The sequence below is a fragment of the Rhizobium sp. LjRoot258 genome (genome assembly GCF_964254185.1).
Classification (GTDB): domain Bacteria; phylum Pseudomonadota; class Alphaproteobacteria; order Rhizobiales; family Rhizobiaceae; genus Rhizobium.
In genome coordinates, this window is the sequence record NZ_CAXUST020000001.1 from 446,886 (window position 1) to 1,337,300 (window position 890,415).

858 protein-coding genes, 16 tRNA genes, 26 pseudogenes and 1 riboswitch (2 of these 901 running past the window's edge) are annotated in these 890,415 nt (G+C 60.3%); of the genes and pseudogenes, 483 read left to right on the plus strand and 417 right to left on the minus strand.

Going from position 1 to position 890,415, the window contains the following annotated elements:
• Positions 1-346, plus strand: partial view of a TRAP transporter large permease gene (locus ACSQ9D_RS02240; RefSeq protein WP_436280991.1) — the final stretch only. 1,397 nt of this gene lie to the left of the window's left edge; the window shows 346 of its 1,743 coding nt (coding positions 1,398-1,743); its start codon lies off the left edge, out of view; its stop codon occupies positions 344-346.
• Positions 347-551: 205 nt separating this feature from the next.
• On the opposite strand, the gene ACSQ9D_RS02245 is transcribed toward ACSQ9D_RS02240, so the two are convergent.
• Positions 552-1,310, minus strand: coding sequence for a hypothetical protein (locus tag ACSQ9D_RS02245; RefSeq protein ID WP_436280992.1), 759 nt, complete (start codon positions 1,308-1,310; stop codon positions 552-554).
• A gap of 138 nt (positions 1,311-1,448) precedes the next feature.
• Here ACSQ9D_RS02245 and hisS point away from each other — a divergent pair, with 138 nt between their 5' ends.
• The 3 genes from hisS to hisG are packed head-to-tail and all read left to right on the plus strand — an operon-like array spanning position 1,449 to position 4,799.
• Positions 1,449-2,984: a histidine--tRNA ligase gene (hisS, locus tag ACSQ9D_RS02250; RefSeq protein WP_436280993.1), complete on the plus strand. Its 1,536-nt coding sequence runs from the start codon at positions 1,449-1,451 to the stop codon at positions 2,982-2,984.
• A gap of 1 nt (position 2,985) precedes the next feature.
• The gene (locus tag ACSQ9D_RS02255) at positions 2,986-4,104 is read left to right on the plus strand and encodes an ATP phosphoribosyltransferase regulatory subunit (protein ID WP_037113902.1); all 1,119 of its coding nucleotides are present in this window, start codon (positions 2,986-2,988) and stop codon (positions 4,102-4,104) included.
• Positions 4,104-4,799 (plus strand): ATP phosphoribosyltransferase, encoded by a 696-nt coding sequence (gene hisG / locus ACSQ9D_RS02260; protein WP_436280994.1) that lies wholly within the window; start codon positions 4,104-4,106, stop codon positions 4,797-4,799. The genes ACSQ9D_RS02255 and hisG overlap by 1 nt, the downstream gene beginning before the upstream one ends.
• A 79-nt stretch (positions 4,800-4,878) precedes the next feature.
• Here hisG and ACSQ9D_RS02265 read toward each other — a convergent pair whose 3' ends face one another.
• On the minus strand, positions 4,879-5,301 hold the full coding sequence (locus tag ACSQ9D_RS02265) for a DoxX family protein (protein ID WP_436280995.1): 423 nt from the start codon (positions 5,299-5,301) through the stop codon (positions 4,879-4,881).
• Positions 5,302-5,517: 216 nt separating this feature from the next.
• Here ACSQ9D_RS02265 and ACSQ9D_RS02270 point away from each other — a divergent pair, with 216 nt between their 5' ends.
• On the plus strand, positions 5,518-6,228 hold the full coding sequence (locus tag ACSQ9D_RS02270) for a glutathione binding-like protein (protein WP_436280996.1): 711 nt from the start codon (positions 5,518-5,520) through the stop codon (positions 6,226-6,228).
• Between the two features lie 66 nt (positions 6,229-6,294).
• Here ACSQ9D_RS02270 and ACSQ9D_RS02275 read toward each other — a convergent pair whose 3' ends face one another.
• The 3 genes from ACSQ9D_RS02275 to groES all read right to left on the minus strand — a co-directional run bounded on the left by ACSQ9D_RS02275 (position 6,295) and on the right by groES (position 9,434).
• Complete coding sequence (locus tag ACSQ9D_RS02275) at positions 6,295-6,741, minus strand: hypothetical protein (protein ID WP_436280997.1); 447 nt, start codon at positions 6,739-6,741, stop codon at positions 6,295-6,297.
• Positions 6,742-7,424: 683 nt separating this feature from the next.
• Positions 7,425-9,065 carry a chaperonin GroEL gene (gene groL / locus ACSQ9D_RS02280; RefSeq protein WP_436280998.1) on the minus strand — a complete coding sequence of 547 codons (1,641 nt, stop codon included), beginning with the start codon at positions 9,063-9,065 and terminating at the stop codon, positions 7,425-7,427.
• Positions 9,066-9,137: 72 nt separating this feature from the next.
• Positions 9,138-9,434 (minus strand): co-chaperone GroES, encoded by a 297-nt coding sequence (gene groES / locus ACSQ9D_RS02285; protein WP_436280999.1) that lies wholly within the window; start codon positions 9,432-9,434, stop codon positions 9,138-9,140.
• Between the two features lie 343 nt (positions 9,435-9,777).
• On the opposite strand from groES, the gene chrA reads away from it, so the two are divergent.
• From chrA to ACSQ9D_RS02300, 3 genes are all read left to right on the plus strand, one after another.
• On the plus strand, positions 9,778-11,190 hold the full coding sequence (gene chrA / locus ACSQ9D_RS02290; protein ID WP_436283748.1) for a chromate efflux transporter: 1,413 nt from the start codon (positions 9,778-9,780) through the stop codon (positions 11,188-11,190).
• A gap of 104 nt (positions 11,191-11,294) precedes the next feature.
• Positions 11,295-12,143 (plus strand): TIGR01459 family HAD-type hydrolase, encoded by an 849-nt coding sequence (locus tag ACSQ9D_RS02295; RefSeq protein WP_436281000.1) that lies wholly within the window; start codon positions 11,295-11,297, stop codon positions 12,141-12,143.
• A 27-nt stretch (positions 12,144-12,170) separates the two neighbouring features.
• Complete coding sequence (locus tag ACSQ9D_RS02300) at positions 12,171-13,154, plus strand: bifunctional riboflavin kinase/FAD synthetase (RefSeq protein ID WP_436281001.1); 984 nt, start codon at positions 12,171-12,173, stop codon at positions 13,152-13,154.
• 59 nt (positions 13,155-13,213) lie between these two features.
• Here the strand turns inward: ACSQ9D_RS02300 and ACSQ9D_RS02305 are convergent, their stop codons facing one another.
• A complete protein-coding gene (locus ACSQ9D_RS02305; RefSeq protein WP_436281002.1) occupies positions 13,214-13,495 on the minus strand; it encodes a hypothetical protein in 282 nt (93 codons plus the stop codon).
• A gap of 230 nt (positions 13,496-13,725) precedes the next feature.
• Here ACSQ9D_RS02305 and ileS point away from each other — a divergent pair, with 230 nt between their 5' ends.
• A complete protein-coding gene (ileS, locus tag ACSQ9D_RS02310) occupies positions 13,726-16,632 on the plus strand; it encodes an isoleucine--tRNA ligase (protein ID WP_436281003.1) in 2,907 nt (968 codons plus the stop codon).
• A gap of 133 nt (positions 16,633-16,765) precedes the next feature.
• On the plus strand, positions 16,766-17,395 hold the full coding sequence (locus ACSQ9D_RS02315) for a hypothetical protein (protein WP_436281004.1): 630 nt from the start codon (positions 16,766-16,768) through the stop codon (positions 17,393-17,395).
• A 319-nt stretch (positions 17,396-17,714) separates the two neighbouring features.
• Here the strand turns inward: ACSQ9D_RS02315 and ACSQ9D_RS02320 are convergent, their stop codons facing one another.
• Positions 17,715-18,152, minus strand: a complete 438-nt coding sequence (locus tag ACSQ9D_RS02320; protein ID WP_436283749.1) for a nucleoside deaminase — start codon at positions 18,150-18,152, stop codon at positions 17,715-17,717.
• A 90-nt stretch (positions 18,153-18,242) separates the two neighbouring features.
• Between ACSQ9D_RS02320 and ACSQ9D_RS02325 the strand changes: the two genes are divergently transcribed.
• From ACSQ9D_RS02325 to ACSQ9D_RS02335, 3 genes are read left to right on the plus strand one after another with little or no spacing between them, the layout of a single operon-like run.
• The gene (locus ACSQ9D_RS02325) at positions 18,243-20,207 is read left to right on the plus strand and encodes a pseudouridine synthase (RefSeq protein WP_436281005.1); all 1,965 of its coding nucleotides are present in this window, start codon (positions 18,243-18,245) and stop codon (positions 20,205-20,207) included.
• Positions 20,188-20,748 (plus strand): 16S rRNA (guanine(966)-N(2))-methyltransferase RsmD, encoded by a 561-nt coding sequence (rsmD, locus tag ACSQ9D_RS02330; protein ID WP_037113850.1) that lies wholly within the window; start codon positions 20,188-20,190, stop codon positions 20,746-20,748. Before ACSQ9D_RS02325 ends, rsmD begins: the two co-directional genes overlap by 20 nt.
• A gap of 23 nt (positions 20,749-20,771) precedes the next feature.
• Entirely contained in the window at positions 20,772-21,668 is an 897-nt protein-coding gene (locus ACSQ9D_RS02335; protein WP_436281006.1) for a patatin-like phospholipase family protein, read from the plus strand.
• A 47-nt stretch (positions 21,669-21,715) separates the two neighbouring features.
• Here the strand turns inward: ACSQ9D_RS02335 and ACSQ9D_RS02340 are convergent, their stop codons facing one another.
• Entirely contained in the window at positions 21,716-23,524 is a 1,809-nt protein-coding gene (locus ACSQ9D_RS02340; RefSeq protein WP_436281007.1) for a monovalent cation:proton antiporter-2 (CPA2) family protein, read from the minus strand.
• 118 nt (positions 23,525-23,642) lie between these two features.
• Here ACSQ9D_RS02340 and ACSQ9D_RS02345 point away from each other — a divergent pair, with 118 nt between their 5' ends.
• The 6 genes from ACSQ9D_RS02345 (at position 23,643) to lpxK (ending at position 29,458) form a co-directional block, all read left to right on the plus strand.
• Complete coding sequence (locus ACSQ9D_RS02345) at positions 23,643-24,989, plus strand: TldD/PmbA family protein (protein ID WP_436281008.1); 1,347 nt, start codon at positions 23,643-23,645, stop codon at positions 24,987-24,989.
• Positions 24,990-25,006: 17 nt separating this feature from the next.
• A complete protein-coding gene (locus tag ACSQ9D_RS02350) occupies positions 25,007-25,816 on the plus strand; it encodes a 3'(2'),5'-bisphosphate nucleotidase CysQ (protein WP_047516940.1) in 810 nt (269 codons plus the stop codon).
• A gap of 61 nt (positions 25,817-25,877) precedes the next feature.
• A complete protein-coding gene (locus tag ACSQ9D_RS02355; protein ID WP_037113840.1) occupies positions 25,878-26,123 on the plus strand; it encodes a DUF4170 domain-containing protein in 246 nt (81 codons plus the stop codon).
• Between the two features lie 140 nt (positions 26,124-26,263).
• Entirely contained in the window at positions 26,264-27,583 is a 1,320-nt protein-coding gene (gene waaA / locus ACSQ9D_RS02360; RefSeq protein ID WP_436281009.1) for a lipid IV(A) 3-deoxy-D-manno-octulosonic acid transferase, read from the plus strand.
• Positions 27,584-27,597: 14 nt separating this feature from the next.
• Positions 27,598-28,311, plus strand: a complete 714-nt coding sequence (locus ACSQ9D_RS02365; RefSeq protein ID WP_436281010.1) for an HAD family hydrolase — start codon at positions 27,598-27,600, stop codon at positions 28,309-28,311.
• Positions 28,312-28,417: 106 nt separating this feature from the next.
• The gene (gene lpxK / locus ACSQ9D_RS02370) at positions 28,418-29,458 is read left to right on the plus strand and encodes a tetraacyldisaccharide 4'-kinase (protein ID WP_436281011.1); all 1,041 of its coding nucleotides are present in this window, start codon (positions 28,418-28,420) and stop codon (positions 29,456-29,458) included.
• A gap of 50 nt (positions 29,459-29,508) precedes the next feature.
• Here the strand turns inward: lpxK and ACSQ9D_RS02375 are convergent, their stop codons facing one another.
• A complete protein-coding gene (locus ACSQ9D_RS02375; RefSeq protein ID WP_007799169.1) occupies positions 29,509-29,739 on the minus strand; it encodes a DUF2093 domain-containing protein in 231 nt (76 codons plus the stop codon).
• A 68-nt stretch (positions 29,740-29,807) separates the two neighbouring features.
• Entirely contained in the window at positions 29,808-31,619 is a 1,812-nt protein-coding gene (mutL, locus tag ACSQ9D_RS02380; RefSeq protein WP_436281012.1) for a DNA mismatch repair endonuclease MutL, read from the minus strand.
• A gap of 176 nt (positions 31,620-31,795) precedes the next feature.
• Between mutL and ACSQ9D_RS02385 the strand changes: the two genes are divergently transcribed.
• Positions 31,796-33,517 carry a response regulator gene (locus ACSQ9D_RS02385; RefSeq protein ID WP_436281013.1) on the plus strand — a complete coding sequence of 574 codons (1,722 nt, stop codon included), beginning with the start codon at positions 31,796-31,798 and terminating at the stop codon, positions 33,515-33,517.
• 123 nt (positions 33,518-33,640) lie between these two features.
• Entirely contained in the window at positions 33,641-34,999 is a 1,359-nt protein-coding gene (locus ACSQ9D_RS02390) for a putative bifunctional diguanylate cyclase/phosphodiesterase (protein WP_436281014.1), read from the plus strand.
• 57 nt (positions 35,000-35,056) lie between these two features.
• Here the strand turns inward: ACSQ9D_RS02390 and ACSQ9D_RS02395 are convergent, their stop codons facing one another.
• The 5 genes from ACSQ9D_RS02395 to ACSQ9D_RS02415 form a co-directional block, all read right to left on the minus strand.
• Complete coding sequence (locus tag ACSQ9D_RS02395; protein ID WP_436281015.1) at positions 35,057-35,677, minus strand: PRC-barrel domain-containing protein; 621 nt, start codon at positions 35,675-35,677, stop codon at positions 35,057-35,059.
• Positions 35,678-35,929: 252 nt separating this feature from the next.
• Positions 35,930-36,817: an SMP-30/gluconolactonase/LRE family protein gene (locus ACSQ9D_RS02400; protein WP_037113817.1), complete on the minus strand. Its 888-nt coding sequence runs from the start codon at positions 36,815-36,817 to the stop codon at positions 35,930-35,932.
• Positions 36,818-36,822: 5 nt separating this feature from the next.
• Positions 36,823-37,455, minus strand: a complete 633-nt coding sequence (locus ACSQ9D_RS02405; protein WP_436281016.1) for a 2-dehydro-3-deoxy-6-phosphogalactonate aldolase — start codon at positions 37,453-37,455, stop codon at positions 36,823-36,825.
• A gap of 16 nt (positions 37,456-37,471) precedes the next feature.
• Positions 37,472-38,389 carry a 2-dehydro-3-deoxygalactonokinase gene (locus tag ACSQ9D_RS02410; RefSeq protein ID WP_436281017.1) on the minus strand — a complete coding sequence of 306 codons (918 nt, stop codon included), beginning with the start codon at positions 38,387-38,389 and terminating at the stop codon, positions 37,472-37,474.
• Complete coding sequence (locus ACSQ9D_RS02415; RefSeq protein WP_436281018.1) at positions 38,389-39,159, minus strand: SDR family NAD(P)-dependent oxidoreductase; 771 nt, start codon at positions 39,157-39,159, stop codon at positions 38,389-38,391. Before ACSQ9D_RS02415 ends, ACSQ9D_RS02410 begins: the two co-directional genes overlap by 1 nt.
• 99 nt (positions 39,160-39,258) lie before the next feature.
• Between ACSQ9D_RS02415 and ACSQ9D_RS02420 the strand changes: the two genes are divergently transcribed.
• The 12 genes from ACSQ9D_RS02420 (at position 39,259) to ACSQ9D_RS02475 (ending at position 51,183) form a co-directional block, all read left to right on the plus strand.
• Positions 39,259-40,053 carry an IclR family transcriptional regulator gene (locus ACSQ9D_RS02420; protein ID WP_436281019.1) on the plus strand — a complete coding sequence of 265 codons (795 nt, stop codon included), beginning with the start codon at positions 39,259-39,261 and terminating at the stop codon, positions 40,051-40,053.
• A gap of 191 nt (positions 40,054-40,244) precedes the next feature.
• A complete protein-coding gene (locus ACSQ9D_RS02425) occupies positions 40,245-40,976 on the plus strand; it encodes a helix-turn-helix transcriptional regulator (protein ID WP_436281020.1) in 732 nt (243 codons plus the stop codon).
• 515 nt (positions 40,977-41,491) lie between these two features.
• Positions 41,492-42,646: an iron-sulfur cluster carrier protein ApbC gene (gene apbC / locus ACSQ9D_RS02430; RefSeq protein WP_037113796.1), complete on the plus strand. Its 1,155-nt coding sequence runs from the start codon at positions 41,492-41,494 to the stop codon at positions 42,644-42,646.
• A 402-nt stretch (positions 42,647-43,048) separates the two neighbouring features.
• Positions 43,049-44,023: a magnesium transporter CorA family protein gene (locus tag ACSQ9D_RS02435; RefSeq protein ID WP_037115280.1), complete on the plus strand. Its 975-nt coding sequence runs from the start codon at positions 43,049-43,051 to the stop codon at positions 44,021-44,023.
• Positions 44,024-44,041: 18 nt separating this feature from the next.
• Entirely contained in the window at positions 44,042-45,940 is a 1,899-nt protein-coding gene (locus ACSQ9D_RS02440) for a potassium transporter Kup (RefSeq protein ID WP_072370515.1), read from the plus strand.
• A gap of 160 nt (positions 45,941-46,100) precedes the next feature.
• Positions 46,101-47,279: a cell wall hydrolase gene (locus ACSQ9D_RS02445; protein WP_436281021.1), complete on the plus strand. Its 1,179-nt coding sequence runs from the start codon at positions 46,101-46,103 to the stop codon at positions 47,277-47,279.
• Between the two features lie 278 nt (positions 47,280-47,557).
• On the plus strand, positions 47,558-47,902 hold the full coding sequence (locus tag ACSQ9D_RS02450; RefSeq protein ID WP_047516812.1) for an AtpZ/AtpI family protein: 345 nt from the start codon (positions 47,558-47,560) through the stop codon (positions 47,900-47,902).
• Positions 47,903-47,975: 73 nt separating this feature from the next.
• Complete coding sequence (locus tag ACSQ9D_RS02455) at positions 47,976-48,728, plus strand: F0F1 ATP synthase subunit A (RefSeq protein WP_024314309.1); 753 nt, start codon at positions 47,976-47,978, stop codon at positions 48,726-48,728.
• A 69-nt stretch (positions 48,729-48,797) separates the two neighbouring features.
• Positions 48,798-49,025 (plus strand): F0F1 ATP synthase subunit C, encoded by a 228-nt coding sequence (locus ACSQ9D_RS02460; RefSeq protein ID WP_016552934.1) that lies wholly within the window; start codon positions 48,798-48,800, stop codon positions 49,023-49,025.
• Between the two features lie 78 nt (positions 49,026-49,103).
• A complete protein-coding gene (locus ACSQ9D_RS02465; RefSeq protein ID WP_436281022.1) occupies positions 49,104-49,742 on the plus strand; it encodes a F0F1 ATP synthase subunit B in 639 nt (212 codons plus the stop codon).
• 3 nt (positions 49,743-49,745) lie between these two features.
• The gene (locus ACSQ9D_RS02470; RefSeq protein WP_037113773.1) at positions 49,746-50,237 is read left to right on the plus strand and encodes a F0F1 ATP synthase subunit B; all 492 of its coding nucleotides are present in this window, start codon (positions 49,746-49,748) and stop codon (positions 50,235-50,237) included.
• A 508-nt stretch (positions 50,238-50,745) separates the two neighbouring features.
• A complete protein-coding gene (locus ACSQ9D_RS02475; protein WP_436281023.1) occupies positions 50,746-51,183 on the plus strand; it encodes a DUF4168 domain-containing protein in 438 nt (145 codons plus the stop codon).
• A gap of 141 nt (positions 51,184-51,324) precedes the next feature.
• Here ACSQ9D_RS02475 and ACSQ9D_RS02480 read toward each other — a convergent pair whose 3' ends face one another.
• Positions 51,325-52,017 carry a ribonuclease HII gene (locus tag ACSQ9D_RS02480; protein WP_436281024.1) on the minus strand — a complete coding sequence of 231 codons (693 nt, stop codon included), beginning with the start codon at positions 52,015-52,017 and terminating at the stop codon, positions 51,325-51,327.
• Between the two features lie 110 nt (positions 52,018-52,127).
• A complete protein-coding gene (locus ACSQ9D_RS02485; protein ID WP_436281025.1) occupies positions 52,128-53,285 on the minus strand; it encodes a PA0069 family radical SAM protein in 1,158 nt (385 codons plus the stop codon).
• Between the two features lie 137 nt (positions 53,286-53,422).
• On the opposite strand from ACSQ9D_RS02485, the gene ACSQ9D_RS02490 reads away from it, so the two are divergent.
• Positions 53,423-53,941, plus strand: coding sequence for a glycosyl transferase (locus ACSQ9D_RS02490; protein ID WP_436281026.1), 519 nt, complete (start codon positions 53,423-53,425; stop codon positions 53,939-53,941).
• 185 nt (positions 53,942-54,126) lie between these two features.
• The gene (locus ACSQ9D_RS02495) at positions 54,127-54,444 is read left to right on the plus strand and encodes a hypothetical protein (protein WP_037113750.1); all 318 of its coding nucleotides are present in this window, start codon (positions 54,127-54,129) and stop codon (positions 54,442-54,444) included.
• A gap of 35 nt (positions 54,445-54,479) precedes the next feature.
• Here ACSQ9D_RS02495 and moaB read toward each other — a convergent pair whose 3' ends face one another.
• From moaB to ACSQ9D_RS02515, 4 genes are all read right to left on the minus strand, one after another.
• Complete coding sequence (moaB, locus tag ACSQ9D_RS02500) at positions 54,480-55,031, minus strand: molybdenum cofactor biosynthesis protein B (protein ID WP_436281027.1); 552 nt, start codon at positions 55,029-55,031, stop codon at positions 54,480-54,482.
• Positions 55,015-55,923 (minus strand): 4-(cytidine 5'-diphospho)-2-C-methyl-D-erythritol kinase, encoded by a 909-nt coding sequence (locus ACSQ9D_RS02505; protein ID WP_436281028.1) that lies wholly within the window; start codon positions 55,921-55,923, stop codon positions 55,015-55,017. The genes moaB and ACSQ9D_RS02505 overlap by 17 nt, the downstream gene beginning before the upstream one ends.
• Positions 55,924-55,929: 6 nt before the next feature.
• A complete protein-coding gene (locus ACSQ9D_RS02510; RefSeq protein ID WP_436281029.1) occupies positions 55,930-57,759 on the minus strand; it encodes a tetratricopeptide repeat protein in 1,830 nt (609 codons plus the stop codon).
• 130 nt (positions 57,760-57,889) lie between these two features.
• Entirely contained in the window at positions 57,890-58,906 is a 1,017-nt protein-coding gene (locus ACSQ9D_RS02515) for a polyprenyl synthetase family protein (protein WP_024314298.1), read from the minus strand.
• A 108-nt stretch (positions 58,907-59,014) separates the two neighbouring features.
• Between ACSQ9D_RS02515 and ACSQ9D_RS02520 the strand changes: the two genes are divergently transcribed.
• A complete protein-coding gene (locus ACSQ9D_RS02520) occupies positions 59,015-59,242 on the plus strand; it encodes a putative signal transducing protein (protein ID WP_024314297.1) in 228 nt (75 codons plus the stop codon).
• A 7-nt stretch (positions 59,243-59,249) separates the two neighbouring features.
• On the plus strand, positions 59,250-60,026 hold the full coding sequence (locus tag ACSQ9D_RS02525; protein ID WP_436281030.1) for a tRNA1(Val) (adenine(37)-N6)-methyltransferase: 777 nt from the start codon (positions 59,250-59,252) through the stop codon (positions 60,024-60,026).
• On the opposite strand, the gene ACSQ9D_RS02530 is transcribed toward ACSQ9D_RS02525, so the two are convergent.
• Positions 60,023-61,363 carry an Nramp family divalent metal transporter gene (locus tag ACSQ9D_RS02530; RefSeq protein WP_024314295.1) on the minus strand — a complete coding sequence of 447 codons (1,341 nt, stop codon included), beginning with the start codon at positions 61,361-61,363 and terminating at the stop codon, positions 60,023-60,025. The two genes, ACSQ9D_RS02525 and ACSQ9D_RS02530, sit on opposite strands and share 4 nt — an antisense overlap.
• A 169-nt stretch (positions 61,364-61,532) precedes the next feature.
• On the opposite strand from ACSQ9D_RS02530, the gene ACSQ9D_RS02535 reads away from it, so the two are divergent.
• The 7 genes from ACSQ9D_RS02535 to purD all read left to right on the plus strand — a co-directional run bounded on the left by ACSQ9D_RS02535 (position 61,533) and on the right by purD (position 69,231).
• Complete coding sequence (locus ACSQ9D_RS02535; RefSeq protein WP_024314294.1) at positions 61,533-62,393, plus strand: S49 family peptidase; 861 nt, start codon at positions 61,533-61,535, stop codon at positions 62,391-62,393.
• Positions 62,394-62,412: 19 nt separating this feature from the next.
• On the plus strand, positions 62,413-62,607 hold the full coding sequence (locus tag ACSQ9D_RS02540; protein WP_436281031.1) for a hypothetical protein: 195 nt from the start codon (positions 62,413-62,415) through the stop codon (positions 62,605-62,607).
• A gap of 104 nt (positions 62,608-62,711) precedes the next feature.
• Entirely contained in the window at positions 62,712-63,647 is a 936-nt protein-coding gene (locus ACSQ9D_RS02545) for a glycine--tRNA ligase subunit alpha (protein ID WP_436283750.1), read from the plus strand.
• A 334-nt stretch (positions 63,648-63,981) separates the two neighbouring features.
• Positions 63,982-64,533 (plus strand): LemA family protein, encoded by a 552-nt coding sequence (locus tag ACSQ9D_RS02550; RefSeq protein WP_436281032.1) that lies wholly within the window; start codon positions 63,982-63,984, stop codon positions 64,531-64,533.
• A gap of 90 nt (positions 64,534-64,623) precedes the next feature.
• Positions 64,624-65,883, plus strand: coding sequence for a 3-phosphoshikimate 1-carboxyvinyltransferase (locus ACSQ9D_RS02555; protein ID WP_436281033.1), 1,260 nt, complete (start codon positions 64,624-64,626; stop codon positions 65,881-65,883).
• Positions 65,884-65,924: 41 nt separating this feature from the next.
• Positions 65,925-67,868, plus strand: coding sequence for a DUF2207 domain-containing protein (locus ACSQ9D_RS02560; RefSeq protein WP_436283751.1), 1,944 nt, complete (start codon positions 65,925-65,927; stop codon positions 67,866-67,868).
• 82 nt (positions 67,869-67,950) lie between these two features.
• Positions 67,951-69,231: a phosphoribosylamine--glycine ligase gene (purD, locus tag ACSQ9D_RS02565; RefSeq protein WP_436281034.1), complete on the plus strand. Its 1,281-nt coding sequence runs from the start codon at positions 67,951-67,953 to the stop codon at positions 69,229-69,231.
• 85 nt (positions 69,232-69,316) lie between these two features.
• On the opposite strand, the gene ACSQ9D_RS02570 is transcribed toward purD, so the two are convergent.
• Complete coding sequence (locus ACSQ9D_RS02570) at positions 69,317-70,657, minus strand: FAD-binding oxidoreductase (RefSeq protein WP_436281035.1); 1,341 nt, start codon at positions 70,655-70,657, stop codon at positions 69,317-69,319.
• A 320-nt stretch (positions 70,658-70,977) separates the two neighbouring features.
• On the opposite strand from ACSQ9D_RS02570, the gene ACSQ9D_RS02575 reads away from it, so the two are divergent.
• The gene (locus tag ACSQ9D_RS02575) at positions 70,978-71,442 is read left to right on the plus strand and encodes a plant virulence effector HPE1-like domain-containing protein (protein WP_047516841.1); all 465 of its coding nucleotides are present in this window, start codon (positions 70,978-70,980) and stop codon (positions 71,440-71,442) included.
• Positions 71,443-71,885: 443 nt separating this feature from the next.
• Here ACSQ9D_RS02575 and ACSQ9D_RS02580 read toward each other — a convergent pair whose 3' ends face one another.
• Positions 71,886-73,421, minus strand: a complete 1,536-nt coding sequence (locus ACSQ9D_RS02580) for a winged helix-turn-helix domain-containing protein (RefSeq protein WP_436283752.1) — start codon at positions 73,419-73,421, stop codon at positions 71,886-71,888.
• Positions 73,422-73,625: 204 nt separating this feature from the next.
• Between ACSQ9D_RS02580 and ACSQ9D_RS02585 the strand changes: the two genes are divergently transcribed.
• Both ACSQ9D_RS02585 and ACSQ9D_RS02590 read left to right on the plus strand, forming a co-directional pair.
• A complete protein-coding gene (locus tag ACSQ9D_RS02585; protein ID WP_436281036.1) occupies positions 73,626-73,817 on the plus strand; it encodes a hypothetical protein in 192 nt (63 codons plus the stop codon).
• Positions 73,818-74,007: 190 nt separating this feature from the next.
• Positions 74,008-75,825 (plus strand): methyl-accepting chemotaxis protein, encoded by a 1,818-nt coding sequence (locus ACSQ9D_RS02590; RefSeq protein ID WP_436281037.1) that lies wholly within the window; start codon positions 74,008-74,010, stop codon positions 75,823-75,825.
• 79 nt (positions 75,826-75,904) lie between these two features.
• Here the strand turns inward: ACSQ9D_RS02590 and ACSQ9D_RS02595 are convergent, their stop codons facing one another.
• A complete protein-coding gene (locus tag ACSQ9D_RS02595; protein ID WP_436281038.1) occupies positions 75,905-76,411 on the minus strand; it encodes a DUF523 domain-containing protein in 507 nt (168 codons plus the stop codon).
• Positions 76,412-76,507: 96 nt separating this feature from the next.
• On the opposite strand from ACSQ9D_RS02595, the gene ACSQ9D_RS02600 reads away from it, so the two are divergent.
• Positions 76,508-76,948 carry a YqaA family protein gene (locus tag ACSQ9D_RS02600; protein WP_436281039.1) on the plus strand — a complete coding sequence of 147 codons (441 nt, stop codon included), beginning with the start codon at positions 76,508-76,510 and terminating at the stop codon, positions 76,946-76,948.
• An 84-nt stretch (positions 76,949-77,032) separates the two neighbouring features.
• Here ACSQ9D_RS02600 and glyS read toward each other — a convergent pair whose 3' ends face one another.
• A complete protein-coding gene (gene glyS, locus ACSQ9D_RS02605; protein WP_436281040.1) occupies positions 77,033-79,261 on the minus strand; it encodes a glycine--tRNA ligase subunit beta in 2,229 nt (742 codons plus the stop codon).
• Positions 79,262-79,464: 203 nt separating this feature from the next.
• On the opposite strand from glyS, the gene ACSQ9D_RS02610 reads away from it, so the two are divergent.
• The 6 genes from ACSQ9D_RS02610 (at position 79,465) to ubiA (ending at position 85,589) form a co-directional block, all read left to right on the plus strand.
• Positions 79,465-81,774, plus strand: a complete 2,310-nt coding sequence (locus tag ACSQ9D_RS02610; RefSeq protein WP_436281041.1) for a Tex family protein — start codon at positions 79,465-79,467, stop codon at positions 81,772-81,774.
• 134 nt (positions 81,775-81,908) lie between these two features.
• The gene (locus ACSQ9D_RS02615; RefSeq protein ID WP_436281042.1) at positions 81,909-83,168 is read left to right on the plus strand and encodes a class I SAM-dependent methyltransferase; all 1,260 of its coding nucleotides are present in this window, start codon (positions 81,909-81,911) and stop codon (positions 83,166-83,168) included.
• Between the two features lie 58 nt (positions 83,169-83,226).
• Positions 83,227-83,808, plus strand: a complete 582-nt coding sequence (locus ACSQ9D_RS02620) for a histidine phosphatase family protein (RefSeq protein WP_436281043.1) — start codon at positions 83,227-83,229, stop codon at positions 83,806-83,808.
• Positions 83,809-83,899: 91 nt separating this feature from the next.
• Complete coding sequence (locus ACSQ9D_RS02625) at positions 83,900-84,187, plus strand: hypothetical protein (protein ID WP_436281044.1); 288 nt, start codon at positions 83,900-83,902, stop codon at positions 84,185-84,187.
• Positions 84,188-84,386: 199 nt separating this feature from the next.
• The gene (locus tag ACSQ9D_RS02630) at positions 84,387-84,590 is read left to right on the plus strand and encodes a hypothetical protein (RefSeq protein WP_436281045.1); all 204 of its coding nucleotides are present in this window, start codon (positions 84,387-84,389) and stop codon (positions 84,588-84,590) included.
• 39 nt (positions 84,591-84,629) lie between these two features.
• A complete protein-coding gene (gene ubiA, locus ACSQ9D_RS02635; RefSeq protein WP_436281046.1) occupies positions 84,630-85,589 on the plus strand; it encodes a 4-hydroxybenzoate octaprenyltransferase in 960 nt (319 codons plus the stop codon).
• A gap of 61 nt (positions 85,590-85,650) precedes the next feature.
• Here ubiA and ACSQ9D_RS02640 read toward each other — a convergent pair whose 3' ends face one another.
• Positions 85,651-86,217 (minus strand): DUF6101 family protein, encoded by a 567-nt coding sequence (locus ACSQ9D_RS02640; protein WP_024314278.1) that lies wholly within the window; start codon positions 86,215-86,217, stop codon positions 85,651-85,653.
• A gap of 298 nt (positions 86,218-86,515) precedes the next feature.
• On the opposite strand from ACSQ9D_RS02640, the gene ACSQ9D_RS02645 reads away from it, so the two are divergent.
• Positions 86,516-89,239: a DUF1217 domain-containing protein gene (locus tag ACSQ9D_RS02645; RefSeq protein WP_436281047.1), complete on the plus strand. Its 2,724-nt coding sequence runs from the start codon at positions 86,516-86,518 to the stop codon at positions 89,237-89,239.
• On the opposite strand, the gene ACSQ9D_RS02650 is transcribed toward ACSQ9D_RS02645, so the two are convergent.
• From ACSQ9D_RS02650 to ACSQ9D_RS02660, 3 genes are all read right to left on the minus strand, one after another.
• Complete coding sequence (locus ACSQ9D_RS02650) at positions 89,236-90,681, minus strand: FAD-binding oxidoreductase (protein ID WP_436281048.1); 1,446 nt, start codon at positions 90,679-90,681, stop codon at positions 89,236-89,238. The two genes, ACSQ9D_RS02645 and ACSQ9D_RS02650, sit on opposite strands and share 4 nt — an antisense overlap.
• A 21-nt stretch (positions 90,682-90,702) precedes the next feature.
• The gene (locus ACSQ9D_RS02655) at positions 90,703-91,677 is read right to left on the minus strand and encodes an L-threonylcarbamoyladenylate synthase (protein WP_436281049.1); all 975 of its coding nucleotides are present in this window, start codon (positions 91,675-91,677) and stop codon (positions 90,703-90,705) included.
• A gap of 80 nt (positions 91,678-91,757) precedes the next feature.
• A complete protein-coding gene (locus ACSQ9D_RS02660; protein ID WP_047521790.1) occupies positions 91,758-92,363 on the minus strand; it encodes a DUF6656 family protein in 606 nt (201 codons plus the stop codon).
• Between the two features lie 413 nt (positions 92,364-92,776).
• Here ACSQ9D_RS02660 and ACSQ9D_RS02665 point away from each other — a divergent pair, with 413 nt between their 5' ends.
• Positions 92,777-94,021 carry an aromatic ring-hydroxylating oxygenase subunit alpha gene (locus ACSQ9D_RS02665; RefSeq protein ID WP_436281050.1) on the plus strand — a complete coding sequence of 415 codons (1,245 nt, stop codon included), beginning with the start codon at positions 92,777-92,779 and terminating at the stop codon, positions 94,019-94,021.
• Between the two features lie 67 nt (positions 94,022-94,088).
• Here ACSQ9D_RS02665 and ACSQ9D_RS02670 read toward each other — a convergent pair whose 3' ends face one another.
• Entirely contained in the window at positions 94,089-95,087 is a 999-nt protein-coding gene (locus ACSQ9D_RS02670; RefSeq protein ID WP_436281051.1) for a glycoside hydrolase family 25 protein, read from the minus strand.
• A 155-nt stretch (positions 95,088-95,242) separates the two neighbouring features.
• Between ACSQ9D_RS02670 and ACSQ9D_RS02675 the strand changes: the two genes are divergently transcribed.
• Entirely contained in the window at positions 95,243-95,770 is a 528-nt protein-coding gene (locus ACSQ9D_RS02675) for a BA14K family protein (protein ID WP_436281052.1), read from the plus strand.
• A gap of 50 nt (positions 95,771-95,820) precedes the next feature.
• Here the strand turns inward: ACSQ9D_RS02675 and ACSQ9D_RS02680 are convergent, their stop codons facing one another.
• Positions 95,821-96,816: a transporter gene (locus ACSQ9D_RS02680; protein ID WP_436281053.1), complete on the minus strand. Its 996-nt coding sequence runs from the start codon at positions 96,814-96,816 to the stop codon at positions 95,821-95,823.
• Positions 96,817-97,031: 215 nt separating this feature from the next.
• Between ACSQ9D_RS02680 and ACSQ9D_RS02685 the strand changes: the two genes are divergently transcribed.
• The 4 genes and pseudogenes from ACSQ9D_RS02685 to ACSQ9D_RS02700 all read left to right on the plus strand — a co-directional run bounded on the left by ACSQ9D_RS02685 (position 97,032) and on the right by ACSQ9D_RS02700 (position 103,806).
• Positions 97,032-98,810 (plus strand): acyl-CoA dehydrogenase, encoded by a 1,779-nt coding sequence (locus ACSQ9D_RS02685; RefSeq protein WP_436281054.1) that lies wholly within the window; start codon positions 97,032-97,034, stop codon positions 98,808-98,810.
• 9 nt (positions 98,811-98,819) lie between these two features.
• Complete coding sequence (locus ACSQ9D_RS02690; protein WP_436281055.1) at positions 98,820-99,572, plus strand: crotonase/enoyl-CoA hydratase family protein; 753 nt, start codon at positions 98,820-98,822, stop codon at positions 99,570-99,572.
• Between the two features lie 181 nt (positions 99,573-99,753).
• Positions 99,754-101,713, plus strand: a pseudogene (locus tag ACSQ9D_RS02695) (methyl-accepting chemotaxis protein); the annotation flags it as partial.
• Between the two features lie 269 nt (positions 101,714-101,982).
• Positions 101,983-103,806 carry a HAMP domain-containing methyl-accepting chemotaxis protein gene (locus ACSQ9D_RS02700; RefSeq protein WP_436281056.1) on the plus strand — a complete coding sequence of 608 codons (1,824 nt, stop codon included), beginning with the start codon at positions 101,983-101,985 and terminating at the stop codon, positions 103,804-103,806.
• A 67-nt stretch (positions 103,807-103,873) separates the two neighbouring features.
• On the opposite strand, the gene ACSQ9D_RS02705 is transcribed toward ACSQ9D_RS02700, so the two are convergent.
• From ACSQ9D_RS02705 to ACSQ9D_RS02715, 3 genes are all read right to left on the minus strand, one after another.
• Complete coding sequence (locus ACSQ9D_RS02705; protein ID WP_436281057.1) at positions 103,874-105,124, minus strand: class I SAM-dependent RNA methyltransferase; 1,251 nt, start codon at positions 105,122-105,124, stop codon at positions 103,874-103,876.
• A complete protein-coding gene (locus tag ACSQ9D_RS02710; RefSeq protein WP_436281058.1) occupies positions 105,121-105,867 on the minus strand; it encodes a TlyA family RNA methyltransferase in 747 nt (248 codons plus the stop codon). The genes ACSQ9D_RS02705 and ACSQ9D_RS02710 overlap by 4 nt, the downstream gene beginning before the upstream one ends.
• A gap of 62 nt (positions 105,868-105,929) precedes the next feature.
• Complete coding sequence (locus tag ACSQ9D_RS02715) at positions 105,930-106,310, minus strand: hypothetical protein (RefSeq protein ID WP_436281059.1); 381 nt, start codon at positions 106,308-106,310, stop codon at positions 105,930-105,932.
• Positions 106,311-106,615: 305 nt separating this feature from the next.
• Here ACSQ9D_RS02715 and ACSQ9D_RS02720 point away from each other — a divergent pair, with 305 nt between their 5' ends.
• A complete protein-coding gene (locus ACSQ9D_RS02720; RefSeq protein WP_436281060.1) occupies positions 106,616-108,556 on the plus strand; it encodes a methyl-accepting chemotaxis protein in 1,941 nt (646 codons plus the stop codon).
• A 121-nt stretch (positions 108,557-108,677) separates the two neighbouring features.
• Here ACSQ9D_RS02720 and ACSQ9D_RS02725 read toward each other — a convergent pair whose 3' ends face one another.
• The 5 genes from ACSQ9D_RS02725 to ACSQ9D_RS02745 all read right to left on the minus strand — a co-directional run bounded on the left by ACSQ9D_RS02725 (position 108,678) and on the right by ACSQ9D_RS02745 (position 114,473).
• Complete coding sequence (locus tag ACSQ9D_RS02725) at positions 108,678-109,934, minus strand: MFS transporter (protein WP_436281061.1); 1,257 nt, start codon at positions 109,932-109,934, stop codon at positions 108,678-108,680.
• A gap of 282 nt (positions 109,935-110,216) precedes the next feature.
• Positions 110,217-112,133 carry a 1-deoxy-D-xylulose-5-phosphate synthase gene (gene dxs, locus ACSQ9D_RS02730; protein ID WP_436281062.1) on the minus strand — a complete coding sequence of 639 codons (1,917 nt, stop codon included), beginning with the start codon at positions 112,131-112,133 and terminating at the stop codon, positions 110,217-110,219.
• A 106-nt stretch (positions 112,134-112,239) separates the two neighbouring features.
• Positions 112,240-113,163 carry a pirin family protein gene (locus ACSQ9D_RS02735; RefSeq protein WP_436281063.1) on the minus strand — a complete coding sequence of 308 codons (924 nt, stop codon included), beginning with the start codon at positions 113,161-113,163 and terminating at the stop codon, positions 112,240-112,242.
• Positions 113,164-113,283: 120 nt separating this feature from the next.
• The gene (locus tag ACSQ9D_RS02740) at positions 113,284-113,535 is read right to left on the minus strand and encodes an exodeoxyribonuclease VII small subunit (protein WP_003545921.1); all 252 of its coding nucleotides are present in this window, start codon (positions 113,533-113,535) and stop codon (positions 113,284-113,286) included.
• 2 nt (positions 113,536-113,537) lie between these two features.
• Positions 113,538-114,473 carry a histone deacetylase family protein gene (locus ACSQ9D_RS02745; RefSeq protein WP_436281064.1) on the minus strand — a complete coding sequence of 312 codons (936 nt, stop codon included), beginning with the start codon at positions 114,471-114,473 and terminating at the stop codon, positions 113,538-113,540.
• 160 nt (positions 114,474-114,633) lie between these two features.
• Here ACSQ9D_RS02745 and ACSQ9D_RS02750 point away from each other — a divergent pair, with 160 nt between their 5' ends.
• Entirely contained in the window at positions 114,634-115,029 is a 396-nt protein-coding gene (locus tag ACSQ9D_RS02750) for an acyl-CoA thioesterase (RefSeq protein ID WP_436281065.1), read from the plus strand.
• Here ACSQ9D_RS02750 and ACSQ9D_RS02755 read toward each other — a convergent pair.
• The 3 genes from ACSQ9D_RS02755 to ACSQ9D_RS02765 are packed head-to-tail and all read right to left on the minus strand — an operon-like array spanning position 115,026 to position 116,896.
• Positions 115,026-115,589, minus strand: a complete 564-nt coding sequence (locus ACSQ9D_RS02755) for a biotin transporter BioY (protein WP_436281066.1) — start codon at positions 115,587-115,589, stop codon at positions 115,026-115,028. The two genes, ACSQ9D_RS02750 and ACSQ9D_RS02755, sit on opposite strands and share 4 nt — an antisense overlap.
• Positions 115,590-115,601: 12 nt before the next feature.
• The gene (locus ACSQ9D_RS02760; protein WP_436281067.1) at positions 115,602-116,222 is read right to left on the minus strand and encodes a CbiQ family ECF transporter T component; all 621 of its coding nucleotides are present in this window, start codon (positions 116,220-116,222) and stop codon (positions 115,602-115,604) included.
• On the minus strand, positions 116,222-116,896 hold the full coding sequence (locus ACSQ9D_RS02765) for an energy-coupling factor ABC transporter ATP-binding protein (RefSeq protein ID WP_436281068.1): 675 nt from the start codon (positions 116,894-116,896) through the stop codon (positions 116,222-116,224). Before ACSQ9D_RS02765 ends, ACSQ9D_RS02760 begins: the two co-directional genes overlap by 1 nt.
• Positions 116,897-117,045: 149 nt before the next feature.
• Here ACSQ9D_RS02765 and ACSQ9D_RS02770 point away from each other — a divergent pair, with 149 nt between their 5' ends.
• Entirely contained in the window at positions 117,046-118,236 is a 1,191-nt protein-coding gene (locus ACSQ9D_RS02770; RefSeq protein ID WP_436281069.1) for a winged helix-turn-helix domain-containing protein, read from the plus strand.
• On the opposite strand, the gene ribB is transcribed toward ACSQ9D_RS02770, so the two are convergent.
• The 3 genes from ribB to ACSQ9D_RS02785 all read right to left on the minus strand — a co-directional run bounded on the left by ribB (position 118,233) and on the right by ACSQ9D_RS02785 (position 123,778).
• Positions 118,233-119,336, minus strand: coding sequence for a 3,4-dihydroxy-2-butanone-4-phosphate synthase (gene ribB / locus ACSQ9D_RS02775; protein ID WP_436281070.1), 1,104 nt, complete (start codon positions 119,334-119,336; stop codon positions 118,233-118,235). The two genes, ACSQ9D_RS02770 and ribB, sit on opposite strands and share 4 nt — an antisense overlap.
• Before the next feature lie 10 nt (positions 119,337-119,346).
• Positions 119,347-120,444, minus strand: coding sequence for a chorismate synthase (gene aroC, locus ACSQ9D_RS02780; RefSeq protein ID WP_436281071.1), 1,098 nt, complete (start codon positions 120,442-120,444; stop codon positions 119,347-119,349).
• A 163-nt stretch (positions 120,445-120,607) separates the two neighbouring features.
• Positions 120,608-123,778: a bifunctional diguanylate cyclase/phosphodiesterase gene (locus ACSQ9D_RS02785; RefSeq protein WP_436281072.1), complete on the minus strand. Its 3,171-nt coding sequence runs from the start codon at positions 123,776-123,778 to the stop codon at positions 120,608-120,610.
• A 246-nt stretch (positions 123,779-124,024) separates the two neighbouring features.
• Here ACSQ9D_RS02785 and ACSQ9D_RS02790 point away from each other — a divergent pair, with 246 nt between their 5' ends.
• Positions 124,025-124,285 (plus strand): DUF1344 domain-containing protein, encoded by a 261-nt coding sequence (locus ACSQ9D_RS02790; protein ID WP_024314249.1) that lies wholly within the window; start codon positions 124,025-124,027, stop codon positions 124,283-124,285.
• Between the two features lie 6 nt (positions 124,286-124,291).
• Here ACSQ9D_RS02790 and ACSQ9D_RS02795 read toward each other — a convergent pair whose 3' ends face one another.
• The 4 genes from ACSQ9D_RS02795 to ACSQ9D_RS02810 all read right to left on the minus strand — a co-directional run bounded on the left by ACSQ9D_RS02795 (position 124,292) and on the right by ACSQ9D_RS02810 (position 127,785).
• Positions 124,292-124,882, minus strand: a complete 591-nt coding sequence (locus ACSQ9D_RS02795; RefSeq protein ID WP_436281073.1) for a histidine phosphatase family protein — start codon at positions 124,880-124,882, stop codon at positions 124,292-124,294.
• A gap of 86 nt (positions 124,883-124,968) precedes the next feature.
• Positions 124,969-125,787: an enoyl-ACP reductase FabI gene (gene fabI / locus ACSQ9D_RS02800; RefSeq protein WP_007793163.1), complete on the minus strand. Its 819-nt coding sequence runs from the start codon at positions 125,785-125,787 to the stop codon at positions 124,969-124,971.
• Between the two features lie 123 nt (positions 125,788-125,910).
• Positions 125,911-127,077 (minus strand): DnaJ C-terminal domain-containing protein, encoded by a 1,167-nt coding sequence (locus ACSQ9D_RS02805; protein WP_436281074.1) that lies wholly within the window; start codon positions 127,075-127,077, stop codon positions 125,911-125,913.
• Between the two features lie 249 nt (positions 127,078-127,326).
• Positions 127,327-127,785 carry an RT0821/Lpp0805 family surface protein gene (locus ACSQ9D_RS02810; protein ID WP_037122775.1) on the minus strand — a complete coding sequence of 153 codons (459 nt, stop codon included), beginning with the start codon at positions 127,783-127,785 and terminating at the stop codon, positions 127,327-127,329.
• A 66-nt stretch (positions 127,786-127,851) separates the two neighbouring features.
• Between ACSQ9D_RS02810 and pdxH the strand changes: the two genes are divergently transcribed.
• Positions 127,852-128,472, plus strand: a complete 621-nt coding sequence (gene pdxH / locus ACSQ9D_RS02815) for a pyridoxamine 5'-phosphate oxidase (RefSeq protein ID WP_436281075.1) — start codon at positions 127,852-127,854, stop codon at positions 128,470-128,472.
• Positions 128,473-128,492: 20 nt separating this feature from the next.
• Here the strand turns inward: pdxH and ACSQ9D_RS02820 are convergent, their stop codons facing one another.
• Positions 128,493-129,545: a polysaccharide deacetylase family protein gene (locus ACSQ9D_RS02820; RefSeq protein WP_436281076.1), complete on the minus strand. Its 1,053-nt coding sequence runs from the start codon at positions 129,543-129,545 to the stop codon at positions 128,493-128,495.
• Between the two features lie 225 nt (positions 129,546-129,770).
• On the opposite strand from ACSQ9D_RS02820, the gene ACSQ9D_RS02825 reads away from it, so the two are divergent.
• A complete protein-coding gene (locus tag ACSQ9D_RS02825; protein WP_436281077.1) occupies positions 129,771-131,039 on the plus strand; it encodes a serine hydrolase in 1,269 nt (422 codons plus the stop codon).
• Positions 131,040-131,097: 58 nt separating this feature from the next.
• Entirely contained in the window at positions 131,098-131,406 is a 309-nt protein-coding gene (locus ACSQ9D_RS02830; protein WP_436281078.1) for a pyrophosphatase, read from the plus strand.
• 4 nt (positions 131,407-131,410) lie between these two features.
• Here the strand turns inward: ACSQ9D_RS02830 and ACSQ9D_RS02835 are convergent, their stop codons facing one another.
• The 3 genes from ACSQ9D_RS02835 to ACSQ9D_RS02845 form a co-directional block, all read right to left on the minus strand.
• A complete protein-coding gene (locus ACSQ9D_RS02835) occupies positions 131,411-131,908 on the minus strand; it encodes a GNAT family N-acetyltransferase (RefSeq protein WP_436281079.1) in 498 nt (165 codons plus the stop codon).
• Between the two features lie 19 nt (positions 131,909-131,927).
• On the minus strand, positions 131,928-133,343 hold the full coding sequence (gene tldD / locus ACSQ9D_RS02840; RefSeq protein ID WP_436281080.1) for a metalloprotease TldD: 1,416 nt from the start codon (positions 133,341-133,343) through the stop codon (positions 131,928-131,930).
• A gap of 84 nt (positions 133,344-133,427) precedes the next feature.
• The gene (locus ACSQ9D_RS02845; protein ID WP_024314238.1) at positions 133,428-134,015 is read right to left on the minus strand and encodes an invasion associated locus B family protein; all 588 of its coding nucleotides are present in this window, start codon (positions 134,013-134,015) and stop codon (positions 133,428-133,430) included.
• Between the two features lie 337 nt (positions 134,016-134,352).
• On the opposite strand from ACSQ9D_RS02845, the gene coxB reads away from it, so the two are divergent.
• The 6 genes from coxB to ACSQ9D_RS02875 all read left to right on the plus strand — a co-directional run bounded on the left by coxB (position 134,353) and on the right by ACSQ9D_RS02875 (position 139,684).
• Complete coding sequence (gene coxB, locus ACSQ9D_RS02850; protein WP_436281081.1) at positions 134,353-135,246, plus strand: cytochrome c oxidase subunit II; 894 nt, start codon at positions 134,353-134,355, stop codon at positions 135,244-135,246.
• Positions 135,247-135,264: 18 nt separating this feature from the next.
• Positions 135,265-136,968 carry a cytochrome c oxidase subunit I gene (gene ctaD / locus ACSQ9D_RS02855; protein WP_037122758.1) on the plus strand — a complete coding sequence of 568 codons (1,704 nt, stop codon included), beginning with the start codon at positions 135,265-135,267 and terminating at the stop codon, positions 136,966-136,968.
• 80 nt (positions 136,969-137,048) lie between these two features.
• Entirely contained in the window at positions 137,049-138,005 is a 957-nt protein-coding gene (locus ACSQ9D_RS02860; protein ID WP_436281082.1) for a heme o synthase, read from the plus strand.
• On the plus strand, positions 138,005-138,142 hold the full coding sequence (locus ACSQ9D_RS02865; RefSeq protein WP_024314234.1) for a hypothetical protein: 138 nt from the start codon (positions 138,005-138,007) through the stop codon (positions 138,140-138,142). Before ACSQ9D_RS02860 ends, ACSQ9D_RS02865 begins: the two co-directional genes overlap by 1 nt.
• Entirely contained in the window at positions 138,142-138,747 is a 606-nt protein-coding gene (locus tag ACSQ9D_RS02870; protein WP_037122754.1) for a cytochrome c oxidase assembly protein, read from the plus strand. Before ACSQ9D_RS02865 ends, ACSQ9D_RS02870 begins: the two co-directional genes overlap by 1 nt.
• A 58-nt stretch (positions 138,748-138,805) precedes the next feature.
• Entirely contained in the window at positions 138,806-139,684 is an 879-nt protein-coding gene (locus tag ACSQ9D_RS02875) for a cytochrome c oxidase subunit 3 (RefSeq protein WP_024314232.1), read from the plus strand.
• A 56-nt stretch (positions 139,685-139,740) separates the two neighbouring features.
• Here the strand turns inward: ACSQ9D_RS02875 and ACSQ9D_RS02880 are convergent, their stop codons facing one another.
• Positions 139,741-140,382, minus strand: a complete 642-nt coding sequence (locus tag ACSQ9D_RS02880) for a chloramphenicol phosphotransferase CPT family protein (protein WP_037122750.1) — start codon at positions 140,380-140,382, stop codon at positions 139,741-139,743.
• Positions 140,383-140,513: 131 nt separating this feature from the next.
• Here ACSQ9D_RS02880 and ACSQ9D_RS02885 point away from each other — a divergent pair, with 131 nt between their 5' ends.
• From ACSQ9D_RS02885 to ACSQ9D_RS02910, 6 genes are all read left to right on the plus strand, one after another.
• Positions 140,514-140,897 carry a DUF983 domain-containing protein gene (locus tag ACSQ9D_RS02885; protein ID WP_037122748.1) on the plus strand — a complete coding sequence of 128 codons (384 nt, stop codon included), beginning with the start codon at positions 140,514-140,516 and terminating at the stop codon, positions 140,895-140,897.
• Positions 140,890-141,642, plus strand: a complete 753-nt coding sequence (locus tag ACSQ9D_RS02890) for an SURF1 family protein (protein ID WP_436281083.1) — start codon at positions 140,890-140,892, stop codon at positions 141,640-141,642. Before ACSQ9D_RS02885 ends, ACSQ9D_RS02890 begins: the two co-directional genes overlap by 8 nt.
• A gap of 62 nt (positions 141,643-141,704) precedes the next feature.
• Positions 141,705-142,706, plus strand: coding sequence for a 4-hydroxy-3-methylbut-2-enyl diphosphate reductase (ispH, locus tag ACSQ9D_RS02895; RefSeq protein WP_047521752.1), 1,002 nt, complete (start codon positions 141,705-141,707; stop codon positions 142,704-142,706).
• Between the two features lie 110 nt (positions 142,707-142,816).
• Positions 142,817-143,782 carry a homoserine kinase gene (locus ACSQ9D_RS02900; RefSeq protein ID WP_436281084.1) on the plus strand — a complete coding sequence of 322 codons (966 nt, stop codon included), beginning with the start codon at positions 142,817-142,819 and terminating at the stop codon, positions 143,780-143,782.
• The gene (gene rnhA / locus ACSQ9D_RS02905; protein ID WP_037122739.1) at positions 143,779-144,219 is read left to right on the plus strand and encodes a ribonuclease HI; all 441 of its coding nucleotides are present in this window, start codon (positions 143,779-143,781) and stop codon (positions 144,217-144,219) included. The genes ACSQ9D_RS02900 and rnhA overlap by 4 nt, the downstream gene beginning before the upstream one ends.
• Before the next feature lie 66 nt (positions 144,220-144,285).
• The gene (locus ACSQ9D_RS02910; RefSeq protein WP_436281085.1) at positions 144,286-145,089 is read left to right on the plus strand and encodes an endonuclease/exonuclease/phosphatase family protein; all 804 of its coding nucleotides are present in this window, start codon (positions 144,286-144,288) and stop codon (positions 145,087-145,089) included.
• 159 nt (positions 145,090-145,248) lie between these two features.
• On the opposite strand, the gene fdhA is transcribed toward ACSQ9D_RS02910, so the two are convergent.
• Complete coding sequence (fdhA, locus tag ACSQ9D_RS02915; protein WP_436281086.1) at positions 145,249-146,439, minus strand: formaldehyde dehydrogenase, glutathione-independent; 1,191 nt, start codon at positions 146,437-146,439, stop codon at positions 145,249-145,251.
• A gap of 237 nt (positions 146,440-146,676) precedes the next feature.
• Between fdhA and ACSQ9D_RS02920 the strand changes: the two genes are divergently transcribed.
• Positions 146,677-146,985, plus strand: a complete 309-nt coding sequence (locus tag ACSQ9D_RS02920) for a Dabb family protein (protein ID WP_024314223.1) — start codon at positions 146,677-146,679, stop codon at positions 146,983-146,985.
• Between the two features lie 37 nt (positions 146,986-147,022).
• Here the strand turns inward: ACSQ9D_RS02920 and ACSQ9D_RS02925 are convergent, their stop codons facing one another.
• The 6 genes from ACSQ9D_RS02925 to ACSQ9D_RS02950 form a co-directional block, all read right to left on the minus strand.
• The gene (locus ACSQ9D_RS02925) at positions 147,023-147,922 is read right to left on the minus strand and encodes a metal ABC transporter solute-binding protein, Zn/Mn family (protein WP_436281087.1); all 900 of its coding nucleotides are present in this window, start codon (positions 147,920-147,922) and stop codon (positions 147,023-147,025) included.
• Between the two features lie 18 nt (positions 147,923-147,940).
• Positions 147,941-148,813, minus strand: coding sequence for a metal ABC transporter permease (locus tag ACSQ9D_RS02930; protein WP_436281088.1), 873 nt, complete (start codon positions 148,811-148,813; stop codon positions 147,941-147,943).
• Entirely contained in the window at positions 148,810-149,550 is a 741-nt protein-coding gene (locus ACSQ9D_RS02935; protein ID WP_436281089.1) for a metal ABC transporter ATP-binding protein, read from the minus strand. The genes ACSQ9D_RS02930 and ACSQ9D_RS02935 overlap by 4 nt, the downstream gene beginning before the upstream one ends.
• A gap of 212 nt (positions 149,551-149,762) precedes the next feature.
• Positions 149,763-150,711 (minus strand): IS630 family transposase gene (locus ACSQ9D_RS02940; RefSeq protein ID WP_436281090.1). Its coding sequence is split into 2 segments (ribosomal slippage): positions 149,763-150,374 and positions 150,376-150,711, totalling 948 coding nucleotides; the frame shifts between segments, so codons are not numbered across the junction.
• Between the two features lie 152 nt (positions 150,712-150,863).
• Positions 150,864-151,349: a peroxiredoxin gene (locus tag ACSQ9D_RS02945; RefSeq protein ID WP_047521750.1), complete on the minus strand. Its 486-nt coding sequence runs from the start codon at positions 151,347-151,349 to the stop codon at positions 150,864-150,866.
• A gap of 69 nt (positions 151,350-151,418) precedes the next feature.
• Entirely contained in the window at positions 151,419-152,255 is an 837-nt protein-coding gene (locus ACSQ9D_RS02950) for a protein-disulfide reductase DsbD domain-containing protein (protein ID WP_436281091.1), read from the minus strand.
• A gap of 140 nt (positions 152,256-152,395) precedes the next feature.
• Here ACSQ9D_RS02950 and ACSQ9D_RS02955 point away from each other — a divergent pair, with 140 nt between their 5' ends.
• Positions 152,396-153,001: a YqgE/AlgH family protein gene (locus ACSQ9D_RS02955; protein ID WP_037122724.1), complete on the plus strand. Its 606-nt coding sequence runs from the start codon at positions 152,396-152,398 to the stop codon at positions 152,999-153,001.
• Between the two features lie 146 nt (positions 153,002-153,147).
• Positions 153,148-154,200 carry a zinc-binding metallopeptidase family protein gene (locus tag ACSQ9D_RS02960; RefSeq protein WP_436281092.1) on the plus strand — a complete coding sequence of 351 codons (1,053 nt, stop codon included), beginning with the start codon at positions 153,148-153,150 and terminating at the stop codon, positions 154,198-154,200.
• Positions 154,201-154,227: 27 nt separating this feature from the next.
• On the opposite strand, the gene ACSQ9D_RS02965 is transcribed toward ACSQ9D_RS02960, so the two are convergent.
• The 4 genes and pseudogenes from ACSQ9D_RS02965 to thrC all read right to left on the minus strand — a co-directional run bounded on the left by ACSQ9D_RS02965 (position 154,228) and on the right by thrC (position 160,506).
• On the minus strand, positions 154,228-157,140 hold the full coding sequence (locus ACSQ9D_RS02965) for an EAL domain-containing protein (protein WP_436281093.1): 2,913 nt from the start codon (positions 157,138-157,140) through the stop codon (positions 154,228-154,230).
• On the minus strand, positions 157,137-157,751 hold the full coding sequence (locus ACSQ9D_RS02970; RefSeq protein ID WP_025582160.1) for a GNAT family N-acetyltransferase: 615 nt from the start codon (positions 157,749-157,751) through the stop codon (positions 157,137-157,139). Before ACSQ9D_RS02970 ends, ACSQ9D_RS02965 begins: the two co-directional genes overlap by 4 nt.
• A 29-nt stretch (positions 157,752-157,780) precedes the next feature.
• Positions 157,781-159,079 (minus strand): M16 family metallopeptidase, encoded by a 1,299-nt coding sequence (locus ACSQ9D_RS02975; protein ID WP_024315824.1) that lies wholly within the window; start codon positions 159,077-159,079, stop codon positions 157,781-157,783.
• Positions 159,080-159,082: 3 nt separating this feature from the next.
• Positions 159,083-160,506 (minus strand): annotated as a pseudogene (gene thrC / locus ACSQ9D_RS02980) (threonine synthase).
• A 228-nt stretch (positions 160,507-160,734) separates the two neighbouring features.
• Here thrC and ACSQ9D_RS02985 point away from each other — a divergent pair.
• Together ACSQ9D_RS02985 and ACSQ9D_RS02990 are read left to right on the plus strand one after the other, a co-directional pair.
• Positions 160,735-161,385, plus strand: a complete 651-nt coding sequence (locus tag ACSQ9D_RS02985) for a hypothetical protein (RefSeq protein WP_197066096.1) — start codon at positions 160,735-160,737, stop codon at positions 161,383-161,385.
• Positions 161,386-161,440: 55 nt separating this feature from the next.
• On the plus strand, positions 161,441-162,361 hold the full coding sequence (locus tag ACSQ9D_RS02990) for a diacylglycerol/lipid kinase family protein (protein WP_436281094.1): 921 nt from the start codon (positions 161,441-161,443) through the stop codon (positions 162,359-162,361).
• A 261-nt stretch (positions 162,362-162,622) separates the two neighbouring features.
• On the opposite strand, the gene ACSQ9D_RS02995 is transcribed toward ACSQ9D_RS02990, so the two are convergent.
• The 3 genes from ACSQ9D_RS02995 to ACSQ9D_RS03005 all read right to left on the minus strand — a co-directional run bounded on the left by ACSQ9D_RS02995 (position 162,623) and on the right by ACSQ9D_RS03005 (position 165,214).
• On the minus strand, positions 162,623-163,504 hold the full coding sequence (locus ACSQ9D_RS02995; protein ID WP_436281095.1) for an MBL fold metallo-hydrolase: 882 nt from the start codon (positions 163,502-163,504) through the stop codon (positions 162,623-162,625).
• Positions 163,505-163,718: 214 nt separating this feature from the next.
• Complete coding sequence (locus ACSQ9D_RS03000; RefSeq protein ID WP_436281096.1) at positions 163,719-164,408, minus strand: HAD family hydrolase; 690 nt, start codon at positions 164,406-164,408, stop codon at positions 163,719-163,721.
• Positions 164,409-164,527: 119 nt separating this feature from the next.
• The gene (locus ACSQ9D_RS03005; protein ID WP_436281097.1) at positions 164,528-165,214 is read right to left on the minus strand and encodes an ArsR/SmtB family transcription factor; all 687 of its coding nucleotides are present in this window, start codon (positions 165,212-165,214) and stop codon (positions 164,528-164,530) included.
• Between the two features lie 72 nt (positions 165,215-165,286).
• Between ACSQ9D_RS03005 and ACSQ9D_RS03010 the strand changes: the two genes are divergently transcribed.
• Together ACSQ9D_RS03010 and ACSQ9D_RS03015 are read left to right on the plus strand one after the other, a co-directional pair.
• A complete protein-coding gene (locus ACSQ9D_RS03010) occupies positions 165,287-165,616 on the plus strand; it encodes an NIPSNAP family protein (protein WP_037122702.1) in 330 nt (109 codons plus the stop codon).
• A complete protein-coding gene (locus tag ACSQ9D_RS03015; protein WP_436281098.1) occupies positions 165,613-165,966 on the plus strand; it encodes an antibiotic biosynthesis monooxygenase family protein in 354 nt (117 codons plus the stop codon). Before ACSQ9D_RS03010 ends, ACSQ9D_RS03015 begins: the two co-directional genes overlap by 4 nt.
• A 333-nt stretch (positions 165,967-166,299) precedes the next feature.
• Here ACSQ9D_RS03015 and ACSQ9D_RS03020 read toward each other — a convergent pair whose 3' ends face one another.
• Positions 166,300-166,590 (minus strand): nucleotidyltransferase family protein, encoded by a 291-nt coding sequence (locus ACSQ9D_RS03020; RefSeq protein WP_436283753.1) that lies wholly within the window; start codon positions 166,588-166,590, stop codon positions 166,300-166,302.
• Between the two features lie 142 nt (positions 166,591-166,732).
• On the opposite strand from ACSQ9D_RS03020, the gene ACSQ9D_RS03025 reads away from it, so the two are divergent.
• The gene (locus ACSQ9D_RS03025) at positions 166,733-167,863 is read left to right on the plus strand and encodes a site-specific DNA-methyltransferase (RefSeq protein WP_436281099.1); all 1,131 of its coding nucleotides are present in this window, start codon (positions 166,733-166,735) and stop codon (positions 167,861-167,863) included.
• Between the two features lie 178 nt (positions 167,864-168,041).
• Positions 168,042-168,509 carry a DUF6790 family protein gene (locus ACSQ9D_RS03030; protein ID WP_436281100.1) on the plus strand — a complete coding sequence of 156 codons (468 nt, stop codon included), beginning with the start codon at positions 168,042-168,044 and terminating at the stop codon, positions 168,507-168,509.
• Here the strand turns inward: ACSQ9D_RS03030 and ACSQ9D_RS03035 are convergent.
• From ACSQ9D_RS03035 to mutY, 3 genes are read right to left on the minus strand one after another with little or no spacing between them, the layout of a single operon-like run.
• Positions 168,497-168,862, minus strand: coding sequence for a nuclear transport factor 2 family protein (locus tag ACSQ9D_RS03035; protein WP_436281101.1), 366 nt, complete (start codon positions 168,860-168,862; stop codon positions 168,497-168,499). The two genes, ACSQ9D_RS03030 and ACSQ9D_RS03035, sit on opposite strands and share 13 nt — an antisense overlap.
• A 2-nt stretch (positions 168,863-168,864) precedes the next feature.
• Complete coding sequence (locus ACSQ9D_RS03040) at positions 168,865-169,473, minus strand: HAD family hydrolase (protein WP_436281102.1); 609 nt, start codon at positions 169,471-169,473, stop codon at positions 168,865-168,867.
• Positions 169,474-169,476: 3 nt separating this feature from the next.
• Positions 169,477-170,568, minus strand: coding sequence for an A/G-specific adenine glycosylase (mutY, locus tag ACSQ9D_RS03045; RefSeq protein ID WP_436283754.1), 1,092 nt, complete (start codon positions 170,566-170,568; stop codon positions 169,477-169,479).
• A 97-nt stretch (positions 170,569-170,665) separates the two neighbouring features.
• Between mutY and ACSQ9D_RS03050 the strand changes: the two genes are divergently transcribed.
• The 4 genes from ACSQ9D_RS03050 to ppdK all read left to right on the plus strand — a co-directional run bounded on the left by ACSQ9D_RS03050 (position 170,666) and on the right by ppdK (position 178,664).
• Complete coding sequence (locus ACSQ9D_RS03050; RefSeq protein ID WP_436281103.1) at positions 170,666-171,154, plus strand: DUF721 domain-containing protein; 489 nt, start codon at positions 170,666-170,668, stop codon at positions 171,152-171,154.
• 160 nt (positions 171,155-171,314) lie between these two features.
• Entirely contained in the window at positions 171,315-172,010 is a 696-nt protein-coding gene (locus ACSQ9D_RS03055; protein ID WP_436281104.1) for a DsbA family protein, read from the plus strand.
• A 78-nt stretch (positions 172,011-172,088) separates the two neighbouring features.
• Positions 172,089-175,550: a chromosome segregation SMC family protein gene (locus ACSQ9D_RS03060; RefSeq protein ID WP_436281105.1), complete on the plus strand. Its 3,462-nt coding sequence runs from the start codon at positions 172,089-172,091 to the stop codon at positions 175,548-175,550.
• Between the two features lie 396 nt (positions 175,551-175,946).
• The gene (gene ppdK / locus ACSQ9D_RS03065; RefSeq protein ID WP_436281106.1) at positions 175,947-178,664 is read left to right on the plus strand and encodes a pyruvate, phosphate dikinase; all 2,718 of its coding nucleotides are present in this window, start codon (positions 175,947-175,949) and stop codon (positions 178,662-178,664) included.
• Here the strand turns inward: ppdK and ACSQ9D_RS03070 are convergent.
• Positions 178,597-178,872 carry a hypothetical protein gene (locus ACSQ9D_RS03070; RefSeq protein ID WP_436281107.1) on the minus strand — a complete coding sequence of 92 codons (276 nt, stop codon included), beginning with the start codon at positions 178,870-178,872 and terminating at the stop codon, positions 178,597-178,599. The genes ppdK and ACSQ9D_RS03070 overlap by 68 nt on opposite strands.
• A gap of 193 nt (positions 178,873-179,065) precedes the next feature.
• On the opposite strand from ACSQ9D_RS03070, the gene ACSQ9D_RS03075 reads away from it, so the two are divergent.
• The gene (locus ACSQ9D_RS03075) at positions 179,066-179,311 is read left to right on the plus strand and encodes a hypothetical protein (protein WP_037122679.1); all 246 of its coding nucleotides are present in this window, start codon (positions 179,066-179,068) and stop codon (positions 179,309-179,311) included.
• A 1-nt stretch (position 179,312) separates the two neighbouring features.
• Here the strand turns inward: ACSQ9D_RS03075 and ACSQ9D_RS03080 are convergent, their stop codons facing one another.
• On the minus strand, positions 179,313-179,699 hold the full coding sequence (locus tag ACSQ9D_RS03080; protein WP_037122676.1) for a hypothetical protein: 387 nt from the start codon (positions 179,697-179,699) through the stop codon (positions 179,313-179,315).
• 218 nt (positions 179,700-179,917) lie between these two features.
• Here ACSQ9D_RS03080 and ACSQ9D_RS03085 point away from each other — a divergent pair, with 218 nt between their 5' ends.
• Positions 179,918-180,826, plus strand: a complete 909-nt coding sequence (locus tag ACSQ9D_RS03085) for a DUF1499 domain-containing protein (RefSeq protein ID WP_436281108.1) — start codon at positions 179,918-179,920, stop codon at positions 180,824-180,826.
• A 48-nt stretch (positions 180,827-180,874) separates the two neighbouring features.
• On the opposite strand, the gene ACSQ9D_RS03090 is transcribed toward ACSQ9D_RS03085, so the two are convergent.
• Genes ACSQ9D_RS03090 through ACSQ9D_RS03100 form a run of 3 tightly spaced genes read right to left on the minus strand, consistent with a single transcriptional unit; the run spans position 180,875 to position 182,542 of the window.
• Positions 180,875-181,324, minus strand: a complete 450-nt coding sequence (locus ACSQ9D_RS03090) for a thiol-disulfide oxidoreductase DCC family protein (RefSeq protein ID WP_436281109.1) — start codon at positions 181,322-181,324, stop codon at positions 180,875-180,877.
• A 3-nt stretch (positions 181,325-181,327) separates the two neighbouring features.
• Positions 181,328-182,245: an MBL fold metallo-hydrolase gene (locus ACSQ9D_RS03095; protein ID WP_436281110.1), complete on the minus strand. Its 918-nt coding sequence runs from the start codon at positions 182,243-182,245 to the stop codon at positions 181,328-181,330.
• Positions 182,246-182,542, minus strand: coding sequence for a cupin domain-containing protein (locus ACSQ9D_RS03100; protein WP_436281111.1), 297 nt, complete (start codon positions 182,540-182,542; stop codon positions 182,246-182,248).
• A 162-nt stretch (positions 182,543-182,704) separates the two neighbouring features.
• Here ACSQ9D_RS03100 and ACSQ9D_RS03105 point away from each other — a divergent pair.
• Positions 182,705-182,779, plus strand: a tRNA-Gln gene (locus tag ACSQ9D_RS03105).
• 38 nt (positions 182,780-182,817) lie between these two features.
• Positions 182,818-182,949, plus strand: a complete 132-nt coding sequence (locus ACSQ9D_RS03110) for a hypothetical protein (RefSeq protein WP_436281112.1) — start codon at positions 182,818-182,820, stop codon at positions 182,947-182,949.
• 116 nt (positions 182,950-183,065) lie between these two features.
• Here ACSQ9D_RS03110 and ACSQ9D_RS03115 read toward each other — a convergent pair whose 3' ends face one another.
• Positions 183,066-183,479 (minus strand): hypothetical protein, encoded by a 414-nt coding sequence (locus ACSQ9D_RS03115; RefSeq protein ID WP_436281113.1) that lies wholly within the window; start codon positions 183,477-183,479, stop codon positions 183,066-183,068.
• A gap of 270 nt (positions 183,480-183,749) precedes the next feature.
• On the opposite strand from ACSQ9D_RS03115, the gene ACSQ9D_RS03120 reads away from it, so the two are divergent.
• Positions 183,750-183,826: transfer RNA gene (locus ACSQ9D_RS03120), tRNA-Pro, on the plus strand.
• Positions 183,827-184,318: 492 nt separating this feature from the next.
• Here ACSQ9D_RS03120 and ACSQ9D_RS03125 read toward each other — a convergent pair.
• Positions 184,319-184,721: pseudogene (locus tag ACSQ9D_RS03125) on the minus strand (IS3 family transposase); the annotation flags it as partial.
• 530 nt (positions 184,722-185,251) lie between these two features.
• On the opposite strand from ACSQ9D_RS03125, the gene ACSQ9D_RS03130 reads away from it, so the two are divergent.
• On the plus strand, positions 185,252-191,131 hold the full coding sequence (locus tag ACSQ9D_RS03130) for a beta strand repeat-containing protein (protein WP_436281114.1): 5,880 nt from the start codon (positions 185,252-185,254) through the stop codon (positions 191,129-191,131).
• A 175-nt stretch (positions 191,132-191,306) separates the two neighbouring features.
• Here ACSQ9D_RS03130 and ACSQ9D_RS03135 read toward each other — a convergent pair whose 3' ends face one another.
• On the minus strand, positions 191,307-191,522 hold the full coding sequence (locus ACSQ9D_RS03135; RefSeq protein ID WP_436281115.1) for a hypothetical protein: 216 nt from the start codon (positions 191,520-191,522) through the stop codon (positions 191,307-191,309).
• 128 nt (positions 191,523-191,650) lie between these two features.
• Here ACSQ9D_RS03135 and ACSQ9D_RS03140 point away from each other — a divergent pair, with 128 nt between their 5' ends.
• On the plus strand, positions 191,651-192,472 hold the full coding sequence (locus ACSQ9D_RS03140; protein ID WP_436281116.1) for a bifunctional allantoicase/(S)-ureidoglycine aminohydrolase: 822 nt from the start codon (positions 191,651-191,653) through the stop codon (positions 192,470-192,472).
• A gap of 252 nt (positions 192,473-192,724) precedes the next feature.
• Here the strand turns inward: ACSQ9D_RS03140 and cysN are convergent, their stop codons facing one another.
• The 3 genes from cysN to ACSQ9D_RS03155 form a co-directional block, all read right to left on the minus strand.
• On the minus strand, positions 192,725-194,212 hold the full coding sequence (gene cysN, locus ACSQ9D_RS03145; RefSeq protein ID WP_436281117.1) for a sulfate adenylyltransferase subunit CysN: 1,488 nt from the start codon (positions 194,210-194,212) through the stop codon (positions 192,725-192,727).
• A gap of 1 nt (position 194,213) precedes the next feature.
• On the minus strand, positions 194,214-195,167 hold the full coding sequence (cysD, locus tag ACSQ9D_RS03150) for a sulfate adenylyltransferase subunit CysD (protein WP_436281118.1): 954 nt from the start codon (positions 195,165-195,167) through the stop codon (positions 194,214-194,216).
• A gap of 111 nt (positions 195,168-195,278) precedes the next feature.
• A complete protein-coding gene (locus tag ACSQ9D_RS03155) occupies positions 195,279-196,025 on the minus strand; it encodes a phosphoadenylyl-sulfate reductase (protein ID WP_436281119.1) in 747 nt (248 codons plus the stop codon).
• 413 nt (positions 196,026-196,438) lie between these two features.
• Here ACSQ9D_RS03155 and ACSQ9D_RS03160 point away from each other — a divergent pair, with 413 nt between their 5' ends.
• From ACSQ9D_RS03160 to ACSQ9D_RS03175, 4 genes are all read left to right on the plus strand, one after another.
• The gene (locus ACSQ9D_RS03160; protein ID WP_037125403.1) at positions 196,439-196,885 is read left to right on the plus strand and encodes an RrF2 family transcriptional regulator; all 447 of its coding nucleotides are present in this window, start codon (positions 196,439-196,441) and stop codon (positions 196,883-196,885) included.
• Between the two features lie 202 nt (positions 196,886-197,087).
• The gene (locus ACSQ9D_RS03165) at positions 197,088-197,474 is read left to right on the plus strand and encodes a DUF6152 family protein (RefSeq protein WP_024318005.1); all 387 of its coding nucleotides are present in this window, start codon (positions 197,088-197,090) and stop codon (positions 197,472-197,474) included.
• A gap of 3 nt (positions 197,475-197,477) precedes the next feature.
• Positions 197,478-197,954 carry a DUF6644 family protein gene (locus tag ACSQ9D_RS03170; protein WP_436281120.1) on the plus strand — a complete coding sequence of 159 codons (477 nt, stop codon included), beginning with the start codon at positions 197,478-197,480 and terminating at the stop codon, positions 197,952-197,954.
• A 29-nt stretch (positions 197,955-197,983) separates the two neighbouring features.
• Positions 197,984-198,163, plus strand: coding sequence for a type II toxin-antitoxin system RelE/ParE family toxin (locus ACSQ9D_RS03175; protein WP_436281121.1), 180 nt, complete (start codon positions 197,984-197,986; stop codon positions 198,161-198,163).
• A 12-nt stretch (positions 198,164-198,175) separates the two neighbouring features.
• Here ACSQ9D_RS03175 and betA read toward each other — a convergent pair whose 3' ends face one another.
• The 3 genes from betA to betI all read right to left on the minus strand — a co-directional run bounded on the left by betA (position 198,176) and on the right by betI (position 202,069).
• A complete protein-coding gene (betA, locus tag ACSQ9D_RS03180; RefSeq protein WP_436281122.1) occupies positions 198,176-199,828 on the minus strand; it encodes a choline dehydrogenase in 1,653 nt (550 codons plus the stop codon).
• A 175-nt stretch (positions 199,829-200,003) separates the two neighbouring features.
• Complete coding sequence (gene betB, locus ACSQ9D_RS03185) at positions 200,004-201,473, minus strand: betaine-aldehyde dehydrogenase (RefSeq protein WP_436281123.1); 1,470 nt, start codon at positions 201,471-201,473, stop codon at positions 200,004-200,006.
• The gene (gene betI, locus ACSQ9D_RS03190; protein WP_436281124.1) at positions 201,470-202,069 is read right to left on the minus strand and encodes a transcriptional regulator BetI; all 600 of its coding nucleotides are present in this window, start codon (positions 202,067-202,069) and stop codon (positions 201,470-201,472) included. Before betI ends, betB begins: the two co-directional genes overlap by 4 nt.
• A gap of 140 nt (positions 202,070-202,209) precedes the next feature.
• Here betI and ACSQ9D_RS03195 point away from each other — a divergent pair, with 140 nt between their 5' ends.
• From ACSQ9D_RS03195 to ACSQ9D_RS03210, 4 genes are all read left to right on the plus strand, one after another.
• Positions 202,210-202,758 carry an HdeD family acid-resistance protein gene (locus ACSQ9D_RS03195; RefSeq protein ID WP_436281125.1) on the plus strand — a complete coding sequence of 183 codons (549 nt, stop codon included), beginning with the start codon at positions 202,210-202,212 and terminating at the stop codon, positions 202,756-202,758.
• Between the two features lie 187 nt (positions 202,759-202,945).
• Positions 202,946-203,188, plus strand: coding sequence for a ribbon-helix-helix domain-containing protein (locus ACSQ9D_RS03200; RefSeq protein ID WP_037125389.1), 243 nt, complete (start codon positions 202,946-202,948; stop codon positions 203,186-203,188).
• Between the two features lie 148 nt (positions 203,189-203,336).
• The gene (locus tag ACSQ9D_RS03205) at positions 203,337-205,142 is read left to right on the plus strand and encodes a GGDEF domain-containing protein (protein ID WP_436281126.1); all 1,806 of its coding nucleotides are present in this window, start codon (positions 203,337-203,339) and stop codon (positions 205,140-205,142) included.
• Between the two features lie 78 nt (positions 205,143-205,220).
• Positions 205,221-206,216, plus strand: a complete 996-nt coding sequence (locus ACSQ9D_RS03210; protein WP_436281127.1) for an NAD(P)H-quinone oxidoreductase — start codon at positions 205,221-205,223, stop codon at positions 206,214-206,216.
• Positions 206,217-206,231: 15 nt separating this feature from the next.
• Here ACSQ9D_RS03210 and ACSQ9D_RS03215 read toward each other — a convergent pair whose 3' ends face one another.
• Complete coding sequence (locus ACSQ9D_RS03215) at positions 206,232-207,665, minus strand: MFS transporter (RefSeq protein WP_436281128.1); 1,434 nt, start codon at positions 207,663-207,665, stop codon at positions 206,232-206,234.
• 107 nt (positions 207,666-207,772) lie between these two features.
• Here ACSQ9D_RS03215 and ACSQ9D_RS03220 point away from each other — a divergent pair, with 107 nt between their 5' ends.
• The 3 genes from ACSQ9D_RS03220 (at position 207,773) to ACSQ9D_RS03230 (ending at position 210,378) form a co-directional block, all read left to right on the plus strand.
• Entirely contained in the window at positions 207,773-208,393 is a 621-nt protein-coding gene (locus ACSQ9D_RS03220; protein WP_436281129.1) for a helix-turn-helix transcriptional regulator, read from the plus strand.
• 88 nt (positions 208,394-208,481) lie between these two features.
• Entirely contained in the window at positions 208,482-209,489 is a 1,008-nt protein-coding gene (locus ACSQ9D_RS03225; protein WP_436281130.1) for an asparaginase, read from the plus strand.
• Between the two features lie 139 nt (positions 209,490-209,628).
• Complete coding sequence (locus tag ACSQ9D_RS03230) at positions 209,629-210,378, plus strand: hypothetical protein (protein ID WP_436281131.1); 750 nt, start codon at positions 209,629-209,631, stop codon at positions 210,376-210,378.
• Here the strand turns inward: ACSQ9D_RS03230 and ACSQ9D_RS03235 are convergent.
• A complete protein-coding gene (locus ACSQ9D_RS03235) occupies positions 210,353-211,108 on the minus strand; it encodes a DeoR/GlpR family DNA-binding transcription regulator (RefSeq protein WP_436281132.1) in 756 nt (251 codons plus the stop codon). The two genes, ACSQ9D_RS03230 and ACSQ9D_RS03235, sit on opposite strands and share 26 nt — an antisense overlap.
• A 121-nt stretch (positions 211,109-211,229) precedes the next feature.
• Here ACSQ9D_RS03235 and ACSQ9D_RS03240 point away from each other — a divergent pair, with 121 nt between their 5' ends.
• Positions 211,230-211,586, plus strand: a complete 357-nt coding sequence (locus ACSQ9D_RS03240; RefSeq protein ID WP_037125373.1) for an NUDIX hydrolase — start codon at positions 211,230-211,232, stop codon at positions 211,584-211,586.
• 92 nt (positions 211,587-211,678) lie between these two features.
• A complete protein-coding gene (locus tag ACSQ9D_RS03245) occupies positions 211,679-212,296 on the plus strand; it encodes a glutathione S-transferase family protein (RefSeq protein WP_436281133.1) in 618 nt (205 codons plus the stop codon).
• Between the two features lie 59 nt (positions 212,297-212,355).
• Here the strand turns inward: ACSQ9D_RS03245 and ACSQ9D_RS03250 are convergent, their stop codons facing one another.
• Positions 212,356-212,709 (minus strand): MmcQ/YjbR family DNA-binding protein, encoded by a 354-nt coding sequence (locus tag ACSQ9D_RS03250; protein ID WP_436281134.1) that lies wholly within the window; start codon positions 212,707-212,709, stop codon positions 212,356-212,358.
• A gap of 357 nt (positions 212,710-213,066) precedes the next feature.
• Between ACSQ9D_RS03250 and ACSQ9D_RS03255 the strand changes: the two genes are divergently transcribed.
• Positions 213,067-213,963 carry a LysR substrate-binding domain-containing protein gene (locus ACSQ9D_RS03255; RefSeq protein WP_436281135.1) on the plus strand — a complete coding sequence of 299 codons (897 nt, stop codon included), beginning with the start codon at positions 213,067-213,069 and terminating at the stop codon, positions 213,961-213,963.
• Here the strand turns inward: ACSQ9D_RS03255 and ACSQ9D_RS03260 are convergent, their stop codons facing one another.
• A complete protein-coding gene (locus tag ACSQ9D_RS03260) occupies positions 213,964-214,623 on the minus strand; it encodes a glutathione S-transferase family protein (protein ID WP_436281136.1) in 660 nt (219 codons plus the stop codon). It abuts the gene before it with no gap.
• Between the two features lie 98 nt (positions 214,624-214,721).
• Positions 214,722-216,098 (minus strand): TIGR03808 family TAT-translocated repetitive protein, encoded by a 1,377-nt coding sequence (locus ACSQ9D_RS03265; protein WP_436281137.1) that lies wholly within the window; start codon positions 216,096-216,098, stop codon positions 214,722-214,724.
• Positions 216,099-216,228: 130 nt separating this feature from the next.
• Between ACSQ9D_RS03265 and ACSQ9D_RS03270 the strand changes: the two genes are divergently transcribed.
• From ACSQ9D_RS03270 to ACSQ9D_RS03290, 5 genes are all read left to right on the plus strand, one after another.
• Complete coding sequence (locus ACSQ9D_RS03270; RefSeq protein WP_436283755.1) at positions 216,229-217,239, plus strand: ligase-associated DNA damage response exonuclease; 1,011 nt, start codon at positions 216,229-216,231, stop codon at positions 217,237-217,239.
• Positions 217,239-218,867, plus strand: a complete 1,629-nt coding sequence (locus tag ACSQ9D_RS03275) for a cisplatin damage response ATP-dependent DNA ligase (protein ID WP_436281138.1) — start codon at positions 217,239-217,241, stop codon at positions 218,865-218,867. Before ACSQ9D_RS03270 ends, ACSQ9D_RS03275 begins: the two co-directional genes overlap by 1 nt.
• 110 nt (positions 218,868-218,977) lie before the next feature.
• Entirely contained in the window at positions 218,978-219,901 is a 924-nt protein-coding gene (locus tag ACSQ9D_RS03280) for an alpha/beta hydrolase family protein (RefSeq protein ID WP_436281139.1), read from the plus strand.
• 113 nt (positions 219,902-220,014) lie between these two features.
• Positions 220,015-220,851: a L,D-transpeptidase gene (locus ACSQ9D_RS03285; protein WP_436281140.1), complete on the plus strand. Its 837-nt coding sequence runs from the start codon at positions 220,015-220,017 to the stop codon at positions 220,849-220,851.
• Positions 220,852-221,018: 167 nt separating this feature from the next.
• On the plus strand, positions 221,019-221,741 hold the full coding sequence (locus tag ACSQ9D_RS03290) for a L,D-transpeptidase (protein ID WP_047520511.1): 723 nt from the start codon (positions 221,019-221,021) through the stop codon (positions 221,739-221,741).
• Between the two features lie 37 nt (positions 221,742-221,778).
• On the opposite strand, the gene ACSQ9D_RS03295 is transcribed toward ACSQ9D_RS03290, so the two are convergent.
• Positions 221,779-222,492, minus strand: a complete 714-nt coding sequence (locus tag ACSQ9D_RS03295; RefSeq protein ID WP_436281141.1) for a DUF1194 domain-containing protein — start codon at positions 222,490-222,492, stop codon at positions 221,779-221,781.
• A gap of 116 nt (positions 222,493-222,608) precedes the next feature.
• On the opposite strand from ACSQ9D_RS03295, the gene ACSQ9D_RS03300 reads away from it, so the two are divergent.
• Positions 222,609-224,543 carry a BTAD domain-containing putative transcriptional regulator gene (locus tag ACSQ9D_RS03300; RefSeq protein ID WP_436281142.1) on the plus strand — a complete coding sequence of 645 codons (1,935 nt, stop codon included), beginning with the start codon at positions 222,609-222,611 and terminating at the stop codon, positions 224,541-224,543.
• A 26-nt stretch (positions 224,544-224,569) separates the two neighbouring features.
• Here the strand turns inward: ACSQ9D_RS03300 and ACSQ9D_RS03305 are convergent, their stop codons facing one another.
• Positions 224,570-225,037 (minus strand): MarR family winged helix-turn-helix transcriptional regulator, encoded by a 468-nt coding sequence (locus ACSQ9D_RS03305; protein ID WP_436281143.1) that lies wholly within the window; start codon positions 225,035-225,037, stop codon positions 224,570-224,572.
• 123 nt (positions 225,038-225,160) lie between these two features.
• On the opposite strand from ACSQ9D_RS03305, the gene ACSQ9D_RS03310 reads away from it, so the two are divergent.
• The 3 genes from ACSQ9D_RS03310 (at position 225,161) to ACSQ9D_RS03320 (ending at position 226,769) form a co-directional block, all read left to right on the plus strand.
• Positions 225,161-225,583 (plus strand): organic hydroperoxide resistance protein, encoded by a 423-nt coding sequence (locus ACSQ9D_RS03310; RefSeq protein WP_007791565.1) that lies wholly within the window; start codon positions 225,161-225,163, stop codon positions 225,581-225,583.
• 87 nt (positions 225,584-225,670) lie between these two features.
• Entirely contained in the window at positions 225,671-226,054 is a 384-nt protein-coding gene (locus ACSQ9D_RS03315) for an antitoxin Xre-like helix-turn-helix domain-containing protein (RefSeq protein WP_436281144.1), read from the plus strand.
• The gene (locus ACSQ9D_RS03320; protein WP_436281145.1) at positions 226,014-226,769 is read left to right on the plus strand and encodes an RES family NAD+ phosphorylase; all 756 of its coding nucleotides are present in this window, start codon (positions 226,014-226,016) and stop codon (positions 226,767-226,769) included. Before ACSQ9D_RS03315 ends, ACSQ9D_RS03320 begins: the two co-directional genes overlap by 41 nt.
• 102 nt (positions 226,770-226,871) lie before the next feature.
• Here the strand turns inward: ACSQ9D_RS03320 and ACSQ9D_RS03325 are convergent, their stop codons facing one another.
• Entirely contained in the window at positions 226,872-227,318 is a 447-nt protein-coding gene (locus ACSQ9D_RS03325) for a MarR family winged helix-turn-helix transcriptional regulator (protein WP_436281146.1), read from the minus strand.
• An 89-nt stretch (positions 227,319-227,407) separates the two neighbouring features.
• On the opposite strand from ACSQ9D_RS03325, the gene ACSQ9D_RS03330 reads away from it, so the two are divergent.
• From ACSQ9D_RS03330 to ACSQ9D_RS03345, 4 genes are all read left to right on the plus strand, one after another.
• Positions 227,408-228,136 (plus strand): DUF899 domain-containing protein, encoded by a 729-nt coding sequence (locus ACSQ9D_RS03330; RefSeq protein WP_436283756.1) that lies wholly within the window; start codon positions 227,408-227,410, stop codon positions 228,134-228,136.
• 33 nt (positions 228,137-228,169) lie between these two features.
• A complete protein-coding gene (locus tag ACSQ9D_RS03335) occupies positions 228,170-228,637 on the plus strand; it encodes a DUF1579 domain-containing protein (protein ID WP_436281147.1) in 468 nt (155 codons plus the stop codon).
• 45 nt (positions 228,638-228,682) lie between these two features.
• Positions 228,683-229,465 carry a VOC family protein gene (locus ACSQ9D_RS03340; RefSeq protein ID WP_436281148.1) on the plus strand — a complete coding sequence of 261 codons (783 nt, stop codon included), beginning with the start codon at positions 228,683-228,685 and terminating at the stop codon, positions 229,463-229,465.
• A gap of 343 nt (positions 229,466-229,808) precedes the next feature.
• Complete coding sequence (locus ACSQ9D_RS03345) at positions 229,809-241,976, plus strand: cadherin-like domain-containing protein (RefSeq protein ID WP_436281149.1); 12,168 nt, start codon at positions 229,809-229,811, stop codon at positions 241,974-241,976.
• Between the two features lie 336 nt (positions 241,977-242,312).
• On the opposite strand, the gene ACSQ9D_RS03350 is transcribed toward ACSQ9D_RS03345, so the two are convergent.
• The gene (locus ACSQ9D_RS03350; protein ID WP_436281150.1) at positions 242,313-242,936 is read right to left on the minus strand and encodes a GGDEF domain-containing protein; all 624 of its coding nucleotides are present in this window, start codon (positions 242,934-242,936) and stop codon (positions 242,313-242,315) included.
• Positions 242,937-243,309: 373 nt separating this feature from the next.
• Between ACSQ9D_RS03350 and ACSQ9D_RS03355 the strand changes: the two genes are divergently transcribed.
• The 4 genes from ACSQ9D_RS03355 to ACSQ9D_RS03370 are packed head-to-tail and all read left to right on the plus strand — an operon-like array spanning position 243,310 to position 248,887.
• Entirely contained in the window at positions 243,310-244,752 is a 1,443-nt protein-coding gene (locus ACSQ9D_RS03355) for a TolC family outer membrane protein (RefSeq protein ID WP_436281151.1), read from the plus strand.
• A gap of 19 nt (positions 244,753-244,771) precedes the next feature.
• The gene (locus ACSQ9D_RS03360; protein ID WP_436281152.1) at positions 244,772-246,934 is read left to right on the plus strand and encodes a type I secretion system permease/ATPase; all 2,163 of its coding nucleotides are present in this window, start codon (positions 244,772-244,774) and stop codon (positions 246,932-246,934) included.
• The gene (locus ACSQ9D_RS03365) at positions 246,931-248,226 is read left to right on the plus strand and encodes an HlyD family type I secretion periplasmic adaptor subunit (protein ID WP_307147397.1); all 1,296 of its coding nucleotides are present in this window, start codon (positions 246,931-246,933) and stop codon (positions 248,224-248,226) included. Before ACSQ9D_RS03360 ends, ACSQ9D_RS03365 begins: the two co-directional genes overlap by 4 nt.
• A 1-nt stretch (position 248,227) precedes the next feature.
• Entirely contained in the window at positions 248,228-248,887 is a 660-nt protein-coding gene (locus ACSQ9D_RS03370) for a ribbon-helix-helix domain-containing protein (protein WP_436281153.1), read from the plus strand.
• A 69-nt stretch (positions 248,888-248,956) separates the two neighbouring features.
• On the opposite strand, the gene ACSQ9D_RS03375 is transcribed toward ACSQ9D_RS03370, so the two are convergent.
• On the minus strand, positions 248,957-249,913 hold the full coding sequence (locus tag ACSQ9D_RS03375) for a transglutaminase-like cysteine peptidase (RefSeq protein WP_436281154.1): 957 nt from the start codon (positions 249,911-249,913) through the stop codon (positions 248,957-248,959).
• Between the two features lie 229 nt (positions 249,914-250,142).
• Between ACSQ9D_RS03375 and ACSQ9D_RS03380 the strand changes: the two genes are divergently transcribed.
• Positions 250,143-251,390 carry an ABC transporter substrate-binding protein gene (locus ACSQ9D_RS03380; RefSeq protein WP_436281155.1) on the plus strand — a complete coding sequence of 416 codons (1,248 nt, stop codon included), beginning with the start codon at positions 250,143-250,145 and terminating at the stop codon, positions 251,388-251,390.
• A 47-nt stretch (positions 251,391-251,437) separates the two neighbouring features.
• A pseudogene (locus ACSQ9D_RS03385) lies at positions 251,438-251,970 on the plus strand (GNAT family N-acetyltransferase).
• Here ACSQ9D_RS03385 and ACSQ9D_RS03390 read toward each other — a convergent pair.
• The 3 genes from ACSQ9D_RS03390 to ACSQ9D_RS03400 form a co-directional block, all read right to left on the minus strand.
• Positions 251,967-253,487 (minus strand): ABC-F family ATP-binding cassette domain-containing protein, encoded by a 1,521-nt coding sequence (locus ACSQ9D_RS03390; protein WP_436281156.1) that lies wholly within the window; start codon positions 253,485-253,487, stop codon positions 251,967-251,969. The pseudogene ACSQ9D_RS03385 and the gene ACSQ9D_RS03390 overlap by 4 nt on opposite strands.
• A 476-nt stretch (positions 253,488-253,963) precedes the next feature.
• A complete protein-coding gene (locus ACSQ9D_RS03395; RefSeq protein ID WP_436281157.1) occupies positions 253,964-254,233 on the minus strand; it encodes a GrpB family protein in 270 nt (89 codons plus the stop codon).
• A gap of 26 nt (positions 254,234-254,259) precedes the next feature.
• Complete coding sequence (locus tag ACSQ9D_RS03400) at positions 254,260-254,487, minus strand: GrpB family protein (protein WP_436281158.1); 228 nt, start codon at positions 254,485-254,487, stop codon at positions 254,260-254,262.
• Between the two features lie 193 nt (positions 254,488-254,680).
• On the opposite strand from ACSQ9D_RS03400, the gene ACSQ9D_RS03405 reads away from it, so the two are divergent.
• A complete protein-coding gene (locus tag ACSQ9D_RS03405; protein WP_436281159.1) occupies positions 254,681-254,983 on the plus strand; it encodes an alkylphosphonate utilization protein in 303 nt (100 codons plus the stop codon).
• Positions 254,984-255,044: 61 nt separating this feature from the next.
• On the opposite strand, the gene ACSQ9D_RS03410 is transcribed toward ACSQ9D_RS03405, so the two are convergent.
• Entirely contained in the window at positions 255,045-256,604 is a 1,560-nt protein-coding gene (locus ACSQ9D_RS03410; protein ID WP_436283757.1) for a helicase HerA-like C-terminal domain-containing protein, read from the minus strand.
• A 231-nt stretch (positions 256,605-256,835) separates the two neighbouring features.
• Between ACSQ9D_RS03410 and ACSQ9D_RS03415 the strand changes: the two genes are divergently transcribed.
• A complete protein-coding gene (locus tag ACSQ9D_RS03415) occupies positions 256,836-257,231 on the plus strand; it encodes a hypothetical protein (protein WP_024317911.1) in 396 nt (131 codons plus the stop codon).
• A 56-nt stretch (positions 257,232-257,287) separates the two neighbouring features.
• Here ACSQ9D_RS03415 and ACSQ9D_RS03420 read toward each other — a convergent pair whose 3' ends face one another.
• The 6 genes from ACSQ9D_RS03420 to ACSQ9D_RS03445 form a co-directional block, all read right to left on the minus strand.
• Entirely contained in the window at positions 257,288-257,719 is a 432-nt protein-coding gene (locus ACSQ9D_RS03420; protein ID WP_436281160.1) for a hypothetical protein, read from the minus strand.
• A 120-nt stretch (positions 257,720-257,839) separates the two neighbouring features.
• Positions 257,840-258,031 carry a hypothetical protein gene (locus ACSQ9D_RS03425; RefSeq protein WP_141652601.1) on the minus strand — a complete coding sequence of 64 codons (192 nt, stop codon included), beginning with the start codon at positions 258,029-258,031 and terminating at the stop codon, positions 257,840-257,842.
• Positions 258,032-258,419: 388 nt separating this feature from the next.
• Positions 258,420-259,928, minus strand: coding sequence for a glucose-6-phosphate dehydrogenase (zwf, locus tag ACSQ9D_RS03430; protein WP_436281161.1), 1,509 nt, complete (start codon positions 259,926-259,928; stop codon positions 258,420-258,422).
• Between the two features lie 144 nt (positions 259,929-260,072).
• Positions 260,073-260,843: a trans-aconitate 2-methyltransferase gene (tam, locus tag ACSQ9D_RS03435; RefSeq protein ID WP_436281162.1), complete on the minus strand. Its 771-nt coding sequence runs from the start codon at positions 260,841-260,843 to the stop codon at positions 260,073-260,075.
• A gap of 211 nt (positions 260,844-261,054) precedes the next feature.
• Positions 261,055-261,522 (minus strand): cupin domain-containing protein, encoded by a 468-nt coding sequence (locus ACSQ9D_RS03440; protein ID WP_436281163.1) that lies wholly within the window; start codon positions 261,520-261,522, stop codon positions 261,055-261,057.
• A gap of 214 nt (positions 261,523-261,736) precedes the next feature.
• The gene (locus tag ACSQ9D_RS03445; protein WP_436281164.1) at positions 261,737-262,777 is read right to left on the minus strand and encodes a zinc-dependent alcohol dehydrogenase family protein; all 1,041 of its coding nucleotides are present in this window, start codon (positions 262,775-262,777) and stop codon (positions 261,737-261,739) included.
• A 240-nt stretch (positions 262,778-263,017) separates the two neighbouring features.
• Between ACSQ9D_RS03445 and ACSQ9D_RS03450 the strand changes: the two genes are divergently transcribed.
• Positions 263,018-263,905, plus strand: a complete 888-nt coding sequence (locus ACSQ9D_RS03450; RefSeq protein ID WP_436281165.1) for a branched-chain amino acid aminotransferase — start codon at positions 263,018-263,020, stop codon at positions 263,903-263,905.
• Between the two features lie 355 nt (positions 263,906-264,260).
• Here the strand turns inward: ACSQ9D_RS03450 and ACSQ9D_RS03455 are convergent, their stop codons facing one another.
• Positions 264,261-264,944 carry a glutathione binding-like protein gene (locus ACSQ9D_RS03455; RefSeq protein ID WP_436281166.1) on the minus strand — a complete coding sequence of 228 codons (684 nt, stop codon included), beginning with the start codon at positions 264,942-264,944 and terminating at the stop codon, positions 264,261-264,263.
• 116 nt (positions 264,945-265,060) lie between these two features.
• Here ACSQ9D_RS03455 and ACSQ9D_RS03460 point away from each other — a divergent pair, with 116 nt between their 5' ends.
• A complete protein-coding gene (locus ACSQ9D_RS03460) occupies positions 265,061-265,672 on the plus strand; it encodes a TetR/AcrR family transcriptional regulator (RefSeq protein WP_436281167.1) in 612 nt (203 codons plus the stop codon).
• On the opposite strand, the gene ACSQ9D_RS03465 is transcribed toward ACSQ9D_RS03460, so the two are convergent.
• From ACSQ9D_RS03465 to ACSQ9D_RS03475, 3 genes are all read right to left on the minus strand, one after another.
• Positions 265,653-266,894 carry a multidrug efflux MFS transporter gene (locus tag ACSQ9D_RS03465; RefSeq protein WP_436281168.1) on the minus strand — a complete coding sequence of 414 codons (1,242 nt, stop codon included), beginning with the start codon at positions 266,892-266,894 and terminating at the stop codon, positions 265,653-265,655. The two genes, ACSQ9D_RS03460 and ACSQ9D_RS03465, sit on opposite strands and share 20 nt — an antisense overlap.
• The gene (locus ACSQ9D_RS03470) at positions 266,891-267,568 is read right to left on the minus strand and encodes a YbhB/YbcL family Raf kinase inhibitor-like protein (protein WP_436281169.1); all 678 of its coding nucleotides are present in this window, start codon (positions 267,566-267,568) and stop codon (positions 266,891-266,893) included. Before ACSQ9D_RS03470 ends, ACSQ9D_RS03465 begins: the two co-directional genes overlap by 4 nt.
• 87 nt (positions 267,569-267,655) lie before the next feature.
• Positions 267,656-268,495: a helix-turn-helix domain-containing protein gene (locus ACSQ9D_RS03475; RefSeq protein WP_436281170.1), complete on the minus strand. Its 840-nt coding sequence runs from the start codon at positions 268,493-268,495 to the stop codon at positions 267,656-267,658.
• A 166-nt stretch (positions 268,496-268,661) separates the two neighbouring features.
• Here ACSQ9D_RS03475 and ACSQ9D_RS03480 point away from each other — a divergent pair, with 166 nt between their 5' ends.
• On the plus strand, positions 268,662-269,060 hold the full coding sequence (locus ACSQ9D_RS03480; RefSeq protein ID WP_436281171.1) for a nuclear transport factor 2 family protein: 399 nt from the start codon (positions 268,662-268,664) through the stop codon (positions 269,058-269,060).
• A gap of 121 nt (positions 269,061-269,181) precedes the next feature.
• Here the strand turns inward: ACSQ9D_RS03480 and ACSQ9D_RS03485 are convergent, their stop codons facing one another.
• The 5 genes from ACSQ9D_RS03485 to ACSQ9D_RS03505 form a co-directional block, all read right to left on the minus strand.
• Entirely contained in the window at positions 269,182-270,147 is a 966-nt protein-coding gene (locus tag ACSQ9D_RS03485; protein WP_436281172.1) for a hypothetical protein, read from the minus strand.
• A 605-nt stretch (positions 270,148-270,752) separates the two neighbouring features.
• Complete coding sequence (locus ACSQ9D_RS03490; RefSeq protein WP_436281173.1) at positions 270,753-271,544, minus strand: ATP-dependent Clp protease proteolytic subunit; 792 nt, start codon at positions 271,542-271,544, stop codon at positions 270,753-270,755.
• Positions 271,541-272,842, minus strand: a complete 1,302-nt coding sequence (locus tag ACSQ9D_RS03495; RefSeq protein WP_436281174.1) for a hypothetical protein — start codon at positions 272,840-272,842, stop codon at positions 271,541-271,543. The genes ACSQ9D_RS03490 and ACSQ9D_RS03495 overlap by 4 nt, the downstream gene beginning before the upstream one ends.
• Before the next feature lie 106 nt (positions 272,843-272,948).
• The gene (locus ACSQ9D_RS03500; protein WP_436281175.1) at positions 272,949-274,463 is read right to left on the minus strand and encodes a hypothetical protein; all 1,515 of its coding nucleotides are present in this window, start codon (positions 274,461-274,463) and stop codon (positions 272,949-272,951) included.
• 212 nt (positions 274,464-274,675) lie between these two features.
• The gene (locus ACSQ9D_RS03505) at positions 274,676-275,005 is read right to left on the minus strand and encodes a hypothetical protein (RefSeq protein WP_037117269.1); all 330 of its coding nucleotides are present in this window, start codon (positions 275,003-275,005) and stop codon (positions 274,676-274,678) included.
• Between the two features lie 200 nt (positions 275,006-275,205).
• On the opposite strand from ACSQ9D_RS03505, the gene ACSQ9D_RS03510 reads away from it, so the two are divergent.
• Together ACSQ9D_RS03510 and ACSQ9D_RS03515 are read left to right on the plus strand one after the other, a co-directional pair.
• Positions 275,206-275,808, plus strand: coding sequence for a superoxide dismutase (locus tag ACSQ9D_RS03510; RefSeq protein WP_037117267.1), 603 nt, complete (start codon positions 275,206-275,208; stop codon positions 275,806-275,808).
• Positions 275,809-275,914: 106 nt separating this feature from the next.
• Positions 275,915-276,769, plus strand: a complete 855-nt coding sequence (locus tag ACSQ9D_RS03515) for a metallophosphoesterase (protein ID WP_436281176.1) — start codon at positions 275,915-275,917, stop codon at positions 276,767-276,769.
• A gap of 151 nt (positions 276,770-276,920) precedes the next feature.
• On the opposite strand, the gene ACSQ9D_RS03520 is transcribed toward ACSQ9D_RS03515, so the two are convergent.
• From ACSQ9D_RS03520 to ACSQ9D_RS03530, 3 genes are all read right to left on the minus strand, one after another.
• Entirely contained in the window at positions 276,921-278,120 is a 1,200-nt protein-coding gene (locus ACSQ9D_RS03520) for a TCR/Tet family MFS transporter (protein ID WP_436281177.1), read from the minus strand.
• Positions 278,121-278,686: 566 nt separating this feature from the next.
• Entirely contained in the window at positions 278,687-279,160 is a 474-nt protein-coding gene (locus ACSQ9D_RS03525) for a VOC family protein (protein WP_024313826.1), read from the minus strand.
• A 192-nt stretch (positions 279,161-279,352) separates the two neighbouring features.
• Positions 279,353-280,261, minus strand: coding sequence for an AraC family transcriptional regulator N-terminal domain-containing protein (locus tag ACSQ9D_RS03530; protein ID WP_436281178.1), 909 nt, complete (start codon positions 280,259-280,261; stop codon positions 279,353-279,355).
• A 173-nt stretch (positions 280,262-280,434) separates the two neighbouring features.
• Here ACSQ9D_RS03530 and ACSQ9D_RS03535 point away from each other — a divergent pair, with 173 nt between their 5' ends.
• Positions 280,435-281,214 carry an SDR family NAD(P)-dependent oxidoreductase gene (locus ACSQ9D_RS03535; protein ID WP_436281179.1) on the plus strand — a complete coding sequence of 260 codons (780 nt, stop codon included), beginning with the start codon at positions 280,435-280,437 and terminating at the stop codon, positions 281,212-281,214.
• Positions 281,215-281,219: 5 nt separating this feature from the next.
• Here the strand turns inward: ACSQ9D_RS03535 and ACSQ9D_RS03540 are convergent, their stop codons facing one another.
• Positions 281,220-281,921, minus strand: a complete 702-nt coding sequence (locus ACSQ9D_RS03540; protein ID WP_436281180.1) for a helix-turn-helix transcriptional regulator — start codon at positions 281,919-281,921, stop codon at positions 281,220-281,222.
• Between the two features lie 129 nt (positions 281,922-282,050).
• Here ACSQ9D_RS03540 and ACSQ9D_RS03545 point away from each other — a divergent pair, with 129 nt between their 5' ends.
• From ACSQ9D_RS03545 to ACSQ9D_RS03560, 4 genes are all read left to right on the plus strand, one after another.
• Positions 282,051-282,689: a LysE family translocator gene (locus tag ACSQ9D_RS03545; RefSeq protein ID WP_436281181.1), complete on the plus strand. Its 639-nt coding sequence runs from the start codon at positions 282,051-282,053 to the stop codon at positions 282,687-282,689.
• A gap of 157 nt (positions 282,690-282,846) precedes the next feature.
• Positions 282,847-283,296 carry a c-type cytochrome gene (locus ACSQ9D_RS03550; protein ID WP_436281182.1) on the plus strand — a complete coding sequence of 150 codons (450 nt, stop codon included), beginning with the start codon at positions 282,847-282,849 and terminating at the stop codon, positions 283,294-283,296.
• Positions 283,297-283,393: 97 nt separating this feature from the next.
• Positions 283,394-284,311, plus strand: coding sequence for a c-type cytochrome (locus ACSQ9D_RS03555; protein ID WP_436281183.1), 918 nt, complete (start codon positions 283,394-283,396; stop codon positions 284,309-284,311).
• 132 nt (positions 284,312-284,443) lie between these two features.
• Positions 284,444-285,409, plus strand: coding sequence for a hypothetical protein (locus ACSQ9D_RS03560; RefSeq protein WP_436281184.1), 966 nt, complete (start codon positions 284,444-284,446; stop codon positions 285,407-285,409).
• Positions 285,410-285,530: 121 nt separating this feature from the next.
• Here the strand turns inward: ACSQ9D_RS03560 and ACSQ9D_RS03565 are convergent, their stop codons facing one another.
• The 3 genes from ACSQ9D_RS03565 to ACSQ9D_RS03575 form a co-directional block, all read right to left on the minus strand.
• Positions 285,531-286,109, minus strand: coding sequence for a type 1 glutamine amidotransferase family protein (locus ACSQ9D_RS03565; protein ID WP_436281185.1), 579 nt, complete (start codon positions 286,107-286,109; stop codon positions 285,531-285,533).
• 270 nt (positions 286,110-286,379) lie between these two features.
• Positions 286,380-287,447, minus strand: coding sequence for an IS110 family transposase (locus tag ACSQ9D_RS03570; protein WP_436283758.1), 1,068 nt, complete (start codon positions 287,445-287,447; stop codon positions 286,380-286,382).
• Between the two features lie 169 nt (positions 287,448-287,616).
• Positions 287,617-288,111, minus strand: a complete 495-nt coding sequence (locus tag ACSQ9D_RS03575; protein ID WP_436281186.1) for an N-acetyltransferase family protein — start codon at positions 288,109-288,111, stop codon at positions 287,617-287,619.
• Positions 288,112-288,454: 343 nt separating this feature from the next.
• Here ACSQ9D_RS03575 and dmeR point away from each other — a divergent pair, with 343 nt between their 5' ends.
• The 3 genes from dmeR to bla all read left to right on the plus strand — a co-directional run bounded on the left by dmeR (position 288,455) and on the right by bla (position 290,692).
• Positions 288,455-288,727 (plus strand): Ni(II)/Co(II)-sensing transcriptional repressor DmeR, encoded by a 273-nt coding sequence (gene dmeR / locus ACSQ9D_RS03580; RefSeq protein ID WP_024313816.1) that lies wholly within the window; start codon positions 288,455-288,457, stop codon positions 288,725-288,727.
• Between the two features lie 24 nt (positions 288,728-288,751).
• Positions 288,752-289,735, plus strand: a complete 984-nt coding sequence (gene dmeF, locus ACSQ9D_RS03585; RefSeq protein WP_436281187.1) for a CDF family Co(II)/Ni(II) efflux transporter DmeF — start codon at positions 288,752-288,754, stop codon at positions 289,733-289,735.
• Between the two features lie 66 nt (positions 289,736-289,801).
• Complete coding sequence (gene bla, locus ACSQ9D_RS03590; RefSeq protein WP_436281188.1) at positions 289,802-290,692, plus strand: class A beta-lactamase; 891 nt, start codon at positions 289,802-289,804, stop codon at positions 290,690-290,692.
• Between the two features lie 73 nt (positions 290,693-290,765).
• On the opposite strand, the gene ACSQ9D_RS03595 is transcribed toward bla, so the two are convergent.
• The 3 genes from ACSQ9D_RS03595 to ACSQ9D_RS03605 form a co-directional block, all read right to left on the minus strand.
• On the minus strand, positions 290,766-291,224 hold the full coding sequence (locus ACSQ9D_RS03595) for a hypothetical protein (protein ID WP_436281189.1): 459 nt from the start codon (positions 291,222-291,224) through the stop codon (positions 290,766-290,768).
• A gap of 116 nt (positions 291,225-291,340) precedes the next feature.
• Complete coding sequence (locus tag ACSQ9D_RS03600; protein ID WP_436281190.1) at positions 291,341-293,680, minus strand: glucose/quinate/shikimate family membrane-bound PQQ-dependent dehydrogenase; 2,340 nt, start codon at positions 293,678-293,680, stop codon at positions 291,341-291,343.
• A gap of 135 nt (positions 293,681-293,815) precedes the next feature.
• Positions 293,816-295,318 carry a protein adenylyltransferase SelO gene (locus ACSQ9D_RS03605; RefSeq protein ID WP_436281191.1) on the minus strand — a complete coding sequence of 501 codons (1,503 nt, stop codon included), beginning with the start codon at positions 295,316-295,318 and terminating at the stop codon, positions 293,816-293,818.
• A gap of 323 nt (positions 295,319-295,641) precedes the next feature.
• Here ACSQ9D_RS03605 and ACSQ9D_RS03610 point away from each other — a divergent pair, with 323 nt between their 5' ends.
• Positions 295,642-297,093, plus strand: a complete 1,452-nt coding sequence (locus ACSQ9D_RS03610; RefSeq protein ID WP_436281192.1) for a DHA2 family efflux MFS transporter permease subunit — start codon at positions 295,642-295,644, stop codon at positions 297,091-297,093.
• Positions 297,094-297,098: 5 nt separating this feature from the next.
• Here the strand turns inward: ACSQ9D_RS03610 and ACSQ9D_RS03615 are convergent, their stop codons facing one another.
• The 3 genes from ACSQ9D_RS03615 to ACSQ9D_RS03625 all read right to left on the minus strand — a co-directional run bounded on the left by ACSQ9D_RS03615 (position 297,099) and on the right by ACSQ9D_RS03625 (position 300,795).
• Positions 297,099-298,052, minus strand: coding sequence for a homocysteine S-methyltransferase family protein (locus tag ACSQ9D_RS03615; protein WP_436281193.1), 954 nt, complete (start codon positions 298,050-298,052; stop codon positions 297,099-297,101).
• Positions 298,053-298,147: 95 nt separating this feature from the next.
• Positions 298,148-298,669 carry a DUF1697 domain-containing protein gene (locus ACSQ9D_RS03620; RefSeq protein WP_436281194.1) on the minus strand — a complete coding sequence of 174 codons (522 nt, stop codon included), beginning with the start codon at positions 298,667-298,669 and terminating at the stop codon, positions 298,148-298,150.
• A gap of 17 nt (positions 298,670-298,686) precedes the next feature.
• A complete protein-coding gene (locus tag ACSQ9D_RS03625; RefSeq protein ID WP_436281195.1) occupies positions 298,687-300,795 on the minus strand; it encodes a S9 family peptidase in 2,109 nt (702 codons plus the stop codon).
• Positions 300,796-301,031: 236 nt separating this feature from the next.
• Between ACSQ9D_RS03625 and ACSQ9D_RS03630 the strand changes: the two genes are divergently transcribed.
• Positions 301,032-301,421 carry a DUF930 domain-containing protein gene (locus ACSQ9D_RS03630; RefSeq protein WP_436281196.1) on the plus strand — a complete coding sequence of 130 codons (390 nt, stop codon included), beginning with the start codon at positions 301,032-301,034 and terminating at the stop codon, positions 301,419-301,421.
• 183 nt (positions 301,422-301,604) lie between these two features.
• The gene (locus tag ACSQ9D_RS03635) at positions 301,605-302,417 is read left to right on the plus strand and encodes a polysaccharide deacetylase family protein (protein WP_436281197.1); all 813 of its coding nucleotides are present in this window, start codon (positions 301,605-301,607) and stop codon (positions 302,415-302,417) included.
• Here ACSQ9D_RS03635 and ACSQ9D_RS03640 read toward each other — a convergent pair whose 3' ends face one another.
• From ACSQ9D_RS03640 to ACSQ9D_RS03650, 3 genes are all read right to left on the minus strand, one after another.
• Entirely contained in the window at positions 302,418-303,710 is a 1,293-nt protein-coding gene (locus ACSQ9D_RS03640) for an NAD(P)/FAD-dependent oxidoreductase (RefSeq protein ID WP_436281198.1), read from the minus strand. It abuts the gene before it with no gap.
• 19 nt (positions 303,711-303,729) lie between these two features.
• Complete coding sequence (locus ACSQ9D_RS03645; RefSeq protein WP_436281199.1) at positions 303,730-304,896, minus strand: AI-2E family transporter; 1,167 nt, start codon at positions 304,894-304,896, stop codon at positions 303,730-303,732.
• Positions 304,897-304,968: 72 nt separating this feature from the next.
• The gene (locus ACSQ9D_RS03650; RefSeq protein WP_436283759.1) at positions 304,969-305,829 is read right to left on the minus strand and encodes a VOC family protein; all 861 of its coding nucleotides are present in this window, start codon (positions 305,827-305,829) and stop codon (positions 304,969-304,971) included.
• Positions 305,830-306,120: 291 nt separating this feature from the next.
• Here ACSQ9D_RS03650 and ACSQ9D_RS03655 point away from each other — a divergent pair, with 291 nt between their 5' ends.
• Both ACSQ9D_RS03655 and ACSQ9D_RS03660 read left to right on the plus strand, forming a co-directional pair.
• Entirely contained in the window at positions 306,121-306,537 is a 417-nt protein-coding gene (locus tag ACSQ9D_RS03655) for a universal stress protein (protein WP_436281200.1), read from the plus strand.
• A 36-nt stretch (positions 306,538-306,573) separates the two neighbouring features.
• Positions 306,574-306,897 carry a TraR/DksA family transcriptional regulator gene (locus ACSQ9D_RS03660; RefSeq protein ID WP_037117233.1) on the plus strand — a complete coding sequence of 108 codons (324 nt, stop codon included), beginning with the start codon at positions 306,574-306,576 and terminating at the stop codon, positions 306,895-306,897.
• A gap of 58 nt (positions 306,898-306,955) precedes the next feature.
• Here the strand turns inward: ACSQ9D_RS03660 and ACSQ9D_RS03665 are convergent, their stop codons facing one another.
• On the minus strand, positions 306,956-308,500 hold the full coding sequence (locus ACSQ9D_RS03665; RefSeq protein ID WP_436281201.1) for a flavin-containing monooxygenase: 1,545 nt from the start codon (positions 308,498-308,500) through the stop codon (positions 306,956-306,958).
• Between the two features lie 136 nt (positions 308,501-308,636).
• Between ACSQ9D_RS03665 and ACSQ9D_RS03670 the strand changes: the two genes are divergently transcribed.
• Entirely contained in the window at positions 308,637-309,107 is a 471-nt protein-coding gene (locus ACSQ9D_RS03670) for a hypothetical protein (RefSeq protein ID WP_436281202.1), read from the plus strand.
• Positions 309,104-310,447 carry a GAF domain-containing protein gene (locus tag ACSQ9D_RS03675; RefSeq protein ID WP_436281203.1) on the plus strand — a complete coding sequence of 448 codons (1,344 nt, stop codon included), beginning with the start codon at positions 309,104-309,106 and terminating at the stop codon, positions 310,445-310,447. The genes ACSQ9D_RS03670 and ACSQ9D_RS03675 overlap by 4 nt, the downstream gene beginning before the upstream one ends.
• Here ACSQ9D_RS03675 and ACSQ9D_RS03680 read toward each other — a convergent pair.
• Both ACSQ9D_RS03680 and ACSQ9D_RS03685 read right to left on the minus strand, forming a co-directional pair.
• On the minus strand, positions 310,444-310,788 hold the full coding sequence (locus tag ACSQ9D_RS03680) for a hypothetical protein (RefSeq protein ID WP_072382315.1): 345 nt from the start codon (positions 310,786-310,788) through the stop codon (positions 310,444-310,446). The two genes, ACSQ9D_RS03675 and ACSQ9D_RS03680, sit on opposite strands and share 4 nt — an antisense overlap.
• Positions 310,785-311,876 carry an IS5 family transposase gene (locus ACSQ9D_RS03685; protein ID WP_436280820.1) on the minus strand — a complete coding sequence of 364 codons (1,092 nt, stop codon included), beginning with the start codon at positions 311,874-311,876 and terminating at the stop codon, positions 310,785-310,787. The genes ACSQ9D_RS03680 and ACSQ9D_RS03685 overlap by 4 nt, the downstream gene beginning before the upstream one ends.
• Positions 311,877-312,179: 303 nt before the next feature.
• Between ACSQ9D_RS03685 and trhA the strand changes: the two genes are divergently transcribed.
• Positions 312,180-312,848, plus strand: coding sequence for a PAQR family membrane homeostasis protein TrhA (gene trhA, locus ACSQ9D_RS03690; protein WP_436281204.1), 669 nt, complete (start codon positions 312,180-312,182; stop codon positions 312,846-312,848).
• Between the two features lie 96 nt (positions 312,849-312,944).
• On the opposite strand, the gene ACSQ9D_RS03695 is transcribed toward trhA, so the two are convergent.
• On the minus strand, positions 312,945-313,151 hold the full coding sequence (locus tag ACSQ9D_RS03695; RefSeq protein ID WP_436281205.1) for a hypothetical protein: 207 nt from the start codon (positions 313,149-313,151) through the stop codon (positions 312,945-312,947).
• A gap of 300 nt (positions 313,152-313,451) precedes the next feature.
• On the opposite strand from ACSQ9D_RS03695, the gene ACSQ9D_RS03700 reads away from it, so the two are divergent.
• Together ACSQ9D_RS03700 and ACSQ9D_RS03705 are read left to right on the plus strand one after the other, a co-directional pair.
• Positions 313,452-313,958, plus strand: coding sequence for an N-acetyltransferase family protein (locus tag ACSQ9D_RS03700; RefSeq protein ID WP_436281206.1), 507 nt, complete (start codon positions 313,452-313,454; stop codon positions 313,956-313,958).
• Positions 313,955-314,461 (plus strand): hypothetical protein, encoded by a 507-nt coding sequence (locus tag ACSQ9D_RS03705; protein ID WP_436281207.1) that lies wholly within the window; start codon positions 313,955-313,957, stop codon positions 314,459-314,461. Before ACSQ9D_RS03700 ends, ACSQ9D_RS03705 begins: the two co-directional genes overlap by 4 nt.
• Positions 314,462-314,491: 30 nt before the next feature.
• On the opposite strand, the gene msrB is transcribed toward ACSQ9D_RS03705, so the two are convergent.
• On the minus strand, positions 314,492-314,902 hold the full coding sequence (gene msrB, locus ACSQ9D_RS03710; RefSeq protein WP_436281208.1) for a peptide-methionine (R)-S-oxide reductase MsrB: 411 nt from the start codon (positions 314,900-314,902) through the stop codon (positions 314,492-314,494).
• 267 nt (positions 314,903-315,169) lie between these two features.
• On the opposite strand from msrB, the gene ACSQ9D_RS03715 reads away from it, so the two are divergent.
• The 8 genes from ACSQ9D_RS03715 (at position 315,170) to ACSQ9D_RS03750 (ending at position 321,946) form a co-directional block, all read left to right on the plus strand.
• A complete protein-coding gene (locus tag ACSQ9D_RS03715) occupies positions 315,170-317,548 on the plus strand; it encodes a putative monovalent cation/H+ antiporter subunit A (protein ID WP_436281209.1) in 2,379 nt (792 codons plus the stop codon).
• Entirely contained in the window at positions 317,545-317,964 is a 420-nt protein-coding gene (locus tag ACSQ9D_RS03720) for a Na+/H+ antiporter subunit B (RefSeq protein ID WP_436281210.1), read from the plus strand. The genes ACSQ9D_RS03715 and ACSQ9D_RS03720 overlap by 4 nt, the downstream gene beginning before the upstream one ends.
• The gene (locus ACSQ9D_RS03725; RefSeq protein ID WP_436281211.1) at positions 317,964-318,341 is read left to right on the plus strand and encodes a Na+/H+ antiporter subunit C; all 378 of its coding nucleotides are present in this window, start codon (positions 317,964-317,966) and stop codon (positions 318,339-318,341) included. Before ACSQ9D_RS03720 ends, ACSQ9D_RS03725 begins: the two co-directional genes overlap by 1 nt.
• Positions 318,342-319,898, plus strand: coding sequence for a Na+/H+ antiporter subunit D (locus ACSQ9D_RS03730; RefSeq protein WP_436281212.1), 1,557 nt, complete (start codon positions 318,342-318,344; stop codon positions 319,896-319,898). It begins immediately after the preceding gene.
• A complete protein-coding gene (locus ACSQ9D_RS03735) occupies positions 319,895-320,368 on the plus strand; it encodes a Na+/H+ antiporter subunit E (RefSeq protein WP_436281213.1) in 474 nt (157 codons plus the stop codon). The genes ACSQ9D_RS03730 and ACSQ9D_RS03735 overlap by 4 nt, the downstream gene beginning before the upstream one ends.
• Positions 320,365-320,742 carry a cation:proton antiporter gene (locus ACSQ9D_RS03740; protein ID WP_436281214.1) on the plus strand — a complete coding sequence of 126 codons (378 nt, stop codon included), beginning with the start codon at positions 320,365-320,367 and terminating at the stop codon, positions 320,740-320,742. The genes ACSQ9D_RS03735 and ACSQ9D_RS03740 overlap by 4 nt, the downstream gene beginning before the upstream one ends.
• Positions 320,739-321,071: a monovalent cation/H(+) antiporter subunit G gene (mnhG, locus tag ACSQ9D_RS03745; RefSeq protein ID WP_177309815.1), complete on the plus strand. Its 333-nt coding sequence runs from the start codon at positions 320,739-320,741 to the stop codon at positions 321,069-321,071. Before ACSQ9D_RS03740 ends, mnhG begins: the two co-directional genes overlap by 4 nt.
• 443 nt (positions 321,072-321,514) lie before the next feature.
• Complete coding sequence (locus tag ACSQ9D_RS03750) at positions 321,515-321,946, plus strand: MucR family transcriptional regulator (RefSeq protein WP_024313785.1); 432 nt, start codon at positions 321,515-321,517, stop codon at positions 321,944-321,946.
• Between the two features lie 241 nt (positions 321,947-322,187).
• On the opposite strand, the gene ACSQ9D_RS03755 is transcribed toward ACSQ9D_RS03750, so the two are convergent.
• A complete protein-coding gene (locus ACSQ9D_RS03755) occupies positions 322,188-322,610 on the minus strand; it encodes a SufE family protein (RefSeq protein WP_436281215.1) in 423 nt (140 codons plus the stop codon).
• Positions 322,611-322,816: 206 nt separating this feature from the next.
• Positions 322,817-323,311, minus strand: coding sequence for a DUF5330 domain-containing protein (locus ACSQ9D_RS03760; RefSeq protein WP_436281216.1), 495 nt, complete (start codon positions 323,309-323,311; stop codon positions 322,817-322,819).
• A 461-nt stretch (positions 323,312-323,772) separates the two neighbouring features.
• On the opposite strand from ACSQ9D_RS03760, the gene ACSQ9D_RS03765 reads away from it, so the two are divergent.
• The 3 genes from ACSQ9D_RS03765 to ACSQ9D_RS03775 all read left to right on the plus strand — a co-directional run bounded on the left by ACSQ9D_RS03765 (position 323,773) and on the right by ACSQ9D_RS03775 (position 326,679).
• On the plus strand, positions 323,773-325,305 hold the full coding sequence (locus ACSQ9D_RS03765; RefSeq protein WP_436281217.1) for a sensor histidine kinase: 1,533 nt from the start codon (positions 323,773-323,775) through the stop codon (positions 325,303-325,305).
• On the plus strand, positions 325,277-326,209 hold the full coding sequence (locus tag ACSQ9D_RS03770; RefSeq protein WP_436281218.1) for a peptidoglycan-binding domain-containing protein: 933 nt from the start codon (positions 325,277-325,279) through the stop codon (positions 326,207-326,209). The genes ACSQ9D_RS03765 and ACSQ9D_RS03770 overlap by 29 nt, the downstream gene beginning before the upstream one ends.
• Positions 326,210-326,322: 113 nt before the next feature.
• Positions 326,323-326,679 (plus strand): DUF1491 family protein, encoded by a 357-nt coding sequence (locus tag ACSQ9D_RS03775; RefSeq protein WP_436281219.1) that lies wholly within the window; start codon positions 326,323-326,325, stop codon positions 326,677-326,679.
• Positions 326,680-326,685: 6 nt separating this feature from the next.
• On the opposite strand, the gene ACSQ9D_RS03780 is transcribed toward ACSQ9D_RS03775, so the two are convergent.
• Positions 326,686-327,702 carry a DUF2336 domain-containing protein gene (locus ACSQ9D_RS03780; protein ID WP_436281220.1) on the minus strand — a complete coding sequence of 339 codons (1,017 nt, stop codon included), beginning with the start codon at positions 327,700-327,702 and terminating at the stop codon, positions 326,686-326,688.
• A 180-nt stretch (positions 327,703-327,882) separates the two neighbouring features.
• Positions 327,883-328,089: a hypothetical protein gene (locus tag ACSQ9D_RS03785; RefSeq protein WP_037117211.1), complete on the minus strand. Its 207-nt coding sequence runs from the start codon at positions 328,087-328,089 to the stop codon at positions 327,883-327,885.
• Between the two features lie 519 nt (positions 328,090-328,608).
• Between ACSQ9D_RS03785 and ACSQ9D_RS03790 the strand changes: the two genes are divergently transcribed.
• The gene (locus tag ACSQ9D_RS03790; protein WP_197066052.1) at positions 328,609-328,773 is read left to right on the plus strand and encodes a hypothetical protein; all 165 of its coding nucleotides are present in this window, start codon (positions 328,609-328,611) and stop codon (positions 328,771-328,773) included.
• A gap of 10 nt (positions 328,774-328,783) precedes the next feature.
• Here ACSQ9D_RS03790 and ACSQ9D_RS03795 read toward each other — a convergent pair whose 3' ends face one another.
• Positions 328,784-329,338 carry a DUF1254 domain-containing protein gene (locus tag ACSQ9D_RS03795; RefSeq protein ID WP_047520455.1) on the minus strand — a complete coding sequence of 185 codons (555 nt, stop codon included), beginning with the start codon at positions 329,336-329,338 and terminating at the stop codon, positions 328,784-328,786.
• Positions 329,331-329,918: a DUF1214 domain-containing protein gene (locus ACSQ9D_RS03800; RefSeq protein WP_368515626.1), complete on the minus strand. Its 588-nt coding sequence runs from the start codon at positions 329,916-329,918 to the stop codon at positions 329,331-329,333. Before ACSQ9D_RS03800 ends, ACSQ9D_RS03795 begins: the two co-directional genes overlap by 8 nt.
• Before the next feature lie 178 nt (positions 329,919-330,096).
• Here ACSQ9D_RS03800 and ACSQ9D_RS03805 point away from each other — a divergent pair, with 178 nt between their 5' ends.
• Positions 330,097-330,357 (plus strand): hypothetical protein, encoded by a 261-nt coding sequence (locus ACSQ9D_RS03805; protein WP_436281221.1) that lies wholly within the window; start codon positions 330,097-330,099, stop codon positions 330,355-330,357.
• 62 nt (positions 330,358-330,419) lie between these two features.
• On the plus strand, positions 330,420-331,952 hold the full coding sequence (locus tag ACSQ9D_RS03810; RefSeq protein WP_436281222.1) for a DUF1254 domain-containing protein: 1,533 nt from the start codon (positions 330,420-330,422) through the stop codon (positions 331,950-331,952).
• 170 nt (positions 331,953-332,122) lie between these two features.
• Here ACSQ9D_RS03810 and ACSQ9D_RS03815 read toward each other — a convergent pair.
• The 4 genes and pseudogenes from ACSQ9D_RS03815 to ACSQ9D_RS03830 form a co-directional block, all read right to left on the minus strand.
• Positions 332,123-332,765, minus strand: a pseudogene (locus tag ACSQ9D_RS03815) (transposase); the annotation flags it as partial.
• Between the two features lie 52 nt (positions 332,766-332,817).
• Positions 332,818-333,663, minus strand: a complete 846-nt coding sequence (locus ACSQ9D_RS03820) for a methyltransferase domain-containing protein (protein ID WP_436281223.1) — start codon at positions 333,661-333,663, stop codon at positions 332,818-332,820.
• A 463-nt stretch (positions 333,664-334,126) separates the two neighbouring features.
• Positions 334,127-335,812 (minus strand): arylsulfatase, encoded by a 1,686-nt coding sequence (locus ACSQ9D_RS03825; protein ID WP_436281224.1) that lies wholly within the window; start codon positions 335,810-335,812, stop codon positions 334,127-334,129.
• A gap of 442 nt (positions 335,813-336,254) precedes the next feature.
• Positions 336,255-338,390, minus strand: coding sequence for a transglycosylase domain-containing protein (locus tag ACSQ9D_RS03830; protein ID WP_436281225.1), 2,136 nt, complete (start codon positions 338,388-338,390; stop codon positions 336,255-336,257).
• A gap of 187 nt (positions 338,391-338,577) precedes the next feature.
• Between ACSQ9D_RS03830 and ACSQ9D_RS03835 the strand changes: the two genes are divergently transcribed.
• Entirely contained in the window at positions 338,578-339,066 is a 489-nt protein-coding gene (locus ACSQ9D_RS03835; protein WP_436283760.1) for a YcgN family cysteine cluster protein, read from the plus strand.
• On the opposite strand, the gene ACSQ9D_RS03840 is transcribed toward ACSQ9D_RS03835, so the two are convergent.
• A complete protein-coding gene (locus ACSQ9D_RS03840; RefSeq protein ID WP_436281226.1) occupies positions 339,059-339,628 on the minus strand; it encodes a TetR/AcrR family transcriptional regulator in 570 nt (189 codons plus the stop codon). The two genes, ACSQ9D_RS03835 and ACSQ9D_RS03840, sit on opposite strands and share 8 nt — an antisense overlap.
• Positions 339,629-339,731: 103 nt before the next feature.
• Here ACSQ9D_RS03840 and ACSQ9D_RS03845 point away from each other — a divergent pair, with 103 nt between their 5' ends.
• Entirely contained in the window at positions 339,732-340,646 is a 915-nt protein-coding gene (locus ACSQ9D_RS03845; protein WP_436281227.1) for an SDR family oxidoreductase, read from the plus strand.
• Positions 340,647-340,652: 6 nt separating this feature from the next.
• On the opposite strand, the gene ACSQ9D_RS03850 is transcribed toward ACSQ9D_RS03845, so the two are convergent.
• Positions 340,653-340,997, minus strand: coding sequence for an MmcQ/YjbR family DNA-binding protein (locus tag ACSQ9D_RS03850; RefSeq protein WP_037117194.1), 345 nt, complete (start codon positions 340,995-340,997; stop codon positions 340,653-340,655).
• Positions 340,998-341,106: 109 nt separating this feature from the next.
• Here ACSQ9D_RS03850 and ACSQ9D_RS03855 point away from each other — a divergent pair.
• Positions 341,107-341,596: pseudogene (locus tag ACSQ9D_RS03855) on the plus strand (DNA-packaging protein); the annotation flags it as partial.
• 10 nt (positions 341,597-341,606) lie between these two features.
• Here ACSQ9D_RS03855 and ACSQ9D_RS03860 read toward each other — a convergent pair.
• The gene (locus tag ACSQ9D_RS03860; protein WP_258579391.1) at positions 341,607-341,738 is read right to left on the minus strand and encodes a hypothetical protein; all 132 of its coding nucleotides are present in this window, start codon (positions 341,736-341,738) and stop codon (positions 341,607-341,609) included.
• Positions 341,739-341,888: 150 nt separating this feature from the next.
• Between ACSQ9D_RS03860 and ACSQ9D_RS03865 the strand changes: the two are divergent.
• Together ACSQ9D_RS03865 and ACSQ9D_RS03870 are read left to right on the plus strand one after the other, a co-directional pair.
• A pseudogene (locus ACSQ9D_RS03865) lies at positions 341,889-342,573 on the plus strand (hypothetical protein).
• A 20-nt stretch (positions 342,574-342,593) separates the two neighbouring features.
• Positions 342,594-342,902, plus strand: coding sequence for a Dabb family protein (locus ACSQ9D_RS03870; RefSeq protein WP_368516044.1), 309 nt, complete (start codon positions 342,594-342,596; stop codon positions 342,900-342,902).
• Between the two features lie 351 nt (positions 342,903-343,253).
• Here the strand turns inward: ACSQ9D_RS03870 and ACSQ9D_RS03875 are convergent, their stop codons facing one another.
• Entirely contained in the window at positions 343,254-344,669 is a 1,416-nt protein-coding gene (locus tag ACSQ9D_RS03875) for a DUF1254 domain-containing protein (protein ID WP_436281228.1), read from the minus strand.
• Between the two features lie 235 nt (positions 344,670-344,904).
• Between ACSQ9D_RS03875 and ACSQ9D_RS03880 the strand changes: the two are divergent.
• Positions 344,905-345,327: pseudogene (locus ACSQ9D_RS03880) on the plus strand (phage portal protein); the annotation flags it as partial.
• A 419-nt stretch (positions 345,328-345,746) separates the two neighbouring features.
• On the opposite strand, the gene ACSQ9D_RS03885 reads toward ACSQ9D_RS03880, so the two are convergent.
• Both ACSQ9D_RS03885 and ACSQ9D_RS03890 read right to left on the minus strand, forming a co-directional pair.
• Entirely contained in the window at positions 345,747-346,139 is a 393-nt protein-coding gene (locus ACSQ9D_RS03885) for a GFA family protein (protein ID WP_037117187.1), read from the minus strand.
• Positions 346,140-346,300: 161 nt separating this feature from the next.
• Entirely contained in the window at positions 346,301-347,515 is a 1,215-nt protein-coding gene (locus ACSQ9D_RS03890) for an MFS transporter (RefSeq protein ID WP_436281229.1), read from the minus strand.
• A 73-nt stretch (positions 347,516-347,588) separates the two neighbouring features.
• On the opposite strand from ACSQ9D_RS03890, the gene ACSQ9D_RS03895 reads away from it, so the two are divergent.
• The 10 genes and pseudogenes from ACSQ9D_RS03895 (at position 347,589) to ACSQ9D_RS03940 (ending at position 356,027) form a co-directional block, all read left to right on the plus strand.
• Positions 347,589-348,041, plus strand: coding sequence for a DUF2460 domain-containing protein (locus ACSQ9D_RS03895; RefSeq protein ID WP_436281230.1), 453 nt, complete (start codon positions 347,589-347,591; stop codon positions 348,039-348,041).
• Between the two features lie 84 nt (positions 348,042-348,125).
• Positions 348,126-348,684 (plus strand): annotated as a pseudogene (locus ACSQ9D_RS03900) (DUF2163 domain-containing protein).
• Positions 348,685-348,773: 89 nt separating this feature from the next.
• Positions 348,774-349,022 carry a hypothetical protein gene (locus ACSQ9D_RS03905; protein WP_037117184.1) on the plus strand — a complete coding sequence of 83 codons (249 nt, stop codon included), beginning with the start codon at positions 348,774-348,776 and terminating at the stop codon, positions 349,020-349,022.
• 52 nt (positions 349,023-349,074) lie between these two features.
• Positions 349,075-349,746, plus strand: a complete 672-nt coding sequence (locus ACSQ9D_RS03910) for a response regulator transcription factor (protein WP_018860060.1) — start codon at positions 349,075-349,077, stop codon at positions 349,744-349,746.
• On the plus strand, positions 349,736-351,139 hold the full coding sequence (locus tag ACSQ9D_RS03915; RefSeq protein WP_037117183.1) for an ATP-binding protein: 1,404 nt from the start codon (positions 349,736-349,738) through the stop codon (positions 351,137-351,139). The genes ACSQ9D_RS03910 and ACSQ9D_RS03915 overlap by 11 nt, the downstream gene beginning before the upstream one ends.
• Before the next feature lie 116 nt (positions 351,140-351,255).
• Positions 351,256-351,681: a membrane protein gene (locus ACSQ9D_RS03920; RefSeq protein ID WP_024313762.1), complete on the plus strand. Its 426-nt coding sequence runs from the start codon at positions 351,256-351,258 to the stop codon at positions 351,679-351,681.
• Between the two features lie 128 nt (positions 351,682-351,809).
• Complete coding sequence (gene ccmI / locus ACSQ9D_RS03925) at positions 351,810-352,943, plus strand: c-type cytochrome biogenesis protein CcmI (RefSeq protein ID WP_436281231.1); 1,134 nt, start codon at positions 351,810-351,812, stop codon at positions 352,941-352,943.
• On the plus strand, positions 352,940-353,392 hold the full coding sequence (ccmE, locus tag ACSQ9D_RS03930; RefSeq protein ID WP_037117179.1) for a cytochrome c maturation protein CcmE: 453 nt from the start codon (positions 352,940-352,942) through the stop codon (positions 353,390-353,392). The genes ccmI and ccmE overlap by 4 nt, the downstream gene beginning before the upstream one ends.
• Positions 353,389-355,386: a heme lyase CcmF/NrfE family subunit gene (locus tag ACSQ9D_RS03935; RefSeq protein WP_436281232.1), complete on the plus strand. Its 1,998-nt coding sequence runs from the start codon at positions 353,389-353,391 to the stop codon at positions 355,384-355,386. The genes ccmE and ACSQ9D_RS03935 overlap by 4 nt, the downstream gene beginning before the upstream one ends.
• Before the next feature lie 143 nt (positions 355,387-355,529).
• A complete protein-coding gene (locus tag ACSQ9D_RS03940) occupies positions 355,530-356,027 on the plus strand; it encodes a cytochrome c-type biogenesis protein (protein ID WP_436283761.1) in 498 nt (165 codons plus the stop codon).
• A gap of 2 nt (positions 356,028-356,029) precedes the next feature.
• Here ACSQ9D_RS03940 and ACSQ9D_RS03945 read toward each other — a convergent pair whose 3' ends face one another.
• Positions 356,030-357,208 carry an MFS transporter gene (locus tag ACSQ9D_RS03945; RefSeq protein ID WP_436281233.1) on the minus strand — a complete coding sequence of 393 codons (1,179 nt, stop codon included), beginning with the start codon at positions 357,206-357,208 and terminating at the stop codon, positions 356,030-356,032.
• A gap of 219 nt (positions 357,209-357,427) precedes the next feature.
• Between ACSQ9D_RS03945 and ACSQ9D_RS03950 the strand changes: the two genes are divergently transcribed.
• The 4 genes from ACSQ9D_RS03950 to ACSQ9D_RS03965 all read left to right on the plus strand — a co-directional run bounded on the left by ACSQ9D_RS03950 (position 357,428) and on the right by ACSQ9D_RS03965 (position 364,305).
• Entirely contained in the window at positions 357,428-358,987 is a 1,560-nt protein-coding gene (locus tag ACSQ9D_RS03950; RefSeq protein ID WP_436281234.1) for a Do family serine endopeptidase, read from the plus strand.
• A 78-nt stretch (positions 358,988-359,065) separates the two neighbouring features.
• Complete coding sequence (locus tag ACSQ9D_RS03955; protein WP_037117173.1) at positions 359,066-359,812, plus strand: response regulator transcription factor; 747 nt, start codon at positions 359,066-359,068, stop codon at positions 359,810-359,812.
• Positions 359,809-361,212: a sensor histidine kinase gene (locus ACSQ9D_RS03960; RefSeq protein ID WP_436281235.1), complete on the plus strand. Its 1,404-nt coding sequence runs from the start codon at positions 359,809-359,811 to the stop codon at positions 361,210-361,212. Before ACSQ9D_RS03955 ends, ACSQ9D_RS03960 begins: the two co-directional genes overlap by 4 nt.
• 135 nt (positions 361,213-361,347) lie before the next feature.
• Positions 361,348-364,305 (plus strand): bifunctional [glutamine synthetase] adenylyltransferase/[glutamine synthetase]-adenylyl-L-tyrosine phosphorylase, encoded by a 2,958-nt coding sequence (locus ACSQ9D_RS03965; RefSeq protein WP_436281236.1) that lies wholly within the window; start codon positions 361,348-361,350, stop codon positions 364,303-364,305.
• On the opposite strand, the gene ACSQ9D_RS03970 is transcribed toward ACSQ9D_RS03965, so the two are convergent.
• On the minus strand, positions 364,302-366,620 hold the full coding sequence (locus ACSQ9D_RS03970; protein ID WP_436281237.1) for a PAS domain-containing sensor histidine kinase: 2,319 nt from the start codon (positions 366,618-366,620) through the stop codon (positions 364,302-364,304). The genes ACSQ9D_RS03965 and ACSQ9D_RS03970 overlap by 4 nt on opposite strands.
• A 183-nt stretch (positions 366,621-366,803) precedes the next feature.
• Complete coding sequence (gene pepN / locus ACSQ9D_RS03975) at positions 366,804-369,452, minus strand: aminopeptidase N (protein WP_436281238.1); 2,649 nt, start codon at positions 369,450-369,452, stop codon at positions 366,804-366,806.
• Between the two features lie 449 nt (positions 369,453-369,901).
• Here pepN and ACSQ9D_RS03980 point away from each other — a divergent pair, with 449 nt between their 5' ends.
• Positions 369,902-370,831 (plus strand): DMT family transporter, encoded by a 930-nt coding sequence (locus ACSQ9D_RS03980; RefSeq protein WP_436281239.1) that lies wholly within the window; start codon positions 369,902-369,904, stop codon positions 370,829-370,831.
• A gap of 212 nt (positions 370,832-371,043) precedes the next feature.
• Positions 371,044-371,894 (plus strand): annotated as a pseudogene (locus ACSQ9D_RS03985) (hypothetical protein).
• An 88-nt stretch (positions 371,895-371,982) separates the two neighbouring features.
• Here ACSQ9D_RS03985 and ACSQ9D_RS03990 read toward each other — a convergent pair.
• From ACSQ9D_RS03990 to ACSQ9D_RS04015, 6 genes are all read right to left on the minus strand, one after another.
• Positions 371,983-372,174, minus strand: coding sequence for a hypothetical protein (locus tag ACSQ9D_RS03990; RefSeq protein ID WP_436281240.1), 192 nt, complete (start codon positions 372,172-372,174; stop codon positions 371,983-371,985).
• Positions 372,175-372,323: 149 nt separating this feature from the next.
• Positions 372,324-373,196 carry a uracil-DNA glycosylase family protein gene (locus tag ACSQ9D_RS03995; RefSeq protein WP_436281241.1) on the minus strand — a complete coding sequence of 291 codons (873 nt, stop codon included), beginning with the start codon at positions 373,194-373,196 and terminating at the stop codon, positions 372,324-372,326.
• Positions 373,197-373,255: 59 nt separating this feature from the next.
• Complete coding sequence (locus ACSQ9D_RS04000; RefSeq protein WP_436281242.1) at positions 373,256-374,548, minus strand: Hsp70 family protein; 1,293 nt, start codon at positions 374,546-374,548, stop codon at positions 373,256-373,258.
• Between the two features lie 166 nt (positions 374,549-374,714).
• A complete protein-coding gene (locus ACSQ9D_RS04005) occupies positions 374,715-377,831 on the minus strand; it encodes an efflux RND transporter permease subunit (protein WP_436281243.1) in 3,117 nt (1,038 codons plus the stop codon).
• Positions 377,828-379,111, minus strand: coding sequence for an efflux RND transporter periplasmic adaptor subunit (locus tag ACSQ9D_RS04010; protein ID WP_436281244.1), 1,284 nt, complete (start codon positions 379,109-379,111; stop codon positions 377,828-377,830). The genes ACSQ9D_RS04005 and ACSQ9D_RS04010 overlap by 4 nt, the downstream gene beginning before the upstream one ends.
• A 211-nt stretch (positions 379,112-379,322) precedes the next feature.
• Positions 379,323-380,111 (minus strand): SDR family oxidoreductase, encoded by a 789-nt coding sequence (locus ACSQ9D_RS04015; protein ID WP_436281245.1) that lies wholly within the window; start codon positions 380,109-380,111, stop codon positions 379,323-379,325.
• A gap of 248 nt (positions 380,112-380,359) precedes the next feature.
• Here ACSQ9D_RS04015 and ACSQ9D_RS04020 point away from each other — a divergent pair, with 248 nt between their 5' ends.
• Together ACSQ9D_RS04020 and ACSQ9D_RS04025 are read left to right on the plus strand one after the other, a co-directional pair.
• The gene (locus tag ACSQ9D_RS04020; protein ID WP_436281246.1) at positions 380,360-382,024 is read left to right on the plus strand and encodes a 4Fe-4S dicluster domain-containing protein; all 1,665 of its coding nucleotides are present in this window, start codon (positions 380,360-380,362) and stop codon (positions 382,022-382,024) included.
• 8 nt (positions 382,025-382,032) lie between these two features.
• Positions 382,033-382,449, plus strand: a pseudogene (locus tag ACSQ9D_RS04025) (GNAT family N-acetyltransferase); the annotation flags it as partial.
• A 170-nt stretch (positions 382,450-382,619) separates the two neighbouring features.
• Here the strand turns inward: ACSQ9D_RS04025 and ACSQ9D_RS04030 are convergent.
• The gene (locus ACSQ9D_RS04030; RefSeq protein WP_436281247.1) at positions 382,620-383,525 is read right to left on the minus strand and encodes a DMT family transporter; all 906 of its coding nucleotides are present in this window, start codon (positions 383,523-383,525) and stop codon (positions 382,620-382,622) included.
• 145 nt (positions 383,526-383,670) lie between these two features.
• Between ACSQ9D_RS04030 and ACSQ9D_RS04035 the strand changes: the two genes are divergently transcribed.
• Complete coding sequence (locus tag ACSQ9D_RS04035) at positions 383,671-384,144, plus strand: Lrp/AsnC family transcriptional regulator (RefSeq protein ID WP_436281248.1); 474 nt, start codon at positions 383,671-383,673, stop codon at positions 384,142-384,144.
• A 31-nt stretch (positions 384,145-384,175) separates the two neighbouring features.
• Here ACSQ9D_RS04035 and mgtE read toward each other — a convergent pair whose 3' ends face one another.
• Positions 384,176-385,552 (minus strand): magnesium transporter, encoded by a 1,377-nt coding sequence (gene mgtE / locus ACSQ9D_RS04040; protein WP_037117147.1) that lies wholly within the window; start codon positions 385,550-385,552, stop codon positions 384,176-384,178.
• Positions 385,553-385,836: 284 nt separating this feature from the next.
• The gene (locus ACSQ9D_RS04045) at positions 385,837-386,850 is read right to left on the minus strand and encodes a zinc-binding alcohol dehydrogenase family protein (protein WP_436281249.1); all 1,014 of its coding nucleotides are present in this window, start codon (positions 386,848-386,850) and stop codon (positions 385,837-385,839) included.
• A 103-nt stretch (positions 386,851-386,953) separates the two neighbouring features.
• Here ACSQ9D_RS04045 and ACSQ9D_RS04050 point away from each other — a divergent pair, with 103 nt between their 5' ends.
• On the plus strand, positions 386,954-387,358 hold the full coding sequence (locus tag ACSQ9D_RS04050) for a winged helix-turn-helix transcriptional regulator (protein ID WP_436281250.1): 405 nt from the start codon (positions 386,954-386,956) through the stop codon (positions 387,356-387,358).
• Here the strand turns inward: ACSQ9D_RS04050 and ACSQ9D_RS04055 are convergent.
• Entirely contained in the window at positions 387,326-388,546 is a 1,221-nt protein-coding gene (locus ACSQ9D_RS04055) for an MFS transporter (RefSeq protein ID WP_436281251.1), read from the minus strand. The two genes, ACSQ9D_RS04050 and ACSQ9D_RS04055, sit on opposite strands and share 33 nt — an antisense overlap.
• 309 nt (positions 388,547-388,855) lie before the next feature.
• Here ACSQ9D_RS04055 and ACSQ9D_RS04060 point away from each other — a divergent pair, with 309 nt between their 5' ends.
• Positions 388,856-389,800 (plus strand): diacylglycerol/lipid kinase family protein, encoded by a 945-nt coding sequence (locus ACSQ9D_RS04060; RefSeq protein ID WP_436281252.1) that lies wholly within the window; start codon positions 388,856-388,858, stop codon positions 389,798-389,800.
• Positions 389,801-389,896: 96 nt separating this feature from the next.
• Here ACSQ9D_RS04060 and ACSQ9D_RS04065 read toward each other — a convergent pair whose 3' ends face one another.
• Positions 389,897-391,279 (minus strand): glutamine synthetase family protein, encoded by a 1,383-nt coding sequence (locus tag ACSQ9D_RS04065; protein WP_436281253.1) that lies wholly within the window; start codon positions 391,277-391,279, stop codon positions 389,897-389,899.
• Positions 391,280-391,332: 53 nt separating this feature from the next.
• On the opposite strand from ACSQ9D_RS04065, the gene ACSQ9D_RS04070 reads away from it, so the two are divergent.
• A complete protein-coding gene (locus ACSQ9D_RS04070; protein WP_436281254.1) occupies positions 391,333-392,700 on the plus strand; it encodes an aspartate aminotransferase family protein in 1,368 nt (455 codons plus the stop codon).
• An 8-nt stretch (positions 392,701-392,708) separates the two neighbouring features.
• Here ACSQ9D_RS04070 and ACSQ9D_RS04075 read toward each other — a convergent pair whose 3' ends face one another.
• A complete protein-coding gene (locus tag ACSQ9D_RS04075) occupies positions 392,709-394,214 on the minus strand; it encodes a glycosyltransferase family 39 protein (RefSeq protein ID WP_436281255.1) in 1,506 nt (501 codons plus the stop codon).
• Complete coding sequence (locus ACSQ9D_RS04080) at positions 394,207-395,223, minus strand: glycosyltransferase family 2 protein (RefSeq protein WP_436281256.1); 1,017 nt, start codon at positions 395,221-395,223, stop codon at positions 394,207-394,209. Before ACSQ9D_RS04080 ends, ACSQ9D_RS04075 begins: the two co-directional genes overlap by 8 nt.
• A 68-nt stretch (positions 395,224-395,291) precedes the next feature.
• On the opposite strand from ACSQ9D_RS04080, the gene ACSQ9D_RS04085 reads away from it, so the two are divergent.
• Positions 395,292-396,254 carry a lysylphosphatidylglycerol synthase domain-containing protein gene (locus ACSQ9D_RS04085; RefSeq protein WP_436281257.1) on the plus strand — a complete coding sequence of 321 codons (963 nt, stop codon included), beginning with the start codon at positions 395,292-395,294 and terminating at the stop codon, positions 396,252-396,254.
• On the opposite strand, the gene ACSQ9D_RS04090 is transcribed toward ACSQ9D_RS04085, so the two are convergent.
• The 4 genes from ACSQ9D_RS04090 to ACSQ9D_RS04105 are packed head-to-tail and all read right to left on the minus strand — an operon-like array spanning position 396,222 to position 398,563.
• Positions 396,222-397,466 (minus strand): RNA polymerase sigma factor, encoded by a 1,245-nt coding sequence (locus ACSQ9D_RS04090; protein WP_436281258.1) that lies wholly within the window; start codon positions 397,464-397,466, stop codon positions 396,222-396,224. The two genes, ACSQ9D_RS04085 and ACSQ9D_RS04090, sit on opposite strands and share 33 nt — an antisense overlap.
• 3 nt (positions 397,467-397,469) lie before the next feature.
• A complete protein-coding gene (locus tag ACSQ9D_RS04095) occupies positions 397,470-397,829 on the minus strand; it encodes a YciI family protein (RefSeq protein ID WP_436281259.1) in 360 nt (119 codons plus the stop codon).
• A gap of 4 nt (positions 397,830-397,833) precedes the next feature.
• Positions 397,834-398,193, minus strand: a complete 360-nt coding sequence (locus ACSQ9D_RS04100) for a YciI family protein (RefSeq protein ID WP_436281260.1) — start codon at positions 398,191-398,193, stop codon at positions 397,834-397,836.
• 10 nt (positions 398,194-398,203) lie between these two features.
• Entirely contained in the window at positions 398,204-398,563 is a 360-nt protein-coding gene (locus ACSQ9D_RS04105; RefSeq protein ID WP_436281261.1) for a YciI family protein, read from the minus strand.
• Between the two features lie 148 nt (positions 398,564-398,711).
• On the opposite strand from ACSQ9D_RS04105, the gene ACSQ9D_RS04110 reads away from it, so the two are divergent.
• Complete coding sequence (locus tag ACSQ9D_RS04110) at positions 398,712-398,936, plus strand: hypothetical protein (protein ID WP_436281262.1); 225 nt, start codon at positions 398,712-398,714, stop codon at positions 398,934-398,936.
• Positions 398,937-398,946: 10 nt separating this feature from the next.
• On the opposite strand, the gene ACSQ9D_RS04115 is transcribed toward ACSQ9D_RS04110, so the two are convergent.
• Together ACSQ9D_RS04115 and ACSQ9D_RS04120 are read right to left on the minus strand one after the other, a co-directional pair.
• On the minus strand, positions 398,947-400,443 hold the full coding sequence (locus ACSQ9D_RS04115) for an AMP nucleosidase (RefSeq protein WP_037117128.1): 1,497 nt from the start codon (positions 400,441-400,443) through the stop codon (positions 398,947-398,949).
• Between the two features lie 94 nt (positions 400,444-400,537).
• Complete coding sequence (locus ACSQ9D_RS04120; protein WP_167371543.1) at positions 400,538-400,714, minus strand: hypothetical protein; 177 nt, start codon at positions 400,712-400,714, stop codon at positions 400,538-400,540.
• A 155-nt stretch (positions 400,715-400,869) separates the two neighbouring features.
• Between ACSQ9D_RS04120 and ACSQ9D_RS04125 the strand changes: the two genes are divergently transcribed.
• Positions 400,870-401,568 carry a glutathione S-transferase N-terminal domain-containing protein gene (locus tag ACSQ9D_RS04125; protein ID WP_436281263.1) on the plus strand — a complete coding sequence of 233 codons (699 nt, stop codon included), beginning with the start codon at positions 400,870-400,872 and terminating at the stop codon, positions 401,566-401,568.
• A 61-nt stretch (positions 401,569-401,629) separates the two neighbouring features.
• Here the strand turns inward: ACSQ9D_RS04125 and ACSQ9D_RS04130 are convergent, their stop codons facing one another.
• Entirely contained in the window at positions 401,630-401,968 is a 339-nt protein-coding gene (locus ACSQ9D_RS04130; RefSeq protein WP_436281264.1) for a DUF2147 domain-containing protein, read from the minus strand.
• Between the two features lie 435 nt (positions 401,969-402,403).
• Here ACSQ9D_RS04130 and ACSQ9D_RS04135 point away from each other — a divergent pair, with 435 nt between their 5' ends.
• Positions 402,404-402,670 (plus strand): sel1 repeat family protein, encoded by a 267-nt coding sequence (locus tag ACSQ9D_RS04135; protein WP_037117125.1) that lies wholly within the window; start codon positions 402,404-402,406, stop codon positions 402,668-402,670.
• A gap of 135 nt (positions 402,671-402,805) precedes the next feature.
• Here ACSQ9D_RS04135 and ACSQ9D_RS04140 read toward each other — a convergent pair whose 3' ends face one another.
• Together ACSQ9D_RS04140 and ACSQ9D_RS04145 are read right to left on the minus strand one after the other, a co-directional pair.
• On the minus strand, positions 402,806-403,918 hold the full coding sequence (locus tag ACSQ9D_RS04140; RefSeq protein ID WP_436281265.1) for a pyridoxal phosphate-dependent aminotransferase: 1,113 nt from the start codon (positions 403,916-403,918) through the stop codon (positions 402,806-402,808).
• 94 nt (positions 403,919-404,012) lie between these two features.
• Complete coding sequence (locus tag ACSQ9D_RS04145) at positions 404,013-404,408, minus strand: PilZ domain-containing protein (RefSeq protein ID WP_436281266.1); 396 nt, start codon at positions 404,406-404,408, stop codon at positions 404,013-404,015.
• A 284-nt stretch (positions 404,409-404,692) separates the two neighbouring features.
• Between ACSQ9D_RS04145 and ACSQ9D_RS04150 the strand changes: the two genes are divergently transcribed.
• Positions 404,693-405,139, plus strand: a complete 447-nt coding sequence (locus tag ACSQ9D_RS04150) for a baeRF12 domain-containing protein (RefSeq protein ID WP_436281267.1) — start codon at positions 404,693-404,695, stop codon at positions 405,137-405,139.
• Between the two features lie 41 nt (positions 405,140-405,180).
• Here ACSQ9D_RS04150 and ACSQ9D_RS04155 read toward each other — a convergent pair whose 3' ends face one another.
• Positions 405,181-406,047, minus strand: coding sequence for a LysR family transcriptional regulator (locus tag ACSQ9D_RS04155; protein WP_436281268.1), 867 nt, complete (start codon positions 406,045-406,047; stop codon positions 405,181-405,183).
• A gap of 299 nt (positions 406,048-406,346) precedes the next feature.
• Positions 406,347-406,679 carry a hypothetical protein gene (locus ACSQ9D_RS04160; protein WP_436283762.1) on the minus strand — a complete coding sequence of 111 codons (333 nt, stop codon included), beginning with the start codon at positions 406,677-406,679 and terminating at the stop codon, positions 406,347-406,349.
• A gap of 349 nt (positions 406,680-407,028) precedes the next feature.
• On the opposite strand from ACSQ9D_RS04160, the gene ACSQ9D_RS04165 reads away from it, so the two are divergent.
• Positions 407,029-407,469: a glyoxalase superfamily protein gene (locus ACSQ9D_RS04165; RefSeq protein WP_436281269.1), complete on the plus strand. Its 441-nt coding sequence runs from the start codon at positions 407,029-407,031 to the stop codon at positions 407,467-407,469.
• Positions 407,470-407,477: 8 nt separating this feature from the next.
• Here ACSQ9D_RS04165 and ACSQ9D_RS04170 read toward each other — a convergent pair whose 3' ends face one another.
• From ACSQ9D_RS04170 to ACSQ9D_RS04205, 8 genes and pseudogenes are all read right to left on the minus strand, one after another.
• Positions 407,478-407,636: a hypothetical protein gene (locus ACSQ9D_RS04170; RefSeq protein ID WP_436281270.1), complete on the minus strand. Its 159-nt coding sequence runs from the start codon at positions 407,634-407,636 to the stop codon at positions 407,478-407,480.
• Between the two features lie 86 nt (positions 407,637-407,722).
• The gene (locus ACSQ9D_RS04175; protein WP_436281271.1) at positions 407,723-408,556 is read right to left on the minus strand and encodes a helix-turn-helix domain-containing protein; all 834 of its coding nucleotides are present in this window, start codon (positions 408,554-408,556) and stop codon (positions 407,723-407,725) included.
• Between the two features lie 39 nt (positions 408,557-408,595).
• Positions 408,596-408,766, minus strand: a pseudogene (locus ACSQ9D_RS04180) (DUF1127 domain-containing protein); the annotation flags it as partial.
• Between the two features lie 183 nt (positions 408,767-408,949).
• Positions 408,950-409,747 carry a 5-deoxy-glucuronate isomerase gene (iolB, locus tag ACSQ9D_RS04185; protein ID WP_436281272.1) on the minus strand — a complete coding sequence of 266 codons (798 nt, stop codon included), beginning with the start codon at positions 409,745-409,747 and terminating at the stop codon, positions 408,950-408,952.
• A 111-nt stretch (positions 409,748-409,858) separates the two neighbouring features.
• On the minus strand, positions 409,859-410,776 hold the full coding sequence (gene iolE / locus ACSQ9D_RS04190; RefSeq protein WP_436281273.1) for a myo-inosose-2 dehydratase: 918 nt from the start codon (positions 410,774-410,776) through the stop codon (positions 409,859-409,861).
• Between the two features lie 67 nt (positions 410,777-410,843).
• Positions 410,844-412,694 (minus strand): 3D-(3,5/4)-trihydroxycyclohexane-1,2-dione acylhydrolase (decyclizing), encoded by a 1,851-nt coding sequence (iolD, locus tag ACSQ9D_RS04195; protein WP_436281274.1) that lies wholly within the window; start codon positions 412,692-412,694, stop codon positions 410,844-410,846.
• 23 nt (positions 412,695-412,717) lie between these two features.
• Positions 412,718-414,652, minus strand: a complete 1,935-nt coding sequence (locus ACSQ9D_RS04200; protein ID WP_436281275.1) for a bifunctional 5-dehydro-2-deoxygluconokinase/5-dehydro-2-deoxyphosphogluconate aldolase — start codon at positions 414,650-414,652, stop codon at positions 412,718-412,720.
• Between the two features lie 104 nt (positions 414,653-414,756).
• Positions 414,757-415,620 (minus strand): MurR/RpiR family transcriptional regulator, encoded by an 864-nt coding sequence (locus tag ACSQ9D_RS04205; protein WP_436281276.1) that lies wholly within the window; start codon positions 415,618-415,620, stop codon positions 414,757-414,759.
• 204 nt (positions 415,621-415,824) lie between these two features.
• Between ACSQ9D_RS04205 and ACSQ9D_RS04210 the strand changes: the two genes are divergently transcribed.
• The 3 genes from ACSQ9D_RS04210 (at position 415,825) to ACSQ9D_RS04220 (ending at position 418,407) form a co-directional block, all read left to right on the plus strand.
• Complete coding sequence (locus ACSQ9D_RS04210) at positions 415,825-416,940, plus strand: Gfo/Idh/MocA family protein (protein WP_436281277.1); 1,116 nt, start codon at positions 415,825-415,827, stop codon at positions 416,938-416,940.
• 83 nt (positions 416,941-417,023) lie between these two features.
• On the plus strand, positions 417,024-418,241 hold the full coding sequence (locus tag ACSQ9D_RS04215) for an NAD(P)/FAD-dependent oxidoreductase (protein WP_436281278.1): 1,218 nt from the start codon (positions 417,024-417,026) through the stop codon (positions 418,239-418,241).
• Positions 418,242-418,316: 75 nt separating this feature from the next.
• A tRNA-Ser gene (locus ACSQ9D_RS04220) sits at positions 418,317-418,407 on the plus strand.
• Positions 418,408-418,522: 115 nt separating this feature from the next.
• Here ACSQ9D_RS04220 and ACSQ9D_RS04225 read toward each other — a convergent pair.
• Positions 418,523-418,732, minus strand: a pseudogene (locus ACSQ9D_RS04225) (IS110 family transposase); the annotation flags it as partial.
• 698 nt (positions 418,733-419,430) lie between these two features.
• On the opposite strand from ACSQ9D_RS04225, the gene ACSQ9D_RS04230 reads away from it, so the two are divergent.
• Positions 419,431-420,486, plus strand: coding sequence for a porin (locus ACSQ9D_RS04230; RefSeq protein WP_436281279.1), 1,056 nt, complete (start codon positions 419,431-419,433; stop codon positions 420,484-420,486).
• A 95-nt stretch (positions 420,487-420,581) separates the two neighbouring features.
• On the opposite strand, the gene ACSQ9D_RS04235 is transcribed toward ACSQ9D_RS04230, so the two are convergent.
• Both ACSQ9D_RS04235 and ACSQ9D_RS04240 read right to left on the minus strand, forming a co-directional pair.
• A complete protein-coding gene (locus ACSQ9D_RS04235; RefSeq protein WP_436281280.1) occupies positions 420,582-421,472 on the minus strand; it encodes an alpha/beta fold hydrolase in 891 nt (296 codons plus the stop codon).
• A gap of 62 nt (positions 421,473-421,534) precedes the next feature.
• A complete protein-coding gene (locus tag ACSQ9D_RS04240; protein ID WP_436281281.1) occupies positions 421,535-423,607 on the minus strand; it encodes a transglycosylase SLT domain-containing protein in 2,073 nt (690 codons plus the stop codon).
• 213 nt (positions 423,608-423,820) lie between these two features.
• Between ACSQ9D_RS04240 and dapA (ACSQ9D_RS04245) the strand changes: the two genes are divergently transcribed.
• Both dapA (ACSQ9D_RS04245) and smpB read left to right on the plus strand, forming a co-directional pair.
• Positions 423,821-424,705, plus strand: coding sequence for a 4-hydroxy-tetrahydrodipicolinate synthase (gene dapA, locus ACSQ9D_RS04245; protein ID WP_037117326.1), 885 nt, complete (start codon positions 423,821-423,823; stop codon positions 424,703-424,705).
• A gap of 105 nt (positions 424,706-424,810) precedes the next feature.
• Positions 424,811-425,290 carry an SsrA-binding protein SmpB gene (gene smpB, locus ACSQ9D_RS04250; RefSeq protein WP_024313697.1) on the plus strand — a complete coding sequence of 160 codons (480 nt, stop codon included), beginning with the start codon at positions 424,811-424,813 and terminating at the stop codon, positions 425,288-425,290.
• Positions 425,291-425,303: 13 nt separating this feature from the next.
• Here the strand turns inward: smpB and ACSQ9D_RS04255 are convergent, their stop codons facing one another.
• On the minus strand, positions 425,304-426,254 hold the full coding sequence (locus ACSQ9D_RS04255) for an IS630 family transposase (protein WP_436281282.1): 951 nt from the start codon (positions 426,252-426,254) through the stop codon (positions 425,304-425,306).
• A gap of 136 nt (positions 426,255-426,390) precedes the next feature.
• A complete protein-coding gene (locus tag ACSQ9D_RS04260; RefSeq protein WP_024313696.1) occupies positions 426,391-426,972 on the minus strand; it encodes a LabA-like NYN domain-containing protein in 582 nt (193 codons plus the stop codon).
• Positions 426,973-427,258: 286 nt separating this feature from the next.
• Between ACSQ9D_RS04260 and rpoZ the strand changes: the two genes are divergently transcribed.
• The 12 genes from rpoZ (at position 427,259) to ACSQ9D_RS04320 (ending at position 437,408) form a co-directional block, all read left to right on the plus strand.
• Positions 427,259-427,663, plus strand: a complete 405-nt coding sequence (gene rpoZ, locus ACSQ9D_RS04265; protein ID WP_436281283.1) for a DNA-directed RNA polymerase subunit omega — start codon at positions 427,259-427,261, stop codon at positions 427,661-427,663.
• Positions 427,664-427,763: 100 nt separating this feature from the next.
• Complete coding sequence (locus tag ACSQ9D_RS04270; protein WP_436281284.1) at positions 427,764-430,013, plus strand: RelA/SpoT family protein; 2,250 nt, start codon at positions 427,764-427,766, stop codon at positions 430,011-430,013.
• Positions 430,014-430,197: 184 nt separating this feature from the next.
• Positions 430,198-430,347 carry a DUF3563 family protein gene (locus ACSQ9D_RS04275; protein WP_065814341.1) on the plus strand — a complete coding sequence of 50 codons (150 nt, stop codon included), beginning with the start codon at positions 430,198-430,200 and terminating at the stop codon, positions 430,345-430,347.
• 142 nt (positions 430,348-430,489) lie between these two features.
• Entirely contained in the window at positions 430,490-431,074 is a 585-nt protein-coding gene (locus ACSQ9D_RS04280) for a DUF2062 domain-containing protein (RefSeq protein WP_436281285.1), read from the plus strand.
• Positions 431,071-431,475 (plus strand): holo-ACP synthase, encoded by a 405-nt coding sequence (gene acpS / locus ACSQ9D_RS04285; RefSeq protein ID WP_436281286.1) that lies wholly within the window; start codon positions 431,071-431,073, stop codon positions 431,473-431,475. The genes ACSQ9D_RS04280 and acpS overlap by 4 nt, the downstream gene beginning before the upstream one ends.
• 115 nt (positions 431,476-431,590) lie before the next feature.
• A complete protein-coding gene (lepB, locus tag ACSQ9D_RS04290) occupies positions 431,591-432,334 on the plus strand; it encodes a signal peptidase I (RefSeq protein WP_007790507.1) in 744 nt (247 codons plus the stop codon).
• On the plus strand, positions 432,331-433,050 hold the full coding sequence (rnc, locus tag ACSQ9D_RS04295) for a ribonuclease III (RefSeq protein ID WP_436281287.1): 720 nt from the start codon (positions 432,331-432,333) through the stop codon (positions 433,048-433,050). Before lepB ends, rnc begins: the two co-directional genes overlap by 4 nt.
• 8 nt (positions 433,051-433,058) lie before the next feature.
• Positions 433,059-433,997: a GTPase Era gene (gene era, locus ACSQ9D_RS04300; RefSeq protein WP_436281288.1), complete on the plus strand. Its 939-nt coding sequence runs from the start codon at positions 433,059-433,061 to the stop codon at positions 433,995-433,997.
• Positions 433,998-434,125: 128 nt separating this feature from the next.
• Complete coding sequence (locus tag ACSQ9D_RS04305) at positions 434,126-434,878, plus strand: Crp/Fnr family transcriptional regulator (RefSeq protein WP_436281289.1); 753 nt, start codon at positions 434,126-434,128, stop codon at positions 434,876-434,878.
• Positions 434,879-435,110: 232 nt separating this feature from the next.
• Positions 435,111-435,473: a response regulator gene (locus ACSQ9D_RS04310; RefSeq protein ID WP_037117079.1), complete on the plus strand. Its 363-nt coding sequence runs from the start codon at positions 435,111-435,113 to the stop codon at positions 435,471-435,473.
• A 66-nt stretch (positions 435,474-435,539) separates the two neighbouring features.
• Positions 435,540-436,298 (plus strand): DNA repair protein RecO, encoded by a 759-nt coding sequence (gene recO, locus ACSQ9D_RS04315; protein WP_436281290.1) that lies wholly within the window; start codon positions 435,540-435,542, stop codon positions 436,296-436,298.
• A 108-nt stretch (positions 436,299-436,406) separates the two neighbouring features.
• Complete coding sequence (locus ACSQ9D_RS04320; RefSeq protein WP_436281291.1) at positions 436,407-437,408, plus strand: aldo/keto reductase; 1,002 nt, start codon at positions 436,407-436,409, stop codon at positions 437,406-437,408.
• On the opposite strand, the gene ACSQ9D_RS04325 is transcribed toward ACSQ9D_RS04320, so the two are convergent.
• The 3 genes from ACSQ9D_RS04325 to ACSQ9D_RS04335 all read right to left on the minus strand — a co-directional run bounded on the left by ACSQ9D_RS04325 (position 437,405) and on the right by ACSQ9D_RS04335 (position 440,863).
• A complete protein-coding gene (locus tag ACSQ9D_RS04325; RefSeq protein ID WP_436281292.1) occupies positions 437,405-438,262 on the minus strand; it encodes an MOSC domain-containing protein in 858 nt (285 codons plus the stop codon). The two genes, ACSQ9D_RS04320 and ACSQ9D_RS04325, sit on opposite strands and share 4 nt — an antisense overlap.
• Before the next feature lie 9 nt (positions 438,263-438,271).
• Positions 438,272-438,916, minus strand: a complete 645-nt coding sequence (locus ACSQ9D_RS04330) for an HD domain-containing protein (protein ID WP_436281293.1) — start codon at positions 438,914-438,916, stop codon at positions 438,272-438,274.
• Between the two features lie 69 nt (positions 438,917-438,985).
• Positions 438,986-440,863, minus strand: a complete 1,878-nt coding sequence (locus tag ACSQ9D_RS04335; RefSeq protein ID WP_436281294.1) for a putative bifunctional diguanylate cyclase/phosphodiesterase — start codon at positions 440,861-440,863, stop codon at positions 438,986-438,988.
• A 455-nt stretch (positions 440,864-441,318) separates the two neighbouring features.
• Between ACSQ9D_RS04335 and ACSQ9D_RS04340 the strand changes: the two genes are divergently transcribed.
• A complete protein-coding gene (locus ACSQ9D_RS04340) occupies positions 441,319-441,627 on the plus strand; it encodes a hypothetical protein (RefSeq protein ID WP_436281295.1) in 309 nt (102 codons plus the stop codon).
• A 121-nt stretch (positions 441,628-441,748) separates the two neighbouring features.
• Positions 441,749-442,264, plus strand: coding sequence for a superoxide dismutase family protein (locus ACSQ9D_RS04345; RefSeq protein ID WP_436281296.1), 516 nt, complete (start codon positions 441,749-441,751; stop codon positions 442,262-442,264).
• A gap of 13 nt (positions 442,265-442,277) precedes the next feature.
• On the opposite strand, the gene ACSQ9D_RS04350 is transcribed toward ACSQ9D_RS04345, so the two are convergent.
• From ACSQ9D_RS04350 to ACSQ9D_RS04385, 8 genes are all read right to left on the minus strand, one after another.
• Positions 442,278-442,850 (minus strand): hypothetical protein, encoded by a 573-nt coding sequence (locus ACSQ9D_RS04350; RefSeq protein WP_436281297.1) that lies wholly within the window; start codon positions 442,848-442,850, stop codon positions 442,278-442,280.
• 35 nt (positions 442,851-442,885) lie between these two features.
• On the minus strand, positions 442,886-443,422 hold the full coding sequence (locus ACSQ9D_RS04355; RefSeq protein ID WP_436281298.1) for a tyrosine phosphatase family protein: 537 nt from the start codon (positions 443,420-443,422) through the stop codon (positions 442,886-442,888).
• Positions 443,419-443,991, minus strand: coding sequence for a YfbR-like 5'-deoxynucleotidase (locus tag ACSQ9D_RS04360; RefSeq protein ID WP_436283763.1), 573 nt, complete (start codon positions 443,989-443,991; stop codon positions 443,419-443,421). Before ACSQ9D_RS04360 ends, ACSQ9D_RS04355 begins: the two co-directional genes overlap by 4 nt.
• 29 nt (positions 443,992-444,020) lie before the next feature.
• Positions 444,021-444,854, minus strand: a complete 834-nt coding sequence (ygfZ, locus tag ACSQ9D_RS04365) for a CAF17-like 4Fe-4S cluster assembly/insertion protein YgfZ (protein WP_436281299.1) — start codon at positions 444,852-444,854, stop codon at positions 444,021-444,023.
• 62 nt (positions 444,855-444,916) lie between these two features.
• Positions 444,917-445,663 carry a hypothetical protein gene (locus ACSQ9D_RS04370; protein WP_436281300.1) on the minus strand — a complete coding sequence of 249 codons (747 nt, stop codon included), beginning with the start codon at positions 445,661-445,663 and terminating at the stop codon, positions 444,917-444,919.
• 17 nt (positions 445,664-445,680) lie between these two features.
• Entirely contained in the window at positions 445,681-445,938 is a 258-nt protein-coding gene (locus ACSQ9D_RS04375) for a hypothetical protein (protein WP_018857413.1), read from the minus strand.
• Between the two features lie 100 nt (positions 445,939-446,038).
• Positions 446,039-446,509, minus strand: a complete 471-nt coding sequence (locus ACSQ9D_RS04380; protein ID WP_436281301.1) for a TIGR02301 family protein — start codon at positions 446,507-446,509, stop codon at positions 446,039-446,041.
• Between the two features lie 18 nt (positions 446,510-446,527).
• Positions 446,528-446,947, minus strand: a complete 420-nt coding sequence (locus ACSQ9D_RS04385) for an NUDIX hydrolase (protein WP_436281302.1) — start codon at positions 446,945-446,947, stop codon at positions 446,528-446,530.
• 88 nt (positions 446,948-447,035) lie between these two features.
• On the opposite strand from ACSQ9D_RS04385, the gene ACSQ9D_RS04390 reads away from it, so the two are divergent.
• The 3 genes and pseudogenes from ACSQ9D_RS04390 to ACSQ9D_RS04400 all read left to right on the plus strand — a co-directional run bounded on the left by ACSQ9D_RS04390 (position 447,036) and on the right by ACSQ9D_RS04400 (position 448,807).
• On the plus strand, positions 447,036-447,356 hold the full coding sequence (locus ACSQ9D_RS04390) for a YnfA family protein (RefSeq protein WP_436281303.1): 321 nt from the start codon (positions 447,036-447,038) through the stop codon (positions 447,354-447,356).
• A gap of 42 nt (positions 447,357-447,398) precedes the next feature.
• Positions 447,399-448,160 (plus strand): SOS response-associated peptidase, encoded by a 762-nt coding sequence (locus tag ACSQ9D_RS04395; RefSeq protein WP_436281304.1) that lies wholly within the window; start codon positions 447,399-447,401, stop codon positions 448,158-448,160.
• Positions 448,161-448,196: 36 nt separating this feature from the next.
• Positions 448,197-448,807 (plus strand): annotated as a pseudogene (locus tag ACSQ9D_RS04400) (LysE/ArgO family amino acid transporter).
• Here ACSQ9D_RS04400 and ACSQ9D_RS04405 read toward each other — a convergent pair.
• The 5 genes from ACSQ9D_RS04405 to ACSQ9D_RS04425 all read right to left on the minus strand — a co-directional run bounded on the left by ACSQ9D_RS04405 (position 448,804) and on the right by ACSQ9D_RS04425 (position 454,975).
• On the minus strand, positions 448,804-448,944 hold the full coding sequence (locus ACSQ9D_RS04405) for a hypothetical protein (protein WP_167371545.1): 141 nt from the start codon (positions 448,942-448,944) through the stop codon (positions 448,804-448,806). The pseudogene ACSQ9D_RS04400 and the gene ACSQ9D_RS04405 overlap by 4 nt on opposite strands.
• Before the next feature lie 159 nt (positions 448,945-449,103).
• On the minus strand, positions 449,104-449,952 hold the full coding sequence (gene pssA, locus ACSQ9D_RS04410) for a CDP-diacylglycerol--serine O-phosphatidyltransferase (RefSeq protein WP_024316439.1): 849 nt from the start codon (positions 449,950-449,952) through the stop codon (positions 449,104-449,106).
• Between the two features lie 17 nt (positions 449,953-449,969).
• Positions 449,970-450,668: a phosphatidylserine decarboxylase gene (locus ACSQ9D_RS04415; protein WP_436281305.1), complete on the minus strand. Its 699-nt coding sequence runs from the start codon at positions 450,666-450,668 to the stop codon at positions 449,970-449,972.
• A gap of 237 nt (positions 450,669-450,905) precedes the next feature.
• Positions 450,906-452,783 (minus strand): ABCB family ABC transporter ATP-binding protein/permease, encoded by a 1,878-nt coding sequence (locus tag ACSQ9D_RS04420; protein ID WP_436281306.1) that lies wholly within the window; start codon positions 452,781-452,783, stop codon positions 450,906-450,908.
• A gap of 200 nt (positions 452,784-452,983) precedes the next feature.
• Complete coding sequence (locus tag ACSQ9D_RS04425) at positions 452,984-454,975, minus strand: LysM peptidoglycan-binding domain-containing protein (RefSeq protein ID WP_436281307.1); 1,992 nt, start codon at positions 454,973-454,975, stop codon at positions 452,984-452,986.
• A 155-nt stretch (positions 454,976-455,130) separates the two neighbouring features.
• Here ACSQ9D_RS04425 and ACSQ9D_RS04430 point away from each other — a divergent pair, with 155 nt between their 5' ends.
• Positions 455,131-455,757 (plus strand): TIGR00730 family Rossman fold protein, encoded by a 627-nt coding sequence (locus ACSQ9D_RS04430; protein ID WP_436281308.1) that lies wholly within the window; start codon positions 455,131-455,133, stop codon positions 455,755-455,757.
• A 68-nt stretch (positions 455,758-455,825) separates the two neighbouring features.
• Here ACSQ9D_RS04430 and rarD read toward each other — a convergent pair whose 3' ends face one another.
• Positions 455,826-456,740 carry an EamA family transporter RarD gene (gene rarD / locus ACSQ9D_RS04435; RefSeq protein WP_037117049.1) on the minus strand — a complete coding sequence of 305 codons (915 nt, stop codon included), beginning with the start codon at positions 456,738-456,740 and terminating at the stop codon, positions 455,826-455,828.
• Between the two features lie 80 nt (positions 456,741-456,820).
• On the opposite strand from rarD, the gene ACSQ9D_RS04440 reads away from it, so the two are divergent.
• Positions 456,821-457,714, plus strand: coding sequence for a protein-L-isoaspartate O-methyltransferase family protein (locus ACSQ9D_RS04440; RefSeq protein ID WP_436281309.1), 894 nt, complete (start codon positions 456,821-456,823; stop codon positions 457,712-457,714).
• 3 nt (positions 457,715-457,717) lie between these two features.
• Here the strand turns inward: ACSQ9D_RS04440 and cimA are convergent, their stop codons facing one another.
• From cimA to cysS, 6 genes are read right to left on the minus strand one after another with little or no spacing between them, the layout of a single operon-like run.
• A complete protein-coding gene (gene cimA, locus ACSQ9D_RS04445) occupies positions 457,718-459,334 on the minus strand; it encodes a citramalate synthase (RefSeq protein ID WP_436281310.1) in 1,617 nt (538 codons plus the stop codon).
• A gap of 32 nt (positions 459,335-459,366) precedes the next feature.
• A complete protein-coding gene (pip, locus tag ACSQ9D_RS04450; protein WP_436281311.1) occupies positions 459,367-460,323 on the minus strand; it encodes a prolyl aminopeptidase in 957 nt (318 codons plus the stop codon).
• The gene (locus tag ACSQ9D_RS04455; RefSeq protein ID WP_436281312.1) at positions 460,320-460,796 is read right to left on the minus strand and encodes a GFA family protein; all 477 of its coding nucleotides are present in this window, start codon (positions 460,794-460,796) and stop codon (positions 460,320-460,322) included. The genes pip and ACSQ9D_RS04455 overlap by 4 nt, the downstream gene beginning before the upstream one ends.
• Complete coding sequence (locus tag ACSQ9D_RS04460) at positions 460,793-461,281, minus strand: GFA family protein (RefSeq protein ID WP_436281313.1); 489 nt, start codon at positions 461,279-461,281, stop codon at positions 460,793-460,795. The genes ACSQ9D_RS04455 and ACSQ9D_RS04460 overlap by 4 nt, the downstream gene beginning before the upstream one ends.
• The gene (locus ACSQ9D_RS04465) at positions 461,278-461,754 is read right to left on the minus strand and encodes a GFA family protein (protein WP_436281314.1); all 477 of its coding nucleotides are present in this window, start codon (positions 461,752-461,754) and stop codon (positions 461,278-461,280) included. The genes ACSQ9D_RS04460 and ACSQ9D_RS04465 overlap by 4 nt, the downstream gene beginning before the upstream one ends.
• Positions 461,751-463,142 carry a cysteine--tRNA ligase gene (gene cysS, locus ACSQ9D_RS04470; RefSeq protein ID WP_436281315.1) on the minus strand — a complete coding sequence of 464 codons (1,392 nt, stop codon included), beginning with the start codon at positions 463,140-463,142 and terminating at the stop codon, positions 461,751-461,753. Before cysS ends, ACSQ9D_RS04465 begins: the two co-directional genes overlap by 4 nt.
• A 349-nt stretch (positions 463,143-463,491) precedes the next feature.
• On the opposite strand from cysS, the gene ACSQ9D_RS04475 reads away from it, so the two are divergent.
• The gene (locus ACSQ9D_RS04475) at positions 463,492-464,238 is read left to right on the plus strand and encodes a glycoside hydrolase family 25 protein (RefSeq protein ID WP_436281316.1); all 747 of its coding nucleotides are present in this window, start codon (positions 463,492-463,494) and stop codon (positions 464,236-464,238) included.
• Between the two features lie 9 nt (positions 464,239-464,247).
• Here the strand turns inward: ACSQ9D_RS04475 and ACSQ9D_RS04480 are convergent, their stop codons facing one another.
• From ACSQ9D_RS04480 to radA, 4 genes are all read right to left on the minus strand, one after another.
• Entirely contained in the window at positions 464,248-464,988 is a 741-nt protein-coding gene (locus ACSQ9D_RS04480; protein ID WP_436281317.1) for an SDR family NAD(P)-dependent oxidoreductase, read from the minus strand.
• 78 nt (positions 464,989-465,066) lie between these two features.
• Positions 465,067-466,557, minus strand: a complete 1,491-nt coding sequence (gene purF, locus ACSQ9D_RS04485; protein WP_037117037.1) for an amidophosphoribosyltransferase — start codon at positions 466,555-466,557, stop codon at positions 465,067-465,069.
• A 172-nt stretch (positions 466,558-466,729) separates the two neighbouring features.
• Positions 466,730-467,356 carry a CvpA family protein gene (locus ACSQ9D_RS04490; RefSeq protein ID WP_024316454.1) on the minus strand — a complete coding sequence of 209 codons (627 nt, stop codon included), beginning with the start codon at positions 467,354-467,356 and terminating at the stop codon, positions 466,730-466,732.
• Positions 467,357-467,449: 93 nt separating this feature from the next.
• Positions 467,450-468,853, minus strand: coding sequence for a DNA repair protein RadA (radA, locus tag ACSQ9D_RS04495; RefSeq protein WP_436281318.1), 1,404 nt, complete (start codon positions 468,851-468,853; stop codon positions 467,450-467,452).
• 151 nt (positions 468,854-469,004) lie between these two features.
• On the opposite strand from radA, the gene ACSQ9D_RS04500 reads away from it, so the two are divergent.
• Entirely contained in the window at positions 469,005-469,640 is a 636-nt protein-coding gene (locus ACSQ9D_RS04500) for a LysE family translocator (RefSeq protein ID WP_436281319.1), read from the plus strand.
• Positions 469,641-469,645: 5 nt separating this feature from the next.
• On the opposite strand, the gene alr is transcribed toward ACSQ9D_RS04500, so the two are convergent.
• On the minus strand, positions 469,646-470,812 hold the full coding sequence (gene alr / locus ACSQ9D_RS04505; RefSeq protein WP_436281320.1) for an alanine racemase: 1,167 nt from the start codon (positions 470,810-470,812) through the stop codon (positions 469,646-469,648).
• A 179-nt stretch (positions 470,813-470,991) separates the two neighbouring features.
• Here alr and ACSQ9D_RS04510 point away from each other — a divergent pair, with 179 nt between their 5' ends.
• The 3 genes from ACSQ9D_RS04510 (at position 470,992) to ACSQ9D_RS04520 (ending at position 472,889) form a co-directional block, all read left to right on the plus strand.
• A complete protein-coding gene (locus ACSQ9D_RS04510) occupies positions 470,992-471,813 on the plus strand; it encodes an AraC family transcriptional regulator (RefSeq protein ID WP_037117320.1) in 822 nt (273 codons plus the stop codon).
• 72 nt (positions 471,814-471,885) lie between these two features.
• Positions 471,886-472,590, plus strand: coding sequence for an AzlC family ABC transporter permease (locus ACSQ9D_RS04515; protein WP_436281321.1), 705 nt, complete (start codon positions 471,886-471,888; stop codon positions 472,588-472,590).
• Positions 472,587-472,889: an AzlD family protein gene (locus ACSQ9D_RS04520; RefSeq protein WP_436281322.1), complete on the plus strand. Its 303-nt coding sequence runs from the start codon at positions 472,587-472,589 to the stop codon at positions 472,887-472,889. The genes ACSQ9D_RS04515 and ACSQ9D_RS04520 overlap by 4 nt, the downstream gene beginning before the upstream one ends.
• A gap of 33 nt (positions 472,890-472,922) precedes the next feature.
• Here the strand turns inward: ACSQ9D_RS04520 and ACSQ9D_RS04525 are convergent, their stop codons facing one another.
• Positions 472,923-474,419 (minus strand): replicative DNA helicase, encoded by a 1,497-nt coding sequence (locus tag ACSQ9D_RS04525; protein WP_024316461.1) that lies wholly within the window; start codon positions 474,417-474,419, stop codon positions 472,923-472,925.
• Positions 474,420-474,760: 341 nt separating this feature from the next.
• Between ACSQ9D_RS04525 and ACSQ9D_RS04530 the strand changes: the two genes are divergently transcribed.
• The 3 genes from ACSQ9D_RS04530 to ACSQ9D_RS04540 are packed head-to-tail and all read left to right on the plus strand — an operon-like array spanning position 474,761 to position 477,977.
• Entirely contained in the window at positions 474,761-475,204 is a 444-nt protein-coding gene (locus ACSQ9D_RS04530) for a MarR family winged helix-turn-helix transcriptional regulator (protein WP_037117027.1), read from the plus strand.
• Positions 475,205-475,214: 10 nt separating this feature from the next.
• Positions 475,215-476,897 (plus strand): MFS transporter, encoded by a 1,683-nt coding sequence (locus ACSQ9D_RS04535; protein WP_436281323.1) that lies wholly within the window; start codon positions 475,215-475,217, stop codon positions 476,895-476,897.
• A 15-nt stretch (positions 476,898-476,912) separates the two neighbouring features.
• Positions 476,913-477,977: an HlyD family secretion protein gene (locus ACSQ9D_RS04540; protein WP_436281324.1), complete on the plus strand. Its 1,065-nt coding sequence runs from the start codon at positions 476,913-476,915 to the stop codon at positions 477,975-477,977.
• Between the two features lie 59 nt (positions 477,978-478,036).
• Here ACSQ9D_RS04540 and rplI read toward each other — a convergent pair whose 3' ends face one another.
• The 6 genes from rplI to ACSQ9D_RS04570 all read right to left on the minus strand — a co-directional run bounded on the left by rplI (position 478,037) and on the right by ACSQ9D_RS04570 (position 483,769).
• Positions 478,037-478,612: a 50S ribosomal protein L9 gene (gene rplI, locus ACSQ9D_RS04545; RefSeq protein ID WP_436281325.1), complete on the minus strand. Its 576-nt coding sequence runs from the start codon at positions 478,610-478,612 to the stop codon at positions 478,037-478,039.
• A 21-nt stretch (positions 478,613-478,633) separates the two neighbouring features.
• On the minus strand, positions 478,634-479,617 hold the full coding sequence (locus tag ACSQ9D_RS04550; RefSeq protein ID WP_047520252.1) for a membrane protein: 984 nt from the start codon (positions 479,615-479,617) through the stop codon (positions 478,634-478,636).
• 156 nt (positions 479,618-479,773) lie between these two features.
• A complete protein-coding gene (rpsR, locus tag ACSQ9D_RS04555; protein WP_004680498.1) occupies positions 479,774-480,022 on the minus strand; it encodes a 30S ribosomal protein S18 in 249 nt (82 codons plus the stop codon).
• Between the two features lie 12 nt (positions 480,023-480,034).
• Complete coding sequence (gene rpsF / locus ACSQ9D_RS04560) at positions 480,035-480,499, minus strand: 30S ribosomal protein S6 (protein ID WP_024316467.1); 465 nt, start codon at positions 480,497-480,499, stop codon at positions 480,035-480,037.
• A 255-nt stretch (positions 480,500-480,754) separates the two neighbouring features.
• Entirely contained in the window at positions 480,755-482,530 is a 1,776-nt protein-coding gene (locus ACSQ9D_RS04565) for an adenylate/guanylate cyclase domain-containing protein (protein WP_436281326.1), read from the minus strand.
• Positions 482,531-482,725: 195 nt separating this feature from the next.
• Complete coding sequence (locus ACSQ9D_RS04570; RefSeq protein WP_436281327.1) at positions 482,726-483,769, minus strand: aldo/keto reductase; 1,044 nt, start codon at positions 483,767-483,769, stop codon at positions 482,726-482,728.
• Between the two features lie 206 nt (positions 483,770-483,975).
• On the opposite strand from ACSQ9D_RS04570, the gene fabD reads away from it, so the two are divergent.
• The 7 genes from fabD (at position 483,976) to gmk (ending at position 490,494) form a co-directional block, all read left to right on the plus strand.
• A complete protein-coding gene (gene fabD, locus ACSQ9D_RS04575) occupies positions 483,976-484,920 on the plus strand; it encodes an ACP S-malonyltransferase (RefSeq protein ID WP_436281328.1) in 945 nt (314 codons plus the stop codon).
• 29 nt (positions 484,921-484,949) lie between these two features.
• Positions 484,950-485,687 carry a 3-oxoacyl-[acyl-carrier-protein] reductase gene (fabG, locus tag ACSQ9D_RS04580; RefSeq protein WP_436281329.1) on the plus strand — a complete coding sequence of 246 codons (738 nt, stop codon included), beginning with the start codon at positions 484,950-484,952 and terminating at the stop codon, positions 485,685-485,687.
• A 290-nt stretch (positions 485,688-485,977) separates the two neighbouring features.
• A complete protein-coding gene (locus tag ACSQ9D_RS04585; protein WP_003547058.1) occupies positions 485,978-486,214 on the plus strand; it encodes an acyl carrier protein in 237 nt (78 codons plus the stop codon).
• 94 nt (positions 486,215-486,308) lie between these two features.
• Positions 486,309-487,571 carry a beta-ketoacyl-ACP synthase II gene (gene fabF, locus ACSQ9D_RS04590; RefSeq protein ID WP_436281330.1) on the plus strand — a complete coding sequence of 421 codons (1,263 nt, stop codon included), beginning with the start codon at positions 486,309-486,311 and terminating at the stop codon, positions 487,569-487,571.
• Between the two features lie 117 nt (positions 487,572-487,688).
• Positions 487,689-488,924 carry an endolytic transglycosylase MltG gene (gene mltG / locus ACSQ9D_RS04595; protein WP_037117316.1) on the plus strand — a complete coding sequence of 412 codons (1,236 nt, stop codon included), beginning with the start codon at positions 487,689-487,691 and terminating at the stop codon, positions 488,922-488,924.
• Between the two features lie 15 nt (positions 488,925-488,939).
• A complete protein-coding gene (locus ACSQ9D_RS04600; protein ID WP_436281331.1) occupies positions 488,940-489,827 on the plus strand; it encodes a YicC/YloC family endoribonuclease in 888 nt (295 codons plus the stop codon).
• A 4-nt stretch (positions 489,828-489,831) separates the two neighbouring features.
• The gene (gmk, locus tag ACSQ9D_RS04605; protein WP_436281332.1) at positions 489,832-490,494 is read left to right on the plus strand and encodes a guanylate kinase; all 663 of its coding nucleotides are present in this window, start codon (positions 489,832-489,834) and stop codon (positions 490,492-490,494) included.
• On the opposite strand, the gene rsmA is transcribed toward gmk, so the two are convergent.
• The 7 genes from rsmA to ACSQ9D_RS04640 form a co-directional block, all read right to left on the minus strand.
• Positions 490,491-491,318: a 16S rRNA (adenine(1518)-N(6)/adenine(1519)-N(6))-dimethyltransferase RsmA gene (gene rsmA / locus ACSQ9D_RS04610; protein ID WP_436281333.1), complete on the minus strand. Its 828-nt coding sequence runs from the start codon at positions 491,316-491,318 to the stop codon at positions 490,491-490,493. The genes gmk and rsmA overlap by 4 nt on opposite strands.
• Positions 491,318-492,343, minus strand: coding sequence for a 4-hydroxythreonine-4-phosphate dehydrogenase PdxA (gene pdxA / locus ACSQ9D_RS04615; protein ID WP_436281334.1), 1,026 nt, complete (start codon positions 492,341-492,343; stop codon positions 491,318-491,320). The genes rsmA and pdxA overlap by 1 nt, the downstream gene beginning before the upstream one ends.
• Positions 492,344-492,348: 5 nt before the next feature.
• Complete coding sequence (locus ACSQ9D_RS04620; RefSeq protein ID WP_436281335.1) at positions 492,349-493,299, minus strand: peptidylprolyl isomerase; 951 nt, start codon at positions 493,297-493,299, stop codon at positions 492,349-492,351.
• 187 nt (positions 493,300-493,486) lie between these two features.
• Positions 493,487-495,844, minus strand: a complete 2,358-nt coding sequence (locus ACSQ9D_RS04625) for an LPS-assembly protein LptD (protein ID WP_436281336.1) — start codon at positions 495,842-495,844, stop codon at positions 493,487-493,489.
• Positions 495,844-496,932, minus strand: coding sequence for an LPS export ABC transporter permease LptG (gene lptG / locus ACSQ9D_RS04630; protein ID WP_436281337.1), 1,089 nt, complete (start codon positions 496,930-496,932; stop codon positions 495,844-495,846). Before lptG ends, ACSQ9D_RS04625 begins: the two co-directional genes overlap by 1 nt.
• The gene (lptF, locus tag ACSQ9D_RS04635; protein WP_436281338.1) at positions 496,929-498,107 is read right to left on the minus strand and encodes an LPS export ABC transporter permease LptF; all 1,179 of its coding nucleotides are present in this window, start codon (positions 498,105-498,107) and stop codon (positions 496,929-496,931) included. The genes lptG and lptF overlap by 4 nt, the downstream gene beginning before the upstream one ends.
• Positions 498,108-498,208: 101 nt before the next feature.
• Positions 498,209-498,910 carry a phosphatase PAP2 family protein gene (locus ACSQ9D_RS04640; RefSeq protein ID WP_436283764.1) on the minus strand — a complete coding sequence of 234 codons (702 nt, stop codon included), beginning with the start codon at positions 498,908-498,910 and terminating at the stop codon, positions 498,209-498,211.
• Positions 498,911-499,166: 256 nt separating this feature from the next.
• Here ACSQ9D_RS04640 and ACSQ9D_RS04645 point away from each other — a divergent pair, with 256 nt between their 5' ends.
• Together ACSQ9D_RS04645 and ACSQ9D_RS04650 are read left to right on the plus strand one after the other, a co-directional pair.
• Positions 499,167-500,660, plus strand: a complete 1,494-nt coding sequence (locus ACSQ9D_RS04645) for a leucyl aminopeptidase (protein WP_436281339.1) — start codon at positions 499,167-499,169, stop codon at positions 500,658-500,660.
• The gene (locus tag ACSQ9D_RS04650; protein WP_436281340.1) at positions 500,657-501,106 is read left to right on the plus strand and encodes a DNA polymerase III subunit chi; all 450 of its coding nucleotides are present in this window, start codon (positions 500,657-500,659) and stop codon (positions 501,104-501,106) included. Before ACSQ9D_RS04645 ends, ACSQ9D_RS04650 begins: the two co-directional genes overlap by 4 nt.
• A gap of 3 nt (positions 501,107-501,109) precedes the next feature.
• On the opposite strand, the gene ACSQ9D_RS04655 is transcribed toward ACSQ9D_RS04650, so the two are convergent.
• From ACSQ9D_RS04655 to ACSQ9D_RS04675, 5 genes are all read right to left on the minus strand, one after another.
• Positions 501,110-501,658 (minus strand): GrpB family protein, encoded by a 549-nt coding sequence (locus ACSQ9D_RS04655; RefSeq protein WP_436281341.1) that lies wholly within the window; start codon positions 501,656-501,658, stop codon positions 501,110-501,112.
• A 61-nt stretch (positions 501,659-501,719) separates the two neighbouring features.
• Complete coding sequence (locus ACSQ9D_RS04660; protein WP_436281342.1) at positions 501,720-502,646, minus strand: Gfo/Idh/MocA family protein; 927 nt, start codon at positions 502,644-502,646, stop codon at positions 501,720-501,722.
• A 97-nt stretch (positions 502,647-502,743) separates the two neighbouring features.
• Complete coding sequence (locus tag ACSQ9D_RS04665; protein ID WP_436281343.1) at positions 502,744-503,580, minus strand: polysaccharide deacetylase family protein; 837 nt, start codon at positions 503,578-503,580, stop codon at positions 502,744-502,746.
• A gap of 125 nt (positions 503,581-503,705) precedes the next feature.
• Positions 503,706-505,589 carry an ATP-binding cassette domain-containing protein gene (locus ACSQ9D_RS04670; RefSeq protein ID WP_436281344.1) on the minus strand — a complete coding sequence of 628 codons (1,884 nt, stop codon included), beginning with the start codon at positions 505,587-505,589 and terminating at the stop codon, positions 503,706-503,708.
• Between the two features lie 652 nt (positions 505,590-506,241).
• Entirely contained in the window at positions 506,242-507,291 is a 1,050-nt protein-coding gene (locus ACSQ9D_RS04675) for a diguanylate cyclase domain-containing protein (RefSeq protein ID WP_436281345.1), read from the minus strand.
• Positions 507,292-507,655: 364 nt separating this feature from the next.
• Between ACSQ9D_RS04675 and ndk the strand changes: the two genes are divergently transcribed.
• A complete protein-coding gene (gene ndk / locus ACSQ9D_RS04680) occupies positions 507,656-508,078 on the plus strand; it encodes a nucleoside-diphosphate kinase (RefSeq protein ID WP_436281346.1) in 423 nt (140 codons plus the stop codon).
• 69 nt (positions 508,079-508,147) lie between these two features.
• Here ndk and ACSQ9D_RS04685 read toward each other — a convergent pair whose 3' ends face one another.
• Positions 508,148-508,651, minus strand: a complete 504-nt coding sequence (locus ACSQ9D_RS04685) for a hypothetical protein (RefSeq protein WP_436281347.1) — start codon at positions 508,649-508,651, stop codon at positions 508,148-508,150.
• A complete protein-coding gene (locus ACSQ9D_RS04690) occupies positions 508,648-509,199 on the minus strand; it encodes a CGNR zinc finger domain-containing protein (protein ID WP_436281348.1) in 552 nt (183 codons plus the stop codon). The genes ACSQ9D_RS04685 and ACSQ9D_RS04690 overlap by 4 nt, the downstream gene beginning before the upstream one ends.
• A 63-nt stretch (positions 509,200-509,262) precedes the next feature.
• Here ACSQ9D_RS04690 and ACSQ9D_RS04695 point away from each other — a divergent pair, with 63 nt between their 5' ends.
• Positions 509,263-510,159 carry a branched-chain amino acid ABC transporter permease gene (locus ACSQ9D_RS04695; RefSeq protein ID WP_436281349.1) on the plus strand — a complete coding sequence of 299 codons (897 nt, stop codon included), beginning with the start codon at positions 509,263-509,265 and terminating at the stop codon, positions 510,157-510,159.
• Here the strand turns inward: ACSQ9D_RS04695 and ACSQ9D_RS04700 are convergent, their stop codons facing one another.
• The 5 genes from ACSQ9D_RS04700 to ACSQ9D_RS04720 form a co-directional block, all read right to left on the minus strand.
• Entirely contained in the window at positions 510,160-510,627 is a 468-nt protein-coding gene (locus ACSQ9D_RS04700; protein ID WP_436281350.1) for a molybdenum cofactor biosynthesis protein MoaE, read from the minus strand. It lies immediately after the preceding gene.
• Position 510,628: 1 nt separating this feature from the next.
• Positions 510,629-510,883 carry a molybdopterin converting factor subunit 1 gene (gene moaD / locus ACSQ9D_RS04705; protein WP_037116984.1) on the minus strand — a complete coding sequence of 85 codons (255 nt, stop codon included), beginning with the start codon at positions 510,881-510,883 and terminating at the stop codon, positions 510,629-510,631.
• Complete coding sequence (pgsA, locus tag ACSQ9D_RS04710; RefSeq protein ID WP_007800987.1) at positions 510,880-511,470, minus strand: CDP-diacylglycerol--glycerol-3-phosphate 3-phosphatidyltransferase; 591 nt, start codon at positions 511,468-511,470, stop codon at positions 510,880-510,882. The genes moaD and pgsA overlap by 4 nt, the downstream gene beginning before the upstream one ends.
• Positions 511,471-511,580: 110 nt before the next feature.
• Complete coding sequence (uvrC, locus tag ACSQ9D_RS04715) at positions 511,581-513,620, minus strand: excinuclease ABC subunit UvrC (protein WP_436281351.1); 2,040 nt, start codon at positions 513,618-513,620, stop codon at positions 511,581-511,583.
• Positions 513,617-514,384, minus strand: coding sequence for an SDR family oxidoreductase (locus ACSQ9D_RS04720; RefSeq protein WP_436283765.1), 768 nt, complete (start codon positions 514,382-514,384; stop codon positions 513,617-513,619). Before ACSQ9D_RS04720 ends, uvrC begins: the two co-directional genes overlap by 4 nt.
• 362 nt (positions 514,385-514,746) lie before the next feature.
• Here ACSQ9D_RS04720 and ACSQ9D_RS04725 point away from each other — a divergent pair, with 362 nt between their 5' ends.
• Positions 514,747-515,382, plus strand: coding sequence for an outer membrane protein (locus ACSQ9D_RS04725; RefSeq protein ID WP_024316500.1), 636 nt, complete (start codon positions 514,747-514,749; stop codon positions 515,380-515,382).
• A 62-nt stretch (positions 515,383-515,444) separates the two neighbouring features.
• On the opposite strand, the gene ACSQ9D_RS04730 is transcribed toward ACSQ9D_RS04725, so the two are convergent.
• Positions 515,445-516,287 carry an oxidoreductase gene (locus tag ACSQ9D_RS04730; protein WP_436281352.1) on the minus strand — a complete coding sequence of 281 codons (843 nt, stop codon included), beginning with the start codon at positions 516,285-516,287 and terminating at the stop codon, positions 515,445-515,447.
• A gap of 113 nt (positions 516,288-516,400) precedes the next feature.
• Between ACSQ9D_RS04730 and ACSQ9D_RS04735 the strand changes: the two genes are divergently transcribed.
• Positions 516,401-517,306: a LysR family transcriptional regulator gene (locus ACSQ9D_RS04735; RefSeq protein WP_436281353.1), complete on the plus strand. Its 906-nt coding sequence runs from the start codon at positions 516,401-516,403 to the stop codon at positions 517,304-517,306.
• On the opposite strand, the gene ACSQ9D_RS04740 is transcribed toward ACSQ9D_RS04735, so the two are convergent.
• Together ACSQ9D_RS04740 and ACSQ9D_RS04745 are read right to left on the minus strand one after the other, a co-directional pair.
• Positions 517,297-517,893 (minus strand): glutathione S-transferase, encoded by a 597-nt coding sequence (locus ACSQ9D_RS04740; protein WP_037116978.1) that lies wholly within the window; start codon positions 517,891-517,893, stop codon positions 517,297-517,299. The genes ACSQ9D_RS04735 and ACSQ9D_RS04740 overlap by 10 nt on opposite strands.
• 58 nt (positions 517,894-517,951) lie before the next feature.
• The gene (locus tag ACSQ9D_RS04745; RefSeq protein WP_436281354.1) at positions 517,952-518,821 is read right to left on the minus strand and encodes a 23S rRNA (adenine(2030)-N(6))-methyltransferase RlmJ; all 870 of its coding nucleotides are present in this window, start codon (positions 518,819-518,821) and stop codon (positions 517,952-517,954) included.
• 83 nt (positions 518,822-518,904) lie between these two features.
• Here ACSQ9D_RS04745 and ACSQ9D_RS04750 point away from each other — a divergent pair, with 83 nt between their 5' ends.
• Entirely contained in the window at positions 518,905-521,043 is a 2,139-nt protein-coding gene (locus ACSQ9D_RS04750; protein ID WP_436281355.1) for a molybdopterin-containing oxidoreductase family protein, read from the plus strand.
• Positions 521,040-521,633, plus strand: a complete 594-nt coding sequence (locus tag ACSQ9D_RS04755; RefSeq protein ID WP_436281356.1) for an NUDIX domain-containing protein — start codon at positions 521,040-521,042, stop codon at positions 521,631-521,633. Before ACSQ9D_RS04750 ends, ACSQ9D_RS04755 begins: the two co-directional genes overlap by 4 nt.
• On the opposite strand, the gene ACSQ9D_RS04760 is transcribed toward ACSQ9D_RS04755, so the two are convergent.
• Together ACSQ9D_RS04760 and ACSQ9D_RS04765 are read right to left on the minus strand one after the other, a co-directional pair.
• The gene (locus ACSQ9D_RS04760; RefSeq protein ID WP_436281357.1) at positions 521,630-522,034 is read right to left on the minus strand and encodes a type II toxin-antitoxin system VapC family toxin; all 405 of its coding nucleotides are present in this window, start codon (positions 522,032-522,034) and stop codon (positions 521,630-521,632) included. The genes ACSQ9D_RS04755 and ACSQ9D_RS04760 overlap by 4 nt on opposite strands.
• Positions 522,034-522,273, minus strand: coding sequence for a type II toxin-antitoxin system Phd/YefM family antitoxin (locus ACSQ9D_RS04765; RefSeq protein WP_436281358.1), 240 nt, complete (start codon positions 522,271-522,273; stop codon positions 522,034-522,036). Before ACSQ9D_RS04765 ends, ACSQ9D_RS04760 begins: the two co-directional genes overlap by 1 nt.
• A gap of 144 nt (positions 522,274-522,417) precedes the next feature.
• Here ACSQ9D_RS04765 and ACSQ9D_RS04770 point away from each other — a divergent pair, with 144 nt between their 5' ends.
• Positions 522,418-523,581, plus strand: coding sequence for an alpha-D-ribose 1-methylphosphonate 5-triphosphate diphosphatase (locus ACSQ9D_RS04770; protein WP_436281359.1), 1,164 nt, complete (start codon positions 522,418-522,420; stop codon positions 523,579-523,581).
• A 3-nt stretch (positions 523,582-523,584) separates the two neighbouring features.
• Here ACSQ9D_RS04770 and purN read toward each other — a convergent pair whose 3' ends face one another.
• A complete protein-coding gene (gene purN, locus ACSQ9D_RS04775) occupies positions 523,585-524,259 on the minus strand; it encodes a phosphoribosylglycinamide formyltransferase (protein WP_436281360.1) in 675 nt (224 codons plus the stop codon).
• Positions 524,256-525,329 carry a phosphoribosylformylglycinamidine cyclo-ligase gene (gene purM / locus ACSQ9D_RS04780; protein WP_436281361.1) on the minus strand — a complete coding sequence of 358 codons (1,074 nt, stop codon included), beginning with the start codon at positions 525,327-525,329 and terminating at the stop codon, positions 524,256-524,258. Before purM ends, purN begins: the two co-directional genes overlap by 4 nt.
• A 245-nt stretch (positions 525,330-525,574) precedes the next feature.
• Here purM and ACSQ9D_RS04785 point away from each other — a divergent pair, with 245 nt between their 5' ends.
• The 5 genes from ACSQ9D_RS04785 (at position 525,575) to ACSQ9D_RS04805 (ending at position 532,269) form a co-directional block, all read left to right on the plus strand.
• Positions 525,575-526,696, plus strand: a complete 1,122-nt coding sequence (locus tag ACSQ9D_RS04785; protein ID WP_436281362.1) for an AI-2E family transporter — start codon at positions 525,575-525,577, stop codon at positions 526,694-526,696.
• A complete protein-coding gene (gene hdaA / locus ACSQ9D_RS04790) occupies positions 526,693-527,406 on the plus strand; it encodes a DnaA regulatory inactivator HdaA (RefSeq protein WP_436281363.1) in 714 nt (237 codons plus the stop codon). Before ACSQ9D_RS04785 ends, hdaA begins: the two co-directional genes overlap by 4 nt.
• 64 nt (positions 527,407-527,470) lie before the next feature.
• The gene (locus ACSQ9D_RS04795) at positions 527,471-529,675 is read left to right on the plus strand and encodes an RNA degradosome polyphosphate kinase (RefSeq protein ID WP_436281364.1); all 2,205 of its coding nucleotides are present in this window, start codon (positions 527,471-527,473) and stop codon (positions 529,673-529,675) included.
• A gap of 12 nt (positions 529,676-529,687) precedes the next feature.
• Complete coding sequence (gene ppx / locus ACSQ9D_RS04800) at positions 529,688-531,211, plus strand: exopolyphosphatase (protein ID WP_436281365.1); 1,524 nt, start codon at positions 529,688-529,690, stop codon at positions 531,209-531,211.
• Between the two features lie 74 nt (positions 531,212-531,285).
• Entirely contained in the window at positions 531,286-532,269 is a 984-nt protein-coding gene (locus ACSQ9D_RS04805; RefSeq protein WP_436281366.1) for a DMT family transporter, read from the plus strand.
• Positions 532,270-532,378: 109 nt separating this feature from the next.
• Here the strand turns inward: ACSQ9D_RS04805 and ACSQ9D_RS04810 are convergent, their stop codons facing one another.
• The 4 genes from ACSQ9D_RS04810 to ACSQ9D_RS04825 all read right to left on the minus strand — a co-directional run bounded on the left by ACSQ9D_RS04810 (position 532,379) and on the right by ACSQ9D_RS04825 (position 537,618).
• Positions 532,379-533,737, minus strand: a complete 1,359-nt coding sequence (locus tag ACSQ9D_RS04810; RefSeq protein ID WP_436281367.1) for an esterase-like activity of phytase family protein — start codon at positions 533,735-533,737, stop codon at positions 532,379-532,381.
• Positions 533,738-533,782: 45 nt separating this feature from the next.
• The gene (locus tag ACSQ9D_RS04815) at positions 533,783-534,850 is read right to left on the minus strand and encodes an adenylate/guanylate cyclase domain-containing protein (protein ID WP_436281368.1); all 1,068 of its coding nucleotides are present in this window, start codon (positions 534,848-534,850) and stop codon (positions 533,783-533,785) included.
• 147 nt (positions 534,851-534,997) lie between these two features.
• A complete protein-coding gene (gene rnd, locus ACSQ9D_RS04820) occupies positions 534,998-536,143 on the minus strand; it encodes a ribonuclease D (protein ID WP_037116947.1) in 1,146 nt (381 codons plus the stop codon).
• Between the two features lie 83 nt (positions 536,144-536,226).
• Positions 536,227-537,618, minus strand: a complete 1,392-nt coding sequence (locus ACSQ9D_RS04825; RefSeq protein WP_436281369.1) for a multicopper oxidase family protein — start codon at positions 537,616-537,618, stop codon at positions 536,227-536,229.
• Positions 537,619-537,889: 271 nt separating this feature from the next.
• Between ACSQ9D_RS04825 and aspS the strand changes: the two genes are divergently transcribed.
• Positions 537,890-539,680 (plus strand): aspartate--tRNA ligase, encoded by a 1,791-nt coding sequence (gene aspS, locus ACSQ9D_RS04830; RefSeq protein WP_436283766.1) that lies wholly within the window; start codon positions 537,890-537,892, stop codon positions 539,678-539,680.
• A 152-nt stretch (positions 539,681-539,832) separates the two neighbouring features.
• On the opposite strand, the gene ACSQ9D_RS04835 is transcribed toward aspS, so the two are convergent.
• On the minus strand, positions 539,833-541,020 hold the full coding sequence (locus tag ACSQ9D_RS04835; RefSeq protein WP_436281370.1) for a hypothetical protein: 1,188 nt from the start codon (positions 541,018-541,020) through the stop codon (positions 539,833-539,835).
• A gap of 236 nt (positions 541,021-541,256) precedes the next feature.
• On the opposite strand from ACSQ9D_RS04835, the gene parC reads away from it, so the two are divergent.
• Positions 541,257-543,512 carry a DNA topoisomerase IV subunit A gene (gene parC / locus ACSQ9D_RS04840; RefSeq protein ID WP_436281371.1) on the plus strand — a complete coding sequence of 752 codons (2,256 nt, stop codon included), beginning with the start codon at positions 541,257-541,259 and terminating at the stop codon, positions 543,510-543,512.
• 132 nt (positions 543,513-543,644) lie between these two features.
• Positions 543,645-544,178 (plus strand): SRPBCC family protein, encoded by a 534-nt coding sequence (locus ACSQ9D_RS04845; RefSeq protein ID WP_436281372.1) that lies wholly within the window; start codon positions 543,645-543,647, stop codon positions 544,176-544,178.
• On the opposite strand, the gene ACSQ9D_RS04850 is transcribed toward ACSQ9D_RS04845, so the two are convergent.
• From ACSQ9D_RS04850 to hemB, 4 genes are all read right to left on the minus strand, one after another.
• Entirely contained in the window at positions 544,117-545,004 is an 888-nt protein-coding gene (locus tag ACSQ9D_RS04850) for a DMT family transporter (RefSeq protein WP_436281373.1), read from the minus strand. The two genes, ACSQ9D_RS04845 and ACSQ9D_RS04850, sit on opposite strands and share 62 nt — an antisense overlap.
• Entirely contained in the window at positions 545,005-545,781 is a 777-nt protein-coding gene (locus ACSQ9D_RS04855) for an arginyltransferase (protein ID WP_436281374.1), read from the minus strand. It abuts the gene before it with no gap.
• A gap of 180 nt (positions 545,782-545,961) precedes the next feature.
• Positions 545,962-546,420: an RDD family protein gene (locus tag ACSQ9D_RS04860; protein WP_436281375.1), complete on the minus strand. Its 459-nt coding sequence runs from the start codon at positions 546,418-546,420 to the stop codon at positions 545,962-545,964.
• Positions 546,421-546,493: 73 nt separating this feature from the next.
• Positions 546,494-547,507, minus strand: coding sequence for a porphobilinogen synthase (gene hemB / locus ACSQ9D_RS04865; RefSeq protein ID WP_436281376.1), 1,014 nt, complete (start codon positions 547,505-547,507; stop codon positions 546,494-546,496).
• Between the two features lie 134 nt (positions 547,508-547,641).
• On the opposite strand from hemB, the gene ACSQ9D_RS04870 reads away from it, so the two are divergent.
• From ACSQ9D_RS04870 to ACSQ9D_RS04905, 8 genes are all read left to right on the plus strand, one after another.
• Positions 547,642-548,079: a DUF6163 family protein gene (locus tag ACSQ9D_RS04870; RefSeq protein ID WP_436281377.1), complete on the plus strand. Its 438-nt coding sequence runs from the start codon at positions 547,642-547,644 to the stop codon at positions 548,077-548,079.
• Positions 548,080-548,209: 130 nt separating this feature from the next.
• Complete coding sequence (gene ldtR / locus ACSQ9D_RS04875) at positions 548,210-548,725, plus strand: transcriptional regulator LdtR (RefSeq protein ID WP_007801049.1); 516 nt, start codon at positions 548,210-548,212, stop codon at positions 548,723-548,725.
• A 189-nt stretch (positions 548,726-548,914) separates the two neighbouring features.
• On the plus strand, positions 548,915-549,760 hold the full coding sequence (locus ACSQ9D_RS04880) for a hypothetical protein (RefSeq protein ID WP_037116936.1): 846 nt from the start codon (positions 548,915-548,917) through the stop codon (positions 549,758-549,760).
• Between the two features lie 387 nt (positions 549,761-550,147).
• On the plus strand, positions 550,148-551,452 hold the full coding sequence (locus ACSQ9D_RS04885; RefSeq protein WP_436281378.1) for a L,D-transpeptidase family protein: 1,305 nt from the start codon (positions 550,148-550,150) through the stop codon (positions 551,450-551,452).
• A gap of 215 nt (positions 551,453-551,667) precedes the next feature.
• Positions 551,668-552,966, plus strand: a complete 1,299-nt coding sequence (gene glyA / locus ACSQ9D_RS04890; protein WP_436281379.1) for a serine hydroxymethyltransferase — start codon at positions 551,668-551,670, stop codon at positions 552,964-552,966.
• 9 nt (positions 552,967-552,975) lie between these two features.
• Positions 552,976-553,452 carry a transcriptional regulator NrdR gene (gene nrdR / locus ACSQ9D_RS04895; RefSeq protein ID WP_007531462.1) on the plus strand — a complete coding sequence of 159 codons (477 nt, stop codon included), beginning with the start codon at positions 552,976-552,978 and terminating at the stop codon, positions 553,450-553,452.
• A gap of 3 nt (positions 553,453-553,455) precedes the next feature.
• Complete coding sequence (ribD, locus tag ACSQ9D_RS04900) at positions 553,456-554,565, plus strand: bifunctional diaminohydroxyphosphoribosylaminopyrimidine deaminase/5-amino-6-(5-phosphoribosylamino)uracil reductase RibD (protein ID WP_436281380.1); 1,110 nt, start codon at positions 553,456-553,458, stop codon at positions 554,563-554,565.
• Positions 554,565-555,185 carry a riboflavin synthase gene (locus ACSQ9D_RS04905; RefSeq protein ID WP_436281381.1) on the plus strand — a complete coding sequence of 207 codons (621 nt, stop codon included), beginning with the start codon at positions 554,565-554,567 and terminating at the stop codon, positions 555,183-555,185. Before ribD ends, ACSQ9D_RS04905 begins: the two co-directional genes overlap by 1 nt.
• On the opposite strand, the gene ACSQ9D_RS04910 is transcribed toward ACSQ9D_RS04905, so the two are convergent.
• From ACSQ9D_RS04910 to ACSQ9D_RS04920, 3 genes are all read right to left on the minus strand, one after another.
• Positions 555,148-555,684 (minus strand): GNAT family N-acetyltransferase, encoded by a 537-nt coding sequence (locus tag ACSQ9D_RS04910; RefSeq protein ID WP_436281382.1) that lies wholly within the window; start codon positions 555,682-555,684, stop codon positions 555,148-555,150. The genes ACSQ9D_RS04905 and ACSQ9D_RS04910 overlap by 38 nt on opposite strands.
• 25 nt (positions 555,685-555,709) lie before the next feature.
• Positions 555,710-556,213: a cupin domain-containing protein gene (locus ACSQ9D_RS04915; RefSeq protein WP_436281383.1), complete on the minus strand. Its 504-nt coding sequence runs from the start codon at positions 556,211-556,213 to the stop codon at positions 555,710-555,712.
• Between the two features lie 97 nt (positions 556,214-556,310).
• Positions 556,311-556,661: a hypothetical protein gene (locus tag ACSQ9D_RS04920; RefSeq protein ID WP_436281384.1), complete on the minus strand. Its 351-nt coding sequence runs from the start codon at positions 556,659-556,661 to the stop codon at positions 556,311-556,313.
• Positions 556,662-556,996: 335 nt separating this feature from the next.
• Here ACSQ9D_RS04920 and ACSQ9D_RS04925 point away from each other — a divergent pair, with 335 nt between their 5' ends.
• From ACSQ9D_RS04925 to ACSQ9D_RS04935, 3 genes are all read left to right on the plus strand, one after another.
• The gene (locus ACSQ9D_RS04925; RefSeq protein WP_024316605.1) at positions 556,997-557,452 is read left to right on the plus strand and encodes a 6,7-dimethyl-8-ribityllumazine synthase; all 456 of its coding nucleotides are present in this window, start codon (positions 556,997-556,999) and stop codon (positions 557,450-557,452) included.
• A gap of 3 nt (positions 557,453-557,455) precedes the next feature.
• A complete protein-coding gene (gene nusB, locus ACSQ9D_RS04930) occupies positions 557,456-557,938 on the plus strand; it encodes a transcription antitermination factor NusB (protein ID WP_007801071.1) in 483 nt (160 codons plus the stop codon).
• A gap of 207 nt (positions 557,939-558,145) precedes the next feature.
• Positions 558,146-560,281 carry a sodium-translocating pyrophosphatase gene (locus ACSQ9D_RS04935; protein ID WP_436281385.1) on the plus strand — a complete coding sequence of 712 codons (2,136 nt, stop codon included), beginning with the start codon at positions 558,146-558,148 and terminating at the stop codon, positions 560,279-560,281.
• Between the two features lie 98 nt (positions 560,282-560,379).
• Here ACSQ9D_RS04935 and ACSQ9D_RS04940 read toward each other — a convergent pair whose 3' ends face one another.
• On the minus strand, positions 560,380-560,916 hold the full coding sequence (locus tag ACSQ9D_RS04940; protein WP_024316602.1) for an outer membrane protein assembly factor BamE: 537 nt from the start codon (positions 560,914-560,916) through the stop codon (positions 560,380-560,382).
• A gap of 178 nt (positions 560,917-561,094) precedes the next feature.
• Between ACSQ9D_RS04940 and ACSQ9D_RS04945 the strand changes: the two genes are divergently transcribed.
• From ACSQ9D_RS04945 to ACSQ9D_RS04980, 8 genes and pseudogenes are all read left to right on the plus strand, one after another.
• Positions 561,095-561,685, plus strand: coding sequence for a ubiquinol-cytochrome C chaperone family protein (locus tag ACSQ9D_RS04945; RefSeq protein WP_197066033.1), 591 nt, complete (start codon positions 561,095-561,097; stop codon positions 561,683-561,685).
• A gap of 10 nt (positions 561,686-561,695) precedes the next feature.
• Positions 561,696-562,250, plus strand: a complete 555-nt coding sequence (locus ACSQ9D_RS04950) for a YceD family protein (RefSeq protein ID WP_436281386.1) — start codon at positions 561,696-561,698, stop codon at positions 562,248-562,250.
• A 103-nt stretch (positions 562,251-562,353) separates the two neighbouring features.
• Positions 562,354-563,400, plus strand: coding sequence for a phosphate acyltransferase PlsX (gene plsX, locus ACSQ9D_RS04955; RefSeq protein ID WP_436281387.1), 1,047 nt, complete (start codon positions 562,354-562,356; stop codon positions 563,398-563,400).
• Positions 563,401-563,419: 19 nt separating this feature from the next.
• A complete protein-coding gene (locus tag ACSQ9D_RS04960; RefSeq protein ID WP_436281388.1) occupies positions 563,420-564,391 on the plus strand; it encodes a beta-ketoacyl-ACP synthase III in 972 nt (323 codons plus the stop codon).
• 107 nt (positions 564,392-564,498) lie between these two features.
• On the plus strand, positions 564,499-564,837 hold the full coding sequence (locus ACSQ9D_RS04965) for an integration host factor subunit alpha (RefSeq protein WP_024316597.1): 339 nt from the start codon (positions 564,499-564,501) through the stop codon (positions 564,835-564,837).
• A 217-nt stretch (positions 564,838-565,054) separates the two neighbouring features.
• Positions 565,055-565,597, plus strand: a complete 543-nt coding sequence (locus ACSQ9D_RS04970; RefSeq protein WP_436281389.1) for a MerR family transcriptional regulator — start codon at positions 565,055-565,057, stop codon at positions 565,595-565,597.
• A gap of 114 nt (positions 565,598-565,711) precedes the next feature.
• The gene (locus tag ACSQ9D_RS04975; protein ID WP_047520309.1) at positions 565,712-566,377 is read left to right on the plus strand and encodes an HAD family hydrolase; all 666 of its coding nucleotides are present in this window, start codon (positions 565,712-565,714) and stop codon (positions 566,375-566,377) included.
• Positions 566,378-566,455: 78 nt separating this feature from the next.
• Positions 566,456-567,217: pseudogene (locus ACSQ9D_RS04980) on the plus strand (IS5 family transposase).
• Between the two features lie 13 nt (positions 567,218-567,230).
• On the opposite strand, the gene ACSQ9D_RS04985 reads toward ACSQ9D_RS04980, so the two are convergent.
• Positions 567,231-568,223, minus strand: coding sequence for an ornithine cyclodeaminase family protein (locus ACSQ9D_RS04985; RefSeq protein ID WP_436281390.1), 993 nt, complete (start codon positions 568,221-568,223; stop codon positions 567,231-567,233).
• Between the two features lie 137 nt (positions 568,224-568,360).
• On the opposite strand from ACSQ9D_RS04985, the gene ACSQ9D_RS04990 reads away from it, so the two are divergent.
• Entirely contained in the window at positions 568,361-568,822 is a 462-nt protein-coding gene (locus tag ACSQ9D_RS04990; protein ID WP_024324002.1) for an Lrp/AsnC family transcriptional regulator, read from the plus strand.
• A gap of 200 nt (positions 568,823-569,022) precedes the next feature.
• Here the strand turns inward: ACSQ9D_RS04990 and ACSQ9D_RS04995 are convergent, their stop codons facing one another.
• The 3 genes from ACSQ9D_RS04995 to ACSQ9D_RS05005 all read right to left on the minus strand — a co-directional run bounded on the left by ACSQ9D_RS04995 (position 569,023) and on the right by ACSQ9D_RS05005 (position 570,326).
• Positions 569,023-569,217 (minus strand): hypothetical protein, encoded by a 195-nt coding sequence (locus ACSQ9D_RS04995; RefSeq protein WP_156139838.1) that lies wholly within the window; start codon positions 569,215-569,217, stop codon positions 569,023-569,025.
• A 99-nt stretch (positions 569,218-569,316) separates the two neighbouring features.
• Positions 569,317-569,766 carry a CAP domain-containing protein gene (locus ACSQ9D_RS05000; RefSeq protein WP_436281391.1) on the minus strand — a complete coding sequence of 150 codons (450 nt, stop codon included), beginning with the start codon at positions 569,764-569,766 and terminating at the stop codon, positions 569,317-569,319.
• A gap of 176 nt (positions 569,767-569,942) precedes the next feature.
• Positions 569,943-570,326, minus strand: a complete 384-nt coding sequence (locus ACSQ9D_RS05005) for a hypothetical protein (protein WP_436281392.1) — start codon at positions 570,324-570,326, stop codon at positions 569,943-569,945.
• A gap of 368 nt (positions 570,327-570,694) precedes the next feature.
• On the opposite strand from ACSQ9D_RS05005, the gene ACSQ9D_RS05010 reads away from it, so the two are divergent.
• From ACSQ9D_RS05010 to ACSQ9D_RS05020, 3 genes are all read left to right on the plus strand, one after another.
• Positions 570,695-570,771, plus strand: a tRNA-Pro gene (locus ACSQ9D_RS05010).
• Positions 570,772-570,968: 197 nt separating this feature from the next.
• Positions 570,969-571,184 carry a hypothetical protein gene (locus ACSQ9D_RS05015; protein WP_436281393.1) on the plus strand — a complete coding sequence of 72 codons (216 nt, stop codon included), beginning with the start codon at positions 570,969-570,971 and terminating at the stop codon, positions 571,182-571,184.
• A gap of 179 nt (positions 571,185-571,363) precedes the next feature.
• A complete protein-coding gene (locus ACSQ9D_RS05020; RefSeq protein ID WP_024316591.1) occupies positions 571,364-571,576 on the plus strand; it encodes a hypothetical protein in 213 nt (70 codons plus the stop codon).
• Positions 571,577-571,608: 32 nt separating this feature from the next.
• Here ACSQ9D_RS05020 and ACSQ9D_RS05025 read toward each other — a convergent pair whose 3' ends face one another.
• The 5 genes from ACSQ9D_RS05025 to ACSQ9D_RS05045 are packed head-to-tail and all read right to left on the minus strand — an operon-like array spanning position 571,609 to position 576,547.
• Positions 571,609-571,902 carry a helix-turn-helix domain-containing protein gene (locus ACSQ9D_RS05025; protein WP_037116905.1) on the minus strand — a complete coding sequence of 98 codons (294 nt, stop codon included), beginning with the start codon at positions 571,900-571,902 and terminating at the stop codon, positions 571,609-571,611.
• Between the two features lie 3 nt (positions 571,903-571,905).
• Positions 571,906-573,186 carry an O-antigen ligase family protein gene (locus ACSQ9D_RS05030; RefSeq protein ID WP_436281394.1) on the minus strand — a complete coding sequence of 427 codons (1,281 nt, stop codon included), beginning with the start codon at positions 573,184-573,186 and terminating at the stop codon, positions 571,906-571,908.
• Positions 573,183-574,742: an undecaprenyl-phosphate glucose phosphotransferase gene (locus tag ACSQ9D_RS05035; RefSeq protein ID WP_436281395.1), complete on the minus strand. Its 1,560-nt coding sequence runs from the start codon at positions 574,740-574,742 to the stop codon at positions 573,183-573,185. Before ACSQ9D_RS05035 ends, ACSQ9D_RS05030 begins: the two co-directional genes overlap by 4 nt.
• Before the next feature lie 56 nt (positions 574,743-574,798).
• Positions 574,799-575,968: a glycosyltransferase family 4 protein gene (locus ACSQ9D_RS05040; protein ID WP_436281396.1), complete on the minus strand. Its 1,170-nt coding sequence runs from the start codon at positions 575,966-575,968 to the stop codon at positions 574,799-574,801.
• A gap of 6 nt (positions 575,969-575,974) precedes the next feature.
• Positions 575,975-576,547, minus strand: a complete 573-nt coding sequence (locus ACSQ9D_RS05045) for a polysaccharide biosynthesis/export family protein (RefSeq protein ID WP_436281397.1) — start codon at positions 576,545-576,547, stop codon at positions 575,975-575,977.
• Between the two features lie 191 nt (positions 576,548-576,738).
• On the opposite strand from ACSQ9D_RS05045, the gene ACSQ9D_RS05050 reads away from it, so the two are divergent.
• Positions 576,739-578,889, plus strand: coding sequence for a GumC family protein (locus tag ACSQ9D_RS05050; RefSeq protein ID WP_436281398.1), 2,151 nt, complete (start codon positions 576,739-576,741; stop codon positions 578,887-578,889).
• Here ACSQ9D_RS05050 and ACSQ9D_RS05055 read toward each other — a convergent pair whose 3' ends face one another.
• Both ACSQ9D_RS05055 and ACSQ9D_RS05060 read right to left on the minus strand, forming a co-directional pair.
• Positions 578,890-580,131, minus strand: a complete 1,242-nt coding sequence (locus tag ACSQ9D_RS05055) for a GNAT family N-acetyltransferase (RefSeq protein WP_436281399.1) — start codon at positions 580,129-580,131, stop codon at positions 578,890-578,892.
• A gap of 118 nt (positions 580,132-580,249) precedes the next feature.
• The gene (locus ACSQ9D_RS05060) at positions 580,250-580,459 is read right to left on the minus strand and encodes a DUF2842 domain-containing protein (RefSeq protein WP_436281400.1); all 210 of its coding nucleotides are present in this window, start codon (positions 580,457-580,459) and stop codon (positions 580,250-580,252) included.
• Between the two features lie 113 nt (positions 580,460-580,572).
• Here ACSQ9D_RS05060 and ACSQ9D_RS05065 point away from each other — a divergent pair, with 113 nt between their 5' ends.
• Together ACSQ9D_RS05065 and ACSQ9D_RS05070 are read left to right on the plus strand one after the other, a co-directional pair.
• On the plus strand, positions 580,573-581,676 hold the full coding sequence (locus ACSQ9D_RS05065) for a COX15/CtaA family protein (RefSeq protein WP_436281401.1): 1,104 nt from the start codon (positions 580,573-580,575) through the stop codon (positions 581,674-581,676).
• Positions 581,677-581,772: 96 nt separating this feature from the next.
• Positions 581,773-582,333: a dihydrofolate reductase family protein gene (locus tag ACSQ9D_RS05070; protein WP_436281402.1), complete on the plus strand. Its 561-nt coding sequence runs from the start codon at positions 581,773-581,775 to the stop codon at positions 582,331-582,333.
• A 91-nt stretch (positions 582,334-582,424) separates the two neighbouring features.
• Here the strand turns inward: ACSQ9D_RS05070 and ACSQ9D_RS05075 are convergent, their stop codons facing one another.
• Positions 582,425-585,253 (minus strand): Rne/Rng family ribonuclease, encoded by a 2,829-nt coding sequence (locus ACSQ9D_RS05075; protein WP_436281403.1) that lies wholly within the window; start codon positions 585,251-585,253, stop codon positions 582,425-582,427.
• 635 nt (positions 585,254-585,888) lie between these two features.
• On the opposite strand from ACSQ9D_RS05075, the gene ACSQ9D_RS05080 reads away from it, so the two are divergent.
• The 3 genes from ACSQ9D_RS05080 (at position 585,889) to prfB (ending at position 591,077) form a co-directional block, all read left to right on the plus strand.
• Positions 585,889-587,154 (plus strand): N-acetylmuramoyl-L-alanine amidase, encoded by a 1,266-nt coding sequence (locus ACSQ9D_RS05080; RefSeq protein ID WP_436281404.1) that lies wholly within the window; start codon positions 585,889-585,891, stop codon positions 587,152-587,154.
• A 243-nt stretch (positions 587,155-587,397) separates the two neighbouring features.
• Positions 587,398-589,845, plus strand: coding sequence for a penicillin-binding protein 1A (locus tag ACSQ9D_RS05085; protein WP_436281405.1), 2,448 nt, complete (start codon positions 587,398-587,400; stop codon positions 589,843-589,845).
• Positions 589,846-589,945: 100 nt separating this feature from the next.
• A protein-coding gene (prfB, locus tag ACSQ9D_RS05090; protein ID WP_436281406.1) for a peptide chain release factor 2 occupies positions 589,946-591,077 on the plus strand; the annotation gives its coding sequence in 2 pieces (ribosomal slippage) (positions 589,946-590,014 and positions 590,016-591,077; 1,131 coding nt in all).
• Between the two features lie 110 nt (positions 591,078-591,187).
• Here the strand turns inward: prfB and ACSQ9D_RS05095 are convergent.
• The 6 genes from ACSQ9D_RS05095 to rlmB form a co-directional block, all read right to left on the minus strand.
• Complete coding sequence (locus tag ACSQ9D_RS05095; protein ID WP_436281407.1) at positions 591,188-591,703, minus strand: hypothetical protein; 516 nt, start codon at positions 591,701-591,703, stop codon at positions 591,188-591,190.
• A gap of 3 nt (positions 591,704-591,706) precedes the next feature.
• Positions 591,707-592,480, minus strand: a complete 774-nt coding sequence (locus ACSQ9D_RS05100) for an NAD kinase (protein WP_436281408.1) — start codon at positions 592,478-592,480, stop codon at positions 591,707-591,709.
• Positions 592,481-592,697: 217 nt separating this feature from the next.
• Positions 592,698-592,773: transfer RNA gene (locus ACSQ9D_RS05105), tRNA-Thr, on the minus strand.
• Positions 592,774-592,902: 129 nt separating this feature from the next.
• Positions 592,903-593,091 carry a hypothetical protein gene (locus tag ACSQ9D_RS05110; protein WP_436283888.1) on the minus strand — a complete coding sequence of 63 codons (189 nt, stop codon included), beginning with the start codon at positions 593,089-593,091 and terminating at the stop codon, positions 592,903-592,905.
• A 17-nt stretch (positions 593,092-593,108) separates the two neighbouring features.
• Positions 593,109-593,264, minus strand: a complete 156-nt coding sequence (locus ACSQ9D_RS05115; protein WP_436281409.1) for a hypothetical protein — start codon at positions 593,262-593,264, stop codon at positions 593,109-593,111.
• Positions 593,265-593,649: 385 nt separating this feature from the next.
• A complete protein-coding gene (gene rlmB / locus ACSQ9D_RS05120) occupies positions 593,650-594,540 on the minus strand; it encodes a 23S rRNA (guanosine(2251)-2'-O)-methyltransferase RlmB (protein ID WP_436281410.1) in 891 nt (296 codons plus the stop codon).
• A 206-nt stretch (positions 594,541-594,746) separates the two neighbouring features.
• Between rlmB and ACSQ9D_RS05125 the strand changes: the two genes are divergently transcribed.
• Positions 594,747-594,831: transfer RNA gene (locus ACSQ9D_RS05125), tRNA-Tyr, on the plus strand.
• A 26-nt stretch (positions 594,832-594,857) separates the two neighbouring features.
• Positions 594,858-594,931, plus strand: a tRNA-Gly gene (locus ACSQ9D_RS05130).
• Positions 594,932-594,995: 64 nt separating this feature from the next.
• On the opposite strand, the gene ACSQ9D_RS05135 is transcribed toward ACSQ9D_RS05130, so the two are convergent.
• A complete protein-coding gene (locus ACSQ9D_RS05135; RefSeq protein WP_436281411.1) occupies positions 594,996-595,505 on the minus strand; it encodes a hypothetical protein in 510 nt (169 codons plus the stop codon).
• Between the two features lie 274 nt (positions 595,506-595,779).
• Between ACSQ9D_RS05135 and tuf (ACSQ9D_RS05140) the strand changes: the two genes are divergently transcribed.
• The 11 genes from tuf (ACSQ9D_RS05140) to rpoC all read left to right on the plus strand — a co-directional run bounded on the left by tuf (ACSQ9D_RS05140) (position 595,780) and on the right by rpoC (position 611,032).
• The gene (gene tuf, locus ACSQ9D_RS05140; protein WP_037069361.1) at positions 595,780-596,955 is read left to right on the plus strand and encodes an elongation factor Tu; all 1,176 of its coding nucleotides are present in this window, start codon (positions 595,780-595,782) and stop codon (positions 596,953-596,955) included.
• 676 nt (positions 596,956-597,631) lie between these two features.
• Positions 597,632-598,525 carry an NAD-dependent epimerase/dehydratase family protein gene (locus tag ACSQ9D_RS05145; protein WP_436281412.1) on the plus strand — a complete coding sequence of 298 codons (894 nt, stop codon included), beginning with the start codon at positions 597,632-597,634 and terminating at the stop codon, positions 598,523-598,525.
• A 140-nt stretch (positions 598,526-598,665) separates the two neighbouring features.
• Positions 598,666-598,741: transfer RNA gene (locus ACSQ9D_RS05150), tRNA-Trp, on the plus strand.
• A 188-nt stretch (positions 598,742-598,929) separates the two neighbouring features.
• Entirely contained in the window at positions 598,930-599,130 is a 201-nt protein-coding gene (secE, locus tag ACSQ9D_RS05155; protein ID WP_007531587.1) for a preprotein translocase subunit SecE, read from the plus strand.
• Between the two features lie 17 nt (positions 599,131-599,147).
• Positions 599,148-599,678 (plus strand): transcription termination/antitermination protein NusG, encoded by a 531-nt coding sequence (gene nusG / locus ACSQ9D_RS05160; protein ID WP_037125800.1) that lies wholly within the window; start codon positions 599,148-599,150, stop codon positions 599,676-599,678.
• A gap of 142 nt (positions 599,679-599,820) precedes the next feature.
• Positions 599,821-600,252, plus strand: coding sequence for a 50S ribosomal protein L11 (gene rplK / locus ACSQ9D_RS05165; protein ID WP_024318430.1), 432 nt, complete (start codon positions 599,821-599,823; stop codon positions 600,250-600,252).
• 4 nt (positions 600,253-600,256) lie between these two features.
• On the plus strand, positions 600,257-600,949 hold the full coding sequence (rplA, locus tag ACSQ9D_RS05170; protein ID WP_037125799.1) for a 50S ribosomal protein L1: 693 nt from the start codon (positions 600,257-600,259) through the stop codon (positions 600,947-600,949).
• A gap of 330 nt (positions 600,950-601,279) precedes the next feature.
• A complete protein-coding gene (gene rplJ, locus ACSQ9D_RS05175) occupies positions 601,280-601,798 on the plus strand; it encodes a 50S ribosomal protein L10 (RefSeq protein ID WP_007791997.1) in 519 nt (172 codons plus the stop codon).
• Positions 601,799-601,856: 58 nt separating this feature from the next.
• The gene (gene rplL / locus ACSQ9D_RS05180; RefSeq protein ID WP_037125797.1) at positions 601,857-602,237 is read left to right on the plus strand and encodes a 50S ribosomal protein L7/L12; all 381 of its coding nucleotides are present in this window, start codon (positions 601,857-601,859) and stop codon (positions 602,235-602,237) included.
• A 257-nt stretch (positions 602,238-602,494) separates the two neighbouring features.
• Positions 602,495-606,634, plus strand: coding sequence for a DNA-directed RNA polymerase subunit beta (gene rpoB / locus ACSQ9D_RS05185; RefSeq protein ID WP_024318426.1), 4,140 nt, complete (start codon positions 602,495-602,497; stop codon positions 606,632-606,634).
• 186 nt (positions 606,635-606,820) lie between these two features.
• A complete protein-coding gene (gene rpoC, locus ACSQ9D_RS05190; RefSeq protein WP_037125792.1) occupies positions 606,821-611,032 on the plus strand; it encodes a DNA-directed RNA polymerase subunit beta' in 4,212 nt (1,403 codons plus the stop codon).
• A gap of 86 nt (positions 611,033-611,118) precedes the next feature.
• On the opposite strand, the gene ACSQ9D_RS05195 is transcribed toward rpoC, so the two are convergent.
• Together ACSQ9D_RS05195 and ACSQ9D_RS05200 are read right to left on the minus strand one after the other, a co-directional pair.
• Positions 611,119-611,547: an NUDIX hydrolase gene (locus tag ACSQ9D_RS05195; RefSeq protein ID WP_436281413.1), complete on the minus strand. Its 429-nt coding sequence runs from the start codon at positions 611,545-611,547 to the stop codon at positions 611,119-611,121.
• 7 nt (positions 611,548-611,554) lie between these two features.
• Positions 611,555-611,848: a hypothetical protein gene (locus ACSQ9D_RS05200; RefSeq protein ID WP_024318423.1), complete on the minus strand. Its 294-nt coding sequence runs from the start codon at positions 611,846-611,848 to the stop codon at positions 611,555-611,557.
• Between the two features lie 485 nt (positions 611,849-612,333).
• Here ACSQ9D_RS05200 and rpsL point away from each other — a divergent pair, with 485 nt between their 5' ends.
• The 32 genes from rpsL to ACSQ9D_RS05360 all read left to right on the plus strand — a co-directional run bounded on the left by rpsL (position 612,334) and on the right by ACSQ9D_RS05360 (position 632,286).
• Positions 612,334-612,705, plus strand: coding sequence for a 30S ribosomal protein S12 (rpsL, locus tag ACSQ9D_RS05205; protein WP_003547537.1), 372 nt, complete (start codon positions 612,334-612,336; stop codon positions 612,703-612,705).
• A 77-nt stretch (positions 612,706-612,782) separates the two neighbouring features.
• Positions 612,783-613,253, plus strand: a complete 471-nt coding sequence (gene rpsG, locus ACSQ9D_RS05210) for a 30S ribosomal protein S7 (RefSeq protein ID WP_024318422.1) — start codon at positions 612,783-612,785, stop codon at positions 613,251-613,253.
• A gap of 29 nt (positions 613,254-613,282) precedes the next feature.
• Complete coding sequence (gene fusA / locus ACSQ9D_RS05215) at positions 613,283-615,382, plus strand: elongation factor G (protein ID WP_024318421.1); 2,100 nt, start codon at positions 613,283-613,285, stop codon at positions 615,380-615,382.
• A gap of 69 nt (positions 615,383-615,451) precedes the next feature.
• Entirely contained in the window at positions 615,452-616,627 is a 1,176-nt protein-coding gene (gene tuf, locus ACSQ9D_RS05220; RefSeq protein WP_037069361.1) for an elongation factor Tu, read from the plus strand.
• 310 nt (positions 616,628-616,937) lie between these two features.
• Positions 616,938-617,246 (plus strand): 30S ribosomal protein S10, encoded by a 309-nt coding sequence (gene rpsJ / locus ACSQ9D_RS05225; protein ID WP_003547547.1) that lies wholly within the window; start codon positions 616,938-616,940, stop codon positions 617,244-617,246.
• Positions 617,247-617,280: 34 nt separating this feature from the next.
• Entirely contained in the window at positions 617,281-617,922 is a 642-nt protein-coding gene (gene rplC / locus ACSQ9D_RS05230; RefSeq protein WP_024314776.1) for a 50S ribosomal protein L3, read from the plus strand.
• Positions 617,923-617,935: 13 nt separating this feature from the next.
• Positions 617,936-618,556: a 50S ribosomal protein L4 gene (gene rplD / locus ACSQ9D_RS05235; RefSeq protein WP_024314775.1), complete on the plus strand. Its 621-nt coding sequence runs from the start codon at positions 617,936-617,938 to the stop codon at positions 618,554-618,556.
• The gene (locus ACSQ9D_RS05240; RefSeq protein WP_024314774.1) at positions 618,553-618,846 is read left to right on the plus strand and encodes a 50S ribosomal protein L23; all 294 of its coding nucleotides are present in this window, start codon (positions 618,553-618,555) and stop codon (positions 618,844-618,846) included. Before rplD ends, ACSQ9D_RS05240 begins: the two co-directional genes overlap by 4 nt.
• Positions 618,847-618,857: 11 nt before the next feature.
• Complete coding sequence (gene rplB, locus ACSQ9D_RS05245; protein WP_037117379.1) at positions 618,858-619,694, plus strand: 50S ribosomal protein L2; 837 nt, start codon at positions 618,858-618,860, stop codon at positions 619,692-619,694.
• A 15-nt stretch (positions 619,695-619,709) separates the two neighbouring features.
• Entirely contained in the window at positions 619,710-619,988 is a 279-nt protein-coding gene (gene rpsS / locus ACSQ9D_RS05250) for a 30S ribosomal protein S19 (protein ID WP_007531666.1), read from the plus strand.
• Between the two features lie 2 nt (positions 619,989-619,990).
• Positions 619,991-620,380: a 50S ribosomal protein L22 gene (gene rplV / locus ACSQ9D_RS05255; RefSeq protein ID WP_007787740.1), complete on the plus strand. Its 390-nt coding sequence runs from the start codon at positions 619,991-619,993 to the stop codon at positions 620,378-620,380.
• On the plus strand, positions 620,380-621,099 hold the full coding sequence (rpsC, locus tag ACSQ9D_RS05260; RefSeq protein WP_007531669.1) for a 30S ribosomal protein S3: 720 nt from the start codon (positions 620,380-620,382) through the stop codon (positions 621,097-621,099). The genes rplV and rpsC overlap by 1 nt, the downstream gene beginning before the upstream one ends.
• A 36-nt stretch (positions 621,100-621,135) precedes the next feature.
• Positions 621,136-621,549: a 50S ribosomal protein L16 gene (rplP, locus tag ACSQ9D_RS05265; RefSeq protein ID WP_003573792.1), complete on the plus strand. Its 414-nt coding sequence runs from the start codon at positions 621,136-621,138 to the stop codon at positions 621,547-621,549.
• Positions 621,550-621,561: 12 nt separating this feature from the next.
• On the plus strand, positions 621,562-621,762 hold the full coding sequence (rpmC, locus tag ACSQ9D_RS05270) for a 50S ribosomal protein L29 (RefSeq protein WP_016553554.1): 201 nt from the start codon (positions 621,562-621,564) through the stop codon (positions 621,760-621,762).
• Positions 621,763-621,773: 11 nt separating this feature from the next.
• Positions 621,774-622,013: a 30S ribosomal protein S17 gene (gene rpsQ, locus ACSQ9D_RS05275; RefSeq protein ID WP_007787739.1), complete on the plus strand. Its 240-nt coding sequence runs from the start codon at positions 621,774-621,776 to the stop codon at positions 622,011-622,013.
• A gap of 260 nt (positions 622,014-622,273) precedes the next feature.
• A complete protein-coding gene (gene rplN / locus ACSQ9D_RS05280) occupies positions 622,274-622,642 on the plus strand; it encodes a 50S ribosomal protein L14 (protein WP_007787738.1) in 369 nt (122 codons plus the stop codon).
• A 12-nt stretch (positions 622,643-622,654) separates the two neighbouring features.
• Positions 622,655-622,963: a 50S ribosomal protein L24 gene (gene rplX / locus ACSQ9D_RS05285; protein ID WP_024314772.1), complete on the plus strand. Its 309-nt coding sequence runs from the start codon at positions 622,655-622,657 to the stop codon at positions 622,961-622,963.
• Positions 622,956-623,513 carry a 50S ribosomal protein L5 gene (rplE, locus tag ACSQ9D_RS05290; RefSeq protein ID WP_024314771.1) on the plus strand — a complete coding sequence of 186 codons (558 nt, stop codon included), beginning with the start codon at positions 622,956-622,958 and terminating at the stop codon, positions 623,511-623,513. Before rplX ends, rplE begins: the two co-directional genes overlap by 8 nt.
• Positions 623,514-623,545: 32 nt before the next feature.
• The gene (rpsN, locus tag ACSQ9D_RS05295) at positions 623,546-623,851 is read left to right on the plus strand and encodes a 30S ribosomal protein S14 (protein WP_003573787.1); all 306 of its coding nucleotides are present in this window, start codon (positions 623,546-623,548) and stop codon (positions 623,849-623,851) included.
• A 12-nt stretch (positions 623,852-623,863) separates the two neighbouring features.
• A complete protein-coding gene (rpsH, locus tag ACSQ9D_RS05300) occupies positions 623,864-624,262 on the plus strand; it encodes a 30S ribosomal protein S8 (RefSeq protein ID WP_003547562.1) in 399 nt (132 codons plus the stop codon).
• Between the two features lie 42 nt (positions 624,263-624,304).
• Complete coding sequence (gene rplF, locus ACSQ9D_RS05305) at positions 624,305-624,838, plus strand: 50S ribosomal protein L6 (RefSeq protein WP_037117382.1); 534 nt, start codon at positions 624,305-624,307, stop codon at positions 624,836-624,838.
• Positions 624,839-624,850: 12 nt separating this feature from the next.
• The gene (rplR, locus tag ACSQ9D_RS05310) at positions 624,851-625,213 is read left to right on the plus strand and encodes a 50S ribosomal protein L18 (RefSeq protein ID WP_024314769.1); all 363 of its coding nucleotides are present in this window, start codon (positions 624,851-624,853) and stop codon (positions 625,211-625,213) included.
• Between the two features lie 132 nt (positions 625,214-625,345).
• A complete protein-coding gene (gene rpsE, locus ACSQ9D_RS05315) occupies positions 625,346-625,915 on the plus strand; it encodes a 30S ribosomal protein S5 (RefSeq protein WP_016553561.1) in 570 nt (189 codons plus the stop codon).
• Positions 625,916-625,929: 14 nt separating this feature from the next.
• Positions 625,930-626,139: a 50S ribosomal protein L30 gene (rpmD, locus tag ACSQ9D_RS05320; RefSeq protein WP_007531681.1), complete on the plus strand. Its 210-nt coding sequence runs from the start codon at positions 625,930-625,932 to the stop codon at positions 626,137-626,139.
• A 15-nt stretch (positions 626,140-626,154) separates the two neighbouring features.
• Positions 626,155-626,628 carry a 50S ribosomal protein L15 gene (gene rplO, locus ACSQ9D_RS05325; RefSeq protein WP_007787733.1) on the plus strand — a complete coding sequence of 158 codons (474 nt, stop codon included), beginning with the start codon at positions 626,155-626,157 and terminating at the stop codon, positions 626,626-626,628.
• Between the two features lie 239 nt (positions 626,629-626,867).
• Positions 626,868-628,208 carry a preprotein translocase subunit SecY gene (gene secY, locus ACSQ9D_RS05330; RefSeq protein ID WP_037117386.1) on the plus strand — a complete coding sequence of 447 codons (1,341 nt, stop codon included), beginning with the start codon at positions 626,868-626,870 and terminating at the stop codon, positions 628,206-628,208.
• Complete coding sequence (locus tag ACSQ9D_RS05335; RefSeq protein WP_436281414.1) at positions 628,205-628,855, plus strand: adenylate kinase; 651 nt, start codon at positions 628,205-628,207, stop codon at positions 628,853-628,855. Before secY ends, ACSQ9D_RS05335 begins: the two co-directional genes overlap by 4 nt.
• Positions 628,856-629,075: 220 nt before the next feature.
• Positions 629,076-629,444 (plus strand): 30S ribosomal protein S13, encoded by a 369-nt coding sequence (gene rpsM, locus ACSQ9D_RS05340; protein ID WP_024314765.1) that lies wholly within the window; start codon positions 629,076-629,078, stop codon positions 629,442-629,444.
• Between the two features lie 134 nt (positions 629,445-629,578).
• The gene (rpsK, locus tag ACSQ9D_RS05345; protein WP_003547577.1) at positions 629,579-629,968 is read left to right on the plus strand and encodes a 30S ribosomal protein S11; all 390 of its coding nucleotides are present in this window, start codon (positions 629,579-629,581) and stop codon (positions 629,966-629,968) included.
• Positions 629,969-630,068: 100 nt separating this feature from the next.
• Positions 630,069-631,079, plus strand: a complete 1,011-nt coding sequence (locus ACSQ9D_RS05350) for a DNA-directed RNA polymerase subunit alpha (RefSeq protein ID WP_024314764.1) — start codon at positions 630,069-630,071, stop codon at positions 631,077-631,079.
• A gap of 145 nt (positions 631,080-631,224) precedes the next feature.
• A complete protein-coding gene (gene rplQ / locus ACSQ9D_RS05355) occupies positions 631,225-631,650 on the plus strand; it encodes a 50S ribosomal protein L17 (RefSeq protein ID WP_436281415.1) in 426 nt (141 codons plus the stop codon).
• Positions 631,651-631,902: 252 nt separating this feature from the next.
• Positions 631,903-632,286: a VOC family protein gene (locus ACSQ9D_RS05360; protein WP_436281416.1), complete on the plus strand. Its 384-nt coding sequence runs from the start codon at positions 631,903-631,905 to the stop codon at positions 632,284-632,286.
• Between the two features lie 67 nt (positions 632,287-632,353).
• On the opposite strand, the gene msrQ is transcribed toward ACSQ9D_RS05360, so the two are convergent.
• Positions 632,354-633,010 carry a protein-methionine-sulfoxide reductase heme-binding subunit MsrQ gene (gene msrQ / locus ACSQ9D_RS05365; protein ID WP_436281417.1) on the minus strand — a complete coding sequence of 219 codons (657 nt, stop codon included), beginning with the start codon at positions 633,008-633,010 and terminating at the stop codon, positions 632,354-632,356.
• Positions 633,010-633,957, minus strand: coding sequence for a protein-methionine-sulfoxide reductase catalytic subunit MsrP (gene msrP / locus ACSQ9D_RS05370; RefSeq protein ID WP_436281418.1), 948 nt, complete (start codon positions 633,955-633,957; stop codon positions 633,010-633,012). Before msrP ends, msrQ begins: the two co-directional genes overlap by 1 nt.
• A gap of 325 nt (positions 633,958-634,282) precedes the next feature.
• On the opposite strand from msrP, the gene ilvD reads away from it, so the two are divergent.
• The gene (gene ilvD, locus ACSQ9D_RS05375; RefSeq protein WP_436281419.1) at positions 634,283-636,121 is read left to right on the plus strand and encodes a dihydroxy-acid dehydratase; all 1,839 of its coding nucleotides are present in this window, start codon (positions 634,283-634,285) and stop codon (positions 636,119-636,121) included.
• 36 nt (positions 636,122-636,157) lie between these two features.
• Here the strand turns inward: ilvD and ACSQ9D_RS05380 are convergent, their stop codons facing one another.
• Entirely contained in the window at positions 636,158-636,514 is a 357-nt protein-coding gene (locus ACSQ9D_RS05380; protein ID WP_436281420.1) for a lysozyme inhibitor LprI family protein, read from the minus strand.
• A gap of 349 nt (positions 636,515-636,863) precedes the next feature.
• On the opposite strand from ACSQ9D_RS05380, the gene ACSQ9D_RS05385 reads away from it, so the two are divergent.
• Both ACSQ9D_RS05385 and ACSQ9D_RS05390 read left to right on the plus strand, forming a co-directional pair.
• Positions 636,864-638,267, plus strand: coding sequence for a DegQ family serine endoprotease (locus tag ACSQ9D_RS05385; RefSeq protein WP_436281421.1), 1,404 nt, complete (start codon positions 636,864-636,866; stop codon positions 638,265-638,267).
• Positions 638,264-639,580, plus strand: a complete 1,317-nt coding sequence (locus ACSQ9D_RS05390) for a replication-associated recombination protein A (protein ID WP_436281422.1) — start codon at positions 638,264-638,266, stop codon at positions 639,578-639,580. The genes ACSQ9D_RS05385 and ACSQ9D_RS05390 overlap by 4 nt, the downstream gene beginning before the upstream one ends.
• On the opposite strand, the gene ACSQ9D_RS05395 is transcribed toward ACSQ9D_RS05390, so the two are convergent.
• From ACSQ9D_RS05395 to dapA (ACSQ9D_RS05405), 3 genes are all read right to left on the minus strand, one after another.
• Positions 639,581-639,883: a DUF1883 domain-containing protein gene (locus tag ACSQ9D_RS05395; RefSeq protein WP_436281423.1), complete on the minus strand. Its 303-nt coding sequence runs from the start codon at positions 639,881-639,883 to the stop codon at positions 639,581-639,583.
• Positions 639,884-639,989: 106 nt separating this feature from the next.
• Positions 639,990-640,253, minus strand: a complete 264-nt coding sequence (locus tag ACSQ9D_RS05400; RefSeq protein ID WP_436281424.1) for a hypothetical protein — start codon at positions 640,251-640,253, stop codon at positions 639,990-639,992.
• A gap of 115 nt (positions 640,254-640,368) precedes the next feature.
• Positions 640,369-641,280 carry a 4-hydroxy-tetrahydrodipicolinate synthase gene (gene dapA / locus ACSQ9D_RS05405; protein ID WP_436281425.1) on the minus strand — a complete coding sequence of 304 codons (912 nt, stop codon included), beginning with the start codon at positions 641,278-641,280 and terminating at the stop codon, positions 640,369-640,371.
• A 441-nt stretch (positions 641,281-641,721) separates the two neighbouring features.
• On the opposite strand from dapA (ACSQ9D_RS05405), the gene ACSQ9D_RS05410 reads away from it, so the two are divergent.
• Together ACSQ9D_RS05410 and ACSQ9D_RS05415 are read left to right on the plus strand one after the other, a co-directional pair.
• Positions 641,722-642,612, plus strand: a complete 891-nt coding sequence (locus ACSQ9D_RS05410) for an aminoglycoside phosphotransferase family protein (RefSeq protein WP_436281426.1) — start codon at positions 641,722-641,724, stop codon at positions 642,610-642,612.
• 157 nt (positions 642,613-642,769) lie between these two features.
• Positions 642,770-643,177, plus strand: a complete 408-nt coding sequence (locus tag ACSQ9D_RS05415) for a DoxX family protein (RefSeq protein WP_436281427.1) — start codon at positions 642,770-642,772, stop codon at positions 643,175-643,177.
• A gap of 15 nt (positions 643,178-643,192) precedes the next feature.
• Here ACSQ9D_RS05415 and ACSQ9D_RS05420 read toward each other — a convergent pair whose 3' ends face one another.
• The 8 genes from ACSQ9D_RS05420 to ACSQ9D_RS05455 form a co-directional block, all read right to left on the minus strand.
• Complete coding sequence (locus ACSQ9D_RS05420; RefSeq protein WP_436281428.1) at positions 643,193-643,342, minus strand: hypothetical protein; 150 nt, start codon at positions 643,340-643,342, stop codon at positions 643,193-643,195.
• An 82-nt stretch (positions 643,343-643,424) separates the two neighbouring features.
• A complete protein-coding gene (locus ACSQ9D_RS05425) occupies positions 643,425-644,216 on the minus strand; it encodes a sulfite exporter TauE/SafE family protein (protein WP_436281429.1) in 792 nt (263 codons plus the stop codon).
• A 15-nt stretch (positions 644,217-644,231) separates the two neighbouring features.
• Positions 644,232-645,164 (minus strand): N-acetyl-gamma-glutamyl-phosphate reductase, encoded by a 933-nt coding sequence (argC, locus tag ACSQ9D_RS05430; protein WP_436281430.1) that lies wholly within the window; start codon positions 645,162-645,164, stop codon positions 644,232-644,234.
• A 63-nt stretch (positions 645,165-645,227) separates the two neighbouring features.
• Positions 645,228-646,187 carry an agmatinase gene (speB, locus tag ACSQ9D_RS05435; protein WP_436281431.1) on the minus strand — a complete coding sequence of 320 codons (960 nt, stop codon included), beginning with the start codon at positions 646,185-646,187 and terminating at the stop codon, positions 645,228-645,230.
• Between the two features lie 92 nt (positions 646,188-646,279).
• A complete protein-coding gene (locus tag ACSQ9D_RS05440; protein WP_037117408.1) occupies positions 646,280-646,582 on the minus strand; it encodes a putative quinol monooxygenase in 303 nt (100 codons plus the stop codon).
• 127 nt (positions 646,583-646,709) lie between these two features.
• A complete protein-coding gene (gene rpsI / locus ACSQ9D_RS05445) occupies positions 646,710-647,177 on the minus strand; it encodes a 30S ribosomal protein S9 (protein WP_037117410.1) in 468 nt (155 codons plus the stop codon).
• Between the two features lie 2 nt (positions 647,178-647,179).
• A complete protein-coding gene (gene rplM, locus ACSQ9D_RS05450; protein WP_024314747.1) occupies positions 647,180-647,644 on the minus strand; it encodes a 50S ribosomal protein L13 in 465 nt (154 codons plus the stop codon).
• 200 nt (positions 647,645-647,844) lie between these two features.
• On the minus strand, positions 647,845-648,300 hold the full coding sequence (locus ACSQ9D_RS05455; RefSeq protein ID WP_436281432.1) for a PaaI family thioesterase: 456 nt from the start codon (positions 648,298-648,300) through the stop codon (positions 647,845-647,847).
• A gap of 73 nt (positions 648,301-648,373) precedes the next feature.
• Between ACSQ9D_RS05455 and ACSQ9D_RS05460 the strand changes: the two genes are divergently transcribed.
• Entirely contained in the window at positions 648,374-649,207 is an 834-nt protein-coding gene (locus tag ACSQ9D_RS05460) for an enoyl-CoA hydratase (RefSeq protein ID WP_436281433.1), read from the plus strand.
• Here the strand turns inward: ACSQ9D_RS05460 and ACSQ9D_RS05465 are convergent, their stop codons facing one another.
• Positions 649,208-650,044, minus strand: coding sequence for an EamA family transporter (locus tag ACSQ9D_RS05465; protein WP_436281434.1), 837 nt, complete (start codon positions 650,042-650,044; stop codon positions 649,208-649,210).
• A gap of 412 nt (positions 650,045-650,456) precedes the next feature.
• Positions 650,457-650,786: a hypothetical protein gene (locus ACSQ9D_RS05470; RefSeq protein WP_436281435.1), complete on the minus strand. Its 330-nt coding sequence runs from the start codon at positions 650,784-650,786 to the stop codon at positions 650,457-650,459.
• A gap of 103 nt (positions 650,787-650,889) precedes the next feature.
• On the opposite strand from ACSQ9D_RS05470, the gene ACSQ9D_RS05475 reads away from it, so the two are divergent.
• From ACSQ9D_RS05475 to ACSQ9D_RS05485, 3 genes are all read left to right on the plus strand, one after another.
• A complete protein-coding gene (locus ACSQ9D_RS05475) occupies positions 650,890-651,318 on the plus strand; it encodes a CoA-binding protein (protein ID WP_436281436.1) in 429 nt (142 codons plus the stop codon).
• 110 nt (positions 651,319-651,428) lie between these two features.
• Positions 651,429-652,712, plus strand: coding sequence for an O-acetylhomoserine aminocarboxypropyltransferase (locus ACSQ9D_RS05480; RefSeq protein WP_436281437.1), 1,284 nt, complete (start codon positions 651,429-651,431; stop codon positions 652,710-652,712).
• A 6-nt stretch (positions 652,713-652,718) separates the two neighbouring features.
• Positions 652,719-653,063 (plus strand): cupin domain-containing protein, encoded by a 345-nt coding sequence (locus ACSQ9D_RS05485; RefSeq protein WP_436281438.1) that lies wholly within the window; start codon positions 652,719-652,721, stop codon positions 653,061-653,063.
• Between the two features lie 92 nt (positions 653,064-653,155).
• Here the strand turns inward: ACSQ9D_RS05485 and ACSQ9D_RS05490 are convergent, their stop codons facing one another.
• Together ACSQ9D_RS05490 and ACSQ9D_RS05495 are read right to left on the minus strand one after the other, a co-directional pair.
• Positions 653,156-654,520: a sigma-54-dependent transcriptional regulator gene (locus tag ACSQ9D_RS05490; protein ID WP_436281439.1), complete on the minus strand. Its 1,365-nt coding sequence runs from the start codon at positions 654,518-654,520 to the stop codon at positions 653,156-653,158.
• Positions 654,517-656,379: a sensor histidine kinase gene (locus ACSQ9D_RS05495; RefSeq protein WP_436281440.1), complete on the minus strand. Its 1,863-nt coding sequence runs from the start codon at positions 656,377-656,379 to the stop codon at positions 654,517-654,519. Before ACSQ9D_RS05495 ends, ACSQ9D_RS05490 begins: the two co-directional genes overlap by 4 nt.
• Positions 656,380-656,619: 240 nt before the next feature.
• Between ACSQ9D_RS05495 and ACSQ9D_RS05500 the strand changes: the two genes are divergently transcribed.
• Positions 656,620-657,954 carry a dicarboxylate/amino acid:cation symporter gene (locus ACSQ9D_RS05500; RefSeq protein ID WP_436281441.1) on the plus strand — a complete coding sequence of 445 codons (1,335 nt, stop codon included), beginning with the start codon at positions 656,620-656,622 and terminating at the stop codon, positions 657,952-657,954.
• A 76-nt stretch (positions 657,955-658,030) separates the two neighbouring features.
• Here ACSQ9D_RS05500 and ACSQ9D_RS05505 read toward each other — a convergent pair whose 3' ends face one another.
• Both ACSQ9D_RS05505 and ACSQ9D_RS05510 read right to left on the minus strand, forming a co-directional pair.
• Entirely contained in the window at positions 658,031-659,275 is a 1,245-nt protein-coding gene (locus ACSQ9D_RS05505; protein ID WP_436281442.1) for a cytochrome P450, read from the minus strand.
• A gap of 48 nt (positions 659,276-659,323) precedes the next feature.
• Complete coding sequence (locus ACSQ9D_RS05510; protein ID WP_436281443.1) at positions 659,324-660,523, minus strand: GGDEF domain-containing protein; 1,200 nt, start codon at positions 660,521-660,523, stop codon at positions 659,324-659,326.
• Positions 660,524-660,948: 425 nt separating this feature from the next.
• Between ACSQ9D_RS05510 and clpP the strand changes: the two genes are divergently transcribed.
• From clpP to ACSQ9D_RS05540, 6 genes are all read left to right on the plus strand, one after another.
• Complete coding sequence (gene clpP, locus ACSQ9D_RS05515) at positions 660,949-661,578, plus strand: ATP-dependent Clp endopeptidase proteolytic subunit ClpP (protein ID WP_037117430.1); 630 nt, start codon at positions 660,949-660,951, stop codon at positions 661,576-661,578.
• Positions 661,579-661,871: 293 nt separating this feature from the next.
• A complete protein-coding gene (gene clpX / locus ACSQ9D_RS05520) occupies positions 661,872-663,149 on the plus strand; it encodes an ATP-dependent Clp protease ATP-binding subunit ClpX (RefSeq protein ID WP_007792128.1) in 1,278 nt (425 codons plus the stop codon).
• A gap of 415 nt (positions 663,150-663,564) precedes the next feature.
• Complete coding sequence (lon, locus tag ACSQ9D_RS05525; protein ID WP_436281444.1) at positions 663,565-665,979, plus strand: endopeptidase La; 2,415 nt, start codon at positions 663,565-663,567, stop codon at positions 665,977-665,979.
• A 207-nt stretch (positions 665,980-666,186) separates the two neighbouring features.
• Positions 666,187-666,462 carry a DNA-binding protein HupB gene (gene hupB / locus ACSQ9D_RS05530; protein WP_007531759.1) on the plus strand — a complete coding sequence of 92 codons (276 nt, stop codon included), beginning with the start codon at positions 666,187-666,189 and terminating at the stop codon, positions 666,460-666,462.
• A gap of 126 nt (positions 666,463-666,588) precedes the next feature.
• A riboswitch (FMN riboswitch) is annotated at positions 666,589-666,739 on the plus strand.
• Positions 666,740-666,820: 81 nt separating this feature from the next.
• Positions 666,821-667,720 carry a DMT family transporter gene (locus ACSQ9D_RS05535; RefSeq protein WP_436281445.1) on the plus strand — a complete coding sequence of 300 codons (900 nt, stop codon included), beginning with the start codon at positions 666,821-666,823 and terminating at the stop codon, positions 667,718-667,720.
• Positions 667,721-667,791: 71 nt separating this feature from the next.
• Entirely contained in the window at positions 667,792-670,002 is a 2,211-nt protein-coding gene (locus tag ACSQ9D_RS05540; protein WP_436283767.1) for an esterase-like activity of phytase family protein, read from the plus strand.
• A gap of 66 nt (positions 670,003-670,068) precedes the next feature.
• Here ACSQ9D_RS05540 and ACSQ9D_RS05545 read toward each other — a convergent pair whose 3' ends face one another.
• A complete protein-coding gene (locus tag ACSQ9D_RS05545) occupies positions 670,069-671,055 on the minus strand; it encodes an aldo/keto reductase (protein WP_436281446.1) in 987 nt (328 codons plus the stop codon).
• 313 nt (positions 671,056-671,368) lie between these two features.
• Here ACSQ9D_RS05545 and ACSQ9D_RS05550 point away from each other — a divergent pair, with 313 nt between their 5' ends.
• A complete protein-coding gene (locus ACSQ9D_RS05550; protein ID WP_436281447.1) occupies positions 671,369-671,770 on the plus strand; it encodes a (R)-mandelonitrile lyase in 402 nt (133 codons plus the stop codon).
• Between the two features lie 2 nt (positions 671,771-671,772).
• On the opposite strand, the gene ACSQ9D_RS05555 is transcribed toward ACSQ9D_RS05550, so the two are convergent.
• The 3 genes from ACSQ9D_RS05555 to ACSQ9D_RS05565 form a co-directional block, all read right to left on the minus strand.
• Complete coding sequence (locus tag ACSQ9D_RS05555) at positions 671,773-672,378, minus strand: class I SAM-dependent methyltransferase (protein ID WP_037117437.1); 606 nt, start codon at positions 672,376-672,378, stop codon at positions 671,773-671,775.
• Positions 672,379-672,509: 131 nt separating this feature from the next.
• On the minus strand, positions 672,510-673,556 hold the full coding sequence (locus tag ACSQ9D_RS05560; RefSeq protein ID WP_436281448.1) for a GGDEF domain-containing protein: 1,047 nt from the start codon (positions 673,554-673,556) through the stop codon (positions 672,510-672,512).
• A gap of 406 nt (positions 673,557-673,962) precedes the next feature.
• Positions 673,963-674,038 (minus strand) — tRNA-Val (locus tag ACSQ9D_RS05565).
• Positions 674,039-674,435: 397 nt separating this feature from the next.
• Here ACSQ9D_RS05565 and ACSQ9D_RS05570 point away from each other — a divergent pair.
• From ACSQ9D_RS05570 to ACSQ9D_RS05690, 25 genes are all read left to right on the plus strand, one after another.
• A tRNA-Asp gene (locus ACSQ9D_RS05570) sits at positions 674,436-674,512 on the plus strand.
• A gap of 52 nt (positions 674,513-674,564) precedes the next feature.
• Positions 674,565-674,641, plus strand: a tRNA-Asp gene (locus tag ACSQ9D_RS05575).
• A gap of 334 nt (positions 674,642-674,975) precedes the next feature.
• Positions 674,976-675,341 carry an NADH-quinone oxidoreductase subunit A gene (locus ACSQ9D_RS05580; RefSeq protein ID WP_007789653.1) on the plus strand — a complete coding sequence of 122 codons (366 nt, stop codon included), beginning with the start codon at positions 674,976-674,978 and terminating at the stop codon, positions 675,339-675,341.
• A complete protein-coding gene (locus ACSQ9D_RS05585; RefSeq protein WP_037117439.1) occupies positions 675,332-675,916 on the plus strand; it encodes a NuoB/complex I 20 kDa subunit family protein in 585 nt (194 codons plus the stop codon). Before ACSQ9D_RS05580 ends, ACSQ9D_RS05585 begins: the two co-directional genes overlap by 10 nt.
• Before the next feature lie 15 nt (positions 675,917-675,931).
• Complete coding sequence (locus ACSQ9D_RS05590; protein ID WP_436281449.1) at positions 675,932-676,534, plus strand: NADH-quinone oxidoreductase subunit C; 603 nt, start codon at positions 675,932-675,934, stop codon at positions 676,532-676,534.
• A gap of 73 nt (positions 676,535-676,607) precedes the next feature.
• Entirely contained in the window at positions 676,608-677,798 is a 1,191-nt protein-coding gene (locus ACSQ9D_RS05595; RefSeq protein ID WP_436281450.1) for an NADH-quinone oxidoreductase subunit D, read from the plus strand.
• Positions 677,798-678,070 (plus strand): hypothetical protein, encoded by a 273-nt coding sequence (locus ACSQ9D_RS05600; protein ID WP_436281451.1) that lies wholly within the window; start codon positions 677,798-677,800, stop codon positions 678,068-678,070. Before ACSQ9D_RS05595 ends, ACSQ9D_RS05600 begins: the two co-directional genes overlap by 1 nt.
• A gap of 16 nt (positions 678,071-678,086) precedes the next feature.
• Positions 678,087-679,211, plus strand: a complete 1,125-nt coding sequence (locus ACSQ9D_RS05605) for an NADH-quinone oxidoreductase subunit E (RefSeq protein ID WP_436281452.1) — start codon at positions 678,087-678,089, stop codon at positions 679,209-679,211.
• Between the two features lie 10 nt (positions 679,212-679,221).
• On the plus strand, positions 679,222-680,526 hold the full coding sequence (nuoF, locus tag ACSQ9D_RS05610; protein ID WP_018857053.1) for an NADH-quinone oxidoreductase subunit NuoF: 1,305 nt from the start codon (positions 679,222-679,224) through the stop codon (positions 680,524-680,526).
• 2 nt (positions 680,527-680,528) lie between these two features.
• The gene (locus ACSQ9D_RS05615; RefSeq protein WP_436283768.1) at positions 680,529-681,164 is read left to right on the plus strand and encodes a 5' DNA nuclease; all 636 of its coding nucleotides are present in this window, start codon (positions 680,529-680,531) and stop codon (positions 681,162-681,164) included.
• Between the two features lie 218 nt (positions 681,165-681,382).
• Entirely contained in the window at positions 681,383-683,464 is a 2,082-nt protein-coding gene (gene nuoG, locus ACSQ9D_RS05620) for an NADH-quinone oxidoreductase subunit NuoG (protein WP_436281453.1), read from the plus strand.
• Between the two features lie 12 nt (positions 683,465-683,476).
• Positions 683,477-684,520, plus strand: coding sequence for an NADH-quinone oxidoreductase subunit NuoH (gene nuoH, locus ACSQ9D_RS05625; RefSeq protein WP_024314717.1), 1,044 nt, complete (start codon positions 683,477-683,479; stop codon positions 684,518-684,520).
• Between the two features lie 40 nt (positions 684,521-684,560).
• A complete protein-coding gene (nuoI, locus tag ACSQ9D_RS05630; protein ID WP_007789671.1) occupies positions 684,561-685,052 on the plus strand; it encodes an NADH-quinone oxidoreductase subunit NuoI in 492 nt (163 codons plus the stop codon).
• A gap of 141 nt (positions 685,053-685,193) precedes the next feature.
• Positions 685,194-685,808 carry an NADH-quinone oxidoreductase subunit J gene (locus ACSQ9D_RS05635; protein WP_007789673.1) on the plus strand — a complete coding sequence of 205 codons (615 nt, stop codon included), beginning with the start codon at positions 685,194-685,196 and terminating at the stop codon, positions 685,806-685,808.
• 29 nt (positions 685,809-685,837) lie between these two features.
• A complete protein-coding gene (gene nuoK / locus ACSQ9D_RS05640) occupies positions 685,838-686,146 on the plus strand; it encodes an NADH-quinone oxidoreductase subunit NuoK (RefSeq protein ID WP_007531803.1) in 309 nt (102 codons plus the stop codon).
• A gap of 6 nt (positions 686,147-686,152) precedes the next feature.
• Positions 686,153-688,153 carry an NADH-quinone oxidoreductase subunit L gene (gene nuoL, locus ACSQ9D_RS05645; RefSeq protein ID WP_436281454.1) on the plus strand — a complete coding sequence of 667 codons (2,001 nt, stop codon included), beginning with the start codon at positions 686,153-686,155 and terminating at the stop codon, positions 688,151-688,153.
• Positions 688,153-689,664: an NADH-quinone oxidoreductase subunit M gene (locus ACSQ9D_RS05650; RefSeq protein ID WP_436281455.1), complete on the plus strand. Its 1,512-nt coding sequence runs from the start codon at positions 688,153-688,155 to the stop codon at positions 689,662-689,664. The genes nuoL and ACSQ9D_RS05650 overlap by 1 nt, the downstream gene beginning before the upstream one ends.
• Before the next feature lie 18 nt (positions 689,665-689,682).
• Positions 689,683-691,128 carry an NADH-quinone oxidoreductase subunit NuoN gene (gene nuoN / locus ACSQ9D_RS05655; RefSeq protein WP_047521812.1) on the plus strand — a complete coding sequence of 482 codons (1,446 nt, stop codon included), beginning with the start codon at positions 689,683-689,685 and terminating at the stop codon, positions 691,126-691,128.
• Complete coding sequence (locus ACSQ9D_RS05660; RefSeq protein WP_037117462.1) at positions 691,128-691,892, plus strand: biotin--[acetyl-CoA-carboxylase] ligase; 765 nt, start codon at positions 691,128-691,130, stop codon at positions 691,890-691,892. The genes nuoN and ACSQ9D_RS05660 overlap by 1 nt, the downstream gene beginning before the upstream one ends.
• Before the next feature lie 17 nt (positions 691,893-691,909).
• Positions 691,910-693,580 carry a ribonuclease J gene (locus ACSQ9D_RS05665; protein ID WP_436281456.1) on the plus strand — a complete coding sequence of 557 codons (1,671 nt, stop codon included), beginning with the start codon at positions 691,910-691,912 and terminating at the stop codon, positions 693,578-693,580.
• A 2-nt stretch (positions 693,581-693,582) separates the two neighbouring features.
• Positions 693,583-693,987 carry a methylmalonyl-CoA epimerase gene (gene mce, locus ACSQ9D_RS05670; RefSeq protein WP_024314710.1) on the plus strand — a complete coding sequence of 135 codons (405 nt, stop codon included), beginning with the start codon at positions 693,583-693,585 and terminating at the stop codon, positions 693,985-693,987.
• Positions 693,988-694,121: 134 nt separating this feature from the next.
• Positions 694,122-694,403: a DUF1467 family protein gene (locus ACSQ9D_RS05675; protein ID WP_037117908.1), complete on the plus strand. Its 282-nt coding sequence runs from the start codon at positions 694,122-694,124 to the stop codon at positions 694,401-694,403.
• A gap of 576 nt (positions 694,404-694,979) precedes the next feature.
• Entirely contained in the window at positions 694,980-696,302 is a 1,323-nt protein-coding gene (gene proS / locus ACSQ9D_RS05680) for a proline--tRNA ligase (RefSeq protein WP_436281457.1), read from the plus strand.
• A gap of 15 nt (positions 696,303-696,317) precedes the next feature.
• Positions 696,318-697,625 carry a lipoprotein-releasing ABC transporter permease subunit gene (locus tag ACSQ9D_RS05685; protein WP_436281458.1) on the plus strand — a complete coding sequence of 436 codons (1,308 nt, stop codon included), beginning with the start codon at positions 696,318-696,320 and terminating at the stop codon, positions 697,623-697,625.
• 14 nt (positions 697,626-697,639) lie between these two features.
• A complete protein-coding gene (locus ACSQ9D_RS05690; RefSeq protein WP_037117467.1) occupies positions 697,640-698,323 on the plus strand; it encodes an ABC transporter ATP-binding protein in 684 nt (227 codons plus the stop codon).
• Here ACSQ9D_RS05690 and ACSQ9D_RS05695 read toward each other — a convergent pair whose 3' ends face one another.
• Together ACSQ9D_RS05695 and ACSQ9D_RS05700 are read right to left on the minus strand one after the other, a co-directional pair.
• Positions 698,324-698,788, minus strand: a complete 465-nt coding sequence (locus ACSQ9D_RS05695) for a DUF5680 domain-containing protein (protein ID WP_436281459.1) — start codon at positions 698,786-698,788, stop codon at positions 698,324-698,326.
• Between the two features lie 68 nt (positions 698,789-698,856).
• On the minus strand, positions 698,857-699,441 hold the full coding sequence (locus tag ACSQ9D_RS05700; RefSeq protein WP_436283769.1) for a hypothetical protein: 585 nt from the start codon (positions 699,439-699,441) through the stop codon (positions 698,857-698,859).
• A gap of 304 nt (positions 699,442-699,745) precedes the next feature.
• Between ACSQ9D_RS05700 and dnaE the strand changes: the two genes are divergently transcribed.
• A complete protein-coding gene (dnaE, locus tag ACSQ9D_RS05705; protein ID WP_436283770.1) occupies positions 699,746-703,246 on the plus strand; it encodes a DNA polymerase III subunit alpha in 3,501 nt (1,166 codons plus the stop codon).
• 2 nt (positions 703,247-703,248) lie between these two features.
• On the opposite strand, the gene ACSQ9D_RS05710 is transcribed toward dnaE, so the two are convergent.
• Both ACSQ9D_RS05710 and ACSQ9D_RS05715 read right to left on the minus strand, forming a co-directional pair.
• Positions 703,249-704,484: a L,D-transpeptidase family protein gene (locus ACSQ9D_RS05710; protein ID WP_436281460.1), complete on the minus strand. Its 1,236-nt coding sequence runs from the start codon at positions 704,482-704,484 to the stop codon at positions 703,249-703,251.
• A 94-nt stretch (positions 704,485-704,578) separates the two neighbouring features.
• A complete protein-coding gene (locus ACSQ9D_RS05715) occupies positions 704,579-705,868 on the minus strand; it encodes a DNA polymerase IV (RefSeq protein WP_436281461.1) in 1,290 nt (429 codons plus the stop codon).
• Between the two features lie 75 nt (positions 705,869-705,943).
• Between ACSQ9D_RS05715 and ACSQ9D_RS05720 the strand changes: the two genes are divergently transcribed.
• Entirely contained in the window at positions 705,944-706,531 is a 588-nt protein-coding gene (locus tag ACSQ9D_RS05720) for a GNAT family N-acetyltransferase (protein ID WP_436281462.1), read from the plus strand.
• Here ACSQ9D_RS05720 and ACSQ9D_RS05725 read toward each other — a convergent pair.
• Both ACSQ9D_RS05725 and ACSQ9D_RS05730 read right to left on the minus strand, forming a co-directional pair.
• Positions 706,506-707,177: a hypothetical protein gene (locus ACSQ9D_RS05725; RefSeq protein WP_436281463.1), complete on the minus strand. Its 672-nt coding sequence runs from the start codon at positions 707,175-707,177 to the stop codon at positions 706,506-706,508. The two genes, ACSQ9D_RS05720 and ACSQ9D_RS05725, sit on opposite strands and share 26 nt — an antisense overlap.
• A 2-nt stretch (positions 707,178-707,179) precedes the next feature.
• A complete protein-coding gene (locus ACSQ9D_RS05730; protein ID WP_436281464.1) occupies positions 707,180-707,488 on the minus strand; it encodes a DUF3572 domain-containing protein in 309 nt (102 codons plus the stop codon).
• A gap of 133 nt (positions 707,489-707,621) precedes the next feature.
• On the opposite strand from ACSQ9D_RS05730, the gene ACSQ9D_RS05735 reads away from it, so the two are divergent.
• Both ACSQ9D_RS05735 and ACSQ9D_RS05740 read left to right on the plus strand, forming a co-directional pair.
• Positions 707,622-707,993, plus strand: a complete 372-nt coding sequence (locus tag ACSQ9D_RS05735; protein ID WP_007531841.1) for a response regulator — start codon at positions 707,622-707,624, stop codon at positions 707,991-707,993.
• 18 nt (positions 707,994-708,011) lie between these two features.
• Positions 708,012-709,382: a PleD family two-component system response regulator gene (locus ACSQ9D_RS05740; RefSeq protein ID WP_037117479.1), complete on the plus strand. Its 1,371-nt coding sequence runs from the start codon at positions 708,012-708,014 to the stop codon at positions 709,380-709,382.
• A 707-nt stretch (positions 709,383-710,089) separates the two neighbouring features.
• On the opposite strand, the gene rpmG is transcribed toward ACSQ9D_RS05740, so the two are convergent.
• From rpmG to topA, 5 genes are all read right to left on the minus strand, one after another.
• The gene (gene rpmG, locus ACSQ9D_RS05745; protein WP_003587245.1) at positions 710,090-710,257 is read right to left on the minus strand and encodes a 50S ribosomal protein L33; all 168 of its coding nucleotides are present in this window, start codon (positions 710,255-710,257) and stop codon (positions 710,090-710,092) included.
• Between the two features lie 93 nt (positions 710,258-710,350).
• Positions 710,351-711,538, minus strand: coding sequence for an MFS transporter (locus tag ACSQ9D_RS05750; protein ID WP_436281465.1), 1,188 nt, complete (start codon positions 711,536-711,538; stop codon positions 710,351-710,353).
• 258 nt (positions 711,539-711,796) lie between these two features.
• Positions 711,797-712,252: a DUF983 domain-containing protein gene (locus ACSQ9D_RS05755; protein WP_436281466.1), complete on the minus strand. Its 456-nt coding sequence runs from the start codon at positions 712,250-712,252 to the stop codon at positions 711,797-711,799.
• A gap of 32 nt (positions 712,253-712,284) precedes the next feature.
• Positions 712,285-714,654, minus strand: coding sequence for a ribonuclease R (gene rnr, locus ACSQ9D_RS05760; protein ID WP_436281467.1), 2,370 nt, complete (start codon positions 714,652-714,654; stop codon positions 712,285-712,287).
• Positions 714,655-714,656: 2 nt separating this feature from the next.
• Positions 714,657-717,302: a type I DNA topoisomerase gene (topA, locus tag ACSQ9D_RS05765; RefSeq protein WP_436283771.1), complete on the minus strand. Its 2,646-nt coding sequence runs from the start codon at positions 717,300-717,302 to the stop codon at positions 714,657-714,659.
• Positions 717,303-717,559: 257 nt separating this feature from the next.
• On the opposite strand from topA, the gene ACSQ9D_RS05770 reads away from it, so the two are divergent.
• Positions 717,560-717,688 carry a hypothetical protein gene (locus ACSQ9D_RS05770; protein WP_436281468.1) on the plus strand — a complete coding sequence of 43 codons (129 nt, stop codon included), beginning with the start codon at positions 717,560-717,562 and terminating at the stop codon, positions 717,686-717,688.
• A gap of 68 nt (positions 717,689-717,756) precedes the next feature.
• Here the strand turns inward: ACSQ9D_RS05770 and ACSQ9D_RS05775 are convergent.
• The 4 genes and pseudogenes from ACSQ9D_RS05775 to ACSQ9D_RS05790 all read right to left on the minus strand — a co-directional run.
• A pseudogene (locus ACSQ9D_RS05775) lies at positions 717,757-718,416 on the minus strand (DNA-processing protein DprA); the annotation flags it as partial.
• A 31-nt stretch (positions 718,417-718,447) separates the two neighbouring features.
• Positions 718,448-719,068: a glycerol-3-phosphate 1-O-acyltransferase PlsY gene (plsY, locus tag ACSQ9D_RS05780; RefSeq protein WP_436281469.1), complete on the minus strand. Its 621-nt coding sequence runs from the start codon at positions 719,066-719,068 to the stop codon at positions 718,448-718,450.
• Positions 719,069-719,088: 20 nt separating this feature from the next.
• On the minus strand, positions 719,089-720,378 hold the full coding sequence (locus ACSQ9D_RS05785; protein ID WP_436281470.1) for a dihydroorotase: 1,290 nt from the start codon (positions 720,376-720,378) through the stop codon (positions 719,089-719,091).
• Positions 720,375-721,331 (minus strand): aspartate carbamoyltransferase catalytic subunit, encoded by a 957-nt coding sequence (locus ACSQ9D_RS05790; RefSeq protein ID WP_436281471.1) that lies wholly within the window; start codon positions 721,329-721,331, stop codon positions 720,375-720,377. Before ACSQ9D_RS05790 ends, ACSQ9D_RS05785 begins: the two co-directional genes overlap by 4 nt.
• 180 nt (positions 721,332-721,511) lie before the next feature.
• On the opposite strand from ACSQ9D_RS05790, the gene ACSQ9D_RS05795 reads away from it, so the two are divergent.
• From ACSQ9D_RS05795 to ACSQ9D_RS05810, 4 genes are all read left to right on the plus strand, one after another.
• Positions 721,512-723,161 (plus strand): acyl-CoA dehydrogenase family protein, encoded by a 1,650-nt coding sequence (locus ACSQ9D_RS05795; RefSeq protein WP_436281472.1) that lies wholly within the window; start codon positions 721,512-721,514, stop codon positions 723,159-723,161.
• Entirely contained in the window at positions 723,161-723,778 is a 618-nt protein-coding gene (locus ACSQ9D_RS05800; protein WP_436281473.1) for a GNAT family N-acetyltransferase, read from the plus strand. Before ACSQ9D_RS05795 ends, ACSQ9D_RS05800 begins: the two co-directional genes overlap by 1 nt.
• A gap of 150 nt (positions 723,779-723,928) precedes the next feature.
• Positions 723,929-724,591 (plus strand): TetR/AcrR family transcriptional regulator, encoded by a 663-nt coding sequence (locus ACSQ9D_RS05805; protein ID WP_436281474.1) that lies wholly within the window; start codon positions 723,929-723,931, stop codon positions 724,589-724,591.
• A 293-nt stretch (positions 724,592-724,884) separates the two neighbouring features.
• Positions 724,885-725,217 (plus strand): DUF6105 family protein, encoded by a 333-nt coding sequence (locus ACSQ9D_RS05810; RefSeq protein ID WP_436281475.1) that lies wholly within the window; start codon positions 724,885-724,887, stop codon positions 725,215-725,217.
• Here ACSQ9D_RS05810 and ruvX read toward each other — a convergent pair.
• Positions 725,154-725,648, minus strand: coding sequence for a Holliday junction resolvase RuvX (gene ruvX, locus ACSQ9D_RS05815; protein WP_436281476.1), 495 nt, complete (start codon positions 725,646-725,648; stop codon positions 725,154-725,156). The genes ACSQ9D_RS05810 and ruvX overlap by 64 nt on opposite strands.
• A gap of 118 nt (positions 725,649-725,766) precedes the next feature.
• Between ruvX and ACSQ9D_RS05820 the strand changes: the two genes are divergently transcribed.
• The 5 genes from ACSQ9D_RS05820 to ACSQ9D_RS05840 all read left to right on the plus strand — a co-directional run bounded on the left by ACSQ9D_RS05820 (position 725,767) and on the right by ACSQ9D_RS05840 (position 729,204).
• Positions 725,767-726,471 (plus strand): metal-dependent hydrolase, encoded by a 705-nt coding sequence (locus ACSQ9D_RS05820; protein WP_436281477.1) that lies wholly within the window; start codon positions 725,767-725,769, stop codon positions 726,469-726,471.
• 124 nt (positions 726,472-726,595) lie between these two features.
• Positions 726,596-726,883 carry an Asp-tRNA(Asn)/Glu-tRNA(Gln) amidotransferase subunit GatC gene (gatC, locus tag ACSQ9D_RS05825; RefSeq protein WP_436281478.1) on the plus strand — a complete coding sequence of 96 codons (288 nt, stop codon included), beginning with the start codon at positions 726,596-726,598 and terminating at the stop codon, positions 726,881-726,883.
• A gap of 54 nt (positions 726,884-726,937) precedes the next feature.
• Positions 726,938-728,419 (plus strand): Asp-tRNA(Asn)/Glu-tRNA(Gln) amidotransferase subunit GatA, encoded by a 1,482-nt coding sequence (gatA, locus tag ACSQ9D_RS05830; RefSeq protein WP_436281479.1) that lies wholly within the window; start codon positions 726,938-726,940, stop codon positions 728,417-728,419.
• Between the two features lie 17 nt (positions 728,420-728,436).
• Positions 728,437-728,904 carry an N-acetyltransferase family protein gene (locus tag ACSQ9D_RS05835; protein ID WP_436281480.1) on the plus strand — a complete coding sequence of 156 codons (468 nt, stop codon included), beginning with the start codon at positions 728,437-728,439 and terminating at the stop codon, positions 728,902-728,904.
• 24 nt (positions 728,905-728,928) lie between these two features.
• A complete protein-coding gene (locus ACSQ9D_RS05840) occupies positions 728,929-729,204 on the plus strand; it encodes a hypothetical protein (RefSeq protein ID WP_436281481.1) in 276 nt (91 codons plus the stop codon).
• 44 nt (positions 729,205-729,248) lie between these two features.
• On the opposite strand, the gene ACSQ9D_RS05845 is transcribed toward ACSQ9D_RS05840, so the two are convergent.
• A complete protein-coding gene (locus tag ACSQ9D_RS05845; protein WP_436281482.1) occupies positions 729,249-729,506 on the minus strand; it encodes a YjhX family toxin in 258 nt (85 codons plus the stop codon).
• Positions 729,507-729,801: 295 nt separating this feature from the next.
• Between ACSQ9D_RS05845 and ACSQ9D_RS05850 the strand changes: the two genes are divergently transcribed.
• A complete protein-coding gene (locus ACSQ9D_RS05850) occupies positions 729,802-730,314 on the plus strand; it encodes an N-acetyltransferase family protein (RefSeq protein ID WP_436281483.1) in 513 nt (170 codons plus the stop codon).
• Here ACSQ9D_RS05850 and ACSQ9D_RS05855 read toward each other — a convergent pair.
• The gene (locus ACSQ9D_RS05855) at positions 730,306-730,620 is read right to left on the minus strand and encodes a DUF1294 domain-containing protein (protein ID WP_436281484.1); all 315 of its coding nucleotides are present in this window, start codon (positions 730,618-730,620) and stop codon (positions 730,306-730,308) included. The two genes, ACSQ9D_RS05850 and ACSQ9D_RS05855, sit on opposite strands and share 9 nt — an antisense overlap.
• Positions 730,621-730,760: 140 nt before the next feature.
• Here ACSQ9D_RS05855 and gatB point away from each other — a divergent pair, with 140 nt between their 5' ends.
• From gatB to ACSQ9D_RS05880, 5 genes are all read left to right on the plus strand, one after another.
• A complete protein-coding gene (gene gatB, locus ACSQ9D_RS05860; protein WP_037117517.1) occupies positions 730,761-732,263 on the plus strand; it encodes an Asp-tRNA(Asn)/Glu-tRNA(Gln) amidotransferase subunit GatB in 1,503 nt (500 codons plus the stop codon).
• Between the two features lie 4 nt (positions 732,264-732,267).
• The gene (locus tag ACSQ9D_RS05865) at positions 732,268-732,771 is read left to right on the plus strand and encodes a GNAT family N-acetyltransferase (RefSeq protein WP_037117519.1); all 504 of its coding nucleotides are present in this window, start codon (positions 732,268-732,270) and stop codon (positions 732,769-732,771) included.
• Positions 732,772-732,784: 13 nt separating this feature from the next.
• A complete protein-coding gene (locus tag ACSQ9D_RS05870) occupies positions 732,785-733,246 on the plus strand; it encodes a GNAT family N-acetyltransferase (protein WP_436281485.1) in 462 nt (153 codons plus the stop codon).
• A gap of 104 nt (positions 733,247-733,350) precedes the next feature.
• Entirely contained in the window at positions 733,351-733,749 is a 399-nt protein-coding gene (locus ACSQ9D_RS05875; RefSeq protein ID WP_007792741.1) for an NADH:ubiquinone oxidoreductase subunit NDUFA12, read from the plus strand.
• Positions 733,750-733,852: 103 nt separating this feature from the next.
• On the plus strand, positions 733,853-734,284 hold the full coding sequence (locus ACSQ9D_RS05880; protein WP_436281486.1) for a DUF2155 domain-containing protein: 432 nt from the start codon (positions 733,853-733,855) through the stop codon (positions 734,282-734,284).
• 3 nt (positions 734,285-734,287) lie between these two features.
• On the opposite strand, the gene aat is transcribed toward ACSQ9D_RS05880, so the two are convergent.
• The 5 genes from aat to ACSQ9D_RS05905 all read right to left on the minus strand — a co-directional run bounded on the left by aat (position 734,288) and on the right by ACSQ9D_RS05905 (position 738,096).
• The gene (gene aat / locus ACSQ9D_RS05885) at positions 734,288-734,902 is read right to left on the minus strand and encodes a leucyl/phenylalanyl-tRNA--protein transferase (protein WP_436281487.1); all 615 of its coding nucleotides are present in this window, start codon (positions 734,900-734,902) and stop codon (positions 734,288-734,290) included.
• A gap of 6 nt (positions 734,903-734,908) precedes the next feature.
• Entirely contained in the window at positions 734,909-736,255 is a 1,347-nt protein-coding gene (gene accC / locus ACSQ9D_RS05890) for an acetyl-CoA carboxylase biotin carboxylase subunit (RefSeq protein ID WP_436281488.1), read from the minus strand.
• 10 nt (positions 736,256-736,265) lie between these two features.
• Positions 736,266-736,733 carry an acetyl-CoA carboxylase biotin carboxyl carrier protein gene (accB, locus tag ACSQ9D_RS05895; protein ID WP_436281489.1) on the minus strand — a complete coding sequence of 156 codons (468 nt, stop codon included), beginning with the start codon at positions 736,731-736,733 and terminating at the stop codon, positions 736,266-736,268.
• Between the two features lie 22 nt (positions 736,734-736,755).
• A complete protein-coding gene (aroQ, locus tag ACSQ9D_RS05900; protein ID WP_037117527.1) occupies positions 736,756-737,193 on the minus strand; it encodes a type II 3-dehydroquinate dehydratase in 438 nt (145 codons plus the stop codon).
• A gap of 144 nt (positions 737,194-737,337) precedes the next feature.
• The gene (locus ACSQ9D_RS05905) at positions 737,338-738,096 is read right to left on the minus strand and encodes a DsbA family protein (protein WP_436281490.1); all 759 of its coding nucleotides are present in this window, start codon (positions 738,094-738,096) and stop codon (positions 737,338-737,340) included.
• Positions 738,097-738,306: 210 nt separating this feature from the next.
• On the opposite strand from ACSQ9D_RS05905, the gene ACSQ9D_RS05910 reads away from it, so the two are divergent.
• On the plus strand, positions 738,307-739,464 hold the full coding sequence (locus ACSQ9D_RS05910; protein ID WP_436281491.1) for a pyridoxal phosphate-dependent aminotransferase: 1,158 nt from the start codon (positions 738,307-738,309) through the stop codon (positions 739,462-739,464).
• Between the two features lie 98 nt (positions 739,465-739,562).
• On the opposite strand, the gene ACSQ9D_RS05915 is transcribed toward ACSQ9D_RS05910, so the two are convergent.
• Positions 739,563-740,570, minus strand: coding sequence for a ketopantoate reductase family protein (locus ACSQ9D_RS05915; RefSeq protein ID WP_436281492.1), 1,008 nt, complete (start codon positions 740,568-740,570; stop codon positions 739,563-739,565).
• Positions 740,571-740,658: 88 nt separating this feature from the next.
• Positions 740,659-740,874 carry a hypothetical protein gene (locus ACSQ9D_RS05920; protein ID WP_037117532.1) on the minus strand — a complete coding sequence of 72 codons (216 nt, stop codon included), beginning with the start codon at positions 740,872-740,874 and terminating at the stop codon, positions 740,659-740,661.
• A gap of 195 nt (positions 740,875-741,069) precedes the next feature.
• On the opposite strand from ACSQ9D_RS05920, the gene ftsZ reads away from it, so the two are divergent.
• The 3 genes from ftsZ to ACSQ9D_RS05935 all read left to right on the plus strand — a co-directional run bounded on the left by ftsZ (position 741,070) and on the right by ACSQ9D_RS05935 (position 743,392).
• Entirely contained in the window at positions 741,070-742,098 is a 1,029-nt protein-coding gene (ftsZ, locus tag ACSQ9D_RS05925) for a cell division protein FtsZ (RefSeq protein WP_037117534.1), read from the plus strand.
• Positions 742,099-742,246: 148 nt separating this feature from the next.
• On the plus strand, positions 742,247-743,095 hold the full coding sequence (locus ACSQ9D_RS05930; RefSeq protein WP_436281493.1) for an oxidoreductase: 849 nt from the start codon (positions 742,247-742,249) through the stop codon (positions 743,093-743,095).
• A 93-nt stretch (positions 743,096-743,188) separates the two neighbouring features.
• The gene (locus tag ACSQ9D_RS05935; protein ID WP_436281494.1) at positions 743,189-743,392 is read left to right on the plus strand and encodes a hypothetical protein; all 204 of its coding nucleotides are present in this window, start codon (positions 743,189-743,191) and stop codon (positions 743,390-743,392) included.
• 238 nt (positions 743,393-743,630) lie between these two features.
• Here ACSQ9D_RS05935 and ACSQ9D_RS05940 read toward each other — a convergent pair whose 3' ends face one another.
• Complete coding sequence (locus ACSQ9D_RS05940; protein WP_037117539.1) at positions 743,631-743,957, minus strand: hypothetical protein; 327 nt, start codon at positions 743,955-743,957, stop codon at positions 743,631-743,633.
• 2 nt (positions 743,958-743,959) lie between these two features.
• Positions 743,960-744,214 (minus strand): DUF2188 domain-containing protein, encoded by a 255-nt coding sequence (locus tag ACSQ9D_RS05945; RefSeq protein ID WP_436281495.1) that lies wholly within the window; start codon positions 744,212-744,214, stop codon positions 743,960-743,962.
• A 212-nt stretch (positions 744,215-744,426) separates the two neighbouring features.
• On the opposite strand from ACSQ9D_RS05945, the gene ACSQ9D_RS05950 reads away from it, so the two are divergent.
• Positions 744,427-744,600, plus strand: a complete 174-nt coding sequence (locus ACSQ9D_RS05950; protein ID WP_197065901.1) for a hypothetical protein — start codon at positions 744,427-744,429, stop codon at positions 744,598-744,600.
• A gap of 12 nt (positions 744,601-744,612) precedes the next feature.
• Here ACSQ9D_RS05950 and ACSQ9D_RS05955 read toward each other — a convergent pair whose 3' ends face one another.
• The 4 genes from ACSQ9D_RS05955 to ACSQ9D_RS05970 all read right to left on the minus strand — a co-directional run bounded on the left by ACSQ9D_RS05955 (position 744,613) and on the right by ACSQ9D_RS05970 (position 747,393).
• Positions 744,613-745,476, minus strand: a complete 864-nt coding sequence (locus tag ACSQ9D_RS05955) for an MBL fold metallo-hydrolase (RefSeq protein WP_436283772.1) — start codon at positions 745,474-745,476, stop codon at positions 744,613-744,615.
• A 211-nt stretch (positions 745,477-745,687) separates the two neighbouring features.
• Entirely contained in the window at positions 745,688-746,518 is an 831-nt protein-coding gene (locus tag ACSQ9D_RS05960) for an alpha/beta fold hydrolase (RefSeq protein WP_436281496.1), read from the minus strand.
• Positions 746,519-746,895: 377 nt separating this feature from the next.
• The gene (locus ACSQ9D_RS05965; protein WP_436281497.1) at positions 746,896-747,207 is read right to left on the minus strand and encodes a hypothetical protein; all 312 of its coding nucleotides are present in this window, start codon (positions 747,205-747,207) and stop codon (positions 746,896-746,898) included.
• A 21-nt stretch (positions 747,208-747,228) separates the two neighbouring features.
• Positions 747,229-747,393, minus strand: a complete 165-nt coding sequence (locus tag ACSQ9D_RS05970; protein WP_436281498.1) for a hypothetical protein — start codon at positions 747,391-747,393, stop codon at positions 747,229-747,231.
• A 281-nt stretch (positions 747,394-747,674) separates the two neighbouring features.
• On the opposite strand from ACSQ9D_RS05970, the gene ACSQ9D_RS05975 reads away from it, so the two are divergent.
• The 11 genes and pseudogenes from ACSQ9D_RS05975 (at position 747,675) to ACSQ9D_RS06025 (ending at position 757,891) form a co-directional block, all read left to right on the plus strand.
• Positions 747,675-748,391 carry a GntR family transcriptional regulator gene (locus tag ACSQ9D_RS05975; RefSeq protein WP_436281499.1) on the plus strand — a complete coding sequence of 239 codons (717 nt, stop codon included), beginning with the start codon at positions 747,675-747,677 and terminating at the stop codon, positions 748,389-748,391.
• Complete coding sequence (locus tag ACSQ9D_RS05980) at positions 748,388-749,302, plus strand: dihydrodipicolinate synthase family protein (protein WP_436281500.1); 915 nt, start codon at positions 748,388-748,390, stop codon at positions 749,300-749,302. Before ACSQ9D_RS05975 ends, ACSQ9D_RS05980 begins: the two co-directional genes overlap by 4 nt.
• Positions 749,295-750,812, plus strand: a complete 1,518-nt coding sequence (locus ACSQ9D_RS05985; protein ID WP_436281501.1) for an aldehyde dehydrogenase — start codon at positions 749,295-749,297, stop codon at positions 750,810-750,812. Before ACSQ9D_RS05980 ends, ACSQ9D_RS05985 begins: the two co-directional genes overlap by 8 nt.
• Positions 750,809-752,155 (plus strand): NAD(P)/FAD-dependent oxidoreductase, encoded by a 1,347-nt coding sequence (locus tag ACSQ9D_RS05990; protein WP_436281502.1) that lies wholly within the window; start codon positions 750,809-750,811, stop codon positions 752,153-752,155. Before ACSQ9D_RS05985 ends, ACSQ9D_RS05990 begins: the two co-directional genes overlap by 4 nt.
• A gap of 79 nt (positions 752,156-752,234) precedes the next feature.
• Positions 752,235-753,086, plus strand: a complete 852-nt coding sequence (locus ACSQ9D_RS05995; RefSeq protein WP_436281503.1) for a glycine betaine ABC transporter substrate-binding protein — start codon at positions 752,235-752,237, stop codon at positions 753,084-753,086.
• An 84-nt stretch (positions 753,087-753,170) separates the two neighbouring features.
• Positions 753,171-754,262, plus strand: coding sequence for a quaternary amine ABC transporter ATP-binding protein (locus ACSQ9D_RS06000; protein WP_436281504.1), 1,092 nt, complete (start codon positions 753,171-753,173; stop codon positions 754,260-754,262).
• A gap of 23 nt (positions 754,263-754,285) precedes the next feature.
• Entirely contained in the window at positions 754,286-755,134 is an 849-nt protein-coding gene (locus ACSQ9D_RS06005; RefSeq protein WP_436281505.1) for an ABC transporter permease, read from the plus strand.
• Positions 755,131-755,982 (plus strand): ABC transporter permease, encoded by an 852-nt coding sequence (locus ACSQ9D_RS06010; protein WP_436281506.1) that lies wholly within the window; start codon positions 755,131-755,133, stop codon positions 755,980-755,982. Before ACSQ9D_RS06005 ends, ACSQ9D_RS06010 begins: the two co-directional genes overlap by 4 nt.
• 29 nt (positions 755,983-756,011) lie before the next feature.
• A pseudogene (locus ACSQ9D_RS06015) lies at positions 756,012-756,104 on the plus strand (4-hydroxyproline epimerase); the annotation flags it as partial.
• A 33-nt stretch (positions 756,105-756,137) separates the two neighbouring features.
• Complete coding sequence (locus ACSQ9D_RS06020; protein ID WP_436281507.1) at positions 756,138-757,148, plus strand: GlxA family transcriptional regulator; 1,011 nt, start codon at positions 756,138-756,140, stop codon at positions 757,146-757,148.
• Positions 757,149-757,150: 2 nt separating this feature from the next.
• The gene (locus ACSQ9D_RS06025) at positions 757,151-757,891 is read left to right on the plus strand and encodes an MOSC domain-containing protein (protein ID WP_436281508.1); all 741 of its coding nucleotides are present in this window, start codon (positions 757,151-757,153) and stop codon (positions 757,889-757,891) included.
• A 259-nt stretch (positions 757,892-758,150) separates the two neighbouring features.
• Here ACSQ9D_RS06025 and ACSQ9D_RS06030 read toward each other — a convergent pair whose 3' ends face one another.
• Positions 758,151-758,393: a hypothetical protein gene (locus ACSQ9D_RS06030; RefSeq protein ID WP_436281509.1), complete on the minus strand. Its 243-nt coding sequence runs from the start codon at positions 758,391-758,393 to the stop codon at positions 758,151-758,153.
• Positions 758,394-758,543: 150 nt separating this feature from the next.
• On the opposite strand from ACSQ9D_RS06030, the pseudogene ACSQ9D_RS06035 reads away from it, so the two are divergent.
• Positions 758,544-759,270, plus strand: a pseudogene (locus tag ACSQ9D_RS06035) (ImuA family protein).
• A gap of 158 nt (positions 759,271-759,428) precedes the next feature.
• On the opposite strand, the gene ACSQ9D_RS06040 reads toward ACSQ9D_RS06035, so the two are convergent.
• On the minus strand, positions 759,429-759,656 hold the full coding sequence (locus tag ACSQ9D_RS06040) for a hypothetical protein (RefSeq protein ID WP_436281510.1): 228 nt from the start codon (positions 759,654-759,656) through the stop codon (positions 759,429-759,431).
• 287 nt (positions 759,657-759,943) lie between these two features.
• Here ACSQ9D_RS06040 and ACSQ9D_RS06045 point away from each other — a divergent pair, with 287 nt between their 5' ends.
• Positions 759,944-761,047, plus strand: a complete 1,104-nt coding sequence (locus ACSQ9D_RS06045) for a GSU2403 family nucleotidyltransferase fold protein (RefSeq protein WP_436281511.1) — start codon at positions 759,944-759,946, stop codon at positions 761,045-761,047.
• Between the two features lie 309 nt (positions 761,048-761,356).
• Here ACSQ9D_RS06045 and ACSQ9D_RS06050 read toward each other — a convergent pair whose 3' ends face one another.
• From ACSQ9D_RS06050 to ACSQ9D_RS06060, 3 genes are read right to left on the minus strand one after another with little or no spacing between them, the layout of a single operon-like run.
• Complete coding sequence (locus ACSQ9D_RS06050; RefSeq protein WP_436281512.1) at positions 761,357-762,124, minus strand: alpha/beta hydrolase family protein; 768 nt, start codon at positions 762,122-762,124, stop codon at positions 761,357-761,359.
• Between the two features lie 49 nt (positions 762,125-762,173).
• Positions 762,174-762,737, minus strand: coding sequence for a GNAT family N-acetyltransferase (locus ACSQ9D_RS06055; RefSeq protein ID WP_436281513.1), 564 nt, complete (start codon positions 762,735-762,737; stop codon positions 762,174-762,176).
• 7 nt (positions 762,738-762,744) lie between these two features.
• On the minus strand, positions 762,745-763,248 hold the full coding sequence (locus ACSQ9D_RS06060; protein ID WP_436281514.1) for a pentapeptide repeat-containing protein: 504 nt from the start codon (positions 763,246-763,248) through the stop codon (positions 762,745-762,747).
• Positions 763,249-763,979: 731 nt separating this feature from the next.
• Here ACSQ9D_RS06060 and ACSQ9D_RS06065 point away from each other — a divergent pair.
• On the plus strand, positions 763,980-764,204 hold the full coding sequence (locus ACSQ9D_RS06065) for a hypothetical protein (RefSeq protein WP_436281515.1): 225 nt from the start codon (positions 763,980-763,982) through the stop codon (positions 764,202-764,204).
• A gap of 198 nt (positions 764,205-764,402) precedes the next feature.
• Here the strand turns inward: ACSQ9D_RS06065 and ACSQ9D_RS06070 are convergent, their stop codons facing one another.
• From ACSQ9D_RS06070 to ACSQ9D_RS06080, 3 genes and pseudogenes are all read right to left on the minus strand, one after another.
• Positions 764,403-764,549, minus strand: a complete 147-nt coding sequence (locus ACSQ9D_RS06070) for a hypothetical protein (RefSeq protein WP_436283773.1) — start codon at positions 764,547-764,549, stop codon at positions 764,403-764,405.
• A 7-nt stretch (positions 764,550-764,556) separates the two neighbouring features.
• Positions 764,557-765,044, minus strand: a pseudogene (locus ACSQ9D_RS06075) (isocitrate lyase/phosphoenolpyruvate mutase family protein).
• Positions 765,045-765,151: 107 nt separating this feature from the next.
• Complete coding sequence (locus ACSQ9D_RS06080) at positions 765,152-766,084, minus strand: LysR family transcriptional regulator (RefSeq protein WP_436281516.1); 933 nt, start codon at positions 766,082-766,084, stop codon at positions 765,152-765,154.
• 217 nt (positions 766,085-766,301) lie between these two features.
• On the opposite strand from ACSQ9D_RS06080, the gene ACSQ9D_RS06085 reads away from it, so the two are divergent.
• The 6 genes from ACSQ9D_RS06085 to ACSQ9D_RS06110 all read left to right on the plus strand — a co-directional run bounded on the left by ACSQ9D_RS06085 (position 766,302) and on the right by ACSQ9D_RS06110 (position 771,360).
• The gene (locus tag ACSQ9D_RS06085) at positions 766,302-766,889 is read left to right on the plus strand and encodes a flavin reductase family protein (protein ID WP_436281517.1); all 588 of its coding nucleotides are present in this window, start codon (positions 766,302-766,304) and stop codon (positions 766,887-766,889) included.
• Entirely contained in the window at positions 766,889-767,323 is a 435-nt protein-coding gene (locus tag ACSQ9D_RS06090) for a nuclear transport factor 2 family protein (RefSeq protein WP_436281518.1), read from the plus strand. Before ACSQ9D_RS06085 ends, ACSQ9D_RS06090 begins: the two co-directional genes overlap by 1 nt.
• On the plus strand, positions 767,320-768,918 hold the full coding sequence (locus tag ACSQ9D_RS06095; protein ID WP_436281519.1) for a 4-hydroxyphenylacetate 3-hydroxylase N-terminal domain-containing protein: 1,599 nt from the start codon (positions 767,320-767,322) through the stop codon (positions 768,916-768,918). Before ACSQ9D_RS06090 ends, ACSQ9D_RS06095 begins: the two co-directional genes overlap by 4 nt.
• A 119-nt stretch (positions 768,919-769,037) precedes the next feature.
• Positions 769,038-769,958 (plus strand): intradiol ring-cleavage dioxygenase, encoded by a 921-nt coding sequence (locus tag ACSQ9D_RS06100; RefSeq protein ID WP_436281520.1) that lies wholly within the window; start codon positions 769,038-769,040, stop codon positions 769,956-769,958.
• Positions 769,959-769,981: 23 nt separating this feature from the next.
• Entirely contained in the window at positions 769,982-770,281 is a 300-nt protein-coding gene (locus ACSQ9D_RS06105; protein ID WP_436281521.1) for a Dabb family protein, read from the plus strand.
• 8 nt (positions 770,282-770,289) lie between these two features.
• Complete coding sequence (locus ACSQ9D_RS06110) at positions 770,290-771,360, plus strand: maleylacetate reductase (RefSeq protein ID WP_436281522.1); 1,071 nt, start codon at positions 770,290-770,292, stop codon at positions 771,358-771,360.
• Between the two features lie 163 nt (positions 771,361-771,523).
• Here ACSQ9D_RS06110 and ACSQ9D_RS06115 read toward each other — a convergent pair whose 3' ends face one another.
• From ACSQ9D_RS06115 to ACSQ9D_RS06145, 7 genes are all read right to left on the minus strand, one after another.
• The gene (locus ACSQ9D_RS06115; RefSeq protein WP_037117571.1) at positions 771,524-771,706 is read right to left on the minus strand and encodes a hypothetical protein; all 183 of its coding nucleotides are present in this window, start codon (positions 771,704-771,706) and stop codon (positions 771,524-771,526) included.
• A 405-nt stretch (positions 771,707-772,111) separates the two neighbouring features.
• Complete coding sequence (locus ACSQ9D_RS06120) at positions 772,112-772,804, minus strand: amino acid ABC transporter permease (protein ID WP_436281523.1); 693 nt, start codon at positions 772,802-772,804, stop codon at positions 772,112-772,114.
• Positions 772,805-772,822: 18 nt separating this feature from the next.
• Complete coding sequence (locus ACSQ9D_RS06125; protein ID WP_436281524.1) at positions 772,823-773,530, minus strand: amino acid ABC transporter permease; 708 nt, start codon at positions 773,528-773,530, stop codon at positions 772,823-772,825.
• A 55-nt stretch (positions 773,531-773,585) separates the two neighbouring features.
• Positions 773,586-774,410 (minus strand): amino acid ABC transporter substrate-binding protein, encoded by an 825-nt coding sequence (locus tag ACSQ9D_RS06130; protein WP_436281525.1) that lies wholly within the window; start codon positions 774,408-774,410, stop codon positions 773,586-773,588.
• Positions 774,411-774,425: 15 nt separating this feature from the next.
• Positions 774,426-775,166 carry an amino acid ABC transporter ATP-binding protein gene (locus tag ACSQ9D_RS06135; protein WP_436281526.1) on the minus strand — a complete coding sequence of 247 codons (741 nt, stop codon included), beginning with the start codon at positions 775,164-775,166 and terminating at the stop codon, positions 774,426-774,428.
• A gap of 1 nt (position 775,167) precedes the next feature.
• On the minus strand, positions 775,168-776,649 hold the full coding sequence (locus tag ACSQ9D_RS06140; protein ID WP_436281527.1) for an NAD(P)-binding domain-containing protein: 1,482 nt from the start codon (positions 776,647-776,649) through the stop codon (positions 775,168-775,170).
• A complete protein-coding gene (locus ACSQ9D_RS06145) occupies positions 776,646-777,644 on the minus strand; it encodes a LysR family transcriptional regulator (RefSeq protein WP_436281528.1) in 999 nt (332 codons plus the stop codon). The genes ACSQ9D_RS06140 and ACSQ9D_RS06145 overlap by 4 nt, the downstream gene beginning before the upstream one ends.
• A gap of 160 nt (positions 777,645-777,804) precedes the next feature.
• Here ACSQ9D_RS06145 and ACSQ9D_RS06150 point away from each other — a divergent pair, with 160 nt between their 5' ends.
• The 3 genes from ACSQ9D_RS06150 to ACSQ9D_RS06160 all read left to right on the plus strand — a co-directional run bounded on the left by ACSQ9D_RS06150 (position 777,805) and on the right by ACSQ9D_RS06160 (position 780,431).
• On the plus strand, positions 777,805-778,287 hold the full coding sequence (locus ACSQ9D_RS06150; RefSeq protein ID WP_436281529.1) for a CMD domain-containing protein: 483 nt from the start codon (positions 777,805-777,807) through the stop codon (positions 778,285-778,287).
• Positions 778,284-778,859 (plus strand): peroxidase-related enzyme, encoded by a 576-nt coding sequence (locus ACSQ9D_RS06155; protein ID WP_436281530.1) that lies wholly within the window; start codon positions 778,284-778,286, stop codon positions 778,857-778,859. Before ACSQ9D_RS06150 ends, ACSQ9D_RS06155 begins: the two co-directional genes overlap by 4 nt.
• Positions 778,860-779,204: 345 nt before the next feature.
• A complete protein-coding gene (locus ACSQ9D_RS06160; protein ID WP_436283774.1) occupies positions 779,205-780,431 on the plus strand; it encodes an MFS transporter in 1,227 nt (408 codons plus the stop codon).
• Positions 780,432-780,543: 112 nt separating this feature from the next.
• On the opposite strand, the pseudogene ACSQ9D_RS06165 reads toward ACSQ9D_RS06160, so the two are convergent.
• Positions 780,544-780,828, minus strand: a pseudogene (locus tag ACSQ9D_RS06165) (urease accessory protein UreH domain-containing protein); the annotation flags it as partial.
• 452 nt (positions 780,829-781,280) lie between these two features.
• Positions 781,281-781,430, minus strand: a complete 150-nt coding sequence (locus ACSQ9D_RS06170) for a hypothetical protein (RefSeq protein WP_436281531.1) — start codon at positions 781,428-781,430, stop codon at positions 781,281-781,283.
• An 88-nt stretch (positions 781,431-781,518) separates the two neighbouring features.
• Between ACSQ9D_RS06170 and ACSQ9D_RS06175 the strand changes: the two genes are divergently transcribed.
• Positions 781,519-781,713: a hypothetical protein gene (locus tag ACSQ9D_RS06175; protein ID WP_436283889.1), complete on the plus strand. Its 195-nt coding sequence runs from the start codon at positions 781,519-781,521 to the stop codon at positions 781,711-781,713.
• Positions 781,714-781,723: 10 nt separating this feature from the next.
• Complete coding sequence (locus ACSQ9D_RS06180) at positions 781,724-782,143, plus strand: hypothetical protein (protein WP_436283890.1); 420 nt, start codon at positions 781,724-781,726, stop codon at positions 782,141-782,143.
• Here ACSQ9D_RS06180 and ACSQ9D_RS06185 read toward each other — a convergent pair.
• The 6 genes and pseudogenes from ACSQ9D_RS06185 to ACSQ9D_RS06210 all read right to left on the minus strand — a co-directional run.
• Positions 782,120-782,263, minus strand: a pseudogene (locus ACSQ9D_RS06185) (AAA family ATPase); the annotation flags it as partial. The gene ACSQ9D_RS06180 and the pseudogene ACSQ9D_RS06185 sit on opposite strands and share 24 nt — an antisense overlap.
• Positions 782,264-782,542: 279 nt before the next feature.
• Positions 782,543-786,367, minus strand: a complete 3,825-nt coding sequence (locus ACSQ9D_RS06190) for a vitamin B12-dependent ribonucleotide reductase (RefSeq protein WP_436281532.1) — start codon at positions 786,365-786,367, stop codon at positions 782,543-782,545.
• 590 nt (positions 786,368-786,957) lie between these two features.
• The gene (locus ACSQ9D_RS06195) at positions 786,958-787,545 is read right to left on the minus strand and encodes a hypothetical protein (RefSeq protein ID WP_436281533.1); all 588 of its coding nucleotides are present in this window, start codon (positions 787,543-787,545) and stop codon (positions 786,958-786,960) included.
• Between the two features lie 193 nt (positions 787,546-787,738).
• The gene (gpt, locus tag ACSQ9D_RS06200; protein ID WP_037117921.1) at positions 787,739-788,236 is read right to left on the minus strand and encodes a xanthine phosphoribosyltransferase; all 498 of its coding nucleotides are present in this window, start codon (positions 788,234-788,236) and stop codon (positions 787,739-787,741) included.
• A gap of 182 nt (positions 788,237-788,418) precedes the next feature.
• Positions 788,419-789,261, minus strand: a complete 843-nt coding sequence (locus ACSQ9D_RS06205) for a universal stress protein (RefSeq protein ID WP_368514580.1) — start codon at positions 789,259-789,261, stop codon at positions 788,419-788,421.
• Positions 789,262-789,369: 108 nt separating this feature from the next.
• Complete coding sequence (locus ACSQ9D_RS06210) at positions 789,370-790,146, minus strand: competence/damage-inducible protein A (RefSeq protein ID WP_436281534.1); 777 nt, start codon at positions 790,144-790,146, stop codon at positions 789,370-789,372.
• A 220-nt stretch (positions 790,147-790,366) separates the two neighbouring features.
• On the opposite strand from ACSQ9D_RS06210, the gene wrbA reads away from it, so the two are divergent.
• Entirely contained in the window at positions 790,367-790,963 is a 597-nt protein-coding gene (wrbA, locus tag ACSQ9D_RS06215) for an NAD(P)H:quinone oxidoreductase type IV (protein WP_436281535.1), read from the plus strand.
• 77 nt (positions 790,964-791,040) lie between these two features.
• Here the strand turns inward: wrbA and ACSQ9D_RS06220 are convergent, their stop codons facing one another.
• The 6 genes from ACSQ9D_RS06220 to ACSQ9D_RS06245 form a co-directional block, all read right to left on the minus strand.
• Positions 791,041-791,178 (minus strand): hypothetical protein, encoded by a 138-nt coding sequence (locus tag ACSQ9D_RS06220; protein ID WP_197065900.1) that lies wholly within the window; start codon positions 791,176-791,178, stop codon positions 791,041-791,043.
• Positions 791,179-791,387: 209 nt separating this feature from the next.
• Positions 791,388-791,474: transfer RNA gene (locus ACSQ9D_RS06225), tRNA-Leu, on the minus strand.
• A gap of 68 nt (positions 791,475-791,542) precedes the next feature.
• Entirely contained in the window at positions 791,543-791,818 is a 276-nt protein-coding gene (locus ACSQ9D_RS06230; protein ID WP_436281536.1) for a tyrosine-type recombinase/integrase, read from the minus strand.
• A gap of 212 nt (positions 791,819-792,030) precedes the next feature.
• The gene (locus tag ACSQ9D_RS06235; RefSeq protein WP_436281537.1) at positions 792,031-792,216 is read right to left on the minus strand and encodes a hypothetical protein; all 186 of its coding nucleotides are present in this window, start codon (positions 792,214-792,216) and stop codon (positions 792,031-792,033) included.
• 640 nt (positions 792,217-792,856) lie between these two features.
• Positions 792,857-793,681 carry a glycosyltransferase family 2 protein gene (locus ACSQ9D_RS06240; RefSeq protein WP_436281538.1) on the minus strand — a complete coding sequence of 275 codons (825 nt, stop codon included), beginning with the start codon at positions 793,679-793,681 and terminating at the stop codon, positions 792,857-792,859.
• A gap of 171 nt (positions 793,682-793,852) precedes the next feature.
• Positions 793,853-794,221 carry a VanZ family protein gene (locus tag ACSQ9D_RS06245; protein ID WP_436281539.1) on the minus strand — a complete coding sequence of 123 codons (369 nt, stop codon included), beginning with the start codon at positions 794,219-794,221 and terminating at the stop codon, positions 793,853-793,855.
• Between the two features lie 142 nt (positions 794,222-794,363).
• Here ACSQ9D_RS06245 and ilvA point away from each other — a divergent pair, with 142 nt between their 5' ends.
• The 3 genes from ilvA to ACSQ9D_RS06260 all read left to right on the plus strand — a co-directional run bounded on the left by ilvA (position 794,364) and on the right by ACSQ9D_RS06260 (position 797,461).
• A complete protein-coding gene (ilvA, locus tag ACSQ9D_RS06250) occupies positions 794,364-795,614 on the plus strand; it encodes a threonine ammonia-lyase (RefSeq protein ID WP_436281540.1) in 1,251 nt (416 codons plus the stop codon).
• 36 nt (positions 795,615-795,650) lie between these two features.
• Positions 795,651-795,977 carry an HlyU family transcriptional regulator gene (locus ACSQ9D_RS06255; RefSeq protein ID WP_436281541.1) on the plus strand — a complete coding sequence of 109 codons (327 nt, stop codon included), beginning with the start codon at positions 795,651-795,653 and terminating at the stop codon, positions 795,975-795,977.
• A gap of 212 nt (positions 795,978-796,189) precedes the next feature.
• Complete coding sequence (locus ACSQ9D_RS06260) at positions 796,190-797,461, plus strand: diguanylate cyclase (RefSeq protein ID WP_436283775.1); 1,272 nt, start codon at positions 796,190-796,192, stop codon at positions 797,459-797,461.
• Positions 797,462-797,464: 3 nt separating this feature from the next.
• On the opposite strand, the gene ACSQ9D_RS06265 is transcribed toward ACSQ9D_RS06260, so the two are convergent.
• Entirely contained in the window at positions 797,465-798,241 is a 777-nt protein-coding gene (locus ACSQ9D_RS06265; protein WP_037117922.1) for an SDR family NAD(P)-dependent oxidoreductase, read from the minus strand.
• A 105-nt stretch (positions 798,242-798,346) separates the two neighbouring features.
• On the opposite strand from ACSQ9D_RS06265, the gene ACSQ9D_RS06270 reads away from it, so the two are divergent.
• On the plus strand, positions 798,347-798,925 hold the full coding sequence (locus ACSQ9D_RS06270) for a TetR/AcrR family transcriptional regulator (RefSeq protein ID WP_436281542.1): 579 nt from the start codon (positions 798,347-798,349) through the stop codon (positions 798,923-798,925).
• A gap of 47 nt (positions 798,926-798,972) precedes the next feature.
• Here ACSQ9D_RS06270 and ACSQ9D_RS06275 read toward each other — a convergent pair whose 3' ends face one another.
• Positions 798,973-799,587 carry an FMN-dependent NADH-azoreductase gene (locus ACSQ9D_RS06275; protein ID WP_436281543.1) on the minus strand — a complete coding sequence of 205 codons (615 nt, stop codon included), beginning with the start codon at positions 799,585-799,587 and terminating at the stop codon, positions 798,973-798,975.
• A 140-nt stretch (positions 799,588-799,727) separates the two neighbouring features.
• On the opposite strand from ACSQ9D_RS06275, the gene ACSQ9D_RS06280 reads away from it, so the two are divergent.
• Positions 799,728-800,696, plus strand: a complete 969-nt coding sequence (locus ACSQ9D_RS06280; protein WP_436281544.1) for a LysR family transcriptional regulator — start codon at positions 799,728-799,730, stop codon at positions 800,694-800,696.
• Between the two features lie 65 nt (positions 800,697-800,761).
• Here ACSQ9D_RS06280 and ACSQ9D_RS06285 read toward each other — a convergent pair whose 3' ends face one another.
• From ACSQ9D_RS06285 to ACSQ9D_RS06300, 4 genes are all read right to left on the minus strand, one after another.
• Entirely contained in the window at positions 800,762-802,750 is a 1,989-nt protein-coding gene (locus tag ACSQ9D_RS06285) for a bifunctional 2',3'-cyclic-nucleotide 2'-phosphodiesterase/3'-nucleotidase (protein WP_436281545.1), read from the minus strand.
• 90 nt (positions 802,751-802,840) lie between these two features.
• On the minus strand, positions 802,841-803,176 hold the full coding sequence (locus ACSQ9D_RS06290) for a PilZ domain-containing protein (RefSeq protein ID WP_072376664.1): 336 nt from the start codon (positions 803,174-803,176) through the stop codon (positions 802,841-802,843).
• 76 nt (positions 803,177-803,252) lie between these two features.
• Positions 803,253-804,143, minus strand: a complete 891-nt coding sequence (locus ACSQ9D_RS06295) for a DMT family transporter (protein ID WP_436281546.1) — start codon at positions 804,141-804,143, stop codon at positions 803,253-803,255.
• 87 nt (positions 804,144-804,230) lie between these two features.
• On the minus strand, positions 804,231-804,692 hold the full coding sequence (locus ACSQ9D_RS06300; RefSeq protein WP_024318088.1) for an Lrp/AsnC family transcriptional regulator: 462 nt from the start codon (positions 804,690-804,692) through the stop codon (positions 804,231-804,233).
• 154 nt (positions 804,693-804,846) lie between these two features.
• Between ACSQ9D_RS06300 and ald the strand changes: the two genes are divergently transcribed.
• Positions 804,847-805,965: an alanine dehydrogenase gene (gene ald, locus ACSQ9D_RS06305; protein WP_436281547.1), complete on the plus strand. Its 1,119-nt coding sequence runs from the start codon at positions 804,847-804,849 to the stop codon at positions 805,963-805,965.
• A 60-nt stretch (positions 805,966-806,025) separates the two neighbouring features.
• Here ald and ACSQ9D_RS06310 read toward each other — a convergent pair whose 3' ends face one another.
• From ACSQ9D_RS06310 to ACSQ9D_RS06330, 5 genes are all read right to left on the minus strand, one after another.
• A complete protein-coding gene (locus tag ACSQ9D_RS06310; RefSeq protein WP_436281548.1) occupies positions 806,026-806,493 on the minus strand; it encodes a DUF1203 domain-containing protein in 468 nt (155 codons plus the stop codon).
• Positions 806,494-806,591: 98 nt separating this feature from the next.
• Positions 806,592-807,155 carry a GNAT family N-acetyltransferase gene (locus ACSQ9D_RS06315; RefSeq protein WP_436281549.1) on the minus strand — a complete coding sequence of 188 codons (564 nt, stop codon included), beginning with the start codon at positions 807,153-807,155 and terminating at the stop codon, positions 806,592-806,594.
• A gap of 4 nt (positions 807,156-807,159) precedes the next feature.
• The gene (gene sseA / locus ACSQ9D_RS06320; RefSeq protein ID WP_436281550.1) at positions 807,160-808,029 is read right to left on the minus strand and encodes a 3-mercaptopyruvate sulfurtransferase; all 870 of its coding nucleotides are present in this window, start codon (positions 808,027-808,029) and stop codon (positions 807,160-807,162) included.
• 18 nt (positions 808,030-808,047) lie between these two features.
• On the minus strand, positions 808,048-808,785 hold the full coding sequence (locus ACSQ9D_RS06325; protein WP_436281551.1) for an alanyl-tRNA editing protein: 738 nt from the start codon (positions 808,783-808,785) through the stop codon (positions 808,048-808,050).
• A 6-nt stretch (positions 808,786-808,791) separates the two neighbouring features.
• Positions 808,792-809,832 carry a cysteine synthase A gene (locus ACSQ9D_RS06330; protein WP_436281552.1) on the minus strand — a complete coding sequence of 347 codons (1,041 nt, stop codon included), beginning with the start codon at positions 809,830-809,832 and terminating at the stop codon, positions 808,792-808,794.
• Between the two features lie 229 nt (positions 809,833-810,061).
• Here ACSQ9D_RS06330 and ACSQ9D_RS06335 point away from each other — a divergent pair, with 229 nt between their 5' ends.
• A complete protein-coding gene (locus ACSQ9D_RS06335; protein WP_436281553.1) occupies positions 810,062-810,709 on the plus strand; it encodes a ChrR family anti-sigma-E factor in 648 nt (215 codons plus the stop codon).
• A 101-nt stretch (positions 810,710-810,810) separates the two neighbouring features.
• A complete protein-coding gene (locus ACSQ9D_RS06340) occupies positions 810,811-811,644 on the plus strand; it encodes an SDR family NAD(P)-dependent oxidoreductase (RefSeq protein WP_436281554.1) in 834 nt (277 codons plus the stop codon).
• A gap of 81 nt (positions 811,645-811,725) precedes the next feature.
• Here the strand turns inward: ACSQ9D_RS06340 and ACSQ9D_RS06345 are convergent, their stop codons facing one another.
• From ACSQ9D_RS06345 to ACSQ9D_RS06360, 4 genes and pseudogenes are all read right to left on the minus strand, one after another.
• Positions 811,726-812,982 carry a class I SAM-dependent methyltransferase gene (locus ACSQ9D_RS06345; RefSeq protein ID WP_436281555.1) on the minus strand — a complete coding sequence of 419 codons (1,257 nt, stop codon included), beginning with the start codon at positions 812,980-812,982 and terminating at the stop codon, positions 811,726-811,728.
• A gap of 111 nt (positions 812,983-813,093) precedes the next feature.
• Positions 813,094-813,691 (minus strand): annotated as a pseudogene (locus ACSQ9D_RS06350) (DUF1365 family protein); the annotation flags it as partial.
• Positions 813,692-813,703: 12 nt separating this feature from the next.
• Positions 813,704-813,898 (minus strand): annotated as a pseudogene (locus ACSQ9D_RS06355) (NAD/FAD-binding protein); the annotation flags it as partial.
• 34 nt (positions 813,899-813,932) lie between these two features.
• Positions 813,933-814,259, minus strand: coding sequence for a hypothetical protein (locus ACSQ9D_RS06360; protein ID WP_436281556.1), 327 nt, complete (start codon positions 814,257-814,259; stop codon positions 813,933-813,935).
• 214 nt (positions 814,260-814,473) lie between these two features.
• Between ACSQ9D_RS06360 and tnpC the strand changes: the two are divergent.
• A pseudogene (gene tnpC, locus ACSQ9D_RS06365) lies at positions 814,474-815,123 on the plus strand (IS66 family transposase); the annotation flags it as partial.
• Positions 815,124-815,481: 358 nt separating this feature from the next.
• On the opposite strand, the gene ACSQ9D_RS06370 reads toward tnpC, so the two are convergent.
• Entirely contained in the window at positions 815,482-815,694 is a 213-nt protein-coding gene (locus ACSQ9D_RS06370; RefSeq protein ID WP_436281557.1) for a hypothetical protein, read from the minus strand.
• A gap of 106 nt (positions 815,695-815,800) precedes the next feature.
• On the opposite strand from ACSQ9D_RS06370, the gene ACSQ9D_RS06375 reads away from it, so the two are divergent.
• Entirely contained in the window at positions 815,801-816,130 is a 330-nt protein-coding gene (locus ACSQ9D_RS06375) for a hypothetical protein (RefSeq protein WP_436283776.1), read from the plus strand.
• A gap of 395 nt (positions 816,131-816,525) precedes the next feature.
• Here the strand turns inward: ACSQ9D_RS06375 and ACSQ9D_RS06380 are convergent, their stop codons facing one another.
• The 4 genes from ACSQ9D_RS06380 to ACSQ9D_RS06395 all read right to left on the minus strand — a co-directional run bounded on the left by ACSQ9D_RS06380 (position 816,526) and on the right by ACSQ9D_RS06395 (position 818,181).
• On the minus strand, positions 816,526-816,774 hold the full coding sequence (locus ACSQ9D_RS06380; RefSeq protein ID WP_436281558.1) for a hypothetical protein: 249 nt from the start codon (positions 816,772-816,774) through the stop codon (positions 816,526-816,528).
• A 64-nt stretch (positions 816,775-816,838) separates the two neighbouring features.
• Positions 816,839-817,141: a hypothetical protein gene (locus ACSQ9D_RS06385; RefSeq protein WP_436281559.1), complete on the minus strand. Its 303-nt coding sequence runs from the start codon at positions 817,139-817,141 to the stop codon at positions 816,839-816,841.
• A 279-nt stretch (positions 817,142-817,420) separates the two neighbouring features.
• Complete coding sequence (locus tag ACSQ9D_RS06390; protein WP_436281560.1) at positions 817,421-817,885, minus strand: hypothetical protein; 465 nt, start codon at positions 817,883-817,885, stop codon at positions 817,421-817,423.
• Positions 817,886-818,106: 221 nt separating this feature from the next.
• A tRNA-Asn gene (locus ACSQ9D_RS06395) sits at positions 818,107-818,181 on the minus strand.
• 117 nt (positions 818,182-818,298) lie between these two features.
• Here ACSQ9D_RS06395 and ACSQ9D_RS06400 point away from each other — a divergent pair.
• The 3 genes from ACSQ9D_RS06400 to ACSQ9D_RS06410 all read left to right on the plus strand — a co-directional run bounded on the left by ACSQ9D_RS06400 (position 818,299) and on the right by ACSQ9D_RS06410 (position 819,384).
• Positions 818,299-818,595 (plus strand): hypothetical protein, encoded by a 297-nt coding sequence (locus ACSQ9D_RS06400; RefSeq protein ID WP_436281561.1) that lies wholly within the window; start codon positions 818,299-818,301, stop codon positions 818,593-818,595.
• Between the two features lie 129 nt (positions 818,596-818,724).
• A complete protein-coding gene (locus tag ACSQ9D_RS06405; protein ID WP_436281562.1) occupies positions 818,725-819,186 on the plus strand; it encodes a BA14K family protein in 462 nt (153 codons plus the stop codon).
• Between the two features lie 124 nt (positions 819,187-819,310).
• Positions 819,311-819,384, plus strand: a tRNA-Cys gene (locus tag ACSQ9D_RS06410).
• 116 nt (positions 819,385-819,500) lie between these two features.
• Here ACSQ9D_RS06410 and ACSQ9D_RS06415 read toward each other — a convergent pair.
• Entirely contained in the window at positions 819,501-819,671 is a 171-nt protein-coding gene (locus ACSQ9D_RS06415) for a hypothetical protein (RefSeq protein WP_436281563.1), read from the minus strand.
• Between the two features lie 100 nt (positions 819,672-819,771).
• On the opposite strand from ACSQ9D_RS06415, the gene ACSQ9D_RS06420 reads away from it, so the two are divergent.
• Positions 819,772-820,014, plus strand: a complete 243-nt coding sequence (locus ACSQ9D_RS06420) for a hypothetical protein (protein ID WP_436281564.1) — start codon at positions 819,772-819,774, stop codon at positions 820,012-820,014.
• A 1,780-nt stretch (positions 820,015-821,794) separates the two neighbouring features.
• Positions 821,795-821,962: a hypothetical protein gene (locus ACSQ9D_RS06425; protein ID WP_436281565.1), complete on the plus strand. Its 168-nt coding sequence runs from the start codon at positions 821,795-821,797 to the stop codon at positions 821,960-821,962.
• Positions 821,963-822,276: 314 nt separating this feature from the next.
• On the opposite strand, the gene ACSQ9D_RS06430 is transcribed toward ACSQ9D_RS06425, so the two are convergent.
• Entirely contained in the window at positions 822,277-822,423 is a 147-nt protein-coding gene (locus ACSQ9D_RS06430; RefSeq protein WP_436281566.1) for a hypothetical protein, read from the minus strand.
• 376 nt (positions 822,424-822,799) lie between these two features.
• On the opposite strand from ACSQ9D_RS06430, the gene ACSQ9D_RS06435 reads away from it, so the two are divergent.
• The 5 genes from ACSQ9D_RS06435 to exoR all read left to right on the plus strand — a co-directional run bounded on the left by ACSQ9D_RS06435 (position 822,800) and on the right by exoR (position 830,712).
• Positions 822,800-823,462 carry a protein-L-isoaspartate O-methyltransferase family protein gene (locus ACSQ9D_RS06435; RefSeq protein WP_436281567.1) on the plus strand — a complete coding sequence of 221 codons (663 nt, stop codon included), beginning with the start codon at positions 822,800-822,802 and terminating at the stop codon, positions 823,460-823,462.
• Between the two features lie 221 nt (positions 823,463-823,683).
• Positions 823,684-824,574 (plus strand): DUF2497 domain-containing protein, encoded by an 891-nt coding sequence (locus tag ACSQ9D_RS06440; protein ID WP_436281568.1) that lies wholly within the window; start codon positions 823,684-823,686, stop codon positions 824,572-824,574.
• Between the two features lie 118 nt (positions 824,575-824,692).
• A complete protein-coding gene (locus tag ACSQ9D_RS06445; RefSeq protein ID WP_436281569.1) occupies positions 824,693-827,536 on the plus strand; it encodes a valine--tRNA ligase in 2,844 nt (947 codons plus the stop codon).
• Between the two features lie 402 nt (positions 827,537-827,938).
• Positions 827,939-829,201 (plus strand): OmpP1/FadL family transporter, encoded by a 1,263-nt coding sequence (locus tag ACSQ9D_RS06450; RefSeq protein ID WP_436281570.1) that lies wholly within the window; start codon positions 827,939-827,941, stop codon positions 829,199-829,201.
• Positions 829,202-829,908: 707 nt separating this feature from the next.
• The gene (gene exoR, locus ACSQ9D_RS06455; RefSeq protein ID WP_436281571.1) at positions 829,909-830,712 is read left to right on the plus strand and encodes an exopolysaccharide production regulator ExoR; all 804 of its coding nucleotides are present in this window, start codon (positions 829,909-829,911) and stop codon (positions 830,710-830,712) included.
• A 65-nt stretch (positions 830,713-830,777) separates the two neighbouring features.
• On the opposite strand, the gene xth is transcribed toward exoR, so the two are convergent.
• Positions 830,778-831,569, minus strand: a complete 792-nt coding sequence (gene xth, locus ACSQ9D_RS06460; protein WP_436281572.1) for an exodeoxyribonuclease III — start codon at positions 831,567-831,569, stop codon at positions 830,778-830,780.
• Between the two features lie 118 nt (positions 831,570-831,687).
• Positions 831,688-832,020: an iron-sulfur cluster insertion protein ErpA gene (erpA, locus tag ACSQ9D_RS06465; RefSeq protein ID WP_037117680.1), complete on the minus strand. Its 333-nt coding sequence runs from the start codon at positions 832,018-832,020 to the stop codon at positions 831,688-831,690.
• 213 nt (positions 832,021-832,233) lie between these two features.
• Between erpA and ACSQ9D_RS06470 the strand changes: the two genes are divergently transcribed.
• The 13 genes from ACSQ9D_RS06470 (at position 832,234) to ACSQ9D_RS06530 (ending at position 847,439) form a co-directional block, all read left to right on the plus strand.
• Positions 832,234-833,451: a deoxyguanosinetriphosphate triphosphohydrolase gene (locus ACSQ9D_RS06470; protein ID WP_037117681.1), complete on the plus strand. Its 1,218-nt coding sequence runs from the start codon at positions 832,234-832,236 to the stop codon at positions 833,449-833,451.
• 65 nt (positions 833,452-833,516) lie between these two features.
• A complete protein-coding gene (gene argS, locus ACSQ9D_RS06475; RefSeq protein WP_436281573.1) occupies positions 833,517-835,274 on the plus strand; it encodes an arginine--tRNA ligase in 1,758 nt (585 codons plus the stop codon).
• A gap of 58 nt (positions 835,275-835,332) precedes the next feature.
• A complete protein-coding gene (locus ACSQ9D_RS06480; RefSeq protein ID WP_436281574.1) occupies positions 835,333-838,341 on the plus strand; it encodes an SPOR domain-containing protein in 3,009 nt (1,002 codons plus the stop codon).
• A gap of 108 nt (positions 838,342-838,449) precedes the next feature.
• The gene (gene nagZ, locus ACSQ9D_RS06485; RefSeq protein ID WP_436281575.1) at positions 838,450-839,463 is read left to right on the plus strand and encodes a beta-N-acetylhexosaminidase; all 1,014 of its coding nucleotides are present in this window, start codon (positions 838,450-838,452) and stop codon (positions 839,461-839,463) included.
• A 21-nt stretch (positions 839,464-839,484) separates the two neighbouring features.
• Positions 839,485-840,342, plus strand: a complete 858-nt coding sequence (locus tag ACSQ9D_RS06490) for a segregation and condensation protein A (RefSeq protein WP_436281576.1) — start codon at positions 839,485-839,487, stop codon at positions 840,340-840,342.
• A gap of 32 nt (positions 840,343-840,374) precedes the next feature.
• Positions 840,375-841,055 (plus strand): SMC-Scp complex subunit ScpB, encoded by a 681-nt coding sequence (gene scpB, locus ACSQ9D_RS06495; protein ID WP_436283777.1) that lies wholly within the window; start codon positions 840,375-840,377, stop codon positions 841,053-841,055.
• Between the two features lie 184 nt (positions 841,056-841,239).
• A complete protein-coding gene (locus ACSQ9D_RS06500) occupies positions 841,240-841,440 on the plus strand; it encodes a twin-arginine translocase TatA/TatE family subunit (protein ID WP_037117690.1) in 201 nt (66 codons plus the stop codon).
• Positions 841,441-841,489: 49 nt separating this feature from the next.
• On the plus strand, positions 841,490-842,110 hold the full coding sequence (gene tatB, locus ACSQ9D_RS06505) for a Sec-independent protein translocase protein TatB (protein WP_436281577.1): 621 nt from the start codon (positions 841,490-841,492) through the stop codon (positions 842,108-842,110).
• Positions 842,107-842,934 (plus strand): twin-arginine translocase subunit TatC, encoded by an 828-nt coding sequence (gene tatC / locus ACSQ9D_RS06510; RefSeq protein ID WP_037117692.1) that lies wholly within the window; start codon positions 842,107-842,109, stop codon positions 842,932-842,934. Before tatB ends, tatC begins: the two co-directional genes overlap by 4 nt.
• A gap of 92 nt (positions 842,935-843,026) precedes the next feature.
• Complete coding sequence (serS, locus tag ACSQ9D_RS06515) at positions 843,027-844,310, plus strand: serine--tRNA ligase (RefSeq protein WP_436281578.1); 1,284 nt, start codon at positions 843,027-843,029, stop codon at positions 844,308-844,310.
• Between the two features lie 4 nt (positions 844,311-844,314).
• Entirely contained in the window at positions 844,315-845,082 is a 768-nt protein-coding gene (surE, locus tag ACSQ9D_RS06520; protein WP_436281579.1) for a 5'/3'-nucleotidase SurE, read from the plus strand.
• A 6-nt stretch (positions 845,083-845,088) separates the two neighbouring features.
• Positions 845,089-845,742, plus strand: coding sequence for a protein-L-isoaspartate(D-aspartate) O-methyltransferase (locus tag ACSQ9D_RS06525; protein ID WP_007788910.1), 654 nt, complete (start codon positions 845,089-845,091; stop codon positions 845,740-845,742).
• A 137-nt stretch (positions 845,743-845,879) separates the two neighbouring features.
• Positions 845,880-847,439: a peptidoglycan DD-metalloendopeptidase family protein gene (locus ACSQ9D_RS06530; protein WP_436281580.1), complete on the plus strand. Its 1,560-nt coding sequence runs from the start codon at positions 845,880-845,882 to the stop codon at positions 847,437-847,439.
• Between the two features lie 52 nt (positions 847,440-847,491).
• Here ACSQ9D_RS06530 and ACSQ9D_RS06535 read toward each other — a convergent pair whose 3' ends face one another.
• Positions 847,492-848,364, minus strand: a complete 873-nt coding sequence (locus ACSQ9D_RS06535; RefSeq protein ID WP_436281581.1) for an ATP-binding protein — start codon at positions 848,362-848,364, stop codon at positions 847,492-847,494.
• Between the two features lie 209 nt (positions 848,365-848,573).
• Between ACSQ9D_RS06535 and yajC the strand changes: the two genes are divergently transcribed.
• The 8 genes from yajC to ACSQ9D_RS06575 all read left to right on the plus strand — a co-directional run bounded on the left by yajC (position 848,574) and on the right by ACSQ9D_RS06575 (position 855,496).
• Positions 848,574-848,921, plus strand: a complete 348-nt coding sequence (gene yajC / locus ACSQ9D_RS06540; protein WP_436281582.1) for a preprotein translocase subunit YajC — start codon at positions 848,574-848,576, stop codon at positions 848,919-848,921.
• 60 nt (positions 848,922-848,981) lie between these two features.
• Complete coding sequence (gene secDF / locus ACSQ9D_RS06545; RefSeq protein WP_436281583.1) at positions 848,982-851,543, plus strand: protein translocase subunit SecDF; 2,562 nt, start codon at positions 848,982-848,984, stop codon at positions 851,541-851,543.
• 4 nt (positions 851,544-851,547) lie between these two features.
• A complete protein-coding gene (locus ACSQ9D_RS06550; RefSeq protein ID WP_436281584.1) occupies positions 851,548-851,934 on the plus strand; it encodes an Mth938-like domain-containing protein in 387 nt (128 codons plus the stop codon).
• A 2-nt stretch (positions 851,935-851,936) separates the two neighbouring features.
• Positions 851,937-852,788 (plus strand): phytoene/squalene synthase family protein, encoded by an 852-nt coding sequence (locus ACSQ9D_RS06555; RefSeq protein WP_436281585.1) that lies wholly within the window; start codon positions 851,937-851,939, stop codon positions 852,786-852,788.
• A 67-nt stretch (positions 852,789-852,855) separates the two neighbouring features.
• Complete coding sequence (locus ACSQ9D_RS06560) at positions 852,856-853,323, plus strand: hypothetical protein (protein WP_436281586.1); 468 nt, start codon at positions 852,856-852,858, stop codon at positions 853,321-853,323.
• A gap of 195 nt (positions 853,324-853,518) precedes the next feature.
• A complete protein-coding gene (locus ACSQ9D_RS06565; RefSeq protein ID WP_436281587.1) occupies positions 853,519-854,178 on the plus strand; it encodes a peroxiredoxin in 660 nt (219 codons plus the stop codon).
• Positions 854,179-854,214: 36 nt separating this feature from the next.
• Positions 854,215-855,252: an MBL fold metallo-hydrolase gene (locus ACSQ9D_RS06570; protein WP_436281588.1), complete on the plus strand. Its 1,038-nt coding sequence runs from the start codon at positions 854,215-854,217 to the stop codon at positions 855,250-855,252.
• A gap of 25 nt (positions 855,253-855,277) precedes the next feature.
• The gene (locus ACSQ9D_RS06575) at positions 855,278-855,496 is read left to right on the plus strand and encodes a GDCCVxC domain-containing (seleno)protein (RefSeq protein WP_436281589.1); all 219 of its coding nucleotides are present in this window, start codon (positions 855,278-855,280) and stop codon (positions 855,494-855,496) included.
• Here the strand turns inward: ACSQ9D_RS06575 and ACSQ9D_RS06580 are convergent.
• The 4 genes from ACSQ9D_RS06580 to ACSQ9D_RS06595 form a co-directional block, all read right to left on the minus strand.
• Positions 855,484-856,077 (minus strand): class I SAM-dependent methyltransferase, encoded by a 594-nt coding sequence (locus tag ACSQ9D_RS06580; protein WP_436281590.1) that lies wholly within the window; start codon positions 856,075-856,077, stop codon positions 855,484-855,486. The two genes, ACSQ9D_RS06575 and ACSQ9D_RS06580, sit on opposite strands and share 13 nt — an antisense overlap.
• A gap of 108 nt (positions 856,078-856,185) precedes the next feature.
• Positions 856,186-857,619 carry a methylenetetrahydrofolate--tRNA-(uracil(54)-C(5))-methyltransferase (FADH(2)-oxidizing) TrmFO gene (trmFO, locus tag ACSQ9D_RS06585; RefSeq protein WP_047517362.1) on the minus strand — a complete coding sequence of 478 codons (1,434 nt, stop codon included), beginning with the start codon at positions 857,617-857,619 and terminating at the stop codon, positions 856,186-856,188.
• A 76-nt stretch (positions 857,620-857,695) separates the two neighbouring features.
• Positions 857,696-859,765: a 2Fe-2S iron-sulfur cluster-binding protein gene (locus ACSQ9D_RS06590; RefSeq protein ID WP_436281591.1), complete on the minus strand. Its 2,070-nt coding sequence runs from the start codon at positions 859,763-859,765 to the stop codon at positions 857,696-857,698.
• A 48-nt stretch (positions 859,766-859,813) separates the two neighbouring features.
• Positions 859,814-860,431 carry a glutathione S-transferase family protein gene (locus tag ACSQ9D_RS06595; protein ID WP_436281592.1) on the minus strand — a complete coding sequence of 206 codons (618 nt, stop codon included), beginning with the start codon at positions 860,429-860,431 and terminating at the stop codon, positions 859,814-859,816.
• 112 nt (positions 860,432-860,543) lie between these two features.
• On the opposite strand from ACSQ9D_RS06595, the gene ACSQ9D_RS06600 reads away from it, so the two are divergent.
• A complete protein-coding gene (locus tag ACSQ9D_RS06600; protein ID WP_436281593.1) occupies positions 860,544-861,431 on the plus strand; it encodes a LysR family transcriptional regulator in 888 nt (295 codons plus the stop codon).
• A 43-nt stretch (positions 861,432-861,474) separates the two neighbouring features.
• On the opposite strand, the gene ACSQ9D_RS06605 is transcribed toward ACSQ9D_RS06600, so the two are convergent.
• From ACSQ9D_RS06605 to ACSQ9D_RS06615, 3 genes are all read right to left on the minus strand, one after another.
• Positions 861,475-861,678, minus strand: a complete 204-nt coding sequence (locus tag ACSQ9D_RS06605; protein ID WP_024319258.1) for a hypothetical protein — start codon at positions 861,676-861,678, stop codon at positions 861,475-861,477.
• A gap of 266 nt (positions 861,679-861,944) precedes the next feature.
• Positions 861,945-862,088, minus strand: coding sequence for a DUF1127 domain-containing protein (locus tag ACSQ9D_RS06610; protein ID WP_065814346.1), 144 nt, complete (start codon positions 862,086-862,088; stop codon positions 861,945-861,947).
• Between the two features lie 297 nt (positions 862,089-862,385).
• A complete protein-coding gene (locus tag ACSQ9D_RS06615; protein WP_003558908.1) occupies positions 862,386-862,532 on the minus strand; it encodes a DUF1127 domain-containing protein in 147 nt (48 codons plus the stop codon).
• Positions 862,533-863,403: 871 nt separating this feature from the next.
• Between ACSQ9D_RS06615 and ACSQ9D_RS06620 the strand changes: the two genes are divergently transcribed.
• From ACSQ9D_RS06620 to ACSQ9D_RS06640, 5 genes are all read left to right on the plus strand, one after another.
• Positions 863,404-864,507, plus strand: a complete 1,104-nt coding sequence (locus ACSQ9D_RS06620) for a DUF2157 domain-containing protein (protein WP_436281594.1) — start codon at positions 863,404-863,406, stop codon at positions 864,505-864,507.
• Positions 864,508-864,518: 11 nt separating this feature from the next.
• A complete protein-coding gene (locus tag ACSQ9D_RS06625) occupies positions 864,519-865,091 on the plus strand; it encodes a GDYXXLXY domain-containing protein (RefSeq protein ID WP_436283778.1) in 573 nt (190 codons plus the stop codon).
• A 154-nt stretch (positions 865,092-865,245) separates the two neighbouring features.
• Positions 865,246-865,330: transfer RNA gene (locus tag ACSQ9D_RS06630), tRNA-Leu, on the plus strand.
• Between the two features lie 188 nt (positions 865,331-865,518).
• The gene (gene tig / locus ACSQ9D_RS06635) at positions 865,519-867,000 is read left to right on the plus strand and encodes a trigger factor (RefSeq protein ID WP_436281595.1); all 1,482 of its coding nucleotides are present in this window, start codon (positions 865,519-865,521) and stop codon (positions 866,998-867,000) included.
• A 35-nt stretch (positions 867,001-867,035) separates the two neighbouring features.
• A complete protein-coding gene (locus tag ACSQ9D_RS06640) occupies positions 867,036-867,593 on the plus strand; it encodes a nuclear transport factor 2 family protein (RefSeq protein ID WP_436281596.1) in 558 nt (185 codons plus the stop codon).
• A gap of 54 nt (positions 867,594-867,647) precedes the next feature.
• Here ACSQ9D_RS06640 and ACSQ9D_RS06645 read toward each other — a convergent pair whose 3' ends face one another.
• The 6 genes and pseudogenes from ACSQ9D_RS06645 to ACSQ9D_RS06670 all read right to left on the minus strand — a co-directional run bounded on the left by ACSQ9D_RS06645 (position 867,648) and on the right by ACSQ9D_RS06670 (position 875,267).
• Positions 867,648-869,429 (minus strand): B12-binding domain-containing radical SAM protein, encoded by a 1,782-nt coding sequence (locus ACSQ9D_RS06645; protein WP_436281597.1) that lies wholly within the window; start codon positions 869,427-869,429, stop codon positions 867,648-867,650.
• A gap of 190 nt (positions 869,430-869,619) precedes the next feature.
• A complete protein-coding gene (sthA, locus tag ACSQ9D_RS06650) occupies positions 869,620-871,026 on the minus strand; it encodes a Si-specific NAD(P)(+) transhydrogenase (protein ID WP_436281598.1) in 1,407 nt (468 codons plus the stop codon).
• A gap of 102 nt (positions 871,027-871,128) precedes the next feature.
• Entirely contained in the window at positions 871,129-871,716 is a 588-nt protein-coding gene (locus ACSQ9D_RS06655) for a dual specificity protein phosphatase family protein (protein WP_436281599.1), read from the minus strand.
• A gap of 82 nt (positions 871,717-871,798) precedes the next feature.
• Positions 871,799-872,549, minus strand: a pseudogene (locus ACSQ9D_RS06660) (JAB domain-containing protein); the annotation flags it as partial.
• Positions 872,550-872,556: 7 nt separating this feature from the next.
• Entirely contained in the window at positions 872,557-873,393 is an 837-nt protein-coding gene (gene map / locus ACSQ9D_RS06665; RefSeq protein WP_037117748.1) for a type I methionyl aminopeptidase, read from the minus strand.
• 551 nt (positions 873,394-873,944) lie between these two features.
• Positions 873,945-875,267: a tlde1 domain-containing protein gene (locus ACSQ9D_RS06670; protein ID WP_436281600.1), complete on the minus strand. Its 1,323-nt coding sequence runs from the start codon at positions 875,265-875,267 to the stop codon at positions 873,945-873,947.
• Between the two features lie 315 nt (positions 875,268-875,582).
• On the opposite strand from ACSQ9D_RS06670, the pseudogene ACSQ9D_RS06675 reads away from it, so the two are divergent.
• Positions 875,583-876,594: pseudogene (locus ACSQ9D_RS06675) on the plus strand (methyltransferase family protein).
• Positions 876,595-876,618: 24 nt separating this feature from the next.
• Here ACSQ9D_RS06675 and phaC read toward each other — a convergent pair.
• Positions 876,619-878,457 carry a class I poly(R)-hydroxyalkanoic acid synthase gene (gene phaC, locus ACSQ9D_RS06680; protein WP_436281601.1) on the minus strand — a complete coding sequence of 613 codons (1,839 nt, stop codon included), beginning with the start codon at positions 878,455-878,457 and terminating at the stop codon, positions 876,619-876,621.
• Between the two features lie 154 nt (positions 878,458-878,611).
• Here phaC and ACSQ9D_RS06685 point away from each other — a divergent pair, with 154 nt between their 5' ends.
• The 4 genes from ACSQ9D_RS06685 (at position 878,612) to recJ (ending at position 883,844) form a co-directional block, all read left to right on the plus strand.
• Positions 878,612-879,028 carry a hypothetical protein gene (locus ACSQ9D_RS06685; RefSeq protein ID WP_037117757.1) on the plus strand — a complete coding sequence of 139 codons (417 nt, stop codon included), beginning with the start codon at positions 878,612-878,614 and terminating at the stop codon, positions 879,026-879,028.
• 224 nt (positions 879,029-879,252) lie between these two features.
• Positions 879,253-880,470, plus strand: a complete 1,218-nt coding sequence (locus ACSQ9D_RS06690) for an LL-diaminopimelate aminotransferase (RefSeq protein WP_024314005.1) — start codon at positions 879,253-879,255, stop codon at positions 880,468-880,470.
• A 65-nt stretch (positions 880,471-880,535) separates the two neighbouring features.
• Positions 880,536-881,858: a homoserine dehydrogenase gene (locus ACSQ9D_RS06695; protein ID WP_037117758.1), complete on the plus strand. Its 1,323-nt coding sequence runs from the start codon at positions 880,536-880,538 to the stop codon at positions 881,856-881,858.
• Between the two features lie 183 nt (positions 881,859-882,041).
• A complete protein-coding gene (gene recJ, locus ACSQ9D_RS06700; protein WP_436283779.1) occupies positions 882,042-883,844 on the plus strand; it encodes a single-stranded-DNA-specific exonuclease RecJ in 1,803 nt (600 codons plus the stop codon).
• Positions 883,845-883,931: 87 nt separating this feature from the next.
• On the opposite strand, the gene ACSQ9D_RS06705 is transcribed toward recJ, so the two are convergent.
• The 3 genes from ACSQ9D_RS06705 to ACSQ9D_RS06715 form a co-directional block, all read right to left on the minus strand.
• Complete coding sequence (locus ACSQ9D_RS06705; protein WP_436281602.1) at positions 883,932-885,176, minus strand: glycosyltransferase family 2 protein; 1,245 nt, start codon at positions 885,174-885,176, stop codon at positions 883,932-883,934.
• Between the two features lie 431 nt (positions 885,177-885,607).
• Positions 885,608-885,682: transfer RNA gene (locus tag ACSQ9D_RS06710), tRNA-Glu, on the minus strand.
• 240 nt (positions 885,683-885,922) lie between these two features.
• A complete protein-coding gene (locus tag ACSQ9D_RS06715; protein WP_436281603.1) occupies positions 885,923-886,984 on the minus strand; it encodes a class I SAM-dependent methyltransferase in 1,062 nt (353 codons plus the stop codon).
• 227 nt (positions 886,985-887,211) lie between these two features.
• On the opposite strand from ACSQ9D_RS06715, the gene ACSQ9D_RS06720 reads away from it, so the two are divergent.
• Positions 887,212-887,646, plus strand: a complete 435-nt coding sequence (locus ACSQ9D_RS06720) for a hypothetical protein (protein WP_037117765.1) — start codon at positions 887,212-887,214, stop codon at positions 887,644-887,646.
• 152 nt (positions 887,647-887,798) lie between these two features.
• Here the strand turns inward: ACSQ9D_RS06720 and ACSQ9D_RS06725 are convergent, their stop codons facing one another.
• The 3 genes in view from ACSQ9D_RS06725 to ACSQ9D_RS06735 are tightly spaced (at most 20 nt apart) and all read right to left on the minus strand, a layout consistent with a single transcriptional unit that may run on beyond the window.
• Positions 887,799-888,572 (minus strand): amino acid ABC transporter ATP-binding protein, encoded by a 774-nt coding sequence (locus tag ACSQ9D_RS06725; protein WP_037117767.1) that lies wholly within the window; start codon positions 888,570-888,572, stop codon positions 887,799-887,801.
• Between the two features lie 20 nt (positions 888,573-888,592).
• A complete protein-coding gene (locus ACSQ9D_RS06730) occupies positions 888,593-889,747 on the minus strand; it encodes an amino acid ABC transporter permease (protein ID WP_436281604.1) in 1,155 nt (384 codons plus the stop codon).
• Between the two features lies 1 nt (position 889,748).
• On the minus strand, positions 889,749-890,415 hold the 3' portion of the coding sequence (locus ACSQ9D_RS06735; protein ID WP_436281605.1) for an amino acid ABC transporter permease. The gene runs 536 nt beyond the window's last position; only the last 667 of its 1,203 coding nucleotides appear in the window; its start codon lies beyond the right edge, outside the window; its stop codon occupies positions 889,749-889,751.

Here is an 890,415-nt window from a genome sequence, read left to right on the forward strand (position 1 = left end):
ATTCATGATCCTGTCGCAGGCGATCATCTTCGTTCTCGGCTGGCCGCTCGAATGGACCGAGATCATCATCATCTTCGTGCCGATCTTCCTTCCGATGCTGAGGCACTTCGATATAGATCCGATCCTCTGGGGCGTGCTCGTCTTCGTCAATCTGCAGGCGGCGTTCCTGTCGCCGCCGGTGGCGATGTCGGCCTATTATCTCAAGGGGGTCTCACCACCGCACGTCACCCTCAACCAGATCTTCGCCGGCATGATGCCCTACATGCTGATCGTCATCCTCTGCATGATTATCATGTATGTGTGGCCGGGCATGACACTGTGGCTTCCGAAATATCTTTACGGCTAAGAGGCATTGTCGCTTGCGGCGGCCCGTGCCGCAACCTTCACGCCAATGCCCCGTGATCTGAGGTTGCTCGGACTTCATATACCGTGCCCAGGTGTCGGATGGCTATCCGGGAGCGACCGCTTCCGTCTGTGACTTTTGGCGGAGATTGGTGGAACTCGGTCGCAGGTTTGGGAACCTCGTGGCGGCCGAGGTGGGGACACCAACCTCAATAAGTGGCAACGACCTCGTGGACGATCTGATAGTCCGCGCTCTCTTCTCCGAGCGGCGCCACGGGCCATTTCCAGTTGGCTTGAACCGATGACAGCGACACGCCGTGCAGCAAGTCATGCTCCTCATGAACCTTCCCATTGCGGTCGATGACGGCATAGGAGATATCGGAAATCAGGCAAGTTCTGCAGGGCGCTGCCTCCAACGCCGACCGGTGCGCCTCGATCAGTTGCGTGACGGTATCGGCGGGCATGGCGCCTTTTTCTTCCGCCTCGTAGCGGCGTTTTGCGCCGCGACCGATCTGGGAGAGGAGGTTGGCCGAGACGACGAAGTCGAGATACGGAACTGTTCTGAGAAAGGCGAGCGGCTCCGGCTGCCTGCCCGCGGCGAGCTCGTCATAGCCCGAGAGATCGCGCTCGATCAGCCGAACATTGCTGTAACCTTTAAGCCGGAGCCACAGGCGCACCGAGGCAAGATGCACGAGGTCGACGAGCACAACGGTGTCGAAGTTCTCGGACAGTTCCTCGATCGGGACGTCGCGTAGCAGGCCTGACCCCAGGACGACCGCGGTCCTTTTCTGCCGCAGGCCCGCCATGGCGCTCGTTACAGTGTTTCGGCTCCGCTCCTCGTGCCCCGCCCATTGCCGGCTGCAGCGGCCGGCGCGGGACCATAGATTAACGGAGGTTCGGATGAACCGGCGATGCTCCTTCAACGTCATCGGAACGGTCGCAGCGTAGAGAAGCGCCTCGGCGATCATGATAGAGCTCCTGCCATGCGATCCATTCTCCCTCGTTCAATCGATTCTGTGTTCCGGATCAAGGGCCTTCGCCCTTGCCGCACCCGGCCCAATCCGCTAGGAAACCGCCACTGTCACAGTGAGCGGAAGACGTTGGAAATGAACGACAAGCAGAAGAAACCACAAAAGCTCAAGGCCAGACTTCCCCGCGGCTTCGTCGATCGTTCGGCGAACGATATTCGCGCCGTCAACGAGATGACCGCGAAGATCCGGGAAGTCTATGAGCATTATGGTTTCGATCCTGTCGAAACGCCGCTGTTCGAATACACCGATGCACTTGGCAAGTTCCTGCCGGATGCCGACCGGCCGAATGAAGGCGTTTTCTCGCTGCAGGACGACGATGAGCAGTGGATGTCGTTGCGTTACGACCTGACGGCGCCGCTCGCCCGTCACGTCGCCGAAAACTTCAACGAGATCCAGCTTCCATACCGCACCTATCGCGCTGGCTATGTCTTCCGCAACGAAAAGCCAGGCCCGGGCCGCTTCCGCCAGTTCATGCAGTTCGACGCCGATACCGTCGGCGCGCCCGGCGTGCAGGCCGACGCGGAAATGTGCATGATGATGGCCGATACGCTGGAAGCCCTCGGCATCAAACGCGGCGATTACGTCATCCGCGTCAACAACCGCAAGGTTCTCGACGGCGTGCTGGAAGCGATCGGCCTCGGCGGCGACGACAAGGCAGGCCAGCGTCTCAACGTGCTGCGCGCCATCGACAAGCTCGACAAGTTCGGGCCGGAAGGTGTGCGGTTGCTTCTGGGCCCTGGCCGTAAAGATGATAGCGGCGACTTCACCAAGGGCGTTGGACTAGACACCGCAAACATTGAGTTTGTCATGTCGGTTGTTGAAAAGCGGCCATACGTCGCTGTTGGTAATCGTTCAGCAGAACAAGTTACGAAATTGAATGAGCTTACCGAAAGAAGCGCCTCCGCGAAGGAAGGCTTCTCGGAGCTCGATATGATTCATGGCCTCGTTACTGCGGCGGGCTATCAGTCCGATCGCATCAAGATCGACCCATCCGTCGTCCGCGGCCTCGAATACTACACTGGCCCGGTCTACGAAGCCGAACTTCTGTTCGACGTCACCAATGAAAAGGGCGAAAAGGTCGTCTTCGGCTCCGTCGGTGGCGGCGGGCGCTATGATGGTCTCGTCTCCCGCTTCATGGGCCAGCCGGTTCCGGCCACCGGCTTCTCGATCGGCGTCTCGCGCCTGATGACGGCGCTGAAGAACCTCGGCAAGCTCGGCCAGGCCGATGTCATCGAGCCTGTTCTGGTCACGGTCATGGATGGCGACGTCGACTCCATGGGCCGCTACCAGCGCATGACACAGGAACTACGCAAGGCCGGCATCCGGGCCGAAATGTATCAGGGCAACTGGAAGAAGTTCGGCAATCAGCTGAAATATGCCGATCGCCGCGGCTGCCCCGTTGCCATCATCCAGGGTGGCGACGAGCGCGCTGAGGGCGTCGTGCAGATCAAGGACCTGATCGAGGGCAAGCGCCTGTCGGGTGAAATCGAGGACAACGCCAGCTGGCGCGAGGCGCGTGTCGCCCAGGAGACCGTTGCGGAAAGCGACCTCGTCGCGAAGGTGAAGGAAATTCTGGCGGCGCAGGCCGAAGACCGGAAGAGGGCGGGCTGAGATGGCCCTGATCAACCTGCCGGAATTCTCCGGCGAGCTGCTTTCAGAGTTTGCAGCGCGAAAGACGGAGCGGGTCGATACGCCCGTCATCCAGCCGGCCGAACCGTTTCTCGATATCGCCGGTGAAGATCTTCGCCGGCGGATCTTCATGACCGAGAGCGAGACGGGCGCCAGCCTCTGCCTGCGTCCGGAGTTCACGATCCCCGTCTGCTTGCGGCACATCGAGAGCGCGACCGGCACGCCGAAGCGCTATTCCTATCTCGGCGAAGTCTTCCGCCAGCGGCGCGAAGGCGGAAGCGAGTTCTATCAGGCCGGGATCGAGGATCTCGGCGACATCAACATCGCAGCTGCCGATGCGCGTGCGATCGGCGATGCAATCGGTGTGCTGGAGCGTGTCGTTCCCGGCAAGCGCCTTTCGGTCACGCTCGGCGACCAGGCCGTCTTCGAAGCGGTCGTGCAGGCGCTTGGCCTGCCGCTTGGCTGGCAGAAGCGGCTGATCCACGCCTTCGGCAACATGAGCCAGCTTGAGGCTCTGCTGGCGAGCCTTGTCAGCCCTCAGTTCGTCACCGGGCTGAGTGACGAGATCGCGCATCTGATTGCCGCCGACGACGAGGCCGCGCTGGTCGCTCACATCGACGCAACGATGCAGGCGACGGGCTATTCGACGAATGCAAGCCGCTCGCCGCTCGAAATCGCGCGTCGCTTGAAGGAGAAGCTCATTCTCTCCGAAACGCGCCTCGATGATGCAGCCTTCCGCGTGCTGGAGGAATTCCTGTCGCTGAATGTGCCGCTTATAAATGCTTCGGCGGCGCTTGCCGGCTTTGCCGATGCCGCCGGGCTCAAGCTCGGCAACGCGCTTGCGCGTTTTGACGGTCGCGTCGCCGCTCTGGCGAATGCCGGCGTTGATCTCTCGCTGATCGACTACCGCGCAGCCTTCGGACGCCCCCTGGATTACTACACCGGTCTGGTTTTCGAGATCGGGGTCCAGGGCATGTCGCCCGTTCTGGCCGGTGGTGGCCGCTTTGATCGGTTGATGACCTTCCTTGGCGCCAAGGACCGCATTCCGGCCGTCGGCTTCTCGCTGTGGCTGGATCGCATCGAAGCCGAGAGGGCTGCCTGATGACGATTACCATTGCACTGCCTTCCAAGGGGCGCATGAAGGACGATGCTTCGGCGATCTTTGAACGCGCCGGCATCAGGATCACCGCTGTTGGCAACGATCGCTCCTATCGCGGACGGGTTGAGGGATGGGACGACGTCGAAGTCGCCTTCCTCTCCGCTTCCGAGATTTCCCGCGAGCTCGGCAACGGTACGATCGATTTCGGCGTCACCGGCGAAGACCTCGTCCGCGAGGGCCTGGCGGAAGCAGACAAGCGCGTCGAGTTCTGTGCGCGCCTCGGTTTCGGCCATGCCAATGTCGTGGTTGCCGTTCCCGAAATCTGGCTCGATGTCGACACCATGGCCGATCTTGGCGATGTCGCATCCGACTTTCGCGCCCGCCACGGCCGCCGCCTGGCGATCGCCACGAAATACTGGCGGCTGACGCAGCAGTTCTTCTCCAGCCAGCATGGCATCCAGCTCTATCGCATCGTCGAAAGCCTTGGGGCAACGGAAGGGGCGCCGGCCTCAGGCTCGGCCGACATCATCGTCGATATCACCTCCACCGGCTCGACCCTTCGTGCAAACAACCTGAAGATCCTGTCCGATGGTGTCATTCTTCGCTCCGAGGCTTGCTTCGTCAGGGCGCGCAAGGAAAGCCATGTGAACGACGCCACAGTCCAGCGACTGGTAGACGCCATTCGTTCGGCACTCTGACCATCGCTAAAATCAACACACGAAAAACCCGCCGTCTGGTGACGGCGGGTTTTTCGTGCTTGGGAGGATGCTTGATCGCTTACGCTGCTGCGTAGGCGCCGCGGCGTGCGTCGAGCGAGTAGATGCCCGGGCCGAAAGTGGCGAGGAAGATGTAGGCGCCAGCCAGCGTGACGTTCTTCATGACCATGATCTGGTTCAGAATGTTAACCAGTTCGGTGCCACTGGCGTACGGCAGGTGGAAGAGGATGGCCGTAAAGATACAAAAGCCAGCCAGCAGCCAACCGACGATCTTCGTCTGGAAGCCGACGAGAACGGCAAGGCCAGCCACGAGTTCGAATGCACCTGCGAAATAGGCGAGGGCGGTGGACGCCGGAAGACCGGCACCGGCGATCATGCCAGCGGTGCCGGCGGCGTCAGCGAGCTTGCCGAAGCCGGCAAGGATGAACATGAAGGAGAGGAGGACGCGAGCGACAAGAATGATGGCGTTGTTGGTATTCGACATGGGACATTGTCTCCGTTTGAATGGCGTTTGAGGTCTTTGTGCCCCCCGGCACGGTTTCAACCTCGTTGCCGCTTTGTCGCCTTTTTTTGACGTTGTGGAAAGATAGACGGGAGGGGACGGTTCGTTCGCTAATATTGAACGACGGATCTCTTGCGAAGTCGGCTTGCCATCGGCAACGCCCCTCTCTTATGTTGGCCGCCCAAGATGGAGACCCCTATGGCAGATCTTTCCGCTTTTCCGATCACGACGCGCTGGCCAGCAGCGAACGCGGACATTATCCAGCTTTACTCGTTGCCGACGCCGAACGGCGTGAAGATATCGATCGCGCTTGAAGAACTCGGCTTGGCCTACGAGCCGCACCTTATTTCGTTCAGCACAAATGACCAGAAATCTCCGGAATTCGTGTCGCTCAACCCGAACGGCCGCATTCCGGCGATCATCGATCCCAATGGCCCGGATGGAAAGCCGATCGGTATTTTCGAATCCGGTGCAATCCTGCTCTACCTCGCGGAGAAGACGGGCAAGCTCATTCCAACCGACGCGGCAGGGCGCTACGAGACGATCCAGTGGGTCTTCTTCCAGATGGCCGGTGTCGGACCGATGTTCGGGCAGTTCGGGCATTTCTACAAGTTCGCAGCCGACAAGGTCGCCAACAACGCCTACCCGATGGAGCGCTATCGCGACGAATCCAAGCGGCTGCTCAGTGTGCTGGAAGGGCGGCTGCAGGATCGCCAGTGGATCATGGGCGACCTTTACACGATCGCCGATATCGCCACCTTCCCGTGGCTCCGCGGCGCCGACGTGTTCTATGGCGGCCGCGAAGTGCTGGACTATAAAAGCTTCCCGGCGGTGATGGCCTGGCTCGAGCGTTGCATCGCCCGGCCGGCATCCGAAAAAGGATTGAATATACCTCAGCGCCCCGCGTGATACCGAGGCGGCCAATGAAAAAAGCCGGTCCTGAGAGGCCGGCCTTTTTGGTTGGGGGCGGAGTTTCTATTGGCGCCGCGCAAATTCGCTGCCGGCATTCGTCTTGAATCGAGGAAAGACGAAGACCCCAAGCATGCTGCCGTTATAGGCATCGTCCTGACCTTTCGACTCTCCCATGCAGAACAATGGCTGCCGGAAGCCGTTCGGCATCATGATCGTGGTCGAGAAGCAGAAGGATGAAGAGAGCGTCGCGGCCTGCTCGAAGAGTTCCAGGATGTGGTCGTGATCCTTCGGATCGTAACAGCGCATGAGGCTGAGAAGGCCACATTCGCGGGCCGGCAGCCCGTGCAGCATGGCGCTCCATTCCTTGAGGCGGATCACGCCGCTGGAAAAGTCTCCGACCCAGGTCTCCGAAATGGAAAACTGCGCCAGCATTTCAGGATCATGGTTGCTGACATCCAATGAGCCCGGCATGAGCGGTGCGGCGGGGTTGGTTTTCGCGATTTTGAACAAATTTTTCCCCAGCTTAGGCGCAGCTTCCCCCGCTGCACGTCCGGCAAAAATGAGCAGGTTCATGCTGCGCCGCGCATCATGCTCGGGCGACCGAGAAATGGGGTTTGGATTGCTGGTCCCTCTCGCGGAACCGCGTCCAATTTCTTGGCACATTACACAACTTATGATGTATTTCGGGAGGGGTCTTTCCCGAACTCGGTCTCGCGCTCTCGTGGTCAGGATCGATATGGGATCGCGACCGTCGGCTGATGAACGCGCGCCGAATGCAGCGCGGATTTATAGAGATTTTATGCAAACGGCAATCGGCTTTTTTGCGTGCTGCAGACCTCTACTGTGAGTGGAAAATGCGCCCGAAGGCGCTCTTGATAACAGGAAGGGGCAAAAAAGCGCCAAATTTTGAAGTGGAAGCGGTTTCAGCACGGTTCATTGCGACCAGATGTGCACAAAATTGCACGACGAAAGAAATCAGCCTGTGAAAGAAAAAATACAACACCACAAGTTTTGCGAAAGCTTCGCTCAATGCGAGGGTTGCTCACAACTCTGATTAAACGTTTTAGCGGACGATTGAAAAAAGCTCGAAGGCGCGGTCTGGCGAATCAGTCGCGAGAGAAAAAAAGGGCGGCCCGAAGACCGCCCTTCCTATTCCGGGATACCGGAAGTGGACTAGTGAAGGCTTTCGCCTATCACATCATGTCCATTCCGCCCATTCCGCCCATGCCGCCAGGCATGCCGCCAGGAGCGTCCTTCTTCGGCAGTTCAGCGATCATGGCTTCGGTGGTGATCAGCAGCGAAGCAACCGAAGCTGCGTTCTGCAGAGCCGTGCGAACAACCTTGACCGGGTCGACGATGCCCATGGCGATCATGTCGCCATATTCGGACGTCTGGGCGTTGTAGCCGAAGTTGTCTTCGTTCTTTTCGAGGATCTTGCCGACAACGATGGAGGCTTCGTCACCAGCATTCTCGGCGATCTGGCGCACCAGCGACTGCAGAGCCCTGCGGACGATGTTGACGCCGGCTTCCTGATCCTGGTTTTCACCCTTGGCGGTGATCTTCGTGGACGAACGCAGCAGAGCGACGCCGCCGCCCGGTACGATGCCTTCCTGAACAGCAGCGCGGGTCGCGTTGAGCGCGTCGTCGATGCGGTCCTTCTTTTCCTTGACTTCGACTTCCGTCGAACCGCCGACGCGGATCACGGCAACGCCGCCAGCGAGCTTGGCCAGACGTTCCTGCAGCTTTTCGCGGTCATAGTCCGAAGTGGTTTCTTCGATCTGAGCCTTGATCTGCGCAACGCGGCCTTCGATGTCGGACTTGGCGCCAGCGCCGTCGACGATCGTGGTGTTTTCCTTGGAGATCGAAACCTTCTTCGAACGGCCGAGCATGTCGAGCGTGACGGATTCGAGCTTGATGCCGAGGTCCTCGGAGATGACCGTACCACCGGTCAGGATCGCGATGTCTTCGAGCATGGCCTTACGGCGATCGCCGAAGCCAGGAGCCTTGACGGCAGCAATCTTCAGGCCGCCGCGCAGCTTGTTGACGACGAGGGTCGCGAGAGCTTCGCCTTCGACATCTTCAGCGATGATGAGGAGCGGCTTGCCGGTCTGAACGACAGCTTCGAGAACCGGAAGCATTGCCTGCAGGTTCGAGAGCTTCTTCTCGTGAAGCAAGATGAAGGCGTCTTCGAGGTCGGCAATCATCTTTTCCGGGTTGGTGACGAAGTAGGGGCTGAGGTAGCCGCGGTCGAACTGCATGCCTTCGACGACTTCGAGTTCGGTTTCGGCGGTCTTGGCTTCTTCAACGGTGATGACGCCTTCGTTGCCGACCTTCTGCATGGCTTCGGCAATGTCGAGACCGACCTGCTTTTCGCCGTTTGCCGAGATCGTCCCGACCTGCGCGACCTCTTCCGAGGTGTTGATCTTCTTGGCCTTGGCCTGGAGATCCTTGACGACTTCGGCAACGGCGAGATCGATGCCGCGCTTCAGGTCCATCGGGTTCATGCCGGCAGCAACGGCCTTGCCGCCTTCGCGAACGATCGCCTGAGCGAGAACCGTTGCAGTCGTGGTGCCGTCACCGGCGATGTCGTTGGTCTTCGAAGCAACTTCGCGGACCATCTGGGCGCCCATGTTTTCGAACTTGTCTTCCAGTTCGATTTCCTTGGCGACCGAAACGCCGTCCTTGGTGATGCGCGGAGCGCCGAAGGACTTGTCGATGATGACGTTGCGACCCTTCGGGCCGAGCGTTACCTTCACTGCGTCAGCGAGAATGTCGACGCCCTTGAGCATCTTTTCGCGCGCGGTGCGGCCAAACTTGATTTCTTTAGCTGCCATGATTGAAACTCCTGAATTCGAGTTGTCCGGGCCTTAGGGCCCGTGGCTAAAATCGGAAAGGGAACCGGCTGATCAGCCGATGATACCCATGATGTCGGCTTCCTTCATGATCAGAAGGTCTTCGCCGTTGATCTTGACTTCAGTGCCGGACCACTTGCCGAACAGGACGCGGTCACCAGCCTTGACGTCGAGAGCGACGACCTTGCCGGAATCGTCACGAGCGCCGTTGCCGACGGCGACGATTTCGCCTTCCTGCGGCTTTTCCTTGGCGGTGTCGGGAATGATGATGCCGCCCTTGGTCTTTTCTTCGGACTCAACGCGGCGAACAACGACGCGATCGTGAAGGGGGCGGAAGTTGGTGCTTGCCATTGTCTAATCCCTCGATCAAATGACATTCGCAGGCCGGGAGCGGCCCGCACGGATGGGTGTTAGCACTCGTCCTTGGTGAGTGCTAGCGAGGCAGCATTTAGGAGTGGCCCGGCGGGGAGTCAAGAACGGCCGCAATTTTTCTTCGACGGACTTCGCGACAGCCTTAACGGCAAATCCTTGTTGGAAGTAAGACGGGCTGCGCTGTCGCCGAGGTTTTTCCGAACGTCCTGGCGCTGGAAAGCCGTCCTCTTTGAACGCTTTCAGCGCCTCGCTGGCTGATGGCCGATTGCCGCGCATGCACGCAGATGGTATCGAGCCGCTTGGAGCGAGAGGGGCAGCAACGGTGAACAAGGCGATCGCGGCAGGCGACATCGTGGCGACACCGACGCTGCGAGAGGCGGTTCGCGTCTGGGCGCGCATCGGCGGTCTGAGCTTCGGCGGGCCGGCCGGTCAGATCGCCCTCATGCATAAGACCATTGTCGATGAGAAGCGCTGGATTTCCGAGGACCGCTTCCTGCACGCGCTGAATTTCTGCATGTTGCTGCCAGGCCCGGAGGCCCAGCAACTGGCGACCTATATCGGCTGGCTCATGCACGGCGTACGCGGCGGCATGATTGCTGGTCTCCTGTTCATTCTGCCGGGCTTCCTTGTCATCCTGATGCTGTCGAGCCTCTACGCCGTCTTTCATGAGGCGGCATGGCTTCCCGCCCTTTTCTTTGGAGTGAAGCCTGCGGTTCTGGCCATCGTCATCGAGGCACTGCTTAGGGTAGGGCGCCGAGCGCTCAAGGGGCGCTTTCACGACTGCGTAGCCGGCGCGTCGTTTCTGGCACTCTTCCTTCTGAACCTGCCGTTTCCTCTGGTTGTCATCCTGGCCGGAGCAGCCGGGCTGCTATGGATGAAGCATCGCCAACGTCGATCGGCGGCGCCATCCGTGCCGCAAGCCTCCCCGCCCCGGCTTGTTGCTGCGGTCACTACCCATGCGATCGCAAGGCCGCTTGTGGTGCTCGTGTTCTGGATCCTCGTCTGGCAATCGCCGCTTCTTTTCATTCGTGGCCTTGACGCGCCGACGGACCTGATCGCTGAGACGTTGAGCGGCGAAACCAATGTTTTCGGTGCGGTCTTCATCTTCTTCTCCAAGATGGCCGTCATTACCTTCGAAGGCGCCTACGCCGTCCTTTCCTACGTCGCTCAGGTCGCCGTCGGCCATTACGCCTGGCTCCAGCCCGGCGAGATGCTCGACGGGCTGGCACTTGCCGAAACGACGCCCGGCCCGTTGGTCCTTGTCCTCTGTTTCGTCGGTTTTCTCGCCGGCTATCGCAACCCCGTCCTGATGGCGCCGCTTGCCGGCGGCGTTCTCGGCGCCTTCCTCGCTGCATGGGCGACCTTTGTGCCGAGCTTCATCTGGATCTTCGCCGGAGCTCCCTACATCGAAAAGCTGCGCAACAACGAGAACCTCTCGGCCGCACTTGAGGCAATCACCGCGGCAGTCGTCGGCGTCATTTTCAATCTTGCACTGTGGTTCGGCCTGCACGTGCTCTTTGCCGAGGTTGGGCGCGTGGGGCTCCTCTCCGGGAAGACCGGTCTGCCGATCGCCAGCCTCTCCTGGCCGCAGTGGTGGACGCTGGATATCGCGGCACTCGGGATCTTCGTGCTGGCGTCCGTCCTGCTCTTTCGCTTCAAGGCTGGCATTCTCACGGTCATCGGGGTCTCCACCGCCGCGGGTCTGTTCCTCAAGGCTGCCGCGGCCGTCCTCTAGTCGGCGGCCTCCGGTTTTTTTGCAGCAGGCCACCGCAAAATGCCTTGCCATCCCGGCATGCCTTTGCGATGTCACCCGTGACTTAACGAGATCGGGAAATCGGAATGGCCAAGCGGATCGAGAACTTTGCGGAAATCACCAGCCAGTATGATGCGGTGTTCTGCGATGTCTGGGGTGTCTTGCACAATGGTGTCGATCCTTTCCCGAAGGCGGCTGCAGCGCTGGAGGCAGCGCGCGGGGAGGGGCTGACGGTCGTTCTGATCACCAACTCGCCGCGCATCGCTCCGCAGGTCGTGACGCAGCTTCGCCAGATCGGCATCCAGGATGGCGCCTATGACCGTATCGTCACATCGGGCGACGTCACGCGGGGCCTGATCGCAGAGGGGCCGAAGAAGGTATTTCTGCTTGGACCGGATCGCGACCTAGCGATTATCGAGGGGCTTGGTGTGGAGCGCGTCGACGCCAGGGATGCGGACTCCGTCGTCTGCACCGGTTTCTTCGACGACGAAACCGAGACCCCGGAAGACTACACCGAGATGCTGAAGGCGTTTCAGACGCGTGGCGTGCCGATGATCTGCGCCAACCCCGATCTGGTTGTCGAGCGCGGCCATAAGATCATCCCTTGCGCCGGCGCGATGGCGGCCTACTACAATCAGCTCGGTGGTGAGACGCGCATTGCCGGCAAGCCGCACAAGCCGATTTACGAGGCCGTATTGTCAGTCGCCCGCGAGGCCCACGGCGACTTTCCGCCGAGCCGCGTCCTTGCAATCGGGGACGGCATGCCGACAGATGTTCGTGGCGCTCTCGATTACGGCCTTGACCTCCTCTATATCAGCGGCGGCATCCACGCGAAGGAATACACGCTGAACGGAGAGACCGACGAGGCGATCCTCACGGCCTATCTGGACCGCGAAAAAGCGACACCGAAGTGGTGGATGCCTCGTCTCGCATAAAGAGCCTCGCATAAGAAAAGCCAGCCGATGACCGTTTTTCACCGCAACGAAACCCGTGAACGCCTGCCGGCCCACCTGCGTGGCGGCGTAATTGCCATCGGCAACTTCGATGGTGTGCATAGGGGTCACCAGTCCGTCCTCAACCGGGCCTTGGAGATATCGAGGCAGCGCGGCATTCCGGCGCTGGTCCTGACATTTGAACCACATCCCCGCACGGTCTTTCGCCCTGACCAGCCGGTCTTTCGCCTGACGCCGGCACCGCTCAAGGCGCGTATCCTCGAAGCGATCGGCTTCAACGCAGTCATCGAATATCCCTTCGACAGGGAGTTTTCGCAGCGCTCGGCGGACGATTTCATCCACTCGATCCTGAAGGATTGGCTAGGCGCATCCGAGGTCGTCACGGGCTTCAACTTTCATTTCGGCCGTGGCCGGGAAGGCGGTCCGGCCTTCCTGATGGATGCTGGTCAGAAATATGGCTTCGGCGTGACGTTGATCGACGCCTTTCGCGACGAGAATACCGACGTGGTGTCCTCGAGCCACATTCGCGAACTGCTGAAGGACGGCAATGTCAGCGAGGCGGCTGCCATGCTCGGCTATCACTATACGGTGGAAGCGGAGGTGATCGGTGGCGAGAAGCTTGGCCGCCAGCTCGGCTTTCCGACCGCGAATATGCAGTTGCCCGCTGAAGCCGACCTCAGGGCGGGTATCTATGCCGTTCGCTTCCGTCGTGCCGATGGCACTCTCCACGATGGTGTCGCCAGCTATGGCCGCCGACCGACGGTGATCGACAACGGCGCGCCACTGCTCGAGACCTATGTCTTCGATTTCAGCGGCGACCTCTACGGGCAGACCTGTTCCGTATCCTTCTTCGGCCACCTGCGGCCGGAACTGAAGTTTGACGGCCTCGATCCTCTTGTGGAGCAGATGAGCCGTGACAAGGAAGAGGCGAGGGCGCTGCTTGCGGGCGTGCAGTCGCTCGGCGAGCTCGACCGGAAGATCTGCTTCATTTGACGTTCAGCCGCTTTCGAAAATTGTGGCTCTTTCAGGGCGGCGGCGCTTGCCGCGCTCGCTCACGGGGATATGTCATCTCTTTGATAAGACGCGGGTTCGCTGCGCCCCCAGCACTGAAAGGCAATGGTTTTTTGCGACGGCGGACCTGCTGGCTGCTCATCGTTCCCGATATCGGGCTCCTTGGGGTACCCTTCCATAACTTTCACGACCCGGTTCGCATTGGCGCTGAACATCATCGTCGCTGTCGTCGTCAATGTGCTGACCCCGGCAAAGGTGCCGCCGCGCGACTGATCGTCGCTCGAAAACGGAAGCCGCGGATGAAAATGCCCGCGGTTTTCCATGCGACGACGTCATGGAATCCCTCTTCCTTTTCACTGCAAAAGCGCCTATGAACCGGCGCGATGAACAAGTTCTTGCTGGCGATCGCGATACGAATTATCGGCCCGGCCTTCCGCGCGCGCTAAGCGGCCGGAAGGTCCGGGTTTTCGGCGCTTGGACGACGAGCGCCTCCGTCACCAATTTTCAAGCCCGTTGCACCCGCTCCCGTGGCGCCTAGAGACGATTGCTAGACATGACCGATACAGCCGAAAAAATCGACTACTCGAAGACCCTCTATCTACCGGAAACAGACTTCCCGATGCGCGCCGGCTTGCCGCAGAAGGAGCCGGAAACCGTTGCCCGCTGGCAGCAGATGGGCCTCTACAAGAAGCTTCGGGCGTCCGCCGCCGGCCGCGAGAAGTTCGTGCTCCACGACGGCCCTCCCTATGCCAACGGCAACATCCACATCGGCCACGCGCTGAACAAGATCCTCAAGGACGTCATCAACCGCTCGTTCCAGATGCGCGGCTTCGACGCCAACTACGTTCCCGGCTGGGACTGCCACGGCCTCCCGATTGAATGGAAGATCGAGGAGAAGTACCGCGAGAAGGGCAAGAACAAGGACGAGGTTCCGGTCAACGAATTCCGCCAGGAATGCCGTGACTTTGCGGCTGGCTGGATCAAGGTGCAGTCGGAGGAGTTCAAGCGCCTCGGCATCGAGGGAGACTTCGAAAACCCCTACACGACGATGAACTTCCACGCGGAATCGCGCATCGCCGGCGAACTGCTGAAGATCGCGAAATCTGGCCAGCTTTATCGCGGCTCGAAGCCGATCATGTGGTCGGTCGTCGAGCGCACGGCACTCGCGGAAGCCGAGGTCGAATACGCCGATGTCGAAAGCGATATGATCTGGGTGAAATTCCCGATCGCCGAAGGCCCGAGCGAACTCAAGGGCGCCTTCGTGGTGATCTGGACGACCACGCCGTGGACGATCCCAGGCAACCGCGCGATCGCCTATTCCTCGCGCTATGGTTACGGCCTCTACGAGGTCGAAACGGCTGAGAACGACTTCGGACCGCAGCCCGGCGAGAAGCTGATCTTCGCCAAGCGCCTCGCCGAGGAGTCAGCTGCCAAGGCGAAGGTGACCCTCAAGTTCGTCCGCGATGTCGCGGCGGCGGAATTTGCGGCGATCACCTGCGCGCACCCGCTGCACGGGCTCGGCGGCGGCTACCACTTTGGCGTGCCCCTCCTCGACGGCGACCATGTCACCGATGAGACGGGAACCGGCTTCGTTCATACCGCGCCGAGCCATGGCCGCGAAGACTTTGACGCCTGGATGGACAACGCCCGGGCCCTCGAAGCACGCGGCATCTCCTCTGCGATCCCGTTCCCGGTCGACGACGCGGGCTTCTTCACCGTCGACGCACCCGGCTTCGGCCCGGATGCGGAAGGCGGTGCGGCGCGCGTCATCGACGACAGCGGCAAGAAGGGCGATGCCAACGAGCGTGTCATCAAGGCGCTGATCGGCCGTCATGCCCTGTTCGCGCGGGGCCGTCTCAAGCATTCCTATCCGCACTCGTGGCGGTCGAAGAAGCCGGTCATCTTCCGCAACACGCCGCAGTGGTTTGTCTACATGGACAAGGAGCTTGGCGATGGAACGACGTTGCGTTCCCGTGCGCTGAACGCGATCGACGAGACCCGCTTCGTGCCTGCTGCTGGTCAGAACCGTCTGCGCGCCATGATCGAGCAGCGTCCGGACTGGGTGCTTTCGCGTCAGCGCGCTTGGGGTGTGCCGATCTGCGTCTTCGTCGATGAGCAGGGCGAAATCCTGCAGGACGATGGGGTCAATGCGCGCATCCTCGATGCCTTCGAAAGGGAAGGCGCCGATGCCTGGTTCGCGCACGGCGCACGGGAGCGCTTCCTCGGCGAGAAGGCAAACGAGCCCTGGACGCAGGTCATGGACATCCTCGACGTCTGGTTCGACTCGGGCTCGACCCACACGTTCACGCTGGAAGATCGTCCGGATCTCAAGTGGCCGGCCGACGTCTATCTGGAAGGCTCGGACCAGCATCGCGGCTGGTTCCATTCGTCGCTGCTGGAATCGGCCGCTACGCGCGGACGCGCGCCTTACAATGCCGTCATCACCCATGGCTTCACCATGGATGAGAAGGGCGAGAAGATGTCGAAGTCCAAGGGTAACGTCACATCGCCCCAAGAGGTGATGAAGGACGCCGGCGCGGATATTCTCCGCCTTTGGGTGATGACCTCGGACTACGCGGAGGATCTGCGCGTCGGCAAGACGATCATTCAGACCAACATCGATGCCTATCGCAAGCTGCGCAACACGATCCGCTGGATGCTCGGCACGCTGGCACACGATAAGGGCGAAGTCATCGCGCTTGCCGATCTGCCCGAGCTCGAGCAGCTGATGCTGCATCGCCTGTCGGAACTCGATCAGCTCGTCCGCGAAGGCTACGACGCCTTCGAATTCAAGAAGATTGCCCGCGCGCTGATCGACTTTGCCAACGTTGAACTCTCGGCTTTCTACTTCGACGTCCGCAAGGACGCGCTCTACTGCGACGCGCCGTCGAGCCGGCGCCGTCGTTCGGCCCTCCATGTCATCCGCAATATCTTCGAATGCATGGTGACTTGGCTGGCGCCGATGCTGCCCTTCACGGCGGAAGAGGCTTGGCTGTCGCGCAATCCTTCGGTTGTCTCGGTTCACCTCGAGCAGTTCCCCGCCATTCCGGCGGAATGGAAGAACGACGCTCTTGCTGAGAAGTGGAAAAAGATCCGGGCAGTGCGCACGGTGGTCACCGGCGCACTGGAAATTGAGCGTAAGGACAAGCGCATCGGATCCTCGCTGGAGGCAGCCCCCGTCGTCCACGTCGCTGATGCGGAGCTTCTGAAAGCACTGGAGGGTCAGGACTTCGAGGAGATCTGCATCACCTCCGCGATCGTTGTCGATAGCGCCGAAGGTCCGGCCGATGCCTTCCGTCTCCCCGAGGTATCGGGTGTCAGCGTCGAGCCGAAACTGGCCGAAGGCACCAAGTGCGCCCGCTCCTGGCGGATCACGACGGATGTCGGCTCGGATCCAGCCTATCCCGATGTCTCGGCGCGCGATGCGGCCGCTCTGCATGAACTTGCGGTGCAAAACTGAAGAATATTACCGGGTGAATTGCCTAAACGTCGTTCATCCGGTAAAAGCTGCCTGAAAATGGCCGGATTTTTGCGTCAGGGGGACGATTGTCCGGGTGGGCGATGATTGCACCGGCATGGCTGGAAGGGTTTTCATGTTTTCAACGCGTTGGTTCCGTGTCGGCGTCTGCCTGACGGTTGCTGTGGCAGGCGGCTCGATGATCACCGGCTGCATGGGGAGCCCCCGCTACGGAACGGACAAGACCGCAATGGAGCAGTTGACCGACGATCTTGGTCAGTCCGTTTCCCTGACCGGCGACGGACCGAAGAACAAGGGCGTCAAGTACAGCGCGCGCCCGGGCCTCGTTCTGCCGTCTGACGCCGCCAAGGAAGCTCTCGTCGAGCCGCAGCAGAGCATTGCCAGCAAGGAAAATCCGCAGTGGATCGAATCCCCGGAAGAAACTCGCGCGCGTCTCGTCAAGGAAGCTGACGAAAACAGCGACAACGCGGGCTACCGCTCGCCGCTCGCAAGCAACCAGGTCGAGGGTGGCCGACGCACGACCGAAGCCCAGACCAAGGCCTATCGCGAAGCCCGCGCCATCCAGAAGGGTGCCTATATCGATCAGCGCCGCTACATCTCGGATCCGCCGACCGAGTATCGTCAGGTCGATGACGCCACGAAGCTGGACGATCTCGGCGAACCGGAGCTGAAGAAGCAGAAGAAGCGGAAGAAGGAAGCTGCGATTGCCGGTTCCGGCAAGCAGTGGTGGAACCTCCTTCAGTAGAGTTTCGAGCGGGGCCCATCAGCCCCGCTTTGCTTTTGACCACCTGTCAACCAGCAAGACGTGTAGGATCTAGCAGGCGAGGAAGATCCCGCCCGCCAAGCCGAGGGCTGACGGATCGATCCTCGCGCTTGATGCAAGAAGCAGCATCGCGGCAAGAGCAAGTATCGGTATGAGGGCAAAGGCGAGCAGCCGGGCGCCGACCAGTTCACATTTCCCGAAAGAGACCATTGCATCGGCATCGATCCGCTATCGGGGGCGATCCTTTGATGGGCATAGATGGCGACGGCGACCATGAGAACGAATTCGCCGGCGAGCAACGTCATGGCACATTTCGTTTCTGCGCGAAGAACCTCCGCAGGATATCGGCGCATGTCGTCTCCTGCAAACCGGAGTACACGTCCGGCGCGTGATGGCAAGTCGCTTGCGTATAGAAGCGTACGCCGTTGTCGACGGCCCCGCCCTTCGGGTCCTCCGCACCGTAGTAGAGCCTGCGAATACGGGCGAAGGAAATGGCCGCGGCACACATCGTGCACGGCTCCAGCGTCACATAGAGATCGGCGCCGGTCAGGCGCTCTTGGCCAAGCTCTTCGCAAGCCATGCGAATGACGGCGACTTCGGCATGCGCGGTCACATCGTTGAGCTCGCGCGTACGATTGCCGGATGCCGCGATCACGGCCCCGTCAATCACCAGAACCGCTCCGATCGGCACCTCGCCGCGCTCTCCGGCGGCGCGGGCCTGGTCGAGCGCCAGCTCCATAAATTGATTTGTCTTCACGATCCGACAATTTCCACTTAACCGCAGGGGCGCGACCTGATAGGAAGGCCCGAAAAGGCAGGCAAACAACAAATGACATTCAAAGACAAGCCAAAACGGCCGGGCGGCAAGCCATCTCCGCGCAATGCCGGCCCGAGATCCGACGAAAAGTCGGCAAAGGCGCTCGTCAAGGCTGAGGCGAGCGACGTTGCCGAGGGCGACTCCAAAGCCGAGCGCATCTCGAAAGTGATGGCGCGCGCCGGCGTTGCATCGCGCCGCGATATCGAGCGCATGATCATGGACGGCCGCGTCAAGCTGAACGGCAAGCTCCTCGACAGCCCGGTCGTCAACGTGACGCTGGCAGACAAGATCGAAGTGGACGGCGTTCCGATCCGCGGGATCGAGCGCACGAGGCTGTGGCTCTATCACAAGCCCGCCGGTCTCGTGACCACGAATGTGGACCCGGAAGGGCGACCCACGGTTTTCGACAATCTGCCGGACGACCTGCCGCGCGTCATGTCGATTGGTCGCCTCGACATCAACACCGAAGGCCTGCTGCTGCTGACCAACGATGGCGGCCTGGCCCGCGCACTGGAATTGCCGACGACGGGCTGGCTGCGCCGCTACCGCGTGCGCGCCCACGGCGAGATCGATCAGGAGGCTTTGGACAAGCTCAAGGACGGCATTGCCGTCGATGGTGTCCTCTACGGCTCGATCGAAGCAACGCTCGATCGCACTCAAGGGTCGAATGTCTGGCTCACCATGGGCCTGCGCGAAGGCAAGAACCGGGAAATCAAAAACGTGTTGGGTGCACTCGGTCTCGACGTCAATCGTCTGATCCGCATCTCTTACGGCCCCTTCCAGCTCGGCGACCTGCCGGAGCGGGATGTGGTCGAAGTACGCGGACGCACCTTGCGCGATCAGCTCGGCCCGCGCCTGATCGAGGATGCGAAGGCTAATTTCGACGCGCCGATCTACAACTCGCCGGCCGTTGCCGCCGACGAGGAGGTCGAAGCGAAGCCGGAGCGCCGCGAGCGCTCATGGAAGCCGGAAGACAAGCGCGAGCGTGCACTGAGCCGCCTCGACACCAAGCGTGACGATCGCCGCGATGACCGCCGCGACGGCGGCCGCAAGGAAGATGATCGTCCGAAGCGCCCTGCGCTCGGCAGCCGCCGCAATGCGAATGTCTGGATGGCTCCCGGCGCGCGCCCGCTCGGCGAAAAGGCAGCCGCCAAGGCCGAAAAGAACGCCCAGACCGCGCTTAGGCGCGGCGAGAAGCCCGGTCGTTCCAAGCCGCAGCCGACCCGCTACGACGACACCGGTCCGCGCGTCCAGATCAACCGCGCCCGCGATGACGAAGGGGAGTGGATCCGTTCCAGCGAAGTGACGAGCAAGGATGAAGGCGGCCGCAAGCGCTCTGGCGACCGTCCAACACGCGGCGACAACCCGTTCGGTGATCGTCCTCCCCGTGGTGACAGGCCAGCCGGTGATCGCCCCTCGCGAGGCGACCGTCCGTTCGGCGATAGGCCCCGCGGTGATCGCAAGCCGCGCGACGAGGGGGCGGAACGCCCGCGTTCCTACGCCGACCGTCCGGCGCGCAGTGATCGACCTTACGGTGACCGCCCAGCGCGCAGCGATAGGCCATCCGGCGATCGTCCTGCACGTGGTGACCGCCCGTTCGGTGCAAAGCCTCGCGGAGACCGCAAGCCGCGCGAAGAGGGCGACGAGCGTCCCCGCTCGTTCGGGGATCGTCCCGCACGCGGAGACCGTCCGTTCGGCGACAAGCCGCGCGGCGATCGCCGCCCACGTGCAGAGGGGGACGAACGTCCGCGCGCCAAAAGCTTCTCCGGCGAGGCGCGGTCCGAGCGTCCAGCCGGTGACCGACCCTTTGGCGATAAGCCGCGCGGCAAGAGCTTCGGCGGCAAGCCCGGCGGCGGCAAGAATTTCTCCGGCAAGCCCAAGGGCGACAGGCCGGGCGGCGGCAAGCCTTCCGGCGGGCCGTCGCGGGGGGGACCGAAGGGAAAGGGAATGACGCGCGGTGCGGATCGTCGGCGGTGAGTTTCGCGGACGGCCGCTTGCCGTACCAAAGTCAAACGACATCCGGCCGACTGCCGACCGGACGCGTGAGAGCCTGTTCAACATTCTGAGGCACGCCTATCCGGAATGCGTCGATGGCACCCGGATCCTGGATCTTTTTGCCGGTACGGGCGCCGTCGGCCTGGAAGCCGTCTCCCGCGGCTGTCGCCACGCGCTGTTCGTCGAAAACAGTGTCGAGGGCAGGGGGCTCCTCTGGGAAAACATCGATGCGCTTGGCTTGCATGGCAGGACCCGCATCCTGAGGCGCGATGCGACCGATCTTGGCAGCGTCGGCAACCTCGAGCCTTTCCAGATGCTGTTTGCCGACCCGCCTTATGGTAAGGGTCTTGGCGAAAAGGCAATGGCAGCCGCCGCCAAGGGCGGCTGGTTGCAACCGGGCGCGATTGCGGTTCTTGAAGAACGCGCGGATGTTGCCGTTTCCGTCGACCCTTCCTATCTGTTTCTGGAAAACCGGACGTTCGGCGATACCAAGGTTCATTTCTTCCGCTATCAGCCTGAGTAAGGCCGCGGAAATCGGGGGCAGCGGTGCAGCAGGCAGAGACGATCGAAACCGAGTTGCCTGCCCCTCGCGAGACGTCACTGCGACAGACGCCAACTGTCGCGGTCGCCTTCGGCGGTGGCGGCGCGCGGGGGCTGTCCCACATCCACATCATCGAAACGCTGGATGAGCTCGGCATTCGTCCCGTGGCGATTGCCGGCTCCTCGATCGGCTCGATCATGGGAGCGGGAATGGCGGCCGGAATGACGGGCGAAGCCATTCGCGAGCATGTCATGATGACCGTCGGCAACAAGGCCGCGGTTGTCAGTCGCCTGTGGGGCTTGCGTCCGCAGACAGTGCGCGATGCCGTCGCCAACGGCGTGCGCATCGGCCAGTTCAATCTCGAGCGTATCCTGAAAGCCTTCCTGCCGGCCGATTTGCCGGATCGTTTCGAGGATCTGCCGATCCCGATGACCGTGACCGCGACCGATTACTACGGTCAGTGCGAAGTGCTGACGAGCGGGGGCGCGCTGTTCCCGGCGCTGGCGGCTTCCTCGGCCATTCCCGCCGTGTTCATGCCGGTACGGTTGCACGGCCGTGTGATGATCGATGGTGGCATCAGCAATCCCGTGCCTTACGAATGCCTGATGGATCGCGCCGACATTGTCATCGGCATCGACGTCGTCGGTGCGCCAGAAGGAGACGGGACCCACATTCCAAACCGAATGGAGAGCATCTTCGGCTCCGGCCAGTTGATGATGCAGACCGCGATCTCGCTGAAACTGCGGCTGCAGGCGCCGCATATCTTCCTGCGCCCGGCGGTCGGGCGCATCGGTGTAATGGACTTTCTCAAGGCGCGCGCGGTCCTGTCCATGTCGGTCGGCATCAAGGACGAACTCAAATACGCGCTCGATCGCGAGATCGAAGCGCGCATCACGTCTTAGAGCGGGATGGCGAAAAGTGTGAGCGGTTTTTCGGCTGAAATCCTGATCTACGCATCGGCGGTTACCTCTGCGGTGCCCGCCAACGGATCCTCGTCGAAGTTGGCGGCGCGCTTTGGCTTGACGAGAGGTTCGGGTCGAACCGGCTTGGAGAAAAGCATGTCGCGACCGGCCTGCAGTCCTTCCGAGACCTGAAGCACAAGGCGCTGCTCGTCGCGCTTGCGGATATCCTCGCCGATTTCATAAGCGTCCGCTTCGCTGACGCCCAATGCCTCGAGCGTGCGCCGGCCGAAGAGCAGACCGGATTCCAGTGTTTCGCGCAGTTCATAGTCGACGTTGAGGTTGCGCAGCGCGATCGAATGGATGCGGTCATAGGAGCGCACGAAGATCTTGGCGTGTGGATAGTCCGCCTGCACCAGCTCGATGATCTTGTCGGTGATCTCGCGCTTCTGCGTGCTCACGACGACGATCTTGGCACGATCGATGCCGGCCGCCCTCAGTACGTCCTTGCGGGTGCCATCGCCAAAATAAATCCGGAAGCCAAAGGACGAAGCCTGCCGGATGCGATCGGCTGAAAAGTCGATGACGGTCACGTCGCGACCGCCGGCAAGCAGGATTTGAGCGGCGATCTGCCCGAAACGCGAGAAGCCGACCATCAGCACGTCGGCGCCCGCTCCCTCGAAATCCTCATCCAGCGTTTCCTGCTCTTTGCCCGACAACAGCCGCTTGGCCAGCATCGTTCCGATCGGGGTGAGCGCCATGGAAAGAGTGACGATCGCAATCAGCAGCGAGGCCGTGCTCGTTGGCATCAGGCCCGCAATGCCGGCGGCCGAAAACAGGACGAAGCCGAATTCGCCGCCCTGCGGCAGTAGGAAAGCGATGCGAATGGCGTCGTCATGAGGCGAGCCGGTCGCGCGGCAGAGAACGTAGATAACCAGCGCCTTCGCGGCCATGACGACCGGTACGGCGACGATGATGAAGAGCACGTTGTCGCGGAGCACCTCCAGCTCGATCGACAACCCGACCGCAATGAAGAAGATAGCGAGCAATACGCCGCGGAAGGGCTCGATATCGGCTTCCAGTTCGTGCCGATACGAGGACTCGGCCAGCATCACGCCGGAAAGAAAGGCGCCCATCGCCATCGACAGTCCGGCAAGTTGCATCAGGCTTGCCGACCCCATCACCACGAAAAGGGCGGCGGCGATCATTGCCTCGCGGGCCCCCGTACGCGCGATGATCTGAAAGAGCGGGGTGAGCAGATAGCGCCCCATGACGATCATCGCGGCAACGGCGGCGATCGCAATCGCAAAGTCCAGCAAAGGCGTTCCGCTGCTCTTGCCGCCGTCGAGGATGCTGACAAGGGCAAGCAATGGTACGATCGCAAGATCCTGGAACAGCAGCATCGAGAACGAACGCTGCCCGTAACGGGTATTCACGTCGCCTTCATCCTCGAGAATCTGCATGGCAAACGCCGTGGAGGAGAGTGCAAGCCCGAAACCTGCGACGATGCTGCCGCGCCAGTCGAGAACGCCGGAGAGATAGGTCAGCAGCGTTAGCAACAGACCCGTCGTCACCACCTGGGCGGTTCCGAGCCCGAAAATGTCACGTCGCATCTGCCACAGACGCGTAGGCTTCAGCTCCAGCCCGATGATGAACAGCAGGAAGACGACGCCGAGTTCGGCAACGTCCAATATTTGCTCGCCATCCGTCAGTCCGTGGAAGATCGGGCCGATCACGACGCCGGCGGCCAGATAGCCGAGCACAGTACCGAGCCCGAGGCGCTTGAAGATCGGCGCTGAAACGACGGCGCCACCGAGCAGCAGGATAGTCTCTGTAAAAAGAGTGTTGGGCTCTGACATCAGGCGAGTTTCTTTCAACGCGGGGAGGCATTCAAGCGGCGGGCAAAAGAATCGGCGCACGCGGCCTTGATGCTTTTCGTAGTGCACAATAAATGGAACGCGAAGGAAAGGCCAAATCATGTCCTCAGAAATCGACTCCTCGACGCTTCTTTCCCGCGCAAGCCAACTGATCGACCTGGCAAAGAAGGCCGGTGCCGACGCCGCAGATGCGGTGGTCGTGCGCTCACGATCGCAATCGGTCAGCGTGCGCCTTGGCAAGGTCGAAGGCACGGAATCGTCCGAAAGCGACGATTTCTCCCTGCGCGTCTTCATCGGCAAGCGCGTTGCAAGCGTGTCCGCAAATCCCGGCTTCGATCTCTCCGCTCTCGCCGAACGCGCGGTGGCGATGGCCAAGGTGTCGCCGGAAGATCCGTTCGCCGGCCTGGCGGATGCGGACAAGCTCGCGAAGTCCTATCCGGACCTTGAGCTTCTCGATACGACCGAGGTCTCCTCCGATCAATTGCGCGACGCCGCCCTTGAGGCGGAGGCCGCGGCACTTGCGGTCAAGGGCGTGACCAATTCGTCCGGTGCCGGGGCTTCGGCCGGCATGGGCGGCCTTGTGCTCGTTACCTCCCAGGGTTTCGAAGGCAGCTACATGGCCTCGCGCTTCGGCCGATCCGTCAGCGTTATCGCTGGCGAAGGCACGGCTATGGAGCGTGACTATGATTTCGACAGCCGCATCTATTTCGGCGAACTGGATGATGCCGCGGAGATCGGCCGCAGAGCAGGCGAGCGCACGGTCAAGCGCATCAACCCGCGCCAGGTGGATACGGGCAAGGATGTCACGGTTGTTTTCGATCCGCGGGTTGCGCGCGGCTTTGTCGGACATATTGGCGGGGCCATCAACGGCGCTTCCGTCGCGCGCAAGACGAGCTTCCTGCGCGACAAGATGGGCCAGCAGGTCTTGAAAGCGGGGCTTTCGATCTCGGACGATCCGCTTATCGTCCGGGGCCCGTCGTCGCGACCATTCGACGGCGAAGGCGTATCCGGTGAACGATTGTTGATGATCGAGGACGGTATCCTCAAGCACTGGTTCCTCTCCACTTCGACTGCCCGCGAGATCGGAATGGAAACCAACGGCCGCGGCGTGCGCGGCGGCAATTCAGTGACGCCATCCGCGACGAACCTTGCTCTTGAGCCAGGCGACATCTCGCCGGAGGACTTGATCGGCAGTGTCGGCAACGGCTTCTACGTGACCGAGCTGATCGGCCAGGGCGTCAACATGATCACTGGTGAATACAGCCGCGGTGCAACCGGCTTCTGGATCGAGAATGGCGAACTGACCTTTGCCGTGTCTGAGGTGACGATCGCTTCGAACCTCAAGGACATGTTCATGCGGGTTACGCCTGCAAACGACATCGACCGCAAGTTCGGTGTCGCCGCTCCGACGCTTGCGATCGAAGGAATGACGCTCGCCGGGCGCTGATGGATTGGATTGCCGAAATGACTGACGTGGACACAGCCCTTTGGCGCAGCGATCTGGGACTGATCGCAGATGCTGCCAGGCAAGCCGGCGATGTCGCACTCGGTTACTTCAATCAATCGCCGGAAGTCTGGTGGAAGAACGAGGGGCGATCGCCCGTCAGCGCCGCCGATTTCGCAGCCAATCAGAAGCTCGAATCCATCCTGCGCACAGCCCGGCCGGATTATGGCTGGCTCTCCGAAGAAACCGATGACGATGGCGATCGCCTCTCACGGGAAACGCTCTTCATCATTGATCCGATCGATGGCACGCGGGCATTCCTGGCCGGCCAGGATCTATGGTGCGTCAGTGTCGCGGTCGTGCGCCATGGCCGGCCTGTCGCCGGGGTTCTCTACGCTCCGGCTTTGGAAGAACTTTATGAGGCGGTCGAAGGTGGCGTGGCTTTGAAGAACGGTCGACCGATAACCGTATCGACAACGCCGCTCGATGCACCGGGCCGCTTTGCGATCGCCGAAGACGTGCTCAAGGCATTTCCGGAAGCGCTCAAGCATCGTATCGAGCGCGTCAGGCACGTACCGTCCTTGGCGTATCGCATTGCCATGGTTGCCGACGGGCAGATCGACGGAACCTTCGTCAAGCACAATTCACACGATTGGGACCTCGCCGCCGCCGATTTGATATTGGAGCGCGCCGGCGGCCGGCTTGTCGATCTCCAGGGTGAGGCGCCGCTCTATAACCGAATTCAGGTCAGCCACGGCGAACTCTGTGCCGCCGCCGCTCCGCGACTCGCCGATCTCTTGACCGGGATCGGTGAACGACGAGGCAGTTGACGTTTCCGTCAAAATCCCTCAGATGAAGCGGCGGAGGAGAATAGAGCAGAAAGAGAAGAAAATGACGGAAACCGGCGGCAAAAAGCAGCTCTTGCATCTCGTGTTCGGCGGCGAACTGGAAAGCTTGGACGAAGTGCAGTTCCGCGATCTGAAGGACCTCGATATCGTCGGCATCTTTCCGGACTATGCCAGCGCACTGACGGCCTGGAAGGCCAAGGCACAGTCGACCGTGGATAACGCGCACATGCGCTACTTCATCGTCCACATGCACCGTTTGCTGGACCCGGAAAGCAAGTCTGCGCAGTAACCCTCCCCTGGTTGCGGCTCGTCGAGAGCCGCGAACCGACCGACTGCCTGACGCATTCTGGACAAACTGATCGGCCATTGCGGCCGCAACAATAATTGGGAATGGGTGATGTCGATCATTTGTGATCGGAGAATTGGCAGATGAGCGGTCGCATGGCGCGTTTTGCGCTGGGCGCCTATCAGGCGACGGGAACGTTGCTGACGCCGTTCGTCGGGGGATACCTCGCCTATCGGGCGGCCAAGGGCAAGGAAGACCGTGCCCGCCGGCTGGAGCGCTCAGGCTACGCCAGCGCCGACCGCCCGGCCGGACCGCTGGTCTGGTTTCATGCCGCGAGCGTCGGTGAAACGAACGCCGTCATTCCGCTGATCCGCGAAATTCGCCGCCGCGACATCCACGTCATTCTGACGACGGGAACGATCACCTCCGCCAAGCTGGCCGCCGAGCGTATCGGCAACGACGCGATCCACCAGTACGTGCCGCTCGACCTGAAACCGGCCGTCAGCCGCTTCCTCGAATACTGGCAGCCGGCCTGCGCGCTGATCGCCGAATCCGAAATTTGGCCAGCGACCCTGATGGAACTCGGCCGCCGCCGCATCCCGCAGATACTCGTCAACGCCCGCATGTCCGACCGCTCCTTCGAGCGATGGGGTCGGCGTCCCGCACTTGCCGAGGCCCTGTTCGAAAACCTTGCGCTCGTCATTGCGCAGTCAGATGTCGACGCCGAGCGCTTCCGCGATCTTGGCGCGCGCCACGTCATGATGTCGGGCAATCTCAAGGTCGATACCGACGCTCCGCCTTATGATGCTGAAGTATTCGCCGACTACAAGAAGCAGCTCGGCGGCCGCAAGACCTGGGCGGCAATCTCCACTTTCGACGGTGAGGAAAAGGCTGCAGGCATCGTTCATCGGGCGCTGAAGGAACGAAACGGGCAACTGACGATCATCGTTCCCCGCCATCCGGAGCGCGCCGACGAGATTGAAGCCGAGCTCGTCAAGCTGGGTCTCAAGGTGGCCCGCCGCACGCGCGGCGATGCGCTTGCGCCTGATGTCGATGTGTTCCTCGGAGATACAATCGGCGAAATGGGCCTCTACCTGCGCTTGACGGAGGTTGCCTTCGTCGGCCGTTCGCTGTTTGCCGAGGGTGGGCAAAATCCGCTGGAGCCGGCGATGCTGGGTTGTGCGGTCCTGTCGGGCAGCAATGTGCAGAATTTCCGAGAAGCCTATCAGAAGCTGGCGCGCCGTGGCAGCGCGCGCATGGTCCGCGATACGGAGATGCTCGCCAAGGGTGTCCATTATTTGCTCACCAACGACGACGCACGCCGCAACATGATCGAGGCCGGGATCGGCGCCGTGCAAGAAATGCGTGGCGCGCTGACAGCGACGGTCAAGGGCCTTGAGCCCTATATCAATCCGCTCACGGTGAAGGCGAGGCTGCTGCCGAAGGCGGCTGTGCAACGCTGAGGGCAGGGGCGGATATGAAGGCGATCAAAGGGATTCTCTTCGACAAGGACGGCACGCTTCTCGACTACGACGAGAGCTGGCTGCCGGTGAACCGCGAACTGGCGCGCATCGCCTCAGAAGGCGATCCCGAACTTGCGGACCGGCTGCTCCTGGCCTGCGGCATGGATCCGGTCACCGGCCACATCGTTCCCGACAGCCTGCTTGCCGCTGGCAACACGCGTCAGATTTCGGAAGGGCTGATCGCTGCCGGTTCGAAGCTCGACGTCATAGAGCTCACGATCAAGTTGGACGATCTCTTTTCTCACGCCGCCGAGTTTTCCGTCGCGGTCACCGATCTTGCCGCTTTTTTTGGTCGACTGCATGCGCGCGGCTTTCGCCTCGGCGTTGCCTCGAGCGACAACGAGCGCTCGATCCGGCAGACCGCCCAGCGTTTTGGCTTTGCGCCGTTCATCGATTACGTGGCCGGATACGACAGCGGCTTCGGCACCAAGCCGGAACCGGGCATGGTGCTTGGTTTCTGCGCGGCGACCGACCTTGATCCCTCCGCGGTCGCCGTCGTCGGTGACAACAACCACGATCTGCATATGGGCCGCAACGCCAAGGTTGGCGTCACCGTGGCCGTGCTGACGGGCACCGGCTCGCGCCAATCGCTCGCCGCCGCATCCGACTACTGTCTGAACGACATCACCGAGCTCGAAGGCTTGCTGCCCGATCCTCAGCCTGCCTGATTGACCAAGGGCTTGCTTTTTCTTGAAAATTACCTTCTCTTTCCGCCCGGTCGAGGACATAGCCCGTCAGCATGATGCTCGGGGTCCGAAAGGCAGGACGGGGAAAATGGTATCCGAAGCGCCACCCTTCTGGTGGTCGAAAGCCGATTGGCGTGCCTGGACGCTTTATCCAATTTCCTTCCTGTATGGGCGCATTGCCGGCTATCGCATGGCCAACGCCAAGCGCGCCTCAGTTCCGGTGCCCGTCATCTGCGTCGGCAATTTCACCGTCGGCGGTGCTGGCAAGACGCCGACGGCGCTGACCATCGCTCGCGCGGCAAAGGCGAAAGGGCTCAACCCCGGTTTCCTGAGCCGCGGCTATGGCGGTTCGCTCGACGTCACGACGGTCGTCGATCCGGCGCATCACCGTGCACTAGCGGTCGGTGACGAACCCCTGCTTCTTGCCCGCGAAGCTCTGACCGTGATCTCCCGCCGCCGCGTGGAAGGCGCCCAGCGCCTCGTCAAGGAGGGTGCGGACCTGATCATCATGGATGATGGCTTCCAAAGTGCGCGGCTGGCGATCGACTACGCGCTGTTGGTCATCGATGCCACGCGCGGGCTGGGCAACGGCCACGTCGTTCCGGGCGGCCCTGTGCGCGCGCCCATCCGCCAGCAGCTGCGCTATGCCACGGCGCTCCTCAAGGTTGGCGCGGGCGAGGCCGCCGACAACATCGTTCGGATCGCCGCGCGCGCCGCCAAGCCGTATTTTACGGCCTCGCTGAAAGTTTGCGACAGCGCCGATCTCTCAGGCCGCAACGTGCTGGCCTTCGCCGGAATTGCCGATCCGTCGAAATTCTTCCGCACGGCCGAATCCGTCGGCGCGCAGATCCTCGCTCGCCGTTCGTTCGGCGATCACGAGCATCTGACCGATGACGAGATCGACGACATCCTTTCAACGGCAGAACGCGATGGCCTTCAGATCGTTACGACCGCAAAGGATTTCGTCCGCCTCGCCGGCCATCATGGCAAAGCCGCGGAGCTTGCTTCAAAATGCCGGGTGATCGAGGTGGAGATGGCGTTCGCGGACACCCTGGCGCCAGGGCTTATCATCGACCGCGCGATCAATGCGTGCCGCGACCGGCGTTTGCGGGAAGGGCGGAAGGCCTAAACAGCATGTCTCTCGAAGGCGTGGCAAGCGAATCTGCCGCCGCGCTGCGCTCAGCGCTTCTGGTTGGGCAAAACGCCAGCGCGCTTGTCTGCCTCCAGCGAAGCCACGGCATCGGCATAGGGTTCCTGGCGCGCGACGCTCCAGTAGCGCAGTTCATCGAGCGGGATCTGCCTGCCGGTAATCGCGCAGACGACGTAGGAGCCCGGCGACAGGATCTGAAAATCCGCATCGAGATAGCGTATCTGCGCTTCGCGGTTTCCATTTCCTTCGAACAAATTCATGCGCTCCGTTTCCTTACAGGCTGTAACATCCCTGCCATAACGCGCCGTCGCGGCCTTTTCCAGCTTTTTCAACTGCGGCCGAACAACCGCTCGATATCCGAAAGCTTGAGCTCAATATAAGTCGGGCGCCCGTGATTGCACTGTCCGGAACCGGGGGTGACTTCCATCTGGCGCAGAAGCGCATTCATTTCTTCCGGGCGCAGTCGCCGTCCTGAGCGCACGGATCCGTGGCAGGCCATGGTCGCGGCCACATATTCGAGCTTGGCCGAAAGGCCGGACGCCGTATCCCATTCGGCGATCTCGTCCGCCAACTGCCGGATGAGCCCCGTGGCGTCCACTTCGCCGAGCATGGCGGGTGTTTCGCGCACGGCGATCGCGCCTGGGCCGAAGCGTTCGATCGCCAGCCCCAGCTCGCCGAGCTCCGTGGCAAACTGCATCAGCCGATCGCAATCCTCTTCAGGCAGATCGACGATTTCGGGAATGAGAAGCACCTGCGAGACAAGCCGCTTCGAGTGCAGTGCCTTGCGCATCGCCTCGAACACCAGGCGTTCATGCGCAGCGTGCTGGTCGACGATGACGAGACCATCATCCGTCTGCGCCACAATGTAGTTCTCGTGGATCTGCGCCCGGGCGGCACCTAGCGGATAGCGCTGCGGCGGCTCTTCTGGCGCGGGCATTCTGGGAGGCGTCGCGGCGTCGCTGCGTGCGGTGGGCGTCGCCAGTCCGTCAAAGGAAGCCTGCGGGCGTTCCCCGAAGCCGCTGTTGGCGGCCTGGTTAAATGGGCGCGAGGGGGATGTCGCGGCCGACCAGGGCTGTTGCGGCCGTTGCGCGCCCGCGTGGAAGCCGGGCCGGAAGGAGCGCAGCATCCCGTCTGCGCCCGTTGTCGCTGCTCGACTGCCGCCCCGTGCCAGCGCTTCGCGCACGCCCCCGACGATGAGGCCACGCACCAGTTGCGGGTCGCGGAAGCGCACGTCCGATTTGGCCGGATGCACGTTGACGTCGACAAGCGCCGGATCGAGCGTGATCGACAGCACGGCGACCGGATAGCGGCCGGCCGGGATCGTCTCGGCATAGGCGCCGCGGATCGCCGACAGGATCAGCTTGTCCTGCACCGGGCGGCCGTTGACGAAGGCGTATTGGTGGGCCGAGTTGCCGCGGTTGAAGGTCGGTACGCCGGAAAAGCCGGTCAGCGATATGCCTTCCCGCTCGGCATCGATCTCGATGGCATTGTCGCGGAAGTCCTTGCCTAGGATCTGCGCCATGCGCGCCAGGTGGTCGTCGCCCGTCGCCGGCAATTCCAGCGTCGTGCGGTCAGTCCCGGAGAGCACGAAACGCACTCCTGGAAAGGCGATCGCCATGCGCTTGACGACTTCCGTGATCGCCGCAGCCTCCGCCTTCTCGGTCTTGAGGAATTTCAGGCGGGCGGGTGTGGCGAAGAAGAGATCGCGAACCTCGACGATCGTGCCCGGATTGCCGGGCGATGGTCGCAGATACGCAATCCTGCCACCCTCGACGGCTATCTCGTTGCCACCTGCGCTGTCGCGGCGGCGGCTGGAAATGCTGAGCCGGGCCACCGAGCCGATCGATGGCAGCGCCTCGCCACGAAAGCCGAGCGTGCGGATGTCGTCGAGCGTATCGGAGATCTTGGAGGTGCAGTGCCGCCGTACGGCCAGCTCCAGATCGGCAACATCCATGCCGGAGCCATTGTCTGAAACCCGCAGCAGGCTCTTGCCGCCGCCCGATGTCGCAATCTCGATGCGCGTCGCCCCTGCGTCAAGGGCGTTCTCGATCAGTTCCTTGGCAGCGCTCGCCGGCCGCTCGATGACTTCGCCGGCGGCGATTTGGTTGATGAGGGTCTCTGAAAGCTGTCTGATGGCCATCGCCTATTGTCTTGGATTCGCGGCGCCGAGGGAAGTGTGAAAGCGTTGGCCGATCACTGTTCTGCACGCTCCAATTCCGGCTGCTTAACGTTAAGTGCGCCTTAAGACAAAGGTGCCATTTTGCGACTTAATTCCGAGGACTGGGTTTAAATCGGACAGATGTGGGACGCGTAAGAATGAGTGCCGGCTTCGAAAAAGCGGACACATCATCTGTGGGTAGCGAAATGCCGGCTGACACCAGCCTGCAGACGGCGTTGTTTGACGCGGTTTGCGAGAGCCTCGGCGCCGCTTTCATCGTCTACGACAAGACCGACCACATGATCTTTGCCAGCCGTCAGGTCCTCGATTTCTTTCCGATATCGGCGACCATGTTGAGGCCGGGGACGCGGTTGCGAGATTTCCTGGGCGCGATCTACGACACCGGCATCCGCACGCAGTCGGCCAGCAATCAGGCTGCGCTGAGCCGTGAGGATTGGTTGTCCCAGAAGATCGCCTCGCATTGGCGCGAACGCTTCGAAGCCGTCGAACGGCACGGTACCGATCACTGGATTCGGTTTGGCAAGCGACGCCTTGCAAGCGGCTATGGCGTCTGCGTTATCCAGGATATCTCCGAGGACAAGAAGCGCGAGGAACAGTGGCGCTCCGATCTCGAGCGCGTGCAGCTTACCGAGGATATCCTCGACAATTTGCCGTTCCCGCTTTTCGTCAAGGACCGCAATCTGAATTACGTCGCTGTCAACATCGCCTTCTGCGAGAAGTACCAGACGACGGTCGATGAAGTGCTCGGCCGGAAGAGCGGCGACCTGTTCTCCAAGGAGGTCGCCCGGCGCTTCGAGGAAAGCGACTGTCATGTTCTGGAGACCGGTGAGATGTCGGTTTCCCGCCAGCGGCAGGTCTCCCGCGACGGCGTGGAACGCGATATCGTCACACGCAAGCACCGCATCGGCAAGCCAGGCCGCTATTTCCTCGTCTCGACAATGCAGGACCTGCCGCGCGACGGCGCCGATCTCGATGAATTCCGGTTCGCATCGACGGTCATAACGTCGAGCAAGAATTCCTATCGGCGCGCCTACGTTCCGATGAACGGCAGCGGCGAGCGTCGCGAACCGGCGGCCATGGAGGCGATCGTCCCGGAGAACTTCTCCGGCCGCAAGATCCTGGTGGTGACGTCGGATGTCGTGGCTGAAGCAGCGGCGCTACGGACCCTCGCCAAATACGGTTTCGAGGCCTGTTCGGTCCGCGGCGAGGACGAGGAGGAGCACTTCCTGGAAATCGCGAGCTCTTCCGGCATCTCGCTCGACCTGCTCGTGATCGACAATCAGCTTGGCATGCGTTGCTTGGAGCTCGCCAAGCAATACGGCATCCCAGTGCTGGTGATGGATGGCTTCCAGCTCGCGAATGAGCTCACCTTCCAGATCGCGCGCCATTTCAATCGCAGCAATCACGGCCAAGTCGCCGAGAGCATCGACGCCGATTGGGAATTCACGACCGTCGAGGAAACGAGCACGCTCGACGTGCTCGTCGCCGAAGACAACGACATCAACCAGATCGTTTTCTCGCAGATCCTCGAGGGTCTCGGCTACCGGTATCTGATCGCTCCAAGCGGCGATGAAGCGGTCCGCCTATGGACCGAGCATCAGCCGAAGATCATCCTGATGGACATATCGTTGCCAGGCTTCAACGGTTTCGAAGCGGCGCGGTTGATCCGCCAGACAGAGGAAGGCGGTAGTTCAAGAACGCCGATTATCGGCGTTCTTACTCAGGCGTTCGAGCGCGATCGAGCCGAGTGCGCAAAGGCCGGAATGGACGATGTGATCATGAAGCCGGTGAGCCCCGATATTCTTCAGGGCATCTTTCAGAAATACCTTGCCGGGGATATCAGACAGGCCAGTATGTGACGAACAAAGCGCGTCAACTCCCTAAATCTTGGGACAGGACACGGTTTCAACGCGGCCGATCCACTATCGAATTCTTAAGACTTGCCCGCCATCCTTTCCCGCATTGGTGCAGTCTGGGTCTGAATGATGATGTCGGCTGAAATGCCTTTGGTGCCCGTAAGTCAGAATGAACTTCAGACGATGGCCTATACCGATCCACTGACCGGGCTCGGCAACCGTTACCGCATGCGCGACCGGATTGCCCAGATCGCGGCGGAACGCGCGAGCGATCCAGCACCCTTTACGATCGGCATAGCCAATCTCGATTCCTTCAAACCGATCAACGACCTCTTCGGCTCATCGGCGGGCGACGAGATTCTCTGCCAGGTCGCCCATCGGCTGAAGGCCTGCATTCCGGATGGCGCCCTGGTCACGCGTCACGACGGCGACGAATTTGCCTTTGTCCTGCCGCTTGTGTTCGAGCGGGCCAGCGCCGAGAAGTTCGGCCAGATGATCCGCGAGGTGCTATCGGCGCCATACGATCTTGGCGACCGCAATGTGAGGCTATCGGCATCTTTCGGCCTTTCGATCTATCCCTTTGCCGGCGAGGAGTTCGAGGAACTGCTGAAAAGCGCTGAGACCGCACTCTACCGGTCAAAGCGGCGTGGCCGTGGCCAGATCACCGTCTATTCCCGCGAGATCGCCCAGGAAATGAAGCGCGCGACGCAATTGGAACAGGCGCTGCGCAACGCCATCATCTCCGACGCGATCGACGTGCATTTTCAGCCGATCGTCGCGCTCGCCAACAGCCAGGTCGTGGGCTTCGAAGCTCTGGCGCGATGGAACGATCCGGATCTGGGCTTCGTTTCACCGGGTGTTTTCGTCCCGCTCGCGGAAGAACGCGGTTTCATCGACGCTCTGTCTGAGGCGCTGTTGCGCAAGGCGGCGGAAGCAGCACTTTCCTGGCCGCGCGAACTCTTCCTCTCCTTCAATCTCTCCTCGGCGCAGTTGATGGATCCGGGCACGAGCAGCAGCGTCCTGTCGATCCTCGGCCGGGTCGGTTTCGACCCGCATCGGCTCGAACTGGAGATCACCGAAACTGCGGTGATGGGCTCGGCCGATACGGCAAATCGGATCATCGCCGATCTGCGTCAGGCGGGTGTGCGTATCGCGCTGGATGATTTCGGGACCGGCCAGTCGAGCCTCGGTCGCCTGCGTGATTTCATGTTCGACAAGATCAAGATCGATCGTGCCTTCGTGTCGCGGATCAACTCCGACCGCGCGTCCGAGCACATCATCAAGGCCATCCTCACAATGTGCGAGGGGCTTGACCTGGAAGTGGTCGCGGAAGGGATCGAGGATTATTCCGAAGCCGTCAAGCTACGCTCGCTCGGCTGCGGGATGGGGCAGGGCTATCACTTCGGCAAGCCCGCCGATGGCATAGCGACGCTGCGGTTCCTGCACGAAAATTACTACGATACGTCAGATCGCGTCAGCGCCTGAAATGCCGATGGCGCCCTTTCGGACGCCACCGTTTCTGCGGTCCTCACCGCGCATATCTTACTTGTTCGTTGTCGAGCCTGTGGCCGTGGTGTCTGTTGCACCGCCTGGCGCGGGGGCCTTCTCGGCTGCCAGCATCTGAAGCGTCTTAAATTCCGGCGCCGCTTTCAGAGATTCCGCGGTCTCGGAGGTGGTCAGCTTGACGCTGCCGTCCTGCGTGTTCTGGGCGATCGTGATCTTATCCATCGGAACGGCCACGTCCTTCTCGCCGATTCCGAGGAAGCCGCCGACACCGACGATCGCTGCTACCAAGCCGCCGTCTTTCTTCATGATCAGGTCGTTGACGCTACCGATGCTTTCGTTCTGACCATTATAGACCGACTGACCGATATAGGTGTTGGCACTCACTTGGTCGGCAGCCTGCTCGGTCAGGTACGGGCCGCCACCCGCTTTCGCAGTGTCGGTCGTGGCAGCCGGTGCCGGAGCCTGAGCGTCAACAGCCGGGGCCGGAGCCGTGGCATCTGGAACCTTCGGCGGAGCTGCCGGATCGCTTGGCGCCGCCTGTGTGGCCGGTGCGTTCGGATCAGCCGGCTGGGTTGCGCTCTGTGAGAATGCCGCCGGTGCGAAAGCCGTGGCAAACAGGGCGCCAGCGGCAACGGTTGTGAGAAGTTTGCGTGTCATTTCGAACCTACCTTTCAGTTCAATAGTATTCTCTAGCCAGGTCCGCCATCCTTCTCAGTCGGGCGTCCACTTTGGCCAGTTCCCTATCGAAATGAATGGGAATTCTATTGGTTCCCGAAAAAAATCGCGCAAAAATTGCTAATTTCGCGGAACTTTTAGCGCAGCTGCTGCACAGGGCTTCAAACTCAACCATACCGGGGAAAACGAAGGGCGCCGCAGGCAGGCGCCCTCGCTATTGTGCCTGGTGTCGCCTCAGATCAGATAAACGGGGTCAAAAACGCCCTTCACTGTGACGTCAAGCTCAAGCAGGGATCCAGCCTGCGGTTGCATGGACCGCGCGTCGTCATCCAGTCCTTCCCACGCCGTGGTGACTGCGAGGCGGTCGCCGTTCGTTCCGATGAAGGCAGGGCAGGATGGCTGGGCCGCCGGCACCTTGTAACGTGATATGCGCAGTCCGTCCGGGCTGTAGCGATCGACCGTGCCGGCACCCCAGCGCGCGTTCCAGATGTATCCGTCGGCGTCGACGACAGAACCGTCGATGCCGCCCGGCTCATCCATGGTATCCACGAGGACGATCGGTTCACCGGTCGGCAGACCGGTCTGCGCATCGACCATCACCCGCATCAGGCGGCTGAGGCGGGTGTCGGTGAAATATCCCATCGTTCCATCCGGCGAGAAGCAGATCGAGTTCGGAATACTGATGCCGTCGAAGATCTTGGTCACGCGACCGCCGGCGACATGATAGATGGCGCCTGCGCGGGTTTCCGCCCGCTTGCTCATCGTGCCGATCCACAGTGCGCCAGATGGATGCGTGCGGCCGTCGTTCGACCGGTTTTCCGGCTTGTCGCTTTCGAGTGCCGCATAGAAGGTGAGATTGCCGCTCTTCGTGTCGCGGACGAAGAGGCCCTGTTCGGTCGCAAGCAGCTGGCGCCCGGCATCGATGCGGGCGAGCACGCTCGCCATCATCGGCAGTGCGTGCACCTTCTTGTCTTCCGTCGCAAGGTTCAGCTCGTGCAACTCCTTGCCGAGAATATTGAACCACCAGACCGTGTTCGTGTCCGGATCGTAGGTGGGGCCTTCACCCAGCACGGAGTTGGTGTTGCAGAGTGTCCTGCCCGCGAACTCATGAATTTCCGTCATACGCCTTAAGCTCCTACCGCTGCGTCATAGGCGTAAATGGTCGCCTTGGCACGCTCGGCAACCTCTGCGGCGGTCATTCCCGGCTTGTACAGGCTGGTGCCAAGGCCGAAGGCATGAATGCCGGCCTTGGTATAATCAGCGAAATTCTTGTCCGAGACACCGCCGACGGCTGCGATCACGAGCTCCGGCGGCAGAATTGCGCGGATTGCGGTGATGCCGGACGGTCCCAGAACGCTGGCCGGGAAAAATTTCAACCCCGTCGCGCCGGCGCGGGCTGCAGCCAGCGCTTCCGTCGGCGTGAAGACGCCTGGCATCGTGACCATGCCGTAGTTGCGGGCGAGCACGATGACCTCAGGCTCGACGTTCGGCGTAACCAGCAGCTTGCCACCCGCGGAGTGGAGGCTGTCGACGGCTTCGGTGGTCAGTACGGTTCCAGCGCCAATCAGGCAATCGGCAGGCGCCATTTTCGCGGCGATCTCGATCGACTTGAAGGGATCGGGCGAGTTCAGCGGGATTTCGATCGCGGTCAGCCCGTTTTCGATCAGTGCGCCGACCACGCTTTCGGTTTCTTCGGGCTTGATCCCGCGTAGAATGGCAATCAGCGGGCGCTTCATCGTGGGGAAGGGGATGCGGTTCATCGCTTTGGTGCTTTCTTCAGTTCGGCCAAATGGCTTTGGCGGCGGCAGCAAGGCCACCACGGACAGCCGTATCAGCGTCGATCGTGTTAAAGGATAAAGATAGTGCCTTGAAGGCCGCTTCATAAAGGCCCTGCAACCGCCCGGCGGCGACAAGGGTGATGTTGACGTCCGTCGCTGTATCCGCCATGGCGCCCGCAATTTCGAGGCCGATCAGGGTTCCGGAGATCTTGGCCTGTGCGCCCGCAGCGGTCAGACCGTGCAGCAGCTGGCCCGAGCGCGCTGTAAAGAAGAGGTTGGTCGCCATTGCGGGATGCTCATAGGCTGCCCTGATCGCCGTTTTGAAAGCTGCCTCATCTGCCGGCGTCTGATCGGCGCCGGCTACGGCATGTGACAGGATCGTATACTTCGAGATCGCATCAAAAAGCTCGCCGGTCATGAAACTGGAGAAGCCCGTGACCCGCCCATCCTTGACATGCACCCATTTCGAGTGCGTACCGGGCATGCAGACCGCCTGTGATCCGGTGCTTGCCGGGCCAAGCGCGCCGAGAAGCTGCGTTTCCTCGCCACGCATGACATCGGGCCTTTCCTGATCCCTCTGGGCTAGTCCCGGAAGGATGCGTACGTCCCGGCTCTGACCGGGAACGGATACCGCGCCGGTCAGGATAGAAGAAAGCGATGCCGGGACGTCGACATAGCCTGCCTCGACCCATCCCTGCTTTGCGCCTGCCATGCCGCAGATGATAACCGGAAGATTTTCCGGCGCATTCACCTTGGCCAAGTGCGAGGCCAGAACCTCGGCAAAGCCGGTCTTCGCAGCCGTGGTCATGCCTTCGTTGCTGCGGCTTTCGCCAAGGATGCTGTCATCCTTTCCCATCAGCCAGAGCCGGAAACTGCTCGTTCCCCAATCCACCGCGACATAAGCGGGATTCGCCATCAGAAAATGCCTCCATCGACAATAAGGGATTGTGCGCTGATCGCTGCCGCGCAGCTGGACGCCAGAAACAGGCAAGGACCAACGATGGCGTCTGCGTGCAGAACCTTTTTGATGCACTGGCGCTGCACGGTCCGAGCGATGCCTTTCTCGGTGAGCCAGAGTTTCATCTGACGATCTGTCACGATCATCCCCGGCAGAATGCAATTGACGCGGATGTTATCAGGTCCGAGCTGGCCGGCTATGCTCTTGGTCAGCCCGATCACACCCGCTTTTGCTGTCGAATAGGCAGGGAATTCGGGCATGTTAAGGAGAAAGGCGATCGACGACATGTTGATCACCGCGCCGCCGCCGGCGGCGCGCATAGAGGGCGCAACGGCCTGCGTGGTGAAAAAGACGTGGCGCAGATTGATCGCCTGGTTGTCGTTCCAATATTCCTCGGTCACCGCCTCGAAATCGTGCCGGTCGTCGCGCGCGGCATTGTTGACGAGTACGCTGATCGGGCCGGAGTGCGCGACAACCTCATCGACCGTCCTGCGGATGGCTGCAACATCCCGCAAATCCGCCTTGTGGAAGCGAACGGGGTGCAGCGTGTCGCGCGACAGCCTCTCGACAAGTTCATGGCTTTCCGTTTCATCGATGTCGATGAAGGAAACCTTGGCGCCCTGACGGGCAAAGCCCCCAACAATCGCTGCCCCGATGCCTGACCCGCCGCCCGTGATCAGGACCGTGCGATCCCTGAATTCCGGAAACTGCGCAACAACGTCCACCACTATTTCCTCCCGGCCGCAGTTCTATTATGTGGAACTTCATTTGACTATGTGGAATTATCCGATTACCCTGGCGTCTCTGTCAAGGCGTTTGGGGCAAGCATGAGTGCGGCAAAAGTGAGTGCATCCGAGGGGCGTGACACGGGCACCCTCGGCAAGCTGATGGTCCTTCTTGACCGAGTGACCCACGCCGACGAGCCTATGCGCTTCACCGACATACTGGCGGTCGCCAATCAGCCCCGTGGTACGGTTCACCGTCAGCTGAGCCATCTCGTGGAGGAGGGCCTGCTCGAGATCGATACAGACGGCCGCTACTCGCCGGGCTTGCGGCTATTGGATCTCGCCTCTCGCAGCTGGGCGCGCAACGAGTTCCGTCTCATTGCCGAGCCGCATCTTAAAGCTCTGCAGGGTCTGACCGGCGAAACCGTTCACCTCGGCGTACTGCGGGGCACCTCGATCATCTATCTCGACAAATTCGAAGGGCAGCAGCCTGTCAGAATGTACTCGCAGATCGGCAACGCCTCACCGGTCTATTGCACCGGTGTAGGCAAGGCTGCCCTATCCATCCTGCCGACAGAGCGGGTTAAGGCGTTGGTGGCGGACATCGTCTTCCATCGGTTCACGGCCAACACGCATACGCCCGAGTCGCTGCTTGCCGAGATTGAGGAGATACGAAAGCAGGGCCATGCCTTCGACCGCGAGGAGCACGAGGTCGGGATCCGGTGCATTGCTGCCCCGATTTGGTCGGAAAACCTGTCGCTTGTCGGCGGCGTTTCCGTAACTGGCCCGGCCTACCGGCTCACCGTGGAAAGGCTTTCGGAATGGGCAGCTCCGATCCAGGAGTCGGCTGAACGGATCATGGAAGCGATGCGCATCGGGCTTGGTCCTCGTCGCTGACCATGACGATCGGCAGTACCCACCTAAAGCATTATATTGAGATTTTCTGACGAATCATCACAATTGACGCTCGTCAATCCCCCGTCCTGGGGTGTATGTGCTGGTAAATCGTCACCGGCCATACAAATTAGCGACGGCGCTGACGAGACGCCGCCTCCTTCAGCAATCCATCTTTCGAGTCGAATAAGTAAATGACACCATCGCAGCCAGGATCTTCCGTGGACGTCAACGTTAGTGAGATCGCCGCACTGAAAACGCAGTTCGATATTTTCCGCTTCATGAAGAAAGTAACGGAAGCCTATCGTGCGCGGGCCTTCATGGTCTTCAATATCCCCTCCGTGACGGCACGTGATCTGCAAAGTAACGCCGTCATCTCGAGTTGGCCGGTGGAACTCCTTGCCGCCTACGACCACGAAGGACTGGTGGCCAACAGCCCGGTCATGAAGCGGCTGCGGACCTCGACCACGCCGTTCTTCAACGACGTGTCACAGGCAAAGCTGGATCGGCCTGATGGAAAGGCTGGCATCGTCAAGGCGCTCTTTGAACGCTTTCGCATGATGCGTTGCGCTTATTTTCCAACCCACGAGGCCTCCGGTGGGCGCGGTGCCGTTTCATTTTCAGGCGATCGCGAGGCATTCACCGCCGAGGAAATGCGCGAACTCCACTATATTTCCATTCACGTCTTCGACCGGCTGGCAGAAATCCGAAGCTACGACAATCGGGTCACGGACACCTTGACCGATCGCGAGATCGACTGTCTGAACTGGACTGCCGCCGGTAAGACCAGCGTTGAGATTGCCGAAATCCTCAGCCTGTCCGAACACACGGTGAACCACTACCTCAACCGCGCGACCAAGAAGCTCGATACGGTGAACCGCACACAAGCAGTCGCCAAGGCCCTGCGGATCGGCCTCATAAAGTAAGGGTTGCGCAAATTGTGGGCTTCGCTGGCATTCGCGCCTAAATCTTCGCCAATGCCGACCACCTTGTCACCTTGTCACATCGGCCCTTGCGAATGTTTGCCAATTGGCACGCTTTCTGCTTCCTTACATCCAGCGGTCCAGAGGGGACCCGGTAACGACGCCGGATAAACGGCGCGACCGCACACCGCCAGCCGACGCCACGGCGCCTGATCTCGGGCTTGGGCGTCGGCGGCGGTTGATGCTTTTGGGACACGCCGTGACGGCGTTCCCTGCACCTGCTCTTCCAATGGGCGTTTTGTCCTGGTCTTTTGCCGCGCTTGCTCTAGTTCGCAAGGCTTACCTCGCTATCCTGGAAGGCCGTTGCGACCATCAGGGCGAAAGCCCGGCGGACTTGGTGGACGCAGTGGCCTTCCGGTTGGCCTCGTTTCCCTCAATTGCCATTCGATCACCGATTTTGTTTGGCGAAGGCGCGGCGCTCCTCTATCTAGAATGCCAACATAGGCAGTGAGGATGGAATGACCGGCGTCACCAAGGAACAGGTTCTCGAAACGCTGAAGACAGTCCGCGGCCCCGATCTCGAACACGATATCGTCGAGCTCGGCATGGTGTCTGATGTCTTCATTTCCGATGGCAAGGTCTATTTCTCCATTACGGTTCCTGCGGAGAGTGCCAAGGAGTTGGAACCGCTTCGCCTCGCGGCCGAACGGGTCATCAAGGAGATGCCGGGCGTCAAGGGAGCGCTGGTTGCGCTGACGGCAGACAAGAAGGCCGGTTCAGGCGCGGCGCCGGTTTCGCGCCCTCAACCGCAGGCGGGACATGACCATCATGGCCATGCACACGCGCCGCAACAGCAGCCCCGCGCCGGCAAGCTCGCCGTCCCCGGTGTCAACGCCATCATCGCCGTTGCCTCGGGTAAAGGAGGCGTGGGCAAGTCCACGACCGCCGTCAATCTTGCGCTCGGTCTCCAGGCAAATGGTCTGCGTGTCGGCATTCTCGATGCCGATATCTACGGGCCGTCGATGCCGCGGCTGCTGAAGATCTCCGGCCGTCCCACCCAGATCGATGGCCGCATCATCAATCCGATGGAAAATTACGGACTGAAGGTCATGTCGATGGGCTTCCTCGTCGACGAGGACACGGCCATGATCTGGCGCGGCCCGATGGTGCAATCGGCGCTGATGCAGATGCTGCGCGAGGTTGCCTGGGGCGAGCTCGACGTGCTTGTCGTCGATATGCCGCCCGGCACCGGCGATGCGCAGCTGACGATGGCACAGCAGGTGCCGCTCGCCGGCGCCGTCATTGTTTCGACTCCGCAGGATCTCGCCCTCGTCGATGCCCGCAAGGGGTTGAACATGTTCAAGAAGGTCGAGGTTCCCGTGCTCGGCATCGTTGAGAACATGAGCTATTTTATCGCGCCCGATACCGGCACGCGCTATGATATCTTTGGTCACGGCGGCGCTCGCAAGGAAGCCGAACGCATTGGCGTTCCTTTCCTCGGCGAAGTGCCGCTGACGATGAACATCCGCGAGACGTCGGACGCCGGAACGCCACTTGTTGCCACCGAGCCGAACGGCATTGTCGCCGGCATCTATCGAGAGATCGCCGCCAAGGTCTGGCAGCAGCTCGGTGGGCAGCCCCAGAGGGCCGCGCCGGCCATTGTTTTCGAGTGAATGCTTCGCCGCCGCTAGACTCCCAATTGCGGAGGAAATGTGGTCAAACGGCGCCGTGAACGTAAGATGTCTTGATTCTTTCGCAGCTTTCCGTCATATGGCGCGCCGTCGACATGAGGCGGTTTTTTGCGAATGCTCGATGATGGCCACCCCGATGGGGACCGGTCACCTGCATGTTCGGAGTTATCTTGGTCGAAGGATTGGTGACTGCGATGCGGTTGAGCACGTTGCATATCTCGGCGGTTGCCGGATGTGCCAGGAGTCGTATGAATTTTCGTCAATCGCTTTCGTTAAGATCGGGAACTTGCATCCCGCGCGCTCTCGCAGGCGGCGCGCCGTGGAAGGGCTTTCGATGAAAGCAGCGATGTGCGCAACACGCCCGGATTACCGGAGGTCCAGCCGGTGATCACGGCCTACTGTTCCGATTGTAAACCGGTTGAAATCGGCGATCTGTCGCAAGGTTCGTTGCGTGACGATGTGATGTGGATCGATATGGTCGAGCCTTCGCGCGAGGAGGAACTCTTCGTCGAAAGAACCCTCGGTGTTGAGGTTCCGACGCGAGACGATCTCAAGGACATCGAGCCGTCGGCCCGCCTCTACATGGAAAACGATGCCGTGTTCATGACCGCATCCCTCGTCTGGAAGGTTGAAACGGACGCGCCGACGCTGACCGACGTTGCGTTCATCCTGGCTGGCAAGCGGATGATCACGATTCGCTACGCGCAACCAAAGTCCTTTTCGCTGTTCATCGCCGCTCTTCACCGCGTGCCGCAGCAGTGGCGGAGTGGCGCTGCGTTGCTGGCAAAACTCTTTGAAACCGTGATCGATCGGACTGCCGAAATCCTCGAGTTGTCGGTCGCGCGTATCGACATCCTGTCGACGCATGTGTTTGGCGACCGCGCCAGGAAAGTTCGCAAGCCATCGAACTATCTGGAAGAAAAGCTCAGGGACATCGCAGGCCATCATCGCCTCGTCAGCAAGGTCCGCGACAGCCTCGCGTCGCTGTCGCGGCTGATGACGTTTTTCTACACCGTCCCGGCCGTCCAGCAGGATCGCGACACCAAGGAACTCTGCAAGACGGTCTCGCGCGACATCCAGTCGCTCAACGAGCATGCGTCCTTCATCGCCGGCAATATCACCTTCCTGCTCGACGCCTCGCTCGGCCTGATCAACATCGAGCAGAACTCGATCATTAAGATTTTTTCGATCGCGTCCGTGGTGTTCTTGCCGCCGACGCTGGTCGCCTCCATCTACGGTATGAATTTCGAATTCATGCCGGAACTGCACTTTGCCCAGGGGTATCCGTACTCGCTTGGGCTCATGGTGCTGTCCGCCATCATTCCCTTCTTCTTTTTCCGATGGAAAGGCTGGCTCTGAAGAGCCTGTTTTCATTTCATGCACGAAGGCAGCCATTCACACGAACGAAAAATGAAGCCGCGCAAGCTGTTCTATCTGGCGCTGGGCTCCGTCGGCGTCGTCTATGGCGATATCGGAACCAGCCCGCTCTACGCGTTCCGCGAAGCATTGAAGCCCGTCGCGATCGACGGCCTCACACGCTTCGAGGTGATCAGCCTCATCTCGCTGATGATCTGGGCTCTGACCATTATCGTCACCATCAAGTACGTGCTCTTCCTGCTGCGCGCCGACAACGAAGGCGAAGGCGGTACGCTCTCCCTGCTGGCGTTGCTGATGAAGACCGCCAACGGGCATACCGCGCTGCTGATGCTGCTTGGTCTCGTCGGTGCAGCATTGTTCCTCGGCGATGCGATGATCACACCGGCGCTGTCGGTTCTGTCGGCCGTTGAAGGTCTGAAGCTCGTGGCCCCTAGCCTAACGAGCTATATTGTGCCGATTTCGGTCTTCATCCTGGCCTTATTGTTTGCTGTGCAGTCGCGCGGAACCGGCGCCATGGCCCGTTTTTTCGGGCCGATCACGGCGCTCTGGTTCATCGTGATGGCCGCCGCCGGCATTTCGCACATTTCGGATGACTTCGGCATCCTTGCCGCCTTCAACCCCTATTATGCGATCAGCTTCCTGCTGCATGAGGGATTTTACGGCGTCGTCGTGCTTGGCGCAGTCTTCCTGACCGTGACGGGCGCGGAAGCACTTTATGCCGATCTTGGCCACTTTGGCCGTCGGCCGATTCAGTGGGCGTGGTTTGCGCTGGTTTTCCCGGCATTGACGCTGAACTATTTGGGACAGGGCGCTCTCGTCCTCGGCAATCCGATGGCGATGTCTGATCCTTTCTACCTGATGTATCCGCAATGGGCGCTGCTGCCGGTCGTCATCCTCGCGACCGCTGCGACGATCATCGCCAGCCAGGCCGTCATTACCGGCGCTTTTTCGCTTGTTCGACAGGGCATCAACCTCGGCTTCCTGCCGCGCATGGAAATCCTCTTCACGTCGGAGACGAATACGGGACAGATCTTCGTACCGTCCGTCAACGCCGTGCTCTTCTTCGGCGTCATATTCCTCGTCATCAGCTTCAAGACGTCGGATGCACTGGCAACCGCCTACGGTATCTCGGTGACGGGCGCGATGGTCGTCACTTCGATCATGGCCTTCGAGTTCGTGCGCGTTCGCTGGAACTGGTCTATCCCGGTCGCAACACTCGCCTTGGCGCCGCTCGTCGGTCTTGAGCTCATCTTCCTTGGCGCGAACCTGCTGAAGATCCACGACGGTGGCTACATTCCGATCATGATTGCCACGGCGTTTACCGTGATCATGTGGACCTGGCGACGCGGCTCGGCCCTGTTGATGGAGAAGACGCGCCATACCGATATCCCGCTGGCGTCTTTCGTCAGCTCGATCGAGCGCAAGAGCGACCATTCCCCCGCCCAGGTGCCCGGCACCGCGATCTTCCTGACCAGCGATCCGGAATCGGCGCCTGCCGCGCTATTGCATAATCTGAAGCACAACCACGTTTTGCATGACAAGAACGTGATTCTGACGATCCGCACGATCAACAAGCCGCGTGTTTCGAGCGCCGATCGCTACAAGGTCGAGCAGATCTCGGAGCGGTTCTCGCGCGTCGAACTGCTGTTCGGATTCATGGAATCGCAGAACGTCTCGCAAGCCTTGGCAACGCTGCGCAAGACCGGCCTGAAGTTCGACATCATGTCGACCTCCTTCTACCTCGGCCGCCGCAAGCTGGTTCCCGATGCCAAGTCCGGAATGCCTTACTGGCAGGATCGCCTTTACATCGCGCTTGCCAATGCTGCAGCAAATCCGTCGGATTACTTCCGCCTGCCGGCAAATCGCGTGGTGGAGCTCGGCTCGCACGTCATTATCTAGCCGAGCCAGTGCCCTTCGAAAGCCCGGCAAACCCGCGGGGCTTTTATTTTTGCTGCCGCTAATGCTTTCGTCCCTGGAAGGCGCCCCGTATTAACCAAGCATCAAGGTTAATGAGACATTTTCAACGGCATGTTCATGCGTCTCATGCCGGAGTCTCGCGTTGCGTCGAAATAGCCCTTCCCGTGGCAAGCTGCGCCTTTTGCTTCAAAACTGGAGTTCACCCGCGCTTTTCGGCTTTTGCGGGTGGCTGATGTCGCCGACGATGGTGTCCCATGCGGACCTCGCTGCTCTGCTTGCCGGCCTCGACCAGGAGCGGGAAAACTGGCGTATGGTATTGACCAATTCGCCGGCGGGGTCGATCCATCAGGCGGAACTGACCTTTGCCGATCCTGTCGTGACAGGCACGATCGCCGCCGGTGCAGGCATGGTTCTGCCTGACGGGCGCAAGGTCGCCTTTATGGCGAAGGAAAAGGGACATGAGGCGACGCCGGACGAAGATCGCGTCAATCGCCCGTCTAAAAAGGGCCGCGTCGTTGCCGTAGAAAAGGTGCAGCCGCCAAAGGATTTCTCTGCCGGGTCTATCCTCCACAGAACACGCCTGCTTTTTCAGCCCGCCTTCGACTTGAAGGATAAGTCGGCCTTCGTGAAGCCGAAGATCAAGGGCAAGGAAATCCAGATCGCCTCGAATTTCTATAAGAAGGAGCCGCCGAAGCCCGATCGCGGCGTCTCGCCCATGCTAGCCGGCCTCGTGACCAACACAAAGGCCGACGTGCTGGCAACGGCCTATGCGCCGGCCGCTCCTGATTATTCCCGTCAGTCGCCGTTCGATTCGATTCTGACCGACAAGGCCGACGACGGCCGCTTCGTGCCGCAGATCGGCCCGCGTGACCACGCCTGGGCTGCAAGCATCCTGTCGCCCTCCGTATTCTCGGCGGCCGAGCAGCAGTGCCTGGCATCCGGCATCTATTTCGAAGCGCGTGGCGAAACGGTGAAGGGGCAAGCCGCCGTCGCCCAGGTCATTCTCAATCGCGTCCGCAATCCGGCCTACCCGAAGACGATTTGCGGCGTCGTCTATCAGAACGAGGATTGGCGCAACCGATGCCAGTTCTCCTTTGCCTGCGACAACATCAAGGATCGCGTGAACTCGCAGTATCATTGGAGAATCGCCCGCGAAGTCGCCATGGCCGTTACCGCAGGCAAGATCTGGTTCCCGCAGGTCGGTTCCGCCACGCACTATCATGCTGTCTACGTTCGCCCGAAATGGGCCAAGACGATGGAAAAGGTCGGCCGCATCGGCCTGCATGTCTTCTATCGCACCTATGGCGGCGGCTGGAGCTGAGGAAAAAGCTGATCCTGACGCTATTTCGCGTCTCATCGCCGCACACAAAAGCGGATTCTTTCGGTCGATTTTGGCTAAGCTCGTCGAGATCGGCCTAAGCATATGTTTTTTATTGCCTATTTTATGGCTGGACATCGACCTCCTACGCCTTGACTATGCTTTTTGCTAAAACTATGTTGCGCGCGACTTCAGAACGGGCCGAAAGGTTCTCAAACCTTGGGGTCGTTGTCCGGAAAACCGGGGTAGCGGGCGGACAGCGGCTGGCGGAGGAGAGCACCATGGCGGATGACCGCGAGGAAAGTCTTGAGAAGCGCCGGGCGCAATTGGAAGCGAAGCTCGCAACCAAGCGCGTAGAGGCGGGGAAGGAAGAGGCTATCGAAGCCAGCGCCGAGGCGAGCCGCAAAGGCTATGCCGAGGCGATGAAGCTTTCGAGCGAATTCATCTCCGCAATCGTCGTCGGCGCCGTTCTTGGCTATGTCCTCGACCGTTTTGTCGGCACGGCGCCTTGGGGATTGATTGTTCTTCTTCTTCTTGGATTTTGTGCCGGCGTATTGAACGTTCTGCGTGCTGCGGGGAAGGTTGCAAAGCCCGATCCTGCGGAGCGCGAGAATGGCGGAAAATAGGGCAGGGCGCTCCGGCGTTCGATCCAGTGCAATGATCCCGTTTCGCGCGGGCTAAAGATAGAGAGAACAAGCGGTGTCTAACGATCCGACCCATCAGTTCCTGATCCAGAAGATTGTGCCGATCGAAGTCGGCGGAATTGATTTCTCGTTTACGAATGCATCGCTCTTCATGGTGGCGTCCGCTGCCGTCGCCGCTGGCTTTTTGTATTTCTCGACGTCGAACCGGGCGATCGTGCCTGGCCGTTCCCAGTCGGTTGCAGAGATGTCCTACGAATTCATCGCCAACATGCTGAAGGAAGGCGCTGGATCCAAGGGAATGAAGTTCTTCCCGTTGGTCTTCTCGCTCTTCATGTTCGTGTTGACGGCAAACCTGCTCGGCATGTTCCCGTACTTCTTCACGGTCACCAGCCAGATCATCGTCACCCTCGCGCTGGCGCTGCTCGTGATCGGTACCGTTCTCGTCTACGGTTTCTACAAGCACGGCTTCCACTTCCTGAATATCTTCGTGCCGCAGGGCGTTCCGGGCATTCTTCTGCCGCTCGTCGTGGCGATCGAAATCATCTCCTTCCTCTCCCGTCCGATTTCGCTCTCCGTTCGTCTCTTCGCCAACATGTTGGCGGGTCACATCACCCTTAAAGTGTTCGCAGGCTTCGTCGCCTCGCTTGGAGCGCTGGGTGCACTCGGCGTCGGTGGTGCCATTCTTCCCCTCATCATGACGGTCGCCCTGACCGGTCTCGAGTTCCTCGTTGCCTTCCTGCAGGCTTACGTCTTTGCGGTGCTGACTTGCATGTACCTCAATGACGCGATCCATCCGGGCGGCCACTAAGGATACCGATATTGACGTCCATGGGCGTCAGTCAATTCGCCGTAACAACCATTTCAAAGGAGTGAAAATATGGATCCCATCGCAGCAAAGTACATCGGCGCAGGTCTGGCTTGCCTCGGTATGGCCGGTACGGCTCTCGGCCTCGGCAACATCTTCGGCAGCTACCTGTCCGGCGCGCTGCGCAACCCGTCGGCTGCTGACAGCCAGTTCGGCCGTCTGGTTTTCGGCTTTGCCGTTACGGAAGCTCTGGGCATCTTCTCGCTGCTCGTCGCTCTCCTCCTGCTCTTCGCCGTCTAAGACAGGCGCATTGAAGGATCACGGCCTGCGACCCGCAAGCCGTGATCCTTTGCATTTGCAGTACACCTGGAGGTGAGCATGTTTTTTGTGACCCCGGCTTACGCCGAAGAGGCCCCGGCGGGAACCGCAGAAACTGGCGCAGCGACCGGTACAGACACGCATGCCGCTCCGGCAGCAGGCGAGGTCCACACCGAGACCGGCGTACCAGCCGAGCATCACGGCGGCGGCGTATTCCCGCCTTTCGATTCGACGACCTACGCCTCGCAGCTTCTGTGGCTGGCGATCACGTTCGTTGTCTTCTTCGTGCTCATGCAAAAGGTCATCACGCCGCGTATCGGTGGTATTCTCGAGCAGCGCCACAATCGCATCTCGCAGGACCTCGATGAGGCAGGCCGCCTGAAGGCGGAAGCCGACGCAGACGTTGCTGCTTACGAAGCCGAATTGGCCGCTGCTCGCGCCAAGTCAAACTCGATCGGCACTGCCGCTCGCGATGCCGCCAAACTGAAGGCGGAGGCCGACCGCAAGGCCGTCGAAGCAAGCCTGGCTGAGAAGCTGAAGGCTGCGGAAGGTCGCATCGCCGAGATCAAGGCGAAGGCATTCGCTGACGTCGGTTCCATCGCCGAAGAAACCGCAACGGCTGTTGTAGAACAGCTGATCGGCACCACAGCAACGGCAGAAGTTGCTGCTGCGGTTGCTGACATCAAGAAGGGGGCTTGATCGATGGAATTTGCATTGGACGCAACATTCTTCGCATTCGTCGGTCTTGTGCTGTTCCTGGCGCTGGTCGTCTACCTCAAGGTTCCGGGCATGATGGCTAAGTCGCTCGACGACCGTGCCGACCAGATCCGCAACGAGCTGTCGGAAGCCAAGCGCCTGCGCGAAGAGGCCCAGCATCTGCTGGCCGAGTATCAGCGCAAACGCAAGGAAGCTGAAGCAGAAGCTGCACACATTGTCGCCGCTGCTGAGCGTGAAGCCGAAATGCTGACGGTGGAAGCCAAGAAGAAGACGGAAGAATTCGTCGCAAACCGCACCGCGGTTTCCGAGCAGAAGATCAAGCAGGCGGAAGCCGATGCGATGAAGGCGGTTCGTTCCGCTGCTGTCGATCTGGCGATCGCCGCTGCCGAAAACGTTCTGGCGAAGAAGGCCGACACGAAGGTGCAGGCCGATCTCTTCAAGGGGGCGGTCGGCGAAGTGAAGACGCGTTTGAACTGAGCGCTCGGTTCGTGTTCATCTGAAAAGCCCCGTTCAACCGACGGGGCTTTTTTGCTATTGGCGGCACGGCCGTCAAGGTGAAGGCAGCCTATGCAGACGGATGAGACGCATGGCGGATCGATCTGTCAAACGATCAGCGCGTCGCCATGTCCGATCTCGCTGTCAAGCGTTTGAATGCGCTTCTCGCCTTCATGGACGAGGAGGCGACGCGGCGATCGGAAAAATATTGCGGGCATATCGAGCAGGGCCATCACATGCTTTGATGCGAGGACATTGACGACATCCGCGCGAACCGGAATCAAATCCTGGCCGGGCACATGGCCGCCTGATTAGCTGAAAGGCAGCCGCCTGCCATAAAGGCGCCATTCAATGGTCGGCGGATCGCCCCGCTATTGCCGCACCAAAAACGTCGCACAATCACATTGTCGCCGGATCATTCCTCAACCCTAACCCACGGCCAAGGCAGCGCGCTGCCGTTCACGCCGTATCATCACGGAGGAATGAATATATGACCACTCGTTACATTGCAGCTGCGTTGTTGACTGCTGCAGCCTTCGGCTTGGTGCCTTTCAGCACGCCTGCGTCCGCACAGGAGGCAGCTCCGGAGAAGCAACCGATCCAAGTGCAGCCAGAAAGCAAAGGCGAGGCCGCAGCCGTCAGCGATCAGAAGATCGAGGCCTTTGCGGTCGCCTACCTGCAGGTCGACAAGATCAGGCAGGAATACGCAGCCAAGCTCGAAGCAACGCAGGATGCTGGGGCAAAGCAACAACTGCAGAGCGAGGGCAGTAAGCAAATGGTTCAGGCCGTGGAAGGCTCTCCAGGGATATCGGTAGAGGAATATAATTCAATTCTAACAGCCGCGCAGAACGATCCGGCGCTGGTCAAGAGAGTTCAGGAAAAGCTCCAGAAATCGGCACCTACACAGCAGCCCGCGACACAGCAGTAGGCGTACTCCGCGACTGCGCGCTTGAACTCTGGTTCACGCATGCGAAGCGGTCTGATGGCCGCTTCGCATGCGATCTGTCGTGGTTACGACAAAGTCGGCGTGCAAAGCCCCATTCTCATAGGCGGGCTACACGGCAAGACGCTACTCCTGCAGCATCTCCTGCGTCGCGCCGACCTCGGTTCCGTCCTTCTTCAACGGCCTGAAACTCATGCGGTGAAGCGGGCACGGGCCATGCCGCTCAATGCCGGCGCGATGCTGCGCTGTGCCATAACCCACATGTGCGGCAAAGCCATAGGCGGGGAAGACGGCGTCCGCACGCGCCATCATTCGGTCGCGCGTCACCTTGGCGACAATGGAGGCGGCAGCGATGGAAACAGAGCGCGCGTCACCCTTGACGACCGCTTGGCCGGGACAGGCGAGACCGGGTGGAACGTCGAGTCCATCGGTCAGCACATAGCTTGCAGGTATCGACAAGCCGCAGATGGCGCGGCGCATGGCGTCTAGGCTGGCCTTGCGGATATCCGTCTCGTCGATGCGCGTCGAGCTCGAGGAGGCGATCGATACGGTCGCCGTCGCAAGAATCTGAACGAAAAGCTCCTCGCGCTTCTGTGCCGAAAGCTGCTTCGAATCGTTCAAGCCATCAGGAATGCGTTTTGGATCGAGAATGACGGCTGCCGCCACCACCGGGCCGGCCAGCGGGCCGCGTCCGGCCTCATCAGCGCCCGCGACCGGCCAATGACCGGCCTTGCGCGCCTTCAGCTCCAGCCGAAAATCCGGCACCAGGGGGACATCTTCGAAAAGCATAGGAGAATCGGGTGACGTGCGAGGTTTCATGCGGCTGAACCTCGCACGCCAACCCGATTTCCTGCAAGTCCCCGGATCAGGGCGGCGGGCCGGGGACTTGGGCGCGGACGGGCAGGGCGACCATCCGCAAAGCTGGAATATCAAAGCAGCGATAGCTGCACGCCGCTGCCATCAGGCGGAACGAAGAGGTCGTCGCGCAGCGGCATGCTGCGCCGGGTCATGCCAAGCCGTTTCGTGGCCATCTCGAAACGACGCGCAATCTGCCAGGCATAGGGGCCAGCTCCCTTCATCCGCTTGCCGAACTCCGCGTCATAATCCTTGCCGCCGCGCATCGAACGGACAAGCGACATGACGTGCCGGTAGCGGTCGGGGTAGTTTTGCAACAGCCAGTCGCGAAACAGCGGCGATACTTCGAATGGCAGGCGCAGGATGACGTAACCCGCTTCCTTCGCGCCCGCGGCATGGGCTGAGTCGAGAATGCGCTCCAGTTCGTGATCGTTAAGCGCCGGAATCATGGGCGCTGCCATCACCGATGTCTGGACACCCGCATCGGAGAGTACGCGGATAGCCTCCAGCCGACGCGTCGGCGTCGAGGCTCGCGGCTCCATGGTCCGCGCGAGCTTGCGCTCGAGCGTCGTCACCGACAGCGAAACACGAACAAGGTTCCTCTCGGCCATCGCCGAGAGAATATCGAGATCGCGCAGGATCATTGCCGACTTCGTAACAACCGAAACCGGATGGTTGGCCTTCTCAAGCACCTCGAGAATCTGCCGCATGATGCGCCATTCCTTCTCGATCGGCTGGTAGGGATCGGTGTTGGTCCCGATCGCGATGACGCGCGGCTTGTAACCGGGCTTCGCCAATTCTCGCTCCAGAAGCTTCGCTGCATCCGGCTTGGCAAAGAGCTTGGCTTCGAAGTCTAGACCGGCGGAAAGGCCCATATAGGCATGCGTCGGCCGCGCGAAGCAGTAGATGCAGCCATGCTCGCAGCCGCGATAAGGATTGATCGAGCGGTCGAAGGGAATGTCTGGCGATTCGTTGCGCGTGATGGCCGTCCGCGGCTTTTCGATCTGCACTTCGGTCTTGAACGGCGGAAGATCCTCAAGGTTCTGCCAGCCATCGTCGAAAGTCTCACGGCGCAGAGGCTCGAAGCGACCACTCGGATTGAGCCCGGCCGCACGCCCGCGGCGACGGTCGACATCGATCCGCAGACCGGCAGACACGATCATCGCATCGGCAATATCTGCCGTATTGGCAGGCGCAAATGCGGCCTGCCCTGCAAGGGACTGCTCGTTCATTGGATTCTCCGCTGGCGGAAGCTTTGCTTCCATCCGTTTTGATGATTAAATTCCTATCGGCAAAAAGAGAACAATGCAAGAACAAAATGAGGAAAGTGCCGCTGGCAAAATTTTGTGCGGCGCTCTATGAATAGGCAATGTTGACTGTTGTACTGGAATGCCAGGATCAGGAGCCTGAGCTGGCGCAGACGTTATCGGTGTTGGTTGCAGGCGCAGTGGAGGGGCTTGTCAGTGACGTTGTGGTGCTTGACCATGACTCGCGGGACGGGACGTCGAGGGTGGCCGATGCTGCCGGCTGCCGTTTTCATTCGCAATGGGATATCAAGGATATAGTGCGCTCGGCACGAGGAGAGTGGCTGCTTTTCGTCGAGCCCGGTGCGCGGCCGCAGACCGGCTGGATCGACGAGATTGCCGAGTACATGGCGCTGAATAAGCTGCCTGCACGGTTCACCGCTTCGCGCGGATATCGGCGTCCTTTTCTGCAGCGCATCCGCCGGGCGTCGTCGCCGCTGGAACTCGGGCTTCTCCTTCCCAAGAAACAGGCCATCGCCGCAGCACGAAGCGGAATGCGCCTCTCCGAATTCGCGAAAGGGCAGACGCTCCGCAAGCTGTCCAGCGAACTCATTCCCTCTTGGGTTGCGCGCGCGGCGCGGTAGCTGCGCGTGCTCTCCTTCGGCTCCCCCGCAAATGATGGCGCCCGATACAATTTTGCGCTATAATTCCTGCATGGCGCCGCCCGAGCGCCTCGCTTCGTGACGGTCGACCATGAATGCCGGCAGACGGCAGAACAGGTCAGCGGAAGTCTCCTCTTCTGCCGGTTTCCGGCAAAAGGAGGTGCGTCATGAAACGCAATATGATCCGCGGCCTGTTGTCGGCCGTCATATTGACGACATCGATGATCGCGCATCCGCATTCGGCTGCATCGCAGATGATGCGCAGTTGCGCAGGCCGATCCGAGGTCGTCAATTTCCTCGACAAGAACTTTGCCGAAAGGCTGACGGCAGTTGGGTTGGTCAACCAGAACGCCATGCTTGAGGTCTACGCCGCGCAGAGCGGCACGTGGACGCTGCTCATCACGGATGTTCGCGGCGTAAGCTGCATCCTGCTGTCCGGTGATAGCTGGGAGACAATGCCTGCTCTGCCGGGCATAGGGACATAGAACGGCAGGTTAAGTTCTTCTGCCGGAGCAGTCCGTTACTTGCCTGTGCCGCGCTTTAGATGTTCGTCGAGACGCGGCATGATCTCCACGAAATTGCAAGGCATGTGGCGGTAGTCGAGTTGGGATTTGAGTATGCCATCCCAGGCATCCTTGCAGGCGCCGGGCGAGCCTGGCAGTGCGAAGATGAAAGTTGCGTTGGCAACGCCCGCCGTGGCACGCGACTGGATCGTCGAGGTGCCGATCTTGTCGTAGGAGATGCGGTGGAACACTTCCGAAAAGCCATCCATCCTCTTTTCGAAAAGCGGCTCCAGAGCTTCTGGCGTGACATCGCGGCCGGTGAAGCCGGTTCCCCCGGTGGTGATGACGACGTCGATATCATCGCGTTCGGTCCAGGCCTTCACCCGCGAAGCTATCGCCTGCGGGTCATCAGGGACGATTGCGCGGTCTACCAACCGGTGACCTGCCTCCTTGATCCTGGCGGCCAGCGTATCGCCGGAGCGGTCGTCGCCGAGCGTGCGGGTATCCGAGACCGTCAGCACGGCAATGCCGACAGGAATGAAGGGGCGCGTTTCATCCAGCCCTGGCATCGTGTCCTCCAGCAGTCGTTTCCGTTGCTTCGAAATACCAGTCCGGCCGTTCGCTGTGAAGCGCGGCGGCCGCCGTCTCTGCCGCTCCAAGCGTATCAAAGATGCCAAAGCAGGTGGCGCCGGAACCGGACATGCGAATGAGGGAGGCGCCCTGCTTCTTCAGCATCGCCGAGATCTCGGCAATTTCGGGCAGCAGGTCTCGAGCGACCGGCTCAAGGTCATTGCGCATCGAGCCTATCGTCTCGATCCAGGTGGAACGCGGCGTCATGTCGAGTGCCGGATTGGTCTTGCTCGTCAACGTCCGGAAAACCTCGGGCGTCGATATGGCTTTCAGCGGGTTCGCCAGCACCATGGCAAAGGCGGGCATGTCGTCGACAGGGGTGATCTGCTCGCCTATGCCGCGCGCGATCAGTGGTCTGCTCGCCAGGCACATGGGCACGTCGGCACCAAGCCGGATGGCGATCGCCTCGATGGTCGCATTCGGAAGCGACACGTTCCAGAGCCGCGTCAGGCCGCGAAGCGTCGCTGCCGCATCGGCCGACCCGCCGCCGATTCCGGACGCAATCGGCAGGTTCTTCTGGAGATCGATGCGAACCGCGGGAGCGATGCCGCTCTCGCGAGAGACCGCACTGCGCAGAAAATCCCGGGCCTTCAGGACAAGATTGTCGTGGCCGTCGTCGACGAGCGCTTCGGCAAAGCGCCCTGATATCACGAACTCGTCTCGCTCAGCCGGCGTAAATTCAAGCCGGTCGCCATGCCGGGTGAAGGTCACCAGCATATCGAGCAGATGGTAGCCGTCGGGTCTCTGGCCCGTCACATGCAGGGCCAGATTGATTTTTGCCGGAGCGTCCTCGATGACGGTCAGGTCATCGCGCATACTCGCTTCTGGCATCGCCTATCAGGACTTCTTGTCCGTGGGCTTCGGTTCGACCGGCGCCGGATCCGGCTGCTTCTTGTCAGCCGCCTTGGAGTTGTCGGTATCCTGCGGCAAGCCGTTGGCGATCTTTTCCTTGATCTTCGGGATCTGGGATCCCTCGGGTTCGGAGCCGAGCGCCCGGTTCCACTGGTAGACGGCTTCGAGCTTGCGGCCGACACGCCAGTAGGCATCGCCCAGATGGTCGTTGATCGTCGCGTCGCCGGCCTTGATCTGCGCTGCTTTCTCCAATTCCTCGACCGCATCGTCGAAGCGGTTCAGCCGGAAATACGCCCAGCCCAGCGAGTCGATGATGTAGCCATCGTCTGGACGCAGATCGACCGCCTTCTTGATCATCGCCAGTCCCTCGTCGAGGTTCCGGTTCATGTCGATCCAGGAGTAGCCGAGGTAGTTCAGAACCTGCGGCTGGTCGGGGTTGAGTTCCAGTGCCTTGCGGAAATTCGGCTCTGCCTGGTCCCATTTCTTCAGGCGTTCATAGGCAATGCCGCGCTGGAAGAAGACCGTCCATGCGCCCCTGCCCGGCAACGGGCCGATGACTTCGACGGCCTTGTCGTAATTGTCGGCCATGGCGGCGTAGTCCTTCGCATCCGACAGCACGCTGCCGTAGGCGAGGTAGCTGCGAACGTCCTTCGGATCAGAGGCGATCAGGCTCTGAAGGTGCTTGCGCGCTTCCTCCACCTTGCCGCCCTGCGCAAGGGCAAGGCCGAGCTGCAGCTCGGAGATGCGGCGCATCGGCGAGTTCTCGGGCACCTGCTTGTAGAGCGCGATCGCGCGGTCCATCTGCTCCTGCTTCTCGGCAATGCCGCCGAGCATGACGAGCGTATCAGCGCTATCCGGATCCAGCGTCTTGGCTGTCTGCAGGTAGAGCGAAACGATATCCTCGGCACCGTCGCGGTTCAGCGCGCCACCGATGGAGAAGAGTACGCCGGCAGCGCCTTGCTTGGCGGTCTGAATCTGCTGCTCCTGCTTCTCGCCCTTTTCGATGCTCTGGCGCAGCGCATTGAGCGGGGCGTAGTTCGGCAGCAGGTTGTCGCCGACGGAAATCGCGTCGAGCGCCTTCTGCTTGTTGCCCTGGGAGGCTTCCAGTCGGGCGAGAGCCATGACGGCGCGCATGAAGGTATCGGGAGCGGTCGCACCGCCATCCTTGTCGAGTACGGCGTCGTTGAGGTTCTGGCGGGCGGCCCTTATGTCGCCGTTCACGATCGCGATCGCGCCGGCGTTGTAGGATTTGAAGATGCCGACCCAATCCGGCCCCTTCATCCTCTGAACCATGGTGAGAGCTTCCTTGCCACGGCCGGCGCCGACGCGGGCCCAGGCGGCAAGCAGATCGTTCATCATTCGGTCGAGATCGTTCGGGCCGGTATATTTCAGAAGCGATTCAGCGGTCTTGTATTCGCCGCGACGAATGGCATCCATGCTGCGCACGATGGTCGTGATGCGTTCGACCGTTGGATCGCCTTTCAGGTCGTTGGCATACTTCACGCCATCCTTGATGTCGCCGTTCAAAAGCAGCGAGATCATCAGGCGCTGGCGGATTTCCGGATTTCCCGGCTCGATCTGCAGCGCCTTCTTGTATAGTTCAATCGCCGTCTCGTAGTCGTGATCGACATCGGCGGTCCGGGCGGCCAAAAATGCGCCGGAGAAGCTCGTGACGCTATCCGGATCGAAGATCACCGTGGCGGCATCGTCCTTCTTGGCCGTCTCTTCGGCATTCACGCCGCCGAGCGCTGCCAGCGATAGGACCGCTGCCATGGCTGCGCTCGAAAGAAGACGGATGGCAAGTTTTTGCCGCATTAGAAAACCTCTCTTGTCGGGCAGCCGGCCTCGTCCGACTGCAAAATCAGTTGAAATGACTGACTCACAACAGGATGGCTTTTTTGGAGCGGCCCTGCAATAAATTCAGCCCGCGATCAGGGACCGTCGATTAATTGACGCGCTCGATGCAGAAGTCGATGACTTCCAGCAAGGCTGACTTCCATCCCGTTTCGGGAAGCGGTGCGAGCGCATCGCGTGCGATCGTGCCGTAGTGAACCGCCCGGGCAATGGTGTCGTTCAGCGTGCCATACTTGGTAATCAGGCCAAGCGCCTTTTCGAGATTCTGGTCGCTGCTCTCGCCGCCTTCAATGGCCTGCCGCCAAAAAGCGCGCTCTTCCTCGGTTCCGCGGCGATACGCCAAGATGACCGGAAGCGTAATCTTGCCTTCGCGGAAGTCGTCGCCGACATTCTTGCCGAGATCGGCCGCCTTGCCGCCGTAGTCCAGCGCATCGTCGACAAGCTGGAAAGCGAGACCAAGGTTCATGCCGTAGGACTTCAGCGCGTTGCGGCCGGATTTGCCGGCATCGGCGACGATCGGGCCGACTTCGGCGGCTGCGGCAAACAACGCTGCCGTCTTCGCGCGGATGACGGCGAGGTAGTCGTCTTCCGTCGTTTCCATGTTCTTGGCGACGGAAAGCTGCAGCACTTCGCCTTCGGCGATCACGCATGCCGCCGAGGAGAGCACATCGAGCGCATCGAGCGAGCCGACATCGACCATCATGCGGAACGCCTGGCCAAGCAGGAAGTCACCGACGAGCACGCTCGCCTGGTTGCCCCAGATCATGCGGGCGGTGGATTTGCCGCGGCGAAGGTCGCTCTCATCGACGACGTCGTCATGCAGCAGCGTCGCCGTGTGCATGAACTCGACTGATGTCGCAAGCTTGATGTGGTTCTCGCCCTTGTAGCCGAATAGCGCAGCAGACGCCAAAGTCAGCATCGGACGAAGGCGCTTGCCGCCGGACGAGATGAGATGGTTGGCCACTTCGGGAATCATCTGGACGTCGGAACCGGCCTTGGAGAGGATAAGCTGGTTCACCCGTTGCATGTCCGCTTTGGTCAAATCGACCAGCGGCTTGACGGATGCCAGTTTGTTTTTGCTTTCTTCAAGCGGTATGACCACGCCCAACGACCCGGACTCCTGTTAAATTATTGAGTTCGACAATAGAAAGGGGCGATTGGCGCGGCAAGGGGTGAATTGTCGCGTCGCGCAAATTTGAAAGGGATTTTCCGGCAAATGCATGAACTTATTCGCGCCAATGATCCCGTGTTGCTCTCCTACGCGGAGAGCTTGTTGAAGGATGCGGGGATCCACTGCTTCATTGCCGATCAAGGGATGAGCATTCTGGAAGGGTCGCTCGGCATGCTGCCGCGCCGACTCCTCGTCGATGACGAACAAGCTGACCAGGCACGGCGCATTCTCGTGGATGCCGGGCTCGGCGGCGAATTGCGCGCTCCGAAGTGAGCCTGAGATGACGGGAGATCTTGCCGAGACGATTGACGCCTTTCACCGGGGGCTGTTCCATGTGGTGCAGCCGAAGGGCAGGGGGCATCGCTCCGGCATGGATGCAATGCTGCTTGCTGCGCTCGTCGCCGACGACCGTCCGATCAAGGTCGCCGATCTCGGTGCCGGCGCAGGCGCCGCCGGCTTGGCCGTCGCGTCGCGGCTGCCGGCCGCCGAAGTCGTGCTCTTCGAGCGTTCCGGCCAGATGGCCGACTATGCGCGCCGCAGCATCCTCCTGCCTCAAAATGCGCATGTGGCGGGCCGCGTTTCGGTCGTCGAGGCGGACGTAACGCTAAGGGCGAAGGCGCGCAACGAAGCTGGTCTCCCCGACGAGAGCTTCCATCATGTCATCATGAACCCGCCGTTCAACGATGCGGGCGATCGCCGGACGCCCGATGCCTTGAAGGCAGAGGCACATGCGATGACGGAAGGACTGTTCGAAAGCTGGGTGCGGACGGCCGGAGCGATCATGATCCCTGGCGGGCAATTGTCGCTGATCGCACGCCCGGAATCGATTGCCGAGATCATCGACGCGTGCGGACGCCGCTTCGGCGGCATCGAGGTCACCGCGATCCATCCACGCGAAGGCGAGAGCGCCGTGCGTATCCTCGTCACCGCGATCAAAGGATCGCGCGCGCGGCTTTCGCTGCGCGCGCCACTTATCATGCACGAGGAGGGAACGCATAAATTCTCCCCCTTCGTGGATGATCTCAACAATGGCCGGGCGGCCTACATCAGGCGCTAGCCGACGACGAAGTCGAACAGCAGCTTGACATTGAGACCCGCGATCAGGACCGCGATCACGTAGGCAATCGCACTCAACCAGCGTGGGGCGACCAGCGCGCCCATCTTCGCCCTGCTTGCCGTAAACATCACGAGCGGGAAGACGGCGAAGGAAAGCTGCAGGCTGAGCACGACCTGCGTCAGGATCAGCAGTTCCGCTGTGCCCTTGTCGCCATACCAGATCGTGACGAAGGCGGCCGGAACAATGGCGATCGCACGGGTGATCAGGCGGCGAACCCACGGCTGAAGCCGGATCTTCAGGAAGCCTTCCATGACGATCTGGCCTGCAAGCGTTGCCGTAACCGTCGAATTCAGGCCGCAGCAGAGGAGCGCGATGCCGAAGAGCGTTGGAGCGATTGCCAGGCCGAGCAACGGTGCGAGTAACGAAGATGCCTCGCCCAGTTCCACGACATCCGTCTTGCCGTTCGCATGGAAGGCAGCAGCGGCCAGGATCAGGATCGATGCATTGATCAGGAGCGCGAAGCACAGCGCCACGGTCGAGTCGATCGTCGCGTAGGTCAGCGCCTGGCGCTTTTCCGGCACCGTGTGGCCATAGGCGCGGGTCTGGACGATGCCCGAGTGCAGGTAGAGATTGTGCGGCATTACGGTGGCGCCAAGAATGCCGAGCGCGAGGTAGAGCATCTCGGGATTGGAAACGATCTCGGTCGTCGGGAAGAAGCCCCGGATCACCGCACCCCATTCCGGGTCTGCCAGGAAGATCTGCACGCCAAAGCACACGGCGATGATGGCGAGCAGGGCGATCACGAAGGCTTCCACCCAGCGGAAGCCTATCTTCTGCAGATAGAGGATGAGGAACACGTCGAGCGACGTGATGAGAACGCCGAGCTCAAGCGGAATGCCGAAGAGCAGATTGAGGCCGATCGCCGTGCCGATCACTTCGGCGATGTCGGTCGCGATGATGGCGATTTCGGCAAAGGCCCACAGCGGAACGGAGACGTATTTCGGGTATGCGTCACGGCAAGCCTGGGCAAGGTCGCGCCCGGAAGCGATCGCAAGGCGCGCACAGAGCGATTGCAGGACGATCGCCATCAGGTTGGACAGCAAGGCGACGGTCAGCAGGGCATAGCCGAACTTCGAACCACCGGCGAGCGAGGTCGCCCAGTTGCCGGGGTCCATATAGCCGACGGCCACCATGTAGCCGGGCCCGAGGAACGCGGCGATGCGGCGCCAGCGTGTACCATGTGTGTGCGTCTGGACGGAGCGGTAGACATCGGAAAGCGATGCCTCTTCACGTTCGTGTCGCCAGCCGGCCTTCGCGTTCGGATTTACGATGTCCATGCAGTGTCCGCCTATTATCGATGCGGCCAGTATGTCTGATTGGAATGATAATGCAAGTCATTCGCAACAAGATTTGTGAGCGACAGATGTTTTCTGCTGCGGCCATTGCGTTTGTCGCTCCGTTGCATACATGGAAGACGTTCGCTGACATCGTCGCAAAGGATGGAAAATGGCCGGATTTTTGAAGAGGTTGCTGCCGAAGCGTTTCCGCAAGGAAGGCATGGTGATCCCCGTCGTTCGACTTCACGGGCCGATCATGAGCGGCGGGAGCCAGTTCCGGCCCACCCTCAATCTCGCCTCAACGGCGCAAGTCCTCGAAAAGGCCTTCAGTTTCAAGGATGCGCCGGCGGTTGCCATCTCGCTCAATTCGCCCGGCGGCTCCCCGGTGCAGTCGCGCCTCGTCTTCACCCGCATCCGCGAACTCGCGCGCGAGAAGCAGAAGAAGGTTCTCGTCTTCGTCGAAGATGTTGCGGCATCTGGCGGCTACATGATCGCGCTTGCCGGCGACGAGATCATTGCCGATCCCACCTCCATCGTCGGCTCGATCGGCGTCGTCTCCGGCGGCTTCGGTTTTCCCGAGCTCTTGAAGAAGATCGGCGTGGAGCGCCGGGTCTATACGGCCGGAGAAAACAAGGTGATCCTCGATCCTTTCCAGCCGGAGAAGGAAAAGGACATCGAATACCTGAAGACCCTGCAATTGGAGATCCATCAGGTTTTCATCTCCATGGTTCGCGAGCGGCGTGCCGGCAAGCTGAAGAATGACGACGTAGTCTTCTCCGGGCTTTTCTGGACCGGTATGCGCGCACTTGAGCTGGGCCTGGTCGATGGGCTAGGCGACATGCGGCAGGAATTGAAGCGCCGCTACGGGGCCAAAAGCAAGCTCGAGCTGGTGATGCCAGCGCGTGGTCTTTTCGGACGACGCATTCCGGGTATATCGTCAGCCAGCTTGGAGGGCGCCGGCGCCGGTCTTGCAACCGGACTTGTCGAGGCGGCCGAGGAGAAGGCATTGTGGAGCCGATTCGGGCTGTGAGGGAGTGAAGGCTGGCATCATGCCGCAACTGATAATTATCGTCGTGCTGGTGGTCGGCGCCTGGGTTCTCTACCGCCGCTTCATCGCGGATGCAAAGCGGCTCGCCGAGCGATCCCGTCGTGCCGAGAAGGAGCGCCAGACGGGCGCCATCGGCACGCTGGTCAAGGATCCGGTTACCGGCGAATACCATCTGAAGAAGGACGAGGACGAGTAGGGCTGCAAAAGCCTTGACCCGTTTGGCGTGGCATGGCACCTGTCCGCGCACTTTTATACGAATTCGGAAGCCGTTCCATGTCTGCAGCCGCACTCCCCGACCATATGAACCCCAAGCGCTCGTTTCAGGCGCTGATCCTCACGCTCCACACCTACTGGGCGGACAAGGGGTGTGCAGTTCTGCAGCCTTACGACATGGAAGTCGGCGCCGGTACGTTCCACCCGGCAACGACGCTGCGTGCGCTCGGGCCCAAGCCGTGGAAGGCTGCCTACGTGCAGCCGTCGCGCCGCCCGTCCGACGGCCGCTACGGCGAGAACCCGAACCGCCTGCAGCACTATTATCAGTATCAGGTCATCCTGAAGCCGAACCCGCCAAACCTGCAGGAACTCTATCTCGGCTCGCTCGCAGCGATCGGTCTCGACCCGCTGCTGCACGACATCCGTTTCGTCGAGGACGACTGGGAAAGCCCGACGCTCGGCGCCTGGGGTCTCGGCTGGGAGTGCTGGTGCGACGGCATGGAAGTGTCGCAGTTCACCTATTTCCAGCAGGTCTGCGGCATCGAATGCTCGCCTGTCGCGGGCGAGTTGACCTATGGTCTGGAGCGCCTCGCCATGTACGTCCAGGGCGTAGACAACGTCTATGACCTGAACTTCAACGGCCGCGAGGGCGACGAGAAGATCAGTTACGGCGACGTCTTCCTGCAGGCTGAGCAGGAATATTCACGCCACAATTTCGAATACGCCAATACGGAGATGCTGCACCGTCACTTCGTTGACGCCGAGAAGGAGTGCCAGGCGCTTCTCGCCGCCGGCGCGCCGGGCGACAATGCGAACCAGCTGCTGCACAAGTGCGTGTTCCCGGCCTATGACCAGTGCATCAAGGCAAGCCACGTCTTCAATCTTTTGGATGCGCGCGGCGTGATCTCGGTCACCGAGCGCCAGAGCTACATTCTGCGGGTGCGCACGCTGGCCAAGGCCTGCGGCGAAGCCTTCCTGCTGACGGACGCGGGTGGGGTAGATCTGGCGAAAACCGCCGCTTGAGGGTGGCGGTCAGCGGCGTTCGTCGCTTCTGACCTCGACACGGCGTTCCACCGGACGCGCCATTTTCTGGACAAAGAAGTACGAAGCGATGGCCAGCGTGTTGAGCAGGAAAAGTACTGCGCTCATACTGAATGATCCTCGTCGCAAGTTTCTCACGCACGTCTATCTCGATCGTGCAGAATGAAAATATGGTGTCCGCGCACCCGGCGGTATCGTGATTTTTCACTACCCGTTGCTATCGATCGCCCCGAAAGAGGCCGGAAATGCGGGATGACAATCCGCAGTAACGCGCATAGTCTCCCGGCATATTTTTTGTCGTTGCGGGGGATTCGCGATGTATATCGTTCTTGGTCTTGTCGTTCTGGCCGCGCTCTATGCCGTCTTTATTTACAACGGCCTTGTTCGTGCCCGGCAGATGGCTGAGGAAGCCTGGTCCGGCATCGATGTGCAGCTGAAGCGCCGCGCCGACCTGATCCCCAACCTGATCGAGACCGTCAAGGGTTACGCGGCGCACGAAAAGACGACTCTCGAAGAGGTCGTTGCCCTCCGCAACAAGGCCCAATCGGTTCCAGCAGGCGATGTCGCCGGCCGCGCCCAGGCGGAAGGCCTGCTCGGTCAGGCGCTTGGCCGCGTGCTGGCGCTGGCCGAAGCCTATCCCGACCTGAAGGCGAACGAGAATTTCCGCGAGTTGCAGACCTCGCTCGAAACGATGGAAAGCGAAATCCAGATGGCCCGCCGCTACTACAATGGCGCGGCCCGCGATCTGAACGTCAAAGTCGAGAGCTTCCCATCCAATCTGGTCGCCGGCCAGTTCGGCTTCCAGAAGCGCGAGTATTTCGAGATCGCCAACGAAGCGGATCGCGCCGTTCCCTCGGTTAAGTTCTGACATCCGCCATTTGCCTTTGCGCAAAAGCTGCTATGAGCAGGACATGATCGTGGCTGGAAACAGCTTTCGCGCAAAGACGGAAAAGAGGTAATGAGTAAAGACAAGCTCACCATCATCCCGCCGGGCAAGCCGCTGACAGGCCGCGCCATCCCGCCCGGGTCGAAATCGATCACCAATCGCGCGCTGCTGCTGGCTGGTCTTGCCAAGGGCACCAGCCGCTTGACCGGTGCGTTGAAGAGCGACGACACGCGTTATATGGCCGACGCTCTCCGCGCCATGGGGGTGATTATCGACGAGCCTGATGATACGAGCTTCGTCGTCACCGGCAGTGGCAAGCTGCTGCCACCGCAGGTACCGCTCTTCCTCGGCAATGCCGGAACGGCGACGCGCTTCCTGACGGCTGCTGCCGCCCTGGTGGACGGCACGGTTGTCGTCGATGGCGATCAGCATATGCGCAAGCGCCCGATCGGCCCGCTCGTCGATGCGCTGCGGTCGCTTGGCATCGACGCATCGACCGAAACCGGCTGCCCGCCCGTCACCGTCAATGGCACCGGTCGTTTTGAGGCGAGCCGCATCCAGATCGATGGCGGCCTGTCCAGCCAGTATGTCTCAGCGCTCCTGATGATGGCCGCTGGCGGCGACAAGCCGGTGACGATCGAGCTGCTTGGCGAGGATATCGGTGCGCTCGGCTATATCGATTTGACGACCGCGGCGATGCGCGCCTTTGGTGCCAAGGTCGAGAAGACGAGCCCGGTGACCTGGCGCGTCGAGCCGACCGGTTACACGGCAGCCGACTTTGTGGTCGAGCCGGATGCCTCGGCGGCAACCTACCTCTGGGCGGCTGAGGTGCTGACATCGGGCAAGATCGATCTCGGTGTCGCGAACGGCGCGTTCACGCAGCCGGATGCGAAGGCCTACGATCTGATCGCCAAGTTCCCGCATCTTCCTGCCGTCATCGACGGCTCGCAGATGCAGGACGCCGTCCCGACCCTTGCCGTTCTGGCCGCTTTCAACGAGACGCCCGTTCGTTTCGTCGGCATCGCCAATCTGCGCGTCAAGGAATGCGACCGCATCCGCGCGGTCTCGACCGGCCTCATGCAGATACGTCCGGATCTGGCACGCGAGGAAGGCGACGACCTGATCGTCCAGTCCGATCCGGCTCTCGCGGGCCAGCGCCTGCCGGCCAAGATCGATACCTTCGCCGATCACCGCATCGCCATGAGCTTCGCGCTCGCCGGCCTGAGGATCGCCGGCATCACGATCCTCGATCCGGATTGCGTCGGTAAGACCTTCCCGGCCTACTGGCGGACGCTGGCAGGGCTTGGCGTGACCTATGCCGACGCGGGCTGACATTATCTGACGCGGCCGGGACGCCGCAGGCGAGGGGTATGATGATCCGACGGCTTTTCGGCCTTTGCTTCGTTCTGTTTCTGATGCTTGCGGCGCGTGGCGCCACCGCTGCGGAGGTGATCAACGCATTCGCCTCCGACATCGTGCTGGAAAAGAGCGGCGCGATGACGGTGACGGAGACGATCACCGTCAACGCCGAAGGCAACCGGATCAGGCGCGGCATCTTCCGCGATTTTCCGCTGACCTATCGGGACGCGGAAGGCCGCCTCCGCCGCGTGGACTTCGACGTGGTCTCGGTCAAGCGCGACGGCCGCGAAGAGCCCTGGCACACCGAGTCCAAAAGCGGCGGCATCCGCATCTATGCCGGCTCGGAAGATGTGTCGTTAAGCTCAGGCCACCACCAATACGTCTTCTCCTACCGCACCAATCGCCAGATCCGCTACTTCGACGATCACGACGAGCTCTATTGGAACGTGACCGGCAACGGCTGGATCTTCCCGATCCTGACGGCCACGGCGGTGGTGAACCTTCCGGATGGGGTCAGCGCGACGGATACCGCCTTCTTCACCGGCCCGCAGGGCGCGACGGACAGGAATGCAAGCGTTTCCGGCGACGGTAATCGACTGCTGTTCTCGACGACCCGGCCGCTCAACGCCGGCGAAGGGCTGACGATCGCCGTCAAGATGCCCAAAGGCTCTATCAATCCGCCGAGCGCCGACGACGAGCGGCGCTGGTGGCTGAGCGACAACCGCGACTACTTCCTCGGTTTCGGCGGCCTCATCCTCGTCTTCCTCTATTACACGCGCTCCTGGCTGAAGGTCGGCCGCGATCCGGCCCGCGGCGTGCTGGTGCCGCGCTGGGATCCGCCCGACGGCATCTCGCCGGCGCTGGTGAACTATGTCGACAATCGCGGCTTTTCTGGGCAGGGCTGGACGGCGCTGTCGGCCACGGCGCTCAACCTCGCGGTGCGCGGATACGTGGTGCTGGAAGACCTGAAGAACGCGATCATCATCCGGCGCACCGACAAGCCGGTCGCCAAGGAGAAGTTGGAAGCCGGCGAAGCGAGCTTGCTCAACGCCGTCGGAGCCAAGGGCTCCCTGACGATCGACGAGGCCAACGGAACGAAGGTGAAGTCGGCGGGGGACAGTTTCCGGGCCGCCATCGAGCGCGAGCACCGCGGCAAATACTACAATGCGAATACTGGATACACGACGGGCGGTATCGCACTCAGCGCCGTCTCGTTGGTGGCCCTCTTCGTCTTTGGAACGTTGGAGCCGGAGACCATCGCTTTGATGATCATTCCGATCGTCGTCGTCGTCTTCATTTCTGTCTTCGTTGCCGGCTTTGCCAAGTCGTTTCGCCCCGGCAGATCGCTCGGCGCCAAGATCATGTCCGTGATCGCCATCGGTATCGCCGCCTTTATCGGCTTCAGCATCGTGTCGTCGCTGGCATTGGCGCTGTTCTCCTCGCTGGTCGAGCTCCACGAGACGCCGATGCTGTTTGCCATCGGCGGCATCATCCTCCTGAACCTGCTCTACGTCTTCATCATGGGCGCGCCGACCCCGCTCGGGGCCAAGCTGACGGATGGCATCGATGGTTTGCGTCAGTACATGACGCTGGCCGAGAAGGACCGCATGAATATGGCGGGGGCGCCCGAGATGTCGCCCCAGCATTTCGAGAGGCTCTTGCCCTATGCTGTGGCGCTCGGCGTCGAAAAGCCCTGGTCGCGCGCCTTCGAGACCTGGCTTGCTGCAGCGGCGGCGGGCGCCGCTGCAGCAACCTATGCCCCCTCGTGGTATTCCGGCAATTTCGGCAGCGGCAACTTCTCCGATCGCATCGGCGGCTTCTCCTCGTCGATGGCTTCGACGATCGCTTCCACCATTCCGGCGCCGCCCTCCAGTTCGTCTTCCGGTTTTTCCGGCGGCGGCTCGTCTGGAGGCTTTTCCGGTGGCGGCGGTGGCGGTGGTGGTGGCGGCGGCTGGTGAGCTTGACGCCGGGCAAGCATTCTCGCTTGACCTTTCGGCGCTCTCCCCTTAACCGCCAGACGGAAACGCGAAAGGGACGGGCATGAAGGTTCTGTTGATCGGATCGGGCGGACGCGAACACGCATTGGCCTGGAAGCTGGCGCAATCGCCGCTGATGACGGAATTTTACGCCGCGCCCGGCAATCCGGGCATTGCCGAACACGCGACGCTCGTCGCGGTCAATGTCGATGACCACGATGCGTTGATCGCCTTCTGTAAGCATAAGGCGATCGATTTTGTCGTCGTCGGCCCCGAAGCCCCGCTGGTGGCCGGCATTGCCGACAAGCTGCGCGCAGAAGGATTTGCCGTCTTCGGCCCGTCGGCTGCTGCGGCCCAGCTCGAAGGCTCCAAGGGCTTCACCAAGGACATCTGCGCCCGCTACGACATCCCGACCGGCGCCTACCAGCGCTTCAACAATGCGCCGAAGGCCAAGGCCTATATCCGCGAGCGGGGCGCCCCGATCGTCGTCAAGGCCGATGGCCTTGCGGCCGGCAAGGGCGTGACGGTCGCCATGACCGTCGATGAAGCACTCGCAGCCGTTGATGATTGCTTCGAGGGCGCCTTCGGTGCAGCGGGCGCCGAGGTCGTTGTCGAAGCCTATCTCGATGGTGAGGAAGCGAGCTTCTTCTGTCTCTGCGACGGCAAGCACGTCCTGCCGCTCGCAACCGCCCAGGACCACAAGCGGGCGGGCGAGGGTGACACCGGCCCGAACACCGGCGGCATGGGCGCCTATTCGCCGGCGCCCGTGATGACCGCGCATATGATCGAACGCACCATGAAGGAAATCATCGAGCCGACCATGAGTGGCATGGCCGACAGCGGTTACCCCTTCTCGGGCGTCTTCTTCGCCGGCCTGATGATCACCGCAAAGGGGCCGGAACTCATCGAATACAATGTCCGCTTCGGCGATCCGGAGTGCCAGGTGCTGATGATGCGGCTGAAGAGCGATCTGCTGCCGCTTCTCTTTGCCACCGCCAATGGCACGCTGGATCAGGTCTCCGCGGAATGGACCGACGACCCGGCACTGACTGTCGTCGTGGCATCGAAGGGCTATCCAGGCTCCTACGACAAGGGGACGCCGATCCGCCATATTCCCGAAGCGGGAGAGGGCGCCAAGGTGTTTCATGCCGGCACGGCCCTGAAGGACGGCGCGTTGGTCGCGACCGGCGGGCGGGTGCTCAACGTCACGGCCACGGGCAAGACGGTTGGCGAAGCCCAGGCGCGCGCCTATGCGCTGCTCGACAAGGTCGATTGGGACAACGGCTTCTGCCGCCACGACATAGGCTGGCGCGCGATCGAACGCGAAAAAAGCGCTGTTCGGTAGACCTGCCACCAACGTGCTGTTGTTCCTCGATACGCCCTTGGCGGGCGGCCGGGAACGACGTGGCACCCTTGATGTGAATGGGAACTCAAGCCAGCGGCGTGATGTTCTGATTGAGACGGAACATATTGTGCGGATCGAGCCGCGTCTTTAGGCGCGCTAGCCGCTGGTACTTCTCCGGACCATACGCATCTAAAGCTACGACCGCGCCGGCATCGGCCTGCTCGTTGACGTAGTTCCCAGCCATCGAGAATGTTGAAAGCGAATTGCCGGTGATCCGCCCCCAGGCAATGCATCGATCGTCATCGGCTGCATCGTCCCAGACCGGCTCTGCAAGCCAGTAGTAGCTTGCACCTCTTCCCGTATACGCGGTTGCCTCGTCGGCTACATCGGTAACTGCTCCTCCGAGCTGCAACACATAAATCTCGGAATCTGGTGTTGGTGCATCGGCGATGGAGAGCAGTAAGGCGTCGATTGCTTCATCGCTTACATCAGACCAGAAACCGCCCTTGCAATAATATCGTCGCGACCAGGCAAAGTGCTCGTCGTTGCGGCTCTGCAGGCTGAGATAGGGCAGCTTGTCGACACTCCCGATGCCGCCATCAGCCAGCGCTCCGAACGGTGACAGGACCGCGTGGGCGACGGCAGCATCCCCCGACCAAACTGCCGTAACGCTGAGACCTGTGGCTGTCGCGGTGAAATTGAGGGTAAAGTCGCGCGGTTGGCCATGCGCTCGGTCGCGCAGCGCCTGTAGGGCTTGCCTCATGTTGGCCGCAGGATAGTTCCATTGGCCGACTATGATGGAACCCAGCGGATGCATCCCGAACTTAAATCGTGTAACGACGCCAAAATTCCCACCGCCGCCGCGAACGCCCCAGAAGAGTTCAGGCTCAGATGTTGCGCTTGCCCAAATGACGTCGCCAGCCGCGGTCACGATCTCCGCACCCAGCAAGCTGTCGATGGTAAGGCCGTATCTCCTGCTGGCCCATCCCATGCCGCCACCCAGGGTTAAACCTGCCACACCTGTATGCGAAATCACGCCTGCCGGTACCACGTAGCCTTCAGGAACTGTCGCGCGATCGAGATCGCCAAGGAGTGCCCCGCCGCCGACCTCGATCGTGCGCGTATCTCGATCGATGGCGATGGCAGTTAGTTCCGATAGATCGAGAACAAGTCCCCCATCGCAGGTTGAGAATCCCGGAAGGCTGTGGCCGCCGCCGCGCACCGCAAGCAGGGCGCGAGATGCAGCCGCTGCATGCACGGCCTTCCTGACGTCATCTACACTCTGCGGGCGGACGATCGCAGCAGGCCGCCGATCGGCGACACCATTCCATATTTTGCGATAGCGATCATAATCCTGATGGTCCGCCGTGATGATAGGGCAGCGGTGCCCTACTAAAGAAAGTTCCTTCAGCAATAAGTTGGACACATTGCATCCCCCGACACTCGCACAACCTCTAGCACATATTGGTCCGATCCAGAAACATCCTCCGATCGAAAAAATTAGAAACAGGTTATATGTATCGAGATGGTTTCGCGTCGGACCGTGTTACGCTTCACGTGAGCCAATGGACCGTTCCGCCGCTTTTGTGCGCAGAAGCGGTCACAGGTGGCAGGTGCTACCGAACAGCGCGAAAAGGCGTGAGCAAGACGCGAAATCGGGTCAGTTCCCTAAATTTTTACCCTTTCCCCTGACGGGATGGAAACAAAGACGCGCTAGTCTCTTCTCAACGTGAGACGGAGTGTTCCATGCGTCAGGTCTTCTTTGCTGCGATAGCTGTGTTTGCCGCGGGTTCTGCCTGCGCCTCTTCGATCGAGGTGGTCGGCAAGGACACGCGCACCAATGGCGGGAGCATCAGCCAAGAAAGCTGCCCAAGCTGCCCGGCGCTCGAGTCTGTCGAGCGCAAGAAGGACTACGTTGTCCCGACGCTCGCACCCGGCTCGCTGCAATCCTCGGAAATCCGCGACGTCGATGGCGAGAAGAAGCTCTATCGCACCGAGGGCTGGATGGGCGGCTCGCCCGTCGTGTTCGTCACCAAGGCTCCGGCCGAGCCGATGACGGCATCCGCACCGCCTGCCGACAATATCGACCGCGCTTCGACGACGGCCGCTGTGATCGGTGGCGACGTCAAGCCGATCGCGGCAAACGTGGTAGGTGCGCCGAAGGAACAAACGGCCCCGCTGGACGTTTCCACCTTCGAGCTTCGGCTCTGATCTCCAGTTCCCTGCCCCAGCCTGACCAAAGCTTCGGTCGACCGGGGTCCACCCCTCGTGGTGGATAAAATGCGTCCCTGAGAGAAGCAGGGGCGCATTTTTCGTATCTAACGAGCCTTGCCGGCCGGGGTGGTTCCAAAGGTCGGCGTAAGCAGACGCGCAAGTGCGTGCAGTCCACTCAATAAATTCAACCGCCGCAGATAGAGTGAGGTGCCATGTACTCTAGCCGGGGGTAGGCAACAGCGCCTCATTTTCAGTAACCGTCTGCTCTTGAACGGGCTCTGGCGGGGGAGAGTAGATGCGTCCCTGATCGAGGGAAAGGATGGTCAGCGTCGTAATCATGGCCGTCTCCCATCTGCGGTTTTGCCGTGGGAAGCAGTCTCTGCCGGTTGGTGCATTCCGGTCCTGAAACGCTTTAGGAAAAGTTCCGAAACGATCCGAAACTACCGTTCCGGAACCCCCGCCATTCTAAGCCCCTCGAGGACCGCAGCTATGCGGTCCGGATACTTGCCCGGTTGCCCGGCCCGGATGCGCTCGATCGTGATATCGGGCGTCAGGCGTCTCAGCGCCGCTAGATGACGATGGGCTTCCTCCATGCGCCCGAGATGCGCGCTCGCAGCAATGAGCACCCACAGGGTTGCCTCGAAATTGGGATTGCTGGCAAGCGCTCTTGACGCCCAGGCAACGGCCTGGTCGTACTCTCCGAGGATCACATGGGCGTGCGCTATGCCGCAAAGCGAGAAATGCGCGCCGCGATCTCCCGGCGTCAAGCGATTGGCTCTGTGGAAGTGCCTGAGTGCATCCCTGATGTCACCGCAATGAAGATGCCCGACGCCGGCCCTGACGACGGCCATCGGATTGTTGGGATTGGATTCAGCCGCCGCCTGCAGGACGGCGAGGCCCCAATCGTAATCCTTTACCGTCTGCATCAAGGCGACGCCGCAATGGGCCATGACCATCGCGTCGCCGGCGCCGTACTCCAACGCTCGCCGCGCCAGTGCGGCACATGCCTGCACGTCGTCGTCGGTGAGCGCCGGCCAGCCCATCGTGTAGCGATGCTCGAGCGCCCATGTAGCATGGGCAAGCAGCTGTGCATTGTCAGGCTCGGCGGCAAGTCCTTGCATGAGAAGCGCATAGGCGGCCGCGTTGTTGCTTTCGGTTTCGCTCGAGATCTTGGCCAGTGCCTGCAGGTAGATGTCGTAGGTAGCCACGCTTCCGGGCCGTTCGCGCCGTGATCGCTCGATCTCGGCCGTCTGGATCAGCGGCTCGATCAGCGTCGCGACACGCTCGGTGATGCGATCCTGAAAGTCGAATATCTCGTCCAGCGTACCATCGAAGGTCTGCGCCCACATATGCGTGCCGCTTTGACCCTCGACAAGTTCGGCCACAATGCGCAGCCGGTTGCCCGACTGCCGGATGCTGCCTTCGAGCACGTAGCTGACGCCGAGTTCCGTCGCGATCTTGCGCACATCCGTTGCGCTGCCCTTGTAGGCAAAAGAGCAGTCCCGCGCGACGACGGCAAAGCTTCGGAAGCGGCTGAGTGCCGCGATGATGTCGTCGACGATCCCATCGGCAAAATAGTCCTGCCTTGGATCGCCGCTGAGATTGCTGAAGGGGAGGACCGCCAGCGCCGGCCGCAATTCCGGAACCGGCGCAGCGGCTTTCCTTTCCGCAATCGTCCGGATGAAACGGTAGCCGACGCGCGGCACCGTGGCGATCCATTCCTGCCCGTCGGGCGCGGGGCCAAGCGCCTTGCGCAACGCCGCGACCTGAACCGTCAGGTTGCTTTCCTCGACCGCAATTCCGGGCCAGACACGCTCCATCAGCGCATCCTTGGGCACAACGCTCCCACGGGCTTCAAGCAACGTTTCAAGTAGCGCGATGCCGCGCTGACCGAGCGCGACGGCCCGCCCGTTCCGCAGCAGGCCACGGCCGGGGTCGAGAACAAATTCGCCGAAGGCATGCGAAGCCTCAACCATGCGGGAAATATAGCTCAACCACCGGTCCTGGAAAACCGGGCGGTAAGTCTTGCGAGAGCCCTCCAGCTCTCTCGCGCGCGGATGAATGAAACTCTCGGCCAACTGCAAGAATATACTGATTATATTTGATAATTTTGCGAGCCCTATCACTTGGCAATTGTTAATCCCTGCACTCTAATTCTAACAACAGAGGCCGGAAGACGCATGATTGTCGTCGCCAAGCGCGGTTCAGCGCAGGGGTCGGGAGTTCACCGATCCGGAATTGCCGAACCCACCGATCGCTCATCAGGAGCCGGTGCGCACACGCTGCGCTGCCTGATTTCTGAGCAACCCATTTTCAGCATCAAACGCTTGGCGGCCGCCAGAGAAATTGGGCGGCATCTCTATATTAAGTAATTGATTGCAAAAAGAAATGTTCAGAAGTTCTTCAAAAATTAAGGCTTTTTTAGCCGTCTCTATGCAAGTGTTTATTACCGGCCGCAGCATGTTCTTAAGCCGCGGTAAAGATGAGTCATATTGACGCACTCGCATAGGCGGTATCAAACCGCGCCGGATTTTCCACTTATTCTACCCTCCGCGAGGCGCCATGAAAAACTTGAAGATTTCAAAGCAACTTATTTTGCTGGTCGTTGGCCTGATGGTAGCGTTTGCGATCGGAACCACCATCCAGGTTCGCTCCTCGGTCAATGCGATCTATAAGGAACGCTATGATATGCTGCGTTCTGAGGTTCAGTCCGCGGTCTCCGTTCTCAAGCAGTACCAGGCGAAGGTGACCGCCGGCGCAATGACCCAGGAAGAGGCCCAGAAGCAGGCCTACGCTACGCTCAACGGCATGAAATACGACCCCGATGGTTACTTCTTCGGCTATAGCTACGACATCCAGATGATGTTCCACTACGATGCCTCGAAGGTTGGGCAGTTCAACAAGGGTCAGCCGGACAGCAAAGGCAAGCTCTATCGCGAAGAACTGGTCAAGCTTGGGCAGCAGGGCGGCGGTCTCGTTGAATACTACTCCACAGCAAAGCCCGGCCAGCCGGCCGGAGATTTTCGCAAGACGGCATATGCATTGGCCTTCGACCCCTGGAAGATCGTCGTCGTCACCGGCGTCTACATGGATGATCTCGATGCCCAAGTCGATAACACGATCCTGGCCGCATTGGCTAGCAGCATCGTCCTACTCGTCGTCGCTATTGTGGCTGCCTACCTGGTCATCCGCGGCATTTCAAACCCCTTGAAGGACGTTCACAATGCCCTGCAATCGGTGGCTGATGAGAACGTCTCCATCAAAATCCCGCACACCAACATGGCCAACGAAGTTGGCATGATGGCCAAGGCGACGCTGTCGCTTCAGGAGAAGGTGCGCGAAAGACACGCGCTGTCGAAGCGACAGATCGAGCAGGATATGGCACTCGGCAACGAGCGCGAAGAAAATCTGCGCCAGCAGCGCGATGAAGCCGAGGCCCAGGCCCGCGTCGTCTCCACCATCGGCCAGGCGCTGGAAGATCTCGCCCGCGGTAACCTGACGGTTCGCTGCGCCGATCTCGGTCAGAAATACGCAGCCCTTCGCGAGAACTTCAACGATGCCCTGTCGCATCTCGAAGCCGCCATGGCCAAGGTCAGTGCCAAGGGCAGCGACATCGGCACCAGCAAGGAAGAGATCCGCCGCGCCTCCAACGAGCTGTCGCAGCGCACCGAGCGCCAGGCTGCAAGCCTGGAGGAAACCTCGGCGGCGCTCGACGAACTCACGGTTGCCGTCCGCCAGACGGCGGAAGGCGCCCATGAGGCGAGCAAGCGCGTCCATGCCGTCAGCACCGAGGCAAGCCGCAGCGATGCCGTCGTCACCGAAGCGATCACCGCGATGAGCGGCATCGAGAAGTCGTCTGCCGAGATCGGCAAGATCATCGGCGTCATCGACGAGATCGCCTTCCAGACGAACCTTCTAGCGTTGAATGCCGGCGTTGAGGCCGCACGTGCCGGCGAATCCGGCAAGGGCTTCGCGGTCGTCGCTCAGGAAGTTCGCGAACTGGCACAGCGCTCGGCAGCCGCGGCCAAGGAGATCAAGGACCAGATCGCCCGCTCGTCCAGTCAGGTCGATCACGGCGTCCGTCTGGTCGGCGAGGCCGGCGAGGCGCTGAAGCGCATCTCCGACCAGATCAAGGCTGCCAACGAGATCGTTGCCAAGATCGCCCACAGCGCCTCAGAGCAGGACACGACGCTGCGTTCGATCTCGTCCTCGATGAACCAGCTCGATGCCGCAACCCAGCAGAACGCCGCCATGGCCGAAGAGACCACGGCTTCTGCGGAAACGCTGGCCAGCGACACCGACGAACTGCTCGACCTCATCCGCGGCTTCCGCGTCGGCGGCAGCAACGACCATGCCGTGCAGGCTCGTCGCGCCGCCTGAGGTTAGGCATCGAAACAAAAGAACGGCCGCCGCAGCGATCCGGTGGTCGTTTTGCATGGAGGAGGCCAAGCAGAAGCGCTCAGTCGGCGTGGTCGGCCTCGTCGGCGGCGAGCCTTGCGACAAGCTGCTCGACTTCGCGATCGCAGTAGACGGCGATACCAGCCTGCTTCAGAAGCGCGGCAGTCACGCCATTCCCCGCTTGCCTGTGTCCGGAGAACGTCCCGTCATAGACAAAGCTCGAGCCGCAGGAGGGGCTGCCGTCGATCAGCAGCGCATAGCGGCAGCCGGTTTTTGTGGCGAGCGCCAGCGCGTTCTCGGCCGCCTGCAAGAACTCTTCCGTCACATCGCCGCCGGTGATCTCGGCCACGCGCGCACGGCCGGCGAGCACATCCTCGCCCGTGGCGCCGCCCTCGATTTCGGCGGGCGGACGCGGCACCGGCATTCCGGCAGACATCTCAGGACAGATGATTACCAGCCTGCCTTCCTCGATCCACCGCGCGATCGCCGGGTGGGAAAGGGGCTTCGCCTGCCCGTCATAGCGGACAGCATGGCCCATGAGGCAGGCGCTGACGAGAATCTTGTTCATGGCTTTGGCATAGCCTCAAGGACGTGATAGTGCCAGCCCGCCGTCAGGCGTGATGAAGGGAAACAGAGTGAAGCGAAGCATTGGCGTGGACACGACATGACCGATCTTGCGCTCTATGCCGGTCTTTTCCTGGTGGCCTTTGCGGCAGCCACGATATTCCCGATGCAGTCGGAAGCCGGGCTCGTCGTGCTCATCCTGGCGAAACAGTATCCGGTCCTTGCGCTGATCGCGGTGGCGACCGTTGGCAACGTCCTCGGCTCGGCCGTCAACTGGCTGCTCGGCGTCGGCATCGAGCGCTTTCGCGGAAAACGCTGGTTTCCAGTAAGCCAACCCGCGCTCGACAAGGCACAACGCTGGTATCGCCGCTACGGCAAGTGGTCGTTGCTTCTGAGTTGGATGCCCGTGATCGGCGATCCCATCACCGTCGTTGCCGGTGTGCTGCGCGAACCGTTTCCGACATTCCTGTTGCTCGTCACCATCGCGAAAACCGCGCGCTACGGCGTCCTCGCTGCCGCTACTCTCGGCGTGATGAACTGACGCAGGTTTCAATTCCATCCTCGAATCAAATTCTGAGCAAGGATGGAATTGGATAGAAAGCGCAAGAAGTTACGGCGTTGCAGATTAGCCCGAGATCTTCGAGAAGTCGGCGACGGTGCCGGTTGCCTCGCGGATCAGGCGCAGCAGGGCAAGACGATTGGCGCGGATGGCGGCGTCTTCGTCATTGACCAACACGTCGTCGAAGAAGCGGTCGACCGGTGCGCGCAGCCTGGAGAGCGCTTCCATCGCCGAGCGGAAGTCTTCCGTGGCAACGGCCGTTGAGGCTTCCGCGGAAGCGGTGGTGATGGCGGCGAAGAGCTCCTTCTCGGCGTCAAGCCGGAAGAGATTTTCGGAGACGCCGTCGGCGATCACCGTGCCCTTCTTCTCCTCGGCAGCCAGAATTTGCGTGGCGCGCTTGGTGCCGACCAGGAGATTTTTGCCGTCCTCCGAGGTAATGAACGCCGTCAGCGCCTCGACACGGCGGGTAATCATCAGAAGATCGTCGGCTTCAGGCGTAACCACGGCGTCAATCAGGTCGTATCGCGCGCCCTGGTCGCGCAGATAGACCTTGAGGCGGTCGTGGAAGAACGAGAGGAGGTCGAGTTGACGTGACATCCCATCGCCGACGATAGCCTTGCTAGTAATGTAGTCGCCACCTTGGTGCTTCTTTTCGGCGGATGCTTTGTCGAGGAGATCCTCATCGATCCGCCCCATGTGCGACGCAATCGGCGTTAGCAGCGGGATACGAACCTTGCGCTCGAGCAGGATGCGGATGACGCCGAGTGCTGCGCGGCGAAGCGCGAAGGGATCCTTGGAGCCGGTAGGCTTCTCGTCGATAGCCCAGAAGCCGGTCAGCGTATCGAGCTTGTCGGCGAGCGCGACGGTGATCGCAATCTTGTCCTCCGGAACGCGGTCGTTCGGCCCCATCGGCTTCCAGTGATCCTCGATCGCTGCTGCGACCGAGGCGTCCTCGCCCTGAAGCGCGGCATAGCGGCGGCCCATCAGGCCCTGCAGTTCGGGAAACTCGCCGACGGCCTCGGTGCGAAGATCCGCCTTGGCCAGAACCGCAGCCCGGTCGACAAGCTTGTAGTCTGCGCCGATCTGCATGACGAGCTTGGCCGCAAGCGCGCGGATACGCTCCACGCGTGCGCCCTGCGTTCCAAGCTTGGCGTGGAAGGTCACGTTGAGCGCGTCGAGCTTGGCCATGCGCTGGTCAAGCGGCTTGGAGAGGTCGAGGTCGAATTTCTTCGCCGAAGCTTCCAGCGTTTCGAGGTCCGGAAGATTGCCCTGGTCGCGCTTCCAGAAGTGCAGCGCGTCGGAAAGACGGGCGCGCACGACCTTGCCGTTGCCGTGGATGATCTCCTTGCCGCCGTCGCTCGCCTGGATGTTCGAAACGAGGATGAACTTGCTGGAAAGCGTGTCGCTGCCGACCGGGCGCGTCACGAAACACTTCTGGTTCGTCTTGATCGTCAGGCGGATGATGTCGGCCGGGATCGAGAGGTAGTCTTCCTCGAAGCTTCCCATCAGCACCTGCGGCCATTCGACGAGACCGGAGACCTCTTCCAACAGGCCCTCGTCCTCGACCAGGTCAAGGCCGCTCGCAAACGCGATGTCGCGGGCGTCGTGCAGGATGATGTCCTTGCGGCGATCGGCATCAAGAATGACCTTCGCCTTTTCGAGATTGGCGACATAATCGTCGAAGCGCTTGACGGTGATGGCATCAGGCGCATGGAAGCGGTGGCCGTAGGTCACGTTGGAGGCGACGATGCCGTCGATCGAAAACGGAATGACAACCGTTTCCTCATGCTCGGTGCCGAAGGTGCAGACGATCGACTGCAGCGGCCGCACCCAGCGCAGCGAACCGGGCTTGGCGGATGCAGCACCCCAACGCATCGGCTTCGGCCAGGGGAAATCGCGGATGATGCCGGGCATCACGTCGCTGATGATCTCTTCGGCGGCGCGGCCCGGCTTGGAGATGACGGCGATGTAGAAGTCGCCCTTCTTCGGGTCGCTCTGGATCTGCGCCTCGGAAATGGCGGACAGGCCGGCGCCGCGCAGGAAGCCTTCGATCGCCTTCTCGTTGGCGTCGGTGCGGGGGCCCTTCTTCTCTTCGCGCACGTCGGCCGAGCGCGCCGTCAGGCCACGAATGTCGAGTGTCAGCCGGCGCGGCGTCCAGTATTCGCGCGCACCCTCGTAGGACAGTCCTGCTTCAACAAGCGCATCGGTCACGAGCTTCTTCAGGTCGCCGGCAGCCTTGCGCTGCAAACGGGCCGGGATCTCTTCGGAGCGGAGTTCTAGGAGCAGATCTGGCATATCACTTTCCTTGCCTTCTCTGGGGAAGGCGCCACTAAGGCGGGCTGAAAACGGTCGCCTCTGCTAGCAAAGAATGCCGCGTCTGCACAACCGCAAAAACAGCCACCGGCCGTGCTATGTTGCTGTGGATAGGGACGTCGGGCATTGCCTTGCCGCTTTTCGCCGCTATGGTCCCGCAACTTTCGTGAAACGCAGGAACTCTCATGGCCGCTGACCTTCGCTCGCTTGCCGCTGTCATCTCCTCCGAAATCAATGCCCGGCCCGATCAGGCCAAGGCGGCGATCGAGCTGCTGGACGAGGGAGCAACCGTGCCCTTCATCGCCCGTTACCGCAAGGAAGTGACCGGCGGCCTGGACGATACGCAGCTGCGCAATCTCGCCGAGCGCCTCGTCTATCTGCGCGAACTGGAAGCTCGCCGCGACACCATCGTCGAATCCATCACCGGCCAGGGCAAGATGACCGACGAGTTGATGGCAAAGATCGCCAAGGCAGGCACCAAGGCCGAGCTCGAAGATCTTTATCTCCCCTACAAGCCGAAGCGCCGCACCCGCGCCGAGATCGCCCGTGAGCATGGACTTGGGCCGCTGGCAGAAGCCATCCTAGCCGATCGCTCGAAGGAGCCTGCGATGCTGGCGGAAGATTACGTCACCGCCGATGTGCCGGATGTGAAGGCGGCACTTGAAGGCGCGCGCGACATCGTCGCCGAAGGCATTGCCGAAAATGCGGATCTGCTTGGCAAGTTGCGCGCCCATATGCGCAACGCGGCTCTGCTGAAGGCCAAGGTGGTCGACGGCAAGCAAGCATCGGGCGAGAAGTTCTCCGACTATTTCGACCATTCCGAACGTTGGGCGACCGCCCCCGGTCACCGCGCGCTGGCCATGCTGCGCGGCTGGAACGAGGAGGTGCTGACGCTGACGATCGATGCGGATGCCGAGGCCGCATCGCCCAACAAGCCGGTCGAGCGCATGATTGCGGCGGCCTACGAAATCGGCAACAGTCGCCCAGGCGACCGTTGGCTGATGGAGGTCGCGAGCTGGACCTGGCGCGTCAAGCTCTCGATGTCGCTGTCGCTCGACCTGATGCGCGAGCTTCGCGAGCGCGCCGAAGAAGAGGCTATCCACGTCTTCGCCCGCAATCTCAAGGACCTGTTGCTGGCAGCGCCCGCCGGTTCGCGCCCCACGATGGGCCTTGATCCTGGCATCCGCACCGGCGTCAAGGTCGCCGTCACCGATGCCACCGGCAAGGTGGTCGCGACGTCCACAGTCTATCCCTTCCAGCCGAGAAACGACGTGCGCGGTGCGCAGGTCGAGCTTGCCTCGCTGATCCGCAAGCACAATGTCGAGCTGATCTCGATCGGCAACGGCACCGGCAGCCGCGAGACGGAAAAGCTGGTGGCCGACATGCTCGCGGACCTGCCCGCACCGAAGCCGACCAAGGTGATCGTCTCGGAGGCAGGTGCCTCGGTCTATTCCGCCTCGGAAACAGCGGCACTGGAGTTCCCGAACCTCGACGTATCGTTGCGCGGTGCCGTCTCCATCGCGCGCCGCCTGCAGGATCCGCTGGCCGAACTCGTCAAGATCGAGCCGAAATCGATCGGCGTCGGCCAGTATCAGCACGATGTCGACCAACAGAAGCTGTCACGCTCGCTGGATGCCGTGGTCGAAGACGCGGTGAACGCCGTCGGTGTCGATCTCAACACTGCATCCGCGCCGCTGCTCTCCCGTGTCTCCGGCCTTGGCGCCTCGATCGCCGAGGCGATCGTCAAGCACCGCGACAGCGAAGGCCGCTTCGAGACCCGCCGCGATCTCCTGAAAGTCGCGCGCCTCGGCCAGCGCACATTCGAGCAATGCGCTGGCTTCCTGCGCATTCGCGATGGCAAGGAGCCGCTCGACGCCTCCTCGGTCCACCCGGAAGCTTACGGCGTTGCCAAGAAGATCGTTGCCGCCTGCGGTCGCGACCTGCGCTCGCTGATGGGTGACAGCGCTGTCCTAAAGGCGGTCGATCCGCGTAGGTTCATCGACGAGAAATTCGGCCTGCCGACGGTGAAGGACATCCTCGCCGAACTGGAAAAACCCGGCCGCGACCCGCGCCCGAGCTTCAAGACCGCGACCTTCGCCGAAGGCATTCATGAGATCACGGATCTCAAGCCCGGCATGACGCTGGAAGGCACGGTCACCAACGTCGCGGCCTTCGGCGCTTTTGTCGACATAGGCGTCCACCAGGATGGATTGGTTCACGTTTCCCAGCTTGCCGATCGCTTCGTCAAAGATCCTCACGAGGTTGTGAAAGCCGGCGATGTCGTCAAGGTTCGCGTCGTGGAGGTCGATGCCAAGCGTAAACGCATCGGTCTGTCGATGAGAAAGGACGACGGTTCGCAGCCTTCGGCGCCGCGTGGTGAGTCGCGTGGAAACCAGCCGGTGCGCAGCCAGAACGACCGACGCTCGGCCCCTTCAAAGCCGGAGAGCCATGGCGCCTTTGGAGCTGCGTTGGCCGAAGCGATGAAGCGAAAATAAGCGCTTAGCAGTCGCATTTGCAAAAATGTCACACTTCGGCGACCATGTTGCCGAGGTGCGAAATACGGCGCTTGTAAGGCGGATGATAGATACTAAGTTGATCGGACTATCCTGTCACATTGCGAGGCCTTATCATGGCGTCGGCATTCTTATTGATTGTCAAAAAACTCATCCGCAAGGGTAACCTGAAGCTCACACTCGCCAATGGCGAGAGGCATATGATTGGCGACGGTACTGGTGATCTGGTTGTCGTTCGCATTGCCGACGAGGAGGCGGAGAAGTTGATCCGCCGCGACCCCACCCTCAAGCTCGGCGAAATGTACATGGAGGGCCGGTTCATACTTGAACACGGCAGCATCTACGATTTCCTGGAGATGGTGAAACAGAACACAACCAACGAAATCTTCGATGTCCCGATGGCGGCCCTCCTGATCGGCCGCATCGCTCTTCAACAGCTGAAAAGCCGTCTGCCGGTCAATCGCAACAAGCGCAACGTCGCACACCACTACGATCTGTCAGAAAGGCTGTTCGAACTCTTCCTCGACGAGGATTGGCAGTATTCCTGCGCCTACTACGACCCGCCGGGCATCAGCCTGGAGGAGGCGCAGGTTGCCAAGAAGCGCCACATTGCCGCCAAGCTCCTGCTGGAACCGAACCAGCGCGTGCTTGAGATCGGTTCCGGCTGGGGCGGAATGGGCATGTATCTGGCGGAAGCCGCGCCCGGCCTCGATGTCACCGGCATCACGCTCAGCGAAGAGCAACTGAAGATCTCGCGCGAGCGTTCGAAACAGCGCGGTTTGGACGACCGTGTCCGCTTCGAGTTGCAGGACTACCGGACGATGACCGGTCAGAAGTTCGATCGCATCGTCTCCGTCGGCATGTTCGAGCATGTCGGCATCGGCAACTTCGACAAGTACTTCAAGAAGGTGCACGCGTTGCTGGCCGATGACGGTGTCATGGTCCTGCATTCCATTGCCCGACCGAAGCCGAGCTTCGCGACCAACGCCTTCATCGAAAAGTATATCTTCCCGCAAGGCTACATTCCCTCGATCGGAGAGACGATCCCCGCGATCGAGAAGGCCGGTCTTCTGGTGCGCGACGTGGAAGTGCTGCCGCTTCACTACGCCCAAACGCTCCGCCATTGGCGCGAGCGCTTCGTGGCGAACAAGGCCGCGGCTGTCGCCCTCTACGACGAGCGCTTCTTCCGCATGTGGGAGTTTTATCTGGCCGGTTCGGAAATTGGCTTCCGCTGGGACGAACTCTTCGTCATGCAGATCCAGATTTCCAAGAACCAGTTTTCCACGCCGGATAATCGCAACTACATCGCGCAGAACGAGGCGAAGTTGAAGGAATTCGAGGCGACGCGTCCGCCGCTCGAAAAGGTTATACTGTGATCACCAGGAAGGCGCGGCACCCACCGCGCCTTTTCTTTTTTTGGAAAGGGGCCGACACATGAGCAGTGCGTTTCCCGAGATCTATCTCGTCCGGCACGGCGAAACGGAATGGAGCCTTTCTGGAAGACACACCGGCCAAAGCGATATCCCTCTGACAGCAAATGGTGAAGCGGCGGCGCGCCAAATCGGCCCGCGCCTTGCGGACAAGCGCTTCACCGCTGTGTGGTCCAGCCCGTCGCAGCGCGCCCGCAACACCTGCGAACTCTCCGGCTTTGGCGCCGGCGCGATCGTCAAGGACGATCTCGCCGAATGGGACTACGGCGCCTATGAGGGCATCACGACCAAGGAAATCCTTGCAAGCCGACCCGGCTGGCAGCTATTTCGCGATGGCTGCCCGAACGGCGAGGCGGCGCAGGATGTCGGCGCAAGAGCCGACCGGATCATATCGGAACTGCAGCAGGCCAATGCCCCGATCCTGATCTTCTCCAGCTCGCATTTCCTTCGTGTGCTTGGCGCTCGCTGGCTAGGACTGTCGCCGACGGACGGCGCGCGCTTCATCCTCGATACGGCAAGCATCAGCGTCCTCGGCTACGAGCACGACCTGACGGAGCCGGTGATCCGGCGTTGGAATGGCATCTAGCAATACAGCTTTGACGAGATATGCCCGACGCAGATTGAGTGCGTGAGTTGATATGCGAGGGAGGCGGGATGCTACGCGAGACTTCAACATTATGGCCAGAAACTGGGCCATGTATGGGGTCGTCGTCATTGCGACGGTGGCCATTGCGATATTCGATGAACTTTCGGGTAAAACGACGTCCAGTGGATCGACGAGCTTTGTGTGGAGCTATCTTGCGATGTGCATTCAGGGCACGGTGATCTACTGTGGATCCTTTACCGAGGTTGGAAAGCGCGCAGGCTTCGGAAAAACCTTCCCTTGCTTCCTAAAGGCGGCAGCGCTTTTTATCGTTGCGCTTGTAATCTCGCTGCCGATCTTCACGTTTTGCCCTCGAATCTAGTCGTGCCGGCAACCGTGCTGGTCTTTACCTCCGCTGCGATGATCGCTTATGTGCTGGTACTGTCGCTTGCGGGAACCTGGCCGGTCTCGAGCATCACCGGTCTCGGGACATCGCTCTTCGATGCCCTTCGCGGCATTGCGCGTCTTTGCCGCCTTTCGGCCGCCTCATCGTGGGGATCATTTTACCCGTGGCCCCGTCGATGTTGATTTTCGTGGCTGTGTCTGAGGTTGCAACCTTGCCGTTGCTGTTGGTCGACGGAAAGCCGAACATTCTCATGCTTACCGTCTCGGCGATCGTTGTGTTCGTTCAGGCGGTCAGCGTGAGCTATGCCGCCGTCGTCCTTGCCCGCGTTTACAGTTCCGGGGAGCAGGACTCTACGGAGTTTAGCAGTGCGGCCGCATGACGGCTTGACCCGTGCCTCGACCGATCGCTAGATGGCGGCATGCAACAGATCGGCGGAATAGACGGGCGCGTTGCGGATGCGCCTTCGAACAACTGGGTTTATCGGGTCCTGCCTCCGTGGCTCTGGCCCTATGCGCAGCTTGCGCGCTGGGATCGGCCGATCGGCTGGCAGCTCTTGATGTGGCCCTGCTTCTGGTCAGCGGCTATGGCCGCGAATGCGGCGGCTCATCTTGGCCAGTTCTCCGGCCGACAGCTGATTTTCCATCTCGTGCTGTATTTCGTCGGCTCTGTCGCGATGCGCGGGGCAGGGTGCACCTACAACGATCTTGTCGATCACAAGATCGACATGGAGGTGGCGCGCACCCGCTCACGCCCGCTGCCGTCGGGACGGGTCACACGCACGCAGGCCAAGCTGTTCATCGTCCTGCAGGCGCTGGTTGGGCTGCTGGTCGTGCTGCAGCTTAACTGGTTCTCGGTCATCCTCGGCGTCGTCTCGCTCGCCATTGTGGCGCTCTATCCCTTTGCCAAGCGCTTCACGGACTGGCCGCAGTTCTTCCTGGGCCTTGCCTTCTCCTGGGGCGCCTTGATGGGCTGGGCGGCGATCTTCGGCAGCCTTTCTCTGGCGCCGATCCTCCTCTACGTCGCCTCGGTGGTCTGGACGATCGGTTACGACACGATCTACGCCCATCAGGATAAGGAAGACGATGAGCTGATCGGCGTTCGTTCCACCGCGCGGCTGTTCGGCGACAAGACGAAACAGTGGCTGGTCGGCCTCTATGGTCTGACGCTCGTGCTCGCCTTCTGCGCCTTCCTGGTCGCAGGCGTCGGCCTGTTTGCCTATCTCGGTCTGCTCATTGCGGCAGGCATGTTTGCCTGGCAAATCGTAACGCTGGATATCAACGACGGCGATCAGTGCCTGGCATTGTTCAAGTCCAACAATCGCGTTGGCCTGATCATCTTTCTCGGCCTCTTTCTTTCGCTTCTCTTCGTCCTGCCCTGAGGCGACAACGACAATGCCCGGCACAAAGGCCGGGCATTGATGGTCTGAAACGCCGCACCGCTCAGCTGCGCGCGATGATTTCCTTGCCTTCGATCTTCATGGCGACGCCGAGCTTACCGGTTGTGCGGCGCACGAGGAAGCGCGGGCGGCGGTTGGCGAAGTAGGAGTGGCGGCGGCGCGGCTTCAATGCGCTGGTGCGCAGGTCGCCGAGATGTTCTTCCAGTGGACGTGCAACGCCGTCGGCCTCGACCATCAGCATCGGAATGCGGAAGGCCTCGGACCAGCCGCGCCAGTCGGCGGCGATGTCGGAGAGATCATGGGCGACCAGCAACGGGACACAGAGATCGGGATCTTCGTGGTGAAGTTCCAGGGTGACGGTGACTTCGCCGTCGCCATGGTCGATGGCGCGGGCGGCAACGCCCTTGAAGGCGCGCTTGGGAAGGGCGATCGAAAGCGGCAGGCCGCTAGAGGGAAGAACCTTGCGCAGGATCGCGCCACGTTCGTCGATCGTTATGCTGACGTCACTTGAGGAGTCATGGATGGCGTAGCTGACCTGCTGGGGAAAGCGCGACGGATCGAGACGCAGTGTCGTTCCAGCCCATACGGGCTTCATAACGGTGTTGTTCATGTTCATTCTACCCTTGTCTTACCTGAGAGCCGGTTTCCGGTCTTCTCCTCGGGGCTTTTCGCCCTCTATGGCTCGACAATAGGCGGCGGCTGTTCCGGACAACTTAAAAATCGCGGTTAAGAAAGCTTTGCCTCGGTGGATGGTTATCAAAACCGAAGCCGGCAAGGTTTCCGGAGGGTGAACGGGGGATGTGCCGTTTTGCAACGCGGTGCGAGTAAGTCTCGGGTAAGCTTTTTATCGCAGAATGAGGCCAACCACTCTGTCATATTTTGAAGACTTTGCCGGAAAAGGGCACGTTATGATCTCTGCTTCGATGGCCTACAACATATTGTCGGGGAACATGAAGCAAAGCCTGGACCGCGTTGCATCGCAGGCCACGGTCAAGAACGATGCCGAATACTACGACGACAACATCAACAAAGTCAAAGACGTAGACGATTTCCTCGGCGACTATCGGCTCTACAGCTATGCGATGAAGGCCTACGGCCTCGATGACATGACCTACGCGAAGGCCTTCATGAAAAAGGTCCTGGAAAGTGACCTGACCGACGCCAACAGCTTCGCCAACAAGCTCTCGGATACGCGTTACAAGGAATTCGCGGCCGCCTTCAATTTCAATACGCCGGCGGCGGACGCCCAGAGCGACGCACAGGAAGACGATCTGATCGGTCTCTATACGCAGTCGTTCGCGGACGAGGGCAAGAACGCCGCGACCGAAACGACCTACTACAGCAACGCGATAGACGCCGTGCAGAACGTTTCCGATCTCGTCGGCGACAGCCGGGTCCGCACCTATGTTTTGAAGGCCTACGGCATCGATCCCACCTACGTTTCCAAGGACTTCCTGGCGCAGGTGTTGACGAGCGACGTCAGCGATCCCAACAGCTTTGTCAATCTCAACGGCAACGACAAATACAAGGCGCTTGCCGCACAATTCAGCTTCAAGGCAGACGGCACCGTCAACGGCGCGGCGCAGACGGCCACTCAGAAGAACACGGTCATGGAACAGTATAATCTGACTGTCCCGTCGATCACCACCGCAGCGGCTGCCGATTACAACAAGGCCTACTATCTGTCCAAGATCGGGACGATCACCAACGTCGACGATCTGATCGCTGACAGCCGGCTGACGTCCTATATCAAGACGGCCTTCAGCATGGGGGACGATTTCAGCAATGCAGCGCTCCGGCTCGTGCTTACCGATGCGAGCTACGCAAGTTTGCTGGATTTCAGCGTTGTCAATCAGAGCTTCAATTTCAAGGCGGACGGAGCCGTCAACTCGGCCGCGGCGTCCTATGTCGCGCAGACGTCGGACCAGATGAAAGCGATGTCCACCCAGGCTGCAAACACCACGAGCTACTTCCAATCAAAAATCGTCGGCATCACCAACGTCGATGACCTGATCGCCGATACCCGTTTGACCCAGTACATCAGGGATGCCTACTCCCTTCCCCAGAGCGTCAGTGATGCGGATCTTCGCAGCGTCTTGACGAATGCCAGCTACGCAAGCCTGCTGGGCTACGACGACGTCCATTCGTCCTTCAATTTCCAGGCCGATGGTAGCGTTGCCGATGGTGCAGGTGCGCAAACGATCGGTCAGGCACGGGCTACGAGTTCGCACGTCAGCACCAACCTCTCCTACTTCCAGACCGTGATCCCGACGATTTCCAATGTCGACAACCTGATCGCCGATGGGCAGATGATGAACACCATACGGTCAGTCTATGGAGTTCCGGCGAGCGTTAGCAACGCGGATCTGAAAAGCGTACTGACCGACGCGAGCTTTGCCGCCAGCCAGGGCTTCAGCACGCTCAATGCGGCGTTCAGCTTTGCAGCCAATGGCTCGGCCGCCAGCGCGTCCGGCCCGCAATCGAGCGCACAATTGATGGATACGACGACGTTCTACGGCGCTCGATATGCAGACGCGCAGGACGAGGCGATCGACGAAGCCGTGGCAAACTACAAGAAGCGGATGACTGACGGCAAGATCAAGAGGGTCGATGACCTTCTGCGCTCCAACGCCGCCGCAGACTTTGACAGGAAGAACGATGACCTGCCTGAGCTCTATGATATGGCGCTTCGCGCCTACGGGCTGACGGAACAAGACGTGTCTCGTTCAATGTTCCGCAAGCTGCTGAAGAGCGACCCATACGATCCCGACGGCTACGTCGCCTCGTTGAAGGACGAGCGGATCACCAATCTGGTTCGCGCCTTCAATTTCGGAGCCGACGGCAAGGCATCCGCCGAAATACAGCCGCTGCCGTCCGCGGTCATGGCGAAATACGCGACCAACTATAAGTCGCGCACGCTGATGGGCATGAGCGATGGCCCGCTCAGGGACAAGGCCTCCGAGGATGCGACGAAGGCCGTCGATGCTTTCGCCAAGGGCATGGCGAAGGTGAAGACTCTCGACGACTTCCTGTCGAACGACAAGCTGACCAGCCTGGTCTTGACCGCAAACGGTCTCGACCCGAAGAAATACGACGAGGAGACGCTGCGGAAGATTTTCACCTCCGATCCGTCTGATCCCAAGAGCTACCTGAACACGAAAGCTGAATCGAAGTTCAAGGAGATTGTCTCGGACTTCAACTTCGATACCAATGGCAACCTGACGCGCGCCAAGATCGGAGCGGTCCAGAACGTGGGTGCCGAAGACCGGACGCAGCAGAAGTATGTTCAGCAGACGTTGGAAACGCAGCAAGGCGAAACGAACGACGGCGTACGCCTCGCGCTATATTTCGCCCGCAGCGCGCCTGATATCACATCGCTCTACACGATCCTCGGCGACAAGGCGTTGTTCCAGGTGATCACAACCACCTTCAGCCTGCCGAGCAGCGTATCGAACATGGATGTCGCCAAGCAGTTCTCCATGCTTGGGAAGTTCGTCAATCTCGACGATCTTCAAGACTCGAAGAAGGTGGACAAGCTGCTGAGGCGGTTCACCGCGATGTACGATCTCGCCAACAATACCAACAGTTCGCCGGCGCTGCAGCTTCTGACCAACGGCGGCACGAGCAGCTAGTTTGACGCCAACGCCTGGTCGACGCTGACAACCTTGCCGGGGTTCATGATGCCAGCCGGGTCGAAGGCGCGCTTGATCCTGCGCATCAGATCCATTTCGATCGCCGGCCGGATTGAGGCCAGTTCATCGCGCTTCAGCTGACCGATTCCATGCTCGGCGGAAATCGACCCGCCATGCGCCAGTACGAAGCCATGGACGATGTGGTTCATATCGTGCCAGCGCGCCAGAAACGCCTGCTTGTCCGCGCCGACCGGCTGGGAAATGTTGTAGTGGATATTGCCGTCGCCCATGTGGCCAAAGGCGCAGATGCGGGCGCCGGGCATGGTGGCCATGACCGCATCCCCGGCCTCGCGCATGAAGGCCGGGATCGCCGAAACTGGCACGGAAACGTCGTGCTTGATCGATCCGCCCTCCGGCTTCTGTGCGTCCGACATGCTCTCGCGCATGTGCCAGAGCGCCTTCTGCTGCGCGACCGAAGATGCGATTGCACCGTCCTGAACCAGCCCTGCCTCGAAACCCTGCTCGAGCAGCGCCGTCATCATGCGCTCGGCAGTCTCGGCGGAATCGGACGTCGAAATATCGACGAGCACATACCAGGGATGAGCCGATTCCAGTGGATCACGCACGCCTTCGATGTTGCGGGCGGTAATCTCGACGCCGAAGCGCGGCATCAGTTCGAAGCCTGTCAGGGAGGCGCCGCAAAGGCTGGAAGCAAGGTTGAAGAACGAAAGGGCATCCTCGACGGAATTAAGACCCGCGAACGCGACCTGTTTTCCAAGCGGTTGCGGAAACAGCTTCAGCACCGCGCCGGTGATGATGCCGAGCGTGCCTTCCGCGCCGATGAACAGGTCGCGTAGATCGTAGCCGGTGTTATCCTTCTTCAGTCGACGCAGGCCGTTCCAGATTTCGCCGGTCGGCAGCACGACTTCGAGGCCGAGGCAGAGATGTCGCATGTTGCCATAGGCAAGAACGGCCGTACCACCGGCATTGGTTGAGAGATTGCCGCCGATCCGGCACGAGCCTTCGGAGCCGAGGGACAGTGGGAACAGCCTGCCGTGCGTCTCTGCTGCCTTCTGCACATCAGCGAGGATCGCACCGCCATCAGCGACTAGGACATTGGCAACCGGATCGACATCGCGGATCTTGTTCATGCGTTCGAGCGAGATGATGATATCAGATTTGCCCTCGCGCGGCGTCTGGCCGCCGACGAGGCCGGTATTGCCAGTCTGAGGCACGACCGCGGTTCCGGTCTCGGTTGCGAGCTTCAGGATCGCCGACACTTCTTCGACGGAGCCAGGCTTGAGAAGGAGAGGCGAGGAGCCATGGTATAAGCCGCGGTTCTCGATCAGATGGGGCGCGAGATCCGCCTCGCTGCGAAGCGCGTGTTTGTCGCCGACGATGGCGGCGAAACGGTCGAGAAGTTCGGGGGAAACGCTGCTCATCGAAACCTTGATCCTTCTTGCTTATTCGCGTGGCGCAGCGGCGCGGCGCAGCCGATCGTTGATTGCCTCGCCGAGCCCTTCGTCGGGGATGGCTGAAAAGGCGATTGTCGCGGCGCCGCTGGCATCGGCTCTCTTCATATAATCGAACAGATTGGCCGCCGCTTCCGCAAGATCTCCGCCCGGGCTGAGATTGAGGACGATTCTGGCGTCATTGGCGCCGGCAACAGACGTCTTGCCGAAGGCAATCAACGCCTCGCCGGCATCGACACGGGTTGCGTCCAGCCGGACGGTTGCGCCGGGCGCATAATGGGATGCCAGCATTCCCGGCGCCTCGATGGCCGCCGAGGCCTTCTTGGATCTCAGAAGCTTTTGCCCTGCCACACGCTCGATCTCAGTCGCCGGCAAACCGCCTGGTCGCAGGAGCCTGAGCTTGCCGTCCTCGACCTTGACGATCGTGGACTCGACGCCGACGGTGCTCGCGCCGGCATCGAGGATCAGCCTGATGCGCTCGCCGAGATCGGCGTCGACATGGGCAGCGCTCGTCGCACTGATCTTGCCTGACGTATTGGCGCTGGGCGCGGCGAGCGGGCGCCCGAAGGCGCGGATCAGTTCGCCTGCAAAGCCTTTCGGAACACGGATGCCGACGGTATCGAGACCCGCAGTTGCGAGCGAATGAATGGCGCTCTCCGGCTTAAGCGGCAGCACGAGCGTCAGCGGGCCTGGCCAGCAAGCTTCGGCCAGCGCGCGCGAAACGGGGTCAAACACCGCGTGTCTTTCCGCCATGGCAAGATCAGCCATGTGGCAGATGAGCGGGTTGAAGCGCGGGCGGCCTTTGGTCTCGTAAATGTGGGCGATCGCGATCGGATTGGTGGCATCGGCGGCGAGCCCGTAGACGGTTTCCGTCGGGATTGCTATCGGGAATCCCTCGCCAAGTACTGCGCAACCGGCTTCGATAGCCTGCTGCCTGTCCTTCATGATGTCGATCGATCGTGCCATGCGCCGCCCGGATTGCTGTCCGGCAGTCCTTATGCCTTCCCGGCGATCCGATCAATATCAGAGCTGGCGGATGATCTCGATCAGAGTTGACGAATGATCTCGCGCAGTTGTTCGTTGCGCGCGCCGAGCAACAGCACATTCCTGATGGCGATTTGCGGATCGTCGGTACGGAAAAGCAGACCGTTGCCCCGCACCGAGCGGTCGATCGTCATTTTTTCGGGCGTATGCTCTCCCGGCTTGATGGCGACGGCGAAGTACATGCGCGAATACTTCACGTCGATCTGCTGGAAGAAATTGTCGTTGTCGCCAATGTCGGCGTAGAAATTCGCGATGTAGAAGGCCCAGCTGACGTCTTGGTAACGGGCGAATTTCGTCCGCGCCGCCGTCACGTGGCAGTAGCCGAGATGCGGGCTGTCCTGCAGCGTCCGATGGAAGAGCATCTTCGGAAACTGGATCGAATGGTGAAAGCCGTTGATATGCTGATGCGTCTTTTCGCCAGCCGTCTCCAGCTTGCGGCCCGTCCTCTCGGCGACTTCGTCATGCGAGAGGTAGCGCCGCTCTTCGGCGAGCCAGTGCGAGCGGGTCCGGGTAATCTTTCCAGTGCGCAGGAATTCCGAATGCGCGGCGACTGGGACCTCGCGGGCATTGATGCTGTTACCGGCGTCGAAATAGCGAAGCTTCGCCATGGTGCATATCCGCATGCGTGTTTGATGCCGCAAGGATAGGCAATCATGCTTAATGGTATATTAAACGCAGCGGTCACCGCGGCTTCATAGGAATGGACCGATACCATCATGTCGCAGATGCGATGGTCGCGGCAAAGTCGCCCTGAAGCCTAGCTGCGAATTGGGTTGCGCCGATGTCGTAATTTGCCTTGGTTGCCGGCAACGGAGCCTGCACAGGCCGAATGCTGTCTTCAATTCCACACTCCTTTGCCGCCTGTCGTCATTTTCGAAGCCGATGTCGCTTTACAACCAAACGCCGCGCGCCGGCGATGTTTAAATGTCTTTCAAGAACATCTCCTGACGGAGAGGGAGCGAAGCTTCCGGCGGCTCCCGCCTTCGACCAAGCGGCGGCCCCACTATACGAGGATGTGCAGATGGATATTCGCAGCAACGTATTGCGGCAACTCAAGACCCGGCGGGAAGGCTTCAGCCTCGAGCAGCCCTTCTATATCGACGAAGATTATTTCAAGCTCGATATGGAAATGATCTACTATCGCGATTGGCTGTTCATGGGCCACGACTGTGAACTGCCGAAGGCCGGTGCCTATTTCACGGTGCAGATCGGCCAATACCCGGTTGTCATCGTTCGCGGCCGCGACAACGTCATCCGTGCCTTCCACAACAGCTGTCGCCATCGTGGCTCGCGTGTCTGCACGAAGGAGCACGGTTCCTCAGTTCGCCTCGTTTGCCCCTATCATCAGTGGACCTACGACCTCGATGGCAAGCTTGCTTTCGCCCGCCATATGGGTGACGATTTCGACAAGACCGGCTACGGCCTGAAGCCCGTTCATTGCGAGAGCTTCGGCGGCTACATCTTCATCTGTCTCGCCCAGAATGCGCCGGACTTCCAGCCCGTCCGCGACATGGTGGCGCCCTACATGGTGCCGCATCACCTGAGCGACGCGAAGGTCGCCTTCCAGAGCACGATCATCGAGAAGGGCAACTGGAAGCTCGTCTGGGAGAACAACCGTGAGTGCTATCACTGCGCGGCCAACCATCCGGAGCTTTGCCGCACTTACCCGGAAGCGCCGAGCGTCACGGGCACCGATGGCGGCGCTGACGATCCCGAGATCGCCGGTCATTGGGCACGCTGCGAGGCGGCCGGATTGCCAAGCAAGTTCCAGATTTCTCCCGATGGTCAGTTCCGCACGGCCCGCATGCCTTTGATCGAGGATGCGGAGAGCTACACCATGTCCGGCAAGAGAGCCGTCAAGCGGTCGTTGTCAGACGACGTGACGATCGATCGCATCGGCACGATGCTGCTCTTCCACTACCCGACGACGTGGAACCACATTCTCGGCGACCATGCGATCTCCTTCCGCGTGCTGCCGCTCAGCGCCAACGAAACGGCGGTCACGACGAAGTGGCTCGTGCACAAGGATGCCGTCGAAGGCGTCGACTACGATCTCGCCGAGCTCACGCACGTCTGGACCGAAACCAACGACCAGGACCGCCGTATCGTCGAGGAGAATGCCTTCGGGATTCACTCGCCGGCATATGAGCCCGGCCCCTATTCGATGCTGCACGAAGGCGGCGTCATGCAATTCCTCGAATGGTACTCAAACTTCATGGTCAATCGCCTGCAAGGCGATCAAGCGAAGCTCTCCGTCGTCGCCTGAGCTGAGAAACCCACCTCCCGAGTGACCTCGTCTCCCAAAGAGGCGGGGTCTTTTTTGCACAGGGTCCTCAGAAGTCGCGACGGGTACGGGACACTTCGCTCTGCGGTATCGAGGAGGTGACGATGGGGTCCGGCACAACCGGTACGGGGGCCGGCGGGCCTTGGGCGGGCTTTCCGCGTGGCTCCATCTCTATCTTGGCAAGGATGAGCGGCGGGTCGGGCTCGCGCGCAGGCAGAAGATTGCCCCGAGCCCACACCTTTGCGAGCTCGGCCCGGTTCATCGGGGCGACGTTGACATCGATATCGGTCAGGGTGCCGGGGACGCGATAAGGGCAGCGGCGCTTGGTGCAGTTCATTCCGGACGAGAACTGCCACAGCAGGTAGTTATCCCAGTTTCCCATCGGGAACACGCCCTTCACGTCGGGCTTGTAGCGCGCATACCAGATCGGCAGCCGCGCCAGCACCGGATAGTCGTTGCGGTAGGCGGCGATGTAGCGGGCGGTATTGTGATTGGTGTAAAGAACTGGATAGCGTCCGGTCCGCGCCCTGATATGGCCCGCGAATATCTGCGCGTCTTCCAACGACATGAACTTCTGCGCATCGATGCCCTCGAGGTCGAGGATCATCATCTCGTCGTCCTTGGGATCGGCGTAATCGAGGAAATGGTTGGCTTGGTCGACCGGGTTGCCCGGCCGTGCAAGGTGATAGGAGCCCCACAGCAGGCCGGACGCCCGGGCAACAAGCCGCCGCGTCTGGAAGAGTTCGCGGCTCACCGCATATTTGCGCCACATGGTCTTGCAATGCGCAACCGTGTCCCCGGCATGATCGCCGGTGCAGGAGAAGCTCTCAGGGAGTCCGTCGGAAGCCTTCGAGATGAAGGCGGCTATGCGCTTGTCGGAAAGCAGAGAATCCCAGTCGATCGTATTCAATTCGTATGCGTCGATGACGAGCGCGTTGTTGGGATTCTTCCAAGCGAGAGTGTCCGTTGCCGCAGCCTGAGTGACAGCGCCGGCGGCAAGCGCTGGAACCACCAGGCGAAGCAGAAGATTTCTCCAGGATTGCTTCATGGAAAGAGCCTGGTGAAAGTCGGTTAATGTCGGGTTAATCCGCGATCGCTTAAAAACGGAAAGTCGCGAGAACGGCATGAAAACGGATCATTGGAACGTTTTCATAGCCTTCGCGTTATGATGCGCGCGTATTCCAACCTGGGAATGGAGATTCCATGACGGGACTTTTTAAGAAGATAGCGATTGCCGCCGTTTCCTTCGTCGCGTTGGCAAGTGGCGTTACGCCCTCGCAGGCGATGCAGATGTCGGCCAAGCCGCATGTCGAAAAGTCTGGTGACCTCCAGAACGTCCAGTATTGCCGTGGTCCCTATTGCCGTCCTCCCGGTTATCGCCCGGGATATCGGCCTGGCTACTATCCAGGCTATCGCCCTGGTTATTACCCAAGGTATCGCCCAGCCTATCGGCCTGGCTGGTATGGTGGCTACCGCGGTTATCCGTCTTATCGAAGCGGCTACCGCTACTACAACGGATACTGGTTCCCGCTCGCTGCCTTCGGAGCCGGCGCGGTGATCGGCGGCGCCATCGCCTCGCAGCCGACCTATGTGGCTCCTCCGCCGGCGGCTCCGCTTGGGTCGGGCCACGTGGCCTGGTGCGAAGCGCGCTATCGCTCCTATCGCGCCTACGACAATACCTTCCAGCCATATAACGGCCCGCGCCAACAGTGCGTTTCACCGTACTACTGAGGGAAACAGGCTTGCGTCTCAAGGCCCGGCAGAAATGCCGGGCTTTCCATTCAGAGGATGCGAACGCGCTTCAGCAGCCACCATGCCAGCAGGATCGACGCGATGATGAGGGCAACGGCATATTCCGTGCCGCCGCTCCCTTCGGCAAAAGGCAGGTTTGCCGTATTCATGCCGAAGAAACCCGTCACCAGGGTCGGCGGCAGCAGGAAGGCTGTCATGATCGACAGAATGTAGAGGTGTCGGTTCGTCTCGGAAGACAGTTTCGAGTCGATCTCCTCATGCAGCAGCCGCGCGCGGTCCTGCAGCGCGTAGATGTCGTGATCGACCGTTTCAAGGCGGCTTGTCAGTCGTCCGGCGACGTCCTCGAAGCCGAAGGGCATTTCGTCATCATGCGAGGCGGCCGCACGCCGCATCAACGCGAGCACGGTCCGCAGATGTCGGTGGAGCTTGACGACCGTGCGCCTGACTGGCGCCAGCCGCCGACGCTCGTCGCGAGGCGTCGTGTCGTAAACGAAGTCCTCGATAACATTGAGTTCGTCCGTCATCTCCATGACGATGGAGATCAGCGTCCGCTGGAATTCGATCATCAGGGTCTCGAACAAGTCGACGGGCCGTTCGAACTTTGCCGGGTTCTTCTCGACGAGCGCGCGAGCGCGCTCGACGCTGCGCAGCGGCTGCAGCCGCGTGGTGATGATGAAGCGGTCGGATATGGCAAAATGCAGCCAGCCGAGATCGGCGGTCTCGTGATCGAACTCGCGTTGGCAATCGACAAGCGTGCCGTAGAGCATCTGTTCGTCAACGGTAATTGCGGCGTGCGTGTCGCGTGTGGTCAGTGCCGCCTTCGCATCGTCGTTCAGGCCCTCGATGCTGTCGAGCAGGCCGGGTACCCGGGCATCGGCAAGACTGAGATGCAGCCAGTAGAAGCCGCCGCCGTTCGTCAGTTCGGCTTGCGGCGCGCTGTTTGCAAGGCGGGTCGCCTTGCCGCTATCCGGCGGAAAGCGGTAGGCCCACACGAGTCCCGGTATGTTGGCGGGTAAGGTGTCCATAATGCGCCGGTCCTCTTGCGATGGCGGTCTGTGTCCTTAGAGATTCTCTATGACGGTTGTTTGTGCAAGTGCGTAATAACGAAGAGAACTCGTCCTTCCGCCGCTTTTAGAGAGAAAGTTTGAAATTGACGTTTACGTAAAAATCAATTAGCTCTGCCCGTGGAGGTGCCGGAGGGCGTTGTCGCTCGACGGCTTGCGATGCGAGGAGATCATGAATGTACAAGGCGCCCGTCGAGGAGATTGCGTTCACGCTGAAGCATGTCGCCGGTTTGGGGAGCGCAATCGAGGCCGGCTTGCTTGGCGATCTCGGCGAGGATCTCGTTGATGCCATCCTTCATGAAGCTGGACGATTCGCCACGGACGAAGTGGCGCCGCTCGCCGAGATCGGCGACCGTCAGGGTTCGCGCCTCGTCGATGGCAAGGTGGTGACGCCCGACGGTTGGCGGGATCTCTATAAGAACTGGATCGCTGGCGGCTGGAATGGCCTAACCGCACCTGAGGAGTTCGGCGGTCAGGGGCTGCCCCATATGTTGAATGTCGCCGCGCTCGAGATGTGGAACTCCGGTTCGATGGCATTCGCGCTCTGCCCGACGCTCACCATGGGGGCGATCGAGGCCATCGACAACCATGCCTCCGACGAACTCAAGAGTACCTACCTCGCAAAACTTGTCTCCGGCGAATGGACCGGCACGATGAACCTGACGGAGCCGCATGCCGGCTCTGACCTCGGTGTGCTCAAGACGCGCGCGGAACGCCGCGATGACGGCACCTACCGCATCTTCGGCCAGAAGATCTTCATCACCTGGGGCGAACACGACGCCGCCGACAACATCGTTCACCTGGTGCTCGCCCGCCTGCCGGATGCACCGGCCGGAACGCGCGGGATCTCGCTGTTCCTGGTGCCGAAATTCCTCGTCAATCCGGACGGATCGCTCGGTGCCCGCAACGATCTGTTCGCCCATTCGCTGGAGCACAAGCTCGGCATCCACGCCTCGCCCACCTGCACCATGATCTATGGTGACGGCAAGTTTGGCGGGGAGCAGGGTGCGATCGGCTGGCTGGTCGGCGAGGAGAACAAGGGCCTCGCCTGCATGTTCACGATGATGAACAACGCCCGCCTTGCCGTCGGCATGCAGGGCGTTGCGATCGCCGAGGCGGCGACGCAGAAGGCAACGGCCTATGCGAAGGAGCGCACCCAGGGCAAGGCGCCGCGCTGGACGGGCGGCGGGATGAGCCCGATCATCGAGCATCCCGATGTCACCCGCATGCTCCTGACCATGAAGGCGCTGACACAGGGCGCACGCGCGATTTCCTACGCCTGCGCGCATGCCATCGACATGTCGCATCGCGCAGCAGACCGCCCGCAGCATTGGCAGGAACGCGCTGCGCTGCTGACACCGATCGCCAAGTCCTTTTCCACCGATATCGGCGTCGACGTTGCCTCGCTCGGCATTCAGGTCCACGGCGGCATGGGCTTCATCGAGGAAACGGGCGCTGCGCGTTACCTGCGCGATGCGCGCATCGCACCGATTTACGAGGGCACGAACGGCATCCAGGCAATCGATCTCGTCACCCGCAAATTGACGCTAGCGAATGGCGAGCAGGTGCAAGGATTCATCGCTGAGCTGAAACAGATCGCCGATCAGGTCCGCCATTCCAACCTCGATGGCTTTGGCGCGACGGCAAACCGGCTCGACGCAGCCATTACCGACCTCGGCGAAGCGACCGACTGGCTGCTGGCGCAGGTCCGCGATGGCAAGACCACCGAGGCACTGGCCGGCGCAACACCCTATCAGCGCCTTTTCGGCCTTGTCCTGACCGGTTGCTATCTCGCCAAGGGCGGGCTCGCGCAGGCGCCGGACGGTGGCGCTGGGGGCCGCATCGCGCTCTGCCGCTTTGCTGCGGAGAATCTCCTTTCAGAAGTTGCGGCGCTGAAGGATTGTGTCATCACAGGTGCTGCAAGCCTTGCGGCCGCCAAAATCGTTCTCGCCTGAGGAACCATCATGACAGAGCACGTCATCGTCGAGCAGGATGCAGCCCATCCCGGCATCCAAATCATCCGTTTCAACAGGCCGGAAAAGAAGAATGCGATCACCCGCGCGATGTATCGGACGATGACGGACGCGCTGATCGCCGCCGATGGCGACACGACGATCCGGGCGACAGCCTTTCTCGGCACCGAAGGCTGCTTTTCCGCAGGCAACGACCTGGGTGATTTCCTGGCCGCGGCCATGGGAGGCGCCATGCCGCGGGAGATCGTCGAGTTCCTCTATGCCATGGTCCGCTCTGAAAAACCGATCGTGTCGGGTGTGGACGGGTTGGCGATCGGCATTGGAACCACCATGCATATGCATTGCGACCTGACCATCGCTTCAGCGCGCAGCCAATTTCGGACACCATTCGTCGATCTGGCGCTCGTTCCGGAGGCGGCGTCCAGCCTGCTTGCGCCGCGCATCATGGGACACCAGCGCGCCTTTGCGCTGCTGGCAGCGGGCGAGGGGTTCTCGGGCGAGGAAGCACGGGAAGCGGGACTTGTCTGGAAGGTCTGCGCGCCCGATGAGGTCGAATCCACGACACTCGCCACCGCCGCCAAGCTCGCTGCTAAGCCGCCGGAAGCGCTGAAGATCGCGCGCAACCTGATCCGCGGTGACCGCGATGAGGTTATTGCCCGCATTGATGATGAGGCCCGGCACTTCTTCGATCGCCTGCATAGCGCCGAAGCAAGGGCCGCCTTCGAAGCCTTCATGCGCCGCTGACGTGGAAATATTTGAGTTTCGTCAAATTTTAAGGCTGTTTTAAACGCCTCTCTAATATTAGGGGCGCGACGGCGCGCGATGTCGCTGTCGTCCGGGCGCATGAGGCGCTTTGTTCCGCTTTGCCAATAGCCCGCCGCATCGAGTGGCCCGTGTTCGTCAAGCACTGCGCGGACTGCTCCCGATCGAAGCCAACATCAGCTCTTCCGGCGAGCAGGCCGCCAACAGCCAACTGGATGAACGGCCGCGTGACGCTGACGGCAATGGTTGCAAACGCCATCGGCCGCACTGCTGACCAGCCGGGCGTCAAGGGAGTGCTGCAGAACGATGTTCTTAGCAGCCAGTTCGTCAGCACCTATCTCGGCGATGAGCAGGGCGTCTTTACGTCCTGGCCGGATCTTCCGCTGCCAGCCGACGACGATCCGCGCAAGCGTCCATGGTATCAGGATGCCGTCAAGGCCAATGCCCCTGTCTTGACCGAACCCTACAACGACGCGTCGAGCGGTGACCTCATTATCAGTGCAGCCATTCCGGTCAAACGCGACGGCAAGTTGGCCGGCGTCGTCGGCAGCGACTTCTCGCTGAAGACCATGGTGGACATGATCAAGGAGATCGACCTCGGCGGCAAAGGCACAGCCTTCCTCGCCAACAAGAGCGGGCAGATCCTGATCCATCCGGACGCGAAGCTGGTGACAAAGACGCTCGCCGACGCTTTCCCATCTCAGACGCCGGCGATCAAGGCAGGGCTGGCCCCGACGCAGTTTGCCGGCAAGGACGTCCTCGTCAGCTTCATGCCCGTCGCCGGTCTGCCGTCGGTCGAATGGTATCTCGGTTTCGTCGTCGACAGCGGCGCGGCCTTCGCGTCGCTGAACGAGTTCCGCATTGCCGCAACCGTTGCCACGATCCTTGCCGTCGGTCTGATGATTGCCGCCATGGCCTGGCTGCTGCATGGCCTCGTGATCCGTCCGGTGACCCACATGACTGCCGCGATGCAAAAGCTCGCTGCCGGCGATCTATCGGTCGCCATTCCCGGCGAGCAGCGCCGCGACCAGATCGGTTCGATGGCCGAGGCCGTTTCCGTCTTCAAGAAGAACGCGATTGACCGCGAGCGCCTGGAGGGCGAGGCAGAAAGCGGCCGCGCACTCACCGAGCGCGAGCGCCAGGAACGTGAGCAGCAGAAGAGCCGCGAAGCAACAGAAATCCGCCACGCCGTCGACGCGCTTGCAAGCGCCCTAGGTGCGCTGTCGGACGGCAACCTTGCTCACCGCATCGAGACGCCGTTTGCGTCGCATCTCGACCGCCTTCGCGATGACTTCAACAGCGCAGTCAGCAAGCTCCACGGCGCCCTCAATGCCGTCGGCAACAACGCCCATGCCATCGATGCAGGCGCAAGCGAAATCCGCACGGCTGCGGACGGCCTTGCCCGACGCACCGAGCAGCAGGCAGCCTCGGTCGAGGAAACGGCAGCCGCACTCGAGGAGATCACGACGACGGTCAAGGACACGGCTCGCCGTGCAGAGGAGGCCGGGAACCTCGTCTCCCGCACGCGCTTCGGCGCCGAAGAGTCCGGCAACATCGTTCGCAAGGCTGTTTCGGCAATGACCGAGATCGAGCAGTCGTCGCAGAAGATCGCCAACATCATCGGCGTCATCGATGATATTGCCTTCCAGACCAACCTGTTGGCGCTGAACGCCGGCGTCGAAGCGGCCCGTGCAGGTGAAGCCGGCAAGGGGTTTGCTGTCGTGGCTCAGGAAGTGCGCGAGTTGGCACAGCGCTCGGCTCAGGCTGCGAAGGAGATTGAAGGCCTCATCACCGCGTCGAATGCACAGGTTCGCTCGGGCGTCACCTTGGTCGGGGATACGGGTAAGGCGCTGGAAGCAATCGTCGGCCAGGTTCAGGAAATCAGCCGCCACGTCGACGCGATCGTCACGGCAACCCGCGAGCAATCGACCGGGCTTGCCGAGATCAATACGGCGGTCAACACGATGGATCAGGGCACGCAGCAGAATGCGGCCATGGTCGAGGAACAGACGGCAGCAAGCCATGGGCTGGCGCAGGAGGCGGTCAAGCTGATGCGGTTGCTTGGCCAGTTCAACCTGCAGGCTGCGTCGCAGGCTGCGGCGTACAGCCGTCGCGCCGCTTGATAGATATCCGTCTGTTTGGAGACCGCGACCGCTGCCAACAATGGAATTAACCACCCCTCGGCAAGCCACGCAGACTGCTGCCGGCGATGATTAAAAGTACTACTTTTAATCAAATCTTACGGATCTTCGTCTCTAGTGAGATCCAATGCATGACGCAGGACGGATATCGTCCGTACCGTTCTCCCCGATACCATCAAGGCGAGTGACTACGCGGGCGATCGATCCTGATCGTTTACGCCTTGTCACTTTAGCCGTATGAGACCGCCCCAATGTCCAAACTGAAGATAAAAACGCTCCTTCCACTTCTCTTTCTGTCTCTTGTTTTCATTGCCTTGGTACAGGGTGCGATCGCGGCCTTCTCGTTGACCAATCTGGAGGCGAACACCCGGCAGATCGGCGCCGAGAACATCCCGAACACAGAGCGGCTTTACGCGATCGTGACGACGCTGAACGACGTTCGCCGCAGCTACGCTGACTATCTCCTTGCAACGGGCAAGACGGACTTCCGCAACGCCGAGACGACGCTGAAGACACGCCGTCAGCGCCTCGCCACAGCCATCGACGCCTTCGAAAAGCAGCCGAAGAGCGACTACATGAGCCAGAACTTCGGCCGGCTGCAGAAGGCGCTCGCCAACGATGCTGCGCTCGCCGACAAGATCATCGCGCTGGCCCTCGACAGCAAGCGAAGCCAGGCAAACGGCCTCTATCGCGGCGAACTTTCGATGTCCGCGAACAACATTCAGACCCTCGTCGACGGAATGCTCGCAAAGGACCGGCAGTCGACCGATGCGGCGCTCGCTGCCGCAGCCGGCAATTACAACGCAGGCGTCCTGTCGATCGTCGGTGGCCTCGTCGTCGCACTCGCCGTCGCCGTCGCTGCTGCTTCCCTCGCGTGGAAGCGCGTGTCGCGGCCGATCTCGACGATCGCAGCCCGCATGGCCAGTCTGGCAGACGGCGATCTCGACACCGCCGTCCCTTATGCCGGGCGCAAGGATGAGATTGGCGACATGGCGGCTGCCGTTGCAGTCTTCCGCGACAACTCCATCGCACGCCTCGACCTCGAACGCAGTGCAGACCATACCCGAGAGCAAGCTCAGCAGGAGCGTTCTCGCAACGAAGCCTCGAAGGCTCGCGAAGCGTCGGAAATCCAGCATGCCGTGGGTGCACTTGCCGAAGCGCTGGGCGCGCTCTCGGAAGGCGATCTCACTCGGACGATCGAGACATCTTTTGCCGATCACCTTGATCGGCTGCGCAGCGATTTCAATACCTCCGTCGCCAAGTTGCGGGCCGTCCTTCAGGAGGTCGGCGACAATGCTCATGCCATTGACGCGGGCGCCGGAGAAATCCGCACGGCCGCGGACGGTCTTGCCCGGCGCACAGAGCAGCAGGCTGCCTCCATCGAGGAAACGGCAGCAGCACTCGAGGAGATTACGACGACGGTCAAGGACACGGCGCGCCGCGCTGAGGAGGCGGGCACGCTTGTCACTCGTACGCGCTTCGGCGCCGAAGAGTCGGGCAACATCGTCCGCAAGGCGGTTTCGGCGATGACCGAGATCGAACAGTCCTCCGAAAAAATCTCCAATATCATCAGTGTCATCGACGACATCGCCTTCCAGACGAACCTTCTGGCACTGAACGCCGGCGTCGAGGCTGCGCGTGCCGGTGAAGCTGGCAAGGGGTTTGCCGTCGTGGCTCAGGAAGTGCGCGAACTGGCGCAGCGTTCGGCTCAGGCCGCGAAGGAAATCGAAAGCCTGATCACCGCATCGAACGCACAGGTTCGCTCCGGGGTGGCGCTGGTCGGCAATACCGGCAAGGCGCTCGAGGCGATCGTCGGCCAGGTTCAGGAAATCAGCCGCCACGTCGACGCCATCGTCACGGCAACTCGCGAGCAATCGACCGGCCTTGCCGAGATCAACACAGCGGTTAACACGATGGACCAGGGGACGCAGCAGAATGCCGCCATGGTCGAGGAGCAGACGGCAGCGAGCCATGGGCTGGCCCAAGAAGCTGCCAAGCTGATGCAGTTGCTTAGCCAGTTCAACCTGCAGGCCGCATCGCAGGCTGCAGCATCATACGGCCGTCGCGCCGCCTGATTGCGACCGATGCATCAAGTCAAAACGCCCGCGCTTGTCGCGGGCGTTTTGGTTTGGAGGATCGCTTCTACTTTTCGAGCGTCGCCACGACTTCGACGTGCGGCGTCCACAGGAACTGATCGATCGGCGTCACACCGGTAATGCGATAGCCTCCCTCGACGAGCAGAGCGAGATCGCGGGCGAGCGTCAGCGGATTGCAGCTGACGGCCACGACTTTCTTGACGTTCGAACGCGCCAATTCCTTGCATTGAAACTCTGCCCCGGCACGCGGCGGATCGAAGACCACGGCGTCGTAGATCTTCAGCTCGGATGTCATCAGCGGCCGGCGGAAAAGGTCCCGTTTTTCGACGCTAACCGGTTTCAGGCCCTGCGTGTTGCGGGCGGCATGATCGAGCGCTGCGAGAGCTTTATCCTCGCCCTCGACCGCGTGCACGCGACCGACCCGGGCAAGGCGGAGCGAAAATGTGCCTGCACCGGCAAAGAGATCAGCGATGCGTTTCGCCTTGCCGACATGTGCCAGAACGACTTCCGCCATTGCGTCTTCCGCCGGCTTGGTCGCCTGCGTGAAACTGCCGGGCGGAGGGACGACATTGACGCCGCCGAAATCGACGAGCGGCTTGGATGGTTCGACGAGAATCTCGCCGTTGAGCGAGACGCGGGCGATGCCACGCAAGGAAAGCACCGTCTCGATTGCCTTGCGACGCTGCTGGTCTGAGAGCTTCTTGATGCCGTCGACCGCAACATCGAGGCCCGATAACGTCTCCAATACGGTAATGCGGAACGCTTCCGCGCTATTGGCCAGCGCCGCACCAATCGCCGTGATCGCCGGCAGCCTGGCAATGATGCCCGCCGACGAGATTGGACATTCCTCGATGGCGACGATGTGGTGGCTTTCGGCCTGGTTGAAGCCGATCAGCATGTCCTTCTCGGTCCGCCGCGCGGCGAAGACCACGCGCCGGCGCTCGCCGGGATGAGCGGCGACGAGGTCGGCGACGTCGGGCGTCAGTCCCTTCGATTTCAGCGCATCGACAACCAGCTGACGCTTGAAGCCGCGGTAGGCCGCATCATTCATGTGCTGCAGGCTGCAGCCGCCGCAGGTGCCGTTCACTCCGTCCGGTCCGAAATGCCGGCAAGGTGGGTCTTGGCGATCGGCTGATGGGTGCGAGATGGACATCAGCATGCCATGGTTCTTGACTCGTGCAATGGCGACGGTTTCACCCGGCAGCGTGAAGGGCACGTAGATCGGCCCACCGTCTGCATGCACGATCCCGTCGCCTTGGGCGCCGAGCTTTTCGATCGTAACTGTTTGCGTGCTCACGGTTTTGTTCCTGCGAGTAGAAATTCCTGGTTGCCGTCACCGCCGGCAATCGGGGAGGGGATCAGTCCGAGGCTGTCCCAGCCCATGTCCTCGACGAACCAGTGCTCGAGTTCGGCTGCGACATCAGGCGCGGACGACGGATCCTTGAGAAGCCCGCCCTTGCCGATCGCATCGCGCCCGGCCTCGAACTGCGGCTTGACGAGGAGAGCGGCGACCGCTCCCGCCTCCGCAAGATCAAGGGCAGGGGCCAGCGCCAGTTTCAGCGAGATAAAAGAGACGTCCGACACAATGAAGGTGATCGGGTGCCCGATATCCTCGGCCGTCAGGTTGCGCGCGTTCAGACCCTCGATGTTGGTCACACGGGGATCGTTCGATATGCGCGGATGCATCTGGCCATGCCCGACGTCGATCGCGGTGACCTGCGCCGCACCGCGCGCCAGCAGGACTTCCGTGAAGCCGCCGGTCGAAGCGCCGACATCGAGACAGCGATGCCCCGACGGATCGAGCTTGAAATGATCCAGCGCGGCGGCGAGCTTCAACGCTGCGCGCGAGACATATTCCTGCGCCGGATCGTCGATCTCGATTGCGGCATCTTTTCCAAACAGCGCGCCGGCCTTGGTCACGACCTTGCCACCGACCTTGACGGTGCCGCGCTGCACGGCATCGCGCGCGCGGGAGCGGCTGGCGAAGAGACCAAGGCTGACGAGAAGCTGGTCAAGGCGTTGCATGTTCTGATCTGACATGCGCTGTCCATGACGGGCAACGCCATCGGTTGCAAGCCTTTTGTTGCAAGTGGGCGCGAGGCCTAGTTCCAAGAATTCGTCCCGAGATCCCTCTTGCCGACGATTACTTCGACTGACTTCGGTCCGGTTTTGACCCACGACTCGCAGATTTCCTTGCCGGCGTCGCGGCCACCTTTCCAGGTTCGACAGAATTTGTCCTTCTTGACTGCCCAGACGCCTGCGATCGGGATCACTTCGCCGCTGTCCAGCTTTACCTGTCCCATTGCTGTCCCGTTGGCGTCGAGCGTAAGGCTGCCCGCGTATCCTTTGCCGGGACCGCCCAAGATCAGCTCCTTGCCTTGACCAAGAAGTGCAGTCAGTTCCTTGCCTGTCATCTTTTCGGCGGCTGCCGCGGGACTGCAAATCGCAAGCGTCGTTGCGAGTGCGCCAATAACAACACGCATGGGCGTCCTCCCCTTTCTGATGATGTGCCAATGTACACCTCAGGCAAGAAAAGTGAAGATAGAAATGCACATTTAAAGTTGAGAATGGGTTCGGGGTCGTTGCGACGATGCTGCGTCGCACAAACTTAAACAAATTTAAAGTCTGCCGTCATAGGGTCAGGCAGATTGCAGCGGCTCGCCGAAGCTGCTTCCCGCCATGATGGCTTCCTCCCATTTGCTGATCATGTTCCCTATCCGATTTTTTTGAGCATGCATTGGCATGCCCGACTTCCCCATGGCCGCAGGCCGCCAGGAGAGATTGACTGATGTTTGCTAGAAACATGTCCTTGAACGGTAAGCTCGCTGCGACATTCGCAGTGCTGATCCTTATCTTTCTGTCCGTTTCCACCTTTGTCTACTCGAAAGCAGGCGCCGTTACGGCCGCCTCCGAGCAGCAGAAGAAATCCGAGCGGCTGGTCAACCAGATCGACGACGCGCTGCAGGCCATGCTCGAACAGGCGGTGAACCTACGCGGCTTCCTGCTGTTCCGTAGCGACAGCACCTATGGTGACATCTTTGCCAACCGCGAGCGCATGCTGAAGGCGATCGCCGCTGCACGCGAAACCGCAGCCGGCAACAGTGATTTCATCCAGCAGATCGACGGTATGCAGAAGGCCGCCGATCTCTATTTCCACGAGCTTGCCGAACCGCAGTCCAAGGCACGCAAGGAAACCGACATGCCGATCGACCAGATCGTCAAGATCGGCGTCAACGAAACAAAGGGCCAGCTCGACGGGTTCCGTCAGGCGTCCGCCAAGATCAAGGCTGCCGCGCGCGACGAGTCGAATGCGCTTGCGGCGCTGCAGGCAGATGCCAGCAGCGATCTCCGTGCCACGCTGCTGACCGGCGGCATCGCTGCCGCTTTTGCCGCCGTCCTTCTTGCCTGGATGCTGTCGCGCAGCATCGTCCGCCCGATCGTCGGCATGACCTCGGCGATGGGACGCCTTGCCGGCGGTGAGAACAACATCGACGTTCCGGCCTTGGACCGGCAGGACGAAGTCGGCCGCATGGCCCAGTCGGTTCTCGTTTTCAAGGATGCGGCAATCGAGAAGCTTCGCCTCGCCGGCGAAACAGACCGCATGCGTAGCGACGCCGAGCATCAGCGTCAGGCGGGCGATGAACAGAAGGCCCGCGAGGAAACGGAACTTCGCTTTGCCATCGAAGGCCTCGCAGGCGGTCTGTCGGATCTCGCCAACGGCAACGTCGCCGTTCGCATCACGACGCCCTTCGCATCGCAATTCGATCGCCTGCGCAGCGACTTCAACAACGCGGTCGAGAAGCTGCAGGGGGCACTTCAATCCGTCGGCCGCAATGCTTCCGCGATCAATGCCGGCGCCGGCGAAATCCGCTCGGCTGCCGACGATCTTGCACGTCGGACCGAGCAGCAGGCGGCTGCCGTCGAGGAAACTGCAGCAGCCCTCGAAGAGGTCACAACCACCGTTCGCGACTCCGCCAAGCGGGCCGAGGATGTCGGCCAGCTGGTCGAGCGCACACGTCTCGGCGCCGAGAAGTCCGGTGATGTCGTCCGCAAGGCCGTCTCTGCGATGCAGGAGATCGAGAAGTCCTCCGGTGAGATCAGCAATATCATCGGCGTGATCGACGACATCGCCTTCCAGACTAACCTGTTGGCGCTGAATGCAGGCGTCGAAGCGGCACGTGCCGGTGAGGCGGGCAAGGGCTTTGCCGTCGTGGCGCAAGAAGTGCGCGAACTGGCGCAGCGCTCGGCAAATGCGGCCAAGGAGATCAAGGCGCTGATCAACACGTCGGGCACGCAGGTCAATGCCGGCGTCTCGCTGGTCGATGAAACCGGCAAGGCGCTGGCCGAGATCGTCGGCGCCGTCCAGGAAATCAACAAGCACGTCGGCGCCATCGTCACCGCGACCCGCGAACAGTCGATCGGTCTGCAGGAGATCAACACTGCGGTCAATAACATGGATCAGGGCACGCAGCAAAATGCTGCGATGGTCGAGGAGCAGACGGCGGCCAGCCATTCGCTCGCACAAGAGGCCGGCGCGCTCGATGATCTGCTGCGGCAATTCAATCTCGGCAACAATGTCGCCGCCGCAACCCCTCACGCAGCTTCGGCCCGCCCGACATCGCGGCCGGTCGCCTCTCCGGCCCGCGCCTTGAACAATCGTGTCGCCAGCGCCTTCGGGGGCCGGGCGGCAACCGCCGCAGCCGTCAAGGAAGACTGGACCGAGTTCTGAGACACGGAGGCATCATTCAACGAATAGGGAAGGGCGGTCCAATCGGGCCGCCCTTTCCAATTGGGTGGAATACACAACCCGCGACACCCTCACTGTCTAGCTGGTCGGCCGGCCGTGTCCGCTAGGAAATTGGCTCAGCAATACGCCGATCCAGAAGAGATGCGTAGAGCGCCGCCAACAATGCGAGCGATGCCGATATCAGCATCGTCCAAAACAGCGCATGGATTGTCGCTGACTGCGCGACAAACACGCCGGCAATCGAGACGACAAGCGCTCCGCCGGCGATCGACATTGCGGCAGCCAGCCCCGCGGCAGTTCCGGCGAGTTCGGCATTCGCCGAAAGAACGCCGGTGTTGGCGGCAGGCATGGTCAACCCGTTGCCTATGCCGATGAACACGCAAGGTCCAAAGAACGCCAGGATGTGGGTATTTCCCGACATTGACAGGATCAGGCCGGCCAACAGCCCCACGCATGCCAAGAGACGCGCGAGAACAAGCATAGTGCCGAGGGAAAGTCTCGAGGCATAGCGGCCAGCCAGATAGCTGCCCAGGATGAAGCCTGCGGGGATCATTCCCATGTAGAAGCCCAGTGCCGCCGTTGATCCATCGAGCGATCTGCCGATCGCCAGCGGTGCTCCTCCCAGGAAGATATAAAGTGTGCCCATGGAGAAGGTCATGCACAGCGTATAAGTCCAGAACCGTGCCGAATGCAGTAGCTGGCCATATGAGGCAAGGTAGTTCGCCGTTGCTCGGGACGAGAGCACGGCAGTCTCTTTCAGCTCGCGTACGGACAAAGCGAGGGCAGCCGCACCAAGGATCGCAAAGACGAGGAAGATCGCCCGCCATCCGAACAACTCGTCCAGAAGCCCGCCGAACAGAGGACCGAGCATCGGTGCGATCGCCCATCCCACGGCGAGATAGCCAAATTTGCTCGCCGCTTTGCGTTCGGCCGACGTTTCCTTGATGACGACGAGAGCGATGGAGAAACAGGCCGCTATGGACGCTTGCATCGCCCGAAATATAAGGAAGACGCCAATATCGGTCGCGAGCGCGCAGCCAACAGAAGCGACAATGAATATGGAAATCGCAATCAGTGCGACGGGCCTGCGCCCGTATCGATCCGAGATTGCGCCTGCGACGAGGTTCGTCAGGGCGGTGGCGATAGCGTAGCCGGCAACCGCGAGGTTGACGAGTGCGAAATCGGCTCGCAACGCAGCGGCAATCTGCGGTAGCGACGGCACGATCGTATTGACCGGCAGCACCGCGAGCGCCGAGAGAAGGATGAGGGTCGCTCGCCGCGGCGGGCCAGCAGTGGAAGGGACAACCGTTGTGCCGGTCGTTTGTGTGCTCGAAGTGTCAACGAAATTGTCGCCCGTCATGGCTTTGGTCCGTCTTGTCAGTGGGAGATCACGAAAGTCTGACGGGGCGCGCTGAACTTCAGGCATAAAAAAAGGCCCCGCCAGGAGCCTGCTTACCGCGCATGGGTGCTTTCGCCGGATAGCTAAACCATCCCGCCCATGCGCTCTATCACCACGACGAGAACCATTGCGATTTTCATGGTCGTTACAGCTAAAGAGAAATTTGCATGTCGTCAATGTGGTGCAAAGCAGAGGCGGCCTGTGCTTTAGGCCGCCATTTCACGCCAACAAAGATGCAGGAATCTAGCCTGCGACGCCGACAGCCAGGCCGCGGCCAAGCGCCTTGAAGACCGTCGAAACGATCCCTGCTCGATCCAGCCCCGCGTGGGCGTTCATCACTTCCGGCTTTGCCTGTTCCATCCACACGTCGGGCATGACAAGCGATCGGATCTTCAGGCCGTTGTCGAGGAGACCGTCCATCGCCAGGAACTGCATGACCTGGCTGCCGAAGCCGCCGACTGCACCTTCCTCGACGGTGATCAGGATCTCGTGGTGGCGGGCAAGCTGGCGGATCAGTTCGTGATCCAGCGGTTTGGCAAAGCGCGCATCGGCAATCGTCGTCGAAAGGCCGGCGGCATCGAGATCCTCTGCCGCAAGCAGACAGTCGGCAAGGCGGGTGCCGAAGGAAAGCAGCGCCACCTTCGAGCCTTCCTTGACGACGCGGCCCTTGCCGATCTGCAGGATCTCGCCGCGCACCGGCATCTCGACGCCGACGCCTTCGCCGCGTGGGTAGCGGAACGAGATCGGACCTGCATCATAGGCCGCTGCGGTTCGCACCATATGTTTCAGTTCGGCCTCGTCCGCCGCCGCCATGACCACAAAGCCGGGCAGGGTGGCAAGGAAGGTGGTGTCAAAGGATCCGGCATGGGTTGGCCCATCGGCGCCGACGAAGCCGGCGCGATCGATCGGGAAGCGAACCGGCAGACCCTGGATCGCAACGTCGTGCACGACCTGGTCGTATGCGCGCTGCAGGAAGGTGGAATAGAGAGCGGCAAACGGTTTATAGCCTTCCGCAGCCAACCCGGCCGCAAACGTCACCGCATGTTGCTCGGCGATCCCGACATCGAAGCAACGGGACGGGAAGACGCTTGCGAGCTTGTCGAGCCCGGTGCCGTTCGGCATGGCGGCGGTGATGCCGACGATCTTGTCGTCGAGCTCTGCTTCCTGCACCAGGGCCTCGGCGAAAACGCTGGTATAGCTCGCTGCATTCGGTTTCACCTTCGCCTGCGCGCCGGTGATGACGTCGAACTTGTTGACGCCGTGATACTTGTCCGCAGCGGCTTCCGCCGGCGCATAGCCCTTGCCCTTCTGCGTCACGACATGGATCAGGACCGGGCCTTCCGCATGGTCGCGCACATTGCGCAGCACAGGCAGCAGGTGCTCGAAGGAGTGACCGTCGATCGGGCCGATGTGATAGAAGCCCATCTCCTCGAACATGGTGCCGCCGGTTACATAGCCGCGGGCATGCTCGACGGCGCGGGTGATGGCGCGATCGACATTCTTGCCGAGGTAGGCCGTCAGTTTCTTGCCGAAGTCGCGAAAGCCCATATAGGTGCGGCCGGAGGCAAGGCGTGCAAGATAGGCGCTCATCGCGCCGGTCGGCGGCGCGATCGACATGTCGTTGTCGTTGAGGATGACGATCAGCCGGGCGTCAAGCGCGCCGGCATTGTTCAACGCCTCGTAGGCCATGCCGGCCGACATCGCGCCGTCCCCGATCACGGCGATCACGCGGCGGTCCGTCTTGTCGAGCTCGGAGGCAACCGCCATGCCGAGGCCGGCGGAAATCGAGGTGGAAGAATGAGCGGCCCCAAACGGATCGTATTCGCTTTCCGCGCGGCGCGTGAAACCGGAAAGGCCGCCCTCCTGACGCAATGTGCGAATGCGATCGCGGCGGCCGGTAAGGATCTTGTGCGGATAGCACTGGTGCCCGACATCGAAGATGAGCCGATCTTCCGGCGTATTGAAGACGCTGTGGATCGCGATCGTGAGTTCAACCACCCCAAGGCCGGCCCCAAGATGGCCGCCGGTGCGCGACACCGCATCGATCATTTCGTCCCGGACCTCGCGCGCAAGCTGCGGCAGGTCGCGATCCTCCAGCTTTCGGAGGTCGGCTGGATAGGCAACCTTGTCCAGCAGCGGCGTCTTCGGCGGTTGTGTCACGGGTGGGCGCTCTTTCTTGTCATTCTTGGGCAGGATGCCTTTAAGCCATAAATTGCGGTGAAAAAAGTCGATTTCAAGAACGGTGGAAACTCCTTTCTAAAGGAGATCAGCCTTCCGGCAAAGGTATGAATTCTTCTTCGTCCCCCGGAACGGTGTCGAACTTGCCGGTCCGCCATTCCTCTTTTGCCTTTTCGATGCGCTCTTTCGAGGACGAAACGAAGTTCCACCAGATGTAGCGCTTCGAGTTCAGCGCCGCTCCGCCAAACAGCATGAGATGACAGCCCTGGCTGCCGGCTTCGAGCGTGATCGCATCGCCGGGTCGGAAGACGAGCAGCTGATCGGCCGAAAATGTGTCGCCTGATATCACGACTTCGCCCGACAGCACGTAGGCGGCCCGCTCCTCGTGTCCCGCAGCGAAGGGAAACCTCACCCCTGCCTCGAGACTGATATCGGCATAGAGCGTGTCCGAGAACACCTTCACCGGGGAGGACATTCCCTCGAACGATCCGATGACGACACGCCCGCGCACGCCGCGTTCGTCGATCACGGGCATGTCGCTCTTTTCAGTGTGCGCAAAGGAGGGATCGATCTCCTCCTTATCGTCGGGCAGCGCGAGCCAGGTCTGCAGGCCGGACATCAAAAGCGGATGGCCCCGCAGGTTGTCGGGCGTGCGCTCAGAATGCACGATGCCGCGTCCTGCAGTCATCAGGTTGATGTCGCCGGGACGAATGACCTTCTCGGTGCCGAGGCTGTCCAGGTGCCGGATCTCGCCGTCGAAGAGATAGGTGACCGTCGAAAGCCCGATATGCGGATGCGGCCGCACATCCAGTGCCTCGTTCGGCTTCAGGATCGCCGGCCCCATGCGGTCGAAGAAAATGAACGGCCCGACAAGCCGTCGCTGTCGCGTCGGCAGCGCGCGCCGCACCTCGAAACCGCCGATATCGCTGGTGCGCGGGATGATGAGGTTCTCGATCGCGTCGCAGGCGAAGGCGTCGCCGGGCAGGGGGTCTTTACCGGGGAAGAAGGACATCGCAGATCTCCGATGAGCGTTGCGTCTACGCTAGACCCATTGCGGATGGCGGACTAGGAAAACTTGTCGCCCAAAGGGCGACGCTCTGTTCCTCAGGATGATGGTCTTGCTGACGATGGCTTAGGCCCCGTCCAGCGGCTCGACGCCTTGTGGCTTGCCGGCACGGTCAAGGCGGATCTTTTCGATGCGGTTTTCGGCGGCCGAAAGCAGCGTTTCGCAATGCTTCTTCAGCGCTTCGCCGCGCTCGTAGATCTCGATGGATTCGTCGAGCGCCACGTCGCCGCGCTCCAGCCGGGCCACGATGCTTTCGAGTTCGGCAACCGCCTTCTCGAACGAGAGACCGGAAACCTCCGGCTTGGCGCTGTCAGTCATACTCAACCCTTCATCATTCTGAGGATATGCAAGCCGGCCGATTCGGCGAGGCCTTCTAAATCATAGCCGCCTTCCAGCAGGCTGACGACCCGGTTTGCGGCACTTTTGTCGGCCACCTCGAGCAAGCGCCCGGTCGCCCAGTCGAAATCCTCGCCGACCAGATTGATCTGCGCCAGCGGATCGCGGTGATGCGCGTCGAAGCCGGCGGAGATGATGATCAAGTCCGGCCGGAAATCGAACAGCGCCGGCAGCACTCGCGATTTGAATGCTTCGCGGAAGTGATCGCTGCCGACATTCGGAGACAATGGCGCGTTGACAATCGTCCCGTGCTTGCCGCTTTCATCCTTCGCCCCGCTGCCGGGATAAAGCGGCATCTGGTGCGTCGAGCAGAAGAGCACCGAGGGATCGTCCCAGAAGATGTCCTGGGTGCCGTTGCCGTGATGCACGTCCCAGTCGACGATGGCCACGCGTTCGGCGCCGTGTGCCTTCTGCGCATGACGGGCGGCAATGGCGGCATTGTTGAAGAAGCAGAAGCCCATCGCCGTCGATTTTTCGGCATGGTGGCCGGGCGGACGCGAGGCGACGAAGACGTTGTCCGCCTTGCCGGTGAAGACGTCGTCGACAGCGGCCATGGCGCCGCCGATTGCCGTCAGCGCCGCTTCCAGACTTTTCTGGCTCGCATAGGTGTCGGCTTCGAGCTGATTGATCTCGCCATCCTCTTCCGGCACCTGGCGCATGACCGAAAGCAGGTGCTCTTCCGGATGCGCGAGCAGAACGGCCTCCTCTGCGGCCAGCGGCGCGCGCTTGCGGTCAAGTGCTGCGAAATTCGGATGCTCCAGAGCCACGTTGATCGCCCGCAGACGGTCGGACCGTTCGGGATGGCCGGCGGGCGTTACGTGTTCCAGGAAGATCGGGTGCTCGTAAAGGCGGGTGCTCATGGGATCACTCTATCTTTCCGTCCCATCATGATCCACAGCAGATGGGGCTCGACGCTACGATTTCAACAAGCGGGCGCCGCTGCCATCGCACCAGTCCGCCGTTTACTTCGGTCGACCTCGCGGCTAGTGTCTGGAGAGGGGAAAATTGGCAGAAAGATCAATGAACGAGGTCACGCGCACCGTTGAAATGAATGTGCCGTTCCGCGACGTCGACATGAACGGCCAGGTGTTTTTGGGTTCCTATATTTCCTATGCCGAGTCCGTGCTGGCAACCTTCTGGTCTTCGAGGCCGCAGCTCGAGGACGAGCCGCTTTATATCGCTAGCAAGCTCACCTGCATCCTGCATCGGCCGCTGCATTACGATGAGAGAGTCGTGTTCACTGCGTCGGTCGACAAGATCGGCGTGCGTTCGGTTGGCTTCATCATTGCGGCCGACATTGGCAATGAGCGCTCTGCCGAGGTCGAGATCATCTGGCAGGCGCGCTCGCGCGAAGATCGTTCGCCTGTCCCGCTTCCCGAAGACACGCGTGACTGGCTTTATGGCTTTGTCGACTAGCTGCGCACCGGCAGCAGGGGATAGCCGACCATCACCGCGCGGCCGACGAGTGCTGCGACAAACGCCTTGATGACATCGCCCGGGATAAACGCCATCGAGCCGAGGAAGGCCTTGGAGAGGCCTAGCTGGGCGGCGAACGCCAAATAGACGATACCGAAGGCGTAGAGAACCACGATTCCGCCGATCATCGCCGCAAAGAAAAAGCCGACTGTTTGCACCAGCGCTGACTGCTCGGACTTGACCAGCCGCTCGCTGAGATAGCCGGTGACGAAAGCGGCGAACACCCAGCCGATGAGGAAGCCGGTGGTCGGTGCGGCGAAGGCGGCAAGCCCGCCGCGGCCGCCGGACAGGACCGGAAGGCCGATCGCGACAAGCACCAGCACGATCAAGACGGCGATCGTGCCACGGCGTGCGCCAAGTACGGCGCCTGCCATCATCACGCCGAGCGATTGCGCCGTGATCGGAACGGGAATGAAGCCGAGTGTGATCGGCGGAAGAATGCCGAGCGCGACGATGATTGCCGCAAAGAGGGCGGAGAGAACGAGGTCGCGGGTGTTCATGCAGGGCTCCTGTTAGCGAGTTCTCGAATTGACATGCCGCCGAACGCCGCGCGCGTCAATCGCCGCGGCAATGTTATCCGCATCCCTCAGTGTCAGGATGATCAGCGGCACGAGCACTGTTGTCGGCCGCACCTTGAGGCCGCGCGCGGCATGCGCTTCGCTGATAGCCTGGTAGCGGCCGAGAATCTCTGGAACAAAGCGGACGACGAGCCCGACGGCAAGCCCGACGTCGTCGGCCTGCACCAAGCCGATGCTCTCTAGTGGTCGCGCGAGCTGCGTAATCTCATCGATGAATTGCGCGATCGTCGTCGTCGCCGTTACCGTGGCGGCAAACAGCATCAAGGCGGTCAGCCGCAGCAATGCGACGACCGCAACATGCCAGGGATTGAAGGCAAGACTGAACAGCGCAACGACGAGGATGGTCAGGAATATCGGCTTTAGCCGCGCAAGCGCTGAGCGCGCCGGGAGGCCGATGCTGAAGTAGATCGTGGCCGCTACGACGACGGTCATAGCAAGCAGCAGAAGCTTCGCCGAAACGAACAGCATGACGCCGAGAGTGGCGAGCGCCAGCAGCTTGGCGCGAGCCGACAGCCGGTGCATGGCGCTATTGCCTTCGACGAAAAGCGACTTCATCAGCTGGCGATCTCCTTGTAGCGGCGGATCGCTTCTGCGGCAGCTGCGTCGGCAACAAGGCTGCCTTCATGGAAAACCAGCACGCGTTCGTAATCCGCAACCAATTCCAGATCGTGACTGATGACGATTGCGCTTTCAGGAAGGCTTTCAACCAGTTTTTGCACGAGGCCGCGGTTCTTGAGATCCAGCTGGTTGGTCGGCTCATCCAGGATAAGAATGTCGGGTCCGGTGGCCAGAACCGAGCACAGTGCCGCAAGTTGAAGCTCCCCGCCGGAAAGCTCGTGGGCCCGGCGGTCGGCGAGATGGGCGGCGCCAAAGCGCTCTAGGACTGCCTCCACCTTCGCGGTGATTTCTGCCTGCTTGTAGCCGCGGCTCTTCAGTCCGAAGGCAATGTCGTCACGCACGATAGGCAGGATGATCTGGTTTTGCGGGGACTGGAAGATGAAGCCGACATCCGTAAGGACCGCCTTCGCGTTGGCTGTGTCACGGCCGTTGACGACGACGCGTCCGACACTCGGCTTGGTCAGGCCATTGATCAGACGCGCAAAGGTCGTCTTGCCCGAGCCGTTCAGGCCGATGATGCCGACGCGCTTTTCTGTGAGCTGGAGCGTCACCGGCGCCAGGGCGATGCGCGCACCATAGTTGACCCCTGCGCCTTCGAAACGGATATCCACTTGGTCCCTCGTGAATTGAGAGGCCGTTCTATAATGAATTTCGCGCTTTGAAAGCTCAAAATCTCGCAATGAATGCCGCTTGCTCCTACCTGACAGCTCGCGCAAACTTACCGGGTGGCTAGGAACATTTTCCGTCCTATGATGCACACATGACGAATCTCATTTCGAATTCCGATGCCCGCCGCATATTTCTCGCCAAGCAGGGTCTGAGCGTGCCGCCGAACAAGGCGCTGACGAAGGCCGGGCTGCTGCAGCTCATCCACGATCTCGGCTTTGTCCAGGTCGACAGCATCCAGACGGTGGAGCGGGCGCACCACCAGATCCTGTTTTCCCGCAACCAGACCTATAAGCGCGAGCACCTGACGGCACTGCTTGAGAAGGAGGGCTCGCTCTTCGAACACTGGACGCATGATGCCTCGATCCTGCCGAGCGCCTTCTTCCGCTACTGGAAGCACAAGTTCCGCCATGAGGAAGTGGTGATTATCGAGCGTTGGCGCAAATGGCGAGGGGAGGGCTTCGAGCACGCCTTCGATGAGACGTATGAGCGGGTCCTTCGTGACGGCGCGATCATGGCCCGCGAGATCAAGGCCGATGGGCACGCCTCCGGAGGCTGGTGGAACTGGCATCCGAACAAGACGGCGCTGGAATATTTCTGGCGAACCGGCAAGTTCGCCATCGCCGGACGCTCCAATTTCCAGAAGATCTATGATCTCGTCGAACGCGTCATTCCTGTCGAATTTCATGAACCCGAGGTCAGCCACGAGGAATTTGTCGACTGGGCGTGCCGCAGCGCGCTGACGCGCCTGGGCTTTGCCACGCACGGCGAGATCGCTGCCTTTTGGGATCTGCTTTCGCCCGACGAAGCGAAAGCCTGGGTGAACGCGCATCGCGGCGACCTCACCGAGGTGCTGATCGAACCGGCGCTCGGCGGCAAGCCGCGGGCGTCCTGGGCGTTTCCCGATTTGCTCGCGAGCCTTTCGGACTTTCCGGCAGCCCCGCCGCGGGTTCGCGTGCTCAGCCCCTTCGATCCGATGATCCGCGACCGCAATCGCACCGAACGCCTGTTCGGCTTCTTCTATCGCATCGAGGTTTTCGTGCCCGAGCCGAAGCGGGAATACGGTTATTACGTCTTTCCGCTCCTTGAAGGCGACAAGCTGATCGGTCGCATCGACATGAAAGCCGACCGCAAGAACGGAAGCCTTGACATCAAGCGTCTATGGCTGGAGCCTGGAGTGCGCGCATCGACCGGGCGGCTGGACCGGCTCGACGCAGAGCTGCAGCGCCTCGCGCGCTTCTCCGGCGTCGAGAAGATCACTTATCTCGACGGTTGGCGGGCTTAATAGATCTCGGTCTTGCTGATCTTGATGCCGAAGCCTTCGAGGCCGACATAGTGGCGCTCGCGGCTGGTCAGCAGCCGGATCGAGGATACGCCGAGGTCCTTGAGGATCTGCGCGCCGAGACCGATTTCCAGCCATTCGCTGTCACGGATCTGCGCCTCGACATGTGCTTCCCGGCCCTGGCTGCGCGACTTGCGGCCGCTATCGGAATGACCGACGCCGACAGATCCTTCGCGCAGGTAGACGATGATCCCACGGCCTTCGTCGGCGATCTTCTTCATGTAGTGGTCGACTGGGCGGCGCTTGCCGAAAAGGTCCTCGGCGACATTCTCCGGATGCAGGCGAACCGGAATGTCGATGCCGTCGCGGATGTCGCCGAAAACCACGGCGAGGTGCTGCATCGTATCCCAGGGAAGCGAATAGGTATGTGCCTTGGCCTTGCCGAAAGGCGTTTCGATGTCGAAGCTCTGACCGAGTTCGATCAGTGTTTCCTTGCGCTGGCGATAGGCAATTAGATCGGCCACCGACACGAGCTTCAAGCCGTTCGTCTCCGCGAATTCGACCACCTGCGGTCCGCGCGTGACAGTGCCGTCATCATTGACGAGCTCGCAGATCACGCCAATCGGCGGAAGCCCGGCAAGCTTGCAGAGATCGACGGCGGCTTCGGTGTGGCCCGAGCGCATGAGCACGCCGCCTTCGCGCGCGACAAGCGGAAAGATGTGGCCCGGACGCACGAAGTCGCTGGCGCCGACATTAGGGTTGGCCAGGTTGCGAACGGTCAGCGTCCTGTCATCGGCGGAAATGCCCGTCGTCGTGCCGTGCTTGAAATCGACCGAAACAGTGAAGGCCGTCGTGTGAGCCGAGTCGTTTTCGGCAACCATCGCATTAAGGTTGAGCCGGCGGGCTTCCTCCTTCGGCATCGGCGTGCAGACGATGCCGGAGGTATGGCGAACGATGAAGGCCATCTTCTCCGCGGTGCAGTGGACAGCCGCAACGATCAGGTCGCCTTCGTTCTCGCGATCGTTGTCATCCATCACCACGACGATTTCGCCGGCCTCGAAGGCTCGGATCGCATCGACGACGCGCTTCTGATCGTAAGGCATGTCAGTGTTCCTATGTCAGCCGGCCGGTCTGGCCGCGGTCACGGAGATAGTGGTCGGCAAGGGCGCAGGCGACCATCGCCTCGCCGATCGGCACGGCGCGGATGCCGACGCATGGATCGTGCCGCCCCTTGGTGCGAATATCGACATTTCTGCCGTCGGCATCGATCGATTGGCGTTCGGTCAGGATCGATGAGGTCGGCTTGATGGCGAAACGCGCGATGACAGGCTGGCCTGTGGAGATGCCGCCGAGGATGCCGCCGGCCTTGTTCGACAAAAACAACGGCTTGCCGTCATTGCCCATGCGCATCTCATCGGCGTTTTCCTCGCCAGTGATCTCGGCGGCTTCGAAGCCGTTGCCGATTTCGACGCCCTTGACGGCGTTGATCGACATCAGCAGCGAGGCGATATCCTGGTCGAGCTTGCCATAGATCGGCGCACCCAGACCTGCCGGTACGCCTTCGGCCACGACCTCGACAACGGCGCCGATCGAGGAGCCGTTCTTGCGAATGCCGTCGAGATAGTCTTCCCAGACCGGAACGATCTCCGCATCGGGTGCAAAGAACGGATTCTGGTCGACCTGATCCCAATCCCAGTTGTGGCGATTGATCTTGTGTTTGCCGATCTGTACCAGCGCGCCACGTACCTTGACGCCGGGCGCGACAAGACGGGCAATGCCGCCAGCTGCCACGCGTGCAGCCGTTTCGCGGGCTGATGAACGGCCGCCGCCGCGGTAGTCGCGGATGCCGTACTTTACATCGTAGGTGTAGTCGGCATGGCCCGGCCGGTACTGCCGCGCGATTTCGCCATAATCCTTGGAGCGCTGGTCGGTGTTCTCTATCATCATCGAGATCGGCGTGCCGGTCGTAATCATCGTCTCGCCGTCGGCATCCAGCATCACGCCAGACAGCACCTTGACCAGATCGGCCTCGCGTCGCTGCGTCACAAAGCGCGACTGGCCGGGCTTTCGCTTGTCGAGCCAGGCCTGAATGTCCTTGAGCTTGAAGCGCAGGCCGGGAGGGCAGCCGTCAACGACGCAGCCGAGCGCCGGCCCGTGGCTCTCGCCCCAGGTGGTTACGCGGAAAAGATGACCGAATGTGTTATGCGACATGTGTTCCGACCGGATCGCGCCAACCGGTCGTCACCGGCGGCGTCGTTCATCTAAAAAATGCGCGACACTCATAGGCCAAAAAGCTGCGGCGACAAAAGCCTTTCTTTGCTCGAAACCGTCAACGAAAGGAAATGGTGTTTCCGCAGATTGTAAACGATGGTTTTCAGGACGCGATGCGCCAGGAACTTTCGATCGCCATCAGCGTGAAGTCCTCGAAGGACAGCGGGCGGGAGAATGCGTAGCCCTGCAGGAGGTCGCAGCCGAGTTCGTTAAGGAGGGTGGCGTGAGCCGTCGTTTCGACGCCTTCTGCTACCGTCTCGACACCGAGCGAGCGGGCGATCTCGATGATCGAGCTGACAAGGGCGCGCTCCTGCGGCGAATTCATGATCGGCTGGACCAACTGCCGGTCGATCTTGAGCCGCTTCGGCTTCAGCTTGAGGAGGCTGACGATCGATGTGTGTCCAGTTCCGAAATCGTCGATCTCGATGTCGATCCCAAGTGCCTTGATCCGCTCGAGGTTATGGGCCGCCACATCCTCGCTTTCGTCGAGAAAGATCGACTCGACCAGTTCGAAGGACAGTTCGCCGGGCCGAATCTGCAGGCCGCTCAGTGACTGTGCCAGTGTCTCGTCATGCAGCCGTCGCGCCGAAACGTTGACCGAGATCTTCGGAACGTGGATGCCCTTTGCTGTCCAGCGCATCTTATCCTTCAGCGCGGTGTCGAGAACGATACGGTCAAGGGTTTGGACCACATTGATCTCGTCGGCGATCTTCAGGAATTTGTCCGGGGTCAGCAGTCCGCGGGACGGATGATGCCAGCGAACCAGGGCTTCGATGCCGGTCAGTTTCATCGTGCGCGCTGAGAACTGCGGCTGATACCAGGCGGTAAATTCGCCGTTCTCGATACCCGTGAGGATCTCGTCTGCCAGGCGCTTGTTGTTGATGATGTCAGCCTGGAGGTTGTGATTGAAGAATTCGTAGCGGTTGCGCCCCTGGCTCTTGGCGCGGTAAAGGGCGATGTCGGCGTTGATCAGCACCTTGCGCGCATCGACGTGCACGCCATTGGCCAGTGCAATGCCGATGGAGACACCGCAACGGCAGGCGAACCCTTCGAAGTCGATCGGCTGGCGCATTTGTTCGATGATCCGGCCGGCAAGCGCGGACATATCTGCATCACTGGCATTGAGTGCCAGGATCACGAACTCGTCGCCGCCGATGCGCGCGACGAGGTCATCGCCGCGCAGATTTCGCGACAACACCTGCGACGCATGGATCAGCATCGCATCGCCGGCGGCGTGGCCGAGCGTGTCGTTGATCTCCTTGAACCTGTCCAGGTCGATGTGGAGGATGGCGAACTTCTGCCGTTCGCTGCAGCCGTCGAGCGTCAGCCTTTCAAGCGCGATATCAAGTTTGCGGCGGTTGGCGAGAGCCGTTAGGGGGTCGTGCAGCGAATTGTGTTCGATGCGGTTCTTGGCAATCTCGAGCTCGATGTTCTTGGCGATCGCCTCGTCCTTGGCCGCCTTGAGTTGGGCCGTCATCAGCGCATCTTCGGTGATATCGAAAGCAACGCCGATGATCTTCATGTGACCGCTCGGGGTCTGGTGAACCTTGCCGGTCGAGCGCACGTAGCGCATCGAACCGTCCTCGGTCGGAACGCGACAGATCAGCGTATGGGTGTCACCAAGTTGCTTGAAATGACGGGCACTCTCGAGCGCTAGGTCCCGGTCTTCGGGCAAAATGCAGGAAAGCCAGACCGGTTCGGTCATAAAGCCGGCCCTTGGCTTCAGCCCATAAAGCTCGTGCATCCGATCGTCCCAAATGGAACCCTCGTCGCCGAGCGTCGCTTCCCAGATGCCGCATTGATAAGAGTCGAGTGCCAGATCCAGCTTGCCGGAGAGCTCGGAAAGTTCGGCCTCGCGCCGTGACAGTTCGTCCAGCGCCATCTCCAGTTCGGCATTCTTGATGTCGCTGACATCCTTTGCCTTGCGCAGGGTCTCGGCCGCTTCCGCGTCGGCGGTGACGTCCCAGACGATGCCGATGGTTTTGTCTGCGCCGGCCGCATCCGTATAGAAGGAGCCGATCGAGCGCAGGTGTCGGACAGTGCCGTCCTCGGCCACGACACGGTATTGTGTTTCATAGGCGGAACCGGCAACGTTGTAATTGAAGAAGTGGACTTCGGCGATGTGCCGGTCTTCGGGAACGATCGCAGCAAGCCAGTCTTCCAGCGAATGACTGCCGTCTTCTGCGGGTTTGCCGTGGAGCGCTGCGGCGCGGGCATCCCAAAACAGCGTATGCCCGTGATCATGCAGCTCCCATATGCCGATGTTCGACGATTCCAATGCCAGATCGAGGCGTTGCGACAGCTTCAGCAGCGTCGCCTCGCGCATCTTGAGCTGCTCGATGTTGCGGTTTCGCTCGCCGAGTAGCAGGGTCGCAAAGAAGACCGGAATGATCGTGATGCAGCCGGCGGCCGCGATGATCAGGCGAAGCGTTGACTGGTTCTCGGGAACCGCTTTCCAGCCGGTCTTCGGGAGCGCCGCAATCTGCCAGCGCCCACCGGCAAAGGCGATCTTTCGCGTTATCGGTTGCTTCTCGTGCAGATCCTGCGCACCGAAGAAGGGCGTGGCCGAGTCTGCCGTAGCGAGGTCGCGTACCGCGATCGAGAGGTGATCGAGGTGGGGATACTTCTCCTGATTCTCGCTGTTGCGCGCCGGCTGCAAGCCGGTGTTCTGATAGAACATGTCTGCGTCGATCATGACCTCGACCGCGCCCCAGACCCGGCGTTGCCCATTCTCCTTCACGAAGACAGGAAAGAAGATCGCGAAGGCTTCCGTGCCGTCGGCCGCCGTGATCGGGCCAGAGAAGCGCGCCTGCTGCGCCCCTGCGGTGCGCATCACCGACTGACGCGCAGCAAGAACGTCGCGGACATCTTTCCCGATTCGGCCTTTCCCGGCCTGTGGCGGATAGACGGCGCTGACGATGAAATCCGGTGCGACGGCAATATTCAGGAAGTGAGGGTTCTGGATGAGCAGCCAGTTGATCTGCCGCTCCATCTCTTCGGCGTTTACGCTGGAATTGACCGCCACCATGTTGGCGAGGTCGCGAACGACCGTGATGTCCATGTTGATCTGCGCGGTCATCCGCGCGCGGATCAAACTTACTTCGTTTTCAGTCCGTATCGTCAGTTCGCGCAGATGAGCGGCAGTATTGGCGCGGTCTAGCCCGAAGCCGACGACGACGACAACAATAGCGACGAGGCTGGAAACCAGGAAGGCGATACGGGTATTCCTGAAGAAGCGCCGCAACGTATTGCTGCCTTTGAGGCGGAATAGCAAAACCCAGTCTCCCATGTTCGGGGACGACTTTAGATAGAAGCGGTTAATTTACGATTGCCCGCAAATGCTCTTTGCCGGGCGTCGAAGCGTACTGGAAATGCGATTAACAGACGCATGCGGTTATTGTTAAAATACTATTCACCAATTTGGCGCGATGGGTCATTCTTCAGGGCAAATTTCGCCATATTCGGGAGGTTATCTGTGCGCAGTCGGATTATCGAGTCGCGTTTTCGAGGGAATGCCGCCATGCGCTTTGTAGTAGCTACGCTTTTGGCCACAGCCAGTTTTTTGTCGCCGATCAGCGGATTTGCAGAAAGCGCGGATGTCGAGGCGACGATCAAGAAGGTCGATATGACCAATCTCAGCCTCACGCTGGATGACGGAAAAACCTATCAGGCACCGGAGGAGTTCAATTTCGAAGGGCTGAAGGCGGGCGTGAAGGTTATCGTCTTCTACACTGAGGTCGATGGCAAACGCGTCATCAACGATCTCGACATCGTTCAGTAGGCGGATCTAGATCCAGCCGATCAACCCGTTCTCCCGATCGATCTTCAGGATGCGGTCCTGTGGAATTTCACCTTCGGCAGCCTCTTCCTTGGGCAATGCGGCAATCGTCCTGAAGAGACTGCGTATGACGCCGCCGTGGGTCACGCAAACCGTTGGTTTATCGACGGAATTCAGCCAAGATGCAACGCGCCAGGACATGATTTCGTAGCTTTCCGCGTCGTCTCCTGGCGGAATGAAATCCCATTTGTTGAGATTGCGCTCGGTGACGCGGTCACGGGCCGTGGCCTTCAATTCCTTGATCGTGAAGCCTTCCCAATCGCCAAAGGAAACCTCGACCAGGCGCTCGTCGGTCCGATAATCTTTCGATGGAAGACCCATTGCTTCGCGCATGATCTCCATGGTGGCGCGGGTGCGCGCCAGCGGGCTTGCTACGAAATCGAAGGGGATTGCCTCGACTTTTAGGATCTCTGCTAGATCGGTACCGTTCTGCCACGCTTGCGCTGTGCCGATGGCATTGAGCGGAATGTCCTTCTGCCCCTGCAGGCGACGTTCCGCGTTCCAGTCTGTCTGGCCGTGTCTGACGACATAGATAAGCAATGATCGGCTCCGTTTAGGGCGCGCAACCCCTCAATCGCTGTCGCGAAGAAAGGGGTCGCGAGCACGACGCAGCAAAGGGAGCGCGATCAGTCCTTTATGACGGAAATGTCCGGCGCGTCTACCGCCTTCATGCCGATGACGTGATAGCCGCTGTCGGCGTGGTGGACTTCGCCGGTGACCGAGCGCGAGAGATCGGAAAGCAGATAAAGGCCGACATCGCCGACTTCTTCGATCGTCACGGTGCGACGCAGCGGCGCATTGTATTCGTTCCACTTCAGGATGTAGCGAAAGTCACCGATGCCGGACGCCGCAAGCGTCTTGATCGGGCCGGCGGAAACGGCATTGACGCGAATGTTCTTCGGTCCGAGGTCAACCGCCAGATACTTGACGCTGGCTTCGAGTGCCGCCTTGGCAACGCCCATGACGTTGTAGTTAGGCATAACCTTCTCGGCGCCGTAATAGGTGAGCGTTAGCATCGAGCCGCCGTCAGTCATCAGCTTCTCGGCGCGACGCGCGACCGAGGTGAACGAATAGACGGAGATCTGCATCGTCTTGGCGAAGTTGTCAGCCGAGGTATCGACATAGCGACCGGTCAGTTCGTCCTTGTCGGAAAAGCCGATCGCGTGAACGATGAAGTCAATCTTGCCCCACAGCTTTTCGACGTGGTCGAAGACGGCATCGATGGTCGACTCGTCGCTGACATCGCAATGTCCGGCAAGAACGCCGTTTACCTCGGCAACCAGTGGCTCAACGCGCTTCTTCAGCGCATCGCCTTGGTAGGTAAAGGCGATTTCGCCGCCCTGTGCATGAATAGCCTTGGCAATACCCCACGCAATCGAACGATTGTTGGCAACGCCCATGATGACGCCGCGCTTGCCTGACATGAGGCCTGTTGCCTGAGCCATATTTTGCCCCCTAAGGAATTCTGATCGGTCCTGCCTATGGCATAGGCTGCTAATCGGTTCAAGATTGGCAGCAATCATCAACTGTTAGGGATCGTAACAAAGGGTGCGCATGTCACCAAAATTTCACAGAAACAGCCCGTTCTTCATGCTTCGCATCAGATCGGTGACTTTGTCGTCGGGTTTTTCCCACAACATAATACGCAGTTCGACGAGGAGATCGCCCCTGCCGCCCTCGGCGTTCGCCAACCCCTGACCCTGAAGTCGGATTGTCTTGTCGGAGCCTGACCAGGCTGGAATCGTGACGGTGATGGGACCATTGGGGCTTTCGATACGCGCCTCGGTTCCCAGTACGGCATTTTCAATCGTTACCGGCAGCGCCGTATGTAGATCGAACCCATTGACCGTAAACCGTTCATCGGTAGCAATGTGGATGCTGACGACGGCATCGCCGCGCTGCATGCCGGCGAGCTTGTGACCCTGGCCCTTCAGACGGACCTGATGACCTTCCGTCGTGCCAGCCGCCAGCGCAAATCCGATGTCCCGTCCTTCGCCTAGGTCGACGGTGACCCAGCTGCCCTTGATGACCTCGTCGACGGTGACGGTCTTGGTTACGAATTGGTCCGGCGCTTTTTCCGGCGCGGCAGCGCTGCTGCCGGTAAAGCGGCGAACGAGCGAAGTCAGCAAGCTAAGCGGCTGCATGACCGCAGAGGCCTGAGCGGCTGCGTCCTCAGAAGCCTGCTGTTCAGCCTCGGCCTTGCCGGCATCCGGCTGTTTGTCTGAGGTCGCAGGCTCCGCGTCCGGCCGCTTTGCAGCACCTGCGGTAAAGCCTTGGGCGCGGCCGCCACCGGCCGCAGCGCGTGCCTGCGTACCGAAGATGCGTTCGATCATTTCTTCGGGCGGCTCGGCCGTGCCCGTCTTCTGCTGCTTTGCGGCGTCGGCTGCAGCCTTTTGCGCGGCGGCGCGGGCAAGCTCTTCCATCACGCGCTCGGCATTGGCCTGCGCTGCCTTGGCACGCACGGCAGCTTCACGGGCTGCCTGGCGCTGCTGCATGATCGTGCCTTCGTTGGCCTTGGCTTCGGCCATGCGGGTGGCATTGTCGAACAGACTCCGCTTCTTCGGATCTTTGAGCGTTTCATAGGCACGGCCGATTTCGGCAAAGCGGGCGCTCGCCGTCGGGTCGCCCTGATTGTGATCAGGGTGAACTGCCTTGGCCATATTGCGCCAGGCTGCCTTGATTTCGTCCTGCCCCGCGTCTCGCTTGACGCCCAAAATCTTATAAGGATCGCGCATGTTCCAAACCGTCGGTGTTCCGATGCGGTGTGCCTGTCCTCTGCCCTAGCACCCCGAAGCCTCTCATTCCGCGCCCGAGCTCATCCCCAGGAAGAAACCGAGCGCACATGAGGAACGATTGTCGGGAGAAGTTGCTAATCAGTTCTTATTCGGCGCGGCGGACATCTCGCTTTTGCGCCGAATGGTTAGCCTTTTGCTAAACATCAGAAGAGAAGGCGGAGCGCGTGTTAAGCATGCTCAAAGTGCTAATTAGCTTTCCGGCTGGAAACTCATGAGTTGCCAGTTGCCACCGCCGACCAGGCAGGTCTTGCCGTAGAATTTTGCGATGCCGACATAGGAGTGCCGCGTTGTGCGGAACTGGCGGCAAACCTGGCCGGAATCCGTATTCTCGACAATGGTGTCGATGACACCGGCGCTGCCGGTCGAAGCATTGGCCCAGGGAAGGGGGCGCCCCTCCAGCCCCCGGATATCGGCTGAGGTCACGGCGTTGCCGACGGTCATTTCGTCGGAAATCGAGTCGCTCGTCGGCGCCGGCTGTGGCACGGTGCCCGTTGCAACCGACCGATCGACCTTCGAGCTGCTGAAGAGATCCAACCCGCTGGAGACGCAACCGGAGAGGGAGAGCACCGCCGTACCGACAATGCAGAAGGTCGCGCTACGACGCAGCAGACCCTTTGTATGACGATCTGACTTTGCTATGACTTCCACCCTGCGTCCTGTCCAGTAGCTAAAGGCTGGGCAAATTTCGAATAAACCCGGGGCATTTGAGCTAATATGTCGGCAAATGAGTTAATAAGCGGTGACTTCACCGAGCGAAACGAACCGTTCGATCTTTTTGCCGAGTGGCTGAAGGAGGCTGAAGCTTCCGAGATCAATGACCCGAATGCGGTAGCGCTTGCGACGGTCGATGAGGACGGCCTTCCCAATGTCCGCATGGTTCTCCTTAAGGGATTCGATCACGACGGTTTTGTCTTCTACACGAATTTCGAGAGTCAGAAAGGCCAGGAAATTCTCGGACAGAAGAAAGCGGCCATGTGTTTCCACTGGAAAACGCTGCGCCGGCAGGTTCGGCTGCGTGGGCCTGTGGAAGTCGTGACGGACGAAGAAGCCGATGCTTACTTCAAGACGCGAGCCCGCGGCAGCCGGATCGGTGCCTGGGCATCGAAGCAGTCGCGGCCGCTGGAGAGCCGATTCGCGCTGGAGAAAGCCGTGGCAGAATACACTGCCCGCTATGCAATCGGCGAGATTCCGCGTCCGTCGCATTGGTCAGGCCTCCGGATTCGGCCGGTGTCGATCGAGTTCTGGAAGGACCAGAAGTTCCGTCTGCACGATCGCATCGAGTTCCGTCGAGCCTCGCCCGAAGGCGATTGGACGAAGGTTCGTATGTATCCGTGATCAGGCATGAGCAGGAGTGCTCATGCCCTGTGTGATGCAAACTGGAACGGGATGCCCGAAGCCAGCCCGGAAACGTACCGCGCCTTCTGGTAAAGGCCGTTGATCGAGAGCCTTGGCAGATAGGTGATGCTGCCGATCGAGCGCTGGGTGACGACGCCGGGCTGCGTCGTCACAGCAATGTCGAAGCCGACCTCGCGTGCGATTGCGGCTTGCCTCTGCGTTACTGCCTCGCGAGTGCCGTAGGGGTAGGCGAAGGAGCCCGGTCGGGCGCCGGTGATCGCGGCGACGTAGTCGCGGGAAGCCTCCATCTCGTCGCGAACTTCCCGGTCGGAGAGGCGCGAGATCGCCCTATGGCTAATTGAATGGGCGCCGAGCGAGACCAGCGGGCTAGCTTCAAGCAAATTGAGTTCCGCCGGTGTCATGACGAGATCATCAACGATTTCGTCCGGATCGATCTCGTGCGTTCGCGCCATCGCGTCGATGGCTGTGACGGTGGCGGTTTCGTCATGTCGATGGAGATGGTCGGCGAAACGCGCGAAGGCGCGTTCCTTGGCGAGTGGAGTCGCGACGTCCAGCATCTCATGGCCGTGGCCGAAATCGAAGCCGAGCTTCTCTTCCTTGCGCAGAAGCGCCGCCAGCGTCTCCCACCAGATCGTATGCGTGCGCTCGGAAAGACCCCTAGCGACGAACACGGTGAAGGGCACCTCGTGCTTCTCGAAGATGGGCAGGGCGTAGACAAGATTGTTGCGGTAGCCGTCATCGAGCGTGAAAGCGGCGAAGGGTTGGCTGGAGCCGGATTGCGAAAGCAGCGCAGGAATCTCGTCAAGCGTCACGAAGCGATAGCCGTCCCTCTTCAGGCGATCGAGGGCTAGATCGAGGAATTCCGGCGTGATCTCCAGATGCGCATTCGGCGCGAAGGTGGTCTCTTCGTGTGGGCGGACATGGTGCAGCGTGAAGATGGCGCCAAGTCCGCGGGCGCCGCGCATCACGCCGGCTGCACGCAGGAGATTGGCAATCTCAAGGCTGCCTGCAATCGCAATCCGCTTCGCAAGCCTTTTGACGCTCGCTGTCATCTCATCTGCCCGCTGGTTTCTGGAGCGGCGAAACTAGCAAGCCCGCGGTTAAGTCTTGCTGAATGAAGATTTTGAAGTGTCCTCTTTACGGGATTTTCACTATGAAGGATAAAACTTGACAAAAATGGTACCAGTTGCCGCAAAGTCGCGCCACATTGGCGGCTTCTGTAGCGGAACGGGACAAATCCGAATGGCGCCGGCTATTCGTTCATCGAGGGGAATTGCATGAAGAAGCTGTTGGCCGCGATTATGACCGCGACGCTCGTCGTTGTGGCGCCGTTGACGGCGATGGCAGGCAGTGCCTCCCTCATCCTGGATGCCCGAACTGGCAAGGTGCTCAGCGCCGAAAATGCCGACGTCCTGAACCACCCCGCTTCGCTGACGAAGATGATGACCATCTACATGGCTTTCGAGGCGATTGACCGCGGCAAGCTCAGCTGGAACACGCCGCTCGTCATGTCGAAATACGCCGCCTCGCGTCCGCCGACGAAGCTCGGCGTTCGCGCTGGTGATTCCGTTACGGTTCGCGACGCGATCCTCGGCATGATCACCAAGTCGGCCAACGATGCCGCCGCTGCCATGGCCGAAAAGCTCGGTGGTTCGGAAAGCAACTTTGCTCGCATGATGACGCAGAAGGCACGGCAGCTCGGCATGAGCCGTACGACCTTCTATAATGCTTCCGGCCTCCCGGATGGACGGCAGGTCACCACGGCGCGCGACATGTCCACGCTTGCCGTGGCGCTCATGCGGAACTTCCCAAGCGAGTATCGCCTGTTTTCGACAGCCAGCTTCACGTTCCGTGGGCGCACGATCCGAGGCCACAACAACCTGATGTACCGCTATCAGGGCATGGATGGCATCAAGACCGGTTACACCAACGCGTCCGGCTTCAACCTCGTCAGCGCCGTAAAAGACGGCAACCGCCGCGTCGTCGGTGTCGTGCTTGGCGGCCGCACCGCCCGCAGCCGCGACGCCAAGATGGCGGGTCTGCTCGACAAGTATCTCGGCCGTGCGTCAACCGGCGGCAAACTGGTTGCAAGCGTCAATGCGCGCCAGCAGGTGGAAGTCGCCTCGGCGGCCGATGACAGCGACATGCCGATCCCCGAAACCGCGCCGCGCACAAATGAACTCTCGCCGAAGGCGCTCGGCTATCTGAGCGATGCGACGGTTCCGATGGAGCGTCCGTCCGCTCTTGGCGAAATAGCCAACGCCGGCAAGTCCGCCGGCGCGCCGTCTGCTTCCGGCGACTGGCAGATTCAGATCTCGGCGGCACCGAGCGATGATGCCGCTCGCGCTCTCCTTGCCCAGGCCAAGGCCGAGGGTGGTCCGGCCCTGAAAACCGCGTCGCCCCATACCGAGGCTGTCGGCAATGGTGCCAACAAGATCTATCGCGCTCGCTTCGTCGGATTCCAGAGCCGCGAAGCGGCCACGGCGGCCTGCGATGCCCTCAGACAGCGCTCCTACGACTGCATGCTGCTGCCTGACCACGGCTGAACCTTCTGGACTTTCCAGCAGAATCAAGGTCCTCCTTTGTAAACAAAAGGAGAACGTCATGCTGAATGATCTTGCCGAAAAATTCGAGCGTGCTTCGCGCACCTATGCCGATGTGAACGGCATCGAGCGCGACGCCGACTGGTTTCTCCTGAAGCTTCAGGAGGAAATCGGCGAGCTCACCCAGGCCTGGAACCGCATCAGCGGCAGAGGGCGTCGGAAAGGCAGGTCGGATGAGCAACTGGCGCGCGACCTCGCTGATGAAGCAGCCGATGTGCTCGGCCACATCCTGCTTTTTGCGCATAGGAACGATCTGGATCTCGCAGCGGCGATCAAGCGTAAATGGCTGTTCCAGCCGGAGCGGGGCTAGCTTTTTAGGTCGTGCCGATCCTGCGCCGGTAGAATTTGGTATCCACGGCCATCAGCGGAAATGATCTCGGAAGATCGCCCTTGGGAACTGCCACGAATCCGTTCTTCTCGTAGAACCGATGCGCGGCGAGGAACTTGTCCGTCGTTCCAAGGAAGATGTCCTTGATCCCCTGATTCTCTGCGTGTCCCACCAGTTCCGCCAGAAGTCGTGCCGCCACGTTATGCTCGCGACCGCGCACATCAGCCGCGACAAACATCTTGCGCAACGCCGTCTGGTTGTTGCCGATGTCCTTCAGCCCAATCGTGCCGACAACCTGGCCGTTACCGACGGCGACCCAGAACTGACCCTTTCCGGACTGATAGAAATCAGGAATAACCGCGAGATCCGGCTGGTCGTCGGCCGTGATCGCGATGCCGAATTCCTCGCGCTGGATCGGCAGGATGAGCGAGAAAACATCATCGAGATCGGCGCCAACGAACGGTCTGATCTCGATTTCGCTCATCACCGCTCCACGTTCCCGACTAGGCCTTCGTGCCGCCGACGGTCACCTGGTCCATCCGCAGGTGCGGTTGGCCGACGCCGACTGGAACCCATTGCCCGGCCTTGCCGCAATTGCCGATGCCGGTGTCGAGTTTCATGTCGTTGCCGACCATCGAAACACGCTTCATCGCCTCCGGGCCGTTGCCGATCAGCATCGCGCCTTTGATCGGCGCGCCGATCTTGCCGTTCTCGATCAGGTAGGCCTCGGTGCAGCCGAACACGAACTTGCCGGAAGTGATATCCACCTGGCCGCCACCGAAGGAGACGGCATAGATGCCCTTCCTGACGGAAGAGATAATTTCCTCCGGCGTCGTGTCGCCGCCGAGCATGTAGGTGTTGGTCATGCGAGGCATCGGAACGTGCGCATAGCCCTGACGGCGGCCGTTGCCAGTTGGCTTCAGGCCCATCAGACGGGCATTCTGTCGGTCCTGCATGTAGCCGACGAGCTTGCCATTTTCGATCAGCACATTGTAGGCCGAAGGTGTCCCTTCGTCGTCGATGGTGATCGAGCCGCGGCGGTTGTCGATCGTGCCGTCGTCGACGACGGTCACGCCGGGTGCCGCGACCATCTGGCCGAGCAGGCCGGCAAAGGCCGAGGTCTTCTTTCGGTTGAAATCGCCTTCGAGCCCGTGGCCGACGGCTTCGTGCAGCATGACCCCCGGCCAGCCGGAGCCGAGCACGACATCCATGGTGCCAGCCGGTGCGTCGATTGCCTCCAGGTTCACCAGTGCCTGGCGCAACGCTTCGTCGGCGCCGTACTGCCAGCTGTCCTCGGCGATGAAATCGCCAAAGCCGATACGCCCGCCGCTGCCATAGGAGCCGCTCTCCTGGCGCTCGCCTTCACCGACGATGACCGAGATATTGATGCGCGTCATCGGCCGGATATCGCGAACGCGGTGACCATCGGCGCGCAGAATGTCGACGACCTGCCAGCTGGCGGCGACCGATGCGGTCACCTGGCGCACCTTGTCGTCCTTGCCGCGTAAATAAGCGTCGATATCCTGCAGCACCTTGACCTTCGCCTCGAAGGTCGGCGTACCGATCGGGTTCTCGTCCGAATAGAGCTTCTTGTTGGTGCGCTGGGGAGCCGCCGCATAGCTGCCGGTATAGCCGCGGGTGACGGCGCCAACTGCATCGGCTGCACGCTTCAACGCGGCCACCGAGAGGTCGCCCGCATGCGCATAGCCGACCGCTTCACCGGCAACCGCGCGCAAGCCAAAGCCCTGCTCGGTGTTGAAGCTGCCGCCCTTCAGGCGCCCGTTGTCGAACATCAACGATTCCGCCTGGGCGTGTTCGATGTAGAGCTCCCCGTCGTCCGCGCCCGAAAGCGCCTCGGCAACGAGCGAGCGCATCTTCGCTTCGTCGGCATCGAAAAGCGTGAGGAGATCCGTATTCATGTCTTTATGCTCCGCTGAAGCAGGAATGCTTTCAGCCGATGTAGGTCCGGTGGACGGTTGCAGCAAGCCCCGAAATCGAGACGATCAGGGGAGGGCGTCGTAGCCTTCGGCAAAACCCTTGAGATCGACGGGGATGCCGATACCTTCCTCAGGCGTCTGGAAGACGATGAAGGTGGCGCTGGCGCCGCTGCGGAAGGTCTTCAGCAGCTCGTCCTCGAGCACGACTTCGGCATAGCAGCCATCGGCGAAGCAGCGGACGAAATAGGCGCGGCCGATGTCCTTGCCGTCGACATTGAGGCCGAGGCCGTTCGGCAGCAGCACGCCGAGCGGGGCAAGAACGCGCAGAATCTTCGACTTGCGGTCGGCAGTCTTCAGCACGACGACCGAGAGGCCGACCTCCGGCCGGTCTTCGGCAATGACGTTCTGCATCAACGCGCACTGCTCGGTGGCGGCGCCCGCCGGCTTGTCGCACACGACCGACCATGCGCCGTGGTTCGACTTTACGGTGCCGGGTGCCTGCGGCTGCGTCTGGCCGGGCGTTGCCCGCGCTGCCGGAGGCGTTGGCGCAGGTTGTGCCGGCGCGGGTTGCTGCTGGGCGAAAGCGGGAGCAGTCGCTGCGGCCGCGATGCACGCTGTCAGCACGAACGGCCGTGCGAGGGAACGGAAACCCATGAAAACCTCTGCAATTCGAATCAGTGCCGCTAAGTTGGGGCGCGCCATCAAAAATGAAAAGCCCCACCCGCTGAAAAGCCGGGGACTACGGCGGAAATGGGACGTTTCCGCGAGAATGTTGGCGTGGCGGCGCGAGTCGCAAGCTATATTTCGCGCATGATAACGAAAAGGTGGAATGTTTCGATATGCTTGGGTCAACCTGTTTGAAAGCGAAAATGCCGCACAGACAAATGCTTTGGCCTGTTGCGGCGAATGGCAAACTGTGGTTTGAAGCGCAGAAGATGGCAAGGATTCTGCGTGCATTTTACGCAGATCAGCGCTCGAGGGAGATATTAACGTGATTAAGAAGGCTTATGCAGCTCTGACCGCGCTGGTCTGTCTGCTTTTTGCTTCCGGCAGTTATGCCGACCAGCCGAAGCCGTGGCAGGCGACCTTACAGCCGGCAGCCACGCCTATCATGCGGGACATTCATTGGTTCGAGCAGTATACCTTGTGGTTTATCGTGCCGATCACGCTCTTCGTACTGGTTCTTTTGATCGTTGTCTGTTTCAAGTTTCGTGCCGGTGCGAATCCGGTGCCTTCCAAGACGAGCCACAATACGCTGATCGAAGTCGCCTGGACCGTGGGGCCGGTTCTCGTTCTTCTGTTTCTTGCCGTTCCTTCCTTCAATTTGCTGACCGCCCAGCTCACGCTTCCGGAAAATCCGGATGTGACGATCAAGGCGACCGCAACCCAGTGGCAATGGAACTACGAGTATGAAGGCGCCGGCGACAGCCCGCTCGCCTTCGATTCCTTCTTGCTCAAGGATCAGGACCGTGCCGCTGCCGGCAAGGAAGACAAGGCGATCTATCCACGCCTGCTGACTGTCGATAACGAGCTTGTTCTGCCCGTCAACAAGACGGTCCGCGTTCTTGTGACCGCCGCTCCGACCGACGTCATTCACGCATTCGCCATGCCGTCCTTCGGCGTCAAGATCGATGCCGTTCCGGGTCGTCTAAACGAAACCTGGTTCAAGGCCGAGCGCGAAGGTCTCTTCTATGGCCAGTGTTCCGAGCTCTGCGGCAAGGACCATGCGTTCATGCCGATCGCCATTCGCGTGGTCTCCGAGGACAAGTACAAGCAGTGGCTCGCCGCTGCCGCTACCGATCTGCCTGGGGCGTACAAGACACTCATGGCCGCAACCGATGGTCCTGCAAAGACCGTCGACGTTGCCGAAAACGTCGCACAGTAAGGGAAGAGGGAACGGGATATGGCTGGACCTTCCGCACACGACGATCATCACTTGCATGATCACTCTCATGGCGCGCACGCCCATGACGACCATCACGATCACTCGCACAAGCCGAGCTTCATCAATCGTTGGTTCTTTTCGACGAACCACAAGGACATCGGCACGCTTTACCTGATCTTCGCGATCATCGCCGGCATCATCGGCGGCGCGCTCTCCGTTGCCATGCGCATGGAGTTGCAGGAGCCGGGCATCCAGATCTTCCACGGTCTGGCATCGATGGTTTACGGTTACGAAGGCGACGCCGCCATCGACGGCGCCAAGCAGATGTTCAACATGTTCACCACCGCTCACGCGCTGATCATGATCTTCTTCATGGTCATGCCGGCGATGATCGGCGGCTTCGCCAATTGGATGGTGCCGATCATGATCGGCGCGCCTGACATGGCGTTTCCGCGTCTAAACAACATCTCCTTCTGGCTGATCGTTCCCGCCTTCCTTCTGCTCATCCTGTCGATGTTCGTCGAAGGACCTGCCGGCGCTTACGGTGCGGGCGGCGGCTGGACGATGTACCCGCCGCTGTCGAGCTCAGGTACGCCGGGTCCTGCAGTCGACCTTGCGATCTTTGCGCTCCACATTGCCGGTGCGTCCTCGATCCTCGGTGCGATCAACTTCATCACCACGATCCTGAACATGCGCGCTCCGGGCATGACGCTGCACAAGATGCCGCTCTTTGCCTGGTCGGTGCTGATCACCGCCTTCCTGCTGTTGCTGTCGCTTCCGGTTCTGGCCGGCGCCATCACCATGATGCTGACGGACCGCAACTTCGGTACCTCCTTCTTCGTACCGGAAGGCGGCGGTGACCCGATCCTCTACCAGCACCTGTTCTGGTTCTTCGGTCACCCGGAAGTGTACATTCTAATCCTGCCGGGCTTCGGCATCGTCAGCCACATCATCTCGACCTTCTCGAAGAAGCCGGTCTTCGGCTATCTCGGTATGGCCTACGCCATGGTCGCGATCGGTGCCGTCGGTTTCGTTGTCTGGGCGCACCACATGTACACGGTCGGCCTGTCGCTCGATGCACAGCGCTACTTCGTGTTTGCAACGATGGTCATCGCCGTTCCGACGGGCGTGAAGATCTTCTCCTGGATCGCAACGATGTGGGGTGGCTCCATCAGCTTCCGCACGCCGATGGTCTGGGCGATCGGCTTTATCTTCCTGTTCACGGTCGGTGGGGTGACGGGTGTTCAGCTCGCCAATGCCGGTCTCGACCGCTCGCTGCATGACACCTACTACGTCGTGGCCCATTTCCACTACGTACTGTCGCTTGGCGCCGTCTTCGCCATCTTCGCTGCCTGGTACTACTGGTTCCCGAAGATGACCGGCTACATGTACAACGAGTTCCTTGGCACGCTGCACTTCTGGGTCATGTTCATCGGCGTCAACCTGGTGTTCTTCCCGCAGCACTTCCTGGGCCTCGCGGGCATGCCGCGCCGCTACATCGACTATCCGGATGCATTTGCCGGCTGGAACTATGTTTCCTCGATCGGCTCCTACATCTCGGCCGTCGGTGTGCTGATCTTCCTGGTCGGCGTCTTCGAAGCCTTCGCCAAGAAGCGCGTTGCCGGCGACAATCCGTGGGGTGAGGGCGCAACGACGCTCGAATGGCAGCTGTCTTCGCCGCCGCCGTATCATCAGTGGGAACAGCTCCCGCGCATCAAGTAAGATGCAAGGATGATGCAAGAAATTGCGACCGCCGCGTGCTACAGTGCGGCGGTCGGCTTACAAGTTTGCAGGACAAGAAAATGACAGTAATCGGCAATCGCAAAGCTCTGGCACACGACGGCGAGTTCCGCCTGTCGGAGGCGAGTGCGCGCGATTATTTTGAGCTCCTGAAGCCGCGCGTCATGTCGCTCGTGGTGTTCACGGCATTTGCCGGTCTCGTCATGGCGCCGGGCCACATCAATCCGGTTCTCGGCCTTATTGCCATCCTTTGCATCGCCATCGGCGCGGGCGCTTCGGGCGCACTGAACATGTGGTACGACGCCGATATCGATGCGATCATGACCCGCACCGCCAAGCGCCCGATCCCGGCCGGCCGGATTGCGCCGCGCGAGGCACTGGCATTCGGTCTTGTGCTTTCCTGTTTTTCGGTGACGATCCTCGGCCTCGCCGTCAGTTGGCTCGCAGCCTCGATCCTCGCCTTCACGATTTTCTTCTATGCGGTGATCTACACGATGTGGCTAAAGCGCTCGACGCCGCAGAATATCGTCATCGGCGGCGCGGCCGGTGCCTTTCCTCCCATGATCGGCTGGGCCTGCGTGACCGGTACGGTAACGATCGAAAGCTTCGTCCTTTTCATGATCATCTTCCTGTGGACACCCGCGCATTTCTGGGCGCTGGCTCTGTTCAAGATGGAAGACTATGAGGCGGTCGGCGTGCCGATGCTGCCGAATGTCTCGGGCGAGCGCACTACCAAGCATCAGATCGTCGCCTACGCCGTCCTGACGGCGGTCTGCGGTGTCCTGCCGACAGCCCTCGGCTTTGCGAGCCTCGGCTATGGCCTCATTGCCGCGGCGCTTGGCGCGATCTTCATCTACTGTTCCATCGCCGTCTGGCGGATGCCGGACGGCGATGAGAAGATGATCCCGGCGAAGAAGCTCTTCGGCTTCTCGATCCTGTATCTCTTCGCGATTTTCTCCGCCCTGATGTTCGACCGGCTCGCGGCCGCGCTCGTTTCACATGCGGGAGGCATTTTCTGATGGACGTCGTCAAGCTCACGGAAGCGCAGCGCAAGTCGCGCCGCAACCGCAACGTCGCTCTTGGTCTGGTTCTGGCCGGCCTCGTCGTGCTCTTCTACGCGATCACGATCGTGAAGTTTACCTCGGGGCATATGTGATGAGCGAGATGCAGAGCGCACCTAGGAAGCCGCGCAACAACGGCGCCATCGTTCTCATGTGCCTTTCCTTCGTCGTCGGCATGGGCGCTGCGAGCTATGCCGCGGTGCCGCTCTACAGGATGTTCTGTCAGCTCACTGGCTACAATGGGACGACGCAGCGCGTCGAGCAGGCCTCCAGCGTGATTCTCGATCGCAAGATGCGCGTCACCTTCGACGCAAACATTGCGCCTGGTCTCGACTGGGAGTTCAAGCCGGTCGAGCGCGAGGTCAATCCGCGCATCGGCGAAACCATTCAGGTGAATTTCGTCGCGGTGAACAAGTCGAACGAGCCGCAGCGCGGTCAGGCGGTTTTTAACGTGACGCCCGGTGAGGCGGGTGCCTATTTCAACAAGGTGCAGTGCTTCTGCTTCAATGAAACCATTTTGAAGCCGGGCGAAAAGCTCGAAATGCCGGTCGTGTTCTATATCGATCCTGACATTACCAAGGCTGTGGAATCGAAGGATATCCACACCGTTACCTTGTCCTATACGTTCTATCCCAAAGAGGGTCCGAAGCCGCTCGCTTCGAACGAGGGTGGAACGGTAAAGCTTGAAAAGAAACTTTGATTGAGGTTCGTTTCCGGCTATGCCGGAGCGGAGAGGAAGAGATCCGGGGATAGCTTACATGGCTGATGCTCATCAGAAACATCACGACTACCACATCATCGACCCGAGCCCGTGGCCAATAATTGCGTCGCTAGGGGCTTTCATCATTACGTTCGGTGGCGTCGGCTTCATGCGCTACCTCAACGGCGGCTCGCTGCATCTCTTCGGTGTCGAATGGGCTCATCCGTGGCTGTTCTTCATCGGGCTTGCGATCATTCTCTACGTCATGTTCGGCTGGTGGTCGGACACTGTGAAGGAAGCTGACGAGGGCGCCCATACGCGCGTCGTCTCGCTGCACCTTCGCTACGGCATGATCATGTTCATCGCTTCGGAAGTGATGTTCTTTGTCGCCTGGTTCTGGGCTTACTTCGACGCGAGCCTCTTCCCGAATGAAGCGATCCAGGCCTCACGCCTTGCCTTCACCGGTGGCCAGTGGCCGCCGAAGGGCATTGAGGTCCTCGATCCGTGGCACCTGCCGATCTACAACACGGTCATCCTGCTGCTCTCTGGCACGACGGTGACCTGGGCGCACCACGCGTTGCTGCACAACGATCGCAGGGGCCTCATTCAGGGCCTGACGCTGACCGTTCTGCTCGGTATCCTGTTCTCCACGGTGCAGGCTTACGAATACGCACACGCTCCGTTCGCCTTCAAGAATTCGATCTACGGCGCGACCTTCTTCATGGCGACTGGTTTCCACGGTTTCCACGTTCTGGTCGGTACGATCTTCCTGCTGGTCTGCCTGTTGCGCGCGATCCGCGGCGACTTCACGCCGAAGCAGCATTTCGGCTTCGAGGCAGCGGCCTGGTACTGGCACTTCGTCGACGTCGTCTGGCTCTTCCTGTTCTTCTGCATCTACGTCTGGGGCGGCTGGGGCGCGCCGCTGGCCGCAGGCTGAACGGACTGCATGGAATCGAAAAGGGCGGGTGCCACGGCGCCCGCCCTTTTTTCTGGTCACCGCATGGCGGCGATGCGCTCGAATGCGGAGGGTTCGGGAATGCCGAGGTCCAGGCGCTGCCGGATTGCTTCGGCGCATTCGAAGGGTGTCAGCACCGAGGTATCGACCTCAAGATCGTAGATACCGGGGATATGGACCTGCTCCTGCCAGAGCTGGACGGGATTGGGAACCGCTTCGTCTTCAGTTGCGCGGACATACAGCGTGTGTCGTCCTGGTGAAGGGATGTCCCGTCTCTTCAAGATGACCTCGATCGGACATCTGACGCCGACGAAAAGTACCGGCAATCCCTCAAGCCGGCGCGCGCAATCGGCGAGAATGCCGAGCGGCTGAGAGTAGCTGTCGTGATGGCCGAGGTCGGCAACCACATTGAGGCCCAGTCCGGCATGAATGGCGATCGACTCGTAGAGTGCCACATAGAAAAACGGCACCATCTCCTCAAGATCGGGACGTTCCCCTCCCGGGCGCAGGCCTATGCCCGGCAGATAGCGCTCCGGCGTCATCTCGTTGTAGGTGTCGACGCCGAGGTTCATCCAGGGGCCGTCGAAGTGCTCCTGGATCGCGTTGGCGATCGACGATTTTCCACTGCGCGGGGCGCCGTTCAGAATAACGATCTGTCCGGACGAGCTGTCATATGTCATCAGTTTTCTTCTTCTGTTTGGCGCGAATCGCTGAGGCGAAAGAGCGCAGGTATTTCCTTTCCCTCTGCGAATACTTTATGGGTGAGTTAAGGCGGAGGCTCTGGTTGGCCATAGGCAATTGGAAGGATGGCATGAACGACGACAGCGCGCATTTCCCACCAGTCGATCCGGTGAAGACAGGCATCAAGGGGTGCTGCCCGCGCTGCGGCCAGGGAAAGCTCTTCAACGGCCTGCTGGCGCTGAAACCGCGCTGTTCTGCCTGTGGCCTCGATTACGCCTTTGCCGATGCCGGCGATGGTCCCGCGGTGTTCGTCATTCTCATTGTCGGTTTCATTGTTATCGGCTCAGTGCTGTGGCTGGAGGTCAACTACGCGCCGCCGATCTGGCTGCACATTCTGCTGTTCGCTCCCCTGACGATCATTCTCTCCCTGGTTGCTCTTCGTTGGTGCAAGGGAATTCTGATCGCGATGCAGTATCGCCACAACGCAAGGGAAGGGCGCCTTTCTCGTGACTGAACTTGAAGTGTCGGCGGCGCCCCGCCGAAAGCGGTCGGTCCTGACCGGCATCGCCGTGCTGGTCGCGCTCGCCATCCTCGTTTCGCTCGGGACGTGGCAGGTCGAGCGGCTGCAGTGGAAAGAGAAGCTGCTCGCCAATATCGCCGAGCGCCGCGAGGCGGCGCCGGCATCGCTTGCAGATATCGAAGCGTTGGCGGCAAAGGGCGAGGATATAGATTATCGTCACGCCACGGTCAGCGGCGAATACGTGAACAGCAAGGAGCGGCACTTCTTCGCCACCTGGCACGGCCGGACGGGCTTTTACGTTTACACGCCGCTGCAGCTTGCCGATGGCCGCTATCTCTTCGTCAATCGCGGGTTCGTTCCCTATGAGAATAAGGAACCCGAAATGCGCATGCAGGGCCAGCTGACCGATCAGCAGACGGTGACCGGTCTTGCCCGCGCGAAGCTGCCCGGCAAACCATCCTGGGTGGTGCCCGACAACGACGCCGCCAAGAACATCTTCTACTGGAAAGACCTCGATGTGATGGCATCCAGCGTCGAGCTCGACAAGGCGCAAGTCGTTCCCTTCTTCGTCGATGCGGACGATACCCCCAATCCCAAGGGTCTCCCCATCGGCGGCGTCACCGATGTCGATCTGCCCAACAACCATCTGCAATACGCCTTCACCTGGTACGGCCTGGCGGCAACGCTTGTTGTGATCGTCGTCGTGGCCCGCTTCCGCAAGCGCGGTCCGGCGCAATAGTATCGCTTCAATTCTTGCCTATATTGGGCTAGAGAGCCCTATCCCTACAAACCGGAACAGACATGAATATTGCGGCGAAACCTCCTTTGACGATCAGGCTGTGCGGACCGCGCGGCTTTTGCGCCGGCGTCGACCGTGCCATCCAGATCGTCGTGCTGGCGCTGAAATCCTACGGTGCGCCGGTCTATGTCCGTCACGAGATCGTCCACAATCGCTATGTGGTCGAGGGCCTCGAGGCGAAGGGCGCCGTTTTCGTGGAGGAACTCGACGAGATCCCGGAAGAGCACCGTGCCCAGCCGGTCGTCTTCTCCGCCCATGGCGTGCCGAAATCCGTGCCTGAAGATGCGAGCGCCCGTAATCTCTTCTACCTCGACGCCACATGTCCGCTGGTGTCGAAGGTTCACAAGCAGGCGATGCGCCACAACCGCCTCGGCCGCCATGTGGTACTGATCGGTCATGCCGGTCACCCTGAAGTCATCGGCACGATGGGCCAGTTGCCGGAGGGCTCCGTGTCCCTGATCGAGACCGTCGAGGACGCAGACGCCTACAAGCCCGCCGACCCGGATAATCTGGGGTTTGTGACGCAGACGACGCTGTCGGTGGACGACACGGCCGGCGTAATCGCGCGCCTGCAGCAGCGCTTCCCCAATCTGACGGCGCCGGCCGCCGACTCGATCTGTTACGCCACGACCAACCGTCAGGAAGTGGTCAAGCAGGCTGCCCCCGGCTGCGATCTGTTCATCATCGTCGGTGCGCCAAATTCGTCCAATTCCAAGCGGCTGGTCGAGGTTGCGTTGCGGGCAGGGGCCAAGAAGTCGCTGCTCGTGCAACGCGCTTCGGAACTCGATTGGGCGGACATCGGCCCGATCTCGACGCTCGGACTTTCCGCCGGCGCATCGGCGCCCGAGGTGATCGTCAACGAGATCATCGAGGCCTTCCGCGCCCGCTTCGACGCCAAGGTCGAGCTCGCCGAGACGGTCCAGGAAAACGAACATTTCCTCGTCAACCGCGAGCTGCGCAACATAGAGCTGACGACATCAGACATGGCTTTCGTAAACGGGTAAGCCGTGATCCCGCTTAGCGGGTGCAATCGTCGAGGGATGATTGCAGCGTCTGCCAGCGCCCAAACCGGGCGTTGGCCTTCAATTGATCAAACACTTTCGCGGGACGTAAATTGGCAGTCTACACCGATATTTCCGAAGACGATTTGAAGTGGTTCCTGACGGAGTACGATGCCGGCACGCTGCTGTCCTATAAGGGCATCGCGGAAGGTGTCGAGAACTCGAACTTCCTGCTGCACACCACCAAGGACCCACTGATCCTCACGCTTTATGAAAAGCGTGTCGAGAAGAGCGATCTGCCCTTCTTCCTCGGGCTGATGCAGCATCTGGCCGCCCGTGGACTGTCCTGCCCGCTGCCGCTGCCGCGCAACGACGGTGCGCTGCTCGGGGCGCTCTCCGATCGCCCGGCCGCACTGATCTCGTTCCTGGAAGGGATGTGGCTGCGCAAACCGGAGGCCAAGCATTGCCGCGAAGTCGGCAAGGCGCTCGCGCAGATGCATGTCGCCGGCGAAGGCTTCACGCTGAAGCGGTCGAATGCGCTGTCGCTCGATGGTTGGAAGGTGCTGTGGGAGAAGTCGGAAGCCCGCGCCGACGAGGTGGAAAAGGGCCTGCAGAACGAGATCCGCGGCGAGCTCGATTTCCTCGCCGCCAACTGGCCGAAGAACCTGCCGGATGGCGTCATCCACGCCGATCTCTTTCCCGACAATGTCTTCTTCCTCGGCGACGAGCTATCCGGTCTGATCGACTTCTATTTCGCCTGCAACGACCTGCTTGCCTATGACGTCTCGATCATCCTGAACGCCTGGTGCTTCGAAAAGGACGGCGCCTACAACATCACCAAGGGAATGGCGATGCTGGAAGGCTACCAGAGCGTCCGACCGTTGAGCGCTTCCGAGCGCGCCGCGCTGCCGACGCTGTCGCGCGGCTCGGCGCTGCGCTTCTTCCTGACGCGCCTGTACGACTGGCTGACGACGCCCGAGGGCGCGATGGTCACCAAGAAGGATCCGCTCGAATATCTGCGCAAGCTGCGCTTCCACCGGCAGATCGCCTCTCCCGCCGAATATGGGCTTGCGGCATGAAACACGTCGATATCTTCACGGACGGCGCCTGCTCGGGCAATCCCGGGCCTGGCGGCTGGGGCGCGGTTCTGCGCTATGGCGAGGTCGAAAAGGAGCTCTTTGGCGGCGAGGCCGAGACCACCAACAACCGCATGGAACTGCTCGCGGCGATCTCAGCTTTGTCTGCTTTGAAAGCACCCTGCGAGGTCGATCTCTATACCGACAGCGTCTACGTCAAGGACGGGATCTCCAAGTGGATCTTCGGCTGGAAGAAGAACGGCTGGAAGACCGCAGATAAGAAGCCGGTGAAGAACGCCGAGCTCTGGCAGGCGCTCGAGGAAGCCCGCAACAGGCACAAGGTCACGCTGCACTGGGTCAAGGGCCACGCCGGCCATGCGGAAAACGAGCGCGCCGACGAACTCGCCCGCAAGGGCATGGAGCCGTTCAAGAAACGCTAGAACGTTCTGGGGCGTTTGCCTTAATCAAGTCGGGAAACGCGTTGGCGCGAAGCGGGGAGGAATGTCGTGCGGATTGTTTCGCTGAATGCATGGGGTGGAAAGCTGCATGCGCCGCTGCTTCACTACCTCGCCGAGATCAACGCCGATGTTCTCTGCCTACAGGAAATCACCCGTTCCGCTGCCGTTGCCAGCGACTGGCTGGTCTACCGCGACGGCAGTCATATCCTGCCGCAGCGCGCCAATCTGTTTGCCGAGATCAAGGCGATCCTTCCCACGCATGATGCGTTCTTCGCGCCGACCGCCAGAGGCGAGCTCTTCGACGGCGATGCATCGGTCATGTCGGAGTTCGGCCTGGCGACCTTCGTGCGCGCGTCTCTTCCGGTTATCGGCCAAGCCACGGATTTCGTCCATGGCGACTTCTCGAGTGATGGCTATGGGCCGCATCCTCGGGCGCGTAACGCCCATTGCCTTCGCCTGTTCGATTATCGCGCCAAACGCGCGATCACCGTCGCCCAGCTGCACGGCCTGCGCGATCTAGCCGGCAAGGGCGACACACCGGCGCGTCGCGGGCAGGCGGATGCCTTGGTCGCTCTCATCCGCCGCATATGGCGCGAAGGCGAGCCGCTGGTCGTCTGTGGCGACTTCAACGTTCTCCCCGAAAGCATGATGTTCCAAGCACTTGCTGAGCTCGGCCTCAGCGACCTTGTGACCTTCCGCGGCCACACGGACACGAGAACCTCGCATTACACGAAAGAAGGCCGCTACGCCGACTACATGCTGGTGACTGCCGATGTCGAGGTCAGGTCCTTCGAGGTCGTCGAGCAGCCTGAGGTTTCCGACCATCGTGCCCTTCTGCTGGAGATTGAATAGGCAAGCCTTGGGGCAGCAGCCGTTCGGAGCGACGCCTTGCATATCCGTGCCATCGCGCTCGTCTGCCTCGGCATCGGCCACAACGCGAGCGGGCTGTTTGCCATGAGGGGGCAGGGGGCGATACGTCGCTCCCTGCCAAAAGCCTGGGAGGCTTGTCGATTACGCTGCCTTGGCAACCTCGCCATGCGGGTCGAGGACGAACTTCGTGGCTGCGCCGTGGTCGAAGCTTTCGTAGCCCTGCACCGCCTCTTCGAGAGGAATGACCTTGGCATTGACGATATCGGCAATCGGCAGCCGGTCGTGCAGGATCGCCTGCATGAGCTGGCGATTGTACTTCAGCACCGGTGTCTGACCCGTATGGAAGGACTGAGCCTTTGCCCACCCTAAGCCGAAGCGCAGCGACAGGTTGCCGTGCTTGGCGGCATTGTCGACGGCACCCGGATCCTCGGTCACGTAGAGGCCGGGAATGCCGATTGAGCCGGCCGCGCGTGTGATTTCCATCATCTGGTTCAGCACGATCGCCGGCTGTTCGCCGCCGCTATGGCCGCGTGCCTCGAAGCCGACGGCGTCAATGGCGCTATCCACCTCGTTGCTGCCGGTCACCTGCGCGATCATGTCGCCCAGGCGATCGCTCTTCGAAAGATCGATCGGTTCAAACCCAACTCTGGCCGCATGCGCCAAACGATCCCTGTTGAAATCTCCGATCATCACGACGGCGGCGCCCAGAATGCGGGCGGAAGCAGCTGCCGCGAGCCCGACCGGGCCGGCACCGGCAACATAGACGGTGGATCCGACGCCGACGCCGGCGCGCACAGCACCATGGAAGCCGGTCGGCAGGATGTCCGATAGCATTGTCAGGTCGCGGATCTTCTCCATCGCGCGGTCGCGATCGGGGAATTTCAGCAGATTGAAATCGGCATAGGGAATGGTGACGTAGCGGGCCTGCCCGCCGATCCAGCCGCCCATATCGACATAACCATAGGCACCGCCGGCACGCGACGGGTTGACCGTCAGGCAGACACCGGTGTCCTGCGACTTGCAGCAACGGCAGCGGCCGCAGGCGACGTTGAACGGCACGGAGACGATATCGCCGACCTCGAGCATCTCCACGTCGATGCCTTTTTCGATGATCTCACCGGTGATCTCGTGGCCGAGGACGAGGCCGGGCATGGCAGTGGTGCGGCCGCGGACCATGTGCTGGTCCGACCCGCAGATATTGGTGGAAATCACTTTCAGGATGACACCGTGCTCGATTCTGCGGCCATCGGGCGCTTCAAGCTTCGGATCGTCGATGTCGTGGATTTCGACCTTGCCGGGTCGCATATAGACGACGCCTCGGTTCTTGCTCATTTCCATCTCCTCCGTTGAAAAGCTGCCGACCGTCCGTGGCTCCTCAACCCCATACGGCCGTTAATGACAGACTAGAGAAGAATGACGGCAGCACCGTTCCGATTACGACGGTTTGAGGGACGGAAATGGTCGTCGGCCACCGAGGGCTTCGTTTCCTGTTGAGAGCAGGCTTTATTGTTGCCCCGCCGACGCTTCTCTCTCTATGTTTGCAGGCAATGTTGTTTGGGAGGATGCCATATGATCCTGCACTGCGTGCTGATGCGGCTGAAAGCCGCGATGACGGCCGAAGAGAAGCAGTCCTTATTTGAATCGATCGTCGCGTTGCAGCAGGTGATCCCCGGCATCATCGATATCAAATACGGTCCGAACGTCTCGCCGGAAGGTCTGCATGCCGGTTACGTTGACGGTTTTGCCGTGACGTTCGAAAGTGCCGAGGCGCGCGATGCCTACCTTGTGCATCCGGAGCATGTGGATGTCGGTGAGCGCATCGTCTCCTCGACAGATGGTGGGTTGGGTGGCTTGATCGTTTTCGATCTCAATTATTGAGGCCGGGCCGCGTCTTTGCGCGACCCGGTGTTTGTCGTCAACTGGCCTTTGCCATGGCCGCCACGAGTTGGTCGACGTTATAGCGGAACATCTTTTCGTAGGTTGATGCGGGTCCTTTGGCGTCGGAAAGAGATTCGACATAGAGCTCGCCACCGGGCTCGGCGCCTGTCGCCTTGGCAATCTGCCTGACGAGACGCGGGTCGTTGGAGTTCTCGAAGAAGTACGTCTTCACGTGCTCGGCCTTGATCTGTTCGATCAGTCTGGCGATCCCGGCGGCCGAGGCTTCGCTCTCCGTCGATACGCCGATCGGCGCCAGGAATTGAACATCATACTTGCGGCCAAAATAGCCGAAGGCGTCGTGGCTGGTCAGGACCTTGCGATGGTCCAGCGCGATCTTTCCGAGTTTCGAATGCGCGTAGGCATCGAGCGCATCGAGCTTCTTCATGTAGGTCTCGGCATTGGTTTTGAACGCCGCGGCATCGGCCGGAGCTGCCTTCGCAAGCGCTTGCTCGATGTTGGCGACCCAGACTTTGACATTGACGGGGCTGTTCCAGACATGCGGATCGGTCACGGTCTGCCCATCCTCGTCCATGGTCCGGAACTTTATCCCGTCTGAGACGACGACCGGCTTGCCCTTGTAGCCTGAGGCGCTAATCAAGCGATCCATCCAGCCCTCCAGCCCCTCGCCGCTGACGAAAGCGATCTGTGCCGCATTGAGGTTCTTCGCGTCGCTTGGCGATGGTTCAAACTCATGGGGATCGCCGTTCGGGCCGACGAGGCTCGTGACCGTCACGTGGTCGCCACCGACTTGTTGGACCACGTCCGCGAGCACGGTGAAGGAGGCGACGACCTTCAGCGGCGCGGCAGAAGCCGACGTCGTCGAAAGCGCCGCGAGCGCCGGAATAATCACTGAGAAAAGCAGTCTACGGGAAATCATGCGAAGTCTCCGGGGTTGTCAGCCCTTCAGGTGCGGGCGAGGGAAATACCGCCGGGCGAGGCCCGACGGGGCGAGGAAGATCGAAAGGCCGTAGATCAGTGCCGCCGTCATGATGATCGTCGGTCCGGACGCGAGTTCGAGATGGTAGGAGGCGATGAGCCCGAGATAGCCTGCGGCAGTTGCGCTCGCAGCCGCAATCGCCATCATGGACGGGAGGTTGCGTGACCAGAGTTGTGCGATCGCCGCTGGCAGCATCATCAGGCCGACCGCCATCAGCGTCCCTAAGGCTTGGAAACTGGCGACCAGATTGAGCACCACCGACAGCAGGAAGAGAAAGTGATAGATCGGTCCGCGCCCGCCGATGGCCCTAATGAAACCGGGATCGAAGCATTCCGCGACCAGCGGTCTGTAGATGATCGCGAGCACTGCCAGTGTCACCGTGCTGATGGCGCCGATCTCAAAAAGGGCCGGACTGTCGATCGCGAGGATGGTGCCGAAGAGGACGTGCAACAGGTCGATATTCGAACCGCGCAACGAAACGATAAGCACGCCGAGAGCCAGCGAGGAAAGGTAGAAGCTGGCGAAGCTCGCATCCTCTTGCAAGGAGGTCACGCGGCTGACCACGCCTGACAGGAGTGCAACCGAGAGCCCGGCAACGAGCCCGCCGAGGCCCATCGCCGTCAGCGAGAGCGAGCCGGCAACAAGATATCCGATGGCGGCGCCAGGCAGCACGGCATGGCTCATCGCATCGCCGACGAGACTCATGCGCCGCAACGTCAGGAAGACCCCGATCGGACCGGAGCCAAGTCCCAGGCACAGGCAGGCCACAAGCGCGCGGCGCATGAAGCCGTAGTCGACGAAGGGCGCGAAAAGGAGATCATAGGCCGTCATGCTGCAGGCTCGCAAATACCGGCGGTTTCGTCCCACCGCTCGGCCATGGCACGCGCTTTGCGAAGGTTGAGGGGAGACATCACGTCTGCAGTCGCGCCCCAGCCGATGGTTTCGCGCGCAAGCAGGAGCGTTTGCGGGAAATGCGACCGGACCTGCTCGAAATCATGAAGGACGGCGAGTACCGTGCGCCCTTCGGCGTGCCAGCGTGCGACGATGTCCAGCAGATCCCGCGTCGTGTGGGCATCGATGGCCGTGAACGGCTCGTCGAGAAGAATGACGCTGGCATCCTGAAGAAGCAGTCGCGCAAACAGGACGCGCTGAAACTGGCCGGCCGAGAGAGACCCAATGCTGCGCCTCTCGAAGCCTTCCAGTCTCACGACGCCAAGCGCCTCGCTCGCTCTGTTTCGCGCCGCCGGTGCGACGCGTCCGAAGGCTCCAGTTTGCCGCCAGGATCCCAACAGAACCGTGTCAAGCACCGAAATCGGGAACCGGCGGTTGATATCTGCAGCTTGTGGCAGGTAGCCGAAATCGGTGCGCTTCAACGCGTGCCTGACCATCCCCGAGGTGGGACGAAGTTCACCTATGATGGCCTTCAGCAGGCTGGATTTGCCGGCTCCATTCGGGCCGGCGATCGCGGTCAGGCTTCCAGCCGCAATCGTTCCGCAGACATGATGGACGGCGGGATGCCGCTCGTAGGCGACGGTCAGATCCACAAGTTCGATTGCGGCAGTGCTCATGGCAGCAGCGTCGCCCAGTGGATCGCCGCCCAGAGCGGGAGGCTGATCAACGCGACGTACAAGACGCGACGCACGGCAGAAAGCTCCATCAGCCCCGTCGGAATATGATCTCGAATCTTTGAAAAACGCATGTCGCACCAAAATGTAATAACATTACAGTTATGTTGTAACGATTAAGGCGAAAAAGTGGCGATAGCCAATCTTAGAGCATTTCATGTTTTGACGGCAACATAGCCAGCATTCTCGAGATAGTTGGCGCATTCGTCGGGTTTGATTGTTTCAACGAGCCTGCCGATGGACCGCCAGGTATCGTCGATGGTCCGCTTTTGTGCGTTGCGCATCCAATGCTTGATCTTCGAAAAGGCTTGCTCGATCGGATTGAGGTCCGGTGAATAGGGCGGCAGGAACCAGAGCCGTGCACCGGCGGCTTTGATAGCCTGACGGATTGTCGCGGACTTGTGGCTGCCGAGATTGTCCATGATGACGATGTCGCCTGGCTTGAGGACGGGGACCAACTGCTGCTCGACATAGGCGCGAAAGCATTGGCCGTTGATCGGTCCATCGAAGACGCAAGGCGCTGTCAGCCGGTCGTTCCTCAAGGCACCGAGGAATGTCAGCGTGCGCCAGTGACCGTGCGGCGCGAACGCCCGCAGACGCCTGCCTTTCGGTCCCCAGCCCCTGATGGGTGTCATGTTAGTCTTGATCCAGGTCTCGTCGATGAAGACAAGGCGTCCCGGATCGAGATGCCGTTGCAAGGTCTTCCATCGCTCTCTTCTGCGGGCGACATCGGCGCGGGCCTGCTCAAGGGCGAACAGCGTTTTTTTTGAAGCGCAGCCCTTCGCTGCGGATGAACTCCCAGACGGTATTGTGGGAGACGGCAATGCCTCGCGACGCCAATTCGGCTTTCAGGCCATGCAGCGTCAGATGCGGGTTCTGCTCGAGCCGCTCGGCAATGAAACCACGATGCGGATCCAGAATGCGTTTGCGATGGCCGCCCATCTTGCCGGGACGAACCGATCCGGTCGCGCGGTGGCGCTGGGACCACTTCACCACCGAAGACGCGGCCACCTCAAAACGGGCAGCCACGGCACGGACACTTTCGCCGTTCAGGACGGCTGCAACAACACGCTCACGAAGATCATTCGATAACGGTGCGGTCATGTGATGCTGGCCTCCATCCAGCCAGCATCAAATGAATCAGAACAAATCTGATTTGGGAATCCGACGCGATTCAGAAAAACGCGGAAACGCTCTAGGTGTGAAAACAAAAAGCGGCCGCAGGGGCCGCTTTCTGTTGATCGAGATGCGAAGGCTTACAGTTGCCCCAGCATGGTCGCGGCGCCGGAAACGGTGGCCTGACCGGGGCTCTCTTCGATGTTCAGCGATTTCACGACGCCGTCCTCGACCAGCATGGAGTAGCGCTTCGATCGGACGCCGAGGCCGCCGGCCGAAAGATCGGTGTCGAGACCGAGGGCTTTGGTAAAGCCTGCATCCCAATCGGCAAGGAAGTGAATCTTGCCCATGCCGCCGGAGGACTGTGCCCAGGCGCCCATCACGTGCCAATCGTTGACGGCGACGACGGCGATGTCATCGACGCCTCTGGAAAGAATGGTATCGCGGTTCTCCAGATAACCCGGCAGGTGGTTCAGCGAGCAGGTGGGCGTAAAGGCGCCAGGGACCGCAAAGAGGACGACGCGCTTGCCCTTGAAGAGTTGCTCCGTCGTGATCTCGACCGGGCCATCCGACGTCTTTTCCTTGAAGGTGGCCGTAGGAAGCTTGTCGCCGATTGCGATGGTCATGGACGTCTCCTTGTCATGTATATTCAGGCGGCGCAAATGCCGCGATTTGGGCGCGACTATAGAACGCGATCACTCAAAGGCAAGCGGTGCCTCCATGGCGCGCGTGCCATCGATGATGAGTGCGCTCCATGTCTTTCCATGGACATCGTATCCCTTGGGAAGCTTGCCAACGGAAAGCGTTGTCGCGAAGCTTTTGCCGTCGCGGTGGGTGGCCATCTGCCTGGTAAAGACGTGCCCGCTCGGACCCGCCACAATCACCTCAGGTGCGCTCTCGCCGCTCTCCGGCAGGGTAATGTTGAGGGAGAGTTCCTTCATGTCGGTCGACAGCTCGTGGTGGTCGACTTTGAATTCGGAAGAGGCGGCTTCCGGCAAGGTAGAATCGGCGTCCCTGAGAATTGCCTCCTCGGCTGGGCGCGATTGCGCCGATGGCTCAAGCGTCAGCGACAACTCGGCTTGAAAGGGGATGCAGATTTCCTTGCAGATGCCGATGAAGGCATTTGCCTTGAGCTCGCGGACAGCGGGGTTTTTCGCCGTCAGCTGCAGCGGGAACGTCACCGACGCGTCGTAGGCGACCTCGTCGACCTTTCCGTCGACGATATGTTTCGGGATCGGATAGCTCATCCTGTCAAGGGAGATACCCTCGGACAACAAGGTGACCTGCGGCGGAATGCCGCTGTTCCCGGGCTCGCGCCAATAGGTGATCCAGCCTGGCTTAGGCTCGATCTGCAGTCCGGCGCGTATCGTCCCGCTTTCGTCGGGCGGAAGCGCGATCAGCCGCATCCGGCCGCCTTCATTGTCGGCCCAAGCGCTCGTCTCCGCCCGCGCCGGCTGGGAAAGCTGCAGCATGGCCACGAGCAGGCACGAGGCGGGCCAGAGTTGGCGAACGGCGAGTGAAATAGTCTCCATGGATCAACCGTTTATTGAAAATCCCCATGCTCGGCTAGAACTCACCATCGTTTAAGCTTTCATTTTCAGTTGATTGATCTGTGACATTGGCTCATGCTCATGGTGCCGGGGCCTCGTGCGGTCTGGCAGCAGGAGGAATAATGTCCTTAGCAACCCTGAAAAACAGACGCGAACGTGGCTTCTTCGATGGCCAGTTCCTCATTGCCATGCCGGCCATGGAGGATCGCAACTTCGCCCGCACGGTAATCTACATCTGCGCCCATTCTGATGCCGGCGCGATGGGGTTTGTGATAAACCGCCCCCAGAACCTGACCTTTACCGATGTTCTCCTGCATCTCGAAATGATCAAAGATGAGGAGGCGATCGTACTTCCCGCTCATGCGCGCGACTGCCCAATCCAGACCGGCGGGCCGGTGGAGAGCGGCCGCGGCTTCGTACTGCACTCTGACGACTATCTGTGCGATTCCAGCATTCCGGTTAGCGACGATATCTGCATGACGGCGACGCTCGACATCATCCGGGCGATCTCCAAGGGCAAGGGACCGAAGCGGGCCACCATGCTGCTCGGCTATGCCGGCTGGGGCGCCGGCCAGCTGGAGGCCGAAGTCGGAAACAATGGCTGGCTCACATGCCCGGCGAACGAGGAACTGATCTTCGATCGCGGCCTCGACGACAAGTACGAGCGCGCGCTGGCCACCATGGGCATCAATGCTGCCATGCTTTCGGCCGAAGCAGGCCACGCATAATCCGCGGAAGGGTCTCCAAAGAGCGCATTCGCTCCTGGCGCCGGGGCAGCAAGCCTGCGCTTTGAACGCCGCCTGACGGTAGTCGAACACGCCCGCTGCGTTCCGCCTTGCGGGCTTTTTCGATGATGATATAGGCGAGGGGCGCGATGAGACTGTTTGCCTGCGACAACTGCGATCAGGTCGTACATTTCGACAACCGTCAATGCGTCCGGTGCAATCATCGGCTCGGCTTCCTGCCGAATGACCTTACCATGCATGCGTTGGAGCCGGTGGACGGTGATGTGTGGCAGCTAGCGGGCCGCCCGGATCGATCCGTCCGCTTTTGCGCCAATGCGGGGCTCGACATCTGCAATTGGCTGATCGGTGAGGGGGATGACGACGATTTCTGCGTCGCCTGCCGCCACAATCGACTGGTGCCGAACACCAACACACAGGACGGCGTGGACCGTTGGCGAAACATCAGCCAGGCACAGAGGCACTTGTTCTATTCACTCCTGCGGCTGAAGCTTCCGCATCCGGATCGGCAGCAGGATCCAGAGGGCGGCCTGGTGTTCGATTTCCTCGAGGACACCGTGCAGAGCGACGGCAACGTCGTTGCCGCGATGACGGGCCACGAAGAAGGAGTGATTGCGATCCGTGCGGCGGAAGCCGATGGCGTCACCCGCGAACTGGCGCGCACGTCGATGAACGAGCCCTATCGTACGCTGCTCGGGCACTTCCGCCATGAAACCGGACACTTTATCTGGAACAAACGGGTTCGCGACCGCAATGCCCTCGACGCCTTTCGCACAATCTTCGGCGACGAGCGACAGGACTACGCCACCGCGCTGCAGAACCACTATGCAAACGGAGCGCCGCTCGGATGGCAGGAAAACTTCATCAGCGCCTATGCGGCAGCACATCCCTGGGAGGATTTCGCCGAGTGTTTCGCCCACTATCTCCACATTGTCGACACTCTGGAGGCGGCGCGCGCCTTTGGGATTGCGATCGATCCCCGAGGACATGAGGAGATGGCGGCGGAGGTGGACTTCAAGCCGTATCGGGCGTGCAGCGCCGAGCAGCTTGTCAGCGCCTGGATTCCGCTGAGCGTGGCGATCAACGCCATCCAGCGCAGCATGGGGCAGCCGGATTCCTATCCATTCGTCCTGTCACCGCCTGTGGTGGCCAAGCTTGAATACGTGCATCAGCTCGTCCAGTAACGCGACGGCAGAGCCGTCGCGACCAGCTCACGCGCGTTTCGTCAGCGGGAACCGCTCCTTCAGCAAGCGCAATACGGATTCCGATGCCATTGGCGGCCCGAAAAGATAGCTCTGCCCAAAGGTACAACCCATCTTGGCGAGCTCGATCGCATCCTCGTTCGACTCGATCCCCTCGGCAACGACCTTCATATCAAGTTCGCGCGCCATGGCGATCACGGAGCGAAGCACGGTCGCCTTCCTGTCGCTGGCGTCGCGCACCATCGTCTTGTCGAGTTTGATCGTGTCGAACGGGAAGCGCGTCAGATAGGCGAGGGAGGAATAGCCGGTTCCGAAATCGTCGAGCGCAAGGCCGAGGCCCATTTCCCTCAGCTTCTCGAGCACAAGGCGTGCCTGTTCCGGGTTCTCCATGACCATGGATTCCGTGAGCTCGAGCTTCAAACGCGAAGGATCGCAATGGGTCTTCGCCAGCACCGACCGCACGTCGTCGTAGAGCTCGTTGTTCAGCAGCTGTGCACTGGAGAGATTGATCGAGACGAAGATCGGCAGCTCGCCGGTCTGGTTTTCCCAGCCCATCAGGTCGTTCGTCGCCTGCTCCAGAGCAAAGATCCCAAGCATGTCGATGATGTCTGATGTCTCCGCAATCGGAATGAACTCCGAGGGCGGGATGCTGCCGCGCTTCGGATGCTCCCATCGCATAAGGGCTTCAAAGCCAGCGATCTCCACGTCCTCCAGCCCGGCGATCGGCTGGTAAACCATCGACAGTTCCTTGCGCTCGATGGCGCGGCGCAGATCGGATTCGAGCTGCAGCCTGTCGGCCCCGAAATCGCGGAAGGCTGGTTGGAACGGCTCGACGCGATTGCCGCCGGCGCGCTTGGCGCGGTACATCGCGAGCTCCGCGTCGCTGAGCATGCCAGCGGCGCTTTCCTGTTGATCAACGAAGGAGGCAAGCCCGATCGATGCCGTCAGGATGATCTCGCGATTGGCGAAGTTGATCGGCACCATGATCGCCTTGCTGATTGCATCGGCGAAGTCGGCAACCTTCGTCGGATCACGCTCGGAAGTCAGGATGAGGCCGAACTGGTCGCCGGAGAGACGGGCGAGCGTATCCTGCGGTTTGAGCAGACGACGCAGGCGGCGCGTGAGCGCGATCAGGATATTGTCGCCAGCGGCGATCCCGAGCGTGTCGTTCACCAGCTTGTAGCGGTCGATATCGATCACCATGACGGTCGGGCGCAGCGTCTCGCCGCCGGGCGCCAGCGCAAGCACGGACTGCAGGCGATCGAGGAACAGCTGGCGGTTCGGCAGGCCGGTCAGATTGTCGTGCAGCGCGTCGTGCAGCAGCCGCTCGACGGAATTCTTCTGTTCGGTGACGTCGACGATCGTGCCGACGCAGCGGATGATCTCGCCGTTGGAGCCAAGCACCGGCCGGGCGCGGATGAGAAGCCAATGGAAATGACCGTCTTCCGCGCGGATACGGAATTCGTGGTTCAGCCGCCCGCGGCGATGTTCGAGCAGGACGTCGAGTGTCGCCCGAAAGCGATCGCGATCGTCAGGATGGAGCCGCGGCAGCCAGTTGCGGGCGGCGCCATGCATCGCGCCGGGCGGAAGGCCGAGCTTGACGGAAACATCCGGGATCGTGACGACGCGGTCGCGCGCCACATCCCAATCCCACACCATGTCGCCCGATCCCGTCAGAGCCAGCGATTGACGCTCCAGATCGGAAAACAGACCCTGCTGGAACGCGCCGCCGGCAAAGGCGTGCTGCATGACGGTAAAGCCGATCAGCAAGACGATGAGAACAAGGCCGCCACCGAGAGCCGGCTGGATGATGTCGTTGTCGAGCCGGCCGGTGATCGTCAGCCAGGCTCCGAAGATCCAGACGAGGATCAGCGCCCACGCAGGCACCAGCAGGATAGCGCGGTCATAGCGGTTGAGGCCGAGATAGACGATCAACAGAAGGCCCATCGTCGCGGTCAGCGCAAATGACAGGCGTGCGATGCCGGCGGCGATTGCCGGGTCGTAGATCGCGACGCCGAAGAGCAGCGCCAGGCCGAGCACCCAGGCAAGCGTCAGGTAACCGAGATGCGTGTGCCAGCGGTTGAGGTTGAGGTAGGTAAACAGGAAGATGACGAAGCTGGAGGCGAGGGCGACTTCCGCGCAGGCACGCCATATTCGCTGGTCGGTCGAAGCAATGCTGATCAGCTTGCCGAGAAAGCCGAAGTCGACGCAGATATAGCCAAGCACCGCCCAGGCGAGCGCGGCCGTTGCCGGAAGCATCGATGTGCCCTTGACCACGAAAAGGATCGTCAGGAACACCGCAAGCAGGCCGGCAATGCCGAGCACGATGCCGCGGTAGAGCGTGAAGGCGTTGATCGTGTCCTTGTAGGCGTCGGGTTCCCAGAGATAGATCTGCGGCAGCTCCGGCGTCGTCAGTTCGGCAACGAAGGTGATGACTGCGCCGGGGTTGAGCGTGATGCGGAACACGTCGGCCTCGTCGCTCGGCTGCCGGTCGAGTGCGAAGCCTTCGCTCGGCGTGATGGCGATGATGCGTTGCGAGCCGAGGTCCGGCCAGAACAGCTTCGAATTCACGAGACGGAAGTGGGGCGCTACGATCACGCGCTCAAGCTGCTCGTCGGAAACGTTGGCGAGCGCGAAGACGGCCCAGTCGCCCTGATGGTTGTCGGAACTGGCACGTACCTCAATACGGCGGCGGATACCATCGGCAGCGGCAGCGGTGGAAACCTGAAAGGCTTCCCCCTGATTGGCGTAAATTTCCGTCGTGGCAGTCAAATCGAGTGCGGTATCGTCGCGGGAGATCTTGACCGGTTCGGCTGCCTGAACATGACCTGCCGCTAGCATGAAGGCCGACAGCAAGAGCGCTGCGATCACCGCGATCAATCGTCCGGCCGGTGATGAGAGCAGCATGCGGTTGTTAGTCATCGGCTATCGGTTATCCTGCCTTTATCCGTGTCGGTGGCGAGCAATGAGAACATCACATGGTCGTGCCACTGACCGTTGATTTTCAAGTATCCGCGCAGATAGCCTTCCCGCTGAAACCCGGCTTTTTCAAGCAGGCGGATGCTCCGAGCATTGTCTGGAATACAGGCTGCTTCGATACGGTGCAACTCAAGCCCTGCGAAGATGTAGGGTATAACCAATTGAAGTGCGGCGAACATATGGCCCTGGCCGGCGTATGCCTCGCCCATCCAGTAGCCGATCATACAGCTTTGTGCTGCTCCACGGCGGATGTAGCCGATCGTGATGCCGCCGAGCAGCGTCGCGTTCTGCTTGTGAAACAGGAAGAGCGGAATGGCCTGGCCGGAGGCGTATTCCTGCTTGCCGCGGATGACGCGGGCGCGGTAGGCGCCCTCCGTCAACTCATCGCGGCGCCATGTCGGCTCCCACGGTTCCAGAAACTGCCGGCTGGCCGCCCGCAGCTTGTGCCACTGGTTGAAATCCTGGTAGCGCGGCAGTCGCAGCACATAGTGCTCGTTCTCGAGCTCCACTGAATCCGGCTGTCGCGACAGGAACCGAAAAACCGATTTTGGCATCGATCACTCCCGGCAGGATGGATGTCGGATCAGACGAGGGCCTGTTTGCTCTGAGGAGCGGGCGAGGAAAGAGACGCGGCGATGTCTTCCATCGGCGCCAGATGTTCGAGCGGGCCGATGGCCGAGAGCGTCGGCACGGTGTCGAAGAACAGGCGTCCTGCAAGATCCGTCAACCGTTCGACCGTGATGCCTTCCAACCGTTCCATCATCTCCGGGTTGGAAATGGGGCGGCCGTAGAGCATCATTTGCCTTGCGATCTGGCCGGCGCGGGCAGCAGGGCTTTCCTGGCCCATCAGCAGCTGGGCGCGGATCTGGGCGCGGGCGCGTTCGATTTCCTTCTGCTCGATGGTCGCTGCCGACTTGTGCAGCTCGTCAATGATAACGGGCACCAGTTCCGGCAGGTTCTCGCCGCCGGTGGCGGCATGGATGCCGAAGATGCCGGTATCGGAAAAGCCCCAGTGGAAGGCATAGATGGAGTAGCAGAGGCCGCGGATCTCCCGCACTTCCTGGAACAGGCGAGACGACATGCCGCCGCCGAGGATGTTGGCGAGAATCTGCGAACAGTAGAAGTCGCGGGCGTGATAGGCCTTGCCTTCGAAGCCAAGCAAAATCTGCGCATCCATCAGGTCGCGCGTCTCGCGGATATTGCCGCCGATATATTTTGCCGGCTCCATGACGGGCGTTGCCGATGGAGACGTCGGAAGGCTGGCGAAGCGTTCCTCGACCATGCGAACGAATTCGTCATGCTGGACGGCCCCGGTCGCGACGACGAACATCCGGTCGGTCGTGTAGTTGCGGCTGAGATAGCCGCGAATCTGCTGCGGCGTGAACGAAACCACCGTCTGCGGTGTGCCGAGGATCGCCCGGCCGAGTGTCTGGTCGCGATAGGCGGTCTCGGAAAACTTGTCGAAAACCACGTCGTCAGGCGTGTCGTTCGCGGCGTTGATTTCCTGCAGGATGACCTGCTTTTCGCGCTCGAGTTCTTCCTCCTCGAAGGCCGATTCCGTCAGGATATCGGCAAGGATGTCGACCGCGAGCGGCACGTGGTCCTTGAGGACGCGGGCATAGTAGGAGGTCGTTTCCGTGGAGGTCGCGGCATTGACCTCGCCGCCGACATCCTCGATTTCTTCGGCGATTTCACGGGCGCTGCGGCGTGCAGTGCCCTTGAAGGCCATATGCTCGAGCAGGTGGGCGATGCCATGCTCGTCTGTCGTCTCGTTGCGCGATCCCGATTTGATCCAAACTCCCAGCGCAACGCTTTCCAGATGCGGCATGGTCTGTGTGACTACTGTCAGCCCGGATTTGAGCCGGGTGCACTCAACTGTCATTGGCTATCTTTCTGCGCCTGCGTTACTTAGGCCCGAGCATGCTCGCCGATGAAGGTCTCAATGGCTTTGAGCTCAGGCTTCACAATCTGAAAGCGCTCCTCCTTGTGCATCAGATCAGCAAGCCACGTCGGAAGCGCGGGGTCAATACCGCAGGCCGATTTTACGGCGGCGGGGAATTTCGCCGGGTGTGCGGTGGCAAGGGTCACCATCGGCGTGTTCGGCTTCTCGTGCTTTCCTGCAACGAAGATGCCGATCGCCGAATGCGGATCGAGAAGATAGCCGGTTTCGGCGTAGGTTTTCTTGATCGTCTGGGCGACCTGCTTCTCGCTGGCGCGGCCGGCGCGGAAGTCCTTCTTGATGAAGGCTAGGGCATCCTTTCCAATTTCGAAGCCGCTGGACTGCTTCAGGCTGTCCATCGCTGCGCGAACCTTCGAGGCGTCGCGATCATAGGCTTCGAACAGCAGCCGCTCGAAGTTCGAGGAGATCTGGATGTCCATCGACGGCGAGGTCGTGGCCTTGACGGCCTTCATCTCGTAGCGGCCGGTTTTCAGCGTGCGGTCGAGGATATCGTTCTCGTTGGTGGCGACCACCAGCTTGCCGATCGGCAGGCCCATGCGCCCTGCGCAGTAACCGGCAAAGATGTCGCCGAAATTGCCGGTCGGTACGGTAAACGAGATCTTACGATCCGGCCCGCCGAGCGCGATTGCCGTCGTGAAGTAGTAGACGATCTGGGCCATGATGCGGGCCCAGTTGATCGAGTTGACGCCGGAGAGCTTGACGCGGTCGCGGAACGGCGCGTCGTTGAACATCGCTTTGACGAGGTTCTGGCAGTCGTCGAAATTGCCTTCGACGGCAAGCGCGTGAACGTTGGAGGCGGTGGAGGTCGTCATCTGGCGCTGCTGCACCGGCGAGACCTTGCCGTGCGGGAAGAGGATGAAAATGTCCGTGCGTTCGCGGCCGGCAAAGGCGTCGATCGCAGCTCCTCCCGTGTCGCCCGAGGTGGCGCCGACGATGGTCGCGCGCTCGCCGCGCTTTTCCAGCGCGTAGTCCATCAAGCGGGCGAGCAGCTGCATGGCGACATCCTTGAACGCCAGCGTCGTGCCGTGGAAGAGCTCCATGATGAAGCTGTTCGGGCCGGTCTGCACGAGCGGGGCGATCGCCGGGTGGCGGAAAGTGCCGTAGGCCTCATCGATCATCGCGCGGAAGGTTTCATCCGGAATTTCGCCGTTGGTGAAGGGCGACAGGATCGCAAAGGCGACCTCCTGATAGCTCTTGCCGCGAAGCGCGCGGATTTCCTTTTTCGAGAAATGCGGCCACTTGCGCGGCACATAGAGGCCGCCATCGCGCGCCAGACCCGCCAGCAATGCATCGCAGAAACCGAGGGAAGGGGCTTCGCCGCGGGTCGAGATATAATCCACTGTCGTCATCCTTGATGTGCCGGCCGGAGAAAGTCCGGGTTGGAGGGAAAGTATGCCTCGCGCCGCATCTCGCTTGCCCTGCCGGCCGTCGCCTGCGATCCCGAAATGTGCATCAAAACGGTTCTTACCCAATCGATTTTTGTTTGCGCCGCTGATATAGACCATCGCAAACTGTCACGAAAGGCCTGCCATCAAGTGATTGGGCCTGCCAAAAAACTTTGTGGAGAGGGTGGAATAATCGTGCTTGGCAAGGTCTCGCGTCTCATCGTTTCGGCTTCGTTTGCGACAATGCTCGCCGGCTGCAATTCACTCGGTGTCGGCGGTGGCTCAGACAGCGCAACGCCACCAGCCCAGCCGAATGGCAATGGGCAGATCATGCCGCTGGCGCCGGCCAATCCGTCGTCCAACAATCCTTCGATCGGTACCGCCACGACTGCGTCGGGCACAACTGCCCCCGTCGTCCAGGGTGCGTGCCCGCAGATGTTCATGAAGGACAGTGATGCGATCTTCCGCACCTATGCGGGCGGCGCCAAGACCGGCGATGCGCAGAAACTTGCCTACCAGGCATCGATCGGCGACTACACGCGCCAGTGCAGCCTGAACGACACGAACCTGACGATGACCGTGGTAGCGCAGCTTCGCGTTCTCGCTGGTCCGAGCGGTTCGTCCGGCAAGATCACACTCCCGGTTCGCATCACGGTCTACGACGGTGAGGACGCGCTCTATTCGGAGGTGACGAATTTCCCGGTCGAGGTCGGCTCGGGAGCCACGCAGGCCTTGTTCCGCAAGGACGGCATCAAGCTGCCGGTCGGTTCCGGCGCGCTGGTTCGTGTGAACATTGGCTTCGACCAGGGGCCGGTGCCGACGAGCAAGAAAAAGAAGACCTAAGGAACGCCCGTGTTTCCGCATCGCCATGCTGGCCGGCGCGGGGAGAGCAGATCGCTTGAAAATCGGTATCGTATTGAATCCGGCTTCGGGCCGTCGCGGGAAGAGGTTGTTCTGGTCGGCGCTGCGGCGCGCCATTGAGGCGAGATTTACCGATCTTAGCCTGCGTGAAACCAAGGGCTTCGGCGATGCCGAACGCTTCGGGCGCGAACTGGCGGATGACGGGGCCGATCTGGTGATCGCCGTCGGTGGCGACGGGACGATCGGCGAGGTGGCCGGCGGCATTTTGAAGTCGCATCGGCCGGCCACGGCTTTCTCTTTCATCGCCACTGGCACCGGATGTGATTTTGCCCGCAATTTTCCGATGTCGCGCGATCCTGCCAAGATTGCCCATGATCTGATCTCTCCTTCCGTTCGGCAGATCGATGCCGGATTGCTCACCTGCGACGATGAGGACGGCGATACGGTCGCGCGCCACTTCGCCAACATCGCGAGCTTTGGCGTGTCCGGTCATATCGTGCGTGCCGTCAATGCGGCGCGCAGGGGCAGACGCCTGCCGGGGCCGACAGTTTTCTTCTTCCACAGCCTGCTGCAGATCCTGCGCTACAACCCTCCCAATATCCGCCTTCGGCTCGATGAAGAGGATATTTACGAGGGTCCGATCACGGCGGTCGCCGTTGCCAATGGCGCCTGGTTCGGTGGCGGTATGAAGGTGGCTCCCGACGCGGATGTCGCCGATGGCCTGTTCGACGTGGTCATCATCCGCGGTGCGGGCAGGCTGAAGGTGCTGTCGCTGATGAACAGCATCTACAGTGGCGGTCACCTCAAGAGCCCGCTTGTCAGCATCCATCGCGCCAGGCTCGTTGAGGCTTGGCCGATTGGCAAGGCCGCGGTCCCTATCGACAGCGACGGCGAAGCGCCCGGGCAGCTCCCGGCGCGTTTCGAGATTTTGTCGGGCGCCCTCAGCTTGAAAGTGTAGCCTTTGCGGAGGAATTTGTGGCTGGCCTTCAAAACCGCCGCCTGGTCAAGCTGGGCGCCGGCGCACACTCCCTCAAGGAAGATCACCCCGCCGAGGCGATCGGCAGGGTCGTGGCTCGGTCGATGACCGAACACGGCTTGTGCAACAGCGCAGATCTGCGGAAAAGCAAAGGTTCGGAGCCAGATCCACGATGCTTCCTGTGGAATTGTGCGTGAACCAGCCAATGAAGCCGCTCGTTACAGCAGGCCGCGAGCGGCTCTCTTATGCGATATTCAACCCTTCTATGCGCGCCTGAACCGTCGCGCCGAGGTTGGTTTCGTGGCATTTTTCATAGAATTCCACCACGTGCGGTGCCATGTCGGCCGGGATTGCGACGAAATCCTGAAGCCGAAGGCCAGTTGATTTGCCTAGCTCGGGATTCGCTAGCTGTGCCTCGCTTAAATTTTCGACGCAGCCGGCTAATGCTTTGAAGTATAACAAGTTTTCGTTCACCGTCGAAGGAGAAAGCGTCCTCCCATGGGCAGGGATGACGAATTCTGCGTCCAAGTCGCGTATTCGTTCGAGGGATGAGCAGATCAGCCGAAGATCACGCGCATTTCTGCCCCAGACTTCCGGGATGGGGTACTCCACGGCGTCGACGGCCAAGCACACGCGGATTTCAGGAATCCATACCGCAATATGGTCAGGCGTATGCCCCGGTGTATGAATTAACTCGAGCGTCAGATCGCCGCCACGAAGGACCATTGAACCTGAAAAGGTAATGTCTGGACCTATCAGTTCGACGTTTCGAAATCGCGCATCCTCACGTGTCTTATCTTTCAGAACCTGAAAAGAAGACGGATCACTCAACCGTTCACGCGCTGCAGCGTGGGCCACGACAAGGGCTTTCCCTGCAATCGCGGCGTTGCCCCAGAAGTGATCCCAGTCCATGTGTGAGTTGACGACGACCAAGGGACGTGCGCGCACTTCCTCACCAAGTAGGTCCAGCGCCATCCGGCACAGCTCAGGCGTTCCGAGCGTGTCGATCAGGACGTTGAGTCTCTCGGTGCGTACGAACATGGCATCAACTTCGTCTCCTGCCCTGACAACGGTGATCCGATCGTCGAGTTCGGGAAGAGAGCACAATTCCACGGAAACGTTCATGCGAGACAGCCCCATTGAACGGAGATTGTTGCTTCGATATCTGAATAGGTCCGCTTTGTCGCGATGCAGAGAGCAGAAGTTCCGCTGCGACGGCGCAATTCATCGTAGTTCCCGCCGCAAAGGGGGCGCAGAGCTTCGGCTTCTGCGACCGGCTTGGAACTAGCTTCGGATAGGGCTGGGCGCGAGCGCCGCCTGCGCTCGAGAGCAAGCTGAGTTACAAAACGCCTTCCCACTCGGCGAGCGCGGCGACGACGCCGGGCAGATCGCTCATGCGGGAAATCACCGTTTCAGCGCCGGCATCGGTCAGCTTGTCGGCATGGGCGGGATAGGTGTGCGAGGCGCCGGTAAAGCCGATGACGCGCATGCCCGCAGCCCGCGCGGCGTGGATGCCATGAACGGAATCTTCGACGACAACGGCGCGATCAGGCGAAACGCCCATCTGCTTGGCGCCGTGCAGGAAGATGTCCGGCTTTGGCTTCACGCGATCGGGTCCGAGGTCCTTCGCCGAGAAGATGTGGGGCGCAAAGAGGGGCTTCAAGCCCACCTTGCCGAGCATCATGTCGAGCCGCGCGCTGCCGGAGTTCGAGCAGATGCAACGCTTCAGCTTCAGTCGCGAAATCGCGGTTTCGGCGCCTGATATCGCCTGCACCTCTTGCTCCAGACGGAGATCGAGCAGCTTCTCGGACTTATCAAGCAGGGAGGCCGGAATCGGAATGCTGGCCTCGCGCTCGACCTGGAAGAGAATGTTCTGCCAGGTCATGCCCGCGAAGCGCTCGCCCATTTCCTCGACGCTGATCGGGTAGCCCGCTTCGGTGAGAAGCTTGGATTCCACATCCGCAGCGATGATTTCCGAATCGACCAGAACGCCGTCGCAGTCGAAGATGATGAGGTCGAAGCCGTCCATTTACTCGCGCCTTGTTTGGGATGATGCCCCTTTACACGATGCCTGGGCGAAGCTCAACCGATAGCAGGGCATGGCTGGATTGCGCGCCGCGGGCGGCTTGGATCTTGCGGTCGTCGCGGCTATTTGGTGGCGGGAAACAGGGCGAGAAACTGTCGTTCGCCTTCCGGGGAAAATATGACGGAGCGGCTTTTCGCGGTGCGACGGGCCCAACCCTTCTCCAGGAAATTGGAAAGCAGCGCCTTGCCGAGGCTGCCGGCGAGATGCGCCCGTCGCTCGCTCCAGTCCAGGCAAGAGCGGCAGAGCGGTCGGCGCGACGACTTCAGGGCATGCACATCTATGCCAATGCGCCTCAGTTCGCTTTCGCCGTTCTCCGTTAATTCAAGGCCTTCGCCGATCGCATCGATCGCGCCACGGGCAATCAGGCTGTCCAGCATCCGCACCCCGTAATCGCCGGCGAGGTGATCGTAGCAGATGCGGGCTTTGCGCAAGGCCGGCTCCTTCGGCCCTGGCTTGTAGCGCAGATGGCCGCGCCCGGCCGCAAAGCCCATGATGTTTTCCAGGAATTTGCCGACGCTGTCATCTGCCAAGGTGAAATAGCGATGGCGGCCCTGCTTGCGTTGCACGAGCAGATTGCCTGCCTCGAGCTTGGCGAGGTGCGTGCTTGCGGTCTGCACGGTAATGCCGCCCACCGCTGCGAGCTCTGTCGCCGTCAACGCCTTGCCGCCCATTAGCGCGGTCAGCATGTTGGCACGGGCGGGGTCGCCGATCAGCGCACCGATCTGGGCTATGTCAGGTCCTTCATTCATACTTCGATCTTAACCGAAGCATCGTCGTCCGGCAATGTGCGAAAAAGGTTTCCAGATAACGAGGAGACGACGATGATTACCTGTTTCATCCGCTATGAGATCGATCCGTTCAAGAAGGACGCCTTTGCCGAATATGCCCGCAACTGGGGCCAGGCGATCCCGCGCAACGGTGCCGATCTGATCGGTTATTTTGCACCGCATGAGGGCTCGGCGACGACCGCCTACGGCGTCTACAACATCGAGAGCCTCGCCGCTTACGAAGCCTATCGCACTCGTCTTGCCACAGATCCGCTCGGCAAGGAAAACTATGAGTTTGCCAAACGCGAACGTTTTCTCCTGAAGGAAGATCGCATCTTCCTCAGGAACATTTCCCTGCCTCACGCAAAGCTGGTGATGCCATGATCGCTGTAATCTTCGAAGTCCTGCCCTTCATGGGCGAGCGCCACACCTATCTCGATCTCGCCGGCAAGCTTCGGGGTGAACTGGAAAAGATCGACGGCTTCATCTCGATCGAGCGCTTCGAAAGCCTCACCAACCGCGGCAAGCTGCTCTCGCTGTCCTTCTGGCGCGATGAAGAGGCAGTAGGGGCATGGCGAAACCTGGAGGCGCATCGCGCCGCCCAGCACGCCGGCCGCAACGGTGTCTTCGCGGACTATCGGCTGCGCATCGGGCATATCGTCCGCGACTACGGCATGAGCGAGCGAGCGGAAGCTCCCGCCGATAGCCGCAAGGTGCATGACGTCGCCACTTAGGCCTCGTTCGCGAAACGCTTGCACAGATCGTCGACGGCGCCGCGGAATCTCATCGACGACGACACCCTGAAGGATCTTGCCGGAGAGACCGTATTATTCGTGGCGCACGCCGGTTCCGATTGCTTTGACGTGCGGCCAAGAAACCTTTGGATGGATTGCCATGACGTCTTATGGCAGGGCTCGGCTTGCTTCCGAGATGATTTCAATAGCGCGTTGCAGTCATGGCGAAGCGGCCAGTCATTCTGGTAGTCGAAGAAGGACCGGCAGGCGCATGTACGATGCCTTCAACCGTCTCGCGCATATCATCGAGCACGTGCCTGATGTCGCGCGGCATCAAAAGACCTGCATGGCCGATTTTTCGATCCTGGATCGAAGGCGCGGATGTAAACCGTCACGCGTTGTAATGTCGGCGTCGAGCCTTTCCTCGAGCATCAGCTTGATGCCGATCAGATCGAAAGCGTTGAAACGACTGCTCGGGTCGTAATCGATGAACAGATCGATATCACTTTCCCGTTCCGCCTCATCACGGGCTACCGAGCCAAAGAGATAAAGCGAAGTAGCACCGAGTGCGCGGATCGCTTCGGGGTTGCGCTTCAATCGTCCGATTGTTTCGCTCCTTCTCATGTCATCTATCGATAGCATTCCGCTGCGGTTTTCCACGAGACGAGTTATTTTCCCGAAATCGCTCACGCCTTCAGGCTTTGGTAACCAAACTGAGTAACCATAACAGACAGTAAAAGCGTAATATGTATGAGCGAGTTTCCAGATGGCGTCAGTATTTCCGCTTGCCGATCTCAAGGCCTCCGCAAAGCCGGACTCCTGGATCGACACGATCATCAAGGGCGATTGCGTTGCTGCCCTTGAAGCCCTGCCGAACCACTCCGTAGACGTCATTTTCGCTGACCCGCCCTACAACCTCCAGCTCGGCGGCACCTTGCATCGTCCCGATCAGTCGCTGGTCGACGCCGTCGATGACGAATGGGATCAGTTTGCCTCCTTCGAAGCCTACGATGCCTTCACCCGCGCCTGGCTGCTCGCCTGCCGCCGCGTGCTGAAGCCGACGGGCACGATCTGGGTGATCGGCTCCTATCACAATATTTTCCGCGTCGGCGCCACGCTGCAGGACCTGAACTTCTGGATCCTGAACGACATCGTCTGGCGCAAGACCAACCCGATGCCGAACTTCAAGGGCCGTCGCTTCCAGAACGCGCATGAGACGATGATCTGGGCGAGCCCGAACGCCAAGGCCAAGGGCTACACGTTCAACTACGACGCAATGAAGGCGGCGAACGACGACGTGCAGATGCGCTCTGACTGGCTGTTCCCGATCTGCAGCGGCAATGAGCGCCTGAAGGGCAACGACGGCAAGAAGGTGCATCCGACACAGAAGCCGGAAGCGCTGCTTGCCCGCGTCATCATGGCCTCCTCGAAGCCAGGCGACATCATCCTTGACCCGTTCTTCGGCTCGGGCACGACGGGCGCCGTCGCCAAGCGCCTCGGCCGCCACTTCGTTGGCATCGAGCGCGAGCAGGATTACATCGACGCGGCTTTTGCTCGCATCGAAGCGGTCGAGCCGCTCGGCAAGGCCGAACTGACCGTCATGACCGGCAAGAAGCAGGAAGTCCGCGTGGCTTTCAACGTGTTGGTCGAAAGTGGTTTGATCAAGCCCGGCCAGGTGCTGACCGATGCGAGACGCCGTTACAGCGCGATCGTTCGCGCTGACGGCACTGTCGCCTCCGGTGGCGAGGCAGGTTCCATTCATCGCCTTGGGGCAAAGGTCCAGGGCCTTGATGCATGCAACGGATGGACATTCTGGCACTTCGACGACGGGCAGTCCCTGCGCCCGATCGACGAGTTGCGGTCCGTTATACGCAGTGATCTGGCAAAGGCGGAATGACACGCGCCTCGACCTGATCGAGACTGCCTTCTTCCGGTGTTTTGTACCTCCAGTTACGGAAGAAGGCCTGGCGCCCGGGGATCAACACCCCGGGCGCTCTTCATTTTGGCTCGCGCGGCAGCGCAATTCCGTGTCATGTATCGGCGACTGATGATCCGAAGCAGGCAAGGAACCCGCCATGTATTTTGCGATCATACTGTTGCTGATGCTTGTTCTGCCGTTGGGCTCCGTTGTCGCCGAAGCGCTCTGGAGCACAGATGCCAACCTCGTCTTCCTCGTCGGAAAATGGTTCGTCTTCTGGGGCCTAGGCCTGCGTCTGCTTGTTGCCAGCCTGAAGCAGATCATCAATCCGGCCTTCACGGCCGAGACGATTTTCGGTGTGACCGATCATAAAGCCCAGTCGCTGGTGCAGGAGATCGGCTTTGGCAACCTGTCGATCGGTATGTTCGGCTTGCTCAGCCTCTTCGAGCCGCAGTGGATTGTCCCGGCAGCGATTACCGGCAGCCTGTTCTACGGGCTTGCCGGTCTCAAGCATCTCCTTGAGCCGACCAGAAACCGGTCGAGGAACATCGCCATGATCTCCGACCTGTGGCTCTCTCTTGTCCTCGTCTTCTATCTTTCCGCGGCGTTTTTTCAGAACGCCTGATAGTCCGTCACTTCGACGTGGGTGACACGACCATCTTCGTTGAAGGTGATCGTCTCTTCGCCCTCCCGCACCAACGGTTTTCCCGTCTTGCTGTGCGTCGCGCGAACCGACCACACGGCGCGGCCGGCATTCGGGCTGACCTTCTCGACCAGCGTGTCGATTGCCGTCTGGTCCGGGTAGTCGTCGAAATACTTGCGGAAGGCGACCATGATGTCGGCTCGGCCGGAAAGGCTTCCAACACCATTCGAGACATAGGTCGCATCTTCCGCGAAGCAGTTCTCGATCGTATCGAAATCGAGCGCATTGATGGCGCCGTGGAAGCGCTTGATTTCCTCAACCGGATCGAATGCCATGGTCAGACCCTCACGCCGTACGCCGCAAGATCGGCACGCAGCTTGTCGGCGCCGGTGAAGAGAACGGCATTCCAGCCGGCGGCTTTGGCGCCCTCGACGTTGGGGGCGGAGTCGTCAATGAAGATCGTCGCCGCCGGATCGAGGCCGAAGCTCTTCGCATGCGTTTCGTAGATCGCGATATCGGGTTTGATCAGGCCGACGTCGCCGGAGACCGTGACGCCGCGCGGCTTGGTCAGGAACGGGAAGCGGACCTGTGCCTCGCGGAAGGTGTCGGATGCGAAGTTGGTCAGCATCGTCACATCCTTGCCGTCGGCAATCAGGCCCTCCATGATCGCGACGCTGTCGTGGTAGGGGTGCGGGACCATCTCATGCCAGTGCTTCCGGAACGCGCGGATATGCTCCTCATGATCCGGATGAACCTCGATCAGCAGGGCTTCGGCATCGGCCCAGGTGCGGCCGCGGTCCTGCTCGACGTTCCAATCATGGGTGCAGACATTCTCGAAGAACCACTTGCGCTCGCCGTCATCAGGAATGAGGCGGCTGAACGGAATACTCGGATCGTAATGGATGAGAACTTTTCCGATGTCGAAAACAATATGATCAATGGGCATCGATTAATCCTTGGCATGTTTGAACGCGAGCGGGATAGCCGCGGCGATTGCTTTTTTCATGACAGTCGGCAGCGCCTGCGAGTCAAGATTTGTAACCGCTTCCCACCAACCGTTATCTGTTTGAATTAGCAACGGGATCGCGACCCGGTAGATCGAAAGCCGGAGTTCGAAATGGGTGAAGACGTGGATCACGGTCCCGCAAGGCTCCCAGGCCGCCGGGAAAGGCGCCGCGTCGGCCGACGTCGTTCCGTCCTGTCGCGCAGTCCAATTCGTCGTCGGCACTTCGGTCATGCCGCCGAGCAGGCCGCTCTCGATGCGCCGCCGCAGCAAGATGTCGCCATCCGCCGTCACCGCGATGAAGGCCGCGCCATGTCGGACCGGCTTTTCTTTCTTGGCCGCCTTGACCGGGAAATGCTCAGGATCGTGCAGCCGCAACGCTTCGCACGATCCCCGGAAGGGACAGAGCGAACAAGCTGGCCGCTTCGGCGTGCAGATGGTGGCGCCGAGATCCATCATTGCCTGCGCAAAGTCGCCGGGCCGGTGCTGCGGCGTCAGTAGCGCAACCTTCTGCTTCATCAGTGGCTTGGCTGCGGGCAGCGGCGTGGCGATCGAAAACAGGCGGGAGATCACACGCTCGACATTACCGTCCATGACCGCGGCTTGCCGGTTGAAGGCGATCGCCGCCACTGCGGCAGCGGTATAGTCGCCGATGCCGGGAAGCGATTTCAGACCCTCTTCGGTGCTTGGAAAGACGCCATCATGGTCGCGTGCCACGGCCTCGGCGCATTTCTTGAGGTTGCGGGCGCGGGCGTAATATCCGAGCCCGGCCCAGGCCGCCATCACGTCTTCGCTGGCGGCATCGGCAAGATCCCGCACGGTCGGCCAACGTGCCAGGAAGTTGGCGAAGTAGGGCTTTACCGCTGGCACCGTGGTCTGCTGCAACATCACCTCGGAGAGCCAGACATGATAGGGGTCGGCCTTGATGCCGCGCGCCGCCATCGGCGGCGAAACCCGCCACGGCAGGTCTCGATGGTGCCGGTCATACCAGTCGAGAAGGGGCTTGGCGGCGGGCGCGTCCAGTGTCTTTGATGTCATCATTTGCCGTCGTCAGGGGAAGTGCCCTATACTTGGCGAAGCAATGCCGCGCGATCAAGGCAGTGGTGCCGGATGGCAGCGCGATGTGAAGGTTTCGATGAGTTATCCACGCAAAGGTGAAAAGCAGATCGCCGAATTGGCGAACGGGCTGATCGATCCGGTGCTTGCAAAGCGCGCCGGCATCAACACGGCGCTGCTCGGCTCGTGGGACGAGATCGCCGGCGCGGAATTTGCCGATTGCACCCGGCCGGAAAAGATTGCCTGGGCGCGCGGCAATGATGACGGAGGATTCCGTCCGGGCGTGCTCACGATCGCCTGCGAGGGCGCCCGAGCACTCTTTTTGACCCATGCGCAGGGCGAACTCATCCAACGCGTCAACAGTTTCTTCGGCTTCGCCGCCGTTCACCAGATCCGCATCGTCCAGAAGCCTGTCTATCAGGCGGTCAAGCGCTCCCGCACGCCCCCGCCTCTGAAGGGTGCGGCGGCCGCAAAGCTGGAGGATATGATGGAGGGCATCGAGGGTGACAGGCTGCGCGAAGCGGTGAAGCGTCTCGGCACGGCCGTGCTGGGGAAGCGCGATCGCTAGCGCCTTCCAAGTATTGTCGCGGCAATTCTGTCCGCGATTTAATCTGGCCGTCCAACCAAGGTCACAATTCTTTGAAGAAAGTTGGCGAAGCGTGCCTTGTTCAGGGCTTCGAGCCGTTATATCGCACTGTCAGCCACTACTCTCATTCATGGGGAACTTCATGCCGATTTCCGAAATGCAACTGACGAAACGCCAGCTCCTGGGCGGCGTGGCTGCCGCGACCGCGACGACCCTTGCCGGTTTCGGCACCGCGCATGCCGCCACCGAAATGCCGCAGTCCGATGGCGACGTCGACATGGCCGCCGTGCTGAAGGCGGGCGAGTTGCCGGAAATGGCACTCGGCAAGGAAGACGCCCCGGTCACGATCGTCGAATACATGTCGATGACCTGCCCGCACTGCGCCCACTTCCACACGACGACCTTCGACGAAATCAAGAAAAAGTACGTCGATACGGGCAAGGTGCGGTTCATCATCCGCGAATTCCCGTTTGATCCGCGTGCGGCTGCCGCCTTCATGCTGGCCCGCTGCAATCCTTCCAAGCCGGAAGAATTGAGCACGGCCGAACAGTATTTTCCGATGGTCGCCATGCTGTTCAAGCAGCAGCAGACCTGGGCTGCCGCCGACGATGGCCGCGCTGCACTGCTTCAGATGTCCAAACTTGCCGGATTTACTGAGGATAGCTTCACGAAGTGCTTGACGAACCAGAAGCTGCTGGATGAAGTGAACGCAACGCGGGAAAGGGGTTCCAAGGAGTTTGGCGTCAATGCCACACCGACTTTCCTCATCAACGGCAAGCGCTATTCTGGAGACATGACGGTTGACACCATGTCGGCCCTTATCGACAGCCTGCTCTAAACTGAACCGTATCCGATCGACGGGCGACGGCGGAAGCCGTGCGCCCGTCGTTTGCTTTGTGCGGCGCGGGGACGTCGCATGAAGTTCAACAGGCTTCGCGTCGTCGGCTTCAAGTCTTTCGTAGAACCCACCGAATTCATCATCGAGCGCGGATTGACCGGTGTCGTCGGCCCGAACGGTTGCGGCAAGTCGAACCTCGTCGAAGCGCTCCGCTGGGTGATGGGCGAGAATTCCTACAAGAACATGCGTGCGTCCGGGATGGACGACGTCATATTTTCCGGCTCCGGCAATCGTCCTGCCCGCAACACAGCCGAAGTCGCGCTCTATCTCGACAATGGCGAGCGCACCGCGCCTGCCGCCTTCAACGATAGCGACGAAATCCAGGTCACTCGCCGTATCGAACGCGAGCAGGGATCGATCTATCGCATCAACGGCAAGGAAAGCCGCGCCAAGGATGTGCAGCTTCTCTTCGCCGATGCCTCCACCGGCGCCCGTTCGCCGTCGATGGTGGGGCAGGGGCGTATCGGTGAGCTGATCTCGGCAAAGCCGCAGGCCCGCCGCCAGCTCCTGGAAGAGGCCGCCGGCATTTCCGGCCTGCATTCGCGCCGGCATGAAGCCGAGCTTCGCCTGCGTGCCGCCGAAAGCAATCTCGAACGCCTCGACGACGTAACCTCTCAGCTTGAGAGCCAGATCGAGAGCTTGAAGCGTCAGGCCCGTCAGGCGAGCCGCTTCAAGTCGCTGTCCGCAGATATCCGCGCCCGCGAAGCGATGCTTCTGCATATCCGATGGGTTCAGGCCAAGGAAGCGGAAGCCGAGGCCGATAGCGCGCTCAATCAGGCCACGGTCATCGTCGCCGAGAAGGCGCAGATGCAGATGGAGACTGCCAAGGCCCAGGGCATTGCGAGCCTCAAGCTGCCGGAACTGCGCGAGGGCGAAGCGCGTGCCGCTGCCGCGCTGCAGCGCCTGCAGATCGCCAAGACGCAGCTCGAGGAGGATGCCAACCGCATCCTGCGCCGTCGCGATGAACTGACCCGCCGCCTTGCGCAGCTCGGCGAGGACATTCGCCGCGAGGAGCGGCTGGTCGCAGACAACGCCGCAATCTTGGCGAGGCTCGATGCCGAAGAGACCGAAATCACCGAGATCCTTGCCGATTCCGGTCGTCTGGCCGAAGAGACGCGCGAGGCTTTCGAAGAGGCGGCCGCCAAGCTTGCCGACAGCGAGCGTGTCTTTGCCGTGCTGACGGCCGAACGCGCCGAGGCTGCAGCTGGGCGCAACCAACTCGAGCGCGCCATCCGCGACCTTGCCGATCGCAAGATGCGCCTTGAGCGGCAGATGGACGAGGCCAATCGCGAGCTCTCCGCAATCGGCGAAAAGATTGCCAGCCTGCCCGATCCGGACGAGAAGCGGGCCGTGGTGGAGGCGGGCGAGCAGGCTGTTGCCGAGGCGGAAGCCGCGATCCAGGGTGTCGAGCAGGCCTTGGCCGCTGCCCGCAGGACCGAAGCTCTTTGCCGATCACCAGTCGATCAGGCGCGAGCCAAGCTGAACGCCATCGAAACCGAAGCCCGGACCATTTCGCGCATGCTCGCTGCCGGTGCCGCCGCAGGCGAATTTGCGACGGCCGCCGATCAGCTGCGCGTCGACCGCGGCTTTGAAACGGCGCTCGGCGCCGCGCTGGGGGACGACATTGAATCCCCGCTTGATCCCAAGGCGCCGGCCCATTGGTCTGGCAATGGCGACGGTGGCGCGGATCCGGCGCTGCCAGCCGGCACGACGCCGCTGATTGACTATGTTCGCGCTCCTGCCCCGCTGATGCGTCGCCTGAAGCAAATCGGCCTTGTCTCCAGTTCGGATGCTGCAGCCTTGATGAGGGACCTTAAGCCCGGCCAGCGTCTCGTGACCAAGGAGGGCGCCGTCTACCGCTGGGACGGCCATGTCGCCGGTGCCGATGCCCCGAGCGCGGCCGCGCTGCGGCTGGCGCAGAAGAACCGCCTCGCCGAACTGGAAAACGAAGCCGCACTTGCCCGCGACATACTCACCGAGGCAGAGGAACGGTTGGCGGGCGCGGTCGATGCCATTGGCCTTCAAGAACAGCGCCTCGCCGAGGCGCGCGACACAAGCCGCATCTCCGCCCGGCAACTCGCCGAGGCGCGCGAAGCGTTGGCCGTGGCGGAACGAGCCTCCGGCGATCTCATCCGTCGCCGCGATGTCATCGCCGAAGCGGTTAGCCAGCTTCAGATCCAGCTTGAGGATCTCTCGATCCAGGAAGAGAACGCCCGTGTCGAGCTGGAAGATGCCCCTGATCTGACGGCGATCGACGAGCGGCTTCGGTCGCAGCAGGTCGAAGTCGCGACCGACCGTGGCGCGCTCGCCGAAGCACGGGCCCGCCACGAAAGCCTCAACCGCGAAAACGAGGCCCGCCAGCGCCGCATCGTTGCCATCGGGCAGGAACGCGAGACCTGGCGCCAGCGCGCCGCGAGCGCAGAGGGTCACATCGCCACGCTTCGCGACCGCGAGCAGGAAGCGCGCGAGGAAGCGGCCGAGCTCGAAATGGCTCCCGATGAGTTCGATGACAAGCGACGCGCGCTGCTGAACGAACTCCAGAAGACCGAGGAAGCGCGCCGCCAGGCAGCCGACGTGCTTGCCGAAGCCGAGTTCGTGCAGCGCGATGCCGACCACAAGGCGGCGACGGCTCTCTCCGAGCTCGCCGAGAGCCGCGAGCGCCGCGGTCGCGCCGAAGAACGCCTGGTGTCCGCCCGTGAAAAGCGGCAGGAAACTGAGGCGCGAATTCGCGAGACCCTGAACGTCGCGCCACATGAGGCACTTCGGCTTACCGGACTTGAGACGCTGCAGGCCGCACCTGACCTTCGCGAGGTCGAGCGCGAACTCGAACGCCTCAAGATGGAGCGCGAGCGACTTGGCGCGGTCAACCTGCGCGCCGAGGAAGAGCAGAAGGAGCTGAGCGGGAAACTCGAGGCACTGATCAAGGAACGAGACGACGTGATCGACGCGATCCGCAAGTTGCGTGGCGCGATCCAGAGCCTCAATCGCGAGGGCCGCGAGCGGCTGATCGCTGCGTTTGATGTCGTCAACGGCCAGTTCCAGCGCCTCTTCACCCATCTTTTCGGCGGAGGCACGGCCGAACTGCAGCTGATCGAGTCCGACGATCCGCTCGAAGCCGGTCTCGAAATCCTCGCCCGTCCGCCAGGCAAGAAGCCGCAGACGATGACGCTCCTTTCGGGCGGCGAGCAGGCGCTGACGGCAATGGCGCTGATCTTTGCAGTTTTCTTGACCAATCCGGCACCGATCTGCGTTCTGGACGAAGTGGACGCCCCACTGGACGACCACAATGTCGAGCGCTATTGCAACCTGATGGACGAAATGGCTGCGTCCACCGAGACGCGTTTCGTCATCATCACTCACAATCCGATCACCATGGCGCGCATGAACAGGCTGTTCGGCGTGACGATGGCGGAGCAAGGGGTATCGCAGCTCGTGTCGGTCGATCTTCAGACGGCCGAGCAACTGCGTGAGATCGCCTGAGCAAGCGGCCGAGAAAAGCCCAAAAAAAGTCTGTCGGAATTGGGATATCTCCCCCTTCAGATGATGTTTTTGTACCGATCTTGTATTAGAGATTGCTTCATGTCGCCGCCGAATTACCGCGAATGGCTATCGGCTGCATAGTTTCCTGGGCGACGCGCTCGGAGCAATATGCTTTTGGCTCTGACAGTCGTATGGGCGGAACCCCCCGTCCGGTTTTCCTGGCCGGACGGACATAAGGCTTTGCGGGACTTTGTTGCAGTCCCGCAAAGCTTTTTCTCCCTTCAATCGCTTCAGTCTGTCGCAGTTATTGTGCGTCGCAACATTTCGGCCGCATTTGTCGATTTTCATTTCAACACCAACGGATTAAGTTGATCCGGATTTGGTGTTGGGGGGAATATGACCAAGTGGGTCTATATATTTGGCAGTGGTCAGGCAGAGGGTCGTGCCCTCGACGGTGAGCGCTTGGGCGGCAAAGGCGCAAACCTCGCGGAGATGTGCAATCTCGGCCTTCCTGTCCCTCCCGGTCTGACGATCATCTCTGACGCCTGCTCTGCTTACTACAAGAACGAGCGCCAGATTGCCGAAGAGCTGAAAGTGCAGGTCCGCGCCGGCATCGAACGCATCGAGGAAATCACCGGCCGGCGGTTCGGCGCGGGTGATCGGCCGCTGCTGCTGTCCGTGCGCTCCGGAGCGCGGGTTTCGATGCCGGGGATGATGGACACCGTCCTCAATCTCGGCCTCAACGACGAAACCGTCCAGGCGCTCGGCCACGACGCCGGCGACGCACGTTTCGCCTGGGATAGCTACCGGCGTTTCATCCAGATGTATGCCGACGTCGTCATGCGTCTCGATCATGAGGTGTTCGAGGAGGTACTCGAGGATGAGAAGGCGCGCCTTGGCTATGAGTTCGACACCGAACTGACCGCCAGCGAATGGCAGCACGTGGTCTCGCTCTACAAGAGCGTGATTGAGGAAGAACTGGGTTTGGAGTTTCCCCAGGATCCCGAGGTGCAGCTTTGGGGGGCAGTCGGCGCCGTATTCGCCAGTTGGATGAGCGCCCGCGCCGTTACCTATCGCCAGCTTCACAATATTCCCGAAGGCTGGGGAACGGCGATCAACATCCAGGCCATGGTCTTCGGCAATCATGGCAATTCGTCCGCGACGGGTGTTGCCTTCACGCGCAATCCTTCAACGGGCGACAAGTCGCTCTACGGCGAATTCCTCGTCAATGCGCAGGGCGAGGATGTCGTCGCCGGCATCCGCACGCCGCAGAGCATTACCGAGGAAGGCCGCATCAGTTCCGGCTCCGAGCGGCCGTCTATGGAAAAGCTGATGCCGGATGCCTTCAAGGAGCTGTCGCGCATCTGTTCCGAGCTTGAAGCGCATTATCGCGACATGCAGGATATCGAGTTCACCATCGAGCGCGGAAAGCTCTGGATGCTGCAGACGCGGTCCGGCAAGCGCTCCACGCGCGCGGCGATGAAGATCGCCGTCGACATGGTAGATGAGAAGGTGATCACCGAGGAGGAGGCGGTGCTTCGCATCGAACCTTCGTCCCTGGATCAACTGCTGCATCCGACGATCGATCCGCGTGTGGCACGCGAGGTCATCGGCAGCGGCTTGCCTGCGTCGCCCGGCGCAGCCACCGGTGAAATCGTCTTCACGGCCGAGGAGGCTGTGACGGCGTCCGAGGAGGGGCGCAAAGTCATCCTGCTGCGCGTCGAGACCAGTCCCGAAGACATCCATGGGATGCATGCGGCCGAGGGCATTCTGACGACGCGTGGCGGCATGACCAGCCATGCCGCCGTCGTCGCGCGTGGCATGGGTATCCCCTGTGTCGTCGGGGCCGGCAGCATGCGCATCGACGCCCGCAACGAGCGCCTGATCGGCGTCGGTGTCACGCTGAAGAAGGGCGATGTCATCACCATCGACGGCTCGGCTGGACAGGTGCTGAAGGGCGACGTGCAGATGGTCCAGCCGGAGCTTTCGGGTGATTTCGGGCGCATCATGCACTGGGCCGATCGGGCACGCCGCATGACCGTGCGCACGAATGCCGATACGCCGGCAGACGCGCGCGCAGCTCGCTCCTTCGGGGCCGAGGGCATCGGCCTTTGCCGCACCGAGCACATGTTCTTCGAGGGCGACCGTATTCATCTGATGCGTGAGATGATCCTTGCTGAGGACGAGACCGGCCGCCGTACCGCTCTCGACAGGCTGTTGCCGGTGCAACGGCACGATTTCACCAGCCTTTTCAACGTCATGCATGGACTGCCGGTGACGATCCGGCTGCTCGACCCGCCATTGCACGAATTCCTGCCGAAGACGGACGAGGAGATCGCAGACGTTGCCGCTGCGATGGGCATGGACGCTGCGGCGCTGCGCCAACGCGTCGATGCGCTGCACGAATTCAATCCGATGCTTGGGCATCGCGGCTGCCGGTTGGCAATCTCCTATCCTGAAATTGTCGAAATGCAGGCGCGCGCCATTTTCGAGGCGGCCGTCGCGGCAGCCCATGAAACGGGTGCGGCTGTCGTGCCAGAGATCATGGTGCCGCTTGTCGGGCTGCGCTCGGAACTGGACTATGTCAAGGAGCGCATCGATGCCATCGCCGGGGATGTAATGGCGGAGGCGGGCATGCGGATCGACTACTTGGTCGGCACGATGATCGAACTGCCGCGCGCAGCTCTCAGAGCCCATATCATTGCAGAAGCGGCGGAATTCTTCTCCTTCGGCACCAACGACCTGACGCAGACGACCTTCGGCATCTCGCGCGATGATGCATCCGCCTTCATTCCCACCTATCAGCGCAAGGGAATCATCGAACACGATCCCTTCATTTCGCTGGATTTCGATGGTGTCGGGGAATTGATCCGCATTGCCGCCGAACGCGGCAGACGGACGCGCAACGACATGAAGCTCGGAATCTGCGGCGAGCATGGCGGCGATCCCGCATCCATCCATTTTTGCGAGGAAATTGGATTGGACTACGTGTCCTGCTCACCTTTCCGCGTGCCGATCGCGCGGCTGGCCGCGGCGCAGGCGGTGATTACCAATGGCGCCAGTATCGGCGGCCATAGTAAGGATGGTCGAGATCGTAAGCCATCTGCATCATGAGCATATCACTGTCGTAGCGGGCCTGTGCACGGCGATAGAGATCGATGCGTTGCAGGCACGCCGCGAAGCCATCCGTGCCACGTCTGAAACCATAATGTAGGCATTGCGTCTCGTCGGCGGCGCGCCGCTGCTCTGGCGTCAGCGTTTGACATGCCGAGAGGCAAGTGGCGGCTGTGGCAACTGCGAGAGATAAAGCGAACATGCGCATCGGCGTGTCTTTGCAACGAAAATTTCCCACGGTCAGATGACGCCGATCGCGGCTTACAGTCAACTAAAAGAATGGCTTAGGGTTGATGGTTGCTCCTTGGGATCGCGCCCAGCCACCCAACTTGGCGCGGACGGCTTTCGCCGGACGGGGATCGTCTGTAAGAAGGCGGCTCGGACGACATTGGAAGGCAAGCATGGCACTGCGCGATCGATTCTCGAAGAAACTGACCTGTCCGCAATGCGGCAATACCGGCTTTGCAGAAGCCTCCGAGATCGACGATCCAAAACGCAAGCATCCGGGCTTCGGCGTCGATCACCTGCCGCGTGGCTTCTTCGTCCAGCGCGCATCCAATCATCAGGAAACCTGCATGATCAGGTGCGAATGCGGGCGAAAATTCCCATTCCGCAGCGTCGCGGAGGCGGCAGCCCAGCGCGACTAGGTCAGAACCGTTCGAGGACCTTGACGAAGGCCTCCGCGAAACGGACGAGGTGGGCTGTGGCAGGGTCCGGCGCTTCCATGCGGATTTCGGTGCCGCTGTGATCGAGCACGGCAAGAACGACGCGCATCTGCTGTTCGGACGAGGGGATACGAAGCACGGCAATCCGCTTGCAGTCGTCCATCAATCCTTCGGCCGGAAGATCGAAGAGAAGTTCTCCGCCGGCCTTAGCCGAAGCCACGCGGACCGTCTCGCAGAAGTCGGCTTTGCCGTCGTATCCGTCGAGCGACAATTCCAGTTCCAGAAGCTCCATCGGCAGAAGTGGATCCGCATGATCGGCTCGCCCCAGCGTCGGCGCCTGGGTTCCCGATGCAAGCTCCGGTGCAATCATTGCCCTTCTCCTGTTGGTCGGTGCGGCGCAAACCACACAACCGCAAATCAAGAAATATCAGAAAATGCTCACGCACGCCATTGTCGTCTTCTTCGTGGATTGCGCCCCCCGGATCGACACAACAGTTTCAATTTAGGCGAATCTTGCACTAAACAAGTCGAGGGCGATTTTTGCGCGTTCATGCAGGACGCGCCGCTTGCGAGTAACCGGTAAGTTTGATGGCAATCCGTTTCGACCGCCCCGTTTCAAATGCCGCCCGCTTCTCGCGGCGTTTCGGGGCATTTGCACTGGTTCTCTGCCTTGCGGCTCTGGTTGGTCACCGCTTCGCCGGCCTTGTCACGCCATACCTGGTGCTGGTTCTGCTCGTTTCGGCCGGTTTCGCGCTGCTGGCGGCGCTGCTTGCCGTTGCCGGGCTGCGCAGCCTTTGGCTGACCGGCGCCGAAGGCGGGCTTGATGCGCTGAAAGCCCTGATTTTTGCTGCTCTTCCGCTTGCGATCGGCGCGATTGCGGCCGAGCGTTATTTCATGCTGCCGGCCATCTATGACGTATCGACCGATCTCGTCTCCACGCCGGATTGGCTGAAGACGCCGAACGCCGATCAAATCTGGCTGAAGCGCCAGCCGGCGGTGACGCCGGAGGACCGTGAAAAGCAGCTCGAAGCCTATCCGGAACTCACCGGCCGTCGCTACGACGGCGCGATCGACCGTGTGCTCGAAGCCGTCAAGAAGGTCGCCAAGCAGAGCGGCATCCGTATCACCCGCGCCGACGGCGACAGCGAGCCAAGCCGCGATCTCGAAGACCGGCCGTCGAAGCCGCAGCCGGACGAAGGCGCGGTTGCCGAAGCGCCGGAGGCCGTGCCGATCCCGACACCGCGGCCCTATGACGACGATGTGGCGCTATTGATTCGCCGGGCTAATGGCGTGACGCTGCAGGGCGAAACCCGCACCCTCGTCCTCGGCCTACGTTTCGACATCGTCATCCGCCTGCGCGAAGAAGCAGAAACGACCCTCGTCGACGTTCGCGTCGCCTCGCGCTATGGCCCGCACGACCTTGGCCTCAGCGCCGATATCGCTGAGGACTATCTGAAGGCTCTCGATTCCGAATTGCTCGGCATCGCCGGCAGCTAGTCGGTCCGCATTTTGGCGATCGGTTGAGCGGCCTTCGCCGCCGGACACCTATCCCAGGAAGCGGTCCCTCAGCTCCGGGCTCGGCACGAAGCAGGTCTGGCGTTGGCCGGCAATTCGAAGCCGGTTGCGGGCCATAAATTCGTAGAGCCTGTCGGCACCTCCCTGCGGCAGTACCCGAAGGATATTGACCAGGGACCAAGGAAAGCCGAGCCCTGCAAGCATCTGGATTGTGCCTCTCGACTTGAAATGGGCGCTCCCGTCTTCGATCAGGATGTTGGTCTCGTAGTCGCGCTCGTTCAGTCCATAGTGCCGGTAAAGCGCGTCCCCAAGAGGCGACTGCGCAGCGAGGAAGCGATAACGCTTCGCCTTGTCATGCCTCAGAACGAACTGGACCCAAGCGGAGCAGAACACGCACTGTCCATCGAAGACGATGAGCGGCTTGTCATCGGCAAAGGCCGGCACAGCGGCATCGGCGCGATAACTGTAGGCATCGCGCATCGGCTATCTCCGCGTCGCAGGTCGGTACGATCCGAGAAGAGCAGGCGGGCCGTCTGTTTCGATCTCGCCGCGCTCTATGAGATCCTCGATATGGGCAAGCACCGAGAGGGCGGCGCCGCCATGCAGGTGCGGATCGGTCTCGCGATAGATCACCTTCACCATATCAGGAATATTGCGATCGCCGGCGCGGATGCGGCCGAGCACGGCGCGTTCGCGCATCCGCCGATGGGTTTTGAGCGCCCGCATGAACGAGATTGGCTTGCCGACGGGGCCGCCGTGTCCCGGGAGCAGGAGGCGATCGTGCCGGGCGATCAGCTTGTCGAGGGAGGTCATGTAGTCGGACATCGAGCCGTCTGGCGGCGCGACGATGGAGGTGGCCCATCCCATGACATGATCGGCGGAAAATAGGATACCCGTCCCCTCGAGCGCGAAGGCCGCATGGTTGGCGGTATGCCCGGGCGTCAGCACGCCCGTCAGCGTCCATCCGTCGCCCTCTATCGTCTCTCCGTCGCCGATCGCAATGTCGGGCCGGAAATCCATGTCCGAGCTCTCTGCGAAGGGATTGACCTCGCCTTGGTGCAGCGGACGGGCTGCGCGGTGCGGCCCCTCCGCAACCATCTGCGCACCGGTAGCGGCCTGCAGGCGCCGAGACAGTGGGGAGTGGTCGCGATGCGTATGGCTGACGAAGATATGGGTGACCTCGCGTCCCCTGAGCGCTGCCATCAACGCCTGGAAATGCGTCTCGTCCTCTGGGCCGGGGTCGATGACCGCCGTGGACCGATGGCCGACGATATAGCTGTTGGTGCCGTGGAACGTGAAGGCGCTAGGATTGTTGACAGTGATCCGCTGCACGCCGGGGGCGACTAGCACGGCTTGGCCGTACGCCGGCTCGAAGGCCAGATTGAATTCGGGACTTGCCATCTATTTGTATTCGATCTCGATGAAGGACATCGGCTGATCGCCGGCGTTGACGACATTGTGCTCGATGCCGGCATCGCGCCGGTAGGCCGCGCCCTTGGCGACATCGACCCTGCGGTTCTCGCCCTTTTCCTCAAGCAGAAATTGACAATCGGTCATCGGCACGACAACGTAGCCCAGACCATGCGTGTGAACGCCCGTGTCCGCCCCCGGCTCGAAATTCCAACGCGTGATCCGAACCACGGCATCGTCGAGCAGCAGCGTTGCGAGGGCAGGCGGGCGGGCGCGGTACTGGCTCATCATCACTCCGGATCGTCTTGGGCGGCTGACCCGAGACCTAGCATGGCGACGCAAGAAGCGCACAGAAATATGCCACGGCCCGAAACTTAATGATTGTGACGGCAGGCGAGCTTTGCTAAGCAGGCGTCGATTTGGAAAGCGGTCTCCGCTTTCAAGCTCTGGTGGGGCGTCGCCAAGCGGTAAGGCACCGGTTTTTGGTACCGGCATTCCCAGGTTCGAATCCTGGCGCCCCAGCCATCCGACTCATGTCCATACCGGAGACATAGGTAACACTTTTGGACCGAAAGGGTTCGGCAAAGCTTCTCGTCTGGTCGTTCATCGCCGGCTTGTCTGAAAGGTTGGTGCCGGAGGTTCTGAACAATCTGTCGGCCAGAGGGCTCACCTCGGAAGCCAGCTTTGCCGAGTGAGCCGAGCCAAAGGGGAACGCGACCAAGCGTGTGGCCGTCGATTGATGATCGGTGGTTGCGTTCACCGAAAAGGCGACCCGTCGGGCCGCCTTCCAAATTCGCTTGCTCTGACTCTCTTACTGCGCGGGTTGCGCCGGCGCCAGGAACTCGGCGCAATAGGACGGGCCGTTCACGCCGGGAATGTCGCCGACGACGCGGATGCTGCGGATCGTGTAGTCGGAGCTGGTGGCGATTTCCGCCTGGCAGCGCAGGTACTGCGTGCGTGCGGGCGAGATCTGCTTGCCGCGCTTGCCATCGGCACCCTCTGCATATTTCGCCGGAACGCGCACCGTCTTGTAGCCACCCTTCCAGGTGTAGTTGACGCCGGAGCCGCTTTCGGTGTCGCTGATCGGCGGGCCGAAGGCGGCGAAGAACTTGCCAGCCGACTGACCAACCCAGCGGCTGGAGATCGGATCGGCGGAGGTCGGAATCGTCGTGCAGCCGGCAAGCGCAATGGCAAGCCCAGCCGCGGCAAAGGTGCGGAGTGTCATTCTATCGTCCCTGAAGTTGTCGCGCATTCAACGGCGGGAATCACTGGCCTGCAGCGGTTTCCGCTTGTCCCGGCGAGCGCTTTAGCGCGGAACCCGGCAAAAGAAAATCGGCCCGCCTTCGCAAACGCAAAATTTGCCGCAAGTGTGTCTTTTTGCTCCACTTAGCCCCGCGCAGAGGTGCGCCAACCGCGCCGGCGAAAAATGCGCCGGCTTTTGAATTTTGGTGCTTGCGCAATAGGATCGGCCGGTCTATAGAGGCGCCGCTGGTCACGGAGTGTAGCGCAGTCTGGTAGCGCACCACGTTCGGGACGTGGGGGTCGAGTGTTCGAATCACTCCACTCCGACCAGCCAATAACCTCTTGAATTAAAAGAGGAAATGTCGCTTTCCCGAAACGCTCTCCGAATTTACGTCTCCTGAAATGTCTCCGGATTGAATCGGGGCAGACCCGTTTATGCCTTCCTTCAAGTCTGCCAAACTTGCGGCAACATAGGCGCGCGCTGGCGGGGTCTAGATCGGGACATTGCGATGTCCGTGTTCGATGTATGGCAGGACGGCCGGCCGCACGAGACACCTTGCGAAGCGAAAAAAGGAAGTTTTAATTTGCACGATGGGGAGGCCGAAAGCACCAAGAATGCTAAGCGCTTTTTGGGAAGCTTCTGACTGATAAACCATTGTGCGTGTGTGATCCGCCGAGGGCAATGTCGTTAGACCGAAGGTTGCACTGGAGACTCTGCACTAAGCCGCTCACTATTTGCCGGTATTTGGTTTCGTAGGGCGTGCCGACTTCGACCTACCTATGGTCAAATTGAGTAGCCGAAACCATACATCTTACCCGGTGACGATAGCCAAAGCGCCGTCGTTCATTTGCGAATTTGCGAAATTCGCGCGCAACTCGACCTCCGGCGGTCGGCAGGATCGGTAGCGGATCGACTTGCGGTCGGCGGATATAATCTGGCAGGCCCGCCGTTTCGAAAGACCCATGACGGCCTTCAGATGCGTGACGGCATCACGCTTGGCGGCCGGCCCCACCATTTTTTTGGAGAAGCTCGCGGAGTGCGGCTGCCAGCATTTGCTCGGCAAGCAGTTTCTTCAGTCTGGCATTCTCATCTTCCAGCGCCTTCAACCGCTTCGCCTCGGACACTTCCATGCCGTGGTTGCGCAAAGGTCGGCCGTCTTCGCGCCAGCTTCCTGCGCACGCAAAACGCCGATGATCGCTCTTGCGTAAATCTCTGCTTCTTCATTCGTTCGTCCTTTTTTGTAAGGTCGAGCTCTAATCAATTCTGGAAGAAATTCGCAGTTGCAGGTCACAGGACTTCTATCTTGGGATGGTGACTAGTCATAATGGGCACATTACTTCGCAGACTTATCAAGTGGGAGATCGTGTCCGGATATTTACGCGGCCATTACACAAAACGAGACATAACTTGAGGGGAGTAATGGTACATTAACTCATAATTAGTGGTTGCAGCATAATTGTTTGCTCAGTCAGTCTATGACGAATCTTATCGTCTAGGCTCAACGATGTTCGGGGTGGTCCTGTCGAATGTCGAGGTTTAGGAGACGGTCGCTTCACGCACCGTGCGCATGATGCCTTATCCTAAACATTAGCTCCTTCGAGCGATGTCTTCCGAAATATTTTGTCTAAGCGTCCCGGCCATGCAGTTGTGCACGGCGCGAACCCTCCACCTATGGACTGGCGCGCGCCAGCTTTTGCGACGAGACGCGAGACGAAAGACACCGTTACCGCTAACGCCAGTGCAAGGGCAATTTCATGACCTCGATCGTTTCTTCTCTTTCCAATACCCAGATCAAATCTCTGTCGGCAAAGACGATTAAGGGCTTCTCTACCGAGGATGTCGCGGCGCTTTCCACAGAGCAGCTCAAGATTTTCAACAAAGATCAGATATCTGCCCTTGAGGCTGAAGATATCGAAGCGCTCGACTCCGATCAGCTCGGCGCGATTTCAACGACCGCGATCGCAGGATTGAAGCCGGAACTGCTTGCCGCACTCGACGCCACGAAAATCGGGGCTCTGGGGAACGATCAGATTGCAGCCTTCAGCGCCACGCAGATTGCGGCTCTTACTCCCGACCAGATCGAAGGCCTCACGGTTGATCAGATCAAGGGCCTAAATGCGACGCAGATCGGCTCCATCGGTGCGGACGATATTGCCAAGTTCTCTGCCGACGAAGTCGGTGCAATCAACGCCAAGGCGATCAGCGGTCTCAAGAATGAGGCGATCGCTGTCTTGAGCGACAGCCAGATCGGCAAGCTCAGCACCGATCAGATCAAGGCGATGACGCCGAAGCAGATTTCCGGCTTCACGGCTGGCCAGCTCGGCAAGTTCACCGATGAACAGATCGGTGCCCTGTCGGCAGCCCAGGTCGGTTCGCTGACCAACGATCAGATCGCGGGTCTTTCCGCAGGTCAGATCGGCAAGCTCAGCAACACGGCTGTTGCCGGTCTGAAGGCAACGCAGATCACTGCGATGAGCGCTGATCAGGTTGCTGGCATCACTGCGGGCCAGAGTGCTCTGCTGAGCGCCGCACAGGTCGCAGGCTTCAGCGCCACGAACGTCACCAAGCTGACCGACGATGCCGTTGCAGCCATCAGCACCAAGGCCATCGGCAGCCTGAAGAACGAGGCGATCGCTGTCTTGAGCGACAGCCAGGTCGGCAAGCTCAGCGCCGATCAGATCAAGGTAATGACGCCGAAGCAGATTTCCGGCTTCACGGCTGGCCAGCTCGGCAAGTTCACTGATGAACAGATCGGTGCGCTGTCGGCAGCCCAGGTCGGAGCGCTGACCAACGATCAGATCGGCGGTCTGACTGCCGCTCAGATCGGCAAGCTCAGCAACGCGGCCGTTGGCGGTCTGAAGGCAACGCAGATCACTGCGATGAGCGACACGCAGCTCGAAGGTCTGAGCGTTGCTCAGGCTGGTGCGCTGACGGCAGCCCAGGTGGGTGCTCTGAGTGCTGAAGACATTGCCAAGTTCTCTGACGACGAAATTGCAGCCCTCAGCACCAAGGCCATCGGCAGCCTGAAGAACGAAGCGATCGCTGTCTTGAGTGACAGCCAGGTCGGCAAGCTCAGCGCCGATCAGATCAAGGTGATGACGCCGAAGCAGATTTCCGGCTTCACGGCTGGCCAGCTCGGCAAGTTCACTGATGAACAGATCGGTGCCCTGTCGGCAGCCCAGGTCGGTTCGCTCACCAACGACCAGATCGCGGGTCTTTCCGCAGGTCAGATCGGCAAGCTCAGCAACACGGCTGTTGCCGGTCTGAAGGCAACGCAGATCACTGCGATGAGCGCTGATCAGGTTGCTGGCATCACTGCGGGCCAGAGTGCTCTGCTGAGCGCCGCACAGGTCGCAGGCTTCAGCGCCACGAACGTCACCAAGCTGACCGACGATGCCGTTGCAGCCCTCAGCACCAAGGCCATCGGCAGCCTGAAGAACGAGGCGATCGCTGTCTTGAGCGACAGCCAGGTCGGCAAGCTCAGCGCCGATCAGATCAAGGTAATGACGCCGAAGCAGATTTCCGGCTTCACGGCTGGCCAGCTCGGCAAGTTCACTGATGAACAGATCGGTGCGCTGTCGGCAGCCCAGGTCGGAGCGCTGACCAACGATCAGATCGGCGGTCTGACTGCCGCTCAGATCGGCAAGCTCAGCAACGCGGCCGTTGGCGGTCTGAAGGCAACGCAGATCACTGCGATGAGCGACACGCAGCTCGAAGGTCTGAGCGTTGCTCAGGCTGGTGCGCTGACGGCAGCCCAGGTGGGTGCTCTGAGTGCTGAAGACATTGCCAAGTTCTCTGACGACGAAATTGCAGCCCTCAGCACCAAGGCCATCGGCAGCCTGAAGAACGAAGCCATCGCTGTGTTGAGCGACAGCCAGGTCGGCAAGCTCAGCGCCGACCAGATCAAGGTGATGACGCCGAAGCAGATTTCCGGCTTCACGGCTGGCCAGCTCGGCAAGTTCACCGATGAACAGATCGGTGCCCTGTCGGCAGCCCAGGTCGGTTCGCTGACCAACGATCAGATCGGCGGTCTTTCCGCAGGTCAGATCGGCAAGCTCAGCAACACGGCTGTTGCCGGTCTGAAGGCAACGCAGATCACTGCGATGAGCGCTGATCAGGTTGCTGGCATCACTGCGGGCCAGAGTGCTCTGCTGAGCGCCGCACAGGTCGCAGGCTTCAGCGCCACGAACGTCACCAAGCTGACCGACGATGCCGTTGCAGCCCTCAGCACCAAGGCCATCGGCAGCCTGAAGAACGAGGCGATCGCTGTCTTGAGCGACAGCCAGGTCGGCAAGCTCAGCGCCGATCAGATCAAGGTGATGACGCCGAAGCAGATTTCCGGCTTCACGGCTGGCCAGCTCGGCAAGTTCACCGATGAACAGATCGGTGCGCTGACGGCAGCCCAGGTCGGAGCGCTGACCAACGATCAGATCGCGGGTCTTTCCGCAGGTCAGATCGGCAAGCTCGGTGACAAGGCCGTTGGCGGTCTGAAGGCAACGCAGATCACTGCGATGAGCGCTGATCAGGTTGCTGGCATCACTGCGGGCCAGAGTGCTCTGCTGAGCGCCGCACAGGTCGCAGGCTTCAGCGCCACGAACGTCACCAAGCTGACCGACGATGCCGTTGCAGCCCTCAGCACCAAGGCCATCGGCAGCCTGAAGAACGAAGCGATCGCTGTCTTGAGCGACAGCCAGATCGGCAAGCTCAGCGCCGATCAGATCAAGGTGATGACGCCGAAGCAGATTTCCGGCTTCACGGCTGGCCAGCTCGGCAAGTTCACTGATGAACAGATCGGTGCGCTGACGGCAGCCCAGGTCGGTTTGCTGACCAACGATCAGATCGCGGGTCTTTCCGCAGGTCAGATCGGCAAGCTCAGCAACGCGGCTGTTGCCGGTCTGAAGGCAACGCAGATCACTGCGATGAGCGCTGATCAGGTGGCTGGCATCACTGCGGGCCAGAGTGCTCTGCTGAGCGCCGCACAGGTCGCAGGCTTCAGCGCCACGAACGTCACCAAGCTGACCGACGATGCCGTTGCAGCCATCAGCACCAAGGCCATCGGCAGCCTGAAGAACGAGGCGATCGCTGTCTTGAGCGACAGCCAGGTCGGCAAGCTCAGCGCCGATCAGATCAAGGTAATGACGCCGAAGCAGATTTCCGGCTTCACGGCTGGCCAGCTCGGCAAGTTCACCGATGAACAGATCGGTGCGCTGTCGGCAGCCCAGGTCGGAGCGCTGACCAACGATCAGATCGGCGGTCTGACTGCCGCTCAGATCGGCAAGCTCAGCAACGCGGCCGTTGGCGGTCTGAAGGCAACGCAGATCACTGCGATGAGCGACACGCAGCTCGAAGGTCTGAGCGTTGCTCAGGCTGGTGCGCTGACGGCAGCCCAGGTGGGTGCTCTGAGTGCTGAAGACATTGCCAAGTTCTCTGACGACGAAATCGGAGCGATCGGTGCAAAGGCGATCAACGGCTTGAAGAACGATGCGATTGCCGCCCTTAGCGAAAGCCAGATCGGCAAGCTCAGCGTCGATCAGATCTCTGGTCTGCTATCGACTCAGGTCGCCAGCTTCACGGCAACCCAGATCGGCAAGTTCAGCGATGCGCAGATCGGTGCGCTGTCGGCGGCTCAGGTCGGAGCGCTGACCAACGACCAGATCGGCGGTCTTTCCGCAGGTCAGATCGGCAAGCTCAGCAACACGGCTGTTGCTGGTCTGAAGGCAACGCAGATCACTGCGATGAGCGCTGATCAGGTTGCTGGCATCACTGCGGGCCAGAGTGCTCTGCTGAGCGCCGCACAGGTCGCAGGCTTCAGCGCCACGAACGTCACCAAGCTGACCGACGATGCCGTTGCAGCCCTCAGCACCAAGGCCATCGGCAGCCTGAAGAACGAGGCGATCGCTGTCTTGAGCGACAGCCAGGTCGGCAAGCTCAGCGCCGATCAGATCAAGGTAATGACGCCGAAGCAGATTTCCGGCTTCACGGCTGGCCAGCTCGGCAAGTTCACCGATGAACAGATCGGTGCGCTGTCGGCAGCCCAGGTCGGAGCGCTGACCAACGATCAGATCGGCGGTCTGACTGCCGCTCAGATCGGCAAGCTCAGCAACACCGCTGTTGCTGGTCTGAAGGCAACGCAGATCACTGCGATGAGCGCTGATCACGTTGCTGGCATCACTGCGGGCCAGAGTGCTCTGCTGAGCGCCGCACAGGTCGCAGGCTTCAGCGCCACGAACGTCACCAAGCTGACCGACGATGCCGTTGCAGCCATCAGCACCAAGGCCATCGGCAGCCTGAAGAACGAGGCGATCGCTGTCTTGAGCGACAGCCAGGTCGGCAAGCTCAGCGCCGATCAGATCAAGGCTGTCACCACGCAGCAAATCACCGGCTTTACGGCAGGCCAGCTCGGCAAGTTCACCGATGAACAGATCGGCGCCCTGTCGGCAGCCCAGGTCGGCGCGCTGACCAACGATCAGATCGCGGGTCTCTCCGCCGCTCAGATCGGCAAACTCAGCGACACGGCCGTTGCAGGTCTGAAGGCAACGCAGATCACCGCGATGAGCGACACGCAGCTCGAGGGTGTCAGCACTACTCAGGCAGGTGCGCTGACGGCAGCCCAGGTGGGTGCTCTGAGTGCAGAAGACATCGCCAAGTTCTCCGACGACGAAATCGGAGCGATCGGTGCAAAGGCGATCAACGGCTTGAAGAACGATGCGATTGCCGCCCTTAGCGAAAGCCAGATCGGCAAGCTCAGCACCGATCAGATCTCTGGTCTGCTATCGACGCAGATCCCTGGCTTTACGGCCACTCAGATCGGCAAGTTCAGCGATGCGCAGATCGGTGCACTGTCGGCAGCCCAGGTGGGTGCGCTCACCAACGATCAGATCGGCGGCTTGACTGCGGGTCAGATTGGCAAGCTCAGCAACACGGCCGTTACCGGTCTGAAGGCAAGCCAGATCACCGCGATGAGCGCTGATCAGGTGGCGGGCATTACTGCAGGCCAAGCTGGCCTTCTGACTGCGCTGCAGGTCGCAGGCTTCAGCGCTGCCAACGTCACCAAGCTGACCGATGACGCAGTCGCCGCGATCAACACCAAGTCGATCAGCGGTCTGAAGAACGAAGCCATCGGTGTTCTCAGCGACAGCCAGGTCGGCAAGCTCAGCGCCGATCAGATCAAGGCTGTCACCACGCAGCAGATCACCGGCTTTACGGCAGGCCAACTCGGCAAGTTCACCGATGAACAGATCGGCGCACTGTCGGCAGCTCAGGTCGGAGCGCTGACCAACGATCAGATCGCGGGTCTCTCCGCCGCTCAGATCGGCAAGCTCAGCGACACGGCCATCACCGGCCTGAAGGCAACCCAGATCACCGGAATGAGCGTCGCTCAGATCGAAGGGATCACGCTGTCGCAGACTGCTAGACTGAACGCTGCACAGATCGGCGCGATGGCACCGGAAGGCGTAGCGAAGTTCTCTGTCGACGAAATCGCCGCAATTGACGTCAGCGCGATCTCGGGACTTTCTGCGGATGACATCTCGGCCTTGGACAAGGATCACGCCAACGCCTTCACCACACCGCAGATCCAGGCAATGAATGACGATCAGCTGGCCGCTGTCGTGGCAGCCTACAACGAAGCCTAAAGAGCAAAGGAGGCGCGGTCTTCATGGCCGCGCCTCACCGAATTCTCGCGATCGGGCCTGCAGCCTTGCAGGCCCTCTTCGTTTTTTGGCGTCAACTTCGGCGCGGGGCCGTAAGCAAAGCGAGGAACTCGGCCAGGGTTTCAACATCCCGAAAATCACATCCATCGCGTGCGTCCTATGCCCCGAGAATGGCATCGATTTCCGCAATCAACGTCGCATAGGTCTCGATATGCCGATAATACTCGTTGCGGATCTGCTCGGTGATATCGGAGAGCGGCCCGGCTGCCTCCGCGCGGAAGTGCTTGACGTCATTCTCGGTCATGGATTTGAGATTGTTCTCGTACTCCTTGACCCTCTGAACATAGTCTTCCCGAAGCTTTTCCAGACTCATCACGTCCCTCCTGCGGTAGCCAAGCGCCGCGGACATTCTGACGCGCGGCGGCGGCAATCTAAAGGTTGCCTAGAAGAGATGCGGCGCTTAAAGCAGATTGACAATCCCGGCCGGTGAAAAGTGAACCAATGAGCAGCTCGAACTTCTATTCCAACATGGGTGGCCTGCCGCCACAGACCGAACTCCTGTCCAGCAAGGCCGTGTTCACGACGGCTTATGCCGTCATCCCCCGCACCGTCATGACCGACATTGTCACCAGCTATCTCCCGCACTGGGAAGGTACGCGAGCCTGGGTCATCTCCCGCCCGTTGACGGGCTTTTCAGAGACCTTTTCGCAATACATCATGGAAGTGCAGCCGGGCGGCGGCAGTGATAGGCCGGAGCCGGAAAGGCGAGCGGAAGGCGTGCTTTTCGTCGTCGATGGCGAGATGACCGTCGAGTTCGATGGTGCGTCACATGCGATGCGTCCCGGCTCTTTCGCCTTCCTGCCGGCCGGCTCCCGCTGGACTTTGTGGAACAAGAGTGCTGCACCCGTGAAGTTTCATTGGATCCGCAAGGCCTTCCAGGAAGCCGAAGGCCTGGAACCGCCACCGGCGATCTTCACGCATGAGGAAAACCATCCGCCACAGCCGATGCCCGACACGGACGGCGCCTGGGCGACGACGCGCTTCATCGACCCGGCCGATCTTCGTTATGACATGCACGTCACCATCGTCACCTTCGAGCCAGGCGGCGTGATCCCCTTCATGGAAACGCATGTCATGGAACACGGCCTCTATGTGCTCGAGGGCAGGGCCGTCTATCGTCTCAACAAGGATTGGGTCGAGGTCGAAGCGGGCGACTTCATGTGGCTGCGCGCCTTCTGCCCGCAGGCCTGCTACGCCGGTGGCCCCGGCCGCTTCCGCTACCTGCTCTACAAGGACGTCAACCGCCACATGCCTTTGTGGTAGGCGGAGAGAGACGGAAAAGAAGAGAAACGGGGCCGATCAGGCCCGGTTTTTGCTGGTGGCGGGAAACTCGCGTTGCTGGCGGCACAACAGCGCCAAGCTCATCAACACCGTCCTCACGAACAAATGGGCAGACCAACTCGGAATGCCCAGGTTCGCGTAAACCTCATCCCTCGAACCGCCCGGTGCGGACCCGCATGCCGGGTGGTGTGGTAGGGGTGCGCTCGAGTACCCTCGCCCCCTATGCCGTTTCATCTAGATGTCGCTTGCCGCATTCGACCAGAGGTCGGCGGCCTGGGCGGCGGTCATGCGCCGCACCTCCGCCTCGTGGCGACGGTTGGCGAAGAGTTCGCTCGCCATGATCTGGTCGGCAAGGTCGGCGGGCAGCGACAGGATCACGCGGGCGTCGCCGCCGTGGATGCCGCCGAGTTCGCTGCGCTTTCCGCTCACCATGCCACCGGCCACCGTGTTGTTGGTGTCGGGGTCGATCAGGATGAACGAGCCGGATGCACGGTTCTGCTCATAGGGGTCGAAGATTGCCTGTTCGTCGAAGGCGAGGCGCACCTTGCCGATGGCATTCATGTAGAGCGTATCGACGGGAACCCAGGCACCGCTCTTCAGCTCAAGCTGCGCCAATGGCTGCACCTGCACACGCTGGCGGCGGCTGCCGCTCTTCAGCCAGTAGCGCTTGCCGGCTTCGATGCCTTCCGGCTGCAGCGCAACGATCTGTGCGTCGAAGGAGAGGCCGACCTGCGGCTGGCTGTCGATCGAGACGATCATGTCGCCACGCGCGACGTCCACCTGCCGGTCGAGAACCAGCGTGATCGCGTCACCGGCAACCGCGGCATTGCGCACGAGATCGAAGGTGACGATCTTGGAGACGTTGGCGACCATGCCTGAGGGCAGGATCATGACGCTGTCGCCCGGCTTGACGGAACCGCCGGCAACCGTGCCCTGGTAGCCGCGGAAGCTTTCGCCGGGGCGCGAGACGCGCTGCACCGAGAAACGGAAGCCCGTCGCCTGCGAGGAGCGGACGGTGGCAAGCTCCAGGGTTTCGACCAGCGTCGGGCCGGCATACCACGGCATCGACGTTTCACCGGAATAGACGACGTTCTCGCCCTTCAGGGCGGACATCGGGATCGCGGTGATCTGCTTGACGCCGAGCGACAGCGCGAACTCGCGGAATTCATGGGTGATCTTGTCGAAGCCGGAACGGTCGTAGTTCGTCAGGTCGATCTTGTTGACGGCAAGCACGAACTGCTTGATGCCGAGCAGCGAGGCGATCGTCGCGTGGCGGCGGGTCTGTTCCAGAATGCCGGCGCGCGCATCGACCAGCAGGATGGCGAGATCGGCAGTCGAGGCGCCGGTCGCCATGTTGCGGGTGTATTGCTCGTGGCCGGGCGTGTCGGCGACGATGAAGGAGCGCTTGTCGGTCGAGAAGTAGCGGTAGGCGACATCGATGGTGATGCCCTGTTCGCGCTCGGCCTGCAGGCCGTCGAGCAGCAGGGCAAAATCAGGCAGGCCGAGATCATTCTGCTTGCCCGTCGAATCGCGCTGGAGCGTGGCGGCCTGGTCTTCCTTGACGGCCTTGGTATCCCACAGCAGGCGGCCGATCAGGGTGGACTTGCCATCGTCGACGCTGCCGCAGGTGATGAGGCGCAGCGGTCGCGCGTCGCGCGTCGCCGTTGCAGGTTCTGCGGCGGGCACGGCAAGGGCGTGTGCGGCGGTTACGGCTGCGGTCATCTCAGAAATATCCTTCACGCTTCTTCTTTTCCATGGAGCCGGACTGGTCGCGGTCGATGGCGCGGCCCTGTCGTTCGGAAACCGTGGCAATTTCGAGTTCGGCGATCACCTCTTCGAGCGTGGTCGCTTTCGATGGGATGGCGCCCGTCAGCGGAAAATCGCCAAGGGTGCGGAAACGGATCATGCCTTCCTGGCGCACTTCGCCGGGAAGCAGTTCCAGCCGTGGATCTTCGGCGAGGATCATCATGCCGTCACGCTCAACATAGGGACGCTTCTTGGCGAAGTAGAGCGGTACCAGCGGAATGTCTTCGGCCTGGATGTAGCGCCAGATATCGACCTCGGTCCAGTTCGACAGCGGGAAGACGCGAACGCTTTCGCCCTTACGGATCTGGCCGTTATAGATATTCCAGAGTTCCGGCCGCTGGTTACGCGGATCCCACCGATGATCCGGCGTGCGAAAGGAATAGATGCGCTCCTTGGCGCGGCTCGCCTCCTCGTCGCGGCGCGCGCCGCCGAAGGCTGCATCGAACTGGCCCGCATCGAGAGCCTGGCGCAGCCCTTCGGTCTTCATGATGTCGGTGAAGGCTGCCGAGCCATGCGTGAACGGCGTCACGTTTTCAGCCGCACCGCGCGGATTGATGTGCTCGATCAGGTCGAGGTCGTATTTCTTCGCGGTTTCATCTCGAAAAGCGATCATCTCGCGGAATTTCCAGCCGGTGTTGACGTGCAGCAGCGGGAAGGGGACGCGACCGGGATAGAATGCCTTGCGCGCAAGATGCAGCAGGACGGACGAGTCCTTGCCGATCGAGTAGAGCATGACGGGCTTCTCGAACTCGGCGGCGACCTCACGGAAAATGTGGATCGCTTCGTTTTCGAGCGCCTTCAAATGCGGGTCGAGCGGCGGCTTCGTGCTCCGGGGATTGTTGATTTCCGTATCCGGACGGCTATCGGGCATTTCTAACTCCAGACTTCAATCATTCTCGGAAGGCAGACGTCCGGAATGAGGTGCATTTCAGACTTCGAGGAGCGCAGGCGGCAGCCGCGCTCCGATCCCGAAGTCGACGGATTATTGTTGCGCGGAAATCGCCGTAGCCTCTTCGGCCACGTGCAGACCGCATTCACGCTTTTCGTCCTGTTCCCACCACCAGCGGCCAGCGCGTTCCGGCTCGCCGGGCTTGATCGCCCGGGTGCAAGGCTCGCAGCCGATCGAGGGATAGCCGCGGGCGTGCAGCGGATTGACCGGCACGCTGTTGTCGGCAACGTAGGCCTTGATGATGTCGAGGTCCCAGTCAGCGAGCGGGTTGACCTTCATGAGATGACGCTCGGCGTCATACTCGGCAAACGGCGTGTCGGCGCGGTTGGCCGACTGGCCGCGGCGCAGACCGGTGATCCAGATCGTCGCCCCTGCCAGGGCTCGCGCAAGCGGCTTCAGCTTGCGCACGCCACAACAGGCATGCCTGGCTTCGACGCTCTCGTAGAAGCCGTTGAGCCCATATTTGGCGGCATAGGCGTCGATATCGGCCTGCTCAGGCTCGTAGCGGCTGATGTGGATGTCATACTGCTTCTCGGTCTCGTCGATCAGGGAGAGCGTTTCCGGAAACAGCCGTCCGGTCTGCAGCGTCACGACATCGATCGGAAGGCGGTGATTGCCGATCTCAGCGGTGATGACTTGGTCCTCAATACCGAGAGAGGTCGTGAAGACGACGCGGCCGCCGAGACCGGCGACAAGCGACAGACGCTCTGCAAGGTCAAGGCCTGCGAGTTTCGCGTTCAGCGTTTCCGCTTCAGCGTTTGGATTGCCAGCAACAGTCATGGGGATCCTGTCCTTGATGTTGGCCGGAGTATCGCAGGTCGGGGTCGGATCGGACAGAAAAAGGCATTTCGAAAGCGGGCGCGATAGGAGCAAATATCTCTCCGCCGCCGCTGCAATGCGGAAAAGCAGCCGCACCGGCGACGTTTTGCCGACGCTCAGCCTAATTGTCTATTGATTTAGTAGAGTAACACGTTGCCTGTCAATCGGAAATGTGAATTGATGACATTAGGGGCACATTTTGCAGTAGATTTCAGCTATTGGCCGAGGGTGAAAAAACAAGGCCAAAAACCTTGTCTCTCAAGGGTTTCGCAGGCTTGTTCAAATTCCGTTCATGCTGCGCATGCCATAGAGGCAGGATCGAACTTGGGGTGGGCTGATGATTCCGCCCACCATGTGTGTGTCGACGGTCAAAAATGATTACGCAGAAGGCAAAATACGCGCTGAGGGCGCTGACGGTATTGGCTGAAGCCGATGACGGCGAGCCTGTGATGATCTCCGACATTGCAGCGCAGCAGAAGATACCGAAGAAGTTCCTAGAACAGATCCTGCTCGACCTGAAGCATCAGGGCATCGTCGTCAGCCGTCGCGGCAAGCAGGGCGGTTATCTCTTGCTGAAGCCGGCCGACATGATCACCTTCGGCGAGGTGCTGCGCATCATTGACGGTCCGATCGCGCCGCTGCCCTGCCTCTCGATCACGGCTTATCGCAAGTGCGATGATTGCGACGGCGAGCAGAACTGCGAGATCCGCCACGTCTTCGCCAAGGTGGCGGATGCGACCCGCAAGGTGCTGTTTTCCACGACGATCGCTGATGCCGTGGCGCCGGCAAAGGGCGCGCAAGTCACCCGCCTGCTGGCCTAAGGCGCAACCTCCTCGACAGCCGCTTATGCTCTGCCGCACGCCGCGCGCGCATGGCGGCCGCGACGGCAATTTGGGCACAGCATCGCAATTCACTGCCTTTCGGGATGTGCGCTTGATGCTTGCTTCAAGATTCGGTGAGATAGCTTTCAATCGCCCGCCTGTGCGCCAATTCGGTCCTGTCCAGTGGTAGGGAGAAACGAACATGCACGTCATGGGCTCGAAACGAATGGCAATCGGCGCAATCCTCGCAGTCACTTTGGCGACGGGAGCTGCCGCGCACCACGGCTGGTCATGGGCCGAGGGAGAGCAGACCGAATTGCGCGGCACCATCGAAAAGGTAACGATGGGCGGCCCGCACCCGACGCTCGATGTTGCGACCGCCAGCGACGGCGTCTGGCTCGTCGAACTCGGCAATCCGCGGCAGACGGAGCGCTCGGGCTTTGTCGAAGGGTCCGCGAAGAAGGGGGATCCGGTTGTCGTTCTCGGAAACCGTTCGCTAAAGGCTGACGAAAAGCGAATGAAGGCCGTGCGGATCACGGTCGCCGACAAGCGCTACGATATTTACCCGGAACGGATCCAGACGAACTGAGTGATGGCGATCGAGTTCCTGGAGTGGCTCGCCGCAACGCCGCTGTCGTCCGGGCTGCGGCGCTCGGCGCTTGTCTATATGGCAGTCAATGGCGCCCATATCCTCTCGATCGGGCTGCTGATCGGGGCAATCCTGCCGCTTGATCTCCGGCTGATGGGCCTCTTCGGATCGGTGCCGCTGGCGGTCATAGGCCCGTTCTTGTCGAGGGCGGCGGCCATTGGACTTGTGGGAGCGGTGATCACCGGCCTCGTCCTTTTCAGCGTGAAGCCGGTCGAATATGCGTCCAACACTGCCTTTCTTTGGAAGCTTGGACTGATCTCATTCGGGTTCTGTAATGCAGCGTTTGTTCATCTCGGGCGAGGATGGCGAGCGGGTCTTTCCAATGGCTCGGCTACGACTGGCGTCAGATTGTCCGCAGTCCTATCGGCCGTGATTTGGGTCAGCGCTCTAATCTCAGGGCGATGGATCGGTTTTCTGTAGTTGATTCCGAGCTTCAAGAAGGGCATTTCATGGCGACGTTGGAGGAGTTTCCGTTCAGCTGTCGAAAGGCGACGGCCAAAAGCGCTCTCTTGCGCAAACTGCTGATCCCCTTCGGTTCGGCAGGCTGCGTCGTGCTTTTCCAGATTGAAGACAGCCACACAGTCATCATCGCTACCGTTCGCCATCAGCGAGAAGAAGACTACCACTGATCGCGCGGCAGTCTACCGATCACTCACCGCCCAGCGCGGGCTGATCCATGGCTCCTGGTTAGAGCGCGGCAGCGGCTGCTTGCCGAGGATATGGTCGGCCGCCTTCTCGCCGGTCATGATCGAGGGACCGTTGAGGTTGCCGTAGGTGACGTGCGGAAAGATCGACGAATCAGCTACGCGCAGCCCGTCGACGCCGATGACACGGGTCTCGGGATCGACGACGGCCATCGGGTCGCTCTTGGCGCCCATCTTGCAGGTGCCGCAGGGGTGGTAGGCGCTTTCCAGATGCTCGCGCAGGAAGGCGTCGATCTGCTCGTCGGTCTGCACAGTCTCGCCCGGCTGGATCTCCGGTCCGCGATACTGGTCGAAGGCCGTTTGTCCGAAGATCTCGCGCGTGAGCCGCACGCAATGGCGGAATTTCTCCCAGTCCTCTGGATGGCTCATATAGTTGAAGCGGATGACGGGATCGGCTTTCGGGTCAAAGGACTGCAGCGTGACGTTGCCGCGCGACTTCGACAGATTGTAGCCGACATGCACTTGGAAGCCATGGCTCTTGGCCGCCGCCTTGCCGTCATAGCTGATCGCCACCGGCAGGAAGTGATACTGGATGTCAGGCTGCTTGACACCAGGCGCGGAGCGCAGGAAGGCGCAGGCCTCGAACTGGTTCGAGGTGCCGAGCCCGGATCTGGTGAACATCCACTGGGCGCCGGCAACACCCTGCCAGAACCAGGGAAGCCACGAATAGAGCGAGACCGGCTTGGTGCTGACCTGCTGGAAGTAGAATTCCATGTGATCCTGCAGATTGGCGCCGACGCCCGCCCGGTTCGCCTTCACCTCGATGCCCATGTCCTGCAGATGCGCGCCGGGGCCGATGCCCGAGAGCATCAAGAGCTTCGGCGAGTTGAAGGAGGAGGCCGAAACGATGACCTCCCGGTTCGCCTTCACCACCTCGACCCTGCCGCCGCGCTCGATCTCGACGCCGGTCGCCCGGCCGTTCTCGATCACCACCCTGCGCGCGAGGCCATAAACCACTTCGACATTCGGCCGCTTCAGCGCCGGTTTCAGATAGGCGTTGGCCGCCGACCAGCGGCGGCCGCCGAAGATGGTCTGCTCCATCAGCCCGAAGCCTTCCTGTTTCGAGCCGTTGTAATCCTCCGTCGCTTCGAAGCCCGCCTGCTTGCCGGCCTCGATGAAGGCGCGGAAAAGCGGGTTGCGGAAGACGCCGCGTTGGACATGCAACGGTCCGTCCGTGCCGCGCCAACCCTCTTCGCCGCCGTGGCTGTGCTCCATCCGCTTGAAGTAGGGCAAGACGTCCGCATAGGCCCAGCCCTTGGCGCCGAGCTCTTCCCAGCGATTGTAGTCCTCGGCGTGTCCGCGCACGTAGACCATGCCGTTGATCGAGGAGGAGCCACCGATCACTTTGCCGCGCGGCGCGGTGATGCGCCGGTTGTTGAGAGCAGGCTCGGGCTCGGAGAGATAGCCCCAGTTGTAGCGCTTCATGCTCATCGGCCAGGCAAGGGCTGCCGGCATCTGGATGAACGGCCCGAAATCGGAGCCGCCCGCCTCGATGACGATCACGGTGTTCTTGCCGTCTTCCGAAAGCCGATAGGCGAGGGCGGAGCCCGCCGAGCCGGAGCCGATGATGACGAAATCTGCCTGCTGCATGCTACTTCCTCTAGTGTTTTATCGTGCCGTGCCCCTCGTGCCGCCTCGTGGTTCGAGACGGCCTCAGGGCCTCCTCACCATGAGGCGGATAGACGTCTGCGGCTTCCGGTTCTCCTGCCCTCACCCTGAGGCGGGAGCGAAGCGACCCTCGAAGGGCGAGGGCAGGCCGCGCCCGTCAATAAGGCGCCTGTACCGGCCCCATGCCGACATAGACCGTCTTCAGCTCCGAATAGTGCTCCAGTGCTGCCAGCGAATTCTCGCGTCCGAAACCGGATTGCTTGGAACCGCCGAAGGGAATTTCGACGGGGCAGAGGTTGTAGGTGTTGATCCAGAGCGTGCCGGCCTCGAGCTGATCGACGACGCGATGGGCGCGCGTCAGATCGGCGGTGAAGACGCCGGCCGAGAGGCCGAACTCCGTGGCGTTGCCGCGCGCGATCACCTCTGCCTCGTCGTCGAAGTCGAGAACGCACATGACAGGCCCGAAGATCTCTTCACGAGCGATCGTCATACCGTCAGTGACGTCGGCAAAGACCGTCGGCTGCACGTAGTAGCCTTCGCCGGAGACATTGTTCGGAATGCCACCGCCGGTGACAAGCGTCGCGCCCTCCGCCTTGCCCTTCTCGATGTAGGAAAGAACCTTGTCGCGCTGCGCCCAGGAGACCATGGGCCCGAGCTGCGTGGCCTCGTCCATCGGGTCGCCGATCAGGATGGCCTCGGTACGGGCCTTCAGCCGCTTCAGGAATTCAGCCTTGATCTTCCGCTGCACGAAGACGCGGGTGCCGTTCGAGCAGACCTGGCCGGTCGAATAGAAATTGCCAAGCATGGCGCCGCCGACGGCGCTGTCGATATCGGCATCGTCGAAGACAACAAGCGGCGACTTGCCGCCGAGCTCCATGGTGACGTGCTTCAGGCTGCCGGCAGCAGCGGCGGCGACCTTGCGGCCGGTCGGCACCGAGCCCGTCAGCGACACCTTGGCGACGTCAGGATGGTTGACGAGCAGCGGGCCGGTTTCGCGGTCGCCCTGGATCACATTGTAGAGCCCCTTCGGCAGGCCGGCCTCGTGCAGGATCTCTGCGATGGCAAGCGCGCCGAGCGGCGTGTTTTCCGAAGGCTTGAAGACCATGGCATTGCCAGCGGCGAGCGCCGGCGCGCCCTTCCAGCAGGCGATCTGTTGCGGATAGTTCCAGGCGCCGATGCCGACGCAGACGCCGAGCGGCACACGCTTGGTATAGGCGAAGTCGCCGCCGAGCGGGATATAGGATCCGTTGAGACCGGCAGCGGCGATGCCGCCGAAGAACTCGAAGCTGTCGGCACCCGATGTCGGGTCGGCGACGATGGTCTCCTGGATCGGCTTGCCGGTATCAAGCGTCTCGAGCTCGGACAGCTCGCGATTGCGCTCGCGCATGATGTCGGCGGCCCGCTTGAGGATACGGCCGCGCGCCGTCGGGCTCATCGCAGCCCATTCCGGCTGGGCGCGCTTGGCGGCGGCGATCGCCTTTTCGACGATCGCGGGTGTCGCCGCGTGCAGCCGGGCGATCACCTCGCCGGTCGCCGGATAGATGCTTTCGATGACGTTGCCTGCTTCATCCTCGACATATTCGCCGTCAATGAAGTGGGAGGCTTTCGGCTGGGCTTTGAGGGTCACTGGGTCTGTCCTTTCGCAAGGGCGGCAAGTGCTGCATTGATGTAGTCTTCGGTCAGCGAGATCGATGCCTCGATGCTGACAGGCGCTGACCTCAGACTTTGGCGGATGTAGAGCCCGTCGATCATCGCAGCCGCGCCTTCAGCAATGCGTTCTGCGGCATCGGCCGGGCAGAGCGCCTTCAGGTTGGCAAGCAGGTTTGACCGCAGGCGTCGGGCATAGATGACGAGGAAGCGCCGCGTCTCCTCCGAGCGCTGCGCTTCGGCATAGAAGGCAAGCCAGGCGGCGATGGTTGACGGCGCAAACTGGTCGGCCTGGAAGCTGACCCGGATCACAGCGGAGAGCTTTTCGCGTGGTCTGCCTGCCGCCTTCAGCGCTTTCACCGCGTCGTCGCGCAACTGCTTTAAGAGAGAGCGAACGGTCTCGATCAGCAGCTGTTCCTTGCTGCCGAAATAGTGATGCGCCAGCGCCGGCGAAACACCGGCCTGCCGGGCAATTTCGGACATGGTGACGGTCAGCGAACCGTGATCCCCGATCACGCGCAGCGCTGCATCCACGAGCGCCTTGCGGCGTACAGGCTCCATTCCGACTTTCGGCATGCCGTCACTCCATCAATGTGGATGAGTATAATTTTGATTGACTGATCAATCAATAAAAAACGCGCATCGCGCCAGATGGGCGAACCCCTTCCCATTCCGTGTTTTCGCGGCATATTCTCCTACCAACCAGGAGGTGTGCCATGGCTGATATGTCTGACCGATTGAGCTTTCCGTCCTTGCAATCGAAATGGGGTTGGTTCGTTGCACTTGGGGTCCTATTGATCGTATGCGGCCTCATAGCAGCGGCAAATATCGTGCTCGCGACCGTTGCGTCCGTCTACTACGTCGGGATGCTGATGCTGGTCGGTGGCGTCGTCTATCTGGTTCACGCGTTTCAGGTGCGAAGCTGGGACCAGGTGCTGTTTTGGGCGCTGAGCGGCGTACTGTACGTGCTGGCCGGTGTTTTCGCCTTCACCAATCCGCTACTTGCCTCGGCCGCGCTGACGCTGTTCCTTTCGATAGCGCTTCTGATTGCCGGCGTGTTCCGCACGTGGGTCGGCTGGCGCATGCGTCCGGTGAAGGGGTGGGGTTGGGTGCTCGCAAGCGGCATCATCACCGCGCTGGCGGGCGTGGTCATCGCGCTCGGATGGCCCGTCAATAGTCTCTGGATCCTGGGGCTTTTCCTCGCTTGCGACCTTCTCATCCAGGGCTGGTCGATGCTTGCCTTCGGCTTCGCGATCCGCCGCTAAGTTATGCCCGGAATTCACAGCCTTGGCTCACGAATTGTTTCTTTTTTGACAAGCATGTGAGCGAGGGCTAAAATTTGTCCCCATAAGAGGCAGCCGAGGCGGCGGCGTGCATCGGTAATGCCGTGGACTGGCTAACCCGTCCCCTGAGAGGGCAGTCATATGCCCACGAGGTAAAGGGAGGAATCTTATGCCGATGGTCACCGTATCCATTTCACCGCTGCAGGCGGCGGACATTCGCGCCGCGGTAGACAATGGCAGCTATGCTTCGAGCAGCGAGGTCGTGCGCGAAGCCCTGCGTCTGTGGGACGCCGCCCGAAAGGTCGGTGGACACGATAGCGAAATGCTCAATCAGGACTGCGTCCCTGGAGGCGGCAAATGCGTCGCCGACATGTTCGCCGATCACGAGGCCGAGCATCGGCGCACCGCCTGACCAAATCATTGATCGGGAGAGCAAAATTCGCTCGCCCGAACGGTCGAGTTCGCCGGTTTCACAAAAGTTTCATATTGGGGAAAGGGTTCGTTGATCCTTCTCCGCCATTTTCCCTGCGAAAAAACAATAAGACACAGTGGAGATTGGCATGTCTTTGGCTGCCACCGTCGATCCGGCGCTCGTTCGTCGCTACGCAAGCGATCAGATCGTAACCCTTGCGAAACTCGTCATCGAAAATGCGTTTCAGCCCATCGTCGAGGCAGGGACGGGTGTGGCATTCGGCTATGAATCGCTGATGCGCGGACAGGAGCGCATCGGCTTTAGCTCCCCGATCGAAATCCTCGACGAGGCCCATAAGAACCAGCAGCTGCTGCAGCTGGAGCAGATGGTGGCAAGCCGCGCGCTTGCGAAGTTCGCCACGCTCCCGCATTTCTCGAGCTCGACGCTGTTCCTCAATCTCGATGTCCGTCTGATCCCACATGGCGAGCGGCTGGTGGAAGGCCTGCTGCAGCATCTGAAGCTTGCCAATATCCCACCCTCCTCGATCTGTTTCGAGTTCTCCGAGCGCTTCGACAATACCAGCGTGCCGGAGTTTGCGGCGCTCGTATCGCTGCTGCGCAAGGCCGGCTTCAAACTGGCAATTGACGATTTCGGCGTCGGCCACGGCGAAATGAAGCTGCTCTGCGACCACCCGGTAGACTATCTAAAGATCGACCGGCATTTCATCGCCGATATCGACAGCAGCCCGCGCAAGCGACACCTTCTGAAAAACATCGTCCACATCGCCCACGTGCTTGGCACCCGCGTCATTGCGGAGGGGATCGAGACCGAGGCAGAGTTCGTCGCCTGCCGCGAATTCGGCGTCGATCTCGTCCAGGGCTGGTTCATCTCCCGCCCGACGACCCATGTCACAGAGCTGCAGCCTTCGTTTCCGCACCTGCTGGACCTCGGCAAGGGCAAGCGCAGCCCGCAATCGCTCGATGAGATCCTGATCCGCAAGCAGATCGAGATGCTGCCAACGGTCTACGAGAACGACACGATCGACAGCGTCTTCGAACTCTTCCGTCGCAATCCGCATCAGGCCTTTTTCCCGGTATTGAACGCGAACGGCGAGCCGCGCGGCATCCTGCACGAGCGGCATTTGAAGGAATACATCTACCAGCCCTTCGGCCGGGATCTGCTGAAGAACAAGGTCTACGAGCGAACCATCTCGCATTTCGTCGAGATGGCACCGATCGTCGGCCTTGACTCTGATACCGAACAGCTGATGGCGATCTTCGCCAACATGGAAGGCACGAACTGCCTGCTGCTGACCGACAACATGCGCTATGCGGGCGTCGTATCTGCCGCGTCGCTCATCAAGGTCATGAACGAGAAGAAGCTGAAGACCGCCCAGGACCAGAACCCGCTGACCGGGCTTCCGGGCAACAGGGCAATCCGCGACTTCATGCGCGAGTCGAGCCTCGATGGCGACGAGAAGCGTCACTTCTGCTACTGCGACTTCGACAACTTCAAGCCGTTCAACGATGCCTACGGTTTCCACCTCGGCGATCACGCGATTTCGCTCTTTGCCGCGCTCATGCGTCGCTATTTCTTCGCCGAGCGCCACTTCCTGGGGCATGTCGGTGGCGACGATTTCTTCATCGGCGTCCGTGGTTGGACCAAGGAAGAGCTGACCGAAATTCTCGATCGCTTGATCAGCGATTTCCACGATGATGTGCTCGACCTCTATTCCGACGCCGATCGGGCCGCCGGGCGCATTCGCGGCCATGACCGCGCCGGCGTCGAAGCGCTGTTCCCCCTGATGCGCTGCTCGATCGGCGTGCTGGAGCTGCCGGAAGGTCTCGTCATCGACGACATCAATCGCGTCAGCGCCGAAATCGCCCATATCAAGGCCGAAGCGAAGGAAAGCGATGAAGGGCTCGTCTTCCATCTCTTGGGCGAGACGAATTGACGCCACCGGCGCTTCCCTCCTTCTCAAGTCCGTAGAGCTGAACTATCTGACATGCTTTCGGAACGAGGAGACCGGATCATGTCTTTGCCCACGCAGATGCGCTTCATCGACCTGCCGAGCTTCGGCGCGCCTGAGGTGATGCGGATTGCCACCGGACCCTTGCCGGTACCGGGGGAGGGCCAGCTCCTTGTTCGCACCGAGGCGATCGGCGTCAACCGGCCCGACGTCGCACAGCGCCAAGGCACTTACCCGCCGCCGAAGGACGCGAGCCCGGTTCTCGGCCTTGAGATGGCAGGAGAGATCGTCGCCGTCGGCCCGGGCGTTCGTGACTTTGCCGTCGGTGACAAGGTGTGCGGCCTGACCAATGGCGGTGCCTATGCCGAATATTGCCTGCTGCCCGCGGGCCAGGCTCTGCGCTTCCCCAAGGGCTACGACGCCGTCAAGGCGGCGGCGCTTCCGGAGAATTATTTCACGGTCTGGGCAAACATGTTCCAGATGGCCGGGCTGACCGAAGGCGAGAAGGTTCTCGTGCATGGCGGCTCGAGCGGCATTGGAACGACGGCGATCCAACTGGCACGCGCCTTCGGCGCCGAAGTCTTTGCGACAGCCGGTTCGCAGGAGAAATGCGATGCCTGCGTGAAGCTCGGCGCAAAGCGGGCAATCAACTACAAGACTGAGGATTTTGCAGAGGTCATCAGGGCCGAGACCGGCCAAGGTGTCGACATCATCCTGGATATGATCGGTGCTGCCTACTTCGAGCGGAACGTGGCATCGCTTGCGAAAGACGGCTGCCTGTCGATCATCGCCTTCCTTGGCGGGGCGGTCGCCGAGAAGGCCAATCTGGCGCCGATCATGGTCAAACGGCTGACGATCACCGGCTCGACGCTACGCCCGCGCACTGCCGAGGAAAAGCGGGCGATCCGCGACGATCTCCTCTCACAGGTCTGGCCGCTTCTGGATGAGGGCAAGCTCGCGCCGGTCATCGATACCGTCGTCCCCTTCGAAGACGCCGCCGAGGCGCATCGGCGGATGGAAACGAGCGGTCACATCGGCAAGATCATGCTGCGCCTGTGACCGCTCGCACGTCGCTCACCGAGCCTGCCGTTCAGCGGGCGACGAGAGGGTCAGGGATATTGTGACGGCAATCAGGCCAGGAAGTGCCATCAGCACGTAGAGCCAGTGTGCGGCCGCAACGCCGCCCGAAACGCCACCGGGATCCACCAGCCCAGTGCTGTTGACAATCACGCCAGCAACGGCGGCGCCGAAGGCGCTGCCGAGCGACTGCACCGTCGAGATCGCCGCCGAGGCCTTGTCCTGTTCGGAATTGCCGACGAGGCTAAGAACCTTGGTCACCAGATGCGCCCAGCCAAGGCCGACGCCGAAGCCCATCAGGAACATGCCGATGACGGCCGGTCCTAGCACCGCCAGATTGCCGGACTGATTGTCCGTTGCGAGGAAGATCGTCAGGGACGCGACTGCAACCATCTCGATCACACAACCGGCGACGATTGCCGTGTTGGCACGGCGTCCGGAGAGCGTTCCGCTGAAGAAAGCGGCAAAGGTCCAGCCGAGTGCGACAAGGGCGGTGAGATAGCCTGACACCAACGGCGTCACGCCGTGCAGCACCTGCAGGAAATAGGGAATGTAGATGTCGCTTGTTAGCACGAGCAGCAGCACGAACATCGTCAGGTAGACGCGGGCCACCGGCTTTGCGAGCATGACGGCGCCCGTCGGCAGAAGACGGTTCATACTGCGCCGCTCGACGCTCAGCATCGCTACGATCGCAACGATCGATGCAGCAATCAGCAACGCTCTTGAGCTTGCTTCGTCGATGGTTCCGGCAATGCTGACGAGCAGTACGGCCGCAAGCAGCAAGGCAATCTGAAGGATCGGTATCTTGCCATGGGCGCGATCGTCTTCGGCCCGCGGCAGCAGCCAGGGCGCGAGTGCCGCCATCAACACACAGAGCGGAACCAGCAGCATGAAGGCATGCCGCCATGCGCTGCCTTCGGAAAAGAGGCCTCCGAGGCTAGGGCCGAGCAAGGTCGACACGCCCCAGATGGCCGCATAGAGCGTTGAAGCCTTCTGCCACAGCGGCTCGGGGTAGGCGAAGCGAATGAAGGCGTAGGCAAGTCCGGCAAGAACGCCGGCGCCGAACCCCTGTACAGTGCGCCCGGTCAGCACCAGTGGCATCGCCGGGGCCAGCGCACAGATCAGGCTGCCGGCCCCGAACATGAGGGCGCCTGCGACATAGACGCTGCGAAGCCCGATACCGCGCGGACGCATCGCGACGAAGATCGACCCCAGGACCGCCGCCGCGACGAAAAGCGTCGTCATCCATGACAGCAGTTCGAGCCCGCCAATGTCGCGCACGATCGACGGGGCGATTGTCGCAGTGATGTAGGTTTCAACGGCGTAGAGGGTGACTCCGCCCCCGAGGATGAGCGTCGCGGGCAGCAGCGGCGCGGAAAACAGATGAACGACGGAGGGCCTGTCTGCGGAAATCTCATCAATGCCGGTCATAATTCATGCCTTGTGTGCTTCCAGGGATATGCATTATTTTTGCAAGTTATTATTTGGAAAAAATACATGGCCATGCTATTAAAGCAAGCGTTAACTTGGAAAAATAAATGAGGCAATCCCCGGCCAACCGGATACTGCTTGTGATCAAGACGGAGGGACCCCAGCTTGCCGCCGCACTTGCGGCAAGGCTGGCGATTTCCTCGGAGGCTGCGCGCCAGCAATTGACGAAGATGGCGGAAGAGGGGCTTGTCGAAGCAGTGAGCGACGCCACAACAGGCAGGGGAAGGCCGCGGCAGCTCTGGAGCCTGACGCCTGCCGGCAACCAAACCTTTCCCGATGGTCACGCCGAGCTCACCGCCACGCTCCTGACGACACTGGTCGCGCAACTGGGGAAGCCCGCCCTGGATGCCGTCATTTCCGCCCGGGAAGCAGAAACCCTCAAGCGCTACCGCGAGGAAGTCTGCGCTGAGGATGTCCAATCCCGTGTGTTGCAGCTCGCGGCCATGCGCACTCGCGAAGGATACATGGCCGACAGCTGGCAGGAGGCCGACGGCTCGCTGCTGCTTGTCGAAAATCATTGCCCGATCTGCGCCGCTGCAAGCGTTTGCGCCGGCTTCTGCCGGTCGGAGCTGGACACCTTTCGAACCGTCCTCGGCGCGAAGGTGGAGCGCGAGGAGCACATTCTGCTTGGGGCCCGTCGTTGCGCCTACCGCATCACGCCGCTTTGACCTGCATCTGCGCGTGCCGAAAGGCAATTGCTTTATCGGCGCGAACCGCTATGCGTGACGCATCTGCGCAAACGATCAGGACCATACCATGACCAATCCCGTCACCGTCGAAGTTACTCGAGGCTCGCTCGTTGAAAGCCAGCATCGTGGCACCGTCGTTGCCGTCGATGGCGATGGAAAGGTCGTGTTTTCGGCCGGCGATATTGACGCGCCAATCTTCCCGCGTTCGGCCTGCAAGGCCATGCAAGCGTTGCCGCTGATGGAAAGTGGCGCGGCGGATGCCTATGGCTTCGGCGACAAGGAATTGGCGCTCGCCTGCTCCTCGCACAATGGCGAGGACGAGCACGTGGCGCTCGCCGCCACCATGCTGGCACGCGCCGGACGCGGTGTCGAAACGCTCGAATGCGGGGCGCATTGGTCCTCGAGCCAAAAGGTGCTGATCCACCAGGCGCGCACGATGGACAAGCCGACGGCACTGCATAACAACTGCTCGGGCAAGCATGCCGGCTTTATCTGCGCTTGCTGCCATCAGGGCATCGACCCGAACGGATATGTTGGCTACGACCATCCGCTGCAGGCCGAAATCCGCGGCGTCATGGAAAGCCTGACCGGCGCCGTGCTCGGCCACGACAATTGTGGCACCGACGGCTGCTCCATTCCGACCTATGCGGTTCCCTTGCGCGGTCTGGCGCACGGCTTTGCCAAGATGGCGACCGGCAATGGCCTGGAACCGCTTCGCGCCAAGGCGTCCCGACGGCTTTTCGAGGCCTGCATGGCCGAACCCTTCTATGTTGCCGGAACCGGCCGCGCCTGCACCGCGCTGATGGAGGTAGCACCGGGCCGCATCTTCGCCAAAACGGGCGCTGAGGGTGTCTTCTGCGCAGCCATTCCCGAGCAGGGAATTGCGATCGCCGTCAAATGCGACGACGGCCATTCGCGTGCCTCCGAGGCGATGGTTGCCGCCGCGCTCAGCCGTTTCTTCGGCAGGCACGACCCGCCCCGCGCAAGCTTGGCCGCCATGGCTACTATCGAGATGCACAATTGGAACGGTATTCACGTTGGCGACATTCGCGCGACGGCTGCGCCGACCACATAAGCCGTTCCGGAACGGGACAGTCGCACCGCCAGAACAGAAATTGCTAATGTATGTGAAACTACAGCCCACGAGAACGGATGCGGTTTTCGAGGGTTGAGTTACCCTTTGCCCAGTACATCGAACGCCATGAGGGCAGGATATGTTTGCGGGCCGCTATCTTTGGTGGATGTTGATCGCCATCGCGATCTTTCTCTTCTTCACCATGTGTTTCGATTATGTGACCTGGCTGACGGTCGTTTCCTCGGGTTGCGCCCGGATCGCCGGCTCCTGCGGACCGATCATCGTGACCATGACCGGGTCCATGAAACCGTCGGGCGTCTACCTCGCGGGCGGCGTCATTCTCGTCGTTACCCTTGCCCGCATCCACTATCTGTCGATGGGCTGGTTCTGGGGTGTCGTCGTCCAAATCTGGTTCGTTGCATCGGCGCCGTTTCCGCTGCTGCTCGCCAATGGTTGGACCGGCCAGTTGAAGCCGGAGACCGTACTTGAGGGGTTGCCTGTGGCGTTCCTGTTCCTCGTGGTCTTCTGCGCCTATATCGGCTGGTCATTTGAAGACAGTGGCGCGCGGCCGCTTGGTGTTTGGCGTACACTGCGAGCGACGATTTCGCTTTCTGCCGTCTATGGCACCCTGCTGGCGCTGTCGGAGACGCCTGCCTTTGCCACCACTCCCGGTCGTTTCCTCGGTCAGATGCAGCTTTCGACGTCGATCGCCGCGTTGCAGCCCACACTGCATGATGTCCTGACAATCGGGATGGCCCGCGACACCTTCGCCTATCTTGTCTTCGCAATCTTTGTCGCCGGCCTCGCCGTGAGCCTGTTGCCGCAAAACCTCGGGGAACTAAAGGCGCGCTTCATTGCGCCGTTCATGCCTCGAGGATCTCGGCAGTGATGTTGCGATAGGGCTCGATGACCGCCGCGGCGATGTCCGCGGTGACGATCAGCCCCGACACGCCTGACACCGGCAGAATATGACAAGGAGAGACGTGGTCGAACTTCTCCTGCGTTAGCGGCACGTAGGTCTCGGCTGCGCAGGACGCGATGTGCCGCTTGATGGCCGCCTCCTCGAAATCGCCCGTCGACAGGCCGTGTACGGGATGGGCAGCCGTCACTCCGAGAAAGAACATGTCGGGCCGAAGCTGCGAAATCGCGGCCATGGCAACGGATCCGACCGAGACCATTGAGTGCTTGTAGAGCTTGCCGCCGATGAGGATCACACTCGCCGTCGGGTGATGTTCTAGCTCCGCGGCGATCGTCGGGCTGTGTGTCGCCACCGAGAAGGCGAAGTCGCGCGGCAATTGCCGGGCGATCTCAGCCGTTGTCGTACCACCGTCCAGAAAGATCAGCTGGCCCGGTTGCACGAGCGAAGCTGCCTTCCTTCCCAGCCGCGCCTTGGCCTCGGACGAGACGCTTTTTCGCGTCGAGAAGTCCGGAAGCTCGGGCGCTACAGGCATTGCCCCGCCGTGGACCCGCTTCAGCAAGCCTTCCGCCGCCATCTCCCTGAGATCGCGACGGATCGTGTCCTCCGACAGCGAAAAGTCTTCGGCGACGCGCTTGGCGACCACCTGGCCGTCTCGCCGAAGAATGTCGAGGATCAACGATTTGCGCTGGCTTGTGAGCATGGTTTCAATCCGAGTGTTGCACGAATTATCGTGAAATTGCACGAAACGAGTCGACATTCAAGAAATATCGTGCAGTTATTTGACTTCTCGTGCATGAGGCCGGGAGAAATGGAGTTTGAACATGTTGATTTTGATTGCTGGGCCTTACAGGTCCGGAACGGGGGACGATCCCGCAAAGATGGCCGCGAATTTGCAGCGGCTGGAGCAGCCCTCGCATAGGCTGTTCAAGGCGGGTCACGTGCCGATGATCGGGGAATGGGTGGCTCTGCCGGTGTGGAACGCCGCCGGCGGAAAGGCTGTCGGCGATGATCTCTACGAAGAGATATTCCACCCCGTTGCCGGTCGCCTGCTGCAGCTTTGCGACGGCGTGCTTCGGCTCGAGGGAGAATCGAAAGGCGCCGACAACGACGTTCGTATCGCGCGCGAACGCGGCATCCCGGTCTGGCACCGGGTCGAAGATGTTCCGGGCTGTGTCTGAAGCAGCTTGATTTTAAGAGGCCGGCTTGCCGGCCTCGATCTGTGCGTTTGCTGATAGCCGCGCTATAAAGTCAGCATCGAAGGGAGTCGATTATGCTGACATTGTATTTTGCGCCGCACACCTGCGCGCTTGCAAGCCTCATTGCGCTGGAGGAGTCCGGTCTGCCGTTCAAAACCAAGAAACTGAACTTCGCCGAAGCGGAGCAGCGTTCGCCAGAGTATCTCGAAATCAACCCGAAGGGCCGGGTCCCCGCGCTTGTGACGGAACGTGGCATCCTAACCGAAACGCCGGCAATCCTGGCCTACATCGCGCAGCTCGCGCCGGCGGCGCAGCTGGCGCCGCTCGATCCTTTCGAGTTCGCCCGCATGCAGGCCTTCAACAATTACATCTGCGCGACCGTGCATGTGAACCACGCGCATGGCCGCCGGGGTAGCCGATGGGCGGATGATCCGACGGCTCACGAAGCGATGAAGGCGAAGGTGCCGCAGACCATGAGCGAGTGCTTCGAGCTTATCGACGAGCAGCTGCTGGAGGGCCCGTGGGTCATGGGCGAGTACTACTCGGTCGCCGACCCCTACCTCTTCGTCATGACCGGATGGCTGCGGTCCGATGGCGTCGATCCGATCCGTTTCAGGAAGTCGACGGCGCACTATGCCCAGATGATGGAGCGCCCGGCCGTCCAGCGGGCATTGGAGCGCGAGCAGGCATAACGGCCATAGCCGAAGCGCGACTGCGACGACGGTATGGGAGGCGCGTGCAGCGCATGCGCTCACCCCCGGAAACGTGCGGCAAGCTTTTTCGGTGCGCGGAACCGCCAGGCGCCGATCAGCCGTTCTTTCAGTTCCGCGTCGCTGATCGCGCCGGCGCGCAAGGGCAGCGATGGCCAGCCGACATAGTGGTCGGTCTGATAGTAGATGTCGGGCGCCATCTCGATCAGCCGTTCCTTATCGTCGATCGAGACGGAAAGCACGACGGTCTCGTTATTCTTGACCGCCACAAAGGATTTGCCGCCCACCTTCAGCGCCGGGTTGCCGTAGGACGTGCTTTCCTCCACGCCTGGCAAATTCGCTTCCGCAGAAAGACGCTTGAGGCGCGCATATATCGTGTCGACGCTGTCGGTCATGGGCTGGCTCGAATTAGAAGCTCACGCAGACTAGCAGATTTCACAGTCTTAGGCACACCTTGCGAGCGGTTGCCGTTCGGGCTTTGGCGTGCTTGGCTGCGGGCTGAGCGGCAGGTCCGCCAACGCGGTCGGTGACATTCGCGCCAGATCGGGATGGTACAGCGGATCCCGGTTGACATCAGCGCTGTAGGGAGGCTCGATCGTCTCGACGCTAAAGAAAAACTTCAGGATTTGCATGGCGTGCCTCGCTTCCTTCCAGGGTGGCGAACGGAGCATCTGCTCAACACAGGCACATTATCGCGGCCGGCCGGGCACGTTTCAATTGAGATTACCAATCTCTCAGTATAGAAAAACTATATGCGAAACCTGAACTCGGTTCACCTGAACGGATTGCGTGCGCTCGAAGCGGTGGGGCGGCTTGGCTCTCTGCAGGCCGCTGCAGAAGAGCTGGGCGTCTCGATCGGTGCGGTCAGCCAGCAGGTCATCAAGGCCGAAGCGCAGCTCGACCACGTGATTTTCGAACGCACGCCGAAAGGTATGGTCGCGACGGAGGCAGGCGCGCGGCTGCTGGCCGGTCTGACGGAGGGCTTCAATGCCTTGTCACAGGCGGTGGCGACGACGCAGCGACGCGACGACGGCATCCTGACAATCTCGGTGGCGCCGGTGTTTGCCGCACGCTGGCTCGTCTATCGGCTCGATCGCTTTGCGGAAAGGCATCCCGAAATCAGCCTGCGGATGGATGCCACCACCCGCCTCGTCAATCCGGCGTTGTGCGATGTCGATATCGGCATTCGCGTCGGAAGCGGGCAGTGGCCGGATGTGAAGGCGGAATTGTTGCTTGCGCAGGAGGTCTTTCCCGTCTGCTCGCCAGCGATGGCGGCGCGGCTGCGCGAGCCCGCCGATATCCTCTCGCTTCCGGCGGTGATCGACGGCCGCGCGATGTTCACCTGGGAGGTGTGGATGCGCGAGGCTGGCCTTTCGGGTGCCACGCTTGAGACGCGCCACGTCTTCAACGACGCCTCGCTCTGCCTCGATGCGGCAATCGCAGGGCAGGGCGTCATGCTCGCCTGGCAGACTCTGGCGGGCTTTGCCCTGCAGCAGGGACAGCTGGTCGCGCCGTTCGGCATCCGCGCCAAAACCGGCTTCGGCCACTATTTCATAACGGCCGAAGGTTCGCGCGAGCCCAAGAACGTCAGGGATTTCAAAGCCTGGATCCGTGAGGAAATGGCCGGCACCCTGCAGCTCTTTGCCTGATCAGACCGGCTCCTCGGAACGCGTCGCCTGCATGGCAATATAGGCCGGCCGAGACTGGCAGCGCTTGATCCAGGCGCTGATATTGGGATGGGCGTCGAACAGCGCCTGTTGCGTCTGCGCGTAGCGAAGCACCTCGGCGATGTTGAGATCGGCGGCGGTGAAGCGGTTGCCAACAATGTAATCGTTGGTCGCCAGCTGCTTCTCCAGCGTCGCGAATGGTTTCTTCAGCGAGCGCACGGCAACGCTGATCGTCGCCTTGCCGTCGTCGCTGTTCTGCTTCTCATCGTCGTAGACGTAGACGATCCGCACCGTATGCGGTTCCACCTCGGTTGCCGCCCAGATCGTCCACATGGTCATCAAACCGTCTTCCTCGACTGTTTGACCGGAAAGCGGTCCGCCATTCTTGCGCGCCAGGTAAAGCGTGATGGCAAGCGACTCGTGCATCACGAGGTCGCCGTCCTTGATGCTCGGGATGAGCGCCATCGGATTGATCGCCAGAAAGTCCGGCGACAGCGTGTTGATCGACGCATCGGCGGCGAGCGGGTTGGCAAGGCGCCGCGCTTGAATGACGCGCACGGACTCAAATTCCAGCCCGAGCTCTTCCGCCATCCAGTAAACGCGCGAGGCGCGCGAGCGATAGACCCCATAGATCGTCAGCATGTCGATGTCCCCTTGTTCGGCTGGCCTCAGGGTAGGAGCCGAAGCGTCACGGCGGAAGCTGCCAAGCCTTATGAATCGATGAAAGCTTTTGATGTATCTCAGGAGATGCGGTTGCGCTCGACCGTCAGCTGCGCATAGGGCGAGGAACCCGCCGTCGCCAGCTCGCCGGACACCTTCTTGTCCCATTCGAAACCGAGGACTGCACCGTCCGGTGTTTCCTGAAACACGTTGTCGGTGATGACGGCCGTTGCCGCGCCCTTGGCGACCGAGACGGCGCAGCCGACAGGCGCCTTGCGGATGATATTGCCGGTCACGACGAGATTACGCAGATAGGGTCCCCAACCGAGTTGCATGCCCCATCGCGGAGCACCTTCTATGATGTTGCCGCAGACCAGCGTATCAGCCTCGGCGGCGATGCCGATGCCAAAGCCGACCTCGTGTTCATAGGGGCCTTTCAGGGTCAGGTTGCGCACCACGTTGCCGGTGACGCTTGCCAGCCTGCCGCCCTGGTCGAAATTGGCGATCGAGATGCCGTTCGCCGCGCCATCCACCATGTTGTCGGAGACGACGGCGCCCTGGAACTCGAATTCGACGTAGATCGCCGTCTCGCCCGAGCGCTGGCATTGGTTGCCGGTGATCTGGATGTTGGAGGCCGAATTGGCGCGGATGGCGGTGAAGGCGCAATCGGAGATGTGGTTGTTCGCCACCATGACATTGTCGGCGCGAAAGATGTTGATGCCATTGCCGTTCTGGCCGGTGCCGCCGGCATTGGCCTTGATCCGGTAGATGCGGTTGCCGTTGACGACGCTGTTGTCGACCGCCTTCTTCCAGCGATGCACGAGAATGCCGCCATTGCCGCAGTCGAAGACCTCGTTGCCGGTGATCGAGAGGCCGTTGGACTCGACGGCATAGATGCCGGATTGGCCGGCACCCGATATGCGGCTGCGCTCGATCCGACCGCCGCATCGCTCGAGCTGGACGGCATGTTTGCGGCTGCCGCCGATCTCGCAATTGTCGATCAGCACCTCGTCGACGCCGGTAAATTGCAGCAGCGCGCCGGCATAGTCGCCGAGCCAGCGGTTCTGCCCGTCGATGACGATGTTCGACAGTTCGACGCGCTTGATGTTCTGCGCGCTGAAGAGGTGGCCATCGCCGGTGCAGACGATGCGTGATGCGCCGGGCACGCCTGTTATGCGCGTATTCTCCGGCAGCACGAGATTGGGGACCTTGTAGGTGCCAGGCGGCAGGAAAACCGGGACATTTTCTGCGGCAGCCTGATCGATCATTTTCTGCAGGCTGACGCTCTTGCGATCGGCCGCGCTCGACGTCGTCTTGTACCGGACGGCATCGATCGGTCCGCGCAGATCGCCCTCCCGCGTGGTCGCGAAGCTGCGGAAGGCGATCAGCGTCAGCGCGGATGCTCCCGCAAGACGGAAAAGGTGACGGCGCGAGGAGACTGGCGAACTGTTTTTCATTCGTTAAGCTCTGCAGGAAACGTGCCAGCGCGCCTGTATCGTTTCGATGCAGGCGACAGTGTCAGGAGCACTACTTTTGTCCGAACCTGCACCACTGGCCCTTCCGTTCTTTCCCGCTATCTTTGCACGCATGAAACCAGACGCCTTGCTCTATCCCGCCCCCGAGGGGCTCTATTGTCCCGAGGGAGGATTCTATGTGGATCCCGTGCGGCCGGTGGAGCGAGCGCTGATAACCCACGGCCATTCGGATCACGCGCGACCCGGCCACACAAACGTACTCGCCACGCGACAGACGCTGGACATCATGCAGATCCGCTATGGTGACGGCTTCTGCGCAAGCGAGCAGGCAGCGGCGTTCGGAGAGGAGATCCTGATCAATGGCGTCAGGGTCAGCTTTCATCCTGCCGGCCATGTGCTCGGCTCCGCGCAGATCGCCATCGAAAAGAACGGTACCCGCATCGTTGTCTCAGGCGACTACAAACGACGCGCGGACCCGACGTGCGCTGCCTACGTGCCGGTTCCCTGCGATGTCTTCATCACCGAGGCCACCTTTGGGCTGCCGGTCTTTCATCATCCAGATCCGGTCGATGAGATGGGCAAGCTCTATGCGTCGCTGCGCCAGTTTCCGGAGCGCACCCATCTGATCGGCGCCTATGCGCTTGGCAAGGCACAGCGGGTCATCCGCCTGCTGCGCGATACCGGTTATGACCAGCCGATCTATATCCATGGCGCGATGGAAAGGCTCTGCGACTACTATGTGGGGCAGGGCATTGACCTTGGTGAGCTTCGCCCCGCGACCATCGAAAGCCGCGACAAATCCGCCTTCAAGGGAGCCGTCGTCGTCGGTCCGTCCTCTGCCTTTGCAGATCGCTGGGCGCGCCGCTTCAATGAACCCTTGCCGGCTTTCGCCTCGGGCTGGATGATGGTGCGTCAGCGCGCCAAACAGCAAGGCGTCGAACTGCCGCTCGTCATCTCCGACCATTGTGATTGGCCCGAGCTCACAGAGACAATCACCGATCTGCATCCGGGGGAGGTTTGGGTCACGCATGGCCGCGAGGAAGCCCTGGTGCGCTGGTGCCAGCTGCAGGGCATCAGGGCCCGACCGCTCCACCTGGTCGGCTACGAGGACGAGGCCGATTGATGAAAGCATTCGCCGACCTGCTCGACCGCCTCGTGCTCACCCCCAGCCGCAACGGCAAGCTGAAGCTGCTCACCGATTACTTCCGGAACACCCCGGACCCGGATCGCGGCTACGGTCTTGCCGCCATTGCCGGCACGCTCGAAGTGCGCAACGTCAAGCCAGCCATGCTGCGCGAGTTGGTGCTGGAACGCATGGATGACGTGCTCTTTCGCTATTCTTACGACTATGTCGGCGATCTCGCAGAAACGATTTCCCTGGTGTGGGACAACGAGAAGGACATGGAGCGGTCGCCGCTTGCTCAGCCGCGTCTCGGCGAGGTCGTCACGCAGATGAATGCACTCGGCCGCACCGAGGTACGCAGCTTCGTCCGCGACCTGCTCGACAGGCTGGATACCTCGGGTCGCTTCGCCTTCATCAAGCTCGCGACCGGGGCGCTCCGCATCGGCGTTTCCTCGCGTCTGGCAAAGCAAGCGCTCGCCGATCTCGGCAGCCGAGACGTGACGGAAATCGAGACGCTGTGGCATGGCCTGCAGCCGCCCTATGAATCTTTGTTTCGCTGGCTGGAAGGGCAGGGCGGCAAGCCGATCCTGGCAACGCCTGCAATCTTCCACTCCGTGATGCTCGCCAATCCGGTCGAGGAAGGGGATCTCGATCAACTTGATCCAGCCGACTATGCCGCGGAATGGAAATGGGACGGCATCCGCGTGCAGCTGTCGCGCGCTGGCGACACGCGCAAGATCTACTCGCGCTCCGGCGACGATATCTCAGGCGCGTTCCCCGATATCGTCGAGTCGATCAGCTTCGACGGCGTCGTCGACGGCGAGATGCTCGTCGGGGGAACGACACGCTCGACCAGCCCGACGCGCACCTTTTCCGATCTGCAGCAACGTCTGAACCGCAAGACGGTGACGACGAAGATGCTCGACGAGTATCCAGCCTTCATTCGTGCCTACGATCTGCTTTTCGATCGGGAGGAGGACGTGCGTGGCCGCTCCTACGTCGAGCGCCGTGCGCGTCTTGCGGAGGTCATCGATAGCGCGCCGCACGACCGCTTCGACCTCTCCCCTCTGGTGGAATTCTCTTCATGGGACGAACTGGACGAGCTGCGGTCGGCGCCGCCCGACCCTGTCATCGAAGGGGTGATGATCAAGCGCCGCGACAGCATCTATCAGGCCGGGCGGCTGAAGGGGCCTTGGTTCAAGTGGAAGCGCAATCCCTACAATGTCGACGCCGTGCTGATGTATGCGCAGCGCGGCCACGGCAAGCGCTCGAGCTATTATTCGGACTTCACCTTTGGTGTGTGGACCGAGACCCCGGAAGGAGAACAGCTGGTTCCCGTCGGCAAGGCCTATTTCGGCTTCACGGATGCCGAACTCGAGGTGCTGGACACGTTCGTTCGCAACAACACGACGGAGCGCTTTGGCCCTGTGCGGGCCGTCAGAGCGGACAAGGATTTCGGCTTCGTCGTGGAAGTCGCCTTCGAAGGCATCAACCGCTCGACCCGCCACAAGTCGGGCGTGGCAATGCGCTTTCCGCGAATCGCGCGCCTGCGTCCCGACAAACCGCCCTACGAGGCGGATCGCCTTCAGACGCTGGTCGCTTTGATCGATGCCAAGCGTGAGCAGTAGGCTTTTCTGGAGCAAAACGCCGCAGCACCACCTTTTTCAACACAACGTGTGTTGGCGACCGCGCGCTTCCGGTGCAATTCTCGAATCGCCGGGAACGATGGAAGTGTGAAATGACGTCAGACGAAGGTAGTGCCTTTTTTCGCCACCGCCGCATGGTTCTTGCCGGCCTGGCCGGAGCCCTTGTCCTCCCGGGCATGGCAAGTGCATTCGAGGTTCCGGAGGTGCCAAGGGTGATCGATCATGATTATGCAAAGGCCCGCAAGCGCTTCCGCACCAAGCTCTTGCAGAAGGGGCCGGCTCCCGACAAGTACGAACCGCTGGATGCGCCTCCGGAGGGCGAGAAGATTCTCTATCGGTCCGGCTACGGCGGCGAATTGGAGCTGGTTGCCTGGGTCTCCAAGTACAAGCGCGGTAGCAAGCAAAAGCCCGGCGTTCTTTTCCTGCACGGCGGCAACGCCATGGGCCTTGGCCACTGGGTTCTGCTCAAGGCCTATGTCGATGCCGGCTTCGTGGTGATGATGCCATCGTTGCGTGGCGAAAACGGGCAGATGGGCAATTTCTCGGGTTTCTATGACGAGGTGGACGACGTGCTTTCGGCGGCCGATCGTCTGCGCCATCTTCCGGGCGTCGATGCCGATCGTCTGTTTATCGCCGGCCACAGCATTGGCGGCACGCTGACCATGCTTGCGGCGATGAGCAGCCACACGTTCCGTGCCGCCGCGCCGATCTCGGGCAATCCGGACGCTTTCCGCTTTTTCAATCGCTACCCGCAGGACATTCGCTTCGACGATAGCAACGCCCACGAGTTCGAGGTCCGCAGCGCGCTCTGCTATGCCAAGAGCTTCAAATGCCCGGTCCGCGTCGTTCATGGCACGGAGGAGGCACATTTCAACGACCGCGCCGGTCTGCTTGCCAGCCGCGCGCGCTCGGGCGGTGTCCGTATCGAAACGGATACGGTGACCGGCAACCACACGTCGGCGCTGCCGGCGGAGATCGAGCAAAGCATACGGTTCTTCCACGGCGTTGCAGCCTGAGTGTGGTGCGAGTTCAATTGATGCGAGGCTGATGTCGTCACCAGCCTCGCGCCAGCCGCAGGTGCCATCCTTGCCGCAGCTATACGTCTCGCTGTTGTCGATGAGGGTGCTTTATGACTGTTTTCAGCCGGGTGTCGCCAATTGCCGGGCTTGCGGCCGCTGCTTTTTGCCTGAGCGGTTGCAATATCCTCATCCCGGACACCGGTGCCACCGATCCCGCCCGCTTCGTGCAGGAAACGTCGCCTGTTTTCTATAACCCACCCGGTGTTGATCCCATGCGGGTCAAGCCGGTGGATACGCCGGTGCCGCAGAGGCCGGGTGTGCCGCCTACGATATACAATCAGACTTACGGCATCCCAGGCGCGAATTTTAGCCGGACCTACGGCCTGCCGGTCACCAATCCCGTGAATAGCGCCATGTATGGCCAGGTGCGCGACACCGACTTCACGTTGCCGGCCATACCGATCAGCCGCATCGATCCGCAGTATCTGCGGCAGGAAGTCGACTATCCCTCGAACGAGAAGCCGGGCACGATCATCGTCGATACGAAGAGCAAGCATCTCTACTTTATCGAGCCGAGCGGTAAGGCGATGCGCTACGGCGTCGGGCTCGGCCGCGAAGGCTACGCATGGTCCGGCCGCGGTGTCATTCAATGGAAGCAGAAATGGCCGCGCTGGACACCGCCGGCCGAAATGGTCTCGCGTCAGCCCGACATACGCGCCTTTTCCGCAGAAAACGGCGGCATGAACCCCGGCCTCGGAAACCCGCTTGGTGCGCGCGCCCTCTATATCTTCAACGATGGGCAGGATACGCTTTACCGTATCCACGGTACGCCGGATTGGCAGTCGGTCGGAAAGGCCACGTCGTCTGGCTGCGTGCGCATGCTGAACCAGGATGTGGTTGACCTTTACAATCGCGTTCCGGCGAAGGCCGAGATTGTCGTGATGTAGCCGCGCAACAGCGTTTGGGATATCGTGTGTCCGCGGGCGGACACGACTTCGTGAGGTGATGGTTTATTTAGCGCAAGCGGATAGATTTCTTGTGCGTCACCGGCGTTGACCCACCCTCCGCGAAGGGCGTTCGTCCTTCCAGCGCAACAGGAAACCAGACCCGCGTTATGAGCTTTGAAAAATCCCTTTCCCGCCGCAGCTTCCTTTCGCTTTCGGCAATAACCGCAGCTTCGGCGCTGACCGGGTGTGCATCCACTGCCGGGTCGCCTCCGACGGCTCAGCCGGTCGTCATGCGCAATCCGATCAACATGTTCCAGGCGCCGCAGACGCCGGGTGATGCCGAGCTGGCGGTCATGTACGGTCCGATTGAGGATGGTGGCTTTCTCATTCCGGCCGTGCCCTACCAGCAGATCGATCCGCGCTTCTATCGCCAGCAGGTCGTCGATCCGACCGGCCAGGCGCCCGGCACGATCGTCGTCGATACCCCCTCGCGTTTCCTCTACCTGGTGCAGCCAGGCGGCACGGCGATGCGCTATGGCGTCGGCATCGGCCGCGAAGGCTTTGCATGGCAGGGCTCGGGCGTCATCCAGTGGCGTCAGAGATGGCCGCGCTGGAAGCCGCCGAACGAGATGGTCGCGCGCCAGCCAGAGCTTGCCAAGTATTCGATCGAAAACGGTGGCATGGAGCCGGGCCTGAAGAACCCGCTTGGTGCGCGCGCACTCTACATTTTCTCGGGTGGCGAAGACACGCTCTACCGCCTGCATGGCAACCCGGAATGGCGCTCGATCGGCAAGGCGGTGTCGTCTGGCTGCGTGCGCCTGCTGAACCAGGACATCATCGATCTCTATGACCGCGTGCCGAACAAGGCGCCGGTCGTCGTTCTGCAGTAATCCGCGCAGGTGCGGCCGGCCGATTGGCTGGCCGCATTCATTGCCGATGTTCGGCGATCTGGAATTCGGTTGGCGGCGACAGTTCCCTGATCAGCTTCTTGCGGATCGCTGCCGAATAATCTGCAAAACTCCTGACTTCCATCACGAACGCGTCCTCGCCGAGGATGACGCGTCTTTCGTAGTAGCCGGGAAGATCGGGTTCCTCGTCGGAAATGACCAGTCCATTGACCGTTGTGCCCGTCTTCATGGCGCGCTGGCGCGCCTGATAGAGAGATGGCGTCTGCCGTCGTTTCGGCGCAATCGTCTCCTTGCCATCGCCGGAGACGTTGATGATGGTCTTGACGGCGCAGAAGCGTAGATCGGATAGCATGTCGAGCGCGGACCACATGCCGTTGCCGATATCGGTGTTGCCAAAGACTTTGCGCCGGTTGGCCTCCATCGCCAGCGCGAAGGGCTCGGCGCCGTTCCCGCTCTCTATAACGAACCAGTCGAGTTTCTGGGTGGAGAACTCGCCGTCGCCCCAGAAGACCGTCGATACGGCGACGACGCCGGCATTTTTCAAGGCCGCCAGTACGTCATCGTCCCGGAAGGCCGCAGCGATGGCAGACTTCTGAAACATGTATTCGTCGTCAGTGATGCTGCCGGACCCGTCGACGGCGAGAACAAGTGCGATATCGGCGCAGGCCGAGGATTGAGAGGCTGACATAGTCCAAACCAATGCCATCGCCAAACCGATCAGCTTCTTCAGCATCGCCGCATCATCCCCTCGCTCACCACCCCGTGAAATTGACTATGACAAACGGCCGCTTTCCTGCTGTTATAGGAATGTTAAAGCAATCGCTAAAATAAGGCTCGGAGGGGAGCTCGATGGGGTTCACGCTGCGCCTGCTTGGTCGATTCCAGTTGCTCTCGCCCGCAGGCGAGAGCATTGCGATCGCCTCGCGCAAACATCAGGCGCTGATCGCGATCCTCGCGCTCTCGAACGGAAAGCCGATCGCCCGGTCGAAACTGGCCGGCATGCTGTGGGCCGAGCGGACGGAGGAGCATGCCCGCAACAGCCTCCGCCAGGCGTTCTTCACGATCCGTCAGGCCGTCGACGGCCACGGCGTGTCACCTCTCGTGTTCGACAACGGCTGCGGTTGGACGAGAAGCGATGCCATTGTCACCGATATCCAGACCCTTACTGAAAGCGCGAGGGCGGGGTGTCTGCCACCGTCGCTTGATGCTTTCGAGGGGGAATTTCTCGAGGGGCTGAGCTTCAACGACGAGACGTTGGAAGCATGGCTTCGCATGGAGCGCGGCCGACACCGCGATTTACTGGTCGATTGCCTTGCGAGCCTGGCCGACGGATTGGAGAAGGCGGGCAACCTGGAGCAGGCGCTTCTCGCTGCACAATACCTTTTGCGGCACGATCCCTACCACGAACCATCTCACCGGACGATCCTGCGCCATCACAGGGCGCACGGCGAGCGCGCTCGCGCCGTCAAGCACTACGAGAGCCTGAAAGCACTGCTGGAGGCCAATCTGAGTGTTGCGCCTGATCCGGAGACGCAGCAACTCATCGGTCAAATTCGCGAGCAGCAGGAGCCGCCGGCGCAGGTGGATTTGACCAATGGCAAGCCTAGGATCGCGATTCTACCGATCAGGAGCCTGTCACATGAACGAGACGACAGTCTGGTCGCCGAGTCCCTGACACGCAAACTGATCGGAGAACTCGGCCTGTTCTCGCCGCTCTCAGTGGTTGCCGCCGCGACGATGTTCGCCTTGAATGCGAGGCACGAGACCGTGGAAGAAATCGGCAAGCGGGTCGGCGCCGACTACGTCCTGGAAACCGCGGTTCAGGGCCACGAGGAAGGTGGCTGGGCGCTGGTGCAACTCGTGTTGGTGCAAAGCGGGACACAGGTATGGAGCCGCAAATATCTCGGCGAAAGCGCGGGTTCGGACCTCGGTCAGGACCGGCTCGTCCGCAAGATCAGCGGTAACCTCTATCATGTTTTGATGAAGCACGCGGCAGCCCGTTCGGCGATGGAGCCGGAAGGTGGGATCGGCACCGAGAAGCTGTATCTGCAGGTGTTCAACCACGTCGAGCGGCCGACATTGAAGGGGATGATCCGCGCCCGGCGTCTGTGTGAGCGGCTCCTGGCCATCGATCCCAATCACGTTCTGGTCCGCGAGAGCCTTGCCTGGATAAACTTCCACTCCTGCTTCAACGGCTGGCTCGACGATCCGGTGCATGGTTTCAGGCAGGCCCGCGATATCGCGCGGGCCGGACTGGGGTTGGACGATCGCGAGCCCTATCTGCTGAGCGCCTTTGGCCTGGCCGAAACGTATCTCGGAAACGCTCGAGCCGGCCTGGATGCACTAAAAAGGGCTGTCGACCTCAATCCGAACGACGCCGAGTTCCATACATGGCTCGGCATCGGTCTGACCTTTGCCGGTCGGATCGGCGACGCGCATATGGCGTTCGATCAGGCCGATCAGGTCAGTCCGGACTATCATCCGATCTTCCTGTTCCGGGGCGACGCTCATTTCGTCTCTGGGAACTATGAGGAGGCGGTTGCCTGCCTGGACCGTTTCCTGATCGTGCTGCCGGAATATCATTGGGCGCGGCTCCTGCGAGCGGCGTCATACGAGGCGCTCGGCAAAGACATGACGGCGCGGCTCGACGTGGCGTATGTCAGGGAGAACACGCTTCTGTTGAACGGCCGATATCTCGAACAATTACTTCAGGCTCGCGCCCTGTCGTTCCGGCAAAATCTGTGGCTGAGGCTGGAGGCCGCAGGGCTGCCCTGGGCGAAATGAGGCGTTGACGCTGGCTGCCTTGCTTCTCACCCCGCCGACATCAGGTTAGATCGCAACCCTTTCAGCATCTCGCGTATTGTCGCCATTTCCTCGAGCGTGCAGCCTGCCGCCTGCCCGATCGCGGCCATGATCCTATTGACTTCGCTTCTCATCACGCGGCCTTTCTCGGTCAGCGACACGATGACCTGTCGCTCGTCGCGGGAATCGCGGGTGCGCTTGATCAGGCCATTCTGCTCCAGGCGCTTGAGCAGCGGCGAGAGTGTGCCCGAATCGAGATCGAGCTGCTCGCCGATCGCTTTCACCGGCTGCTCTGACTTTTCCCACAGCGCCAGCATGACAAGATATTGCGGGTAGGTGAGGCCGACCGTGTCCAGGATCGGCTTGTAGGCGCGGGTGAAGGCATGCGCCGTCGAGTACACCGCAAAGCAGAGCTGGTTTTCCAGCCGTCTTTCCTCTTCCGGAATTTCCATCGTGTTTGCCAGATGCGCTTTCATTGTCGTTGTCCTCGAGGCGCGATTGTCCTCTTTTCGAATTCCAAATGCAATTTGCAAAATTAACTTGCGTACAATTTAATTGCGCATTATACAAAATCCAACCCCAACGCAAAGGAGACTGACATGCCTATCCTCTACACGACCAAAGCTTCCGCCACCGGTGGCCGCGCAGGCCGTGCCGTTTCCGAAAACGGCGTTCTCGATGTCACGCTGACGGTTCCGAAAGAACTCGGCGGCGATGGCGCGACCGGCACCAACCCTGAGCAGCTCTTTGCGGCCGGCTATTCAGCCTGCTTCCTCGGTGCTTTGAAATTTGTCGCCGGCAAGGAAAAGGTCAAGATTCCGGAAGAAACCACGGTCAGTGCCACCGTCGGCATCGGCCCGCGCGAAGACGGCACGGGATTCGGCATCGAAGTCGCCCTGACGGTCAACATTCCCGGCCTCGACAAGCCGACCGCCGAAAAGCTTGCCGCGGCGGCTCACATCGTGTGCCCTTATAGCCACGCAATGCGCACGTCGACCGAAGTTCCGGTTACCGTTGCTTGACCAAAGCAAAAAAGAGCGTCGTGCATCGCGGCGCTCTTTTCATGTGAAATTAAGATGCTATATTCTTTCTAGTGAAAGGAGTATGGCATGGCAGTAGCACATCCGATCTCCGGCGCCCGGTCCCCCGAGGCTGCCGTGATCACCAAGGCGGCCGTCAATGCCGCCGACCATCTTGGCCTCAACGCCCGAACGCTTTCGGCAGTGCTCGGTATTTCCGAGGCAACCGTCTCGCGCATGAAGCGGCAGGATTATCTGCTCGAGCGTGGCTCGAAGTCCTTTGAACTCGCCATCCTGCTCGTGCGTCTGTTTCGTTCGCTCGATGCGATCGTCGGCGGCGACGAGGCCGTTGCCCGGCAATGGTTGCGCAACGCCAATACCGCCCTCGGCGCCAAGCCGCTCGAAAAGATCGTCAGCATCTCCGGATTGACCGATGTCCTTGCCTATCTGGACGCCCGCCGCGCTATCGTCTGAAAAGAGGGCGATCTCGGGCAGGTTCTGGCGTCTGGTCGAGGCGCAGCACCAGATTTCGACATTGAAGCTTGTCGATACGCTCGACGAGCAGGTGCTGCTCGAAACCCTGCTCGAAGAAAGCAAGCCGGCATTGCCGCCGGAGTGCATCGGGCTGGACTATCTGCTCGCCACTCCGTTCCGCTATGGGGCCGTCTACCCGCATGGCTCGCGCTTCCGGCGGGCAGGGCGGACGCTGGGCGTCTTCTACGCCTCCGAGCGGGTGGAAACCGCGCTCGCCGAAATGGCCTTCTACCGGTTGCTGTTCTATGCCGAGTCGCCGGCGACATCGCTGCCTGCCAATGCCGCCGAGTACACGGCCTTTGCTGCAGCGATCGCAACTGCGTCCGCAATCGACCTGACCCGCGCGCCTCTCGATGCCGACCGTACCCTATGGACCGATCTCCAGAGCTACGCACCGTGCCAGACCCTCGCCGACGCTGCCCGCGAAGCGGGCTGCCAGGCGATCCTCTACGAATCCGTGCGCGACCCGCAACGCGGCCGCAACATTGCGCTTTTGACCGCCGCAGCATTTGCTGCCCGCGAGCCCGTCGAACGCCAGACGTGGAGGATCCGGCTTTCGGGGATGGGTGTCCAGGCGCTTTGCGATTTCCCGAGGGTCAGGATTGGATTTTCGGCGGAGGATTTCGCCAGGGATCCACGAATGGCGCACGGCTAATGCATGCCGCACAAAAGTGTTCAGCGGTCTTGCGGCGACGATATGCACGCAAAACAACGGCCTGAATGCCGGTCACATGGATCCCTTTCGCGTATCCGGTTTTTAGGCGAGAGCCTGCAGGTCGCGCCGCAGCCTCTCCATGTCGCCGTTCGGCAGGGCCTCGCTGAGGCTGGCGTGGGTGCTTTCCCAGATCGGCAGCGCGGCGGCAAGCACAGCCTTGCCCTCCGGCGTCAGGCTAAGTAAGCGCCGGCGCTTGTCTTTCCCATTCTGCGTTACATTTACCCAACCACGGCGCTGTAGTGGCTTGAGCGCTGCCGTCAATGTCGTCTGGTCCATCGCAAGTAGGGTCGCGACCGGTCCCATCGGCGGTGGTTCTGGCCGGTTCAGCGACATCATCAGCGAGAACTGGCCGTTGGTGAGCCCGACAGGGCGAAGGGCATCGTCGAATAGCCGCGCCAGCGCGCGCGCTGCCCGCTGCACATGCAGGCACAGGCACGTGTCACGTACTAGGAGCGTCGTTGAAAAAGGAATCTCAACCCCGTTTGACATGCTCAATTTATATTGATATCAATGTATTTAGTCAAGGAAAAGGAGCATGGACCGCCACGTCTCGGTCGCGCCGGAGGAGGGCGCACGTGATGCAGAATCAAGTCGTTTCCCGTGAAGAATGGCTGGAGGCCCGCCGCGCGCTGCTTCTCAAGGAGAAGGAAGCAACGCATTTGAGGGAGAAGGTCAACGCCGAGCGCATGGCCTTGCCCTGGGTCAAAGTCGATAAGAACTACGTCTTTGATACGCCGCAGGGAAAGAAAAGCCTTGCTGAGCTCTTCGATGGCCGCAGCCAGCTCTTGATCTATCACTTCATGCTTGGCCCCGATTGGGAGGCCGGTTGCCCCGGCTGCTCGTTCCTGTCCGACCATGTCGACGGAACGCTGCCGCATCTCAACCATCACGACGTCACCTGGGTCGCCGTTTCGCGCGCGCCGCTTGCCAAGATCGAGGCCTACAAGAAACGCATGGGCTGGAAATTTCCGTGGGTTTCGTCCTTCGATAGCAGCTTCAACTTCGATTACCACGTGTCCTTCGCCCCGGAAGATCTGGCGAAGGACAAGGTCGTCTACAATTTCGAGGCGATCGACCCCGCCAATGCCAATGACGAGCTTCCGGGCCTTAGCGCGTTCTACAGGAATGAGAATGGTGAGGTCTTTCATACTTATTCGACCTATGCCCGCGGCCTTGAAGAGGCGGTCGGCACCTTGATGATCCTCGATCGCGCGCCGAAGGGCCGCAACGAGGACAGCACGATGGACTTCGTCAAGCGCCACGACGAATACGAACCGGCCAAGAACGCGCCATCCAGCTGTCACTGAAATCTGCGACCATCATCCCAAGGGAGAAGGACGATGCAGCAAGCGAAAGTCTTGAAGGAGCATGAATTCCTGGAGGACCTCGTCGGTGTCTGGGACGTAACGGCGCCCGGCATGACGGGACAGGAACTTTGGACGGAGATCGTCCGTTCGCTGCATGGCATCTGGTTCGTTGCCGAAGGTTCCGGCCAGATGCCGGGTGGCGGGGCTGCGACCACGGTCCTGACGCTGGGCTACAGCGCCGACAAGGGTAAATACGTCGGCAATTGGATCGGCACCATGATGGACCATATGTGGGTCTATGAGGGCGAGGTCTCCGACGACGGCAAGGTTTTGAACCTCTATACGACGGGCCCCGATTTCAGCGACGCGAACAAGCTTGCCGACTACCGCGAGCAGATCGTCTTTCACGATCGCGATCACCGCACGTTCAACTCGGCTGCCAAGCAACCGGACGGCAGCTGGAAGCAGTTCATGGAAGCGCATTACACGCGCAAGCCGTGATCGCGAGCGAAACTCGACCCGGTACTCACGGAAAGGAAAGAGATCATGGCTTCCGATACGCATGGAAAATTCATCTGGTGCGAACTGATGACGCCGGATACAGCGGCTGCCGCCAAGTTCTACAGCTCGGTCGTTGGCTGGACGACGAGCGAGATGAAGATCGAGAACCTGCCGCCCTATACGGTCTTCGAAGCGAATGGCGCAGGCGTTGCCGGTCTCATGGATTTTCCAGCCGAACTGGAGGGGAAGGGCATCCCGCCGAACTGGACCGGCTATGTCGCCGTTGATGATGTCGACCAGACGGCGAAGGATTTTACTGCCAATGGTGGCTCGGTCCGCCGCCAGCCGGAGGATATTCCGACGGTCGGACGCTTTGCCGTCCTCGCCGATCCGCATGGAGCCGTGATTTGCGTCATGACGCCGCTGCCGAGAGACAATCCGACCCCGCCCGCGCCGGCAGGCACGCCCGGCCATATCGGCTGGCACGAACTGATGGCCGGCAACATGGAGGAGGCCTTTGCCTTTTATTCGAAGATCTTCGGCTGGACCAAGGACCACGATTTCGACATGGGTGAGATGGGCGCCTATCGCATCTTCGCCGAGCATGGAAAACAGATCGGCGGAATGATGACCAAACCCGCCAACGTGCCGATGTGCTATTGGGGCTACTACTTCAACGTGCCGGGGATCGACAGCGCCATCGAACGCGTCAATGCGGGCGGCGGCAAGGTGATCGTCGGTCCGATGGAAGTGCCCGGCGGCAGCTGGATCATCAATGCGACCGATCCGCAGGGCGCATTCTTCTGCCTCGTGGCGCCCACCCGATAAGCGCAGTCACGACCTTTTTGAACTCGGCGCGAGACGGCTGACACCGTCTCGCGCTGAGCTGCATTTGAGGTTCGAAGCGCGCTGCTGGAATGCCCTGGAGGCGGCGTGAGTATCGAATCGACGGTCCGGAACGCACAGCCATCAACGTCTGAGCGCGTTTGTATTTCATTAATTTTATTAGAATTTTAGCGTTTCCAGCCACATTCAGGGCCTCGCCGTTAACTCTTCCTAAAACATTTTTGGGTGGATGCATAACCGGCTATGTCTGAAACGGCTGCAAGTATTGCTTTTGTCTCTTCTGCGTAATTGATTGGCCCCAGTTTCTCATTGGGGTTATTTTGTTATGTCTATCGAAGATCCGCGCATTTCCGCTATTTCAAGCGAAAACGTTTCGCACGACTTCCGCCAGGACATTCATGAAGACGCAAGTATTGAGGCTTCCGCCCAGCCGGGTGTCGAGGTCGCACAGGCTGACAATAGCCAGCAGCCTGAGAAAACCGACCGCGTGCCGGCGGCGCCGCAGATCGCAGCTGCCAACGCCGATCCCGCCGAAATCGTCCCGGATCAGAACAACATCGCCCATCTGCCGGCTGATGTATCGATCGACGACATTCGCGTCGAAGGCAACAATCTCGTCCTCGTCCAGGCCGACGGCACGGAGATCGTCATCGTCAACGGCGCCCTGCACGTGCCGACATTCCTGCTCGGCGAAGTCGAGCTGCCGCAGCAGGCGGTGATCGCCGCCCTCGAGCAGAGCAACATCAACGTCGCGGCCGGTCCCGACGGCTCCTACTCAGCAAGCGCCTCCGCCCCGAGCTCCGGTGCCGATTTCCAGGATACCATCCAGCAGGATCCGAACGATCCGACGCAGCTCGCCCAGCTTCTGGCTGACACGCAGCAGCCCGACCCGGGCCTCGGCGACGGTCAGGAGCTGTTCGACGATCTGCCGACGATCTCCGACACCACAACGCTGAGCCTGACGGAAATCGAAGGCCAGGAAGGCGGCTTCGAGACGCAATCGGTGAACGGCACATTCGGTTTCAACGGCGGCGCAGACGTCGGCCAGATCACCGCGGTCCAGTTCGTCGATTCGCTGAACATGGATGAAGGCACGCAGAACGGTTCGCACCTTGATCTGACGTCCGATGGCAAGCCTGTCGTCATCACGGTCGATGGCCTGACCATCACCGGTAGCGTCGACGGCCAGCCTGTCTTCGTGCTGACCGTCACCAATGCCGCAACCGGCGCCTTCACCTTTACGCAATTCGGCCCGCTCGATCATCCGGACAAGGGGCAGGCAGGTCTTGATGATATCCTGCGCCTGCAGTTCAGCTACACCGTTACCGACAAGGACGGCGACCAGGCCACGGGCGTCGCCTCGATCAACATCAACGACGATGGTCCAAGCACCGGTAACGGCGTTGACTCAAGCGCGATCGACGAGTCCGACCTGCTTTCCGGTGAAGGCGGCAACGCGAAGGTAGAAGATGTCTCGCTCGGCATTCACTGGGGCGCCGACGCCGGCGCACATCGCGACCTGACATTCTCGAATGTTCAGGATCAGCTCAGCGGCCTGAAGTCCGACGGCCAAACCGTTCAGTTCGAAATCTCTGCAGACGGTCATACGCTGACGGGCTTCACCGGCGAAGGCGAGGGCCGTACCGAAGTCTTCGTCGTCACACTTGATCCGACGGCGCCGAACGGCGCCTATAGCTTCACCCTGCTGCAGCCGCTCGATCATCCGCAGAATTCCGAAACCGGCAACACGCAGCTCGACCTGAGCTTCAATTTCGTGGCGAGCGACGCTGACGGCGACACTGCAAACGGTTCCTTCGCAGTCGACGTCAACGATGACGTGCCGACGATCAACGGACCCGTCGAGGCGGTCAATCTGCTCGCCAACGGTGATTTCGCGGCCGGCACTTGGGAGCAGCACAGCGATTGGGGTGGCCCCCTTGGCGGGGCGGCTAACAGCGATATCGGCTGGAACGTCGATGGCACTGCCACCGTCCAGCTGGAACGCGTTGGCAGCGGGTACCTCGGCATGACGACATCCAACGGCACGCCGATGGTCGATATGGGCTCCTCGCCCGGCAATACGACCATTTCTCAGGATATCTCCGGGCTTGCAGCTGGCCAGGCCTACAACCTGAGTTTCCAGGCGGGATCGCCGGATCCGGCCTCGTCGGGGCTGGAAGTCTATTGGAACGGCAAGCTTGTTTACACCTATTCGCCGACCGCCACGATGAAGTCGATCGATCTCGACCTCACGGCGATCGACGGCATCAATACGCTGGCCTTCAAAGAAGTCGGAAATAGCTCAGACAATACCGGCACCTACCTTGCAAATGTCAGCCTGACAGCGAACACAACGGCTTCGGTCCTCACGGGCGCGGTGGGTGAGGATGACGTTATGTCCTTCACGCTGGCGCCCGGCTCGCAGTTCAGCTTCGGCGCCGACGGCGCCGGCAAGGTTGTGCTCGGAGCCGCCACGGTAGCGTCGGCCGCGGGAATCCCACTAGCGCTGCACGCCGAGGACTATTCCTACCAGAATGGCGCGATCGTCATCAAGGCCGGTGTCTTCAACTCGCTGAATGCGGGTGAAATTGCCACGATCAACGTTCCCTTTACGGTGACGGACGCGGATGGTGACAGCAAGGGCGGTGTTTACCAAATCCAGATCACCGGTGTGAACGATGTGGCATCTATCTCTGGCGTTGCCGCGGGTGTGGTTGTCGAGGACGGTACGCTTCAAGCCAACGGTTCGCTCTCGGTCACCGACGTCGATCACGGCGAAAATCATTTCCAGACACCGCCGTCGCTTGCCGGCCAGTACGGCACCTTCGGCTTCAATCCGGCAACGGGCGTATGGAACTACACGCTCAACAATGCGCTTGCCCAGTCGCTCGGTCAGGGGGCACATTTTAACGAGACGCTGACGGTTACATCTGCAGACGGCACTGCAACGCAGACGATTACGGTGACCGTCAACGGCACTAATGATGCGCCACAGCTCTCTGCGATTACCGGTTGGACCTTCAAGGACACGGCCGCCGACGACACCTTCTCACCGGTGGTCGGCCAGTTGCAGTCGTCTGACGTCGATCTCGACGATTCCGCCACCTATGGCATCAGCGGCACCGGTGTCGTCACGGGTACCTTCACCGGTGGCTACAACATCGAAAAGGTGGGCGCCTACGGTACGCTCTACCTGAACAGCGCGACGGGCGCCTATACCTATGTGCCGAATGATGGTGCGATCGAAGCGCTGAAGAAGGGCGCCACAGAAACCTTCACGCTGACGGTGACCGATGGCGCCGGCGCCAGTGACAGCAAGCCGCTGACCATTACGCTCGACGGCACCAACGACACGCCGGTCGCGGTCGCCGACACTAACATGGTGAAGGAAGCAGGCGTCGGAACGTTCGGCGATTGGAAGGCCGAAGGCAATGTGCTGAGCAACGACACGGATCGGGATGCCGGCGACACCAAGGTCGTCTCCGACCTCGAGAATGCGGACATCCATCTCTTTGGCGTTTTCGTCAAGGCGGGCGACTATGGCGTCCTGCAGCTCAACAGGAACGGTTCATACACCTATAGCCTCAACAACTTCGACAAGGACACGAATCGTCTGGCTCAGGGCGAAACCGCCTACGAGACCTTTACCTACACGGCAAGGGACGCGTCCGGCGCCGCTTCGACGACAACGTTGACGATCGAGATCAAGGGAACCAACGACGCCCCGAGCGCCAGCTTCCAGTACAATACTGTCAAGGAAGGGATTTCCACGGCGGACAGTTCTGTCGCGACCGGCAATCTGCTGTACGGCGCGTCCGACGTCGATAACGGCGCCGTCGTGCAGGTCGCCAGCGTCGATGGCAAGAGCGATGGCTCGACCGGCATTGCCGGCGACTATGGCAAGCTCACCTGGGATGCGTCTACTGGCACATACAGCTACGCGCTCGATAACACAAAAGCGTCCGTGCAGGCGCTGGCGGCGGGCGAGGTGCGTTATGAAACCTTCGACTTCACAGTCAAGGACGAGTGGGGTGCGACCGACACCAACAAGCTGACGATCAAGATAACCGGCACCAACGACGCTCCAGTCATTGCCGACAGTCATGCGATGGGCGGTGTCATCGAAATGGGTGCGGACGCGACGGGCGCCGCGCGCGGCACCAACACGGTTTCCGATACGCTGGTCAAGAGCGACGTCGACACCGATGACAGCGCCTCGAACGATAAGTGGTCGGTCGTCGCTGGTGACGGACAGACCGCGTCCGGGCAGGCGGCTGTTACGACCGCCTACGGCACGTTCAAGGTCGATCAGGATGGCAAGTGGACCTATACGCTGAACGATTCCACTGCCGCAACGCAGGGTCTCGCGCTCGGTGAGACGCGGACCGAGACATTTACGGTCAAGGTGACCGACAGTCACAATGCGAGCGACACGCAGAGCGTGACCGTAACGATCACGGGCTCGAATGATGCGCCCGTCATCACCACGCCGAACGCCGGCGCAACGTTGACCGAAACGGCGAACACGACCGGCTCGAACGTTGTGCAGCAGGCGTCGGGTAGCCTGGCATTTACCGATGTCGATCTGAACGACGTCGACCACAAGGCCACTGTAACGGGCGTTGCAACTTCCGACACGACGAGCGGACTGCCCGCCAACCTGATGTCGTTCTTCAAGATCGACTCGGTGACGAAGGCGCCAGGCAGCACGGCTGGCGAGATCAAGTGGAGCTTTTCGGCTCCGGACAAGACCTTCGACTATCTCGGCGCGGCCGATCACGTCACACTGAAATACACCGTCCTGCTCGATGACGGCGATGGCGGCAAGGTCAGCCAGATTGTGACCATCGTCGTCAACGGCACCAACGATGCGCCGGTCATTACCGGCGGCTCGACGAGCGAATGGGTTGTCGAGGAGGGCTACGGCTGGCTCGGATTCCCGCGCGGAGAGAGCGTTGCCAGTGGCACCCTCGCCAAGACCGACGTCGACCTCGACGACAACAGCTCGAATGACTCCTGGTCGATCACGCCTCGTGTCGGTCAGGTCGTCGACGGGACGTTGGTCAAGGGTGTTTATGGCTCGATCGTCGTCGATGCCAACGGCAAATGGACCTACACGCTCGACAATACGCTTGCCTCGACCCAAGGCCTTGCCCTGAATGCGACGGCGAGCGAGAAGTTCGATGTGACCGTGACGGACAGCCACGGCGCGACCGCCACGCAGGCGATCACCGTCAATGTTCTCGGCTCGAACGATGGGCCTGTCATCGCCGATACCCATACGACAGGAAGCGTGATCGAAGCAGGCTTCGGTACGAACGGCATCGCCACGATTTCCGATACGCTCGTCAAGACGGACGTCGATTCCGACGACAATCCAGGCAACGATTTCTGGAGCGTCGGCAACGCCTGGAGCAATGCCGACAATGGTAAATACGGCACGCTTTCGATCGACCAGGCCGGCAAGTGGACCTACGTACTCGACAATGGCCGCTGGGAAACGCAAGGCCTCGGGCTCGGCCAGACGGCGACCGAAACGTTTACCGTGATGGTCCGCGACAGCCACGGCGAGATCGATACGCAGAACGTCGTCATCACCGTTACCGGCACCAATGATGCGCCGGTCATCACCGGTGGGGATACGAGCGCAACGGTCAAAGAGGCTGGTGCTGGTACCGGCGGCGACGCCGTCGAGAGCGGCATCCTGGACAAGACGGATGTCGACGGCGACGACGACGGCAGCAACGACAGCTGGTCGGTCGTAGCCTCCGGCAACCAGATCCAAGTCGGCTCGTCGGTGAAGGGCGTCTACGGCATGCTCTCCGTCGATCAGAACGGCAAGTGGACGTATAACCTGGACAACGGCCTGCCGGCCACGCAGGCGCTGAAGAACGGCGATCAGAAGCTCGAGACCTTCACCGTAGAAGTGACGGACAGCCATGGTGTCAGCGATACGCAAACCGTCAGCATCACCGTGCGCGGCACGAACGATGCGCCGGTCGCCAACGACGATACCTTCACGGTGAGCGAAGACGGCGTTTCCTCTCATACCTCGTCGGCAAACCCGCTCGTGGTCGGCAACGTCCTGGCCAACGATATGGATGTCGATAGCGCCAGCCTCAGCGTCACCGGTATTTCGAACGTGACGGTTACGACCGCCAACGGCACCGGCCTGACGCTTTCAGTCTCGAGCGAAGGCAACGGCGTCTACAAGATCGCCACGAACTTCGGCGATGCCCATCTGTCGGTCGGCTCGACCGGCGACGTCAAGCTGTGGTCCGACAGCGGCGAGGATCCGTTCAAGGCGCTCGGCGTCAACGAAACCGCGACCATCAAGTTCGACTACACGGTTTCCGATGGCAGCAGCATTGACCAGGCGAGCGCGACCATCACGGTTCAGGGCTCCAACGACAATCCGGTGGCCGTGGACGACCCCGCGACTTACAGCGACAATTTCAACAACACGAGCATCGACGGCTGGAGGTTCGTGTCACTGTCGGGCTCTCCTTCGTGGTCGATGAACGGCAACGGCCTCGGCGAGCAGACCAACTCTTCGTCCAACGATGGCAAGGGCATCGCACTCGCACCAAGCGACAGCCTGCCGCCGGCAAGTAAGATCTACACGATCGAGGTCGATGGTGACCCGAAAACGTCAGGCAACGGCAACCCCAAGTCCAATCAGGCTCTTGGCGTGGTGTTCGGCTATCAGGACTCGACGCACTATTACCGCGCCTACTGGAAGGATTTCGGCACCGACTACAGCAACCAGAGCAGCCACCGCGACCTCGTACTTGAGCGCATAGATGGCAACCAGGTCACTGTTCTCGGCCTCGTCAACAAGATCAATCTGGGCTCCGAGACGATCCACTTCAAAGTCGAAGTAGATGGCAATGGCATCGATGTCACGGTAACCGGCAACGGGGAGACGGCAGTTCTTCACAGTTCCGACACCCCGGCGATCGGCAGCTACGGCGTCTACACGAGCGACAACGACGACGGCATCGCCTACGACAACTTTACGGCTTCGACAGGCGCCCCGATCGCGACGGCCGAGGATACCTCGCTCGTCATCAGCACGGTCGATCTACTGGCGAACGACAGCGACGTCGACGGCGACACGCTGAGCATCATAGGCGTCAGCGGCACCTCCGCGCACGGTGGCACGGTAACGCTGAGCAACAACGGCACGATCACCTACAACCCGGCCGCAAACTATAACGGCAAGGATACGTTCACCTACACCGTCAGCGACAGCCACGGCGGCACGGCGACCGCCACGGTGACGGTCAATGTCACACCGGTCAACGACACGCCGGTCGCCCCGGCCGTGACGCTGGCGGCGATCGCCGAGGACAGCGGCGCGCATCTGATCACGGCGGCCGATCTTCTGGCTGGCGCAACGGATGCCGACGGCGATGCGCTGACGGTGACCAACCTGACGGCCTCCTCGGGTACGCTGGTAGCCAATGGCAATGGCACCTGGACCTATACACCGGTTTCCAACGACGATGCGTCGGCGAGCTTCAGCTACAAGGTTTCGGACGGCACGGCGACGGTTTCCGGCAGCGCGACGCTGGACCTGACGCCGGTCAACGACGCGCCGACGGCGGTGTCGGAGGTTCTGACCAGCGTTGTGGAAGACAGCGGCGCCCGGACAATCTCGTTCGCATCGCTGACGACAAATGACAGCACCGGCCCGGCGAACGAAGCCGGCCAGTCGCTGACGGTGACGGCGGTCAGCAACGCGGTCGGCGGCGCGGTGGCGATCGTCAACGGCCAGGTGGTGTTTACGCCTGCTGCGGACTTCAACGGCACGGCGTCGTTCGACTACACGATCCGCGACAACGGCCAGACGAACGGCAGCGACGACTTCAAGACCAGCGTCGGCCATGCCAGCTTCGCGGTGACGCCGGTCAACGACGCGCCGACGGCGGTGTCGGAGGTTCTGACCAGCGTTGTGGAAGACAGCGGCGCCCGGACAATCTCGTTCGCATCGCTGACGACAAATGACAGCACCGGCCCGGCGAACGAAGCCGGCCAGTCGCTGACGGTGACGGCGGTCAGCAACGCGGTCGGCGGCGCGGTGGCGATCGTCAACGGCCAGGTGGTGTTTACGCCTGCTGCGGACTTCAACGGCACGGCGTCGTTCGACTACACGATCCGCGACAACGGCCAGACGAACGGCAGCGACGACTTCCAGACTAGCGTCGGCCATGCCAGCTTCGCGGTGACGCCGGTCAACGACGCGCCGGTCGCCCCGGCCGTGACGCTGGCGGCGATCGCCGAGGACAGCGGTGCGCATCTGGTCACGACGGCCGATCTGCTGGCTGGCGCGACGGATGTCGATCACGACACGCTTTCGGTGAGCGGCGTTTCGGCCTCTTCGGGCACGCTGGTCGACAATCACAACGGCACCTGGACCTTCACGCCTGCGGGCGATGACGACACTTCGGTCAGCTTCAGCTACACGGTGTCGGACGGCACGACGACGGTTCCCGGCAGCGCGACGCTCGACCTGACGCCGGTCAACGACGCACCGGTCGCTCCGGCCGTGACGCTGGCGGCGATCGCCGAGGACAGCGGTGCGCATCTGATCACGACGGCCGATCTGCTGGCTGGCGCGACGGATGTCGATCACGACACGCTTTCGGTGAGCGACCTTTCGGCCTCCTCGGGCACGCTGGTCGACAATCACAACGGCACCTGGACCTTCACGCCTGCGGGCGATGACGACACCTCGGTCAGCTTCAGCTACACGGTGTCGGACGGCACGACGACGGTTCCCGGCAGCGCGACGCTCGACCTGACGCCGGTCAACGACGCACCGGTCGCCCCGGCCGTGACGCTGGCGGCGATCGCCGAGGACAGCGGTGCGCATCTGGTCACGACGGCCGATCTGCTGGCTGGCGCGACGGATGTCGATCACGACACGCTTTCGGTGAGCGGCGTTTCGGCCTCCTCGGGCACGCTGGTCGACAATCACAACGGCACCTGGACCTTCACGCCTGCGGGCGATGACGACACTTCGGTCAGCTTCAGCTACACGGTGTCGGACGGCACGACGACGGTTCCCGGCAGCGCGACGCTCGACCTGACGCCGGTCAACGACGCACCGGTCGCTCCGGCCGTGACGCTGGCGGCGATCGCCGAGGACAGCGGTGCGCATCTGATCACGACGGCCGATCTGCTGGCTGGCGCGACGGATGTCGATCACGACACGCTTTCGGTGAGCGACCTTTCGGCCTCTTCGGGCACGCTGGTCGACAATCACAACGGCACCTGGACCTTCACGCCTGCGGGCGATGACGACACCTCGGTCAGCTTCAGCTACACGGTGTCGGACGGCACGACGACGGTTCCCGGCAGCGCGACGCTCGACCTGACGCCGGTCAACGACGCACCGGTCGCTCCGGCCGTGACGCTGGCGGCGATCGCCGAGGACAGCGGTGCGCATCTGATCACGACGGCCGATCTGCTGGCTGGCGCGACGGATGTCGATCACGACACGCTTTCGGTGAGCGGCCTTTCGGCCTCTTCGGGCACGCTGGTCGACAATCACAACGGCACCTGGACCTTCACGCCTGCGGGCGATGACGACACTTCGGTCAGCTTCAGCTACACGGTGTCGGACGGCACGACGACGGTTCCCGGCAGCGCGACGCTCGACCTGACGCCGGTCAACGACGCACCGGTCGCCCCGGTTGACAGCAATGCTGCGGTAAACAGCGTTGCCGAGAATGCGGCCAACGGCACGCCTGTCGGGATCACCGCGCAGTCGACCGACGTCGATGGTGACGCAGTCACCTATTCGCTGGTAGACGATGCCGGTGGCCGTTTTGCCATCAACAGCCAGACTGGCGTTGTGACGGTTGCGAACGGCACGTTGCTCGACTTCGAAACGGCGACCTCGCACACGATCACAGTGAAGGCCGCAGACGCCAGCGGTGCCTTCTCCACGCAGAACTTCACGATCGGAGTGAGTGACGTAAACGAAGGTCCGGTGAACCATGCGCCCGAGGCGGGCGGAACCGCCAAAATCTACACCAACAGCGACAGTGCTCCGATCGCGGATTGGGCATTGCTGCACTTTGCAAGCGACGCGGATGGCGACACGCTGAGCATTACGGGCGCGAGCGCAACGTCCGCGCAGGACACGGCAAGCCATTCCACTTCGCAGGTGACCTTCTCGGATGGCAATTCGAACGGCGGGTCCTTCAACTACACCGTCTCGGACGGCAGTGCCTCCGCGACGGGAACAGCCGGCGTCATCAGAGACACAACAGGCAACCTCGATGGCACGACCGCAGCGGAGATACTGATCACAACGAATGGTACCAACACCATCGATGGCCATGGCGGCGGCGATATCATCCTGGGGGGCAATGCCAAGGACACCATCTATGCCTACAGCGACCTCTTCTACGTCGACGGCGGCAACGGAACGGATACGCTAACGGTGAACGCGCCAGGTGACGGCGTTTCGGTCGATCTCTCGTCCACAACTATCGTCAATGTCGAAAATCTGACGTCGGTGGATGGAGGTAGCAACGACAGCTACAATCAGACTCTGACAGTCTCGGCAACGCAATGGGCTAACTTCTCGTCGATCGACATGAATGATGGCTCAGACGTTTTGAACGTCAAAGTCACGGGTTCGATGGATATTTCCGGCATGGGTACGCCGGGCCTGGACGATATCGAAACCGGCAATCTTGTCGGAACGACAGGCGATGACGCAATTACGCTTACGGGTGCTCAACTGAACGCAATGGGCAACGGCAGTATCAACCTTGGAGGGGGTGCCGACACGATCAATCTGATGTCGACGTCGACAGTTCTGAACGGACTGGGTAACAGTGGCCTGCAGGGTGTTGAACTGATCTCTGCGGCTTCAGCGAACTCCGGTGTGACGATCAACCTTTCCAACCAGTCGGAGGCCTTCACGATTACCGGCAGCAGCAGCAACGATACGCTTACCGGCGGGTCTGGTGCTGATGCTATCAATGGCGGCGCGGGAAGCGATACGATCACGGGCGGCGGGGGTGGCGACACGCTCACGGGTGGCGGCGCAGCCAACGTCATCGACACCTTTGTTATCGGATCGGGTGACTCCACCCCGACGATCGGTGGATCCGGAAACAACGGCACCATTTCCGGTTATGACGTCATCACGGATTTCAATACGTTGGTCGACAAACTGAACCTGCCCGGAACGGCGGTGGTTGTGGCTAATGCTCAGATCGATGGTGGCGATTCAAGCCTCACCATTGGCAGCGACACAGTGGAGTCGCATTCCGTTACCAATGGCATGGTTACCTTCTTCGGGACGGATGCATTTGGGACGCCGCTGACAGTCAACTCACTCGCGGCTCTCGCAGCGGTTGTGCAATATCTGCAAAACACCGACATCGGGTCAACCGGTGCGACTATAGGTTTCAATGCAACAATAGATGGCGTGGCGCATACCTATGTGTACATGCAGGGCGGCAGCACCAACACCAACGGGACGAATACGCTCGTTGATCTGGCCAATAACACAGTTGCCAACTTGAATACGCTGATCGGAAATCGCATCGACCCCATCATCCTCGACCTCGATCACAATGGCGTCGCGCTGACCTCGCTCGATCAGGGCGTCCAGTTCGACATCAATGCCGACGGCCACAAGGATCAGATCGCCTGGACGGCCGGCACTGACGGCATCCTGGCGCTCGATGTGGATGGCAACGGCAAGATCGACAATGGCAGCGAGATCTTCTCGCCGCACTTTGCCGGTGGCAGCTATGTGGACGGTCTGGCGGCGCTTTCGACGCTCGACAGCAACCATGACGGCAAGATCGATGCGGCCGACGAGGCCTTCTCGAAGCTCACCGTCTGGCAGGATCTCAACCACAACGGCATCACCGACAGCGGCGAGCTTTCGAGCCTGGCGGACCATTCGATCAGCAGCATCTCGCTCGATGCGACTGTCTCCAACTCGGAGATCAACGGCCAGTCGATCCTCGCCGATGGCAGCTACACGCTGACGGATGGTTCGGCCGGTCACTTTGTCGAGGTTGCCTTCGACACGACGCTCGGCGACAGCGAAAACGGCGGCAATGCCTATTCGCTCATCGGCAGCGATGGCGATGATACCCTGTCCGGCAGCGGTGGCATGTTCACGATATCGGGCGGGGCAGGGGCTGACACCTTTGTCCTCGATGCCGATGCCCTGAACGACGTCAAGCTCGCCGATGTCATCACCGACTTCAAGGCAAGCGAAGGCGATACACTCGACGTCTCGAAACTCCTCGACAGCCTACTCGGCCATGAGGCGAGCGAGGCCGAAGCGCTCGCGAGCGTCAAGACGACGGTCAGCGGCACGGATACCGCGGTCAGCGTCAACGCCAATGGCGGCTGGCACGATGTGGCGGTTCTCCAGAACACAACGGAAGCGGTCAAGATCCTGTTCGACGACAAGCACGACACGACGACGGCACCGCACGTCGGCTAATGCTTGCAGAAACCAGTAGAGGAAAAGGCGCCCTCCGGCGCCTTTTTCGTTTGGTATCAGCTCAGGGAGCTTCGTCTCTTGCCGCCGCTGCAGGCCATTTCGCCGGCTGCGGACGGATGTGATTGAAGTTCGGTGGCCCTCGAAGGCCGTGCCCGACGGCCAATGATATTCGCGTACCCTTAGCTGAGAAAGAGGCTTCGGCCAGCGGCTGGCGCATGCGGGTGCCATCCTGAGCGTTCTAGACGATCGAAAGACGCTTGGCTCGTTGAAGACGCGAACAACAACGAAAAGGGCGCCTCTCGGCGCCCTTCCTTGGTTCTGGTGGCTCCTGTCAGCTCAGGCTGCTGGCAGTCGCGACATCGGGATGGCGTCTTCGCTCTCGCCGCCGCGCTGCATGGCCATTTCGTCGGCCAGTTGGCGGATATGGTTGAAGTCGGTCGGTCCCTCGAAGACCGCGCCGCCGAGACGGATGCCGATGGTCATCGGCGTGCCTTCCGCCGAGAAGGAGGCTTCAGCCACGCGCCGGCGGATACGGGTGCCGACGTCCTGGGCGTTTTCGACAGTCGCACCGGGAAGGAACACCCCGAGTTCGTTGGTGGCAAGGCGGGCAACGAGATCGCCCTTTCTGACCGAGGACTGGATGATCGCGGCAAGCGACTGCATGACCGTGTCGGCCCATTGCGGACCGTAGCGCCGGCCGATCTCGTCGATCGTATCGATGACGACCGCGATCATCACGCCGCCTGCATCGGTAGCGATTCGCTTGCGCCGGTCGATGTAGTGTTCGACGGCCGCGGCAAAGGCCGTGCCGTTCAGCGTCTTTGTCACGCTGTCGTGGCGCGCAGTATAGTTAACCGTTTCCTGCAGTTTTCTGAGCTCGCTGACCTTGAGTTGCAAGATCAGAAGCAGCGGAAATGCAACAAAAAGAGAAATTACGCCGGCGCCGGCAAATCCTACCAAAAATGGTCGATCCGGCATGAGAAGGTTTAAGATAAGTAAAACGCCGACGGATCCAGCCGCGTAGCAGATTGCGCCGAGGGTGGCGATCCGAAGAGCTGAAACGATTGTGGCGGAAGGGTAACGCTGGCTGAAATTCATCGCGGTTCATGTCCGTTTGAAAGTAATGCCAGATAAACAGGTTCGGGCAAAGCCCCCGTTAAAAAATCCTGTAAAATTCTTGCTTTAGGCAGTTGTCCACCGTGATTAACTGTCTTGGCAGGAATGCTCGCCGTCGTGATTGGAATGTGGAAAGATTGGTGTTACTTACTTGCTAAAGAAAATCTTTGGTATACGGGTACGCCGGGTGAATCTTTGATGTTGAGGGGCATCGATCTTGTTTAAAGCCAAAAGAATTTTTGCAGCATTGTCTGCGACGGTTGCTTTCAGTTCTTCGTTTTATGCTGATGCCAATGCAATATCTCTGCAGCAGGCCATCGAAAAGACGATGAAAACGAACCCGCAGATCTTGCAGGCTGCGAAGGATCGTGAAGCTGTCGAGTTTGAACTTCGCCAGGCGCGCGGTTTATACTTGCCATCGGTAGATCTGGAGAGCGGAATCGGGCGTCGTCGGCTCTCGAATGCCAGCTCCGGTTCGCTGAGAGATGATCATGACTATCTGTCGCCAGGCGATGTTGGTTTGACGATCTCGCAGACGCTTTACGATGGCGGCAGCCGCCGCTCCCAGGTCGAGCAGCAGGCTTCGCGCGTCGATGGCGCCTCCTTTCGGGTGCTCGAACGTTCCGAGTCGCTCGCCCTCGAAGTGACGCAGGATTATCTGGAGTACGTGCTCCAGAACCAGATCGTTGCTGCTGCCAAGCAGAACGTCGCCTTCCACTCGCAGATGGTCGGCGACATCGACGAGAGCATCAAGGGCGGCGCCCTGACGGATGCCGACCGGCTGCAGGGCAGCGAGCGCCTGCAGGCCGCCAAGGCGCGGCTGCGCGAAGCGCTCGAAGAGCTTGAGCAGACGAAGATCCGCTTCCTGCAAGTCGTCGGCGAGCAGATCACCAATGCGCAGACGCCGCCGTCGGTCGGCAAGTTCGTGCCGAAGACGTTGAACGATGCGGTCTTCGTTGCTGGCAAGAACAGCCCGCGCATCTATTCGGCCAATGCGGATATCAACGCAGCCGATGCCGGCGTTCGCGGCGCGCGCGCCAACTATATGCCGAAGGTCAACCTCGAAGGCACGGCCCGCGTCGGCAACGATATCGATGGCGACGAAGGCAACACCAACGACTATCAGGTTCGCGTCGTTGCCCGCTGGAACCTCTACCGCGGCGGCATCGATGTCGCCCGCGAGCAGGAGCAGATCCGTCGCGCCGACGAGCAGCGCTATAATCTCGCGCAGGTTCAGCGCGAAGTCGAGCAGTCGGTTCGCTCGGCCTGGAACGAGCGCGTCAGCCGCGGCGAGCTTTCCGGTATCCTCAACAAGCAGGCTTCGATCAACAACCAGCTCGTCGGTTCTTACCGTGAGCAGTTCAAGGTTGGCCAGCGCTCGCTGCTCGACGTGCTCGATGCGCAAAACACCAGGTTCAACACGCAGGTTCTCGCCGATACCGCGCGCGTCGCATCGCAGTTTGCCGAGTACAAGATCCTGGCGGCCTCGGGCAATCTGCTTCAGACGATGAAGCTGAGGCCGGTCGATCAGTCCAAGCCTTATGCGCGGGAAGAGTTTGCTGTCCCCGCGAGTGTCGCGAATCCTGGATATGTCGAGCTTGATTCCCATCAAAAAGCCGGCATGCCCCTGGATCTCCTAGCGCCAATTCGACAGCAGTAGTCGAGATGGCCATGGAACAATGCTGAACGTAGCACTCGAGACTTCCAGCAGCACATCGCTGCAGACATTCAAAGCCGCATTCAAATCCGTGGCTGCGTTCTATGGCCGACCAAGCTCCGACACGGTCCTCTTCTCCGGTCTTCCGGATGAGGTGACCGAGTCGCTTGAGGTTGACGATGTCGAACGCATGGCCGAGCGCATCGGCCTGCAGGTGATCAAGCATCAGGAGCGCGAATGCCGTCAGGGCAATTTCGATTGTCCGGCGATCGCTGCGTTTGCCGATGGCAGCGTGCTGCCTCTGCTCGAGGTCGCCGAAGATGGATCCTATGTCACGGATATCGTTCCCATCGCCGGCAGTCAGATCCGGCTGACGCGCGAAGAATTCCTGGCGCTGAAGCCGCAACTGGCATTTGCCTTCACGCTTTACTATCAGAACGCCTCGGAAGAGGCACTGGTTGGCAATGCCGTCGAGATCGAGAAGCGGCATTGGCTGGCAACGACCCTCGCACCTTACTGGCGCACCTATGTGCGCGTCATGGTCGCGGCGCTCTTTATCAACCTGATTGCGCTCGGATCGCCGCTCTTTACGATGAACGTCTATGACCGAGTGCTGCCGAACAAGGCAATCTCGACGCTTTGGGTGTTGGCCGCGGGTATCTCGCTTGCCTATATCTTCGACTTCCTCTTGAAGACGGCGCGCTCATCGCTCATCGATTATGCCGGGCGCAAGGCGGATTTGCGCCTGTCGCAGCTTCTCTTCGACAAGGTGCTCAACTCGACGCTCGCCTCGCGGCCGATGTCGACGGGTGAATATGCCAACCGCGTGACGCAGTACGAATTCGTTCGCGAGTTCTTCACCTCGAACACCATCGGCGTGCTGATCGACAGTCTGTTCGTCTTCATCTTCCTCGCGGTCATCTATCTGATCTCCGGCTGGCTGGTAGTCATCCCGGCCGTAGCATTCTTGTTGTCCGTCATCATTGGCCTCTACGCGCAGGCCGCGATCGGCAAGCGTATGGCGACCGCCGCCAACGAGGCTTCGCGCCGCCAGTCGCTGCTGGTGGAAACGATTTCGACGATCGAAACGCTGAAGAGCCTGCGCGCCGAAGCGACGATGCTGCGGCGCTGGCAGGAGCTTACCAAGTATTCGAGCCGCACCAGCGAGGACATCAAGCATATCTCGACGAACGCCATCAACATGACGATGTTCATCCAGCAGATGGTGAGCGTCCTGATCGTGATTGCCGGTACCTACGAGTTCTCCGAAGGCCGCATTGCCATGGGCGCGATTGTCGCGACGGTCATGCTGGCGAGCCGCGCGGGCGCACCGCTCGGCCAGATCGCCATGACGCTGGCGCGCTTCCGCCAGGCAACCATGTCGCTTCGCATCCTCGATAAGATCATGGAGCAGCCCGACGATCGTCCGTCCACCGTGGGCTTCGTTAACCGCGAGATCACCCGCGGCGCCTTCAGCTTCCAGGATGTGTCCTTCCAGTATCCGGGATCGGACTATCCCGTCATCAACAAGCTGTCCTTTACGGTGCAGCCGGGTGAACGCGTCGGCATCATTGGCCGCATCGGCTCCGGCAAGACCACTCTCGGCCGCTTGCTCGATGGGCTCTTCTGTCCCTCGGGCGGCCGCGTGCTGATCGATGGCGTCGATATCCGGCAGTATCACATGGCCGAAGTTCGCTCGGCGGTCGCCGTGGCCGGCCAGTCGTCCGATCTCTTCTCGGGCACGGTCAAGGAAAATCTGCTGATCGGGCGCGCCGATGCGACCGACGAGGAGCTCCTCGAGGTCGCCCGCATGACCGGTGTCGACGAGTTCGTGGGCAATCATCCTCGCGGTTTCGACATGCCGGTCGGCGAACGCGGCACCAACCTGTCGAGCGGCCAGAAGCAGGCGCTGACGATCGCCCGTCTGCTGCTCACCAAGCCGAAGATTGTATTTCTCGACGAGCCATCGGGCGCCATGGACCTGGCGACCGAGCGTAACCTGATTGCGCGCCTGTCGACGGCCATCAGTCGCAACACCACGCTGCTGATCGCCACCCACCGCTACAGCATGCTCGAGCTCGTCGACCGTCTGATCGTTATCGACAAGGGTCGGATCATCGCCGACGGACCGAAGAATGCGGTCATCGAGGCCATGCAGCGCAAACCGGCGGGGGCGCAGCCATGAGCCTCAACAATCGCCACGACAATCCTCCGCTTCTCGCCCGCGGCATTCTGGCGTTGGTGGCTCTGGTCATTGCGAGCTTCCTCGCCTGGGCAGCGATCGCCGATGTCAACGAGATCGCCCGCGGCGAGGGCAAGGTCATTCCGGTGTCGAAGACGCAGATCATCCAGTCTTCGGAGCCCGGCGTCGTCCAGCAAATCGCCGTGGTCCTCGGTCAGGTCGTCCGCAAGGGCCAGCTGCTGGTCCAGCTCGACAATACGACGACGACGTCGTCGCTTGGTGAATCCGTCGCCAAGGCCCGGGCGCTTGGTGCCAAGGTGGCCCGATTGAAGCTCGAGGAAGCCGGCCAGTACGACACGCCTTTTATTTGCCCGCAAGAGATTTTGGCCGTTGCCAAGGAAGTGTGCGCAAACGAGGAGCAGCTTTTTGCCGCCGATCGTGCCAGCTACCAGAACAAGCTCGGGGTTCTGAAGGAACGTGTTCGCCAGCGCGAGAACGAGCTCAGCGAAGCCCACGCCAATATCGATCGCCTGCAGCAGAACATCGAAGGCGCACAACGCCAATATGACCTCATCCACCCGTTGGCCCAGAAAAAGCTTGTGGCCCAGACCGAAGTCCTGAAAACCGAGCGTGATCTCACCGACCAGCAGGGCCAGCTCAAGGTCTATCAGGAAAGCATCGATCGTCTGGAAGCAGCGGTGCAGGAAGCCAAGCTGCAGCTCGGCGATCTCGCCCTCGAATTGCGCCAGCAGGCGCTGACCGACAAGGCGCAAGCCCTGGCCGAGCTCTCGGTCGTCGACGAGACCATTCGCGGGGCCTCTGACCGTGTGAAGCGCACCGACATCCGCTCGCCGGTTGACGGCATCGTCAACACGCTTGAGGTCAACACCATTGGAGCCTATGTCGATCCCGGCCGCGTCATCGCCGGCATTGTGCCGACCGCCGATACGCTGCTGATCGAAGCGAAGATCTCGCCGCGCGATGTCGCCTTCGTGCGCCGCGGCCAGCCGGCTGTCGTCAAGGTCACGGCCTACGACTTCTCGATCTTCGGCGGTCTCGAAGGCGTCGTCGAGAACATCTCGGCCGACAGCCTCGTCGAAAAGGAAAAGGGCGAGACCTACTACCTGGTTCAGGTCAAGACCGACAAGTCGGCCCTCGAGCGCAACGGCAAGTCCTACCCGATCATCCCCGGCATGGTTGCCTCGGTCGAAATCATGACCGGCAACAAGACGGTGCTCAGCTATCTGATGAAGCCGATCAACAAGGCGCGCAGCGAAGCGCTGACGGAGCGATAGGATGCTGATCGTCAAGCCAGGCAGCAATGCACTCTCCGAGCTTGAACCGATCGATGAGCCTTTGCCGGCCATCGGCGCTGATGAGATCGAGCCGCGCTTCCGCGCTGTCGTCGGCCGCGGCGGCGAGCGACGTGGCATCCGCCTCGAACGGATCTACTGGGATGGCCTCGGTCGCATGTCGTCGGCCGGCAAGATGAGCACTGCCGACCTCGTGCACTACACGGCCTCGCAGATGCCCGAACCTGGCAACCTCGCCTCGCTGCTGCGTGTCCTCAGCTTCAAGTGGGCGCTGCGCCGGCTGGATACCGTCGAGGACGCGTCATCGCTGGCTAACGTCAATGCCATCATCCAGGCGTCGCCGTCGCCAACGATCCTGCTGACGCAGGAGAAGAAGATTCAGCTCTTCAACGATCCCTTCCTGACCATGCTGCGCCAGCGTCTCCCGCTTGGAGATACGGCGCAGTTGACGAAAAGCTTGAGGTTTTCGATCGACACGCAGATCGACGAAGCGATCGCAACGCTCTATCGCAACCGCGGCAAGACGCTGAACACCGGCTTCACGATTGCCGTTGGCTCGCAGTCGATGAAGGGCCAGATCAATCTGGCCCTGGCGCCGACGCATGAGAAGTCGATGCTGATCGGCTACATCTCACGTTATTGATCGACTATTCCGGAGATGAAAAAAGGCAGCTGAACTCAACCGCCTTTTTCTGTGTCTTGCTTGTGATCCTCAGAACGCCACGCCTTCGCCGGGAGCCACCTTTTCCAGTGGCATTACCGAAGCCACCTGCTTGGCGCCGGTGCGCGTTCCGTGCAGATAGCCTTTGCCGTCCGCAATCGAGTAGAGCGGCACGTAGTCGGGCAGCTTCGTATCAGGCAGAACCTCGTCACGCATGTTGTCGAGGATGAAGCGGTTGCCGTTGACCGCGACGGAAAGCACCGCGTGATAGAAATGCCGCTTCTGATCGAACAGAACGACGACGGACATGTCCTTGAGATCGACGCCTTCGGCGTGCAGGGCGGCCATCTTCAGGATCGCGAAGTCCTCGCAATCGCCCTGCTGGCGCGAGAGCGTCTCGGCGGGCGTTGCCCAGTAGTCGGCCACCTTGTAGGTGTCGATGTCGCGGCTGTAGCGGATCGTGTGGTTGATAGTGACGTTGACCGCGTTCAGCTTGTCGCGGATCGAGGACTGCAAGGTCTTGGTGAAGGCAACCTCGATCGCGCTCGTTGCCGCGGAGCATTTGCCCGCGCTGCAGTTGATTGCGGTTCCATCCGTCATTTCCGACAGTGACGGTGCGAATTTCTTCAGAGCGGCAAGACGCTTGAAAGGAATGGCGACGGTTCCGAATGCGCCGCTGCCCATCGGCGCGGCAATCGCCGGACGCTCGGCTGGCTGCACCGGTGCGACGCTCTCCTTCACCCAGCCGGCAGGCTCCGGCTGCAGCGATCGGGTCACCGCAGCAACGTCCATGGTCGCGATGGCGTTCGTCGCCAGGCTGAGGAGGTTGGCGACGCCGCCAAGGGTCAGCGCGCGGGCTGTATCAGCAGCGACATCAACGGAGTACATCGCGCCGGAAATCTGCGGATACGGAAGTGCGGAGGCCGACGAAATATTCGGTGAGAACGCAAGGGAGAATGCAGAGAAAGTAAAAGCGGCGATATTGCTTATTTTTATACTGCGCTTCATGGCTCGTTGTCTCTCGGTTGGTTGAGAGAAACGTACAAAACAGCTATAAAAATCAGGTATTTAAGCGTGGATAAGGTTGGAATAAATTATCCATTCAAAAGAACATAAAAGTTTAGTGTGTCCATCAACCAAGTTTGCGCGAAGGGTTTGCTTTCCGGTGTTGCCTGTGCAGATATGAAATCCTGCAGAAGGGCCGGAACTGGCCACGATTTCGAGAGTGGGGGAACAGGTGACAGTGCAGTCAATCGAGCAGGTGCAAGGCTCGCATGGTTTACGCTCGACACGGCAAGTGTCGCCTTCGGAAGGCGTCGGTTCCCTGAAACTCATCAAATCCGTTCTCGCAATCTCGATCGTCGTCGGCTGCGGGTTGCTGGCGGGCTGCCAATCCGACGTCGATGGTATCGCCAAGAACGTGAAGACCAATGACATCAAGGCGCCCTCGAGCGAGGTCGAGGAGAGCTTCGGAGAAACGGGAGCGGAGATCACGCTACTGCTGCCCAAGGGCGCGGCCGGCATTTACGACGGCGCTGCGCGCGACGTGCGCGACGGCGCCGGCCTCGGCGTCGGCGAACTCGGCGGTAATCAGGTCTTCGTGAAGGTTGTCGACGTGGCCTCCGGCGCTCCGGCTGCCGCTACTGCGGTGAGCGCTGCCAAGGCGCGCGGTTCCGTGCTCCTTGTCAGCTATGCATCACCTGCCGTCACCTCGGCTGTTGCCGCGGTCCCGGCCGACCAGCGACCGCCTTTGCTCAATCTGGGCGCGCCGGTGCCGCCGACGTCGGGCAATGTCTACAATTTCGTTTCCGATGAGATCGACAGCGCCATCGACGGCGCACGGGCAGCCTTTGCCAGCGGTCACAAGAAGGTACTGGTTTTCGCGCAGAGCGATTTTCCGGCTGCGGGCGAGGAGCGGTTGGCAAACGCCATCCGCGCCAGCGGCGGTACATACCTCGGCCTCACCCGCTATGATCTGACCGATGCCGCCGCATCGGACGCGGTCAAGAGGGCTGGCGCCAATCTGCAGAATGCCGACACCGTGCTCGTCCTCGGGAAAACGATGATCACGACGACCATTGCGGGCGCTGTGAAAGCAAGCGGCAAGACGAACGTCACCTTCGTCGGCACCAGCGCCTGGCCGTCACAGGCTTATTCGAATCCCTCGGTGGCGGGCACGGTGATTGCCATGGTCGAGCCCGAGGGCGCGACGATGATTGCCGAGCGCTACCAGCGCCACTACAAGCGCACGCTCACTACCGATGCGGCTTACGGTTATGATGCAGTAGCCGTTGCCTCCGGCATTGTCCGAACAAAGGGGCCGGAGGGGATGAATGCACAGAACCTGACCAGCAAGGTCGGCTTCCGCGGCGTGACCGGTCTCTTCAGGCTGACGCCGGCCGGTACCGTGGAGCGCAAGATGAGCCTCTATTCCATCGGCGGCGGCAAGCTCACCTTGCTCGGCACCACGCCGGCGTCGTTCTGACGTTGACACCATCCTCGGGCATAACCACGTCTCCAGGCGCTGCACGCATGGAGGAGCCGATGCTCGTCGAGGATGCCGAAACCTTGCCGCCCGCGATCATGGACTGCGACTTCTCGTTCGACGTCACCTCGGAGCTATTGGCGCCATATGACGATCCGTTCGGGAAGGTTCGGGTCGTCGAGCCCTATCGCAAGTCGTACGGCTTTGACCTGGACGACTTTACGGCTGGACCGGATCGTCGCTTGGTGATTGCAAGCCGAGCGGGCAGGGCGTGCGGTTACCTCCTTTTGTCGAAGAGCTGGAACGGTTTTGTCTCGGTGGAAGACCTCGCGGTCGATCGGACAGCAGGAGATCCGGTGCCGGCAGGCTGCTTATGGACCGCGCCGTCGGCTGGGCGCGCGAGCAAGATGCGCCCGGCATCCGTTTGGAGACCCAATCGAACAACGTGGCCGCCTGCCGCCTCTACAAGCGATATGGCTTCGAACTCGGCGGATACGACAACTATCTCTACGCCGCGTTGGAGCAGCGTAGCGAGGCGGCGCTCTTCTGGTACCTGTTCCTTACGGCTGTTGAAGTCTAGGGCCGTGCCGAAGCAAAGAAAAGCTCCGGGCTTTCCACTTCAACGAGCCGTCGGCGCTCGATCTGCCAGAACCGGTTGCCAACCCCGCGCACGAAGCTGCGGTCGTGCGAGACCACGAGGCAGCTGGCCTGATGCGCCATGAGCTCGCCCTCCAGCGCTTCCTGCCCGTCGATGTCGAGGTGGTTCGTGGGCTCGTCGAGCAGGTAGAAGTTCGGCTCCGCCAGCCGCAGAACCAGCATGCCGAGCCGCGCCTTCTGGCCGCCCGAAAGCCGTCCGAGGGGGCGCGACTGCATGTCGATGGGCATGCCGGCACCCGCCAAAAGCGCCCGCGCCCGCTGATCGCCGACCTCGAAACGGTGGGTGATCGTCTCCATCGGCGTGTCCTTGTCCTTGAGGTCGGCAAGCGCCTGATCGCTGTAGCCGAGAACCAGGGAGGGGGTCGCCTTGATGCCGTCCTGTGCCGTCTCGGCATTGCCGATCGCCTTTCGCAGCATCGCAATCAGCCGCGATTTGCCGGCGCCGTTCTCCCCGAGCAGCACGATCCGGTCGCCCTGGCAGATGAACTGCTTGCCGGTCCGGAAGAGCGGCGTGCCGTCGGGCGTGCAGACCACGGCGTCGTCGAGCGTCACCAGCACCTTGGCATGCGTGCCGCGGTTGGCGAGCTTGATCGCACCGGCCGACCGCTCGAGGTGGGCCGGTTTTGCCGCATCCTCCAGCTTTTCGGCGCGTTGCTTCAGCTGCTTGGTCTTGACCACCAACAGGTCGCTGCCGGAGTTGATGCCGATATTGTTGAGCTTCGCGGCCTGTTTCCGCAGTTGCTCGGCTACCTTCATGTCGCGCTCGTAGCGCCGTTTGTCGGCTGCATCCGCCTCGTCCAGCGCCGCCCGCGCCCGGCTGTAGGGCAGGGAAAAGACCTGCGATTGCTCCGGCCGCAGGAACAGCGTGCGATTGGTGACGGCATCGAGAAAGGCGCGGTCATGGCTGGAGATGATGACGGGCACGTCGCGGGGCAGGGCATTCAACCAATCCTCAAGTGCGGCTATCTTGTTGAGATCGAGGTGGTTGGTCGGCTCGTCGAGCAGCAGCGCGTCCGGCTCCATCACCCAGGTGCGCGCCAGCATCGCCAGCCGCTGCCAGCCGCCGCTGAGCTGCCCGACCGGGCGGCTGCGCAAGGCTTCTGGCACGTCGAGCGAATCCAGCACGATGTCGACGCGCCAGCTTTCGTTCGCCTGCTGCTCGGCGGGCAGCGCCTGAAGGACGGCATCGTGGAACGGAACGTCAAGCAACCCTGTCGGCACGTCCTGCTCGACATGGCCGATCGTCAGTCCGCGCGAGCGCGTGATGTCGCCATGAGTTGCCTCCAGCGCGCCTGAAATGCAGCGCAGCAGCGTGGACTTGCCACGGCCATTGGCGGCGACGAGCCCGAGACGGTCGCCGGCATTGATGACGAGGTCGAGCTTTGCAAAGAGTGGTGCGCTCAAAGTGACGCCGAGATTGCGGATATTGATAAGGGTCATGATCTTGCTCTGGTCTTGCCGAGCGATCACACGAGCGAGGGCGTGCAGCCTTCATCGCGTGCGTGTGCTCAAGCTCGGTGGATGGATAGTTGCAGAAGAGCTGAATGCCCGAACTGCTGCCACGAGGGGCGGACCAGGAAGAGAGTTTGTGAGAAACGGTCTCTGGTCAGCCCTGCAAACGCATTTGCAGGGCGTTGACGGGGCCACGCTGCCGGTTGAACCGGAAATAGTAATTTTGCACGCGACCCTCCTTTCTCTTTGAGTGCATAGGCGAAATACCATCAGGCATGCAGAAATGCAACCAAAACGGTTGCATCAACCCATTCAGAAACGCTGTGCGGAGGAGGATTGCCACGCGCTGCGACGAGGCCCGGACATGATCCGCGGCGCTCCTGGCGATGGCCGCCACCGAAATCTGGCTTCCACGTCCGCGCCTCTTGAACATGGCCTAGTCACCGGCGGCTCCGACCACCCTGTCACCTTCGCCCATCCTTAGCGCCCTCTACAATAACATCGAAGACGGGGTCTTTGATGTCGTAGCAGGCGTCTTCATCTGTGGGGAAGCGCTTGGCCAGATGCTGCTTGATGAGCCCATAGGCGTTTGCAGCTATCGGATGGGCCCGCAAGAAATCGCGGCAAAGGATCGGTAAAGCGGGGTTGCATTGCCCTCCTTCACGAACGTGCACATTTGCTGCCCGTCGGGTGGTGCTGCGGAAGAGCATCTTTCTCAGCACCTCTTCTGCCAACTCAATTCCGGGCGGGCAATGATCATTCACCGCCGAATTGCGTCTAAAACCTCGTGTTCAAAAGCGGCGCTATCAACCTTTTCCAGATCATCCACGGTGAGTTGAATATCGATGACATCCTTTGCGGCAAGACCCGGGACCGCTGTGGAGCCAATGTGGTGTATATATGCGCCAGCCGGCGCGGCCCGCATGACCACTATCCTCAGATCTGCGAAATCTTCGAGCCAACCCGGTCGAGATTGCTCAATTTCCATTCGCACCGAAGCTCCTCACCTGTTCTACCATCGATAGCAGGGTTGCCTTACAGCCAACCGATGACATCCGGATGTCGCACGTCATCGCCGTAAAGACGCTGATCAGTTGAGTCAGCATGGCCTAACTTGCACAGGGCGGTTTGGCTGTTATAAGCGCCCGATCGGCAAATTCTTGCTTTCAGGAGAGAAGCCCATGGCAGGCGGTGACGACGACTACGTTTATGACGAAGTGACGGGTGAATGGCGTCCGGCTGCGGAATTGGCTACCGCCGCGCAGGGGGCGAGCGAGGTCCGTGACGCGTCCGGAAATGTCCTCAAGGATGGCGATTCCGTCACCCTGATCAAGGATCTGAAGGTCAAGGGGGCCAATCAGACCCTGAAGCAGGGTACGGTGATCAGGTCGATCCGGTTGACGGACAACCCGGAAGAGATCGACTGCCGCCACGACACCATCAAAGGCCTTGTCTTGCGCACGGAGTTCGTGCGCAAGCGTTGAGCTGCGTGATTGGCGCAGGGCTATGGCACGCGGGGCAGGACGTGGGCAGCGCCCTTTCCGCTCAGCGCTTCAAACTGCCCAGGATGCCGCGCACCAGTGCCCGGCCGACCTGTGTCGCGACCGTGCGAGCCACGCTCTTCATCGCGGCTTCGACGACCGTCTCGCGCTGGTAGCCGGACGAGCGGGCGCGGCCCTCGGTCTTGCTCTGCTGCTCGTTATCGTCATCGCCGAAGCCCGGCAGCGTCCAGCGGCCCGAGGCACTGCCCTCGGTCGGCTGCGTCGGTTGCGCCTGCTTGGTTGCGTCGGAGTCGGACGCTTTCTTGGCGCGCGCAGCCAGGATCTCGAAGGCGGATTCGCGGTCGAGATCTTCGTCATAGACGCCGAGCACCGGGCTCTTGTCCATGACCTGCTGGCGCTCGGCATCGGTCAATGGGCCGACGCGGCCGGACGGCGGACGGATCAGCGTCCGCTCGACGATCGAGGGCGATCCTTTCGCCTCGAGTGTGGACAGCAGCGCCTCGCCCGTGCCGAGCGTGGTAATGACGGTGGCACAGTCGAAGGCTGGGTTGGGCCGGAAGGTGTCCGCAGCTGTCTTCACCGCCTTCTGCTCGCGCGGGGAATAGGCGCGCAGCGCATGCTGCACCCGATTGCCGAGCTGCGCCAGCACCGTTTCCGGCACGTCGAGTGGATTCTGCGTCACGAAATAGACGCCAACGCCCTTCGAACGGATGAGGCGGACAACCTGTTCGACACGCTCGATCAGCACCTTCGGCGCGTCGTTAAAGAGTAGATGCGCTTCGTCGAAGAAGAAAACGAGGTTCGGCTTCTCGGGATCTCCGACCTCAGGCAGTTCTTCGAAGAGTTCGGAGAGCAGCCAGAGCAAGAAGGTTGCATAGAGGCGCGGGTTCATCATCAGCTTGTCGGCGGCAAGCACCGAGATCTGACCATAGCCGCGGTTGTTGGTCCGCATGATGTCGGTGATCTTGAGTGCGGGTTCGCCGAAGAAATGCTCCGCACCCTGCTGTTCCAGCACCAGCAAGCCTCGTTGGATCGAGGCGACCGACGCCTTCGAGATCAGGCCGAATTGGCTGGATAGTTCGGTCGCGTTCTCCGCCATGTAGTTCAGCAGCGAGGAAAAGTCCTTGAGGTCGAGCAACGGCATGCCGCCCTGGTCGGCGATCTTGAAGGCGATGTTGATGACGCCTTCCTGCGGCTCGGAAGCATCCATCAGCCGCGCAAGCAGCAGCGGTCCCATCTCGGCGATCGTGGTGCGGACGCGGTGGCCCTTTTCACCAAAGAGGTCCCAGAAGATCACCGGGAACTGGTCGAATTCGTAGTCGTCGAAGCCGATCTGCTCGGCCCGTTTGGTCAGGAAGTCCTTCGGTTCGCCCTTGGCGGCGATGCCGGAGAGATCGCCCTTGATGTCGGCGCAGAAGACGGGCACGCCGGCCTTCGAAAAGCCCTCGGCAAGCACCTGCAGCGTCACCGTCTTGCCGGTGCCGGTTGCGCCCGTCACCAGGCCATGGCGGTTTCCGAATTTCAGGTCGAGATATTCCGGCTTGTTGATGCTGTCGTCCGGATTGCGGCTGACGCCAACGAAAATCTTGCCTTCCTCGAGCATTTCGAAAATTCTCCCTGCGGCTGTCGGCGCCGATTGCGTCAAAGTGCGGAGCGTCGTTTTCCGCACGGTCATTGTAATATCGCTTCCCTGTTATAAGCAGGGAGTCCAGTGCGGACAACTGTCTGCACCAAAAGGAAAAGTAGGATAAAGCCTGCTTTTGCGGCAGGCGGCTTGAGTTGCCCCGAAAGTTCAATTAACGTTGACGTTAACGTCAAAAACAGGAGGCTGACAATGAATGAAATCGTAGACCAGATCGCCGCGCGCGTGGGCATCCCCGCAGAGGTGGCCGAAAAGGCGCTCGGCATGATGCTCGGTTTCCTGCAGCGCGAAGCGGCAGACGGTCCGGTCGCCAAGATGATCGAGGCCATTCCGGGCGCCTCCGATCTCGTTGCCAAGTACAACGGCGAAGGCGAGGGCGGTGGCGGCGGGATCCTTGGCAGCATCATGGGGGCGCTCGGCGGCGGCGGCATCATGGCGCTTGGCCAGCAACTGATGTCGGAAGGCCTCGGCATGGGCGAGATCACGACGCTTGCCAAGGAAACCATCGCGATTGCCGAGCAGCATGCCGGCAAGGAAGTCGTCGACGAGGTTGTCGGCTCGGTTCCGGGTCTCAGCCAGTTCGTCTAAGCGGCAAGCCAAGACTTTCGGCGGGCGGGCTTGTTCCCGCCCGTTTGCATTTGTAGCTATGGCGTTACGCCGAGCAAGGTCAGCCAGCTTTGCGACTGGTCGCTGGCAGCTTTGCGCCCGGCATCGTCAAGCGCGCGCGGGCCGCAGTAACGCTCGATGTTGGCCCGGTCGGCGTCGTTGATCTGAGGATTGCGGGAAGCCACGATGACCTGGCGCCAGGCGCAGCCAAGGACGGGCTCGACAACGATGCCTTTGTTGCAGCCGGTGCTCAGGCAGAAAGAGACTTTTCGCTGACTTTCAACACGGCCGGCGATCGCATCGGCGTAAAGGCCGGTCCATGCCGCACGAATTTCTTCGCAGTGCTCGGCGGTATCGCTTTCGTGGCAACTGATCTTCGGCACATAGCTGTCCGCAGGCGGCCAGTCGGCAACCTCGGCGAGGCTGACGCATCCGCAGGCAAGAAGAGCTGCGGCAATCAACTGCAACATCGGACTCCTTTGTGTGGCGCAAGCTGCAAGAGAATCACACGAGACAAGCTCAAGGATTTCTTTACTTGCTAAAGGAGCACTTCTGAAGCGTCATTATATCAGAACCGGCAAGGCAAGCGGTCAATGCTTGCTCTTCGTTTCCCTTGCCAGCTGAAGGATGACGTCATCAGCCGCGTCGGCCAGCGCCATCGCGATTTCGGCCGCCTTCCATCCCCGCTTCTCACCATTGCGGATGAGCTCGAAGAGGAGGGGCTCAAACTCCGACCTGCAGGTTTCCATACGTTGATCGGAAATCGAACGATTCTTAGACAAATGAGTATCTACCATGTCAATACCCCAAAACCCTCGAGATAGATTTAGCAAGGCGGTGGAAGAGCGCAAGTAAATATATTAATCGAGCTTTAACAATTTCGACTAATATATACTTTATTCGCCAAATGATAGAAAAACGCAAGAAGGGCCCGTCGGGGTTGGACGAGCCCCGCCTTCTTTGTCGCATTGGAATAGCAACGCGGTCAGCAGGAAAATCTTCGCTGTACAAGGCGAAAGGGTCAACACATCCATATTTTGTATAGCGTACCATAAATGTGTTGCGATGGATTACGATCACACATTCATGATACAATATTTTCGCTCGCCATACGGGAAGCGAAGCGAAATTCTCTTCTGCTTTACTTTAGTTAAACGTGTATTTCCGGAATTACTTTCGAACGTGGTTGTGCATGATCACACCCAGCTCGTGCCATTCTCGGCCATCGCGCCGGATGAGTTCCTCGGCGCAAGACGGACCCATGCTCCCCGGAGCATAGGCCTCCGGGGTTTCGCTGCTTTTCGCCCAAATATCGAGGAATGGCTGCACGGCCGCCCAGCCGGCTTCGATGCCGTCGGCGCGCTGGAAGAGCGTCTGGTCGCCGATGAAGAGATCGTAGAGGAGGGACTCGTATCCGGTCATCTTGCCGATGTCGAATTTGTCGGCATAGCGGAAGTCGAGCGAGACGGGGACGGTGTCCACGGAAAGGCCGGGCGACTTGATGGAGATCTCGACGCTCAGCCCCTCATCTGGCTGGACTTGGATGACCATCCTGTTCGGCGGCAGTTGCCGCTTGACCTCAGTCTCGCGAAACTGCGCGAAGGGCACCTGCCGAAAAGTCACCACGATCTCCGTATCGCGCGCGTTCATTGCCTTGCCGGTTCTCAAATAAAACGGCACGCCTGCCCAACGCCATGTATCGACAAAGAGCTTCAGCGCGACGAAGGTTTCGGTGTTGCTGTCGGGCGAGACATCCTTGGTCTCCCGGAACGCCGTGATGTCGCTTCCATCGAGCTTGCCGGCCGTATAGGCGCCGCGCGCGGCCTGCGTTGCGGCTTCCTCCGGCGTATAGATCCGCAGCGCGCTCAGCGCCTTGCTCTTCTCCGTGCGGATCGCTTCCGCGCCGAAACCGTTCGGCGCCTCCATCGCGATCATTGCCAGCAGCTGGAACAGGTGATTGGGGACCATGTCGCGCAGCGCGCCGGTGGCGTCGTAGAATTTGCCGCGCGTACCGACGTCGACCGTTTCGGCGGCCGTGATCTGTACGTGGTCGATATAGTTGTTGTTCCAGAGCGCCTCGATCATCATGTTGGCGAAGCGGGCGGTCAGAATGTTCTGCACCGTTTCCTTCCCCAGGAAGTGGTCGAGGCGATAGACCTGGCTTTCGGCGACGTTGCTGAGAATGCGGGCGTTCAATGCGCGGGCGGAGGCGAGGTCGGTGCCAAAAGGCTTCTCGATGGCAATCCGGCGGAAGCATCCGTCAGCCTCGCGGGTCAGGCCGTGTTCGGCCAGTTTTTCGACGAGCGTTCCGAAAAACTGCGGCGGCACGGCGAGATAGAAGGCCGCGTTGCAGCTCGTCAGGTGCTTCTTGATCTCGAGGAATATGCCGTCCTGGGTGAAATCGCCTGAAATGTAAGAGATCCGCTCGCGCAGCCGTCGCCACGCATCGTCCGTCTCCGGCAGGATCGGTTCGCTCAGTCCGGAAAGGAAACTGTCCAGTCGTGCCACCAGCGAAGCGTCGTCGCCAGGATCTATGCCGACGCCGAGAATGTTGAGATCGTCGCCGACCAATCCGCTTCGCGTCAGATTGATGATCGCCGGTATCAGCAGGCGTCGCGTCAGGTCGCCCGTAGCACCGAAAATGACAAGTGTGGCTGGCGGAATGGGGGCGGCGTCCATGGCTGTCTCCTCGCTGTTTGCGACGACTATAGTGCGCTCGGGTGCGGCGGCAAGCAGGATGCCGCCTGACCATTGCAAGCCAATGTCAGCCGATCCTGCCGCCCATCCGATGCGCTAGCCAGGAGGCCCGGTTCGACGGCGCTCTCAAGCCTTGACAGCAACCGTGAAGATCCGCGGGAACCGCAGCAATACGCGGCCGTCCGACATCTTCGGGTAGGCCTTTTCCACGCGGCCGAGGTAGTCGGCCAGAAACGCGCCGCGATGCTCGGCGCCGACGTGGTCGAGATAAGGTCTGAGGCCCGTTCCTTTGACCCATTCGACGATCGCCGCAGCATCCGCCATCGGATGGTTGTAGGCGGTATGCCAGATGTCGACGCGGGCGGCCTTGCCGATGAGCCGGCTGTAATAGGTGGAGGGCGGCGGCAGTGGCTGACGGCGAACGCTCTGCGCTTCGAAGGCGGCTTTCCAGGGCCCGGCATGCGCCGTCTCCTCCATCAACAGATGGGTTGGCTCGGTCAGGTTGTCCGGCATCTGCACCGCCAGCACGCCGCCCGGCGTAAGTCCGTCCATCAAGCGGTCGAAAATGTCGAGATGGTTCGGCAGCCATTGGAAGACGGCATTGGCAAACAGCAGGTCAGCCGGTTCGCTTGGCTGCCAGGTGGCAAGATCGGCCTCGACGAAGCGCGTGCCGGGCATACGGTTGCGGGCGGCCTCCAGCATGTTCAAGTCGCTGTCCAGGCCGGAGACACCAGCCGCCCCGAAACGCTCGACGATCAGCTCCGTCGAGTTGCCCGGCCCGCAGCCGAGGTCCATCGCACGACGGACGTGCTCAAGCGGCACCTGGGCCAACAGATCGCGCGCCGGACGCGTTCGTTCATCTTCGAATTTGACATATTGGCTGGCAGACCATGCCATGGATCGTCTCCTTGCTTATGCCGCTTCGTCGACACGCTGGACGCGCACCTTGTCGATGTTGCGGCCGTCCAACCTGACGACCTCGAAGACGAGCTCGCCCGCCGTAAAGCCGTCTCCCTCGTGCGGAGATGGCCGAGGTGCCAGAGAATGAAGCCGGCGCGCGTCGAATGGGGAACCGCCCGAACTTGCGGTCCGGGCGGCTCTTGAAAGCTCAGGCCGCCAGGATGGTGATGCCGTGGGCGTTGGCCGCGGCCTTCATGCGATCCATCGTTTCCGCGGAGGGCGTCGCCTTCGGTGGTTCCTGCGAGCCGGCAGCCTCAAGGAATTCCGCCATATCGCGGTCGACGATGGCCGAGAAGACAGCCGTCTGCGGGCCGGGATTGGAATAGGCGTGCGCCTGGTTCGCCGCGATGCGGACGATGTTGCCTGCCGTGGCTTCGAATTCTTCCAGGCCGTTCTCCGTGGCGCGGCGGATGGTCAGTCGGCCTTCGATGATCCGGAAGACCTCGGGGCTCGCGTGACGGTGCAGTGGCGTCCGGCTGCCCGGCGGCGCTGTAATGTCGAAGATGTTGAGCCAGGCTCCCTGCAGACGAGCGCGTCGCTCGATCCGATCGCCCAGCACGAAGAAAACCTTCGCGCTCGCCTGGGCAGGCGCTTTCACAAATGAGTTGGACATCATGTCTCGCTTTTCTTTTTTTGGCGGCGAGCCCGTTAGACCTTTCCGAAGCCCTTGGCAACCCGCAACCGCCGATCGTCGCTGTCGCGATTTGTCCCGGCGCATATGGGTTTTCGCGTTTGCCGCTTCAAGCGGCGGCGCTCTCGTGTGTGTGTGTGTGTGTCGCTCTGGGCAGCGAGAATCGTTTTTGATTGAGATCGGTTGTGCGTGCCCGAAGTCAGAACTGCGTGATGACGCTGATACCGATCCCTTCCGCCCGATCGAGCGTCATCAGCCCGTGGATCGCCTCTTCGAGCGTGATCCGGCGGCCGATCAGCTTCTGCGGCGCGATCTTGCCTGAAGTCAGCATCGACAGCATCGCATCGTAGCGCCAGGCCTGCATGCCGTGGCTGCCATAGATCTCCAGCTCGTGGCCGATCACCTGCGCCATCGGGATCTGCGGTGCCGCATATTCGCCGAGCATCAGGCCGACCTGCACATGCCGTCCGCGGCGGCGCAGATTCTTGATCGAGTTGAAGCAGGTCACGGGGTGGCCGAGCGCGTCAATCGAGACGTGCGCGCCGCCCTTGGTAATCTCACGCACCGCTTCCGCCACATCGGCTACGCTGCTTGCGTTGATCGTCGCCACCGCGCCGCATTCGCGGGCGAAGGCAAGCTTCTCGTCGGAAAGATCGATGCCGACCGCGTTCGCTCCGAGCGCCGTCGCGATCATGATTGCCGACAGGCCGACGCCGCCGCAGCCATGCACGGCGATCCACTCGCCGGGGCCGGTGCGCGCGTGATCGACGACGGCGCGAAACGATGTCGCAAAGCGGCAGCCGAGGCTTGCCGCCGTCGCGTCGTCGATACTGTCAGGCAGATGCACGAGGTTGGTATCGGCATAGTCGATCGCCACGTATTCCGCGAACGAGCCCCAATGCGTGAAGCCCGGCTGGAACTGGTTCGGACAGACCTGCTGGTTGCCGGAATGGCATTCGCTGCAATGGCCGCAGCCGGAAACGAAAGGCACGGTCACCCGGTCGCCGATCGTGAAGCGCATGACGCCCTTGCCTGTTGCGACCACCTTGCCGGCCAGTTCGTGGCCCGGCACATGCGGCAGCTTGATATCCGGATCGTGGCCCATCCAGCCATGCCAGTCGCTGCGGCAAAGCCCGGTCGCGCCGACGGCAATGACCACACCATCCTCGCTGGGCGTCGGATCGGGCAGGGTGCGGATTTCGGGAGCCTTTTCGAAGGCGTCGTAGAACATGGCTTTCATCGATTTCACTCCGCATCGCTTCGGGTGCATGATGGCACGACGCTGATATCGCTTCCAATCGCGCAATCCATGATTTTCAGTGATATACCCATCGATGGCGCTTAAGGGCTCACGCATGAATATTACTCCCTGCGAAGCCTCTCCGCCATTTTCTTGCGTAGGATTGCGGGGTGTGGATTTCCACTTGACCGGGTCTTCGCGTGGGGATTTTGCTCTTCGAACTTTTCAAGGAGAATGCCCATGGCCGTCGACACATCGCCGCGTTCAACCACCTGGACTTATGTCGAGGGAGAGTGGCTTACTGGCAACCCGCCGCTCATCGGCCCGACCTCGCACGCCATGTGGCTGGCCTCGACGGTCTTCGACGGCGCACGTTGGTTCGATGGCATCGCGCCGGACCTCGACCTGCATTGCCAGCGCGTCAACCGCTCGGCGATCAATATGGGCTTGAAGCCCATGAAAACAGCCGAGGAGATCGAAGCGCTCGTCTGGGACGGCATCAAGAAGTTCGACGGCAAGACGCCGATCTACATCAAGCCGATGTATTGGGGCGAGCACGGATCGGCTGGCAGCGTCGTCACCGTCGACGGCGATTCCACGCGCTTCGCGCTTTGCCTCTTCGAAGCGCCGCTCGGCAACAATGCGCCGAATTCGCTCACCGTTTCGCCCTATCGCCGCCCGTCGCCGGAAACGGCGATGACGGATGCCAAGGCCGGTTCGCTCTATCCGAACAGCGGCCGCGCCATCGCCGAGGCGAAAAGCCGCGGGTTCGACAATGCGCTGATGCGCGACATGAATGGCAACGTCGCCGAGACGGCATCCTCCAACGTCTTCATGGTCAAGGACGGCATCGTCTCGACGCCGATCGCCAACCGCACCTTTCTTGCCGGCATCACCCGCGCCCGGGTCATCGGCCTCCTGCGCAAGGCGGGCTTCGAGGTGCGCGAAGTGACGCTCTCGGTCGAGGATTTCATGAATGCCGACGAGATCTTCACGACGGGCAACTATTCCAAGGTCGTCGGCATCAACCGCCTCGATGGCCGCGATTTCCAGCAAGGGCCGGTCACCCGCAAGACGTTCGAGCTCTACATGGACTGGGCCTTCGGCCGCAGCGAAAGCGACAGCTAAGCCGCCATTTCTCACTTGAGGACAATGGCCGCGCTTGTCGCGGCCATTGTGTCGGCTGTGGCGAGGAAAGGCCGAGATCCCGTCATTCGAACGACCGAGAAGTCCGCATCTTGATCGTGCGCCGCCGTCCCAGCCTGCTACGGCTCTTCTTCATTCTTCGCGGCTCGATTATCAAGGAGGTCTTGCCGCACATCCCTTTGACCGGCTTCATCTCCTCGCGAGTGGTCCTCGTCCACAGCGTCTGGCCTGGCGTCCTTCCGGTATTCAGCGGTGCGCCTTTTGCGCTTGGCATCGCGATTTCCACTTTCGTTGGACGCCGGTGCCCTTCGGCTACACGCTTCCCCTCCATATCAGGTCAGAGCCGGACAGGCGTGCCGGAGCGGTTGGCCGAGGCAAGGTAGGCCTGCGGGGCGAAAAAGACGCCGTCCTGTTCGAAAGCCTGCAGTTGCTCGGCCTGTAGGGCCTCTCTCACCTTTGGCCGCTCGGCAACCCGCTTCATGAAAGCGGAAAGCGCCGGCCATTGTCTCAGGTCGATAGCGATCCATGGCGACCAATTCAGGCAGACGAAGAGATAGGCGTCGGCGATGGTGAAATTCTCGCCGGTGAGGTAGGGGCCTTTCAGGCGGTTGTTCAGCCATTCCAACCGTTTGAGGATCAGTGCGTGGATGGACTGATGCGCGCCGGCATAGGCCGCATCGAAGAACATGACCATCGGCTTGTGCAACTCGGAGGTGATGAAGTTCAGGTAGGATTGCACCTGGCTGCGCTCGAAGGTGCCGGCTGCCGGCAGCATTGATGTTCCCTCCGCTGCGCTGTCGGCAAGAAACTGTGCGATGACTGGCCCCTCGGTCAATACCTTGCCGTCGCCGAGTATCAAGGCAGGTACATAGCCGTTGCCGTTGATGGAAAGATAGTCGTCACCATTTTCCGCCCGGTGTGTCGCCGGGTCGACCGCGACCAGTTCCACCTCGATACCAAGCTCGCGGCAGACGATATGCGGTGAGAGCGAGCAGGCGGCTGCACGCATGTAGAGTTTCATCGGATTTCCTCCTGCACAGACCGGCTTTATCGGACCGGTCTCAATTCGTTGGACATTTGTACTCTTTCGCATAAAAATGCATTGGTCAAGAATTTGATGCGAAGCGGTACAAAAATATGAAGAATGAAAGAAAGCGTGGTCGTCCGCGCGCGTTCGATGCGGATGCTGCGATCGGCAAGGCGCGCGAGGTCTTCTGGGATCGAGGCTTTTCCGCGGCGTCGCTGGATAATCTGAGCGCCGCCACAAGCCTCAATCGCCCGAGCCTCTACAATGCCTTCGGCGACAAGGAGGATCTCTATCTGGATGCGCTGGAGGGCTACCGGGCGGACAGCATGGTCGCCCTGGAAGATGCCCTTGATCCGGACCTGCCGGTTCGGGAAAATCTCTCCCGCATCTATGCCAGCGCACTGGAGATCTACCTCCACGGAGATCAGGCGGCGCGCGGTTGCTTCCTGATCAGCACGGCGACCGTCGAAGCGATCCGGCATAAGCGGGTGCGGGAGTTGCTTGGTCGCAGCCTCGCGGATTTCGACGGCGCGATCGAGAAACGTCTGCTTCTTGCCGTTGAGCAGGGAGAGCTGCGGAAGGACACGCATCCAAGATCGCTGGCCCGGTTGGCTTCAGCGATCATGCATTCGCTGGCCGTGCGGGCGCGCGCCGGCGATTCTCGCGAGGCGCTGGAAGCCCTGGCGCGTTCCGGCGTCGAGCTTATTTGCGGTCCGGCGTAGCGGCGTTGCGCGGCCGCACCAGCCAGGAATAGGCGGCGCCGGCAATCAGCAGCACTGATGTGCCTAGAAACACGGCCCGCATGCCGATATGGCCGCCGACGAAGCCGCCGAGCACGGGTCCGGCAACCTGCCCGACATATTGCGAGGAGACCGACAGGCCGAGAATGCTGCCCGCGGCACTATCCGGCACGCTATGGCGGATGACCGCGGAAATGCAGGGCAGCAGCCCGCCGAGCGCCATGCCCATCAGGAAGCGCAGGATGATCAGCTGCCAGGAGTTCGTCACGAATGCCTGCGGGATCAGCAGCAGGCCGGCGACCGCGAGCGCACCCGCAATGACAGGCCAGTGGCCGATGCGGTCGGCGAGCTTGCCGAGGCGGGAGGCCGACAGGATGCTGCCGAGTGCTGCCGCTGACATGACGATGCCTGCGATCATCGTCACCTTGCCCGGATGTTCCGTCAGCTGCGCGACATAGACGGTGATGATCGGTTCGATCGACATGTTGGCGAGCATCAGCAGCAGGCCGGTTGCCAGCATCGCGATTACGGGGCGCTTGTCTGATATCGAGGCCCAGCCGCCGCTCGCCTTCGCAGCCTGCTTGCGAGCAGGGGACTTCTCTTCCTTGATCAGGAAGGTTGTTGCGAGGAACGCCAGAAAGATCATCCCGCCGGCGGCCAGGAACGTGTTGCGAATGCCGATCAGCGGCGGCAGCGCGCCGCCGATCAGCGGACCGACGAGGTTGCCCGCCATGATACCGGAGGCGAGCACGCCGAGCGCCCATGCGGATCGATCCTTCGGCGTCTGCGTGGCAACCAGCACCATCGAGCCGGACGAATAACCGCCCGCAAGGCCCACGAACAGGCGCAACGCCACCAGTTGCCAGACGTTGTCGGCCATGCCCATCAGCGAAATCGCAACCGTCATTCCGGCGCTGGCGCGCACCAGCATGAGCTTGCGTCCATAGATGTCGCCGAGCCGGCCCCAGAGCGGTGCCACGAAGGCGGCGGCCAGGAAGGTCGCGCCATAGGCGACGCCGGACCACTGCACGATCGCCGCGTGATCGCTGACACCGAGTTCCTCGACATAGAGCGGCAGGAACGGCAGCAACAGCGTCATCGCGACGATCGTCGTGAAGGAGCCGAGCAGCGAAATGACCAGATTGCGCGTCCAGTAGATCGAGCCGCTGTCGACGACGGCTGCGCCCCATTTGGTATCGGTCATTTCAGCGCCTTTGCGTTGATCGTATAGGTCAGTTCAGCCGCGCCGGAGGCGACGGTATGCCCCTTGGCAGCGGAAAGAAAATCGGCGCGGGTGAAGGCGTCGGGAAGCGTGAGCCGGTCGGTATCGAGCGCATAGACCGTTACCCGATAGCGGTGGATGCGGAGATCGTTCCAGGGTGGGCACGCGCCCATATAGCCCCCGTAAGGACCATCCTTCAAGAAGGCTGCGAAACCATTCTGCCCGCGCCGGCCGTGCTTCGTGTTCTCCAGCGGCAATCCTCCCGGCGGCTGGCCGTCGCCGTCGGCGGCTTCCGCCAGCCGGGTCACTGCGGTCGGGATGTTTGCCAGCATCCAATGCGTGAACTCCATACGCGCTGCGTCCCTCGCGATCACCGTTCCGTCCTTGTTGAGCAGCGACAGGTCCCGCGGCACATCAGGATCGGTCATCACAAGTGCGTACGAGCGCGTGCCCGCCGGACCCTTCGACCAGGAAAGGGCGGGGCTCTTATTATTCCCGGCGGCTGCTTTGCCGCCCGCCGCGATGCAGGAGGCATTCTCCGCCGGCAGTGTGCCTCCCTTGCCGCTCTTCTCGAAGGTGACCTGCAAATCCGCGGCCAGGACTGGCATCGCGCTGAGGACAAGAATGAGGGTGGTTGCCGTTATCGTTCTGCGCATGAGCTTGTCTCCTGTTCGATGAGACAGCTCTAGCAATCGCGGCGAGTGCGCGATGCGCAGAAACGCTCAAAGAATTGTCGGAAAAGCTCAAGCGTCCGCGGCGTGTGTCGCACGCTGCCTGGCCCGCATGCGTTCGGCAAAGCGTCGCGGTGAACGATACCCGGCCGCAAGTGCTGCCTCGCGAAGCGAAAACCCGTCCTCCGACAGCAATGCCGCGACAAGGTCCACGCGCACTTCGGCGAGCAGGTCGCGCAGCGATGTTGCCTCCTCGGCAAGACGTCGCCGTAGCGTTGCATTGCTGGTGCCGAGTTCGGCGGCGATGGCATCGGCGGTCCAGGCCTTGTCCGGCTGCCAGCGGATGAGTGAGCGCACGGCGTCGCTGGTCGTCTTCGGCCTCACCGGCAGGACGCCGCGCATGCCAAGCACCATCAGCACTTCCATCACCCGATGTTCGATCAGCGCAGGCGGCAGTGTTCCAGCCGCCATGCCTTCGCCCGCATGGTGAATTGCGGCAGCGAGTGCCCTGTCGAGCGGCAGATCGATTGGCCGAACGGCACGTTGAGGCGGGAACAAACGGGCCGCCCGCGCCACAAGCTCGTCGGGAAAGCCGATGAAGATCGCGCGGTAGACGCCGCTTGCGGGATCGGGGTCGTTGACCACATCGCCGTGAAAGCCGCCGGGCAGAACCAGAACGGTGCCCGCGCCAAAGCGCATCTGCCGTCCCATGGTCACGAGTTCCTTCGACCCCTCGACGATCGCCACGATCGAAGCTCGCGCAAAGGCGCAGCCGGCGATGCGCTCGCGCTCGCGCGTCACGAAGGTAAAGAGCGCGGATGACCGCTCCGCCACCTCCGGCAAGGCCAGCGGGCGGTTATCCTTGGCGGCAAGCTTCTGCAGCCGCTCCAATACGTATTGCGCTTCCAGCATGAGATTGTCCGCCATCGACAGTGGCGATGATCTTGAACGATCGCCGCAGACTTTCCAAGCCGCATGTGGGAGGCAGTTGCCGCAATGGCAGGGAGATGGTATAAATCTGATTGCAGAATGCAATCGGATTTATACGGCACTTGCTGCTAGCCGAAAGGATTGTGCCATGGACCCCACCAGAACATCGCGCGAGCGGACCGTTCGCGGCCTCTACGATGCCTATCTGCAGGGCCGCAAGGATATTGCGGCCGAGATGCTGACAGAGGACTTCACCTTCTCCAGCCCGCGCGACGACCACATCGATCGCACTACCTATTTCGACCGCTGCTGGCCCGAGCCGGTGCCGTTTCGCGATATGGAAATCGAATACCTCGAGATCGTCGATGACGATGCCGTGGTCCGATACCGGGCGGAAAAGCATGACGGCGGCGCATTCCGCAACATGGAAGTCCTGCACTTCAGGGCTGACCGGATCGCCTCGGTGGACGTCTATTTCGGTCGCAACGATAAGAGCATCTCCCGAAAGTCGGACCGGGCCAAAGTCGTATATGAAAATAAAGAATAAACGGAATTCGCCAGTCAGTGCGACCAGTTCTTCGAAATACCTCCGGCGGCAGGCTACGCCAGAAGCAGCCCTTGCCGGTTGATGCCGGCCCAATCGGGCCGGCTGGAGAGAGCTTGATCGATTATCGTATCACTGGCTCACCGTGATAACGTCGCTTTGACGGCTTGGATACGCCAAATCCGACTTCCATCATGAGACGCGGAGTGTTCTTCGCCAAGGTTCCCATATGGAAACCAAAGGGGTCCTCGACAAAACCGGACCCGGCCTTTCCCGTCAACGTGACGGCATTGCTGTCACCATAAAAGCCCAGAACTTCCTCGGCTGGGTGGCCCACGAGCAGCGTCAATTGGTGCTTTACTCGCCGACGATTGTGGCTGCCTCGGACGTAGACGTGCGGGCCTGCATCGGCATCGACATCGGACAGATAGAAGAAGAATTTCAGCATCCGCCAGTCATCGAGATCGAAATGGAACTTGAACGAGGCCCGACTTAGATCGGCTTCAGAAGCCGTTTTCGTCGGAAAGCTCCACCATGTGCGAGTGGTAATCAATTTCGCCTCACCGCCAAGATAATGCCTTGCAACATCAAGAAGTAGCGGGTCTTTCTGAACGGCAAGGGCTGCCTCGCATTGTAGGACCCGTTCGAAATGATGACCGCTTAAGATGGTGCGCCCGAAGCGACGTTCGGCTTCAGCATGCTCTCCGGCGACAAACTCCAGTTTGCGGTCAAAATTACCAAAGCACGGCGTCTCATGCGCGAAGCGGGCGATTTCCTCATGGATCGATGCAGGTAGTGTCAGGCCGGTGAAGATCCCCATTCTTTTCAGTTCTGACGCGACTTCCCCCGCCTTGATCTCCCCAAACATCGATGGTGCTGTTGTCGCTGAGGGCGGAACAGGTTTGGCGGTGAGCCAATGTGCCCGACGGAAAGGTATCGTGCGGGCCAACAGGAACATCGGCAGCCAGGCAGGATTTTCCCGCAGGTCCGTTAAGTAGGTGGGTACGCGCGCTGCCATACGACGAAGGGGCCCACCAGTGCGGGCAATTGCTTCGAGGTCTTTCGGCTTGGATTTAGGCGTATCAAGCATCTGATCTCCTTATGCGAATAGCGTGTCCCACGGCGCCTTTCATTCCACAGCCCGCCCAGAAGCTACGCGGTTTTGGCCCATGATGCAATGCAACATAGAAATTGCACCGTCCTTGTGGATATACCAACTAATTGAACTGATTAACGAATCTCTGTTGCTGATCCCAAGCAATCGATGCCGGCTGGGCGTAGATGAACGAAGCATTTCTTCACTGGGCAGTAGTTTCCCGATGGTAAAATGAACCCCCAAGGGTCTGCCGTTCAAATTGTGTACTGAAGGTCCGCTTCCTGCCGATAGTGTTGAAAAAGTCGAAAATACCGGCTTGCCGAAAAGTCAGCCAATTCGCGATTTGAGCGAATGTTGCCGCTCGATGCTGTGTCACTTCCGCTACGCGGCCTACACGCTGCTTGAACGCAAAAGTGGCAGGTCCCCAGCTCAATTTCCTGTGTCGGCCCCTACGGCCGTAAAAAAATCAGGGTTTGCAGAAAACGGACTTTTTCAACAATATCGGCCGAAAACTGTCCTTGGTGACATCTTGGTGCCGAGAATAAATTGCGACAAGTGATCTAAAAGATCGCGACGCGCTTTGGGCTTGGCCCGCCAGCCTATTTCGCCTTCTTGGCAGCAATGGCAGCCGGCGCAACGAGCGCGAATTCCTTCATTTCATCAAGGGAAAGATAGTAGAGCCTGTCGGGCGGCGTCTCCATGGCGCGGATCCAGAGCCCCGGTTTGATTCCCATCTCATCGAGATGGCGGGTAACGTCGGCGGTGGTGCGTTGGGCTTCCGACATGGCAAGTTCGGGCTCCGTGGTGCCGTTGAAAACCTGATGCACGCCGATAACGGCATCCTTGTCCGCCCAGCGCACGACACCGCCTGCCATGATGATCGGGCAGGAGGAAACGCAAAGCGCGCCGCCGGCAACGCTGGTTGCGATCTTGCGTTCGCGGATGAGCTTGGAGATCGCGAGCGCGTCGCCGACCGATCCCCCCGGCGAGTCGAGCGCGATTGTTTTGACATACTCGCCACGGGTTTCGATCTCGGTCTGGAAGCGTGCGGCCGCGCCCACCTCGATCGTGCCTTGTGCGAGCAGCACGCCGCCTGGCTGCAGGTCGAAGCGGATCGCCTTCTTCAGGAGCTCGGGGTCGGTTGTCACCTCGACTGGTGCGCTCTGTGGCTTGCCTTCCGTCAGCGCCGGCGGCAGCACGGGCAGGGCGCCTGGCATCATCGGATTGGAGGCCGGAATATCCGGACTGGCAGAGCTGATTTCATGCCAGTCGATGATCACGAAGACCGCGGCCGCGGCGAGGAGGGCATGGAAGGCATGCCGCATCAGCGTGCCGTCATCGGCGGCGAGCACGTAGTCCTTCAACCGTTGCCCCGCCGTTTCCAGTCTCATGCCGGCGGCCCTTTGCGTGGCCCCTTGCCGGAAAGATCGAAGCTCGCAATATTCGACTGGTCGCCCGCTTCGGTGCGCTCCGCTGTATCCATGGCGGTCTGGATGTCGACGCCGTGTCGCTGGATTTCACGTTGGACTTCGAGCGCCTGCAGGAGCTCGGCCGCGGTGATCCGTTCGGCAAAGGGCAGGCGCTGCTCCTGGCGGCGCAGCGTCGAATGGACGATCGACAGCATGAAGATCAGCACCGCCGGGAGGATGTCGATCGAGATGGCGCCGGCCCAGCTTGGGATGAAGTCACCGGCGTAGCGCAGCACGGCTTCCGCAGAGGAGAGCGGCACGAAACGGCGCTCGGCCACCGGCTTGCGCTCGAGGATCTGGTCGGCCGCCTGTGATAGTACCTTGGATTGCGCGGCGACGGACGATCGGATCGTTTCCATGACCTGATCCTGCCTTGTGGCAAGGTCAGCCTCGCGTCCATCCGCCACCGGGGCGATGAACCCGAGCGACAGGTCCTCCGCTGCGCGCTTCACCGACGGCGCTATCGAGGTCTGCTCCAGCGAGGTGATGACACCGGAAAGCCCAACGACTTCGGCAGAGAACTGATCGGCGCGCGGGTTGATCGCACCCGGCGCGGAAACCAGCGTGCGCATGGTCTCGAGATGCTTCCGCCCCTCGTCGAACAGCGTCGTCACGCGCTCGCGTGAGGCGTTGATGCCATTCTCCAGCTCGGTCAGCTGCGAGGCCATCTGCGACAGAAGCTGGACGACGCTGCCGGCCCCGGTCGTTCCCGTCAGCGCGCCCGTCTCCCGCTCCTGGTCGGCAAGGCGCTGGAAGCGTTCCTGCGTGCGCTGGATGTCGGGAAGTAGGCTCTGCGCGGCGAGTGCATTCTGGTGTGCCTGGTCGAGATCAGCCGTGTAGTCCTCCAGCGTTTCGGCCAGATGCTGTTCGAGCGCCGCCGAGCCCGCCAGTGCAGCCGCGTTCAGCCAGCTCGACATGGCGATGATCATCGCGCAGCCGAGCGCCATGACGCCGAGCATCGCGGCGCGTCCGGCCGTCCCTGTCACATGCGGATAGAAGCGGGCCATGTAGGTCCAGAAGGCGTAGATCGCCACCGAAACGGCGCTGGAATAGATGAGCGCTGCGAAGAAGACCGCCGTTGCCGACCCATCAAGGATGCTTCGCACCCCGAGGTAGGTGTAAACGCCGGAGGCGAGCGCCAGGATCGCGAACGCGAAACGGGTCATGGTCTCGACGGCTTCGACGCCGTCCTGCAAGCGATGCGATGTGCCGAGCGCCATGGTCTCCCTCCGGGCTAGCCCCTTAAGAAACCAATACAATACAGGCAAAAGCAAGGCTTGGCACCGGGGCAGGCCGCCGGCGCCAAACCTGATCTCGTTCGGCCGCCTATTCGGCCGGCGTGACGTGGGTCGGCTCGGTTTCGAACGCCGCCCCACCGGTCGCGCGCAGCGACTTTTCGGAGATGTCGATCATCGGCGAAAAGCTGGCGGCCGGCATGCGGGGCTCGTCGCTTTCATCGGGGCCAGCCGCCCGTGACACGCCGCCCGCCCGTTCGCTGCGTGCGACGTCAAGCTGGCCGGTCAGGATGGCACGCTCGGCGCGCAGCTGCCGGATTTCGGACTTGGCGATCTCCAGGCTGGTGCGCAGCTGGCCGATTTCGTAGCGATCGGAATCCATGCGGGTATCGACGTCGCGACGCAGCGCATCGGCATCCCGGTCGCGGCGCACGCGCAGGCTCTCGGCTTCACGCAGCTTCAGCGTCAGCTCGTTGGTCTGCGTGGCGAGTTCGCGGCGGGCTGTCTCGCTCTCGGCACCGCTCGTGCGGGCACGCTGCAGTTCCTCGGCAAGGCGCTCCGAGCGGGAGAGCGAGGTGGCGAGTTCCGATTTGATGCGCTTGAGATCGGCGCGTGCCGCTTGCAGATCCTCGTCCGTCATCTTGTTGCGGCCATTCGCCGTGATGAGAAGCTTCTCCACGAGTTCGGCCTTGGAGCCGATCGCCTCGTGCTTCGTCGTCAGGTGCGCGATCTCGAGCGCCGAGGATGCCTGCAGCGTCTCATGCTCGACCTCCAGCCGCTTGTGGCGTTCTTCGAAGAGGGAAAGGTCCTGCTTCAGGTTGGCAACGGCCATCTGCAGGTTGCGCACCTGCGCTTCCTGCTCGATCAGGCTGGACTTCAGATGGCTGCGCTCCTCGTTGAGCCGGGCCATCTCGCGGGTCTGGATGCCGTTCTCGCGACGCGAGGTTTCGATCAGCAGCTGGTGCGCCGTCGTCTCGTTGTCGAGCTTCTCACGGGTTGCCGAGAGTTCGCGGCTGCGCTGGTCGAGTTCCGTCTGGGCGCGCTTCAATAGCGTCGAGGCTTCATCGAACTGGATGGCGCGATCCGTCAGTTCGCGCTCGGCGTCGAGCAGCCGGTTTTCGATGATCGTGAATTCCTCGCGGGTGACTTGATGCACGCCTTGCAGCTTCGACAGCTCATCGCGGAACGCTTCGATCTCGGAGCGCAGTTGCGTATTGTCGGCGCGAAAATCCTTGTTTTCGGCAGTCAGGCGAAGATTGTCCTGGTCCGCCATCTGGCGCGCATTGCTTTCGTAGTCGAGTAGCGAGCTGATGCGCGCGCATTCGGCGCGCAGGGCACCGGTTTCGTTCAGCGACTGGCTGTGCGTGCCGAGCAGCCAGGAAACGCGCTCCTGCAGCGATGAGAGGCTCGACAGCAGATCTTCCGACGTCCGCTGGTTTTCCTCCAGCGCCGAGCCGAAGGCGGCAAAATCGTTGACGTCAGGGATGGCGTAGCGCAACGGCTTTTCGGCCGCCGGACGCTGATCGGTTATAGATGCGGATCGGTATCCTGTAGTAGGCAGCGACCTGCCGCCGTCTTCTGCGCGACGAAAAAAGCTCATGACCATGACTTATGCCCCAAAAGTACCTGCCAAAACGCCGGCGAAATATGGATTTCAGCTAATTAAGCGAACCTATCGAAAATTGCCTTGATTCCGTAAACGCGTGCTGCGGGTTGCATCTAGGAACGGCTATGTGTCGGTGTCAAAATCCGCAACGTGACAATCAACAGGTTTGAGGGGCGGACCTGTGACGTTTGCGCAACAGGCGGCTGGCGAGCTTATTCTTCGGGCAGAATCCGGATGCCGTTCGTCTCCAGTTCGCTGCCCAGCTCGACCTCTTTCGTCTGCCTGTCGTAGACGCAGAAGTAGCTGACGAAACCGTTTGTACCCTTCGGTTTGCCGGTCACCAGGGCGATGCCAAAGTGCTCGCTGCCGAATGGATCGACGACTGCATGTGGAAACTCGATCGAGGCGCGCGCCGCCCGCTTGCACTTGCCTTCGACCTCTGTTGCGAACTCCTGCCAGGCATCGCCCGACGAGGCGCGGGCCGCTCCCGCTGCAGCCATTACGATTGCAGTTGCGCAAAAGCGGATTTTATTCCTCTGCATCTGAAAAGCCCCGTCTTCCTGCTGTTGTGAAAGGCGCCCATGATCAGCGATTTAGGGCCGGAAAGCCAAGTCCTTAACGGAGGCAATTTTTCCTCTCCGCCCGTCTTTTTTGATATTTCGCCGGTTGCCTCTCCATGCTTGCGCTCCTATGTTCCGCCTCACCTGCCGATTACGCAAACTATTGCCAAAGGAGACCCGCAATGGCTTTCGAATTGCCCGAACTGCCCTACGACTACGAAGCGCTTCAGCCCTTCATGTCGAAGGAAACCCTGGAATTCCATCACGACAAGCACCACAAGGCCTACGTCGACAACGGCAACAAGCTCGCGGCAGAGGCAGGCCTTTCCGACCTCTCGCTCGAAGACGTGGTGAAGAAGTCGTTCGGCACCAATGCCGGGCTCTTCAACAATGCTGCCCAGCATTACAACCACGTCCACTTCTGGAAGTGGATGAAGAAGGGCGGCGGCGGCAACAAGCTGCCGAGCAAGCTCGAAGCTGCCATCAGTTCCGATCTCGGCGGCTACGACAAGTTCAAGGCTGACTTCATTGCCGCAGGCACGACGCAGTTCGGCTCCGGCTGGGCATGGGTTTCCGTCAAAAACGGCAAGCTTGAAATCTCCAAGACCCCGAACGGTGAAAACCCGCTCGTGCACGGCGCAACCCCGATCCTCGGCGTCGACGTATGGGAACACTCCTATTACATCGACTACCGCAACGCGCGTCCGAAGTACCTCGAAGCCTTCGTCGACAGCCTGATCAACTGGGATTACGTCCTGGAGCGCTACGAAGCCGCCGCGAAGTAAAGAGTTCGCAAGAACAAGATGTCAGCACCCGGCGCCTAGAAACGCCGGGTGTTTTCGTCTCGACGACCGTCACAAGCTTGTCATGGCGCGCGCCTAAAGCGCTGCCATGGCATCCTTTTCCGATTTTCCAAGTCTCCGCTTCGGCATCGTCGCAGACCCGCAGTACGCCGCAAGGGCGCCTGATGTCAGGATGAACCGCCACTATGCCAAAAGCCTCGCCAAGCTGACAGAGGCAATCGAGGTCTTCAATCGTGAGGATCTGAGCTTCGTCATCACGCTCGGCGATATCATTGACCATGATTTCGAGAGCTTCGACGATATCCTGCCCGTCTTCGATATCCTGAGGCACGAGAATTTCTCCCTGCTCGGCAACCATGATTTTTCCGTCACAGCCGATCGGTTAGCCGATGTCGTCATTCGCGTCGGTCTGGCCTCGCCATACTACAGCTTCGCCCGCCAGGGCTGGCGGTTCATTGTTCTCAATGGCAACGAGGTCAGCACCTTTGCGCCACCGGAAGGGCATCCCTATCGAGACATCGCGGCCCGCCGCCTTGCTGAGCTCAGGGCTGCCGACGCCATCAACGCGCAGGAATGGAACGCCATGCCGAGCGACGAGCAGTTCGCCTGGCTTTCCGACCAGGTCAAGGACGCCGGCGCCACGGGCGAGCGCGTCATCGTCATGAACCATTACCCGGTCTATCCGCCGAACGAGCACGATAGCTGGGATCGCGAGCGCATCATCACGCTTCTGACGGCGCATGACAATGTCGCCGCCTACTTCAGCGGCCACAACCACGCAGGCAATTTCGGCACGCTCGACGGATGCCATTTCCTCAATTTCAAAGGCATGGTCGATACCGAGACCGAGAATACCTTCGCCATCGTGGAGATCTGGGCCGACCGCATGGAAGTCCGCGGCTTCGGACGCGAGGACAGCCGGACGCTGAAGCTCCGGCGCTAGGTCAGGATGATTTGGTCCGAAGCCACCTGCGTGTCTCACGAAACGCGTAAGAAAGGGGGCAAGCCGATTGATCCTTCGCGATCGGCAGCTTTGCGCCGTCAATGCGGCCCCATCGTGAGGCGTCGCAAGGTTCGTTTCGCGCCCGCTCCGGTCAGCCCGCGGGCACCGGCTCCGGCTCCGCGGTCTTCAACCGCAAGCCGAGAACCAAGGGCACGCCGGTCGCGTAAACGACGACGACCGATAGCCAGATCGCGCCGGGCCATTGTTCCCTGACGACGAAATAGACGCTCGAGAACGCGAGGGGAGCCACAATCGAGGCCAGGCTCACCGCGGACGCCAGCACGCCTTGGAACTGGCCTTGCTGGCTCTCATCGACCTGCCGGGTCGCCAGAGACTGCAACGCCGGCACGCCGATGCCGCCAAGGGTGAAAACCGGCATGATCGCGAAGATCATCCAGCTCTTCGTAGCGAAGGCCATGACGATCAGCGCAATGCACGCTCCGGCGATGCCCGTCAGAATAGCACCACGCTCGCCGAGCAGCTTCACGGCCGGCCCCGGAAGGAAAGCCTGGGCGAGGGTCTGGCAGACACCAAAGGTGCCGAGCGAAAGGCCAATCCAAAGCCCGTTCCACTGGAAGGTGTCGCTTCCCCAGAGAGCCCAGCAGGTGCCGTATGCCTCGCCGGTGGCGCTGAAAATCAAGAAGATGATGATGATGGGCAGCAAGCTCTTTACCGAGAACACCCAACGCAGCGGCCGAAGGGGGTTCAACGCCGCCAGGTCGATTTTCTCCCGGCTGGGTGCGCGCGCCTCCGGCAGGATGAAGAACGCCAGCAGGAGATTGCAGGCGTTCAGCACGGCCGCCGCGATGAAGGGCAGTCGCAGCCAGGAGTCACCAAGGGCGCCGCCGAGGACGGGGCCGATGATGAAGCCTATGCCGAACATGGCGTTGAACAGGCCAAAGCGGCGGGCGCGCTTGTCCTCGGGGGAAATGTCGGTGATGTAAGCGGTCGCCACGGAGATGTTGGCACTCGTTAGGCCGGCGACGGCGCGGCCGAGCAGCAGCATCCAGAGATTGGGTGCAAAAGCCAGGAACAGGTAGTTGATTGCTGCGCCCCCGAGTGAAATCAGCAGCACGGGCCGACGGCCCAGCCGATCGCTGAGGGCACCGAGCACCGGCGCAAAAATAAACTGCATGACAGCGTAGAGGGCGGTCATCGTGCCGATGTAGGGCGCCACGTCTTCAGCGTGGGTGACGTCCTGCAGCAACGAGGGCAGAATCGGAAAGATGAGGCCGATGCCCACGGCATCGAGGACAATGGCGGTGAAAATAACAATGAGTGGTCTGTTCATAGTGCGTTCCGATCGACGCAAGCGTGCGAGCGCCGCTAGGCGCCAATGGCTTGCGATTAGGCCTGACGGTGCGTCAGGGGTTTATTTTCTTGGAAACGCTGGCCAATCCATGCTCGAAAGCGCATGGATCGCTTGTACTCGACCGCCTGGACGACAATTCGTCCACCTGTTTACTCCGCCACTGAGCGGATCAAGGGAGGCGGTCGCTTTTCGCGACGATGGCCACCTACACCAGGCGACTGTGCGCGACAAGTCCCTTTCTTGCCGATGATGAATGACTGGTAACTGCGCCTTATGGTGGTCCTGGCCATAGCCGCGCCGGTCAGCCCGGCGTCCTTGGCCTCGTTGTCGGTCGGAAAGGACTTGCATCCGGCCTGGTTGCGGTCGGTTTTGCGATTCGCGACCACGACCTGGTGTCCCCGGCCGCCGTAGGTGATGCGAGGTTCTAGCCATCTGGTTGAGGTTGGAGTTGCAGTTGGCGGAGAGCCGCCATTTGCCGGCGGCGCCATGTCTTGCGCCAGGTGCGGTCGCCCTGGCAGAGAAATTGCCGGCGACGCGATGGTGCCTCAGCCACGCCGAGCGGCTTCGATCACCCCAACGTCGATCTTCCTCATGGTCATCATTGCATCAAAAGCACGCTTTGCTTGATCACCGCCTGCCGCCAGCGCTTCGGTCAGTACGCGCGGTGTGATCTGCCAGGACAGACCCCACTTGTCTTTGCACCAGCCGCATTCACTTTCCCGGCCGCCGTTGCCGACAATGGCGTTCCAGTAGCGGTCGGTTTCTTCCTGATCGTCAGTTGCGATCTGAAATGAGAAGGCTTCGTTGTGTTTGAACGCGGAACCGCCGTTCAAGCCGATACAAGGAATACCCGCGACAGTGAATTCAACAACCAACACGTCTCCTTGCTTACCGTCCGGATAGTTTCCAGGTGCGCGAATGACGGCACCCACGGCGCTGTCGGGAAAGGTTTCGGCATAGAAGCGGGCGGCAGCCTCAGCGTCTTTGTCGTACCATAGGCAGATCGTGTTCTTTGCCATTGCGCGGGTCCCTTCGCTCTTTTTTTCCCATTTCCTCCCTGAAATAAGAAGCAGACCGTCTTTCTCCAGCCCATATGAGCCATTTCACGGCGGCGATAGCCCAGGTGCCTCTAAATGGTCGAAGTGTCCGCCTCTCTAATCGGGCATTTGGGCCAACAGGTGCGATTGGACCCGGTAGCTTTCGGTATCGCTCTAAGCTGCCGTCACCATCGGCAGCCCTTTGCGGTCCATGGCATCGCGCTTCGGCGGCGTGCCGAACATGCGCGAATATTCGCGGCTGAACTGCGAGGCGCTTTCGTAGCCCACCTGATAGGCGGCAGTGGCAACGCTCGCACCGTGTGAAACCATCAGTCGCCGCGCCTCCAGCAGTCGCAGGTTCTTCTGATACTGCAGTGGTGTCATGGCGGTCATCTGCTTGAAATGCTGGTGGAAGGAGGAGGGGCTCATGCGGGCGACGGACGCAAGCTGCTCGATGCGCACGGGCTCAGCGAAATTCTCGCGCAGCAGGTGGATGGCATCCGTCATGCGGCGGGCATGGCTGCCGGGTAGAGCAAGCTTGCTGATCTCGCCCGCATTCGGCCCCGTCAGCAGCCAATAGCAGATTTCGCGCATAATCGCCGGGTAGAGCACCGGAATTGCCCGCGGCGTTTCGGTCAGCCGCACGAGTCTCAGGACGCACTCGGCAAGCACCCCGTCGAAATCCTGAACGAAGACCCCGGCTGCGCCGTCGCCGACGGGCCGAGGCGGCTGTTCCATCGCCTCCATCACCTCGCGCAGGATAGTCACGTCGAAATCGATGTTCAGGCCTATGTAAGGTTCTTGCTTGCTGGCCTTCGTGATCTGTCCGACGGCCGGCACCTCGAACGTGACGATCAGCGACTGCATCTCGCCATATTCGAAGACCCGGTCGCCGACCATGATTTCCTTCGCACCCTGGACGACGACGCAGATCGTCGGCCGGTAGATCATGTGATTGGGCATGACAGGATGGGTGACGCGGGATACCGAAAGCGCCGGCACCGGTGTCTCGAAGCGCCCGTCGGCCTCGCTGGCAGTTCTGTCGATAAAGGTGTGGATTGCTTGCTTGAGGGTATCCAGCATCGCCAGCGTCTCCTTGGCCATCCCCCGACGGCGGCCTTTCAAGATATGCGTCGCACAGCCATCGGCTGCAGGTCTGTTGGAGGATCAGGCAAGAAATTCGAGAGTTCCGGCATTCAACAACAGGCCCTCACAGGCGTACCGTAATGGCACCGACTCCAGCAAAGGAAGAGATCATGCCGAACGAAACTCGAGCAAATTCAGCTTCTAAGATTGCCATCGTCACCGGCGGTAGCCGTGGGCTCGGCCGCAACACGGCGATCAATCTCGCCCGTCGTGGCGTCAGCGTCATCTTCACTTATCGAGCAAATCGGGCAGAAGCGGAGGCCGTCGTTTCGGAGATCAAAGCACTCGGCGTCGACGCCATTGCTCTGCAACTGGACACCGGCCGTATCGCCGACTTCGACGCCTTCGTGGGCAAGGTAAAGGACACCCTGCAAGGCCTTGGACGGCGTGAGTTCGACTACCTCGTCAACAACGCCGGCAGCAGCTATCACGCAGCGATTGTCGAGACGACGGAAGAGGCCTTCGACGAGCTCGTCAATGTGCATCTGAAGGGCGTCTATTTCCTGACGCAGAAGCTCTTGTCGCTGATGGCCGATGGCGGGCGCATCATCAACATATCGAGCGGTCTTGCCCGCTTCGCGGTGCCGGGCATCTCTGCCTATGCGTCGATGAAGGGTGCGGTCGAGGTCTTCACCCGCTACCTCGCCAAGGAGCTCGGTCCGCGCGGCATCACGGCCAATACGGTTGCACCCGGCGCGATCGCCACTGATTTCAGCGGCGGCATGGTGCGTGACAATCCGACCTACAACAAGATGGTTGCCGATGCGACGGCGCTCGGCCGTGCCGGCGTGCCCGACGATGTCGGCCCGATGATCGCCTCGCTGCTCTCGGAGGATAACCGCTGGGTCAACGGCCAGCGCATCGAAGTCTCCGGCGGCACATACCTCTGATCCGCTCAAGCGGTTGCGGCGGCCGGCGGGTTCAGCCACTCGCTCGTCCACAGCTGCCGCAACCGGTCGCCTTCGCCCCGGAAATAAGCGTCGGCCGCCTCGCAGTTCTCCACCCGGTCGCTGCGGAAATTGCGGATCGCCTGGCGCAGCTCGCACCAGGCCACGATGTTGGCAGTCTGCGAATAATAGATGAGCGCGATCGGCTGGATGCTGCGCTCGGTCGCGCGGCCAAGTTCGTCACGATAGTCGAGCACCAGCTTCTGCTCGTCGCGGATGGCGCGGCGAACAAGACCAAGATCAAGGCCTGCCGGAGATTGGGCAACCGATCCCCAGGCATAGAGCGCTTTTCGTTCCATCGCCTGGCGCAGCGGCGCCGGTACGGAGCCGGCAATCTTCTGGTTGACGCTCTTGGCTGCCCGCTTGAGTTCCTCGTCGCCGGTCCGCTCGAGCAAGGCCAGTGACAAGACGATTGCCTCCATTTCCTCGACCGAGAACATCAGCGGCGGCAGGTCGAAGCCGGGTCGCATGATGTAGCCGATGCCGCGACCCCCCTCGATCGGGACGCGCATCGCCTGCAAGGCGGCGATATCGCGATAGATCGAGCGTACGGTCACCTCAAGCGTCTCGGCCATGGCCGCCGCTGTCATCGGCTTGCTCGCCAGTCGCAGGATCTGGATGATCTCGAAAAGCCGTGAGGCCTTGCGCATTTTTCGCCTCCGTCGGTCTAGGCTCCTGACAATACACTGTCAGTTGGATCATCGTATAGCTCTCACTATCGAATTGAAAATCAACAAGGTCCCAAAGATCGACCTTGAACTGGATAGCGGGCAACTGACATGACTTACAGCGAAAATCTCTGGCTCTATTTCACCCTCCTCTTCGGCATCATCGTCGTTCCCGGCATGGACATGCTCTTCGTGCTGGCGAATTCGCTGACCGGCGGCAGGCGTACAGGCATTGCCGCGACTGCCGGCATCATGGCAGGCGGCGCAGTGCATTCGCTCTATGGCGCGATCGGCGTCGGCGTGCTTGCAATCCTCTTGCCGACGCTGTTCAATCCGCTGCTTTTTGCCGGCGCCGCCTACATGGCCTGGATCGGCTACACGCTGATGCGCAGTTCGATCACCGTCGATTCCGTCGGCGCTGGCGGCCTGCGCTCGGGCTGGCGGGCCTTTCGCCAGGGTGCGGCAACCTGCCTGATGAATCCCAAGGCCTATCTCTTCATGATCGCCGTCTATCCGCAGTTCCTGAAGCCCATCTACGGGCCGATCTGGGCGCAGGGCCTCGTCATGGGCTTCATGACCATGGCGACCCAGGCTGCCGTCTACGGGACGCTGGCGCTGACGGCGGCGCGAAGCCGCAATTTGCTGGTGTCCAATCCCAAGGCGACGATCCTCGTCGGCCGGATCGCCGGCGGCCTCCTGATCGCTGTTTCGATCCTCACGGCATGGCACGGTTGGCGCGCGCCGTCGTGAGGCACTCCGTGTGAAGCGATTTAGAAGCCTGTCTTTTCCTGAAATCCTTGAAATCTCACCCACTTGTTACTTTTTGGGGCGGAAAAATTTGCAATGATGCCGCGCGCCTAGCGAAGCGCCGGGCTTTGCCGACCTGTTATCAAAGAGGAGTGGAGACATGAGACTGAAAACTATAGCCGCAGCACTGCTGGTCGCCGGCCTGGGGGTCGTAGGCGTTGCCATTGCAGAGGAGGACGGCACGCACGAAGCGCGTTCTGCGCTGATGAAGAAGGTCGGCGGCGCGGCAGGGGCGATGACTGCAATCGCCAAGGGCGAGAAGCCCTACGACGCAGAGGTGGTGAAGGCTGCGCTGATGACGATCTCGGAAACCGCAAAGGTTTTCCCGGATCAGTTTAAGGCTGGCACCGAAAAGGGGGATAAGGCGGCAAGTCCGAAGATTTGGGAAGATCATGCGGACTTCAAGGCCCGCGCAGCGAAGCTTTCAGCCGATGCCGACAAGGTCCTCGCCCAGCTTCCGGCTGACGCAGCCGGTGTCGGGGGCGCTCTGAAGACGCTTGGCGGCAACTGCGGCGGCTGTCATGAGAAATTCCGCATAAAGACCGAATAGCGATCCTGGCATTTCAGTCAAACGATCCGCGCCCGCCTTGTCGCTGGTGCGGATCGTTTTATGTGTTCAACAAAGCTATTGGCAACAGGAGCGGTGAATGTTCCGCAGGTTCGTCCGGTATTTGCTCTGTCTCGTCGGTGTTGTCGTCATTGGCGGAGCGGTCTTCTACTTCATCACCGCGCCCAATCCGCTTCCCGATGATCATTGGGCCAACCTTGGTGAACCCGATCTGAAGAACGGCGAAATGGTCTTCTGGACAGGTGGCTGTGTCAGCTGCCACGCTGCGCCGAGATCGGAAGGCGACGCCAAGCTCACGCTCTCGGGCGGCCTGGCGTTGAAAAGTCCCTTCGGCACCTTCCACGTGCCCAACATCTCGCCTGACGAGAAGGCCGGTATCGGGACATGGACGCTGGCGCAGTTCGGCAATGCCATGAAGCGCGGCGTCGCGCCCAACGGACAGCATCTCTACCCGTCCTTCCCCTACAATTCCTACGCCCGGATGAGCGACACGGATGTCAACGATCTCTTCGGCTATCTGAAGACGCTGCCGAAGAGCGGCAACGTCGCCCCGCCGCACGAATTGCCTTTCCCTTACAACATCCGGCTGGCGTTGGGCGGTTGGAAGTTCCTCTATTTCAACGACGAGCCACGTGTCGCGCTTTCGGCCAATGTCGACGACAAGATCAAGCGCGGGCAGTATCTGGTCGAAGGGCCCGGCCATTGCGGCGAGTGCCATACGCCGCGCGATCGGCTCGGCGGGTTCGAGGGCGACAAATGGCTGGCGGGTGCGCCAAACCCGGAAGGTCGGGGCAGGATCCCCAACATCACGCCGGGTTCGAAAGCCGTCGGCTCATGGAGCCAGGAGGATATCGCCAACTATCTGGAAACCGGCTTCACGCCCGACTTCGATACGGCGGGTGGCTCGATGGCTGAGGTGCAGCGTAACCTCGCCCACCTGCCGAAACCGGAACTCGAGGCGATCGCAGCCTACGTGAAGGCGGTTCCGAACCGTTAATATTAGCAATATCTCAAAAATGCCGCATTGCAGCACTCCACTGGGTCGTGCGCACTGAACGCCCAGTGGCGAACCCTTTCGAGGTTCGCTTTCCGAACGACGCCCATCAACGTCTTCCGAAAGGACAGCTGCATGCACATCACGTCGGCCAACCCTGCAGATGATCTGGAGTCCGTAGCCCGCAAGGGCGGCAAATTGCGGCGCATGGCGGTGCGGATACCGACTTACATTGCGGATATCCGCGAGAATCCAGCCTGGCTGCCGATGTTCCTGCTGGCGCGAACGATACCGGGACGCAAGGCGCATTGGCTGACTGCACGGCGCAGCAATGGCGCGATCGAGAATCTGCCGACGCTTTTCACGGGCGTGGATCATGGAAGCGCCGTCGCGGCGCTGAGGCGCGATGGGATATTCCCCAACCTGACGCTGCCCGAGGCGATCACCCGTGACATCGCCAGCTTTGCAAGCACAACCCCATGCTTCGGCAATTTCGATCGGCAAATCGAGTTTCGGGCGTCGGATCATCGCGACGCAGAGCAGCAATGGGGACGGCCGATCCTGAGCGGCCACCACTTCGAGCGGGCCCTTGATTGCCCCGCGGTTCGTGCGGTCCAGCGCGATCCGGTCCTGTCGGAAATCGCACGCTGTTATCTGGGTGCCCAAGCCCGCCTGATTACCACCCGCATCTGGTGGAGTTTTCCCACGAGGGCCGGAGAGGCCGACCGCAGCCTGGCGTCGCTGGACAAGTATCACTTCGATCTCGACGACTGGCGAATGCTGAAGTTCTTCTTCTATCTCGTCGACGTCGACGAAGGCACCGGTCCGCATGTCTATGTCAGGGGTAGCCACAACAAGCGCCGCGTCAAGCACCAATTGACCCTTCTGGTCGGCCATCCCGCGCATGAAATCCTGGATTTCTACGGGAAGGAGAGCGTGACGACGCTGACCGGCGCGGCAGGCTTCGGCTTCGTCGAAGATCCGTTCGGTTTTCATATGGGCACGGTCGCCAAGACGAAGCCGCGCCTGATGATGGAGGTGGGCTTTGGTGTTTCCAAGCCGTCGCGCCGCCGCTTCCACGGCGAGCCGGTACTACGGTGAACTCAGCGCGCCGGCGCCGCTAACGCATGTCCCCCGAAAGTGGGCGCCGGTCTCGGGATAAAGACATGCGTGACAACAAAAAATAAAGTGCAATAAGCGAACCCAAAAGATCGCGACGCGCTTAGGCCGCTTTCGGCTGGTGCTCGGCACCGAACATCAGCACGTACTGGTCCAGTTCGTCGCCGGCATGTCCAAGCGCGCGGTAGATTTCCGCTGCAAAGGTCATCGGTGCCGATCCGGGCGCCGTCACCAGCTTTCCGTCACGCACGGCCTGCGGGGTATCCTTGTAACGGGAGTGGCCGGTGTAGCCGGGCGCAGCTGCAATAAAATTGGCGGCATTGCTGGTATGGTCGATGGCATTCAGCGCTCCGGCGCGGGCAAGGGCCAGCGTTGCGCCGCAAATCCCGGCGACGAGCTTGTCGTGGGCGATGAAGTCGTCGATCACCTGTTTGAGGTCAGGCGCCTTCTCCGTTTCCCAGATCGTTCCGCCGCAGAGCACGAGGCCGTCGAAGGCGTTGGCATGCAGATTTTCGGCGGCGGTATCGGCCGCGACGCGCATACTGCCCATCGAGCGCACTTCCTCGCCGTCGGGCGTTGCGATCACCACGTCGAAGCCGAAGTAGGAGCGTGCGGAGGCCGTCAGTTGCGCGACCTCCCAGTCGGCGAATCCGTCGGTCAGCACGATTGCAAGTCGGGTCATCGATTTCTCCAATGAAAGAACGCAAGGGGCAAAACGCCTTCAATTAGCGGCTTTCCTTGGGTTCGGTTTCGTTTTGACCGGCGTTCTCGCCGATCGGCCAAGTCTTCCTTTCCGCGGGACAGAATGTTTCCGTCCTGCGGTTCTCGAACCATTCTCCAATGCGTGCCCTAATGCCGCTTCTGGCTTCGGTCACAGGGTGGCGTTCGGCTCCCGGTTTCCCATTCTCCTTGATGAGCGCAGCCCAGTCCTGCCGGGCTCGCTAGAAACCGATCAGGACAACCGGGATATCATCGACGCGCCTTCCCTGGGGCTCGTGCCGCGCGGCTGATAGGCGCGCTGGTCACGCAGGATCTGGAAGGCGATCGTCAAAAGCTTGCGCGCGATCGCAACACGCGCCTTGTTCACTCCTCTGAACTTCAGGTGTTCATACTGGGCGCGAAGCTGCGCATCGCTGGCGATGGCAGGGGTGACGGCTTCAACAAAGGCCCAGCGCAGCCACTTGTTGCCCTGCTTGATGATCTTGCCGTGAAAGGTCTTGCCGCCGGAGGAATAGGTCGAGGGCACCAGCCCGGCATAGGCGGCGAGCTTCTTCGGGTTACTGAACCGCGCTATGTCGTCGATCTCCGCGTCGATCAATCGGGCAAAGAACTCGCCGATGCCGGGGATCGTCTTCAACAGCTTCACATTGGCATTGGCCTTGGTCATTGCCCGGATCGTTGCTTCCGACTGTTTGATGCGCACGTCGATGTCGCCGATGAATTCGAGGCCACGATTGATCTGGATGCGGTCGATCTCTGAGACGTTCACTTGAGCCAGCTGGATGCGGCCGGCCCTGCCGAACAGATCGCCGAGCTTCTTCAGCTGCGCCGTCTGCTCCGGATAGCGATCAAATACCGTGACGATGCGGTTTTTGGTCATCGTGCGCAGCCGCACGTAAAACATCCGCTCGCGCAGCGCGACGCGAAGGTCTCGCGATCTCTCGCTGGGTGCCCAGGCCTCCGGTACCAGATCGGCTCTGAGCAGATGCGCCAGCACCGTCGCATCGATCTTGTCGGTCTTGATCTTGGCGTCGGCAATCGCCTTGACCTTCAAGGGATGGGCGAGAACGACATCATCGCAAATGTCGTCGAGCCAGTCGTACATCACCATCCAGTTGCGGGTCGCCTCGACAACCGCGTGGCTGTTCTCGCGGTAGCGTTCGAGAAACCCGCCGAGCGACTGACGGTCGTTCTTAACACGGCCAGAGCGCAGCGTTTTGCCTGCCGAATCCTGCACCACCAGGTGGCTATAGGATTTGTGGTAGTCCACGCCGATATGGTAATCATAAGAGGCAGTCATGCTTCCAACTCCCTTATTGAGATTTGCAAAACCCCAATAGGATAAGCCGAAAGGCTGGAAGTGTGACTGTCCCTCGATCATCCACTGCATCTCGGTGATCCGTTCTCTCAGCGGCCGCGGCCTCTTTCATGCCAGCTCCTTGCCGAGCGTGCGCAGTGGCCAATGCCGCTCATGCCAAAGCCTGCATATAGCGCATGCCAGTGACCGGGCGAGGCACGAAGTCCATGTTCTCGTAGAAGCGATGGGCCTGCACGTTGCCGGTGGCGGCGCTGACCGAGAGATAGCCGCAGCCGGCACTGCGAGCCGTGTCGCGGGCGCGGTTGACGAGATGCTGGCCGACGCCATGGCCACGATGGCCGTCGCGCACGAAGAGATGGTGCAGATCCATGCCGCGCGCACCGTCCTGCGCCCTGTAGAGCGGTACGAGGATCGCGTAACCGATCAGGCGTTCGCCGGTCTCGGCAACGAGGGCGCTGATCCACGGCACGGGGCCGAAGAGGTCACGCTCGAGCTGCTCCGGGCTCGAGGCGGAAGCATCGCCGTGGTGTTTGGCGAGCAGGGCGATCATTTCGGTGAGTTCGGGCAGATCGCGCGGTTTGGCGGCGCGGATATTGATCACCGGCGGGCGCATCAATGAGACTTCGCTGTCTTCGATTTCAACCATGGTCTTCGCGTCCTTTGTGGTTTTCTGCCGTCAGGACGCTGCCGATACAACAAAGCCGCCTGACGGCGGCTTGTTGACAATATGATCTGTCCGGCCGCCCCTTACAGGTACAGCCAAAAATACGTGCTGGTGAGGTGCGCGTTCTTGATCATGCGTCGATAGATCGTCCAGAACGCGCCGTTTGTCAATGGGGTTTACGCGCGGGCGCCGGGAAGCGCGCAGCGTCCTTCGACGCAGCCGCCATCGACCGCTTCGCGGGTGGCATCGGAAGCGCCTGCGCCAGCTACTTTTCATCAGCCTCATATTGATATAGGGTACCCCCCTATACTAAATGGATGAAACTATGTCGCACACCACGCACCACAAGAAAAAGCTGATGGCCCGCGTCAGCCGCCTGAAAGGCCAGCTGGAGGCCGTCGAGCGAGCCCTGGAGGCAGAGCGGCCCTGCGGAGAGATTTTGCAGCTGCTTGCCTCCATTCGCGGTGCGCTGAACGGCTTAACCGGGGAGGTGTTGGACGATCATCTCCACGAGCATGTCCTGCATGCCGCGGATGAGAAGGCCCGGACGGAAGCGGTCGAGGAAATATCCGAAGTCCTGCGGACCTACATTCGCTGAGAACACCGACATGAGGAGCGTGCAATGACTGCACAGACGGAAACACTTGAGCACGACCACGTTTTCCTGGGCGCGGACCACGACGGCAACGCCCGCCGTGTCTGGTTCGTCATCGCCCTGACCGCCGTCATGATGGTGGTCGAGATCGGTGCCGGAACTTACTACGGTTCGATGGCGCTGGTGGCTGATGGCTGGCATATGTCGACCCATGCCAGCGCTCTGCTGATCTCTGCAGTCGCCTACCTCTATGCGCGCCGGCAGGCACACAATCCCCGCTTCACCTTCGGCACCGGCAAGCTCGGCGACCTCGCAGGCTTCGCCAGCGCCATCATCCTGGCGCTGATTGCGCTCTTGATGGCCTGGGAGAGCTTTTTGCGCATCTCCCACCCCGTACCGATCAGCTTCGAGCAGGCGATCGGCGTCGCTGTCGTCGGCCTGCTGGTCAATCTGGCCAGCGCCTGGCTCCTGAAGGACGGCCATACCGGCCACAGCCACGGTCATTCCCACCATCACGAGCACCATCATCACCACGATCACGGCGATCATGCCCATCATGGCGACCATGCCCATTCCGCACATGCCTTAGACAACAACATGCGTGCCGCCTATGTCCATGTCATTGCCGATGCGCTGACGTCGGTGCTCGCGATTGCCGCGCTGTTGCTCGGCAGTCTTTATGGCTGGCTCTGGCTCGACCCGCTGATGGGCATCGTCGGCGGCCTGATCATTGCCCAATGGTCCTGGGGCCTGATGAAGTCGTCGGGCCGCGTGCTGCTCGACGTTGTGCCGAAGGAGGTGGATCTGCAGTATGAGATTCGTTCGGCGCTGGAAACGGGCGGGGCGCGGATCACCGATCTTCACGTCTGGCAAGTCGGACCCGGCCATCATGCGGCGATCGTTGCACTCCTCGCGCCGCAGCCCGAAAGCCCGGCCTTCTACAAGGCGAAGCTCGAGCCTCTTGCAGGTCTATCGCACGTCACGGTCGAGGTCTCCTCAGCAGCCGCTTGACGCGACTCATCGGGGCCACAATCAGTCTCTAGCCCTGTCTCTATTGATTCAGGCAGAGGACTTTTCATGCGCGGCTTTTCAATCCGCCGCCGGACACTACTGGGTTCGGCACTGCTTTCGCCCGCCTTGCTCCTGCCGCGTGTTGCGCGGTCGGAAGACAGCGATGATGAAATCAATCGGCGGATCGGTGCACTCGAGAAGGCGATCGGTGGTCGTATCGGTGTATCGGCCATCGACACGCAGACCAACATTTCGTTCGGCCATCGCGAAACCGAGCGCTTTCCTCTCAGCAGCACGTTCAAGGTCCTGGCCGCGGGCCTTGTGCTTGCGCGGGTAGACAAGGGGCAGGAGACTCTCGAGAGGCGCGTCGTCTACGACCAGGACAAGCTCGTCACCTACTCGCCCGAGACCGAAAAACACGTCGGCGGCGAGGGCATGAGCCTCAGTGAACTCTGCGAAGCGGCGATCACGCTGAGCGACAATACGGCCGGCAACTTGCTGTTGGAAAGCTTCGGCGGCCCTCCCGAGCTCACCAAATGGCTGCGTACGCTAGGCGACCGTTCGACAAGGCTCGACCGCTGGGAAACGGCACTGAACGAAGCCAAGGACGGCGACCCGCAGGACACGACGACGCCCGATGCAATGGTCGACACGCTCGGCAACCTCGCGCTTGGCTCGGCGCTATCGGAGCCGTCGCGCGACAAGCTGACGCAATGGATGGTGGCGAATACGACGGGTGGCGCGCGCCTGCGCGCCGGCCTTCCGGGCGCCTGGAGGATCGGCGACAAGACCGGCACCGGAAACAACGGCAGCGCCGCCGATATCGCTGTCGTCTGGCCGCCCGGCCACGGCGCGATCCTCGTTGCAGCTTATGTGACACAGGCCAAGGCGCCATTGTCCGAGATCAACAAGGTCTTCGCCGAGGTTGGCAGGATCGTGGCCGATATGGTCGGATAAAGCCTGTCCGTCAAAGAGATGCGACGGAAACGTGAATCTCCGTCGCATCGATCGGAATCAGTTTGTGAAGGCCTCAGACGCTGATAATCGCGTCGGCGCTCGGCTTATCCTTGCTGTCGTCGTCGCCGGTCAGCTGTCGCTTCAGTTCGTCCGCGATCTGCTTTTCGATCGCCTCGCGTTCTTCCGGCGGCATCGCCGCGAGATCGTCTTCGCTGATCCCGAGCCGCTCGAGAATCTGCGCGCGGATGCGCTCCGCCGGCGTCATGTTGGCGAGATCCGTGAACTCGGAGACAACAGCGTCATGGCGCGCTTTTGCGAGATCCTCGGTGCCATCCATGGTCACCATGCCGCTGCTCTGCAGCGCCCACATCGTGCTGGAGATTGAGGTCGGCGTGCTGCTTGGCTGAAGTGCCGCGCCTCTTTGGCGAACGCTCATCTCGGCATTACTGGACTGTTGCTTGTTGCGCTGGCCCGACTGGCCGAAGAGGTTGGTCAATCCATAGGTGCTGGAAATGCTACTGCCGATCTTCATGAAAATTCTCCCTGAAACAATGCGCGGGAGAATGGCGTGGCAGACATGCCTGGAGCTTGCCTCCACGGGCTCGGACGGCGGCCTATAGAGGCGGCCGTCCGTCTCGCGTCCCGAGTTCAGGGCAGGGCGTAGCCGATCACGTAGTCGCCGGGCTTGGTGCCGATCGAGCCGTGTCCGCCGGCGACCATGACGACGAACTGCTTGTTGTCGCTGGTCGTATAGGTCATCGGTGTCGCCTGGCCACCGGCCGGCAGGCGGGCTTGCCAAAGCTGGTTGCCGTTCGTCACGTCATAGGCGCGCAGAAAGTTGTCGACCGCGGCCCCGAGGAAGGCAACGCCGCCTCTCGTCAGGATCGGGCCGCCGATACCGGGCACGCCAACCTTGAAGGGCAACGGCAGCGGCGTCATATCGTAGACGGTGCCGTTCCTGTGCTTGTAAGCGATCTTTCCGGTACGCAAGTCGGCGCCGGTGACATAGCCCCATGGCGGCGCCTGGCAGGGGATACTCAACGGGCCGAGGAACGGTCCCATGAAGACGCCATAGGGCGCACCGTCGTTGCGGTTGAGACCCTGTTCGCTACCTTTCTCGTCCTGGCCTCTGGGCGGAATGTCGGCCGCCGGCACAAGTCGCGAGGTGAAGGCGAGATAGGTCGGCATGCCGAACATGATCTGCCGCTCGGGATCGACCGCCACGCTGCCCCAGTTGAAGGTGCCGAAATTGCCGGGGTAGATGATGGAGCCCACCAATGACGGCGGGGTGTAGCGGCCTTCATACTTGTAGCGGTGGAACTGGATGCGGCAGGCGAGCTGATCGAACAGCGAGATCCCCCACATGTCCTTTTCCTGCAGCGGCGGCGGCGAGAAGGTGAGGTCGGAGATCGGCTGCGTTGGCGACGTGTGGTCTTCAGGGATCGCGCCGCCCGGGGCGGGTATCTCCCTGAACGGGATGATCGCCTCGCCGGTGCGCCGATCGAGCACATAGATGTCACCCTGCTTGGTCGGGGCAACGAGCGCCGGCACGGACGTTCCGTCGGACTTCGTCATGTCGAACAGCACGGGTTGGGCGGGAACGTCCATGTCCCACAGGTCGTGGTGCACGAACTGCTGGACCCATTTCACTTGCCCAGTGGCGATGTCGAGTGCGACGATCGAGGAGGAGTATTTCTCGACATGGGCGCTGCGGTTGATGCCGAGCTGGTCGGGTACCTGGTTGCCGAGCGGGATGTAGACCATGCCTAGACCGTCATCGACACTGAAGACGGACCAGCTATTCGGAGAGTTGGTGGTGTAGGTCTGGCCTTCGGGCAGCGGCGTGGTGACATCAGGATTGCCAGAATCCCAGTTCCAGATGAGCGCGCCGGTATTGATGTCGTATGCGCGGATAACGCCGGACTGCTCCTTTGTGGAATAGTTGTCGTTGACGGCGCCGCCGACGATCAGCTTGCCGGCGACCGCGACCGGCGGCGATGTCGAATAGTAGTAGCCGGCCGGATTGTACTGCATGCCTTTTTCGAGATGCAGCACGCCATCTTCGGCAAAGCTCGTGCAGATCTGGCCGTTTGCGGCATCGAGCGCAATCAGCCTGGCGTCCGAGGTCGGAAGAAACACACGCTCGGAGCAGGCAGAGCCGGGGGCTGCTGCCGTGTCGCGATAGTAGGTGACGCCGCGGCAGGTCTGATGCTGGCGGTTCGGGTTCATGCCGGAGTTGGAATCGTATTTCCATTTCTCTTTGCCGGTTTTGGCATCGAGCGCGATTGCCCAATTGTGTGGCGTGCAGAGGTACAGCGTGTCGCCGACTTTCAGCGGCGTCACCTGATAGGTGGTTTCGCCGACATCCTCGGGTCGCTTCACATCACCGGTCTGGTAGCGCCAGACCTCCTTGAGATCCTTGACGTTGGTGACATTGATCTGGTCAAGCGGCGAGTAGCGCTGGCCGAAGGGTGTGCGGCCGTATTGATGCCACTCTTCGTCGGGCACAACACCGCCGAAGGTCGCGGGGCTAGTTACGGCCTCGGTCGGCAAATTGCCCGTGATCCGGTGCGGATCGGTGGTCATCGAATAGCCGGCGATCGCAATCCCAATCACAACCGGTATGGCGAGCGGCCAGGGGTTTGCCCCATAGGAGATCCCGGTCGGGCTGAGAAAGCCGAGCGGCCGGCGGATCCAGGGCGTGAGCAACCACAAGCCGAGAAGAATGATCAATCCACCGCGCGGTCCAAGCTGCCACCAGTCGAAGCCGACTTCCCAGATCGCCCAAGCCAGCGCCACAATGACGAGCGTCGCGTAGACCCATAAGGCGGCCGCTCGGCGCATCAGAAGCAGGATGGCGGTCAGCAGGAACATGGCGCCTGCGAAGGCATAAAAGAAGCTGCCGCCGAGCATGACGAGCCAAAGACCGCCGCCGCCGAGCGCAAGGCCAATCAGGATGAAAAGAATGGAAGTAATGACGATTGCCATATGGGAAGACTCCCGCTGAGGTTAGCCGGGTGCGATCAGAACGCGAAAAATGTCCGCAAATCAGCGAGATAGGGCGGTCGCAACCGCCGTCAACTGCGACCATAGGTGTCAGGATGGAGAAAGGTTCGCGTGAGATCACGTACCGCAGAAGGTCTGCAGCACGCGTTCCTCCGGCTCCGGCGGCGCGATGTAGGCCGCAAAGCCTGGTTGATCGTCATAGGGCTTGGCGAGCACGGCAAGCAGCGCCTCGAAGAGCGAGAAGTCCGCATCTTCGACCGCCGCATTGATAGCCTGCTCGATGCGGTGGTTGCGCGGAATGAAGGCGGGATTGACAGCGCGCATTGCCGCCGCGCGGTCGTCCTTTCTCCGGCTATCGTCACGCCAGAGGCGCTCGCGCCAGCCGGCGAGCCATTCGCGCGCCGCATCGGGTTCGCGGAACGTCGACAGGAACAATGCCTCGCCATCTCCTGATCCTGAGGCGTCGCAGAGCCGGCGGAAGGCAAGGGTAAAGTCGGCCTGTTGCGCCTGCATCGCGGCAAGCAGCGATTGAATGAGCTCCAGGTCGCCGTCCTCGACGGTCGCCAGGCCGATCTTCTCGCGCATGCCGCGCAGCCAATGGATCTGGAAGCGCTCGCCATATTGCTGGATCACGGTGTTGGCGAGCTCGACGGCCTTTTCCGCATCCGCATCGATGAGCGGCAGCAGCGTTTCTCCGAGCCGCGCCAGGTTCCATTGGCCGATGCCCGGCTGATTGGCATAGGCGTAGCGCCCGTGCTGGTCGATCGAGGAAAACACCGTGCCGGGATTGTAGGCGTCCATGAAGGCGCAGGGGCCGAAATCGATCGTCTCGCCCGAAATGGCCATGTTGTCGGTGTTCATCACGCCGTGGATGAAGCCAATATGCAGCCACTTGGCGATCAACGCCGCCTGTCGCTCGCAAACGGCTTCGTAGAGGGCAATATAGGGGTTGTCCCGGTCCTTGAGTTCCGGATAGTGCCGGTCTATCACATAGTCGGCGAGCGCCCGTACGCCGTCCGTATCACCGCGGGCGGCGAAAAACTGGAAGGTGCCGACGCGGATATGGCTCGCCGCAACGCGGGTGAACACTGCGCCCGGCAGGATGCTCTCACGGTAGACGGGCTGGCCGGTCGAAACTGCGGCAAGCGCTCGGGTCGCCGGTACGCCGAGCGCATACATCGCCTCGCTGACGATGTATTCCCGAAGCACCGGTCCGAGCGCCGCGCGGCCATCGCCGCGGCGGGAGTAAGGCGTCTGGCCCGCGCCCTTCAGCTGGATATCACGGCGCTGACCATGGTGGTCGATGACCTCGCCAAGCAGGATCGCCCGCCCGTCGCCGAGCAGCGGCACGAAGGAGCCGAACTGGTGCCCGGCATAGGCCATCGCCAGCGGATCGGCGCCATCAGGCACGAGGTTGCCCGAGAAGATCGCAGCGCCGTCGCGCCTGAGCATCTCGACATCGAGGCCGAGTTCCGCCGCGAGAGGCTCGTTCAGCTTGATCAGCCACGGCTCGGCCACCTGCGAGGGGACCTGGCGCGTGAAGAATTGCTGCGGCAACCGCGCATAGCTGTTGTCGAAGGTGAATGGCCGCGAGGTGGACGTGTTCGGAATGATGGTCATATGTTCTAGGTAGGGCTCCGGTATGCATGACGCAAGCGGCCGAAGCCTTTGCCTTGGATGGAGCGGCCGGTCCGATTGTGGTCGCGGCTGCCGCGACAGCGCCCGAGTCCATCGCCACGCGCCGCCGCGACATCTCGCTCAAACGCAAATGCTGCACAACGCCCAGCCATTCCATGTGGGCACGGCTGCCCTTCCATATAAGCATAACGACGCCACATTTGCGGGCGTATACAAAGATCCTCAATCCCCTTTTGGCATCACGCCATACCATACCGCGGCCATCGCTTCCGCGCCGGCCACGCCATTGCGAGTGATCCCTGACGATGTCGGATCAGATCTACCAGGCGGCTGCCATCGGGCGCGCCAAGCCCAATTTCCGCGTGATAGCGATGATCGTTGCGAGCGCCATGTTTATGGAGCAGCTCGACGCGACCGTGCTGGCGACGGCGCTGCCGACCATGGCACGCGATTTCGGCGTCAGCGCCCCGTCGATGAGCATCGCGCTTACCTCCTACCTCCTCAGCCTCGCGATCTTCATCCCGGCAAGCGGCTTGATTGCCGATCGCTTCGGCTCGCGCACCGTTTTCCGCTCGGCGATCGCCGTCTTCGTCACCGGCTCCATCTTCTGCGCGCTGTCGCCCAATCTCCTCTGTCTTGTCCTAGCGCGTTTGTTGCAGGGTCTCGGCGGCGCGATGATGCTGCCGGTCGGTCGCCTCGTTCTGTTGCGCAGCGTCGACCGCAAGGACATGGTCAATGCCATGTCGTGGCTGCTGGTGCCGGCGCTCATCGGCCCCATTCTCGGCCCGCCGGTCGGCGGCCTGATCGTCACCTATCTCGACTGGCGCTGGATCTTCTACATCAACGTGCCGATCGGCATCATCGGCTTTACGCTGGTCTCGATCTTCATCGCGGATTTCAAGGGCGAGTCGAAACGTCGGTTCGATACGGTCGGTTTCATCCTCTCCGGCATCGCGCTTGGCTCCTTGCTCTTCGGTTTCGAAAGCTCCAGCCGGCCGGGCGAAGCGGCCTTTTCGCTGTTTCTCATCGCGGTCGGGGTGCTGTTCGGTATCGCCTACCTCAAACATGCCCGCCGCCATCCGTCGCCGATCATGGATTTCTCGCTGATGAAGGTACCGAGCTTCGGTACCTCCGTTATCGCAGGCTCGCTGACCCGCATCACGCAAGGCGCGCAGCCTTTCCTACTGCCGCTTTATTTCCAGCTCGGCTTCGGCCTCTCGGCCGCCAAGGCCGGCCAGCTAGTTACCGCCGCAGCACTCGGTTCGATGGCAATGAAAGCGGTTGCGCCGCGCGTGCTGCGCCGCTTCGGCTTCCGCAACAGCCTGGTCGCGAACGGCGTCATCGCCACCTGCGGCTATGCACTCTGCGCCGCTTTTCGGCCGGATTGGCCGTTGGCGTTGATTTTCGCGATCCTCGTCATGTGCGGCTTCTTTATGTCGTTCCAGTTCACGGCCTACAACACGGTGGCCTATGACGAGATTGACCGCGACCGGATGAGCTCTGCCACCAGCTTCTACACGACCTTCCAGCAGCTGATGCTGTCGCTCGGCATCTGCGTCGGGGCGCTGGCGCTGCACACGTCGATGACGGTCAACGGCAGCGAGACGCCGCAGCTCCACGATTTTTCCGCCGCCTTCCTCTTCGTCACCGCGATCTCGATCACGGCGACCTTCTGGAACCTGCGCTTTGCGCGCAGCGCCGGTGCTGACATCAGCGGTCATGATGCCGGCAAGGCGGCACACGCCACCGAGCACTGAGCCCGTCAGGCGTGGGTGAGTTCCGGCAGGCATGCCGCGCAGATGGCGGCCACATGCCGGTGATCGGTGCCACAGCAGCCACCGACGATCCTGACTTGCGGCATCCGGCACATGAGTTGTCTGTAGCGCTGTGCGAGATCGGCGGGATCGCCCGAATCAAGCATCTCGCTCTCGTCGAGTTCGGCGTGGCTCATGCGTGAGGCATTGGCCCGCAGCCCGCGGATCCGTTTCGTCCAGTTGGCGTCGGGATCGAACGCCTCGGCGAAATGCGTCGGGTGGGCGCAGTTGATCATGTAGTAGGCGGGTGAACCGCCAGTTGCCGCGTCCGTCGTCTCGATCGCCTCCTGCATGCTGCGCCCGGTCACCAGCCTACCGTCGGTCTCGACCGTGAAGGAGATCGCGCAGGGCATACCCCTGGCGGCGGCCGCCCGCGCCACGCCGATCGCCTCGTCGATGTTGGTCAGTGTGAAGGCCGTCACCATGTCGGCATCGCTTTTTGCGAAGCTGCCGATCTGGACGCTGTGGTAATCCTCAGCTTCGCTGGCATCCATGTTGCCGGCCTTGTAGCCGTCGCCGCGCGGCCCGACGGCGCCGCTGATCACGATCGGCTGTCCCGGTTGTTCGTATCTCCCGCGCAGTCCTGCCAGCAGCGAGACGCTGCCCACATTGGCCGCGTGTAGCGCTTCGCGCGTGTAGCCGAGCTTCCCGGCCCAATCCGGATTGGCGCGCCATGTCGGCGTGTCGAGGATGAATCCGGCGCCATGCCTGCCGGCGATATCGAGATAGCGGCGATAGTAGGCCTGCAGCCGGTCGCGCCCTTCCTCCGAGGCCAGCATCACAAACGATGCGAAGTGCGGCAGCTGCAATCCGTCAAGAAAGATGAAGGTTGTCTCCATGCCGCCATCGGTCACGAAGAAGCCGCCCGCGAGCTGCGGCAAGCTGTGTCGGTAGGTCGCCATCGTATCTCCTCAGCCGGACGAAAGAGAATGCTGCGACGCAATACTAATTATTTAGGATGTTCTAAAATAATCTCCCGCGATGGTACAGCGAAATCTCAGCGGTCTTCCATCGCCGCAGCCATCTCGGCGAGCTTGCGTACCGTATTCAGGTTGCGCGCCGTTCCGGGCTTCAGGGCCGGCAGCTTGAGCTTCGATTTGCCGGAGCCGATGGGGAAGTGGACATAGATTTCGCTCCCGGCCAGAACCGCCTCTTCGCCGTTTGGCGCGACCATCTTGTCGAGGGCATCGCTCTGTGCAGCCTCGGGCAGGAAGCTCACCAGCAGATAGTTGGGCTTGGCGTCGGGAAAGGGCGCGTTGGCGACGATCGCCTCGAGCTCCTTGCGGCTGCGGAGCATCACGCCGGGCTTCTTTGCGAGCACCTTTCCAAGCGCGTCATCCAGCTTTTGCTCGACCTCAGCTTCCCTCTCGTCGGAGCGGAACAGCACGTTGCCGCTCTGGATGTAGGTCTTCACGTCGCTGAAGCCTTGCTCTTCGCAGATTGCCTTCAGCGTTTTCATGGGCAACTTGCCCGTACCGCCGACATTGATCGCTTTCAACAGCGCCACATAGACCGTCACGGAGCCACTCCAGCCGATTACACCTTCCCAGCAACCTTGATCGCGAAGGCGTACTCGAAGGCGATCTCCTCCAGCCGTTGGAAGCGTCCCGAGGCGCCGCCATGGCCGGCATCCATGTTGGTCTTCAGCAGGATCGGCGCCGAACCGGTCGTCTTTTCGCGCAGCCGTGCCACCCACTTTGCCGGCTCCCAATAGGTGACGCGTGGGTCCGTCAGACCACCGAGCGCCAGGATCGGCGGATAGGCTTTCGCGCCGACATTGTCGTAGGGCGAGTAGGCGGCGATCTGCTCGTACTCGTCCTTGCTCTCGATCGGGTTGCCCCATTCCGGCCATTCCGGCGGGGTCAGCGGCAGCGTGTCGTCGAGCATGGTGTTCAGCACATCGACAAAGGGAACGGCGGCGATCAGGCCGGCGAACTTCTCCGGCGCCATATTGGCAACGGCGCCCATCAGCATGCCGCCGGCCGAACCGCCTTCGGCGATGATGTTCGCGTAGGAGGTGAACTTTTCCTGATTCAGATAGTCAGCGGCGGCGATGAAGTCTTTGAAGGTGTTGGTCTTCTTCTCCATCTTGCCGTCTTCGTACCAGCCAAAGCCCTTGTCCTTGCCGCCGCGGACGTGGGCGATGGCGTAGACGAAACCGCGGTCGGCAAGCGACAGGCAGTTGGTGTTGAAGCCGGCCGGAATGGTAATGCCGTAGGCACCGTATCCATAGAGCAAGCAGGGTGCAGACCCGTCGAGCGGCGTATCCTTGCGATAGAGCAGGGTGACCGGCACCTGTTCTCCATCCCAGGCCGGCGCGAAGACGCGGCGGGTGACATAGTCGTCGGGATTGTGGCCGGAGGGCACCTCCTGCGTCTTCAGGAGGGTACGCTCGCGCGTCACCATGTTGTAGTCATAGAGCTGAGACGGGGTCGTCATCGAGGAGTAGGAGAAGCGGATGACATCGGTGTCGTATTCCGCAGCACCCTGCAATCCGAGCGAATAGGCCTCTTCGGCAAAGGCGATGGCGTGCTCTTCGCCGGTGCGCCGATCGCGGATGATGATCTGCGGCAGTCCGTCCTTGCGCTCCAGCCAGAGCAGATGCCGGGCAAAAGCCATGTGGCTGATGATCAAGGTGCCGGGCTTATGCGGCACGACTTCACGCCAGTTCGCCTTGCCCGGGTTTTCAACCGGCGCTTCCATGATCTTGAAATCCTTGGCGTCGCCGTCATTGGTCAGGATGTAGAAGGCATCGCCGCCTTCCGTCATCGAGTATTCGATGCCTTCCTCGCGCTCGGCAACGAGCTTGGGCTCCGCCGTCAGGTCCTTGGTGGAGAGCAGGCGGTATTCTGACGTTTCGTGGTCGTGAATGTCGATGTAGATGAAATCGTCGAGCAGCGAGCCGCCGACGCCCATGAAGAAGCCGGCGTCCTTCTCCTCATAGACCAGCCGGTCGTCGGATTGCGGCGTCCCGAGGATGTGGTGGAAGACCTTCGAGGGACGATGGTTCTCGTCGAGTGCGGAATAAAGGAAGCTCTTGCCGTCGGGTGCCCACGCGCCGCCGCCGCTGGTGTTTTCGATCACGTCGGGAAGATCCTCGCCGGTCGCAAGATCGCGCACGCGCAGCGTATAGAATTCTGAGCCCTTGTCGTCATAGCCCCAGATGCCACGGCTGTGATCGGTCGAGTGGTCGAGGCCCGCCAGCCTGAAATAGGCCTTGCCGGCCGCTTCCTTATCGCCGTCGAGCAGAACGGCGCGGATCGTCTCGTCCTTGACGTCGCCGTTGCGGGGAATGCGGAAATAGCGTGGCTGTTCGCCGCCGGTGACGAAGAAGGTGCCGTAAGCATAGTCCCCGTCCTTCATCGGCACGGAGCTGTCGTCCTCCTTGATACGGCCGCGCATCTCGGCAAATAGCGTCTTCTGCAGCGCCTTGGTGTCTTCCATCGCCGCATTCATATAGTCGTTTTCGGCTTCCAGATGCTGGCGGATCGCCGGATCGAGGATCGTGGGATCCTTGAACATCGCCTGCCAGTTGTCGGCCCGCAGCCAGGCGTAGTCATCCGTGCGCGTGATGCCGTGGCGCGTATCAGGGAGCGGCTTCTTGGCGGCAACGGGCGGGTTCGGCAGGTTCTTGAAGACAGTCAACGAAGGCTCCGGATATGTGGTGTCAGGTGGGCAAGAGATAGAGGTGCTGATGCATCGGATCAAGCGCTGAACGCACCTGCGTGACAAAACCGAAGGAATGCTCACGTTGCCTTGATGTCACCACATTGTTTAAGAAAGTCCGCTACGTCGCCCGGAATTTATCCCCTGTTCGACCGTGAAAGCCTCGGTCGTCCACAGGCGATTGCGGAATGAGAATGCAAAGGAATCCTACTGTAATGCCAAAACGCCTCGTGTTGCTTCTGTCAGCATTTAGCCTTGCCGTTCCCGCGTTCGCAGTCGATCCCGCAATCAAGAAGCAACTCGAAAAGCTCGACCCCGCGACCCGGCTCGAACAGAGCTGCGACACCGAGGCGATGAGCCGAATCAACAAGGACGATACCGGCTACAGGCCCGACAAGGTCATCGCCTACACCTTCAAGGATCCCGTTCCCAGTGACAACAAGCTGGACGCACCTGGCGCCGTGTTCCGCAGCAAGGGCGACTGGTATCACCTGTCCTACACCTGCATCACCGGACCGCAGCACATGAATGTTCGGGCGCTTGACTATAAGATCGGCGAGAAGGTGCCGAAGGAGAAGTGGGAAAAATACTACCTCTATGATTGATCGAGGGCGGATCAGGGCGCTCGCCTGCCTTGCCTTTCTGAAGCCTTAGTCCTCAGGCATCAGCTCCTTCGTTGAATGCTGGCGGCGAATCGCAGGAGCGACCGCAAGCGGCATCAGACCACATGGCGCCGGCGCGCTGTGTGCGTTATGCAGCGCTTGAACAATGAACGGCTTCTCTTTGGTATGAATCGTATTTTTCTCGCTCCGGCGCTGCTGGTCGCCTCCATTGCCGCCGCCGCCGCTGCCGCGCTCCCGCCGCAGGACACGCCCGCAATCGCCGCACCCCACAACATCGCCCAGCCTCCAAAGATGGCAGCCCAGCCAAAGCTGGTGGAGCCGCATCTGCGCATTGCCCGTTCCGACGTCAAGGGTCACGCGCGCGTGGCGCTGACGTTCGACGCCTGCATGGGCAAGGCCGACGACCGCATCCTCTCGGTGCTGGTCCGTGAGCGGATCCCCGCAACCATATTCGTCACCGCACGCTGGCTGAAGCACAATCCACAGGCGCTGCGGGTCTTCCTTGAGAACCCCGATCTTTTCGAACTCGAGAACCACGGCCAGAACCATATTCCAGCCGTGGACAAGCCGGTCTCCATCTATGGCATTGCGTCTGCTGGCTCGCCGGAGGCTGTGCGCCGGGAAGTGCAGGGCGGCGCCGATGCGATGCTCGCAGCCGGCATTGCCCCGCCGCACTGGTTCCGCGGCTCGACCGCCAAATACGACCTGTCCTCGATCGCCCAGATCCGCGAAATGGGATACCGCATCGCCGGCTATTCCGTGAATGGCGACGGCGGCTCGCTGCTCGGTGCGGCGGTCACGGAAAAGCGGATTGTCGCCGCCAAGGACGGCGATGTGGTGATCTCCCATATCAACCAGCCTACCCATGTCGCGGGCGAGGGTGTTGCCAAGGCGATACTCGACCTGAAGGCCAAGGGGGTCGAATTCGTCCGCCTGCAGGATGTCGAGGATACCGGTGACGACCAGACGACGGAGTGACTAGTTGACGGCGCTCTGCCGGCGGTCCTCACTGACGCTCGGACGTCCAGGTACATCCGGCGCGTCGCGGTCCAGGGCGAAATCGTCGAACCAGTCGCGGTATCCTCCGCCGATCATTGCGCCGATCACCTGCGTCGCGAGATAGGAGAATGTGATGCCGTTGCCGCCGTAGCCATAAGCGGCATAGACCTGCGGCATCGAGGGAACGGCACCAATCAGCGGCAGCCCGTCCGAAGTCTCCCCGAACGTGCCGCACCACGCCGTCGCGACACGAGTGTCAGCCCTTGACCAGAGCCGTTTCATCTTTTCCCGGATCGTCACGATCTTCTCAGCTAGCTTGCTGTCGCGGATCGCGGGATCGACGGTGTCGTCGTCCTCGCCGCCAGCGATGATCCGCCCGTCCGGCGTCGTGCGCATGTAGAGATAGGGATGGCTGTCTTCCCAGATCAGCACCTGGTCGCGCCATAGCATTGCCGGATCCTGCGGCATCGTTGCAAGTGCCCAGCTCGACGTCGTCCGATGCAGTTTCGGCATATCGATGCCCGGCATGGCGTAGCCGGTGGCGAGCACTGCAGTTTTGGCTTCGATGACGAACGAGCCGTCGGCCTCGGCGCTCACCCGCCCACCTTCGCTATGGAGTTTGGTGACCGAGGCGCCGATGAGACGCGCGCCTTGCTTCACGGCAATGTCCAGCAGGGCCCAGGTCAGGAGCAGCGGATCGGCCTCCGCCGAGCCGCGGGACAGGATGCCCGCATCGCGATCGAGTTCGAATTCGGTAAAGAGATCGCAATGCTCCAGATATCGGCTAGGCAGGCCCGCCTGGCGACGAAGCTCGACCTCGTTGTGCAGATCGCGGGCGCCCTCCTGGTTGCTGGTCAGGAGCAGCGACTGCCGAGGCAGCAGATTGCAAGCGATGCGATGGGCGACGATCAGCTTGGAGAGACCTGCGACCGAGGCAGCGCTCCGCCTGTAGATGCCGACGGCGCGTTCGAAACCAAAGGAATGCTCGAGCTCGCTCAGCGTCCGGTCGATCTCCCATTGCAGCATGGCCGTGCTCGCCGCCGTGCTGCCGAGACCGGGCGTCTCGCGGTCGACGATGATCACGGAAAGCCCGCGTTCGGAGAGGTGCTGACCCAGCAGCGCGCCGGTGATCCCTCCGCCGATCACCATGGCGTCGACCTTGAGATTGTCCTGAAGTGGCTGGTAGGCGGGTTTCGTTCCGGCGTGGCTCCACGGGGGGATGCCGCTCTTCAGCCGGTTCTGGCTGGACTCTGCAAGATCGATTTCGGCCATCTGACGCGTCTTACCTCAATTATTTGGGCAATTGCGGCTGCAGTCTCTCTTCGATGAAAAGTTCATCGATGATGGTCATGACAATCAGCGATAGTGGTAGCGCGAGCATAGCACCAACTGCGCCCCACATCCAAGTCCAGAACAGAATTGCCAGAAACACCACGAAAGGATTGATTTCCAGGCGCTTTCCCATCACCGCCGGGAAGACCAGATTTTCCATGATGAGGTGGACGATGAAGAATGCTGCGGCTGGCATGAGGCCGACCACCAGGCCGTCATGCGTGATGATGCCGGCTATAGCCACCGCGAGCGTCATGGAGGCAATGCCGAGATAGGGAATGAAGCTCGAAAGAAAGGCAAAGAAGCCCCAGAGCACCGGCGCCGAGAGGCCGCCGAGATAGGCAATCACCATCATCATGACGCCCAGGCACAGATAGATCAACGAAGCCGTGGCAAAGTAGAAGCCGAGGACCTGTTCCACACTGTTGATCACCCGAATGGCGGCAAGCCGCTGCGGACGCGTCCGAAAGACCATGATGATCGATCTGCGCAGGCTGACACGTCCGGCAAGGAAGAGCAGTAGCGCCGCAAAGAAGATCAACGCCTGGACAAGGGCAGGGGTCAGGTTGGCGCTGATGAGATGCAGCACGTTACCCGTATTCTCGAGGAGCTTGTCGCTCGACATCGGTCCGCCCTGGAAGGTCTCCGGCGTGATGTGCAGCCACCGGATCCGTTCGAGATAGGGCATCAGCCGGCTGAACGTCTTCTCGACGAAGGCCGGGCCCTCATTGGCAAGCGTCGTCAGCGGTCCGGCAAGCGAATTGGCAACGAGGACGATCACCAGCGCGACGCCGGTCGACAGGATGACGGCGTTGGTGATGCGCGGTACGCCGAGTCTGCTGAGCTTTTCCGCAAGTAGCCCGAGAATCATGCCAACGACAACGGCAAGCGTCACCGGAACGAGAATGAGCGACATCATATAGATGGCCGAAAGAGCGAGCACCGCAAAGATGCCGATCACAGCCCAGGCCATGGTGATATCAAGCCCGTCCTTTTCGACGCGGCGCATCGGCGCTTGCGGCATCTCCTCCGTGTCTTGCTTCAGTTTTTCGGCCCAAGCGCTGACAGAGCGCTCGCCCATTGTGATCTTGCTGGCCTGCTTGCGGATGCCGTTGGCAATTCCCATGGATAGACGATCCCCGGAAGCCCAGATGCTTCGCGACGGAAACGCGCAGAACCGCTTGAGGTTCCTGAGGGGTCAGGCGGACAGCGTCAGGCCGATACCCCAGGGGTCGTGCAGGAACACGCCACCATTGCGCTTCTCGCTCTTGATCTCGAGCTCGTCGAGCTTGGCGATGGCCTTGTCGAGCGCGGCCTTGTCGTTGAAGCGAAGGGCGTAGTCGGAAAGGCCGGTCATCCCTTCGGCACGGGCGCCGGCGCCGCCGCTGTTCCAGATGTTGGCGGCGATGTGGTGATGGTAATCGCCTGTGGCAAAGAAGCTGGCACCGGGATAGCGCGCCATCAGCTTCAAACCAAGCACATCGCGGTAAAATGCGTCGGCCTCCGGTATGTCGCCGACCTGCAGGTGGATGTGGCCGATTGCGGTGCCGTCGGCCATGCCGTTCCAGGTATCGTCGGGCGCACTGTTGTAGAGCGACTGCAGATCGAGACGCCGCGTCGCCATCTCAACCTGGCCGTCCGGATGGAACTTCCACTGCTCGTGCGGTCGGTCGGCATAGATCTCGATGCCGTTGCCTTCCGGGTCGGAGAGATAGATGGCCTCGCTGACCAGGTGATCGGATGCGCCGTCCAGGGCGACATTATTATGCGCGGCGTGGCGCAGCCAGCGGGCGAGCTCGGTGCGGCTGGGCATCAGGAAGGCCGTATGGAAGAGGCCGGCGGCATTGCGCGGCGCGATGCGGACATCCTTGCCTGTCGTCAGCGCCAGAAGCGGCGCGCCGTCGACGCCGAGCACTTCGCCGCTGGCGCTTTTCTCGATGACCTTCAGGCCGAGCATGGACTGGTAGAAACCCGACACCAGCGGCAGGTCGGTGACGACGAGGTGCGACTGGTCGACATAGGCAGGGCGCGTCAGGGCGTAGGACGTTTCGGTGTTCACGGGCGTATCTCCTGCCTTGGCTGAGGGCGGCGTACCGGCGCTGGCGGCGAGAGCGCCGCCCGTAGCGATACCAAGGAATTTGCGCCGGTCCATATGCCTAGAGGTCCCCTTGGCCCGCTGTACTTGCTCTTTATATGGCGGATTCCGATTGTTCACAGAAGCCCTGTTTTTGATGATTGAGCGTTCGACGATCGTTGACAAAAATCCGAGCGATCTTGATCTTGATCAAAGCGCCTTATTTATCTCCTGAGAGGATGTGGCCGTTAGAAACGGCGGCGCTGGAGGGCCTGAATGTACAAGAAAATCATCGTTCCAATCGAAATAGGCGCGCTGCACAGCGGCGAGAGGGCGTTGCGCAAAGCATCCACGCTCCTTGATACGGGTGGCGAGATCGTTTTGCTCAACGTCGTCGAGGACGTTCCCACCTATGTCGCGATCGATCTGCCGGCCGAATTGCTGCAGAACGCGATCGATGATGCCCAGGAAAAGCTCGGGATGCTGATCCGCACGAGCGGCATACCCGCAATGATCGAAATCGGCCACGGCCGCCCGGCCCATAGCATCCTCGCCACGGCCGAAGCGCATGATGCGGATCTCATCATCGTCGCTTCGCATATCCCCGACTTCAGCAACTACTTCATCGGCGCCACCGCCGACCGTGTCGTCAGGCATGCCAAATGCTCGGTGCTGGTCGACAGGCAGCGCTAAGGAGAAGACGGCACAGGATCGATGGAGGAACGTTCCATGAGCGATACGCAGACATACGAGAAGATCCTACGCGACCGCCAGCGTGAGCTTGAATCGCGGCTGAGCCGCATCGACGGCGATCTCGGACGCACCAAGGAGCAGGACAGCGACGACCGCGCGGTCGAGAGCGAGAACGACGAAGTGCTGGAGGGGCTTGGCCAGGCCGGCCAGGAAGAGCTGCGCGCCATCGGCGCCGCCCTCGATCGGATCGCGAAAGGCACGTATGGCACCTGCGTCCGCTGCGGCGAGCCAATTTCAACAAAACGACTGGGCGCCGTGCCTTATGCCCCACTCTGCGAGGATTGCATGGGCCAAGGCTAGGACGCTTTACCAGAAGGGGCGGCGATCCGGTCTCCGGGGCCGCCCCTTGTGGTGCGTTTCAAGCCGCCGCCATCGCAGCGGCACCGCGTAGCATGTCCCGAATGTTGCGTTCTTCGGCGGTAAAATCCTCGCTGGTGATCGCGCCAAACTCCGCGGCGGCCTTTTTTGCTAGATAGGATGCGTTCGGGAGACGGTCCGGGCCCTCGAGCCTAAAGGAAATTGCTGAAAGCGGGCCGAAGAGCAGCGCCCGTTCCAGCTCGGGATAATGCTCCAGGGAAGGCTCGATGCCAGCGTTGCGGGCAAAGGCGAGGGCTGCGACATGCGTCGGCACCGCGGGTCCGAAGGTGCGAGCCGCGCGACTTCTTGACAGAGCCATCGCCAGCTTCTCGGGCGTCGGCCGCGCCGCAATGCCCGCAAAGGAATAGGCGATCCAGCGTGCCTGCAGCTCGATTGCTGGAAAGAAGGGACCAACAAGGTCGATCAATCCCGCAAAGGCGAGGCCCGGCAGATCGGGATGGAGCGTGAAGTCGTGAAGCGTCATGTTCGCCGTGTCGAGTTCCACCGTCTCGGCGAGCTCCGGCGACAGGAACGGCAAGGACAGCCGATAGCCGGTCCCCAGGAAGAGGGCATCCGCTTCAACAGCGCTTCCATCGGCAAAATGCACGGTTCTGCCGTCGATCCGTTCAATCCATGGCCGCGTCACGATCCGCCCCTCGGCAACCGCAGGCAGAAAGTTTTGCGATTGCGTGATGCCGGCAGCGAAGATGTTGTCATGCGGCTTGCGGGCGCCGAACTGTTCAGGGCTGCCTGCCGCGTTGAGCACCATCGCCTTCAGTGCTTCGGCGGCGATGTCGGGTGGGCAGCGTTCCGCCGCGATGGCCGCCGCACGCGTGAACATGACGGATTCGGTTGGCACCCCCTTGATGAGTTTCGGCAGCACGTAGCGCTGGCGGCGATAGCTCGCTGTCACCTGCGCAGCGCCGGAAAGGGCGATTTCCGCGGCAATCTCGAGAGCGCTGATCGAGCATCCGGCAACGACTACTGACCTGCCGCGCAGGCGTTCCGGCCCGTAGTAGTGACTCGTGTGCGCGGCGCCGAAGGAGCCGCAAAAGCTCTCTATGCCTGCTATATCAGGCACATCAGGCGCAACGTGCCGGCCGGTGGCAACGATTGCGCGCCTGAAAGCCTCCCTGCGGATTACTCCGTCCGTATTCGAGCGGATGTGCCAAAGCCCGTCGTCTCCGCGCGAAAGATGTTCCACCCGCGCTCTCGTTCTGATGCGGCACAGCAGATCAAAATGCTCTGCGTAGCGCTCCAGATATGCGAGCATCTCGTCGTGGCGCGGATAGGTGGCGGTGCCCTCGACATGGTCCATGTCGGAAAAGGCGGTCGTCACACGGCTCGTATTGGTCCGCATGCCGGGCCAGACGCCGCTCATCGGCGACAGGCTGTTCCACTGCCCGCCGAGCTGGTCGGCTGCTTCGAAGAGAAGCGGTTCTAGTCCATGCGCCCGAAGCCAGCGAGCGCAAGCGAGGCCGGATGGCCCAGCGCCGATGATGGCGACGGTATTGTCGGGCATGCGGTCGAGGCGATTGCCTGTCATTTTTCTGCTCCTTTTGTGCCGGGAGCCTCTCTATAGTCGCCACTTCGAATGCTTGTTGCTAAATGCTTCCTAAGACAGTGGAAGCCGTTCTTAAAAAATCGCTAAATACGATCGGTGGACGGATCGGGGGGAGGAAATGGTGCTTGACGCAGAGTTGGCCAGGTTCATCGCAAGCCCGGTGATGATCATCATCGGTACGCGCGATAAGCACAATCGCGCGGCGATCGCTCGTGGTGCCGGCGCGACGGTGCTGAAAGGAAGCGGTATGGTCGAAGTTATCGTCTCGGAATGGCAATGGCCGGACTGTATCGCCAACATCCATGCGACCGGCCACATTGCGGCGACGTTCGTTCGCCCTTCGGACTATGTCGCCTATCAACTGAAAGGACGGGGCACTGTGCGAACAGCGGCTGAGGAGGATATCCGGCTCTCACGCCGCTATGTCGTCGACATCGTCGACACGCTCGGAGGTCTCGGCGTGGAACCACAGCTTGCCGCGCCCTGGATCGTCAACGCCGAAGCCGCAGTCATCCGCTTGGCCGTCGAAGACGTCTACCTGCAGACGCCAGGTCCAGGCGCCGGCGCTCTGCTGCGGGGTGTCGCATGACGCTTCACCTCTCTGATCTGCGGGCCTGCTTCGAGGGCGTTATCCCGTCGATCATCGCCACGTCGTCGGGCGATGGGACACCGAACATCTCCTACCTCTCGCATGTCATCATGATCGACAGCGATCATGTGGCGCTCTCGAACCAGTTCTTCGCCAAGACAGCCCACAACATCAGGGCCAATCCTTACGCCAATCTGCTTCTCGTCGATGCCAGGAACGGCGGTCAGTTTCGGTTGGACATCGTCTTTTCCCATCCGCTTGAGGACGGCGTCTTTTTCGATCGGGTGGCGACGCAGCTGCAGGCGAGCAGCGAACAGGTCGGCATGGGCGGCATTATGAAGCTGAAGGGGCTCGACGTCTTCCGTGTGCTGTCGATCGCCAGTGTTCCTTCGCCGGTGCTTCTGCCGAAGGAGGCCGTCGAGGAGCCTTCGCGCAAACTGATTGCGCTCAGCCGACTTGTCGACCGGATCGCCGTTCAGAACGATGTGGGCGGCGCCATCGACGTCGTCCTGAGCGGACTGGAGAGCGAATTCGGCTACACCAACACGCTTTTCATGCTCCATGACGAAGCACGCGGGCTTCTGGCAACCGTGGGCAGTCGCGGTTACGAGCGCTCCGGCGTTGGATCGGAAGCCGCCGTCGGTGAAGGCATCATCGGGGCCGCGGCCGTCAAGCGGCGGCTCGTCAAGGTCAGCGACATGAGCCGTGTGCGGCGCTATGGTGCCGCGATCCGAACATCTTCCGTCGACGAGGAGAGAACCCGCGCCATCGTTCTACCTGGTATGAGAGGCGCGATGAGCCAGATGGCAGTACCCGTCATGGCGCAAGACGTCCTCCTCGGAGTGCTGTTTGCCGAAAGCCGCCAGCGCCTTGCTTTTTCCGAGGAAGACGAGGCGGTGATGACTGTTGTCGCCCGCCAGGCGGCCGCGACGCTTGCTCTTTGCGAGCGCCTCGCCAGCGAAGCGCAAAAGGTTGCAACGGCCGACGAAGCGCCAGCCCACCTGCAAAGCAGCTTCCGGGTCGTCCATCATGCCTATGACGACAGTGTCTTTATCGACAATGCCTATGTCATCAAGGGCGTGGCCGGGCGTATGCTGATGATGATGCTGAGCCTCTGGCTCCGGGAAGGGCGCACTGAGTTCACAAATCGCGAGATCCGCCTTTCCGACAGTCTGCGCTTGCCAGACATCAAGGACAATCTCGAAACCCGCCTCCTCCTGCTGCGCCGTAGGCTTGAAGAAAAAGGCACTCCCGTTCGCCTTGTCCGTGCCGGGCGCGGCCTCATCCGTCTCGAACTCGATGGTATTCCGAAGCTTGATATTGTAGGGCTGCCCATCTAGCAGGCTGTTGAAGAAGTCTCTGGTTTGGCTTTGAGGATAGCTTCGTCGCCATTGTGGTACGCGAACGTGACCTCGATCGAGCCATCGTCGAGTAACTCAGCATGACCATCGCCCGAGACTTCGTCCATTTCGTCAAATCCAGACCATGTGAAGGAAACGGTGGATCGGCTATAGCCGAGATCGAGGCCCGCTTGCATCGCACCGAAAGCGATTTCGCCATGACCGTCTGGCCCGATGGCGATTGCTGCAGGCTCAACCAGGTCGAGATAATCCCGATCCCATAGGTCGGCCTCGATAATCCGCCAGCGGCCGATCAGGCGGCAGGTCGAGGCGGCGCTCAAGACAGCACCGCCATCAGTTTCGGTAAGCGCACCAGATCATAGGCAGCCGCCGCGAAGGTGAAGGCCCATCCAACGCGGTCGCGGCCGCGGAACTTCGTCTTGTCCTGCCCCGCGACGGTCTTGATCCAACCGAACGCCTCCTCGATGCGCTTGCGGATGCGTAAGCTGATCCCATAGCCGGAATGGCGCGTCGTGCGCCCATCAATGGCCGAGCGGCGACCATTGACGTTCTGCGCCACATGGGGCGTCACCTTCATCGACCGCAAATCTTTGACGAAGTCCTTTGTGTCATAGGCCTTGTCGGCACCCAGCGTGATCGCTTGTGGCCGCTCAGTGAAGGGCTCGATCATGTGCAGCGCCGCTACCCGTTCAGCATATCCGCTGGCCTCTGTCAGATAGGCATCGACCAGCAGGCCATGGCGGTTTTCCATCAGCCCGTGGCCCATGAAGCACAGCTTGGCCTCCTTGCCTTTACCCTTCTTATAAAGTCTTGCATCTGGGTCGGTCGTTGAAGCATGCGTCTCGTTGGAACGCCTTTCGCCATGGAAGTCTGCTTCCACATTCCGACCGCCGCCATCCGATGGTGGTTCGCCCGAGCCGTTCTTCGGCTTGAAGCTCTTCATCGATGCCCAGGCTTCGATCAGCGTGCCATCGACAGAGAAGTGGTCCGTTGACAGCAGCCGCTTTACCTTGGGCTGCGCCAGGATCGCACCCAGGAACTTCGCGGCGATGTCGCCTTCGAGCAACCGGTCGCGGTTCTTCGAAAACACCGAATGGTCCCAGGCTGGATCGTCAATGCCAATGTCGACGAACCAGCGGAACAGAAGGTCGTATTCCAGCCGCTCCATCAAAAGCCGCTCGGAACGGATCGAATAGAAGGCTTGCAAAAGCATGGCGCGCAGAAGCTTCTCAGGCGCGATCGATGGCCGCCCGATCGGTGAATAAAGCGCTGCAAACTCCCGTTCCAGCAAAACGAGCGCGTCGTTCACGATCTGCCGGATGGCCCGCAGCGGATGATCACGACGAACACGATCCTCCAGATCGACATAGCTGAAGAGTTGCCCCGTCCTCACATCGCCGCCGCGCATCCATCAACTCCGAATCTCGACAAAGTCAGTGAATCACGACCACAGCCTCCACGCCAGGCCTCTTTTTCAACAGCCTGCTAGAGCGTTGGGCATCCAGATGGATGCACAAAGAACACTCTAACGCTTTGAATTTGCGCATAATCCCGAAAAATCTATTGCGATTTTCGGGATTATGTTTTCCTGTTGCCTCCAGTCGATAACCGCCTCTCGTCGCTCACGAATGTTTATCGGCCTGTACACCTGTTGTGTTGCACGTATTCCGTTTCGGTGACACGATCTGAGAGAATAATGAGGGTTTCCTGCATGAGGGAGTTCAACGGCATCCGCTGGGCTTATGACAAATACGAGCTTATCGCCGACGGCGTCGTCCACGGCGTCGGACTTGCGTTTGCGCTCATCGGTGCGACCGTTCTGATCTTTTACGCCACCCTCTGGAGTTCCCATGCCGAACTCGCCGCCGCATGGATCTACAGCATCGGCCTGGTGCTGACGATCGGCATCTCCTTCTCCTACAATGCCTGGCCGGTCTCGCGCACGAAGTGGTTCCTTCGCCGTCTCGATCATTCCTCAATCTTCATCCTGATCGCCGCCACCTACACGCCTTTCCTGGAACGCGGCGCCGACAGTCCGCTTCTGTTCGGGATGCTGATCGGCATCTGGGCGATCGCTGCGCTCGGCATCTTCCTGAAATGCGCCTTTCCCGGGCGCTTCGACAAGGTCGCCATCCTTCTCTATCTCGGCATGGGGTGGAGCGGCATCTTCGTTGCCGGACCGGTGGCCGAGCGCATCCCCTTCGTATCGATGCTCCTGATCCTCGTCGGCGGTGTCATCTATTCCCTCGGCGTCATCTTTCACGTCTGGGAAAAGTTGCGCTTCCAGAACGCCATCTGGCACGGTTTCGTCGTGGCCGCGGCGGCCGTGCACTATTCAGCGGTATTCACCTGTTTCAGCATGGCGAGCGCGGCGCTCTGATCCCCAGCACCGCGGTGGTGCAGCCAATGGCTTGTCCAGATGCTGGACCACCGGATCATATGCATTCAGCGCCGCCTTCGGAGACTCCAGGATGAGCTATCCGATCGCATCGTGGCAGGGAGCCACGGCGCGCGCGCAAAGAATGCGATCCTTGCGCATGCCAGAATAGCTGGCGAATGTCCTTGAGGGCTTCGAATAGTTGATCTGCCAACTGTCCTGCGTGTCCATTTCGATCCGGCTCGTGATCTTCGCGGCGAAGCTACCCTCCGTCCGATTGGCACCGAAGACGCGTAGTTTGGCCATTCCGTCTGCCGATTGCAGCGTCATGCCGTCGCCGTTGTCAGCCTCGTTGGCGATCGCGAAGCCGGCGGGGAGATCGACGGCATAGCCGAAACGGGCATTGGCATGAGGCCGTCAATCCTTCGCCAGCGCAGACGTCGCCTGAGGCAAAACAGGATGACGAAACGGCCGATCATGGTTCCCTCGCGAATGACACCATACCCCATCGCGGACGATCGCTTCCGTCGCACGATTTCGCTGGTTTACAACGCTGAATGCGGGGCGTATGCCGCTTGCCAGAACCGAACTGAAACTGGACCTGATATGACCGACGCCGTTCTCGTGCGCGACGCCACGGAAACCGATCTCCCAGCCATCCGCGATATCTACAACCACGCTGTCGAGCATACGACCGCGATCTGGAACGAAACACTGGTTGATCTCGACAACCGCATCGAATGGTTCAAGGCTCGCAAGGCGAAGGGATTTCCGGTCATTGTTGCGGAGAAGGACGGCAAGGTCGCAGGCTATGCCTCTTATGGCGAATGGCGGGCTTTCGACGGCTATCGCCACACGGTCGAACACTCGGTCTATGTCGACAAGGATCGCCGCGGCGCTGGCATTGGCGAATTGCTGATGCGGGCGCTGATTGAGCGCGCCGCCGCCGCCAACATCCATGTGATGATCGCCGGCATCGAGGCGGCGAATGCGGCCTCCATCAAGCTGCACGAAAAGCTCGGCTTCCGTGTTGCCGGAACCTTCTCGGAAGTCGGTACCAAGTTCGGTCGTTGGCTCGACCTGACCTGCATGGAGCTTAGGGTTACGAAGTGAGCCTCATCATTCTCACCGGCGCTTCGGGATCGGGCAAGACGGCGATCGCCAAGGCGATTGCCACCCGGTTCGCAGGTGAGATTGATGTCTACTATTTCGATGATATCGGCGTTCCCTCGCTCGGGCAGATGACGGCGGACTACGGCTCGCCGGCGGGTTGGCAGCGAGCCATGACCTTCAAATGGCTGGAGCTTCTTGCCGAAGCTCAGCGGTCGGGCCGCAATCAGCTGCTCGAAGGCCAGATGCGCCTTGCGTTCCTGGAGGAGGCGGCAACCGTTGCCGGCATGGCCTATCTGCCGCTGCTGGTCGATTGCGATGACGAGACACGAAGGCATCGCCTGGCGGTCGAGCGCCGGCAGCCCGAGCTTGCCGACGCCGAGATGATGGCCTGGGCAGCCTTCCTCCGCCGCGAGGCGGCGGCCAAGGGCTGTGAGATACTGGACACGTCGCGCTTGTCGCTGGATGAAAGCGTTCAAGCCGTCGTCGGGCGCCTTCAAGGGTAGTCCCCCGAACTTGACCTCCGGGCCGAGGCGCTATTTCCCCGGTTCGAAGACCATCGCGTGGCCGTTGATGCAGTAGCGCAGGCCGGTCGGCGGCGGGCCGTCGGGAAAGACGTGCCCGAGATGGGCATCGCACGTGCCGCAGCGGATTTCCGTGCGCACCATGCCGTAGCTCGTATCGCGATGCTCGATCACCGCGTCGGGCGAGACCGCCTCGAAATAGCTCGGCCAGCCGCAGCCAGCATCAAACTTTGTATCCGAACGGAATAGCGGCGAATTGCAGCCGACGCAGCGATAGAGCCCGGTCTCGAACTTATCCCAGTAGGGGCCGGTGAAGGCACGCTCGGTGCCATGCTGGCGGGTGATCCGGTATTGCTCGGGCGTCAGTTGTTGTTTCCATTCCGCGTCGGTCTTGTGAACTTTGGCGATTGTCGTATCGGCCATGGCTTGTTCCTTTCGCGCCGGGGGGACGGCTTTGATTTTCGACAGCAATGTGGTGCGGAAAGCCGCATGGATCAAGGGATACAGATCTCGGCAAAGCGGTATGAAGGCCTAGGAAGATGCTGGCAGAACCCGTTCCCTGTGAGTATCCCGCCGCCGCAGGTTGCTCTTGGTCGAACAAGGCTTGTGACCGCGCTCCTGTTCTCGTACACCTGACGGGATTTCCGGCTTTCGCCGGCTCCACGAAGCGTTGCCAGCAGGGGAGGGCACATGGCCGGTGTCACGGCTCTGACATTTGCGGCCTTGTGTCTGCCACTTCTCGGCGCTGTTCTTGCTCCCTTTCTCGTTCGCGCCTTGGGTGCGAGCGCCGCCTGGCTGCTGGCGCTCGCGCCGCTGCTGGCCTTTGCGCACTTCGCCAGCCTGCTGCCGGCGGTATCGGCCGGCAAGGTAATTACCGGGGGCTATGCCTGGGTGCCGAGTTTCGAGCTCCGCTTCTCCTGGCTGCTCGACGGTCTTTCGCTGACCTTTGCGCTGCTGATCACCGGTATCGGCACGCTGATCGTGCTGTATGCCGGTGGGTATCTGAAGGGGCACCGGGATCAAGGGCGTTTCTTCTCGTTCATCTTCCTGTTCATGGGCGCCATGCTCGGCCTCGTCGTCTCAGACAGCCTGCTGATGCTCTTCGTCTTCTGGGAGCTGACGTCGATCACGTCCTTCCTGCTGATCGGGTTCGACCACGAGCGCCCTGCTGCCCGTCGTGCCGCCTTACAGGCGCTTGTCGTTACCGGTGGTGGCGGCCTTTTGCTGTTGGCGGGCCTGCTGCTGATCTGGAGCACGACAAATGCCACGCAGCTGTCGACGCTGCTTCAGTCCGGCGATCTGCTGCGCGCCAATCCATACTACCTGCCGATCCTGATCCTCGTTCTCGGCGGCGCCTTCACCAAATCCGCGCAGTTTCCGTTTCATTTCTGGCTGCCGAACGCGATGGAGGCGCCGACACCGGTTTCCGCCTACCTGCACTCGGCGACGATGGTGAAGGCGGGCGTCTATCTCCTGATGCGGCTCAATCCGGTGATGGGCGGGACGCCGGCGTGGGAGCTATTGCTGCCGCTCTTTGGTGGCGCGACGTTGATCATCGGCACGCTGCTTGCGATCCGACAGACCGACCTCAAGCTGCAACTCGCCTACACGACCGTCTCGTCGCTTGGCCTTCTTGTGCTGCTGACCGGCTTCGGCTCCCCCTATGCGGTCGAGGCCGCGGCGCTCTACCTCGTGGCGCATTCGCTCTTCAAGGGAGCGCTGTTCCTGGTCGCAGGCATCATCGACCATGAGACCGGCACGCGCGACATCACCCGGCTCGGCGGCCTGGGAAAGGCGATGCCGCTGACATTTGCCGCCGCCCTTGCCGCGGCGATTTCGATGGGCGGCCTGCCGCCATTTTTTGGCTTCCTCGCCAAGGAGGAAATCTATGCCGCGCTGGCCCATGGGGACCCGCGATCGATCGTCTTTACGCTGGTTGCAGTATCAGGCAACGCGCTGATGTTCGCGATCGGTTTCGCGGTGACGCTGAAGCCGTTTCTCGGGTCTGTTCTGGAAACGCCGAAGCACCCGCATGAGGCGCCGCCATTGCTGTGGGCCGGTCCCGTCGTGCTGGCACTGCTCGGTTTGATCGGTGCAGTCTTCTCGGCAACTTTCCATCATTACATCTCGTCTCCGGCGGCGTCGGCAATCCGGGGCTCGTCGAGCGTGATCCAGATTTCATTGATCCCGCACTTCGGCGTGCCGCTATTTCTTTCCGCCCTTACGATCGCGCTCGGCATTCTTGTCTATTGGAGGTTCGACCAAGCGCGTCGGATGATGGCAGTGGTACTAGGCAAGCTCGGACCGGGGCCGGACCGCGGTTTCGATCACTTCATTGCCGGTCTCGTCAGGCTGTCGGTCCGCGTGACGCGTTTTGTCCAACCGGGACGACTTGAACTCTACATCACCTGCACCTTCCTCTGCGTCGCCGCGATCCTGCTCGTGCCGCTCTGGCTCTACGGCGAAATGCCTGCGCTTCCCGTCTGGCCACGAGAGGTACAGATTCACGAATGGGCCGTTTTCCTGCTCGCCGTGCTCGGCCTGTTGAGCGTTGTCATTGCGCGCGACCGGCTGACGGCGATCGTCTCCCTCGGCATCCAGGGCTTCGCCGTCGCCATCATATTCCTGCTATTCGGTGCGCCCGACCTTTCCTTCACACAGTTCATCGTGGAGACACTGTCGGTCGTCATCCTGGCTTTGGTCATGACCCGCCTTCGATTGTCGCCGACCGACCGGCGGCCACTCGGCCAGAAGATACTCGACGGCAGCATCGCCATCGCCTGCGGCTGCGGCTTCGCGCTGCTTCTGATGAAAGCCACGCAGGCGCCGTTCAACAACGGGCTGACGGAGTTCTTCAATACCTACTCGAAGTCGATCGCCCACGGCGCCAACGTCGTGAACGTGATCATCGTCGATTTCCGCGGTACCGATACGCTGGGCGAGATCGCCGTCGTCGCCATCACCGGCCTTGCCATCCTCGCCCTCATTCGCGTCCGCGCGCAGACCGAGCGGAAGCTTGCGGAAAACGATCCGGATGCTCCCGAGGATTTGGGAGTCGAGCGCCCGTGAACACGCTGATCTTCCGCACGATCGCCCCGGTGCTGACGGCCCTGATGCTGCTCTTTTCCGTCTTCGTCCTCCTGCGCGGCCACAACGAGCCGGGCGGCGGCTTCATCGGCGGTCTGATTGCGGCCTCGGCGCTGGCGATCTTCGGTATTGCCCGCGGCGTCGGCGCCGTGCGCCGGGCCATCGTTTTCCATCCGCTGTCGATATCAGGGGCCGGACTACTGATGTCCTGCTGTGCCGGCCTGCTGTCGATTGGCTTTGGCGTGCCCTTCATGACCGGGCTGTGGATCTATCCCGAGATATCAGGCGTCGAGGTGCCGCTCTCGACCGTGATGCTCTTCGATATCGGGGTCTACCTGGTGGTGGTCGGCGCCATCACCTCGATCGCGCTGGCGCTGGAAGAAAGGGAGGTCGAGTGATGGAGCCGCTGTTTGCGATCCTCGTCGGTCTGTTCTTCGCCGCCGCGATCTATCTGATGCTGTCGAAATTCTCGATCCGCATCATGCTCGGCATCGCCATCCTCGGCAACGCCGTCAACCTGCTGCTGTTCACGGCCGGACGGTTGACGCGCGAGGTGCCGCCGATCATCCCGGCCAATCTCGATGTGCTTCCGGCCGCCGCCGCCAATCCGTTGCCGCAGGCACTGATTCTGACGGCGATCGTCATCTCGTTTTCCTTCCTCGCCTTCCTCCTGGTGCTGACCTATCGCGCCTATCAGGATATCGGCACCGACAACACCGACGAGATGCGAGTGGCCGAACCCGTCGATCCGCCGCTGCCGCCGATGGGGTACTAGATGGCGGCTCCGGCAAATACGATCACCGATCTTTCCGCTGCGATGGTGACAGCGCCTGTGCCTTTGGCGAACTGGCTTGTCATCGCACCCGTCGCGCTCTGCCTCACCCTCGGCGCTGCGCTGCTGATGATGCGCAGCTCGACGCGGTTGCAGGCGCTGGTTGCCGTTCCCGGCCTTGCCGTTCTGGTCTTGCTGGATGCCGCGCTGTTGGCAAAGGTCGTCGCGCATGGCCCGTTGACCATGGTCATGGGGCGCTGGCTTCCTCCCTTCGGCATCGCCTTCACCGTCGATCTCTTCGGCGCGCTGATGACCCTGACTGCCGCCGTCGCGGCGCTTGCCGGCAGCCTTTACGCACTGAAGGATGTGACCGAAAGCGGTCGCCGCTACGGCTTTTTCCCCTTCCTGATGCTGCTGATGGCAGGCGTCTCAGGAGCGTTCCTGACCGGCGACGTCTTCAACCTCTACGTCTGGTTTGAGGTTCTTCTTATTTCGTCCTTTGGCATGTTGATCCTCGGCTCGGAGCGCGGGCAGATCGACGGGGCGATGAAATATGCGGTGCTGAACCTGATCGGAACGACCCTGTTCCTGATCTCAGTCGGCATTGTCTACGCGGTCTTCGGTACGCTCAATATGGCCGATATCGCAGGCAAGGTGGAAAGTGTGCGCGACACCGCGCCGCTGATGACCCTTTCAGCTCTCGTGCTGCTGGCCTTCGCCATGAAGGCGGCTGCCTTTCCCGTCAATTTCTGGCTGCCGGCCTCCTACCACACGCCGCGTATCGTCGTGTCGGCGCTGTTTGCCGGTCTGCTGACCAAGGTCGGCGTCTACGCTCTGATCCGCATCATGGTGATGCTGCTGCCGGTCGAGCGCGAGCAATTGAGCCTGGTGATCGCCGCGGCCGGTGCGGCCACCATTGTCTTCGGCGCGCTCGGCGCTCTGGCGCAGGACGATATCCGCAAATTGCTCGGCTACGTCGTGATATCGGGCATCGGCAATATGCTGGTCGGCACTGCGCTCGGCACGCCGGGCGGTCTCTCGGGCGCGATCTTCTACGCCTTGCATTCCATGCTGCTGATGACGGCGCTCTATCTCTTAGCCGGACAGGCAGCCGCGCTCGCTGGTAGCTTCTCGCTGGCCGACCTTGGTGGGCTCTATCGTCGCAGCGGCAGTTTTGCTGCCGTGTCTTTCATCCTCTTTCTCGCCGCCTGTGGATTGCCGCCTCTTTCCGGCTTCTGGCCGAAGGTGGTCTTGGTCCGGGCGTCGATCGATGTCGGCGCGTGGTGGCTGGCCGCCGCGATCCTGATCGGCAGCTTCCTGATGACGATTGCCTTGGCACGCGTGTTCCTGCTCGCCTATTGGCGGCCGGCCGCAGCGCCGCAGCCGGCAGCCTCCATTGGCTGGCAGGCGGGGCTGCCGCTCGTGATCCTCACGGCCCTCATTGCCGGGTTCGGCATTCTGCCGGAGCGGCTGTTGGAATTGGCGCAGGCGGCGGCCACCGGCCTCGTCGATCCGACGGCTTATCTGCAGTCAGTCTTCCCGGACGGAGCGATGCCATGATCGCCCTGCTGCTTAACCTCCTGCTGGCCATCGCCTGGGCTACCGTCACCGGCAGCGCCTCGCCGCACAATCTCATATTCGGCTTTGCTCTCGGCGCCTTGTGTCTGTCGATTGTGCGCGAGCCCTATGGCAGCAGGGGATATCTTCGCCGGTCATGGGCAATCCTGCATCTCGCCCTACTGTTTCTGAAGGAATTGGCGATTTCCGCCTGGCGGGTCGCCGTCACGGTGCTGACGCCCAACATGCAGCTGCAACCCGGCATCTTCGCCTTTCCCCTGACTGTCGATCGCGATTTCGAGATTACGCTTCTCGCCAACATGATCACGCTGACGCCAGGCACACTGTCGGTCGATGTCTCCGAGGACCGCAAGACGCTCTATGTCCATGCGCTGGATTGTGCCGATCCCGAAGCGACCAAACGCGATATCGCCAACGGTTTCGAACGCAGGATCATGGAGGCCTTCCGATGATCGCGCCGCTTGCCATCGTCTCCGCGGCCGCCGGGGTCGCTCTCGTGATCCTTGGCGTCGCCTTTCTTCTGGCAGGCTGGCGGGTGGTCGTCGGGCCGACGCTGCCGGACAGGATACTGGCGCTCGACACGCTTTCGGGCACGGCGATCGGCTTCATTGCCGTATTGGCGGTCAAAACAGGCTTTAGCCTCTACATCGACATTGCCATCGCGCTGGGTCTGGTCGGCTTCCTGGCGACGGTCGCCTTCGCGCGTTTCGTGATGTCGCGCAGCACTGTTGCAGAACGGCACAGCGAAAAAACCGCGGGTGCCTCGAAAAAGCCCAAAGTGGCAGCCAAACGCAGCCGCGCAAACGAAAGAAAGGGCAAGGCATGATGGACTACGCGGTCGCGCTTGCCGTCACGTTCCTGCTGCTTGCCGGGTCGCTGTTTGCCCTCGTCGCCGCTCTCGGCGTCGTGCGGTTGCCAGACCTTTATACGCGTATGCACGCCGCTTCCAAGGCCGGAACGGTCGGTTCCGGCATGCTGCTTTTCGCCGCCGGTGTCGCGTCGGGCGAGGTTGCGGTCTTTGCGCGGGCGCTGGCCGGGTTCGTCTTTTTTCTGTTAACGGCGCCGGTCGCGGCGCATCTTCTCGCCAAAGCGGCACACCAGACAGGACACCGTCTTGGCCCTCAATCGGTGCGTGATGACCTCGCCAAAAGATGAGAGCGCTTCCGATTCAGTATTTTAAGTTGATTTTTGCACCCTTTTGCAGATTTCTTAATGGTTAATGTTTGGGTCTAGGGCAGACAATTCTTGCGAGTTGGGCATTTTTCGGTAGATATATATGAAATAATAATTGGCGTTTTCGCAAAACGGTGATATTTGGTGTTCCAAGTAGAGTTCTGATATTGAATTAGAATCACGTTGCTTATTTCCTCATTGGCTTTGCATTTCAGTGTTTACTTGAGGAAGTGGACTGCGTGATAGCGTACTAATTCGAAATCAGGCAGTATAAGAAACGGGTTTCGGCCTCAGGAATCTAGGGGTGGATTTCAGTTTTTCGAAACAGGTAGCCGTAGCCTGAGTTTTTTGCTGTTCGCTCTACGATGACGGTCTTGGCTGACGAGGCTTAGACCTTTGGAGCATTGAAACAGGAGAAACGTATTATGACGGATACTGCAGCCGGTAGCGGGCCGGAATTGCTGGTGGAGCTTACCGCAGATATTGTCGCCGCCTATGTCAGCAACCACGTGGTCCCAGTTGGCGATCTTGCCAACCTGATCTCGGACGTGCATTCGGCACTTAGCAATACATCGGCGCCGCAACCTGCAACGGCGGTTGTCGAGAAGCAGAAGCCGGCTGTATCGGTGCGTAAATCCGTTCAGGATGAGCAGATCACCTGCCTGGAATGCGGCGGCAACTTCAAGTCGCTCAAGCGTCATCTGATGACCCACCACAGCCTTTCGCCGGAAGAATACCGCGAGAAATGGGAACTTCCCGTCGACTACCCGATGGTAGCGCCGGCCTATGCCGAAGCGCGTTCGCGCCTGGCAAAGGAAATGGGGCTCGGCCAGCGTCGCAAGCGCGGCCGCGGCTGATTGTTGCCAAAGGATATGATCTGAAGAGCCGGGCAGAAGCCCGGCTTTTGTGTGTGCGCCCAGCATGGGCGCACTCTTGTGGGTGCAACGAAGAGAAGCGCAACTGCGCAAGAGCGATACGGCGCTGATGGCGCTGTCACGCATTATAATGCCCCGCACTGGCGCGCCGACCGCGCATGGAGCCTTGGGGTGCAGAGGGCTATCGTCCCGAATCGTATTCGTGACTGGTGTCGGCGGCTGCCTAAGCCACTGCGCGTACCCGTGCTTCCTCGCGGATGCGGTTGACCATCGAGCGCAGACCGTTGGCGCGCTGCGAGGAAAGGTGTTCGACAAGGCCGATCTTGGAGAATACGTCTAAGGCATCAAGCGCGGCGATCATGGAGGCCGTCTTGCCGGAATAGGTCGCCAGCGCGATGGCCACGAGCCCGCGCACGATATGCGCGTCGGAGTCGCCCTCGAACGTCATCACCGGATCGTCGGGATCCCCCTCGGTGTGCGTGACGAGCCAGACCTGGCTGGCGCAGCCCATCACCTTGTTGGCCGATATCTTCTGGTCGTCGGGAAGGTCCGGAAGCGCCTTTCCGAGCTCGATCACATAGCGATAGCGGTCTTCCCAGTCGTCAAGGAAGGAGAAATCATCGAGGATCTGCTCTAGCGACGTCATGCATTCTGGCCTTTCGTTCTCAAGATTTCATATAGGTGAAACGCGGCCAGATTTGAACCATTAAAAAGAAACGCCGCGGAGGATATTGCATCCACGCGGCGCAGCAAAGGCTGAAAGTAAACAGGGCAGGCACGTCAGGCACGGGGACTTTCCGCGTCGTGCGGATCGTCGGTGCAAGCTTGGTTGCGGGAAGTCTCGCGGAATTCTCAGGTGGCGGGGCGCGGCGTCGGCAGCGGAATGGTGCCCGTCGTCACCGTGTCGGAGATGGCCTCGTCGCCGTCATCGACCGGCGGGCGATATGGCAGCGGCTGGTTGAGGGCTGCGGTCCGTTCCTGCGCCGCGGTCTGGGCCTCGGCATGAGCCGGTGCAAGCGCCGCGACAGGAACACTCGGCGCAATCGTCGCAGCGGCGGGCTTGTCGGAATTGTCGTCGCCGAAGTGGCTGTCCAACAGCTCGTAAGCGACACGGGCGCCTTCGCGGGCCCGGTGGCCGAGGGCTGTCATGGTCTCGGCACCCTTGACACAGACCTCCGGCTTCTCGCCGCACATGCCGGTCACATAGTCATAGGCCCCTGTCGCCGCGACAAAGGCATCGGAAACCTGCAATTTCGGCTGGGAACCTGTAGAGCTTTCGCCGCTGAAAAACGACAAGAGCACGAGCACAAGCCCGAACCAGAATGATCCTTTGATCAGAAACCACATCGTCGTTACCCATCCTGATTTGCCGTTCGGTCTTGCCGCCGAATCGGTCCGGTCTTCCGGTGTGCTTTGACCTTAGAGCAGAGTTGCGAATGCCAGTTTTCGAAACTCGTCTGCATTTGCGGCAAATTTAGCTCGAATTTTAATGAACGGGATTTGCACCACATTTCAGTCAAATTGTAGCGACCGTCGTTAAGCATGTGGCGGGCCACCTCCTGTAATTGCAGGCAAACCTTGCGGCGAAGCTGCCACAAAGGTTAATGGCAGTCAGAAATGTGAGCGAAATCCGTCGCTTACCGCCCGTTAACCGTAAAAACCAAAGCCGCTTTCAGATGCCCAAAAACGGGACATTTCGCTCTTTTGCGGTGTGGAGGCGGCTTTTCCCTTATCCTTTCTTTAAGCGCCCAAGGCCTATTGTCCGCCTTGGTAAAGAGCCTTTTTCGGGCGGGTATTGCGTGCGTGTAATGAGTAAGATCGCAGATCGGGCGGCAGCCCTCGTGGACCGGGCAGTCGGAAGCTGGCTCTCCCGGACAGGAGGCGGTGCAGCCGTGCGCCAGCGCGAACTGATGATCCTGCGCCGGTTGGCATTGCTGTCGTCGGCGGCTCTCGTTGCAGCACCCGTCGGGCTCTCCCTGGTCACCAGTCCCGCTGTCGCATTGCCGGTCGGTGTCGCGACCGTGTGCGCAGCTTTCCTCTTCTCCGCAGTGGGCAGCATTGCGCTGTCGCGCCAGAGCGTGGCGACAGCGGCGGTCGCCGCGCCCATTGCCGAAGACTTTTTCATGGAGGCAACGGCCGGTCTTGCCTTGTTCCTTGACCCACAGGGCAACGTCACCACCGTCGGCGGTCGCGACATGCGCGAATATCTCGCCTGGATGCGCGATCCGATCGGCAAGGGCTTCGTCGATCAGATACACGTCTCCGACCGCATCCTCTTCCTGCAGGCGCTGGATCAGCTGCGCCAAGGGGAGGCGACGGCCGCCGTCGACCTGCGCCTCGAGCGCCCGTCCGTTTCGCGCGACAACCGGCAGTTTGCCTATCTGCGCATGGACCTGACGGCGCGGCATGACAGCGACGGCGTCTTCTTCAGCGCGATTGCCCAGCTGCGCGACGTCTCGATGGAGCAGCAGCTACGGCAGGAAGCGCAGAGCCGTGCCGCGGACGCCCGCTCGGCCAACGACGCAAAATCGCGGTTCCTCGCCGCCGTCAGCCACGAGCTGCGCACCCCGCTCAATGCCATCCTCGGCTTCTCTGACATTCTGCTCGGCGAGTATTTCGGCAAGTTTGAGAACGAGCGTCAGCGGGAATATGTCGGCCTTGTCAGGGATTCCGGGGCGCACCTGCTCTCGGTCGTCAACACCATGCTCGACATGAGCAAGATCGAAGCCGGCCGCTACGAGCTCTGCCTCGAACCCTTCGACATTGCGGCCGTCGTCCGCTCCTGCGAGGCGATGCTGGCGCTGCAGGCGAAGACCAAGGGTGTGACGCTGACGAGCCGCGTGCAGCGCGGTCTTGACGAGGTCGTTGCGGATCAGCGCGCGATCCAGCAGATCCTGATCAATCTGGTCGGCAACGCCGTGAAGTTCACCGATGCCGGCGGCGCGATCTCGATCGATGCCTCGATGCGCGACGGCGTTCTGAACCTTTGCGTCAGTGATACCGGCATCGGCATTCCGGGCGACAAGCTGGAAATGCTCGGCCAACCTTTTGTCCAGATCCAGAACGACTATAGCCGTCGCTTCGAAGGGACGGGGCTAGGTTTGTCGCTGGTGAAGGGTTTGGTGGCGTTGCATGGTGGCGACTTCGCTATCGCCAGCACGCCGGGCGCCGGTACGATCATCACGATTTCCATCGCAGCGGATGGCTCTGGCATTCCGGCTGCGGGTACTGCCCGCAACGATCTTGTCGAGTTCCCGCCGCGACTGAAGGCTGCGCCGGCGCTCGTCGGTGTTTTGGAAGAGGGGCATTTCGATGGCCGCGAGCAAGCGAAAATCGCCTAAGGGAAGGAGGGGCCGGCAGAAGAGGCCGGGCCTGCTTCTCACCGGGGCATCCGTCGTTGGCGGATTGGGACTGCAGGGCGCAAGCGCGCTCGGCGGCGTGATTGGCCGCAACCCGTCGGTTGCTGGCGGCACGGCAGCCTTCCTGGTCATCTTCAGCTTCGTTGCCGCCAACGCGCTCTGGTATCAGCCGGGCGCACATCCGCATCCGTTCCTGCGCACTCGCGATGCGCTTTTCCCGAATGTGCTTGGCGGCCGCCCGGCCGCCGAGGAGCACAGTGGCAACGTCACGACCTTCAAGATCGAGCGGCAAGACGAGGCCGACGCCACGCAGACCAATGCGACGCCGCCGGCCACTCCCGGTGGTCAGCGGCCGAGCCAGATCGTTATGGACATCCAGACCGAGCTGGTACGGCGCGGCCTCTACAACGGCACGCCGGATGGAGTGATTGGTCCGCGCACCAGTGCGGCGATCCTGTTCTTCGAAGAAACCGTGGGCATGCCGCAGACGGGCGACGCGACGCCCGACGTGCTGGCAGCGCTGAGAACGGACTCCGTCGGCCCCTCTGCGGTTCCGCCGGAAAAGCCGCCCGAGGACGTGACCTCGAAGGCAAACGCTGAGGATCCCGTCGCGGCCGCCATCCGCAGCGCAGAAAGAAACATCAAGACCGCGCCGACACCCGCCAGGAAGGCAGTCCAATCGGCGGAACTGTCGAACGTCGACCTCGTCTTGAAGATCCAGAAGGGTCTCAGCAACATGGCCTATGCCAATGTCGGCGTCGACGGCGTGCCGGGCGAACAGACGCGCACCGCCATCCGCCACTTCCAGAAGCACTACAACCTTCCCGAGAACGGTGAGCCCAGCGAGGCGGTCCTGAAGAAGCTCAAGGAAATCGGCGCGCTGTAAAGGTTGCCGTAGTAGCGACACAATTATAGCGCGAATATCGGGCGAGGAACAATGTCAACCGCTCGGGGCGATCGCAGCATTGCCGCTGCCCGTTTGTCTGCTATAGGTCGCCGATGAGATTACGCACTGACATCTTTGTCTCCGCCCTTCTGCGCCGGGTTTTCGCCAAGGGCGGCTTTGCCGCTGTCGAGGCGAAGGGCGCCGACGCGGCGGGCGCCGTCTTCATCCGCCAGCACTTCCGCGATGGTCTTGAGACGCTTTATGGCCCTGCGCCACAGAGTTTTTTCGACGAAGAAACGACCGGCGGCCGGCTGTTCGAGCAGCGGTTGACGCGCAAAGAGCCTGACAGGATCAGGGAAATGCTCGAGCGCGAGCGGAAGTTTGACCCCGACCTCTGGATCATCGAGCTGGAAGCCGACGATCTCGGCGATATCGTTCCGCTTGTCGATGAGCGACAGAACCCGCTGTAGACAGGATCAGCGTGTGCGGCCGATGATGCGCCTGTCTCGGGCCGGCGGCACCTCGTGGGCGGGGTGGGCCGTTTCTGTTTCCTGGGGCAGGTAGGTGTAGGTGTCCGCGCGGCGCCAGGCTTCGATGCGGGCACCGCACTCTTCGGGATCGAGCCCGTCCAGCACCATCCAAGCGCGCGTAACGCTGTGCTGCGGTTCCGCGAGGTGAGGATAGAGCCTTTCGAGCACGAAGACGGCGTCGAGGAAATCCATGCCGAGACTGATGAGCGTGGTCGCCAGCTGCTGTCCGGAGATATCGAGCATGATACGCTCGGCGAGCCAGCGGCTTGCGGAAAGCCCATCGGCAAGTGCCTTGGCAAAGAGCACTGCCTCGCGGTTGCGGGCGAAGCGGACGAGCAGCGCGGCCTGGATCGGCGACAGGTTCCTGAGCCCCAGGCGATCGCCGTCCGGACGGCTGACCTGACGCGCCAGTTCCCGGATCCTGCTGCGCATTTCTTCTTCGTTGGCGCGGCGTGCGACAGCTTCAGCGTCCTCGGGGGAACTGGGAGCCGGTGGTTCGGGAGGCACGATGCTGGGTGCCTCGACTTCGACCGGTGCCGCCAGCCGCTGTTCGGCCTGACGCAGACCGACCAGAGCGTCGATGACCCGCGGCGATAGGGCATTCCGGCTGACGATCGCCTTCATGTGCGCGCTACCCTGCGTGCGCGCGATCGTGATCAGGGTTTCGTCGTCGATTGCCGGCGAAGAGGTGAGGAAGGGTGCCGCAATGTCGATCGGCTGGCAACCGACGAAAAGCGCGACAGCCGGCGGAATATGCGCGCATTGGGAAAGGGCAGCCACCGCCTGCCGCCTTGCCTCATCGGAGGATGCTTGAAACAGCGGCGTGAAGAGTTCGGCGAATTGGCGCAGCTCGGAGCGGGTCGGCGGCTGCAATCCCTCGAAGCTGCTGACAGTCGCCATGAGAACCACGTCCTTCTTCCGGCTGGCGGATGGGGCCTCTAGGTCTCGGAACCGGTCACGCACAAGAACACACCCTGGAAACGCAAAAAGGGATGTCGCAGGACTGGACGTGGAGAGACGCCCCTTACCCCACATAGGTTATGAACAAATCCTACATGGGCAGGGTTAATGGTTGCTGAAGACTTTGTTAAAATTGTACCGAAAGGCGCCATCGTCTGACGCGGCGGGACCCGCGTCCGAGACTTAAAGCCCTTTGTGTCCGCGCAGCGCCGCCAAAAGCCTTTCGGCGTTATTGTTTCCAGATTGGTAGAGGTCGAGGGCTGCGGAGGCTGCCAATTGCGCCTCGGGGCTCTTGATGTCGATCCGCTTTTCCGCGCACCAGGCATCGAGCGCATGGCGAAGCACATCAAGGTCCTCGGGGGAGAATGTCGAACCGATAAACAAAGACATTTTAGCCCCTTCCTTGTCCGTGGTGAACGGAACGGCGCCCAGCCGACCGGCCTCGAACCCCTAGCCGATCGTACAACCATACCGGTATTGCTGAGGACCGCAATTGATATTTTTGTGACAGGAATCTTCCACGCTGAGGTCCAGCCGGCTTCGTCGACACAACCTCCATTAAGTATATGAATTAATGCTAATATCATTGCGGCATTGTGGACTGAATCTTCTTGTGAGACGTTTGAAACCAAAAGACGGCACGGCGCGTTTATAGAGCGTCGTACAAGCAGCGAATGTCCACGCATGAAATTAACGATCTGTTAACCGTCATATGTCTCAATTCGGGTATGAACGGCGGTCGAGTGCTTCGGTCGTCCGGTTTCACATCACGGTATTTCAAACAGGTGCCGTGAGAAAAGCGCGAATGCCTCGGAGCCCGGTCGGGCTCTACAGGACGCGCTGGCTCGCATAGGCGGGCAGGGTGAGATTGCGCAGTTCATCCGTCTCGGGCCGTGCATGGAGACGAGAATGGCAATAGTCGTCGCATTGGCGGACCGTCTGTCTCAGACGCGACGCCGCAAGGGCAAGAAACCAGTCGAGGCACAGATCCTGCTTTTCACCGGCGTGCGTTACGAGCGCCTGGAGAGCTCGAAGCGTTCCTCCGCGCATCGCGTTTCGCGGGCAAAGAAATAGAGAGATTGCTTCAGTTCGAGGAGCCGGCATACTCGTCGCAGCCGGCCTCCGCGAGAAAGTTCCTTGCGGCCGCGTCAAAGCTCGCCTGGGGCGCCAATGTCCTCAGTACCGCATAGCCCTGCGAACGCGTGCTTTCCACGAGAATGGTCTTCTGCAGATCCGGCGGCAAAGCCTTGCGAAGCTCCGTCAGCTGGATCGGCGTTCCGATCAAAACATCGAGCGCGCCTCCGACCGACGTCCTGTCATTCATGCTGAAGACCTCGTTCGATGCCTCGTCATAGAGTGCGATCGACCAGAACGGCACATTGCCCTTGGCGGTCAGGCGGACCGGATTTTCCTCGATATCGAACGCGCAGACCGCGGTGCGGACAAAGGGATCGTCGTTGGAAAGCCCGGCCGCGTCATCTGAAGCCCCCAGCAGGTAGAACTTGTCGAGATCGCCCTCGGATGCGACGCGGGTCGCGGCATCCTTGCCGGTAAAGTGTGGCAGCGACAGGATGATGACGAGATGCAGCAGTGCCGCCCCGAAAAGTCCCGCGAGGATGGCAAACAGGACCCTAAGCATTGCCGCATCCGGTTTTCTGGAGCTTCGGCATGGAAAGGTCGATGACGCCGGAGCTGCCAGCCGTCGGGGTATCGAACAGGGTCAGAACGAGCTGGAACGTGCCCGCCGCCGGCAGCGCCAGCCAGTTGCCTGGCCTCGCCTGCGCGGAAATCTCGATCGAGAAGCTGCTGTCGGCCTGCCGTAGCACCGTCCAGGAATTCATCGCACCCGGAAGTCCCGGCCGCAGCGAGGCCGGGTTGCCGCTATTGTCTGCGGTAAACAGGGTCCAGATGCGGGCAGGCGGCGTCTGTCCTGTGATGCGGTAGCTGCAGCCGGCATTCAGCCGATCGCCCGCATCGTCGACCTTGGCGGTGAACATCAGGCCTTCGGCGTTTCCATAGAGCAGGCGCCCGGCACGCGCCCGGTGCGATTTCGCATAGGGGTCGGCACTTTCCGTCTGCAGTTCGGGGAAGGCCTCCCAGGCGCCGAGTTTGATCGCGCCGAAGCCGGCCGTTGCATCCAGCGCGTAGAGCGAAATCATGATCCCGCCGCCAAAGGCGATAATCAGAGTCATCGCTATGAAGAGAGGAAACCGAAACACTATGCGCCCTTGAGAAACAAATCCGTTGAAAGAGTTACCACTGATTCTAGCTGCGCGGAATGGCGCAGGGCGGCTGCCGGCGGCATATCCCGGCAAAACGGAACAACGCTGGAGCTGTCCCCCGGCCTCTGCAAGAGGCGCAGCCTCCCTGAGCTTGCTGCGTCGGATTTACTGTAACGTGCTTCCAATTCCGCAATCGCGCTGCAAGTCTTGCTCGCATTCGCTTTGGGCGCTTGTCGGCAACGCTGCCCTTGCGCAAGCCGCGAGCGGAGACGCCATTCCGGTTCCGCCGGACAATTTTTCACGCGCCGCGCCCGATCTCTATTTCGGACGCATCGTCAAGACCGGCTGCATTCCGGCCGCTGTCGTCCCAAGGGAGACTTCGCCCGGCACCAAGACTGATCTGGTGGTGCCGATTTTGCGGCCGAATTTACTGTAACGTGCTTCCGCACCCGGCCTGCATTGTGTTTCCTTCGGTACAAAAGAGAAGGAGCGCAGCTCATGTCCCGTACCCATCTCTATTCCTCCGTCACCGCATTTTGCGTGTTCGGTTTTGCCGCAGTGGCATTCGCAGACCAGTCCCGCTTTGACGGTCTCGCAAATCTCCCATTTGAACAAAACCGTCCGACGCAGGAAACCGCCGCCACGCTCACGAAGGAATTGGAATTCCAGCAGGCGACCCAGGCCTATCTCTGGGCTTTGCCGCTGCTGAACACGCTTGGAATGAAGTTCGGATCGGAGGCCACTTTCGGGGCTGGGTACAACGTCCTTCCGATATGGAAGGATCGCCTTGATCCGAAGACACTGGTGACCACACCAAATTCCGATGTGATCTATGCCATGAGCTACGTCGACATGGGTGAAACCGGCCCAATCGTATTTGAAGCCCCGCCCAATCTTCAAGGCATCCTTCTCGACTTCTGGCAGCGTCCGATACCGGTCGATGGCGGCAAGTTTGCGGGCGACGTCGGGCTGCCGGGGCCGGATGCCGGTAAGGGGGGGAAGTTCCTCGTGCTGCCGCCGAACTACAAAGGGAAGGTGGAGAAGGGGTATTACGTCTATCGCTCCGGAACCCACAACCTCTTCATCTTCCTGCGCGCGTTCTACACTGATCCGAATGACCTCACGCCCGCCGTCTCATTGATGGAGCAAGCCAAAATCTACCCACTGAACGTGCCGAGGGACAAGCGCACGGCCATGCAGTTTCCCAATGCCTCCGGCGTGCCTGCCAACATGCTGCCGCGATCCGACTTCACCGCATTTGAGCAGCTGAAGTGGCTTGTGGACCGTGAGGGGAAAAATCTCGCTGACGCGGACGGCCTGGGAATACTCGCGAATGTCGGGCTTGTCGCGGGAGTGCCGTTTGCTCCCGATGCAGAAACGAAATCGATCCTCGATGCAGCAGCAAAGACCGGCTACAAGATGAGCCGTGTTATCGGGATGATGCCCGCGCTCGGCGGGCGAGACTACCGGCTTTGGAAAGACCGCCAGTGGCTAAATCCGGTGAACAACTCTACGGAGCCAGGTCCGGACAAGTCGATGGACCTCAGCTTCCGCAACAGGAAGGGGGGGTTCACCGAGGTGGAACCGCGCGTCTGGTTTTCCACCGACTACTACTCGATCAGCCCCGGTATGGTCTCGCAGATACCCGGCAAAGGCGCTGCTTACGAGGTCACGTTCAACGACGCCGACGGCGATCCCCTCAAGGGCGACGCATCATACAAGCTCATTTTGCCGGCAAACGTGCCCGCAAAACTGTTCTGGTCACTGACGCTGTATGAAGCCGAGAATGCATCAGGTCTCGCCACAGAAGCTCGTCGGTTTCCCTCGCTTGGTTCGCGAGACAAGCCGGTGCAGAACGCCGATGGTACGACTGATCTTTATATCGGGCCAAAGGCACCCGAAGGTAAGCAGGCGAACTGGCTGCCCACCGCGCCAGAGCGCGGCTTCTTCGCAATTTTGCGGCTCTATGGCCCGGAACAGTCTGCAATCGACTATGGCTGGAAACCAGGCGATTTTCAGAAAGTCAAATAAGGTTACCCCGGCTGCCCTCGTTTGTTCGCGAGCGGCGGTAAACTGATGCGTCCGCCAATGGGGCGCATTCCAGACGAGGCTTCGTCTCTTGTCGGCCGATATCGTTGAAAAACTCGACGGATTAGCCGCTTGCCCGGCCGTTTTGGCCTTTGGGGAGGGGGAGTTGTCGGTTATCTGCCCTGCGCCTCCGCGCAAGGTATCGGTTTATGCGGTCTTATGCGGCGCTGACGCCCTTGTGGCGACCTTTGTGGTCTGAGTTTCGCCAGTCTCCTCAGGTTTTGGGCGGTTGCTGCAAGCAGGAATTCGTCTCGCGCACCGCACGGACCTCGCAGCCTCAAACGCGCCATCCGGAGAATGCGTTTCAGGTGAGCGAAGAGCATCTCGACCTTCTTGCGACGACGCCGGGACGGCTCATATTCGGGCGTGGCAACAATCGCTCGGGCGACATCGGGGGCATCTTCGTTGAGATCACGCGGAACCTTGCGGGCAGGCGCTTTCGGGCAGCAGCGCTGTTTGAGTTCACAGGCGTCGCCGTCCTTCTTGCTGGCGCGATAGAGCCGTGTCCCTTCGCTCGTGATCCCCGATCTGGGCGTCGCACGGGTTCGGTGGAACTGCTTCAGTTCCTTGGCCACCGGGCAGATGTAGCGATCATTCTCACCGTCCCCTGTCGGCGGCGAGATAGTCTGGCTTTAGGCCGAACCGGTTCTCGGTCCTATCGATCATGGTGCGGGATGCTCCGACCTGCGCCTGGCGGATGGCACGCGTTGCCTCCACATCAAGAATAACGCCGTGATCGCTACCAATGTTGGTTGCTGGAACTCGTTCCCTTCAGCGGTAAGATGTCGCAAAGGAGAGGCACCCTAGGCTATCGCGTGCCGATGATGACCGTTGCGGTTGAGCGAAGGTGAACCTTGCCATCGCTGACGAATTGTAGCGCTAGCTCTAGGACCTCGCGACGGATCTTCTCCCGTGTTGCCGTATCGGCCCTGGATAGTCCAGCGACGACCGGTGCGGCGATCTCAGCCATGAAGTCCCAGTAGCGTTCCGGGGCATCGTGCACCATCATCGTCGACACCTCTTCCTCGGCGACGTCGAGAAGGCCCGCCTCTCTAAAGGTCTCGACCATCATGTCTTCCGGCGCGCAGCGGAACAAACCCGGCGAGCCGGCTGGCGGCGAGGGCATTTCCACGTGGCGGGCGATAGTATCCATGATCGTGGTCGCCCATGGATTTTTGGCAGGAGTGCTCCATACTGCGGCGCAGACGCGCGCACCGGGCTTTGCCACGCGTGCCATCTCCTTGGCGGCAGTGGCGATATCCGGGAAGAACATAAACCCAAACCGGCATAGGACGGCGTCGAAACTGGCATCGGCAAAAGGCAACGCTCCCGCATCGCATAGCCGCGTTTCGAAGTTTTTGAGGCCACGTTTGGCCGCATTTTCGGCGGCTGCGGCCAGCATATTTTCCGAGAGATCGGTTACGGTCACATGACCGTCGGGGATTGCCGCCGCCGCCGTTAGGCCGGGTTCGCCCGTGCCAGCGGCGACGTCGAGCACGCTAAAGCCGTTCGAGAGATTTGCGCTCCGAATCATGGTGTCACCAAACGGCGCGAGCCAACCCAGAACCAAGCTGTCCCATTTCTTCCAGCCGGCCGAAAACTTGTCCCACGTCTCTCGTTGCTGGTCACGGATATCGTCGAGATTCGCTGACATGCACGCCTCCTGCCTGATGCTCCAACCGGCAAAGCCCACTATGGGCCACCGATATCGGGATTCAAAGGAAATATGCGGCATTGTGTGGCAAATGCCACGTTGGGATCCAGCGGCAGCTTTGGGCCGAGAGTGTTGAAAAAGTTCGTTTTCTGCAAACTCTGATTTTTCTAACGGCCGAAGAGGCCGACACAGAAAATTGAGCTGGGGCCCGCCAATTTTGCGTTCAAGCAGCGTGTGGGCCGTGTAGCGGAAGTGACACAGCATCGAGCGGCAACATTTCGGTCAAATTGCGAATTGGCTGACTTTTCGGCAAGCCCGGATTTTCGACTTTTTCAACACTGTCGGCGCAAAGCGGAAACGCGCGATATTCCGCTCTTGACCGAAGCGGACATGTCCACCGTTTCAAACTCCAAAAGCGCGGCGGGCAGCCCTATCGGCCACCCGTCGTTTCGAGCGCGTTCGACTAATTGCCCGGCTTGTTTTTGATTGCAGCGTCGATCTGCCTCTTTACGGCATCCAGATTGAAGGAGGCTGGATCCTGCATCGGTGGGTAATCAACCGCCGTGAGAGCAAGTTTGGCGACTTCCTGCTGGACACTGACGAAGCGCCAGAACTCGCGAGCAAAGAAGTCATTCATGTAGCCTCCACCAAGGTCATTGAGGCTTTGCCCGCCAATTGACGGTGTCCGCTCAAATGGATCCTGGCGGATATTGACCATAGTGGGCATGTCCGTCGTGACCTTTGCCCCGGGCCAGCCCTGAGGCTGTTGGAAGAACTGAAACTTGAAGTTATCGATGCGAACTGCCCCCAGAGAAGGGCCACCGAAGTAGAAAAATTCATGCCGTGCAGATGGTGATTTGCCCAGCAGCAGGTCCAGCTGATTGTAGCCATCGAGATGGTTCTTGTAGGTCCTGTCGCCCAGCTTCGCGCCCTTGAGCAACTGCTCAGTGATCTCGGGGTTTCCGGCTGCCGCCACCAGCGTCGGGAACCAATCCAGGGCCGAAAAAATGCCGTTCTCGACGGTACCCGGCTTGACCTTGCCCGGCCAGCGGATGATGGCCGGTGCGCGGAAGCCGCCCTCCATCACGGTGCCTTTGGTGCCCTTGAACGGGGTCATGCCACCGTCGGGCCAGGTAAACACCTCCGCCCCATTGTCGGTCGTGAAAATGACGATGGTGTTGTCGGTCTCGCCAGCATCTTCCACGCACTTCGTGAGAGCCCCAACGCTGTCATCGAGCTGCGCCACCCCAGCTTCCTCAAGGCCATAATTGGTATCGCTGTTCATGAGGGCTTGGTATTTGGGCGACAGATAAGTCCAGACGTGCATGCGCGTCGTGTTGTGCCAGACAAAAAACGGTTTGCCGTCGGTCTTGGCCTTGTCCATGAAGTCGCACGAAGCCTTGACCAGCACTTCGTCGAACGTTCCCATATCGTACTTGGCCTTGGGCGTTACGTCATGCATGTTCGGTACGTTGGACATGTCGGGGTACGGCGCTAAGGGACCCTCGTCTACGATCCTCTGCTTGCCGACCTTGCCCCAACGCGGCTGCTCGCTTGTGTCGTCCGTGTCCGTTGCAAAGCTGTGGACCAGATTGCGCGGCCCGACTTTGTCTCGGTACGATTGATCATTCGGAAACGAATACCAATAGGGGTCTGACATCGCATCGAGGTGATAGAGATAGCCAAAGAACTCATCGAAGCCATGCAGCGTCGGCAGAAACTTGTTCAGATCGCCGAGATGGTTCTTGCCGAACTGGCCGGTGGCATATCCCTCGGTCTTCAAGACGGCGGCGATGGTTGCTGCCTTGTCAGGCATGCCGACATCGGCGCCCGCCTGACCGACGGTCGTCAGGCCGGTGCGCAACGGAATTTCTCCGGTGATGAAGCTTGCCCGGCCGGCTGTGCAACTCGCCTCCGCATAATAGTCGGTGAACATCATGCCCTCGGACGCCAGCTTGTCGAGGTTGGGCGTCTTCCCGGACATGATGCCCCGGTGATAGGCGCCAAGGTTGAACCAGCCGACATCGTCACCCATGATGACAACGATGTTCGGTTTTGGCTGCTGTTGCTGCGCAACTGTTGGCGCAGCCAGTGCGGTCGCTAAGGCGGAAGCCAGCAAACCAAAGCAAAGGTTTCTCGTGCTACTCATGATTGATACCCTCCGTTTTACTTCTAGTCGCGATTGTTTTCTCACAGCATGAGGGTGCCCACATCATGTCTGCGACGATCTGAGTTTGTGAAACTGCGCGGCACGGCGCCGCCACAGCGGGATATGCTGAGTTATGCGAATGTAGCTCTGATTACTCGCCATAGGGGGACGAGAGGCGTACCCGCCATCGAAGCGTCAATGGCTAGCGATAGAATGCTCGCTCTGGCGTCTGCCTCAGTGTTGGCAGTCATCCTGAGCGCGAATATCGCACATCTTTACTTTCACCGCCAGATTGAAAGGCCCTGTCGCGTCGCCCGACGTGATCAGCGCTTAGTGTGTAGGACTTTCGCCATAATGCCGAGCCCACATTGGGCCGCTATGGCGCAAAGCTGCCGTCCGGCATCGTCCGGGCAGCAACTAAGTTGATGCCACTTGACCGGCCCTAGTCGGCGGTCGCCACCTTTTGCGCCGCGAGCGGTGGGGCCGCCTTCAGCGCCTGTCCAATGTCCTTGAGAATACGCGTCGAGCCGACCGAGAGCATCCGCGGGCGAACGAGGGGAGGCGGGCTGCCTTCCTCGGGCTTGGCGGCAGCGGTCTTGGCGGTCTTGTCAGGCGGCAGCGGCTGCGTGCCGGGAATCTGCCGGAGCGTGATGCCCTGGTGGGCATAGTCCATGGCGCGCTTGAAGGTCATGGCCGGCAGCGAGCCGCCGGTCATCTTGTTGGTCGAGGTGTAGTCGTCATTGCCGAACCAGACGGCGGCGGTGTAGTTGCCGGTGTAGCCGATGAACCAGGCGTCGCGATAGGCCTGCGTCGTGCCGGTCTTGCCGGCCGTCAGGATGCCATTGTCGAGGGCCGCCTTGCGCGCCGTGCCGACATAGGGGACGCGCGACAGCATCTGGTTCATGTAGGTATCGGCCTTCTCGGAGAGTACCCGCTTGGCGGGCGGCTCGTCACGGTCGAAGTCGTAGAGGACGTCACCACCGTAATCGAGGACCTGCGTGATGCCGTGACGGCGCGACTGGTAGCCGCCCGCCGGGAAGACGGCATAGGCGGTCGCCTGGTCGAGCACGGTCACTTCTGAGGTGCCGATCGGGATCGTCACATCGTCGCGCACCGGCGATTCGACCCCGAGATTCTTCGCCATCGCGCGGATCGGCTGGATGCCCAACTTCTCCTTGGCGAGGCGCACCGGGATGGTGTTGATCGACTGGGCAATGGCGGTCGCGATGGTGACACGGCCGGCATATTTGTTGGCGTAGTTATGCGGGCTCCAGTTGCCCCAGTAGATCGGCGCGTCGACGACGATGGTGTCGGGTGTCATGCCGCTCTCCATCGCCACCGAATAGGTGTAGACCTTGAAGGACGAGCCCGGCTGGCGCAGCGCCTTGGTGGCGCGGTTGAACTGGCTTTCGCCATAGTCCCGGCCGCCGACCATGGCGCGCACCGCACCGCCGTTTTCGAGCACGACCATCGCGCCCTGCTTGGCGTGATAGCTCTCGCCATACTCGCGCAACGACGTTTCGACGGAATCGTCGGCCGCACTCTGCAGGCCCATGTCGATCGTGGTCCGGACGACGAGCGAATGCTGATGGAAGCGTGGCGACAACCGCATCACCTCATCAAAGGCCCAGTCGAGGAAGAAATCGGGCGATTCCACCTGGTTGCGGTCGACGACCGTCGCCGGATTGCGCCGGGCGGCGATCACCTGGCCCTCGGTCATCAGGCCGCTTTGGACGAGATTGGTCAACACCTCGTTGGCTCGACCGCGCGCCGCCGGCAGGTTGACGTGCGGCGCATATTTCGCCGGCGCCTTGAACAGGCCGGCAAGCATCGCGGATTCGGCCAGATTGACATCAGTGATGCTCTTGCCGAAATAGAACTGCGCCGCCGCAGCAGCACCAAACGTGCCGCCGCCCATATAGGCGCGGTCCAGGTAGGTGGAGAGAATTTCCTTCTTGGAGAGGTTGGCTTCGAGCCACAAGGCCAGGAAGGCTTCCGTGATCTTTCGATCGATCGACCGTTCGTTGGAGAGGAACAGGTTCTTGGCGAGCTGCTGCGTCAGCGTCGAACCGCCCTGCACGACTTCGCCGGCCTGGGCGTTGGTGACCGCCGCGCGGAAGAGGCCGATGACGTCGATGCCGAAGTGGTCGAAGAAGCGGCGGTCTTCGGTTGCCAGTACCGATTTGATCAGTGCGTCAGGCAGTTCATCGATCGGCACGGAATTCTGGTGGATGACGCCGCGATGGCCGATGACGTTGCCGTAGCGGTCGAGGAAGGTGACGGCGTAGTCGCCGCGATTGCGCCAATCTTCCTTGGTAGCCTCGAAGGCGGGCTGGGCAAGTGTCAGCATCAGGACGGCGGCGACGGCGCCGAGCGTCAGGCCTTCGCCACCGAGTTCAAAGACGATGCGCTTCCAGCCGCGGACGCGGAAGCGGCGAAAGAAGATGGTGATGTCTTCCCAGATTTCGGCCGAGCGAAAACCGGCGTTCCAGATGGTCGAATCGATCCACGAGTCGATCTTCAGCAGCAGGTGGCGTTGCTTGCGCGGCCGTTTTTCTGGATTGTCCGGATCCGTCACGTCTTATATTCCCGCCCGATCAGTCACTTCGACGTCGGAGGAACCTGACGCCGGACTATGGCAAATCTGCCGACAGCGCCCCGGAGCAACCGGAGCTTGGTGAATCATTGGTTGATTTGCCTGACAAGAACAAGAGAAATGGAAGCTCTCACGCGATTTTGCGAGGAGCTGTTGCAAAGACGGAATGATGGAAGAAATACCCTTCTGGAAGACGAAGACGCTCGCCGAGATGACGACGACGGAATGGGAGAGCCTGTGCGACGGCTGCGGGCTCTGTTGTCTCAACAAGCTCGAGGAGTGGGACAGCGGCGACATCTACTTCACGTCGATCCGCTGCAAGCTGCTCGACAATGAGAGTTGTCGCTGTTCCAGCTACGAAAACCGCTGGGACTTTGTGCCCGATTGCGTTCAGCTCACCAAGCAGAATGTCGACGAGATCGCTTGGTTGCCGCCGACCTGTGGCTACCGGTTGATCAACGAGGGACGCGATCTCTACTGGTGGCATCCGCTAGTCTCCGGCGATCCCGAGACGGTGCATGCGGCCGGCATTTCGGCGCGCGGCCGCACGATCAGCGAAACCGAAGTCGATGTCGACGACTTCGAAGATTACGTGGTTGAATGGCCGCTGACGGTTGGCGACGAAGCACGTGCCCAGCAGGCGGAGACGGCTAAGTAGTGCCGGACTGACCGCTCGTCTCAAGGAATCGCTTCAGCTCGCCGCGAACATAGGCTTCGATCGAGCCTTGCGGCTCGAAGCACCACCAGAGCAGGCAGCCCTGCCACTGCGAGAGCATCAGCCTTCCAAGAGGCTTCTTGCCCTGGGCGTGAAGGCACTGGTCGAGCGCTTCGGCGAGCGTCCTGCCCCACGCCGCACCGCGAGCACGCAAGGCCGGATCGCGCAGGTCCTCCCTCAGGAGCAGCAATCCCTCCGCATAGGAGGCGGCATCGTCGCCATAGTCCTTCGAAAGGCCGACGAGCAGGTCTATGGCCCCCCCGGATGTCGTCGGAACGGATTGGATCAGCCGGGCCGTTTCCATGTCCAGCCGGTCCCAGGCGCGCAGCAGGCAGGCCCGCAGCATTGCCGCCTTGGTGCCGAAACGCTGCACAAGCGTCGAGCCGGAAAGGCCGCTGATCTTCGATACCGCTCCGAAGCTTGCGGCATCCGGGCCTTCCGCATGCACGAGCTCCACCACCATGTCGAGAAGCTGTTCGTCCGAAAGCGTGCGTGGGCGCGGCATCAAATTTCCTCTTGCGTTCACGTTGAATATGAACGAACGTTCGTTTATATTCAAGTCGTGCGGTTGAACCGATCCATCGGGTTCTAGCGTGGAGGAGAAGCCAGTGACAGCAGACCTTTCGGGAAAGATTGCCCTCGTGGCCGGCGGCACCCGCGGTGCCGGTCGCGGCATTGCGGCCGAGCTGGGCGCTGCCGGCGCCACGGTCTACGTTACCGGCCGCACGACGCGGACAGAGCAATCGGAGTACGGCCGGCCGGAAACGATCGAGGAGACGGCCGAAATGGTCACAGCCGCCGGCGGCAAGGGCATCGCTCTTCGCGTCGACCATCTCGTGCCAGCGGAGGTCGAGGCACTGGTCGGCAGGATCCGCCGCGAGCAGGGCCGGCTCGACATCCTGGTCAACGATATCTGGGGCGGCGAGCATCTGACGGAGTGGAACAAGCCGGTTTGGGAGCATTCGCTGGAGAAGGGGCTGCACATGCTGCGGCTTGCGATCGACACCCACCTGATCACTGCGCACTACGCGCTGGCGCTGATGATCGAACGCCCCGGCGGCCTCCTGGTCGAACTGACCGATGGCACGGCCGAATACAATGCCACGCATTACCGCCTCTGCCCCTATTACGACCTCGTCAAGACGGGCGTCGTCCGCATGGCCTGGGCGCATGCAAAGGACCTTGCGCCGCATGGCGCCACCGCGGTCGCCATCACGCCCGGCTGGATGCGATCGGAGATGATGCTCGATGTCCTCGGCGTGCGCGAGGAGAACTGGCGCGATGCAACGGCGGTGCAGGCCCACTTCGTCATCTCCGAGACGCCGCGCTTTACCGGCCGCGCGGTCGCCGCACTCGCCGCCGATCCCGAACGCGCCCGCTGGAACGGCCAGTCGCTCTCGAGCGGCGGTCTGGCCAAGGTCTACGGCTTCGACGACGTCGACGGTTCGCGGCCGGATTGCTGGCGCTACATGGACGAGGTGATGGAAGCCGAAAAGCCGGCCGACGCGACCGGCTATCGTTGAATCGGATTAGCCGGACGGGATGACAACGAACTGTCGTTGCAGGGTTTTCGGCGCGGCGTTCCGCCAAGACTTGCGCACGAGATCCTGCACCAGTTCGTCGCTCGCCTTGCCGTAGAAGAGCCGGGTCGAGCCGCGCAGTCCCCAGCCCCCGGGCACGGCAGTGGTGTCGTCGGGTGCCACAGCCAGCGTCATATGCTGCTGGTCGGGAGTCAGGCGGACGACGCAGTAGTCCTGATCCGGCATCGTCAGGAATATCTTGCTGCGCACGCGGAAATCGCGCGTGCCGTGGTGTGCGCTCTCGACCGCCTCCGGCAGGCTGAGCGCAAACGAAATGAGCTCGTCCTGGTTCATGTTCTTAAAATTAGCACATGCTGATGGGCGCGGGCCAATCAGAAAAACTCACGCGGCCGCCCGCCCGCCGGCCGCTACGGCGGCACGCGGCTCGGGCGTGTCGTCGTTTGCCGTCGATCCGCCGGCGGGCGCGCAATCCTGCTGCGCCATCGTCGTGGCAGGATTGGAGGGGGCAGGATTGGAGGCGTCGTCGGGCCGGGCTGTGGTGCTTGCCGATTGTTCGCTGCAGGGCGCAAGCCCGGCCGGCTGGGCAAGCGCGGTGGTGCGGGCTTACCGGCGCTTTTCGGCCGACCGCATGGTCGCCGAGATCAACCAGGGCGGAGACATGGTGGCCGCGATGCTGAAGAGCATCGACGAGAGCCCTCCGGTCTCGACCATGCGCGCCACCCGCGGTAAGTATCTGAGGGCCGAGCCGGTCGCCGCACTCTACGAGCAGGCGTGTTGCCCATGCCGGGCGCTTCGTCGCGCCGGAAGACCAGATGTGCGACTTCGGCCCGGACGGGCTTTCATCCGGCCGCTCGCCCGACCGGCGGGATGCGCTGGTCTCGGCGTTGACGGCACTGATGCTGGAGGGAAATGGAGAACCCCGGGTGAGGGGTACCTGGAGGCTTAGCGTTGCGGCTGTGGCTGCGGCGGGCGCGGGGTCTGCCGCTCCGGGCGGACCTGGCGCCACTCGTTTTCGAGCTGGTCGATTACATGCTGGGGAATGGTCGGCTGATTGCTGTTGCCAGGCTGCTGCATGCTCTCCTCCGAGTGCTTGATTTAACGGTGAGTTAATCACTGGCACGGCTTAAACTAGGTGTAAATCAGGCGCTTAAACACTTTAAACGATTGAATTAATTTTAATCGATTGAGGCGCAAAGCGCCGTACCACTTTTTGAGGCGGGTATCATGGTTATCCACATCGACAGGCCCTTTTTCTTCGACACGGTGCGGGGTTCGCTCTTCAAGGGTGCTCTGAATCAGTCGCAGGTGGAGGGCATGACGGCGATCCTCGACTTCTGGGAGGACCGGATGCCCGACACCGATCCGCGCTGGCTCGCCTACATCATGGCGACCGCCTATCACGAGACGGCCTACACGATGCAGCCGGTGCGCGAGACGCTGGCGGCGACCGACGCCCGGGCGATCGAGATCCTGGAAAACGCTTATGCGGGCGGCAAGCTCTCCTGGGTGAAGACGCCCTACTGGCGGCCCGACGAGGACGGCAAGAGCTGCCGGCCGCGGCCTGGTGCAGCTCACCCACAAGCGCAACTACGAGGCCATGAGCCGGCTGACCGGCATCGATCTCGTGGCCGAACCCGACCGGGCGATGGAGATGGACGCTGCCGTTTCGATCCTGATCGAAGGCATGGTGCAGGGCTCATTTGCCACTCACAAGCTCGCCGACCATCTGAACGATGCGACGGACGACTGGATCAATGCGCGCCGCATCGTCAACGGCACGGACCGGGCGGAGAAGCTTGCCGGCTACGGCAAGACCTTTCTTGCGGCCATCCGCCGCGAGCAGCCGATGGGCGGGCTTGCGCGGTTGAAGGCCTGGCTCGTGCGTGCTATCGCGCGGGTCTTCGGCTAGACCCTGACAGGAGTTTCCGCGTGATCCGCCACATCGTCTTCTTCACAGCGCCTGCGGAAAATCTGGATGAAGTGCGCGCCGGCCTGTCGATCCTGACGGCCATCCCGCACGCCCGACTGCTGGAGATCGGCACGAACATCAAGACCGACCAGCTCGGAACCGACGTCGACCTCGTGGTCTACGGCGAATTCGACGACGAGGCGGAACTCGCCGCCTACAAGGCGCATCCCGACTACCAGCGCTCCATCGACCTCGTGCGCCCGATCCGCGAAATGCGGATGGCGGCGGACTATGAGAGCGACGCGGCGGTGAAGCAGCCGCTGGGGTGATGGTGTCGGCAAGTTGCCGCGTTGTCCACTAAGCGCGGGGTAGCGCCAGTGTCCGCTTTGCGCCGATAATGTTGAAAAAGTCCGTTTTCTGCAAACCCTGATTTTTTTACGGGCGTAGAGGCCGACACAGAAAATTGAGCTGGGGACCTGCCAATTTTGCGTTCAAGCAGCGGTGGGCCGCGTAGCGGAAGTGACACAGCACGAGCGGCAACACTCGCTCAAATCGCGAATTGGCTGACTTTCCCCAAGCCGGTATTTTCGACTTTTTCAACACTATCCGCCACAAGCGGTCGTCGGGAAGGCGCTGGGTTGGAAAAATTTCGAGGCGAGATTCTCAAGCGATCTGCTTTCCTATGGTGTCAGCTTCATCGGCGGATGCTTCCATGTCCCGTCGAGTGCTGCTTCCTTTGGCCAATAAAGCCGCATGAAAGCAATGAAGGGACCTTTCGGCGCAGGTAGCCAGTTTGGCTCCTTGTCCTTGCCGGGCGACTCGTTCTGAACGTATAGCGTCAGGCCTCCGTCGGCGTCCTTCACCAACTGGGGCAGCATTGGTGAATTGATTAAGTAGCGGTTGATCGGATTGGCGACGAGCAGGCTCTGTGGCAACTCATACATAGTCAGTGACCAGAACGCGTTGACAGGTGGCAATTGCCCTGGCGCGAACTGGATGGTGTAGCGGTTGGAACCCTCCAACTTGTGTCCATCAGCATCGACGGCGTAGACTGGATACATCGCCTCCTGCTTCGAATTGCCCCCTATGCCGAGCACTGCACCAGCCATTCGGTAGAGGTAATTGTTCTTCAGGTACTTCCGCGTTCCGAAGAGGTCGCCGGAGGTCACTTCCCCGGTATCGATCTTTTGTTTCTCCAAGTTTGCAAGTTCGGCCCAGGCATCCGCCATTCCCTGCCCGATGGCTGTTTTCATGTCGGGCGAGAGCTTGCTCGCATCGAAAGTCCTCCCCGCGCCCACCCCGATCTGGGCAAAGCGCTTCATCAGTTTGGTTTCCGAAGGATCAGTCGGACAGTATTGCAAGATGAAGTTGAGGATGTCGAAAAACTCGGGCGACGTCTTCTCGTCCTCTGGCGAAAGCGGCTTGACGAAATCAACGGCGGCCGCGGCTTTTGGCGCCGGCTTGCCGAGGAATTTTGACAGCGGCTCTGCCTTGTATCCGGCCTGAATTTTCTTGACGTTGTCGAGATCGTCCGGATTGAGAAGTTGCGTGCGGTAGGCCGCCCATACAAAGTCGGTCTCCGCGCGGATCACTTTCTTGACCCCCTTGGGCCTCTTGCCTTTCCAGGCCGGCCCGGCGACGAGGAAGTTGCCACCATCATTGCCGGTCGCCCGGCTACCAATATAAGCGAAGTTGAAGGTGTACGCGTCAATAAACTGGACGCTGAAATAGCGATCCTTTTCAATCGGTGGAACGGTGAGCACCATCGGTTCCGCGCGCAAGTCCAAGCCCAGCCATGAATAGGGCGTGTCCGAGTTTGGGGTTTGGATCGCCGTGTCCGCCGGAGTATAGACCCGTGGAGTGTTGATGATCTGGTTCCACGGTCCCTTGTATTCGGGATTCTTGGTGTCGACGAAATATGCGTGCTGAATACGGTAGCTGTCCACCATTGGGAAGCCGTAGACGTAGGCCTCCTTGGCGATGGCGCGCGCCTCTGCCGGAGTGACTTCAGCGGCCCTGGCTATCACCGGGGCAAACCCTGCAAACCCCGCAGCCAGAACCAAGCCTTTGGTGAAATCGCGTTTTGTTATGTTCACGGCGTTTCTCCCCAGCACAATCGTGAAGGTGAATTCTGCGCCTGAATGCCGGAAGCGCAAGTAGTCCCTTAGGGTATATTAGAAGTCGAACCAGCGTTCGATTTATCGTTGTAAACTCCGAGGGTACATGTCGGCCGTCAACCAGACGGTGGGTGGCCGCGCGACCGCTATCGGCCTGGCATGGCGATTGACCTCACGCCCAGCAAGGCGCCCCCTAAATCATAGGAACCACATCATGAAACTCCGATCTCTCCTGCCGTGGCCTCCGCGACGGGTCGCAAGGGCGTGCCCGAGAAGAAGGCCACTGGCGCCTTCGTGTCGCTTGCCGCGGAGGACCGGGCGCGTTGGACCGGCCGCTCCCATGCCGCGGTGTCGCGCGAGGGTTTCGTGAAGAACCCGGTCGCGCATCGCAGCGTCCGGCTGATTGCGCAAGTTGCGGCCTCGGTGGCCTGGTTGCTTTGCGAGGGCGATCCCGAGCGGCGGGATCATGCTGTGCTGTCGCTGCTCGGCCAGCCGAACGGGCGCATGGGCGGCCCCGATTTCTTCGAGACGCTCGACGGGCACCTGCTTTTTGTCTCGCAACGCCTATATCGAGCCGTTGCTGGTCGGCAGCGACCTGCGCGAACTGCATCTGCTGCGGCCGGATCGCGTCGGCATCGGATGCGATTGGGGAGCGCGGCGTTTCTGAGGCGGTATTGAGGCAGGCTGCACGCTTCGGGCAGACCGCGAGCACCGCACCTCAATCAAACTCTGAATGCGCGGACTCAGTCTCCGAGCAAATCCATCCAAGCGATTCAAAAGACTCGCGGAAATGAGAAGACGGCACCTACAATTTTGCCGGCGCGCCGGCAGCCGGGCCGATGCTTCTCTCGAACAGGGATTCCGACCGTGACAGACCTTTCCAACGGGGGCGTGGCCCGGCATGCGAGGTGCGAAGCGCGGCCCCGCTCTACCTGAGGACAGAGAGCGGCGCGAACCGAAGGCGAAGCTCTATGTCGCAGAGATGCGGTTCAGGGCAGTGACGGAACCGGCTCCCTCTGTCGCTTCGCAACGGCGCCTTCGCACCGTTCGCGCGACCTATTCCTCGAAGCGACTCGTGGTGTCCCGATCGCGGTCGTATCGTCTCGTCAGCGGAAACGGCGGCAGCCAGGACTCGCGACGGACGGTCCAGAGTTCGTAGGTTGGCCTCAATTGGTCGGGAGCATCCAGAGAACCCAGGTTCACTTCGATCTCGTCTCCAGTGCGTCCGAAGAGGGGCGAGCCGCAGCTGGGGCAGAAGAACCGCCCGGCGTAGTCACGTGTTTCGCCGTCGATCGTCACCGCATCCTGAGGAAATATCGCGGAAGCGTGAAAAAGGGCCCCATGATGCTTGCGGCAGTCGAGACAGTGACAAAGGCCGACCCGGTATGGTCGTCCCGACGCCACAATTCGGACGCTGCCGCACAGGCAGCCGCCAGTGAACCGGTCCATGCTGCTTCTCCTCCAAGGTCAAGCGGTGAACTGTTTACAACGAACAGCCTTGTTATTGCTATTGCTCGCTGCGGTCGGGGAACGCGCGCGTCGCCCCACGATGCGAGAGACGAACCCACGTTTCTCGTCCATTGTCGCACGCACAGCAGGTTTCATCTCGCTCAAGTCTGTCCGCACAGCCTAGTCGCGGCCTTGACCTGCGCCGCCAGCATCAGGACGAAGCCGAGCGACATGACGGCAAGCATGGCACAGGTCGCGATTGCGGTTCCAGCGCCCGCGCGATCGAGGATCGCCGTGAAAACGACCGGTGCGATGGCGTTGGCGAGATTTTGTGGCAGCGACAGCCGGGCGGCTTGCAGTCCGTATTCGCGTGGCGAGAACAGGGCGAGCGGCAGCAGTGCGCGGGCGACTGTCATCACACCCGAGCCGAAGCCGTAGAGCAGGATGAAGCTGATCAACAGCGGCGTCGAGGGCGGCATTGCGAGCATCAGCAAAAAGCTTGATACCATCAGCATCACGCCCATTGCGGCGCTGAGAATCGGGTTGCCACGGCGGCCGAGCAGCATGTCCAGGAAGCGGGCGGAAATGCCGATGACACCGCGTGCCGAACCGAGCTGCAGCGCCAGCGCCGGCGAGGCGCCGGACTGGCGGAAGATTTCGAGCAGCGATGGCGACACGCCGAAGGTGATGAAGGTCGAGATCGTCGTTGCCGCGGCAATCAGCAGGAACGCCTTTCGTTGTCCCTCGGGGGAGAGCGGTACCGGCGTTTGCTGTGCGGCGTTGCCGTCCGCGGCAAAGGCGATCGGCTTCGGCAGGGCGAAAAGATGCAGCGGCAGGCATACGAAAAACTGCAGCGCAGCGCAGATCAGAAAAGTGAGGCGCCAGCCGACGGTCTCGTTGAGCAGGCTGAGGATCGGCCAGAAGATTGCGCTCGAAAGGCCAGTGAACAGCATGAGGATGGCGATCACGCGTTTGCTGTCAGGTCCGGCGCGCTCGACGACGGCGGTATAGGCCGGGGCGGAGAGACCGAAGGCGCCGCCGGCGCCGATGGCGATCCAGGCAAGCACATAAAGGATGATACCCTGCGCGGCGGCTAACAGCAGCAGGCCGATCGTGAAGGTGATCGAAGCGGCGGCGAGCAGCCGTGCGGCTCCATGTCGGTTCAGCAGGCGGCCCGTTGCAGGGCCGGCAAAGGCGCTGACTATCATCATGATGCTCAGCCCGGCGAAGACCACCTCGTTCGGCAACCCGAGATCGGGCGCGATGACGCGACCCATGACGCCGAGCATATCGAAGCTGGTGCCCCAGCCAATCAGCTGCGTGACGGCAAGGACGGCGACCGTCTGCGCCGAGCGCAGGGGGATGGATCGAGGCATGGGCGGGCTTTGAGGCGGATGGGGTTGCGGCGAGGCGGTCGTAGCAGCTTCGCCGGCTGGTTGAAAGTGACAAGTGGATGACACCAGTGGACGCGAACGGCGCCTGCTTTTTGAAGAGATCGGGCGATGGTGGCGCAGAAGGGCGAGGTCCTGCTCACTATTCAACGGAACAAGCTACGAAACGGTGGCGGGGCTGAGATCGAAACGCCTCGCCTTCAACGCCGAAGCCGTCGAGCGCGAGTTGCTGGGCGGCGCCGGCGCGATGCGGCTGCGAGCAGCGTTCGCACCATTCACAGGCCTGCAGCGGGCTCCCGCTCATTGCCGTGGATGGTTCCAGCAAGGTCCCGCGGCCTTTGCCTGCGACGTCGCAACAGGCCTCGTGAGCTTTCTCGCCGGTCACATTCCGCCGCCGGGCGCCGCGGTTGCCGCGGGCTTCGAATTCGATGTGCCGGTTCGCTTCGCGACCGGCCGGATCGACGTCAATCTGTCAGCCTTCAACGCGGACGCATCCCGACGATCCCCCTGATGGAGATTGTGCCATGAGAATCATCGACCGTCCCTGGCCACGCACCTCGGTTTCGATGCGACGACCCTTTGCCATGCGTGGCGCGTGCGCAGGCGCCAAGGCGTCGTTCTGGGTTTTACCGAGCATGACCATGATCTCGCATTCGACGGGACCAGCTTCACGGCGGCTAGTGGAGGAGGCCGGCCTTCCCGCCGCGACGAGCGACGTCGCGGGCTGCCTTTCCAGCGATGCGATTACCGAGGAAGATCTCAGGCGCGGCGACTATGAGGGTGCTCGCGTAGAGATATTTCTCGTCAACTGGTCGGCGTCGGACCAGCCCATGCTGGTCAAGGTTCAGGAGATCGGCGAAGTCGTTCGCGATGCCGGCCAGTTTCGAGCCGAACTCCGTAGTTTTGCCCATCGCCTCAATCAGCCGCAGGGACGCGTATATGCCGGCGTTGTGATGCAGCGCTTGAGGACAGCAGATTTAGCGTGGATCTGGCGCAGTTTTGCGCCGAAGGCATGTGGCGCTGGCGCGCGATGCGAGCCGTCTTCAGGTATTTGGGATCGGCGGCGCCGACTTGACGCCGGTGCGGCGAGCGGCCGGCGTCGTTCGCCGACCGCATTTTTGAACGCGCGTGGCGCGAATTCGGAATTGTTCTAAGCATCAGGGATTACAAGGCATTCATTTGCCATTCAGGTCGCTTGAGTACATAGTCTGGGCCAAGTTAGTATCCATTGAAAGCATTGCACATGGCCTCTCCCTTGAGCGTCGCAGCGCTAGCCGTCGGGCTGGCGATAACGTCGCCCTCACCGGATAATCCGCGCACCCTGACGGTGCGCGTTGCAGGCGATTGCAGCGAGGCGGCGCGGGAGGTTGTGGAAAAAACGGGAGGCCAGCTCCTTTCCGTCCAGCCTTTGGGCGATAGCTGCATCATTACCGTTCTCGTACAGGGCAACGGCCAGCGCCCGCGTAAGGTAACCGTCAAGGTTCCGATGTAGGCAGAATCGGCCTATCTAACGCCGAGAAGATCAAGCGGAGTAAAGCGGACCGATGCGCATTCTGGTAGTCGAAGATGACGTCAACCTGAACCGGCAGCTCAGCGATACCCTCAAGGAAGCAGGCTACGTCGTCGATCAGGCTTTTGACGGCGAGGAAGGGCATTTCCTTGGCGATACCGAGCCCTATGATGCCATCATCCTCGATATCGGCCTGCCGGAACTGGATGGCGTGACGGTTCTCGAGAAGTGGCGCGGGGCCGGCCGCGGCATGCCGGTGCTGATCCTCACGGCTCGCGACCGCTGGAGCGACAAGGTTGCCGGAATCGATGCCGGCGCCGACGACTATGTCACCAAGCCTTTCCACGTCGAGGAAGTACTGGCGCGTATCCGCGCGCTGATCCGCCGGGCGGCGGGGCACTCTTCGTCCGAGATCATCTGCGGCCCGGTGCGGCTCGATACCAAGAGCTCGAAGGCCACGGTCAACGGCGTGGCGCTGAAGCTGACATCGCATGAATACCGGCTGCTTTCCTATCTCATGCATCACATGGGCGAAGTGGTTTCGCGCACCGAACTGGTCGAACATATGTACGATCAGGATTTCGATCGCGATTCCAACACGATCGAGGTTTTCGTCGGGCGCCTTCGCAAAAAGATGGGCGTCGATCTGATCGAAACGGTGCGCGGGCTTGGCTACCGTATCCAAGCGCCGAACAATGCGAATTAAGTCGCTTACTGCACGCGTCCTGCTGTTGACCACGATCTGGTCAACCGTCGCGCTTGTTGTCATCGGCCTTTTGATCTCGACCCTGTACCGGAAGAGTGCTGAGCGCGGCTTTCAGGACCTGTTGCGCGCCCAGCTCTACAACGTCATCAACTCCGTGACGATTGGCGATCAAGGAGCGCTCAGCGGCAGCCCGCAGCTTGGCGACCTGCGCTTTGCTCAGCCGAAAACGGGCTGGTACTGGGTTGTCGAGCCGCTCGGCACCTACACCGCCCCGCCGCTGGTCTCGCCGTCGCTCGGCTCCGTCTCGATCCCCGTTCCCTCCGTTCTCGAAGCGCCCTTCGACAAGAACTACGAGCGTTACTACCAGGTGACCGATGCCTCGGGGAACCGTATCCAAGTTGCCGAGACCGAGGTCGTGCTGGATACCGATGGTCGCGCCGCGCGCTTCCGCGTTACCGGCAACGTCGACGTGGTCGAAGACGACGTTCGCAATTTCTCCCATAGCCTTTACCTGGCGCTGGCGGGCTTCGGCGTCGGCAGCCTCATCGTCAACGCACTCGCGATTCTCTACGGCCTCAAGCCGCTCGACAAGGCGCGCGCCGCGTTGGAGCGCATCCGCGCCGGCGAGAGCGAGCAGTTGAAGGGCGAGTTTCCGCGCGAGATCCTGCCGCTTGCCAACGAGGTCAACGCCCTTATCGACAGCAATCGCCGCATCGTGGAGCGGGCGCGCATGCAGGTCGGCAATCTCGCCCACTCTCTGAAGACGCCGATCGCCGTGCTGCTCAACGAGGCGCGCGTTCTGGAGCGCTCTCACGGCGACCTCGTGCGCAGCCAGGCGGAGGCGATGCAGGGTCAGGTGCAGTCGTATCTGAACCGCGCCCGAATTGCCGCACAACGCGAATCCGTGCTCGCCCGCACCGACGCCGAACCGGCGATGGAGCGGCTGGTGCGCGTCATGCGACGCTTGAACGTCGACAAGGAGTTCGAACTCACGGTGGCGCCGCCCCATCTCGCGGTTGCCATGGAGCAGCAGGACCTCGAGGAGGTCGTCGGCAACCTTCTGGAGAATGCCGCCCGTTTTGCGGCGACCAAGGTGCGCATGTCCGTCGCGGAGGCACCCGGGGAGCTCAAGGGCGCGGAGGGCAGCGGGCGCCGCCACTGGGTCGAGCTTGTTGTCGAGGACGATGGACCGGGACTTGAGCCGGATCAGATCCGCGAAGCGCTGAAGCGCGGCAAACGGCTGGATGAAAGCAAACCAGGCACCGGGCTTGGGCTGTCCATCGTGACGGAGATTTCCAACGAGTATCAGGGGCGACTCGAATTGTCCCGCGGCGAGTGGCAGGGACTGAAGGCCCGCCTTATTTTGCCAGGCATCACAAAGGATGTTGCGTGAGCAATTGCTTGATGTCACATAGACTTGGGCGATTGCATAGCATGCTTTGCCTTATTGCCGACACGGCTTGGTGCGCGTGTGGCTCGTTGATTGACACCTGATTCTGGTTCGGCTGAATGATGCTACGCTCGCAAGGCATGATCGTTTCCTCGCTTCTCGTCGCCATGACGCTTTCTGGATGTCAATCGACGAAGAGCGGTGGCTCCGGCGGTCTTTTCTCGCGGAAGCCTCCGGCTTCGGCCACCTATATTGCGGCGTTGCAGGGCGGCATCATCGGTCGCAGCGACGTGGAACTCAGCGACAGCGACCGCCAGCGCGCCCTCGAAGCCGAGTATCGTGCCTTGGAAGGGGCCGGCGTCGGACAGCCCGTCGTCTGGAGCGGGCGCAATGTCAGCGGCAAGGTCGTCGCGGCTGCGCCCTATCAGGTCGGCTCGCAGAATTGCCGCCAGTATACCCACAGCGTGACGATCGACGGCAAGGAGACGGTGGCGCGCGGCTCCGCCTGCAGAAACGACAATGGTAGCTGGTCGCCGCTCGGTTAGTCGGTTTTGCAGCATCGAACGGACGATAGGATGAGCCGCACGCGGCGTATTGCGGCCAAACGCCTCAAATAATCGTCATTGCGGCTTTGCTTGTTGGAATAGACGTTCGCTTCGAGTATTTGGCGCCTATGCTTTTCTGGATTCTTGTGGCCGTTTTGACGGCGGCCGTTGCTGTCATTCTGCTTTATCCGCTTTTGCGTGGAGCGAGAGCGGTCGAAGATACGCGCGCCGGCGAGGCTGCCGTCTATCGCGATCAGTTGCGAGAGCTCGATCGCGACCTTGCCGGCGGTCTGATTTCAGCCGAGGAAGCGGACTATGCGCGGGCCGAAATCGGCCGACGGCTGATCACCGTCTCGGTCGTACCGGTCACCGATCGCAAGGTCACCAAGCATCACCGTCTCTCCGAAGCCTTCGTGCTGCTGATGCTGCCGGTCGTGGGGCTCTGTCTTTACATTCTGGTGGGGCGACCGGATTTGCCGTCGCAGCCGCTGGAAGCCCGAATTGAGAACCCCGGCAACGATATGGCGATCCTGATCGTCAAGGCCGAGCGCCATCTGGCGCAGAGCCCCGATGACGGCAGGGGCTGGGAGGTGCTGGCGCCGATCTACTTCAACACCATGCGCGTTGCCGAAGCCGAGACCGCCTATCGCAATGCGATCCGTCTGCTCGGGCCAAGTGCTGCGCGGCTGGACGGACTTGCCGAGACGTTGATGGCGACCTCGAACGGCGTCGTCACCGAAGATGCGCGCAAGGTGTTGGAACAGTCGCTTCAACTGCAGCCCGACAATCCGAAGGCGAGCTTCTACCTTGCGCTCGGCATGGAACAGACGGGCCAGGCTGCCGAGGCTAAGGCCGCCTTTGAAGCCCTCGCCAAGCAATCGCCCGCCGACGCGCCCTGGATGCCGCTGGTCGCCGAGCATATTGCGAAGAACGGTGGTCAGTCGCCGGGCGGCGCTGGGCAGGCGCCGGGCAATCCGACGCAGGCAGACGTTGCTTCCGCCGAGAGCATGAACACGGGCGATCGGCAGCAAATGATTCAGGGCATGGTGGAAAGCCTCGATGCAAAGCTCACCGAAGACCCGAACAATCTAGAAGGCTGGTTGCGGCTTGTCCGCTCTTATGTCGTATTGAAGGACAAGGATCGTGCGGTTGGAGCGCTGAAGCGCGGACTGGCAGCGTTTCCGGCAGGCAGCGAGCAAGGCAAGCAGCTGCTGGCGTTGGCACGAGAGCTCGACATCGCGACGGAAGGAATGACGGAATGACGCGCAAGCAGAAACGCTTGGCAATCATCGGTGGCGGCATGAGTTTCATCATTGCCGCCGTGCTGCTCGTCATGTTCGCCTTCAGCCAGTCGGTCGCCTATTTCTATATGCCGGCGGATATCGCGAAAAATCCGGTGCCGCCCGGAACCCGGATCCGGCTTGGCGGTCTTGTCGGCGACGGCAGCATCGTGCGCGGCGCTGGATCGACGGTGCAGTTTGCCGTGACCGACGCGACTGGCGACCTGGTCAGGGTACGATATACCGGCATTCTCCCCGACCTCTTTCGCGAGGGGCAAGGGGTCGTGACCGAGGGCCGTTTCGAAACCGGCAGCGATGTCTTCACCGCCGATACGGTGCTCGCCAAGCACGACGAGAAATACATGCCCAAGGAAGTCGCCGACAAGCTGAAGGCGCAAGGGCTCTGGAAGGAAGGAGAGGCGGTGCAATGATCATCGAGATCGGCCACTATGCTCTTATCCTGGCGCTTGCCACAGCGCTCATTATCTCCGTTGTTCCAGTGATCGGTGCACGGCGCCTCGACCGGGCGATGATGGACGTCGCGTCCGTAGGCTCCCTTGCGATGTTCGCGCTGGTGACGTTCTCGTTCGCCGTCCTGACTTACGCCCATGTCGTCTCCGACTTTTCGGTGGCGAACGTCTGGGAGAATTCGCATTCGCTGGTGCCGCTGCTTTTCAAGTTTTCCGGCGTTTGGGGCAATCACGAAGGCTCGATGATGCTCTGGCTGCTGATCCTGGTGCTCTTCAGCGCTTTGGTTGCAGCCTTCGGGCGCAATTTGCCGGACTCGCTTCGGGCAAACGTGCTTGCCGTTCAGGCCTGGATATCGGTCGCGTTCATCCTGTTCATCCTTCTTACCTCCAACCCCTTCATGCGGCTGGATCCGGCCCCGGCCGAGGGGAAGGACCTCAACCCTGTCCTGCAGGACGTCGGTTTGGCGATCCACCCGCCGTTGCTCTATCTCGGCTACGTCGGCTTCTCCGTCTGCTTCTCCTTCGCCGTGGCAGCGCTGCTCGAAGGGCGCATCGACGCCGCGTGGGCGCGCTGGGTGCGCCCCTGGACGCTGGCTGCCTGGACGTTTCTGACGCTCGGCATCGCCATGGGTTCTTATTGGGCATACTACGAGCTTGGATGGGGCGGCTGGTGGTTTTGGGACCCGGTCGAGAATGCATCATTCATGCCATGGCTTGCCGGAACGGCGCTGCTGCATTCGGCGCTCGTCATGGAAAAGCGCGAGGCGTTGAAGATCTGGACGGTGCTGCTTGCCATCCTGACGTTCTCGCTATCGCTCATAGGCACCTTCCTTGTCCGATCCGGCGTCCTGACGTCGGTACATGCTTTTGCCAGCGATCCGTCGCGCGGCGTCTTCATCCTGTGCATTCTGCTGGTTTTCATTGGCGGCGCGCTGTCGCTCTTCGCATTCCGCGCGCCGCTCCTGTCGGCAGGCGGCTTGTTCGCTCCCATCTCGCGCGAAGGGGCGCTCGTCCTCAACAATCTGATCCTCACCGTGGCTTGTGGCACCGTGCTGACCGGTACGCTCTATCCGCTGCTGCTGGAGACGCTGACCGGCGACAAGATCTCGGTCGGACCGCCCTTCTTCAACATGACCTTCGGCTTGTTGATGGCGCCGCTGCTGGTGATCGTCCCCTTCGGTCCGCTGCTGGCATGGAAGCGCGGTGACTTGCTGGCTGTTTTCCAGCGGCTCTATCTGGTTGCGACCCTGGCCTTTGTTACGGCGGTCATTTTTTTCTATATCGAGCATGGCGGCCCGGTGCTTGCCGTGCTCGGGCTGGCTGCCGCTTTGTTCCTGATTTTCGGCGCGATTGCCGATCTTTCGTACCGCGCGGGCGTGGGCAAGGTCGCGGCTTCTGTCGCCTGGAGGCGCCTTGCCGGCCTGCCGCGCTCGGCCTTCGGCACGGCGCTCGCCCATGCTGGGCTGGGCGTCGCCGTCCTCGGCATCGTCGCGGTCACGACCTTCGAAACCGAGCATGTGCTCGAGATGAAACCCGGCCAGACCGTGGAGGCCGGAGGCTACTCCGTGCGTTTCGACGGCATGAAGCCGGCCACTGGCCCGAACTACAGCGAGGAGCGAGGCCACTTCAGCATCGGCCGCGGTGGCGTGGAGGTGGCCGATGTCTGGTCATCCAAGCGGATCTACGCGGCACGCCAAATGCCGACCACGGAAGCCGGCATTCTGACTTTCGGCCTTAGCCAGCTCTACATGTCCCTCGGGGATCCTACGGACGATGGCGGTATCGTCGTGCGTATCTGGTGGAAGCCCTTCATCCTCTGCATCTGGGGCGGTGCGGTGATCATGGCGATCGGTGGGTTTGTTTCGCTCAGCGACCGGCGTCTGCGTGTAGGCGCTCCGAGCCGGAGAGCAAAGCTGATGAAGCCCGCGGCTCCTGCAGTGGAGGCGGCGGAATGACCGGCGCACCGTCTCTGTCGCTCCTGTGCTTGTCACAGGAATCAAGCGCGCCGAAGTCTTTCGGCGCAGAAGACACATTCGTGGACAAAGGTTCATTCATGGCGCGCACGCACCATGGCTGGATTCCTGTGACAGGCACAGGAATGAGGGGAGGCGAGCTTCGGCGCATCAAGCGGGGGTCGCGCTTTGTCTCCGGGCTTCTCGCTGCTCTTTTTGTTCTCGTCGTGCCGCTGACCGCCTTGGCCGTCAATCCGGATGAGGTCCTTGCCGATCCTGCGCTCGAGGCGCGAGCCCGGGCGATCTCCGCGGAACTGCGCTGCATGGTCTGCCAGAACCAGTCGATCGACGATTCCAACGCCGAGCTTGCGAAAGATTTGCGCTTGCTGGTGCGCGAGCGGCTCACCGATGGCGACACCGACGAACAGGTGATGAACTACATCGTTTCTCGATATGGCGAGTTCGTGCTGTTGAAGCCGCGCTTTGAAACGAAGACGATCCTTCTATGGGGCGCTCCGCTCCTGCTGGTTGTTGCAGGCGGCCTGTCGCTGATCGTCTTCGCGCGGAAGAGGGCGGGCAAGCCGACGGGCTCCAAGCTGACGGCCGAAGAACAGGCCCGTTTGAGCGAACTGCTCGACGAGTGATCTTACGACCGCTTGCGGAGGCGGCCTCGCACCACTGATGCGACGAGTGCCGCGGTGAATGCCAGCACCACGCAGCCGGCCGCGACTGGTCCTGCAGATGGCGAATACACGTCCATCACCGCGCCGACCGAGGACGAGCCCGCCGCGCTGCCGAGGGCATAGGCAAGGGCGAAGGCAGCACTTCCAGCGACAAGCGTATCTCCGGCATAACGTTCGCCGAGAATCGTCAAGGCGCAGGTGTAGAGCGAAAAACTCGCTGCTCCCATGATGCCGAACATCACCAAAATTGCTGCCTGCGACTGAAGAAACGGGATCGCGATGAAGCTCAGCCCCGCGAGGAGGCCGGAGCAGATGGCGACTCCGAAGCGCGAGGTCTTGTCGAGAAGCCAGCCGACCAGCGGTTGGGCAAGTGCGGTCGGTAGCGCGAGCACTGTAACGCTGATGGCGGCGAACGCCTCGGAATAGCCGAGCCGGACGAAATAGACCGGCATGGCTGAGATGGCGGCAATATCGGCGAATGCAAATGCGACCACCATGCAGATCAGCATCGGTGCGCTTCTGACAAACTTGAAGAGCGCTCCTGATGCGGCCTGCTCGGGAAGCGTCCGTGCTCTCCTGGTAAGGATGATTGTCAGGAAGGCGACGCAGGCGACGTAGATGGCAAGCAGCGCGAAGGCAAAGCCTTGCTCCGTGCCGAAGATCGGAATCACCAGCGGACCCGCGGCAAAGCCACCGCACATGCCTGCCCCATAGAGACCTGAGACGCGCCCGCGCAGGCGGTCAGGGCAGGCCGTGTTGAGCCAGGCCTCGCTCAGCATGAAGATGAGGCTGACGAAGAAGCCAAGAAAAAATCGGGCGACGCACCACACCCAGAAAGTGTCGAATGTCGCGAAGGTCGAGAGACTGACCGCACAGCCAACGAGGCCGGCGACGATCAGCCGGTCGCCCCGCACTTTTCGCGACAGCCACGTCACCGCGAACGTCGCCACGGCCAAACCTGCTGCAAAGCAACCGGCGTTGAAGCCGATGAGGCTCGGCGAAACGTTGCGATGCTCAAGGACAAGAGAAATCAGCGGATAGGTCAGTCCCTGTGCAACCGCGAAGGCGGTGACACCGAAGATGACGGCGGCGAGCGCAGCAGTATCGGGCGCAAAATCCTCTCCCGTGACCACATGGGCCATGGTTTCGTCCTCCTCCGGTTGTAGCAGGAGGCTTATCGACTCCCAGCGCTTTAGTCGAGAGAGATTGCTCCACCGGATCGCAATGCGATCGTATTGCACATTACGAATTTTTCATCGCTCGGACAGTTCGCAGTAAGGTGTGCCGTCCTATATCTTCCTTCATCAACCGATCCGGTCATCCTGATCCTGTAGATGTTGAAGTCAAAGAAGGTGCCACTCATGTTCAAGAATATCAAAGCTCCGTCGCTCAATACCGCGCTGAAGGCCTCGACCGTCGCGGGTCTTGCCGCTGCGGTGCTTGCGACCGGTATTCCCCTCGAAATCACTCGCTCCTATGCCGAAGCTGTCAAGGTTCAGGCTCCGTCCGTTCCGAGCTTCGCGAACGTCGTCGATGCCGTTTCGCCGGCGGTCGTTTCGGTACGTGTCGAAAATCGCGTCAAACCGGTGTCCGATGATGATGCCAACGGCTTCGCCTTCGACTTCAACGGTCGCGGCTTCGACGATCTTCCGGATGCCCTGAAGCCTTTCTTCCGTCAGTTCGGTGAGCAAGGTCAGCAGGATCGCCGTGGTCCTCCGCACCATGGCCCGCAGGATGGCAAGGGCCGCCTGCGTCCGGTTGCCCAGGGCTCGGGCTTCTTCATTTCTGAGGATGGTTACATCGTCACCAACAACCACGTCGTTTCCGATGGCGCAGCCTTCGTTGCAGTGATGAACGACGGCACCGAGCTTGATGCCAAGCTGATCGGCAAGGATCCGCGTACGGACCTCGCCGTTCTCAAGGTTGATGGCAAAGGCCGCAAGTTCAGCTACGTCAACTGGGCGGATGACAACAATGTTCGCGTCGGCGACTGGGTTGTTGCGGTCGGTAACCCCTTCGGTCTCGGCGGCACGGTAACAGCCGGTATCGTCTCGGCACGTGGCCGCGACATCGGCTCTGGTCCGTATGACGACTACCTGCAGGTTGACGCCGCAGTGAACCGCGGTAACTCCGGTGGCCCGACCTTCAATCTCAATGGCGAAGTCGTCGGCATCAACACCGCGATCTTCTCTCCGTCCGGCGGCAGTGTAGGTATTGCGTTTGCCATCCCGGCGTCTACGGCCAAGGATGTCGTTGCCGACCTCATGAAGGATGGACAAGTCTCCCGCGGCTACCTGGGCGTTCAGATCCAGCCCGTTACCAAGGACATCGCCGATTCGCTCGGCCTTTCCGAGGCGAGCGGCGCGCTTGTTGTCTCCGCTCAGGCAGGTACGCCGGGTGAGAAGGCGGGCATGAAGGCTGGCGACGTGGTGACCGCCGTCAACGGCGAGACGGTCAAGGATGCCCGCGACCTCAGCCGCCGCATCGGCGCCATGACGCCCGGCAAGAAGGTGGAGCTCTCCGTCTGGCGCTCCGGCAAGGCTCAGTCTCTGACGGTCGAACTTGGCACGCTGCCTGCTGAACAGAAGGATGCTTCCGCTGACGACGGCGATCAGGCGCCGGAAACCCAGGCTCCTGCTTCCGAAAAGGCACTTGCCGACCTCGGCCTGACGGTTGGGCCTTCTGACGATGGCAAGGGGCTTCAGATCACTGGTATCGACCCGGACTCCGACGCTGCCGACAAGGGCATCAAGGAAGGCGAGAAGATCACCTCGGTCAACAACCAGGAAGTCTCCAAAGCCGATGATGTCGTCAAGGTCCTGAACCAGGCCAAGAAAGATGGCCGCACGCGGGCACTCTTCCAGATCCAGTCGAAGGACGGTAGCCGCTTCGTCGCCCTTCCGATCAACGGCCAGGGTTAATCCTCCCAACCCTGACAGAGTGGGGAGCCGCGCCTTCTGGGCGCGGCTCCCTTTCGCCAATATCTGCAGGTGATCGCAATGACCTTTGTGCAACAGGAAGAAGCTTTGAGCCTTGCCGAAACGCAACCGGCGGGTAATGTCGGCCGCATGAAGATTCTCATCATCGAAGACGACCTCGAAGCAGCCGTCTATCTCACCAAGGCGTTTCGTGAGGCGGGCATCGTGGCCGATCACGCAAGCGATGGCGAAAGCGGGCTCTTCATGGGCTCGGAAAACACCTACGACGTGATCGTCATCGATCGCATGTTGCCGCGCCGCGACGGTCTGTCCGTCATCAGCGAATTGCGCCGCAAGGGAATCCACACGCCTGTTCTCATTCTCTCTGCCCTCGGTCAGGTGGACGACCGCGTTACCGGCCTCAGAGCGGGCGGCGACGACTATCTGCCGAAGCCCTATGCGTTCAGCGAACTTCTTGCGCGTGTCGAGGTGCTCGGTCGTCGCAAGGGGGCGCCGGACCAGGACGTTGTTTACCGCGTCGGCGACCTTGAACTCGATCGGCTTGCGCATGAGGTCCGCCGCGGAGGCAAGGAGATACCGTTGCAGCCGCGCGAATTCCGTCTGCTTGAATATCTGATGAAGAACGCCGGCCAGGTGGTGACCCGCACGATGCTTCTCGAGAACGTCTGGGATTACCACTTTGATCCACAGACCAACGTCATCGACGTGCACGTTTCCCGGCTGCGGTCCAAGATCGAGAAGGACTTCAGCCAGCCGCTTCTCAAGACCATTCGCGGCGCGGGGTATATGATCAAGGACGAGGGATGAACCGTTTCTGGTTTGTCTTCAAGTCCACGGCAGTCCGCCTTTCGGCACTTTACATTCTGCTCTTTGCCATCTGCGCCGCGACGCTGGTTTTCTATGTGACGGCGATGTCCGAGCGGCTTCTGACGAACCAGATCCGCGAAGCCGTGCAGCAGGAAGTGGACCAGGTCCAGCGGGCCTACGACGCCGGCGGCATGAATCTCCTTCTGCGCACGATGGAGCGCCGCGCGCGCCAGCCCGGCGCCAATCTCTACATCATTGCCGGTCCCTCGGGCGATATCCTTGCCGGGAACGTCGCATCCGTGCAGCCCGGTGTGCTCGATGAAGAGGGGTGGACTTCCTTGCCCTTTATGTATCAGCGCTACGCCGATAGCGGCCTCAGCCGCCGGCATATGGCCGTTGCCAACATTTTCGTGCTGGACAACGGGCTGCGTCTGCTAATCGGCCGCGACCTCGGCGAGCCTGAGGCATTCCGCGGGCTGGTAAGGCAGGCTTTGATGATCGCTCTCGCGATCATGGGCCTCGGGGCCATCATCATCTGGTTCGGCATCGGTCGAAACGCCCTGAAGCGCATCGACCGCATGTCCGACGCGAGCAAAAAGATCATGGCCGGGGATCTCTCGCAGCGGCTTCCGGTCGGGGGCTCAGGCGACGAGTTCGATCGTCTGTCCGTCTCGCTCAATACGATGCTCGGCCGGATAGAGAAGCTGAACGAAGGGTTGCGGCAAGTTTCCGACAACATTGCGCATGACCTGAAGACCCCGCTGACGCGGTTGCGCAACAAGGCTACCGACGCCCTGGATACCGCAGACGCCGAGGTGCGACGCACCGCGCTTGAGGGGATCATATCCGAGTCCGATCAGTTGATCCGCACGTTCAATGCTCTGCTGATGATTTCGCGCGTCGAGGCGGGTTCGGTCGCCGCCGAAATGTCGCTGGTCGATCTCTCCGCCATCGTCGCAGACAGCGCGGAACTGTATGAGCCCGTCGCCGATGATGCAGGGCTTGCGCTCACCTCGTCGATCGAGCCTGACATCGAAGTTCAGGGCAACCGCGAGCTGATCGGCCAAGCGATTTTCAATCTCATCGACAACGCCATCAAGTATTCCTCGGATGCGCAAGGCCACGGCGATATCGCGCTGAAGTTGCTTCGCCGCGCCGATGGCATTTGCCTCTCCATCGCTGATCGCGGGCTAGGTGTCCCGGCCGAGAAGCGCGAAGATGTACTGAAGCGCTTCGTGCGGCTGGATGAAAGCCGCTCCAAGCCCGGCACCGGTCTTGGCCTCTCCTTGGTGGAGGCGGTCATGGAATTGCATGGCGGGAAACTGGAGCTGGCCGACACTGATCCGCAGAATCAGGAGAAGCGAGGTCTCACCGTCAGCATGATCTTTCCGGTGAAATAGCGCTGACCATCATGGCGGCAGCGGATCGAATTCGATGTTGGCCATTGCCGCCACAGACCCTACCTTAGAGCGTAATTGCCGGAAGTTGCTATGATTCTCCCGGCGGTTTGCGGTTCTGTTTGCCAGGGAGGGTGCATGCTGACGAGTTCGAGGCATAGCCTTGTTGAAGTCGCCGACGGGTTGCTGAAGCCTCTGAACAAGAGCGAGCTGAAGCTTGCGCAAGCGGATCTCCAAAGGATCGGCAAGAGCGAGCCCGATGTGGCGGAGATGCTCAAGGCGGAAGGCGGATTTCGCGACTTCATCACGGCCGCGCTGACCTTGTCTCCCTATCTGCGTGACATCGCGAATATCGATACGGCAATTCTCGCAACTGCAATTTCGGAGCCGCTGGAACCCCGGATAGAGGGGCTGATCGCAGAAGCGCGCGCATGTTGGAAGCCGGCGGCAAGCGGCGATCTGCCGAGTGAAGCCGACGTGATGAGCCGCCTGCGTATCATCAAGCGCAAGGTCGCCTTCCTTGTCGCCATGGCAGATCTCGCCCGGATATTCGAGGGTCGCGCGACCACGGCCTGGTTGAGCAAGCTTGCGGAAGCGTCTGTCGGTGCGGCGATAGACCACCTGCTGCTTGCCGCCCATGACGGGGGCAAGGTCACGCTAAAGGATGTCTCCGCTCCCAGCGAGCGCTCGGGCCTGATCGTCCTCGGCATGGGCAAGCTCGGCGCTTCCGAACTCAACTACTCGTCCGATATCGATCTCGTCGTATTCTTCGACGAAGAGGCAGGGATCATCCCGGATCCGGACGACGCGATCGAAATCTTCCCGCGGCTGATGCGACGGCTGGTGCGGATCATGCAGGAGCGTACGGCGGATGGATATGTCTTCCGAACCGATCTGCGGCTGCGGCCCGATCCAGGTTCAACGCCGCTTGCCATCCCTGTCGATGCGGCGATGATCTACTATGAGGGCAGGGGGCAGAACTGGGAGCGTGCCGCCTTCATCAAGGCGCGCGCCGTCGCTGGCGATATCCAGGCTGGCGAGCAGTTCCTGCGCGGGCTCGTTCCGTTCGTCTTTCGCAAGTATCTCGACTACGCCGCCATCGCCGATATTCATTCCATCAAGCGCCAGATCCATGCCCACAAGGGGCATGGCGCGATCGCGGTCAAGGGCCACAACGTCAAGCTCGGTCGCGGCGGCATCCGCGAGATCGAGTTCTTCGCGCAGACACAGCAGTTGATCGCCGGTGGCCGGATGCCGGCACTTCGTTGCCGCGGCACCGAGGAGACGTTGGCGGAGCTGACAAAGGCGAAATGGATTGACGAGGAAACGCGGGACGAGCTGACCGAGGCTTATTGGTTCCTTCGCGATGTCGAGCATCGAATTCAAATGGTGCACGACGAGCAAACACATCTTCTGCCCGAGACCGAAACCGATCTGAAGCGCATCGCCTTCATGATGGGGTACGACGACACGTCGAGTTTTGCCGCGCGCTTGGTCGAGGTCTTCAAAACGGTCGAGCGACGCTATGCTCGCCTGTTCGAACAGGAGACCAAGCTTTCAACGGAAACGGGCAATCTGGTTTTTACCGGACAGGCCGATGACCCCGATACGCTGAACACGCTGCGCAAGCTGGGCTTCGAACGACCCTCCGATATCTCCCGTGTCATCCGCACGTGGCATTACGGTCGCTACAAGGCGACGCAGTCCGTGGAGGCGCGCGAGCGCCTGACCGAGCTGACGCCGGAACTGCTGCACGTGTTCGGTGAGAGCAAACGCGCCGATGAGGCGATCCTGCGGTTCGACAGCTTTCTCTCGGGCCTGCCCGCAGGCATTCAATTGTTTTCGCTCCTCGGCAGCAACCCGGCGCTCCTATCGCTGATCGTCAACATCATGTCCTCTGCGCCGAAGCTGGCTGAGGTGATTGCCGCCAAGCCGCATGTTTTCGACGGCATGCTCGATCCCGGCCTGATGGCGGAATTGCCGACGCGCGCCTATCTCGCGGAACGCATTGGCGGCTTTCTCGCGCCCGCGCGGTACTATGAGGAGGTGCTGGATCGGCTGCGCATCTTCGCCTACGAACAGCGCTTCCTCATCGGCATCCGGCTGTTGACCGGCGCGATCCGGGGCGCCATGGCCGGCCGGGCTTTCACGCATTTGGCCGATCTCGTCCTCGAAACGGCACTCGATGCCGTCATGAAGGAGATCAGGACGGCACATGGCGATTTTCCGGGCGGCCGCGTGGCTGTCGTCGGCATGGGCAAGCTCGGGAGCTTCGAACTCACTGCCGGCTCTGACATCGATATCATCTTGCTCTACGACTACGACGATGAAGCCGCCGAATCCTCTGGCCCCAAGCCTCTCGACGCGGCGCGCTACTTCACCCGCGTCACGCAACGGCTGATCTCGGCGCTCTCGGCGCCGACGGCGGAGGGCGTACTCTATGAGGTCGACATGCGCCTCAGGCCGTCGGGAAACAAGGGGCCGGTCGCTACCCGCCTCAAGTCCTTCGAAAAATATCAGCGTGATGAGGCTTGGACTTGGGAACACATGGCGCTGACGCGTGCCCGCCTCGTGTGCGGAGACAGAGAACTGATCGGTGAGGCCGAGCGGATCATCGCCGAAGTGCTCTTCTCGAAGACCGACTCAGAAAAGGTCGCCAAGGACGTGTCCGCGATGCGGGCCTTGATAGAGCAGGAAAAGCCGCCGGCCAGCATCTGGGACCTGAAGCTTATTCCCGGCGGACTGATCGATATCGAATTCATCGCGCAGTATCTGCGGCTAGTGGCCTCCACGAAGGGCATCGCCGTTGAGGAGGACGACTTCAACACGGCGGGGCAGGTGAAGCTTATCGGTGTGGAGCTGATGGACCGCGATGACATGGAACTCTGCCTGGCAGCGCTGTCGCTCTATACGGATATTTCGCAGCTGATCCGCCTGTGCATCGACGGTCTGTTCGATCCCAAGGAAGCTCCGGCGGGCCTCACCGATCTCGTTTCCCGTGCCGGTGACTGCCCTGACATCAAGACGCTTGAGGGAGAGATCAAGCGTCTTTCGAAAGCCGTCAGGAAAATTTTCCAGACGGTAGTGAAATCTTAGTGGCCGTTGTTCGGAATGTGCAGTGAAATGACGGTGCCGATCGCCTCGCGCGACCGGATCTTCATTTTGCCCCCGTGAAGGGTCGTCAACGAACGAGAAATCGCGAGACCGAGGCCAGAGCCTCCTTTGCTCTTTGCGTACTGGTTTTGCACCTGTTCGAAAGGCTGGCCGATCTTGCCGAGCGCCGCGTGAGGGATGCCGATACCGGTGTCGGCAATTGTCAGCATGACGCCGCTGTTGGTGCGACGAGTGCGAACGGCGATACGGCCACCTTCGTTGGTAAACTTTACCGCGTTGGAGAGCAGGTTGAGCAGGATCTGCTTCATTGCGCGGCGATCGGCGGTCAGCCTCATGCCATCGCAAATGCGCTGCTCGACGAAGATATTCTTCTGTGCGGCCGGGATCGCGGTGAAGCGAAGGCTTTCTTCGATGAGCGGCGCGAGATCGATCGTTTCGCACTCAAGCTTCATGTGGCCTGCTTCGATCTTCGACATGTCGAGAATATCGCTGATGACGTTCAGGAGGTGCTTGCCGCTATCGTGGATGTCGCGCGCGTATTCATTGTACTTCGACGAGCCGAGCGGGCCAAACATCTGATCCTGCAGGATTTCCGAAAAGCCGAGGATTGCGTTGAGCGGCGTGCGAAGCTCGTGGGACATGTTCGCCAGGAACTCGCTCTTCGCCCGGTTGGCGCCTTCTGCGCGCTCTTTCTCGACGAGATAGTTGGAGTTGGCGACAGAGAGTGCAGCCTTCTGGCTTTCCAGAGTCTGACGGGAAGCGGAGAGGTCACCGATCGTCGCCATGAGCCGGCGTTCGGAGTCACGCAGACGCTCCTGGTTGCGTTTCAGCAACGTGATATCGGTGCCGACAGAAACCATGCCGCCGTCGCGCGTACGGCGCTCATTGATCTGCAGCCAGCGCTCGTCAGCAAGCTGCACTTCGGTCGTACGGGAGTAGCCGGAGCCATCTGCGTCGGCGATGCGGCGTTCGATCACCGGGCGTGCTGCCGCGGCATTGACAAGTGTGCGCTCGGTCCCCGGGACCAGAACGCTATCGGGAAGTCCGTACGCCTGCTGGAAATGCGCGTTGCACATGACGAGACGGTCGTTCTTATCCCATAGCACGAAGGCTTCCGATGTGCATTCGATGGCGTCGGCCAGCCGCTGATCGGCCTCGGCGTAACGCTGGGCGAGGCGATGCTGCTCGGTCACGTCCATTGCGATCCCGATCATGTGGACGCGGCCGGAATTGGTACGGATCACCTGGGCGCGAGCCCGCATCCAGACATAATGGCCGCCGGCATGCCGCATGCGGAATATCTGGTCGACCTGACCGGCATCGCCACGGGCGATCGACCGGGCGATTTCGTAGACACCGCCGTCATCCGGATGCATCAGGCGGGCCGCATCGCTGAAGCACATCGTCCGCTCCGAAGCGGGAAGGCCCAGCATCTCGTACATCGAGCGCGACCAGTAGAATTCGCGGCTGTCGAAATCGAAGTCCCAAAGTCCGCAGCGGCCGCGCGACAGCGCGGTTTCGACGCGGAGGTTCGACTCTAGAAAGATATCGTCGGCATCGCGGGCGCGCTTCACCTGCATGTAGTAGGCGTATAGGATGACGAGCAGGATCGAGGAGATGCCTGCGAAGAGTGTCACGTTCAGCGTGACGTCGTCCCGCCAGAGTTTGCCGATCCGCTCCAGCGATGTCGCGGCGATGACATAACCCCCGGAACCGCTGATCAGAGTAATCTCGGCGTAGTGGGGACGGCCGCTGATCGTCGTTTCGATGACGCCGGCGCGATCGCCGAAACGGCGGATCGCTGAGATCTCCGAGAAAAAATCGCCGACGCTGGCGCCAAGATAGGCTGAGCCAGCTGCCGTTGCTGCGAACACCTTGCCGCTCGGCTGCACCAGCAGCACGAAGGCGTCATCGTCCAGGCGATCCTGCGGAAGAAAGCGCGCCAGCCGAGCCTGCGCCTGCATGGCGTCTGCGGTTTCGAATATCGGGTTGGCATCGGCGAAGGCCGCAGCGGCAGTCGCGGCGGCAAGTGCGGTGGAATGGCGGGCGGCGGCCTCTGTCCGACCATACTCGGAGACCATTCCGAAAAAGTGCGATGCAGCCACAACCGTAAGGAAGGCTACGATCAGAATCGGTATAATTCGCTTCAGGACGATTTCGACCTGGGAGAGGTTGCGCGAGGACGACGAGGAAACGCGGGAGCGCCTGGCTGAAAAGCTATCACGCCAGGCCAGGAGGTCGTCGAAATCGACACGCAGCCGTCCGTCGGCTGCGGTTGCCCGCCGCACGTTCATCATCTCTTCAGCCTTGATCCCTCGTGTGATTCGCAGCGCCGCTCGCCCGAACCTTGCTCAATGAATCACTGGTGATTCGCCTTGTCCAGAGGAAAAGGTAAAAATTTGTTAACCGATTCTAGATGCTGAATTTTCTTCGGCGATCGGAAAGCCGCTGTGGGTGGTGCAGCGACTTGCGATGGCAAATCACCCTTTGAGAGTGCGTTCGACGATGTCGCGGACGTCGGTCGAAAGCTCGGCAGCCCGTTCGATTTCCAACAGGGACACGCGGGCGTGGTCCTGCCGAACCGGCTCCAGGGAGCGCCAGGAGCGCATTGACGTCAGGATGCGGGCCGCCAACTGAGGGTTGCGCCGGTCGATGTCGAGGATCTCACGGGCGAGGAAGCGGTAGCCTTCTCCATCGGCGCGGCCGAAGCCCGTCGGATTGGCGAAAGCAAAGGTGCCGACAAGCGAACGAACGCGATTGGGGTTGGTCCTGTTGAACAGAGGGTTCTCCATCAGCTTCAGCACCCGATCGAGGGTGCCGGTGCCGGGTATGGTTGCCTGCACCGAGAACCACTTGTCGACGACCAGTGCGTTTTCAGCGAAGCGATCCCGGAAGATCGACAACGCTTCGACAGCTTCCGCACTCTCCGGAAAACGGTGCGCAAGGATCGTCAGCGCATGCAGCAGGTCGGTCATGTTGTTGGCAGCATCGAAGGCAGCCTTGGTGCGAGCCGGCGAATGCTCCGTGTAGGAGAGGTAAGTCAGTGCAGCGTTGCGCAAGGCACGGCGACCCGCACTCGTTGCGTCCGGGCTGAAGGCGCCCGGCGTTGTCATCGAGTCATAGAGTGCAACGAAGGTGTCCCGTCCCGCGTCGGCGAGGTGCTTCATAACCGCCTGGCGTCCGGCATGGATGGCGTCTGGATCGATGTTGCCACCGAGTTCGCGGGCGATGTCGGCTTCGCTTGGCAGGGCCAGCGCCTGGGCGCGGAAGGCGGGCTCGAGGCCCTCGTCAGCGGCGGCAATAACCAGGGTGTCGACGAATGTCGGCTCAGAACCGACAGTCTTTCCTTCGCGGGCATCGCGCGCCGCCTTCAGAAGGTTCGGAAGTGCAAGGTCCGTCAGCGCCTGCCAGCGCGCGAAATGGTCTGTCTCGCAGCGGGCAAGCAGGGCGAGGTCGGCGGGCGACTGGTCGAAATGGAGATTGATCGGTGCTGAGAAGCTGCGATTGATCGAAACAACCGGCCGCTTTGGAACGCCGTGGAATGCGGCCGTTTGCGCGCGCTCGGTCAGATGCAGCACGCTGCCCGCATACTCCGCACCTTCGACGGAGGTCGGAGCCACGGCTGCACCATCCTCTGCGAAGAGCTGAAGGCTCAGCGGGATGTGCATCGGCCTCTTGTCGGACTGGCCGGGCGTTGCGGGGATCATCTGCTCCAGCGAAAGGCTGAAGGTCTTCGCTGCGGCATCGTATGAGCCGGAGGCCGTAACCAGCGGCGTGCCCGCCTGATGATACCAGAGTGAGAACTGTGTAAGGTCGCGTCCGCTGGCGTCCTCGAAACATTTGACGAAGTCCTCGATCGTCACAGCCTGGCCATCATGACGATCGAAGTAGATGTCCATGCCCTTCTTGAACGTCTCCTTGCCGAGCAGCGTTGCGATCATTCGCGTAACTTCGCTGCCCTTCTCATAGACAGTCGTCGTATAGAAGTTATTGATTTCACGGTATTTTATTGGTCGAACGGGATGAGCGAGCGGACCTGCATCCTCCGGGAACTGCTCGGATTTCAGGTGACGAACCTCGGCGATGCGCTTGACCGGGCGAGAGCGCTGATCGGCCGAGAACTCGTGGTCGCGATAGACGGTCAATCCTTCCTTCAGGCACAGCTGGAACCAATCGCGGCAGGTAATGCGGTTGCCGGTCCAGTTGTGGAAGTATTCGTGGGCAATGATCGCTTCGATGTTGGCGTAGTCGCTGTCGGTGGCCGTTTCCGGATCGGCAAGGACGTACTTGTCGTTGAAGACATTGAGCCCCTTGTTCTCCATGGCGCCCATGTTGAAATCGGAGACTGCGACGATCATGAAGATGTCGAGATCATACTCGCGTCCGAAGACGTCTTCGTCCCACTTCATCGAGCGTTTCAGCGCGTCCATCGCATAGGCGGCACGCGGCTCTTTGCCGTGCTCGACATAGATCTTCAGCGCGACCTCGCGACCGGACATCGTCGTGAACGTGTCTTCGATGATGCCGAGATCGCCGGCGACCAGCGCGAAGAGATAGCTCGGCTTGGGATGCGGATCGAACCAGGCGGCAAAGTGTTTGCCTTCGCCATAGCCGGCGCCGCCGAGGAAATTGCCGTTCGACAGCAGCAGCGGATTGGCGGCCTTGTCGGCAATGATATTGACCGTGTAAGGCGCCAGGACGTCGGGGCGGTCGGGGAAATAGGTGATGCGGCGGAAGCCTTCTGCCTCGCACTGCGTGCAGTAGATACCGCCGGTGCGGTAGAGGCCCATCAGTTTCGTATTGGCTTCGGGGTTGATGATCGTTGTGATCGTCAATTCGAACGGATCGGATGCCGGTAGATTGCGGACTGTCAGGCTTTCCGGCGTCACGGTATATTGGTCCGCCGGCATTTCGATCTGGTCGAACAGCAGGCCGGAAAGCGTCAACTCATCGCCATCGAGCACCAGCGAGGCCTTGGGATCGACGCCTTCGCGGCGATGGAAGATCAGTCGCGCTTCGACCTTCGTTTCAGTGGGATCGAGTTCGAACGTAAGGTCCACGCGTTCCAGAACGAATTCGGTGGGCTGGTAGTCTGCCAGATTGATGACCTGGCCGGTATCTGTACGCATGATGTTCCCTGAAGACCTTGAGCGGATGACTGCTTCGTCTGCGGAGTGGGCACTCCGCCACAAATTTTGGGGGCATGATTACATTAAAGTCTGAACTAAAGTTAAAGCGAAATCGCGGCAGCGGAAGATTTGGAGACACTGGAGGCGGCTATATTTGGGCGGACCTGGGAACGGGATTTGAGGCTGACGGCTGCTTTGATCCTCATCGTCTTGAGTTCGCTGAACGACGAACCTGCTTCGTATTTCCGACGCTGAGATCTCGGGATTTGTACCAATTCCCTCGGTCGCCACGCCTATCGAGCATGGCGTGGCGATCATCTGTCTGCTCGGGGGCTCTGTAAACTTTCCGATTTTCTATCTGTTCATTCGGCACAACGACTGTCACAGTCACGCTGCGTCGAGTCTGGCGCGTTCTCCTGCCTCAAAACAGCAATACAAGAGTGCAAGACATGCGGTCGGCTACGGTAAACCCGATGAGGGGCATTGCGTTCAAGGTCGGCTCGGTTGTTGTCTTCCTTGCAATGCAGACCTTCATCAAGCTTGCCGGCAGCGACATTCAGCCGGGGCAGGTGACTTTCTGCCGTTCCTTGTTCGCGCTGTTTCCGATCATGGCCTACCTGGCTTATCGTGGACAATTGCGATCGGCATTTTATACGGCCAATCCGATCGGACACCTGAAGCGGGGGACGCTCGGCATCATATCGATGGGACTAGGCTTCTACGGGCTGCTGCACCTGCCGCTGCCGGAGGCGATTGCGCTCGGCTACGCGATGCCGCTTGTCGCCGTGATTTTTGCGGCGCTGTTCCTCGGTGAAACCGTGCGAATCTACCGCTGGAGTGCGGTACTTTTCGGAATGGTGGGCGTGGCCATCATATCTTGGCCGAAGCTCACCCTTTTTCGCGAGGGCGGCATCCATGCCGAGCAGGCGATCGGTGCCATCACGGTGCTGCTGGCTTCCGTGCTCGGCGGCATGGCGATGATTCAGGTGCGGCGACTGGTGGAGGAAGAGAAGACGGCAACAATCGTTCTCTATTTTTCGATCATTGCCACGGCGTTCTCGCTCGTGACGGTTCCATTCGGTTGGCAGGTCCTTGATCTGAAACCGCAATTGCTTCTCGTTGCGGCCGGCTTCTGCGGGGGCGTGGCGCAAATCCTGTTAACGGAGAGCTATCGGCACGCAGATGTCTCGACGGTTGCTCCGTTTGAGTACACATCGATCGTCATCGGAAGCGTCATCGCCTATTTTGTGTTTGGCGATGTCCCAGGCGGCAGCACGCTGGTGGGGACTGCAATTGTCGTGGCAGCCGGGATATTCATCATCTACCGCGAGCACCAACTTGATCTGGAGCGCCGCGCCGCTCGGCAAGCCGGATCGTGAGAGCCGCCTCAATCCTAGCTTTGTGATGGTGTCGCTGACGTTCTCTCGTTATGCGGGATAAATTGAAACGACATAGTGAACCTATCCGAACGCTTGTTGCGCCTTATGAACTTGACGAAGCTTCATTTATTCGCGAATGCGCATGTTATGGATTGATCGGACGGCGTGGTGCCGGGGGTGCCGACGCCGGGCATGTGCGCGTCGGGAGAAAAATGCCTTTTAGTGCCGAAGACTTGGTTGCAAACCCGAAGTTCATCCTAGCGATCCGCTTCCACGCGGGGCGCATGCGCGGCATGTTCGATGCTGGCCCGCGACTGGCACGATTGCTTGCTTCTCAGCAACGCTGGCTGCTGACGCAGACCGCCTATGCCCTCGCCATGGAGCGCGATCCTGCTGATCCGGCCTCAGGCTTCACTGCCGTTCGGCTGACGGGCGAGATCACCTCCCGCAAGGTGGCCAGCCGCAACACGGTGCTGAGCTTCATCGACGAACTCTTCACCTATCGCTTCATCGCCTACGAGCCGGGGGCGGAGCGGCGGCGCCCTCGCCAGTTCGAGCCGGCGGAAATCAGTCATCAGGCGATGTTTGGCTGGCTGGTCTCGAACCTGGGAGCCCTTGATCTGCTGGATGGCGGAAGCCGGGTTGCCCATGTTCAAGCCCACCCTGAATTGATCCGCATCATGCAGCCGCGGATCGCGCGCAATTGCCTTCAGGATCCGCAGTGGCGGGAGCCCTCAGAGCATGTGGCGCTTTTCCTGTGGAACGATGCTGGCGGGCTGATCGTCGATCATCTTGTCTCCCGGATCGATCTGCAAGGAAATGACCCCGACCGCGTTGTGGTCGGTCATGTCGACAGTCGCGCCCTGCGGCGGATTTCATGATATCGCGCACGCATTTGCAGCGGCTGTTCGCCAAGGCGGCGCAGCAAGGATCTCTTGGCTGGAATGCGACCGACAGGAAACCTGTACTCTGGATCTCGCGCTCGTTCGTCGAGCAGTACAGTCTGTGGCAAGCGATTAAGTTCGCGTATGTTGATGAGGCGTTCCACTGGGGGACCAGATAGTGCGGCAGGGCGCGGCCAGATCGGCGAGAATCGCGCTTGGTGATACAGCGCGCAATGGGCAAGAGGCCAGCAAATGCCAGCCTCGACCTCAGTATTGCTGGAAATCCGCAAAGAGCGTGGCGGGACGCGCGATGCGCCCGCTGGCGCCAGTCCCACGAGCAACCATCTGCTCGTTTGTGGCGAAGCCGATGCGGCTGTAGCTTTGCGTTGAGCGACCCTGCTCATTGGCAAGGCGAAGGGTTTCAAACCCGCAGTGGATAGAACGAAAACGTGCAGTCATTGCCTTGGTTCCTGTTGATTCCTCCCAAGACACACCACAATATTGCACTGCAGCATGAGGTTTTCAATGCATTAGAATAAGCGGCAGGTATGCACAAAGCGCATGGATATTTTCATGAAACGTTTAGATTTGCCTATTTGGAGGGCATATTAGAGTGCTGCCAGTTTGGCCTGAAAAGCCAAAAGATCGTTCCAGGCCAATCGTTTGTTGACCGGTGCCGTCAATAGATCTTGCGGATGCAATGTCGCGATCGCAGGAACGATGCGGTTTCCGACCGCGACCTCCCGCCATTGCCCGCGCAAGCCGTGAATCGTATCGTTCTCGCCGAAAAAGACCCGGGCGGCAAAATTGCCGAGCACGAGAATCGCCTTCGGCTCGGCAAGCGCGATCTGCCGCTCGATGAAAGGACGGCAGATATCCATCTCGGCGGTCGACGCAATGCGATTGCCAGGTGGTCGCCAGGGAATGACCTGCGTCAGCACTATGGCATCGCGCTGCAGGCCGATGGCCGCGAGCATTTTGTCGAGCAGTTGGCCAGCTCGCCCGGCAAAGGGTTGGCCTTCACGATCGTCGTCGGCCCCTGGCGCCGAACCGATGACCATGATTCCGCTGGTCGCATCTCCGCTAGCGAAGATCGTCGAACGTGCGCTGTGCTTGAGATTGCATCCATTGAATTCCTCAATCGCTGTTTTCAGCTCCGGCAGCGAACGGGCGCTTTCGGCCGCGAAGCGTGCCTGTTGCACGGCCTCGCCATCGGGGATCGAAGGCTGCGGGCGCAAAGCCGCACGCTCGGGGGCAGGGGCGTTCCTTTGCGTCGCCTGAACTGCCGGGCGGGCAGAGGTTTCCCGAGCTTCGGTGGCCTGCGGCGCCGAGGCCGCGCTCCGCTTGGCCGCCTTCATCGCCTGGAACTCAGCGAAGCGATCGACGGCTTCCTCTTCGAGCAGCCATTCCACGCCCGATTCGGCATGGAAATGCAGAAGCGCGGCGAGTTCGCCCGGAGAAAGTTCGTTGGCGGAGATCATGGCAGCGACTTTAGCGAAGCCGCGACGTCAAAGAAAGAGCGCGTTGGTCGCAAGACGACCTATTGCACCGTCCATTGCGTGATGTCCTCGCGCTCGCCGATCAGTGCCAAGCCGTGCGCGATGGAAAGGAGCTCGCCGCCTGTCTCGATGCGGTCCTTGTCGAAGCGCTCGGTAAAGATGCGACGCACAGCCGGGACAAACGACGTGCCACCCGTGAGGAACACCTTATCGATCATCTCAGATGTCGTGTTGGTCTTTTCCAGCACATCATCAAGCGCCGCCTCGATTCGCGCGAGGTCATCTGCAATCCAGGTTTCGAAATCGGCCCGGCGGATTGTCCGGTGTCCACCGCGACCGAGGGGGGCAAAGTCGAAAGCAGCCTCGTCGGCCGCGGAGAGCGCCATTTTCGTGGCCGATACGGCCTGATAGAGGGGATAACCCTCGTCGTGATCGACCAGATCGATGAACGTCTCAAGCTTCTCGGGTTCGAGTGCCGCGCGCACGAGCTTTTTGAGATCCTCGAATTCGCGCGATGTCTTGAAGATGGAGAGCTGATTCCAGCGGCCGAAGCTCGAATAATAGTTCGTCGGAACTTCAAGGATCTTGTCGAAACTCTTGAAATGGCTCCCCTTGCCGATCTGCGGGGCCACGATGTTGTCGATCATGCGATAGTCGAAGTGGTCGCCGGCAATTCCCACGCCCGAATGACCGATCGGGGTTGCTGTCAGTTTTCCGCCGACTGTTTCGAAGCGGATGAGCGAATAGTCGGTCGTACCACCACCGAAGTCGGCGACAAGCACAGTGGCATCCGACTTCAGATTCTGCGCGAAGTAGAATGCCGCCGCCACGGGTTCGTAGACATAATGAACCTCGGGAAGGCCGAAGCGGGAAAGTGCCTCGTTGTAGCGCTTTGTCGCCAGAACCGGATCAGGGTTCGCGCCGGCAAAATGCACCGGGCGGCCCGTAACGATGCGCTTGATATCGGACGGCCAGTTGTCACCGGCGTAGTTGCGCAGGCGACGAATGAAGACCTCCATCAGATCCTCGAAACTGTGACGCTTTGCGTAAATGAGTGTGCCCTGGAAAAGAGCGCTTGCCGCAAAGGTCTTGATCGACTGCAGGAACCGACAATCGCCCGGATTGTCGATAAATTGCCGGATCGCGGCGTGACCGGCCTCGACCTTCAAGGCGGACGCGCCGAGTTGCGGATCCTTCATGAAGGACAATGCAGTGCGCATGCTGTCGGCGCTGCCGGCTGCGCTCGTGAAGGCCATCGAATGCGTCGTCTGCCCGTCCGCCGTCGCCAAAACTGTGTTGGTTGTGCCGAAGTCGAATCCCAGCGCCTGAGCCATGCTCGCACCTCATCATGCCGATTGTTTTTTGGGAACGGAGGCAGGCTCCGCAAAGGCGCGCAACGACACGCCCGAATTCAAAGAGGGCGCGTGATGCCACAGAGGCAGTCGTTATTCAAGGCTTAGAGTGAAAAATGCAGCGGGCGCCATTGGCGCCCGCTGTTTTTCATTCGGCTGCCATTGCCTGAGCCACTTGCTCGTTGTCCTCGGCTTTCTTCCTGCGTCCAAAGCTGAGGAGCCAATCGCTGAGCCTACCCATCTCGACGAAAATCACCGGGGTGATGAACAGTGTCAGCGCTTGCGAAACGACAAGACCGCCGACGACGGCAATGCCGAGCGGCTGGCGAAGTTCCGAGCTTGCCCCAGTCCCAAGAGCGATCGGAAGCGCGCCGAGGAGGGCGCAGAAGGTCGTCATCATGATCGGGCGGAAGCGTCGGACGCAGGCTTCGTGGATCGCTTCCGATGGCGACATGCCATTGCCGGAGCGCAGGTTTTCCAGCGCTACGTCGATCATCATGATCGCGTTCTTCTTGACGATGCCGATCAGCATGAGCAGGCCGATGAGGGCGATGATGGAAAGGTCGAAGCCCATCACTTTCAGCGCCAGCAACGCGCCCAGTGCTGCGGCCGGCAGGCCGGAGAGAATCGTCAATGGGTGGATGAAGCTCTCGTAGAGCACACCGAGCACGACGTAGATCGTCAGCACGGCTGCCAGGATCAGGAGCGGGGTGTTGCCCTGAGACTGCTCGAATATCTGCGCCGTGCCGCCATAGGACGTGAAGACGTCCGCGGGCATGTCGATGTCTTTCTTGATTTGATCGATTGCCGCTGTGGCGTCACCAAGCGCCTCGCCGGCAGGCAGGTTGAAGGAGACCGTCGTCGAGACGAGCTGGCCGGTCTGGTTGATGGTCACCGGCCCGGTCGTGCGCTGAACGGTCGCAAAGTTGGACAGGGGGACCAGGGCGCCACTGTTGGACGCGACGCGGATTTCCTGAAGCTTCTGATCGTCCCATGGCTTGGTGGTGTCGTATTCCACGATCACATCGTAGCTGTCGCCAGTCGACTGGATCTGTGCAGCCGTATATCCCCCAAAGGCTTCCTGCAGGGTCGTCCGCAGCTGTCCGTCGGTAATGCCGAAGGCCGCGGCCTTCTCCGTATCGACGACGATATTGGCCTGCAACGCGTTGTTCTGGGCGTCGGAAGTGACGTCGGTGAAGCGCGGGTCGGCACGCATCACCTGCTGAATCTTGTTGGCCCAAAGGTTCGTCTGATCGGCGCTCAGCGCCTGGACGACGAGTTGGTATTGGCTCGCAGTCTGGCGGCCGCCGAAGCGCAGGCTTTGCTGGGGCGTGATATAGGCCTGCAGGCCGGGGATCTTGCTGATGCTCGCCCGCAACTCCCTCAACGTCTGGTCAAGCGGTGGGCGCTGATCCTTGTCCTTCAATTCGACATACATGGTGCCATTGTTGAGCGGGCTGCGCGCATTGCCGCCAACGATCGACATGACGTGGTTGACGGCAGGGTTTTGCTTCACGAGTTCGGCCGCCTGGTTCTGCAGCGCCTGCATCGCCGGATAGGAGATATCCTGACGAGCGCGCGTCGAGATGTTCAGGCGACCGATATCCTCCGTGGGGAAGAAGCTCGCCGGCAGCGTCATGAACAGATAGATGGTCAATCCGACAGACGCCAAGAACAGCGCAAGAACCGTTGGGCGATGCTTCAAGCACCAGCCGACCGATTTCTCGTACCCCCGGACCGTCCGTTCGAAGCCGGCGTCGAACCAGCGGATAAAGAACGGCGGGCGCTCGTGGCCGCTGCCGAGACGGGACGCGAGCATGGGGGTTACCGTGAGCGACACGATTGCGGAGGCCACGATCGCAATGGCAACGACCATGCCGAACTCGTTGAAGATGCGGCCGACGACGCCACCCATCAACAGGATCGGAATGAACACCGCGATTAGCGACACTGACATCGAGACGATCGTGTAGCTCACTTCGCCGGCACCCTTGATCGCTGCATCGAGAACCGGCATGCCTTCCTCGACATGCCGGAGAATGTTTTCCAGCATGACGATCGCGTCATCGACGACGAGGCCGACCGCAAGTGTCAGGCCAAGCAGCGAGATGTTGTCGATGCTGTATCCCAGCACGTACATCATGCCGAAGGTGGAGATCAGCGACAGCGGCACCGCGAGGCCGGGAATGATCGTCGCCGTCAGATGGCCGGTAAAGAGGTAGATGACCAAGACGACGAGGCCGATCGTCAGGAACAGCGTGAATTTCACGTCGCTGATGGCATCGCGGATCGGCTTGGCCGAATCGTTCATGACCTTCGTCGATACCGATGCCGGAATCTCCGCGTGCAGCCCCGGCAGCTTCGCGTTGATCGCGTCGACCACCTCAACGGTGTTCGCATCGGGCTGACGCTGAATGGCGAGGATGATGCCGCGATTGCCGTCGTACCAACTGCCTGTATAAAGGTTCTCGACGCTATCTTGCACATCAGCAACATCGCCGAGATGGATCGGCGCGCCATTGGGGTTGGCGATCACCAGTGTCCGGAATTCGTCGGCATTGGTACGCTGGGTATTGGCATTGATCGTCATACTCTGCGTGTCGTTCTGCAGAGAGCCGACCGGAACTTGGCTGTTGGCCGCAGCCAGCGCCTGGTTGACCGTGTCTATGCCAATGCCGCGGTTGAGAAGCTTGTTCGGGTCGACCTCGACCCGCACCGCGTAGGTCTGCGCGCCGAATACCGAAACCTCCGCGACACCGGGAAGCGTCGAAAGCGACGGCGAGATGATGTCCTCGGCAATCTCATCGAGCTTGCTGCGGGGCATGGTATCGCTCTGCACGGCAAGCAACATAACGGGTGCGTCGGCAGGATTCGTTTTCCGGTAGCTCGGCGGCGTCGTCATGTTATCCGGCAACTGACGCGTCGCATGCGAGATCGCCGCCTGAACGTCCGCGGCTGCGGCGTCGATGTCACGGTTGAGGTCGAACTGCAGGACGATGCTCGTATTGCCGAGCGAGTTTGTGGCGCTGATTTCGCTGATTCCGGGAATTGTCTGGAACTGCTTGATCAGTGGCGTCGCCACCGAGGTCGCCATTGTCTGCGGCGAGGCACCGGTCAGGGCGGCCGAGACGTTGATCGTCGGGAAGTCCACCTGCGGCAGGGCTGCCACCGGTACCAGCTGATAGCCCGCAAGGCCGGCAAGCACGACGCCGATGGCAAGCAGCGTCGTCGCGACAGGACGTCGGATACAGAAATTCGGTATCATTCTTCCGTGCCCGCTGTGAGGATTTCGGTCTTGTTTGCGGCGTGGTCGGCGGAGGCAACGTTCAATGCCTTATCGTCAAACTGCTCCTTCACCGGCTGCTGGTCGACAAGTTGTGCCTGTCCCTCGATGATGACGTGGTCGCCCTCGGAGAGGCCCTTCGATATGGCGCTGAAGCCACCGTTTGCTCGTGCCACCGTTACGGGCGTCAGCTGAGCCTTGCCGTCGCGCACCACAAAGGCGAAGAAGCCGGCGGCGCCCGGACTGACCGCGACGGTCGGGACGACAACCTGCTGCTCATTGTTGTTGAAGTGGACCACGATGTTGACCGATTGGCCGGGCCAGAGGGCGCCGGACGCGTTCTCAAACTTCGCCTTCGCGAGGATGGTGCCGGACGCCGGATCAACGGTGTTATCGTAGAAGCTGATGTGACCCTGGCGCGGCTTGCCCTTGTCCGATTGGGGAACGGTGCTGACGTCCACTGGTCCTGCGGCGAGGGCAAGCTTCAACTGTCGCAGGTCACGCTCTTGCAGGTGGAACTTCACATAGATCGGATCGTATTTCGCGATCGTTACGATCGCCGAACCGGCATTCAGAAAAGCTCCGGGGCTGACAGCAATATCACCAAGGCGTCCGTCGAAGGGCGCGCGGATATCGGTATGTTCGAGCAAGACCTGATCGGCAGCGAGCGCCGCCTTGTCTGCTTCAACCGTGGCCGATGCTGTGTCGCGCGCTGCCTTTGCCTGATCATAGCTTTGCTGCGTGCCGGCCTTTGAGCTCAGCAAGTCGTTGGCACGTGCCAGCGCAGTTTCGGCCTCTGCCAGGGTGGCCTGGTCGCGGACGACCATGGCGCTGTCCTTGTCGACCGTTGCTTGCGCCGTGCGGGCGTCAAGCTCGGCGATGAGGTCTCCCTGTTTTACGGTGGCGCCGTCCGACGCGAGGATTTTGGTAACGATCCCCTGTTCCTGGGCCGCGATCGTCGTGTTGTCGTCCGCGTCCGCCCAGCCCGAAGCCGTGACGTCTCGGGGCAGGGTGGTCTTCACCGCTGCGACAGTCTTTACCAGCGTCGGCCCGCCGTTGCGGTTCCGGCCCTTGCTGCCGCCCTTCTGGTCACCGGATTTCTGGGATGCATCGCCGGCCGTTTGGTGACTGCCGTCGGCGGCATCAGCCTGCTGCGGCGTCTTAGGTAAAAATTGGGAAAGATAAGGGATGCGTTCCCTATATTGCCATGCGCTAACGCTGGCAGCAGCCATGATGCAGACCGTGACCAAAAGTTTTTTCATGAGCGAGACCGGGTTGGAGCAAATTGCGCGTTAATCCAGGCTCTATTGAACCACGCCTATTACGGCGCAAAAAAGACACAATTGCCCCGCCGACCATCACTAAGTGGTTATAATGGCTTAAATTTCTGTAATGAAAGAATGTGCTGATATGACCTTTCGTAGGCGTCACGAAGGTTCGACCGCACACATTGTCGCAATTTCCCTTTTGCAATCAGACGGATCGGGCCGCGCCGCCATCGCAGCGCACAAGGCTGCCGGTAAGGTAGCTCGCCGGCTGGCTGCAAAGAAAGGCAGCCGTTGCTGCGAACTCTTCCACCGTTCCGTAGCGACCGACGGGAATCGCTGCTTCCTTTGCCGTGCGGATTTCATCGAGGCTTTTGCCGGTGCGCTTGGCGGCGGCGCCGTCGAGATCGTCAAGCCGGCCAGTCAGGATGCTCCCCGGAAGCAGCAGGTTCGAGGTGATTCCAAAGCGCCCGATCTCCGTTGCCATCGTCTTGCTCCAACCAGCGAGGGCAGGGCGCAGCGTGTTTGAAAGGGCTAGATTGGCAATGGGTTCGATAACGCCCGATGATGCGACGGTGAGAATGCGCCCCCAGCCTTGTTCTTTCATGGATGGCAACAGTGCATTGGTGAGCGCAATGACCCGCAGGACCATAGAGAAGAAATAGGTCTCGAGCTTCTCGGGCGTCATGTCCTGCGTCGTTCCCGGCGTCGGGCCGCCGGTATTGTTGACCAGAATATCGATGCCGCCGAACTTGTCGCGCACCGCGGCGGCCACTATTTCCACGAAATTTTCTTCGGAAAGATCGGCCCAGATCCAATCCGCCTTGCCTTTTCCCTCGGCATTGATCGCGCGACAGTTTGCCTCCAGCGTCTCGCCGCTGCGCCCGCAGAGAAGAACATGTGCGCCCTCACGCGCCAAAGCCACCGCGATGCCGTGACCCAATCCCCGCGACGACGCCAAGACGAGTGCGCGCTTGCCTTTGATGCCAAGATCCATGCCATATTCCTCCAGTCGTCCGTCTCTCTATATGGTGGTGCAAGAGCCGATGAAAGTGGCGGACGGCCATTTGTTTAGTGTTTGACGTTTACGTAAACTGCATATAATTCTTTAAGCCAGAAATGTCGTTGCGCGAATTGGGGGATTGGCTGTCGTTTCCCGGCTCGACAATGGCTCCCTGTTTTGACAAGAGATAGTCCCATCACGGGGAAATGTGGCCGCAATGTCGGCCGAGCGGAGATGGATGCATGACTGATACGAGTGAACTGCCCGAACGCGAGAGCATGGAATTCGACGTAGTGATCGTCGGTGGCGGTCCGGCGGGGCTTTCGGCTGCGATCCGTCTGAAGCAGGTCAATCCGGAGCTGTCGGTCGTCGTGCTCGAGAAGGGCGCCGAAGTCGGTGCGCATATCCTTTCCGGTGCCGTCGTGGATCCCATTGGCATCAACCGCCTGCTGCCCGGCTGGCGCGACGAGGCCGACCATCCGTTCAAGACAGAGGTGACGGACGACCACTTCCTGGTGCTCGGCCCGGCAGGCTCCGTACGCTTGCCGAATATCCTGATGCCGCCGCTGATGAGCAATCATGGCAACTATATCGTCTCGCTCGGCAACGTCTGTCGCTGGCTCGCCACCAAGGCAGAAGAACTCGGCGTCGAGATCTATCCGGGCTTTGCCGCAACCGAAGTGCTCTACAATGACGCGGGTGCGGTCATTGGTGTCGCCACCGGCGACATGGGCATCGAGAAGACCGGCGAGCCCGGCCCGAACTACACCCGCGGCATGGAATTAACAGGCAAGTATGTGCTGATTGGCGAAGGCGTGCGCGGCTCGCTTGCCAAGCAGCTGATCGCCAAGTTCGATCTATCCAAGGATCGCGAGCCGCAGAAATTCGGCATCGGCATCAAGGAACTCTGGCAGGTGAAGCCCGAGCACCACAAACAGGGCCTCGTCCAGCACTCCTTCGGCTGGCCGCTCGGCATGAAGACCGGCGGCGGCTCCTTCCTCTATCATCTCGAAGACAATCTGGTCGCCGTCGGCTTCGTCATCCACCTGAACTACAAGAACCCCTATCTCTATCCGTTCGAGGAATTCCAGCGCTTCAAGACGCATCCGGCGATCCGCACCACTTTCGAGGGCGGCAAGCGGCTGTCCTATGGTGCGCGGGCAATCACCGAGGGCGGCTACCAGTCGGTACCGAAGCTTTCCTTCCCCGGCGGCGCGCTGATCGGCTGTTCGGCCGGCTTCGTCAACGTGCCGCGCATCAAGGGCAGCCACAATGCGGTGCTGTCGGGCATGATGGCGGCGGACCGCATTGCTGCCGCGATCGCGGCGGGCCGTGCCAACGACGAGGTCGTCGAGATCGAGACCGACTGGCGCTCAAGCGACATCGGCAAGGATCTGAAGAAGGTGCGCAACGTCAAGCCGCTCTGGTCGAAGTTCGGCACCGCGATCGGCGTCGCGCTCGGCGGTCTCGACATGTGGACGAACCAGCTCTTCGGCCTTTCGCTCTTCGGTACGCTGAAGCATGGCAAGACCGATGCCCAGTCGCTTGAGCCGGCCTCCAAGCACAAGCCGATCGCCTATCCGAAACCCGATGGTGTTCTGACCTTCGACCGTCTCTCCTCGGTGTTCCTGTCGAACACCAACCACGAGGAAGACCAGCCGGTGCATCTCCAGGTGAAGGACATGGCGCTGCAGCTATCGTCCGAGCACGACATCTATGCCGGTCCCTCGACCCGCTACTGTCCGGCCGGCGTTTACGAATGGGTGGAGAAGGATGGCAAGGAGACCTTTGTCATCAACGCCCAGAACTGCGTCCACTGCAAGACCTGCGACATCAAGGACCCCAACCAGAACATCAACTGGGTGCCGCCGCAGGGCGGCGAAGGCCCGGTCTATCCGAATATGTGAGGAGCAGCATGAGCGAGACACCGGCCTGCATCATACGTCAGGCACGTCTCGACGAATTGCCGCGTCTGACCGAGATCGAAATAGATGCCTTCGCAACATTGGCGGAGGCGCTCGGCGTCGTGCGGGAACCGCACGCATTGCCACGTGATGTTTTGCAGCGATCGCTCGATGCGGGCCTCCTGCTTGTGGCCACCGATGACGAGGATCAATCGATCGCCTTTCTCGCGGCTGAGGACATTGAAAGCTCGCTTTACGTGATCGAGTTCGATGTTTGCCAGGCATGGCAGCGCAGAGGAGTCGGAGGGCGCTTGATGCTGGCAGTGATCGACATGGCCCGTGCGGGCGGTTTCTCAAGGGTGACGCTGACGACCGATCGCTATGTGCCCTTCAATGCGCCATTCTATGCTTCTTTGGGCTTCATAGAGCAAGAATCCGAGGCAATGCCGCAGTTTCTGCAGACGAAGCTGGCCTATGAGATCGAGACCGGTATGGATCCTGATCGACGCATCGCGATGGTGCTCGCCTTTGGAGAGGTGTCCCTCCTAAAGGAACGAACCGGCGGAGTGACCACCGGCTCGAAGGGCGCATTGCGAGACTATCTGCGCGATGCAATGCCGGTCGAAAGGGCAACGCCAATCCCGGTGACGACAGCGGCAGCAATCTCCGCAATCCCGATCTCCTCCCCAAGCAGCGCGCCGCCGCCGATGGTCGCCAACACCGGCGTGATTGCCGTAAAGGCGGCAGCCTGCGTCCCGCCCAGCGCATGCACGGCAAGGCCATAGGCGACAGTCGCGGCAAGGCCGGAAAGGATGCCTTGGCTCAATATCTGCAGGCCGAGTTCGGCAAGCGGTGCGCTTGCGATCGAGGTGCCGAAGACGATGGCAAGGCCAACATGGATCAGGAAGGACCAGATGGCGATCAGCGCGCTGGCCTGAACGGCGGTCAAGCCGGAGCGACGGAAGGCGTGCGTGTAGCTTGCCCAGAGAATTGCCCCCATCGGCAGCAGGACGAAGCTGCTCCAGGGCAAGGTCGCACCGGCAAGGCAGCGGACAAGCAGGATGCCGACGCCCGTGACAATCGCGGCCAGGCCGAGCAGCCGTGTGAAGTCCGGTCGTTCACGGAAAACGAAGATGCCGATGAGGGCCGCGGCGAGCGGCATCGAACCGCCGAGCAGGATGCCGGCCGCAGATGCAGGGGTCGAATGAATCGCCGATGTGGTCAGCTGGAAGAAGACGGCTCCTGCACCGGCGACCATTGTAGCGAGCAGACCAAGCGGCACGCCCTTCGGCAGCAAGCCGGTCTTCAGCCAGACGGGCGCCAGCACGAGGGCCGGAATGCCGTAACGGATCAGGCCGATATCGATCGTTCCAAGCTGCGTCGCCGCACTGTGGCGGGTCGCCAAGATCCACGCCGCCCAGATCAGGACCGTGACGACGGCACCCGCATATCCAACAGATGTCGAAGTGGACTTTTCATTGTTTGTGAAGGCAAGGACGCTCATCGATCTCTCCTCTCATGATCGTCCGGAGGCTGTCCGGTTGAGAGAAGAATAGGCGGAAACGCCGAGGCATGTCCTTGCTATCTATGCTGTCAGAATATTATTATGAGCAATTATCTGCCAAAATGCCAAAAGGATTTTACCGATCATGCCAAATCTGGATAATTTCGATCTGGCCATATTGAAATGCTTGCAGGAGGATGCGCGCGCAACCAACGTGGAGATTGCCCAGAAGGTCAATCTGTCGCCGTCGCCCTGCCTGCGTCGAATCCGCAACCTCGAAAAGACCGGCGTCATCCGCGGCTACCGCGCGGACATCGACCGCAAGGAAGTCGGTCTCGGCTTGACTGTTTTTGTCGAACTCAAGGTCGCCCATCACAGCCGCGAAAATGCGCAAGCGCAGGAGGCGGCGTTGCTCGCCATTCCCGAGGTGGTCTCGTGTTTCCTGATATCCGGAACGGCGGACTTCCTGGCCGAGGTCGTGGTCGAGGACCTTGCAGCCTATGAGCGGCTACTGACGGACACGTTGCTGACCTTGCCGAATGTCAGCGATATCCGCTCGAACTTCGCCATCCGCAGCATGAAAACCCATGGAGCGTTGAAGCTGCCTGGGCCGAAATAAAAACGGGGCGGATCAGGCCCCGTTTTCATGCTTAGAGTAGCGTCCCGCTGAGGATCAGCACCGCGACCGAGAAGTAGATCACCAGTCCGCTCACGTCGACAAGAGTTGCGACGAACGGTGCGGAAGCACTGGCCGGATCGAGCCGCAGCTTCTGCAGGATGAAAGGCAGCATTGAGCCGGAGATCGAACCAAAGGTCACGATGCCGATCAGCGCGGTAAAGATCGTGAAACCGACCAAGACCCAGTGCTCACCATAGTCAAAGAGACCAATATTCTGCCAGAGCGCGATGCGGGCGAAGCCGACGAGGCCGAGGATCGAGCCCAGCACCATGCCCGTCGGCAGTTCACGCAAAAGAACACGCCACCAGTCGGAGAGCTTGAGTTCACCGAGCGCCAGCGCCCGGATGATCAGCGACGTTGCCTGCGAACCGCTATTGCCGCCCGAGCTCATGATCAGCGGCACGAATAGCGTCAGCACGATCGCCTTTTCCAACTCGCCTTCGAAATGCTGCATGGCGCTTGCCGTCAGCATTTCGCCGAGGAAGAGGGCGCAGAGCCAGCCTGCACGCTTGCGGATCATGCCGGTAAAGCCGATTTTCATATACGGCTTGCCGAGTGCTTCCATGCCGCCGAACTTATGGGCGTCTTCGGTCTGATCGGCAATCATCGTGTCGATAACGTCGTCGACCGTGACGATGCCGAGCATATGGCCGTCCTCGCTGACGACAGGCAGGGCTAGCAGATTGTGCTTGCGGATCAGCCGGGCAACATCTTCCTGTGTCATCAGCGGATCGGCACGCACAACCCCTTCCTTCTGCGCAACCGTGAGAACGGATTCGCCGGGATCGCCGGTGATCAGACGACGCAGCGTAACGACGCTCGTCAAGACGTGGCTCACCGCGTCGAGAACATAGATGGCATACACCGTCTCGCGGGAACGCTCGACCTTACGCACATGCTCAAGCGTCTGCTCGACCGTCCAGGTGTCGGGCACGCTGACGAACTCCGTCGTCATGATGCTGCCGGCCGTGCGGGGCGGATAGCCCATCAGGTGCTGGACGGCAAGGCATGTCGTACGGTCAAGCCGCGAGAAAAGGTGCGCGCGGGCTTCCTCGTTCATTTCCTGAAAGAGGTCCGCAACGCGGTCGTTCGCCGTGGCGTTCAGCAGGCGTGCGCCGTGCTCGACCGGCATTTCAGCGATGATCGCTGCGGCATTGTGCAGCTCAGGGCGGCCGAGAATACGGACGGCCTTCTGCTGCGGCAGCGTTACCAGGATTGCTGCAGCTTCGGGGATTTCGAGTGCGTTCAGCCGTTCGACACGCTCGGCCGTGGTGATGGCGCCGAGGTGGTCGTTGCTGAAGAAACGAGCGGCATGGCCCGCCCGCAGTGGGAAGCGATTGATGTTCATAGGCTCGCCTTTCCGTCGATCCGCCGTAGCGTCCGACGGGCGAGCCCGACAGGAGTCGGTCAGCGCACGAGGGCCGCGTACGGCAAAGGCAATCGACTGCTACTGTCGCTTGGCATCGTGATGATGGCTCCGTTGATATCCGCGGAAAACGGACGTAATCCGCGTATGGCTGTAGGTGGTCTCAATTGGCAGAAAAGTCAAGCGCTTGAGGCTCTTGGTGCCAGAATGCCGCACCTTCCGGCGCGGCATTCTGGTCGATCAGTGGTTCGGAATTGCTAGAGGCTCTAGAAGCCCTCGAGAACCAGCTTTCCTTTCGTCCGACCGCTTTCGATCATCACGTGCGCCTTCTTCAGATTGGCAGCGTTGATCGTGCCCAGCGTCTCGCTGAGCGTCGTGCGGATCTCTCCGGCATCGACGAGTTCGGCAACCTTGTTGAGCAACTTGTGCTGTTCGATCATGTCGGGCGTGCCAAAGAGCGGTCGCGTGAACATCAGCTCCCAATGGATGGACGCGGCCTTGCGCTTGAACGGCACGATGTCGAGCGTCTTCGGATCGTCGATCAGCGCGAATCGGCCCTGCGGCGCAATCGCCTCGACGATCTCCTTGATGTGCTGATCGGTATTGGTCGTCGAGAAGACAAAGCCAGGGGGGCCAAGGCCAAGGGCCGCCACCTGCGCTGCGATCGGTTGCGAATGGTCGACGACGTGATGGGCGCCAAGCTGCTTGATCCATTCGCTCGTTTCGGGCCGGGATGCCGTTGCAATGACCATCAGGTCCGTCAGGGCACGTGCGATCTGGATCGCGACCGATCCGACGCCTCCAGCGCCGCCGATGATAAGGATTGCCGGTGCGGCCCCCGGCACCGGATCTTGTACTCTCAGCCGGTCAAAAAGCGCCTCGTAAGCCGTGATCGACGTCAGAGGCAAGGCCGCAGCTGAGGCGAAGTCGAGCGTCTTCGGTTTGCGTCCAACAATCCGCTCGTCGACTAGGTGGAATTCGGCATTGGAACCGGGGCGATTGATCACGCCGGAGTAGAAGACTTCATCGCCGGCTTTGAAGAGCGTGACCTCCGGGCCGACCGCCTTGACGACACCCGCGGCGTCCCATCCGAGCACTTTGAATTCATCAGCAGCAGGCGCAACGCCAGCGCGCACCTTCACGTCGACCGGATTGACGGATACCGCCTTGATCTCGACCAGCAAGTCATGACCCTTCGCTTCCGGGATCGGCAGATCGACGTCGATCAGAGATGTTTCGGCGGAGATGGGCTGAGGAACCTTGTAGGCGACGGCGCGCATGGGAAACTCCTGTGTTCGTTGCACAGAGGCTAGATGCGTCTTATGCTCGACAAGCACAAGAATGCACAAATTCTGTACGTAGTACCAAAAAGGATACCGTCAAATGTCGCTCCCTCGTGCCAAGCTGACCCGCAACTTTCCGGGTTGCCCCGTCGAAGCGACGTTGAATTTCCTGGACGGAAAATGGAAGGGCGTGATCCTATTCCATCTGATGGGCGGGACGCTGCGCTTCAACGAACTGCGTCGTAAGCTGCCCTCGGTGACGCAACGGATGCTGACGAAGCAGTTGCGTGAGCTGGAGGAATCGGGACTCGTCTCGCGGACGGTCTTCCCTGTCGTGCCGCCGCGTGTCGATTATGCGTTGACACCGCTCGGCATAACGCTGAAGCCTGTGATCAATGCGCTCGCCGCCTGGGGCGAGGAGAATGTCTTCTGCCTCCCGCAGGGGCGCCACCTTCGCGACGTCTCGGCCGCCTCAGGCGCTCCGGCTGCGGCGATCGAGGCCTAGAGACGCCGCAAACACAAAGATACCGATGAACGACAGGATCGCGCCGACGTAGCCGGTGGCAGCGAAGCCATAACCCTGTGCAATGACCAGGCCACCGAGCCAGGCACCAAGCGCATTCGCGATATTGAAGGCGGAATGGTGCGACGCGGCAGCAAGTGTCTGCGCATCGGCGGCGACATCCATGAGACGGGTCTGGACTGCAGGACCCGCGGCAAAGCCGCAACCGATGCAGAATACACAAAGGGCCAGCATGAAGGGATTGGCGGCCGTCAGGGAGAACAGCGTCAGCACGACGATGTTGAAGACAAGGGAGCCGCCGATCGTTCCCATCAGCGACTTGTCGGCGAACCAGGAGCCGACGACATTGCCGACGTTCATGCCGATGCCGAAGATGATCAGCATCACGGCGACCATGCTGTCCGGCAGCATCGCCACCTGCGTCGTGGTTGGCGCGATGTAGCTGAACATGGCAAACATGCCGCCGAAGCCGACGGATGCCGTCGCAAGCGTCAGGAGCACTTGTGGGCGCTTGAAGGCGCCGAGCTCCCGCCTGAAGCTTGCACCCTCGGCAACACGGTCGCGGGGCACGTAATACCAGATCAGAGCAACCGTCAGAAGGCCGATGATGCCGACGATCGTAAAGGCAAGGCGCCAGTTGAGCGACTGCCCGAACACGGTGGCGAGCGGCGTCCCGAGCAAAGTCGCGACCGTCAACCCGAGCATGACGCGGCCGACGGCGCGAGCGCGTTTGTGCATCGGCACCATGGATGCAGCGACGATTGCGGCGACACCGAAGTAGGCTCCATGCGGCAGGCCCGTTATGAAGCGCATCACCGTGAAGCTCTCGAAGGTTGGGGCCATCGCGCTCAAGATGTTGCCGATGGCAAAGATGCCCATGACGAGCAGGAGCAGCGAGCGGCGCGCCATCTTTGCGGCAAGCACCGCAATGATGGGTGCGCCGACAACGACGCCGAGTGCATAGGCGCTGATTACGTAGCCTGCCTGCGGAGTTGTCACCGAGAACGTATCGGCCACATTGGGCAGAAGACCCATGATCGCGAACTCGCCGGTGCCTATACCAAAGCCGCCGCAGGCAAGCGCCAGCTGCACCAGCGCAATCGCCACCGGCGATGGGGCTTCGACCACAGAGCTTGTGTCAATGGAATCGTTTACGGCGACCTGGCTCAAGAGGCACTCCTTGGCATTCGATGCTTGACGTACGGGACGGGGGCGAGAGGCGTAACCAGTAGGCCGAGAAATGAAGGGAGATGGAGACGATGCCCCACACCCCATCTATCAACGATAGCTGCTGGAGGTCGAGTGCGTTTTCTGCAGTGCAGCGTCCCTCATATGCATACGTGCCTTGCAAATTTGGTGGCCCTGCCGCCGCTCCCGAGGTTCGCGAAAGGCGTTTCAGCTTGAAATCGCGGGTGCAAGAACCATCTCTTAGCAGCGCGGGACAGGCCGTCGCCTCTTGCCGCGGATAACAGGAACCATATGAAACTTATTGGCTTTTTCAATCGCGATGGCGGGACGTTCAGAACCACCGATATGGAAGCCTATGAAAACCGGGCCGAAGCGGTCTTCAGGGAGGCAGGCCACGATTTCAATGCAATCGTCTTCTCCGGCAAGGAGATCGTTCCTGCCATGGAGCGGGCGGCCCGCCGTGACGATATCGATGGCATCGTCGCCGGCGGCGGCGACGGGACGATCTCGGCGGCTGCGTCCATAGCTTGGAAGAACGGTATTGCACTTGGCGTCGTGCCGGCCGGTACAATGAACCTTTTCGCCCGTTCCTTGCGCGTTCCCCTCGACATCTGGCAGGCGCTTGAGACACTCGCTTTTGGCGAAGTCGATCACGTCGATATAGCCAGCGCCAACGGCCGGCCGTTCATTCATCAATTCTCGGCCGGGCTTCATGCGCGCATGGTTCGCTATCGAAATTCCTACACATACCGCTCGCGTCTCGGAAAGATCGGAGCAAGCGCGCGTGCCGCCTTCGGTGTCGTGCTCAATCCGCCCGAATTCGAGGTCGACTTTGAAGCCGCGGGCGTTTACGAGCGCCGTCGCGTTTCCGCAGTCTCGGTTTCGAACAACCCTTTCGGCCAGAATGCCTTGCTTTATGCAGACAGCCTCACCGGCGGCGAACTGGGCTTCTATACCGCCAAGCCGCTGAAACCGCTCGGCGTCGCACGCCTGGCGATCGACCTCTTGAGAGGCAAGGTGAGGGAGAATGCGGACGTGATGATCATGCATCCGGCGCAAGTGCATTTGCACTTTCCGAAGCTGCATTCAAAGGCGAATTGCGTGATGGATGGCGAGTTGCGTCCGCTGGAGCGGGACGTTGCGTTGAAATTGCATCCCGGCGAACTCAAGGTTTTGGTCCAGCAAGGACTTGCGGCGCAGATTGACGAAGCCGAGCGGCGCGACGTCGCTCCCTAGCAATCCAGGCGCTGCCATGTCGCGGGATTTCCGGGTCCGATCAGGCGCACGTCAGCATGGTCTCATCGTCGAGCATTGATCGACGATAGGTGGAGACTACAGGCGCGGCAGGTACGTGCGGTAGTCGAAGTCCGAGACTGTGCGTAGGTAGGTGATGGCTTCCTTGCGCTTCGTGTCGCCGTAGAGCTTCTGGTAGCGCTTTCCGAATGTGTCTGCGATGAACGGGGAGGCGCTGAAAGCGTCGACCGCCGTCAGGAAATCATGCGTCAGTTGCGTCGTGTCTTCAGGTGTGTGTGACGGTGTCGTCTCCTCGCCGGGATCGAGCTCGGAATCAATGCCGAGCAGCATGCCCCCGAGAATGGCAGCAAGCAGCAGATAGGGGTTTGCGTCGGCTCCGGCCACGCGGTGTTCAACGCGAGCGGCCGGGCCATTCAGATCGGGTATGCGCACAGCTGTGCCACGGTGACCGTAGCCCCAGGTCAGGTCGACGGGGGCGAACGAGCCGGGCTGGAAGCGGCGATAGGAGTTAGCGAACGGCGCGAAGACGAGTTGCGCATCCCGCATGGTTTGAAGCAGGCCGGCGCAGACAGATTTCAGCTTTCGCGGTTCGTCGCCTTTTGCATCGAGAATATTGTTTCCATCCTTGTCGATGACGCTGGCGTGCACGTGAAGGCCCGAACCGGCATGATCGGAGTAGGGTTTGGCCATGCAGGTCGACTTCAGTCCGTGCTTGCGCGCCGCCTGTTCCACAATACGCTTCAGATAGATGCAGTCGTCGGCGGCGGCGAGGGCGTCGGGGCGATGCAGCAAGTTGATCTCGAACTGTCCGGGGCCGAATTCCGCCGTCGTCGCATCTGCCGGTAGCCCTTGCGCCTTCGCATAGGCGCGCACGGTCTGCAGATAGTTATCGAGCGCATCGACCGCGCTCATGTCATAGAGCTGGAAGCCGTTCGGCTCGCCGCGATAAGTGAGATTGACAGGCGGCGAAGGCCGGCCGGTCTCGCGCCAATCCGGTTCGACGACATAGAATTCGAGTTCGGTCGCGACGACTGGCGTCAGGCCGCGCGCTTCATACCGCTTCAGCACGGATGCAAGGATAGCTCGGGGATCCATGAAGCTCGGCGTGCCATCGAACTCGTGCATGGTTGCAAGCACTTGCATCGAACCCTCGGGCGCCCATGGCATCGGAGCCAGGCTGCGCTCGTCCGGAATGCAATTGCCATCGGGATCGCCGACGGAAAGCGAAAGGCCGGTGATGTCGTCGTTGTCGTCCCCCCAAATATCGAGCGACTGTGTCGAGGAGGGCAGGCGCACTTCGCCGGCCCAGATTTTCTTTTGGGCGTGTAGCGGAATCTGCTTCCCGCGCAGGTCGCCATTCATGCCAACGAGCAGAAGCTCGACGCGCGGGTTGCCGCTCGCTGCTGTGCCGTGAAGCTTGTCGTCTGCCATGATCTTGAAAATCCCCGCGGAGAAGGCCAAGGTCGTAGCCTATTGGGAAGTGGCTTTCAATCTCCGAAGGTGATTTGCAAATTATGTCCGATACTTACGCGCGCTCCAATCTCGCCGCCATCGACGCGGCACACCACCTCCACCCGTTCTCCGACATGGGGAAGCTGAATGCTGACGGCACCCGTATCATTCAGCGTGGCGAGGGCGTCTACATCTGGGACAGTCAGGGCAAGCGGTATCTGGACGGCTTTGCCGGGCTGTGGTGCGTCAACGTTGGCTATGGGCGCAAGGAGATTGCCGACGCCGTTGCCCGGCAGATGAATGAGCTGCCCTATTACAATACCTTCTTCGGCACGACGACGACACCGGCCACGCTCCTTGCGGAGAAGGTCACCTCCCATGCAGGGCCACGTTTCAACCACGTCTTTTTCACCGGTTCCGGCTCCGAGGCAAACGACACATGGTTCCGTATGGCGCGCGTCTATTGGAGCGCCCTCGGCAAGCCCTCGAAGAAGATCGTGATCGCCCGGAAAAACGGTTACCACGGCTCGACGGTTGCCGGCGCCAGCCTCGGCGGCATGAAGTATATGCACGAGCAGGGCGACCTGCCGATACCGGGCATCGTGCACATCGGACAACCTTACTGGTACGGCGAGGGCGGTGAGTTGTCTCCGGCCGAGTTCGGTCTGAAGGTCGCACGTGAATTGGAGGCCAAGATCGACGAACTCGGCGAAGAGAATGTCTCGGCGTTCGTGGCGGAGCCGATTCAGGGGGCCGCGGGTGTCATCATCCCGCCCGCAACCTACTGGCCGGAGATCGCCCGCATCTGCAAGTCCCGCAACATCCTGCTTGTCTGCGATGAGGTCATCTGCGGCTTCGGCCGTCTCGGGGAATGGTTCGGCCATCAGTACTACGGCGTCGAACCAGATCTTGCACCGATAGCCAAAGGGCTTTCATCGGGCTACCTCCCGATCGGTGGTGTGCTCGTCAGCGACCGCATCGCTGACGTTCTGATCAACGAGGTCGGGGACTTCAATCACGGCTTTACTTACTCCGGTCACCCCGTTTGCGCCGCCGCAGCGCTCGAAAATCTCCGTATCATCGAGGACGAAAAGCTCGTCGAACGCGTTCGTGACGACATCGGTCCGTACTTTGGTAAGGTCTGGGGCGCGCTTGGCGAACACGATCTCGTTGGAGAGGCTGTGAGCGTCGGCCTCATGGGCGCGCTTCAATTGAGTGCCGACAAGGCAAGCCGCACGCGCTTCGAAAAGCCGGATGCGGTCGGCGCGCTGGTGCGCAATAACGCTCTCGCAAACGGACTTGTCCTGCGCGCTACTGGAGATCGGATGCTGGCTTCACCGCCACTTGTCATTACACACGAGGAGGTGGATGAGATGGCGCGTATCGCAAGGATCGCACTTGATGCTGCATGGAAAGAACTGCGGAACTAGACCTGCGACTAGCTTAGCAAGCGTGGATAGATCCATGCGTAGCTGAAGAGACGCTGGTCTTGCGCTCGCCCGCGAACATACCCGACGCTCATGTGTTTCACCGCCACGGCAGAGTATTGCGGGCCGAGATTTTTCTGTACCCATGCATCCAAATCCGGCTGCAAAGCCGAACCCTCTTGGGAGGTAAGCCAAACGGCCAAGATTGGCTTCTCAGCACTCCACTCGTAGTCGACCTTCAGATTACCGAAAAACGTGCATAGTGTCGGAACGTCGGGCAATTGTAGACGCATGTTGCCGGACACGACCCAGCCATCGGTTAACACGAGCCCCGGGCGCTTGCCTTCCTCGGCAAGAATCTTGCTGACGAACTCCTCGTAAGGCGCATTGTAGGCCTCCGGTCGGCCGAAAAGCGTCGGCACGTTCGCGCGTACGAAGACCAGCGACGGCGCAACGATCATCACGGCAAGCGGCACGACAAAGAAGCGCTTCGCGAAATCCTCGGCTCGAATCCCGCGCGCCTGCATCTTCAGGCAAAATGCGATCGGCATCAGGAACAGGAAGGGTAGCACCCATCGGTCGCGCATGGATGTTATGCCGATGGCGAAAACCAGCAGCAGAACCTGCAGGCCAATCGCCAGGAATATGGTGTCGAAAAAGTGAGCCCAGACGGTTGTCGGCCTCAGATTGCGGAGAAACTTCTTGCCGAATATGATCGCATAAACTGCGACGAGAGGCGCGATGATCACGAGGATCTGCCCGAAGAATTCGGTCGGCCCCTTGATCAGTTTCGCGAATGCGCCGCTTGGCGCTTCTTGCGCCATTGTGTTCAGTGTGCGGGTTGCCGCTAGGCTGACATTGTCGAGGAGCCAAAGGCCATGCGGTAGAAAAATCACGACCGCAATAGCCAATGACATCAGGAAGCGTCGGTCGAGCAACCGCTTCAGGCCCTCCGGATGCAGGAGCACCGCAACAAGTGCCCCAGACACGACGAGGGTAAAATTGTACTTCGACAGCATGCCGAGGCCGAGCGTCACGCCGATCATCACGTAGGAGAACAGCGAAGGCGCCTTCAGCGTCTTGATGATGCTGTAGATAAACAGGTTGATCATCAGCATCTGGGCGACCGTATGGGTCAGGTCCCTTTGTGCTTGCCAGAAAACCTGTGGAATCGTGAACAGCGACAGCGTCGCGATGGCAGCAAACAACCGGTCATCGAGTACAAGTTTTGCGAGCTTGTAGTAGCTCAGGAAAAGAAGAAAAAGGACCAGATTCTTGGCTGCGGCAATCGTTGCGATCGACAGTCCGACGACGGACACGACCATCGCCTGGAACCAGTTGTAGAGCGGCGGCTGGGTGTCATAGCCGGCCACAAGCCATTGCGAGAAGAACGCCTGCTGGGATTCATCCACTCGCAAACCGTTCGGCACGAGCAGGCGAACGACAAAGGCGACGACAAAATATGTCGCCAGCAGTAGGACAACGGTGTCCGGCTTGCGAGCCAGCAGATTACGCATTCTCACTTCCGTCGAAGACTTGGCGGACGATATAGTTCGGCGAGGTATCGTCACGGTAGTAGGTGCGGGCGATCATCTCGGCGAGAATGCCGGTCGTGATCAGTTGGACCGAGGAAAGCATAAAGACGATGCCGACCATCAGCATCGGGCGGGTGCCGATATCGTTGCCCAAGATGAACTTGTCGACGAACAGATACAACATGATCAGCGCGGAGATTGCACCGAGACCAAGGCCGAGCGAGCCGAAAAAGTGGCCGGGCCGTGCCTTGTAGCGCATGAAGAACATGACCGAGAGCAGATCAAGGATGACACGGAAGGTGCGCGAAATGCCGTACTTCGACTGTCCGTGCTGACGGGCATGGTGGGTGACGACCATCTCGCCGATGCGCGAGCTCGGCACGACGCCGGCGACCCAGGCCGGGATGAAGCGGTGCATTTCGCCCATCAGCTTTACCTGCTTGATGATCGAGGCACGGTAGATTTTCAGGCTGCAGCCATAGTCGTGCAGCTTCACGCCGGTAATGCGCCCGATCAGGTAGTTGGCGCACCACGACGGGATCTTGCGCAGCAACAGACCGTCCTGACGGTTCCTGCGCCAGCCCACCAGAAGATCGAGCTGGCGGCGCTCGAGTTCGGCAACCATGGACGGAATATCTTTCGGGTCGTTCTGTAAGTCGCCGTCCATCGTGGCGATCAACCGCCCTGTCGCGGCGTCGATGCCTGCCTGCATCGCGGCGGTCTGGCCGAAGTTGCGCTGCAGTTCGACAATCCTCAAGACAAGTCCCTCACGGCCGATATGCTTGCGTGCATTTGCCAGCGTCGCGTCCGTGCTGCCATCGTCGATCAGGATAAGCTCCCAGGGGTCGGGATAACCTGCCATGGCCAAGCAGATACGATCGATGAGTGGGCCGACGCTCTCTTCCTCGTTGAAGACAGGCACTACCAGCGACAATTCGACCGGCCGCATCGCTTCCACGAGGCCTTGACGCGAGTCTACCGTTGTCTGCACGTTCGATTTCTCCTACAAGGCGCCGGCCACAGGCGGCTTTCGCCGCGATAGTCAGGAAAGCCTACTATATGAAGTTTCCGGTTGTTGCCAGCCGACAATCTTGGTTTATCCGCAATCGGATGACGCTGCTGACGATCGTAATCGTGGCTGTTTATGCGCTTTTCATCCAGTGGTTCTGGGGCTGGCCGGTCATTCTCGGGCAATGGGCTGAAGTGGGTGCAATCCCGGTTATTGGCGCCCTGATTTTGCTCACTAGCACCTACTTTCTCAGGACCTGGCGCATCTACGACTACTTTCCGCGCGAGACCGCCGGTCGCTTCAAGGTGCTCTTCCGCGTTACGCAGATCCACAACCTCCTGAACATCATGCTGCCGTTTCGAACCGGGGAGACCAGCTTTCCGGTCTTGATGCGTACCGAGTTCGGTATCCCGCTGGCGCGCGGCACGTCTGCGCTGCTCGTTATGCGCCTGCTCGATCTACACGCCTTGCTGGCTGCCGCCGGTATAGGCTTTGCGATCGCGTCACAGTACAAGATCGTCGCATGGGTTGTCTGGACGGCTTTCCTGTCACTGCCTGTAGTCGCTTTTGCGCTCAGGCAACCCTTGTTGCGGCTGGCCAGCAGGCTTCTACCGGCCAAGGCGCAGAAGCTTGTGGTCGAGATCGAGAGAGGACTCCCAGTTGATGCGGCGGCCTTCACGCGCGCCTGGGCGATGACGGTCATCAACTGGCTCGTCAAGGTTCTCGTGCTCGCCTGGGCGCTCAGCCTCATGGGTGTTTTGCCGATGGCTGCAAGCTTCGGCGGGGCGCTTGGCGGCGAACTCTCCTCGGTGCTTCCGGTGCATGCGCCGGGTGGCGTGGGTACTTATCCGGCCGGTATAGCCGCCGGTGCCATGGCTCTTGGCGCATCGAGCGAAAAGACGGCCCTTGCTGTTTTGGCACAGGCAAGCATCAATGCGCACCTGCTGATCATCGTTTCGGCCCTGACAGGCACGGCAATCTCACTGCCGCTCGGCCGCCGTCGAAAGCTCTGAGATTCGTTTGCTTAGAAATGCCCGCTCCGGCGCCTGCTGGCACAGCCGCAAGGCTGCCTCGTAGGCCGCAATCGCATCTGCCTTCCGCCCCAGCTGCCGCAGGAAATCGGCGCGGGCCGAATGCGCAAGATGGTAGCTTTCTAGTTCTCCCGTCTGCAGGATCGCGTCAACGAGTTGCAATCCCGTTTCCGCTCCCTCCACCATCGCCACCGCGACTGCTCTATTGAGCTCGGCAATCGGCGACGACTGAGCGGAAAGCAAGAGATCGTAGTAACCGACGATGCGCCGCCAGTCCGTTTCCACTGGCGTCTCAGCCCGCGCATGCTCCGCGGCGATGGCTGCCTGTAGCGTGTAGACACCAACCTCACCATTCCGCATGGCCTCGTCGAGGCGTCCAAGGCCTTCGCTAATCTTTTCACCATCCCAAAGCCTGCGATCCTGATCGGCAAGTAGAATGAGACCTCCCTCCGGGCTTCGCCTGGCGACGCGACGCGAGTCCTGCAGAAGGAGGAGGGCAAGCAGTCCCGAGACGTCAGGATGCGGCAGGAGGCGCGCGAGCAGCCGTGTGAGCCGGATCGCTTCCGAGGTCAGATCCGCGCGGGTCACCTCTTTGCCGGAAGAGGCGGAATAGCCCTCGTTGAAGACCAGGTAGATGACATGCAGCACCCGGTCGAGCCGCTCCGGCAATTCGTGGCGCTCAGGGACCTCATAGGGAATTTTCGCTGTGCGGATCTTGTTCTTCGCACGCACGATACGTTGTGCCACAGTCGGAGCGGGGACAAGAAACGCGTGAGCGATCTCCTCCGTCGTAAGCCCGCATATCTCCCGGAGCGCCATCGCCATCTGCGCATCAGCCGGTATGACCGGATGGCAGCATGTGAAGATTAGCCGGAGCATGTCATCTTCGATCAAGTCCACGTCGCCGATCTCCGTTTCGTCGAAAGAGCCGTAGAGACTTTCCTCGATGTCCTTCACCGACATATCGAACCGCGACCGGCGCCTGATGTGATCGATCGCACGAAATCGTCCGGCGGAAACGAGCCAGCCGAAGGCATTGGCCGGAACGCCATCGCGTGGCCATGTCCTCGCCGCGGCGGCAAATGCGTCATGCAGGGCTTCTTCGGCCCTGTCGAAGTCGCCGAGGAGACGGATGAGCGTCGCAAGCACCCGGCGAGACTGCGATCTGTAGATATCCTCGATCAGGCGTTCCAAAACTCACTCCGGTAGTGTCAATATCCGCACCGGGCGGACCTCCACCGCGCCAATTTTGGCGCACGGAATTCCAGCGGCGATTGCCTTCGCCTCATCCATGTCGGATGCATCGATAACATAGACGCCGGCCAGATGCTCCTTCGTCTCGACATAGGGGCCGTCCGTCATGCTGAGCTCATGGTTGCGCACTCGCAGGACGACAGCCTTCTCAGGCGTCTCGAGGGCGTCGGCATGGATCAGCGTCCCACGATCGCGCAGCTCTTCGTCGAAGCTGAAATGAGCGCGAACGACAGCCTCGGCTTCGGCCGCGGTCTGTCGACCGTCAACGTCGGCCGAATTGTAGATCAAGCAAACATAGCGCATCGCACTATCTCCCGTCTTTGATGGAATAGGCCGGGCGTATTTCGACCGAGGCGTACTTCAGTATGGGGAACGTCGAGACAACCGCCTTGGCTTTTTCCATGTCGGCGGCTTCGATCAGCACGAAGCCACCCAGGTGTTCCTTGATCTCGGCGAAGGGACCGTCGGTTGCCGTGGTGATGCCCTGCCTCACGCGCAGGGTTACCGCCGCGTCGGGAGCTTGCAGCGCAAGCGCGGCCTGCAGGACGCCGCGGTCCCGCCAATGATCGTCGCTTGCGATGCACTCTTGCGTCAACACATCCCACTCTTCCTGCGGTACGAGCTTGCTCTTCTCGGTGTCGAACCAGATCTGGCAAAGATACTTCATGACGTCTCTCTCAATTGTGGACCGGAATATCGTAGATCGGCCGGACTTCGATCGATCCCAGCCTCGCGAGCGGGATGCCGGCCGCAACGCGAATCGCATCGTTCAGATCTTTCGCGTCGATGAGAATGAAGCCGCCGAGTTGCTCCTTTGTTTCCGCAAAAGGGCCGTCCGTCACCGACATTTCATCGTTGCGAACGCGGACGGTCACGGCATTCTTCGGCGATTGCAACGCGTGCGCGGTGACCATGTGGCCGCTCGCGATCAGATCATCATCGTAGGCGAGGGACGCCCTGTCGAGGTTCCCTTTCTCCTCATCGGTCATGGCTTCAAGCGTCGCAGGCTCGAACCAGACCTGGCAGAGATATTTCATCGTTTGCTCTCCCTGGTGCCAATAATCATTGGACGATCAGCCTAGGGCGATTTCGACAGGATGCGAAAAAATCTTTTTTGCGGAAGGTTGCGTCGAAACGAGCAGGCTGGCTTCGACCAAGTGTCGTCAACAACATGGAGTGACGACGATGAGTCTTTTCGAGATTGTGCTGGCCAACTGCATCCGGGCAAGTCGCCAACAGGACAAGCAGCATCATCGGGTCGATACGGACCTGCCAACGAGGCGGGCCATGATCACCCGGTTCGCTGCGGTCGCTGCCCTTTTCGCGATCTCTGTCCTAGCGCTGGATACTGCCGGCGAGCGTTATGAGCGTCAGCTCGCCACCAACGCGGTGGCCGCCACACGCCAGTAAGGAAAACGGCCTATTGAAAGGCTGTTTCGAAGAAGCTCCTGAGCTTGCGTGAATGCAGCGCTTCCGGCGGCATTGCTGCGAGCTTCTGGATCGCTCGGATGCCGATCTGCAGGTGCTGGTTGACCTGCGTCCTGTAGAATGCAGTCGCCATGCCCGGCAGCTTCAATTCGCCGTGCAGCGGTTTGTCCGAGACGCAGAGCAAAGTGCCGTAGGGTACGCGGAAGCGGAAGCCGTTCGCTGCAATCGTCGCCGACTCCATGTCGAGCGCAATGGCGCGAGCCTGGGACAGGCGTCTGACCGGGCCGCGCTGGTCGCGCAATTCCCAATTCCGGTTGTCGATCGTGCCGACCGTGCCGGTGCGCATGATGCGCTTCAACTCGAAGCCCTCATAACCGGTGACCTCGGCGACCGCACCCTCCAGCGCTACCTGCACTTCCGCAAGCGCCGGAATCGGTACCCAGACGGGCAGATCGTCGTCCAGGACATGGTCTTCGCGCATATAGGCGTGTGCCAGGACATAATCGCCCAGGCGCTGGCTGTTGCGCAGGCCAGCGCAATGGCCGAGCATCAGCCAGGCATGCGGACGAAGCACGGCCACGTGGTCGGTGATCGTCTTGGCGTTGGACGGGCCGACGCCGATGTTGATCATGGTGATACCGGCATGCCCCTTCTTTTTCAGGTGGTAGGCGGGCATTTGCGGCAGGCGTGCAAGCGCAACGTCGGTCTCGGGCTGACTGGAGCCGGCATGCGTGACGATGTTGCCGGGCTCGACGAAGGCCGTATAGCCATCGCCCCCTTCTGCCATCAGCTTGCGTGCCCAGAGGCAGAATTCGTCGATGTAGAACTGGTAGTTCGTAAACAGCACGAAATTCTGGAAGTGCTGCGCGCCGGTTGCCGTGTAGTGCGCAAGACGGGCAAACGAATAGTCGATGCGCTGGGCCGTAAAGGCCGCAAGCGGCGAAGGTTCACCCGGCGGCGGGATGTATTCGCCGTTGGCGATTTCGTCGTCCGTCGTATTCAGGTCCGGCGTGTCGAAGAGATCGCGCATCGGAATGTCCAGGAAGGCTGCGGCTGATGCCTCGACATGCGCGCCCTCTGCGAAAGCAAAATGCAGCGGAATAGGCGTCGTCGATTCAGAGACGACGACCGGCACGTCATGATTTTTCATCAGCAGGCCAAGCTGCTGCTTCAGATAGTGCCGGAAAAGTTGCGGCCGCGTGATCGTCGTCGTGTAGACGCCAGGAGCGGTAACATGGCCGTAGGACAGGCGGGTATCGACGTGGCCGTAACTCGTCGTCTCGATGCTCACCTGCGGATAGAAGGCGCGATAGCGCGATGTGATCGGCGCGCCCTTAGCGAGCCTGGCGAAGCTCTCAATCAGGAAGGTGGTGTTGCGCTCGTAGAGTTCCGTCAGCACGTCGACAGCCTTGACGGGATCGTCAAAGGTTTGCGGAACGAAAGGTGACGGGGACGAAATGTCGAGGGGGGAAGAGATTCGTTTGCTCATGCGCCATTATAGAGTGTTGTTTTTAACAAGCAAACGACGCGTCGGAGGGGATTGCACAGATTTGGGCGCGGCGATGTGCCGCCGTGCCGATGGACTAGCGGCTTGTCCTGCAGAATGGGCTGGTGGCGTCGAAGCAGGTGTAGTTGGCTCCGAAATGAGATTGCGCACCGCCTCCCGCATTGCGGCTGACAACTGCCGAGAAGCTCACGGCGAAGAGCGCTGCAAACAGTGTGATGATGGTGAAACGTCTTGCCAAAATGAGCATATCCATGACTTTGCCCCGGTATCGCCTTAGCGTTGAGACAGTTTTGCCACGTTGTGGCTGAACCGGTGCTGAGATCACGGTTCATCAGGCGTTCAGGAAGCCGGGCGGCTTGAAGCGCGGCGGGCGCTGCTTATCTCTTTAGTCCCGCAAAGGAGATTTTCATGACGGCACCGATTAAGCTTTATTATTGGCCGACGCCGAATGGCTGGAAGATCAGCATCATGCTCGAGGAACTCGGCGTTCCCTACGAGGTCAAGTACATCAATATCGGCCGGGGCGAGCAATTCGCGCCGGAGTTCCTGAAGATCGCCCCGAACAACCGCATGCCCGCGATCATCGATCCGGATGGTCCTGGCCGTGAACCGATCTCCGTGTTCGAGTCGGGCGCCATCCTCCAGTATCTCGGCCGAAAATTCGGGAAGTTCTATTCTGCCGACGAACGCACACGCGTCCAGATCGAGGAGTGGCTTTTCTGGCAGGTGGGCGGATTGGGCCCGATGGCGGGCCAGGCGCATCACTTCCGCGGTTATGCGCCGGAGAAGATTGAATACGGCATCAACCGCTATACCAATGAAGTAAACCGCCTGTACGGCGTGATGAACAAGCGGTTGGCAGAGCGCGAATATCTCGCCGGCGACTATTCGATCGCCGACATGGCATGCATCGGCTGGGTCATTCCTTTCGAGAAGCAGGGACAGGACCTCAACGAGTTTCCCAACCTCAAGCGCTGGTTCGAGACGATGATGGCGCGTCCGGCCGTGATCCGTGGCACGGCGATCGGCAAGGAAGAGCGCGAACGCAGCAACCTTGCCGAGGACAAGGAAGCACAAAAGATACTCTTCAATCAGCGCGCCCGCTGACAACTGATGCAGAAAAGCGCCCGGTTGGTTTCCAGGCGCTTCTTTTTCCGACTCGCTTTTTTTACAGGCGCGTCCAGGTCTGCGATTTGCAGAGCACGTTGAGGACGCACCCCTTCATCTTCAGCGAATTTCCGGAAACGTTGCCCGATCCGCTGTAGGTCTTGTCGTTGGCCGGATCCGTGATCTGGCCGGTATAGGTGACGCCGCTTCCTGCGAGCGTTCCAATCTTCTTGCCGGCATACTTGCCGGACTTCAGCACGATGCAGTAGCTGCCGCCGCAGGATGCAATATGGGCCGTATCGCCCGCAGCCGTCTTCCAGTTGCCGACGATCGGCTCGTCTGCAGAGGCTGCCCCGGCGGCAAGCACCAATGCGCCAGCGAAAATAAGTGTGCGGATCATTCGTTCCTCCCTAATGTCCAGGCGCGAAAATATATAACGCGAACGTAAACGTAAATGTGTTTTTCGCCACTCGCGACAACGGTTTTTCGTAAGTCAGAAGCTTCGATATTTTCCACTTCACGCATCTGGTGCTGATTTCGTGGTGAATGGAAGGTTGATTTTCAGATCTGAATATTCCGTAAAATTGTGTCGAAAATCCTTAATCTGCAGGGATTCCGATGTTTAACAAAAATCCAATTTTACCAAGCATTTGCACTTTGTTTGTCTCAAATTAATCATGCATTTTAGGCGTTTTTTGAAAGCGCCTTGGCATAGTGGAGCCATCAAACGAGCGGGGCAAACTCGCCGAACCGAAGGGTACTAAGGCCGCGATAGACGGCAGGGTCCCAAAGGTAAAACAGGGTGAGTCGACAACAGGAAAACAGGGATAAACCGATGGCACGCTTTGATATGCACAATGCTGGAATGGCCACCATGGGTGGCGAGAACAACGCCGACATCTTTTGCGAAATGGGTCTGATGTATGCGACCGGCCGCGGCTGCGCCGTCGATCTGGTCGCCGCTCACAAGTGGCTGAATATCGCGGCGATCAAGGGCAACGACCGCGCCGCGGAGCTTCGCGCCGACGTTGCTGCAAGCATGGACAAGATGCAGCTCGTAGAGGCGCTACGTGCTGCTCGCGAATGGATGACGATCCACTGAGGACCGGCTGCCTGCTAAGGCGCGGGGAAAACCAATAACAACCTCAAAAGAGGGGTAGGCAGGCGCTTTGGACGGAGCCGATGCCACGAACAGCAACCGCGACCGGCAGGAACAAGGCCGGCGCGGTTTTTTGCATCAACCCAGCGCCTTGAGCACCTGCGGCAATGCTTCCTCGAAAAGCGCCATGTCGGCCTCCGGTCCGACACTGACGCGGATGCAGCGGTTGAGCGGAGCCACACCCGGCATGCGGATGAAGACGCCGTGCTGCATCAGGCCATCGACGATGGCACGGGCATAGGTGCTGTCGCGTCCGGCATCGATCGCAACGAAATTTGTCGCGGAGGCAAGCGGAAGCAGGCCGTTGGCCTTGGCAATACCGGCGATCCGGTCACGCGCGCCGTGGATATTGGCCACCACCTCGGCGAGATAGGCCTGATCCTTGAGTGCCGCCAGCGCCGCGACCGTTGCCAGCCGGTTCATGCCGAAATGATTGCGGATCTTGTCGAAAGCGCGCGCCGTAGCGGGCGTCGAAATGACATAACCGACCCGGGCGCCGGCGAGGCCGTAGGCTTTCGAGAAGGTGCGTGTGCGCACGATGTTGGGCAGGTCGATCAGCGCGTCGATCGAGGGCAGAGATCCGGCCGGCCCGGTTTCGCTGTAGGCCTCGTCGAGGATGAGCATCGTGGTTTCCGGCAGCGCACGGGCAAATGCGACGATGCTTTCGGCATCCCACCAGCTTCCCATCGGATTGTCCGGATTGGCGAAATAGACCAGAGGCGCGTTCTCGCGCTTGACGGCCTCGAGGAGACCGTCGAGATCCTCGCGGTCGCTCGCATAAGGCACGGTGACGAGCCGCCCACCGAAGCCCGTAACGTGGAAATTGAAGGTTGGATAGCCACCGAGCGACGTCACGACAGGTGCCCCCGGCTCGATGACGAGCCGTACGATCTGCCCGAGCAGTTCGTCGATGCCGCCGCCTATCGCGATGGAGTCGATTCCGACGCCGAGATGGTTGGCAAGTGCTTGCCTGAGCACGTAGTTTTCAGGATCGTTGTATTTCCATATCTCGCCAGCCAGCTCACGCATGGCGGCGAGCACCGACGGGGCAGGGCCGAAGCCATTCTCGTTGGCGCCGATACGCGCCTTGACCTGAAGGCCGCGCTGACGCTCGATCGCTTCTGGGCCGACGAAAGGAACGGTGGAGGGAAGGGCGCTAGCAAGCGGCGTGAAGCGCGAGAAGGCGGACATGCTGGGGCAATTTCCTGGATGCTGTGAAAAATCGGACCGACAATAGGCCCTGCTGCCGCCAAGGCAAGAAACATTATTCCCAGGTCCAGGCGATTTACATGCGCACGGATCCGCGAGCCTCGATCGCTTCCACATTGCCGCTCATGAAGTCGGCGCGCACCACTCGGCGCAGAACTTCGGGGTCGATCGTATTGATGAACCGGACGCCGATCCGTTCGTTGTTGCGATAGACTTCGGCGCAACCGATCCGATAGGCAAGGCCAAGAATATTGAGGTAGTAGTGCTTCGGCAGGCCTGCGGTCGATGACACGATAAACGTAGCGCCACCGCGCGAGATATCGACGATCTCCGCGCTGCGGATGGAGATGCCGGTCAGGCAGGGTCGAACCGCGACGATCCGGGCTGGGCGCCTTACGACGAATTGTTCCCAGCGGGTTTCGTAAACCGCGGATTTCACGGTCGCAAGGTGTGTGGCGCGAAGCATCGACATCCCGCGTGTCTCCCTTGAACCAAGGTGATCCCGGTCCTCTTCGATTGGAGCCTCACACGAATGCTTTGCGCAATTGTCAAAGAAGAAAATACAATTTTAGCGATGCGGCCTTTTCTGCCCGCTCGCGGCCCTTCTGACTATGTCTCCTGCACGCGCCGAACGCCGATTGGATCGCCAAGCACCGCGATTGTCGCGAAATGTCATCGAACTCTTTACCGGCCCGCACGTTTGCCTAATTGTCGGAGACGTCCGGCGCTCCAAGATCGTAAAGCGAGGAAATCACAATGGTTGATGTCAGAGTCCCGTCGAAATCGTGGGTGGTCGTTTGCGATGGTGCCAAGGCATTGATCCTGCGGAACGCAGGCGATGTGGAATTGATGAACCTCAAGGTTGAGGAAATCTTGAGACAGCCCAATGAACCGGACCGCGAAATAGGCACCGACAAAGCGGGTCGTACCCACGCGGCCGATGGGCAGAGCGCTAGTGCTGTGGACCAAACGGATTGGCACGAGCAGGCCGAAGCCGCGTTTCTGAAGCAGGTTGCCGCAAAGATGGATGAACTCGTGCGCGAAAAGAACGCGCGTCGCATCATTCTGGTTGCGCCGCCAAAGGCACTCGGTACGCTACGCGGTAATCTGACGGCCGATGTTCAGGCTGCGATTTCGGCTGAGGTGCCGAAGGATTATATCAATCTGCCGGTTGACCAGATAGAGCGGCATCTGGCCGCTTGACGCAATATCGTTCAACGTGGGTTTTACCTGTGCTGCGGGTTTTATGCCCCTGGCGCACCACCTGCAAAAAGCGCCTCGTTTTCGGAAAGGAGCGCTACGAGTCGATCAATGACTGTGCGCACTTCCAGGCGCTGCCGTTCGTCGTCGTGAGCAGTGACCCACATCTCATAAGTCAGTTCATCGATGAGCGGGCCGGCGCGAACGAGGCTCTGATCGGCATCACCGATGAAGCATGGCAATACCCCGCGTCCGGCGCCGCCGCGGATGAGATAAAAGAGCATATGCGGCGTATTCGTCCAGCCTGTGATCCAATAATCCGGTTGCTCGAATGTCCACTTGTCGGCTGGCGTCGTGGCGATGTCGGTGCCTAGTGAAATCCAGTTGCGGTTGCGATCGTCGAAGCTGCGTGCCTGATAAACGGCATGTGCAACCGTGACGGATCGGCGGATGGCAACATTGCCGCTGTCGGGGCGGCTATGGCGTATGGCGATGTGCGCCTCGCGATAGGTGAAGTCGACGCCGGTATCGCAGGTCTTGTAGCACATGCGAAAAGCGTCCTTCGGGGTCCAGATGTTGGCAAGGCGGGAAGCGATAAAGCGTGACGTCCAGCTGTCCGCGGCCATCGAGACGATGGGAAACGTCAGGACTTCGCCCCGCCAGTCCGCAATGGACTGGGCTGCTTCCTGCATCAAGCGGACCCGCTCGAGGAGCGCAACGCCGTCTTTGGCCAGCAAGTATCCTGTCGGGCCGCGGTTGAAGAGCGCGCGTCCCGTCGCGCGCTCCAGTGCCAGCATGCGACGGCCGATCGTGGGCGCGCTGAGGCCGGTTTGCGATGCGGCCGCTGAAAGTCCGCCGCCGGTCGCGACGTGAAAGAACAGATGCAGATCGTCCCAACTCGCATCTTTCATGGATGAAAACCCCCTTTCTCCTGTGCGTCTACCTCAGGGGCACCGGACGACTTAGCTCAGTCACTCCAGCAATAGATGGAGGCTGAAGCAATGGATCTCAACTGGATGGCTCTCTGGAATGCGTTTCAAGATTGTGGTCGGAAAGATCGTCGGGATCGGTTCGCCGATCCGCTTGAAGGGCCGGAATGGCAGGACCTTCAACGGATCGTTCGGCTCATCGCCTGGCGGGCCGCAAGGCGCAGTGCCGCGAGAAGGGCCGCGCTTTCGCAGGTGAAGTGTGAGAGCGGGCCGGATCGAGGCTACGCTTCGAAGTTCAGCCGCAAGACGTGATGCAGGAATTCCGGATTGATCAACATGTTGAAGCTGATGGTCACCAGGTCGCCCTCGCGCTTGACCACCGTCGAGCCGATCTCGTCATGGATGCCGAGGATCTCGAGGAAGAAGTGGTTCGGGACCTCGAGGTTCGGATTGACCTCCAGCACTGCGCCAGCAAGCGTGATCGTGCGGATCAGGCAGCGGACCTGCGTTCCCGTGCTGAGGTGATGCCCGACGAAGATGATCTTGCCGGGGCGGTCGAGCGCAAATTCCCGGTAAGCCTGCTCGGGCTGCGGGTGCTCTGTGTCGAGGTGCATCTGAAAGGCCATGGCAGCCTCCGCTTGTTGTACGTTTCGAGATTAGCGCCAGATTGCTGACAACTTCTGAATAATCTTCCTACAATCCGAAGCTTATGCCTGTCTGGAGAGCGGAATGCGTCATTATTGGGCAGGGACGGGCGGTCGCTGAGGTTTAGGCGCCGCTTGACAGCTCGCCTTCCTTCAAGCATATCGGGCGTGGCTCGAGGCGCCGGCTGCTCGCGGACGACAAGTCCATGGTGAAGTCCTCGACAAGGCCAGTCACAGCCAATTTGGTGCATGCTGACTGCAGGTAATGCGAGCTCCCTTGTACAGGTCGAAATGGCATGCCTTCCGAAAGGCTGAATCCGTGACCACTGCATATCCGACAATCGACGAATTGAAATCGCAAGCCAAGCGCCTTCGCCAGGCCATGGAAACACGCGGCACTGCGATCTCTCATAGCGCCGCGCTCGAACTCGTTGCCCAGCAGCACGGCACGCGCGACTGGAACACGCTCTCCGCACTCGCCACTCGGCGCAACGAGGAGCCGATCGCCGCCATCTCCGTCGGTTCCCTGGTGCGCGGCCGTTATCTGGACCAACCGTTCACCGGCAAGGTGCTCGCGCTTGCGGGGCAGCCGGGAGGCGGGCTCCACAAGATCACCATCCACTTCGACGAACCGGTGGATGTCGTGACCTTCGAGAGCTTCTCCGCCTTCCGTCAGCGCATCAATGCGCAGCTCGACGGCAACGGCGTATCGCCGCGCAAGACGTCGAACGGCGTTCCGCATCTCGTGCTCGACATCTAGTAAGGCACCTAGTCTTTGCTGCGCGCCGTGCTTGCGGCTGCCGAGGCCTCCTTCAAGGCCTCAGCACATTCCCGACAGCAAACCTCGACGGTTTTTCCGCCGAGTTTCACGCTGATGGTGTCGGGGCCGAGTTCACAGTCGCAGGCGGCACATGTGGTCTTCTTCATGGGATTATCCTCCGTTTGCCGTCCCGGCTTGGGACGATGCCATCAGAGCATTCCACCCATAGGACCGCTGTCGAAATCTTTAGCGATCATGCCCGCAAGCGGGCTGCGCGCTGGAATTCCGCTGGCGTCTGGCCGAAGGCCTGCCGGAAGGACAATGTAAAATGGCTGTGGCTGGAGAAGCCAAGATCGAGCCCGAGCGCCGTCAGATCCTCGTACCTGCCGAGGAGATCGAGCGCTCGGGCAAGGCGCAGCCGCAACTGGTAGCGATAGAGCGGCGTCGCCTCCACTTTCTGGAAGACCTGGGTGAGATAGACCGGGGAGACGCCAACCTCTGTCGCGATATCGCCGAGCGTCCAGCGTCGCGCAAGATCGGAAGAGAGCACGAGCTTCGCGCGGTCGACGAGTTTCTGACTGCCGACGCTTGCGCCTGCAGCGTGCGAAGTCCGCTCCCCGAGCGAACGTCGCACCAACGTGAGAGCCAATGTCTCCGCCTCCAGGGTTTCGGCGGCGCCTCGATGCAGACCATGGCGAAGCAGCGCAACGAGCGCTTGTGCGCGCGGGTCGATGCGTCGCCGCTGGCGATGGAAGGAGACCGGAATGGCGGATTGCAACTGCCTTTTGGGGGCAAGTTCTGCCAACAGCGCCTCATCGATCGCAAGATCGAGGCAGGCATCCCCGCCCTCGACCGGATGGCTGATCCGGTAGCCTTGCGAAGCATTGAAGAACAGCACCTGATTGGCTTCCGCGACGGTGTCGTTACGTCCGACATGGCGCATGAAGACGCCGCGATAGGGATAAACCAAGCTGGTCTTGTGCGCGCATTCTTCATCGCTTTTGTGGCGGCACTCGCCGCTGCAGACGACATCGCGAATCGCGATCGTTTTCGTCCTCAGCAGCAGGGCGGTCGAGAATTTCGACATCAGCTCTATTACCTTCTCGGACCGGCCAGCATCATCGGCCTATCCAATGCTACCACAATCATTGCGATTGCTAGACTCGTGCCGGGTGGAGATATGGACATCGCTTTCGGTCTGACCACGGGAGAGGCCGATATCTTTCAGCTGTTCGTCGGAAAGCTCCAGCAGCGCATTACGATCCCGCCGTTGGGCCAGCTTGCGCGCGCTCCACCGGATCAAGCCGAGGAGCGTCGCGACCGACCATGCCCCGAACGCTTGCTTTGAAAAGGGCCTGTGAAGGGGCAGTGTCTCGGTCGGGTGTCGCATGACATTCCTCCATCCGTTGATGTTGATGGAGGAATTGAACCATCAGCGCCTCTGCGGCGCTGTCAGATTATTTAGCGATCGTCATCTCGCTTAGGCTTTCAGCAGCCACTCGTGTTCTGGCGCATTGTAGAACTTCCAGATGCGCTTTGGCCCAGCCATGACGTTCAGATAGTAGAGGTCATAGCCGTGGCAGGCCGCGCAAGGATGGTAGCCTTTTGGCACCAGCGTCACGTCGCCGTCCTCGAGCACCATCACTTCGTCCAGCGATCGGTCGTCGGTGTAGACGCGCTGGAAGCCGAAGCCCTGCGGCGGGTTGAGGCGGTGATAGTAGGTCTCTTCCAGGAAACTCTCGTTGGGAAGATCGTCCTGATCGTGCTTGTGCGGCGGGTAACTCGACGTGTGCCCGCCCGGCGTAATGACTTCGACGACCAGCAGCGAATGCGCCGAGGCGTCGTCTTCGGGCATAATGTTGTTGACGTGGCGCACATTGGTGCCCTTGCCGCGCGTCAGCGCCGCGTGGGTGCCGGGCGGAATCGCTTTCGCCTCGTAGGTGCCGCCTCCCGGAGCAGAGCAGACCGCAAGTTCGAGGTCCGTCTCGGCCGTCACCGACCACGAAGATTCCATCGGAATATAGAGCGCATGCGGTGCACCATCGAAGGGGCTCATGCGCTCGCCTAGCGTGCCGAAATCCTTGGTGCCGGCCTTGGCCTTGCCCTTGCCGCTGACCCAGACGAGGCAAACCTCGCGTTCGCCCGTTTCTGCGGAAACCGTCTCACCGGGCTTCAGCCGGTGCATGTCGAAGCCGACATAGGTCCAGCCGGCATTTTCCGGCGTGACATGAGTAACGCGGCCGTGCGCGCCCGACGGTTTCACCTTGAGGTTTGGCATTCGTGGTACTCCCTGATGATCTGGCTTTCTTACCCTCAACCCCTCCGCGTTGCGGGAGGGGTCGTAGGAGGAGCAGAAATCTAATTGGCCACACCTGTCGCGGACGGCGCGCTATTGCTTGGGGAAGCCTTCGGTTTCCACCGTGTAGCCGGCGGCGGTCATGACGCGCATCAATTCGGAGTGGCCAATCTCGGCCATTTTCTGCGGCGGAGCCCTGCGCGGATCCTGTTCGGCCTCGACGACGAACCATCCCTCGTAGCCGTGATCGGCCAGCCGCTGGACGATGGCGCCGAAATCGAGCGAGCCGTCGCCAGGCACGGTGAAGGCGCCGAGCGCCACCGCATCAAGGAAGGACTGCCGGCTGCGGTCCAACCCGTCCACCACGGGCTTGCGGATGTCCTTGACATGAACGTGGTTGATGCGGGCGTGGTGATTGCCTATGGCGCGCAACACGTCGCCGCCGGCAAAGGCCAGGTGCCCGGCATCGAGCAACAGCGGAATGCCTTGGCCCGAATTGCGCATGAAGGCGTCGAGTTCCGGCTCCGTTTCGACCACGGCAGCCATATGATGGTGATAGGAGAGCGGCATGCCCTGTTCGGCACACCATTCCCCGAACTGGGTGACGCGGCGCGCATAAGCCTTCATCTCGTCGTCGGAGAGGCGCGGCTTGGTCGCGAGCGGCTTGGAACGGTCGCCCTGGATGGAGCGGCCGACTTCGCCATAGACGATGCAGGGCGCATTGACCGCTTTGAACAGCTCGATCATCGGAGCGATGCGGTCCTTGTTGGCGGCAAGTTCCTCGTCGACCAGCGTGCCCGAGAACCAGCCGCCGCAAAGCGTCACGTCGGCGGCGCGCAGAATGGGCAGCATCTCCTTGGGATCGTTGGGGAAGCGGCGGCCCTGTTCCATGCCGGTAAAGCCTGCACTGCGCGATTGGCGCAAGCATTCCTCAAGGGATACATCGTCGCTGAGCTCAGGAAGGTCGTCGTTCCACCACGCGATGGGCGACATGCCAAGTTTGGCCTTCATCAATATTCTCCTTAAAGGCATTTTCTGAAGAACGGCAATCGCTCTCCCGAAAAACGACAACAATCAACTAGCCGATACGCTGGGTGGCGCGCGCTTCGACGTAGGCCTTGCGCGCCTTGTTGACCTGCTCGCGCGGGCTGACTTCGGGGACGGCAACGTCCCACCAGTAGCCACCGGCTTCCGTGGTGATCAGCGGGTCGGTGTCGATGACAAAGACCGATGTGCGATCGTTCTTCTTCGAGTCGGCAATTGCCTTCTCGAGCTCGGCGATCGACGCGACCTTCACCGCAACGGCCCCCATGCTCTCGGCATGGGCCCGGAAATCGATCTCCGGCATCACTTCGTAGTGCGCATCCTTCAACAGGTTGTTGAAGTTCGCACCGCCGGTTGCCATCTGCAGGCGGTTGATGCACCCGTAGCCGCGATTGTCGAGCAGCACAATGTTAAGCTTCAGGCCGAGCATGACCGATGTCGCGAGCTCGGAATTCAGCATCATATAGGAGCCGTCACCGACGAGGACGAACACTTCCTTTTCGGGATGCGCCATCTTGGCGCCAAGGCCGCCGGCGATCTCGTAGCCCATGCAGGAGAAGCCGTATTCCATGTGATAGCTGCCCGGCACCGTCGCCGGCCAGAGCTTGTGCATCTCGCCCGGCAAACCGCCCGCTGCGCAGAGGCCGATTGCCTTTTCGAGATTGATCGAGCGTGTGACCGCCCCGATCACCTGGGCGTCGGAGGGCAGGGCGGCATTGGTGCTCGCCATCGCCTTGGCGGCTGCCTCCATCCAGACCTTCTTTTCCTGTTCGGCCTTCACCGCCAATGCGGCCGGTGCCGTCCAGCCGGCGAGGCCGCTCGACACGGCCTTCAGGCCTTCGCGGGCGTCGGCCACCAACGTCTGGCCGTCGTGCTTCGCGGCATCGTAGGTGGCGATGTTCAGGCCGAGAATATTCAGCTTCTCGTTCTGGAAGAGCGCCCACGAACCGGTCGTGAAGTCCTGGCAGCGCGTGCCGACCGCGATGATCAGGTCCGTTTCGACGGCAATCGCATTGGCCGCCGATGTGCCGGTGACACCAACCGAGCCAAGCGCCAGCGGATGCCGCTCGTCGATCGCCGACTTTCCGGCCTGCGTGACGAGGACCGGAATGCGGTGCTCCTCGGCGAAGGCGGTCAGTTCCTTGGTCGCCTGCGAGTAGAGGACGCCGCCGCCAGCGATGATGACGGGCTTTTCGGATTTCTTGATGAGCGCAATCGCATTCGCCAGCTCATCGGCATCCGGGCGCGGACGGCGCGTCGTCCAGACGCGTTCCTCGAAGAAGCTTTCGGGATAATCGAAAGCTTCCGCCTGCACGTCCTGGCAAAGAGACAGCGTAACCGGGCCGCAATCCAGCGGATCCGTCAGCACCTGCATGGCACGCTTCAGCGCCGCGATGATCTGTTCCGGCCGCGTGATCCGATCGAAGTATCGCGAAACCGGGCGGAAGGCGTCGTTGGCCGACACCGTACCATCGCCAAAATCCTCGATCTGCTGCAGCACCGGATCCGGCGCGCGGTTGGCGAAGACGTCGCCCGGCAGGAAGAGAACAGGAATGCGATTGACGTGCGCGACACCGGCAGCCGTCACCATGTTGAGCGCGCCGGGGCCGATGGAGGTGGTGCACGCCATGAATCGCTGGCGGAAATTCGCCTTGGCATATGCGATGGCCGCATGCGCCATGCCTTGCTCGTTATGGGCGCGATAGGTCGGCAGTTCACCGCGCACCTGATAGAGCGCTTCGCCGATGCCGGCAACGTTGCCGTGCCCGAAGATCGCCCAGACGCCACCGAAGATCGGCACCTTCTTGCCGTCGACGATGGTCATCTGCTTCTTGAGGAAATGCGCAACCGCCTGCGCCATCGTCAATCGTACAGTCTTGCCCATGGGGCACCTCCCAAATGCTCTAATTAATACAGGCCGCGGGTTTTCAACCAGGCCTCGGTCAATTGGCGGAAGCGTCCGGCCATATCGGCGATCGCCTCCTCGTCGTTCATCTTGCCAGACAGCCAGGCGCGTGCCGCATCGGCAAAAATCGTCCGCCCCACGGCAAAGCCCTTCACGGAAGGGGCGGCGAGCGTCGCCTCGAAGCCCCTCACCAGCTCGTCGGCCGGCGCTTCAAGGCCGAGCAGCACGATGCCGCGGCACCAGGGATCGTTCTTGGCAATCACGGCGTCGATCTTCTTCCACGCAGCCGCCGAGGCCTGAGGCTCCAGCTTCCACCAGTCGGGCTTGATGCCGAGCGCATAGAGCTCTTCCATCGCCGTCGAAATCGTATCGTCCGTCAACGGCCCGTTCTTGCTTGCTATGATCTCGATGAGCAGTTCGCGGCCGACCTTGCGAGCGGCCTCGAATAGCGTGCGCAGCTTTTCCTGCTGCTCGGTCTTCAGTGCTGCCGGATCGTCCGGATGGTAGAAGCACAGGCACTTGATGCAATGGTCGAGCGGCCATTCCACGAGCTGCGAGCCGATGTCCTGGCTGAACTCGAAGCGCAGCGGCTTTGATCCCGGCAGTTCCACGGGGCGACCGATCCAGGCGAAATTCTTGGTCGCCGCATCGAAGAAGGCGTCGCGCCCGAAGCGCTCATCGATCAACATTCCATAGCCATTGCGGCCATCCGCGACACGCGCGGCGGCTTGAACGGCAAGGCGCTTGAAGGCGACAATTTTCTTGTAATCGACGCCGAGCTCGTCGCAGACACTGGTGAGCTGCGAGCGATGGTCGATCGCAAGCGCCATGAGAAGCGGAATATCGCCCTTGCGGGTCGAGGCCCAATGGATGTGGTTGATCGCGTCGTCCCTGCGCAGCGCGCGATGCTTGCTGCCGTGCTTCAGGAAGAAATCGAGCTCGGCCCAGGTCGGATATTCCGGCGAGCAGAGCAGGCGGGAAACGGCGAAGGCGCCGCAGGCGTTGGCCCAGGTGGCGCAGGTCTTCAGTGGCTCGTTTTTCAACCAACCGCGCAAGAGGCCGGACATAAAGGCGTCGCCGGCGCCCAGCACGTTGAACACCTCGATGGGGAAACCTTCACCGACAATGCCGTCTTCCAGATTGTCGCTGATCGCACCGTCATAGACGATGCAGCCCATGGCGCCGCGCTTGAGAACGATTGTTGCCGGCGACAGGGCGCGGATTTCCTTGAGGGCGCCGAGCACGTCATCCGCCCCGGAGGCAATCAGGATTTCCTCTTCGGTTCCGACGATCAAATCGCAGTCTGGAAGCGTTTCCTTCATCTTAGATGAGACGCGGTCAGACTTCACATAGCGCTCGAAGCCCTCGGCATGGCCCGCGAGACCCCAGAGATTCGGCCGATAGTCGATGTCAAAGATTACCTTGCGGCCGTTGGCCTTGGCGATACGGATTGCCTTGCGCTGCGCGGCTTCGGTGTTCGGTCGCGAGAAATGCGTGCCGGACACCAGCACCGCGCGCGACGATTTGATGAAATTCTCGTCGATATCACCTTCATCCAGCGCCATGTCGGCACAATCGGAGCGATAGAAAATCATCGGCGAAACGCCTTCGGCCTCAACCGCGAGAAGCACCAGCGCCGTCAGGCGTTCCCTATCGGTCCTGATGCCTTTCGTCTCGACTCCTTCGCGCGCCGATTGCTCGATGATGAAGCGACCCATCTGCTCGTCGCCAACGCGGGTGATCAGGCCGGACTTCAGTCCGAGGCGCGCGGTTCCGATGGCAATGTTGGCGGGGCAGCCGCCGACTGACTTGGCAAAGGAGCCGATATCCTCAAGCCGCGAACCGATCTGCTGCCCGTAAAGGTCGACCGAGGAGCGGCCGATGGTGATCACGTCAAGCGACGGCTCCGGTTGCGAGCCCGGGTTCGGTTGTGCCATGATATCCTCCCGCTAGATTTTAGCTACGGCTTGGTGCCTGCCGATTGCAAGCAATGAAACATCGGTTCCGTATTGTTGTCAATTCGGAATGTTTATTCCATTTTTCAACTCACCGGTTTTGCGTGAGTTCTTTTCCGCCGCCGCTCGGCAATGGCGACTGGCAGGGCCATCGTCAGTGCCATCGAGGCCGAGAGCGAGCGGAAACCGGCAAAGTCCGCCTCCGCCACCTCGAACCAGCAGGTGGCGCGGGCAGCTAGCGGCGAAAAAGCCGAATCGGTGATGGCGACGATAGGCACGCCGCGATCGGCCAGTGCTTCCGCCTGGCTCAGGCTATCAGCCGCATAGGGCGAGAAGCTTGCGGCGATTGCTGCATCGTTCTGCGTCGCGAATTGCACCATCTCCGGATCGACGCCGTTTGGCGAAGCGACGATCTGGTGCCGGATATTCAGCTTCGAGAAGGCGTAGGTCATATGCGCCGTCAGCGGATAGGAGCGCCGCTTGGCGATCAGGTAGATCGTCTCCGCAGCCGCGAGAATATCGACTGCCTTGGCAAAGGTGTCCGTCTGCACCGTGGCCGCCAGCCGGTTGATCGATTGGCTTGCGGCGGAAATGAAGCCGGAAAGCAGGCTGGCATCTTCGTCCTCGCCGCTTGCCTCCTCCAGTGTCACGAGCCGCTCTTCATATGACAGCGTGCGGTCGCGCAGGCGCTCGCGAAAGATACTCTGCAGGTCCGAGAAGCCCTCGTAACCGAGATGGTGTGCGAGGCGCACGAGGGTCGACGGCTGCACGTCGGATGCGGCCGCGATGCTTGCCGTCGTGCCGAATGCAATTTCATCTGGATTGCCGAGCGCAAAAGCCGCGACCTGTGCAAGGCGCTTAGGCATGGTTGCTTTGCGTTCGATGATGATGCTGCGCAGGCTCTCGAAGTCGCGCGGAACCCTAGCTGTCGTTTTGCGGTCACTGTCCATGCATGCGGTCCATTGAACGAAATAAACATTCCATAATGATCACCATAAATGATTTTCATACGGGAGCCCAATTGTTTTTATTACCTTGAAATCCAAGAGTTTTGAACAGTTCTCACGTTTCTTGGCGCAAGAGTGCGCGACAGGGCAGCTTGTCAAAATGATCTAAATATTCCAAAAAACCACCCGACATCGGGAGGAGATATGATGAAAGCACTGGGAATCGGCCTGATCGGCACCGGCTATATGGGCAAATGCCATGCCCTGGCATGGAATGCGGTCAAAACCGTCTTCGGCGACGTCGAGCGCCCGCGCCTGGTTCATCTGGCCGAAGCCAATGCCGAGCTTGCCGGGAAGCGCGCCTCCGAATTCGGTTTCGAAAAGGCGACGGCCGATTGGCGCACGCTGATCGCCGATCCCGAAGTCGATGTCGTTTCCGTCACGACGCCGAACCAGTTCCATGCCGAGATGGCGATTGCCGCGCTCGACGCGGGCAAGCATGTCTGGTGCGAGAAGCCGATGGCGCCGGCGTACGCCGATGCCGAGCGCATGCTGAAGACGGCACGGGCCTCAGGCAAGGTTGCCGTTCTCGGCTACAACTACATCCAGAATCCCGTGTTGCGACATATCAAGGCGCTGATCGACGAAGGGGCGATCGGTGCCGTCAATCATATCCGCGTCGAGATGGACGAGGACTTCATGGCCGATCCCGATGTCTTCTTCTATTGGAAGAGCGAACTTTCTGCCGGCTACGGCGCTCTGGATGATTTCGCCGTACATCCGCTGTCGTTGCTCTGGTATCTGTTCGGTCACGTGGAGGCTGTTATCACGGATATGGTGAAGCCGTACGGCAGCCGACCGCTGAGGGAGGGTGGCCGTCGCGACGTCGAGAATCACGATGCGGCCAATGTTCTCATGCGCCTCGGCGGGGGTATCTCTGCTGTGCTGATGGCGAACCGTGCCGCTTGGGGGCGAAAAGGTCGAATCGCGCTGCAGATCTTCGGCTCGAAGGGCTCGATTGCCTACGATCAAGAGCGCATGAACGAATTCGAGCTCTACCAGGCACAAGGCCGCGGCTCCGAACAGGGCTTCCGCAAGATACTCGCCGGCCCGGCTCACCAACCCTATGATCGTTTTATTCCGGCGCCAGGCCACGGGCTTGGCTTCAACGACCTGAAAATCATCGAATGCCGCGAATTGATCCGCGCAGTTTCCGGTGAGCCGTCGTCGATCGTGACATTCGAAGACGGTCTTAGGATAGAGAAGTCCGTTCACGCCATGGCACAGTCGTTCCACGAGCGCCGCTGGATCGAGATCGACTGAGGTCGATCAGCTTCCGGTTGACGGGGCTGGGGGCAGGGGCTAGGCCTTTGCTGGAACGGGCGAATGGATGCTGGGAGTGGAACGTGACGGACAGATTGGTGATCATCGGCGCGGGCCAGGCGGGCTTTGCGCTGGCCGCGAAACTACGCGCGCTCAAGGATATGCGACCCATCACCATCATCGGAGCCGAAGATGCGCTGCCCTATCAGCGGCCGCCGCTTACGAAGAAGTATCTACTCGGCGAGATGACGTTCGATCGCCTGCTGTTCCGGCCGGAACACTGGTATGCCGACAACAATGTCGAAATCAGGCTCTCCACCTGGGCTGAGCAGATCGTGCGCGACAAGAAGCAGGTCCTGCTGCAGGACGGCTCTTCGCTCGACTACGGTACTCTGGCACTGACGACCGGATCGACGCCACGCGCGCTGCCGGCGTCGATCGGCGGAGATCTCGAAGGCGTCTATGTGGCGCGCGATAAGCGCGATGCCGATTTGCTGGCCGATGAAATGCGCCCGGGTCGTCGTGTCCTTATCATCGGCGGAGGCTATATCGGGCTCGAGGCGGCTGCCGTCGCCCGCCACCGTGGTCTCGAGGTCACGGTCATCGAGATGGCCGATCGAATCCTCCAGCGCGTCGCCGCCAAGGAGACGGCCGACATCATGCGGGTGATTCACGAAGCGCATGATGTCGTCATCCGAGAGAAGACCGGACTAAAACACCTCGTCGGCCATGATAACAGGGTCGTCGCCGCGGAGCTCTCAGACGGGTCTACAATCGAGGTCGATTTCGTGGTCGTCGGCATCGGTGTCGTCCCGAACGACCAGCTTGCCAAGGAGGCCGGTCTGGAGGTCGCCAACGGGATTATCGTGGACGAATTTGCCCGCACATCCGACCCCTCGATTTTTGCTGCCGGTGATTGCGCGGTCCTGCCGTGGCAAGGCGGGCGCATCCGTCTCGAATCGGTGCAGAACGCTGTCGACCAGGCAGAGGCCGTTGCCGCCATCATTGCGGGCGGCAACGAAGCATATGATCCCAGGCCCTGGTTCTGGTCGGACCAGTATGATGTGAAGCTGCAGATCGCCGGCTTCAATATGGGCTATGACGATACGGTCCTGCGCCCGGGCGCGCGCGACGGCGCGCACTCGATCTGGTATTTCAAGAACGGGTCATTCATCGCCGTCGATGCGATCAATGACGCCAAGGCCTATGTCAGCGGCAAGAAGATGCTGGAAGCCGGGATCAATCCCGACAAGGCGATCATTGCCGATGCATCCGCTGATCTCAAGCAGCTGTTGAACTGAGTAGCCCCAGCATCAGGTGAAAAAGCCGAAAAAGCGCTTGCGTCACCTGTCGAATGACTCTATCAGGCTCCCACCGGAGAGGTGGCCGAGTGGTCGAAGGCGCTCCCCTGCTAAGGGAGTATACGTCAAAAGCGTATCGAGGGTTCGAATCCCTTCCTCTCCGCCATCACATCACTTGTCCATACCGGAGACATAGGTAACAGAGCGTCCCTAAGACATGGGTGACAACCTCGTGCCGAACGGGTTGTCGATGGTTTGCAAGGTCCTCTGCTCCAGGTCGACGCCCTGGCCAGCCCCTCGAATAACCACTGCGACAAAGGTCCGGCTTCAAGTCCGACCCGCTCGACGTTCCAGGTCTGGCCCTTCAGCGCCGCAATGAGATCGTCAGGGTGGCTGACAACCTTCACCTCACGACAGATCTTGCCGGCTTCGTCGATAATGCAAACGGCGGTCTCTTTCACCGAGACATCGAGGCCAATAAAGTGCTTCATGCTGCGCTTCCTTTCCTGATGCTTGTGGCTGTTTGGACAGACCACGTTCTATCATCAGCTCGAAGCGCAGCACCTCCCTGCATCACCCCAGAAGATGGGGCGCAAGCCGAATACCCCATCTCCACCGAGCTCTCAGGTCGGACAAATCTGTTTCGACAATGACCGCGCCCTCCAAGGCACTGTCCCTTTCGGTTGGCGCCTACCACCTCTGCGCTTGGCGCTCCGAATCTCGCGTCAGCAGAATCGAATTGAGAATCATCCGTAGTCAGCGAAACTGATTCTGCTCCGATTGAGGCCGCAGCCTGGGGCGGGCGCCAACTCCTTGTCATCTGCATCTCCTATAGAAGACGGGAATCTGGCAAGAAACTGGTTCCAATGTGGCACAATCCACAGCCCCGCACCGCTGCCCGATGCCGGTAAATTCCCGCAGAATCAGGGGTTTCTTAACAAAGTATAAAGAAACGGCAGGGGCGCGTGCCGCATTTGTGACCTTTCAGCAACAGCGCATGCGGAAGGCTGTCGCAAATACCCCAAACGGGCAAGTTGGTGATTGCGTGACTGTCCCGGTCTTGTATTTTCAACTTCGGAAGCGAGGGCGGTTGATCGTCCGACTTCTTGAAACATGGGGATGGGGCAGGGAACGCTGCTCTAACGGCGAAAAACCCAGACCCGATCGAAACTTTGAATTGGAGGTCAATATGAACATCAAGAGCCTTCTTCTCGGCTCCGCTGCTGCTCTCGCAGTAGTTTCCGGTGCTCAGGCTGCTGACGCTATCGTTGCTGCTGAGCCGGAACCGGTTGAATATGTACGCGTCTGCGACGCTTACGGCACCGGCTACTTCTACATCCCGGGCACGGAAACCTGCCTGAAGATCGAAGGTTACATCCGTTTCCAGGTTGACGTTGGTCCAGATCAGTCTTTTCACGGCAACCCTGGCCCTGGTGGCTTTCCGGCAGGCACGTCTGACTGGGATGCGTTCACTCGTGGCCAGGTTCAGTTCACGGCTAAGAGCGATACCGAATACGGCCCGCTCACCGGCGTGATCGTCCTGCAGGCGAATGCCGATGCTGCCAACTCTAGCTTCCAGAACACCAAGCTCGACTCGGCTTACCTTGACGTCGCCGGCTTCCGCGCTGGTCTGTTCTACAGCTGGTGGGACGATGGTCTCTCGGGTGAAACCGACGTACTCGCAAGCCATGAGACGCTGCACAACTCCATCCGTTATCAGTACGAGTCTGGCGACTTCTACGCCGGTATCTCGGTTGACGAGCTGGAAGACGGCGCCTACAAGGACGGCGAAAACCCGAACAACGTCGGCGTTGCTCTCGGCCTCGGCGGCAAGGCTGGCGCTTTCACCTACCAGGTTATTGGCGGTTATGACACCGACAACGAAGAAGGTGCGATCCGTGCTATGGGTACGGTTGCCATCGGTCCGGGCACCCTCGGCCTCGCAGCTGTCTGGGCATCTGGCACGAACTCCTACTACGATGAATCCGAATGGACTGTCGCAGCTGAGTACGCCATCCAGGCCACCGACAAGCTGAAGATCACCCCCGGTGCTCAGTGGTTCGGTAACTACATGGAAGACGAAGGCTCCAACGACTTCTCCAGCGACGACGCTTGGAAGGTTGGTCTGACGGTTGACTACCAGATCGTAGAAAACTTCTACGCTAAGGCTACGGTTAACTACCTCGACGGTGACAACATCGACGACGTCACGACCGGTTACTTCCGCCTGCAGCGTGCATTCTAATCTGATCTGACTTCGGTCAATCAGGAGAGCCCGGCTTTCGAGCCGGGCTCTTTTGCTTGTCATATCCTTGCTGCGATGACACGCGCGGCGTTACGTCACGCCGATCGCGCCAGGAATTGAGCAATACGCGATAGGACCGACTCAAGATGCAGCAGCGGTGCATGCCCCTGGCCGGGAGCTTCGAGCACCTGCAGTAAGGGCTGCCGAACAGCCATCTCCGCAATCGTCTTGTTCGAGAGGAGATCGGAATGCTGCCCTCTGATGACCATCAGCGGCTTTGCGGCCAGATGATCATAGTACGGCCAGAGATCGGGCAACGGCAGGTTGAAATCAACCGTTTGCAAATGGGCGGCAATCGCCGGATCGAAATCCGCCACCAGCCTCCCGTCGATATCCCGATAGATTGCAGCCGCCATCTCCTGCCAGTCATGCTCATGGAGAGCAGGGAAGTGCCGCCCATGGCAGGCCTTGAGGAACGCGACCGCCTCCGGCCAGTCGCGCGGCGGCGCGGCGGAATTGAGATAGGCGCGAATGCGCTTCAGGCCGTCGGGCTCAATCTTCGGGCCGATGTCGTTGAGAATGACGGCTGCGATCAGCTCCGGCCGCATCTCAGCCAGAAGATGAAGAATCAGCCCACCCCGCGAGGTGCCGATGAAGATGGCGCGATCAATTGCGAAATGCTGGCAGGCCGAGATGACATCGCGCGTTTCGACGCCGAGATTGTAGTTGGCCTTGTCGGCATCCCAGCCGGAGTGGCCGCGTCCGCGATAGTCGAGGGTGATGACGCGTCGGGGCGTCGCCGGATCGGTCGACAACAGCAGCGCGAGCTGGTGAAAGTCGCGCGAATTCCGGGTCAATCCCGGCAGGCAGATGACCGGCAGCCGGTTCGCGCGCTCGGGATCACTATAGTCTCGCGCGTATAAAGTGAGTCCATCCTCCGTGAGGTAGGTTATCGCCCGGAATCCATCATCTCTTGCCGCGTCCACGCTCATCGTCCTCGTTGTGCCGAGGACAGATTAGCGAGGCCGGCAATATTCGCAAATCGCGATCAGGAGGAACGGCCGTCGGTCAGGTCGCGGACGATGTCGCTAGGCTGGCCAAGCCGGGCCTTGTAGACTTCGTAATTCTCCATCACGCGCTGCACATAATTGCGCGTTTCGGGGAAGGGGATCCGCTCGATCCAGTCGACGATGGCATCGATCGACTGTCCGCGTGGATCGCCATAGCGACCGATCCACTCTGGTACTCGCTTCGGACCCGCATTGTAGGCAATGAAGGTCATGATGTAGGAGCCGCCGAAAGCGTCGATCTGTTCGCCAAGATAATGCGCCCCGAGTGTCGCATTGTAGCCGGCGTCTGCCGTCAGCCGGTCCTTGGAATAGGCGATGTTGTGGCGCTTGGCGACGGCCTTCGCCGTTCCCGGCAAGATTTGCAGCAGCCCGCGGGCATCTGCAGCTGAAACGGCGGCCGGATTGAAAGCACTTTCCTGGCGGGCAATCGCGTAAGCAAGTGCCTTGCCGGAGCCGGAGATGTTGGCATTCGTCGGAATAACACCAAGCGGAAATGCCAGCGCCGCGACGTCGACGCCGCGGGAGTAGGCTATCTTGCCGACCTGCAGCGACAGATGGTGGTCGTCTGAACGTTCCGCCTGCGCACTTAGAACCGCAAGTTCGCCGGGGCTCTGCAGTTGTTCGGCAAGCGCCAGGTACAGGCTCTTGGCCCGCCAGCCATGGCCGGCTGCATCGAGACGGGCAATGGCCTGTACCGCTTCGCGTGACAGATAGCGCTGGCGGTCGGCCTGGGTCGGCGATGGATAGCTCACATTCAATGTCTTGCGGCCAAGCTTGTCGCTGGCGAGCTGCCCATAGAAGGTCGTCGGATAGCTGGCGGCCTTCGCGTAGAATTCGGCCGCCTTTCCAGGTCCGCCGGCCTCGGCAGATCGTCCCATCCAGTACCAGGCGCGCGACACGGAAATCGGTCCATTAGAAAAGTCGAGAATCTTGCGGAAATGCGCCTGTGCCACAGCGGGATCCTGCAGGCCGCGCAGGGCATACCAGCCGGCGTGGAACTCGGCTTCGACGATATCGGTCGGCGTCATTGCGGCGTAGCTGGCAACGATCTTGTAGGCGCCCTTGAATTCTCCCTGGTCGACCAGGCCTCGGCTGACGATCCGCTGTTCGTTCCACCACTCGCCTGCATTGACCAGCTCGTCCCGATTGCGAGGCACCTGCTGGAGCAGCTTGGCAGCTTCAGCATATTTGTCCTGTTTTCGCAGATATTCGATGCGCGCGAAGAGATAGCCGGCATCGCCCTTCCACTGGCCGTCGACCGCTGCAAGAAGTGCGCCGGCGTTGGACGCCTTGCTCATCACGGAAGCCCAGGCCTTGTAGAGCGATTGGGCCTGACCCATGTCGGCAAAGCGCTTGGCCTGCACCGCGCGATTGCGATACATCAGGTAGTCCATGCGCGCCTTGTGATCGGCCGGTGTGAGCAGGCCGGAAAACTCCGCCAGAATCTTGTCTTCGGTCGGCTTGTCCAGATCCTCGCCGCGCCAGACCTTGCGAATGTATTTCGCGGCCTGGCTCTGCTTGCCGGTCGTGATGAGTGCACGGGAAAGGATTATCGCGCCCGAAGTCGTCTCCGGTGATGTCTGCCCGAAGGCCGCCAAGACAGCGGTCGGGCCAGGGTTTTCATCGTAAAGAGCGCGTTCGGAGTAAGCCCGTAGTTTCGCGAGCCCTGGCCATCCCTGCAATTCCTGCGCCGCTGACGCAATCTCCGTCGAGGGAATGCCCTTCTGCCCGGAGACCGCAATCGCCCATGTCAGAATGTGCCGGTCCAGCGTCCCGCGTCCCATGCGGTCGCGAATGGAAAGCGCCTGCAGGGGATCGTTGTCCGAGAGCGCGTCCAGGCCGGACTTCAAATCGCTGTTGACGGGTGCAATTGCCTGCGCGCGCGGAATCGAGCCGGTGACGATCGATTCCGGCATTGTCGTCTGCGGCACAAAACCGATCGGCTTTACATCGGGAACGGGGGTGACTTCGTTCGGAAGCGAAGACGCGGCGCTGCTCCACGCAGCGGCGGCAAAGCCGAGGGCGGACAGGATCAGGACTGCTTTCTTCATGGGACACTCACAACGAAAACACGCCCGACCATTTGGCGGGAGCCATCTTAACGAAAGCTTACCAAAGTCAGTAAACTTCGTTCACATTTGCTAGCGGAATTTGCCCTAAACCGATCCATGCGCGCTTGTCGCGGCGATTTCACCGCACTATGGTGCCCCACCAATATTCAAGGAATGCGGCCGAAGCGTGAATTCGGCCACGAGGAGTTCTGCATGTTTCAGGGATCCATTCCCGCTCTCGTCACTCCCTTCACTGATGCTGGACAAGTAGATGAGGCCTCGTTTGCGGCCCACGTCGACTGGCAGATCAAGGAAGGCAGCAGCGGTCTCGTTCCGGTCGGTACGACCGGCGAATCTCCGACGCTGTCGCATGCCGAGCACAAACGGGTGGTGGAACTCTGCATCGAAGCCGCAGCCAAGCGCGCGCCCGTGATGGCCGGCGCTGGTTCGAACAATACGCGTGAAGCGATCGAACTTGCTCAACACGCCGAGAAAGCCGGGGCGGATGCCATCCTCGTCGTCACGCCCTACTACAACAAGCCGACGCAGAAGGGGTTGATCGCGCATTTTTCGGCAATCGCCGATGCTGTAAAGCTGCCGATCTATATCTATAATATACCTGGCCGCTCGGTGATCGACATGACGCCGGAAACGATGGGCGCGCTTGCCAAGGCCCACTCGAACATTGTGGGCGTCAAGGACGCAACCGGCAAGATCGAGCGCGTGTCCGAGCAGCGCCTGACTTGCGGCAAGGAGTTCAGGCAGCTGTCTGGCGAGGATGCGACCGCACTCGGCTTCAATGCCCATGGCGGTGTCGGCTGCATCTCGGTGACGGCCAACGTGGCGCCGCGGCTTTGCGCGGAGTTCCAGGCTGCGACGCTTGCCGGTGACTACGCGAAGGCGTTGGAATATCAGGATCGCCTGATGCCACTGCACAAGGCAATCTTCCTGGAGCCCGGCCTCTGCGGGGCAAAGTATGGCCTGGCAAAGCTGGGGCGGATGAGCCGAAATGTGCGTTCGCCGCTGGTTTCGACACTGGAACCTGCCACGGAAACGGCAATCGATGCCGCCATGCGCCATGCGGGCTTGCTGAACTAAGACAAGCCACTAGGGCTGCCTTCACAGGCGGGCGATGTTCCCTTACATAGAAGGTAAGAGAGAAGGGCGCGGCAGTCGCGCCCTCAAGTATTTGGAATGTGTGTCATGGCCCCCAAAGGCAGCGAGCGCGTGGTCAAGAAGATCGTTGCGGAAAACCGCAAGGCGCGCTTCAACTATGAGATCATCGATACCTACGAAGCCGGATTGGTGCTCAAGGGCACCGAGGTCAAGTCGCTGCGCGAGGGTAAGGCCAATATCGCAGAATCCTATGCCTCTGATGAGGATGGCGAGATCTGGCTGATCAACTCCTACTTGCCCGAGTATCTGCAGGCAAACCGCTTCAACCATGAGCCGCGCCGGCGCCGCAAGCTCCTCCTTTCGGGTCGCGAGATCAATCGCCTGCGGGCGGGAATCAATCGCGAAGGCATGACCTTGGTCCCGTTGAAGATCTACTTCAACGATCGCGGTCGCGCAAAGATAGAACTGGCGTTAGCCAAGGGTAAGAAGCTGCACGACAAGCGCGAGTCGGAGAAGGAGCGCGATTGGAATAGGCAGAAAAGCCGTCTTCTCAAGGACAACGGCTAAAAGCTTGTCGCGTCTAAATCGCCTCATACCCTGCGGCCTTGAAGTAGTTTCGACATTCTTCAACGGGGAACAGTGCACAGATGTCGCTCAGGGCATTTGATATTGCGTCGAAACTCCTTGCGGCTTTCTTTCGTAGGAGCGTCTTGAGTTTCGAGAAGGCCATTTCGATCGGGTTTAGATCGGGCGAGTACGCAGGTAGAAAAAGCAGCCAGGCACCCTTTTGTCTGATGAGATTTTCGGCCTTTTCGCTTTTGTGGAAACGAACATTGTCGGCAATCACGACGTCGCCCTTGGATAGAGTTGGGACGAGTTGCGTTTCGATCCAGGTCTCGAATATCTCGGCATTCATTGGCGAGTTGACGATCCATGGGGCGACCATGGAATGCGATCTGAGGCCAGCGATGAACGTCTGCGTCTTCCAGGATCCGAAAGGCGCATGACTGCGGTAACGGTGGCCCTTTGGCGACCATCCGGAGCGTTTTGTCAGCTTCGTGTTCGTTGACGTTTCATCGATAAAAGTAAGGCGAGCCAGAGCCTTATCGAAGAATGGCTTGCGCCTTTCGAGCCATAGACTTCTCGCCCGAGCGATTTCCGGGCGAAGCTGCTCGCTTGCCATGAGGCTTTTTTTATGGCTCAAACCGAGCCGGTGCAACATGCGTCCAACGCTCGAGCGATGCACAATGACGCCGCGCTCTGCAAGCTCGAGGCACAATTCGTCAAGCGTCAAATCACCCTTCTCAGCCATACGTTCACGGAACCATGTTCCATGGTCGCTCAACTTGCCGCCGCCGACATGGCCCTGTCGTCTTGGCAACAGAGAGCCCGTTTCACGCTTCAGGATAACAAGGTTATTCACAAACCGAGGCGACACACGGAAATGCCGAGACGCCTCGCGATGGGTGTTACCTTCTTCAACGAACGCAACAACACGGGAACGCAACTCGATCGGATGTGATTTGCCCATGATCGGTCTCCTTCCAGCTACGAAGGAATCACAAATCGGCCGATTCGAGAACCTGAATCAAAAAACGGGCGACGCGCTTTAGTCAACCGCCGGGCCGGCATTTCTGCCCGGACGTCATGGCACTCCATTGATCGGCTTAAGCTTCCAGATCGGTTGGCGTCGCGGTTTCGGTTGGCCGCGGTGGTCGCTCCGAGGGATCCCGCCCGATTTCGCTCTTCAAGGACAGAAGGTCGATGAAATGATCGGCCTGGCGACGCAGGTCGTCGGCAATCATCGGAGGTTGCGTTGCCATCGTTGAGATGACCGAGACTTTTCGGCCCTTGCGCTGGAGTGCCTCGACAAGCGTCGTGAAGTCTCCGTCGCCGGAGAAGATGACGAGATGGTCGACGGTTTCCGATTGCTCCATGGCGTCGATCGCAAGCTCGATGTCCATGTTGCCCTTGATCTTTCGGCGGCCCATCGAATCCGTGAATTCCTTTGCCGGCTTCGTCACGACCTTGTAGCCATTGTAGTCCAGCCAATCGATCAGCGGGCGAATGGAAGAGTACTCCTGATCTTCGATCAGTGCCGTGTAGTAGTAGGCGCGCAAGAGATAGCCGCGTTTCTGAAACGCCTTCAACAGCTTGCGGTAGTCGATATCGAAACCAAGACTTTTGGACGCAGCGTAGAGATTGGCGCCATCGATAAAAAGAGCAATTTTTTCGCGTGGATCAAACATCGCGTACCAATCCAATGTGAGCAATCGTGATGCTTCCGTCAAAATCCAAGAAAACAATGGGTTATGCGGTCGCTTGGAACAATTCTTACTTTATGAACTATTCATATAAGAAAGATTTAGGGCACGATTCGCGATATTCCAAGCAACTTTTGGTGGAAATCCGCTTTCCGTTCCAAAATTCGCCGTCTTCGCCGGTTGGGGCTTGGCGCAATGAAAACTTGAATTTGTCCGGTTTTAATTGTATCGGGCGTGTTAATCCCGAGATCAGGACCGTAAAGGACAGGCAATGGCCCGTGTCACCGTAGAAGACTGCATTGATAAAGTTGAGAACCGCTTCGAGCTGGTTCTGCTTGCCAGCCACCGTGCGCGGCTGATTTCCCAGGGCGCCTCGATCACCATCGATCGTGACAACGACAAGAACCCGGTTGTGGCTCTTCGCGAGATCGCCGACGAGACGCTTTCTCCGGATGATCTCAAGGAAGATTTGATCCACTCGCTGCAGAAGCACGTCGAAATCGACGAGCCCGAGCCCGATCCGGCGAGCCTCATTGCAGCTGGCAGCGGCGCTGCGGCCGACAGCGAAGAGCAGGATGATCTGCCGGAAACGATCACCTTCGACCAGATGTCGGAAGAAGAGCTTCTGGCTGGCATCGAAGGCCTCGTGCCGCCGGAAAAGAGCGACGATTACTAATCGTCAACCTTGCGCCGTTATTGCTTCGGCATATTATTGCATATCATGTGCGCCAATCCGTGATTGGCGCGCTTTTCTTTTTTAATGGAGTGGTTTCGGGATGATGCGGCAGTACGAGCTCGTGGAGCGGGTTCAGAAATATAAGCCCGATGCCAACGAAGCCCTGCTGAACAAAGCCTATGTCTATGCAATGCAAAAGCATGGACAACAGAAGCGTGCCAGCGGCGATCCCTACATCTCGCATCCGCTGGAAGTTGCCGCGATCCTGACCGACATGCATCTCGACGAGTCGACGATCGCCGTCGCGCTGCTTCACGACACCATTGAGGACACGACTGCGACGCGCGCCGAGATCGATGAACTCTTCGGCGAGGACATCGGTCGGCTGGTTGAGGGACTGACGAAGATCAAGAAGCTCGATCTCGTCACCAAGAAGGCCAAGCAGGCCGAAAACCTGCGCAAATTGCTGCTCGCCATCTCCGACGACGTGCGTGTGCTGCTCGTCAAGCTTGCAGACCGTCTGCACAACATGCGCACATTGGATCACATGTCGCCGGAAAAGCGTGCGCGCATTTCCGAAGAGACCATGGATATCTATGCGCCGCTTGCCGGACGCATGGGCATGCAGGACATGCGCGAGGAGCTGGAAGACCTCTCCTTCCGCCACATTAACCCGGAGGCCTACGAGACCGTCACTGGGCGGCTCGAGGAGCTTTCGAAGCGTAACGAAGGTCTAGTCAAGAAGATCGAGACCGAATTGGGCGATCTGCTCGTTGCGAACGGGCTGAATAGCGCCATCGTCAAGGGACGCCAGAAGAAGCCTTACTCCGTGTTCCGCAAGATGCAGTCGAAGTCGCTGTCCTTCGAGCAGCTTTCGGACGTCTACGGCTTCCGCATCATCGTCGATGATATTCCGGCTTGCTACCGGGCTCTCGGTATCGTTCACACCCGCTGGCGCGTGGTTCCCGGGCGCTTCAAGGACTATATCTCGACGCCGAAGCAGAATGACTACCGTTCGCTGCACACGACGATCGTCGGCCCGTCCAGCCAGCGCATCGAGCTTCAGATCCGCACCAAGCGGATGCACGAGATCGCGGAGTTCGGTATCGCCGCCCACACGCTCTACAAGGATGCCGCTTCGACCTCTGACAACGATATCCTGTCGCGTGAGTCCAACGCCTATTCATGGCTGCGACACACGATCGAGGCGCTTGCCGAAGGAGATAGCCCCGAGGAGTTCCTGGAGCATACAAAGCTCGAGCTGTTCCAGGATCAGGTCTTCTGCTTCACCCCCAAGGGCAAGCTGATCGCGCTTCCGCGAGGCGCGACCCCAATCGACTTTGCCTACGCGGTTCACACCAACATCGGCGACACGACAGTCGGTGCCAAGATCAACGGTCGTATCATGCCGCTCGTGACCCGGCTGGCAAATGGCGATGAGGTCGAGATCATTCGCTCCGGCGTGCAGGTGCCGCCTGCAGCCTGGGAAGAGATTGTGGTAACGGGCAAGGCGAGGGCCGCGATCCGCCGCGCCACCCGATTGGCCATCCGCAAGCAATATGCCGGGCTCGGCCATCGCATTCTGGAGCGCACCTTCGAGCGGGCCGGCAAGATCTTCTCGCGCGAAGCGATGAAGCCCGCGCTCCATCGGCTTGGGCAGAAGGATGTCGAAGATGCCATCGCCGCTGTCGGTCGTGGCGAAATGTCGTCGCTCGACGTATTGCGCGCCGTTTATCCGGACCATCTGGAAGAACGCGTGACGGCCAAGCCGAGCGGTGACGACGGTTGGTTCAACGTTCGCAGTGCCTCGGGCATGATCTTCAAGATACCGGGCAAGGCGAAGTCGGGTGTCGACGGCGCGGCCGCAGACCTCAAAGCCGATATCGGTATGGATACGATGCCCATCCGCGGCATTTCGAGCAATGTCGATGTGCAGTTTGCGCCGACCGGCGCCGTACCCGGTGACCGCATCGTCGGGATCATGAATACGACGGAGAAGGGCAACGGCATTACGATCTACCCGATCCAGTCGCCGACGCTGCAGCGTTTCGATGATCAGCCCGACCGGTGGATCGATGTTCGCTGGGATCTCGACGAGGCCAACAAGTCGCGATTCATGGCGCGGATCATGGTCAATGCCTTGAACGAGCCCGGTACATTGGCAAAACTCGCACAGACCGTTGCAGGTGTCGACGTCAATATCCGCGTGTTCAACACGGTGCGCGTCGCAACCGACTTCACCGAAATGACGCTTGATGTTGAGGTCTGGGACCTTCGGCAGTTGAATCAGCTGCTTGCTCAGCTGAAGGATCTGGAATGCGTCGCGACGGTCCGCCGGCTCTACGAGTAGGCCGACGCAGCCGGTTGGCGGGCCATCTGCACATTTTGTGATCGTTTCGTGACGAAAATCGCACTGATATAAGGCTAGATATGCGCACGGCGCATGGCTGCGCCTATGTTAGAGCGTTGGTAATTGCTGCCGTGAGCGCCTATCTTCCAGTCATCAGGAAACGAACAGAAGATGAGGCAAAGAAATGTTTACACCGATCAAGAAGATCGCCCGCGCACTGCGCGCACCGACTGCTGAAGAACGCGAAATGGCTTACCTGAACGGCTCGTTTGACCGTATCGATCTTGAATATCGTCAGCGTCAGGTCGACCGCGGTCTGTTCCGCATTCGTTAATATCGGATCTATACTCGAAGAATGGAAGGGGCGTATTGCATATCACGCCCCTGGTGAGTGCTGCAGACTGCAGCAATCAAATAATGACTGAGATGGTTTGACGCTCTTGTCACGCCGGTGCGGGTTGCACTACATACGCGCCATGTTGTTCCGACGTCGAAAACCTGCTGGATTTCGTGAAAAAGTGCGTGAGTTGCTATGGCCTCGCAAGGGATTCTTGCGGCCGCTGCGCTATCTCACGATGCGTGTTCTGCGCTTGACGGCGTCGCCGCACGCCGTCGCCATGGGTGTGGCCGCAGGGATTTTTGTGTCCTGGACGCCCTTTATCGGCGTTCATTTCGTTATGGCCTTCGTGCTCAGCTATCTCTTCTCCGGCAATATGGTCGCCGCCGCGCTTGGTTGCGCGGCTTTCGGCAATCCGCTGACCTATCCCTTTATCTGGGGGGCGACCTGGGAGATCGGTCACCTGCTGCTCGCTCGTCAGGATACGATGCAGGGGCACCAGATCGATCTTGGCGCCCTATTCCATGAGTTGCATTTCTCCGAACTCTGGCGGCCCGTTCTCGAGCCGATGCTTATCGGCTCCATCCCGCCGGCGCTTTTGACTTCCGTCATCGTCTACTTCGGAACCTTCTACGCCGTGAAGGGCTTCCAGACGCGCCGCCGCGAGCGTCTGATGGAACGTGCCCGCATGCGGCTGCTACACGCAGTACAGGAAACCGTATGATTATCGGCATCGGCAGCGATCTCATCGACATCAGGCGCGTCGAGAAATCCCTCGAACGCTTTGGCGAGCGCTTCGCCAATCGCTGCTTCACCGAGGTCGAGCGGGCGAAGTCCGACCGGCGCGCCAATCGCGCGGCCTCCTATGCCAAACGCTTTGCGGCCAAGGAAGCCTGCTCCAAGGCGCTTGGGACAGGCATGGCGCAAGGTGTTTTCTGGAAGGATCTCGGCGTCGTGAACCTGCCGAGCGGCAAGCCGACGATGAAGCTGACGGGCAGGGCGGCCGAGATGCTCCAGTCATTGCTGCCGGCCGGCCACAAGGCTGCCATTCATTTGACGATAACGGATGATTACCCCTTGGCCCAGGCCTTCGTCATCATAGAGGCCCTGCCGGAAAGTGCCTGATCAGCGACGTAGAGTCGCTTTTAATGTTGGCGCCATTGCCGCAATCGGCCGAAGCCGCTAGAGAGAAGCAAACAAGAGTTGCGCCCTTGACGGTGCATTGAAGGAATAAGACTGCGTGTCCGAAAAAGTCGAAACCAAGCCGAACGCCCTCTGGGAAAACATCAAGGTCATCGCCCAGGCGCTGATTTTGGCGATGGTTATCCGAACGGTGTTTTTTCAGCCGTTCACCATTCCCTCCGGCTCGATGATGCCGACTTTGCTTGTGGGCGACTACATCTTCGTCAACAAGTTTGCCTATGGCTATTCGAAGTACTCGCTGCCTTTCTCGCCGAACCTGTTCAGCGGCCGTATCTTCGCGAGTGAGCCGAAGCGCGGTGACATCGTTGTCTTCCGTTTCCCGCCGAATCCCGATGTCGATTACATCAAGCGGCTGGTCGGTCTTCCCGGCGATCATATTCAGGTCACGGAAGGCGTTCTCTACGTGAACGGCAAGCCGGTTCCGAAGGTGCCGGATGGCACGTTCAATTCCGACTACGCGCAGGATCCGGGCCAGGACGTGCCGGTTTTCCGCGAGACGCTGGATAACGGCGTCAGCTACGACACACTGGACCAGTCCCCGGTTTCCCGTGGCGACAACACGCGCGAGTTCATCGTTCCCGAAGGTCACTACTTCATGATGGGCGATAATCGCGACAATTCGCTCGACAGCCGCTTCGATGTCGGCTTCGTGCCTGCGGAGAACCTGGTCGGTCGAGCCAGCGTCATCTTCTTCTCGCTCGGCAACGACACTTCGTTCCGCGAGATCTGGAAATGGCCGACGAACATGCGTTGGGATCGTCTCTTCAAGGGCGTTGAATGAGTAAGGCGCAGACGCTCTCGGCGGCGGATCGGACAAGGCTTGAAGCCCTGATCGGTCACGAGTTCGCCGAGAAAGAGCGGCTGGACCGGGCGTTGACGCATGCCAGTGCCCGCACGCAGAAAGGCGGCAACTACGAGCGGCTGGAGTTTCTTGGCGACAGGGTGCTTGGCCTTTGCGTCGCGGAACTGCTCTTCCGCACGTTCGGCGCGGCGACAGAGGGCGAACTTTCGGTGCGCCTCAATCAGCTCGTCAGCGCCGATACCTGTGCGGAAGTCGCCGATGAACTCGGCCTGCACCTCTTCATTCGCACCGGCGCCGACGTGAAGAAGCTGACCGGCAAGCGCATGATGAATGTGCGCGCTGATGTGGTCGAAAGCCTCATCGCGGCGATCTACCTCGACGGCGGTCTGGAAGTTTCCCGCCGGTTTATCCTGAAATTCTGGGAGAAGCGGGCAGCACGGGCCGACGGCGCGAGGCGCGACGCGAAGACCGAGTTGCAGGAATGGTCGCATGCCAAATTCGGCATCACGCCGATCTACCGGGTTGAAGAACGCACCGGACCGGATCATGATCCGCGCTTCACGGTGACAGTGGAGGTCGCCGGTGTTCAGCCCGAAACGGGCATTGAGCGCTCAAAGCGGGCTGCCGAGCAGGTCGCAGCCACACGAATGCTGGAACGCGAAGGCATTTGGCAGAAATCCTCTGCCGGAAACTGACGGGATAAATGACGGAAGAACACGATATGGCGGATGACGCCCCTGAAACTGCGGGCGCGACACGGTCGGGCTTCGTCGCTCTGATCGGGGCGACCAACGCCGGCAAGTCGACGCTGGTCAACCGCCTGGTCGGTGCCAAGGTCTCCATCGTCAGCCATAAGGTGCAGACGACGCGCGCCATCGTGCGCGGCATCGCGATCCACGACAATGCGCAAGTCGTGTTCATGGATACGCCTGGTATTTTCAAGCCGCGGCGGCGGCTCGACCGCGCCATGGTCACATCGGCCTGGGGCGGCGCCAAGGATGCCGACCTGATCATGTTGCTGATCGACAGCGAACGCGGTCTGCGCGGTGATGCGGAAGCCATTCTTGAGGGCCTCAAGGAGGTGCATCAGCCGAAAATCCTCGTCTTGAACAAGATCGACCGCGTCAAACGCGAAGATCTGCTGGCGCTCGCGGCAGCCGCCAACGAGAAGATTGACTTCACTCATACCTTCATGATCTCGGCCGAGAATGGCTCCGGTTGCGACGACGTCATGGACTATCTGGCAAAGACGCTGCCCGAGGGACCTTGGTACTATCCCGAAGATCAGATTTCCGATCTGCCGATGCGCCAGCTTGCGGCGGAGATTACCCGCGAGAAGCTGTTCCTGCGCCTGCATCAGGAGCTTCCCTATTCATCGCATGTCGAGACGGAGAAGTGGGAAGAGCGCAAGGACGGCTCGGTCCGGATCGAGCAGGTGATCTACGTCGAACGCGACAGCCAGAAGAAGATCGCGCTTGGCAAGGGCGGCGAAACCATCAAGGCGATCTCGTCGGCGTCCCGACGGGAGCTCTCCGAAATCCTCGAGCAGCCGGTCCATCTTTTCCTGTTCGTGAAGGTTCGCGAAAACTGGGGCGATGACCCCGAGCGCTTCCGCGAAATGGGGTTGGATTTCCCGAAGTAGGACTGCCCCTTCTACGGCTTTGTTTCTATAGTAAAAACTGCCGTGTGGAACAACGCTCGGGGTTCGGGTGTTCCTATGTGAAGCGCGCCAATCCCGGCGGCGCTCTTCCTTTGAGCACAAGGGCCTGTATGGCGACCCCGCGCCCCACTTCCTCGTTCAAAACGCCGTGCGAGCGCTGTCCGTTGCGTGCTATGGCGACATTCAGGGCGTTCAGCAGCGAAGAACTCGAATTCGTTTCGAAGTTCAAGAGAGGCGAGCTGGCCGTGGATGCCGGTGCCACGATCCTCGTCGAGGGCGCACATAGTGCGCACCTGTTCACCGTTCTTTCCGGCTGGGGCTTCCGCTACAAGGCACTGGAGGACGGGCGCCGGCAAATCCTGAACTATGTCATGCCGGGTGATCTGATCGGTCTTCAGGGAACGATCATGGGGGAAATGCAGCATTCCGTCGAAGCGTTGTCGCCTGTGTCCCTTTGCGTCTTCGAGCGCGACAAGCTGATGACCCTCTATACCAAGCATGCGTCTCTGGCCTTCGACATCACCTGGATTGCTGCCCAAGAAGAACGCATCCTTGACGAACACCTGTTGAGCATTGGCCGTCGGACGGCGCTCGAACGGGCCGCCTACCTCATCGCCTTCCTATTTGAGCGCGGAAGGGTGTTGAAGCTCTTCAACGGCGATGCCTCGATTCCGATCACGCAGCAGCATGTGGCCGACACGTTGGGCCTTTCGATTGTTCATACCAACAAGACGTTGAAAAAACTCGCCAATCGTAACCTCATCCGCTGGCAGGAGCGTGCCTGCGAGGTGCTCGATGGCGAAGGCCTGATGGATGCTGCCGGCTGGGAGGGGCTCGGAGAAAAAGTCCGTCCATTCATATGATACGCTTCGCCGGCATGTCTTTTCTAAATGCACATCACGCGAAGGGGACCTAAGGTCCTCCGTGCCATCTTTCTTCCTGCTTTGCTTTTTATCGACGCGAAACGAAAAAGCGGCTATGCAAGTTAAGCGGTAAATGGTTGTCGGCCTATGAGCCATGGGGCGTCAGAGGTGGAAATCCGGGAAATGCAATGCCGAGCGTCTTCGATGACACTCAGCGAGGGGCGTATTGGGTATGAAGGCAAACCGTGTTCTGGTCCTTGAGGACAGTTTGATCATCGCGATGGAAGCCGAGGATATCCTTCGCCAGGTGGGCGTGGAAACGATTGGTATCGTCTCAAGCCTCGACCAGGCAATGGAGGCGACCAGGACCGAGACCTTCGATTTCGCGTTGCTGGACGTCAACCTTGGCGAAGTCATGAGCTTTGATTTCGCCCGTCATTTGGCCAACATCAATATCCCGTTTGGGTTTGTGAGCGGCTATTCGGACACGAAGGATTTTCCCGAAGACCTCCAGAATGTGCCGCTGCTCGTCAAACCGTTTGGCGAATCGGCGATGCGCGACTTCCTTCAGAAGCTCTTCCCAGCCAGCGTCTAATGCCTTTTCATGACAGAGCACCGGTGTTGCGGTAGGATCGAATCGAAGGTTTAAGGTTCGCATCCGATGCAGTGGCACGACCGGGCAATCATCTTGGGCGTCAAGCGCCACGGCGAGACGAGCGTTATCGCCGAGGTGATGACGCGTGAGCGCGGGCGCCATCTGGGTATGGTCCGTGCCGGCCGGTCGCGGGCCATGCAACCTGTCCTTCAGCCCGGCAATGAGGTCGAGGTCACATGGCGCGCGCGCCTTGATGAGCACCTTGGCGAGTTTCGCATCGAGCCGCTGACGTTGCGGGCCGCGCGCCTGATGGAAACGGCGACTGCCGTCTATGGTGTGCAGGCCATGGGCGCGCTGCTGCGGTTTTTGCCGGAACGAGATCCGCATCCGCATCTCTTCGAAGCGCTTGAGGTCATCCTCGACAATCTCCACAATCCGGCCGATGCCGGTGAGCTTTTTGTCCGGTTCGAACTCGCAGTTCTGAACGACCTTGGTTTCGGCCTCGATCTGACCGAATGTGCCGCTACGGGCGCGCGTTGCGACCTTGCCTATGTGTCGCCGAAGTCGGGCAGGGCGGTCAGTCGGACTGCGGGGGCGCCATGGGCGGACAAGATGCTGCTCCTACCGTCATTCCTGAACAGCGAGGCGAACTGCGCGGCCGATATCGACAGCCTCAACGCTGCGTTCCGCTTAACGGCATTCTTTCTCCATCGCCATGTCTATGAGCCGCGCGGAGTTGAGGCGGCGGCTGCACGCGAGGGCTTCGTTCAGGCGGCGCTGAAAGCACTGAAGGCAGCCGCCACGCAGGACGAACTGCCGGCCTGATCGACCGCTTTTCATTGGTGAAAAATATCATGCAGAGCAGGTGCTTTACGCGCCTCACGCGCCTGCCTATTTCGATTGCATGCAGCCCAGCGATCGGAGGAGTAGACGATGCTGACCAAGCCCAATGTGACGACCACGATAAACCTCTGGAACAATTATGAAATACCCAGATTGGGTATGGGCTGCTGGGCGATCGGCGGGCCGTTCTATGCCGGCGATACGCCGCTCGGCTGGGGCGAGGTCGATGACGACGTGTCCGTCGCCGCCATTCATCGCGCAATCGAGCTCGGTATCCGTTTCTTTGATACGGCTTCAAACTATGGGGCGGGGCATTCAGAGGAGATCCTCGGGCGCGCGATCGGCAACCGCAGTGATATTGTCATCGCGACCAAGTTCGGTTTTGCCACCGACCCCGAGACAAAGCAGGCGACCGGCGCCTTCGCCGATCCAGCTTTCATTCGCCGCTCGGCCGAAACATCGCTCCGTCGGCTGAAGCGGGATCGCCTCGATCTGCTCCAGTTTCATCTGAACGATTTTCCGCTGGAGCAGTCAGACGTGGTCTTCGAAACGCTGGAGAATCTGCGCAGCGAGGGCAAGATCGACGCCTTCGGCTGGAGCACCGATTTTCCGGATCGTGCTGCACGACATGCCGAGCGTCGTGGTTTCGTTTCCATCCAGCACACGATGAACGTCTTCGAGCCGGTGCCGGATATGATCTCGGTGATCGAACGGCATGGACTGATCTCGATCAACCGCGGGCCGCTCGCGATGGGGTTGCTCAGCGGAAAATTCCGCGCCGACACGAAGGTCGGCGACAAGGATGTTCGCGGTGCGAGCCTCGATTGGATGGTCTATTTCAAGGATGGGCGCATCGCGCCGGAGTTCGCAGCCCGACTGGAGGCGGTTCGCGAGCGGTTGACGTCCGACGGTCGAACTCTGACGCAAGGGGCTCTGGCGTGGCTCTGGGCGCGCTCACCCCGAACCTTGCCGATCCCGGGCTTCCGCACCGTCGCCCAGGTTGAAGAAAACGCCGGTGCGCTGGCCAAAGGACCGCTATCGCCAGCGGTCATGATGGAAATAGACGAGGCGCTTGCGCAGGTTTTCCCCTAGTCGCGGTGTCGAATCTTGAAAGCCCAGCCCTCAGGCCTCTCTTCGATGACCTTGACCGGGTCGCCGATCGCTATCCGACCTATCCCACGAGGCGTGACATTCCAGCCAAAGAGCGGGCCGGGTACGCGCCGGTCCGCCGACATCCGAATGCGGCCCATGGCTGGCATCGGGTTGGGAACGTCGCGCGATCCGGTCGATTGGTCCTGCGTCGTCATGATGCAGCGCGCACAGGGTTTGACGAGATCGAAACGAATGCCTCCGATTTCGATCGCTGCCCAACGATCTTCCTGCCAAGCTTCATCGGTATCGAGGACGATGTTGGGCCGGAACCGCTCCATGCCGACACCACCTTCGCCGTGCCTTTCGAGGTCGGCATTCAGTGCCCGTAGGGAGCCGGTCGTCGTCACCAGGATCTGGTAGCCATCGGCAAATGTAACCGGTGTGCCTTCGCCGGCCCATTCTGCGCTGGCGGAGCGCCTGGCATCCTCATCGAAAAACACCAGTCTCACGTCTCGCCCAAGCCAAGCGGAAAGTTGGTCATTCGCCACGTCATCGGCAACCGCAGCATTGACGATGGACTTCCAGATCGAAACGTCCATTCGCCTTGCGGCCATCGGGATCTGCGCAATCATCTGCTTGTCACCACCCATGGTGAGATGGAACTGAGAAGGCCCGGCCTGCACGGCAATGCGCGCAAGCTCGGGCAGCTCGCGCTGTGTGATAAAGTGTCCGCCCCGATCAGTGATCATCGCGCGCCGGTCGCCCGGCAGCCCGGATGCATCGATCTCCGAGGACGGCAGGGCAATACCTCGAGCACTCTTGAGCGGATAGATGAAAAGATCGGTGATACGCATCAAGTGCTCCTAGATTTCGTCCATGAATGCCGCGAGGAAGTCTCGCAGCCGTTTATCGCGTTCGGCCGCGAGCGCGCGGCCTGCTTTCGTCTGAAAGCCATCCGCCAGTTTGAACAGTTTGGTCTGGAAGTGGTCGATGACATATCGTTTGTCGTCAAGCTCTCGATTGCTGCCAGCCGGATCGAACGGGTCGTAGAGCGCGGACGACATCCGCCCACCGATATAGAAGCAACGCCCGGCGCCGACGATGCCTATCGCATCCAGCCGGTCGGCATCCTGCAGTATCTTGGCCTCCAGGGTCTCCGGCGCGACGTTCGCGGAGAAGCTGTGCGCGACGATCGCGTGCGCGACTGCTGCGATATCGTTGCCCTCCCAGCCAAGCCCTGCGAGAATAGCCGATGCCTTCTCTGCCGCCAGTGCAGAGGCCCTCGATCGTATGGGGGAGTTCTTTTCCACGGCGACGCAGTCATGCAGTAGGACGGCAGCCGCGAGGATCCTTGCATCGCCACCCTCGAGAGCCTGGATTCGCATCGCGTTCTTGAAGACACGCAAGACATGCGCAACGTCATGCGAGCCGTCGTCGCCTTCCGACGAATGCGGCACGAGCTCGGTGGCAAGGTTTTCAAATGGAGCGAAGGCCTTCGCCTGGAACATGGGATCACCGCATTGGAAGAGGGTGCCCTTCCATAAACGCAGGAACCACGAGTCGCAACGAAGTGCGTGTCAGCTCGCCCTTGCGCTGGTGTGTTGCGGTGGCTGCGACAACAGGTAAGGCACGTCGACGGCAGGCCGCGGCGGACTGATGTGATAGCCCTGGATCTCATCGCAAGCTTCACGCTGCAACAGCGCCAGCTGCTCGGCCGTTTCCACACCTTCCACAGTTACGCGCATGCCGAGCGCATCGCCGAGAAGGATGATGGCGCGCATGATCGCAAAGGCTTCCCTGTCTTCGACGATACCGTTGACGAACGACTTGTCGATCTTGATCTTGTCGAAGGGGAACCGCCGGAGATAGCTCAGCGATGAGTAGCCGGTGCCGAAATCGTCCATGGCGATGCGAATGCCGCTTTGTTTGAGCACGTGCAGGATGGGCAGGGCCTCATCGAGATTTTCCATCAGCACACTCTCGGTGATCTCGATTTCCAAACGGCAGGCCGCAAGCCGTGTTTCTGCCAGTGCCGCGGCGACATCGGCCGGCAGATCACTGTTCGTGAATTGAATGGCTGAAACGTTGACCGCGACCTTGATATCTTCCGGCCAGTGCACCGCATCGCGGCAGGCGCGGCGCAGCACCCAGCGTCCGATGTCGACCACGAGCCCGACCTCTTCCGCAAGAGGGATGAATTCCAGCGGCGGCACTCGACCACGCGTCGGGTGGTTCCATCGCACGAGCGCCTCGAAACCGCAGATCCGCTGTTGGTTAAGATCATAGAGCGGTTGATAATGAAGCTCGAACTCCTCTCGCTCGACGGCTTTGCGCAAATCCGCTTCCAGTGCATGCCGCGCTTCGATTTCAGCTTCCATCTCGGCGGTGAAGAAACGTTCGCCGTTGCCGCCGCTGCTCTTGGCGTGCGACAGCGCGACGCCGGCATGTTTCAGCAGGACATCCGTCTCCGTTCCGTCTTGCGGACTGATGGCGATACCCATCGACACGCTGAGCTCGACGGCTTTGTCGCCGCGAACGAACGGCTCGGAAAGTTCCCGCCGGATCTGGTCGGCAAGAGCCGTGACATTCCACGGCTGCTGCCGCCCGGATTGGAGAACCGCAAATTCGTCCGAGCCAAGGCGTGCCAGCACATTGCCAGCGCCGGCCGACATGCGGATGCGCTCGGCCACCTGCCGCAGGATCTTGTCACCGGCCGAAACGCCGAGCGTGTTGTTGATTGATTTGAAGCGATCAAGATTGAGGTGCACGAGGGCGATGTGTTCCTCCGGCTTGCGGGCGGCCAGCGCGGTGTCGATGCGTTCCCTGAGGCTGATGCGGTTCGGCAGGCCCGTCAGCGGATCGTGATGAGCGAGATAGGCAATACGCTCGGCCGCTTTTCGGTCTTCGGTGATGTCGGCGTGGATAGAAATATTGCTCCCATCGGGCAGTACGGTGATAACGCTCTGGATCGTGCGGCCGTCTTCCATCACCCATTCGCGGTGACGGATGTGTCCGCCCCGCGAGGCGGCGTCACGCAAACGGGAAACCTTTTTCTCAACTCGCTCGTTGCCGCGGATCTTTGCGATCAACGATCCCATCGAAGCGCCGGGAGAGGCCTCCTCGCTGCTGAACCCGAAGAGTTGCCGGAAGCGGATGTTGCAGACGATTAACCGCTGCTCCGAGTCGAAGACACTCAGGCCCTGAGGCAGGTTGTCGAGTACGATCCCGAAGAGGCGCTTCTGCTCCGCGAGGTCTTCCTTTGAGGCAAAGAGGCTGCCCTTCAGCTCGCCGTTTTCCTTGACGAGCAGTCGAGAACGATCCTCGGCGGCGCGCTTCTTTCCTGCCTGCAGCCGATATGTCTCGACGACAAGAGCCATCAGACGCTCGGCGTCGGCAGACCCGTCCTCATTGACGGCGGTTGTGCACTGCTGCCGAAAAAGGGCTTCAGCGTCCATTTGCGGCAATCTCCACGTCGGGAGAGAAAGGAAGGTGTGCGGAGCCCAATGAACCGCCTGCTAACCTGCAATTGCGACGCGGCGCGTCAGACATGAAAGGACCTTCTGAAACAATCAAAAAACTATCGTCAATACAATCTTAAACTCAACCGGCATGTGCCACCGTGGCAAAGATAATCCATTGGTCGCATTAAAATTCCATTGCAACGCAAACGAATATATCGCTGGCACTATATTTGGCTGCTTCAGCCGAAATGCGCGCAAATGCAGGCGATCTGAGCCCGGGCCACACGTCGCTGATGCGCCAAGATCACACTTTGTCAATCATGGTTAATGGCATGTTAACAGCTTATTGACGCAGTGCGCAAATCAGTTTAACGACCGATTAATCTTTGTTTTTCCCCATTTCGTATTGCGTACAAACATCACCGAAACGGCGGTGAATGGAGGTTTGTATGAGCCAGGTTTCATCGGTTAGTGATACGTCCTACGCGTATCTCGCGACGCTGTCGCGGCTGGACACAAATGGCGACGGCGTGCTGAGCAGGGGCGAGCGGGCGGCTGATGATAAGCCGGGCATTCTAAAGCAGTTGGGCGAAGAAGATACGATCCAGGATTTTGCACCCAAGCTGTCTGACGGCGTGCTTGCGTTCATGATGGCCACTCGCGAGAGCGGAAGCGTCAACTTCTATCAGCAGCATAACGCTTCCAACGATCTGTATAAGAGCACCTACGGTCAGTACGATCTCGATACCGTCGCCTGATCGCGCTGTGCGCCAAATTCGCAAGGCCGGCCCAGGGGTCGGCTTTTTTCTTTGCTGCCATTTCAGGAACAGCTTCACGCCTCGCACGTTGAAAACAGCGATGCAAGGGAAGGAAGCTCCAATGAAAACAGTCCTCTCGATTGCCGCTTTGGCGTTCATTGCGGTCTCTTCGGACACGTTGGCTCAGGACAAGCAAACGGCCACTGCGGACTTCGTCGGCGGTGACGGAAAGGCAAGCGGTCGGGCCACTCTGACGGCTGCAGCGAACGGCGGTGTACTGATCGAGGTCGAAGTCGCTGGATTGCCTGCGAACAAATGGGTCGCATTCCATGTCCACGAGACCGGCAATTGCGACGCGGCCGGGCATCACGAGTCGGCTGGAAAACACTTCAATCCGACCAATGCTGAGCATGGTCTGTTGTCAGCAAAGGGACCCCACGCCGGTGACATGCCTAATCAGTATGTTGACCAAGATGGTGTTCTGCGGGCGCAGATCTTTGACGGCATGGTCACCCTCGACGGCAAGACCGATGGCATCCGCGGTCGAGCGCTGATCGTTCACGCCAGTTCCGATGATTATCGCAGCCAACCTGCAGGGGATGCGGGCGAGCGCCTGGCGTGCGGCGTCATCAAGTAAGCTAAGCTGCACGTCAGCGATAGTAGTATCGCTCGGCGTACCACTCGCTTGATGCCATGGGCTTATCCGTCGCGACCCATTGCCCGGCACTGCTCGCTTCGAGCAGATCGGCGGTGGCGTGGTCCTCCAGCCCGACAAATATGATATTGGTGTTTTCGCGCAGCAGGGGATCGATGCCGAAGCCGATGCGGCCGTCTTCTCCCCAGTACAGCAGGTTCATCCTGACATAGAAGAACTCAGCCTGGTATTCAGCACCTTCGTCGCTGAAGGCATGCGCGACGTCGATGACAGACTTCTGCGGTCCATCATAGACGGTGATGGCCTCGTTCAGGCCGAATGTCGCCCCATAAAGCGTGATCGAGCGCGTCGGAACCGATCGAGTGGCGCCGGTGGTCACGTCCATCTGCTGGCCGAAGAAGCTGGTTTTGACACCATCCAGATCTCCGCGGAAGAAATAGGAAAATCGGTCACGCGTGAGATAGATCGCTTGCCACCGAAACCGCGCATATTCGTCGGACGCGCTTGTCAGGCTCCCGAGTGTCGCCAAACAGCTTACAAACGTATCGCGATAATTCTGCAGCGGCATCGATCAACCTCCTCTGGAGGTTAACCGGTATCGGTTCAAAACGTTCCGGCAGTCGGCTCTTCCACGTTCAGCGTAAACGGCGCGTTTCCGTCCGCATCGGCGCCTCGTCCGATAACGCGAACCGCATCGACCAGCCGTCCCCTGCGGCCGAGCATGTCGTCACCGATTTGAACGAGCCGCGCATTGGGTGTCGCATAGGGGGAGGCAGCCCGCAGCCGGCGGACGAGCACCATGTCCTCTTGCTCCGGCGACACGGAAAGAGCGGCAATCAAGGCGGCGGCGGGCGATCGTGATACACCCATCCAGCAGTGGATGAGAAGAGGCGCGCGCCGATCCCAATCGCGCGCAAAATCGATGATCTCCCGCACATGGGTTTCATCAGGCGCGACAAGGTTACCGGTTCCCTTGAAGGCGATGTCATTCATATTCAGGAGGAGGTGCCGGTGCGCCTGGATCACGGCAGGCCGGTGAAAGGCTTGCTCTTTCGCCATCAGGCTAATCATCTCGCGCGCGCCATGCCTGACCGCCATCTCGGCGATCAGGGAAAGGGGCGCAATAACGATCCTGGTCATGCTTTGCCGCCTCGCATGGCCTCGATTGCCTCGAAGCGCTCGCAAAAGAGGCGTTGCGCCTCGACAGCAGGCAGCGGGGTCATTAACAGCATGTCCTTCGTGATCCCGCGTGGCTGGCCGAAGAACTTCTGCGCCTCCGCCGAGGTAAAGCCGGCAAGCTGCGTCGCCTCGAAATAAGCGGCGATGGTGTCGGCCTTCTTTATCCTGTCCTTGAGCTCGCGTGTTGGGTGAGGCGGCAGGCCGAAGCGAAGATGGACGGCTGCCTCCAGCCGCGTTTCGACGGCCTTGTATCCACCGCCGACGACCGACTTGAATGGTGAAATCATGTCGCCGATCACATATTCCGGCGCATCATGCAGCAGCGCCATCAGGCATTGTTCGGCGGTCGCGTCGTTGAGGCGGCGGAAAATGTCCTCAACGACAAGGCAATGTTGGGCGACGGAGAAGGCGTGATCGCCCGAGGTCTGTCCATTCCAGCGGGCGACGCGCGCAAGTCCATGTGCGATATCGCTCACCTCGACGTCGACGGGAGAGGGGTCGAGCAGATCGAGCCGGCGGCCAGAAAGCATGCGTTGCCACGCGCGCGGCGCCTTTGCGGTCACGCGCTTGCCTCGTCCGCCGTCGACGGGAATGTCAGCCCCGTCCAGGCAGGCAATTCCAGGGTAACGGATGTGTCGCCTGCCAGCAGCGGCGTGTGTGCTGCCATGGCTTCACCGGCACGGTCGATGCGAACGATCGCAAGGCCGCCTTTTCCCACGACCGAGCCGAGCGCGCCGACCGGCTTGCCCGCGGCGGTTATCTCCGTCCCCGATGGCGGGAGTGCCACCTCGGCCTTCACCGTAACGACGCGGCGGCGCGCCGTTCCACGATGCTGCATGCGTGAGACGACCTCCTGGCCAACATAGCAGCCCTTCTTGAAGGAGAGGCTGCCGTTGAAATCCATCAGGACATCGTGCGGGAAGGCATCCTGCAGGGCATAATCCTGTCCCGACACGGCGATGCCATTCGAAATGCGCAACGCATCGTAAGCCTCGAGATCATCGGTGCCGTGCTGCCCCGGTCGCCGGACAAGAGTGATGCCGGCCTTGGCAAAACGGCTGTCGGCCAGCCCATTGTTTGTAGTTTCCCAGGAAACCGTGACGCCTTCGCCGGCAGGCGATAGGTCGACGGCAGCCCGGAGCTTATACATCGTCAGTCGCTTGAGCAGGGCGTCGCGCTGATGATCGTCCGTCTCGATGACGAACCCGTCGCCGTCCCGCCAGATCATGAAGTCGAAGAGGATTTTGCCCTGTGGGGTCAAGAGCCCGCCTGGCCGCGCTTCGTCGGCCGAAAGTGCGGCGATGTCTGTGGTGATCAGGTTCTGCAGGAAGGATTGAGCCTCTGAGCCGCTGACCCGGATGAGCGAGCGGTTCTTCAGAAATACGGCTGGCATGGCGGCACCTGTCGCGTTCGTTATCGCTCAGAAGTATGTCTTCGCTTAAGGGTTCGCAAGCCTCAGTCGCCGGCGGTGAAGTACTTCCACTTGCCATCGGGGGTGATGCCCAGGCGATAGAAATTATAGCCGCCGAATTCCTGCATGTCGGACAGGTCACCCGCTGTAACGATGCGTAGCAATTCGACCCGCTCGGGAGGTGTCAGCGCCTTGAGATCCTTCTCGGCGAAGTAGGGCCAGACGTACATCTCGTCAGGCGTGCCTTGGCCAACATGAACGAACCCGGTGGAAATGATGTCGAGCATGATCGCCAGGATCTCGTCGCCCTCGGGATCGCCCGAAAGGTCCTTGAGTGCGCTGATTGGATCGTCGGTCGGCTCGCCGACTGTTACCTGGGTCTGGCCGGAGCCTGTGCCGAGCAGAGGCCGCAGCCGCTCGAGATCGCCCGAAGCGGCAGCTTCGACGATCTGCTCGCGCATCTTGCGAACGGGCTCGGGGACCTTGCTGATATCGTAGATGACTTCGACAGGCTTCGTGCTGTCCTGGGCGCCGGGTGTCTTGTCGTTGCCCTGGCCGGCCTGCGAGTTGACCAGCGGGTCGGGCATCGGAACGCCGGGCGCCGTTGGCGATGCTGCGGGCTTTTCGCTGCCTTGGCCCTGAGCGCTTTGTTCAGCTTGGCCCGGGGTCTTCTGCAGCTCGGAAAGTGCCAGGGCCGAGGTCCCGGTCAAAAAGCTGCTGGCGCTAAGGCCGATTGCAAGCAAAAGCGGCGCGATCGCGGGCCGCGAAGCATTGTCCCTAGCGGTATGCATGAAGCTCTCTGTGATCGTTATTGCAAGGTGCGGTTCGGAGAAAACTCGCCGGCAAGCATGCGCTCCCGCAAGGAATCCAGCAGCGCTTCGGCACTGTTTTCGCCATGGAGGCGAATGGTTTCACGTAGCGCATGGATGATTGCTGTATCGGCGATGATCTCGGGTTCGATTCCGTCTGCCATGCCGTCGGCCCAGGCTTCATTATGGTACTCCAAGGCCGCCTGAGTCTTCTCATGAACGATCATGTCGTCGATGTCATTGAGGCTTGGTTCCATTGTCATTTCCTCAAACTGCATGCCTTACTGCCTAGTTAACAACCTTATCAGCCTTTTCCCAAAACGACACGGCCGGGTGCGAAAAGAGGTTAATTAACCGTTAATTTCCGAACCGTGACGTAATTTCTGTGGCAAGTGTTGCACCTTCGGCACGGTATCGCTCTTCTGCCACGATGGCTGCCTGCGTGCAATCCGTATAAACCGACGCGAAGGCGCGGTAGCCGCGATTGAAGGCCGCGGTCAACTGTTCCTTGCGCTGCGGCTCGTCTTTGGCTTCTGAATCAAGCAATTGCTGCATGCGCCCTCGCCATTCGCTGCTGTTTTCCGCTTTGCACAGAGTCCTCAGGTAGTGAACTGAGCCCAGCACTTCAGCAAGCCGCGAGAGCTTGTCGTCATAGGGCACGCTGACCGCTTTTGGCGCATTCTCCTCCGGCAGTGTTGGCGTCGGGCCCTGTGCCCATGCGGGGGCGGGTAGGGCGGCGCTTGCGCACAATGCAAGAGACAGGAACGCGCATCGAACGGGAATCATGCTCGTAGTTGATACGCTGACAGTGACGGGAACAAGGCGCATGCAGGAATTTCCACTTGCTTATTCACTGCCGGACGCCAGGCGTTCGGCGCATTCAAGCACGCTTTGAGGGGCGGGCAGTCGGCGGATCTCTTCCACGCTGAACCAGCCGAGGTCGGCTGCGTCGTCGGCGGCGATCGCGACGGTCTCGTCGTCCGCCTCGACTTGAAACACCGAAAGGAAGAAATGGCTCACGATCGTGCCGTCGGCGGAATGTGTCTTCAGATCGTATGTTGCAAAGAGCCGAGGGCCGTGTGCCTTTATGCCGGTCTCCTCTTCGAATTCCCGCAGCGCGGTTTCCGCGGGCGTCTCGCCGGGTTCGGCCCGTCCTCCCGGAAAGGCATACATGTCGGCCGACGGCGGATTGCGCCGGAGCACGAGGAGGAACCGGTCGCCGCGCTGCAGGATGGCGGAGGATGCCGCCTTCGGAGTGGAAGTCATAGGGGGATCCGCGTCGATTGGTGGTGGCTGTACTTGGCGCAACCGACGTTCCGCCGGATATTGAGTTCGGCGATTCGAAGGAGCTTCCGTGACTTATATCATCTATGCCGCTGCAGCTGTTTTCGAGATTGCCGGTTGCTTTGCATTCTGGGCGTGGCTGAAAATGGCAAAGCCTTCCTGGTGGCTCGCGCCAGGCATGGTGTCTCTGGCGCTGTTCGCCTGGCTTCTTACGCTTGTGCCGAGCGAGGCCGCCGGCCGCACATTTGCCGCCTATGGCGGCATCTACATCGTCGCCTCGCTGATGTGGCTGTGGATTGTAGAGAGCCGCGCGCCCGACCGCTGGGACATCGGCGGCGCGCTCGCCTGCCTCGGCGGCACTGCAATCATACTGTTTGCTCCGCGTGGCTGAGTGTGCCTTGACCATAGCGGGTCTGAGTGCAAAGACATCCCCATGTGTGGACGTTATGCGCTGACGATTTCCCCCGAAGAACTCAAGGAAATCCTGGGGATCATGGATCTCGAGGATTTTCCCGCGCGTTACAACATTGCCCCGACCCAGCCCATCCTGGTCGTCGTCTCCGATGAAACGAGGGAGAAAGGCAGCAATCTTCCCGAGCGGCGCGCGGTGCTCGTGCGCTGGGCCTTTACGCCCGGCTGGGTAAAGGATCCGAAGCAATTTCCGCTCCTGATCAATGCCCGCGCCGAAACGGCGATCGGCAAGGCATCGTTTCGCGCCGCCATGCGCCATCGGCGCGTGCTCGTGCCCGCTTCCGGATTCTATGAATGGCATCGCCCCAGCAAGGAGAGCGGCGAGAGGTCCCAGGCCTATTGGATCAAGCCGCGCGGCGGCGGTGTTGTCGCGCTCGCGGGCCTGATGGAAACGTGGTCCTCCGCCGATGGTTCGGAGGTCGATACCGGCGCGATCCTGACGACTGCGGCAAACTCTGCCATCGCTCCGATCCACGACCGCATGCCCGTCGTCATCAAGCCGGAGGACTTTTCGCGCTGGCTGGATTGCAAGACACAGGAGCCGCGCGATGTTGTCGACCTGATGAAACCGGTGGAAGAGGATTTCTTCGAGGCAATCCCAGTTTCCGACAAGGTCAACAAGGTGACCAACATGGGGGCCGATCTGCAGGAAAGAGTGGCCGTCGAAAAGCCGCCATCGCCTGAAAAGAAAAAGCCGGACGATGGCCAGCTGAGCTTCTTCTAGTCGGTTACTCCCACCGCGTCATTGCCGGAAAATCACATGATCTCCTTCTCGGCCGCGCTTGCAGGCTTCTTTCTCGGCGCCTCGCTCATCATCGCAATCGGCGCACAGAACGCGTTCATTCTGCGTCAGGGCCTGCTGCGGTCGCACGTCTTCATCCTGTGCCTGATCTGCGCTCTATCGGACGCCGTGCTGATTGCCGCCGGCGTTGCCGGGCTTGGAACGCTCGTCGCCCGGTCGCCGATGCTCATCTCGGTCGTGACGCTGGGGGGCGCGATTATGCCGTGATGGCATTTCGCCGGGTCCTCCATCCGGGCGCCATGCAGGCCGGTTCTCCACAAGCGCCGGGTCTGAAAGCCGCCGTGGCGCCCTGCCTGGCGTTCACCTTCTTGACCCGCATGGTCTATCTGGACACGGTTGTTCGGCTCGGCAGCCTGTCCGCAGCCTATAGCGGCGCGCACCGCTTGGCCTACGGCCTCGGCGCGGCGACCGCATCATTCGTCTGGTTCTTTGGATTGGGTTGCGGCGCTCGCCTGCTGCAGCCAGTCTTCGCAAAACCCGCCGCCTGGCGGGTTCTCGATATCATCATCGGCGTTGTCATGGGACTGCTGGCCATCAGCCTGGTCGTCCGCTTTTTTGGAGGTTCTTAGGCAGGCTTCTTGATCAGAGTCGGCTTGCTCTTGAGCATCAGGGCCGCCGCAAGGACGGCCTTCAGGCCGAGCGGGCGGTAGTTAGCGCTGAGGTCGGACTTTGCCGGCTGTTCGACGCTTGTCTTCTTCGGGGTCACAATACTCTCCTTACGTGCTGTCCCTAGACTCTTATATTTATTGCTCTTTTGCCTGTAATAGCGACAAAATAGAGGCGCCGCATATCAGGAATTATGTATCTAATGCATAATTCGCGAGGCTTGAGTCAGGCATTCTTCCGCAACGAGAGTCGGAACATGTCAGATGTGCCGGCCGATATCGTCTTCGCCAACACCGGGTTCCTCGATCGTCAGCGTGCCGTATTTGCGCTTCCATTTGCGGGCGCCGAAGGGCAACGTTAGGAGGTAGAGAACCGCGGTCACGACCATGACTTCCCAGGTGAAACTCGATAGCAGCGCAACATAGAGAACGACGCCGAGCATCACCGGAAGCACCAGATCACGCCGCAGTCTGCTGCCTTCGGACTTTCCGGACCAGACAGGAAGACGGCTGATGAGGAGGAAGGCGATCAGAACCGTATAGGCCGAGGAGAGATAGGCGAAGGTGCGATCCGTCGTCAGGCCGAGAAAGCCCAGATAGACAGGCAGCAGCACCAGCATCGCGCCGGCTGGCGCGGGCACGCCGACGAAATACTCAGACTGCCACGTTGCCTTGTTCTCGCGCTCGGCCATGACGTTGAAGCGGGCTAGGCGAAGGCCCGCCGCAATCGAATAGATCAGGGCGGCGATCCAGCCGATCGAGCGGGCCTGATCCAGTGCGAAGACATAGACGACGAGTGCGGGCGCGACGCCGAAATTCACGATGTCCGCCAGCGAATCCATTTGCGCGCCGAACTTCGACGTCGCCTTCATCAGGCGGGCAACACGGCCGTCGATCCCGTCGAGGAATGCAGCCAGAAGCACCATGCCGACGGCCAGCTCGTACCGGTTCTCGAATGCGAGGCGAATGCCGGTGAGGCCGGCACAGATCGCCAGAATCGTGATGAGGTTGGGTATGATGAGGCGAAGCGGAATCTCGCGAAGCCGCGGTCCGCGGCCCGAATCATCAGGAGGGCCGTTGGGCTCGAAGGGCGGGAAGGGCGTTTCCATGTCGCTCTCCAGTACTGTTAGCTTCGGCGGCTGACGACAGGACCCTTGGCTGCGCCGAATTCGGCCAGCACGGTTTCTCCGGCAACGGCCGTCTGGCCGAGTGTCACCCGGGGCGCTGCGCTCGCCGGCAAAAACACGTCAAGGCGTGAGCCGAAACGAATGAGGCCAAAGCGCTCGCCAGCATCCAGAGGCTCGTTCGCGTTTGCCCAGCACAGGATACGTCGTGCAACAAGGCCGGCGATCTGAACGACGCCGATCTGGCCGTGCTTTGTTTCGATAACAAGGCCATTGCGCTCGTTGTCCTCGCTTGCCTTGTCGAGTTCGGCATTCACGAAGCCGCCCGACCGGTAGTTGACGCTGACGATCCGCCCGCGCACCGGGGAGCGGTTCACGTGGCAGTTGAAGACATTCATGAACACCGAGATACGCAGCATCGGCTCGCTGCCGAGGCTCAGTTCGGCGGGCGGCACGACCATCTGGACCGATGACACCTTGCCATCGGCCGGGGAGATGACGAGATCGTCGTCCTGAGGCGTCATTCTCTCGGGATCGCGGAAGAAATAAGCGCACCAGAGCGTCAGGATCAGGCCAATCCAGAACAGCGGCTTGAAGATCCAGCCCAGGACCAGCGAGGCGACGAAGAAGGCGGCGATGAAGGGATACCCTTCCTTGTGCACCGGAACGATCGTGTTGCGTACCGTATTGAACAAGCTCATTTATACCGCGCTCCTAAAGCATGTCTCTCGAAGGCGGGAACCGGCTTGGCCAAAGACATGCGTGAAAACAAAGAACTAAAGCGCGACAAGCGAATCTCAAAGATCGCGCCGTGCTTAGTGTTCTTTTCTCATCGCTGGTTACAGCGAAACCGCCGCCGGGGCAATGCTGCGGCTCCTTGACCCACATCTATGACGGGTTTCTGAACAGCAAAGCAGCCCGATTGCCGTCCACTCAGCTTAGCTCGCGGGCGCAAGCCTGCTCACGACGCCCATGTCGTCGCTCTCGCGGACCTGCTTCAGATGCTCTTCGGCCTGCGTTGCCTCGCGCTGGCGGTTCCACATCGAAGCATAAAGGCCATTCTTCTGGAGAAGCACGGTGTGGGTGCCGCGCTCTGCAATCTCGCCGCTCTTCAGAACGATGATCTCGTCCGCGCCGATGACGGTGGACAGGCGGTGGGCAATGACCAGCGTCGTGCGGTTCTTGGATACGACATCGAGCGCGGTCTGGATGTCCCGCTCGGTGGTCGTGTCGAGGGCCGACGTCGCCTCGTCGAGGATCAGAATCGGTGGCGCCTTCAGGATCGTCCGCGCGATCGCAACGCGTTGTTTCTCGCCGCCCGAGAGCTTCAAGCCCCGCTCGCCGACCTTAGTCTCAAAGCCCTCCGGTAGCAGATCGATAAAGTGCGCGATCTGCGCGATCTCGGCCGCGGTTTTCACCTCGGCTTCGCTGGCGGAAGGGCGCCCATAGCGGATGTTGTAGGCGACCGTATCGTTGAAAAGGACGGTGTCTTGCGGAACCATCCCGATCACCGATCGCAAGCTTTTCTGGGTGACCGTCCTGATATCCTGACCGTCGACTGAGACTGAGCCGCTCTGAATGTCATAGAAACGGTAGAGCAGACGCGACAATGTCGATTTTCCAGCGCCCGACGGCCCAACGACGGCAACGGTCTTGCCGGCAGGCACCTCGAAGGAAATGCCTTTGAGGATCGGACGGGCAGGGTCATAGGAAAAATGCACGTCCTTGAACGAGATGGCGCCTTGCTTGATATTCAAAGGTGCGGCATCGGGGGCATCCATCACTTCAGCCTTGACTTCGAGGAGATCGAACATGTGCTCGATATCGGTCAAGCCCTGGCGGATTTCACGGTAGACGAAGCCGATGAAGTTTAGCGGGACGGAAAGCTGCAGCAGCATGGCGTTGACGAAGACGAAGTCGCCGACCGTCTGCTCGCCGCGTTGGACCGCAAGGGCCGACAGGATCAACATCACTGTCGTGCCCAGTCCGAAGATCACGCCCTGGCCGAAGTTGAGCCAGCCGAGCGAGGTCCAGACATCGGTGGCCGCCTTCTCGTAGCGTTCCATCGACCTGTCGAAGCGCCGGGCCTCCATCTCTTCGTTGCCGAAGTACTTGACCGTCTCGAAGTTGAGGAGGGAGTCGATTGCCTTGGTGTTGGCGTCGGTATCGCTGTCGTTCATCGTGCGGCGGATGGCGATGCGCCAGTCGCTGGCGCGGATCGTGAACCAGATATAGGCCCAGACTGTGAACGCGGTGACGGCGAGATAGGAAAAGCCGTAGCCCCACCAGAAGATGATGGCCGTCAGCAGGAACTCGATCAGCGTCGGGACGGAGTTGAGGATCGTGAACCGCACGATGGTCTCGATCCCCTTTGTGCCGCGCTCAATCACGCGCGAAAGCCCACCGGTCTTTCGTTCGAGGTGGAAGCGCAGCGACAGTTCGTGCATGTGCACGAAGGTTTTGTAGGCCAACTGCCGCACGGCGTGCTGCCCGACACTGGCAAAGAGCGCGTCGCGCAACTGGTTCAGACCGAGTTGGAGCAGGCGGGTGAGATTGTAGGCGACGACCAATGCCGTTGCACCAACAAGCAGGTCCGGCACCTTGCCGGCCAGATCCATCCTCCCGTTCAGCGCATCCGTCGACCACTTGAAGAAATAGGGGACGAGCAGCAGCACGAACTTGGAAACGAGCAGGTAAACCGAGGCCCAGACGACGCGCATCTTGAGATCCGGGCGGCCGGTCGGCCACATATAGGGCCAGAGATTGAACAGCGTCCGCAGGAGATTGGAATCCGAGACTGTTTTGTCGTTTGCCATGCGAATCTCCTGCCAAAAGGCGCTGATGGCGCTGTGTTGCCGACAAATTGGGAGCGGCGGAAATGCCGAAAAGGCCTCGCCGGACATGATCGTCGTCACCGCCAGATAGGTTGGCGGGAGCAATACAACAATTGGACACTGCAGGAAAAGAGCGGCCGGGCATGATATCCGTCCGGCCGCTCTATTAAGAGTATGATCGCCTAGAGATGCTCGCCCGAAAGCCGCTTGCGGTGAAGCTCTTCCGCGTTTGGCAAGGCGTCCTTGGGAAGACCGAAGATCTGGCCCGGCAAGATCCGATCCGGGTTTGTGATCTTGTCCTCGTTGGCGACGTAGATCGTCGTATAGCGCACGCCCGCGCCGTAGATGCGCCGCGATATCTGCCAGAGCGTGTCGCCACGGCGGATGATGACCGTCTCGTTACTTGGAGCGAGCGGTGCCTGCTCGATCGTTGTCGGTCCGCCTTGGTCTCCTGCGACTTGGTTGGTCGCCGCTGCGTCCGGCGTGGCCGCAGGGCCGGTCAACTGGGCGATCTCGCCGCCGAGCTTGCCCAGTGCAGTGCCGACGGATTCCGCATCCTTCGGCAGAGCCTGCAGTGTCTGCAGGGCGCCGGCGGCGGCCTGGGCCGCTGTCGAAGCCTGTTGTTTGAAGTCGGCTGTGGCATCGGCTGCCGCGCGGAATTCCATGATGGCACGCAGGGCGAACTCGTTGGCGGAGCGGGCTGCGGCGAGCTGTTCTGCTCCCGGCAATTTGCCGTCGGCGAAGAGCCCGCTGAGCAGAGAGAAGGCCTTGGCGGCATCGTTCTTCAGCTTTCCGAGCGCGCCTTCATCCAGCGGCACCATCCCTGCCGTGTCCCCGGCATTGGGATTGGCCCCTTGCGCGGCAACCGTCACCTGATTTCCTTCCGGACGGTTGAAATTCACCGAGGCGCGCAAGGCGACCTTGCCGGCGTCGTCGAGAACGTCGACGCGAATCTTGTGATCGCCGACGGAAAGCGGCATCACGCCATCGATCACGAAATGCCCATCGGGACCGGCCTTCGCCTTGCCAACCAGCTTGTCATCCGCATAGGCGACGACGTTTGCCAAAGGCTTCGCCGCGCCTGCGACAAAGATCTTGTCGCCTTCGATCTCGACGGCGCTGACCACAACGTCGGCAGCCGTAGCTGTGCTTGTCTGTGTGCCAGAGGCTGCGGGCGCGTTCGCCACATCCGTCGAGCCCGGCGTGACTTGGGCTGCAGGCTGATCAGACGGAGCGATGCCGCCATTGGAGGCAAGCTGGGCGTCCGGCTTGGGCGCCGTGATGATGCGACTTGCGGTGCCGGACTTGGAAACCATAGCCAGCAGTTCGGAGCTCTTGCCATCCTTGGGAACGGATACGGTCGCGACTTCTTCCGATGTCGAGGCCTTGCCATCCTTGCCGGTAGCCCGCAGGACGAGCTGGTGATCGCCGGCGGCAAGCGGATTGTCGAGCACGGCAGCAAAGTCGCCGGTCGGACCGACGTCGGTCGTGGTCACGACCTTATCGCCGTCCATGATTTCAAGCTTGCTGTTCGGCTCGGCCGAGCCGGCAATGACGGTGGACCCGTCCGGTTCGACGCGTAGCAAATCGAATGTCGGGAGCTTGCTGGCGCCCTCTGCAAGGGCAACCGCGGACGGTTGGCTCGCGGGCGCGCCGGCTTCCGTGGAGCCTGTCAGCGCCGCTTCAGCCATCGCAATCGCCGCTGTCGCATCGGCAGTGGTTTCCGGCAGGGCCTTGATGATGGTGAGTGCCTTCGCTGCGCCATCCTTGGCTTTGGAGGCGGCGGCCGCCGTGACCGGGTTCGTGCCATCCGGGATCGCAAGGTCTGCAAGTGCCTCAAGCGAGGTCGCAGCTTTCGACTTGGCGGCTTCGAAAACTTCCTGGGTCGGGCCCTTGCCGTCGGCAAAGAGCGCCTTAAGTTGCGAAATGGATTGGCTTGCCTCCGAAGCAAGGCGCCCGACTGTCTGGGTCGTCGCGGCATCGTCCGGGGCTGAGGGGCGCGATGTCTTCGCGGATTCGGTGACCGTCTTCTTCACTTCGGAGCCGGCCTGGTTGATTGCGTCACCAACTTTGGCGGCGTCTCCGCCGATGCGGGGCATGACGAAAAAGACCATCAACAGAATTGCGACTACAAGCACTGCAAGGGCCAGCAAGCCGGCACGGTTTCTCATCATCACGTCTCCCCAGGCGGCAATCTTGCCGGACTTCCTAAAATTGCTAGCGATTCCCGCTGCTTTGCACAAGCAGTCAAAGTAGCCAGGCAAATGTAAGACGCAGGTTTTCCGTCATTTTTCTTGACTGGAGCCAGAGAGAATAGTTGTTTGCCCGTATGACAGATCAATCTCATTCCATTCGCTCCATCTGTGTCTACTGTGGCTCGCGACCGGGCAGCGATCCTCGCCACATGGCGGCCGGCCGTGCGCTGGGTAAGGAAATCGCCGAATATGGCCTGCGCCTCGTCTATGGTGGAGGCACCAAGGGCATCATGGGGGCTGTGGCGAGCGGCGTGCTTTCGAACGGTGGTCAGGTAACCGGCATCATCCCCGAGTTCCTGATCGACATGGAGGCTACGCGCCATTCCCTCGGCCAGCTCAATGAGCTGATTGTAACGCCTGATATGCATACGCGCAAACATGCGATGTTCGAGCGCTCCGACGCCTTCGTAGCGCTGCCGGGCGGCATCGGCACGCTGGAGGAAATCGTCGAGATCATGACCTGGGCGCAGCTCGGCCGTCACGAGAAGCCGATGGTGTTTGCCAACATCGGCGGCTTCTGGGATCCGATGATGGAGCTCATGCGCCACATGACAGACGAGGGTTTCGTCCATACGGCCCATCGCGTTCAGCCGCTCGTGATAGACGACATATCCGAAATCATCCCCGGCATCATGGCACAGGCGGCCGAGATCGCATCCCTGGACCGCGAGGGTGAGGATGACGTGATCTCGAAGATGTGACGCGTTCCTAGATCAGGATGACTTTAGGCCGATGGGCCTGAAATCTAAATGCTGCCCCGGCTCCTGCTCTAGCGCTCCCGGCTGCCCTTGAGCATCGCCCAGCTGTAGAGGAACAAGCCTGCCCAGATCAGCGGGAAGGCGATCATGCGCGCCGTGCCGAGTGGCTCGTGGAACACGAAGATCGCGATGAGGAAGATCATCGTCGGCGCGATGTACTGCATGATGCCGATGGTCGAAAGCCGCAGCAGCTTGGCGCCATTGGCATAGATCATCAGCGGTACGGCGGTGACGATGCCGCAGCCGAGCAACAGGGCGGTATCGGCCCAGCCGGTGCGATAGAAGTGTCCTTCGCCGCTGCCGAGCTCCAGATAGAGAACGTAGAACAGGGCCGGGACGCTGAGGATCAGCACCTCGAGGAAGAAACCCTGGTTCGGGCCGAGCGGCAGCGTCTTGCGAAACAGCGCATAGAGACCCCAGGAAATCGTCAGCGTCAGCGACACCCACGGCAAGCCGCCGCTATCAAGCGCCAGTACGACGACCGCGAGGCCAGCCAACGCAATCGCTGCGATTTGCACAGGTTGCAGTCGCTCTTTCAATACCACGGCGCCGAGGAAGACGCTGAACAGCGGGTTGATGAAATAGCCGAGCGCTGCATCGATCGCGTGGCCGCTGCCGATCGCCCAGACATAGGTGCCCCAGTTGACCGTGATCAGGGCAGCGGTGAGCGCCGCCATGGCCAGCATCCGCGGTGATCGCAACGCCGTGTGGATATCTTGCGTGCGGCCGAGGACGACGAGCACCAGCCCTGCCAAGGGCAAGGACCAGAGGATGCGATGAGCGATGACCTCCGCCGGCGAAATATGAGCGACGGCCTTCATGTAGATCGGCAGGAAGCCCCACAATAGATACGCCGTCAGCGCAAAGGCGAAGCCACGCGGACTGTCTTCGTTCTTGACGATCGGAGCGCTTGCATTGGCGGACATCGAGTGTTTCCATATTTGATCTTGTTATCGATCCGCTTATCGCAACGGACGTGAATAGGCCAATTCATTTCGGTGAATGGATGCCGGCCATCGCGACGGTGAAGACCATGGACGAAGAGGCTCTTGCGAACTGCCGAAGGGCGTTTGCCGCGCAGGTGCTTTCGAAGGAGGGCGTGCAAGGCGACGACGCGCTGTTGCGCGCCTTCGCGACGGTGCCGCGCGAGCGGTTCCTGGGGCCGCCGCCGTGGAAGATGGCGAGTTGGTGCGGCTATGTCGATATTCCCTCGGGGGATCCCTCTGTCGTCTACCAGGATGCCCTGTTTGCGCTTCAGCATGAGCGGCATGTCAACAACGGCAGCCCGAGCTTGCATGCCAGGGGCATCCATAAGCTGGCGCTCCGCCGTGGGGAAACGGTCTGCCATGTAGGCGCCGGCAGTGGCTACTACACGGCGATCATGTCCCTGCTGGTTGGCGGCGATGGCCACGTCACTGCCGTCGAATTCGATGAGGAGCTGGCGAGGCGCGCAGAGGATAATCTGCGAGCCTATCCGAACGTTCTTGTCGTCCGTGGCAACGGGGTCGAATGGCCGCGCGAGCTGACCGATGCCGTCTATGTAAATTTTGCCGTCCATTTTCCGGCCGAAGCCTGGGTGGAGCGGTTGAGTGTTGGCGGTCGACTGATCATGCCGCTGGGCGTGCCCGACGTCGACGCGGCAGGCCCGACCGGGCTTGCTTCCTACGCTGGTTTCTTCCTGTTCCGCCGCGAAGAACATGGCTACGCAGCCGAGTATCTTGGCCCGGTCGCGTTTGTCTGGGCGGAGGCCGTGGCGGGTGGTTTCGACAGCTACAGGCGGCTCGAAGCCGCCTTCAGCAGGGGTGGTGTGCAGCATGTCCGCGCCCTGCGCTGGAAGACCGCACGGCAGGGCAAGGAGTGGTATTCGGAGGCGGATTGGGGCCTCGTATTCGGTATGTGAAGCCTATTCGGCGGCGATCTTGCCGGCCAATTGCCGGTTTTTCATCAGTTTGTAGATCACCGAGTCCATCAGCGCCTGGAACGATGCGTCGATGATGTTCTCGGATACACCGACCGTCCACCAGCGAACCCCGTCGCTATCGGTCGATTCGATGAGAACGCGGGTGATGGCCTCGGTCCCGCCGTTGAGGATACGGACCTTGAAGTCGGCCAGAACCAGATCATCGATCTCGTGCTGATATTTGCCGAAGTCCTTGCGCAGCGCGAGGTCGAGCGCGTTGACCGGACCGTCGCCTTCCGCGACCGACATGATCGTCTGCCCGTCGATGACGATCTTCACGACGGCTTCCGAGACGATTTTCACGCGGCCATGGGAATCGAAGCGGCGCTCGACCATGATGCGGAAGCCCTCGACAGAGAAGAATTCCGGGATCGTGCCGAGGGTCCGCCGAGCAAGCAGCTCGAAGCTGGCATCGGCGCCCTCATAGGCATAGCCCGATGCTTCACGCTCCTTGACCAGCGCGATCAAGCGGTCGAGCTTCGGGTCGTCCTTGCCGACCTCGATGCCGCGGCGCTTTAGCGCGTTGATGAAGTTCGCCTTGCCACCCTGGTCTGAGACCATGACCTTGCGGAAATTACCGACGCTTTCAGGCGTCACGTGCTCGTAAGTGCGCGGATCCTTGAGCAAAGCCGAAGCATGAATGCCGGCCTTTGTCGCAAAGGCAGACGCGCCGACATATGGCATCTGATGATCGGGCGAGCGGTTCAACAGCTCGTCGAAAGCGTGCGAGAGTCTGGTGAGATTCAACAATCGCTCGGTGTCGATCGAGGTTTCGAACCGGGATGAATACGTTTCCTTCAACGCCAGCGTCGGGATTAGGGTCACGAGGTTGGCATTGCCGCAGCGCTCGCCGATGCCGTTCAGCGTGCCCTGGATCTGCCGCACACCCGCTTCCACGGCGGCAAGCGAATTGGCGACCGCCTGACCGGTGTCGTTGTGCGCGTGGATGCCAAGACAGTGACCGGGAACGCCCGCCGCAATAACCGCGTGGACGATATTCCGGATTTCCGGCGGCTGCGTGCCGCCATTGGTGTCGCAGAGCACGACCCAGCGTGCGCCGGATTCATAGGCGGTCTTGGCGCAGGCGATAGCATAGGCGGGGTTTGCCTTGTAACCGTCGAAGTAATGTTCGCAGTCGACCAGTGCCTCCTTGCCCGCGGCGACGGCGGCCTTGACGCTCTCTGCGATGCTTTCGAGGTTTTCCTCGTTGGTGCAGCCGAGTGCCACCTTCACGTGATAGTCCCAGCTCTTGGCGACAAAACAGATCGCGTCGCTCTCGGCCTGCAGTAGGCTCGCCAGGCCCGGGTCGTTGGAGGCTGAAATACCGGCTCGCTTCGTCATTCCGAAGGCGACGAAGCGAGCTTGCGCCGTGCGCTTCTCGCTGAAGAAGGCAGTATCCGTCGGATTGGCGCCAGGATAGCCGCCTTCCACGTAGTCAAGGCCGAACTCATCAAGCATGCTTGCGATCGCAATCTTGTCCTCGACGGAGAAGTCGATGCCGGGCGTCTGCTGCCCGTCGCGGAGCGTCGTGTCGAACAGGTAGATCTTTTCGCGTGTCATGATGGTGGTCCTGTCGGCCTTGTGGCTCGTTATTACTTTCCGGCGAACTTGTCCGTAGCGCGGATCAGCTTGTCGAGGATGCCTGGTTCAGAATAGGCGTGTCCGGCGCCTTCGATCAGATGGAATTCTGCCCTTGACCATGCCTTGTGCAACAGCCAGGCATACTTTGCCGGGCAGGGCATGTCGTAGCGGCCGTGCACGATGACGCCGGGAATGTCCTTCAGCTTATAAGCATCGCGCAGCAACTGTCCTTCGTCCATCCAGCCCGCATTGACGAAGAAGTGGTTCTCGATGCGCGCGAAAGCATAGGCGAAGTCGGCCTCCTCGAACTTGCCGCTGGTCGACTTTTCCGGCAGCAGCGTGATCGTCTCGCCTTCCCAGATGCTCCAGGCTTTGGCGGCCTCTAGGGCAACGGCCCGGTCCGCGCCGGTAAGCCGGCGATTGTAGGCATGCATCATTTCATGGCGCTCTTCCGACGGGATCGGCGCAATGAAGCGCTCCCATTTGTCGGGGAACATTTCCGACACCCCGAACTGATAGTACCAGTCAAGCTCGGCCTTGGTGAGCGTATAGATGCCGCGCACGATCAGCTCGGAAACACGCTCCGGATGCTTCTCGGCATAAGCGAGCGCCAGCGTCGAGCCCCACGAGCCACCGAAGACCTGCCACTTCCCGACGCCTGCCATCTCACGCAGCCGCTCGATGTCGGCGACAAGGTGCCAGGTCGTGTTGGCATTGAGATCGGCGTGCGGCGTGGACTTGCCGCAACCACGCTGGTCGAACAGCAATACGTCGTACAGCGCAGGGTCGAAGAGGCGGCGGTGGCTCGGCGAAAAGCCGCCGCCAGGCCCGCCGTGCAGGAATACCGCCGGCTTTGCACCCCGCGTGCCCGAACGCTCCCAATAGATCTTATGGCCGTCGCCGACGTCGAGGTAGCCGGAGGCATAGGGTTCGATTTCGGGGTAGAGGGTACGGAGCACTTCAGTCATATTTTGACGCCTTCGGCTGGCCAGATTGCAGTGTCGTGATCGGGATGCTGGAAGGAAATGATTGCCTCCTGCTGCGCGTAGTAATCCGGGTCCTTGTGAATGGGTTGGTCGAAGATCGTCTCGACCCAGGGAATGCGGGCGTCATAGTTGACCTGAATTTGCGGCGCCAGATCGCTGCGGTCGTCGAATGTTCCGATCGCCAGCTCGAGGCCACCCGGGTGGCGGTAGGTCATCGGCGTGCCGCAATTCTTGCAGAAGCCGCGCTCGATATTGACGGAGGACTGGAAATAGCTGGGCGCGCCGCGCGTCCACTGCATGCCTTCGTCCGGCACCGTGACCAGCGCGGAGAAGAACCCGCCGAACTGCTTCTGGCACATACGGCAGTGGCAGATCGAGGGACGGCCAAGCTTGCCGCTGATGCGGAATCTAACTGCGCCGCATTGGCAGCCGCCGGTTCGAATGGGTTCGCTCATTCTGACGCTCCGGTTGGCCAATGGGCCGTGTCGTGATCGGGATGCTGGTGATTGCTCGCGGCAATCGCGTTCTCGCGATCGGGCGTTTCCGGTTCCGGCTCGACGGGCAGGGCATCGAGCTCGTGAAACCAGCTCATCCTGCCTCCGATGTTCGATTGCATCACCGGCTTGACGCTATCGGGATCGTCCAATGAGCCGAGCACGATGTTGATGAAATCTGCATCCGGAACATCGTAGAAAAGCGGCGTCCCGCAGTCCGCGCAAAAGCCGCGGCGTACGATACCGGAAGAGTGGAACCATTTGGGCTCGCCGCGCGTCAGTGCAAAATCTGTTCGCTTTGCTGCAGCCAGCGGCATGAAGTAGTTTCCGGCCGCCTTCTGGCACATGCGGCAGTGGCAGAGGTGGGGATAGCCGAGTTCGCCGACGGCCCGGTAGCGAACCGCGCCGCACTGGCAACCTCCGTTCAGAGCCGCAGCTGGTGTCATGAATTTCTCTCCTCAGGCCACGTCGTCGTGTCATGGTCCGGATGCTGGTAGGATACGATGTCGAGCACGAAGGGAGCGGCCTCGGCATCTTCTTCCGTCTCTCGGGCGGGCAACTCATGCAGGTGGTCAACGAAGCCGATCTTGCCTTCGGTGCCGAACTGGATGACTGGCGGAAGGGCGGACGGGTCGTCGAACGCGCCCGCCGCGACCGCCATGCCATCCGGCGCCTCGTAAGTCATCGGCGTGCCGCAATCGGCGCAAAAGCCGCGCTCGACCATGTTGGACGAACGAAAGCGCTTGCGCTCGCCGCGGGTCCATTCGAACTCGGCGCCACGCACGGAGACCAGCGGTGCGTAATAGGCACCGAACGCCTTCTGACACATGCGGCAATGACAGATTGACGAATCCTTCAACGTGCCGCGAACGCGAAAACGGATCGCCCCGCACTGGCATCCACCGGTATAGGTGTTCATCTCTTCACCTCCCACTTCGTCACCCGTTCGCCTGTGGCCGGATCCTTGCCGTCCTTCAGCTGGATGCCTTCGGCAAGCAGGGTGTCGCGTATTTTGTCGGCCTCGGCGAAGTTCTTCGCCTTGAGCAATTCGAGCCGCGCCTTCACGCGTCGGTCGATTTCAATGGCGACCGCTTCGTCGATTTCTGCCTTCTCAGGCAGGACGCCGAGCAGGGCCGCGCTGGCGGCAAATGTTGCGTGATCGCCGGACTGGGCAAGCGCATGCAACGCTTGAATGGCCGCCACCGTGTTGAGGTCGTCGGCCAAAGCGCTGAGGACGGCGGCGTCGGGCTGTGCGCCCGCTGCGTCCGCTGCCGGCCACTTGGCGAGCACCCGTTCGGCCTCTTCCAGCCGCTTGACCGAAAAGTCGATCGGCTCGCGGTAATGGGTCATCAGCATGGCAAGACGCAGTACTGCGCCGGGCCACTGCCGGCCGCCGAACTTCTCGGTGTGCAGCAATTCGTAGATAGTGACGAAATTGCCTTCCGACTTCGACATCTTGCGGCCCTCGACCTGCAGGAAGCCGTTGTGCATCCAGACGTTCGCCATGACCTTGGTGCCATGGGCGCAACGCGACTGGGCGATCTCGTTCTCGTGGTGGGGGAAGATCAGGTCGAGGCCGCCGCCGTGAATGTCGAAGACCTCGCCGAGATAGCGTTCGCTCATGGCCGAGCATTCGATATGCCAGCCCGGGCGACCGCGCCCCCAGGGGCTTTCCCAGCCGGGTTCGTTGTCGCTCGAAAGCTTCCAGAGGACGAAGTCACCCGGGTTTTTCTTGTGCGCCTCGACCGCGACGCGGGCGCCGGCCTGCTGTTCCTCGAGGTTGCGCCTGGAAAGCGCGCCGTAATCTCCCATGGATTTCGTATTGAACAGCACTTCGCCCTCCGCCTGATAGGCGTGGCTCTTGGCAATCAGCTTCTCAATGATCGCGATCATCTGGGCAATGTTGTCGGTCGCCCGCGGCTGGATCGTCGGATCAAGGCAGCCGAGGGCCTTGGCGTCTTCGAGATATTGCGTCTCGGTTCTTTCGGTGACCAAGCGGATCGCCTCGTTCAGAGGCAAGCCGGGGTGGTCGCGCAGAGCCCGCGCATTGATCTTGTCATCGACGTCGGTGATGTTGCGCGCATAGGTAACATGTTCGACGCCGTAGACATGGTTCAGCAGCCGAAACAGCACGTCGAAGATGATGGCGGGACGCGCGTTGCCGATATGGGCGTAGTCATAAACAGTCGGGCCGCAAACATACATGCGGACGTTCTGCGAATCGATCGGCACAAGGGCCGCCTTTTCGCGCGTCAGCGTGTTGTAAAGCTTCAGTTCCGGCTTCTTAGTGTCTGGCGTGCCGGCCATGTCTACTCTCCCAAATGCAATGATCCAATAAATTCTACCACCGGCGGGCCGGGGCGTTTCTCATCTTGGACTTTTCAGGAGACGAAAACGGCCAGGCCAGCGAGCGCGCTAGCGAATAATCTTCCGGCAGATAATGCAGGTAACCGTTTTCATGGCGGGTTTTATGGCGCGGGAACAGGGTTTGGTCAAGGGGGTGAGGAGCGGTCCGGCGTCAGCCGGACCAATTGATCCAGTGAATCGATTGCAGCGACGAACGCCCGAAGCGTAAGCGCAGGGCCGGGGTGCCTCCCGCATCGCAGGACAACAGAATTCTGCTACAACCCGCTAAAGAAAGCGAAAGAGCCCTGGTGTGAAAACCCTCTATCGAACAATCCTCGGACTGGTGATTCTGGCTGTCGCGGTCGCATCGCATCTGGCATACAATCGCGCGATGGCACCGTTCACTCCTCCGACGCTTGCGGACTATCCCATACAGGGCATCGATATCAGCCACCATCAGGGCGCCGTAGATTGGCGAGCGTTGGCACGGCAGCCGAACGTTCGCTTTGCGATCATGAAGGCGACCGAGGGCGGCGATCACCGCGACACGCGCTTTGCCGAAAACTGGAAGGCTGCGAAAGACGCCGGCATCGTGCCCGGCGCCTATCACTTCTTCACATTCTGCCGCCCCGGCCGTGAACAGGCACGTAATGTAATGGCGACTGTGCCTGTCGAAGCGGACGCGTTACCAATCGCGATCGACCTCGAATTCACCGGCAACTGTGGCAAGGTGCCGACGCTCGATGAACTGAGTGCGGAAATCAACGCATTCCTGGACGAACTGAACGGCGCTTATCCCGGCCGGCCGATCTTCTATCTGAACCAGCAATTCTTCGATCAATACCTGAAGGGAAACGAGGCACGGTTTCCCGATCACTATCTATGGCTGCGCAGCATCGGGCAGGAGCCACGACAGAACGACTGCCGCGACTGGTCAATCTGGCAGTTCGCCGATAACGGCACGCTGAACGGCATTCAGGGACCAGTGGACCTCAACGCGCTATGTCCCTCGGAAACAGGCTTCGCTCACTTGTTGCCGGCCGCTCCGTCGAGTTGATACGTTGCCTTACTCCGGCAGGTGGTAATCGACGAGCTTATTTTCGCGGACGATGAAGAGTTTGCCGGTCTCGGTCACGTCCGGGCCGACCAGCGGCAGGATCGCCTTGGCGACCTCGGAGGGATGCGGCAGCGTCTCGGGATCTTCGCCCGGAACGGCCTGCGCGCGCATGGCGGTGCGGGTGGCGCCGGGATCGACACTGGTGATGCGAAGCGGCGTGCGCTGCGTTTCTCCGGCCCAGGTGCGGGCCAGCGCTTCGACGGCAGCCTTGGATGCCGAGTAGGGACCCCAGAACGGACGACACTTGTGCGCAGCACCGGATGAGAGAATGACGGCGCGGCCGGCCTCCGAGCGCGAAAGCAGCGGATCGACCGAACGGATCAGTCGCCACGTCGCTGTGACGTTGATGTTCATCACCTTCTCGAAGGTCTTTGCCTCGATATGCCCGATCGGCGAAATCACGCCGAGTACGCCCGCATTGGCGACGAGGATGTCGAGTTTGCCCCAGCGCTCGAAGATCGAGGCGCCGAGCGCGTCGATCGCGTTCATGTCGGCCAGGTCGAACGGGACAAGGGTTGCCGAGCCGCCAACGGACTTGATCGCATCGTCGAGATCCTCGAGGCCGCCGACCGTGCGAGCACAGGCAATCACATGGGCGCCGGCCTTTGCCAGTTCAAGTGCCGTGAAATAACCGATGCCGCGGGATGCGCCGGTGACGAGCGCGATCTTGCCTTCAAGGTTGATAGTCATTGTGCCCCGGTCCTGCGTCGCTGAAAAATTAAGGGGCGCAATAAGCGCCCCCTAGTCAAATGTCAAAGCCAATGGCTGTCAGCCATTGGTCGCGAGCAGGGAAACCTTGCGGCCCATCGTTTCGCCGTCCTTGTCGAGAAGGCGAGTCGGATAGTCGCCGGTGAAGTAGTGGTCGGTGAACTGCGGGCGGGCGTCGTTGCGGTCCTCGCCGCCGACGGCGCGATAAAGGCCGTTGATCGACAGGAACTGCAGGGAGTCGGCGCCGATATATTTGCACATGGCCTCGAGGCTGTCGTACTGGTTGGCCAGCAGCTTCTCGCGGTCCGGCGTGTCGATGCCGTAGAAGTCAGGATAGTAGATCATCGGGCTTGCGACGCGCAAATGCACTTCCTTGGCGCCGGCATCGCGGATCATCTGCACGATCTTCAGCGAGGTGGTGCCGCGCACGACCGAATCGTCGACGAGCACGACGCGCTTGCCCTCGATCATCGCCCGGTTGGCGGAGTGCTTCAGTTTGACGCCGAAGGCGCGGATCTGCTGCGTCGGTTCGATGAAGGTGCGGCCGACATAATGGTTGCGGATGATGCCGTATTCGAAAGGAATGCCACTTTCCTGAGCGTAGCCGAGCGCTGCCGGTGTGCCGCCATCCGGTACGGGAACGACGACATCAGCCGCAACAGGCGCTTCCTTGGCAAGATTGACGCCCATGTTCTTGCGCGCGACATAGACGCTGCGACCGCCGACGACAGAGTCCGGACGAGCGAAATAGACATATTCGAACAGGCAGAGGCGCTCCGGCTGGCCGTTGCCGGCCTTGCGGGCGTCGATCGAGATCGAGCCGTCCGGCTGGATTTCGCAGATGATGACTTCGCCGTTCTCGACGTCGCGGACGAACTTGGCGCCGATGATGTCAAGCGCGCAGGTCTCCGAGCAGAAGATCGGCTTGCCGTCGAGCTCACCCATGACGAGCGGACGGATGCCGGTGGGATCGCGCGCTGCAATCAGCTTCGTGCGCGTCATGGCGAGCATCGAATAGCCGCCTTCCATCTGGCGGATCGCGTCGATGAAGCGGTCGGCCGTGGAGCTGTAGCGTGAGCGGGCGATGAGGTGGAGAACGACTTCCGTATCGGAGGTCGACTGACAGATGGCGCCACCGGCGATCAGCTGGCGGCGAAGGGTGAGCCCGTTCGTGAAGTTGCCGTTGTGGGCGATGGCGATGCCGCCGACTTCGAGTTCCGCAAAGAGCGGCTGCACGTTGCGCAGCGCCACTTCGCCGGTCGTTGAATAGCGATTGTGGCCGATCGAGATGTTGCCGGGAAGGCGGGCGAGGGTGGTCGGGTCCGTGTAGTGATCGCCGACGAGGCCCATATGCCGTTCGGAGTGGAAGCGCAAACCATCGAAGGAGACGATACCGGCCGCTTCCTGCCCGCGATGCTGGAGGGCGTGAAGGCCGAGCGCCGTCAACGTTGACGCATCGTCATGGCCAAGAATGCCGAAGACGCCGCATTCTTCGTGGAGCGTATCTCCATCGAATTCATCATTGAGCGTCAAGGAATGAGACTGGTTCATCGATGCGGGCCTTTGCTCTCACAAGAATGGATCGGCTTTTCCATAGCATGACGCCGTTATCATGCGTTTTAAACGGCTGAGGCCCGGCGGAGCGGATGCCCGGCCGGACCTTTATTCACGTTCCGCTCAAATGGCAATTGCCAGGTGGCGGGTCAAGCTGTTGAACACTGCGTCAATTAGACGGCTGTTGTGCACCATTCGCAGGGGCAGGCGCTGCATCTTCGGCTGGCGCCTGATCGGATGCCGGCGCATTGCCACTCTCAGTATTGCCGCCCTGCGGCTGAATTTTGTCCATCACGCTCGCCCGCACCATCTGCGCGAATTCGGCCGGCAGTACGGACTGCAACTTGACGACCATCGAGTCCAGGAACGGTTTCGACTTGGCGTTGTTCACCCAGGCCGGGCGGTGATCCGCGTCCACGAGCCAGTTCCAGAAAGCGACGGCGACGACGAGAAGAAGTATGCCCCTAGCCGCGCCGAAGAGAAAGCCCAAAGTACGGTCCAGCGCGCCGATCCGGCTGTCGATGATGAAGTCCGCGATCTTCATGGTAATGAAGGAAATCACGATCAGCGCGATCAGGAACACGACCGCGGCCGAACCGACGATCGCGATGCGGTCGTCATCCGTGTACTTCCTCGCGTAGGGGACGAGGTAGGGATAGAAATAGTATGCGGCGGCGGCAGAGCCGCCCCAGCTTGCGATCGAAAGAACTTCGCGGGAGAAGCCGCGCACCATTGCAAGTACGGCGGAGAAAAGAACGACGCCGATGACAATACCGTCGAAAATCGTAATGGGCATATAAATTCAACTCCAGGACCGCCGTTTATCTACGGCTTGGTCGCGCCTCATTGCGTGCTTCCTATAACATCACCGATGCTGGCGATGAAAGGATCAAACCTCTTCTTCCACACGTCGCAGTGCGCCTTTCGACCCGGCAATACGTGCAACCAGGTCCGGCAGGCTTTCAATCTCACTCCAGCGACCGCCGGAACCCTTCGGCAGGTCAGCTGACGCCGAGGGAAGCAGCGCGGCAGAAAAGCCCAGCTTCTCGGCTTCTTTGAGGCGCTGGGAAGTATGTGAAACCGGCCGGACGGCGCCCGACAGGCTGACTTCGCCGAAATAGACACAATTGGCCGGGAGGGCAATACCGGCGAGCGAGGAAACCAGGGCCGAGGCGACAGCGAGATCGGCGGCCGGCTCGGAGATGCGGTAGCCGCCTGCGATGTTGAGATAGACGTCGTGCTGGCCCAGTCGCACGCCGCAGTGGGCCTCGAGTACGGCAAGGATCATCGACAGACGCGCCGAATCCCAACCGACGACGGCGCGGCGGGGGGTGCCGAGCGACGTCGGGGCAACGAGCGCCTGCACTTCCACCAGGATTGGACGCGTGCCCTCCATGCCGGCAAAGACGGCTGCTCCCGGCGATTTCTCGTTGCGCTCGCCAAGGAAGAGTTCAGAGGGATTGGCGACCTCGCGCAGTCCCTTGTCTGACATTTCGAAGACGCCGATCTCGTCCGTCGGTCCAAAGCGGTTCTTGACCGTGCGCAGGATGCGGTAGTGATGGCCGCGATCGCCTTCGAAGTAGAGAACGGCATCAACCATGTGCTCGACGACACGGGGGCCTGCGATCTGCCCGTCCTTGGTGACGTGGCCGACGAGAACCATCGCCGCGCCGGTCTGCTTGGCGAAGCGGATCATCGACTGAACGCCGGTGCGCACCTGCGTCACCGTTCCAGGCGCGGATTCGGCCAGTTCGCTCCAAAGCGTCTGGATGGAGTCGATGATCACAAGATCGGGCCGCTTGCCTTCCGCAACCGTCGCCAGAATGTCCTCGACATTGGTTTCGGCAGCCAGCAGGACATCAGTGTCGGCCGCCTGCAGGCGTTGCGCCCGCAACCGAACCTGGGCGACCGCCTCTTCACCCGAAACATAGATGATCCGATGGCCGCGACGGGAAAGCGCTGCCGCCCCCTGCATCAGCAGCGTCGACTTGCCGATACCAGGATCGCCACCGATCAGCACGGCCGAACCGCGCACGAAGCCGCCGCCGAGCGCCCGGTCGAGTTCCGAGATGCCGGTGTGGATGCGAGGCGCTTCTTCAATCTCGCCAGAGAGTGCCGTCAGTGCCACCGGGCGGCCTTTCTTCGGCGTCTTGGTCGGCCCGCCGCCGATGCCGCCCATCGGGTCTTCTTCGACGATTGTATTCCACTCGCCGCAGTTATCACACTTGCCCGCCCAGCGGTTATGGACCGCACCGCAGCTCTGGCAGATGAATTGTGTCCTGGCCTTCGCCATCAATCATGCTTTCGGTTGGATGGCCGCCAGCGCGTCGCATCGAATCACTTTGATTGCTCAAATAATCATTCGCGGCACCGATCAAAACTAATGATTTCCCCATCAGGGGCTCCGGTGGCACTTGTTCTCCACTGTCTTGGAGGCCACGACGATGCTGGACTATTCCCTCGCGCACTGGATCGCGTTTCTGACCGCGGCGGTCCTGCTCAACCTGTCACCGGGTCCCGACATGGCTTTCATTCTCGGCCACACGCTCAAAAGCGGGACAAGGACCGGCTTTGCCGCACTCTTCGGCATCTGGACCGGCGCCAGCCTGCATGTGGCTACGGCGGCATTCGGTCTCTCCGCGATCCTCGCCGCCTCTGCGCTGGCCTTTTCGATCGTGAAATGGATCGGTGCGATCTACCTCATCTGGCTCGGCATTCAGGCCCTACGCTCGAAAGGCGATGGCGGTCTGGTCAATGCGGCGAAGGACGTCCTGCCCCGGGGCCGGGTCTACAGACAGGGCATCCTCGTTTCGCTGCTGAACCCGAAAGTCGCGATCTTCTTCCTCGCCTTCCTGCCGCAATTCGTGGTCGACGGCGCCGGACCGACCTGGCTGCAGCTGGCGGTCCATGGCGTGCTCATCATCGCCGTTGCCGCCTTCATCGAGCCGCCGCTCATTCTGGCGGGTGGCCGCCTTGCCGATCTCATCAAGCGCAAGAGAAGCATCGGCCTCTGGCTCGATCGCGGTCTTGGCGCGCTGTTGGTGGCGCTCGGCGTGCGACTGGCCCTGACGACGCGCTAAGGTGCTTAGTCTTCCTCATGCAGGTAGCGCCGCTCGTGGCGTAGGCCGATGCTGGTCAGGATCTCATAGCCGATCGTGCCGGCCGACCGGGCGACGTCGTCGACGACCACGTTCTTCCCGAACAGTTCCACGTAGTCGCCTGCACGCACTGCGTTTTCGGGAAGATCCGTGACGTCGAAAATTGTCAGGTCCATGGTGATGCGCCCCGCAACGGGGACCTTCCGCCCGGCCACGAAGCCCTGTCCTGCCTGCGGCACGGTCTGACGCAGCGGCACGCCACCGCTCGACTGGCTGCGCAGGTACCCGTCGGCATAGCCGGCCGACACGATGGCGAGCCGGCTGTCGCGGGTCAGTCGCATGGCGCGGCCATAGCCGACGGATTGGCCCTCTTTCGCCGTGCGAACCTGAATGATCCGCGCCTCGGCGCTCACCACCGGCCGCATCGGGTTCACCATGTCGTTGACGGCTTCGCCGCCGTAGAGCGCGATACCGGGACGCGTGAGATCAAAGTGATAATCGCTGCCGAGGAAGATGCCAGCCGACGCTGCAAGGCTTGAATCGATACCTTCATAGGCGGCGCTAACCTGCCGAAATGATTCAAGCTGTTGCCGGTTCATCCCCGACGAATGGTCGTCGCTGCAGGCGAGATGACTCATGACGAGCACCGGCGCAAAACTTGCCGGACGCGAAACGTCGTCGGCAAGCGCGATCGCCTCGTCCATGGAAAGGCCCAGCCTGTTGAAGCCCGTATCGACATTGAGCGCGCAGGGGTAATCGCCGTATTCGGCAAGAACCGCCATCCAGAAGGCGAGTTGCTCTTCCGAGGAGATCACCGGCACAAGGTCGTTTTCGAAGAGCCGCCGCTCTGTGCCGGGCCAGATGCCGGAGAGGACGAAAATGCGTGCGTCCGGCGCGTAGGGCCGCAGCGTCACGCCTTCATCGACGGTGGCCACGAAGAAATCACGTGCGCCGGCCATGTAGAGCGCTTCGCCGGAGTCTTCGATGCCGGTGCCATAGGCGTCCGCCTTCACGACCGCTGCGGCCCGCGCCTTTCCGGAGCGTCGCGCCATGTCCTTCCAGTTTTCCGTCAACGCCGTCAGATCGACGGTCAGGCGCAGGCCGGCGGAATCGAATGGATCTTCGTCTTCGAAACTATCAATAAAATCAGTCATGGTGCTTCACAAAAGTGGGGAGGGTGCTTGTCGCATGGCAGTCTAGAGATCAATAAGGCAAAGTGAAAGCAAGCCAAGGAGATATCGATCGTGCGATCACTTTTGTTCAAGACGCAGGGGCGCGCCTGAAGTAGTTTGCTTCGATGGAGAACGTATCGCAAAAAGAGGCGGCTGACGCGATGCCGCTTGCAGGCATCGAACGGGCGCGCTTCTGGCGTGACCGGCGATTCCGCAACATGGAATGCCTGAGCGCAAGCTTCCTGACGCATGAGTATGCGCCTCATGCCCACGACACCTTCTCGATTGGCGCGATCGAAAGCGGCACGCAGATCGCAACGATGAAGGGCGTGCGGGAGGAGACCGGCGCAGGCGATCTCTATCTCATCGACCCAGGCGTCGTGCATGACGGCGTTCCGGGCGGCGAGGGGTATCGCTATCGAATGATCTATCCCGATGCCAAACTCTTCGTCGATATCCTCGAAGACGTGACCGGCAGGGCTTTCAACGGCACGCCGTCCTTCCCCAAGGAGCTTCTCAACGATCCGGAGATGGCGGCTGCCTTCCATTCCGCTCATCGCGTCCTGGAGAGCGGTGCCGGAGCACTGGAATCGGAGGAGGCGATGTTTCGCGTGCTCGCGGCGATCTTCCAGCGTTACGGCAGCACGATCGTCGTGCCGGTGGATACGAAGGAGCGTAGCGCGGTCGGCCGCGCTCGCGATTATCTGACCGATAATTTCGACAGCGACATCGGGCTTGATGAATTGGCAAAAGTCGCGGCCTTGAGCCGCGCGCATCTCATCCGGGCGTTCCGGCGCGAGTATCACATCACCCCGCACGCCTTTCTGACCGACAAGCGGGTGCGCGAGGCGCGCAAGCTATTGCGGGCAGGGCAGGCGCCTGCCGACGTGGCGATCCAGTGTGGCTTCGCCGACCAGGCGCACTTCACCCGCCACTTCAAGGCGCGTACCGGCGTCACGCCGGGACAGTACCGCGCGGGGTGATCACTTTCGTTCAAGACGGTCGTCGTGCGGCGGCTTAACACCCTCCGAACTTTAGCAGTTCTGGAGGAGCCAATGCCTACTCAAAGGCGACCGATCGGCGATTTTCTTGCCGGAGCGAGAGCAATCCTGCCTCTCGTCGTCGCCGTCATTCCGATCGGTCTCGTCTTCGGCGCAGTGTCGGCCACGAAAGGTCTGTCTCCTCTTGAGGCGACCCTGATGAGTGCACTGGTCTTTGCCGGTGGCTCGCAGTTCGTTGCCATGGATATCTGGACGCACCCGGCAAGCTTTGCGGGAGTCGGCTTTGCCGCGCTGCTCGTCAATATCCGCCACGTCCTGATGAGCGCGTCCCTCGGCACGAAGATGCAATCATTCTGGGGCGTGCGGAAATATGCGGCCATGCTGTTTCTGGCCGATGAGATATGGGCGATCGCCGAATTCCGAGCAGGCGTTGCGCGGCTGACGCCATCGTGGTTCGCCGGCATCGCCATGCCGTTCTATGTGGCTTGGGTCGGCGCCACGCTGATTGGCGCCTCGCTCGGCGCCTTCCTCGGCGATCCGGCTGCCCTCGGGCTCGACTTCGCCTTTCCGGCGGTTTTCGTCGTGCTGGCGGTGGGATTCTGGAAGGGGCGCGAGACGGGATCGGTGCTGGCTGCGAGCGCTCTGGCGGCCGTTCTGGTTCACCAGTTCGTGCCTGGCGTCTGGTACATCGCCGCCGGTGCGCTCGCCGGACTTGCCGCGGCGCTGTGGACGGGCAAGGCGAAGGCGGTCACGGCATGACCCTGGAGATACACACGCTTCTTGCGATCCTCGCCATGGCAGCTGCAACGGTGCTGACACGCATGAGCGGCCTGCTTCTCATTCGCCATGTCGAGATGACCAAGCAGACCCGAACGGCCATCGAGGCTATCCCGCCGGCGGTCCTCATGGCGGTGATCGCGCCCACCGCCTTTGCGACAGGCTGGGCCGAAACGGCTGCCTGCCTCGTGACGGCGCTCGCAGCGCGCCGCCTGCCGATGCTTGCAAGTGTTGCCGTCGGCGTGGCAACCGTCGCCGTCCTGCGAGCTGCCGGCCTGTAGCTCGAATGGCACACTGACGAGAAAGTGATCTCGTCAGTGTTCTTCGTATTGGATGAAGGAGGGATCGGCGAGATCCGCGAAGCGCGTGAATTCCGACTGGAAGGCGAGCTTGACCGTGCCGGTCGGTCCGTGGCGCTGCTTGGCGATGATGACATCGGCGGTGCCCTTTACCTTGTCGAACAGGGCTTCCCATTCCGGGTACTTCGGATCGGCGATGTCGCGCGGTTCACTGTTCTTGACGTAATATTCCTCGCGGAACACGAACAGCACCACGTCGGCGTCCTGCTCGATCGAGCCCGATTCACGAAGGTCGGAGAGCTGTGGGCGCTTGTCGTCGCGGCTTTCCACCTGACGCGACAGCTGGGAAAGCGCGATGATCGGAACGTTCAGTTCCTTGCCGAGCGCCTTCAGCCCGGTGGTGATCTGGGTGATTTCCTGCACGCGGTTTTCGCCCGACTTGCCCGAGCCGGTCATCAGCTGAATATAGTCCACCACCAGGCAATCGAGGCCGCGCTGGCGCTTCAGTCGGCGGGCGCGAGCGGAAAGCTGGGCGATCGAGATACCACCTGTCTGGTCGATATAGAGCGGCACCTTCTGCATCATCATCGAGCAGGCGACGAGCTTTTCGAAGTCGGCATCGTTGATGTCGCCGCGGCGGATCTTCGAGGACGAGACTTCCGTCTGCTCGGAGATGATACGCGTGGCGAGCTGTTCGGACGACATTTCGAGCGAGTAGAAGCCGACGACGCCGCCGTTCTTCGCCTTCATGCTGCCGTCCGCCTGCACTTCGCCCTCATAGGCGGCGGCAATGTTGTAGGCGATGTTGGTTGCAAGCGAGGTCTTGCCCATGCCCGGACGTCCGGCAAGTACGATCAAGTCGGAGCGCTGCAGGCCGCCCATCTTCGAGTCGAGCGAGTGGATGCCGGTCGAAATGCCGGAAAGGCCGCCGTCGCGTTCCTTGGCCACGGCCGCCATGTCGATCGCCAGCGCGACCGCGTCGTTGAACGCCTGGAATCCGCCGTCGTAGCGACCGTTTTCGGCGAGTTCGAACAGACGGCGCTCAGTGTCCTCGATCTGTGTCTGCGGCGGCATGTCCAACGGTGCATCGTAGGCGATGTTGACGACGTCTTCACCGATTGTGATGAGTGCGCGGCGCAGCGCCAGATCATAGATCGCGCGACCGTAGTCTTCGGCGTTGATGATGGTCACGGCTTCGCGGGCGAGCCGAGCGAGGTATTCGGAGACGGTCATGTCGCCGACCTTTTCCTCAGCCTTGAGGAAGGTCTTGATCGTCACCGGATTGGCGATCTTGCCCATACGGATGATGTCGCCCGCGACTTCGAAGATCTTGCGGTGCAGCGGTTCGTAAAGATGGATCGGTTTCAGGAAGTCCGACACCCGGTAGTAGGCGTCGTTGTTCATCAGGATCGCGCCGAGAAGCGCCTGTTCGGCTTCGATATTGTTGGGGGCTTCCCGATAGTGCTGCTCCGCTGGAGCAACGGCGGCAATCTTTCGAGCGACGTCGTTCATCTTGATCCGTTCTGTCTTCTTCAGCTTCGGGTGTGGCGCGCGCAAGCGACAAAATCAAGCGCGGAAGCGAGAAGGCTTCCGTGCCGTCGTCGATACACAAGGCCTTTGCCCGTTGTTCGACTTCTCCACAGCCGTACTTGCGGTCAGTGCAAAAATACCGAAAGTGTCACCTGCAGAACACGGCCAGAAACGACTCACTTCCATTGTGTCTTGCGTGGTAGCTTAAGCCTGTCGGGGGAGACTTGCATCCAAACAGAGGCTGTCGGCTCTTGAAAAAGATCGGAAAACAATATAGGTAGTAAAGATATAATTAGCATGCTAACAAAATAGGACTGAAATATATGGGAAATCCCGTTCTCGGGCGTGAGCTTGTCGAAGATCTTGCCGCTTTCAATCGCAAGCTCAGAGCCGTCTTCGACAAGATCGTGCGGGAGCGCAACATGACGTTGCCGCGCGCCCGTGTCTTCTTCACGCTTAATAAGAAGGACGGAATCAACCAGCGTGAACTTGCCGAACGGCTGGAGCTGGAGACGCCAACGCTCGTCAGAATTCTAGATGCAATGGAAGGGCAAGGTTTCGTCCAGCGGCGTGTGGCCGGCTCCGATCGTCGCGCCAAGGAGATCTATATCACCGAGACCGGCAAGGTCGTGGCCGGCGAGATTGATGACATCGCCGTGAAAGTGCGCGCCCAGGTCATCGCCGGTATTCCCGAAAATGATCTGAAGACTACTTTGGAAGTGATACGGGCCATGCAAGCCAACCTGCAGGGCATTCGCGGAATTTGAGGTCCTGCCGATGAGCCTCGCCGAGACCGCCAACGACAATGTGGCGCCACGGCCCGCCGAAGAGGCGAAGCCGGACACGCAACAGACGCCGTCGCCGCCACCAGCGGCGGGCGTGCCGATGCCGGTCTGGAAAATGCCGCTCTACATGGCGGCGTCGGTCCTGCTTTTTCTGACGCAGGGCCTCGGCATGAACCTGCTGACCGCCAACATCTATCAGCTGCAGGGCTCGTTTTCCGCGACCACGACTGAAGTCTCCTGGCTCTCGGCGGCCTATATGGCACCTTATGCCAGCATGTCGATTGCACTCTTCAAGATCCGTACCCAATACGGTCTTCGCCGTTTCGCTGAACTCGGCATTATATGTTTCGTCGTTGCGGCGGTGCTCAATCTCCTTGTCACGGACCTGCATTCCGCGATCGTCGTGCGCACCCTGAGCGGCATGGCCGCCGCGCCGCTCTCGACGCTCGGCTTTCTATACATGCTGGAGCCTTTCCCTCAGGAAAAAAAGCTCTCGCTCGGGATTAGCCTCGCGCTGATGTGCACGCTGTTTGCGTCGCCCGTCGCGCGCATCGTCTCGCCATCGCTGCTTCAGTTCGGCGGGTACGAGGCGCTCTACATGTTCGAGATGGGGCTCGCGCTGATCGTTTTTCCGATCATCTATTTGCTGCCGCTCACGGCGCCGCCTCGGGCCAACGTCATCCAGCTGCATGACATTCTGAGCTATCTATTGCTCGCTGTCGGCTTCGGCTGTCTGGCTGTCGTGCTGACGCTCGGCCGACTTTATTGGTGGTTCGAGGCGCCCTGGATCGGCGTTCTGTTGGCCATATCGGTCGGCTCCATCGCTTTGATGCTCGTGATCGAATTGCCGCGCAGCAGTCCCCTGATCGATTTCCGCTGGCTGTTTTCGGGCGCAAATATGCGCATGGCGGGCGTCCTGCTGCTCTTCCGTTTCGTGTCTTCCGAGCAATCATCCTCCGCAGCCAGCTTCTACCAGCAGTTGGGGTTGTTGAACGACCAGACCGAAACGCTCTATGTGATCATCCTCCTTGCTTCCCTGGCTGGCGGGCTTTTCTGTGCCTTTCTGATGACGACGCGTTACGTTGAGACCGCCCACGTGCTTGCGCTCGCTCTCATCGCAGGCGGCGCCTTTCTGGACAGCCAGTCGACGAGCCTGACCAGACCGCCTCAGATGTATCTGAGCCAAGCGATGGTCGCCGCCGGTGCAGCGATGTTCCTGCCGCCGGTCATGGCGAACGGTTTCAAGGCGGCGATCTCCCGCGGCGTGCCGTATATCGTCAACTTCCTTGTGATCTTCGTCTTCACTCAGAGCATTGGCTCGCTGTTCGCCTCGGCGATGCTCGGAACGTTCGTGACAATCCGGGAGAAGTTCCACTCGAACGTGCTCGTCGAGCACATCCTGCTGCAGGATCCGATCGTGGCGCAGCGCATCTCACAGCTGAGCGCCGCATACGGCAAGGTGCTTGGCGACAAGATGCTGCTCAACGCTGAAGGTCTGGTGCTGCTCGCCCAGCAGGTCAGCCGCGAGGCCTATATTCTCGCATACAACGACACCTTCCTCGTCATCGGCTACGCCTCTGTCTTTGGCCTGATCGTCATTCTTCTCCATCAAGCGTGGCGCCGGCTGGCCTGGCCCAGGACAAGCCAGCCCGATGCAACCCCCGCTCAATCGTGATCTCAGGGTTCCAACATGTTGAAGTTGCTTCGGTCCCCCTCGACCATCATCGCAGTGTTCGCCGGCATCGCCGGCGTCCTCCTCGTTCTCTATGCATGGCGCCTGCCGCCGTTCGTCACGTCAGTAGAGACGACCGACAATGCCTATGTTCGCGGCTATGTCACGATCATGAGCCCGCAGGTGAGCGGCTATGTCGTCGATGTTCCCGTGAAGGACTATCAGCAGGTCAAACAGGGCGAGACGCTTGCCCAGATCGACGACCGCATCTACGCCCAGAAGCTTGCCCAGGCGCGTGCGGCGCTCGACGGGCAGAAGGCGTCGCTGGAGAATTCGCGCCAGTCGGAACTCTCGGCAAAGGCGAGCATCGCCTCCAGCCAGGCGCAGATCGATAGCGCGAACGCATCGCTGACGCGTGCGCAGCAGGCCTGGGATCGCGTCAACAATCTCAGCAACCGCGGCATTGCATCGCAGAGTGAGACAGAAGCCGCGCAGGCGACACTTGACCAGGCCAAGGCTGCGCTGAACCAGGCAAAGGCCGCGCTGGAAGTTTCCGAGCAAAACCTTGCAACGATCATCGTCAATCGCTCGCTGCTGGAAGCCAATGTCTCAAGCGCGGAAGCCGCGGTGCACCTTGCGGAAATAGACCTGCAGAACACCAAGATCGTCGCGCCGCGCGACGGTCATCTCGGCGAGGTCGGCGTACGCGTCGGGCAGTATGTGACGGCGGGAACACAGCTCATGGCTGTTGTGCCGGAGGATGTTTGGGTCGTCGCGAATTTCAAGGAGACACAGCTCTATGGCATGCAGGTCGGGCAGCCGGTGACCATCACGGTCGATGCGCTTGGCAAGCGGCGCCTGAAGGGGTTCATCGAGCGCTTCTCGCCCGCCGCCGGGTCGGAATTCGCGGTCATCAAGGCGGACAATGCGACAGGCAATTTCGTGAAGATCGCGCAGCGTGTCGGTGTGCGCATAGGCTTCGATGCCGACCAGCCGGCGGTAAAGGATCTGGGCCCTGGGCTCTCGGTCGTCGTCGACGTCGACAAGAACGCGCCGCCGCAGCAGAACACAGCCGCCAAATAAGCAGAAAGCCCGGCACGGGCCGGGCTTTCTTACATCTCCAGAGAAGATCTCTCGGAAAATTAAGCTTCCTCGCCTTCAAGGTCAGCTTCCGGATCGAAGAAGTCTTCCGGACGAAGAGCGTCTTCGTCAACGCCGTAGATGGCGTCAACGGAGGTGAGGGTTTCACCCTTGGACTGACGGCCAGCTTCTTCAGCCGAACGAGCAACGTTGAGCTCGACGTGGATTTCGACTTCAGCATGGAGCTGCAGCTCAACCTTGTGCAGGCCGATCGACTTTATCGGGGTGTTCAGGTGAACCTGGTTGCGGCCGATGTTGAAGCCTTCTGCAGCGAGAATTTCAACGACGTCGCGAGCAGCGACCGAGCCGTACATCTGGCCGGTTTCGCCAGCCGAGCGGACGACGATGAACGACTTGCCGTCGAGAGCGTCGGCAACCTTTTGTGCTTCCGACTTGCGCTCGAGGTTACGAGCTTCGAGCGTTGAACGCTCGGATTCGAAACGCTTCTTGTTGGCTTCGTTGGCACGAAGCGCCTTGCCGAGCGGCAGGAGGTAGTTGCGAGCGAAGCCGTCGCGAACCTTTACGGTTTCGCCCATCTGGCCGAGCCTGGAGATGCGTTCAAGAAGAATGACTTCCATGTTCGTGTTCCTTTCGTGTCTCTAGATTTTCGTGTCTGTTTGTTTGGGGGCATCGACATCCTTGTGCGGGGTCAGTGCGATGGCCTTGCGGGTATCGCTCAAGCCCACCACGAGGATGAAAAAGGCTGGCACCATCAGGATGAGCGATGCCAGGTAGCAGAGGATGAGCGCCGGCAGGCGCCAATCCCTGCCGCGCGTGCGAAAGTGCAGCGCGGCGAAGCCGGAAAGCAGGAAGCCGGCGCCGAAGGTGCCGACGACGGTTGCTCCGATCATCGCCGGCATGCCACCGAAGAAGGTGGCGGCAAGACCGACGAGAAAAACGAAGATCGAATTGCGGTTCATGCGCAGCGCCGAGGGGATATCCTCGCGTGGACGCAGGCCGCGGCCGGATGCGCTGACGATCCGGGTCGCGATGTAATAGGCGGCAAACAGCATCACGACCCACATGCCGCCCTGAATGGCGGGCAGCATGAGCAGAACGAGGGATTTGGTCTGCGCCGTTACCGCCGGATCGGGCGAAAACTCGGGCTGCTGCTGTGCAAGCGAGCCGAACATCACGTCCACGAGCCGATCGATGAGATCTGGGCCATAACCGATCATCAGGCCGACGACGATGACGGCGATCGTCACCAGGCCGCAGAGGTGCAGCAGAATGTCCGAAAGCGGATACCAGGCCATCAGATGATCGGGACCGCCGAGTTCGGAGGCCGGGCGGGCAAGGTTTGCAAGGTGGCTGAGCCAGCCAGCCGGCAGCAGCGTGACCAGCGTCATCATCAGCGCGAAGGACGGCGAGATGGCGATCGCGCCAACTGTCGCCGCAGTGACGACGGCGGAGATGGCCGCCATGTTGCCCCAGCCGAGGCCGACAAGAAGAATGGGAAGTGCGGACGCAGCATAGAGAACGGCACTGAACGACGGCTGCATGCTGGCGCCAAGCACCAGAAGTGCGGCGGTCAATCCGGCGAGCGCGCCGATGCCTAGCGTTTTTGCGTTCAGTTGCTTCACGGTCGCTGTCCTGCTTCATCGAGCAGTTAGAGGGACTTTCCTGAATCGGTTTCAGAAAGGCCTCAACATGGGTTTTAAGAGTTCCGATCCGCGCCCATCGCGAAAGGGAGAAGGGAAGGCATCGCTGCCTTCCCTCGATTTGGCCTCGTCAGCTAATTAAGCGACGACATACGGCAGCAGGCCGAGGAAACGAGCGCGCTTGATCGCCTGAGCGAGTTCGCGCTGCTTCTTTTGCGAAACAGCCGTGATACGGGAAGGAACGATCTTGCCGCGCTCGGAAATGTAGCGCTGCAGGAGACGGACGTCCTTGTAGTCGATGCGCGGAGCGTTTGCGCCGGAGAACGGGCAAGTCTTGCGACGACGATGGAACGGGCGACGGACCGGAGCGGAGGAAGCTTCAGACATTCTTAGATCTCCTTATGCACGGTCTTCGCGCGGACGGCGCGGACGATCTTCACGGTCACCGAAGCCACCTTCACGCGGCGGGCGAGGACCACGGTCGCCGAAGCCGCCCTCACGCGGGCCACGGGCGCCATCACGCGGGCCGCGGTCGTCGCGGTCGCGCTTCTGCATCATGGCAGACGGGCCTTCTTCGTGCTTTTCAACAGCGATCGTCATATAGCGCAGGACATCTTCGCTGATGCGCATCTGGCGTTCCATTTCCTGGACGGCAGCTGCCGGTGCATCGATGTCCATCAGGGCGTAGTGAGCCTTGCGGTTCTTCTTGATGCGGTAGGTGAGGGACTTGAGGCCCCAGTTCTCGATGCGCCCGACCTTGCCGCCGTTAGCTTCGATCACACCCTTGTACTGTTCTACGAGGGCATCGACCTGCTGAGCGGAAATATCCTGTCGGGCAAGGAATACATGTTCATAAAGAGCCATGACAGCTTTGCCTTTCTTGCGTTGGTTCAACCCGATATTCGGCGGCTAAGCCTCAACGACTGCTCCTGAGAGGCGGCAAGCACCAAGCAAGAAAAGCGTTCCGAGACGGTCGAGAGCGGAGACACGGGAGGCTGGAACGCTTCCGTTCCGACGATTCTCTTGCGAAAACCGGCCCTCCGTTCAGCCACCAGCCAGAAGACCGGGTTTGCGAACAGGGCGGCTTATACGGATTTTTGGCGGAAACGCAAGTGACAGTCAGCAATGTTGTCGCTGCGAGCTCAACGACGGAAGCCCCGCCTTGCGCAGGCCGTCGACAAAATGGTCGTAATGGCTGGGGGCGACATAAGGTGTCAGGATCTTCCAGTAATGCTCGAGATCGGCTGGCACGTTTGCCAGGATTTCCGGGATCAGCCTCTGCGCTTCCTCCTGGCGTCCGAGCTGCCCCAGGCTGGCAAGAAGTACAACGCGATTGAAATAGGCGCGGCGGAGCGAAAGACCTCGCTCGGAGTAATGCACGGCCTCTTCGTAGTTGCCCAAGTGATAGTGCGATAGCGCAATACGGTCGAGAATGAGATAGGCCAGCGGATCGTGTGGGCTTAGCCTTGTGGCCATATAAAGGGGGTCCAGAGCTTCGGCAAAGTGACCGTTGAATATCCGCGCCCAGCCGAGACCCATATGCGCGAGGGCGAAATTGGGATTGAGGTCGATCGCCTGCTGGGCGGCCTCAATCGCCGCCGGCGCGTTATGGGCTACGAAATGCGCAAGGCACATCGCGTAGTGCGAATAGGGGTCACGCGGGTCGAGCGTGACGGCGCGCTCCGCCTCTATTCGCAGCTCTGTGCTATCCCTGTCCACGTCGTCGCTGAAACCATGGAAGCATCGGGCGTAGAGTGAGCGGGCAAGCATCATATGGGCGCGTGCAAAATCGGGATCGAGCTCGATCGCGCGGCGGTGCCAGGCAATGGCCTCGATGAAATGCTCGACCGTATCCTGCGCGTTATGGAGCCAGGTGCCGCGCATATGGCTCTCATAAGCGTCCAGATTGTCCGTTGTCCTTATCAGGGCACGCCGGCTTTCACCAATGAGGATTTCCGGCTCGATTGCGCCGACGACATTCTGCGTCAGTTCGTCCTGAATGGCGAAGATATCGGATATTTCCCTGTCGTAGCGCTGCGCCCACAGGTGAACGCCGCTTTCGGCCTCGATCAGCTGCCCGGTGACACGGACGCGCGTCCCGGACCTGCGGACACTTCCCTCGACGAGGTAGCGGACGCCGAGATCACGCCCGATCTGCTTCACGTCGACGGCGCGCCCCTTGTAGGCGAACGATGAGTTCTGGGCGATGACGAAAAACCAGCGGTAGAGCGAGAGCGCCGTGATGATGTCCTCGGTGAGGCCATCGGCAAAGAACTCCTGTTCCGGGTCGTCAGACATGTTGACGAAAGGCAGCACGGCGATTGAGGGCTTGTCCGGAAGTCTGAGCGGTCCACCGAGCGCGCCCGTTTCCACCGGGTCTTCCCGACCCCAATGGACCCGATGCACTGGCACCGGGCGAGGAATGTTCTTCAGCGTGCGGTCGCCCATCGGCACGAGGGGAAAGTCCAGCTTTCCCTCGATCTGCTCGCGCAACCCGCCGGAAATGCAGATTCCGGACGGCTGCGCTACCTCCTGCAGACGGGCTGCGACGTTCACTCCGTCGCCAAGCAGGTTCTCCCCGGAGACGACGACATCGCCGAGATTGAGCCCGAGACGGAATTCCATCCGCCGGTCCGGCGGCAGGTCGGCGTTGCGTCGATGAAGCGCGCGCTGGATCGCGACCGCAGCGCGAACGCCTTGTACGGCGCTTGGGAATTCCGCAACGACGCTGTCTCCGGCGCTGCCGAAGACCCGTCCTCCGTGCTCTCGTACGAAATCGCTGATCGTAGCGGTGTAGATGCTCAGCGTCGCAAGTGCATCTTCCTCGTTGGCTGCAACGAGGCGGCTGTAGCCGGCAACGTCGCCGGCAAGGATGACTGCGAGCTTCCGTTCCACGGTATGTGCGCTCCTGCGGCGCTGCCAGCGCCTTATAAACCTAGCTGAAACGCGCAAATCGGAGAAGCAGAAATTGATGCCTGGGCGAAATCACCGAAACTTGTCGTTGTAAGTGCCGGCGAAAGCCGCACGGCTTCCATGCGTAGCGACGATCTGGCCAGGGAAGGCCAGATCGTTGTGCGTCGTCTGACTGCCCTAGATCGGCATCGGGTACTGGCGGTGAACTTGCTCGATTTCAGCCAGAACCTCGTGTGACAGCTTGAGGCTGACCGAACTTATGTCCGTATCGAGCTGCTTCATCGTCGTCGCGCCGATGATCACGGATGCCATGAAGCGGCGGCTCAGGCAGAATGCGAGCGCCATCGTACAAGGGTCGAGCCCGTGCCGTGCAGCGATATCGAGATAGGCCTTCGTCGGCGCTTCCTGCAAGGGCTGCAAGCGGCCGCCGATGTCGCCGTTGATCGATCCGCGCGAGCCGTCCGGCTTGGCGCCGTCGACATATTTGCCGCTGAGGATACCGCCGGCGAGGGGCGAGTAGGCGAGCAGACCGACGTCCTCATGATGCGACAACTCAGCCAGATCGAGATCGTAATGGCGGTAGAGCAGATTGTACTCGTTCTGGATCGTCGCGACGCGCGGCAGATCGAGCTGTTCGGAAAGCGTTAGATATTTTTGCGTGCCCCATGTCGTCTCGTTGGAGAGACCGAAGGCGCGCACCTTGCCCTCCTTCACCAGTTCGCCCATTGTCTCGAGGATTTCGATGACATTGGCGAGCGCCTTCGCGCGGTCCTGCTTGAAGGGATCGTAGTGCCAAGCCTGGCGGAAATGGAAATGCCCTCGGCTTGGCCAGTGGATTTGGTAGAGGTCGATGTAGTCAGTCTTCAGCCGCTTCAGGCTCGCCTCGATCGCCAAGCGAATGTTGTTGGCGTCGGCGCCGTCGCCGTCACGAATATAGGAGCGGCCGGGACCCGCGACCTTGGTGGCGAGTACGATATCCTTGCGCTTGCCGGTCTTCTGGAACCAGCCGCCGATATACTCTTCCGTCAGCCCCTGCGTCTCCGCGGAAACCGGCGTGGTTGGATAAAGCTCGGCCGTGTCGAAGAAGTTGATGCCTTTCTCGACGGAATAGTCCATCTGCCCATGCGCCTCGACCTCCGTGTTTTGCGTGCCCCAGGTCATGGTGCCGAGGCAGATTTCGGACACGGAAATATCCGTGCGGCCAAGTTTCTTGTATTTCATTTGAGAGCCTTGAAGGTGATCCGGAAAAGAAAAGGTCTGGAAGGACGGCGCAAATCTAGACCGGAATTGTGCAAGCGCAAGAGGCAAAGCCGGGCTTTCTCGCCGCCGCAAAAGCCTTGGAACGCGGGCGTCCGGCACTTGACTCTCTGACAAAGAATGTCAATTGGAGGCGAAACACTCAAAGGCCCATATAAAAGGGACGTCGGATGACCATCGCTTTCACATTTCCGGGGCAGGGCAGCCAGGCTGTCGGCATGGGCAAGGATCTTGCCGAGAATTTCGCCGAAGCACGCGCCGTCTTCCAAGAAGTCGACGAAGCTCTGGGCGAGAAGCTCTCCGAGACCATGTTCAACGGTCCGGAAGACACGCTGACGCTGACCGCCAATGCACAGCCGGCGCTGATGGCGGTCTCGATGGCCGTCATTCGCGTCCTGGAAGCCAAGGGTGTCGATGTGAAGGCGAATGTCTCCTACGTCGCCGGCCATTCGCTCGGCGAATACTCCGCGCTTTGCGCCGCCGGTACCTTCTCGCTTGCGGATACTGCGCGCCTGCTGCGCATTCGCGGCAATGCCATGCAGGCTGCCGTACCGGTTGGCGTCGGCGCGATGGCTGCCATCATTGGCCTCGAACATGCCGATGTCGTCGCCCTCTGCGAAGAAGCCTCTGCCATCGGCTCCTGCCAGGTCGCCAACGACAATGGCGGCGGCCAGATCGTCATTTCGGGCGAAAAGGCAGCCGTCGAGAAGGGCGCCGCGATTGCCAGCGAAATGGGTGCGAAGCGCGCAATCCTGCTCCCGGTCTCCGCTCCTTTCCATTCTTCGCTGATGGCGCCCGCTGCTGAAGCAATGCGCGAAGCGCTGGCGGGCGTGAAGAAGTCGAACCCGGTCGTGCCCTTGATCGCCAACGTGCGTGCCGCGCCGGTGACCGACGCCGACGAGATTGCCAGGCTGCTCGTCGAGCAAGTCACGGGCCAGGTCCGCTGGCGCGAGACGGTTGAATGGTTCGCGGCCAATGGCGCGACGACGCTTTATGAGATTGGCTCCGGCAAGGTCCTGACCGGCCTCGCACGCCGCATCGACAAGACCGTGAACGGCATTGCCGTCAATACGCCTGCCGATATCGATGCGGCCGTTGCCGCTCTGATGGCCTGATTGATTTAACGATTACAAGGAACACTTCCATGCTCGATCTTTCCGGCCGCAAGGCTCTCGTTACCGGCGCATCCGGCGGTATTGGCGAGGAAATCGCCCGCATTCTTCACAAGCAGGGCGCCATCGTCGGCCTGCACGGAACGCGCGTCGAGAAGCTCGAGGCGCTGGCGAATGACCTCGGCGATCGCGTCAAGATCTTTCCGGCGAACCTTGCAGACCGTGACGAAGTCAAAGCACTCGGAGTCAGAGCCGAGGCCGATCTCGAAGGCGTCGACATCCTCGTCAACAATGCCGGCATCACCAAGGACGGCCTGTTTGTTCGTATGAGCGACGAAGACTGGGATAACGTCATCGAAGTGAACCTGACGGCGATGTTCCGCCTGACGCGCGAGCTGACGCATCCGATGATGCGGCGCCGTTATGGCCGCATCATCAACATCACCTCGGTCGTCGGCGTTACCGGCAACGCCGGTCAGGCGAACTACTGCGCCTCCAAGGCAGGCATGATCGGCTTCACCAAGTCGCTGGCTCAGGAGATTGCAACCCGCAACGTCACTGTCAACTGCGTGGCGCCGGGCTTCATCGAGTCCGCCATGACCGGCAAGCTGAACGACAAGCAGAAGGAAGCGATCATGGGGGCGATCCCGATGAAGCGCATGGGCACGGGCGCCGAAGTTGCCTCCGCCGTCGCCTATCTCGCCTCGTCGGAAGCTGCATATATGACTGGCCAGACGCTGCACGTAAACGGCGGCATGGCCATGATCTGAAACGGGAAACTGCCTTCCGGGCAGATTTTCCCCGCAATAGCGTGTTGACCAACCCGATGGGGTTGATTTTCTGGCTTTGCGGCAGACTTAAACCGTGTTAAGCGGGCCATGACTGTGAACAGTCTCCCGAGAAAGCAGACGGACCGGCGGGCTTTTGTGCAAGCCTGGGACATTTCTGGTAGCCGGGTTCAAAGAGTTTGCCGAGGTGGCTTCAAGGGGCGCCGCAGGCTGAAACAGGGTAGGGATGTCACAAGGCATTCTGATCAGGACATAAGGTCGAGGAAACCGACATGAGCGATATCGCAGAACGCGTAAAGAAAATTGTTATTGATCATCTTGGCGTCGATGCCGACAAGGTTGTCGAAAGCGCCAGCTTTATCGACGATCTGGGCGCAGACTCGCTCGATACCGTCGAACTGGTCATGGCGTTCGAAGAAGAATTCGGCGTTGAGATTCCAGATGACGCTGCTGACTCGATCCTGACGGTCGGCGATGCCGTAAAGTTTATCGAAAAGGCTCAGGCTTAATCCTGAGCATTTGAGAAAGGGCGGACCCGGAGTCCGCCCTTTTTATTTTCTGGCATGGTTCTCCAAGAACATAAAAGGCGGGGGAATGCAGTCGATGAGACGGGTCGTTATAACAGGTACCGGTATGGTATCGCCCTTGGGATGCGGAACGGAAGTGACGTGGTCCCGCTTGCTTGCGGGTCAGAACGGCGCCCGCCTGGTCACTGAATTCGAAATCGACGACCTCCCCGCAAAGATCGCCTGCCGCATTCCGGTTGGTGACGGCAGCGACGGCACCTTCAATGTCGACGACTGGATGGAGCCCAAGGAACAGCGCAAGGTCGATCCCTTCATCATCTACGGCGTGGCAGCCGCCGACATGGCGCTGAACGATGCGAACTGGCATCCCCAGACGGACGAAGAGCAGGTCTCGACGGGCGTGCTGATAGGTTCCGGCATTGGCGGCATCGAAGGCATTGTCGAAGCCGGCTATACGCTGCGCGACAAGGGCCCGCGCCGTATTTCTCCATTCTTCATTCCCGGCCGTCTGATCAACCTCGTATCCGGCCAGGTATCGATCCGTCACAAGCTGCGTGGGCCGAACCACTCGGTGGTCACGGCATGCTCGACCGGCGCGCACGCGATCGGCGACGCTGCCCGTCTCATCGCATTCGGCGATGCCGACGTCATGGTCGCGGGCGGCACGGAGTCCCCCGTCAGCCGCATCTCACTGGCCGGCTTCGCCGCCTGCAAGGCGCTGTCCACCCAGCATAACGACAATCCGACCAAGGCATCGCGTCCATACGATAAGGACCGCGACGGCTTCGTCATGGGTGAGGGCGCCGGCATCGTCGTTCTCGAGGAACTGGAACACGCCCAGGCGCGTGGCGCCAAGATCTATGCCGAGGTCGTGGGCTATGGTCTTTCCGGTGACGCCTATCACATCACCGCCCCGTCAGAGGACGGGGAAGGCGCGCAGCGTTGCATGACGATGGCGTTGAAGCGCGCCGGCTTGACGCCCGCGGATATCGACTACATCAACGCGCATGGCACATCGACGATGGCCGATACGATCGAACTCGGTGCCGTCGAGCGCCTGGTCGGCAATGCGGCCTCCAAGATCTCGATGTCGTCGACGAAGTCTGCGACGGGCCACCTGCTCGGTGCGGCCGGTGCGATCGAGGCGATCTTTGCAACGCTTGCCATCCGCGATAACGTTGCGCCTCCGACGCTCAATCTCGACAATCCTGAGCGCGAGACCGCAATTGATCTCGTTCCGCACAAGGCGCGCCAGCGGGAAATCAACGTCGCGCTGTCGAATTCCTTCGGATTCGGCGGTACGAATGCATCATTGGTGCTGCGCCGCTACGTCGCTTGAGTGCAGGCGTCGACGTCCTGACAGTGGGGCTGCACCACGCGCGGCGTGGCCCTACCTGCATTTTGCCGCATTGCTTAGCAAGAAGCGGGACTTAAGGCCAAGTTTAGAGGATTGCCGGTGAGCGATACGAACCACAGCAACGGGACGATCGGCGAGGAAAGCCAGCAGACGCAAAGCGGGCCGATTATTCCCAAGTCGCCGAGCGAGGCGCTTCGGCCGGAACGAGTGCCCGAACCGCCGAAGCGCTCGAAGAAGGCGCGCAGCCAGGTTATCATTTTCCTGAACTTCCTGATGACGCTTGTCGTGCTCGGCTGCGCGGCCGCCGTCTTCCTTTTCTATTACGCGATCTCTGCCTACCAGAATCCCGGTCCGCTGGAGACAAATACGAATTTCATCGTGCGAAGCGGCGCCGGCGTTGCTGAGATTGCCGCAAGCCTCGAACGCAACAACATCGTGTCGGACGCGCGTATCTTCCGTTATCTCACCACGACGCATCTTGATGACGGCGAGAGCCTCAAGGCGGGCGAGTACGAAATCAAGGCGCATGCTTCCATGAACGACATCATGGAACTGCTGAAATCCGGAAAGTCGATCCTTTATTCCGTCGCGTTTCCGGAAGGCCTCACAGTTCGCCAGATGTTCAATCGTCTGAACGAGGATAGCGTGCTGGAAGGTGACCTGCCGACCGTCGTGCCTGCCGAAGGAAGCCTGCGTCCGGATACCTACAAGTTCTCGCGCGGCACGAAGCGGGCCGAGATCATCGAGCAGATGGCTGCGGCACAGCAGAAGCTTGTCGACCAGGTTTGGGATAAGCGCGACCCGTCGCTGCAGCTCAAGTCAAAGGACGAACTGATCATCCTTGCTTCGATCGTCGAAAAGGAAACCGGCGTTCCGGACGAGCGCGCCCATGTGGCTTCCGTCTTTCTCAACCGGCTGGACAAGGGGATGCGCCTGCAGTCCGATCCGACGATCATTTACGGGCTGTTCGGCGGCGATGGAAAGCCGGCGGATCGCCCGATCTATCAATCAGACCTCAAGAAGGAAACGCCCTACAACACGTATGTGGTCAAGGGCCTTCCCCCGACGCCGATCGCCAATCCGGGCCGAGACGCGCTGGAGGCTGTCGCCAATCCCTGGAAGACGCAGGATCTTTATTTCGTTGCCGATGGTTCCGGCGGGCATGTCTTCGCAGCCACGCTCGAGGAACACAATGCCAACGTCAAACGCTGGCGTCAGCTGGAAGCGGCCAAGGGTGCCGACCCCAATATTGTCGTTGACGGACAGCCTGAAAGCCAGACGCAGTCGGATGCGCCTGCCGCGCCGGCTGCCCAGAAGAAAAAGAAAACCAACTGATTTTCGGAGGTTTGCATGGCTTTGCAGTCCATGACCGGTTTTGCGCGGCGTGAGGGCACGAGTGGCCGCTGGCGCTGGGCGTGGGAACTGCGGTCGGTCAACGGCAAGGGCCTGGATCTGCGCTTGCGCCTCCCGCCGGGGCTGGAGCGCATGGAAAATGATGTTCGCCGCCTTGCCGGCGAGCGCTTCAGCCGCGGCAATATGCAGGCGTCGCTTTCCGTCTCCGCCGGCGAGAGCCGCATTGAAACCGTCCTCAATCAGGAAGCGCTCTCCGCCGTGCTCGCCTTGCGTGACCAGCTTGGCGGCATCATCGATCCCGCGCCATTGCAGTTGGATACGTTGCTCGCCATCCGCGGCATCATCGAATTCCGTGAGAGCGAAGACGGCGATGAAGCGATCGCAGCGCGCGATTCCGACATTGTCGAAGGCCTGATCACGGCCCTTGCAGACTTGCGTCACATGCGCGAACTGGAGGGTGCCGCATTGTCGCGTGTACTTCTGGACCATATCGCCACGATCGAAGGATTGACGCAGACCATCGAGCGTGACCCCTCCCGCTCTCCGCAAGAGATTGCTGGCCGACTGGCTGCGCAAGTCGCCTTGCTGATGGACGGTTCGGGAAAGCTGGATCGCGACAGGCTGCATGCGGAAGCCGCGTTGTTGGCCACCAGGGCGGATCTTCGCGAAGAGATCGACCGCCTGAAGGCGCATGTGGTTGCCGCCCGCGACCTGCTCAGCAAGGGCGGTCCCGCCGGGCGGAAGCTCGATTTCCTTGCACAGGAATTTAACCGCGAATCGAATACCATCTGCTCGAAGTCGAACGTCGCTGCGGTCACGGCCGCCGGCATCGAGCTGAAAGTCGCTATCGACCAGTTCCGCGAGCAGGTCCAGAATCTGGAGTAGACCAATGAAGCCGGCGAAAACCGCGCCCATCCCGATAGCCCGCCGCGGTCTCATGCTTGTCATCTCGTCGCCATCGGGCGCCGGGAAGTCGACGATCGCTCGCACCCTGCTGGAAACGGACAAGCAGATCGGTTTGTCCGTCAGTGTGACCACACGCCAGCGCCGGCCAAGCGAGATTGAGGGCATCCACTACCATTTTAAGTCGGTCCGCGAATTCGAACGGCTGCGCGATGCCGACGAATTGCTGGAGTGGGCCGAGGTGCACGGCAATTTCTATGGCACTCCGCGGGAGCCCGTCGAGCAGGCGATGGCAGACGGCCGCGACATGCTGTTCGATATTGATTGGCAGGGTGCACAGCAGCTTCAGGACAAGATGTCAGCCGATGTCGTGTCCATCTTCGTTCTGCCGCCGACGATGACGGAGCTTCAGTCCCGCCTGCATCGCCGGGCCGAGGACACGGAGGAGGTCATCGCGACGCGTCTCGCCAATTCGCGCTCGGAGATCGGGCATTGGCGGGAGTACGACTACGTCATTATCAATGACGATTTGAACTCTGCTTTCGAGGCGGTGCAATCGATCGTTCGTTCCGAACGGCTGCGCCGCGACCGGCGCCACGGCATGTTTGATTTCGTCACAAAGTTGCTTGAGGAAAGGCCGGCTCTTTAAAGGCTGTTGGCAAGCAGGCAGAACTCGGCGACCGACAGCGTCTCGGCCCGCCGTTGCGGGTCAATGCCCACCTTGTTGAGCAGGGCCTCGCCGCCGAGGGGCTTGAGGCTCTGCCGCAGCATCTTGCGACGCTGGCCGAAGGCTGCGTGGGTGACCTTTTCCAGATCAGCGACAGAGCAGGGGATCGGGTTCTCGTTCGGGGTCAGATGAACGACCGTCGACGTCACTTTCGGTGGCGGCGTGAAGGCCTGCGGCGATACATCGAACGCCATATGCGCGTTCGTGCGCCATCCGCAAAGCACGCCGAGACGTCCATAGTGATCGTCCTCTTCGGTCGCGACGATGCGCTCGCCGACTTCCTTCTGGAACATCAGCGTCAGCGATTCCCAGAAGGGAGGCCATTGTTTCGGCAGGATCCAATTGACCAGCAGCTGCGTGCCCACATTGTAGGGCAGGTTAGCGATGATCTTCACCGGACCTTCTGGTGCCAGAGCTTCGAAGTCCGTCTTCAACGCGTCGCCTTCAATGACCTCAAGCCTGCCCGGATAGTGGTCAGCAATTTCGGCGAGGGCCGGTAGGCAGCGAGAATCGCGCTCGACGGCGATCACTTTCTTTGCGCCGAGCGCCAGAATGGCGCGCGTCAGGCCGCCCGGGCCCGGGCCGACTTCGAAAACCGTGACGCCTTCCAGCGAGCCGGCCGTTCGCGCAACCTTTTGCGTCAGGTTGAGATCGAGCAGAAAATTCTGGCCGAGCGCCTTCCGTGCATCAAGGCCATGACGTTGAATGACATCGCGAAGGGGCGGCAGCCCATCCAGGGCAGCCATCAAAGGCGCCCTTCCGCAGTGCGTCCAAGGTGACCGGCGAGCTTCAGGGCTGCAACGAGGCTGCCTTCGCGTGCAAGTCCCTTACCGGCAATGCCGAAGGCGGTACCATGATCGGGCGAGGTGCGCACGAAGGGCAATCCAAGGGTGACGTTGACAGATTCGTCGAAGCCAAGCGCCTTGGCCGGTATCAGTGCCTGGTCGTGGTACATGCAGATTGCGACGTCGTAACGGGCCCGAGCCTCGTCGTGAAACATGGTGTCGGCGGGCAGCGGCCCGATCGCATTGATGCTTTCGGACCTAAGGAACTGGATGGCCGGCTTGATGACCGCTTCATCCTCTTTGCCGATCGTGCCGTCTTCTCCGGCGTGCGGATTGAGACCGGCTATTGCGAGCCGCGGCTGCTCGATCCCGAAGCGACGCCTAAGGTCGGCATCAGCGATCCGGCAGGTCTCGACGATAAGTTCCGCCGTCAGCGCCTGAGGCACGTCCTTGAGGGGAATATGGATTGTGACCGGAATGGTGCGGAGCCTTGGACCGGCGAGCATCATCACCGGCATGGCCGTTTGTCCCGTCGCTCGTTTGGCGAGATCGGCCAGAAATTCGGTGTGTCCCGGGAACGGGAAGCCGGACTCGTAAAGCACCGACTTGGCGATTGGATTGGTGACGACGCCGAGCGCCTCACCTGACATCGTCAGCGAGACGGCTGTTTCGATCGCAGCGATCGTGGCCTTTGCTGTTGCGACGTGGGGCTCGCCGGCCACAACCTCGATGCCTGCAGCGATGGGAAGCACGGGGATGGCATCGGCAAAGACGTTATTGGCGTTGGCACAATCGCTCTCGCGAATGGCAACCGTCAGCCCGAGCACTTTGGCACGCAACGCCAGCACATCAGGGTCGCCAACGAACACGAACGGAGGGAGCCCGAGCTCCCTGCGCCGCATCCAAGCCAGCAATGTGATGTCGGGGCCGATACCGGCCGGATCGCCCTGGCTCAGCGCGAGCGGACGCGAGAACGGAATCGCCATCTTGCTCAGGGGCGCATGATCTGCGCCTTCTTGCGCAGCTCTTCGAGATATTTCTGGGCATTCGGGTTTTCCGGAGGCGCGTTCTTCCCTGCCTTCGCCTTGTCGAGGTCTTCCTGGCGGAACACCATTTCCGCTGCCTGATCGTCGGACACCTGACGCTGGCTGCAGATGGCGATGTATTCCACACCCCTGTCGGTCACGCGCGTCGCCGTCGTGTTGCCCTTGGCCTGCTCGACAAGCGGCTTCCACTCTGCCGGAAGTTCGGGTGCCATAACGCGGCCGAGGTCGCGTACCGATACGTCGCGCATCGTTGCGGCAAACACCTTTGCCTGCTCGCAACCCGGATACTTCGACCGCGACGCCTCGGCTTCGCTCTTGCGCTTGCCGACGATGCCCTTCTTGCTGGCGGGGACGACGAAGATCATCTGCTGCAGAATATATTCCGTGGTTTCCGGCTTCTGCTTGTTCTCCATCATGCGGGCAACGAGGTCGGAATTCGACATACGTGCGCTCGAGCCGTAGCGCGCATTGACGAGGCGCGGCCAGCTCATCTGCACGGCAATGAAAGCCTTGAAATGAGCGACACCGACGCCGGCACGTTCGAGAATCTGCGTCATCTGATCGGTCGTCAGCTTGTTGCCGCTCGCAAACCGCGCGAACGACGCTTCGACGTCGTCCTTGGAAACCGACATGCGCACGCGCGCGATTTCCTGCTGCTTCAGTGTTTGGTCGACCAGCTGTTCTTCGGCCGCCTTCGCATCAGCATTCTGATGCTGCAGCTTGAGGAATGCCTGGCGCTTGGCGACATCACCACTGGTTATTGCCGTGCCGTTGACGACCACCCTGACTTCGCTTGCTGCAAAAACTGCTCCCGTCTGCGGTGAGGCAAACGCTGCCAGTATTGCGAAAGCCGCGCCGGCAATCATCGTTTTGACGGTTCTTTTGGCGCCAATCATCTATCGACCCTTCCCATTGACGCCGCGTACTCACGTCGCGGCGCGCATACCTTCTCAAGACAAACGGGCGTTGCCGCTGTAAATTGAAAATTCAGCATATGCCCTAGATATCAACTGGCGACAATGTCCTGCATAGTCTTACGGCGAAAGAAAGGCCCTTTCTTCCGCCGTACTACTGAACTCTCCATCAATTCTGGTAGATGGTCGTGTTGGTATCCACCGCGCCGCCGAGGTTGATGTCGCCCAGCGTGCGGAAGGTCAACCTGGCGCCAATACTCCAGTCGCTGGCGGTTTCGGCACTGGTATCACGCTTTTCGCTATATGCGATCGTAAAGATCGTGCACTCGTCCTCATAGGTCAGACCGAATGTTTTCCGGACGATGCTGTTGTCCTGAAGATCCCAAGCTACGCCGCCAAATACCGACCAATAATCCTTGAACTTAACAGTTCCCTTGGCCTGGATCTCATCGTTGTCCTCCGCAAAGCCATAGGCCGGCTGCGCTGCGACATGCGTGTAGATCAGCTGGGTTTGGAGGTTGTCGTTCTGGAAGCCGGCTGTCAAATCGCCGCGACGGAAACCCAGGTTCTTCTCGTCAAGCCGATAGGAGGCTGCGAGAGCGAGGCCCTGCGGCGTTTCAATGCCGCCGAGACCGACGAAGTCGGACACGTCAGTCTCCAGACCAGAGTCCGCGCCGACATTCACCAGATCCGCTGTATCGAAGGAATTCTGGCCGCCGAGCTGGTAGGACTGGCCGAATATGCCATGCAGCTTGTAACCATTGTCGAACGTCCCAGTGTACTGGAAGCCGACGTTGGCGCGCGTGCCACCCTCGATGCGGTCGTAACCGGAAAACTTGTCACGGTCGAAAAGATTGGTCGCGTCGAACACAAAGCTCTGCGCATCCTCGTTCGGAAGACCGCCGGCAAGGCGTTCGTCGGGCCGCGCATAGATTTGAACGATGGGTTCGAACAGGTGCGTACTGTTTGCCGTCGTGCCAAGGATGGGATAGCGCATTTCCAACCCGGCGGTAAACATCGAACGCGTCGCCGCATTGCTGTCGTCGTAGTTGCCGTCATAGACAAACGTGCCAGAGGTCGGCGGCGGTGTCATGTTCAACGCCAAGGCATCACCGCGCGCAGCGAGCAACGGCGTGATCAGGAAACCCTCAGGCGTCACAAACGTCCGCTTCCATTCCAGTTCGCCCGTCAGACGGGACGTTTGGCCGTCAAGACCACGGAACCGGTCGAATCCTGCGACGCTGTAGAAGTCGTCGTGAGTGCGCGACAGGTTCGTAAAGTTGACATCGGCAGAGAGTTCGCCTCCGGCGAGCGGCTGCGGCGCCACGAAGTGATAGTCCATCACCGGATAGACGATTGCCTGCTGCTTCTCGGCGACGTCGTTTGGATCGGCGTTCTGCACGTCGAAATAGAACGAGCGCAGATCGAAGTAATTCCGCTTGCCGAGACCGGTCAGGTAGACCTGGTTTGTCTTTGTCGAGTAGTCCAGTCCTTTTAGGCTATAGGTGCGAGCGAAGTTGTTGTCGCTCTGCGCCATGACGTCCCAGCCGAACGCCCAGCGAGGGTTGATCTGAAAATCTCCCTTCGACGCTACGACGCCGCGGAAGTCATTTTCGGCATCACTCGTGCCGGCCGTGAAGGTCTCCGGGCTGAGCTGATTGATACCAGCCATCCGCAACGTGTGCGTGCCGTTTTCAAATCTCTGACGATATTCTGCGTCGAGCAGAAAGCCTTGCGTCGTATAACCTGTGCCCGTGACCGTTAGGTCGCTGCTCGGCGAAATAACGTAGTAATACGGGACGGACAGGCCGAAGCCGAGATTTTGAGCGGTGACAAAACTCGGAAACAGGAAGCCGGACTTCCGCTTCACGGTGTTGTCGGGAACTTCGATCCACGGTACGTAGGCAAGCGGATGACCAAGAAGCTCAAAGCGCGCCTTTTCGAGGCGAATCGTATGCTTGACGCCGTCCTGGATGACCCGTTCAGCCTTGACCTGCCAGAAGGGAGGTCGTTCCGGTTTCTCGGCGCAAGGCAAACACGCAGTATAGACGCCCTTGTTCAGGATCATTTGCGTGCCGCCAACACGCTCACCGGTTTCGGCAACCAGGCGCGTATTGTCGGCGGTTTCGATTCTGAGCGCGTTTACGAAGCCGTTTCCAAAGTCGTCGGTGACGTCAAGCTTGTCGGCGTACATGCGATTGCCGTCGGGGCCAACGAGCTCGACGTTGCCAAGCGCCATCAGGCGCCCGGTCTGCTGATTATACTCGACGCGCTGCGACACCATCTTGTAGCCGGCGTAGTTGATCTGCACGCCGCCAATGGCCGAAACGATCTGCGCGTCCTTGTTGTAGACGAGCTCGTTTGCCGACAGAATCAGCTTCTGGTCGCCAGACACGTTCGGCTTCAAATTTTGCATGGCATCCTGTGCGAAAGCAGCAGGAAGGCCGTTGAAATAGGTAGACAGAGCCGCGCCTACGAACAGGGCAACCAACTGTTTACTAAGAGTCTTGCGGTCGCCTGCCGCCACTAGCCATCCTCCTGATGAAGCAGAATTGTTGCACCCAAAGCCAAGGCAACGGTGACCGGAATCCACGTCGCCACGAAAGGCGGGACAACCCCACTGCTTCCGAATGCTTTTACAAGCACGGTGACCACATAAAGCACGAAGCCTGACAGGATTCCACCCAGAATCACCGACCTCGATTGGTTGAACCGGCTAAATTTTAGAGACACTGTTGCAGCAATGAGAGTCATGGCAACAAGCAGCAGTGGCTGGGACAACAATGAATGAAATTGCGTCTCGAGAGCCTTGGTCGGAATCCCAAAGGATTTCGCTGCGTCAATTCGGCTCGAAAGATCAAAAAATCCAATGGTTTCAGGGGCTGTCAGCCTCTGCTGGACGAAATCCTGTTTCAAATTGGTGCGGACTCGCACCTCATCCTTGCGTGCCGCGACTTCGCCTGGACGGCGCTCGACAACATTCTTAAGAAGCCAGTAACCATCTTCCAATTTTGCCGACGCGGCGTCCTGTCTCAGGATGATGTGATCGGTCGAATCGAAATGCACGAATACCGCATCCATAAGCAGCGTGCCGTTCTCCAGAACCGTATGCGCTCCTATGATCGCATCGTCCCCGCTGCTGATCTGGCGAAGCCACGGAACCTGCGGCGCGGCATTCGGCGCCGAGCCTTCTCCGCGCCAGTTGCTCTCGACGATGGCGGCCTGACGTTGGCCCCATGCTGCCAGCGGATTGAGGACAGTCATGACTAGGACGCCGAGCAAAAAGGCGCCGGCAAGGAAGGGCGACATAAACTGCCAAACCGAGATGCCGGCAGCGCGCGTCACGACCAGTTCGTATTTTCTGTTGAGGCCGATCAGAACCGTCATGCCCACAAAGAGGGCAATGAAGGGAACGGTCTGTTGCATAATGAGCGGCAGGCGCACGGCCGTCATCACGAGGCCGCCTGTCACGGTGTAGCCGGGAAGACCGGAGAGGCGGCCAGCCGTCTCGCTGAAATCCACGAGGTAGACGATGCCGATCACGCCGAGAAAGAACCACATTGTGGTCAGCAGATAACGACGGAAGAAATAGCGGCCGAGCGTCCCGAAGATCATGCGCTACCTCCCGCGGAGGGACCTGCCGACCGCCCGAAGCGTCGCAACAGTCTTTGCCAAGATGCGGCGATGTGGTCGGTCATTGCGGACACGACCGACAGACGCTTGTGATGCGACAGAGACGCGATTGCGAGGAGGCTGGCGATCAACGGAATCGCATAGAGGACACCAATATATTCTGGATCAGTGTCGATCTGATTGGCGGCGTAGAATGACGCCCAACGAATCGCGAATGCAAAGATGAGCGCCGCCACCATCGGATGCAGCCGCGCTTCGCGATGGGAGCGCGCATCACCGGCAATCGCCAGCGAAATCAGCGCAAACACCATGGGCAGAACCCAATCCGTCAGACGGCGGTGCAACTCGGCACGATAACTGCCGGGCTTGGCGATGTAGTCCTTATCGTTCGGATCCGGATTGAGCAAAAACGGAAGCTCGCGGTCGGATGCACGAAGCGTTGCCTGACCGCGGTTCTGCGTCAGATCGGACAGGTCGAAGGAGTAGGAATCGAAGCGAATGACAGAGACTTCGCCGGTCTGCGTTTTGCGGTGAACCTCGCCATCATGCATGATGAGTGACGTGCCCTTCTCGTCAACGGCGCCTTCACGTGCGTAGTAGATGAGCTCGAACGCAGGGTCGCGCTCGTCGACGACGAACAAGCCCTTAAGCACACGCCCTGCCAGCCGCTCCGATATCTGCACGTAAAGACCGGTATCGATGCGGCGGAAGTTCTTCTCCTCAATAACTGTGGAGAGCAGATCCGCGTAAGCTGCAGCCACCATCTGGCGAACGCCGGTCTTGGCCTTCGGCTCGACGACGTTGTCCACCAGAAAGGAAAAGACGCTGATAACCGCGGCGAGGATCAGAATCGGGCGCAGGATGATGCCACGCTTGGCACCGGCCGCATCGATCACGGTCAGCTCCGAATCGTTGTTCATCGTCGTCAGCGTCTGCGTGACACCAATGACAATTGCGAACGGCAGCACGATCGGAATGATCGATGGAAGGATCAGCGTTGCCAGCTTGGCAAACGACCCCATCGACTGGCCGCTGTCGGTTACCAGATTGACGCGCTGCAGAACCTGAGTCGTCCAAATGATCGCGAGCACCGGCAACAGGGCAACGAGAAACATCTGGCCAACACGCCGGAGTATATATGTTTCAAGCAGTTTCATTCATGCCCTTGAACGCCATTTGCGAACCGATGCCGCTATGCAGCGAAATCCATCTACGCTCTTTGGTTCGCTTTTGCGACAAGCCAGCGTCGAAAATTCATTCAAATTTCAGATTTTTTTTTGCCCTGTGGCGAATCGGTGAGAGCAAGAAGACCTGCGAAGATGACAATGGACGAAAGCCATCCGAGGATCACGTCGGAAAGATAGTGCGCGCCGAAAGCAACCCGCATGGCGGGTGCCAGAAAAGAGACCGCGGCAAGGGGGAGGGCAAGGGCGGAACGCGCTGGCTGCGGTATCAGGAAAATGAGACAGAAGACCCAGCCGGCGCCTGCCGCTTCGCCGGAAACGAAGGAGCAGTTCGACATGCATTTTCCGGCCATGGAGCCTGCCTGTACGAAGTCGAGGTAGCCGCCGAAATCGAGCGTCTGCCAAGGCCGCGGTCTACCCCAGTGTGCCTTGAGGAGGAAATTCACCAGGATCACCGGGCCGATGATCAGCGAGCCGAGAGCGACCTTGAATGTGCGGGCGCGTGCGACATTGAAGGTCGCTCCACAGTGCCAATAGCAGACCGCTAGTTTCCACGCCATCATGAGGGCGATGAGATACGGCAGCCGAAAAAAGAGAATTCTCAGCAGCCCGAGGTAGGTTTCTTGCCGGTAGGGAAAATACCCGCAGGTTCCGCCAACAGTGCCTGTGGCCTTGCAGGCTTCCTGCACAAAGAAGTGTTTAGATGCGTAGATATCGATCTGGGGAAGGGCATTGAACAGCAGAAGCAGCAGCCACCAGAGACAGAGCAGGCCGATGAATGCACGGGCGGGAGCGTCGTTAGATGCAGCGAAACGCCAAGTTGCCCGTGCCCTCGATAATCCTAATGTCGAAATCACTATGCAATTCCTGTGGACTCAATTCCACCAGAGGAATATGCGCCAATGATGACATCCCTTTAACGAGTTCGCGGCTAGTCAAGCAGCCACATCGTCGGGCCGAAGACTTGTCTTCGGGGGTGAAACCCGAAATGATCGGGTGGAGCGGATTTAGGAAAATCCCACTGGAGAAGATATGTCAGCCAAGTTCGATATTTCATTTGAGACGTCCGCCGATATCGTCGGTGGCTACGCGATTCTGCTGCAGGCAGGCGGAGCTGATCTTGCCGCCGGAGCCAAGGTCGCTGACCCCGCTGGCGTGATCGCCAGAGCCGCAAAGATCGCCGGCTTCTCCGCCAAGCCGACGACCGTATTGGATCTCGTTGCTCCTGAAGGTTCAACCGCCGAGCGGCTTATTGTTGTCGGTCTCGGCAAGCCGGAGGAACTGACCGCTCACGATTGGCTGAAGGCCGGTGGTGTCGCTGCGTCCAAGATCAAGAAGGCCGAAAAGGTCGTGATCTTCGTCGATGCGCCGGGTGCCGGCGTTGGAGCCAAAGAGGCGGCGGATTTTGCGCTTGGAATGCTATTGCGCGCCTACAGCTTCGACACCTACAAGACCAAAAAGAAGGACGAGGACGGCAATAGCCGGAATGGACGGGTGGCGGTGACGATCGTTGTCGCCAATGCGACCGGTGCCGCCGAGGCCTTCAGGGTCTCCGAAGCTGTCGCCGCAGGGGTCAATCTGGCACGCGATCTCGTGAATGAGCCGCCGAATGTTCTGGGTCCTGTGGAGTTCGCAGCCAAGGCAAGCGACCTGGAAAAGCTCGGCGTTGAGGTGGAAATCCTCACCGAGAAGGAGATGCAGAAGCTCGGTATGGGTGCGCTGCTAGGCGTGGCGCAAGGCTCCGTCAGGCCTCCGCGACTGGCAGTCATGCAGTGGAAAGGCGGCAAGAGCGGCGAAAGCCCGATCGCCTTCATTGGCAAGGGCGTCGTTTTTGACACCGGTGGCATCTCGATCAAGCCCGCTGCCGGCATGGAGGAAATGAAAGGCGACATGGGCGGCGCCGCGGCCGTCACTGGCCTGATGCATGTCCTCGCGGCGCGCAAGGCGGCCGTGAACGCCGTGGGCATCATCGGCCTCGTCGAGAACATGCCCGACGGAAACGCCCAGCGCCCCGGCGACATCGTCACCTCGATGTCTGGCCAGACGATCGAGGTCATTAATACCGATGCCGAGGGCCGGCTCGTGCTCTGTGATGCGCTCTGGTATTGCAACGACCGCTTCAAGCCCAAATTCATGATCAATTTGGCAACGTTGACGGGCGCGATTCTTGTTGCGCTCGGCAACGTCCATGCCGGTTTGTTCTCGAATGATGACGAGCTCTCTGAGCGGCTGACTGCGGCTGGGCTGACGACGAGCGAGAAGCTCTGGCGCATGCCGCTCGCTAAAGAATATGACAAGCTGATCGACAGCAAGTTCGCCGACATGAAGAACACCGGCGGCCGCCATGCGGGCTCGATCACCGCGGCTCATTTCCTGAAACGATTTGTGCAGGACACGCCTTGGGCGCACCTCGACATCGCGGGAACAGCAATGGGCTCACCACAGGACGAGATCAATCAGTCCTGGGGTTCCGGCTACGGTGTGCGCCTGCTTGATGAGCTGGTGCGTGCCAACTACGAGTCATGACGGAAGTCCTGTTCTATCATCTGACGGAATCCAAGCTGGAGGACGCCCTTCCGCCGCTGCTCGAAAAAAGCGTCGAGCGCGGCTGGCGGGTTGCCGTACAGCTGAAGGATGCGGCGCGGCGCGACTTGCTTGATCAGCATCTGTGGACATTTCGGGAGGATAGCTTCCTGCCGCATGGCACGGATGAGGGGGACCTCGCAGTAAGTCAGCCGATTCTCCTCACCGTTTCCGAAGGAAATGCCAACGCCGCGACAGTTCGGTTTATCGTCGATGGCGCAGAGCCACCTCCGGTCGAAACCTATCAGCGGATCGTTTTCATGTTCGATGGTTACGACCAGGCACAGCTGGAAGGCGCCCGCGCGCAATGGAAGAAGCTGAAAGGCGAGGGGCACAGCCTGACATACTGGCAGCAATCACCTGAGGGGCGATGGGAGAAGAAGGCTTGAACCTTACTGGCCCAGGCCGGAAGCTATCACGACCTCATCGATGAAAGCCTGCTTTGCCTTGGTATATTGCGCGCGGCTTTCTGCATGCTCGCCGGCCAAGCCAACCTTCAGTTGCTCGTAGGCACGTGCGAGCCGTGCATCGCCGCGCAGGGCGTCGCGAAAAGCAATCATCCGCTTCCAGTTGTCGCCGCGATACTCCACGACATGGACCAGATGGGTGCGGCATTCATTTTTGATGCCGCGGCCGAAAATATGGTCGTCAGGAACGATGTCGTTGCCGGCATAGTCGTAGCCGATTGCTTCCATGGCGCCGATGCAGCGCAGACCGTCATCCAAGTGCTTGACACCGACAAGCATATCGATGATCGGCTTCGCCTTGATGCCAGGAATGGCGGTGCTGCCGACGTGCTGAATATCGATCGCGATGTCTCCGAGCGCCTGTCGGATGGCTTGTGCCTCGTTGGCATAGGCTTGTCGCCACAGGGTATTGGGTTCGGCGAGAGAAACCGTCATGTTCTTCAAGCCAAGACCGTAAGACGCATCGTCTCGCATGCCGAACCTCCGTGACAGACCGTGAGCCCTTCACAATATTAGGAGGTCCGGCACGTTTCTATCAATCGTGAAACGCGTCGACGAATTTGCGCTTGCCGAGCATGAAGGCATCGGCAACATGGCGAAGCGGCGCCAAGTCGACATCGGACTTGCCGGCCTTGACGATTTCGGCGAAGCGACGGTAGAGCGCGGGGTATTCCTCTTCCGGCGCCGAGTATTTCAGTTCGCCATTGATCGACAGCTTGGATCCGCCTTCAGCAAGCTGCACATGGCCGGCTTCGGTTTCCGCGAGGATGTCCCAGCTCTGCTTGCCCGTCTGTCGCCAGTCGAACTCGGCATGAACAGGCACGTCGTCAGCGTTCTTGAAATGCAGATCGGCAGCAATCGGTGCGTCGCGATTTTCGGGAAATTCGAGCGTTGCGCCCGTCAGGAAGATTGCTTTCGGCAGAATGTGAGTGACGATCGAAAGGGCGTTGATGCCTGGGTCAAAAACGCCGAGACCACCGGCCTGCCAGATCCAGTCCTGGTTCGGATGCCAATGGCGAACGTCTTCCTTCCAGATGACATGGACGCTTTTGATAGCAGTCGACGCGAGGAAGGACTTCGTGGCTTCGACGGCCGCTGCATAGCGCGAATGCCAGCTCGCAAACAGCGAAACGCCCTTGCTTGCGGCGAGGCTTTCAAGATCGGCCACTTCGCTCAGCGTTGCGCCCGGAGGCTTTTCGAGGAAGACGTGCTTGCCGGCGGAAAGCGCCTTGTGGGCGGCTTCGTAGCGATACTGCGGCGGCATGCAGAGGGAAACGGCATTGACCGCCGGGACTGCATCGAGCATCGCATCGATCGTGGTGAAGCTCTGGATACCTTCGACGGTGCCGTGACGGCTCGCCGTTGCAATGAGCTTGAAGTCGGGATTCTTGGCGATCGAGGGAAGGTGCTGGTCGCGGACGATCTTGCCGACGCCGACGATGGCAAGGTTGATTGGTGACATGCTGGTGGCTCGCGTTCGGTGTTTCGCTCAAAAGTATGATTTATTTTGCGCCTGTTTTAACAGAAAGAAACCGGCGGGCAAGCGTCGATAGGCCCAATCAGAGAGACGCCATCTCGGCGGGCGCTGTCGGCTTCTTGAACTGCAGCGTTACGACCTTATACCCCTCGGCCTCGAGCGTTGAAAGAAGCGTCGGCAGCATTGTCGCGGTGCGATTGTGGATGTCGTGCATGAGAATGATGCCGCGGCCGCGCCTGTGCAGCACGCCAATCGTCCGCTTGGTTATGGCCGCAGGCGATGTGTTGAGGTAGTCCTTGCTGTCCACATCCACATCCATCACGACCATGTCGCGCATTGCAACGGCGGCGCGAAGCTTGTGGCTGTCGGCAAGGTATGGAAAGCGAAAAAAGTTGACGTCGACACCGGTCGCCTTGGTGACGGCTGCCTCGCCGCGCGTGATCTCTTTCATCGCCATGTCGAAGGCCAGCGTCGCCAGATTGTCGTGCCGATAAGTGTGGCTGCCGATCGCGTTGCCTTCCATGGCGACCTTGCGAGCAAGCTCCGGATGCAGTTCCGCCATTTCGCCGACCATCATGAAAGCGCCCTTGACGCCGAACTGGTCCAGTGTCGCGAGCACGCGGTCCGTCCGGCCAGGAATGGGGCCGTCATCGAAGCTGAGGATGACCTCCTTGTCCTGCAAGTGCAGGTCATGAATCGAAGCGACCGTCAGTGTTCTGCCGGCGAGGTGATGAGGGCTCGTGTCGTGAGACATTTGGGGTAGACGACCTTCCGTTTCCGCTATCTGGCTGCCTTCCGGTGCGACGATGGAGGAGGTCTTGATCGTGGTGTCTGGCGCAGGCGCGGGCCGCTTGGCGGTTTGGCAGCCCGCCAGGGCCATGCTCAAGACGAGACTGGAAAGGAAGGCGAAGCGATGCATGAAAGGGGCTCAACAAATCAGTAATGAATGTTGAGACAACCTTGATGATTATGGTTAACGATCGGTTTCGATCGCCCCGAGATTGCCGAATAGTGCTTAATCCGACAAGCTTCCGCCGGCTGTGGCTATCCCGCCATGGCTTCTTCGTATTCCGACGAAAGCTCCAGCCACTGCTCTTCAGCGGCCGCGAGCTTTGCGGCGGCTTCGCCGCGCTGCTTGGCTTTTTCGGCAGCTTTCGCGGGCGCCTTCTCATAGAGCAGCGGATCTGCAAGTTCTGCATCAAGCGCCTGAATCAGTTTCTCCAGCTTGCCGGTCAAGGATTCGATTTCGTTGATCTTTTTCTTGAGCGGCGCAAGCGACGCGCGTTTCTCGGCATTCAGCTTGCGCTGGTCCGCCTTCGAGGCGAGCTCTTCAGCGAGCTGAGGCTTTTCATCTTTCTTTTTGCCCGACGCGACGACGAGGTCGCGATATTCGTCCATATCGCCTTCGAAAGTCGTCACGGTACCATTGTTGACGAGCCACAGTCGATCGACCGTCGCCTCGATGAGATGGCGATCGTGTGAGATCAAGATGACGGCGCCCTCGTAGTCATTCAGCGCTTCGATGAGTGCCCGCCGGCTGTCGATGTCGAGGTGGTTCGTCGGCTCGTCGAGAATCAGCAAATTCGGCGCGTGGAAGGCAGCGAGACCCATCAGCAAGCGGGCCTTCTCGCCACCGGAGAGATCCTTTGCCGCCGTGGACATCTTTTCGGTTGCAAGGCCCATCTGGGCGACACGCGCCCGCACCTTCGCTTCCGGCGCGTCCTGCATCAAGCGGCGCACATGCTCGACGGGTGAGTGGTCGGGGATCAGATCCTCGAGTTGATGCTGCGCGAAGAAACCGATCTTCAGATTCGGGGCGAGCTTGACTTCTCCAGCCTCTGCCGACAGGCGACCGGAAATGAATTTCGCGAACGTGGATTTGCCGTTGCCGTTGGAGCCGAGCAGTGCGATGCGATCGTCGTTGTCGATGCGCAGGTTCAGGCCTCTCAAGATCGGCTTGCCGGGCTCATAGCCGACCGCGCCGCCGCTGATGGCAACGATCGGGGAGGCTGGCTGCTTTTCCGGCTCCGGAAAGGTGATCGGCTGGACGTGATCCTCGATGACGGCGGCCACCGTGCCCATGCGCTCCAACGCCTTAACGCGGCTCTGCGCCTGGCGCGCCTTGGATGCCTTTGCCTTGAAGCGGTCGATGAAGCTCTGCAGGTGTTTGCGGGCAGCCTCGTTCTTCGCCCGTGCCTTCGTCTGCAACTCGTCGGCTTCGGCCTTCTGCCGTTCGAACTGGTCGTAGCCGCCGCGATAGAAGGTGAGCTTCTTCTGGTCGAGGTGGACGATCGAGTTGACGGCGTTGTTCAGGAGATCCCGGTCGTGGCTGATGATGATGACCGTATGCGGATAACAGCGCACATAGTCTTCGAGCCACAACGTGCCTTCGAGGTCGAGATAGTTGGTCGGTTCGTCGAGGAGCAGCAGGTCGGGCTCGGAGAATAGGACGGCCGCGAGGGCGACGCGCATCCGCCAGCCGCCAGAAAAGGACGAGGCGGGTCGCGACTGCGCTTCCTGATCGAAGCCGAGGCCCGCGAGGATGCTGGCGGCACGCGCCTCGGCTGAATGCGCGTCGATATCGACCAGTCGCATCTGGATTTCGGCGATGCGGTGCGGATCTGTGGCATTTTCCGCCTCCACGAGCAACGCCGACCGCTCCTTGTCGGCTGCCAGTACGATTTCAATCAGCGCGTCTTCCGTTCCCGGTGCTTCCTGCGCCACCTGACCGATGCGAGCATTTTTCGGAATCGATATCGAACCGCTTTCGGAAGCCAAGTCGCCGGTGATGACCCGAAAAAGCGTGGACTTGCCCGCACCGTTGCGGCCAACCAGTCCAGCCTTTGCGCCGGCGGGCAACGAAACGCTGGCGTGATCGAGAAGCAGGCGGCCGGCAACACGTGCGGAAATATCGGAAATCGTGATCATGCGCCGGGTTTTGGCGGAACTCTCGGCCGAAGGCAAGGGCGGCGGCGAAGCCGGATGGCACGATATGACGGAAAGTTACATCGCTTCCGCAACCTTCTACTAATTGGCGTGTGCTGAAGTTAATTACGCGCCATGATTGCTTCGGCGGTAAGCTCGTGCGATGCCGGCGCGGATTGAAGGATAGGCATTTATGTCCCGCAGCGCCGATAATCTCGTGGTGGTCGCGTTTTACCTTCATCAGCCATGTTCAGCCGTCACCTTGCTCTTTCCAGCCGGTCCCTTCGTCGTCGTTATCAGGCCCTGCCGGCAACGGCGGTTGTCCCATGTAGTCTCGCCATCGTGGCGTTGGCAACCATTCTCCGGTTCATCGATCGGATAGGCACTGTCACCCGTAGTCGAGGGCGCACGCGAACAGTCAGCGGCTCTCGGCGAGATTGGCTCAGCAATCGGCGCGATTGATGCGATCACATAGAAGAATGCCGCAATGGTGGGGGGCTCGACTTCCGCGGCCCGCGGGCTCACGACGGAAGCGGAGCGCCTTGAGGATATCCTCGGTCGCTTTGCGATCGTTGGGAGGCAGCCAGCGCTTCGACTGGCCGCGGGAGAATGAAAGGCGCCGTCCTTGCGGCGGATGAAAGCCTGAGCCTGGCGCTTAGCGCCCGAAGGCTTGCACGGGCTGGCGCCGGTTTGATTGGGCCGCGTGCAGTGCGACGCGCGCATTCGCCTGCAGCTGCGATGCCGTCGCGGCGTCAGCGCTCAATGCAATCCCGAGCGAAATCGTGAGCTTGGCGGGCGCGGTGTTGTCAGAGGTCGCAAAAGCCAGGTGATCTTCCACGGAGGCGCGCAGCCGGTCGGCAATCGCCAGGGCCTCCTGCATGCCGACATTGGCAAACAGAAATGCGAATTCATCGCCATCAGTCCGCGCAACAAGATCGTTTTTCTTGATCGACTTGCGAAAGAGATCCGCAAGTTTCTTCAGCAACCGGGTGCCGACCTGCGTGCCGTAGCGGGTACTGAGTGCCTTGAAGTCGTCGACGTCGACCATGATCAGGGCATTGCCGGAGGCGCCTTCCTCGCGATCATAGAGATCTGCGATTGCCTTGTTGAGCGCGATGCGGTTGGGAATCCCGGTGAGTTTGTCGGTGGCCGACGCGGAATGAGCGGCTGCAAGGCCAAGCTCAATTGTTTCCAGGCGCTCGACGTCGCTCCTCAGCCGGGCCTCGACATCCTTTTCCGAAGCCAACACGGTGGAGAGAGAGGTCGATAGATACTCCATCTCGCTCATGAACGAGCCGAGGCTCTGGTCCAGATTGCCTGCGATGGATTGCAATGCTGTTTCTGCAGCGCGTACGAATGCCTGCTTTTGGCGAAGGCTTTCCGAAAGTCGCTCCGCTGCCTCCCGCAGCATCTTGCTCGCTTCGCCATGAGAGACTTCGCTCGCGAGACCGCAATGGCTGACAAGTCGGTACTTTAAGCCCAGCTCGTCGAGAGAAGCTTGCCGCGGGCTCGGGCCGAGCGCCGCGATATCCTGCGCTAGGCCGGCGTTCTGGCCGATGATCGCCTCGTGCAAAAGCTCATAGTTGCGAGGCAGGCCGGCGATCGTGAGCCTAGCCATATGCTGCGCGATCCGCTGGATATCCGTCGGGGCAGCCGGACGGGGTGCGGCTTCGCGTTGTACCTGTAAGTTCGGCGCAGTTCGCATGACGATCCCCTCGTTCCGACGGTATGGCGGGCGGTTGGTTCTCTATGCAACTATGGCGCTTAAGATAGCTTAAATTCTGGCGCTTGTAGTTGAAGTCGCGGCGCAAAACGGTGAAATGCAGTTAATGCATAGTATCCATTGCGCATTTACTGTCGCGAAAAAACAGCTGAACTTGATCGAGACGAATGCGATTCCGTCCGGTGGGAAGGTCGTCGTCTGGACAGCGGACCTGCGCGCATCTGCTCTGCGGCGACAGGCAATCGTTTCGTGACAGCGGCGTGAAATTGCTGATGCCCACTTGTTTTCGGGCTATCAGGCGGGTAAACACCGCCCACTTTTCCCACGGAATAAAGGATTTTGACCAATGGCGATTGAACGCACTTTCTCGATGATCAAGCCGGACGCAACGAAGCGCAACCTGACGGGCGCTATCACCAAGATTCTCGAAGACGCCGGCCTGCGCGTCATCGCTTCCAAGCGCGTCTGGATGAGCAAGCGCGAAGCCGAAGGCTTCTACGCCGTTCACAAGGATCGCCCGTTCTTCGGTGAACTCGTTGAAACCATGACCTCCGGCCCGACCATCGTCCAGGTTCTGGAAGGCGAAAACGCGATCCTCAAGAACCGCGAAGTCATGGGTGCGACCAACCCGGCCAACGCTGACGAAGGCACGATCCGCAAGACCCACGCCCTGTCGATCGGCGAAAACTCGGTTCACGGCTCGGACGCCCCGGAAACCGCTGCTCAGGAAATCAAGTACTGGTTCTCCGACACCGAAATCGTCGGCTGAGACAGGCTCTCAGCGAATCCGCTGAAGGTGTTGAATTGACTCTGAAAGCCGGGGCTCTGCTCCGGCTTTTTACGTTGAAGGGCAGGTCGCGGCGGAATCGTAGTCCACAGTGCCGTCCGGTTTGAAGACCTCGGGATTCTTCGTATAGAGCGGACCAACGACCAGCGGCTTGCCGGGCATGACAGACTGGTCAAGGCTCGAAATCACCTCGGTCTTCAGGCTTTGCAATGTCTCTCCCTTGGCATCGACAAGACGAACGCTCACGGCGTAAGGCTTGTCCTTCTTGACGCAATGAATTGCAGGGCTTTGAAGCGTGATCTTGTCCCAGAACGGGTAGATCTTTTCATTCGTCACTAACACGTCGCCGCCCGCAGGGTTCTCGAATTCCGCGATGGCGACAGTGCCTTCCGGTATAGGGGCCTTCTTGTTGAGCGTCACGACATAGGTCGCGATCGCGATCCGGTAGTTGAAAACGAAGACGCGTCCGCTGACCTCGACAAACTTGTCGGTCTCTCGCTGGCATCCGGTCAGCACTGCGCTTGCAAGCAGCAAGGCCATCGATAGCGCTTTCATGGCGCTTCCTCCTCTTTCCTCCGGCGATAATGCCGGTTCGCCTTGGCGCGATTGCCGCACACCGCCATGTCGCACCAGGCGCGACTTCTGTTCTTGCTGCGGTCGATGAAGAGCCAGCCGCAATTGCGGCAGACCTTCATACGTTCGGGGTCAGGCATCGCGATGAGCCGTAACACGGAATGCGCGGTTGCTACGTCGAGTCCGTTTGCTCCATTGGCACCATGCAGCGTGCGGGCCAGCGCCCCCAGAAGGTCAGCGAGCAGCTGATCGTCATTATCGCCTGAAACGCGAGCCCGGAAATACCTGTCCGTCGCTTCGCGCAACTCCAGGAAGTTCCTTTTGTTATCTGGGGCCGGACCAACCATGTCACCGAAGATCGCCCGCTCCGCGCAGAACTCCGCTGCAGCCTGCGGAAAGGTTTCCAGTTGGGCGGGTGCTTCGAAGCGGTCGATCCGTCGCGTCTCGTCATGCCTCAGGACGACGCTGTTGGCGACATCCAGTGCCAATGCGCCTCCGGAAAAGCGGTGTGGGGTCCAGGAGAAGCTCATGATCAAAATATAACTGGTAAAATACGTTTTGCTAGTTATGATTTCTGCAATTGGGAGTTCTTTATGGCCTATCTGCTGCAGCAATTGGCGAACGCGGTCCCTGTGGCCGCACTCTACGCTACGCTTGCGTTCGGCTACGCCATCGCCTTTGGGGTCACCAAGCGCGCCGATATCACCTATGGGGCGATCTTCGCCTTCTCGGGTCAGATTTTGCTGCTCTTCACCGATCTAGGCTACAACAAGCTCTGGCTGATCCTGCCGGCCGCGCTGGCGCTGGGGGCTCTGTTCTCGGTTGTCTATTCGATGATCGCGGCAATCTGGATCGGGCGCTCCATCATGCTGCCGCTGGTGCGCCAGTCGTCGAATACTGTGATCGTGGCGGCACTCGGCATCACCATCGTCCTCATGGAAACGGCCAGGCTTGCATCCGACACGAAAAGCCTGTGGCTTTCGCCTTTCCTGAACAGCGCCGTCGTGTTTTGGAGCGACGGGGCGTTCAAGGTGACGCTCACGGAGATCCAACTCATCAATACCGGATTGATGTGTGCCATGATCGCCCTCGGCGTTGTCATCATGAGGGGCACGTCCTGGGGGCGTCTGTGGCGCGCGGTTACCGACGATCCCCTGGCAGCAGAACTCTGCGGCACCAGCGCTGATCGCGTGTTCCTCATCGCCTACGCGTCGGCGGGCTTGATCGCCACGGCATGTGGCATCCTCGCCACCTTCTACTATGGCACGATGGATTTCGGCGCCGGCCTGATGTTCGGCCTCAAGGTTTTGATGGTCGCAGCTGTCGGCGGATATTCGGACCCGTTGAAGTCGGCCGCCGGCGCCGCCGGTCTCGGTGTCGCGGAGACGATGTGGAGCGCCTACGGCCCCTATCTCTGGCGCGACTTCGTGGTCTTCTCGCTGCTTGTGCTTCTTCTCGTTCTCAGCAGGAGGGAGCGGGCCATACCCTGACTATTTCCACTTGTCGCGTGCAGCGTCATCCGCGTCGTTGGCCGCAACCCATTCGCCCGTGGAGCCATCCTTGCCGTGCTCCTTCTTCCAGAAAGGAGCGGCTGTCTTCAGATAGTCCATCACGAAATTCGCGCCGTCGAATGCAGCCTGCCTGTGCGGCGCCGCGGCGACGACAAGCACGATATTCCCGCGCGCGGCGATCTTGCCGTAGCGGTGGATGGCTGTCAGGCCGAGGAGCCCGAAGCGTTCGATGGCAAGGTTTGCGATCCGGCTCATTTCCGCTTCGGCCATGCCCGGGTAGTGTTCGAGTTCAAGTGCTGCAAGCCTACCGCCTTCGTCGCGGCACAAGCCTGAGAAGGTGACAATCGCGCCAACGCCGCCGGTGCCCGTATTAAGCCGATCGACTTCCACCTGCAGGTCAAAGTCCTCGCGCTGGACGCGGATATGGGGCTCGACCTTGCAGCTCACGTCAGCCTCCGGTCATCGGCGGGAAAATGCCGATCTCCCTGGCATTGCCGATCGGCTCGTCGTGCTCGACATGCTCCTGGTCGATCGCAACGCGAATGACGTCGGGAAACTGAAGCGCGGTCTCATATTCTTCGCCCATCGTCTTCAGATGATTCAGAAGATCGGCAACGCTGACGACGGAAGCGGGCAGGGCGATGTCTTCTTCGGCCTTGCCGATCCGTTCGCGCACCCAGGCGAAATAGACGAGCTTTGTCATTCTTCGTCATCCACGATGTGTTTCAGGCCGGCGCGGAAATAGTCGTAGCCAGTGTAGATCGTCAGAATCGCCGCGATCCAGAGAAGGCCGATGCCGGTCTTCGTCGTATAGGGGAATATTTCGTCGCCAGCGGGGCCGGCCAGCAGAAATGCGATCGCGACGAGTTGCACCGTCGTCTTCCACTTGGCAATCCGGGTCACGGGCACGCTGACCTTGAGGGCCGCCAGGTATTCGCGCAGTCCGGAAACCAGGATCTCTCGGCAAAGAATGGTGATCGCCGCCCAGATGGACCAGCCGGCGATCGTCTGGTCCGCGGCGACCAGCAGCAGAATGGACGCGACCAGCAGCTTGTCGGCGATCGGGTCAAGCATCCGGCCGATGTTCGACGTCTGATTCCAGATGCGGGCGAGATAGCCGTCGAGAAAGTCGGTGATCGACGCGATGACGAAGATCCAAAGCGCCACCCATCGCGCCGTATTGCTGATCGCCAGCTTTCCTTCGAGGAAGAAGCACAGCACGATCAGCGGCACTGCCAGAATGCGGCCGTAGGTCAGCAGGTTCGGTATATTATATGCGCGCGATGCCATGAAACATATCTCTGAAGTGATGTGCCCGTAGATGACGGCTTTGACCGCAAAGCGTCAACATTCTTTCTGTTTTTTCGCTGCCTTTGCGTAGAATTTGCGACCGTCTCCACCTATTTCGCGGCGTCGTCGTGAAAATGGTTGTAAACCTGCTTGGCGACGGTCTCCGAAATACCCTCGACGGCCATCAGGTCGGAAAGGGCGGCGCGGGAGACAGCCTTGGCGGTTCCGAAATGCTGCAGCAGGGCGCGCTTGCGCGACGGCCCGATCCCGCCGATCTCGTCGAGCGGATTCTTGACCATCTCCTTCTTGCGCCGGGCGCGATGCGAGCCGATGGCGAAGCGGTGCGCTTCGTCGCGCATGCGCTGAATGAAATAGAGGACGGGGTCGCGTGGCGGCAAGGTGAAGCTCTCGCGTCCCGGCGGGAAGAAACGCTCGCGCCCGGCGTCTCGGTCGACGCCCTTGGCCACGCCGATGGCGATCACGCTGTCGGTAATCCCCAATTCCTCGAGGATGGCGCGCACGGCCGTCATCTGTCCCTGTCCGCCGTCGATCAGGATCACATCAGGCCAAGCGGGGAAGGGCATATCGGCTGCATCCGCCGGCGATGCCGGCTGGCTGCGGTCAGGAATTCCCTCTTCCTTGAGCAGCCGGGAAAAGCGGCGCGTCATCACCTCGCGCATCATGCCGAAGTCGTCGCCCGGCGTGATGTCGGTCGATTTGATGTTGAACTTTCGGTACTGGTTCTTCACGAAGCCTTCCGGCCCCGCCACGACCATGCCGCCGACGGCATTGGTGCCCATGATGTGGGAGTTGTCGTAGATCTCGACGCGCTGGGGCACATAGGGAAGCCGGAACGTCTCCTTGAAACCCTCGAGTAGGCGTGACTGCGAGGCCGTTTCAGCGAGCTTCCGGCCGTGCGCCTCGCGTGCGTTGGCGATCACGTGCTCGACCAGATCACGCTTCTCTCCGCGCTGTGGCACGAGGATGGACACCTTGTGTCCGGCTTTTTCGCCGAGTGCGGCCGCAAGCAGTTCGATCTCTTCTATCGTCTCCGAAAGCAGGATCTGTTTCGGCACCGGCTTGTCGTCGTAGAACTGGGCCAGGAAGGCGTTCAGCACCTCGGCAGCCGACAGCTGCGGGTCGGCCTTCGGGAAATATGCGCGGTTACCCCAGTTCTGTCCGGTGCGGAAGAAGAACACCTGGATGCAGGAGATGCCGCCTTCATGATGGATCGCGAAGACATCGGCCTCTTCTACGCCCGCCGGATTGATGCCCTGGTGGCTGGAAACATGCGAGAGCGAGGCCAAACGGTCGCGGTAGACGGCGGCGCGTTCGAAGTCGAGATCTTCCGCCGCGAGGTTCATCGCCTCCGCCATATGTTCCTTGACCTTCTGGCTCTTGCCGGAAAGGAAATCCTTGGCCTCCTGAACGAGCTCGGCGTATCCCTCGTCGCTGACCTCTCGCGTGCACGGGCCGGAACATCGCTTGATCTGATAGAGAAGACAGGGGCGGGTGCGTGTTTCGAAGACGCTGTCGGTACAGGTCCGAATGAGGAAGGCGCGCTGCAGCGAGTTGATCGTACGTCCGACGGCGCCGGCTGACGCAAAGGGACCGAAATAGTCGCCCTTGCGGGCGCGGGCGCCACGGTGTTTGAAGATCGCCGGGGCGCGATGATCACCCGTGATCAGGATGTAGGGAAACGACTTGTCGTCGCGCAGCAGCACATTAAAGCGTGGCCGCAAACGTTTGATCAGATTCGCTTCCAAGAGCAGCGCTTCGGTCTCGGTGCGCGTCGTCACGAACTCCATGTTCGCCGTCAGTCGCACCATCTGGGCGATGCGGTTCGAGTGTACGCGGCCGAGCGCGTAGTTGCTGACGCGCTTCTTGAGACTGCGGGCCTTGCCGACGTAGAGAACGTCGCCGGCCTCGTTGAACATGCGGTAGACGCCCGGGCTGTTCGGCAGCCGTTTGACGAATTCGGCAATCAGTTCGGCACCGACGAGGCCGGTTTCGTTGACCCCGCCTTCATTCCAATCGATCGCAGCCGAAATCGGCGCAGCGGAGGCCTCACTCTCCACGTCGATATCGTCGTCGCTTTCGTCCGTTTCGTCGTAAAGAACGCCGCCGTCGGGCAGCTTTCTTGAATTCATTCCATAATCTCCGCCACATCGGGCGTCTGCCAGGCAAGATGCTGGCCGCCGTCGAGGGCAATCATTTGACCGGTGATCGAGGGCGTTTCGTAGAGGAAGCGAATCGTTTTGCCGAATTCCTCCAGCTTCGGCCCTCGCTTGAGGATAAGCGCTGAAACCTGCGCTTGGAAGTCCTCTTGCGACTGCCGCTCGCTCGGCATCGAGGGACCGGGGCCGATGGCGTTGACGCGGATGCGCGGCGCGAGCGCCTGCGCCATGGTCTGTGTCGCCGTCCACAAGGCCGATTTTGATAATGTATAGGAATAGAAGCTCGGTCGTAGCGCCCAGACGCGCTGGTCGATGATGTTGACGACCAGCCCATCCGTCTCTTCGGGAAGTTGCGCCGCAAATTTCGCCGACAGAATCGAGGGCGCTCGGACATGGACGGCGAAATGCTCATCCCAGGCCTTGGCATCGATATGGCGGACGGAATCTTCGTGGAAAACGGAGGCGTTATTGACGAGCAGATCGATCGGTCCAAGCGTCTCTGAGACCTTCCTTATCAGATCGCTTGTCTCGTCAATTTTCTCGAGGTCAGCTTGCACGCCGACCGCCCGTAGACCGCTTCGCCGCAGTTCCGCCGCGAAATTCTCGGCCGCCTCAATCGAACGACTGGCGTGGATCGCGATCGAAAAGCCATTCGCGGCCAGATCCTCGACTATCGCCCTGCCTATTCTTTTGGCCGCCCCGGTCACGAGTGCCGTCCGAAGTCTTTTCTCGTTCAAAATCATGCCTTTTCGCCGCAAAACTCTGTTCGCTGCTTATATAGGCTGCAGCGAAGGGCAGATAAATAGGCGTTTTGATTGCGATGCGGTGAGAATTATTGTATGTATTATTTAAGAATAGGATTTCATAAAATAAGTATTCATGATTTAACCATTCATTATGGTTAACAAATATTCTGTTGCGGCAAAGCAACATCGAATTTCAGCCATTCAGGCGCCATAATCAAATCACAATTTGGCTCTTTCAAATCCTCAATTGGGCATCAATTTCCCTTCCGAACCGCAAGGGACATTTGTAATAGCCCGCGAATGCTTCGCTGTAAGACAGTTGACGAAGGACGCGGGTCTGAAAGGAGACGAGTATGCGTACATTTATTGCTAGCCTGTTGGTTTCGACCGTTGCCCTTGGCGGGTTTTCCGCCGCTTATGCAGCTGATGCAGTTGACCAGATTCCGGAAGCTCCGGTTGCACAGAATGAACCGGTAACGCCGGCAGGCAACTGGCAGGGCTTCTACCTCGGTGGCGCCGGCACCTACAACCTCGGCGGCTTCGGCGACAAGTATAACGCTCGTGCTCTCGGCGGTCAGATCTATTCCGGTTACAACTGGCAGGCTGGCCAGATCGTTTACGGTGCCGAAGCCGACATCGGCTATTCCGGTGCTGACGGCGCTGCTGGCGGCGGCGAGGGCAAGAACGAAGTCAACGGCTCGATTCGAGGCCGTATCGGCTACGATCTGAACCCGTTCCTGCTGTATGGTACAGCGGGTCTTGCTGCCACCAAGAACAAGTTCAGCAACGCCGCCGGCTCTGACACTGACACGTCGCTCGGTTACACCGTTGGCGCGGGTGCTGAAACCTTCGTGACCAACAACATCACGGCGCGTGTCGAGTATCGTTACACCAACTACGCTGACAGCGACTTCAACGTCGGCGGCGCGAACATTTCGCGCGGTTACGACGAACACAGCGTCAAGGTCGGTATCGGCGTCAAGTTCTAAGCCGAACATCGAATACGAAAAGCCGGGCTCGAGCCCGGCTTTTTTGCTTGTCAGATGAACCCTCAAGCGTCCTGCTTTGGGAAGTCAGTCGAAACTGCAAGCTCACGCCATGCGGCGAGTTCCTTCGCGACATGTTCGTTCTTCGCTTCGATCACCGCCACGGTATCGCTGCCGAACGGCATGCGCAGCGGCGGGTTTTGCGAATGCGCCAGTGTGACCATTGCCTTCGCAAGGCGAGCAGGGTCGCCGGGCTGCTGGTGGTTATGGCCGGCAGCGAATTCGCGCATCGCGCCGACAGGCGTTTCCCGGTAATCAGCGATCGAACTCGGGCTGACGGCGAGAGAGCTCTCGTCCAGGAAGTCGGTGCGGAAGAAGCCGGGCTCGACGATCGTCACCTTGATGCCCAGCGGGGCCACTTCGGCAGCCAGCGCCTCAGACAGGCCCTCGACTGCGAACTTGGTCGAGCAATAGACCCCCCAGCCGGCATGGGACTCGTAGCCGCCGATGGACGAGATGTTGAGCACGTGCCCGGAGCGCTGGCCACGCATGTGCGGCAGTACCGCGCGGGTAACCTTCAAGAGGCCAAACACGTTCGTGGCGTAGAGCTTCTCGATCTCTTGCGTGGTCGCTTCTTCCACGGCACCAAGTAGGCCGAAGCCGGCATTGTTGAGCAGCACGTCGATCCGGCCGAAGCGCTTGACGGCCGCTTCCGCTGCCTTGTGCGCAGAGGCTTCATCGGTCACATCCAATGATACGGCGAGCAGATTGCGATGATTGCTGAACTTCTCCTCAAGGCCCCTCGGGTTGCGCGCCGTCGCGACGACGGCGTCGCCGGCATCGAGGGCCTCTTGGGCGATGAGGGCGCCGAAACCACGCGATGCCCCTGTGATGAACCAAACACGCATGACCATCTCCTTTGTCCGTTGCGCTGCGATTTGCTTACGGAGTGAAGGTAGCGTATTGGCATAGGTGAGAGAATTTACGCTGTGTTTCATGACTTACTGAGAAAAATTCATCAATGAAGCGTGTGCGTTCCACCGATCTGGCGATCTTCCTCGCGATCGCAAATCACCGAAGCTTCCGGAAGGCATCCGTCGAACTGGGCGTCACAGCCTCCGCCCTCAGCCATGCATTAAGGGCGATCGAAGAGCGGCTGGAGGTTCGCCTGGTCAACCGGACGACCCGCGGGGTGGCCTTGACCGAGGCCGGCGAGCGGCTGTTCGACCGCATCCGCCCGGCATTCCTCGACATCGACGCGGCACTTGAAGACCTCAACAGCTTTCGCGGCCAACCGTATGGCAAGCTGCGTATCAATGCGGCGCGAGCTTCCACCAAGCTTGTTCTGTTGCCCATCGTTTCCCGCTTCCTGAGGGCCTATCCCTCCGTCGAGGTCGAGATCGTCATCGACGACGCGCTCGTCGACATGGTGTCATCGGGCTTCGACGCCGGTGTACGGTTTGGTGAAAGCGTCGCCGCCGATATGATCGCCGTGCCGATCGGTCCGCGCCATCGTTTCGCGGTGGTTGCTGCGCCAAGCTATTTCGCGAACAGGGGCAAGCCGGTGACGCCGCATGACCTGCGCGATCACGAATGCATACGCTACCGCTTTGCCGGAGGCGCGTTCTATCGATGGGAGTTCGACCGCGGCGGGATCGAACTGGAGATCGAGGTTGCAGGCCCTCTGACGTTAGGCGATCAGGACATCATCCTAGATGCCGTGCTGCACGGTTGCGGTCTCGGATATCTTTTCGAGGAGCAGGTCCAAAGGGCGGTGGCCGATGGCAGGCTGATACGCGTGCTGGAAGACTGGTGCCCCTTCTATCCGGGCTTCTTCCTCTATTATCCGAGCCGCCGGCAGTTGCCGACGGCGCTGCGCGCCTTCGTGGATTTCGTGAAGGTCGACAGAGCCCCGCCTCAGGTCTGAGGCTTCAACTCGTTGTAGGCGGCAAATTTCTTTTCGAATTCGCGGCGCCAGCCGATGAGTTCTGAATGGTCGGTTTCCCACTGTCCCTTGAAGCGCAGGTCGAGGTAACCGAGCGTCGCTGCGAGCGCGAAGTGGCCGCCGTGTAGCCGCCTGCCGATGTTCGGCAGGTGCACGCTGAGATGGTTCAGGCCGCTGACTGCCTTCTTCCACTGGCGGTCGATCCAGGGTTGGTGCACCTTTTCTTCGTCACGGAAGCGTCGCTCGTAGACGATTGCCAGGAGGCAATCGCAAATGCCGTCGCATAGCGCCTCGAGGATTTCCGCCTCCGTCCGTTTGCCGTTCTTGGAGGGGTAGAGCTTCTTGCCTTTCAGCCGGTCGAAATAGTGCATGATGGCGACGCTGTCGAAGATCGACAGCCCGTCGTCGGTCAGCAGCGTCGGGATTTTGCCGAGCGGATTGTTATCGACCAGGATTGCCGGACCGGTGTTGGTATCCACCCGAATTTCAATGGCATCGAGTTCCAGGTAGCGCGCGGCCATGCGTACCTTGCTGGAATAAGGAGACGTCGGTGCGCAAAGGATCTTCATGGTCGCTTTTCCATATGGTGATGTTTCTGCGCGACTATTTCGCGCCGGCAAGAGTCGGTCAACCGTCCTTTGCCGCCTTGTTTTCGCCGCGTAGCCAGAACGCGCGATGCGAGGCGTATCGGTCCTGTGCGAGGTGCTCCTTGAGCGCAGGAAGCAACACGTGCAGTTCGTCCTTCAGTGTAAACGGCGGATTGACGACGATCAGTCCGGAGCCGGTCAGCCCTGTGATGCCGCGATCGCTGCGCACGCTGAGTTCGGCACAAAGCATCTTCGAAATATCGAGGGCCTGTAGTGCCTCATGGAATTCCTTGATCGGCGCGCCCTTCTTCAGCGGATACCAAAGGCAATAGGTGCCGCCGGGGAAACGGCGGTAGGCCTTCGCCAAACCATCCACCAGCCGTTCGTATTCGCCATCCTCCTCGAAAGGCGGATCGACGAGAACGATGCCGCGCTTTTCCTTCGGCGGCAGATGCGCGCCGAGCGACAGCCAGCCGTCAAGCTCGGTGATGCGCGCATGATGATCGCCCTCAAAGAGCCGATGCAGCCGCGCGAAATCCTCGGGATGCAGTTCCATGGCGGAAAGCCTGTCCTGCGGGCGAAACAGCATGCGCGAAAGCTTCGGAGAGCCAGGATAGAAGCGGATGCCGTCCTCCGGGTTCAACTTGCGGACGGCGGAAAGGTAAGGCTCCAGCAGCTCCGCGACCTGCGGAGCGAGGTCCGCCTCCAGGAGCTTGCCGATGCCATCGCGCCATTCGCCGGTCTTTTGGGCTTCCTCGGAGGACAAATCGTAAAGCCCGATACCCGCATGGGTATCGAGCACGCGAAAGGCCGCGTCCTTTTTCTGAAGGTAGCGGATCAGCCGCGCCAGAACGGCGTGTTTGAGCACATCGGCAAAATTGCCCGCGTGGTAGATGTGGCGGTAGTTCATTTTCGCTGATGCCCGTGATGAATTCGCCTGATCGGCGTCATTTGTGGCTTTTGGCCGGTTGCCGGTTCGAATATAGAAAACCTATGAATATTGCGACCCCCATTCACACCAAATCCGCCAAGTCGACCGTAAGGCTCGGTCACACCGCCTGTCCGCACGACTGTCCCTCCACCTGCGCGCTGGAGGTGGAAATCAGCGAGGACGGTCGCATCGGTCGTGTGCGCGGCGCAAATGACCATAGCTACACCTCAGGCGTCATCTGCGCGAAGGTTGCACGCTATGCCGAGCGGCTCTATCACCCCGACCGGCTGATGCACCCACTGCGCCGAACGGGCGCCAAGGGGGCAGGGCAGTGGCAGCAGATCTCCTGGGACGATGCGCTGGACGAAATCGCCGAAGCGTTCGTCAAAGCCGAAGCCAGGGACGGCAGCGAGGCGATCTGGCCCTATTACTACGCCGGCACGATGGGCTGGGTGCAGCGCGACTCGATCGATCGCCTGCGTCACGCCAAGCGCTACTCCGGTTTCTTCTCGTCGATCTGCACCAATCCGGCCTGGACCGGCTTCACCATGGCGGCTGGGACACTGCGCGGACCTGATCCCCGCGAGATGGGCCGCACCGATTGCGTCGTGATCTGGGGCACAAACGCAGTGTCCACGCAGGTCAACGTGATGACCCACGCCATCAAGTCCCGCAAGGAGCGCGGTGCCAAGATCGTTGCCATCGATATCTATGACAATCCGACGATGAAGCAGGCCGACATGGCGCTGATCCTCAAGCCGGGCACGGACGCGGCACTTGCCTGTGCGGCAATGCATGTCGCCTTCCGCGACGGCTACGCAGATCGCGACTACATGGCCAAATATGCCGACGATCCAAGCGGCCTGGAAACGCATCTGAAAACCAAGACGCCGGAATGGGCTGCCGCCATCACTGGTCTGTCCGTCGATGAGATCGAGGCCTTCGCACGGCTTTTAGGCACGACGAAGAAGACCTATTTCCGTCTTGGCTACGGCTTTACCCGCCAGCGCAACGGTGCGGTCGCTATGCACGCAGCCGCCTCCATCGCCACCGTCCTGGGCTCCTGGCAATATGAGGGCGGCGGGGCCTTCCATTCGAACAGCGATATCTTCCGCATGAACAATGCGGAGTTGACTGGCAAGTCGATGAAGGATGCCGATATCCGCATGATCGACCAGTCGCAGATCGGCCGTGCGCTGACGGGCGATGCGGTGGCGCTGCGCCATCGCGGACCCGTGACAGCCATGCTGATCCAGAACACCAATCCTGTGAACATCGCCCCCGAGCAGCGGCTGGTGAAGACCGGCTTTGCCCGCGACGATCTCTTCGTCGCTGTGCACGAGCAGTTCATGACGGAAACGGCCGAGATGGCCGATATCGTCATCCCGGCGACGATGTTCGTCGAGCATGACGACATCTATCGCGCCGGCGGCCAGAACCACATCCTCCTCGGTCCCAAGTTGGTCGAGCCGCCGCCGAGCGTGCGAACGAACCTGTTCGTGATCGAGGAGTTGGCAAAGCGTCTCGGCGTCGGCGACCGCCCGGGCTTTGGTTTCACCGCACGCGAAATGGTCGATCGGGTTCTCGAAGCCAGCAACCTGCCAGGCTACGATCATTTCCTCGAGCACAAATGGTTCGACCGCCAGCCAGCTTTCGAGGACGCGCACTTCCTCAACGGATTCGCACATCCGGATGGTAAGTTCCATTTCCGACCCGACTGGGTCAACGGTCCCGCACCGAACAAGCCCCCGGCTGCCGTTGGTGCTCTCGGCCCGTACGAGCAACTGCCGCCATTCCCGGATCAGGTGGACGTCATCGAAGTGGCGGATGCCGAGCATCCGTTCCGCCTGGCGACGTCGCCGGCGCGCAACTTCCTGAATTCGAGCTTCTCCGAGACAAAGACTTCGCGCCAGAAGGAAGGACGACCGGAGCTGATGATGAATCCGGCTGATGCTGCCGCGGGCGCCATCGAGCATGGCGACCTTGTGCGGATCGGTAACAGCCGCGGCGACCTGCGCATCCACGTGCGCATCACCGACGAGGTTAAGCCGGGGGTACTGATCGCCGAAGGCCTCTGGCCGAATAAGGCGCATGTCGACGGCGAAGGCATCAACGTGCTGACTGGAGCCGATCCTGTCGCGCCATATGGCGGTGCGGCGGTTCACGACAACAAGGTCTGGCTCCGCAGGGATGCCGCATGACGAAGTTCCAAAAGGCAAAAGTCGAGATCGCCGACGAAAAGACGCTGTCGAACGGTTGGACACGCCTCAGCGGCTACCAGATCGACTACACGGATTCCGACGGCGAGACACATCGGCTGAAGCGCGAGGTCTACCATCGCACGCCGGCAGCGACGATCCTGCTCTACGATCCCAAGCGGGACACCGTCGTCCTGGTCCGGCAGTTCCGGCTGCCGGTCTACCTTCACGATGAGCCGGCGTGGATCATCGAGACGCCGGCGGGGCTGCTCGATGGCGACGAGCCGGAGACTGCGATTCGCCGGGAAGCCATGGAAGAGACCGGCTTCCGGGTCCGCGACGTGCGCTTCCTCTTCAAAGCTTACAGCGCGCCGGGCTCGAGCATGGAACTGCTGCATTTTTTCGCCGCATCGATCGATACGACCGATCGGGTATCGAACGGCGGTGGGCTTGCCGAGGAGCATGAGGATATCGAAGTTCTGGAAGTGCCGCTCGGCAAGGCGATGGCGATGGTCGAGCAGGGCGAGATCGTCGACGCAAAGACGATCATACTGCTGCAGTGGGCGATACTGAATCGCGAGTTGTTGCGCTAAAGCGAAATCGGCTGCAAATGTTCCGCGGCGGCAGCAAGCTTTAGCTTCGCGTCGATTGTTGCGAGCGGTACAGCCTGTTTCAAAGCAAGAGCAAGATAGGCTGCATCATAGCCTGACAATTGATGCTTTCTCGCGAGCCTAATGATTGTTTGGTGATCATCGTCGAACATTGTTCGCAGGGGCAAACTTTCCAGGCGCACAAGACAGACCAGAATGTCCTCGCTGCCGATCCGGCGTTTGCGCTCTGCTACCAATAGAATATTGCGCATTTCATGCCAAAAGAGGCCCGGCACAACGGCGTCATCAATCTCCAGGAGAGACAGCGCCGCTTCCGCCTCGACATTTTCCTCGTCCGGTAGCAGCCATGCAGAAGCGATGGACGCGTCTACGACAAATGGCATCAGCCCCGCCCTTCGAGGCGCCATCGCTGAATTTCCGCCGCGCTCGCCTTGGCGCGCTCGGCGCGCTCGATACGAAGTAGGCGGATAGCCTGGGCGCGCTCATTGCGGTCATCGATCTTGCTCAGCCGGGCAACAGGAACATTGCCGCGCGAAATCTCAATCTCCTGGCCGGCCTCGACTTGGGTTAGGAGTTCTGACAGGCGCGTTTTCGCCTCTGCAACTTTAACTTTGATCGGCATTTTCTGGTCCCTTAGACGTCGCGAGGTTAGTCCTAGGTGTGAAGTTGGTCAACCACATGACCAACTTGTCTTTGCGTTCACACCGATGTCATGAATCAGCGCTATGCGCTCCGCCTGTCATAGTTACCCTCCCGGAGACGACCCATGTGGCTCAGCAACTTTACTCTTGTCCTTCCAGATGAGATCGTCAGCCACGGCTCGGTGCGCGTCGAGGACGGTGTGATTGCCGAAGTTCGGCCGGAGCTGGTCGCCAACGCCGCTATCGATGGTGGCGGACGTCTGTTGATGCCGGGCTTTGTCGATCTTCACGGCGACATGGTGGAGCGTGAGATTGCGCCGCGCCCGAATGCGCCGATGCCGATCGATTTCAGCATTCATGAACTGGACAAGAAGCTTGCTGCAGCAGGCGTCACGACGGCCTTTGCGGCGGTCTCCTTCGCGACAGAGAGCGTTTATGGGCATGTCCGCTCGCTCGAGACCACCTCGGCCGTCATCGAGGGCATCAATCGGCTCAAAGACAACCTGCTGATCGATCACCGTGTTCATGCGCGCTACGAGATCACCAATCCCGGCGCCGCGCCGACGCTGGAGAAGTTGCTTAATGCCAGTCATGTCGACATGGTTTCGCTGACCGACCACACGCCGGGGCAGGGGCAGTACAACAACATCGAAAGCTACATCCTGAGCATTGCCGAACGCCGCGCCATTTCCGAGGCGATGGCCGCCGAGATGGTCACGAAGCGCATCGAGATGCGCAGCAATCCGGACATCGAGATCAAGCTGAAGCAAGTCGTCGATCTTGCCTTGAGACACAAGCTGTCGCTCGCCTCCCACGATGACGACAGCGCCGAGAAGGTCGCGCAGATGCACGATCTCGGCGTCACGATCAGCGAATTTCCGGTGACGCTTCGCGCGGCTGAAGAGGCGCGTCGTCGTGGTCTATGGACGCTGATGGGTGCTCCGAATGCCCTGCGCGGACAATCTATGTCCGGCAATCTCAGCGCACTCGACGCCGCAGCCGCCGGCCTGCTGACGGTTATCGCCGCCGATTACCATCCCGCCGCCTTCGTGCCTGGCATCTTCAAGATCGCCGATCGCACGAGCCTGCCCTATGCCGTCGCGATGGCGACGCGCAATGCGGCACGTTCGGCCGGTCTGCTGGATCGTGGCGAGATTGCCGTCGGCCAGCAGGCGGATCTCGTGGTTGTCGAGGCTGGTGACGTGCACCGCATCCGCGCCACATTCCGCAAGGGCCGTTTCGTCTACAGCGATGGCACGCTGCACCAACTGCGGGCGCTTGCTGCCTGAGGCTCAGGCACCCTCGCCAATGAGCGAGATAACGCTGCTGCGTTCCGCCGGCGCTGCGCCAGCGTCGGTGCTGACGGCCTTGCCGCCTTCCATCTTCACCTTGCGCTCGGCCAAGAGCCGCAGCGCTTGCGGGTAGAGCTGGTGCTCGACGGTGAGCACGCGCGCTGCCAGGCTTTCGGCACTATCGCCTGAAAGGATCGGCACGGCGGCCTGGCCGATAACCGGTCCCTCGTCCATGCCTTCGGTGACGAAGTGCACGGTGCAGCCGGCGATCCGCATACCGGCATCGATTGCCCGCTGATGGGTATGCAGGCCGGGGAAGAGCGGAAGCAGCGACGGGTGGATGTTGATCATCCGGCCCTCGTAACGCTGGATGAACACGCCGCTCAGCAGCCGCATGTATCCGGCAAGGCAGAGGATGTCGGGAGACAGCCGATCGAGCGCGGCAAAGATCGCCTCCTCGTGCGCTTCCTTGCTGGCGTAGTCCTTGCGAACGAAGGCGAATGACGGGATGCCCTCGGCTGCCGCCTTGGCAAGCCCGCCGGCATCGGCCTTGTCGGAGATGACGCCGACGATTTCTGCCGGATAGTCGGCAGCCTTGGCAGCGGCGACGAGCGCCATCATGTTGGAACCGCCGCCGGAGATGAAGACGACGGCGCGTTTGCGCGGCGTCGTCATATGGCGAGCGTACCCTGGTAGAGCGTCCCGGCCGCACCCTCGGCACGGGTGATCATGCGGCCCAGCTTCACGACCGTCTCGCCTTCGGCTTTTAGGGCGGCGATAACGGTTGCGACATTCTCAGCCGAAACGACTGCGATCATGCCGATCCCGCAGTTGAAGGTGCGCAGCATTTCGTTGGCTTCGACGCCGCCTGTCTTGGCGAGCCAGGAGAAGACCGGCGGAACCTTGACGGCCGCCAGATCGATCTCGGCTGCGAGGTGCTTCGGCAAAACACGCGGGATATTCTCCGGGAAGCCGCCGCCGGTGATGTGCGCCAGTGCCTTGATGGCTTTCGTTTCGCGGATCGCCTTCAGGAGTGGCTTCACATAGATGCGCGTCGGCGTCAGCAGCGCTTCGCCGAGGCTCTTGTCGTCTGCGAACGGAGCCGGCGCATCCCAGGCGAGGCCCGAAATCCCGACGATCTTGCGCACAAGCGAAAAACCGTTGGAGTGAACGCCCGAGGAAGCGAGGCCGAGGATCACGTCGCCTTCGGCAATGTCGCCGGAGGGCAGCAGCTGGCCGCGCTCGGCTGCACCGACGGCAAAGCCTGCAAGATCGTAGTCGCCGGAAGAATACATGCCCGGCATCTCAGCGGTCTCGCCGCCGATCAGCGCGCAGCCCGCGTCGCGGCAGCCAGCAGCAATGCCTTCGACGATCGCCGCGCCCTGGTCGGGGTCAAGCTTGCCGGTGGCAAAATAATCAAGGAAGAACAGCGGCTCGGCGCCCTGGACGACCAGATCGTTGACGCACATGGCGACGAGGTCGATGCCGACGGTATCGTGATAATCGGCGTCGATCGCGATCTTCAGCTTGGTGCCAACGCCGTCATTGGCGGCAACGAGAACCGGATCCGTGAAACCTGCTGCCTTGAGGTCGAACAGGCCGCCGAAGCCGCCGATCTCGCCGTCTGCGCCCGGGCGGCGCGTCGAACGCACGGCAGGCTTGATCTTCTCCACCAGAAGGTTTCCGGCATCGATGTCGACGCCTGCGTCGCTATAGGTCAGGCCGTTTTTTCCAGACTGGCTCATGCTGCTCTCCGATGGCTGTCTTCGGGCGGGAAATGTCGCCGCCTCAATATGCGGGTCGCAATTGCATGACAGGGGCGTTTATGCAAGGGATTGCATGGAGAAAGCCCCAATTTCCCGCTCTTTTGACTGAGGTCATCTGGATTCTGAGCGGTGGGGTTGACCATTCTCTCACCCACATCCTATGTGCTCGAAGGTTGCATCGAGATGATGCGAAAAATCGAGACGGTCGATCAGCGGGGAATGTGATGCCACAGCAGGTTAGCGGGGCAGGTCTGAAGCGCCAAGTTATCTTCTGGCTGGCCGTACTCGCCTTCTTTATCGCCTTCCTTTTTGTCTTCAGCTCGATCCTGCTGCCATTCCTCGCGGGGATGGCGCTGGCCTATTTCCTCGATCCCGTTGCTGACAGATTGGAGCGCCTCGGTCTTAGCCGCTTGATGGCGACGATCGTCATCTTGATCGCCTTCGTCGTCGTCATTGTGCTGGCTTTGATGATCCTGATACCGGTCTTGGCGAGCCAGTTCAGCGACTTTGCCGGTCGCCTGCCGGGCTACATCGATCAGTTGCAGACATTCATTACAAAGTCGCAGAATTCCCTCATGCCGGACTGGGTGAGGAACCAACTCGGCACGATCAAGAACAACTTCTCTGAAATCCTCTCACAAGGATTCGGGCTACTGACAGGGCTTTTCGGTCAGGTCTGGAGCTCCGGCCTTGCCGTCGTCAACGTGATCTCGCTGATGATCGTCACGCCCGTTGTGGCGTTCTACATGCTGCTTGATTGGGACCGCATGATCGCCAAGGTCGATCAGTACATTCCGCGCGACTACGTGGCCAATGTCCACCAGATCATGCGGGAAATCGATCAGGCCATTGCCGGCTTCATCCGGGGGCAGGGTTCGCTCTGCCTCATCTTGGGCATCTGGTATGCCGTTGGCCTGTCGCTGGTCGGCTTGAACTTCGGTCTGCTGATCGGTCTGTTCGCGGGTATGATCAGCTTCATTCCCTACGTGGGCTCGTTGGTGGGTCTGGTCTTTGCCATCGGCGTTGCCATCGTCCAGTTCTGGCCCGATTACATCTGGGTCGGCGCGGTGCTCGCCGTCTTCTTCAGCGGTCAGTTCATGGAGGGCAACATCCTTCAGCCGAAGCTCGTGGGACACAGCGTCGGGCTGCATCCTGTTTGGTTGATGTTTGCGCTCTTTGCCTTCGGCGCGCTGTTCGGCTTTGTCGGTCTGCTGGTTGCTGTGCCGGCGGCTGCCGCGGTCGGCGTGCTTGTCCGTTTTGCGCTTTCACGCTACCTTGAGAGCGATCTCTATGCCGGCGGGTCAAAGAATGGCCAGGTCGGCAAGACAAAAGCTGGCCCCAAATGACTGATGTGAAAAACGCTGGTCCAAGGCGCAACGCCGTCGAACAGCTTCCCTTGGCATTTTCGCATGATGCTGCAACGGGGCGCGACGACCTGTTGATCTCCGCACGGCTCGCAGCGGCCGTGTCGATCGTCGATGCCTGGCCGCATTGGCCTTCGCGCGTCGTCATCCTCGCCGGGCCTGTCGGCTCTGGAAAATCGCATCTGGCGAACATCTGGAAAGATCATAGCGGCGCCGTCGATATCCATCCGAAGGCGGGCGCCAACGCGGCGGTCGATGCCGCCAATGGTCCGGTGCTGTTTGAGGATGTCGACCGGCTTGGCTTCGACGACAACGAACTTTTCCATGTGATCAACAGCGTGCGGGAAAACGGTCACAGTCTTTTGATGACAAGCCGCCTATGGCCGATGTCCTGGCCGGTAGAACTGCCGGATCTGCGCTCGCGCCTGAAGGCGGCGACGGTCGTCGAGATCGGCGAGCCGGACGAGGAACTGCTGTCACAGGTCATTGTGAAGCTGTTTGCAGACCGCCAGCTTTATATTGATGACAAACTGGTGCTCTATATCGTTAATCGGATGGAACGGTCGCTGAATGCGGCCCAGACGATCGTGGACAGGCTGGACCGGCTTGCGCTCTCTCGGGGCACGAAGATTACCCGAACTCTTGCCGCTGAAGTGTTGAATGAATTGGGTAATTCGGAACCGTCAGGTTAACTGTCACAGTTCCGTCGTGAAACTGATATAATTCGCTTGGCGAATGAAACGGGACAATTTGACCATGGATAGCGCAGTCACGGAGCATCACGAACCTACTCCGGAAACCAATGAGACTGTGCCATCGCTGGAGGAACTGCTCGCCAGCCCCGAGCGCTTCATCAACCGCGAGTTCTCATGGTTGCAGTTCAATCGCCGTGTTCTAGAGGAAACGCTGAACACCGAGCATCCGCTGCTTGAGCGAGTCCGTTTCCTGTCGATCTCTGCGGCAAACCTCGACGAATTCTTCATGGTGCGCGTTGCCGGGCTTGAGGGGCAGGTGCGCCAGAACATCGTCGTGCGCACGCCCGACGGCAAGACGCCTGCCGAGCAACTCGACGCCATCCTTCAGGAGATCGACAATCTGCAGATGGAGCAGCAGGCATCGCTTGCCGTTCTCCAGCAGTATCTCGCCAAGGAAGATATCCTGATCGTCCGCCCCGGGGCACTCAGCGAATCCGATCGCGCGTGGCTGGCGACGGAATTCGAGCAGGCGATCTTTCCAGTGTTGACGCCGCTGTCGATCGACCCGGCGCACCCGTTCCCCTTCATCCCGAACCTCGGCTTCTCGATCGGCCTGCAGCTCATCAGCAAGAACGGCCGCGACCCGATGACGGCGCTGCTGCGCCTGCCGCCGGCGCTCGACCGCTTCGTGCGCCTGCCGGACGATCGCAACACGATCCGCTACATCACGCTTGAGGACGTTACCAACGTCTTCATTCACCGGCTTTATCCCGGCTACGAGGTGCAGGGTTCAGGTACGTTCCGGATCATCCGCGACAGCGATATCGAAGTCGAGGAAGAAGCCGAAGACCTCGTGCGCTTTTTCGAAACCGCTCTGAAGCGTCGCCGCCGCGGATCGGTGATCCGCATCGAGACCGATTCCGAGATGCCGGCGTCGTTGCGCCAGTTCGTCGTTCAGGCCCTCAGCGTTCCGGAGAATCGAGTCGCGGTCCTGCCAGGCCTGCTGGCGTTGAACACGCTGTCCGAGATCACCAAGGCGCCGCGGGAAGATCTTCGATTTCCGTCCTACAATGCGCGATTTCCCGAACGTGTCCGAGAGCACGCCGGCGACTGCTTCGCTGCCATCCGCGAAAAGGACATGGTGGTTCACCATCCCTACGAATCTTTCGACGTGGTGGTCCAGTTTCTGCTCCAGGCTGCACGCGATCCTGACGTCCTGGCGATAAAACAGACCCTCTACCGCACGTCGAACGACAGCCCGATCGTCCGTGCACTGATCGACGCGGCCGAATCCGGCAAGTCCGTTACGGCCCTGGTGGAGCTGAAAGCCCGCTTTGACGAAGAGGCCAATATCCGCTGGGCGCGCGACCTGGAGCGCGCTGGCGTACAGGTCGTCTTCGGCTTCATCGAGTTGAAAACACACGCCAAGATGTCGCTGGTCGTCCGCCGCGAAGAGGGTAAGCTCCGCAGCTACTGCCATCTCGGCACCGGCAACTATCATCCGGTCACCGCGAAGATCTATACCGACCTGTCGTTCTTCACCTGCAATCCGGTGATCGCGCACGACATGGCGAATATCTTCAACTTCATCACTGGCTATGGCGAGCCGGAAGAGAGCATGAAACTGGCGGTTTCTCCCTACACGCTGCGCTCGCGCATCGTTCGCCACATCGAGGAAGAAATCAAGCACGCCAAGAACGGCGCGCCGGCGGCGATCTGGATGAAGATGAATTCGCTCGTCGACCCCGAGATCATCGACGCGCTTTACACGGCAAGCCGCGCCGGCGTCGAGATTGATCTTGTCATTCGAGGCATCTGCTGCCTGCGCCCACAAGTGCCCGGCCTGTCTGAAAATATCCGGGTGAAGTCGATCGTCGGACGCTTCCTGGAGCACAGCCGCATCTTCTGCTTCGGCAATGGTCACGGGCTGCCATCCGACAAGGCGCTGGTTTATATCGGCTCGGCGGACATGATGCCGCGCAACCTCGATCGCCGTGTCGAAACGCTCGTCCCACTGACCAATCCGACGGTTCACGAGCAGGTTCTCTCACAGATTATGCTCGGCAATATCATTGACAATCAGCAAAGCTACGAGATATTGCCCGACGGTACGTCCAGGCGCATGGAAGTGCGCAAGGGCGAAGAGCCGTTCAATGCGCAGCAGTATTTCATGACCAACCCCAGCCTGTCCGGCCGTGGCGAAGCCTTGAAATCCAGTGCGCCCAAGCTGATCGCCGGCCTGCTTTCCGGCCGAAACAACAAGTAATATTGGACCTGCATGGTTGAATCAGAAGCCCAGGGGCGCCTTCCAGGGATAGCCCCGGTCTCCGTGGTCGATATCGGGTCGAACTCGATCCGTGTGGTCATCTATGAAGGCATGTCCCGCTCGCCGACGATCCTTTTCAACGAAAAGGTGCTCTGTGGTCTCGGCCGAGGAATTGCACTGACGGGCAAGATGGATGAGGCGAGCGTCGGGCGGGCGCTCGCTGCCTTGCATCGGTTCAAGGCATTATCCGATCAGGCGCGCGCTGCCACCATGTTCGTGCTGGCGACCGCGGCCGCCCGCGAAGCATCGAACGGACCGGATTTTATCCACAAGGCGGAAACAATTCTTCAGCGTAAGGTCCGCGTTCTTTCCGGTGAGGAAGAGGCGAAGTTCTCCGCCCTTGGCATTGTCAGCGGCTTCTATGAGCCGGACGGTATTGCTGGTGACCTGGGCGGCGGTTCACTCGAACTGATTGACATCAAGGGCAAGGAAATCGGCAAGGGGGTCACCTTGCCGCTCGGTGGCCTTCGCCTGTCGGAATATGCCGGCGGCTCACTGGAGAAGGCACGAACCTTTGCTCGCAAGCATGTGAGAACAAGTTCCAAACTGCTGGCGAGGGGAGATGGGCGCACCTTCTATGCCGTCGGGGGCACTTGGCGAAATATTGCCAAACTGCACATGGAGATGACGCAGTATCCGCTGCACATGATGCAGGGCTACGAGGTTTCGCTCGAGGCGATGATGCTATTCCTCGATCAGGTGGAGATTGCCAAGGACTCGAAGGATCCTGCGTGGATGGCGGTGTCGAAGCATCGCCGCGCGCTGCTTCCGTTCGGTGCGGTTGCCATGAAGGAAGTCCTGAGCGCGATGAAGCCCTCTGTTATCTCGTTCTCGGGGCAGGGTGTGCGCGAAGGCTATCTCTATTCATTGCTTTCCGAGAGCGAGCGCCGCAGCGATCCGCTGCTGGCCGCCGCTGGCGAACTCGCCATTTTGCGCGCGCGTTCGCCGGAACACGCCAGAGAGTTGGCGGAGTGGACAGGCCGCATGATGCCCTATTTCGGCATCACTGAGACGGAGGAGGAGGCGCGCTATCGCCAGGCGGCGTGCCTGCTTGCCGACATCAGCTGGCGCGCGCATCCCGATTACCGCGGCCTGCAGGCGCTGAACATCATTGCTCACTCGTCGTTTGTCGGCATCAGCCACCCAGGCCGCGCCTTCATTGCGCTGACGAACTACTACCGGTTCGAAGGGCCGTATGACGACGGTGCGACGGGTCCTCTCGCCACCATCGCCACGCCGCGATTTATCGAGCGCGCCAAGCTGCTCGGCGGCATGCTGCGTGTCGTCTATCTCTTTTCGGCATCCATGCCCGGCGTCGTGCGCAATCTCACCTTCCAGCGATCGTCCAAACCCGATCTCGACTTGGAATTCGTGGTTCCGGCGGAATATCACGACTTTGCCGGCGAGCGCCTAGAAGGCCGCTTGCAACAGCTTTCCAAGCTGACCAACAAGCGCTTGGCCTTCCGCTTCGAATAGCATTCGGTCCCTAACAAGCGGAGCGCTGCCGCCTTCATCTGTGCAGCTCACGGGAAGTGTGGCATAACAGAGCGATGGCGATACATGTCTTGGCGGTCCATCGCGACACAGTCGGGACGGAACAGGCGTCGGGCGATTCGCTTGCCGCTGCCTATTCCGTGGGGGTTCTCTGCTGGCTGCTGTCAGCCGGCGTCTATATTGCCGCGAAATGGGTCTCTTCCGAGATGCCGCCTTGGGCGCTCTGCTTCTGGCGAGTGCTGATCGCCTGGGCGATCCTGATGCCGATCGTGCGCCGGCATTTCGGCGATATGGTCGCCCTGGTGCGGGCCCGCCCCCTCGAACTGCTTGCCATCGGCGGCATGGGACTGGCGATTTGCCAGGGCATGATTTTTGTCGGTCTCGAGCATGCCGACGCCACCACCGCCGGCATCATCATCGCCCTGATCCCGATCATCACCATGATCCTTGCCCGTTTGGTTCTGGCTGAACCGATGGGAGGCTGGCAGGTAATCGGATCGATCTTGGCCTTTCTCGGGATCGTGGTCATCATCGTCAAGGGCAGCCCGGCCGCGCTGATGCGTCTCGACTTCAATCCCGGCGAACTGTGGATCGTCGCCGGCGCGTTCTGTTTCAGCGTCTATACCGTCCTGCTCCGCCGGGCGAAATTCGATGTGAATCGCCTTGCACTCCTGGTGCTGCTTCTCGGCGCGGCGGTGCTGACGGCGCTGCCCTTCTATCTCTTTGAGCTTCTCTCTGACGAACGCTCGACACTCAACAGCAGCGGGCTCATCGCGCTCGCCTACGTCGCGATCCCCGGCGGAGCGGTTATGTATTACCTCTTCAATCGGAGCATCGAGGCTCTGGGCGCGGCGCGGGCGGGCGTGCTCCTCTACATCCAGACGATCTTCATAGCTGTGCTCGCCTATCTGATCCTCGGCGAGCAGTTGCAACCCTATCACCTCGAAGGTGCGGCGCTGATCGTCGCCGGCCTGCTTCTCATCATCCTGCTGAAGCCGAAGGCCAAGGCGGAGGCGGCAACGGCCCAAGGGCAAGGGTGACCGAGGCCGATGGCCGTCGGTCGCACGCCACCAATCGGCTTCTGGCATTTGCTTATCCAGCAAAAGCCCCGCTCTTGCGAACGGGGCCTTCCTTTTGAAAAGTGCAGACTTACTTCGCGTTCAGGAGTTCGCTGACCTCAAGTAAGCTGAACTCGTTGTTGTCCGCCTTGTCGACAGCGCGACCTGCCGAGAAGGGCAGGTTGTTGTCGTTGCCGACGACGATGTGCGTGGCATCGACGCGGTCGACGTTCTCGATCGTTACGAACGGCATGTCGTAGATGCCGTCCTTGCTGCCGGCCTTCTTCTTGTTGTCGGGATCATGGATGTTCAGCAGGTCGATATAGCCGATCTTGCGAACTGATTTGCCGATGTTGGCGTCGTTGAACTCGATCTTGTAGATGCGCTTGAGTCCGGCCGGGGCCTCGAAGCAATCCGGCTTCGGCTGCTTTGGATCGGCGCAGGCCTTGTCCTTCGTGCCGGCGCCGTTGTCGCGTTCGATGACGAGTGCGGTAGTGTCGTCGAGCATGTTGAAGTCGCCGATCGAAACGCCCTTTTCCTCGAACGGATAGAACCAGGTGCGGCCCGTCCAGTTTTTGGACGCGGTGTCGAACTCGATGACGCGGATGGCGGTATGGCCGTCAACCGATTCCATCTTGCCGTCGTCCTGGTAGATTGCGCCTTCGAGAAGGCCGTAGAGCCTGCTGCCGTCCTTCGACATGGCAAGACCTTCGAAGCCACCCGAGCGCTTCAGGTTGAAGACCGGCACCTTAGCGGTCGGGTTTGCCTGGACGGAAAGAACCGGATTATCGGGGGACATGACCGGCTTGCCGTCGACTGTGGTCGAGATGACGTCGGTCAGGCGGCCTTCCGTATCGAACTTAAGGAGGTAGGGTCCGAATTCTTCGCCGATCCAGAAACCGTCTGCGACAGGCTGCACGGACTCGATGTCGAAATCCGCACCGGTGAGATAGCGCTTCTCGGCGCTTTCAAGCACGATCGGGAAGGGTGCCTTCTTTTCGGGGTCGGAAAGGAAAAGGTTCTTGACGACCTCAACCTTGCCGGTCTTCCAATCGAACGTCACCTGATGCAGGAAGAGCATCGCGTCGCTTGAGTTCGCCTTCGAGCCGAAGCCGTTGTCGGAGAGCGTCCAGAACGTGCCGTCAGGCATGGTCTTGATGCCGGAGAAGCCCTGGATCGGTTGACCGTCGAAGGGAAGCTTCAGATCGGTGACGCGAACCCCGTCCTTGCCGGGAACGCTGCCGAGCGCTTCGGTGCGCTTGCGGTCAGCGGTGGTGAATTTGCCGGAATGCTTGAGGAAGTTCGGCGCATCGTCCGGAGCCGCGACGAGCGTGTTGGCCGGCAGAACGGCTTGGCCTGCGAGCTTGGCTGGAAACTCCTGCTGGTCGGCTGCAGCCGGGCCGGCGATCAAAAGAACAAATGAAACGGAAGCAAGAAGAGTATTTTTCATCGAAACCCCCAAGGATTGGTATGCGGGTCTCGATTAGCAAGGCTTTCATGTCGGCGCGTTGACGCTTGCGTGAAGCTTTGGTGACGCTTTGCGGTTGTCTGCCTTGGCCAGCGCGATGACGCCGAGGGTTTGGCCGCGGCCCTTGACGGCGTGGCTTCCAAGATCCTCCGCCGATACCGCCTCCGGCATCTTGATCCGCTGCGCGAGGTCGGATGAGATGAGGACCGATCGGTTCAACGTCTTGCAGAGCGATTCTAGCCGGGACGCAGTGTTCACCGTGTCACCGAAATAGGTGATCTTGTGGTGGTCGACGCCGATTTCGGCCGTGATCACGGTGCCTCCGTGCAAAGCGGCGCGCAGGCGAGGGACCTGGCCATATGTCTTCAACCAGCTCTCGGCGTCCGCCTCGATCTCGCTGATGATATCGAAGATGCAGTTCACGCATCGCGCGAATTTGATCCCGCGCTCCAACGGCCAGCTGATGATCGCGGCGTCTCCGACATAGTCATCGATAGTGCCTTTGTATTTTCGCACCGGCTCGGCGAAGGCAGCAAACAGCGAGCTCAGCATCTGCTGTGCCCGAAGGTCACCATGCTTCTCGGCAAAGGCCGTCGAATCCACGAGATCGATGAACAGGAAGACGCGTTCCTCGCTGATCGGCTTCCGGTATCGGCTGAACAGCATGCTCATGAAGATGTCGCGGCCCAGCAATTCGCGGATGCGCAGCACGAAGATAATGAGCGCGCACACAGCGAGTGCATAGAGGAAGGCATCGAAGGGCAGAACGACAGCATCCACCCATGATTCAGGATGAATAGCGCCGAGCCACCACATGGCGAGGCCAGCAATCGCAAATCCGACACTCATCAGAATTTCGTAGACGAAGATCTCGGCGAGAAAGAACGTCGCCGTCGGCAATGCCTGCATGCGCCTGTAAAGGCCGCGCAGGATCACCTTTCGTTCGAAGGCAATGATCGGCATGCCGATGAACAGCGCAAAGGTTGCTCCGACGAAGGGATGCCCTCCATAGAACCGCATGTCATAGAGAACGCCGCTCGCGGCTATGACAAGCGCGATCAATAGCCAGTTCTGGACTGGAGATATTTCCCTCATGTAGTCCTTTTCGCGGTGCCGCGTCGTCGCGCATACCTAGGGCATATAGGAAACGTCGGGTGTTTCCAAAAGGCACGCTGGGTTGGTTTCCTTGATCGAATCGATCTGGAAATGACTATGCGCGCAAAAAAGTCCGCTTGATGGCGCCTAAAGCGCCACCGCCTCCACCCTCTTGCCGACGAAGCGAAGAGCGACCTGTCCCTGGATGAGCTGCAGCGCCGGCTCGCCGAACAGCTCCCGCCGCCAGCCGTGGAGCGCCGCGACTTCGGCGTTCTCGCCTTCCGCGGCGATCTTGTCGAGATCCTCGCTGTTGGCGATCACCTTCGGTGCGACGCCGTGTTTTTCCGAAATCAGCTTCAACAGGACCTTCAGCAGTTCGGCAGCGGCGGCTGCGCCTTCGGGCGGCTGGGTCTGTCGTGGTGCATGCGGCATCTCGGCCTTCGGCAACGCAAGTGCTGCATTGACGGCTTCGACGACGGCGGCACCGGTGGCGGATCGCTCCCAACCCTTCGGGATCGTGCGCAGGCGACCGAGCGCCTCAGCGTCCTTCGGCTGCTGCTGGGCGATTTCGTAGATCGCGTCGTCCTTCAGCACCCGCGACCGAGGGACGTTACGGGAGCGGGCCTCGCGCTCGCGCCAGGCAGCGACATACTTCAGGATGGCAAGCTCCTGCGGCTTGCGCAGGCGCATTTTCAGCCGCTGCCAGGCATCGTCCGGATGCATGTCGTAGGTCTCGCGGGCCTCGAGGATATCCATCTCCTCCCGAAGCCAGGACGAGCGACCTTCGCGTTCCAGCTCGGCTTTGAGATAGAGGTAGACGTCGCGCAGATGCGTCACGTCGGCAAGAGCGTAGTCCAGCTGCTTTTCCGAAAGCGGCCGGCGGCTCCAGTCGGTGAAGCGCGAAGACTTGTCGATCTGGACGCCCTTGGTGCGGCTGACGAGCTGGTCATAGGAGACGGAGTCTCCGAAACCGCAAACCATCGCGGCAACCTGCGTGTCGAAGATCGGATGCGGGATGAGACCGCCGCGGTTGTAGATGATCTCGATATCCTGGCGCGCCGCATGGAAGACCTTCAGCACGGCAGGATTGGCCATCAGCTCGAAGAACGGCGTGAGGTCGAGACCCTTCGCCAACGGATCGACCAGCACTTCCGTCGTCGGGCTTGCCATCTGGATTAAGCAGAGTTCCGGCCAGAACGTGGTCTCTCGGAGAAACTCGGTGTCGATGGTAATGAATTCTGACTTGGCCAGCTCTTTGCAGGCCGCCTCCAAATCGGCGGTTGTTTCGATCATCTCAATTCATTCGCAGGATAAACATAGTTGAACCTTCCTTCTCCTTTCGGCCGGATATGTCAACTAGAACCCGCAAAGACCTGTCAAACAACTCTAACATAACTGGTCATGCCAGTCTTTTGATGCTCGATGATGTGGCAGTGCAGCAGCCAATCGCCCAGACTGTCGGCAACGAAGGCGAGCTGCACCTTTTCATCCGGTTGGACGAGATAGGTGTCGCTGATGAGTGGCATGACATTCCGCGTCGATGACGACAGCACGGTAAAGCTCATGCCGTGCAGGTGGATGGGATGCGTATGTGGGGTCACGTTCTCGAGCTGCAGGATGTAGCTCTTGCCGAGCTTCAGTTCCGCCAGTGGTGCCGTCGGGTCAGGTGTGTCGCCTGGCCACGGCACCTTGTTGATGGCCCAGAAGCGGTAGCCCAGCGTGCCGCAGATGCTGTCGGCAGGCGCGCTTTCGGCCGTGGCGCTGAGAATGAGCGGAATCGTCTGTGCCGAGGACAGATCCGCCTTAGCGACCGGGTTTTCGCCGAGCGTGGCGAGATCGCCGACATGGCGCTTCAACGATGTTCCGACGGCCCTAAGCTTGGCAATCGTCTTCGGCGTCGTGCCCCTGATGTCTTCGAGTGTGGCAATGGCGCCCTCGCTGTCCGGCATCCGCACGGCGAGATCGAGGCGCTGGCCGGGGCCGATCAGCAGCAGATCGAGCGGAAAGCGCTTCGGTACGGGATTGCCGTCGATCGCAATCACGGTCGCCTCGGCACCTTCCATCTTCAGCGCGAAGATGCGGGTGACGTCGGTCGCGGCAATCCGTAGCCGGATAAGACCGCCGGCCGGCGCATCATATTGCGGATCCTGGTGCCAGTTGGCCGTCCTGACCGTTCCGTAGGTGCCCGTCTTTGCCGCGTCGCGCGGGCGGAAGGCCGCAATGAACTGGCCGTCGCTGCCGAGGCGCCAGTCGCGCAGATTGAGCACCACTTCGGCATCGAATGTCGGGTCAGCCGGATCCTCGACCACGAGGACACCCGTCATGCCGTGGCCCATCTGCGTCAGCGTGTTGCAATGCGGGTGATACCAGAAGGTGCCAGCGTCCGGCGGCGTGAAGGCGTAGTCGAAGCTGTCGCCGGTATAGACGTAGGGCTGCGTCATGAACGGCACGCCGTCCATCTTGTTGGCGATTCTCAAACCGTGCCAGTGGATCGTCGTCGGCTCGTCGAGCCCGTTCGTCAGCCGAGCCGCGTAGGGCTTGCCCTTCGTCATCCGCAGCACTGGTGGCATGCCGCCGTCACCCCAGGTCATGATGTCGTTCGTGACGCCGGCATCGGTAATACTGGCCGTCGTCTTCACCGCTTTCAGCACCTGCGGCTCTGGCGCTGCTTCCGCCAGCCCGAATTTTCCCGCTATCCCAACACCCGCGCCGTAGGCTCCTGCGACGGTAGAGGCTTTGAGGAGATTGCGGCGAGTGAGGAGGGGCATGTCGAGGCTCCGTGAGAACGATATCGTTCCTCTTTAAAGTTGACCGGCAGCTTCAGCAATATGGCGCGGGATTGCCAAACTGCCGCATGGCTGTTTGCGATCCCGCGGTTGCACCACTGCCATAAACCGCTCTCAAAGCGCCGGCTTGGCGCTCCAACCCTTGACAAATCAGACCGTCCATGCGCTTTTCCGCCCGATTTTCTTGTCGGCGCGGGAGAGCCTTTGGAGCCCCTTGCCGCCGTCTTTAAGCCAAATACTGGGAATTGAGATGATGCATCGTTACCGCAGCCACACATGTGCAGCCCTCCGCAAGTCGGATGTCGGCGCCAATGTCCGGATTTCCGGCTGGGTCCACCGTGTTCGTGACCATGGCGGCGTTCTCTTTATTGACCTGCGCGACCACTACGGCATCACCCAGGTCGTCGCCGATCCGGATTCGCCCGCCTTCAAGCAGGCTGAACTGGTTCGCGGCGAGTGGGTCATCCGCATCGACGGCCTCGTCAAGGCTCGTACCGAAGACACCGTCAACAAGAACATGGCGACCGGCGAGATCGAACTTTACGCGCAGGAGATCGAAGTGCTCTCCGCTGCCAAGGAATTGCCGCTGCCCGTCTTCGGCGAACCTGACTATCCGGAAGACGTGCGCCTGAAGTACCGCTTCCTCGATCTGCGTCGCGAGACGCTGCACAAGAACATCGTCAAGCGCACGCAGGTCATTTCAGCCATGCGCCGCGAGATGGGCAATATCGGCTTCACCGAATACACGACGCCCATCCTGACGGCGTCTTCGCCGGAAGGCGCACGCGACTTCCTCGTGCCGAGCCGCATTCATCCGGGCACGTTCTACGCGCTGCCGCAGGCGCCGCAGCAGTACAAGCAGCTGCTGATGGTCGCCGGTTTCGACCGGTACTTCCAGATCGCGCCGTGCTTCCGCGACGAAGACCCGCGCGCCGACCGCCTGCCGGGCGAATTCTACCAGCTCGACCTCGAAATGAGCTTCGTCGAGCAGGAAGATGTCTGGAACACGATGGAGCCGGTCATTCGCGACATCTTCGTCGAGTTTGCGCACGGCAAGCCGGTGACGGAAACGTTCCCGCGCATTCCTTATGAGACCGCCATCCGCAAGTACGGCTCCGACAAACCGGATCTCCGCAACCCGATCGAGATGCAGGCCGTCACCGAGCATTTTGACGGCTCCGGCTTCAAGGTCTTCGCCAACATGATCGCCTCGAACCCGAAGGTCGAGGTCTGGGCTATTCCGGCCAAGACCGGCGGCTCCCGCGCCTTCTGCGACCGCATGAACGCCTGGGCGCAGAGCCAGGGTCAGCCGGGCCTCGGCTACATCTTCTGGCGCAAGGAAGGGGACAAGCTCGAAGGCGCCGGTCCGCTTGCCAAGAACATCGGTGAGGAGCGCACTGACGCGATCCGCACCCAACTCGGCCTCGATGACGGCGATGCCTGCTTCTTCGTCGCTGGCGACCCCGCGAAGTTCTACAAGTTCGCCGGGGAAGCCCGCACCAGGGCTGGTGAGGAACTGAACCTCGTCGATCGCGATCGCTTCGAATGCTGCTGGATCGTCGATTTCCCGTTCTACGAATGGTTGGAAGAGGAAAAGAAGATCGACTTCGCCCACAATCCGTTCTCGATGCCGCAGGGCGGCATGGAAGCGCTCAGCGGTGCCGATCCGTTGTCGATCAAGGCTTTCCAATACGACATGGTCTGCAACGGCTTCGAGATCGCTTCGGGATCGATCCGTAACCAGCTGCCGGAAGTCATGGTCAAGGCCTTTGAATTGACCGGTAAGTCGCAGGCCGAGGTCGAGGAGCAGTTCGGTGGCCTCTACCGCGCCTTCCAGTATGGCGCCCCGCCACATGGCGGCATGGCCTTCGGCATCGATCGTATCGTCATGCTGCTCGTTGGCGCCAAGAACCTGCGCGAGATCTCGCTGTTCCCGATGAACCAGCAGGCACAGGATCTGCTCATGGGCGCTCCGACTCCGGCGACGCCGACGCAACTGCGCGAACTGGCGATCCGCCCGATTCCGCCGGTCAAGAAGGACTGAGCAGGTCTGTTTGAACACAAAAAGCCGGCGATCGATTTCGCCGGCTTTTTTGTTTCTAGGGCCGACCAGATCGCAGCGTCACCTGGCTCGCAAATACAAAGAAACCCGGCGGGCAATTGCACGCCGGGTTTCAAATACTCAAGCTCGGCACATCAATCGTTGGCCGAAACCTTCACGCCGAGAACCTGCGGCAGCGTGTTCGGTGCGCCCATCGCGGCCCCCATGATCATCGGGAACGGTACCGGCTTTGCCGGAGCAGCGGCAAGCGTCACGTTCTTCGGGTCGTCGAGGAAGGTGTTGACGGCCGTCGACACGGCGTTCTGTAGCTCCGGAATGTTGAGCTGCGCCAGCATGATCGGCGTCATTGCCTTCAGCGAATCGGCCATCTGCTGGCCGGAGATATTCTGCTGGCTGCCGGCGTAGTCGAGCGCGCGCTTGGTGATGGAGGCGTCGTCGAAGCGGATCTGGGCGCTTTCAAACGACAACTGCTGCATCAGTCCGAGCATCGAGAGGCCGAGAGCCTGCTGCGCTTCTTCCTTGTTCTGGTTCGCTTCGGCCTGCTTGGCGGCCTCCTGCAGCGACTTTATGAAAGGCATGGTGTAGCCGGAGATTTTGAAGGCGAGGTTCAGCTTGCCGATATTGTTGAAGTCGAACGCGAATTCGGAAACGTCGATCGTGCCGGGTGTCAGTTCCCAAGCGCCCTTCATGGTGATGTCGCCTTGGATGTGCTGCAGCGCCAGCTTGTCGATCGCTTCCTTGCTCTGAGCGTCGCTTGCCTTGCTGAGATCGGCCTTCAGGCCCTTGAAGGCACCATCGAAATCGAAGCCGGACTCGTCTTCGCGAAGCGTCAGGTTGACGTCGCTTTCGGCGATCGAGAACAGCTCGGCGCCGTTCTGGACAACCTTCACCGGGCCGCTGTGGGCGTTCTCGTAGAGCAGCATGGCGTCGAGCCCTTCGCCCTTCGGATCGGCAGGGATCGAAATGCCGCTAAGGGTCAGATCGGATGCCGTGAAGGTGGCGCCTTCGCTCGTGGCGCTGATGTTCGGGAAGGACGCTTCCTCGACATAATAGCCGCCATCGTCGTCTGCCTCGACGCCCGTCATGGTGATGTCGCCGATCGACACCGCTTCGCCGCTGTTTGCCTTGAAGCTCGCCTTCTTCAGCGTCACGGTCGTGCCGTCGACATTGACACCATCGGCAATGATTGTGCCGCCCTGCTGGCTATAGGCCGCATTGATCTTCTTCAGCAGATCCTGGCCATCGAGAGCGAAGGCGGAGCCGGCGAGAGAAAGAAAGGCAACGCTCGAAAGCATCAGCCGTGTCGTCCGGTAAAAAGTCATCTGGGGTCCCCTAGTGGCGGTGCGTAGCGACGGCTCAATTCGTGGCCGATCTACCGTGGTTCGATCGCGGTTTATATTTGCGGATTTCTAAATTTGTGTTGAAGGGAAAACGAAACAACGACCAAATTCAGGCAAAGTGTCTCTGTGCATTCTTTTCCTGTCCTTCGAAGACTTCATCCACAGCAGGAATGCCCGGATTCCTTGCTCAAAAGGGTCATCTCGGCTAGTCAGGACATATGGGACAAGAGATTTTGCCGCCCTCTGGCGGAGACGACGATAGTATCCTTCCGGTCGATCTGAAGGCGGCGCTCGAAGAGCGATACCTTGCCTATGCGCTGTCGACCATCATGCACCGCGCGCTCCCGGATGTGCGTGATGGCTTGAAGCCGGTGCACCGCCGGATCATTCACGCCATGAGCGAAATGGGCATTCGGCCCAACTCCGCCTTCAAGAAATGCGCCCGTATCGTCGGCGACGTCATCGGTAAGTTCCATCCGCATGGCGACCAGTCGGTTTACGATGCGCTGGTGCGCCTCGCGCAGGATTTCTCGCAGCGTTATCCCGTCGTCGACGGGCAGGGCAACTTCGGCAACATCGACGGCGATAGTGCTGCCGCCTATCGATATACCGAAGCGCGCATGACCGAGGTCGCGGGTCTGCTGCTCGATGGCATCGAACAGGATGCGGTCGACTTCCGGCTAACCTACAACGAGGAAGACGAAGAGCCGGTCGTCCTGCCGGGCGCCTTCCCGAACCTGCTCGCGAACGGTTCGTCCGGCATTGCGGTCGGCATGGCAACGTCCATTCCGTCGCACAATGTCCACGAGCTATGTGATGCCGCGCTTCACCTCATCAAGCACCCCGACGCTACGGTGGAGAAACTGGTCGAGTTCATTCCCGGTCCGGACTTCCCGACTGGCGGCATTATCATCGACGGCCGTGAGAGCATCATCGAGGCCTACAAGACCGGCCGTGGCGGTTTCCGCACACGCGCCAAGTGGGAGATCGAGGATCTCGGCCGCGGCGGCTACCAGATCATCGTCACCGAAATCCCGTTTCAAGTGCAGAAGTCCCGCCTGATCGAAAAGAGCGCAGAACTGCTGCTGGCGCGCAAGCTGCCCTTGCTCGAGGACATCCGGGACGAATCCGCTGAAGACGTTCGCGTCGTGCTGGTGCCGAAGAACCGCACGGTCGACCCGACGATCCTTATGGAATCCATGTTCAAGCTAACGGAGCTGGAAAGCCGCTTCCCGCTGAACATGAACGTTCTTTCGATGGGGCGCATCCCGCGCGTCATGGCTTTGAATGAGGTGCTGAAGGAATGGCTCGACCATCGGCGCGAGGTGCTCCAGCGCCGCTCGCGCTTCCGTCTGGCCGCCATTGACCGGCGCCTGGAAATCCTCGGCGGCTTGCTGATCGCTTACCTAAATATCGATGAAGTCATCCGCATCATCCGCGAAGAGGACGAGCCGAAGCCGGTGATGATCGCGCGCTGGTCGCTCACCGACAATCAGGTCGAAGCGATCCTGAACATGCGATTGCGCTCGTTGCGCAAGCTCGAGGAGTTCGAGATCCGCACGGAGTTCGACGGGCTCACCAAGGAGAAGGGCGAGATCGAGGCCCTGCTGGCATCGGAAGAAAAGCAGTGGCAGACGGTCGCTTGGGAAATCGGCGAGGTGAAGAAGAAGTTCGCGAAAGCGACCGAGCTCGGCCGCCGCCGCACACAGTTCGCCGAGGCACCCGAGGCCGACGAGCAGGCCATCCAGCAGGCGATGATCGAGAAAGAACCGATCACCGTCGTCGTCTCCGAAAAGGGTTGGATCCGCGCACTGAAGGGGCACATCTCCGACACCGCGACCTTGACCTTCAAGGAAGGCGACGCGCTGAAGGTTGCCTTCCCGGCGCAGACGACCGACAAGATCCTCATCATCACGACAGGTGGCAAGGCCTTCACCCTCGGCGGCGACAAGCTGCCTGGCGGTCGAGGCCACGGCGAACCGCTGCGCATCATGATCGACATGGAAAACGATCAGGACGTCCTGACCGCCTTTGTGCACGATCCGGCTCGCAAGCAGATGATCGTCTCGACGGCTGGCAATGGCTTCGTCGTTGCCGAAGCCGACATGGTGGCCAATACCCGCAAGGGCAAGCAGATCATGAACGTCTCCATGCCTGATGAGACGAAGCTGATCGTTCCCGTCAGCGGCGACCATGTCGCCGTCGTCGGCGAGAACCGCAAGCTGCTCGCCTTCCCACTGGCGCAGGTGCCGGAAATGGGTCGCGGCAAGGGCGTTCGCCTGCAGCGCTACAAGGATGGCGGCATCTCCGACGTGCGCTGCTTCGCGATCGCTGACGGGCTCGTCTGGGAAGACAGCGCCGGCCGCACCTTCACCAAGAACAAGGACGAGCTTGCCGAATGGCTCGCTGATCGCGCGACAGCCGGCCGCACCGTTCCGAAGGGCTTCCCGCGCAGCGGCAAGTTTGCCGGCTAAGACAAAAAAATCCTGGCCTCGCTCTTGGCGAGCGAGGCAACTCCTCTACCTCTGTCCTGTAATCACAACATGGACAGACATCATTCCGCAGGCGGACGGAATGATCGAATGTGGCGCTTCAGGGAGAACGTCATGTCCGATCACGGAGGAATGTTGATGAGTGCTTGCAATACCATCACCCTGAACGTTGCGCATACTTTCAATGCCTCGCCCTGCGCTGTCTATGACGCATGGCTGAACCCGCAAATCGCAAAACGATTCCTCTTCGCGAGCGACGAAGGCCGGGTTATCCGTGCCGATATCGATCCGAAGGTCGGCGGCCATTTTCTCGTCATCGACCGGCGTCCGACAGGTGATGCGGTCCATTACGGCGTGTTTCTGGAATTGCGCCGGCCGCGGCGAATGGTCTTCTGCTTCTCGGCAGCCGAGCATGACCACAACGCAGATCGAATCCACATTGACATCGAACCACTGGCCGAAGGCACGCGGTTGACACTCTCACACGAAATGTGCGCCGAATGGGGGCAGTTCGAGGAGCAGACGCGACAAGGCTGGGTTCATGTGATGCAAGGGCTTGAACGCGAGCTCGAGGCGATGCAGGTGGTCAATGTGCCAGAGATTGTCGCGCAGGCTGCCTCCGAACCATCCAAAGCGAGTGCGCCATAATCGCGCAGACCAGGATCGCACCGCCGACGAGCGTCATCGTCGGGGGCGTTTCCGCGAAGACCAGCCAGATCCAGATCGGAGCCAGGATGGTTTCGAGGAGATAGAACATGCCGACTTCGGGCGCGGATAGATAGCGTGGTCCCGTGGCGAGGCACCAAAAGGCAACTGGCATCAGAAGTGCGCCATTGAGGATGATCCAGGCCGGGTGTTCTATGGCGAGCGCGCTCGGCAATGCCATGGCAAAGCCGAGGATGGCGGGCAGGGCGGCGGCAAGCAGGGGCACGTAGCCCATGTCCCGTCGTGATGCCCGGCCGACTGTAATCGCCGATGCAAGGATAAAGGCGCTGAGCAGCGCCATGGCATCACCAAAGACATGGCCGCCGGCCAATCCATCATGCACGATCAAGCCAACACCGAACACCATCACCGCCATGGTGACGAGCGTGGATATCGAAGGGCGTTCCTTGAGGAACACCCATGATAGAAGCGCGCCGAACATCGGATTGAACGCGACGATGAAGACCACATTGGCTGTCGCCGTATTGAAGACGGCAAGCAGGAAGGTCAGCGTCGAACAGCCATAGAGCAGTCCCGCCGCAAGGCCGTGCCTGCCGGGCACGAGCACCGGCCACGTGCCTTTGACGTATCTGATAACGCAGATCACCAGCAGCGCGACGGCAACCGTCGTGAGGCTGCGCATGCCGAGGATCGACCACATGTCTCCATGTGCAAGGCGTACCAGCGGAATGTCCATGGAAAGAGCCAGACCGCCGATCGCTGTCAGCAGCAGACCCTTCCGATGATCGGAAAGGGCAGGGAGGGGCATTTAGTAGCGTGTGCTTTCGGGCATTGCGGAGGGATCGAAACGTTCCCAGCCGCGCGAAGTCAGGTGCTCCTGTGGCTGGAAGCGAGTCTTGTAGTCCATTTTCCGCGACCCTTGAACCCAGTAGCCCAGGTAGACGTGCGGAAGACCCAAAGCCTTTGTGCGCTTGATGTGGTCAAGAATCATAAACGACCCAAGGGAGCGTCGATCCATGTCAGGATTGAAGTAGGAATAGACCATGGACAGGCCATCGCTCATCGTATCCGTGAGAGCAGCGGCCAGCAGCTCACCCGTCGGGCGCTCTTCGAGGCCAGCGCCTTCCTTTCGAAGCCGATACTCGATGATCTTGGTGTTGACATGTGTATCCTCGACCATGATGGCATAGTCGAGCACGGTCATGTCGGACATTCCGCCCTGTTGGTGGCGAAAGTCGAGATAGCGTCGGAATAGCGAATATTGCTCGCTGGAGGGTTGAGCGGGGAATTCGGTGGAGATGATATCGGCATTCGTCGCCAGCACCCGCTTCATTGATTTCGTCGGCAGGAACTCCTGCGCGAGGATACGGACCGAAATGCAGGCACGGCAGGCCTCGCACGCCGGTCGATAGGCAATGTTCTGCGACCGGCGAAAGCCGCCTTGTGTCAGGATATCGTTCATCTCCGCTGCGCGGGGGCCGACGAGATGTGTAAAGACCTTGCGTTCCATCTCGTGGGCCAGATAAGGGCACGCAGCCGGAGCAGTCAGATAAAACTGCGGTGATGGCGTCGTCTGCGTATTCATCTGTTGCGGAGATTTCCTTCGGTTCGTTGCGTGTCTGACTAGGATGACTTAAGAATGAAAAACGTCAACAGCGGGGCCAGTCTCCTGCCCGATATCGCGCGTTATACTTTTGGATATGGCGCCGAAAGGCTCCCGGCAAAGGCCAGGAGCAGCGTTTATTTTCGCTTGTAGCGAGCCTGATCAGGCGGTGCGTACCGTGACGGTGCCCACCAGAAAATCGTGGATCAACCGGCTGCGCTCGGTAAATAGGCCGACCAGCAGAATCAGCGGCGTCAGAACGGAGTTCAGGATCCAGAAAAGCGCCAGGTGAACGATGGCGGTCAGAAAGTCCATCCGCTGCCCGTCGACACGCACGATCGCAATCCCCATTGCGCGCATGCCGAGAGAGGCTTGATTGGGGCCGCCCACCGTAAAGCCGAAATAGAGGCCCGCGACGATCAGGAACAGCGCCGGATAAAGAAAGAATCCCAGCCCCAGTGTGACGATCGACAGGAAGAAAAGCACGACCGCTGCCGGGATGCAGAGCAGCAGGACGATCACGTAGTCGAGGAGGAATGCGAAGACACGACGGCTCAGCGTGCCGCTATAGGCGCGCCAGTCGTCCGGTGCAGCATAAAGCGGGTTGGGAGTGAGCGTCATCGTTGCGGCTCCTTTCGAGAAAACGATGCCGCTGATATGGTATCGCTTCGTGCAAATGCAATATTGGGCGCCATCAGCGCTTGGCGAGGATCCTGGCCACCTCGACCGCAAAATAGGTGAGGACGCCATCGCAGCCCGCACGCTTGAATGACAGCAGGGTCTCCAGCATCGCGCGCTCGCCGTCGATCCAGCCATTCATCGCGGCAGCCTTGATCTGCGTGTACTCACCGGAAACCTGATAGGCAAAGGTCGGCAGACCGAAGGCCTCCTTCATGCGCCAGCAGATGTCGAGATAGGGCAGTCCTGGCTTGACCATCAGCATGTCGGCACCTTCCTCCACGTCAAGCGCGGCGTCGCGGATCGCTTCGGTGCCGTTTGCCGGATCGATGTAGTAGGTCTTCTTGTCGCCCTTGAGCAGTCCGCCCGTCGAGATCGCCTCGCGGTAGGGGCCGTAGAAAGCCGAGGCGAACTTGGTGGCATAGCTCATGATGCCGACGTTTTGATGCCCTGCGGCATCGAGCGCGCGGCGGATGGCTCCGATTCTGCCGTCCATCATCTCCGAGGGAGAAATGATGTCCGATCCGGCATTTGCCTGCATCACGGCTGCGCGCGCGACCTGATCGACCGTCTCGTCGTTGACGATCTCGCCCTGTCGCAGGATCCCGTCATGGCCATGGCTCGTGAAAGGATCGAGCGCCACATCCGTGATTACGCCGATGCCTGGCACCGCCTTCTTGATCGCGGTCGTTGCCTGGTTGATCAGGTTGTTGGCTTCGAGACTGTTCGAGCCGGTTTCGTCGCGCAGTTCCATCTCGATATTGGGGAAGGTCGCGATTGCCGGGATGCCGAGGTCAGCCGCTTCTTTCGTGGCTTCGACGAGCTTGTCAACGCTCATGCGGTTGACGCCGGGCATCGCCGATATCGGCTCGACGATGCCGGTGCCCGGCACGACGAAAACCGGCCAGATGAGATCGTCGACCGTCAGGCGGTTTTCCTGAACGAGGCGTCGCGTCCAATCGGCCTTGCGGTTGCGGCGCATGCGCCGATGGCCGGTGATTTCGTCGACGAGGTGGGTCTTGTCCTGCATGGTCGTTCCAGCTTTCTGCCATTCCAATTGTCGAAGCGCTCATTATCATGGCGCTGCCGAAATCCAAACCGGACGATTGGCCGCAATGGACGAGGCGCTGGCGAAGTCGCAACCGCAACCTTATTGTTTGAGACATGGACCCTGATTCTCCGACGATACCGAAACCGACGCTGACCAGCGTTCTCTTCGTCCTGTTCCTGCGGCTTGTCGCCATTTCCTGCTTCTGGTTCGGATTGCAGTATTGGGCGATGCTTGTCGGCTATTCGCTGGTGGGGGCAGGGCGCTTCGATCTGCTCAGCCTTCCCTGGAAGGTCGCAAGCACCTGCCTTGCCGTTCTCTTCCCTGTCGCGTCTCTCGGCCTGTGGCTTGCCGTGTCCTGGGGTCCTGTTATCTGGGTGCTCGCGGCGGGCGGGCAGATCATCATGTACGGCTTCATGCCGGAGGTTTTCGGGGCCAACCGGCTGATCGTTCTGCTGCATGTTGCGGTAGGCCTGGTCTACCTGGGATTCCGCGCCGCGCTCTGGTACGAGAAGCGCAAGCGGCGCCAGCAGGTAAGCGTTGATTTACCCTGATACAACGCGGGTTTCCGGTAAGGCACTGTTAAGCCTGCGGTTTAAGTAGAATTTTATTTGTATTCGATAGGGTCTGTCTCAAGGCGGGAAGAAAACCAACACCGCCAAACAAAACAGTGAGGCAGTCATCATGAACACGAAAATCAAGCCGCAGGCGGTATCGAACTTCCGTGACCAGCAGGAACAGGGCATCCGTGATCTTTACATGGAATCCCTTCATCTTGTTGAACGTCTTCACCGCCGTCTGCTCGACGTCATCAAGGATGAGTTCGACCGTCAGGGTCGCAGCGACGTCAACGCCGTCCAGGCACTTCTTCTCTTCAATATCGGCAACTCCGAGCTGACCGCCGGCGAACTTCGCTCTCGCGGTTACTATCTCGGCTCCAACGTCTCATACAACGTCAAGAAGCTGGTCGACCTCGGCTTCATCAACCATCAGCGCTCGCGCATCGACCGTCGCTCGGTCCGCATCAGCCTGACGGAAACGGGCCAGGACATCGCCGAAACCGTCGCCAAGCTCTATGAACGCCATATCGGCTCGATCGACAAGGTCGGCGGCATCGGCACCGACGAATTCACGCAGATGAACAAGCTGCTCACCCGTCTGGACCGCTTCTGGAACGACCAGATCCTCTATCGCCTGTAATCTCTTAAGCCAACTTCCCTGCTGGCTTATTGGACCTCCAAGGCACGAAAGGGCGCAACGGTATTCCGTGGCGCTCTTTTCGCCGTTTGCTGCGCCTCGTTGCGGGGAGGGGCTACATATTCGGTCGCCGACTTGATAATGACGTCCGCACGAACCGTGGGTTTTCGCGTGAATCAGGAGTTGCAGGTCATGACGTCAGCTGTATTGGCTGCAAGTGGGGGGGTGAAGCAGGTCATCTGCATAAGCTGGGGAACCAAGTACGGCGCCCCCTTCATCAACCGCCTCTACGCCATGGTGAAGCGCAACATTACGCCGCCCTTCACTTTCACTTGCTTTACCGACAACCGCGCCGGCTTGAATCCCGAAATCCTCTGCGAAGACCTGCCGCCGCTGGATGTCGAGAACATGCCGGTGAGGACGAAGGGGATCTGGCCCAAGGGGCGGCTTTGGGGTCCGAAGCTTGGGAATTTGAGCGGCCCGGTCCTGTTCCTGGACCTCGATCTGGTGATTGTCGGCTCTCTCGACTCATTCTTCGAGGTTGGCGAACCGGATGACGTCATCCTGTCGCGCAACCAGACGACGCCGTTTGAACGCCTCGGGCAGACCTCTCTCTTTCGCTTCCCGGTCGGCAAGCTTGTTCCGTTGCAGGAGACGTTCCGCGCCGATCCGCAGGGCGTGGCTGACAAGTACGAATTCGAACAGCGCTTCGTGACACGAAATGCGCCCGGTGGCGCGACGTTCTTTCCCCGCCGCTGGGTCCTGCACTTCAGGCAGGATTGCCGGTGGCCTTTCCCACTGAATTATTTCCTAACACCGCGCCTTCCCGCGAACGCCCGGGTGATCCTCTTTCCACGCGATTTTCATCCGCAGTTCGCGGTCGAAGGGCGCTTCGGTCTGAAGGGGCGTGCCGCGCCGCCGCTTGATCACATCTCGCATATGTTCGATCCGGAGCGGAGGAGGAACAAGTCGCTGTTTCGTTATCTGCGCCACTATATCCGTCCAACGCCATGGGTGGCCGACCACTGGCGCGAGTAATCCGGACCCCGTCGGCGATTTCGTGACATCTTTGCAACGCATGGCAGGCAAGCATAATCGCCTGTATTCAAGCCGTTTTTTAGCCGCTATTAACCGCCACATTCTGTGGATCGGTATGGTTTTTTGCGCATCGCCCGCCACCGACGGTTGAGCGTGGTGTAGGGCGACACGAATTGGCCATATTAGCATGTCAGCGGAAATACACGGCAAATGGCGCTTCCCCAATTGAGGTCCGATAACCTCGCGCTCCCGGCTCGCAATCATGTGATCGCCGGCAGAGAGATTGTGCGATGCGCCGTGGCGACGGGTAGATAGAGATTTGCGTTCTCGCAGGGATAGCGAAGGCCGCCGGTCTCTCAAGCAGCGGCAATTTAGTGGTTGGGATGAATGTCGAAGAAAATCGGAACTGAAGCTTTCTCTCGTCGGGCGTTTCTGACGTCTGCGGCAATGGTCGGCGCGGGCGCCCTGGCAGCCCCCGCATTCGCGCAATCGGCCATCGATTCGCTCATCAATGCTCCGCAGCGGGGCGATTGGGACGACCAGTTCGATGCCAAGGCTGCATCCCGCACGGCGACAGCCGTCGTTTCGAACACGCCGATTCTCGGGCCGCAGTCGGTGCCGAGCATCCAGCAGGCGATCGCCCAGTATCAGCAGATCGCTTCCTCAGGCGGCTGGCCGGAAGTGAGCCCAAGCCAGCAGCGTCTGCAGATCGGTGTGACTGATCCGGCCGTCCAGAGCCTTCGTCAGCGCCTGATTATCACCGGCGACCTGCCACGCGAAGCGGGCATTTCCAGTGCATTCGACTCCTATGTCGACGGTGCCGTCAAGCGCTTCCAGGCGCGCCACGGCCTTCCGGCTGACGGTGTCATCGGCGAGTTCACCTTGAAGGCCATGAACATTCCGGCTGACGTTCGTCTGCAGCAACTGAACACCAATCTCATCCGCATTCAGACGTTCCCGGAAGAACTGGGACGCCGCCATCTGATGGTCAACATTCCGGCGGCTTATGTCGAGGCGGTCGAAGACGGCAGCGTTGCCACGCGCCATGCAGCCGTCGTCGGCCGCATCAGCCGTCCCACGCATCTCGTCAACTCGAAGATCTACGAGGTCATCCTCAATCCGTACTGGACGGCACCGCGCTCGATCGTCGAAAAGGACATCGTGCCGCTGATGCGCAAGGATCCGACCTACCTCGAGAAGAATGCCATTCGCCTGATTGACGGCAAGGGCAATGAGGTGGCGCCGGAAACGGTCGACTGGAATGCCGAGAAGGCGCCAAACCTGATGTTCCGTCAGGACCCAGGCAAGATCAACGCGATGGCCTCCACGAAGATCAATTTCTACAACAAGAACGGCGAGTACATGCATGACACGCCGCAGCAGGGCCTTTTCAACAAGCTCATGCGCTTTGAGTCCTCCGGCTGTGTCCGCGTTCAGAATGTTCGCGACCTGACGACGTGGTTGCTTCGCGAGACCCCGCCGTGGTCGCGTCAGCAGATGGAGCAGGTCATCACGACCCGCGTCAACACGCCGATCAAACTCGCTGAAGAAGTGCCGGTTTACTTCGTTTACATCTCTGCCTGGGGCATGCCCGACGGCGTCGTGCAGTTCCGCGACGATATCTACCAGCTCGATGGCAATGCCGAACTCGCGCTCGACACGACGGCGGGCACGGAGCAGCCGGTTCAGTAGCTTCATGCGTTTGAATTGGGAAACCGCGCTGGAAGGCGCGGTTTTTTGTTTACGTCCCTCTGCTGGATTCCTGTGATAAGCACAGGAATGAGGTAGAGGTGAGCTAGGCGCGGTTCTTGTTGCGCGTAGATTGCCTAGCAAATGTCGTTCCTCGTATTGCCCTTGACAGGGCGGGACGCTAATACCTTCGCGCATTCCAGTTGAGGAGCCCGCCCATGACAAATGCTTCCACCCAGACCTTCTTTAATCGTTCGCTTGCCGATACCGATCCGGACATCTTCGGCGCGATCGAAAAGGAGCTCGGCCGCCAGCGGCATGAGATCGAGCTCATCGCATCGGAAAACATCGTTTCCCGCGCGGTGCTGGAAGCCCAGGGCTCCATCATGACGAACAAGTATGCCGAGGGATATCCGGGCAAGCGCTATTACGGCGGCTGCCAGTTCGTCGACATCGCCGAAGAACTGGCGATCGAACGCGCCAAGAAGCTCTTCGGCGTCAACTTCGCCAACGTTCAGCCGAACTCGGGTTCGCAGATGAACCAGGCCGTGTTCCTCGCATTGCTGCAGCCGGGCGACACCTTCATGGGCCTCGACCTCAACTCGGGCGGTCACCTGACGCATGGCTCGCCAGTCAACATGTCCGGCAAGTGGTTCAACGTCGTGTCCTACGGCGTCCGCGAAGGCGACAACCTGCTCGACATGGACGAGGTCGCCCGCAAGGCGGAAGAGCACAAGCCGAAACTCATCATCGCCGGCGGTACTGCTTATTCCCGTATTTGGGACTGGAAGCGCTTCCGCGAGATCGCTGACTCCGTTGGCGCGTACCTCATGGTTGATATGGCTCACATCGCCGGTCTCGTTGCAGGTGCCCAGCATCCGTCGCCGTTCCCGCATTGCCACGTTGCCACGACCACGACCCACAAGTCGCTGCGCGGCCCGCGCGGTGGTGTGATCCTGACCAACGACGAGGATCTGGCGAAGAAGTTCAACTCGGCCGTCTTCCCGGGTCTCCAGGGCGGTCCGCTGATGCACATCATTGCAGCCAAGGCCGTTGCCTTCGGCGAAGCGCTGCAGCCTGAGTTCAAGGACTATGCGGCCCAGATCGTCAAGAACGCCAAGGCGCTTGCCGAAACGCTGATCGCCGGTGGCCTCGACGTCGTCTCCGGCGGCACCGACAACCACCTGATGCTCGTCGACCTTCGCAAGAAGAATGCAACCGGCAAGCGGGCGGAAGCAGCGCTTGGCCGCGCCTACATCACCTGCAACAAGAACGGCATTCCGTTCGATCCTGAAAAGCCCTTCGTGACCTCGGGCGTCCGTCTCGGCGCACCGGCCGGCACGACGCGCGGCTTCAAGGAAGCGGAATTCAAGGAAATCGGCAACCTCATCGTCGAGGTTCTCGATGGCCTGAAGGTCGCCAACTCCGACGAAGGTAACGCAGCCGTCGAAGCCGCAGTACGTGGCAAGGTGATGAACCTCACCAACCGCTTCCCAATGTACGACTACATCGGCTAAGGATAGCGCATGCGCTGCCCATTCTGCGGATCGGAAGACACACAGGTCAAGGATTCACGCCCGGCGGAGGACAACACGTCCATCCGCCGGAGGCGTATCTGCCCCGATTGCGGCGGTCGCTTCACGACCTTTGAGCGCGTGCAGTTGCGTGAGCTGATGGTGTCGAAGAAGACCGGCCGCAAGGTGCCGTTCGATCGCGACAAGTTGGTGCGTTCTTTCGAGATCGCGTTGCGCAAACGCCCCGTCGACCGCGACCGCATCGAGCGCGCAGTCTCCGGTATCGTTCGACGGCTTGAAAGTTCCGGCGAAGTCGAGATCAGCTCCGAGCAGATCGGCCTGCAGGTGCTCGAGGCCCTAAAGAGCCTCGATGATGTCGGCTTCGTTCGCTACGCCTCGGTCTACCGGGACTTCTCGCACGCCGAGGATTTCGAGAAAGTCATTTCCGAGATCAACGCCAAGATTGCTCGCGATCCCCTGGACAACTAGCCCATGAGCGCTTCGGAAGACGACGCGCGTTTCATGCAAGAGGCGATCCGCCTGGGTCTCCTGCATCTCGGCCAGACATCGACCAATCCTTCGGTCGGCTGCGTCATCGTGCATGACGGGCAGATCCTCGGCCGTGGAGTGACGGCAGTTGGCGGGCGACCTCATGCCGAGCCGCAGGCATTGGCCGAAGCCGGCGAACTGGCGCGGGGCGCCACTGCCTACGTGACGCTGGAACCCTGCTCGCACTACGGCAAGACGCCGCCCTGCGCCGATGCGCTGATCGCCTATGGCGTCGGTCGCGTCGTCATCAGCGTCACCGATCCGGACCCGCGTGTTTCGGGTAGGGGTATTGCCAGGTTGCGCGATGCCGGGATCGAGGTCGAGTCCGGGATTCTCGAAGATGAAGGCAAGCGTTCGCTCGCTGCCTATCTCACGCGGCAGACGAAGAACCGGCCCTATGTGACTCTCAAGCTTGCGGTTTCCGCCGATGGCATGATTGGGAAAAAGGGCGAGGGGCAGATCGCAATCACCGGTCCGGGCGCACGCGCCGAGGTCCAGAAGCTTCGCGCTGAAACCGATGCGATTCTGGTTGGGATCGGCACGGCTATCGCCGACGATCCCTTGCTGACGGTTCGCACGCCTGGCCTTGAGACCCGATCGCCGGTCCGCGTCGTGCTGGACGAAAATCTGTCCTTGCCGTTGGACAGCAAGCTGGTGACCACCGCAAGGGAGGTGCCGGTCATCGTCGTGGCAACCGAGCCGCCCCTCTTCGACAACAGCGAGGACGAGGCTTTCCTCGCACGTCGCGCAGCACTGGATCGGGCTGGCGTCGAAATCGTCCAATGCAATCCCAACCGTCCGGACGAGCTGCTGCCTGCGCTCGCATCGCGCGGCATTTCCTCGCTTGTCGTAGAAGGTGGCGCGCGGACGGCGAAGCTCTTCCTTGACGCTGGATACGTCGATCGCATTCTCTTCTACCAGGGACCGGGCGTGATCGGGCAGGGCGGTATTGAATCGCCGGTGACGACGACCGATATGCCATCGGGCTTCCTGCACAAGGGCACCTTCATGTTTGGCGACGATCGCCTGGACGAGTACGAAAGAGAGCTTTGATGTTTACCGGAATTGTTACCGACGTCGGCACGATCGAATCCGTTTCCCCGTTGAAGGAAGGCATCAAGCTGCGTGTCGCCACTGCCTATGATGCGGCGACGATCGACATGGGCGCCTCGATCTCCCACTCCGGCATCTGCCTGACCGTGACCGGCTTGCCTGGCGACGGCAGCAACGGCCGCTGGTTCGAGGTTGAAGCCTGGGAGGAAGCGCTGCGTCTGACGACCATCGGGACGTGGAAGGAAGGAAGCCGCATCAATCTCGAGCGCTCTCTGAAGATCGGCGATGAGCTCGGCGGTCACATCGTTTCCGGGCATGTCGACGGCAAGGCCGAGATCCTCTCCGTTACCGAAGAGGGCGATGCGACGCGCTTTCGCCTGCGCGCGCCCGAGCATCTCGCCAAGTTCGTCGCACCCAAAGGCTCCATTGCCCTCGACGGTACATCGCTCACCGTCAACGCGGTTGATGGCACCGATTTCGACGTGCTGCTGATCCGTCATACGCTCGAGGTCACGACCTGGGGCGAGCGCAAGGCCGGAGATTTCGTCAATTTCGAAGTCGACACCATGGCGCGGTACGCCGCTAGGCTGGCTGAGTTCCCGACCGCGAAAGCAGAATGACCTCTCCATTGTAGCTGCATCGCTGGATTTCGCGGAAGCCGAGCTTACGTGCGAGGCGCAGCGAAGCGTCGTTCCCCGGGTCGATGATGCAGGTCATGGGTTTGGAGGGGAAGCGTTTTTCCGCCCAGGCGATCAGCGCGGTCAGCGCTTCGCAGCCGTAGCCGCGGCCTTGCGCGAAGGGCATAATGCCCCAACCGGTTTCCAAAGTGCCTTCCGTGGAGACCGGATGCATGTCCCGCTTCATGTCCAGAAAGCCTGCCTCCCCGATGAAGCGTCCTGACTGCTTTTCCTCGATTGCCAGAAACCCGAAACCCATGTGATGCCACATGCCTGCGGCCCGAAGCAGGCGTGCCCAGGCCTGCTCGCGGGTGGAGGGCACACCCCCGATGAAGCGCACCACCGCTTCGTCGCTCCACATCGTCTGGTAGTCCTCAAAATCGTCGACGGTATGCGGCCGCAGCAACAGCCGCTCGGTCTCGATGGTCGGGATGCTAGTCATTTCGAAATGCTCTCCTGAATGGGCGTCATGCACCGGGCTCCCCATCCCAATAATCCAGGTTGCCGCTTTCGCTGCCGATGAAGCGAAAGCGGTTCGTTTGCGCTGCGTCGCGATTAGTCTTGGCAAGAAATTTGCCGGAATCCGGATATTCGACAATCTCGGTCTTCGCCATTGTCGAGATGCCGAGGTAAATGAGAGGCGTCGAACCTGTGTTGATGATCTGGTGGGCGGTCTCTTGTCCTCCGGCTGGAGCACCAAGCGTGTCGCCTTTCCGGATTGGATAGCGGTCAGGACCGAAGCGATACTCGCCGGCGCCTTCAATAACGAAGAACAGTTCATCCTCCACATGATGGTTGTGGAACGGACAGCTCGACTTGCCGGGCGGCACTTCATTGTAGCTTATGCCAAGACCGGCGAGGCCGAGAAGCGACCCGAACGAGACATCTGCGCCCTCGTACAGATCTCCTTGCTTCCAGTGCTCAAGCTTCACATCGGCGACGTTGATCACTGGCTTCGATACGCTGGACATTTGCACCTCCTGTTTCCGGGGAGGAGGCACCATCCTGCGGGGAAATACAACCGCAAAGCATAATATCGGGCGACAGCATCCGCTGCCGCCCTTGCTTTTATCGATAGTAGACGGTGATGCCGCCATCCGCGGCCTGGTCGGCATTGACGATGTTTCCCAACAAGACGCCTCTGGCGTTGAGTTGATGCACAAGAGGCTTGTTGACGGCAATGGCGGCGCGGATCATTTGGATGTCGTTCACGCTGCGTGCGGCAAAGGACTTGGGGTCACCGATGTTTCCCGAGCCGCCGTGATCGTACACCTGCCGAACATCTAGATTGCCGCCGCTGAAGCTGCGCAGCGTTCGTTCGATGCCCGAGGGGGTATTCATATCGAGACTTTCCGCACGGCTGGCGTCTGCGAAGGCGAGAGTGGCGACTGCGGAGGCGATGGCGGCAACGCGATTCATGGGAGTATCCTTTCATCTGCTCTGACGATCGGTTGTCGGCAGTGGATCGTCAGCGTTACACAGGTGAAATTGGTGTCGGAATCATCCGCCTTCAACTGATAAGTATCTGGAATTTGGTTACAAATTGTTCATGCGGATCGCCCTTCATTTGCCATCTTCGAGGCGCCGGGAAGCTGTCGCGGCAAGCCGATGCGAGGATTGTCCGCCATGCCCTTGCCGTGATTCCAAGATTTCGCATCCAATCCATGTTCGGAATTTGCTTGCCATTCGGGTCGCGGCGTGTTTTGACCGCGGCCTGCCGAATGGCAAAGTCCTCTAGCTACCCAAGGTGAAGCATGGCGCGAGAAACCGCTCCCCACATTCTGATCGTTGAAGCACGCTTCTACGACGACATGGCCGATGCCTTGCTTGAAGGCGCGACTTTCGCGTTGAAAGAGGCCGGCGCGACCTATGAGGTAGTCACCGTTCCCGGTGCTCTCGAAATTCCGGCGGCGATTGCCATGGCGCTCGACGGAGCAGATAATGACGGCACGCAGTACGACGGGTACGTCGCCCTTGGCATGGTTATCCGCGGCGAGACGTATCATTTCGACATCGTGTCGAATGAATCCTCGCGTGCGCTGATGGATCTGGCAGTGAGCGAGTCCATTGCCATTGGCAATGGTATTCTGACGGTGGAAAATGACGACCAGGCCTGGGCTCGTGCCCGCCGTTCGGACAAGGACAAGGGCGGTTTTGCCGCCCGTGCAGCTCTCACGATGATCGAGCTGAAGAAGAGATTGGGTGCATAACGAATGAACAACGAAAACTCGGAGCGTCCCGTCAAGACCGCGAACCAGCGAGGCGCTGCGCGCCTGGCTGCCGTTCAGGCGCTCTACCAGATGGATATTGGCGGCACCGGCGTCCTGGAAATCGTCGCCGAGTATGAGGCGCATCGCCTCGGCCAGGAACTCGACGGCGAGACCTATCTGAAGGCCGACCCCTCCTGGTTCCGCTCCATCGTCTCCGGTGTCGTGCGAGAACAGCGTCGGCTCGATCCGCTGATCGCGTCCGCTCTTCAGGACGACTGGGCGCTGTCGCGTCTCGATAGCACGGTTCGCGCGATCCTGCGTGCCGGCGTGTTCGAAATCCTCGATCGCAAGGATGTTCCCGTCGCGGTCATCGTGACGGAATATGTCGAGATCGCCCAGGCCTTCTTTAGCGAAGATGAACCGAAGCTCGTCAATGCGGTGCTCGACCGCATCGCGAAGCAGGTTCGCGGCGAAGCCAAGAAGTAGCGTTCTGCCGGGGCCGTGGCCCCGACCTCCAGAAACTCCCGGTTCCCATTGTGCTGCAAGGGCTTTTGGCGTTTGCGGGCTTGACGCGCCGTTTTCCTCCACGCAATCTCCGCGCGGCGTTGCAGCATTTCTGTGGGAGGAAATCGAGTCGGCGTATTCGCAGCCGGAGAGGGAGTGAACTCCGGCTCTTTTGGAGGAAAGAGCGAAATGAGCATTCTTTTATGGGTAATAGCATGCGGTCTGCTCTCGGTGGTCTATGCCATCTGGGCGACCCGGTCGGTGCTTGCCGCCGATCAGGGTAACAAGCGTATGCAAGAAATTGCAGGCTATATTCGTGAAGGTGCGCAGGCCTACCTGACGCGCCAGTATAAGACTATCGCAATCGTCGGCATCGTCGTTTTCATTGCAGCCTGGCTGCTGCTCTCCGGCATGGCTGCAATTGGTTTCCTCATTGGCGCGGTTCTTTCCGGCGCCGCTGGCTTCATCGGCATGCACGTCTCGGTGCGCGCCAATGTGCGCACGGCGCAGGCGGCGTCTCAAAGCTTGTCCGCGGGACTTGAGATCGCATTCAAGTCTGGCGCGATCACCGGGCTTCTGGTCGCTGGTCTCGCCTTGCTCGGCGTGTCCGTCTACTACTACGTCCTCACCGTCATTCTTGGGCGCGAGGGAAGCTCCCGCGAGGTCATCGATTCACTCGTCGCGCTTGGTTTCGGTGCGTCGCTGATTTCGATCTTCGCCCGTCTGGGCGGCGGCATCTTCACCAAGGGCGCCGACGTCGGCGGCGACCTTGTCGGCAAGGTTGAAGCGGGCATCCCGGAAGATGATCCGCGCAACCCTGCCACGATCGCTGATAACGTCGGCGACAACGTCGGCGATTGCGCAGGCATGGCTGCCGACCTCTTCGAAACTTACGCCGTATCCGTCGTTGCAACGATGGTTCTCGCGGCGATCTTCTTCGCCGGCGCGCCCATCCTGCAAGCGGCAATGGTCTATCCGCTTGCCATTTGCGGCGCCTGCATCATCACCTCGATCATAGGCACCTTCTTCGTCAAGCTCGGCAGCAACGGGTCGATTATGGGCGCCCTGTATAAGGGCCTGATCGTGACCGGCCTGCTGTCAATCGTCGGTCTCGGCGCTGCGACGTCCCTGACCATCGGGTGGGGAAGCGTCGGAACCGTCGGCGGCAGTGACATCACCGGCACGCACCTGTTTCTCTGCGGTATCGTCGGTCTGATCGTGACAGCGCTGATCGTCGTCATTACCGAGTACTATACAGGCACCAACAAGCGCCCGGTCAACTCGATCGCCCAGGCGTCGGTGACCGGTCATGGAACCAACGTCATCCAGGGGCTGGCAGTTTCGCTCGAGTCGACGGCGTTGCCGGCCATTGTCATCGTCGGCGGTATTCTTGCAACCTATCAGCTGGGTGGTCTTTTCGGTACCGGTATTGCGGTTACCGCGATGCTCGGCATAGCCGGCATGATCGTTGCTCTGGATGCCTTCGGTCCAGTAACGGACAATGCCGGTGGTATTGCCGAGATGTCTCATCTGCCGCCTGAAGTTCGCAAGTCGACCGACGCGCTTGATGCCGTGGGAAACACGACGAAGGCGGTCACCAAAGGGTACGCGATTGGCTCGGCAGGCCTCGGAGCACTCGTGCTCTTTGCTGCCTATTCGTACGATCTCAAATATTTCGCGGCGAACGGGGACAAGTACCCTTACTTTGCGGGAATTGGTGAGATCTCGTTCGACCTCTCGAATCCCTACGTAGTGGCGGGGCTGATCTTCGGCGGCATGATTCCGTATCTCTTCGGCGGCATTGCCATGACTGCCGTCGGTCGTGCGGCTGGCGCGATCGTCGAGGAGGTTCGCCGCCAGTTCAAGGAGAAGCCGGGCATCATGCAGGGGACGGAGCGGCCGGACTATGGCAGGGCCGTCGACTTGCTGACGAAGGCGGCCATTCGCGAAATGATCATACCGTCCTTGCTGCCGGTGTTGGCACCGGTCGTCGTGTATTTCGGCGTTCTTGCCATCTCCGGATCGAAGGCTTCGGCCTTTGCGGCGCTGGGCGCATCCTTGCTCGGCGTGATCATCAACGGCCTCTTCGTCGCCATTTCGATGACATCGGGCGGCGGCGCCTGGGATAACGCCAAGAAATCCTTCGAGGACGGCTTCGTCGACAAGGACGGCGTTCGCCACATGAAGGGATCCGATGCGCACAAGGCTTCGGTGACTGGCGACACGGTTGGCGACCCCTACAAGGACACGGCCGGTCCGGCCGTCAATCCGGCGATCAAGATCACCAACATCGTAGCGCTACTGCTTCTTGCCGTTCTGGCCTGAGGCGAACCGCGAACTAAAAACCCGCCGGAGCGACTGAACTGACCCCCGAAAGTTGGACAACAACCTTCGGGGGTTTTTCTTTGAGAATTCTATCCGCGTTAGCGCAAGCTGGCCGGGTTCTGCGGCGAGGCCGGCTGAGAGGTGCCGCCCCCGAAGAGGCCCTTGGCAGCGTTCGCGGCACTGCCGCCGGACAGAAGCTGTTGTAGGAAGGTGAAGTCCTTGCCGCCTGTCGGGGTGACGCGGGTAATCGTATCGAAAACCTTGCCGTCCTTGAGGGTGTAGTTCGCGCGACGCGTAACGATGCCGTCCTTGTCAAAATAGATCGCCAGAACGCTCTGGTCGACGACTTTCAGTTTCTGGAAGGCCATGGAGCGCTCGCGGCGCTGTGAGATGTAATAGAAGACTTCACCGTCGAACGTCGCCGTCGTTGACGGCGTGCCCAGGGATAGGAGAACCTGCTCGCGGCTCGATCCTTCCGGGACAAGGTTCAACGATTGCTCGTCGGCGACATACCCGCCATTAAGCACGGTTCCTGTCTGGCAGCCCGAAAGTCCGGCGGAGGCGATCATGATGGCAATGGCGGCATTGCTGAGGAATTTTTTGTCAGACTTGAAATACCGTTTCGTCAACGACATCTACTCCCTAAAATTATGAATGGCAGCCACCGGCCTCAGATCGCTGATGCAAAACCATTGTGGCCATTCCGGGGTCAGACCCCGTTGGCTCGTGCGGACAGATGGGGGTGCTGTCCCGAAAGTGGCCACCTTCGGCATTGCAATTCGCGCCTGCTTCGGTAAACCAGCTTTCGAAATCATGCAACAAGGCCGGACGCCGCTTGGCGTCAAGAATGAGGCCTTTCCGGAAAAAACGATGATCTTCGGGCTCTTTGGCAAGAAAAACAACAATCAGGCAATCGTTGATCGGCAATATCAGGCATTAACGTCGGCCGCGCGGATGCCGGAACTCTACGAGCGCCTGAATGTCCCGGATACGGTCATGGGGCGCTTCGAAATGCTCTCGGCGGTGATGATCCTCTTCTTCCGACGCACGCGAACGTCTGGGACAAGCGGTCAGGAGATCGCACAGGAAATCGTCGACGCCTTCTTCGAGGATATCGACTACTCCATCCGTGAACTGGGGATCGGCGACAACACCGTACCGAAGCGCATGAAGAAGCTGGCCGGCATGTTCTATGGCCGTCTTGAGGCCTACTCCAAGGCGATGGACATCAGGGATGCCGAAGGGCTTGCTACCGCACTCGTTCGGAACATTCATCCCAAGGCGAATGAGCCGGCCGATATGCGCGGTCTCGCGAGCTGGATGTTTGCGGCTGAGGATTATCTTTTGTCTCAGTCGGAAGACGTCATCGCGACCGGCTCGGCGACGCTCCCGAAGGTTGCCTGAGGAGAAGACGATGAAGAACAAGAGAGATGACGTGCCATTCTCCTACCTCGTAAATGTCGGTCATATATCGGCCAATCCTGTCGAGGTGCATCTGGAGGCCGATAAGCGGGAGTTGGCGGCGCTCGCCGAGCGTTGGAATGTCCTTTCGGTCGACGGCCTCAAAGCCGAACTCCAGATCGCTCGGTGGAAGCGCGACGGCATCCGTCTGAAGGGCAGGGTTCAAGCAAATATCGTCCAATCCTGCGTCGTCACCCTCGATCCGGTCCCATCCACGATCGACGAGACCTTCGAGCAGATCTTCGTGCCTGAAAATTCGAAGCTTGCACGCCGACCAGCCAACGATGCGGGCGAAATGGTGCTCGATCCCGACGGTCCGGACCTTCCTGAAAGCTTTACCGGCGATACGATCGACGCAGGTGACGTGGTCACGGAATTTGCAGCGCTTGCGATCGATCCCTATCCACGCAAGCCCGGTGTGGAGTTCGGCGGTCACATGGAAGACACCGGAGAGAACGATAAAAAGCCGTCCGCCTTCGCCGTGTTGAAGGATTGGAAAAAGGACTGAACCCCGTTGGGGATTTGACACAATTCAGTTGTAAGCGACGGGAAAACCGGTATTTTGGCCGAAATTTCGCCTGCCGGAGGCGAAAAATAAGGATCAGGGACGCGTGATCAGAATTTCTATCGACCTCATGGGTGGCGACTTTGGTCCCCAGGTTGTCATCCCCGGCGCCGCCAAGGCACTGGAAAGACATCCCGATATTTCCTTCGTGATGTATGGTTTGAAGGAACAGTGCGAGCCGGTTCTCCACAGGTTCCCGAAGCTCAAGGAAAAGAGCGTTTTCCACGATTGCGAACTGGCCGTCCGCATGGATGAGAAGCCGAGCCAGGCGCTTCGCCGCGGTCGCTATGTCTCCACCATGTGGCGGACGATCGAAGCAGTGAAGACGAAGGAAGCCGACGTTGCCATATCTGCTGGCAACACCGGCGCCCTCATGGCGATGGCCAAGTTCTGTTTGCGGACGATGGCCAATATCGAGCGGCCGGCGATCGCTGCTATCTGGCCGACGCTGAAGGGCGAGAGCATCGTGCTTGATGTCGGCGCGACGATCGGGGCGGATTCACAGCAGTTGATGGATTTCGCCCTCATGGGTGGGGCAATGGCACGCGCGCTGTTTGAGATCGAACGTCCGACCATCGGCTTGCTGAACGTCGGTGTCGAAGAGATCAAGGGGCAGGAAGAGGTGAAGGAAGCGGGGCGCCTGCTCCGCGAGGCGAACATCGACTCGCTCGAGTACTATGGCTTCGTCGAAGGAAACGATCTCGGCAAGGGGACCGTCGACGTCGTCGTAACCGAAGGCTTCTCCGGCAATATTGCGTTGAAGGCGGCCGAAGGTACGGCGCGCCAGATCGGCGAATATCTGCGCGCTGCAATGTCGCGCACGCTGCTTGCCAGGATCGGCTACTTCTTCGCGAAAGGCGCGTTCGACATGCTGCGCGAAAAGATGGATCCGAGCCGTGTGAACGGCGGTGTCTTCCTTGGCCTCAACGGCGTTGTCATCAAGAGCCATGGCGGCGCTAACGCTGAAGGCATCGCTGCTGCCATCGAGGTCGGCTATGACATGGCCAAGAATGGCCTCAATCAGAAAATAGAAAACGATCTTCAAAAGTATCATGCCAAGCGGCAGCCCCCGATCGGGCCGGAAGCCGCATGAGCGACGGGGTTTAAGCAATATGATCCGTTCAGTTGTTCGCGGGTTCGGAGCCGCACTTCCGAAACGCGTTATGACCAACCGCGACATGGAAGATGTCGTGGACACATCAGACGAATGGATTGTCCAGCGCACCGGCATTCACCAGCGCTACATTGCCGGCGATGGCGAGACGACATCGTCGCTCGGCGAAGCAGCAGCGCGTGCTGCGCTCGACAGGGCCGGACTGACGCCGGCCGATATCGACCTCATCATCTGTGCCACTTCGACGCCGGATAACACCTTTCCGGCGACTGCCGTCAATATTCAGAATCGCCTTGGCATGAGCCATGGCTTTGCCTTCGACGTGCAGGCGGTTTGCACGGGCTTCGTCTATGCCGTGACGACGGCCGACGCCTATATCCGCGGCGGCCTTGCCAAGCGCGTGCTGGTGATTGGCGCCGAGACTTTCTCGCGCATCCTCGACTGGAACGATCGCACAACATGCGTCCTCTTCGGTGACGGTGCAGGCGCGATTGTGCTCGAAGCCGCGGAAGGCGAGGGCACGACTGCGGATCGTGGCGTCCTGACGGCGCATCTGCGCTCCGATGGCTCCCACAAGGACAAGCTCTACGTGGACGGTGGCCCCTCGACGACGGGCACTGTCGGCAAGCTGCGTATGGAAGGCCGGGAAGTCTTCAAATATGCCGTCGGTATGATCACCGATGTCATTCAGGCTGCCTTCGAGGCAACCGGGACGACTGCGGATGATCTCGACTGGCTGGTGCCGCATCAGGCCAATCGGCGTATCATTGATGGCTCCGCCAAGAAGTTGCATATCTCTCCTGAGAAAGTAGTCATTACGGTTGATCTTCACGGCAACACGTCTGCCGCCTCGATTCCCCTCGCGCTGGCAACGGCAGCCGGCGATGGCCGGATCAAGGAAGGCGATCTGGTGATGCTGGAGGCGATGGGCGGCGGCTTCACCTGGGGCGCAGCACTCTTGCGCTGGTAACCCGAAAATCCAAAAAACTACCGACGAACAAGAGCTTGACCGTGAGGCGCAAGACAAATACTCTTTGTTCGCTTTCATAATATAATTGGCAAATGGGCGGGGAAACCATGACCGGAAAGACAGTGACGCGAGCAGACCTGGCGGAATCGGTTTTTCGCAAGGTCGGTCTTTCGAGAACCGAATCTGCCGAGCTCGTGGAAACTGTCATCGACGAGATTTGTAACGCGATTGTCCGCGGCGAGACCGTCAAGCTCTCGTCCTTTGCGACCTTCCAGGTGCGAGACAAGAACGAGCGCATCGGACGTAACCCCAAGACGGGCGAGGAAGTACCGATCTCTCCCCGTCGCGTCATGACCTTCAAGGCGTCCAATGTCTTGAAGATGCGGATTCTCAAGGCGCACACCCTGCGCAAGACCAAGCAGAAGACCGCCAATCCGGCCTCCTGATCGGTCTGAAAAGAGAGAACCGTTCTCTCGTTAGGCGACAACAACTATAATCTTCCCTGAACGATCTGTGCGGTATTCAAGACGTGACTTGAATTCACGGCGTCAAACCGTTGAAATATGATGAGTCGCGGCTCGGTTCTGGCGTTCGTGAGATACAGCTGCGTCCTATCAGCCGAACAGACGCGCGGCACGCCCCGAGACCGCGTAGGGAGTAAGGATGTTGGATAAGAGCCCCGATGCTTTCCGCACCATCAGCGAGGTGGCGGATGACCTAGACCTTCCACAGCATGTCCTACGCTTTTGGGAAACGCGATTTCCTCAGATCAAGCCGATGAAGCGCGGCGGCGGCCGCCGCTATTACAGGCCCGAGGATATCGATCTCCTGAAGGGTATTCGCCACCTACTCTACGATCATGGCTACACGATCAAGGGCGTGCAGAAGCTTCTGAAGACCAATGGCAACAAGTTCGTCATCTCGATAGGACATGGCGACCTTGCCAGTGTCCAGGCGCTGATGGGCGCCCCGCAGGATGACGCCAACACGGCCGAACCGCGGGTCGGAATGTCCGACGAGGATCAGGTGGTCGGGCGCGCGAAACCGCCGATTACCCGCCGCTTCTTCAATTTCGGCGGTGGCGACGAAGAATCTCCCGAGATTTCGATCGGCAAGTCGAGCGTCGGCAAGGAGGATCGGGCGCTGCTGCAGGAAGCACTCTACGATCTCCTGGAGTGCAAACGCTTGCTGGACCAGGTTCGCTGACCAACTTGTTCGCCTTCGGGTGATATAGGGAAGCACCATTCCTTCATTCGATCGGACAGAAGACGCCATCAGCTGCCGATGCGGAATTCGATACAACTTACCAAGGAAGCCCTCGTGACTGCGTCTCATTCCGTTCCCGGCAAACTTTATGACGCCTTCCTCTTCGATATGGACGGCACGCTCTTGAATTCCATTGCCGTGGTCGAACGCGTCTGGAGCGAGTGGGCAGTGCGCCATGGATTGGAGCCGGAGGTTTTTCTCAAGACGATTCACGGCATTCGCGCCAGCGATGTCATTCGCCAGCTGGCGCTGCCGGGCGTCGATCCTCAGCATGAGGCGAGGCAATTGTTGAAAGAGGAGATGGAGGATGTCGAAGGCATCGTCCCGATCCCGGGAGCGATTGATTTCCTAAACAGCATTCCGCAGGCGAAGTGGGCGATCGTAACCTCGGCACCGATCGAACTCGCCAGAAGCCGCATGGCGGCGGCGGGCATTCCGACGCCGGTCGTGATGGTGAGCGGCGAAGAAGTGGCGGCTGGAAAACCGAGCCCGGAATGCTACCTGCTGGGTGCCAAGCGCCTCGGAGTCGATCCGACGAAATGCCTGGTGTTCGAAGATGCCGTTGCTGGAATCCTCGCGGGCGAAGCGGCGGGCGCAGATGTGACGGTCATTACCGAAACGCATACGACGCCGTTCGCGACGCCGCATTTTTCGATCCCCGACTACCGGGGTTGGCGTGTTGACATCGGCCCCGACGGCCGCGTTGCGCTTGCCAAATAGCGCGGGCTAGGTCGTGTGGACTCTTCGGATTCCCAAGGCTGAGCAAATCAGATTCAAGACTGTCTTTTGGAGGCCGTCATGGGTGTTTTGGATCGTCTGATTTTGCGTGATGAGCAATGGGAGCGGATATCGCCGCATATCATTGGTGACGAGCGCACACGCGGTTCGTCCGGCCGCGACAACCGCATGTTCGTGGAAGCGGTACTTTGGATCGTGCGGACCGGCTCGCCTTGGCGCGATCTGCCTGGAGTTTTTGGTGAATGGAACAGTGTCTTCCGCCGTTTCAGCCGCTGGAGCAAAAAGGGCGTCTGGTGGCGCATGTTCGCGGTGATGTCGGACGATCCGGACTTCGAATATCTGATCGTCGATTCCACTATCATCCGCGCCCATCAGCACGCCGCTGGCGCAAAAAAGGGGCCGAAGATCAGGCCCTTGGCCGCTCTCGAGGCGGCCTGAGCACCAAAATCCATATGGCTGTGCGTGGTCTCGGGCTGCCCGGTCCGCTTCACACTTACCGCAGGCCAGAAGGGCGATGCGCCGCAAGCCGATGCCCTGATCGAGGGCCTACCCGCCGACATCGTCATGGCCGACACCGCTTATGACAGCGATCGCCTGCACAATGCCATCGCTGATAAAGGCGCTGTGGCGGTGATCCCCAATAATCCCTGCCGCGCTCAAAAATACCCACTGGACAAGGACCTCTATGCCCAACGTCACCTGATCGAATGCTGCTTCTCCAAACTCAAGCAGTTCAGAAGAGTCGCAACGCGCTTCGAGAAAACGGCGAGAAACTACCTCGCCGTCGTCACCATCGCAGCAATCGTCCTATGGATCAGATAACAGTCCAGGCCATCTAGAGAGAAATAGCTTGGCCCACACCCAGGCGTTTGGCCTCGCGGTAAGCGAGGTCGGCTGCCACCATATCCTCCATGGCGACGCCCATGGCCTTGTAGATCGTGATCTGCTGATCAGATGTCCGACCTGATCGCTGCCCCAGCAACATCGCACCAAGATCGGTGCCTGCCTCGGGATCAATATTTGCGAGTTCGCAGCAGCCCACGGGTGTTGGCGCGAACGAATCCCGCGTCTCAACAAAGAGGGTGCCGCGAGCGATCAAATCGATCGGAAGTTCGCCGCCGGGCGGCGCGACACCAACCGAGGACACGTGCGTTCCTGGTTGAACCCATTCTGCGGATATTGCGGGGACATAGGAGTGCGTCGCGAGGCACACAACATCTGAAGAGCGTATCGCCGCCTCGAGGTCCTCGACGGCAGTGATGCCTGAATGACGTGAAGCCAGTGCCTGCGCATCAGCAAAATCTTTAGAGAACACTCGAATTTCCTGGAAATCGCGAACGAGCGGCAACAGGTGAAGGTGCTGGCTAGCTTGAACGCCCGCGCCCACGACGGTTGCGACCTTGGCATTACGCCTGGCGAGCTCTCGCACCGAGAGGACCGCTGAGCCAGACGTGCGTACGGCCGTGATGTAGGTACCATCCATAATGCAAACAGGTATTCCTGTTTCTGGATCGAAGAGATGTATTGTTGCGAGGTGACTGGGGATGCCCCGGGCGATATTGCCTTCGAACACGTTGACCAGTTTTACGGTCAAATGCATTCCCTTCATCCACGCCGGCATCGCCAACGAATAGCCCGCATTCGGAATATCGAGTTGTGGCCGCGCTGGATTGACGACACGACCATCGGAGAGCGCTTTGAACCCGTCCGCTAGCGCGTCGAGCAGCTTGCGCAGGTCGATGCATGTTTTGACCTCCGCTTCGCTCAGCGAGAGAATCTTGATCTCACCTTTGGTGTGAGTGCTTAAGGCAGGTTGGGTTCTGTGCATGATGTTGCTTGCCTTCGTCTGGTTGGGGCTTGGTTGCTTTCCAACCGTATTGCGGCAAACGGCGCGACGAAATATAGTAATTTCGACTTCTTTGCGTGATTGTCGCGCATTCTAACCCAAGAAAGTGTGAATCAGAAATGAGTGACTTGGACCGTGTCGATCGGATGCTGCTCGGGCTATTGCAAGAAGATGGTCGCCGGACTGTTCTTGACCTCGCCGAACGCGTTGGATTGTCACCCACCGGCGCATCGCAGCGCATCAAGCGGCTTTTCAGTGAAGGCTTTATCCGCGCTGTGCGGGCTGTGCTCGAGCCTTCAAAGATCGGACGCGGCACGCTCGTCTTTATCGAGGTAAGGCTCGATCACACCGCGCCGCACGTCTTCGACCGCTTTGCAGAGGCTGTTGCGAAGGCACCCGAAATCATCGAATGTCATATGGTGATTGGTGGCTTCGACTACCTGGTCAAAGCACGAATAGCGGACATGGCGACGTTTCAGGAATTCCTGCAGCGGGTCATTCTGCCGCTTCCTGGCGTCAGAGAAACCCACAGTTACGCATCAATCGGTGATGTGAAGCCTGACGCATTGTTGCCGCTTTGACACCTCCGATTTTCCGGACCGGTTGAGACTGGAAATTCCAGTCTAGACGGAGTTTTCGGCATGAAAAAAGTCGAAGTTCACGGAGGTGCAGATCGCTTTCATTCTGCGGCAAACCGGGGAGCGAACGCCGGTTCCCGTGGTCTGTCGGTAGTCGCGCGTCGCCGCCATCGTCTTATCGATCAGACAAGTGTCCACGCCACCTAGTGCTTGCGCTGTTGCTGCGCTTTTTTCTTCATGCGCTCATAGGCAGCAAGCATCTTTGCCTTGACCGAGCCCAGCGTCCCCAATTCATGCCCGCAGGTAAAGCAGATAAGGATATCGGTGTCGAGCGGCTCGGGACGCTCGAATTTCATTCGTGTGTTCCTGCATTTCGGGCAGGGGATCTCGATCTGCATGTTCTTATCCAAAGTCTCGCGTTTTGCAGGTCTCTTATTCGCGTAGCGCGGCTCGAGCAAGCATTTTTGAGTTACTAACGAACAGCGAGATGTGACGTGCTACTGGCAAGCAAAGAAAGTCGAGTAGCCTCCGATCACGGCTACCCCCGCGTGTCGCAGATTAGGTCGAAGCAAGTTCGTGTTGTGGCCCGGGGAGCTCCTCCAGCCAGCAAAAAGCTGCTGCGGAGTGGTATATCCAACGCCGACATTTTCTGAACACACCACACTGAGCCCCGCAGCTCTGGCTTGAGCCGATCTCTGGCGAAAGCCATCATGGTTGATGGCTCTCCGTGTTGCTTGATACCGGCTGTGTTGCCGGGCCAACGCTTTCAAAGTACCATTTGCGGCCAGCGGAGATAGGCCGCGGCTCGTCCTATAAGAATTGATGAGAGCCAGTGTCTGGGAGCCAAAATCGCTTGTCGTCGTTGGCGGTTGTGCTGCACTTACACATGCTGAACTGAGAATCGCAATTGCTGTTGTCCGTAGCATTTTCATGGTCGGATTTCTCATCTTGGCAACGATTTGCCTTTGGCGGGCCTACCCAATAGAGCAGAAACAACGCAAGTGATCCAGGCAACCATGAACGAGGCATTGCGCCACAGTCATCGAGATCGAGCAGACCAGTGAGCTCCAAAGAGCTAGGCCAGCTGGGATGATGCCGTCAGGAGGCTCTCGAAGGACGAGCCTCAGGTGACGACGCCGTTCTGCCGGCACATGTCGTTGAGGTTTGTTTGTGTGTTGCCCTGGGCGGTCAGGGTGAACGAAAAGGCGGCTCTCCCGGCTGCAATCGTGTTTTTCAAAACGCCAGCGAAGGGCTCGCCGCCCGTAAAGGCCCCAGCTTTGTTCTTGGAGTTTACTATGCCGCAAACATAGACGATCCCTGGTTGTCTCTGTGCTGCCATCATGTTTCCGAACGTCGCACTGGCGGGATCTTTAAGGAACCTTCGAATTCCATTCTGAACGGCAGAGATCTCGCCCACCGAGAGCGTGTACGGGATCGTTTGGTCTCGCTGAGTGAAGCCTGTGCAAGAACTAAGCATCAATATGCCGGCAATCACGATTTTCTTCATGTCGTCCCCCAAGAGCATCGCGAATTACATGGTATGTCCTCGGGAAAATTCTCCTTAAGCGGTTGCTGACGCAAGCCCGTATTTCGACGTATATCGATATGAAGTACGAGCCGGGATTACAAGACTCCGTTGAGGCTTAGAAATTTGTGGCTCACTTGCCCATGGTAAAGCCACCGCGTTCCGACAAGCAAATGGCGTTCGCCACTCGACTTGTTGTGAGACGCATGGCCTCCCGGAACGCAGCGGGAACCCTTAGCGGCCGAAGCGCGCTTTTCCACCCTCGTCGTTCCTTTTTTATTCTCTCCTGTCGATTTCCTCTTGCGCCCCAAATCCCAAAATACTAACAGGATCAGGCCGTTTCGGCAGGTCGGGGCGTAGCGCAGCCCGGTAGCGCACTTGACTGGGGGTCAAGGGGTCGCTGGTTCAAATCCAGTCGCCCCGACCATTTATAAAGTAACCTTCGGCACCCCCAGCAGCCCGAAGGTCACCTCTCCTCCTTGATGGTCACTTGTTGAACCATCAGCTGATGGTTTGCCTGTTGGGGCCTCAACGGAAATACCGACGTTAGAAATTTGTCTTCGTAACTCGAATAAACTATTAGTGTCATGTAATATACGTCCCGCGAATATTGGTGGATGACGCATGGCAGACCGCGAAACGAGCGAAACATGCCGGGAAGCGCTATCGGAGCCCTTTGGGGCTCTGGTCGAGAAGGCTGTGTCGTCGGGCTGGCCGGAGCACGAAGTCGCGCTGGCGTTGACCGAATTGGCCGAGGCCTATGTCGTCAAGGTCAGCGCAAGGATCATCATTGAGGGCTCGCTCCAGTCGCAGCTTGCCTCGGAGCGGCTGAACAACTGAAGCCGGATTTGCGCATTAAGCCGGTTCGGTATGCGTCGTTCACATAAATGTTTCTGTCGGAAATGTTCGGTTGATAAATGGTCGGCTCGGGCGCATAGTGGCCGCAATGTCGGCTATGGATGGGCGGTCGACGTTAATGTTTTCTGGTGTTGATAGCCCCTGATGGGACCTGTGGCGTCATGCTCAAATCCCCAGTTCTTCCGCGTGACCTGCCGCTTTTCTCGGACGATCTCGATCTTCTGTCCGGGGTGCTTGACGATGTCTGCAAGGACAGGGGGCTCGAGCGGAACACCTCGGCCGCCGAGACCATCGGTGCGCTCCTGATCCAGCTTTACCGACAGGGTGTCAGGGATCAGGGCAAGCTCGCTGCTCTTGCAAAGGCCTATTTGTAATCCCGGTGCTGTAAGAACGCCGACTAGCTCAGCTAGTCGTCGTTTGCCGCGTTGAGGTTTTCTGGGCGGATACCTTCATCGATCCCCGTACGCGCTCGTAGCCTGACGCCCGGTCCGCCTTCGTCGTGATTGCCGCTGCCGATGAAGATGATGCCCGCCGCTTCAAGCGCTTGCTTGACGGCGAGCAGCGCGTGCGGCTCGCCTTTCTGCTCGTCGCGCTCCATCGTTTCGATAGTGGCAGCGGGCAGACCGGATGCGGCTGCCAGTTGCTCGATGCTCATTCCGGTCATCGCGCGGGCGCCGCGCATCTGTGTTGCTGTGATCATGAATCAGAGATTAGCGCGCCGGTGCTCGTTCGCAAGGCCGATGTGCGGCACTTGCGCCGCATGATTGCGTATGTGGCGCTGTTCCAGCGCGGCACAGCCCCAGACCACACCGAAAAGCAAGTAGACATGCCGCCAGTGGTCGATGTCGATGACGTTGCCGATCGCTGCATGGCCAAGCACTCCGATCCAGGCAATCATCAGATAGGGTTGCCAGGGACGATCCTTGAGGAGGTTCCTGAACCCGAGATAGATCGTCCAGCAGAGCATTGTGATATAGCTGACAAAGCCGAGCCAGCCGTAGCTCGTCAGCGATTTCAGCCAGATGTTGTGCTCATCCTCCGGGAACATCGTGCCGAAGACCAGCGGACCTATTCCGAGCGGCCGCTCCATCATCATCGTGAAGCCGATGCGGTGGCGATCGAAACGGCCGAGATGCTCGCCGTCATATTGCTGCACGAGCTGGGCACGCGCCGAAAAGAGCGCACTGACTTTCGGGAACTGCAATGCAACGACCAGTGACGCAACCAGCAACATGGCCGCCGCAAGCGACAAGATCAGGATACGCAGGCGAAACGCGCCGCTGCGCTCCTTGAGCAGCATGCAGAAGATCAAAAGGACAATGCCGAGAAGAAAGAGGCCCCAGGCCGCGCGCGAGAAAGACAGAAACACGCCAAGCGCCAAAATCAGCAGCGCAAAGGCCTTGATCGGCGCAGCTCTCAAATTGCCGACAAGAATGCCATGGACAAGATAGATGGACGGCGGGACCAGGAATGGACCAAATACGTTCGGGTCCTGGAAGGCACCCTTGGCGCGATCATAGAGCGTGAAAACCTCCGCTCCCGGGAAGGCGTGAAAATAGCCAAGGATCCCAAGCATAGAGGTGATGACAGCGGCGAACGCCCAGGCATCGAAGATGAGCCGCAGTCGCCGATGGCTTTCCTCGATGATCGCCGCGTAGAAGATTGCGGTAAGTGCGAGGAAGGTCGAGACGGCGACATACATCGGCGCGGTCCCGAGATCCTTCATTTGCGTCAGCGAGAGCATTCCGCCGACGTTGAAGGCAAGCAGCAGGATCAGAAGCGGCGCAGTGAAGCGCGAGATCCTGAGGCCCAGGATGAACCAGATGCCGAGGAGGGCTGCCATCCAAAGCTCGTAGGGTGCCGGCTCGTCGATGACGAAGCCGGAGAGAAAGACCCCAATGGCGACCATCGCCGACCCAATCAAGCGCAGCGCCGCCCGCTGTGGCTGGGCAACCCGCAGATGTGTCGCCTCGACCGCACTCAATAGGCGTTGTCCGTGTTGAACAACCGGAAGGGCGTCAGGAACAGGATCTTCAGATCGAACCAGAGCGACCAGTTCTCGATGTAGTAGAGGTCGTAGGCCGTTCGGAACTTGATCTTGTCGTCGTGATCGACTTCTCCGCGCCAGCCGTTGATCTGCGCCCAGCCGGTGACACCGGGCTTCACGCGATGGCGGGCGAAATAGCCTTCTACGACATCACCAAATGCCCGGTCCCGCGCCTGGGCAAGAATGGCATGCGGACGCGGCCCGACCAGCGACAGGTCGCCCTTCAAGACGTTGAAAAGTTGTGGCAATTCGTCGATCGAACTTTTGCGGATGAAGCGTCCGACAGGTGTGACGCGAGGATCCCCCTTGGTGACGGCGGCCCGCCCGGTGGGGTCGCCCTTGTCGGCGTACATCGAGCGAAACTTGAAGATTTTGATGATCTCGTTGTTGAAGCCGTGGCGGTTCTGCCTGAAGAAGACCGGTCCCTTCGAGGTCAACTTTATGGCGATGGCTGTTGCCAGCATGATCGGCCAGAGAAGCGCCAAAGAAAGCAGCGTAAAGAAGATGTCGAAGCAGCGCTTGGCGACCGAGTCCCAGTCCCGGATCGGCTTGTTGAAGATGTCGAGCATCGGGACAGACCCAATGCGCGAATAGGCGCGCGGGCGAAAGCGCAGGCGATTTGCGTGAGCGGCCAGGCGGATGTCGACCGGCAGTACCCAGAGCTTCTTCAACAGCTGCAGGATGCGGGCCTCCGCGCTTAGCGGAAGCGAAATGATCAGCATGTCGATGCGGGTGATGCGAACGAATTCGACCAGTTCGGCGACCGTTCCGAGCTTCGGATAGCCGGCGACCATGATCGGCGACCGTTTCTCGCCACGGTCATCGAAGATGCCGCAGATCCGGATGTCGTTGTCGGCCTGCTGTTCGAGGACACGGATCAGATTCTTGGCCGGTTCTCCGCCACCGACGATCACCGCACGGCGCTCCATGATGCCGTTGCGCGACCAGTTGCGGATGCCGTAGGCGATCAGGAAGCGAGCGGCGAGCAGGAAGATTGCCCCAGTAACGAACCAGGCAAGGTAGGCCGGCGCCTGTCCCAACCCGTCATTGCCGCAGAGCGCGCTTCCGGCAATGACGACCAGGAAGACCGATGTCCACACCGCAAAGACGCGCGGCAGCAGGCGCATACGGGCGCGGAGCGCTGGGATGGAGTAGGTGTCGGCCGTCTGGAGCGCACAAACGAGGAGAACCGCAACAATAGCGGCAGTGATCCCGCGGTCCGATAGAGTCTCCGCTCCATTCCCAGGCCAGAGAGGGAACGCGAGCAGCCCGATCAGAAACTGCGACGCAAATTCGAACAGGCGGAACTGGCCGATGATGATCGCCGGCGAGCGGTTTCCAGCGCTGAACTGCTCGGCGATCTGACGGGCATAGGTGTTGATCGGCTCCCGCTGAACCTCTTCGTCGGCCTCTTCGGCGCGTCGATTGATGTCCGAAACCTGCTTGCGCAGCGCTTCCAGGTCAAACTGATCGCTTTTTTCTGCCTTGTTCATGAGGCTACCGCCGCTGGTTATCGCAACGGCAATAGCAGAAAGGCCCTAAGAAACTTTTACGAAGCAACCGCAATAGCTTGCCTGGATTGAGGATCCAGGAGGTCGTGGTACAATTTCAGGACATCATTGGCCATGATCGAGGCCGAAAAGACCGACTTGACCTTTTCCATCGGCGGCATTGCCTCATCGTGCCAGCCCGAGATGCGGATTGCATCCGCCATCACACGCGCGAGATCGTCGGAATCTTCCGGGTTGACGAGGGCAGGGCTATCTCGGCCCAATACCTCGGGAATTCCGCCGACGCGGGTCGCGATGATGGTCTTGCCGGCGCCGAGGCCCTCGAGCACGATGTAGGGCATGGCTTCGGCCCGCGACGGCACGACGAGGTTCTGGGACATGGCGAAAGCCTGCTGAACGCGCATTGCCGGCAGCATGCTGATCCGCTTGCCGAGGCCGCGCTCGATCATCATCTCGCGGTATCTGTCGCGGTCTGGCCCATCGCCGATCATCACAGCCGAAAGCGGGCGTCCGAGAATGCGCTCAGCTTTCGCGAAGGCCTCCACAAAGAGATCGGGACCTTTAAGGTCCCGCAGCATGCCGACATAGATGTAGTGGACAGCATCCGAACGGGTCGGGATGAGCTCGAAGTCTCGCTCGGCGATCCCATTGTAGATCAGCCGCGTTTCGGTCTGCGGTCGCCCGACCTTCTTCGTGTAGGCATCACGCTCGTATTCGCAGATGAAGACGAGCGCGTCCGTGAAGTATTCCTGCAAGCGCTCCATGCGGAGCACGAATTGCCCCGTGAGCGACCTGCGGGAATAATGCAGGCTTCCGCCGTGCGCAGTGTAGAGGCGGGCTACGCGATACCTGTTCACCCGCAGGGCTGAGCCGGCAAGCCGCGCGAGCACACCGCCTTTGGCGCCGTGACCGTGCAGCACATCCGGCCGCAAACTTTTAATGTTCTTGTACGTATCCCAGATCACTCCGATGTCGGAGAGGCTGACATGCCGCCGCATGGGCATGCGCGTCAATCCCATCGACAGAAAGGGACGAATCTCGTCGAACAGCCGGTCCTCATGCTCGCCGCCCGTTGAACTGTCGCAAAGAATGCCGACCTCATGCCCCGCCTTGCTGTGCTCCAGCACCAGATCGCGGACATGGCGGAAGATTCCGCCGACCGGTGACCTGAAGCAATGGAGGATGCGGAGGGGGCGCTGTTCGGTCATCGAGGATCAGAACAGTCGTTCGCGCACGTAGATGGTGTCGCCGGCGATAATCGCCGAAGAGATGTTGACGCGGCCGGTGATCACTTGCCCATTGATCTTGCGGGTCACGTCGACGGCTCCTTGATTGGCGCGCGAGGTAAAGCCGCCGGCAACGGCAACGGCGTTCTGCACCGTCATTCCGGGAACGTAGGCGTATTGGCCGGACTGGCCGACTTCGCCCATAACGAATATCGAGCGGTAGCGGTCGACATCGATCGTCACGTCTGGATCCCGCAGGTAGCCTTGCCTGAGTTTCTGGGCGATCTGGCCCGACAGCTGCTGCAGCGTCCGTCCGCGAGCCGGGACCTGGCCAACCAGCGGGAAGGCAATGTAGCCAGCCTGGTCGATCGTATAGGTGTTGGTCATGCTCGGTTGGTCAAACACGGTAATGCGCAGCCGGTCGCCGCTGTCCAGCGAATAGGGCTGGATCGTCGCCTGATTGAAGGCCTGAGGGGCGGGCTTATAGCTATTGCAGCCGCTCACGACCGCGGTCATGGCGAGGCTCAGAGCCATCAGGAACTTGGGCTGTGCGAAAGGCATCGCGTCTGCTCATAGGAAAACGAATTCGGTCTCAGCCGTTATCAATCCGTTAGGGTTAATGCTCGGTAAAAACCGCCATTTTTTTTGGCTTCGGCCAGCCGACGTGCCGCCGGATTGCCGGAGCAGACATTAACCGTTGGGTTACTATAGTCATTTACCCTCTCGGCCACGTTTGTTCTTGGAGTACAAGCATGTCCGGCGTATCGGGTAATCAGGATGTGGACATAGATCTTGGACAATTGGTCCGCGCCGTTTGGGCACGCCGGCTGAAGGTCTTGGCAATCACCGCGTTGGGGGCAGGGGTCGCCTTGACGGGCGCCAAGATGGTCTCCCCCAAATACCGAAGTGAAACGCGCATCCTGATCGAGCCGCGCGCTCCTGCCTTCGCCAATGCGCAGGTGAATGATACCAACGCGGGTCCGTTGCTGGACGAGCTCAATATTGCGAGCCAGGTGCAGCTTCTCCAGTCCGCAGACCTCATCAAGCAGGTCATCAACGGCCAGAAGCTTTACGATTTGCCGGAGTTCGATGCGGCCGCCAACGGCTCAGCTCTCACCGATATCCTGGTGGCCCTTCACCTCAAGAAAAATCCATATGAAAATCCCCCCGAAGAGCGCGTGATCGACGCCTTCACGGAGAGGCTTCAGGTCTATCAGGTGCCGGGATCGCGCGTGATCGGCATTACCTTCACCTCGAAGGATCCGAAGCTCGCGGCAACGATTCCGAATGCGATGGCCGCTGTCTATCTCGCTACACAAAGCGGCGCCAAGCTGGATTCGAATTCGGAGGCGACACGTTGGCTGGAGCCGGAAATCGAAAATCTCCGCCAGAAGGTGAATGACGCCGAGCAGAAGGTGGCGGAATACCGCGCCGAGCACGGATTGCTGCCGACCAACGGTGGCGCGAATTTCCCGACGCAGCAATTGAACGACATTTCGGCAGAGCTTACGCGCGTCCGTGGAGAGCGAGCCAATGCCGATGCGCGCGCGCAGTCCGTGCGCAATGCCCTCTCTGCCGGGGAGGCACCCGATACGCTGCAAGACATCATGTCGTCTCAGTCGATCCAGCGGCTGAAGAGCACGGAGTCAGGCCTGCAGTCGCAGATCTCCGACCTGCAGACCTCGTTGCTCAACAACCATCCGCGGCTGAAGAGCCTCCGAGCGCAGCTTTCGGACATCAAGGTTCAGATTCGCCAGGAGACGCAGAAGATCCTGGCAAGCATCGAAAACGAAGCGAAGGTCTCTGCGGTTCGCCAAAAGGAATTGGAACAGCAGACCGACAAACTGAAGGCCAACAGTGCCCAAGCCGGCGAAGACGAGGTCGGTCTCAATGCCCTGACGCGCGAAGCCACGGCACAGCGCCAACTCCTGGAAACCTATCTCTCTCGTTACCGCGAGGCGGCGTCGCGCGCCGACAAGAACTCAAGCCCGGCCGACGCCCGCATTGTGTCTAAGGCCATACAGCCCGTTGATCCCTATTTCCCGAAGGTTCTGCCAATCGTCATCGTCGCTGCCTTAGCGACCTTCATCATGACATCGATTGTGATCATGCTCGCCGAACTCTTCAGCGGTCGGGCACTGCGCCCCATCGAGCCGCCCGAGGAGGAAGTGGTGCGTGAAGAAGCAGAGGAACCTCACGCAACAACTGCCGGCTCCGCCAAGCGACCGGCTACGCCGAGCTTGCTGGCCACACCCGCAGACGAGGAGCCGGTTGCCCAGCTAGTCGAGGAAGAAAATACCTTCGAAACGAACGAGTTCTCGATAGCATCTGTCTCGGATTACCTTCGCGGCAGCAGGGCGCCACTGGCGATTGCCATTTCGCCGACCGGCGATGATGGATCGGTGGCAACCGTATCGCTTGTGCGCAAGTTGGTCGAGGATGGCTCGCGGGTCATCCTGGTCGACATGACGGGCTCGGGGCTGCCGACCGACCTCATGGCCGAGGATCGCAACATGCTCGGCATAACCGATTTGCTCTGCGGGGATGCGGCCTTCGGCGATACGATCCATGGCGACAGCCGCTCCGACGCGCACTTCATTCCGCAGGGCATCAGCGATCCGCGGCGGGCGATGCGCGGTGCCGATCGGCTGTCCCTGCTGCTGGACGCCCTGGTCTCGGCCTATGACCTGGTGATCGTGGAATGCGGCGCTGCCGACGTGGCCGGCGTTTCGCGCCTGACGCAGAGCAAGGACGTCGAAATCATCCTCTCCATGCCTGAGATCGTCGAGCAGGAGTTCGTGACTGCTATGACCGAGTTCGAGGCAGCGGGCTACGAGCGTGTCGTGCTGATGTCGGATAGCGACGAGCCCCTCGAAAACCCGATTTCTCGGCATGCAGCGTGATCAAACTCCGATCACCCGGTGTATGCGCTGGGCCAGGTGGTAGATCTTCTGGCGAGACTTGATGAAGGCTTTGCCTCGTGTGATCGCCCAATGGACGAGGCCGCCCACTCTGCCGCGTGACGAAAGCGGCAGAACAACGTCACAGTGCTCGGTTTCTACAGGCGCCCAGGAGCGCTTGTATCTTTGGTCGCCAAGGCCGAAGTCGAACAGGCCGACGCCCTTACCATGCTGCTCGGCGATCATCTGCCAGAACAGGAATTCGCCAGGGCTCGTCTCCGCCGCCAAGCTCTCATCGATTGCGCTGAATTGGCAGATGACGTGGTCGCCCTTGCGAGAAATGCCAGCCAGGGCAGCGATATGACCATCGTACTCGCCCTTCAGGCGGATCGCGTGCATTTCCAGCCCTACCGTCTTGCTGTCGGGGTCGCGAATGTCGAGTGCGCCGTGCAGGAAAGCTTTGGTCTGCGAGCCTTCAAACACATCCGGCAGTCCGAGCGCCTTGAATCGTTGACCCTTCTGTTCGAAGAAGCGATCGAGCAGCCGGTGTTGCTCATCTGAAGTTGCGCTAGAAATGTAGTCGAACCCGCCGAGCGCCTCCAGGCGTCTCAGCTGCGTTCGGAACTTCTTACGCCGGCCCTTTGCATTCACTTGTTGGAGTGTCGATTCCATGTTTGCCAGGAGCGGAAGATGGTAGGCGTGGTTCTGGTTCTGGACCATCGGCAGCAGCGTCAAAGGATTACGGCGTCCGCGCCACTCCGGCGGGATGTTCTGCAGCAACAGAAGATCGGCGCTTCCGACCAAAGCGCGACGTAGCAGCTCCGCGAATTTCCGCGGCTCGAGATTCCTGGCCAGTTCGATGAAGCGCCCTGTGAAAAGGCCCGTGTTGATGTTGCTATGATCGGCACCGACAAATCTGGCGGTGCGGAAGCCGTGAAACCTGTTTATCTCTATTGGCAGAATGAATGCGGTCTCTTCGCCAAGCCTGCCCCAGACGATCGACAAGGGGGTTCCATATGCCTTGGCCCAGGACACGCACCAGTCGTAGCCTTGATGCAGGGAATTCAGATCGTCACGATCGAGTTCACGCCAGATCTCTTCCAGCGGCTCCAAGCTATCCAAGACCACGATATCGAGTTCGGCCACTGCGTGCTGCGCGTTCAGCGCGCGCAATTCGGAAACTCCCGTGTTGGATTCTGTTGAATGGTGCGCTTTGTGTGCGACAGGAAGCGTCTGCGCCTGCACGGTTTTTCTCCGGTCTGACTTGCCAGCGCGGAGAATAGGGGAGCGGAGCATCCATTTCGTTTATGAGCCGCGACGCACAGTGCTTTCCGTCGATCACGGTTATCCTGTCGTTAACGGATCACGGCTGCTTCGGCCCAGCCATCCATTTGATGATGACCATGGCGGGAAGCACCCACAGTAGTCCTGTCAGGAAAAAGTAGAGGAGTTGCCCCCACCACGGAGCGTTGCCGAGCGTCGCAACGGCGATCGTGTTTGCAAGCAGCGCGTAGGCGAGCACGAGCACGACGATCAGGATCGTACCGATGAATTTGCGGAGGCGGACAGGCATCAAATATCTTTCGCACTGGTGTTTGAACTGCCGCGACGGCATGCCGCAAAGGTTCGGGGCTTGTTTTGCATGAGCCGCTCAGGCAAATCAACTGCCGGACGTAAGGAGCAGTCATGGCCATCGCGAACTTGAGCACTGAACAGCAGATCCTGCGTGAGATACGCCGACAGGACGGCAATCGCCGGGCTGTTCGCATCTGGCTGGGCATTGTGCTCCTGGCACTGTTCTGTCTCGTAATCGTCGGCGGTGCCACCAGACTCACGAATTCGGGCCTGTCGATCACCGAGTGGAAGCCGATACACGGCGTGATTCCGCCCCTGAGTGCCGCGGAATGGGACGAGGAATTCAAGCTCTACCAACGCATTCCCGAGTATCAACAGATAAATGACGGAATGACCATCGACGAGTTCAAGGGCATCTTTTGGTGGGAGTGGGCCCACCGTCTGATCGCACGCGGCATTGGTGTCATCTTCGCGCTGCCGTTGCTCTATTTCTGGCTGAGTGGAAAGGTGGAGAGGCGGCTGCGCTGGCCTCTCTTCGGAATTCTGACGCTGGGTGGACTGCAGGGCGCGATCGGCTGGTGGATGGTTTCTTCGGGGCTCTCGGTGCGAACCGACGTGAGCCAGTATCGGTTGGCAACGCACCTTGTCATGGCCTGTCTCATCTTCGCGTCCTGCATGTGGATCATGCGGGGGCTTTCGCCTCACTCCGACGATCCCGCGCCCACGCAAGGCTCGCATGTCTGGGCCGCTGCGATAGCGGTGTTTGCGTTTTTCCAGATCTACCTCGGCGCGCTCGTCGCCGGCCTCGACGCCGGCTTTACCTACAATACCTGGCCGTTGATGGACGGCGCGGTCGTGCCCTCCGATCTGCTGATCCAGCAACCGGCCTGGATCAATTTCTTCGAGAACCCGAAGACGGTACAGTTCGTCCATCGGCTGGGTGCCTACACGCTTTTTGCGCTGACGCTGATCAACATGATCATTGCCCTTAACGCAGCGCCGTCGACGACACATGCTCGGCGTGCCGTCGTTCTGTTTGTGCTCGTGACTGTCCAGGCGGCAATTGGAATCGCTACTTTGTTGCTGCAGGTCCCGCTTCATTGGGGGCTGCTGCATCAGGCCGGAGCTCTGGTGATCCTTGGTTTCGCGATCGCCAATTGGCGGGGGTTTCATGGAGAGTACCGGCGCGAGACCATGATTGCCGAGCAGGATTGAGCTCGACAACGCCCACGTTCAAAAATCGTCAGTTCGCTGTCGAAACCGAGCCATCTCAAACGTCCTTGAAGGAGCGCGATGGAACGGGAGATGACGATGCGACACCTCAGCGTATTTCTGAGCATTTCTCTTGATGGATACTTTGCCGATTTGAACGGTGATGTGAGTTGGGCTCACCGGGACGATCCCGAGTTCAATGCTTTCGTTGCCGGCAATGCGAGCGCCGGCGGCGAGCTCCTCATGGGACGAAGAACCTACGACCTCATGGCTTCCTATTGGCCGACTGCGATGGCAAAGGAACGCGACCCGATTGTGGCGGACGGAATGAACAGTCTGCCGAAGATCGTGTTCTCGCGAACTTTGAGCGAGGCCGGCTGGATCAATACGCGGCTGATTCGCGAAAACCCCGCGCAGGCCGTACACGCGCTCAAGCGGGCAGAGGGTAAGGATATGGTTGTCCTTGGCAGCGGCAGTATCGTTGCACAGCTGGTGGAAGCCGGCCTGGTCGATGTGTTTCAGCTTGTTGTCGTGCCGATAGCGCTCGGGGCCGGCCAATCCGTGTTTGCCGGCATCAGCGAGCGATTGGCACTAACCCTCACGGATAGTCGAGCCTTTGCCAAAGGCAATGTAGTCCTGACCTATGCTCCTTCGCGATAGGGGAGCGAGCGCATTGACCTCACCAGCGGCATAGAAAAATCCGGCTGCGTCACCGCAGCCGGATCGTATTACTTATCGCCGAATATCAATCTCAGAAAAAACCGCGGCGCTGCCACCAGCCAGCTTTCTTCGGCTTGCCGTCACCCTCGCTTTCGGCGGCATCGCTGCGCGTCGACTTAACCGTCGGTTCAGACGAGGAGATGTTCGACTCCCTATTGGCGCGGACAGGCTTTGCGTCTTCGGCGGCCGGTGTTGCGAGGTCTGCGGCTGCCGCCTCAGCTTCAGCTTCTACGGCCGGTCCTATTTCTGCGGCTGCCTCTTCCACGACAGGCTCCTCGACCGGCGATGCCTTGCGGCTACGACGTGCGCGCTTCGGCTTCACGTCTTCCGTCACAGTAGCACCTGTCTCGACAGCTGCCATCGCCGGCTGAGCTTCGACTGCTTCTTCGGCGGCAGCTTCGATCGCCTCGACAGCGGTCAGTTCTGTCTGGCCATCTTCAGCGCCGTCACTTGCCAGTTCGGCTTCAGAAGCCTCCTGCTCGCCGCCTTCCTCGCGGTTGCGGCGGCCGCCGCGCTTGCCACGACGGCGGCGCTTGCGGCGCTGGGTCTCATCACCTTCGTCACGCGTTTCCGAGGTGGCAGCAACGCTTTCGTCGCCTTCATCCTCGTCATCACCGTCGGTCTGGTCGCCTTCCTCAGCGTCGGCAGAGCTGCTGTCGGCGGCTACCGGCTCGCCGTTGCCATTGCGGCCCCGACGACGACGGCGGCGCTTGCGCTTGCGGCCTTCTCCCTCGCTTTCGGCGCTCTGTGCTGGACGTTCGGAAGCAGCAGGCTTGGCCTCCAGTTCCTCTTCTTCCTCCTCATCGACTTCGACCACGATATCGTCGTCTTCGTCATCGGGGATGGCGGCAAAGTTGAACAGGCTTTCGATCTTGACTGGATTCTCGACCGGCTCGCCGCGGTCGATCGCAAAGTGCTGTGAACCGACGGAGCCGTCTGCGTCGATAATGATCGCGACACCGAAGCGCGCTTCGTAGTCGAGGATCGTCTGGCGCTTGTGGTTGAGCAGGTACAGCGCAATATCAGGCGTCGTGCGAACCGTGATGTTGTGCGTCGTGTTCTTGAGCAGGTACTCCTCGATGCCGCGCAGGACGTGCAGGGCAACGGAGGACTGCGAACGCACGTGGCCGGTGCCGCCGCAATGTGAGCAGACCTGGGTCGTCGATTCAAGAACGGACGCGCGGATGCGCTGGCGCGACATTTCGAGCAGGCCGAAATGCGAGATGCGGCCGACCTGGATGCGGGCGCGGTCGTTCTTCAGGCATTCCTTCAGCTTCTTCTCGACGGCGCGGTTGTTGCGCTTCTCTTCCATGTCGATGAAGTCGATGACAATGAGGCCGGCAAGGTCGCGCAGGCGAAGCTGGCGGGCCACTTCATCGGCGGCCTCAAGGTTCGTCTGCAGCGCGGTGTCCTCAATCGAATGCTCGCGGGTCGAACGGCCGGAGTTGACGTCGATCGAAACCAGCGCTTCCGTCTGGTTCATGATCAGGTAGCCGCCGGACTTCAAGGTCACCTGTGGCTGCAGCATGCGGTCGAGCTGAGCTTCGATGCCGGAGCGCGAGAAGATCGGGTGGATGTCGCGGTAGGGCTGGACTACCTTGGCATGGCTCGGCATCAGCATCTTCATGAAGTCTTTCGCTTCACGATAGCCTTCCTCGCCGGAGACGATGATCTCGCCGATGTCCTTGTTGTAGAGGTCGCGGATCGAGCGCTTGATGAGCGAGCCTTCCTCGTAGACGAGGCAGGGAGCGGTCGACTGCAGCGTCAGCGTGCGCACGTTCTCCCACAGGCGCATTAGGTATTCGAAGTCTCGCTTGACCTCGACCTTGGTCCGGTTTGCGCCGGCCGTGCGCAAGATGACGCCCATGCCCTGCGGCACTTCGAGCATCCGTGCGATTTCCTTCAGGCGCTTGCGATCCTGCGGATTGGTGATCTTGCGGGAAATGCCGCCGCCACGCGCCGTGTTCGGCATGAGGACGGAATAGCGGCCGGCCAGCGAAAGATAGGTGGTCAGGGCCGCGCCCTTATTGCCGCGCTCTTCCTTTGCCACCTGCACCAGCAGGATCTGGCGGCGCTTGATGACTTCCTGGATGCGATACTGCTTGCGCGGCTTGCGCTGGACGCGATCGGGAACTTCCTCCATGGCGTCTTCAGCGCCGACGGATTCGATCACTTCCTCTTCGTGGTCGTGATCGTCGTCATCGTCGTCATCGCTGCGGCGGCGGGCGTCGACCTCTTCGGAGATCGAGTCCGTCTCGACCATCGCTGCCATCTCGTTGCCCGGCGAGCCTTCGTCATCGTTGTCGACCGTGGCTTGGCTGGCAGCCTCATCGCTTGCCGGCACTTCGGCAGCCGGCACGGCCTTCCTGCGGCTGCGGCGTGGCTTTGCCTTCTTGGCAGGTGCTTCCTCGGCAACTTCCGCAACGGCCTCGACCGTCTCGGTTACCACAGCAGTTTCTACCTCTGGCGCGGATTGCGCTGCAGGCGCTTCGACACCGACGTCGGGCTGCTCTTGCGTGGAGAGATCGACCGGTGCCGTCTCGACATGTTCGACGTCGTCGTCGCGGCGATGCTCTTCGGCTTCGGCGCGAAGCAGGGCCTGACGATCGGCAAGCGGGATCTGATAGTAGTCGGGGTGAATTTCGGCAAAGGCCAGGAAGCCGTGCCGGTTGCCGCCGTAGTCAACGAAAGCGGCCTGCAGCGAGGGTTCGACCCTCGTTACCTTTGCGAGGTAAATATTGCCGCGAATCTGCTTCTTGTGCTGCGACTCGAAGTCAAATTCTTCTATGCGGTTTCCGCGAACGACAACAACGCGCGTCTCTTCCTCGTGAGACGCGTCGATAAGCATCTTGTCTGCCATGTAAGCTGTGCTCCTCGGCGCGGCCGAACGTCGGCATCCCCTTGTGTCAATGAGACAGCAGAGGTGCGGCTCGTCATTGCAGCGCCGGATAATGAAAGTCGCGATTGGTGCGGTGTGGAAGGCAGCAGCCAGACAGCAGCGGGGGAGATGTTCTCCCGGGGCCTGTAGACTTCAGATAAAACCTGCTGCGACACCATCAAAGACCAAGCGAGATCGACAAAACTAAGACCTTGTTCAGGTCCGATGAGTTTGCTCTCTCTGTAAAGAGCGGTTGGTGGCTATCCACCGATGAAGTTCCCGCATACGCCGGAAAATTCAGGATCCAATTTCGAGTGGAAACACATATGACGGCGGACGATTGCCGGTTGTGGCGCCAGTTCCTTAGTGGTTTGGCTGCCGTGCAGGCGACTCTATCCCGTCAGCACTTCTACCCTAAAAATCCTTGTATGTTTTCTCTGTCACAATAGCAAGGGAAAAGCCAAATGTGCCATAATATTGATGGATTTTGGAAGGTATACAAAATCGGGGATTAAGGGCGCCGATTCGGCTCCGCGGCCGCGAACGGCGCCGACACCGGCAATTTCGCGTTTACCGGGAGAACGTAATCGGAATGTTATTTAAGGTGTGGCGGTCGATTGTTTAAGAGGGTACGACCCGCGACGGTGATATCCGGATGGCGGAGGACGAAAGTTGCGGGTGCGTTCGTCGCTGCTGCTGCGGCGATGGTTTTCGCATTTCTTCCGGACGTGAGAGCAGATGATGTGGTGAAGGTCGAGCCGTTGCTCGCCTATGGTGCTCGCATCATCGGCGACGATGCCCGCACCCGCATCGTCATCGATTTCGATCGGGCACCGGACTTTTCGATCCATTACATTGCCAATCCCGAGCGCGTTGTCATCGATCTCCCGGTGACGGCCTTCGGATTCCCAGCCGGCGACCTCGCGGCGAGAGGGCTTTTCAAGGACATCCGTTACGGCAAGATGGATGAGGACAGCGCCCGTATTGTGCTGACGGCCAAGAAACCGGTGAAGATGGAAGTCGCCAAGGTTCAGGCGGATGAGGGCGGCAAGGGGCATCGTCTCATCCTTGATGCCGCAATGACGGACAAGGACAAGTTCGCGGAACTGGTCAAGGCCCAGTCATGGAGCGATCCTTCTTCTCAGCAGACGACCAGCGCCATTCCCGCGCCGGAGAGGCCGGCCAACGGCGATTTCATCATCGCCGTCGATGCCGGTCACGGCGGGATCGACACGGGCGCGATCGGCGTCGATACCAAGACGCAAGAGAAGGACGTAACGCTCGCCTTTGCCAAGGCGCTTGCCGATCGTCTCAACCGCGAACCCGGCATCAAAGCATTTCTGACGCGAAAGGACGACTCGTTCCTGTCGCTTTCCGAGCGTGTGGAGATTGCCCGTCAGAACCATGCAGGTCTTTTCATTTCGATGCATGCTGACACCCTGAAGCAGAAGGATATTCGCGGCGCGACGGTATACACGATCTCCGACAGGGCCTCCGATAAGCTCGCCGCCGATCTGGCTGACCGCGAAAACCTTTCCGACCAGATTGCCGGCAAGGAGACCGTGGCCGAGCCTCCCGAAGTCGCGGACATTCTGCTCGACCTAACGCGCCGCGAAACGCAGGCTTTCTCGATTTCGCTGGCAGAGAGCGTGCTTGCGTCCTTCAAGGATCAGGTGGGGACAATCAACAACCCGCATCGCCATGCCGGATTCCGCGTTCTTCAGGCGCCGGATGTGCCGTCTATCCTGTTGGAACTGGGCTTTCTTTCGAACAGGGAGGACGAAAAACTCCTGCTCGATGACGCATGGCGGGGAAGGATGGCGGACCTGCTGACGGAAGCGGTAAAGCACTATCGCACGGCGATGGTTGCAAATGGTGGCTGATTTCAGCCGTGGCCCAGATGTGACACTCGGTCGGGTAACTCAATCGCAATGTGGGAATAGCGCTTCAAGGCCCTATTTTACTCACATTCACGCCGTTACTCAGCCTTGTGTTTCCATAGGTGAAACGGAATCGGCTTGTGGCGAAAACGCTCATGGAGTAAGTCGCCCAACGTGCAAGATGCCCCGATCCATGCGATTGTTATGCTCGCGCCGATCGATGATTGAGATACCGGTAGCTTAAATATGATTAGACTTCTTGGATATTTCTTCGGAGTGGCTTGCGTCCTGTTCTTGGGCGTGGCGGCTGTTGTTGCCATTTATTTGGCGACCGTCACGAAGGATCTTCCGGACTACGCAGTGCTGAGCAGCTACGAGCCGCCGGTGACGACCCGCGTGCATGCAGGCAACGGTGCGCTGATGGCGGAGTACGCCAAGGAGCGCAGACTTTTCCTGCCGATCCAAGCTGTTCCCGATCGCGTCAAGGCTGCATTCCTGTCTGCCGAAGACAAAAACTTCTATCAGCATCCCGGCATCGACGTTACCGGCTTTGCGCGCGCAGTCGTCGCCTACCTGACCGGTGGCCCGACGCAGGGTGGTTCGACGATCACGCAGCAGGTCGCCAAGAACTTCCTGCTTTCCAGCGAACAGACGATGGAGCGCAAGGCGAAGGAAGCGATCCTCTCCTTCCGTATCGAGCAGGCATACAGCAAGGACAAGATCCTCGAGCTGTACCTGAACGAGATCTTCTTCGGTCTAAACTCCTATGGTATTGCGAGCGCCTCGCTCACCTATTTCAACAAGTCGGTGAATGAACTGACGATCGCCGACGCTGCCTACCTAGCCTCCCTGCCGAAGGGCCCGGCCAACTATCATCCCTTCCGTCATCCCGAAGCAGCGGTCACCCGCCGCAATTGGGTCATCGATCGCATGGTCGAAAATGGCTATGTCAGCCAGTCCGATGGCGCCGAGGCAAAGAAGCAGCCGCTTGGCGTGACTGGCCGAAGCAGCGGTCCCTCGCTCTTCGCGTCCGGTTATTTTGCCGAGGCAGTCCGCCGCCAGCTGATCGAGCAGTACGGCGAGAGGATGCTTTATGAAGGCGGCCTGTCCGTTCGTACCTCCTTCGATCCTGCGCTTCAGGTCTTCGCGCGCAAGGCGCTTCAGGACGGCTTGACGACCTATGACGAGCGCCGCGGCTTCCACGGCCCGATCAAACAGATCGACACGACGGCTGACTGGGGCAAGGCGCTGGCCGATATTCCTGCGTTGATCGACGTGTCGGAATGGCGATTGGCAGTCGTGCTGGCTGTATCCGACGACAGCGTCGACATCGGACTGCAACCGCTGAAGGATGGCGCCGGCAAGATCCCTGCTGAGCGCGAGCGGGGTGTCATCGAGGCCAAAAACATGCAGTGGGCGTATCGCTCGGCTGCCGGCCGTAAGACGGCCAAGTCGCCGGAGGGTGTGCTGTCTGCCGGTGATGTCGTCTACGTCGAGCGGCTTGGTGACGAAGGTTCGAGTTCCTACCGGCTTCGTCAGCCGCCGAAGGTCGAGGGCGGTCTCGTGGCCATGGATCCGAAGACCGGTCGCGTTCTCGCGATGGTCGGCGGCTTTTCCTACGCCCAGTCGGAGTTCAACCGCGCGACCCAGGCGATGCGCCAGCCTGGATCGTCCTTCAAGCCGTTCGTCTACGCGGCGGCCATGGACAACGGCTATACGCCGGCTTCGGTTGTGAGCGACGATCCGCTCTCGATCCAGACAGGCAATGGCCAGGTATGGGCGCCGGACAACTATGAAGGCGAGGGCGGTGGCGCCAACACGCTTCGCTTCGCCATCGAGCACTCGCGCAACCGAATGACGGTGCGCCTTGCGAACGACCTCGGCATGAACGTTGTTGCCGAATATGCCGAGCGCTTCGGTATCTACGATCACATGATGCCGGTTCTCGCCATGTCTTTGGGCTCCGGCGAGACCACGGTCCTTCGCATGGTGTCGGCCTATTCGGTCATCGCCAACGGCGGCAAGCAGATCAAGCCGACGCTGATCGACCGGATCCAGGACCGCTACGGCCGCACCATCTTCAAGCATGAGGAGCGCGTCTGTGAGGGCTGCAACGCCAGCGACTGGCAGAACCAGGAAGAGCCTAACGTTGTCGACAATCGCGAAACCGTTCTTGATCCGATGACCTCCTACCAGATCACTTCGATGCTGCAGGGCGTCATCCAGCGTGGCACCGCCGCTGGCAAGGTCGATCTCGGTGAGCGCGATGTGGCCGGCAAGACCGGCACGACGAACGACGAGAAGGATGCATGGTTCGTGGGCTTCACACCGGATCTCGTCGCCGGTCTCTATATCGGCTTCGATTCACCTTCGACGCTCGGCCGCGGTGGCACGGGTGGGTCGCTGTCGGCGCCGGTCTTCAACGAATTCATGCAGGCTGCCGTCAAGGACATGCCGGCGTCCAAATTTGTCATTCCCGCTGGGATGAACCTCATTCCGATTGACCGCAAGACCGGCATGGCGGCAGCGCAAGGTGATCCGAACACGATCATCGAAGCTTTCAAGCCGGGCACTGGTCCCGCCGACAGCTTCTCGGTCATCGGTATGGACAACACCATGGCGCCCGAGGAGATTTTGAAGACCTCGCCGCAGGCCAACCAGGCCGTTCAGTCCGGTGCCGGCGGGCTCTACTAAACCTTCCCCCGAACAGTTGTGGCGGCTGCGGCTCTTTACATCCGCAGCCGCCACAATTATTTGACGGGCAACTTTCGAAGCAACGCAAAGAAGCAGGAAAATGCGAGCGGAAATCCAGAACGTGGTCGATGAAACCAAGCAGGCTATCACCCTGCTGAGGAGGCATCTTTGACTGGGACCAGGCGGTAAGACGACTGGACTGGTTGAACAACAAGGCAGAGGATCCGAACCTCTGGAATGACGCCTCCGAGGCACAGAAGCTGATGCGCGAGCGCCAGCAGCTCGACGACGGCATCAATGGCGTGCGGCTGCTGGAGCAGCAGCTGAACGACAATGTCGAGCTCATCGAAATGGGCGAGGAAGAGGGCGACGAAGGCGTCGTCAAGGAGGCCGAGGACGCCCTGAAGGATCTGAAGACCGAGGCCGCGCGCCGCCAGGTCGAAGCGATGCTTTCCGGCGAAGCCGACAGCAATGATACCTATCTGGAAGTCCACTCCGGCGCCGGCGGCACGGAAAGTCAGGACTGGGCCAACATGCTTCTGCGCATGTATACCCGCTGGGCGGAACGTCAGCGCTTCAAGGTGGAGCTTCTCGAAGTCCACGATGGCGAAGAAGCTGGCATCAAGTCTGCGACCCTGCTGGTCAAGGGCCAGAACGCCTATGGCTGGCTGAAGACGGAATCGGGCGTTCATCGCCTGGTTCGTATCTCGCCCTACGACAGCAATGCGCGCCGTCACACATCCTTCTCGTCGATCTGGGTCTATCCCGTCATCGACGATTCGATCCAGATCGACATCAACGAAAGCGATTGCCGCATCGATACGTACCGCTCGTCGGGTGCCGGCGGCCAGCACGTCAACACGACAGACTCCGCGGTACGCATCACGCATATTCCCTCGGGCATCGTGGTACAGTGCCAGCAGGAACGCTCGCAGCACAAGAATCGCGCCAAGGCGTGGGACATGCTGCGTGCCCGCATGTACGAAGCCGAGCTGAAAAAGCGGGAAGACGCCGCAAACGCCGAAGCCGCCTCCAAGTCGGACATCGGCTGGGGCCACCAGATCCGCTCCTACGTTCTGCAGCCCTATCAGCTTGTCAAGGATCTACGGACGGGTGTGGCGAGCACGGCGCCTGGCGATGTTCTGGACGGCGAACTCAACGAGTTCATGGAAGCAGCTCTTGCCCACCGCATCAGCGGCAAGCCGGACGCCGTCGTCGACGACATCGACTAACTGCTTTCAAGTTTGAATTTGGAGGAGGCCCCCGGACGGGGCCTTTTCGATTCACTCGGGAGCCAGCTTAAAGAGGGAACCCGTCAGCGTCAGAAGCGATGGAGGCGCGGCTAGTTGCTTGCTTTGCCGACGGTCACCTCTCCAAATTCATCGATCACGACGGTCCAGGTCTCCGATTCCACGTCCGGGTCGGTCTTCAAATAGATCATTGCAAAGAGCCCCGGCTCCTTGAGCATGCCGGAGGAGTTTTCGGGCCTGATGTCGGTGACATAGGGCTTGAGATCGTTGAGTTCCTGCAACTCCACCGTCGAGGCGATGGCTGGTCCGTCGTCGCCCTGCTCGATCTGTTGCAGATAGATCTTGGCCGTGCGGTCTGCTTGCCTGACAGCAAACAATTTGTAGTAGCCGTGGCGCGGTTTTGCCGGAGCGGCAGCCGGCGTCGCGGTCTGAGAGGCTGAAGGTGCGCGTTGGACGGCAGGCGTCGTGCCGTCGTCTTCCCAGTAACCCGTGCTAGTCGCGAATATGATCGAAGCCGGCAGGACTGGGTCTTGTGCCGCAGCGGTCCGAGCGCAGAGTGCGGGCACGGCGAGCAGCAATGCACAAAGCATCGTTCGTCGCAGGGTCATCTCTCAATCCTCAAACTGCTCGGCAAGAATACGATCGGACCATGATCGATCGGGATCGGAGAGAATGCGCGCCGTGGTATGTTCCGATTGAGCGATGCGAATATGAAGCACCGATTTCACTTCCGTGTTGTCGGCAACCGCGTTGACCGGACGTTTCTCCGCCTCGAGAATATGAATATCGACCGTCACCTTGTTCGGCAGTAGCGCGCCGCGCCAACGCCGCGGCCGGAACGCGCTGACCGGAGTCATCGCCAAAAGCGGTGCGTCAAGCGGCAGGATCGGTCCATGGGCGGAGAGGTTATAGGCCGTCGAACCCGCAGGCGTCGCCACCATTAGGCCGTCGCAGATGAGTTCGTCGAGCCGGACGACGCCGTCCACCTCGACCCGCAGCTTGGCGGCCTGGTAGGATTGCCGGAACAACGACACTTCGTTGATGGCAAGGGCTGTCGAATTCGTGCCGTCCGAATTCGCCGTTGTCATCTGCAACGGGTGAAATGCGTTTTCGACGGCCGTGCAGATTCGATCCTGCAGGTTCTCCGTTCGGTAGTCGTTCATAAGGAAGCCGACAGAGCCGCGATTCATGCCGTAGACAAGTTTGCCGGAATTCATCGTGCCGTGCAGCGTCTGCAGCATGAATCCGTCGCCACCAAGGGCGACGATGACGTCGGCATCATCAGGGGGCACGTCGCCATAAATGCGAATCAGCTCTTCCCGCGCCGCTAGCGCCTCGGTTGCCGATGAGGCAAGGAAGGAAAGCGTCTGAAATGAACGGCCCATGTAATTCCTTTGTCGTATTCAACGAACGATAACATAGTCTTGGCGTCTAGGCGCCAATAAAAGCCGATTTTGTCAAGTGCATCTGCGGCGCTGGATGGAGCCAACGTCATCTCGAAGAGTCGCATTCACGCGAAGAGCTAGCTCGCCTCGGTTCGCACAGTCAGCGCAACATCCCCAAAGTCAATGCCATAGGACGTTCTGAGTAAAAGGAGAAGGATGGTGCCCCCGGCAGGGTTCGAACCCGCGACCCCCTGATTACAAATCAGGTGCTCTACCAACTGAGCTACAAGGGCGATGCGTGCCAAGTACCAGATTCTGCCGTCCTGTAAAGCAGAAATCGGCGCGATGTTGATTTCTTTGGTGCCATCTGACCGCCGGAGATTGGCGAACGGAACGAGATGGGCGGCGTCGGTTTCGCAAGCCTATTTCTGAGCCGTCTGGCGCACGCTCGCTTGCAAGGCGTCGCCGGTCTCCCCGGCGTCTGATGGTGACATCATTGTGATGGTCAGTACCGAGGCAACCATGAAAACAATGACGGCGATCATCACCCGCACGTTTCTCTCCTTTAAAATCGGGCGAGGCAAACGCACGGGGCCGATCTTCGGTTCCACGGGCGATCGCTGAGCGTTTACGGCGTTGGCGTTGGGATGGGGCGTTCAGGGGCAGGAGCAAGCGGAGAGGGTTCGTGTGTTGGCTGCGACTTGTCGATCCAAGCGATGCTGAGAATGATGGCGACGAATACAGCGACGAAGAGCGTGCCGACAATGAGGGAGCGGATGGCCATATGGGATACGTTCCTCCTGTTCGAGTGCGGGACAGCTATAGAAAACGGCAGAGTCAAAACCGAGGCGAGTTAGTTTTTTCTGATCATCAGCGATGGTTTGCAGCCTTCCTCCTTGCTTTTCCCGAAGTTGCCGTGGTCCCGCTTTCGAATGAAAGGGATGCTCCCTTGGCGCTCATCAGTACGAGCGGAAGCCCTCAATGTGGAAGATCGCAGGACCGAGCCTTGCAATGGCTGTCGCGCAGTCTCCGGCCGGTGACAGGGCGAAATTGCTATTCGCGTTTGCCTCGTCGCTCAGCGCGCAAACTGGCAAAAAAGGCTGCCGCCGATCGAAGAACGAAGCGGATCGCGGCATTGCCTCTGTTGCCACGATCCACTGCTGATCACATCATACTTTCAGATGCAGCCTGGCCGCATAGAGGGCGATCGCCGCTGCGTTGGACACATTCAAAGACTTGATAGCACCCGGCATGTCGAGCCTTGCAAGTGCGCTGACGGTTTCGCGCGTCTTCTGCCGCAGCCCCTTGCCCTCGGAGCCCAGCACCAGCGCCACCTTGTCACCTGAGAATGTGCTCTCGAGCGGAGCCGGGCCTTCCGAATCAAGACCGATCGTGAAGAAGCCGAGCTTGTGCAGTTCGCCAAGCGCGTCTGACAGATTGGTGATCTGAATATAGGGAATGAGTTCCAGGGCACCGGAGGCTGATTTTGCCAGCACGCCTGATTCAGTCGGGCTGTGGCGCTGCGTGGTGATGACAGCACCGGCATTGAAGGCAACGGCGGACCGCATGATTGCGCCGACATTGTGCGGATCGGTCACCTGGTCGAGCACGAGAAGCAGCGGACTGCTTTTCAGTGCTTCCAGCCGTCGAACGGGCAAGGGCCGCGTTTCCAGCATCACCCCCTGATGGATCGCGTCGGGGCCGAGGACCTTGTCGATATCCTGCGGAGAAACGGTCTCGACCGGAATGCCGAGCGTATCCACATCGATCTCGAGACGGGCAAGCGCATTCTGAGTCACCGACAGCTTGACGTTCTTGCGCTCCTTGTTGTCGAGCGCAGCACGAACGGTGTGCAGGCCGTAAAGATAGACCTGATCAGGCGCGAGTGCCGGAGGTTTCCAGTCCTCGGCGCCGCGCCGGCGCTTCTGTGGTGTGGGTGTCGGAATCTCGCCGCGCTCGCGCTTGCTGTCGCGATGCGCGCGGCGCAAGTTCGCATAATGTGTGTCCTTGGCGGACTTGTCGTCGGTGGGCTTGCCACCGGTTTTGTTGTCTTTGCTCATGCGGCTTTATAGCGAGGGCGCTTCTTTCCGCATAGGATTTCTTTCAGGAGCCCGGCTTTCCGCTGCCGATGAAATTTTTCACATTTTTTCCATCGTCATCGTGTTGACATGCGGAAGTCGTCCGGTCATATACGCGGCGCAGACCGAGGGGCGGCAACGCTTCGAAAGTCTGACGAGCTTGGTCTCACGATCCGGACGAAAAGACTGGAGAGATGCCCGAGTGGTTAAAGGGGACGGACTGTAAATCCGTTGGCTCAGCCTACGTTGGTTCAAATCCAACTCTCTCCACCATTCGTCATTGGATCGGATACCACCCCGCGGGTATAGCTCAATGGTAGAGCAGCAGCCTTCCAAGCTGAATACGCGGGTTCGATTCCCGCTACCCGCTCCAAATTTCCGAAAGTCCTGTATTCACCTAGACGTTTTACACGGCTTGCACTGCTTCGGCGTGGCTGCTAGCCCCACAAGAGCACAAGAGGCGAGGCGAGCGCGATGATGCAGGCGATCGTCCATCTCTTCTGTCCGTAGGCACTGAGGTCTTCCCTCGAAAGCCAGGTGCGGACGGCAATGAAGCCGATTGCGATGATCGCGCTGTAGATCAGGGCGCGCAGCAGGATCGACCAGCCGCCCCCGAAAAGCCCAATGGCGATGCCGAAGCCGGTCAGGGCACCGAGAATGCCATATCCGACATCGAACATCAAAGTGGTGGTGGCCGAAAGCGGCGTCAGCATCTTCGGGAAGGCGATCGCGAATGCCGCGGTGAGCAGCCATATGGCGACAATCGCCTGCAGCGTCGATGAGTTGACAATGGATGTCGCCAGAGCCGGAAGGCGCTCGGGCGAGGACAGGCGCAGAAGCTGCGCGACCCAGTCGATCGCGGCGGCAAGAATCCACAATATGAATGCACAGGCGGCAAAGATCAGAAAGTTGCCTGCGGATCGCTTTGCAATTTCCTTCGGTTCCATTGCGTTGTCTCCAAGTGCTTCCGCGTGAGAGCAGCAAATGAAGTAGTATCATATCCTTGGCCGCTCGCGCGCGTTCTTCGGGAATATATCTTCGCTGCTATTTGCAGTGCAGGTTGCCGATTGGATGCTTGCTTCCCATATGCGTGGCCAGGCCAGGAATCGCGCTAGGAATACCGTCCGCAATTAGGTCTTGCGCAATTTCCCCGAAAGCCTTAAACGGCGGCACTAAACCGGTTCGCCGGGGTCATCCATTTCGTTCACAGGAAGCATTCAAATGGCAAAGAGTAAGTTTGAGCGCAACAAGCCGCACGTTAACATCGGCACGATCGGCCACGTTGACCACGGCAAGACGTCTCTGACGGCAGCGATCACGAAGTATTTCGGCGAGTTCAAGGCGTACGACCAGATCGACGCTGCGCCGGAAGAAAAGGCCCGCGGCATCACCATTTCGACGGCCCACGTCGAATACGAGACCCCAGCCCGCCACTATGCTCACGTTGACTGCCCCGGCCACGCCGACTACGTCAAGAACATGATCACCGGTGCGGCGCAGATGGACGGCGCGATCCTGGTTTGCTCGGCTGCTGACGGCCCGATGCCGCAGACCCGCGAGCACATCCTGCTGGCTCGCCAGGTCGGCGTTCCTGCGATCGTCGTGTTCCTCAACAAGGTCGACCAGGTTGACGACGCCGAGCTTCTCGAACTCGTCGAGCTCGAAGTGCGCGAACTGCTGTCGTCCTACGACTTCCCGGGCGACGACATTCCGGTCATCAAGGGTTCGGCTCTTGCTGCTCTGGAAGATTCCGACAAGAAGATCGGCGAAGACGCGATCCGCGAGCTGATGGCAGCCGTTGACGCCTACATCCCGACGCCTGAGCGTCCGATCGACCAGCCGTTCCTGATGCCGATCGAAGACGTGTTCTCGATCTCGGGCCGTGGTACGGTTGTGACCGGCCGCGTCGAGCGTGGCATCGTCAAGGTTGGCGAAGAAGTCGAAATCGTCGGCATCCGCCCGACCTCGAAGACGACGGTGACCGGCGTTGAAATGTTCCGCAAGCTGCTCGACCAGGGCCAGGCTGGCGACAACATCGGCGCTCTGGTTCGCGGTGTGAACCGTGACGGCGTCGAGCGTGGTCAGATCCTGTGCAAGCCGGGCTCTGTCAAGCCGCACAAGAAGTTCAAGGCCGAAGCCTACATCCTGACGAAGGAAGAAGGCGGCCGTCATACGCCGTTCTTCACGAACTACCGTCCGCAGTTCTACTTCCGCACGACGGACGTGACGGGCATCGTCACCCTGCCGGAAGGCACGGAAATGGTTATGCCTGGCGACAACGTCACGGTTGACGTCGAGCTGATCGTTCCGATCGCGATGGAAGAAAAGCTGCGCTTCGCGATCCGCGAAGGCGGCCGTACCGTCGGCGCAGGCATCGTTGCCTCCATCGTCGAGTAATCTTCGACCTGGATCGAATTGATAGAGCCCCGCTGGAAACAGCGGGGCTTATACATTGAGAGGCTGGAACATTGTGATGATGCTCCGGCCTCTGGTGTCCTTGGGCGGCGGGTCGTCACCGGGGAGCGGGTAAAGGCTTGAACTTTTACTTGTAACCCGCGCGGCTTAAGTGTCTTGGCGCAACGCGCTGCGGTTGCCCCGCCTAACTTCTTCGTAGGAAGTGGCTTTCCTCTGGCCCACCAGGACGCGCTCAATTTGCTGGCTGAAGGCCAGACCATCGCATTGGAGCCAACGTGGAATCACCAGCACGGCAAGTCGCTCCCGCGGACGTCCGGATCTTTCACCCACGCGAAGACCCGCTGCGTCCATCCTGAGAAGACCACTTGCCTTGAATGCCGGCCAGGACGCCTTCAGGCGAATGCTCGGCTGCGCACGAACATGGACAGGCGGCTCAACCGTATCGCCCACTCGGTCAAGAGGAAATGGGTTCGTGTGAACAGGGCTCTTCGCAGCTAGGCTTCAGTTTAACCCTCACTCATAAGTCTTCATCCACTGGGCTTGGCTGCCTCATGAGAATGGAGCGCGTCACCCCGCTGACAGCGCAGCGCAGGCGGTGGTCTTGCGCTTGCGTGTAAAGCCTTTATCTATCCCTCCGATTTCATATGCGGAGGACACTATGAAAAAGCGCATTCTCTTCACGGGCGGTTCGGGCAAGGCAGGGCGCCATGCGGTGCCATGGCTGGTCAACGCCGGCTACGAGGTTCACAACGTCGATCTGGTGCCGCTTGATAGCCCCGGTGTGACCAATCTGATCGCCGACATCACCGACAGCGGCCAGGTCTTCAACGCGCTTTCGATGCACCGGGACTTTCCCGACCTTGATGCGGGCAGGGGCGTCCAGCCTTTCGATGCCGTGGTGCATTTCGCGGCGATCCCGCGCATCCTCATCAAGCCTGACAACGAGACGTTCCGCATCAACACGATGGGTACCTATAATGTCATCGAGGCAGCGGTGAAGCTCGGCGTCCGCAAGATCATCGTCGCCTCCAGCGAGACGACCTACGGCGTCTGCTTTGCCGAAGGCCATCGCGACTTCCATCAGTTTCCATTGGAAGAGGACTACGACGTCAATCCGATGGATTCCTACGGCCTCTCCAAGGTGGTGAACGAGAAGACGGCCCGCGCTTTTGCGGAGCGTTCAGGTTTCGACATCTATGCGCTGCGCATCGGCAATGTCATCGAGCCGCACGAGTACGAGAGGTTTCCGACCTATTTCGCCAATCCTGAAATGCGCAAGCGCATCGCCTGGAGCTATATCGACGCCCGCGATCTGGGCCAGATCTGCCACCTCTGCATCGAGAAGGACGGCTTGGGCTTCCAGGTCTTCAACGCCGCGAACGACACGGTCTCGGCCAATACGCCGTCGAGGGAACTCGCCAGGCGATTCTATCCGAGCGTGCCGTTCACGCGCGAAATCGGCGAATACGAGGGGCTGCTCTCCAACCGCAAGATCCGCGAAGTGCTTGGCTTCAAGGAGGAGCACGACTGGCGCAAATATGTGAAAGTCTGATCGCAGGCGTTTCCCGCGCCGCAGGATTGGAAAAATCGAAAAACGCACTTGCCAATCCTGCGCTGCCGCCTTAAAGGGAGCGCCATGCTTGCAGTTGCGCTTCGCGGCCAGTCGGTCAAGAAGCTGAATGTAAAGCGTAAAGGGGTATAGCTCAGCTGGTAGAGCGGCGGTCTCCAAAACCGCAGGTCGTGGGTTCGAGCCCCTCTGCCCCTGCCATCTTTCTTGAACGACTCGCGCGGATATCTCGCGGCGGTTCGGACAGAAAGGAGACGTATGGCTAAGTTCGTTAAACTTCGGTTTCCCTCTTGTGCAATCGGGAATCGATGTTTATGTAGGGTTCAACAGACACGCGGTGCGTGGGGCTGAATTTTCAGCTTTACGCGCCGTAATTGCGTGGGCAGTCGATGGCATCCAAATCCAATCCGTTTACGTTTCTACAGCAGGTCCGCTCCGAGACGTCGAAAGTTACCTGGCCGTCGCGCCGCGAGACGATGATCTCGACGGTCATGGTGCTTGTAATGGTGATCTTTGCCGCGCTGTTCTTTTTTGCCGCTGACCAGCTCATTGGCTGGCTGTTGAGCTTCGTGCTTAACGTCGGCAATTGATCGGGTGGAGTAGTAACATGGCGGCACGTTGGTACATCGTCCACGCGTATTCGAATTTTGAGAAGAAGGTGGCTGAATCCATCGAGGAGAAGGCCAGGCAGAAGGGACTCGAGCATCTTTTTGAAAAGATCCTCGTGCCGACTGAAAAGGTGGTTGAAGTGCGTCGCGGCCGCAAGGTCGATTCCGAGCGCAAGTTCTTTCCGGGCTACGTTCTCGTTCGTGCCAATCTCACGGACGAAGCCTACCACCTGATTAAGAACACGCCGAAGGTTACTGGTTTCCTCGGCTCCGACAATAAACCCGTTCCGATTCCGGATTATGAAGCCGAGCGTATTCTTGGCCAGGTTCAGGAAGGCGTCGAACGGCCGAAGGCATCCGTTACCTTCGAGATTGGCGAGCAGGTCCGCGTTTCCGACGGTCCGTTCGCTTCGTTCAACGGCACGGTTCAGGATGTGGACGAAGAGCGTTCGCGCCTGAAGGTTGAAGTGTCGATCTTCGGCCGCGCTACGCCGGTCGAGCTGGAATACGCTCAGGTCGAAAAGGTCTGAGCAGGCGCGGTGTGAGCCGCGAACCGCGTGGAAGGTGAGGGGTCTTAGCCGGACCCTGTGATCCGCACCACGCAACCGCAGCCGCCGGAGAAATCCGGCATCACTGGCCGGGCAACCGGTCATCAATGAAAGGCAGAGAGATATGGCTAAGAAAGTTGCAGGCCAGCTCAAGCTTCAGGTCAAGGCAGGATCGGCAAACCCGTCCCCGCCGATTGGTCCGGCGCTTGGTCAGCGTGGCATTAACATTATGGAATTCTGCAAGGCGTTCAATGCCGCTACGCAGGAAATGGAAAAGGGTATGCCGATCCCGGTCGTCATCACCTACTACCAGGACAAGTCCTTCACCTTCGCGATGAAGCAGCCGCCCGTCAGCTACTGGCTGAAGAAGGAAGCGAAGATCACGTCCGGTTCGAAGACGCCTGGCAAGGGCGCTACCGCCGGCAAGCTCACCAAGGCTCAGATCAAGTCGATCGCAGAAGCCAAGATGAAGGATCTGAACGCAGCGGATATCGAAGGTGCAATGGCGATGATCGAGGGCTCTGCCCGCGCCATGGGCCTGGAAGTGGTAGGATAAGACCATGGCTGGCAAGCGCACCAAGAAGATCAACGAAGGTGTTGATCCCACAAAGCTCTACGCTCTGAACCTTGCAATCGGCATGGTCAAGGAGCGCGCGGTTGCGAAGTTCGATGAAACCATCGAAGTCGCTATGAACCTCGGCGTCGATCCGCGTCACGCAGACCAGATGGTCCGCGGCGTTGTCAACCTGCCGAACGGAACGGGCCGCGACGTTCGCGTTGCTGTCTTCGCTCGTGGCGCCAAGGCTGACGAAGCCAAGGCAGCTGGCGCAGATATCGTCGGTGCTGAAGAGCTCGTCGAAATCGTCCAGGGCGGCAAGATCGATTTCGATCGCTGCATCGCGACCCCGGACATGATGCCGCTCGTCGGTCGCCTCGGTAAGGTTCTCGGCCCGCGTGGCATGATGCCGAACCCGAAGGTTGGTACGGTTACGATGGATGTCGCTGGTGCCGTTAAGGCATCTAAGGGCGGCGCTGTTGAGTTCCGCGTTGAAAAGGCCGGTATCGTTCACGCCGGCATTGGCAAGGCCTCTTTCGACGCCAAGGCGCTGGAAGAAAACATCCGTGCCTTCGCTGATGCGGTCATCAAGGCCAAGCCGGCAGGCGCCAAGGGCAACTACGTCAAGCGCGTAGCGATCTCTTCGACCATGGGCCCGGGCGTCAAGATCGACCCGTCGTCCGTTACGGCCGCTTAAGTAAGTTTCGCCGGGCTTCGGCCCGGTTCATGAATTCCGGCCTCGCAAGGGGCCGGAATATTCCGGAGAAATCCGGAATCCTGTCCGAGATTGCAGGTGGTTTTCCCTTAATCACTTCGCCTGCATGAGACGGGTAAGACCCGAATTGCATGAAGTTTTGCTTCTAGGAATTTGGTTCGAGCCTTGGATGCCTTGTGCCTTCGGCCTTTCTTTGGCGCGAAGCGCGAGGGGACAGGATCCTCAAGCGTCGCTTGGGATCTCTTCTGATCCCAGGAGGCAAAGGCAACCCGGTAGGCCCCGTCAAAAGGTCCTGCCAACTGGAGATAGGCAGTGGAAAGAGCGGAAAAACGCGAATTCGTCACGGAACTGAACGAAGTCTTCAAGGCTTCGGGCTCGGTTGTCGTGGCCCACTATGCTGGTGCTACAGTCGCGCAGATGAACGACTTCCGTTCGAAGATGCGCGCTGCTGGCGGCACCGTCAAAGTCGCGAAGAACCGCCTGGCCAAGATCGCCCTTCAGGGTACGGAAGCGGAAGGGATTTCCAATCTCTTCACCGGTCAGACGCTGATTGCATACAGCACTGATCCGATCACCGCTCCGAAAGTCGTCGTGGATTTCGCCAAGGGCAACGACAAGATCGTTGTACTGGGCGGCGCCATGGGAACAACCACGCTCAACGCCGATGCAGTCAAGTCGCTCGCGACCCTGCCGTCGTTGGACGAACTGCGCGCGAAGCTGCTGGGCATGATCCAGACTCCGGCTACCCGCATCGCAGGCGTTGTTGCAGCACCGGCAAGCCAGCTTGCTCGCGTGTTCTCGGCTTACGCCAAGAAGGACGAAGCCGCATAAGGCGGTTTTTTGCTGTTTATAAAACACCGGTTCGAACCGAACAAAAGGAACTGATAACATGGCTGATCTCGCAAAGATCGTAGACGACCTCTCCTCGCTGACCGTTCTGGAAGCTGCAGAACTGTCGAAGCTTCTCGAAGAAAAGTGGGGCGTTTCCGCTGCTGCTCCGGTAGCTGTTGCTGCCGCTGCTGGCGGTGCTGGCGCTGCTGCTGCCGTTGAAGAAGAAAAGACCGAGTTCGACGTCATCCTCACGGATGCCGGCGCAAACAAGATCAACGTCATCAAGGAAGTCCGCGCCATCACCGGCCTCGGCCTCAAGGAAGCCAAGGACCTCGTCGAAGGCGCTCCGAAGGCTGTCAAGGAAGCCGTTTCCAAGGCTGAAGCTGCTGACATCAAGAAGAAGCTTGAAGACGCCGGCGCCAAGGTCGACGTTAAGTAATCTTGAACTGCATCTGGGAGGTGGGGTTTCCCGCCTCCCATTTGCCGTTTAGTCGAACGAATTACCCAAAAGCCGCGTGAAAACGGCTTTTGGGTAATGGGTTCTTCAAGAGGATGGTCTCGAACCGAGACGCGAAGGCAATCCGGCCTCGCATTTCGGGAAGTGAGACGAGATTGAACTACTCATTGATTGACGGGGTCGACTGGCCATCGGTTCCCGTCCGTTGCAGGCCCGGATGCAATTTTGAAGGAGCGACGATGGCTCAGACCCTTTCGTTCAATGGTCGTAGGCGCGTACGCAAGTTTTTCGGTAAGATCCCAGAAGTCGCAGAAATGCCGAACCTCATCGAGGTTCAGAAGGCATCGTATGACCAATTCCTGATGGTTGAAGAGCCCAAGGGCGGTCGCCCTGACGAGGGCCTTCAGGCTGTCTTCAAGTCCGTTTTCCCGATCACGGATTTCTCCGGCGCTTCGATGCTGGAGTTCGTGTCCTATGAGTTCGAACCGCCGAAGTTCGACGTTGATGAATGCCGCCAGCGCGACCTCACCTACGCCGCGCCGTTGAAGGTTACTCTCCGTCTGATCGTGTTCGATATCGATGAAGATACGGGCGCGAAGTCCATCAAGGACATCAAGGAACAGTCGGTCTACATGGGCGACATGCCGCTCATGACCAACAACGGTACGTTCATCGTCAACGGCACCGAGCGCGTTATCGTGTCTCAGATGCACCGTTCGCCGGGCGTCTTCTTCGATCACGACAAGGGCAAGAGCCATTCTTCCGGCAAGCTGCTCTTCGCTGCCCGCGTGATCCCGTATCGCGGTTCCTGGCTCGACATCGAGTTCGACGCCAAGGACATCGTCTATGCCCGTATCGACCGCCGCCGCAAGATCCCCGTGACCTCGCTGCTGATGGCGCTCGGCATGGACGGTGAAGAAATTCTGTCGACGTTCTACACGAAGTCAGACTATCAGCGCGACGGCAAGGGCTGGCGTATTCCGTTTACGCCTGAGACCCTCAAGGGTGCCAAGGCGATCACCGAAATGGTCGACGCCGATACCGGCGAAGTCGTTGTCGAAGCCGGCAAGAAGCTGACCCCGCGTCTGCTCCGCCAGCTCGCTGACAAGGGCCTGAAGGCTCTGAAGGCAACGGACGAAGATCTGTACGGCAACTACCTCGCCGAAGACATCGTCAACTACTCGACGGGTGAAATCTACCTCGAGGCCGGCGACGAGATCGACGAGAAGACGCTGCCTGTCATCCTGCAGAACGGTTTCGACGAGATCCCGGTTCTCGGCATCGACCACATCAATGTCGGCGCCTATATCCGCAACACGCTGACGGCAGACAAGAACGAGCACCGCCAGGACGCTCTGTTCGACATCTATCGCGTCATGCGTCCGGGTGAACCGCCCACAATGGACTCGGCCGAAGCCATGTTCAACTCGCTGTTCTTCGATGCGGAGCGGTACGACCTCTCCGCCGTTGGCCGCGTGAAGATGAACATGCGTCTTGATCTCGACGTCGAAGACACCGTCCGCATCTTGCGCAAGGACGACATCCTGGCCGTGGTCAAGATGCTGGTCGAACTGCGCGACGGCAAGGGCGAAATCGACGACATCGACAACCTCGGCAACCGACGTGTTCGCTCCGTTGGCGAATTGATGGAAAACCAGTACCGTCTCGGTCTGCTCCGCATGGAGCGTGCGATCAAGGAACGTATGTCCTCGATCGAAATCGACACGGTCATGCCGCAGGATCTGATCAACGCGAAGCCGGCAGCTGCTGCCGTTCGTGAATTCTTCGGCTCCTCGCAGCTGTCGCAGTTCATGGACCAGGTGAACCCGCTTTCGGAAATCACCCACAAGCGGCGTCTATCGGCTCTTGGCCCGGGTGGTCTGACCCGCGAGCGCGCAGGCTTCGAAGTCCGCGACGTTCACCCGACCCACTACGGCCGCATTTGCCCGATCGAAACGCCGGAAGGCCCGAACATCGGTCTGATCAACTCGCTTGCGACCTTCGCCCGCGTGAACAAGTACGGCTTCATCGAAAGCCCGTACCGCCGCATCGTTGATGGCAAGGTGACGAACGACGTTCTTTACCTCTCTGCCATGGAAGAAGCGAAGTACTACGTCGCGCAGGCGAACGCCGAGCTCGGCACCGACGGTTCCTTCACCGACGAATTCGTCGTCTGCCGTCATGCCGGCGAAGTCATGCTCGCACCGCGCGACAGTATGAACCTGATGGACGTCTCGCCGAAGCAGGTCGTTTCGGTTGCTGCCGCTCTCATCCCGTTCCTGGAAAACGACGACGCCAACCGCGCTCTCATGGGCTCGAACATGCAGCGCCAGGCCGTTCCGCTGCTGCGCGCTGAAGCTCCGTTCGTCGGCACCGGCATGGAGCCGGTTGTCGCCCGCGACTCCGGTGCTGCTATCGGCGCCCGCCGCGGCGGTGTTGTCGACCAGGTCGACGCGACGCGTATCGTTATCCGTGCGACGGAAGACCTCGAAGCCGGCAAGTCCGGCGTCGATATCTACCGCCTGCAGAAGTTCCAGCGTTCGAACCAGAACACCTGCGTTAACCAGCGCCCGCTGGTCACCGTCGGTGACGAGGTCAACCGCGGCGACATCCTCGCCGACGGTCCGTCGACGGACCTGGGCGATCTGGCACTCGGCCGCAACGCGCTCGTCGCGTTCATGCCGTGGAACGGTTACAACTACGAAGACTCGATCCTGCTCTCTGAGCGTATCGTTGCTGACGACGTGTTCACCTCCATCCACATCGAAGAATTCGAAGTGATGGCGCGTGACACCAAGCTTGGTCCGGAAGAAATCACGCGCGACATTCCGAATGTTTCGGAAGAAGCGCTGAAGAACCTCGACGAAGCCGGTATCGTCTACATCGGCGCCGAAGTTCAGCCGGGCGATATTCTCGTCGGCAAGATCACGCCGAAGGGCGAAAGCCCGATGACGCCGGAAGAAAAGCTTCTGCGCGCCATCTTCGGTGAGAAGGCTTCGGACGTTCGCGATACCTCCATGCGCATGCCGCCCGGCACCTACGGCACCATCGTCGAAGTGCGCGTCTTCAATCGCCATGGCGTTGAGAAGGACGAGCGCGCGATGGCGATCGAGCGCGAAGAGATCGAGCGCCTTGCAAAGGACCGCGACGACGAGCAGGCGATCCTCGACCGTAACGTCTACGGTCGTCTGGTCGACATGCTGCGTGGCCAAGTCGCCATCGCGGGCCCGAAGGGCTTCAAGAAGGGCACCGAGCTGGCAAACGCCGTCGTCTCCGAATACCCGCGCTCGCAGTGGTGGATGTTCGCGGTCGAAGACGAGAAGGTCCAGGGCGAACTCGAAGCTCTGCGTGGCCAGTACGACGAATCCAAGTCGCGCCTTGAGCAGCGCTTCATGGACAAGGTCGAAAAGGTCCAGCGCGGCGACGAAATGCCTCCGGGCGTCATGAAGATGGTCAAGGTCTTCGTTGCTGTGAAGCGCAAGATCCAGCCAGGCGACAAGATGGCCGGCCGTCACGGCAACAAGGGTGTCGTGTCGCGCATCGTTCCGGTCGAAGACATGCCGTTCCTGGAAGATGGCACGCACGTCGACGTCGTTTTGAACCCGCTGGGTGTGCCTTCACGCATGAACGTCGGTCAGATCCTCGAGACGCATCTTGGTTGGGCATGCGCTGGTATGGGCCGCCAGATCGGCGACATGCTGGAAGCCTACAGGGCAAGCGGCAACATCGAGCCGCTACGCAAGACGATCGGCGACGTTGTCGGCGACGGTCCGAAGGCCGAACAGGTCAAGGACTTCGACGATGACTCGGTCCTGCGTCTGGCTGACCAGTGGAAGCGCGGCGTTTCGATTGCAACGCCGGTCTTCGACGGTGCTCATGAAGGTGACGTCAACGAGATGCTGGCTCTGGCTGGTCTCAAGGAAAGCGGTCAGTCGACGCTGTACGATGGCCGTACCGGTGAGCAGTTCGACCGCCAGGTCACGGTTGGCTACATCTACATGCTGAAGCTGAACCACCTTGTCGACGACAAGATTCACGCCCGTTCGATCGGTCCTTACTCGCTCGTTACCCAGCAGCCGCTGGGCGGCAAGGCGCAGTTCGGCGGTCAGCGCTTCGGCGAAATGGAAGTCTGGGCTCTGGAAGCATACGGTGCAGCCTACACGCTGCAGGAAATGCTGACGGTGAAGTCGGACGACGTCGCCGGCCGTACCAAGGTCTACGAAGCCATCGTCCGTGGCGACGATACGTTCGAAGCCGGTATTCCGGAAAGCTTCAACGTTCTCGTCAAGGAAATGCGCTCGCTCGGGCTGTCCGTCGAACTCGAGAATTCGAAGGTCGACGAGCAGCAGGCCGGCCAGTTGCCGGACGCCGCCGAGTAACCACCGATAGGGTGTGCGCTGTCACGCAGCGCACACCGTTCCCGCTCTGGCCCCGTACGTGTCGGCCGGGCAGGGACGATTTCGCCGCATTCTGCGGTTATTGTCGTTTTGAGCGTTGGCGCGGCTCCCGGGATTTGCCGCCGTCCATGCAAGCTAAGGGCGCATCCGCCCATGAAGGAGACAGGCATGAACCAAGAGGTCATGAATCTTTTCAATCCGCAGGTGCCTGCACAGAACTTCGATTCCATCCGGATTTCGATTGCTTCTCCGGAGAAGATTCTTTCCTGGTCTTACGGTGAGATCAAGAAGCCGGAAACCATCAACTACCGCACGTTCAAGCCGGAACGCGACGGTCTCTTCTGCGCGCGCATCTTCGGACCGATCAAGGACTACGAGTGCCTGTGCGGCAAGTACAAGCGCATGAAGTACAAGGGCATCATCTGCGAAAAGTGCGGCGTCGAAGTCACGCTGTCGCGCGTTCGCCGTGAGCGCATGGGCCACATCGAGCTCGCAGCTCCCGTTGCCCACATCTGGTTCTTGAAGTCGCTGCCGAGCCGCATCTCGACGCTGCTCGACATGACGCTGAAGGATGTAGAGCGCGTTCTCTACTTCGAAAACTACATCGTCACCGAGCCGGGCCTCACCGCCCTTAAGGAGCACCAGCTCCTCTCGGAAGAAGAGTACATGCTTGCCGTCGACGAATACGGCGAAGACCAGTTCACGGCCATGATCGGCGCTGAGGCCATCTACGAGATGCTGGCCTCGATGAACCTCGAGAAGATCGCCGGCGATCTGCGCTCCGAGCTTGCCGACACGACGTCGGATCTCAAGCAGAAGAAGCTGATGAAGCGCCTGAAGATCGTCGAGAACTTCATGGAGTCGGGCAACCGCCCGGAATGGATGATCATGAAGGTCGTTCCGGTGATCCCGCCGGACCTGCGCCCGCTCGTTCCGCTTGATGGCGGTCGTTTCGCGACGTCGGACCTCAACGATCTCTACCGCCGCGTCATCAACCGTAACAACCGTCTGAAGCGCCTGATCGAACTGCGCGCTCCGGGCATCATCATCCGCAACGAAAAGCGCATGCTGCAGGAATCTGTGGATGCGCTCTTCGACAACGGCCGCCGTGGCCGCGTTATCACCGGCGCCAACAAGCGTCCGCTGAAGTCGCTGTCCGACATGCTCAAGGGCAAGCAGGGCCGCTTCCGTCAGAACCTACTCGGCAAGCGCGTCGACTACTCCGGCCGTTCGGTCATCGTGACCGGTCCGGAACTGAAGCTGCATCAGTGCGGTCTTCCGAAGAAGATGGCGCTCGAGCTCTTCAAGCCGTTCATCTATGCCCGTCTCGACGCCAAGGGTTACTCCTCGACCGTCAAGCAGGCCAAGAAGCTGGTCGAAAAGGAAAAGCCTGAGGTTTGGGATATCCTCGACGAGGTCATCCGCGAGCATCCGGTTCTCCTGAACCGCGCGCCGACGCTGCACCGCCTGGGCATCCAGGCCTTCGAACCTACCCTGGTCGAAGGCAAGGCTATCCAGCTGCACCCGCTCGTCTGCACGGCATTCAACGCCGACTTCGACGGCGACCAGATGGCCGTTCACGTGCCGCTGTCGCTCGAAGCCCAGCTCGAAGCCCGCGTTCTGATGATGTCGACGAACAACATCCTGCACCCGGCAAACGGTGCACCGATCATCGTTCCGTCGCAGGACATGGTTCTCGGCCTCTATTACCTCTCGATCATGAACCAGAACGAGCCGGGCGAAGGCATGGCCTTCTCCGATCTCGGCGAACTGCATCATGCGCTCGAGACCAAGGTCGTGACGCTGCACACCAAGATCCGCGGTCGCTTCAAGTCGGTCGGCGAAGACGGCAAGCCGTATTCGAAGATCTACGAAACGACGCCGGGCCGTCTGCTCATTGGCGAACTTCTGCCCAAGAACGGCAAGGTGACCTTCGACATCTGCAACCAGGAAATGACCAAGAAGAACATCTCGAAGATGATCGACGCGGTCTACCGTCATTGCGGCCAGAAGGACACGGTCATTTTCTGCGACCGTATCATGCAGCTCGGCTTCAGCCATGCGTGCCGCGCCGGCATTTCGTTCGGCAAGGACGACATGGTCATTCCGGAAACCAAGGCGAAGATCGTCGGTGATACCGAAAACCTGGTGAAGGAATACGAACAGCAGTACAATGACGGCCTGATCACCCAGGGCGAAAAGTACAACAAGGTCGTCGACGCCTGGGGCAAGGCCACCGAGAAGGTCGCCGAAGACATGATGGCCCGCATCAAAGCCGTCGAATTCGACAAGACCACCGGTCGTCAGAAGCCCATGAACGCCATCTACATGATGTCGCACTCCGGCGCCCGTGGTTCTCCGAACCAGATGCGTCAGCTGGGCGGCATGCGCGGCCTCATGGCCAAGCCGTCGGGCGAAATCATCGAAACGCCGATCACGTCGAACTTCAAGGAAGGCCTGACCGTCAACGAGTACTTCAACTCGACGCACGGTGCCCGTAAGGGTCTCGCCGACACCGCCTTGAAGACCGCGAACTCCGGTTACCTGACACGCCGTCTCGTCGACGTCGCCCAGGATTGCATCGTCAACTCGGTCGATTGCGGTACCGATACCGGCCTCACCATGACTGCCATCGTCGATGCCGGTCAGGTCGTTGCCTCGCTCGGCGCCCGTATTCTCGGTCGTACGGCTCTCGACGATATCGATCATCCGGTTACGGGTGAGCGCCTCGTTGACGCCGGCAAGATGATCCTCGAACCCGATGTCATCGAGATCGAAAAGGCTGGTATCCAGTCGATCCGCATCCGTTCGGCCCTGACCTGCGAGATCCAGACCGGCGTTTGCGCGGTCTGCTACGGTCGTGACCTTGCACGCGGTACGCCTGTCAATATGGGCGAAGCGGTCGGTGTTATCGCTGCTCAGTCGATCGGCGAGCCGGGCACGCAGCTCACCATGCGTACGTTCCACCTTGGTGGCACGGCAACCGTGGTCGACCAGTCGTTCCTGGAAGCTTCGTATGAAGGTACGGTTCAGATCAAGAACCGCAACCTGCTGCGCAACTCGGATGGCAACCTCGTTGCTATGGGCCGCAACATGACCGTCCAGATCCTGGACGAACGTGGTGTCGAGCGCTCCTCGCAGCGTGTGGCCTACGGTTCGAAGCTGCACGTCGACGAAGGCGACAAGGTCAAGCGCGGCCAGCGTCTGGCAGAGTGGGACCCCTACACCCGTCCGATGATGACGGAAGTAGCCGGTACCGTTCAGTTCGAAGACGTTGTCGACGGTCTCTCGGTTCTTGAAGCGACCGACGAATCCACGGGCATCACCAAGCGTCAGGTTATCGACTGGCGTTCGACCCCGCGTGGTTCGGACCTTAAGCCGGCAATCGTCATCAAGGACGCCAGCGGCAATGTCATGAAGCTGTCCCGTGGTGGTGACGCTCGCTTCCTGCTTTCGGTCGACGCGATCCTGTCGGTCGAGCCGGGCACCAAGGTGTCGCAGGGTGACGTGCTTGCACGTTCGCCGCTCGAAAGCGCCAAGACCAAAGACATCACCGGTGGTCTGCCGCGCGTTGCCGAACTGTTCGAAGCTCGTCGTCCGAAGGACCACGCCATCATCGCTGAGATCGATGGTACGATCCGCCTCGGCCGCGATTACAAGAACAAGCGTCGCGTCATCATCGAGCCGGCGGAAGACGGTGTCGAGCCGGTCGAATACCTGATCCCGAAGGGCAAGCCCTTCCACCTTCAGGAAGGCGACTATATCGAGAAGGGTGATTACATCCTCGACGGTAACCCGGCTCCGCACGACATCCTGGCGATCAAGGGCGTCGAAGCTCTGGCTTCGTACCTGGTCAACGAAATCCAGGAAGTCTATCGCCTGCAGGGCGTTGTCATCAACGACAAGCACATCGAAGTGATTGTCCGTCAGATGCTGCAGAAGGTGGAAATCACCGATGCAGGCGACTCGACCTACATCGTCGGCGACAACGTCGACCGTATCGAGCTCGAAGACGTCAACGATGCGCTGATCGAACAGGGCAAGAAGCCTGCTTATGGCGATCCGGTTCTGCTCGGTATCACCAAGGCGTCGCTGCAGACCCCGTCCTTCATCTCCGCCGCGTCCTTCCAGGAAACGACGAAGGTGCTGACGGAGGCTGCAATCGCCGGCAAGACCGACGGCCTGCAGGGTCTGAAGGAAAACGTCATCGTCGGCCGCCTGATCCCAGCCGGTACCGGTGGCACGATGACCCAGATCCGCCGCATCGCGACGTCGCGCGACGAGATGATCCTCGAAGAACGCCGCAAGGGCACGGGCGCCGATGTCGCCACCCCGATGCTGCAGGATCTCGCAGGCGAGAGCGCGCCGGCTGCCGAATAATCGGCAGTTTGGTTCTCAGAATTGAAAAGCCGCCCGGAGCGATCCGGGCGGCTTTCGCTTTTGGTTCGTTATTACCGGTGAGAGGCTCAGCCAAGCAGCGGCAATCCATGCTCCATGCCGTAGCCGAGCCGTGTGCTGGCGGTGTCGAAGCTGAGCCAGAAGAACCGAAACAGGATTGGCCCTCCGCCGCTGAACGGCGTCATTTCCCGATGCAGCCAAGTGGTGGGCTGCTTACCTTCGAGGGAAACGTGGAAGTAGTGCCGCCGGTGGCAAGTTTCGGTACCGTTTTTGGAAAAGCGATAGTCATGGACGGCGAGCGGGGTGAGGGGAGTTGCGGGCAGGATCCCGGTCTCTTCCGAAAATTCCCGAAGTGCCGCGGCGCCGACATCTTCGCCGGCCTCAACCGTACCGCCGGGAACCTGAAGCTCGACCTCGGGAAAGTCGGGCTCATCGAAAACCAGTAGCCTGTCGCGCCAAGTGGCGTAGATCAGCACCTTGAGCGCATTCGGCTTCATCGGGGTCTCAGCTGAAGCGGATGATCGCGACTTCGCCGTCGACGGCGCCCTGGTAAGCGGAGGCGTGCGGCTCCTCTTCCGGTACCTCGGTCAGCATGCCGATCTGGTCGAGATCTGCCTCGATGAAGCCTTCCTCGGCCAGTGCGTTCAGAGCCTCGCGCACGGCGCTGTCGTCATCGGCGGCCTTGAGCATGATGTGGAGGTCGACGCCCTCACTGTCATCGGACTGATAGCCCTTGCCGATGATGATGAAGACCATCGGGCCTTCGGAATTGTTGTCGTTGTCGGGGGCAGTAATCATCGGTTGTCCTTCGATTCGAGATTTGAATCTGATTTCATGCGCTTAGCGTCTGCAATCGGTGATTCCATAGCCGCTTTTCGTTGCACTGCTCAAGTTTATCTTGCCGCGCCGCAGTGAATTCAGCTAGAAGCGCCAAAAGAGCGCGGAATGGCCCGGTTTCAAGGCGTTTGGCCGAAGTTTATTTGTTAACGGCCTTGACGAGACGACGGGAAACCAGTAGTACCCGCGCCATCCGGACCCATGTGAGGCATGGCCATTCGGGGCGACGCGCTCCGGAGATCACCTCAAACAAGGTTCGAAACGCACGTTGAAGATATGATGCCTGCACGCACGACGCATGTCTTTTGCGTCCTCTGCTCTCTGTGGTCCATCTGCGAAAGCGGATCGGGCCACGTTTTGCGCATTGAGACACGCGTGTGATCTTGCCGGAGACGGCGCGAGTTACGCCCGCAAGGGATTGAAATATAAACGTAAGGGATGGTTGAATGCCTACCGTAAACCAGCTTATCCGCAAGCCGCGTCAGGCGAACGTAAAGCGTAATAAGGTTCCTGCCCTGCAGGAAAACCCGCAGAAGCGCGGCGTTTGCACCCGCGTCTACACGACGACGCCGAAGAAGCCGAACTCGGCTCTCCGTAAGGTCGCAAAGATCCGTCTGACCAACGGCTTCGAAGTCATTGGTTACATTCCCGGCGAAGGTCACAACCTTCAGGAACACTCTGTCGTCATGATCCGTGGCGGCCGCGTTAAGGACCTTCCGGGTGTCCGTTACCACATCATCCGCGGCGTTCTCGATACACAGGGTGTCAAGAACCGCAAGCAGCGCCGTTCCAAGTACGGTGCGAAGCGTCCGAAGTAATTCGGGTTTTAAGAAATCCGGCGCTGCGTGAGGTCCTCCGCGTGATAAAGCGCCTTAACGGTTAAGAGACGAGAAGTATGTCCAGACGTCACAGAGCAGAAAAGCGCGAGATCAACCCGGACCCGAAGTTCGGCGATCTCATCGTCACCAAGTTCATGAATGCCATCATGCTTGACGGCAAGAAGTCCGTCGCTGAAAGCATTGTCTACGGCGCATTTGACTCCGTGCAGGGCAAGTCCAAGCAGGAGCCGCTCGGCGTGTTCCATCAGGCTCTGGACAACGTTGCTCCGCACGTTGAAGTCCGTTCGCGCCGCGTTGGTGGTGCTACCTATCAGGTTCCGGTCGACGTTCGTCCGGAGCGCCGTCAGGCCCTGGCCATCCGCTGGCTGATCGCTGCCGCGCGCAAGCGCAACGAAACGACCATGGTCGACCGACTGTCGGGCGAGCTTCTCGATGCATCCAACAACCGTGGTTCCGCGGTCAAGAAGCGCGAAGACACGCATAAGATGGCTGATGCCAACCGTGCGTTCTCGCATTATCGCTGGTAATCCCGAACGGGTTCGAAAGGCAGTCCACAATGGCTCGCGAATACAAAATCGAAGACTACCGAAATTTCGGTATCATGGCGCACATTGACGCCGGCAAGACGACGACGACCGAACGTATCCTTTACTACACCGGCAAGTCGCACAAGATCGGTGAAGTGCACGACGGCGCAGCCACCATGGACTGGATGGAGCAGGAGCAGGAGCGTGGCATCACGATCACTTCCGCTGCGACCACGACCTACTGGAAGGGTCGCGACGGCAAGACGCGCCGCTTCAACATCATCGACACCCCCGGCCACGTCGACTTCACCATCGAAGTCGAGCGTTCGCTGCGCGTTCTCGACGGTGCTATTGCTCTTCTCGATGCCAACGCAGGCGTAGAGCCGCAGACGGAAACCGTCTGGCGTCAGGCTGAGAAATACAACGTTCCGCGCATGATCTTCTGCAACAAGATGGACAAGACCGGTGCGGACTTCTACCGCTCGGTTGAGATGATCAAGACCCGTCTCGGTGCGACTGCTGTTGTCATGCAGCTGCCGATCGGCGCAGAAACAGAGTTCAAGGGTGTTGTCGACCTGATCGAGATGAATGCTCTCGTCTGGCGCGATGAATCGCTCGGCGCCCAGTGGGACGTCGTCGAAATCCCGGACGACCTGAAGGCCAAGGCTGAAGAGTATCGCGAAAAGCTGATCGAGACCGTTGTCGAGATCGACGAAGCCGCGATGGAAGCCTACCTCGAAGGCAACATGCCCGACAACGATCAGATCCGTGCGCTCGTTCGCCGCGGCACGATCGACGTCAAGTTCCACCCGATGTTCTGTGGCACGGCCTTCAAGAACAAGGGCGTCCAGCCGCTGCTCGACGCCGTTGTCGATTACCTGCCGTCGCCGCTCGACATTCCGGCGATCAAGGGCATCGACTTCAAGACGGAAGCCGAAATCGAACGTCATGCTGACGATTCCGAGCCGCTTTCGATGCTCGCGTTCAAGATCATGAACGACCCCTTCGTCGGTTCGCTGACGTTCGCGCGCATCTACTCCGGCAAGCTCGAAAAGGGTTCGTCGGTTTTGAACACGGTCAAGGACAAGCGCGAGCGTGTCGGCCGTATGCTGCAGATGCACTCGAACTCGCGTGAAGACATCGAAGAAGCCTTCGCGGGTGACATCGTTGCTCTCGCCGGCCTCAAGGAAACCACCACGGGTGACACGCTCTGCGATCCGCTGAAGCCTGTCATTCTCGAGCGCATGGAATTCCCTGAGCCGGTCATCCAGATCGCGATCGAGCCGAAGTCCAAGGGCGACCAGGAAAAGATGGGCCTCGCGCTCAACCGCCTGGCTGCTGAAGACCCGTCCTTCCGCGTTAAGACCGACCAGGAATCCGGCCAGACGATCATCGCCGGCATGGGCGAACTTCACCTCGATATCATCGTTGACCGTATGCGTCGCGAGTTCAAGGTTGAAGCAAACGTCGGTGCTCCGCAGGTTGCTTACCGCGAAACCATCACGCGCCAGCACGAGGAAGACTACACGCACAAGAAGCAGTCCGGTGGTACCGGCCAGTTCGCGCGCGTCAAGATCGTCTTCGAACCGAACCCGGAAGGCGAAGACTTCAAGTTCGAATCCAAGATCGTCGGCGGTGCTGTTCCGAAGGAATACATCCCGGGCGTTCAGAAGGGTATCGAAAGCGTTCTGTCGTCCGGCCCGCTGGCTGGCTTCCCGATGCTCGGCGTCAAGGCGACGCTCATCGACGGTGCCTTCCATGACGTCGACTCGTCAGTTCTGGCCTTCGAAATCGCCTCGCGTGCTTGCTTCCGTGAAGCAGCCAAGAAGGCCGGCGCTCAGCTGCTCGAGCCGATGATGAAGGTCGAAGTCGTAACGCCTGAAGATTACGTCGGTGACGTGATCGGCGACCTGAACTCCCGTCGTGGCCAGATCCAGGGCCAGGAGAGCCGTGGTGTAGCGGTTGTCATCAACGCGAACGTTCCGCTGGCGAACATGTTCAAGTATGTCGACAACCTGCGCTCCATGTCTCAGGGCCGCGCGCAGTACACGATGACCTTTGATCACTATTCGCCGGTCCCGTCGAACGTCGCAACGGAAATCCAGGCAAAGTATTCCGGTCAGAAGTGACCGGAATACCAATTGACCGATAACAAAAATTAGATCCCTCAGGGGACCTTAAAAGAGTGGAGAGCCCACATGGCAAAGAGTAAGTTTGAGCGCAACAAGCCGCACGTTAACATCGGCACGATCGGCCACGTTGACCACGGCAAGACGTCTCTGACGGCAGCGATCACGAAGTATTTCGGCGAGTTCAAGGCGTACGACCAGATCGACGCTGCGCCGGAAGAAAAGGCCCGCGGCATCACCATTTCGACGGCCCACGTCGAATACGAGACCCCAGCCCGCCACTATGCTCACGTTGACTGCCCCGGCCACGCCGACTACGTCAAGAACATGATCACCGGTGCGGCGCAGATGGACGGCGCGATCCTGGTTTGCTCGGCTGCTGACGGCCCGATGCCGCAGACCCGCGAGCACATCCTGCTGGCTCGCCAGGTCGGCGTTCCTGCGATCGTCGTGTTCCTCAACAAGGTCGACCAGGTTGACGACGCCGAGCTTCTCGAACTCGTCGAGCTCGAAGTGCGCGAACTGCTGTCGTCCTACGACTTCCCGGGCGACGACATTCCGGTCATCAAGGGTTCGGCTCTTGCTGCTCTGGAAGATTCCGACAAGAAGATCGGCGAAGACGCGATCCGCGAGCTGATGGCAGCCGTTGACGCCTACATCCCGACGCCTGAGCGTCCGATCGACCAGCCGTTCCTGATGCCGATCGAAGACGTGTTCTCGATCTCGGGCCGTGGTACGGTTGTGACCGGCCGCGTCGAGCGTGGCATCGTCAAGGTTGGCGAAGAAGTCGAAATCGTCGGCATCCGCCCGACCTCGAAGACGACGGTGACCGGCGTTGAAATGTTCCGCAAGCTGCTCGACCAGGGCCAGGCTGGCGACAACATCGGCGCTCTGGTTCGCGGTGTGAACCGTGACGGCGTCGAGCGTGGTCAGATCCTGTGCAAGCCGGGCTCTGTCAAGCCGCACAAGAAGTTCAAGGCCGAAGCCTACATCCTGACGAAGGAAGAAGGCGGCCGTCATACGCCGTTCTTCACGAACTACCGTCCGCAGTTCTACTTCCGCACGACGGACGTGACGGGCATCGTCACCCTGCCGGAAGGCACGGAAATGGTTATGCCTGGCGACAACGTCACGGTTGACGTCGAGCTGATCGTTCCGATCGCGATGGAAGAAAAGCTGCGCTTCGCGATCCGCGAAGGCGGCCGTACCGTCGGCGCAGGCATCGTTGCCTCCATCGTCGAGTAATCTTCGCAACGGCCGCTCACGCGAGCGGCCGGTTCGATGACAATATTATGAAGCAAGTGGCTTTGGCCGCTTGCTTATTACAGTAAAATGTTGCAAATGGCGCGCGAGCGCTATTTGCGCCCTGCTTCGTTCATCGAAGCGGGTGACTACAGCAAACAATAAGGTGGGCTGGAAGGCCTGAAGACTGGATAGGGGCACCGTAACCCGGCGCCTCTCTCGATCTTTGAAACCGGTGGTCCGCCTTAGGAATAAAAACAGCCCGTGCCTAACCGAAAGGCGCGCGGGATAACAAACACAAGGATAACGTCGAATGAACGGCCAAAATATCCGCATTCGCCTGAAGGCGTTCGATCACCGCATTCTCGACGCTTCGACGCGCGAGATCGTGTCGACGGCGAAGCGCACCGGAGCTAGCGTCCGGGGCCCCGTTCCGCTTCCGACTCGCATCGAGAAGTTTACGGTCAACCGGTCCCCACACATCGACAAGAAGAGCCGCGAGCAGTTCGAGATGCGCACGCATAAGCGCCTTCTCGACATCGTTGACCCGACACCGCAGACGGTAGACGCGCTGATGAAGCTCGATCTCGCCGCTGGTGTCGATGTTGAGATCAAGCTCTGAGCCCTGCTCGAGCTGAGTTGGAAGGATTGAACCGATGCGTTCAGGTGTGATTGCACAAAAGGTGGGCATGACCCGCGTCTACAACGACGCCGGCGAGCATGTTCCGGTAACGGTACTGCGCATGGAAGGCTGCCAGGTTGTGGCCCAGCGCACAGTGGAAAAGAACGGCTACGCCGCAGTTCAGCTCGGTGCTGGCGCGGCGAAGGTCAAGAATACGTCGAAGGCAATGCGCGGTAACTTCGCTGTCGCCAATGTCGAGCCGAAGGCCAAGCTCGCGGAATTCCGCGTCACGGAAGACAACCTCCTCGAGGTTGGCACCGAGCTCAAGGCTGGTCACTTCGCGGCTGGTCAGCTCGTCGATGTGACGGGTACGACGATCGGTAAGGGCTTTGCGGGCGCCATGAAGCGTCACGGTTTCGGCGGTCTTCGCGCCACGCACGGTGTGTCTGTTTCGCACCGCTCGCATGGTTCGACGGGCTCGCGCCAGGATCCGGGCAAGGTTTTCAAGAATAAGAAGATGGCTGGTCACATGGGCCAGACGCGCGTTACGACTCAGAACCTTGAAGTGGTTTCGACCGATGAAGATCGCGGTCTGATCCTGATCAAGGGTGCAGTACCCGGTTCCAAGGGTGCCTGGATCATTGTGCGCGACGCCGTCAAGTCGGCCGCGAAGTAAGGGAGCCAGACCAATGGAATTCAACGTCAAGACCCTCGAGGGAAAAGACGCAGGGAAGGTTTCTCTTTCTGACGCGATTTTCGGCCTCGAGCCCCGCGAAGACATTCTCGCCCGCGTCATCCGCTGGCAGCTTGCCAAGAAGCAGCAGGGCACGCACAAAGCCAAGGGCCGCGCCGAAGTATGGCGCACCGGTGCCAAGATGTACAAGCAGAAGGGTACGGGCCGCGCTCGTCACCATTCGGCTCGCGCTCCGCAGTTCCGCGGCGGTGGTAAGGCTCACGGCCCGGTTGTTCGCAGCCACGAACACGACCTTCCGAAGAAGGTTCGCGCGCTCGGCCTGCGCCTCGCTCTTTCGGCAAAGCTGAAGTCCGATGATGTCATCATCATCGACAACCTAGTCGCTGCTGAAGCAAAGACCAAGGCACTGGCATCGACCTTCGAGACGCTCGGCCTGACCAACGCTCTCTTCATCGGTGGCGCTGAACTTGATGGCAACTTCAAGCTCGCAGCCAAGAACATCCCGAACATCGATGTTCTGCCGATCCAGGGCATCAACGTTTATGACATCGTGCGCCGTGGCAAGCTCGTGCTTTCCAAGGCTGCCGTTGAAGCTCTAGAGGAGCGTTTCAAGTGACCGATCTTCGCCATTATGATGTGATCGTCTCGCCGGCGATCACCGAAAAGTCCACTCTGGTATCGGAAAACAACCAGGTTGTTTTCAATGTCGCCAAGACGGCGTCGAAGCCGGAAATCAAGGCTGCAGTCGAGGCGCTCTTCGGCGTCAAGGTCACGGCCGTCAACACTCTGCTCCGCAAGGGCAAGACCAGGCGTTTTCGCGGTATTGTCGGCAAGCAGAAGGACGTGAAGAAGGCTGTGGTGACTTTGGCTGAAGGCCAGACGATCGACGTCTCCACCGGTCTCTGAGGAATAAAAAGATGGCATTGAAAACATTCAATCCGACGACCCCGAGCCAGCGTCAGCTGGTCATCGTCGATCGCTCCTCGCTCTACAAGGGCAAGCCGGTCAAGGCGCTGACGGAAGGTCTGACAAAGAGCGGCGGTCGTAACAACCTCGGCCGCATCACTGCCCGCTTCATCGGTGGCGGTCACAAGCGCACTTATCGTCTGGTCGACTTCAAGCGTCGCAAGTTCGACGTCGAGGGCACCGTCGAGCGTATCGAATACGATCCGAACCGTACGGCTTTCATCGCGCTGGTGACCTATGCTGACGGCGAGAAGGCCTATATCCTCGCTCCGCAGCGCCTTGCTGCCGGCGACAAGGTCATCGCTTCGGAAAAGGCTGTCGACGTGAAGCCCGGCAACACGATGCCGCTGCAGTTCATTCCGGTCGGCTCCATCATCCACAACGTGGAAATGAAGCCGGGCAAGGGTGGTCAGATCGCTCGCTCGGCCGGTGGTTACGCACAGCTCGTCGGCCGCGACCAGGGCATGGCGATCCTTCGCCTGAACTCCGGTGAACAGCGTCTCGTCCATGGCTCCTGCCTTGCGTCGATCGGCGCCGTCTCCAACCCTGACCACGCCAACATCAATGACGGCAAGGCCGGCCGTACTGTTTGGCGCGGCAAGCGTCCGCATAACCGCGGCGTCGTCATGAACCCGGTCGACCATCCGCACGGCGGTGGTGAAGGCCGTACCTCTGGTGGTCGTCACCCGGTAACTCCGTGGGGCAAGCCGACCAAGGGCAAGCGCACCCGGTCGAACAAGTCGACCGACAAGATGATCATGCGCTCGCGTCATCAGCGTAAGAAGTAAGAGAGGAAGTCTCCAATGGCTCGTTCAGTATGGAAAGGTCCGTTCGTTGACGGCTATCTTCTCAAGAAGGCTGAGAAGGTTCGTGAAGGCGGACGTGCAGAAGTAATCAAGATCTGGAGCCGTCGCTCCACGATCCTGCCGCAGTTCGTCGGTCTCACCTTCGGCGTCTACAACGGCAGCAAGCATGTTCCGGTCAGCGTCAATGAAGACATGGTCGGCCACAAATTCGGTGAATTCTCTCCGACCCGGACCTACTACGGTCACGGTGCGGACAAGAAGGCAAAGAGGAAGTAATCATGGGCAAGGCAAAAGCCGAACGCCGGCTGAAGGACAACGAGGCGCAAGCAGTCGCCCGTACGCTCCGCGTCAGCCCACAGAAGCTCAACCTCGTTGCTGCGGCTATCCGCGGCAAGAAGGTCGATCGTGCACTCGCTGAGCTGGAATTCTCCCGCAAGCGCATCGCAGGCGCCGTCAAGAAGACGCTCGAATCTGCGATCGCAAACGCCGAGAACAACCACGATCTCGACGTTGACACGCTGGTTGTCGCAGAAGCCTACGTAGGCAAGTCGATCGTCATGAAGCGTTTCCACGCTCGTGGCCGTGGCCGTGCATCTCGCGTCGAGAAGCCGTTCGCGCACCTCACGATCGTTGTCCGCGAAGTGCAGGCACAAGAGGAGGCCGCATAATGGGTCAGAAAATCAATCCAATCGGTTTCCGTCTTGGCATCAACCGTACCTGGGATAGCCGCTGGTTTGCGGACAATGCCGAGTACGGGCAGCTGCTGCACGAAGACCTGAAGATGCGCAAGTTCGTGATGAGCGAACTGAAGCAGGCCGGTATCGCCAAGGTGGTCATCGAGCGTCCGCACAAGAAGTGCCGCGTCACGATCCACTCGGCTCGTCCGGGCCTGATCATCGGCAAGAAGGGCGCAGACATCGACAAGCTCCGCAAGAAGCTGTCGGAGATGACGAATTCCGAAACGCACCTCAACATCGTTGAAGTTCGCAAGCCGGAAGTCGACGCTACGCTCGTCGCACAGTCGATCGCTCAGCAGCTCGAGCGTCGTGTTGCTTTCCGTCGCGCCATGAAGCGTGCCGTTCAGTCTGCAATGCGTCTTGGCGCCGAAGGCATCAAGATCACCTGCGCAGGCCGTCTCGGCGGTGCTGAAATCGCTCGTACGGAGTGGTACCGCGAAGGTCGCGTTCCGCTGCACACGCTGCGCGCTGACATTGACTATGGTACGGCTGAAGCGGAAACCGCTTTCGGCATCTGCGGCATCAAGGTTTGGATCTTCAAGGGCGAAATCCTTGAGCACGATCCGATGGCCTCCGAGCGCCGCGCACTCGAGGGTGACGCTCAGGGTCCGGCAAGCCGTGATCGCGATCGTCGCCGCGACAACGCTTAATAGCGTTGGTGGCAGATAAGTTCGGAGAATAAGAAAATGTTGCAGCCAAAGCGTACCAAGTACCGCAAGCAATTTAAGGGCCGCATCAAGGGCGTCGCCAAGGGTGGTTCAGACCTCGCCTTCGGTGAATTCGGCCTTAAGGCTCAAGAGCCGAACCGCGTCAATGCACGCGAGATCGAAGCGGCCCGCCGCGCGATCACGCGTTACATGAAGCGCGCCGGCCGTGTATGGATCCGCGTGTTCCCGGATGTTCCGGTAACCGCAAAGCCGACCGAAGTCCGTATGGGTAAGGGTAAGGGCTCTGTTGAATATTGGGCATGCAAGGTCAAGCCAGGCCGTATGATGTTCGAAATCGACGGTGTTAGCGAAGAAATCGCTCGCGAAGCGCTTCGCCTCGGCTCTGCCAAGCTCTCGGTCAAGACGCGCTTCGTACAGCGCATTGCAGAGTAAGGAGCAAGGCACATGAAAGCCGAAGAAGTTCGCGGCCTGACGGCCGATCAGCTCAAGGACAAGCTTGCCGACCTGAAGAAGGAGCAGTTCAACCTGCGCTTCCAGAAGGCCACCGGTCAGCTCGAAAAGTCCTCTCGCGTCAACGAAGTTCGCAAGGACATCGCCCGCGTGAAAACCATTGCCCGCCAGAAGGCGGCAGAAGCAAAGGCGTAAAGGAAAAGATCATGCCGAAGCGCATTCTGCAGGGCGTTGTCGTTGGCGACAAGAACGAGAAGACTGTCGTAGTTCGCGTTGAGCGTCGTTTCGCTCACCCGCTGCTCCAGAAGACCGTTCGTCGTTCCAAGAAGTACAAGGCCCACGACGAAAACAACCAGTACAAGATCGGCGATACCGTATCCATCGAGGAATGCGCGCCGATCTCGAAGGACAAGCGCTGGACGGTCGTTTCCGCCCAGGCCAAGTAAGATTTTTGCGCGAGGCCTTGCGTCTCGCGGAAATATCTGTATGAAGCAGCGTCAGAACGCTCGTCCGTCGGGCGTTCTTTTGCTTTGAGCGCACGGAAGGTCCCGTTGGGAAACCACCCTGGCACGATCGATCCCGCGCTATTCAAGCTATGCCGTGTTTTCGCCTGCTCTCGTAGCAAGCGGCCGGCTGAAAATTTTCATAAGCCGGGGAAGGGGGCTCGCAGCCCAACCATTCCGGTAAACCAAGAAGGCGACCTGATATGATTCAGATGCAAACAAACCTCGACGTGGCGGATAATTCCGGCGCACGTCGTGTCATGTGCATCAAGGTGCTGGGCGGCTCGAAGCGCAAGTATGCCGGGATCGGCGACGTTATCGTCGTTTCGATCAAGGAAGCGATCCCGCGTGGCCGCGTGAAGAAGGGTGACGTGATGAAGGCGGTGGTCGTTCGTACCGCCAAGGAAATCCGTCGCGTTGATGGCAGCATCATCCGCTTCGACACGAATGCAGCAGTCCTCATCGACAACAAGAAAGAGCCGATCGGCACCCGTATCTTCGGACCGGTTCCGCGCGAACTTCGCGCCAAGAACCACATGAAGATCATCTCGCTGGCTCCCGAAGTACTGTAAGGAGCGCGAACGATGCAAAAGATTCGTAAGGGCGACAAGGTCGTCATGCTCGCAGGCAAGGACAAGGGCCGCACCGGCGAAGTCCTCCAGGTTCTGCCTAAGGAAGATCGCGCCGTTGTTCGTGGCGTCAACGTCGTAAAGCGCCATCAGCGCCAGACGCAGACCCAGGAAGCCGGCATCATCAGCAAGGAAGCCTCGGTTCACTTGTCCAACGTTGCAATCATCGACAAGGACGGCAAGCCGACCCGCGTTGGTTTCAAGGTTGTTGACGGCAAGAAGGTCCGTGTGGCTAAGCGTTCTGGAGATGTGATCGATGGCTGAGGCAAAGTACGAGCCGCGGCTCAAGAAGGAATATGTTGAGCGCATCCGCGCGGCGATGCAGGAGAAGTTCTCCTTCGCCAACGAGATGATGATACCGAAGCTCGACAAGATCGTAATCAACATGGGTGTTGGTGAAGCAACGGCTGATTCGAAGAAGCCGACTGTTGCTGCAGCTGACCTGGCTGCTATCGCTGGCCAGAAGCCGGTCATCACCCGTGCACGCAACTCCATCGCTGGCTTCAAGGTCCGCGAAGATATGCCGATCGGTGCAAAGGTTACCCTGCGCGGCGCTCGCATGTACGAGTTCCTGGACCGTCTGATCAACATCGCGCTTCCGCGCGTTCGCGACTTTCGTGGCCTGAACCCGAAAAGCTTTGACGGCCGTGGCAACTTCGCCATGGGCATCAAGGAGCACATTGTGTTCCCTGAGATCAACTACGACAAGGTTGATCAGATGTGGGGCATGGACATCATCGTTTGCACGACGGCAACGAAGGACGACGAAGCACGGGCTCTGCTGACAGAGTTCAACTTCCCGTTCCGTCAGTAACCGTAACGACGAGCGTAGAAAAGGAACCGCACATGGCGAAGACAAGCGCAGTTGAAAAGAACAAGCGCCGCCGTACTACGGTCGCCAACCAGGCCGCTAAGCGGGCTGCGTTGAAGGCGATCATCATGAACCAGGCTCTTCCGATCGAAGAGCGGTTCAAGGCCTCGATCAAGCTGGCATCCCTGCCGCGCGATGGATCCAAGACCCGCATTCGCAACCGCTGCGAAGTATCGGGCCGTCCGCGCGCATACTACCGCAAACTGCGCATGTCGCGTATCGCGCTGCGTGAACTCGGCAATCTCGGCAAGGTGCCGGGCATCGTCAAGTCGAGCTGGTAAGGAGCAGGTTAGATGACAATGACTGATCCGTTGGGCGATATGCTCACTCGCATCCGCAACGGCGCTTCTCGCCGCAAGTCGTCGGTCTCGACGCCTGCTTCGAAGCTCCGTGCACGCGTTCTCGATGTTCTGCAGTCCGAAGGCTACATCCGTGGCTATTCCGTTGTCGATTTCGGCAATGGCAAGTCGGAACTCAGCATCGAGCTCAAGTACTACGAAGGCGCATCGGTGATCCGTGAGATCGGCCGTGTGTCCAAGCCGGGCCGCCGGGTCTATGTCTCGGTCAAGTCCATTCCGCAGGTCGCGAACGGCCTCGGCATCACTATCCTTTCGACCCCGAAGGGCGTGATGGCCGATCACCAGGCTCGCGAACAGAACGTTGGTGGCGAGGTTCTTTGCTCGGTCTTCTAAGACAGAGCAAGGATCTCCATAGCGAACAGACAGGATTGAAACATGTCTCGTATCGGTAAAAAGCCCGTTCAGGTACCTGCTGGGATCACGGCTACGGTCGAAGGCCAGAAGGTCACTGCAAAGGGCCCGAAGGGCGAACTGTTCTTCGTCGCAAATGACGGAATCGGCATCAAGCTCGAAGATAATGCGGTTGTTGTAACGCCGCTCACGCAGTCGAAGGAAGCTCGTTCGAAGTGGGGCATGTCCCGCACGATGATCGAGAACATCTTCAAGGGCGTCAAGGACGGCTACGAGCGCAAGCTCGAAATCAACGGCGTTGGTTACCGCGCATCCCTGCAGGGCAAGAACCTGCAACTGGCGCTCGGCTTCAGCCACGACGTCGTTTATGAGCCGCCGCAGGGCATTACGATCGCTGTGCCAAAGCCGACGGAAATCGTCGTTTCCGGCATCAACAAGCAGCAGGTCGGACAGGTTGCCGCTGAAATCCGCGAATACCGCGGTCCTGAGCCTTACAAGGGCAAGGGCGTCAAGTATGCCGAAGAGCGGATTGTCCGCAAAGAAGGCAAGAAGAAGTAAGGATCACGCGAAATGGCTAGCAGGAAAGAAGCACTTGCACGTCGTGCCAACCGCGTGCGTCGTCACCTCAAGTCGGTGGCTAACGGTCGTCCGCGCCTGTCGGTTCATCGCTCGTCGAAGAACATCTATGCTCAGATCATTGACGATGTCGCCGGTAAGACGCTCGCGTCTGCCTCGACCCTCGACAAGGATCTGCGCGGTTCTCTGAAGACCGGTGCTGACACGGCAGCAGCAACCCTCGTAGGCAAGCTCGTTGCTGAGCGTGCGTCGAAGGCAGGCGTCAAGGACGTCGTATTCGACCGTGGCGCCTTCATCTACCACGGCCGCATCAAGGCTTTGGCAGAAGCAGCCCGCGAAGGCGGTCTGTCCTTCTAATAAAGTTTCCGGCCGGCAAGCCTTAGGGCACCGGCCGGATCTCACCGGACCGCAGGCGTCCCGAAAGGGGAGGCCGATGCGGTCTTCGTTTTGTTTGCCGATTGCACCCGGAAAAGAAAAAGGAAAAGGACAATGGCACAGGAAAGAAGAGGTTCTCGCGACGATCGCCAGAACCGCGAAGAACGCGATAGCGAATTCGTCGACAAGTTGGTCGCGATCAATCGCGTTGCCAAGGTTGTAAAGGGTGGCCGCCGTTTCGGTTTCGCCGCTCTCGTCGTCGTAGGTGACCAGAAGGGCCGCGTTGGCTTCGGTCACGGCAAGGCACGCGAAGTGCCGGAAGCAATCCGCAAGGCGACCGAAGCTGCCAAGCGCGAACTGATCTTCGTACCGCTGCGCGACGGCCGTACGCTGCATCACGACGTTCATGGCCGCCATGGCGCTGGCAAGGTTCTGCTTCGTTCGGCCAAGGTCGGTACCGGTATCATCGCCGGTGGCCCGATGCGCGCCGTTTTCGAAACGCTCGGCGTTCACGACGTCGTCGCCAAGTCGACCGGTTCCTCGAACCCATACAACATGGTTCGCGCTACCTTCGACGCTCTGAAGCACCAGGTTCACCCGAAGGACATCGCAGCTCAGCGCGGCATCAAGTATGCAACGCTCCAGGCTCGCCGTGCCGCTTCTGGCAATGCCTCTGAAGAATAAGAGGAGTCTGACAGATGGCTAAGGCTACCAAGAAGACTGAAGCGAAGACGGTTACTGTCGAACAGATCGGCAGCCCGATTCGTCGTCCGGACGTCCAGCAGCGCACGCTGATTGGCCTCGGACTCAACAAGATGCACCGTCGCCGCACGCTGGAAGATACCCCTTCCGTTCGTGGCATGATCCGTGCTGTCCAGCATCTCGTTCGCGTCGTCGACGAGAAGTAAGCCGGGAGATTCGCTATGAAACTCAATGAAATCAAAGACAACGAAGGTTCAACCCACAGCCGCAAGCGCCTCGGCCGCGGTATTGGTTCGGGTTCGGGCAAGACCGGTGGTCGCGGTGTAAAGGGTCAGAAGTCCCGTTCTGGCGTTGCCATCAACGGTTTCGAAGGCGGTCAGATGCCAATCTACCGTCGCCTGCCGAAGCGCGGCTTCAACAACATCTTCAAGGCCGACTTCGTCGTTGTGTCGCTTGAGCGTGTTCAGGCTGCCATCGACGCCGGCAAGCTCGACGCGAAGGCAACTGTCGACGCAGCGGCTCTGAAGGCTGCCGGCGTTATCCGCCGCGTCAAGGACGGTGTTCGCGTTCTCGCCGACGGCGAGCTGAAGGCAAAGGTCAAGTTCGAAGTTGCTGGCGCATCCAAGCCGGCAATCGAAAAGATCGAAAAGGCCGGCGGTTCCGTCACGCTTCTTTCTGCCGCAGCTGCAGAATAATTAATCTTATGATAAGTCGCCCGGGGTGCTTCACACCGGGCGATTTTGCTCCCATATGTGAGCCTCACAAAAACCGGCTGGGCGCAGGTGCGTCATGGGCGGTAGGAAAGAACACAAGGGTGAGGCATAGGTTGCGTCCGCAATCCGTCCGAAGCCCGCTTTTGAATAATTCAGAATGCTGATTCCGGGTCCGGCACCTCGCTTGGCTTGAGCCCGAAATTGGTAGCGCGGAGAAACGCATGGCGTCTGCAGCGGAACAGTTGGCTTCCAACCTCAATTTTTCGACCTTCGCCAAAGCCGAGGATCTCAAGAAGCGTCTGTGGTTCACACTGGCAGCTCTCCTCGTGTACCGGCTGGGTACGCACATTCCGCTCCCAGGCCTCAATCCAGAAGCTTACGCCCAAGCCTTCCGTGGCCAGGCGGGAGGCATTCTCGGCCTCTTCAACATGTTCTCGGGCGGCGCCGTGCAGCGCATGGCAATCTTTGCGCTCGGCATCATGCCCTACATTTCCGCTTCGATCATCGTGCAGCTGATGACCTCGGTCGTCCCGGCGCTCGAAAACCTGAAGAAGGAAGGCGAACAGGGCCGCAAGATCATCAACCAGTACACGCGCTACGGCACGGTCCTCCTCGGTGCGCTTCAGGCCTACGGCATCTCCGTCGGTCTTGAGAGCGGCAACGGCCTCGTTGTCGATCCGGGCATCTTCTTCCGCATATCCACGGTTGTTACGCTGCTCGGCGGCACGATGTTCCTGATGTGGCTCGGCGAGCAGATCACCTCGCGCGGCATTGGTAACGGCATTTCTCTGATCATTTTCGCAGGGATCGCAGCCGGCCTTCCGCAGGCTCTTGCTGGCACCCTTGAACTCGGCCGCACAGGCGCCCTGTCGACGACGCTGATTCTCGCGGTCATCCTCGTCGCGATTGGCGTCATCGCCATCATCGTTTTCGTCGAACGCGCGCAGCGCCGCCTCCTGATCCAGTATCCGAAGCGTCAGGTTGGCAACCGCATGTTCCAGGGTGACACCTCGCATCTGCCGCTGAAGCTCAACACCTCGGGTGTTATCCCGGCGATCTTCGCGTCCTCGCTGCTGTTGCTGCCAGCAACGCTCGCAGGCTTCGCAAACACCTCGTCCTTGCCAGCATGGGCAACCTCGATTGTGGCCGCGCTTGGGCACGGCCAGCCGCTCTACATGCTTTTCTATGGCCTGCTGATCGCTTTCTTCGCCTTCTTCTACACAGCGATCGTCTTCAATCCGAAGGACACCGCCGACAATCTGAAGAAGCATGGCGGCTTCATCCCGGGTATCCGTCCGGGTGAGCGGACCGCCGAGTATATCGACTACGTGCTGACCCGCATTACGGTAATTGGCGCGATCTACCTCGTTTTCGTGTGCATTCTGCCTGAAATTCTTGTGTCGCAAACGGGCATTCCGTTGTCCTTGGGTGGCACTTCGCTCTTGATCGTGGTTAGCGTAACCCTCGATACGGTGGCACAGATTCAGGGTCATCTGATCGCACAACAGTACGAAGGCCTGATCAAGAAATCGAAGTTGCGCGGAGGAAAGAGGGGGCGATGAGACTCATACTGTTAGGGCCGCCGGGCGCGGGTAAGGGGACCCAGGCTCAGCGGATCGTGGAGACGTACGGAATTCCGCAACTCTCCACGGGTGACATGCTTCGTGCTGCCGTTGCGGCTGGTACGGAGGTAGGCATGCGGGCAAAGGCCGTCATGGACGCCGGCAAGCTTGTCTCCGATGAGATCGTCAATGCCATCGTCTCCGAGCGTCTGGATGCTCCAGATTGTGCCAAGGGTTTCATTCTCGACGGTTTTCCGCGCACGCTGGTTCAGGCCGACGCCACGGAAGCCATGCTGAAGAGCAAGGGCCTGGAACTCTCCACGGTGATCGAGATCCAGGTCGACGACAACGTCCTCGCCGACCGCGTCTCCGGACGCTACACCTGCGCCAACTGCGGTGCAGGCTACCACGACACCAACGTCAAGCCGAAGGTGGAAGGTGTCTGCGACCGTTGCGGCTCGACACACTTCAAGCGTCGCCCCGACGACAACCGTGAAACGGTCGTCACGCGCCTGCAGGCCTACTACAAGGAGACGTCTCCGCTGATCGGCTACTACTATGCCAAGGGCAAGCTGAAGTCGGTCGATGGCATGGCGGAGATCGATCACGTCACCGGCGAGATCGATAAGATACTTTCGAAGCTTTAGTCTTTGAAAATAAACTTGGCGGAAGCGGTTGCTTTTCAGCACTGATTCCGCTAAACACCGCGCCAACTCGCGACATTTGATGCGATCGGCGCGGATTTCCAGGGAAGTCCGGGTTCGGTCTTTTTGACATGTACGAACCCAAATTTGAACGAGCGGCCGGTTCGGCTGCGCAACGAAAAGCCTCTTGCCGGATGGCAACGGGAACGCAAGGAGAATAGGCGTGGCACGTATCGCTGGCGTCAACATCCCGACTGCGAAGCGCGTCGTTATCGCGCTGACCTACATTCACGGGATCGGTTCAAAATTCGCGCAGGAAATCATGGAAAAGGTTGGCCTGCCGGCTGACAAGCGCGTCCATCAGCTGACGGACTCCGAAGTCCTGCAGATCCGTGAAACCATCGACCGTGACTATCAGGTCGAAGGTGACCTGCGTCGCGAAACCTCGATGAACATCAAGCGTCTGATGGACCTCGGTTGCTACCGCGGCCTGCGTCATCGCCGTGGCCTGCCGGTCCGCGGTCAGCGCACGCACACCAATGCTCGTACCCGCAAGGGCCCGGCAAAGGCTATCGCTGGTAAGAAGAAGTAATTTCCGGGAAACCGGAGGTGAGGGGGCTGGCGGTCTGCGCCGGCCTCTTTTGAGTTTCGGGCAGGGCCGCAAGGTCTCGTTCCGGTGTAGCCGCTGGCATTACGGCGGTGAAGAGATCCAAGAAAGGGATTTAGATGGCCAAGGAAGCCGTACGCGTTCGCCGTCGCGAACGCAAAAACATCTCGTCGGGTGTTGCCCACGTCAATTCGACCTTCAACAACACGATGATCACCATCACCGACGCACAGGGCAACGCGATTGCCTGGTCGTCGGCTGGCGCCAAGGGCTTCAAGGGCTCGCGCAAGTCGACCCCGTTCGCTGCCCAGATCGCTGCTGAAGACTGCGCCAAGAAGGCTCAGGAACATGGTATGAAGTCGCTGGAGGTCGAAGTTTGCGGTCCGGGTTCGGGTCGTGAATCCGCTCTGCGCGCGCTCCAGGCTGCTGGTTTCATGATCACGTCCATCCGCGACGTGACGCCGATCCCGCACAATGGCTGCCGCCCGCGCAAGAAGCGCCGCGTCTGATCATCGCCACTCACAACACCGGTGAGCGGATTTTCGCCCCCGGTGCTTCTCAAGCTCGGTTGCCACGATTGGATGGTGGCAACGAACGGAAGGCAAAAATATGATTCAGAAAAACTGGCAGGAATTGATCAAGCCGAACAAGGTCGAGTTCTCGTCGAGCTCGCGCATCAAGGCGACGCTCGTAGCAGAGCCGCTTGAGCGTGGTTTCGGCCTCACCCTCGGTAACGCGCTTCGCCGCGTTCTGCTGTCCTCGCTGCGCGGTGCCGCAGTGACGGCTGTGCAGATCGATGGCGTGCTGCATGAGTTCTCGTCGATCCCGGGCGTCCGCGAAGACGTGACGGACATCGTGCTCAACATCAAGGAAATCGCCATCAAGATGGATGGCGATGACGCAAAGCGCATGGTCGTGCGTAAGCAGGGCCCCGGCGTTGTAACAGCTGGCGACATCCAGACGGTCGGCGACATTGAAATCCTCAACCCCGAGCATGTCATCTGCACGCTCGACGAGGGTGCGGAAATCCGTATGGAATTCACCGTCAACAACGGCAAGGGCTATGTTCCGGCCGATCGCAATCGTGCGGAAGATGCTCCGATCGGTCTTATCCCGGTCGACAGCCTTTATTCGCCGGTCAAGAAGGTGTCCTACAAGGTAGAAAATACCCGTGAAGGACAAGTTCTCGACTACGACAAGCTGAACATGACGATCGAGACCGACGGTTCGATCTCCGGCGAAGATGCTGTCGCTTTCGCGGCTCGCATTCTCCAGGATCAGCTTGGCGTGTTCGTCAACTTCGACGAGCCGCAGAAGGAAACCGAAGAGGAAGCAGTCACCGAACTCGCTTTCAACCCGGCGCTCCTCAAGAAGGTGGACGAACTCGAACTGTCTGTTCGCTCGGCAAACTGCCTGAAGAACGACAACATCGTCTACATCGGTGACCTCATTCAGAAGACCGAAGCAGAAATGCTCCGCACGCCGAATTTTGGTCGCAAGTCGCTGAACGAAATCAAGGAAGTTCTCGCTTCCATGGGCCTGCACCTCGGCATGGAAGTGCCGGCATGGCCGCCTGAGAACATCGAAGATCTCGCCAAGCGCTACGAAGACCAATACTAAGGCCGCAAGCGCTCCTGCGGAGCGCTTAAAGCTTGGCCTTAGCATGTTAAATGGCGCATATGCCTTGTCGCTCCGGCTGGAGCCGGAGCGGGACATGCGCAGGTTCAAACGGCAGGCGGATGCCTGCAAGTGAAGGAGAATAGCAATGCGCCACGGTAAAGCCGGCCGCAAGCTGAATAGAACCGCTAGCCACCGCAAGGCAATGTTTGCCAACATGGCGGCTTCGCTCATCACCCATGAGCAGATCGTGACCACCCTGCCGAAGGCAAAGGAAATCCGTCCGATCGTTGAAAAGCTCGTCACCCTCGGCAAGCGCGGTGACCTGCACGCTCGTCGTCAGGCGATCTCGCAGATCCGCGACGCCGCTGTCGTTTCGAAGCTCTTCGACACGATCGCTTCGCGCTATGCAACCCGCAACGGCGGCTACCTGCGTATCATGAAGGCTGGCTTCCGCCAGGGCGACAACGCTGCTCTCGCCGTCATCGAATTCGTTGACCGCGACACCCACGCCAAGGGCGCAGCCGACAAGGCTCGCATTGAAGCCGAAGCTGCTGCAGCTGAAGCCGCTTAATCATTTCCGGTTCGCCGGAAGCAAAACAGCCGGGCTGCGAAGCCCGGCTGTTTTTGTTTGGGGAGCCGTGTTCCGGGACAAAAGGGGTGGTTTCGATCGCGACCTGATGGCCTCTGGTCACAGAAGAGGCACTTCTGGGCATCCGCGACAGCGAGCATATCGAGATCGGGCACCCATCGGATGCTTGTCGAGCAAATTTCGGATCGGAGTTGGCTTTGCCTCTACCGTCAGGCGTCCCAAGGAGTGCGCAGTGTGATCGACCACATAACCATCGCAGTGAGTGATCTGCAGAAGAGCAAGCTGTTCTACGAAAGAGCTTTTGCATCGCTGGGGTACAAACTCTCCTTCGGTAAGGAGAGCGTATTCTGGGCTTTTGATATTGGCGGCGGCAGCCTATTCGAGATCCAGCAGGCCGACAGCGAGCCGCCTTTGGCGCACCTGCATGTCGCCTTCCGAGCTCCAAGCAGAACGGACGTCGACGCTTTTTATCAGGCTGCGCTCGATGCCGGTGCCAAGGACAATGGTGCTCCCGGTCCACGGCCGCACTATGCTCCTGATTATTACGCCTGCTTCGTTCTCGATCCTGATGGCTACAACATCGAAGCCATGATCAATCAGCCAGCGGCGGGAGCGTGACCGGCCGCGTGCCCGATCTGCCTGGCGTCCGCCCGCGATCAGGATGTTTGCACGGGCACCCGTGGCATCACGACACGGTCGCAGGAGCCCGCGTGCGCTCGCGACCTTGCCCGCGCTTCCTACTCCGGGCAATCGGCCGCCATGAGCGGTAGAGGATCAAGAGGATCAGCACACCGATATAGATGGATTGCTCGAGGCCGAGGACTTTGGTCGACAGCGCGAAATGCAGCGCGCCGCAGGCTGCCACGATGTAGACGAGGCGGTGCAGGCGGACCCAGTTCGGCCCCATGCGGCGGATCGAGAAATTGTTCGATGTCACGGCAAGTGGAATAAGCAACGTCAGGCCCGCCATGCCGAACATGATGAAGGGGCGCTTCACCACGTCATTGATGACGGCCGAAAGGATCAAGGCTTGGTCGAGGACCATGTAGACCGTGAAGTGCATCGCCACGTAGTAGAAGCAGAGCAGGCCAAGAGCGCGGCGATAGCGGAGATAGTTCCAGCCGAGCAGATCGCGGGCAGGGCTGACGGCAAGCGTGAGGATCAGGAAGCGGATCGCCCACAGGCCCAGAAAGAGTTCGAAGGTCTTCACCGGATCGGCGCCGAGCTGGTCCGTCACCCCTAGATAGAAGGTCCAGGCAGCAGGGAGGAGCCCCGCCACGTAAAGCAGCCACACGGATGCCGGCTGCCAGCGTTTCGGAAGCGCGAGCGAGAAGTCCGTCATTAGAAATTCGCCTTCAGATCCATGCCGCTATAGAGGCTGGCCACCTCGTCGGCATAGCCGTTGAACGGCAAAGTGGGGTGGCGGCTCGCACCGAAGAAGCCACTTTCACCGATGCGCCGCTCTGTTGCTTGGCTCCAGCGCGGATGATCGACCTCGGGGTTGACGTTGGCGTAGAAGCCGTATTCCTGGGGGTTGGTGACCTGCCAGGTGTTCTTCGGCTCCCTGTCGGTCAGCGTGATCCGCACGATCGACTTGATGCCCTTGAAGCCGTATTTCCACGGCACGACCAGGCGGATCGGAGCGCCGTTCTGGTTCGGCAAGGTCTCGCCGTAAAGGCCGACGGCGAGCAGCGTCAGTGGATGACGTGCCTCGTCCAGCCGCAGGCCTTCCAAATAGGGCCAGTCCAGCGACTGGAAGATGCCCTTCTGCCCCGGCATCTCCTCCGGTCGCACGACCGTCTCGAAGGCGACGTACTTCGCGCTTCCGAGCGGCTCCACCTTGTCGAGCAGGGAGGCAAGGGGGAAGCCGTCCCACGGAATGACCATCGACCAAGCCTCGACGCACCGCATGCGATAGGTGCGACTCTCGAGCGGAAATTCCTTCATCAGCGCTTCGACATCGAGCGTGCCGGGCTTGTTGACCATGCCGTCGACCTTGATCGTCCAAGGCAGCGGCTTGAAGTCGCCCGAAAGTGCCGCGGGATCGCCCTTGTCGAGCCCAAATTCATAGAAGTTGTTGTAGCTCGTGACATCCTTGAGCGGCGTCGTCTTCTCGTCGACGGTGTATTTGCTTTCAATGACCGACAATGCTGCGGCACTAGCCTTGCCGGCGCTGTAGAGCGCCATGGCGCCCAGCGTCGCAGCGCCGAGGAACTCGCGACGCCTCAAGTAGACCTGTTGCGGTGTGATCTCCGAGGTGGCGATCTTTGGGGGACGATAGGATGGCATCTGAAACCTCCTGAGCATTCGAGCTCGGCCTGAACCTTCAACGCGTCACATGCGTCTTTGGATCATTGTTTATGCCCACCGACAGGCCTGCGGAAAGCCAACTTTTTGTGTACGGTGTTTATGGAACAGTCTGTAACGAAACGGATGCGGCGACCGTATATGGTCGATGCGCTCGGCAGTGCAGGCGTACCGGTTTCAGCCTTCCCGGTAGTGACAGTACAGGTCGTTTGGATTAGGACAATTCCAAAAACCAGCGATAGCCCGGCCGCGCAATACCGTTGCCGCCTGCATCGCCGACGATTTCACGACACGTGAGGAATACGCCATGCCAGCTTATCGTTCCAGAACCACGACCCACGGCCGCAATATGGCGGGCGCGCGCGGCCTTTGGCGCGCCACGGGCATGAAGGACTCCGATTTTGGCAAGCCGATCATTGCGGTGGTGAACTCCTTTACCCAGTTCGTGCCCGGTCACGTCCATCTTAAGGACCTCGGCCAGCTTGTCGCTCGCGAGATCGAAGCGGCCGGTGGTGTCGCCAAGGAGTTCAACACCATTGCCGTCGACGACGGCATCGCCATGGGCCATGATGGCATGCTCTATTCGCTGCCCTCGCGCGAACTGATCGCCGACAGCGTCGAATATATGGTCAACGCCCATTGTGCCGACGCCATGGTCTGCATCTCCAATTGCGACAAGATCACTCCCGGCATGCTGATGGCGTCGCTCCGCCTCAACATCCCGACTGTCTTCGTGTCCGGTGGTCCGATGGAAGCCGGCAAGGTGGTCCTGCACGGCAAGACGCATGCACTCGATCTCGTCGATGCGATGGTCGCGGCCGCCGATGACAAGATCAGCGACGAAGACGTCAAGGTGATCGAGCGCTCGGCCTGTCCGACCTGTGGCTCGTGTTCCGGCATGTTCACCGCCAATTCCATGAACTGCCTGACCGAAGCGCTTGGCCTGTCGCTGCCAGGCAACGGCTCGACGCTCGCAACGCACGCTGACCGCAAGCGCCTATTCGTCGAGGCCGGCCACCTGATCGTCGATCTCGCTCGCCGCTACTACGAGCAGGACGATGTCATGGCTCTGCCGCGCACGATCGCCTCCAAGCAGGCATTCGAGAACGCGATGGCCCTCGATATCGCCATGGGCGGTTCGACAAATACCGTCCTGCACATCCTGGCGGCTGCGCACGAAGGCGAGATCGATTTCACGATGGCCGACATCGACGCGCTGTCGCGCCGCGTTCCCTGCCTCTCCAAGGTCGCCCCGGCAAAGAGCGACGTCCACATGGAAGACGTTCACCGCGCCGGCGGCATTATGTCGATCCTGGGCGAACTGGAGAAGGGCGGCCTGCTCAACCGAGAATGCCCGACGGTCCATGCGGAAACGCTTGGCGATGCGATCGATCGTTGGGACATCACCCGCACCAATAGCGAGACCGTCCGCAATTTCTACCGCGCTGCGCCCGGCGGCATCCCGACCCAGGTTGCCTTCAGCCAAGAAGCGCGCTGGGACGATCTGGACACGGACCGCGAGAAGGGCGTCATCCGCTCCGTCGAGCATCCGTTCTCGAAGGATGGAGGCCTTGCTGTTCTCAAGGGCAACCTCGCGCTCGACGGCTGCATCGTGAAAACGGCAGGCGTCGATGAATCGATCCTGAAATTCTCCGGTCCGGCCAAGGTTTATGAAAGCCAGGATGCAGCGGTGAAGGCCATCCTGTCGAACCAGGTCGTTGCCGGCGATGTCGTCGTCATCCGCTATGAAGGTCCGAAGGGCGGTCCAGGGATGCAGGAAATGCTATACCCGACGAGCTATCTGAAGTCGAAGGGCCTAGGCAAGGCGTGCGCGCTCGTCACCGACGGGCGCTTCTCCGGAGGCACCTCCGGTCTTTCCATCGGCCACGTCTCTCCGGAAGCCGCAAACGGCGGCATCATCGGTCTGGTTCGCGAGGGCGACATGATCGACATCGACATCCCGAACCGCATCATCAGCCTGCGCGTCGATGATAAGGAGCTGGCGAACCGCCGCGCCGTGCAGGAGGAGAAGGGCTGGCATCCGGCCGAGCAGCGCAAGCGCAACGTCACGACGGCGCTGAAGGCCTATGCTGCTTTCGCAACCAGCGCCGATCGCGGCGCCGTTCGCGACCTTGGCAGCCGCTGAGCTGCTGATCAAAGGCGTGTATTGATGGACCGGCCGCTAAAGCGGCCGGTTTATTTTTTTATAGGTCTCGTCCAGCTGCTTCAGGCGTTCGTCGTAGGCGGCCTTGATGCAAGCCGCATCGGAAGCGCATTCCTGGCGTTTCTTCAGCCAGGCCGTTTGCCCGTCCTGCAACGTGCCGCGCGAACCCATCGCCATCAGCCCGGAAAGCAGATCGAAGGTCGTCACCATCTTCACATCGGCGTCGTTCAGCGCGCGGTTCTCGCAAATTAACTTTTCGTCCGGCTTCAACTCCTTGGCCTCGCAGTCGAAGCTCGCGGCATAGGAAAGGCTGGCAAGGGCCGTGCAAAGGATGAATATCGCGAAAGGGAGAAGGGTGCTGTGGAGACGTCTCATGCATGAGTTCCTGTTCAATTGGCCGTGGAGCTGCCCATGGGTAGATGATGCACGCCGTGGCTTCGGCAAGAACAGTGTCGGGTTTGCAGGATGATTTGACGGGAGACGTTCTCTATCGCCATCTGAGAAGGGCTCGTCGCTGCCATCCGTAGAGTCAAGATGTCTCTCACGGGTGACTTTGACTTCCTTTGTCCTTAGATATCAGTTGCATGGAGCTCCTTCCTGAATCGATTTGCGAGGCGTGTTCAGCAGTTCGTGAGCTGCTTTATTCTTCCATGCTTCCGCCCTCTTTCCTTTCTAGCGTCCGGCGCTACAACGTCTTCACAAGAGAATTTCAGAAGGACTCCCCATGCAATACCTGTTGAAGCGCGCAGCCCTGCCTTTTGTGGCTTTGGTGCTCGCGCTACCGGTTTCCGCCAACGCTCAGACGGCCAAGACTGTCCCGCAGAACCAGATGGAGATGCAGCTTTCCTTCGCGCCGCTGGTCAAACAGACGTCCGGAGCCGTCGTGAACGTCTATGCGGAAAAGACGGTACGCAGACAGTCTCCCTTTGCCGGCGATCCCTTCTTCGAGGAGTTCTTCGGTCAGCAGATGCCGAACCGCAGCGAGAAGCAGTCGTCGCTGGGATCGGGCGTCATCGTTGAAGCAAACGGAACGATCGTCACGAACAACCACGTCGTGGAAGGCGCCGATGATATCAAGGTTGCGCTCTCCGACGGGCGGGAATTTCCGTGCAAGGTCGTCTTGAGGGATGACCGCGTCGATCTCGCTGTCCTCAAGGTCGATACGAAGGAAAGCTTCCCGACGCTGCCGCTCGGCAATTCCGATGCCGTCGAAGTCGGCGATCTCGTCCTGGCGATCGGTAATCCATTCGGTGTCGGCCAGACGGTCACGAGTGGCATCGTTTCGGCGCTGGCACGCAACCAGGTCGTCAAGAACGAGTTCGGTTTCTTCATCCAGACGGACGCGTCGATCAACCCCGGCAATTCCGGCGGCGCGCTGATGAACATGAAGGGCGAGTTGATCGGCATCAACACCGCGATCTTTTCGCGCGGCGGCGGCTCAAACGGCATCGGCTTTGCGATCCCCGCCAATCTGGTCAAGGTGTTCCTCGCCTCGGCCGATGCTGGCGTAAAATCCTTCGAGCGCCCTTATGTCGGCGCGACGTTCGATGCGGTGACATCGGAGGTTGCCGAGGCGCTCGGCCTCAACAAGGCTCGCGGTGCCCTCGTGGTCAAGGTGAGTGACGGCAGCCCGGCTGCGAAGGCCGGATTGCGGGCAGGTGAAATCGTGACTGCCGTCGATGGCATCGCGGTCGAGCATCCGGATGCGCTTCTCTATCGCCTGACAACGGCAGGGCTTGGCAAATCGGTGCAGTTGACCGTGGTTGAGAACGGCCGCGAGCAGCAGATCGCGCTGGCACTCGCCAGAGCGCCCGAGACGGCTCCACGCGATCTGCGCACGATCGGCGGGCGCACGCCCTTTACAGGCGCCGTGGTCGAAAACCTGTCGCCTCGCGTCGCCGACGAGCTTCGTATGCCCTCCGAATCCACCGGCGTCGTTGTTTCCGAAGTGAAGGAGGATTCCCTTGCCGCTCGCCTCGGCTTTGAGCCGAAGGACATCATCATTTCGATCAACGGCACGGAAGTGAAGACCACAAAGGAACTGGCCGGGATCGCCGACGAGGATCCCAGCTTCTGGCGCGTCGAGATCGAGCGCGACGGCCAACGCATCAGTCAGTTTTTCCGATGAGCGACGATCTTTTTGCACCGCATATTCCCGAAGAGGTCGCTAATCGGCGGCCTCTTGCCGATCGCTTGCGGCCACGCACGCTTTCGGAGGTGACCGGCCAGGAGCATCTGACCGGTGAAGATGGTGTGTTGCGGCGCATGATCGAGAGCGGTTCACTCGGCTCGATGATTTTCTGGGGGCCGCCTGGAACCGGCAAGACGACCGTCGCCAGATTGCTGTCGGGCGAGGCAGGTCTCGCATTCGAGCAGATCTCTGCGATTTTTTCAGGAGTGGCAGACCTGAAGAAGGTGTTCGAAGCAGCGCGCCTGCGCCGGATGGACGGCCGACAGACGCTGCTCTTCGTCGACGAGATTCATCGTTTCAACAGGGCGCAGCAGGACAGTTTCCTTCCTGTCATGGAGGACGGCACGGTCATCCTTGTCGGCGCCACCACCGAGAATCCGTCTTTCGAACTCAACGCGGCCTTGTTGTCGCGCGCGCGCGTATTGACGTTCAAGTCGCACGACGATGATAGCCTTGAGGAATTGCTGAAGCGTGCCGAGGCCGCGGAGGGCAAGGCATTGCCGCTGGCGGACGACGCGCGCGCAAGTCTGTTGCGGATGGCAGATGGAGACGGTCGCGCCGTGCTGACCCTCGCGGAGGAGGTTTGGCGTGCTGCTCGGGAGGGAGAAACCTTCGACACGGAGGGCCTGACCCGGATCGTGCAGCGTCGCGCCCCGGTCTATGACAAGGCGCAGGATGGGCACTACAATCTCATCTCTGCACTGCATAAATCCGTGCGCGGCTCCGACCCCGATGCGGCGCTTTACTATCTCGCTCGAATGTTCGACGCCGGCGAAGATCCGCTTTACCTCGGCCGGCGGCTCGTTCGCATGGCCGTCGAAGACATCGGCTTGGCCGACCCGCAGGCGCTGGTGATCTGCAACGCCGCGAAAGATGCCTATGACTACCTCGGTTCGCCGGAGGGCGAACTGGCGTTGGCGCAGGCTTGCGTCTATCTGGCGACTGCGCCGAAATCGAACGCCGTCTATACAGCCTTCAAGGCCGCGACGATGGCTGCCAAGCAGAATGGCTCCCTGCTGCCGCCGAAGCACATCCTGAATGCACCGACAAAGCTGATGAAGGGGGAGGGCTACGGTGAGGGCTATCGCTACGACCACGACGAGCCGGACGCCTTTTCCGGCCAGGACTATTTTCCGGAGAAAATGGGCCGGCAGACATTCTACGATCCGCCGGAGCGCGGCTTTGAGCGGGATATCCGCAAGCGGCTTGAATGGTGGGCGAAGCTCAGGAAGGAACGCAGTCAGCGCTGATCAGGAGGCACGCGCCTGCCCCGCGGGCGCGACAAGTTTGACGGCGGATTCCGCAAGCCCATGATGGCCTTCCATGTCGACGACCAGATGCCAATGTCCGCTGTCGGGAATGGACAGACGGATGGGAGACTTGCGGGCGACGCCGCCGACATATTTGAAGTCGAGAACTTCGGTAAAGCGCTGATAGTTTGGTGCCGTCATCAGGCGAACATTCGCGACCGCGTTCAACGTCACCTCGATGATCGTCCCGGCACGCTGTTCCTTCAGATCGTAGTGGGTAAAACGGAAGTTCGGTTTCGGCATCGTTCTGTGGCGTGGCTCTTCTCTGCCAACACCATAGCCCATTCCAGTTAAGGAAGCGTTCGCCATTTGCGGCGGGCCGAGCGACCTGCCGCCACGAATATCAAAATTAGTGGATGTCGTTGTCGCCGCGGTCGAGCGCGCTGAACTGCAGGACAACCTCCTCGGCTGCGCGGCAAATCTGCTCGGGATGATGATCGCACTCGTCGGCTGCAAAATGGCGCGCGGCCTGCTCGCTGATGAATACGCCTCCCACGAGCCCCTTCCGGTCTTGCACCACCCAACGGCCGTTTCGATCCTTGCCGATGATAAAGCGCGCTGAGTTCTGGCGTTGGAGGGGGTCGATTGCCGAAGCAGATTGAAGAGAGGGCATCGATTTTCCTTTCGAATTGTCTTCTGCGTTGGGAACGGGCAGTTGCCACGTTCATGAAGTTAGTGGCACCGACCTGCACTTTCCATTGGTTTTATCTCGCAAAAATGTAAAAATATCATATAGATATAGCGTTTTTTTGAATCTCAGAGAGGCACGCCAGCGCTTGCGATACCGACTGTTTCCGATCGTCATCAAGAGCCAGAAGAGGCAGACGGACCTCCGGATCGATCTGCTGCAAAGTCTGCAACGCGTGCTTAATCGCCGCGGGGTCGACCTCAGCACCCAACGCGGCCGTCAGCGGGGCCAGCCTGTCCTCGAGGAGGCGCGCAGCCGAGAGGTTGCCGTCGCGCGCCGCCTGCTGCAGCGATGCATACAAACGCGGGCATACGTTCGCACCAGCCGAGATGATGCCGCGGCCACCGGTGCTCAGAAACGAGAGTGCCGTTGCGTCCCGATCGGAAAGCCGCAGGAAGCGCTGGCATAAGTGCGAAGGCATGGCCCGTGCAGCGGTGCTGCCGTCGGCAACGAGCATGCCGACGATTGACGGGATATCGGCGAGGGCCGTGAGTGTCGGCAGCGTCATGTCGATTGCCGTGCGCAGAGGGTTATTTTCAACGATCAGGGGAAGGTGCGTCGCGGCTGCAAGCTGAGCGAAGTGACCGGCAATCCCCTTTTGGCTGGGTTTCGAATAGTAGGGCAGCGTCACAAGGGCTGCGCTCGCTCCCAACTCTTCGGCATCGCGCGTCAAGGCGATCGCGCTTGCCGTCGCATTCGTGCCGGTTGCGGCAATCACGGGGACACGACCGCCGGCAACGCGAACACAAGTAAGGATAACTGCAGCGCGCTCGCTCCTGGTGAGTGTCGGTCCCTCACCAGTCAGCGTGCAGACGGCAAGGCCGTCAACACCGCCACGGATCTGCCGCTCAGCCAGTTGCTCCAGTTTGGAAAGATCGAGTGCTCCGTCGCGAAACGGTGTTATGAGCGCAGTCGTCGTGGCGCCGAGGCGCAATGCTCTGTCTGCTGGCATCCCTGTCGCTCAAACTCCACCGAGAATGACGTAGAGTTCGACCGCGGCAAGCACGATGCCGAACAGGATGAGCGCCTGGGCCGTACGTCGTTCGCGCATCTGCCTTTTCGGTGCCGGGCGGCGCGGGCGGGGGAGAGGAGCGTTGGACAGCATGAAGTCTCGCATGGCTTTCAACCTTCGCATTTCATGGGAAGGCTAACGCCTTTCACGGTAGGAATTCCATTCGTGGGCAAGTGCGCAGATATAGAAATCGCATAAAGGAGTGGACCCGCCGAAGGCATTCACTCCGGAAAAATTTCTGAAATTGCAGATGGTTATCGGAAAATCCCGAATCATCTTCTCAGGAACCTCATTCAACGTCCAAGGACCCAGAACCCAGGGTTGATCTCGTCGCCGAAACGCGAACAATATATCCCCTTATCCGGGAGGAATGTCAGGACAATGGATGGCCCAGTTATCGATACCGCGCTCGTGCGTCGGCTGATTGCCACGCAATTTCCCGAGTGGTCGGCTCTGCCGATCAGACCCGTTGAGTTCGGCGGATGGGACAATAGGACGTTTCACCTCGGTGCCGGGATGACGGTTAGGCTTCCCAGCGCAGCTCACTATGCTGATCAGGTCGCCAAGGAGCAGCAATGGCTGCCGATCCTTGCGCAGCAGCTGCCATTGCCCATACCCGTACCGCTGGCGATGGGAAGGCCGGACGAAAGCTATCCCTGGCCGTGGTCCATCTACGAGTGGCGTGACGGTGAGACGGCGGTGGCGGAGCGCATCGACGATCTCTGCGCGTTCGCCACTACGCTGGCTGGCTTCCTCGATGCGTTGCAGGCAGCAGACGCCACGGGAGGACCTCCGCCTGGCTCGCACAATTTCTTTCGCGGCGGTTCACTGAAAGTCTACGACGCGCAAACGCGCGAGGCGCTTGTGCGGCTGGATGGCCGGATCGACACGCAACTGGCCACGCAGGTCTGGGACGCAGCTCTTTCGACTTCGTGGCAAAGTGTACCCGTCTGGTTCCACGGTGACATCGCCTACGGCAATCTTCTGGTCAGAAACGGTCGGCTTGATGCCGTCATCGATTTCGGGACGTCGGGCGTTGGCGACCCTGCCTGTGATCTCGCAATCACCTGGCACCTTTTCGAGGGGGAAAGCCGCGAGGTCTTTCGCAAGGCGCGCCCGCTGGATGCGGGAACGTGGGCGCGAGGCCGCGGATGGACGCTGTGGAAGGCCTTGATCGTTGCCGACGGCACGGCCAGCGCAAATCCCGTAGACGTCAAGAGGTCCTGGCAGGTCATAGACGGCGTGCTGGCCGATCATTTGGCTTGGGCGTGAGACCCTCGCGATCGCGCAGTGGAATATAATGGCGGCTGCATGTCGGGAGGGAGGATTCAGCTGCGTCCTTTGGGGGAAGGCTTCGCAATCGCAGGTGCGGGGAAGCTGGAAGTCTGGACAATGACGCTGAACGGCTTCGGGCCGAGGGAGAGATGAGATGAGTAAGACGATTGCAATTCTGCTGGCGCGACTGATCTTTGGCGCCGTTTTCGCGATGGCCATGAGCTTCAAGTTCATGGATATTCAGTCCACCGCAATCTATATCGCCGCGGCAGGCTTTCCATTCCCGCTCTTCCTCGCCTGGATAGCGGCATTCTTCGAACTTGCCCTGACGCTGGCATTCCTCACGGGAGCCTTCTTTTCAGAAGCCTCGTTCCTGGCCGGCATCTACGTGGTCTTCCTGGCCTTTGCTTTCCATGGCCCCAGCCACTGGAGCGGCAATCAGGCGGAGTTCGGCTTCTTCGTCGATCACTTCACCTTCCTCGCCGGCCTGCTTTTCGCCGCCGTGCACGGTCCGGGAAATGCGCTGGTCGTGAAGGCGCGCTCGCCATTGATGGCGCGATAGCGACGGACGGTCACCTTATTCGGAGGCCGGAGGCGTCGCCAATTCATCGAGCAGGCATTCGAACGCCGTCGGCTTCAGCGTGGCGGGCGGATCGTAGGGATCGGAGAATGCGTAGATGAGGAAGAGTATGATGCCGGTGAAGGCGCGCTCCCCCCAAAAGGTCACACATGACTTTCAGGCGGCTGGCAAAAATTGATCAACGACGGTTGCTCAGCGCTTCATTCAGCAGTTTGACGAAGCAATATCCTCAGCGGAGGATCCCGTCGAGCGCCGGCATTCCCATGATGGCGGAGGCTGCGATGAGCAGATAGCAGATCGTTCGGAACGTGCTCTCCTTAGCAAGCCCGAATAACTTCGAGCCGACATAAAGGCCGATGGCGTAACTCGGCAGGATCACGATCGTCAGAGCGAGGACGGCTTGAACGAAGAGCCCACCGAAATAGTAGCTGACAACGCTGAAGCAGGTCGAGATCGCGAAATAGAGAATGACGTTTGCTCGCACTCGGGCAAAATTGGTCTTGCCACCGAGCCAATAGGCAACGACGGGCGGTCCACCAAGCTGGGCAGCGCCGCTGAAAAGGCCGGCAACGAGACCTGTCATGGTGGTAAGCGATGTTCGTGGTTCGCCATAATACCGCCACCCGGAAACAAGCAATGCAAGCAGGCAAATGGCAATCGCCGTGATCGCCCAGCGCAACGTCAGCGGATCCACCAGCGCCAAGGCTGCTGTACCGGCGGGTACCCCAAGTACGGCGCCCGCAGCCATCGTGAAGACATCGCGGCGGTTGGCGTTGCGCCAGGCCGGCGGAATCATGCCGAGCGTCGCAAGACCATCGATGACAAGCAGGACGGGCGAAATCAGCTTTGGACCGATGATTGCGCCGCCAAGCGGAATGAAGATCAGCGCAGCTCCAAATCCGGAGAAGCCGCGTGCCAGTCCCGCAATGAAGGCTATCGCGACGAGTGCCGGAATGCCGTGATCCGGCAAGGCGGCGACAAACCACGCGCTCGTGCTCGCCAGCAGCGTATCAAGCGGCATCGATCGGTTCCGGGACTACGAGGCGAGCATCAGGTCCATGTTCTGGACAGCGGCCCCCGAGGCACCCTTGCCAAGGTTGTCGAGCAGCGCAACGAGATTGATCTGCGACGCGCCTGGCGTGCCAAGCACGAAGAGCTTCATCGTGTCCTTGCCAGCAAGCTCGACAGCATCGATGCGCGGGAGTTTGCGGCTTTCTTCCAGCGGCACAACCGTCACGATGTCCTGACCCGCGTAGTGGGCCACAAGTGCAGCATGGATGCTTTCAAGCGTCGTGCCTTCCGCCAGATGGTCGAGATGCAGCGGCACCTGAACGATCATGCCCTGCGGGAACTTGCCGACTGACGGGGAGAAGATCGGCGCGCGATCCAGCAGGCCGTGGATCTTCATCTCGGGGACGTGCTTGTGCGTCAGCGTCAGGCCGTAGAGGAAGTGCGGAGCGGCGATCGCATCGTCGCGGTTCTGGTCTTCGATCTGCGCAATCATCTGCTTGCCGCCGCCGGTATAGCCGGAGACAGCATTGACCGTGACCGGATAGCCATCGGGAAGGATGCCGGCAGTGCGCAGCGGCCGAAGAAGGCCGATCGCACCGGTCGGGTAGCAGCCCGGATTTGCGACGAAGCGCGCCGACTTGATCTTGTCTGCCTGTTCCTTGTGCATTTCCGCAAAGCCGTAGGCCCAGGAGGGATTGACACGGAACGCCGTGGAGGTGTCGATCACCCGCACGTTGTTGTTGCCCGAGACCATCTGCACCGCTTCCTTCGAAGCGTCGTCGGGCAGGCAGAGGATCGCGATATCGGCGCCGCTCAGCATATCCTCGCGCATCGCGGCGTTGCGACGCTCAGCTTCCGGGATGGACAAAAGCTCGACATCCCGACGGCCGGCCATGCGCGTACGGATCTGCAAGCCCGTCGTGCCGTGTTCGCCATCGATGAAGATCTTCGGTGCCATTGTCTTGCTCACACTTTCAATAGGTTAGAAAGAAGTCCAGAATCATTTTGTAAGAAGGATGAGTCAGCCGTGTGACGCGCTCGCGCGGCGCTCGGCATGGAGGCCCAGCATATACATTGCGACCGTCGCCCCCGCAATGGCGGTGATGTCAGCATGGTCGTAAGGCGGCGAGACCTCGACGACGTCGGCGCCCCTGATATCCAGCTGATGCAGGCGCTGCAGCACGGAGAGGATCTTGGCGCTCGAGGGACCGCCTGATACAGGCGTACCGGTGCCGGGCGCATAGGCGGGGTCGAGGCAATCGATATCGAAGGTCAAATAGGCTGGGGCGCCACGCGTATGTGAGATGATCATCGAGGCGATGTCGCCGGCGCTCATCTCTTCAAGTTGATGACCATAGAGAATATGAATGCCGAAATCCTCGGGCGCATGGGTGCGGATGCCGATCTGGATAGAGCGATCCGGATCGATGATGCCGTCGCGCGCGGCCCTTGCCACGAATGAGCCGTGGTCGATCCGCCTGTTGTCGTCTAACCAGGTGTCCTGATGTGCATCGAACTGGACGAGTGCCAGCGGCCCGTGTTTGGCGGCATGAGCCTTGAGGATGGGCCAGGTAACGAAGTGGTCGCCGCCAAGGGTCACCATGAAGGCGCCACTGTCGACAATGGTCTTGGACTGCCTTTCTATTGCTTCCGGCGTCTCGTGGTGATTGCCGTAGTCGAGCAGGCAGTCGCCGTAGTCGATGACGGCCATCTCGGCAAAGAGATCGCGATTGAAAGGATACTGCGGGTCGTTGTCGAAGATCGCCGACGCACGCCGTATCGCCTGCGGCCCGAATCGCGTCCCCGGCCGATTGGAGGTCGCGGCATCGAAGGGAATACCCCAGACCACGGCGTCCACGCCTGCCAGGTCCTTGGTGAAACGGCGGCGCATGAACGACAACGCGCCGGCAAAGGTCGGGTCGCTGGCTGCCGAGGTCAGGTTCGTTGCCGTAAAAGCATGATCGATCGACTTGTTGGCCAAGAGATACTCCTCGAGGGTGTTTTGTCCGCTATGCCTACCAGAAACGAACCTCAAACCGAATGGGCAAAGCCGGTCGCTCGGCCAAGCCTGGTTTAGCCCGGCAACTTGTCCGCCAGCACTTCGGGAGTCCTAAGCTGCGGAGCCTCGGCAAGCAGCTCCTCTGCTCGGGCCATCAGCGCCGCGGCGACCTTGCCATTCAAATGCGCCTGCCGGCCCGCCTCGTCATCGAAGGCATCAAAGATGGCGAATGTGCTCTGGTCATAGCGAACGGCAAACCATGTCACCGTGCCCGGTTCCTGCGCGACAAGAGCCTGGGCGCTTTTCAAGAACGTGGCCACTTCTTCTTCCTTGCCGGACCTTGCTTTCAGTTCGACATAGATTGCTTGCTTGGTCATTCCTGCCTCCCTTGGTCTGCGCGTGGAATGCAGTAGAACTGGCAAGGGAACGAGCCGCTTCAAGCGCCTGCCAAAAGAAAAGGCCGGGAAAGAGCCCGGCCTTCGCAATTCCGTATTCCAGTAGCGATTAACGCTTCGAGAACTGGAACGAACGGCGGGCCTTGGCCTTGCCGTACTTCTTACGTTCAACAACGCGGCTGTCGCGGGTCAGGAAGCCGCCCTTCTTCAGGACCGAGCGCAGGCCCGGCTCGAAGTAGGTGAGAGCCTTGGAAAGACCGTGACGAACGGCACCGGCCTGGCCAGAAAGACCGCCGCCTGCAACCGTTGCAATGATGTCGAACTGGCCGTCACGGGCAGCCGCGACGATCGGCTGACGCAGAATCATCTGCAGAACCGGGCGCGCGAAGTATTCCGCGAATTCCTTGCCGTTGACGATGATCTTGCCGGAACCCGGCTTGAGCCAAACGCGGGCGACGGCGTTCTTGCGCTTGCCGGTCGCGTAGGAACGGCCAAGCGAGTCGACCTTACGGACGTGAACCGGAGCAGCAGCTGCTTCGGACGTGCCGAGATCCTTCAGGGAGGAGAGGTCAGCCATTCTTAGGCGCTCCTTACATTCTTTTTGTTCAGCTTGGCCACGTCGAGAGCGACTGGCTGCTGGGCTTCGTGAGGATGGTTGGAACCGGCGTAAACGCGGAGGTTCTTCATCTGGCGACGGCCGAGCGGGCCGCGCGGAACCATGCGCTCAACAGCCTTCTCGAGAACGCGCTCCGGGAAGCGGCCTTCGATGATCTGGCGAGCGGTACGCTCCTTGATGCCGCCGGCAAAACCGGTGTGCCAGTAGTAAACCTTGTCGGAGTACTTCTTGCCGGTGAAAACGACCTTGTCGGCATTGATGACGATAACGTTGTCGCCGTCGTCAACGTGAGGCGTGAAGGTAGCCTTGTGCTTGCCACGCAGACGCATAGCGATAACAGAAGCGAGACGACCAACGACAAGCCCTTCGGCGTCGATGATGACCCACTTCTTCTCCACCTCTGCAGGCTTCTGGGAGAAGGTTGCCATAGTTGTTACTCTCTTTTGGATCCCTCGGCCCGAAGGCGAGAGGGCGTTTCTTGTTGCTTGGTTTGGATGTCCGAAGACACACCAAAAAGAAAGCAGCCGGGAAAGGCTGCATTTCTGGCGGTGTGTATAGAGGCAAAGCGGACTGCGGTCAATATTGTCAGGTTTGTGTTCCGTAAAAATTCACAAGGAAAATCAATGCGTTAAATGTGTGGTATTGAGTTACCGCATGTTTCTCGTGGCGGAATGGAGTAAGTCGCGGTCGCGTGGGCGATCAACTCATCCGCATTTTCCTGGAAAATCGAGGCGTCGATGACGGCGAGGCGCTTGCCAAGTTTGAGAATCCGGCAGGTGCAGGTCGTCGGGCTCAGCTTTGGTGGTCGCAGGAAATTGATGCTGAGATTGGTGGTAACCGCCAGCGCGACCGGCCCGATATGCGCCAGCACTGCCGCATAGGCCGTCACGTCCGCCAAGGTGAAGAGGGCCGGCCCGGACACGGTGCCGCCGGGTCGCAAATGCCTCTCGCTCGGGTCGAGCCGCATCGAGACGCTGCCGGACCCGATCTCGGTAATCGTGAACACGCGCCCATCCGTGTGGATCTGCGGAAAGTCCGTATCTAAAAAACGGTGAAGCTCGTCGATCGTCATGATCGGCCGCATGACTTTGCCTCGAAATTGCTTGTCGCCTGTGGCAGAACAATTAGCACGAAAAAGCAATGCAGGGAGTTAGACCATGGCCGAAGTCGTATCCTTTCGAAAGGACCAGAGCAAAGCCGGCGATGGCGCGCTCGTCATTCCGCAGTTGAGCGACGGCGTGCTGCGGCTGACGCTCAGCAATCCGCCCGCAAATGCACTCTCGATCGCCGTCATGGAGACCCTGATCGGTGAACTCCAGAGTGTCGCAGAAGACGCTGCAGTTCGCGTGGTCATCATCGCGTCGACGGGCAATGTCTTTTCCGCTGGTCACGACCTCAAGGAGTTGACCGCGCATCGCGCCGATGAGGATGGCGGCGAGGCATTCTTCGAAGAAACCTTCGCATTGGCAGCTGATCTCATGCTGGAGATCACGCGCCTGTCGAAGCCTGTCATTGCGGAGATCGACGGCCTTGCAACCGCCGCCGGCTGCCAGTTGGTCGCTTCCTGCGACCTCGCGATCTGCACCGATACGGCGACCTTCTGCACGCCGGGCGTCAATATCGGCCTGTTCTGCTCGACGCCGATGGTGGCGGTCTCGCGGGCAGCGCATCGCAAGCAGGCGATGGAAATGCTGCTTACCGGCGAGACGATCGACGCCTCTACCGCCAAGGATTTCGGCCTCGTGAACCGCATCGTGCCGAAGCAGTATCTGACGCAGGTCGTCGCCAAATATGCGGAAGTCATTGCAAGCAAATCGCCGCTGACGCTGAAGATCGGCAAGGAGGCATTCTATCGCCAGCTCGAAATGCCGATCGAAGACGCTTACGGCTACGCCGCGCAAGTCATGGTCGACAATATGTTAACGGCCGATGCCGAAGAGGGGATCGGAGCCTTCCTTTCCAAGCGCATGCCGCAGTGGACCGGCGAATAGTTAGCCGAGTTTCAGGATCAGCCCACCGAGCGCGATGATTGCGCCGGCGAGATAGCGCCAGGGACTCGCCCTTTCCTTCAGCACGATGACCGAAATCAGCAGGGCGAAGAGGATCGACGTCTCGCGCAGCGCCGCAACCGTTGCGACGGGCGCTTTGGTCATTGCCCAAAGCGCGAGGCCGTAGGACGCAATCGATCCGCCGCCGCCGATCAGGCCACGCCCCCAGTTGTAGCGGACGTGCACGGCGACTGCGACGGCGCCCCGCTTGGAAATCGCCCAGGCGAAGAGCAGCACGGGCGGCAATAGCGACATCCACAGGGTATACGACACCGCATTGCCGGAGACGCGGGCGCCGATGCCGTCCACATAGGTGTAGGTCGCAATGACACACGCATTGGCGAGCGCTAGCCTGATCGCGTGCCCGCTGCCTTTTCGCGCCTCGAAAGCCAGCGTCAGGATACCAGCGCAGATCGTCATCGTGCCGATGAGAGCGCCCGTCGACAGTTTCTCATCCAGAACGAAGCCGCTGGTGGCTACAATCAGGAGCGGCGCGCACCCGCGCATCAGCGGATAGACGAGGCCGATATCGCCTGCACGATAGGCGCCGGCAACAAGCTGGAAATACACAAATTGCAGCACGGCCGAAGCGCCGATGAAGGGCCACGCCTCCGAGTTCGGCAGTGGCAGGAACATCAGGAAGGGAAGGGCGCAAACGGCGCCGCCCGCCGATATCAGGCTGGCATCCAGCGACTTGTCCGTGCCCGCCTTGATCATGGCGTTCCATGTCGCGTGCAGCAGAGCACCAAACAGAACGAGCAAAATGACGTGGAGCGGCAAAAAAGACCACCAGATGGTGTGAAAACAGCAATTGAGAAATGCTTGTTACGCCGCTGTCGGTAAAAAGCAATCCCGTTTGATGAAGCGAGGGAGCGCGCTTCTGTTCTCTTGTGTGTTAGGCAACCGGAAGCTGCCGTTTCCTAGCCCGACAAAAAGAGGAACGTACACCACAAGTGTTTATTTGGCGCTCGCTTATTCAACTATGAGGCGTTGCTAACATACGCAAGAACATATGTGAACATATACAGGATATACATAGAACCATGACGTCGGATACGGGCGTGTCGCTTCGAATTTTACAGGAGTGTGACAAACCCATCACGAAATCCTTCGATCATCCCGATCTTCGTGGAGCGCGCACTTGTGTCAGCAAGGTTCGCACATCACGATTTAGTTTAGCAGGAGCCGACTTTTACAGCGAGTAATAGGGGATGATAAACATCCCGTCGAGGTTGTCGATATTCTGGCAATTCAGGACACGGCACCTCGGATTGTCCTTTGTCGGTATGGTCGTCCATTCGGCGTATTTGTTGGCGTCGCAATAATTGCTGTTACGAATGTAGCGGTCGAACAGTGTCATGCCGGGCACCCGCTTCGACGGATACTGCAAAATCACAGCGCCCTCATTGTGGATCGCTGCGCGCGCTGCCTGGCAGCTCATCGTGAGGGAATTGTATCGCGAAATGGCAAGCGCCGGGGAGGCGACTATGACAAAGGCGACCACGACAACCAATTTTCTCATAAGAACATCCTCCGTCGGCGTCCTAAATTCCTATATACGCGCAAACGACCTGCTGGTTTCAACGAAGCGCGAAACAAACGCGATTGTCTTGGAGGCGAAGCCCTTGAATCACTATCGATATGAGGATGACTACATCCTCGATATTTTGCGTTCCGTGAAGACGATTGCCCTGACCGGCGCTTCGCCGAATCCCGCTCGCCCGAGCAATGGCGTGATGGGCTATCTGCTGTCACGGGGATACAACGTCATCCCTGTGAATCCTGGCCAGGCAGGCAAGCAGATCCAGAGCCAAACGGTCTACGCCCGGCTCGCCGATGTGCCTGGACCCGTAGACATGGTCGAGGTCTTCCGGGCTTCGGAATATCTATCCGGAGTTGTCGATGAGGCATTGGCGATGAACCCGCGACCGAAGGTGATATGGGCGCAGCTTGGCGTGCGTGATGATGCGGCAGCCGCAAGAGCAGAGGCGGCCGGCATCAAGGTGGTCATGGATCGCTGCCCGGCCATCGAGTATCCACGCCTGATCGGCTAAAGGGTTGGATTTTTCAAATAACGTGCCTGGGTTGAAAAGGAACGCGATTAACTTTTCGCGATCGTCGGCTATGCTCGCCGCCATTCGATCAAGCTGAATGGGAGGGCTTCATGGCCAATAGCGGTCCGGGTTTCAATACGTTGGCAATCCATGCGGGGGCGCAGCCGGACCCCGCGACCGGCGCACGCGCGACGCCGATCTACCAGACGACGGCTTACGTCTTCAACGATTCGGATCATGCGGCCGCCCTTTTCGGTCTGCAGCAATTCGGCAACATCTACACCCGTATCATGAACCCGACCCAGGCCGTGCTCGAAGAGCGCGTCGCGGCACTCGAAGGTGGCACTGCGGCGCTCGCCGTTGCGTCCGGCCACGCTGCGCAGGTGATCGTCTTCCACACGATCATGCGCCCCGGCGAGAACTTCGTGGCCGCGAAGCGGCTCTATGGCGGTTCGATCAACCAGTTCGGCCATGCCTTCGATAATTTTGGCTGGGAGGTTCGCTGGGGCGATTCCGCAGAGCCGGCAAGCTTCGAAAGCCAGATCGATGACAAGACGCGTGCGATCTTCATCGAAAGCCTCGCCAATCCGGGCGGCACCTTCGTCGACATCGCAGCGATCGCCGCGGTGGCGCACAGGCATGGCCTGCCGCTGATCGTCGACAACACCATGGCCAGTCCCTATCTTATTCGGCCGATCGAACACGGTGCCGATATCGTCGTGCATTCGCTGACGAAATTCCTCGGCGGCCATGGCAATTCCATGGGCGGCATCATCGTCGATGGCGGGACCTTCGATTGGTCGAAGTCCGGCAACTACCCGATGCTCTCCGCCCCGCGACCGGAATATAACGGCGTGGTCTTGCACTCGACCTTCGGCAATTTCGCATTCGCCATCGCCTGCCGCGTGCTCGGTTTACGCGATCTCGGTCCGGCCATCTCGCCCTTCAATGCGTTCCTGATCCTGACGGGCATCGAGACGTTGCCGCTGCGCATGCAGCGCCACAGCGACAACGCGATCGCTGTCGCAAGGTGGTTGAAGGCACACAGCAAGATCGCCTGGGTGAATTATTCCGGCCTTGATGACGATCCCAACCATGCGCTGCAGCAGCGCTACTCGCCGAAGGGCGCCGGCTCCGTCTTCACCTTCGGCGTCAAGGGCGGCTACGAGGCCGGTAAGACGCTGGTCGAAGGATTGGAGCTGTTCTCGCATCTCGCCAACATCGGCGATACCCGCTCGCTCGTGATCCATCCGGCGTCGACCACGCACCGCCAATTGACGGACGAGCAAAGGATCGCCGCCGGTGCTGGACCCGATGTCGTTCGCCTTTCGGTCGGCATCGAGGACGTGAAGGATATCATCGCCGACCTCGAGCAATCCCTCGCGAAGATATGAAACGATATGGCAAATTACCTGACCTTTGACACCAATGGCGTCGAACCGGAGTTCGGCGCCCCGGATGCCGACCGTGTGCTGGCAGGCGAACCGCGGTTCAAGACCTGGAATCTGGAGGAGGCCGATGGCGGCCTCTACTCAGGCATATGGGAAGCATCCCCCGGCAAGTGGCGCATCGTTTATGACGAGTGGGAGTATTTCAGCGTGCTATCGGGATACTCCATCGTGACAGAGGATGGTGGCAATGCCGTGCATCTTCGAGCGGGCGATCGCATGATCCTCAAGCCAGGCTTCAAGGGAACCTGGGAAGTTATTGAAACGACTCGCAAGGACTACGTCATCCGGCTCTGATTTGAGCGCAGCAACAGGCTGAAGCAAGGTGCCCAAGGACGGTCCGTCGACGCGTTTCCGTCTTGTCCTTTCCAAAAGGCTGGAAAGACAACCTAGCTCCTGTCGGAAGACGACGCGAAATCGCTGCGGACGATGCCGTGGCGCTGGAGCTTGTCGTAGAACGTCTTTCTCGGAATGCCAAGGTCCGCAATCGTGCGACGCACGTCGCCGTCGTTGGCGTTCAGCGCTTCGCGAATGATGTGAGCTTCATAGCGTTCGAGCCTGTCAGGCAGTGACAGGGCTTCATCCGCCTCCGGTACTGCTGCCGGAATACGGTCGGAGACGTGCCCGACACCCAGCACAAACCGCTCGGCAAAATGTGACAGTTCACGCACGTTGCCCGGCCAGTCATGTTCCCGCAGGTGACGGTGGATCGATGAGGGGATCATGGGCACGTCCCGCTTGAAGCGGCTCGCGGCGCGCTCGGCGAAGTAGCCGAAAAGAAGTGGAATGTCGTCGCGGCGCTCCTTGAGCGGCGGAATGGAGATCGTCACGACGTTAAGGCGGTAATAAAGATCCTCGCGAAAGTCGCCGCGTTGGCGGGGATCGCCGAGATCGATCTTGGACGCTGCGACAACGCGCAGATCCACGGGTCTGACCTCGTTGGTGCCAAGCGGCGTAACCTCGCGCATTTCGAGCACGCGCAGCATCTGCACCTGCGTTGCCGGCGGCATGCTCTCGATCTCGTCGAGAAACAGCGTTCCGCCGCTCGCATGTTCAATACGGCCGATGCGTTTCTTCTGCGCGCCGGTAAAAGCGCCCGGCTCATGTCCGAACAGCTCGCTTTCAACCACACTTTCCGGCAGCGCGCCGCAGTTGAGCGCAACGAAATTGCCGGATGCGCGCCGGCTCCAGCGGTGGAGCAGGCTTGCCACCACCTCCTTGCCACTGCCGGTTTCTCCCATCAGGAGAACGTCGACATCGGTATCGGCAATCTGCCGCAAGGTGTGGCGCAGCCGCTCCATCGCCGGTGTCTGGCCGATCAGCGGCAGGTCGTCGCGCGCCTGTTCGGTCGCTTTCCGCAAAGATCTGTTCTCCATCACCAGACGGCGCTTTTCAGCAGCGCGCCGAACGCTTTGGATAAGCCGGTCTGTCGCGAAGGGTTTCGTGATGAAGTCGTAGACGCCATCTTGCATGGCTTTCACCGCCATCGGAATGTCGCCGTGGCCGGTGACCAGGATGACCGGCAGGTCCTCGTCGTGCTGTCGCACGCGGTTGAAGAGTTGCAAGCCATCGACTTGTGGCATCCGGATATCGGAAACGAGAACGCCTGCGAAATCCGGGTTCAATGCCGCCAGCGCTTCGCCAGCGTCGGAAAAGGCGGAAACGGAAAAGCCGGCGAGTTCAAGCGTCTGCTTGGTTGCCCGCAACAGGTCCCTGTCGTCATCGACGAGGAAGATCGGCGTTACATCGGTCATTCCGTGGCCTTCCGCAAATGCACCGTGAAGCAGGTCCCGTTTTCATCGCTCGTCACGTCGATGCGGCCGCCGTAGTCGGCAACGATGTCTTTGGAAATGACGAGGCCGAGACCCAGGCCTCGTTCCTTGGATGTGTTGAATGGGGTGAAAAGCAACTTCAGGATGGCAGACGAAATGCCCGGGCCGTTGTCGGCAACATCAATTGCAACCTCGTCATCCGTCTCGGTCACAGAGACGTCGACCTTCGCGTCGGTGCGCCCATCAAGGGCTTCCAAGGCGTTCTGGAAGAGGTTGATCAGAATCTGCTCAAGCCGGATCCGGTTGCCGAGCACGCACAACCCTGCGGGCGGCGGCCGAATATCGAGCGCTTCCAGCTGGCCGGCAAATCGGCTTTTCAGCAGGACGACAGCCCCATCGATGACGCTACGCAATTCCACGGGCTCAGGCGCCACTCGGCCTTTGCGCGCGAATGCCTTCAATTCTTCGGTAATCGCGCCGATCCTTTCGGTGAGGCCGGCGATCGCCTCGAGGTTTTCGTCGACCGGATTGGTTTGCTTGCGCTCCAGAAAGACGCGGGCATTGTCTGCGTAGGCACGTATCGTCGCGACCGGCTGATTGATCTCATGCGCAACGCCTGCGGCCACTTGGCCAAGGATTGCGAGCCGGTTTGCCTGCACTAGCTCCTGCTGGACGATCTGCAGCCTTGCTTCCGTTTCCCGATGGTCGGAGATCTCGGCTTGCAGACTGTCGCGTGCCCGGCTGAGATCGTCTGTTCGCTCAACCACCCGCCGCTCCAGTTCCTCGCGCATGGCCTGTTCTGCCGCGATCTTCGTCGCAGCCGCCTGGCGTCTCCACAGAATTAGCGCTGCGATGGCGAGAAAGGGCAGAAGGACGGCCAGCGACAGCAGCCGAATTTCACGAACCGAGGCCGCGACCGGCGCGTCGGTGGGCACAAGGTATTCGAGATGCCATGGGGTGGTGGGGACTGGTGTCGCGAGGCGCAGATACTGTCCCTCGCCACCACCGGGAAGAACGGCGAAAACAAGCGATGCCTCGGCGTCGATGGGCTGTGGGCGCATGATCGGCAATGTCGCCAGCGGCGCATCGCCGAACTGCAGGCTGTCGCGTAGGGCAGCAAGGTCGGCCTCCGGCGCGGGCCTGTTCATCATAAAGCGCCAGGAGGGAATGCTGGTGATCAGAACGACGCCGCGATCATCCGTGACATAAACCGGGCGATGCGTGTCGCGCCAGTCACTCTCAAGCCGGTCGAACTCAAGCTTCACGACGACCACACCAAGCGGCGCAGCAGCACTGCCCACACGTCGGGAAATGTAGAGGCCCGGGCGCTTGCTGACACTGCCCAGGGCAAAATGCTCGGCGGTTCCTTCTTCCATCGCCTTTCGGAAGTAGTCGCGGAAGGCGTAGTCGTTGCCGACGAAACTGATCGGTTCGCGCCAATTGCTCGAGGATACGGCAATGCCATTGGGGCCGATAACGTAGAGCACAGCGGCCTGTGTTCCCGTGACGAGGCGCTCAAGCTTTCGGTTCAATATGTCGATCGCATCGTTGCCTTTGGAGGAGAGGCCATCGAGAACCTGTTGGTCTTCCGCAAGAAGCAGCGGTAGCGCGCGAGGTCTCTCCAGGACTGCGTTGAGGAGTGCGACCTTGAGGTTGGCGTCGGTTCGGCTTTGGCCCTCAATCGCGTCAATGGCGGAGCGCCGCCCATAAACATCAGCACCAAACAGAGCGGCAAGGATGAGCGCGGCTGAAACGGAGGCAAATAGAATCCACATCCGCCGCGCCCGACGGCGGACACGGTCGAAAGAGCCCAAGCCTGACATCGATGACGACTGAAGCATCACGCAATGTGTGCGTAATTTCGCACTCAGGTCAAATAAATTTGTGCGAAAATACGCGCACGTCTTCGATCCGATGAACTGTATCCGAGAAAAAAATATTATAAATCAATAATGTAAGGCTGGTCTCTATGAGTTGGCACGCATGTTGCAAAACCTCCGCAAACAGCCGCGTGGGCTGTTGACTTGGTAACGCAATCGCCCCGGGAGGCCACGTTGGTTTTGGGGCACATGGAGGACATCATGGGTGCAGCACTTCCGGTCGCGCAGCCGCGCGGCAAGGTTCCCTTCTATCGGCTTCTCTACGTGCAGGTTCTTGCCGCCATCTGTGCTGGTATCCTGCTCGGCCATTTCTATCCCGACATAGGCACCGCCCTGAAGCCACTCGGCGATGCCTTCATCAAGCTCGTCAAGATGATCATCGCCCCCGTCATCTTCTTGACGGTCGCGACCGGCATCGCCGGCATGTCCGATCTGCAGAAGGTCGGGCGCGTTGCTGGCAAGGCGATGCTTTACTTCCTCGTCTTTTCGACGCTGGCCCTGGCGGTCGGTCTGCTGGTCGCCAACGTCATACAGCCCGGCGCCGGCATGCATATCGATCCGGCAACGCTGGATGCCAAGGCCGTGGCAAGCTACGCTGCGAAGGCTCATGACACGACTGTCACGGGCTTCCTGATGAACATCATTCCGAATACTATCGTTGGTGCCTTTGCCGACGGCGACATTCTTCAGGTGCTGTTCTTCTCGGTCCTGTTCGGCATCGCGCTTGCCATGGTCGGCGATCGCGGCCGTCCGGTCGTCGATTTTCTGCAGGCCCTGACGGCACCGGTCTTCAAGCTGGTCGCGGTCCTGATGAAGGCAGCTCCGATCGGCGCTTTTGGCGCCATGGCCTTCACGATCGGCAAATACGGCATCGGCTCTATTGCAAATCTGGCAATGCTGATCGGGACCTTCTACCTGACGTCGCTGCTCTTCGTTCTCGTCGTTCTCGGTGCTGTTGCCCGGTACAACGGATTCTCGATCCTGGCTCTGATCCGCTACATCAAGGAGGAGTTGCTGCTGGTACTCGGCACGTCCTCTTCGGAAGCGGCACTTCCCGGTCTCATGGCGAAGATGGAACAGGCAGGCTGCAAGCGCTCTGTCGTCGGTCTCGTCATTCCGACGGGCTATTCCTTCAACCTCGACGGCACGAACATCTATATGACACTTGCGGCCCTCTTCATCGCTCAGGCGACGGACACGCCGCTGACCCTGGCAGACCAGATCTTGCTTCTGCTGGTTGCGATGCTGAGCTCGAAGGGTGCTGCCGGCATCACCGGCGCCGGCTTCATCACGCTTGCCGCGACGCTCTCCGTGGTACCCTCGGTTCCCGTTGCCGGCATGGCGCTGATCCTCGGCATCGACCGCTTCATGTCGGAATGCCGGGCGCTGACAAATTTTGTCGGCAACGCCGTTGCGACGGTCGTCGTCGCCCGCTGGGAAAATGAGCTTGACCAGACGAAGTTTGCTGCTGCCATGGCCGGCAAGCTGCCGCTGGAACCGGTAGACGGCGTGCCGGCTCTGCAGGCTGCGGAATAGCGCATTGCTATAAGGCGCCAGAAAACAACGAACAAGCCCGCGCTCTCTCCGGAGCGCGGGTTCCTTTATCGGTGGCCTACCAGGCGAGATCCAGGCGATCCAGTCCGTGGAAGTGGTAGACGTCCTTTGCAATCGGTGTGTGAACGAGCCTGAGCCCTGGCAGCCGCTCGAAGAGAATTGGCAGGACGACGTTCAGTTCCAGTCTTGCCAGCGGCGCCCCGATGCAGAAATGGATGCCCGCGCCAAAGGAGAGGTTGGGAGCCTCGTTCCGATCAGGCTTGAACGTCAGGGGATCGCTGTATTTCGCCGGGTCGAGATTGGCCGCGGCCAGAATGAGGCTCACCTTGTCGCCTCGCTTGAACGAAATGCCGTCGATTTCGCCAGGTTCCAGCGCCCAACGCTGGAAGATGTGAACCGGCGCGCAGATACGCAAGGACTCTTCCACCGTTCGTTCGGTGGTCGCCTCGTCCTTGAAGAGACCGGCCGGATCGCGCCCGCTTTCCAAGATGATGCGGGCCGAGTTTCCGATCTGGTGGACCGTCGCCTCGTGACCGGCATTGAGCAGCACGATCGTCGTCGAGACAAGTTCGTCCTCGGTCAGGTACTGGCCCTTGTGCTCCGTGTGGATCATGTGCGTCAGCAGGTCGTCCCGCGGATTGGCGCGGCGTTCCGCGATGACCGTCTTCACATAATCCGAGAACTCCTTCGCGGCCCGTTCCGCGCCATCCTCGTCCTGGCGGGTGCGGCCGAAGAGATACATGCGGATATAGGCGTGCGACCACTTCAGGAGCTGCGGTCCCATTTCCTCCGGAATGCCGATCATGCGGGCGATCATCGTCACCGGGATAACATCGGCAAATGCCGAAAGCAGCTCGACTTCGTTGTCTTTCTCGAAGCCGTCGATGAGCTTGTTGGCGAGCTCGGCAAGCTCCGGCTTCATCCTCTCGACGTGGCGAGAGACAAAAGCGCGGTTGACGAGCGTTCGAAGACGGGTGTGCTCGGGTGGCTCCAGCTCAAGCAAGGAGTATCGTTCGGCGAGATCGAAATTCGCCACGTGCTGATCCGGCTCGGGAAGGCCAAGCTCCTCGCGCGTGGCGATATGCAGGATCTGGCGGCCGAAGCGACGGTCGCGAAGCAGGCTGTTGACATGGTCGTAGCCGGTGAAAAACCATTGCTTCTGCTGCTCCCAGTAGAATGTGGGGCAGTGCGCGTGCAAAGCGACGTAAACGGCGTTCGGATCGCTGTAGAAAGCCGGATTGCTTGCGTCGAGGGAGACGTGGCGCGTGGCGAGATCGATGGAAAGAAAAGGTGGGATCATCATGCCTCGAGGCTTAGCGGATTTGCCAAGCCTCGAAAAGATGGTTCAACTTCAGGAAAGTGAACCGACGCGACGAAGCGCGTGAATCTGGTCGTCGAGCGTGGGGACGAGTTCGCCACTTGTTTGATCTGGTTCCGGAGGCGGCGGTGCCGCAGCTTCGGCTTCACCGAAGATGACGGTGCAGTTGCGGCCGGCAGCCTTGGCGGCATACAGCGCGCGATCGGCCGCCGAGACCAGCTTGTCCCTGTTGGCCTCGATCGCCGAGGCAAGAGCGACGCCGGTGCTGACCGTTGCTGGAATGATCGCATCACCGGTGCTCACCGGGACCCGGCAGAATTCGGCGCGGATCGATTCTGCGAGCGCTTCCGCCTCGGTCTGGTCGGCCACCGTCGCGAAGGCAGCAAACTCCTCGCCGCCCATGCGGCCGAAGGCTCCGGTAGGAACAAACTGGCGGGCCATGCGCGCGAAGACAGTCAGTACGATGTCGCCAGCCTGATGGCCGAACCGATCGTTGACGCGTTTGAAATGATCGAGGTCGAAGAGCAGCACGGCAACCTGGCGGTTGTTTTGGAATGCGCTCTCCTGAATGGCATCGAACCGGCCGAAAAGGCCGCGTCGGTTCAAGACACCCGTCAGTGAATCGCTCAGGCTGAGCATGCGAAGGTGCTTCTCCGAGCGTTCCATGATGACAAGGCAGGTGAGGGCGCACGCCAAAGTCAGCAGGAAGCCCGTCGCCATGGCGGCGGCGCCCGCAAAATTGGCGGCTTCCGCCTCGGTGGGACCGATGACCGCCATTGCCGCCGCCGTGCCGAAGCACAGGAGACTCTGGATTACAAAGATAGCACCCAGTTTGCTTCTCGAGCCCTCGTTGCGCGGGGCGGCCGTGCACACCGCCATTGCTAGCGCTGTCGCGCCGGTGGCCGAGGCGAGGTTGTAGAGAATGACGCGATTGGTGTAGTCGTCGTTGACCCACGGCAGGAAGACGCCTCCCAGCCACACAAGTGGGGGCAGCAGCGCCCACCATTCGAGCTTGCGACGGTCAAGCGCCAGATATCCGACAACCCACGCGCTCTGCCCACATAGCGCGATCGCGTTGCCGATTTCGATGGAGAGAATGTCGGGTATCTGCCCGCGCAGGGCCACCATTGCAAAACCCACGCCGCTAAGAAGAAAACCCATTCCCCAATGGAAATAGGTCTTGTTTCGGACATTGTGGCGCCAGGCCATGAACGCTACCAGCGCGAGCGTCATGGCTTCCGAGCACCAAATGGCTAATCCAGTCGTAATATTGAACACGGCAATACCCCTTGCATTGCGCGCATTCTTTCGGAAGAAACTGGCAACTTCATTAATTGCGCTTGGCCCGTCGGTGCATTTTTGTGCGGACTTGTCGTTAGGCTTTCTGGTCTGTAAACGCAGCACAGTCGCAAACGGATTCAGAATTCGTTCATCCTGACGCCGACAAAAGCTGTGCGACAGCGTGATCGCCGCTCGCTCTTTGAGGCGATTTGCAAGAATGACCCCACATCGGGCGAAAAGTTGTTCGCATCGCACCGGCCCCTCTTAACGTTATCCATCAGCGCGTCTTGAAGAGGAGGGCAGGGAAGCTCTATGTAGGGATAAGGCATTTTCTTTGATTCCCGGCCATAGCCGGCAGACGTTGACAAAGGACGCACATGAGAAACCCAGTCGATACCGCTATGGCCCTCGTGCCGATGGTCGTGGAACAGACCAATCGCGGTGAACGCTCCTACGACATCTATTCGCGCCTGCTCAAGGAACGCATCATCTTCCTGACGGGTCCGGTCGAGGATCACATGGCGACGCTCGTTTGCGCCCAGCTCCTTTTCCTCGAGGCCGAAAACCCGAAAAAGGAAATCGCGCTCTACATCAATTCTCCGGGCGGCGTTGTAACAGCCGGCATGGCGATCTACGATACGATGCAGTTCATCAAGCCTGCGGTCTCGACGCTCTGCATCGGCCAGGCCGCCTCCATGGGCTCGCTGCTGCTGGCTGCCGGCCACAAGGACATGCGCTTTGCCACACCGAATTCCCGCATCATGGTGCACCAGCCATCGGGCGGCTTCCAGGGCCAGGCATCGGATATCGAGCGTCACGCGCGCGATATTCTGAAGATGAAGCGCCGCCTCAACGAAGTTTACGTCAAGCACACCGGTCGAACCTACGAGGAAGTCGAAAAGACCCTTGATCGCGACCACTTCATGGATGCGGACGAGGCCCAGGTCTGGGGTGTCATCGATAAGGTCCTGACATCTCGTGTCGAGATGGAAGGCGATGCCGCCTAGTGAGAAGTAGGGATGGTGTTGTATCCGCCACAGTTCTATCTCATTTGTGATCGAACAAGGGAAGAAACCCGGTGGCGGGTGCGGCAATCTCAAGTATTAATGCTATGTTGAATTTTTATGACATAGCATCGGCAGTCGAAGGGGAATTCGTTGCCGCCGGAGCCAGGACAGCATAGTTTGGACCGGTTCGTACCCCTTAACGGCCTTGGCCGGCTGGGGCTCCAAGCATGGAGCAGGCCAATGAGTGGACCGTTATTTCACCTTGAAATGCGGCGTGCTGGAAGGAAAGTGATATGAGCAAAGTCAGCGGCAGCAACGGCGGCGACTCTAAAAACACCCTGTACTGCTCCTTCTGCGGAAAGAGCCAGCACGAAGTCCGGAAGCTTATTGCCGGACCGACCGTTTTCATCTGCGATGAATGCGTCGAATTGTGCATGGACATCATCCGCGAGGAGAACAAATCCTCGATGGTCAAGTCCCGTGACGGCGTCCCGACGCCTCAGGACATCATCAAGGTTCTCGACGAATATGTCATCGGTCAGCGCCAGGCGAAGAAGATCCTGTCGGTTGCCGTTCACAATCATTACAAGCGCCTCGCGCATGCCACGAAGAATAGCGAAGTCGAACTGGCGAAGTCGAACATCATGCTGGTCGGCCCGACCGGCTGCGGAAAGACCTATCTTGCCCAGACACTCGCCCGCATCATCGACGTCCCCTTCACGATGGCCGACGCGACGACGCTGACCGAAGCCGGTTATGTCGGCGAGGACGTCGAGAACATCATCCTGAAGCTGCTGCAGGCTGCAGACTACAATGTCGAGCGCGCCCAGCGCGGCATCGTCTACATCGACGAAGTTGACAAGATTTCCCGCAAGTCCGACAACCCGTCGATCACCCGCGACGTTTCGGGTGAGGGCGTTCAGCAGGCGCTTCTGAAGATCATGGAAGGCACGGTTGCCTCGGTGCCCCCGCAGGGCGGCCGCAAGCATCCGCAGCAGGAATTCCTGCAAGTCGACACGACGAACATCCTGTTCATCTGCGGCGGCGCCTTTGCCGGCCTCGACAAGATTATTTCTGCCCGCGGCGAGAAGACCTCGATCGGCTTCGGTGCAACGGTGAAGGCTCCAGACGACCGCCGTGTCGGCGAAGTCCTGCGTGAACTAGAGCCGGAAGATCTGGTCAAGTTCGGTCTCATCCCTGAGTTCATCGGCCGTCTGCCGGTCTTGGCGACGCTTGAGGATCTCGACGAGGATGCGTTGATCCAGATCCTTTCCGAGCCGAAGAACGCGCTGATCAAGCAGTACCAGCGCCTGTTCGAGATGGAAGACGTGGAACTGACCTTCCACGAGGATGCTCTTCGCGAGATCGCCCGCAAGGCGATCGTCCGCAAAACCGGCGCTCGCGGCCTTCGCTCGATCATGGAGAAGATCCTGCTTGATACGATGTTCGAACTGCCGGCGCTGGAAGGCGTACGTGAAGTCGTTATCTCCGAGGAAGTGGCACGCGGCTCTGCCCGTCCGCTTTACATCTACGCCGATCGCCAGGACGAGAAGGCCAACGCTTCGGCGTGAGACGTTAGAGATATCTTTACGATACGAACCGTGAATTTAAGGGGCTTGCCGTCGGCAGGCCCCTTTCTATTTCAAAACCAGTGCACGACCCTGATAAATCTTGCTAAAGAGGTCGGAAAGCGCCTCTGCTGCCGTTGCGGATTCCCGCGTCCGTGGCAATTATGGAATGATTCCGTTTGGTGTGTTTCGGTCTTGTGTGTTAGCCGGCGCGGAAGTGGCAAGCGCCGGTCCAGTCTGGCGCTGCAGAGTGAAGGTGTTCCGTTGTAGCATAGCTGTCATGTCCAAGGGGACACCGGCCATGGCGCAGCTTGAAAAGCATAGTCAGAACCTCCACTTGTGTCTCAAGTGGAGTGCGGCCCGGTTCTAGTGGCCGCGCCAGAAGAGCCCGGCAACGGGACGATGGAAAGGAAATAAAATGACGAAGAAAACGTCAGCTGCGAGCATTGCATATCCGGTTTTGCCCCTGCGCGACATCGTCGTCTTCCCGCATATGATCGTGCCGCTATTCGTCGGCCGCGAGAAGTCGATCCGTGCGCTGGAGGAGGTCATGGGATCGGACAAGCAGATCATGCTCGTCACACAAATCAACGCGAGCGACGATGACCCGGAACCGTCCGCCATCCACAATGTCGGCACCGTCGCCAACGTATTGCAGTTGCTGAAGCTGCCTGATGGCACCGTCAAGGTCCTGGTCGAAGGTCGCGCACGCGCCGAGATCGATGCCTACACCGATCGCGAGGATTTCTATGAAGCCCTCGGTCATGTTCTCGAAGAGCCGCATGACGATCCGGTCGAACTCGAAGCTCTGAGCCGTTCGGTTGTCTCCGAATTCGAGAGCTACGTAAAACTCAACAAGAAGATCTCGCCGGAAGTTGTCGGCGCGGCCAGCCAGATCGACGACTACTCGAAGCTTGCCGATACGGTCGCTTCGCATCTGTCGATCAAGATCACCGAAAAGCAGGAGATGCTGGAAACCACCAGCGTCAAGGCTCGCCTCGAAAAGGCGCTCGGCTTCATGGAAGGCGAGATTTCGGTTCTGCAGGTCGAGAAGCGCATCCGCTCGCGCGTCAAGCGCCAGATGGAGAAGACCCAGCGCGAGTACTACCTGAATGAGCAGATGAAGGCGATCCAGAAGGAGCTCGGCGACGGCGAGGAAGGCCGCGACGAGATGGCCGAACTGGAAGAGCGCATTGCGAAGACGAAGCTGTCCAAGGAAGCCCGCGAAAAGGCCGATGCGGAGCTGAAGAAGCTGCGGCAGATGAGCCCGATGTCTGCTGAAGCGACCGTGGTCCGCAACTACCTCGACTGGCTGCTGGGTATTCCGTGGGGCAAGAAGTCGAAGATCAAGTCAGACCTCAACAACGCCGAGAAGATCCTCGAAGCCGATCACTTCGGTCTCGACAAGGTCAAGGAGCGCATCGTCGAGTACCTGGCTGTTCAGGCTCGCGCGACCAAGATTAAGGGTCCGATCCTGTGCCTCGTCGGCCCTCCGGGCGTCGGCAAGACCTCGCTCGCCCAGTCGATCGCCAAGGCGACCGGCCGTGAGTATGTCCGCATGGCGCTTGGCGGCGTTCGTGACGAAGCCGAAATCCGCGGTCACCGCCGCACCTACATCGGTTCGATGCCCGGCAAGGTCATCCAGTCGATGAAGAAGGCAAAGAAGTCCAATCCGCTCTTCCTGCTCGATGAAATCGACAAGATGGGCCAGGATTTCCGTGGCGACCCGTCGTCGGCTCTGCTCGAAGTGCTGGATCCGGCTCAGAACTCGACCTTCATGGATCACTACCTGGAAGTCGAATACGACTTGTCGGACGTGATGTTCATCACGACGGCGAACACGCTGAACATTCCTGCACCTTTGATGGACCGCATGGAAGTCATCCGTATCGCCGGCTATACCGAGGACGAAAAGCGCGAGATCGCCAAGCGGCACCTGCTGCCGAAGGCCATCAAGGAACACGCGCTGCAGCCGAACGAATTCTCGGTCAGCGACGATGCACTGATGGCGATCAGCCAGCAGTATACCCGCGAAGCCGGTGTTCGTAACTTCGAACGCGAATTGATGAAGCTCGCCCGCAAGGCGGTCACCGAGATCATCAAGGGCAAGACGAAGTCCGTTCATGTGACCGCAGAGAACATTGACGACTATCTGGGCGTTCCGCGCTTCCGCCATGGCGAAGCCGAACGCGAAGATCAGGTCGGCGTTGTAACCGGTCTTGCCTGGACGGAAGTCGGTGGCGAACTGCTGACGATCGAAGGCGTGATGATGCCAGGCAAGGGTCGCATGACCGTTACCGGCAACCTGAAGGAAGTCATGAAGGAATCGATTTCCGCAGCGGCATCCTATGTGCGCTCGCGCGCAGTCGATTTCGGTATCCAGCCACCGCTCTTCGACAAGAGCGACATCCACGTGCACGTGCCGGAAGGCGCGACGCCCAAGGATGGTCCGTCGGCCGGTGTCGCCATGGCAACCGCGATCGTCTCGATCATGACCGGTATCCCGGTCGACAGGAACGTCGCGATGACCGGTGAAATCACGCTGCGCGGCCGCGTGCTGCCGATCGGCGGTCTGAAGGAAAAGCTGCTTGCAGCGCTTCGCGGCGGCATCAAGAAGGTGCTGATCCCGGAAGAAAATGCCAAGGATCTGGCGGAGATTCCGGACAACGTGAAGAACAACATGGAGATCATCCCGGTGTCCCGCATGGGCGAGGTGATCAAGCATGCGCTGGTCCGCAGACCCGAGGCGATCGAGTGGGATGGCACGGTGGAAACGCCGGTCATTGCAACGGTCGAAGGGCTCGACGAAACGGGTGCAACCATAGCTCACTGAGCCATGTTTGCCACATTCGCGCCCAATTGCTTAAAAACCCTGAAAAGGCTGGCGTTTTCGCCAGCCTTTTTTTGTGAAATCGACACGCAGACGCTTGCATTTCCTTGATTTGCAGGGTCTTTGGGGTGCGGCGGGCCTGATGAACTCCGTTCTGCGCCTAGCTTATAGATTTGAGTCGTTTCGAACCATTTAGAAAGGGGTGGAAACATGAACAAGAATGAACTCGTGTCCGCAGTTGCCGAAAAGGCAGGACTCTCGAAGACCGACGCTGCTTCCGCAGTTGATGCTGTTTTCGAAGTCGTCCAGGCTGAACTGAAGGGCAAGGGCGACGTTCGTCTCGCTGGTTTCGGTAGCTTCACCGTTTCCCATCGCGCTGCCACGAAGGGCCGCAACCCGTCCACCGGCGCTGAAGTCGATATTCCGGCTCGCAACGTGCCGAAGTTCACGCCCGGCAAGGGCCTGAAGGACGCCGTAAACGGCTGATATGAATTTGCTTGGCAGCCGGACAACGAGACCGGCGGTGTAAGTTTCGAAGGGTTCGGCCACGGCCGAACCCTTTTTTTATGCATTTCGTGGACTTGTCGGCACACGAGGTCCGTCCTATGAAATGGTTGTTCTCAGGGCGGGGTGAAAGTCCCCACCGGCGGTAAGGGCTTCGGCTCAAGCCCGCGAGCGTCTTTCGGCCGATCTGCCGAAAGGGTCAGCAGATCCGGTGCAACTCCGGAGCCGACGGTTACAGTCCGGATGAAAGAGAATGAGCCGAGCGGGCGAGGGCGAAATCTGTCCTTGCCGCGACATCGCGCTCATGCGTCCTGATTTGTGTTGGTTTCGGATGAAAGACATGAATCAGACTTCCCAAATATCTTCTGCCTCGCGTGCGATGGTCGGTGCTGCCTGGATGGTCGCCGCGGGCATCGCCTTCTCGATCCTCAATGTCATCACACAGTGGCTGACGATGAAGCTCGCCTTTCCCTCGGCCTCGGCAGCCTTCTGGCAATATGCCATTGCGCTGGTCTTCTCGTTGCCCTTTCTCCGGCGCGTCGGCTTCGGGGCGATGCGAACGCGCTATCCCTGGCGCCATGTCGTGCGCGTCGCCTTCGCTGCATTCGGCGTGACGACCTGGGTCGCGGGACTCGCGTCCGTACCGATCTGGCAGGCGATTGCGCTGGTGATGACCTCGCCGTTCTTCATCATCATGGGTGCGCGTATCTTCCTTGGTGAATACATCGGTTCCGCGAGGTGGGCAGCGACCGGTACCGGCTTCGTCGGAGCGATGATCATCCTGCAGCCATGGTCCGATAGCTTCAGTTGGGCGGCGTTTTTGCCGATCCTCTCAGCCCTGCTCTGGGGCGCCTCGTCGCTGATCACCAAGAGTCTCACCGGAGTGGAACGGCCGGAAACCATCACCGTCTGGCTGCTGGCACTCCTCACTCCGATCAACGGCGGCTTGGCGGTGGCCGCCGGCTTCAGCATTCCCTCCGGCCTGACGCTTCTCCTTTTTGTCGTGGCAGGTCTGCTGACCGTCATTGCCCAATATTTCCTGACGCTCGCCTACAGCACAGCCGATGCCGCCTACGTCCAGCCTTTTGACGATCTGAAGCTTCCCCTGAATGTTTTCGCCGGCTGGTTGGTCTTCGGCTATGCCCCGACCGGTTATCTCTGGTTGGGTGCGCTGCTGATCCTCGGGGCATCGCTCTTCATCATGCGGAACGAAATGAAGAAGGAGCGGGGGGCCGGCTAACGCAGCCGGAATACACTGCCGGTGTCATTGCGCTGTCATGCCCGTCCCGCAAAAACCCTGTGTTTGAGTTCATGGGGGATTTCATGCCAATATTTTCGCGCAAGACAGCGGTTGTTGCCGCGCTTCTGACGACGGCGGCCTTACCGGCAGCCGCAGAGCCCGTTTTCAACCGCATAGCAACCTTCCCGGTGGCATCCAACCTGCCGGAGGGAAAAGACAGGCTTTCGGCCACTTCGGCGGAAATCATTACGGCCACCGACGACGGCATGACGCTGATCTATAGCGATAGCCCGCTCGGTGCGATCGGCTTTGTCGATATCTCAGACGCCAAGGCACCAAAGGCCGGTGGCGCGCTCATGATGGACGGCGAGCCGACATCCGTGACATCGGCCGCGGGCAAGGCGCTGGTTGCCGTCAATACGTCGGAGAGCAAGGCAAAGCCCTCGGGGCGCCTGGCGATCGTCGACGTTGCCACCGAGAAGATCGAGAGCACCTGTGATCTTGGCGGTCAGCCGGATTCCATCGCGCTCAACAAGGACAAGACCCTCGGCACGATCGCGATCGAGAACGAGCGTGACGAAGAGGCGAACGACGGCAAGCTTCCGCAGATGCCAGCAGGCGACCTGGTCGTATTCCAGGTCAAGGATGGCACGGTTGATTGCGGCTCGATCAAGCACGTCGCGCTGACCGGACTTGCCGGCGTCGCGGCCGCCGATCCGGAACCGGAATTCGTCTCCTTCAACGATCAGAACGAGATCGCCCTAACCCTTCAGGAAAACAACGAAATCGTCATCATTGACGCGGCGACTGCGTCTGTGAAGACGCACTTCTCCGCGGGCAGCGTCGATCTTGAAGGCATCGACACCAGGCGCGATGGCGCGCTGACGTTTACCGGTGAACTCAAGAACATCGCACGCGAGCCGGACGCTGTGAAGTGGCTCGACAATGATCGTCTGGTCGTCGCCAACGAAGGCGACTATCAAGGCGGTTCGCGCGGTTTCACGATTTTCGACAAGACCGGCAAGGTACTCTATGAGTCCGGTGCCTCCTTCGAACGCGCCGTTGCCAATATCGGTCACTATCCGGACAAGCGTTCATCCGCCAAGGGCGTTGAGCCGGAAGGCCTGGAGGTGGCGACGTTCGGTGGCCAGAAGTATATCTTCCTGCTGGCAGAGCGCGCCTCGGTCGTCGGCGTCTACAAGGATACCGGTGCCGAGCCTCAACTCGTTCAGATCCTTCCATCTGGCGTCTCGCCGGAGGGCGCAGTCGCCGTACCGTCCCACAATCTCCTCGCGACTGCCAACGAAGTCGATCTCGGCAAGGATGGTGGCCCGCGGTCGCATGTGATGATCTATGAACTTGCCGAGGGTGAGATCGCCTATCCGAAGATTGTTGCCGCCGAAAAGGACGGCAACCCGGTTGGCTTCGCGGCGCTCTCCGGCCTTGCTGCCGTTCCGGACAAGCCGGGCCAGCTGTTTGCCGTCAGCGACAGCGTGCTCGGCATGCAGCCGACGATCTACACGATTGACGCAACCAAGAAGCCGGCCGTGATCACCGAGGCGCTGACCGTAAAGCGCGACGGCCAGCCGGCACAGAAGCTCGACATCGAGGGCGTGGCTGTCGATGAAAAGGGTTGGGTCTGGCTGGCGTCGGAAGGCAACAGTGAGAAGCTGGTGCCGCACGCTCTATATCACGTCAACCCGAAGGGTGAGATCAAGGAAGAAATCGCACTTCCGAAGGAGCTGGCGGCTAACGAAATCCGCTACGGCTTTGAAGGCGTGACGATCGTCGGGTCCGGCGACGACGCGACGCTCTGGATGGCCGTCCAACGTGAGTGGAAGGATGACCAGAAGGGCTTTGTCAAACTCGTTTCCTACAATCCGAAGAGCAAGGAGTGGGGTGGCGTCCGCTACCCGCTCGACAAGTCCGAAGGGGGCTGGGTCGGTCTTTCCGAAATCTCCGCTCACGGCGACAGCGTCTACATCATCGAACGCGACAATCTCGTCGGTGACGCGGCAAAGCTGAAGAAGCTCTACAAGGTGGCGATATCAGATCTGAAGCCCGCCAAGTTGGGCGGCGAGTTGCCGGTGGTCAAGAAGACTGAAGCTCACGACTTCCTTCCGGAGTTAAAGGCCGCCACCAACGGCTATGTTCTCGACAAGCTCGAAGGCTTCGCTTTCGATGCCTCCGGCAAGGCCTACGCCGTCACGGACAATGACGGCGTCGACGATTCCTCGGGTGAAATGCTGTTCTTCCCGGTCAATCTCGTCGGCACGAACTGAGATTGATCTATCAAGGAAACAGAATGGCCGGGTCTACGCCCGGCCATTTTTTCTTGTGGTCGCGCCCTACCAGCGCTGGTGGACATAGGGAGCGACCAGCCGCTCGTAGATCTCGCGTGTTGCGTCCATCACGTCATGCGATAGTGGTGCGAGGCCTGCAGCTTTTGCGTTTGCGCGTGCCTGTTCGGCGTTGCGTGCGCCGGGGATGACGACGGTTACCGCATCGCTCATCAGGATCCAGCGCAGCGCGAAGGCCGCCATTGTTGCGCCGGCCGGCACGAGCTTGCGCACTTCCGCCACCGCCTGTAGGCCGACCTCGAAGGGGACGCCGGCAAATGTCTCGCCGACATCGAAGGCCTCGCCGTGGCGATTGAAATTGCGGTGATCGTCGCTCGCAAACTTCGTCTCGCGAGTGATCTTCCCGGACAACAACCCGCTTGCGAGCGGCACGCGGGCGATGACCGCGATGTTCTTCCGTCGCGCCTCCTGGAAGAACAGGTGATCGGGCCGCTGGCGGAAGAGGTTGTAGATGATCTGGATGCTGACGACGCCAGGATACTCGATGGCCTTCAGCGCTTCCTCGACCTTTTCGACGCTGACGCCGTAGCCCCTGATCTTGCCGGCCTTCTGCAACTCATTCAGGCCGTCGAAGACCTCCGGGCGATAAAGCACTTCGGTCGGCGGGCAATGCAATTGCACGAGGTCGAGGCTGTCGACGCGCAGATTCGTCAGGCTGCGATCGATGAAGCCTTCGAGATTGGCCTTGGTGTAGCCGTCGGCAACATGCGGATTGAGCCGCCGACCTGCCTTGGTCGCAACCATCGGCCGTTCGCCGCCGCGGCTGTCGAGAACGTCGGCAATGATCTTTTCCGACCGACCATCGCCGTAAACGTCGGCGGTATCGATGAGGGTCATGCCGGCGTCGAGCGCCGCGTTCAGCGCATCGCGACCGTCGGCTTCGCTGACATCGCCCCAGGCGCCGCCGATCTGCCATGCGCCGAAACCGATGTTCGTGACGGTGTGGGGCAGGTGACCGAAAGAATGCTGTTTCATGGAAATCCTCCGCGTGATGAAATGCCTCGGCACTAGCAGTCGCCCAGGCAAGGAGCAAGCGCTTGCAACGGAGATAGGGCGGCGTCTGCCGAGCGTCGCCATCTCTGCCGAAGAGCGACGCAAACGGCGCGCTCGGCGACCGATTTGCCAGGATACCGCTGTCGTCGGACGCGTCGTCGTCACTGGCCGGCGACCGAAGGCCTGCTGCTCAACCGGACAGGCTGTGCGATCGAGCCATACATCGCTTGGATGATGAGGACGCTTGGCTTACGGTCGGCTCCGATGGGCAGGTCAAGTTCGAAAGGATAATCTGATGGAGATCAAACCCCGCGGATCACGACCCTCGATGAAGGCGCCGGCAGAGTATTTCACGGGATCCGTCCGCCAGGATCCATTGATGGATGCGCCGAGCCCGGCCCGGGTGCGGGTGGTGAGCGTTACCTTTGAGCCAGGTTCCCGAACCGCTTGGCACACGCATCCGCTGGGACAGACCCTCATTGTCACCGCCGGAAAAGGTCTGGCGCAGAGCGAGGGCGGGCCCCTTCGTGAAATTCGCGCCGGCGACACGGTCTGGTTCGCGCCGGGCGAAAAACACTGGCATGGCGCCGCACCCGATACCGCGATGACGCACATCGCGATCCATGAAGCGCTTGACGGCAGCGCCGCCGGCTGGATGGAACACGTTACCGACGAGCAATACGCCGGAAAGGCCTGAGGTCAGAGACGCTTCAGACAGTAGGAAAAATGCGCGTGCGATTCGACCGTTAGGAACTCGAACTGCCAGCCATAATCCTTGCAGAATTTGGTGACCGCTTCGACGACGCCGTAGACGATCGGCTTCACAGTGTTGCCGGTGCAGAAATCGTGCCCGGCGATTCTACCCGTTCGTTTCACTTTCTTCTCACAAAGGAGGAGTTCCTGCCAGGTGAGCTCGAAGGAATGGTCCGTATCGATGTAGGCCCAGTCGAGGAAGTCATCGTCGAACTCGGCGAGCTTTTCGAGCGATGTGCCCTGCATCAGGTGCAGTTGCCCGCTCTCGATCTGGTCTTTGAACTGATTGTGGATTTGATCGAGCCCCGAACTATAGCGGTCCATGCTCCAGGGATCGATCAGGTAAAGCTGCGCTGGCCGGTTCTTTTCGAGGATCTCGGCCGTGTACTCCCCGAAGGCAGCTCCGACTTCAACACCGATGCCGCCGTTCGGGATACGATAGAGCAACTCGCCCCGATCCGGCAGCAGCCTTGCGTTCTCCATGTGATGAGCAGCAAGCTGGGTCCTCGGCATGCTCGCCCGTTGTGCCTGCCGTTCCGCGCGTGTTTTCATGATGATGTCTCGGATGATGCTTGTACAATTGGACCGTGCGGCCCGTGAGAACCACCTTATAGCCAGTGCGACGTAAAGTTGGCTAGGCTTCTTCCTGAGGAAGGCGCAACGCAGATCGCCGACGTCTGATTCTATCGATAGATGAGCCAGTCCTTCGGCACGTGCGAGACATTCGTCACGCCATGTATGGAGACGTTGTCTCCGCCCGATGCCTTTGCCATACCGAGCGCCTGCTCGGCGAATGCGATCAGGGCATCAGCAGTCAGGGCCTCCTTCGACATACATATCCCGACCGAGAATGAAAGCGCCGCGGCCCGTTTTCCGGATACTGGATGCACCACCGGAAGTCCCTTCATTCGATCGCGGAGCCTGTCGATGAGCCGCATGATTTCCGTCTCGTCTGCGGTTCGGAAAACGAAACCGAAGCGACCGCGATCGAAGCGGCAGGCCAGGTCTTCTTTGCTGGAGATCCCCTGGATCAGCTCGCCGATTTTCTTGAGGATGGGTTCGAGGAGGTTCGGCACGGCGGCAATAGTCTCATAGCCGTCGATGTCCGCAAAGGCGATTCCACAAAAATCAGGCAGCCCTGATTTCTCGTAGATCTTGGCTAGTTCCTTGTTGAACCCCCGGCGGTTCGCCAGCCCCGTCAGCGTATCCACAAATCTGGCAGCGTTCGCCGCGGCGGTCTCTCGCTGCACCTCCTCCAGTTTCTGCGATTTCTCCACCACCTTGGAGGCGAGCATTGAGCTTTGTGCCTCGCGAGCGTGTGTGGCCGAGCTCACCGATTGCAACGATCGCGTGAGAGCGGCCTTGTCTGTCACATCCTTGGCTTCGAAGAGCCGGGCAGCTTGGCTGATGACACTTCCGTAACGCGTAAGAGCGGACTTCTCTTCGTCGAGCAGGGAGAGAATGCTCTGCAGCTCCTGCTGCACCTGGCCGGAACGCGCCTCGAGTAGGCTGCCTTCGAAGTGATGGGGCAGGTAACGTCGGCAGATCGCATCCAGAGCATCCTGCGTCTTGACCGGGCCGAGCGACCTGAGTGCGCGGGCGAGATCCGGACTATTGCCGGTCATGGCCTCGAACACGAGCTCATAGTTGCGCGGCAGCCCCTCGATACCCAATTGTTGCAAGACCGTTGCAACGCGAAAGGCCATATTCGTGTGCGTATTGGGCTGCACCAGATGCTCTCCAACGTGACTCTGCGTTTACCATCGATGAACTGCGGGAAGGGGCCGGACCACCGGCCAGCATGGCAGTCACTTTTTAGGCAAGGTATGCTGGGGACTTCCTGCAGCGACCTTGGGCCGTGCCGAAAAGCATAAGAGATATGTATGAGAGAAACCGCAGAACGTCATGCTCGGACGGCAGACAACTTATAAGAACAATATTGAGCGCGCTCAATTAAAACGGAGTAAATGCCGAAATTGGCATAGAATGATGTGGACCCGCTGGCGCCCGTTTGGCTTTTAGCCGCTTGAGACCCGGTGGTCTTCGCTTCTGGCCGATAGACAGGCGGCTGCTGGCGCGGGCGGCGAAAGACCTGTTGCCAGGAGCAAATAAAATTGCGGATACGAGCGGAAAGAATGGTGGGCGATGAGAGACTCGAACTCCCGACATCCTCGGTGTAAACGAGGCGCTCTACCAACTGAGCTAATCGCCCTCGCGAGAACGGTCCGGTTCGGTCCGCCGCGTCGGTGGCCGTGATCTATGCGGATCGCGGACAAACCGCAAGAGTGTTTGCGAAGATTTTTTGATTTTTTTGAGTGGAGCTGCTTGCCTTGCCTTTGTCTTGGCGATTTCTGAACTGTGGAAAACCGCAGGCTGGGCAGGCGAGGGCTGGGGAGTTGGTTGCCTGCCCGCAGCTCGGCAGACACTCACTTAATAATACACCGATTCTGCCCATGGAATTTGAGGCCCCGAAAACAATTCGCGGACTGTCATCGTTTTGTCTCTAAAGCTGCTTGACACTGAAATGCGAACCCCTTAGTTAGCCGCTCATCGAAGCGGCGAGGCTGCTTTGACACGGACGCGAAAGCTTCCGGATGCTTGAAATGAATGCGGGTGTAGCTCAGTCGGTTAGAGTGCCGGCCTGTCACGCCGGAGGTCGCGGGTTCGAGCCCCGTCACTCGCGCCATTTCAAGAAAGGTACCACCTGGTGCTTGATCCGGTCCTTTAGTCCACCATGCGCGGGTGTAGCTCAGTCGGTTAGAGTGCCGGCCTGTCACGCCGGAGGTCGCGGGTTCGAGCCCCGTCACTCGCGCCATTCCGTCCCGGATATGGACTTTTTTCTCTCTTTGTTGCGTGCCTGCTTGGTCACCGGTTCCAGTCTTTCCTTTGGCTTGGAGTTCGTCGTTCGCTGCGAGCCATGCAATATCCGGTGGGCTGGCATGCAGTCTGAATCAACTTGTGTGGATTTGTCGCGACATCATTGCATCTGCTTGATAATGTCGCGCCTCGACAGTCGAATTGGTGCTCTAAAAGTCTTGCGCCGTGGCGCTGGCTGCGCTAACCACGGCTGTGTTGCAACGCACGTTCGCTTGCCGGGCAATTGCCCACTTGCGCCTTCCTGGCGCAGCCCGCAAGCAGGGATGAACCTGATGACTGGACTGCTCAGTTCCTATATTCCGATCGCTATTTTCATTGGTATCGCCCTTGTAATCGGCCTGGCGCTTCTGATCGCGCCGTTTGCCGTTGCCTTCAAGGCGCCTGATTCCGAAAAGCTTTCGGCCTTCGAGTGCGGCTTCAACGCATTCGATGACGCTCGCATGAAGTTCGATATCCGTTTCTACTTGGTATCAATCCTCTTCATCATCTTCGACCTCGAAGTCGCTTTCCTCTTTCCGTGGGCCGTTTCGTTCGGCGCGATCGGCTGGTTCGGCTTCTGGTCCATGATGGTCTTCCTCGCTGTGCTGACCATCGGCTTTATCTATGAATGGAAAAAGGGAGCCCTGGAATGGGAGTAGCCCAAAGCGATAAGGCGCTCGTCGCGCCACACCCGAAAGGCATCATCGACCCGGCAACGGGCAAGCCGATCGGCAGCGACAGCGCCTTCTTCGGCGAAATCAACGATGAACTGGCCGACAAGGGCTTTCTCGTTACCTCGACCCGCGATCTGATCACCTGGGCCCGTACGGGCTCGCTGATGTGGATGCAGTTCGGTCTGGCATGCTGTGCCGTCGAAGGCTTGATGCAGGTTTCCGGTCCGCGTTACGACATGGAGCGCTTCGGTGTTGCTCCGCGCGCTTCGCCGCGCCAGTCGGACGTTATGATCGTTGCCGGCACGCTGACCAACAAGATGGCGCCTGCGCTCCGCAAGGTCTACGACCAGATGCCTGAGCCGCGCTACGTCATCTCGATGGGATCCTGCGCCAATGGCGGCGGTTACTATCACTATTCCTATTCGGTCGTCCGTGGTTGCGACCGTGTCGTTCCTGTCGATATCTACGTGCCGGGCTGTCCCCCCACGGCAGAAGCGCTGCTCTACGGGGTGCTGCTTTTGCAGAAGAAGATCCGTCGAACCGGAACGATCGAGCGCTAAGGGCGGAGGACTGTCATGACTGAAGCCTTGAGCGAATTGTCTTCCTATCTCCGCGAGATGCGCGGCGATCTGTTTCTCGATGCATCCATCAGCTACGATGAGCTGAACGTAGCTGCGACGCCGGAAACGATTCTGGCGCTTTTGACGTTCCTGCGCGACGACGCACGCTGCGGCTTCATCAGCATGATCGATATCTGCGGTGTAGACTGGCCGCAGCGCGAAAAGCGTTTCGATGTCGTCTATCACCTGCTGTCGCCGAAGCAAAACCTGCGCATCCGCGTCAAGGTTGCCGTGGCTGACGGCGAACCGGTGCCGTCGGCAACCGTCGTTTATAGGGGTGCCGAATGGTTCGAGCGAGAAGCCTGGGACATGTACGGCATTCCGTTCTCCGGTCATGCGGACCTGCGCCGTCTTCTCACTGATTACGGTTTCGAGGGCCACCCCCTGCGCAAGGACTTCCCGACGACCGGTTACGTCGAAGTGCGTTATGACGATGCTGCCAAGCGCGTTGTCTACGAACCCGTCGAACTGAAGCAGGAATTCCGCAATTTCGACTTCATGTCCCCTTGGGAAGGCACGGACTACGTGCTGCCGGGAGACGAGAAGGCGGCGAAGTGAAGATGAGGCTCGGATTTCTTGAAGCCTCTCTGCTTTTCGTCCAATGCCAATTGCCAGCGCGGAGCGCGTCGCTATGACTGAACATAACGTTCGCAATTTTACGATCAATTTCGGACCAGAACACCCGTCCGCGCACGGTGTTCTGCGTCTCGTGCTTGAACTCGATGGTGAAATCATCGAGCGCGTCGATCCGCATATCGGCCTTCTGCATCGCGGCACCGAAAAGCTGATCGAGACGAAGACCTATCTGCAGGCCGTTCCCTATTTCGATCGTCTCGACTACGTCGCGCCGATGAACCAGGAACACGCTTTCGCGCTCGCCGTCGAAAAGATTCTGAAGCTCGAAATTCCGATTCGCGGTCAGCTCATTCGTGTTCTCTACTCGGAAATTGGTCGAATCTTGTCGCACATCATGAACGTGACGACGCAGGCCATGGACGTCGGTGCGATGACGCCGCCGGTCTGGGGCTTCGAAGAGCGCGAAAAGCTGATGGTGTTTTATGAGCGCGCCTGCGGCGCCCGTATGCACTCGGCCTATTTCCGTCCGGGTGGTGTTCACCAGGACCTCCCGCCGGAGCTGGTCGAGGATATCGGTAAATGGTGCGATCCGTTCTTAAAGATCCTCGACGATATCGAATGCCTGCTGACCGACAACCGTATCTTCAAGCAGCGTAACGTCGATATCGGCGTCGTATCGCTGGCAGACGCATGGTCGTGGGGCTTCTCGGGCGTCATGGTGCGCGGTTCGGGCGCTGCCTGGGATCTGCGCCGCTCGCAGCCCTACGAGTGTTACAACGATATGGAATTCGACATTCCGATCGGAAAGAACGGCGACTGCTACGATCGCTACCTGATCCGAATGATCGAGATGCGCCAGTCGGTTCGCATCATGAAGCAGTGCGTCGAGCGCCTGATGGGCAGCGCAAAGACGGGTCCGGTCTCATCGATTGACGGCAAGGTCGTTCCGCCGAAGCGCGGCGAGATGAAGCGTTCGATGGAAGCGCTCATTCACCACTTCAAGCTCTACACGGAAGGCTATCACGTGCCGGCCGGCGAAGTGTATGCGGCCGTCGAAGCGCCGAAGGGCGAATTCGGCGTCTACGTCGTGGCCGATGGCAGCAACAAGCCGTACCGCTGCAAGATCCGTGCACCGGGCTACGCCCACCTGCAGGCGATGGACTTCCTGTGCAAGGGCCACATGCTCGCTGACGTGACGGCCGTGCTCGGTTCGCTCGACATCGTGTTCGGTGAGGTAGACCGCTGATGAAGCTGCTGCCGCTTGCTGCTGTTGTTCTCTTTGCTGCCTCCGGGGCCATCGCCCAGGAAGTCGGTGGAATGGGCCCGAAGCTGGGCCAGGGCGAGGTGCAGCCGCCGGCAGCAAAGGCCTCTATGGGCGAGCTGTTGTCCAAGGGCTATGAAATCAAGGCTGCCGTTCCGAACGGCGGCAAGTTCGTTGTGTTTTTGCAAAAAGACCAGTCGGCCTACGCATGCGAGATGAAGTCTCTGACGGCATCGCAGTGTGGGACCATAAACTGACAAGGCGTGAGGAAGAATGTCCGTTCGTCGATTAGCCGAAGATCAATTCCAGCCTGCCGCGTTCGCCTTCAATGACGAGAACGCGGTCTGGGCGGAAAAGACGATCAAGAAATATCCCGCTGGCCGTCAGCAATCCGCGGTCATCCCGTTGTTGATGCGGGCGCAGGAGCAGGATGGTTGGGTCACGCGCCCCGCGATCGAAAAGATCGCCGACATGCTCGACATGGCCTATATCCGCGTTCTCGAAGTTGCGACCTTCTACACGCAGTTCCAGCTGAACCCGGTCGGCACGCGCGCCCACATCCAGGTATGCGGCACAACGCCCTGCATGCTGCGCGGCTCGGAAAGCCTGATGGCGGTGTGCAAGAGCAAGATCCACCATCACCCCTTTGAGCGTAACGTTGACGGCACGCTCTCCTGGGAAGAAGTCGAATGTCTTGGGGCCTGCGTCAACGCGCCTATGGTCATGATCGGCAAGGATACGTACGAGGACCTGACGCCGGAACGTCTCGAAGAAATCATTGATACCTTCGAGGCCGGCAATGGCGCGAGCATCACGCCCGGCCCGCAGATCGACCGTCACTTTTCGTCGCCGGAAGGCGGCCCGACGACGCTGACGGAAGACGATTCGAAGGCAAAGAAGGCGCCCGCAAAGAAGGCCGTTGCCGAAGCTGCGACGGCAAAGGTCGATGCTGCTCCGGTTCCGCCGTCTGAAGTTGCGCGCCCGAAGAGCACCGATGCTGAAACCAACGCTGCATTGAAGACGCCGGCAACGGCGCCGAAGGCGGCCGCGAAGAACGTGAAGGCTGTCGAAGAACAGGCGGCAGCGGCTCGGGTTGCCACGGCAAAGCCCTCGCTTACCGACAAAAACCGTCCGGCCGGTATCGAAAAACCGGCCGCTCCGGATGATCTGAAGCTGATCTCCGGCGTCGGTCCGAAGATCGAAGGCACGCTCCACGAACTCGGCATCTTCACCTTCGCGCAGGTCACGAGCTGGAAGAAGGCCGAACGCGAATGGGTTGATGGCTACCTGAATTTCAAGGGCCGCATCGAGCGCGACGACTGGGTCAAGCAGGCCAAGGCGCTCGCCAAGGGCGGCGAAGCCGAATACATTAAAGTCTTCGGTAAGAAGCCGCGGTAAGGGGTGAAGCATGTTACAAGATAAAGACCGCATCTTTACCAATATCTACGGCCTCAAGGACAAGTCTCTGAAGGGCGCGATGAGCCGCGGCCACTGGGACGGCACCAAGCAGATCCTCGAAAAGGGTCGCGACTGGATCATCAACGAGATGAAGGCATCGGGCCTTCGCGGCCGCGGCGGCGCGGGCTTTCCGACCGGTCTCAAGTGGTCCTTTATGCCGAAGGAAAGCGACGGACGCCCGCATTATCTCGTCGTCAATGCCGACGAATCGGAGCCGGGCACCTGCAAGGACCGCGACATCATGCGCCATGATCCGCATACGCTGATCGAGGGCTGCGTGATCGCCAGCTTCGCCATGGGTGCAAACGCGGCCTATATCTACGTCCGCGGCGAATATATCCGTGAGCGTGAAGCCCTGCAGGCGGCGATCGATGAATGCTATGATTACGGCCTGCTCGGCAAGAACAACAAGCTCGGCTGGGACATGGACATCTTCGTCCATCACGGCGCCGGCGCCTATATCTGCGGCGAAGAAACCGCGCTGCTCGAAAGTCTGGAAGGCAAGAAGGGCCAGCCGCGCCTGAAGCCGCCGTTCCCGGCCAACATGGGTCTCTATGGCTGCCCGACGACGGTCAACAACGTCGAATCGATCGCAGTTGCTCCGACCATTCTGCGCCGCGGCGCTGGCTGGTTCTCGTCGATCGGTCGTCCGAACAATGTCGGCACCAAGCTGTTCATGCTGTCGGGCCACGTCAACAAGCCGTGCACCGTCGAAGAGGAAATGGGCATCACTTTCCGTGAGCTCGTCGATCGTCACGCAGGCGGCATCCGCGGTGGTTGGGACAACCTGCTTGCAGTGATTCCGGGCGGCGCATCGTGCCCGATCGTTCCGGCCAAGGACATCATTGACTGCCCGATGGACTTCGATGGCCTGCGCGCTGTCGGTTCTTCGTTCGGTACGGCCGCTGCGATCGTCATGGACAAGTCCACCGATGTCATCAAGGCCATCGCCCGCATCTCGGCCTTCTTCAAGCATGAGAGCTGCGGCCAGTGCACGCCGTGCCGCGAAGGTACCGGCTGGATGTGGCGCGTGATGGAGCGCATGGCCAAAGGCAATGCCCAGAAGCGCGAAATCGACATGCTGTTCCAGGTCACCAAGCAAATCGAAGGTCACACTATCTGTGCGCTCGGTGATGCTGCCGCATGGCCGGTGCAGGGTCTGATCCGTAACTTCCGTCACGAGATCGAAGCGCGTATCGACCAGTATACGGCAAGCGCACTGGATCACGGGGCGGTTCTCGAGGCTGCAGAGTAAGGCTGATGACGAAGGCGTCCGATAGCACTGACAAGGAAGGGATGGCTGATTTCTCGGCCGACTTCGGCCGTCTGGCTGCCGAGATGCTGGAAAACGCCCGTGCGCTGCCGGTGCCGTCCGTGATGGTCAATCCGGCTGCGGCAATGGCTGCGGCTACCGCGATCGGTTTCGGCTTTTCGACGCAGATGGCCGGCGCATTCTTCGGAGCGCTGCAGGGCGCGCTCGATGCAACGAGCAAGCTCGCCTCCGTTCTCGACGAAACGCCGCCCGATGAGGGCAAGCCGCAAGTCGAGGTCCGGCCGGAGACGGTTCGCCCGGCGCCTGCCAGGAAGGTTGCAGACAAAGTCAAGCTTTCGGTTGTTCCGGCCAAGCAACCGAATGCAACGCCTGAAGTGGTTGCCAGGCCTGCTTCACGCGCTCGAAAGGCGGACGATCTGAAACAGATCTCCGGCGTCGGTCCGAAGATCGAGCAGGTGCTGAATGCCAAGGGCATTCGCTCCTTCGCTATGGTCGCCGGCTGGTCGGACGAGGACGCGGCGCACATCGACGCCGAACTCGGCTTCGACGGGCGGATCGCCCGCGATGGCTGGGTTGCGCAGGCCAAGGCGCTGGTCGCCAAGGGGCGAAAGCGGAAGTAAATTTTCGGCCGAAACGGCCGGAGCAGGGTCAAGGCCGAAGAGTGACGGGCAGGCGCCCAAAACTGCGGAGGCCGAAGGCTGATCCCGGGTCTCGGGATCGGCAGAGAATTTGAGCGACACCGATGCCAACGGGATAAGAATCCGGCCTGGCAGCGAAACTGTTGCAAAGTGGGTTTGTTTGCCGCCATCCGGCAAACGGAAAACAGGACTGAGTGACGATGGCAAAACTGAAGATTGACGGTAACGAGATCGAAGTCCCGGATCATTACACCCTCATTCAGGCGTGTGAGGAAGCCGGTGCTGAAGTTCCGCGCTTCTGCTTCCATGAGCGCCTTTCGGTTGCCGGCAACTGCCGCATGTGCCTCGTTGAGGTAAAGGGTGGGCCGCCGAAGCCGCAGGCATCCTGCGCCATGGGCGTGCGCGATATCCGCGGCGGCCCGAACGGCGAGCTGCCGGAGGTCTTCACCAACACGCCGATGGTCAAGAAGGCCCGTGAAGGCGTGATGGAGTTCCTGCTGATCAACCATCCGCTGGATTGCCCGATCTGCGACCAGGGCGGCGAATGCGACCTGCAGGACCAGGCGATGGCCTTTGGCATCGATAGCTCGCGCTATCAGGAAGATAAGCGCGCCGTCGAAGACAAGTACATCGGACCGCTCGTCAAGACCGTCATGAACCGCTGCATTCACTGCACGCGTTGCGTTCGCTTCACGACCGAAGTGGCCGGCATTTCCGAACTCGGCCTGATCGGCCGCGGCGAGGATGCCGAAATCACGACCTACCTCGAGCAGGCGATGACCTCCGAGCTGCAGGGCAATGTCGTCGACCTTTGCCCGGTTGGCGCTCTGACCTCGAAGCCGTTCGCCTTCACGGCACGTCCGTGGGAATTGAACAAGACCGAAACGATCGACGTCATGGACGCACTCGGTTCCGCAATCCGTGTTGACACGCGCGGCCGCGAAGTCATGCGCGTGATGCCGCGGGTCAACGACCAGATCAATGAAGAGTGGATTTCCGACAAGAGCCGCTTCATCTGGGACGGCCTGAAGACGCAGCGCCTCGACCGCCCATACGTCCGCAAGGACGGCCGCCTGCAGGCAGCGACCTGGGGCGAAGCTTTCGGCGCGATCAAGGCTGCCGTTGCCGCGACCAGCGGCGACAAGGTCGGCGCAATCGCCGGCGACCTCGCATCCGTCGAAGAAATGTACGCACTGTCGGAGCTCGTGAAGTCGCTCGGTTCCGAGAACCTCGACTGTCGCCAGGATGGGACGGCACTTGATCCGTCGCTCGGCCGCGCAAGCTACCTCTTCAACCCGACGATCGAAGGCATCGAGCAGGCGGACGCACTGCTGATCATCGGCGCCAACCCGCGCTTCGAAGCCGCCGTGCTCAACGCCCGCATCCGCAAGCGCTGGCGTCGCGGCAACTTCCCGATCGGCGTGATCGGCGAAGCTGGCGAACTGCGCTACGGCCATGAATATCTCGGCGCTGGCCCGGACACACTGAAGGATCTCGTCGACGGCAACCACGCCTTCGCGAAGGTTCTGACGGATGCCAAGAAGCCGCTGATCATCATCGGCCAGGGCGCTCTGTCGCGCAGCGATGGTGCTGGTGTTCTCGCAACTGCTGCAAAGCTTGCCGGCACGGTCGGCGCAGTCGTCGAAGGCTGGAACGGCTTTGCTGTTCTGCACACGGCGGCATCGCGGGTCGGTGGTCTCGACCTCGGCTTCGTACCGGGCGCAAAGGGCGTCAACGCTGCAGAGATGCTGGCATCAATGGACGTTCTCTTCCTGCTCGGCGCCGACGAACTTGATTTCGCCGCCAAGAAGGCAAAGCTGACGGTCTACATCGGATCGCACGGTGACAGCGGTGCCCACAATGCCGATGTCATCCTGCCGGCGGCTGCCTACACGGAAAAGTCCGGCACCTGGGTCAACACCGAGGGTCGCGTTCAGATGGGCAATCGCGCCGGCTTCGCACCGGGTGACGCCCGTGAAGACTGGGCGATCCTGCGCGCGCTTTCCGACGTGCTCGGCAAGAAGCTTCCGTTTGATTCGCTTGGCGAATTGCGTGCAAAGCTCTATGCGGCCTTCCCGCATTTCGCAGCGCTTGACGAGATCGCCGAAAGCGACAGCGCCAAAATTGCCGCAGTTGCGAAAAAAGCCGGCAAGATGAACAAATCCGGGTTTGCTTCGCCGGTCAAAGACTTCTATTTGACGAACCCGATCGCGCGCGCTTCGGCAGTGATGGCCGAGTGCTCGGCATTGGCCCGCAACAACTTCAAAGTCGCGGCAGAGTAAGGGCAGGGGACTATGGAATCGTTTGTTTCAACTTATGTCTTGCCTGGCCTCCTCATGGTCGGTCAGTCGCTTCTTCTCCTCGTCTGCTTGCTCGTCTTCATCGCCTACATCCTGTTGGCCGACCGCAAGATCTGGGCAGCAGTTCAGCTCCGCCGGGGTCCGAATGTGGTGGGTCCGTGGGGACTTTTCCAGTCCTTCGCCGATCTTTTGAAGTTCGTCTTCAAGGAGCCGGTCATTCCGGCCGGCGCCAACAAGGCGGTCTTCCTGCTGGCGCCGCTCGTGACCGTGCTTCTGGCGCTGTCGACCTGGGCGGTCGTGCCTCTGGCTGATGGATGGGTCATCGCCAACATCAATGTCGGCATCCTCTACATCTTCGCGATCTCCTCGCTTGAAGTGTATGGCATCATCATGGGTGGCTGGGCTTCGAACTCGAAGTATCCGTTCCTCGGCGCTCTCCGCTCGGCCGCGCAGATGGTGTCCTACGAAGTCTCTATCGGCTTCGTCATCGTCACAGTCCTGCTCTGCGTCGGTTCGTTGAACCTGACGGATATCGTCCATGCCCAGCAGGCCGGCCTCGGCACGCGCCTCGGTCTGCCATCGTCGTTCCTCGACTGGCATTGGCTGGCGCTGTTCCCGATGTTCATCATCTTCTTCATTTCGGCGCTGGCCGAAACAAACCGCCCGCCCTTCGACCTTCCGGAAGCAGAATCGGAACTCGTCGCCGGCTTCATGGTCGAATACGGCTCCTCGCTCTACATGATGTTCATGCTCGGCGAATATGCGGCCATCGTTTTGATGTGCTCGCTGACGACGATCCTGTTCCTCGGGGGGTGGCTGCCGCCGGTCGACGTATGGTTCCTGAACTGGGTACCGGGCGTCATCTGGTTCACGCTGAAGTCGTGCCTGGTGTTCTTCATGATCGCGATGGTCAAGGCATTTGTCCCGCGCTATCGCTACGACCAACTGATGCGGCTGGGTTGGAAGGTCTTCCTTCCCTTGTCGCTCGCCATGGTCGTTATCGTTGCATTCGTGCTGAAGCTGACGGGTTGGGCATGATCATGCCGGCCCTCGTTTCAAGCAATATTGGAGGTTGAAGATGGCAGGCTTGTCCAACGCTGTCAGCTCGCTGTTCCTGAAGGAATTCGTCAGTGCGTTCTGGCTGACCTTCAGGTACATTTTTAAGCAGAAAGCAACAATCAACTACCCGTTCGAAAAGGGGCCGGTCAGCCCGCGCTTCCGCGGCGAACACGCACTGCGTCGCTATCCCAACGGCGAAGAGCGCTGCATCGCCTGCAAGCTCTGCGAGGCGATCTGTCCTGCCCAGGCAATCACCATCGAAGCTGGTCCCCGCCGCAACGATGGCACGCGCCGCACGGTTCGTTACGACATCGACATGGTGAAGTGCATCTACTGCGGCTTCTGCCAGGAGGCATGCCCGGTCGATGCGATCGTCGAAGGTCCGAATTTCGAATTTGCAACGGAAACCCGCGAAGAACTCTACTTTGACAAGGCGCGGCTTCTGGAGAACGGCGACCGTTGGGAGCGCGAAATCGCGCGCAACATCGCGCTGGACGCACCGTACCGTTGATCGAAATTGAAATGCCGGAATGCCGCCCATCGCGCGGCTACCGGTCAACATGCACCGAGGCTTTGCCGGATCCGTCCATGCGAAGCTTCATCGGGCAGGGAAACTCCCGGCTGCCCGGGGGAAGATGAAAAAGGCACCAACATGGGTCTGCAGGCTCTATTTTTCTATCTTTTCGCCTTTGTCGCGGTAGCGTCGGCGTTCATGGTCATTTGGTCGAAGAATCCGGTACATTCGGTTCTCTTCCTGATCCTGGTTTTCTTCAACGCGGCCGGCCTCTTCCTGCTGCTCGGCGCCGAATTCCTCGCGATGATCCTGCTCGTCGTTTACGTCGGTGCCGTGGCGGTTCTCTTCCTCTTCGTGGTCATGATGCTTGACATCGACTTCACGGAGCTGCGCGCCGGCGTTCTCGAGTACGCGCCGATCGGTGCGATAATCGGGTTGATCCTGGCTGCTGAGCTCATTGTTGTCGTCGGCGGTACGGTCATTTCGCCGGAGATCGCCAAGACGGTCGCGATGCCGATCCCGGCTCTGACCGAGCGGACGAATACCGCCGCACTCGGCGACGTGCTCTATACGAATTACGTCTACTTCTTCCAGATCGCTGGTCTCGTGCTGCTCGTCGCTATGATCGGTGCGATCGTGCTGACGCTCAAGCATCGCACGCACATCAAGCGGCAGAACATTGCCCGACAGGTTGCCCGCAATCCGGCGACCGCCGTTGAGGTGGTCAAGGTCAAGCCGGGGCAGGGCGTTTGATGCAGGCGCGAGCTTAAGGAACAAACACAATGGTCATCGGACTTTCCCATTACCTGACGGTCAGCGCCATCCTCTTCACGCTCGGCGTCTTCGGCATCTTCCTGAACCGGAAGAACATCATCGTCATCCTGATGTCGATCGAGCTCATCCTGCTCGCGGTCAATATCAACATGGTCGCCTTCTCGTCGTTCCTGAATGACATCGTCGGCCAGGTTTTTGCACTGTTCATTCTGACCGTCGCTGCAGCTGAAGCGGCAATCGGTCTTGCAATTCTCGTCGTCTTCTACCGCAACCGCGGCTCGATCGGCGTCGAAGACGTCAATATGATGAAGGGCTGAGGGCTCATGTTTTTATATAAAGCTATCGTCTTTCTTCCCCTGATTGGCGCGATCATCGCCGGCCTCTTCGGCCGCGCGATCGGCGCCAAGGCATCGGAATACGTTACCTGCGGCCTGATGATCATCGCCGCGGTGCTGTCATGGTATGTCTTCATCACCGTCGGCATGGGTCACCATGAAGGCGGCCCGATCAAGGTTGAAGTCCTGCGCTGGATCCAGTCCGGCGGCATTGACGTTTCCTGGTCGCTGCGCGTCGACACGCTCACCTCTGTCATGCTGATCGTCGTCAACACGGTCTCGACGCTGGTGCACGTCTATTCGATCGGATACATGCATCATGATCCGCATCGCCCGCGCTTCTTCGCCTACCTCTCGCTCTTCACCTTCGCCATGCTGATGCTGGTGACCGCCGACAATCTGGCCCAGATGTTCTTCGGCTGGGAAGGCGTTGGTCTGGCCTCGTATCTGCTCATCGGATTCTGGTTCAAGAAGCCATCGGCAAACGCCGCCGCAATCAAGGCCTTCATCGTCAACCGCGTTGGCGACTTCGGCTTCATCCTCGGTATTTCCAGCCTGTTCGTACTCTTCGGCTCGATCAGCCTCGACACCATCTTTGCGAACGCAGCGAGCTTTGCTCCGGCCGAAGCCGGCGGCGCGGGCGGCGAAATCGTTCTCAACCTCTTCGGCATGCACCTCGACAAGGCACACGCGCTGACCGGCGCCTGCCTTCTGCTCTTCATGGGCGCAATGGGTAAGTCGGCACAATTCCTGCTGCACACCTGGCTGCCTGATGCCATGGAAGGCCCGACGCCGGTGTCGGCACTCATCCATGCCGCGACCATGGTTACCGCAGGCGTTTTCCTGGTTGCCCGCATGTCGCCGTTGTTTGAGCTTTCGCCAGATGCGCTTGTCTTCGTAACGACGATCGGTGCCATCACGGCCTTCTTCGCCGCAACTGTCGGCCTCGTTCAGAACGACATCAAGCGCGTCATCGCTTATTCGACCTGCTCGCAGCTCGGCTACATGTTCGTCGCTCTCGGCGTCGGTGCTTATGGCGCTGCAATCTTCCACCTCTTCACGCACGCCTTCTTCAAGGCTCTGCTGTTCCTCGGTGCCGGCTCGGTCATCCACGCCGTCGATGGTGAGCAGGACATGCGTTACATGGGTGGCCTGCGGACACACATCCCCGTCACCTTCTGGATGATGACGATTGGCACGCTGGCACTGACCGGCGTCGGCATTCCGTTCACGCCGTTCGGCTTTGCCGGCTTCTTCTCGAAGGACGTTATCATCGAAGCGGCTTACGCTTCGCATTCGCCGGTCGCGGGCTTCGCCTTCACGCTCCTGGTCATTGCAGCTCTGTTCACCAGTTTCTATTCCTGGCGCCTGGCGTTTCTGACCTTCTTCGGACAGCCGCGCGCCTCGCACGAAGTCATGCACCACGTCCATGAATCGCCGCAAGTCATGCTGGTTCCGCTCTATCTTCTCGCTGCCGGTGCGGTTCTGGCCGGCGTGCTGTTCGAAGGCCGCTTCTATGGCGAGGAGTATGCCGAGTTCTGGAAGGGCGCGCTCTTTACCTCCAAGGAAAACGAGCTGCTTGAGCAGTTTCACCACGTTCCCGCGTGGGTCGGCCTCAGCCCCTTCATTGCGATGCTCGTTGGCTTCGTCACGGCCTGGTACATGTACATCAAGTCGCCGTCGACGCCGCGCATCCTCGCGCAGCAACATCGGGTTCTGTACCAGTTCCTGCTCAACAAGTGGTATTTCGACGAACTTTACGACTTCCTGTTCGTACGCTCGGCAAAGGCGCTGGGCCGCTTCTTGTGGCAAAAGGGTGACGTCGGCGTCATCGACACCTACGGCCCGAACGGCATCGCTGCCCGCGTCGTCGATGTCACCAACCGCGTCGTGCGCTTGCAGACGGGTTACCTCTATCATTACGCGTTCGCCATGCTGATCGGCGTTGCGGCGCTTGTTACCTGGATGATGCTCGGGAGTTCCTTCTGATGACCGATTGGCCTATTCTTTCAACGGTCACCTTCCTGCCGCTCGTCGGCGTGGTGCTCCTCCTGCTGATGAACGAAAACGGTCCGAGTGGCCGCCGCAACGTGCTCAACATCTCGTTGATTACCACGGTCGTGACGTTCGTCCTTTCGCTCTTCCTCTGGATCGGTTTCGACAATGCGAACCCGGGCTTCCAGATGATCGAGAAGCATGGCTGGCTGGGCACCGGCATCAGCTATCATCTCGGCATTGACGGGATCTCGATGCTGTTCGTGATCCTGACGACCTTCCTCATGCCTTTCTGCGTGCTGGCGAGCTGGCTGTCGATCGAGAAGCGCCTGAAGGACTACATGATCGCTTTCCTGATCCTGGAAGTGATGATGGTCGGCGTCTTCGTTTCGCTTGATATCGTCCTCTTCTACGTCTTCTTCGAAGCAGGCCTCATTCCGATGTTCCTCATCATCGGTGTCTGGGGCGGCAAGGATCGCGTCTACGCCAGCTACAAGTTCTTCCTCTATACGCTGCTCGGCTCCGTTCTGATGCTGCTCGCCATTATGGCGATGTACTGGCAGGCCGGCACGACCGATATTCAGGCACTGCTCGCCTACCAGTTCCCGCCGCAGATGCAGACCTGGCTCTGGCTTGCCTTCTTCGCGTCCTTCGCGGTGAAGATGCCGATGTGGCCGGTTCACACCTGGCTTCCAGACGCGCACGTTCAGGCGCCGACGGCCGGCTCGGTCATCCTGGCCGGCGTGCTTTTGAAGCTCGGCGGCTACGGCCTGATCCGCTTTTCGCTCGGCATGTTCCCGGTTGCCTCCGAGTTCTTCGCACCGCTCGTCTTCGCGCTGTCTGTCATCGCCATCATCTACACCTCGCTGGTGGCGCTGATGCAGGACGATATGAAGAAACTGATCGCCTACTCGTCCGTTGCCCACATGGGTTACGTGACGATGGGTATCTTTGCTGCCAACGCGCAGGGTCTGCAGGGCTCGATCTTCCAGATGCTGTCGCACGGCATCGTCTCGGGCGCTCTCTTCCTTTGCGTCGGCGTCATCTACGACCGAACCCACACGCGAGAGATTGCGGCCTATGGCGGTCTGGTCAACAACATGCCGAAATACGCCGTTGCGATGATGGTCTTCACGATGGCAAACGTCGGCCTGCCGGGCACCTCGGGCTTCATCGGCGAATTCCTGACCCTGATTGGCGTCTTCCGTGTCAACACCTGGGTCGCGCTCTTCGCCGCAACGGGCGTTATCCTCTCCGCTGCCTATGCGCTCTGGCTCTATCGCAGGGTCATCTTCGGCGCGCTGGAAAAGGAAAAGCTCAAGGTGCTGCTCGACCTTTCCCGGCGCGAACAGCTGATCCTCTACCCGCTGATCGCACTGACCATCTTCTTCGGCGTCTATCCGGCTCCGGTCTTCGATGTGACCGCTGCATCGGTTGACCAGCTGATCCATAGCTATACGGCCGCAGTCCAGGCAGCGCACGACGTTGCGCTGTCGATGAAATGATGACGGGACTTTTGGGACATGACCTCTGAAACAATTCTCGCAAGCCTGCATCTTTCCATCCCGGAGTTGATCCTCGCGGTCGGCGCCTTGGTGTTGTTGATGGTCGGCGTCTTCTCGGGAGAACGCTCCGGCCGCATGGTCAGCATTCTCGCGCTGATCGTGCTGGCGGCCGCCGCTTCCTGGCTGATCTTCGTTCCGAGTGAAGGTGTTGCATACGGTGGCGTCTTCCTGTCGGACGGCTTCGGTCGCTTCATGAAGATCACGGCGCTGGTCGGTTCGATCGTGGCGCTCTTCATGTCGCTCGGCCTTGCCAGGGAAAACCAGCTCGACAAGTTCGAGTTTCCGGTTCTGCTTGTGCTCTGCACGCTCGGCATTCTGCTGATGATTTCGGCCAACGACCTTATCTCGCTTTATCTCGGCCTCGAACTGCAGTCGCTCGCAATCTACGTCGTTGCTGCGATCAATCGCGACAGCGTCAAGTCCACGGAAGCCGGCCTGAAGTACTTCGTGCTCGGCGCGCTCTCCTCGGGCATGCTGCTTTACGGCATGTCGCTGGTCTATGGCTTCACCGGCCACACGCAGTTCGCTGCGATTGCTCAGGTATTGACCGTTGACGGCGCGCGTTCGCTCGGCCTCATTTTCGGCCTTGTCTTCATCCTCGCCGGTATCGCCTTCAAGATTTCGGCCGTTCCGTTCCATATGTGGACGCCGGACGTTTACGAAGGTGCGCCGACCCCGGTCACGGCTTTCCTTGCAAGCGCCCCGAAGGTTGCTGCGATGGCGATGATGACCCGCATCGTCATCACCGCCTTCCAGCCGGTTCTGGCCGACTGGCAGCAGGTCGTAGTCTTCATTTCGATCGCCTCCATGCTGCTCGGCTCCTTCGCTGCAATCGGTCAGAGGAACATCAAGCGCCTGATGGCCTATTCGTCGATCGGCCACATGGGCTATGCGCTGGTTGGTCTTGCCTCCGGCACACAGACCGGCGTCTCGGGTGTCATGCTCTACATGGTCATCTACATGGTCATGACACTCGGCAGCTTTGCGATCATCATGTCGATGCGCCGCAAGGACGGCACGGTTGTCGAGGAGGTCAACGATCTGGCCGGCCTGTCGACCACCAATCCGTTCATGGCGACGGTGCTGACCATCCTGATGTTCTCGCTGGCCGGTATTCCTCCGCTCGCAGGCTTCTTCGCGAAGTACTTCGTGTTTGTCGCTGCAATTGAGGCAAAGCTCTATGCGCTCGCCATCATCGGCATTCTGGCATCGGTCGTCGGCGCGTACTACTATCTCCGCGTCATCAAGCTAATGTGGTTCGATGAAGCCACCGACGAATTTGCTCGCGTGTCCGGTTCGCTGCGCCTGGTCTTCGGTGTCTCCGGTCTCTTCGTTCTCGCCTATGTCCTCATCGGTGGTCCGATCGGCGGCGCGGCCGAGCTTGCTGCTGCGACGCTCTTTTGATGAACTCTGAGGCACGGCGCCGGATATCGCTCGACGATTTCAGGCACGAGGCTCTGTCGGAGACATCGTCCACCAATAGCGAATGCCTTGCCCGAGCCCGGGCAGGGGACCGCGGCCTCGTCTGGGTGACGGCGGAAAAGCAGACCGGCGGCCGCGGCCGCCGAGGACGCCCCTGGGTTTCGGAACGAGGCAATCTCTACGCCTCGCTTCTCCTCATCGATCCGGCGCCTATGGAGCGTCTGGGCTCACTGCCGCTGGCAGTTGCGGTTGCGGTACATGAGGCCGTGCGACAGGTGCTGCCGCACACGGCCGAGCGCCTGGAAGTGAAATGGCCGAACGATATCCTGATCGGGCGAAAGAAGACCTGCGGCATTCTCGTCGAGGGCGAAGCCTTGCCGGATGGGCGCCACGCCCTCGTCATCGGCATCGGCATCAACGTTGCGTTCATGCCCGACAACCCGCTTTACCCTGTGACTTGCCTACGCGAGCAGGGTAGCTCTGCTTCCCCTGAAGAGGTTTTCGCGCATCTCTTCGCGTCGATGGCCGAAGTCCTCGATGCATGGGATCGCGGCCGCGGAGTGCGCGAAATCACCGAACGCTGGCGCCAAGTCGCCTGCGGTATCGGCGAAAAGATAACTGTGAATCTGCCGGACCGGTCGATTTCCGGCCACTTCGCCGGAATTGATGTTAATGGCCTGTTGATGCTCGATACTGGCGCAGGCAGGATGATGACGATTGCCGCCGGCGATGTCTTCTTTGGTTGATTGGAAAAAAGAATAATATGACGAAGCAGGACGAACTGGTATTTCTGCCGTTGGGCGGCGTTGGCGAGATCGGAATGAATCTCGCCCTTTATGGCTACGGCCCGCCGGACCATCGCCAGTGGATCATGGTCGACTGCGGCGTCACCTTCCCCGGACCCGAATTGCCGGGCGTCGATCTTGTGCTGCCCGACATTCGCTATCTCGCCAGCGAACGGAAGAGCCTGAAGGCGATCTTCATCACTCACGCGCATGAGGACCACTACGGCGCGCTCGCCGATCTCTGGCCGGGCCTCAACGTGCCGGTCTATGCCTCAGCCTTTACCGCGGGCCTGCTCGAGGCGAAGCGCAATTTCGAGAAGTCGGCAATCGGTGAGATCCCGGTGACGCTGTTTACGGCGGGCGATACCGTCAATGCCGGACCCTTCAGCGTCGAGGGCGTGGCCGTAAACCATTCCATTCCGGAGCCGATGTCGCTGGTGATCCGCACACCACTCGGCAATGTGATCCATACCGGCGACTGGAAGATCGACCATGAGCCGTCTCTCGGTCCTCTGACAGACGAGACCCGTTTCCGCCAGCTTGGCGACGAAGGCGTTCTGGCGTTGATGTGCGATTCCACGAATGCTCTTCGCGATGGTGTCTCGCCGTCGGAGAAAGACGTCTCCGAGAGCTTGCGCAAGATTATCGAGAACGCCGAAGGCCGCGTTGCGGTGACGACGTTCTCATCGAACGTCGGCCGTATCCGCACGGTAGCCGAGGCGGCGGAGGCTGAAGGCCGCGAAGTACTTCTCCTCGGCAGTTCGCTCAAGCGCGTGGTCGACGTTTCTCGCGATATCGGCCTGATGGAGGGCATCAAGCCGTTCATTTCGGAAGATGAGTACGGCTATATCCCGCGCGACAAGGTGGTGGTCATCCTCACCGGAAGTCAAGGCGAGCCGCGTGCGGCCCTTGCCAAGCTCTCGCGCGATGAGATGCGCAACGTGGCGCTTGCCACCGGCGATATCGTCGTATTCTCCTCCCGCGCCATTCCGGGAAACGAGAAGGCGATCCAGGATATCAAGAACGGCCTCATCGAGCAGGGCGTCCACGTGATTACCGACAACGAGGCCCTCGTCCACGTTTCCGGACATCCGCGCCGCAACGAGCTGCAGAAGATGTACGAGCTGACACGGCCGAAGATCGTCGTGCCGGTGCACGGTGAGGCGACGCACCTGACGGCGCACAAGGAACTTGCGGAGCAATCCGGCATCTCGATCGTGCCGCGCGTGCGCAACGGCGACATTCTTCGTCTGGCGCCGGGACCGGTCGAGGTGATCGACGAGGCGCCGCATGGCCGCATCTACAAGGACGGCTCGCTGATCGGCGATTTCGACGAGATGGGCATCGGCGAGCGCAAGAAGCTCTCCTACGTCGGCCACGTCGCCGTCAACGTCGTGATCGACAGCCGCTATGATATCGTTGGCGACCCGGATCTGGTTGCGATCGGCCTGCCTGTCTATGACGACGAGGGCGACGAGATGGAAGACACGCTGTATGATGCTGCTGTTGGCGCCATCGAGAGCATACCGCGGGCACGCCGGAAGGATCTCGACCTGTTGCAGGAGTCGGTGCGCCGCGCCATTCGCGCAACGGCCAACCAGACCTGGGGCAAGAAGCCCGTGGTCACTGTCTTCGTTACGAAGGTCTGACGATGCTCGGCCGGGTCAACCACGTTGCTATCGCTGTTCCCGACCTTGCGGCCGCAACGGCTGCATATCGGGACACGCTCGGCGCAACCGTCTCGGCCCCGCAGGCTCTGCCGGAACACGGCGTCACCGTCGTCTTCGTGGAGCTGCCGAATACCAAAATTGAACTCCTGCAGCCGTTGGGAACGGACTCGCCGATCGCGGCTTTCCTGGAGAAGAGCCCATCCGGCGGAATGCACCATATCTGCTACGAAGTCGGCGATATCCTCGTTGCTCGCGATCAGTTGATCCGGGGCGGTGCAAGGGTACTCGGCAACGGCCAGCCGAAGATTGGCGCGCATGGCAAGCCAGTGCTATTCCTGCATCCGAAGGATTTCTTTGGGACACTCATCGAATTAGAGCAGGTCTGAGCAAGCCTGCGGCAGAGTGACCCAAATCCGGCAAATGTCAGCAAGTGGTTCAAACCCGCTTTGAGTTGACGGACATTCCGGCCTATAAGCACGACAATTGCGATAGTCGCAAAGAGCCGAGTGGGACCATTTCGATGCTGCAGACATTTCTACAGGGCTTCGCCGTCTACTTTATCGTGTGGTGGATTACCCTCTTTGCCGTCCTACCGATCGGCCTGCGCACGCAGGCGGAAGACAACGATATCGTGTTGGGAACCGTTCACAGCGCGCCGACCCGGTTTCGGCCAGTATTTGTTTTCTCGATGACGACGCTCATCTCCGCCATCATCTACGCGTTGTGGTACATTGCTTCGAACTACTTCGGGTGGGGCTTCGACGCCCTGCCGCAGATCGGCCCTTCATTCTCGAACGTCTAGGGGCGTTTGCCCAGTTTTTGGGCGAATGCGGATTTTGGCTGTCACACACATGTCATGAAGTTGCGGCATGGAGGTGCCGTAACGGAATGAGGGCCTTACGCTACGGTAGTGAAGGGCGTCGTAAAGTGGAACATGGGTAGAAAAAAGCCAAAAAAAAACAAGGCTGAAAGCCTTGTTTTAAGTATCGCGTGATCCTTATCCGTTGCCGGGGCTGCGACAAGCGCGCCTAAGATCTGATCCTCCCAAGACTTGACCGCGAAATCGACAGGGATTTGAGCTCCCTGCCTGTTTTGTGGGCTAAAACTAGCTCAAAGAATGGGCTTTGTCATCAGGTTTTTTGCATTTTTGCTACACTCCAGCAAATTTTTTCTGTTGATAAGAATTTCGTACAAACCATTATAATTCCGCCTTTTTCTTACTTTGTCTGCTTCGCAAGTGCGAACTTGCTTTAACGGAAGGCCGCTTCAGCCCGTCGCGGGTTTCTTTCCTTTCGCGAAGCAGCTATGAACGCTGCCAATATTTGTGATCGCCTTCGATTCCGCGACATGCGGTGTCTCAACAGCTCTGGAATTCGCCATGCGCCTGTCTCGCTATTTCATGCCCATCCTCAAGGAAAATCCCAAGGAGGCGGAAATCGTCTCCCATCGGTTGATGTTGCGTGCCGGCATGATCCGGCAGCAGTCGCAGGGTATCTATTCCTGGTTGCCGCTTGGAAAGCGTGTGCTTGACAAGGTCAACAACATTATCCGCGAGGAGCAGAACCGCACCGGCGCGATCGAGCTCTCCATGCCGACGCTGCAGTCGGCCGAGCTCTGGCAGGAAAGCGGGCGCTACGACGCTTACGGCAAGGAAATGCTGCGCATCAAGGATCGTCAGGATCGTCCGATGCTGTACGGCCCCACGAATGAGGAAATGGTCACGGATATCTTCCGGTCCTACGTGAAGTCCTACAGGAGCTTGCCGCTCAACCTTTATCACATCCAGCTGAAGTTCCGCGACGAGATCCGTCCGCGCTTCGGCACCATGCGCTCGCGCGAGTTCGTGATGAAGGACGCCTATTCCTTCGACCTGACGCGCGAAGATGCAGAGCACTCCTACAACAAGATGTTCGCCGCCTATCTGCGCACCTTCAACCGCCTCGGCCTGCGCGCCATCCCGATGCGCGCCGATACGGGTCCGATTGGCGGTAATCTCAGCCACGAGTTCATCATCCTGGCCGACACCGGCGAATCCGAAGTGTTCTGCCACAAGGACTTCGTGAATTTCGATATCCCTGCTGAAGATACCGACTTTGACAGCGTCGAAGGTCTGAAGGCGGTCTTCGACAAGTGGACATCGCTTTATGCCGCGACATCGGAGATGCACGACGAAGCTGCGTTCAACGCGGTTCCCGAAGGGGACCGCCTCTCCGCGCGCGGCATTGAAGTGGGCCATATCTTCTACTTCGGCACAAAGTATTCGGACGCGATGGGCGCAAAGGTGCAGGGTCCGGATGGCAAGGAGCATACTGTCCACATGGGTTCCTACGGGATCGGCCCAACCCGCCTTGTTCCCGCCATCATCGAAGCATCGCATGACGAGAACGGAATCATCTGGCCGGCGTCCGTGGCGCCGTTCGATGCTATCGTGATCAACATGAAGGCCGGTGATGCGGCGTGCGATGCTGCCTGCGAGAAGATCTATGCTGCACTCTCGAACGCCGGCAAGGACGTTCTCTATGACGATACGGACGACCGTGCCGGGACGAAATTCGCGACCGCCGACCTGATCGGCGTTCCACTGCAGATCGTCGCCGGCCCGCGCGCGGTCGCGAGCGGCGAAGTCGAAGTGAAGGACCGCAAGACGGGCGCCCGCGAAACGATGACCATTGACGCGGCGATCAACAAGCTCTTGGGCTGAGAAGGCGGAGGCAGGATGGCAGATGTAGCGGTGAGCCAGCAGGGTTCTAAATCCGGCTCGGCGCCGGCCAGCCGGCCATTTTCCGCCTTCGAACGGCTTGTGGCGTGGCGCTATCTGCGCGCCCGCCGCAAGGAGGCGTTTATTTCGGTGATCGCCGGCTTTTCCTTCATCGGCATCATGCTTGGCGTTGCTACACTCATCATCGTCATGGCGGTGATGAACGGATTCCGCACGGAGCTGATCTCCCGCATTCTTGGCATCAACGGTCACATGATCGTGCAACCGGTCGATACGCCGTTCACCGACTATCCGGCGTTGACCGATAGGCTTGCTGGCGTGCCAGGCATTAAAATGGCACTGCCGCTGGTGGAGGGCCAGACGCTCGCTGCCGGGCCAAGCGGAGCCGGCACAGGTGCGCTGGTGCGTGGTATCCGACCGGAAGATTTGGACAAGGTGAAAACCGTCTCCGGCAACATCAAGTCCGGTGATCTGGTGGGCTTTGCTGCCGGACAAGGCGTGCTGGTCGGCTCGCGCATGGCCGAACAGCTCGGACTCCAGGCGGGGGACACGATCACCTTGATGTCTCCGGAAGGTGACATTACGCCGATGGGCGTCAATCCGCGCGTGAAGTCCTACAAGGTCTCGGGCACTTTCGAGATCGGTATGTCCGAATACGACGCGACGATCATCTACATGCCGCTCGAGGAGGCGCAGCTTTATTTCAATGCCGAGGGACTGGTTCAATCCATCGAGCTCTTCGTCGACAATCCCGACGACATTGACACTATGCGGCCGAAGGTTGAGGCCGCGGCCGGTCGTCAGATCGCGATTTCCGATTGGCGCCAACGCAACCAGACCTTCTTCTCGGCCCTGCAGGTCGAACGCAATGTCATGTTCATGATCCTGACGCTCATCGTGCTCGTTGCTGCGCTCAACATCATTTCCGGCCTCATCATGCTGGTGAAGGACAAGGGCAGCGATATCGCCATCCTGCGCACGATGGGCGCGAGTTCCGGCGCGATCATGCGCATCTTCTTCATGACGGGCGCCGCCATCGGTGTCGTCGGCACGTTGGCCGGTGTCTTGCTCGGCGTTCTCGTCTGCGTCAACATCGAGAAGATCCGCGAGTTTTTCTCGTGGGTTTCCGGCACGGTGCTGTTTGATCCGCAGCTTTATTTCCTCAGCCAGCTGCCTGCCGAAATGAGCTTCAGCGAAACGCTGTCGGTCGTGATCATGGCCCTGACGCTGTCCTTCATCGCGACGATCTTCCCGGCATGGCGAGCCTCCAAGCTCGATCCCGTGCAGGCCCTGCGCTACGAATAAGGAATGCCCTGTTCATGAAACGGAATACCGTTCTCAAGCTTTCCGGCGTCGAGCGCCACTACGGCCAGGGCGAGACGCTGCTCTCGATCCTCAAGGGTGCGGATTTTACGTTGAACAGCGGTGAAATCGTAGCCCTCGTCGCGCCATCAGGCACGGGAAAATCGACGCTGCTGCATGTTGCCGGCCTGCTTGAGCATCCCGATGGCGGCGAGGTGACGATTAATGGCCATGCCTGCGACGGCTTGCCGGACGACAAGCGCACCACGATCCGTCGCAACGAAATCGGCTTCGTCTACCAGTTTCATCATCTGCTGCCGGAATTCTCCGCGATCGAGAACATCATGATGCCGCAGATGATCGCCGGCCTGCCGCGCAAGGAAGCAAAGGAGCGGGCGGGCCAGTTGCTCGACTACATGCGGATCGGCCATCGTGGCGCGCATCGCCCCGGTGAGCTTTCCGGTGGCGAACAGCAGCGCGTGGCGATTGCCCGCGCCGTCGCCAATGCGCCGAGCCTGCTTCTGGCGGATGAGCCCACAGGCAACCTCGATCCTGAAACCGCAAGCTATGTCTTTGACGCGTTGGAAGCACTGGTGCGCCAATCTGGCCTGGCGGCGCTGATCGCGACCCACAATCACGAACTCGCCGCCCGCATGGACCGGCGCGTCACCATCGCTGACGGCAAGGTCGTGGATTTCTGATCAGCGGTGGATGAGACCGCCACGGTAGTCCAATTCGTAGGCCCTGCGCTCGTTCACGACGATCACTTCGCGGCCGCTGAAATGACTGCAGTCGCCCGTGCTTTGATCGGCATAGAAACCGAAGGCATGCTCGAATTCCATGCCGCCGAGAAAGCGTCGGTATTCGGCATACATTTTTGACAGCGCAGCCTTGATGACGGTTCCCGCCCGTTCTCCATCAATCAGCGCATGCTCGACGATGCGTCCGAAGTAGTTCATCGCCCAGATCGGCTCGCCATTCAGCCAGACCACTTCCTGCCCGGCGAAATCGGTTCCGCCGAAATAGCTGTCGAGATAGCGCCACCCGCCGCGCTGATAGCCGATGTCGTGCGATCCCGTCCGGCAGGCCGGCGAAGGAATTCCGCCGCCGACATAGGTGTTGGCCTTCGCCTCGACGATAAAACTGTTCAATGCGGCAATATTCATGGCCTGCCTCCCGCTCGGCAGCGTCTCAACAACGTTGCCAATTGTAAAGAACAAAATAAGAACGGACGCTATTGCCCGCAGATCGATTGCCCTGTGTCGTCGTTCCACTTGGCGATCGGGATGACACGGGGCTCGGTTTTGACGTCCTTGCCATTCTTCTGCAACTTGCCAGCCAAGGCGTTGTAGTCGCAGGAGCTGCCGGCGTTGGGGTCGATCGTGTCGTAGTGATTGTAAGTGTAACCGGCCACAACGAACTGCTTGTTGCGATAGGCGACCGTCAGTGTTTGGTCCCAGCGATCGCGGCCGATGGCGCTGTTCTGCGAGTGTATCGCGATCGAGGACTTGCCGACGGCTTTCAACGACGGCTCCTGGCCGAAGACCCCATCAGCACTGGTGCCGCCCCAAATCTTGTTTGGCGCGCTCAGCGAAAGTCGCAGCAGTTCGTGGTCGCTGTCGCGAAGATAGATGTAGATGCCGATTTGATCGTCGCTGGTGCTGTCTGCTGGAGCAACCAACATTGCAAGATCCACCCGCCCGTCGCCATCCCAATCGCCCGTCGCCGCGTCGACGATGCGTGCAGGATCAATCTGCTCGGCTCGGGCGGTAAACGCCGTGGATAGAGCCAATCCAGCAATTAATACAAACTTAAACATGCTTTTCTCCCATCGCCATGCGGCCAGCAGAGCGGAAAAGAATCCTGTTGACAATAGAACAATAGCAGAACAAACTAAAAACATAAGAGAACAGGAGAGCCAAATGACTGACATGATCCGTGATATCGCAGCATTCACCTCCATCGCAATGTTCGTTGCCAGCTTTTCGCTGATCTGCATGGCAATCTAAGAATTCCGGGGACCGCATGGCTGCCATGCGGTCCAAACGCACTCCCTTCTCTGGACATCGGCCCCTCAATGCTGAGAATACACCCGATTGATTCAGGTGATCGGAAAGCATGTCATGGCGGGTGCGGAGAAAGACGCGGCGAGCGGTTTCATCGGCGGTACGCCGGGCTTTGTTCACCTTCGAGTCCACTCGGCCTATTCGCTGCTCGAGGGCGCGCTGCCGCTTAAGAAGATCCTCTACAAGGCATCGGGCGACAGCCAGCCGGCGATCGCGATCACCGACACCAACAATCTGTTTGTCGCCCTCGAATTCTCACAGAAGGCAATGGATGAAGGTCTGCAGCCGATCATCGGCTGCCAAGTCTCGATCGACATGGAAGACGGCCTTGAGACGGAGCGGCGCGGCGGACAGCAGGCGCTCGTCAAGCTCCCGTCCTTGGTGCTGCTGGCTGCCACCGACGCGGGATACGAGCGACTGGTGGATCTCGTCAGTCGGGCCTATCTCGGCGGCGAGGGCAACGGTCAGTCGATCCACATTCGTGCCTCCTGGCTCGATGAGATCGGAGCGGATGGCCTGATCGCTTTGACAGGTGCCTTGACGGGGCCGATCGATATGGCGCTGAAAGACGGGCACGCAGCGCAGGCGGAAGCACGCCTTCTGCTGCTGAAGCGCCATTTCAGCGACCGTCTCTATGTCGAACTGCAGCGTCACGGCACCTATGACAAACGCCATGAACAGAAGGTCGTTGGCCTGGCCTATGAGCACGATCTGCCGCTGGTCGCCACCAACGAAGCGTTCTTCCCGACCCGTGACGACTACGATGCGCACGACGCTCTGATGGCGGTGGCCCACAATGCCATCGTCTCTGACGACACGCGGTTCCGCCTGACGCCGGATCACTACCTGAAGAGCCGCGCCGAAATGGCGAAGCTGTTTGCGGATCTGCCGGAAGCGCTGGAAAGCACCATCGAGATAGCCCGCCGCTGCTCGTTCATCCTCAAGACGCGCAAGCCGATCCTGCCGCGCTTCACGGGCGCCACGTCAGATCCCGAGGAAGCGGAACGCGAGGAGGCGCTCGAATTGCGCCGGCAGGCGGAGGAGGGGCTGGACAATCGCCTCGCCACGCTCGGCATGTCGCCTGGTTACGAGGAGAAGGAATACCGCGAACGGCTGGAGTTCGAGCTCAGCGTTATCGAACGCATGAAGTTCCCTGGCTACTTCCTGATCGTTGCTGATTTCATCAAATGGGCAAAGCAGCATGATATTCCCGTCGGCCCGGGCCGTGGTTCGGGTGCTGGGTCGCTGGTCGCCTATGCCCTGACGATCACCGACGTCGATCCGCTGCGTTTCTCGCTGCTCTTCGAACGCTTCCTCAACCCGGAACGCGTCTCGATGCCCGACTTCGACATCGACTTCTGCCAGGATCGCCGCGAAGAGGTGATCCGCTACGTCCAGCGCAAATACGGCCGCGAGCAGGTCGCGCAGATCATCACCTTCGGTTCGCTGCAGGCTCGCGCCGCATTGCGAGATGTCGGCCGTGTGCTGGAAATGCCGTACGGACAGGTCGATAAGATCTGCAAGCTGGTTCCCAACAACCCGGCCAACCCGACGCCGCTGTCGAAGGCGATCGAGGAAGAGCCGAAGCTGCAGGAAGAGGCTGGCAAGGAGCCTGTCGTCGCGCGCCTGCTCGACATTGCCCAGAAGATCGAGGGCCTATACCGCCACGCCTCCACCCACGCCGCCGGTATCGTCATCGGCGACCGCCCGCTGTCGAAGCTGGTGCCGATGTATCGCGATCCGCGCTCCGACATGCCGGTCACCCAGTTCAACATGAAGTGGGTCGAGCAGGCCGGCCTCGTCAAGTTCGACTTCCTCGGGTTGAAGACGCTGACGGTGCTGAAGGTAGCGGTCGATTTCGTCGCCAAGCGCGGCATCAATGTCGACCTGTCCTCGATACCGCTCGACGACAAGAAGACCTACGAGATGCTCTCGCGGGGCGAAACGGTCGGCGTGTTCCAGGTGGAAAGTGCGGGCATGCGCAAGGCACTCATTGGCATGAAGCCGGACTGCATCGAGGATATCATCGCGCTCGTGGCACTTTATCGCCCGGGTCCGATGGAGAACATCCCGACATACAACGCCCGCAAACACGGCGAGGAAGAAGTCGAGTCGATCCATCCGACGATCGACTATCTGCTGAAGGAGACGCAAGGGGTTATCGTCTACCAGGAGCAGGTGATGCAGATCGCCCAGGTCCTGTCCGGCTACTCGCTCGGCGAAGCCGACCTTCTGCGCCGCGCCATGGGTAAGAAGATCAAGGCGGAGATGGACCAGCAGCGCGAGCGCTTCGTCGATGGCGCCGTGAAGAACGGCGTGTCGAAGCCGCAGGCTGACAACATCTTCGAACTACTCGCCAAGTTCGCCAACTACGGCTTCAACAAGTCGCACGCCGCCGCCTATGCGATCGTCTCCTATCAGACTGCCTATATGAAGGCGCATTATCCGGTCGAGTTCCTTGCCGCGTCGATGACGCTCGATATGTCGAACACCGAAAAGGTCAACGACTTCCGCCAGGACGCAAAGCGCCTCGAGATCGAGGTGATCCCGCCCTCGGTGCAGACCTCGTTCCGTCATTTCGAGACTGGCGACAACAGGATCTACTATGCGCTGGCAGCGTTGAAGGGTGTCGGTGAATCGGCTGTCGATCATATCGTGGAGGTCCGCGGCGACACGCCGTTTGCAAGCCTTGAAGATTTCTGCCTGCGCATCGACCCGCGCCAGGTGAACCGTCGCGTGCTGGAAAGCCTGATCTTCGCCGGTGCCTTCGATTGCTTCGGGCTCGATCGCGCGCAACTGGCAGGCGGTCTCGATCGCATCATGGGTTATGCCCAGCGTGCACAGGAAAACAAGCTGAGCGGCCAGTCGGATATCTTCGGCAGCGCTCTTTCGTCAGGCCCAGAGAAAATCTCGCTGCCGCCGTTTTCGCCGTGGCTGGCCTCCGAGAAGCTGCTCAAGGAGTTCCAGGTCCTTGGCTTCTATTTGACCGCGCATCCGCTCGATAGCTACCAGAACATTCTGCAGAAGATGCGCGTGCAGACCTTCGCCGAGTTTTCGGCGGCAGTGAAGCAGGGAGCGAGCAACGGCCGCCTTGCAGGGACGGTCATTTCCAAGCAGGAGCGCAAGACGAGGACCGGCAACAAGATGGGCATCATCGTGTTTTCGGATTCATCGGGTCAGTTCGAAGCGGTGTTGTTTTCCGAGATGCTGAACCAATACCGTGACGTACTGGAGTCCGGAAAGTCCTTCGTGATCACGGCGACGGGGGAGGAGCGGCCGGAAGGCGTCGGCCTTCGGCTGCAGACCATACAGTCGCTGGAAGAGAAATCGCTGCAGATGCAGAAGGCCCTGCGCGTCTACGTGCGCGATTCCGGGCCGCTGCGCGCGGTCGCGGCGCACCTGAATGCCAAGGGCGATGGCTTGGTCTCCTTCATCGTGATCAAGGAGGAGGGTAAGCGCGAGGTGGAGGTCGAGCTCCCGCAGAAGTATCGCATCACGCCCGAGATTGCCGCGGCGCTTCGCGCAGCACCCGGTGTCGTTGACGTCGAGTTGGTCTGACGTCAGCTTTTGGTAACGGTAATGAAGTCGGTTCCATTGCCGGTCTCGGCTCCGAGGCCGGTGTCGGAGATCGTCAGTGTCGAGCCGCTGGTCAACATGGCGTCGATCTTGCGCCTCGTCTCCTCGGGAATATGGATACGGCTCAGAGCATTGGCGATCGGCGTGCCGCTGATGATCGAGCTTTCGAGGCTGCTTATCCCGAGCCGCGTCATGGTTGCGCGCGAGAGCGTGTTGGGAAGCGTCGCACCCATCCAGTCCGCCGAGCCTGTTTCGAAATCGACACTGCGTGCCATGAAGAAATGCGTACCGAGGGCAAGGCCGGGATTTTCAATCGAGATCGGCGCTTCAAGAACAGGCTGGAAACCTTGGCGGATCATGATGACTCCATTCGGAGGCGTTCCCTTGCCCGCCGCGGCATAGACGGATCGGATAAGCGCATCACTTGCCGGTGACTTGTCTGCCGTTGGCTCAACTGGACGCTGCAACTTGAAATCGCTGATTGCCTGCAGCGTTGCTGGTCCGAGCAAGCCATCCGGCTCACCCACGGCAAATCCGAGCTCGTTGAGATATGTTTGAAGGTCGATGACCTCCTCGCGCAGGCTGCGGCGCGTAATGAGAATACGGATCGGCGTGTCGTTCGCGGGAGCTCTCGCCGCCGGGGTCTGGGCAGCCGGTAGCGGGACGTCGTTCATGGCGACCTGAACGGGGGCCTGCCCGATCGCCGGCCGCAAAGCAGCGTCGGAAAGCAGCGCCGGGGGCTCCGGCACGTCCGGCCGGAAGAGCGTCGGATGATCGATCGGTTCCGGCGTCACTTCCGCGTCGGTAATGACAACCGGAACGCCCATCTCTGTCATCTTATAGAGCTTTTTGGCAAAGGCTGCCGGCATGCGGACGCAGCCGTGTGACGCGGGGTATCGCGGCACGGAATTGGATTCGTGAAGCGCGATACCAGACCAAGTCAGCCGCTGCATGAAGGGCATCGGTGCAGCCGAATAGAGGTTGGACTCGTGATATTTCTGCTTCTCGATGACGGAAAAGATGCCGCTCGGCGTTGTATGGCCCGGTTTCCCCGTCGAGACCTTCGAGGTTGCCACGACCTCGGTGCCATCGTAGAGCGTGAGCGATTGCGCATCCTTCGATACGAAGATCTGCAGCGTGCGTGCATCCGCCGCGAGCGCAGGGTGCACGAGTGCGGTGGCCGCCAGCAAGCCGAGGCCAAAAACGAGACGCGACAACATATGACTCAACCGATACGCAATACGTGAAGCGCCAGCCTAATCGGCGAAGCTTAAGGAAAACTTGAAATAGCGGACCTTGAGGCAGGCTCACATACTAGTGATCGCGCTTGCCGCCAAAAGTATATCCGGTCTGGACGGTTCCTTTGCCGAACCTGTCGCGCAGCTTGTCCATCGCCGCTTCGGCCGCCGCCCTGCGGCCCGATTGAACATCGATGAGGTCGGGCGGATCTGCCCGTACGGGATCGCAAAGATCGGTCACGCCAATGCCGATCAGACGAAACTTCGTGCCATCCGTTTCTTTCTCCAAAAGGTCCAGCCCGGTGCGGAAGATCCGGTCGGCAAGTTGGGTCGGGTCTTCGAGCTTGCGATTGCGCGTGCGCTGCTTGAAGTCCGCCGTCTTCATTTTTAGAATCACCGTCTGGCCGGCAATGCCGTGCTTCTTCAGCCGCCAGGAGACCTTTTCGGAAAGACTGCGGAGGATCGGAACGAGCTCGTCATAGCGGGAAATGTCGTCGAAGAAGGTTGTTTCGGATGAGACGCTCTTTGCGACGTCGTTGAGATGCACTTCGCGGTCGTCAACGCCACGGGAAAGGCGTGCCAGACGCTGCCCCATGCTGCCATATCGGCGCATGAGGTCGCCTTCTTCCATCTCCTGCAACTGGCCGATCGTGCGGATGCCATCGGCCTCCAGCGTCGCCGCAAACGCCTTGCCCACACCCCAGATCGTCGTCACCGGTCGCGGTGCGAGGAAGGAAACAGCCTCCTCCCGGCCGATGACCGAGAAGCCGCGAGGCTTCTGCAGGTCGGACGCGACTTTTGCGAGAAACTTGCAATAGGAGAGGCCTACAGAGATGGTTATGCCGATCTCCTTCTCGATGCGCTGGGCAAATTTGGCAAGCGTGCGCGCCGGCGGATCGTGATGCAGCCGCTCGGTGCCGCCGAGTTCCAGGAACGCCTCGTCGATCGAAAGCGGCTGAACGAGCGGCGTCAGTTCCTGCATCAACGTGCGGACCTCGCGTCCGACCTCGACGTATTTTTCCATGTCGGGGCGAATGACCACTGCCTGAGGACAGGCCTCCAGGGCCTTGAACATCGGCATCGCCGAACGAACGCCGTGAATGCGCGCAATGTAGCAGGCGGTCGAGACCACCCCGCGCTTGCCGCCACCGATGATGACAGGCTTGTCGGCGAGCTCGGGATTGTCACGTTTTTCGATTGTCGCATAGAAGGCGTCGCAATCGATGTGCGCCAGCGTCAGCTCGTACAGCGCCTTGTGCCGCACAAGACGGGGACTTCCGCACGCCGCGCAGCGGCGCGTTTCGGCCTTCTGCTCGGCAAGGCAGTCGCGACAGAAGCCGGGTGTCTTGGCGCAAGCAAGTGTCATGACCAGAACAAAGATTGAACATCGCAACATTACCCTCTAAGCTTTTGAGTCTCAAGAGAGGCGAGGAGGTTTGCCTTGGATATCGATCTCCGTTTCGAGCCGGTGACCGCAAACCGGTGGGGTGACTTCGAACGGCTCTTCGGTCCTCGCGGAGCCTTCTATGACTGCTGGTGCGTTGCCCTCCGCTTGCCTCATGGCGTGCGAACGAAGATGGGACCGGGAGAGCGAAAGTCGCACATGCAGGGCCGAATAGCTGTCGGCCCGCCGCCCGGCATCCTGGCCTATGCTGATGACGAGCCGGTCGCTTGGGTCCAAGTCGGATCGAGGCACGACGTGCCGCAATTCAATTCGCCACGCACCGTGTCCCGACCGGTGGAAGAACGCGATGCACACGATCCGTCATTCTGGGCCGTGAGCTGTTTTTTCCTGAAGTCGCATTTGCGAGGGCAGGGGCTCAGCCATCGCCTTCTTGCCGGTGCGATCGACCATGCGCGGCGTCACGGTGCTCGCTATCTCGAGGGCTGTCCGATCGACCACGTCAAGCAATCGAAGTCGGTGACGCTCTGTACGGGGTCCACCGCGATCTTCGATGCGGCTGGATTTGAAACTGTGGCAAGGAGAAAGGATGGCCGGCCGCTCATGCGGCTGGATTTGCGGTCTTGAGAAGATCCGCCGCGAAATGCGCCCTCAGTAGGTCTGCGGCATGTTCCCAGCCGGCGGCGGCCACGATGCTTCCAACCGGCGGTGGTGCGAACGGCTTGAAATCGGCGTTGGCCATCATGGTCAGGAGCAGGCATTCGGGCACATGATCGGCAACGGAAAGGAGATTGCGTTGCATATCATCGATGAAGGCGACAGGCAGGCTTCTGCGATCATGCAGCCTGGCGACAACAGGCCCTTTAGGCTCCTGCGTGGCGATCAGGTCGAAAGAGAGGTCGAGCTGATCGAGCAATTTGCGCCGGATGCCATGGTGCCGAGGCGGCATGGCAGTCAGGAAGACGACGTCGGCGTCATCGGAGAGCGCCCGCAGCGTTTCCACCGCCTTTTCCGCCGGCGTCTGCCAGAGGTGCTGATTTGCGAAGAACACTTCTTCGAACGAATCGACTGCGGCCTTGTCCAGTTCGCTGCCGTCGAGGAGCGAGACAATATTGCCGTAGAGCCGGAACGAGCGAGGCAGGAGGTCGTAACTGTGCGAGCGAAGGAAAGCGGTGAACGGCGAGAGGAATTCGAGAACCACTTCGTCGATGTCGCAGACGATCAAGGGCCGGTCGCCGAGGCGAATCTGGCTAGTGCTGGTTGCCATATCCATGCTCAATATTCTCCCGAGCCCAATCCGGGTGGCGAAAAGTGCAGCCATGCCGCGTTCAATACGTCGGGTGCGGTGTTGGTCGCCTGGCAAAAGGCGATCGCCGTCGGCTCGTGCTGCATGATGAAATCCATCATGCCGGAGAGAAATCCGGGCTCGTCGAGTGCACCGCGCACTTGCGCCGGTTCGACGCCGGTCAATGCAAGGAAACGGCCGAACAAATCCGGTTCGTTGGCAAGCCAGGCGAGAACGGCGATCGCGGTCTGCTGCGGATCGGCCGCGAGTTGTTTCGAAGTCTTGAAGTTGCTTTGCATTTCTCGGGGTAAATTACCTATTTTTCAACCAAATACCGCTAGCGTGCAGCCATCGGTTCTATGGAACCATGCCGTCGCATAAGCCTTCTTCATGCGGGGAAGCGGTTACCAGAACGGACGTAGGACGCGTGTCATGCCCAAACAGGTGATGATTGTAGAAGATAACGAGCTCAACATGAAGCTCTTTCGCGACCTTATCGAGGCGTCTGGCTACACGACGATCCAGACCCGAAACGGCATGGAAGCCCTTGATCTCGCTCGCAAATACCGGCCGGATCTGATACTGATGGACATTCAGCTCCCTGAGGTTTCTGGTCTCGAGGTCACCAAGTGGCTGAAGGAAGACGATGACCTGCACGTCATTCCTGTTATCGCCGTCACAGCATTCGCCATGAAGGGAGACGAGGAGCGCATCCGCCAGGGCGGCTGCGAGGCCTATGTCTCCAAACCCATCTCTGTTCCCAAATTCATCGAGACGATCAAGACCTATCTGGGCGATGCCTGACGCATCGGAAAGAAGCCTATGACTGCGCGCATTCTGGTGGTTGATGACATTCCGGCCAACGTCAAGTTGCTCGAAGCCCGGCTAGTCGCCGAGTATTTCGATGTGTTGACCGCCGGCGACGGCTATCAGGCCCTGGCAATATGCGAGCGGAACCAGGTCGATCTTGTCCTCCTAGATATCATGATGCCGGGGATGGACGGCTTCGAAGTGTGCGAGCGCCTGAAGGCCAATCCAAAGACCTCGCACATACCCGTCGTCATGGTGACGGCTCTGGATCAGCCGACTGACCGCGTGCGTGGCCTGAAGGCCGGCGCCGATGACTTTCTCACCAAGCCGGTCAATGACCTTCAACTGATTTCGCGGGTGAAGAGCCTCTTGCGGCTGAAGACGCTGAGCGACGAACTGCGCATTCGCGCCGAAACCGCCCAGACGATGGGGATCGACGAACTGCTGCGGTCGGGTGAGGGGCGGGGCGACGAATCGGGCCAGGTCCTGCTGGTCGATGGGCGTGCCAACTCCCAGGAACGCATCATCAAGGCGCTGAAGCCTGTCGCCGATGTCTCCGCGATCTCGGATCCAAAGGCGGCTCTCTTCGAGGCCTCGGAAAATCCATTTGAACTGGTCATCGTCAACGCCAACTTCGAGGATTACGATCCGCTGCGTCTGTGTTCGCAGCTCCGCTCGTTGGAGCGCACGCGTTTTCTGCCGATACTGATCATCACCGAGCAGGGCGACGACGACATGGTGATCCGGGCGTTGGAACTCGGTGTCAACGACTATATCGTTCGCCCAGTCGATCCCAACGAACTGGTGGCACGCAGCCTGACGCAGATGCGTCGCAAACGCTACAATGATCGTCTGCGCGCGAGTGTGAAGCAGACGATCGAGCTTGCGGTCACGGATGCGTTGACCGGGCTCAGCAATCGCCGCTACCTGGATAATCACCTGAGCACGCTGTTCAATCGCTCGATGGCGCGGGGTCGTCCGCTATCGGTGTTGATCACCGATATCGATCGCTTCAAACAGGTCAACGACACCTATGGGCATGATGCGGGGGACGATGTGCTGCGGGAGTTTGCGAGCCGCATCCGTTCCACCGTCCGTGGTGCCGATCTTGCTTGCCGCTACGGCGGCGAGGAATTCGTGGTCATCATGCCGGATACCTCGCCAGAAGTAGCTGCAGCCGTCGCGGAGCGGTTGCGCTCCGCGGTCGAGACGGTACCGTTCTTGCTGAAGTCATCGGGGCAGGAGTTGAGCGTCACGGCTTCATTCGGAATTTCGTCGCGGATCTCCTCCATCATCACTCCAGGACAGTTGATGAAGCAGGCCGATCTGGCGCTCTACGAGGCAAAAACGGGCGGCCGAAATCGCGTCGTCGCCGCAGCTTGAGTAACACTTCTACGAAGCATTTTGGGTCATCCACAGCTACCTGATTCATGCCTGCCGATGCGCAGCAGCCAAGTAACTTGAATGCAAAGCCGGCCATTTGACCCGAACATTTGTTGGCTCTCGATATCGCGCCAAGCAGATGCGGCACGGCTCAGCGAAAGATGTGAGGATCAATCAGATTTAGCCGGCATTTCGCAAGTAGCCGCGATAACCGAGCTTCAAGGCGTAACGGCGCAAGCTAATACTATTGGTCTATAGTTTCGCCCTTCTTTGTCAATTTGGCGCTATTCTTGTCGCCGGAGGCGACTCGAGGCTCTAAAAGTTGTCCCAAAGCCGTACTTTTAACCATAGAATCAACCTCGGAAATCTAACCATTAAGAATTTGTTGATTTTCTTTCATTTTCGAGCAAATTATCGGGCCATAAGAGATAAGTACTCCCTGTGAGGAGTCCGAGATACCCCATGATGCTCAGGTCCGCCGCATCTCCTGGGTCGTGGGGTCGGTCGGCTGGTTTGCAACATTAAGCGGTTCCTCGTGCCGCGTTGCTTGCCGGTCGACCCCCTTTCGAGAAAACGCCGTCCTTTCCGCATTTTCCGGAGGGACGGCGTTTCTGTTTCTGTGCCTCGGACCAGACAGCAAAGCCGGCAAACAAAAAGGCGCGCAGCCGGTGGGCGCGCGCCTTCTTGAAAAACGTCAGATCAAGCGATTACTTGATCTTGGTTTCCTTGAACTCGACGTGCTTCTTTGCAATCGGGTCGTACTTGGTCTTCGTCATCTTGTCCGTCATCGTACGGCTGTTCTTCGTCGTGACGTAGAAGAAACCGGTGTCGGCCGTCGACAGCAGCTTGATCTTGATTGTGGTAGCCTTGGCCATGGTCGTCCTGCCTTTAATAAAATGAAAGCCGTGGCAGGCCGGATAGGCTCCACGGCAAATTCTGGCGCGAAACTACGAATCCCGCCCGAAAAGTCAAGCCCGCTTTCGGAGGAAAAGCAGCCTGATGGCGGAAAGCAGGGCATAAAGGCCGAAGAATCCGGCGATCGCCCAGGCGAAACCGTCATTGCCGGCAACGTCGATGGCTGCGCCGATCACCTGCGGTCCAGCCACGGTGCCCACCGCATAGCAAAACACAAAGGCGGCGTTGGCGGCCGCGAGATCGGAGCCGGTCAAGCGCGAGCCCAGGTGACTGAGGCCCACCGTATAGAGCCCCGCAACACACCCTCCCCAGAAAAGGAGTACCGTCGCCATCAGAATCCAGCTGTGCACGAGGACCGGCAGCATCAGGGAGCCGATGAGGCCCATGAAGGCCATGGCGGCCAGCAGCGGCCGCTTGTCCTTCATGCGGTCCGATAACAGGCCGACGGGAATCTGGAAGATCACATTGCCGATTCCCATGACGGTCAGCAGCAGGGCTGCCTGCGATTCGGTAAAGGAGGCGCGCACTGCATAGATTGGGAACAGCGCTAGGCCACCGGCTTCGACGGCCCCGAAGATAAAGACGGCAGCCGTTGCAGTCGGGACCAGGAAGACATAGCGCATGAAATGCAGCTCCGGCTTCTCTTCGAGGACCGGGCTTTCGTACCGTGCGATATAGATCGGGATGGCGGCCAACAGAACGGCGCCTGCGCCGACAGCAAACGGCAGGATGCCATCGCTACCGAGAATCGAAAAGAGGAGCGGCCCGCCTGCAAACCCGAACGAGAGGACAGTGGCATAGATGCCGAGCACGAAGCCGCGCTTGGAAGGCGGCGAGGCGGCGTTGATCCAGAACTCCGATAGGATGAACAGCGTCGTTGTCGCGCCGTGAAAGGCGAAACGCAGCGGAAACCACATCCAGAAGTCCTGGGCGTAGTAGAAGCCGAGCGCGCTGATCGCTGAAATCACGACGGCCCAGATCATGGTCGGGGCGACGCCGTACTTGTGCGCCAATTTCGTGGTGATCGGGGCAGCCGCCATCGCCGCAACCCCGGCCATAGCCGTGTTCAATCCGATAAGCGTCGAGGGAATGCCGCGCTTTTCGAGAATGATGCTGAGAAGCGGAAGCCCGAGGCCGATTGCTATGCCGACAGCGGAGATCGACGAGACGGCTGCCACCAGCGAAGGCCAATGAATTTCTTCGACATCGCCTGGTGTTGTGCCGTTTCGCGGCTGAGACATATACGCATCCTTAGAGACTTGCTGCACAGAATCGCTCACCACGAAGCACCATAGAAAGGCACAGTCGTGCCAAATCCAAGTGACGGCTGTGCTTTACAAGATGAAACGCGCTGGCGGCAATAACCTGGATGAACTTGAATTGGTATAGTCAAAGAAGCTTACCGAATACGCATGAGATTTCGCCCCGCGAAACCGCAGCGCCGTTGGGGCGTGCCACTACACGTCAATTGTGTCGTGAAGGTGAAGGGGCAGGTACGCCTAGCGTTTGCGGCCCGGTATCTCGTAGGCGTCATGATCGTCGGTCTGGCCACCGAAGCCGTGCATCTTCAACGCCCATTGCAGGCCGATGACGCCGCCTTTGATCGGCTGTATGATCAGCAGCGTGGCGATCAGGGTGACGGGCGTCCAGATCGCGAAGGTGAGCCAGAGGGGCATTGGCCAAACGAGGTCAGTTGCCATGTAGCCGCCGATGATGAGGTGGCCGATGACCACGATCGCGAGGTAGGGCGGCAGGTCGTCCGAGCGATGGTGGTGCATGGCTTCGCCGCAGGCAGCACAATTGTCGACCGGCTTCAGGAAGCTTTTGAAGAGTTTGCCGCTGCCGCATGCGGGGCAGGTGTTCAGCATGCCGCGCTTGATAGAGCGGCCGAGCGGACGCTCCACCTCGTCGCTGCCTCCGTAACGGATTGCCTGGTCGCTCGAGGTGGTCGTCATGGTTCGTTTCCTTTCGCGGCGTCCCTACACGCCTATCGCCGCCCTCTTGGCGGCCTTGTTCCGGCCTTTTTGCGCGCGCGGCTTGCGTCGCGCCGGCCCGCCTTGTGGAACGAACGTACAGCGGTCGGCATCTTTCGCCCCTCGCTGATCATCTCGAAGCGTAGCGCACCGGCAAGCGGAATGGCTTCTGCAAGCTTGACCGTGACACTGTCGCCAAGGCGATATCCGAGCCCGGTCTTTTCGCCAGACAGCGCCTGGTGCGCCTCGTCGTAGATGAAGTAGTCCGTTCCGAGCGTAGATATAGGAACGAAGCCGTCCGCTCCATAGTCCGGGAGAGTGACAAATAGTCCCGATTTCGTCACACCTGATACGCGTCCTTCGAATTCCTCGCCGACGCGGCCGGCAAGATGATGGGCAATCAGGCGGTCTATCGTTTCGCGCTCGGCAGCCATGGCTCGCCGCTCGAAGGTGGAGATCTCGGCGGCGATGTCGTCGAGCACCCCTTCCTCATCGGGTGTGATGCCGCCGTCGCCGAAGCCGAGCGAGCCGACCAGGGCACGATGGACGATGAGGTCCGCATAGCGACGGATCGGCGAGGTGAAGTGCGCGTACTTCATCAGGTTCAGGCCGAAGTGCCCGATGTTCTCGGGGCTGTAGATCGCCTGGCTCTGCGAGCGCAGCACCATCTCGTTGACCATCGTCTGATGCGGGGTATCATCGGCCTTGGCAAGGATCATGTTGAAATTGTTGGCGCGCATGTTGCCGCCCTTGGCGAGCGATATGCCAAGGGTCGCCAGAAACTCACGCAGCACTTCCTGCTTGGCGAGCGTCGGCCCGTCATGAATTCGGTAGATCAATACCTGCCGCTTCTTCTCCAACGTCTCAGCTGCCGAAACGTTTGCTTGGATCATCATTTCTTCGATGAGCTTGTGCGCGTCGAGGCGTGGAGGCACGAAGACGCGGTCCACGGTGCCATCCGGCTTCAGCAGGATTTTGCGCTCAGGCATGTCGAGTTCGAGCGGCTGGCGTCGTTCGCGCCCGCGCGTCATCACCCTGTAGGCATTCCAGAGCGGCTTCAGAATGGGTTCAAGAAGCGGTCCCGTCTTGTCGTCGGGTTTTCCGTCGATCGCTGCCTGTGCCTGCTGGTAAGAGAGCTTTGCCGCACTCTTCATCATGATGCGATGGAAGGTATGGCCGACCTTGCGGCCGTCCTTCGAAAACACCATGCGAACGGCAAGCGCCGGGCGGTCCAGACCTTCTCTCAGCGAGCAGAGGTCATTCGAAATCCGCTCTGGCAGCATCGGCACAACCCGGTCGGGGAAATAAACCGAGTTGCCGCGCTTCAAGGCCTCGCGGTCGAGCGGCGAGTTCGGGCGCACGTAATAGGAAACGTCGGCGATGGCGACGGTGACGATGACGCCGTCCGGATTGTCAGCTGAAGGATCTGTCTCGGCATAGACCGCGTCGTCATGGTCTTTCGCGTCGGCCGGATCGATGGTGATGAGCGGGACATCGCGCCAATCCTCGCGATGCGACATCGTCGCGGGCTTGGCATCGTCCGCCTCGGCGACAACTGCGGGCGGGAATATGTGGGGAATGCCATGCGCATGGATGGCGATCATCGAGATCGCCTTCTCTGATGCGACAGAACCGATGATCGACAGCACCTTGGCGCGCGGCAGGCCGAAACGCCCAAGACGTGCAACTTCGACCTCGACGAGATCGCCGTCCTTGGCCTCGCCCTTATAGTCAGGGTCGACGACCATTTCCTCGCCGCGCCGGTCGATCGGCAGCAGACGTCCGGCTCCACCCGCATCCTTGAAGACGCCCATGCTGGCGGTGCGGCGCTTGTCGAGGATCTTGATGATACGCGCGGTATAGGCCGGTCCGCCGCGGTCGGCGGCCGGAAAGATCTTCGCCAGAATGCGATCGCCCATGCCGGCAACGGGCGCCTTGCCCTTGCCGTTGCGTCCCGCGGGAGAGGTCGATTGGCGGATGGCGACGGCAGGCGCGACGCCCTGGTCATCGGGCCACTCCGCCGGCCGGCCGATCAGTTCGCCGTCCTTGTCGCGCGTCGTGATGTCGAGCACGGTGACCGGCGGCAAGGCTCCTGGCCGGATTAGCGACTTGCGCGTCTTCTGGAGCATGCCTTCCTGCTCCAGTTCGCGCAGCAGGTGCTTGAGCTCGACGCGGCTTTCGCCTTTCAGCCCGAACGCCTTCGCCAGCTCGCGCTTCGACGCCTTCTGCGGATGATCGGCGATGAAACGCAGGATAACCTCACGGGAGGGCAGCGCGCCATGGGCGATGTTCAGTGGATCGGCGGCGGGTGGCTGGCTGGAGTGTCCAATCTTGCCCGTGCGCTTGCCCATGCCCTTCATTCTTTCCCGCGGGATCTTGCTCACTCTCAGCTCTTTTTCGTCTTTGCCGGCGCCCTGGCCTTCGCCGCCTTCGGCTTGGCGGCGGTCTTGGTCGTCTTCGTTTCGGCCGCCGCGGCCTTCGCCTTCGGTTTTGCCTTGCTCTTCGAAGCCGGTGCCTTGCCTGCCTTTGCGGCGATCAGCACGAGCGCTTCCTCGACTGTCAGAGCCTGCGGATCGGTGCCCTTCGGCAGCGTCGCGTTGACCTTGCCCCAGTTCACATAGGGGCCATACTTGCCGTCGCGAATGGTGATTGCGCCGCCATCCGGATGGTCGCCGAGCTCCTTCAGCGCTGCCGCCGCCGCCCGCCCGCCCGGTGCCTTGCTCGCCTTCTCGGCGATCACCGTGACGGCGCGGTTAAGACCAATTGAGAACACGTCCTCGACGCTTTCGAGATTGGCGTAGCCGCCGTCGTGCAAGAGGAACGGTCCATAGCGCCCGATGCCAGAGGAAATCATCTTGGCGGTTTCCGGGTGCTTGCCGATATCGCGTGGCAGCGATATCAACGCCATTGCCTTTTCGTAGTCGATATCCTCAGGCTTCCAGCCCTTTGGCAGGGACGCACGCTTGGCATCCTTGCCGTCGCCACGCTGAATGTAGGGGCCGAAGCGTCCCGAACGCAGCGTCAATTCCTCGCCGGTCACCGGGTCGGTGCCGAGGCTCTTCGGCTCGTTCAGCGCAGTGCCTTCGGCTTCCGAACCGCCTTCGGACGAAAGCTGACGGGTATAGTTGCATTCTGGATAATTCGAGCAGCCGACGAAGGCGCCGTATTTTCCCAGCTTCAGCGAAAGATTGCCGGTGCCGCAAACCTGACAGATGCGCGGATCTCCGCCATCTTCGCGCTTCGGGAAAACAAGCGGCGCCAAAGCCTCGTTGAGCGAGTCGAGAACGTTGGTGACGCGAAGCTCCTTCGTGTCCTCGATCTGGGAAAAGAAGTCCTTCCAGAAATCGCGCAGGACCTGCTTCCAGTTCAGTTCACCCGCCGAGATCCGGTCGAGCTTCTCTTCAAGGTCTGCCGTGAAGTCGTACTCGACGTACTTGGTGAAGAAGCTTTCGAGGAAGGCAGTCACCAGCCGGCCCTTCGCCTGCGGAATGAGCTTCCGCTTGTCGATGGTCACGTATTCTCGGTCACGCAGCGTCGCCAGTGTCGCGGCGTAGGTAGACGGACGCCCGATGCCGAGCTCTTCCATCTTCTTGATCAGCGACGCTTCCGAGTAGCGTGGCGGTGGCTCGGTGAAGTGTTGTGTCGAATTGATCTTCTGCTTCGCGAGGTTTTCGCGGGTATTGATCTCTGGCAGGCGACCATCTTCGTCGCCATCGTCGCTCTGTTCGCCGTCTTCCTTCTGGTCAGTATAGGCGGCGATGAAACCATCGAAACGGATGACGGAGCCGACAGCGCGCAGACCGGCCTTCTGGCCATTGTTGTCGGCGGTGATCTCAGCCGTCGTGCGTTCGATCTCCGCCGAGGCCATCTGGCTTGCGATACCACGCTTCCAGACCAGGTCGTAAAGCCTTAACTGGTCGGCATCGAGGAACTGACGCACTCGATCGGGCGAGCGATTAAAGTCGGTCGGCCGGATCGCCTCGTGGGCTTCCTGGGCGTTCTTCGCCTTGGTGGAATAGAAGCGCGCCTTCTCCGGCATGTAGCGTTGGCCGAATTGATCGACGATGGCAGCCCGTGCCGCATCAATGGCTTCGGGCGCCATCTGCACGCCGTCCGTACGCATATAGGTGATCAGACCGACCGTCTCGCCGCCGATGTCGACGCCCTCATAGAGCTTCTGTGCAACCTGCATGGTGCGGGACGCCGAAAAGCCGAGCTTTGATGAAGCGGCCTGTTGCAGCGTGGAAGTTGTGAAGGGTGGTCCCGGGTTGCGCTTGACCGGCTTCGCCTCCACCGTGTCGACGACATACGTGGCACCTTCGAGAAGCGCCTTCAGCGTGCCGGCTTGCTCGCCGTTGGCGATCGAGCGAGCCTGCAACCGCTTGCCATTCGCTGCAACCAGCTTTGCTTCGAATTCGTCGCCCCGCGGCGTCTTCAAGAGAGCCGAAAGGTTCCAGTATTCTTCCGAGATGAAGCGCTCGATTTCGGATTCGCGATCGCAAACCAGGCGAAGCGCCACCGACTGCACACGGCCCGCCGAACGCGCACCCGGAAGCTTGCGCCAAAGAACTGGGGAAAGGTTGAAGCCGACGAGGTAATCGAGGGCGCGGCGAGCCAGATAGGCATCAACCAGCGGTACGTCGATGTCGCGCGGTTCGGCCATCGCATCGAGGACGGCTTTCTTGGTGATCGCGTTGAAAACGACCCGCTTCACCGTTTTGCCGTTCAGGACGCGCTTTTTGTTCAGCATGTCGAGGACGTGCCAGGAAATCGCTTCACCCTCGCGATCCGGGTCGGTTGCAAGGAACAGACCGTCGGAAGACTTCACCGCATCGGCGATGTCCTTGATCCGCTTGGCTGATGCACCATCGACCTCCCACAACATCTCGAAATCCTGGTCGGGAAGAACCGAGCCGTCCTTGGCAGGCAGATCGCGGACATGGCCGAAGGAGGCGAGCACCTTGTATCCGGGGCCCAGATACTTGTTGATCGTCTTTGCCTTGGCAGGCGATTCTACCACTACAACATTCATCATGATTCTCTAAAAAATGCGCCAAGCCGGCGGATAAGCAGATGGAATCCCTGCCGTGCCAAGATAACCGGTTCTTCGACATGGACAGGGAAATCGTTTCGGTCAAGTGGTTTGACTTCATTTTTACGCATTACAACGCGATGCAATCAATACGAGATAGCAAACATATTGCAATTTCCGATAATTGACGTGTCGTTTTTGAAGTGTGGTTCGGGCTCGCCGAAAGGCAGCGTTTCTCTTTCCTCAGAGACTATCCCATGGCGGCCAAGTTCGCAAAGAAAGATACCGGACGATCCGGCACGCATGAGAACATCGCTTCCATCCGGCAGATGCTTGCTGAGTTGCGGGGTGTGGCGGAAAAAGAGAACGCCGATATGCTGTGCTAGATGATCGAGATGGCTTGTGGAGGCCGGCGATTTGCAGGCCCGGATGTAGGGACCTCAGTCGCCCATTGCAAGCGAGACGAAGCCGCCAGCCGGTTTCGGCGCGGAAAGTCGCGTGCGCGTGGTTCCCAGCCGAACGGCATTTCGCTGATGCCAAGTTCGTTGCCATTCCAGATTTCGTCAAGCAGACCGGTGTTCTCCGGCGGGCGGGGCTGATCCAAATCTCCGGCCATGGCGGCCACAGGTCCGGTTTCGAGGCTTGCGTGATGCGCTGCCGTATCGATGCCGCGCGCAAGACCGGAGACAACCACATAGCCTGCCTGGCCGCACTGGCGCGCAATCGTGGCGGCGAACTTCGCTCCACTGATGGAGGTGCTGCGGGAGCCGACAATACCGACTGCCGGCTGCGAGGAAACGGAAAGATTGCCTTTGGCGGCGAGCAATGGCGGAGCACCGTCGACTTGCTTCAATGCCTGCGGGTACTCCGGCTCGCCGATACCGACAACCCGCGCCAAGGCGTCGGGCTGCCTCCAGCTCCTTGTGCGCTTCGCTCGCCGTCGCTATCGGGACGGAGAGCGTAGCCCCACCAAGTGCAGAAAGCTCGGGGAGCGCGGCCAGGTTAGTCTCGGCGGATCCGAAATGATTGATAAGGTCACGAAGGTCGCGGGCCCGACATTGTCGCAGCGGACAAGACGCAGCCACGCGATGCGTTGCCGTTCCGTCAGCGCAATTCCCTTTGGCCTTGCGCTGCGAGCGTCCTTCCTATCCCTTCGCCCCGATCTTGCTTTCCGTCCCGCTTATCAGGCGGGAGATGTTGGTCTTGTGCTTCCAGTAGGAGATGACGGTCATGATGGCCATGACAGCTGCAACTTTCTCGGCGCCAAGTATCCACAACGCAACCGGAATGACAAGCATTGCAACCAGTGCGGAAAGCGACGAATAGCGCGTCGTGAAGGCGACTGCCAACCAGACCGCGGCAAAGGCCAGAACCATGATCGGGGCGACGCCGAGCAGCGTGCCGATATAGGTGGCAACACCCTTGCCGCCCTTGAAGCCGATCCAGACTGGGAAGAGGTGGCCGATGAAGGCGAAGAAGCCGGCAATCAGCGCCGCTTCGTTGCCCAGGAAGTAACCGACGATCCAGGCCGCTGCGGACGCCTTCAGTGCATCGAGGAGAAGCGTTGCCGCGGCAAGCTTCTTATTGCCGGTTCTGAGCACGTTGGTCGCGCCGATATTGCCGGATCCGATGCTGCGCACATCACCGAGACCGGCGGCCTTTGTCAGGATCAGGCCGAACGGGATGGAGCCGAGCAGGTAGCCGATGGCGGCAGCCGCCAAGGCGATCGGCAGCGTGATCTGCCACGTCATGAGATCCGAGACCATGTTCCCCTCCGGTGGTCTTTTTATATCGTATACACGCACTGTCCGGCGACGTAGGTCGCAACAGCGCGTCCGCTGAAGCGCGCGTCTTCGAACGGCGTATTCTTCGAGCGGGAAAGAAGCATGTCTTTCGAAACAAGCCAAGGCTCATCGAGATCGATCAGCGTAATATCCGCCTTCGCTCCCGGCTTCAGCGTGCCGGCCTCGAGGCCGAATATACGCGCCGGCCGCGTCGACATCGCATCGATAAGGCGCATCAGGCTCACCTGACCGCTGTGATGCAGGCGGAGCGCCGCAGCGAGCATCGTTTCGAGGCCGACGGCGCCATCTGCAGCTTCGCCGAAGGGCAGACGCTTCGTGTCGACATCCTGCGGATCGTGCGAGGAGACGATGATATCGATCGCACCGCGTGCCAGTGCATTCACCATCGCCACGCGATCGCCTTCGGAGCGCAGCGGCGGGTAGAGCTTGAAGAACGTGCGGTACTCGCCGATATCGTTTTCGTTGAGCGACAGATTGTTGATCGAGATGCCGCAGGTCACGGTGGCGCCGCGAACCTTGGCAAGTTCGATCGCCTCGACCGATTCCGGGACGGAGATCATCGCAGCGTGGTAATTGCCGCGTGTCAGCTCGGCGATCCGCAGATCGCGCTCGAGCGGAATGAGTTCGGCTTCCTTCGGGATGCCGCCGAGGCCGAGCCAGCTGGCGAACAGTCCCTCATGCATCACGCCGGTGGCGCCGAGATATTTGTCGCGCGTCTCGCAGGAGATCACGGCGCCGAATTCACGCGCATAAGTCATGACCCGACGCAGGACCTGTGTGTCGTGCACGCTCGAGCGACCATCGGTGAAGGCAACAGCGCCCGCTTCCATCAGCAGGCCGATCTCGGTCATTTCCTCACCGGCAAGATGCTTGGTGATCGCCGCTGCCGGATAAACGTTGACCAGCGACTTGTCCTTCGCCGTCTTCTTGACGAACTCGACCAGCGCGATGTCATCGATGACAGGATCGGTATCCGGCATCATGATGATCGAGGTGACGCCGCCGGCCGCTGCCGCGCGGCTCGCCGAAGCGATCGTTTCGCGATGCTCAGCACCGGGTTCGCCGATATGGACGCGCGCATCAACGAGGCCCGGCACGGCGACGAGGCCGGTGCATTCGCGCACTTCGGCGCCAGCAGGCGTGCCCTGGTTCTGCGCATCCGCACCGGCTGCGACAATCACGCCGTCCTTGACGATGATGGTGCCGACTTCGTCGAGATCGCGCGACGGATCGACGATGCGAACGTTCTTGAGGACGATCGAGTGTCTCATGCGCCGGCTCCTTCGGTGCGAGGACCCTGATTTTGCGAGACAAGCAGCGTCTCCATCACGGCCATGCGCACCGCCACCCCCATTTCCACCTGTTCTGCGATCACGCTCTGCGGCCCGTCCGCGACCTCCGAGGAGATCTCGACGCCGCGGTTCATCGGTCCTGGGTGCATGACCATCGCGTCTTCCTTCGCCGCCCTCAGCGTCTCCGCGTCTAGCCCGTAGAAGTGATAGTATTCGCGCACCGACGGCACGAAGGCGCCGGACATGCGTTCGCGCTGCAGGCGCAGCATCATCACCACATCGGCGTCCTTCAGACCTTCCTTCATGGAATGGAAGACCTCGACGCCCATATCGGTAATGCCGGCGGGAAGAAGCGTTGCCGGAGCAACGACGCGCACGCGTGCGCCCATTGCGTTCAGCAGTAGCATATTCGAACGCGCGACACGCGAATGCAGCACGTCGCCGCAGATGGCGACGATGATGCGCGACAGCTTGCCCTTGGCGCGACGGATCGTCAGCGCGTCTAGCAGCGCCTGCGTCGGATGCTCATGCTGACCGTCACCGGCGTTGACCACCGAGCAGGAAACCTTCTGGGCAAGCAGGGCGGCGGCACCGGCGCTGGAGTGGCGTATGACCAGCACATCGGGCCGCATTGCGTTCAGCGTCATCGCCGTATCGATCAGCGTCTCGCCCTTCTTCACCGAAGAATTGCCGACTGACATGTTCATCACGTCGGCGCCGAGGCGTTTTCCGGCGAGCTCGAAGGAAGATTGCGTGCGCGTCGAGGCTTCGAAGAAAAGGTTGATCTGCGTGAGGCCACGCAGCGTCGACGTCTTCTTCTCTCGCTGCCGGCTGATCTTGACGGCCTCGTCGGCCTTGTCGAGAAGAAAGGTGATATCCTGCTCCGTGAGCCCTTTGATACCGATGAGGTGGCGGTGGGGAAAGAAGACCATGAACCTGCCTCTTGCTGTCGTCTGCGGGGTCTATAAAGAGTGAGCCGGGCGGCGGCAAGCTTGCGCTGTGGGAAAGGCCCGTCTCCCCCTGCAATTTTGCCCGAATTCAACTATTGCAGAGATAGGGAAATTATAAACTTCCGGTTTCCCTTTGCCTGCCTCTTGCACTAGAAGCGATTCATGACGCCCGCCGAAGAGAAACTTGCCGAACTCAACCAGCCGAGCCTGTGGTCCGGTATCAATGCCTACAGGTCCGATCCGCTGATCGTTGACCTGACCGGCACGTTGCCGCGCGGGATCCGTGATGATCTCGACAATATGGGCCGCTATGTGACTTCGCCCGAGGCGCAGGAACTGGCGCGCATGGCAAATCAGGGCACGCCGCAGCTGCGCACGCATGGTCCGCGCGGCGAGCGGCTGGATGTCGTCGAGTTCCATCCCGCCTGGCACGCGCTGATGCGCCGTTCGATGTCATCGGGGCTTCACTCGTCGGTCTGGGATCCACAGGCGGATACCGAGGCGAAGAACCAGGCACACAAGATCCGGGCGGCGCGCTTCTATCTGACGGCGCAGCTCGAATCTGGCCATCTTTGCCCGCTGACGATGACGAGCGCCTCGGTTGCTGCCCTTTCGGCGTCGCCGGCCGTGCAGAAGGACTGGGCGCCGAAGATCCTGTCGCGCAAGTATGATTCCACGAACAAGCCGGCCATGCAGAAATCTGCCGTGACGATCGGCATGGGCATGACGGAGAAGCAAGGCGGCACCGACGTGCGCGCAAACACGACGGCGGCGGAAAAGGTCAGCGAAGGCATCTACCGCCTGTCCGGCCACAAATGGTTCATGTCGGCTCCGATGAGCGACGCCTTCGTGATGCTGGCGCAGACGAAGGATGGGATGGGCTGCTTCCTGGTTCCACGGCTGCTGGAAGATGGCTCGGCGAACGGCCTGCACTTCCAGCGACTGAAGGACAAGGTCGGCAACCGTTCCAATGCCTCTTCCGAAGTCGAGTTCAACGATACCTTCGGCTTCCTGCTCGGCACGCCCGATGGCGGCATCCGAACCATCCTCGACATGGTGACGTTGACGCGTCTCGATTGCGCGCTGGCATCGTCAGGCATCATGCGCGCCTCGCTCGCAGAGGCTGTACACCACACCCGCGGACGCAGCGTTTTCGGCAAGATGCTGGTCAGCCAACCGATCATGACGCGCGTCTTGGCCGACATGGCGCTCGATGTGGCCGCCGCAACGGCGCTGTCCTTCCGCCTTGCCGACGCATTCGACAGAGCGCGCGCCAGCGCCGAAGAGGCGGCCTACGCCCGCGTCATGACGCCGGTTGCCAAATACTGGTGCTGCAAGATCGCGCCTGCATTGATCTACGAAGCGATGGAGTGCATCGGCGGCAGCGGCTACATCGAGGAGCGCCCGATCGCCCGTCATTATCGCGAAGCGCCGGTCAACGCGATCTGGGAAGGCTCCGGCAATGTGATGGCGCTCGACGTGCTGCGTATCCTGAACCGCGGCAAGGATCTCTTCGAAACGGTCTTTGCTGGGCTCGCGCGGGATCTCGGACCGGCCGGCAAGAAGACAATCGACGTTCTGCGGGCCGCCATGGCGCTTTGCGAGCGTGACGAGGGCGCTGCCCGGCTTCTGGTCGAGCAGTTGGCGCTTGCCGCCGGCGCAGCCGAACTTTATCGCCTCGGAGCAGGGCGGATCGCCGATGCCTTCATCGAGACCCGTCTCGCGAGCGGCTGGCGCTCCACCTACGGCATGCTCGACTCGCGCTTCGACGCCAGCTACATCGTCGATCTTCTCTATCCACCGGCAAATTGATGACAACGCTGCGTCCTGTCCGTGCCGAAGATCTGGAACAGATTTACGCAATCTCTCTCCTGACCGGCGACGCCGGCAGCGACGCGTCCCACTTGCATCACGACGGCAAGCTGATCGGCCACATCTACTCAGCGCCCTACATTGAGCTCAGCCCCGAAACGGCTTTTGTGGTAGAGGATTTTGAGGGTGTAGCAGGCTATATCGTCGGCGTCTTCGATACGGTTTCCTTCGAGGAACGGCTTGAACGCGATTGGTGGCCGGCGCTCCGAGAGACATACGCCGATCCGCAGGGCGATCCGGCCAGCTGGGACGCGGATCAGAAGCACATCGCCGCGATCCATCACCCGTCTCGTGTGCCCGCGACGCTCGTCGAAGCCTTTCCCGCCCATATCCACATGAACCTCCTGCCTCGCCTACAGGGTCAGGGGATGGGCACCAAGCTTCTCGACCGCTGGCTGACGAATGCACGAGAGGCTGGTGTCGAGGCTGTCCATCTCGGCGCGAATGCGAACAATCATGGCGCCCTGCGCTTCTGGGGCTCCCGCGGATTTAGTCGAATCGAGCCGCCATTGGTCGATCCTTCCGACCCGACCGCCTGGTTCGGGCAGAGACTGTAAGATCCTGTCGCAAAGTCATCCCCGTATGGTGACATCGTTGTAATTGTTCCGTCTTTGGCCGACTGTCCACAATCTTTCGAAGACGTCTCCGTTGCCGGTTCGCAGCAGCGTTGCTACTCACCGCAGAGTGACAACCGGACCGAATCCCTGATGCTCAATGATCCCATGGTGCTAACGCCCGTTGCTGACGCAATGCGTGTCGAACCCGAAAAGCGTATCCGCGACCGCGGGGCGACCGAAAGGGCGATCCTGAAGGCAGCCAAGTCGCTGCTGGCCGAGGAGGGGTTCCAGAATTTCGGGATCAACGCAGTTGCCCGCCGCGCAGGATGCGACAAGCAGTTGATCTACCGCTACTACGGCGGCCTGAACGGCTTGGTGGAAGCGATCGGCGCTGATCTCGGCACCTGGGTCAAGGATCGCATTCCCGAAGACACCGGCGGCATGTTCCTCCTGACCTACGGGGATTTGATGGAGCGCCTGTCACTCCTGTTCCTCGAGGCCTTGCGGGATGATCCACTTGTTCGCCGCATCGTGGCCTGGGAAGTCTCCGAGAACACCGAGCAGGTGAGGCGGCTTTCCGAAGCGCGGTCGAAGGCCCTGGCAAACTGGCTCGACCGCATGCGTGGGTCGCTGACGCCGCCGAAGGGCGTCGATGTCGTGGCCGTCAATGCGATTCTGATTGCAGCCATCCAACATCTGGTGCTGTCTGCATCCGCCGGCGGTCAGTGCGCTGGCCTGGCGCTGAAGACGCCGAAGGACTGGGAGAAGGCCGCGATCGCCCTGAAACGCATCGTTCGCGGCGTTTACGGCTGAAGCGCCGACAGTCTTTCCACAGGCAGCCGGATGCCCGTTAACCTTAACAAATGGTTTACGTTGCACGCTCCAGGTTAAGAAGTCAGGTTGCTGGGCAGTCCAAAATGTCGGGTGTCTGGAAGCATGGGAACCAAAATCGCGAAAGCCGCGTTTCTTGTTGCCGCGATCATGTTTTTCGCTGTGCTTGCGCTGGATATCGCTGTGCCCGCGCTGGTTCTAGGTTCCATGGCATTGTCGATATGGCTGGTTTCGTTCGAGGGGCCGTCCATTCGCAGAGAACGAGAGACGACCGCATGAAGTGGTTTCTGATCTTCTGGGCCGGTCCCATCGTCTTCCTGGCGGGATGGTATTGGCTTTCCTACTACGACATGAATTTCGGCATCTTCATGCTGAGCCGGCAGGTTCACGACCTCACGTTTGAGATCTACGGAAAGATCCTTGGCGTTCCGCCGGAAACCATTCCGCCGCTGGTCGCCCGTGCGATCGTTGTCGACAGCCTTGTCGTGTTCGCCATCATCGCGTTCCGCCGGCGCAAGGCCATCGGCGCTTGGTGGCGTGCTCGTCAGGCGTCCAAGTCGTCCGATGCCGCTCTGCCAAGCAAGGACAGTCTGTCCAGCGCTCCCTGAAGAATGAAGCTTGCCGCCGCCGAGTCGATGCGCTCGGCACGCTTGCTGCGCGATACGTCCATCTCAAGCAGCGCCCGCTCGGCGGCGACCGTCGACAGCCGTTCGTCCCAATAGACGAAGGGCAAATCGGTCTTCTGCTCCATGTTGCGCACGAAGGCGCGCGTTGCCTGGACACGCGGCCCGGCCGATCCATCCATGTTCATCGGCAGGCCGATGACGAAGGCCGCAACCTTCTCCTTTGCAGCGAACTCCAGAAGCGTTACCGCATCGATCGTGAATTTTTCGCGCTTGATGACGGGCCTCGGCGTCGCAAACCGTCGGCCGAGATCGGACATCGAAAGCCCGATCGTTTTCGTGCCGAGATCAAGCCCGGCAATCGCCTGTCCCGGCTTAAGCACAGTTGCCAGTTCCTCGATCGTCAGCACCGTCATCGTGATTTCATCCCGTCAAAAGAAATTGAAGCGGTAACGCTTTTCTTTGCGACCGCATCGGATATGTCCATAACGAGCAAAGCAGGCTTTTGCATCCCATAATAGAAGGAGAAATTTCATGAAGATCACTTGGCTTGGTCACTCCGCTTTCCGCATCGAGATCGGAAAGGCTAAAATCCTGCTGGATCCGTTCCTCACGCACAATCCGTCCTTTACCGGACAGGATGCAAAGGACGTCGCAAACGGCATCACACATATCCTGCTCACGCATGGTCACGGAGATCATGTCGGTGATACGGTTGCGCTTGCCAAGGCCACAGGTGCGGTCGTTCTCGCCAACGCCGATCTCGCCGCCTGGCTGGGCTCGAAGGGCCTGTCGAGGATCGAAGCGGGCAATACCGGCGGCACGATTTCGTTCGACGGTTTTTCCGCGACCTTCACCAACGCGCTGCATTCCTCCGCGCAGATCACCGAAGACGGCGTCTCCCATGCGCTCGGCAATGCCAACGGTTTGATGCTGCACTTCGATGAGGAAGCCTCGATTCTCGCCATGGGCGATACCGACATCTTCTCCGACATGGCGCTGATCAACGAGTTGCACCAGCCTGACATCGGTCTCGTGCCGGTCGGCGATCGCTTCACCATGGGCGGCGCCGTGGCCGCGCTTGCCTGCCAGCGCTACTTCAACTTCAAGACCGCCATCCCCTGCCACTATGGCACCTTCCCGATCATTGACCAGACGCCGGAGAAGTTCGTCTCCGGCATGGAAGGATCGAAGACGGCGGTGAATGCGCCGAAGCCGGGCGAGAGACTTTTCTTCTAGTCGAGGTCTACTGAAATCGCGTCGATTTCAGAGAGGGAATTCTATGCACTGAGAAGACCATGCCCGTTGCGCACGGCGGGCATGGTCTTTATAGCGGGTAGGAAAATCCTATCCGGAGAATACTATGTCCGTCGACTTTGCCACCGTTAAGCGCGTAGCGCGCCTTGCCCGTATTGCCGTCTCCGAAGAAGAGGCAAACCGCATGGTGGGCGAGTTGAATGGTATCCTCGGCTTCGTCGAGCAGCTTTCCGAGGTCGACGTCGAAGGCGTCGAGGCGATGACATCGGTCACGCCGATGGAGATGAAGAAGCGCAAGGATGATGTGACTGACGGCAACAAGGCCGCCGACATCGTTTCCAATGCGCCTGTCACCGATCAGAATTTCTTCCTGGTACCCAAAGTCGTCGAATAAGGCGTCACGCCGCTTTCCGACTCCGTTGCCAATCCAGATTTGAAGCGAAACACCATGAGCGAACTCACCAGCCTGACCATTGCCGAAGCCCGTACGAAGCTGCGCGCCAAGGAGATCAAAGCGACTGAACTGACCGAGGCCTACATCTCGGCAATCGAGGCGGCCAACGACAAGCTCAATGCCTATATTAAGGTCACGCCCGAGAAGGCGTTGCAGATGGCGGAAGCCTCTGACGCACGTCTCGCCGGCGGCAAGGGTGGCGCGCTCGAGGGCATCCCGCTCGGCATCAAGGATCTGTTCGCCACCGAAGGCATTCATACGCAGGCCTGCAGCCACATCCTCGACGGTTTCAAGCCGCACTACGAGTCGACCGTCACCCAGAACCTGTGGGACGACGGCGCCGTGATGCTCGGCAAGCTCAACATGGACGAGTTCGCGATGGGCTCTTCCAACGAAACCTCCTACTACGGCGCGGTCATCAACCCCTGGCGCTCGGCTGGCTCCAACCAGCAGCTGGTACCGGGCGGCTCCTCCGGCGGCTCCGCAGCGGCTGTTGCGGCCCACCTCTGCGCCGGCGCGACGGCGACCGATACGGGCGGCTCGATCCGCCAGCCGGCTGCCTTCACCGGAACGGTCGGCATCAAGCCGACGTATGGCCGCTGCTCGCGCTGGGGCACGGTGGCTTTCGCCTCGTCGCTCGACCAGGCTGGTCCGATTGCCCGCGACGTGCGCGACGCCGCAATCCTGCTGAGGTCGATGGCGTCAGTCGATTCCAAGGACACGACCTCCGTCGACCTCCCGGTTCCGGACTATGAAGCCGCGCTTGGCCAGTCGCTGAAGGGCATGAAGATCGGCATTCCAAACGAATATCGCGTCGACGGCATGCCGGAGGAAATCGAAACCTTGTGGCAGCAGGGCATTGCCTGGCTGAAGGACGCAGGCGCCGAGATCGTCAACATCTCGCTGCCGCACACCAAGTATGCGCTGCCGGCCTATTATATCGTTGCTCCCGCCGAAGCTTCGTCGAACCTCGCCCGCTATGACGGCGTCCGCTACGGCCTGCGCGTCGATGGCAAGGACATTGTCGACATGTATGAGAAGACGCGCGCCGCCGGCTTCGGCAAGGAAGTCAAGCGCCGCATCATGATCGGCACCTATGTTCTCTCGGCCGGTTACTACGACGCTTACTACATCAAGGCCCAGAAGGTTCGCACGCTGATCAAGCGCGACTTCGAACTGGCCTTCAATGCCGGTGTCGATGCGATCCTGACGCCCGCGACACCGTCGTCCGCCTTCGGCGTCGCCGACGAAAATCTCGCCTCCGATCCGGTCAAGATGTACCTGAACGACATCTTCACGGTCACGGTCAACATGGCGGGGCTGCCGGGCATTGCCGTTCCGGCCGGACTTGACCACAAAGGCCTCCCGCTCGGCTTGCAGCTGATCGGCAAGCCGTTCGACGAAGAGACATTGTTCAAGACAGCGCATGTGATCGAGCAGGCTGCGGGTAGGTTCACGCCCGGAAAGTGGTGGTAAGTGGACTCGCAATTAGGATGATGGCAGGGGCCGATCATCAAGGGGTCGGCGAGATTGGCTTTGCCGCGTGGAAATCCAGCGCTGCAGGGGAAGCCGGTTTCGACGATCCCGTCGTGATCGAGGCTGCTCGCAAGGCTTTCTTCGACTACCCGGCAGAGGCGAAAGGTGACGTCGCCATTGCCGAACTTGGGAGCCGGGTGGTCGGCTGGGGCGCCCGGGAAAACGAGCCCGATTCCATTTCTGACATCTGGATCGATCCCGCCTGCCAGGGCCGTGGCATCGGTTCCGCCCTGGTTCGCTATTTCGTTGAACGCATTGCCGCTGATGGCTTCAGGGTTGCAAAAATCCACACCCGCGCTACCAATGGCGGCGCCATCCGACTTTACGAGCGGGCCGGCTTCTCGATCGTATGGCGCGGTGAGAGGTTCGATGCGCAACTCGGCATTCCGCTCGAAAAGGCGCATCTGGAGAAGCGTCTCGGCTAAGGGCGCAATTTCGGGAGGAGGCCTATGTCCAAACAGAATCTTGCGGCCATGATCGAAGCGATCGACTGCCTCGCGGCGGCAGGTTTCACAGTGGGTGCGGAGTGGCAGGCCGTGCATGAAATCTGCCAGGCGCATGAGGGCGAGGCGCCTTTCGACTGGGGCCACGCCCTTTGCCATCGTATCGAAGGCGACGACTGGAATGCCGACTACTGGTACCGTCGAGCGGGAAAGCGCCGCGGAGGCGGCACGGTGGCCGAGGAATGGGCGGTGATGAAGGCCGAGTTTGCCGCTCAATTTTGAAAAAAGCCGCGCGCCGAGGTGACGCGCGGCCGAATGCCAGAAAGCTACCTATTGTCCTGTTCCGCTCGCACCAGAACCAATCCCCGTTCGGTGATGCGATAGGGCTTGCCACCTGACGATTTGATGGCCTTCTTCTGCTTCAGCTTGCGAAAGAGCTCGAGCCCGAAGCCGGGATAGACCCAACCGTCGCGCGTGAAGCACTTTGCTGCCTCGATTTTTCTGTTGTCGTCGCGTTCGATTTCAATACGGCCACCTTGGGCCAATAGGTGCAGGATGCGCTGCTCCGTGCGTGAAATATCCATGGAATGTTGATCCGGTCGTAGCGCCTCGAGGAGGCGCGCAAAAACGATCTGGCGTCCGAGCGGACGTCAGGGCTTCGTTTTTTCGGGCCCGTGCGCGCAAGGAAAACCTGCGGGCAGGGGCCTCTACCGGGTCTGAGAAGACGAGTTCAACATGAGGCCGTCATATCCGCTGATCGCAATCTCGTCAAGTTTTACAACCCATTGGGGATGTTGTTTTCACCCTCGCGCTTGAAACGCAAGGCTTTGATAACGCGGTGATTCGGTGTTTTACTTCGGTGCAAACGCGGAGGTACTGTTGATCCACATTCGCAATGCCCGCGAGGGCGAAGCGGATCTCTTGAGCGAGATCGGAGTAAGAGCCTGGCAGAAGGCAATGGCGTCCATCGGCGAAGCGGACGCCATGGTGGATGCTGCACGAAGCGCGTTCTTCAATTTCGTTGCGGGTAGCTGGATCACCGTCACCGTCATCGAATGGAACGGACATGCGGCAGGATGGGCCGCGCGCGAGATGCTCGATGAGAAAATTTCAGATTTCTGGATCGATCCTGCCTTCACCGGTCATGGTCTTGGAACCGCACTTTTGCAGGACCTCGAGAGGGATATCGCGGCGCAGGGCTTCGATACGGCGATGATGCAGACGCACTCGGCGAACTCCGAAGCGATCAGCTTCTTCCAGAAGCGTGGATACGCAATTCATTGGCTATCGATTGCCTACAATCCCAAGCTCGATCGTGATGTTCCGTCAGTCGGTTTGTCAAAGACTTTGGAGTCCACGGACGACGGCACATACGGCCTAGTCTTAGTCTAGCAGCGGGCCATCCAGCGCGACGTAGCCGAGGGCGCCCGATAAAAGAAGCGCGGCCACCATATGAAACATGACGATGGCCCTAAGGATCGATCGGAACGGTTCTTTCTGCGTCTTGTGACGTAGGAGCCTTTGCGCGCAAACCGCGCCCAAGCTGCCACCGACGAAGGCGAGCGTCAGCAAGGTTTTCTCGCTGATCCGGCGCCGATGATCGCGAGCAGCCTGCTTGTCGAGGAAATAGATCGAGAACACGAAGGCATTCAGTGCCAGGAAGAGCCCGATGATCTTGAGAATAGCAGTTGCCGTCATCTGTGCCACCCTAGCGACATTGCGTTAACATGGCGCAAACTAGCTGGCTTGCTGCTACAGCACAGCCGAAAGCCTTGCACCGGCAGGTCATTTCCGTTACCTCACCAGTTGAAAAGAACAGCCTGAAAAAGAGCATCTCAATGACCATTGTCGACGTTCGCACGCCTGATCCGAAACGCTTCATTCCCGGCGCCACCGGCGATTGGGAAGTCATCATCGGCATGGAAGTCCATGCACAGGTGCTGTCGAATTCGAAGCTGTTCTCGGGCGCGGCGACGGAGTTCGGCAAGCCGCAGAATTCCAACGTCTCGCTCGTCGACGCGGCTATGCCCGGCATGCTGCCCGTCATTAACGAGGAATGCGTCAAGCAAGCTGTCCGCACAGGTCTTGGCCTGAAGGCGCAGATCAACAAGCGCTCACTCTTCGACCGCAAGAACTATTTCTATCCCGACCTGCCCCAGGGCTATCAGATTTCGCAGTTCAAGGATCCGATCGTCGGCGAGGGCAAGATCACCATCTCGCTCGGCCCGGATCGGCAGGGCCAGTTCGAGGATATCGAGATCGGCATCGAGCGCCTGCATCTGGAGCAGGACGCCGGCAAGTCGCTGCACGACCAGCATGCCACCATGTCCTATGTCGATCTCAATCGCTCGGGCGTCGCGCTGATGGAGATTGTCTCCAAGCCTGATATGCGCTCGTCGGATGAAGCCAAGGCCTACATGACGAAGCTGCGTTCGATCGTCCGCTATCTCGGCACCTGCGACGGCAACATGGACGAGGGCTCCATGCGCGCCGACGTCAACGTCTCCGTCCGTCGCCCGGGCGAAGGCTTCGGCACCCGTTGCGAGATCAAGAACGTCAACTCCATCCGCTTCATCGGCCAGGCGATCGAATACGAAGCCCGCCGCCAGATCGGTATTCTGGAGGACGGCGGTACGATCGATCAGGAAACCCGCCTCTTCGACCCGAACAAGGGTGAGACGCGCTCGATGCGCTCCAAAGAAGATGCACACGATTACCGCTACTTCCCCGATCCGGATCTGCTGCCGCTCGAATTCGACGATGCCTTCGTCAAGGCGCTCGAAGGCGATCTGCCGGAACTGCCCGACGACAAGAAGGAGCGCTTTGTGCGCGAACTCGGTCTCTCGATCTATGACGCTTCCGTCCTGGTCTCGGAAAAGGCGATCGCCGACTATTTCGAAGCCGTGGCCGAAGGCCGCGACGGCAAGGCAGCCGCCAACTGGGTCATCAACGACCTGCTCGGCGCCTTGAACCGCACCGGCAAAAGCATCGAGGAGACCTCCGTTTCGCCGGCTCAGCTTGGTGCGATCATTGACCTCATCAAGGCGGAGACTATTTCCGGAAAGATCGCGAAGGACCTGTTCGAAATCGTGCTGAACGAGGGCGGCGATCCCGCCGAGATCGTCGAAACCCGCGGCATGAAGCAGGTGACCGACACCGGCGCGATTGAACGGGCTGTCGACGAGATTATCGCTGCCAACCCGGATCAGGTCGCAAAGGTCCAGGCCAAGCCGACACTTGCCGGCTGGTTCGTCGGTCAGGTCATGAAGGCGACCGGCGGCAAGGCAAATCCGCAGGCCGTCCAGGCTCTCGTGAAGGCGAAGCTCGGCATTGAGGAGTAAGACCGTGTATTTCGTGCGCACCGCCAGCGAGGGTGATCTAAGCAAGATGCGCACCTTGCTGGATGAGGGCTTTCGCGCGACCTATGCTGGCCTCTATGGCGAAGCGAAGGTGAACGAACTCATTGCGCATCTGTTTTCGCCAGCGGCGCTGCAGGCGCGGCTGGCGAAAAAGAATGCCGAGTTCCTCGTTGCCGATAACGGCAAGGATATCGGCGGCATCGGTTATGCCGCCATGTCGGATGAGATGACGAAGACCGTCATGCTGCATCTGCTCTATGTCCGCCCGCCGCTGCATCGCCAGGGGATCGGGCGTGAGATCTTTGCCGAGTTGGAAACCTGCTTTCCCGATGCCGAAATCATGCGCCTCGAGGTCGAACCGCGGAACAAGACGGCGATCGCCTTTTACCATGCCCACGGCTTCGAAGATGTCGGCCGCAATGAAAACGACGGGCCCGGGCAATCCGGCATACCGACGCTGATCCTGGAAAAACCTCTCGAACAGCACTAGCCCCAGTATGAGCATGAGCCAAACCATCATTCGCGAGGCGCGCAGCGCCGACGTGGCGGCACTCGTCGCCATCTTTGCTGGCGATGAACTCGGCGGTCACGGGGACACGACTGCGCCCGAGGTCTTCGGCGATTATCTCAGGGCTTTCGAGCGGCTCGCCACATCGCGCGACCAGACACTCTACGTGGCCGAGCGTGACGGGAAGGTCGTCGGCACCTTCCAGACGATGATCGTGACGTCGCTGGTCGGTCGCGGCTCGTCATCGATGATCATCGAGGCGGTGCAGACGCGCGGTGACATGCGTGGACAGGGCATCGGCGCCCAGATGATCGAGTTTGCCATCGCGGAGGCAAAACGTCGCGACCTGCGCCTCGTGCAACTGGCATCGAATGCGAGCCGCACGGATGCGCACCGTTTCTACACGCGGCTCGGCTTCAAACAGTCGCACCTCGGCTTCAAGATGGCGCTGAAATGAGCCGGTGTGGCGCCGGAATCACTGGACAATGCGTATCGCTGGCGGCATAAGCGAGGGATCAAATTCTGGTCCCGCTCGCCGCTCGGCTAGCTCAAGGAAAAGACATGAAGAATCTCCTCGTGCAAATCTTCACCTGGTGGAACGGTCAGACGATCGGTACGCGCTTTGCGACCTGGCGTTTCGGCAAGCGCGTCGGTGAAGACGAATTGGGCAACGTCTACTACGAAGGCGGCATGTCGTCCTACGGCCTTCCGAAGCGTTGGGTAATCTACAAGGGCTATGCCGAAGCCTCCGCAATTCCGCCGGGCTGGCACGGCTGGATGCATCACCGCACGAACGTTCCCCCGAGCCAGGAAAACTATGTCGCCAAGGAATGGCAGAAGCCGCATCGCGCAAACCCGACCGGTTCGCCGCAGGCTTATCGCCCGCCGGGCTCACTGGTCGTTCCTGGCGAACGTCCGCGGGTTACGGGCGACTACGACGCGTGGACACCTGGCAACTGAGCAGGGCTGCCGGCCCCGCTTTTGGCCACAATTGACCATTACCCGCAGAATGGCCGCAGCGATTGCGGCCTTCGATTTTAAGATGCTGTGGAGACGGGTAGATATGAAGCTTTCCATGCGGAAAAATCTCCTGCGTGCCGTCGGACTCTCCCTGGCGCTTGGCTCGTCCTTTCTGCCGCAGGCGGCCTCGGCTGCCCGCATCGAGAACTCCGTCGCCGTATTCTCCGGCCTCGACAAGATCACCGGCCGCATCACGACCTTCGATGTCTATGTCAATGAGACTGTGCAGTTCGGCGCGCTGCAGGTCACGCCGAAGGCCTGCTATTCCCGCGATCAGACCGAAGCGCAGAAGATCGATGGCTTCGTTGAAGTGGACGAGATCACGCTCGACCGCAAGATCCGCCGTATCTTCACTGGCTGGATGTTCGCTGACAGCCCCGGCCTCAATGCCGTCGAGCACCCGATCTACGACGTCTGGTTGAAGGATTGCAAGCAGAACTCGGACGTTCCCGCTCCGGAAAAAGCGGCCAAGTAATTCTCAGAATTCAAGATTTGGTGAAGCCATCGCCGCCGCCAGCCTGTGGGTATACTCGTCCTTCGGAACATCTATGGCTCCGAAAGTCTTTAGGTGTTCGGTCGTAAACTGTGTGTCGAGCAGGGTAAAACCCTTGGCCCGCAGCCGTTCCACGAGATGAACGAGGCAGATCTTCGAAGCGTCCGTCCGGCGGGAGAACATGCTTTCGCCGAAGAACGCCGAGCCCAACGACACTCCATATAGTCCGCCGACAAGTTCGTCGCCGTCCCAGGCCTCGACCGAGTGCGCATGGCCGATGCGATGCAGCGTCGAATAAAGCGTCCTGATCGTCTGATTGATCCAGGTGCTCGGCCTGTCCCTGGTCTCTGCTGCACAGGCTGCGATTACCGCATCGAAATCGTGGTTGAAGCGGATGTCGAACGGCCTGCGTCGGATCGTCTTGGCGAGACTTTTCGAAACGTGGAATTCGTCGAGCGGCAGGACGCCGCGAAGATCGGGCTCGACCCAGAATATTTCCGGGTCGTCCGCCGACTCGGCCATAGGAAAAAGGCCGATAGAATAGGCGCGCAGGAGAATTTCCGGTGTAATGCCTGGAGACTTCCTGCGCGATCCTGCCATTCGTTGTTACGCCGGTTTCTTGGCCAGATAGTTTTCCAGCCAATGGATGTCGTAATCGCCGTTGGCGATGTCCTGGTTATCGACCAGATCCTGGAACAACGGCAGCGTCGTCTTGATACCGTCGACGACGAACTCGTCGAGCGCGCGGCGCAGACGCATCATGCATTCGACGCGCGTGCGGCCGAACACGATGAGTTTGCCGATGAGGCTGTCGTAGTATGGTGGGATCTTGTAGCCCTGATAGGCGCCGCTATCGACGCGAACGCCAAGGCCACCCGGCGCATGGAAGTGCGTGATCGTGCCGGGAGAGGGTACGAAGGTGCGTGCGTCCTCGGCGTTGATGCGGCACTCGATGGCATGGCCGTGGAAGTTGATCTCTTCCTGCTTGACGGAGAGTCCTCCGCCGGAGGCGACGCGGATCTGCTCGTGAACCAGGTCGATACCGGTGATTGCCTCAGTGATCGGATGCTCAACCTGCAGACGGGTGTTCATTTCGATGAAATAGAACTCGCCGTTCTCGTACAGGAACTCGATCGTGCCGGCGCCGCGATACTTCAGCTTGCGCATGGCATCGGCGCAGACTTCGCCGATCTTCATGCGCTGCTCGACATTCAATGCAGGGGAATTGGCTTCTTCCCAGACCTTCTGGTGGCGGCGCTGTAGCGAGCAATCGCGTTCGCCGAGATGGATCGCATTGCCTTCGCCGTCGCCGAACACCTGGATTTCAATGTGGCGCGGCTTGCCGAGGTACTTTTCCATGTAGACGGCGTCGTTGCCGAAAGCGGCTGCCGCTTCGGTGCGGGCCGTCGACCAGGCTTCGATCAGGTCGACCTCGGACTTGGCAACCTTCATGCCGCGGCCGCCGCCACCGGCGGTTGCCTTGATCAGCACCGGATAGCCGATTTCGGCGGCAGTCCGCAGCGCGTCTTCCTCGGTCTTCACCTCGCCATTGGAGCCCGGAACGACGGGGATGCCGAGTTCCTGGGCGGTCGTCTTGGCGGTGATCTTGTCGCCCATGAGGCGGATGTGTTCCGCCGTGGGGCCGATGAAGGTGATGCCGTGCGCTTCCAGGATTTCTGCAAACTTGGCGTTTTCGGAGAGGAAACCGTAGCCCGGATGCACCGCGTCGGCGCCGGTGATCTCGCAGGCGGCGACGATCTGATGGATGTTCAGATAGCTTTCGCGCGACGGCGGAGGGCCGATGCAGACGCTTTCGTCGGCCAGGCGCACATGCATGGCATCGGCGTCAGCGGTCGAGTGAACCACGACGCAGGGAATGCCGAGCTCCTTGCATGCGCGCAGCACGCGAAGCGCGATTTCCCCGCGATTGGCGATGAGGATTTTCGAGACCATGACGCTCGCCTTATTCGATGACGACGAGGGCTTGGCCGTATTCGACGGGGCTTCCGTCCTCGACGAGGATTTCTGTGATCTTGCCGGACTTCGGCGAAGGGATCTGGTTCATGGTCTTCATCGCTTCGATGATGATCAGCGTCTGGCCTTCCTTGACCGTGGCGCCGAGTTCGATGAAGGGACGCGCGCCCGGAGCCGGAGCCATGTAGGCCGTGCCGACCATCGGGGCGCTGACGGTGTTGGCAGGGTTGCGCGCGGGGGCCACAGGCGCTGCTGCGGCTGGAGCTGCAGCGACCGGCGCCGCGGCAAATGCGGGCGCAGCGATTGGAGCCTGGACGTACTGGATGTTGCCGGCGCGCGAAACGCGAATTCGCAGATCGTCCTGCTCGACTTCGATTTCCGTCAGATCCGTATCGTTGAGGATGTTCGCGAGGTCGCGGATCAGCGCCTGGTCGATACCGTTTTTCTTCTCAGCCATGAGTGTTTGCCCTGTGTTCTTCTTATGCCGTGAGATTCTTCAGCGCATGCAGCGCCAGAATATAGCTGTGAGGCCCGAAGCCGCAGATGACGCCTTTCACCGCTGGCGCAATCATCGACTTGTGGCGGAATTCTTCCCGCGCGTGGACGTTGGAAATATGGAGCTCTATTACCGGAATGGAAATAGCGCGAATTGCGTCATGGAGCGCGACCGACGTATGCGTGTAGGCGCCTGCATTAATCGCGACACCGACGGCTTTGTCGTTCGCTTCATGGAACCAGTCGACGAGCGTACCTTCGTGATTGCTCTGGCGAAAATCGATATCGAAGCCGAGTTCCCGCCCTGCTGCCTTGCAATCTGCCTCGATATCCTGAAGCGTCTTGCCGCCATAGATGCCCGGCTCTCTTTTGCCGAGCATGTTCAGGTTGGGCCCGTTCAGGACGAATATCGTTTGCGTCATCGAGTGTTCCATCAAGTGCGAGACGGCAACCTATAGACTCCCAACGGACCTAATGAAAGCCCTTTGGAAGAGGCAGGCGGAATCGCGCCACATTTGTCCACATGGCTGAAACGCTTCGATTTTGGCGATTTGATGGGCGCTGTCTCAACAACTCGTCTTGCCGCAGGCGCGCATGTTCTTGACCTTGGCTTCGAGGTCATCGAAACCGACTGCGCCCTGAACCAGTTCGTTGCCAATCACGTAGGACGGCGTGCCTGTGATGCCGAGGCTCTGGGCAAGTTGATAGGTTTCCTTCACGGAGGCATCGCTGGAGCTCTTGGCCATCTCGTCACGGATTTGCTTTTCGCTGACGCCAAGTGACGCGGCGACTTCAATTGCACTCGCTTCGTCGGCGCGGCCGTCACTGCTGAGAAGCGCGACATGAAACTCGCTATACTTTTCCGGCGACAGCTTGCGGAATGCATCGGAGACCTTGTGCGCGGCAACCGATTCCGGGCCGAGGATGGGAAATTCCTTGAGCACGAAGCGGACGTTCTTGTCCTTTTCGAGCATGGTCTGCATGTCGGAAAGTGCGTGGCGGCAATAGCCGCAATTGTAGTCGAAGAATTCGACGATCGTGATGTCGCCCTTCGGATTGCCGATCGTCACGTCGTACTTCGAATCGAAGATCGTCGACTTGTTGTCAGCGATCACCGCGTTGGCTTTGACGAGGCGCGCCTTCTCCTGCTTCTTCTGCAGGGCATCCTGAACATCCAGCATGATCTCCGGGTTTTCGATCAGATACTGCTTGATGAACTCGCCGAACTCCTTCTTCTGCGCCTCATCGAGCGCTGCCGCCGGGTAGGCCGTTGCCACCGAGGCAGTCAGCGCCAGCGCGGTGAAGATTTTCGGAAGTATGGCCATTATATCCTCGTTATCAGCAGTTCGTATGCGTCGTTCTAGCGGCCGGATAACACTGCCCGGTTAACGGCGGCACTCCGATGCCGCCAAATTAAGGTGCGTCCGGGCGCCTTCAAACAGGTATTTTCGTATCCGCTGTTCAATCGCGGGATTGTGATGATCCGATTATTGCGGCAATTGTCTGGCGGCAAGCAAAGTTAGAGAGAAGCGATCGTGTTTTCCATATCCCAACGCAGCGAAGTCGAGCCCTTTCATGCCATGGATGTTCTGGCCGAAGCGACGAAGCGGCGAGCGAGCGGTTACCCGGTCATTTCCATGGCTGTCGGACAGCCCTCCCATCCGGCACCACGCGCCGCTCTGGAGGCTGCGCAGGCCGCACTCGTCGAGGGCAAGATCGGCTATACGGACGCGCTCGGCACGACGAGGCTGAAGCATGCGCTGGCCTGGCACTATCGCGACCGGCATGGGCTGGAAATCGATCCTGCGCGCGTCGCGATAACCACCGGCTCCTCCGCCGGTTTCAACCTTGCCTTTCTCTCGCTGTTTGATGCCGGTGACGCGGTCGCCATCGCACGGCCGGGCTATCCTGCCTATCGCAACATCCTCGGCGCGCTTGGGCTCAGGGTGATCGAGGTGCCAGTCACTGCCGACACGCATTTCACGTTGACGCCCGAGAGCCTTGAGGCTGCGCAAACGGCAAACAACGTCAGGCTGAAGGGTGTCCTGCTGGCGAGCCCTGCCAACCCAACAGGCACTGTGACCGGCCGCCAGGGGCTGACGGCGTTGGCCGACTATTGTGTGGCCAATTCGATCGCGTTCATTTCAGACGAAATCTATCACGGGCTGACTTTTGCCGGCGAAGAGACCAGCGCACTGGAATTGACCGACGAGGCGATCGTCATCAACTCCTTCTCCAAATATTATTGCATGACCGGCTGGCGCATCGGCTGGATGGTGCTACCAGAGCGGCTCGTGCGCCCCATCGAGCGTGTCGCCCAAAGCCTCTACATCTCGCCACCCGAACTGTCGCAGATCGCAGCGACGGCAGCGCTCGGCGCGACTGCGGAACTCGATGTCTACAAGGCGAGCTACGCGGCCAACCGCGAGTTTCTCCTGAAGCGTCTGCCGCAAATCGGGCTGTCCATTGCATCGCCGATGGATGGCGCGTTCTATGCCTATGTCGACGTCACGCGCTTCACCAATGACAGCATGGCGTTCGCCAAGCGGATGCTGGCCGAGATCAACGTCGCCGCGACGCCGGGTCTGGATTTCGATCCGCTGGAAGGCAACCGGTCGATGCGCATGTCCTACGCCGGCTCCGAGGCCGAGATCGTTGAAGCCGTCGAGCGCATCGCAGCTTGGTTGAAATAAGGCTATTCTTTCAGAGCGGCTTGTGGAGACTTCCGAAATCAATTTATGAGCGGCTCCCTAAATTTAGAACGCAGCAAATCCCTCGACCGCTCGCGCAGTCACTTCGTCGGTCGGCAATTCTCCCGGTCAAGCTGCGACACCAACGCCAGGATCGTTTCGGAAACCGGTGTCGGCGTTGCCGTCAGGCGGCCCAATGAAACGACCATTCCCACCAGCGGCGCAATCTCCAGCGACTTCCCCGCCAGAAGGTCTTGCAGCATAGAGGTGCGAACCGGCCCGATCTGCCGGGCCTGTTCCAGTCGCTGCTCGACGGACATCCCGACATTCGCGCCGAGTGCCTCTCCAACGGCCTTTACCTCCTTCATGACCTTCCCGATCTGGTCGGTGATTGCGGCATCCGCCATCAGATCGGACATCAATGATCGCGTCAGCGCGCTGATAGGGTTGAAGGAGGCGTTGCCCATCAGCTTGCTCCAGATATCGTCGCGGATGCGGCTCGAAAGCTTAACGCCGATATCGGCGCGCTGCAGCAGTGCCTCGATGTCGCGCAGATCTGCGCTGATCTCGCCGGAGGGCTCTCCGACAATGAAGTGGCCGTTGTTGCTGAGCCGGACCTCGCCGGGCTTGCTGACTTCAGCGCCCTGGTGGGCCACGCAGCCGATGACGCGCTGCGGGCCGACAAGGCGCCAAAGCTTGCCGCCCTCATCGAGCTCGTCGAATTGCAGCTCCGCATGCCCGCTGTCCTGATCGCGGTGGAAATACCACCACGGAATGCCGTTGAGGATCATCATGACGCGCGTGTCATCTTTCAGCAGGTGACCGATTCCCTCCGCGGCAGCGCTGAGCTGATGGCCCTTCAGCCCGGTGATCACGAGATCCTGCGGTGGCAGTTCCCTCGGATCGTCGGTGGCTCTCGGTTTGACGATGAGGGGCGCTTCTGCGCCCGCCTCAAGGAGACGCAATCCGTCGCCTCGGATGGCAGCGAGATGAGCGCCGCGGGCAACGACCGAAACCGTTACCTCTGGGTCGAGCGATAAGGCAAGCTTGGAGGCGATGGCGCCGCCGAGTGCACCGGCGCCGAAGATGCAGATATTCTTGATGGGCATGCGATGATCTTTCCGCGATTGGTGGTCGCGGTGAACTTAGGTCATCGATTCCTCAAGGCGAATGATATTTTGAAGCCGCCCGAAGCTTTTAGTGGCCGCTGCCGGGAAGAAGCTCGTTGCGGCGAAGCTCGTCAATGGCTGCCACCGCATCTTCCGCAGACCAGCCTGCGCGAATGGCAGCGCCGATCATCCGGACCTCGGCCTCCTCTTCGATCTTGAGAAAGAGCGGTTCCAAGGCCTCCTGGGCGGTAAGAATATGCTCGTTTGGAGGGGTAACTGACTGGCGGGTGGCTGGCGTAGGCATCTGCACGGTACTCCTCTCTCTGGCAGGGGATGATTCAACATAAAGCACGAGGACAAAAAAGGTTCCGGATAAAGTTTCAGGAAAGCTTCTTCTTGTTCTTTCGCCCCGGCTCTGCCTTGTTGCGCGACTAAGCTGATACTCGATTCGGTTCCCAAAAGAGGCGGAGCCTGACGAAAACGCACGAAGGAGATTGCGATGACGAACGCCAAGAACGGGATTTCCGAAATGCGACCCAGAATTACAGTGATTGGTGTCGGCGGCGGCGGCGGCAATGCGATTAACAACATGATAGCGGAAAATCTCGAAGGCGTCGATTTCATCGCGGCCAATACGGATGCGCAGGTGCTGGCGACCTCGAAGGCATCCCGCCGCATACAGCTCGGCGCGCATGTAACCGAAGGGCTGGGGGCCGGATCGCTGCCGGAAGTCGGTCGCGCAGCCGCCGAGGAATCGATCGATGAGATCATGGACCATCTGGCTGGCTCGCATATGTGCTTCGTCACCGCAGGCATGGGGGGCGGCACCGGAACGGGGGCTGCCCCTGTTATCGCCCAGGCCGCCCGCAACGCCGGCATCCTGACGGTCGGAGTGGTTACGAAGCCCTTCACCTTCGAAGGCAACCGCCGCATGAAGACAGCCGATGTTGGTATCGAGGCGCTCCGCGAGGCGGCCGATACGGTGATCGTCATCCCGAACCAGAACCTTTTCCGCATCGCCGATGCAAAGACCACGTTCGCGGATGCCTTCATGACTGCCGACCGTGTGCTCTATGCCGGTGTGGGCTGCATCACCGACTTGATCGTCAAGGAAGGCCTCATCAACCTCGATTTCGCAGACGTGAAATCCGTCATGCGTGGCATGGGACGGGCGATGATGGGCACCGGCGAGGCTTCGGGCGAGGGGCGTGCGATGAAGGCCGCGGAGGCTGCGATCGCCAACCCGCTGCTCGACGACATTTCGATGAAGGGCGCCAGGGGCGTTTTGATCTCGATCTCCGGCGGCACCGACATGACGCTCTTCGAAGTGGACGAAGCGGCAAGCCGCATCCGCGACGAGGTTCAGGATGAGGCCGACATCGTCGTTGGCGCGATCTTCGACCGCAACCTCGATGGCAAGTTCCGCGTCGCGGTTGTGGCGACGGGCCTCGACGGGGCGGCGGCTGGAACGCAGGCCCGTCAGGGCGTGGCGCCTGGCCAAGACATGCACACGCGTACGCTGCAGTAAGCTGCTTATTGTCTGCGCGTCCGATCGGGCGCGCAGGTTTCTCCTGATCGATGTCGTTTAGGCGTAGTCGTGCGCTGGAAATGTCAGGCGGCGGCCCTAAATCCGCTCTCGCCCATTCAGGCGTTCCCGACAGCATCAGGAAAATCACATGTCTCAGGACAAGTCCCCCGTCTGGCTCATCACCGGCTGCTCCACTGGCTTCGGCCGTGAGCTTGCGAAACTCACCATTGCCCGCGGCTGGCCGACGGTCATGACCGCACGCGATCGGGCCCGCGTCGCCGATCTGGCGTCCGCCCATGAAGCGAACGCGCTGGCGCTGGATTTCGATGTGACCGATCCCGCTCAGGTCAAGGCGGCGGTCGCGGCCGCCGAGCAGCGCTTCGGCCGCGTGGACGTTCTCGTCAACAATGCCGGCTATGGCTACCAGTCAACGGTCGAGGAGGCGGAAGAGCAGGAAATCCGCGATCAGTTCGAGGCGAACGTCTTCGGCCTGTTTTCGATGACCCGTGCCGTCCTGCCTGGTATGCGGCAGCGCCGGCATGGCCACATCATCAACATCACCTCGGTTGCCGGCTTTATCGGCTTTCCCGGCTCGGGTTTTTATGCGGCGAGCAAGCATGCGGTCGAGGGTTTTTCCGATTCACTTTACGCCGAGGGCAGGCCGCTCGGCATCAAGGTGACCTGCGTCGCCCCCGGTCCGTTCCGCACCGATTGGGCCGGCCGCTCGCTTCGGCAAACGAAGAGCACAGTTGCGGACTATGCCGAAACCGCAGCTGCCCGCATGCGCCAGACATCGGAATACAGCGGCAAGCAGGCCGGAGATCCCGTGCGCGCCGGCGAGGCGATGATCCGGATCACGCAAGTGGAGAACCCGCCGCGGCATCTCGTGCTCGGCGAAATCGGCTACAGCAATGTCACGAACAAGCTGCGCGAACGGCTGGCGCAGATCGAGGAATGGCGCGAAACGAGTCTCGGAGCGGATTTTCCGAAGGAGTAGGGTCGTCGCGGCCAATGTCACTCCCGCGATGATCTCGGCGTCTGCGATGGGCGCGTGAGGCGTTACGCAAGTGGTTTGGTGGAGGAACATTAGATGGCGAGGATTGCCAATATTGTCGCTGGCCTGCTCATCCTTATCGGGCTGGTGTGGATGGGGCAGGGCAGTGGCTATTTTCCCTATCCGGCAGAAAGCTTCATGATCGACCAGACGCAATGGATCTACTGGGGCGCACTTGCTGCGGTGGTCGGAATTGTCGTGATTGTGGTGACGAGAAACGCGCGGCATCGGTCGCGATAAACATGTCCGATTGCTTTGCATCTCACACACTGTCGATGACGTGCCACAGACAGTCCTGGGCATGTTTTGCGCGCCGGCCACATAGTGTCACCTAGTGACATCGATCTTCGGGATGGCACGTGGCCCGGCATTGGATTGCGCAGTGCGTCGCGGTCGCCCTTAAAATAAGTTCGCCGGCGAAGGAAGCCTGTGTAAGCGTCCGTCGCCGGCGAAGATTGGAATATGTAAACGGCGCGAATTACGCTCGGCGCGAACGAGCCTCCGTCATATCTGGCCGCGTGCCATCAGGAGCGCGAAGTCCGTAGTGCTTGCTTGCGAACACCCATTCCACATTGCCGGGCTCAAACGGGCGACGCGGATTTCTCAGCGCCATCCGGCGCTCGGAGAGGCTGCGCGGCAGGCTGTCGATCATATCATTGACGAAGGTTTCGACGCTGTCTTTCCAGCGGGGCGAGATCGAAACATCGACGCCGCCATAACGATGGAAGTCGGGATGTTTGCGGGAATAGCATGCGCCGAGCATCCACGCATGCTGCTGCTTCAGAAAACGTTCTTTAATGGTCATTCCTAGTCTTTTTCCTTGGCGTCATCGACGACATCGGCCTCGGGGCGGTCGCCTCCGTTCGACCGTTCCGTTGTCCAGCTGCCGTCTGCACGCTGATATGTAATGTCCGCTCCCTGGCCACCGAGCTGTTGTCGCTCTGCGGCTGGTTTTGCCGCTGCCAGTGCATCTTCGTGAGTTGGGAAAGTTTCCGACCAGACATCGTCCAGGCGATAGGCCCAGGCGCCATCATGTTCGGCGACGTGGTAGGTAATCGACATCGATCTTTCCTTCAAGAACTTTTCGCAGGAATTTGCATGGAGGCTCCACCCAGATTGAAAAGCTGGAACGCGCTCGCCCCATGCTTGTTCCCCCTCGTGTCTGGCCTGTGTGAGGCTTGGTTCAGCGCGAGGTGTGATCTTGCGCGAGCGCGGAACGCTTCATAGGCTTGGGGCGTTGATAGATTCGTTCAACGTCTTTCAATAGGAACCCCATGCGCGCTCAGTCGAAGCCGTTCATCGTCGAAGTCAAATCCTCCCGCCGCACGGAGCGTCGCCAGTCAGCGTCAATCTGGGGGAACCTCGATCTGGCAGCCGTTGCCGAAGAGATTGCGGAAGAACTGCCGCAGCCAGCCGCCGTGCCTGAAGAAACCGCCGGCGCGCAGTAACCTGCCCGAACCCTACGCCGACACAAACCGGTAGGAAGCATCCTTGCGTTCTGCATAGCCAACGCCCGGGTAGCTCCAGTGATAGCCGAGCATCTTGAGCTTGTCGGTCGCCGCGCGATCGAGCAGCATTTGGCGGGTCTTCAGCGCGATCTCAGGTTCCGTGTCGAAGCCGAAATGCCAGGCGGGATTTTCGAAGAAGATCACGTCGTTGGTGCAGGCATCGCCCGTGATCAGCAGGCCGCCGTCTCCAGCGAGTTCGATCGAGACATGGCCCGGTGTATGTCCGCGGGTTTGCAGGATCCGCATCCCGGGAATGATCTCCTGATCTGGTCGCACGAGCGTTAGCCTGTCCTTGACGGCAAACAGGTCCCGCTGCGCACCGCGCGCAAAGTCATGAAGCGCGGATGGCATATGCGTCGCGTAGGCCTTGTCGGTCCAGAAAGCCCATTCTGCTTCGCTGACGAAATACTGCGCGTTCGGATAAAGAACCTTGCCGTCGATCGTCGTCGTTGCGCCGGAGTGATCCGGATGCGCATGGGTGAAAACAACCTTGGTGATCGCCTCCGGCGCGATGCCGAGCGATCGCAGGTTCGCCGCCAGTTTGCCGGCGCTTGCCTGAAAATGGCTGCCGGATCCGGTATCGATGAGGATCAGGTCCTCGCCATGGCGGATCAGAGGGATGTTGGCCTGAACGGGAGCGGTCGCCGCGTTGCCGCCCAGCCGCGGCATGATCGCCTGGCGCTCCTCGGGCGTGGCATCGGGCAGCAGGATCTCCGCCGGAAGCGTCAGGAAGCCGTCGCTGACGACGGTAATGTCGAACGTGCCATGCTGGAAGCGGTGGAAATCGGCTGCAATCGCGTTGCGTGAAGTCAGCATCACCGCTGCTGCGGCAGTCAGCTTCAGCAGGTCGCGTCGGGACAACCCGCTCGGAATGGTATCTCGTGTGGTCACGAGCGTCTCCTTTGATGAGCAAATGCAGGTGTGCGGCAGGCGGGCACCCCAGGGGACCCGCCTGCGACCGTTCGAACGGTCTTCATCCGTCATACGATTGCCGGTCCGGAGAGGGCCCGGCGGATGATCCGCCACCTCAGTCCAGGAAGAATTCCAGCAGATCGGCGTTGATGACATCAGGATGCGTGGTGCACATGCCGTGCGGGAAGCCGGCATAGGTCTTCAGCGTGCCGTGCTTCAGGAGTTTTACCGAAAGCGGTGCGGAGTCGGCATAGGGAACGATTTGATCGTCGTCGCCGTGCATGACCAGCGTCGGCACCGTGATGCGCTGCAGATCCTCGGTGAAATCCGTTTCGGAAAACGCTTTGATGCAATCGTAATGAGCCTTGGCAGCGCCCATCATCCCCTGCCGCCACCAGTTCTCGATGACGCCCTGGCTGACCTTGGCGCCGGTGCGGTTGAAGCCGTAGAAGGGGCCTGTCGGCACGTCGAGGAAGAACTGAGCACGGTTGGCGACAAGCGCCGCGCGGAAGCCGTCGAAAACCTCGAGCGGCAGGCCGCCGGGGTTCTTGTCCGACTTGACCATGATCGGCGGCACGGCGCCGATCAGCACTGCCTTGGCGACACGGCCGGGCTTGGCGCGCGCGACGTAATGGGCAACCTCGCCGCCGCCGGTCGAATGGCCGACATGGATTGCATTCTTGAGATCGAGAGCATCGGTAAGCGCCGCAACGTCGGCTGCATAGGTGTCCATCTCATTGCCCTGCCACGTCTGGCTGGAGCGGCCGTGGCCGCGCCGGTCGTGGGCAATCACGCGATAGCCCCTATCCAGAAAGAACATCATCTGCGCATCCCAGTCGTCGGCGCTGAGCGGCCAGCCGTGATGGAAAACAACGGGCTGGGCATCGAGCGGGCCCCAATCCTTGTAGAAGATTTCGCTTCCGTCCGTGGTCTTGATGAATGGCATGATAGCTTCCCTCTGTCTGGATGTGATGGCTTTCATGGCGGTAAAGGCACGTGAGCATCCTTCCGGCGCCCATGTCATGGGGCATCCGGGCAGAGCTGACCCGCCCATCTACACCTTCCACGTCATTACCATGACGCGGCTTTGGCGGCGTTGCGAGCCAAACGGTAATCTGACGCAAATATTGCAGAATGGAAGATGCGGTTTTGAAGAATGGCGGCGGCGGGGAGAGAGGGAGGACTGATGTGCTTTCCGATCGGATGCAGGAGACTGCAGGTCGTCACGTCACATCACGGGATTGGCCGCGCGCAGGAACATCGACACCGGCATCGCTCTTGCAGCCGACGCGCCGACACGAACGTGAGAGATTGGTTAGCGCGTCAGGAGATTCTTGATGCCCAAGGAACCACGGCGTCACCTCGGCCTGGGCCAGTCCGGGAGCAAGGTGATGCCGAACCTTGGTGAAGCCTCGCGGAGACGCTCGATCTCCTCGGCTGTCGGTGGGCCCACGACTTCGTCCGGTTGGAGTTCGTGGCCCCTTCCTCGATAGACCTGTCAAACAGAGCGGGAGTCCCGATCAAGATGTATCTGCAAGGCTTTGCGCTCACGTTCATTAGTTCGTACGGAATGGCGCGCGGCAGGAAGATGCTCTCGCCTGCCGTCAGGAGCCGCGGCTGACCGACGATCACCACAGTCAGCTCGCCGTCGGCGACTTAGAAAGTCTTGTCGTCCTTGGCGTGGACATGGATCGGCGTCCATGTGTTTCCGCCGCTCTTGTTCTCGAAGAGGCAGAGCTGCCCCGCTGTCTGTTCTCGGGACAGCAGGCGTTTCATGACGATGCCTGCAAGAGCGAACTCCTTGCTGCCGATATCGCTCATTGCCACCTCACTTCGCGCATCGTCCGAAACGACGCGCGCCGGTTCCCGGAACCGCCTCTGCGTGATGAAAGCTCCGGCCGCTTCGCCCTTGCTCGGCGTTCCCTGGATAGACCACTCAGTCCCTCAACCAACGTTCCAGCCGCCAGCCTATCACGTCGCCGCATTAAAATGTATTATTTGAGAACTTTCATTGTGTACGCAATGTACACAATTCATTGACATCGTATTGGATGCATGCCATGTTCCGGGCCTGACGCAGTAAACGGCACGGAGAGTGACCCATGGCGAAGACCGTGAAGAGCAACCTGTACGAAGATTTGAAACGTCAAATTCTAACGATGGAGCTCGACCCCGACGCCGATCTCGACGAAGCCAGCCTGAGTGAGCGCTACGGCCTCTCCCGGACCCCGGTTCGGGACATCTTTCGTCGCTTGGCGGGCGAGGGTTATGTCGACATTCGCGAAAACCGCGGCGCGCGCGTCATTCCGATGAACCATTCGACGCTGCGTAATTTCTTCCTGGTTGCGCCGATGATCTATGCCGCAATCGGTCGTTTGGCCGTCCAGAATTTCAAACCAGCACAACTCGTCGACTTGAAGCAGACGCAGGAGCGTTTCCGCACGGCCAGCGAGAACGGGCGCGCGCTGGACATGGTCCTCGAGAACAACCGCTTCCACGAGATCTTCGGCGAGATGTCCGCAAACGTCTATCTGCAACCAAGTCTCGGCCGGCTCCTCATCGACCACGCCCGGATCGGCCACACGTTCTTCCGGCCGAGAAACGAGGACATGAAGCGGCGCCTGCAATTGGCCACTGAGCATCATGACGGCTTCATCGAAGCGCTCGCGACGCACGATGAGGACGCGGTCGTCGATCTCGTCTTTGAACATTGGGAATTGTCCCGCGAGAACATGGAGATGTTCATCGCTCCGCAGGGACTAAAAGCGGACGTCCTCATCGGCGGCCCGGCTGCAAAAACACTGGAGAAATCACCGTGAAATTCGAGGGGATCTATACCCCGGCCGTTACTCCGCTCGATGAGAGTGGACAGATCGACCGGAAGGCTTTCGCCGCTGTGCTGGAGTCGCTGATCGAGGCGGGGGTCCACGGCATCATCGTCGGCGGATCGACCGGCGAGTACTATGCCCAGACCAGCCAGGAGCGTTTTGACCTCGCGTCTTATGCCAAGGACGTAATCGGGAGCCGCTTACCACTCATCGTCGGAACGGGTGCAACACGGACCGAGGATTCGGTGGAATACGCGAAGGCCGCCAAGGAGATCGGCGCTGACGCGATCCTGGTTTCGACGCCACCCTATGCGCTCCCGACCGAGCGGGAAAATGCCGTTCACGCGCTCACGGTCGACCGCGCGGCCAATCTGCCGATCATGCTCTACAACTATCCGGCCCGCATGGGCGTGATGATGGGCAAGGACTATTTTTCACGAGTCGGCAAATCAAAGAACGTCGTCGCCATCAAGGAAAGTTCCGGCGACATGGGCAACTTGCATCTGCTTGCCAGGACGTTCCCACACATCTCGCTCTCCTGTGGATGGGACGACCAGGCGCTCGAGTTCTTCGCATGGGGGGCGAGAAGCTGGGTGTGCGCCGGATCGAATTTCCTGCCGCGGGAGCACGTCGCTCTCTACGAGGCCTGTGTTCGCGAAAAGAATTTCGACAAGGGCCGCGCGATCATGACCGCGATGTTGCCGCTGATGGATTTCCTCGAATGCGGCAAGTTTGTCCAGTCGATCAAGCACGGCTGCGAAATCACCGGACTCAAAACCGGATCGGTGCGCGCGCCGCTGCGCTCTCTCAACTCCGAAGAAAAGCGAACACTCCAGACTGTCGTCTCCACCTTGAAGCGAACGGTCGGTCAGATCACCTCGGGAGCCAATCGTCATGCATGAACCGTTGACCGCCGCCGAATACAAGGCGATCGCCGCCGAACTCCAGTTTCCGACAAACGCGTTTATCGATGGTGCATTCCGTCCGGCGAACTCCGGCAAGACTTTCAAGTCCAAGAACCCCGCGACCGGAGAGACGCTTGCCAAAATTGCCGCCTGTGACAGCACGGATGTCGACTATGCCGTGCTCAAGGCGAGGGAGGCGTTCGATGACGGTCGCTGGCGGCTGAGGTCCCCGTCCGAGCGCAAGGAGGTTCTCCTGAAGCTCGCCAAGCTGATCGAGTGCAACCGGCATGAGCTTGCCGTCGTGGAAAGCCTCGATAGTGGCAAGCCGATCCGCGAGTGTCAGACGGTTGACGTCCCCGATGCCATCCATACGCTGCGCTGGCATGCCGAATTGATCGACAAGCTCTATGACAACACGGCGCCGGTCGGATCGAATGCGCTGACGATGATCGTGCGCGAGCCCGTTGGCGTCGTCGGCTGCGTTCTGCCGTGGAACTTCCCGCTGCTCATGCTCGCTTGGAAGATAGGCCCGGCACTTGCCGCGGGATGCTCCGTCGTCGTGAAGCCCGCCGAGGACACGACGCTGACGACGCTTCGCGTCGCCGAACTGGCTCATGAGGCAGGCGTCCCTGCCGGCGTCTTCAACGTCGTAACTGGAAGCGGCACGGAGGTCGGCGAGCCGCTTGGCATGCACATGGACGTCGACATGGTCGCCTTTACGGGCTCGACTCCAACGGGGCGTCGCTTCCTGCGCTATGCGGCGGACTCGAATCTGAAGCGCGTGGTGCTCGAGTGCGGTGGCAAGAACCCGGCAGTGGTTCTCGACGACGCTGAAGACCTGGACCTTGTCGCCGAGCAGGTCGTCAATGGTGCGTTCTGGAACATGGGCGAGAACTGCTCGGCCACGTCGCGGCTCATCGTGCATGCCAAAGTCAAGGACGAGCTGCTAAAGCGGATCGGGGCCTACATGCGCGAATGGAAGGCGGGCGACCCGCTCGATCCGGAAAACCGCATCGGCGCACTCGTCAACAGGGCGCATTTCGAGAAGGTTACATCCTTCCTCGATGACGCCAAGAAAGAGAAGCTTTCGGTCGTTCATGGCGGCGACACGCGCGACGGCATCTTTGTCGAGCCAACGGTTGTCGATGGCGTCACGCCATCGAGCCGGCTGTTCCAGGAGGAGATTTTCGGGCCGGTTCTGTCGGTCACGACCTTCAAGTCCCTAGCCGAGGCGGTCGGCCTTGCCAACGACACGAACTATGGCCTGACGGCGTCCGTCTACACCGGAAGTCTCCGCAACGCGATCAAGCTCTCGCGCGAGATCCGGGCGGGCGTCGTGACGGTCAACTGCTTCGGTGAAGGGGACGCGACTACGCCGTTCGGCGGCTACAAGGAGTCCGGTTTCGGCGGACGCGACAAGTCGATCTTCGCGCACGACAACTATTGCGAACTGAAGACGATTTGGATCGACGTGTCAGATCGTTCAGTAGACGAGACGATCCGATGACACGGCACGTGATCAAGCGTCTGCCAGTCGATACCGGCGTCTCGGGCTGGGAAGCCATCAGCGAACGCGGATTTCCCGTCACGGCGCTTGATGGGGATATCACCGCGGACTGGCTGATCATCGGTGGTGGCTTCGCCGGATTGTCCGCGGCTCGCCGTCTCTCGCAGCATCGCCCGCAGGACAAGATCGTGATCCTGGATGCGCGGGAGTTGGCGAAGGGGCCGGCGGGTCGAAACTCGGGGTTCATGATCGACGTTCCGCATAATCTTTCGTCGGGCGAATACTCCGTCGCTGACGAGGAGTCGACGAAGACCGAGATCAGGCAAAATCGCCTGGCAATCTCGTTCGCGGCAGGCGTCGCAGCCGAGTTTGGACTTTCCGGAGAGACGTTTGATCCTTCCGGAAAGGTGAACGCGGCGGCCTCCGACAGGGGGGTGGCGCTCAACGATAACTATAGGCGCTCGCTGGAAAAAATCGGAGAAGCGCATCGCGTCCTCGACGCCAGCGAGATGCGGCGCATGACGGGCTCGGCATACTATCGCGGCGGGCTGTTCACGCCGGGCGCCGTCATGATCCAGCCTGCCGACTATATCCGCGGCCTAGCCCGTGGACTCCGGGGGAAGGTTTCGATCTACGAGCATTCGCCGGTCCTCGAGCTCTCGCGGGAAGGCCGGAACTGGAAGGCCCGGTCGAACCGCGGCTCGGTGTCGGCACCGAAGGTCATTCTGGGCGTGAACGGTCACATTGAAAGCTTCGGCCATTTCCGCGGCAGGTTGATGCACATCTTCACGTACGCGTCGATGACGGCCGCCTATTCGCACAACGAGTTCGGCGGCGACGTGACGGGCGCCGACCGATGGGCGCTGCTGCCTGCTGATCCGATGGGCGCGACTGTCCGCAAGATCACGTCGAACGGCCGCTCCCGCATCGTCATCAGGACGCGGTTCACCTACAACCCAAGCCTAAAGGTATCCGAGCGGCGCGTCTCCGGCATTGCCGCCGAGCAGCGCCGGTCCTTCGACGCGCGGTTCCCAGGCATGGAGAGCCTACCACTGGAATATAGCTGGGCAGGCGCGCTCTGCCTTAGCCGCAACCACGTTCCAGCTTTCGGCGAAGTCGAGGAGGGGCTGTTTTCCGCGTGCTGCGAGAACGGTCTTGGAACCGTCAAGAGCACGCTTGCGGGCATGATGGCTGCAGATCTCGCGGCAGGTGTCGGGAGCCCGGAGCTCGATCAGTACAGGAACCAGCCAGAGCCGAGCAGGCTGCCCCCAGAGCCATTTGCATGGTTGGGGGTCAACTCGGTCATTCGATTTCAGGAATTGCGTGCTGGCCGTGAGGGATGAGCCCTTGCCGCGCAATGTGAAGACTGAGCCTACCGCAAGTCTTCAACGACAATGGGAACGAGAACTAGGAGTAAGAACAATGAAGACATTGTGGAAAGCGCTCTGCGCCGCTGCGATGGTCGGCATCAGCATGCTTCCGGCCCGCGCGGAAGAGAAGACCATCAACATGGGCACGCTGTCCTGGGAAGACCTGACGCCCATCACCGGCATCACCAAGAAGGTGCTTGAGGACGCTGGTTATACAGTCAAGGTGACAGAATTCTCGGAGTGGGGCATCGCCTACGCGGCTCTGGCCAAGGGGGATATCCAGGTTCTGGCTTCGCAGACCGATTACGTCGCGCAGGACTATTGGAGCAAGAACAAGAACCGTCTGGAAAAGATATCCCCGGTTTCGCACGGTCTCTATCAGGCTATCGCCGTTCCGGCCTACGTTCCGATCGACTCCCTCGAACAGCTCAACGAAAACAGCGACAAGTTCGGCGGCAAGATCATCGGCATCGAGCCGGGATCGGGCCTGATGCGCGATGCATCCAGTGCCGTCAAGGACTACGATATCAAGCTGCAGCTTGTCGAAGGCAGCACGGCGGCGATGACGGCCGCGCTCAAGTCGGCATACGATCGCAAGGAGTGGATCGCCGTCACGATCTGGGAACCGTCGTGGATGGTGCAGAAGTACCCGGTAAAGTATCTCAAGGATCCGAAGGGCATCTTCCCGCCACCGCAGGGCTACTACTGGATCGGCCAGAAAGGCTTCGCCGAAGAGAACCCGCATGCTCGTGAGGTCATGGCAAGCGTCTACGTTCCGATCGCCGACATCACCGCCATCAATGGCGAGGTGAAGGATGGCAGGACTATGGACCAGGCCGTCCAGGGCTGGGTCGGCGCCCATGCCGACCTGATCAAGCGCTGGGAAAACATCAAGAAGAACTGATCGCATTGGCCGTCCGATGCTGTCGGGCGGCCACCTTCAAGCCCAACAAGAGAAGCCAGCACCAATTGGCTCAAGGGGATCGCTATGAAAGCCGCAAATGCCGATACCAATGAAGTCCTGATTGACTGCCAATCGCTCTGGAAGGTCTTCGGAGACAAGTCCGCCGCCGCGATGAAATCCATCAACGCGCGGGGACTTGGGAAGACAGAAGTGCTGAAGGAGTACAACTGCGTCGTCGGCGTGGCCAACGCCAGCCTGCAGGTCCGGCGCGGCGAGATATTCTGCATCATGGGCCTGTCGGGTAGCGGAAAGTCGACGCTTATCCGCCTGCTCAACAAGCTGATTACACCGAGTTCCGGAAAGGTGCTCGTAAAGGGCAGGGACATTGCGGCGCTGTCGCCGGTCGAGCTCAGGCAAATGCGCGCCATGAACATCGGCATGGTGTTTCAAAGCGTTGCCTTGCTTCCGCATCGCACGGTGCTCGAGAACGCGGCCTTCGGACTGGAGGTTCAGGGCATCCCCAGGCTTGAGCGAAACAAAACCGCCAAGGCAGCGCTGGAAACGGTAGGCCTGGCGGACTGGGTCGACCGGTACCCGAACGAATTGTCGGGCGGCATGCAGCAACGCGTCGGTCTCGCCCGTGCCCTTGCGTCCGATCCGGAAATCATCCTGATGGACGAGCCGTTCAGTGCGCTCGATCCGCTCATACGCCGCCAGCTTCAGGACGAGTTCCGGCAGCTCACGAAGTCGCTGGGCAAGTCCGCCGTCTTCATCACGCACGATCTCGACGAGGCGATCCGGATCGGCGATCGCATCGCCATCATGAAGGATGGCGTCATCATCCAGACCGGCACGGCCGAGGAGATCATTCTCAATCCGGCGGACGACTATGTCGCCGAGTTTGTGGCGGGCATATCGCGGCTCCATCTGATCAAGGCCCATTCCGTAATGCATAGCGTCACCGAGTTTCAACGCAGTGAGCCCAACTCCGATATCTCTTCGCTGGTGCGCACCACCCCCGATGCTGACATTGACGAACTGATCACCCTCACCATGCAGTCGGACCGCGACGCGATCGCCGTCGTCGACAACGACCAGGTCGTCGGCGTGGTCACGCCCCGCAGCCTCCTCATGGGCGTCAAGGGGACTTCCAACAACGATCGTGCGGCCGCCTGACCGCTGAACGGGAGCCGAGTGACATGGACATTTCAAGCTTCACCGATACCTTCGACGAACGGACCGACGCAGCGCTCGAATGGGTAGGCGACAACGGCGAATCCCTTTTCGACTTTGTCAGATGGGTTCTCGAGGGGCTCTACGATGGAATTCTCTGGCTCCTTGAACTCCCGCCGTTCTATGTCGTTGCGATCGTCGTGGCACTGGTGGGATGGCGACTCGTCAATGCCTGGTTCGCTATCCTGGGCGGCGTCGCACTGATGCTCTGCTTCTCGATGGGGCTCTGGTCGGAGACGATGAGCACCCTTGCGCTTGTCCTAACGGCGACGGTGCTGGCGCTGGCGATCGGTATTCCGATCGGGATCGCGGCAGGTTTCTTCACGGCACTGGATCGCTTCATGGAACCGGGCCTCGATCTGATCCAGACGCTTCCGCCTTACATCTACCTCCTGCCGGCGATTGCCTTGCTCGGATATGGCCCCGCAACTGCCTTGATTGCCACCGTCGTGGTTGCGATGCCGCCGGCGATCCGGTTGACGTCGCTCGGCATTCGCATGACGCCGAAGGCGTTCATCGAATTGGGAGAAGCGAGCGGTATCACGCCGGGCCAGATGTTCTTCAAGATCCGCCTGCCGTTTGCCCTTCCCAGCATCATGGCTGGCATCAACCAGAGCCTGATGATGGCGTTCGGCATGGTTGTCATTGCAGGGATTGTTGGATCAGGTGGTCTTGGAGAGACGATCTATGGCGCGATCAGGACGCTCGACATCGCGACGTCTATCAACGGGGCGATCGCGATCGTCGTCCTGACAATGGTGCTCGACCGCATAACGCAGAGCGCGGCCCGGCTTGGAACAGGGAGGCAGTCATGAATCCTTCGATCTTGCAGTTTTCGCCAGGTGCTCTTCTTGCTCCGGCGGTTGACTGGTTGAACACCAACCTGCATCCCCTGTTCTCCGCGATCAGCTATGTGGTGGAGGCCGTCCTGTCGGCAATCGAAGCCGCGCTTCTTTTCGTGCCGCCTTATGCCCTTATTGCGATTGTCGTCGTCGCGGCATTCTTGGCAGTGAATCTGCGAGCGGCAATCCTCGCGGGCCTGTGCCTGGGATTCTGCCTGATCGTCGGGCTGTGGACGGCGTCGATGCAGACGATTGCGCTCGTGACCGTTGCCGTTCTGATCTCAGTGCTGATCGCGTTTCCCATCGGCGTCCTCTGCTCGCGCCACAAGACGCTTGAAGCCGTAGTGCGACCAGTCCTCGACGTTATGCAGACTGTGCCGCCGTGGGTCTACCTGATCCCCGCTGTGATGATCTTCAGCCTCGGGCGCGTCCCGGCGATCATCGCCACGATCGTCTACGGCATTCCCCCGATGCTGCGACTGACAACATTGGCGTTCAACCAGGTGCCGCGCGAGTTCATCGAGCTTGGCAGCGCGATCGGCGCCCATCCTCGTTCGGTGCTTTGGAAGATAGAAATCCCGCTGGCCAAGCAGACGCTGATGGTCGGCCTCAATCAATGCATTCTGCTTTCGCTGGCCATGGTCGTTCTGGCAGGCCTGGTAGGGGCGGGTGGACTTGGTGCCGAGGTGACACGTGGTCTGACGCGTATGGAAATGGGCTTGGGCTTGCGCGCGGGGCTCGCAATCGTCGCAGTCGCGCTCCTCCTCGACCGGCTGAGCCGCAGTCTTCTCAATCGCGACGGGGCGCTTCGGGCGGCCTGACTTGAGGAAACGTATATGAGAAACAGCCTCCGAGCATTGGCGGCGTGGCGCGAGTCATCGGCCACAACACGATCTTCGTCGATGACCGGGATCCGCTTGCCCACGGCTGCCAGATCAAGTGAATATCACGCTCCAGCAGACAGGAGACCATCAAGATGAGACCCGAGGATCTTCGATCCGGAGAGGCTGCTGCGACCCCTAAGCAGCTCAGAGTCGGGTTCGTCCTGGCACGGTCGTTCACTCTTTCGGCCTTCGCCCTCTTCGTTGACACCCTGCGTCTCGCAAGCGACGAGTTCGATCGATCCGGGCGTGTGCTCGCCGACTGGCAGGTACTCGGCAGCACGCGCCACCTCATCGCATCGAGTTGCGGCGTCCAGGTGGCGCCAACTTCTGACTTCGTTGATCCATCCCGGTTCGACTACATCGTGGTTGTCGGTGGTTTGCTGACGGTTGAACGGCCGGTGGACCAGGAGACCGTCGTGTTCCTGAAACGTGCTTCGTCCCAGGGCGTTCCGTTGATCGGACTTTGCACCGGAACCTTTATTCTTGCCGACGCCGGATTGATGGCGAGCCACCAGACTTGCGTGAGCTGGCTTCACGCAAAGGCCTACAAGGAACGATTTCCCGGCCTTCCGGTGCGATCGGACCGGTTGTTCAATCTCGATCGGCGGCGTGGATCCTGCGCGGGCGGAAGCAGTGCGGCGGACATGGCAGCGCTGCTCGTGCGGCGCTACATCAGCCGGGAGGCCGAGCGTAATGCATTGGAAGTCCTGCAGATTGAAAAGGCTCGGTCGCCCGGAGACGTGCAGCCCCGCAGGCCGCTCCACGAGAACTACGACGACGACCGCGTAAGAGCCGTCATGATCACCATGGAACAAAACATGGAAGACGGCATATCCATACCGGCTCTTGCATCGTCCGTTGGGCTCTCACGGCGGCAGCTCGAACGGGTTTTCTTGGAGAAGACCGGGATGTCACCGGCTCAAGCCTATAAACGTGTGCGAATGGAGAGAGCGAAGGTCTTGCTTGCCCACTCGAAGCTTCCGATGATCGAGATCGCCCTCGATGTCGGCTTCGAGAACGCCTCCCACTTCGCGCGCGCCTTCAAGCGGATCTTCGGGGCGACACCCTCGCAGGTGCGCGCGACCTCGGCGGGAGCGCGGTAGACATGCGATCGGTAGGAGTGATCAGAGAGCTCTGGCGCTATCCAGTCAGCTCACTAACCGGCGAAATGGTCGACGCGGTCAAGGTGTCCGGTGACGGAATGGACGGCGACCGGCGGTATGCACTCGTCGACGTTTCGACGGGCGTCGTTGCCCATCCCGAGCGCGACAAGCGTTGGCAAAAGTCCGTTTATGTGAAGTCGCGAACGGCGACGGACGGCACCGTTGAGGTACAAATGCCCGGTCATCAATGGCTCGCCGTCGATGAACCACAGCTCGCGGGCGCCCTAACGGCGTTCTTCGAGTTCGAAGTGGTGGTGAGGCCTTATGAGCGCTTTGCGCACGAGAGCGCCGAGACGATCTTCGCGGTCGATAGATACGAGGTGTCTCCTCTTCACCTGCTGACGAGTGCGTCGGTCGACCATCTGAAGTCGCTTCATCCGGCCGGTAATCCCGACCGGCGGAGATTTCGCCCGAACATCTTTACGGAGGCGGAGGCCGATATCAGCGGCTTTCCTGAACTAAGCTGGATCGGGGCGCCGATCCGTCTTGGCGAAATAACCGGAAAAGTGATCGCGCCGACGAAACGATGCGGGTTCACTGTCATTGCTCAGGAAGGGCTGGAGAACGATCCGGAAATCCTTCGAAATGTGATGAAATTCGGCAATCGAAACATGGGTGTCTACTGCCGCGCGAGCCAAGAGGGGTTGCTCCGGGTAGGAGATGTCGTGTCGCTCTCGGCCTGACGTCTTCGCACCTGGTTCGAGGCCGGCTTCCTTCAATACTGCAGGCAGCGCCACAGGCACCTCGATCTCACCAAGTTGACCGTCGTCGACGTCATGTCGGCGAACGCTAACGCCGCTGCCAGCCAGTCGATCTGAATGGCCTCAATGCGCTTGCAGGCATCGGTGTGTCCCAAGCCAGGCAATATTCCGATCACCGTTATTCCGCTATCTGGCGAACGTGTCCCGCTATGAGCGCCTTCAAGCAGAAGGTCGGCTCCCCTTAGCCGTTGGTATCTCGAACTTGGCGAGTGGTGATGACGATGTCGTCGCGGATCAGGTTTGAGAGTTCGACCTCGTCCGTGACGCCAAGTTCGAGCCACTGAACTAGGCTTTTTGCCTTCCGCCCGGCTTCAGCGCTTCCTCTTCGATAGCCGTTCTCGTCGCACCAACACTTCAAGATGCGATCGATCATCTCCGTGATCTTCGATGTTAGTATCGGTTTTGCCAATTCGATCCGCCGCATCGGTCCCTCTTTCCGATTGAAGTCGGAGCCTACGAGGACGCCCAACGGAACGGCAATATCTCTCATATAAGAAATGCCGCATATGACGGAACGGAAATCCGACATGTTGCTCGGCAGCCATAGTCGTCAATTGCCTTGACTATTCGACAGATGGCAAAACCGAACTCAAACCAAGTTGTCGCCGCACTCCGAGAGCGCATCTAGCATCTTAAGGGCGGACGTGCGCGGCGCAGACACGTCCTGCCGTTCGCTATTTGCGAAATCGATGAATACCGGCGGGGGACTGTCTTACGGTGCAGTCTACGAATTCGCGGGTGGCGGAGCAATGCCGCGGCCGCTGCGCTCGTTGTTGCAGGCATTGCCGCTCGTACTAGGTAAGATCGTCTGGTGTCTTACGCGCGCCGATCTCTTCGCGGCGCGCTTGCCCAGGTTCGGCTACAGCCGGATCCGGTGATCTATGTCGAAGGGGCAAGGAAGAAGGCGTGTTGGCCTCCTTCGAGGAGGCGTTGCGGTTCGGCGGACTTGGAGCGGTAGTGGGCGAGGTGGTGCGGTTCCCGATGGTTGCCTCTCGTGGGCTGCAGCTTGCTGCCGAAAGCTCAGGCACCATGGGGCTCGCCATTTGTCGCTGGCGTCGGCAGACAGAGGTCACCGACTTCGGTCTCCCTACTGCTGCGGCCACCCGCTGGCGCATTTTCGTGCTGCCATCGGAGCGCTCCCGGTTCCAGACATAGGACGGGCGCGGTGGCTGGCGGAACTGGTTCGGGCGAAAACAGGGGAGTGCGCGGATTTTGAAGTAAATGCCTGCGACGCAACCGGTCATGTTAGTCTTTCTCGGAGCGTTCAGGATAAGGGCACGCGCTGGTCGGCATGTCCTTGATTAGTGTCATCGCCGCGTGGACGCCCGCATCGTCGAAAAGTTTGGGGCCTTTTCTCTGGCCGCGGCGATCCATTGTGTCTTCAGGCCGGGAGCCGAGAATGAAATCCTGCTAGGCAACGCTCCAGACGTCAGTAACATTTCCCATCTCTGGCGGGCATCTACTGGATCGTGTTCGAAGTGTGTGCGTTCGTCCTCATCGTCGACGGGCCAACGAAGTTTTCGATCAGTACCGTGGCGATGCCTTCAACTGACCGATGGCCTTGGTCGAAAAGTTCGACTGCTGCGTGGTTAAGCAAGGTGGATGCCTGTTCATCCGGAACTACGTCGTAGTACTGATACCACTGCCTAACGGCCCTGGAGAGAATTAGAAGATCGGTGTCGTGCATGGCCGCCTCCCTCGAAAAGGGAGCAAGTAGCGGAGTGCTCTCGGTCTTCAATAGTCAGGATCGTGCGAAGGGGGCGTAGTCGCCGCTTTGAAAGCGTAGCAGACAACGACGGCTCAAGCGTAAATTCCAATGGCCTGTGTAGTTGACCGTATTGACAATGAGGCAATTGATTCCGGGCAGACAACATTATTCAACTTGCTAAACATATGCCAAAGGTCTAGCAATAGAGTTGCTAAACATATGGCAAATGACTAGCAAGGTACAACATGCAGCCTCTGGCTCCTTCGTTGAACATCGCGTTCGCCGATCTCGTGGAAAGCGCACATGAAAAAGCATTCAACGCCCGCTTTCCCGTGAAAGGGACCTTTCACAAGCTGAAGCGCGGGGAGAAGGAGTACTGGTATCACGTCATGCGCGACTCGACCGTCACCAGCGGCCGACGAACGAGCTACGCCGGATTAGTCGGCGATCCTGATGTGGACGCGCTGGTCGAACGTCATGGCCACGAACACGCGCGTCATAGGCTTCAAAAGGAGACAGCTTCCATGCTGCGCCGGTCGGGCCTTCCGGCACCCGATCCCATGGAAGGCAAACTGACGCAGGCATTCCAGAGAGCCGGCTTGTTTCAAGCCGGTGCGATCCTCGTTGGCTCCGTGGCGTACCAGGCCTACGGCGGCATCCTCGGAGCCAAGCTGAGTGGCGACCTCCACCGCACTCAGGACATCGACCTTGCCCAAGACCGCGAAATCGCGCTTCACGTGGGCCACACCGGCCAAAAGCTGGAAGACTTTCAGGACATTCTCAAATCGGTCGATGCATCGTTCGCGCGGAAGCTCAATCCGAGTTATCCGAACGCTGGGCCGACGCGCTACGAGAACGCCAGCAAGTACAAAGTTGACCTCCTGACGGCTCATGAGAACTCAGACCGGGACCGTAGAGCGCCAGTCGCGATCCCGATCATGCCTGGCGCCGCGCTTCAGCCGCTCGACCTGATGGAGTTCCTCATCAGGAACCCGATCCGGTCAGCGCTCTTATACGAAGACGGTGTGGCTGTCGTAGTACCGGATCCGGTCCGCTATGCGCTTCACAAGGTGACCATCGGCCAGATGCAGGGCCCATCGGGTGAGGCGGGCAAAGATAGCAAGGACCGCATGCAGGCTGCCGAACTGGTTAGGGCCATCGAACACGCCGGCCGCACAAGCGAACTCGCGGAGGCTTGGTCGGAATTATGGCGCGACAAGGCGAAGCGACGGCGTTTCGTGCTGCGCGGCGTCCTAGCACTGCCCGACGACGCCATCGACATCATCGCACGCACCGCCATCCGATACGGAGAGGAACCGTTCCGCGACGGCGAACCGCCCGCGGTCACGCTTCGGAATCTCATCCGCTAGGATGGCCACGGCGCATCCGTCAGTCGTTAACGTTCTCTGCGGGAGCTTCCCCCACATCCAGATCCAGGAAGGTCTCGTCCTCGGAATGGACGACGGGCCCCTCCCAGGCAGCTACCAGCCATCCCGCATGCTTCTAAGCGTAGCTGCTTTTCCGACTGGTCGTACGCGCTAGCTTGCGGTTGACCCGCTCTGACCTTGCGGACATGGAACGTGTCGCAAAATTCCCTCACAAGATGCTGACTTCTGCGAGGGAGTTTTGCGACAGAGAATTCTTCTTGAAGATCAAGGCGTCGGGTTTTGCATCAAAAATCAGGATTTCTGCGACATGGAAAGGCCGTCCATGTACTGATCGAGATGGTCCTTCCACAAAGCTGGCTTGAACATCAATGCATGGCCCATGGGCGCAGCAATGAACGTCCCCTGTCCGCCAGCCGATAGAAACCTTTCGAAATTTTCTCGACAGTGCTCTATCCGATAGTACTGGTCATAGATTCCGTGCAACCAAAGCGTCGGAATTCCGGAAGGTGTGCCACGTTCAAAAATAAGCGGGTTTACGATTTCATGAGTGGCGCAAGCTCTTCCGAGCCAGCCACCGTTGAAGTTGATTGCGCCTTGGAAAGTGGCCGGGCGCATACCCGCATAGGCTATCGACAAGATGCCGCCGCGCGAGACCCCTCCGATCGTCAGTCGGCCCTGATCCACATCGGGCCTCTCGCGCAGATGGCGCACGACAGCGTCCATATCCTCAACGGCCCTCTCAAAACCCGCAATCGTAATCTCGACGTTGCAGGAATAGCCGGAGCCGTCTGAAGCTAGTCCCTCCCCATAGCTTCCGCCTGATTTCCCTCTCCCTCGGCGTTGCGGAAAAATGGTCATCCAGCCCCGTTCAGTGAAATAGCTTGCTACGATAGCTGGACACACCGTCCTTGAGTAGAGGGTCTTATTGTGGCCCCGTCCGGTAGAGCCGTGGTTGAAAATGATCGTCGGATAAGGTCCCTCGTGTTGAGGCTCGGCTGCAACAATTTCTAATCGGGCATCTGCCTCGCTAGACGGTATGAAAAACTTCTCAAACTTCATGCGCCTTGCCACCCTTTGCCTTCGCGCCCGATTTTGGGTGTCACAGTTTTCACGGCAGCGTCGGCGGGTAACTGGCCAAGCAGCCGAACATTCGGAAATCATGGAAAGCGTTCTTGAACCACGCTTTTTGGCGAAGCGTACCTTCATATCGGAACCCGGCTTTTCCCAGAACACGTTCCGACGCTGCGTTCCCTGGCAGTGTCCACGCCTCGATGCGGTTCAGGGAAAAATGATCAAAGCCACATGTCGTGACGGCCTTCACTGCTTCGGTCATTAGCCCTTTCCGCCAAACGGAGGGATGTATTTCGTAGCCGACCTCAGCGCACTTCCAACGCCTGTCGATACGGTTGAAGCGTATAGCTCCCAAAGTCCGGCCTGAAACGCGATCTTCTATTATCCAGGCGCATCCCTTTCCTTTGGTGTATGCCTCAGACATCCACCGCATAGAGCGATCGGTTTGTGCCATTTTCGGTATTTCAGGCCAGTCCGAAAAGCGGGTAACCTCTGGAAGCATGAGCAGTTCGTGAAATGCGCCGCAGTCGTCCATAACCGGTTCGCGCAGGCTCAGCCTTTTAGTGAGAAGCAAAGGAAATCCGCTTTTCGGATGGTCCATGGTAGGATCAGGACAGCTGCGATTTTCTATAGGTCTCAACTATCTCTTCGAGCGACACCCCATCGAGCATAGCGCCGGGTATACGGCAACTGGAAAAGGTGACCCCCGAGAGATTGATGTTCTGGAACCGTGAGCCGGACAAGTTGACGTCATTCACGTACCACCCGGTCATATTGCTGTCGTTGAATTTAGCACCGGAAAAGTTGATCTGATTGAACGATGTTCCTGAGAGATTCGCGTCGTTGAAACGTGAACCCGACAAGTCGGTATCGTTCACATCCAGACTTTGCGTCGTTCGATGGAGCTTTATCTCATCGCCCATGATTGAGAAGAGAAGAGGCTTGTCGCCCCCATCTTGCCCTACCGCTGCAGAAAGGGCGTTCCAATCTTTCACGCCGAATTGTTTTGCAATCAATTCCAAACAATCGCTGTGAGACAGGTCTATCTTGCGATCGTTGAGGGCCTGCCGTAGAGCTTTCGCCATGCCCTTGATACTGAGTGTTCTAAGCATTCCAGTTCCTCCAGGGCAATCATTGCGTCAGAGCTCACATTGCTGACCGACTGCCGCAGGGGCTGGAAGTCGAACGGGTATCATTTAAATGCATTCACCATACCAAATTTGGCGTGAGCGGCAGGCTGCATAAGGCCTAGGTGAATTTCTACATGCGTCTTCCGCGTTGTCAATGAAACCGAAGACATCGCGCTCACTTTCGCCTAGCCCAGGGCAATGAGCATCCTTGCCTCGAAGTTTGATCGTGAATTTGTCGCCACCACCGGGCGGACTATAACCAACCGTTTGATTAGGATCCCTCGGGGGTCTCTGCTTGCTGAGGGCGAGGCAGGGTTCGATACGCGATGGTATCGGATCGAGGGGAAGTCCCGGCTGCGACGGATCGCGAGGCTTCCGAATTCGCGCGCTTTGCGGATTGCCTGCAAGGATCGCTGCTCATCAAGCGCGGGGATCATCTCGCTGGTTCAAATTTGTTGCGCGTCGCCCTCGATCGTCCAGGAACTGCACCGGACAGGCGCCGAAAAAGCTTTGTCATAGACTTCGCGCCGCACGGGTCTGGGTTTCTGCTCGACTATGCGGATGCCTTGGTTTCGCTCGGGGACTCGCCGAATGCATCAGCTGTAGTGGACGCGGCGATTGCACAATGCCATCGCGACGGCTTGCTCTGGCACGCTCCCGAACTCCTGAGAATTCAAGGGGAACTTCTGATTCGTGAGGGCGACGATCGATCGATGCTTGCTGCAGAGAAGAAGCTCACAGAGGCAGTCACCATGGCGACGGAGCAGGGAGCGCGTTACTGGCAGCTTCGCGCGGCCACAACACTTGCTCGCCTGAAGCTGTCTCGAGGCCGCGAGATCGAGGCTCGAGCTGTGATTGAACCGATCTGTAATCTCTACAGCGCCGAGCCTGCGTTTTTCGAACTTCAGGCCGCCCGCTCAGTGCTTTCGACCGCCTAGACAATGGTCCTGGCGCTCGGCGCATCTAAGCGCGCATGTAGCCCGCAAGTTCCTCGTAGGGCAGTGGGAATGTATCTACAAAGCCGAAGCTTCCTTCGTCTCTGATTTGGCGCGCTGCAGTGACAAGCCCCGCCATGGCAGCGCGGTAGAGCGAGGGCGCAAGACTGATCCGACGCACACCGACGGCCTTCAGCTCGGCTACAGCGAGACGTTCGGGATGCCCGCTGTAAAGTTAAATGGCTTCGTGATCGAAGAGCATACCGCTTTAACCGCATCCAGACTGGGCAGGGCAGGGGCCATCAAAACATCAGTTCCTGCTTTTTCGAACGCCACAAGACGTTTGATGACATCGTCAAGATCGGTTCTGCCGTGGAAAAAGCCGTCCGCCCGCGCAGTAAATCAGAAAGGGGTGCCCGAGTCCTCGCGTTGCCTCGACCGCCGCAGCCACGCGCTCGGTGGCTTCCTCGATATCGAACAGGCCGCTTTCCTGCCCATCGCTACTCGGAGGGACATCCTCAATAGAGGCGCCAACGAGGCCGATGCTCGCTGCGAGCCGATATGTTTGGGCAACCGCGACAGGTGTAGATCCAAAGCCGCTTTCAAGGTCGGCGGAACAGGAAGCTCGGTCGCCTCCACGATAGCGCGAGCGCTCTCCAAGGCTTCCTCACGCGTCAAAGCGCGATCGCGTTTGCCCTGGACAGCAGCAGACGCCCAGCTCGACGTGGCGAGGGCCGGAAAGCCGAGGGCCGCGAGAATCCGTGCCGAGCCGGCGTCCCAAGGATTGGCGGTTACGAACGTAGGCCCCTGTTGGAGCTTCGCGAATGCTTCGGCCTTTTCGATCTGGGTCGGGGACGTGTTGGTTTCCTAGCTGTCATGCGGCCTACCGTCCTCCCCTTCGTTGGCGCTTGCAAGGCAAACGTTTGTTTGCTCCTACACCCGGCGCGGGGTCAGGATCTGGAAGTGCCCGTCGATATGCCTATAGCCGCGTCCATGATGCGGCCTCTCAGCCATATGTGGGCTTGGTCACTGGTGTGACGAGGGTGCCAGAACATACGCTCGTGGATGTCTGGCAGCTCTATCGGCGGCTCGAAGCCAGCGACGTCCGGGACGGCAAGCTCGACTAGTGCTCGCTCCAGCACCAGACTAAGCAGGTTGGATCCGCGTAAAAGAAACGGTACGAGCACGAAGCTCTCGACCGTCGCTGCAATCTTGCGATCTATGCCCCGTTGCGCGAGATGCTGATCCGCCAGGTTGAACTGGCGGTCCATGCCAATACCGTAAGCTAGATGCGGCGCAGCCAGAAAATCCTCTATCGACAGGGCTCCTGCTTCGCCGATGATTTTGTTTCCCGCGGACGCGGCGCAAAGCCACCGGTCGCTGATCAGTGGTTCCGAGGGGAAATCCGTATTTGGCAGCAATTCGCTGGGCTCGATGACGAGATCAACTCGATCTTCGACAAGCATCTTCTCCCTCTCGCGGGACCGCGGAAGGAGATGGATGGTTACGTTCGGAGCCTCTTCCTCCAACCGCTTGACGAGCCGACTGAGGAGTACAAGAACCGCATAGTCCGAAGCACTGATGGTGAACGTCTGCCTGTCGCTGAGCGGATCGAAGCCACCCTTCTGCATGAGTGTCTGTTGGATCTTGCTAAGGGCATCCCTGAGCGGCTCAATCAAGTTCTCGGCATTCTGAGTGAGCGCCAGGTTTCGTCCGACCCTTACGAGTAACGGGTCGTGAAATATTTCTCGAAGTCGACCAAGCGCAGCGCTGGTCGCGGATTGGCTGAGACCGACGATCTCGCCCGCGCGGCTGACGCTTCTTTCCCGCAATAGCGCGTCAAGGACCACAAGAAGGTTCAGATCGACGCCACGTAAGTTCACTGCTCGTCCCCGTTCGACGTATTTATGTGGTGGATAGATGGCTTCCGAATTATCGATTGGACACTATACGACCGATGCGTAACATCCCTGTCAACAAAAATAAGAAGCGGGATTGCGCTCCTGGGAAGTAATGCTCAGGAGCTCCAAAGTAGAAACCTACACGTCGGAAATTGCACTGGTGTGCGGCAAGTAACGTTGCTCGCGCAAAGGAGGATTTATGCGCAATTTTACGAATGAACGTGTTGATCAGGAGGATCATCACGATCGTAAGTACTGCCCGCCTTGGGAGCTTGATGCCGGTCCGGACTCGCTGGCGTTCCGGTCGGCAATGCGAAAGGTCGTCGGCGGTGTCTCAATTATCACGACGCTGCACGAGGACCGGCCCTGGGGTATGACAGTCAGTGCCTTCACTCCGGTCTGCATGGAGCCGCCCACCCTCCTTGTCTGCGTCAATCGCGAGACAGTTACGGCGAACTGCATCACCAAGTTGCAACGCTTCGCTGTCAATGTCCTCAGCCAGGAACAGTTGGCGATCTCACAGTTCTGCTCACGTCCTCGCGAAGACAAGTTCATCGAGGAGTTCGTCGTTTCTCGGTGCGACCATCCGGACAGGATCCACATGCCTGTCCTGCAAAACTCTCTCATTACTTTCGACTGCAGTGCCACGGCCACCTTGGTGGTGAACAGCCATCTGGTGGTCATGGGCAGGGTTATGTCGGTACTCGCTCCTTCCGCCAAAAAGCCTCTCCTGTATGGACAGGGCGAGTATATGCATGGCGTAACGCTCGCATTGGCGGTGGCGTGATGACCTACGAAGACGATCCGCCGTCAATCGCTGAAAAACTCTTCGCTGCCTACAACGGGAGGAACCTCGAGGCGGTTGCGCGGCTCTACCACGACGACGCCACGCACGAGGATGTCGCGCACGGCAAGCCCAAGATCGGGGCGATGGCGATCAGCGAGGGCCTCGGAAGGTTTCTTGGCTGGTTCCCAGATGCGTCCTGGGAAATCCACTCGATTATCGGCGGAAAGTGCCACGAAGTCGCGGTCGCGTACACCCTGAGGGGCTCGCTTCAAGCGCCAATGGGGCCTGTTTTGCCCACGGGCCAAGCGATCGCATTGCGCGGCGTGCAGGTTCTCTGGGTCGCGCAAGGCAGGATCCGACGCAGCGAAGACTACTGGGACGCGTCGACGTTTCAGAAGCAGCTAACTTCTATCAAACCGGAGGAGAAACAATGAGAACAGGCAAAGAGTATCTTGAATCGTTGCGCGACGATCGTCGAGTCTACGTGGGTGGTGAACTCATCGACGACGTCACTACGCATCCCAAAACAAAAGGTTACGCGCAGGCAATCGCCGAATACTACGACCTCCACCTCGACCCCAAGAATCAGGACATCGCGACGTTTATCGACGAGAAAGGCAACCGCCAGTCGATGCATTGGTTCCTGCCCCGCTCTAAGGAGGACACGGTCCGGCGGCGGAAGTATGCCGATTTCATCTTCCGGCACTTCAAGGGTGGTATCTTCACGCGACCACCGATGGGCATGAACTGCGTCATGTTTACCCAGGTCGACGACCAGGAGCCCTGGGCAAAGAATTCCCGGTTCAAGAAGGGTCAGCGGGATCTTTCCGGTAATATCCAGCGGCAGTGGGACGAAGTCACGAGCAAAGACCTCGCCATCTCGCCTATGTTTGTCGACGTGCAGTTCGACAGAAGCCGGGCCGACGCGCTCGGAGAGACGCCGATGCTCAGCATTGTCGACGAGACGGACGAGGGAATAATCGTCAAAGGTTGGAAGGCGATCGGCACTTCCGTCCCATTCGTCAATCATCTCCTGATCGGAAATTTGTGGCGGCCTGGCCAGACTGCCGAGCAGACGGTTTACGCTCTCGTGCCGATCGCGACCAAAGGCATTACCGTGGTGGCCCGCGAGTCGCGCGTGCTGGCCGATGCGGACCCATATGATCACCCGTTGGCGACGATCGGCGACGAACTGGATGCCATGGTCTATTTCGACGATGTATTGATCCCCTGGTCCCAGGTTCAACATATCGGGAATCCTGATCACGCCAAATGGTACCCTCAGCGTCAGTTTGACTGGGTGCACCTGGAAACGCAGATCCGGCACTGCGTCCACGCCGAGCTCATGGTCGGTCTGGCGCTGTTGCTAACCCAGTCTTTGGGCACCGCCAACAATCCGGTCGTGCAATCTCAATTGGCCGAACTCATCCGGTTCCGTGAAACCTGCACCGCCTTCATGCTCGCGGCCGAGGAAACCGGCTTCGCTACACCGGGCGGTCTTTTCAAGCCGAACAACATTTATATCGACTTTGGCCGTGCTCACTATCTGGAGCATCAGCCCAAAATGGTGAACATGCTGATCGAATTCTGCGGTCGAGGGATCGTGCTGCAGCCAACGAAGCGGGAATTGGAACATCCCTATATTGGGCCGAAACTAGCGGAGGCGCTTCGCGGCCCTGAGATAAGCGCGTATGACCGCATCAAGATCTTCAGGCAGATAAGCGAGCGTTTCCTCACAGAGTGGGGTACTCGCCACGAAATGTTCGAGAAGTTCAACGGAACCCCGCTTTATCTTATCAACCTGCTGACGATGCAGAGGACGGAATATCACGTCGACGGCCCCCTCACGGCCCTGGCTCGCGAGGTGCTCGGTTTTGGCGACACCGCAGAGCTTGGGAAGCGGGCGCAAGAGGCGGAAAAGAACTCTCATTACGCCAACGTGCGCTTCCAGCCCGAATATGCACGGGCCCAGGACGTGCACGATGGATACATCGCACCCTCGGGGGAGCGCGTTAGAGTGAACGCCTGAGATCCACCCCGCGCCGGCGCGTCTGGCCGCCGGCGCGGAACCCTTTGCCTCTGTGGTCTGTGTCCTCTGCGACTTTGCGCCGAAGGCGTTCTGCTGGCAGTTCAATAAAGGTTCGTTCGATGCACGATGTTCAAGCTGCGGCACCGCGTGGGGCCTTTTTCACTGAGGAGAACTCAGCGGAGGTCGTCAACGCCAGAATGGGGGCGTCTGTTCCGCCCCGGCTAGCCGAGATCATGACCTGTCTCGTAAAGCATTTGCACGCGTTTGTTCGAGAAACAAAGCTGTCCGAGAACGAATGGGAAGCTGGGATTGCGTTCCTCACTCAGACCGGTCAGCTTTGCACACAGGAACGCCAGGAATTCATTCTTCTATCCGACACGCTTGGTGTGTCCATGCTGGTGGACGCGATCAACAATCGCAGGCCTGAAGGTGCCACGGAAAACACCGTGTTGGGACCCTTCTTCGTTGAGGATGCGCCTATCCGCAAGGCCGGCGACAGAATTTCGCTCGATGGAAAAGGCGAGGACTGCCTGTACGAGGGAAGGGTCCTCGATCTTGACGGGAATCCCGTTGAACGCGCGCGAATTGACGTCTGGTCCGACAATGCCGAGGGCTTCTACGACGTCCAGCAACCGGACCTCCAGCCCAAGTGGAATAATCGCGGAACGTTCTTCACGGACGCAGAAGGGCGATACAGCTTCGTTGGCATTAAGCCGATCTCCTATCCGATACCCGACGACGGTACAGTCGGAAAGATGCTCAAGGCTCTGGGCAGGCATCCATATCGACCTGCCCACATGCACTACATGATCAGGGCGGATGGCTTTCAAAAACTGGTTACACACACATTCGTTGGCGGAGACGCAAACTTGAAGTCGGATACCGTTTTCGGCGTGAAGCGATCGCTGGTCGCGGCGTTCGTGCCTGTTGATAGTGGCGAGACAAAGTGGCGATCCGATTACGACTTCATCTTGGCTCCCAATCGGGCCGCGAGCAACGGGATGAAACCGTCCAATGGACGCTCCCGCAACAGCCGTTAACGACGAATAAGCAAGGGGCACGAATGATCAAGCACGTCGTCATGTGGAATGCGCGCGGTGAGAGCAGCGAAGAACGAGCCGCTGTGGCTTGGTTGATAAAGTCGCGGTTCGAAGAGCTTATCGGTCAGGTGCCGGGATTGCTCAAACTGGAAGTGGGCGTGGATTTCAGCGGCATTTCCTATGCGTGCGATGTCGTCCTCTATTCCGAGTTTTCAGACAAGGCGTCATTGGCTGGTTATGCCGAACATCCCGCCCATCTCAAGATAAGAAGCGAACTCGAAGGCCTGCGAACGGCGCGTCACCAGGTCGATTACGAGGTTTAGGCACGGAGATGAGGACCCTGGAGACGTTCACATACAATGGCCAACCGTCCCGTGTGATTTTCGGATCCGGTACGGCCTCCCTGATTGTCCAAGAGATCGAGCGTCTTGGGTCGAGCAGGGTTCTGGTTCTCTCGACTGCTCCACAGGAGCAGGAGGCGCGAAAACTTGCAGCGGGGATCGGCGAGAAGGTTGCCGGAGTTTTTCCGGGAGCCGTCATGCACACCCCTGTGGCGGTGACTGAGCAGGCCGTCGGGTTGGCGATGTCCCTGGAGGCCGACTGTCTTGTTGCGCTCGGTGGTGGGTCGACGACGGGTTTGTCCAAGGCCATCGCGCTGCGGACCAATATCAACCAGATCATTGTGCCGACGACATACGCTGGATCAGAAATGACGCCGATCCTCGGAGAGACCAAGGGCGGTGAAAAGGTCACCCAAAGCAACCCTCGCATATTACCGGAAGTCGTGATCTACGACGTTGATCTTACGATGACCTTGCCGGTAGGCATGTCGGGTACCAGTGGCATCAACGCAATCGCGCACGCTGTCGAGGCACTCTACGCCAAGGAACGGAATCCAATCGTCTCGATGATGGCAATCGAGGGCATAGAAGCACTCTATGGGGCTCTGCCGTTGATCGCGGAGAATCCGTCTTGCAGGGATGCTAGGTCGAACGCTCTCTACGGCGCTTGGCTGTCAGGTATATGCCTGGGTTCAGTCGGGATGGCGCTCCACCACAAGCTTTGCCATATCCTCGGCGGCACATTCGGCCTCCCCCACGCCGAAACCCACGCGATCATTCTACCGCATGCACTCGCCTACAATGCGCCAAGTGTTCCAGATGCGATGGCAAAACTCCGCAAAGCGTTGCGAACGGACGATCCCCCGATAGCATTCTTCGAGCTTTTGAACCGGGTAGCGGCTCCAAGAGCACTATCCGACATCGGTATGTCGGCGTCCGATATCGAGATTGCTGTAGAGGAGGTGTTCGAAAGGCCATACTGGAATCCTCGACCGCTTCAGAAATCCGCGATCCGCGACCTCTTAGGTCGGGCCCATGCCGGCGCGCGGCCTGCCATTTAAGTTTATGTGGTCAGCGCTGCAGTCCCGCGCAATTGACACATCTTCGAATCGTGGATAAATATTCTCCACGAATTGAGGTGAGAGATGTAACTCAGCGAAGGCGCTGTTCACCGTATCGGAGACGAATGAGGATCTGACAAGGCCTTGGCTAAATTTCAGTCACCTAGTCCTGCGTGCCCCGCGTATCGAAAACGACAGCGCCATGGACGCTATCGGTCAACCTCGTCGTTCCGCCCGACATCTGCGATCCGAAAACGTACAGCATGGCTGCGAGAAATGCCACGAGCGCCACAACCGTCAGGTCCATGGCGATCGGTGAGTGTGAGCTGTGCTGCTTGTTGCTCATGGCGAAACTCCATCTTGGATCTCCATGGCGACGCTCTGTATCCGACATCCCTCTACCCCCGGACTTTAGTCCGGGTCGCTTCCTCGGAAGGAAGATGCTTGCAGTGTCTGCAGAGCCCACCAGGAGAATCGCATGGTGCGCCCTTCTGCAGGGTCTGCCAATTCCGTCAATAGTTTGAGGGAGGTGCGGTGGAGAGGTACGAGGGACCTCTCGTGCCCAATGCCTTATAGAATGACTAAGCTCGCGAGCGGCGGTGGGTCGGCGTCGCCGACACGATCCTGCGAGAGCCGCTGCCTGTTCCAGCGTGATCGGCCCGACCGGAGGGTCGATGAACGAGCCGCCATCATTAGGATATCGCAGTACCGGGTCTGAAGCCTCTTGTGCCCAGCACTGCCTGAAGCATTTTCAGGCCCATACTCTAAGGGCTCGTTCCGTCCTGTCGGCGGCATATGTGACGATATAGGCGATCACCATGTAGACCACGACGGCGATCAGGAAGGCTTCGAGGTAGTAGAAGTTCAGCGCGGCGGTCAACTGAGACTGCGCAAAGATATCGACGACCTCGATGGCGAACCCAAGCGACAGCGCCTTCATGATGACCATGATGGAGTTGGCGAGATCCGGGATTGCGGCGACGATAACCTGGGGAAGCATGACCCGTCGGAAGACTTGGCTGCGCTTGTAGCCCAGTGAGTAGGCCGCATCCGCCTGACCAGTGTCGAAGGAGTTGAGGGCGCCCTTCACGACCTCCGCCTGAAAGGCGGCGACGCAAAGAGTCAGCGCGACGATGAGCGTGACCCAGTTGGGCGTCGAGTGACCGTTGTATTCCACCCCGACCAGGGAGGACAGGAATTGGAGCGTCGGCGGCAGGCCGTAGTAGGCGAGGAAGATCACGATGACCATCGGCACGCCCTTGAAGGCAACCTTGTAGGCCACGACGAGCTCCCGCAGCACCGGTATCCGCCTGTATTCGACCATCGCAAACAGGCTGCCGATGATCGTGGAGAGGACGAAGATCGCGAGCGCCATCGCGAGCGTCACCGGGACTGCGCCCAGGATGTCCCAGAGATCCGGGAGAAGGATTTCGGAATCGAACATGTGATGACCCTCTTTCGATCAGACGCTTGCCATGATGGCGGTCGGCGCCGGCGCGGCCTTGGTTGCAAACTTCGAATTACGACTTTCGAAGAATCGCACGACCAGCCAGGCCACCAGGCACAGCAGCGAATAGATCACCGCCAACACGAGGTAGGTTTCGAACTGGTACTGGTTGTAGTCCCGCTCCATGACGAGATGCGCAGTGGCCATGACGTCGGCGGCGCCGATGTACATGACGAGCGCGACGTTGTGGATCAGGTAGATGATCGAGTTGCCATAGCCAGGCAGGGCGATGTGGACCGCCTGCGGCCCCACGACGCGCAGGATCTTCTGACGAAAGGTATATCCGAGACTGTCCGCCGCGTCGTGCTGACCGCGTTCTACGGCCAGGTACGCTGGCCGAAGAACCTCCGACAGATAGCCCCCGTGGTAGAGGCTGAGGCCTACCACGGCGGCGACGTTCGGGGAGACGAAATCTTCGACCTCGAACAGGGCAACCACCAGAGGAAGGCCGTAGAAGGCGACGAACAACTGGAGGACGACCGGAACGCTCCTGGCGTAGGAAACGTAGAGGTCCGCCAACTGGCTGACCACGGGAATCCTTCGAATCCGGAACGTCGTCGCAATCAGGGCCAGCACGAAGCCGGCGATCATGGCTGTAAAAGTGATCGCGAGCGTCAGCGGCAATGCCTTGAGCAGCTCGGGGATCATTATGGAAAGGTCCACCTTGGAACACTCCTTCTTGCGATTTCAGCCTTGATCGTCAGTTCGGGGCGTGGCGTTACTTCATGTACGCGGTGATGTCTTCGCCGAACCATTTCTGCGAGAGCTTGGCGAGCGTCCCGTCGGCCTTGAGCTCCTTCAGAGCCTTGTCGATGCCATCGGAGAGAGCCTGGTTCTCTTCGGAGCGGTGGATCAGGACGAAAGTGTTGTTGATCGCGACCGGCTCGCTCGCCTTGATGTCGAGCTTCTGCTGGTCGATTACCGTCTGCTCGCCGAGGTTCGACGGCAGAACCAGCGCGTCGTACTTGCCGTTCTGAACTTCCTTCAGACGGTCCGGATAGGGGACGCCGGCGCTCGATGCGGTGATCTCGATCTTGGTGTCGGGGTTCTTTTCCTGCCACGCGGTTGCGAACTTGTAGATGCCGCCGCCGGCCGTGACGGGAACGATCTTCTTCCCGACAAGATCCTTCATCTCGTTGATGCCGCTGTCCTTGCGGCTGTAGATCTTGATCAGGCTGGCGCCGATCGGGCTTTCCGGGATGAGGAACTGTTTTTCGCGAGCGGGCGCCCGATAGTAGCCGCCGGTCGCGATGTCGTACTTGCCGGTGGCAAGGCCTGTCTCCTGCGCGATGTCGGCCGCGCCTTCCATCACGAACTTGTACTGGGGCAGCTTGGCGTTGATCGCCTTCAGCACGTCGGGCTCGTAGCCCTGCGGCTCGACGCCGATCGCGCCCCAAGAGAGCGGCTTGGATTCGGCCGCCGTGGCGATCTTGATCGTACGAACGTCCTGGGCATGGGATACGCCCGAGGTTGCGAGGGCGATGGCGACGCCGGCTACGGCGAGGCCGAAGGTACGGCGGGAAGTTGACTTGATGGAAGACATGTCAGGCACCTTTCTCTACTGGAGGGAGTGTTCGGAACTGAGGAACTGCGCGAGGCGCGGGTTGGAGGGCGACTCGAAGATCTCGGCCGGGCTACCGTCGGCGGCGACGACGCCCCGATCCATGAAGACGATGCGGTTCGAGATGTTTTTGGCGAACTGCATCTCGTGGGTGACGAGCAGCGAGGTGATCCCCGAAGACGTGACGTCCTTGATCACCTTCAGAACCTCGCCGACGAGCTCGGGATCAAGCGACGACGTCGGCTCGTCGAAGAGCATCACATCCGGCTTGACCGCCAGCGCACGCGCGATGCCGGTGCGCTGAAGCTGGCCGCCGGAGAGCTGGGACGGGTAGTTGTCCAACTTGTCGGATAGGCCGACGCGCTCCAACTCCTGCATGGCAATCGCACGCGCCTCGTCCTTGGATTTGCGCTGCACGACCACGAGCGGATCCATGACGTTCTGAATGACGGTCATGTTCTTGAAGACATTGAACTGCTGGAACACCATGGCCGTCCGGAGCCGGATAGCCTGGATCGCATGCTTGTCCGCCTGCCGGTAGTCCATCTTGATATTGTCGAAAGCGATGGTGCCCGACGCCGGCTTCACCAGATAGTTGATGCACTTCAGCAGCGTCGTCTTGCCGGTGCCGCTGGGGCCAATGATCGAAACCACGTCGCCGCGTTTCACCGTCAGGTCGACGCCGTTCAGGATCTGCGTGCTTCCGTAGGACAGCTTTATGTTCTTGAGCTCAAGCATTTCAGGTCGGTGTCCTTTCGGAAGGTCGTTCGGAAAGCGTTTCAGTCTCGTCGTCCGCCCATTCGTCTCCAAGGAGTTCCGGCGTGTCGAAGGCTTGCAGATCGGCGAAGTGACGCTCACGGTCGGCGACGAAGATCGCCCTGACGATCCCGCGCGCCAGCCGGTCGGCGCCTTCGCTGATGGCGGGAATGTCGCCCGTGAGCTTGCCGTGGCTCAGCGTGGCCGGAAAGTTGAAGCAGTGGATCTTGGCCAGTGCCGGGCATGCGCCGGGCTCTGTCTCCAGAAACTCGAACGCGTCACCAAGATCCGGCGAAGCTTCGAGTTCGCCGTTGCGCATCTTCGCGGGCACGGGGAAACGGTCTTGCCAGAGCCGGATGTAGGGTGAGACGGCGGCGAGTTCCGGCCTGTTCGCCAATTCGATCTTGAAGCCGGTCCCGAAGATCAGAAAGTCGACGTGGTAGCGGCCCTTCGGCGTTGTCACCACGACGTGATCGCCGTCCTGTTCCAGCCCGATGATGGGGCTTTCCAGATGGAGATGGGCCTGCGGGAACGTGCTGACGCGCAGGACGCTGGGGCGGGGCGGCGGCGTCTGCTGGCCCATCGCGTAGTTCAGGAACCGCCATTTCCACTCATCGGGCAGTCCTGCAAATCCGTGCACGACGCCCTGGCTGCCGATGCCGGTGAACTTGTTGATCCGCGGCAGTTCCTGCCGTCGCACGAACATGTCGAGGCGTGCGGCTCCGGCCTCAAGTGCAGTCGCAGCGTTGTCCATCGCAGACGCGCCGGCGCCTACGACGCCAACCCGCTTGCCTTTCAGCGCGGCGAAATCGATCTCGTCGGCGGTGTGAGCCCAGAACTTCCGATCGATCTGGCCGGCGATCGACGGCACGAACGGGCCACCCAGGCCGTCGCGGCCCGTCGCCAGAACCACGTGGCGCGCAATCATGGTTTCGGTCCGGCCGTCCTGGCTGCAGACGATGTCGAGCATGCTGTCCTCGCGCGGGACGACCGCATCGACGGAAATTCCATTGCGCACCGGAAGGTCGAGCACGCGGCGGTACCAGACGAGATAGTCCATCCAGGTTTCGCGCGGCGACCTGTCCAGCGCGGCCCAGGCTTCGCGGCCATGCAGCGCCTCGTAATAGGCGCGGAAAGTGAGGGCCGGCAGACCCATCGCCGGTCCGGTCAACTGCTTAGGGGAGCGGAGTGTTCGCATCCGCGCGAAAGTGACCCACGGACCTTCCCGACCGGCGGGCGCCTTGTCGAGCACGACGTGGTTCGCGACACCGAGCCGCTTCAGCATGCCCGATGCGACAAGCCCGGCCATGCCGCCGCCAATAATGACGACGTCGACGACCGTCTTGCCGTTGACTTCGCGAGGAGGAATCCAGGACTTCGCGGGCAACTCCAGCCAGGCAAGATCCTGTTTCAGGCGTGCTTCAAGGGCGTCGAGACCGTTCGGAAACGCGGACAGGTCACTCATGACGGCATTCCCTCGGGCAGCGCGGTTCGTCCGTAGACAGTGTCGGCCAAAGCCTCGACGCCGCCCGAGTCATGCAGTCGGCAACCGGGCATCGCCAGGGCCACCGCCCGCGCTGACTCGATCACGGCTGCGACGGTCGGAGTCAGCGGATGCGCCGCAGGCGAAATGGCGCCGAACACAAATGGGATGGTGTGGTCGAGCACGCGCATCACGATGCCCTGGAGCATAACGCCGACGACGGTCGCCGGCTCGACGATGGCGGCCCCCAGTCCAGCGCGGACCATCGTGAGGGCCGTCATCGATGCGTTGACGTCGATCAACCGCCTCGGCACGACACCAGCCCGTTCAAGGGCCTCGTCGACACGGTGCCGCAGACGATATGGGTTCGCCAAGGTGATGATCCGTCGGTCCGAGAGATCGCCGAGACGCACGACGCTGTGACCGGCGAGCGGATCATCCGCGGCCAGGGCGACGACGCACGGCGCTTCGGCGACCCAATGCACCTCAAGGCCGGGATGCTCTAGCGGCAGGCTCGAGACTCCGAAATCCGCAGATCGGGCGAGCACGGCCTGCACGACGTTCTCGGCCGCGAGCGCCTGCACATGAAGGTGGCGTGGAATGAGACCCGGCGCGACGTTCGCGATCGCCTGCGGTAGAACGCCGGCCGCAAGCGACGGCGTGGCCGCGATCGTCAGCGACGCCGGCTCGTCGAGCCCAATGGCGTTCGCCCGTTCGCGGATGTGGGCAAGGCTGGCAAGATGGCGCTCCACCTCGGCGTGAAAGAGCAGACCGCGCGACGTCGGCGTGATGCGGGGACCGCTCCGATGCAGGAGCGCATAGCCGATGTCGGCTTCCAGATCCTGGATCAGCCTGGTGACCGCTGGCTGCGAGCGGCCGAGGAGCCGTGCCGCGCCGGTCACGCTGCCTGCGGACATTACCGCTGCAAAGGCTTCAAGTTGCCGAATATCGAAAGAGTTAGAATGCATAATCGACATCAAACATTCTCCTTTATGTCAGTAAAGCATGAGATTTCTCATTTGACGATCGTCAATAGATAATTATTCTGCATGGAACCCAATCAATCATTACCAATTGACATGATCGAGTGCCGCGCCTACCTAGATGCATCCCTGCTGACGTACTGAGGAGCTTGTTTTGACACTCATCGAAACCCTGGTCTCCGCAAGGCCGGGCTCCGCGCTCGCGCAAGCCATGGAGAAACGCGCCGAGATCTTGCGCCTGAGCGAGGCCGCCCATGACGCCGTGCTCCTGCCGCGCGATGCCGGCGGACTGTCCCACGGCCTCAGGGCGGCTCTCGCCGCCCGCATGGCGCGCCACAACCGCAGCCTTTCGCTCGCGAGCCATTACGACACCCTGGTCGCTCGCGCCGACGAACCGGCGACAGCTTTGCTCGCCGAGCCCGACACGAACGTGACGGACCCGCGTACCGCGGAGATCGTCCGTCATGCCGACCGGCTCACGGTCGCGCCGCGCGATGCCACACGCGCCCATGTGGACGCATTGCGTCAGGTCGGCGTAACCGATGCCGACATCGTCCGGCTCGCGGAGCTTGCGGCCTTCGTCAACTACCAGGTCCGCGTCCTTGCGGGCCTGAAGCTGCTTGGAGAAATGCGATGAGCGAGGTCGTCCACACCTTCACCACCACGGTACCGCGCTGGCAGCCCTATGTCGTTCCGGTTGATTTCGCGACCGCCACCGACGAGCAGCATGCGGCGATGCAGACGACGCCGTCCAATAAGGGCATCTCGCCCTATGTACTTACCCTGGCTCACGACCCCGAGACGCTCGCGGTCCGCTCACCCTTGTTCAATCTGATCATGTATGGAAAAGACGGGTTGGCTAGTAGCGAGCGCGAGCTGGGCGCGGTCGCCGCGTCCGTCGTTAACCGCTGCGTCTACTGCGCCGCCGTGCACGCCTCGCGCTTCAACAACCTGACGAAACGGACGGACGTGATCGAGACCGTATTCGCCGACGGTCTCGATGCGACGCTCGACGAGCGCCTCCAGGCGATTTTCGACTTCTCGGCAAGGCTGTCAACTACGCCGCCCGAGGCGACGGCGGACGACGCGCAGGCACTGACGGATGTCGGACTCGACGAACTGGAAGCTCTCGATCTCGTCCTCTCGTCCGCCATCTTCGGCTGGGCGAACCGCCTGATGCATACTCTCGGAGAGCCGACGAAGGACTGAACGCATCGCGGGGTGCAGATTGCCGCCTGATCAGGAAGCGGGCGGCAATCCGATGCTATGCGTTTTTACCGTCGACCAATGCCTGCTGCTCCTGCAGATATGCGTCGGCGTCGGCCTCGCTGATGAAGAACTGGTCTTGAACCGAAACGCCATCGAGATTGTAGGTCACGATGTTCCAGCCGTCGTCAGTCTAAACATCAGTTGCCTCTGCGCAACAGCGCTGGCGGCGACTTCGGGAAGGCGCATGTCACGCCGTCCTGCGGCGGCCAGTGGCAAACGACGCTCCGTTCAGGCATCATCTCGACTTCAGTTGTGCGTGGGCCCCTGGCAAAGGCCATGCCGCCGATGCAAGCAATCAATGCTCGAGAGACCAGATCGGTGCTGCGCATTCATCCGGCAACCTTCCTCTTCGCGGCGCGCGCCTTGCGCGACATCGGGGACGGCTTCGTGGCCGTGCTGTTGCCGATCTATCTGCTCGCTCTCGGATTTACTGCGCTAGAGGTCGGCGTCATCGCGACCGCATCGCTCCTTGGCTCCGCGCTGCTGACGATATGCGTCGGCTTCCTCGGGGCCCGATACGATCACCGCCAACTTCTGCTGGCCGGTGCGAGCTTGATGATTGCAACGGGCGTGGCCTTCGCCGTTGTCCACGACTACGCGTTGCTCCTGGTCATCGCGTTTACCGGCACGATCAATCCATCGGCCGGCAGTGTCAGCGTGTTCGTGCCATTGGAGCACGCCGTTCTCACACGCGAGGTCACACAGCGTGAGCGAACCAGGATGTTCGCGCGCTACAGCCTCGTTGGCGCGTTCGCGGGAGCAATAGGTGGACTCGCTTCAGCGGTACCCGACCTTCTCGGTCCGATTGGCCTCGACCGGATTGACGGCATCAGGGCCATGTTCGTTCTTTACGCGCTGCTGGGGCTGTTGGGCGGCCTACTCTACGCGCGTATTCCGCGCAGCCCGGCACCAGACGCCGGCACTACAGCAGCGCTCGGTCCGTCGCGCCACATTGTCTTCAAGCTGGCTGCTCTTTTCAGTCTGGATGCCTTCGCCGGCGGCTTCGTCGTCCAGTCGCTGCTCGCCCTTTGGTTATTCGAGCGATTTGGCCTGTCGCTTTCAGAGGCGGCTGTTTTCTTCTTCTGGTCGGGCATGCTTTCGGCGCTGTCGTTTCCTGTAGCCGCATGGCTATCGCAACGCGTTGGGCTGATCAACACCATGGTGTTCACACACATTCCGTCGAGCATCGCTCTGATGCTGGCGGCACTTGCGCCCACGCTGTCTCTCGCGCTCTTCTTTCTGCTTGTGCGGGCCGCACTGTCGCAGATGGACGTGCCGACGCGCTCGTCCTACGTGATGGCCGTCGTCACCGAGGCGGAGCGGGCAGCCGCTGCAAGCTTCACGTCGGTGCCGCGTAGTCTCGCCGCCTCGGCTAGCCCTGTCCTGGCGGGCGCTCTCTTCGCCGCCTCCTTCCGAGCGTGGCCGCTAATCATCTGCGGTGCGTTGAAGATCGTCTACGATCTGTTGCTGCTGATGCAGTTCCGGCGGTTGAAGCCGCCGGAGGAAGGGTGACGCAGACGGCGACGAGCAACCAGAACGGCTCCGCCATCAGCGTCAGCCGCACCGGTCCTCGCGCTTCCGCGAAGGGCAGCGCCGTCGATCCGCTCCCTCTTGGGATGTCGTCTTAGAAGAAGATTTCATGGATGGCCACGGCCAGCAGGATCGCGCCGGCGGTCGCCTCGATGGTCTTGGAGGTCACAGCCAGCAGTCGGGGACGCGTCCTCAACAGCCTTGCGAGCTGCTCGCGGAACGCCACGGAGAGCAACGCCACTGCGGATAATGTCACGCCGACGCCGATCATCATCGATACCGCGAAGAGCAGCCCCGTGACGACAACCTGGTGGATCATCGCGAACGTCATGACGAAGAGCGTGAGCGGACAGGGGATCAGCCCCGCCATGAGACCCACAGGTGAAGCCCTCTAGCGAGGCGGGCGACCATGCGGAGGTTCTCATGGTGCGGATCCCAAACAATAGCTTTCCGATGCCGGACGCTCGACGGCGCGCAACAAGGGAGGGGCGTGAACGTGGTGTATGAAACATTAAAATGCCGTTGACTTGCCGGAACGAGTTCTCTATCTGTTCCGGAATGAGGCAGCACCTACGAATATCCAAGATACGTTGACCTTCGCGCCGCTCCGCCCAGCGGCAACGGTTCCTCGTATCGTGGATTTCGCAGATGTTGGACAAGCTTCCCGCCAACCAGGCCGCTCTCGACGCCGTTTTCCGGCAAGCCTCTACCAAGACCTTCTTCCCCAAAGCCACTGTCCGTTGCCCGGACGATCCCGTGTTCCGGACGCAGCTCGGCCGCGATCTCGCCTGCCTGCTCGACGTGGACGACGAGGTCGTTGCATGGTCGCCTCTATGCTTCGGAGCGCTGGTGGATGGGCGTCTCCATGTCCCCGACTTCATGGTCGATTATCAGGACGGACGACGTGAGTTCCTCGACGCGGTGGAGTTCGTCGGCGATCCCGCCGTGACGGCAACGCTCGCCTGCCTGAACCGGCGTCATCGCTTCATTCCACGGGATCGCGATCACGGAGGGGCATCGTCTTCAGAACGCGAAAGATCTCCTTCGTTATGCCCGACACCGGACGCCGTTGAACGACACGATCCGCCTCCTGGCAGCCCTCGAAGAGGCAGGCTCGCTCACGATCGCGGAGACCTTCGGGCTCTTTCGCGAGAGCCCGCCCATGACCGCGATTTCATGGATGATCCTGCACCGGTTCGTCTCTGCCGACCTGGGCGCCGGCCCGATCGGGCCGGAGACGTCCATCCGTCGTTTCCAGTGGTAAGGGGGCGACCATGAAACCTCTGAAGAGATACCGCCCCGATATGAAGGAGAGCGTGGAGCGCATCGGACAACGCGCCGATCCGGACAGGGGCGAGGTTGGTACGGTCAGACCAGGAAAGGTTCCGCGCCAGACCAGTCGCCTGCGCTCGGTCCGAAACCAATGTCCATACGGGCTCAAGATCACTTTCGACGCGCATGTTCAGCGAGAGAACTGTCTCGAGGCCGGCACCCGGTTCGTCCTCGAGTTCCTGCTTCGCGGAATTGTACCCTCGCAAATAGATGCCGTAGCCTTCCATGGACATCAGCTCAGGTGCGAGGTTTCCAAGCGTGATCGTGACGCTGATCGGATCGTCGACGAAGAGCGTGTGGAAATCAGCGTCCGTGAACTGTGCCGTTCTTCGCGCTCCGAGGCAGAGATCGATAGCGTCTAGTATCGTAGACTTGCCGCTATCGCCCGGACCGATCAGGCAATTGACGCCGGGTTTCGGATGCCACTGCAGCTTCTTGATGCCGCGGAAATTCTCGATTTCGATCGTTCTGATTGTCGCCATTCGTCAGCCGTTAAAAATCACCAATACGCGCAGGTCAGTTCGGAGGAGTCGAAGTCTGCAGCTCGAAGGGGCGGACCCGATCGATTGCTCGCGGCGCTCGGAAGCCTGATCCCCTTTTGTTCCGCTAAGCAGTTCCAGGCGTCGAAACGCCTGGATTTGTTGTCATTTTTGAGCTCCGAACCCACTTGGCCAGTTTTGGCTTCCGCAATGGCCAGTTTCATGGGTATTTGGGCGGTACTAGCTTTGGTTTCTCAGTCACTCATAGAGCAAGAAGCGTAATCAAGAGCAGCCGCTTGTGCTTCCGCACGTGTCGCACTTCTCGCAAGTTCCATTCCGCACCATCGTGAAGTTCTGGCACTCGGAGCACATGTTGCCGGTGTAACCCTGCATGATCGAGCGGGCGCGGCGTTCGGCCTCGACCTTCTTGGCTTCCGTCTTGGCCGATGCGGCGTCGGCGGCAGCCTTGTCGGAGAAGAGGGCGGTTGCCTGCTGCTGGGTTTCGGTGGCGACCTCTTCGATCACTTCCTCGGCGATCTCTTCGGCCAGTTCCCGAGCGCGCTCCTCGTAGTCGCGCTTGAAGGCGACGATTTCGGAGGTGGAGATGGCAAGGGTCGGCTCGATCTTGCGGGCGGCTGCACCCGCAAAGGACGTGACCGTGGCACCGGAGGAGGCACGCGCAGGAGCTGCGGTGGCGGAGCCCTTCGGCTCTCCAGATGTCTGACGCTCGTTGCCGGAGACGAGCGTCGGCTTGTAGCCGCGGGTCCAGCCCGTCGAAACGAGATTGGTCTTACCTTCCTGGATGCCCTTGCCGAGCGCCGTGTTTGAGAAGTCGGATGTGTCGACATGCGCCAGATCGTGACGGCCGAGGTAGGAAACGGCGAGTTCACGGAACACGTAGTCGAGAATCGACGTGGCATTCTTGATCGCATCGTTGCCGATGACCACGCCTGCCGGTTCGAATTTGGTGAAGGTGAATGCCTCCACATATTCTTCGAGAGGCACGCCGTACTGCAGGCCAAGCGAGATGGCGATGGCGAAGTTGTTCATCATTGCGCGGAAGGCGGCACCTTCCTTGTGCATGTCGATGAATATCTCACCAATGCGGCCGTCGCCGAATTCGCCGGTGCGCAGATACACCTTGTGTCCGCCGACGGCAGCCTTCTGGGTGTAGCCCTGGCGGCGGTTCGGCAGCTTTTCACGCTCGCGGGTGACGCGCTCGACCACACGCTCGATGATCTTCTCGGTGATGGTGACTGCCTGGGCTGCGACCGGCTGCTGCAGCAGATCCTCCATCGCATCTTCGTCGTTCTCATCTTCGATCAGCGAAGCGTTCAGGGGCTGCGACAGCTTGGACCCGTCGCGATAGAGCGCGTTTGCCTTGAGGCCGAGCTTCCAGGAGAGCATGTAGGCGCTCTTGCAGTCGTCGACCGTCGCGTCGTTCGGCATGTTGATCGTCTTGGAGATCGCACCCGAGATGAAAGGCTGCGCGGCGGCCATCATGCGGATGTGGCTATCGACCGAGAGATAACGCTTGCCGATCTTGCCGCACGGATTGGCGCAATCGAACACGGCGAGGTGCTCGCTCTTGAGGAACGGCGCGCCTTCGAGCGTCATCGCACCGCAAACGTGGATGTTCGCAGCCTCGATGTCCTTCTTCGAGAAGCCGAGGTGGTCGAGCAGGTTGAAGCTCACGTCGGCGAGCTGCTCGTCCGAAACCTTCAAGGCGGCCTTCAGGAAATCTGTGCCGAGCGTCCACTGATTGAAGACGAACTTGATGTCGAAGGCCGACTTCAGCGCGGCGTTGACGGCATCGACCTTCTCGTCGGTGAAGCCCTTGGCCTTCAGCGTCGAGGGGTTGATGGCTGGCGCCTGGTTCAGGTTGCCGTGGCCGACAGCGTAAGCTTCGATCTCGGCGATCTGGCTCTCCGAGTAACCGAGTGTGCGCAGCGCTTCCGGAACGGCGCGGTTGATGATCTTGAAGTAGCCACCGCCGGCGAGCTTCTTGAACTTCACGAGCGCGAAGTCGGGCTCGATGCCGGTCGTGTCGCAATCCATGACAAGGCCGATCGTGCCGGTCGGCGCGATGACAGTTGCCTGGGCGTTGCGGTAGCCGTGCTTTTCGCCGAGTTCAAGCGCCTTGTCCCAGGCGCTCTTGGCATGCGCTGCGAGATCGTGGTCCGGGTTTTCCGAATGGATGAGCGCAACCGGGTTGATCGACAAGCCCTCATAGCCTGATGTCTCGCCGTAAGCGGCGCGGCGATGGTTACGGATGACGCGCAGCATGTTCTCGCGGTTCGGCTTGAACATCGGGAATGGGCCGAGCTCGGAGGCGATTTCCGCCGAGGTGGCATAGGAAATGCCGGTCATGATCGCCGTCAGCGAGCCTGCAATGGCGCGGGCTTCGTCGCTGTCATAGGGGATGCCCGAGGACATCAGCAGGCCGCCGATGTTGGCGTAGCCGAGGCCGATCGTGCGGTACTCGTAGGAGAGCTCGGCAATCCGGCGCGACGGGAACTGCGCCATCATCACGGAGATTTCGAGGACGACGCTCCAGAGACGCACGGCATGCTCGTAGTCTGGTATATTGATGCGCTTGGTGGCAGCATCCTTGAACTGCATGAGGTTCAGCGAGGCAAGGTTGCAGGCGGTGTCGTCGAGGAACATGTATTCCGAGCACGGGTTGGATGCGCGGATCGGGCCGGCGGCCGGGCTGGTGTGCCAGTCGTTCATCGTCGTGTTGAAGTGCAGGCCCGGGTCAGCCGATGCCCAGGCGGCGTAGGAGATCGATTCCCAGAGATCGCGGGCCTTCAGCGTCTTCATGACCTTGCCGTCCTTGCGGGCGGTCAGGTTCCAGTCGCCATCGTTTTCGACTGCGCGCAGGAAGTCGTCCTTGATCGAGACCGAGTTGTTGGAGTTCTGGCCCGATACGGTGAGGTAGGCTTCCGAATCCCAGTCGGTGTCGTAGGTCTTGAATTCGAGGTCCTTGTAGCCCTGGCGAGCGAACTGGATGACGCGGCCGATGTAATTCTCAGGAACCTGGTCCTTCTTGGCAGCGCGGATTTCGCGCTTCAGGGCAGGGTTCTTGTTCGGCTCGAAGCAATCACCGTCATCGCCGCCGTCGCAGTTGACGCAGGCCTTCATGATCGCCTTGAGATGCTTGGCGACGACCTTGGAACCGGTGACGAGGGCAGCAACCTTCTGCTCTTCCTTCACCTTCCAGTTGATGTATTCCTCGATATCCGGATGGTCGATGTCGACCACGACCATCTTGGCCGCACGGCGCGTCGTGCCGCCCGACTTGATGGCGCCCGCTGCACGGTCGCCGATCTTCAGGAAGCTCATCAGGCCGGAGGAACGACCGCCGCCGGAAAGTTTTTCGCCTTCGCCGCGCAGATAGGAGAAGTTGGAGCCGGTACCGGAGCCGTACTTGAACAGACGGGCTTCGCGAACCCAAAGGTCCATGATGCCGCCTTCATTGACGAGATCGTCTTCAACGGACTGAATGAAGCAGGCATGTGGCTGCGGGTGCTCGTAGGCGGACTTCGACTTCGTAAGCTTGCCGGTGAACGGATCGACATAGAAGTGGCCTTGGCCGGGGCCGTCGATACCGTAGGCCCAATGCATGCCGGTGTTGAACCACTGCGGCGAGTTCGGGGCGACGCGCTGCGTGGCAAGCATGTAGGCAAGCTCATCCCGGAAAGCAGAGGCATCTTCCTCGGACGAGAAATAGCCGCCCTTCCAGCCCCAGTAGGTCCAGGTACCGGCAAGGCGGTCGAAGACCTGGCGGGCGTCTGTTTCGGAACCGTATTGCTGATCCTTCGGAACATCCTTCAGAGCCGCTTCATCGGCAACCGAACGCCACAGGAAGGAAGGAACGTCGTTTTCCTCGACCTTCTTGAGCTTGGCGGGAACGCCAGCCTTGCGGAAATACTTCTGCGCCAGGATGTCGGCAGCGACTTGGGAGAACTGCGCCGGAACATCGATATTCTCGAGGCGGAAAACGATCGAACCGTCCGGGTTCTTGATCTCGCTCGTCGCCTTGCGGAATTCGATATCCGCGTAAGCGCTCTGTCCTGCCTTCGTGAAACGGCGTTCTATGCGCATTTGCCTAACCTCTAGCTTGCGCGCCCCGTCCCCGTTTGACCAAGGCGCAAGTTTCCACCTCCGGCGGCGCCGTGAGGAGCGCAGCCAGTTCTCGTTTCCGTATCGTCACAGGAGTGTCATCGGAGATGTCTTTCCTGTATCTTGTGGTGATGGTGGCTGCAAACACTAAATATAGTATTAACAGCTTATTATCGCCAGCCCCCGATGTCACTTTTTGGAAGATAAAAATCGCGCACAAAGCCCCTCATGGCGGTCGACCTTCATGGACGCAACACCCTGATCCTACGCTCGATTTTTGAAGAGAACCGGCCTCGTTAATTCCGGTCCAACTGCCGCAGCAACATCGGAACCTATTAAGTTGGAAACGCGCGATTCCGTCAAGGGGTTGTTTTTAACGAACCGTTCACCACAAGATGTTGTGGATCGGGCTGTGGAGAACGGGGAAAAGAAAGTCGTATAAGGAATTCAATAGGTTGCAGCCGCTTGTCCCCAGAGAGCGAAAAAAATCTAAGAAAAGTTGCGACCGTGTTGATTTGGTTGCAGCTTTTGGCGCGCAAATGGGTATGGCGATTCGTTGAGGCCAATTTCGATCACAATGCGTCGATCGCGATCGTCACTGTTGCGATACCTATCGGCTTTCCGTTTTCATCCTTGATGACGAAACTTGCCTGCGTTTCCAGTAATTGTGTCTGCTCATCGCGCTCGGCACGGTCGATGAATATCTCGTCGGACTGTCTCGCGAATGTTTTCAGGAACTTGTCTTCATCGCCTTGCCAATAGTCGGTGGTCATCGTGCCCTGGCCGACATTGAGCCCGTGACGATCGGTTACGAAAAATTCGATGATGGCGCCCTGCGAATCATCCTGCTTGGATTTGAGGTATCGCGACACCGGCTTGGCGAGCAGATGTCTGACCATCTGCCAGCCGCCGGCCTGGATCTCGGAGCGGTAGGTATTATCCAGCACCTGGATGTCCATGTCGCTGACATTGCGGAACTTGGTGTTCTGCTCCTCGATCGCCTTGCGCACGATCGCGGCATTCACCATCGGCTTGACGACTGTCTCGACGTATTCCCGCACGACGGACACATAGGCCGGTGCTGCCGAAGCGGCAAAAGGCGAGAGACAGAGGCTCAGCCCGAAAGCCACCACCGTCCCGACGTAGCCCCAACGCATCATATTCGTTCCAACGTCGCGCCTGCGACTATGCCTCTAACGCCAGTCCGCAACGCAACGCCGTTGCCGCGTCGGACTGTTGCTTAGAAGAATAAGCTCTGCGTGGGCAGCGCGATAGCGGAATCCGATGTGTTAGTTAAACATTGGTGCAATTTGAGATTGCCACCGGTCCGTCGGGTTGCGCGGCGAGGCGCTCTCAGCCGCGGCCAGCCTTGGAGATCGGTTCCTGATAGGTGAACCCCATATCCCAGGGGAAATAGATCCAGGTGTCCTGGCTGACTTCCGTCACAAACGTATCGATCGTCGGCACGCCCTGCGGCTTCGCATAGACACACGCGAAGTGTGCCTTGGGCAGGATCGTGCGAACTTCCGAAGCTGTCTTGCCGGTATCGGTCAGGTCGTCGATGACTAGGACGGATTTGCCTTCGTCCGCGGTCAGTTCCGGCGCGATGCCCTTGAGGAGTACCATTTCCCCCTGGTTCACATAGTCGTGGTAGGAGGCGACGCAAACCGTTTCGATCAGCCGGATGTTGAGTTCGCGCGAGATGATTGCTGCCGGCACGAGACCGCCGCGCGTAATGCAGACGATCGCCTTGAAATCGCGCTTGAGGCCGGCGAGACGCCAGGCGAGTGCGCGCGCGTCGCGGTGGAACTGATCCCAGGAAACGGGAAAGGCTTTATCGGGAAGGGACATGGCTTGCTCCGCGGCATGAATGATGACACGCCGTTTGCCGGCGGCCGGACGAGGCATTCCGCGATCGGCCAAACGCAAATCGCGCAGCCGAGACTGCGCGATAGGAGGACCGAAGCCGAAGCTCGTCATCGGTCGCCGCAATTAACGGATTCCGGGGGCAAAACGCAAGCCCCTCGTGATTCTTATCGCGACAGCAGGGTCAATGCGGTCATCGACTGCAGCAGGCTCTTTGTGGTGCCACCGAAGATCATCTGCCAGAGGCGGGAATGGGTGTAAGCGCCCATGACCAGCAGGTCGATGCTGCTGTCGGAGAGACGGTTTTCGATCACGACTGACGCCGACTTGTCTGCGCTTTGCGCCGTTGCCAGGGTCACCTTTACACCGTGACGCGCCAGAGTGGCTGCAATCTCCGCGCCGGCCACAGCCGCAGATTGGAGCGCATTGTCGACGGGATCAACCGAGAAAACCTCGACTTCGTCGGCGGCCTGCAGAATCGGCAAGGCATCAAACGCGGCGCGCGCCGCCTCCTTCGAGCCGTTCCAGGCAATGAGGACGCGCTTGATCGGCTTCGGCTGGCGCAGCACAAAGGGGATCATCAAGACCGGACGACCACTTTCGAAGAGGAAGTTGTCGACGTCCACGTGACTGTCCGATGGCTTGGATGGATCCGCCTGTGAGGCGATCAGCAGGTCAGCGCTCCGGGCGCTTTCGATCAGCGGCGCCGTGCCGTAACCGGTGGAGGAAGCGAAACTGCGCCATTCAAAGGAGACGCCTTCCACCTCGGCCTTCCTGCGGAAGATGCGCTCGATTTCGACAGTCTCGGAATGCGCCATGTCCTGCAGCGCCTGGACGGCGACCGGATCCGGTATCTCCATCGGCGCGACAAGGGGCACGACAGCGACGGTTTCCGCATGAAGGCCGATAACATGGGCATTGGTCTGCGCGGCAATGGCGAAAGCAAAATCGGCCACGGCGGTGGCGTTGTCGACAGTATCGAGAATGGCAAGTATGGTTTTATAAGACATAATCACTTCTCCTTACGCGGATGAAATCAGCTTGCCTGGAACGAGAATGCGTCGGGGCGGACGTCGGTTCCTTGATGCAGATCAATGAGCACGCGGCATCGCCTCGTGCTACGCCTCCGCCGAACGGTTTTCAGCAATCTCCTTTGTCCGGCGGATGGTCTCGATCATGGCGCGAACGTCGACTTCTGCGGCGTCGACCGCGTCCTGGGAACGGCCCCGCACGACGATTTCGGTGGAGAACGCCTGCCCGATATAGCGGGGATAGGAGCCGATGCTCGTCTCGGAATGGGCTTTCTGGATGGCAGCAAGCGGCGTGCCGATGTCGCCTTCGCCATAGGGGCAGGAGATACCGAGCGAGAGCATGCGCATGCCGGTGCGCAATGTCGGGACAACCGCGTCGACCATGGCCTGGAAGACCTGCGGGACACCCGCCATGACGTGAACATTGCCGATGACGAAACCCGGCGCGGTCGAGACGGGGTTGGGGATATGGCGCGCACCGCTTGGCATCCGAGCCATCCTCTTTCTGGCGTCGGTGAATTCGAGACCGCGGCGCGCATACATCTCGCGAAGCAGTGTCATTGCGTCGGCATCGTATTCGCAAGGCAGCCCGAACGCGGCAGACACGGCATCGGCGGTAATGTCGTCATGGGTCGGCCCGATGCCTCCCGACGTGAAGACGTAATCGTATTTTACGCGCAGTGCATTCAGGGCCTCGACGATCGCATCCTCCTCATCGCCGACGATGCGGACTTCTTTGAGATCGATGCCGCAAAGCGTCAGAATATCGGCCAAGTGGCCGATATTCTTGTCTTTGGTACGGCCGGATAAGAGTTCGTCGCCAATGGCAAGCATGGCGCTGGTGACAATTGTCTCATTGGTCATTGGAAATTTCCGAACATTTGGGTCCCAACATAGGTAGCGCCCTTCGCCGGTCTTGCAAACCGTATCGCTGCCGCTAGCTCACGCAAATGGTTCAAGTATTTTTTCGTCTATGGCCATTGAACAGTGCGTTCTGCCGCGTGGGGCTATGTTCGTTGCGGTGCGCTGCTAAGTTTCCAACCGCTTACGAATTCAAACGCAAATTCCTGATGGAGATAAGTAAATGGCGAAGGTACTCGTGCTCTACTATTCGGCCTACGGCCACATCGAAACCATGGCATATGCCGTCGCCGAAGGCGCAAAGTCGACTGGCGCCGAGGTTGTTGTCAAGCGTGTTCCGGAACTGGTTCCGGACGAGGTTGCCAAGGCGTCCCACTACAAGATGGACCAGGCTGCGCCGATTGCCACTGTCGATGAACTTGCCGATTATGACGCAATCATCGTTGGTGCCGGTACACGTTTTGGAACGGTTGCCTCGCAGATGCGCAATTTCTGGGACCAGACGGGCGGCCACTGGTTCTCGGGCAAGCTCGTTGGCAAGGTCGGTTCGGCTTTCACGTCCTCGGCGACGCAGCATGGCGGTCAGGAGTCCACCATCCTCGGCTTCATCCCCACCTTCCTGCACCAGGGCATGATCGTTGCCGGCCTTCCCTATGCTTTCCAGGGCCAGATGGGCGTTGATGAAATCAAGGGCGGTTCGCCCTATGGTGCATCCACGATCACGGACGCCGACGGATCCCGCCAGCCCTCTGCAATCGAGTTGGAGGCAGCCAAATACCAGGGCGCTTACGTCGCCAAGATCGCTGCAAAGCTGGGCTGATCGGCTCCTTTCACCGGCAGGGGCGGCCATTGGGTCGCGCCTGCCTGCTTTGAGCAGAGAAAGTCGCCGACTGTGCGTCAGCCGTAGAGGTCGTGCAGCTTCACTGCGTAGAAAAGAAGCGGTATTCCGAGAACCGCAATCGCGATCATTAATGCCGTTCCCGTCCTGAACAATTTGAGACGTCGCGTTCTCGTGCCATCCCAATCGTAAACCATCGCCATACTCCCACAAGACAAGCTTACAACTATGCGCAGCCCCAACCGCGGTCCTTCTGGCGCGCGCATACAAGCACATTCGCTAGCGATGATAAAGGGTGGTGGCCGGCTGCCGTGGATGCTGGTGCAGTCTGGCATGATGGCGCGAGCGACGGGGGTCGAACCCGTACAGCCTAGGGCCGAGGGATTTTAAGTCTACCGAGGGGAGTTGGTGCGGACGACGGGGCTCGAACCCGTAAGTCATTGAAGACGAGAGATTTTAAGTCTCTTGTGTATACCAGTTCCACCACGTCCGCTTTCCTACATTCGGTGGTGAAACAGTCGGTTTCCTACACGGTCTCCGACACGCTTTCCTACACGCCTCCTACTCAGTGGCGTTTGTAGGAGAGCCGTTGATTAGCATCAGTTTTGGCGCTGCGCCACCCTCCAGAGCCCTCAAATTATCCATGAGGTGATCCGGGGCGAGGTGGGTGTAGCCGAGCGTCGTTTGATAGGACCGATGACCCATCCACTTCATGACGCGCATGCGGTCGATGCCCTTGATGACCTGCCAAGAGGCGCATGTGTGACGAGCCGTGTAGACGATCGTATCTTCAAGCGCGGGGAGGTGCGACCGGATGCTGCGCCAGATGTCGATCATGCGCCATTCGGTGAACGACGCCCCATTGGGTTTGATTTAAGGTCCTATTCCTTGCCCGTTTCCCGCTGCCGTATCGCCATAACCAAGGTAGTACGCGACCGCGACCGCCACCCCAACTGTTAGGAGATATAGAACGTCAAGCCAGTTGAAGCCTTGGAGAGTGGATTGCCAGCGCCCGCGCTTTGCCTTGCTGGCGTCTTTTATCGTGCGCGTCATCCGGCGGTATGTGCTTTGGTCGCTTCAAGGTTTACAGGTGCAGCCGGTCCGACTGGTCTTGAGAGACCGTCAACCGGATTGTGAACGCCATAACCGAAGTAGAGAGCGGCAACGGCCAAGAGGATAACCACGGCATAGGCCATAGCCCCTTGTGTCCGGTCACTATTGAAAAGGCTCTTCATTCAATAACCCCACTGATTTGCTCCCATTCGAGGGATAAGCACTAGGGAATGACGATGGAAGCCCTACGAGTTCCTTCTACGGTGTATCGCAACGGAGAATAGAAGGCGTGTGCCCTATGGGTCACATTATGGGTTAAGTAACCAATCAGTCGCCGGGTGATTTTGTGACATTATGCCAGTTAGAGGGCTCCAATAAGTGTCTCTTTATCTGTCCCTGTGGTGCGCCTTTAGTTGTCCCTTGCGTTGTCCCTAGCGCCTGACCTATCGGCAGTCGGACCAAAGGACGCTGATTGAAGGGACATGAATGAACATTCCCGCCGTTCATCGCCCCATTGGAGCGCCTTTAGTACCCCCTGGGCCGCCCCTCGGTCGAAAGTGATATATTATCTAGGGGTACCGGGGCGCACCGCGCGTGCTGTATATCCGAATGGGTCGCTCAGAAATTTCTACCAAACATTCCGGGGTCACCTAGACAGCCCCTACGCGACCGGCAGGCCATGCGGGGTGCAGCCTTCCCCTATCAGACCTTCACGCTTGAGTTCGGTCAGGTAATCTCGCCAGGTGAGGACCGCGCACGTCTGTCTCGCGTAACTGCAGATGTCTGTTAAATTGCTCTTTCGATTACCAATTATGGTGCGGCTTACCGCCATATATTGAAATGTTGCTGCATGTACTCGATGCACCGGCGATTGGCCTCAGCACGGTTCGCACCCTCGATGGTGGCGAGGTATAGTGAGGCGACATCGTGTGCAGCGGTCGTCCGTGGTTCTTCCAGCCCGGCAGGAAGCCAGATCGGGATACCTTTCAGCGCGAGCATGCCCGACAACCAAACATCGTCGACTGCCCATATGACATCAGGAATGTCATATGCGATATCATCGAAAAACTCTGGACGCACGACGGCACCACCGAGCCCCTGAAGTACGTCCACATAACCGCCCTCCGCAACCAAGCTTGGCATCGGCCTCGGCCGGTCCAAACGCAACACCATGGAAGCGAACTTATGTCGTAGTCGGCGGGCGCGGAGCGAAAGATCTATTTTCCTTCTGCGCATTGCTTTCGGCACAAAGGCGGAAGGTCTCGCAATATCGGTTGGCACGTCCTTGCCGATCAGGGCTACGCACTCCGCCGGTCGCTCATCCTGTGCCGCGAATAACTGAGCGGCCCAATTAGGCGAGAACACCTTGTCGTCGTCACAAAATAGGATCTGCGCTTTTTTCCCACGGAGATCGCGCGCAGCAAACAGCACCTTAGACGCAGGCCCCATGTCTTCTTCAGGCTGAACTATCGTGATCCCGGTGGGTACAGATGGAAGAGACCCGTCGTAGTCGGGAAATCGTCGATATCGTTTGGGTACGTAGAGCCGGATTTCATCCACCACACCGTTCTGCTTTATGAGGCTGTTCAGCGTCGGCGCAAGCTTAGCGAAACGTGGAGGGATCGTGGAGAGCGAGATGATGCGCAATGTCGTGGGCTCGGCGGAACTATAATGCATTGACGGGAGGTTGTGCGGCACTGTGCCATTCCGAGTTGAGTTAAGTCAACCAAGACCGAACCAATGAGCGTGAATGGGCGGCAGGCAAGCAGCCCACTCCATCAACGACTGCGGCCATTCAGTCAAGAGCAGGCGGCTGTGTCATATCTGCGAGATGCTCGCTGCAGATTTTGCGAACCGGACTTTATTCAGCATGCAGCCCACCAAAACTCCCACAGATGCACCAAGTATTTTGACGAGCGCGTCGTGCAGGCGCGCGTGACGCGTCGGGGACAAATATTGCAGGTATTCAATTGCCAATGCGCCGAGGAATAAGAGAATGGCGACCGCGAGCCAATGCCGCGGATAGGCGACCGCGAACATGAAGCCGACCAACGAATAGGCCAGCGCGCGGTCGAGATTGACCGAGGTCACGGTATGCGGCCGCAGCCCGATCGGCGACAGCGTGGCGAAAATAATGGCCGCGAGAAGCAGCCAGGCACCCGGCCTTACAAATTTACTTGAGATCATCGGTGCGATGTAGCTCCATCGCGAGCGAATTGATAGCGCACAATTGCGTTATCACACCAGCTTTGGAAGCTGGCGGATATGGGCTTTCTCGCTCCGCCCACTTGTGCGATAGCGAAGGTGAAACAGGAATGGACGAACGACCGTGACCAGACAGGATGTCGAGAGCGCCGAGGCGGCCATGCGCAGCCTCTTTCCAGCAACGCCACTGCAGCTGAACGAGCACCTGTCGGCGCGTTATGGCGCCGACATCTGGCTGAAGCGCGAAGATCTTTCGCCCGTGCGCTCCTACAAGATTCGCGGCGCCTTCAATTTCTTCCGCAAGGCAATCGCCGAGGGCGCCGGCGGCAAGACCTTCGTCTGTGCCTCGGCCGGCAATCATGCCCAGGGCTTTGCCTTTGTCTGCCGCTATTTCGGTGTGCCTGGTGTTGTCTTCATGCCGGTGACGACGCCGCAGCAGAAGATCGACAAGACCCGCATTTTTGGTGCGGAGTTCATCACCATCAAGCTGACGGGCGACTTCTTCGATCAATGCTACCAGGCCGCGCGCGATCACGTCGAGGCGATCGACGGCGTGATGGTCCCGCCTTTCGACCATGCGGATATCATCGAAGGCCAGGCGACGGTTGCTGCCGAAATCCTGCAGCAGCTGCCCGAGGGAACGGTACCTGATATGGTCGTCATGCCGGTGGGCGGCGGCGGCCTCGCGGCTGGCATCACCGGCTATCTCGATGGCGTTGTGCCGACGTCCGGGTTCGTCTTCACGGAGCCGGCCGGAGCGCCGAGCCTGAAGCGAAGCATCGAGGCAGGGCGCGTGGTGACGCTCACCAAGGTTGACAATTTCGTCGACGGCGCGGCCGTGGCGAGGATCGGGGACCTGAACTTTGCCGCCTTGGAAACATTCCCGACCGAGCAGGTCATGCTGATGCCGGAAAACGCGATCTGCGTGACCATCGGCGAGATGCTGAACGTGGAGGGAGTCGTTCTTGAGCCGGCAGGGGCGTTGTCGCTGACCGCGATCGCCGCGATGGATCCGGAAGTGCTGAGAGGCAAGACTGTCATAGCAGTCGTTTCTGGAGGAAACTTCGATTTCGAGCGCCTTCCAGACGTCAAGGAGCGCGCCATGCGCTATGCCGGCTTGAAGAAGTACTTCATCCTGCGGATGCCGCAGCGACCGGGCGCTTTGCGTGACTTTCTGAACCTGCTTGGCCCGGACGACGATATCGCCCGTTTCGAGTATCTGAAGAAGACGGCTCGCAATTTCGGCTCGGTGCTGATCGGCATCGAATCCAAGGCACCTGAAAATTTCGCGCAACTCGTCGCGAACTTCGAGAATGCTGCCATCGGCTTCGAGGACATCACCGAAAACGAGATCCTCGCAAACCTCATCATTTAACTTTTCCGGCACGAGCTGGCATGATAAAGGCGGAGTATGGCTTCGATCTTCTCCAGTATTTTCTCAATGTTTTCAGGCGCCGGCAAATCTCCTGACGCTTCGGCAGGCGTCTCGTCCGAGCCCCAGCTCTACGGCGACTGCACAATCTACGCCGAGCCGCAGAAGGAAGGTGGCCAATATCGTCTCGCCGGCCGAATCGAGAAGACTGTTGATGGCGAAGTCCTCGTGCGCAACTTCATCCGCGCCGATATGTTCGGTTCTTCCGATGATGCGATCGAGTGCACGGTACGCAAGGCGCAGCAGATTATCGATCAGAACGGCCCGTCACTGTTCAGCGATGGCGCAAGAGTTCGTCAGGTCTGATCCCCTTCCGACGCGGTTTTTCGGTATCTGCCGAGGCAACGTTTCTGCTCACGCAATCTTAAAGGATTGCGAAGAATCTTGGTGTTCGAAGTCTTACAGAACAGCCACGTGCGCTACGCCACACAAAAACCGACCGTCATGTTCACCGCCGTTGGTTGCTGGCGTGGACACAGCGCCTCTGGTGTTGACGCGCTGGCTGATGACAGGGGCGCCTGATGCAAGCCATTAACCTGCTGCTCTTTGCCATTGAGGCGGTTAGTTATTTCACCCTCATGGTGACGCTGTTGCATTTCCGCCAGCGCCTCGGTTTGGGCGTGTTTCTCACCGCCCTCGGCGTAATGCATTTCATGGAAACCTATCTGGCGGCAGTCTTCTATGTCGCGCTGCCGTTCGGCGTTGCGTCGCCCGGCTCGTCGGTGTTTTTCGCCGGCAAGCTGATGATGATTCTCATGCTGTACCTGCAAGAGGATGCCGCCACGGTTCGTCAACCGATCTACGGCCTCTTTCTCGGCAACATTCTGACGGTCGGCATAGCGTGGCTGCTTCAGTTGCATACGCCAATCGATCTCCCGCGTGGGGACGGCGCGAATTTCGATTTCCTCAAGGAAATGGGCTGGCTGATGGTGTGGGGCACAACACTTTTGTATCTCGATTCCATCGGCATTATCCTGTTGTACGAGCGTCTCGGCCGTTATCTGAAACGCAAGATCATCTTGCGCTTCATGATCTGCGGCTTCGTCCTCCTAACCTTCGATCAGATCGGGTTCTTCGGTGCCTTGCACTACTTCCTCGAGATTCCCGCCTCCGCCTTCTGGGACGGGTGGAGGGCAAAGATGTTCGCCGTCTGCATCTATACCGCGCTCTTTGCCGTCTATGAGATTTGGATACGCCGCGAGGGCGGTCCCGCGAGCGTGCGGCCGATCAGCGATGTCTTCAGTGATCTGACCTTCCGGGAGCGCTACAACGATCTGCTGAACCGTACCGGCAGGGACGTTCTGACCGGTGTTTACGACCGCACGCGGATGGAGATGGACGCGCCGGTCATGGTCCGCGAGGCGCTGCGGCAAGGGCAGTTCGTCACTGTGATTATCCTGGATGCGGACCATTTCAAGGATGTCAACGACCGCTTCGGACATCTGCAGGGGGATGAGGTGTTGAAAGCGATCACGCTTCGCCTCGGCACCATTCTGCGATCGGCCGATCGTGTTTTCCGCTTCGGCGGCGAAGAATTTGTCGCGGTCTGCCCGGCAACCGACCATGCTGAGGGAATGCGTCTTGCCGAACGCTTGCGCTGGACGATCGCAAGCAGCGTCAAGACGCCGGACAGAAACCCGGTTACCGTCAGCATCGGCGTGGCGACAGCCGATACCGACGGCGTGAGCTTCACAACCGTCCTTTCGGCTGCCGATGAGAGGCTCTATCAGGCAAAGAAAGGCGGCCGCAACTGCGTCGTTGGCAAGCCTGGGCTTGTGAGGACTGGTTAGCGATTAACCGGCGCGGAATATCTTGGCGCCGGAGGGGGCGCTTGTCGCGCCGCCGTCGACCACGATCTCGATCCCTGTTACGTTAGCCGAATCGCTTGAGGCGAAATAGAGTGCAGCCTTGGCAATTTCCTCCGCTTCGCTCATTCGTCCGAGTGGACTCATCCCGCCCAGCCGGGCTTCGAGCGCGGACATTGCATCGGCGGTGGACGCCATCGGTTGCCAGATCGGTGTTTTGGTGCCGCCGGGCGTGACCTGATTGACGCGGATGCCGCGCGGCGCAAGCTCGGACGCCATATTTCGGGTCATGGCGCGTACCGCACCCTTCGTCGCGGCATAGGCCGACCAGCCAGGCGCACCAAGCACCGCATGCACGGATCCGTTGAGGATGACAGAGCCGCCATCGTTCAGATGCGGCAGTGCCGACTGGACCGTAAAGAAGACGGCGGTGAGGTTCGTGCTGATGATGGCGTTAAATTGCTCCAGCGACGTCCCTCCAAGTGGGGTAGCACCGCCAATGCCGGCATTGGCGAAGAGCACGTCAAATTTACCGAACTTGGCAGTTGCTTCCGCGAATGCCCGTTCCGTGGCCGCTACATCAGTGACGTCGAGCTTCAGCGTGAGCACGTTGCTACCTAGAGCTTTTTCGGCCGCCGCGAGGGTCTCGGGATTCCGACCGGTAATGATCACCTTGGCCCCTTCATCGAGGAAGACCTTGGCGGTCGCAAGACCGATGCCGCTGTTTCCGCCCGTAATCAGGGCGACCTTGTTCTGCAGACGCATTGCATGACTCCTCTTGGAAATTTGCACGATCTGGATTACGATCGACATCCATAAGGATTATGATCATAATCTTGATAAGTCAACCGATCCCGGGAGAGGATTTTCATGGGCCACTCACAGCAGGATAAGCGTGAGACGCACGAGAGGATCGTCGAAATCGCGTCGAAGCGTTTACGCGAGAAGGGGCTGGAAGGCGTAGGCGTCGCGGATCTGATGAAGGAGGCGGGGCTGACGGTCGGCGGCTTCTACAAGCACTTCGCGTCGCGTGACGAACTGGTGGTCGAGGCGATGCAAGCAGCCTTTAGCGCCTGGGCCGCGAAGGTACGGTCGGAAGGGCGGGCTCCGGAGGATATTCCGTTGCAGGAGTATGCGGCGACCTACCTGAGCGGGGAACACCGGGACGATACCGCTGGGGGATGCCCGTTCGCAGCCCTCGCGGCTGATATAGCGCGCGCCGGCGAGAGGTGCCGGTCGCTCGCGACCGATCAGATGAAGACGAACTTACACACCATGCAGGCGCGCATGAACACGACCGATGAAACCGAGGCGCGCCGCAAGGCGATTATCACGTCCTGCCTCATGACCGGCGCACTTGGTCTCGCACGGATCGCGAAGGATGAGGTCCTCGCCAGCGAGATACTCGATACCGTGAAGGCTTTCGTGAACGAGCTCGGCACAAACTGAAAACGGCCGGTGAGAACCGGCCGTTTCAACATCAGTCTGAACACCGATTAGGCGGCGAGGGCGATTTCCTCGGCGCGAGCCTTGGCAGCGCCAATTGCCTTCTCGGCAGCTTCCGGGCCAAAGGCGAGGCCTTCGACGTAGATCGTTTCGATGTCGGTGATGCCGAGGAAGCCGAGGACCGACTTCAGATACGGAACGGCATGGTTCATGCCGGCTGCCGGGCCCTGCGAGTACACGCCGCCGGAGGCGAGAACGACGTAGACCTTCTTGCCGGTGGCAAGGCCGACCGGGCCGCTTTCGGTATACTTGAAGGTGAGGCCGGCGCGGGCGACGTTGTCGATCCAGGTCTTCAGCGACGAATAGATGTTGAAGTTGATGAGGCCGGTGCCGATGACGATCGTATCGGCGGCAAGCAGTTCAGCGGCGAGTTCGTCGGACGTCTTCACAGCTGCGGCTTCGTCAGCGGTGCGGGCATCAGCTGGCTTGCGGATCGCGGCGGTGAAGAGATCGTCGATGTGCGGAAGCGGGTTGGCGGCGAGGTCGCGGCGAACGACAGCGCTGCCGGGTTGCTGAGTCTTGATCTTTTCGACGAGGTCAGCCGCGATCGTGGTGGAAAGCGAGTCTACGCGCGGGCTGGAAGTCAGAAGCAGGATGGACGACATGATTGAATTTCCTCTCGAATTGGGTTCTGCGGCTCGTCTTGGGAGTCTCGAGCCGCCGTTTCGAGAGGAAAATAGGACTGGCCGACTATCGAAAAAACTGTGATAATGTCGATCAAAATCATCGATAGATTGGATGGTAAGTGCTTCCGAACCCGACATTGGACCAGCTGCAAGTATTTCTCACTGTCGCGGAGACGGGCAGCTTTTCGGCCGCTTCGCGCACGCTCAACCGCGCTCAGTCGGTCATCAGCTACACGATCGCCAACCTCGAGGCTCAACTGGAAGTGCCGCTCTTCGAGCGCTCCGGCGCGAGGCAGCCGAAGCTGACGGAGGCGGGCAAGGCGCTTCTTGAGGATGCGCGGCGGCTTGTCTCCGATCTCGAGGTGATGCGCGCCCGCGTAAAGGGGCTGAAGGAAGGACTGGAGGCCGAGGTCTCCGTGGCGATTAGCGTCATGGTGCCGTCGCATGCAGTCGTCGACGTGCTGCGCGGGTTCCGTGACAAATTCCCGTCCGTGGCGCTTAGTTTGACGGTGGGTGAACTCGGTGTGGTGATGGATCTCGTTTTGAGCGGCAAGGCAACGATAGGCATCGGCGGCGCTCTGCTGAAGCAACACGATGCGCTTGTTGCAGAACAAATCGGACACTCCTTCATGATGCCCGTTGCCGCGCATGATCATCCGCTGGCGAAGATCGGCAGACCGCTGACCCTGGCGGATGTCCGGGAGGAGACGCAGTTGGTGGTGACGGACGCGTCGGGTTTGACAAAAGGCCGGGATTTCAATGTGCTTTCCTACAAGACGTGGCGGGTCAGCGACATTGCGACGAAACACTCCCTCATTCGCGGTGGGCTTGGTTGGGGCGGCTTGCCCGCCTCGCTCATTCGCAACGATCTGAGAAGCGGCGCTTTGGTCCATCTCGACTTGCCGTCTTTCGAGCAGGGAGAATATCCGATCTACGCCATGAGACGGATCGCCAGCCCGCCTGGTCCGGCGGCAAGCTGGATGATCGATGCGTTTCGGGTGAGGCTCGAGCAATGTCCTAGGCACGCCGACTTTACGGCTCAACTGGCCGAGCTGTCGCCGCCCGATTTGCCGATTGCCGCCGAGTAAGAGGACGCGGATTCCTTGCGTCCTCCCATTCCGCTCTGAATGGACAACCTTCCAAAAGCTCACATCTAGAGTATCAACCTGAACTTCGTGAAGCCTTCGGCGCCGTCGCCTGCTTCCTCGATCTTGACGCTTTTCACGTCAGCCAGGAACTGTTTTGCCTTCGGGCTGCTCTGGAAGACTGCCGTTGTTCCCGAGAGTGGCTTGAAGCTCCAGTTGCCGTCGGCCGACGGATTGATCGTGCCCTCTTCGTGGACGAAGCGGACGATGACATCGCGGTTCGTGTCCGGCGCCTGGAAGACGACCTTGTCGGCGGCAATTTCCGGAAACTTTCCACCGCCGCCGGCGCGGTAATTGTTGGTGACGACCACGAATTTCTGCTTGAGGTCAATAGGTTTGCCATCAAACTGCAGGTTCTGGATGCGGTTTGCGTCGGCATTGATCAGCTTGCCGTCATCATCGAACCTGGGCGGTTGTGACAGGTCGATCTGGTAGGTCACGCCGTCGATCACATCGAAGTTGTAAGATGGGAAGGCGTTGTTCAGCAGGTCTGCATCCTTCGATCCGGGTTTGACCTCATTGAACATCGCCGCTGACATCTCCAGCCAGTTCTTCACCTGCTCGCCGCTGATGGCGACCGCCTGAACCGTGTTGGGGTATAGGTAGAGGTCTGCCACGTTCTTGATCGCGATGTCGCCGGCGGGCACATCCGTATAGTAGTCCGCGCCGCCGCGTCCCCCGGCCTTGAAGGGTGCGGCTGCCGACAGCACCGGCAGGTCCTTGTATTCGGTGTCTGCCAGCATTTGCTTGATATACCAGGTCTGGGCCTGGCTGACGATCTGAACGGACGGGTCGTCGGCAACCAGCGCGAAATAGGAGTAGAGCGGCGCCGAGGTCTTGCCGACGGGGGTGCGCACATAAGCGAGCGTTGCCTCGTGCTCGGCCTTCGCAGCCTCAATGACGTCCTTCTTATCGGCCACATCGGCGATGATCTTCTTTTTGTCATCGCGGTGGTAGATCGGCCGTGCTTCCGATGTGAAGTCGACAATCCGCCAGCCTTTGCCGTCCTTTTCCAGCAGGAGATCAATCAGGCCGAGATGCGAGCCCCAGAAGCCGGCCATCACCGCGGGTTTGCCGTGCAACGTACCTTTCACCGGATCGGCATTCTGAATGCCGTCCCAAGTCTTCGGACCGGGAAAGACGAGGTGCTGATGCCCGGTGAAGATCGCGTCGATCCCATCGACCGCGGCAAGATGCAGGGATGCATTCTCCATCTTCTCGGATGGGGCCACACCGTCGATGCCGGAGTGCGAGAGCGCGATGACGATATCCGCGCCTTCCTGCTTCATGACCGGCACCCAGGCTTTAGCAGCTTCAACGATGTCGCGCGTCTGCGCCTTGCCTTCGAGGTTCTTGATGTCCCACAGCATGATCTGCGGCGGTACGAAGCCGATGAAGCCGATCTTGACGGGGCTGTCGTTGCCGGCGCCGTCCTTGATGGTTTTCTCGACGATGACGTACGGCTTGAGGAACAGCTCGTCCTTTGTCGGGTCGGACGCAAGTTGGCCCTTCGTCAGGTTGGCGCAGACGAACGGGAAGTTTGCTCCGCTCAGCACCTTGAACATGAAGTCGAGACCGTAGTTGAATTCATGGTTGCCGAGCGTGCCGACGGTGTACCCCAGCGTGTTCATTGCCTTGATGACGGGATGCACATCGCCGTCCTTCATGCCGAGCTGATAGGCCATGTAGTCACCCATGGGATTGCCCTGCAACACGTCGCCGTTATCGATCAGCAGCGAATTGGCAGCTTCCGCCCGGATGTTGTCGATGATCGTCGCAGTGCGCGCCAGGCCCATCGTGTCGTTCGGTTTGTCGGCATAGTAGTCGTAGGGGAAGACGTTGACGTGAATATCCGTCGTTTCCATCAGGCGCAGATGAGCCTGATTGGCGCCCGCGCGCGCACTAAAGGGATGAAGCAGGATGAGTGCAGAGGTGGCAGCAATGCCGCCAAGCAACGAGCGGCGGGTCATTGGCGGCAGATCGAGAATGGAAGACATGAAAACTCCTTCGAAAATCACGCGTCGCCCGGCCCACAGGCGAGACTAGGGTGATTTGCGAAGGAGTAAACCCTGAAAATGACAGGGAAATTATCGCGTCAGGACCGGTTTCACTTCCTTGTGGAAGAACCGGAAATACGACGATACCTGCGCGCGGGCATTGGAGTTCGGATCGAACTGAATTCCAAGGCGGCCATTGTGGGTCCAGCGGATGATGCCGTGAAGGGTGCCGAGATCATCGGCAAGGATCTGCACACGGCTGCCAGATGCCGCATGAATCGGCGCCCGGATTTCGACGGCCATGCCGGTAACCGACATGTCAAGGATGCGCGCATCCACTTCCTTGGTGAGATAGCGGACCTTACCGAATATGCGGCAATGTTTGCGCTCGGCCTTGCGAGTGATGATATTCAGATTGTTCTGCATGTTACGCTCCACCAGAAACATGTGGATGAAATCTACTGGGTGAACATTGAGAATGCTTTAATAGCTCGATCTAAAATTACGGAGATGTCGGCTTTGGATGTGATCTGCGTGCAACGACGTGTTCCCGCCACACGGTGAAAATGCCTGCCGCAACGACAATGACAGAGCCGATGATCATATTGAGGCTTAGCCTCTCGTTGTAGATCACGACGCCGATGATGGATGCATAGACAAGCTGCAGATATGTCAGCGGCTGCACGGCGGCGGCATCCAGCATGTCGTACGCACGGATGAGAAAATAATGGCTCGATATGCTGGTCATGCAGACAAGCGCCATCCATCCCCAATCCCACCCCGACATCCATATCCAATAGAAAGGGCCGACCAGCGTCATGGCGATGCCGCCGACGACGCCCGTATAGAAAAAACTCGTCATGGCCGAGTCGTGCCGGCTGACAAGCCGCGTCGCGATGACATAGAAGGCAAACAGGAAGCACGAGAAGACCGCAAGCAGCAGCTTGAAGTCGAAGAATCCGCCTTCCGGCTTCAGAATCAGCAAGACCCCGACCAGACCCGTGGCGATCGCCGTCCAGCGACGCCAGCCGACCCGTTCGCCAAGGATCGGCATTGAAAGCAGGGCAATGAGAATCGGCGTTGCCGAGAAGATCGCTTGCGAATGGGCAAGACCGATCAGGGCAAAGCAGTTGATGACGACAACCACCTGCGCGGCCAGCAAAAGGCCCCTGATCACCTGCAGGAACGGCCTCTTTGTCCTGGCCGCCTGCTTCAGGCCACCCCTCATCCTGCAGGCCAGCGCAACGGTGAAGGTGGCAAACGCCCAGTAGCGGATCATGGTGACGAAGACGGGCGGGTAGGCGGATGCCAGATGTTTCGAGATGCCGTCCTGCAGCGAAAAGATGGTGATCGCCAACAGGACGAGAATATAGCCTTGGGTCTTGGATTTCATGCGTGTGTCTTAGAGCGGGGGGATCAGGCAGGGGATAGCGAGGCCGCAGCTCCGCGCCGGGGACTGTCTGCCGATTTTGGGGCTCTGTCAAAGCCCGACATTTGGCCTATCGATGACTTCTCTGAGCGCAAAGCTGGAATTGATCTTCACGACGTGCGGAAGCGCCGAGAGCCAGTCGCGATGGATGCGCTCGTAGTCCTCCAGGTCACGGGCGGCGACACGGAGAATGTAATCGTATTCGCCGGACATCAGGTAGCAGACGAGGACGTTCGGACAGCGCTTAACGGCAGCCTCGAATTCGGAGAGCGTCTTCGCAAACTGGCCCGACAGAGAAATGTGCACCACCGCGATCATCCTGTAGTCGAGCGCCTTGTGCGAGACGTGGGCGTGATAGCCGCTGATGACGCCGCTCTTCTCCAATATGTCGAGCCGCCGCGAACAGGCCGATGCCGACAATCCAACCTTGGCGGCAAGATCGGCATTGGTGATGCGGGCATTGGACTGAAGCGTCTTCAGAATCGCAAGATCGATGGCGTCGAGTTCGGACATTCGAAGAACTTTCGATTATTTGCTCGAATTCGCAATGATCTTCGAAAATCAGCGTCAGCGCAAACCTTCTTTGCAAGGACATTTCGTGGCTGTGGTGGTTGGATTTCCCGGTCAAAGACACTCCGCCAAGCGGACATAAAAGAGAGGAACGCCTATGCGTGTCGGTTGCCCGAAGGAAATCAAGAATCATGAATATCGTGTCGGCCTGACACCTGCGTCCGTTCGTGAGTACGTCGCCCATGGCCATGACGTCTGGGTCGAAAGCAAGGCAGGCGCCGGCATTGGCGCCGATGATGCCGCCTATGTGGCCGCTGGCGCAAAGATTGCCGCCACGGCCAAGGAAATCTTCGAGAAGTGCGACATGATCGTAAAGGTCAAGGAGCCGCAGCCCTCCGAGTGGGCGCAGCTTCGCGATGGCCAGATTCTCTATACCTATCTTCACCTCGCGCCCGATCCGGAACAGACCAAAGGCCTGCTTGCCTCCGGCGTCACCGCTGTTGCCTATGAGACTGTGACGGATGATCGCGGCGGCCTGCCGCTCCTTGCTCCGATGTCCGAGGTCGCCGGACGTCTGTCGATCCAGGCCGGGGCGACCGCATTGCAGAAGGCCAACGGCGGCCTTGGCATCTTGCTCGGAGGCGTGCCCGGCGTGCTGCCGGCCAAGGTCACGGTGATCGGCGGCGGTGTGGTCGGCTTGCACGCGGCCAGGATGGCGGCAGGCCTCGGTGCCGACGTCAGCATCCTCGACAAGTCCCTGCCGCGCCTGCGCCAGCTCGATGATATCTTCGGTGGTCGTGTCCATACCCGCTATTCCAGCATTCAGGCCTTGGAAGAGGAGGTATTCTCGGCCGACCTCGTCATCGGCGCTGTGCTCATTCCGGGCGCTGCCGCACCGAAGCTTGTCACCCGTGAAATGCTGTCGGGCATGAAGCGAGGCTCTGTCATCGTCGACGTCGCCATCGACCAAGGTGGCTGCTTTGAGACGTCGCATGCAACGACGCATTCCGAGCCGACCTACGTCGTCGATGACGTGGTGCATTATTGCGTTGCCAACATGCCTGGCGCTGTGCCGGTCACTTCGGCGCATGCCCTGAACAATGCGACGCTCGTTTATGGCCTGGCGCTTGCAGACCGCGGACTGCGCGCGATCGCGGAAGATCGCCACCTGAGGAACGGTCTCAACATCCATAAGGGTCGCGTCACCAACAAGCCGGTGGCCGAAGCGCTGGGCTATGAATCCTACACTCCGGAAAGCGTACTGAACGTAGCGTAAATTACTTCACGTTAGGTGAGACAGGTCGGCCGCAGTCTCTTGCGGCCGGCTTTTTTCTTGTCATCTGTCTATACGGCACTGATAGCAATTGTTGCGCGCCGAGCGCACATGCACGTAGGCAATCTCCGGCCGCTCGAGGAGTTCGGCGGCATAGGAGCGGATATGGGGCGTCGGCGTCACCGCGCCGGTGCCGTAGACGATGCGGTTTTCGGCATTGTAGCCGCGCACGATGAAATCCGGGCTGGTCAGCACCGGCGGTAGGACTTCTTCGGCGGCATAGCGCTCGCAGCGTTCCTTGTGGAGGAAGACAGGACCGGTTTCGGCATAGGGCTGAAGCTCGGGAAACGGCCTATAGGCGAAGACCAGCAGGTCCTCGCCCGCATCGATATTCTTCAGGCAATGGCGGCAGGGATGGCCTGGGCCGTCAGAGACCATGGTCTCGGGCAAGAAACCGTAGGCATCTGTACCGCCGTTCCAGACATTTGCGGCGTCGGCAGTGGGCATGGCGCAAAAGCGGATGTCGGTCATGGCAGATCTCCTAGCTGATTGCCATGAGATGCACCTTTGCCGACGCACATACCACCCGATTCCTGCAGGTGCTTTCGGACTGGTTTCCCTCTGCCGGCTCACCAGTCCCTTTTACTCAATTCCAGAAGTTCCTTGTCGCTGAGAGGCCGGACGATGCCCGAGCCGGTGGAGACCGGGGAAAAGCCGAACATCTGGTAGAGCTGCAAGGCGCGCGGGTGATCGAGGTTGTTGGTAGTCGTCGTCACCCGCTTCGGATTGAGCGTCCAGATCGCATAGAGCGCCTGCAGCAGGAACCACTTTCCGATCCCCAGACCAAGCGCATGCTCGAACAGCCCGAAGTGGCAGAGCTCGATCGTGTCCTCATCCTCGATGAAATATTCATAGAAACCGGCGGGTGCGCCGTTCACGTAGAGGACGCTGATATTGTTGCGCTTGTCGTGCAGCGCCCTGGCCAGATCCTCGTCAACCATCCGCAAACGGTCCACCCACTGCCATCTGGCCCCGACTTGGCGGTAGAGATAGCGGTAGAACGGCAACGGAATGTCGGGAACCCGCATGATCGCCGTCTGGATGTTGATCGGCACCGGCAGGCTTGCCTTCGGCGGTGCCGTCATTTCCAGGCGCGTAATATGGGCTTTCATGGACGAGGGGGCCTTCACCATCGTGTCAGGCTTTGACCGGCTCTGGCGGGCCAGTGACGACGGGCGTGTCGTCCCGGCCACCCCATTCGCTCCAGGAGCCGTCGTAGAGCTTGTTGTCGGTATGGCCGAGCGATTCGAGCGCCAGCGTGATGATCGCAGCTGTGATGCCGGAGCCGCAGGATGTCACCACGGGCTTCGAAAGGTCTATGCCCGCGTCCTCGATTGTCTGCTGGAGTTCCGGCAGCGACTTGAAGCGGCCCTGATTGGCGAAGACGCCCGATGGCAGGTTTCGCGCGCCGGGCATGTGACCGGATCGCATACCAGCGCGAGGCTCAGGCTCGAGCGCTGCAAATCGGCCGGCGCTTCGGGCATCGGCTATCTGCAGGGCGCCGCTCGCAACGATGTCCCGCATTGTGTCGAGATTGACGACCCGCGAGGCGTCATAGGTCGGCCTAAAGACCTTGGGCTCATAATGCGGCACGTTTGTCTCGAGCGGGCGGCCCTCGGATTTCCATCCGTCCAGGCCGCCGTCGAGCACATACACATTACGCGCGCCCATCACCCGAAACAGCCACCAAACACGCGGAGAGGCGAACATCCCGATGCCGTCATAAACGACGATGCGGTCCTTTTCCTCGATCCCGAGCTTGCCGACCTCGATTGCGAAAAGGTCTGGCGAAGGAATGGTGTGCGGCAGCGGCACGGAGTGATCGGCGATCTTGTCCTGATCGAAACGGATCGCACCAGGGATATGGCCGGCGGCGTATTCCGCGTCAGCATCACGCTTCTGCGCCGGCAGATAGAAGGACGCATCCAGGAGCCGCAAATCCGGCTTGCCGAGTTCCGCCTGCAGCCAATCGGCCGAAACGACGAAACGGCTCTTCTCTTCGCTCATTTTGCTCTCCCTAGACATTCAAGCTTCGTCGCCGGGAGCGCCGAAGCGAATCCGGAAGCGCCGGTTTTCTTTGCCCTTCTTCTCGATCTTGGCAATGTGAATCTTGCCGACTTCCTGAGTTTCGGACACATGTGTGCCGCCGCAAGGCTGGCTGTCAATCGCAGAGTTTTCGCCGATACAGACAAGGCTGACCCGGCCAAGGCCGCTCGGCGGGCGAACATTCTTGGATTTGACGATGCCGGGATTGGACGCAAGTTCCTCGTCGGTAATCCACTGCAAGTAGACCGGGTGGTTCTGCCGCACCAGTTCCATGAGCTTGTCGGTCACGTCGTCCTTGTCGATCGTCTCGCTCATGTCGAAGTCAACACGGCTCTCGTCTTCGCCGACGGCGGCACCGGTGATCGGATAGGAGCAGACGACGGAAAGCAGATGGCAGGCCGTGTGCATTCGCATCAGCTTGTAGCGACGCGGCCAGTCGACATGCAGCACCAGCTTTTCGCCAACAGCTGGCTTAGCTTCGCCTTCGAGCGGCATGTGCACGACGATGTCTTTTGTCGCTCCATGCTTCGTCTGCCCAAGCGCGATCTTGCTGCCGTCCGTGCGCTCGAGAAAGCCGGTATCGCCCGGCTGGCCTCCCGATGTCGCATAAAAGCAGGTCTGGTCCAGCTCAACGCCCCCGTCATCGTGAACGGCGGTCACCACCGCCTCGCATGTCGAAAGATAGAAATCGTCACGATAGAGGGCATTGACGGGCATGGGGTCTCACGCTGCTGGTTCGTATGGGATCTGTATGTTTTGCGTCTTGGCGAGCCATGCGGGAACGGGAAGGCTCTTCGACGTCAGGAAGTCCGGATTGAAGAGCTTGGACTGGTAGCGGTTGCCGTAGTCGGCGAGGATCGTCACGACTGTATGGCCGGGACCGAGCTCCCTGGCAAGGCGCACTGCGCCGGCGATGTTGATCGCCGTCGATCCACCCAGGCACAGACCTTCATGCTCGACGAGATCGAAAACGTAGGGCAGGGCTTCAGCATCCGAAATGCTGTAGGCGAAATCGGGCGTGAAACCTTCCAGGTTTGCCGTGATCCGGCCCTGACCGATTCCTTCGGTGATCGAGGAGCCAGCGGATTTAAGTTCGCCGTTCTTGTAGAATTCGTAGAGCGCGGCTCCGTCGGGATCGGCAAGGCCGATCTTGATGTCCTTGCTGAAGGCCTTGAGGCCGGCTGCGACACCCGCAAGCGTCCCCCCCGAGCCAACGGAGCAGATAAAGCCATCCACTTTGCCGTTCGTATCGTTCCAGATTTCGCGGGCTGTCGTTTCGATGTGGGCCTGTCGGTTGGCGACGTTGTCGAACTGGTTTGCCCAGATCGCGCCGTTCGGGTCCGTCTTTGCCAGCTGTTCGGCAAGCCTTCCGGACACCTTCACATAGTTGTTCGGGTTCTTGTAGGGGACGGCGGGCACCTCGACGAGTTCTGCGCCGAGCAACTTCAGTGCGTCCTTCTTTTCCTGGCTCTGAGTCTCCGGGATGACGATGACGGTTCGGTAGCCAAGCGCCTTCGCAACGACGGTCAAGCCGATGCCGGTATTGCCGGCCGTCCCCTCGACGATAACGCCGCCCGGCCTCAGCAGGCCCTTCGTCTCTGCATCGCGAATGATGTAGAGCGCAGCGCGATCCTTGACCGACTGGCCGGGATTGAGGAATTCCGCTTTGCCAAGAATAGTGCAGCCGGTCGCTTCCGACGCGCCCTTGAGCTTGATCAGGGGGGTGTTGCCGATTGCCTCTAGAACGGAGGGATAGACGGTCATGGACTCTGCCTCATTTGAACGCTTAGTTTAGGAACGGTCTTTTCCCTTCACAAGGCTAGGTTGGCAAGAAATGCTATTCCATCCCTTTGAGCGCAACGATAAAATTAGACTTCGCTGCGTCCAGGGTGGTCGAGACTGAGCGTTCGCCGCCATTGTGATCCGGAGATTGACTTTCAACGTACGGATGACGACAAAGCAATCTCTAAAAGCGGAAACGACCGAAACCGTCATGGTTCACGAGCATATCGACACGGTCGATGCACTGATGGCGCATTACGTCGCCGGATCCCTTCCTGAGCCAGCGCGCGTGCTGGTGGAATCGCATCTTGAAATGAAGCCGGATCATCGCCTGCTGGTGAGCGATTTCGAATCCCTGGCTGGCGAGGCTCTCGAGCAGATACCGGAGGCTGCGATCGGCGATCGCAAGGCGCAGCTCGCTGCCGTCTTCGCCTCCGCGCCGCCGGCCGAAGATCGCGCGTCAGCCGATCTGCAGGCACACAGGGGCTTCTTCCCGAAAGCGATACGCAATCTGGTCGGCTATGATGTGGATACAGTGCCTTGGAAGACGAAGCTTCCAGGCTTCAAGCAATACTCCACCGACATCGATGGCTGTGAAGTCGGCCTGATGTGGATCAAGGCCGGCCGGGCGCTGCCCGCGCACACCCATAAGGGAATGGAACTGACCTTGATCCTGGACGGCGCGTTCAACGATGCTCGCGGTCGTTTCGGACCCGGCGATATCTCGGTTGCAGACGAGAGCGTTGACCACCGGCCGATCGCCGAAAAGGACCGGCCCTGCATCGCGTTTTCGGTTCTCGATGCGCCGGTCAAGCTGACTGGATCCTTCCGTCAGCTCATAGGTGACCTGATCGGCTGAAAGCAGCCACAATGGTGTGATACAGGCCTAAATCCGGGAGATGGCGAGGAACTCCCGGACCTTTTTTGGCGTTCAGAAAAGCGGCCCGGAGGAGATGTACCATGCAAGATTTCGTTGCTCGTCCCGAACATGGAATAGCCTGGATTTCCGGCGCGAGTTCCGGAATTGGGCGAGCGCTGGCACTCAAACTCGCGGGAGATGGATACAAGGTCGCCGTCACCGCCCGCGACCATGAGAAGCTCGCCGAATTGCAGGCCGAGGCCTCCGACCTGTCCGGCAGCATTATCGTGCTCGACGGCGATGTTACGAACGCCGAAGACATGGAGCACGTGCTTGCTTCAATCGAATATGAACATGGTGCGCTCGCACTGGCGATCTTCAACGCCGGCGTCTATCTGCCCGTACACGCGGAGGAGTTGAAGCTCACTGATTTCGAGCAGAGTTTCGCGGTCAATCTGCAGGGTGTTGTAAATTGCCTGGTCCCGGCCGTACGGCACATGAAGGCGAAGGGGCAGGGACAAATCGCCATCGTTTCGTCCGTTTCAGGCTATGGCGGCCTGCCGACCAGTGCGGCCTACGGCGCCACAAAAGCCGCCTTGATCAACATGGCGGAAAGTCTGAAATTCGATCTAGACAAGATGGGCATCCGCATTCAGCTCATCAGTCCGGGCTTCGTCGATACGCCGGCAACGAAGAAGGACGAATTCCCCATGCCCTCTCTTGTCTCGGCCGAGGAGGCAGCCGAGCAGATTTCGGCGGGCCTCAAGTCTCGGAGTTTCGAGATTACCTTTCCGAAGCGTTTCACCTACATGATGAAGCTCGTCAATCTCCTACCTTACAATCTCTATTTCTGGCTAGTGAATCGCTCGACCGGCTGGCGGGAGCGGCCGCTTGAAAAGCACGCACGACCGGGTATGGCGCATCCTGCAGAGTAGTTTTCGGCGTCCAAGGCATGGACGAGGCGGATGGCGGCCAGACAGGAGGTCATCTGCCGGATTGGCCGCCATCCGCTCTCGTCAACTCCGCGCAAAGACGACCTGGCGGACGTCTATGTTTCTAGCGCGGAAGCCTGCTTCGCAATAAAATAAATAGAATTCCCAGAGCCGCTTGAAGCGCTCGTCAAAGCCCAATGGGCCAACACGCTCCCATACCGACCAAAAACGCTCGCGCCATTCGGCAAGTGTACGGGCGTAGTCTAACCCGAAACCAAAGTCCCTGACCAGTGACAAATTCACCTTGCGGCCAAGTTCGGCCAGGTGGTCGCGTGTCGGCAACATGCCGCCGGGGAAGACGTAGCGCTGGATGAAATCGGGGTTCGTCCGATATTGGGCGAACGCCTCGGGGCGAATGGTGATGATCTGAAGGCCGGCTTTGCCGCCCGGCTTCAGGCATTGGCGTAGCTTGGAGAAATAGGCTGGCCAGTACTTTTCACCGACCGCCTCGAACATCTCGATCGAGACGATGCTATCATAAACGCCGGTCTCGTCGCGATAGTCCTGGAAGCGAAACTCGACCTTGTCGCTAAGGCCGGCCCTGCGGATGCGATCCTCGGCAAAGGCAAGCTGCTCGCGGCTGATCGTCAGGCCGGTCACCCGGCAGTTCAGTTCGCTGGCGGCAAATTCTGCGAAACCGCCCCATCCGCAGCCGAGTTCCAGCACATGGTCATTGGGCTTGATGCCGGTCGCTTCGGCCAGCATGCGGTATTTCGCTCGTTGGGCCGATTGCAGGTCGTTGGCGCCGGTTGAGTAGAGGGCAGACGAATAGGTCATCGTCGGGTCGAGCCATTGCTCGTAGAAGGAGTTGCCGAGATCGTAATGCGCGGAGATGTTACGCTTTGAACCTGTCTTGGTGTTGGCGTGCATCCAGTGGCGCACACGCTCCATGACCCGCATGATGCTGTTGCCGCGCGCATATTTCCTGGTTGCCTCGCCATTGATCAGAACAAGCTCGAGGAATGACGCAATATCAGGGCTTTCCCAGTCACCGTCGATGTAGCTTTCCGCAACGCCGATCGTGCCGCTCGTCAGGGCTCGATTGGTAAGGTTCCAGTTGTGGAGGCGGATGGCGGCGTCCGGCCCACTGTCGCTGCCCCTCGCAATGACGCTGCGACCGTCCGGAAAGGTAACCGCCAGCGAGCCATGCCGCAGTTGCAGCAGCGCCCGCAGTGCAAGTTTGACTTTGAGCGGCAGCCCTTCGGATGCCCTGGCAACGTTCTCGGGCGACAGCAGTGTAGCGTTCTGCGCGAAAGAAGACCAATCCCGGGAATCCGTCATAGCTTTCTCCTCCTGCGATTTTGTGGCCGGTTAAGGACGAGCAATGCGTTGAAACATCCCGCCCCCCGACGGTTGGCTCGGACGGTAATGTCATTCCACCGCCTCTGCAACTCAGCGCGGCGGCATGACGCTGAAGGGCGGCGCCGGCGCCGGCGGGTAATGTATCGGATCCCTTTCAGCCAGAGTTTCGGCGCCAGTGGGTGCCCACAACAACTTTGCCGGCTAAGAAGGGGCAGACGGACCAGCAGCTTGGCGAGCGTAAGGGTCGTCAGCGGAAACATCCGGCCCGAGAATGTCGCAGCCAGTAGCGGCCCCTGAGCGTCCGTCTCCATGATCCTCCATCGAATTTCCTTGCCTGGCGGCAGCATCCGAAAGTGGCAGCGTGTCCAGAGCTTGTCACAGACCTGCCGAAAGCCGCTCTTGGAATATCTCCCGGCTGGACGGGGGACACGCAAGTATGACGGTCCCCGAACCTATTGCGCACTTCGCAGATGATCGCGACGAGGTCTTCGGCGTCGTCGTAGGCGTAGTAGACGGCGAGCGGATTGAACACAAAGCCGAGAATCCGTGGATGGCAGACGAGGAGAATGTGTGCCGCCTGCAAACCTGCGCGCGTCAGAAGCTCGTCCGCGTAGCCGCGTATTCTTTGCCAGCCGGCGTGGTCACATTCATGAAACGAGACAAGGTTCTATCGGTTTACCGAGAAAAGCCGCAATTGACCGCTCTTGGCGGAAAACTGCGGGCGGCTATAGGTGAATTCTTCAAATACTGCCCGCACATCTGGCTCGCGATCCGGATTGGGAGTGACGAAAAGCGGCAATCTGCTATCGATCCTCTGCAGCCTGTTCATCGTAGGGCCAGACTTGCCGTCTTCATGGCTCGACCGAAGATAATTCCACGACGCCCACAACCTTCTGCCTTTTTCCCAGCTAGAGCTGCGGAAGCCCGCATCACTGCTCCCTTTCTTCGGTTGCAGATGCAGTTTCACAAATTTTTAGCAGCTGGTTGATTTCGTCGCATAAAACCACGAACGCAGCGGCGACAAGCTCGTTGGGCGTGTCGTCCATCTCGGCAATCAGAATCTCGACCTCGCTCAGTGTCCGTGATGTCATAGGCGTATCTGCTCCACTTTCATCAAGTGTCAGTCGCAACTCGCGGATGCTGGCGATGCCGCGAGCGACCAGCTCCTTTCGCTCGTTGGGCGTCAGCAGGTGGATTTGGTTTACGGCCCGAACGAGCTCAGAGACAAAATCCGATGTTGTCGAGATGCTTGACATGCCTCAGTCCCCGAACGGTAGCGGTTTCAATTTTATCCAAAATATCAATACTGTCGTTGTTCGGGGAGCTAACCTTTCGGTTGACGGGTGCATTTTAATAAACTGATGCGGGTACGATCAGCTGCAAGCATAACGCGAGCTCTGAACCAAGCGGACCAGCTTCGTGCGCTAGAGACCGCTGGCGCTCTGGCGACGCGCCACCGCAACCTCAGTCGCCTGCGGCTGCTGCGGCAGTGAGCGGTTGCGCAAACTCGGCGAAGATGTCACCGAGACGATGGAAAGCGTTCCGCGTTCCTGGAAAGTCATCCAGACGGTAAGGGAAAAGTTCAGTTGCCGCGACTGCGAGAAGATCAGTAAGGCGCCGGCACCTTCCCACGTCATCCCGAGTGGCTGGGCGGGTCCGAGCCTTTGGCGATCCTCTGCGACAAGTTCGGCCAGCACATTCCCCTCAATCGCCCGGTCGAATGCTTCGCGTTAGAAGGTGTGCCGATCAGCCTGTCGACTGTGGCAGATGCGATCGGTTCTGCTGGCATGTCCTTGAACCGCTGTTGAAGCGGGTTGAGGCCTATACGTTTGCAGCCGAACGAGTTCATGGCGACGATACGACAGTTCCGGTTCTGGCCGCCGGTAAAACGGACACCGGCCGGATCTGGACACACGTCCGGGACGATGCCCCGTTCACCGTGGGCGATGCTCCGGGACCGCGCCGGCGAACATCCGCAAGTGCACCGGGCCAATTATAACGGCATCCTTCAGTCGAATGCCTATAGCGGCTATTCGCAGCTCTATCTTCCCGATCGAAGTCCGGGGCCGCTCTATGAGGCAGCATGCTGGGCACACGCCCGGGCGCCGTTCTTCACCTTGCCGATCTGGATAGGCTGCGCTGAACGGGGCGTAGGCGAGGGCTGATTTTTGAAGATCGGATTTATCCATTTCCCACCAAAGACATTGCTGCGGCACGAATGCCGATAGCATTTCGATATCTCCTCCGGTGTGGTGGTGTCCGCCGTCCCTGGACGGCGAATTGCAGCTTGGTAGGCCGCGATGAAAAAGCTAGGCGAGCCGGGTCAGGGCGGTCAATGAGCTGAATAATATCAGGGGCGGTCACGTGATCTCGTGACAGCGGCGTGACGTCAATCTGCCACCCGACCCCATTCTTAAGTTAATGGCAGTCGCGCCCGGTCGCAGGGTCTACCTGATCTTGTCGCAAAGGGCAAAGGCGTCATTCGATGGCGCTCAGGCGTGAGTTCTTGTGTTTGCGCAGCTGCTCGGGCGACATTCCTGTCATTCCCGCCTCGTTATGCTCCTCATAGAGCTTCCTGACTTCGTCCAGGGTCGGCGCCGGTTCGTCGGTCGTACCCATGAGTGCATCCACGATCGTCTCCGATTTGTCGAATGCGTCTTCTGCCAGCCCAATGCGGCGCTCGAACTCCATGAGATCGGCTTCTCCAACGTGTCTTTTTGGGAAGTCCACAGAGCGCAGCCGTTCATCGGAGGTTAATGCTCATTAATCCAGAACAGCCTGAAAGGATGCGCCGATGATGAAGAAGCTTTTTCCCGCATTCGCAGCCGTAGTCTTGGCTGCGTCGTTCGCCCTGCCGCTAAACGCCACGCCGATCGTCGTGCCGAACGCAGTACACATGCACACCGCCGACGTCGAGCAGGTCAAACATCGCGGCCATGGCAATGGGTATGCGAATGGCCACTGGAAGAACCGGCGGTACGCTTACCGCGACTGCCGGTATTACGGCTCGTGCTACCGTCCTCGGTACTATGGCTATCCACGGTACGACGGATATCCCCGGTACGGTTATCGCGACTATTACCCCTATCAGCGGCGGTCGGGAGCGACCTTGTATTTTGACTTCTAGTCGGTAGCGCTCGCAGGTTAGGGAAAAGAGTCGCAACAATTGCGACTCTAGCAACGCTCCAGAGCGCTTCACCCCTCAACGCGGCCGTTGCTCTCGATCGGGTGGCGGCTTTTTCTTATGTTGTCATGGGCAGGCATCGGAACCCAAAAAAGACCGCCCCGGCTAAAATCGAGGCGGTCAACGCGGATTCGATATCCGCCGACCGCGGTGGGAGGGAGGACACCGAAGCCGATCGATCGCCTCATGGGAGGGTGTTGAGGCGATAAGCTAACCTATCAGCAGCGCGCGCCGTGCGAAATTATATGTAGGTGTCGAAATCATACACCCATGGCTTACTCGGCCAGGGTGTCGTTCGGCTGGCGTTTTAGGGTGGCGTCGGCGCGAATGCCGGCTTCTTACTTCTGGCTGCGATCTTTCAACGCATCGATTAATCGGTGCACCTTCTCCGTCGCATAAACGATGTCTTCTCTAGGCAAGTGCACCGTGATTTCGATCTCTTGCCATCGCCCGCCTTGATCTTTCGCATAGCGGACAGCGGCCTTGAGGGAATTGAATTCAACTGCGGGAGCGTCGGCAACCCAGAACTGCACGGTGCATTTTGCTTCACCGTAGTCTGAAAGGGCTTTGATTGGGTCTAGGGCCATGCGCGAGCTTTACACCGTTGGCAGTCCGTTGGCTACCGCGGGCGAAGACGGCGGATCGATCTTGTTATGGTGGAGGTGGCACCCCATCGTCCGCTGACCTGAAGTAGGAATAAGTTGTCTCAATCCATTCAGCGCCAGGTATCTTACCGAGGGCGGCGAGGGCCCCGGCGGTCGTTGCGGTAATGAGAACGCCAATTATGGCCTTGGCGACAAGCTTGCGGCCTTCGCCCACTACTTCCTTTGCGAGCGCAGATTTAGCGGCCAGAGACCAGAGATTTTGCAGGGTGCCGGTGAGAGCGAGAACGTCGCGCTTGTCGGATTGTTTGTCCTCGGTCCAACGGACAACCGTATTTAGGGCGTCAGTCACCTCGGGATCCGCTTCTATGCGCGTCCTCAGATCTCGAACAAGAGCCATTGTGCTCTGAGAGAGCGCGTTGATTGAATCTCGATCGATGTCAACCGCATTTTCGCGAAACACCCTCCAGTCTTCAAACTGGGCCGCAGCAGCGAAAACCAATTCGACATGGGAACGCAGGAGCTCGAAGAGTGTCGGAGAGAGTTCTTCAACATCGCCGCGCAAGACGCGGCCGCAGGTCTGATTGTACATCCCGACCTGAATTATGTTGGCGCGCGCCTCCAGCTTGTCCTATAGCGCCCTGAAAGCATCCCTGAGGCGAGGTGAGCAATTGGACAGCGCCAAGTGCTCACCGACATACACTCCCTTCTCTGTGGCCGCCTCTAGGGCGGCAGCGGCAATGTCCTTGTCGCGATCACGCACCCGAAGCGGTTGATCCACCACAATGATACGATCACCATCGAAGCCAAACTGAAAAGCTGCCGGCTTCTGACCGGGAAGCGTTTCAAGCACGTCCTCCGGTTCCATTTGATTAAGGCCGATTTTCAATCCGGCGATAAGGTTTGCCAAACTGAACCTGTCGTCCGATATCTGGAGTAGCTCAATCTGCTGTTCCAGAGCTTTGATATCAGCGGGACGAAGTGAGTCGACCTTGCTTAGGCACCTTCGGACTTCGGCCCTGATAACAGTCAACTGATGGAAGACGCTTTGGTTTGGATCGTATCGTCGCTCCGCCCGGACAAGCCGCTTCTCCATCTCCTCCAGCCGATTGCGAAGTCTCCCTGGCTTCATCGACTGTTTCGCGTCCCGATCATTTTTATCGAAACTAATGGCGGCGCATGGAAAGGCGTAAGCCGATCAGGCCAAACGTCAATTATCCACAGGCTAAGAAAGAATTCAAAAGTGGGGAGGGAAAGTGGGGAAAGAAAACGCCTGCTTTCGGAATATCAACGAAAGCAGGCGTTTAGCTTTAAATCTGGCTCCCCGGGCCGGATTCGAACCGGCGACCTGTCGATTAACAGTCGAATGCTCTACCGCTGAGCTACCAGGGATCACCGCTCGCCGCGGTGTGAGTGGCCTAATACAAACGCTTGCCCGATTTGCCAAGCGGTTTTTTCAAAAAAATGACATCCGCTTGTATTCGACCTGCATAACCCCATCTCCTGTGGATGACTGAAGCACATGATACCACTGGAAAACCAAGCGCCAAGCAATTTGGCATCGACCACACTACGGGCTATCTCATTCTTGGTTCCGTAGGCATCCCGCTTCCGCGGTCGCGCTTTGCCCGGCTGGCAATCGGCGTCCTGCTGATCTTCGGCGGGGTTTTGGGTTTTCTGCCGGTTCTCGGCTTCTGGATGCTTCCGCTGGGGTTCATCCTGTTGTCGCACGATTTGCATCTCGTCCGTCGGATGCGGCGGCGATTCTCCGTCTGGTGGGTGAAGAGGCGTAAATCCAACCCTTGAATCGGTGATCATCCGGTAGCCCAATCGAAAATGCCGAACGGGGCGCGGCCGAGGAACCTCGGACCTCGCCAAGCGTTAATGAGATATGGGTAAGTGTCACAAGCATGCAGGAAATGAGAAGGTGCTGGAATGAAGAAGCTTGCGGTATTGGTGTTGGCAATCGCGACAAGCCTGGCTGGCGTCGGTCCGTCTTTTGCCGAGAATTCAGGCGATGAACATTCGGTTCAGAGCCGCGGTGGGTTCGGAGATTCCGGTGCGAGAAACAGTCGCGGCTTCGACCGTTGCAGCATCTACCGTTGCGGCGGGTACCGCCATGGCCGTTACGGAGATCGCTACTACGGAAATCACTACGGCAACCGCTATTATCGCGACGGCTACTACCGCCACCATGACAGCGATGCTGGTGCGCTGCTCGGCGGTCTTGCAGCCGGAGCAATCATCGGCGGCCTGATTGCTTCGCAGCCGGTTGCTCGACCGGTGGGCAATTCGCACGTCGATTGGTGTTACAGCCGCTACCGGTCGTATCGGGTGTATGACAACACCTATCAGCCGTATTACGGTCCGCGGCGGCAGTGCTACTCTCCCTACTAGTGGTTGACCACAGAAACCGGTGGGATGACGACCTGAAATCCCATCGGTTTTTCAACAACCCCCTTGCACTCGATTTCTATTCATTCTAAATGCCCGCCAACGCTTCGGTCATGAAGCGTCGTGAGGCCTCGTGGCGGAGTGGTGACGCAGAGGACTGCAAATCCTTGTACCCCGGTTCAATTCCGGGCGAGGCCTCCAAATTTCCCTTCACCCACTTGTAAGTATCTGATTTTACCATTGAATTTTTCAGGTGTGGCATTTGGACTTGAACCGTTCCGCCACACCAAACCCAGGTGTGGCAATCCGTTCCCAGTTTAGCCCACCGCTTCATCGGCCGCCGGCAGCAATTTCGAGCCGATTCCATCCCAGTTGATTTTAGCTACTGCCTGCCTTGCGAGGCGTGCCCGGTTCGCATCCAGGGTGTAGATCTTCGACGTTCTCGCGTCCTTCCAGCCGAACATCGCTTCAAGCATATTGTCGGTCACTTCGTCGTACGTCTCGCGATGGAAGCGGTCAACGTGATGAACGTTCCGGACTTCGCCGATGCGATCACCGGCTACTTCAACCGCCGCGAGGCGATGACCATTGCCGACGAGGGAGTGTCGTGAGCGCCTGACAGCGATCGTTACATCCGTTCAGGAGCGCAACGAGCCCACCGAAAACTTCCGCGATGCAATCGATAAGACGCTGGACTCGACGGCCGACGCAATGAGCGGCCGAGACCTGACCGGCATCGATCCCGGTATTGAGGAGCTGACGTCGCTCACCGGCCTATGGCAGCCCGTGAACCTCATCATCCTCGGAGGTGACGTGAAGCAGGGCAAGTAGCTCTCGCCTGGCTGGCGTTTTTCAACATCGCCGAGCATCATCCGATCGCCGGCAACAGCGGTGAGATGCCTCGCGATCAGATCATCCTTCGCGAGAAGGCCCGTCCCCACCCGGAGCCACTCGCCGTCGTCGATGCCGATCATGTCGCCAGTTCGAATTCGCCATTCACGTTGATCTGGTCTGCCATTGAGGCGGCTCCTGTTTAAGTTGCGCCTCGCCTCTCCTCTTTCCAACAGGAGAATACAGGTTCATCATGTCATGGGCTGTCCCTTGACCTTTCAGCGCGTCGCTTGAACAACACGACCTGTTGGGGACATGGGATGCTTACCGCCGCTTAGCTGTTTCAGTAGGTCCGAACCGGGAACTAACACCGATTTATTTTGGATCGGCAGGTTTCGGCGGTCAGGCTTTGTAGGATGCTCAATTTGGAGAGTTCCCATGATACGCTTGCACAAGCCAATCGCAGCTTTCGCTTTTCTCTTGCTCGCCGCAATCAGTTCGTCATGTACACCCGGTGGACCGGGGGCCCGCTCGCTGAACGAGCCTTTGAACCTCGCCTGCGCAGATGGCTTCAAGGCCAAAGGCGACGGCTCATGCAGCTTTTAAGAACCGAGTAGATGCAATATCGCCCGCGGCTGCCCGCCGATCTGAGAGACCACGGCTTCGAGCCGTGGACAGCGGTCAAGCTGGAAGCGTAGCCTGGCAACAATTCGAGGCAACGCCTCAAGACTGAACCAGTAGAAGTTGTTGTTGCCGCCGCGGACCGGGCCAATCCCTGCCGGCGTTGCGTAGCGATTGTTCTCTGCGCCGGTGGTTGCGCATCCTGAAACGAAGGCAGGAACTGTTAGCGTTTGCCGAGCCGATCATTGTACGGGCTCGGAGGCAAAACGCGAGGTTGTCGACGTTCTTCTGGCAAAAGACAGCACGCGATCAGATGACGGATACCTCTACGCGACGTGCGCATATATCCCGCAGTTGCGGCTTGGTGATACGGACGTAACCGCACGGACCTTTGATTGGTCAGGCAGACCAATTTTACGTCTACGTTTTTTGCGCGTAGTTTTTTTCCGCCCAAGTGTGGCAATCGACGCCGCATCTAATTGAAAACGCTCGATTTGCGTATTCCGGGCGAGGCATCCAAATCGTTCTAACTATCGACAAGTTATTGATTTTACGACGGGGTTTCTCCGGGGCTGAAGGTCGCCTGTTCCGCCATACCTATCCGGCCGTGGTGTTCTGCTCCGGTGTTCGGGTCGGGTCGATCGTCGACAACTGGCGTCAAAGCTTCTTGCTGCTTCGATCCTTAAAATATCCAGCGTGACCTCGCCAACCAACCTACTCCAATCGGATTAGGACCTAGGTCCGTCTAGGCCGGCCCTGACGTCAGCGCTATTGTTTCTCTCGCTGGTCTGCCGCGGACGGTGGGGCTTTGAAGGTCGGACCCACTCCCTGATTTAGCGCTTGCCGCCCGCGGCAGACAGGGCGGGGGTATGTCTTCAGTCCCGACAATGCTGGAGGGGGCCGGCCAAAGTGGCTTGTCCCCTCCCGGCTTCTGGTATTGCCATCCCGACTAGGCTTCAGCGGTATGGACAGGACGCTCCCTCCTGCGTCACCAAAGTCACCTTGCCGTGGCATTTGCTCCATCATCATAGTCAGAATCCATACGGCGCTAGCGCTGATGCATGCTTTTCATAGCCAAATCGCCGGATTGTCGAATTTTCGATAGGTCGCTAAGTTTCAGTTCCAGTTCTTAGGAGCGCCTCCGATGCCGGCGACCCAAATGCCGCAACTGATCTTTGCCCTGAGCGTGGCGCGGGAAATGGCGGAGCGCGAGCTACACGCGGAAATGCTTGTCATCCTGATCGATGAGGCTCTGAAAGAGGCGAAGGAAGAAGCGCTGCGCCACGGCATTCTGGTCGACATAGAAGAAGAAACGGAGCTGCAATAGCCCTCGGCGGCAAACCGAATGGCCCCGGCCGCGGCTGTTTCAGGCCCCGGCCGGGTTGTCGACCGGGGAGGGGCTGGGGAGGCTCCGAGATCGACGCCGACAGCCTACAGATCTCGTCCGACGGCCGGAATTGGTGCTTAAAGGTATGTTTCGTCGTTTGTTCTTGCCTAAAAAGAACTTCGTGGCGAATGTCGACTCATCGCCCCACCGAAAAGCTAGGACCCGCTAAGCTTGGGAGTTGCAGTCGCCACAACGGCAAGACAGTCCTATAATTCAATCGCCTGCTAGCGGAGTCGTTCGCCGCAGTTCGGCGTTCAGTTGATCCGTTGCAGTGACGGCATTGGTGACACGCCGCTTGTCGCGACATTCGGGGCGCCGACGTTCACAAAGGGGATAAGGAGTATGATGGCCAGCAGCGCACAGATGAAAAAGCTGCCCAGCACGATCGGTTTGATTGCCATGTCCCGTCCGTCTAATCCCAAGGGAACGACACTATCGGGGTAAAAACTGACAATGGCCTGAAGGCAGGCAGTCAGCGCGTTTCACGATCGAAAAGCCCGCAGCAGAAGATGCCAACCAGTGTTGCGATGATGAAGAAGTCGAACAACGAGAGATATTCGATGATGTTCGGCATGGCCTCCTCCTCCTCCTCTATTCCTCCGGTTGCAATAATATCACAGCGCGCTCCTTTGTTCCATGAAGGATTGCGGTGGGGCCGCCTCGGCGCCGCTCGCACCCCGAATTCTTGCCGCAGCCATTCGTGAAGCCTTGAAAGGCCAGTGTGCTAAGATTAAGAGACGTGCAGACAAAGCCGCTTCTACCGAGCGAGAGGACATAATGAATTTCGAATCAGCACGCGCAAACATGGTCGACAACCAGCTCCGTACGACGGACGTCACCTCGCATTCCGTGCTGACGGCCTTCCTCGCCGTGCCGCGCGAGGATTTCGTTCCTGAGAAGGCGAAGCCGCTTGCCTATATCGATCGTGACGTCGAAATCTGCCCGGCAGCGTCCGGCAAGCCGGCGCGCTATCTGATGCAGCCGTCGCCGCTTGCAAAGCTGCTTCAGCTTGCGGCGGTCACGAAGGATGACGTCGTGCTGGAGATCGGCGCTGGCAGTGGCTACGTATCGGCTCTTTTTTCGCAGCTTGCTGGAACAGTGATCGCGGTCGAAGAGGATGAAACGCTCGCAGCAGAAGCCAGAACCAACCTTGCCGGCTACCCAAACGTGTCGGTCGTCACGGGAGCGCTCAATGCAGGCAACCCGGCCGGTGCTCCTTATGATCTGATTTTCATCAGCGGCTCGATCGAGGAAGTTCCTGCGGCCTTGCTCGCACAGCTTCGTGACGGTGCCCGTCTGGTCACGGTACAGGGTTATGGCGGCTCCGCACGCGCGAAGGTCTTTGTGAGCGAGCGCGGCACGGTTTCCGAAAACGTCTACTTCAACGCCTCCGTCAAGCCGCTTCCGGGCTTCACCAAGGCGCGCGAATTCGTCTTCTGATCCTTGGCGTTCGGTCAGTCATTTTCAGCGGGCGCCTATGGCGCCCGTCTTTCTTTCTGGTCATCGAATTGTCACGCCGCGAAAGACGGTAGAAAGCTGTGCACGGCAGCATTCATTTGATTCCCGATGATTTTTTTCAATCATCGGCTATCCTAAGCTACGGGTGATTCGGATGCCCATTCCACGCAATCCGGTCGTTTTTCGGAATAACGGGGATAGAAATGGCTCAGCCAAGCGTAGCGCGTGAACCGTCCATGGAAGAGATTCTGGCGTCGATCCGCCAGATCATCGAGAGCAATGACCCGGGTGCGGGCAGGGCGCTCTCCGCGTCGCTGCCGGCGGTTTATGGCGCCGATGAGGACGATCGTGATTCGGACATCCATTTGACAGTGGACGAGACCTACGCTGGCGTGGAATTCCCCGAGACGGTCGCCCAGTTCGATCCGCGTTTTGTCGCTGCCAACTCTGCAGGCTCGGCTCCGCTGCCGGAGGCGCAGCCGCGTGCGATGTCTCTCGCCGATGTCGCTGCGCGCGTCCGAGCGGCGTCGGAGCGGAACGCTGCCCAGTTGCAGCGCGAAGTGCCGCCGGCATTTCGGCAGCCGGAAGCAAGAGGCACGGAACAGAGGACCGAAGCGCCGGAAGCTGTTGGCGAGGCGTCGGCTCCTGCGCCGATGGCTTCGCGATCTGCGGAGGCCTCTATGGCTCCCATTTCAGCTCCTGCGCCGAAAATCGTCGCCGTGCGCCCGCCTGTGGAAGTACCATTCGAAATGCCTCAGGTCGTTGCCATGGAGCCACGATCGGCTGTTGCAGAGGCGGCTGAGGTATCCGTTCCCGCTATCGCCGCACCGATGGCGGAGGAGATGCTGCCAAGCCGCATTGAGGATGAGCAGCAGCCAGTATTGCTCTCACATGATGCGGGCCTTCAGGTCGCCCGGTCCTTCGAGGAACTCGCGGCCGCTATCGACGGCGCCGAGCGTCGTTCGCTGGACGAAATCGCGGAAGACATGCTGCGCCCGATGCTGCGCGAATGGCTTGATGACAATCTGCCGACCCTGGTCGAGCGCCTCGTGCGTGAAGAGATCGAACGAGTGGCGCGCGGCCCGCGCCGCTGATCGGAAACGCCTTTCCTCAAAAAGCCGCTCCGGTCTCCGGGGCGGCTTTTTTATTGACTTGCCTGAAGCCATCCTATTTACAACCCGCATCTAAGAACCTCCAGATTTTGGTCCCCAAATGCTCGACAAGACCTACGATTCCGCTGCCGTTGAACCGAAAATCGCTGCAAAATGGGATGAGGCGGACGCCTTCCGCGCGGGCGCCAATGCCAAGCCGGGCGCCGAGACCTTCACCATCGTGATCCCGCCGCCGAACGTGACCGGCTCGCTGCATATGGGGCACGCCCTGAACAACACGCTGCAGGACGTCATGGTCCGCTTCGAGCGCATGCGTGGCAAGGATGTGCTGTGGCAGCCCGGCATGGACCATGCCGGCATCGCCACCCAGATGGTTGTCGAGCGCAAGCTGATGGAACAGCAGCTGCCGGGTCGCCGCGACATGGGGCGCGAAGCCTTCATCGAGAAGGTCTGGGAATGGAAAGCGGAATCGGGCGGCCTCATCTTCAACCAGCTGAAGCGCCTTGGTGCCTCCTGCGACTGGTCGCGCGAGCGTTTTACGATGGACGACGGGCTCTCCGCTGCCGTTCTTGAAGTCTTTGTAACGCTTTACAAGGAAGGGCTAATCTATCGCGACAAGCGCCTCGTCAACTGGGATCCAAAGCTTCTGACGGCGATCTCCGACATCGAGGTCGAGCAGCACGAGGTCAACGGAAACCTCTGGTATTTCCGCTATCCGCTAGAGCCCGGCGTTACTTATCAGCATCCCGTTGCCTTCGACGAAGACGGTAAGCCGACGGAGTGGGAAACGCGCGACTACATCGTTGTCGCCACCACTCGCCCGGAGACGATGCTCGGTGACACCGGCGTTGCCGTCAATCCGAAGGATGAGCGCTACAAGCCGCTGGTCGGCAAGCATGTGATCCTTCCGATCGTCGGCCGCCGCATTCCGATCGTCACTGACGACTATCCGGATCCGACGGCCGGCACCGGGGCTGTCAAGATGACGCCGGCGCATGATTTTAACGACTTCGACGTTGGCAAGCGCACCGGATTGCGCGTCGTCAATGTACTCACGGCCGATGCGCGGATCACGATCAAGGACAATGAGGATTTCCTGGAAGGCATTCCTGATGCGGCAGCGCTGCACGGCGCCTGGGACGAACTCGAAGGCAAGGATCGTTTCGAGGCCCGCAAGATCATCGTGCGCATCTTTGAAGAGGGTGGTCTGCTCGACAAGGTCGAACCACACAAGCACATGGTTCCGCATGGCGACCGTGGCGGTGTTCCGATCGAGCCGCGCCTGACGGAGCAATGGTACGTCGACGCCAAGACGCTCGCAGCACCGGCGATCGCGTCGGTTCGCGAAGGCCGTACCAAGCTCGTTCCGCGCAGCTGGGACAAGACCTATTACGAGTGGATGGAAAACATCCAGCCCTGGTGCGTCTCGCGCCAGCTCTGGTGGGGCCATCAGATCCCGGCCTGGTACGGTCCGGATGGTCAGGTCTTCGTCGAGAAGACGGAAGAAGAAGCCCTGCAGGCGGCGATCCAGCACTATCTCTCCCACGAAGGCCCGATGAAGGCCTATGTCGAAGACCTGCTTGAGAACTTCAAGCCGGGCGAAATCCTGACGCGCGACGAGGATGTTCTCGACACCTGGTTCTCGTCTGCGCTCTGGCCGTTCTCGACGCTCGGTTGGCCCGACAAGACGCCGGAACTGGAACGCTACTACCCGACCAACGTTCTCGTCACCGGCTTCGACATCATCTTCTTCTGGGTCGCCCGCATGATGATGATGGGCCTGCACTTCATGGAGGATGACGACGGCGTTCCGGTCGAGCCGTTCCACACGGTCTATGTTCACGCGCTGGTTCGTGACAAGAATGGCCAGAAGATGTCGAAGTCCAAGGGCAATGTCATCGATCCCCTGGAACTGATCGACGAGTACGGCGCCGACGCACTGCGCTTCACGTTGGCGATCATGGCAGCCCAGGGTCGCGACGTGAAGCTCGATCCGGCCCGCATCGCCGGCTACCGCAATTTCGGCACCAAGCTCTGGAATGCGACGCGCTTTGCCGAGATGAACGGCGCCAAGAGCGATCCGCATTTCGTGCCCGAAGCCGCCGAGTTGACGATCAACCGCTGGATTCTCACGGAACTTGCCCGTACGGAACGTGACGTAACGGAAGCTCTGGAGTCTTACCGCTTCAACGATGCTGCAGGCGCTCTCTACCGCTTCGTCTGGAACCAGGTCTGCGACTGGTATCTCGAACTGCTGAAACCGGTCTTCAACGGCGCGGATGAGGGCGCCAAGAAGGAAGCGCAGGCTTGCGCCGCCTACATCCTCGAAGAGATCTACAAGCTCCTGCATCCCTTCATGCCATTCATGACGGAAGAGCTGTGGGCGCACACTGCAGGCGAGGGCCTCGAGCGCGACACGCTGGTCTGCCATGCCGAATGGCCGGCGCCGTCCTATGCCGACGACGCCGCAGCAGACGAAATCAATTGGCTGATCGATCTCGTTTCGGGCATCCGCTCGGTTCGCGCCGAAATGAACGTGCCACCATCTGCGGTCGCGCCGCTGGTCGTTGTCGGTGCGAATAGCCTGACGCGTGAGCGCCTTGCTCGCCATGATGCAGCCATCAAGCGCCTTGCGCGCGTCGACTTCATCTCGCTTGCCGGAGAGGCGCCGAAGGGGGCGGCGCAGATCGTCGTCTCCGAAGCGACTGTCTGCCTTCCGCTTGGCACGCTGATCGACCTTGCTGCGGAGAAAGCGCGCCTCGAGAAGGCGATCGCCAAGGCCGATGGTGAGATCGCGCGCATTAACGGCAAACTCTCGAACGAGAAGTTCGTCGCCAACGCCAATCCTGAAGTCGTCGCCGCCGAGCGTGATCGCCTGGAGGAACTGCAAGGCCAGATCGCTAGCTTGCGGGTTGCACTGTCGCGTGTATCCGGGGCTGCGTAAAATCAACGCTTAGTAGCATGAAATTTCAAGGCGCCCGATGTCGAATCGGGCGCCTTTTGCTGAACGTCGACGTGGATCTCCGGATTTGGCGTCCGGATTTACCGATATTCCTGAGCCCCACCTTGATTCCACACGTTTTCTTGTGGCCGCTAGCGAAAAACATGAGTGTTGTTTCCCTGTTACAGGAGGCAGCTAATGTGGAATGGTCGACCTCAGCGGTATGGGTAATTTTACCATCCATAGAATTTTGTTCTAAATTGCCGAAATATTGACGTGCCCGTCAATTTTTTACGTAAAACATCCGTTAGCCCAGTTTCCAATCACGCCCGATCACAAAGTTGCCATTTATCGGCATCGCCTGCACAGTCCCGCCATCGCAATTGCCTGAGTGGGGGAGACACATTGGCATCTCGTATGATTTCGGCAGGCGTTCTGCCGCTTGCCCTATTTTCAACGCTGGCTCAGCCGTCCTTCGCGGGTGGCCTTGATCGCAGCGGGTACAATATCGATCTGCTCTTCGATCAGTCGCGTTTTTCAGCGCAAGCGGCCGTGATCTACGTCATGCCGCAGCGCGAGCTGAAGAATGTGAGGGACACGAATACGTCAGTATTGACGGGTGGCGGCAACCTCAACAACAGGTCGCACTCCGCGGATGACACGGCGAACTATGCGATCCCGTATGTCGGCTTCAAGGCTGGATACGAGGATGGGGACTGCCTGTTCGACTACTCCGAGCCGTTTGGCGCGCATACGAACCCGGGCATCAACTGGGCCGGCGCCAACAATAATATTGAAACAAAAATCGAGACGCACAACTACGCCACCACCTGCTCCTACAAGTTTGACGTCGGTCCCGGCCAACTTCGTTTGATTGGCGGCGCCTTCTATCAGGAAGTGGAAGGCTTCAAGGAGCGTCTGGTAAGCACGTTGCCTATAGCAATGGGCACCGGGACAGGCGTCGGTCGCCTGGATCTTGAGGACAATGGCTGGGGATGGCGCGCCGGGCTGGGCTATGAAATTCCAGAGTACGCGGTGCGTGCCAGCTTGGTCTATAACAGCCGTGTAAAGTATGACAGCTTGAGCGGCACTGTGGATCTTACGCAGGTTCCGGTTGTCCCCGGATTTGGCGGACGTGTGACCAGTGTCTTCGGTGAAGCCGAGGCGCCAGACTCACTGGAGCTAAAGGTTCAAAGCGGTATCGCACCCGATTGGCTGGCGTTTGGTTCCGTGAAGTGGACCAACTGGAGTGTTCTCCAGTCGATTCCGCTCTGCCCCGTCTCAACGAAGGGCAGGGCGGCCTGCACGTCGAGCAGCCCGACCAAATTGACGTCTCTTGATTTGCTCTATCGGGATGGCTGGACCATTACGGGTGGCGTCGGTCACAAGTTCAACGAAGAGTGGACGGGCGCCGTCAGTCTGACCTGGGATCGCGGCACCAGCCACGGCTACGGCGCACAGACCGATACTTGGACCGTTGGGCTCGGTGCTGCCTACAACCCCACCGACAACATCGAATGGCGCGTTGCCGGTGCTCTCGGCATCCTGACGAGTGGTTCATCTGGTGTGCTGGTGGAAGATGGCGTCACATACGGAAATGACGTCTCATACGACTTCGGCAACGATCTCGTGGCGGCCGTTTCCACCAGCATCAAGGTCAAATTCTAAACCCCAAAGACAAGCGTCAGAAAAGCCCGGCAGAATTGCCGGGCTTTTCTTTATGTACGGGTCGTTAAGCATGCCGTTTCCACGTCTCATTTTGTGACGATTCAGCAACAGTTTTTTACCAGCATTTGAGTAAGATGATCTCACGGTGAAATTGTCCATTTCCCGCCACAAACTAGGCGCAGCGCTATAGGCGGGCGAGGGAATGACAGGCGTAGGGTGCGCGTAAAAGAGTACGATGAGCGAGTTCGTAACGGGTACGGTCAGGATGGGTGAAGCCTACGGCGAAGATGCCGCTGCCGACGCCATTTTCCTTTTCCCGCAAGGCGATTCCGCCTCAGAACTTCGCTCTGACGTTGCGCTTCCGAACCTTTCTTTCTTCTCGTTTTCAAACCGATCGGCATTATCGGAATCGGCTTCCGGTAACATCGACACAGGTTTGGTCACAATTGGTGATTACCTTTTCTTTGACGGCAGAAAGGCGCATTGCCGGGCCGCGGGAGTGAGGCAGATGGCATCGCGGGCGAGCCGCGCCGGACAGCGGGCGGAGAGTGTCGATGCGCTGGGAATTGAGGCTCTCGCGGGAGGGCGAAAGGCTAGATGCGACGCGGGCAAGCGGGCCTTTGAGCCCACCGCGGGATCGCTCGCCGGGAGGAATGCATCCGCGGATCGAAAGTCCGCACGGGTGGAAGCGAAAGAAACCGAGTGAAATGCTGACGTCCGAGTTCAGACCTTTCAGACTAACGCTCATGGGGCTTTCGATTGCCTGTTGCGCGGCAATTGCATCGCCTGCGAGCGCATTCGACATCAAGTCAGGCGTTTCGAAGGAGTCCGGTCCCTTCGATCTCTTCAAGTTCGGCTTCAAGGCTTATAAGAACGGTCAGAAAGAAGAAGCGGTCGAGGCTTATAAATATGCCGCCGAGAAGGGCCATACGGGCTCGCGCTGGGCGCTTGCGAACATGTATGCCGATGGCGATGGCGTCGCGCAGGATGACTTCGAAGCCTTCAAGATCTATAGCGAAATTGCCCAGCAGGGGGTGGAGCCCGGCTCTGAAGACACTGGCTTCTTCGTCAACGCGCTGCTGTCGCTTGCCAACTATTACAAGCGCGGTATTCCCGGCAGCCCCGTTAAGACCGATCTCAACCAGGCGCGTCAGCTTTATTTCCAGGCTGCTTCCACCTTCGGTGTGCCCGAGGCGCAGTTCCAGCTCGCACAGATGATGCTAGCGGGCGAAGGCGGCAGCACCAGCACGCAGCAGGCAAAGAAGTGGCTCAACCAGGCTCGCAAGAGCGGCCATCCAGGTGCCATGGCCGTCTTCGGCAATATCCTCTTCCAGGAGGGGCAGGCGGCCAACGGGCTCGCGCTGATGACGGCCGCTCTCGATCGCTGCAAGCCGAAGGACTGTGGCTGGATGGAGTCCCTGCAGGAGCAGGCCTTCTCCGTCGCGACCGAAAGCGACCGCCGCTCGGCCGTGGCACTTTCCCACAAGATCGCCGTCAACGGCGCCGACTAGAGAATGCCTCCCGAAAATTAGGAGCCAGCGACAAGCAATCCGATGGATCGCGACGCGCCTTAGGCTCAGGCTGCGAAATCGAAATACGCAACGACAGGCACGTGGTCCGACGGCTTCTCCCAGGCACGGACATGCTTCTCAATTGCCGATGATGTCATGCGGTCTGCAGCCTCGGGCGAAAGCATCAGATGGTCAATGCGAATGCCGTTGTTCTTCTGCCAAGCGCCCGCCTGATAATCCCAGAACGAGTAGAGTTGAACGGCATCCGTCGTCGCGCGCACGGCATCGGTCAATCCAAGGCCTTCAAGTCGACGGAATGCCTGGCGGGTCTGCGGCAGGAACAACGCGTCGTTCTCCCAGACCTTTGGATCGAAGCAGTCGTGCGGCTCCGGGATGACGTTGTAGTCGCCGGCAAGGATCAGGATTTCCTCGTAAGCCAAGCGCTCGGCCGCGAATGTGCGCAGCCGCTCCATCCATGCGAGCTTGTAGGTATATTTCTCGGTCTCGACCGGATTGCCGTTTGGCAGGTAGAGGCAGCAGACGCGCGCGACGCGATTGCCGCGAAGCGAAAAGACGGCTTCCAGGAAGCGGGCCTGCTCGTCAAGCGGGTCGCCTGGCAGCCCGCGGCTCACCTCGTCGGGCTTGGTTTTCGAAAGGATCGCGACACCGTTGAAGCCTTTCTGGCCGTGCGTCTCGACATGATAGCCCATCGCTTCGATTTCGAGCCTGGGAAAACCCTCGTCGATCGTCTTGATCTCCTGCAGGCAGACGATATCGGGATCCGAGTCCTTCAGCCATTGCGTCAGGTTATCGATGCGCGCCTTGACGCCGTTAATGTTCCAGGTCGCGATCTTCATGGGGTGTCCTGTTCCGCTTCGTCGGTCTCTTGTATCGCGCTCCGTCGAGCGCGGACAAGACTATAAACCGGCCGCAAGGGATTCTTCGGCCGGTTCAATGTGGATACCTAAAGAAGGATCAGATCGAGAAGCTTGTGCCGCAGCCGCAGCTTGCAACCGCGTTCGGATTCTTGATCTGGAAGGACTGTCCGAGCAGGCTGTCGACGAAATCGATCTCGGATCCCGCCATATAGACCAGGGAGAGGCTGTCGATTAGCACCTTGGCGTCGTTCTTTTCGACGACGGTATCGTCGTCCTGCGCGCCATCGGCAAGGTCGAACTTGTAGGAAAAGCCCGAACAGCCGCCGCCTTCCACGGAAACACGCAACGCGCTCTTCCCGGGTTCGGTGCCGACGATCGCCGCGATTCGTTTTGCCGCGGCATCGGAAAGGGTTACACTTGCGTCCGTCATGTTTGCTCCTGCCGGGGTCAAGAACCGGAGAGAATAACTGTTCGCCGCTGGTTTCAAGCGACTGATTTCAAAGCTACTTACGCTTCATACCACGAAAGCGCATGTTTGGCTAAAGTGGCAGCGAAAGCGGCTCTTTGCCGTTTATGCTCTCTATAGGTATGAAGAGCGCAAGGCGGCGTCAATGGGCGGCTGCATATCGGGTAACGGTGACGAATGACGATCGACAGGCATGCTTTGGGGTATGGCAACAGCGACAGGGCGGTTTATGCGGCCGATCCCTGGGCGACGCGCGGGAGGCTCTATCCCGAAGAGCTTAGCCCCACCCGTTCCGATTTTCAGCGCGACCGCGACCGCATTGTCCACACGACAGCATTTCGCCGGCTGAAGCACAAGACGCAGGTGTTTATCGCTCAGGATGGCGACCACTATCGCACCCGGTTGACGCACACGATCGAGGTTGCGCAGGTGGCCCGCGCGCTTGCCAGGGCACTGAAGCTGGACGAGGACCTCGCCGAAGGTGTGGCGCTCGTCCATGATTTCGGCCACACGCCCTTCGGCCATACGGGCGAGGATGCGCTGCACGAAATGCTGCTGCCATACGGAGGCTTCGATCACAACGCCCAGTCGCTGCGCATTGTAACCAAGCTGGAGCGCCGCTATGCCGATTTCGATGGCATCAATCTGACGTGGGAAAGCCTGGAAGGGCTCGTCAAGCACAACGGCCCACTCCTGACCAAGGCGGGTGCTGGCACGCGTGGGCCGGTTCCGCAGCCGATCCTGGACTATTGCGAGATCCACGACTTGGAACTGGATACCTATGCAAGCCTCGAGGCGCAGGTCGCCGCGATCGCAGATGATATCGCCTATAACACGCACGACATCGACGATGGGCTTCGCTCCGGCTATCTGACCTTCGACATGTTGGAGGAGATTCCGTTTCTGGCTGGTCTGATGGCGGAGGTGCGGGAACGCTACCCGAACCTCGAGTCCAGCCGCTTTACCCACGAGATCATGCGGCGCCAGATCACCCGTATGGTCGAGGACGTCATTTCCGTCGCGCAACAGGGCCTTGCGGAGATCGAGCCGAAGAACGCAACGGATATTCGCCAGGCCAATCGCGTGATTGCGACATTTTCCGACGACATGTTTGAAACCGACCGGCAGATCAAGGCGATGCTTTTCAAACGCATCTACCGGCATCCGGAAATCATGCGCATCCGCGCCGGCGCAGCGCAGATCGTGACCGATCTCTTCGGGGCCTATATGGCCAATCCGAAGGAGATGCAGAGCCACTATTGGGTGGATCACATCGCCGGCCTTGCCGAAGCCGCGAGGGCGCGCCATGTCGGCGACTATCTGGCGGGGATGACCGACACCTACGCCATCAGCGCCCACAGGCGATTGTTTGACCACACTCCGGATTTGCGATAGGCAGCGGTCGCCCGGCCAAGACCGGACAAATGCCTTGTGGCAGAGCCTATGCATGGAAGAGTGCGATGAACCTTTTTACCGATTTCGACGCCAGGATTAAAACCGCCCTTGAACAGATCGATCTGGTCAAGGAGAAGCGATCCGAGGTGGATTTCGGCCGCATCGCGATCGAGCCGCCGCGCGACCCGAGCCACGGTGATGTTGCGACAAACGCAGCGATGGTGCTGGCAAAGCCGCTCGGCACCAATCCGCGCGCTCTGGCAGAGATCATTACGGCGAAGTTGAAGGAAGACGCCGACGTCGCGGACGTCTCGGTGGCTGGCCCCGGCTTCATCAACATCAAGCTTTCCGTCGGCTACTGGCAGCGCCTGCTTGCCTCGATGATCGAGGCTGGCACGGACTACGGCCGCTCGGTGCTTGGCGCCGGCAAGCGCGTCAACGTCGAGTATGTGTCGGCGAACCCGACCGGTCCCATGCATGTCGGCCATTGCCGTGGCGCCGTCGTCGGCGACGCGCTCGCCAACCTGCTTTCCTTTGCTGGCTTCGATGTCGTCAAGGAGTACTACATCAACGACGCTGGCTCGCAGATCGACGTGCTGGCGCGGTCGGTCTTCCTGCGTTATCGCGAAGCTCTCGGTGAGAAGATCGGAGAGATTCCGCCAGGACTTTATCCGGGCGACTATCTCATTCCTGTCGGTCAGTCACTGGCCCGTGACTACGGCGTCAGGCTGCACAACATGACCGAAGATCAGTGGATGCCGATCGTCAAGGATCGCACGATCGATGCGATGATGGCGATGATCCGCGATGATCTGGACGCGTTGAACGTGCATCACGACGTGTTTTTCTCTGAGCGCACGCTGCACGCCCATGGCGCTGCCGCGATCCGCACCGCGATCAACGATCTGACGTTCAATGGGCATGTCTATAAGGGGACGCTGCCGCCACCGAAGGGCCAGTTGCCCGAGGACTGGGAGGACCGTGAGCAGACGCTGTTCCGCTCAACGGAAGTCGGCGACGATATGGATCGGCCGCTGATCAAGTCGGACGGCTCCTACACCTATTTTGCTGCCGACGTTGCCTACTTCAAGAACAAATTCGACCGTGGCTTCAACGAGATGATCTATGTTCTCGGCGCCGACCACGGCGGCTACGTCAAGCGCCTGGAGGCGGTCGCCCGGGGTGTTTCCGAAGGTAAGGCGAAGCTGACGGTCCTCCTTTGCCAGCTCGTGAAGCTGTTCCGTAATGGCGAGCCGGTGAAGATGTCGAAGCGCTCGGGCGACTTCGTGACCCTCCGCGAAGTCGTCGAAGAGGTCGGCCGCGATTCGGTCCGCTTCATGATGCTATATCGCAAGAGTTCGGAGCCGTTGGACTTCGATTTCGCCAAGGTAACGGAGCAATCGAAGGACAACCCAGTCTTCTACGTGCAGTATGCGCACGCGCGCTGCATGTCTGTTTTCCGACAGGCCAACGAGGTGTTTGCGGACCTTGACGTGACGCCTGCCGAGCTTGCGAAAGCGGCAGCGCGGATCTCGGATCCCGCGGAATTGCAGCTGGTTGCGAAGGCCGCAGAATTTCCCCGGTTGGTCGAGTCTGCGGCGCAGTCACAGGAGCCGCACCGCGTCGTATTTTACCTCTATGACCTCGCAAGTTCTTTCCATGCGCACTGGAATAAAGGCAAGGATCAAGTAGACTTACGATTTATTAACGATAAGAACCGAGAATCGAGTATAGCCAGATTAGGGCTGGTGTACGCCGTTGCGTCGGTTTTGAAGTCGGGACTTGCCATTGCGGGTACCGCTGCGCCGGATGAGATGCGGTAGCGTCACCATTTACCCACAATGCTCTGGCATAAACCTTAGCAGTTGCGAGTGGGATGGTATGGCAGACAAACAGCGGGCGTATGACACGCGTAAGAATACGGACCTCTTTGCCGACGATGACCCTTTGGCGGAACTTGCCCGTATCGTTGGCTTTGAACCGCGGGTAGCAGCGAATACTGTTGAAGACGCACCCCGACAGGAACCAGCATTCAATCTCGAAGATGAGTTGCTGCGCGAATTCGAGCGCTACGACGAGCCGCAGTCCGCAGCGTCCTTCGATCAGCTGCCTGAGCCCGTATTCGAGCAGCCGACTGCCTATCAGGCATCCGTTGGTGAAGCCGGTGTCGCGCCGGCTGCCGAGGCCGAACCTGAATTTGTCATCGAGCCCGAAGTTTCCCCCGAAGTTGCCCCCGAAGGTGCCATTGAGCCGGAGGTTCTTCAGGCGCCGGAAGTGGCTTCCAACTTGACCGCTGCCGCTTGGGCGTCAGGCGCCATCCGTGAGGGTGAACCAATCTCCGGTGGCGCTCGTGATCTGATCGAAGAACTCGAGATGTCGATCGGCGCATCGCCCGCTCCGGCTGCGCCCGTCGTGCCGGTGGCGTCTGCCAAGGCTCCGCAGTGGTCTGCGGCCAGCATCCGGCTGCCGATCGCCAACTTCCATCCGGCGCGCCGCGATGAGCCTTTTGCCCCGGTCCTTCCCGTGGCTGTTCCTGCGCCCGAACCGGCTGCTGCTGCGTCGGAGGGCGTCGCCGCTTTTGAAGTGCCTGTTGCCGCGGGCTTCCCCGCTGAAATCGATCGGCACGAAGAGCCCGAGGTGGTTCACGATGAGCGTGAGGTGCTTCCAGAAGCGCCGGTCGTTGAACCTCTCATCGATCACCGCGCCTTCGATCTTGCTGCTGCCGCCAAGGATGATGGTGCCGTTCAGGCCGATGCTGCGCTGACGGAAGCCGCGCCGACTGAGATCGACGATATTGCCTTCGATATCGATGAACTCCTCGCCGACGTGTCGCATTTCCCCGTTCCGGAGCGCCAGAGCACGCCTGCGGCAGAAGTCGCCGAGATGCCGCGCTCGCCGGAGCCGGTCCGCCTGGCCGCACCTGTCGTGGCTCCGGTGCCGAAGCCGGTCGAGCCGCCTGTGCTCGCCTCCACGGCCAAGGCTGAACCGGAAGGTGATGATCCTTTCGCCGGCCATGACTTCGAACTCGATCTTGAAGGTATCGAGCTGGAATTGGCCGATTTTGACTTTGCTGAGCCAGTGAAGGTGCAGCCGCAAGCGGCCGAACCACCGATGGTTCAGACACAGCCTGTCGAGGCCGTTGGACCGCAGCCGGTCGCCCCAGTGCCCGCTTTCCAGTCGGCACCCGCTCCGGTTGTTGCTGCCGCCCCGGTCCGTCAGGCCCCGGCAGAGGCAGTTTTCGTCGCGAAGGCACCCGCCACGCCCGCATTCTCGGCCGATGCCGGAGACGACCTCCCGTTTGATCCGTCGATGATCTCGGATGCGGAATATCATCCGGAAGCCGTCGAGGAAATGCACGTGCCCGTGCTGCCGCCCGTCGAGCAGCCGGAACCGGTGGTGACCACCTCGGACTTCGATTTCGACGTCGACGCCGAGATCGCCAACCTTCTCGCCCCCGCCCAGCCGGCCGAAACGCCTGCGAAGCCAGTCGTCGAGGAATGGCGGACCCGTGCGCCGATCTCTGTCGCGCCGACCGCTGCGCCAGCCGTGCCTGTCGCCAAGCAGGCTCCGTTGCAGAGCTTGGACGAGTTCGAACGCGCCCTTGAAGAAGACTTCCGACGGAGCGTCAACGAGCCGGTCCACCGCCGCGAGAACGTTTCCCAGGTGCAAATACAGTCGGCAGGTGAAGCCGAGGATATGAGCCGTGCACGCTCGATGAAACGGATGCTGGCTGCCGCTGCAGCGATCGTCGTGTTCGGCGGCGTCGCCTATGCAGGCTACACGTTCCTAGCCCGTGATGGAGGCCTTGGTATTGCCTCCGGCGAGCCCCGCGTGATCACAGCAGACAAGGACCCGGTTAAGGTCGTACCGGAAAATCCGGGCGGCAAGACCGTGCCGAACCAGGACAAGGCTGTTTACGACAGCGTTGGCGGTGCTGCGGCCGAAGCGCCGAAGCAGAAGGCACTGGTGTCGAGCGACGAGCAGCCGGTCGACGTCGTTCAGCGCACGCTGACGCCGGAGACGCTACCTGAGGACAACGACAGCGACATCGCAACGCCACCAATGGCGACACCGGTTGGTGACACCCAGGATCCGCGCCTGCTGCCAAGCCAGGATACGGCCGCTGTCGACGAAGCTGACAATGCAAACCAGGCTCCGTCGGTTTCCGCCCGCAAGGTCCGCACCATGATCGTCCGGCCGGACGGTACATTGGTTGCCCGCGACGAGCCGGCTCCGGAAGCGGCCCCGACGCTGCCGAAGGCTACTCCCGTTCAGACGCAGAAGATCACCGCTGGCTCAAAGCCAGCTGGCGGCACTGCTGCGAATTTCCCGGAATCGGGGCAGGTCGCCTCCGCCGACATTCGTTCGACCCCGGTTGAAGAAACCAAGCCGACAGCCGCGCAGGCTCCCTCGGAAAATGCGCTGGCCAAGGCGGCGGCCGCCACTCCGGCGAACGTCGACCCGCCGGTCCGCGCGGTGAAGAGTTCCACGGTGAGCGACACTGCGCCGGCTCCCGCAGCGCGTCCGGCTGGGACTGAAGCGGTGAAGGCAACTACCGAGGCGCCCGCAGCACCTGCAGCACAGAAGCCGAAGGAGGTTGCCGCTGTTTTGCCGGCTGCAACCCAGGCTCAACCTGCTACGGCCGCTGGTGGCTACGGCGTCCAGATTGCATCGCTTCCTTCCGAGGAAGAGGCGAAGAAGTCCTACGCCAGCCTTTCGAAGAAGTTTGCAAGCGTGCTTAGCGGCCGCAGCTACGAGATTCGCAAGGCCGAGATTGCGGGGAAGGGCACGTTCTACCGCGTTCGTATCCCTGCAGGCTCCAAGGACGAAGCCGCGGCTATCTGCGAAAAGTACCGTGCCGCAGGCGGCAGTTGCCTTATCTCGAAGTAAGCGTCGGCAAGCATTCAATCGAAGCGGCGGGTCTCTGGTCCGCCGCTTTTTTTGTGAATGCCGGTTGACGCGGCTCGTATTTCCGCAGGGCACCTCTATGATTCGGGTATGACCGAATCAAAAGCAATGATCCTTGGCTGTAGCGGCCTTTCTCTTACTCCCGAAGAAAAGGCGTTTTTCAGCGCCGAGCGTCCTTGGGGCTTCATTCTGTTTGGACGCAATATTTCGGAGCCGCAGCAGATCAGCGATCTCGTCGCGGAGTTGCGAGAAGCAGTCGGTTGGCACGCGCCGGTTCTGATCGACCAGGAAGGTGGACGCGTCCAGCGCATCCGACCGCCGATGTTCCAGCACTATCCCTCAGGGCAACAGCTCGGCGATATCTATCGGCAGAACAGAGAAAAAGGTCTCCGCGCCGCCTGGCTGATGTCGCGCTTGCACGCCTTCGATCTTTCGAGCCTTGGGATCAATGTGGACTGCCTCCCGGTCCTGGACGTTCCCGTCGAGGGCAGCAGCAACGTGATCGGCAACCGCGCTTACGGTGACGATCCAATGACAGTCACGGCCATGGGACGTGCCGCAGCCGAGGGTTTGAAAGCGGGCGGTCTTCTCCCGGTGATGAAGCATATGCCGGGCCACGGTCGCGGCTTTGCGGATTCCCATCACGAGCTGCCGGTCGTTGCGGTTTCGCGTGCCGAACTCGAGGCGCATGATTTCCCTCCGTTCATTGCCATGAAGGACGAATTGATGGCGATGACGTGCCATGTGGTCTTTGCAGCCGTCGATTCCGAGCACCCGGCAACCACCTCGCGCAAGGTCATCGCCGGTATTATTCGCGAATACATCGGCTTCAAGGGGCTGTTGCTTTCCGATGATACATCGATGAACGCGCTTGCCGGCACGATCGGAGAGCGCGCCGCCAACATCATTGCTGGCGGATGTGATATCGTGCTTCATTGCAACGGCCACATGGACGAGATGCAGCAGGTTGTCGAAAACGTGCCGGCCTTGCAGGGCCAGTCGCTCTTGCGCGCACAAGCAGTGCTGAAGGGCTTCCCGACGGCTGACAAGGCCGAGGAGGCTTCGATCCGCGCCGAATTCGATGAGATGTTTGCGACTGTCTGATCGCAGAAGGGGCAGGGCAGGGTGGATACGGTCAAAGGCACGGAACGGCTGCAGACGGCAACGCCGATGGACAAGTTGTGGCAGGAGAACGGCGCCGAGCGCGCGAGCTCCGATCCCGCCTTGCTGATCGATGTTGCCGGCTTCGAAGGCCCGCTCGACCTTTTGCTCTATCTCGCCCGCAATCAGAAGGTCGATTTATCCCGCATCTCCGTTCTTGCGCTGGCGGAGCAATATCTGCAGTTCATCGAAAGCGCGAGGCGGATCCGGATCGAGCTGGCAGCCGATTATCTCGTCATGGCCGCCTGGCTTGCCTACCTGAAATCGCGCCTGCTGATCCCGCAGCAGGCCAAGGACGACGGCCCGTCGGGCGAGGAAATGGCGGCAACGCTCGCCTTCCGCCTGAAGCGTCTCGAAGCGATGCGCGAGGCCGCGAGCGGTCTCGTCAACCGGAACCGCCTGGGCCGCGATATCTTTGCTCGTGGTGCGCCGGAGCACATCCCGGACAGGCATCAGTCGGCATATACTGCCAGCCTCTACGATCTGCTGACGGCTTACGCGTCGCTCCGTCAGCGTCAGGCGGTGACGCAGGTGACGATCGCACGTCGCACTGTCTGGTCGTTGACGGATGCCCGCGAGCTTCTGACCCGCATCATCGGCGAGATCAGCGACTGGACAGCATTGGAATCTTACCTCCTGCGTTACATGGCGTCGCCGGAAGACAGAGTGACAGCAATTGCCAGTGCGTTTGCGGCTTCCCTCGAGCTCGTTCGCGAAGGTAAGCTCGAGATCCGGCAGGATGGAGCTTTCCAGCCGCTCTATATGCGCCGAGGCCCCAAACATGGGACGCTGCAGGTCGTCGAACAGGAGCGACCGGCGTGACCGATCTTGAAGACGAGCACATCGATATCGCAATGGTTGAAGAGACGGACGACGACATCCGGGCGGAGGCTGAGGCAGAGCGCATTGCCGAGGCACTGGTCTTCGCATCTGCGCAGCCCGTCTCCGAAGGGTTCATTGCCGATCGCCTGGCGCGCCCGTTCAATGTCCGCGGGATCATGCTGCGCCTGAAGGAGCAGTATGCCCATCGCGGCGTCAATCTCGTGCAGGTGGATGATGCCTGGGCCTTCCGTACGGCGGCAGACCTCTCCTTCGTCATCCGGCGCGACGAGAACGAAGCCAAGAAGCTGTCGCGAGCGGCCCTGGAAGTGTTGGCGATCATTGCATATCACCAGCCGGTGACGCGGGCCGAAATCGAGGATATCAGAGGCGTCCAGACCTCCCGCGGCACGCTCGACGTGCTGATGGAGGCAGGCTGGGTCCGGTTCCGCGGTCGCAGGCGCACGCCGGGTCGTCCCGTTACGCTCGGCACGACGCGTGATTTCCTTGATCATTTCGGCCTGGAAGAACTGCGCGATCTGCCTGGCCTTGAAGAATTGAAAGGCGCAGGACTGCTCTCCGGTCGCGTCCCGGCCAATTTCAATATACCATCACCGACAATGAACGACGAGTTGACCGAGGACGAAGATCCGATCACGCAACTCGACCTTGAAGAGCTCGGTCTGCTTGCCCCTGGTGGTGCGTCCGAAGACTAGGCGGTTCGTCTTGGTTCCGCCACGCATTGCGAAAACAATGTCGATCACAGTTTTTCGAATGTGTCTTCTCTTGTCACAGAGGGCGATACCGTGACATTAAGCGACAATCCAAGGGGAACTTTGATGTTGGAATTGGTGTAGGAAGCTCTTACATCTGGAAACATCGCAACAGGGAGTTAGCGTAATGGGTTCATTTAGCATGTGGCACTGGCTGATCGTTCTGGTCATCGTGCTTCTGTTGTTCGGTCGCGGCAAGATTCCGGAACTGATGGGCGACGTTGCCAAGGGCATCAAGAGCTTCAAGAAGGGCATGAACGACGAAGACACCACGCCCGAGTCCACGACTGCCAAGACCGTCGATCACAAGGCCGACGAAACGAAGTAATCACCTCCGGGCAAACGTAGCCCCCACGTTTCCCGCTCAGGAGCCTTGAATGTTCGATATTGGCTGGACCGAGCTGCTTGTCATCGCGGTCGTACTGATCGTGGTGGTTGGTCCCAAGGACTTGCCGCCGATGCTGCGTGCGTTCGGCAAGATGACACAGCGTGCCCGCAAGGTTGCGGGCGAGTTTCGCGCCCAGTTCGACGAAGCTCTACGTGAAGCCGATCTGGACGAAGTACGCCAGACGCTGACGGACGCGCAGAAGCTGAACCCCGTCAACAGCTTGCGTGAGGCAATGAACCCGCTTCGCCAGATGGGCAACGAAATCAAGGCCGACCTGCAGAAGGCGACGACGGTCGAGAACAAGACCGAGGTGCCGTCCGCTGCGGTATCGGTGCCTGAGCCGTCGATGAGCCTGCCGGAAACGCCGCCGGTCGTAGCGCCGGCGCCGGTAGCGGCAGCGAGCGTTGAAAAAGCGGCGGTAGAGAAGCCAAAGGCAACTCGCAAACCGCGCGTCAAGGCAGAGCCCGCACCTGCCGCTGCTGTTGCTCCGGTCGACAAGCCCAAGCGGGCATCGACGAAGACAGCTGCTGCCAAGAAGCCCGCGGCGGTTGCCGCCGCCACAGCCGCTCCGAAGAAGACGGCAGCAAAGAAGAAGAAGGACGATGCATGAGCGGTGAGATCGAAGACAAGCCGCAGCCATTGATCGAGCATCTGATGGAACTGCGCACGCGACTGATCTGGTCGATCGGTGCGTTTTTCGTCGCGTTCATCGCATGCTTCATATTCGCCAAGCATCTCTTCAATGTCTTGGTGTATCCGTACAAGTGGGCCGTTACCTGGGCGAAGCTTGACGTTTCAAAGGCGCAGCTCATCTACACGGCGCCGCAGGAGTTCTTCTTCACGCAGGTGAAGGTCGCCATGTTTGGCGGCCTGGTCATTGCCTTCCCGATCATTGCAGCGCAGATCTACAAATTTGTCGCGCCTGGCCTCTACAAGAACGAGCGCGCGGCCTTCCTGCCGTTTCTGATCGCGTCGCCGATCCTCTTCCTGATGGGCGCTTCGCTCGTCTATTTCTTCTTCACGCCGATGGTCATGTGGTTCTTCCTGACCATGCAGCAGGCGCCGGGAGAGGGCGAGGTCGCGATCTCGCTGCTTCCGAAGGTCTCCGAGTATCTCAGCCTGATCATGACGCTGGTCTTCTCGTTCGGCCTGGTGTTCCAGCTTCCGGTGATCACCACGCTGCTGGCCCGTGTCGGGCTTCTCACGTCGGATTGGCTGGCTGAGAAGCGCAAGTTCGCGATCGTGCTCGCCTTTATCGTCGCAGCGGTGCTGACGCCGCCAGATCCGATGTCCCAGATCGGCCTTGCACTGCCGACCATCCTTCTCTACGAGATTTCCATCTACGCGGCGCGACTCGTGGAGCGCCAGCGTGCCCGCGAGGCGGTCGAAGAGGCTGAAGGAACCACGGACGTTGCCAAGTCGGACAACGTCTGACCGATCTTCTTCAATGAGCGCTTCCAAGCATCCGGTCGAGGCCCAGCCGGGCTTTGGCCGGCTTATCTTTTTACAACGACCCTGGAACGACGATGCTCGATATCAAATGGATCCGTGAGAATCCCGAAGCGCTCGATGCGGCACTTGCCAAGCGTGGTGCCGAGCCTTTGTCCGAAAGCCTGATTGCGATCGACGAAAAGCGCCGTTCGGCCATTCAGAAGGTGCAGGAGATGCTGTCGCGCCGCAACGCCGCCTCCAAGGAGATCGGCGCGGCGATGGCGCAGAAGAACAGCGAACTTGCCGAAAAGCTTAAGCTCGAAGTGGCCGACCTGAAGGCGCTGCTTCCGGCCGAGGAAGAGGGCGAGCGCCAGGCGACGGACGAACTGAATGATGCGCTGTCGCGCATTCCGAACGTCCCGCATGACGACGTGCCGGTCGGCAAGGACGAGCACGATAACGTCGTTGCCCGCGTCGTCGGCGAAAAGCCGCGCTGGAACCATACGCCGAAGGAACACTTCGAAATCGGCGAAGCGCTTGGCTACATGGACTTCGAGCGGGCCGCAAAGCTCTCCGGATCGCGCTTCACTGTGCTGAGCGGTCCGCTTGCGCGGCTGGAGCGCGCGCTCGGCCAGTTCATGATTGACCTGCATACGAGCGAGCATGGCTACACCGAAGTCAGCTCGCCACTGATGGTGCGTGACGAGGCAGTGTTCGGAACAGCGCAGCTGCCGAAATTCGCCGACGATCTCTTCAAGACGACGGACGGCCGATGGCTGATCCCGACTGCCGAGGTGACGCTGACCAATCTTGTCTCCGGTGAAATCCTCGACCAGGAGAAGCTGCCGCTTCGTTTCACCGCGCTGACGCCGTCCTTCCGTTCGGAAGCCGGCTCAGCTGGCCGCGACACGCGTGGCATGCTGCGCCAGCATCAGTTCTGGAAGTGCGAGCTGGTCTCGATCACCGATGCCGAGAGCTCGCTTGCCGAGCACGAGCGCATGACGGCCTGCGCGGAAGAGGTGTTAAAGCGCCTCGGCCTGCATTTCCGCACGATGACGCTTTGCACCGGCGATATGGGCTTCGGTTCGCGCAAGACCTACGACCTCGAGGTCTGGTTGCCGGGCCAGAACACCTACCGCGAAATCTCGTCCTGCTCCGTCTGCGGCGATTTCCAGGCGCGGCGTATGAACGCGCGCTATCGCGGTAAGGAGGACAAGGCAACGAAGTTCGTTCACACACTGAACGGCTCCGGCACCGCCGTTGGCCGCTGCCTGATCGCCGTTCTGGAGAATTACCTGAACGAGGATGGTACGGTGACTGTTCCGGACGTTCTGCTGCCATATATGGGCGGTTTGAAGAAGATAGAACGAGCGGCCTGAGCCGATGCGCATTCTGCTCACCAACGACGACGGCATTCACGCAGAAGGCCTCGCGGCCCTGGAGCGGATTGCGCGTACGCTGTCTGACGATGTCTGGATTGTTGCGCCGGAGACTGACCAGAGCGGCCTTGCGCATTCGTTGAGCCTGTCTGAGCCGCTGCGGCTGCGCAAGATCTCTGAGAAGCATTTCGCGCTGCGCGGAACCCCGACCGATTGTGTCATCATGGGCATCAAGCAGGTCATGGACGTCAAGCCGGACCTCGTGCTTTCCGGTGTCAATTCGGGCTCGAACGTCGCCGACGACGTAACCTATTCGGGCACCATCGCAGGCGCCATCGAAGGCACGATGCAGGGCGTTCGCTCTTTTGCATTGAGCCAGGCCTATTTCCACCAGGATGGAGCAAGGACTGTCCCCTGGGAGGTCTGCGAGGCGCATGCGCCGGCTCTTCTCGAGAAGCTGATGTCACTCGAATTGCCCGAGGGCACGTTCCTGAACCTCAACTTTCCGAATTGCCGACCTGAAGAGGTTGAGGGCATGGAAGTCACGGCGCAGGGCAAGCTTGCCTTCAACCTGCAGGTCGATGCCCGCGCCGACGGACGTGGCTTTCCCTATTACTGGCTCAGGTTTGGGGAGCGTGCCGGCGCCTTCGTCGAGGGCACCGATATCCACGCCCTGAAGCATCGCAAGATTTCGGTAACTCCTTTGAAACTGGATCTGACTGATTATTCCGTACGGGACCGCGTGGCGCGGGCGCTTTCGGGTACGGAGTAGATTGTTTTGACGGCACGGCTGGTCGAGAAGGAAGGGTTTGCGGCGCTCGTCTTGAGGCTGCGGGCCGAAGGCGTTTCCGATCTGGATCTGCTGACCGCGGTCGAACAGACGCCGCGCTCCTTGTTCGTGCCGCCGCAGTTTGCGGAGCAGGCCTATTCGAGCCGCACGATCCCGATCGAATGCGGCTCATTTCTCGAGGGCGTCGATCTCGCGGTCAGGATCCTTCACCACCTGAAGATCAAGCCGGGCCAGCGTGTGCTTGAGGTCGGCACGGGCAGCGGCTTCATGTCGGCTGTCATGGCCCGCATGGCTGAACGCGTGCTGACGATCGACCGATACAAGACACTGACGACGAATGCGCAGCGCCGCATCGACTCGCTCGGGCTCCGAAACGTCATCATCCGCCAGGCTGACGGCAGTGCCGGCCTGCAGGGCGAGGGAACGTTCGACCGTATCGTGGTCACCGCTGCGTTCAATTCGATGCCGCGGTTCTACACCGACCAACTGGTCTCAGGCGGCTCGATGATCGCGCCGCTGATGATCTCCGAGAATGAATGTCGCCTCGTGCGGCTCACGAAGACGGGCAGCCGCTTCGAGCGCGAAGAACTGTTCGACACGCCCTATCTTCCCATCGTCCCGCGCCTGGCGTCTCAACTCTGAGGCGAGGCGGTGGCGTAGGTTGCTATGGTTAGCATTCTCTCAAAAAAATCTCGCAGATTCCGGTACCTTAACCGCGTGGTAATACTAACGCGCTTTAATAAACCCACAAATGGTTGCGTTCATCAGTGGGTCGAGTCATGCGTTTCAGTCTTTCGCCAAGAGTAGGCAAGTCTGCCGGTAATGTCCTGATAGCGGCTTTGCTGGCAAGTGCCGCAACGGGTTGCAGTTCCGATGTGACACGTTTCGGTGGTCTTTTCTCGTCATCCGGTCAGGACCAGATGACGACCAACTCGATCCCTCGCAGAAATATGCAGGCCGATCCGGTGCCGCAGGCGGATTTGGATCAGGGCGGGTACTCGGCAAGCAATCAGGCGATGAACCAGCCGTACCCGGCACAGCCCACTTATGGCGCCTCCAGCGCTCGTATGGCCTCGGCACCGGTCTCTGTTCAGCGTTCCGACCTTGCCGCACCCTCGGCAGTGGCGCCTGCAGCGCCGTCCCGCGAAAAGCAGGTGGCTCTCGCGCAGCCATTCCCCGCAGTCGCTGCTCCGAAGAAGTCGGCGCCCATTCTCGCTGCACCGAAGACGGCAACCGACTCGATCGTCACGGGCACGACCCCGAAGGTGTCTGGTTGGTCGGCAACCAACGCGCCGTCTGTCACGCTTCGGCCGGGCGAGACCATCGCGACACTGGCCAATCGCTATGGTGTGCCGGAGAAGGAAATCCTTCGTGCCAACGGCTTCAAGACGGCGGCAGCCGCGAAGCCTGGCCAGATCATCCTGATCCCGACCCTCAACGGCGGAAACGCGGCCAAGGCTTCCGCTCAGACGGCCGACCTTTCCAAGGGCGGACACTTGCCTCAGCCGGGCAAGCAGCAAGAGCAGAATGTTGCCGTTGTTCCGGGCGCGAACTCGGCTCGCGACAAGTCGGTTGCAAATGCAGATCCAGCGGGCAAGCTTGCGGCTGGTGCGGGCAAGGGCCCCAAAGGCGCTGGCGGCACCTATGTCGTCAAGCCTGGCGACTCGCTTGCCAAGATCGCCAAGGCGACAGGCACCAGCATCGACGACCTGAAGGCTGCCAACAACCTCTCGGCTGGTTCGATCCGCATCGGTCAGGAGCTCAATCTCCCGGGCGGTTCCCAGGATGGAATGAAGACAGCCTCCATTCCGGCAAAGGCAGAGCCGAAGCCGGTGGCTCAGCCCGCCGCCGCAACGACGACTGCCGCCGCGCAGCCGGCAACCTACAAGGCTCCGGTCGCGACCGAGACTGTTGACGAGGCTGCTAAGAAGGAAGTGGCTTCGGCGGCACCCGAGGCGACCGGCATCGGCAAGTATCGCTGGCCGGTTCGTGGTGCGGTGATTGCCGCCTACGGCGCTAACGTCAACGGCAGCCGCAACGATGGTATCGACATCTCCGTACCGCAGGGGACGCCGATTAAGGCCGCCGAAAACGGCGTGGTCATCTACGCCGGCAACGGGCTGAAGGAACTCGGCAATACGGTTCTCGTCCGCCACGACGACGGTACTGTCACCGTCTACGGCAACGCCGATACCCTGAGCGTCACCCGCGGCCAGAAGATCCAGCGTGGCCAGACCGTCGCCGTCTCCGGCATGAGCGGAAATGTCAAGCAGCCGCAGGTTCACTTTGAAGTCCGCAAGGATGCGACCCCGGTCAACCCGATTACTTTCCTCGAGTAGGTTATGCGTCCGAGGATGCTCGAAAGCCCGGCCCAAGGCCGGGCTTTTGTCATTAGGCGCGGTCGAGGGCGATGCGCATACGGCCAGCCAGATCCTGAATGTACTGCCAGGCAACGCGGCCGGAACGCGCGCCGCGCGTGGTGGCCCATTCCAGCGCCTCCGCATGCATCTTCTGGTGATCGACAGGTAGCTTGAAGTAGTCGGCATAGCCGTCGATCATCGTCAGATAGTCGTCCTGACTGCATTTGTGGAAACCGAGCCAAAGGCCAAACCGGTCGGATAGTGAGACCTTTTCCTCGACGGCTTCGGAGGGATTGATTGCCGTCGACTGCTCGTTCTCCATCATGTGGCGTGGCAGCAGGTGACGCCGGTTCGAGGTTGCATAGAAGAGCACGTTGTCCGGCCGCCCCTCGACGCCGCCGTCAAGGGCTGCCTTGAGCGATTTGTATGCCGTATCATCGTGGTCGAACGAAAGGTCGTCGCAGAAGACAATGACGCGATGGGGCGTGTCCTTGAGAAGATCGAGCAGCGTCGGGAGGCTCGCAATGTCTTCGCGATGCACTTCCACAAGCTTCAGCGATACTCCGCTCTCACGCCGCACATCTTCGTGAACAGCCTTGACCAGCGACGACTTGCCCATGCCGCGCGCACCCCAAAGGAGAACGTTGTTTGCCGGGTAGCCGTCGGCGAAGCGCACCGTGTTTTCGTGGAGGATATCACGCACGTGGTCCACGCCTCGGATTAGCTTCAGGGCCACGCGGTTCGGTCGTACAACGGGCTGAACGTGCTGACGGGCAGGGGACCAGACGAAGCAATCGGCCGCGTTCCAGTCGTTGATCGCGGGCGCGGGGCCGGCCAACCGGTCGATCGCATCCGTCAGTCGGCGCAACTCCGCCAGAATGGTGTTGTTGAAGTCTTCGGCCATGGGCCTTCCTCCTGAATTCTGGTTGCAACCAGCGTACCGTGTCTTTTGACTGCGGCGTAGCATGGCCTTTTGCGAGCGGAAAGGTTATGAGGCAGCGGAATCGGTACGGTTTCCGGCTGTTTCTGTTGCATTCGCAAAGACCATAATTATAGTCCGGCCACCCGAGAAAAGGCGGAGTTCCGCCCACGGAAAGTTTTGAGGAGTTTAGCATGTTCATCACCCCGGCATTTGCCCAGGCTGCCACCGATAGCGCGGCGTCGCCGTTCGGCTCCGGCTTCGAAATGATTATCCTGTTCGTGCCGCTGATGGTCGTCTGGTATTTCCTGCTGATCCGTCCGCAGCGCGCGCAGGCCAAGAAGCGCGAAGAATCGCTGAAGGCGATCCGTCGTGGCGATCAGATCGTCACTGGCGGTGGCCTTGTCGGCAAGGTCACCAAGGTTGTTGACGACAAGGAGCTCGAAGTGGAGATTGCGGACGGCGTGCGCGTTCGCATCGTCCGCACCGGCATCTCGGAAATTCGCGTCAAGGGTGAGCCGGTAAAGGCAGACGCTGCATAGTAAGTATTGCGAACCCAGTTGTGAACCGGGCTGGGCCGGGTCGGAAATAGTCGAGAGAAAATGCATCGTTTTTCCCGCTTGAAGGCTGTTCTGATCTGGGTTTTGGTGGTGGTGGCCGTCGTAGTCGCGGCGCCAAATCTATTGTCAGACGGGCAGCGTTCTAAGCTGCCCGTATGGCTAGCTCACAGCCATGTTGCCCTCGGCCCTGACGTGCAGGGCGGCTCCCATCTGCTTTTCCAGATCGAACGCGCCGATATCGTCAAGGAACGGCTTGAACGCACCGTTGCGGACATTCGTGGCAAGTTGCGCGAATCTAACATTCGCTACACCGGCCTGACCGGCAGCGACCAGGACGTCACCGTCAGGATTACCGATGCCGGCCAGGTGGATGCTGCAATCAATGCCTTGAGCGCGCTGACCGCGACCAGGAAGAGCGGCTGGTTCGGCGGCTCGATCCAGAATGTATCCCTGGAGAGGGGTAGCGACGGACAGCTCACGCTGCGAATTTCCAAGGATAGTATCGACGAAGGCATCGCAGCTGCCCAGGCGCAGTCTCTGGAGGTTGTCGAGCGTCGCATTGCCGGCCTCGGGATCAAGGATTTTTCCGTTCGCGCAGATGGTCGCGACCGCATCGACGTCAAAGCCCTCGGCTCGATCGACGTTGAGCGGCTGAAAAATATTCTAAACGAACCCGCTCAGCTTTCCGTCCGGATGATCGATGAAAGCATGTCGGGTCAGGAGGCCCTTGCCGGGCGCTGGCCAGCGACCTCCGAGGTGCTCTATTCGCTGGACGATCCGCCCGTTCCTTACCTCGTCGATCGCACGGATTTCGTAACAGGCAAGAATCTCGTCGATGTTCAGGCGGTCGTCGATGCGCAGACGAAAGCGGTTGCTATTAGCTACAAGTTGGATTCTGAGGGAGCCGAACACCTCGCACAGAAGACACGCCAGAACATCGGCCGACACCTTGCCATCCTCTTCGATGATCAGGTCATGGCGGCGCCGATGATCAATGCCCCGATCGTGGATGGCACAGGCATGGTACCGGTCAGCTTCAGCGAGGACGGTGCCTACGATCTTGCGCTGATGTTGAGAGCCGGCGCTCTGCCGGCGACGTTGACGACCGTGGAGGAGCGCACCGTCAGCACCGCCCTCGGCGCGGAATCGAAGCGCGCCGGTTTGGTGGCCGGCTTCGTCGCTGCGGTCCTTGTCATCGGTTTGATGTTTGCGTTCTATCGCAAACTGGGCATCATCACCGGCATCTCGCTTGTCTTGAGCCTCGTCCTCATTCTCGCCGTGCTGAGCGCAATCGGTGCGACCCTGACGCTGCCGGGCATCGCTGGCATTGTCTTGATCATAGGCATGGCTGTGGACGCCAATGTGCTCGTCTACGAGCGGATTCGCGAACAGGCAAAAGCCGGTCACTCCTTCGCGGACGCGATCGACAACGGCTTTTCCCGCGCATTTTTGACGATCCTTGATGCCAACGTCACGATCATCATTGCGGCCGCCATTCTCTACTATCTCGGCAGCGACACCGTTCGCGGTTTTGCTGTGACACTTGCGGCCGGAATCCTGACGACGGTGTTCACGACGTTCACGCTGACCCGCTGGATCGTCGTCACCTGGCTTCATCGCAAGCATCCGCGGCATCTGCCGAGGGATGTTCAGACAGGCATTTTCGACCGCGCGAACATCCGTTTCATGGGTATCCGGAGGTACACCTTCACGGTGTCGGCCGCACTTTCGATCTTGGCAATGGTCGGCTTGGCGACCGTTGGCGCGAATCTTGGGGTCGACTTTGCCGGTGGTTCGCTCGTGGAGGTCAAGGCGAAGCAGGGCTCTGCCGATCCGAATGATATCCGCGCGCGTCTCGGCGATCTGAACATCGGGGATATCGAGGCTCGTCGACTTGCCGACGCCTCGACGGCATCGGTTCGCATTCAGGCGCAAGGTGGCGGCGAGAATGCCGAGCAGTCTGCAATGACCTTGCTGCGTGATGAACTGGCAGACGACTATGAGATCCGAAGCGTGGAGGTTGTTGGTCCTGCCGTGTCGGGCGAACTGACGAGGGCCGCGACGTTGGGTTTGCTCGGCTCGCTCGCTGTCATCCTGCTTTACATCTGGTTGCGCTTCGAATGGCAGTTTGCGATCGGTGCGATCATCGCGACACTGCACGATATCATCCTGACGCTTGGCCTCTTCGTGCTGACCGGCATGGAATTCAATCTGACGAGCGTTGCGGCCATTCTGACGATCGTCGGCTATTCGCTCAACGACACGGTCGTCGTCTACGATCGCATGCGCGAAAACCTGAAGCGCTACCGGAAAATGCCCCTGCCGATCCTAATCGACGCCTCGATCAATCAGACGCTGTCGCGCACAGTTCTGACGGCCGCGACGACGTTGCTGGCACTGCTGGCGCTCTGCCTGTTCGGTGGTGAAGTGATCCGCCCGTTCGCCTTTGTGATGCTGTTCGGCGTTGCCCTCGGCACCTTTTCCTCCATCTACATAGCTGCGCCCGTGCTGATCGCTTTCAAGCTCCGCCCGGACGCGGTCGATAGCGATCAAAATAAGAAAGTGGCCGAGCCGGGCACGAACTCCGGCAATTCGGCAGTGTGAGAATATGGCAAGAGGCATAGAAATCCGCGCGGCGCATTTCCCTGGACGCGCGCCCATCGATACCTACGGCAATGGCGGTTTCCGTTTCGCCGACATGTCCCATCGCGGATCGATCCTTTGCCTGCCGTCCGGCATCTATGGCTGGGACCTGGATATGTCGAAGCCGCTGTCCATCGACAATTTTCACAAGGTGCTCGATGAGGCAGCAGAGATCGAGGTCCTGCTGATCGGCACTGGCAACGATATGCGACCAATCCCGGCTGATCTGAAGGCTGCCTTGAAGGCCGCGGGCATTTCATCCGATCCGATGAATACGGGTGCTGCGGTTCGCACCTTCAATATCATGCTGATGGAATCGCGCGCCGTTGCCGCGGCACTGATAGCGGTCTGACAATGGCCGATCAGTCTTTGACGAACCAGGAGATTTGCCTGGCGACGCTACGCGACAATGACCGCGACCGATACCTTGCCTGTCTGCTGTCGCCGGATGACAAACGCGGCGCCTTGGCGGCGATTTACGCCTTCAGCGCCGAGCTCGCACGGATTCGCGATCTGGTGCATGAGCCGCTTCCGGGAGAGGTTCGCATGCAGTACTGGCGTGACCTGCTGGAAGGACGTGCGCACGGCTCCACCCAGGCGAACCCGATTGCCGCCGCCTTGCTGTCGGCGACCGAAGCCCACCATTTGCCACAACAGACGCTCGTGAACATGATCGATGCTCGTATCTTCGATCTCTACGACGATCCGATGGAGACGCGCCTCTCGCTCGAAGGCTATGCCGGCGAGACGGCGTCGGCCCTCATTCAATTGGCCAGCCTGGTGCTTGCGCCGGAGGAGGCGGCAAGATCCGCCGAGGCTGCCGGCCACGCAGGCGTTGCGCAAGCGATTGCTGGCCTGCTGCTTTTGATGCCGCTGCATCGTCACCGCGGACAGCTCTACATTCCCGTCGAAATCCTATCCGCGACGGGACTTGATCGCGATGCGTTTCTTTCGGGCGAAGACAGGCCGCGCATCTCTGCGGCGATCGAAGCCTTTTCCGGACTCGGCCGCGACCACCTCGCCAAGGCGAGAAGTGTCGCGATATCGCCAACCGTATTTCCGGCTTTTCTGCCTGTCGCTCTTGCGGAGCCGGTTCTCGTCAGGGCCCAGAAGGCTGGCGCAGGATTGTTCGAGCGTCAGCTACAGCGCTCGCAGTTGCGACGCCAGGCGGCTATGTTGCTAGCGTTGATGCGCAAGAAAATCTGATCCTGTTTAAACTCGCGCAAGGCTCGCGCGGTATAAGGCGCCGTTGCAGCTTTGATCGGAGAGCGATATGAGCATTATCGTCTGGTGCGTTATTTTCGCAATCGTCATCTTCATCGCCTTTCTTTCGACGCGCATGGCCGCGCAGAACAAGGAAGATGGCCTCCACGATACCGGACTCGCCATCATCGAGTTCAACCGTGCTTTCCCGAATGAAGCAATCCGCCAGTTGCAGGCGACCGCCAACGGCCAAGCGATGTTCGTGCGCCTGCATGACAACAAGGCGGGCTTCATGCGCAACATGCAGAGACACTATTCATGCCACATCATTGAGCCGGGCAGAGTGCGTGTCCTGAGTTCTGAAACCGGCAGCGGCCTCAGCATCGAGTTCCTTGATGCTCCGCATCAGAACGGCACGTTCGAATTCGCCTCCGCCAAGGAGGCATCAGAGATCTCCCTCTGGCTGCTCGGCAACTACGTGGCGGAACCTCACAAGACATTGACGCCGCACGATTCCACGGCCGCACACGGCCAGTAGACAAGCCCCTGGCGAACCGGCATATCCTTTCGCCGCGGCCATTGCGCATTCACGACCATCCTTATCGGCGTTGCCTCTCGCGGGACGCATGGCTGCGGCCGTTTTGCCGTTGCCTGCCGGCCGAAATAGGAGCAAGATTTGCGCTCATCCGGCAATTGCTTGAGTTTGTGTTCACAAACGCGATGGAGGTGCGTGATGCTTGCGATCAATGATACCGCTCCGGATTTCGAAGCCCAGACGACCGAAGGCAAGATCAGTTTTCACCAGTGGATCGGCAATTCCTGGGCGGTGCTGTTTTCGCACCCCAAGGATTTTACCCCCATATGCACAACCGAACTCGGTTACATGGCGCGGATCAAACCTGAATTCGACAAGCGCGGTGTGAAGATCATCGGCCTTTCTGTCGATCCGCTCGACCGCCACACCAGCTGGATGAAGGACATCGAGGAAACGCAGGGCTACCGTCCCAACTATCCGATGATCGCGGATGTCGATTATGCGGTATCGAAGCGCTACAACATGCTGCCTGCCCTGGTGTCCGGCGATCCGACGGACCGTACCCCAGCCGATAACCAGACCGTCCGCAACATTTTCGTGATTGGGCCCGACAAGAAGATCAAACTGGTTATGGTCTATCCAATGACCACAGGTCGTAACTTCGATGAGGTGCTGCGGGTGATCGATTCCCTACAGCTTACCGCCAAGCACAAGGTCGCTACGCCGGTGAACTGGAAGAATGGGGAGGACGTGATCATCGCCGGCTCAGTCTCCGACGACGAGGCAAAGAAGCAGTATCCGCAAGGTTGGCGCGCACCGAAGCCTTACATCAGGATCGTGCCGCAGCCGCACGGATAGTCGATCGCAAACTGTGCCGCGACGAAGGAGGTGGGGATGATCTTCCGGCAGCTGTTCGATCCGGTATCGAGTACTTATTCTTATTTGCTGGCAAGCCGGAAGGGCGGCGAGGCGCTGATCATCGATCCGGTGTTGGAAAGGGTCGATCGCTACCTCCAGCTCATCCATGAACTCGACCTGAAGCTGGTCAAGGCCGTAGACACGCATCTCCACGCCGATCACATCACAGGCCTTGGCGCTCTGCGCGACAAAACCCATTGCATCACAGTGATGGGGGAGCAGACAAAAGCCGATGTCGTCTCGATGCGGCTCTCCGACAACGACAAGCTGACCATCGAGGGGCTTTCCCTGGACGTGATCTATACGCCGGGCCACACGGACGATTCCTACAGTTTCGTGCTGCCCGACCGCGTGTTCACCGGCGACACGCTGCTCATCCGCGGCACCGGCCGGACCGATTTTCAGAACGGCGATCCGAGAGCACAGTTCGAGTCGATTTTCGGTCGGCTTCTAAAGCTTCCGGATTCAACGCTGGTTTTCCCGGCGCACGATTACAAGGGGGATACGGTCTCTACCATTGGCGAGGAGAGGGCCTTTAACCCGCGCCTGCAGGTGACGTCTGCCGATGAATATGCCGACCTGATGAACAATCTGAAGCTCTCGAATCCGAAGATGATGGATGTTGCCGTCCCTGCCAACATGAAGGTCGGGATGAATCAGGCGAACGTGATGCGCCACGGCTGGGCACTGACGGCGCAACAGGCCCTGAGTGTCGTCGGCCTCGGCGATGTCGCTTTGATCGATCTGCGCGAGAACGCCGAGCGGCAGCGAAACGGTACGATTCCGGGATCGCTGCACGTCCCGTATCCCTCGCTCGAGGAAAGCATAGGCGCAGGCGGGATGCTGCATGAGCTAGCAAGCTCAACCCGCAAGAGGCTGCTTTTCTATTGCGCGTTCGGTGAGCGATCGGCTATGGCCGTGCAGGCAGCGCACGATGCAGGCCTTCCTCTGGCCTTTCACATTGAAGGCGGCATCGACGCCTGGAAGAAGGCGGAAGGACCGATCGCGCATTAGCGAGCAGCCTAGGTGAGGCCATGCAATGGTACAGCGGCGATCAATTCTGACCTGTCCCATCTGCAGCTACCGATCGGCAGAGATTATGCCGGTTGATGCCTGCGTTTGGTTCTACGAATGCCGAGGCTGCGGCGCGACGCTCAAGCCGAAAGACGGTGATTGCTGCGTTTTCTGCTCATATGGGTCGGTTCGCTGCCCACCGGTTCAGGCCGGGAGCCTTCGCCGTATTTGTCACGCGACTTGAAACACGGCCGCGTAGTGGTAGGGCGGGAGATCGACGATCTGCAGCATGGTAAGGCCGGCCGGCTCAACGACGGTGCGGACGGCTTCGATTGGCATGCGCATCTCGGTTCGCGGTCCGCGCGGCTGGCCAAGCACAACCGTTTCTTCCCGCGGCCACGGATGCCAATTCACGATGCAGAATAGCCCATCTGGCCGCAGAGCCGCCCGGACGGAACGCGCAAGGCCAATCTGGTCAGGAACGCCGTGGAATGTGTTGGCGATCAGGACATAGTCGACCGGCTCATCCAGGCGTTCGGCCAGGGAGGTGGCGTCCGCGCAGATCCACTGGCGAACGGACGCGTGCCTGCGTTCAACTTCGGCCTTCGCCAGCTCGATCATATCAGGATCAAGATCAAGCGCCGCAAGGCGTCCGTCGACCAACTCAGCGAGCGGGCCGGTGAAGTAGCCATCGCCGCAGCAAAGGTCGAGCACGCTCATGCCGCGCCGAATGCCGACCTGCTGAAGCAGCCCTTCCGGATCGGGCCAAAGTGCGGACCACCAGTCCCGGTCCGGCATGGATGTGCCTTGAAACAATGCTGCCATCAGCGCACTCTTTTCGAGGACGTTACGCCGCACAGCATCTTCGATTTTGACAACCGCCGCGGCCCTTGGCCGATACCAGCATAGAGAATGCTGATACTCGCGGCCCGATCATGCACTCTCCGCGAGTTTAATGTCGAGTCCGAGCCAGTTTGCGCAATCGGCAAGGGCGCGCCTCGCGATCAGCTGCCGCTTCATGATGGTCTTATCCTTGCCGCGGAAGCGCTTCACGCCCTCGGGCTTGACGATCGAACCGGGCTCGAGTTCGGGGAAAAGGCCGAAGTTGATGTTCATCGGCTGAAACGACCGCTTGCCAGGCTCCTCGTCATTGACGATGTGACCGCCTGTGATGTGGGCGAGCAGTGAGCCCAGCGCCGTGGTTGCGGGCGGCAGCGATACCGCTTCTCCCTTCCGCTCGGCAGCGGCAAACCGGCCTGCCATAAGACCGACACTGGCGCTTTCGACGTAACCTTCACAGCCGGTGATTTGTCCGGCAAAGCGCAAGCCCGGGCGTGACTTGAGCGTCAGAGACGGGTCGAGCAGCGTCGGCGAATTGATGTAGGTATTGCGGTGAAGGCCGCCGAGGCGGGCGAATTCGGCATTCTGAAGTCCCGGAATCATGCGAAAGATCTCTGCCTGGGCGCCGTATTTCAGCTTCGTCTGGAAGCCGACCATGTTGTAGAGCGTACCGAGCGCATTGTCCTGCCGCAACTGCACGACAGCGTAGGCCTTTACCGTCGGGTTGTGCGCATTGGTCAGGCCCATCGGCTTCATGGGGCCGTGACGCAGCGTTTCGCGACCGCGCTCTGCCATCACCTCGATCGGAAGGCAGCCATCGAAGTAGGGTGTCCCTTCCCATTCCTTGAACCCGACCGTATCACCGGCAATCAGGGCATCCACGAAAGCATTGTACTGCTCTTCGGTCATCGGACAGTTGATATAGTCCTTGCCGGTGCCGCCCGGGCCGACCTTGTCGTAGCGGGACTGGTACCAACAGGTATCCATGTCGATGCTGTCGCGATGAACGATCGGCGCAATCGCATCGAAGAAGGCCAGCGCATCCGCACCCGTCTCGGCCTGGATGGCGCTCGCAAGGGATGGCGCAGTCAGGGGGCCGGTCGCAACGATTGCAAGATCCCATTCCTTCGGCGGCAGACCGGTCACTTCTTCACGAACGACTGTGATCAACGGATGCTCGTGGATCGTCTTGGTGACGGCTTCGGAAAATCCGTCGCGGTCGACAGCCAATGCGCCGCCGGCCGGGACCTGGTGCTTGTCCGCACAGGCCATGATCAGCGATCCCGCCAAGCGCATCTCGGCATGGATGACGCCGACCGCGTTGCTGGTCGCGTCATCGGACCGGAAGGAATTGGAGCAAACGAGCTCGGCCAGATCGTCGGTCTTGTGAGCGTCGGTGCCTCGCACGCCACGCATCTCGTGCAGGATCACGGGCACGCCCGCGTTTGCGATCTGCCAGGCCGCCTCTGAGCCAGCGAGCCCGCCGCCGACCACATGGATGGGAGAATGGGAAAAGGTTTTGTTCATGCGCGGCTGATTACCACGCTGGACCGGCACAGGAAACCGAAGAATTGACGACCGTTCGATGCAGGCGCCGATGCTCCTAGATATCCAGTTCCAGCCGAGCGCCTGTGTCGTTCGCTGCCGGCACGGCACAGCAGATCAGAGCCTCGTCATCGGCGGCGTCGGCGGTCGGCTCCTTGATATAGGCGACAGCGCCGGAGAATATCTTCGTCCTGCAGCTCCCGCAATTGCCGAGGCGACAGTTGAAATCAGGCGCCAAGCCACATGCTTCGGCAAGCTCCAGCAAAGTGCCTGATCCTGGCTCCCAGGGCGCTTCTTTGCCTGAGCGCATGAAATACACTGGCTGCGGTTCGCCAGCGGCGGCGCGCGCTGGCGGCCGCTTGGCTTCATCCCCCGATCGCTGGAGAGACGCCGATCCAAACGCTTCGGCGTGGATGCGGTTATCGGCAATATTCAACCCGCGCAGGCCGTCGTGCGCGGACTGCATGAAGCCTGCTGGACCGCACAGATAAAAATCATAGTCGTTGAATGGCAATACTGTGGTCAGCAGGTTCATGTCGACGCGCCCCTGCTGTTCGTAGTCTTCGCCAGCGACGGTATTAAAGGTATCGCTGAGCAGGCGGACCAGCCTGACGACGCCACCGGATGCCGCGGCGAGTGCCTGCAGCTCGGTATCGAATGCACGCTCCGACTTGCTATGTGCGGAGTAGAACAGCCACGTCGGTCGCATCCGGCGGGTGCGCAAGCCTTCGTAGACGACATGCCGGAGCATGGCGAGCAATGGCGTTATGCCAATGCCGGCGGCCAGCAGAACGGCAGGACGTCTCTCTGTGGCGTTGATCGTGAACGCACCGGCAGGCGCGCGGGCCTCGATGATGTCACCTTCTCGGATGGCGTCGTGAAGACGCGTCGAGACAAGTCCCTCGCGCTTGACGCTGATGCGATACACACCATCGGAGGGCGCCGAGGAGATCGTATAGGTGCGCACTGCGGGTACCTGCGATCCCTCCACCTTGATGCACACAGGCAGATGCTGCCCGGAGACATGGGGAAGGATCCCGCCTGCATCTGTCGGTTCGAGATAGAACGAGCGCACGCTCGCGCTCTCCTGGACGATCCGGGCGACGCGGAAGGGCCGCCAGCTCTTGGCGACGGCTGTCGCGCGAAGCCGCGCGGCGGCCTCATTCCAGCTGCCGGTCATCAGAGAATTGGGAGATGCACCATCGGTCCGCGGACGCCAGCGAAGCGGCGACGCTTCTTGTCTGTAGACGATCTGCGTCGGGCGAAAGCGCCACAGTCGCTCAGCACCCTGGAAGGCGCCAATCTCCGGCGATTCCAGGATGACCTGCGCATCGCCAGATAGTTGCAGTAGATCGCCGGCCTCGAAATCCGCGAAGACCAACCCCGCCAGCGGATTGGCGAGGATGTTGCCGAGCGTGTTGAAGAAGAGATTGCCGGCAAAGTCCGGGATCGTCAGAACGCCGTCCTCGCCGATCCGTACGAAACCCGGCCTGCCGCCACGATGCGAAACATCGATCTGGCGCTCGCCATCCTCGCGGTCGACGTAGGAGGCGACAAAAAACGTATCTGCCTTAGCAATCATTTCGGCGGGACGCCCATCAAGGCTGTCGAAATGGACCGGGTCGTAGCCTGAACGCTCCATCGGGTCCCGCGCGAAGTCGAAATCGCGCCGCTGGATATATTGCGGGCAGTTTCCATACGATTGTCCGACGCGCACATCGAAGCCGTCCTGCTGCGTTCTATGGACGGTACCATTCAGCCGGTTGCGGCGGCTGGTGTGGAGTTCGATGCCAAGCATGGCGATGGCCTTGCCGTCGTCGATTCCCGCGTCGGCCGGATCAAGGTGTTCACGCGGAAGGCGGACGCTCAGCGTATGGATGTCCGGGCTCTCAAGGAAACCCGGACGATTGGCACGTAGCGTTGCCCATGCATTGCCGTCCGCATCTACCGTTCCCAGGACGATGAAGGGCAACTGCGGATAGAACTGGCGGTGTTGATCGATCAGGTGATCTCGCAGCACGCGCCGGCCAACCTCGTCCATTCGCTGGGCGACGCCGACCTTTTCCTGTAGTGCGATCTCCCCGGCATGCCAAGGAGAGGATTTGGTGCTTTGTGCCTCGATAGGCATAACGGGCTCCCTTTCGGATTGTGGTCGGCCGCAGCGCGATGGAACGCCTCAAGCCGCCTCGACAATGCCGACTGGCGATTTCTGGAATGGTTGAAAGCCGGGCAGGGCTTCAATCCCCTCAAGCCATGCCGTCACGTTACGGTAGGCGGACCGGTCGACATTTCCTTCCGGCGCCCGGGCGATGTAGCTGTAAAGGGCGACATCGGCGATGGTCGGCCTGTTTGCGGCGATCCACTCGCGATCAACCAGGCGGTCATCGATCAGTTGGAGGATACGATGCGCTCTCGCGATCACGTCCACGGAGTCGAACTTCGCTCCGAACAACGTCACAAGTCTTGCCGCACATGGGCCATAGGCGATCTCGCCGGCAGCGACCGATAGCCAGCGCTGGACCGCCGCTGCAGCTGCCGGGTCCTCCGGGAGCCATCCCTCGGGCGCGTACTTCTTGGCGAGGTAGACGAGGATGGCGTTGGAATCGCTGATGATGACGTCTTCATCTTCCAGCACGGGCAACTGTCCGAACGGATTGAGAGCAAGGAAGCTGGCGCTTTTGTGCTCCCTGGCAGCAAGATCGACCTCTACGACATCGACGTCGACGCCAATAAGCGACAGGAAGAGGCGGGCGCGATGGGAATGGCCCGAGAGAGGATGCGAGTAGAGCTTCATGGGTGTGGTCTCCGTGTTGAGGTGACCAGACAATAATTGTTTCCGCCTGCGTGCTGAATTGCGATATGATGAAAGAAACTATTTCATTTGGCGGAATATTACGGGCGAGCAGATGGATCGGCTTCAATGCATGAGGGTTGTGGTCAAGGTCGCCGAGACGGCGAGCTTTGCGCAGGCAGCGCGCCAGCTTCACATGAGCCCGCCGGCGGTCACACGCGCGATCGCTTTTCTGGAGGAAGCCACAGGCGCGCGGCTCTTCGTCCGCTCCACGCGCTCAGTAAAGCTGACGCCGTCGGGTAGCCGATATGCCGACGACTGCAGAAGGATCCTCAGTGATATCGACGAGGCGGAAGCCTCGGCTGGTGGATCTCATTCAACCGCATCGGGAATCCTGACCATCACAGCGCCGGTTCTGTTCGGTCAGATCTATATCATCCCGATTATGACGGACTTTCTCAGCATGCACCCGGCCGTCACCGGGCGCGTCCTTCTCTTCGATCGGATGGTCAATCTTGTGGAGGAGGGCATCGACGTGGCAATCCGCATCGGCCACCTGCAGGACTCGGATCAGCAGGCGATAAAGGTCGGCAGCGTGCGCCGCGTCGTGTGCGGAGCGCCGGCCTACTTCGAACGTCACGGCGAACCGGCAACGCCAGCCGACCTGGCCCAACACGTCACGATCGTCAACACGGGCTCGTCTGCGCCATTGGACTGGCACTTCTCGCCCAACCATACGCCCGTCAAGCTTCATCCGCGCATGTACTGCAACACTGTCGACGCATCGATTGCAGCGGCGGTGACTGGATGGGGCCTGTCACGGACCCTGTCCTATCAGGTGGCGGAGCATCTTGCTGCCGGTCGGCTGAGAATAGTGCTAGAGGATTATGAGGAAGAGCCACTGCCGATCCACGTCGTTCATGTGGAGGGCAGGCACGTCTCGGCCAAGACGCGCGCGTTCGTTGATGTCGCGGTTCAGAAGATAAAGACGCTCAGACTCTAACTGCCGGGATCAGCACGATGCCGCATTGTGGCATCCGCGACGTTCAAGCCATTGTCCTAGCGGAGGCTTCGTATCGTTTGGACATGAAGCTTATTCGATCGAGATTGTTCAGGATATCGACCATGTCGCATGCTTCGCGCCACGTCATCCGAGCCATCTGCACGTCGTTCAGTTCGGCCGGCTGCTGTGTCGTGGCGTCGACGACGGTCCACAAACCGTCCTCCATGCGAAGATTATATCGGCACATCACGCATGTCTCCGTTAGGCAACGGCGGGATACTTTCATAATGGTTAATATTAGTCCACCCTAAAGAATGGCCGAAAATCACGGTATCAACAGGCCAGCCAAGACCGTACCTGGCCGCCGTGCCGCGCGTTCGCATCGGTGCAGCGATTCGGGCCCAGGGATTTGGTTCGCCGTCGTATCGCGTTGACGGTGTCGCTCATAGCGACAGGCCCGGAATCAAAAACGGCGCCCGAGGCGCCGTCTTGGAAGCTTCACGCTCGCCGCTATTAGCGGAACGAGCGGGAAGCGATGTTGCGAATGTCGTAGCGGCTAACGCCAATGTCGGCGAGCGTCTGGTTGGAGAGGTTACCAAGTTCGCTGAGCGTGCGGCGGTAGCTAATCCAGCTCTTTGCAATGCGGATCGGGTTCATGTTCGTCTTCCTTAGAATGACCGTCGAGAGCGGCGCCATCGCCGCCTCGTCGTTGACATTCATATAGGCGTTCCCTGTCGTATTGTGCAGTGCAAAGAAAAGGCATCTGCTATGCAATTGTGCATGTGATGCTCATTCCGGATGCAGTGATTACTTTCTGGGCGCGACAAGAAGGGAGGTCATAATGACCGCAACCATTGCGGAAGCTGGGAGCCGGATAAAAGAAAACGCCCGTTGCCAAGGGCAGCGGGCGTTTTGTCAAGGCGATCTGCTTGGGAGGATAGCGGATCGCTTGGATTAGCGGGCAGAAGCCTCGCGAGCAACGCGATGGATGTCAGAGCGGTCGATGCCGAGGTCGTGCAATTCGCGGTTGGTCATGCGGCCGAGTTCGGTAACGGTCTGACGGTACTTGCGCCAGTTGTTGAAAGAGCGTGAGAAGTTCATTTTAATCCCCTTTCCTAGGGCTTGTGATTTGCCAGCTGCCGCCGATCGGCGCTGACCTCTATTTGATGACCAGAATATATGTTGCACTGCGAAGTCGTGCCAGACACAAGATTTCAGACCACCTATGCGTTGGATGCAGATCTCACGCCGTTCTTTACGCGATGCAGCCAGTATTTGGTCAATCATTAGGCAGAATGGTTTGCCGCCGATCGGCTCGTGCCTGCCTTTTCGCCTCCAGGGACCGACGCCGGCCGATATATGCGGTTGGCGACCTCAAGGAGGACGCACGCAGGTTTGGGGCCGTCGGCAGTGGCTGCGAGGTCGTTTCTGCATCCGATGAACTTGCCACTAGGCCATTGGTCGGGCGCTGGGTGCGGGGAGAGGCATCGGCGCAGCTGCCTTGAAGGCACTGGAAAACCAGACTTGTGATATTGTCGGTTATGGAAAACCAAGCGCCCACCGGGGGAGGATCCGGTGGGCGTCATTAGGGTGACTGACAACTGGGAGGAGGAGTGTTGTCAGTCCATCGGAGGGCGCTGGGAGGAGGAGTGCGCTTCTCCGAATTTTGTTACGAAGATCATCTTCGCAGGCTTCCCGAAAAGCGGGGCAGGGGCGCCATCCCCTGTCTTATGATCAAACATATAGGATGCCTGATCGAGATATTGCAGTGCAGTATGTTCATGATACCCATGCGCGGAGGGCATGGCTAGTGAGCATAGACTATATATTCGCGATTTGACGTTGTTGATCGGTTAATGAGCCCCCCAAATTCGCCCAATGAGGAATTCGTATGGGAATATTTCCCTCGCGCACTATCAGTGGCTATAAAGCAAAGAAGAAGCGCGTCATCGCGCGTTTGTCGGAGTAGGGCATGTACCGCGGTCGATTGGAACGAGATCTTTCCGTTTGGGTGGAAAAGGGGCTTTTGCCGGAGGCGACCGCACGAGGGCTGCTGAGTGAGTATGATGCACGCCCGGCAAGCTTCAGCCTCGGCAGAGTACTGATGATCCTTGCGGCAATCCTACTTGGGGCGGCGATCCTGCTGGTCGTTGCTTCGAACTGGGAAGCCATTCCACGCCTTGTGCGCGTCGCCGTCATTCTTGTCATCATCTGGGCCGTGCATCTCGGTGCGGCGGTTATGCTGAGGCGCGGTGCGATGGCGGCTGCGGGCGGGCTCCTGGTGATCGGTACCTTGTCTTTTGGCGGAGCAATTTCGCTGGTCGGGCAGATGTATCATCTGTCGGGAGACGAGCTGACGGTGATGTATCTCTGGTTTGCCATGGCGGTGATTTCGGCGGTGCTGTTCCGCTCCGGCGTCGTCGCCGCGGTGGCGGGCTTTCTGTCCTGGGGCAGCTTTGCCGCCTATCTCGATACCTACGACACGCGCTGGGTCGGCCTCGATCCTTGGGTCGTGCCGCTCATGGCGGCAGTGGTCATTGGTCTCGTGCGCTTCACCGGCGCTGATCGTGTCCGTCATCTGGCATATCTGCTGCTTGTCGGCTGGCTCACCTGGCTCTATGCGGTGAAAGAGAATTTCTGGCTCGCGCTCGTCTATGCCATTGCTGGCATGTTGGCTTTCGTGCTTGTCAGTCTACCGCAGCCGCGCCTTTCCACGCTCATCAGAAGTGCCGGTTCCGCTCCTGCCTTCTACACGTTCCTTGTCGCCATGATTGGCTTGTTCTTCCTGCATGTTGAACTCGAGCATGGCTGGCAGTTCGTAACATTGGCGCTCGTGACGCTCGGGGCAGCGGTCCTTGCGATTGCGCTCCAAGGCCGGAACAATGGCGCGGTGCGCTATTTGGCTTACACGGCGTTTGCCATTGAGATGCTCTACCTTGCATCGGTGACCGTCGGATCGATTCTTGGCACATCGAGCCTCTTCTTGTTCTCGGGGCTTTTCGTTGCAGCCGTTGCATGGATCGTCATTCGCCTCGAGCGCCGATTTGCCATGAGAACCCCGGAGGCAAGCCAGTGAGCATTTTTTCAATGCAAGGCTCAGGGCGCCGCTACATTGCCGCTGCAATCGTCGTTGCTGCCCTGCAGACCGCCGTTCTTGGCTATGTGATAGAAAGCCGCGCATCGATCCTGCGAAGTGGCGCCGACGCTCTTCTAAAAACTGCCCCCGTTGATCCGCGCGACTTTCTCCGGGGCGACTACGTGGTGCTGAACTACGAGATATCCTCGGTCCCGGTCGCGTCGATTGTTGGTGGTGTGCCGCAGGATCAGGGCAAGAAGAGCCTTTGGGTGCGGTTGAAGGCTGGTGATGGCGGCTTCTGGGACATTGTCGAATCATCGTTCGAACGTCTGCCGGAGCAGCCGGGCACCGTGGTTCTCCACAGCAGACCTTTCTATAGTTATGGTGCCAATTCCGCCGACCATATCCGCGTCGAGTACGGCATCGAACGCTACTACGTTCCCGAAGGCCAGGGCACGGCTTTGGAGAAGGCCCGCCAGGACGGTGACGTCTCTGTTGCCATTCGCGTCGCTCCCGATGGGACGCCGCAGATACGCAGCCTGCTCGTGGACGGCAAGCCTGCTTACGACGAGCCTCTTTATTGAGTTAAGGCCGAATGGTGTGGAAGCCCGCCACTGCGGGCGAAATCACTGTCATTTGCCCTTCATTTTTCCTTTGCCTCTACCAAATCGGGTGTTATAGAGACGCCGCGCTCCGGAAGGCCTCATGTGCAGGCATATGCATGCGGTTTTTGCGAACGCGGGTATGGTGAAATTGGTAGACACGCCAGATTTAGGTTCTGGTGCCGCAAGGCGTGGGAGTTCAAGTCTCTCTACCCGCACCAAAAGCTGGCTTGCAGGCGGGGGGATCGGAAACCGGTGTCCCTCGATTACCCGGAAGCAGAGCGCCGTTCCGCCAGGGGCGGAATGAATAAGAATTGAGAACAAGCCACGCTCGGCAATTTCCCGGCGTCGTGCTCATCGAAACGAACGGCGTCTGGGCACGGCCGCCACGAAATGAAGGTAGGAAGACATGCAGGTTATCGAAACGCTCGCTGAAGGGCTGAAGCGCGAAATCAAGGTCGTAATCCCGGCCAAGGACATGGAAGTCAAGATGAATGAGCGTCTTGCCGACGTGAAGGACAAGGTCCGCATCAACGGCTTCCGTCCGGGCAAGGTTCCGGCCGCTCACCTCAAGAAGGTTTACGGCAAGTCCATCATGGCCGACCTCGTCAACGAGATTGTCCGCGAGCAGCCGACCGCCATCCTCGCAGAGCGCGGCGAAAAGTCCGCGACGCAGCCGGAAATCGCGATGACGGAAGACAAGGACGAGGCAGAACAGATCCTCGCCGCTCAGAAGGATTTCGAGTTCACGCTCTCCTACGAGGTTCTGCCGCCGATCGAGCTGAAGTCCAACAAGGGTATCAAGATCACCCGCGAAGTCGTCGACATCTCGGAAGACGAAGTCAACGAGCAGGTTCTGAAGGTCGCTGAAAGCGCCCGTTCCTACGAGACCAAGAAGGGCAAGGCCGCCAACGGCGACCGCATCACGATGGACTACGTCGGCAAGGTTGCTGGCGAAGCCTTCGATGGCGGCACTGATCAGGGCGCTGAACTCGTTCTCGGTTCCGGCCGCTTTATCCCTGGCTTCGAAGACCAGTTGGTCGGCGCCAAGGCTGGCGACGAAAAGACCATCACCGTCACGTTCCCGGCCGATTATCCGGCCAAGAACCTGGCTGGCCAGGACGCCACCTTCGACGTCACCGTCAAGGACGTTGCTGCTCCGGCCGACGTTGAAATAAACGACGAGCTGGCGAAGAAACTCGGCCTTGAATCGGCTGACCGTCTGAAGGAAATCGTCCGCGGTCAGATCGAGTCGCAGTACGGCTCGATGACCCGCCAGAAGGTCAAGCGTCAGATCCTCGACCAGCTCGACGAGATGTACAAGTTCGATACCCCGGCTTCGCTCGTCGACGCCGAGTACAACGGCATCTGGAACCAGGTCGCCAACGATCTCGCCCAGTCCGGCAAGACCTTCGAGGACGAAGACACGACGGAAGAAGCGGCTCGCGAAGAATACAAGAAGCTTGCCGAGCGTCGCGTTCGCCTCGGCCTCGTTCTCTCCGAAATCGGCGAAAAAGCCGGTGTTGAAGTGAGTGAAGACGAAATGCAGCGCGCCATCTACGAGCAGCTGCGTCAGTATCCGGGCCAGGAAAAGCAGATCCTTGACTTCTTCCGCAGCCAGCCGGGTGCGGCTGCCTCGATCCGCGCTCCGATCTTCGAAGAAAAGGTCATCGACCATTTGCTGACCGAGATCGATGTCACGGACAAGAAGGTCACCAAGGAAGAGCTGCTCGCCGACGAGGAAGGCGAAGCTTCTGAAAAGGATGCCAAGAAAGCCGCTCCGAAGAAGAAGGCTGCTGCCAAGGCAGAAGCCGCTGAAGGCGAAGAAGCTGCCGCTCCGAAGAAGAAGGCTGCTCCGAAGAAGAAGGCTTCCGAGGAAGGCGCCGAGTAATCTTCGGTTTGCCGAATTCATGAAAGCTCCGCCTCGTGCGGGGCTTTTTTGTTTCTACCGCAACGGTGCGGCGCGACTGGGCTACGTCGAAAGTGGAGTTGTTACACGAATTAGTTGCAGTTTCGCCTGAACAGACGCAGACTGGAGCATTGCAAGAGGGGGATTTGGCAATGTCTTCCAATGATGACCTTAGGGACCTGGTGCGGCGGATCTATCGTGCGCGGGTGGAGGGCGATCTCGAGAGTTTGATGTCTTTCCTTGATGACGATTGCCTATTCCGTGTCGTCGGGAACCAGCACCTTGCGCCTTTGACGGATCCTGTTGTCGGCGCCGCCGCGCTTCGCGTGACGATGCAATACTTGATCGACAATTGGGATATGAGAGGGATCGATTTTGTGTCCATCCATGTTGACGGCGACGTTGCGCTGATTCACCGTATGGGACGCATGCGTTTTGGCGCGACGGAATACGACACCGAGATCATGGACAAAATGACCTTCGAGAACGGCAAGCTGAAGGAATGCGTGGAATTCGTCGACACGCTGCAGGCTGCTGCGCTGCTGGACGTCGTGAAATTACCCGCGCGAAACTAAGAGCGCCGGTCCGCTGATGGATCTCAACGCGCCCAACCAAACAGCACGGGCGCGTCAGACTGCCTTGTGGGCATGGGTTAGCTCGGCGACCCGGTGGATGTGCGAGACCGCGGCCCGGCCGCCCGCCGTTTTCGTGAAGAGTTCGAGCGTTTCATCCTCGTGGTCACCGACCGGTGTCAGTGCCTGATCCATGTAACTCTTCGAGTTCTTGTCACGGGCTATGAAGAAGGCGCTCGTTGCGAGGCCGGCGATGGTGGCGCCCAGCGACAAATGCTTGGTGACCGTTTCCCAGATGAACCGTGGCCAGAAGGTAACAGCGCTTTCTTTGGGAAGATCCGGGCGGCGTTCGGATGGATGCTTGAGACGCAGCAGGCCGCTCTGCAATGGATGAACGTTCTCCAGAGGGACAGTCGTGGCGAACGACACGAGCATCTTGACGAGGCTGGCGAGCGGCACGCCGGTAGCCACAGCCCGGCGCAGCAGCGTCTTCATATGCTCTGGCGAATAGTAAAGCGACCAGGCCTCCTGGTAGATGCTTTCCCACTCCTGCTTGCTCATCTTCGAATGCGCAGTGCAGACGTGCTCGACGTCGTAGATGTTGAGATCGGCGTCCATCTCGACGCCCTTCTTCCACAATGTCTGATGATCTTCCGAGCCCGGCAGCGGCGTCAGCACGAAGAACTCAATGACGTCGAGGGGAAGCTCATGCTGGATGATCGCGATGTCGCGCCGGATCGTCTCCGGCGTGTCTGCCGGGAAACCAAGGATGTAGCCGGCGAGCGTCATGATGCCTTGGGCTTTCCAGGCGAGCAGCATCTTCCGGTATTCGGTGATCTTGTTCTGGTTCTTCTTGGCCGCCGTCAGATTGTCGGGGTTTACATTCTCAAGCCCGATGAAGACGCGCGTGACGCCAGCGCGCTTGGATTTTTCGATGAAGTTCGGGATCTTGTGGCAGAGCGTGTCGACCTGGATCATCAATCCAAGTGGAATACCGTCCTTCTCCCGGAGTTCGATCAACCGGTCGAAGATCGCTTCCCAATCCCTGTTGCGCGCGAAATTGTCGTCGGTGATGAAGAACTTATGGATGCCTTGCGCCCAATTCATCCGCACTAGTTTTTCGACATCATCGGCCGATCGGAAGCGCGACTTGCGCCCCTGCACATTGATGATCGTGCAGAAAGAGCATTGATAGGGGCAACCGCGGCCGGCGTCGAAGCTGGTACTGAGGCCAAGCGTCTGTGCGACATTGGCTTTCGGCAGAAAGGGGACGGCCGCACCTTCGATGCTCGGCAGGTCATTCATGAAATTGTAAAGCGGCTCAAGTTTGCCGCTGGCGGCATCCTGCAGGACGCGGTCCAGGCGGCCTTCGGCCTCGCCGGCAAACATCGAAATACCCATCTCGCGACATGCATCCAAGCCGACTGCCTTGCCGTCGAGCATGGCGAGGCAGCCCGACACGTGAAAGCCTCCCATCGAAACCGGTACGCCGGCCTTGCGGAAGGGGCGCGCGATATCGAGTGCCCGTGGATACTGGTTCGACTGAACGCCGACCAAGGCGACCATCCCGAAATTGTCATGTTGCGCAAGTCGCTTGAGCAGTGCCGGGATGTTGACCCGCGTGTTCGTCTCGTCGACGACTGTGATCTCGATCCCGACCTCTGCCCCCAATACCTTGCGTTCTGCGCAGTCGGACGCGATTCCATAGATCGCAGCCAAGGAGTTGGACGGGATCATCGCCCGCCACCAGCGGATCACATAGCCATCATCGTCATAGTGCGACGGCTTGATCAGGATCAGCTGAAAATTCCGTTCGGCAGTCTTGGACAGATCTTGCACGGTCGCTCGCTGGTAAGAGGAATCCCCGAAAATGGACGCTACCAGACGCGGTGGATTATACAAGCAAAGCTTTTACCGGTGCTATCCGACACAAATAAGTCAGGTCGAGCGGATTTTGCTCGATTTTTATGTCATTGTTTTCGTTAAGAAAGTCGTCTGGAGGTCGGCGCTGTCACCGTATGCGACAACATCAAAGCTCCGACTTGATATCGCCCATCCGGTTCCACGCATCCAGACCAGCAATCTTATAGGCTTCGGCGAGTGTCGGGTAGTTGAACGTGTTCTCGACGAAATATTCGACGGTGCCCTTGAGGTTCAAAACGGCCTGGCCGATGTGCACCAGCTCGGTCGCCCCTTCACCGACGATATGCACGCCGAGCAGCCGGCGCGTCTTCAAAGAAAAGATCAACTTCAAAAGTCCGGTGTCGAGCCCCATGATGTGTCCGCGCGAGGTCTCCCGGAAACGCGCGATGCCGCACTCGTATGGAATGCCGCGCTCCTTCATCTCTTCCTCGGTCAGGCCGCAGGTAGAGATCTCCGGCACGGCATAGATGCCGTAGGGGAAGTATTTCGGCGGCTCCTTCGCGACCGCGCCAACGGCAACGCGCGCGGCAATGCGGCCTTGTTCCATCGAGGTGGAGGCAAGGCTCGGAAAGCCGACAACGTCGCCGGCAGCATAAATGTTCGGCACGGATGTCTGGAAGGTTTCCGGGTTGACCTTGAGGCGGCCGCGGTTATCGGCTTCGAGCCCGGCTGCGTCCAGATTGAGCGTGTCGGTCGCGCCCATGCGCCCTGCGGCAAACAGAACCATGTCGGTCACCATGTGGCGGCCATTGTCGAGCTTCAGTTCAACTCTGCCGTTGTCGAGGCGCGTCACTGTGTCGGCCTTGGTGCCGAGCAGGATCTTCATGTTGCGATCACGCAGCTGATAGGTGAAATCTTCGACGATTTCCCGGTCGATGAAATCGAGCATCGTCGGCTTCGGATCGATCACGGTCACTGCGGTATCCAGCGCGCTGAAGATCGTCGCATATTCGATGCCGATGACGCCTGCGCCGACCACGGCCATCGAGCGTGGCAGTTCTTCGATGTCGAGCAATTCGTCGCTGTCGAGTACCGTTTTGCCGTCGAAGGGGATGTAGTCCGGGCGGAACGGCTTGGTGCCGACCGCAAGCAGGATGCTGGCCCCCGTGACCTTGACGACTTCGCCATCGTCCTTGACGACTTCGATCGTTGACGGGTCGACGAAGCTTGCCTTGCCTCTGATGTGCTGGACGCGGTTTCGGGCGAACTGATGTTCAAGCACCTCGACTTCGTGATCAAGGGTGATCAGCAGGCGGCGCCGAAGGTCATCCGCGCTGATCTCTTCCTTCACGCGATAGGACCGGCCGTAGAAACCACGCTCGCGCCAGCCGGAGAGATTGAGCGCCGTTTCGCGCAGCGTCTTGGAGGGGATGGTACCGGTGTGAACCGAAACGCCGCCGACGCGCTTGCCTTGTTCGATGACCAGAACCTTCTTGCCGAGCTTGGCGGCCTGGATTGCGCCGCGGCGGCCTGCCGGACCGCTACCCACAACAACGAGATCGTACTGGAACATTAAGCTGGCCCCGATTGGAAAGCTGGAATCATTTTTGCGACGCAATATCTCGCGCGTCCACGGGTAGCAGGTCAATGTTGCAGAATATTTTAAGGGAGAATATCAGGATTCACGGAAGCCAAGCAGGGGTTCCAGCTTCTCGAAGGTGCGGTCCATGGCGAAGGCGCGGCTAATCGGCAGCGCAATATGGCCATAGATGATCGACATTTGCCCTTCCGCGACGTTCTCGTTCGTTTTGCTGATCGCCGCCAGATAGAGGGCCGATGCGAGCCCGGTGCGATCCGAGCCCGAGAGGCAATGGATCAACAGCGGCTTCGGAGCGTCTTTCATGACCTGGATCAATTCCTCCGCGCGTGCTGGAGAAAGCTCCTTGTAAGCAGACATCGGGAAATCGATATGCTCGATTCCAAGCGTCTTCGCTTGCTCGACTTCGGCGTGCCATGCCGGGCTGTTGCTCGGGCCGCGCAGGTTGATGATGGTCTTGATCCCATACCGCTGTGCGAGATCCGCAATAGCTTGCGGGGATGGTTGCGACGAACGGTAGACTTCGCCGGCGACGACCGTGTGGAAGTTGTTCGTGGCTTTCAAATAGAGAGCATAGCTGCCAACGATGAGAAAGAGCGGGGTGAGAAAGCATAGTGCTGCCTTCCTGGAGCGAGGAAATTGGCGAGAAGCAATCGTCGTCGTCATGAAGGTCTCGGAGCAGGATGGTTGCAGCGTCGTCGCTTTGCCACCCAAACCTGACGGACACCTGAAGCGGATTTGGCTCCCATATGAGACGCAGCCCCTTGAAGCTCGCGTGACCGTCCTTGCCGATGATGATGATGTGATGATGGACCGTGATGCTGAGCGGTTTTGCCGTGTCGACAATCATCTTTGTCATATCGATATCGGCTCGCGACGGCGTCGGATCGCCCGAGGGGTGGTTGTGGACCAGGATCAGGCCCCCGGCCGAAAGCTCCAGCGCCCGCCGCACGTCCTCGCGCGGATAGATCGGCGTATGATCGACCGTCCCGTGTCCCGGAATTTCGTCAGCGATCAATGCATTGCGCTTGTCGAGAAAGAGAATGCGGAACTGCTCACGTGTCTCGTGCGTCATCGCTGCGTGGCAGTACTGGATCACCGACGACCAGGACGACAGGAGCTGCTTGCCTTGGAGTTCGCTCTTCAGGTGGGCCGAAGACGGCAGCGAGCAAACCGAAGCGTTCGAGCAGAGCTTTGGCGGTCGGCTTGGTGTCGCGCCGCGGGATCAGTCTGGCTAGCAGCAATTCGAGCAGCTCATAATCGGCAAGCGCGGTGTCGCCATGCCGGCGAAAGCGGTCGCGCAGTCCTCCCGGCGTCCACGGTAGTGCCTTCCTTGCCAAGCGATGCGGAGAGGCCGGCCTGTTTTGCCAGCGATGCCGGTTTGGCGGCCTGTTCCGCAAAGAAAGAACGTTCGCAATGAAAGAGCGTTCGTCGCTTCCATCGCTGTTGGCGAAGGGCAGTTCGGCGTCGCTGAAGTGCGAAACAGGACCCTTCGTCATCAACCGCTTATCGGTTCAGAGACGGAAGGCCTGGTCGGTCGAGGCCGCCGGGCGAAAGCGTGAAGATCTCGCAGCCGTCGGCGGTGACGCCGACCGTGTGTTCGTATTGCGCCGAAAGCGAGCGGTCGCGCGTGACGGCAGTCCAGCCGTCGGCCAGCACTTTCACATGCGGCCGGCCGAGATTGATCATCGGCTCGATGGTGAAGATCATGCCCTCGCGCAGGTCCGGCCCTTCGCTTGCGCGGCCATAATGTAGAATATTCGGGGAGTCGTGGAAGAGCGCGCCTACGCCATGACCACAGAAGTCACGCACGACGGAACAGCGCTCGGCTTCGGCATATGTCTGGATGGCTTCTCCGATCGCGCCGGTACGAGCACCGGGACGAACGGCTGCTATACCGCGCAGGAGGGATTCGTAGGTCACTTCAAGCAGCCGCTCAGCGGCGCGCTTGATGGTGCCGACCGGGTACATCCGGCTTGAATCGCCGTGCCAGCCATCCACGACGTAGGTGACGTCAATGTTGACGATATCGCCCTCGCGCAGCGGCTTTGCATCCGGAATACCATGGCAGACGACATGGTTGATCGAGGTACAGGTCGATTTCGTGTAGCCGCGATAGTTAAGGGTCGCCGGAATCGCACCGTTGTCCATGCCGAACTCGAACACGAAGCGATCGATTGCATCGGTCGGCAGGCCGGGCCTGACGACAGCAGCCAACTCATCGAGGCAACGCGCCGTCAGCTGGCAAGCCTTGCGCATTCCCTCGAAAGCTTCGGGACCGTAGAGCCTGATTGCGCCCGTATTCTTCGATGGTGCGGAAGAGGCTTCGATATAATTCACCATTGCATGGCCTTAGCGATTGTCATTCTGGTACATAATGCAGCTATGCCGGGTTCGTCCATCGCGATCAATGGGGTGGATGTCATTTCTACCGTACCAGGGTGTGTTCGATCGAGCCGTCATCCGATCCTTTCGGCCCGTGGTTTGAGATGCATGCCACTCGGACGGGACGGTGGAAATTGCCCCGCTAGAGTAAAAAACATATGGCGCTTCCCAGCGCCCCGTTCGGCGGTTTGTGCTTCGCAACTTAAGTCCCCTTGCTACCCCCAGCGGCGAAGGCTATCGCCTCGCCGCAAAGGAGAGTTGCTCCTCTAGGGAACCTTGTGTGGCTTGCAGGCACGTCCGCAGCGAAACTCGGCGTTGCCGCCGCCATCTCCGGAGGGACCATTTCTGCGAACCCCGGGATGAAGGAGCCTGCGTCGTTCTCCATCATCCAGCGCCGGTCCCGTCTCGCCGCAACGCCTTGCGGTGTATCCGAAGATTTGACGAGGAGAGGATGGCATGGCGGCGCGATGCGAGGAAAATCGAGCGCGTCGTATTTGACTACGATCTGATTAGGTGCGCGACGAGAACAGCGAGGCAAAGGTGGACGTCGGCTTGTTCGGCATGCTCGTGACCACCACCAGCTGACGGATCTGGCCGCGTTTGAAGGCGGCGAGAAAACGCCTGTAGTCCTTGAAGGATACGCAGCCATTGGAGTCGCCGCGGGCGCCGAGCATGTAGGTATGCGCAAGCAGGCCAACGCGGTTGTAGACATAGCCCGCCCCACCGACGGGGTTAAGGCGGATGGCAGCAACGCCATGGAACAGGCTTTCGCGCATCGTCAGATTGTAGGTATGCGGCGGGGTTGGTCCGCGGTTCTTGGCATGCACATAGCGCGGGTTGTCGCGCATCTTGCCGAGGCCGGAATGGGCCTCCAGGCGTTCGCCGTTCGGAAGGTAGACCATGTTGGCGGAAATGTCGTAGACGGCGACGCCATTGCGGGCGATGGGCCCCGAAAGTCCCTTCTTCAAGGTCGGCATGGCGTCGTCGTCATCATCCGAAGCGCCGGCATCGGGCCGTGCATAGGCCAATACGGGTTCTGCCGGGGCGTTGCGATCGTCGGGCGCGGCCCGCTTGTTCAGGCCATCGGGCCGGGCCATCGGCAAGGGGATCGACGTGTCGCTGCCGCTCAGCACGAGATCGAACGGCTGGGCCGTCGCGGACGCAGGCTGCTCGGTCGGCGCAAGACTTGCAATTTCGACCGGACCCGGCTTGGCGGCGGCAGCCGGGACCTCTGCCTTGGCGTCGGCCAGGGGCGCTGCGAGCGCCAGCAGAGCCGGTCCTTCAGCGGCTGCAACCTCTCCCTTCGACGGGATGATGATGCGATCAGCCGAGGCGGCAGCGACCGGCGTGGCGATCACGGCGTCGTCCTTGGTCGCGCGGGCCGGCTGGGCAGGTGCTGTTGATGCGACAACCATTGACGGTGGCTTATTCGGAGAGGCTTCGGAAAGAGCGAGAGGTTCGGACTGCCCGACGAATGCTGCTGCCAGCGCAGCGGACGGAGCAGCCACGTGGGCACCCCTTGCCAGTGCTAGCTCGCTCTCCGTGCTCATGCGCAACCGCGAGAATTTCGTGACGTGAACGAGGCGCTGCGTGGGATCGGTCTTGGCGATGGCAGTGGCTGCAGGCGCGACGTCGGCAAGCGGAGCGACGCTCGGATGCGGAGCCGGCGCGGCCATGTGCATGGTAGCGACTGTGGCGACCACCCAAACTGAAGCGGCAAAGCCCGCGCCGATAAGAGCTGCACCTGAGAGAAAGCGGAAAGAGCGATCGAAGCGAGAAATGGACGTACCTATGGGCCTGCTATTGCTAAACACATCGACCGCAAACGCCATAACACTTGTCTTTCACAACTCGTTACTAGGCCGGCGGTACTGACAGATTGATATTTTCTTCGCCGGGGCCGGTATAGGAGCATCAGGGCTAAATTGCGGCCCGCTAATATGTCCGGTCGCCTGATAGAATGGCGAATTATGGTAACCAATTCCTTTACGTGATCGCTCACCCCGCACGAATTTGGATGCAGGGATTTCAGCGCATCTCCGCGGTCCGATTTTGCCGGCCTCCTCCTTTGTCATGAGGTGTCGAAGAATGCGGATTCTGCTATGAATGCCTCCCGTCGTGGAACTCCGCGTGGGGAGGAAAAGCCAATGTCGTCGACACATCCAGTGGCGCATGAAGAAATCTCGCCGGCCTTGCTGGTCGATGCGATGTTCGCATTTCGGAAAACGGCCGCGATCAAGGCGGCAATCGAATTCGATCTTTTCACGAAACTTGGCGCGGAAGGCCGCACGGCGACAATTCTCGCGTCGGAATTGGGCTGCGCCGAGCGCGGAGTGCGTATTCTCTGCGACTTTCTGGTGGTTTCGGGATTCCTGACGAAGAGCGGCGAGACTTACGGGCTGACGCCGTCGAGCCAGATCTTTCTCGATCGGCGTTCGCCTGCCTATATGGGAGCAGCGATCGATTTCCTGGCTTCTCCGCAAATGGTGTCGTTGTTCCTAGACGACCCGGCCGCGTATGTTCGTAATGGCGGCTCCGTCGGCTTGGCGAACGTGGCGCCGGATAATCCCGTATGGGTCAAGTTTGCCAGAGCCATGGGGGCATTCACCGGCGCAAGCGCTAAGGCCTTGGCATCGGACGTGGCGACATGGTCAAAGCCGCCAAGCAAGGTGCTGGACATTGCCGCCGGTCCCGGCGCTTTCGGTATTGAAATCGCGAAAGTATCGCCATCGGCAAGCGTAGTCGCTCTCGATTGGAAGCCGGTTCTTGCGGTGACTGAGGAGAATGCGACGAATGCGGGGGTGGCGGCGCGCTTCACCTTCCAGCCCGGCAGCGCTTTCGAGGTCGATTGGGGCAGCGGCTATGATCTGATCTTGCTGCCGAACTTCCTCCATCATTTCGACGTCGACGGCTGCATCACGCTCTTGAAGAAGGCGCGTGCCAGCCTGGTGCGTTGCGATTGTCGAGTTCGTTCCGAACGAGGATCGTGTGTCGCCCGAATTTCCGGCTGCCTTTGCCATGGTCATGCTGGCGACGACGCCGAAGGGCGACGCCTACACCGAGCGGGAGCTTGCCGATATGGCCAAGTCAGCCGGTTTTCGTCACGTCGTTACGAAACCGCTGCCACCATCACCGGCGAGCCTGATCTTCCTGGAGTGACGACGCCGCGCAGGAACATAGCGCTCAGACGCGCTCCATCACATAGCTTCCCGGCGCCTCTTCGATGGCGTTGAGCGCTGCGCCGCCCGGCTTGCGGGCGGGCACGCGCTTGCCGTCCTTCGCCTCGATCCAGGCTTGCCAGTGTGGCCACCACGAGCCGGCATTCTCGGTCGCTTCGGTAAGCCACGCGTCGTAGTCGCCTTTTGCAGCGCTTCCTGTCCAGTATTGGTACTTCTTCTTGTCCGGCGGATTGACGACCCCGGCGATATGACCGGAGCCCGCCAGCACGAAATCGACCTTGCCGCCGAAGAACTGGCTGCCGAGAAACACCGACTTGGCCGGCGCGATGTGATCCTCGCGGGTGGCGAGATTGTAGATCGGAATCTTGACGTCCTTCAGGGACAGCGTTTGACCGTCGAGAATCATCTCGTTCGCAGTCAGTGCGTTCCTGAGGTAACAATTGCGCAGGTAGAAGGCGTGGTTCGCCGCCGCCATGCGAGTGGAATCGGCGTTCCAGAAGAGAAGGTCGAAGGGCATCGGTTCCTGGCCCTTCAGGTAGTTGTTTACGAAATAGGGCCAGATCAGTTCCGAGGCCCGCAGCATGTTGAAGGCGGTCGCCATCTTCGAGCCGTCGAGATAGCCGATCTCGTCCATATGGGCCTCTAGCCGCCCCAACTGCTCCTCGTCGACGAAGACCTTGAGATCGCCGGCATGAGTGAAGTCCACCTGCGTCGTGAAGAGAGTGGCGGTCTTGATCCGCTTGTTCTTCTCCTTGGCGTGTAATGCCAGCGTTGCGGCAAGCAGTGTGCCGCCGACGCAGTAACCAATGGCGTTTGCTTCCTTCTCGCCCGTCGCCTTCTCGATCGTGTCGAGGGCAAAGTCGATGCCTTCGCGCGCATAGGCCGCCCAATCCTTCTGAGCATGGCGCGCGTCGGGATTGACCCAGGAGATGACAAAAACGGTTTGCCCCTGCTCCACACACCATTTGATAAATGATTTCTGTGGGTTAAGGTCTAGGATGTAGAACTTGTTGATCCACGGCGGGCAGATGAGGAGAGGGCGCTTCAGCACCGTCTCGGTCGTTGGCTCGTACTGGATGATCTGGCAGATGTCGTTCTGCGCGATCACCTTGCCCGCGGTGAGCGCCATGTCGCGACCGACGGCGAATTTGGTCATGTCGGTCTGGCGAAGCTTCAGGTCGCCATGGCCCTGAACGATGTCCTCGGCGAGCATCTTCATGCCACGCACCAGGTTCTCGCCGCTCGTCGCGATCGTTTCGCGGTAAAGCTGCGGGTTTGTTGCAACGAAATTGGTCGGCGAGAGTGCTGCCGTTATCTGCTTCACATAGAAACGGGCCTTGTGCTTCGTGTGCTCGTCGAGGCCCTCGGTTTCGGCCACGATCTTTTCGGCCCAATCAGCGGTGATCAGGTAAACCTGCTTCAGGAATTCGAAGAACGGGTTCTTCTGCCAATCCTCGTCGGCAAAGCGCTTGTCCTTGCTGTCGGGTTCCGGCGCCGGCGTTTCGCCCTGCATCCGTTGCATCGAGCGCATCCAGATGCCGAAGTAGCAGCTCATCAGCTGCGTCTGTGCTTCGAAGGTGCGGCGCGGATCGGAAATCCAGTATTCGGTGACCTTGGAGAGCGTCTTGACCATGTCGGTCACCGGCTCTGCCGCATTTTCTGCGATCGCGCCACGTTCGCGTGGCGCGAGCCAGGCCGTAGCCGCCTTGCCGAGATTCTCGAGGGCACGGGCGAAATTGATCGCCATGGCCTCGGGATCTTTCAACAGGTAGGGATCCAGGTCTTTTGCATTAAAGCCCTGGCTCTTTGCCTTGTCGCCGTTTTCCTGCTTGCTGTCGGTCACGCGTCTCCTCCGGCGGCAGCATGTTCCTGCAAATAGAGTTGTACATCTGGAAAGATCGATAAAACAAGTTCCGCTGACGCTCGCTCGTGCTATTGCTTTGTGGCGGCGACGAATTTAACAGTCGAAGCACCTCAGGATTTGGGACCTCTGGCACATGACGAAAAACGGCATTCGCATTATCGCAAACGTGACCCGCATCGCGCTCATCGGCGCTGCCGCGGCCATGACGCTTGCCGGATGCATGCAAACGCCTGAGGAAAAGGCCGCCTTCGCGGCCAGGCAAGCGGCGCCGACGCCCGTTGTCATGAACGCGACAAAGGGTGAGGCGCCGACCGAAAGCGGCCTTTCGCATTACAAGGACGGTTACCCGGGATTCGGTGCGCCGCTGACAGCCGCAAACGTTCAGATGAGTGACGATGAGGCCGGCGGGCTTCAGAAAAAGCTGACCGCACTCGGCGCCCAGCGCAAGGCCGGCACCATTTCGGAAGCCGAGTATCAGCGTCGTGTTGCGGAATATCGCAAGCTCGCGGCCGAGCACGGCGCCGAAACGCTCTCCGAAATCGCCAATTAGGCCTTGCCTTCGCTGCTATTTGGAAGCAAAGCCTTCCGACAGTAGCGGAAGATGAATTTTTCCTGATAATGCGCGGCCAGCACGGCTTTTCGTCAAAGAAATGCCTTGCGACGCAAGTCTGATGAATACGGCGTTGGCGATTCTGAAGTTCGTATCGCGAACAGCCGGGAATTAGGACGAACTTCGAGCGCGGTCGTGGTGGCCGCATTTCCGTGGGGAAAGAAATGGAAGAGTTTCACAAAGTCCGGCGTTTGCCGCCTTACGTTTTCGAACAGGTCAACCGTTTGAAGGCGAGCGCGCGAGCGGGCGGGGCCGATATCATCGATCTCGGCATGGGAAACCCTGACCTTCCGACCCCGAAGGCGATCGTCGACAAGCTCTGCGAAGTTGTCCAGGATCCGCGCACGCATCGCTATTCGTCGTCCAAGGGCATTCCCGGCCTGCGCCGGGCCCAGGCTGCCTACTACGCCCGCCGCTTCGGCGTGAAGCTCAACCCGGACACGCAGGTCGTCGCGACGCTGGGTTCCAAGGAAGGCTTCGCCAATATGGCACAGGCGATCACCGCACCGGGTGACGTCATCCTCTGCCCGAACCCGACCTATCCGATCCACGCCTTTGGCTTCCTGATGGCCGGTGGCGTCATCCGGTCGATGTCGGTCGAGCCGGACGAAAGCTTCTTCCCGCCGCTGGAACGCGCCGTCCGTCATTCGATTCCGAAACCGCTCGCGCTGATCCTCAACTATCCGTCCAACCCGACGGCTTTTGTGGCAACGCTGGACTTCTACAAGGACGTCATCGCCTTCGCCAAGAAGCACGACATCATCGTGCTTTCCGACCTTGCCTATTCGGAAATCTACTTCGATGGTGAGCCGCCTCCGTCGGTTCTGGAAGTTCCGGGCGCAATGGATGTGACGGTCGAGTTCACCTCGATGTCGAAGACCTTCTCGATGCCGGGCTGGCGCATGGGCTTTGCTGTCGGCAACGAGCGTCTGATCGCGGCCTTGACGCGCGTCAAATCCTACCTCGATTATGGCGCGTTCACGCCGATCCAGGTGGCGGCAACGCACGCGCTGAATGGCGACGGTTCGGACATTGCGGAAGTCCGCAACGTTTACAAGCGCCGCCGCGACGTCATGGTGGATACCTTTGGCAAGGCTGGCTTCGAGGTGCCGCCACCGGCGGCGACGATGTTTGCCTGGGCCAAGATCCCGGAAAAGTTCCGGCATCTCGGTTCGCTGGAATTCTCCAAACTGCTGGTCGAGAAAGCCGATGTGGCGGTAGCGCCTGGCATCGGTTTCGGCGAAATGGGAGACGACTACGTGCGTCTGGCGCTTGTCGAGAATGAGCATCGCATTCGCCAGGCTGCTCGCAACATCAAGAAGTTCATGTCGACGGCGGATGAGACGATGCACAACGTCATCTCGCTCAACGCACATCGCTGATATAATCCCCCTCAATGGCAGCCGCTCCGGCGGCTGCCTTTCATGACACATTTCAGGATCGATCCATGGCAGATGCCCTCAAAATCGGCATTGCGGGCTTGGGCACCGTTGGTGCTTCGCTTGTCCGTATCATTCAGCAGCGCAGCAATGAGCTTGCCGCAACGTGCGGGCGTGCGATCCTGATTACGGGCGTTTCCGCCCGCGACAAGACCAAGGACCGCGGCATCGACGTCGGCGGCATCGAGTGGTTCGACCGGCCGGAGGACCTGGCGGAGAAGGGCGACATCGATGTCTTCGTCGAACTCATGGGTGGCGTCGACGGTTCGGCGAACACCTCCGTGCGCGCGGCGCTGCAGCGTGGTCTCCATGTGGTGACCGCCAACAAGGCGCTGCTTGCCTATCATGGCGTCGAACTGGCAACGCTCGCAGAAGAGAAGGGCGTGCTGCTGAACTTCGAAGCAGCCGTTGCCGGCGGCATTCCCGTCATCAAGGCACTACGCGAATCTCTGACGGGTAACACGATTTCCCGCATCTATGGGATCATGAACGGTACCTGCAATTACATCCTGACGAAGATGGAAAAGGAGGGCCTGTCCTTTGCCGATTGCCTGAAGGAGGCCCAGCGTCTCGGTTATGCCGAGGCCGATCCCGCCTTCGACATCGAGGGCAATGACACGGCCCACAAGCTCTCCATTCTCACGACGCTTGCGTTCGGAAACCAGATCGCAGCCGACGACATCTATCTCGAAGGCATCACCAACATATCGATCGAGGACATCCACGCTGCTGCCGATCTCGGCTACCGCATCAAGCTGCTCGGCGTTGCACAGCGGACGGATACTGGCATTGAACAGCGCGTGCATCCGACGATGGTGCCCGTCGATTCTGTCATTGCACAGGTCGATGGCGTGACGAATGCCGTTGCGATTGAGTCCGACGTTCTCGGTGAACTGCTGATGGTCGGCCCCGGCGCTGGCGGCAATGCAACGGCGTCGTCGGTGCTCGGCGACATCGCCGACATCGCCAAAAGTCGTCCCGGCGCACAGCGTGTGCCGGTTCTCGGCCATCCCGCCAAATCGCTCGAGCCGTACCGCAAGGCGCAAATGCAGAGCCACGAAGGCGGATATTTCATTCGCCTGACCGTGCTCGATCGCACCGGCGTGTTTGCAAGCGTCGCCACCCACATGGCGGAAAACCATATCTCGCTGGAGTCGATCGTTCAGCGCTCGAAGCAGCATTTGGCGCCGTCGCATCATCAGACAATCATCATGGTCACCCATGCGACGACGGAGGATTCCGTTCGCAAGGCGGTCGCCGCGATCAAGGGCGAGGGGTATCATGTCGGCGAGCCCCAGGTGATCCGCATCGAGCGGCCCAAGGAAGACTGAAAACTCTTCCCTCCGACCACATTGACATTGCCTAAGGCGCGCTGCGGCAGACTTGCCGCGTGCGTCCACAGCTAACGTCGCCCGCCTCGTCCAAAACCGTTGTGCGACCGCGCGAAGGCGCATAAAGCTGCCGATATCACTCCGGTCCCGGGGTGGTGACAAGCGATGAGGGCAGCAGGCGATATGGAGATTCCGGCCGATCCGGTGCAACGCGCATTTCTGGGCGTGGAGAAATCCGTACTGGACAAGCGCTGGATAGCGCGACTGGATCAAGCCGGTCAGAACCGGGCACTCGCCATGTCCCAGATGCACGGAATGCCTGAACTCATTGCGCGCGTTCTTGCTGGACGTGGTGTCACCGTCGATGAGGCGCTGGAGTTTCTTGATCCGACGCTTCGCGGCTTGATGCCCGACCCCTATAAGCTGACGGATTGTGAGAAGGCGGCCAAGCGGCTCGCGCAAGCCATTCGCGGTCAGCAGCAGGTCGCGATTTTCGGTGACTACGACGTCGACGGCGCCTCCTCCTCGGCGCTGATGTTCCGCTTTCTCAAGCACTTTGGCGCCAAGGCCGAGATCTACATTCCGGACCGCATTTTCGAGGGCTACGGCCCCAACCCCGCCGCAATCGGCAGCCTGATCGACAACGGTGCACGGCTGATCGTCACCGTTGATTGCGGGTCTACCAGCCATGATGCGCTGGCTGAGGCTGCCAGGCGCAACACCGACGTCGTCGTGATTGATCATCACCAGGTGACACATGATTTGCCGCCCTGCCATGCGCTGGTCAATCCGAACCGCGAGGACGATCTCTCCGGCCAGGGACATCTCTGCGCCGCGGGCGTCGTATTCCTCGTACTCGTCGCGACATTGCGCTTGCTGCGAGAGGCTGGGGATCCACGCGCGCGATCGATCGACCTGCTGCAATGGCTTGATATTGTCGCGCTTGCGACCGTTTGCGACGTTGTCCCTCTGAAGGGCCTGAACCGTGCCTATGTCGTCAAGGGGCTGATCGCCGCCCGCCATCAGGGCAATGCCGGCCTGTCCGCTCTGTTTCGCAAGGCCGGCCTTGCCGGCCCGGTGACACCCTATCACTTTGGCTTCCTGATTGGCCCGCGCATCAATGCGGGTGGACGCATTGGCGATGCGGCGCTCGGCAGTCGCCTGCTCACCCTGGACGATACGGGCGAGGCCGAGGCTATCGCCCAGCAACTGGATGAGCTCAACCGCGACAGGCAGGCGATGGAAGCGGCAATGCTGCAGGAGGCGGAGGCCGAGGCGCTGGCGGAATACGGGGATGGCGAGGGGGCCTCGGTCATCGTCACTGCGCACGAAAAGTGGCACCCAGGCATCGTCGGCCTGATTGCCGCCCGCCTCAAGGAAAAATTCAAGCGTCCAGCCTTCGCAATTGCTTTCGATCCATCCGGCAAGGGCACCGGCTCGGGCCGCTCGATCAACGGCTTTGACATGGGCAAGATGGTGCGCGCGGCAGTCGATGATGGCTTGCTGGTCAAGGGCGGTGGCCACGCGATGGCCGCCGGCCTCACTGTCGAGCGCGACAAGCTCGGCCACCTGCGCAGTTTCTTCACCGAGCGTGCCGAAAAGACGGTAGCGGCGCTCGTGGCCAACGAAACGCTGAAAATCGACGGTGCGATTGCTGCCAGCGGTGCAACGATCGATCTGATCGATCGCCTGGAGACCGCCGGGCCTTACGGTTCTGGCCATTCTCAGCCGCTCTTCGCGATTCCCGCTCATCGACTTCGCGATTCCCGTCTGGTTGGCGACAAGCACGTGAAGGTGACGCTCGAAGCCATGGACGGCGCCCGCCTCGACGGGATCGCTTTTCGGGCCGCCGATACGCTGCTCGGCAGCCTGCTCCTGAATTCCAGGGGCGCCAGCCTGCACGTTGCAGGCTCGCTCGGCGCGGACCACTATCAAGGCTCCCGACGCATCCAGTTGCGCGTTCAGGACGCTGCGCCGGTCCGCTGAGCTCGGTGGATGTACAGCGCAGCGTTTCGTTAGGCGGCTGCCGTGCCATAGACGCGACTTCCGGTCCCTGGCGCGGCGATCATCGCGTCAGATGAGAATGTGCTGCGTCAAGTCGCTTTCGATGAAGATCATGTTGGGCTTGTAGCCGAGCTCGAGGAACTTCTCGCGGCGAGCCATATCCGCCGCGAAGATTATCGTGCTTTCGACGTCTGCTGACACGCTATCGTCTAGGTCTGCGGTGACTTCGATTTCTGGCGCTAGACCGACGTCGCGAAGGAGTTCGGTGATCAACGCCGGATCGGCCATTCCGCTGAGGACGAGCCGGTCAACGCCTGCCGTTGCACTCACCTGGTAGGCGAGGGTTTGCATGGCTACCAGCATCGGGAAGGATTCGCGCAGTGCTGCCACGTCGGGGTGATTGCCCATGCCGCCAAGTGCCATGCGCGTGTAGAGTTCATAGGCCTTGATGAAATCCTTGCGAACGGCCCAGAAGCGCACCGCCACCGCCATTCGGTTGAGGGTGAAGACCTTGCACATTTCTTCGTAGATTGCCCGCGATTCCGGCCCTGTGTTGAGCTTTCCGCGCTTGGCGGCCATATAGAGGAAGTACTCAAGCCCGCCGCGATATTTGTCCCACGCGACCATGACCTCTTCGTTGCCGGTCTGCGAACGGTTGGGCGCCAGCTTCGAGGTGACGACAGAGCGGTAGAAGGGCTGCTTGAGGAAGGCCACTGCGCCTTGATCGAGAACGTGCGCGAGGTAGGCAAAGAAGCAGAAGCAAAAATCGCGCGGAACCCACACGGATCGAAGCGCCGACGATCTGTAGATTGCGATTTCCGGGAAGATGTGCCGTTCAAAGATGAACTGAAACACTTCGACAAAATCGTGTCGGCCGAACTTGATATCCTCATCGACCTTATAGAACGTCGTGAGGTCGCGGTCGGCGATCTCGTCATAGAGATACCAGGAAGCGTGGCACGCCGATACGTCCGAATTGGCATCGAGATACGCGACGGCCGCCTTAACGCCCTCTGGTATCAGGAAGTCGTCGTCGGCAAGATAGATCGAATACTCGCCAACGGCGTGGCGAAACGTGCTCGCGATATTCTTGTATGGCCCGCCGTTGACCGCACGGCGGTGAAAGCGAATGGGAAGGCCCTTGGCGACGAACTCTTCGATCACCTGCGCTGTATTGTCGGTCGAGGCATTGTCCGAGATCACGATCTCGTATGAGAAGTCGAAGTCATAGGTTTCGCAATGCTCGAGTGCGTTGCGGAGATAGGCCTCCCGATTGTAGGTCGGGATACATATGCTGAGTTTGATGCCGCTCAATTGAATTGTCTCCGGGGCAGGGGCCTGTCGCCTTCATGGGTATTGGTCGAAGGGCGCGGGCGCGCCCGAAATTGTGCGGATCATGATTTCAGAGTAAGGCGTGCGCCCGCGGGACGGCCTAGAAGGTGCCGCCTCTTCTCCATGGGGAACCGCACCCCAGCGAGCATCATGACTTCCACCAAGATCGCCTCCGCGATGGCGATATCTGCACGGCTCGCTTGCCGGCAAAGATCTTGCTGTAACTATCTATGGGGCAGAGTTGGAGCGAGGCTGGTGTTCGCGGCCGCGGAGGAAGCGGCAATGTCCAGTGCGAAAGAAAATTGGAGCGAGGCGCCGGTATCCCACGATATGAAGGGCACAACGTGAACGATACACTTCGGCCCAGCCCACTAGATGGGGACAGCTTATGATGCTGATCTTTATGAGAAAAGTGGCACGCCCTAGGGGAGTCGAACCCCTCTTCCCAGAATGAAAATCTGGTGTCCTAACCGATAGACGAAGGGCGCTTCCTTCGTGGTGGCGCCCTTATAGTCAGGCACTTTGAATCCCGCAAGCGGCAAAACAAGAAAAAATCACAATGGCGCGATTTTTTCTTTGCTTCGCGCTTATGGTGCTCGATACGCTACGATTATCGTTTTGATATCACTATGTTATTTCTAGTTCCACAGGCTGTTTGCGGCCATGTGGAAAGTTTCAGCGGACGTGGCCGGCCGGAGCCTGCCACGTCGCCAATGTTGCAATTTTCCTCAGGCGCGCACCTCGAAGACCATGTTGAAAGGCGTTTCGGTGGCACGGCGGAAATGCTTGAAGCCGGCATCGAGGGCGACTTTCCTCAGCTTGGTCTCGCCGGCTTGCGCGCCGAGCGCCAGCCCGACCTCCTGAGAGAGCGAGGCCGGTGTGCAGATCATCGTCGATGCGCCGTAGTAGACACGGCCGACAGGATTGAGGTTGTCCTTCAGGCAGTCATGAGCGAAGGGCTCGACGATCAGCCAGGTACCGTCAGCCGAAAGCGATTCCTTCACATGCTTGCCGGCGCCGACCGGATCTCCCATGTCGTGGAGGCAGTCGAACATGGCGATGAGGTCGTAACTGCCTTCAGGGAAGCCAGCCGCCGGAGCCTGTTGGAACGTGACGCGGTCGGAAACACCGGCCTCCTTGGCCGCGGCCTTTGCCCGCTCGATCGACGGCGCGTGATAGTCGAAGCCGAAGAACTTCGAAGCTGGGTATGCTTGGGCCATCAAGATCGTCGAAGCGCCGTGGCCACAGCCGACATCGGCGACTTTCGCGCCGGCTTTCAGGCGGGCTTCGACGCCCTGCAGTGCCGGAATCCAGTCGGCAACGAGATTGTTGTTGTAACCAGTCCGGAAGAAGCGCTCCGTACCCCGGAACAGACAAGTGCTATGCTCGTGCCATCCCACGCCCTTCCCGGTACGGAAGGCGTCGGCCACCTTGGGTTCGTCCATCCACAAGGCCTGCACGACCTGAAAAGCGCCGGCGAAGAAGGCAGGGCTGTCCTCCTCGGCAAAAACCATTGCCTGCTCCGGCGTCAGGTGAAAGCGATCGGTTTTCTCGTCATAGCTGAGGTAGTCGGCGGCCGCGAGTGCGGACAGCCACTCCCTGATGTACCGCTCCTTTATGCCGGTTTCCTTCGATACAGCAGACGAGTTGCGTGGCTTGCCGTCGGCCAAGGCCTTGAACAGGCCGAGGTCATCGCCAAGCACCACCAGCGCTCCGGATACGGCCGCGCCTACGTCACCGATCAACCGACCGACGAGTGCATCCACTTTCTGCATGTCAGGTTCGCGCATGTCTTCCTCCATCGAGAATGCAGGAAAGGACTACCCCCGGTGGACTATATCACCGTCATCGTTTGCCGCGAAGGCGACAGGATGGCATTGCGGTGATACATTTTCCGTTTGCAAATGCAGGGCGATCAATGGGCATATTTAACGTGTTGGTTGCGCCAATTGTCGCGTTGACAAGAAAATGGGTCGGATTGATAGTTCGATCGCCCTGGAGGCTTGGAGGAAAGATCATGATCAAGCATTTGACTATTCTTGCATCCGTTTCCCTGCTCGGGGCGCTGGCGTTTGCAACGCCGTCCTCGGCACTGAGCATGAAGGAATGCAGCGCGAAGTATAAGTCGGCGCAGGCTGACGGCTCTGCGAAGGACATGAAGTGGAATGACTTCCGCAAGGCGCAATGCGGCCCGGATGCGACGGCCGAGCCGGATGTTACGCTCAATAGCGGCGAAGAGCCGGCAAAGCCGACGATGACGGCGCCCAAGGGCGTTTCGTTCCCGACAGCCATTGCACCGAAGTATGCGAAGGAAACACCCGGCAAGGGCCGGATGCACACTTGCGTCGACTCCTACCATCAGAACAAGGACGCCAACACGCTCAATGGCCTGAAATGGATTCAGAAGGGTGGCGGCTTTTATAGCCTCTGCAATGCCAAGCTGAAGAGCTGATTGACCGTTGCGCATCTCCAAAGGCCCGCTATTGCGGCCTTTTGTTTGACGCGACACGGCGGCTATGTGCTCAAACTTGTCCGCCAGAAATGCTCTAAACAAGAAGGCCGCCGGAAAGTCCGACGGCCTTTGAATTCGGTGCTCCAATCGACCTAGTGCAAAATCTGGCTGAGGAAGAGCTTGGTGCGCTCGTGCTGCGGATTGTCGAAGAATTCGGCCGGCGAATTCTGTTCGACGATCTGGCCTTGGTCCATGAAGATGACGCGGTTGGCGACCTGACGCGCAAAACCCATTTCGTGCGTCACGCAGAGCATGGTCATGCCTTCCTCGGCCAGTCCGACCATGGTCTCCAGGACTTCCTTGATCATTTCGGGGTCGAGCGCCGAGGTCGGCTCGTCGAAAAGCATGATCTTCGGGTTCATGCAGAGCGAACGGGCGATCGCCACGCGCTGCTGCTGACCGCCCGAGAGCTGGCCCGGATACTTATGGGCCTGCTCCGGGATCTTGACGCGCTTCAGGAAGTGCATGGCGATCTCTTCCGCCTGCTTCTTGGGCATCTTGCGCACCCAGATCGGTGCCAGCGTGCAGTTTTCCAGAATGGTCAAATGCGGGAAGAGGTTGAAGTGCTGGAAGACCATACCGACTTCGCGGCGCACTTCATCGATCTTCTTTAGGTCGTTGGTGAGTTCGACGCCATCGACGATGATCTGGCCCTTCTGGTGTTCCTCCAAACGGTTGATGCAGCGGATCATTGTCGACTTGCCGGAGCCCGAGGGGCCGGCAATGACGATGCGTTCGCCACGCATCACCTTCAGATTAATGTCGCGCAGCACGTGAAAATCGCCGTACCACTTGTTCATGCCGATGATGTCGACGGCAACATCGGTTGCCGAAACGGTCATCTTCTTTGGTTGAGCCTCAGCCATGCGTTCGTTCCCTTAATCTTTTATCGTTTGTGGCCGGTATCGAGATAGCGTTCCATGAAGCCTGAATATCGCGACATGCCGAAGCAGAACAGCCAAAAAACGAAGCCTGCGAAAATCAGCCCTGTCAAGGGCGTCACTGCGCTTGCCCAGTTGGCGTCGGTAAAGTTGAACCGGACAATGCCAAGCAGATCGAACATGCCGATGATCGATACCAGCGACGTGTCCTTGAACATGCCGATAAAGGTGTTGACGATACCGGGGATGACCAGCTTGATCGCCTGCGGCAGGATGATGAGGCGCATCTTCTGCCAGTAGCCGAGCCCGAGTGAGTCGGCGCCTTCGAACTGGCCCTTCGGGATCGCCTGCAGACCGCCGCGAATGACCTCGGCCATATAGGCAGACGCAAAGATCGCAACACCGATCAGGGCGCGCAGCAGTTTGTCGATCGTGTATCCGGTAGGCAGAAACAGCGGCAGCATCACGCTCGCCATGAAGAGCACCGTGATCAGCGGTATGCCGCGGATGATCTCGATGAAGGCGACGCAGACCATCTTGATGACGGGCATGTTTGAGCGGCGACCAAGCGCCAGGATGATGCCGAACGGCAGCGACACGGCAATGCCGACGAACGAAAGCACCAGCGTCACCATCAGGCCGCCCCAGAGCGGCGTGTCGACGATCTCAAGGCCAAAGCCGCCGTAAAGCAGCCAGAAGGCAAGAAGCGGCAGGACGATGAAAAGCAGGATCGCGTTGGTCCCCTTGAACGGTGCCTTGGGTATGAGCATTGGCACCAGCAGGAGCACGAACAAGATCCCGACGATCGTCGGGCGCCAGCGCTCGTCGAGGGGATATCGACCGAACGCGAACTGGTCGAACTTCGCATTGACGAATGCCCAGCAGGCGCCGCTCCAGCCGTCGGGTTGAGTGCCGCCCTGAACGGCCGTTGCGCAGAACGTGCGATCTGTTCCGGTCCAGACGGCTTGAATGAACAGCCAGTTGATCATGTGCGGCAACGCCCAACCGAGGAGGGCAATGGCGAGAACCGTCAGCACGATGTCCTTGGGTGTCGCCAGCAGGTTCTTGCGAATCCAGGCCAGCGGGCCGCTTTCGCTGCGCGGTGCAGGTTCTGCATCGAGGAAGTTGGTTCGGACGAAGGGTTGGTTGGATGTCGGCATCTTATCTCTCCACCAGAGCCATCTTGGCGTTGAACCAATTCATCAGCAGCGATGTGAGAATGCTGAGGGTGAGATAGATGACCGCCCAGATAAACACGATTTCGATCGCCTGACCTGTCTGGTTGAGGATTGTGCCGCCGACGGCAACGAGATCGGCAAAGCCGATGGCGATGGCGAGCGACGAGTTCTTGGTCAGGTTCAGGTACTGGCTGGTGAGCGGCGGAATGATGATGCGCAAAGCCTGCGGAACCACGACGAGGCGCGTGACGCTCGCCGGATGCAGGCCAAGTGCACCTGCTGCCTCGGACTGGCCCTTCGCCACGCCACGAATGCCGGCGCGGACGATTTCGGCAATAAAAGCCGCCGTATAGAAGGACAGCGCTAGGAACAGCGACATGAATTCCGGTCCGACGACGGAGCCGCCGGTAAGATTGAACTTGCCGGCGACCGGTACGTCGAACGACATCGGCAGGCCGGAAAGGAGGAATACGAGTATCGGCAGGCCGACAATCAGACCGATGGAAACCCAGATGGTATGGAATTGCTTGCCCGTGGCTGCCTGACGCTTGTGCGCCCAGCGCGCGACAACAGCGGACGCCACGATCCCGACCAGGAATGCCGCGCCAACCGCCCACATACCTTCTGCGAAGATCGGCTTGGGGAAAGCG

Excerpts from the sequence above, each read along its gene's own strand:
- ACSQ9D_RS02245 (WP_436280992.1), bottom strand. The coding sequence starts at position 1,310 with ATGATCGCCGAGGCGCTTCTCTACGCTGCGACCGTTCCGATGACGTTG.
- hisS (WP_436280993.1), top strand. The coding sequence starts at position 1,449 with ATGAACGACAAGCAGAAGAAACCACAAAAGCTCAAGGCCAGACTTCCC.
- ACSQ9D_RS02255 (WP_037113902.1), top strand. The coding sequence starts at position 2,986 with ATGGCCCTGATCAACCTGCCGGAATTCTCCGGCGAGCTGCTTTCAGAG.
- hisG (WP_436280994.1), top strand. The coding sequence starts at position 4,104 with ATGACGATTACCATTGCACTGCCTTCCAAGGGGCGCATGAAGGACGAT.
- ACSQ9D_RS02265 (WP_436280995.1), bottom strand. The coding sequence starts at position 5,301 with ATGTCGAATACCAACAACGCCATCATTCTTGTCGCTCGCGTCCTCCTC.
- ACSQ9D_RS02270 (WP_436280996.1), top strand. The coding sequence starts at position 5,518 with ATGGCAGATCTTTCCGCTTTTCCGATCACGACGCGCTGGCCAGCAGCG.
- groL (WP_436280998.1), bottom strand. The coding sequence starts at position 9,065 with ATGGCAGCTAAAGAAATCAAGTTTGGCCGCACCGCGCGCGAAAAGATG.
- groES (WP_436280999.1), bottom strand. The coding sequence starts at position 9,434 with ATGGCAAGCACCAACTTCCGCCCCCTTCACGATCGCGTCGTTGTTCGC.
- ACSQ9D_RS02295 (WP_436281000.1), top strand. The coding sequence starts at position 11,295 with ATGGCCAAGCGGATCGAGAACTTTGCGGAAATCACCAGCCAGTATGAT.
- ACSQ9D_RS02300 (WP_436281001.1), top strand. The coding sequence starts at position 12,171 with ATGACCGTTTTTCACCGCAACGAAACCCGTGAACGCCTGCCGGCCCAC.
- ACSQ9D_RS02305 (WP_436281002.1), bottom strand. The coding sequence starts at position 13,495 with ATGGAAAACCGCGGGCATTTTCATCCGCGGCTTCCGTTTTCGAGCGAC.
- ileS (WP_436281003.1), top strand. The coding sequence starts at position 13,726 with ATGACCGATACAGCCGAAAAAATCGACTACTCGAAGACCCTCTATCTA.
- ACSQ9D_RS02315 (WP_436281004.1), top strand. The coding sequence starts at position 16,766 with ATGTTTTCAACGCGTTGGTTCCGTGTCGGCGTCTGCCTGACGGTTGCT.
- ACSQ9D_RS02320 (WP_436283749.1), bottom strand. The coding sequence starts at position 18,152 with ATGGAGCTGGCGCTCGACCAGGCCCGCGCCGCCGGAGAGCGCGGCGAG.
- ACSQ9D_RS02325 (WP_436281005.1), top strand. The coding sequence starts at position 18,243 with ATGACATTCAAAGACAAGCCAAAACGGCCGGGCGGCAAGCCATCTCCG.
- ACSQ9D_RS02340 (WP_436281007.1), bottom strand. The coding sequence starts at position 23,524 with ATGTCAGAGCCCAACACTCTTTTTACAGAGACTATCCTGCTGCTCGGT.
- ACSQ9D_RS02345 (WP_436281008.1), top strand. The coding sequence starts at position 23,643 with ATGTCCTCAGAAATCGACTCCTCGACGCTTCTTTCCCGCGCAAGCCAA.
- ACSQ9D_RS02350 (WP_047516940.1), top strand. The coding sequence starts at position 25,007 with ATGACTGACGTGGACACAGCCCTTTGGCGCAGCGATCTGGGACTGATC.
- ACSQ9D_RS02355 (WP_037113840.1), top strand. The coding sequence starts at position 25,878 with ATGACGGAAACCGGCGGCAAAAAGCAGCTCTTGCATCTCGTGTTCGGC.
- waaA (WP_436281009.1), top strand. The coding sequence starts at position 26,264 with ATGAGCGGTCGCATGGCGCGTTTTGCGCTGGGCGCCTATCAGGCGACG.
- ACSQ9D_RS02365 (WP_436281010.1), top strand. The coding sequence starts at position 27,598 with ATGAAGGCGATCAAAGGGATTCTCTTCGACAAGGACGGCACGCTTCTC.
- lpxK (WP_436281011.1), top strand. The coding sequence starts at position 28,418 with ATGGTATCCGAAGCGCCACCCTTCTGGTGGTCGAAAGCCGATTGGCGT.
- ACSQ9D_RS02375 (WP_007799169.1), bottom strand. The coding sequence starts at position 29,739 with ATGAATTTGTTCGAAGGAAATGGAAACCGCGAAGCGCAGATACGCTAT.
- mutL (WP_436281012.1), bottom strand. The coding sequence starts at position 31,619 with ATGGCCATCAGACAGCTTTCAGAGACCCTCATCAACCAAATCGCCGCC.
- ACSQ9D_RS02385 (WP_436281013.1), top strand. The coding sequence starts at position 31,796 with ATGAGTGCCGGCTTCGAAAAAGCGGACACATCATCTGTGGGTAGCGAA.
- ACSQ9D_RS02390 (WP_436281014.1), top strand. The coding sequence starts at position 33,641 with ATGATGATGTCGGCTGAAATGCCTTTGGTGCCCGTAAGTCAGAATGAA.
- ACSQ9D_RS02395 (WP_436281015.1), bottom strand. The coding sequence starts at position 35,677 with ATGACACGCAAACTTCTCACAACCGTTGCCGCTGGCGCCCTGTTTGCC.
- ACSQ9D_RS02400 (WP_037113817.1), bottom strand. The coding sequence starts at position 36,817 with ATGACGGAAATTCATGAGTTCGCGGGCAGGACACTCTGCAACACCAAC.
- ACSQ9D_RS02405 (WP_436281016.1), bottom strand. The coding sequence starts at position 37,455 with ATGAACCGCATCCCCTTCCCCACGATGAAGCGCCCGCTGATTGCCATT.
- ACSQ9D_RS02410 (WP_436281017.1), bottom strand. The coding sequence starts at position 38,389 with ATGGCGAATCCCGCTTATGTCGCGGTGGATTGGGGAACGAGCAGTTTC.
- ACSQ9D_RS02420 (WP_436281019.1), top strand. The coding sequence starts at position 39,259 with ATGAGTGCGGCAAAAGTGAGTGCATCCGAGGGGCGTGACACGGGCACC.
- ACSQ9D_RS02425 (WP_436281020.1), top strand. The coding sequence starts at position 40,245 with ATGACACCATCGCAGCCAGGATCTTCCGTGGACGTCAACGTTAGTGAG.
- apbC (WP_037113796.1), top strand. The coding sequence starts at position 41,492 with ATGACCGGCGTCACCAAGGAACAGGTTCTCGAAACGCTGAAGACAGTC.
- ACSQ9D_RS02440 (WP_072370515.1), top strand. The coding sequence starts at position 44,042 with ATGCACGAAGGCAGCCATTCACACGAACGAAAAATGAAGCCGCGCAAG.
- ACSQ9D_RS02450 (WP_047516812.1), top strand. The coding sequence starts at position 47,558 with ATGGCGGATGACCGCGAGGAAAGTCTTGAGAAGCGCCGGGCGCAATTG.
- ACSQ9D_RS02460 (WP_016552934.1), top strand. The coding sequence starts at position 48,798 with ATGGATCCCATCGCAGCAAAGTACATCGGCGCAGGTCTGGCTTGCCTC.
- ACSQ9D_RS02465 (WP_436281022.1), top strand. The coding sequence starts at position 49,104 with ATGTTTTTTGTGACCCCGGCTTACGCCGAAGAGGCCCCGGCGGGAACC.
- ACSQ9D_RS02470 (WP_037113773.1), top strand. The coding sequence starts at position 49,746 with ATGGAATTTGCATTGGACGCAACATTCTTCGCATTCGTCGGTCTTGTG.
- ACSQ9D_RS02475 (WP_436281023.1), top strand. The coding sequence starts at position 50,746 with ATGACCACTCGTTACATTGCAGCTGCGTTGTTGACTGCTGCAGCCTTC.
- ACSQ9D_RS02480 (WP_436281024.1), bottom strand. The coding sequence starts at position 52,017 with ATGAAACCTCGCACGTCACCCGATTCTCCTATGCTTTTCGAAGATGTC.
- ACSQ9D_RS02485 (WP_436281025.1), bottom strand. The coding sequence starts at position 53,285 with ATGAACGAGCAGTCCCTTGCAGGGCAGGCCGCATTTGCGCCTGCCAAT.
- ACSQ9D_RS02490 (WP_436281026.1), top strand. The coding sequence starts at position 53,423 with ATGTTGACTGTTGTACTGGAATGCCAGGATCAGGAGCCTGAGCTGGCG.
- ACSQ9D_RS02495 (WP_037113750.1), top strand. The coding sequence starts at position 54,127 with ATGAAACGCAATATGATCCGCGGCCTGTTGTCGGCCGTCATATTGACG.
- moaB (WP_436281027.1), bottom strand. The coding sequence starts at position 55,031 with ATGCCAGGGCTGGATGAAACGCGCCCCTTCATTCCTGTCGGCATTGCC.
- ACSQ9D_RS02505 (WP_436281028.1), bottom strand. The coding sequence starts at position 55,923 with ATGCCAGAAGCGAGTATGCGCGATGACCTGACCGTCATCGAGGACGCT.
- ACSQ9D_RS02510 (WP_436281029.1), bottom strand. The coding sequence starts at position 57,759 with ATGCGGCAAAAACTTGCCATCCGTCTTCTTTCGAGCGCAGCCATGGCA.
- ACSQ9D_RS02520 (WP_024314297.1), top strand. The coding sequence starts at position 59,015 with ATGCATGAACTTATTCGCGCCAATGATCCCGTGTTGCTCTCCTACGCG.
- ACSQ9D_RS02525 (WP_436281030.1), top strand. The coding sequence starts at position 59,250 with ATGACGGGAGATCTTGCCGAGACGATTGACGCCTTTCACCGGGGGCTG.
- ACSQ9D_RS02530 (WP_024314295.1), bottom strand. The coding sequence starts at position 61,363 with ATGGACATCGTAAATCCGAACGCGAAGGCCGGCTGGCGACACGAACGT.
- ACSQ9D_RS02535 (WP_024314294.1), top strand. The coding sequence starts at position 61,533 with ATGGCCGGATTTTTGAAGAGGTTGCTGCCGAAGCGTTTCCGCAAGGAA.
- ACSQ9D_RS02540 (WP_436281031.1), top strand. The coding sequence starts at position 62,413 with ATGCCGCAACTGATAATTATCGTCGTGCTGGTGGTCGGCGCCTGGGTT.
- ACSQ9D_RS02545 (WP_436283750.1), top strand. The coding sequence starts at position 62,712 with ATGAACCCCAAGCGCTCGTTTCAGGCGCTGATCCTCACGCTCCACACC.
- ACSQ9D_RS02550 (WP_436281032.1), top strand. The coding sequence starts at position 63,982 with ATGTATATCGTTCTTGGTCTTGTCGTTCTGGCCGCGCTCTATGCCGTC.
- ACSQ9D_RS02555 (WP_436281033.1), top strand. The coding sequence starts at position 64,624 with ATGAGTAAAGACAAGCTCACCATCATCCCGCCGGGCAAGCCGCTGACA.
- ACSQ9D_RS02560 (WP_436283751.1), top strand. The coding sequence starts at position 65,925 with ATGATCCGACGGCTTTTCGGCCTTTGCTTCGTTCTGTTTCTGATGCTT.
- purD (WP_436281034.1), top strand. The coding sequence starts at position 67,951 with ATGAAGGTTCTGTTGATCGGATCGGGCGGACGCGAACACGCATTGGCC.
- ACSQ9D_RS02575 (WP_047516841.1), top strand. The coding sequence starts at position 70,978 with ATGCGTCAGGTCTTCTTTGCTGCGATAGCTGTGTTTGCCGCGGGTTCT.
- ACSQ9D_RS02580 (WP_436283752.1), bottom strand. The coding sequence starts at position 73,421 with ATGGTTGAGGCTTCGCATGCCTTCGGCGAATTTGTTCTCGACCCCGGC.
- ACSQ9D_RS02585 (WP_436281036.1), top strand. The coding sequence starts at position 73,626 with ATGATTGTCGTCGCCAAGCGCGGTTCAGCGCAGGGGTCGGGAGTTCAC.
- ACSQ9D_RS02590 (WP_436281037.1), top strand. The coding sequence starts at position 74,008 with ATGAAAAACTTGAAGATTTCAAAGCAACTTATTTTGCTGGTCGTTGGC.
- ACSQ9D_RS02595 (WP_436281038.1), bottom strand. The coding sequence starts at position 76,411 with ATGAACAAGATTCTCGTCAGCGCCTGCCTCATGGGCCATGCTGTCCGC.
- ACSQ9D_RS02600 (WP_436281039.1), top strand. The coding sequence starts at position 76,508 with ATGACCGATCTTGCGCTCTATGCCGGTCTTTTCCTGGTGGCCTTTGCG.
- glyS (WP_436281040.1), bottom strand. The coding sequence starts at position 79,261 with ATGCCAGATCTGCTCCTAGAACTCCGCTCCGAAGAGATCCCGGCCCGT.
- ACSQ9D_RS02610 (WP_436281041.1), top strand. The coding sequence starts at position 79,465 with ATGGCCGCTGACCTTCGCTCGCTTGCCGCTGTCATCTCCTCCGAAATC.
- ACSQ9D_RS02615 (WP_436281042.1), top strand. The coding sequence starts at position 81,909 with ATGGCGTCGGCATTCTTATTGATTGTCAAAAAACTCATCCGCAAGGGT.
- ACSQ9D_RS02620 (WP_436281043.1), top strand. The coding sequence starts at position 83,227 with ATGAGCAGTGCGTTTCCCGAGATCTATCTCGTCCGGCACGGCGAAACG.
- ACSQ9D_RS02625 (WP_436281044.1), top strand. The coding sequence starts at position 83,900 with ATGGCCAGAAACTGGGCCATGTATGGGGTCGTCGTCATTGCGACGGTG.
- ACSQ9D_RS02630 (WP_436281045.1), top strand. The coding sequence starts at position 84,387 with ATGTTGATTTTCGTGGCTGTGTCTGAGGTTGCAACCTTGCCGTTGCTG.
- ubiA (WP_436281046.1), top strand. The coding sequence starts at position 84,630 with ATGCAACAGATCGGCGGAATAGACGGGCGCGTTGCGGATGCGCCTTCG.
- ACSQ9D_RS02640 (WP_024314278.1), bottom strand. The coding sequence starts at position 86,217 with ATGAACAACACCGTTATGAAGCCCGTATGGGCTGGAACGACACTGCGT.
- ACSQ9D_RS02645 (WP_436281047.1), top strand. The coding sequence starts at position 86,516 with ATGATCTCTGCTTCGATGGCCTACAACATATTGTCGGGGAACATGAAG.
- ACSQ9D_RS02650 (WP_436281048.1), bottom strand. The coding sequence starts at position 90,681 with ATGAGCAGCGTTTCCCCCGAACTTCTCGACCGTTTCGCCGCCATCGTC.
- ACSQ9D_RS02655 (WP_436281049.1), bottom strand. The coding sequence starts at position 91,677 with ATGGCACGATCGATCGACATCATGAAGGACAGGCAGCAGGCTATCGAA.
- ACSQ9D_RS02660 (WP_047521790.1), bottom strand. The coding sequence starts at position 92,363 with ATGGCGAAGCTTCGCTATTTCGACGCCGGTAACAGCATCAATGCCCGC.
- ACSQ9D_RS02665 (WP_436281050.1), top strand. The coding sequence starts at position 92,777 with ATGGATATTCGCAGCAACGTATTGCGGCAACTCAAGACCCGGCGGGAA.
- ACSQ9D_RS02670 (WP_436281051.1), bottom strand. The coding sequence starts at position 95,087 with ATGAAGCAATCCTGGAGAAATCTTCTGCTTCGCCTGGTGGTTCCAGCG.
- ACSQ9D_RS02675 (WP_436281052.1), top strand. The coding sequence starts at position 95,243 with ATGACGGGACTTTTTAAGAAGATAGCGATTGCCGCCGTTTCCTTCGTC.
- ACSQ9D_RS02680 (WP_436281053.1), bottom strand. The coding sequence starts at position 96,816 with ATGGACACCTTACCCGCCAACATACCGGGACTCGTGTGGGCCTACCGC.
- ACSQ9D_RS02685 (WP_436281054.1), top strand. The coding sequence starts at position 97,032 with ATGTACAAGGCGCCCGTCGAGGAGATTGCGTTCACGCTGAAGCATGTC.
- ACSQ9D_RS02690 (WP_436281055.1), top strand. The coding sequence starts at position 98,820 with ATGACAGAGCACGTCATCGTCGAGCAGGATGCAGCCCATCCCGGCATC.
- ACSQ9D_RS02700 (WP_436281056.1), top strand. The coding sequence starts at position 101,983 with ATGTCCAAACTGAAGATAAAAACGCTCCTTCCACTTCTCTTTCTGTCT.
- ACSQ9D_RS02710 (WP_436281058.1), bottom strand. The coding sequence starts at position 105,867 with ATGTCAGATCAGAACATGCAACGCCTTGACCAGCTTCTCGTCAGCCTT.
- ACSQ9D_RS02715 (WP_436281059.1), bottom strand. The coding sequence starts at position 106,310 with ATGCGTGTTGTTATTGGCGCACTCGCAACGACGCTTGCGATTTGCAGT.
- ACSQ9D_RS02720 (WP_436281060.1), top strand. The coding sequence starts at position 106,616 with ATGTTTGCTAGAAACATGTCCTTGAACGGTAAGCTCGCTGCGACATTC.
- ACSQ9D_RS02725 (WP_436281061.1), bottom strand. The coding sequence starts at position 109,934 with ATGACGGGCGACAATTTCGTTGACACTTCGAGCACACAAACGACCGGC.
- ACSQ9D_RS02735 (WP_436281063.1), bottom strand. The coding sequence starts at position 113,163 with ATGTCCTTCTTCCCCGGTAAAGACCCCCTGCCCGGCGACGCCTTCGCC.
- ACSQ9D_RS02740 (WP_003545921.1), bottom strand. The coding sequence starts at position 113,535 with ATGACTGACAGCGCCAAGCCGGAGGTTTCCGGTCTCTCGTTCGAGAAG.
- ACSQ9D_RS02745 (WP_436281064.1), bottom strand. The coding sequence starts at position 114,473 with ATGAGCACCCGCCTTTACGAGCACCCGATCTTCCTGGAACACGTAACG.
- ACSQ9D_RS02750 (WP_436281065.1), top strand. The coding sequence starts at position 114,634 with ATGAACGAGGTCACGCGCACCGTTGAAATGAATGTGCCGTTCCGCGAC.
- ACSQ9D_RS02755 (WP_436281066.1), bottom strand. The coding sequence starts at position 115,589 with ATGAACACCCGCGACCTCGTTCTCTCCGCCCTCTTTGCGGCAATCATC.
- ACSQ9D_RS02760 (WP_436281067.1), bottom strand. The coding sequence starts at position 116,222 with ATGAAGTCGCTTTTCGTCGAAGGCAATAGCGCCATGCACCGGCTGTCG.
- ACSQ9D_RS02770 (WP_436281069.1), top strand. The coding sequence starts at position 117,046 with ATGACGAATCTCATTTCGAATTCCGATGCCCGCCGCATATTTCTCGCC.
- ribB (WP_436281070.1), bottom strand. The coding sequence starts at position 119,336 with ATGCCTTACGATCAGAAGCGCGTCGTCGATGCGATCCGAGCCTTCGAG.
- aroC (WP_436281071.1), bottom strand. The coding sequence starts at position 120,444 with ATGTCGCATAACACATTCGGTCATCTTTTCCGCGTAACCACCTGGGGC.
- ACSQ9D_RS02790 (WP_024314249.1), top strand. The coding sequence starts at position 124,025 with ATGCGCTTTGTAGTAGCTACGCTTTTGGCCACAGCCAGTTTTTTGTCG.
- fabI (WP_007793163.1), bottom strand. The coding sequence starts at position 125,787 with ATGGCTCAGGCAACAGGCCTCATGTCAGGCAAGCGCGGCGTCATCATG.
- ACSQ9D_RS02805 (WP_436281074.1), bottom strand. The coding sequence starts at position 127,077 with ATGCGCGATCCTTATAAGATTTTGGGCGTCAAGCGAGACGCGGGGCAG.
- pdxH (WP_436281075.1), top strand. The coding sequence starts at position 127,852 with ATGTCGGCAAATGAGTTAATAAGCGGTGACTTCACCGAGCGAAACGAA.
- ACSQ9D_RS02820 (WP_436281076.1), bottom strand. The coding sequence starts at position 129,545 with ATGACAGCGAGCGTCAAAAGGCTTGCGAAGCGGATTGCGATTGCAGGC.
- ACSQ9D_RS02825 (WP_436281077.1), top strand. The coding sequence starts at position 129,771 with ATGAAGAAGCTGTTGGCCGCGATTATGACCGCGACGCTCGTCGTTGTG.
- ACSQ9D_RS02830 (WP_436281078.1), top strand. The coding sequence starts at position 131,098 with ATGCTGAATGATCTTGCCGAAAAATTCGAGCGTGCTTCGCGCACCTAT.
- ACSQ9D_RS02835 (WP_436281079.1), bottom strand. The coding sequence starts at position 131,908 with ATGAGCGAAATCGAGATCAGACCGTTCGTTGGCGCCGATCTCGATGAT.
- tldD (WP_436281080.1), bottom strand. The coding sequence starts at position 133,343 with ATGAATACGGATCTCCTCACGCTTTTCGATGCCGACGAAGCGAAGATG.
- ACSQ9D_RS02845 (WP_024314238.1), bottom strand. The coding sequence starts at position 134,015 with ATGGGTTTCCGTTCCCTCGCACGGCCGTTCGTGCTGACAGCGTGCATC.
- ctaD (WP_037122758.1), top strand. The coding sequence starts at position 135,265 with ATGGCTGGACCTTCCGCACACGACGATCATCACTTGCATGATCACTCT.
- ACSQ9D_RS02860 (WP_436281082.1), top strand. The coding sequence starts at position 137,049 with ATGACAGTAATCGGCAATCGCAAAGCTCTGGCACACGACGGCGAGTTC.
- ACSQ9D_RS02865 (WP_024314234.1), top strand. The coding sequence starts at position 138,005 with ATGGACGTCGTCAAGCTCACGGAAGCGCAGCGCAAGTCGCGCCGCAAC.
- ACSQ9D_RS02870 (WP_037122754.1), top strand. The coding sequence starts at position 138,142 with ATGAGCGAGATGCAGAGCGCACCTAGGAAGCCGCGCAACAACGGCGCC.
- ACSQ9D_RS02875 (WP_024314232.1), top strand. The coding sequence starts at position 138,806 with ATGGCTGATGCTCATCAGAAACATCACGACTACCACATCATCGACCCG.
- ACSQ9D_RS02880 (WP_037122750.1), bottom strand. The coding sequence starts at position 140,382 with ATGACATATGACAGCTCGTCCGGACAGATCGTTATTCTGAACGGCGCC.
- ACSQ9D_RS02885 (WP_037122748.1), top strand. The coding sequence starts at position 140,514 with ATGAACGACGACAGCGCGCATTTCCCACCAGTCGATCCGGTGAAGACA.
- ispH (WP_047521752.1), top strand. The coding sequence starts at position 141,705 with ATGAATATTGCGGCGAAACCTCCTTTGACGATCAGGCTGTGCGGACCG.
- rnhA (WP_037122739.1), top strand. The coding sequence starts at position 143,779 with ATGAAACACGTCGATATCTTCACGGACGGCGCCTGCTCGGGCAATCCC.
- fdhA (WP_436281086.1), bottom strand. The coding sequence starts at position 146,439 with ATGAGCAAGAACCGAGGCGTCGTCTATATGCGACCCGGCAAGGTCGAA.
- ACSQ9D_RS02920 (WP_024314223.1), top strand. The coding sequence starts at position 146,677 with ATGATCCTGCACTGCGTGCTGATGCGGCTGAAAGCCGCGATGACGGCC.
- ACSQ9D_RS02925 (WP_436281087.1), bottom strand. The coding sequence starts at position 147,922 with ATGATTTCCCGTAGACTGCTTTTCTCAGTGATTATTCCGGCGCTCGCG.
- ACSQ9D_RS02930 (WP_436281088.1), bottom strand. The coding sequence starts at position 148,813 with ATGACGGCCTATGATCTCCTTTTCGCGCCCTTCGTCGACTACGGCTTC.
- ACSQ9D_RS02935 (WP_436281089.1), bottom strand. The coding sequence starts at position 149,550 with ATGAGCACTGCCGCAATCGAACTTGTGGATCTGACCGTCGCCTACGAG.
- ACSQ9D_RS02945 (WP_047521750.1), bottom strand. The coding sequence starts at position 151,349 with ATGACCATCGCAATCGGCGACAAGCTTCCTACGGCCACCTTCAAGGAA.
- ACSQ9D_RS02950 (WP_436281091.1), bottom strand. The coding sequence starts at position 152,255 with ATGGAGACTATTTCACTCGCCGTTCGCCAACTCTGGCCCGCCTCGTGC.
- ACSQ9D_RS02955 (WP_037122724.1), top strand. The coding sequence starts at position 152,396 with ATGTCCTTAGCAACCCTGAAAAACAGACGCGAACGTGGCTTCTTCGAT.
- ACSQ9D_RS02960 (WP_436281092.1), top strand. The coding sequence starts at position 153,148 with ATGAGACTGTTTGCCTGCGACAACTGCGATCAGGTCGTACATTTCGAC.
- ACSQ9D_RS02965 (WP_436281093.1), bottom strand. The coding sequence starts at position 157,140 with ATGACTAACAACCGCATGCTGCTCTCATCACCGGCCGGACGATTGATC.
- ACSQ9D_RS02970 (WP_025582160.1), bottom strand. The coding sequence starts at position 157,751 with ATGCCAAAATCGGTTTTTCGGTTCCTGTCGCGACAGCCGGATTCAGTG.
- ACSQ9D_RS02975 (WP_024315824.1), bottom strand. The coding sequence starts at position 159,079 with ATGACAGTTGAGTGCACCCGGCTCAAATCCGGGCTGACAGTAGTCACA.
- ACSQ9D_RS02995 (WP_436281095.1), bottom strand. The coding sequence starts at position 163,504 with ATGAACGTTTCCGTGGAATTGTGCTCTCTTCCCGAACTCGACGATCGG.
- ACSQ9D_RS03000 (WP_436281096.1), bottom strand. The coding sequence starts at position 164,408 with ATGGACGGCTTCGACCTCATCATCTTCGACTGCGACGGCGTTCTGGTC.
- ACSQ9D_RS03005 (WP_436281097.1), bottom strand. The coding sequence starts at position 165,214 with ATGAATGAAGGACCTGACATAGCCCAGATCGGTGCGCTGATCGGCGAC.
- ACSQ9D_RS03010 (WP_037122702.1), top strand. The coding sequence starts at position 165,287 with ATGATTACCTGTTTCATCCGCTATGAGATCGATCCGTTCAAGAAGGAC.
- ACSQ9D_RS03015 (WP_436281098.1), top strand. The coding sequence starts at position 165,613 with ATGATCGCTGTAATCTTCGAAGTCCTGCCCTTCATGGGCGAGCGCCAC.
- ACSQ9D_RS03020 (WP_436283753.1), bottom strand. The coding sequence starts at position 166,590 with ATGAGAAGGAGCGAAACAATCGGACGATTGAAGCGCAACCCCGAAGCG.
- ACSQ9D_RS03025 (WP_436281099.1), top strand. The coding sequence starts at position 166,733 with ATGGCGTCAGTATTTCCGCTTGCCGATCTCAAGGCCTCCGCAAAGCCG.
- ACSQ9D_RS03030 (WP_436281100.1), top strand. The coding sequence starts at position 168,042 with ATGTATTTTGCGATCATACTGTTGCTGATGCTTGTTCTGCCGTTGGGC.
- ACSQ9D_RS03035 (WP_436281101.1), bottom strand. The coding sequence starts at position 168,862 with ATGGCATTCGATCCGGTTGAGGAAATCAAGCGCTTCCACGGCGCCATC.
- ACSQ9D_RS03040 (WP_436281102.1), bottom strand. The coding sequence starts at position 169,473 with ATGCCCATTGATCATATTGTTTTCGACATCGGAAAAGTTCTCATCCAT.
- mutY (WP_436283754.1), bottom strand. The coding sequence starts at position 170,568 with ATGACATCAAAGACACTGGACGCGCCCGCCGCCAAGCCCCTTCTCGAC.
- ACSQ9D_RS03050 (WP_436281103.1), top strand. The coding sequence starts at position 170,666 with ATGAGTTATCCACGCAAAGGTGAAAAGCAGATCGCCGAATTGGCGAAC.
- ACSQ9D_RS03055 (WP_436281104.1), top strand. The coding sequence starts at position 171,315 with ATGCCGATTTCCGAAATGCAACTGACGAAACGCCAGCTCCTGGGCGGC.
- ACSQ9D_RS03060 (WP_436281105.1), top strand. The coding sequence starts at position 172,089 with ATGAAGTTCAACAGGCTTCGCGTCGTCGGCTTCAAGTCTTTCGTAGAA.
- ppdK (WP_436281106.1), top strand. The coding sequence starts at position 175,947 with ATGACCAAGTGGGTCTATATATTTGGCAGTGGTCAGGCAGAGGGTCGT.
- ACSQ9D_RS03070 (WP_436281107.1), bottom strand. The coding sequence starts at position 178,872 with ATGCGCATGTTCGCTTTATCTCTCGCAGTTGCCACAGCCGCCACTTGC.
- ACSQ9D_RS03075 (WP_037122679.1), top strand. The coding sequence starts at position 179,066 with ATGGCACTGCGCGATCGATTCTCGAAGAAACTGACCTGTCCGCAATGC.
- ACSQ9D_RS03080 (WP_037122676.1), bottom strand. The coding sequence starts at position 179,699 with ATGATTGCACCGGAGCTTGCATCGGGAACCCAGGCGCCGACGCTGGGG.
- ACSQ9D_RS03085 (WP_436281108.1), top strand. The coding sequence starts at position 179,918 with ATGGCAATCCGTTTCGACCGCCCCGTTTCAAATGCCGCCCGCTTCTCG.
- ACSQ9D_RS03090 (WP_436281109.1), bottom strand. The coding sequence starts at position 181,324 with ATGCGCGATGCCTACAGTTATCGCGCCGATGCCGCTGTGCCGGCCTTT.
- ACSQ9D_RS03095 (WP_436281110.1), bottom strand. The coding sequence starts at position 182,245 with ATGGCAAGTCCCGAATTCAATCTGGCCTTCGAGCCGGCGTACGGCCAA.
- ACSQ9D_RS03100 (WP_436281111.1), bottom strand. The coding sequence starts at position 182,542 with ATGAGCCAGTACCGCGCCCGCCCGCCTGCCCTCGCAACGCTGCTGCTC.
- ACSQ9D_RS03115 (WP_436281113.1), bottom strand. The coding sequence starts at position 183,479 with ATGACACTCCGCACCTTTGCCGCGGCTGGGCTTGCCATTGCGCTTGCC.
- ACSQ9D_RS03130 (WP_436281114.1), top strand. The coding sequence starts at position 185,252 with ATGACCTCGATCGTTTCTTCTCTTTCCAATACCCAGATCAAATCTCTG.
- ACSQ9D_RS03135 (WP_436281115.1), bottom strand. The coding sequence starts at position 191,522 with ATGAGTCTGGAAAAGCTTCGGGAAGACTATGTTCAGAGGGTCAAGGAG.
- ACSQ9D_RS03140 (WP_436281116.1), top strand. The coding sequence starts at position 191,651 with ATGAGCAGCTCGAACTTCTATTCCAACATGGGTGGCCTGCCGCCACAG.
- cysN (WP_436281117.1), bottom strand. The coding sequence starts at position 194,212 with ATGACCGCAGCCGTAACCGCCGCACACGCCCTTGCCGTGCCCGCCGCA.
- cysD (WP_436281118.1), bottom strand. The coding sequence starts at position 195,167 with ATGCCCGATAGCCGTCCGGATACGGAAATCAACAATCCCCGGAGCACG.
- ACSQ9D_RS03155 (WP_436281119.1), bottom strand. The coding sequence starts at position 196,025 with ATGACTGTTGCTGGCAATCCAAACGCTGAAGCGGAAACGCTGAACGCG.
- ACSQ9D_RS03160 (WP_037125403.1), top strand. The coding sequence starts at position 196,439 with ATGATTACGCAGAAGGCAAAATACGCGCTGAGGGCGCTGACGGTATTG.
- ACSQ9D_RS03165 (WP_024318005.1), top strand. The coding sequence starts at position 197,088 with ATGCACGTCATGGGCTCGAAACGAATGGCAATCGGCGCAATCCTCGCA.
- ACSQ9D_RS03170 (WP_436281120.1), top strand. The coding sequence starts at position 197,478 with ATGGCGATCGAGTTCCTGGAGTGGCTCGCCGCAACGCCGCTGTCGTCC.
- ACSQ9D_RS03175 (WP_436281121.1), top strand. The coding sequence starts at position 197,984 with ATGGCGACGTTGGAGGAGTTTCCGTTCAGCTGTCGAAAGGCGACGGCC.
- betA (WP_436281122.1), bottom strand. The coding sequence starts at position 199,828 with ATGCAGCAGGCAGATTTCGTCATCATCGGCTCCGGCTCGGCGGGCTCC.
- betI (WP_436281124.1), bottom strand. The coding sequence starts at position 202,069 with ATGCCGAAAGTCGGAATGGAGCCTGTACGCCGCAAGGCGCTCGTGGAT.
- ACSQ9D_RS03195 (WP_436281125.1), top strand. The coding sequence starts at position 202,210 with ATGGCTGATATGTCTGACCGATTGAGCTTTCCGTCCTTGCAATCGAAA.
- ACSQ9D_RS03200 (WP_037125389.1), top strand. The coding sequence starts at position 202,946 with ATGCCGATGGTCACCGTATCCATTTCACCGCTGCAGGCGGCGGACATT.
- ACSQ9D_RS03205 (WP_436281126.1), top strand. The coding sequence starts at position 203,337 with ATGTCTTTGGCTGCCACCGTCGATCCGGCGCTCGTTCGTCGCTACGCA.
- ACSQ9D_RS03210 (WP_436281127.1), top strand. The coding sequence starts at position 205,221 with ATGTCTTTGCCCACGCAGATGCGCTTCATCGACCTGCCGAGCTTCGGC.
- ACSQ9D_RS03215 (WP_436281128.1), bottom strand. The coding sequence starts at position 207,665 with ATGACCGGCATTGATGAGATTTCCGCAGACAGGCCCTCCGTCGTTCAT.
- ACSQ9D_RS03220 (WP_436281129.1), top strand. The coding sequence starts at position 207,773 with ATGAGGCAATCCCCGGCCAACCGGATACTGCTTGTGATCAAGACGGAG.
- ACSQ9D_RS03225 (WP_436281130.1), top strand. The coding sequence starts at position 208,482 with ATGACCAATCCCGTCACCGTCGAAGTTACTCGAGGCTCGCTCGTTGAA.
- ACSQ9D_RS03230 (WP_436281131.1), top strand. The coding sequence starts at position 209,629 with ATGTTTGCGGGCCGCTATCTTTGGTGGATGTTGATCGCCATCGCGATC.
- ACSQ9D_RS03235 (WP_436281132.1), bottom strand. The coding sequence starts at position 211,108 with ATGCTCACAAGCCAGCGCAAATCGTTGATCCTCGACATTCTTCGGCGA.
- ACSQ9D_RS03240 (WP_037125373.1), top strand. The coding sequence starts at position 211,230 with ATGTTGATTTTGATTGCTGGGCCTTACAGGTCCGGAACGGGGGACGAT.
- ACSQ9D_RS03245 (WP_436281133.1), top strand. The coding sequence starts at position 211,679 with ATGCTGACATTGTATTTTGCGCCGCACACCTGCGCGCTTGCAAGCCTC.
- ACSQ9D_RS03250 (WP_436281134.1), bottom strand. The coding sequence starts at position 212,709 with ATGACCGACAGCGTCGACACGATATATGCGCGCCTCAAGCGTCTTTCT.
- ACSQ9D_RS03255 (WP_436281135.1), top strand. The coding sequence starts at position 213,067 with ATGCGAAACCTGAACTCGGTTCACCTGAACGGATTGCGTGCGCTCGAA.
- ACSQ9D_RS03260 (WP_436281136.1), bottom strand. The coding sequence starts at position 214,623 with ATGCTGACGATCTATGGGGTCTATCGCTCGCGCGCCTCGCGCGTTTAC.
- ACSQ9D_RS03265 (WP_436281137.1), bottom strand. The coding sequence starts at position 216,098 with ATGAAAAACAGTTCGCCAGTCTCCTCGCGCCGTCACCTTTTCCGTCTT.
- ACSQ9D_RS03270 (WP_436283755.1), top strand. The coding sequence starts at position 216,229 with ATGAAACCAGACGCCTTGCTCTATCCCGCCCCCGAGGGGCTCTATTGT.
- ACSQ9D_RS03275 (WP_436281138.1), top strand. The coding sequence starts at position 217,239 with ATGAAAGCATTCGCCGACCTGCTCGACCGCCTCGTGCTCACCCCCAGC.
- ACSQ9D_RS03280 (WP_436281139.1), top strand. The coding sequence starts at position 218,978 with ATGACGTCAGACGAAGGTAGTGCCTTTTTTCGCCACCGCCGCATGGTT.
- ACSQ9D_RS03285 (WP_436281140.1), top strand. The coding sequence starts at position 220,015 with ATGACTGTTTTCAGCCGGGTGTCGCCAATTGCCGGGCTTGCGGCCGCT.
- ACSQ9D_RS03290 (WP_047520511.1), top strand. The coding sequence starts at position 221,019 with ATGAGCTTTGAAAAATCCCTTTCCCGCCGCAGCTTCCTTTCGCTTTCG.
- ACSQ9D_RS03295 (WP_436281141.1), bottom strand. The coding sequence starts at position 222,492 with ATGCTGAAGAAGCTGATCGGTTTGGCGATGGCATTGGTTTGGACTATG.
- ACSQ9D_RS03300 (WP_436281142.1), top strand. The coding sequence starts at position 222,609 with ATGGGGTTCACGCTGCGCCTGCTTGGTCGATTCCAGTTGCTCTCGCCC.
- ACSQ9D_RS03305 (WP_436281143.1), bottom strand. The coding sequence starts at position 225,037 with ATGAAAGCGCATCTGGCAAACACGATGGAAATTCCGGAAGAGGAAAGA.
- ACSQ9D_RS03310 (WP_007791565.1), top strand. The coding sequence starts at position 225,161 with ATGCCTATCCTCTACACGACCAAAGCTTCCGCCACCGGTGGCCGCGCA.
- ACSQ9D_RS03315 (WP_436281144.1), top strand. The coding sequence starts at position 225,671 with ATGGCAGTAGCACATCCGATCTCCGGCGCCCGGTCCCCCGAGGCTGCC.
- ACSQ9D_RS03320 (WP_436281145.1), top strand. The coding sequence starts at position 226,014 with ATGTCCTTGCCTATCTGGACGCCCGCCGCGCTATCGTCTGAAAAGAGG.
- ACSQ9D_RS03325 (WP_436281146.1), bottom strand. The coding sequence starts at position 227,318 with ATGTCAAACGGGGTTGAGATTCCTTTTTCAACGACGCTCCTAGTACGT.
- ACSQ9D_RS03330 (WP_436283756.1), top strand. The coding sequence starts at position 227,408 with ATGCAGAATCAAGTCGTTTCCCGTGAAGAATGGCTGGAGGCCCGCCGC.
- ACSQ9D_RS03335 (WP_436281147.1), top strand. The coding sequence starts at position 228,170 with ATGCAGCAAGCGAAAGTCTTGAAGGAGCATGAATTCCTGGAGGACCTC.
- ACSQ9D_RS03340 (WP_436281148.1), top strand. The coding sequence starts at position 228,683 with ATGGCTTCCGATACGCATGGAAAATTCATCTGGTGCGAACTGATGACG.
- ACSQ9D_RS03345 (WP_436281149.1), top strand. The coding sequence starts at position 229,809 with ATGTCTATCGAAGATCCGCGCATTTCCGCTATTTCAAGCGAAAACGTT.
- ACSQ9D_RS03360 (WP_436281152.1), top strand. The coding sequence starts at position 244,772 with ATGCTGAACGTAGCACTCGAGACTTCCAGCAGCACATCGCTGCAGACA.
- ACSQ9D_RS03365 (WP_307147397.1), top strand. The coding sequence starts at position 246,931 with ATGAGCCTCAACAATCGCCACGACAATCCTCCGCTTCTCGCCCGCGGC.
- ACSQ9D_RS03370 (WP_436281153.1), top strand. The coding sequence starts at position 248,228 with ATGCTGATCGTCAAGCCAGGCAGCAATGCACTCTCCGAGCTTGAACCG.
- ACSQ9D_RS03375 (WP_436281154.1), bottom strand. The coding sequence starts at position 249,913 with ATGAAGCGCAGTATAAAAATAAGCAATATCGCCGCTTTTACTTTCTCT.
- ACSQ9D_RS03390 (WP_436281156.1), bottom strand. The coding sequence starts at position 253,487 with ATGACCCTTATCAATATCCGCAATCTCGGCGTCACTTTGAGCGCACCA.
- ACSQ9D_RS03400 (WP_436281158.1), bottom strand. The coding sequence starts at position 254,487 with ATGGAAATTGAGCAATCTCGACCGGGTTGGCTCGAAGATTTCGCAGAT.
- ACSQ9D_RS03405 (WP_436281159.1), top strand. The coding sequence starts at position 254,681 with ATGGCAGGCGGTGACGACGACTACGTTTATGACGAAGTGACGGGTGAA.
- ACSQ9D_RS03410 (WP_436283757.1), bottom strand. The coding sequence starts at position 256,604 with ATGCTCGAGGAAGGCAAGATTTTCGTTGGCGTCAGCCGCAATCCGGAC.
- ACSQ9D_RS03415 (WP_024317911.1), top strand. The coding sequence starts at position 256,836 with ATGAATGAAATCGTAGACCAGATCGCCGCGCGCGTGGGCATCCCCGCA.
- ACSQ9D_RS03420 (WP_436281160.1), bottom strand. The coding sequence starts at position 257,719 with ATGTTGCAGTTGATTGCCGCAGCTCTTCTTGCCTGCGGATGCGTCAGC.
- zwf (WP_436281161.1), bottom strand. The coding sequence starts at position 259,928 with ATGGACGCCGCCCCCATTCCGCCAGCCACACTTGTCATTTTCGGTGCT.
- tam (WP_436281162.1), bottom strand. The coding sequence starts at position 260,843 with ATGGCATGGTCTGCCAGCCAATATGTCAAATTCGAAGATGAACGAACG.
- ACSQ9D_RS03440 (WP_436281163.1), bottom strand. The coding sequence starts at position 261,522 with ATGATGTCCAACTCATTTGTGAAAGCGCCTGCCCAGGCGAGCGCGAAG.
- ACSQ9D_RS03445 (WP_436281164.1), bottom strand. The coding sequence starts at position 262,777 with ATGAAAGCCATGTTCTACGACGCCTTCGAAAAGGCTCCCGAAATCCGC.
- ACSQ9D_RS03450 (WP_436281165.1), top strand. The coding sequence starts at position 263,018 with ATGGCCGTCGACACATCGCCGCGTTCAACCACCTGGACTTATGTCGAG.
- ACSQ9D_RS03455 (WP_436281166.1), bottom strand. The coding sequence starts at position 264,944 with ATGAAACTCTACATGCGTGCAGCCGCCTGCTCGCTCTCACCGCATATC.
- ACSQ9D_RS03460 (WP_436281167.1), top strand. The coding sequence starts at position 265,061 with ATGAAGAATGAAAGAAAGCGTGGTCGTCCGCGCGCGTTCGATGCGGAT.
- ACSQ9D_RS03465 (WP_436281168.1), bottom strand. The coding sequence starts at position 266,894 with ATGACCGATACCAAATGGGGCGCAGCCGTCGTCGACAGCGGCTCGATC.
- ACSQ9D_RS03470 (WP_436281169.1), bottom strand. The coding sequence starts at position 267,568 with ATGCGCAGAACGATAACGGCAACCACCCTCATTCTTGTCCTCAGCGCG.
- ACSQ9D_RS03475 (WP_436281170.1), bottom strand. The coding sequence starts at position 268,495 with ATGCTGGAAGCGCAATACGTATTGGAGCGGCTGCAGAAGCTTGCCGCC.
- ACSQ9D_RS03480 (WP_436281171.1), top strand. The coding sequence starts at position 268,662 with ATGGACCCCACCAGAACATCGCGCGAGCGGACCGTTCGCGGCCTCTAC.
- ACSQ9D_RS03485 (WP_436281172.1), bottom strand. The coding sequence starts at position 270,147 with ATGCTTGATACGCCTAAATCCAAGCCGAAAGACCTCGAAGCAATTGCC.
- ACSQ9D_RS03490 (WP_436281173.1), bottom strand. The coding sequence starts at position 271,544 with ATGAGACTGGAAACGGCGGGGCAACGGTTGAAGGACTACGTGCTCGCC.
- ACSQ9D_RS03495 (WP_436281174.1), bottom strand. The coding sequence starts at position 272,842 with ATGGCGCTCGGCACATCGCATCGCTTGCAGGACGGCGTCGAAGCCGTC.
- ACSQ9D_RS03500 (WP_436281175.1), bottom strand. The coding sequence starts at position 274,463 with ATGGTCATGAGCTTTTTTCGTCGCGCAGAAGACGGCGGCAGGTCGCTG.
- ACSQ9D_RS03505 (WP_037117269.1), bottom strand. The coding sequence starts at position 275,005 with ATGCAGAGGAATAAAATCCGCTTTTGCGCAACTGCAATCGTAATGGCT.
- ACSQ9D_RS03510 (WP_037117267.1), top strand. The coding sequence starts at position 275,206 with ATGGCTTTCGAATTGCCCGAACTGCCCTACGACTACGAAGCGCTTCAG.
- ACSQ9D_RS03515 (WP_436281176.1), top strand. The coding sequence starts at position 275,915 with ATGGCATCCTTTTCCGATTTTCCAAGTCTCCGCTTCGGCATCGTCGCA.
- ACSQ9D_RS03520 (WP_436281177.1), bottom strand. The coding sequence starts at position 278,120 with ATGAACAGACCACTCATTGTTATTTTCACCGCCATTGTCCTCGATGCC.
- ACSQ9D_RS03525 (WP_024313826.1), bottom strand. The coding sequence starts at position 279,160 with ATGGCAAAGAACACGATCTGCCTATGGTACGACAAAGACGCTGAGGCT.
- ACSQ9D_RS03530 (WP_436281178.1), bottom strand. The coding sequence starts at position 280,261 with ATGCTGGATACCCTCAAGCAAGCAATCCACACCTTTATCGACAGAACT.
- ACSQ9D_RS03535 (WP_436281179.1), top strand. The coding sequence starts at position 280,435 with ATGCCGAACGAAACTCGAGCAAATTCAGCTTCTAAGATTGCCATCGTC.
- ACSQ9D_RS03540 (WP_436281180.1), bottom strand. The coding sequence starts at position 281,921 with ATGCGCAAGGCCTCACGGCTTTTCGAGATCATCCAGATCCTGCGACTG.
- ACSQ9D_RS03545 (WP_436281181.1), top strand. The coding sequence starts at position 282,051 with ATGACTTACAGCGAAAATCTCTGGCTCTATTTCACCCTCCTCTTCGGC.
- ACSQ9D_RS03550 (WP_436281182.1), top strand. The coding sequence starts at position 282,847 with ATGAGACTGAAAACTATAGCCGCAGCACTGCTGGTCGCCGGCCTGGGG.
- ACSQ9D_RS03555 (WP_436281183.1), top strand. The coding sequence starts at position 283,394 with ATGTTCCGCAGGTTCGTCCGGTATTTGCTCTGTCTCGTCGGTGTTGTC.
- ACSQ9D_RS03560 (WP_436281184.1), top strand. The coding sequence starts at position 284,444 with ATGCACATCACGTCGGCCAACCCTGCAGATGATCTGGAGTCCGTAGCC.
- ACSQ9D_RS03565 (WP_436281185.1), bottom strand. The coding sequence starts at position 286,109 with ATGACCCGACTTGCAATCGTGCTGACCGACGGATTCGCCGACTGGGAG.
- ACSQ9D_RS03570 (WP_436283758.1), bottom strand. The coding sequence starts at position 287,447 with ATGACTGCCTCTTATGATTACCATATCGGCGTGGACTACCACAAATCC.
- ACSQ9D_RS03575 (WP_436281186.1), bottom strand. The coding sequence starts at position 288,111 with ATGGTTGAAATCGAAGACAGCGAAGTCTCATTGATGCGCCCGCCGGTG.
- dmeR (WP_024313816.1), top strand. The coding sequence starts at position 288,455 with ATGTCGCACACCACGCACCACAAGAAAAAGCTGATGGCCCGCGTCAGC.
- dmeF (WP_436281187.1), top strand. The coding sequence starts at position 288,752 with ATGACTGCACAGACGGAAACACTTGAGCACGACCACGTTTTCCTGGGC.
- bla (WP_436281188.1), top strand. The coding sequence starts at position 289,802 with ATGCGCGGCTTTTCAATCCGCCGCCGGACACTACTGGGTTCGGCACTG.
- ACSQ9D_RS03595 (WP_436281189.1), bottom strand. The coding sequence starts at position 291,224 with ATGAAGATCGGCAGTAGCATTTCCAGCACCTATGGATTGACCAACCTC.
- ACSQ9D_RS03600 (WP_436281190.1), bottom strand. The coding sequence starts at position 293,680 with ATGGCAATCGTCATTACTTCCATTCTTTTCATCCTGATTGGCCTTGCG.
- ACSQ9D_RS03605 (WP_436281191.1), bottom strand. The coding sequence starts at position 295,318 with ATGACCATCATTCCGAACACGTCCACCTCGCGGCCATTCACCTTCGAC.
- ACSQ9D_RS03610 (WP_436281192.1), top strand. The coding sequence starts at position 295,642 with ATGTCGGATCAGATCTACCAGGCGGCTGCCATCGGGCGCGCCAAGCCC.
- ACSQ9D_RS03615 (WP_436281193.1), bottom strand. The coding sequence starts at position 298,052 with ATGGCGACCTACCGACACAGCTTGCCGCAGCTCGCGGGCGGCTTCTTC.
- ACSQ9D_RS03630 (WP_436281196.1), top strand. The coding sequence starts at position 301,032 with ATGCCAAAACGCCTCGTGTTGCTTCTGTCAGCATTTAGCCTTGCCGTT.
- ACSQ9D_RS03635 (WP_436281197.1), top strand. The coding sequence starts at position 301,605 with ATGAATCGTATTTTTCTCGCTCCGGCGCTGCTGGTCGCCTCCATTGCC.
- ACSQ9D_RS03640 (WP_436281198.1), bottom strand. The coding sequence starts at position 303,710 with ATGGCCGAAATCGATCTTGCAGAGTCCAGCCAGAACCGGCTGAAGAGC.
- ACSQ9D_RS03645 (WP_436281199.1), bottom strand. The coding sequence starts at position 304,896 with ATGGGAATTGCCAACGGCATCCGCAAGCAGGCCAGCAAGATCACAATG.
- ACSQ9D_RS03655 (WP_436281200.1), top strand. The coding sequence starts at position 306,121 with ATGTACAAGAAAATCATCGTTCCAATCGAAATAGGCGCGCTGCACAGC.
- ACSQ9D_RS03660 (WP_037117233.1), top strand. The coding sequence starts at position 306,574 with ATGAGCGATACGCAGACATACGAGAAGATCCTACGCGACCGCCAGCGT.
- ACSQ9D_RS03665 (WP_436281201.1), bottom strand. The coding sequence starts at position 308,500 with ATGACAGGCAATCGCCTCGACCGCATGCCCGACAATACCGTCGCCATC.
- ACSQ9D_RS03670 (WP_436281202.1), top strand. The coding sequence starts at position 308,637 with ATGGTGCTTGACGCAGAGTTGGCCAGGTTCATCGCAAGCCCGGTGATG.
- ACSQ9D_RS03675 (WP_436281203.1), top strand. The coding sequence starts at position 309,104 with ATGACGCTTCACCTCTCTGATCTGCGGGCCTGCTTCGAGGGCGTTATC.
- ACSQ9D_RS03685 (WP_436280820.1), bottom strand. The coding sequence starts at position 311,876 with ATGCGCGGCGGCGATGTGAGGACGGGGCAACTCTTCAGCTATGTCGAT.
- trhA (WP_436281204.1), top strand. The coding sequence starts at position 312,180 with ATGAGGGAGTTCAACGGCATCCGCTGGGCTTATGACAAATACGAGCTT.
- ACSQ9D_RS03695 (WP_436281205.1), bottom strand. The coding sequence starts at position 313,151 with ATGGCCAAACTACGCGTCTTCGGTGCCAATCGGACGGAGGGTAGCTTC.
- ACSQ9D_RS03700 (WP_436281206.1), top strand. The coding sequence starts at position 313,452 with ATGACCGACGCCGTTCTCGTGCGCGACGCCACGGAAACCGATCTCCCA.
- msrB (WP_436281208.1), bottom strand. The coding sequence starts at position 314,902 with ATGGCCGATACGACAATCGCCAAAGTTCACAAGACCGACGCGGAATGG.
- ACSQ9D_RS03715 (WP_436281209.1), top strand. The coding sequence starts at position 315,170 with ATGGCCGGTGTCACGGCTCTGACATTTGCGGCCTTGTGTCTGCCACTT.
- ACSQ9D_RS03725 (WP_436281211.1), top strand. The coding sequence starts at position 317,964 with ATGGAGCCGCTGTTTGCGATCCTCGTCGGTCTGTTCTTCGCCGCCGCG.
- ACSQ9D_RS03730 (WP_436281212.1), top strand. The coding sequence starts at position 318,342 with ATGGCGGCTCCGGCAAATACGATCACCGATCTTTCCGCTGCGATGGTG.
- ACSQ9D_RS03735 (WP_436281213.1), top strand. The coding sequence starts at position 319,895 with ATGATCGCCCTGCTGCTTAACCTCCTGCTGGCCATCGCCTGGGCTACC.
- ACSQ9D_RS03740 (WP_436281214.1), top strand. The coding sequence starts at position 320,365 with ATGATCGCGCCGCTTGCCATCGTCTCCGCGGCCGCCGGGGTCGCTCTC.
- mnhG (WP_177309815.1), top strand. The coding sequence starts at position 320,739 with ATGATGGACTACGCGGTCGCGCTTGCCGTCACGTTCCTGCTGCTTGCC.
- ACSQ9D_RS03750 (WP_024313785.1), top strand. The coding sequence starts at position 321,515 with ATGACGGATACTGCAGCCGGTAGCGGGCCGGAATTGCTGGTGGAGCTT.
- ACSQ9D_RS03755 (WP_436281215.1), bottom strand. The coding sequence starts at position 322,610 with ATGACGTCGCTAGAGCAGATCCTCGATGATTTCTCCTTCCTTGACGAC.
- ACSQ9D_RS03760 (WP_436281216.1), bottom strand. The coding sequence starts at position 323,311 with ATGTGGTTTCTGATCAAAGGATCATTCTGGTTCGGGCTTGTGCTCGTG.
- ACSQ9D_RS03765 (WP_436281217.1), top strand. The coding sequence starts at position 323,773 with ATGAGTAAGATCGCAGATCGGGCGGCAGCCCTCGTGGACCGGGCAGTC.
- ACSQ9D_RS03770 (WP_436281218.1), top strand. The coding sequence starts at position 325,277 with ATGGCCGCGAGCAAGCGAAAATCGCCTAAGGGAAGGAGGGGCCGGCAG.
- ACSQ9D_RS03775 (WP_436281219.1), top strand. The coding sequence starts at position 326,323 with ATGAGATTACGCACTGACATCTTTGTCTCCGCCCTTCTGCGCCGGGTT.
- ACSQ9D_RS03785 (WP_037117211.1), bottom strand. The coding sequence starts at position 328,089 with ATGTCTTTGTTTATCGGTTCGACATTCTCCCCCGAGGACCTTGATGTG.
- ACSQ9D_RS03790 (WP_197066052.1), top strand. The coding sequence starts at position 328,609 with ATGGCAATAGTCGTCGCATTGGCGGACCGTCTGTCTCAGACGCGACGC.
- ACSQ9D_RS03795 (WP_047520455.1), bottom strand. The coding sequence starts at position 329,338 with ATGCTTAGGGTCCTGTTTGCCATCCTCGCGGGACTTTTCGGGGCGGCA.
- ACSQ9D_RS03810 (WP_436281222.1), top strand. The coding sequence starts at position 330,420 with ATGTCCCGTACCCATCTCTATTCCTCCGTCACCGCATTTTGCGTGTTC.
- ACSQ9D_RS03820 (WP_436281223.1), bottom strand. The coding sequence starts at position 333,663 with ATGTCAGCGAATCTCGACGATATCCGTGACCAGCAACGAGAGACGTGG.
- ACSQ9D_RS03825 (WP_436281224.1), bottom strand. The coding sequence starts at position 335,812 with ATGAGTAGCACGAGAAACCTTTGCTTTGGTTTGCTGGCTTCCGCCTTA.
- ACSQ9D_RS03835 (WP_436283760.1), top strand. The coding sequence starts at position 338,578 with ATGGAAGAAATACCCTTCTGGAAGACGAAGACGCTCGCCGAGATGACG.
- ACSQ9D_RS03840 (WP_436281226.1), bottom strand. The coding sequence starts at position 339,628 with ATGCCGCGCCCACGCACGCTTTCGGACGAACAGCTTCTCGACATGGTG.
- ACSQ9D_RS03850 (WP_037117194.1), bottom strand. The coding sequence starts at position 340,997 with ATGAACCAGGACGAGCTCATTTCGTTTGCGCTCAGCCTGCCGGAGGCG.
- ACSQ9D_RS03860 (WP_258579391.1), bottom strand. The coding sequence starts at position 341,738 with ATGCAGCAGCCTGGCAACAGCAATCAGCCGACCATTCCCCAGCATGTA.
- ACSQ9D_RS03885 (WP_037117187.1), bottom strand. The coding sequence starts at position 346,139 with ATGGACCGGTTCACTGGCGGCTGCCTGTGCGGCAGCGTCCGAATTGTG.
- ACSQ9D_RS03890 (WP_436281229.1), bottom strand. The coding sequence starts at position 347,515 with ATGCCTCGATCCATCCCCCTGCGCTCGGCGCAGACGGTCGCCGTCCTT.
- ACSQ9D_RS03905 (WP_037117184.1), top strand. The coding sequence starts at position 348,774 with ATGGCCTCTCCCTTGAGCGTCGCAGCGCTAGCCGTCGGGCTGGCGATA.
- ACSQ9D_RS03910 (WP_018860060.1), top strand. The coding sequence starts at position 349,075 with ATGCGCATTCTGGTAGTCGAAGATGACGTCAACCTGAACCGGCAGCTC.
- ACSQ9D_RS03915 (WP_037117183.1), top strand. The coding sequence starts at position 349,736 with ATGCGAATTAAGTCGCTTACTGCACGCGTCCTGCTGTTGACCACGATC.
- ACSQ9D_RS03920 (WP_024313762.1), top strand. The coding sequence starts at position 351,256 with ATGATGCTACGCTCGCAAGGCATGATCGTTTCCTCGCTTCTCGTCGCC.
- ccmI (WP_436281231.1), top strand. The coding sequence starts at position 351,810 with ATGCTTTTCTGGATTCTTGTGGCCGTTTTGACGGCGGCCGTTGCTGTC.
- ccmE (WP_037117179.1), top strand. The coding sequence starts at position 352,940 with ATGACGCGCAAGCAGAAACGCTTGGCAATCATCGGTGGCGGCATGAGT.
- ACSQ9D_RS03935 (WP_436281232.1), top strand. The coding sequence starts at position 353,389 with ATGATCATCGAGATCGGCCACTATGCTCTTATCCTGGCGCTTGCCACA.
- ACSQ9D_RS03940 (WP_436283761.1), top strand. The coding sequence starts at position 355,530 with ATGAGGGGAGGCGAGCTTCGGCGCATCAAGCGGGGGTCGCGCTTTGTC.
- ACSQ9D_RS03945 (WP_436281233.1), bottom strand. The coding sequence starts at position 357,208 with ATGGCCCATGTGGTCACGGGAGAGGATTTTGCGCCCGATACTGCTGCG.
- ACSQ9D_RS03950 (WP_436281234.1), top strand. The coding sequence starts at position 357,428 with ATGTTCAAGAATATCAAAGCTCCGTCGCTCAATACCGCGCTGAAGGCC.
- ACSQ9D_RS03955 (WP_037117173.1), top strand. The coding sequence starts at position 359,066 with ATGACCTTTGTGCAACAGGAAGAAGCTTTGAGCCTTGCCGAAACGCAA.
- ACSQ9D_RS03960 (WP_436281235.1), top strand. The coding sequence starts at position 359,809 with ATGAACCGTTTCTGGTTTGTCTTCAAGTCCACGGCAGTCCGCCTTTCG.
- ACSQ9D_RS03965 (WP_436281236.1), top strand. The coding sequence starts at position 361,348 with ATGCTGACGAGTTCGAGGCATAGCCTTGTTGAAGTCGCCGACGGGTTG.
- ACSQ9D_RS03970 (WP_436281237.1), bottom strand. The coding sequence starts at position 366,620 with ATGATGAACGTGCGGCGGGCAACCGCAGCCGACGGACGGCTGCGTGTC.
- pepN (WP_436281238.1), bottom strand. The coding sequence starts at position 369,452 with ATGCGTACAGATACCGGCCAGGTCATCAATCTGGCAGACTACCAGCCC.
- ACSQ9D_RS03980 (WP_436281239.1), top strand. The coding sequence starts at position 369,902 with ATGCGGTCGGCTACGGTAAACCCGATGAGGGGCATTGCGTTCAAGGTC.
- ACSQ9D_RS03990 (WP_436281240.1), bottom strand. The coding sequence starts at position 372,174 with ATGACTGCACGTTTTCGTTCTATCCACTGCGGGTTTGAAACCCTTCGC.
- ACSQ9D_RS03995 (WP_436281241.1), bottom strand. The coding sequence starts at position 373,196 with ATGATCTCCGCCAACGAACTTTCTCCGGGCGAACTCGCCGCGCTTCTG.
- ACSQ9D_RS04000 (WP_436281242.1), bottom strand. The coding sequence starts at position 374,548 with ATGGCTCAGGCGCTGGGATTCGACTTCGGCACAACCAACACAGTTTTG.
- ACSQ9D_RS04005 (WP_436281243.1), bottom strand. The coding sequence starts at position 377,831 with ATGATACCGAATTTCTGTATCCGACGTCCTGTCGCGACGACGCTGCTT.
- ACSQ9D_RS04010 (WP_436281244.1), bottom strand. The coding sequence starts at position 379,111 with ATGAAAAAACTTTTGGTCACGGTCTGCATCATGGCTGCTGCCAGCGTT.
- ACSQ9D_RS04015 (WP_436281245.1), bottom strand. The coding sequence starts at position 380,111 with ATGGATCTTGGCATCAAAGGCAAGCGCGCACTCGTCTTGGCGTCGTCG.
- ACSQ9D_RS04020 (WP_436281246.1), top strand. The coding sequence starts at position 380,360 with ATGACTGATACGAGTGAACTGCCCGAACGCGAGAGCATGGAATTCGAC.
- ACSQ9D_RS04030 (WP_436281247.1), bottom strand. The coding sequence starts at position 383,525 with ATGAGCGTCCTTGCCTTCACAAACAATGAAAAGTCCACTTCGACATCT.
- ACSQ9D_RS04035 (WP_436281248.1), top strand. The coding sequence starts at position 383,671 with ATGCCAAATCTGGATAATTTCGATCTGGCCATATTGAAATGCTTGCAG.
- mgtE (WP_037117147.1), bottom strand. The coding sequence starts at position 385,552 with ATGAACATCAATCGCTTCCCACTGCGGGCGGGCCATGCCGCTCGTTTC.
- ACSQ9D_RS04045 (WP_436281249.1), bottom strand. The coding sequence starts at position 386,850 with ATGCGCGCCGTCGCCTACAAGGTTCCTCAGCCCATCTCCGCCGAAACA.
- ACSQ9D_RS04050 (WP_436281250.1), top strand. The coding sequence starts at position 386,954 with ATGTCGCTCCCTCGTGCCAAGCTGACCCGCAACTTTCCGGGTTGCCCC.
- ACSQ9D_RS04060 (WP_436281252.1), top strand. The coding sequence starts at position 388,856 with ATGAAACTTATTGGCTTTTTCAATCGCGATGGCGGGACGTTCAGAACC.
- ACSQ9D_RS04070 (WP_436281254.1), top strand. The coding sequence starts at position 391,333 with ATGTCCGATACTTACGCGCGCTCCAATCTCGCCGCCATCGACGCGGCA.
- ACSQ9D_RS04075 (WP_436281255.1), bottom strand. The coding sequence starts at position 394,214 with ATGCGTAATCTGCTGGCTCGCAAGCCGGACACCGTTGTCCTACTGCTG.
- ACSQ9D_RS04085 (WP_436281257.1), top strand. The coding sequence starts at position 395,292 with ATGAAGTTTCCGGTTGTTGCCAGCCGACAATCTTGGTTTATCCGCAAT.
- ACSQ9D_RS04095 (WP_436281259.1), bottom strand. The coding sequence starts at position 397,829 with ATGCGCTATGTTTGCTTGATCTACAATTCGGCCGACGTTGACGGTCGA.
- ACSQ9D_RS04100 (WP_436281260.1), bottom strand. The coding sequence starts at position 398,193 with ATGAAGTATCTTTGCCAGATCTGGTTCGACACCGAGAAGAGCAAGCTC.
- ACSQ9D_RS04105 (WP_436281261.1), bottom strand. The coding sequence starts at position 398,563 with ATGAAATATCTCTGCCAGGTCTGGTTCGAGCCTGCGACGCTTGAAGCC.
- ACSQ9D_RS04110 (WP_436281262.1), top strand. The coding sequence starts at position 398,712 with ATGAGTCTTTTCGAGATTGTGCTGGCCAACTGCATCCGGGCAAGTCGC.
- ACSQ9D_RS04115 (WP_037117128.1), bottom strand. The coding sequence starts at position 400,443 with ATGAGCAAACGAATCTCTTCCCCCCTCGACATTTCGTCCCCGTCACCT.
- ACSQ9D_RS04120 (WP_167371543.1), bottom strand. The coding sequence starts at position 400,714 with ATGGATATGCTCATTTTGGCAAGACGTTTCACCATCATCACACTGTTT.
- ACSQ9D_RS04125 (WP_436281263.1), top strand. The coding sequence starts at position 400,870 with ATGACGGCACCGATTAAGCTTTATTATTGGCCGACGCCGAATGGCTGG.
- ACSQ9D_RS04130 (WP_436281264.1), bottom strand. The coding sequence starts at position 401,968 with ATGATCCGCACACTTATTTTCGCTGGCGCATTGGTGCTTGCCGCCGGG.
- ACSQ9D_RS04135 (WP_037117125.1), top strand. The coding sequence starts at position 402,404 with ATGGCACGCTTTGATATGCACAATGCTGGAATGGCCACCATGGGTGGC.
- ACSQ9D_RS04140 (WP_436281265.1), bottom strand. The coding sequence starts at position 403,918 with ATGTCCGCCTTCTCGCGCTTCACGCCGCTTGCTAGCGCCCTTCCCTCC.
- ACSQ9D_RS04145 (WP_436281266.1), bottom strand. The coding sequence starts at position 404,408 with ATGTCGATGCTTCGCGCCACACACCTTGCGACCGTGAAATCCGCGGTT.
- ACSQ9D_RS04150 (WP_436281267.1), top strand. The coding sequence starts at position 404,693 with ATGGTTGATGTCAGAGTCCCGTCGAAATCGTGGGTGGTCGTTTGCGAT.
- ACSQ9D_RS04155 (WP_436281268.1), bottom strand. The coding sequence starts at position 406,047 with ATGAAAGATGCGAGTTGGGACGATCTGCATCTGTTCTTTCACGTCGCG.
- ACSQ9D_RS04160 (WP_436283762.1), bottom strand. The coding sequence starts at position 406,679 with ATGCACCTCGACACAGAGCACCCGCAGCCCGAGCAGGCTTACCGGGAA.
- ACSQ9D_RS04170 (WP_436281270.1), bottom strand. The coding sequence starts at position 407,636 with ATGAAGAAGACCACATGTGCCGCCTGCGACTGTGAACTCGGCCCCGAC.
- ACSQ9D_RS04175 (WP_436281271.1), bottom strand. The coding sequence starts at position 408,556 with ATGTCGAAATTCTCGACCGCCCTGCTGCTGAGGACGAAAACGATCGCG.
- iolB (WP_436281272.1), bottom strand. The coding sequence starts at position 409,747 with ATGCCAAACCTCAAGGTGAAACCGTCGGGCGCGCACGGCCGCGTTACT.
- iolE (WP_436281273.1), bottom strand. The coding sequence starts at position 410,776 with ATGAAGGCCAAACTTGGCATGTCGCCCATCGCGTGGTGGAACGACGAC.
- iolD (WP_436281274.1), bottom strand. The coding sequence starts at position 412,694 with ATGGGCAAGACTGTACGATTGACGATGGCGCAGGCGGTTGCGCATTTC.
- ACSQ9D_RS04200 (WP_436281275.1), bottom strand. The coding sequence starts at position 414,652 with ATGGCACAACCGAACCCGGGCTCGCAACCGGAGCCGTCGCTTGACGTG.
- ACSQ9D_RS04205 (WP_436281276.1), bottom strand. The coding sequence starts at position 415,620 with ATGGACAGTGACCGCAAAACGACAGCTAGGGTTCCGCGCGACTTCGAG.
- ACSQ9D_RS04210 (WP_436281277.1), top strand. The coding sequence starts at position 415,825 with ATGAAAGCACTGGGAATCGGCCTGATCGGCACCGGCTATATGGGCAAA.
- ACSQ9D_RS04230 (WP_436281279.1), top strand. The coding sequence starts at position 419,431 with ATGAACATCAAGAGCCTTCTTCTCGGCTCCGCTGCTGCTCTCGCAGTA.
- ACSQ9D_RS04240 (WP_436281281.1), bottom strand. The coding sequence starts at position 423,607 with ATGAAGAAAGCAGTCCTGATCCTGTCCGCCCTCGGCTTTGCCGCCGCT.
- dapA (WP_037117326.1), top strand. The coding sequence starts at position 423,821 with ATGTTTCAGGGATCCATTCCCGCTCTCGTCACTCCCTTCACTGATGCT.
- smpB (WP_024313697.1), top strand. The coding sequence starts at position 424,811 with ATGGCCCCCAAAGGCAGCGAGCGCGTGGTCAAGAAGATCGTTGCGGAA.
- ACSQ9D_RS04255 (WP_436281282.1), bottom strand. The coding sequence starts at position 426,254 with ATGGGCAAATCACATCCGATCGAGTTGCGTTCCCGTGTTGTTGCGTTC.
- ACSQ9D_RS04260 (WP_024313696.1), bottom strand. The coding sequence starts at position 426,972 with ATGTTTGATCCACGCGAAAAAATTGCTCTTTTTATCGATGGCGCCAAT.
- rpoZ (WP_436281283.1), top strand. The coding sequence starts at position 427,259 with ATGGCCCGTGTCACCGTAGAAGACTGCATTGATAAAGTTGAGAACCGC.
- ACSQ9D_RS04270 (WP_436281284.1), top strand. The coding sequence starts at position 427,764 with ATGATGCGGCAGTACGAGCTCGTGGAGCGGGTTCAGAAATATAAGCCC.
- ACSQ9D_RS04275 (WP_065814341.1), top strand. The coding sequence starts at position 430,198 with ATGTTTACACCGATCAAGAAGATCGCCCGCGCACTGCGCGCACCGACT.
- ACSQ9D_RS04280 (WP_436281285.1), top strand. The coding sequence starts at position 430,490 with ATGTTGTTCCGACGTCGAAAACCTGCTGGATTTCGTGAAAAAGTGCGT.
- acpS (WP_436281286.1), top strand. The coding sequence starts at position 431,071 with ATGATTATCGGCATCGGCAGCGATCTCATCGACATCAGGCGCGTCGAG.
- rnc (WP_436281287.1), top strand. The coding sequence starts at position 432,331 with ATGAGTAAGGCGCAGACGCTCTCGGCGGCGGATCGGACAAGGCTTGAA.
- era (WP_436281288.1), top strand. The coding sequence starts at position 433,059 with ATGACGGAAGAACACGATATGGCGGATGACGCCCCTGAAACTGCGGGC.
- ACSQ9D_RS04305 (WP_436281289.1), top strand. The coding sequence starts at position 434,126 with ATGGCGACCCCGCGCCCCACTTCCTCGTTCAAAACGCCGTGCGAGCGC.
- ACSQ9D_RS04310 (WP_037117079.1), top strand. The coding sequence starts at position 435,111 with ATGAAGGCAAACCGTGTTCTGGTCCTTGAGGACAGTTTGATCATCGCG.
- recO (WP_436281290.1), top strand. The coding sequence starts at position 435,540 with ATGCAGTGGCACGACCGGGCAATCATCTTGGGCGTCAAGCGCCACGGC.
- ACSQ9D_RS04320 (WP_436281291.1), top strand. The coding sequence starts at position 436,407 with ATGCTGACCAAGCCCAATGTGACGACCACGATAAACCTCTGGAACAAT.
- ACSQ9D_RS04325 (WP_436281292.1), bottom strand. The coding sequence starts at position 438,262 with ATGCGTATCACCGATCTTTTCATCTATCCGCTCAAGAGTGCTCGAGGT.
- ACSQ9D_RS04330 (WP_436281293.1), bottom strand. The coding sequence starts at position 438,916 with ATGTTCCAGGCGAAGGCCTTCGCTCCATTTGAAAACCTTGCCACCGAG.
- ACSQ9D_RS04335 (WP_436281294.1), bottom strand. The coding sequence starts at position 440,863 with ATGGACGCTGAAGCCCTTTTTCGGCAGCAGTGCACAACCGCCGTCAAT.
- ACSQ9D_RS04340 (WP_436281295.1), top strand. The coding sequence starts at position 441,319 with ATGAGCCAGGTTTCATCGGTTAGTGATACGTCCTACGCGTATCTCGCG.
- ACSQ9D_RS04345 (WP_436281296.1), top strand. The coding sequence starts at position 441,749 with ATGAAAACAGTCCTCTCGATTGCCGCTTTGGCGTTCATTGCGGTCTCT.
- ACSQ9D_RS04350 (WP_436281297.1), bottom strand. The coding sequence starts at position 442,850 with ATGCCGCTGCAGAATTATCGCGATACGTTTGTAAGCTGTTTGGCGACA.
- ACSQ9D_RS04355 (WP_436281298.1), bottom strand. The coding sequence starts at position 443,422 with ATGACCAGGATCGTTATTGCGCCCCTTTCCCTGATCGCCGAGATGGCG.
- ACSQ9D_RS04360 (WP_436283763.1), bottom strand. The coding sequence starts at position 443,991 with ATGCTTTCTGGCCGCCGGCTCGATCTGCTCGACCCCTCTCCCGTCGAC.
- ygfZ (WP_436281299.1), bottom strand. The coding sequence starts at position 444,854 with ATGCCAGCCGTATTTCTGAAGAACCGCTCGCTCATCCGGGTCAGCGGC.
- ACSQ9D_RS04370 (WP_436281300.1), bottom strand. The coding sequence starts at position 445,663 with ATGCATACCGCTAGGGACAATGCTTCGCGGCCCGCGATCGCGCCGCTT.
- ACSQ9D_RS04375 (WP_018857413.1), bottom strand. The coding sequence starts at position 445,938 with ATGGAACCAAGCCTCAATGACATCGACGACATGATCGTTCATGAGAAG.
- ACSQ9D_RS04380 (WP_436281301.1), bottom strand. The coding sequence starts at position 446,509 with ATGCGCCTTGTTCCCGTCACTGTCAGCGTATCAACTACGAGCATGATT.
- ACSQ9D_RS04385 (WP_436281302.1), bottom strand. The coding sequence starts at position 446,947 with ATGACTTCCACTCCGAAGGCGGCATCCTCCGCCATCCTGCAGCGCGGC.
- ACSQ9D_RS04395 (WP_436281304.1), top strand. The coding sequence starts at position 447,399 with ATGTGTGGACGTTATGCGCTGACGATTTCCCCCGAAGAACTCAAGGAA.
- pssA (WP_024316439.1), bottom strand. The coding sequence starts at position 449,952 with ATGGAAACGCCCTTCCCGCCCTTCGAGCCCAACGGCCCTCCTGATGAT.
- ACSQ9D_RS04415 (WP_436281305.1), bottom strand. The coding sequence starts at position 450,668 with ATGAGCTTGTTCAATACGGTACGCAACACGATCGTTCCGGTGCACAAG.
- ACSQ9D_RS04420 (WP_436281306.1), bottom strand. The coding sequence starts at position 452,783 with ATGGCAAACGACAAAACAGTCTCGGATTCCAATCTCCTGCGGACGCTG.
- ACSQ9D_RS04425 (WP_436281307.1), bottom strand. The coding sequence starts at position 454,975 with ATGATGAGAAACCGTGCCGGCTTGCTGGCCCTTGCAGTGCTTGTAGTC.
- ACSQ9D_RS04430 (WP_436281308.1), top strand. The coding sequence starts at position 455,131 with ATGACAGATCAATCTCATTCCATTCGCTCCATCTGTGTCTACTGTGGC.
- rarD (WP_037117049.1), bottom strand. The coding sequence starts at position 456,740 with ATGTCCGCCAATGCAAGCGCTCCGATCGTCAAGAACGAAGACAGTCCG.
- ACSQ9D_RS04440 (WP_436281309.1), top strand. The coding sequence starts at position 456,821 with ATGCCGGCCATCGCGACGGTGAAGACCATGGACGAAGAGGCTCTTGCG.
- cimA (WP_436281310.1), bottom strand. The coding sequence starts at position 459,334 with ATGACACGCGAAAAGATCTACCTGTTCGACACGACGCTCCGCGACGGG.
- pip (WP_436281311.1), bottom strand. The coding sequence starts at position 460,323 with ATGACTGAAGTGCTCCGTACCCTCTACCCCGAAATCGAACCCTATGCC.
- ACSQ9D_RS04455 (WP_436281312.1), bottom strand. The coding sequence starts at position 460,796 with ATGAGCGAACCCATTCGAACCGGCGGCTGCCAATGCGGCGCAGTTAGA.
- ACSQ9D_RS04460 (WP_436281313.1), bottom strand. The coding sequence starts at position 461,281 with ATGACACCAGCTGCGGCTCTGAACGGAGGTTGCCAGTGCGGCGCGGTT.
- ACSQ9D_RS04465 (WP_436281314.1), bottom strand. The coding sequence starts at position 461,754 with ATGAACACCTATACCGGTGGATGCCAGTGCGGGGCGATCCGTTTTCGC.
- cysS (WP_436281315.1), bottom strand. The coding sequence starts at position 463,142 with ATGGCCGGCACGCCAGACACTAAGAAGCCGGAACTGAAGCTTTACAAC.
- ACSQ9D_RS04480 (WP_436281317.1), bottom strand. The coding sequence starts at position 464,988 with ATGACTATCAACCTTGAAGGCAAGATCGCGCTCGTCACCGGCGCATCC.
- purF (WP_037117037.1), bottom strand. The coding sequence starts at position 466,557 with ATGAACCAGTCTCATTCCTTGACGCTCAATGATGAATTCGATGGAGAT.
- ACSQ9D_RS04490 (WP_024316454.1), bottom strand. The coding sequence starts at position 467,356 with ATGCCCATTACGATTTTCGACGGTATTGTCATCGGCGTCGTTCTTTTC.
- radA (WP_436281318.1), bottom strand. The coding sequence starts at position 468,853 with ATGGCGAAGGCCAGGACACAATTCATCTGCCAGAGCTGCGGTGCGGTC.
- ACSQ9D_RS04500 (WP_436281319.1), top strand. The coding sequence starts at position 469,005 with ATGCTGGACTATTCCCTCGCGCACTGGATCGCGTTTCTGACCGCGGCG.
- alr (WP_436281320.1), bottom strand. The coding sequence starts at position 470,812 with ATGACTGATTTTATTGATAGTTTCGAAGACGAAGATCCATTCGATTCC.
- ACSQ9D_RS04510 (WP_037117320.1), top strand. The coding sequence starts at position 470,992 with ATGCCGCTTGCAGGCATCGAACGGGCGCGCTTCTGGCGTGACCGGCGA.
- ACSQ9D_RS04515 (WP_436281321.1), top strand. The coding sequence starts at position 471,886 with ATGCCTACTCAAAGGCGACCGATCGGCGATTTTCTTGCCGGAGCGAGA.
- ACSQ9D_RS04520 (WP_436281322.1), top strand. The coding sequence starts at position 472,587 with ATGACCCTGGAGATACACACGCTTCTTGCGATCCTCGCCATGGCAGCT.
- ACSQ9D_RS04525 (WP_024316461.1), bottom strand. The coding sequence starts at position 474,419 with ATGAACGACGTCGCTCGAAAGATTGCCGCCGTTGCTCCAGCGGAGCAG.
- ACSQ9D_RS04530 (WP_037117027.1), top strand. The coding sequence starts at position 474,761 with ATGGGAAATCCCGTTCTCGGGCGTGAGCTTGTCGAAGATCTTGCCGCT.
- ACSQ9D_RS04535 (WP_436281323.1), top strand. The coding sequence starts at position 475,215 with ATGAGCCTCGCCGAGACCGCCAACGACAATGTGGCGCCACGGCCCGCC.
- ACSQ9D_RS04540 (WP_436281324.1), top strand. The coding sequence starts at position 476,913 with ATGTTGAAGTTGCTTCGGTCCCCCTCGACCATCATCGCAGTGTTCGCC.
- rplI (WP_436281325.1), bottom strand. The coding sequence starts at position 478,612 with ATGGAAGTCATTCTTCTTGAACGCATCTCCAGGCTCGGCCAGATGGGC.
- rpsR (WP_004680498.1), bottom strand. The coding sequence starts at position 480,022 with ATGTCTGAAGCTTCCTCCGCTCCGGTCCGTCGCCCGTTCCATCGTCGT.
- rpsF (WP_024316467.1), bottom strand. The coding sequence starts at position 480,499 with ATGGCTCTTTATGAACATGTATTCCTTGCCCGACAGGATATTTCCGCT.
- ACSQ9D_RS04570 (WP_436281327.1), bottom strand. The coding sequence starts at position 483,769 with ATGAAATACAAGAAACTTGGCCGCACGGATATTTCCGTGTCCGAAATC.
- fabD (WP_436281328.1), top strand. The coding sequence starts at position 483,976 with ATGACCATCGCTTTCACATTTCCGGGGCAGGGCAGCCAGGCTGTCGGC.
- fabG (WP_436281329.1), top strand. The coding sequence starts at position 484,950 with ATGCTCGATCTTTCCGGCCGCAAGGCTCTCGTTACCGGCGCATCCGGC.
- ACSQ9D_RS04585 (WP_003547058.1), top strand. The coding sequence starts at position 485,978 with ATGAGCGATATCGCAGAACGCGTAAAGAAAATTGTTATTGATCATCTT.
- fabF (WP_436281330.1), top strand. The coding sequence starts at position 486,309 with ATGAGACGGGTCGTTATAACAGGTACCGGTATGGTATCGCCCTTGGGA.
- ACSQ9D_RS04600 (WP_436281331.1), top strand. The coding sequence starts at position 488,940 with ATGGCTTTGCAGTCCATGACCGGTTTTGCGCGGCGTGAGGGCACGAGT.
- gmk (WP_436281332.1), top strand. The coding sequence starts at position 489,832 with ATGAAGCCGGCGAAAACCGCGCCCATCCCGATAGCCCGCCGCGGTCTC.
- rsmA (WP_436281333.1), bottom strand. The coding sequence starts at position 491,318 with ATGGCTGCCCTGGATGGGCTGCCGCCCCTTCGCGATGTCATTCAACGT.
- pdxA (WP_436281334.1), bottom strand. The coding sequence starts at position 492,343 with ATGGCGATTCCGTTCTCGCGTCCGCTCGCGCTGAGCCAGGGCGATCCG.
- ACSQ9D_RS04620 (WP_436281335.1), bottom strand. The coding sequence starts at position 493,299 with ATGATTGGCGCCAAAAGAACCGTCAAAACGATGATTGCCGGCGCGGCT.
- lptG (WP_436281337.1), bottom strand. The coding sequence starts at position 496,932 with ATGATCTTCGGGACGCTCGGCCGCTATTTCTTCCGTCGTTATCTGCTG.
- lptF (WP_436281338.1), bottom strand. The coding sequence starts at position 498,107 with ATGAAACTGCTTGAAACATATATACTCCGGCGTGTTGGCCAGATGTTT.
- ACSQ9D_RS04645 (WP_436281339.1), top strand. The coding sequence starts at position 499,167 with ATGTCAGCCAAGTTCGATATTTCATTTGAGACGTCCGCCGATATCGTC.
- ACSQ9D_RS04650 (WP_436281340.1), top strand. The coding sequence starts at position 500,657 with ATGACGGAAGTCCTGTTCTATCATCTGACGGAATCCAAGCTGGAGGAC.
- ACSQ9D_RS04655 (WP_436281341.1), bottom strand. The coding sequence starts at position 501,658 with ATGCGAGACGATGCGTCTTACGGTCTTGGCTTGAAGAACATGACGGTT.
- ACSQ9D_RS04660 (WP_436281342.1), bottom strand. The coding sequence starts at position 502,646 with ATGTCACCAATCAACCTTGCCATCGTCGGCGTCGGCAAGATCGTCCGC.
- ACSQ9D_RS04665 (WP_436281343.1), bottom strand. The coding sequence starts at position 503,580 with ATGCATCGCTTCGCCTTCCTTTCCAGTCTCGTCTTGAGCATGGCCCTG.
- ACSQ9D_RS04670 (WP_436281344.1), bottom strand. The coding sequence starts at position 505,589 with ATGATCACGATTTCCGATATTTCCGCACGTGTTGCCGGCCGCCTGCTT.
- ACSQ9D_RS04675 (WP_436281345.1), bottom strand. The coding sequence starts at position 507,291 with ATGCGAACTGCGCCGAACTTACAGGTACAACGCGAAGCCGCACCCCGT.
- ndk (WP_436281346.1), top strand. The coding sequence starts at position 507,656 with ATGGCGATTGAACGCACTTTCTCGATGATCAAGCCGGACGCAACGAAG.
- ACSQ9D_RS04685 (WP_436281347.1), bottom strand. The coding sequence starts at position 508,651 with ATGAAAGCGCTATCGATGGCCTTGCTGCTTGCAAGCGCAGTGCTGACC.
- ACSQ9D_RS04690 (WP_436281348.1), bottom strand. The coding sequence starts at position 509,199 with ATGAGCTTCTCCTGGACCCCACACCGCTTTTCCGGAGGCGCATTGGCA.
- ACSQ9D_RS04695 (WP_436281349.1), top strand. The coding sequence starts at position 509,263 with ATGGCCTATCTGCTGCAGCAATTGGCGAACGCGGTCCCTGTGGCCGCA.
- moaD (WP_037116984.1), bottom strand. The coding sequence starts at position 510,883 with ATGACAAAGCTCGTCTATTTCGCCTGGGTGCGCGAACGGATCGGCAAG.
- pgsA (WP_007800987.1), bottom strand. The coding sequence starts at position 511,470 with ATGGCATCGCGCGCATATAATATACCGAACCTGCTGACCTACGGCCGC.
- uvrC (WP_436281351.1), bottom strand. The coding sequence starts at position 513,620 with ATGAATTCAAGAAAGCTGCCCGACGGCGGCGTTCTTTACGACGAAACG.
- ACSQ9D_RS04725 (WP_024316500.1), top strand. The coding sequence starts at position 514,747 with ATGCGTACATTTATTGCTAGCCTGTTGGTTTCGACCGTTGCCCTTGGC.
- ACSQ9D_RS04730 (WP_436281352.1), bottom strand. The coding sequence starts at position 516,287 with ATGCGTGTTTGGTTCATCACAGGGGCATCGCGTGGTTTCGGCGCCCTC.
- ACSQ9D_RS04735 (WP_436281353.1), top strand. The coding sequence starts at position 516,401 with ATGAAGCGTGTGCGTTCCACCGATCTGGCGATCTTCCTCGCGATCGCA.
- ACSQ9D_RS04740 (WP_037116978.1), bottom strand. The coding sequence starts at position 517,893 with ATGAAGATCCTTTGCGCACCGACGTCTCCTTATTCCAGCAAGGTACGC.
- ACSQ9D_RS04745 (WP_436281354.1), bottom strand. The coding sequence starts at position 518,821 with ATGAACTACCGCCACATCTACCACGCGGGCAATTTTGCCGATGTGCTC.
- ACSQ9D_RS04750 (WP_436281355.1), top strand. The coding sequence starts at position 518,905 with ATGAATATTGCGACCCCCATTCACACCAAATCCGCCAAGTCGACCGTA.
- ACSQ9D_RS04755 (WP_436281356.1), top strand. The coding sequence starts at position 521,040 with ATGACGAAGTTCCAAAAGGCAAAAGTCGAGATCGCCGACGAAAAGACG.
- ACSQ9D_RS04760 (WP_436281357.1), bottom strand. The coding sequence starts at position 522,034 with ATGCCATTTGTCGTAGACGCGTCCATCGCTTCTGCATGGCTGCTACCG.
- ACSQ9D_RS04765 (WP_436281358.1), bottom strand. The coding sequence starts at position 522,273 with ATGCCGATCAAAGTTAAAGTTGCAGAGGCGAAAACGCGCCTGTCAGAA.
- ACSQ9D_RS04770 (WP_436281359.1), top strand. The coding sequence starts at position 522,418 with ATGTGGCTCAGCAACTTTACTCTTGTCCTTCCAGATGAGATCGTCAGC.
- purN (WP_436281360.1), bottom strand. The coding sequence starts at position 524,259 with ATGACGACGCCGCGCAAACGCGCCGTCGTCTTCATCTCCGGCGGCGGT.
- purM (WP_436281361.1), bottom strand. The coding sequence starts at position 525,329 with ATGAGCCAGTCTGGAAAAAACGGCCTGACCTATAGCGACGCAGGCGTC.
- ACSQ9D_RS04785 (WP_436281362.1), top strand. The coding sequence starts at position 525,575 with ATGCCACAGCAGGTTAGCGGGGCAGGTCTGAAGCGCCAAGTTATCTTC.
- hdaA (WP_436281363.1), top strand. The coding sequence starts at position 526,693 with ATGACTGATGTGAAAAACGCTGGTCCAAGGCGCAACGCCGTCGAACAG.
- ACSQ9D_RS04795 (WP_436281364.1), top strand. The coding sequence starts at position 527,471 with ATGGATAGCGCAGTCACGGAGCATCACGAACCTACTCCGGAAACCAAT.
- ppx (WP_436281365.1), top strand. The coding sequence starts at position 529,688 with ATGGTTGAATCAGAAGCCCAGGGGCGCCTTCCAGGGATAGCCCCGGTC.
- ACSQ9D_RS04805 (WP_436281366.1), top strand. The coding sequence starts at position 531,286 with ATGGCGATACATGTCTTGGCGGTCCATCGCGACACAGTCGGGACGGAA.
- ACSQ9D_RS04810 (WP_436281367.1), bottom strand. The coding sequence starts at position 533,737 with ATGAAAAATACTCTTCTTGCTTCCGTTTCATTTGTTCTTTTGATCGCC.
- ACSQ9D_RS04815 (WP_436281368.1), bottom strand. The coding sequence starts at position 534,850 with ATGAGGGAAATATCTCCAGTCCAGAACTGGCTATTGATCGCGCTTGTC.
- rnd (WP_037116947.1), bottom strand. The coding sequence starts at position 536,143 with ATGATCGAAACAACCGCCGATTTGGAGGCGGCCTGCAAAGAGCTGGCC.
- ACSQ9D_RS04825 (WP_436281369.1), bottom strand. The coding sequence starts at position 537,618 with ATGCCCCTCCTCACTCGCCGCAATCTCCTCAAAGCCTCTACCGTCGCA.
- aspS (WP_436283766.1), top strand. The coding sequence starts at position 537,890 with ATGCATCGTTACCGCAGCCACACATGTGCAGCCCTCCGCAAGTCGGAT.
- ACSQ9D_RS04835 (WP_436281370.1), bottom strand. The coding sequence starts at position 541,020 with ATGACTTTTTACCGGACGACACGGCTGATGCTTTCGAGCGTTGCCTTT.
- parC (WP_436281371.1), top strand. The coding sequence starts at position 541,257 with ATGGGACAAGAGATTTTGCCGCCCTCTGGCGGAGACGACGATAGTATC.
- ACSQ9D_RS04845 (WP_436281372.1), top strand. The coding sequence starts at position 543,645 with ATGTCCGATCACGGAGGAATGTTGATGAGTGCTTGCAATACCATCACC.
- ACSQ9D_RS04850 (WP_436281373.1), bottom strand. The coding sequence starts at position 545,004 with ATGCCCCTCCCTGCCCTTTCCGATCATCGGAAGGGTCTGCTGCTGACA.
- ACSQ9D_RS04855 (WP_436281374.1), bottom strand. The coding sequence starts at position 545,781 with ATGAATACGCAGACGACGCCATCACCGCAGTTTTATCTGACTGCTCCG.
- ACSQ9D_RS04860 (WP_436281375.1), bottom strand. The coding sequence starts at position 546,420 with ATGACGCTCACTCCCAACCCGCTTTATGCTGCACCGGACGACTGGCGC.
- hemB (WP_436281376.1), bottom strand. The coding sequence starts at position 547,507 with ATGCAGGACAAGACCCACCTCGTCGACGAAATCACCGGCCATCGGCGC.
- ACSQ9D_RS04870 (WP_436281377.1), top strand. The coding sequence starts at position 547,642 with ATGGACCCTGATTCTCCGACGATACCGAAACCGACGCTGACCAGCGTT.
- ldtR (WP_007801049.1), top strand. The coding sequence starts at position 548,210 with ATGAACACGAAAATCAAGCCGCAGGCGGTATCGAACTTCCGTGACCAG.
- ACSQ9D_RS04880 (WP_037116936.1), top strand. The coding sequence starts at position 548,915 with ATGACGTCAGCTGTATTGGCTGCAAGTGGGGGGGTGAAGCAGGTCATC.
- ACSQ9D_RS04885 (WP_436281378.1), top strand. The coding sequence starts at position 550,148 with ATGTCGAAGAAAATCGGAACTGAAGCTTTCTCTCGTCGGGCGTTTCTG.
- glyA (WP_436281379.1), top strand. The coding sequence starts at position 551,668 with ATGACAAATGCTTCCACCCAGACCTTCTTTAATCGTTCGCTTGCCGAT.
- nrdR (WP_007531462.1), top strand. The coding sequence starts at position 552,976 with ATGCGCTGCCCATTCTGCGGATCGGAAGACACACAGGTCAAGGATTCA.
- ribD (WP_436281380.1), top strand. The coding sequence starts at position 553,456 with ATGAGCGCTTCGGAAGACGACGCGCGTTTCATGCAAGAGGCGATCCGC.
- ACSQ9D_RS04905 (WP_436281381.1), top strand. The coding sequence starts at position 554,565 with ATGTTTACCGGAATTGTTACCGACGTCGGCACGATCGAATCCGTTTCC.
- ACSQ9D_RS04910 (WP_436281382.1), bottom strand. The coding sequence starts at position 555,684 with ATGACTAGCATCCCGACCATCGAGACCGAGCGGCTGTTGCTGCGGCCG.
- ACSQ9D_RS04915 (WP_436281383.1), bottom strand. The coding sequence starts at position 556,213 with ATGTCCAGCGTATCGAAGCCAGTGATCAACGTCGCCGATGTGAAGCTT.
- ACSQ9D_RS04920 (WP_436281384.1), bottom strand. The coding sequence starts at position 556,661 with ATGAATCGCGTTGCCGCCATCGCCTCCGCAGTCGCCACTCTCGCCTTC.
- ACSQ9D_RS04925 (WP_024316605.1), top strand. The coding sequence starts at position 556,997 with ATGGCGCGAGAAACCGCTCCCCACATTCTGATCGTTGAAGCACGCTTC.
- nusB (WP_007801071.1), top strand. The coding sequence starts at position 557,456 with ATGAACAACGAAAACTCGGAGCGTCCCGTCAAGACCGCGAACCAGCGA.
- ACSQ9D_RS04935 (WP_436281385.1), top strand. The coding sequence starts at position 558,146 with ATGAGCATTCTTTTATGGGTAATAGCATGCGGTCTGCTCTCGGTGGTC.
- ACSQ9D_RS04940 (WP_024316602.1), bottom strand. The coding sequence starts at position 560,916 with ATGTCGTTGACGAAACGGTATTTCAAGTCTGACAAAAAATTCCTCAGC.
- ACSQ9D_RS04945 (WP_197066033.1), top strand. The coding sequence starts at position 561,095 with ATGCAACAAGGCCGGACGCCGCTTGGCGTCAAGAATGAGGCCTTTCCG.
- ACSQ9D_RS04950 (WP_436281386.1), top strand. The coding sequence starts at position 561,696 with ATGAAGAACAAGAGAGATGACGTGCCATTCTCCTACCTCGTAAATGTC.
- ACSQ9D_RS04960 (WP_436281388.1), top strand. The coding sequence starts at position 563,420 with ATGATCCGTTCAGTTGTTCGCGGGTTCGGAGCCGCACTTCCGAAACGC.
- ACSQ9D_RS04965 (WP_024316597.1), top strand. The coding sequence starts at position 564,499 with ATGACCGGAAAGACAGTGACGCGAGCAGACCTGGCGGAATCGGTTTTT.
- ACSQ9D_RS04970 (WP_436281389.1), top strand. The coding sequence starts at position 565,055 with ATGTTGGATAAGAGCCCCGATGCTTTCCGCACCATCAGCGAGGTGGCG.
- ACSQ9D_RS04985 (WP_436281390.1), bottom strand. The coding sequence starts at position 568,223 with ATGCACAGAACCCAACCTGCCTTAAGCACTCACACCAAAGGTGAGATC.
- ACSQ9D_RS04990 (WP_024324002.1), top strand. The coding sequence starts at position 568,361 with ATGAGTGACTTGGACCGTGTCGATCGGATGCTGCTCGGGCTATTGCAA.
- ACSQ9D_RS04995 (WP_156139838.1), bottom strand. The coding sequence starts at position 569,217 with ATGCAGATCGAGATCCCCTGCCCGAAATGCAGGAACACACGAATGAAA.
- ACSQ9D_RS05000 (WP_436281391.1), bottom strand. The coding sequence starts at position 569,766 with ATGAGAAATCCGACCATGAAAATGCTACGGACAACAGCAATTGCGATT.
- ACSQ9D_RS05005 (WP_436281392.1), bottom strand. The coding sequence starts at position 570,326 with ATGAAGAAAATCGTGATTGCCGGCATATTGATGCTTAGTTCTTGCACA.
- ACSQ9D_RS05015 (WP_436281393.1), top strand. The coding sequence starts at position 570,969 with ATGGCAGACCGCGAAACGAGCGAAACATGCCGGGAAGCGCTATCGGAG.
- ACSQ9D_RS05020 (WP_024316591.1), top strand. The coding sequence starts at position 571,364 with ATGCTCAAATCCCCAGTTCTTCCGCGTGACCTGCCGCTTTTCTCGGAC.
- ACSQ9D_RS05025 (WP_037116905.1), bottom strand. The coding sequence starts at position 571,902 with ATGATCACAGCAACACAGATGCGCGGCGCCCGCGCGATGACCGGAATG.
- ACSQ9D_RS05035 (WP_436281395.1), bottom strand. The coding sequence starts at position 574,742 with ATGAACAAGGCAGAAAAAAGCGATCAGTTTGACCTGGAAGCGCTGCGC.
- ACSQ9D_RS05040 (WP_436281396.1), bottom strand. The coding sequence starts at position 575,968 with ATGACCGAACAGCGCCCCCTCCGCATCCTCCATTGCTTCAGGTCACCG.
- ACSQ9D_RS05045 (WP_436281397.1), bottom strand. The coding sequence starts at position 576,547 with ATGCCTTTCGCACAGCCCAAGTTCCTGATGGCTCTGAGCCTCGCCATG.
- ACSQ9D_RS05050 (WP_436281398.1), top strand. The coding sequence starts at position 576,739 with ATGTCCGGCGTATCGGGTAATCAGGATGTGGACATAGATCTTGGACAA.
- ACSQ9D_RS05060 (WP_436281400.1), bottom strand. The coding sequence starts at position 580,459 with ATGCCTGTCCGCCTCCGCAAATTCATCGGTACGATCCTGATCGTCGTG.
- ACSQ9D_RS05065 (WP_436281401.1), top strand. The coding sequence starts at position 580,573 with ATGGCCATCGCGAACTTGAGCACTGAACAGCAGATCCTGCGTGAGATA.
- ACSQ9D_RS05070 (WP_436281402.1), top strand. The coding sequence starts at position 581,773 with ATGCGACACCTCAGCGTATTTCTGAGCATTTCTCTTGATGGATACTTT.
- ACSQ9D_RS05075 (WP_436281403.1), bottom strand. The coding sequence starts at position 585,253 with ATGGCAGACAAGATGCTTATCGACGCGTCTCACGAGGAAGAGACGCGC.
- ACSQ9D_RS05085 (WP_436281405.1), top strand. The coding sequence starts at position 587,398 with ATGATTAGACTTCTTGGATATTTCTTCGGAGTGGCTTGCGTCCTGTTC.
- ACSQ9D_RS05095 (WP_436281407.1), bottom strand. The coding sequence starts at position 591,703 with ATGACCCTGCGACGAACGATGCTTTGTGCATTGCTGCTCGCCGTGCCC.
- ACSQ9D_RS05100 (WP_436281408.1), bottom strand. The coding sequence starts at position 592,480 with ATGGGCCGTTCATTTCAGACGCTTTCCTTCCTTGCCTCATCGGCAACC.
- ACSQ9D_RS05115 (WP_436281409.1), bottom strand. The coding sequence starts at position 593,264 with ATGGCCATCCGCTCCCTCATTGTCGGCACGCTCTTCGTCGCTGTATTC.
- rlmB (WP_436281410.1), bottom strand. The coding sequence starts at position 594,540 with ATGAGCAAAGACAACAAAACCGGTGGCAAGCCCACCGACGACAAGTCC.
- ACSQ9D_RS05135 (WP_436281411.1), bottom strand. The coding sequence starts at position 595,505 with ATGGAACCGAAGGAAATTGCAAAGCGATCCGCAGGCAACTTTCTGATC.
- tuf (WP_037069361.1), top strand. The coding sequence starts at position 595,780 with ATGGCAAAGAGTAAGTTTGAGCGCAACAAGCCGCACGTTAACATCGGC.
- ACSQ9D_RS05145 (WP_436281412.1), top strand. The coding sequence starts at position 597,632 with ATGAAAAAGCGCATTCTCTTCACGGGCGGTTCGGGCAAGGCAGGGCGC.
- secE (WP_007531587.1), top strand. The coding sequence starts at position 598,930 with ATGGCATCCAAATCCAATCCGTTTACGTTTCTACAGCAGGTCCGCTCC.
- nusG (WP_037125800.1), top strand. The coding sequence starts at position 599,148 with ATGGCGGCACGTTGGTACATCGTCCACGCGTATTCGAATTTTGAGAAG.
- rplK (WP_024318430.1), top strand. The coding sequence starts at position 599,821 with ATGGCTAAGAAAGTTGCAGGCCAGCTCAAGCTTCAGGTCAAGGCAGGA.
- rplA (WP_037125799.1), top strand. The coding sequence starts at position 600,257 with ATGGCTGGCAAGCGCACCAAGAAGATCAACGAAGGTGTTGATCCCACA.
- rplL (WP_037125797.1), top strand. The coding sequence starts at position 601,857 with ATGGCTGATCTCGCAAAGATCGTAGACGACCTCTCCTCGCTGACCGTT.
- rpoB (WP_024318426.1), top strand. The coding sequence starts at position 602,495 with ATGGCTCAGACCCTTTCGTTCAATGGTCGTAGGCGCGTACGCAAGTTT.
- rpoC (WP_037125792.1), top strand. The coding sequence starts at position 606,821 with ATGAACCAAGAGGTCATGAATCTTTTCAATCCGCAGGTGCCTGCACAG.
- ACSQ9D_RS05195 (WP_436281413.1), bottom strand. The coding sequence starts at position 611,547 with ATGAAGCCGAATGCGCTCAAGGTGCTGATCTACGCCACTTGGCGCGAC.
- ACSQ9D_RS05200 (WP_024318423.1), bottom strand. The coding sequence starts at position 611,848 with ATGATTACTGCCCCCGACAACGACAACAATTCCGAAGGCCCGATGGTC.
- rpsL (WP_003547537.1), top strand. The coding sequence starts at position 612,334 with ATGCCTACCGTAAACCAGCTTATCCGCAAGCCGCGTCAGGCGAACGTA.
- rpsG (WP_024318422.1), top strand. The coding sequence starts at position 612,783 with ATGTCCAGACGTCACAGAGCAGAAAAGCGCGAGATCAACCCGGACCCG.
- fusA (WP_024318421.1), top strand. The coding sequence starts at position 613,283 with ATGGCTCGCGAATACAAAATCGAAGACTACCGAAATTTCGGTATCATG.
- tuf (WP_037069361.1), top strand. The coding sequence starts at position 615,452 with ATGGCAAAGAGTAAGTTTGAGCGCAACAAGCCGCACGTTAACATCGGC.
- rpsJ (WP_003547547.1), top strand. The coding sequence starts at position 616,938 with ATGAACGGCCAAAATATCCGCATTCGCCTGAAGGCGTTCGATCACCGC.
- rplC (WP_024314776.1), top strand. The coding sequence starts at position 617,281 with ATGCGTTCAGGTGTGATTGCACAAAAGGTGGGCATGACCCGCGTCTAC.
- rplD (WP_024314775.1), top strand. The coding sequence starts at position 617,936 with ATGGAATTCAACGTCAAGACCCTCGAGGGAAAAGACGCAGGGAAGGTT.
- rplB (WP_037117379.1), top strand. The coding sequence starts at position 618,858 with ATGGCATTGAAAACATTCAATCCGACGACCCCGAGCCAGCGTCAGCTG.
- rpsS (WP_007531666.1), top strand. The coding sequence starts at position 619,710 with ATGGCTCGTTCAGTATGGAAAGGTCCGTTCGTTGACGGCTATCTTCTC.
- rplV (WP_007787740.1), top strand. The coding sequence starts at position 619,991 with ATGGGCAAGGCAAAAGCCGAACGCCGGCTGAAGGACAACGAGGCGCAA.
- rpsC (WP_007531669.1), top strand. The coding sequence starts at position 620,380 with ATGGGTCAGAAAATCAATCCAATCGGTTTCCGTCTTGGCATCAACCGT.
- rplP (WP_003573792.1), top strand. The coding sequence starts at position 621,136 with ATGTTGCAGCCAAAGCGTACCAAGTACCGCAAGCAATTTAAGGGCCGC.
- rpmC (WP_016553554.1), top strand. The coding sequence starts at position 621,562 with ATGAAAGCCGAAGAAGTTCGCGGCCTGACGGCCGATCAGCTCAAGGAC.
- rpsQ (WP_007787739.1), top strand. The coding sequence starts at position 621,774 with ATGCCGAAGCGCATTCTGCAGGGCGTTGTCGTTGGCGACAAGAACGAG.
- rplN (WP_007787738.1), top strand. The coding sequence starts at position 622,274 with ATGATTCAGATGCAAACAAACCTCGACGTGGCGGATAATTCCGGCGCA.
- rplX (WP_024314772.1), top strand. The coding sequence starts at position 622,655 with ATGCAAAAGATTCGTAAGGGCGACAAGGTCGTCATGCTCGCAGGCAAG.
- rplE (WP_024314771.1), top strand. The coding sequence starts at position 622,956 with ATGGCTGAGGCAAAGTACGAGCCGCGGCTCAAGAAGGAATATGTTGAG.
- rpsN (WP_003573787.1), top strand. The coding sequence starts at position 623,546 with ATGGCGAAGACAAGCGCAGTTGAAAAGAACAAGCGCCGCCGTACTACG.
- rpsH (WP_003547562.1), top strand. The coding sequence starts at position 623,864 with ATGACAATGACTGATCCGTTGGGCGATATGCTCACTCGCATCCGCAAC.
- rplF (WP_037117382.1), top strand. The coding sequence starts at position 624,305 with ATGTCTCGTATCGGTAAAAAGCCCGTTCAGGTACCTGCTGGGATCACG.
- rplR (WP_024314769.1), top strand. The coding sequence starts at position 624,851 with ATGGCTAGCAGGAAAGAAGCACTTGCACGTCGTGCCAACCGCGTGCGT.
- rpsE (WP_016553561.1), top strand. The coding sequence starts at position 625,346 with ATGGCACAGGAAAGAAGAGGTTCTCGCGACGATCGCCAGAACCGCGAA.
- rpmD (WP_007531681.1), top strand. The coding sequence starts at position 625,930 with ATGGCTAAGGCTACCAAGAAGACTGAAGCGAAGACGGTTACTGTCGAA.
- rplO (WP_007787733.1), top strand. The coding sequence starts at position 626,155 with ATGAAACTCAATGAAATCAAAGACAACGAAGGTTCAACCCACAGCCGC.
- secY (WP_037117386.1), top strand. The coding sequence starts at position 626,868 with ATGGCGTCTGCAGCGGAACAGTTGGCTTCCAACCTCAATTTTTCGACC.
- ACSQ9D_RS05335 (WP_436281414.1), top strand. The coding sequence starts at position 628,205 with ATGAGACTCATACTGTTAGGGCCGCCGGGCGCGGGTAAGGGGACCCAG.
- rpsK (WP_003547577.1), top strand. The coding sequence starts at position 629,579 with ATGGCCAAGGAAGCCGTACGCGTTCGCCGTCGCGAACGCAAAAACATC.
- ACSQ9D_RS05350 (WP_024314764.1), top strand. The coding sequence starts at position 630,069 with ATGATTCAGAAAAACTGGCAGGAATTGATCAAGCCGAACAAGGTCGAG.
- rplQ (WP_436281415.1), top strand. The coding sequence starts at position 631,225 with ATGCGCCACGGTAAAGCCGGCCGCAAGCTGAATAGAACCGCTAGCCAC.
- msrQ (WP_436281417.1), bottom strand. The coding sequence starts at position 633,010 with ATGACGGACTTCTCGCTCGCGCTTCCGAAACGCTGGCAGCCGGCATCC.
- msrP (WP_436281418.1), bottom strand. The coding sequence starts at position 633,957 with ATGCCATCCTATCGTCCCCCAAAGATCGCCACCTCGGAGATCACACCG.
- ilvD (WP_436281419.1), top strand. The coding sequence starts at position 634,283 with ATGCCAGCTTATCGTTCCAGAACCACGACCCACGGCCGCAATATGGCG.
- ACSQ9D_RS05380 (WP_436281420.1), bottom strand. The coding sequence starts at position 636,514 with ATGAGACGTCTCCACAGCACCCTTCTCCCTTTCGCGATATTCATCCTT.
- ACSQ9D_RS05385 (WP_436281421.1), top strand. The coding sequence starts at position 636,864 with ATGCAATACCTGTTGAAGCGCGCAGCCCTGCCTTTTGTGGCTTTGGTG.
- ACSQ9D_RS05390 (WP_436281422.1), top strand. The coding sequence starts at position 638,264 with ATGAGCGACGATCTTTTTGCACCGCATATTCCCGAAGAGGTCGCTAAT.
- ACSQ9D_RS05395 (WP_436281423.1), bottom strand. The coding sequence starts at position 639,883 with ATGCCGAAACCGAACTTCCGTTTTACCCACTACGATCTGAAGGAACAG.
- ACSQ9D_RS05400 (WP_436281424.1), bottom strand. The coding sequence starts at position 640,253 with ATGCCCTCTCTTCAATCTGCTTCGGCAATCGACCCCCTCCAACGCCAG.
- dapA (WP_436281425.1), bottom strand. The coding sequence starts at position 641,280 with ATGCCAGCAGACAGAGCATTGCGCCTCGGCGCCACGACGACTGCGCTC.
- ACSQ9D_RS05410 (WP_436281426.1), top strand. The coding sequence starts at position 641,722 with ATGGATGGCCCAGTTATCGATACCGCGCTCGTGCGTCGGCTGATTGCC.
- ACSQ9D_RS05415 (WP_436281427.1), top strand. The coding sequence starts at position 642,770 with ATGAGTAAGACGATTGCAATTCTGCTGGCGCGACTGATCTTTGGCGCC.
- ACSQ9D_RS05425 (WP_436281429.1), bottom strand. The coding sequence starts at position 644,216 with ATGCCGCTTGATACGCTGCTGGCGAGCACGAGCGCGTGGTTTGTCGCC.
- argC (WP_436281430.1), bottom strand. The coding sequence starts at position 645,164 with ATGGCACCGAAGATCTTCATCGATGGCGAACACGGCACGACGGGCTTG.
- ACSQ9D_RS05440 (WP_037117408.1), bottom strand. The coding sequence starts at position 646,582 with ATGACCAAGCAAGCAATCTATGTCGAACTGAAAGCAAGGTCCGGCAAG.
- rpsI (WP_037117410.1), bottom strand. The coding sequence starts at position 647,177 with ATGGCTGACCTCTCCTCCCTGAAGGATCTCGGCACGTCCGAAGCAGCT.
- rplM (WP_024314747.1), bottom strand. The coding sequence starts at position 647,644 with ATGGCAACCTTCTCCCAGAAGCCTGCAGAGGTGGAGAAGAAGTGGGTC.
- ACSQ9D_RS05455 (WP_436281432.1), bottom strand. The coding sequence starts at position 648,300 with ATGCGGCCGATCATGACGATCGACGAGCTTCACCGTTTTTTAGATACG.
- ACSQ9D_RS05460 (WP_436281433.1), top strand. The coding sequence starts at position 648,374 with ATGGCCGAAGTCGTATCCTTTCGAAAGGACCAGAGCAAAGCCGGCGAT.
- ACSQ9D_RS05470 (WP_436281435.1), bottom strand. The coding sequence starts at position 650,786 with ATGAGAAAATTGGTTGTCGTGGTCGCCTTTGTCATAGTCGCCTCCCCG.
- ACSQ9D_RS05480 (WP_436281437.1), top strand. The coding sequence starts at position 651,429 with ATGGCCAATAGCGGTCCGGGTTTCAATACGTTGGCAATCCATGCGGGG.
- ACSQ9D_RS05485 (WP_436281438.1), top strand. The coding sequence starts at position 652,719 with ATGGCAAATTACCTGACCTTTGACACCAATGGCGTCGAACCGGAGTTC.
- ACSQ9D_RS05490 (WP_436281439.1), bottom strand. The coding sequence starts at position 654,520 with ATGACCGATGTAACGCCGATCTTCCTCGTCGATGACGACAGGGACCTG.
- ACSQ9D_RS05495 (WP_436281440.1), bottom strand. The coding sequence starts at position 656,379 with ATGCTTCAGTCGTCATCGATGTCAGGCTTGGGCTCTTTCGACCGTGTC.
- ACSQ9D_RS05500 (WP_436281441.1), top strand. The coding sequence starts at position 656,620 with ATGGGTGCAGCACTTCCGGTCGCGCAGCCGCGCGGCAAGGTTCCCTTC.
- ACSQ9D_RS05505 (WP_436281442.1), bottom strand. The coding sequence starts at position 659,275 with ATGATGATCCCACCTTTTCTTTCCATCGATCTCGCCACGCGCCACGTC.
- ACSQ9D_RS05510 (WP_436281443.1), bottom strand. The coding sequence starts at position 660,523 with ATGACGCTCGCGCTGGTAGCGTTCATGGCCTGGCGCCACAATGTCCGA.
- clpP (WP_037117430.1), top strand. The coding sequence starts at position 660,949 with ATGAGAAACCCAGTCGATACCGCTATGGCCCTCGTGCCGATGGTCGTG.
- clpX (WP_007792128.1), top strand. The coding sequence starts at position 661,872 with ATGAGCAAAGTCAGCGGCAGCAACGGCGGCGACTCTAAAAACACCCTG.
- lon (WP_436281444.1), top strand. The coding sequence starts at position 663,565 with ATGACGAAGAAAACGTCAGCTGCGAGCATTGCATATCCGGTTTTGCCC.
- hupB (WP_007531759.1), top strand. The coding sequence starts at position 666,187 with ATGAACAAGAATGAACTCGTGTCCGCAGTTGCCGAAAAGGCAGGACTC.
- ACSQ9D_RS05535 (WP_436281445.1), top strand. The coding sequence starts at position 666,821 with ATGAATCAGACTTCCCAAATATCTTCTGCCTCGCGTGCGATGGTCGGT.
- ACSQ9D_RS05540 (WP_436283767.1), top strand. The coding sequence starts at position 667,792 with ATGGGGGATTTCATGCCAATATTTTCGCGCAAGACAGCGGTTGTTGCC.
- ACSQ9D_RS05545 (WP_436281446.1), bottom strand. The coding sequence starts at position 671,055 with ATGAAACAGCATTCTTTCGGTCACCTGCCCCACACCGTCACGAACATC.
- ACSQ9D_RS05550 (WP_436281447.1), top strand. The coding sequence starts at position 671,369 with ATGGAGATCAAACCCCGCGGATCACGACCCTCGATGAAGGCGCCGGCA.
- ACSQ9D_RS05555 (WP_037117437.1), bottom strand. The coding sequence starts at position 672,378 with ATGAAAACACGCGCGGAACGGCAGGCACAACGGGCGAGCATGCCGAGG.
- ACSQ9D_RS05580 (WP_007789653.1), top strand. The coding sequence starts at position 674,976 with ATGACTGGACTGCTCAGTTCCTATATTCCGATCGCTATTTTCATTGGT.
- ACSQ9D_RS05585 (WP_037117439.1), top strand. The coding sequence starts at position 675,332 with ATGGGAGTAGCCCAAAGCGATAAGGCGCTCGTCGCGCCACACCCGAAA.
- ACSQ9D_RS05590 (WP_436281449.1), top strand. The coding sequence starts at position 675,932 with ATGACTGAAGCCTTGAGCGAATTGTCTTCCTATCTCCGCGAGATGCGC.
- ACSQ9D_RS05595 (WP_436281450.1), top strand. The coding sequence starts at position 676,608 with ATGACTGAACATAACGTTCGCAATTTTACGATCAATTTCGGACCAGAA.
- ACSQ9D_RS05600 (WP_436281451.1), top strand. The coding sequence starts at position 677,798 with ATGAAGCTGCTGCCGCTTGCTGCTGTTGTTCTCTTTGCTGCCTCCGGG.
- ACSQ9D_RS05605 (WP_436281452.1), top strand. The coding sequence starts at position 678,087 with ATGTCCGTTCGTCGATTAGCCGAAGATCAATTCCAGCCTGCCGCGTTC.
- nuoF (WP_018857053.1), top strand. The coding sequence starts at position 679,222 with ATGTTACAAGATAAAGACCGCATCTTTACCAATATCTACGGCCTCAAG.
- nuoG (WP_436281453.1), top strand. The coding sequence starts at position 681,383 with ATGGCAAAACTGAAGATTGACGGTAACGAGATCGAAGTCCCGGATCAT.
- nuoH (WP_024314717.1), top strand. The coding sequence starts at position 683,477 with ATGGAATCGTTTGTTTCAACTTATGTCTTGCCTGGCCTCCTCATGGTC.
- nuoI (WP_007789671.1), top strand. The coding sequence starts at position 684,561 with ATGGCAGGCTTGTCCAACGCTGTCAGCTCGCTGTTCCTGAAGGAATTC.
- ACSQ9D_RS05635 (WP_007789673.1), top strand. The coding sequence starts at position 685,194 with ATGGGTCTGCAGGCTCTATTTTTCTATCTTTTCGCCTTTGTCGCGGTA.
- nuoK (WP_007531803.1), top strand. The coding sequence starts at position 685,838 with ATGGTCATCGGACTTTCCCATTACCTGACGGTCAGCGCCATCCTCTTC.
- nuoL (WP_436281454.1), top strand. The coding sequence starts at position 686,153 with ATGTTTTTATATAAAGCTATCGTCTTTCTTCCCCTGATTGGCGCGATC.
- ACSQ9D_RS05650 (WP_436281455.1), top strand. The coding sequence starts at position 688,153 with ATGACCGATTGGCCTATTCTTTCAACGGTCACCTTCCTGCCGCTCGTC.
- nuoN (WP_047521812.1), top strand. The coding sequence starts at position 689,683 with ATGACCTCTGAAACAATTCTCGCAAGCCTGCATCTTTCCATCCCGGAG.
- ACSQ9D_RS05660 (WP_037117462.1), top strand. The coding sequence starts at position 691,128 with ATGAACTCTGAGGCACGGCGCCGGATATCGCTCGACGATTTCAGGCAC.
- ACSQ9D_RS05665 (WP_436281456.1), top strand. The coding sequence starts at position 691,910 with ATGACGAAGCAGGACGAACTGGTATTTCTGCCGTTGGGCGGCGTTGGC.
- mce (WP_024314710.1), top strand. The coding sequence starts at position 693,583 with ATGCTCGGCCGGGTCAACCACGTTGCTATCGCTGTTCCCGACCTTGCG.
- ACSQ9D_RS05675 (WP_037117908.1), top strand. The coding sequence starts at position 694,122 with ATGCTGCAGACATTTCTACAGGGCTTCGCCGTCTACTTTATCGTGTGG.
- proS (WP_436281457.1), top strand. The coding sequence starts at position 694,980 with ATGCGCCTGTCTCGCTATTTCATGCCCATCCTCAAGGAAAATCCCAAG.
- ACSQ9D_RS05685 (WP_436281458.1), top strand. The coding sequence starts at position 696,318 with ATGGCAGATGTAGCGGTGAGCCAGCAGGGTTCTAAATCCGGCTCGGCG.
- ACSQ9D_RS05690 (WP_037117467.1), top strand. The coding sequence starts at position 697,640 with ATGAAACGGAATACCGTTCTCAAGCTTTCCGGCGTCGAGCGCCACTAC.
- ACSQ9D_RS05695 (WP_436281459.1), bottom strand. The coding sequence starts at position 698,788 with ATGAATATTGCCGCATTGAACAGTTTTATCGTCGAGGCGAAGGCCAAC.
- ACSQ9D_RS05700 (WP_436283769.1), bottom strand. The coding sequence starts at position 699,441 with ATGTTTAAGTTTGTATTAATTGCTGGATTGGCTCTATCCACGGCGTTT.
- dnaE (WP_436283770.1), top strand. The coding sequence starts at position 699,746 with ATGGCGGGTGCGGAGAAAGACGCGGCGAGCGGTTTCATCGGCGGTACG.
- ACSQ9D_RS05710 (WP_436281460.1), bottom strand. The coding sequence starts at position 704,484 with ATGTTGTCGCGTCTCGTTTTTGGCCTCGGCTTGCTGGCGGCCACCGCA.
- ACSQ9D_RS05715 (WP_436281461.1), bottom strand. The coding sequence starts at position 705,868 with ATGACACTTGCTTGCGCCAAGACACCCGGCTTCTGTCGCGACTGCCTT.
- ACSQ9D_RS05725 (WP_436281463.1), bottom strand. The coding sequence starts at position 707,177 with ATGGATATGGCAACCAGCACTAGCCAGATTCGCCTCGGCGACCGGCCC.
- ACSQ9D_RS05730 (WP_436281464.1), bottom strand. The coding sequence starts at position 707,488 with ATGCAAAGCAACTTCAAGACTTCGAAACAACTCGCGGCCGATCCGCAG.
- ACSQ9D_RS05735 (WP_007531841.1), top strand. The coding sequence starts at position 707,622 with ATGCCCAAACAGGTGATGATTGTAGAAGATAACGAGCTCAACATGAAG.
- ACSQ9D_RS05740 (WP_037117479.1), top strand. The coding sequence starts at position 708,012 with ATGACTGCGCGCATTCTGGTGGTTGATGACATTCCGGCCAACGTCAAG.
- rpmG (WP_003587245.1), bottom strand. The coding sequence starts at position 710,257 with ATGGCCAAGGCTACCACAATCAAGATCAAGCTGCTGTCGACGGCCGAC.
- ACSQ9D_RS05750 (WP_436281465.1), bottom strand. The coding sequence starts at position 711,538 with ATGTCTCAGCCGCGAAACGGCACAACACCAGGCGATGTCGAAGAAATT.
- ACSQ9D_RS05755 (WP_436281466.1), bottom strand. The coding sequence starts at position 712,252 with ATGACGACCACCTCGAGCGACCAGGCAATCCGTTACGGAGGCAGCGAC.
- topA (WP_436283771.1), bottom strand. The coding sequence starts at position 717,302 with ATGAATGTTGTAGTGGTAGAATCGCCTGCCAAGGCAAAGACGATCAAC.
- ACSQ9D_RS05770 (WP_436281468.1), top strand. The coding sequence starts at position 717,560 with ATGGCGGCCAAGTTCGCAAAGAAAGATACCGGACGATCCGGCACGCAT.
- plsY (WP_436281469.1), bottom strand. The coding sequence starts at position 719,068 with ATGGTCTCGGATCTCATGACGTGGCAGATCACGCTGCCGATCGCCTTG.
- ACSQ9D_RS05785 (WP_436281470.1), bottom strand. The coding sequence starts at position 720,378 with ATGAGACACTCGATCGTCCTCAAGAACGTTCGCATCGTCGATCCGTCG.
- ACSQ9D_RS05790 (WP_436281471.1), bottom strand. The coding sequence starts at position 721,331 with ATGGTCTTCTTTCCCCACCGCCACCTCATCGGTATCAAAGGGCTCACG.
- ACSQ9D_RS05795 (WP_436281472.1), top strand. The coding sequence starts at position 721,512 with ATGACGCCCGCCGAAGAGAAACTTGCCGAACTCAACCAGCCGAGCCTG.
- ACSQ9D_RS05800 (WP_436281473.1), top strand. The coding sequence starts at position 723,161 with ATGACAACGCTGCGTCCTGTCCGTGCCGAAGATCTGGAACAGATTTAC.
- ACSQ9D_RS05805 (WP_436281474.1), top strand. The coding sequence starts at position 723,929 with ATGCTCAATGATCCCATGGTGCTAACGCCCGTTGCTGACGCAATGCGT.
- ACSQ9D_RS05810 (WP_436281475.1), top strand. The coding sequence starts at position 724,885 with ATGAAGTGGTTTCTGATCTTCTGGGCCGGTCCCATCGTCTTCCTGGCG.
- ruvX (WP_436281476.1), bottom strand. The coding sequence starts at position 725,648 with ATGACGGTGCTGACGATCGAGGAACTGGCAACTGTGCTTAAGCCGGGA.
- ACSQ9D_RS05820 (WP_436281477.1), top strand. The coding sequence starts at position 725,767 with ATGAAGATCACTTGGCTTGGTCACTCCGCTTTCCGCATCGAGATCGGA.
- gatC (WP_436281478.1), top strand. The coding sequence starts at position 726,596 with ATGTCCGTCGACTTTGCCACCGTTAAGCGCGTAGCGCGCCTTGCCCGT.
- gatA (WP_436281479.1), top strand. The coding sequence starts at position 726,938 with ATGAGCGAACTCACCAGCCTGACCATTGCCGAAGCCCGTACGAAGCTG.
- ACSQ9D_RS05835 (WP_436281480.1), top strand. The coding sequence starts at position 728,437 with ATGATGGCAGGGGCCGATCATCAAGGGGTCGGCGAGATTGGCTTTGCC.
- ACSQ9D_RS05840 (WP_436281481.1), top strand. The coding sequence starts at position 728,929 with ATGTCCAAACAGAATCTTGCGGCCATGATCGAAGCGATCGACTGCCTC.
- ACSQ9D_RS05845 (WP_436281482.1), bottom strand. The coding sequence starts at position 729,506 with ATGGATATTTCACGCACGGAGCAGCGCATCCTGCACCTATTGGCCCAA.
- ACSQ9D_RS05855 (WP_436281484.1), bottom strand. The coding sequence starts at position 730,620 with ATGACGGCAACTGCTATTCTCAAGATCATCGGGCTCTTCCTGGCACTG.
- gatB (WP_037117517.1), top strand. The coding sequence starts at position 730,761 with ATGACCATTGTCGACGTTCGCACGCCTGATCCGAAACGCTTCATTCCC.
- ACSQ9D_RS05870 (WP_436281485.1), top strand. The coding sequence starts at position 732,785 with ATGAGCCAAACCATCATTCGCGAGGCGCGCAGCGCCGACGTGGCGGCA.
- ACSQ9D_RS05875 (WP_007792741.1), top strand. The coding sequence starts at position 733,351 with ATGAAGAATCTCCTCGTGCAAATCTTCACCTGGTGGAACGGTCAGACG.
- ACSQ9D_RS05880 (WP_436281486.1), top strand. The coding sequence starts at position 733,853 with ATGAAGCTTTCCATGCGGAAAAATCTCCTGCGTGCCGTCGGACTCTCC.
- aat (WP_436281487.1), bottom strand. The coding sequence starts at position 734,902 with ATGGCAGGATCGCGCAGGAAGTCTCCAGGCATTACACCGGAAATTCTC.
- accC (WP_436281488.1), bottom strand. The coding sequence starts at position 736,255 with ATGGTCTCGAAAATCCTCATCGCCAATCGCGGGGAAATCGCGCTTCGC.
- accB (WP_436281489.1), bottom strand. The coding sequence starts at position 736,733 with ATGGCTGAGAAGAAAAACGGTATCGACCAGGCGCTGATCCGCGACCTC.
- aroQ (WP_037117527.1), bottom strand. The coding sequence starts at position 737,193 with ATGACGCAAACGATATTCGTCCTGAACGGGCCCAACCTGAACATGCTC.
- ACSQ9D_RS05905 (WP_436281490.1), bottom strand. The coding sequence starts at position 738,096 with ATGGCCATACTTCCGAAAATCTTCACCGCGCTGGCGCTGACTGCCTCG.
- ACSQ9D_RS05915 (WP_436281492.1), bottom strand. The coding sequence starts at position 740,570 with ATGCCCATCAAGAATATCTGCATCTTCGGCGCCGGTGCACTCGGCGGC.
- ACSQ9D_RS05920 (WP_037117532.1), bottom strand. The coding sequence starts at position 740,874 with ATGCCTACGCCAGCCACCCGCCAGTCAGTTACCCCTCCAAACGAGCAT.
- ftsZ (WP_037117534.1), top strand. The coding sequence starts at position 741,070 with ATGACGAACGCCAAGAACGGGATTTCCGAAATGCGACCCAGAATTACA.
- ACSQ9D_RS05930 (WP_436281493.1), top strand. The coding sequence starts at position 742,247 with ATGTCTCAGGACAAGTCCCCCGTCTGGCTCATCACCGGCTGCTCCACT.
- ACSQ9D_RS05935 (WP_436281494.1), top strand. The coding sequence starts at position 743,189 with ATGGCGAGGATTGCCAATATTGTCGCTGGCCTGCTCATCCTTATCGGG.
- ACSQ9D_RS05940 (WP_037117539.1), bottom strand. The coding sequence starts at position 743,957 with ATGACCATTAAAGAACGTTTTCTGAAGCAGCAGCATGCGTGGATGCTC.
- ACSQ9D_RS05945 (WP_436281495.1), bottom strand. The coding sequence starts at position 744,214 with ATGTCGATTACCTACCACGTCGCCGAACATGATGGCGCCTGGGCCTAT.
- ACSQ9D_RS05950 (WP_197065901.1), top strand. The coding sequence starts at position 744,427 with ATGCGCGCTCAGTCGAAGCCGTTCATCGTCGAAGTCAAATCCTCCCGC.
- ACSQ9D_RS05955 (WP_436283772.1), bottom strand. The coding sequence starts at position 745,476 with ATGCTGACTTCACGCAACGCGATTGCAGCCGATTTCCACCGCTTCCAG.
- ACSQ9D_RS05960 (WP_436281496.1), bottom strand. The coding sequence starts at position 746,518 with ATGCCATTCATCAAGACCACGGACGGAAGCGAAATCTTCTACAAGGAT.
- ACSQ9D_RS05970 (WP_436281498.1), bottom strand. The coding sequence starts at position 747,393 with ATGAGCGATATCGGCAGCAAGGAGTTCGCTCTTGCAGGCATCGTCATG.
- ACSQ9D_RS05975 (WP_436281499.1), top strand. The coding sequence starts at position 747,675 with ATGGCGAAGACCGTGAAGAGCAACCTGTACGAAGATTTGAAACGTCAA.
- ACSQ9D_RS05985 (WP_436281501.1), top strand. The coding sequence starts at position 749,295 with ATGCATGAACCGTTGACCGCCGCCGAATACAAGGCGATCGCCGCCGAA.
- ACSQ9D_RS05990 (WP_436281502.1), top strand. The coding sequence starts at position 750,809 with ATGACACGGCACGTGATCAAGCGTCTGCCAGTCGATACCGGCGTCTCG.
- ACSQ9D_RS05995 (WP_436281503.1), top strand. The coding sequence starts at position 752,235 with ATGAAGACATTGTGGAAAGCGCTCTGCGCCGCTGCGATGGTCGGCATC.
- ACSQ9D_RS06000 (WP_436281504.1), top strand. The coding sequence starts at position 753,171 with ATGAAAGCCGCAAATGCCGATACCAATGAAGTCCTGATTGACTGCCAA.
- ACSQ9D_RS06005 (WP_436281505.1), top strand. The coding sequence starts at position 754,286 with ATGGACATTTCAAGCTTCACCGATACCTTCGACGAACGGACCGACGCA.
- ACSQ9D_RS06010 (WP_436281506.1), top strand. The coding sequence starts at position 755,131 with ATGAATCCTTCGATCTTGCAGTTTTCGCCAGGTGCTCTTCTTGCTCCG.
- ACSQ9D_RS06020 (WP_436281507.1), top strand. The coding sequence starts at position 756,138 with ATGAGACCCGAGGATCTTCGATCCGGAGAGGCTGCTGCGACCCCTAAG.
- ACSQ9D_RS06025 (WP_436281508.1), top strand. The coding sequence starts at position 757,151 with ATGCGATCGGTAGGAGTGATCAGAGAGCTCTGGCGCTATCCAGTCAGC.
- ACSQ9D_RS06030 (WP_436281509.1), bottom strand. The coding sequence starts at position 758,393 with ATGCGGCGGATCGAATTGGCAAAACCGATACTAACATCGAAGATCACG.
- ACSQ9D_RS06040 (WP_436281510.1), bottom strand. The coding sequence starts at position 759,656 with ATGCACGACACCGATCTTCTAATTCTCTCCAGGGCCGTTAGGCAGTGG.
- ACSQ9D_RS06050 (WP_436281512.1), bottom strand. The coding sequence starts at position 762,124 with ATGAAGTTTGAGAAGTTTTTCATACCGTCTAGCGAGGCAGATGCCCGA.
- ACSQ9D_RS06055 (WP_436281513.1), bottom strand. The coding sequence starts at position 762,737 with ATGGACCATCCGAAAAGCGGATTTCCTTTGCTTCTCACTAAAAGGCTG.
- ACSQ9D_RS06060 (WP_436281514.1), bottom strand. The coding sequence starts at position 763,248 with ATGCTTAGAACACTCAGTATCAAGGGCATGGCGAAAGCTCTACGGCAG.
- ACSQ9D_RS06065 (WP_436281515.1), top strand. The coding sequence starts at position 763,980 with ATGCTTGCTGCAGAGAAGAAGCTCACAGAGGCAGTCACCATGGCGACG.
- ACSQ9D_RS06085 (WP_436281517.1), top strand. The coding sequence starts at position 766,302 with ATGCGCAATTTTACGAATGAACGTGTTGATCAGGAGGATCATCACGAT.
- ACSQ9D_RS06090 (WP_436281518.1), top strand. The coding sequence starts at position 766,889 with ATGACCTACGAAGACGATCCGCCGTCAATCGCTGAAAAACTCTTCGCT.
- ACSQ9D_RS06095 (WP_436281519.1), top strand. The coding sequence starts at position 767,320 with ATGAGAACAGGCAAAGAGTATCTTGAATCGTTGCGCGACGATCGTCGA.
- ACSQ9D_RS06100 (WP_436281520.1), top strand. The coding sequence starts at position 769,038 with ATGCACGATGTTCAAGCTGCGGCACCGCGTGGGGCCTTTTTCACTGAG.
- ACSQ9D_RS06105 (WP_436281521.1), top strand. The coding sequence starts at position 769,982 with ATGATCAAGCACGTCGTCATGTGGAATGCGCGCGGTGAGAGCAGCGAA.
- ACSQ9D_RS06110 (WP_436281522.1), top strand. The coding sequence starts at position 770,290 with ATGAGGACCCTGGAGACGTTCACATACAATGGCCAACCGTCCCGTGTG.
- ACSQ9D_RS06115 (WP_037117571.1), bottom strand. The coding sequence starts at position 771,706 with ATGAGCAACAAGCAGCACAGCTCACACTCACCGATCGCCATGGACCTG.
- ACSQ9D_RS06120 (WP_436281523.1), bottom strand. The coding sequence starts at position 772,804 with ATGTTCGATTCCGAAATCCTTCTCCCGGATCTCTGGGACATCCTGGGC.
- ACSQ9D_RS06130 (WP_436281525.1), bottom strand. The coding sequence starts at position 774,410 with ATGTCTTCCATCAAGTCAACTTCCCGCCGTACCTTCGGCCTCGCCGTA.
- ACSQ9D_RS06135 (WP_436281526.1), bottom strand. The coding sequence starts at position 775,166 with ATGCTTGAGCTCAAGAACATAAAGCTGTCCTACGGAAGCACGCAGATC.
- ACSQ9D_RS06140 (WP_436281527.1), bottom strand. The coding sequence starts at position 776,649 with ATGAGTGACCTGTCCGCGTTTCCGAACGGTCTCGACGCCCTTGAAGCA.
- ACSQ9D_RS06145 (WP_436281528.1), bottom strand. The coding sequence starts at position 777,644 with ATGTCGATTATGCATTCTAACTCTTTCGATATTCGGCAACTTGAAGCC.
- ACSQ9D_RS06155 (WP_436281530.1), top strand. The coding sequence starts at position 778,284 with ATGAGCGAGGTCGTCCACACCTTCACCACCACGGTACCGCGCTGGCAG.
- ACSQ9D_RS06160 (WP_436283774.1), top strand. The coding sequence starts at position 779,205 with ATGCAAGCAATCAATGCTCGAGAGACCAGATCGGTGCTGCGCATTCAT.
- ACSQ9D_RS06170 (WP_436281531.1), bottom strand. The coding sequence starts at position 781,430 with ATGACGCCGGTTCAGGCAGGCGAGCGTTGCCGTCACGGCGGGATCGCC.
- ACSQ9D_RS06180 (WP_436283890.1), top strand. The coding sequence starts at position 781,724 with ATGAAACCTCTGAAGAGATACCGCCCCGATATGAAGGAGAGCGTGGAG.
- ACSQ9D_RS06190 (WP_436281532.1), bottom strand. The coding sequence starts at position 786,367 with ATGCGCATAGAACGCCGTTTCACGAAGGCAGGACAGAGCGCTTACGCG.
- ACSQ9D_RS06195 (WP_436281533.1), bottom strand. The coding sequence starts at position 787,545 with ATGATGCGTTGGGGCTACGTCGGGACGGTGGTGGCTTTCGGGCTGAGC.
- gpt (WP_037117921.1), bottom strand. The coding sequence starts at position 788,236 with ATGTCCCTTCCCGATAAAGCCTTTCCCGTTTCCTGGGATCAGTTCCAC.
- ACSQ9D_RS06205 (WP_368514580.1), bottom strand. The coding sequence starts at position 789,261 with ATGTCTTATAAAACCATACTTGCCATTCTCGATACTGTCGACAACGCC.
- ACSQ9D_RS06210 (WP_436281534.1), bottom strand. The coding sequence starts at position 790,146 with ATGACCAATGAGACAATTGTCACCAGCGCCATGCTTGCCATTGGCGAC.
- wrbA (WP_436281535.1), top strand. The coding sequence starts at position 790,367 with ATGGCGAAGGTACTCGTGCTCTACTATTCGGCCTACGGCCACATCGAA.
- ACSQ9D_RS06220 (WP_197065900.1), bottom strand. The coding sequence starts at position 791,178 with ATGGTTTACGATTGGGATGGCACGAGAACGCGACGTCTCAAATTGTTC.
- ACSQ9D_RS06230 (WP_436281536.1), bottom strand. The coding sequence starts at position 791,818 with ATGATCGACATCTGGCGCAGCATCCGGTCGCACCTCCCCGCGCTTGAA.
- ACSQ9D_RS06235 (WP_436281537.1), bottom strand. The coding sequence starts at position 792,216 with ATGAAGAGCCTTTTCAATAGTGACCGGACACAAGGGGCTATGGCCTAT.
- ACSQ9D_RS06245 (WP_436281539.1), bottom strand. The coding sequence starts at position 794,221 with ATGATCTCAAGTAAATTTGTAAGGCCGGGTGCCTGGCTGCTTCTCGCG.
- ACSQ9D_RS06255 (WP_436281541.1), top strand. The coding sequence starts at position 795,651 with ATGGCTTCGATCTTCTCCAGTATTTTCTCAATGTTTTCAGGCGCCGGC.
- ACSQ9D_RS06265 (WP_037117922.1), bottom strand. The coding sequence starts at position 798,241 with ATGCGTCTGCAGAACAAGGTCGCCCTGATTACGGGCGGAAACAGCGGC.
- ACSQ9D_RS06270 (WP_436281542.1), top strand. The coding sequence starts at position 798,347 with ATGGGCCACTCACAGCAGGATAAGCGTGAGACGCACGAGAGGATCGTC.
- ACSQ9D_RS06275 (WP_436281543.1), bottom strand. The coding sequence starts at position 799,587 with ATGTCGTCCATCCTGCTTCTGACTTCCAGCCCGCGCGTAGACTCGCTT.
- ACSQ9D_RS06285 (WP_436281545.1), bottom strand. The coding sequence starts at position 802,750 with ATGTCTTCCATTCTCGATCTGCCGCCAATGACCCGCCGCTCGTTGCTT.
- ACSQ9D_RS06290 (WP_072376664.1), bottom strand. The coding sequence starts at position 803,176 with ATGCAGAACAATCTGAATATCATCACTCGCAAGGCCGAGCGCAAACAT.
- ACSQ9D_RS06295 (WP_436281546.1), bottom strand. The coding sequence starts at position 804,143 with ATGAAATCCAAGACCCAAGGCTATATTCTCGTCCTGTTGGCGATCACC.
- ACSQ9D_RS06300 (WP_024318088.1), bottom strand. The coding sequence starts at position 804,692 with ATGTCCGAACTCGACGCCATCGATCTTGCGATTCTGAAGACGCTTCAG.
- ald (WP_436281547.1), top strand. The coding sequence starts at position 804,847 with ATGCGTGTCGGTTGCCCGAAGGAAATCAAGAATCATGAATATCGTGTC.
- ACSQ9D_RS06310 (WP_436281548.1), bottom strand. The coding sequence starts at position 806,493 with ATGACCGACATCCGCTTTTGCGCCATGCCCACTGCCGACGCCGCAAAT.
- ACSQ9D_RS06315 (WP_436281549.1), bottom strand. The coding sequence starts at position 807,155 with ATGGTGAAGGCCCCCTCGTCCATGAAAGCCCATATTACGCGCCTGGAA.
- sseA (WP_436281550.1), bottom strand. The coding sequence starts at position 808,029 with ATGAGCGAAGAGAAGAGCCGTTTCGTCGTTTCGGCCGATTGGCTGCAG.
- ACSQ9D_RS06325 (WP_436281551.1), bottom strand. The coding sequence starts at position 808,785 with ATGCCCGTCAATGCCCTCTATCGTGACGATTTCTATCTTTCGACATGC.
- ACSQ9D_RS06330 (WP_436281552.1), bottom strand. The coding sequence starts at position 809,832 with ATGACCGTCTATCCCTCCGTTCTAGAGGCAATCGGCAACACCCCCCTG.
- ACSQ9D_RS06335 (WP_436281553.1), top strand. The coding sequence starts at position 810,062 with ATGGTTCACGAGCATATCGACACGGTCGATGCACTGATGGCGCATTAC.
- ACSQ9D_RS06340 (WP_436281554.1), top strand. The coding sequence starts at position 810,811 with ATGCAAGATTTCGTTGCTCGTCCCGAACATGGAATAGCCTGGATTTCC.
- ACSQ9D_RS06345 (WP_436281555.1), bottom strand. The coding sequence starts at position 812,982 with ATGACGGATTCCCGGGATTGGTCTTCTTTCGCGCAGAACGCTACACTG.
- ACSQ9D_RS06360 (WP_436281556.1), bottom strand. The coding sequence starts at position 814,259 with ATGTCAAGCATCTCGACAACATCGGATTTTGTCTCTGAGCTCGTTCGG.
- ACSQ9D_RS06370 (WP_436281557.1), bottom strand. The coding sequence starts at position 815,694 with ATGGAGTTCGAGCGCCGCATTGGGCTGGCAGAAGACGCATTCGACAAA.
- ACSQ9D_RS06375 (WP_436283776.1), top strand. The coding sequence starts at position 815,801 with ATGAAGAAGCTTTTTCCCGCATTCGCAGCCGTAGTCTTGGCTGCGTCG.
- ACSQ9D_RS06380 (WP_436281558.1), bottom strand. The coding sequence starts at position 816,774 with ATGGCCCTAGACCCAATCAAAGCCCTTTCAGACTACGGTGAAGCAAAA.
- ACSQ9D_RS06390 (WP_436281560.1), bottom strand. The coding sequence starts at position 817,885 with ATGGAGAAGCGGCTTGTCCGGGCGGAGCGACGATACGATCCAAACCAA.
- ACSQ9D_RS06400 (WP_436281561.1), top strand. The coding sequence starts at position 818,299 with ATGACTGAAGCACATGATACCACTGGAAAACCAAGCGCCAAGCAATTT.
- ACSQ9D_RS06405 (WP_436281562.1), top strand. The coding sequence starts at position 818,725 with ATGAAGAAGCTTGCGGTATTGGTGTTGGCAATCGCGACAAGCCTGGCT.
- ACSQ9D_RS06425 (WP_436281565.1), top strand. The coding sequence starts at position 821,795 with ATGCCGCAACTGATCTTTGCCCTGAGCGTGGCGCGGGAAATGGCGGAG.
- ACSQ9D_RS06430 (WP_436281566.1), bottom strand. The coding sequence starts at position 822,423 with ATGGCAATCAAACCGATCGTGCTGGGCAGCTTTTTCATCTGTGCGCTG.
- ACSQ9D_RS06435 (WP_436281567.1), top strand. The coding sequence starts at position 822,800 with ATGAATTTCGAATCAGCACGCGCAAACATGGTCGACAACCAGCTCCGT.
- ACSQ9D_RS06440 (WP_436281568.1), top strand. The coding sequence starts at position 823,684 with ATGGCTCAGCCAAGCGTAGCGCGTGAACCGTCCATGGAAGAGATTCTG.
- ACSQ9D_RS06445 (WP_436281569.1), top strand. The coding sequence starts at position 824,693 with ATGCTCGACAAGACCTACGATTCCGCTGCCGTTGAACCGAAAATCGCT.
- exoR (WP_436281571.1), top strand. The coding sequence starts at position 829,909 with ATGCTGACGTCCGAGTTCAGACCTTTCAGACTAACGCTCATGGGGCTT.
- xth (WP_436281572.1), bottom strand. The coding sequence starts at position 831,569 with ATGAAGATCGCGACCTGGAACATTAACGGCGTCAAGGCGCGCATCGAT.
- erpA (WP_037117680.1), bottom strand. The coding sequence starts at position 832,020 with ATGACGGACGCAAGTGTAACCCTTTCCGATGCCGCGGCAAAACGAATC.
- ACSQ9D_RS06470 (WP_037117681.1), top strand. The coding sequence starts at position 832,234 with ATGACGATCGACAGGCATGCTTTGGGGTATGGCAACAGCGACAGGGCG.
- argS (WP_436281573.1), top strand. The coding sequence starts at position 833,517 with ATGAACCTTTTTACCGATTTCGACGCCAGGATTAAAACCGCCCTTGAA.
- ACSQ9D_RS06480 (WP_436281574.1), top strand. The coding sequence starts at position 835,333 with ATGGCAGACAAACAGCGGGCGTATGACACGCGTAAGAATACGGACCTC.
- nagZ (WP_436281575.1), top strand. The coding sequence starts at position 838,450 with ATGACCGAATCAAAAGCAATGATCCTTGGCTGTAGCGGCCTTTCTCTT.
- scpB (WP_436283777.1), top strand. The coding sequence starts at position 840,375 with ATGGTTGAAGAGACGGACGACGACATCCGGGCGGAGGCTGAGGCAGAG.
- ACSQ9D_RS06500 (WP_037117690.1), top strand. The coding sequence starts at position 841,240 with ATGGGTTCATTTAGCATGTGGCACTGGCTGATCGTTCTGGTCATCGTG.
- tatB (WP_436281577.1), top strand. The coding sequence starts at position 841,490 with ATGTTCGATATTGGCTGGACCGAGCTGCTTGTCATCGCGGTCGTACTG.
- tatC (WP_037117692.1), top strand. The coding sequence starts at position 842,107 with ATGAGCGGTGAGATCGAAGACAAGCCGCAGCCATTGATCGAGCATCTG.
- serS (WP_436281578.1), top strand. The coding sequence starts at position 843,027 with ATGCTCGATATCAAATGGATCCGTGAGAATCCCGAAGCGCTCGATGCG.
- surE (WP_436281579.1), top strand. The coding sequence starts at position 844,315 with ATGCGCATTCTGCTCACCAACGACGACGGCATTCACGCAGAAGGCCTC.
- ACSQ9D_RS06530 (WP_436281580.1), top strand. The coding sequence starts at position 845,880 with ATGCGTTTCAGTCTTTCGCCAAGAGTAGGCAAGTCTGCCGGTAATGTC.
- ACSQ9D_RS06535 (WP_436281581.1), bottom strand. The coding sequence starts at position 848,364 with ATGGCCGAAGACTTCAACAACACCATTCTGGCGGAGTTGCGCCGACTG.
- yajC (WP_436281582.1), top strand. The coding sequence starts at position 848,574 with ATGTTCATCACCCCGGCATTTGCCCAGGCTGCCACCGATAGCGCGGCG.
- secDF (WP_436281583.1), top strand. The coding sequence starts at position 848,982 with ATGCATCGTTTTTCCCGCTTGAAGGCTGTTCTGATCTGGGTTTTGGTG.
- ACSQ9D_RS06550 (WP_436281584.1), top strand. The coding sequence starts at position 851,548 with ATGGCAAGAGGCATAGAAATCCGCGCGGCGCATTTCCCTGGACGCGCG.
- ACSQ9D_RS06555 (WP_436281585.1), top strand. The coding sequence starts at position 851,937 with ATGGCCGATCAGTCTTTGACGAACCAGGAGATTTGCCTGGCGACGCTA.
- ACSQ9D_RS06560 (WP_436281586.1), top strand. The coding sequence starts at position 852,856 with ATGAGCATTATCGTCTGGTGCGTTATTTTCGCAATCGTCATCTTCATC.
- ACSQ9D_RS06565 (WP_436281587.1), top strand. The coding sequence starts at position 853,519 with ATGCTTGCGATCAATGATACCGCTCCGGATTTCGAAGCCCAGACGACC.
- ACSQ9D_RS06570 (WP_436281588.1), top strand. The coding sequence starts at position 854,215 with ATGATCTTCCGGCAGCTGTTCGATCCGGTATCGAGTACTTATTCTTAT.
- ACSQ9D_RS06575 (WP_436281589.1), top strand. The coding sequence starts at position 855,278 with ATGGTACAGCGGCGATCAATTCTGACCTGTCCCATCTGCAGCTACCGA.
- ACSQ9D_RS06580 (WP_436281590.1), bottom strand. The coding sequence starts at position 856,077 with ATGGCAGCATTGTTTCAAGGCACATCCATGCCGGACCGGGACTGGTGG.
- trmFO (WP_047517362.1), bottom strand. The coding sequence starts at position 857,619 with ATGAACAAAACCTTTTCCCATTCTCCCATCCATGTGGTCGGCGGCGGG.
- ACSQ9D_RS06590 (WP_436281591.1), bottom strand. The coding sequence starts at position 859,765 with ATGCCTATCGAGGCACAAAGCACCAAATCCTCTCCTTGGCATGCCGGG.
- ACSQ9D_RS06595 (WP_436281592.1), bottom strand. The coding sequence starts at position 860,431 with ATGAAGCTCTACTCGCATCCTCTCTCGGGCCATTCCCATCGCGCCCGC.
- ACSQ9D_RS06600 (WP_436281593.1), top strand. The coding sequence starts at position 860,544 with ATGGATCGGCTTCAATGCATGAGGGTTGTGGTCAAGGTCGCCGAGACG.
- ACSQ9D_RS06605 (WP_024319258.1), bottom strand. The coding sequence starts at position 861,678 with ATGTGCCGATATAATCTTCGCATGGAGGACGGTTTGTGGACCGTCGTC.
- ACSQ9D_RS06610 (WP_065814346.1), bottom strand. The coding sequence starts at position 862,088 with ATGAACCCGATCCGCATTGCAAAGAGCTGGATTAGCTACCGCCGCACG.
- ACSQ9D_RS06615 (WP_003558908.1), bottom strand. The coding sequence starts at position 862,532 with ATGAACTTCTCACGCTCTTTCAACAACTGGCGCAAGTACCGTCAGACC.
- ACSQ9D_RS06620 (WP_436281594.1), top strand. The coding sequence starts at position 863,404 with ATGTACCGCGGTCGATTGGAACGAGATCTTTCCGTTTGGGTGGAAAAG.
- ACSQ9D_RS06625 (WP_436283778.1), top strand. The coding sequence starts at position 864,519 with ATGCAAGGCTCAGGGCGCCGCTACATTGCCGCTGCAATCGTCGTTGCT.
- tig (WP_436281595.1), top strand. The coding sequence starts at position 865,519 with ATGCAGGTTATCGAAACGCTCGCTGAAGGGCTGAAGCGCGAAATCAAG.
- sthA (WP_436281598.1), bottom strand. The coding sequence starts at position 871,026 with ATGTTCCAGTACGATCTCGTTGTTGTGGGTAGCGGTCCGGCAGGCCGC.
- ACSQ9D_RS06655 (WP_436281599.1), bottom strand. The coding sequence starts at position 871,716 with ATGACGACGACGATTGCTTCTCGCCAATTTCCTCGCTCCAGGAAGGCA.
- map (WP_037117748.1), bottom strand. The coding sequence starts at position 873,393 with ATGGTGAATTATATCGAAGCCTCTTCCGCACCATCGAAGAATACGGGC.
- ACSQ9D_RS06670 (WP_436281600.1), bottom strand. The coding sequence starts at position 875,267 with ATGGCGTTTGCGGTCGATGTGTTTAGCAATAGCAGGCCCATAGGTACG.
- ACSQ9D_RS06685 (WP_037117757.1), top strand. The coding sequence starts at position 878,612 with ATGACGAAAAACGGCATTCGCATTATCGCAAACGTGACCCGCATCGCG.
- ACSQ9D_RS06690 (WP_024314005.1), top strand. The coding sequence starts at position 879,253 with ATGGAAGAGTTTCACAAAGTCCGGCGTTTGCCGCCTTACGTTTTCGAA.
- ACSQ9D_RS06695 (WP_037117758.1), top strand. The coding sequence starts at position 880,536 with ATGGCAGATGCCCTCAAAATCGGCATTGCGGGCTTGGGCACCGTTGGT.
- recJ (WP_436283779.1), top strand. The coding sequence starts at position 882,042 with ATGGAGATTCCGGCCGATCCGGTGCAACGCGCATTTCTGGGCGTGGAG.
- ACSQ9D_RS06715 (WP_436281603.1), bottom strand. The coding sequence starts at position 886,984 with ATGCGCGAACCTGACATGCAGAAAGTGGATGCACTCGTCGGTCGGTTG.
- ACSQ9D_RS06720 (WP_037117765.1), top strand. The coding sequence starts at position 887,212 with ATGATCAAGCATTTGACTATTCTTGCATCCGTTTCCCTGCTCGGGGCG.
- ACSQ9D_RS06725 (WP_037117767.1), bottom strand. The coding sequence starts at position 888,572 with ATGGCTGAGGCTCAACCAAAGAAGATGACCGTTTCGGCAACCGATGTT.
- ACSQ9D_RS06730 (WP_436281604.1), bottom strand. The coding sequence starts at position 889,747 with ATGCCGACATCCAACCAACCCTTCGTCCGAACCAACTTCCTCGATGCA.